The 922,746-nt window shown below is 37.7% G+C and carries 948 protein-coding genes, 2 tRNA genes, 2 other RNA genes, 15 pseudogenes, 8 riboswitches and 9 other annotated features (2 of these 984 running past the window's edge); of the genes and pseudogenes, 794 read left to right on the forward strand and 173 right to left on the reverse strand.

Annotated features, from left to right (window positions below):
* A protein-coding gene (pulA, locus tag ACAN53_RS00310; RefSeq protein ID WP_379965318.1) for a type I pullulanase crosses the window boundary here: on the forward strand, positions 1 to 261 show its end. It extends 1,884 nt beyond the left edge of the window; the window shows 261 of its 2,145 coding nt (coding positions 1,885-2,145); its start codon lies off the left edge, out of view; its stop codon occupies positions 259 to 261.
* A gap of 277 nt (positions 262 to 538) precedes the next feature.
* Complete coding sequence (locus ACAN53_RS00315) at positions 539 to 1,330, forward strand: phosphotransferase (RefSeq protein ID WP_379965321.1); 792 nt, start codon at positions 539 to 541, stop codon at positions 1,328 to 1,330.
* A 3-nt stretch (positions 1,331 to 1,333) separates the two neighbouring features.
* Here ACAN53_RS00315 and ACAN53_RS00320 read toward each other — a convergent pair whose 3' ends face one another.
* Positions 1,334 to 1,612 carry a YtzH-like family protein gene (locus ACAN53_RS00320; protein ID WP_379965324.1) on the reverse strand — a complete coding sequence of 93 codons (279 nt, stop codon included), beginning with the start codon at positions 1,610 to 1,612 and terminating at the stop codon, positions 1,334 to 1,336.
* Between the two features lie 124 nt (positions 1,613 to 1,736).
* On the opposite strand from ACAN53_RS00320, the gene trmB reads away from it, so the two are divergent.
* Together trmB and ACAN53_RS00330 are read left to right on the forward strand one after the other, a co-directional pair.
* Positions 1,737 to 2,387, forward strand: coding sequence for a tRNA (guanosine(46)-N7)-methyltransferase TrmB (gene trmB, locus ACAN53_RS00325; protein WP_379965327.1), 651 nt, complete (start codon positions 1,737 to 1,739; stop codon positions 2,385 to 2,387).
* 121 nt (positions 2,388 to 2,508) lie between these two features.
* Positions 2,509 to 3,369 carry a YtnP family quorum-quenching lactonase gene (locus ACAN53_RS00330; RefSeq protein WP_379965330.1) on the forward strand — a complete coding sequence of 287 codons (861 nt, stop codon included), beginning with the start codon at positions 2,509 to 2,511 and terminating at the stop codon, positions 3,367 to 3,369.
* 26 nt (positions 3,370 to 3,395) lie between these two features.
* Here the strand turns inward: ACAN53_RS00330 and ACAN53_RS00335 are convergent, their stop codons facing one another.
* Complete coding sequence (locus tag ACAN53_RS00335) at positions 3,396 to 3,707, reverse strand: PepSY domain-containing protein (protein ID WP_379965333.1); 312 nt, start codon at positions 3,705 to 3,707, stop codon at positions 3,396 to 3,398.
* Positions 3,708 to 3,976: 269 nt separating this feature from the next.
* Here ACAN53_RS00335 and ACAN53_RS00340 point away from each other — a divergent pair, with 269 nt between their 5' ends.
* From ACAN53_RS00340 to murC, 8 genes and pseudogenes are all read left to right on the forward strand, one after another.
* The gene (locus tag ACAN53_RS00340; RefSeq protein WP_379965336.1) at positions 3,977 to 5,050 is read left to right on the forward strand and encodes a M42 family metallopeptidase; all 1,074 of its coding nucleotides are present in this window, start codon (positions 3,977 to 3,979) and stop codon (positions 5,048 to 5,050) included.
* Positions 5,051 to 5,114: 64 nt separating this feature from the next.
* Positions 5,115 to 5,612, forward strand: coding sequence for a DUF84 family protein (locus ACAN53_RS00345; protein ID WP_379965339.1), 498 nt, complete (start codon positions 5,115 to 5,117; stop codon positions 5,610 to 5,612).
* 92 nt (positions 5,613 to 5,704) lie between these two features.
* Positions 5,705 to 6,019: a thioredoxin family protein gene (locus ACAN53_RS00350; protein ID WP_379965342.1), complete on the forward strand. Its 315-nt coding sequence runs from the start codon at positions 5,705 to 5,707 to the stop codon at positions 6,017 to 6,019.
* Between the two features lie 54 nt (positions 6,020 to 6,073).
* Positions 6,074 to 6,889 (forward strand): DUF1444 domain-containing protein, encoded by an 816-nt coding sequence (locus ACAN53_RS00355; protein ID WP_379965345.1) that lies wholly within the window; start codon positions 6,074 to 6,076, stop codon positions 6,887 to 6,889.
* A complete protein-coding gene (gene ytpR, locus ACAN53_RS00360) occupies positions 6,886 to 7,500 on the forward strand; it encodes a YtpR family tRNA-binding protein (protein ID WP_379965347.1) in 615 nt (204 codons plus the stop codon). The genes ACAN53_RS00355 and ytpR overlap by 4 nt, the downstream gene beginning before the upstream one ends.
* 1,144 nt (positions 7,501 to 8,644) lie before the next feature.
* Positions 8,645 to 10,198, forward strand: a pseudogene (locus ACAN53_RS00365) (DNA translocase FtsK); the annotation flags it as partial.
* A gap of 36 nt (positions 10,199 to 10,234) precedes the next feature.
* Positions 10,235 to 11,350 (forward strand): nicotinate phosphoribosyltransferase, encoded by a 1,116-nt coding sequence (locus ACAN53_RS00370; RefSeq protein WP_379965349.1) that lies wholly within the window; start codon positions 10,235 to 10,237, stop codon positions 11,348 to 11,350.
* Between the two features lie 251 nt (positions 11,351 to 11,601).
* Positions 11,602 to 12,906: a UDP-N-acetylmuramate--L-alanine ligase gene (gene murC, locus ACAN53_RS00375; RefSeq protein ID WP_379965351.1), complete on the forward strand. Its 1,305-nt coding sequence runs from the start codon at positions 11,602 to 11,604 to the stop codon at positions 12,904 to 12,906.
* Positions 12,907 to 13,008: 102 nt separating this feature from the next.
* Here the strand turns inward: murC and ACAN53_RS00380 are convergent, their stop codons facing one another.
* Entirely contained in the window at positions 13,009 to 14,124 is a 1,116-nt protein-coding gene (locus ACAN53_RS00380) for an aminopeptidase (RefSeq protein WP_379965354.1), read from the reverse strand.
* Between the two features lie 171 nt (positions 14,125 to 14,295).
* Between ACAN53_RS00380 and ACAN53_RS00385 the strand changes: the two genes are divergently transcribed.
* From ACAN53_RS00385 to ccpA, 4 genes are all read left to right on the forward strand, one after another.
* On the forward strand, positions 14,296 to 14,760 hold the full coding sequence (locus ACAN53_RS00385; RefSeq protein WP_379965357.1) for a DUF948 domain-containing protein: 465 nt from the start codon (positions 14,296 to 14,298) through the stop codon (positions 14,758 to 14,760).
* Between the two features lies 1 nt (position 14,761).
* Positions 14,762 to 15,079 (forward strand): bacillithiol system redox-active protein YtxJ, encoded by a 318-nt coding sequence (gene ytxJ, locus ACAN53_RS00390; protein ID WP_379965360.1) that lies wholly within the window; start codon positions 14,762 to 14,764, stop codon positions 15,077 to 15,079.
* A 62-nt stretch (positions 15,080 to 15,141) separates the two neighbouring features.
* Positions 15,142 to 16,209, forward strand: coding sequence for a bifunctional 3-deoxy-7-phosphoheptulonate synthase/chorismate mutase (locus tag ACAN53_RS00395; protein ID WP_379965363.1), 1,068 nt, complete (start codon positions 15,142 to 15,144; stop codon positions 16,207 to 16,209).
* A 359-nt stretch (positions 16,210 to 16,568) separates the two neighbouring features.
* Entirely contained in the window at positions 16,569 to 17,567 is a 999-nt protein-coding gene (ccpA, locus tag ACAN53_RS00400; RefSeq protein ID WP_379965366.1) for a catabolite control protein A, read from the forward strand.
* A 383-nt stretch (positions 17,568 to 17,950) separates the two neighbouring features.
* Here the strand turns inward: ccpA and ACAN53_RS00405 are convergent, their stop codons facing one another.
* The 3 genes from ACAN53_RS00405 to ACAN53_RS00415 are packed head-to-tail and all read right to left on the reverse strand — an operon-like array spanning position 17,951 to position 20,403.
* Positions 17,951 to 19,117, reverse strand: a complete 1,167-nt coding sequence (locus ACAN53_RS00405; RefSeq protein ID WP_379965369.1) for an acetoin utilization protein AcuC — start codon at positions 19,115 to 19,117, stop codon at positions 17,951 to 17,953.
* Positions 19,117 to 19,755, reverse strand: coding sequence for an acetoin utilization AcuB family protein (locus ACAN53_RS00410; RefSeq protein WP_379965372.1), 639 nt, complete (start codon positions 19,753 to 19,755; stop codon positions 19,117 to 19,119). Before ACAN53_RS00410 ends, ACAN53_RS00405 begins: the two co-directional genes overlap by 1 nt.
* Positions 19,756 to 19,770: 15 nt before the next feature.
* Positions 19,771 to 20,403: a GNAT family N-acetyltransferase gene (locus ACAN53_RS00415; protein ID WP_379965375.1), complete on the reverse strand. Its 633-nt coding sequence runs from the start codon at positions 20,401 to 20,403 to the stop codon at positions 19,771 to 19,773.
* A gap of 179 nt (positions 20,404 to 20,582) precedes the next feature.
* Here ACAN53_RS00415 and acsA point away from each other — a divergent pair, with 179 nt between their 5' ends.
* The 3 genes from acsA to tyrS all read left to right on the forward strand — a co-directional run bounded on the left by acsA (position 20,583) and on the right by tyrS (position 24,427).
* The gene (acsA, locus tag ACAN53_RS00420) at positions 20,583 to 22,301 is read left to right on the forward strand and encodes an acetate--CoA ligase (RefSeq protein ID WP_379965378.1); all 1,719 of its coding nucleotides are present in this window, start codon (positions 20,583 to 20,585) and stop codon (positions 22,299 to 22,301) included.
* A gap of 139 nt (positions 22,302 to 22,440) precedes the next feature.
* Positions 22,441 to 22,671 (forward strand): hypothetical protein, encoded by a 231-nt coding sequence (locus ACAN53_RS00425; protein WP_379965381.1) that lies wholly within the window; start codon positions 22,441 to 22,443, stop codon positions 22,669 to 22,671.
* Positions 22,672 to 22,889: 218 nt separating this feature from the next.
* Positions 22,890 to 23,114 (forward strand) — a binding site (T-box leader).
* Between the two features lie 44 nt (positions 23,115 to 23,158).
* Positions 23,159 to 24,427, forward strand: a complete 1,269-nt coding sequence (tyrS, locus tag ACAN53_RS00430; protein ID WP_379965384.1) for a tyrosine--tRNA ligase — start codon at positions 23,159 to 23,161, stop codon at positions 24,425 to 24,427.
* Positions 24,428 to 24,554: 127 nt separating this feature from the next.
* On the opposite strand, the gene rpsD is transcribed toward tyrS, so the two are convergent.
* A complete protein-coding gene (gene rpsD, locus ACAN53_RS00435; RefSeq protein WP_379965387.1) occupies positions 24,555 to 25,157 on the reverse strand; it encodes a 30S ribosomal protein S4 in 603 nt (200 codons plus the stop codon).
* Positions 25,158 to 25,394: 237 nt separating this feature from the next.
* Entirely contained in the window at positions 25,395 to 25,874 is a 480-nt protein-coding gene (locus ACAN53_RS00440) for a GAF domain-containing protein (protein WP_379965390.1), read from the reverse strand.
* Between the two features lie 116 nt (positions 25,875 to 25,990).
* Between ACAN53_RS00440 and refZ the strand changes: the two genes are divergently transcribed.
* The 11 genes from refZ (at position 25,991) to ACAN53_RS00495 (ending at position 37,875) form a co-directional block, all read left to right on the forward strand.
* Positions 25,991 to 26,635, forward strand: coding sequence for a forespore capture DNA-binding protein RefZ (gene refZ / locus ACAN53_RS00445; protein ID WP_379965393.1), 645 nt, complete (start codon positions 25,991 to 25,993; stop codon positions 26,633 to 26,635).
* Between the two features lie 233 nt (positions 26,636 to 26,868).
* Positions 26,869 to 28,578, forward strand: coding sequence for a septation ring formation regulator EzrA (gene ezrA, locus ACAN53_RS00450; protein ID WP_379965396.1), 1,710 nt, complete (start codon positions 26,869 to 26,871; stop codon positions 28,576 to 28,578).
* Positions 28,579 to 28,902: 324 nt separating this feature from the next.
* Positions 28,903 to 29,088 carry a small, acid-soluble spore protein, alpha/beta type gene (locus ACAN53_RS00455; RefSeq protein ID WP_379965399.1) on the forward strand — a complete coding sequence of 62 codons (186 nt, stop codon included), beginning with the start codon at positions 28,903 to 28,905 and terminating at the stop codon, positions 29,086 to 29,088.
* Positions 29,089 to 29,272: 184 nt separating this feature from the next.
* The gene (mbcS, locus tag ACAN53_RS00460) at positions 29,273 to 30,856 is read left to right on the forward strand and encodes an acyl-CoA synthetase MbcS (RefSeq protein ID WP_379965402.1); all 1,584 of its coding nucleotides are present in this window, start codon (positions 29,273 to 29,275) and stop codon (positions 30,854 to 30,856) included.
* A gap of 119 nt (positions 30,857 to 30,975) precedes the next feature.
* Positions 30,976 to 32,535, forward strand: coding sequence for an amidohydrolase (locus ACAN53_RS00465; RefSeq protein ID WP_379965405.1), 1,560 nt, complete (start codon positions 30,976 to 30,978; stop codon positions 32,533 to 32,535).
* 99 nt (positions 32,536 to 32,634) lie between these two features.
* Positions 32,635 to 33,273 (forward strand): DUF2953 domain-containing protein, encoded by a 639-nt coding sequence (locus ACAN53_RS00470; protein ID WP_379965408.1) that lies wholly within the window; start codon positions 32,635 to 32,637, stop codon positions 33,271 to 33,273.
* A 56-nt stretch (positions 33,274 to 33,329) separates the two neighbouring features.
* Positions 33,330 to 33,737 carry a GerW family sporulation protein gene (gene ytfJ / locus ACAN53_RS00475; protein ID WP_379965411.1) on the forward strand — a complete coding sequence of 136 codons (408 nt, stop codon included), beginning with the start codon at positions 33,330 to 33,332 and terminating at the stop codon, positions 33,735 to 33,737.
* A gap of 149 nt (positions 33,738 to 33,886) precedes the next feature.
* Positions 33,887 to 34,387 (forward strand): thiol peroxidase, encoded by a 501-nt coding sequence (gene tpx / locus ACAN53_RS00480; protein WP_379965414.1) that lies wholly within the window; start codon positions 33,887 to 33,889, stop codon positions 34,385 to 34,387.
* Between the two features lie 137 nt (positions 34,388 to 34,524).
* Entirely contained in the window at positions 34,525 to 35,520 is a 996-nt protein-coding gene (locus tag ACAN53_RS00485) for a class I SAM-dependent methyltransferase (RefSeq protein WP_379965417.1), read from the forward strand.
* Between the two features lie 252 nt (positions 35,521 to 35,772).
* Positions 35,773 to 36,966 carry an acetate kinase gene (locus ACAN53_RS00490; protein WP_379965420.1) on the forward strand — a complete coding sequence of 398 codons (1,194 nt, stop codon included), beginning with the start codon at positions 35,773 to 35,775 and terminating at the stop codon, positions 36,964 to 36,966.
* A 72-nt stretch (positions 36,967 to 37,038) separates the two neighbouring features.
* The gene (locus ACAN53_RS00495; RefSeq protein WP_379965423.1) at positions 37,039 to 37,875 is read left to right on the forward strand and encodes an EcsC family protein; all 837 of its coding nucleotides are present in this window, start codon (positions 37,039 to 37,041) and stop codon (positions 37,873 to 37,875) included.
* Positions 37,876 to 38,013: 138 nt separating this feature from the next.
* Here ACAN53_RS00495 and ACAN53_RS00500 read toward each other — a convergent pair whose 3' ends face one another.
* A complete protein-coding gene (locus ACAN53_RS00500) occupies positions 38,014 to 38,331 on the reverse strand; it encodes a radical SAM protein (protein WP_379965426.1) in 318 nt (105 codons plus the stop codon).
* A gap of 175 nt (positions 38,332 to 38,506) precedes the next feature.
* Between ACAN53_RS00500 and ACAN53_RS00505 the strand changes: the two genes are divergently transcribed.
* Complete coding sequence (locus tag ACAN53_RS00505) at positions 38,507 to 39,715, forward strand: argininosuccinate synthase (protein ID WP_379965429.1); 1,209 nt, start codon at positions 38,507 to 38,509, stop codon at positions 39,713 to 39,715.
* Entirely contained in the window at positions 39,712 to 41,106 is a 1,395-nt protein-coding gene (gene argH / locus ACAN53_RS00510) for an argininosuccinate lyase (protein WP_379965432.1), read from the forward strand. The genes ACAN53_RS00505 and argH overlap by 4 nt, the downstream gene beginning before the upstream one ends.
* A gap of 72 nt (positions 41,107 to 41,178) precedes the next feature.
* On the opposite strand, the gene ACAN53_RS00515 is transcribed toward argH, so the two are convergent.
* Entirely contained in the window at positions 41,179 to 41,637 is a 459-nt protein-coding gene (locus ACAN53_RS00515) for a universal stress protein (protein WP_379965435.1), read from the reverse strand.
* 181 nt (positions 41,638 to 41,818) lie between these two features.
* Here ACAN53_RS00515 and ACAN53_RS00520 point away from each other — a divergent pair, with 181 nt between their 5' ends.
* Both ACAN53_RS00520 and ald read left to right on the forward strand, forming a co-directional pair.
* On the forward strand, positions 41,819 to 42,577 hold the full coding sequence (locus tag ACAN53_RS00520) for an SDR family oxidoreductase (protein ID WP_379965438.1): 759 nt from the start codon (positions 41,819 to 41,821) through the stop codon (positions 42,575 to 42,577).
* A gap of 151 nt (positions 42,578 to 42,728) precedes the next feature.
* Positions 42,729 to 43,862 carry an alanine dehydrogenase gene (ald, locus tag ACAN53_RS00525; protein WP_379965441.1) on the forward strand — a complete coding sequence of 378 codons (1,134 nt, stop codon included), beginning with the start codon at positions 42,729 to 42,731 and terminating at the stop codon, positions 43,860 to 43,862.
* A gap of 63 nt (positions 43,863 to 43,925) precedes the next feature.
* Here the strand turns inward: ald and ACAN53_RS00530 are convergent, their stop codons facing one another.
* Positions 43,926 to 45,023 (reverse strand): M24 family metallopeptidase, encoded by a 1,098-nt coding sequence (locus tag ACAN53_RS00530; protein ID WP_379965444.1) that lies wholly within the window; start codon positions 45,021 to 45,023, stop codon positions 43,926 to 43,928.
* A gap of 128 nt (positions 45,024 to 45,151) precedes the next feature.
* Between ACAN53_RS00530 and ACAN53_RS00535 the strand changes: the two genes are divergently transcribed.
* The 3 genes from ACAN53_RS00535 to ACAN53_RS00545 all read left to right on the forward strand — a co-directional run bounded on the left by ACAN53_RS00535 (position 45,152) and on the right by ACAN53_RS00545 (position 48,383).
* Complete coding sequence (locus tag ACAN53_RS00535) at positions 45,152 to 45,835, forward strand: metal-dependent hydrolase (RefSeq protein WP_379965447.1); 684 nt, start codon at positions 45,152 to 45,154, stop codon at positions 45,833 to 45,835.
* A gap of 248 nt (positions 45,836 to 46,083) precedes the next feature.
* Complete coding sequence (locus tag ACAN53_RS00540; RefSeq protein ID WP_379965450.1) at positions 46,084 to 47,397, forward strand: DRTGG domain-containing protein; 1,314 nt, start codon at positions 46,084 to 46,086, stop codon at positions 47,395 to 47,397.
* A gap of 53 nt (positions 47,398 to 47,450) precedes the next feature.
* Entirely contained in the window at positions 47,451 to 48,383 is a 933-nt protein-coding gene (locus tag ACAN53_RS00545; protein ID WP_379965453.1) for a DHH family phosphoesterase, read from the forward strand.
* A gap of 42 nt (positions 48,384 to 48,425) precedes the next feature.
* Here the strand turns inward: ACAN53_RS00545 and ytrI are convergent, their stop codons facing one another.
* Both ytrI and ytrH read right to left on the reverse strand, forming a co-directional pair.
* Complete coding sequence (ytrI, locus tag ACAN53_RS00550; RefSeq protein ID WP_379965456.1) at positions 48,426 to 48,926, reverse strand: sporulation membrane protein YtrI; 501 nt, start codon at positions 48,924 to 48,926, stop codon at positions 48,426 to 48,428.
* The gene (gene ytrH / locus ACAN53_RS00555) at positions 48,923 to 49,282 is read right to left on the reverse strand and encodes a sporulation membrane protein YtrH (protein ID WP_379965459.1); all 360 of its coding nucleotides are present in this window, start codon (positions 49,280 to 49,282) and stop codon (positions 48,923 to 48,925) included. The genes ytrI and ytrH overlap by 4 nt, the downstream gene beginning before the upstream one ends.
* Before the next feature lie 97 nt (positions 49,283 to 49,379).
* On the opposite strand from ytrH, the gene dnaE reads away from it, so the two are divergent.
* The 8 genes from dnaE (at position 49,380) to ACAN53_RS00595 (ending at position 60,317) form a co-directional block, all read left to right on the forward strand.
* The gene (dnaE, locus tag ACAN53_RS00560) at positions 49,380 to 52,724 is read left to right on the forward strand and encodes a DNA polymerase III subunit alpha (protein WP_379965462.1); all 3,345 of its coding nucleotides are present in this window, start codon (positions 49,380 to 49,382) and stop codon (positions 52,722 to 52,724) included.
* A 109-nt stretch (positions 52,725 to 52,833) separates the two neighbouring features.
* Entirely contained in the window at positions 52,834 to 54,081 is a 1,248-nt protein-coding gene (gene ystJ / locus ACAN53_RS00565; RefSeq protein ID WP_379965465.1) for an NADP-dependent malic enzyme, read from the forward strand.
* A gap of 3 nt (positions 54,082 to 54,084) precedes the next feature.
* Entirely contained in the window at positions 54,085 to 54,705 is a 621-nt protein-coding gene (locus ACAN53_RS00570; protein WP_379965468.1) for a FadR/GntR family transcriptional regulator, read from the forward strand.
* 134 nt (positions 54,706 to 54,839) lie between these two features.
* Positions 54,840 to 55,709: an acetyl-CoA carboxylase, carboxyltransferase subunit beta gene (accD, locus tag ACAN53_RS00575; RefSeq protein ID WP_379965470.1), complete on the forward strand. Its 870-nt coding sequence runs from the start codon at positions 54,840 to 54,842 to the stop codon at positions 55,707 to 55,709.
* Complete coding sequence (accA, locus tag ACAN53_RS00580) at positions 55,697 to 56,671, forward strand: acetyl-CoA carboxylase carboxyl transferase subunit alpha (RefSeq protein ID WP_379965473.1); 975 nt, start codon at positions 55,697 to 55,699, stop codon at positions 56,669 to 56,671. Before accD ends, accA begins: the two co-directional genes overlap by 13 nt.
* Positions 56,672 to 57,004: 333 nt before the next feature.
* Positions 57,005 to 57,964 carry a 6-phosphofructokinase gene (pfkA, locus tag ACAN53_RS00585; RefSeq protein WP_379965476.1) on the forward strand — a complete coding sequence of 320 codons (960 nt, stop codon included), beginning with the start codon at positions 57,005 to 57,007 and terminating at the stop codon, positions 57,962 to 57,964.
* Between the two features lie 48 nt (positions 57,965 to 58,012).
* A complete protein-coding gene (gene pyk / locus ACAN53_RS00590) occupies positions 58,013 to 59,767 on the forward strand; it encodes a pyruvate kinase (RefSeq protein WP_379965479.1) in 1,755 nt (584 codons plus the stop codon).
* 157 nt (positions 59,768 to 59,924) lie between these two features.
* Complete coding sequence (locus tag ACAN53_RS00595; protein ID WP_379965482.1) at positions 59,925 to 60,317, forward strand: FxsA family protein; 393 nt, start codon at positions 59,925 to 59,927, stop codon at positions 60,315 to 60,317.
* 58 nt (positions 60,318 to 60,375) lie between these two features.
* Here ACAN53_RS00595 and ytvI read toward each other — a convergent pair whose 3' ends face one another.
* Entirely contained in the window at positions 60,376 to 61,458 is a 1,083-nt protein-coding gene (ytvI, locus tag ACAN53_RS00600) for a sporulation integral membrane protein YtvI (RefSeq protein WP_379970186.1), read from the reverse strand.
* A gap of 184 nt (positions 61,459 to 61,642) precedes the next feature.
* Between ytvI and ACAN53_RS00605 the strand changes: the two genes are divergently transcribed.
* From ACAN53_RS00605 to ACAN53_RS00710, 22 genes are all read left to right on the forward strand, one after another.
* The gene (locus ACAN53_RS00605) at positions 61,643 to 62,101 is read left to right on the forward strand and encodes a DUF441 domain-containing protein (protein WP_379965485.1); all 459 of its coding nucleotides are present in this window, start codon (positions 61,643 to 61,645) and stop codon (positions 62,099 to 62,101) included.
* Positions 62,102 to 62,340: 239 nt separating this feature from the next.
* Entirely contained in the window at positions 62,341 to 63,459 is a 1,119-nt protein-coding gene (gene citZ, locus ACAN53_RS00610) for a citrate synthase (RefSeq protein WP_379965488.1), read from the forward strand.
* Positions 63,460 to 63,582: 123 nt separating this feature from the next.
* Positions 63,583 to 64,872, forward strand: coding sequence for an NADP-dependent isocitrate dehydrogenase (gene icd / locus ACAN53_RS00615; RefSeq protein WP_379965491.1), 1,290 nt, complete (start codon positions 63,583 to 63,585; stop codon positions 64,870 to 64,872).
* A 27-nt stretch (positions 64,873 to 64,899) separates the two neighbouring features.
* Complete coding sequence (gene mdh, locus ACAN53_RS00620) at positions 64,900 to 65,838, forward strand: malate dehydrogenase (protein ID WP_379965494.1); 939 nt, start codon at positions 64,900 to 64,902, stop codon at positions 65,836 to 65,838.
* Positions 65,839 to 66,127: 289 nt separating this feature from the next.
* Positions 66,128 to 66,844 (forward strand): winged helix-turn-helix domain-containing protein, encoded by a 717-nt coding sequence (locus tag ACAN53_RS00625; RefSeq protein WP_379965497.1) that lies wholly within the window; start codon positions 66,128 to 66,130, stop codon positions 66,842 to 66,844.
* Positions 66,837 to 68,597, forward strand: coding sequence for a two-component system histidine kinase PnpS (pnpS, locus tag ACAN53_RS00630; RefSeq protein ID WP_379965500.1), 1,761 nt, complete (start codon positions 66,837 to 66,839; stop codon positions 68,595 to 68,597). The genes ACAN53_RS00625 and pnpS overlap by 8 nt, the downstream gene beginning before the upstream one ends.
* Before the next feature lie 281 nt (positions 68,598 to 68,878).
* On the forward strand, positions 68,879 to 71,512 hold the full coding sequence (gene polA, locus ACAN53_RS00635; protein WP_379965503.1) for a DNA polymerase I: 2,634 nt from the start codon (positions 68,879 to 68,881) through the stop codon (positions 71,510 to 71,512).
* Between the two features lie 12 nt (positions 71,513 to 71,524).
* Entirely contained in the window at positions 71,525 to 72,361 is an 837-nt protein-coding gene (mutM, locus tag ACAN53_RS00640; RefSeq protein WP_379965506.1) for a DNA-formamidopyrimidine glycosylase, read from the forward strand.
* Positions 72,362 to 72,421: 60 nt separating this feature from the next.
* Entirely contained in the window at positions 72,422 to 73,057 is a 636-nt protein-coding gene (ytaF, locus tag ACAN53_RS00645) for a sporulation membrane protein YtaF (RefSeq protein ID WP_379965509.1), read from the forward strand.
* A gap of 141 nt (positions 73,058 to 73,198) precedes the next feature.
* Positions 73,199 to 73,798 carry a dephospho-CoA kinase gene (gene coaE / locus ACAN53_RS00650; RefSeq protein ID WP_379965512.1) on the forward strand — a complete coding sequence of 200 codons (600 nt, stop codon included), beginning with the start codon at positions 73,199 to 73,201 and terminating at the stop codon, positions 73,796 to 73,798.
* A gap of 111 nt (positions 73,799 to 73,909) precedes the next feature.
* The gene (locus ACAN53_RS00655; protein ID WP_379965515.1) at positions 73,910 to 74,938 is read left to right on the forward strand and encodes a glyceraldehyde-3-phosphate dehydrogenase; all 1,029 of its coding nucleotides are present in this window, start codon (positions 73,910 to 73,912) and stop codon (positions 74,936 to 74,938) included.
* Between the two features lie 276 nt (positions 74,939 to 75,214).
* Positions 75,215 to 75,355, forward strand: coding sequence for a hypothetical protein (locus ACAN53_RS00660; RefSeq protein WP_379965518.1), 141 nt, complete (start codon positions 75,215 to 75,217; stop codon positions 75,353 to 75,355).
* 144 nt (positions 75,356 to 75,499) lie between these two features.
* Entirely contained in the window at positions 75,500 to 75,961 is a 462-nt protein-coding gene (gene nrdR, locus ACAN53_RS00665) for a transcriptional regulator NrdR (protein ID WP_379965521.1), read from the forward strand.
* 51 nt (positions 75,962 to 76,012) lie between these two features.
* Entirely contained in the window at positions 76,013 to 77,437 is a 1,425-nt protein-coding gene (locus ACAN53_RS00670; protein WP_379965524.1) for a replication initiation and membrane attachment family protein, read from the forward strand.
* A gap of 38 nt (positions 77,438 to 77,475) precedes the next feature.
* Positions 77,476 to 78,417 carry a primosomal protein DnaI gene (gene dnaI / locus ACAN53_RS00675; protein WP_379965527.1) on the forward strand — a complete coding sequence of 314 codons (942 nt, stop codon included), beginning with the start codon at positions 77,476 to 77,478 and terminating at the stop codon, positions 78,415 to 78,417.
* 125 nt (positions 78,418 to 78,542) lie between these two features.
* Positions 78,543 to 79,376, forward strand: a complete 834-nt coding sequence (gene ytxC, locus ACAN53_RS00680; protein ID WP_379965530.1) for a putative sporulation protein YtxC — start codon at positions 78,543 to 78,545, stop codon at positions 79,374 to 79,376.
* Between the two features lie 64 nt (positions 79,377 to 79,440).
* Positions 79,441 to 79,663, forward strand: a binding site (T-box leader).
* Between the two features lie 46 nt (positions 79,664 to 79,709).
* A complete protein-coding gene (thrS, locus tag ACAN53_RS00685; RefSeq protein WP_379965533.1) occupies positions 79,710 to 81,641 on the forward strand; it encodes a threonine--tRNA ligase in 1,932 nt (643 codons plus the stop codon).
* A gap of 231 nt (positions 81,642 to 81,872) precedes the next feature.
* Positions 81,873 to 81,996 (forward strand) — a sequence feature (ribosomal protein L20 leader region).
* A 65-nt stretch (positions 81,997 to 82,061) separates the two neighbouring features.
* Positions 82,062 to 82,565, forward strand: a complete 504-nt coding sequence (gene infC / locus ACAN53_RS00690) for a translation initiation factor IF-3 (protein ID WP_379970188.1) — start codon at positions 82,062 to 82,064, stop codon at positions 82,563 to 82,565.
* A gap of 21 nt (positions 82,566 to 82,586) precedes the next feature.
* Positions 82,587 to 82,784, forward strand: coding sequence for a 50S ribosomal protein L35 (gene rpmI, locus ACAN53_RS00695; RefSeq protein WP_379965536.1), 198 nt, complete (start codon positions 82,587 to 82,589; stop codon positions 82,782 to 82,784).
* A gap of 39 nt (positions 82,785 to 82,823) precedes the next feature.
* The gene (gene rplT / locus ACAN53_RS00700; protein WP_379965539.1) at positions 82,824 to 83,183 is read left to right on the forward strand and encodes a 50S ribosomal protein L20; all 360 of its coding nucleotides are present in this window, start codon (positions 82,824 to 82,826) and stop codon (positions 83,181 to 83,183) included.
* A 187-nt stretch (positions 83,184 to 83,370) separates the two neighbouring features.
* Positions 83,371 to 83,862, forward strand: coding sequence for a dUTP diphosphatase (locus tag ACAN53_RS00705; protein ID WP_379965542.1), 492 nt, complete (start codon positions 83,371 to 83,373; stop codon positions 83,860 to 83,862).
* A 118-nt stretch (positions 83,863 to 83,980) separates the two neighbouring features.
* On the forward strand, positions 83,981 to 85,060 hold the full coding sequence (locus ACAN53_RS00710) for a M42 family metallopeptidase (protein WP_379965545.1): 1,080 nt from the start codon (positions 83,981 to 83,983) through the stop codon (positions 85,058 to 85,060).
* Between the two features lie 47 nt (positions 85,061 to 85,107).
* On the opposite strand, the gene sspI is transcribed toward ACAN53_RS00710, so the two are convergent.
* Entirely contained in the window at positions 85,108 to 85,320 is a 213-nt protein-coding gene (sspI, locus tag ACAN53_RS00715) for a small acid-soluble spore protein SspI (RefSeq protein ID WP_379965548.1), read from the reverse strand.
* A 107-nt stretch (positions 85,321 to 85,427) separates the two neighbouring features.
* Here sspI and ACAN53_RS00720 point away from each other — a divergent pair, with 107 nt between their 5' ends.
* From ACAN53_RS00720 to pheT, 3 genes are all read left to right on the forward strand, one after another.
* Complete coding sequence (locus ACAN53_RS00720; protein WP_379965551.1) at positions 85,428 to 86,192, forward strand: TrmH family RNA methyltransferase; 765 nt, start codon at positions 85,428 to 85,430, stop codon at positions 86,190 to 86,192.
* 34 nt (positions 86,193 to 86,226) lie between these two features.
* Positions 86,227 to 86,450 (forward strand) — a binding site (T-box leader).
* A 109-nt stretch (positions 86,451 to 86,559) separates the two neighbouring features.
* A complete protein-coding gene (gene pheS / locus ACAN53_RS00725) occupies positions 86,560 to 87,597 on the forward strand; it encodes a phenylalanine--tRNA ligase subunit alpha (protein WP_379965554.1) in 1,038 nt (345 codons plus the stop codon).
* A gap of 13 nt (positions 87,598 to 87,610) precedes the next feature.
* Complete coding sequence (gene pheT / locus ACAN53_RS00730; protein WP_379965557.1) at positions 87,611 to 90,031, forward strand: phenylalanine--tRNA ligase subunit beta; 2,421 nt, start codon at positions 87,611 to 87,613, stop codon at positions 90,029 to 90,031.
* 511 nt (positions 90,032 to 90,542) lie between these two features.
* Here pheT and rnhC read toward each other — a convergent pair.
* Entirely contained in the window at positions 90,543 to 91,484 is a 942-nt protein-coding gene (rnhC, locus tag ACAN53_RS00735; RefSeq protein ID WP_379965560.1) for a ribonuclease HIII, read from the reverse strand.
* A gap of 426 nt (positions 91,485 to 91,910) precedes the next feature.
* Here rnhC and zapA point away from each other — a divergent pair, with 426 nt between their 5' ends.
* The 5 genes from zapA (at position 91,911) to cas6 (ending at position 98,240) form a co-directional block, all read left to right on the forward strand.
* Complete coding sequence (gene zapA / locus ACAN53_RS00740; RefSeq protein WP_379965563.1) at positions 91,911 to 92,195, forward strand: cell division protein ZapA; 285 nt, start codon at positions 91,911 to 91,913, stop codon at positions 92,193 to 92,195.
* Complete coding sequence (locus tag ACAN53_RS00745) at positions 92,192 to 92,728, forward strand: CvpA family protein (protein ID WP_379965566.1); 537 nt, start codon at positions 92,192 to 92,194, stop codon at positions 92,726 to 92,728. Before zapA ends, ACAN53_RS00745 begins: the two co-directional genes overlap by 4 nt.
* A 120-nt stretch (positions 92,729 to 92,848) precedes the next feature.
* On the forward strand, positions 92,849 to 94,564 hold the full coding sequence (gene polX / locus ACAN53_RS00750) for a DNA polymerase/3'-5' exonuclease PolX (protein ID WP_379965569.1): 1,716 nt from the start codon (positions 92,849 to 92,851) through the stop codon (positions 94,562 to 94,564).
* Positions 94,565 to 94,577: 13 nt separating this feature from the next.
* Positions 94,578 to 96,935: an endonuclease MutS2 gene (locus ACAN53_RS00755; protein WP_379965572.1), complete on the forward strand. Its 2,358-nt coding sequence runs from the start codon at positions 94,578 to 94,580 to the stop codon at positions 96,933 to 96,935.
* A gap of 564 nt (positions 96,936 to 97,499) precedes the next feature.
* The gene (gene cas6, locus ACAN53_RS00760) at positions 97,500 to 98,240 is read left to right on the forward strand and encodes a CRISPR-associated endoribonuclease Cas6 (protein ID WP_379965575.1); all 741 of its coding nucleotides are present in this window, start codon (positions 97,500 to 97,502) and stop codon (positions 98,238 to 98,240) included.
* An 85-nt stretch (positions 98,241 to 98,325) separates the two neighbouring features.
* On the opposite strand, the gene ACAN53_RS00765 is transcribed toward cas6, so the two are convergent.
* Positions 98,326 to 99,036, reverse strand: a complete 711-nt coding sequence (locus ACAN53_RS00765; RefSeq protein ID WP_379965578.1) for a flagellar motor protein MotB — start codon at positions 99,034 to 99,036, stop codon at positions 98,326 to 98,328.
* Positions 99,029 to 99,811 carry a flagellar motor stator protein MotA gene (motA, locus tag ACAN53_RS00770; RefSeq protein WP_379965581.1) on the reverse strand — a complete coding sequence of 261 codons (783 nt, stop codon included), beginning with the start codon at positions 99,809 to 99,811 and terminating at the stop codon, positions 99,029 to 99,031. Before motA ends, ACAN53_RS00765 begins: the two co-directional genes overlap by 8 nt.
* 176 nt (positions 99,812 to 99,987) lie before the next feature.
* Between motA and ACAN53_RS00775 the strand changes: the two genes are divergently transcribed.
* The 8 genes from ACAN53_RS00775 (at position 99,988) to ACAN53_RS00810 (ending at position 106,344) form a co-directional block, all read left to right on the forward strand.
* Positions 99,988 to 100,425: a YaaR family protein gene (locus ACAN53_RS00775; RefSeq protein WP_379965584.1), complete on the forward strand. Its 438-nt coding sequence runs from the start codon at positions 99,988 to 99,990 to the stop codon at positions 100,423 to 100,425.
* A gap of 16 nt (positions 100,426 to 100,441) precedes the next feature.
* Positions 100,442 to 101,275, forward strand: a complete 834-nt coding sequence (locus ACAN53_RS00780; RefSeq protein ID WP_379965587.1) for a flagellar hook-basal body protein — start codon at positions 100,442 to 100,444, stop codon at positions 101,273 to 101,275.
* Positions 101,276 to 101,277: 2 nt separating this feature from the next.
* Positions 101,278 to 102,054, forward strand: a complete 777-nt coding sequence (locus ACAN53_RS00785) for a flagellar hook-basal body protein (protein ID WP_379965590.1) — start codon at positions 101,278 to 101,280, stop codon at positions 102,052 to 102,054.
* A 153-nt stretch (positions 102,055 to 102,207) separates the two neighbouring features.
* Positions 102,208 to 102,477, forward strand: coding sequence for a flagellar biosynthesis anti-sigma factor FlgM (flgM, locus tag ACAN53_RS00790; RefSeq protein WP_379965593.1), 270 nt, complete (start codon positions 102,208 to 102,210; stop codon positions 102,475 to 102,477).
* Positions 102,470 to 102,928, forward strand: a complete 459-nt coding sequence (locus ACAN53_RS00795; protein ID WP_379965596.1) for a flagellar protein FlgN — start codon at positions 102,470 to 102,472, stop codon at positions 102,926 to 102,928. Before flgM ends, ACAN53_RS00795 begins: the two co-directional genes overlap by 8 nt.
* Before the next feature lie 11 nt (positions 102,929 to 102,939).
* Complete coding sequence (gene flgK / locus ACAN53_RS00800; protein ID WP_379965599.1) at positions 102,940 to 104,394, forward strand: flagellar hook-associated protein FlgK; 1,455 nt, start codon at positions 102,940 to 102,942, stop codon at positions 104,392 to 104,394.
* A gap of 20 nt (positions 104,395 to 104,414) precedes the next feature.
* On the forward strand, positions 104,415 to 105,290 hold the full coding sequence (flgL, locus tag ACAN53_RS00805) for a flagellar hook-associated protein FlgL (RefSeq protein WP_379965602.1): 876 nt from the start codon (positions 104,415 to 104,417) through the stop codon (positions 105,288 to 105,290).
* A 217-nt stretch (positions 105,291 to 105,507) separates the two neighbouring features.
* The gene (locus ACAN53_RS00810; RefSeq protein WP_379965605.1) at positions 105,508 to 106,344 is read left to right on the forward strand and encodes a flagellin N-terminal helical domain-containing protein; all 837 of its coding nucleotides are present in this window, start codon (positions 105,508 to 105,510) and stop codon (positions 106,342 to 106,344) included.
* A gap of 109 nt (positions 106,345 to 106,453) precedes the next feature.
* Here the strand turns inward: ACAN53_RS00810 and ACAN53_RS00815 are convergent, their stop codons facing one another.
* A complete protein-coding gene (locus ACAN53_RS00815) occupies positions 106,454 to 107,134 on the reverse strand; it encodes a glucosaminidase domain-containing protein (protein WP_379965608.1) in 681 nt (226 codons plus the stop codon).
* Positions 107,135 to 107,349: 215 nt separating this feature from the next.
* On the opposite strand from ACAN53_RS00815, the gene ACAN53_RS00820 reads away from it, so the two are divergent.
* The 27 genes and pseudogenes from ACAN53_RS00820 to ACAN53_RS00950 all read left to right on the forward strand — a co-directional run bounded on the left by ACAN53_RS00820 (position 107,350) and on the right by ACAN53_RS00950 (position 129,950).
* On the forward strand, positions 107,350 to 108,996 hold the full coding sequence (locus tag ACAN53_RS00820) for a flagellar hook-length control protein FliK (protein WP_379965611.1): 1,647 nt from the start codon (positions 107,350 to 107,352) through the stop codon (positions 108,994 to 108,996).
* A 19-nt stretch (positions 108,997 to 109,015) separates the two neighbouring features.
* Entirely contained in the window at positions 109,016 to 109,426 is a 411-nt protein-coding gene (gene flgD / locus ACAN53_RS00825; RefSeq protein ID WP_379965614.1) for a flagellar hook assembly protein FlgD, read from the forward strand.
* Positions 109,427 to 109,448: 22 nt separating this feature from the next.
* On the forward strand, positions 109,449 to 110,231 hold the full coding sequence (locus ACAN53_RS00830; protein ID WP_379965617.1) for a flagellar hook-basal body complex protein: 783 nt from the start codon (positions 109,449 to 109,451) through the stop codon (positions 110,229 to 110,231).
* Positions 110,232 to 110,339: 108 nt separating this feature from the next.
* Positions 110,340 to 111,290 (forward strand): flagellar motor switch protein FliM, encoded by a 951-nt coding sequence (fliM, locus tag ACAN53_RS00835; protein WP_379965620.1) that lies wholly within the window; start codon positions 110,340 to 110,342, stop codon positions 111,288 to 111,290.
* Positions 111,291 to 111,402: 112 nt separating this feature from the next.
* Positions 111,403 to 111,648 (forward strand): annotated as a pseudogene (gene fliN / locus ACAN53_RS00840) (flagellar motor switch protein FliN); the annotation flags it as partial.
* 184 nt (positions 111,649 to 111,832) lie between these two features.
* The gene (gene fliD, locus ACAN53_RS00845) at positions 111,833 to 113,407 is read left to right on the forward strand and encodes a flagellar filament capping protein FliD (protein ID WP_379965623.1); all 1,575 of its coding nucleotides are present in this window, start codon (positions 111,833 to 111,835) and stop codon (positions 113,405 to 113,407) included.
* Between the two features lie 2 nt (positions 113,408 to 113,409).
* Positions 113,410 to 113,769, forward strand: coding sequence for a hypothetical protein (locus tag ACAN53_RS00850; RefSeq protein WP_379965626.1), 360 nt, complete (start codon positions 113,410 to 113,412; stop codon positions 113,767 to 113,769).
* A 14-nt stretch (positions 113,770 to 113,783) separates the two neighbouring features.
* Complete coding sequence (gene fliS / locus ACAN53_RS00855; RefSeq protein WP_379965629.1) at positions 113,784 to 114,167, forward strand: flagellar export chaperone FliS; 384 nt, start codon at positions 113,784 to 113,786, stop codon at positions 114,165 to 114,167.
* Positions 114,168 to 114,488: 321 nt separating this feature from the next.
* The gene (gene flgB / locus ACAN53_RS00860) at positions 114,489 to 114,872 is read left to right on the forward strand and encodes a flagellar basal body rod protein FlgB (protein ID WP_379965632.1); all 384 of its coding nucleotides are present in this window, start codon (positions 114,489 to 114,491) and stop codon (positions 114,870 to 114,872) included.
* 10 nt (positions 114,873 to 114,882) lie between these two features.
* Entirely contained in the window at positions 114,883 to 115,317 is a 435-nt protein-coding gene (gene flgC / locus ACAN53_RS00865) for a flagellar basal body rod protein FlgC (RefSeq protein ID WP_379965635.1), read from the forward strand.
* A gap of 14 nt (positions 115,318 to 115,331) precedes the next feature.
* On the forward strand, positions 115,332 to 115,622 hold the full coding sequence (fliE, locus tag ACAN53_RS00870; protein ID WP_379965638.1) for a flagellar hook-basal body complex protein FliE: 291 nt from the start codon (positions 115,332 to 115,334) through the stop codon (positions 115,620 to 115,622).
* A 29-nt stretch (positions 115,623 to 115,651) separates the two neighbouring features.
* The gene (fliF, locus tag ACAN53_RS00875) at positions 115,652 to 117,226 is read left to right on the forward strand and encodes a flagellar basal-body MS-ring/collar protein FliF (protein WP_379965641.1); all 1,575 of its coding nucleotides are present in this window, start codon (positions 115,652 to 115,654) and stop codon (positions 117,224 to 117,226) included.
* Positions 117,227 to 117,244: 18 nt separating this feature from the next.
* Entirely contained in the window at positions 117,245 to 118,246 is a 1,002-nt protein-coding gene (fliG, locus tag ACAN53_RS00880; RefSeq protein WP_379965644.1) for a flagellar motor switch protein FliG, read from the forward strand.
* The gene (locus tag ACAN53_RS00885; RefSeq protein ID WP_379965647.1) at positions 118,236 to 118,988 is read left to right on the forward strand and encodes a FliH/SctL family protein; all 753 of its coding nucleotides are present in this window, start codon (positions 118,236 to 118,238) and stop codon (positions 118,986 to 118,988) included. Before fliG ends, ACAN53_RS00885 begins: the two co-directional genes overlap by 11 nt.
* Entirely contained in the window at positions 118,981 to 120,324 is a 1,344-nt protein-coding gene (gene fliI, locus ACAN53_RS00890) for a flagellar protein export ATPase FliI (RefSeq protein WP_379965650.1), read from the forward strand. Before ACAN53_RS00885 ends, fliI begins: the two co-directional genes overlap by 8 nt.
* On the forward strand, positions 120,302 to 120,751 hold the full coding sequence (gene fliJ / locus ACAN53_RS00895; RefSeq protein ID WP_379965653.1) for a flagellar export protein FliJ: 450 nt from the start codon (positions 120,302 to 120,304) through the stop codon (positions 120,749 to 120,751). The genes fliI and fliJ overlap by 23 nt, the downstream gene beginning before the upstream one ends.
* Positions 120,752 to 120,795: 44 nt before the next feature.
* On the forward strand, positions 120,796 to 121,317 hold the full coding sequence (locus tag ACAN53_RS00900; protein WP_379965656.1) for a MotE family protein: 522 nt from the start codon (positions 120,796 to 120,798) through the stop codon (positions 121,315 to 121,317).
* Positions 121,318 to 121,344: 27 nt separating this feature from the next.
* Positions 121,345 to 121,683 carry a flagellar motor switch protein FliN gene (gene fliN, locus ACAN53_RS00905; RefSeq protein WP_379965659.1) on the forward strand — a complete coding sequence of 113 codons (339 nt, stop codon included), beginning with the start codon at positions 121,345 to 121,347 and terminating at the stop codon, positions 121,681 to 121,683.
* A 13-nt stretch (positions 121,684 to 121,696) separates the two neighbouring features.
* Positions 121,697 to 122,293 (forward strand): flagellar biosynthetic protein FliO, encoded by a 597-nt coding sequence (locus ACAN53_RS00910; protein WP_379965661.1) that lies wholly within the window; start codon positions 121,697 to 121,699, stop codon positions 122,291 to 122,293.
* A 113-nt stretch (positions 122,294 to 122,406) separates the two neighbouring features.
* On the forward strand, positions 122,407 to 123,039 hold the full coding sequence (gene fliP / locus ACAN53_RS00915; RefSeq protein ID WP_379970190.1) for a flagellar type III secretion system pore protein FliP: 633 nt from the start codon (positions 122,407 to 122,409) through the stop codon (positions 123,037 to 123,039).
* 14 nt (positions 123,040 to 123,053) lie between these two features.
* A complete protein-coding gene (fliQ, locus tag ACAN53_RS00920) occupies positions 123,054 to 123,323 on the forward strand; it encodes a flagellar biosynthesis protein FliQ (protein WP_379965664.1) in 270 nt (89 codons plus the stop codon).
* Between the two features lie 4 nt (positions 123,324 to 123,327).
* On the forward strand, positions 123,328 to 124,101 hold the full coding sequence (gene fliR, locus ACAN53_RS00925; protein ID WP_379965666.1) for a flagellar biosynthetic protein FliR: 774 nt from the start codon (positions 123,328 to 123,330) through the stop codon (positions 124,099 to 124,101).
* Positions 124,102 to 124,104: 3 nt separating this feature from the next.
* Positions 124,105 to 125,187, forward strand: a complete 1,083-nt coding sequence (gene flhB, locus ACAN53_RS00930; RefSeq protein ID WP_379965668.1) for a flagellar biosynthesis protein FlhB — start codon at positions 124,105 to 124,107, stop codon at positions 125,185 to 125,187.
* 13 nt (positions 125,188 to 125,200) lie between these two features.
* Positions 125,201 to 127,231, forward strand: a complete 2,031-nt coding sequence (flhA, locus tag ACAN53_RS00935; RefSeq protein ID WP_379965671.1) for a flagellar biosynthesis protein FlhA — start codon at positions 125,201 to 125,203, stop codon at positions 127,229 to 127,231.
* Positions 127,228 to 128,343: a flagellar biosynthesis protein FlhF gene (locus tag ACAN53_RS00940; RefSeq protein WP_379965674.1), complete on the forward strand. Its 1,116-nt coding sequence runs from the start codon at positions 127,228 to 127,230 to the stop codon at positions 128,341 to 128,343. Before flhA ends, ACAN53_RS00940 begins: the two co-directional genes overlap by 4 nt.
* Positions 128,306 to 129,169, forward strand: coding sequence for a MinD/ParA family protein (locus tag ACAN53_RS00945; protein ID WP_379965677.1), 864 nt, complete (start codon positions 128,306 to 128,308; stop codon positions 129,167 to 129,169). Before ACAN53_RS00940 ends, ACAN53_RS00945 begins: the two co-directional genes overlap by 38 nt.
* A 67-nt stretch (positions 129,170 to 129,236) precedes the next feature.
* On the forward strand, positions 129,237 to 129,950 hold the full coding sequence (locus ACAN53_RS00950) for a sigma-70 family RNA polymerase sigma factor (RefSeq protein ID WP_379970192.1): 714 nt from the start codon (positions 129,237 to 129,239) through the stop codon (positions 129,948 to 129,950).
* 99 nt (positions 129,951 to 130,049) lie between these two features.
* On the opposite strand, the gene ACAN53_RS00955 is transcribed toward ACAN53_RS00950, so the two are convergent.
* The gene (locus ACAN53_RS00955) at positions 130,050 to 130,985 is read right to left on the reverse strand and encodes a L,D-transpeptidase family protein (RefSeq protein ID WP_379965680.1); all 936 of its coding nucleotides are present in this window, start codon (positions 130,983 to 130,985) and stop codon (positions 130,050 to 130,052) included.
* Between the two features lie 173 nt (positions 130,986 to 131,158).
* Between ACAN53_RS00955 and ACAN53_RS00960 the strand changes: the two genes are divergently transcribed.
* From ACAN53_RS00960 to uvrC, 7 genes are all read left to right on the forward strand, one after another.
* Complete coding sequence (locus ACAN53_RS00960) at positions 131,159 to 132,847, forward strand: AMP-binding protein (RefSeq protein ID WP_379965683.1); 1,689 nt, start codon at positions 131,159 to 131,161, stop codon at positions 132,845 to 132,847.
* A 103-nt stretch (positions 132,848 to 132,950) separates the two neighbouring features.
* Positions 132,951 to 133,538: a TetR/AcrR family transcriptional regulator gene (locus ACAN53_RS00965; RefSeq protein WP_379965686.1), complete on the forward strand. Its 588-nt coding sequence runs from the start codon at positions 132,951 to 132,953 to the stop codon at positions 133,536 to 133,538.
* Positions 133,520 to 134,347: an enoyl-CoA hydratase gene (locus ACAN53_RS00970; RefSeq protein ID WP_379965689.1), complete on the forward strand. Its 828-nt coding sequence runs from the start codon at positions 133,520 to 133,522 to the stop codon at positions 134,345 to 134,347. The genes ACAN53_RS00965 and ACAN53_RS00970 overlap by 19 nt, the downstream gene beginning before the upstream one ends.
* Positions 134,348 to 134,407: 60 nt before the next feature.
* Positions 134,408 to 135,181, forward strand: coding sequence for an electron transfer flavoprotein subunit beta/FixA family protein (locus tag ACAN53_RS00975; protein ID WP_379965692.1), 774 nt, complete (start codon positions 134,408 to 134,410; stop codon positions 135,179 to 135,181).
* 52 nt (positions 135,182 to 135,233) lie between these two features.
* Entirely contained in the window at positions 135,234 to 136,211 is a 978-nt protein-coding gene (locus tag ACAN53_RS00980) for an electron transfer flavoprotein subunit alpha/FixB family protein (protein ID WP_379965695.1), read from the forward strand.
* A gap of 193 nt (positions 136,212 to 136,404) precedes the next feature.
* On the forward strand, positions 136,405 to 136,719 hold the full coding sequence (gene trxA, locus ACAN53_RS00985; RefSeq protein WP_379965698.1) for a thioredoxin: 315 nt from the start codon (positions 136,405 to 136,407) through the stop codon (positions 136,717 to 136,719).
* A gap of 209 nt (positions 136,720 to 136,928) precedes the next feature.
* The gene (gene uvrC / locus ACAN53_RS00990; protein WP_379965701.1) at positions 136,929 to 138,716 is read left to right on the forward strand and encodes an excinuclease ABC subunit UvrC; all 1,788 of its coding nucleotides are present in this window, start codon (positions 136,929 to 136,931) and stop codon (positions 138,714 to 138,716) included.
* Positions 138,717 to 138,806: 90 nt separating this feature from the next.
* Here uvrC and ACAN53_RS00995 read toward each other — a convergent pair whose 3' ends face one another.
* On the reverse strand, positions 138,807 to 139,259 hold the full coding sequence (locus ACAN53_RS00995) for a YslB family protein (RefSeq protein WP_379965704.1): 453 nt from the start codon (positions 139,257 to 139,259) through the stop codon (positions 138,807 to 138,809).
* Between the two features lie 323 nt (positions 139,260 to 139,582).
* Between ACAN53_RS00995 and ACAN53_RS01000 the strand changes: the two genes are divergently transcribed.
* The 4 genes from ACAN53_RS01000 to ACAN53_RS01015 all read left to right on the forward strand — a co-directional run bounded on the left by ACAN53_RS01000 (position 139,583) and on the right by ACAN53_RS01015 (position 143,302).
* Positions 139,583 to 140,209 carry a succinate dehydrogenase cytochrome b558 subunit gene (locus ACAN53_RS01000; RefSeq protein WP_379965707.1) on the forward strand — a complete coding sequence of 209 codons (627 nt, stop codon included), beginning with the start codon at positions 139,583 to 139,585 and terminating at the stop codon, positions 140,207 to 140,209.
* Positions 140,210 to 140,221: 12 nt separating this feature from the next.
* Positions 140,222 to 142,024: a succinate dehydrogenase flavoprotein subunit gene (gene sdhA, locus ACAN53_RS01005; RefSeq protein WP_379965710.1), complete on the forward strand. Its 1,803-nt coding sequence runs from the start codon at positions 140,222 to 140,224 to the stop codon at positions 142,022 to 142,024.
* Entirely contained in the window at positions 142,017 to 142,778 is a 762-nt protein-coding gene (gene sdhB, locus ACAN53_RS01010; protein ID WP_379965713.1) for a succinate dehydrogenase iron-sulfur subunit, read from the forward strand. The genes sdhA and sdhB overlap by 8 nt, the downstream gene beginning before the upstream one ends.
* A 62-nt stretch (positions 142,779 to 142,840) precedes the next feature.
* Positions 142,841 to 143,302: an acyl-CoA thioesterase gene (locus tag ACAN53_RS01015; protein ID WP_379965716.1), complete on the forward strand. Its 462-nt coding sequence runs from the start codon at positions 142,841 to 142,843 to the stop codon at positions 143,300 to 143,302.
* A gap of 117 nt (positions 143,303 to 143,419) precedes the next feature.
* On the opposite strand, the gene ACAN53_RS01020 is transcribed toward ACAN53_RS01015, so the two are convergent.
* A complete protein-coding gene (locus tag ACAN53_RS01020; RefSeq protein WP_379965719.1) occupies positions 143,420 to 144,202 on the reverse strand; it encodes a M15 family metallopeptidase in 783 nt (260 codons plus the stop codon).
* Between the two features lie 142 nt (positions 144,203 to 144,344).
* Complete coding sequence (gene cbpA / locus ACAN53_RS01025) at positions 144,345 to 144,962, reverse strand: cyclic di-AMP binding protein CbpA (RefSeq protein WP_379965722.1); 618 nt, start codon at positions 144,960 to 144,962, stop codon at positions 144,345 to 144,347.
* 274 nt (positions 144,963 to 145,236) lie between these two features.
* Between cbpA and ACAN53_RS01030 the strand changes: the two genes are divergently transcribed.
* Both ACAN53_RS01030 and ACAN53_RS01035 read left to right on the forward strand, forming a co-directional pair.
* A complete protein-coding gene (locus tag ACAN53_RS01030) occupies positions 145,237 to 146,385 on the forward strand; it encodes a cation:proton antiporter (RefSeq protein ID WP_379965725.1) in 1,149 nt (382 codons plus the stop codon).
* A gap of 262 nt (positions 146,386 to 146,647) precedes the next feature.
* Positions 146,648 to 148,015 carry an Nramp family divalent metal transporter gene (locus ACAN53_RS01035; RefSeq protein ID WP_379965728.1) on the forward strand — a complete coding sequence of 456 codons (1,368 nt, stop codon included), beginning with the start codon at positions 146,648 to 146,650 and terminating at the stop codon, positions 148,013 to 148,015.
* Between the two features lie 67 nt (positions 148,016 to 148,082).
* Here ACAN53_RS01035 and ACAN53_RS01040 read toward each other — a convergent pair whose 3' ends face one another.
* Complete coding sequence (locus ACAN53_RS01040) at positions 148,083 to 148,508, reverse strand: OsmC family protein (RefSeq protein ID WP_379965731.1); 426 nt, start codon at positions 148,506 to 148,508, stop codon at positions 148,083 to 148,085.
* 424 nt (positions 148,509 to 148,932) lie between these two features.
* Between ACAN53_RS01040 and ACAN53_RS01045 the strand changes: the two genes are divergently transcribed.
* A complete protein-coding gene (locus ACAN53_RS01045; protein WP_379965734.1) occupies positions 148,933 to 149,598 on the forward strand; it encodes a DUF2642 domain-containing protein in 666 nt (221 codons plus the stop codon).
* A 62-nt stretch (positions 149,599 to 149,660) separates the two neighbouring features.
* Here ACAN53_RS01045 and ACAN53_RS01050 read toward each other — a convergent pair whose 3' ends face one another.
* Positions 149,661 to 151,025 (reverse strand): arsenic transporter, encoded by a 1,365-nt coding sequence (locus ACAN53_RS01050; RefSeq protein WP_379970194.1) that lies wholly within the window; start codon positions 151,023 to 151,025, stop codon positions 149,661 to 149,663.
* A 203-nt stretch (positions 151,026 to 151,228) separates the two neighbouring features.
* On the opposite strand from ACAN53_RS01050, the gene ACAN53_RS01055 reads away from it, so the two are divergent.
* The 10 genes from ACAN53_RS01055 (at position 151,229) to ACAN53_RS01100 (ending at position 160,531) form a co-directional block, all read left to right on the forward strand.
* Complete coding sequence (locus tag ACAN53_RS01055) at positions 151,229 to 152,203, forward strand: prolyl oligopeptidase family serine peptidase (RefSeq protein WP_379965737.1); 975 nt, start codon at positions 151,229 to 151,231, stop codon at positions 152,201 to 152,203.
* A 157-nt stretch (positions 152,204 to 152,360) separates the two neighbouring features.
* Positions 152,361 to 152,585: a helix-turn-helix domain-containing protein gene (locus tag ACAN53_RS01060; RefSeq protein WP_379970196.1), complete on the forward strand. Its 225-nt coding sequence runs from the start codon at positions 152,361 to 152,363 to the stop codon at positions 152,583 to 152,585.
* A gap of 176 nt (positions 152,586 to 152,761) precedes the next feature.
* Positions 152,762 to 153,637 carry a glutamate racemase gene (gene racE, locus ACAN53_RS01065; RefSeq protein WP_379965740.1) on the forward strand — a complete coding sequence of 292 codons (876 nt, stop codon included), beginning with the start codon at positions 152,762 to 152,764 and terminating at the stop codon, positions 153,635 to 153,637.
* Positions 153,638 to 153,785: 148 nt separating this feature from the next.
* Positions 153,786 to 154,847 (forward strand): GerMN domain-containing protein, encoded by a 1,062-nt coding sequence (locus ACAN53_RS01070; RefSeq protein WP_379965743.1) that lies wholly within the window; start codon positions 153,786 to 153,788, stop codon positions 154,845 to 154,847.
* 257 nt (positions 154,848 to 155,104) lie between these two features.
* On the forward strand, positions 155,105 to 155,848 hold the full coding sequence (rph, locus tag ACAN53_RS01075; RefSeq protein WP_379965746.1) for a ribonuclease PH: 744 nt from the start codon (positions 155,105 to 155,107) through the stop codon (positions 155,846 to 155,848).
* A 14-nt stretch (positions 155,849 to 155,862) separates the two neighbouring features.
* Positions 155,863 to 156,459, forward strand: coding sequence for an XTP/dITP diphosphatase (locus tag ACAN53_RS01080; protein ID WP_379965749.1), 597 nt, complete (start codon positions 155,863 to 155,865; stop codon positions 156,457 to 156,459).
* A gap of 28 nt (positions 156,460 to 156,487) precedes the next feature.
* Entirely contained in the window at positions 156,488 to 156,991 is a 504-nt protein-coding gene (locus ACAN53_RS01085; protein WP_379965752.1) for a metallophosphoesterase, read from the forward strand.
* 157 nt (positions 156,992 to 157,148) lie between these two features.
* Positions 157,149 to 157,222: transfer RNA gene (locus tag ACAN53_RS01090), tRNA-Gly, on the forward strand.
* A gap of 4 nt (positions 157,223 to 157,226) precedes the next feature.
* Positions 157,227 to 157,300: transfer RNA gene (locus ACAN53_RS01095), tRNA-Arg, on the forward strand.
* Between the two features lie 621 nt (positions 157,301 to 157,921).
* Complete coding sequence (locus tag ACAN53_RS01100) at positions 157,922 to 160,531, forward strand: GW domain-containing glycosaminoglycan-binding protein (RefSeq protein WP_379965755.1); 2,610 nt, start codon at positions 157,922 to 157,924, stop codon at positions 160,529 to 160,531.
* A 162-nt stretch (positions 160,532 to 160,693) separates the two neighbouring features.
* On the opposite strand, the gene ACAN53_RS01105 is transcribed toward ACAN53_RS01100, so the two are convergent.
* Both ACAN53_RS01105 and ACAN53_RS01110 read right to left on the reverse strand, forming a co-directional pair.
* Positions 160,694 to 161,011 carry a hypothetical protein gene (locus tag ACAN53_RS01105; RefSeq protein WP_379965758.1) on the reverse strand — a complete coding sequence of 106 codons (318 nt, stop codon included), beginning with the start codon at positions 161,009 to 161,011 and terminating at the stop codon, positions 160,694 to 160,696.
* 13 nt (positions 161,012 to 161,024) lie between these two features.
* Entirely contained in the window at positions 161,025 to 162,248 is a 1,224-nt protein-coding gene (locus ACAN53_RS01110; RefSeq protein WP_379965761.1) for an Alp7A family actin-like protein, read from the reverse strand.
* Positions 162,249 to 162,536: 288 nt separating this feature from the next.
* Between ACAN53_RS01110 and ACAN53_RS01115 the strand changes: the two genes are divergently transcribed.
* The 14 genes from ACAN53_RS01115 (at position 162,537) to ysxE (ending at position 180,137) form a co-directional block, all read left to right on the forward strand.
* Complete coding sequence (locus ACAN53_RS01115) at positions 162,537 to 163,526, forward strand: hypothetical protein (protein ID WP_379965764.1); 990 nt, start codon at positions 162,537 to 162,539, stop codon at positions 163,524 to 163,526.
* 182 nt (positions 163,527 to 163,708) lie between these two features.
* A complete protein-coding gene (gene tig, locus ACAN53_RS01120; protein ID WP_379965767.1) occupies positions 163,709 to 164,983 on the forward strand; it encodes a trigger factor in 1,275 nt (424 codons plus the stop codon).
* A 304-nt stretch (positions 164,984 to 165,287) separates the two neighbouring features.
* On the forward strand, positions 165,288 to 166,553 hold the full coding sequence (gene clpX, locus ACAN53_RS01125) for an ATP-dependent protease ATP-binding subunit ClpX (protein ID WP_379965770.1): 1,266 nt from the start codon (positions 165,288 to 165,290) through the stop codon (positions 166,551 to 166,553).
* Between the two features lie 135 nt (positions 166,554 to 166,688).
* Positions 166,689 to 168,368: an ATP-dependent protease LonB gene (gene lonB, locus ACAN53_RS01130; RefSeq protein ID WP_379965773.1), complete on the forward strand. Its 1,680-nt coding sequence runs from the start codon at positions 166,689 to 166,691 to the stop codon at positions 168,366 to 168,368.
* A 142-nt stretch (positions 168,369 to 168,510) separates the two neighbouring features.
* On the forward strand, positions 168,511 to 170,832 hold the full coding sequence (gene lon, locus ACAN53_RS01135) for an endopeptidase La (RefSeq protein ID WP_379965776.1): 2,322 nt from the start codon (positions 168,511 to 168,513) through the stop codon (positions 170,830 to 170,832).
* Positions 170,829 to 171,425 carry a ribosome biogenesis GTP-binding protein YihA/YsxC gene (gene yihA, locus ACAN53_RS01140; RefSeq protein ID WP_379965779.1) on the forward strand — a complete coding sequence of 199 codons (597 nt, stop codon included), beginning with the start codon at positions 170,829 to 170,831 and terminating at the stop codon, positions 171,423 to 171,425. The genes lon and yihA overlap by 4 nt, the downstream gene beginning before the upstream one ends.
* A gap of 279 nt (positions 171,426 to 171,704) precedes the next feature.
* Entirely contained in the window at positions 171,705 to 173,042 is a 1,338-nt protein-coding gene (gene hemA, locus ACAN53_RS01145) for a glutamyl-tRNA reductase (RefSeq protein WP_379965782.1), read from the forward strand.
* A gap of 12 nt (positions 173,043 to 173,054) precedes the next feature.
* The gene (locus tag ACAN53_RS01150; RefSeq protein ID WP_379965785.1) at positions 173,055 to 173,888 is read left to right on the forward strand and encodes a cytochrome C assembly family protein; all 834 of its coding nucleotides are present in this window, start codon (positions 173,055 to 173,057) and stop codon (positions 173,886 to 173,888) included.
* 18 nt (positions 173,889 to 173,906) lie between these two features.
* Positions 173,907 to 174,821 (forward strand): hydroxymethylbilane synthase, encoded by a 915-nt coding sequence (hemC, locus tag ACAN53_RS01155; RefSeq protein WP_379965788.1) that lies wholly within the window; start codon positions 173,907 to 173,909, stop codon positions 174,819 to 174,821.
* An 8-nt stretch (positions 174,822 to 174,829) separates the two neighbouring features.
* A complete protein-coding gene (locus tag ACAN53_RS01160; protein WP_379965791.1) occupies positions 174,830 to 175,582 on the forward strand; it encodes a uroporphyrinogen-III synthase in 753 nt (250 codons plus the stop codon).
* A 29-nt stretch (positions 175,583 to 175,611) separates the two neighbouring features.
* Entirely contained in the window at positions 175,612 to 176,601 is a 990-nt protein-coding gene (hemB, locus tag ACAN53_RS01165) for a porphobilinogen synthase (RefSeq protein ID WP_379965794.1), read from the forward strand.
* Positions 176,601 to 177,887, forward strand: a complete 1,287-nt coding sequence (gene hemL, locus ACAN53_RS01170; protein ID WP_379965797.1) for a glutamate-1-semialdehyde 2,1-aminomutase — start codon at positions 176,601 to 176,603, stop codon at positions 177,885 to 177,887. Before hemB ends, hemL begins: the two co-directional genes overlap by 1 nt.
* Positions 177,888 to 178,066: 179 nt before the next feature.
* Complete coding sequence (gene spoVID / locus ACAN53_RS01175; RefSeq protein ID WP_463323059.1) at positions 178,067 to 179,035, forward strand: stage VI sporulation protein D; 969 nt, start codon at positions 178,067 to 178,069, stop codon at positions 179,033 to 179,035.
* Between the two features lie 70 nt (positions 179,036 to 179,105).
* Positions 179,106 to 180,137: a spore coat protein YsxE gene (gene ysxE, locus ACAN53_RS01180; protein ID WP_379965800.1), complete on the forward strand. Its 1,032-nt coding sequence runs from the start codon at positions 179,106 to 179,108 to the stop codon at positions 180,135 to 180,137.
* A gap of 97 nt (positions 180,138 to 180,234) precedes the next feature.
* On the opposite strand, the gene ACAN53_RS01185 is transcribed toward ysxE, so the two are convergent.
* Positions 180,235 to 180,432, reverse strand: coding sequence for a hypothetical protein (locus tag ACAN53_RS01185; protein WP_379965803.1), 198 nt, complete (start codon positions 180,430 to 180,432; stop codon positions 180,235 to 180,237).
* 164 nt (positions 180,433 to 180,596) lie between these two features.
* Positions 180,597 to 180,828 (forward strand) — a binding site (T-box leader).
* 313 nt (positions 180,829 to 181,141) lie between these two features.
* Between ACAN53_RS01185 and ACAN53_RS01190 the strand changes: the two genes are divergently transcribed.
* From ACAN53_RS01190 to pheA, 19 genes are all read left to right on the forward strand, one after another.
* Positions 181,142 to 183,778 carry a valine--tRNA ligase gene (locus tag ACAN53_RS01190; RefSeq protein WP_379965806.1) on the forward strand — a complete coding sequence of 879 codons (2,637 nt, stop codon included), beginning with the start codon at positions 181,142 to 181,144 and terminating at the stop codon, positions 183,776 to 183,778.
* A gap of 64 nt (positions 183,779 to 183,842) precedes the next feature.
* Positions 183,843 to 185,153 carry a bifunctional folylpolyglutamate synthase/dihydrofolate synthase gene (locus tag ACAN53_RS01195; RefSeq protein ID WP_379965809.1) on the forward strand — a complete coding sequence of 437 codons (1,311 nt, stop codon included), beginning with the start codon at positions 183,843 to 183,845 and terminating at the stop codon, positions 185,151 to 185,153.
* A 128-nt stretch (positions 185,154 to 185,281) separates the two neighbouring features.
* The gene (locus tag ACAN53_RS01200) at positions 185,282 to 186,178 is read left to right on the forward strand and encodes a hypothetical protein (RefSeq protein WP_379965812.1); all 897 of its coding nucleotides are present in this window, start codon (positions 185,282 to 185,284) and stop codon (positions 186,176 to 186,178) included.
* Positions 186,179 to 186,366: 188 nt separating this feature from the next.
* Positions 186,367 to 186,924: a Maf family protein gene (locus tag ACAN53_RS01205; RefSeq protein ID WP_379965815.1), complete on the forward strand. Its 558-nt coding sequence runs from the start codon at positions 186,367 to 186,369 to the stop codon at positions 186,922 to 186,924.
* A gap of 18 nt (positions 186,925 to 186,942) precedes the next feature.
* Positions 186,943 to 187,614, forward strand: coding sequence for a RadC family protein (gene radC / locus ACAN53_RS01210; RefSeq protein WP_379970198.1), 672 nt, complete (start codon positions 186,943 to 186,945; stop codon positions 187,612 to 187,614).
* 149 nt (positions 187,615 to 187,763) lie between these two features.
* Positions 187,764 to 188,783: a rod shape-determining protein gene (locus tag ACAN53_RS01215; protein ID WP_379965818.1), complete on the forward strand. Its 1,020-nt coding sequence runs from the start codon at positions 187,764 to 187,766 to the stop codon at positions 188,781 to 188,783.
* A 17-nt stretch (positions 188,784 to 188,800) separates the two neighbouring features.
* Positions 188,801 to 189,655, forward strand: coding sequence for a rod shape-determining protein MreC (gene mreC, locus ACAN53_RS01220; protein ID WP_379965821.1), 855 nt, complete (start codon positions 188,801 to 188,803; stop codon positions 189,653 to 189,655).
* Between the two features lie 14 nt (positions 189,656 to 189,669).
* Entirely contained in the window at positions 189,670 to 190,185 is a 516-nt protein-coding gene (gene mreD, locus ACAN53_RS01225; RefSeq protein ID WP_379965824.1) for a rod shape-determining protein MreD, read from the forward strand.
* A 53-nt stretch (positions 190,186 to 190,238) separates the two neighbouring features.
* A complete protein-coding gene (gene minC, locus ACAN53_RS01230) occupies positions 190,239 to 190,922 on the forward strand; it encodes a septum site-determining protein MinC (RefSeq protein WP_379965827.1) in 684 nt (227 codons plus the stop codon).
* 2 nt (positions 190,923 to 190,924) lie between these two features.
* Entirely contained in the window at positions 190,925 to 191,722 is a 798-nt protein-coding gene (gene minD / locus ACAN53_RS01235) for a septum site-determining protein MinD (RefSeq protein WP_379965830.1), read from the forward strand.
* 152 nt (positions 191,723 to 191,874) lie between these two features.
* Positions 191,875 to 192,618 (forward strand): peptidoglycan DD-metalloendopeptidase family protein, encoded by a 744-nt coding sequence (locus ACAN53_RS01240; protein WP_379965833.1) that lies wholly within the window; start codon positions 191,875 to 191,877, stop codon positions 192,616 to 192,618.
* The gene (locus tag ACAN53_RS01245; RefSeq protein ID WP_379965836.1) at positions 192,611 to 193,468 is read left to right on the forward strand and encodes a M50 family metallopeptidase; all 858 of its coding nucleotides are present in this window, start codon (positions 192,611 to 192,613) and stop codon (positions 193,466 to 193,468) included. The genes ACAN53_RS01240 and ACAN53_RS01245 overlap by 8 nt, the downstream gene beginning before the upstream one ends.
* Before the next feature lie 83 nt (positions 193,469 to 193,551).
* The gene (locus ACAN53_RS01250; protein ID WP_379965839.1) at positions 193,552 to 194,952 is read left to right on the forward strand and encodes an Rne/Rng family ribonuclease; all 1,401 of its coding nucleotides are present in this window, start codon (positions 193,552 to 193,554) and stop codon (positions 194,950 to 194,952) included.
* A 67-nt stretch (positions 194,953 to 195,019) separates the two neighbouring features.
* Positions 195,020 to 195,094 (forward strand) — a sequence feature (ribosomal protein L21 leader region).
* 14 nt (positions 195,095 to 195,108) lie between these two features.
* A complete protein-coding gene (gene rplU, locus ACAN53_RS01255) occupies positions 195,109 to 195,417 on the forward strand; it encodes a 50S ribosomal protein L21 (protein ID WP_379965842.1) in 309 nt (102 codons plus the stop codon).
* A gap of 7 nt (positions 195,418 to 195,424) precedes the next feature.
* Positions 195,425 to 195,754 carry a ribosomal-processing cysteine protease Prp gene (locus ACAN53_RS01260; RefSeq protein WP_379970200.1) on the forward strand — a complete coding sequence of 110 codons (330 nt, stop codon included), beginning with the start codon at positions 195,425 to 195,427 and terminating at the stop codon, positions 195,752 to 195,754.
* Between the two features lie 12 nt (positions 195,755 to 195,766).
* On the forward strand, positions 195,767 to 196,051 hold the full coding sequence (gene rpmA / locus ACAN53_RS01265; RefSeq protein WP_379965845.1) for a 50S ribosomal protein L27: 285 nt from the start codon (positions 195,767 to 195,769) through the stop codon (positions 196,049 to 196,051).
* Between the two features lie 66 nt (positions 196,052 to 196,117).
* Complete coding sequence (locus tag ACAN53_RS01270) at positions 196,118 to 196,654, forward strand: Spo0B C-terminal domain-containing protein (RefSeq protein ID WP_379965848.1); 537 nt, start codon at positions 196,118 to 196,120, stop codon at positions 196,652 to 196,654.
* A 17-nt stretch (positions 196,655 to 196,671) separates the two neighbouring features.
* Positions 196,672 to 197,955 (forward strand): GTPase ObgE, encoded by a 1,284-nt coding sequence (gene obgE / locus ACAN53_RS01275; protein WP_379965851.1) that lies wholly within the window; start codon positions 196,672 to 196,674, stop codon positions 197,953 to 197,955.
* Between the two features lie 113 nt (positions 197,956 to 198,068).
* Positions 198,069 to 198,920, forward strand: a complete 852-nt coding sequence (pheA, locus tag ACAN53_RS01280; protein WP_379965854.1) for a prephenate dehydratase — start codon at positions 198,069 to 198,071, stop codon at positions 198,918 to 198,920.
* 56 nt (positions 198,921 to 198,976) lie between these two features.
* Here the strand turns inward: pheA and ACAN53_RS01285 are convergent, their stop codons facing one another.
* On the reverse strand, positions 198,977 to 199,522 hold the full coding sequence (locus ACAN53_RS01285; protein WP_379965857.1) for a transcription repressor NadR: 546 nt from the start codon (positions 199,520 to 199,522) through the stop codon (positions 198,977 to 198,979).
* Positions 199,519 to 200,667, reverse strand: coding sequence for an IscS subfamily cysteine desulfurase (locus tag ACAN53_RS01290; protein WP_379965860.1), 1,149 nt, complete (start codon positions 200,665 to 200,667; stop codon positions 199,519 to 199,521). The genes ACAN53_RS01285 and ACAN53_RS01290 overlap by 4 nt, the downstream gene beginning before the upstream one ends.
* A 124-nt stretch (positions 200,668 to 200,791) precedes the next feature.
* On the opposite strand from ACAN53_RS01290, the gene nadB reads away from it, so the two are divergent.
* The 14 genes and pseudogenes from nadB to yajC all read left to right on the forward strand — a co-directional run bounded on the left by nadB (position 200,792) and on the right by yajC (position 213,903).
* Positions 200,792 to 202,315, forward strand: a complete 1,524-nt coding sequence (gene nadB, locus ACAN53_RS01295) for an L-aspartate oxidase (protein ID WP_379965863.1) — start codon at positions 200,792 to 200,794, stop codon at positions 202,313 to 202,315.
* Positions 202,316 to 202,333: 18 nt separating this feature from the next.
* Complete coding sequence (nadC, locus tag ACAN53_RS01300) at positions 202,334 to 203,176, forward strand: carboxylating nicotinate-nucleotide diphosphorylase (protein WP_379965866.1); 843 nt, start codon at positions 202,334 to 202,336, stop codon at positions 203,174 to 203,176.
* Positions 203,173 to 204,279: a quinolinate synthase NadA gene (gene nadA, locus ACAN53_RS01305; RefSeq protein ID WP_379965869.1), complete on the forward strand. Its 1,107-nt coding sequence runs from the start codon at positions 203,173 to 203,175 to the stop codon at positions 204,277 to 204,279. The genes nadC and nadA overlap by 4 nt, the downstream gene beginning before the upstream one ends.
* A gap of 162 nt (positions 204,280 to 204,441) precedes the next feature.
* Positions 204,442 to 204,607, forward strand: a pseudogene (gene safA / locus ACAN53_RS01310) (SafA/ExsA family spore coat assembly protein); the annotation flags it as partial.
* A 1,455-nt stretch (positions 204,608 to 206,062) separates the two neighbouring features.
* Entirely contained in the window at positions 206,063 to 207,025 is a 963-nt protein-coding gene (locus ACAN53_RS01315; protein WP_379965872.1) for a phosphotransferase, read from the forward strand.
* 30 nt (positions 207,026 to 207,055) lie between these two features.
* The gene (gene nadE, locus ACAN53_RS01320; protein WP_379965875.1) at positions 207,056 to 207,796 is read left to right on the forward strand and encodes an NAD(+) synthase; all 741 of its coding nucleotides are present in this window, start codon (positions 207,056 to 207,058) and stop codon (positions 207,794 to 207,796) included.
* A gap of 87 nt (positions 207,797 to 207,883) precedes the next feature.
* Complete coding sequence (locus ACAN53_RS01325) at positions 207,884 to 208,573, forward strand: YhcN/YlaJ family sporulation lipoprotein (protein WP_379965878.1); 690 nt, start codon at positions 207,884 to 207,886, stop codon at positions 208,571 to 208,573.
* Between the two features lie 278 nt (positions 208,574 to 208,851).
* Complete coding sequence (locus ACAN53_RS01330) at positions 208,852 to 209,376, forward strand: BofC C-terminal domain-containing protein (protein ID WP_379965881.1); 525 nt, start codon at positions 208,852 to 208,854, stop codon at positions 209,374 to 209,376.
* A 211-nt stretch (positions 209,377 to 209,587) separates the two neighbouring features.
* Complete coding sequence (ruvA, locus tag ACAN53_RS01335; protein ID WP_379965884.1) at positions 209,588 to 210,202, forward strand: Holliday junction branch migration protein RuvA; 615 nt, start codon at positions 209,588 to 209,590, stop codon at positions 210,200 to 210,202.
* A gap of 5 nt (positions 210,203 to 210,207) precedes the next feature.
* The gene (gene ruvB, locus ACAN53_RS01340) at positions 210,208 to 211,209 is read left to right on the forward strand and encodes a Holliday junction branch migration DNA helicase RuvB (protein ID WP_379965887.1); all 1,002 of its coding nucleotides are present in this window, start codon (positions 210,208 to 210,210) and stop codon (positions 211,207 to 211,209) included.
* Positions 211,206 to 211,406 (forward strand): DUF2905 domain-containing protein, encoded by a 201-nt coding sequence (locus ACAN53_RS01345; protein ID WP_379965889.1) that lies wholly within the window; start codon positions 211,206 to 211,208, stop codon positions 211,404 to 211,406. The genes ruvB and ACAN53_RS01345 overlap by 4 nt, the downstream gene beginning before the upstream one ends.
* 14 nt (positions 211,407 to 211,420) lie before the next feature.
* Complete coding sequence (gene queA / locus ACAN53_RS01350) at positions 211,421 to 212,449, forward strand: tRNA preQ1(34) S-adenosylmethionine ribosyltransferase-isomerase QueA (RefSeq protein ID WP_379965892.1); 1,029 nt, start codon at positions 211,421 to 211,423, stop codon at positions 212,447 to 212,449.
* 20 nt (positions 212,450 to 212,469) lie between these two features.
* Positions 212,470 to 213,609 (forward strand): tRNA guanosine(34) transglycosylase Tgt, encoded by a 1,140-nt coding sequence (gene tgt, locus ACAN53_RS01355; RefSeq protein WP_379965895.1) that lies wholly within the window; start codon positions 212,470 to 212,472, stop codon positions 213,607 to 213,609.
* 30 nt (positions 213,610 to 213,639) lie between these two features.
* On the forward strand, positions 213,640 to 213,903 hold the full coding sequence (gene yajC / locus ACAN53_RS01360; protein ID WP_379965898.1) for a preprotein translocase subunit YajC: 264 nt from the start codon (positions 213,640 to 213,642) through the stop codon (positions 213,901 to 213,903).
* A 59-nt stretch (positions 213,904 to 213,962) separates the two neighbouring features.
* Here yajC and ACAN53_RS01365 read toward each other — a convergent pair whose 3' ends face one another.
* On the reverse strand, positions 213,963 to 214,343 hold the full coding sequence (locus ACAN53_RS01365; protein WP_379965901.1) for a TIGR04086 family membrane protein: 381 nt from the start codon (positions 214,341 to 214,343) through the stop codon (positions 213,963 to 213,965).
* A gap of 127 nt (positions 214,344 to 214,470) precedes the next feature.
* Here ACAN53_RS01365 and ACAN53_RS01370 point away from each other — a divergent pair, with 127 nt between their 5' ends.
* The gene (locus ACAN53_RS01370; RefSeq protein ID WP_379970202.1) at positions 214,471 to 215,118 is read left to right on the forward strand and encodes a DUF421 domain-containing protein; all 648 of its coding nucleotides are present in this window, start codon (positions 214,471 to 214,473) and stop codon (positions 215,116 to 215,118) included.
* 11 nt (positions 215,119 to 215,129) lie between these two features.
* On the opposite strand, the gene spoVB is transcribed toward ACAN53_RS01370, so the two are convergent.
* Positions 215,130 to 216,683 carry a stage V sporulation protein B gene (gene spoVB / locus ACAN53_RS01375; protein ID WP_379965904.1) on the reverse strand — a complete coding sequence of 518 codons (1,554 nt, stop codon included), beginning with the start codon at positions 216,681 to 216,683 and terminating at the stop codon, positions 215,130 to 215,132.
* 174 nt (positions 216,684 to 216,857) lie between these two features.
* Here spoVB and ACAN53_RS01380 point away from each other — a divergent pair, with 174 nt between their 5' ends.
* The 30 genes from ACAN53_RS01380 to ACAN53_RS01525 all read left to right on the forward strand — a co-directional run bounded on the left by ACAN53_RS01380 (position 216,858) and on the right by ACAN53_RS01525 (position 250,080).
* Positions 216,858 to 217,139, forward strand: a complete 282-nt coding sequence (locus ACAN53_RS01380) for a post-transcriptional regulator (protein ID WP_379965907.1) — start codon at positions 216,858 to 216,860, stop codon at positions 217,137 to 217,139.
* A gap of 88 nt (positions 217,140 to 217,227) precedes the next feature.
* Positions 217,228 to 219,483: a protein translocase subunit SecDF gene (gene secDF, locus ACAN53_RS01385; RefSeq protein WP_379965910.1), complete on the forward strand. Its 2,256-nt coding sequence runs from the start codon at positions 217,228 to 217,230 to the stop codon at positions 219,481 to 219,483.
* Positions 219,484 to 219,590: 107 nt separating this feature from the next.
* On the forward strand, positions 219,591 to 221,921 hold the full coding sequence (recJ, locus tag ACAN53_RS01390) for a single-stranded-DNA-specific exonuclease RecJ (protein WP_379965913.1): 2,331 nt from the start codon (positions 219,591 to 219,593) through the stop codon (positions 221,919 to 221,921).
* Between the two features lies 1 nt (position 221,922).
* On the forward strand, positions 221,923 to 222,435 hold the full coding sequence (locus ACAN53_RS01395; protein ID WP_379965916.1) for an adenine phosphoribosyltransferase: 513 nt from the start codon (positions 221,923 to 221,925) through the stop codon (positions 222,433 to 222,435).
* A gap of 272 nt (positions 222,436 to 222,707) precedes the next feature.
* Entirely contained in the window at positions 222,708 to 224,897 is a 2,190-nt protein-coding gene (locus ACAN53_RS01400) for a RelA/SpoT family protein (protein WP_379965919.1), read from the forward strand.
* 12 nt (positions 224,898 to 224,909) lie between these two features.
* On the forward strand, positions 224,910 to 225,350 hold the full coding sequence (gene dtd / locus ACAN53_RS01405; RefSeq protein ID WP_379965922.1) for a D-aminoacyl-tRNA deacylase: 441 nt from the start codon (positions 224,910 to 224,912) through the stop codon (positions 225,348 to 225,350).
* A gap of 149 nt (positions 225,351 to 225,499) precedes the next feature.
* Positions 225,500 to 225,676: a hypothetical protein gene (locus ACAN53_RS01410; protein ID WP_379965925.1), complete on the forward strand. Its 177-nt coding sequence runs from the start codon at positions 225,500 to 225,502 to the stop codon at positions 225,674 to 225,676.
* Between the two features lie 59 nt (positions 225,677 to 225,735).
* Positions 225,736 to 225,962: a binding site (T-box leader), on the forward strand.
* A 128-nt stretch (positions 225,963 to 226,090) separates the two neighbouring features.
* On the forward strand, positions 226,091 to 227,362 hold the full coding sequence (hisS, locus tag ACAN53_RS01415; RefSeq protein WP_379965928.1) for a histidine--tRNA ligase: 1,272 nt from the start codon (positions 226,091 to 226,093) through the stop codon (positions 227,360 to 227,362).
* 11 nt (positions 227,363 to 227,373) lie between these two features.
* The gene (aspS, locus tag ACAN53_RS01420) at positions 227,374 to 229,143 is read left to right on the forward strand and encodes an aspartate--tRNA ligase (protein WP_379965931.1); all 1,770 of its coding nucleotides are present in this window, start codon (positions 227,374 to 227,376) and stop codon (positions 229,141 to 229,143) included.
* A gap of 174 nt (positions 229,144 to 229,317) precedes the next feature.
* Positions 229,318 to 230,085, forward strand: a complete 768-nt coding sequence (locus ACAN53_RS01425; RefSeq protein ID WP_379965934.1) for a tRNA threonylcarbamoyladenosine dehydratase — start codon at positions 229,318 to 229,320, stop codon at positions 230,083 to 230,085.
* A 207-nt stretch (positions 230,086 to 230,292) separates the two neighbouring features.
* Positions 230,293 to 231,576, forward strand: a complete 1,284-nt coding sequence (locus ACAN53_RS01430) for a replication-associated recombination protein A (protein WP_379965937.1) — start codon at positions 230,293 to 230,295, stop codon at positions 231,574 to 231,576.
* 188 nt (positions 231,577 to 231,764) lie between these two features.
* Positions 231,765 to 232,181, forward strand: a complete 417-nt coding sequence (gene cymR / locus ACAN53_RS01435; protein WP_379965940.1) for a cysteine metabolism transcriptional regulator CymR — start codon at positions 231,765 to 231,767, stop codon at positions 232,179 to 232,181.
* A 200-nt stretch (positions 232,182 to 232,381) separates the two neighbouring features.
* Positions 232,382 to 233,533: a cysteine desulfurase family protein gene (locus ACAN53_RS01440; RefSeq protein ID WP_379965943.1), complete on the forward strand. Its 1,152-nt coding sequence runs from the start codon at positions 232,382 to 232,384 to the stop codon at positions 233,531 to 233,533.
* 42 nt (positions 233,534 to 233,575) lie between these two features.
* A complete protein-coding gene (gene mnmA / locus ACAN53_RS01445) occupies positions 233,576 to 234,691 on the forward strand; it encodes a tRNA 2-thiouridine(34) synthase MnmA (RefSeq protein WP_379965946.1) in 1,116 nt (371 codons plus the stop codon).
* Positions 234,692 to 234,791: 100 nt separating this feature from the next.
* Positions 234,792 to 235,445, forward strand: a complete 654-nt coding sequence (locus ACAN53_RS01450; protein ID WP_379965949.1) for a tetratricopeptide repeat protein — start codon at positions 234,792 to 234,794, stop codon at positions 235,443 to 235,445.
* 35 nt (positions 235,446 to 235,480) lie between these two features.
* Positions 235,481 to 237,829, forward strand: coding sequence for an SF1B family DNA helicase RecD2 (recD2, locus tag ACAN53_RS01455; RefSeq protein WP_379970204.1), 2,349 nt, complete (start codon positions 235,481 to 235,483; stop codon positions 237,827 to 237,829).
* 107 nt (positions 237,830 to 237,936) lie between these two features.
* The gene (locus ACAN53_RS01460; RefSeq protein WP_379965952.1) at positions 237,937 to 238,128 is read left to right on the forward strand and encodes a hypothetical protein; all 192 of its coding nucleotides are present in this window, start codon (positions 237,937 to 237,939) and stop codon (positions 238,126 to 238,128) included.
* Between the two features lie 13 nt (positions 238,129 to 238,141).
* Complete coding sequence (locus tag ACAN53_RS01465) at positions 238,142 to 238,270, forward strand: YrzQ family protein (RefSeq protein WP_379965955.1); 129 nt, start codon at positions 238,142 to 238,144, stop codon at positions 238,268 to 238,270.
* A 116-nt stretch (positions 238,271 to 238,386) separates the two neighbouring features.
* On the forward strand, positions 238,387 to 239,448 hold the full coding sequence (locus tag ACAN53_RS01470; RefSeq protein ID WP_379965958.1) for an AI-2E family transporter: 1,062 nt from the start codon (positions 238,387 to 238,389) through the stop codon (positions 239,446 to 239,448).
* A gap of 37 nt (positions 239,449 to 239,485) precedes the next feature.
* Positions 239,486 to 239,689: a binding site (T-box leader), on the forward strand.
* A 47-nt stretch (positions 239,690 to 239,736) separates the two neighbouring features.
* On the forward strand, positions 239,737 to 242,376 hold the full coding sequence (gene alaS, locus ACAN53_RS01475; protein ID WP_379965961.1) for an alanine--tRNA ligase: 2,640 nt from the start codon (positions 239,737 to 239,739) through the stop codon (positions 242,374 to 242,376).
* A 68-nt stretch (positions 242,377 to 242,444) separates the two neighbouring features.
* Positions 242,445 to 242,711 (forward strand): IreB family regulatory phosphoprotein, encoded by a 267-nt coding sequence (locus ACAN53_RS01480; protein ID WP_379965964.1) that lies wholly within the window; start codon positions 242,445 to 242,447, stop codon positions 242,709 to 242,711.
* Positions 242,712 to 242,713: 2 nt separating this feature from the next.
* Positions 242,714 to 243,130 carry a Holliday junction resolvase RuvX gene (gene ruvX, locus ACAN53_RS01485; RefSeq protein ID WP_379965967.1) on the forward strand — a complete coding sequence of 139 codons (417 nt, stop codon included), beginning with the start codon at positions 242,714 to 242,716 and terminating at the stop codon, positions 243,128 to 243,130.
* A 13-nt stretch (positions 243,131 to 243,143) separates the two neighbouring features.
* A complete protein-coding gene (locus ACAN53_RS01490) occupies positions 243,144 to 243,467 on the forward strand; it encodes a DUF1292 domain-containing protein (protein WP_379965970.1) in 324 nt (107 codons plus the stop codon).
* 117 nt (positions 243,468 to 243,584) lie between these two features.
* Complete coding sequence (mltG, locus tag ACAN53_RS01495) at positions 243,585 to 244,655, forward strand: endolytic transglycosylase MltG (protein ID WP_379965973.1); 1,071 nt, start codon at positions 243,585 to 243,587, stop codon at positions 244,653 to 244,655.
* A 247-nt stretch (positions 244,656 to 244,902) separates the two neighbouring features.
* The gene (locus tag ACAN53_RS01500; protein WP_379965976.1) at positions 244,903 to 245,550 is read left to right on the forward strand and encodes an O-methyltransferase; all 648 of its coding nucleotides are present in this window, start codon (positions 244,903 to 244,905) and stop codon (positions 245,548 to 245,550) included.
* Positions 245,547 to 246,476: a peptidase U32 family protein gene (locus ACAN53_RS01505; RefSeq protein WP_379965979.1), complete on the forward strand. Its 930-nt coding sequence runs from the start codon at positions 245,547 to 245,549 to the stop codon at positions 246,474 to 246,476. Before ACAN53_RS01500 ends, ACAN53_RS01505 begins: the two co-directional genes overlap by 4 nt.
* Positions 246,477 to 246,493: 17 nt before the next feature.
* Positions 246,494 to 247,774, forward strand: a complete 1,281-nt coding sequence (locus tag ACAN53_RS01510) for a peptidase U32 family protein (RefSeq protein WP_379965982.1) — start codon at positions 246,494 to 246,496, stop codon at positions 247,772 to 247,774.
* Positions 247,775 to 248,019: 245 nt separating this feature from the next.
* Positions 248,020 to 248,658 carry a uridine kinase gene (gene udk, locus ACAN53_RS01515; protein WP_379965985.1) on the forward strand — a complete coding sequence of 213 codons (639 nt, stop codon included), beginning with the start codon at positions 248,020 to 248,022 and terminating at the stop codon, positions 248,656 to 248,658.
* Positions 248,659 to 248,804: 146 nt separating this feature from the next.
* Positions 248,805 to 249,281, forward strand: coding sequence for a transcription elongation factor GreA (gene greA, locus ACAN53_RS01520; protein ID WP_379965988.1), 477 nt, complete (start codon positions 248,805 to 248,807; stop codon positions 249,279 to 249,281).
* Positions 249,282 to 249,489: 208 nt separating this feature from the next.
* Entirely contained in the window at positions 249,490 to 250,080 is a 591-nt protein-coding gene (locus tag ACAN53_RS01525) for a YrrS family protein (RefSeq protein ID WP_379965991.1), read from the forward strand.
* 498 nt (positions 250,081 to 250,578) lie between these two features.
* Here ACAN53_RS01525 and ACAN53_RS01530 read toward each other — a convergent pair whose 3' ends face one another.
* A complete protein-coding gene (locus ACAN53_RS01530) occupies positions 250,579 to 250,800 on the reverse strand; it encodes a YrzA family protein (RefSeq protein ID WP_379965994.1) in 222 nt (73 codons plus the stop codon).
* Between the two features lie 145 nt (positions 250,801 to 250,945).
* Here ACAN53_RS01530 and ACAN53_RS01535 point away from each other — a divergent pair, with 145 nt between their 5' ends.
* The 5 genes from ACAN53_RS01535 (at position 250,946) to ACAN53_RS01555 (ending at position 254,866) form a co-directional block, all read left to right on the forward strand.
* A complete protein-coding gene (locus ACAN53_RS01535) occupies positions 250,946 to 251,581 on the forward strand; it encodes a class I SAM-dependent DNA methyltransferase (RefSeq protein WP_379965997.1) in 636 nt (211 codons plus the stop codon).
* A 16-nt stretch (positions 251,582 to 251,597) separates the two neighbouring features.
* Positions 251,598 to 252,293 carry a 5'-methylthioadenosine/S-adenosylhomocysteine nucleosidase gene (gene mtnN, locus ACAN53_RS01540; protein ID WP_379966000.1) on the forward strand — a complete coding sequence of 232 codons (696 nt, stop codon included), beginning with the start codon at positions 251,598 to 251,600 and terminating at the stop codon, positions 252,291 to 252,293.
* Positions 252,294 to 252,425: 132 nt separating this feature from the next.
* Positions 252,426 to 253,349 (forward strand): PLP-dependent cysteine synthase family protein, encoded by a 924-nt coding sequence (locus tag ACAN53_RS01545; RefSeq protein WP_379966003.1) that lies wholly within the window; start codon positions 252,426 to 252,428, stop codon positions 253,347 to 253,349.
* A 1-nt stretch (position 253,350) separates the two neighbouring features.
* A complete protein-coding gene (locus ACAN53_RS01550) occupies positions 253,351 to 254,484 on the forward strand; it encodes a bifunctional cystathionine gamma-lyase/homocysteine desulfhydrase (protein ID WP_379966006.1) in 1,134 nt (377 codons plus the stop codon).
* A 145-nt stretch (positions 254,485 to 254,629) separates the two neighbouring features.
* Positions 254,630 to 254,866, forward strand: coding sequence for a YrhC family protein (locus ACAN53_RS01555; protein ID WP_379966009.1), 237 nt, complete (start codon positions 254,630 to 254,632; stop codon positions 254,864 to 254,866).
* A gap of 94 nt (positions 254,867 to 254,960) precedes the next feature.
* Here the strand turns inward: ACAN53_RS01555 and ACAN53_RS01560 are convergent, their stop codons facing one another.
* Positions 254,961 to 255,419 (reverse strand): PIN domain-containing protein, encoded by a 459-nt coding sequence (locus ACAN53_RS01560; protein WP_379966012.1) that lies wholly within the window; start codon positions 255,417 to 255,419, stop codon positions 254,961 to 254,963.
* A 347-nt stretch (positions 255,420 to 255,766) separates the two neighbouring features.
* Here ACAN53_RS01560 and ACAN53_RS01565 point away from each other — a divergent pair, with 347 nt between their 5' ends.
* The 3 genes from ACAN53_RS01565 (at position 255,767) to ACAN53_RS01575 (ending at position 257,575) form a co-directional block, all read left to right on the forward strand.
* Entirely contained in the window at positions 255,767 to 256,282 is a 516-nt protein-coding gene (locus ACAN53_RS01565) for a PadR family transcriptional regulator (protein ID WP_379966015.1), read from the forward strand.
* A 181-nt stretch (positions 256,283 to 256,463) separates the two neighbouring features.
* The gene (locus ACAN53_RS01570) at positions 256,464 to 257,159 is read left to right on the forward strand and encodes a DsbA family protein (RefSeq protein ID WP_379966018.1); all 696 of its coding nucleotides are present in this window, start codon (positions 256,464 to 256,466) and stop codon (positions 257,157 to 257,159) included.
* Positions 257,159 to 257,575, forward strand: coding sequence for a disulfide oxidoreductase (locus ACAN53_RS01575; RefSeq protein ID WP_379966021.1), 417 nt, complete (start codon positions 257,159 to 257,161; stop codon positions 257,573 to 257,575). The genes ACAN53_RS01570 and ACAN53_RS01575 overlap by 1 nt, the downstream gene beginning before the upstream one ends.
* Positions 257,576 to 257,635: 60 nt before the next feature.
* Here ACAN53_RS01575 and ACAN53_RS01580 read toward each other — a convergent pair whose 3' ends face one another.
* Both ACAN53_RS01580 and ACAN53_RS01585 read right to left on the reverse strand, forming a co-directional pair.
* Complete coding sequence (locus ACAN53_RS01580; RefSeq protein WP_379970206.1) at positions 257,636 to 258,313, reverse strand: polysaccharide deacetylase family protein; 678 nt, start codon at positions 258,311 to 258,313, stop codon at positions 257,636 to 257,638.
* Between the two features lie 136 nt (positions 258,314 to 258,449).
* Entirely contained in the window at positions 258,450 to 259,292 is an 843-nt protein-coding gene (locus tag ACAN53_RS01585; RefSeq protein WP_379970208.1) for a cation diffusion facilitator family transporter, read from the reverse strand.
* Between the two features lie 357 nt (positions 259,293 to 259,649).
* On the opposite strand from ACAN53_RS01585, the gene ACAN53_RS01590 reads away from it, so the two are divergent.
* The 13 genes from ACAN53_RS01590 (at position 259,650) to ACAN53_RS01650 (ending at position 268,777) form a co-directional block, all read left to right on the forward strand.
* Entirely contained in the window at positions 259,650 to 260,552 is a 903-nt protein-coding gene (locus tag ACAN53_RS01590) for a cation diffusion facilitator family transporter (protein ID WP_379966024.1), read from the forward strand.
* Between the two features lie 201 nt (positions 260,553 to 260,753).
* Complete coding sequence (locus tag ACAN53_RS01595) at positions 260,754 to 261,290, forward strand: RNA polymerase sigma factor (protein WP_379966027.1); 537 nt, start codon at positions 260,754 to 260,756, stop codon at positions 261,288 to 261,290.
* Positions 261,283 to 261,783 carry an anti-sigma factor family protein gene (locus tag ACAN53_RS01600; RefSeq protein WP_379966030.1) on the forward strand — a complete coding sequence of 167 codons (501 nt, stop codon included), beginning with the start codon at positions 261,283 to 261,285 and terminating at the stop codon, positions 261,781 to 261,783. The genes ACAN53_RS01595 and ACAN53_RS01600 overlap by 8 nt, the downstream gene beginning before the upstream one ends.
* Positions 261,784 to 261,795: 12 nt before the next feature.
* Complete coding sequence (locus ACAN53_RS01605; RefSeq protein WP_379966033.1) at positions 261,796 to 262,617, forward strand: hypothetical protein; 822 nt, start codon at positions 261,796 to 261,798, stop codon at positions 262,615 to 262,617.
* Between the two features lie 139 nt (positions 262,618 to 262,756).
* On the forward strand, positions 262,757 to 263,356 hold the full coding sequence (uptA, locus tag ACAN53_RS01610; protein WP_379966036.1) for an undecaprenyl phosphate transporter UptA: 600 nt from the start codon (positions 262,757 to 262,759) through the stop codon (positions 263,354 to 263,356).
* 36 nt (positions 263,357 to 263,392) lie between these two features.
* Entirely contained in the window at positions 263,393 to 264,007 is a 615-nt protein-coding gene (locus ACAN53_RS01615; RefSeq protein ID WP_379966039.1) for an undecaprenyl-diphosphatase, read from the forward strand.
* A 17-nt stretch (positions 264,008 to 264,024) separates the two neighbouring features.
* The gene (locus tag ACAN53_RS01620; protein WP_379966042.1) at positions 264,025 to 264,669 is read left to right on the forward strand and encodes a TVP38/TMEM64 family protein; all 645 of its coding nucleotides are present in this window, start codon (positions 264,025 to 264,027) and stop codon (positions 264,667 to 264,669) included.
* A 9-nt stretch (positions 264,670 to 264,678) separates the two neighbouring features.
* On the forward strand, positions 264,679 to 265,830 hold the full coding sequence (locus ACAN53_RS01625; RefSeq protein ID WP_379966045.1) for an MGDG synthase family glycosyltransferase: 1,152 nt from the start codon (positions 264,679 to 264,681) through the stop codon (positions 265,828 to 265,830).
* Between the two features lie 66 nt (positions 265,831 to 265,896).
* Positions 265,897 to 266,598, forward strand: a complete 702-nt coding sequence (locus tag ACAN53_RS01630; protein ID WP_379966048.1) for a polysaccharide deacetylase family protein — start codon at positions 265,897 to 265,899, stop codon at positions 266,596 to 266,598.
* Positions 266,599 to 266,821: 223 nt separating this feature from the next.
* Positions 266,822 to 267,391 carry a class I SAM-dependent methyltransferase gene (locus ACAN53_RS01635; RefSeq protein WP_379966051.1) on the forward strand — a complete coding sequence of 190 codons (570 nt, stop codon included), beginning with the start codon at positions 266,822 to 266,824 and terminating at the stop codon, positions 267,389 to 267,391.
* Positions 267,392 to 267,403: 12 nt separating this feature from the next.
* The gene (locus ACAN53_RS01640) at positions 267,404 to 267,658 is read left to right on the forward strand and encodes a metal-sensing transcriptional repressor (RefSeq protein ID WP_379966054.1); all 255 of its coding nucleotides are present in this window, start codon (positions 267,404 to 267,406) and stop codon (positions 267,656 to 267,658) included.
* Between the two features lie 54 nt (positions 267,659 to 267,712).
* Complete coding sequence (locus ACAN53_RS01645; RefSeq protein ID WP_379966057.1) at positions 267,713 to 268,486, forward strand: sulfite exporter TauE/SafE family protein; 774 nt, start codon at positions 267,713 to 267,715, stop codon at positions 268,484 to 268,486.
* Between the two features lie 168 nt (positions 268,487 to 268,654).
* Complete coding sequence (locus ACAN53_RS01650) at positions 268,655 to 268,777, forward strand: DUF4023 domain-containing protein (protein ID WP_379966060.1); 123 nt, start codon at positions 268,655 to 268,657, stop codon at positions 268,775 to 268,777.
* Positions 268,778 to 268,948: 171 nt separating this feature from the next.
* Here ACAN53_RS01650 and ACAN53_RS01655 read toward each other — a convergent pair whose 3' ends face one another.
* Together ACAN53_RS01655 and ACAN53_RS01660 are read right to left on the reverse strand one after the other, a co-directional pair.
* Positions 268,949 to 269,119 (reverse strand): restriction endonuclease, encoded by a 171-nt coding sequence (locus ACAN53_RS01655; protein ID WP_379966063.1) that lies wholly within the window; start codon positions 269,117 to 269,119, stop codon positions 268,949 to 268,951.
* A 152-nt stretch (positions 269,120 to 269,271) separates the two neighbouring features.
* Positions 269,272 to 269,667 carry a hypothetical protein gene (locus ACAN53_RS01660; protein ID WP_379966066.1) on the reverse strand — a complete coding sequence of 132 codons (396 nt, stop codon included), beginning with the start codon at positions 269,665 to 269,667 and terminating at the stop codon, positions 269,272 to 269,274.
* Positions 269,668 to 270,308: 641 nt separating this feature from the next.
* Here ACAN53_RS01660 and sigK point away from each other — a divergent pair.
* Entirely contained in the window at positions 270,309 to 271,028 is a 720-nt protein-coding gene (gene sigK / locus ACAN53_RS01665; RefSeq protein ID WP_379966069.1) for an RNA polymerase sporulation sigma factor SigK, read from the forward strand.
* 172 nt (positions 271,029 to 271,200) lie between these two features.
* Entirely contained in the window at positions 271,201 to 271,980 is a 780-nt protein-coding gene (locus tag ACAN53_RS01670) for a phosphatidylserine decarboxylase (RefSeq protein ID WP_379966072.1), read from the forward strand.
* A gap of 86 nt (positions 271,981 to 272,066) precedes the next feature.
* On the opposite strand, the gene ACAN53_RS01675 is transcribed toward ACAN53_RS01670, so the two are convergent.
* Positions 272,067 to 272,219 (reverse strand): sporulation histidine kinase inhibitor Sda, encoded by a 153-nt coding sequence (locus ACAN53_RS01675; RefSeq protein WP_379970210.1) that lies wholly within the window; start codon positions 272,217 to 272,219, stop codon positions 272,067 to 272,069.
* A gap of 388 nt (positions 272,220 to 272,607) precedes the next feature.
* Here ACAN53_RS01675 and ACAN53_RS01680 point away from each other — a divergent pair, with 388 nt between their 5' ends.
* Genes ACAN53_RS01680 through ACAN53_RS01715 form a run of 8 tightly spaced genes read left to right on the forward strand, consistent with a single transcriptional unit; the run spans position 272,608 to position 277,584 of the window.
* Positions 272,608 to 273,126, forward strand: coding sequence for a YqeG family HAD IIIA-type phosphatase (locus tag ACAN53_RS01680; RefSeq protein ID WP_379966075.1), 519 nt, complete (start codon positions 272,608 to 272,610; stop codon positions 273,124 to 273,126).
* Entirely contained in the window at positions 273,127 to 274,233 is a 1,107-nt protein-coding gene (gene yqeH, locus ACAN53_RS01685) for a ribosome biogenesis GTPase YqeH (protein WP_379966078.1), read from the forward strand.
* Positions 274,234 to 274,247: 14 nt separating this feature from the next.
* A complete protein-coding gene (gene aroE / locus ACAN53_RS01690) occupies positions 274,248 to 275,078 on the forward strand; it encodes a shikimate dehydrogenase (RefSeq protein WP_379966081.1) in 831 nt (276 codons plus the stop codon).
* A gap of 3 nt (positions 275,079 to 275,081) precedes the next feature.
* On the forward strand, positions 275,082 to 275,372 hold the full coding sequence (yhbY, locus tag ACAN53_RS01695; protein ID WP_379966084.1) for a ribosome assembly RNA-binding protein YhbY: 291 nt from the start codon (positions 275,082 to 275,084) through the stop codon (positions 275,370 to 275,372).
* On the forward strand, positions 275,369 to 275,962 hold the full coding sequence (locus ACAN53_RS01700; protein ID WP_379966087.1) for a nicotinate-nucleotide adenylyltransferase: 594 nt from the start codon (positions 275,369 to 275,371) through the stop codon (positions 275,960 to 275,962). Before yhbY ends, ACAN53_RS01700 begins: the two co-directional genes overlap by 4 nt.
* Positions 275,928 to 276,497 carry a bis(5'-nucleosyl)-tetraphosphatase (symmetrical) YqeK gene (gene yqeK, locus ACAN53_RS01705; protein ID WP_379966090.1) on the forward strand — a complete coding sequence of 190 codons (570 nt, stop codon included), beginning with the start codon at positions 275,928 to 275,930 and terminating at the stop codon, positions 276,495 to 276,497. Before ACAN53_RS01700 ends, yqeK begins: the two co-directional genes overlap by 35 nt.
* On the forward strand, positions 276,494 to 276,850 hold the full coding sequence (rsfS, locus tag ACAN53_RS01710) for a ribosome silencing factor (protein ID WP_379966093.1): 357 nt from the start codon (positions 276,494 to 276,496) through the stop codon (positions 276,848 to 276,850). Before yqeK ends, rsfS begins: the two co-directional genes overlap by 4 nt.
* Positions 276,847 to 277,584: a class I SAM-dependent DNA methyltransferase gene (locus tag ACAN53_RS01715; protein ID WP_379966096.1), complete on the forward strand. Its 738-nt coding sequence runs from the start codon at positions 276,847 to 276,849 to the stop codon at positions 277,582 to 277,584. The genes rsfS and ACAN53_RS01715 overlap by 4 nt, the downstream gene beginning before the upstream one ends.
* A gap of 194 nt (positions 277,585 to 277,778) precedes the next feature.
* Here the strand turns inward: ACAN53_RS01715 and comER are convergent, their stop codons facing one another.
* Positions 277,779 to 278,603: a late competence protein ComER gene (comER, locus tag ACAN53_RS01720; protein WP_379966099.1), complete on the reverse strand. Its 825-nt coding sequence runs from the start codon at positions 278,601 to 278,603 to the stop codon at positions 277,779 to 277,781.
* A gap of 84 nt (positions 278,604 to 278,687) precedes the next feature.
* On the opposite strand from comER, the gene ACAN53_RS01725 reads away from it, so the two are divergent.
* The 3 genes from ACAN53_RS01725 (at position 278,688) to ACAN53_RS01735 (ending at position 282,256) form a co-directional block, all read left to right on the forward strand.
* Entirely contained in the window at positions 278,688 to 279,266 is a 579-nt protein-coding gene (locus ACAN53_RS01725; protein ID WP_379966102.1) for a helix-hairpin-helix domain-containing protein, read from the forward strand.
* 61 nt (positions 279,267 to 279,327) lie between these two features.
* Positions 279,328 to 279,891, forward strand: coding sequence for a ComE operon protein 2 (locus tag ACAN53_RS01730; protein WP_379966105.1), 564 nt, complete (start codon positions 279,328 to 279,330; stop codon positions 279,889 to 279,891).
* Positions 279,892 to 279,940: 49 nt separating this feature from the next.
* A complete protein-coding gene (locus ACAN53_RS01735; RefSeq protein WP_379966108.1) occupies positions 279,941 to 282,256 on the forward strand; it encodes a DNA internalization-related competence protein ComEC/Rec2 in 2,316 nt (771 codons plus the stop codon).
* A gap of 36 nt (positions 282,257 to 282,292) precedes the next feature.
* On the opposite strand, the gene ACAN53_RS01740 is transcribed toward ACAN53_RS01735, so the two are convergent.
* Positions 282,293 to 282,427 (reverse strand): YqzM family protein, encoded by a 135-nt coding sequence (locus ACAN53_RS01740; RefSeq protein ID WP_379966110.1) that lies wholly within the window; start codon positions 282,425 to 282,427, stop codon positions 282,293 to 282,295.
* Between the two features lie 272 nt (positions 282,428 to 282,699).
* On the opposite strand from ACAN53_RS01740, the gene holA reads away from it, so the two are divergent.
* Positions 282,700 to 283,716, forward strand: a complete 1,017-nt coding sequence (holA, locus tag ACAN53_RS01745; protein WP_379966113.1) for a DNA polymerase III subunit delta — start codon at positions 282,700 to 282,702, stop codon at positions 283,714 to 283,716.
* Between the two features lie 140 nt (positions 283,717 to 283,856).
* Here the strand turns inward: holA and rpsT are convergent, their stop codons facing one another.
* Positions 283,857 to 284,123, reverse strand: a complete 267-nt coding sequence (gene rpsT / locus ACAN53_RS01750) for a 30S ribosomal protein S20 (protein WP_379966116.1) — start codon at positions 284,121 to 284,123, stop codon at positions 283,857 to 283,859.
* A 349-nt stretch (positions 284,124 to 284,472) separates the two neighbouring features.
* On the opposite strand from rpsT, the gene gpr reads away from it, so the two are divergent.
* The 21 genes from gpr (at position 284,473) to era (ending at position 305,513) form a co-directional block, all read left to right on the forward strand.
* The gene (gene gpr, locus ACAN53_RS01755; RefSeq protein ID WP_379966119.1) at positions 284,473 to 285,567 is read left to right on the forward strand and encodes a GPR endopeptidase; all 1,095 of its coding nucleotides are present in this window, start codon (positions 284,473 to 284,475) and stop codon (positions 285,565 to 285,567) included.
* Positions 285,568 to 285,720: 153 nt separating this feature from the next.
* On the forward strand, positions 285,721 to 287,547 hold the full coding sequence (gene lepA, locus ACAN53_RS01760; RefSeq protein WP_379966122.1) for a translation elongation factor 4: 1,827 nt from the start codon (positions 285,721 to 285,723) through the stop codon (positions 287,545 to 287,547).
* A 116-nt stretch (positions 287,548 to 287,663) separates the two neighbouring features.
* Complete coding sequence (hemW, locus tag ACAN53_RS01765; RefSeq protein WP_379966125.1) at positions 287,664 to 288,803, forward strand: radical SAM family heme chaperone HemW; 1,140 nt, start codon at positions 287,664 to 287,666, stop codon at positions 288,801 to 288,803.
* Between the two features lie 95 nt (positions 288,804 to 288,898).
* On the forward strand, positions 288,899 to 289,933 hold the full coding sequence (gene hrcA, locus ACAN53_RS01770; RefSeq protein ID WP_379966128.1) for a heat-inducible transcriptional repressor HrcA: 1,035 nt from the start codon (positions 288,899 to 288,901) through the stop codon (positions 289,931 to 289,933).
* 60 nt (positions 289,934 to 289,993) lie between these two features.
* Positions 289,994 to 290,563 carry a nucleotide exchange factor GrpE gene (gene grpE, locus ACAN53_RS01775; RefSeq protein WP_379966131.1) on the forward strand — a complete coding sequence of 190 codons (570 nt, stop codon included), beginning with the start codon at positions 289,994 to 289,996 and terminating at the stop codon, positions 290,561 to 290,563.
* 26 nt (positions 290,564 to 290,589) lie between these two features.
* Complete coding sequence (gene dnaK / locus ACAN53_RS01780; RefSeq protein ID WP_379966134.1) at positions 290,590 to 292,413, forward strand: molecular chaperone DnaK; 1,824 nt, start codon at positions 290,590 to 290,592, stop codon at positions 292,411 to 292,413.
* A 156-nt stretch (positions 292,414 to 292,569) separates the two neighbouring features.
* Positions 292,570 to 293,682 (forward strand): molecular chaperone DnaJ, encoded by a 1,113-nt coding sequence (gene dnaJ, locus ACAN53_RS01785; RefSeq protein ID WP_379966137.1) that lies wholly within the window; start codon positions 292,570 to 292,572, stop codon positions 293,680 to 293,682.
* A 37-nt stretch (positions 293,683 to 293,719) separates the two neighbouring features.
* Entirely contained in the window at positions 293,720 to 294,661 is a 942-nt protein-coding gene (gene prmA, locus ACAN53_RS01790; protein ID WP_379966139.1) for a 50S ribosomal protein L11 methyltransferase, read from the forward strand.
* 170 nt (positions 294,662 to 294,831) lie between these two features.
* Positions 294,832 to 295,575 carry a 16S rRNA (uracil(1498)-N(3))-methyltransferase gene (locus tag ACAN53_RS01795; protein WP_379966142.1) on the forward strand — a complete coding sequence of 248 codons (744 nt, stop codon included), beginning with the start codon at positions 294,832 to 294,834 and terminating at the stop codon, positions 295,573 to 295,575.
* A gap of 4 nt (positions 295,576 to 295,579) precedes the next feature.
* Entirely contained in the window at positions 295,580 to 296,923 is a 1,344-nt protein-coding gene (gene mtaB, locus ACAN53_RS01800; protein ID WP_379966145.1) for a tRNA (N(6)-L-threonylcarbamoyladenosine(37)-C(2))-methylthiotransferase MtaB, read from the forward strand.
* A gap of 17 nt (positions 296,924 to 296,940) precedes the next feature.
* Entirely contained in the window at positions 296,941 to 297,606 is a 666-nt protein-coding gene (gene deoC, locus ACAN53_RS01805) for a deoxyribose-phosphate aldolase (protein ID WP_379966148.1), read from the forward strand.
* Positions 297,607 to 297,790: 184 nt separating this feature from the next.
* A complete protein-coding gene (gene rpsU, locus ACAN53_RS01810) occupies positions 297,791 to 297,964 on the forward strand; it encodes a 30S ribosomal protein S21 (RefSeq protein ID WP_379966151.1) in 174 nt (57 codons plus the stop codon).
* 14 nt (positions 297,965 to 297,978) lie between these two features.
* Positions 297,979 to 298,422, forward strand: coding sequence for a GatB/YqeY domain-containing protein (locus ACAN53_RS01815; protein WP_379966154.1), 444 nt, complete (start codon positions 297,979 to 297,981; stop codon positions 298,420 to 298,422).
* Between the two features lie 104 nt (positions 298,423 to 298,526).
* A complete protein-coding gene (yqfC, locus tag ACAN53_RS01820) occupies positions 298,527 to 298,805 on the forward strand; it encodes a sporulation protein YqfC (protein WP_379966157.1) in 279 nt (92 codons plus the stop codon).
* Between the two features lie 12 nt (positions 298,806 to 298,817).
* The gene (gene yqfD, locus ACAN53_RS01825; RefSeq protein WP_379966160.1) at positions 298,818 to 300,017 is read left to right on the forward strand and encodes a sporulation protein YqfD; all 1,200 of its coding nucleotides are present in this window, start codon (positions 298,818 to 298,820) and stop codon (positions 300,015 to 300,017) included.
* A gap of 3 nt (positions 300,018 to 300,020) precedes the next feature.
* Positions 300,021 to 300,980, forward strand: a complete 960-nt coding sequence (locus ACAN53_RS01830) for a PhoH family protein (RefSeq protein WP_379966163.1) — start codon at positions 300,021 to 300,023, stop codon at positions 300,978 to 300,980.
* Between the two features lie 187 nt (positions 300,981 to 301,167).
* Entirely contained in the window at positions 301,168 to 303,309 is a 2,142-nt protein-coding gene (locus ACAN53_RS01835) for an HD family phosphohydrolase (protein ID WP_379966166.1), read from the forward strand.
* A gap of 8 nt (positions 303,310 to 303,317) precedes the next feature.
* Positions 303,318 to 303,785, forward strand: coding sequence for an rRNA maturation RNase YbeY (gene ybeY, locus ACAN53_RS01840; protein WP_379966169.1), 468 nt, complete (start codon positions 303,318 to 303,320; stop codon positions 303,783 to 303,785).
* The gene (locus tag ACAN53_RS01845; protein WP_379966172.1) at positions 303,782 to 304,135 is read left to right on the forward strand and encodes a diacylglycerol kinase family protein; all 354 of its coding nucleotides are present in this window, start codon (positions 303,782 to 303,784) and stop codon (positions 304,133 to 304,135) included. Before ybeY ends, ACAN53_RS01845 begins: the two co-directional genes overlap by 4 nt.
* An 81-nt stretch (positions 304,136 to 304,216) precedes the next feature.
* Complete coding sequence (locus ACAN53_RS01850) at positions 304,217 to 304,615, forward strand: cytidine deaminase (RefSeq protein ID WP_379966175.1); 399 nt, start codon at positions 304,217 to 304,219, stop codon at positions 304,613 to 304,615.
* Entirely contained in the window at positions 304,608 to 305,513 is a 906-nt protein-coding gene (era, locus tag ACAN53_RS01855) for a GTPase Era (protein WP_379966178.1), read from the forward strand. The genes ACAN53_RS01850 and era overlap by 8 nt, the downstream gene beginning before the upstream one ends.
* A 178-nt stretch (positions 305,514 to 305,691) precedes the next feature.
* Here era and ACAN53_RS01860 read toward each other — a convergent pair whose 3' ends face one another.
* Together ACAN53_RS01860 and ACAN53_RS01865 are read right to left on the reverse strand one after the other, a co-directional pair.
* A complete protein-coding gene (locus ACAN53_RS01860; RefSeq protein ID WP_379966181.1) occupies positions 305,692 to 307,440 on the reverse strand; it encodes a SulP family inorganic anion transporter in 1,749 nt (582 codons plus the stop codon).
* 67 nt (positions 307,441 to 307,507) lie between these two features.
* The gene (locus ACAN53_RS01865; protein ID WP_379966184.1) at positions 307,508 to 307,831 is read right to left on the reverse strand and encodes an ArsR/SmtB family transcription factor; all 324 of its coding nucleotides are present in this window, start codon (positions 307,829 to 307,831) and stop codon (positions 307,508 to 307,510) included.
* Positions 307,832 to 308,136: 305 nt separating this feature from the next.
* Here ACAN53_RS01865 and ACAN53_RS01870 point away from each other — a divergent pair, with 305 nt between their 5' ends.
* The 10 genes from ACAN53_RS01870 (at position 308,137) to ACAN53_RS01915 (ending at position 317,113) form a co-directional block, all read left to right on the forward strand.
* Positions 308,137 to 308,280 (forward strand): YqzL family protein, encoded by a 144-nt coding sequence (locus tag ACAN53_RS01870; RefSeq protein ID WP_379966187.1) that lies wholly within the window; start codon positions 308,137 to 308,139, stop codon positions 308,278 to 308,280.
* A 33-nt stretch (positions 308,281 to 308,313) separates the two neighbouring features.
* Positions 308,314 to 309,063 (forward strand): DNA repair protein RecO, encoded by a 750-nt coding sequence (recO, locus tag ACAN53_RS01875; RefSeq protein ID WP_379966190.1) that lies wholly within the window; start codon positions 308,314 to 308,316, stop codon positions 309,061 to 309,063.
* 255 nt (positions 309,064 to 309,318) lie between these two features.
* Positions 309,319 to 309,948, forward strand: a complete 630-nt coding sequence (locus ACAN53_RS01880) for a helix-turn-helix transcriptional regulator (protein WP_379966193.1) — start codon at positions 309,319 to 309,321, stop codon at positions 309,946 to 309,948.
* A 26-nt stretch (positions 309,949 to 309,974) separates the two neighbouring features.
* On the forward strand, positions 309,975 to 310,784 hold the full coding sequence (locus tag ACAN53_RS01885; protein ID WP_379966196.1) for a pyruvate, water dikinase regulatory protein: 810 nt from the start codon (positions 309,975 to 309,977) through the stop codon (positions 310,782 to 310,784).
* Between the two features lie 360 nt (positions 310,785 to 311,144).
* Positions 311,145 to 311,330, forward strand: a complete 186-nt coding sequence (locus ACAN53_RS01890; protein ID WP_379966199.1) for a PIN domain-containing protein — start codon at positions 311,145 to 311,147, stop codon at positions 311,328 to 311,330.
* A gap of 129 nt (positions 311,331 to 311,459) precedes the next feature.
* A complete protein-coding gene (dnaG, locus tag ACAN53_RS01895) occupies positions 311,460 to 313,238 on the forward strand; it encodes a DNA primase (RefSeq protein WP_379966202.1) in 1,779 nt (592 codons plus the stop codon).
* Between the two features lie 59 nt (positions 313,239 to 313,297).
* The gene (gene rpoD / locus ACAN53_RS01900; RefSeq protein ID WP_379966205.1) at positions 313,298 to 314,416 is read left to right on the forward strand and encodes an RNA polymerase sigma factor RpoD; all 1,119 of its coding nucleotides are present in this window, start codon (positions 313,298 to 313,300) and stop codon (positions 314,414 to 314,416) included.
* A 344-nt stretch (positions 314,417 to 314,760) separates the two neighbouring features.
* Complete coding sequence (gene cccA / locus ACAN53_RS01905; RefSeq protein WP_379966208.1) at positions 314,761 to 315,117, forward strand: cytochrome c550; 357 nt, start codon at positions 314,761 to 314,763, stop codon at positions 315,115 to 315,117.
* Positions 315,118 to 315,287: 170 nt separating this feature from the next.
* On the forward strand, positions 315,288 to 315,995 hold the full coding sequence (locus ACAN53_RS01910; RefSeq protein WP_379966211.1) for a tRNA (adenine(22)-N(1))-methyltransferase: 708 nt from the start codon (positions 315,288 to 315,290) through the stop codon (positions 315,993 to 315,995).
* Positions 315,992 to 317,113 carry a Nif3-like dinuclear metal center hexameric protein gene (locus ACAN53_RS01915; protein ID WP_379966214.1) on the forward strand — a complete coding sequence of 374 codons (1,122 nt, stop codon included), beginning with the start codon at positions 315,992 to 315,994 and terminating at the stop codon, positions 317,111 to 317,113. Before ACAN53_RS01910 ends, ACAN53_RS01915 begins: the two co-directional genes overlap by 4 nt.
* Before the next feature lie 67 nt (positions 317,114 to 317,180).
* On the opposite strand, the gene ACAN53_RS01920 is transcribed toward ACAN53_RS01915, so the two are convergent.
* Both ACAN53_RS01920 and vrrA read right to left on the reverse strand, forming a co-directional pair.
* Entirely contained in the window at positions 317,181 to 318,125 is a 945-nt protein-coding gene (locus ACAN53_RS01920; RefSeq protein WP_379966217.1) for a 4-hydroxy-3-methylbut-2-enyl diphosphate reductase, read from the reverse strand.
* A gap of 155 nt (positions 318,126 to 318,280) precedes the next feature.
* Complete coding sequence (vrrA, locus tag ACAN53_RS01925) at positions 318,281 to 318,934, reverse strand: VrrA/YqfQ family protein (protein WP_379966220.1); 654 nt, start codon at positions 318,932 to 318,934, stop codon at positions 318,281 to 318,283.
* A gap of 160 nt (positions 318,935 to 319,094) precedes the next feature.
* Between vrrA and ACAN53_RS01930 the strand changes: the two genes are divergently transcribed.
* Both ACAN53_RS01930 and ACAN53_RS01935 read left to right on the forward strand, forming a co-directional pair.
* The gene (locus ACAN53_RS01930) at positions 319,095 to 320,396 is read left to right on the forward strand and encodes a DEAD/DEAH box helicase (protein WP_379966223.1); all 1,302 of its coding nucleotides are present in this window, start codon (positions 319,095 to 319,097) and stop codon (positions 320,394 to 320,396) included.
* A gap of 95 nt (positions 320,397 to 320,491) precedes the next feature.
* Positions 320,492 to 321,391 (forward strand): deoxyribonuclease IV, encoded by a 900-nt coding sequence (locus tag ACAN53_RS01935; RefSeq protein WP_379966226.1) that lies wholly within the window; start codon positions 320,492 to 320,494, stop codon positions 321,389 to 321,391.
* Positions 321,392 to 321,412: 21 nt separating this feature from the next.
* Here ACAN53_RS01935 and ACAN53_RS01940 read toward each other — a convergent pair whose 3' ends face one another.
* Positions 321,413 to 321,670, reverse strand: a complete 258-nt coding sequence (locus ACAN53_RS01940; protein ID WP_379966229.1) for a DUF2624 domain-containing protein — start codon at positions 321,668 to 321,670, stop codon at positions 321,413 to 321,415.
* A gap of 185 nt (positions 321,671 to 321,855) precedes the next feature.
* Between ACAN53_RS01940 and ACAN53_RS01945 the strand changes: the two genes are divergently transcribed.
* From ACAN53_RS01945 to ACAN53_RS01955, 3 genes are read left to right on the forward strand one after another with little or no spacing between them, the layout of a single operon-like run.
* Positions 321,856 to 322,644 carry a metal ABC transporter ATP-binding protein gene (locus tag ACAN53_RS01945; protein ID WP_379966232.1) on the forward strand — a complete coding sequence of 263 codons (789 nt, stop codon included), beginning with the start codon at positions 321,856 to 321,858 and terminating at the stop codon, positions 322,642 to 322,644.
* A complete protein-coding gene (locus ACAN53_RS01950; RefSeq protein WP_379966235.1) occupies positions 322,641 to 323,474 on the forward strand; it encodes a metal ABC transporter permease in 834 nt (277 codons plus the stop codon). Before ACAN53_RS01945 ends, ACAN53_RS01950 begins: the two co-directional genes overlap by 4 nt.
* Positions 323,475 to 323,488: 14 nt before the next feature.
* Complete coding sequence (locus ACAN53_RS01955) at positions 323,489 to 323,926, forward strand: Fur family transcriptional regulator (protein ID WP_379966238.1); 438 nt, start codon at positions 323,489 to 323,491, stop codon at positions 323,924 to 323,926.
* A gap of 39 nt (positions 323,927 to 323,965) precedes the next feature.
* Here the strand turns inward: ACAN53_RS01955 and ispG are convergent, their stop codons facing one another.
* The 3 genes from ispG to ACAN53_RS01970 form a co-directional block, all read right to left on the reverse strand.
* Positions 323,966 to 325,045: a flavodoxin-dependent (E)-4-hydroxy-3-methylbut-2-enyl-diphosphate synthase gene (ispG, locus tag ACAN53_RS01960; protein WP_379970212.1), complete on the reverse strand. Its 1,080-nt coding sequence runs from the start codon at positions 325,043 to 325,045 to the stop codon at positions 323,966 to 323,968.
* Between the two features lie 128 nt (positions 325,046 to 325,173).
* The gene (locus ACAN53_RS01965) at positions 325,174 to 325,536 is read right to left on the reverse strand and encodes a hypothetical protein (protein WP_379970214.1); all 363 of its coding nucleotides are present in this window, start codon (positions 325,534 to 325,536) and stop codon (positions 325,174 to 325,176) included.
* 73 nt (positions 325,537 to 325,609) lie between these two features.
* On the reverse strand, positions 325,610 to 326,374 hold the full coding sequence (locus tag ACAN53_RS01970; protein ID WP_379966241.1) for a DUF1189 domain-containing protein: 765 nt from the start codon (positions 326,372 to 326,374) through the stop codon (positions 325,610 to 325,612).
* Positions 326,375 to 326,598: 224 nt separating this feature from the next.
* On the opposite strand from ACAN53_RS01970, the gene sodA reads away from it, so the two are divergent.
* The 12 genes from sodA to ACAN53_RS02030 all read left to right on the forward strand — a co-directional run bounded on the left by sodA (position 326,599) and on the right by ACAN53_RS02030 (position 340,026).
* A complete protein-coding gene (gene sodA / locus ACAN53_RS01975; RefSeq protein WP_379966244.1) occupies positions 326,599 to 327,210 on the forward strand; it encodes a superoxide dismutase [Mn] in 612 nt (203 codons plus the stop codon).
* Between the two features lie 208 nt (positions 327,211 to 327,418).
* A complete protein-coding gene (locus ACAN53_RS01980) occupies positions 327,419 to 328,663 on the forward strand; it encodes an MFS transporter (RefSeq protein ID WP_379966247.1) in 1,245 nt (414 codons plus the stop codon).
* A gap of 119 nt (positions 328,664 to 328,782) precedes the next feature.
* Positions 328,783 to 330,897, forward strand: a complete 2,115-nt coding sequence (locus tag ACAN53_RS01985) for a peptidoglycan D,D-transpeptidase FtsI family protein (RefSeq protein WP_379966250.1) — start codon at positions 328,783 to 328,785, stop codon at positions 330,895 to 330,897.
* Positions 330,898 to 331,235: 338 nt separating this feature from the next.
* On the forward strand, positions 331,236 to 332,051 hold the full coding sequence (gene pstB, locus ACAN53_RS01990) for a phosphate ABC transporter ATP-binding protein PstB (protein ID WP_379966253.1): 816 nt from the start codon (positions 331,236 to 331,238) through the stop codon (positions 332,049 to 332,051).
* Between the two features lie 26 nt (positions 332,052 to 332,077).
* Positions 332,078 to 332,734, forward strand: a complete 657-nt coding sequence (gene phoU / locus ACAN53_RS01995; protein WP_379966256.1) for a phosphate signaling complex protein PhoU — start codon at positions 332,078 to 332,080, stop codon at positions 332,732 to 332,734.
* A 235-nt stretch (positions 332,735 to 332,969) separates the two neighbouring features.
* Positions 332,970 to 334,169, forward strand: a complete 1,200-nt coding sequence (locus ACAN53_RS02000; protein ID WP_379966259.1) for a glycosyltransferase family 4 protein — start codon at positions 332,970 to 332,972, stop codon at positions 334,167 to 334,169.
* Positions 334,166 to 336,538 carry a sugar phosphate nucleotidyltransferase gene (locus tag ACAN53_RS02005; protein WP_379966262.1) on the forward strand — a complete coding sequence of 791 codons (2,373 nt, stop codon included), beginning with the start codon at positions 334,166 to 334,168 and terminating at the stop codon, positions 336,536 to 336,538. The genes ACAN53_RS02000 and ACAN53_RS02005 overlap by 4 nt, the downstream gene beginning before the upstream one ends.
* A gap of 69 nt (positions 336,539 to 336,607) precedes the next feature.
* Positions 336,608 to 336,757 carry a 50S ribosomal protein L33 gene (gene rpmG / locus ACAN53_RS02010; RefSeq protein WP_129727240.1) on the forward strand — a complete coding sequence of 50 codons (150 nt, stop codon included), beginning with the start codon at positions 336,608 to 336,610 and terminating at the stop codon, positions 336,755 to 336,757.
* A 52-nt stretch (positions 336,758 to 336,809) separates the two neighbouring features.
* Complete coding sequence (locus ACAN53_RS02015) at positions 336,810 to 337,385, forward strand: 5-formyltetrahydrofolate cyclo-ligase (RefSeq protein WP_379970216.1); 576 nt, start codon at positions 336,810 to 336,812, stop codon at positions 337,383 to 337,385.
* Positions 337,386 to 337,505: 120 nt separating this feature from the next.
* Complete coding sequence (locus tag ACAN53_RS02020) at positions 337,506 to 338,669, forward strand: rhomboid family intramembrane serine protease (RefSeq protein ID WP_379966265.1); 1,164 nt, start codon at positions 337,506 to 337,508, stop codon at positions 338,667 to 338,669.
* Positions 338,670 to 338,835: 166 nt separating this feature from the next.
* Positions 338,836 to 339,039 carry a YqgQ family protein gene (locus ACAN53_RS02025; protein WP_379970218.1) on the forward strand — a complete coding sequence of 68 codons (204 nt, stop codon included), beginning with the start codon at positions 338,836 to 338,838 and terminating at the stop codon, positions 339,037 to 339,039.
* Between the two features lie 15 nt (positions 339,040 to 339,054).
* Positions 339,055 to 340,026 carry an ROK family glucokinase gene (locus tag ACAN53_RS02030; RefSeq protein WP_379966268.1) on the forward strand — a complete coding sequence of 324 codons (972 nt, stop codon included), beginning with the start codon at positions 339,055 to 339,057 and terminating at the stop codon, positions 340,024 to 340,026.
* Between the two features lie 34 nt (positions 340,027 to 340,060).
* On the opposite strand, the gene ACAN53_RS02035 is transcribed toward ACAN53_RS02030, so the two are convergent.
* Complete coding sequence (locus ACAN53_RS02035; RefSeq protein ID WP_379966271.1) at positions 340,061 to 340,243, reverse strand: DUF2759 domain-containing protein; 183 nt, start codon at positions 340,241 to 340,243, stop codon at positions 340,061 to 340,063.
* A gap of 224 nt (positions 340,244 to 340,467) precedes the next feature.
* Between ACAN53_RS02035 and ACAN53_RS02040 the strand changes: the two genes are divergently transcribed.
* Entirely contained in the window at positions 340,468 to 341,097 is a 630-nt protein-coding gene (locus ACAN53_RS02040; protein WP_379966274.1) for an MBL fold metallo-hydrolase, read from the forward strand.
* A gap of 10 nt (positions 341,098 to 341,107) precedes the next feature.
* A complete protein-coding gene (locus ACAN53_RS02045; RefSeq protein WP_379966277.1) occupies positions 341,108 to 342,223 on the forward strand; it encodes a class I SAM-dependent methyltransferase in 1,116 nt (371 codons plus the stop codon).
* Between the two features lie 197 nt (positions 342,224 to 342,420).
* Here ACAN53_RS02045 and ACAN53_RS02050 read toward each other — a convergent pair whose 3' ends face one another.
* The 3 genes from ACAN53_RS02050 to ACAN53_RS02060 form a co-directional block, all read right to left on the reverse strand.
* Complete coding sequence (locus ACAN53_RS02050; protein WP_379966280.1) at positions 342,421 to 342,708, reverse strand: ArsR/SmtB family transcription factor; 288 nt, start codon at positions 342,706 to 342,708, stop codon at positions 342,421 to 342,423.
* Positions 342,709 to 343,116: 408 nt separating this feature from the next.
* Positions 343,117 to 344,277 (reverse strand): cystathionine beta-lyase, encoded by a 1,161-nt coding sequence (metC, locus tag ACAN53_RS02055; protein WP_379966283.1) that lies wholly within the window; start codon positions 344,275 to 344,277, stop codon positions 343,117 to 343,119.
* The gene (locus ACAN53_RS02060; RefSeq protein ID WP_379966286.1) at positions 344,274 to 345,386 is read right to left on the reverse strand and encodes a methionine biosynthesis PLP-dependent protein; all 1,113 of its coding nucleotides are present in this window, start codon (positions 345,384 to 345,386) and stop codon (positions 344,274 to 344,276) included. The genes metC and ACAN53_RS02060 overlap by 4 nt, the downstream gene beginning before the upstream one ends.
* Before the next feature lie 62 nt (positions 345,387 to 345,448).
* A riboswitch (SAM riboswitch) is annotated at positions 345,449 to 345,560 on the reverse strand.
* 208 nt (positions 345,561 to 345,768) lie between these two features.
* A riboswitch (SAM riboswitch) is annotated at positions 345,769 to 345,877 on the forward strand.
* 71 nt (positions 345,878 to 345,948) lie between these two features.
* Between ACAN53_RS02060 and ACAN53_RS02065 the strand changes: the two genes are divergently transcribed.
* The 6 genes from ACAN53_RS02065 to ACAN53_RS02090 all read left to right on the forward strand — a co-directional run bounded on the left by ACAN53_RS02065 (position 345,949) and on the right by ACAN53_RS02090 (position 353,783).
* Positions 345,949 to 347,793, forward strand: coding sequence for a bifunctional homocysteine S-methyltransferase/methylenetetrahydrofolate reductase (locus ACAN53_RS02065; protein ID WP_379966289.1), 1,845 nt, complete (start codon positions 345,949 to 345,951; stop codon positions 347,791 to 347,793).
* Entirely contained in the window at positions 347,780 to 351,178 is a 3,399-nt protein-coding gene (gene metH / locus ACAN53_RS02070; protein WP_379966292.1) for a methionine synthase, read from the forward strand. The genes ACAN53_RS02065 and metH overlap by 14 nt, the downstream gene beginning before the upstream one ends.
* Positions 351,179 to 351,311: 133 nt before the next feature.
* On the forward strand, positions 351,312 to 352,376 hold the full coding sequence (locus tag ACAN53_RS02075) for an undecaprenyldiphospho-muramoylpentapeptide beta-N-acetylglucosaminyltransferase (protein WP_379966295.1): 1,065 nt from the start codon (positions 351,312 to 351,314) through the stop codon (positions 352,374 to 352,376).
* A 196-nt stretch (positions 352,377 to 352,572) separates the two neighbouring features.
* A complete protein-coding gene (locus ACAN53_RS02080) occupies positions 352,573 to 352,764 on the forward strand; it encodes a hypothetical protein (RefSeq protein ID WP_379966298.1) in 192 nt (63 codons plus the stop codon).
* Positions 352,765 to 353,011: 247 nt separating this feature from the next.
* Positions 353,012 to 353,488 (forward strand): hypothetical protein, encoded by a 477-nt coding sequence (locus ACAN53_RS02085; RefSeq protein ID WP_379966301.1) that lies wholly within the window; start codon positions 353,012 to 353,014, stop codon positions 353,486 to 353,488.
* A gap of 88 nt (positions 353,489 to 353,576) precedes the next feature.
* Positions 353,577 to 353,783: a DUF3912 family protein gene (locus ACAN53_RS02090; RefSeq protein ID WP_379966304.1), complete on the forward strand. Its 207-nt coding sequence runs from the start codon at positions 353,577 to 353,579 to the stop codon at positions 353,781 to 353,783.
* Positions 353,784 to 354,005: 222 nt separating this feature from the next.
* Here ACAN53_RS02090 and ACAN53_RS02095 read toward each other — a convergent pair whose 3' ends face one another.
* Both ACAN53_RS02095 and ACAN53_RS02100 read right to left on the reverse strand, forming a co-directional pair.
* Complete coding sequence (locus ACAN53_RS02095) at positions 354,006 to 354,248, reverse strand: DUF2626 domain-containing protein (RefSeq protein WP_379966307.1); 243 nt, start codon at positions 354,246 to 354,248, stop codon at positions 354,006 to 354,008.
* A 138-nt stretch (positions 354,249 to 354,386) separates the two neighbouring features.
* Positions 354,387 to 355,088, reverse strand: a complete 702-nt coding sequence (locus ACAN53_RS02100; protein WP_379966310.1) for a helix-turn-helix transcriptional regulator — start codon at positions 355,086 to 355,088, stop codon at positions 354,387 to 354,389.
* Positions 355,089 to 355,311: 223 nt separating this feature from the next.
* Here ACAN53_RS02100 and comGA point away from each other — a divergent pair, with 223 nt between their 5' ends.
* The 15 genes from comGA to ACAN53_RS02175 all read left to right on the forward strand — a co-directional run bounded on the left by comGA (position 355,312) and on the right by ACAN53_RS02175 (position 365,830).
* Entirely contained in the window at positions 355,312 to 356,358 is a 1,047-nt protein-coding gene (gene comGA / locus ACAN53_RS02105) for a competence type IV pilus ATPase ComGA (protein WP_379966313.1), read from the forward strand.
* On the forward strand, positions 356,355 to 357,374 hold the full coding sequence (comGB, locus tag ACAN53_RS02110; RefSeq protein WP_379966316.1) for a competence type IV pilus assembly protein ComGB: 1,020 nt from the start codon (positions 356,355 to 356,357) through the stop codon (positions 357,372 to 357,374). The genes comGA and comGB overlap by 4 nt, the downstream gene beginning before the upstream one ends.
* Before the next feature lie 11 nt (positions 357,375 to 357,385).
* Positions 357,386 to 357,688, forward strand: a complete 303-nt coding sequence (gene comGC, locus ACAN53_RS02115; protein WP_379966319.1) for a competence type IV pilus major pilin ComGC — start codon at positions 357,386 to 357,388, stop codon at positions 357,686 to 357,688.
* Positions 357,675 to 358,118: a competence type IV pilus minor pilin ComGD gene (comGD, locus tag ACAN53_RS02120; RefSeq protein WP_379970221.1), complete on the forward strand. Its 444-nt coding sequence runs from the start codon at positions 357,675 to 357,677 to the stop codon at positions 358,116 to 358,118. Before comGC ends, comGD begins: the two co-directional genes overlap by 14 nt.
* A 16-nt stretch (positions 358,119 to 358,134) precedes the next feature.
* Positions 358,135 to 358,440, forward strand: coding sequence for a hypothetical protein (locus ACAN53_RS02125; protein WP_379966322.1), 306 nt, complete (start codon positions 358,135 to 358,137; stop codon positions 358,438 to 358,440).
* The gene (gene comGF / locus ACAN53_RS02130) at positions 358,424 to 358,861 is read left to right on the forward strand and encodes a competence type IV pilus minor pilin ComGF (protein ID WP_379966325.1); all 438 of its coding nucleotides are present in this window, start codon (positions 358,424 to 358,426) and stop codon (positions 358,859 to 358,861) included. Before ACAN53_RS02125 ends, comGF begins: the two co-directional genes overlap by 17 nt.
* 2 nt (positions 358,862 to 358,863) lie before the next feature.
* Entirely contained in the window at positions 358,864 to 359,226 is a 363-nt protein-coding gene (gene comGG / locus ACAN53_RS02135) for a competence type IV pilus minor pilin ComGG (RefSeq protein WP_379966328.1), read from the forward strand.
* A gap of 4 nt (positions 359,227 to 359,230) precedes the next feature.
* Positions 359,231 to 359,725: a shikimate kinase gene (locus tag ACAN53_RS02140; RefSeq protein ID WP_379966331.1), complete on the forward strand. Its 495-nt coding sequence runs from the start codon at positions 359,231 to 359,233 to the stop codon at positions 359,723 to 359,725.
* An 80-nt stretch (positions 359,726 to 359,805) separates the two neighbouring features.
* A complete protein-coding gene (locus ACAN53_RS02145; RefSeq protein WP_379966334.1) occupies positions 359,806 to 360,006 on the forward strand; it encodes a YqzE family protein in 201 nt (66 codons plus the stop codon).
* Positions 360,007 to 360,364: 358 nt separating this feature from the next.
* Complete coding sequence (locus ACAN53_RS02150; RefSeq protein ID WP_379966337.1) at positions 360,365 to 360,607, forward strand: P-loop NTPase family protein; 243 nt, start codon at positions 360,365 to 360,367, stop codon at positions 360,605 to 360,607.
* A gap of 213 nt (positions 360,608 to 360,820) precedes the next feature.
* A riboswitch (SAM riboswitch) is annotated at positions 360,821 to 360,927 on the forward strand.
* A 95-nt stretch (positions 360,928 to 361,022) separates the two neighbouring features.
* On the forward strand, positions 361,023 to 361,847 hold the full coding sequence (locus ACAN53_RS02155; RefSeq protein WP_379966340.1) for a MetQ/NlpA family ABC transporter substrate-binding protein: 825 nt from the start codon (positions 361,023 to 361,025) through the stop codon (positions 361,845 to 361,847).
* Positions 361,848 to 361,935: 88 nt separating this feature from the next.
* A riboswitch (SAM riboswitch) is annotated at positions 361,936 to 362,042 on the forward strand.
* A gap of 67 nt (positions 362,043 to 362,109) precedes the next feature.
* Positions 362,110 to 363,123 (forward strand): methionine ABC transporter ATP-binding protein, encoded by a 1,014-nt coding sequence (locus tag ACAN53_RS02160; RefSeq protein ID WP_379966343.1) that lies wholly within the window; start codon positions 362,110 to 362,112, stop codon positions 363,121 to 363,123.
* Positions 363,113 to 363,775, forward strand: coding sequence for a methionine ABC transporter permease (locus tag ACAN53_RS02165; protein WP_379966346.1), 663 nt, complete (start codon positions 363,113 to 363,115; stop codon positions 363,773 to 363,775). The genes ACAN53_RS02160 and ACAN53_RS02165 overlap by 11 nt, the downstream gene beginning before the upstream one ends.
* Positions 363,776 to 363,808: 33 nt before the next feature.
* Positions 363,809 to 364,639 (forward strand): MetQ/NlpA family ABC transporter substrate-binding protein, encoded by an 831-nt coding sequence (locus tag ACAN53_RS02170; protein WP_379966349.1) that lies wholly within the window; start codon positions 363,809 to 363,811, stop codon positions 364,637 to 364,639.
* 78 nt (positions 364,640 to 364,717) lie between these two features.
* Positions 364,718 to 365,830 (forward strand): iron-containing alcohol dehydrogenase family protein, encoded by a 1,113-nt coding sequence (locus tag ACAN53_RS02175; protein WP_379966352.1) that lies wholly within the window; start codon positions 364,718 to 364,720, stop codon positions 365,828 to 365,830.
* Between the two features lie 69 nt (positions 365,831 to 365,899).
* Here ACAN53_RS02175 and ACAN53_RS02180 read toward each other — a convergent pair whose 3' ends face one another.
* Both ACAN53_RS02180 and ACAN53_RS02185 read right to left on the reverse strand, forming a co-directional pair.
* Complete coding sequence (locus tag ACAN53_RS02180) at positions 365,900 to 366,691, reverse strand: YqhG family protein (RefSeq protein ID WP_379966355.1); 792 nt, start codon at positions 366,689 to 366,691, stop codon at positions 365,900 to 365,902.
* Positions 366,678 to 368,336: a DEAD/DEAH box helicase gene (locus tag ACAN53_RS02185; RefSeq protein ID WP_379966358.1), complete on the reverse strand. Its 1,659-nt coding sequence runs from the start codon at positions 368,334 to 368,336 to the stop codon at positions 366,678 to 366,680. The genes ACAN53_RS02180 and ACAN53_RS02185 overlap by 14 nt, the downstream gene beginning before the upstream one ends.
* Before the next feature lie 242 nt (positions 368,337 to 368,578).
* Here ACAN53_RS02185 and gcvT point away from each other — a divergent pair, with 242 nt between their 5' ends.
* The 7 genes from gcvT (at position 368,579) to ACAN53_RS02220 (ending at position 374,916) form a co-directional block, all read left to right on the forward strand.
* Entirely contained in the window at positions 368,579 to 369,676 is a 1,098-nt protein-coding gene (gene gcvT / locus ACAN53_RS02190; RefSeq protein ID WP_379966361.1) for a glycine cleavage system aminomethyltransferase GcvT, read from the forward strand.
* A gap of 15 nt (positions 369,677 to 369,691) precedes the next feature.
* Complete coding sequence (gene gcvPA / locus ACAN53_RS02195; protein WP_379966364.1) at positions 369,692 to 371,035, forward strand: aminomethyl-transferring glycine dehydrogenase subunit GcvPA; 1,344 nt, start codon at positions 369,692 to 369,694, stop codon at positions 371,033 to 371,035.
* A complete protein-coding gene (gene gcvPB, locus ACAN53_RS02200; protein ID WP_379966367.1) occupies positions 371,032 to 372,510 on the forward strand; it encodes an aminomethyl-transferring glycine dehydrogenase subunit GcvPB in 1,479 nt (492 codons plus the stop codon). The genes gcvPA and gcvPB overlap by 4 nt, the downstream gene beginning before the upstream one ends.
* Before the next feature lie 250 nt (positions 372,511 to 372,760).
* Positions 372,761 to 372,976 carry a DUF3929 family protein gene (locus tag ACAN53_RS02205; RefSeq protein ID WP_379966370.1) on the forward strand — a complete coding sequence of 72 codons (216 nt, stop codon included), beginning with the start codon at positions 372,761 to 372,763 and terminating at the stop codon, positions 372,974 to 372,976.
* Positions 372,977 to 373,068: 92 nt separating this feature from the next.
* On the forward strand, positions 373,069 to 373,260 hold the full coding sequence (locus tag ACAN53_RS02210; protein WP_379966373.1) for a hypothetical protein: 192 nt from the start codon (positions 373,069 to 373,071) through the stop codon (positions 373,258 to 373,260).
* A 157-nt stretch (positions 373,261 to 373,417) separates the two neighbouring features.
* Complete coding sequence (locus ACAN53_RS02215) at positions 373,418 to 373,990, forward strand: GNAT family N-acetyltransferase (protein WP_379966376.1); 573 nt, start codon at positions 373,418 to 373,420, stop codon at positions 373,988 to 373,990.
* 152 nt (positions 373,991 to 374,142) lie between these two features.
* Complete coding sequence (locus ACAN53_RS02220; RefSeq protein WP_379966379.1) at positions 374,143 to 374,916, forward strand: Cof-type HAD-IIB family hydrolase; 774 nt, start codon at positions 374,143 to 374,145, stop codon at positions 374,914 to 374,916.
* Positions 374,917 to 374,972: 56 nt separating this feature from the next.
* Here ACAN53_RS02220 and ACAN53_RS02225 read toward each other — a convergent pair whose 3' ends face one another.
* Positions 374,973 to 375,356 (reverse strand): rhodanese-like domain-containing protein, encoded by a 384-nt coding sequence (locus ACAN53_RS02225; RefSeq protein WP_379966382.1) that lies wholly within the window; start codon positions 375,354 to 375,356, stop codon positions 374,973 to 374,975.
* Positions 375,357 to 375,508: 152 nt separating this feature from the next.
* Here ACAN53_RS02225 and ACAN53_RS02230 point away from each other — a divergent pair, with 152 nt between their 5' ends.
* Positions 375,509 to 376,345 carry a lipoate--protein ligase family protein gene (locus ACAN53_RS02230; protein ID WP_379966385.1) on the forward strand — a complete coding sequence of 279 codons (837 nt, stop codon included), beginning with the start codon at positions 375,509 to 375,511 and terminating at the stop codon, positions 376,343 to 376,345.
* A 98-nt stretch (positions 376,346 to 376,443) separates the two neighbouring features.
* Here ACAN53_RS02230 and ACAN53_RS02235 read toward each other — a convergent pair whose 3' ends face one another.
* Complete coding sequence (locus tag ACAN53_RS02235) at positions 376,444 to 377,208, reverse strand: hypothetical protein (RefSeq protein ID WP_379966388.1); 765 nt, start codon at positions 377,206 to 377,208, stop codon at positions 376,444 to 376,446.
* A 196-nt stretch (positions 377,209 to 377,404) separates the two neighbouring features.
* Between ACAN53_RS02235 and splB the strand changes: the two genes are divergently transcribed.
* Both splB and mntR read left to right on the forward strand, forming a co-directional pair.
* A complete protein-coding gene (splB, locus tag ACAN53_RS02240; protein ID WP_379966391.1) occupies positions 377,405 to 378,430 on the forward strand; it encodes a spore photoproduct lyase in 1,026 nt (341 codons plus the stop codon).
* Positions 378,431 to 378,531: 101 nt separating this feature from the next.
* Positions 378,532 to 378,957: a transcriptional regulator MntR gene (gene mntR / locus ACAN53_RS02245; protein ID WP_379966394.1), complete on the forward strand. Its 426-nt coding sequence runs from the start codon at positions 378,532 to 378,534 to the stop codon at positions 378,955 to 378,957.
* A gap of 45 nt (positions 378,958 to 379,002) precedes the next feature.
* Here mntR and ACAN53_RS02250 read toward each other — a convergent pair whose 3' ends face one another.
* The gene (locus ACAN53_RS02250) at positions 379,003 to 379,389 is read right to left on the reverse strand and encodes an SA1362 family protein (protein ID WP_379966397.1); all 387 of its coding nucleotides are present in this window, start codon (positions 379,387 to 379,389) and stop codon (positions 379,003 to 379,005) included.
* 105 nt (positions 379,390 to 379,494) lie between these two features.
* Positions 379,495 to 380,412 carry a DUF1385 domain-containing protein gene (locus ACAN53_RS02255; RefSeq protein WP_379966400.1) on the reverse strand — a complete coding sequence of 306 codons (918 nt, stop codon included), beginning with the start codon at positions 380,410 to 380,412 and terminating at the stop codon, positions 379,495 to 379,497.
* A gap of 180 nt (positions 380,413 to 380,592) precedes the next feature.
* On the opposite strand from ACAN53_RS02255, the gene ACAN53_RS02260 reads away from it, so the two are divergent.
* The 27 genes from ACAN53_RS02260 (at position 380,593) to spo0A (ending at position 403,494) form a co-directional block, all read left to right on the forward strand.
* A complete protein-coding gene (locus ACAN53_RS02260; RefSeq protein WP_379966403.1) occupies positions 380,593 to 381,105 on the forward strand; it encodes a YqhR family membrane protein in 513 nt (170 codons plus the stop codon).
* Between the two features lie 51 nt (positions 381,106 to 381,156).
* Positions 381,157 to 381,597: a type II 3-dehydroquinate dehydratase gene (gene aroQ, locus ACAN53_RS02265; RefSeq protein ID WP_379966406.1), complete on the forward strand. Its 441-nt coding sequence runs from the start codon at positions 381,157 to 381,159 to the stop codon at positions 381,595 to 381,597.
* Positions 381,598 to 381,599: 2 nt separating this feature from the next.
* Positions 381,600 to 382,661, forward strand: a complete 1,062-nt coding sequence (gene pepQ, locus ACAN53_RS02270; protein ID WP_379966409.1) for a Xaa-Pro dipeptidase — start codon at positions 381,600 to 381,602, stop codon at positions 382,659 to 382,661.
* 16 nt (positions 382,662 to 382,677) lie between these two features.
* Positions 382,678 to 383,235 carry an elongation factor P gene (efp, locus tag ACAN53_RS02275; RefSeq protein ID WP_379966412.1) on the forward strand — a complete coding sequence of 186 codons (558 nt, stop codon included), beginning with the start codon at positions 382,678 to 382,680 and terminating at the stop codon, positions 383,233 to 383,235.
* 219 nt (positions 383,236 to 383,454) lie between these two features.
* A complete protein-coding gene (locus ACAN53_RS02280; protein ID WP_379970223.1) occupies positions 383,455 to 383,697 on the forward strand; it encodes a YqhV family protein in 243 nt (80 codons plus the stop codon).
* A 13-nt stretch (positions 383,698 to 383,710) separates the two neighbouring features.
* Positions 383,711 to 384,625: a stage III sporulation protein AA gene (spoIIIAA, locus tag ACAN53_RS02285; RefSeq protein ID WP_379966415.1), complete on the forward strand. Its 915-nt coding sequence runs from the start codon at positions 383,711 to 383,713 to the stop codon at positions 384,623 to 384,625.
* On the forward strand, positions 384,622 to 385,134 hold the full coding sequence (spoIIIAB, locus tag ACAN53_RS02290; RefSeq protein WP_379966418.1) for a stage III sporulation protein SpoIIIAB: 513 nt from the start codon (positions 384,622 to 384,624) through the stop codon (positions 385,132 to 385,134). Before spoIIIAA ends, spoIIIAB begins: the two co-directional genes overlap by 4 nt.
* A gap of 13 nt (positions 385,135 to 385,147) precedes the next feature.
* Positions 385,148 to 385,351 carry a stage III sporulation protein AC gene (gene spoIIIAC / locus ACAN53_RS02295; RefSeq protein WP_379966421.1) on the forward strand — a complete coding sequence of 68 codons (204 nt, stop codon included), beginning with the start codon at positions 385,148 to 385,150 and terminating at the stop codon, positions 385,349 to 385,351.
* A gap of 6 nt (positions 385,352 to 385,357) precedes the next feature.
* Complete coding sequence (gene spoIIIAD, locus ACAN53_RS02300) at positions 385,358 to 385,756, forward strand: stage III sporulation protein AD (protein WP_379966424.1); 399 nt, start codon at positions 385,358 to 385,360, stop codon at positions 385,754 to 385,756.
* A gap of 14 nt (positions 385,757 to 385,770) precedes the next feature.
* Positions 385,771 to 386,943, forward strand: coding sequence for a stage III sporulation protein AE (spoIIIAE, locus tag ACAN53_RS02305; protein ID WP_379966427.1), 1,173 nt, complete (start codon positions 385,771 to 385,773; stop codon positions 386,941 to 386,943).
* Positions 386,944 to 386,955: 12 nt separating this feature from the next.
* Positions 386,956 to 387,579 carry a stage III sporulation protein AF gene (gene spoIIIAF, locus ACAN53_RS02310; RefSeq protein WP_379966430.1) on the forward strand — a complete coding sequence of 208 codons (624 nt, stop codon included), beginning with the start codon at positions 386,956 to 386,958 and terminating at the stop codon, positions 387,577 to 387,579.
* Complete coding sequence (spoIIIAG, locus tag ACAN53_RS02315; RefSeq protein WP_379966433.1) at positions 387,566 to 388,210, forward strand: stage III sporulation protein AG; 645 nt, start codon at positions 387,566 to 387,568, stop codon at positions 388,208 to 388,210. The genes spoIIIAF and spoIIIAG overlap by 14 nt, the downstream gene beginning before the upstream one ends.
* 13 nt (positions 388,211 to 388,223) lie before the next feature.
* Positions 388,224 to 388,775: a SpoIIIAH-like family protein gene (locus tag ACAN53_RS02320; protein ID WP_379966436.1), complete on the forward strand. Its 552-nt coding sequence runs from the start codon at positions 388,224 to 388,226 to the stop codon at positions 388,773 to 388,775.
* Positions 388,776 to 389,103: 328 nt separating this feature from the next.
* Entirely contained in the window at positions 389,104 to 389,607 is a 504-nt protein-coding gene (gene accB / locus ACAN53_RS02325) for an acetyl-CoA carboxylase biotin carboxyl carrier protein (RefSeq protein ID WP_379966439.1), read from the forward strand.
* A gap of 49 nt (positions 389,608 to 389,656) precedes the next feature.
* Positions 389,657 to 391,009 (forward strand): acetyl-CoA carboxylase biotin carboxylase subunit, encoded by a 1,353-nt coding sequence (gene accC / locus ACAN53_RS02330; protein WP_379966442.1) that lies wholly within the window; start codon positions 389,657 to 389,659, stop codon positions 391,007 to 391,009.
* Between the two features lie 23 nt (positions 391,010 to 391,032).
* Complete coding sequence (locus tag ACAN53_RS02335) at positions 391,033 to 391,425, forward strand: Asp23/Gls24 family envelope stress response protein (RefSeq protein ID WP_379966445.1); 393 nt, start codon at positions 391,033 to 391,035, stop codon at positions 391,423 to 391,425.
* A gap of 310 nt (positions 391,426 to 391,735) precedes the next feature.
* On the forward strand, positions 391,736 to 392,128 hold the full coding sequence (nusB, locus tag ACAN53_RS02340; protein ID WP_379966448.1) for a transcription antitermination factor NusB: 393 nt from the start codon (positions 391,736 to 391,738) through the stop codon (positions 392,126 to 392,128).
* 14 nt (positions 392,129 to 392,142) lie between these two features.
* Positions 392,143 to 392,997, forward strand: coding sequence for a bifunctional methylenetetrahydrofolate dehydrogenase/methenyltetrahydrofolate cyclohydrolase FolD (gene folD / locus ACAN53_RS02345; protein WP_379966451.1), 855 nt, complete (start codon positions 392,143 to 392,145; stop codon positions 392,995 to 392,997).
* An 11-nt stretch (positions 392,998 to 393,008) separates the two neighbouring features.
* On the forward strand, positions 393,009 to 394,379 hold the full coding sequence (gene xseA / locus ACAN53_RS02350) for an exodeoxyribonuclease VII large subunit (protein ID WP_379966454.1): 1,371 nt from the start codon (positions 393,009 to 393,011) through the stop codon (positions 394,377 to 394,379).
* Entirely contained in the window at positions 394,354 to 394,587 is a 234-nt protein-coding gene (locus ACAN53_RS02355) for an exodeoxyribonuclease VII small subunit (protein WP_379966457.1), read from the forward strand. Before xseA ends, ACAN53_RS02355 begins: the two co-directional genes overlap by 26 nt.
* Entirely contained in the window at positions 394,584 to 395,474 is an 891-nt protein-coding gene (locus tag ACAN53_RS02360) for a polyprenyl synthetase family protein (protein WP_379966461.1), read from the forward strand. The genes ACAN53_RS02355 and ACAN53_RS02360 overlap by 4 nt, the downstream gene beginning before the upstream one ends.
* Positions 395,475 to 395,777: 303 nt before the next feature.
* A complete protein-coding gene (gene dxs, locus ACAN53_RS02365; RefSeq protein ID WP_379966464.1) occupies positions 395,778 to 397,670 on the forward strand; it encodes a 1-deoxy-D-xylulose-5-phosphate synthase in 1,893 nt (630 codons plus the stop codon).
* 4 nt (positions 397,671 to 397,674) lie between these two features.
* Entirely contained in the window at positions 397,675 to 398,517 is an 843-nt protein-coding gene (locus ACAN53_RS02370; protein ID WP_379966467.1) for a TlyA family RNA methyltransferase, read from the forward strand.
* A gap of 233 nt (positions 398,518 to 398,750) precedes the next feature.
* The gene (gene ahrC, locus ACAN53_RS02375; RefSeq protein ID WP_379966470.1) at positions 398,751 to 399,200 is read left to right on the forward strand and encodes a transcriptional regulator AhrC/ArgR; all 450 of its coding nucleotides are present in this window, start codon (positions 398,751 to 398,753) and stop codon (positions 399,198 to 399,200) included.
* Positions 399,201 to 399,300: 100 nt separating this feature from the next.
* A complete protein-coding gene (gene recN, locus ACAN53_RS02380) occupies positions 399,301 to 401,040 on the forward strand; it encodes a DNA repair protein RecN (RefSeq protein WP_379966473.1) in 1,740 nt (579 codons plus the stop codon).
* Between the two features lie 108 nt (positions 401,041 to 401,148).
* On the forward strand, positions 401,149 to 402,432 hold the full coding sequence (gene spoIVB / locus ACAN53_RS02385) for a SpoIVB peptidase (protein WP_379966476.1): 1,284 nt from the start codon (positions 401,149 to 401,151) through the stop codon (positions 402,430 to 402,432).
* Positions 402,433 to 402,705: 273 nt separating this feature from the next.
* A complete protein-coding gene (spo0A, locus tag ACAN53_RS02390; protein WP_379966479.1) occupies positions 402,706 to 403,494 on the forward strand; it encodes a sporulation transcription factor Spo0A in 789 nt (262 codons plus the stop codon).
* Positions 403,495 to 403,729: 235 nt separating this feature from the next.
* Here spo0A and ACAN53_RS02395 read toward each other — a convergent pair whose 3' ends face one another.
* Together ACAN53_RS02395 and ACAN53_RS02400 are read right to left on the reverse strand one after the other, a co-directional pair.
* Complete coding sequence (locus tag ACAN53_RS02395; RefSeq protein ID WP_379966482.1) at positions 403,730 to 403,876, reverse strand: YycC family protein; 147 nt, start codon at positions 403,874 to 403,876, stop codon at positions 403,730 to 403,732.
* 247 nt (positions 403,877 to 404,123) lie between these two features.
* On the reverse strand, positions 404,124 to 404,390 hold the full coding sequence (locus tag ACAN53_RS02400) for a DUF2627 domain-containing protein (protein ID WP_379970225.1): 267 nt from the start codon (positions 404,388 to 404,390) through the stop codon (positions 404,124 to 404,126).
* 347 nt (positions 404,391 to 404,737) lie between these two features.
* Between ACAN53_RS02400 and yqiS the strand changes: the two genes are divergently transcribed.
* The 17 genes from yqiS to ACAN53_RS02485 all read left to right on the forward strand — a co-directional run bounded on the left by yqiS (position 404,738) and on the right by ACAN53_RS02485 (position 424,334).
* Complete coding sequence (gene yqiS / locus ACAN53_RS02405) at positions 404,738 to 405,634, forward strand: phosphate butyryltransferase (RefSeq protein ID WP_379970227.1); 897 nt, start codon at positions 404,738 to 404,740, stop codon at positions 405,632 to 405,634.
* A 10-nt stretch (positions 405,635 to 405,644) separates the two neighbouring features.
* Entirely contained in the window at positions 405,645 to 406,757 is a 1,113-nt protein-coding gene (gene bcd, locus ACAN53_RS02410) for a branched-chain amino acid dehydrogenase (RefSeq protein ID WP_379966485.1), read from the forward strand.
* Between the two features lie 59 nt (positions 406,758 to 406,816).
* Positions 406,817 to 407,911, forward strand: coding sequence for a butyrate kinase (gene buk / locus ACAN53_RS02415; protein WP_379966488.1), 1,095 nt, complete (start codon positions 406,817 to 406,819; stop codon positions 407,909 to 407,911).
* 5 nt (positions 407,912 to 407,916) lie between these two features.
* A complete protein-coding gene (lpdA, locus tag ACAN53_RS02420; protein WP_379966491.1) occupies positions 407,917 to 409,338 on the forward strand; it encodes a dihydrolipoyl dehydrogenase in 1,422 nt (473 codons plus the stop codon).
* A 62-nt stretch (positions 409,339 to 409,400) separates the two neighbouring features.
* A complete protein-coding gene (locus ACAN53_RS02425; RefSeq protein ID WP_379966494.1) occupies positions 409,401 to 410,420 on the forward strand; it encodes a thiamine pyrophosphate-dependent dehydrogenase E1 component subunit alpha in 1,020 nt (339 codons plus the stop codon).
* On the forward strand, positions 410,410 to 411,393 hold the full coding sequence (locus ACAN53_RS02430; RefSeq protein ID WP_379966497.1) for an alpha-ketoacid dehydrogenase subunit beta: 984 nt from the start codon (positions 410,410 to 410,412) through the stop codon (positions 411,391 to 411,393). Before ACAN53_RS02425 ends, ACAN53_RS02430 begins: the two co-directional genes overlap by 11 nt.
* Positions 411,394 to 411,405: 12 nt before the next feature.
* Positions 411,406 to 412,644, forward strand: a complete 1,239-nt coding sequence (locus tag ACAN53_RS02435; RefSeq protein WP_379966500.1) for a dihydrolipoamide acetyltransferase family protein — start codon at positions 411,406 to 411,408, stop codon at positions 412,642 to 412,644.
* Between the two features lie 342 nt (positions 412,645 to 412,986).
* The gene (locus ACAN53_RS02440) at positions 412,987 to 413,442 is read left to right on the forward strand and encodes an NUDIX hydrolase (RefSeq protein ID WP_379966503.1); all 456 of its coding nucleotides are present in this window, start codon (positions 412,987 to 412,989) and stop codon (positions 413,440 to 413,442) included.
* Between the two features lie 270 nt (positions 413,443 to 413,712).
* Positions 413,713 to 415,671: a methylmalonyl-CoA mutase subunit beta gene (locus tag ACAN53_RS02445; RefSeq protein WP_379966506.1), complete on the forward strand. Its 1,959-nt coding sequence runs from the start codon at positions 413,713 to 413,715 to the stop codon at positions 415,669 to 415,671.
* Complete coding sequence (gene scpA / locus ACAN53_RS02450) at positions 415,668 to 417,818, forward strand: methylmalonyl-CoA mutase (protein WP_379966509.1); 2,151 nt, start codon at positions 415,668 to 415,670, stop codon at positions 417,816 to 417,818. The genes ACAN53_RS02445 and scpA overlap by 4 nt, the downstream gene beginning before the upstream one ends.
* Positions 417,819 to 418,925, forward strand: coding sequence for a methylmalonyl Co-A mutase-associated GTPase MeaB (meaB, locus tag ACAN53_RS02455; protein ID WP_379966512.1), 1,107 nt, complete (start codon positions 417,819 to 417,821; stop codon positions 418,923 to 418,925).
* Between the two features lie 70 nt (positions 418,926 to 418,995).
* Positions 418,996 to 419,430, forward strand: a complete 435-nt coding sequence (locus tag ACAN53_RS02460; RefSeq protein ID WP_379966515.1) for a BrxA/BrxB family bacilliredoxin — start codon at positions 418,996 to 418,998, stop codon at positions 419,428 to 419,430.
* 511 nt (positions 419,431 to 419,941) lie between these two features.
* Positions 419,942 to 420,661: an RNA polymerase sigma-I factor gene (gene sigI, locus ACAN53_RS02465; RefSeq protein ID WP_379966518.1), complete on the forward strand. Its 720-nt coding sequence runs from the start codon at positions 419,942 to 419,944 to the stop codon at positions 420,659 to 420,661.
* On the forward strand, positions 420,654 to 421,676 hold the full coding sequence (locus tag ACAN53_RS02470) for an anti-sigma factor domain-containing protein (protein ID WP_379966520.1): 1,023 nt from the start codon (positions 420,654 to 420,656) through the stop codon (positions 421,674 to 421,676). The genes sigI and ACAN53_RS02470 overlap by 8 nt, the downstream gene beginning before the upstream one ends.
* 327 nt (positions 421,677 to 422,003) lie before the next feature.
* On the forward strand, positions 422,004 to 422,777 hold the full coding sequence (locus ACAN53_RS02475; RefSeq protein WP_379966523.1) for a transporter substrate-binding domain-containing protein: 774 nt from the start codon (positions 422,004 to 422,006) through the stop codon (positions 422,775 to 422,777).
* Positions 422,778 to 422,959: 182 nt separating this feature from the next.
* A complete protein-coding gene (locus tag ACAN53_RS02480) occupies positions 422,960 to 423,619 on the forward strand; it encodes an amino acid ABC transporter permease (protein ID WP_379970229.1) in 660 nt (219 codons plus the stop codon).
* Positions 423,612 to 424,334 (forward strand): amino acid ABC transporter ATP-binding protein, encoded by a 723-nt coding sequence (locus tag ACAN53_RS02485; RefSeq protein ID WP_379966526.1) that lies wholly within the window; start codon positions 423,612 to 423,614, stop codon positions 424,332 to 424,334. Before ACAN53_RS02480 ends, ACAN53_RS02485 begins: the two co-directional genes overlap by 8 nt.
* A gap of 53 nt (positions 424,335 to 424,387) precedes the next feature.
* Here the strand turns inward: ACAN53_RS02485 and ACAN53_RS02490 are convergent, their stop codons facing one another.
* Positions 424,388 to 424,666, reverse strand: a complete 279-nt coding sequence (locus tag ACAN53_RS02490) for a hypothetical protein (RefSeq protein ID WP_379966529.1) — start codon at positions 424,664 to 424,666, stop codon at positions 424,388 to 424,390.
* Positions 424,667 to 424,889: 223 nt separating this feature from the next.
* Between ACAN53_RS02490 and ACAN53_RS02495 the strand changes: the two genes are divergently transcribed.
* Complete coding sequence (locus ACAN53_RS02495; protein ID WP_379966532.1) at positions 424,890 to 425,405, forward strand: L,D-transpeptidase; 516 nt, start codon at positions 424,890 to 424,892, stop codon at positions 425,403 to 425,405.
* A 53-nt stretch (positions 425,406 to 425,458) separates the two neighbouring features.
* On the opposite strand, the gene prli42 is transcribed toward ACAN53_RS02495, so the two are convergent.
* Positions 425,459 to 425,551 (reverse strand): stressosome-associated protein Prli42, encoded by a 93-nt coding sequence (prli42, locus tag ACAN53_RS02500; RefSeq protein ID WP_379966535.1) that lies wholly within the window; start codon positions 425,549 to 425,551, stop codon positions 425,459 to 425,461.
* A 172-nt stretch (positions 425,552 to 425,723) separates the two neighbouring features.
* On the opposite strand from prli42, the gene mce reads away from it, so the two are divergent.
* The 5 genes from mce (at position 425,724) to rnz (ending at position 431,322) form a co-directional block, all read left to right on the forward strand.
* Positions 425,724 to 426,137, forward strand: coding sequence for a methylmalonyl-CoA epimerase (gene mce, locus ACAN53_RS02505; protein ID WP_379966538.1), 414 nt, complete (start codon positions 425,724 to 425,726; stop codon positions 426,135 to 426,137).
* Between the two features lie 2 nt (positions 426,138 to 426,139).
* Positions 426,140 to 427,690, forward strand: coding sequence for an acyl-CoA carboxylase subunit beta (locus ACAN53_RS02510; RefSeq protein ID WP_379966541.1), 1,551 nt, complete (start codon positions 426,140 to 426,142; stop codon positions 427,688 to 427,690).
* A 154-nt stretch (positions 427,691 to 427,844) separates the two neighbouring features.
* On the forward strand, positions 427,845 to 428,960 hold the full coding sequence (locus ACAN53_RS02515) for a tripeptidase T (protein WP_379966544.1): 1,116 nt from the start codon (positions 427,845 to 427,847) through the stop codon (positions 428,958 to 428,960).
* 121 nt (positions 428,961 to 429,081) lie between these two features.
* Complete coding sequence (locus tag ACAN53_RS02520) at positions 429,082 to 430,302, forward strand: DNA polymerase IV (protein ID WP_379966547.1); 1,221 nt, start codon at positions 429,082 to 429,084, stop codon at positions 430,300 to 430,302.
* An 84-nt stretch (positions 430,303 to 430,386) separates the two neighbouring features.
* Complete coding sequence (gene rnz, locus ACAN53_RS02525; protein WP_379966550.1) at positions 430,387 to 431,322, forward strand: ribonuclease Z; 936 nt, start codon at positions 430,387 to 430,389, stop codon at positions 431,320 to 431,322.
* A gap of 104 nt (positions 431,323 to 431,426) precedes the next feature.
* On the opposite strand, the gene proI is transcribed toward rnz, so the two are convergent.
* Entirely contained in the window at positions 431,427 to 432,266 is an 840-nt protein-coding gene (gene proI, locus ACAN53_RS02530; RefSeq protein WP_379966553.1) for a pyrroline-5-carboxylate reductase ProI, read from the reverse strand.
* Between the two features lie 226 nt (positions 432,267 to 432,492).
* Here proI and ACAN53_RS02535 point away from each other — a divergent pair, with 226 nt between their 5' ends.
* Together ACAN53_RS02535 and ACAN53_RS02540 are read left to right on the forward strand one after the other, a co-directional pair.
* Positions 432,493 to 433,437, forward strand: a complete 945-nt coding sequence (locus tag ACAN53_RS02535) for an MBL fold metallo-hydrolase (protein WP_379966556.1) — start codon at positions 432,493 to 432,495, stop codon at positions 433,435 to 433,437.
* Between the two features lie 9 nt (positions 433,438 to 433,446).
* Positions 433,447 to 434,235, forward strand: coding sequence for an SDR family NAD(P)-dependent oxidoreductase (locus tag ACAN53_RS02540; protein ID WP_379966559.1), 789 nt, complete (start codon positions 433,447 to 433,449; stop codon positions 434,233 to 434,235).
* Between the two features lie 115 nt (positions 434,236 to 434,350).
* Here ACAN53_RS02540 and ACAN53_RS02545 read toward each other — a convergent pair whose 3' ends face one another.
* Positions 434,351 to 434,542, reverse strand: coding sequence for a YqzH family protein (locus tag ACAN53_RS02545; RefSeq protein ID WP_379966562.1), 192 nt, complete (start codon positions 434,540 to 434,542; stop codon positions 434,351 to 434,353).
* A 417-nt stretch (positions 434,543 to 434,959) separates the two neighbouring features.
* Here ACAN53_RS02545 and argJ point away from each other — a divergent pair, with 417 nt between their 5' ends.
* From argJ to ACAN53_RS02570, 5 genes are all read left to right on the forward strand, one after another.
* Positions 434,960 to 436,183 (forward strand): bifunctional glutamate N-acetyltransferase/amino-acid acetyltransferase ArgJ, encoded by a 1,224-nt coding sequence (gene argJ / locus ACAN53_RS02550; RefSeq protein ID WP_379966565.1) that lies wholly within the window; start codon positions 434,960 to 434,962, stop codon positions 436,181 to 436,183.
* A gap of 10 nt (positions 436,184 to 436,193) precedes the next feature.
* Complete coding sequence (argB, locus tag ACAN53_RS02555) at positions 436,194 to 436,964, forward strand: acetylglutamate kinase (RefSeq protein WP_379966568.1); 771 nt, start codon at positions 436,194 to 436,196, stop codon at positions 436,962 to 436,964.
* On the forward strand, positions 436,961 to 438,118 hold the full coding sequence (locus ACAN53_RS02560) for an acetylornithine transaminase (protein WP_379966571.1): 1,158 nt from the start codon (positions 436,961 to 436,963) through the stop codon (positions 438,116 to 438,118). Before argB ends, ACAN53_RS02560 begins: the two co-directional genes overlap by 4 nt.
* Positions 438,119 to 438,136: 18 nt before the next feature.
* Positions 438,137 to 439,087, forward strand: coding sequence for an ornithine carbamoyltransferase (gene argF, locus ACAN53_RS02565; protein ID WP_379970231.1), 951 nt, complete (start codon positions 438,137 to 438,139; stop codon positions 439,085 to 439,087).
* 156 nt (positions 439,088 to 439,243) lie between these two features.
* A complete protein-coding gene (locus ACAN53_RS02570; RefSeq protein WP_379970232.1) occupies positions 439,244 to 439,798 on the forward strand; it encodes a DUF2062 domain-containing protein in 555 nt (184 codons plus the stop codon).
* Positions 439,799 to 440,031: 233 nt separating this feature from the next.
* On the opposite strand, the gene ACAN53_RS02575 is transcribed toward ACAN53_RS02570, so the two are convergent.
* Positions 440,032 to 440,469 carry a MarR family transcriptional regulator gene (locus ACAN53_RS02575; RefSeq protein ID WP_379966574.1) on the reverse strand — a complete coding sequence of 146 codons (438 nt, stop codon included), beginning with the start codon at positions 440,467 to 440,469 and terminating at the stop codon, positions 440,032 to 440,034.
* Between the two features lie 553 nt (positions 440,470 to 441,022).
* On the opposite strand from ACAN53_RS02575, the gene ACAN53_RS02580 reads away from it, so the two are divergent.
* From ACAN53_RS02580 to bioB, 4 genes are all read left to right on the forward strand, one after another.
* A complete protein-coding gene (locus tag ACAN53_RS02580; protein WP_379966577.1) occupies positions 441,023 to 443,248 on the forward strand; it encodes a bifunctional 2',3'-cyclic-nucleotide 2'-phosphodiesterase/3'-nucleotidase in 2,226 nt (741 codons plus the stop codon).
* A gap of 28 nt (positions 443,249 to 443,276) precedes the next feature.
* Positions 443,277 to 443,849 (forward strand): class D sortase, encoded by a 573-nt coding sequence (locus tag ACAN53_RS02585; protein ID WP_379966580.1) that lies wholly within the window; start codon positions 443,277 to 443,279, stop codon positions 443,847 to 443,849.
* A 154-nt stretch (positions 443,850 to 444,003) separates the two neighbouring features.
* Entirely contained in the window at positions 444,004 to 444,720 is a 717-nt protein-coding gene (locus tag ACAN53_RS02590) for a DUF554 domain-containing protein (protein ID WP_379966583.1), read from the forward strand.
* 243 nt (positions 444,721 to 444,963) lie between these two features.
* Complete coding sequence (bioB, locus tag ACAN53_RS02595) at positions 444,964 to 445,962, forward strand: biotin synthase BioB (protein ID WP_379966586.1); 999 nt, start codon at positions 444,964 to 444,966, stop codon at positions 445,960 to 445,962.
* A gap of 54 nt (positions 445,963 to 446,016) precedes the next feature.
* Here bioB and ribH read toward each other — a convergent pair whose 3' ends face one another.
* The 4 genes from ribH to ribD are packed head-to-tail and all read right to left on the reverse strand — an operon-like array spanning position 446,017 to position 449,440.
* A complete protein-coding gene (gene ribH, locus ACAN53_RS02600) occupies positions 446,017 to 446,487 on the reverse strand; it encodes a 6,7-dimethyl-8-ribityllumazine synthase (protein WP_379966589.1) in 471 nt (156 codons plus the stop codon).
* 15 nt (positions 446,488 to 446,502) lie between these two features.
* Positions 446,503 to 447,696 (reverse strand): bifunctional 3,4-dihydroxy-2-butanone-4-phosphate synthase/GTP cyclohydrolase II, encoded by a 1,194-nt coding sequence (locus ACAN53_RS02605; RefSeq protein ID WP_379966592.1) that lies wholly within the window; start codon positions 447,694 to 447,696, stop codon positions 446,503 to 446,505.
* Between the two features lie 12 nt (positions 447,697 to 447,708).
* Positions 447,709 to 448,347, reverse strand: coding sequence for a riboflavin synthase (ribE, locus tag ACAN53_RS02610; RefSeq protein WP_379966595.1), 639 nt, complete (start codon positions 448,345 to 448,347; stop codon positions 447,709 to 447,711).
* Complete coding sequence (ribD, locus tag ACAN53_RS02615; RefSeq protein ID WP_379966598.1) at positions 448,328 to 449,440, reverse strand: bifunctional diaminohydroxyphosphoribosylaminopyrimidine deaminase/5-amino-6-(5-phosphoribosylamino)uracil reductase RibD; 1,113 nt, start codon at positions 449,438 to 449,440, stop codon at positions 448,328 to 448,330. The genes ribE and ribD overlap by 20 nt, the downstream gene beginning before the upstream one ends.
* A gap of 174 nt (positions 449,441 to 449,614) precedes the next feature.
* Positions 449,615 to 449,759, reverse strand: a riboswitch (FMN riboswitch).
* Between the two features lie 162 nt (positions 449,760 to 449,921).
* On the opposite strand from ribD, the gene ACAN53_RS02620 reads away from it, so the two are divergent.
* Together ACAN53_RS02620 and crcB are read left to right on the forward strand one after the other, a co-directional pair.
* Positions 449,922 to 450,317 carry a fluoride efflux transporter FluC gene (locus ACAN53_RS02620; RefSeq protein WP_379966601.1) on the forward strand — a complete coding sequence of 132 codons (396 nt, stop codon included), beginning with the start codon at positions 449,922 to 449,924 and terminating at the stop codon, positions 450,315 to 450,317.
* A complete protein-coding gene (gene crcB / locus ACAN53_RS02625) occupies positions 450,314 to 450,670 on the forward strand; it encodes a fluoride efflux transporter CrcB (RefSeq protein ID WP_379966604.1) in 357 nt (118 codons plus the stop codon). Before ACAN53_RS02620 ends, crcB begins: the two co-directional genes overlap by 4 nt.
* A 93-nt stretch (positions 450,671 to 450,763) precedes the next feature.
* Here the strand turns inward: crcB and ACAN53_RS02630 are convergent, their stop codons facing one another.
* Positions 450,764 to 450,988: a CDGSH iron-sulfur domain-containing protein gene (locus tag ACAN53_RS02630; RefSeq protein ID WP_379966607.1), complete on the reverse strand. Its 225-nt coding sequence runs from the start codon at positions 450,986 to 450,988 to the stop codon at positions 450,764 to 450,766.
* A 184-nt stretch (positions 450,989 to 451,172) separates the two neighbouring features.
* Here ACAN53_RS02630 and ACAN53_RS02635 point away from each other — a divergent pair, with 184 nt between their 5' ends.
* Both ACAN53_RS02635 and ACAN53_RS02640 read left to right on the forward strand, forming a co-directional pair.
* Complete coding sequence (locus ACAN53_RS02635) at positions 451,173 to 451,415, forward strand: DUF2552 family protein (protein WP_379966610.1); 243 nt, start codon at positions 451,173 to 451,175, stop codon at positions 451,413 to 451,415.
* Positions 451,416 to 451,490: 75 nt separating this feature from the next.
* Positions 451,491 to 451,823: a hypothetical protein gene (locus tag ACAN53_RS02640; RefSeq protein ID WP_379966613.1), complete on the forward strand. Its 333-nt coding sequence runs from the start codon at positions 451,491 to 451,493 to the stop codon at positions 451,821 to 451,823.
* Positions 451,824 to 451,906: 83 nt separating this feature from the next.
* Here the strand turns inward: ACAN53_RS02640 and ACAN53_RS02645 are convergent, their stop codons facing one another.
* Positions 451,907 to 452,815, reverse strand: a complete 909-nt coding sequence (locus tag ACAN53_RS02645; RefSeq protein WP_379966616.1) for an alpha/beta hydrolase — start codon at positions 452,813 to 452,815, stop codon at positions 451,907 to 451,909.
* Between the two features lie 163 nt (positions 452,816 to 452,978).
* Here ACAN53_RS02645 and ACAN53_RS02650 point away from each other — a divergent pair, with 163 nt between their 5' ends.
* The gene (locus tag ACAN53_RS02650) at positions 452,979 to 453,902 is read left to right on the forward strand and encodes a LacI family DNA-binding transcriptional regulator (RefSeq protein ID WP_379966619.1); all 924 of its coding nucleotides are present in this window, start codon (positions 452,979 to 452,981) and stop codon (positions 453,900 to 453,902) included.
* 77 nt (positions 453,903 to 453,979) lie between these two features.
* Here ACAN53_RS02650 and ACAN53_RS02655 read toward each other — a convergent pair whose 3' ends face one another.
* The gene (locus ACAN53_RS02655; protein ID WP_379966622.1) at positions 453,980 to 454,210 is read right to left on the reverse strand and encodes a hypothetical protein; all 231 of its coding nucleotides are present in this window, start codon (positions 454,208 to 454,210) and stop codon (positions 453,980 to 453,982) included.
* 178 nt (positions 454,211 to 454,388) lie between these two features.
* Between ACAN53_RS02655 and ACAN53_RS02660 the strand changes: the two genes are divergently transcribed.
* Positions 454,389 to 454,628 carry a DUF3886 domain-containing protein gene (locus ACAN53_RS02660; protein WP_379966625.1) on the forward strand — a complete coding sequence of 80 codons (240 nt, stop codon included), beginning with the start codon at positions 454,389 to 454,391 and terminating at the stop codon, positions 454,626 to 454,628.
* 65 nt (positions 454,629 to 454,693) lie between these two features.
* Here ACAN53_RS02660 and ACAN53_RS02665 read toward each other — a convergent pair whose 3' ends face one another.
* Positions 454,694 to 455,608, reverse strand: a complete 915-nt coding sequence (locus ACAN53_RS02665; RefSeq protein ID WP_379966628.1) for an aldo/keto reductase — start codon at positions 455,606 to 455,608, stop codon at positions 454,694 to 454,696.
* 127 nt (positions 455,609 to 455,735) lie between these two features.
* On the opposite strand from ACAN53_RS02665, the gene ACAN53_RS02670 reads away from it, so the two are divergent.
* A complete protein-coding gene (locus ACAN53_RS02670; RefSeq protein ID WP_379966631.1) occupies positions 455,736 to 456,284 on the forward strand; it encodes an NUDIX hydrolase in 549 nt (182 codons plus the stop codon).
* Between the two features lie 17 nt (positions 456,285 to 456,301).
* On the opposite strand, the gene ACAN53_RS02675 is transcribed toward ACAN53_RS02670, so the two are convergent.
* A complete protein-coding gene (locus ACAN53_RS02675; protein WP_379966634.1) occupies positions 456,302 to 456,865 on the reverse strand; it encodes a GNAT family N-acetyltransferase in 564 nt (187 codons plus the stop codon).
* Positions 456,866 to 456,987: 122 nt separating this feature from the next.
* On the opposite strand from ACAN53_RS02675, the gene spoIIM reads away from it, so the two are divergent.
* From spoIIM to corA, 9 genes are all read left to right on the forward strand, one after another.
* Positions 456,988 to 457,626: a stage II sporulation protein M gene (gene spoIIM, locus ACAN53_RS02680; protein WP_379966637.1), complete on the forward strand. Its 639-nt coding sequence runs from the start codon at positions 456,988 to 456,990 to the stop codon at positions 457,624 to 457,626.
* Between the two features lie 112 nt (positions 457,627 to 457,738).
* Positions 457,739 to 458,191, forward strand: coding sequence for a ferric iron uptake transcriptional regulator (gene fur / locus ACAN53_RS02685; protein WP_379966640.1), 453 nt, complete (start codon positions 457,739 to 457,741; stop codon positions 458,189 to 458,191).
* Positions 458,192 to 458,289: 98 nt separating this feature from the next.
* Entirely contained in the window at positions 458,290 to 458,517 is a 228-nt protein-coding gene (locus ACAN53_RS02690; protein WP_379966643.1) for a YqzK family protein, read from the forward strand.
* Between the two features lie 6 nt (positions 458,518 to 458,523).
* Positions 458,524 to 459,411: a site-specific tyrosine recombinase XerD gene (gene xerD, locus ACAN53_RS02695; RefSeq protein WP_379966646.1), complete on the forward strand. Its 888-nt coding sequence runs from the start codon at positions 458,524 to 458,526 to the stop codon at positions 459,409 to 459,411.
* 149 nt (positions 459,412 to 459,560) lie between these two features.
* On the forward strand, positions 459,561 to 460,283 hold the full coding sequence (locus ACAN53_RS02700; protein WP_379966649.1) for a FixH family protein: 723 nt from the start codon (positions 459,561 to 459,563) through the stop codon (positions 460,281 to 460,283).
* A 271-nt stretch (positions 460,284 to 460,554) separates the two neighbouring features.
* Positions 460,555 to 461,733: a phosphopentomutase gene (gene deoB, locus ACAN53_RS02705; protein ID WP_379966652.1), complete on the forward strand. Its 1,179-nt coding sequence runs from the start codon at positions 460,555 to 460,557 to the stop codon at positions 461,731 to 461,733.
* Positions 461,734 to 461,748: 15 nt separating this feature from the next.
* On the forward strand, positions 461,749 to 462,564 hold the full coding sequence (locus tag ACAN53_RS02710) for a purine-nucleoside phosphorylase (protein ID WP_379966655.1): 816 nt from the start codon (positions 461,749 to 461,751) through the stop codon (positions 462,562 to 462,564).
* A gap of 13 nt (positions 462,565 to 462,577) precedes the next feature.
* The gene (locus ACAN53_RS02715; protein WP_379966658.1) at positions 462,578 to 463,882 is read left to right on the forward strand and encodes a pyrimidine-nucleoside phosphorylase; all 1,305 of its coding nucleotides are present in this window, start codon (positions 462,578 to 462,580) and stop codon (positions 463,880 to 463,882) included.
* Positions 463,883 to 464,030: 148 nt separating this feature from the next.
* Positions 464,031 to 464,978, forward strand: a complete 948-nt coding sequence (gene corA, locus ACAN53_RS02720; RefSeq protein ID WP_379970233.1) for a magnesium/cobalt transporter CorA — start codon at positions 464,031 to 464,033, stop codon at positions 464,976 to 464,978.
* Between the two features lie 59 nt (positions 464,979 to 465,037).
* Here the strand turns inward: corA and ACAN53_RS02725 are convergent, their stop codons facing one another.
* Positions 465,038 to 465,688: an SIMPL domain-containing protein gene (locus ACAN53_RS02725; protein ID WP_379966661.1), complete on the reverse strand. Its 651-nt coding sequence runs from the start codon at positions 465,686 to 465,688 to the stop codon at positions 465,038 to 465,040.
* A 172-nt stretch (positions 465,689 to 465,860) separates the two neighbouring features.
* On the opposite strand from ACAN53_RS02725, the gene ACAN53_RS02730 reads away from it, so the two are divergent.
* From ACAN53_RS02730 to ACAN53_RS02770, 9 genes are all read left to right on the forward strand, one after another.
* Positions 465,861 to 466,280 (forward strand): MarR family winged helix-turn-helix transcriptional regulator, encoded by a 420-nt coding sequence (locus ACAN53_RS02730; protein WP_379966664.1) that lies wholly within the window; start codon positions 465,861 to 465,863, stop codon positions 466,278 to 466,280.
* A gap of 196 nt (positions 466,281 to 466,476) precedes the next feature.
* Positions 466,477 to 467,661 (forward strand): D-alanyl-D-alanine carboxypeptidase family protein, encoded by a 1,185-nt coding sequence (locus ACAN53_RS02735; protein WP_379966667.1) that lies wholly within the window; start codon positions 466,477 to 466,479, stop codon positions 467,659 to 467,661.
* Between the two features lie 284 nt (positions 467,662 to 467,945).
* Positions 467,946 to 468,296, forward strand: coding sequence for an anti-sigma F factor antagonist (spoIIAA, locus tag ACAN53_RS02740; RefSeq protein ID WP_379966670.1), 351 nt, complete (start codon positions 467,946 to 467,948; stop codon positions 468,294 to 468,296).
* Positions 468,297 to 468,737, forward strand: a complete 441-nt coding sequence (gene spoIIAB / locus ACAN53_RS02745) for an anti-sigma F factor (RefSeq protein ID WP_379966673.1) — start codon at positions 468,297 to 468,299, stop codon at positions 468,735 to 468,737.
* A gap of 12 nt (positions 468,738 to 468,749) precedes the next feature.
* Positions 468,750 to 469,508, forward strand: coding sequence for an RNA polymerase sporulation sigma factor SigF (sigF, locus tag ACAN53_RS02750; protein ID WP_379966676.1), 759 nt, complete (start codon positions 468,750 to 468,752; stop codon positions 469,506 to 469,508).
* A gap of 173 nt (positions 469,509 to 469,681) precedes the next feature.
* Positions 469,682 to 470,302 (forward strand): stage V sporulation protein AA, encoded by a 621-nt coding sequence (locus ACAN53_RS02755; RefSeq protein ID WP_379966679.1) that lies wholly within the window; start codon positions 469,682 to 469,684, stop codon positions 470,300 to 470,302.
* Positions 470,295 to 470,708: a stage V sporulation protein AB gene (locus ACAN53_RS02760; protein WP_379970234.1), complete on the forward strand. Its 414-nt coding sequence runs from the start codon at positions 470,295 to 470,297 to the stop codon at positions 470,706 to 470,708. The genes ACAN53_RS02755 and ACAN53_RS02760 overlap by 8 nt, the downstream gene beginning before the upstream one ends.
* Positions 470,709 to 470,747: 39 nt before the next feature.
* Complete coding sequence (gene spoVAEA, locus ACAN53_RS02765; protein ID WP_379970235.1) at positions 470,748 to 471,329, forward strand: stage V sporulation protein SpoVABEA; 582 nt, start codon at positions 470,748 to 470,750, stop codon at positions 471,327 to 471,329.
* Positions 471,304 to 472,779, forward strand: a complete 1,476-nt coding sequence (locus tag ACAN53_RS02770; RefSeq protein WP_379966682.1) for a spore germination protein — start codon at positions 471,304 to 471,306, stop codon at positions 472,777 to 472,779. Before spoVAEA ends, ACAN53_RS02770 begins: the two co-directional genes overlap by 26 nt.
* Before the next feature lie 70 nt (positions 472,780 to 472,849).
* Here the strand turns inward: ACAN53_RS02770 and ACAN53_RS02775 are convergent, their stop codons facing one another.
* Positions 472,850 to 473,713, reverse strand: a complete 864-nt coding sequence (locus ACAN53_RS02775; RefSeq protein ID WP_379966685.1) for a DUF1002 domain-containing protein — start codon at positions 473,711 to 473,713, stop codon at positions 472,850 to 472,852.
* Positions 473,714 to 473,963: 250 nt separating this feature from the next.
* Between ACAN53_RS02775 and ACAN53_RS02780 the strand changes: the two genes are divergently transcribed.
* On the forward strand, positions 473,964 to 474,398 hold the full coding sequence (locus ACAN53_RS02780; protein WP_379966688.1) for a peptidylprolyl isomerase: 435 nt from the start codon (positions 473,964 to 473,966) through the stop codon (positions 474,396 to 474,398).
* Positions 474,399 to 474,868: 470 nt separating this feature from the next.
* Entirely contained in the window at positions 474,869 to 475,231 is a 363-nt protein-coding gene (locus tag ACAN53_RS02785; protein WP_379966691.1) for a GNAT family N-acetyltransferase, read from the forward strand.
* A 14-nt stretch (positions 475,232 to 475,245) separates the two neighbouring features.
* On the opposite strand, the gene ACAN53_RS02790 is transcribed toward ACAN53_RS02785, so the two are convergent.
* On the reverse strand, positions 475,246 to 475,767 hold the full coding sequence (locus ACAN53_RS02790) for a DUF309 domain-containing protein (protein ID WP_379966694.1): 522 nt from the start codon (positions 475,765 to 475,767) through the stop codon (positions 475,246 to 475,248).
* A gap of 223 nt (positions 475,768 to 475,990) precedes the next feature.
* Here ACAN53_RS02790 and ACAN53_RS02795 point away from each other — a divergent pair, with 223 nt between their 5' ends.
* From ACAN53_RS02795 to nagA, 3 genes are read left to right on the forward strand one after another with little or no spacing between them, the layout of a single operon-like run.
* Positions 475,991 to 476,752 (forward strand): segregation/condensation protein A, encoded by a 762-nt coding sequence (locus ACAN53_RS02795; RefSeq protein WP_379966697.1) that lies wholly within the window; start codon positions 475,991 to 475,993, stop codon positions 476,750 to 476,752.
* Entirely contained in the window at positions 476,739 to 477,314 is a 576-nt protein-coding gene (gene scpB, locus ACAN53_RS02800) for an SMC-Scp complex subunit ScpB (protein WP_379966700.1), read from the forward strand. The genes ACAN53_RS02795 and scpB overlap by 14 nt, the downstream gene beginning before the upstream one ends.
* A 53-nt stretch (positions 477,315 to 477,367) precedes the next feature.
* Positions 477,368 to 478,513, forward strand: coding sequence for an N-acetylglucosamine-6-phosphate deacetylase (gene nagA / locus ACAN53_RS02805; RefSeq protein ID WP_379966703.1), 1,146 nt, complete (start codon positions 477,368 to 477,370; stop codon positions 478,511 to 478,513).
* A 192-nt stretch (positions 478,514 to 478,705) separates the two neighbouring features.
* On the opposite strand, the gene ACAN53_RS02810 is transcribed toward nagA, so the two are convergent.
* Positions 478,706 to 479,512, reverse strand: a complete 807-nt coding sequence (locus ACAN53_RS02810) for a Cof-type HAD-IIB family hydrolase (protein ID WP_379966706.1) — start codon at positions 479,510 to 479,512, stop codon at positions 478,706 to 478,708.
* A 191-nt stretch (positions 479,513 to 479,703) separates the two neighbouring features.
* On the opposite strand from ACAN53_RS02810, the gene glcT reads away from it, so the two are divergent.
* The 5 genes from glcT (at position 479,704) to ACAN53_RS02835 (ending at position 485,668) form a co-directional block, all read left to right on the forward strand.
* Positions 479,704 to 480,567, forward strand: coding sequence for a glucose PTS transporter transcription antiterminator GlcT (gene glcT / locus ACAN53_RS02815; protein WP_379966709.1), 864 nt, complete (start codon positions 479,704 to 479,706; stop codon positions 480,565 to 480,567).
* Positions 480,568 to 480,895: 328 nt separating this feature from the next.
* Positions 480,896 to 482,947, forward strand: a complete 2,052-nt coding sequence (gene ptsG, locus ACAN53_RS02820; protein WP_379966712.1) for a glucose-specific PTS transporter subunit IIBC — start codon at positions 480,896 to 480,898, stop codon at positions 482,945 to 482,947.
* Positions 482,948 to 483,078: 131 nt separating this feature from the next.
* The gene (locus ACAN53_RS02825) at positions 483,079 to 483,342 is read left to right on the forward strand and encodes a phosphocarrier protein HPr (protein ID WP_379966715.1); all 264 of its coding nucleotides are present in this window, start codon (positions 483,079 to 483,081) and stop codon (positions 483,340 to 483,342) included.
* A complete protein-coding gene (gene ptsP, locus ACAN53_RS02830) occupies positions 483,342 to 485,054 on the forward strand; it encodes a phosphoenolpyruvate--protein phosphotransferase (protein ID WP_379966718.1) in 1,713 nt (570 codons plus the stop codon). The genes ACAN53_RS02825 and ptsP overlap by 1 nt, the downstream gene beginning before the upstream one ends.
* A gap of 311 nt (positions 485,055 to 485,365) precedes the next feature.
* Entirely contained in the window at positions 485,366 to 485,668 is a 303-nt protein-coding gene (locus ACAN53_RS02835) for an ArsR/SmtB family transcription factor (protein WP_379966721.1), read from the forward strand.
* An 11-nt stretch (positions 485,669 to 485,679) separates the two neighbouring features.
* On the opposite strand, the gene ACAN53_RS02840 is transcribed toward ACAN53_RS02835, so the two are convergent.
* Both ACAN53_RS02840 and ACAN53_RS02845 read right to left on the reverse strand, forming a co-directional pair.
* Positions 485,680 to 485,934: a hypothetical protein gene (locus ACAN53_RS02840; RefSeq protein WP_379966724.1), complete on the reverse strand. Its 255-nt coding sequence runs from the start codon at positions 485,932 to 485,934 to the stop codon at positions 485,680 to 485,682.
* Between the two features lie 192 nt (positions 485,935 to 486,126).
* Positions 486,127 to 486,345, reverse strand: a complete 219-nt coding sequence (locus ACAN53_RS02845) for a hypothetical protein (protein ID WP_379966727.1) — start codon at positions 486,343 to 486,345, stop codon at positions 486,127 to 486,129.
* A 195-nt stretch (positions 486,346 to 486,540) separates the two neighbouring features.
* Here ACAN53_RS02845 and ACAN53_RS02850 point away from each other — a divergent pair, with 195 nt between their 5' ends.
* Positions 486,541 to 487,410, forward strand: coding sequence for an NAD(P)-dependent oxidoreductase (locus ACAN53_RS02850; protein ID WP_379966730.1), 870 nt, complete (start codon positions 486,541 to 486,543; stop codon positions 487,408 to 487,410).
* A gap of 106 nt (positions 487,411 to 487,516) precedes the next feature.
* Here the strand turns inward: ACAN53_RS02850 and ACAN53_RS02855 are convergent, their stop codons facing one another.
* Both ACAN53_RS02855 and ACAN53_RS02860 read right to left on the reverse strand, forming a co-directional pair.
* On the reverse strand, positions 487,517 to 487,786 hold the full coding sequence (locus ACAN53_RS02855) for a hypothetical protein (RefSeq protein ID WP_379966733.1): 270 nt from the start codon (positions 487,784 to 487,786) through the stop codon (positions 487,517 to 487,519).
* 258 nt (positions 487,787 to 488,044) lie between these two features.
* The gene (locus tag ACAN53_RS02860) at positions 488,045 to 489,241 is read right to left on the reverse strand and encodes a pyridoxal phosphate-dependent aminotransferase (RefSeq protein WP_379966736.1); all 1,197 of its coding nucleotides are present in this window, start codon (positions 489,239 to 489,241) and stop codon (positions 488,045 to 488,047) included.
* 99 nt (positions 489,242 to 489,340) lie between these two features.
* Here ACAN53_RS02860 and ACAN53_RS02865 point away from each other — a divergent pair, with 99 nt between their 5' ends.
* Both ACAN53_RS02865 and ACAN53_RS02870 read left to right on the forward strand, forming a co-directional pair.
* Positions 489,341 to 490,123 carry a carbon-nitrogen family hydrolase gene (locus tag ACAN53_RS02865; RefSeq protein ID WP_379966739.1) on the forward strand — a complete coding sequence of 261 codons (783 nt, stop codon included), beginning with the start codon at positions 489,341 to 489,343 and terminating at the stop codon, positions 490,121 to 490,123.
* Between the two features lie 372 nt (positions 490,124 to 490,495).
* Positions 490,496 to 490,645, forward strand: coding sequence for a YvrJ family protein (locus tag ACAN53_RS02870; RefSeq protein WP_379966742.1), 150 nt, complete (start codon positions 490,496 to 490,498; stop codon positions 490,643 to 490,645).
* Positions 490,646 to 490,697: 52 nt separating this feature from the next.
* On the opposite strand, the gene ACAN53_RS02875 is transcribed toward ACAN53_RS02870, so the two are convergent.
* The 3 genes from ACAN53_RS02875 to ACAN53_RS02885 all read right to left on the reverse strand — a co-directional run bounded on the left by ACAN53_RS02875 (position 490,698) and on the right by ACAN53_RS02885 (position 492,188).
* On the reverse strand, positions 490,698 to 491,306 hold the full coding sequence (locus tag ACAN53_RS02875; protein WP_379966745.1) for a DUF955 domain-containing protein: 609 nt from the start codon (positions 491,304 to 491,306) through the stop codon (positions 490,698 to 490,700).
* A gap of 141 nt (positions 491,307 to 491,447) precedes the next feature.
* On the reverse strand, positions 491,448 to 491,747 hold the full coding sequence (locus ACAN53_RS02880; protein ID WP_379966748.1) for a hypothetical protein: 300 nt from the start codon (positions 491,745 to 491,747) through the stop codon (positions 491,448 to 491,450).
* A gap of 45 nt (positions 491,748 to 491,792) precedes the next feature.
* On the reverse strand, positions 491,793 to 492,188 hold the full coding sequence (locus tag ACAN53_RS02885) for a hypothetical protein (RefSeq protein ID WP_379966751.1): 396 nt from the start codon (positions 492,186 to 492,188) through the stop codon (positions 491,793 to 491,795).
* A gap of 225 nt (positions 492,189 to 492,413) precedes the next feature.
* Here ACAN53_RS02885 and ACAN53_RS02890 point away from each other — a divergent pair, with 225 nt between their 5' ends.
* Positions 492,414 to 492,704 carry a DUF3928 family protein gene (locus ACAN53_RS02890; RefSeq protein ID WP_379966754.1) on the forward strand — a complete coding sequence of 97 codons (291 nt, stop codon included), beginning with the start codon at positions 492,414 to 492,416 and terminating at the stop codon, positions 492,702 to 492,704.
* Between the two features lie 91 nt (positions 492,705 to 492,795).
* Here ACAN53_RS02890 and ACAN53_RS02895 read toward each other — a convergent pair whose 3' ends face one another.
* A complete protein-coding gene (locus tag ACAN53_RS02895) occupies positions 492,796 to 493,434 on the reverse strand; it encodes an SdpI family protein (RefSeq protein WP_379966757.1) in 639 nt (212 codons plus the stop codon).
* 215 nt (positions 493,435 to 493,649) lie between these two features.
* Complete coding sequence (locus ACAN53_RS02900; RefSeq protein WP_379966760.1) at positions 493,650 to 494,066, reverse strand: DUF3997 domain-containing protein; 417 nt, start codon at positions 494,064 to 494,066, stop codon at positions 493,650 to 493,652.
* A gap of 234 nt (positions 494,067 to 494,300) precedes the next feature.
* Between ACAN53_RS02900 and ACAN53_RS02905 the strand changes: the two genes are divergently transcribed.
* The 3 genes from ACAN53_RS02905 to ACAN53_RS02915 all read left to right on the forward strand — a co-directional run bounded on the left by ACAN53_RS02905 (position 494,301) and on the right by ACAN53_RS02915 (position 496,486).
* The gene (locus tag ACAN53_RS02905; protein WP_379966763.1) at positions 494,301 to 494,756 is read left to right on the forward strand and encodes an RDD family protein; all 456 of its coding nucleotides are present in this window, start codon (positions 494,301 to 494,303) and stop codon (positions 494,754 to 494,756) included.
* 116 nt (positions 494,757 to 494,872) lie between these two features.
* Complete coding sequence (locus tag ACAN53_RS02910; protein WP_379966766.1) at positions 494,873 to 495,463, forward strand: NUDIX hydrolase; 591 nt, start codon at positions 494,873 to 494,875, stop codon at positions 495,461 to 495,463.
* Positions 495,464 to 496,012: 549 nt separating this feature from the next.
* On the forward strand, positions 496,013 to 496,486 hold the full coding sequence (locus ACAN53_RS02915; protein ID WP_379966769.1) for an SDR family NAD(P)-dependent oxidoreductase: 474 nt from the start codon (positions 496,013 to 496,015) through the stop codon (positions 496,484 to 496,486).
* 178 nt (positions 496,487 to 496,664) lie between these two features.
* Here ACAN53_RS02915 and ACAN53_RS02920 read toward each other — a convergent pair whose 3' ends face one another.
* Positions 496,665 to 497,822, reverse strand: a complete 1,158-nt coding sequence (locus ACAN53_RS02920) for an aminotransferase A (protein WP_379966772.1) — start codon at positions 497,820 to 497,822, stop codon at positions 496,665 to 496,667.
* A 212-nt stretch (positions 497,823 to 498,034) separates the two neighbouring features.
* Here ACAN53_RS02920 and ACAN53_RS02925 point away from each other — a divergent pair, with 212 nt between their 5' ends.
* A complete protein-coding gene (locus ACAN53_RS02925) occupies positions 498,035 to 499,303 on the forward strand; it encodes an ATP-binding protein (protein ID WP_379966775.1) in 1,269 nt (422 codons plus the stop codon).
* Between the two features lie 35 nt (positions 499,304 to 499,338).
* Here ACAN53_RS02925 and ACAN53_RS02930 read toward each other — a convergent pair whose 3' ends face one another.
* Positions 499,339 to 500,115, reverse strand: coding sequence for a DUF3967 domain-containing protein (locus ACAN53_RS02930; protein WP_379966778.1), 777 nt, complete (start codon positions 500,113 to 500,115; stop codon positions 499,339 to 499,341).
* A 199-nt stretch (positions 500,116 to 500,314) separates the two neighbouring features.
* Here ACAN53_RS02930 and ACAN53_RS02935 point away from each other — a divergent pair, with 199 nt between their 5' ends.
* The 3 genes from ACAN53_RS02935 (at position 500,315) to ACAN53_RS02945 (ending at position 501,825) form a co-directional block, all read left to right on the forward strand.
* Entirely contained in the window at positions 500,315 to 500,716 is a 402-nt protein-coding gene (locus tag ACAN53_RS02935; protein WP_379966781.1) for a NucA/NucB deoxyribonuclease domain-containing protein, read from the forward strand.
* Between the two features lie 10 nt (positions 500,717 to 500,726).
* Positions 500,727 to 501,125 (forward strand): competence protein ComJ, encoded by a 399-nt coding sequence (gene comJ / locus ACAN53_RS02940; protein ID WP_379966784.1) that lies wholly within the window; start codon positions 500,727 to 500,729, stop codon positions 501,123 to 501,125.
* A gap of 250 nt (positions 501,126 to 501,375) precedes the next feature.
* Positions 501,376 to 501,825 carry a hypothetical protein gene (locus ACAN53_RS02945; protein WP_379966787.1) on the forward strand — a complete coding sequence of 150 codons (450 nt, stop codon included), beginning with the start codon at positions 501,376 to 501,378 and terminating at the stop codon, positions 501,823 to 501,825.
* An 8-nt stretch (positions 501,826 to 501,833) separates the two neighbouring features.
* On the opposite strand, the gene ACAN53_RS02950 is transcribed toward ACAN53_RS02945, so the two are convergent.
* Positions 501,834 to 502,061, reverse strand: coding sequence for a phage holin (locus tag ACAN53_RS02950; RefSeq protein ID WP_379970236.1), 228 nt, complete (start codon positions 502,059 to 502,061; stop codon positions 501,834 to 501,836).
* A 324-nt stretch (positions 502,062 to 502,385) separates the two neighbouring features.
* Between ACAN53_RS02950 and ACAN53_RS02955 the strand changes: the two genes are divergently transcribed.
* Positions 502,386 to 503,030: a YkyA family protein gene (locus ACAN53_RS02955; protein WP_379966790.1), complete on the forward strand. Its 645-nt coding sequence runs from the start codon at positions 502,386 to 502,388 to the stop codon at positions 503,028 to 503,030.
* A gap of 131 nt (positions 503,031 to 503,161) precedes the next feature.
* Here ACAN53_RS02955 and ACAN53_RS02960 read toward each other — a convergent pair whose 3' ends face one another.
* On the reverse strand, positions 503,162 to 503,614 hold the full coding sequence (locus ACAN53_RS02960) for a YkyB family protein (protein ID WP_379966793.1): 453 nt from the start codon (positions 503,612 to 503,614) through the stop codon (positions 503,162 to 503,164).
* A 262-nt stretch (positions 503,615 to 503,876) separates the two neighbouring features.
* Between ACAN53_RS02960 and ACAN53_RS02965 the strand changes: the two genes are divergently transcribed.
* Together ACAN53_RS02965 and ACAN53_RS02970 are read left to right on the forward strand one after the other, a co-directional pair.
* On the forward strand, positions 503,877 to 505,415 hold the full coding sequence (locus ACAN53_RS02965) for a Ppx/GppA phosphatase family protein (RefSeq protein ID WP_379966796.1): 1,539 nt from the start codon (positions 503,877 to 503,879) through the stop codon (positions 505,413 to 505,415).
* Positions 505,416 to 505,512: 97 nt separating this feature from the next.
* Positions 505,513 to 507,630, forward strand: coding sequence for an RNA degradosome polyphosphate kinase (locus ACAN53_RS02970; protein ID WP_379970237.1), 2,118 nt, complete (start codon positions 505,513 to 505,515; stop codon positions 507,628 to 507,630).
* Positions 507,631 to 507,705: 75 nt separating this feature from the next.
* On the opposite strand, the gene ACAN53_RS02975 is transcribed toward ACAN53_RS02970, so the two are convergent.
* Together ACAN53_RS02975 and ACAN53_RS02980 are read right to left on the reverse strand one after the other, a co-directional pair.
* A complete protein-coding gene (locus ACAN53_RS02975) occupies positions 507,706 to 507,930 on the reverse strand; it encodes a hypothetical protein (protein WP_379966799.1) in 225 nt (74 codons plus the stop codon).
* Between the two features lie 100 nt (positions 507,931 to 508,030).
* Positions 508,031 to 508,897, reverse strand: a complete 867-nt coding sequence (locus ACAN53_RS02980; RefSeq protein WP_379966802.1) for a metallophosphoesterase — start codon at positions 508,895 to 508,897, stop codon at positions 508,031 to 508,033.
* Positions 508,898 to 509,048: 151 nt separating this feature from the next.
* Here ACAN53_RS02980 and fadH point away from each other — a divergent pair, with 151 nt between their 5' ends.
* Positions 509,049 to 509,813: a 2,4-dienoyl-CoA reductase gene (gene fadH, locus ACAN53_RS02985; protein ID WP_379966805.1), complete on the forward strand. Its 765-nt coding sequence runs from the start codon at positions 509,049 to 509,051 to the stop codon at positions 509,811 to 509,813.
* Between the two features lie 78 nt (positions 509,814 to 509,891).
* Here fadH and ACAN53_RS02990 read toward each other — a convergent pair whose 3' ends face one another.
* Positions 509,892 to 510,044: a hypothetical protein gene (locus ACAN53_RS02990; protein ID WP_379966808.1), complete on the reverse strand. Its 153-nt coding sequence runs from the start codon at positions 510,042 to 510,044 to the stop codon at positions 509,892 to 509,894.
* 199 nt (positions 510,045 to 510,243) lie between these two features.
* Between ACAN53_RS02990 and ACAN53_RS02995 the strand changes: the two genes are divergently transcribed.
* The 20 genes and pseudogenes from ACAN53_RS02995 to ACAN53_RS03090 all read left to right on the forward strand — a co-directional run bounded on the left by ACAN53_RS02995 (position 510,244) and on the right by ACAN53_RS03090 (position 526,365).
* Positions 510,244 to 511,461, forward strand: a complete 1,218-nt coding sequence (locus tag ACAN53_RS02995; RefSeq protein ID WP_379966811.1) for an EAL-associated domain-containing protein — start codon at positions 510,244 to 510,246, stop codon at positions 511,459 to 511,461.
* A 268-nt stretch (positions 511,462 to 511,729) separates the two neighbouring features.
* Positions 511,730 to 512,218, forward strand: a complete 489-nt coding sequence (locus ACAN53_RS03000) for a DUF3993 domain-containing protein (protein WP_379966814.1) — start codon at positions 511,730 to 511,732, stop codon at positions 512,216 to 512,218.
* Between the two features lie 275 nt (positions 512,219 to 512,493).
* Positions 512,494 to 512,730, forward strand: a complete 237-nt coding sequence (locus tag ACAN53_RS03005; RefSeq protein ID WP_379966817.1) for a YkuJ family protein — start codon at positions 512,494 to 512,496, stop codon at positions 512,728 to 512,730.
* Positions 512,731 to 512,841: 111 nt separating this feature from the next.
* A complete protein-coding gene (locus ACAN53_RS03010) occupies positions 512,842 to 512,988 on the forward strand; it encodes a hypothetical protein (protein WP_379966820.1) in 147 nt (48 codons plus the stop codon).
* Positions 512,989 to 513,050: 62 nt separating this feature from the next.
* A complete protein-coding gene (locus ACAN53_RS03015) occupies positions 513,051 to 513,566 on the forward strand; it encodes a ribonuclease H-like YkuK family protein (protein ID WP_379966823.1) in 516 nt (171 codons plus the stop codon).
* A 90-nt stretch (positions 513,567 to 513,656) separates the two neighbouring features.
* Positions 513,657 to 513,848 (forward strand): antirepressor AbbA, encoded by a 192-nt coding sequence (gene abbA, locus ACAN53_RS03020; RefSeq protein ID WP_379970238.1) that lies wholly within the window; start codon positions 513,657 to 513,659, stop codon positions 513,846 to 513,848.
* A 127-nt stretch (positions 513,849 to 513,975) separates the two neighbouring features.
* Positions 513,976 to 514,419, forward strand: coding sequence for a cyclic-di-AMP-binding protein CbpB (gene cbpB, locus ACAN53_RS03025; RefSeq protein WP_379966826.1), 444 nt, complete (start codon positions 513,976 to 513,978; stop codon positions 514,417 to 514,419).
* A 74-nt stretch (positions 514,420 to 514,493) separates the two neighbouring features.
* Complete coding sequence (locus ACAN53_RS03030) at positions 514,494 to 515,372, forward strand: LysR family transcriptional regulator (protein ID WP_379966829.1); 879 nt, start codon at positions 514,494 to 514,496, stop codon at positions 515,370 to 515,372.
* Between the two features lie 85 nt (positions 515,373 to 515,457).
* A complete protein-coding gene (gene dapD / locus ACAN53_RS03035) occupies positions 515,458 to 516,174 on the forward strand; it encodes a 2,3,4,5-tetrahydropyridine-2,6-dicarboxylate N-acetyltransferase (protein ID WP_379966831.1) in 717 nt (238 codons plus the stop codon).
* Between the two features lie 163 nt (positions 516,175 to 516,337).
* Positions 516,338 to 517,456: an N-acetyldiaminopimelate deacetylase gene (locus ACAN53_RS03040; protein WP_379966834.1), complete on the forward strand. Its 1,119-nt coding sequence runs from the start codon at positions 516,338 to 516,340 to the stop codon at positions 517,454 to 517,456.
* Positions 517,457 to 517,647: 191 nt separating this feature from the next.
* On the forward strand, positions 517,648 to 518,196 hold the full coding sequence (locus tag ACAN53_RS03045) for a peroxiredoxin (RefSeq protein WP_379966837.1): 549 nt from the start codon (positions 517,648 to 517,650) through the stop codon (positions 518,194 to 518,196).
* 113 nt (positions 518,197 to 518,309) lie between these two features.
* On the forward strand, positions 518,310 to 518,762 hold the full coding sequence (locus ACAN53_RS03050) for a TlpA disulfide reductase family protein (RefSeq protein ID WP_379966840.1): 453 nt from the start codon (positions 518,310 to 518,312) through the stop codon (positions 518,760 to 518,762).
* Positions 518,763 to 519,048: 286 nt separating this feature from the next.
* Positions 519,049 to 520,395, forward strand: coding sequence for a cytochrome ubiquinol oxidase subunit I (locus tag ACAN53_RS03055; RefSeq protein WP_379966843.1), 1,347 nt, complete (start codon positions 519,049 to 519,051; stop codon positions 520,393 to 520,395).
* 16 nt (positions 520,396 to 520,411) lie between these two features.
* Positions 520,412 to 521,431: a cytochrome d ubiquinol oxidase subunit II gene (locus ACAN53_RS03060; protein ID WP_379966846.1), complete on the forward strand. Its 1,020-nt coding sequence runs from the start codon at positions 520,412 to 520,414 to the stop codon at positions 521,429 to 521,431.
* A gap of 169 nt (positions 521,432 to 521,600) precedes the next feature.
* A pseudogene (locus tag ACAN53_RS03065) lies at positions 521,601 to 521,774 on the forward strand (cation:proton antiporter regulatory subunit); the annotation flags it as partial.
* A 309-nt stretch (positions 521,775 to 522,083) separates the two neighbouring features.
* Positions 522,084 to 523,115 (forward strand): Delta(5) desaturase DesA, encoded by a 1,032-nt coding sequence (gene desA / locus ACAN53_RS03070; RefSeq protein ID WP_379966849.1) that lies wholly within the window; start codon positions 522,084 to 522,086, stop codon positions 523,113 to 523,115.
* Between the two features lie 132 nt (positions 523,116 to 523,247).
* Positions 523,248 to 524,384, forward strand: coding sequence for a sensor histidine kinase (locus ACAN53_RS03075; protein WP_379966852.1), 1,137 nt, complete (start codon positions 523,248 to 523,250; stop codon positions 524,382 to 524,384).
* Positions 524,381 to 524,983: a response regulator gene (locus ACAN53_RS03080; RefSeq protein WP_379966855.1), complete on the forward strand. Its 603-nt coding sequence runs from the start codon at positions 524,381 to 524,383 to the stop codon at positions 524,981 to 524,983. The genes ACAN53_RS03075 and ACAN53_RS03080 overlap by 4 nt, the downstream gene beginning before the upstream one ends.
* Positions 524,984 to 525,289: 306 nt before the next feature.
* Positions 525,290 to 525,718, forward strand: a complete 429-nt coding sequence (locus tag ACAN53_RS03085) for a rubrerythrin family protein (RefSeq protein WP_379966858.1) — start codon at positions 525,290 to 525,292, stop codon at positions 525,716 to 525,718.
* A 62-nt stretch (positions 525,719 to 525,780) separates the two neighbouring features.
* Entirely contained in the window at positions 525,781 to 526,365 is a 585-nt protein-coding gene (locus ACAN53_RS03090; protein WP_379966861.1) for a DUF3501 family protein, read from the forward strand.
* A gap of 83 nt (positions 526,366 to 526,448) precedes the next feature.
* Here the strand turns inward: ACAN53_RS03090 and rnjA are convergent, their stop codons facing one another.
* Positions 526,449 to 528,116 carry a ribonuclease J1 gene (gene rnjA, locus ACAN53_RS03095; RefSeq protein WP_379966864.1) on the reverse strand — a complete coding sequence of 556 codons (1,668 nt, stop codon included), beginning with the start codon at positions 528,114 to 528,116 and terminating at the stop codon, positions 526,449 to 526,451.
* 3 nt (positions 528,117 to 528,119) lie between these two features.
* Positions 528,120 to 528,335 (reverse strand): DNA-dependent RNA polymerase subunit epsilon, encoded by a 216-nt coding sequence (locus tag ACAN53_RS03100; protein ID WP_379966867.1) that lies wholly within the window; start codon positions 528,333 to 528,335, stop codon positions 528,120 to 528,122.
* 325 nt (positions 528,336 to 528,660) lie between these two features.
* On the opposite strand from ACAN53_RS03100, the gene ACAN53_RS03105 reads away from it, so the two are divergent.
* The 4 genes from ACAN53_RS03105 to ACAN53_RS03120 all read left to right on the forward strand — a co-directional run bounded on the left by ACAN53_RS03105 (position 528,661) and on the right by ACAN53_RS03120 (position 531,969).
* A complete protein-coding gene (locus ACAN53_RS03105) occupies positions 528,661 to 529,434 on the forward strand; it encodes a Cof-type HAD-IIB family hydrolase (RefSeq protein ID WP_379966870.1) in 774 nt (257 codons plus the stop codon).
* Positions 529,435 to 529,567: 133 nt separating this feature from the next.
* Positions 529,568 to 529,801 carry a FeoA family protein gene (locus ACAN53_RS03110; protein WP_379966873.1) on the forward strand — a complete coding sequence of 78 codons (234 nt, stop codon included), beginning with the start codon at positions 529,568 to 529,570 and terminating at the stop codon, positions 529,799 to 529,801.
* Complete coding sequence (feoB, locus tag ACAN53_RS03115) at positions 529,801 to 531,804, forward strand: ferrous iron transport protein B (protein WP_463323060.1); 2,004 nt, start codon at positions 529,801 to 529,803, stop codon at positions 531,802 to 531,804. Before ACAN53_RS03110 ends, feoB begins: the two co-directional genes overlap by 1 nt.
* A 15-nt stretch (positions 531,805 to 531,819) precedes the next feature.
* A complete protein-coding gene (locus ACAN53_RS03120; RefSeq protein ID WP_379966879.1) occupies positions 531,820 to 531,969 on the forward strand; it encodes a FeoB-associated Cys-rich membrane protein in 150 nt (49 codons plus the stop codon).
* 40 nt (positions 531,970 to 532,009) lie between these two features.
* Here ACAN53_RS03120 and def (ACAN53_RS03125) read toward each other — a convergent pair whose 3' ends face one another.
* Both def (ACAN53_RS03125) and ACAN53_RS03130 read right to left on the reverse strand, forming a co-directional pair.
* Entirely contained in the window at positions 532,010 to 532,564 is a 555-nt protein-coding gene (def, locus tag ACAN53_RS03125) for a peptide deformylase (RefSeq protein WP_379966882.1), read from the reverse strand.
* 111 nt (positions 532,565 to 532,675) lie between these two features.
* The gene (locus tag ACAN53_RS03130; protein ID WP_379966885.1) at positions 532,676 to 532,828 is read right to left on the reverse strand and encodes a YjcZ family sporulation protein; all 153 of its coding nucleotides are present in this window, start codon (positions 532,826 to 532,828) and stop codon (positions 532,676 to 532,678) included.
* Between the two features lie 642 nt (positions 532,829 to 533,470).
* Between ACAN53_RS03130 and pdhA the strand changes: the two genes are divergently transcribed.
* The 4 genes from pdhA to lpdA (ACAN53_RS03150) all read left to right on the forward strand — a co-directional run bounded on the left by pdhA (position 533,471) and on the right by lpdA (ACAN53_RS03150) (position 538,359).
* A complete protein-coding gene (gene pdhA / locus ACAN53_RS03135; protein ID WP_379966888.1) occupies positions 533,471 to 534,586 on the forward strand; it encodes a pyruvate dehydrogenase (acetyl-transferring) E1 component subunit alpha in 1,116 nt (371 codons plus the stop codon).
* Between the two features lie 3 nt (positions 534,587 to 534,589).
* Positions 534,590 to 535,567 (forward strand): alpha-ketoacid dehydrogenase subunit beta, encoded by a 978-nt coding sequence (locus tag ACAN53_RS03140; RefSeq protein ID WP_379966891.1) that lies wholly within the window; start codon positions 534,590 to 534,592, stop codon positions 535,565 to 535,567.
* 95 nt (positions 535,568 to 535,662) lie between these two features.
* A complete protein-coding gene (locus ACAN53_RS03145) occupies positions 535,663 to 536,940 on the forward strand; it encodes a dihydrolipoamide acetyltransferase family protein (RefSeq protein ID WP_379966894.1) in 1,278 nt (425 codons plus the stop codon).
* A gap of 6 nt (positions 536,941 to 536,946) precedes the next feature.
* Complete coding sequence (lpdA, locus tag ACAN53_RS03150; protein WP_379966897.1) at positions 536,947 to 538,359, forward strand: dihydrolipoyl dehydrogenase; 1,413 nt, start codon at positions 536,947 to 536,949, stop codon at positions 538,357 to 538,359.
* A 615-nt stretch (positions 538,360 to 538,974) separates the two neighbouring features.
* Here the strand turns inward: lpdA (ACAN53_RS03150) and ACAN53_RS03155 are convergent.
* Positions 538,975 to 539,367 carry a DUF1885 family protein gene (locus ACAN53_RS03155; RefSeq protein ID WP_379966900.1) on the reverse strand — a complete coding sequence of 131 codons (393 nt, stop codon included), beginning with the start codon at positions 539,365 to 539,367 and terminating at the stop codon, positions 538,975 to 538,977.
* 301 nt (positions 539,368 to 539,668) lie between these two features.
* Here ACAN53_RS03155 and ACAN53_RS03160 point away from each other — a divergent pair, with 301 nt between their 5' ends.
* Complete coding sequence (locus ACAN53_RS03160; RefSeq protein WP_379966903.1) at positions 539,669 to 539,797, forward strand: GapA-binding peptide SR1P; 129 nt, start codon at positions 539,669 to 539,671, stop codon at positions 539,795 to 539,797.
* Positions 539,798 to 539,891: 94 nt separating this feature from the next.
* On the opposite strand, the gene ACAN53_RS03165 is transcribed toward ACAN53_RS03160, so the two are convergent.
* Both ACAN53_RS03165 and ACAN53_RS03170 read right to left on the reverse strand, forming a co-directional pair.
* Positions 539,892 to 540,722 carry a protein-glutamine gamma-glutamyltransferase gene (locus ACAN53_RS03165; protein WP_379966906.1) on the reverse strand — a complete coding sequence of 277 codons (831 nt, stop codon included), beginning with the start codon at positions 540,720 to 540,722 and terminating at the stop codon, positions 539,892 to 539,894.
* 148 nt (positions 540,723 to 540,870) lie between these two features.
* A complete protein-coding gene (locus tag ACAN53_RS03170; protein ID WP_379966909.1) occupies positions 540,871 to 542,340 on the reverse strand; it encodes an aminotransferase class I/II-fold pyridoxal phosphate-dependent enzyme in 1,470 nt (489 codons plus the stop codon).
* Positions 542,341 to 542,574: 234 nt separating this feature from the next.
* Here ACAN53_RS03170 and ACAN53_RS03175 point away from each other — a divergent pair, with 234 nt between their 5' ends.
* Both ACAN53_RS03175 and ACAN53_RS03180 read left to right on the forward strand, forming a co-directional pair.
* The gene (locus ACAN53_RS03175) at positions 542,575 to 543,534 is read left to right on the forward strand and encodes an NAD(P)H-dependent flavin oxidoreductase (protein ID WP_379966912.1); all 960 of its coding nucleotides are present in this window, start codon (positions 542,575 to 542,577) and stop codon (positions 543,532 to 543,534) included.
* A gap of 9 nt (positions 543,535 to 543,543) precedes the next feature.
* Positions 543,544 to 543,813, forward strand: a complete 270-nt coding sequence (locus ACAN53_RS03180; protein WP_379966915.1) for a UPF0223 family protein — start codon at positions 543,544 to 543,546, stop codon at positions 543,811 to 543,813.
* A gap of 82 nt (positions 543,814 to 543,895) precedes the next feature.
* Here the strand turns inward: ACAN53_RS03180 and ACAN53_RS03185 are convergent, their stop codons facing one another.
* A complete protein-coding gene (locus tag ACAN53_RS03185; RefSeq protein WP_379966918.1) occupies positions 543,896 to 544,522 on the reverse strand; it encodes a YktB family protein in 627 nt (208 codons plus the stop codon).
* Positions 544,523 to 544,728: 206 nt separating this feature from the next.
* Here ACAN53_RS03185 and ACAN53_RS03190 point away from each other — a divergent pair, with 206 nt between their 5' ends.
* The gene (locus ACAN53_RS03190; RefSeq protein ID WP_379966921.1) at positions 544,729 to 544,917 is read left to right on the forward strand and encodes a hypothetical protein; all 189 of its coding nucleotides are present in this window, start codon (positions 544,729 to 544,731) and stop codon (positions 544,915 to 544,917) included.
* Positions 544,918 to 545,003: 86 nt separating this feature from the next.
* Positions 545,004 to 545,792: an inositol monophosphatase family protein gene (locus tag ACAN53_RS03195; RefSeq protein WP_379970239.1), complete on the forward strand. Its 789-nt coding sequence runs from the start codon at positions 545,004 to 545,006 to the stop codon at positions 545,790 to 545,792.
* 150 nt (positions 545,793 to 545,942) lie between these two features.
* On the opposite strand, the gene ACAN53_RS03200 is transcribed toward ACAN53_RS03195, so the two are convergent.
* Complete coding sequence (locus ACAN53_RS03200; protein ID WP_379966924.1) at positions 545,943 to 546,128, reverse strand: DUF5325 family protein; 186 nt, start codon at positions 546,126 to 546,128, stop codon at positions 545,943 to 545,945.
* A gap of 142 nt (positions 546,129 to 546,270) precedes the next feature.
* Between ACAN53_RS03200 and typA the strand changes: the two genes are divergently transcribed.
* The 3 genes from typA (at position 546,271) to ACAN53_RS03215 (ending at position 549,050) form a co-directional block, all read left to right on the forward strand.
* Complete coding sequence (typA, locus tag ACAN53_RS03205) at positions 546,271 to 548,103, forward strand: translational GTPase TypA (protein WP_379966927.1); 1,833 nt, start codon at positions 546,271 to 546,273, stop codon at positions 548,101 to 548,103.
* A 351-nt stretch (positions 548,104 to 548,454) separates the two neighbouring features.
* A complete protein-coding gene (locus ACAN53_RS03210) occupies positions 548,455 to 548,769 on the forward strand; it encodes a YlaH-like family protein (RefSeq protein WP_379970240.1) in 315 nt (104 codons plus the stop codon).
* Positions 548,769 to 549,050, forward strand: coding sequence for a hypothetical protein (locus tag ACAN53_RS03215; RefSeq protein ID WP_379966930.1), 282 nt, complete (start codon positions 548,769 to 548,771; stop codon positions 549,048 to 549,050). The genes ACAN53_RS03210 and ACAN53_RS03215 overlap by 1 nt, the downstream gene beginning before the upstream one ends.
* A 426-nt stretch (positions 549,051 to 549,476) precedes the next feature.
* Here ACAN53_RS03215 and ACAN53_RS03220 read toward each other — a convergent pair whose 3' ends face one another.
* Positions 549,477 to 549,677: a YlaI family protein gene (locus tag ACAN53_RS03220; protein ID WP_379970241.1), complete on the reverse strand. Its 201-nt coding sequence runs from the start codon at positions 549,675 to 549,677 to the stop codon at positions 549,477 to 549,479.
* A gap of 191 nt (positions 549,678 to 549,868) precedes the next feature.
* On the opposite strand from ACAN53_RS03220, the gene ACAN53_RS03225 reads away from it, so the two are divergent.
* Together ACAN53_RS03225 and ACAN53_RS03230 are read left to right on the forward strand one after the other, a co-directional pair.
* Positions 549,869 to 550,324, forward strand: coding sequence for a pyridoxamine 5'-phosphate oxidase family protein (locus ACAN53_RS03225; RefSeq protein WP_379966933.1), 456 nt, complete (start codon positions 549,869 to 549,871; stop codon positions 550,322 to 550,324).
* 205 nt (positions 550,325 to 550,529) lie between these two features.
* On the forward strand, positions 550,530 to 551,858 hold the full coding sequence (locus ACAN53_RS03230; protein ID WP_379966936.1) for a PhoH family protein: 1,329 nt from the start codon (positions 550,530 to 550,532) through the stop codon (positions 551,856 to 551,858).
* A gap of 75 nt (positions 551,859 to 551,933) precedes the next feature.
* Here ACAN53_RS03230 and ACAN53_RS03235 read toward each other — a convergent pair whose 3' ends face one another.
* Positions 551,934 to 552,431 carry a peptidyl-prolyl cis-trans isomerase gene (locus tag ACAN53_RS03235; RefSeq protein WP_379966939.1) on the reverse strand — a complete coding sequence of 166 codons (498 nt, stop codon included), beginning with the start codon at positions 552,429 to 552,431 and terminating at the stop codon, positions 551,934 to 551,936.
* A 167-nt stretch (positions 552,432 to 552,598) separates the two neighbouring features.
* On the opposite strand from ACAN53_RS03235, the gene ACAN53_RS03240 reads away from it, so the two are divergent.
* The 3 genes from ACAN53_RS03240 to pyc all read left to right on the forward strand — a co-directional run bounded on the left by ACAN53_RS03240 (position 552,599) and on the right by pyc (position 558,084).
* Positions 552,599 to 552,883, forward strand: coding sequence for an Fpa/YlaN family protein (locus ACAN53_RS03240; protein WP_379966942.1), 285 nt, complete (start codon positions 552,599 to 552,601; stop codon positions 552,881 to 552,883).
* Positions 552,884 to 553,025: 142 nt separating this feature from the next.
* Entirely contained in the window at positions 553,026 to 554,189 is a 1,164-nt protein-coding gene (locus ACAN53_RS03245; protein WP_379966945.1) for an FtsW/RodA/SpoVE family cell cycle protein, read from the forward strand.
* Positions 554,190 to 554,637: 448 nt separating this feature from the next.
* Entirely contained in the window at positions 554,638 to 558,084 is a 3,447-nt protein-coding gene (gene pyc, locus ACAN53_RS03250) for a pyruvate carboxylase (protein WP_379966948.1), read from the forward strand.
* A 78-nt stretch (positions 558,085 to 558,162) separates the two neighbouring features.
* Here the strand turns inward: pyc and ACAN53_RS03255 are convergent, their stop codons facing one another.
* On the reverse strand, positions 558,163 to 559,059 hold the full coding sequence (locus ACAN53_RS03255) for a COX15/CtaA family protein (RefSeq protein ID WP_379966951.1): 897 nt from the start codon (positions 559,057 to 559,059) through the stop codon (positions 558,163 to 558,165).
* Between the two features lie 477 nt (positions 559,060 to 559,536).
* On the opposite strand from ACAN53_RS03255, the gene cyoE reads away from it, so the two are divergent.
* The 6 genes from cyoE to ctaG all read left to right on the forward strand — a co-directional run bounded on the left by cyoE (position 559,537) and on the right by ctaG (position 565,518).
* Positions 559,537 to 560,454: a heme o synthase gene (cyoE, locus tag ACAN53_RS03260; protein WP_379966954.1), complete on the forward strand. Its 918-nt coding sequence runs from the start codon at positions 559,537 to 559,539 to the stop codon at positions 560,452 to 560,454.
* A gap of 154 nt (positions 560,455 to 560,608) precedes the next feature.
* Complete coding sequence (coxB, locus tag ACAN53_RS03265; RefSeq protein ID WP_379966957.1) at positions 560,609 to 561,655, forward strand: cytochrome c oxidase subunit II; 1,047 nt, start codon at positions 560,609 to 560,611, stop codon at positions 561,653 to 561,655.
* A 71-nt stretch (positions 561,656 to 561,726) separates the two neighbouring features.
* Positions 561,727 to 563,544, forward strand: a complete 1,818-nt coding sequence (gene ctaD / locus ACAN53_RS03270) for a cytochrome c oxidase subunit I (RefSeq protein WP_379970242.1) — start codon at positions 561,727 to 561,729, stop codon at positions 563,542 to 563,544.
* A 5-nt stretch (positions 563,545 to 563,549) separates the two neighbouring features.
* Complete coding sequence (locus ACAN53_RS03275; RefSeq protein ID WP_379970243.1) at positions 563,550 to 564,167, forward strand: cytochrome (ubi)quinol oxidase subunit III; 618 nt, start codon at positions 563,550 to 563,552, stop codon at positions 564,165 to 564,167.
* 6 nt (positions 564,168 to 564,173) lie between these two features.
* The gene (gene ctaF / locus ACAN53_RS03280; RefSeq protein WP_379970244.1) at positions 564,174 to 564,506 is read left to right on the forward strand and encodes a cytochrome c oxidase subunit IVB; all 333 of its coding nucleotides are present in this window, start codon (positions 564,174 to 564,176) and stop codon (positions 564,504 to 564,506) included.
* A gap of 115 nt (positions 564,507 to 564,621) precedes the next feature.
* Positions 564,622 to 565,518 (forward strand): cytochrome c oxidase assembly factor CtaG, encoded by an 897-nt coding sequence (gene ctaG / locus ACAN53_RS03285; RefSeq protein ID WP_379966960.1) that lies wholly within the window; start codon positions 564,622 to 564,624, stop codon positions 565,516 to 565,518.
* Between the two features lie 44 nt (positions 565,519 to 565,562).
* On the opposite strand, the gene ACAN53_RS03290 is transcribed toward ctaG, so the two are convergent.
* Positions 565,563 to 565,925, reverse strand: a complete 363-nt coding sequence (locus ACAN53_RS03290) for a YugN family protein (RefSeq protein ID WP_379966963.1) — start codon at positions 565,923 to 565,925, stop codon at positions 565,563 to 565,565.
* Between the two features lie 206 nt (positions 565,926 to 566,131).
* On the opposite strand from ACAN53_RS03290, the gene ACAN53_RS03295 reads away from it, so the two are divergent.
* The 6 genes from ACAN53_RS03295 (at position 566,132) to ACAN53_RS03320 (ending at position 569,581) form a co-directional block, all read left to right on the forward strand.
* Complete coding sequence (locus tag ACAN53_RS03295; RefSeq protein WP_379966966.1) at positions 566,132 to 567,157, forward strand: CAP domain-containing protein; 1,026 nt, start codon at positions 566,132 to 566,134, stop codon at positions 567,155 to 567,157.
* Positions 567,158 to 567,232: 75 nt separating this feature from the next.
* A complete protein-coding gene (gene ylbD, locus ACAN53_RS03300) occupies positions 567,233 to 567,643 on the forward strand; it encodes a YlbD family protein (RefSeq protein ID WP_379966969.1) in 411 nt (136 codons plus the stop codon).
* 10 nt (positions 567,644 to 567,653) lie between these two features.
* Entirely contained in the window at positions 567,654 to 567,896 is a 243-nt protein-coding gene (locus ACAN53_RS03305; protein WP_379966972.1) for a YlbE-like family protein, read from the forward strand.
* A 71-nt stretch (positions 567,897 to 567,967) separates the two neighbouring features.
* Positions 567,968 to 568,549, forward strand: a complete 582-nt coding sequence (locus tag ACAN53_RS03310) for a histidine phosphatase family protein (RefSeq protein ID WP_379966975.1) — start codon at positions 567,968 to 567,970, stop codon at positions 568,547 to 568,549.
* Positions 568,550 to 568,695: 146 nt separating this feature from the next.
* Positions 568,696 to 569,151 carry a YlbF/YmcA family competence regulator gene (locus tag ACAN53_RS03315; protein WP_379966978.1) on the forward strand — a complete coding sequence of 152 codons (456 nt, stop codon included), beginning with the start codon at positions 568,696 to 568,698 and terminating at the stop codon, positions 569,149 to 569,151.
* A 157-nt stretch (positions 569,152 to 569,308) separates the two neighbouring features.
* Positions 569,309 to 569,581, forward strand: a complete 273-nt coding sequence (locus tag ACAN53_RS03320; RefSeq protein WP_379966981.1) for a YlbG family protein — start codon at positions 569,309 to 569,311, stop codon at positions 569,579 to 569,581.
* A gap of 69 nt (positions 569,582 to 569,650) precedes the next feature.
* Here ACAN53_RS03320 and ACAN53_RS03325 read toward each other — a convergent pair whose 3' ends face one another.
* On the reverse strand, positions 569,651 to 570,040 hold the full coding sequence (locus tag ACAN53_RS03325) for a DUF7147 family protein (RefSeq protein WP_379966984.1): 390 nt from the start codon (positions 570,038 to 570,040) through the stop codon (positions 569,651 to 569,653).
* Between the two features lie 301 nt (positions 570,041 to 570,341).
* Here ACAN53_RS03325 and rsmD point away from each other — a divergent pair, with 301 nt between their 5' ends.
* Together rsmD and coaD are read left to right on the forward strand one after the other, a co-directional pair.
* Positions 570,342 to 570,917, forward strand: a complete 576-nt coding sequence (gene rsmD / locus ACAN53_RS03330; RefSeq protein ID WP_379966987.1) for a 16S rRNA (guanine(966)-N(2))-methyltransferase RsmD — start codon at positions 570,342 to 570,344, stop codon at positions 570,915 to 570,917.
* Entirely contained in the window at positions 570,905 to 571,390 is a 486-nt protein-coding gene (gene coaD, locus ACAN53_RS03335; RefSeq protein ID WP_379966990.1) for a pantetheine-phosphate adenylyltransferase, read from the forward strand. Before rsmD ends, coaD begins: the two co-directional genes overlap by 13 nt.
* 90 nt (positions 571,391 to 571,480) lie before the next feature.
* Here coaD and ylbJ read toward each other — a convergent pair whose 3' ends face one another.
* Positions 571,481 to 572,665 (reverse strand): sporulation integral membrane protein YlbJ, encoded by a 1,185-nt coding sequence (gene ylbJ, locus ACAN53_RS03340; RefSeq protein ID WP_379966993.1) that lies wholly within the window; start codon positions 572,663 to 572,665, stop codon positions 571,481 to 571,483.
* Between the two features lie 197 nt (positions 572,666 to 572,862).
* Between ylbJ and ACAN53_RS03345 the strand changes: the two genes are divergently transcribed.
* Positions 572,863 to 573,654 (forward strand): patatin-like phospholipase family protein, encoded by a 792-nt coding sequence (locus ACAN53_RS03345; RefSeq protein WP_379966996.1) that lies wholly within the window; start codon positions 572,863 to 572,865, stop codon positions 573,652 to 573,654.
* Positions 573,647 to 574,678 carry a SepM family pheromone-processing serine protease gene (locus tag ACAN53_RS03350; protein ID WP_379966999.1) on the forward strand — a complete coding sequence of 344 codons (1,032 nt, stop codon included), beginning with the start codon at positions 573,647 to 573,649 and terminating at the stop codon, positions 574,676 to 574,678. The genes ACAN53_RS03345 and ACAN53_RS03350 overlap by 8 nt, the downstream gene beginning before the upstream one ends.
* A gap of 65 nt (positions 574,679 to 574,743) precedes the next feature.
* On the opposite strand, the gene ACAN53_RS03355 is transcribed toward ACAN53_RS03350, so the two are convergent.
* Positions 574,744 to 575,976 carry a nucleotidyltransferase gene (locus ACAN53_RS03355; protein ID WP_379967002.1) on the reverse strand — a complete coding sequence of 411 codons (1,233 nt, stop codon included), beginning with the start codon at positions 575,974 to 575,976 and terminating at the stop codon, positions 574,744 to 574,746.
* Between the two features lie 259 nt (positions 575,977 to 576,235).
* On the opposite strand from ACAN53_RS03355, the gene ACAN53_RS03360 reads away from it, so the two are divergent.
* The 45 genes and pseudogenes from ACAN53_RS03360 (at position 576,236) to ACAN53_RS03580 (ending at position 624,736) form a co-directional block, all read left to right on the forward strand.
* Entirely contained in the window at positions 576,236 to 576,736 is a 501-nt protein-coding gene (locus ACAN53_RS03360) for a YceD family protein (RefSeq protein ID WP_379967005.1), read from the forward strand.
* A 51-nt stretch (positions 576,737 to 576,787) separates the two neighbouring features.
* The gene (gene rpmF, locus ACAN53_RS03365; protein ID WP_379967008.1) at positions 576,788 to 576,961 is read left to right on the forward strand and encodes a 50S ribosomal protein L32; all 174 of its coding nucleotides are present in this window, start codon (positions 576,788 to 576,790) and stop codon (positions 576,959 to 576,961) included.
* Positions 576,962 to 577,077: 116 nt separating this feature from the next.
* Positions 577,078 to 577,830 carry an enoyl-CoA hydratase/isomerase family protein gene (locus ACAN53_RS03370; protein ID WP_379967011.1) on the forward strand — a complete coding sequence of 251 codons (753 nt, stop codon included), beginning with the start codon at positions 577,078 to 577,080 and terminating at the stop codon, positions 577,828 to 577,830.
* A gap of 78 nt (positions 577,831 to 577,908) precedes the next feature.
* Positions 577,909 to 578,457 (forward strand): RsfA family transcriptional regulator, encoded by a 549-nt coding sequence (locus ACAN53_RS03375; protein ID WP_379967014.1) that lies wholly within the window; start codon positions 577,909 to 577,911, stop codon positions 578,455 to 578,457.
* A gap of 424 nt (positions 578,458 to 578,881) precedes the next feature.
* Complete coding sequence (locus tag ACAN53_RS03380; RefSeq protein ID WP_379967017.1) at positions 578,882 to 579,760, forward strand: 2-dehydropantoate 2-reductase; 879 nt, start codon at positions 578,882 to 578,884, stop codon at positions 579,758 to 579,760.
* Positions 579,761 to 579,832: 72 nt separating this feature from the next.
* Entirely contained in the window at positions 579,833 to 581,449 is a 1,617-nt protein-coding gene (gene bshC / locus ACAN53_RS03385) for a bacillithiol biosynthesis cysteine-adding enzyme BshC (RefSeq protein ID WP_379967020.1), read from the forward strand.
* 214 nt (positions 581,450 to 581,663) lie between these two features.
* Entirely contained in the window at positions 581,664 to 582,596 is a 933-nt protein-coding gene (gene rsmH / locus ACAN53_RS03390; protein ID WP_379967023.1) for a 16S rRNA (cytosine(1402)-N(4))-methyltransferase RsmH, read from the forward strand.
* A gap of 47 nt (positions 582,597 to 582,643) precedes the next feature.
* A complete protein-coding gene (gene ftsL / locus ACAN53_RS03395; RefSeq protein ID WP_379967026.1) occupies positions 582,644 to 582,997 on the forward strand; it encodes a cell division protein FtsL in 354 nt (117 codons plus the stop codon).
* Positions 582,998 to 583,019: 22 nt separating this feature from the next.
* The gene (locus tag ACAN53_RS03400) at positions 583,020 to 585,158 is read left to right on the forward strand and encodes a penicillin-binding transpeptidase domain-containing protein (protein WP_463323066.1); all 2,139 of its coding nucleotides are present in this window, start codon (positions 583,020 to 583,022) and stop codon (positions 585,156 to 585,158) included.
* Between the two features lie 79 nt (positions 585,159 to 585,237).
* Positions 585,238 to 587,154, forward strand: a complete 1,917-nt coding sequence (locus ACAN53_RS03405; protein ID WP_379967032.1) for a stage V sporulation protein D — start codon at positions 585,238 to 585,240, stop codon at positions 587,152 to 587,154.
* 130 nt (positions 587,155 to 587,284) lie between these two features.
* Complete coding sequence (locus ACAN53_RS03410) at positions 587,285 to 588,754, forward strand: UDP-N-acetylmuramoyl-L-alanyl-D-glutamate--2,6-diaminopimelate ligase (RefSeq protein ID WP_379967035.1); 1,470 nt, start codon at positions 587,285 to 587,287, stop codon at positions 588,752 to 588,754.
* A gap of 19 nt (positions 588,755 to 588,773) precedes the next feature.
* Positions 588,774 to 589,748: a phospho-N-acetylmuramoyl-pentapeptide-transferase gene (gene mraY / locus ACAN53_RS03415; protein WP_379967038.1), complete on the forward strand. Its 975-nt coding sequence runs from the start codon at positions 588,774 to 588,776 to the stop codon at positions 589,746 to 589,748.
* A complete protein-coding gene (gene murD / locus ACAN53_RS03420) occupies positions 589,749 to 591,098 on the forward strand; it encodes a UDP-N-acetylmuramoyl-L-alanine--D-glutamate ligase (protein ID WP_379967041.1) in 1,350 nt (449 codons plus the stop codon).
* 88 nt (positions 591,099 to 591,186) lie between these two features.
* Complete coding sequence (gene spoVE, locus ACAN53_RS03425) at positions 591,187 to 592,314, forward strand: stage V sporulation protein E (RefSeq protein WP_379967044.1); 1,128 nt, start codon at positions 591,187 to 591,189, stop codon at positions 592,312 to 592,314.
* A gap of 329 nt (positions 592,315 to 592,643) precedes the next feature.
* The gene (murB, locus tag ACAN53_RS03430; RefSeq protein WP_379970245.1) at positions 592,644 to 593,552 is read left to right on the forward strand and encodes a UDP-N-acetylmuramate dehydrogenase; all 909 of its coding nucleotides are present in this window, start codon (positions 592,644 to 592,646) and stop codon (positions 593,550 to 593,552) included.
* Positions 593,553 to 593,649: 97 nt separating this feature from the next.
* Positions 593,650 to 594,393: a cell division protein FtsQ/DivIB gene (locus tag ACAN53_RS03435; RefSeq protein ID WP_379967047.1), complete on the forward strand. Its 744-nt coding sequence runs from the start codon at positions 593,650 to 593,652 to the stop codon at positions 594,391 to 594,393.
* Between the two features lie 110 nt (positions 594,394 to 594,503).
* Positions 594,504 to 594,668, forward strand: a pseudogene (locus tag ACAN53_RS03440) (DUF1290 domain-containing protein); the annotation flags it as partial.
* A 126-nt stretch (positions 594,669 to 594,794) separates the two neighbouring features.
* Positions 594,795 to 596,072 carry a cell division protein FtsA gene (gene ftsA / locus ACAN53_RS03445; RefSeq protein WP_379967050.1) on the forward strand — a complete coding sequence of 426 codons (1,278 nt, stop codon included), beginning with the start codon at positions 594,795 to 594,797 and terminating at the stop codon, positions 596,070 to 596,072.
* 39 nt (positions 596,073 to 596,111) lie between these two features.
* The gene (ftsZ, locus tag ACAN53_RS03450) at positions 596,112 to 597,236 is read left to right on the forward strand and encodes a cell division protein FtsZ (RefSeq protein ID WP_379967053.1); all 1,125 of its coding nucleotides are present in this window, start codon (positions 596,112 to 596,114) and stop codon (positions 597,234 to 597,236) included.
* Positions 597,237 to 597,476: 240 nt separating this feature from the next.
* Positions 597,477 to 598,379, forward strand: coding sequence for a sigma-E processing peptidase SpoIIGA (gene spoIIGA, locus ACAN53_RS03455; protein ID WP_379967056.1), 903 nt, complete (start codon positions 597,477 to 597,479; stop codon positions 598,377 to 598,379).
* A 23-nt stretch (positions 598,380 to 598,402) separates the two neighbouring features.
* On the forward strand, positions 598,403 to 599,122 hold the full coding sequence (sigE, locus tag ACAN53_RS03460) for an RNA polymerase sporulation sigma factor SigE (protein WP_379967059.1): 720 nt from the start codon (positions 598,403 to 598,405) through the stop codon (positions 599,120 to 599,122).
* Positions 599,123 to 599,197: 75 nt separating this feature from the next.
* Entirely contained in the window at positions 599,198 to 599,974 is a 777-nt protein-coding gene (gene sigG, locus ACAN53_RS03465; protein WP_379967062.1) for an RNA polymerase sporulation sigma factor SigG, read from the forward strand.
* 173 nt (positions 599,975 to 600,147) lie between these two features.
* Positions 600,148 to 600,426, forward strand: a complete 279-nt coding sequence (locus ACAN53_RS03470; RefSeq protein ID WP_379967065.1) for a YlmC/YmxH family sporulation protein — start codon at positions 600,148 to 600,150, stop codon at positions 600,424 to 600,426.
* A gap of 114 nt (positions 600,427 to 600,540) precedes the next feature.
* Positions 600,541 to 601,353: a peptidoglycan editing factor PgeF gene (pgeF, locus tag ACAN53_RS03475; RefSeq protein ID WP_379967068.1), complete on the forward strand. Its 813-nt coding sequence runs from the start codon at positions 600,541 to 600,543 to the stop codon at positions 601,351 to 601,353.
* Positions 601,350 to 602,018 (forward strand): YggS family pyridoxal phosphate-dependent enzyme, encoded by a 669-nt coding sequence (locus ACAN53_RS03480; protein WP_379967071.1) that lies wholly within the window; start codon positions 601,350 to 601,352, stop codon positions 602,016 to 602,018. Before pgeF ends, ACAN53_RS03480 begins: the two co-directional genes overlap by 4 nt.
* Positions 602,019 to 602,039: 21 nt before the next feature.
* A complete protein-coding gene (locus tag ACAN53_RS03485; protein ID WP_379967074.1) occupies positions 602,040 to 602,486 on the forward strand; it encodes a cell division protein SepF in 447 nt (148 codons plus the stop codon).
* Between the two features lie 6 nt (positions 602,487 to 602,492).
* Complete coding sequence (locus ACAN53_RS03490; RefSeq protein WP_379967077.1) at positions 602,493 to 602,759, forward strand: YggT family protein; 267 nt, start codon at positions 602,493 to 602,495, stop codon at positions 602,757 to 602,759.
* A gap of 7 nt (positions 602,760 to 602,766) precedes the next feature.
* Entirely contained in the window at positions 602,767 to 603,540 is a 774-nt protein-coding gene (locus ACAN53_RS03495; RefSeq protein ID WP_379967080.1) for a YlmH family RNA-binding protein, read from the forward strand.
* 83 nt (positions 603,541 to 603,623) lie between these two features.
* A complete protein-coding gene (locus tag ACAN53_RS03500; RefSeq protein WP_379967083.1) occupies positions 603,624 to 604,127 on the forward strand; it encodes a DivIVA domain-containing protein in 504 nt (167 codons plus the stop codon).
* 50 nt (positions 604,128 to 604,177) lie between these two features.
* Positions 604,178 to 604,387, forward strand: a binding site (T-box leader).
* Between the two features lie 57 nt (positions 604,388 to 604,444).
* Positions 604,445 to 607,210 carry an isoleucine--tRNA ligase gene (gene ileS / locus ACAN53_RS03505; protein WP_379967086.1) on the forward strand — a complete coding sequence of 922 codons (2,766 nt, stop codon included), beginning with the start codon at positions 604,445 to 604,447 and terminating at the stop codon, positions 607,208 to 607,210.
* Positions 607,211 to 607,371: 161 nt separating this feature from the next.
* The gene (locus ACAN53_RS03510; protein ID WP_379967089.1) at positions 607,372 to 607,695 is read left to right on the forward strand and encodes a TraR/DksA C4-type zinc finger protein; all 324 of its coding nucleotides are present in this window, start codon (positions 607,372 to 607,374) and stop codon (positions 607,693 to 607,695) included.
* Between the two features lie 183 nt (positions 607,696 to 607,878).
* A complete protein-coding gene (gene lspA / locus ACAN53_RS03515; RefSeq protein WP_379967092.1) occupies positions 607,879 to 608,343 on the forward strand; it encodes a signal peptidase II in 465 nt (154 codons plus the stop codon).
* Complete coding sequence (locus ACAN53_RS03520) at positions 608,344 to 609,258, forward strand: RluA family pseudouridine synthase (protein ID WP_379967095.1); 915 nt, start codon at positions 608,344 to 608,346, stop codon at positions 609,256 to 609,258.
* Positions 609,259 to 609,447: 189 nt separating this feature from the next.
* A complete protein-coding gene (pyrR, locus tag ACAN53_RS03525) occupies positions 609,448 to 609,999 on the forward strand; it encodes a bifunctional pyr operon transcriptional regulator/uracil phosphoribosyltransferase PyrR (RefSeq protein WP_379967098.1) in 552 nt (183 codons plus the stop codon).
* Positions 610,000 to 610,178: 179 nt separating this feature from the next.
* The gene (locus tag ACAN53_RS03530) at positions 610,179 to 611,450 is read left to right on the forward strand and encodes a solute carrier family 23 protein (protein ID WP_379970246.1); all 1,272 of its coding nucleotides are present in this window, start codon (positions 610,179 to 610,181) and stop codon (positions 611,448 to 611,450) included.
* A gap of 171 nt (positions 611,451 to 611,621) precedes the next feature.
* Entirely contained in the window at positions 611,622 to 612,536 is a 915-nt protein-coding gene (locus tag ACAN53_RS03535) for an aspartate carbamoyltransferase catalytic subunit (protein ID WP_379967101.1), read from the forward strand.
* On the forward strand, positions 612,520 to 613,806 hold the full coding sequence (locus ACAN53_RS03540) for a dihydroorotase (protein WP_379967104.1): 1,287 nt from the start codon (positions 612,520 to 612,522) through the stop codon (positions 613,804 to 613,806). Before ACAN53_RS03535 ends, ACAN53_RS03540 begins: the two co-directional genes overlap by 17 nt.
* Positions 613,803 to 614,900: a carbamoyl phosphate synthase small subunit gene (locus ACAN53_RS03545; RefSeq protein ID WP_379967107.1), complete on the forward strand. Its 1,098-nt coding sequence runs from the start codon at positions 613,803 to 613,805 to the stop codon at positions 614,898 to 614,900. The genes ACAN53_RS03540 and ACAN53_RS03545 overlap by 4 nt, the downstream gene beginning before the upstream one ends.
* The gene (carB, locus tag ACAN53_RS03550) at positions 614,885 to 618,100 is read left to right on the forward strand and encodes a carbamoyl-phosphate synthase large subunit (protein ID WP_379967110.1); all 3,216 of its coding nucleotides are present in this window, start codon (positions 614,885 to 614,887) and stop codon (positions 618,098 to 618,100) included. The genes ACAN53_RS03545 and carB overlap by 16 nt, the downstream gene beginning before the upstream one ends.
* Positions 618,097 to 618,864 carry a dihydroorotate dehydrogenase electron transfer subunit gene (locus ACAN53_RS03555; protein WP_379967113.1) on the forward strand — a complete coding sequence of 256 codons (768 nt, stop codon included), beginning with the start codon at positions 618,097 to 618,099 and terminating at the stop codon, positions 618,862 to 618,864. The genes carB and ACAN53_RS03555 overlap by 4 nt, the downstream gene beginning before the upstream one ends.
* Positions 618,861 to 619,825 (forward strand): annotated as a pseudogene (locus ACAN53_RS03560) (dihydroorotate dehydrogenase). The gene ACAN53_RS03555 and the pseudogene ACAN53_RS03560 overlap by 4 nt, the downstream one beginning before the upstream one ends.
* Positions 619,774 to 620,481: an orotidine-5'-phosphate decarboxylase gene (gene pyrF / locus ACAN53_RS03565; protein ID WP_379967116.1), complete on the forward strand. Its 708-nt coding sequence runs from the start codon at positions 619,774 to 619,776 to the stop codon at positions 620,479 to 620,481. The pseudogene ACAN53_RS03560 and the gene pyrF overlap by 52 nt, the downstream one beginning before the upstream one ends.
* Positions 620,478 to 621,110: an orotate phosphoribosyltransferase gene (gene pyrE, locus ACAN53_RS03570; protein ID WP_379967119.1), complete on the forward strand. Its 633-nt coding sequence runs from the start codon at positions 620,478 to 620,480 to the stop codon at positions 621,108 to 621,110. Before pyrF ends, pyrE begins: the two co-directional genes overlap by 4 nt.
* 377 nt (positions 621,111 to 621,487) lie before the next feature.
* Positions 621,488 to 622,918 (forward strand): MocR-like pyridoxine biosynthesis transcription factor PdxR, encoded by a 1,431-nt coding sequence (gene pdxR, locus ACAN53_RS03575; protein ID WP_379967122.1) that lies wholly within the window; start codon positions 621,488 to 621,490, stop codon positions 622,916 to 622,918.
* Between the two features lie 339 nt (positions 622,919 to 623,257).
* Positions 623,258 to 624,736 carry an aminotransferase class I/II-fold pyridoxal phosphate-dependent enzyme gene (locus tag ACAN53_RS03580; protein ID WP_379967125.1) on the forward strand — a complete coding sequence of 493 codons (1,479 nt, stop codon included), beginning with the start codon at positions 623,258 to 623,260 and terminating at the stop codon, positions 624,734 to 624,736.
* An 80-nt stretch (positions 624,737 to 624,816) separates the two neighbouring features.
* On the opposite strand, the gene ACAN53_RS03585 is transcribed toward ACAN53_RS03580, so the two are convergent.
* Complete coding sequence (locus tag ACAN53_RS03585; RefSeq protein WP_379967128.1) at positions 624,817 to 626,526, reverse strand: Rqc2 family fibronectin-binding protein; 1,710 nt, start codon at positions 626,524 to 626,526, stop codon at positions 624,817 to 624,819.
* Positions 626,527 to 626,631: 105 nt separating this feature from the next.
* Between ACAN53_RS03585 and ACAN53_RS03590 the strand changes: the two genes are divergently transcribed.
* The 17 genes from ACAN53_RS03590 (at position 626,632) to spoVM (ending at position 644,345) form a co-directional block, all read left to right on the forward strand.
* Positions 626,632 to 629,349, forward strand: coding sequence for a cation-translocating P-type ATPase (locus tag ACAN53_RS03590; RefSeq protein ID WP_379967131.1), 2,718 nt, complete (start codon positions 626,632 to 626,634; stop codon positions 629,347 to 629,349).
* Positions 629,350 to 629,447: 98 nt separating this feature from the next.
* On the forward strand, positions 629,448 to 630,323 hold the full coding sequence (locus ACAN53_RS03595) for a YicC/YloC family endoribonuclease (protein ID WP_379967134.1): 876 nt from the start codon (positions 629,448 to 629,450) through the stop codon (positions 630,321 to 630,323).
* A gap of 61 nt (positions 630,324 to 630,384) precedes the next feature.
* Positions 630,385 to 630,660 (forward strand): extracellular matrix/biofilm regulator RemA, encoded by a 276-nt coding sequence (gene remA, locus ACAN53_RS03600; RefSeq protein ID WP_379970247.1) that lies wholly within the window; start codon positions 630,385 to 630,387, stop codon positions 630,658 to 630,660.
* A 13-nt stretch (positions 630,661 to 630,673) separates the two neighbouring features.
* The gene (gene gmk / locus ACAN53_RS03605) at positions 630,674 to 631,291 is read left to right on the forward strand and encodes a guanylate kinase (RefSeq protein ID WP_379967137.1); all 618 of its coding nucleotides are present in this window, start codon (positions 630,674 to 630,676) and stop codon (positions 631,289 to 631,291) included.
* A 2-nt stretch (positions 631,292 to 631,293) separates the two neighbouring features.
* On the forward strand, positions 631,294 to 631,506 hold the full coding sequence (rpoZ, locus tag ACAN53_RS03610) for a DNA-directed RNA polymerase subunit omega (protein ID WP_379967140.1): 213 nt from the start codon (positions 631,294 to 631,296) through the stop codon (positions 631,504 to 631,506).
* A 128-nt stretch (positions 631,507 to 631,634) separates the two neighbouring features.
* Complete coding sequence (gene coaBC / locus ACAN53_RS03615; RefSeq protein WP_379967143.1) at positions 631,635 to 632,837, forward strand: bifunctional phosphopantothenoylcysteine decarboxylase/phosphopantothenate--cysteine ligase CoaBC; 1,203 nt, start codon at positions 631,635 to 631,637, stop codon at positions 632,835 to 632,837.
* Positions 632,834 to 635,236, forward strand: coding sequence for a primosomal protein N' (priA, locus tag ACAN53_RS03620; protein WP_379967146.1), 2,403 nt, complete (start codon positions 632,834 to 632,836; stop codon positions 635,234 to 635,236). The genes coaBC and priA overlap by 4 nt, the downstream gene beginning before the upstream one ends.
* A gap of 11 nt (positions 635,237 to 635,247) precedes the next feature.
* Entirely contained in the window at positions 635,248 to 635,724 is a 477-nt protein-coding gene (gene def, locus ACAN53_RS03625; RefSeq protein WP_379967149.1) for a peptide deformylase, read from the forward strand.
* A 13-nt stretch (positions 635,725 to 635,737) separates the two neighbouring features.
* On the forward strand, positions 635,738 to 636,679 hold the full coding sequence (fmt, locus tag ACAN53_RS03630) for a methionyl-tRNA formyltransferase (protein WP_379967152.1): 942 nt from the start codon (positions 635,738 to 635,740) through the stop codon (positions 636,677 to 636,679).
* Positions 636,676 to 638,010, forward strand: coding sequence for a 16S rRNA (cytosine(967)-C(5))-methyltransferase RsmB (gene rsmB / locus ACAN53_RS03635; protein ID WP_379967155.1), 1,335 nt, complete (start codon positions 636,676 to 636,678; stop codon positions 638,008 to 638,010). The genes fmt and rsmB overlap by 4 nt, the downstream gene beginning before the upstream one ends.
* 4 nt (positions 638,011 to 638,014) lie before the next feature.
* A complete protein-coding gene (gene rlmN / locus ACAN53_RS03640) occupies positions 638,015 to 639,100 on the forward strand; it encodes a dual-specificity RNA methyltransferase RlmN (protein WP_379967158.1) in 1,086 nt (361 codons plus the stop codon).
* 4 nt (positions 639,101 to 639,104) lie between these two features.
* Complete coding sequence (locus ACAN53_RS03645) at positions 639,105 to 639,857, forward strand: Stp1/IreP family PP2C-type Ser/Thr phosphatase (protein ID WP_379967161.1); 753 nt, start codon at positions 639,105 to 639,107, stop codon at positions 639,855 to 639,857.
* Between the two features lie 8 nt (positions 639,858 to 639,865).
* Entirely contained in the window at positions 639,866 to 641,866 is a 2,001-nt protein-coding gene (pknB, locus tag ACAN53_RS03650; protein ID WP_379967164.1) for a Stk1 family PASTA domain-containing Ser/Thr kinase, read from the forward strand.
* A gap of 19 nt (positions 641,867 to 641,885) precedes the next feature.
* Complete coding sequence (gene rsgA / locus ACAN53_RS03655) at positions 641,886 to 642,767, forward strand: ribosome small subunit-dependent GTPase A (RefSeq protein WP_379967167.1); 882 nt, start codon at positions 641,886 to 641,888, stop codon at positions 642,765 to 642,767.
* 3 nt (positions 642,768 to 642,770) lie between these two features.
* Positions 642,771 to 643,415, forward strand: coding sequence for a ribulose-phosphate 3-epimerase (gene rpe / locus ACAN53_RS03660; RefSeq protein WP_379967170.1), 645 nt, complete (start codon positions 642,771 to 642,773; stop codon positions 643,413 to 643,415).
* Between the two features lie 97 nt (positions 643,416 to 643,512).
* Positions 643,513 to 644,214, forward strand: a complete 702-nt coding sequence (locus ACAN53_RS03665) for a thiamine diphosphokinase (protein WP_379967173.1) — start codon at positions 643,513 to 643,515, stop codon at positions 644,212 to 644,214.
* Positions 644,215 to 644,264: 50 nt separating this feature from the next.
* Positions 644,265 to 644,345 carry a stage V sporulation protein SpoVM gene (gene spoVM / locus ACAN53_RS03670; protein WP_379970248.1) on the forward strand — a complete coding sequence of 27 codons (81 nt, stop codon included), beginning with the start codon at positions 644,265 to 644,267 and terminating at the stop codon, positions 644,343 to 644,345.
* 68 nt (positions 644,346 to 644,413) lie between these two features.
* Here the strand turns inward: spoVM and rpmB are convergent, their stop codons facing one another.
* Positions 644,414 to 644,602, reverse strand: a complete 189-nt coding sequence (gene rpmB, locus ACAN53_RS03675) for a 50S ribosomal protein L28 (protein ID WP_379967176.1) — start codon at positions 644,600 to 644,602, stop codon at positions 644,414 to 644,416.
* Positions 644,603 to 644,907: 305 nt separating this feature from the next.
* Between rpmB and ACAN53_RS03680 the strand changes: the two genes are divergently transcribed.
* The 64 genes and pseudogenes from ACAN53_RS03680 to dpaB form a co-directional block, all read left to right on the forward strand.
* The gene (locus ACAN53_RS03680; RefSeq protein WP_379967179.1) at positions 644,908 to 645,270 is read left to right on the forward strand and encodes an Asp23/Gls24 family envelope stress response protein; all 363 of its coding nucleotides are present in this window, start codon (positions 644,908 to 644,910) and stop codon (positions 645,268 to 645,270) included.
* Positions 645,271 to 645,293: 23 nt separating this feature from the next.
* Complete coding sequence (locus tag ACAN53_RS03685; protein ID WP_379967182.1) at positions 645,294 to 646,955, forward strand: DAK2 domain-containing protein; 1,662 nt, start codon at positions 645,294 to 645,296, stop codon at positions 646,953 to 646,955.
* 363 nt (positions 646,956 to 647,318) lie between these two features.
* Positions 647,319 to 647,528: pseudogene (locus tag ACAN53_RS03690) on the forward strand (L-serine ammonia-lyase, iron-sulfur-dependent, subunit alpha); the annotation flags it as partial.
* A 2-nt stretch (positions 647,529 to 647,530) separates the two neighbouring features.
* Positions 647,531 to 649,552: an ATP-dependent DNA helicase RecG gene (recG, locus tag ACAN53_RS03695; RefSeq protein ID WP_379970249.1), complete on the forward strand. Its 2,022-nt coding sequence runs from the start codon at positions 647,531 to 647,533 to the stop codon at positions 649,550 to 649,552.
* Between the two features lie 99 nt (positions 649,553 to 649,651).
* The gene (fapR, locus tag ACAN53_RS03700; protein ID WP_379967185.1) at positions 649,652 to 650,236 is read left to right on the forward strand and encodes a transcription factor FapR; all 585 of its coding nucleotides are present in this window, start codon (positions 649,652 to 649,654) and stop codon (positions 650,234 to 650,236) included.
* Positions 650,233 to 651,243, forward strand: coding sequence for a phosphate acyltransferase PlsX (gene plsX, locus ACAN53_RS03705; RefSeq protein WP_379967188.1), 1,011 nt, complete (start codon positions 650,233 to 650,235; stop codon positions 651,241 to 651,243). Before fapR ends, plsX begins: the two co-directional genes overlap by 4 nt.
* On the forward strand, positions 651,240 to 652,181 hold the full coding sequence (fabD, locus tag ACAN53_RS03710) for an ACP S-malonyltransferase (protein ID WP_379967191.1): 942 nt from the start codon (positions 651,240 to 651,242) through the stop codon (positions 652,179 to 652,181). Before plsX ends, fabD begins: the two co-directional genes overlap by 4 nt.
* Before the next feature lie 2 nt (positions 652,182 to 652,183).
* Entirely contained in the window at positions 652,184 to 652,924 is a 741-nt protein-coding gene (gene fabG / locus ACAN53_RS03715; protein ID WP_379967194.1) for a 3-oxoacyl-[acyl-carrier-protein] reductase, read from the forward strand.
* A 169-nt stretch (positions 652,925 to 653,093) separates the two neighbouring features.
* A complete protein-coding gene (locus ACAN53_RS03720) occupies positions 653,094 to 653,327 on the forward strand; it encodes an acyl carrier protein (protein WP_379967197.1) in 234 nt (77 codons plus the stop codon).
* Between the two features lie 75 nt (positions 653,328 to 653,402).
* Positions 653,403 to 654,140 carry a ribonuclease III gene (rnc, locus tag ACAN53_RS03725; protein ID WP_379967200.1) on the forward strand — a complete coding sequence of 246 codons (738 nt, stop codon included), beginning with the start codon at positions 653,403 to 653,405 and terminating at the stop codon, positions 654,138 to 654,140.
* Positions 654,141 to 654,192: 52 nt separating this feature from the next.
* Positions 654,193 to 657,756, forward strand: a complete 3,564-nt coding sequence (smc, locus tag ACAN53_RS03730) for a chromosome segregation protein SMC (protein WP_379967203.1) — start codon at positions 654,193 to 654,195, stop codon at positions 657,754 to 657,756.
* 15 nt (positions 657,757 to 657,771) lie between these two features.
* Complete coding sequence (gene ftsY / locus ACAN53_RS03735) at positions 657,772 to 658,749, forward strand: signal recognition particle-docking protein FtsY (protein WP_379967206.1); 978 nt, start codon at positions 657,772 to 657,774, stop codon at positions 658,747 to 658,749.
* A 146-nt stretch (positions 658,750 to 658,895) separates the two neighbouring features.
* On the forward strand, positions 658,896 to 659,228 hold the full coding sequence (locus ACAN53_RS03740; protein ID WP_379967209.1) for a putative DNA-binding protein: 333 nt from the start codon (positions 658,896 to 658,898) through the stop codon (positions 659,226 to 659,228).
* Between the two features lie 12 nt (positions 659,229 to 659,240).
* Positions 659,241 to 660,584 carry a signal recognition particle protein gene (ffh, locus tag ACAN53_RS03745; protein ID WP_379967212.1) on the forward strand — a complete coding sequence of 448 codons (1,344 nt, stop codon included), beginning with the start codon at positions 659,241 to 659,243 and terminating at the stop codon, positions 660,582 to 660,584.
* 126 nt (positions 660,585 to 660,710) lie between these two features.
* A complete protein-coding gene (gene rpsP / locus ACAN53_RS03750) occupies positions 660,711 to 660,983 on the forward strand; it encodes a 30S ribosomal protein S16 (RefSeq protein ID WP_379967215.1) in 273 nt (90 codons plus the stop codon).
* Positions 660,984 to 661,017: 34 nt separating this feature from the next.
* Positions 661,018 to 661,137: a KH domain-containing protein gene (locus ACAN53_RS18080; protein ID WP_463323061.1), complete on the forward strand. Its 120-nt coding sequence runs from the start codon at positions 661,018 to 661,020 to the stop codon at positions 661,135 to 661,137.
* 110 nt (positions 661,138 to 661,247) lie between these two features.
* On the forward strand, positions 661,248 to 661,766 hold the full coding sequence (rimM, locus tag ACAN53_RS03755; RefSeq protein ID WP_379967218.1) for a ribosome maturation factor RimM: 519 nt from the start codon (positions 661,248 to 661,250) through the stop codon (positions 661,764 to 661,766).
* Positions 661,763 to 662,494, forward strand: coding sequence for a tRNA (guanosine(37)-N1)-methyltransferase TrmD (gene trmD, locus ACAN53_RS03760; RefSeq protein WP_379967221.1), 732 nt, complete (start codon positions 661,763 to 661,765; stop codon positions 662,492 to 662,494). The genes rimM and trmD overlap by 4 nt, the downstream gene beginning before the upstream one ends.
* Before the next feature lie 161 nt (positions 662,495 to 662,655).
* Positions 662,656 to 663,000, forward strand: a complete 345-nt coding sequence (rplS, locus tag ACAN53_RS03765) for a 50S ribosomal protein L19 (protein ID WP_379967224.1) — start codon at positions 662,656 to 662,658, stop codon at positions 662,998 to 663,000.
* A 68-nt stretch (positions 663,001 to 663,068) separates the two neighbouring features.
* On the forward strand, positions 663,069 to 663,626 hold the full coding sequence (lepB, locus tag ACAN53_RS03770; protein ID WP_379967227.1) for a signal peptidase I: 558 nt from the start codon (positions 663,069 to 663,071) through the stop codon (positions 663,624 to 663,626).
* A gap of 13 nt (positions 663,627 to 663,639) precedes the next feature.
* On the forward strand, positions 663,640 to 664,494 hold the full coding sequence (gene ylqF, locus ACAN53_RS03775) for a ribosome biogenesis GTPase YlqF (protein WP_379967230.1): 855 nt from the start codon (positions 663,640 to 663,642) through the stop codon (positions 664,492 to 664,494).
* 54 nt (positions 664,495 to 664,548) lie between these two features.
* Positions 664,549 to 665,310 (forward strand): ribonuclease HII, encoded by a 762-nt coding sequence (locus tag ACAN53_RS03780; RefSeq protein ID WP_379967233.1) that lies wholly within the window; start codon positions 664,549 to 664,551, stop codon positions 665,308 to 665,310.
* 119 nt (positions 665,311 to 665,429) lie between these two features.
* The gene (locus ACAN53_RS03785) at positions 665,430 to 666,653 is read left to right on the forward strand and encodes an acyl-CoA dehydrogenase family protein (protein ID WP_379967236.1); all 1,224 of its coding nucleotides are present in this window, start codon (positions 665,430 to 665,432) and stop codon (positions 666,651 to 666,653) included.
* Positions 666,654 to 666,678: 25 nt separating this feature from the next.
* Positions 666,679 to 667,251 carry a TetR family transcriptional regulator gene (locus tag ACAN53_RS03790; protein WP_379967239.1) on the forward strand — a complete coding sequence of 191 codons (573 nt, stop codon included), beginning with the start codon at positions 666,679 to 666,681 and terminating at the stop codon, positions 667,249 to 667,251.
* 2 nt (positions 667,252 to 667,253) lie between these two features.
* Positions 667,254 to 668,318 (forward strand): phosphotransferase family protein, encoded by a 1,065-nt coding sequence (locus ACAN53_RS03795; RefSeq protein WP_379967242.1) that lies wholly within the window; start codon positions 667,254 to 667,256, stop codon positions 668,316 to 668,318.
* A gap of 4 nt (positions 668,319 to 668,322) precedes the next feature.
* Positions 668,323 to 669,060 (forward strand): 2-phosphosulfolactate phosphatase, encoded by a 738-nt coding sequence (locus tag ACAN53_RS03800; RefSeq protein WP_379967245.1) that lies wholly within the window; start codon positions 668,323 to 668,325, stop codon positions 669,058 to 669,060.
* 418 nt (positions 669,061 to 669,478) lie between these two features.
* On the forward strand, positions 669,479 to 671,149 hold the full coding sequence (locus ACAN53_RS03805) for a long-chain-fatty-acid--CoA ligase (RefSeq protein WP_379967248.1): 1,671 nt from the start codon (positions 669,479 to 669,481) through the stop codon (positions 671,147 to 671,149).
* A 106-nt stretch (positions 671,150 to 671,255) separates the two neighbouring features.
* Positions 671,256 to 672,140, forward strand: a complete 885-nt coding sequence (locus tag ACAN53_RS03810; protein ID WP_379970250.1) for a 3-hydroxyacyl-CoA dehydrogenase family protein — start codon at positions 671,256 to 671,258, stop codon at positions 672,138 to 672,140.
* A 122-nt stretch (positions 672,141 to 672,262) separates the two neighbouring features.
* On the forward strand, positions 672,263 to 673,057 hold the full coding sequence (locus ACAN53_RS03815) for an SDR family oxidoreductase (RefSeq protein WP_379967251.1): 795 nt from the start codon (positions 672,263 to 672,265) through the stop codon (positions 673,055 to 673,057).
* A 178-nt stretch (positions 673,058 to 673,235) separates the two neighbouring features.
* Complete coding sequence (gene sucC / locus ACAN53_RS03820) at positions 673,236 to 674,396, forward strand: ADP-forming succinate--CoA ligase subunit beta (RefSeq protein WP_379967254.1); 1,161 nt, start codon at positions 673,236 to 673,238, stop codon at positions 674,394 to 674,396.
* 17 nt (positions 674,397 to 674,413) lie between these two features.
* Positions 674,414 to 675,316, forward strand: coding sequence for a succinate--CoA ligase subunit alpha (gene sucD, locus ACAN53_RS03825; RefSeq protein WP_379967257.1), 903 nt, complete (start codon positions 674,414 to 674,416; stop codon positions 675,314 to 675,316).
* Between the two features lie 402 nt (positions 675,317 to 675,718).
* On the forward strand, positions 675,719 to 676,591 hold the full coding sequence (gene dprA / locus ACAN53_RS03830) for a DNA-processing protein DprA (RefSeq protein ID WP_379967260.1): 873 nt from the start codon (positions 675,719 to 675,721) through the stop codon (positions 676,589 to 676,591).
* Between the two features lie 152 nt (positions 676,592 to 676,743).
* Positions 676,744 to 678,822: a type I DNA topoisomerase gene (gene topA, locus ACAN53_RS03835; protein ID WP_379967263.1), complete on the forward strand. Its 2,079-nt coding sequence runs from the start codon at positions 676,744 to 676,746 to the stop codon at positions 678,820 to 678,822.
* 55 nt (positions 678,823 to 678,877) lie between these two features.
* Positions 678,878 to 680,179, forward strand: a complete 1,302-nt coding sequence (gene trmFO / locus ACAN53_RS03840; protein ID WP_379967266.1) for an FADH(2)-oxidizing methylenetetrahydrofolate--tRNA-(uracil(54)-C(5))-methyltransferase TrmFO — start codon at positions 678,878 to 678,880, stop codon at positions 680,177 to 680,179.
* Positions 680,180 to 680,247: 68 nt separating this feature from the next.
* A complete protein-coding gene (gene xerC, locus ACAN53_RS03845; protein WP_379967269.1) occupies positions 680,248 to 681,144 on the forward strand; it encodes a tyrosine recombinase XerC in 897 nt (298 codons plus the stop codon).
* A gap of 138 nt (positions 681,145 to 681,282) precedes the next feature.
* The gene (gene hslV, locus ACAN53_RS03850; protein ID WP_379967272.1) at positions 681,283 to 681,825 is read left to right on the forward strand and encodes an ATP-dependent protease subunit HslV; all 543 of its coding nucleotides are present in this window, start codon (positions 681,283 to 681,285) and stop codon (positions 681,823 to 681,825) included.
* A 16-nt stretch (positions 681,826 to 681,841) separates the two neighbouring features.
* Complete coding sequence (gene hslU / locus ACAN53_RS03855; RefSeq protein WP_379970251.1) at positions 681,842 to 683,236, forward strand: HslU--HslV peptidase ATPase subunit; 1,395 nt, start codon at positions 681,842 to 681,844, stop codon at positions 683,234 to 683,236.
* A 71-nt stretch (positions 683,237 to 683,307) separates the two neighbouring features.
* On the forward strand, positions 683,308 to 684,087 hold the full coding sequence (gene codY, locus ACAN53_RS03860; protein WP_379967275.1) for a GTP-sensing pleiotropic transcriptional regulator CodY: 780 nt from the start codon (positions 683,308 to 683,310) through the stop codon (positions 684,085 to 684,087).
* 395 nt (positions 684,088 to 684,482) lie between these two features.
* Positions 684,483 to 685,184: a 30S ribosomal protein S2 gene (gene rpsB, locus ACAN53_RS03865; protein ID WP_379967278.1), complete on the forward strand. Its 702-nt coding sequence runs from the start codon at positions 684,483 to 684,485 to the stop codon at positions 685,182 to 685,184.
* 231 nt (positions 685,185 to 685,415) lie between these two features.
* Positions 685,416 to 686,303, forward strand: coding sequence for a translation elongation factor Ts (gene tsf / locus ACAN53_RS03870; protein WP_379967281.1), 888 nt, complete (start codon positions 685,416 to 685,418; stop codon positions 686,301 to 686,303).
* A 110-nt stretch (positions 686,304 to 686,413) separates the two neighbouring features.
* On the forward strand, positions 686,414 to 687,136 hold the full coding sequence (gene pyrH / locus ACAN53_RS03875; protein ID WP_379967284.1) for a UMP kinase: 723 nt from the start codon (positions 686,414 to 686,416) through the stop codon (positions 687,134 to 687,136).
* Positions 687,137 to 687,138: 2 nt separating this feature from the next.
* On the forward strand, positions 687,139 to 687,696 hold the full coding sequence (gene frr, locus ACAN53_RS03880; protein WP_379967287.1) for a ribosome recycling factor: 558 nt from the start codon (positions 687,139 to 687,141) through the stop codon (positions 687,694 to 687,696).
* An 81-nt stretch (positions 687,697 to 687,777) separates the two neighbouring features.
* Positions 687,778 to 688,548: an isoprenyl transferase gene (locus ACAN53_RS03885; RefSeq protein ID WP_379967290.1), complete on the forward strand. Its 771-nt coding sequence runs from the start codon at positions 687,778 to 687,780 to the stop codon at positions 688,546 to 688,548.
* A gap of 17 nt (positions 688,549 to 688,565) precedes the next feature.
* On the forward strand, positions 688,566 to 689,354 hold the full coding sequence (locus ACAN53_RS03890; protein WP_379967293.1) for a phosphatidate cytidylyltransferase: 789 nt from the start codon (positions 688,566 to 688,568) through the stop codon (positions 689,352 to 689,354).
* A gap of 14 nt (positions 689,355 to 689,368) precedes the next feature.
* Positions 689,369 to 690,511 (forward strand): 1-deoxy-D-xylulose-5-phosphate reductoisomerase, encoded by a 1,143-nt coding sequence (locus ACAN53_RS03895; protein WP_379967296.1) that lies wholly within the window; start codon positions 689,369 to 689,371, stop codon positions 690,509 to 690,511.
* A 17-nt stretch (positions 690,512 to 690,528) separates the two neighbouring features.
* Positions 690,529 to 691,785, forward strand: a complete 1,257-nt coding sequence (gene rseP, locus ACAN53_RS03900) for an RIP metalloprotease RseP (RefSeq protein ID WP_379967299.1) — start codon at positions 690,529 to 690,531, stop codon at positions 691,783 to 691,785.
* A gap of 57 nt (positions 691,786 to 691,842) precedes the next feature.
* Positions 691,843 to 693,540, forward strand: coding sequence for a proline--tRNA ligase (locus tag ACAN53_RS03905; protein ID WP_379967302.1), 1,698 nt, complete (start codon positions 691,843 to 691,845; stop codon positions 693,538 to 693,540).
* Positions 693,541 to 693,725: 185 nt separating this feature from the next.
* Entirely contained in the window at positions 693,726 to 698,033 is a 4,308-nt protein-coding gene (locus ACAN53_RS03910) for a PolC-type DNA polymerase III (RefSeq protein WP_379967305.1), read from the forward strand.
* Positions 698,034 to 698,281: 248 nt separating this feature from the next.
* A complete protein-coding gene (gene rimP, locus ACAN53_RS03915; RefSeq protein ID WP_379967308.1) occupies positions 698,282 to 698,752 on the forward strand; it encodes a ribosome maturation factor RimP in 471 nt (156 codons plus the stop codon).
* 18 nt (positions 698,753 to 698,770) lie between these two features.
* Positions 698,771 to 699,853 (forward strand): transcription termination factor NusA, encoded by a 1,083-nt coding sequence (nusA, locus tag ACAN53_RS03920; RefSeq protein ID WP_379967311.1) that lies wholly within the window; start codon positions 698,771 to 698,773, stop codon positions 699,851 to 699,853.
* Between the two features lie 12 nt (positions 699,854 to 699,865).
* Positions 699,866 to 700,132: an RNase P modulator RnpM gene (rnpM, locus tag ACAN53_RS03925; RefSeq protein ID WP_379967314.1), complete on the forward strand. Its 267-nt coding sequence runs from the start codon at positions 699,866 to 699,868 to the stop codon at positions 700,130 to 700,132.
* Positions 700,129 to 700,440: a YlxQ family RNA-binding protein gene (locus tag ACAN53_RS03930; protein ID WP_379967317.1), complete on the forward strand. Its 312-nt coding sequence runs from the start codon at positions 700,129 to 700,131 to the stop codon at positions 700,438 to 700,440. Before rnpM ends, ACAN53_RS03930 begins: the two co-directional genes overlap by 4 nt.
* Positions 700,441 to 700,444: 4 nt before the next feature.
* Positions 700,445 to 702,538, forward strand: a complete 2,094-nt coding sequence (infB, locus tag ACAN53_RS03935) for a translation initiation factor IF-2 (RefSeq protein WP_379967320.1) — start codon at positions 700,445 to 700,447, stop codon at positions 702,536 to 702,538.
* Between the two features lie 122 nt (positions 702,539 to 702,660).
* Entirely contained in the window at positions 702,661 to 703,017 is a 357-nt protein-coding gene (gene rbfA, locus ACAN53_RS03940; protein ID WP_379967323.1) for a 30S ribosome-binding factor RbfA, read from the forward strand.
* A gap of 50 nt (positions 703,018 to 703,067) precedes the next feature.
* The gene (gene truB, locus ACAN53_RS03945; protein ID WP_379967326.1) at positions 703,068 to 703,991 is read left to right on the forward strand and encodes a tRNA pseudouridine(55) synthase TruB; all 924 of its coding nucleotides are present in this window, start codon (positions 703,068 to 703,070) and stop codon (positions 703,989 to 703,991) included.
* A gap of 130 nt (positions 703,992 to 704,121) precedes the next feature.
* Positions 704,122 to 705,063, forward strand: a complete 942-nt coding sequence (gene ribF / locus ACAN53_RS03950) for a bifunctional riboflavin kinase/FAD synthetase (protein WP_379967329.1) — start codon at positions 704,122 to 704,124, stop codon at positions 705,061 to 705,063.
* 129 nt (positions 705,064 to 705,192) lie between these two features.
* Entirely contained in the window at positions 705,193 to 705,462 is a 270-nt protein-coding gene (rpsO, locus tag ACAN53_RS03955; protein WP_379967332.1) for a 30S ribosomal protein S15, read from the forward strand.
* 161 nt (positions 705,463 to 705,623) lie between these two features.
* The gene (gene pnp, locus ACAN53_RS03960) at positions 705,624 to 707,750 is read left to right on the forward strand and encodes a polyribonucleotide nucleotidyltransferase (protein WP_379967335.1); all 2,127 of its coding nucleotides are present in this window, start codon (positions 705,624 to 705,626) and stop codon (positions 707,748 to 707,750) included.
* A 185-nt stretch (positions 707,751 to 707,935) separates the two neighbouring features.
* Complete coding sequence (locus ACAN53_RS03965) at positions 707,936 to 708,793, forward strand: polysaccharide deacetylase family protein (RefSeq protein WP_379970252.1); 858 nt, start codon at positions 707,936 to 707,938, stop codon at positions 708,791 to 708,793.
* A gap of 240 nt (positions 708,794 to 709,033) precedes the next feature.
* Positions 709,034 to 710,278: a M16 family metallopeptidase gene (locus tag ACAN53_RS03970; RefSeq protein ID WP_379967338.1), complete on the forward strand. Its 1,245-nt coding sequence runs from the start codon at positions 709,034 to 709,036 to the stop codon at positions 710,276 to 710,278.
* A 57-nt stretch (positions 710,279 to 710,335) separates the two neighbouring features.
* Positions 710,336 to 710,584 (forward strand): YlmC/YmxH family sporulation protein, encoded by a 249-nt coding sequence (locus ACAN53_RS03975; RefSeq protein WP_379967341.1) that lies wholly within the window; start codon positions 710,336 to 710,338, stop codon positions 710,582 to 710,584.
* Between the two features lie 11 nt (positions 710,585 to 710,595).
* On the forward strand, positions 710,596 to 710,736 hold the full coding sequence (locus tag ACAN53_RS03980) for a hypothetical protein (RefSeq protein WP_379967344.1): 141 nt from the start codon (positions 710,596 to 710,598) through the stop codon (positions 710,734 to 710,736).
* An 82-nt stretch (positions 710,737 to 710,818) separates the two neighbouring features.
* Positions 710,819 to 711,715 (forward strand): dipicolinic acid synthetase subunit A, encoded by an 897-nt coding sequence (gene dpaA, locus ACAN53_RS03985; RefSeq protein ID WP_379967347.1) that lies wholly within the window; start codon positions 710,819 to 710,821, stop codon positions 711,713 to 711,715.
* A pseudogene (dpaB, locus tag ACAN53_RS03990) lies at positions 711,715 to 712,140 on the forward strand (dipicolinate synthase subunit B); the annotation flags it as partial. The gene dpaA and the pseudogene dpaB, both read left to right, overlap by 1 nt.
* 26 nt (positions 712,141 to 712,166) lie before the next feature.
* On the opposite strand, the gene ACAN53_RS03995 reads toward dpaB, so the two are convergent.
* Positions 712,167 to 713,678 (reverse strand): recombinase family protein, encoded by a 1,512-nt coding sequence (locus ACAN53_RS03995; RefSeq protein ID WP_379967350.1) that lies wholly within the window; start codon positions 713,676 to 713,678, stop codon positions 712,167 to 712,169.
* 200 nt (positions 713,679 to 713,878) lie between these two features.
* On the opposite strand from ACAN53_RS03995, the gene ACAN53_RS04000 reads away from it, so the two are divergent.
* From ACAN53_RS04000 to mutL, 39 genes and pseudogenes are all read left to right on the forward strand, one after another.
* Entirely contained in the window at positions 713,879 to 714,064 is a 186-nt protein-coding gene (locus tag ACAN53_RS04000) for a hypothetical protein (RefSeq protein ID WP_379967353.1), read from the forward strand.
* Positions 714,065 to 714,485: 421 nt separating this feature from the next.
* Positions 714,486 to 715,769 (forward strand): Y-family DNA polymerase, encoded by a 1,284-nt coding sequence (locus tag ACAN53_RS04005; RefSeq protein WP_379967356.1) that lies wholly within the window; start codon positions 714,486 to 714,488, stop codon positions 715,767 to 715,769.
* Between the two features lie 14 nt (positions 715,770 to 715,783).
* A complete protein-coding gene (locus tag ACAN53_RS04010; RefSeq protein ID WP_379967359.1) occupies positions 715,784 to 716,119 on the forward strand; it encodes a YolD-like family protein in 336 nt (111 codons plus the stop codon).
* A gap of 202 nt (positions 716,120 to 716,321) precedes the next feature.
* A complete protein-coding gene (locus tag ACAN53_RS04015; RefSeq protein ID WP_379967362.1) occupies positions 716,322 to 716,930 on the forward strand; it encodes a LysE/ArgO family amino acid transporter in 609 nt (202 codons plus the stop codon).
* 134 nt (positions 716,931 to 717,064) lie between these two features.
* Positions 717,065 to 717,247, forward strand: a pseudogene (spoVFB, locus tag ACAN53_RS04020) (dipicolinate synthase subunit B); the annotation flags it as partial.
* Positions 717,248 to 717,380: 133 nt separating this feature from the next.
* Positions 717,381 to 718,427: an aspartate-semialdehyde dehydrogenase gene (asd, locus tag ACAN53_RS04025; protein WP_379967365.1), complete on the forward strand. Its 1,047-nt coding sequence runs from the start codon at positions 717,381 to 717,383 to the stop codon at positions 718,425 to 718,427.
* Positions 718,428 to 718,450: 23 nt separating this feature from the next.
* The gene (gene dapG, locus ACAN53_RS04030; RefSeq protein WP_379967368.1) at positions 718,451 to 719,671 is read left to right on the forward strand and encodes an aspartate kinase; all 1,221 of its coding nucleotides are present in this window, start codon (positions 718,451 to 718,453) and stop codon (positions 719,669 to 719,671) included.
* 17 nt (positions 719,672 to 719,688) lie between these two features.
* Positions 719,689 to 720,567 (forward strand): 4-hydroxy-tetrahydrodipicolinate synthase, encoded by an 879-nt coding sequence (gene dapA, locus ACAN53_RS04035; RefSeq protein WP_379967371.1) that lies wholly within the window; start codon positions 719,689 to 719,691, stop codon positions 720,565 to 720,567.
* Between the two features lie 210 nt (positions 720,568 to 720,777).
* Positions 720,778 to 722,448, forward strand: coding sequence for a ribonuclease J (locus tag ACAN53_RS04040; RefSeq protein ID WP_379967374.1), 1,671 nt, complete (start codon positions 720,778 to 720,780; stop codon positions 722,446 to 722,448).
* A 144-nt stretch (positions 722,449 to 722,592) separates the two neighbouring features.
* Positions 722,593 to 723,327: a ClpP family protease gene (locus ACAN53_RS04045; protein ID WP_379967377.1), complete on the forward strand. Its 735-nt coding sequence runs from the start codon at positions 722,593 to 722,595 to the stop codon at positions 723,325 to 723,327.
* Positions 723,324 to 723,530 carry a YlzJ-like family protein gene (locus ACAN53_RS04050; protein ID WP_379967380.1) on the forward strand — a complete coding sequence of 69 codons (207 nt, stop codon included), beginning with the start codon at positions 723,324 to 723,326 and terminating at the stop codon, positions 723,528 to 723,530. The genes ACAN53_RS04045 and ACAN53_RS04050 overlap by 4 nt, the downstream gene beginning before the upstream one ends.
* Before the next feature lie 254 nt (positions 723,531 to 723,784).
* Positions 723,785 to 724,561 (forward strand): annotated as a pseudogene (locus tag ACAN53_RS04055) (cell division protein FtsK); the annotation flags it as partial.
* 120 nt (positions 724,562 to 724,681) lie between these two features.
* A pseudogene (locus ACAN53_RS04060) lies at positions 724,682 to 726,121 on the forward strand (DNA translocase FtsK); the annotation flags it as partial.
* A 219-nt stretch (positions 726,122 to 726,340) separates the two neighbouring features.
* A riboswitch (purine riboswitch) is annotated at positions 726,341 to 726,439 on the forward strand.
* 239 nt (positions 726,440 to 726,678) lie between these two features.
* Entirely contained in the window at positions 726,679 to 727,404 is a 726-nt protein-coding gene (locus ACAN53_RS04065; protein ID WP_379967383.1) for a GntR family transcriptional regulator, read from the forward strand.
* 81 nt (positions 727,405 to 727,485) lie between these two features.
* Complete coding sequence (locus ACAN53_RS04070) at positions 727,486 to 728,547, forward strand: BMP family lipoprotein (RefSeq protein WP_379967386.1); 1,062 nt, start codon at positions 727,486 to 727,488, stop codon at positions 728,545 to 728,547.
* A 99-nt stretch (positions 728,548 to 728,646) separates the two neighbouring features.
* Positions 728,647 to 730,179: an ABC transporter ATP-binding protein gene (locus tag ACAN53_RS04075; RefSeq protein ID WP_379967389.1), complete on the forward strand. Its 1,533-nt coding sequence runs from the start codon at positions 728,647 to 728,649 to the stop codon at positions 730,177 to 730,179.
* The gene (locus ACAN53_RS04080; protein ID WP_379967392.1) at positions 730,172 to 731,230 is read left to right on the forward strand and encodes an ABC transporter permease; all 1,059 of its coding nucleotides are present in this window, start codon (positions 730,172 to 730,174) and stop codon (positions 731,228 to 731,230) included. The genes ACAN53_RS04075 and ACAN53_RS04080 overlap by 8 nt, the downstream gene beginning before the upstream one ends.
* On the forward strand, positions 731,231 to 732,190 hold the full coding sequence (locus tag ACAN53_RS04085) for an ABC transporter permease (protein WP_379967395.1): 960 nt from the start codon (positions 731,231 to 731,233) through the stop codon (positions 732,188 to 732,190).
* A 185-nt stretch (positions 732,191 to 732,375) separates the two neighbouring features.
* A complete protein-coding gene (yfmF, locus tag ACAN53_RS04090; RefSeq protein WP_379967398.1) occupies positions 732,376 to 733,650 on the forward strand; it encodes an EF-P 5-aminopentanol modification-associated protein YfmF in 1,275 nt (424 codons plus the stop codon).
* Position 733,651: 1 nt separating this feature from the next.
* Positions 733,652 to 734,935, forward strand: coding sequence for an EF-P 5-aminopentanol modification-associated protein YfmH (gene yfmH, locus ACAN53_RS04095; protein ID WP_379967401.1), 1,284 nt, complete (start codon positions 733,652 to 733,654; stop codon positions 734,933 to 734,935).
* 57 nt (positions 734,936 to 734,992) lie between these two features.
* Positions 734,993 to 735,712 carry an elongation factor P 5-aminopentanone reductase gene (ymfI, locus tag ACAN53_RS04100; RefSeq protein WP_379967404.1) on the forward strand — a complete coding sequence of 240 codons (720 nt, stop codon included), beginning with the start codon at positions 734,993 to 734,995 and terminating at the stop codon, positions 735,710 to 735,712.
* Between the two features lie 64 nt (positions 735,713 to 735,776).
* Positions 735,777 to 736,028: a DUF3243 domain-containing protein gene (locus ACAN53_RS04105; protein WP_379967407.1), complete on the forward strand. Its 252-nt coding sequence runs from the start codon at positions 735,777 to 735,779 to the stop codon at positions 736,026 to 736,028.
* Between the two features lie 192 nt (positions 736,029 to 736,220).
* Positions 736,221 to 737,006 (forward strand): DUF3388 domain-containing protein, encoded by a 786-nt coding sequence (locus ACAN53_RS04110; RefSeq protein WP_379967410.1) that lies wholly within the window; start codon positions 736,221 to 736,223, stop codon positions 737,004 to 737,006.
* A gap of 20 nt (positions 737,007 to 737,026) precedes the next feature.
* A complete protein-coding gene (locus ACAN53_RS04115; protein ID WP_379967413.1) occupies positions 737,027 to 737,896 on the forward strand; it encodes a helix-turn-helix domain-containing protein in 870 nt (289 codons plus the stop codon).
* A 65-nt stretch (positions 737,897 to 737,961) separates the two neighbouring features.
* Entirely contained in the window at positions 737,962 to 738,540 is a 579-nt protein-coding gene (gene pgsA, locus ACAN53_RS04120; protein WP_379967416.1) for a CDP-diacylglycerol--glycerol-3-phosphate 3-phosphatidyltransferase, read from the forward strand.
* Between the two features lie 21 nt (positions 738,541 to 738,561).
* Positions 738,562 to 739,800 (forward strand): competence/damage-inducible protein A, encoded by a 1,239-nt coding sequence (locus ACAN53_RS04125; RefSeq protein WP_379967419.1) that lies wholly within the window; start codon positions 738,562 to 738,564, stop codon positions 739,798 to 739,800.
* Between the two features lie 151 nt (positions 739,801 to 739,951).
* Positions 739,952 to 740,161 carry a hypothetical protein gene (locus ACAN53_RS04130; RefSeq protein ID WP_379967422.1) on the forward strand — a complete coding sequence of 70 codons (210 nt, stop codon included), beginning with the start codon at positions 739,952 to 739,954 and terminating at the stop codon, positions 740,159 to 740,161.
* A 326-nt stretch (positions 740,162 to 740,487) separates the two neighbouring features.
* Positions 740,488 to 741,336, forward strand: a pseudogene (recA, locus tag ACAN53_RS04135) (recombinase RecA); the annotation flags it as partial.
* A 350-nt stretch (positions 741,337 to 741,686) separates the two neighbouring features.
* Positions 741,687 to 743,249, forward strand: coding sequence for a ribonuclease Y (gene rny, locus ACAN53_RS04140; RefSeq protein WP_379967425.1), 1,563 nt, complete (start codon positions 741,687 to 741,689; stop codon positions 743,247 to 743,249).
* A gap of 128 nt (positions 743,250 to 743,377) precedes the next feature.
* The gene (locus ACAN53_RS04145; RefSeq protein ID WP_379967428.1) at positions 743,378 to 744,172 is read left to right on the forward strand and encodes a TIGR00282 family metallophosphoesterase; all 795 of its coding nucleotides are present in this window, start codon (positions 743,378 to 743,380) and stop codon (positions 744,170 to 744,172) included.
* A 118-nt stretch (positions 744,173 to 744,290) separates the two neighbouring features.
* On the forward strand, positions 744,291 to 744,551 hold the full coding sequence (locus ACAN53_RS04150; protein ID WP_379967431.1) for a stage V sporulation protein S: 261 nt from the start codon (positions 744,291 to 744,293) through the stop codon (positions 744,549 to 744,551).
* Between the two features lie 59 nt (positions 744,552 to 744,610).
* On the forward strand, positions 744,611 to 745,537 hold the full coding sequence (locus ACAN53_RS04155) for a dipeptidase (protein WP_379967434.1): 927 nt from the start codon (positions 744,611 to 744,613) through the stop codon (positions 745,535 to 745,537).
* A gap of 256 nt (positions 745,538 to 745,793) precedes the next feature.
* Positions 745,794 to 747,548: a 2-oxoacid:acceptor oxidoreductase subunit alpha gene (locus ACAN53_RS04160; RefSeq protein WP_379967437.1), complete on the forward strand. Its 1,755-nt coding sequence runs from the start codon at positions 745,794 to 745,796 to the stop codon at positions 747,546 to 747,548.
* On the forward strand, positions 747,535 to 748,401 hold the full coding sequence (locus ACAN53_RS04165; RefSeq protein WP_379967440.1) for a 2-oxoacid:ferredoxin oxidoreductase subunit beta: 867 nt from the start codon (positions 747,535 to 747,537) through the stop codon (positions 748,399 to 748,401). Before ACAN53_RS04160 ends, ACAN53_RS04165 begins: the two co-directional genes overlap by 14 nt.
* A 231-nt stretch (positions 748,402 to 748,632) precedes the next feature.
* Entirely contained in the window at positions 748,633 to 750,162 is a 1,530-nt protein-coding gene (gene miaB / locus ACAN53_RS04170) for a tRNA (N6-isopentenyl adenosine(37)-C2)-methylthiotransferase MiaB (protein ID WP_379967443.1), read from the forward strand.
* Positions 750,163 to 750,585 (forward strand): YlbF/YmcA family competence regulator, encoded by a 423-nt coding sequence (locus ACAN53_RS04175; protein WP_379967446.1) that lies wholly within the window; start codon positions 750,163 to 750,165, stop codon positions 750,583 to 750,585.
* 236 nt (positions 750,586 to 750,821) lie between these two features.
* Positions 750,822 to 751,367 carry an outer spore coat protein CotE gene (locus ACAN53_RS04180; RefSeq protein ID WP_379967449.1) on the forward strand — a complete coding sequence of 182 codons (546 nt, stop codon included), beginning with the start codon at positions 750,822 to 750,824 and terminating at the stop codon, positions 751,365 to 751,367.
* Positions 751,368 to 751,581: 214 nt separating this feature from the next.
* On the forward strand, positions 751,582 to 754,221 hold the full coding sequence (gene mutS, locus ACAN53_RS04185; protein WP_379967452.1) for a DNA mismatch repair protein MutS: 2,640 nt from the start codon (positions 751,582 to 751,584) through the stop codon (positions 754,219 to 754,221).
* 4 nt (positions 754,222 to 754,225) lie between these two features.
* The gene (gene mutL, locus ACAN53_RS04190) at positions 754,226 to 756,070 is read left to right on the forward strand and encodes a DNA mismatch repair endonuclease MutL (protein WP_379967455.1); all 1,845 of its coding nucleotides are present in this window, start codon (positions 754,226 to 754,228) and stop codon (positions 756,068 to 756,070) included.
* An 803-nt stretch (positions 756,071 to 756,873) separates the two neighbouring features.
* Here mutL and ACAN53_RS04195 read toward each other — a convergent pair.
* Entirely contained in the window at positions 756,874 to 757,098 is a 225-nt protein-coding gene (locus tag ACAN53_RS04195; RefSeq protein WP_379967458.1) for a hypothetical protein, read from the reverse strand.
* A 308-nt stretch (positions 757,099 to 757,406) separates the two neighbouring features.
* On the opposite strand from ACAN53_RS04195, the gene miaA reads away from it, so the two are divergent.
* Both miaA and hfq read left to right on the forward strand, forming a co-directional pair.
* Positions 757,407 to 758,342, forward strand: a complete 936-nt coding sequence (gene miaA / locus ACAN53_RS04200; RefSeq protein ID WP_379967461.1) for a tRNA (adenosine(37)-N6)-dimethylallyltransferase MiaA — start codon at positions 757,407 to 757,409, stop codon at positions 758,340 to 758,342.
* A 39-nt stretch (positions 758,343 to 758,381) separates the two neighbouring features.
* The gene (gene hfq, locus ACAN53_RS04205) at positions 758,382 to 758,606 is read left to right on the forward strand and encodes an RNA chaperone Hfq (RefSeq protein WP_379967464.1); all 225 of its coding nucleotides are present in this window, start codon (positions 758,382 to 758,384) and stop codon (positions 758,604 to 758,606) included.
* Positions 758,607 to 758,737: 131 nt separating this feature from the next.
* On the opposite strand, the gene ACAN53_RS04210 is transcribed toward hfq, so the two are convergent.
* Positions 758,738 to 759,736, reverse strand: coding sequence for a tyrosine-type recombinase/integrase (locus ACAN53_RS04210; protein WP_379967467.1), 999 nt, complete (start codon positions 759,734 to 759,736; stop codon positions 758,738 to 758,740).
* A 99-nt stretch (positions 759,737 to 759,835) separates the two neighbouring features.
* On the opposite strand from ACAN53_RS04210, the gene spoVK reads away from it, so the two are divergent.
* Positions 759,836 to 760,786: a stage V sporulation protein K gene (gene spoVK / locus ACAN53_RS04215; protein ID WP_379967470.1), complete on the forward strand. Its 951-nt coding sequence runs from the start codon at positions 759,836 to 759,838 to the stop codon at positions 760,784 to 760,786.
* 20 nt (positions 760,787 to 760,806) lie between these two features.
* Here the strand turns inward: spoVK and ACAN53_RS04220 are convergent, their stop codons facing one another.
* Both ACAN53_RS04220 and ACAN53_RS04225 read right to left on the reverse strand, forming a co-directional pair.
* The gene (locus ACAN53_RS04220) at positions 760,807 to 760,944 is read right to left on the reverse strand and encodes a small, acid-soluble spore protein L (RefSeq protein WP_379967473.1); all 138 of its coding nucleotides are present in this window, start codon (positions 760,942 to 760,944) and stop codon (positions 760,807 to 760,809) included.
* The gene (locus ACAN53_RS04225) at positions 760,945 to 761,082 is read right to left on the reverse strand and encodes a hypothetical protein (protein WP_379967476.1); all 138 of its coding nucleotides are present in this window, start codon (positions 761,080 to 761,082) and stop codon (positions 760,945 to 760,947) included.
* A gap of 138 nt (positions 761,083 to 761,220) precedes the next feature.
* On the opposite strand from ACAN53_RS04225, the gene hflX reads away from it, so the two are divergent.
* The 4 genes from hflX (at position 761,221) to glnA (ending at position 765,706) form a co-directional block, all read left to right on the forward strand.
* Positions 761,221 to 762,492, forward strand: a complete 1,272-nt coding sequence (gene hflX / locus ACAN53_RS04230) for a GTPase HflX (RefSeq protein WP_379967479.1) — start codon at positions 761,221 to 761,223, stop codon at positions 762,490 to 762,492.
* Positions 762,485 to 763,753, forward strand: a complete 1,269-nt coding sequence (locus ACAN53_RS04235) for a methionine gamma-lyase family protein (RefSeq protein WP_379967482.1) — start codon at positions 762,485 to 762,487, stop codon at positions 763,751 to 763,753. The genes hflX and ACAN53_RS04235 overlap by 8 nt, the downstream gene beginning before the upstream one ends.
* Positions 763,754 to 763,968: 215 nt before the next feature.
* On the forward strand, positions 763,969 to 764,316 hold the full coding sequence (locus ACAN53_RS04240; protein WP_379970253.1) for a MerR family transcriptional regulator: 348 nt from the start codon (positions 763,969 to 763,971) through the stop codon (positions 764,314 to 764,316).
* Positions 764,317 to 764,371: 55 nt separating this feature from the next.
* Complete coding sequence (gene glnA, locus ACAN53_RS04245; protein WP_379967485.1) at positions 764,372 to 765,706, forward strand: type I glutamate--ammonia ligase; 1,335 nt, start codon at positions 764,372 to 764,374, stop codon at positions 765,704 to 765,706.
* Positions 765,707 to 766,038: 332 nt separating this feature from the next.
* Here glnA and ACAN53_RS04250 read toward each other — a convergent pair whose 3' ends face one another.
* On the reverse strand, positions 766,039 to 767,112 hold the full coding sequence (locus tag ACAN53_RS04250; RefSeq protein WP_379967488.1) for a type I restriction endonuclease: 1,074 nt from the start codon (positions 767,110 to 767,112) through the stop codon (positions 766,039 to 766,041).
* A 981-nt stretch (positions 767,113 to 768,093) separates the two neighbouring features.
* On the opposite strand from ACAN53_RS04250, the gene ACAN53_RS04255 reads away from it, so the two are divergent.
* The 5 genes from ACAN53_RS04255 to ACAN53_RS04275 all read left to right on the forward strand — a co-directional run bounded on the left by ACAN53_RS04255 (position 768,094) and on the right by ACAN53_RS04275 (position 771,669).
* Entirely contained in the window at positions 768,094 to 768,738 is a 645-nt protein-coding gene (locus tag ACAN53_RS04255) for an alpha/beta hydrolase (RefSeq protein ID WP_379967491.1), read from the forward strand.
* A 125-nt stretch (positions 768,739 to 768,863) separates the two neighbouring features.
* Positions 768,864 to 769,415, forward strand: coding sequence for a GNAT family N-acetyltransferase (locus tag ACAN53_RS04260; RefSeq protein WP_379967494.1), 552 nt, complete (start codon positions 768,864 to 768,866; stop codon positions 769,413 to 769,415).
* Between the two features lie 163 nt (positions 769,416 to 769,578).
* The gene (locus ACAN53_RS04265) at positions 769,579 to 770,151 is read left to right on the forward strand and encodes a nucleotidyltransferase family protein (protein ID WP_379970254.1); all 573 of its coding nucleotides are present in this window, start codon (positions 769,579 to 769,581) and stop codon (positions 770,149 to 770,151) included.
* A gap of 259 nt (positions 770,152 to 770,410) precedes the next feature.
* Positions 770,411 to 770,956, forward strand: a complete 546-nt coding sequence (locus ACAN53_RS04270; RefSeq protein ID WP_379967497.1) for a GNAT family N-acetyltransferase — start codon at positions 770,411 to 770,413, stop codon at positions 770,954 to 770,956.
* Between the two features lie 65 nt (positions 770,957 to 771,021).
* Entirely contained in the window at positions 771,022 to 771,669 is a 648-nt protein-coding gene (locus tag ACAN53_RS04275; protein WP_379967500.1) for a YdbC family protein, read from the forward strand.
* A 275-nt stretch (positions 771,670 to 771,944) separates the two neighbouring features.
* Here the strand turns inward: ACAN53_RS04275 and ACAN53_RS04280 are convergent, their stop codons facing one another.
* Both ACAN53_RS04280 and lexA read right to left on the reverse strand, forming a co-directional pair.
* On the reverse strand, positions 771,945 to 773,204 hold the full coding sequence (locus ACAN53_RS04280; protein ID WP_379967502.1) for an acyl-CoA dehydrogenase family protein: 1,260 nt from the start codon (positions 773,202 to 773,204) through the stop codon (positions 771,945 to 771,947).
* 319 nt (positions 773,205 to 773,523) lie between these two features.
* A complete protein-coding gene (gene lexA / locus ACAN53_RS04285; RefSeq protein WP_379967504.1) occupies positions 773,524 to 774,144 on the reverse strand; it encodes a transcriptional repressor LexA in 621 nt (206 codons plus the stop codon).
* Positions 774,145 to 774,276: 132 nt separating this feature from the next.
* On the opposite strand from lexA, the gene ACAN53_RS04290 reads away from it, so the two are divergent.
* The 11 genes and pseudogenes from ACAN53_RS04290 to ACAN53_RS04340 all read left to right on the forward strand — a co-directional run bounded on the left by ACAN53_RS04290 (position 774,277) and on the right by ACAN53_RS04340 (position 784,551).
* Complete coding sequence (locus ACAN53_RS04290; RefSeq protein ID WP_379967507.1) at positions 774,277 to 774,924, forward strand: YneB family resolvase-like protein; 648 nt, start codon at positions 774,277 to 774,279, stop codon at positions 774,922 to 774,924.
* A 55-nt stretch (positions 774,925 to 774,979) separates the two neighbouring features.
* Positions 774,980 to 775,219: a DUF896 domain-containing protein gene (locus tag ACAN53_RS04295; RefSeq protein WP_379967510.1), complete on the forward strand. Its 240-nt coding sequence runs from the start codon at positions 774,980 to 774,982 to the stop codon at positions 775,217 to 775,219.
* Between the two features lie 250 nt (positions 775,220 to 775,469).
* Positions 775,470 to 777,476, forward strand: coding sequence for a transketolase (gene tkt, locus ACAN53_RS04300; protein ID WP_379967513.1), 2,007 nt, complete (start codon positions 775,470 to 775,472; stop codon positions 777,474 to 777,476).
* Positions 777,477 to 777,627: 151 nt separating this feature from the next.
* Positions 777,628 to 778,071, forward strand: a complete 444-nt coding sequence (gene sirA / locus ACAN53_RS04305; protein WP_379967516.1) for a sporulation inhibitor of replication protein SirA — start codon at positions 777,628 to 777,630, stop codon at positions 778,069 to 778,071.
* Positions 778,072 to 778,151: 80 nt separating this feature from the next.
* Entirely contained in the window at positions 778,152 to 778,370 is a 219-nt protein-coding gene (locus ACAN53_RS04310; protein ID WP_379967519.1) for a YneF family protein, read from the forward strand.
* 228 nt (positions 778,371 to 778,598) lie between these two features.
* Positions 778,599 to 780,161 carry a spore germination protein gene (locus ACAN53_RS04315; RefSeq protein WP_379967522.1) on the forward strand — a complete coding sequence of 521 codons (1,563 nt, stop codon included), beginning with the start codon at positions 778,599 to 778,601 and terminating at the stop codon, positions 780,159 to 780,161.
* 30 nt (positions 780,162 to 780,191) lie between these two features.
* On the forward strand, positions 780,192 to 781,391 hold the full coding sequence (locus ACAN53_RS04320; RefSeq protein WP_379967525.1) for a Ger(x)C family spore germination protein: 1,200 nt from the start codon (positions 780,192 to 780,194) through the stop codon (positions 781,389 to 781,391).
* A complete protein-coding gene (locus tag ACAN53_RS04325) occupies positions 781,388 to 781,615 on the forward strand; it encodes a hypothetical protein (protein WP_379967528.1) in 228 nt (75 codons plus the stop codon). The genes ACAN53_RS04320 and ACAN53_RS04325 overlap by 4 nt, the downstream gene beginning before the upstream one ends.
* 83 nt (positions 781,616 to 781,698) lie before the next feature.
* Positions 781,699 to 782,797, forward strand: a pseudogene (locus ACAN53_RS04330) (GerAB/ArcD/ProY family transporter).
* A 68-nt stretch (positions 782,798 to 782,865) separates the two neighbouring features.
* Positions 782,866 to 783,951, forward strand: a complete 1,086-nt coding sequence (locus ACAN53_RS04335) for a GerAB/ArcD/ProY family transporter (protein WP_379967531.1) — start codon at positions 782,866 to 782,868, stop codon at positions 783,949 to 783,951.
* 168 nt (positions 783,952 to 784,119) lie between these two features.
* Positions 784,120 to 784,551: a YndM family protein gene (locus ACAN53_RS04340; protein WP_379967534.1), complete on the forward strand. Its 432-nt coding sequence runs from the start codon at positions 784,120 to 784,122 to the stop codon at positions 784,549 to 784,551.
* Between the two features lie 86 nt (positions 784,552 to 784,637).
* Here the strand turns inward: ACAN53_RS04340 and proC are convergent, their stop codons facing one another.
* The 3 genes from proC to ACAN53_RS04355 form a co-directional block, all read right to left on the reverse strand.
* A complete protein-coding gene (gene proC / locus ACAN53_RS04345) occupies positions 784,638 to 785,435 on the reverse strand; it encodes a pyrroline-5-carboxylate reductase (protein WP_379967537.1) in 798 nt (265 codons plus the stop codon).
* Between the two features lie 197 nt (positions 785,436 to 785,632).
* Positions 785,633 to 785,839 (reverse strand): YjcZ family sporulation protein, encoded by a 207-nt coding sequence (locus ACAN53_RS04350; protein ID WP_379967540.1) that lies wholly within the window; start codon positions 785,837 to 785,839, stop codon positions 785,633 to 785,635.
* A 264-nt stretch (positions 785,840 to 786,103) separates the two neighbouring features.
* Positions 786,104 to 786,277: a hypothetical protein gene (locus ACAN53_RS04355; protein ID WP_379967543.1), complete on the reverse strand. Its 174-nt coding sequence runs from the start codon at positions 786,275 to 786,277 to the stop codon at positions 786,104 to 786,106.
* Positions 786,278 to 786,449: 172 nt separating this feature from the next.
* On the opposite strand from ACAN53_RS04355, the gene ACAN53_RS04360 reads away from it, so the two are divergent.
* Entirely contained in the window at positions 786,450 to 787,157 is a 708-nt protein-coding gene (locus tag ACAN53_RS04360; RefSeq protein WP_379967546.1) for a cytochrome c biogenesis CcdA family protein, read from the forward strand.
* 86 nt (positions 787,158 to 787,243) lie between these two features.
* Positions 787,244 to 787,750: a CcdC family protein gene (locus ACAN53_RS04365; RefSeq protein WP_379967549.1), complete on the forward strand. Its 507-nt coding sequence runs from the start codon at positions 787,244 to 787,246 to the stop codon at positions 787,748 to 787,750.
* A 56-nt stretch (positions 787,751 to 787,806) separates the two neighbouring features.
* Here the strand turns inward: ACAN53_RS04365 and ACAN53_RS04370 are convergent, their stop codons facing one another.
* From ACAN53_RS04370 to ACAN53_RS04380, 3 genes are all read right to left on the reverse strand, one after another.
* The gene (locus ACAN53_RS04370) at positions 787,807 to 788,238 is read right to left on the reverse strand and encodes a DUF2621 family protein (protein WP_379967552.1); all 432 of its coding nucleotides are present in this window, start codon (positions 788,236 to 788,238) and stop codon (positions 787,807 to 787,809) included.
* Positions 788,239 to 788,327: 89 nt separating this feature from the next.
* Positions 788,328 to 788,624, reverse strand: coding sequence for a hypothetical protein (locus ACAN53_RS04375; protein WP_379967555.1), 297 nt, complete (start codon positions 788,622 to 788,624; stop codon positions 788,328 to 788,330).
* Positions 788,625 to 788,982: 358 nt separating this feature from the next.
* Positions 788,983 to 789,795, reverse strand: a complete 813-nt coding sequence (locus ACAN53_RS04380; protein ID WP_379967558.1) for a YitT family protein — start codon at positions 789,793 to 789,795, stop codon at positions 788,983 to 788,985.
* Positions 789,796 to 789,977: 182 nt separating this feature from the next.
* Here ACAN53_RS04380 and ACAN53_RS04385 point away from each other — a divergent pair, with 182 nt between their 5' ends.
* The 3 genes from ACAN53_RS04385 (at position 789,978) to ACAN53_RS04395 (ending at position 793,646) form a co-directional block, all read left to right on the forward strand.
* Positions 789,978 to 790,763 carry a protein phosphatase 2C domain-containing protein gene (locus ACAN53_RS04385; protein ID WP_379967561.1) on the forward strand — a complete coding sequence of 262 codons (786 nt, stop codon included), beginning with the start codon at positions 789,978 to 789,980 and terminating at the stop codon, positions 790,761 to 790,763.
* Between the two features lie 224 nt (positions 790,764 to 790,987).
* Positions 790,988 to 792,100 (forward strand): CaiB/BaiF CoA transferase family protein, encoded by a 1,113-nt coding sequence (locus ACAN53_RS04390; protein ID WP_379967564.1) that lies wholly within the window; start codon positions 790,988 to 790,990, stop codon positions 792,098 to 792,100.
* 313 nt (positions 792,101 to 792,413) lie between these two features.
* Positions 792,414 to 793,646 carry an MDR family MFS transporter gene (locus ACAN53_RS04395; protein ID WP_379967567.1) on the forward strand — a complete coding sequence of 411 codons (1,233 nt, stop codon included), beginning with the start codon at positions 792,414 to 792,416 and terminating at the stop codon, positions 793,644 to 793,646.
* Between the two features lie 93 nt (positions 793,647 to 793,739).
* On the opposite strand, the gene ACAN53_RS04400 is transcribed toward ACAN53_RS04395, so the two are convergent.
* Positions 793,740 to 794,108, reverse strand: a complete 369-nt coding sequence (locus ACAN53_RS04400) for an Hsp20/alpha crystallin family protein (RefSeq protein ID WP_379967570.1) — start codon at positions 794,106 to 794,108, stop codon at positions 793,740 to 793,742.
* A 185-nt stretch (positions 794,109 to 794,293) separates the two neighbouring features.
* Positions 794,294 to 794,533: a small acid-soluble spore protein P gene (locus tag ACAN53_RS04405; protein ID WP_379967573.1), complete on the reverse strand. Its 240-nt coding sequence runs from the start codon at positions 794,531 to 794,533 to the stop codon at positions 794,294 to 794,296.
* Positions 794,534 to 794,543: 10 nt separating this feature from the next.
* Between ACAN53_RS04405 and ACAN53_RS04410 the strand changes: the two genes are divergently transcribed.
* Positions 794,544 to 794,801 (forward strand): hypothetical protein, encoded by a 258-nt coding sequence (locus ACAN53_RS04410; protein ID WP_379970255.1) that lies wholly within the window; start codon positions 794,544 to 794,546, stop codon positions 794,799 to 794,801.
* 55 nt (positions 794,802 to 794,856) lie between these two features.
* Here the strand turns inward: ACAN53_RS04410 and sspO are convergent, their stop codons facing one another.
* A complete protein-coding gene (gene sspO / locus ACAN53_RS04415; RefSeq protein WP_379967576.1) occupies positions 794,857 to 795,006 on the reverse strand; it encodes a small acid-soluble spore protein O in 150 nt (49 codons plus the stop codon).
* Positions 795,007 to 795,437: 431 nt separating this feature from the next.
* Here sspO and acnA point away from each other — a divergent pair, with 431 nt between their 5' ends.
* From acnA to tlp, 5 genes are all read left to right on the forward strand, one after another.
* Complete coding sequence (gene acnA / locus ACAN53_RS04420) at positions 795,438 to 798,158, forward strand: aconitate hydratase AcnA (protein WP_379967579.1); 2,721 nt, start codon at positions 795,438 to 795,440, stop codon at positions 798,156 to 798,158.
* 167 nt (positions 798,159 to 798,325) lie between these two features.
* On the forward strand, positions 798,326 to 798,880 hold the full coding sequence (locus ACAN53_RS04425) for a TlpA family protein disulfide reductase (protein ID WP_379967582.1): 555 nt from the start codon (positions 798,326 to 798,328) through the stop codon (positions 798,878 to 798,880).
* 124 nt (positions 798,881 to 799,004) lie between these two features.
* The gene (locus ACAN53_RS04430; protein ID WP_379967585.1) at positions 799,005 to 799,139 is read left to right on the forward strand and encodes an FbpB family small basic protein; all 135 of its coding nucleotides are present in this window, start codon (positions 799,005 to 799,007) and stop codon (positions 799,137 to 799,139) included.
* Between the two features lie 56 nt (positions 799,140 to 799,195).
* Positions 799,196 to 799,330 (forward strand): acid-soluble spore protein N, encoded by a 135-nt coding sequence (locus ACAN53_RS04435; protein ID WP_379967588.1) that lies wholly within the window; start codon positions 799,196 to 799,198, stop codon positions 799,328 to 799,330.
* 109 nt (positions 799,331 to 799,439) lie between these two features.
* Positions 799,440 to 799,670 (forward strand): small acid-soluble spore protein Tlp, encoded by a 231-nt coding sequence (tlp, locus tag ACAN53_RS04440; protein WP_379967591.1) that lies wholly within the window; start codon positions 799,440 to 799,442, stop codon positions 799,668 to 799,670.
* A gap of 53 nt (positions 799,671 to 799,723) precedes the next feature.
* Here the strand turns inward: tlp and ACAN53_RS04445 are convergent, their stop codons facing one another.
* A complete protein-coding gene (locus ACAN53_RS04445) occupies positions 799,724 to 801,016 on the reverse strand; it encodes a glycosyl hydrolase family 18 protein (protein ID WP_379967594.1) in 1,293 nt (430 codons plus the stop codon).
* Positions 801,017 to 801,125: 109 nt separating this feature from the next.
* On the opposite strand from ACAN53_RS04445, the gene ACAN53_RS04450 reads away from it, so the two are divergent.
* Positions 801,126 to 801,554: an acyl-CoA thioesterase gene (locus ACAN53_RS04450; RefSeq protein WP_379967597.1), complete on the forward strand. Its 429-nt coding sequence runs from the start codon at positions 801,126 to 801,128 to the stop codon at positions 801,552 to 801,554.
* Between the two features lie 45 nt (positions 801,555 to 801,599).
* Here ACAN53_RS04450 and ACAN53_RS04455 read toward each other — a convergent pair whose 3' ends face one another.
* Complete coding sequence (locus ACAN53_RS04455) at positions 801,600 to 801,890, reverse strand: HesB/YadR/YfhF family protein (protein WP_379967600.1); 291 nt, start codon at positions 801,888 to 801,890, stop codon at positions 801,600 to 801,602.
* A 102-nt stretch (positions 801,891 to 801,992) separates the two neighbouring features.
* Positions 801,993 to 802,571, reverse strand: coding sequence for a glycerol-3-phosphate 1-O-acyltransferase PlsY (gene plsY / locus ACAN53_RS04460; protein WP_379967603.1), 579 nt, complete (start codon positions 802,569 to 802,571; stop codon positions 801,993 to 801,995).
* A 275-nt stretch (positions 802,572 to 802,846) separates the two neighbouring features.
* Here plsY and ACAN53_RS04465 point away from each other — a divergent pair, with 275 nt between their 5' ends.
* The 6 genes from ACAN53_RS04465 (at position 802,847) to ACAN53_RS04490 (ending at position 811,241) form a co-directional block, all read left to right on the forward strand.
* Positions 802,847 to 803,521, forward strand: a complete 675-nt coding sequence (locus tag ACAN53_RS04465) for a response regulator transcription factor (protein ID WP_379967606.1) — start codon at positions 802,847 to 802,849, stop codon at positions 803,519 to 803,521.
* A gap of 138 nt (positions 803,522 to 803,659) precedes the next feature.
* Positions 803,660 to 804,850, forward strand: coding sequence for a S1C family serine protease (locus ACAN53_RS04470; RefSeq protein ID WP_379967609.1), 1,191 nt, complete (start codon positions 803,660 to 803,662; stop codon positions 804,848 to 804,850).
* A 61-nt stretch (positions 804,851 to 804,911) separates the two neighbouring features.
* On the forward strand, positions 804,912 to 805,325 hold the full coding sequence (locus ACAN53_RS04475) for a CoA-binding protein (protein WP_379970256.1): 414 nt from the start codon (positions 804,912 to 804,914) through the stop codon (positions 805,323 to 805,325).
* A gap of 385 nt (positions 805,326 to 805,710) precedes the next feature.
* Positions 805,711 to 807,669, forward strand: coding sequence for a DNA topoisomerase IV subunit B (parE, locus tag ACAN53_RS04480; RefSeq protein WP_379967612.1), 1,959 nt, complete (start codon positions 805,711 to 805,713; stop codon positions 807,667 to 807,669).
* 2 nt (positions 807,670 to 807,671) lie between these two features.
* Complete coding sequence (gene parC / locus ACAN53_RS04485) at positions 807,672 to 810,098, forward strand: DNA topoisomerase IV subunit A (RefSeq protein ID WP_379967615.1); 2,427 nt, start codon at positions 807,672 to 807,674, stop codon at positions 810,096 to 810,098.
* A 90-nt stretch (positions 810,099 to 810,188) separates the two neighbouring features.
* Positions 810,189 to 811,241, forward strand: coding sequence for a M42 family metallopeptidase (locus tag ACAN53_RS04490; RefSeq protein ID WP_379967618.1), 1,053 nt, complete (start codon positions 810,189 to 810,191; stop codon positions 811,239 to 811,241).
* A 117-nt stretch (positions 811,242 to 811,358) separates the two neighbouring features.
* Here the strand turns inward: ACAN53_RS04490 and ACAN53_RS04495 are convergent, their stop codons facing one another.
* Positions 811,359 to 811,685 (reverse strand): MerR family transcriptional regulator, encoded by a 327-nt coding sequence (locus ACAN53_RS04495; RefSeq protein ID WP_379970257.1) that lies wholly within the window; start codon positions 811,683 to 811,685, stop codon positions 811,359 to 811,361.
* 240 nt (positions 811,686 to 811,925) lie between these two features.
* On the opposite strand from ACAN53_RS04495, the gene ACAN53_RS04500 reads away from it, so the two are divergent.
* The 4 genes from ACAN53_RS04500 (at position 811,926) to ACAN53_RS04515 (ending at position 814,534) form a co-directional block, all read left to right on the forward strand.
* Entirely contained in the window at positions 811,926 to 812,069 is a 144-nt protein-coding gene (locus tag ACAN53_RS04500) for a hypothetical protein (RefSeq protein WP_379967621.1), read from the forward strand.
* 116 nt (positions 812,070 to 812,185) lie between these two features.
* Positions 812,186 to 812,359 carry a Fur-regulated basic protein FbpA gene (locus ACAN53_RS04505; protein ID WP_379967624.1) on the forward strand — a complete coding sequence of 58 codons (174 nt, stop codon included), beginning with the start codon at positions 812,186 to 812,188 and terminating at the stop codon, positions 812,357 to 812,359.
* A 221-nt stretch (positions 812,360 to 812,580) separates the two neighbouring features.
* Complete coding sequence (locus tag ACAN53_RS04510; RefSeq protein ID WP_379967627.1) at positions 812,581 to 813,273, forward strand: response regulator transcription factor; 693 nt, start codon at positions 812,581 to 812,583, stop codon at positions 813,271 to 813,273.
* Positions 813,257 to 814,534, forward strand: coding sequence for a sensor histidine kinase (locus tag ACAN53_RS04515; RefSeq protein ID WP_379967630.1), 1,278 nt, complete (start codon positions 813,257 to 813,259; stop codon positions 814,532 to 814,534). Before ACAN53_RS04510 ends, ACAN53_RS04515 begins: the two co-directional genes overlap by 17 nt.
* Positions 814,535 to 814,594: 60 nt before the next feature.
* On the opposite strand, the gene ACAN53_RS04520 is transcribed toward ACAN53_RS04515, so the two are convergent.
* From ACAN53_RS04520 to ACAN53_RS04530, 3 genes are read right to left on the reverse strand one after another with little or no spacing between them, the layout of a single operon-like run.
* On the reverse strand, positions 814,595 to 815,530 hold the full coding sequence (locus ACAN53_RS04520; protein WP_379967633.1) for an RnfABCDGE type electron transport complex subunit D: 936 nt from the start codon (positions 815,528 to 815,530) through the stop codon (positions 814,595 to 814,597).
* Complete coding sequence (locus ACAN53_RS04525; RefSeq protein WP_379967637.1) at positions 815,527 to 816,435, reverse strand: FAD:protein FMN transferase; 909 nt, start codon at positions 816,433 to 816,435, stop codon at positions 815,527 to 815,529. Before ACAN53_RS04525 ends, ACAN53_RS04520 begins: the two co-directional genes overlap by 4 nt.
* Positions 816,436 to 816,462: 27 nt before the next feature.
* Positions 816,463 to 816,957 (reverse strand): FMN-binding protein, encoded by a 495-nt coding sequence (locus ACAN53_RS04530; protein WP_379967640.1) that lies wholly within the window; start codon positions 816,955 to 816,957, stop codon positions 816,463 to 816,465.
* Between the two features lie 366 nt (positions 816,958 to 817,323).
* On the opposite strand from ACAN53_RS04530, the gene ACAN53_RS04535 reads away from it, so the two are divergent.
* The 3 genes from ACAN53_RS04535 (at position 817,324) to ACAN53_RS04545 (ending at position 820,478) form a co-directional block, all read left to right on the forward strand.
* Positions 817,324 to 817,683 (forward strand): ArsR/SmtB family transcription factor, encoded by a 360-nt coding sequence (locus tag ACAN53_RS04535; protein WP_379967643.1) that lies wholly within the window; start codon positions 817,324 to 817,326, stop codon positions 817,681 to 817,683.
* A gap of 81 nt (positions 817,684 to 817,764) precedes the next feature.
* Positions 817,765 to 820,065: a heavy metal translocating P-type ATPase gene (locus ACAN53_RS04540; protein ID WP_379967646.1), complete on the forward strand. Its 2,301-nt coding sequence runs from the start codon at positions 817,765 to 817,767 to the stop codon at positions 820,063 to 820,065.
* Positions 820,066 to 820,103: 38 nt separating this feature from the next.
* Positions 820,104 to 820,478 (forward strand): DUF3979 family protein, encoded by a 375-nt coding sequence (locus tag ACAN53_RS04545; RefSeq protein ID WP_379967649.1) that lies wholly within the window; start codon positions 820,104 to 820,106, stop codon positions 820,476 to 820,478.
* A 63-nt stretch (positions 820,479 to 820,541) separates the two neighbouring features.
* Here the strand turns inward: ACAN53_RS04545 and ACAN53_RS04550 are convergent, their stop codons facing one another.
* Positions 820,542 to 821,579, reverse strand: coding sequence for a YkvI family membrane protein (locus ACAN53_RS04550; protein WP_379967652.1), 1,038 nt, complete (start codon positions 821,577 to 821,579; stop codon positions 820,542 to 820,544).
* Between the two features lie 190 nt (positions 821,580 to 821,769).
* Between ACAN53_RS04550 and ACAN53_RS04555 the strand changes: the two genes are divergently transcribed.
* The 5 genes from ACAN53_RS04555 to ACAN53_RS04575 all read left to right on the forward strand — a co-directional run bounded on the left by ACAN53_RS04555 (position 821,770) and on the right by ACAN53_RS04575 (position 827,208).
* Positions 821,770 to 822,522, forward strand: a complete 753-nt coding sequence (locus tag ACAN53_RS04555; RefSeq protein WP_379967655.1) for a DeoR/GlpR family DNA-binding transcription regulator — start codon at positions 821,770 to 821,772, stop codon at positions 822,520 to 822,522.
* Positions 822,519 to 823,430, forward strand: coding sequence for a 1-phosphofructokinase (gene pfkB, locus ACAN53_RS04560; protein ID WP_379967658.1), 912 nt, complete (start codon positions 822,519 to 822,521; stop codon positions 823,428 to 823,430). Before ACAN53_RS04555 ends, pfkB begins: the two co-directional genes overlap by 4 nt.
* 15 nt (positions 823,431 to 823,445) lie before the next feature.
* Positions 823,446 to 825,302: a PTS fructose transporter subunit IIABC gene (locus ACAN53_RS04565; RefSeq protein WP_379967661.1), complete on the forward strand. Its 1,857-nt coding sequence runs from the start codon at positions 823,446 to 823,448 to the stop codon at positions 825,300 to 825,302.
* Positions 825,303 to 825,452: 150 nt separating this feature from the next.
* Positions 825,453 to 825,893, forward strand: coding sequence for a DUF3939 domain-containing protein (locus ACAN53_RS04570; protein ID WP_379967664.1), 441 nt, complete (start codon positions 825,453 to 825,455; stop codon positions 825,891 to 825,893).
* Between the two features lie 67 nt (positions 825,894 to 825,960).
* A complete protein-coding gene (locus ACAN53_RS04575; protein WP_379967667.1) occupies positions 825,961 to 827,208 on the forward strand; it encodes an MDR family MFS transporter in 1,248 nt (415 codons plus the stop codon).
* A gap of 47 nt (positions 827,209 to 827,255) precedes the next feature.
* Here ACAN53_RS04575 and ACAN53_RS04580 read toward each other — a convergent pair whose 3' ends face one another.
* Positions 827,256 to 827,447, reverse strand: a complete 192-nt coding sequence (locus tag ACAN53_RS04580; protein ID WP_379967670.1) for a DUF3896 family protein — start codon at positions 827,445 to 827,447, stop codon at positions 827,256 to 827,258.
* 278 nt (positions 827,448 to 827,725) lie between these two features.
* On the opposite strand from ACAN53_RS04580, the gene ACAN53_RS04585 reads away from it, so the two are divergent.
* A complete protein-coding gene (locus tag ACAN53_RS04585) occupies positions 827,726 to 828,682 on the forward strand; it encodes a CobW family GTP-binding protein (protein ID WP_379967673.1) in 957 nt (318 codons plus the stop codon).
* A 69-nt stretch (positions 828,683 to 828,751) separates the two neighbouring features.
* Here ACAN53_RS04585 and ACAN53_RS04590 read toward each other — a convergent pair whose 3' ends face one another.
* Positions 828,752 to 829,705 (reverse strand): metal ABC transporter substrate-binding protein, encoded by a 954-nt coding sequence (locus tag ACAN53_RS04590; protein ID WP_379967676.1) that lies wholly within the window; start codon positions 829,703 to 829,705, stop codon positions 828,752 to 828,754.
* A gap of 274 nt (positions 829,706 to 829,979) precedes the next feature.
* Here ACAN53_RS04590 and ACAN53_RS04595 point away from each other — a divergent pair, with 274 nt between their 5' ends.
* Entirely contained in the window at positions 829,980 to 831,002 is a 1,023-nt protein-coding gene (locus tag ACAN53_RS04595) for a TIGR03943 family putative permease subunit (RefSeq protein ID WP_379967679.1), read from the forward strand.
* Between the two features lie 179 nt (positions 831,003 to 831,181).
* Positions 831,182 to 831,733, forward strand: coding sequence for an HD domain-containing protein (locus tag ACAN53_RS04600; RefSeq protein ID WP_379970258.1), 552 nt, complete (start codon positions 831,182 to 831,184; stop codon positions 831,731 to 831,733).
* A gap of 77 nt (positions 831,734 to 831,810) precedes the next feature.
* Here the strand turns inward: ACAN53_RS04600 and namA are convergent, their stop codons facing one another.
* Positions 831,811 to 832,842, reverse strand: coding sequence for an NADPH dehydrogenase NamA (gene namA / locus ACAN53_RS04605; RefSeq protein ID WP_379967682.1), 1,032 nt, complete (start codon positions 832,840 to 832,842; stop codon positions 831,811 to 831,813).
* 115 nt (positions 832,843 to 832,957) lie between these two features.
* On the opposite strand from namA, the gene ACAN53_RS04610 reads away from it, so the two are divergent.
* The 3 genes from ACAN53_RS04610 (at position 832,958) to ACAN53_RS04620 (ending at position 836,015) form a co-directional block, all read left to right on the forward strand.
* On the forward strand, positions 832,958 to 833,416 hold the full coding sequence (locus tag ACAN53_RS04610; RefSeq protein WP_379967685.1) for a methylated-DNA--[protein]-cysteine S-methyltransferase: 459 nt from the start codon (positions 832,958 to 832,960) through the stop codon (positions 833,414 to 833,416).
* Between the two features lie 284 nt (positions 833,417 to 833,700).
* Positions 833,701 to 835,347: a peptide ABC transporter substrate-binding protein gene (locus ACAN53_RS04615; protein ID WP_379967688.1), complete on the forward strand. Its 1,647-nt coding sequence runs from the start codon at positions 833,701 to 833,703 to the stop codon at positions 835,345 to 835,347.
* A 476-nt stretch (positions 835,348 to 835,823) separates the two neighbouring features.
* Complete coding sequence (locus tag ACAN53_RS04620) at positions 835,824 to 836,015, forward strand: hypothetical protein (protein ID WP_379970320.1); 192 nt, start codon at positions 835,824 to 835,826, stop codon at positions 836,013 to 836,015.
* A gap of 281 nt (positions 836,016 to 836,296) precedes the next feature.
* Here ACAN53_RS04620 and ACAN53_RS04625 read toward each other — a convergent pair.
* Positions 836,297 to 836,371 (reverse strand): annotated as a pseudogene (locus ACAN53_RS04625) (CotG/ExsB N-terminal domain-containing protein); the annotation flags it as partial.
* A gap of 142 nt (positions 836,372 to 836,513) precedes the next feature.
* A complete protein-coding gene (locus ACAN53_RS04630; RefSeq protein ID WP_379967691.1) occupies positions 836,514 to 836,876 on the reverse strand; it encodes a CotG/ExsB N-terminal domain-containing protein in 363 nt (120 codons plus the stop codon).
* Positions 836,877 to 837,060: 184 nt separating this feature from the next.
* On the opposite strand from ACAN53_RS04630, the gene ACAN53_RS04635 reads away from it, so the two are divergent.
* The 4 genes from ACAN53_RS04635 (at position 837,061) to ACAN53_RS04650 (ending at position 840,092) form a co-directional block, all read left to right on the forward strand.
* On the forward strand, positions 837,061 to 838,131 hold the full coding sequence (locus ACAN53_RS04635) for a CotH kinase family protein (RefSeq protein WP_379967693.1): 1,071 nt from the start codon (positions 837,061 to 837,063) through the stop codon (positions 838,129 to 838,131).
* Positions 838,132 to 838,294: 163 nt separating this feature from the next.
* A complete protein-coding gene (uptA, locus tag ACAN53_RS04640; RefSeq protein WP_379967696.1) occupies positions 838,295 to 838,894 on the forward strand; it encodes an undecaprenyl phosphate transporter UptA in 600 nt (199 codons plus the stop codon).
* A gap of 161 nt (positions 838,895 to 839,055) precedes the next feature.
* Positions 839,056 to 839,790, forward strand: coding sequence for an AzlC family ABC transporter permease (locus ACAN53_RS04645; protein WP_379967699.1), 735 nt, complete (start codon positions 839,056 to 839,058; stop codon positions 839,788 to 839,790).
* Positions 839,781 to 840,092 carry an AzlD domain-containing protein gene (locus ACAN53_RS04650; RefSeq protein WP_379967701.1) on the forward strand — a complete coding sequence of 104 codons (312 nt, stop codon included), beginning with the start codon at positions 839,781 to 839,783 and terminating at the stop codon, positions 840,090 to 840,092. Before ACAN53_RS04645 ends, ACAN53_RS04650 begins: the two co-directional genes overlap by 10 nt.
* Positions 840,093 to 840,159: 67 nt before the next feature.
* On the opposite strand, the gene ACAN53_RS04655 is transcribed toward ACAN53_RS04650, so the two are convergent.
* Entirely contained in the window at positions 840,160 to 840,243 is an 84-nt protein-coding gene (locus ACAN53_RS04655; protein WP_379970259.1) for a YjcZ family sporulation protein, read from the reverse strand.
* A gap of 123 nt (positions 840,244 to 840,366) precedes the next feature.
* The gene (locus ACAN53_RS04660) at positions 840,367 to 841,152 is read right to left on the reverse strand and encodes an SDR family oxidoreductase (RefSeq protein ID WP_379967704.1); all 786 of its coding nucleotides are present in this window, start codon (positions 841,150 to 841,152) and stop codon (positions 840,367 to 840,369) included.
* Positions 841,153 to 841,312: 160 nt separating this feature from the next.
* Here ACAN53_RS04660 and ACAN53_RS04665 point away from each other — a divergent pair, with 160 nt between their 5' ends.
* From ACAN53_RS04665 to ACAN53_RS04685, 5 genes are all read left to right on the forward strand, one after another.
* Entirely contained in the window at positions 841,313 to 841,930 is a 618-nt protein-coding gene (locus ACAN53_RS04665; protein WP_379967707.1) for an NAD(P)-dependent oxidoreductase, read from the forward strand.
* A 98-nt stretch (positions 841,931 to 842,028) separates the two neighbouring features.
* Entirely contained in the window at positions 842,029 to 843,189 is a 1,161-nt protein-coding gene (gene spoIIP, locus ACAN53_RS04670; RefSeq protein WP_379967710.1) for a stage II sporulation protein P, read from the forward strand.
* Between the two features lie 109 nt (positions 843,190 to 843,298).
* Positions 843,299 to 844,048 carry a M15 family metallopeptidase gene (locus ACAN53_RS04675; RefSeq protein WP_379967713.1) on the forward strand — a complete coding sequence of 250 codons (750 nt, stop codon included), beginning with the start codon at positions 843,299 to 843,301 and terminating at the stop codon, positions 844,046 to 844,048.
* A gap of 177 nt (positions 844,049 to 844,225) precedes the next feature.
* On the forward strand, positions 844,226 to 844,651 hold the full coding sequence (locus ACAN53_RS04680) for an NfeD family protein (protein ID WP_379967715.1): 426 nt from the start codon (positions 844,226 to 844,228) through the stop codon (positions 844,649 to 844,651).
* The gene (locus ACAN53_RS04685; protein ID WP_379967717.1) at positions 844,648 to 845,583 is read left to right on the forward strand and encodes an SPFH domain-containing protein; all 936 of its coding nucleotides are present in this window, start codon (positions 844,648 to 844,650) and stop codon (positions 845,581 to 845,583) included. The genes ACAN53_RS04680 and ACAN53_RS04685 overlap by 4 nt, the downstream gene beginning before the upstream one ends.
* 59 nt (positions 845,584 to 845,642) lie before the next feature.
* Here the strand turns inward: ACAN53_RS04685 and ACAN53_RS04690 are convergent, their stop codons facing one another.
* Positions 845,643 to 846,422 carry a GNAT family N-acetyltransferase gene (locus tag ACAN53_RS04690; RefSeq protein WP_379967719.1) on the reverse strand — a complete coding sequence of 260 codons (780 nt, stop codon included), beginning with the start codon at positions 846,420 to 846,422 and terminating at the stop codon, positions 845,643 to 845,645.
* Positions 846,423 to 846,550: 128 nt separating this feature from the next.
* On the opposite strand from ACAN53_RS04690, the gene ytfJ (ACAN53_RS04695) reads away from it, so the two are divergent.
* The 4 genes from ytfJ (ACAN53_RS04695) to ACAN53_RS04710 all read left to right on the forward strand — a co-directional run bounded on the left by ytfJ (ACAN53_RS04695) (position 846,551) and on the right by ACAN53_RS04710 (position 849,229).
* On the forward strand, positions 846,551 to 846,952 hold the full coding sequence (ytfJ, locus tag ACAN53_RS04695; protein WP_379967721.1) for a GerW family sporulation protein: 402 nt from the start codon (positions 846,551 to 846,553) through the stop codon (positions 846,950 to 846,952).
* A gap of 311 nt (positions 846,953 to 847,263) precedes the next feature.
* Entirely contained in the window at positions 847,264 to 848,040 is a 777-nt protein-coding gene (locus tag ACAN53_RS04700; RefSeq protein WP_379967723.1) for an oxalate:formate antiporter, read from the forward strand.
* 51 nt (positions 848,041 to 848,091) lie between these two features.
* Positions 848,092 to 848,394, forward strand: a complete 303-nt coding sequence (locus ACAN53_RS04705; protein WP_379967725.1) for a hypothetical protein — start codon at positions 848,092 to 848,094, stop codon at positions 848,392 to 848,394.
* Positions 848,395 to 848,539: 145 nt separating this feature from the next.
* Positions 848,540 to 849,229 carry a class I SAM-dependent methyltransferase gene (locus tag ACAN53_RS04710; protein ID WP_379967727.1) on the forward strand — a complete coding sequence of 230 codons (690 nt, stop codon included), beginning with the start codon at positions 848,540 to 848,542 and terminating at the stop codon, positions 849,227 to 849,229.
* Positions 849,230 to 849,291: 62 nt separating this feature from the next.
* Here the strand turns inward: ACAN53_RS04710 and ACAN53_RS04715 are convergent, their stop codons facing one another.
* On the reverse strand, positions 849,292 to 849,591 hold the full coding sequence (locus ACAN53_RS04715) for a hypothetical protein (RefSeq protein ID WP_379967729.1): 300 nt from the start codon (positions 849,589 to 849,591) through the stop codon (positions 849,292 to 849,294).
* 283 nt (positions 849,592 to 849,874) lie between these two features.
* Between ACAN53_RS04715 and ACAN53_RS04720 the strand changes: the two genes are divergently transcribed.
* The gene (locus tag ACAN53_RS04720; RefSeq protein ID WP_379967731.1) at positions 849,875 to 851,563 is read left to right on the forward strand and encodes a formate--tetrahydrofolate ligase; all 1,689 of its coding nucleotides are present in this window, start codon (positions 849,875 to 849,877) and stop codon (positions 851,561 to 851,563) included.
* Positions 851,564 to 851,751: 188 nt separating this feature from the next.
* Positions 851,752 to 852,897: a DEAD/DEAH box helicase gene (locus ACAN53_RS04725; RefSeq protein WP_379967733.1), complete on the forward strand. Its 1,146-nt coding sequence runs from the start codon at positions 851,752 to 851,754 to the stop codon at positions 852,895 to 852,897.
* A 41-nt stretch (positions 852,898 to 852,938) separates the two neighbouring features.
* On the opposite strand, the gene ACAN53_RS04730 is transcribed toward ACAN53_RS04725, so the two are convergent.
* Together ACAN53_RS04730 and ACAN53_RS04735 are read right to left on the reverse strand one after the other, a co-directional pair.
* Positions 852,939 to 853,892: an MBL fold metallo-hydrolase gene (locus tag ACAN53_RS04730; protein ID WP_379967735.1), complete on the reverse strand. Its 954-nt coding sequence runs from the start codon at positions 853,890 to 853,892 to the stop codon at positions 852,939 to 852,941.
* A gap of 119 nt (positions 853,893 to 854,011) precedes the next feature.
* Positions 854,012 to 854,215: a DUF3925 family protein gene (locus tag ACAN53_RS04735; protein WP_379967737.1), complete on the reverse strand. Its 204-nt coding sequence runs from the start codon at positions 854,213 to 854,215 to the stop codon at positions 854,012 to 854,014.
* 213 nt (positions 854,216 to 854,428) lie between these two features.
* On the opposite strand from ACAN53_RS04735, the gene ACAN53_RS04740 reads away from it, so the two are divergent.
* Positions 854,429 to 854,914 (forward strand): glutathione peroxidase, encoded by a 486-nt coding sequence (locus ACAN53_RS04740; protein WP_379967739.1) that lies wholly within the window; start codon positions 854,429 to 854,431, stop codon positions 854,912 to 854,914.
* A 172-nt stretch (positions 854,915 to 855,086) separates the two neighbouring features.
* Here the strand turns inward: ACAN53_RS04740 and ACAN53_RS04745 are convergent, their stop codons facing one another.
* From ACAN53_RS04745 to ACAN53_RS04755, 3 genes are all read right to left on the reverse strand, one after another.
* Entirely contained in the window at positions 855,087 to 856,961 is a 1,875-nt protein-coding gene (locus ACAN53_RS04745) for an ATP-binding protein (protein WP_379967741.1), read from the reverse strand.
* A complete protein-coding gene (locus tag ACAN53_RS04750; RefSeq protein WP_379967743.1) occupies positions 856,958 to 857,362 on the reverse strand; it encodes an ATP-binding protein in 405 nt (134 codons plus the stop codon). The genes ACAN53_RS04745 and ACAN53_RS04750 overlap by 4 nt, the downstream gene beginning before the upstream one ends.
* A 295-nt stretch (positions 857,363 to 857,657) precedes the next feature.
* Complete coding sequence (locus ACAN53_RS04755; RefSeq protein WP_379967745.1) at positions 857,658 to 857,855, reverse strand: YppF family protein; 198 nt, start codon at positions 857,853 to 857,855, stop codon at positions 857,658 to 857,660.
* A 198-nt stretch (positions 857,856 to 858,053) separates the two neighbouring features.
* On the opposite strand from ACAN53_RS04755, the gene ACAN53_RS04760 reads away from it, so the two are divergent.
* The 11 genes from ACAN53_RS04760 to pbuX all read left to right on the forward strand — a co-directional run bounded on the left by ACAN53_RS04760 (position 858,054) and on the right by pbuX (position 868,262).
* On the forward strand, positions 858,054 to 858,434 hold the full coding sequence (locus ACAN53_RS04760) for a YppG family protein (protein ID WP_379967747.1): 381 nt from the start codon (positions 858,054 to 858,056) through the stop codon (positions 858,432 to 858,434).
* A 397-nt stretch (positions 858,435 to 858,831) separates the two neighbouring features.
* On the forward strand, positions 858,832 to 859,395 hold the full coding sequence (locus ACAN53_RS04765; RefSeq protein ID WP_379967749.1) for a CotD family spore coat protein: 564 nt from the start codon (positions 858,832 to 858,834) through the stop codon (positions 859,393 to 859,395).
* Positions 859,396 to 859,498: 103 nt separating this feature from the next.
* On the forward strand, positions 859,499 to 860,062 hold the full coding sequence (locus ACAN53_RS04770) for an SLOG family protein (RefSeq protein WP_379967751.1): 564 nt from the start codon (positions 859,499 to 859,501) through the stop codon (positions 860,060 to 860,062).
* A 118-nt stretch (positions 860,063 to 860,180) separates the two neighbouring features.
* A complete protein-coding gene (gene gpsB / locus ACAN53_RS04775) occupies positions 860,181 to 860,516 on the forward strand; it encodes a cell division regulator GpsB (protein WP_379967753.1) in 336 nt (111 codons plus the stop codon).
* A 53-nt stretch (positions 860,517 to 860,569) separates the two neighbouring features.
* An RNA gene (gene rnpB, locus ACAN53_RS04780) (RNase P RNA component class B) lies at positions 860,570 to 860,955 on the forward strand.
* Positions 860,956 to 861,071: 116 nt separating this feature from the next.
* Positions 861,072 to 862,214 carry a THUMP domain-containing class I SAM-dependent RNA methyltransferase gene (locus ACAN53_RS04785; RefSeq protein WP_379967755.1) on the forward strand — a complete coding sequence of 381 codons (1,143 nt, stop codon included), beginning with the start codon at positions 861,072 to 861,074 and terminating at the stop codon, positions 862,212 to 862,214.
* A gap of 58 nt (positions 862,215 to 862,272) precedes the next feature.
* Positions 862,273 to 862,455, forward strand: coding sequence for a hypothetical protein (locus tag ACAN53_RS04790; RefSeq protein WP_379967757.1), 183 nt, complete (start codon positions 862,273 to 862,275; stop codon positions 862,453 to 862,455).
* Positions 862,456 to 862,519: 64 nt separating this feature from the next.
* A complete protein-coding gene (locus ACAN53_RS04795; protein WP_379967759.1) occupies positions 862,520 to 864,457 on the forward strand; it encodes an ATP-dependent DNA helicase in 1,938 nt (645 codons plus the stop codon).
* 66 nt (positions 864,458 to 864,523) lie between these two features.
* Positions 864,524 to 866,032, forward strand: a complete 1,509-nt coding sequence (locus ACAN53_RS04800) for a carboxypeptidase M32 (RefSeq protein ID WP_379967761.1) — start codon at positions 864,524 to 864,526, stop codon at positions 866,030 to 866,032.
* Positions 866,033 to 866,136: 104 nt separating this feature from the next.
* Positions 866,137 to 866,239: riboswitch (purine riboswitch) on the forward strand.
* Positions 866,240 to 866,367: 128 nt separating this feature from the next.
* Positions 866,368 to 866,964, forward strand: coding sequence for a xanthine phosphoribosyltransferase (locus tag ACAN53_RS04805; RefSeq protein ID WP_379967763.1), 597 nt, complete (start codon positions 866,368 to 866,370; stop codon positions 866,962 to 866,964).
* Positions 866,961 to 868,262, forward strand: a complete 1,302-nt coding sequence (gene pbuX, locus ACAN53_RS04810) for a xanthine permease PbuX (RefSeq protein WP_379967765.1) — start codon at positions 866,961 to 866,963, stop codon at positions 868,260 to 868,262. The genes ACAN53_RS04805 and pbuX overlap by 4 nt, the downstream gene beginning before the upstream one ends.
* 49 nt (positions 868,263 to 868,311) lie before the next feature.
* On the opposite strand, the gene ACAN53_RS04815 is transcribed toward pbuX, so the two are convergent.
* Positions 868,312 to 869,433, reverse strand: a complete 1,122-nt coding sequence (locus tag ACAN53_RS04815) for a DUF418 domain-containing protein (protein ID WP_379967767.1) — start codon at positions 869,431 to 869,433, stop codon at positions 868,312 to 868,314.
* Between the two features lie 317 nt (positions 869,434 to 869,750).
* On the opposite strand from ACAN53_RS04815, the gene ACAN53_RS04820 reads away from it, so the two are divergent.
* The 8 genes from ACAN53_RS04820 to ACAN53_RS04855 all read left to right on the forward strand — a co-directional run bounded on the left by ACAN53_RS04820 (position 869,751) and on the right by ACAN53_RS04855 (position 878,284).
* Entirely contained in the window at positions 869,751 to 870,842 is a 1,092-nt protein-coding gene (locus ACAN53_RS04820; protein WP_379967769.1) for a type III polyketide synthase, read from the forward strand.
* Entirely contained in the window at positions 870,839 to 871,384 is a 546-nt protein-coding gene (locus tag ACAN53_RS04825) for an isoprenylcysteine carboxyl methyltransferase family protein (RefSeq protein ID WP_379967771.1), read from the forward strand. Before ACAN53_RS04820 ends, ACAN53_RS04825 begins: the two co-directional genes overlap by 4 nt.
* 406 nt (positions 871,385 to 871,790) lie before the next feature.
* Complete coding sequence (locus tag ACAN53_RS04830) at positions 871,791 to 875,441, forward strand: dynamin family protein (protein ID WP_379967773.1); 3,651 nt, start codon at positions 871,791 to 871,793, stop codon at positions 875,439 to 875,441.
* A 78-nt stretch (positions 875,442 to 875,519) separates the two neighbouring features.
* Positions 875,520 to 875,783, forward strand: coding sequence for a DUF2533 family protein (locus ACAN53_RS04835; RefSeq protein ID WP_379967775.1), 264 nt, complete (start codon positions 875,520 to 875,522; stop codon positions 875,781 to 875,783).
* Positions 875,784 to 875,796: 13 nt separating this feature from the next.
* Entirely contained in the window at positions 875,797 to 876,633 is an 837-nt protein-coding gene (locus ACAN53_RS04840) for a sulfurtransferase (RefSeq protein WP_379967777.1), read from the forward strand.
* A 90-nt stretch (positions 876,634 to 876,723) separates the two neighbouring features.
* Positions 876,724 to 876,900: non-coding RNA, 6S RNA (ssrS, locus tag ACAN53_RS04845), on the forward strand.
* A gap of 49 nt (positions 876,901 to 876,949) precedes the next feature.
* A complete protein-coding gene (locus ACAN53_RS04850; protein WP_379967779.1) occupies positions 876,950 to 877,816 on the forward strand; it encodes a 5'-3' exonuclease in 867 nt (288 codons plus the stop codon).
* A gap of 210 nt (positions 877,817 to 878,026) precedes the next feature.
* The gene (locus ACAN53_RS04855) at positions 878,027 to 878,284 is read left to right on the forward strand and encodes a DUF6123 family protein (RefSeq protein ID WP_379967781.1); all 258 of its coding nucleotides are present in this window, start codon (positions 878,027 to 878,029) and stop codon (positions 878,282 to 878,284) included.
* Positions 878,285 to 878,286: 2 nt separating this feature from the next.
* Here the strand turns inward: ACAN53_RS04855 and ACAN53_RS04860 are convergent, their stop codons facing one another.
* Both ACAN53_RS04860 and ACAN53_RS04865 read right to left on the reverse strand, forming a co-directional pair.
* Positions 878,287 to 879,180, reverse strand: coding sequence for a DMT family transporter (locus ACAN53_RS04860; RefSeq protein WP_379967783.1), 894 nt, complete (start codon positions 879,178 to 879,180; stop codon positions 878,287 to 878,289).
* The gene (locus ACAN53_RS04865; RefSeq protein ID WP_379967785.1) at positions 879,173 to 879,580 is read right to left on the reverse strand and encodes a reverse transcriptase-like protein; all 408 of its coding nucleotides are present in this window, start codon (positions 879,578 to 879,580) and stop codon (positions 879,173 to 879,175) included. Before ACAN53_RS04865 ends, ACAN53_RS04860 begins: the two co-directional genes overlap by 8 nt.
* A 272-nt stretch (positions 879,581 to 879,852) precedes the next feature.
* Here ACAN53_RS04865 and ACAN53_RS04870 point away from each other — a divergent pair, with 272 nt between their 5' ends.
* Both ACAN53_RS04870 and ACAN53_RS04875 read left to right on the forward strand, forming a co-directional pair.
* Positions 879,853 to 880,509 (forward strand): reverse transcriptase-like protein, encoded by a 657-nt coding sequence (locus ACAN53_RS04870; RefSeq protein WP_379967787.1) that lies wholly within the window; start codon positions 879,853 to 879,855, stop codon positions 880,507 to 880,509.
* 3 nt (positions 880,510 to 880,512) lie between these two features.
* Entirely contained in the window at positions 880,513 to 880,689 is a 177-nt protein-coding gene (locus tag ACAN53_RS04875; RefSeq protein WP_379967789.1) for a zinc-finger domain-containing protein, read from the forward strand.
* 52 nt (positions 880,690 to 880,741) lie between these two features.
* On the opposite strand, the gene ACAN53_RS04880 is transcribed toward ACAN53_RS04875, so the two are convergent.
* Positions 880,742 to 880,990 (reverse strand): DUF2564 family protein, encoded by a 249-nt coding sequence (locus tag ACAN53_RS04880; protein ID WP_379967791.1) that lies wholly within the window; start codon positions 880,988 to 880,990, stop codon positions 880,742 to 880,744.
* 153 nt (positions 880,991 to 881,143) lie between these two features.
* On the opposite strand from ACAN53_RS04880, the gene ACAN53_RS04885 reads away from it, so the two are divergent.
* From ACAN53_RS04885 to ACAN53_RS04905, 5 genes are all read left to right on the forward strand, one after another.
* Positions 881,144 to 881,875 (forward strand): YqcI/YcgG family protein, encoded by a 732-nt coding sequence (locus ACAN53_RS04885; protein WP_379967793.1) that lies wholly within the window; start codon positions 881,144 to 881,146, stop codon positions 881,873 to 881,875.
* Between the two features lie 147 nt (positions 881,876 to 882,022).
* Entirely contained in the window at positions 882,023 to 882,685 is a 663-nt protein-coding gene (locus ACAN53_RS04890; protein ID WP_379970260.1) for a LysE family transporter, read from the forward strand.
* A gap of 15 nt (positions 882,686 to 882,700) precedes the next feature.
* Positions 882,701 to 882,991, forward strand: coding sequence for a hypothetical protein (locus ACAN53_RS04895; RefSeq protein WP_379967795.1), 291 nt, complete (start codon positions 882,701 to 882,703; stop codon positions 882,989 to 882,991).
* A gap of 288 nt (positions 882,992 to 883,279) precedes the next feature.
* The gene (locus ACAN53_RS04900; protein ID WP_379967797.1) at positions 883,280 to 883,624 is read left to right on the forward strand and encodes a DUF485 domain-containing protein; all 345 of its coding nucleotides are present in this window, start codon (positions 883,280 to 883,282) and stop codon (positions 883,622 to 883,624) included.
* Complete coding sequence (locus ACAN53_RS04905; protein ID WP_379967799.1) at positions 883,621 to 885,171, forward strand: solute symporter family protein; 1,551 nt, start codon at positions 883,621 to 883,623, stop codon at positions 885,169 to 885,171. The genes ACAN53_RS04900 and ACAN53_RS04905 overlap by 4 nt, the downstream gene beginning before the upstream one ends.
* Before the next feature lie 167 nt (positions 885,172 to 885,338).
* Here the strand turns inward: ACAN53_RS04905 and ACAN53_RS04910 are convergent, their stop codons facing one another.
* A complete protein-coding gene (locus ACAN53_RS04910) occupies positions 885,339 to 886,751 on the reverse strand; it encodes an amino acid permease (protein ID WP_379967801.1) in 1,413 nt (470 codons plus the stop codon).
* Positions 886,752 to 887,430: 679 nt separating this feature from the next.
* Here ACAN53_RS04910 and ACAN53_RS04915 point away from each other — a divergent pair.
* The 10 genes and pseudogenes from ACAN53_RS04915 to ACAN53_RS04960 all read left to right on the forward strand — a co-directional run bounded on the left by ACAN53_RS04915 (position 887,431) and on the right by ACAN53_RS04960 (position 895,105).
* Positions 887,431 to 888,345 carry a DNA-binding domain-containing protein gene (locus ACAN53_RS04915; RefSeq protein ID WP_379967803.1) on the forward strand — a complete coding sequence of 305 codons (915 nt, stop codon included), beginning with the start codon at positions 887,431 to 887,433 and terminating at the stop codon, positions 888,343 to 888,345.
* Positions 888,346 to 888,495: 150 nt separating this feature from the next.
* Positions 888,496 to 888,702, forward strand: coding sequence for a hypothetical protein (locus tag ACAN53_RS04920; protein WP_379967805.1), 207 nt, complete (start codon positions 888,496 to 888,498; stop codon positions 888,700 to 888,702).
* Positions 888,703 to 888,907: 205 nt separating this feature from the next.
* Positions 888,908 to 889,063: pseudogene (locus ACAN53_RS04925) on the forward strand (DUF2837 domain-containing protein); the annotation flags it as partial.
* A gap of 16 nt (positions 889,064 to 889,079) precedes the next feature.
* Positions 889,080 to 889,181, forward strand: coding sequence for a lipid II flippase family protein (locus ACAN53_RS04930; protein ID WP_379967807.1), 102 nt, complete (start codon positions 889,080 to 889,082; stop codon positions 889,179 to 889,181).
* On the forward strand, positions 889,181 to 889,408 hold the full coding sequence (locus ACAN53_RS04935) for a lipid II flippase family protein (RefSeq protein ID WP_379970261.1): 228 nt from the start codon (positions 889,181 to 889,183) through the stop codon (positions 889,406 to 889,408). Before ACAN53_RS04930 ends, ACAN53_RS04935 begins: the two co-directional genes overlap by 1 nt.
* Positions 889,409 to 889,514: 106 nt before the next feature.
* Positions 889,515 to 890,150 carry an acetylglutamate kinase gene (locus tag ACAN53_RS04940; RefSeq protein ID WP_379967809.1) on the forward strand — a complete coding sequence of 212 codons (636 nt, stop codon included), beginning with the start codon at positions 889,515 to 889,517 and terminating at the stop codon, positions 890,148 to 890,150.
* 82 nt (positions 890,151 to 890,232) lie between these two features.
* Positions 890,233 to 892,404, forward strand: a complete 2,172-nt coding sequence (locus tag ACAN53_RS04945) for a DNA topoisomerase III (RefSeq protein ID WP_379967811.1) — start codon at positions 890,233 to 890,235, stop codon at positions 892,402 to 892,404.
* A gap of 375 nt (positions 892,405 to 892,779) precedes the next feature.
* Positions 892,780 to 893,565 carry a methionine ABC transporter ATP-binding protein gene (locus ACAN53_RS04950; RefSeq protein ID WP_379967813.1) on the forward strand — a complete coding sequence of 262 codons (786 nt, stop codon included), beginning with the start codon at positions 892,780 to 892,782 and terminating at the stop codon, positions 893,563 to 893,565.
* On the forward strand, positions 893,562 to 894,233 hold the full coding sequence (locus ACAN53_RS04955) for a methionine ABC transporter permease (protein WP_379967815.1): 672 nt from the start codon (positions 893,562 to 893,564) through the stop codon (positions 894,231 to 894,233). The genes ACAN53_RS04950 and ACAN53_RS04955 overlap by 4 nt, the downstream gene beginning before the upstream one ends.
* Positions 894,234 to 894,274: 41 nt before the next feature.
* Complete coding sequence (locus tag ACAN53_RS04960) at positions 894,275 to 895,105, forward strand: MetQ/NlpA family ABC transporter substrate-binding protein (protein WP_379967817.1); 831 nt, start codon at positions 894,275 to 894,277, stop codon at positions 895,103 to 895,105.
* A 113-nt stretch (positions 895,106 to 895,218) separates the two neighbouring features.
* On the opposite strand, the gene ACAN53_RS04965 is transcribed toward ACAN53_RS04960, so the two are convergent.
* Complete coding sequence (locus ACAN53_RS04965) at positions 895,219 to 895,545, reverse strand: DMT family transporter (protein WP_379967819.1); 327 nt, start codon at positions 895,543 to 895,545, stop codon at positions 895,219 to 895,221.
* 127 nt (positions 895,546 to 895,672) lie between these two features.
* On the opposite strand from ACAN53_RS04965, the gene pgmB reads away from it, so the two are divergent.
* Entirely contained in the window at positions 895,673 to 896,347 is a 675-nt protein-coding gene (pgmB, locus tag ACAN53_RS04970; RefSeq protein ID WP_379967821.1) for a beta-phosphoglucomutase, read from the forward strand.
* Between the two features lie 89 nt (positions 896,348 to 896,436).
* On the opposite strand, the gene ACAN53_RS04975 is transcribed toward pgmB, so the two are convergent.
* Positions 896,437 to 897,948, reverse strand: coding sequence for an FAD-dependent oxidoreductase (locus ACAN53_RS04975; RefSeq protein WP_379967823.1), 1,512 nt, complete (start codon positions 897,946 to 897,948; stop codon positions 896,437 to 896,439).
* 249 nt (positions 897,949 to 898,197) lie between these two features.
* On the opposite strand from ACAN53_RS04975, the gene ACAN53_RS04980 reads away from it, so the two are divergent.
* Together ACAN53_RS04980 and ACAN53_RS04985 are read left to right on the forward strand one after the other, a co-directional pair.
* A complete protein-coding gene (locus ACAN53_RS04980; protein WP_379967825.1) occupies positions 898,198 to 898,704 on the forward strand; it encodes a GNAT family N-acetyltransferase in 507 nt (168 codons plus the stop codon).
* A gap of 149 nt (positions 898,705 to 898,853) precedes the next feature.
* Positions 898,854 to 899,183, forward strand: a complete 330-nt coding sequence (locus ACAN53_RS04985; RefSeq protein WP_379967827.1) for a thioredoxin family protein — start codon at positions 898,854 to 898,856, stop codon at positions 899,181 to 899,183.
* Positions 899,184 to 899,188: 5 nt separating this feature from the next.
* Here the strand turns inward: ACAN53_RS04985 and ACAN53_RS04990 are convergent, their stop codons facing one another.
* From ACAN53_RS04990 to ACAN53_RS05020, 7 genes are all read right to left on the reverse strand, one after another.
* Positions 899,189 to 900,058 (reverse strand): DUF421 domain-containing protein, encoded by an 870-nt coding sequence (locus ACAN53_RS04990; RefSeq protein WP_379967829.1) that lies wholly within the window; start codon positions 900,056 to 900,058, stop codon positions 899,189 to 899,191.
* 8 nt (positions 900,059 to 900,066) lie between these two features.
* Entirely contained in the window at positions 900,067 to 900,273 is a 207-nt protein-coding gene (locus tag ACAN53_RS04995; protein WP_379967831.1) for a DUF1657 domain-containing protein, read from the reverse strand.
* A gap of 13 nt (positions 900,274 to 900,286) precedes the next feature.
* On the reverse strand, positions 900,287 to 900,634 hold the full coding sequence (gene spoVAE / locus ACAN53_RS05000) for a stage V sporulation protein AE (RefSeq protein WP_379970262.1): 348 nt from the start codon (positions 900,632 to 900,634) through the stop codon (positions 900,287 to 900,289).
* A gap of 5 nt (positions 900,635 to 900,639) precedes the next feature.
* Positions 900,640 to 901,653 (reverse strand): stage V sporulation protein AD, encoded by a 1,014-nt coding sequence (gene spoVAD, locus ACAN53_RS05005; protein WP_379967833.1) that lies wholly within the window; start codon positions 901,651 to 901,653, stop codon positions 900,640 to 900,642.
* Positions 901,654 to 902,130 (reverse strand): stage V sporulation protein AC, encoded by a 477-nt coding sequence (gene spoVAC / locus ACAN53_RS05010; RefSeq protein WP_379967835.1) that lies wholly within the window; start codon positions 902,128 to 902,130, stop codon positions 901,654 to 901,656.
* 28 nt (positions 902,131 to 902,158) lie between these two features.
* Entirely contained in the window at positions 902,159 to 902,614 is a 456-nt protein-coding gene (locus ACAN53_RS05015; RefSeq protein WP_379967837.1) for a YhcN/YlaJ family sporulation lipoprotein, read from the reverse strand.
* A 109-nt stretch (positions 902,615 to 902,723) separates the two neighbouring features.
* Positions 902,724 to 902,927: a DUF1657 domain-containing protein gene (locus ACAN53_RS05020; RefSeq protein WP_379967839.1), complete on the reverse strand. Its 204-nt coding sequence runs from the start codon at positions 902,925 to 902,927 to the stop codon at positions 902,724 to 902,726.
* Positions 902,928 to 903,192: 265 nt separating this feature from the next.
* Here ACAN53_RS05020 and ACAN53_RS05025 point away from each other — a divergent pair, with 265 nt between their 5' ends.
* The 6 genes from ACAN53_RS05025 (at position 903,193) to ACAN53_RS05050 (ending at position 908,473) form a co-directional block, all read left to right on the forward strand.
* Complete coding sequence (locus ACAN53_RS05025) at positions 903,193 to 903,558, forward strand: hypothetical protein (protein ID WP_379967841.1); 366 nt, start codon at positions 903,193 to 903,195, stop codon at positions 903,556 to 903,558.
* Between the two features lie 178 nt (positions 903,559 to 903,736).
* On the forward strand, positions 903,737 to 904,342 hold the full coding sequence (locus tag ACAN53_RS05030) for a class I SAM-dependent methyltransferase (protein WP_379967843.1): 606 nt from the start codon (positions 903,737 to 903,739) through the stop codon (positions 904,340 to 904,342).
* A 334-nt stretch (positions 904,343 to 904,676) separates the two neighbouring features.
* Positions 904,677 to 905,483, forward strand: a complete 807-nt coding sequence (gene cysT / locus ACAN53_RS05035) for a sulfate ABC transporter permease subunit CysT (protein WP_379967845.1) — start codon at positions 904,677 to 904,679, stop codon at positions 905,481 to 905,483.
* Positions 905,480 to 906,277, forward strand: a complete 798-nt coding sequence (locus tag ACAN53_RS05040; RefSeq protein ID WP_379967847.1) for a sulfate ABC transporter permease subunit — start codon at positions 905,480 to 905,482, stop codon at positions 906,275 to 906,277. The genes cysT and ACAN53_RS05040 overlap by 4 nt, the downstream gene beginning before the upstream one ends.
* Positions 906,278 to 906,282: 5 nt before the next feature.
* On the forward strand, positions 906,283 to 907,371 hold the full coding sequence (locus ACAN53_RS05045) for a sulfate/molybdate ABC transporter ATP-binding protein (protein WP_379970263.1): 1,089 nt from the start codon (positions 906,283 to 906,285) through the stop codon (positions 907,369 to 907,371).
* 31 nt (positions 907,372 to 907,402) lie between these two features.
* Positions 907,403 to 908,473, forward strand: a complete 1,071-nt coding sequence (locus ACAN53_RS05050) for a sulfate ABC transporter substrate-binding protein (protein ID WP_379967849.1) — start codon at positions 907,403 to 907,405, stop codon at positions 908,471 to 908,473.
* 101 nt (positions 908,474 to 908,574) lie between these two features.
* Here ACAN53_RS05050 and ACAN53_RS05055 read toward each other — a convergent pair whose 3' ends face one another.
* Positions 908,575 to 909,276 carry an MgtC/SapB family protein gene (locus tag ACAN53_RS05055; RefSeq protein ID WP_379967851.1) on the reverse strand — a complete coding sequence of 234 codons (702 nt, stop codon included), beginning with the start codon at positions 909,274 to 909,276 and terminating at the stop codon, positions 908,575 to 908,577.
* Positions 909,277 to 909,535: 259 nt separating this feature from the next.
* A riboswitch (SAM riboswitch) is annotated at positions 909,536 to 909,649 on the forward strand.
* A gap of 103 nt (positions 909,650 to 909,752) precedes the next feature.
* On the opposite strand from ACAN53_RS05055, the gene ACAN53_RS05060 reads away from it, so the two are divergent.
* A complete protein-coding gene (locus ACAN53_RS05060) occupies positions 909,753 to 910,334 on the forward strand; it encodes an O-methyltransferase (RefSeq protein WP_379967853.1) in 582 nt (193 codons plus the stop codon).
* On the opposite strand, the gene tnpA is transcribed toward ACAN53_RS05060, so the two are convergent.
* Complete coding sequence (gene tnpA, locus ACAN53_RS05065) at positions 910,311 to 910,661, reverse strand: IS200/IS605 family transposase (RefSeq protein WP_379967855.1); 351 nt, start codon at positions 910,659 to 910,661, stop codon at positions 910,311 to 910,313. The genes ACAN53_RS05060 and tnpA overlap by 24 nt on opposite strands.
* Here tnpA and ACAN53_RS05070 point away from each other — a divergent pair.
* On the forward strand, positions 910,628 to 911,185 hold the full coding sequence (locus tag ACAN53_RS05070; RefSeq protein ID WP_379967857.1) for a hypothetical protein: 558 nt from the start codon (positions 910,628 to 910,630) through the stop codon (positions 911,183 to 911,185). The genes tnpA and ACAN53_RS05070 overlap by 34 nt on opposite strands.
* A 149-nt stretch (positions 911,186 to 911,334) precedes the next feature.
* Here ACAN53_RS05070 and ACAN53_RS05075 read toward each other — a convergent pair whose 3' ends face one another.
* Both ACAN53_RS05075 and ACAN53_RS05080 read right to left on the reverse strand, forming a co-directional pair.
* Positions 911,335 to 911,766, reverse strand: coding sequence for a DUF4395 domain-containing protein (locus ACAN53_RS05075; protein WP_379967859.1), 432 nt, complete (start codon positions 911,764 to 911,766; stop codon positions 911,335 to 911,337).
* A 113-nt stretch (positions 911,767 to 911,879) separates the two neighbouring features.
* Positions 911,880 to 913,058, reverse strand: a complete 1,179-nt coding sequence (locus ACAN53_RS05080; RefSeq protein ID WP_379967861.1) for a M20 peptidase aminoacylase family protein — start codon at positions 913,056 to 913,058, stop codon at positions 911,880 to 911,882.
* 516 nt (positions 913,059 to 913,574) lie between these two features.
* Here ACAN53_RS05080 and ssuE point away from each other — a divergent pair.
* The 11 genes from ssuE to ACAN53_RS05135 all read left to right on the forward strand — a co-directional run.
* A complete protein-coding gene (ssuE, locus tag ACAN53_RS05085; protein WP_379967863.1) occupies positions 913,575 to 914,111 on the forward strand; it encodes an NADPH-dependent FMN reductase in 537 nt (178 codons plus the stop codon).
* 326 nt (positions 914,112 to 914,437) lie between these two features.
* Positions 914,438 to 915,532, forward strand: a complete 1,095-nt coding sequence (locus ACAN53_RS05090; RefSeq protein WP_379967865.1) for an ABC transporter substrate-binding protein — start codon at positions 914,438 to 914,440, stop codon at positions 915,530 to 915,532.
* On the forward strand, positions 915,522 to 916,361 hold the full coding sequence (locus tag ACAN53_RS05095) for an alkaline phosphatase family protein (RefSeq protein WP_379967867.1): 840 nt from the start codon (positions 915,522 to 915,524) through the stop codon (positions 916,359 to 916,361). Before ACAN53_RS05090 ends, ACAN53_RS05095 begins: the two co-directional genes overlap by 11 nt.
* 184 nt (positions 916,362 to 916,545) lie before the next feature.
* A complete protein-coding gene (locus ACAN53_RS05100) occupies positions 916,546 to 917,391 on the forward strand; it encodes an ABC transporter permease (RefSeq protein WP_379967869.1) in 846 nt (281 codons plus the stop codon).
* On the forward strand, positions 917,388 to 918,167 hold the full coding sequence (locus ACAN53_RS05105) for an ABC transporter permease (RefSeq protein WP_379967871.1): 780 nt from the start codon (positions 917,388 to 917,390) through the stop codon (positions 918,165 to 918,167). The genes ACAN53_RS05100 and ACAN53_RS05105 overlap by 4 nt, the downstream gene beginning before the upstream one ends.
* 1 nt (position 918,168) lies before the next feature.
* Complete coding sequence (locus tag ACAN53_RS05110; RefSeq protein ID WP_379967873.1) at positions 918,169 to 919,173, forward strand: ABC transporter ATP-binding protein; 1,005 nt, start codon at positions 918,169 to 918,171, stop codon at positions 919,171 to 919,173.
* Entirely contained in the window at positions 919,170 to 919,973 is an 804-nt protein-coding gene (locus ACAN53_RS05115) for a DeoR/GlpR family DNA-binding transcription regulator (RefSeq protein ID WP_379967875.1), read from the forward strand. The genes ACAN53_RS05110 and ACAN53_RS05115 overlap by 4 nt, the downstream gene beginning before the upstream one ends.
* A 327-nt stretch (positions 919,974 to 920,300) precedes the next feature.
* Positions 920,301 to 920,498 (forward strand): cold-shock protein, encoded by a 198-nt coding sequence (locus ACAN53_RS05120; protein ID WP_379967877.1) that lies wholly within the window; start codon positions 920,301 to 920,303, stop codon positions 920,496 to 920,498.
* 254 nt (positions 920,499 to 920,752) lie between these two features.
* Positions 920,753 to 922,027, forward strand: coding sequence for a right-handed parallel beta-helix repeat-containing protein (locus ACAN53_RS05125; RefSeq protein WP_379967879.1), 1,275 nt, complete (start codon positions 920,753 to 920,755; stop codon positions 922,025 to 922,027).
* Positions 922,024 to 922,530 carry a nitrous oxide reductase accessory protein NosL gene (locus ACAN53_RS05130; protein ID WP_379967881.1) on the forward strand — a complete coding sequence of 169 codons (507 nt, stop codon included), beginning with the start codon at positions 922,024 to 922,026 and terminating at the stop codon, positions 922,528 to 922,530. The genes ACAN53_RS05125 and ACAN53_RS05130 overlap by 4 nt, the downstream gene beginning before the upstream one ends.
* Positions 922,531 to 922,567: 37 nt before the next feature.
* Positions 922,568 to 922,746 carry the 5' portion of an ABC transporter permease gene (locus tag ACAN53_RS05135; protein WP_379967883.1) on the forward strand. 634 nt of this gene lie beyond the right edge of the window, so 179 of the gene's 813 nt are visible here — the first part of the coding sequence; its start codon is at positions 922,568 to 922,570; its stop codon lies beyond the right edge, outside the window.

Raw genomic sequence — 922,746 nt, forward strand, 5'->3', positions numbered from 1 at the left:
CGAAAGCATTTACGGTTTCTTCCTGCGCCTGATTCAGTAATCATGTATGAATTATCAGGTGTAAAAAAATATGGTCCATGGGAAAATATTCTAGTTATATTGAACAACACCGTTTATGAAAAAGAAATTATACTCCCTGATAGCGGAAAATGGTTGGTACTTGCTGATAATGTGGCAGCATCTTCTGTTGAAATGTATCAGACACAAGGACCAGGAATAACAGTATTTCCGATTAGTTCATATATATTGGCAAAAGGGTAACAATTCTTTACTTGACGATATGAAACGAATGAAGGTAGAATTGTCAGAGGTAGCTATTCTGGTATGAAAGCCAAAATAGCTCTCTTTTTTGTCAGGAAGTTAGATGACAATAACACGTTTCTATTATGGAAATGAATAGAGATACATGAGTATAGTGCCTTTCGCTAAACCTTCTTCTAAAACAGTCTAGGTTAAAATTACTGTTGGCTGCTCTGTAGTGAAGAAGTAGCGCCAAGAGCTAATAATAAAAATCACCAAAAGGAATTGTTGATAGATAATGGAAATGGAATGGTTAGAACAATTACTAGGAAAAGAGTGGGATATAATTCCTGCTGGCGGTGCTACGGGTGAGGCATATTTTGCTGAACAAGGGGAACGAAAGCTATTTTTAAAACGAAATTCCTCTCCTTTTCTAGCGGTCTTGTCAGCAGAAGGAATTGTTCCTAAGCTGCTATGGGCAAAGCGTATTACGAGTGGAGATGTTATTTCAGCTCAAGTATGTTTGAGAGGTCGAAAACTGGAACCGGAAGACATGAAGAAGGAGAGAGTAGCTCTCCTTCTTAAGAAAATTCATATGTCAGATGACTTGCTACATATGATTGAAAAACTTGGGAAAACACCGCTTAAAGCAAGCCAACTTTTGCAACAAGTACGTGATTCGCTTGATGAAGAAGTGAAGCAAAAGGATCCTGTTAGGCAGGCATTACAATATTTGCAAGAATCAGTAGAAGAAATAGAGTGTGATCATGTATCAGTATGCCATTGTGATGTGAATCACAATAATTGGATGTTATCAGACGATGATCAATTGTATTTAATTGATTGGGACGGAGCGGTCATTGCAGATCCTGCTCTTGATATTGGTATGCTACTCCACTTCTACATTCCAAGGGAGGAATGGGAGGATTGGTTAAAAAGCTACGGAATGGAGCTTACTGATTTTCTGCTCCGTCGCATGAAATGGTATGTGATAGCCCAATCTATCATTTCCCTCCAATGGTATACAAAGAAGAACAAGCAATATGAGATGGATTATTGGCTTACTTATATCAAGCAGCTATTGTCATAGCTATTAGGAAAAACTATCCATTCCTGAAATCCATTGTGAAAGTTGATCTTGATGGTTAGAAATATGTTCATGTAAATCAGAAGAATATTGTCCAGCTTGACTGTACTGGTATACGTCAGAAAGTACATGCTTCGTTTCATCCGTAACATTATCATTCGTTAGCAACGACTTAATAAGGCGTTCTAGTTGTTCACATTCTGAAACTGTACCACAGCAATCGTTTTGTTGGTTTTGTAAAATATCTTTTAAAATAAGTAATTGATGTTCGTGACTGATTGTCATGTTGCAATTCACACCCTTTGTACTCATATTTAACAGTAGTTTTTGTGAGTATCCATCATTTTATTCGTTACTGCCTGTAGCATCGTGCTGTTGGCATTATTGGAAAGAGAGGAAGAGATTTCATATGCGCCTGAGATTTAAACCATACGCCAATGAAATGATAGAAAGTCATCCGCAGTTCGTTATTCTAAATCCAGAAGAACATAAAGGAAAGTGGAAGGATGTATTTCCAAATCAGAATCCGATACATGTAGAAGTAGGGACTGGACGAGGTCGTTTTATTTATGAAATGGCAAAAGCAAATCCTACAGTTAATTATATTGGTATTGAAAAATACTCAAGTGTTATTGTAGACGCACTTGATAAATTAATCGAAGAAGAAGTGCCGAATCTGAAGCTTATTAACAAAGATGCAAAAGATATGACAGTCTTTTTTGAGAAGGGTGAAATTCAACGCTTGTATTTGAATTTTTCTGATCCTTGGCCCAAATCTCGTCATGAAAAGCGTCGCCTAACATATAAACAGTTTTTACACAATTATGAACAAGTTCTTATTCAAGGTGGAGAAATTCATTTTAAAACAGATAACCAAGGGTTATTTGAATATTCGTTATGTAGTTTTTCTCAATATGGAATGATTTTAACATATATAAGTTTGGATCTGCATAATAGTGAAGATACCAACAACATTATGACCGAATATGAAGAAAAGTTTTCGGAAAAAGGGAATCGAATCTATAGAGTAGAAGCAAAATTTAAAAATGAGTCTGTGTAATAAACACAGGCTTTTTTTTATGGTACAATAAACTCTACTAAATATTTTTATTTTTTCCATATTTATCAATAATTGATAAAGTTGGGAAATGAAAGTACATATAAATAGGGGAGTGGAGAGTATGGAGACGCTGCAAGTGGGAGAAATACGAGTTACATGGTTACAAGGGGGCAATACACATCTGGATGGCGGAGCAATGTTTGGAGTTGTTCCGAAAGCACTTTGGTCTCGCAAATATGAGCCGAATGATGAAAATAGAATTCTCTTGCGAACAGATCCGCTTCTCATTCAGACTAAAAACGGTAATATGCTGATTGACTCTGGAATTGGCAATCAAAAATTAAATGAAAAGATGAAACGCAATCAAGGGGTAACAGAGGAATCACAAGTAGAACAAAGTTTGGATTTGCTTGGATTATCCACGGATGATATTGATTATGTGTTAATGACACATCTTCATTTTGATCACGCATGCGGATTAACAAAGTGGAATGGAACTAACTTTGTTCCTACTTTTTCTAAGGCAAAGATTATTGTTTCAGAGACAGAATGGGAGGAAATGCGGCAGCCTAACATTCGCTCACGTAATACGTATTGGAAAGAAAACTGGGAGAGTATTGTGCACCAAGTTAGTACGTTTAAAGAAAAAGTAAATGTTACGGAAGCCATTTCAATGGTTCATACAGGAGGACACAGCGATGGACATGCCATTGTAATTATAAAAGATCATAATGAGACAATGCTTCATATGGCTGACATTTTACCAACACATGCGCATCAAAATCCTCTTTGGGTAATGGCTTATGATGATTATCCGATGACAAGCATCTATCAAAAACAAGATTGGATTCAATTTGGTATAAAGGAACAGGCATGGTTTACTTTTTATCATGATGCCTATATTCGTGCAGTTAAATGGGATAACGAGGGTAATGTAATAGAAAGCCTTCCTATTCAAACAAACAATCCCCTCTTACGGTAAGAGGGGATGTTCTTCTTAAGGGGGAGTTAACTTTCTGTAACGTCTAAGATTGTTCCTGTGTTAGCATCCAGTAGAAATTCATAGCGGTTTTGTTTGTCTAGTGTAACAGTTGTTACACCGCCTCTGTATACATCATAAGCTATATCATATTTTTCCCACACTTCAGGAACCATGTGGATCCAAGAACCTGTAATTTCACCTTTTTCCGAAAATACTTTTTTTGCCATTTTCAAAGCTTTATCAGCAGAAATATGGCCATTCTGCTGAAGCTGATTTGCCACAAAATATCCGGCAGTAAAGCCTAAACCTACGCCGAGGAGTATGTTTTTCCAATTCATCATTTTCACCTCAAATTGTGCAAATTTCACTAACAGTACAAGTATAATCGAATTGACACGAAAAAAGAAGAAACTAGCGATATTTGTGAATATTCGTTACAATAAAGTAAAATTCCTATGCAGATAAGGAATGACTGCATGGTAGAATTCTTATGTTTTATTTCATTAATACATATGTTTAATTTTTAAATGTTACTTCTCTATAGTATGTAGAATAGGATTATCAGCCTATTCACTCAACTTGGTTTTTAACTAAAGGAGTGTTGTGTATGAATAAGGAAACATTGGATTTGTTTCGAACATTAACAGAACTTCCAGGTACTTCAGGGTTTGAGCATGAAGTGCGACGTTTTATGAAACAGGAGCTTTCTAAATATTCGGATGAATTAGTTCAAGATGGACTCGGCAGCATATTTGGTATGAAAAAGGGTGACGAAAACGGTCCTCGTGTGATGGTTGCGGGTCATATGGACGAAGTTGGATTCATGGTGACACAAATAACAAAAAACGGAATGCTACGTTTTCAACCATTAGGCGGTTGGTGGAATCAAGTATTGCTTGCACAGCGCGTACAAGTTATGACTAATAATGGGCCTGTTGTTGGCGTGATTGGTTCTATCCCCCCGCATATTCTAACGGATGAGCAACGAGCAAAGCCGATGGACATAAAAAATATGCTAATAGATATTGGTGCAGACAGCAAAGAACAAGCTTTAGAATTAGGTATAAAACCAGGGCAACAAGTGATTCCAGTTTGTCCATTCACTCCCATGGCAAATCCTAAAAAAATTATGGCAAAAGCTTGGGACAATCGTTATGGCTGCGGCTTAGCGATTGAATTATTAAAAGAAGTGCAAGGGGAAATGTTGCCCAATATGCTTTTCTCCGGTGCGACTGTACAAGAAGAGGTCGGACTACGCGGGGCACAAACAGCTGCAAATATGATCCAACCTGATATTTTTTACGGGCTTGATGCTAGTCCGGCAAATGATGCAAGTGGTGATACACAACAGTTTGGACAACTAGGGAAAGGTACGCTCTTACGGATTTTCGATCGAACAATGGTTACGCATAGAGGATTACGTGAATTTATTTTAGATACAGCTGAAAGTAATCATATTCCGTACCAATATTTTGTCTCTCAAGGCGGAACAGATGCTGGACGTGTTCATTTAAGTAATAACGGCGTTCCATCATCAGTTATTGGTATTTGTGCACGGTATATTCATACACATGCTTCGATTATGCATGTTGATGATTATGCTGCTGCAAAGGAATTACTCATTAAACTTGTGAAGGCAACAGATCGAACAACACTTGAAACAATTAAAAATAATGCGTAATAAGATAGATCGGATAAGAAGAAAAGGCCTTAAGGGCCTTTTCGCTTTGAAGGGGGATATAGCAATGCAAGTGGCAATTGGATCATTAAATCCAACAAAGGTAGGCGCAGTAAAGCAAGTATTTGGTGAGAACATACTCCCCATATCTGTGCCATCAGACGTATCAAATCAGCCTTTTTCAGATGAAGAAACGATGAAAGGGGCAATAAACCGTGCTCAGCATGCGTTAGCGGCTACTGATGCTGATGTCGCAATCGGACTTGAGGGAGGCGTATATGTCACAGAACAAGGACTATTTCTTTGTAATTGGGGTGCACTAGTTACGGTAAATGGTGAAATGTTTCTGGCAGGAGGAGCAAGAATACAACTTCCTCCTCAATTTGAACAGCCATTGCGACAAGGAAAAGAATTAAGTGAAGTGATGGATGCGTATACACGGCAACATGATATTCGAAGCAAGGAAGGTGCTATTGGCATTTTTACGAGCGGGTATGTAGGCCGTGAAGAAATGTTTATTCATGTTGTTAAGCTGCTTGCGGGTCAATATCGCTATAAGTCATAATGGTTGCAACTGTATTGGTTCTGCGTTTTAATGATGGCAAGGTGAAGTCTTATTTTTAAGATACTGTATGAAAAGAAAAGGAGAAAAATAGAATGAAGACATTAAACAGTGTTGAACAGTTTGAAGAAGTAAAAGCGCAAGGTAAAGCTGTGTTTGTATTTTCTGCTGGATGGTGTTCAGATTGTCGTTTTATTGAGCCGTTTATGCCAGAAGTAGAAGAGAAATTTAAAGATATTACGTTTTATCACGTAGATCGTGACGAATTTATTGATTTATGCCAAGCAAATGATATATATGGTATACCGAGCTTCCTTGCATATGAAAATGGTGAAGAAACAGGTCGTTTTGTTAGTAAAGATCGTAAAACTCAAGAAGAAATTGAAGCGTTTTTGTCTGCATTACAGTAATCGAATTAGACTACTTTTTTGTAGTTCCATTCACATAAAAAAGGGGGGATACGGATGAAGATGAATAGTAATCAATTGAAGCAAGAATTAATGAAACGATTGAAACGTACTGACTGGGAGTTCCAATATGATAGCAAAAAAGATCAACTACGTGTAGAACACTGTGAAACGAAAAAAGGAATTACCGTCTCATTGCCTGGGATTCTTGCCAAATGGGAGTTGCAGGGGGAAAATGCAATAGAAGAAGCAGTATACTATGTGAAGGAAGCGCTTCTTGCTATGCATTCTGAAGATACAGAGAACACGCGTATTCTTCCTGTTATTCGCTCTACCTCTTTTCCATTACATCAAGAGGAGGACAATCCATTTGTAACGTCAGATCATACAGCAGAAACACGCATTTTCTACGCACTAGATGCCGAAAAAACATATCGACTGATCGATGAAAAATTGGCAGAAAAACTTCAATTAGATCATCAGCAAGTGAAAGAACTCGCATTATTTCATGTTCGGTCACTCCCTAGAAAGATGAAAGAAGATACAGTTGCAGGAAATATATTTTACTTTTTTCATGCAAATGATGGGTATGATGCGAGCCGCATTTTAGATATTTCTTTGTTAGAAGATATGAAAAAGAAGATAACGGGAGATATGGTCGTTGCAGTTCCTCATCAAGATGTACTAATAATTGCTGATATTCGAAATGAAATCGGTTATGATATTATTGCGCAAATGACAATGCAATTTTTTGCCGAAGGTCATGTACCGATTACATCGCTCTCCTTTATTTACGAAAATAAGGAGCTAGAACCTATTTTTATTATGGCAAAAAATCGCGTCAAGAATGATGGTACAGATAAGAAAGGATGAAACAAGTGAATATTTTTTATAACAAGGAAGGCGTTGGAGATACTTTACTTCTCTATTTACAAGATGGTACGTTAGAATCTCGTACATTCGAACGAAAAGGTGATGTGGTACGTATCTTTGATCGTGAAAGTAATAAAACGTTTGGGTATAATCTTTTTCATGCTTCTTCTTACATAACTGTTACAGAAACGGGAACTGTTACAGTAACAGAAGAAATAGTTAATCATCTGAATGCAGTTTTCGAGAAAAATGGATTTGTTGAAAAAATAGAAGCTGATTTTTCACCAAAATTTGTTGTTGGTTATGTTCAAGAAAAAGAGCATCATCCAAATGCAGATAAGTTAAATATATGTAAAGTAGATGTTGGGAATGAAACGCTTCAAATTGTGTGCGGGGCTCCCAATGTAGAAGCAGGTCAGAAGGTTGTTGTTGCAAAAATTGGGGCGGTAATGCCAAGCGGACTTGTTATTAAGGATGCAGAGCTTCGCGGGGTGGCCTCATCTGGAATGATTTGTTCTGCTCGTGAATTAGCGTTACCTAACGCACCAGAGAAAAAGGGAATACTTGTATTAGAAGATAGCTATGAAGTAGGAAAACCTTTTACATTTTAATGGAATTCAACGTGCTGTGAAGATGGGCCGTTTTACAAAAATTCTGTAAGTAAGGATTTTTTGTGACGGTCCATTTCCCATATTCTTTTTCTGCTAGTGTTCATTAATTTTTGCTACACATTTTGTTGAATACTGTTACAATAAAGAATGTTACTATTTGGGGAAAGAGTGGTAGTTCATGCTAAGTTGGATGAAAAAAATATTGAATAAAGAGGAACCTATTTCTGAGAATGAGAGTAGGCTTGAAACGGAGCAAACGATACAAATGGAAACAACGCACGAGTCGTTCTCCTTTCCTAACGGTAAGTTTCGATTTCCACTCATTCAAGATGATAATCTTCTCAATCCGCCTACTGTAAATGCTACAGAGACTGAAAAGATTGAGCCAAAAAAATCACAAATAACTCGTCTGGATAATCAAAATTTTATCAGTAAGCCAGAAATTACTCCGACGCATGTAACGTATAAACGAGAGCAAGCTACTGTAAAGTCGAAAATAATACAATCAAGTTCCGATATGGAGCAGCCTAAGGGTCCTATTTATACAATAGGACGAAACCGACAATCCTTTCAGCCTACAGAGACTGTATCACCTGTTTTTGGATATGAACGACCAAATGAGAATTTGTTGAAAAAACAACCTAATATTGATCTCGTTTTAGAAGCAGAACATTTGTCTGTGGTAGATGCTTGGCTCTTGAAGAATGGCTATCTTGTTTCAGAAAGTACGGATGAGAGGGATATACAAAAGGACGAGCTAGACAGCACACAACATAACGAAGCAGACGAAATAGTAGAAATACTAGAAAATGAGAAGAATAAGACGGAATTAGATGCAAGTGAGACTAAAGAAGAGGAAATAGTCGAAGCCTCTCTTATGAATTCTGTTTTACAAAACGAACATATTGTAGATAGTACAAGAGAACAGATGGCACAAGCAGAAGAAGCAGAGCCACTACTAACTAGTGTAATAGAAACAGAAAAAGGTATTGAAAACGAAGAACCTGAGATAGTAAACGAAATTACTAAATGTGAAGTAGTGAACGAAACAGAAGAAGAGAACCAGTGGAATATTGCAGAAAGTGAAGTAATTCCTGAACAGGAAGCGACGGAAGATAAGACAAATGAAGTTGCAGAAAACAAAGTAGAAATCGAACAGGTAGCAATGGAAGAACCAAAGCGCGAAAAAAGACGGTCTGTTCCGTTTAATGTTATTATGCTTCGTCAAGATAAGAAGAAGCTTACATCTGAGCGCAAGGTTGCTAGAGTAGAAACACATCCTTCGTATGTATTTCCGTCACTTGGTTTGTTAAGTACACCAAATGTGAATCCTACAAATGATGACGAATGGCTCCGTAATCAAGAGCAATTGCTAAATACAACGTTTGAAAACTTTCATATTGGCGCTCATGTAGTTCATGTAACGCAAGGACCAGCAGTAACGCGCTTTGAAGTACAGCCAGAACCTGGAGTGAAGGTTAATAAAATTACGAATTTATCGGATGATATTAAGCTCAATTTAGCGGCAAGAGATATTCGGATTGAAGCCCCGATTCCTGGTAAAAACACTGTTGGAATTGAAGTTCCGAATAGACATAGTAAGCCGGTGTTTTTGCGAGAAATATTAAGAAGTCCTGTATTTATTAAAAATGAATCTCCTTTAACAGTGGCACTCGGTCTTGATATTTCTGGCATGCCTATCGTAACTGATTTACGTAAAATGCCACACGGTCTGATTGCTGGTGCTACCGGTTCAGGAAAGAGTGTGTGCATTAACGCTATTTTAACTAGCATTTTGTATAAGGCTTTGCCACATGAAGTGAAGCTTCTCCTCATTGATCCTAAAATGGTAGAGCTTGCACCGTATAATGATGTGCCACACCTCGTATCCCCAGTTATTACCGATGTAAAAGCGGCGACCGCTGCTTTAAAATGGGCTGTAGATGAGATGGAGCATCGGTATGAATTATTTGCTCACGCCGGAGCACGCGATTTAACGCGATATAACGACTTAGTGAACAAAACAAATGAAGGTCAGCCGCTTCCCTACATTGTTATTGTCATAGATGAGCTTGCAGATTTAATGATGGTATCACCAGCAGATGTCGAAGAAGCCATTTGTAGAATTGCACAAAAGGCGAGAGCGTGTGGCATTCATTTACTCGTTGCAACGCAGCGTCCATCTGTTGATGTTATTACAGGATTAATTAAAGCAAATATTCCAACTCGGATGGCTTTCACCGTATCGTCTCAAGTAGATTCTCGTACCATTATTGATGTTAGCGGGGCAGAAAAACTGCTTGGAAGAGGGGATATGTTATTTCTAGAAAACGGTACCTCAAAACCAATTCGTCTGCAAGGAGTATATGTGTCTGATGATGAAATTGAACGTACGGTAGGCCATGTAAGAAAGCAAATGGAGCCGATATTTTTGTTCAAGCAGGATGACCTATTAGCAAAAGTAGAGCAACATGAGACGGAAGATGAACTTTTCTTAGAGGCATGTAGATTTGTTCTGGATCAGGGCGGGGCGTCTACTTCATCCTTGCAAAGAAGATTTCGAATAGGCTATAACCGAGCTGCTCGTCTTATAGAAGAGATGGAAACGCAAGGTATTGTTTCTGAAAATCGCGGAACAAAGCCACGAGATGTTCTCATTTCTGAGGAAGATCTATCCGCTATGCAAGAAAACGAATAGGTAAAAAAGCCAAGAGTAGAACAGGGAGTTTAGCGCATGAAAGAGATAGAATGGAAGCTACAAGGGAAAATATCGCGCCTTACAAACGAGACATTCAAGTTTGATGAGCGCGTGGGTGAAGGATGGTTTTCAGCAGTATATTTTTTGAAAACACGTGAGATAATTAAAGAATTTTGCCCTGGTGCCGTTGTAACGATGCAGTTCTTTCAAAAAGAACATGCCGTTTTATGCGGAACAGATGAAGTGATTGCTTTGATTCAAACATTTGCCGAGCATCCAGAAGAGCTGGAAGTAAAATCGTTAAAGGATGGGGATAAAATTTCCCCGTTTGAGACAGTGTTAACCATTAAAGGGCCATATGAATATTTTGGATATTTAGAGGGACTCATTGATGGAATTCTTGCTAGAAGAACTTCTGTGGCAACGAATGTGTATGATGTGGTGCAAGCTGCAAGAAAAGGTGGAATTGAAAAACCAGTTATTTTCATGGGAGATCGCGATGATCACTTTACACAGCAAGCCGGAGACGGGTATGCAGCATTTATAGGCGGCATGACTGCACAAGCTACGCACGCTATGGGTGAATGGTGGGGTAAAAAAGGAATGGGTACGATGCCACATGCTCTTATTCAAATGTTTCAAGGTGACGTCGTTGCAGCAGCTTCCGCATACCATTCGAAGTTTCCTGAAGATGAATTAGTCGTGTTAATTGATTATAATAATGACGTCATTACTGATGCATTAAAGGTTGCCAGAGAGTTTGGCCCATTGCTGAAAGGAGTTCGCGTCGATACATCACGTACGATGGTTGATCAGCACTTTATCCGTCACCCAGAACTTCTTGGTACCTTTGATCCCCGAGGTGTAAATCCATCTCTTATATTTGCACTTCGCAAAGCATTGGATGAAGAAGGATATAATCATGTAAAAATCGTTGTGAGCGGCGGCTTTAATCAAAAACGGATTAGAGAGTTTGAAAAGCAAGGAGCCCCGGTTGATATGTATGGGGTAGGTAACAGTCTATTAAAAGTTAACATTAGCTTTACAGGCGATAATGTCGAATTAGACGGAATGCCTGTTGCTAAGGCAGGACGAAAATATCGGCCAAATCCTCGTTTAGAACGAGTAAATCTGTATGAAATAAGAAAGTAATGTTCTCTTCTTTCAGGGTCTCTTAGAAGGCCCTGAAGGAAGAGGGGGAAATGTCTAATGGAAGGATATTTTTCTTATCTCGACAATAAACCGTTTTTTGTTATAATAGGCTTATTGTGATTGAATATGTAGAATAGTCATTTTACGGTTTGAACAATTACGAGAAAGAGATATTACCAAATTAACAAAGTTATCATATACTGTTTTAGGTAGGTCATTGGATTAGTTACAGATGTTGGAGGTTCTTTAAAATGACAGTTTACCATTTTGTAGGGATTAAAGGCACTGGAATGAGTGCCCTTGCTCAAATCCTGCATGATATGAAACATACCGTGCAAGGCTCGGATGTAGAAAAAACATTTTTTACGCAAGCAGAATTGGAAAAGCGTGGAATTCCGATTCTTCCATTTAACAGAAATAATATTCAAAAAGGACAAGTGATTATTGCTGGAAACGCATTTCCAGATACACATGAAGAAATTGAAGAAGCAAAAAAACTAAACTTGCCCATACACCGTTATCACCATTTTTTAGGTGACCTAATGAACAATTATACGAGCATTGCTGTTTCAGGAGCGCATGGAAAAACATCAACAACAGGTTTATTATCCCATGTTATGCGCGGCGCGTATCCAACCTCATATTTAATAGGTGATGGAACAGGAAATGGCGTGGAAGACAGCAAATTTTTCGTGTTTGAAGCATGCGAATACCGCAGACACTTTTTATCCTATCATCCTGACTATGCAATTATGACGAATATTGACTTTGATCATCCTGACTATTTTAAAGATATTCATGATGTATTTAGTGCATTTCAAAAGATGGCATTGCAAGTGAAAAAAGGTATTATTGCTTGTGGCGATGATGAACAATTACAAAAAATTCAAGCTAAAGTACCTGTTATTTTCTATGGTTTTGGTGAAGATAATGATTTCCAAGCTCGCAATGTAAAACGTCTTACAGACGGATGTACATTTGATGTATTTGTTCGCAATACGTTTTATGGAACATTTCGCATCAATGGTTATGGAAACCATAGTGTATTAAATGCACTTGCTGTCATTGCTCTTTGTCATTATGAAGAAATTGATGTTGAAATTGTAAAACAACGCCTTGAAACATTTGAAGGTGTAAAGCGTCGTTTTAGTCAGAAAACGATGGGAAATCAAATTATTATTGATGATTACGCACATCATCCTACAGAAATTACAGCAACTATTGAAGCTGCACGTCAAAAATTTCCGGATCGTGAAATCGTAGCCATCTTTCAACCACATACATTTTCACGTACAAAGAAATTTTTAACGGAATTTGCTGAAAGTCTGCAAAAGGCAGATCAAGTATACTTATGTGACATTTTCGGTTCAGCGAGAGAAAATCAAGGTGAATTGTCAATCCAAGACTTACAAGGAAGAATTGATGGATCAAAGACGATTGCTCTTACGAATACGGAAGTTCTAAAGCAACATGAAAATGCAGTTTTGATTTTTATGGGTGCGGGAGATATACAAAAGTTTGAAAAAGCTTATGAACAAGGACTTCAAGTGAAATAAAGCGTTCGTATTAAATTTTAATAAAATAAGAAAAGGATGCGACAATAGTTCGCATCCTTTTTCTTATTTTATAGTATTTAGTTGGTTCTATAGTTAAAAGATTTATTGCAAGTTCTCTGGATTTAATGCTCCTAGCTCCGGAAGGACAAACCGTCCATCTTTGCGAATGAGAACGTCATCAAAATAAATTTCTCCACCGTTATAATCTGGACGCTGGATGCACACTAAATCCCAGTGAATGTTGGAGTTATTGCCATTGTATGCTTCATCATAAGCTTGACCAGGAGTGAAATGGAAGCTTCCTTGAATTTTTTCGTCAAATAGAATATCTCCCATAGGATGTAAAATATATGGATTGACACCAATTGCAAATTCCCCAACGTAGCGAGCGCCTTCATCCGTATCGAATACTTGATTGATACGTTCTGTATTGTTCGCAGTAGCTTCTATAATTTTTCCATCTTTAAAGGTAAGCTTTACATTTTCAAAGAGGAAGCCATTGTAAGGGGACGGCGTATTGTATGAAACCGTACCGTTAACGGAATTTTTAACCGGTGCCGTATACACTTCGCCATCCGGAATATTTGCTTCTCCGGCACATTTAATCGCAGGAATGTCTTTAATGGAGAACGTTAAATCTGTTCCTGGTCCTGTAATATGGACCTTGTCTGTTTTGTTCATTAGTGCTTGTAAACTATCCATCGCATCATTCATTTTGCTATAGTCGAGGTTGCACACATCAAAGTAGAAATCTTCAAACGCTTCTGTACTCATTTTTGCAAGTTGTGCCATCGATGATGTTGGATAACGAAGAACTACCCATTTTGTTTTTGGAACGCGAATTTCGCGGTGAACCTTTTGACCAACTGTTTTGCCTTGAACTTTCATTTTCTCACTTGGAACGTCTGCTTGTTCGTTAATATTGTCACCAGATCGAAGACCTATGTAAGCATCCATTTCTTTCATAACACTTGCTTCGAAGGCTGCAATTTGCTCAAAATGTTCTTCAGTTGCACCAAAAAGCAGTGCACGGTCCACTTGTTGATCCTTTAAGGATACAAATGGGAAGCCACCTGCTTTATAGGCTTCTTTTATAAGAGCTGTTACTAATTCTTTTTGCAGACCAAAGTTTTCAATTAATACTTTTTCACCTTTTTGTAGCTTTACAGAGTAATTAATTAAATTGTAAGCTAATTTTTCTATACGCGGATCTTTCATGGTAGGTACCCTCCTTTTACATTACCCATCTATTGTAACCTAAATATGACCATTTGTTTACTAGGAGGGTAAGGAAGAATTATGATTGTGTAGGAATGATAAGGTTGTATTAGTATACCAACTCGTTACGTTGTATAATAATAACAAAATGAGCTTGAAGGAGTGAACCATATGCAAGTCTTGCTATACGTTAGCGTCGCAATCATAGCCATTGCCTTTGCAATATTAGTAGTATATATTAGCGGTACGCTCGTGTCATTGCGAAAAACATTGGAGAATGTAGCAGCCACAACGGCTTCATTAGAAAAACAATTACAAGGTATAACCCATGAAACTGAGCAATTATTACATAAAACAAATGAACTAGCTGAGGATATTTCGAAAAAATCACAATCCATTCAAAAAGTTGTAGAATCTGTTGAAGGGGTCGGTACGACGATAGCAGTATTAAACGAAAAAGTACGTACCATTACAACGGCAGTATCGAACCAAGCAGAGCATAATAGTGATAAGGTTGCACAAGCTATGCAATGGGGTACAGCGGCTATGAAAGTATATGAACATTTTCGGAATAATAAAAAGGAAAAGAACGAGAAGCGTGAAGGAAAATTAAGAATCCGAGCAAAGGGTGAATAAGTTGATTCCATTACAAGTAGAAGAGCAATTAGGTGAAATTGCGGCAGCACCGTCATGTATTGTTTTTAAGCACAGTCTGACCTGTCCGATTAGTAAAGGCGCATTTGAGCAGTTTCAAGCATATATGGAAGAACAACAAACGATTCCTGCCTATTATTTGTATATTCAAGAAGTAAGGCCGTTATCGAATCAAATTGCAGAACAATTTGGTATTCGTCATGAATCCCCGCAAGTATTATATCTAAAGGATGGCAAGGTAGTATGGAGCGAATCACACTGGAATATTACAAAGAAATCCTTGCAGGAGCATATTGGATAATTCGATACAATCCAGATGATTAAAATGGGAAAACAATCTATCCAAGTAAGGGAGGGCTTTTCATGGCATCTAACAATTTAGAAACACTCCGTAATCAAATAGATGAAGTAAACTTGGAAATTTTAAAATTATTAAATAAACGAGGTAATCTTGTTCAAGAAATTGGGAAATTAAAAGAAGTACAAGGCGTAAAACGCTTTGATCCGCTTCGGGAACGCGTGATGCTTGATTTAGTAGCAGAGCACAACAAAGGGCCTTTTGAAACTTCTACTTTGCAGCATATTTTTAAAACCATTTTTAAAACTGGCTTAGAGTTACAGGAAGATGATAATCGGAAAGCACTCCTTGTTTCTCGTAAAAAGAAGCCAGAAGATACGGTAGTGGATATTAAGGGAGAAAAAATTGGCGATGGTACGATGCACTTTATCATGGGGCCATGTGCAGTTGAAAGCTATGAGCAAGTAAAGCTCGTTGCGCAAGCAATGAAGGAGCAAGGATTACACGTAATGCGCGGTGGGGCTTATAAGCCAAGAACGTCTCCGTACGACTTTCAGGGGCTTGGTGAGGAAGGATTACATATACTTCGCCAAGTAGCTGATGAATTCGATATGGCGATAGTTAGTGAAATTTTAAATCCCAAGGATATTGAAATGGCCCTTAATTATGTAGATGTAATACAAATTGGAGCTCGTAATATGCAAAATTTTGAGCTCTTAAAGGCTGCAGGTGCTGTAAAGAAACCTGTTCTACTAAAGAGAGGGATTGCTGCAACCATTGAAGAGTTTATGTATGCGGCAGAATACATTATGGCGCAGGGAAATGACCAAATCATATTGTGTGAGAGAGGTATTCGTACGTACGAAAAAGCAACGCGCAATACGCTTGACATATCTGCCGTACCAATTTTAAAAAAGGAAACCCATTTGCCGGTTGTTGTAGATGTGACGCATTCAACAGGACGCCGTGATTTGCTACTTCCAGCTGCAAAGGCAGCTATTGCTATTGGTGCAGATGCTGTAATGGCCGAAGTGCATCCTGATCCTGCAGTTGCACTTTCTGATTCTGAACAGCAGATGAGCATACCACAGTTCCATGAATTTATGAATGTATTGAAAACGTTCTTACAATAGTACTTATTTATAGGTACGATGATGTGCTTTATATATAAAATTGCCTGGCTTCCATTGTCTGCATTCTAGTTTTTGAAGGGGGGAGGATAAGCTCATTGCAAAGAGCAAGAAAAATCCGAGTCTTCCATTCAATATAACGAAGAAAAGATAGCTTGGAAAGTTGGGCAATTTTGTTTTACGGATGGAAAAGAAAGAATTTTTTTCATACATTAGTGGGAATATATTGTCTGAATATGCATTTGTATCGTATGATAAAGTAAGCATGTAATATTTAATGACATCTTCATCCACTTGATGGGTTTTCTATATATCCATATTTTATACATAATTTTAGAATAGAGAAAAGGAGCGAACAAACCATGAATATAACAATATATGATGTAGCACGTGAAGCCAATGTTTCCATGGCAACCGTTTCCCGTGTAGTGAACGGCAATCCAAATGTAAAGCCAACAACTAGAAAAAAGGTATTAGAGGCGATTGAACAATTAGGTTATCGTCCAAATGCAGTGGCGCGAGGTCTTGCCAGTAAAAAAACAACGACTGTCGGTGTAATTATTCCTGATATTTCAAGTATTTTTTATGCGGAGCTTGCACGGGGAATTGAAGACATTGCCACTATGTACAAATATAATATTATTTTAAGCAATTCTGATCAAAATAAGGAAAAAGAAATGCATTTATTGAATACTATGCTTGGTAAACAAGTAGATGGTATTGTATTTATGAGTGAAAATATTACTGAAGAACATGTGAAAGAATTTGAAAAATCGCCCGTTCCTATTGTGTTAGCATCTTCCTTTGATGAACAAAGTGTCATTCCGTCCGTTAATATAGATTATGAACAAGCAGCCTATGATGCCGTATCTTATTTATTAGAAAAAGCGCATAAGAATGTTGCGTTCGTCTCTGGTTCTGTAGATCATGCAAAGGCTGAAAACAAAAAATTAGATGGTTATAAACATGCGCTTCAAGAAAATGGGATACCCTATAATGCTGATTTAGTCGTTGAAGGAGATTTCACCTATGATTCAGGTATGGAAGCATTTGAAAAACTATGGGAAAATAATCAAAAGCCGACTGCAATTTTCGTTTCTTCTGATGAAATGGCTCTAGGTGTTATTCACGGCGCCCAGGACAATGGCATTCATATTCCAGAAGATGTGGAAGTAATCGGATTTGATAATACCCGTTTAGCAACCATGGTACGTCCGCAGCTTACGACTGTTGTACAGCCTATGTACGATATTGGTGCGGTTTCTATGAGATTGTTAACGAAGTTTATGAATAAGGAAATTGTAGAGGATCAAACCGTTATCCTTCCGCATCGCATACAATTCCGTAAAACAACAAAATGAGAATAAAGTGAAAGAAATTAATTGTACGTACAAAAAGGAAGTCTCATTTGAGGCTTCCTTTTTGCGTGAAGAGAACTTCTGCCCTATGGAGCTGGACGAGCCGAAAAGGCTTTTTGTGTGTGATCTAGCTCCATTGGCTATCCCCTCCGGCCGGAGAACCCTCACCCATAAAGGCAAAAAGCACCTTTTTGGGTGAGGAACCTTCCGTCCTACGTGGCTGAACAAGCCGATTCCGCTTTTCGGGTAATCCAGCTTTTTGTTGGAATCCAGCTTTTTCGGCTAGCTCCTCCGGTCAGAAAACCTCCGCCCATAAAGGCAAAAAGCGCCTTTTTGTGCGGAGAACTTCTGCCCTATGGAGCTGAACGAGCCGAAAAAGCTTTTTGTTAATACACCGAGGTTTTCATGCTGTTTCTTATGATGGATAGTGATTTTGCTACGGTTAGGTAGTTTTTTTCTTCAATTTCTTTTTTTCTTGGTATGGGTGTGTACATGTCTTTTGGATCTTCCCATTCGGTTGAGAGTGGGAGGCCGGCTTTGTCTTTCCATTCTTCTATCCATTCTTTTGGAAGGGTTCCGGTTAGATTACGGATGTTGTTCATTTCGAGCCAGACGAGAGACCAGGCTCTTGGTACGACACGCCAAATGTCATAGCCGCCTCCACCTACTGCGATCCAGCGTCCGTCACAAAACTCATGGGCAATTTCGTGTGCAATTTTAGGAATTTCTTTATAAATGTCGATTGTAGAGCAAAGATGTGTAAGAGGATCGTAGTAATGTGCATCTGCTCCATTTTGCGTTACAATCACATCTGGTTTAAAATAGGCGGCAACTTCTCGTAACATATTCCGGTAGGCGTATAAAAAGGATTCATCTTCTGTAAACGCATCCAATGGAATGTTAAATGAATAGCCGTAGCCTGCACCTTGTCCTCGTTCGTTGACAGCACCTGTACCAGGAAATAAATAACGTCCTGTTTCGTGTATGGAAAGGGTACATACGTTAGGATCGTCATAGAAGGACCATTGCACACCATCTCCATGATGTGCATCTGTATCTACATACAAAATGCGCAGTCCGTATTTCTTCTGAATATATTTGATAGCGATGGCACTATCATTGTAAATACAAAAACCAGAAGCCTTTCCTTTAAAGCCATGGTGCAAACCGCCCCCTAAATTGAGTGCATGGGTTGCTTTTCCTTCAAGTACATAATCTACTGCTGTTAATGTACCTCCGACAAGAAGTGCACTTGCTTCATGCATATGTTCAAATACAGGTGTATCTTCTGTACCGATACTGTACTGCATACCTTCTTGCTCTCCAAGTTTTCCTTCCCCAGCTCGCTTAACTGCGTCGATATATTTTTCATCGTGAATGAGTGCAATTTCTTCGTCCGTAGCGATACGCGGTGGACGAATTTGTGATTCACTAATGAATCCCCCTTTATTTAATAAATCAAACACAAGTTTTACGCGTAGCTGGTTGAAGGGATGCTCCCGGTTAAAGCGGTAGCCTTGAAACTTCTCTGTATAAATAAATACAGAGTCCATTAGGAAATACCTGCAACACTTGGCCACAGTACTTCATAGCCTTCTTCTCGAATGACTTGAATAATTCTAAGGGGGTTCATCGTTTGAATCCGAAAAACTAAGACCTTATGTTCATCTTTGTCTGGATAGACAAGGATTGTAATTATATTAATTCCTTCTTTAGCAAAAATGGATACAACTTTACTTAAGACACCAGGTTCATTGGATACTCGTACTTCAATTTGTGAGCCGGGTTGATAGGCCCCTGTCAATTTAACAAGTGTATGCAGTACGTTTGTTTCCGTTATGATACCAACAAGCTTTCCTTCTTTTGTAACAGGAAGGCAGCCGATTTTATTATCATAAAATATCGTTGCAATTTCCTCGACAAAATCAAGAGGATGACAGGTAGTGACATACTTTGTCATAACCCGCTCAATAGGCTGTTGAAGTGAATCCATTGAAACAGGCTTGTCGAGTATTGAAGGACAAGCATCCCGAACGTCACGATCTGAAATAATCCCAACTACTTCGTGCTCGTTATTCACGATAGGGATGTGACGAATACCTTTTTCAGCTAGTGTTCTAAGTGCCGTTTCAATTGTGTCTTTTGGCGACAATGTAGTCGTGTTACGATTCATAATTTCTTCAACAATCATTTGGTTACCTCCTCATTAATACATAAAGCGATTCTGAAAGCGAATTCTATCAAATGCGGTAATGGAGTCTTGGTTTACACGTTTCCCAATCCGAACCATTAGACAGTTCGCAGGATGGGAGCAAATTTCAGGATCATCTGTTGCCATCCAAATTAAATCACCAGCACTCATCATCTTTTCCATGATTTTTCGGTACTCCCATACATTTAAACCTGATCCTTGTAAATCCCAATGCCAATAATACTCAGTTGTTATAATAATATAGTCTTCCATATTATCGTCTAGCATAGAAATTTGAAGCATGGTTTTCCCAACAGAACAGCCTCGGAATTCTGGTATTACTTCAATTGCTCCTAGTTCAATTAAATTTTCTATATTTCCTTCTGACCATCGTTCTAGCGGATCTGGGTATAGATACGTTGTATAGCCTATAATTGTTTGTTCAAAGCGTGCAATAATGAGACGTGCTTCTGGAAGTTTAGATATTTCGATAATTGCTTCTTGTTGTTGATCTGGAGGTCGAAATGCTACCAAATTCTTATGAAACTCATATGTTTCTAGCTCTTGTGTAGGCACAGGGCCTTCTATGATGAGAGTTCCTTTCGGGGTATGGAGTGTCCTGGAATGATAAACCTTGTTATGAATCAAATTGTTTCACCACCTCAATCGGGATTTCTCAATCTTATCTCAATAGTAGCTTATATTTTGCGTACTGTGAATGAAAACGCTTCTAAAAATTTGCAAAAATATATGAAAAGTTACTGAAAATTATAAATAGTGAAGTATAATAAGGTGTAGAGTTATATATAAGGAGGGAGAAGATTACAATGAAATTGGAAGCGCTTCCCGTTGTAAGTACAAATAATAACCTGGAAAACTACGAAGAGATGTATAAAACGTTTGATTGGAAAGAGGTAGAGAAACAGTTCTCCTGGCACGAAACGGGACGAGTGAATATGGCTTATGAAGCAATTGATAAGCATGCAAAGTCACATTTGAAAGATAAAATTGCATTGTATTATCAAGATGGGTCTCGAAAGGAAACTTATACGTTTGCAGAAATGATGGATTTATCAAATAAGGCTGGAAATGTGTTGAAGGAATCTGGTGATGTTAGCAAGGGTGACCGTGTGTTTATTTTCATGCCTCGTTCTCCAGAATTATACTTTACACTTCTTGGTGCATTAAAGCTAGGAGCAATTGTCGGGCCTTTATTCGAAGCCTTTATGGAAGGTGCTGTCCGTGATCGCTTGCTAGACAGTGAAGCAAAAGTACTTATTACAACCCCCGAACTTCTCGCGCGCGTTCCCATAAATGAACTACCAGATTTACAAACCATTTTCTTAGTCGGTGAACCAATAGAAGAAAGTGAAAAAATCGTAGCATTTCTCCCACTTTTTGAACGTGCATCCTCCGAGCTTGAAATACAATGGCTAGACAGAGAAGATGGATTGATTCTTCATTATACTTCTGGATCGACTGGAAAGCCAAAAGGTGTGTTGCATGTTCAGAATGCAATGTTGCAACATTATCAAACAGCGAAATGGGTACTTGATTTGAAGGAAAATGATATATATTGGTGTACAGCTGATCCAGGCTGGGTTACAGGGACATCTTACGGTATATTTGCACCTTGGCTAACAGGTACATCCAATGTTATTTTAGGCGGACGATTCAGTCCTGATACATGGTATAAAACATTACAGGAATATGGTGTAACTGTATGGTATAGTGCGCCAACTGCCTTCCGCATGCTAATGGGTGCGGGACAGGATATTATAAAACAGTACGATTTGTCTAAGCTTCGTCATGTGTTAAGTGTAGGGGAACCTTTAAATCCAGAGGTAGTTCGCTGGGGAATGAACGTATTTCAAAAGCGAATTCATGACACGTGGTGGATGACAGAAACAGGTGCACAAGTAATTTGTAACTATCCATGTATGGATATTCGTCCTGGTTCAATGGGAAAACCAATTCCTGGTGTGGAGGCTGCAATTGTCGATAACGAAGGAAAGGAAGTTCCACCTAATACAATGGGGAATCTTGCTATTAAGCAAGGCTGGCCATCGATGATGAAGACCATCTGGAACAATCAAGCTAAATATGAATCCTATTTTATGCCAAATGGATGGTATGTATCAGGTGATTCTGCGTTTATGGATGAAGATGGATATTATTGGTTCCAAGGACGCATTGATGATGTGATTATGACTGCAGGTGAACGCGTAGGTCCATTTGAAGTAGAAAGTAAAATTATCGAGCATCCAGCTGTAGCAGAAGCTGGAGTCATTGGGATTCCTGACCCTGTTCGCGGGGAAATTATTAAAGCATTTATTGCACTTCGAGATGGATTTACACCGTCTGATGAACTTAAGGAAGATATTCGTCAGTTTGTCAAGAAAGGGTTAGCTGCCCATGCAGCACCGCGCCAAATTGAATTTCGTGATAAGCTTCCAAAAACGCGAAGTGGTAAGATCATGCGCCGCGTATTAAAATCTTGGGAATTGAACTTACCAACAGGGGATTTATCCACATTAGAAGATTAAGAATAATATGATGAAAAGGCTTGAACGATTCGTTCAAGCCTTTTTTTTCGAAAATAGTAAAAAGAATATTATTTGTTGTGCATTTTTAGTAATTTCTGCTTCTACATTTGATAGAATGAAAGTAAAGGGAGGGAATAGTATGAGAGGCGAAGATAAAGAATCATTAGTTGAAACAATGGATAAGTATGAAAAAATTATGAAAAAAATTGCCATAAATCGAGTAGCTCCTTCCAAACGAACTGAAATTAAAATTGAGGGAACCGTTTATACTCATTTAAGTCCGGAAGAATTTTTACGGGAATTTTCAGAATGGCTTGAAAAGGACGAACAAAGTTCGCGTTTTATCGGAGAGATTCATGAAAAAGAGTGAATGGATGTATCTTGGCGCGGAGTTCTTACTTGAGAATTGACGTCAAATAAAGATAGTGTGATGATATTTCAAATGGACAAGCTTATAGGCATCCCCTTCTTAAATAATCATTTTATTTCTTCCTCACTATTCTTAGTATGAATAAGACGCTTTCTCCTAACTTGATGGCATTGACACGGGGAGTATATTAATGTTATAAAGAATATTATATGAATACGTTTTGAGCTTGGAAAGGCTTTAGTAATGATCACTTCCCTGTTTGTAGAGAGCTGATGGTTGGTGGAAATCAGTACATATTTGATCGTGAAATACAACCTGGAGCATCTTTTTTCGATTGAGCAGTTGCTTGAAAGGGGAAAGACGGTGATGAGCCGTTAGCAAAATGAAGTGGTGAATACGATTCACAACTAGGGTGGTACCGCGAGCATTCCATCGTCCCTTTTTTTAGGGGACGATTTTTTTATTTTTTCGAAGGGGCGAAGAACACATGGACATTTTAGAAGATTTACAATTTCGAGGGTTAATTAATCAACAAACAGATGAAGAGGGATTACGCGAACTACTTTCAAAGGAAATCGTGAAATTATATTGCGGATTTGATCCTACTGCAGATAGCCTTCATATTGGGCATTTACTACCGATATTAATTTTGCGTCGTTTTCAGCAAGCTGGTCACCAGCCAATTGCGCTTGTTGGAGGGGGAACGGGATTAATCGGTGACCCAAGTGGAAAAAAAGCAGAACGAACATTGAATGAAAAGGAAACGGTTGCAATGTTTAGTTCTCGTATTAAGGAGCAGCTTTCTCGCTTTCTTGAATTCGATGAAAAGGTTAATCCGAATCCAGCTATTCTTGCAAACAACTATGATTGGATCGGTTCATTAGATGTCATTACTTTTTTACGTGATATTGGCAAAAACTTTGGTTTAAACTATATGCTTGCGAAGGATTCAGTAGCAACACGTCTTGAAGCAGGTATTTCCTTCACAGAGTTTAGCTATATGATTTTGCAATCCTATGACTTCTTAAACTTATATCAAACATACGGTTGTAAGCTTCAAGTAGGTGGAAGTGACCAATGGGGCAATATTACAGCTGGGTTAGAATTAATTCGTAAATCCGAAGAAAATGCAAAGGCATATGGTTTAACGGTTCCTCTTGTAACAAAGGCGGATGGAACGAAGTTTGGTAAAACAGAGGGCGGAGCGATATGGCTTGATGCAGCGAAGACATCCCCGTATGAGTTCTACCAATTTTGGATTAATACCGATGACCGTGATGCAGTGAAATATTTAAAAATCTTTACGTTCCTATCTCATGATGAAATTAATGAGTTAGAAAGACAAACCGAAGAAGCACCTGAAAAACGTGCTGCTCAAAAAGCGCTAGCAGAAGAAGTTACGAAGCTTGTACATGGCGAAGAAGCATTGCAGCAAGCAATTCGTATCTCCCAAGCATTATTTAGTGGATCGGTAGCGGAATTATCTGCTGAAGAAATCAAGCAAGGATTTAAGGATGTTCCTTCTTTTTCAGTTGCGGATGAAGACGTTGTACTGCTTGATTTGCTCGTAACGAGCAAAATCTCTCCATCAAAACGTCAAGCACGTGAAGATATTACAAACGGTGCGATTTATGTAAACGGAGAACGCGTTCAAGATTTAGATCACGTATTAACTAAGACAGACCGAATTGAAGGACAATATACTATCCTTCGCCGAGGAAAGAAAAAGTATTTCTTAGTTCAATACGAAGCGTAAGAATAGTAAGGATTATATATACAAAAAGGGAGGGTGCTGAAGAAATTTTCAGCACCCTCCCTTTTTGTACAAGGCTTCTTTGAGTATAAAAAAAGAGCTAATCGATTGATTAGCTCTTTTTTTGCTATTAACGAGAGTAGTATTCTACGATTAGAGATTCGTTAATTTCAGCAGGTAATTCAGAACGTTCAGGAAGACGAGTGAATGTGCCTGATAATGCTTCAGCATTGAAGTCTAAGTATTCAGGTACGAAGTTGTTAATTTCAAGAGATTCTTTAACAACAGTAAGGTTAAGAGATTTTTCACGAACACTAATTGTTTGACCTGGTTTTACGCGGTAAGATGGAATATCTAAGCGGCTGCCATCAACAAGAATGTGACCGTGGTTTACCAATTGGCGAGCAGCACGACGAGTGCGAGCAAGACCTAAACGATAAACTAGGTTATCAAGACGAGTTTCAAGAAGAATCATGAAGTTTTCACCGTGTTTACCACTAAGTTTACCAGCGATATCAAATGTGTTACGGAATTGACGTTCATTTACTCCGTACATGTGGCGAAGCTTTTGTTTTTCTTGAAGTTGAAGACCATATTCAGATAATTTCTTACGTTGGTTAGGACCGTGTTGTCCAGGTGCGTAAGGGCGTTTTTCTAATTCTTTTCCTGTACCGTTTAGGGAAATACCAAGACGGCGAGAAAGTTTCCAAGATGGACCAGTATAACGAGCCATGATGACTCCTCCTTGTGTTTTTATTTTTGTAAAATAAAAACAGACGTGAGTTGTTTTTTTATGAGTATTTTGTTTTCATGTATCCTCGCTCCAGCAGCAAGGAGTTACTCGATACACCTCGGTAAGAGGAACAAAATACAAACATAAACCCATTCTCATAGGCTGCATATTTTACACAAATTCTATTATAACTTTTTATACATACTAGGTCAAGAAAATATAAATTGATTCTAACTTTTACATTTGGTACGTGAGTACATCAACGAATAATTCTAAGTAATGTTGATCGATTTCATCGAATCGTGCTAGGTTTGGACTATCGATGTCAAGTACACCAATAACTTCCCCATTTTTGATCATCGGGACAACAATTTCAGAGTTAGATGCAGCGTCGCAAGCAATGTGACCAGGAAATTGGTGTACATCATTTATAACAATTGTTTTTTTTGTTTTAGCTGCTGTTCCACATACTCCTCGTCCAAGCGGAATTCGAATGCAGGCAGGTAACCCTTGAAAAGGTCCGAGAACAAGCTCTTTTTCTTCCATCATATAAAATCCGACCCAGTTAATATGTTCTAGAAATTGATTTAACAATGCAGAAGCATTTGCCATATTTGCTATGACATTCTTCTCATCATAAATAATTGCCTTTAATTGATTAATGACTAGCTCGTAATTTTTCTCACGTGTCTCATTATATCCTTGTGATGCAAACATGAACTTCCTCCTTACTATTGTAGAATCAGACCTATCTTTGTCGATAGAAAACTAAAGGAATTTTTGAGATATGTCAAGAAATTAGTAATAAGAGCTTCTGTGAAAGGGTGAAAAATGTGACCTCCACCAAACAAAAAATCATTGATGCTGCGGTATTTTTATTTAATACACAAGGTTTCGATGGTACTTCCGTTCGAGATATTGCTAGGAAGGCTGATGTGAACGCAGCAAATATTTCGTATTATTTCTCAGGAAAACAAGGATTGCGTGAGTTTTTGGTCACTAATTTTTTGGAAAGTTATATTCGTGTATTAGAAGTTGGATTCGAGAGGTTGTCTACATTACCACCTAAGGAAACATTATTTGCAATCGTAGATAACATTTTACTATATCAATCAGATAATCGTCACCTGTCTCGCTTTTTTTATCGGGAAATTTCACTTGATAGCATACTTATTCGTGAAATTATGACTACGTACTTTATTCGTGAAAAATATTATTTTTCTACGATTATTCAAAGTGGAATAGAGCAACGGCAATTTCGAAAGCTTCCATTTCCCATTTTCATGGCACAGTTGAAAGGGATGATAAGTGTTCCTTATTTGTATCCACAATATGTTTCGGAAGTATTGCATACCTTCCCCTCTGAAAGGTATTTTGTAGAGACCTATAGAAAAGAGGTGAAAGAATGGTTAAATAAAACGATTGAAGTAGGAGAAGCAGTACGAGTTAAAGCGGGGGGACCCCTTCTTAATATTTAGTTATAATACATTTGGATAGAAGTGGCTCATCAAACATACTATGAGTTGTTGAGCGACTTTTTTTGTTTGAAAAAACGGGCATGATACTGGAAAAATTCAAAAAAATTAGGTTAAAAATAATGAATTACATGGTATCATAGATACATTGAGAACACTAAATCTACACATGTATATAGAGATTGCGCCTTCCACAAAGCGGAGCGGATAATAAACGAGAATGAGGAGGGTACAGAATGGATTCATTTTTGACGATTATCATCATTGTTGTGGGCATTGTTATTGCTCTGCTCATGATACAACTTTTGATTAAAAATCGTTTATATAAGGAAATTGATCAGTTACAGGTATGGAAAGAGGAAATTAAGAATAAACCGGTAGCTGATGAATTAAAACGGGTAAAGGATTTAAATTTAACCGGTCAAACAGAAGAACTATTTGAAAAGTGGCGGAATGAATGGGATGAGACAGTTTCAAATGTCATTCCACAGGCTGAAAAGGAATTGCAAAATGCTGAGTCTGGTACGGCACAGTTTTCATTTCGAAAAGCGCGCTTTTCTGTACAACAAGCTGGAACTACCTTAGCGGAAGCTGAGAAAAGTATTGAAGCCATTCTCTCTGAATTGCAGGAACTAATGGAAAGCTTCGAGAAAAATAGTACAGAAATTGAACAGCTTCGTAATACATATAGGGAATTAAAGAAGAACGTACTCGCGTATCGACATACATTTACACTGGCAGAGCAAAAGTTAGAAGAGCTTCTAGATGAAGAACAAAAGAAGTTTCAATTATTTGATGAAGCGACAGACAAAGGAAATTATTTAGAGGCTAGAGATATTGTGAAAAATTTAGAACAAGGAATTTCATATTTACAAGAATTACTGAAGCAGATTCCAATTCTTCAAACCGAGTGTCAAACAAATATGCCAACGCAGCTTGAAGATTTATTGCAAGGCTATGATCAAATGAAGAATCAGGGATATGTACTTAATCATTTGGAAATTCCAAAAGAGGTGCGGGAATTACGTACGCAATTGCAGCATTGTCTTGATGATATTAAAAATGTGAAAATCGAAGATGCGAAGCAGCATATTGAATTAATAAAGAGCAAGCTGGATACCCTTTATGATCAGCTTGAAAATGAAGTGACGGCAAAGTATTATGTTGAAAAAGATATTGATTCAATGAATGAAGAGTTAAACAAAATTCGTGAGCAGTCCTTCAAAACGAAGGAAGAAACACAGTTTGTCAAACAAAGCTATCAATTAAGTGATGAAGATGTGGAAGTACAAAAGTATGTAGAAAAACAAGTGAATATACTTACAAAGCGTTTCGATACGTTGCAACTTAAAATCGCAGACGAAGATATTGCATTTTCAGTTATTCGTGAACAACTAGAAAACATTCACCGTCAAATGGACGAGTTGCAAAATCTTCATAGCCAATATAAGGATATGATGCAAACGTTACGAAAAGAAGAATTTGAAGCACGTGAGAGTCTACAACGAATGAAAAAAATGATTATCGAAACGAAGCGCGTTATTCAGAAATCAAATTTACCAGGTTTACCAGAAGAAACGTTAGAAGGTTTAAAGAGCGCACAGCTAGCTGTTCAACAAGTATATGAAGAGTTAGAGCAAAAACCATTAAATATGGGCGCTGTAAATCGTATACTGGGTGAGGCAGAGACTCTTGTAACGAATGTGTATGAGTATACAAACGAAATGATTGAACAAGCGAACCTAGTGGAAAAATTAATACAATATGGTAATAGATATCGTAGTCAACACAATGATATAGCATCAGGTTTATATAGTGCAGAAAAGCTATTTCGTGAATACCAGTATAAAGCTTCTTTAGAGATGGCAGCTTCTGTATTAGAAAAAGTAGAACCTGGGGTTGTACAAAGAATAGAGGAATTTACAAAAGAAGAACAACAGATGTGAAGACAGTAAAGAATGATTGGATTAGAAGAGAAATCTTACCCAATCATTCTTTTTTTTTTCGTTAAAATATAAATGCTTTAACATATTTCTGTTTTTTTGGGTAATAATGAAATTTGTGAATGTAATCATTTGCTTCCATGTTTGGTTTATTCTTCATAATCAATTGGGTGTTCCTTTATGAAATTTCAATAGCATGTGGCTTTTTCGTTTTCATATTGAAAAAGGCGTATAAATCAAGTAATAGAAGGTATAAATTACCATGAAGATATATGTATGATGCAATGTGTTTCGTCACATTCTATAGTCACAAGGAGGTGATTACACATGGCAAATACAAATAATCTAGTAGTACCAGGATCTGAATCAGCAGTAGATCAAATGAAGTATGAAATTGCTTCTGAATTTGGTGTTACTCTTGGACCTGAAGCAACTGCTCGTGCAAATGGTTCAGTAGGTGGCGAAATTACAAAGCGTCTTGTTTCTATGGCGCTTGGCGGATATACAAAATAATTAAATATATTTGGATATGAGGACGGGACTTCTCCCCGTCCTCTTTTAGTTGTTAAAAATAGATTACATAGCTAAATGTCGAAATAGAAAGGGGTTTTGTTGTAAAAAAGAGGAATTTGTCTAAAGGATTATGACATACATATACAGAATATTCCTAATTATGAAAAGAAAAGGAGGATGAGGAATGAATCGTGAACAGTTAATAGCACCTATTCAGTATAATCTTGTTGAAGAATTTGAAAAGTATGCTGTACAAAAGGATAAGCTTGCTTTAATTTGGAGAAATGAAACAGGGGAAACAAAGCAGGTAACGTATGAAGAGTTAATACATGGTGCAAATAAAATTGGGAACGCTTTAGTAAATGAAGGTCTAAAGCAAGGAGATACAATTTTAATTATGGTACCGCGTCTTATTGAAGCATATATGATTTATATTGGAGCACTGAAAGCTGGGCTTGTTGTCATCCCTAGTTCAGAAATGCTTCGAAAAAAAGATATTGAATATCGAATTGCCCATGGTGAGGTAAAAGCAATTGTCAGTTATGCTCCTTATGTCGGCCAATTTGAAGGTATTGAGGCATTATCTACTATAAGTACATTTGTTGTAGGTGACGATCCAATAGATGGATGGATTAGCATAAAGGAAAAGCTTCAAACAGAAAGTGAGATACTAGCTACTGCACCTACAAAACGTGATGACATGGCGTTCTTGTCATATACTTCTGGCACGACAGGAAATCCAAAAGGCGTCGTCCACACTCATGGTTGGGCTTTTGCACATTTGCGTACGAGTGCACCAAATTGGCTTGCTATTGAAGAAAACGACATTGTATGGGCGACGGCGAGCCCTGGTTGGCAGAAATGGATATGGAGTCCGTTCCTAGCTACTCTCGGTTCTGGTGCAACAGGATTTGTATATTTTGGTAGATTTGAGCCAAAAACTTATCTATCGTTATTAAGCGAATATAATATTAATGTCTTGTGCTGCACCCCAACTGAGTATCGGTTGATGGCGAAGGTTGAGAAGCTCGAAACGTATCAGTTTCCTGCTCTTCATAGTGCTGTCTCAGCAGGTGAGCCATTAAATAGAGAAGTTATTGACACATTTCGACATCATTTTGGAGTGAACGTGCGTGATGGTTATGGTCAAACAGAAAATACATTGCTAGTTGGTGCTTTGAAGGAAATGGAAATTAGACCTGGATCAATGGGAAAACCAACACCTGGGAATAAAGTTGAGATTGTAGATGAGGATGGTCAGCCTGTAGGTGTTGGGGAAGTAGGCGATATTGCCGTTCATATTAGTACCCCCGCCCTTTTCAAACATTATTATAAAGATGCCGAACGAACTGCAATGCAGTTTCGAGGAGATTATTACATTACAGGGGATAAGGCGACAATGGATGAAGATGGGTACTTTTGGTTTGAAGGACGTGGGGATGATATTATTATTTCCTCGGGCTATACAATCGGACCATTTGAGGTAGAAGATGCGCTTGTAAAACATCCGTATGTAAGAGAATGTGCCGTTGTTGCAAGCCCAGATGAAGTAAGAGGGCATGTTGTTAAAGCATTCATCGTATTACAGGAGAATATTTCCGTAAATGAAGAGTTAATAGCTTTGCTTCAAAACCATGTGAAAGAACTGACAGCACCTTACAAATATCCGCGCAAAATTGAATTTGTAGAGGAACTGCCGAAAACGACATCGGGGAAAATTCGTCGAATCGACCTTCGAAAGCGTGAACTAGAGCCAGCTGCAGACTGATGCTACACAGTGTATGACAAAAAGTTTAGGGAGTAATCAGAATGAAAAGGTAAACAGGAAAGAATTTCTTCCTTGTTTACCTTTTCTTTTTTATACTGGGAAAAAGAGGAGGGTGAATGATGGGAGAATTGTGGTATGGAGGAACCATTTATACGATGCGGGTTGAAAATGAAACAGTAGAAGCTGTGTATGTGCAAGATGGAAAGATTGTAGATATAGGAACGAAGGAACGATTGTGCGGTACCTATTATATTGACACGTATCACCATATTCGAGGAAATACGATGTTTCCTGGTTTTGTAGATAGTCATCTTCATCTCATTGGTCATGGTGAGCGTTTATTGCGGCTTGATTTAACAGCATGTACATCCTATGCCGAGATGCTTGCACTTGTAGAAGAGAGAGTGAAGGAAACACCAGAAGGAGAATGGATTATTGGAGAGGGATGGGATGAAAATAGATTTGTGGATACGAAAACCATTCATAAAAAAGACGTAGATGCCATATCCAGTAAGCATTTCATTGTATTAAAACGCGTATGCAGGCATGCCATACTTGTAAATTCTAATGTACTAAGGCAAGCAGAAATCACGCCTGCGACAGACAAAAAGGGCGGAGTAATTGCTAGAGATGAGCATGGATTAACCGGTGTATTGCACGATAATGCACAGCAATTGGTATACAATATACTTCCGAAAAACAGTCAACAATATGTTAGACATGCCCTGCAGATAGCTATTCAGGATTGTTATGAAAACGGGCTTGTAGGAGGACATACGGAAGATTTGCACTATTACGATGGATTTGAAAATACGTATGAAGCTTATCGCCATTGTATGAAGAAAACACCGTTTAAGGCTCATTTGCTTGTTCATTATGCTGAAATGGCCCATCTTCACAACCATTCGGAGGAGCATTACATCGAATTTGGTGCAATTAAAATGTTTGTAGACGGTTCGTTAGGGGGACGAACTGCACTGCTAAGTAAGCCTTATTCTGATATGCCTAACACCCAAGGTATCGCTGTATTGGAACGAGAAGAAGTAGCGATGCTTGTAAAACAGGCACGCCAAATCAATAGAACGGTAGCCGTACATGCAATTGGAGATTTAGCATTCCAATACGTGGTAGAGGCAATAGAGGCGTATCCACCTCCATATGGTATGCGTGATCGAATTATCCATTGCCAAGTGCTACGTAGTGATTTAATACAACGGGCTAAACATCTTTCTGTTGTTTTAGACATTCAACCGATTTTCGTCAGCTCGGATTTCCCATCTGCTATTGAAAAATTAGGATCTGAGCGTTTGCGCTATTCGTACTCGTGGAAAACATTGTTGCAGGAGGGATTGGAATGTGCAGGGGGATCGGATGCACCTATTTCTGATGTAAGTCCAATTGCCTCTATTCATGCAGCGGTTTCACGACTAGATGCAGAGGGAAGATGCTATCAACCCGAGGAATGCTTATCCTCTTTTGAAGCAATCTCACTCTATACAAAGGGAAGTGCTAAGGCTATCCATAAAGAAAAGGTAAGAGGAATCATTGGTTTCGGATATGAGGCTGACTTTACTATTGTAGATAGCGATATAGTCACGATGCCGCCGAATGATATTGCAAATGCCAAGATTACAATGACAGTAATTGATGGAATGATTGTATACAACAAATTACTGTAAATTGCGTATAGGTTCCGCCTTTACTATATGATGCAAGAATAAGGTTTATTTCGAATAGAATCAGTCAATAATGGGAACGGAGTGAAAGGGTGAGCGGATATGCATTGGTTTATACTCGTACTTATACTGTTACTTACACTTTTTCTAGTTCTATTTATTACGACCATTTCCATTAAATTGATGGCATTCTATTCGGAAGAAAAACAACAGCTACATGTACAAGTGAGAATTTTCTTCATTCGTTATACATTTGATGTAATTGCACTTGTGAAAAAATTTCAAAAGAAAGAAACGAAATCCAGGGAAAATGATACGAAACAAGACATGCCTCATGAACCCTTCTTATTGTATACCATTGAAAAAATATCAGACATGATAAAAAGCATGGTAGATATCCATACTATAAGCAAAGACTTCTTTCGCAAAGTCAAAGTGAAACAATTTTCATGGTGTTCTTATATTGGAACAGGGGATGCAGCTAGTACGGGGTTGTTTTCAGGATTCATATGGTCCGTAAAGGGGCTGATGGTTGGAATTCTTAGTACGTACACAAAGGTGAAAACATTGCCTAAGCTTGCAGTTACTCCTGTATATGATGGAACGTTAACCATTTCAGAGCTAACGTGCATTTTTTCTTTTCGCACGTTTCATCTGCTTTATTTTGTACTTTGCCTATTTCGTTATATGCATAAACGGCATACAATAGTTGTTCATGCAAATGAAAATAAAAATGTTTGAAATTGAAAATAAAGTGGTCTGTTTAATGTAAAGGTAAATGGAAGGAGGTAATTTGTATGACAGTACACCCTATTCAAGGGTTAATGACAACTGCCATGGAACATGTAAAACAAATGGTTGATGTGAATACAATACTTAGCGATCCAATTCTTTCTCCTGATGGAAGTGTTATTATTACCGTTTCAAAGGCTAGCTTCGGATTTGCAGCTGGTGGAAGTGAATTTGGAAAGCAGGACGAAGAAGGCGATTTTGCATTTGGTGGTGGGAGTGGTGGTGGTGTTTCCCTGCTACCGGTGGCCTTTCTAATTCTAACTGGAAAAGGAATAAAACTGTTACATCTAGATGAACATTCCCATTTACTAGATAAAATAGTTGAATACGCTCCTGAGGCTATTGAAAAAGTACAAGAGTTCTTTCAAAAACGTGAAGATGTATCCAAAAATGTGGATGAAACTATACTTTAAAAATATCGAACAAGGATGGAGAAGTTCGCTTCATCCTTGTTCGTGTGCTTGATTTAGCATTATAAAAATGAAGTTGTTTTATTTGCATTCTATTTATAATATCTCTATCATTTATAATGTACATATTTGTTTATAAGGAGGATGTCGAGATGGCAACAGTTACGTTTAAAAAGAATCCAGTTACATTACTTGGTACAGAAGTAAAAGTAGGGGACAAAGCACCTAATTTTACAGTTTTAGCAAATGATTTATCTCCCGTTACATTGGATTCATACAAGGGTGCGGTAAAATTAATTAGTGTAGTTCCTTCTGTTGATACAGGAGTATGTGATGCACAAACTCGCCGTTTCAATGAAGAAGCTTCTAAAATTGGTAACGTTAAAGTATTAACTATCAGCAATGACCTACCATTTGCACAAAAACGTTGGTGCGCAAATAGTGGCTTAGACAACGTTGTAACTCTTTCTGATCACCGTGATTTATCATTTGGTCAAGCATATGGAACTGTTATGAAAGAACTTCGTTTATTAGCTCGTGCTGTATTCGTTGTAGATAGCGAAGATAAAGTAACTTACGTAGAATATGTAAGCGAAGGCACAACTCACCCTAATTATGAAGCTGCTATTGAAGCTGCAAAAGCTGCAAAATAATCGTACTTTGAATGAGAACGTCCTCTTTTTAGGAGGGCGTTTTTTTGTCTAATAATTCATCTACATCTATTCTGTTGCCGGTTGTATCGTGATATGATATAACCTATGTGTATGATTTGGACAGGGAGGTTTATGTAATGAGTACAGCGGTAGAAACGCTTTTTTCAATCTTTGATACATCATCGATTTTATTACGTAAAGAACTCGATGTGACATATTTAGAAGCATTAATTGAAACTGGAGACAATCTGTTTGAAGGGGCCATTCTCCAACAAGGACTGCATACGTCTACCAGTGAAAGATTACAAACGGAGTACGATACATATCAAAACAGTTCCTATACGAGTGAGGATATTCGAAAGGCATTTCAGCTTTGCTTGTTAAAAGGAATGAAAGAAGGAATACAAGCTCATCATGAGATGACACCAGATGCAGTTGGGTTATTCATAAGCTATTTGTTTTCTCGGTTTTTTGAAGGGAAGAAACAGATTTCAATCTTAGACCCAGCAGCAGGAACAGCGAATTTACTGACAACTATTTTTAATACACGCGATCAAGAAACAACTGTTTCCGGATATGCAGTAGAAGTGGATGATGTATTATTGCGCCTTGCTTATGTAAATGCCAATTTGCAAAAGCATGCCATTGAATTTTTTAACCAAGATGGATTAGCCCCTCTATATATTGATCCGGTAGATGCAGTTGTGTGTGACTTACCTATAGGCTATTATCCAAATGAAGAGCGGGCAAAAGAATTTTCTTTACGTGCAGAAGATGGTATGTCATTTTCTCATCATCTATTTATGGAGCAAAGTATGAAATATACGAAAGAGGGAGGATATTTGTTCTTTCTCATTCCAAACTCTTTATTTGAAAGTGAGCAAGCCCTAAAATTACACACATTCTTACAGGAAACGTGCTATGTACAAGGTGTAATGCAATTACCAATATCTATGTTTGCAAATGAAAAGCAGGCGAAAAGTATATTTATATTGCAAAAGAAGGGTGATCAAGTAAATCCTCCGAAACAAGCGATGTTAGCAGAATTGCCAAAGTTTACTAACCGAACTGGAATGGAACAAATCATGGCACAAATTACTGCTTGGTTTCAAGATAATAAACAAGTAAAATAATGAAATCCGTATACATAAAAAACAGATTTCATAAATTCAGTATAGAAATAAGGTAAGGTGAAACTCGAGAATTTGTGTAGTTTCACCTTTCTTTATTATATGCTTCACAAATTAAACATATATGTCCATTTTGTTTTGATTTCGTATTCATAATTGAATTTGAAGGATTACGATGTTTAAATTTTAATACGACTGTTTACTTAGGTTAGATTGTTTCAATAAAGGCATGGAAAAGAAGGGGATGAAACAAGCATGTCAAAAATTATTGCGATAAATTCTGGAAGTTCTTCTTTAAAGTTTCAGTTATTTGAAATGCCAAGTGAGAATGTTATTACAAAAGGTTTGATTGAACGAATCGGCATGAAGGATAGTATCTTTAAAATAACGATAAATGGAAATGAAACGACTGAGGTCTTTGATATAGCTAATCATGGTGAAGCTGTGCAAGTGCTAGTAAATGCTTTAACAAGTTCGCATATTATTCAATCGCTAGATGAAATTTGCGGTATTGGTCATCGTGTTGTACACGGTGGAGAAATATTTCAGGATTCTGCTCTCATCACTGACGAGGTTATTCGTGAGATTGAAGTGTTAGGTGAACTAGCTCCTTTACATAATCCAGCGAATATTACAGGTATTATGGCGTTTAGGAAGGTAATACCTCATGTTCCTTCTGTCGCAGTTTTTGATACTGCCTTTCATCAAACAATGAAGGAAGAGGCATTTTTATATAGTGTACCTTATGAGTATTATGAAGACTATCGTGTTCGTAAATACGGTTTTCATGGAATTTCTCATAAATATGTTACGCAGCAAGCGGCATTATTCTTACACAAGCCATTAAAAAGTCTGCGACTTTTATCATGTCATGTAGGGAATGGGGTGAGTATTGCTGCAGTAGAAGATGGAAAATCAATTAATACATCGATGGGGTTCACTCCACTTGCAGGAGTGCCGATGGGAACACGTTCAGGAAATATTGATCCGGCACTAATTCCTTATATAATGAAAAAAACGAATCAATCAGTTGAAAAAGTGGTCGAAGTGTTAAATACGAAAAGTGGTCTTCTTGGAGTTTCGGGTATTTCAAGTGACTTAAGGGATATTATTGAAGCGGAGAAAAAAGGAAATAGACGAGCAAAATATGCAATCGATATATTTGTTAATCGTATTCATCAATATGTAGGCTCTTATGCAGCTAGAATGAAAGGTATGGATGCAATTATTTTTACTGCAGGTATTGGAGAAAACAGTGCAATGATTCGTGAACGTATTCTTGAAGGGTTAGAATTTATGGGAGTATACTGTGATCCAAAACGAAATCACTATGTGAATGGGGAAGAAGCATGCATTTCATATCCCCATTCACCTGTAAAAATACTTGTGATCCCAACGAATGAAGAAGTAATGATTGCACGTGATGTGATGCGAGTAGCTAATGTATAACAGGACTATCTCCTCTATTTTTCTCTATGGTATAATATAGAAAAATGTCTTCGTGACAAGGGGTGGTTTCTTGTGGGGCTTTCTTTGCGTGAACAGAAACTTTGGAATGAAATCCAACATTGGGAAAACCAGTTGGAAGAACAAGATGTAACGGACTTTCAACTTGCTTTTGATAAGTGGTTAAACCGTACCTTCTCTCAGCTTTCAAATGATCAGCAAAATGAATTTTTTGCAAGAGTAGATGGATGGTTATTCCATCTCCATGCATTGATTCATAGCTCACAATCCCAACTAGATGCGCGAAATAGAATTCTTTCTAGCGCTCGCCTCTTTGATGAAACGATAGAATATATTGAGGATTTACGGAAACTATCTATTGACCAACTTATGTATATTGCTGAGAATCAAATTGCTCGGCATCGCTTGTATTCGTTTGTACAAGGCGGGGCAACTGGTGCAGGGGGCTTTCTATTTCTATCTATTGATTTTCCTGTTATGATTGCTATTAACCTAAAGGCTGTTCAAATTATTGCAACTTCGTATGGGTATAATGTAAATCGACCTTATGAAATGATGCTTGCTCTTAAAGTATTTCATGCATCTATTTTACCATTACGTATGCAGCAAGCTGCATGGTACGACTTAGTGCACGATATAAAGAAATCTGAAGAAGAGCCGTTTTTCTATGAAGGAGTCGATGAAGTCATCGACAGTGGATCTTTATTAGTTGTATTAAAACAAAGTATAAAAATGTTTGTCATACATTCTGCAAGGAGAAAACTTATCCAAGGCATTCCGATTATTGGCGTTGCTGTAGGATCGGTCTTTAATTATAGACTGACGCGAAATGTAACAGATTTTGCTCATCGTTTTTATCAGATGCGTTATCTATATGGAAAACAATCTTAAGCGGTTCCTTACAATAAAAAAGGCTCCCTGTTAGCTTACAGTTATATAAGTTAACGAGGGAGCCTTTTTTATTATTTTTAAATGGTTAGTAAGAATTGGTAGCTTTCTGTGAAACGATTATCTTACCTTTATTCACTCTTATGCGTGTGCTTTTCCAGCTGATATATCCTGGTTCGTTCGATACCAAAGCCATAGGTCATTAATGATAGAAGCAAGTTCTGCAATTTCGCTATTTAACATACAAGAAGTTTTGAAATTTTCTTCGTTATCTAGCTGATCTTGCTTCGTACGGATGTTGTTTTCTAAATCTGCAATTCGATCCGGTATTCTTCCTCGTATCATTTCCCATTTCAGCAAAATCCCTTGTTGTGTATACACAGAAATCTCGTCCCAATCTTCAATAATGTGAGGTGTTGCAATTCCAAGTCGTTCATTGAATATGAAATAATGTTCCATAAATTCTCCCCCTTGCTTCTTTATATTCTATACGAATTTGCGAAAAACTTCGAAAGAATTGTTCCAAAACTTCAAAAATAATGGTTGCATCTTATGTAGAAAGTTGTTAAAGTATGATTATGAATTTAAATAACATTTAATGAATATTTATTCTTTTTATAGAGGGGGATTTATAATGGGAAATAAGAAAGTCGTATTAGCATACTCTGGGGGTTTGGATACCTCTGTTGCAATTAAATGGTTACAAGACAAAGGATACGACGTAATTGCATGTTGTCTTGATTTAGGTGAAGGAAAAGATTTAGCCTTTGTACAGGAAAAGGCCCTTTCTGTCGGAGCAATTAAATCTGTTGTTTTAGATGTACAAGAGGAATTTTCAAATGATTATGCACTTATCTCTTTGCAAGCTCACACATTGTATGAAGGAACATACCCACTAGTTTCTGCTCTATCCCGTCCGTTAATTTCTAAAAAATTAGTTGAAGTCGCTGAACAAGAAGGAGCAGATGCAGTAGCACATGGTTGTACAGGAAAAGGAAACGACCAAGTACGATTTGAAGTTTCTATTACAGCATTAAATCCTTATTTAGAAATTATTGCTCCAGTACGTGAATGGAAATGGTCTCGTGAAGAAGAAATCGAATATGCAAAACAAAACAATGTGCCTATTCCAATCAATTTAGACAGCCCATTCTCTATCGACCAAAATTTATGGGGACGAGCAAATGAATGTGGAATTCTAGAAGATCCATGGGCAGCTCCTCCTGCAGATGCATATGAAATGACAGCAGCTCTTGAAGATACTCCTGATACACCAGAAATGGTTGAAATTGGTTATGAAGCTGGTATTCCAGTATCATTAAATGGTACGTCTTACACAGTTGCTGAAATGATTAAACAGTTAAACACGATTGCTGGAAAACATGGAATTGGACGTATTGACCATGTTGAAAACCGTCTTGTTGGAATTAAATCTCGTGAAGTGTATGAATGTCCAGGAGCAATGACATTAATTACAGCTCACAAAGAACTTGAAGATTTAACACTTGTAAAAGAAGTTGCTCACTTTAAACCAATTGTTGAAAAACAATTAACAGAACTTATTTATAATGGATTATGGTTCTCTCCTCTTCGTACCGCTCTTGTTGCATTTTTGAAAGAAACACAAAAAAATGTTACAGGTACAGTACGTGTAAAATTGTTTAAAGGTCATGCTATTGTAGAAGGCAGAAAATCAGAGTTCTCTCTTTATGATAAAAACTTAGCTACGTATACAAAAGAAGATCAATTTGATCATGCTGCTGCTGTTGGTTTCATTTCATTGTACGGTCTGCCAACAAAAGTATACAGTCAAGTAAATAGTAACAAGAAGGTGGAAGCGTGAAAAAACTTTGGGGTGGCCGATTCACTGAAACTGCAGAGGCGTGGGTAGATGAATTCGGCGCCTCTATCTCCTTTGATAAAGCCCTTGTTATCGAGGATATTGAAGGAAGTATAGCTCACGTGACAATGCTTGGGAAATGCGGCATACTGCCCTCTGAAGACGTTGAAACAATTAAAATAGGTCTTCAGGAGCTTCTAGAAGAAGCAAAGCAAAATAAGCTAACGTTCACCGTAGAAAATGAGGATATTCATTTAAATTTAGAAAAAATGCTAATTGAAAAAGTTGGGGAAGTCGGCGGGAAGCTACATACTGCTCGTAGTCGTAATGACCAAGTGGCTACCGATATGCATTTGTATTTACGTAAAGAAGTAAGAAATACGATTCCCCAAATTGAAGCATTTCAACAAGTTCTCGTTGAAAAAGCAGAGAAGCATATTGAAACAATTATGCCAGGATATACGCATTTGCAGCGTGCACAGCCTGTATCCTTTGCACACCATCTTCTAGCTTACTTCTGGATGCTAGAACGTGATAAGGAACGCTTAGAAGATTCATTAAAACGGATTAATGTTTCTCCGTTAGGAGCGGGTGCGCTCGCTGGTACGACATTTCCTATTGATCGGTCTTATAGCGCCTCACTACTAGAATTTGATGGCATTTACGAAAATAGTATGGATGCAGTAAGTGATCGTGATTTTATTCTAGAATTTCTAAGTCATTCATCGATTCTTATGATGCACTTATCCCGTTTCTGTGAAGAATTAATTTTATGGAGCAGTCAGGAATTTCAATTTATTGAAATGAGCGATCAGTATTCAACGGGAAGTAGTATTATGCCGCAAAAGAAAAACCCTGATATGGCTGAGCTCATTCGTGGTAAGTCTGGACGTGTATATGGAAATCTGTTCGGCTTGCTAACGATTATGAAGGGTCTTCCACTGGCTTACAATAAAGATTTACAAGAAGATAAAGAAGGTATGTTTGATACGGTGAAAACGATACAAACAAGCCTACACATTATGTCTGGTATGATTGAAACGATGCAAGTAAAAGAAGAACATATGAAACAAACGGTTCAGAAGGATTTTTCAAATGCTACTGAAATTGCAGACTATTTAGCAAATAAAGGTTTGCCGTTTCGTCAGGCACATGAAATTGTTGGACGACTTGTGTTACTTTGTATCGAAAAAGGTGTTTTTTTACTTGATCTGCCACTTGAAACGTATCAAAAGATTTGTCCATTGTTTGATTCGGATTTATATGAGGTGCTATCACCTTATGCAGCAGTTCAGCGTCGTAATAGCGAAGGTGGAACTGGCTTTATGCAAGTAGAGACAGCTTTACAAAAGGTGAAAATGATTTTGAAGCAAAGCAATACGAAAAAAGCCTGACGCATAGTCAGGCTTTTTTCGTATTGCTTGAATAAGAAAGCGGGGCTAATGAATTAGCTCCGCTTTTTGTAATTACAATTCGCCTTTTCCATCTTCTCCTCTTACGACAAGGACATCGCAAGTTGCGTAGCGAATAATATGTTCAGATACACTACCAATTAAGAAGCGTTCTACTGCATTTAATCCTGTAGCACCGCAAACGATTAAATCTACTTTGTTGTTTGGTGCGATTTCTTTAGAAATTTTAGATTTTGGATTTCCAAATTCTAGAACGGTTTCTACGGATTGAACTCCTGCTTCTACGGCAATTTTTTCATAATCTTCAAGCAAATCTTCGGCGAATACATTTGCACGTTCTGCGATTGCTCGACTATATGCTTCAACTGCTGAATATGCTTTAACATCAACAACGTGAGTGATAGTTAATTTTGCGTTATTGCGTTTTGCAACTTGAATGGCCTTTCTGAACGCTTTTTCAGCCTCTTTTGAACCATCAACTGCAACGAGAATATTTTGATATTGTGTTGACATGCTGGAGTCCCCCTTATTTCACTAGAAATAACTTTCTACACTTTTATTATACAACTAAACTGACTAATTGTATTGACAGAAATGTTACAGAATTCAAAAAAAGAAAATCAAGGCATCTTAGTTGTAATTTTCATGACAAATTGTTACATATGATGTATAAGATAACGAGGAGGGGCTTTAGTTGAGACATGCGCTCATTACAGCCGGTTCAAAAGGATTAGGTAGAAAGGTAACGGAAGCGTTTTTAAAACAAGGATATTCCGTTACGGTTACATATCGAAGTGATCAAGAATCAGCTGATTCGCTTAAACAAGACTTTTCTAGTATGCCAGAAAATTTACAACTTATACAAGCAGATGTTACAAAAAAAGAAGACCTATACCGGGTAGTAGAGGAAATGATGAGTCAATTTGGTAGAATTGATTGCTTAATTAATAATGCAGGACCTTATGTGTTTGAAAGAAAACGATTAGTTGATTATACAGATGATGAATGGCATTCCATGATTGATGGAAATCTACATGGAGTATTCTACTTGTTGAAGCAAATTATTCCTATTATGCGAAAACAGCAATTTGGTCGTATTATAAATTATGGATTTCAAGGTGCTGAGGATGCTCCGGGTTGGATTTATCGGTCGGCTTTTGCAGCTGCCAAGGTTGGACTTGTCTCATTAACGAAAACAATTGCCTATGAAGAGGCTGAATATGGAATTACGTCAAATATGGTCTGTCCAGGAGATATTACTGGGGAAATGAAGGAAGCGACGATTGAAAGAGCAAGGTTGCAAAAGGACAAACGCACACCAATTGGAAGATCTGGAACGGGGGAAGATATTGCACGAGCCATTCTATTCTTATGTGATGATAATTCGGATATGATAACGGGAACTTGTATGGAAATTACAGGAGGCATTGATGTCATTCATCGACATAGATAAAAATTAGAATGTTAGAAAATCTTACGTTAAATACATGTCCGATTAATCTAAGTGTTACAATTTATAACGTATTAATTAAATACAATTTTCTACGGTAATCTACAATGGGTGTAGAAAACATAATATTGCATAACTTGGAGGAGGACAAATCATGCGTATTGGAGTTCCTAAGGAAATTAAAAACAATGAAAATCGTGTTGCACTAACACCAGGTGGAGTTTTGCATATCATTCACAGTGGACATGAAGTATATATAGAACAAGGTGCCGGTCTAGGGTCAGGTTTTAAGGATGAGGAATATGTGAAAGCAGGGGCAAAGATCGTAGATTCTGCAGCAAAAGCATGGGATATGGAAATGGTAATGAAGGTAAAAGAGCCTGTTCCTAGTGAGTATGGCTATTTTAAAGAAGGGTTAATTCTATTTACTTATCTTCATTTAGCTCCTGAGCCAGAGCTTACAAAGGCGCTTCTTGATAATAAAGTAATTGGTATTGCATATGAAACGGTACAGCTTGAAAACAAAGCTCTTCCACTTCTTACTCCTATGAGCGAAGTTGCTGGTCGTATGGCTGCACAAATCGGAGCTCAATATCTAGAAAAGCAAGAAGGCGGAAAAGGTATTTTATTAGGAGGAGTTTCAGGAGTAAAACGAGGAAAAGTTACAATTGTAGGCGGAGGCGTTGCAGGTACAAATGCAGCTAAAGTTGCAGTAGGTTTAGGAGCGAATGTAACAATTATCGACTTGAATGCTGCGAGATTACGCCAGCTTGATGATATGTTTGGTCATAGCGTTACAACTTTGATGTCAAGCCCCTATAATATCGCAGAAGCTGTTAAAGAATCTGATCTTGTTATTGGAGCTGTATTAATTCCGGGTGCTAAAGCTCCGAAACTTGTAACAGAAGAAATGATTGTTTCTATGGAACCAGGCTCTGTTGTAATTGATATTGCAATTGACCAAGGTGGTATTTTTGAAACAACCGACCGTATTACTACACACGATGAACCTACTTATGTAAAACATGGTGTTGTACATTATGCGGTTGCTAATATGCCTGGTGCAGTTCCACGTACGTCTACACTTGCATTAACTAACGTTACTGTACCTTACGCTCTTGAAATTGCAAATAAAGGGTATAAAAAGGCTTGCTTAGAAAATAGCGCTCTTTTGAAAGGTATTAATACGTTGAACGGATATGTTACATTCAAGGCTGTAGCCGATGCACATGGAGTTCCTTACTTATCTGCAACAGAAGCATTAGAGAAAATGCCAGCACTATCTTAATCAAAAAAGGTGTCCAAAAAGAGCTCTTCTTTTTGGACACCTTTTTTGATTTACTCTGTAAGGTTACTTTATAATTTGCAATTCCTTTGGATACTTAGTTAGCACTTCTACACCTGTGTCAGTAATGTACACATCATCTTCAATGCGAACACCGCCCACATTTGGTACATAAATACCAGGCTCAATTGTAAAGACCATTCCCTTGCGTAACGTATTCTTGTTAATATTGGTTAAGGATGGATATTCATGAATACTAATTCCTAATCCATGACCAAGGCGATGTGGAAAATAATCTCCATAGCCTGCATTTTCGATGAATGAGCGTGCTGCTCGGTCGACATCAGCGATGCTAGTTCCTGGTTTGCAAATGTCAATTGCATGTAATCCAGACGTAAGAACGGTATTGTAGATATGTGATTGTTCTTCTGATATGTCACCGAAAGCGACGGTACGTGTAATGTCAGAACAATAGCCATCAATCACAACGCCAAGATCAAATAGTACAAAATCTCCGCGTTGAATCTTATTATTTCCGGGCTCTCCATGAGGCAACGCAGAATTGGCACCAGTTAGGACCATGGTGCTAAAAGACATTTTGTTAATGCCACGCTTCTTTACTTCGTATTCAATGGTAGATAGAATTTCCATTTCAGATTTTCCCTCGGCGATTTGACTCACACCAAGTTCTACCGCATAATCAGCCATTTGAGCTGCTTGTCTAAGAATAGAAAGTTCTTTCTCATCTTTGATGAGGCGTAATTCTTGCATTTTTTCTTCGGCTGCAGTGAAAGTAGCAGTTGGAAATAAAGAGCATAAGGCTTCGTAACGTTGGACATTCATATGTTCCTTTTCAATTGCTAATGTATGAACATGGATGCCATGTGCACGTATAGAATGTGATACCATTTCCCAAGGGTTGTCTGTATCATTAAATCCAATGATTTCATAGTTCCATCCCGCAGTTCTTGCTTTTCCTTCCTCCATTTTTGGACAGATGAGGATTGGTTCTTTTTCTTGGAATACGAATAGACCAAGCAATCTTTCATTGGGTTCACAATAAAATCCACTTAAGTAAAATACGTTAGAAGTAGAAGTAATAAAGGCTGCTTCTTTCTCTGTTGTTTGTAACCAATTCATTACATGCTGCAAGCGTTGTTGCATAAGTAGTCCCTCCATTTCAGTGTACATATTAACTTTACATCGTTTTTCTCTTTTGTGACAAGTAACTACTGTAAAAAGAGACAAGAACGCTAGGTTTTAGGTAAACTAGAAGGTAAGGAGGGATTATAATGTTAGTTTCGTACCATGGTCATTCAGTTGTAAAAATTCAGACGGGATCAACCACTATTTTAATTGATCCATTTATTACAGGTAATCCTAAAACAGATTTGCACGTAGAGGATGTAACGGTTGATGTGATTTTGCTTACACATGGACATGGAGATCATGTAGGGGATACGGTGCTACTTGCCAAGCGAAATAATGCACTTGTTATTGCACCGTTTGAACTTGCAACATTTCTTTCATGGCAAGGCGTTCGTACACATGCTATGCACATCGGCGGTTTGCACAAATTTGAATTTGGCACAGTCAAATTTACACAAGCATTCCATGGATCTAGTTACATTGATGAGACATCTAAGACAATCGTGTATACAGGGATGCCGGCAGGAGTCTTATTTACAGCAGAAGGGAAAACAATCTATCATGCAGGGGATACAGCTCTGTTTTCTGATATGCAGCTTCTAGGGACTTTACATACTATTGATATCGCATTCTTACCAATTGGTGATAACTTTACGATGGGACCCGCAGATGCATTAATAGCATCAGAATGGATAAATGCGAAAATGATTGTTCCTATTCACTACGATACATTTCCTCTTATTAAGCAAGATGCCTTTGCGTTTGTTTCAAAGCTTAAGAATGGCAATGGAAAAGTGCTAGCACCATCGGAAATCATACAGTTGTAAAAGAACGGGATATCCCGTTCTTTTACAACTGTTATACAAATAACTTTGTATTTCCCCCCTACAACATATACCGCATTCCAATTTGTACCTTACATAGGAGTTCTAATCCTAACCAGAATGATATTTATTTGTTATAAAGAAAATAATACAGACATAGGTAATAATAGTGTAACAGTTTAGAAAATATAGTATACTGTAAATAAGTATTAACGGAAAATAGAGCGGAATGGAAAGAATGGTGAGGCTATTTGGCTACAAAACATGATCAAATTTTAGAATATATCAACAGCTTACCGGTAGGAAATAAAATCTCCGTACGTCAAATTGCAAAGGATTTGACTGTAAGCGAAGGAACGGCTTATCGCGCTATAAAGGATGCAGAGAATAAAGGATATGTTAGCACAATCGAACGAGTTGGAACGATTCGTATTGAAAAAAAGAAAAAAGAAAATATAGAACGACTTACCTATGCGGAAGTTGTCAATATTGTAGATGGACAGGTACTTGGTGGACGTGAAGGATTGCATAAAACATTAAATAAATTTGTGATTGGTGCAATGAAGCTAGAAGCGATGATGCGATATACGGAAGCAGGAAATTTACTAATTATCGGAAATCGGACGCAGGCGCATCAATTGGCTCTAGAAGCAGGGGCAGCCGTACTTATAACAGGTGGCTTCGATACGGAAGATTATGTGAAAAATTTAGCAGATGAACTGAAATTGCCGGTTATTTCAAGTAGCTATGATACGTTTACCGTAGCAACGCTTATTAATCGTGCCATTTACGATCAACTGATTAAAAAAGAAATCGTTCTTGTGGAAGATATTTTAACACCACTTAGTAAAACGATTTATTTAAAGCCTTCTGATAGAGTAGAACAATGGCATAGTCAGAATGAACAATCTATGCACGGCCGTTATCCTATCGTGGATGAAACGATGAGAGTAATTGGGATGATTACACCGAAAGATATAATTGATGTTTCAAAGGATGTTACGCTGGATAAGATTATGACGAAGAATCCAATTACTGTAAGCGGGAAAGTCTCGGTTGCATCTGCAGCAAGAATGATGGTTTGGGAAGGAATTGAAATGTTGCCGGTAGTAGATGCGGGCGGTAGATTACAAGGAATTATTAGTCGTCGTGATGTATTACAAGCCTTGCAAATGATACAAAGACAGCCTCAAGTAGGGGAAACGATTGAAGACATTGTAACCAATCAATTTCTATCACAAAAGGAAACAAGACCTGATAATATATACCGCTTTTCTGTTACACCACAGATGACAAATAGCATTGGTACGTTGTCGTACGGTGTATTTACAACAATCTTAACGGAATCTGCGAGCCGCGCCTTACGTGCACAGAAAAAAGGCGATTTAGTTGTAGAAAGTTTAACGGTTTACTTTGTAAAACCAGTTCAAATTGATTCGATTATTGAAATACATCCAAAAGTAATGGAAATTGGGCGTAAATTTGGTAAGGTCGACGTAGAGGTACAACAAGAAGGGGAAATTGTTGGAAAAGCACTTCTTATGGTGCAATTTATTGATCGATAGAATGAACAAGTAATTTTGTTAATAAACCAGCAATTTGAAGGAGAAATATGGATATGAAGGAACAAATAATACAAGCAATTAAAGAATATGACACAATCATTATTCATCGTCATGTTCGTCCAGATCCTGATGCCATCGGATCACAATGTGGGCTAGGAACCATGCTCCAAGAATCTTTTCCTGAAAAAAAAATTTACATGGTAGGTGCAAATGAGAAGTCTCTTTCATTTTTAAGAGGTATGGATGAAATTGACGATCAAACATATGAACAGGCTCTTGTTATTGTTTGTGATACAGCGAATGAAGAAAGAGTATGTGATCAGCGCTACAAGCAAGGAAAGAAAATTATTAAAATTGATCATCATCCGAATGAAAATCCATATGGTGACATTCTTTGGGTAGATACGACCGCAAGCTCATGTAGTGAAATGATTTATGAACTTTATGAGTACGGAAAAGATAAAGGTCTTGTTCTATCACAAGAAGCGGCACGATTACTATATGCAGGTATTGTTGCAGATACAGGAAGATTTTTATTTTCTAATACAAAGCCCAAAACATTTCGGTATGTAGCAAATCTAATCGAAACGGGTATTGATTTTCCTGATCTTTATAATCAAATGTACAAAACAAATCCGCGCCTAGCAAGATTGAATGGTTACATTTTACAGCATTTTGAATTAACAGAAGAAGGGGCAGCGTATATAAAAATCACACCAGAAATTTTGGAACAATTTCATGTAAAGGCAAATGAAGCTTCTAGCATTGTGGGTGTGCTAGGTAATATAGAAGGAATTAAAGCATGGGTACTATTTTTAGAAGAAAAAGATTCCATTCGCGTGCGGTTACGTTCAAAAGGACCTGTTATTAATACCCTTGCAATGAAATATAACGGTGGAGGTCATCCACTTGCTTCCGGCGCTACGGTATACTCTTGGGAAGAGGCAGAGAAAGTCATTTTAGACTTAAGAGAGATTTGTAAGTAGAAGGCATAAGATGACTCGAAAAGAGGGACTACTCCTTTCGAGTCATCCTCTTTTAATTTGCAAGGAAATTTCTAATACGGTATCAAAGTGAATACTGCGAACAAGAAAATGATAGGTAACATTGTCACGTGTATATGTTTTGTTTTCGATTGCCTTTAGCAACAATTCTTTATTCTCTGAAACACTTTGTACACTTTTTGTAAGCAGGTTTTGTAAATCTTTTTTTACGTCACTTGATAAACTATGAACCGCTAATAAATCTAAGTCATATTGCTCGTGATTAATAATATCGATTTTCACATCTTGTATTGTTAATATTTTTTTTGTTTTTTCATTTGTAGCTTTTTGATCCTCTTGTAAAATATGATTTTTTCGTTTTAAATCTGTAATTTCATTTTGCTGCTGCCAGATAAGTGCACGTTGTTCTTCATGAAATACGCCATAAATATATAAGAATATAATCCAGCTAATGATCCCCCCCACTGCCATGCCGGCAAAAATTGTTTGCCAAGTCCGTGATTTATATAGGGGCGGGATTCTCATGCACGGTCCTCAGTTAACCATTTCACGATAATTAGTCCAGTTTGCATACCACCTGTTGCAAAGACAATTAAGAGCGCTTGCTTGACGATATCCTTCGTTTCACCTTGAAAGATTCCTCGTTCTAAACTGTAGAATGTGTCAAATGTTCCACCGATAGCAGCCACGAGAGCCCAAATTCGAAGACTTTCTGCAAATCGTCTAATCATGGTCATAGGTGGTTGGCCTACGAGAAATGAGCCAATTCCTCCGATTAGTGATCCTCCTAGTATGACGCCAAATGCGATGAAATAGCTTGTAATGAGGAGTGAAAAAAACGTTTGCTTAACTTCCATTTCCTCAGCTCCCTTCTCATTCATATGTATATGGATAGAATATAGAGAGTATGTTTTGATTTATGATTGCTTGTTCTCATATAATAAAAAAAACACGATTGAAAAAGGTGATGGTATATAAGTGAAGTTTGTACATTTGCAATGTCAAACCGTTTATAGTCTATTAAAAAGCACATGTACGATTGATATGCTTGTAAAGCGAGCGAAGAGTCTTGGCATGGAGGCATTGGCGATTACAGATGAAAATGTGATGTACGGGGTTATTCCGTTTTATAAAGCATGCAAAGGGGAAGGAATTCAACCAATCATAGGCTTAACTGCCTCTGTATTAGAAGAAGAAGGATCGTACCCACTTGTCCTATTGGCAGAAAATGAAACAGGCTATCATAACCTATTAAAAATTTCTAGTACTATTATGACAAAAGCAAAAGCCGGTATACCTAGAAAATGGCTCACACATTATACCGATGGAATTATTGCACTATCTCCGGGACGTAAAGGAGAGCTTGAACAGTACATCTTACAAAATGACGAAGAAAAAGCTCGCGCATCTATTCGTAAAAATAAATCTTTATTCACAAAATTTTACATCAGCTTACAAAATCATCTTATTCCTGGTGAGGAGGAGCTTCTCACGAAACTGTTAGCTTTAAGTAAGGAAGAAGGAGTACCGGTCGTAGCAACAAACGATGTCCGGTACTTAAATAAAGAAGATAGTGTAGTTCATGACTGTCTTCTCTCTATTGAAAATGGCACAAAGTTAACAGATGAGGGTCGCCCACGCTATGAGAGTAGTGAGTATGAATTAACCACGCCATATGAGATGATGGAACGTTTTTCCTCTGTTCCTGAAGCAATTTCTAACAGTGTGGATATTGCTAAAAACTGCCATGTACATATCCCATTTCATCAAAATCGATTGCCTAGATTTCCAATTCCAACGGACGAAACTCCTGAATTGTACTTACGTCGCATATGTGAAGATGGATTAAAAAAACGATATGATGTTGTTACTGAACTACATCAGCAACGTCTTGTATACGAGTTACAAATTATTTCAAATATGGGTTTTAGCGATTATTTTTTAATTGTATGGGATTTTATGCAATATGCTCATAGTCATAACATTATGACGGGGCCAGGACGTGGATCTGCAGCTGGTTCACTTGTAGCTTACGTCTTAGAAATTACTGATATTGATCCCATCGCTTATGATTTGTTATTTGAACGGTTTTTAAATCCACAGCGGGTTTCTTTACCTGATATTGATATTGATTTCCCCGATGTTCGTCGTGACGATATGATTCGGTACGTTAGTGAAAAATATGGGAGCATGCATGTGGCACAAATTGTGACATTTGGAACACTAGCAGCTAAAGCTGCGATTCGTGATGTAGCTCGCGTCCATGGGCTTTTGCCAAGAGAAATCGATGAACTTGCTAAGCTCATTCCCTCGCGTATAGGAATATCTTTAGAGGAAGCTTATAAAGAATCAGAACCATTGCGAAGACATATTAATAGTACACCACTCCTTGAGAAAATTTATACAATTGCCCGGAAAGTAGAAGGGCTTCCTCGGCATACGTCCGTTCATGCAGCAGGAGTCATTATGAGTGATATGCCTCTTACAGATCACGTTGCCATTCAAGAGGGGCATACTGTTTATATTACCCAATATCCTGCCGAAGTATTGGAGGAGTTGGGAATGTTGAAAATGGACTTTCTGGGCTTGCGCAATTTAACTATTCTTGATCAAATTCGTAAGCTCATTCACGAAATGACTGGAGAAACGATTCGTTTTAATCATATTCCCCTTCAGGATCAGCGTACCTTTTCCCTTCTAAGTAAAGGGGATACGACAGGTGTCTTTCAATTGGAATCTGCTGGAATGAGAAGCGTATTGCGTTCACTGAAACCGACAGAATTCGAGGATATTGTTGCAGTGAATGCACTGTATCGTCCAGGTCCCATGGAGCAAATTCCATTGTTCATCGATTCGAAGCATGGAAAGCATGCGATTCACTATTTACATGAAGATTTGGAGCCTATACTGTCTAGAACGTACGGCGTAATTGTTTATCAAGAGCAAATTATGCAAATAGCCTCGGTAATGGCCGGTTTCTCCTTAGGAGAAGCAGATATGCTTCGAAGAGCAGTTAGCAAGAAAAAACGTGATTTGTTAGATAAAGAGCGAGAGCACTTCGTATTGGGCTGCATAAACAAAGGATATGAAGAAAAGATTGCTCATGCTGTATATGATTATATCGTACAGTTTGCAAATTATGGATTTAATCGCAGTCATGCAGTTGCTTACAGCATGATAGCTTATCAGCTTGCTTATGTTAAGGCAAACTACCCTCTTCCATTTATGACGGCTTTATTGTCTAGTGTAATTGGAAGCGAGGATAAAATTGTGCAATATGCACGAGAAGCAGTGCAAAAGGGGATTTCCATTTTACCTCCATCTATTCATACAAGTGGATTTCGTTTTCAAGCGGAGGGAGAAGCGATTCGATTTAGTTTATTGGCAATTCGAAATGTAGGGGTTGCCACAGTGAAAGAAATATTACAAGAGCGTAATAAACGCCATTTTACGGATTTGTTTGATTTTTGTATCCGAATGTCAAGCCGCGTTATAACAAGAAAGCTATTAGAAACTCTTATTTGTTCTGGATGTTTTGACGATTTTGAGGATCGTGCAACGCTTTTAGCAAGTATTGAAACCGCACTTGCTTATGTGGAACTGGTGAAACCGGACGATGCCAGTCAAATGGATATGTTTTTAGATGAGGATCTTGTGCCAAAGCCACAGTATGTGTCAGTGGAGCCAATCCCTTTTATTGAGAAGTTAAAGCTGGAAAAGGAAATGCTCGGATTATATGTATCTAGTTACCCTACATTTATGTATAAGGAGCTTATGGAAAAGGTACAAATACCTACGATTGGAGAGGCGCTCCGCCAACACGAGAAGCATGTACGATCTATTGTATATATTTCAAAGACAAGAATCATTCGGACGAAAAAAATGCAGAAAATGGCTTTTTTAACTATTTGTGATCAAGGAGAGGAAATGGAAGCAGTTATGTTTCCTGATACATATTTGCAATTTGCTCCCTTTGTTCAAGAAGATCAAATTATTCTCATTGTAGGTAATATTTCGCTTCGAAATAATAAAAAACAATGGGTAATTGAAGGGTTATACCCGCTAGAAGGCATGGATAAATATAAAAAAAATGATACTTTTTCTTTATATTTAAAACTCCATTCTCAGCATGAGACCGCGGTTTCTACGCAGATAATGAAGACGATTTTTAGTCATCCGGGCTTTGCAAATGTTTTCATGTATTATGAAAAAGAGCATAAAATGGTACAATTATCTTACAGATTTTCCGTGCATCCCAATGAAGAGTGCTTACAAGCGCTTATTAGCATCCTAGGCCAAGAAAATGTTGTGTGTAAAATATAATGGACTTTTTCCTCCCTTATCTATTATAGTAGTAGTGGTAAGTTGTGGTCTGACCACTACAATTAACCGGTAAGGAATGGCAGGATGGTCTTCAAGGAGAGTGTATATTATGTCAACACTTCGTGAAGAAGCACTTCACATGCACCGTGTAAACCAAGGAAAGCTAGAAACCATTTCAAAAGTTAAGCTTGAGAATGCGAAAGATTTAAGTCTTGCATATTCTCCAGGAGTAGCAGAACCTTGTAAAATCATCTATGAAGACAAAAGCAAAGTATACGAATATACGATGAAGGGTAACATGGTAGCAATCGTTACAGATGGAACTGCCGTATTAGGGTTAGGCAACATCGGTCCAGAAGCATCATTGCCGGTTATGGAAGGAAAGGCTGTTCTTTTTAAAAGTTTTGCAGGCGTAGATGCATTCCCACTACCATTACAAACGAATGATGTAGATAAAATTGTGGAGACGGTTAAGTTACTTGAGCCTTCATTTGGTGGTGTGAACTTAGAGGATATTGCATCTCCAAATTGCTTTATCATCGAAGAACGATTGAAAAAGGAATGTAATATTCCTGTATTTCATGACGATCAGCATGGAACGGCAATTGTAACAGTAGCTGGTTTACTTAATGCACTAAAGCTAGTAAATAAAAAGATGTCGCAAATAAAGATTGTTGCGAGCGGAGCAGGAGCGGCTGGAATTGCTATTATAAAGTTATTATATCGCTACGGTGTTCGCGACATCATTATGTGTGATACAAAAGGCGCTATTTATGAAGGACATCCAGATGGAATGAATGCACTAAAGAATGAGGTTGCGAAGTTTACGAATCGTGACAAATTAGCTGGTTCATTGCACGATGCCTTGCAAGGTGCAGATGTATTTGTGGGCGTATCTGCTGAAGGTGCACTTACGAAAGAAATGGTTCGATCTATGAATCATGATCCTATTATTTTTGCAATGGCAAATCCGATGCCGGAAATTATGCCAAAAGATGCATTAGAAGCTGGAGCTGCAGTGGTTGGTACGGGCCGCTCAGATTTCCCAAATCAAGTGAATAATGTCCTTGCATTTCCTGGTATATTCCGAGGAGCGCTTGATGTATATGCGACGCAAATAAATGAAGAAATGAAACTAGCTGCTGTGGAAGCTATTGCATCCCTCGTATCAGATGAAGAATTATCGGCTACATATATTATTCCTACTCCTTTTGACTTACGTGTGGCTCCACGAGTTGCTGAATTTGTTGCAAAGGCAGCCATGGAAACAGGGGTAGCACGTCGTAATGTAGATCCGAAAGAAGTAGCAGAAAAAACAAGAAGATTAGCAACTATCGGCAAAGCGAGTGAGGAGTAAAGTGTGACGGTTCAAACGAAGGTATATCTCGAAATTGTCCAAAAAATTCGTGCTATTATTGACGAAGACCATTTGAAGGCTGGAGATCGATTGCCTTCAGAAAGAGAGCTTAGCGCACGTTTAAGTGTTGGACGTTCTTCTGTTCGTGAAGCACTTCGCTCACTTGAACTGGTTGGACTGATTGAAACGCGGCGTGGAGAAGGAACCTTTATTAAAAATATATATGAGCATAGTCTTGTAAATGTACTAGCTACATTTCTGTTGCAGGATGAAAAAACGAAGAATGATTTACATCAGGTTAAGCAACTTATAGAGCAGGATGTTCTTCGTATTCTTTGTTCTTTTGATAGCCATATTGAATGCAACGATATATTGTTACAAAATGATCTTTCTATTAAAGCGTTTCATGATGTCTTTTGGAGGAAAATGACAGAAAAAACAAATAACTATTTATTGTACAGAATTTGGGTAATTTTACAAGCGTATGATTCCACAATGACATATGAGCTACAGCTTGAGAATAGAAGGTTGTACCATCATATTTGTCAGGCTGTTGAAGATAAAAATGAGACTAAGGCATTACATTATTATAATCAATTGGCTTCATGTATTATGTATTCTTAGAATTCTCATCATTGCCTTTTTTCTTAGACAAATAATTGCACATGCAATTAGCTACAATTTGAATTGTTATGCTTTTTGCTCTTGATTTATATAAATATTTCTGTGTTCTTTGCAAGTAACAAAGGAGGCCCAACATGCTAAGAGATTTATTCTCAAAGAAAAAGAAATATGCTGTAATTCCTTCAGAACAACTTCGAAAAGATGTACCTGACGGTGTAATGACAAAATGTCCTAGCTGTAAAAAAATTATGTATTCGAAAGAACTTCGAAAGAACTTAAAGGTTTGTGCGAATTGCGGCTATCATCATCAAATGAATGCGTATGAACGAATTGAAAGCTTACTAGATGAACATACATTTCTTCCCTATGATGAGGAAATGATATCTGTAAATCCCTTGCAATTTCCTGGTTACGAAAAGAAACTAGAGGGAGATCGTCAGAAAACAGGACTTAATGAGGCAATTGTAACTGGAGAAGGAACAATTGATAATATGCTTGTTGTTATAGCTGTAATGGATTCTCGCTTCCGTATGGGAAGTATGGGTTCGGTTGTAGGAGAAAAAATTGCAAGAGCTGTTGAGAAAGCGAGAGAATTAAAGGTTCCTTTTCTTATTTTTACCGCATCAGGAGGGGCCCGTATGCAAGAAGGCGTTCTTAGCCTAATGCAAATGGCAAAAACGAGCGTTGCCTTAAAACGTTTTAGTGAAGAAGGTGGACTCATTATTTCTGTTATGACCCATCCGACTACCGGAGGAGTTTCAGCAAGCTTTGCTTCACTAGGAGATTATAATTTTGCAGAGCCGGGTGCATTAATAGGTTTTGCTGGTCGCAGAGTAATTGAACAAACTGTACGCGAGGAATTGCCGGAAAACTTCCAAACAGCTGAATTCTTATTAGAACACGGTCAGCTAGATAGCGTAATCGATCGATCGAAATTAAAGGAAACACTACGAGTGATTATAGAGATTCACCAACGGGAGGAAATAGCTCAATGGCAGAACTAGAATTTGAAAAACCAATTGTAGAGCTGCGAGGGAAGATAGATGAATTAAAGGAATACACAAAAAATAGTAGTATGGACTTTACGGATGAAATTCATATTTTAGAAGTAAAGCTAGAAAACTTACAAAAGGAAATATACAGCAATTTAAAAGTGTGGGATCGCGTACAAGTTGCACGTCATCCTCAACGTCCTACAACATTAGATTATATTGCAAATATTTTCACTGATTTTATTGAATGTCATGGTGATCGTTTCTACGGAGATGATGAGGCAATTGTCGGTGGAATTGCAAAATACCAAGGTATACCGGTTACGGTTATAGGGCACCAACGCGGTAAGGATACGAAGGAAAATATTCGTCGTAATTTTGGAATGCCACATCCAGAAGGCTATCGCAAGGCATTACGTCTTATGAAACAAGCTGAGAAGTTTCGCCGCCCCATTATTTGCTTTATTGATACAAAGGGTGCTTATCCAGGGAAGGCAGCTGAAGAACGAGGGCAGAGTGAAGCAATCGCTCGAAATTTGTTTGAAATGGCTGGCATCACTGTGCCTATCGTTTGTATTGTCATTGGAGAAGGTGGTAGTGGTGGTGCATTAGGTTTAGGTGTGGGTAATTACGTACATATGTTGGAAAATGCTACGTACTCTGTTATTTCTCCTGAAGGTGCCGCTGCTATTCTTTGGAAAGATGCAAGCAAAGCAAAGGAAGCTGCAGAAGCAATGGGTATTACCGCACCGCAGTTAAAGAACTTAGATATTATTGATGAAATTATTACTGAAGTACCTGGTGGCGCTCACCTTGATGCAAAGCAACAAGCTAGGTACGTTGATCAAGTGATTGCCTCGTCCCTAGAAGCTTTAAAAGGGATGACAAAAGAACAAATCGTAGAGCAACGCTATGATAAATATATGAAAATGGGTAAAATCTCGTTTTTAGAAAATACTATAGTAAATGGATAAAACGTGCACTCTGTGCACGTTTTCTTCTTTAAATTATCTTTACACGTATTGAAGAACTTCTGACCTATGGAGCTGTACAAGCCGGTTTCGCTTTACTTAATTGACACATTATCTTCATTGTTTTTTAAGGGTAATTCAGGTAAGGTATCTGTGTGGCATGATGTCTGATCAATTTACAAAGTGAACGGGACATTAATTGCGCAACGATCAACTGTAATGATAAAATGATATTGGACAAACGTCTTTATCATGAACGCTACTGCGTGTTATAGGCGTATAGAGAAAAGAGCCGCAGTTCACGAGAAGATGAATATTCTTTAGAGGTGAGTACAGATGAAACGAATCGGAGTTTTAACAAGTGGTGGAGATTCACCTGGCATGAATGCAGCAATTCGTGCGGTTGTTAGAAAAGGCATATTCCATGACTTAGAAGTTTACGGTATTTATCACGGATATGCAGGTTTAATTTCTGGACATATTGAAAAACTAGAATTAGGATCAGTAGGCGATATTATTCACCGTGGTGGAACGAAGTTATATACGGCAAGATGTCCTGAATTTAAGACGTTAGAAGGACAAATGCAAGGGATTGCACAATTGAAAAAGTTCGGCATTGAAGCCCTTGTTGTTATTGGTGGAGATGGTTCTTATCAAGGAGCGAAAAAATTAACAGAACATGGTTTCCCATGTATAGGTGTTCCGGGAACGATTGATAATGATATTCCAGGAACGGATTTTACTATTGGGTTTGATACGGCGCTAAATACGGTAATTGATGCAATTGATAAAATTCGTGATACAGCGACTTCTCATGAACGTACATATGTAATTGAAGTTATGGGTCGCCATGCAGGGGACATAGCATTATGGACGGGGCTTGCTGATGGTGCAGAAACGATTTTAATCCCGGAAGCTAAGTACGATATGGAAGAGATAATTGCTCGTTTAAAACGCGGAACAGAACGGGGCAAAAAGCACAGTATTATTGTGGTTGCCGAAGGTGTTGGCAGCGCAATTGATATCGGTAAAAAGATTCAAGATGCGACTCAATTTGATACACGTGTAACCGTATTAGGTCATGTTCAACGTGGAGGTTCTCCAAGTGCATTTGACCGTGTATTAGCTAGTCGACTAGGGTCAAGAGCAGTTGAACTTCTTCTTGAAGGAAAAGGCGGACGTTGCGTGGGTATTCAGAACAATAAAATAGTTGATGAAGATATTATCGAGGCGTTATCTCATAAACACGTAATTGATTTAGACATGTACCAACTGTCTACAGAATTATCAATCTGATTGTCTTTAGTGAATGGGAACGTTTTCAAAAAAAAACGGAGGTATTTTATGCGTAAAACAAAAATTGTATGTACAATAGGACCAGCTAGTGAAAGTATTGAAAAGTTAGAAGAATTAATACAATCCGGTATGAATGTAGCACGTTTAAACTTTTCTCATGGAAACCATGAAGAGCATGCTGCACGTATTATCAATATTCGTGAAGCTGCAAAACGTACGGGTAAGACGGTTGCAATCTTGTTAGATACAAAGGGACCAGAAATTCGTACACATGATTTCGAAAACGGAATGGCTGAGCTTGTAACAGGTGCAGAGGTTATTATTTCGACTGAGCAAGTACTAGGGACAGCAGAAAAATTTTCTGTTTCTTATGCTGGACTTTATGATGACGTAGATCCTGGCTCAAAAATCTTAATCGATGATGGTCTGATTGAGCTTGAAGTGCTAGAAAAAGCAAATGGTGAAATTCGTACAAAGGTACTAAATAGTGGAGTTGTTAAAAATAAAAAGGGTGTTAACGTACCAAATGTAAGCATAAAGCTTCCTGGTATTACAGAAAAAGACGTAAGTGACATCGTATTTGGTATTGAACAAAAAATTGATTTTATCGCAGCATCATTCGTGCGTAAAGCCTCTGATATTCTAGAAATTCGCGAATTACTAGAAGGGCACGAAGCACAATACATCCAAGTAATTCCTAAAATTGAAAACCAAGAAGGAATTGATAACATTGATTCTATTCTAGAAGTTTCTGATGGTCTAATGGTTGCTCGTGGTGACATGGGTGTTGAAATTCCACCAGAAGAAGTACCTCTTGTACAAAAACGTCTAATCAAAAAATGTAACGCACTTGGCAAGCCTGTTATTACTGCAACGCAAATGTTGGATTCCATGCAACGCAACCCACGTCCAACACGTGCTGAAGCAAGTGACGTTGCGAACGCTATTTTCGATGGAACAGATGCTATTATGCTTTCTGGAGAAACGGCTGCGGGATCTTACCCTGTTGAATCTGTAAAAATGATGGCTTCTATCGCAAAGCGTGTGGAACAATCCTTACAATACGAAGATTTGTTCCGTAAACGTATGAAAGAAGCTAAATCTACGATTACAGATGCAATTAGTCAATCAGTAGCTCATACAGCAGTTGCTTTAGATGTAGCTGCTATTGTAACCCCAACAGAAAGTGGTTATACTGCAAAGATGATTTCGAAGTATCGCCCGAAATCTCCAATTGTAGCCGTAACATTCAATGAAATGATTTGCCGTCGCTTAGCACTTGTATGGGGCGTTCAAGCATATTTAGCAAAAGGAACGGTAAATTCAACAGATGAATTGCTTGAAACAGCTATTGATACAGGAATGGATGCAGGCATTATTAATTTTGGAGATACAGTAGTTATTACAGCAGGTGTTCCAGTTGGTGAAACAGGAACGACAAACATAATGAAAATTCACGTTGTTGGGGAACAAATAGCCAACGGTCAAGGAATTGGACGTAAATCAGCAACCGGTAAAGTGGTATCTGCAAAAAATGCTGCTGAAGCATTAGCAAAAATGACTCAAGGCGATGTACTTGTTACAGTTTCAACAGATAAAGATATGATGGAAGCTATTCGTATGGCTTCTGCATTAGTTATTGAAGAAGGCGGATTAACGAGTCATGCAGCAATCGTAGGTGTATCGATTGGAATCCCAGTTGTTGTAGGAGTCCAAAACGCTACTTCTATCCTGCAAGATGGACAAGAGGTAACCGTAGATGCAGCAAGGGGAATTATTTACAACGGGCACGCTGTACTATAAGTAAAAGTAAAAGAGAAGAAGGAATTCAATCCTTCTTCTCTTTTTTTATGCTGACTATTAGCACATCCATTCTGTTTTATGTTATAGTATGGCAAATTCCTATTTCTATATAAGCAATATGCATGTATGTCATGATACATATAAACGGAGGAGACATATGATAAAATTTTTTGCTATTCTATTTATTGTGGTTCCCGCAATAGAGGTAACCTTACTTGTAGCCTCAAGTCATTGGATAGGCGTATTTCCTACATTTATCATAATGATTGCAACAGGAGTAATTGGAGCTTACATAGCAAAACAGCAAGGTATAGCTGTAGTTCGTCAAGCAAATGAACAGATGCGCCAAGGAATCCTACCTGCAGATTCAATCCTAGATGGTATTTGTATATTATTTGGAGGAATTCTCCTAATGACACCTGGGTATGTAACAGATGTACTTGGATTGATCTTATTATTACCAATCAGCAGAAAACGAATAAAATTCATGGGAATGAAATGGATTCAGAGAAGAATGAGAGGAAACACAACAATTATTTGGAAACAATAAACACCGTCTGGTTAACCAGACGGTGTTTATTGTTTTTTATCTATTTGTTTTTGAGCAGTTATAACTTTTCTCCTCTAATATAAATCCATAAATCTTGAAAAACATGTGCTTTGTGTAGGGTAGTAATCAGGACAAGTGTTGTTGGCCCTATAATTAAACCTAGAACACCAAATAACTTAAAACCAACGAATAATGCGATTAGCGTAGCAAGAGGATCCACTCCTATGTTCGAAGAAAGAATCTTTGGTTCGATTAGCTGACGCTGTACAATTACTACTATATATAATATGAGTAGTCCAAGCGCAAAGGATGTATCTCCAGTGAACCATACATATAAAATCCAAGGGACAAATACTGTACCAGTTCCAAGGTAAGGAAGTAAGTCTACAATTCCAGTAATTAAAGCAACTGTAATTGCATAAGGAACGCGTAAAATTAAAAATCCGAGTAAAACGATAACAGTCGTCATAGATATAAGCGTAAATTGTGCTTTTATATAACCGAAGAGTGCTTTTTGAAGATCTTTAAAAATTGTTATTCCATAACCATGCATTTTTTTAGGAACAATTTTTTTAACAGTATTTCCGATTCTGTGCCAGTCATTTGCGATAAAGAAAGTTGCTAACAAGATAAAGATTAGCACGGTAACTGTTGTAGGAAGAGCACTTATAAAATTCGTGAGCCATGTCAATATCGTAGTTAATATATTTTTCACACTTTGTGTTAAAGATGTGCCGATATTTTGGATATTCGTTGTAATGGTTTGTTGCTGAGATACGCCAAGGCGATTAAATTTAGTTGATAAATCATTATAGAGCGGCATAATATTGTGAACAAGTATGTCTTGTAAATAAGAAGCGAATTTTGGAAATTTATCGGGTAAAATAATGAGTAAATAATTAGCAGCAGCAATCGCTTCCGTAACGAGAAGAATAACTAAGCCAATGATTGCACCGAATACAAGAATAAGTGTAACAAATACCGCAAGAGGTCTTGGAAACCGTAGCTTTCTATCTAAAAAATTTACAATCGGATTAATCATGTATGCAATGATGAGCGCAATGATAAACGGATAAACAAGTCCTGAAACGTACAATAAGAGAAGCATTCCAAGGTAAGCTACAGCCAGTATTAATAACATGCGTAAACCGATAAATATATATGTTTTGTTCAAAAAAAATCCTCCTATCCGGTACGATATAACGCAATATGTAAGTGCTCCATAAAATGTGGGTAATCTCTAGTTAAACTATCTGTATTTTAACATGGGTATGAAAGGAAAAGAAAGTTACTTCCGTATGGGATTAGAGGAAAGGGGGAAAAGTATGAGTCAATCTAGTTTATTTTTACTTATCTTACTAGTAATAGGAATGATAGCTAAAAACCAATCATTAACCGTTGCGGTAATTATTTTATTTGTGCTAAAACTCACATTTGTAGGAGAGAAAATATTTCCTTACTTGCAGCAGAAAGGAATAAACTTAGGTGTAACTGTTATTACCATTGCCGTACTTGTTCCGATTGCAACGGGAGAAATTGGGTTTAAACAGCTTATTGATGCTATGAAATCTTATTATGCTTGGATTGCTCTTGGTTCTGGAATTGTTGTTGCTTTGCTTGCAAAAGGAGGTTTGCAACTTTTAACGCAGGATCCGCAAATGACGGCAGCACTTGTATTAGGAACAATTTTAGCAGTTACTTTATTCAACGGAGTTGCCGTTGGACCGCTCATTGGAGCAGGGATAGCTTATGCAATTATGCAGGTTATAGAACTTATAAAATAGAGTTTTTTTGTCATTAAATTAATTAAACCGATTCTTTTCGTTTCCAAAAATCAGATAATTGTTTATAATAGTAATTAAAGAGGTGCCATACTGCCATTTACCTAGGAATGCAATTAATGATGAGAAAAGTAACAACCACATAAAATAATACCTTTTTCCACGTTTGTTTTATGTTCTGTTGTTTTTCTCTGGGCACTTCCTGTGGGCTGGGAGAATTATGAGAAAAAGGAGAGAATATTATGACAAGTACGAAAGGTCTTGAAGGGGTAGTAGCAACAACATCATCAATCAGCTCCATTATTGATGACACATTAACATATGTAGGTTATGAAATTGACGATTTAGCTGAACATGCTTCTTTTGAAGAGGTTGTGTATTTATTATGGCATCGTAAACTGCCTAATCGAGAAGAATTAGCAGAGTTAACATCTCAACTGAAAGAATTTGCAGAAGTACCAGCAGAAGTGTTAACATACTTAAAAATTACAAACTTAGATAACGCTCATCCAATGACAGTTTTACGTACAGCTATTTCTATGTTGGCTTTGTATGATGAAAATGCCGAAGCAATGGATGAAAATTCAAATTATTTGAAAGCGGTTAAATTGCAGGCTAGGATTTCAACTCTTGTGGCAGCCTATGCAAGAATCCGTAAAGGTTTAGATGCTGTTGCACCAAATAAGGAACTTACTTTTGCAGCAAATTTCTTGTACATGCTAAATGATAGACTTCCAAAAGATATTGAAATCGAAGCTTTCAACAAAGCACTTGTACTTCATGCGGATCATGAACTAAATGCTTCTACATTTACTGCTCGTGTATGTGTGGCTACTCTTTCTGATGTATATTCTGGTATTACAGCAGCAATTGGAGCATTAAAAGGCCCTCTTCACGGTGGTGCTAATGAACAAGTAATGAAAATGCTTTCTGAAATTGGGGAAGTAGCAAACGTAGAATCTTATATTACAAACGCTTTAAATAACAAAGTGAAAATTATGGGATTCGGTCACCGTGTATACCGCAAAGGAGATCCTCGTGCTAAGCATTTGAAAGAAATGTCTAAGCAATTGGGTCAATTAACTGGCGAAACAAAATGGTATGATATGAGTGTGAAGATACAAGACATCGTAACTTCTACAAAAGGATTACCACCAAATGTAGATTTCTACTCTGCATCAGTGTATCATTGTTTAGGAATCGAACATGATTTGTTTACACCAATCTTTGCTGTCAGCCGTACTTCTGGTTGGTTAGCTCACATTCTAGAACAATATTCAAACAACCGTTTGATTCGTCCGCGTGCAGAATATACTGGTCCTGTAAATCAAAAATATGTTCCAGTTGAAGACAGAATCTAATATCTGCATAGTAATTTTAGTAAAAAAGTAATACAAAACATTATAGTTGATCAAAAGAAGGTCTCTAAGCAGACTTTTAGACCTTCTTTTGTTTCATACATATTTTATATGGGGGTAATTGCATTGACTACTGGACAAAAAATCACTGTAACTAACAGCATCTTGAATGTACCAAATAACCCAGTAATTCCTTTTATTGAAGGTGACGGAATTGGTCCTGATATTTGGGCCGCTGCTTCACGCGTATTAGACGCAGCCGTAGAAAAAGCTTATAACGGAGAAAAGAAAATTGTTTGGAAAGAAGTATTAGCTGGAGAAAAAGCATTCAACCAAACTGGCGAATGGCTTCCACAAGAAACTCTTGACGTAATTCGTGAATATTTAATTGCTATTAAAGGACCTCTTACAACTCCAATCGGTGGTGGTATTCGTTCTTTGAACGTTGCACTTCGTCAACAATTGGATCTTTATGTTTGCTTACGTCCTGTTCGCTACTTTGAAGGTGTTCCTTCACCAGTTAAGCGTCCACAAGATACTGACATGGTAATTTTCCGTGAAAATACAGAAGATATTTATGCTGGTATTGAATGGGAACAAGGTAGTGCTGAAGCTCAAAAAGTACTTAATTTCTTACAAAACGAAATGGGCGTTAAGAAAATCCGCTTCCCAGAAACTTCTGGTTTTGGTATTAAACCAGTTTCTGAAGATGGAACAAAACGTCTTGTTCGTGCTGCAATCAACTATGCCATCACTGAAAACCGTAAGTCTGTAACGCTTGTTCATAAAGGTAACATTATGAAGTTCACAGAAGGCGCATTCAAGAAATGGGGCTATGAAGTAGCAGAACAAGAGTTTGGTGATAAAGTATTCACTTGGACTGAGTATGATCGTATTGTTGAAAAAGAAGGAAAAGAAGCAGCAAACAAAGCGATGGCAGCAGCAGAAGAAGCTGGAAAAATCATCGTAAAAGATTCTATCGCTGATATTTTCTTACAACAAATTTTAACTCGCCCACGTGAGTTCGATGTTGTTGCAACAATGAACTTAAACGGCGATTACATTTCTGATGCACTTGCTGCTCAAGTAGGTGGTATTGGTATCGCTCCTGGTGCTAACATCAACTATGTGACTGGACATGCTATTTTCGAAGCAACACATGGTACTGCTCCTAAATATGCTGGTATGGATAAAGTAAATCCTTCTTCTATCCTTCTTTCTGGTGTTCTTATGCTTGAACATTTAGGTTGGAACGAAGCAGCTAAGCTTATTACAGCTTCAGTTGAAAATACAATTGAATCTAAAGTTGTAACATATGACTTTGCTCGTCTAATGGATGGAGCTACAGAAGTAAAATGCTCTGAATTTGCAGACGAATTAATTAAAAACATGGATGCAGTGAAAACTGTTAAATGAAAACTGTTAAATAAGGAGAGAAGCAGAATGACTAGCTCACGTAAGAAAATTTCTGTTATCGGTGCTGGATTTACCGGAGCAACTGCTGCTTTCTTCGTAGCTCAAAAAGAGCTGGGTGACGTAGTACTTGTAGATATTCCACAAATGGAAAACCCTACAAAAGGGAAAGCATTAGATATGCTTGAAGCTAGCCCAGTTCAAGGATTTGATTCTAACATTATCGGTACTTCTGACTATGCAGACACTGCTGATTCTGACGTAGTAATCATTACTGCTGGTATCGCTCGTAAACCAGGAATGAGCCGTGACGATTTAGTTGCTACAAACTCTAAAATCATGAAGAGTGTAACAAGAGAAATCGTTAAATATTCTCCAAACACAGTAATTATCGTATTAACAAACCCAGTTGATGCAATGACTTACACTGTATACAAAGAATCAGGTCTTCCTAAAGAACACGTAATCGGACAATCTGGTGTTCTTGACACAGCTCGTTTCCGTACATTCGTTGCACAAGAACTTAACCTTTCTGTTAAAGATGTAACAGGTTTCGTATTAGGTGGCCACGGTGACGATATGGTGCCTCTAGTACGTTACTCTTATGCTGGCGGTATTCCGTTGGAAAACCTGATTGCTAAAGAACGTTTAGAAGAAATCGTAGCACGTACTCGTAAAGGCGGCGGCGAAATCGTTAATCTTTTAGGTAACGGTAGTGCATACTATGCTCCTGCAGCTGCTTTAGTTGAAATGGCTGAAGCTGTTCTTAAAGACCAACGTCGTGTTCTTCCAGCTATCGCATACTTAGAAGGCGAATATGGTTACAGCGATCTTTACTTAGGAGTTCCTGTAGTACTTGGCTCTAACGGTATTGAAAAGGTAATCGAACTTGATCTTTTAGACGAAGAAAAAGCTGCATTAAACAAATCAGTAGAATCTGTTCGTAACGTCATGAAGGTTCTTGCATAAGAAACAACGTGCAGAAATTGTTACAAACAAATATTAAAAATTTTCACTTATAAAAAGATTCGGGAGCAATCCCGAATCTTTTTTGCTGTTAAGTAAAATGCTAAAATATTTTTAAAAATAATCCGATTCATCGGGGAAATGCGGTTTTTGTCGAAAATACATGAGAAAAGCTTGCTTACTAGAACGAGTTGACTTGAGCATCCTAGTATTATCTAGTATCATAAAAAGGATAGTATAAATAAAATATATGGATGAAGCTCGGTTTTACTTTATCGCTTGGAGGAATACAATGAGTAACCGAATACTAGTGGTGGATGACGAGGAATTTATTTTAACGTTGATTGAATTTAATCTTCAACAAGCAGGTTTTGAAGTCATAACCGCCATGGACGGAGAAACGGGGCTTCAGAAAGCAACGGAGGAACGTCCAGATTTAATTATACTAGATTTAATGCTTCCTAAGATGGATGGCATGGAAGTATGTAAGGAATTACGTCTTCAACGCATTATGACTCCAATTTTAATGCTTACAGCTAAAGATGATGAATTCGATAAAGTTCTTGGACTTGAACTTGGTGCTGATGATTATATGACAAAGCCATTTAGCCCAAGAGAAGTTGTTGCGAGGGTAAAAGCTATTTTACGCCGAACTAAAATACAGGAAGAGCCTGTACAGGAAGAAAAGGATTCAGGGCATATTCTCATTGCAGATTTAAAAATATTACCTGAGTACTACGAAGCCTTTTTCTTAGAAGAAAAACTTGAATTAACTCCGAAAGAATTCGAACTTCTTGTATATTTAGCAAAGCACAAGGGCCGTGTATTAACACGAGATCAGCTACTCAGTGCTGTTTGGAATTATGACTTTGCAGGTGACACACGGATAGTAGATGTACACATTAGTCATCTTCGCGACAAAATTGAGAAAAATACAAAGAAACCAGTTTATATTAAAACGATTCGTGGACTAGGCTATAAGTTAGAGGAGCCAAAGGCAGATGAATAAGTTTCGTTCGAGGCTTATGTTTGCCTTAATCTCTTTAATTGTTACCGTCCTAGTTGGGTTAGGTCTTTTACTAGGGCAGCTCTTTAAAGGGTTTTACATGGACAACTTTAATAAACGGATGGAAAATGAACTACGATATGTTGCTTCAGTTGTAGAATGGGAAGGAATTCGTTATTCACTTTCCTATCCGGAAACACTGAATCGTGTGGAAACGAGCTTACAAGAAAGTATAAGCTTATTGGATGAACATGGTAAAGTGTTGTATGACTCAAAGGGAAGAAAGAGTGAGATTGAATCCAATGCTGCCATTTCTAATATTATCTCGAAGCTTGATAATCGAACAGATGTTGTAGAAGGTAAGAGCGGGGATTCCCAATTGTATTACTATGGCGTGCTACTGCAAGATAAACATGATGACCGGGCATATTTGATTGTCGATTTTTCCTTCAGTGCATTAAATGATATTCATAAAAAAATATGGGGCGTACTAATTACCAGTTTTATGATTGCATTTGGCGTTATTGTATTTTTAGGAATTAAAATAACAGCACAATATACAAAGCCCATTGAGAACGTAACAAAGGTTGCCATTGAACTTGCAAAGGGAAACTACAAAGCAAGGGCATATGGAAATCAGGCAGATGAAACAGGTATGCTTAGCCAAGCAATGAATATTCTTGCACGTAATTTACAAGAAATGACATCGGCTCAGGAAATGCAGCAGGACCGACTTCATACGCTGATAGAAAATATGGGAAGTGGCATGATATTAATAGATAGTCATGGTTATATAAGCTTAGTAAACCGTTCTTATAAAGAAATTTTTCACGTTACAAATGAGCAATTTTTAAATCGACTTTATTATGAAGCATTTGAACATAAAGAAATTATTGCTTTGGTGGAAGAAATATTTATGACAGAGGTTAAAGTGAGGAAACAAATGCTATTGCCTCTTCAAATTGAAAGAAGGCATTTCGAAGTATACGGGGCTCCTATCATTAGTACGAGTCATGAATGGAAGGGGATCGTTCTTGTATTTCATGATATTACGGAGCTCAAACGATTGGAGCAAATGAGAAAAGATTTCTTAGCGAACGTTTCTCATGAACTAAAAACCCCTATCACCTCGATTAAAGGGTTTTCTGAAACATTATTGGATGGAGCAATGGAAGATGAAAAACTACGTGTCTATTTTCTTTCTATCATTTTAAAAGAAAGTGATCGGATGCAAAGCTTAATTGAGGATCTATTAGATTTATCCAAAATCGAACAACAAGGCTTTAGGCTGAATATGAGTACGGTAGATATCAAACAGTTATTAGAAGAAATTGGTGTTATTTTGCAAGGGAAAGCTGAAGGAAAGCCTATTTCTCTAACTATACAAGCTGACGAGCATATTATTATTCCGGGTGATCCTCATCGGTTAAAGCAAATTTTCATAAATTTAATGAACAATGCAATTTCATACACACCAGCAGGTGGCAATGTAACTGTGCATATGAAGGATGAACCTAAGTGGATTTCTATTACCGTATCAGATACAGGGATTGGTATTAATAAAGAAGAAATACCAAGAATTTTTGAGCGTTTCTATCGAGTAGATAAGGCTCGTAGCCGAAATACTGGGGGAACTGGATTAGGCTTATCTATAGTAAAGCATTTAGTGGAAGCGCACAGTGGATATATTACGGTGCAAAGTGAAATGGGTAAAGGAACCACATTTACTGTTCGACTTCGTAAAGTTACAAACTGATGTTTTACATTATATTAACAATAAGTTCACTATTGATTAATAATACATTGCTATATTATTAGTTGAAAACCCCTTCATCCAAGGAGTAGTTTTGGGCGAGAAAACACGTAGTTTTTCTCGTCCCTTCCCTATCTTTTCTATCAATAAAATGTAGTATCTATATATTTTTCGGCAAAAGCCGTTATGTTCCCTCTCTACTAAGGTCATGCTATTATAGAGAGTGGATATAACGGCTTTTATTGGTTTGTTAACTTATCGAACATATGGGGAGGTACAGCCACTTGAGTAAAAAGGTTGTCTTACTGGACGGAAATAGTATTGCCTATCGTGCGTTTTTTGCACTTCCACTGTTAAATAATGATAAAGGAATACATACGAATGCTATTTACGGTTTTACCATGATGCTACTGAGAATTCTGGAAGAAGAAAAGCCGACACATATACTGGTAGCATTCGATGCAGGAAAAACGACATTTCGTCATCAAACATTTGCTGATTATAAAGGTGGCCGGCAAAAAACACCATCGGAGCTGTCAGAACAGTTTCCTTTCATTCGAGAAGTATTGGATGCTTTTCATGTAAAACGATATGAACTTGAAAATTATGAAGCGGATGATATTATTGGAACGCTCGCATTGGAAGCAAGTAAGCAAGGGGCAAATGTGAAAATTATTTCAGGAGATCGTGATTTATTGCAGCTTGTTTCTACACAAACAACTGTAGCCATTACACGTAAGGGGATTACAGAAGTAGATGAATTTACACCGGAAACATTGTTTGAAAAGTACAGTCTAACCCCTTCACAAATCATTGATATGAAAGGATTGATGGGGGATTCATCGGATAACATTCCAGGGGTGCCAGGTGTAGGGGAGAAGACCGCTATTAAGCTTCTGAATGAATTTAAAACCGTTGAACAGGTTTATGAGAATATAGAAAGTGTTAGTGGAAAGAAGTTAAAGGAGAAGCTTGAGCTTAATAAGGATCAAGCTATGATGAGTAAGGAACTTGCTACTATTAATCAGCATTCTCCTATTAAAGTATCCATAGATGAAATGGAATTTAACGGATATACTGTCGATGATGTAGTACCGATATTTAAAAATCTTGGCTTTCATTCGTTGCTAGATAAGATGGATGTAAAGGAAGAAGCAAAGGAAGCAGTAGAGCTAGATCAAATATCGTTTGAAATTGTAGATGTGCTTAGCAGTGATATGTTACAAAATGAAAGTGCTCTTATTGTGGAAGTACAGGAAGATAATTATCACCGTGCGTCCATTCAAGGGTTTGGAATTCAAAATGAAACAGGCTGTTACTTTGTTCCTACTGAGCTTGCATTGCAGTCTGAAGTGTTTCGTAACTGGTTGGCAGACGAGGATATGAAGAAATACACGTTCGATGTAAAGCGGGCCACCGTTGCATTAAAATGGAAAGGAATTGATATGCGCGGCGTTGAGTTCGATTTACTTATTGCAGCATATTTGCTTGATCCTGCTGAAACCGATAAGGACTTTCGAACAGTTGCGAAAATGAAGGCTCATCATGCTGTATCCTCTGATGAAGAGGTGTATGGAAAAGGCGCAAAGCGCATGGTTCCAGATGATAGCGTTGTAGCAGAGCATATTTCTCGCAAAGCTCATGTTCTGTATGAAGTGAAGCAATCATTTGTGGATGAGCTTCAGAAAAACAATCAATATGATTTGTTAACAGATTTAGAATTGCCTCTCTCCATTGTGTTAGCTGACATGGAATATACAGGCGTGCATGTAGATAGTAGCCGTTTACGTGACATGGGAGAGGAGCTATCTAAAAAGCTGAAACAAATGGAAACCGATATTCACCAATTAGCAGGAGCAGAGTTCAATATTAACTCTCCTAAGCAGCTCGGGGTTATACTGTTTGAAAAGCTAAATCTACCTGTGATGAAAAAAACAAAAACGGGATACTCTACGTCAGCGGATGTGCTAGAAAAATTAAAGCATCATCATGAAATCGTAGAGAAAATTTTACAATATAGACAAATTGGCAAGTTATATAGTACGTACATTGAAGGTTTATTAAAGGTTGTGTACGAAGATACATCTAAAATTCATACCAGATTTAATCAAGTGCTTACGCAAACAGGGCGATTAAGTTCTACAGAACCGAACCTACAAAATATACCAATTCGACTAGAGGAAGGGCGTAAGATACGACAAGCCTTTGTACCTTCAGAAGAAGGATGGATGATCTTTTCTGCAGATTATTCGCAAATTGAATTACGTGTACTGGCGCATATTGCGAATGATAAAGGTCTGATGGAAGCATTTCATCATGATATGGACATTCATACGAAAACGGCAATGGATGTATTTGGTGTAGCCAAGGAAGAAGTAACAGCCAATATGAGAAGACAAGCAAAGGCTGTTAACTTCGGAATCGTATATGGCATTAGTGATTATGGATTATCGCAGAATTTAAACATTACACGTAAAGACGCAGCATCTTTTATTGAAAAGTATTTTGAAAGCTTCCCTGGTGTAAAAGAATATATGGAACGTATTGTGCAAGAGGCAAAGTTGCAAGGGTATGTCACAACATTATTAAATCGCCGGAGATATATTCCAGAAATCACAAGTCGTAATTTTAATTTGCGCAGCTTTGCGGAACGTACGGCTATGAATACACCTATTCAAGGAAGTGCCGCAGATATTATTAAAAAAGCGATGATTGACATGTATGCACGCTTACGAACGGAAAAAGTTCGTGCTAAGTTACTTTTACAAGTACATGATGAACTCATATTTGAAGCTCCGAAAGAGGAGATAGAAATCTTGAAAACAATTGTTCCTGATGTAATGGAGCATGCAATTGAATTACATGTGCCATTAAAGGTGGACTATGCATATGGTCCTACATGGTATGATGCGAAATAAGGAAGTGTAGCGATGCCAGAATTACCAGAGGTTGAAGCTGTAAAAAATACATTACGGCAGCTTATTATTGGGAAAAAAGTAGAAAATGTAAGTGTGACGTATCCAAAATTAATTAAGAAACCTGATGATGTACAGCAGTTTCAAACGATGCTTCAAGGTGAAATCATCGAGGAAATAGGAAGAAGGGGGAAATTTCTCCTTCTTTATACAACGAATTACACACTTGTGTCCCATCTCCGGATGGAAGGAAAATATAGATTGTTTGATGCTACTGAAGAAAAAGCTAAACATACTCATGTTGTCTTTCGATTTACAGATGGTACAGAATTACGCTATCAGGATGTACGGAAGTTTGGAACGATGCATTTATTTCAAAAAGGGGACGAAAAAATTAGTCATCCCCTTATAGAACTTGGTCCTGAGCCGTTATCTCCAAATTTAACCGTTTCCTATTTACAAGAAATCCTTCAAAAGTCTCATCGGAAGATTAAGGTCATTCTTCTCGATCAGCATGTTTTGGTGGGATTGGGAAATATATATGTCGATGAGGTTCTTTATCGTTCTCGGATTCATCCCGAACGTGAGGCAGCCTCCCTTCTTGAAGAAGAGATTCAGACGTTATACCAAGAAATTGTGCATACGTTATCAGAAGCCATTGCTAAGGGCGGGAGTACAATTCGTACTTATGTGAATTCACAAGGGAAAATTGGCACATTCCAACAGCAATTACTTGTATACGGTCACGAAGGTGAACCATGTAACGTATGTGGATCAATTATTATGAAAACGGTTGTTGGTGGTCGAGGTACCCATTATTGTGCAGTCTGTCAACAGAAAGAAAAAGATTAACATCGGATAGGCATACTTCATATACATACGTTAACGGTGTATATGGAAAGGAGCCTACCGATGCAAAGCTATCTTTCTCTTTTTCTTTTAGCTTTCACGCTAAGTTTGGATAGTTGTAGTGTGGGACTAACTTACGGGCTTAGAAGGCTGACGATTTCGTTTAAATCAATTCTGGTTATTTCACTCTGTTCAGCAGTAGTGATGCTAGTAAGCATGACAATTGGAAATCTTATGATTCATATGGTTTCTCCAATAGTTGCGAGGCAAATAGGAGGATTAGTGCTCGTTGGAATCGGTGCTTGGGTGCTGTACCAATATTTTAGTCCTGACAGTAAGGAAGATACCCTTACAGATGAAAAAACGTTGTGGAATATAGAAATCCCTACGCTAGGTATAGTTATACAAATATTAAGAAAACCGACTGTTGCTGATTTTGATCGGTCCGGTACGATTTCTGGCATGGAGGCGTTATTATTAGGTCTTGCGCTTTCGCTAGACTCGTTTGGGGCAGGGATAGGAGCATCTCTGTTAGGTTATTCATCATGGCTAATGGCCTTGCTCGTTGCGCTTATGAGCGGAAGTTTTTTATTTTTGGGGATGAAGATAGGGGCATGTCTTCAAGGAAAAGCATGGATATATAATCTCACGTTTCTTCCAGGGCTACTTTTAATTATTATAGGAATATGGAAAATATAAGTAGGATAATACTATATAGAATGGACCATTTTTCTAGTAAATGGTCTGTTTTTCCATGTCCTATCGTAATTATACGTTTTTTTGTGTACGGTAACGTATAATAGATGTAAGTAATATACATATAGAAGGAGAGCTGGATTCATGACGATAGTGATTGGATTAACAGGAGGAATTGCAAGCGGGAAGAGTACCGTCTCTGACATGTTTAAAACGCTAAATATTCCCGTAATTGATGCGGATGTTATCGCAAGAGAAGTCGTTAATCAGGGAAAACCCGCATACAGAGAAATTGTACAAGCATTTGGTAATGACATTTTACATGAAGATAAATCGATTAATAGAAAAAAATTAGGTGATATAATTTTTCAGGATGATCAAAAAAGAGCCATACTAAATGGAATTGTGCATCCTGCTGTGCGTAAGGAAATGATTGCTAAAAAAGAGGAATACATACGAAAGGGAGAAGCTGCCGTAGTATTAGATATTCCTTTACTATTTGAAAGCAAGCTTACATCGCTTGTACACAAGACGCTTCTTGTCTATGTAGATCAAAACACACAAATAAATCGTCTTATGGACCGAAATCGTTTTACAGAAGAAGAAGCACGTGTGCGTATTTCATCGCAGATGCCACTTGTAGAAAAGCAAAGTCTAGCAGATGAAATTATTAATAATAATGGCACATTAGAAGAGACTAGGTTACAATTATTACGAGTATTAAAGCAATGGAGTATTCTATAGTTATAATTTTTTATTTTTATGAAAATATTTAGTGCTTTCTTTTCTTTTTGTGCTATACTAATACTGATAATAGGGAGAAATAGTATAACGCAATCAAGGGGGATAACATATATGATTCGTGTGGCAATTAACGGGTTTGGACGTATTGGGAGAATGGTGTTTCGTCAAGCCATTAAAGAAAGCGCATTCGAAATCGTAGCGATCAATGCGAGCTATCCGTCAGAAACGTTGGCACATCTAATTAAATACGATACCACTCATGGTCGTTTTGATGGTACGGTAGAAGCATTTGCTGATCACTTAGTTGTAGACGGGAAAATTATTCAGCTTTTAAACAACCGTAATCCACAAGAACTTCCTTGGAAGGAACTAAGCGTTGATATCGTAATTGAAGCTACAGGAAAATTCAATGCTAGAGAAAAGGCAAGTCTTCATTTAGAAGCAGGAGCTAAAAAAGTAATTATTACAGCACCTGGTAAAGATGAAGATGTGACGATTGTTGTTGGTGTTAACGATCAGACACTTGATTTAACAAAACATGATGTTATTTCAAATGCATCTTGCACAACAAACTGTCTTGCACCCGTAGCTAAAGTTCTTGATGAAAAATTTGGAATTGATAATGGTCTAATGACAACGATTCATTCCTATACAAATGATCAAAATAATATTGATAATCCACATAAAGACTTACGAAGAGCACGTGCTTGTGCACAATCTATTATTCCGACTACAACTGGTGCAGCTAAAGCATTGGCTAAAGTGTTACCACATTTAAAAGGAAAATTGCACGGAATGTCACTTCGTGTTCCTACTCCAAACGTATCACTAGTTGACCTTGTAGTAGATTTACAGCAAGATGTAACAGTTGAACAAGTGAACGCAGCGTTTATAGAAGCTTCACGTGGCTCCTTAAAGGGAATTGTAGCATTCTGTGATGAACCACTTGTATCTTCTGATTTTAACACAAATACACATTCTGCGATAGTGGATGGTTTATCTACTATTGTTATGGGTACTCGTAAAGTAAAGGTTTTAGCTTGGTATGACAATGAATGGGGCTACTCACGTCGTGTAGTAGATTTAGTAGGAATTGTTGCAAATAAACTCGAAGTTAATTCTAATGTTCAACATGCATAAGACGAATTAATTTGTCTCTTTTGAAAATAAGAGGGAATGTATAGAAATTTCGCGCGGTACTGGAAACTTTCAAATAAAACAACGTGAAGTAAAAGCTCTTTAAAAAATAGGAGTATTGCTTTAGAATGAAAAGAGGTGTATTATACGCCTCTTTTTTCTTTTTTTGATAATGTTAGTTAGATGCCTCCGAATGCATGGTAATATGGAATCATTTTCTCCTAAGGAGAATGGTTAGTCTATTACTTGTTTTTTATTGTACAGTAGGAGGAGTTTTACATGAGTATTATGGGAAGAGTAAAACAAATGCTAACAAGGATATCAGAAACATCAGAAACGCATAGTAATGAACAATTACGAAGTCGTTATTATAAAGTGAATAAAACACAAGCTATGAAAGTAGCAGAACAACTACTATAGGATACAAGGGGTTGCAATATTACATTTGTTTCAACATACAATTGTATGGAACAATTGGACAAGGAATTACCTTGTATCGGTACGGGATTAGCTGAGCAAATGTAGTACTTATAGAACGATTAGATTAGGCTAAGGAGTGATGATATGCGTTGTCCCGCTTGTTTTCACAATGGAACGAGAGTATTAGATTCCCGCCCAGTTGATGAAGGGCGCTCCATTCGAAGACGACGTGAATGTGAGAAATGCCTGTATCGCTTTACTACTTTTGAAAAGGTAGAGGAAATGCCTTTAATAGTAGTAAAAAAGGAAGGCACACGTGAAGAATTTAGCAAAGAAAAGATTTTACGCGGATTAATTAAAGCATGCGAAAAACGACCGGTTTCGTTAAAGCAATTAGAAGAAGTGACGCAATCTGTAGAACGTGGGCTGAGAAATGCAGGCTCATCAGAGGTTAAAAGTGAAATAATTGGAGAAATGGTAATGGAGGCTTTACGTGATATTGATGAAGTAGCATATGTGCGGTTTGCCTCCGTTTATCGACAATTCAAAGATTTAAATGTGTTTATTGATGAACTAAAAGACATACTGCATAAAGAACGAAAATAGAAGAACGGCGTGTAGTACGTTAGATTACACTTGTAGAAAGGATTTGCAGGCATGGAAAGACAATCATGGATGGATTTGCTTCCAATTGACCGGTATCGCGTCTTTACAACAGGTTTGCTGTATAGTTACGATCGAAAGGTCCTGACAATGCTGTACCAGCCTATAATAGGTAGCAAAGCGTTTAGCCTGTATATGACACTATGGGGAGAGCTTGATCAAGATTTTTCTAATGAACAAGAACAAACTCATCATTCGCTTTTGCTGAATATGCATATGAGTTTGCCTGATATTCATAAGGAACGAATGAAATTAGAGGGTATCGGCCTTATGAAAGTATTTGTAAAAAAAACAAATGACGTTCGGACGTTCTTGTATGAGCTGCAAGCTCCGCTTACGCCAAAGCAATTTTTTGATGATATTGTATTAAACATTTTTTTGTATAATCGGCTAGGTATTACAAAGTACAATCGAGTGAAAAAGTATTTTCTGCAGCCTGAAATGGATATACAAGAATACAGTGAAATTACGAAGTCATTTAATGATGTGTTTCAGTCTTATACGCCTGCTCAGCTTTCAAAATTTAAGCCTGAGATGGAACAAATAGATAAGGGCTCTCTTATTGGAAGAGTTCCAAGTGATTCACCTCAAGTATTAAATGATTTCTTTGATTTCTCTTTGTTTTTAGAGGGTATTGGCAATACGATGATTCCAAGACGTGCGATAACTGAGGAAGTCAAAGAAACGATTTTAAAGCTTGCTTATGTCTATCAGCTCGATCATGTGACAATGAAGAAAGTCGTCATGGATGCTCTTATTATTGGTCAGGATAAAATTGATATTGAATTGCTTCGAAAATGTACGCGTGATTGGTATCAATTTGAGCATAGCAATACGCTTCCTGTACTGAGCGAAAGAGTACAACCTGCAAAAATGCAGGAAATGCGTGACAAAGTGCCGCAATCAAAGCAGGATAAGCTCATTAAAGTGCTGGAAGAAGTGTCGCCAAAGGAATTGCTTACAGAGCTATCTGGAGGTGCTTTACCTGTAGCCTCTGATTTGCGGGTAATCGAAGATATTATGCTGAATCAAAAACTATTACCAGGTGTGATTAATGTTCTGATCTACTATGTCATGCTTCGTATGGATATGAAAATACAAAAAGGTTATATGGAAAAAATAGCAGCACACTGGGCTCGAAAACATGTATCATCCGTCAGAGAGGCTATGGAGCTTGCGATTCAAGAGCAACGTCAGTATTTAGAATGGGCACAATCTACGAAAGAAAGAAAGGCAAAAACACGTACTTCGCAAAAGGTAGTACGAAAAGAACTTGTTCCTGATTGGCTAGCAGAGGAAAAGCAAAGCTTAGAGAAGCAAAGTTCTGAAGTACAGGATGAAAAAGATATTGATACAGAAGCTCTTCGAAAAAAAATAGAAGAGAGACGAAAACGTATGCAAAAGCGTTCAAATGGATAGAAAAACAAGTAGGGAATTAGTAGCTTGGAGGGAAGCATTTGCAAAACATTAGAAACAATCTCTCGCAGTTGATACAAACGGAGTCATTTAAGAAGCGCTATGATAATATGAAGAAAGAAATTCTAGCAGATTCAGATGTAAAGAATTTTCTAGTGGAACATGCACAAGAGCTTTCGAAAGATGTTGTTGAACGTAGCTTAGTTAAATTATATGAATATACACAGCAAAGTAAGCAATGTAAAGAATGTCCGAGCCTTGCTGCCTGTAAAAATATTTTACAAGGATATCATCCGCATCTTATTATTTCAGGGAAAACGATTGATTTACAATATGAACGCTGCTCTCAAAAAATATTTCATGATCAACAAAAAAAACAGCAATCTCTCATTCGGAGTTTGTATATGCCTCGTGACATTTTAGAAGCAAAGCAAGTATCACTGGATTATAATGATAAAGGAAGAATGAATGCAGTGAATGAGGCTGAAGAATTTGTGGAGCAGTACGAGCCTGGGAAAAAGATGAAAGGATTGTACTTGTTCGGACGCTTTGGTGTAGGAAAAACCTATATTCTTGGTGTAATTGCCAATGAACTCGCGCAGCGTAATGTTTCATCTATGCTCGTTCATGTTCCTGAATTTTTGCGTGAAATGAAAGGATCGATTGGGGATCATACGCTAAATACGAAAATTGAAGCAGTGAAGCAGGCACCGATATTAATGCTAGATGATATTGGGGCAGAAGCGATGTCAAGCTGGGCGCGTGATGAAGTACTCGGCACCATTTTACAATTTCGTATGCTAGAAAATCTACCCACATTTTTTACTTCTAACTTTGACTTTAAATTGCTTGAGCACCATCTTACCTACACACAGCGCGGTGAAGAAGAAGAGTTGAAGGCAGCTCGTATTATGGAACGCATTCGGTATTTAGCCAAGCCGGTAGAAGTAAAAGGAAATAATAGACGACAAACAGGAGAATGAGGGAGACCTTGTTCTCTTTTTTTAATTGTTTTAGAAGAACTACAGTATTCTCACCTGATAGCGAGAATTTTTTGGGTATCTCGTTCATATATATTAATTGATATATGCATTAAGGGGGGATGATAGTGATCGAAATTAGTTTTGAAGAAGATTGTGATGCTAATTATTTGTACGAGCGGTTCGTGCAATATGCTAAGACACAAGAGAAAAATATCCTTCATGAGCATAGGAAACTTATCCTACTAGATACCAGTTCTACTTTTATTCAGGATATTCTAATCCCAGAGCTGGTTCAATTTATAATTAAAGTCAAGGAAAACAAATGGATGAGCTCACTTGTTAAACATTCTTATTTCTATCACAATGAAGAGGAGCAAAGTGAAATATTACATATTGCCTATTCTATTATGAATGGGAAGAGAAAAGGGTTACCACATAAAGGACTCCACTTTGCACGCAAGCGGTTTATTATACAATCCTTACGAAGCACGTTTGAACACTCTCTTTCCTTTTCTTTTGAAGCCTATGTTCGGTTTCGATTACGGCCTTATATGCAGTACATTAATCAATTGGTTGAACTGTCCATTGATGAATACAAGTTAGAACAAGATTATCAAGCATTTATCGAAACACTTCGGCAGCAAGTCAGTACGAGAGATGCTATTCTTTCGTCGATACATATTGTGTTTCGAGAGCATATTTTCTTCTATGATGAAGCTGGTTCTCGAATTTCAGAGCAAACTTTACGTGAATATATTGATGATCGTATCCTTCAGCTTGAGGATGTATACGTGGATCAGCAAATTATTGCACCGCTATTATCTATTTCCCCTAAGATTATTTACATCTATACTGCCCATGAAGACGATACAATGATTGTTACGCTTCGAAATGTGTTTCAAGAGCGAGTTAAACTATACTCACTAGGTGAATTTGAAAAAATGAGACAGAATATATAAAACGAAGTGGGTCATATTGATTTTATGAAAGAATCCGTCTATAATAACGACAGGTAAGATTCATATACAAGTTATGATGAGGATATGAGTTCTTTTTACGATTAGCAGAGAGGGAAGCCGTTTGGCTGGAAGCTTCCTAATACGAAAAAGAAACTTACCACCTCTGAACTTCAGCAGTGAACATTAGTAATTGCTGACGGCTACGATCCGTTATCGTTTCTTGAGCAAAGGAGATTTTTTTCCTTTGAAACAAGGGTGGAACCACGAATATAACACTCGTCCCTTTTCCAGGGATGGGTGTTTTTTATTTATTACAAGAAGGAGTGAATAGTGATGGCTGAAGTATTACATATTACGTTTCCAGACGGAGCTGTGAAGGAGTTTCCGAAAGGTACAACTACCGAAGATATTGCATTTTCTATTAGCCCAGGATTGAAGAAAAAAGCGGTTGCAGGTAAGTTGAACGAGAAGTTACTTGATTTACGTACACCAATTGAAGAGGATGGTACGATTTCAATTATTACACTTGATTCTAATGAAGGGGTTGAAGTGCTTCGTCACTCAAGTGCTCATTTACTTGCGCAAGCACTAAAACGTCTGTACCCAGGTGTAAAGCTTGGTATTGGACCAGTTATTGAAAATGGTTTTTACTATGATGTAGATATGGAAGAAGCCCTTTCAGTTGAGGATTTACCGAAAATTGAAAAAGAAATGGAACGCATTGTAAAAGAAAACATCGAAATTCATCGCAAGGAAGTAAGCAGAGAAGAAGCACTTGCTCGCTATGAAGAAATTGGCGATGAATTAAAGCTTGAATTGATTCGTGAATTGCCTGACGGCGAAACGATTTCGATTTATGAACAAGGCGAATTCTTCGACCTTTGCCGTGGTATTCATCTTCCGTCTACAGGAAAGATTAAATCCTTTAAGTTATTAAGTGTGGCAGGTGCTTATTGGCGCGGCAATAGCGATAATAAAATGTTACAACGTATTTACGGGACTGCATTTGCTAAGAAGGAAGAACTAGAACAACACTTACACTTCTTAGAAGAAGCAAAAGAGCGTGACCATCGTAAGCTTGGGAAAGAATTAAAGCTCTTTACAAATTCACAACAAGTCGGACAAGGTTTACCACTTTGGTTACCAAAGGGTGCAACGATTCGCCGTATTGTTGAACGTTATATCGTGGATAAGGAAGTAAGCCTTGGCTACGATCATGTTTATACACCAATTATGGGTAGTGTTGATTTGTATAAAACATCCGGTCACTGGGATCATTACCGTGATGATATGTTCCCGCCGATGGATATGGACAATGAACAATTGGTACTTCGTCCGATGAACTGCCCGCATCATATGATGGTATACAAAAACGATATGCATAGCTATCGTGAATTGCCTATTCGTATTGCCGAACTTGGAACGATGCACCGCTATGAAATGTCTGGTGCTCTATCTGGCTTGCAACGCGTTCGTGGCATGACATTAAATGATGCACACATTTTCGTAAGACCGGATCAAATTAAAGATGAGTTCCTACGCGTTATTCGTTTGATTCTAGATGTATATAAAGATTTCGACTTAACTGATTATTCCTTCCGCCTTTCTTACCGTGATCCAAAAGATACGGAAAAATATTTCGATGATGATGAAATGTGGAACAAAGCGCAAGGCATGCTGAAGGAAGCTATGGATGAAATGGGTCTTGATTATTATGAAGCAGAAGGAGAAGCAGCTTTCTATGGTCCTAAGCTAGATGTACAAGTACGTACGGCTTTAGGTAAGGATGAAACATTATCTACTGTACAGCTTGACTTCTTGTTACCGGAACGTTTTGATTTAACTTATGTAGGCGAAGATGGAAAGCAACATCGCCCAGTAGTCATCCACCGCGGCGTCGTATCAACGATGGAACGCTTTGTTGCTTTCTTAATTGAAGAATACAAAGGTGCGTTCCCAACATGGCTTGCTCCGGTTCAAGTTCAAGTCATTCCGGTTTCACCTCACGTTCATCTCGATTATGCGAAGAAGGTTCAAGATGAATTAAAACTTGCCGGCGTACGCGTAGAAGTCGATACACGCGATGAAAAAATTGGTTACAAAATTCGCGAAGCACAAATGCAAAAAATTCCGTATATGCTCGTAGTTGGTGACAATGAAGTAACTGGAAACGGTGTAAACGTCCGCAAATACGGCGAACAAAATTCAGAAACGATGGCATTTGCATCATTTGTAGATATGATTAAGAAGGAAGCAAAGCTATAAAAATTAGTTCGGACGATTCTTGTATGTTATTGGTAAATGCCCCCATGTTAGACGTCTTCCGTTTCAACATTGGGGGCAAATGCCTGTACATGCGGGATAAAATATTCGGAAAATAACTTGCGTACTTTAAAGATGTCTGTTAAAATAGATTTTGTGCCAATTACTCATATCAATTATTGACAGACTTCACTTGCTATGGTATGATACTTGAGGATTAATTAAATACGAACTTGTAGAAAGTAGGAGCACCCGCTTCTCACCTGGATGACGCATATGGCTGTTAACAGGTTGACGATAAATGTGACGATAATAACAGTTACAGTGTGGGTGTTTATACCCGCACTTTTTTTATTGTACTCGGGTCTCACTGCAGGACGTATTCCTATAAAAATTTGGAGGTGGCTTACTATTAGCAAGGACATGATGGTTAACGAGCTTATTCGTGCTCGTGAGGTACGTCTCATTGGAGCAAACGGAGATCAACTCGGTATTAAATCTCGTCAAGAAGCACTGGAATTAGCTGCAAATGCAAATCTTGATCTTGTAATGGTTGCACCAACTGCGAAACCGCCGGTATGTCGTATTATGGACTTCGGTAAGTATCGTTTTGAGCAACAAAAGAAAGAAAAAGAAATGCGTAAGAATCAAAAAATCATTAGCTTAAAAGAAGTTCGTTTGAGCCCAACCATTGACGAACATGACTTTAACACAAAGCTTCGTAATGCAATTAAATTTCTTGAAAATGGCGATAAAGTAAAGGCGTCAATCCGTTTCAAAGGTCGTGCAATTACCCATAAAGAAATTGGACAACGCGTATTAGATCGCTTTTCAGAACTTTGCAAGGAAGTAGGTACAGTTGAATCTGCACCGAAAATGGAAGGTCGAAGCATGTTCTTAATTTTAGCATCTAAAATTGAAAAGTAATTATTAGAGGAGGAAATCTTCATGCCGAAACAAAAAACTCACCGCGCTTCAGCAAAACGTTTCAAAAAAACTGCAAGCGGTAAACTTAAACGTTCACATGCTTATAGAAGCCATTTATTCGCTAACAAAGTAACGAAAGCAAAACGTCAACTACGTAAATCATCATTAGTAAGTGCTGGAGACTTTAAACGTATTCACCAAATGCTTGACACAATGTAATTAATTTCAGAACGGACAGATATCTAGGAGGGAAACAATATGCCAAGAGTTAAAGGCGGTACAGTTACTCGTAAACGTCGTAAGAGAGTATTAAAATTAGCAAAGGGTTTCTACGGTTCTAAGCATACTTTATACAAAGTTGCTAACCAACAAGTAATGAAATCTTTAATGTATGCATTCCGTGATCGTCGCCAAAAGAAACGCGACTTCCGTAAACTTTGGATTACTCGTATTAATGCAGCAGCTCGTATCAACGGTCTTTCTTATAGCCGTTTAATGCACGGACTTAAGCTTGCTGGAATCGAAGTAAACCGCAAAATGCTTGCTGATCTTGCTGTTGCTGATGAAAACGCATTTGCTGAATTAGCAACTGTTGCAAAAAACAGCTTAGTGAAATAATAATAGAGCCTCAGGGTATAGACCTGAGGCTTTTTTGTATATAAATGAATCCTCTATGCTGCCCCCTTTTCTATTTGAATACTCTCCTGAACATTATCAAAATGATAAATCTGTAATCGAAAAATTATCTTCACATCAGCAGGTACACTGTTATAATTAACATGAAAACTTGAGGAGGAATACAAACGTGGACGTACTACAATTATTTAAGTTACAAAAGGAATTAGATGAGCGAATTTTATCTGAGCACCACTTAGAGTCTCAGAATTTATTAGAGGAAAAAACGTTAGCACTATTGGTTGAAGTTGGCGAATTAGCTAATGAAACTCGTTGTTTTAAATATTGGAGTAAAAAACCAGCATCTGAAAGAAGCATTGTACTGGAAGAATATGTGGATGGCTTACACTTCATTTTGTCTATTGGGATTGATTTAGGTGTGGACAAAAACTTTCTTTTTTATAAATGTACGCAAACGAGCAAATCAGCTGTACAACTATTTTTAGACGTATATACGAAGGTCATTACCTTCTATGAACAAGCATCTATTACAAACTATATTGAATTGTTTACAAGCTTCATTCTATTAGGAGAAGCCTTAGACTTTTCACAAGATGACATGGAAAAAGCCTATTTAGCAAAGAACGAAAAAAATCATAAACGTCAAAATGAAGGATATTAATAGGAAAACCCTTCTTTTATTACGTTACAGGATTACGTTGCTCATTTTCGGATGAGCTTTTTTTGTATATTTATGATTCCAAATGTAAAATAGAGTATATAAGAAGGAGGGATACCACATGCAGGATGATACGTTAAAGATGCTAAAGGATTTAACAGATGCAAAAGGAATCGCTGGGAATGAACGTGAGCCTCGTGAAGTGATGAAAAGATATATAGCTCCTTATGCAGATGAGATTACATATGATAACTTAGGAAGCTTAGTGGCTAAACAAGTTGGAGAAGTAAACGGACCGAGTATTATGGTTGCAGGGCATTTAGATGAAGTGGGCTTTATGATTACTAAGATAGATGAGAAAGGCTTTCTTCGTTTTCAAACGGTAGGTGGCTGGTGGTCACAGGTTATGCTTGCACAGCGCGTAACGATTGTTACGAATAAAGGTGATATTACGGGGATTATTGGCTCTAAGCCGCCTCATATCCTGCCGGCCGAAGCTCGAAAAAAACCGGTTGATATTAAGGATATGTTTATCGATATTGGTGCATCAAGTAAAGAAGAAGCATTGGAATGGGGCGTATGTCCGGGAGATCAAGTTGTTCCTTACTTTGAATTTCAATTGATGAAAAACGAAAAAATGATGCTAGCAAAAGCATGGGACAATAGAATTGGTTGTGCCATTGCGATTGAAGTATTAAAGAGATTACATGATGAGGAACATCCTAACGTTGTATATGGCGTTGGAACAGTGCAGGAAGAAGTCGGACTTCGCGGTGCCAAAACAGCAACTCATTTCGTGCAACCTGATATAGGATTTGCTGTTGATGTTGGAATTGCTGGAGATACGCCGGGAATTTCGGATAAAGAAGCACTCAGTAAAATGGGAAAAGGACCGCAAATTATCTTATACGATGCATCGATTGTAGCGCATAAAGGACTACGTGACTTTGTAGTAGATGTTGCGGATGAAAAGGGCATTCCTTATCAATACGATTACGTACCAGGCGGAGGAACAGATGCGGGATCCATTCATGTATCCTTGCAAGGTGTGCCTGCTTTAGCAATTACCATTGCAACGCGTTATATTCATTCTCATGCAGCTATGCTTCACCGTGATGATTTTGAACATGCGGTGACATTGCTTGTGGAAGTTATCAAACGACTAGACCGCAGTAAAGTGAATGAACTTACATTTGATTAATACAAAAACGAGAGCGATGCTTCGCTCTCGTTTTTGTATTTGGATTGTTAGTTGTGTTGCAAGCCGTTTTGTAAGGTGGTAAGCATTTCTTTTTTTTCTTGTTCATTGGCATGTTGCCATATAATTTCGAACAGCACACCTAGCCCTGGAAGCATTTTCTCTTCTCCACTTTGAATGGCATCTAAGATCGTCGCTTCTAATTCTGGCTGTGAATTTTGCGCCACATTTGCAATCACAGCACCTCGTAAATTAAAATTCAATTTGTATCACCTCTTTACAGAATAAGATATCGTTAGTTTTTGATGTTTTCGTGTAATTATGTATGAAAATCGGCTATAATAATGAATCGAGAAGAGAGGGACGTTACATGAAAAAAATCGATTCACAGCAGAATGTACGGGTCAAGCAATGGAGAAAGTTACATACGAAAAAGGAACGCGATAAATCGGGGTTATTTATGATAGAGGGATTCCATCTTGTCGAAGAGGCCTTACAAGCAAAAGGCATCGTTCGAGAGCTTATTATACAGGACAATATTGATGTGCCATCAAAGTGGGATGTAAGTAATATTGAATTGTATATGGTTTCAGAGCCAGTTATGAAAACGATGTGTGAAACAGAAACGCCGCAAGGAATTGCAGCAATTTGTGAAAAACAAGAATTAAATACGAGCTTCACGCAGGGAAAATATCTTCTATTAGATGGAATTCAAGATCCAGGAAACCTTGGAACGATTATCAGAACGGCAGATGCTGCTGGTATAGATGCGGTCATCGTAGGAGAAGGAACCGTGGATGTATACAATAGTAAAGTACTTCGTTCTACACAAGGATCTATTTTTCATCTTCCAATTATAAAGGGAGAATTAGAAGAAATTATGGAGCATATGCAGAAACATCATATACCTGTATATGGAACAGCACTGCACGGTGCTGTCGCGTATACGGAAGTACAGCCAACTACAAACTTTGCTCTCGTTCTTGGAAATGAGGGAAATGGCGTAAGACAAGAGATATTAGATCAATGTGATAAAAATTTATATATCCCTATACTAGGCAGTGCAGAGTCGTTAAATGTTGCGGTTGCAGCTGGAATTTTGACATACTATTTACAAAGCCAGGTTGCCAAGTAAAGAAAAACTTTCTATAATAGAACAAACTGAATCTTTAAATACGATGAAAGAGAGCAGTAGCTTGTTCCTCGCCATACAGGGAGAAAATGCCGATGACTGTGAGCATTTTTATGGTAGATACATGTGAATTCACCTCTAGAGTAGGCGCCGGGACCACGGATCGTGTAAAGGCGTACCGGTTAGACCGTTATGAAAATGAAGTGAACAGCACTTGTGCTGTTAAATTGGGTGGTACCGCGATTAAGTCTCGTCCCTTTTCGAAGGATGAGGCTTTTTTATATGTCATTTTTTTGTTCGGTTTAAAAAGGAAGCAATAGACAAATCCGAACATATTCCGGTAGGGAAACAATTTAAGGAGGTTTACTATATGGAGGATCGTTTAAAGCAACTCGAACAGGACGCACTTGCAAGAATTTCGTCTTCTACTATTTTGAAGGAATTAAATGAAGTACGTGTTGCGTTCCTAGGGAAAAAAGGACCGATTACAGAAGTGCTTCGTGGGATGGGAAAACTATCGCAAGAAGAAAGACCACGTATGGGAGCGCTTGTCAATGAGGTTCGTGAAACCATTCAAAAACATTTAGAAGAGAAGCTAGATGCGCTTGAAAAAGCAGCAACGAAGCAACGTTTAGCTCTTGAAACAATCGATGTAACATTGCCAGGCCGCAAGGTTGCAGTCGGATCACATCATCCATTAACATCCGTAATCGAAGAAATTGAAGATTTATTTATCGGAATGGGCTATGAAATTGCTGAGGGACCGGAAGTAGAACAAGATTACTTCAACTTTGAAGCATTAAATCTTCCGAAAAGCCATCCCGCTCGTGATATGCAGGATTCTTTCTACATTTCAGATGAAAAAATATTACTTCGTACGCACACATCTCCCGTGCAAGCGAGAACGATGGTCAAACATAATGGAAAAGGTCCTATCAAAATCATTTGTCCTGGTAAAGTGTATCGCCGTGATGACGACGATGCGACCCATTCCCATCAGTTCATGCAAATTGAAGGGCTTGTTATCGATAAAAACATTCGTATGAGTGATCTAAAGGGAACGCTCGAAGTATTTGCAAAGAAAATGTTCGGGGATGATCGCGAAATTCGTTTACGCCCAAGCTTCTTCCCATTCACAGAGCCTTCTGTAGAAATGGACATTTCCTGTATGATGTGCGGTGGTCATGGTTGCGGTACGTGTAAAGGAACAGGCTGGATTGAAATTCTAGGAGCAGGTATGGTTCATCCAAATGTACTTCGCATGGGCGGATACGATCCGGCTGAGTACCAAGGCTTTGCATTTGGTATGGGACCAGAACGGATTGCCATGTTGAAATATGGTATTGATGATATTCGTCATTTCTATACAAATGATTTGCGTTTCTTACAACAATTTAAACGAGCTTAAGGAGGGATGAAGCATGTTCGTATCATACCGATGGTTACAAGAATATGTGAATTTGGACGGCGTCACTGCACAAGAGTTAGCTGATAAAATTACGAAAAGCGGTATTGAAGTAGAAGGTGTGGAAGTACGAAATAAAGGGGTACAAAACGTAGTCGTTGGCTATGTGTTAGAACGAGAAAAACATCCAGAAGCAGATAAGCTTAATAAATGCCTTGTGGATATCGGCGAGGAAGAACCGGTACAAATCATTTGCGGTGCACCTAATGTAGCAGCAGGACAAAAAGTTGCCGTTGCGAAAATTGGAGCTAGACTTCCTGGTGGTGTAAAAATTAAAAAAGCAAAGCTTCGCGGAGAGCTTTCTCAAGGTATGATTTGCTCCCTTCAAGAACTTGGCGTTGACGCTAAGCTCGTACCGAAGGAATATAGCGATGGAATTTTTGTTTTTCCAAGCGATGTAGAAATCGGAGCAGATGCAATAGAGCTTCTAGGATTAAACGATGAAATTCTAGAGCTTGGTTTAACACCAAACCGCGCTGATTGTTTAAATATGATTGGGGTTGCCTATGAAGTTGCAGCTATATTAGGAAGTAATGTGAAGCTACCTACCACCGAATTAGAAGAACAATCAGAAAAAACATCCGATTATATTTCTATTTCCGTTCTAGCACCAGAGGACAGTCCATTATACACAGCAAGAATGGTGAAGAATGTGAAAATTGGTCCTTCTCCTATCTGGATGCAAACACGGCTCATGGCAGCGGGCGTTCGTCCTATCAATAATGTAGTAGATATAACCAATTACATTTTAATGGAATATGGTCAGCCTCTTCATGCGTTTGACTACGATAAGTTAGGCTCGAAAGAAATCGTTGTTCGTCTTGCAGATGAAGGGGAAAAGATGACGACTTTAGACGATGTAGAACGTACGTTACACCGTGAGCATCTTCTTATTACAAATGGTGAAAAAGCGGTTGCAGTTGCTGGTGTAATGGGCGGTGCAAACAGTGAAGTAGATGCAAGTACTGTAAATGTACTGATTGAGTCTGCTTATTTTGCCGGACAAACTGTACGAAAAGCATCTAAGGATTTAGGGTTACGTAGTGAAGCAAGTGCACGCTTTGAAAAGGGTATTGATCCTCTTCGTACAATTGAAGCTGGAGAAATGGCAGCTGCATTAATGGCAAAATACGCAGAGGGTGAAGTACTAGAAGGCATAGTAGAAGCAAATCACTTACAAATTACAGATACAATCGTTTCTGTTACAACTGAAAAGATAAACAGTGTTCTCGGAACTGAAATTACTGCCCCGCAGGTAGCAACTATATTTACGAACTTACAATTTACGTTCGCGCAAGAAGGCGAAGTTTTTCATGTAACTGTACCAACAAGAAGACCGGATATTACAATAGCGGAAGATTTAATCGAAGAAGTAGGTCGTCTATATGGGTATGATCATATCCCATCAACGCTTCCTGTTGCAGAGACTACTCGCGGAAAATTAAGTGAATCGCAAGCGAAACGCCGCAAAATTCGTCGTTTCCTAGAAAGTACAGGTCTTTATGAAGCGATTACGTACTCGCTAACAAATGAAGAACGAGCAAAACAGTTTGCTATCCATCAAACTGAAGCAGCTGCTGTTCGTTTATCCTTACCAATGAGTGAGGAACGCAGTCAGCTTCGACTTAGTTTGCTTCCTCATTTGCTAGAAGCTGTTGTATATAATAACGCACGTAAAATTGAAAATGTCGCCTTATATGAAATTGGATCCGTATTCCTCCCAGCAGGTTTACAGGAACAACCTCAAGAAGAGCAACATGTTGCAGCTGTTCTAACAGGAACATATTATGAGCACGCTTGGCAAGGGGAAAAGAAAACAGCTGATTTCTATGTTTTAAAAGGAATTGTAGAAGGATTAATGGAAACGTTAGGTGTGTCTGAATCTATTACTTACCAAACATCTGAGCGTGATGGATTGCATCCAGGAAGAACTGCAAGTGTTCTTCTTGATGGGAAAGAAATTGGTTTTATCGGCCAATCGCATCCAGAAATGCAAAAACAGTTAGATATAAAAGATACATTTGTTTTTGAATTGTTACTTACACCGCTTTTACAAGCCAATGCGAAGGAAGTTGGATACGAAATGATTCCGCGTTATCCATCTATTTCTCGTGATATTGCACTTGTTGTAGATACAAAAACACTTGCATACGATGTGCAAGCCGTAATCGTAAAAGCAGGTGGAAAGCTATTGAAAGAAGCAATTCTCTTCGATTTATATGACGGAGAAAAAATGGAGGAAGGCAAAAAGTCCCTTGCTTTCTCATTGCGCTACTACGATCCAGAACGTACGCTAACAGACGAAGAAGTAACCGAAGCCCATGAGCTTGTGTTACAAGCAGTGGAAGAAACATTCCATGCACAACTTCGTAAATAAAATCTAGAAAAAACGAGTCCCAAGGAATTTATTGTGACCACTGAAGTACTATTTTTCAGTGGTCTTATTTATTTATGAGTTAGGAATAGATAAATCTAGATTGGTTTGTACCCGTTCGCGTGAAAAACGATAGGGGTGGGAACAAAAGAGATAGGTTTATGCCCGCTTGTGTGAAAACACGATGAGGGCGGGAACAAAAGAGATAGGAATGTGCCCGTTCGCGTGAAAAAACGATAGGGGCGGGAACAAAAGAGATCGATTTGAGCCCGCTTGTGTGAAAAAACGATGAGGGCGGGAACAAAAGAGATAGGTTTATGCCCGCTTGTGTGAAAAAACGATGGGGGTTGGAACAAAAGAGCTTGCACTGATGAGTTTTCATCGCACCATTTTTCGAACCCCACCTTTTTCAGTGCCCTCGCATTTGTTGAGGAACTCGTTTTTTTATACTGCACTATTTTGATAAAAGGAAGAAAATCGATAATAAAGATCTAACACCGTTAATAAAAAGTTACTAGGATTTAGCTGCTATTCGCATCGCTTTTTCCGTGTTTGCAAAATGCAGCTTCACAAACTGAGTTAGACTTTCTTTTCCGCGTGTTTTAATTAGTTTTGCAGCAGCTTGGTCCACCTTTGAGCCTGCTCCCTTTGGTATAATAAATCCTGCTTTTGTTCCAAGCTCATTCATATGTTTAACAAAGGCATATCTGGCGATAATAGAAGCAGCGGCTACCGCAATGTGAATTTGTTCGCCCTTTGTGGCAAAATATACAAGTTCTCGCTGAATCGTCTTCTGTTTTCGCAGATAGTTATAATAAATGTCTGGTTTTACAAATTGGTCAATTAAAATGGCTTCTGGTTGTTTCGGTGCTATTTTTTTTCGTACATTTGTAATGGCTTGATTGTGTAGCTTGGCTTTCATCTCACCTTGATTCGTTCCGTTAGCTTGGAGTGCATTGTATTTTTCATTCGGTAACACTAGTAGGCTGTACGGAAGAAACGGGATAAGCTGTTTGGCAATGGCAGTAATTTGTTCGTCGTTTAAGTCCTTGCTGTCGCGAACGCCGAGCTCTTTTAGTAGCGGAATTTGGGACGATTCTACATAGGTAGCCACAACCGTGATTGGACCGAAGTAATCACCCGTTCCTACCTCATCTGATCCGATTATGGACATCGTTCCAATTGCAGGAGGAGGTGAAAAACTTGTTGTTTCTGATTTTTTCTTCGAATTTTTCGGTGCAACAGTTGCATCTTTCACCCAGCGAGAGGATTCACTTTTTGCATCCGAGCCTTGAAATAGTACTTTTCCAGATTTATAGGCGGTAATCGTACAGGATGGCAGCTTTGCAATAAATATTCCTCCTTGAGGAACCTTCGTAATTATGTTATTTTCATATTGCATCCGCATTTGTTGTATAACAGAAAGAGACACTTGAATGACTTCAGAATTGGTCAATTTGGAAACTCCTTTTTTGGAAATTATGAGTTAGTGAAAAAATATGGGTCAGAGAACCTCTGCCCTATTGGACTGAACGAACCGGCTTTGCTTTTCTTGTGATCTAGCGCCGCTGGCTAGCTCCTTCCGGTCAGAGAACCTTCTCCCCAGAAGGCAAAAAGCGCCTTCTAGGTCGAAGAACCTCTGCCCTCCGGAGCTGAACGAGCCGGCTTCGCTTTTCTTGTGATCCAGCTACGCCGGCTAGTCCCTCCGGTCAGAGAACCCTCGCCCATAAAGGCCAAGAGCGCCTTTTTGTGTGAGGAACCTCTGCCCTATGGGACTGAGCAAGCCGGCTTCGCTTTTCTTTATAATCATACCGAATTTTGCTTTGTAATTCCATATATGGTTTGTTCATGGTATGATATAGTTTAGGATTCTTTATGTTGATTGGAGGACAGGGAGTTGTCACAGCAAAACGAGAAACGAATGAAAATTTCTGTGGAGATCTACGGCCAGCAATATTCGGTTGTTGGAGATGAAAGCACGAGTCATATGCGCATGGTTGCGGCCATTGTTGATGATAAGATGCGCGAAATAAACGCCAAGAATCCTTCTCTTGACATAAATAGATTGGCAGTGCTTACTGCAGTAAATGTTGTACATGATTATATTAAATTAAAAGAAGAAACAGAACGATTAAAAGAAAGAATAAAAGGAATGAATGAAGAATGATCGATTTAATCATCATCGCTGTACTTCTCATCGGTTTTTTTATTGGGTTGAAACGAGGGCTTATTTTACAAATCGTTCGCATTATTAGTTTCATGGCTGCGTATTTTGTAGCTTATACATACTCTGCTGCGTTTGCACCCTCATTAAAGAGCATTATTCCCTATCCGCTGCAAACAGTGCAGCAAATGCCCGTCTGGCTCAGTTCGGTAGATGTAGAGGCAGTTTTTTACCGAGGGCTCGCGTTTGTTATTTTATTTTTCTTGACGACTTTTGCACTGTCCATGATTGGACATTTGCTCAATATATTTGCTCAAATACCCATATTAAAGCAAGCTAATGCGCTAGGTGGCGGCATACTTGGTCTTGTAGAAGTATATATTTTGCTTTTTGTTATCATTTTAGTTGGGACGATTTTGCCAATCCAACAAGTGCAAACGTCTATACATCAATCTGTCCTTTGCAAAGTAATTGCTGATGATACGCCTGTCCTTTCGGATAAAGTGAAGCAATTGTGGACAAATGGTAAAGTGTGACAATGAACTGCTTAGAGATACAAGGTAAGTACTTCGAAAAGTGGACCGTTTTGCAGAATTCTGTTACATTGAGAGTTTCTGTAACGGTCCATTTCGCTTGTTTTAGATTGGAGACTATGTATGAATAAAAAACAAATTATCAGTACACTAGAAACCATCGCTCTTTATATGGAGCTTAAAGGGGAAAATTCGTTTAAAATTGCTGCATTTCGAAAGGCAGCTGCAGCGTTAGAGCATGATGAACGCAGTATGGCGGAGATTGATGATTTTACTGTATTAAACGGGATTGGAAAAGGAACGGCGACCGTTATAAGCGAATGCATCAATTCAGGAACATCCTCTTTGCTTCAGCAGCTGCAACAAGAGGTGCCTCGTTCCTTATTGCCACTGTTAAAGCTACCTGGTTTAGGTGGAAAAAAAGTTGCTAAGCTATATAAAGAATTGCAGGTTACGGATGTATCATCTTTAAAGCTTGCATGTGAGCAACATAAAGTTCAGAATTTAGCGGGCTTTGCTAAAAAAACAGAAGAGAAATTACTAGAAGCAATTCTTCAAGTCGGTACAAGGCCAGAACGATTGCCTATAGCTTTTGTATTGCCTATTGCCGAGGAAATAGAACAAATCTTGTCGAATATGCCATATGTTCTTCGTTTTTCCCGTGCGGGTAGTTTACGCCGTGTTCGTGAAACTGTGAAAGATTTAGATTTTATCATTGCAACTGCACAGCCATTAGAAGTTCGAGATGAATTGTTACAACTTCCTCATATTATAGAGGTAATTGCAAGTGGAGATACCAAGGTTTCTGTCCGGTTGCAGTATGAATATGATGTGGCCGTTGATTTTCGTCTAGTAAAGGAACAAGAGTATACTACGACGCTTCATCATTTTACAGGTTCTAAAGAACACAATGTGAGAATGCGCCAGCTTGCAAAGGAACGTAAGGAGAAAATAAGTGAATACGGTGTAGAAAATCTTGTTACAGGTAACGTCAAAACGTTCCAAACGGAAGAAGAATTCTATGACCATTTTCATCTCTCCTTTATTCCTCCAGAACTAAGAGAAGATGGAAGTGAAATCGACCGAATCCAGTTTATTCCGAATCTAATTCAAGTAGAGCAGATAAAAGGCGATTTACATATGCATACTACATGGAGTGACGGTGCGTATTCTATTGAAGAGATGATAGTTGCTTGCCATAAGCGGGGATATGAATATATTTCCATTACAGATCACTCGCAATATTTAAAGGTAGCAAATGGCTTAACGAAAGATCGACTATTAGAACAAGGGGAAGAAATTCGCCGTCTAAACGAAAAATATCCAGATATTACTATTTTACGTGGGATTGAAATGGATATATTGCCTGATGGAACGCTTGATTATGAGGATGATGTGTTAGAACAGCTTGATTTCGTCATTGCCTCCATTCATTCGGGTTTTTCACAAAGTCCTGAGATGATCATGAAGCGGCTCCAAAAGGCATGCGAAAATAAATACGTATCGATGATTGCACATCCAACTGGCCGCCTGCTTGGGAAACGCGACGGCTACGCTGTGGACATTGATATGCTAATTCGCTTAGCTAAGGAAACGGGAACGATTCTTGAATTAAATGCTAATCCGCATCGCCTTGATTTATGTGCGAATGATTTGAGAAAAGCCGAGGATGCAGGGGTTAAACTTGCGATTAATACAGATGCGCATTCACTTGACATGCTACATGACATGCATATTGGCGTGAGCGTTGCGAAAAAAGGATGGATTCAATCTGAATCCATCGTAAATACATGGAACTGTGAACAATTATTAGATTTTATTCATAAGAAGAAGCAATAGGAGGACGAATACGTTGCAAGAACGAACATTACGCATTTTAGAATATGATAAAGTAAAAGAACAATTACTCGAACACGTATCATGTTCACTTGGACGGGATAAGGTTATTCAACTGCTACCGACTACAGATTTTGAAGAAGTACAGTACCTGCAGGAAACAACGGAAGAAGGTGTATTTGTACTTCGATTGAAAGGTCATGCACCGCTTGGTGGTGTAACAGACATACGTCCAAACGTGAAACGAGCGAAAATCGGCAGCATGCTCCATCCAAGTGAGCTTCTTGATATTTCAACGACGATGTACGGTAGTCGTCAAATGAAAGGATTTATCGAAGATGTCGTAGAAAATGACGAAGAACTTCCCATCCTTCTTTCTCTTGCAGCGAGATTAACTTCGCTATTTGACTTAGAAAAGGAAATTAATAATTGCATCGGCGACGGGGGAGAAGTCGTTGATAGTGCAAGTGAAAAGCTGCGTGGCATTCGTCAACAAATGCGGCTTGCTGAATCTCGTATTCGAGAAAAACTCGAAGGGATGATTCGTTCTTCTAATGCATCCAAACGACTCTCTGATACGATTGTTACGATACGGAATGATCGGTATGTCATTCCGGTAAAACAAGAATATCGCACGGTATACGGCGGCATTGTTCATGATCAATCTGCATCCGGTCAAACGCTATTTATAGAGCCGCAGGTTGTAGTAGATTTAAACAATACGCTACAAGAGGCAAGAGTGAAAGAAAAACAAGAAATTGAACGTATTTTGCTCATGCTAACAGATCGAGTTGCCGAAGTTGCCGACATCATATTAGAAAATGTGGAAGTATTAGCAGAGTTTGATTTCGTATTTGCAAAGGCAGCATATGCAAAACGTTTAAAGGCTACCAAGCCAAAATTAAATAATGAGCGCTATTTAAAATTGTATAAAGCTCGTCATCCTCTTATTCCGCAAGATGTTGTCGTCGCAAATGACATTATACTCGGAACGGACTATACAACAATCGTCATAACCGGGCCAAATACAGGCGGGAAGACAGTCACATTAAAAACAGTAGGAATATGTGTACTTATGGCACAATCTGGTTTGCAAATTCCTGCCTTAGATGAGTCTGAAATTTGTATCTTTCAAGACGTATTTGCAGATATCGGAGACGAACAATCGATTGAACAAAGCTTAAGTACATTTTCTTCTCATATGGTAAATATCGTTTCTATTTTAGAACAAGCAGACTACGATAGTCTTGTTCTCTTTGATGAATTAGGGGCAGGCACAGATCCGCAGGAAGGTGCGGCATTAGCGATCTCGATTCTTGATGAAGTATACAAACGTGGTACGAGAGTTATTGCAACTACGCACTATCCAGAGTTAAAGGCGTATGGCTATAATCGGGACCGTGTCGTCAATGCGAGTGTTGAATTTGATGTAAATACGCTCAGTCCAACATATAAATTATTACTTGGGGTACCAGGAAGAAGTAATGCTTTTGAAATTTCCAAAAGGCTTGGGTTAGTAGACCGCGTTATTGATCATGCTCGTGAGCATATTAGTGCAGAGTCAAATAAAGTGGAAAATATGATTGTGAAGCTAGAAGAGAGCAAAAAGAACGCAGAGAAAGAATGGAAAGAAGCCGAAGAGTTTCGGAAAGAGTCTGAAAAGCTTCATAAGGAACTACAACGACAAATTCTAACATTCCATGAAGAACGCGATGAAATGTTTCTAAAGGCACAACTAGAAGCAGAGGAAAAAGTAGAAGCGGCAAAGAAGGAAGCTGAAACGATCATAAGGGAACTTCGTCTTCTTCGTAAGGAACAGCTTGCCAATGTGAAAGAACACGAATTGATAGATGCTAAGAGCCGTTTAGATCATGCAGCACCTACGTTGATAACGAAGAAAAAAGCCGAGAAAAAACAGGGAAGCAAACGGGTTCTTCGTTCCGGTGATGAAGTCAAGGTTCTTACATTTGGACAAAAAGGACAGCTTTTGGATCAAGTAAGTGATAAAGAATGGAACGTACAAATAGGTATATTAAAGATGAAAGTGAAAGAAGCGGATATGGAATACTTGAGTACACCAAAGCAAGTAGAGAAACGTTCGCTTGCCATGGTAAAGGGCAAAGATTATCATGTGAAGCTTGAACTTGATTTACGAGGAGAACGTTATGAGGATGCCATGGAACGGGTTGAAAAATATTTAGATGATGCCATGCTTGCAAGCTATCCACGTGTATCCATCATACATGGAAAAGGAACGGGAGCGCTTCGTCAAGGTGTACAAGAAAAGCTTAAGAAGCATCGAGGCGTTAAAACATTCCGATATGGTGAAATGGGAGAAGGAGGTCTTGGCGTTACAATCGTCGAACTGAAGTAGAAAAGGGGAAATGGTTTCATGTTTATGGAGAAACTAGCGAAAGTTCTACTTGGCGTTTGTATTAGTTTGTTTGTTCTTGGAATACTATACGTTTTTCTATATGCAAGATAAGACGGTTGCTCGTCTCTTTAGATAATAAAAGAGACGAGCAACCGTCTTTTTTATTATAAAAATCTGAAATATAAAACAAAATTTATTTTTTTGTATATTTACAAAATTAGATATATTTGCTACCATAATTTATTATAATAGTATATTCATTACTGGAAATCGAAACACTTAAATAATCGTAGTCATTATCTTTACATACGTTCGTTATAAACTATCATTTGACGAAATAACGTACATTATAGCGAAAAAAATAGTATATTTATATTTATTCTAAATAATGTATATTTATAACATTATGTTCTTAGTTAAGAACGTATGTATTTGCTAAGAAAAGACGTTGGAAACTTGCAGTTATTTTAACTTTGTAGGAATAAAAATTCGAATGCATACGCGTAAGAAAAGATTCGTAAAAACTAGAATTAGCATGAGATAGAAATGAAGGAGATTATAACCATGAAACTCACTGTAACATTTAAACCAGTTCACAGTACACTCCAGTTGCCATTAAACTATCAATACGTGTTACAAGGATTTTTGTATCGTTCACTAACGGAAGCTCGGTTTGCTAATTTTTTGCACGAAATAGGATTTCAAAAGGGAAATCGGACCTTTAAGTTGTTTACATTTAGTCGTTTGTCTGGACCACACCGTATTTTAGTAAAGCAGAAGAGAATTGAATTTAACGAAACAATTACATGGCATGTAAGCAGCGTACTCGACACACTAATCCGGCAAATTGGGGAATTTCTACTTTTTTCCGATACAATCCAGCTACACGGACAATTGCTCACCGTTGAAAAAATTGAAATTCGTAAAACACAATTGCCAAAGAGTAAATATAATATTGAAATGCTATCACCGGTTACGGTATATAGCACATACGAAAAAGATGAACGGAAGAGAACACATTACTTTCAGCCATATGATCCCGTATTTCCCATTTTAATTGAATCTAACTTTGAAAATAAATATGAAGCGTATCACGGGAAAAAACCTGAACAGCCATTTATTATACGGCCAGTTCAAGTGCTCGATAATTACAAGGTGGTTACAACATTTAAAGGACATATCATTACAGGCTGGCTTGGAAAGTTTGAAATTGAGTCCTCACCGGAGCAGCTGTCCTTTGCCTATGATACAGGTTTAGGAGGAAGAAATTCGCAGGGATTTGGTATGTTTTCTGTAGTGGACTAATACTAGCAGCTTCGTGTAAAGGAAAGGGGCCTGTCAAGTTGTCAGTCCCCCTTTTCCATCTATGTACGAATGATATCTCATTCCGTTACTTTTGACGTAGCACATTAATCGTTACTCTCCGATTTGCCTGACGATGCTCATCTGAATCATTTGGATACAGAGGCTGGTATTCGCCAAAGGCTGTGAATTGTAATCGTTCTGGCTTAATTTGATGAGATTCGAAATAATGAAGTACGCTGGAAGCTCTGGCAGCTGATAATTCCCAATTGGATTGAAAGGACGAGCTCTTAATCGGAACATTGTCCGTATATCCTTCAATGCTTACTGGGTTGTCTACGGTATTTACTAAGCCAATTAAGTCATCTAAGGTTGAAAAGGCGTTCTCTTTTACTACTGCTTTTCCTGAGTCAAATAGAATCATATCTTTTAACGTTACACCGATCGCTTTTTCTGTATCTTGCAAGGAAATCACGTTTTGTAGACTATTATCGTTAATATAGGCATTAAGCTTTTGTTTTAATTCTTCTAGCTTTTGATCTGTGATGGGTTGTGACTGCGTCGCCTGCGGAGCCGGCGTAGGTGCTGGATCTGGAGACTTTGTTCCCTCTTTTTGTCCAGTTAACTCTGTTTTAAAAGAGCCCATGATTGCATTAAATTTGGAAATATTAACGGAGCTAGCCGCATACAAAACGATGAAAACCGCTAATAGTAAAGTTAAAATATCGGCGTACGGGATCAGCCAGGATTCATCAACGTGATCTTCTTCTTCGTTTCTATGTTTTCTTCGCTTACTCATCTTTCATCGCCTGCGCCTTCTTACGCTCTCTTTCTTTCCATGATAGATTAGCGAGTAGCTTTTTCTCTAATGCTTTTGGAGAGATACCACCTTGAATTTGAACGATTCCTTCGATAATGATAAGTTTCCGATCAATTTCTAGCTTTGAAACACGCTTTAATTTGTTAGCAAGTGGATGCCAAAAGACATATCCAGTGAAAATCCCGAGTAACGTTGCGACGAAGGCTGCCGAAATGGAGTGACCGATTTTACTTATGTCAGTTAAACTACCAAGTGCTGCAATCAGTCCAACTACGGCTCCTAGTACACCTAGCGTCGGTGCGTAGGTTCCTGCCTGTGTAAAGATGGAAGCCCCAACCTTATGACGGTTTTCAATTGCATCTACTTCTTCATTTAGCACTTCTTCAATGAATTCAGCATTATAGCCGTCTACAATTAATTCCAAGCCTGTTTGTACAAATGGGTCCTTTATGGTTTCGATGACCCCTTCTAAAGCTAAAAAACCTTCTTTCTTAGCTACCTCGGCACAATGTACAAGCTCATCAATTTGTTCCGAAATAGTAGGCTGTTTCGGTGTGAAAAGAGCGGTTCGAAGTATCATTGGGAATTTTCGAACTTCTTTAAATGGAAAACCGATGACGATGGTAGCAATGGTTCCGCCAATAATAATTAAAAAAGCTGCCGGATTGTTTAATGCGTTTAAAGATGCCCCCTTTAGTACCATTCCGACACCAATTACAATTAGAGCAAGTAATACCCCAAAAAAACTAGTCATCCTTTTCTCCTTCTAAAACGTTATAATATAATCATATATTAGTATTGTAAGTTAATGTATGTCATTCGACAATCCTAATTTCTTTTTCTAAATCAACTAACTATAATTAAAAAAATAATTTTTATAATGATAAAATGGACTCATCATAAGCAATTTAAGAGGAAAGGAGCATCCATTTGAAAATTGAACAAGCAGTGTCTATTGGGTCGGAACGTATGCTTTCAATACGTGAAAAAACAACAGCATCAACTTCTTTCAGTCAAGTGATCCAACAAAAACAATCCATTCTCAGTCAGGAGAGATTACAATCTCTTATGACGCAGATTGAAAAACAGGGATCTCGTTTACAGGATTCTCAAACGCTGCAAGATTTGATAAGCTATAAAAAAATGATTCACTCTTTTTTGCAGGAAGTTGTTCATAATGGATTATCGTTAGAGGATCAATACGGTCAACTTCCAAATGGAAGAGGAAAAAAACTGAAATTAATTAAACAAGTAGATCAAAAGCTACTTGAATTATCGCAGCAGGTGTTAGAACAATCGAGTTCTCAAGTAGACATTCTTGCGAAAATGGGAGAAATTAAAGGTCTATTAATAAACTTATATTGGTAACGAAAGGGATGTTTATATGCTTCGCGGAATGGATACAGCGGCGTCAGGTATGATTGCGCTTCAGCGTAGACAAGATCTATTAACGAATAATGTAGCTAATAGCAACACACCAGGGTATAAGCAAGATAATAGCGTACTTCGTGCCTTTCCAGAAATGTTATTGGAGCGATTAAATGACGGAAGTGGTCAAGTTGCACCGAAAATTGGAACATTGCAAACGGGTGTATATAATCAAGAAAGCATTCCTCTCTTTACCCAAGGAGATCTTACCAGTTCGAATTCGCCGTACGATTTAGCGATTGAGGATAAAAATCTTACGCCGACGATCATTGGCGGGAAAGTGGTCAAGCCAGCTGCGTTCTTTGCTGTTCAATCGGCTGACGGCGGAATTCGCTTCACGCGAGATGGTCATTTTACCGTTACAAGCAATAATCAATTAACAACAGCAAATGGATCGATTGTTTTGCAAGCAAATGGAACGCCTGTAAGTGACCCAGAGCTTGGATCTGGTGATGTTGCGATTCGTGAAAACGGCGACGTCATTGTGCATCCAGGTGATCCGGCACGTGCCCGTACGATTGGAACAATTGGAACGGCAATTGTCAATAATCCGAATGATTTAATTAAAGAAGGCAATGATCTTTACCGATTAGACGGTGCTACAACTGGGATGATTGGCATAAACCAGGGGGTTGTTATGCATCAAAAAATGCTGGAGCAGTCCAACGTCGATCTTTCGCAAACGATGTCGGATATGATGACGAATATTCGTTTGTTTGAAGCAAATCAAAAGGTACTGCAGGCGTATGATAAATCGCTTGAACAATTGAATACGATTGGAAGGGTATAAGTATGAATACTTCTTTATCTATAGCAGCAGTTGGACTTCGTGCCTATCAGCAGAAGCTAGACAGCATTTCAAATAATATTGCAAATGTCGATACGACAGGATATAAAACAAGAGATGCATCTTTTTCCGAGAATTTAGCTACATCTATTATGAATCAGCCGAATCCACAAAGCGAAGTAGGGCGGTTAACGCCGCTTGGCATTCGGACAACGTACGGCACACATATTGGTCTCACTCAATTAGATCTTTCGCAAGGATCCGCGAAGCAAACGGACAATCCATATGACTTGATGATTGAGGGGAATGGCTTCTTTCAAGTACAAAGAGGAAGCGGCAATACGCGACAAATTATGTATACACGAAGCGGTGCCTTTCATCTTTCTCCAGTAGGAGGAACGACCTCTCAACTTGTAAACGGGGACGGCGATGTCTTGCTAGATCGCACTGGCAATCCAATTTTACTTAATAATACGACGGATGTGCAAGTTGCACCAAATGGAACGATTGTGGGATCGAATCAGCAAATTGGAGTGGTGCAAATTTCGAATCCACAGCTATTAACAGGGGAAGGTGGGGTATACTCACTTACTGGGAATGGCGTAGTGACATTTGATCCGAATTCGCAGGTCAAACAAGGGTTTTTAGAAAATTCGAATGTAGATATGAACCAGGAAATGACAGATTTGATAAAAGTACAACGGGGCTATCAAGCAAATGCAAGAGCTCTTAGTTATGCCGATCAAATGATGGGGATATCCAATTCGATTTATCGTGGGTAAGTAAACAGGTTTCTATAGAAGCGGCGTCTGTCCGATGAAGGATAGGCGTCGTTTTCCTTCTTTGTATTTTTCGGCGCTATTTCCTAAACAAATCAAAGCGAGTTGCCGATACTAGAAGGTATAAATAGGAACGGTTTAAAGGAGGTTTGACTTATGAAAATAGATAACATTGCGAGAATTGTATCTGCCTATCAGCCTATTCCAAAGGGAAATGAGCAAAAGAACCGGGCGGATTCCAAAAAGAATGCATACGACCATTTAGAATTGTCTGCACAGGCAAAGGAACAAATGAGTAAAGAACGCGCTGCCAAAATTGAAGCACTGAAAAATCAAGTTGCAAACGGAACGTATCAAGTTGACAGCCAAAAGGTAGCTGAAAAAATTCTATCTTCCTTCGAAAATGGAGGCAAAGTCGTTGAATGAACTAACGGAAATTCTGCAAACGTTACTGAATCTACATGAAAATTTACTTGATATAACAAAGAAAAAGCAGGAAGTGTTAGTTACAGGAGATGTAAAAGCACTTCTTTCTCTTTTATCTGAGGAATCAAAAGTTGTAAAGCAAATCGGGGAAACGGATGTACGCCGCACGAGTGTTGTAGGTGAGGAACCATTATCTGCATACATTCTACATCGCGGCAGCCAGGCGGAAAAGCAGGAATGGACACAATTACAGGATGGCTTATTGGCGTTAGTTTCTGATATTACGACTGTGAACCAGACGAATGCGGTATTGATTAAGCAATCGCTCTCCTTCACGCAGCATATGATGGAGCAACTACTGCCAACTACACAAGCAGCAGGCTATTCAAGACAACATGATACGGTTCAAGAATCCAGTAGCCCGAATCGTTTTTTTGATGCTAAAGTATAGGAGTGGGAAACATGAGCTCAACATTTGGTGGATTAGAAATTGGAAAACGAGCGCTTACCGCGCAGCAAGCAGCTCTGAGTTTAACAGGAAATAATATTGCGAATGCCAATACAAAAGGATATACGAGACAGGAAGCGGTATTCGAACCGACACTCTCCATCCCGTATGCTCTTGGCGTGTCAAATATTAAAGTTGGAACGGGGGTAGAAGTATCCCAGTTTAAGAGAATACGGGAAAGCTATTTAGATACGCAGTACTACGGTAAGCAGCAATCACTCGGGTATTGGCAGGAAAAGCAATCAGCACTATCAAGTGTAGAAACAATCTTAAATGAACCATCGGATACCGGACTTCAATCAAAATTAGATAGCTTCTTTCAAAGCGTACAAGATGTAGCAAAGCAGCCAGATAGCTTATCTGCCCGTGCTGTTTTTACCGAACGTGGTCAAGAGCTTGCTTCAACCCTTTCTACACTCTCTTCATCGATTAACGAGACAACTGATCAATTGGCAACTAAAATTACAGATAAGCAAGCAAGCGTCAATGATTATGCGAAGCAGCTTGGTTCGTTAAATGGACAAATTGCACAAAGTGTAGCACAAGGACTCGCGCCAAATACCTTACTCGATCAACGAGATGTAATACTAGATAAACTTTCATCACTTGTTCCTATTAGTACATCTGCTGATACAAATGGCATGGTTCGTGTTAGCGTTGGCGGCGTTTACCTTGTCAATCAAACGAATGTAGCGAGCTTTGCAGTAAATGTGAATACAGGGGAAGCAACAATTGGAGGAACCGTAGCAAAGCTTGGCGACGGTGAAATTCAAGGAATGTTGGATGCGAAAGGGTATGTCCAAAATGGAATCCAGACCGGTGTATTAACCGATATTAAAAACAATATTGATACGCTTGCCCAAACGATTGCATCTCAGATTAATAGCATTCATGCCGGAGATAATGCTAGAAATTTAGATGATATTGCAGCTCGCACGGCAAATCCATCGGCTCCTTTAGATAAGCTACTCTTTTTTGTTGATAAGACAAATCAAAACGTTGCGCCGACCAGTGCAGAAAATATGATCGTTAATCCTCTTATCACAGCGAATGGAAATAAAGTTGCCGCAGCGCAGAGCGACCACGTTAGTAATGGCGATAATATGACGGCTATTTCGAACTTGCGGAATACACCGATTACAATTGGCGGGAAGACCGTAACCATAGACGAATATTACCGCAGTATTGTAGGCCAGGTAGGATCGCTTGCGCAGGAAGCAAATAATCAAGTCACAACGCAAACCACAATGGTGCAACAGGTTGATAACACACGGCAATCTGTTTCAGGAGTTAACATTGATGAAGAAATGACGAATATGATTCGCTATCAGCAAGCATATGGCGCCGCAGCGAAGTATGTTACCGCCGTAAATGATATGCTCGATAAACTTATAAATGGAATACGTTAAATTAGCTAGGAGGTGGAATCATGCGAATTACACAACAAATGATGAGTAACCAATTTATTCAAAGCTATCAAAAAAGCGTAGAAGCAACCGGAAAACTGCAGCAGCAAATTGCCAGCAGCAAACGGATTGAAAAACCATCTGATGATCCATATGGGACGGTACAAAGCTTAAGCTATCAATCTACTTTAAATGAGATTGATCAGTATCAGAAGAATGCACAGGATGGAATTACTATGGCAGAGGCAACGGATACAGCAATTGGACAAGTAACGAGTATATTGCAGCGCGTTCGTGAACTAACAGTACAAGGAAGTACTGATTCGTATAGTGATGCCGACAGAAAAAACATGGCAACAGAAATAAAAAGTTTGCAGCAGGAGCTTGGCAATGTAGCAAACACCACACTTGGAAATCGTTATTTATTTTCTGGAACGGATAATACCGCGCCTTACCAAAACGGAGCCTTGCAATCTTCTAACCAAGAAGGCGTACAATGGAATATTGGCAAAGGGGTGTCGGTAACAGCAAATGTAACAGCGCCAGCGTTATTTGGTAATGTAGCGGATGGGAAAAACTTATTTGATACTGTTAATTCTGTTGCACAAACATTAGATAATGGAGGCAATCCCAATTCTATTATTGCAACCATCGATAAGCAGCTTGATAATGTGTCTACGCAACGAGCGATTGTGGGAACAAAGCAGAATCTACTAGAGTCAGCTTCTAGTCAATTGGATCAGACAAGTATAACAACGCAGAAAATGTTATCCAATATAGCTGATGTGGATGTAGCTAAAGCGTACACGGATCTTTCAAGTCAAGAAGCGGTTATGAAGGCAGCATTGTCAGCTGGGGCTAAAATTATTCAACCTTCCTTAGTAGACTTTTTAAGATAATCAATCCAATTAAAAAAATCACCAAATGAGGTGATTTTTTTAATTTACTGATTCTACAGACCAAACGATAAAATAATTTTATATTTATGAACAAAATGTGAAAATGTTATAAAAAAATCGAGAAATCATGATTTCACTATCAACAATTAGAAAAATAGTGTCGATACATAAAAGCAGAGGGGGAGAAATCCCTTACATACAGAGGAGGTAATTGAAAATGATCATTAATCATAATATCACAGCAATGAACACTCTACGTTATTTGAATGGTAACACTGAAGCACAAGGAAAGAGCATGGAACGTCTTTCTACTGGTCTTCGCATTAACCGTGGTGCAGACGATGCAGCAGGACTTTCAATCTCTGAAAAAATGCGTGCACAAATCAAAGGCTTAGACCAAGCTTCTCGTAACGCACAAGATGGCGTATCCATGATTCAAACTGCTGACGGTGCTTTAAACGAAACAACTAGTATTTTGCAACGTATGCGTGAATTGTCTGTACAAGCTTCTAGTGATACACTAGCAGCCCCAGATAGAACAGCAATCACTAGTGAAATGACTGCACTTAATGCCCAAGTTGATACGATTGCAACAACAACAAGCTTTAATGGTAAAACCTTGTTGGATGGTAAATTAAATGGTACTGATGGTAATGCCAAATTATCTGTTGGTGCAAATGGAACTGCGGCTGAAACAATTACAGTAAACTTTAAGGCTATGGATTCAGCAACATTAGGTTTAACTGCCGCAAATACTGATGTTACTGACGTTACCAAATCACAAGCTACAACAGGATTTATAGATACTGCTATACAAACAGTATCAACACAACGTGGTGATTTAGGTGCTGCTCAAAACAGACTTGAACATACAATTAATAGCTTAGATTCTATCTCTCAAAATACATCAACTGCTGAATCTCGTATTCGTGACGTAGATATGGCGAAGGAAGTAATGAACAGCAGTAAGAGCGGTATTCTTGCACAAGCTGCTCAAGCTATGCTTGCACAAGCTAACCAACAACCACAAGGTGTACTTCAATTATTACGTTAATTTTAGAGAAAGGGTCGCAGCTTTTTGCTGCGGCCCTTTTGTTTTTTCTAGTACAAAAAAGGTTATACACCTGCGTGTATAACCTTTTTTGCGTAAATTAAGTTCATTCTTAAACAGTAGTCTGTTTTGTTAATTGATCGTAATAATACTGAACCCCTTTGACCCAGTACGAATTTAGATTACCTGGGTCATTCTCCGAGCCAATCGGAGCGTACTTTGCCCCGATGTCTGCAATCGAAGTCTTCCCTTCATCAAGGTAATTTTTCCGTAAATTCCGCGCCATATCGAAAATTCCATCCTGCAAGGATGCATAGGATTTTAGTCCGTCCTTTCCCATCATGCCAGCGGGATTATTTTTCACTTGTACAGCTCTTGAATTTCCGTTTCCTGTTTCGTGCATCGAAATGGCAGCGAGGAGAGCGGGATTTATGCCGTATGTTTTTCCAGCTTGTTCAAATAAGGATGCGCTTTTAGCAAGGGCACCTTTCAGTTGTCCGTTCAGTGCACTCGGATTTGTTGTACCGTACGACAATGAAACCTGCGGTCCTCCGATAGTAGGAGAGTATGTAGTTTTAGGTAGGTTCGTGCTTAATTGATTGGGTAGTAATGAAAAATCCTGCTGACCAGTCGAATCCGTCATGGCTGCCTGCTGCAGCATACTTTCAATCAGAGTGAGAAAGGTTTGATTGGAAAGCGAAGAAACCGAAGAAGCCGATGTATCCTGTTTTGAAAGGGCAGCAGATAGTAAGGCTTGCGACAATAATAAATAATTTGACGATTGAATATCCATCCTGTTCTCCTTTCAAGTTTCATTCCGTAATTGGTAAGATAAAAGATTAATTTAATAAAATATATTTATATTCTCTAATACTAGTTTACAATTATTTTAATAAATTGAAAACGGAAAATAATAATTTCAAAAATATAGTGAAAATCATTGTTTGTTTATAGAAAAATGATTATTCTATTAGTATAGTATGAAAAAACAGTAGGTGAATCTATGTGATGCAGCTTTCTATTTTACCTGTCAAGGAATATAACGTATCGAAGGATTCAAAAGAAAAAGAAAAGGATACTGCTTCTGCTTCCTTTCTTTCCTATTTACAAGGCACGCAAAAAAATAGTGAGAAAAAGAAAGATGCGGAGCTCACTAACGTAGTAATACCATCGCCTACGGGTACAACTTTGCCATTAAAAACGGACCAGAGTGCAACAGGGACGTTAGTGGACAGTGCTGAAAAGAAAGTTGGTTTGCAATCGCTCGTAAAAAATCAAGGAAGTTCCGTAGCATTAGAGAAATCTCTTGACCTACATTTGCAAAGTCAAGTCATAAAGCAAATTGTAAGTGCTAATAACATGTCGGGACAAGAGGAAAATCCCGGTTTTCAACAGCTAAGCCAAACTATTACTACGGATTCTATGGCTAGTAAGAAATTGGATATGAACGTGATAGACAGTGGAAAGATAAATTCGTTACGATCAAACGAGAGCCTATTACATAAGCAGGTTTCTTCAAACAATGTTGTAATGACTTCATCATTAGTAAAGGGAACAATGGAATCAAAAGAAGTATCGAATCGTGCTGAGAAAGCCTATAGCGTGCAATCACCAGTACAAAGTCAAGCTGGGATGAAGGAGTTAAACAAGGCGTTAGACGCCCTACCAAATGTGTTAGAGCAATCGTCTGTTGTAATCTCCAAAGGAAAGGCGATTGAAAATCAATTGGAAAGTTCCATGCCTAACCAGGCAATACGTCTAAACAAGCAAGAGAGTGGAATTGTGAATTCGCTAGTATCGAGTGAGGGCAGCACAAGCAAGGTACCCAACATGGGAATTAGCGAAAGCGTTCTACAAAAGCAGATCTCTTCAAGCGAAATCGCTGTAACGTCCTCGCCGCTATCAATGCGAACATCATTACTGAAAACAGAACAAAAGTTTCGAGATGCAACTGATGTAAATCATGAAAAACCAACGGTAGAAATTACACAAGCTCCTGCGGAACGTGTAAATCCTATAAATCAATTGAATGTACTCATGCAAAATAGTCAGAATGCAGCGAAAAGTAAGGAAAATAACGATATGAGTAATAATTCTAGTCCTAATCAAGATCAGGTAGGGTCTAGTAATCAGGTTGTTAGTAATGGCATCACTATTCCCAATGTTCAAGCAACGAAAAGCTTTGATTCTATTGTGACACCTTCCATTCCGTCTACTGTAAGTGCGTTTGCACAAGATCTTGTTTCAACCTTTTCATCTCGTATTCATGTAGCTGAGACGTCAGGAAAAATGGAAGCAACGTTATCTTTAAACCCGGATGACTTGGGGAAAGTCGACGTTAAAGTTGTTATTCAAGATGGACATGTTAGTGCAAAATTAATAACAGATTCATCTATTGGTAGAGCTGCTCTTGAACAGCATGTGGATTCCCTTTATGCTGCCCTGCAGCAGCAGGGATTACAAGTAGACAAAATTAATATTACCCAGCATTCCTCTTCTTCACTACCGTCATCATTTTCACAAGGCGGGGATTCTGCTCCGAAACAAGGACAGCAACAATCAAGAAGACGCGGAGATAGTTATGGTGAAACGGAAGAATATTCCGATGCACCTTATGAATCTGAATGGGTATCACAAATCAATACGATGGCGTAATCTATGGGAGGAGCATGAAATGACAATTGTTACATCCATACCGAATACATATACACCAAAAGTAGCAACCCCACCCAAGAAGGATTTAGGAAAAGATGATTTTTTAAAATTATTAGTTACACAGTTGAAGAATCAGGACCCTTCACAACCGATGCAAAATGGTGAGTTTATTGCACAAATGGCGCAGTTTAGTTCGCTAGAACAAATGACAAATTTGAATCAAACGATGACAGATTATATTACAAAATCAAATAATAGTATTAGCAGTAGTTCTAATTTACTTGGGAAAAAGGTTACATGGACTGACCCTGTTACAAATGAGCAAAAGAGTAGTGCTGTAACGGGGATTACGCAAAAAGCAGATGGTATTTACTTGAAGGCAGGAAATGATGAATTTCTGGAAAACTCTATCAATTCAATTGAAATGTAATTTTAAATAGGAGGAATGTTCAATGTTACGTTCATTAAATGCAGGGGTTTCAGGTTTAAAAGCATTTCAATCAAAGCTTGATGTAGTAGGAAATAATATCGCAAATGTGAATACGGTAGGGTTTAAAAAGAGTCGTATTATGTTTGAAGATTTACTTAGCCAAAACATGAAAGGTGCCTCAGCACCTACTGCTACCATGGGTGGTACGAATCCACTACAAGTTGGTTTAGGAACAAAAGTTGGTACTATCGATACGATACAAACTGCAGGAAGCCCTACAACGACTGGCTTATCTACAGATTTATACATAAATGGGAACGGATACTTCGTTGTAAAAGATTCAAATGGGAATCAATTTTTAACACGAGCAGGAAATTTTAGTGTAGATTCAGTAGGAAACTTAGTGAATCCAGATGGAATGATAGTAGATGGTGTTAATATATCCCAGGCTAATCTAGGACAGTATTTATCCTATTCAGTTGCCGCTGATGGACAGATGAAGGGCATTAGGGCTAATGGTAGTACCGATCCCCTTGGAACGATCCATACAGTTACTGTACCAAATCCAAGTGGCCTTAATAAAATAGGAGGATCGCTCTATCAAGTAAGTTTAAATTCAGGTTCTATGTCAAATTCTGGCGTCGGCGTGGGTCCAATCGTTTCCGGCGCACTTGAAATGTCTAACGTCGATTTAACAGAAGAAATGACCGACATGATTACGGCACAGCGTGGCTTCCAAGCAAATGGTAAGATAATTACCACGTCTGATGATATACTAAACGAACTTATCAATTTAAAACGATAAAAAATATATCTATAGAATAGCGATTGTTTATAACGAAAAAGGGGGATGCTGCTATTCCTCTTTTTCTATGTTTTTACACTCCTATATAATAAGGAAGGAGTACGGTAAATGGAGGAATTTATCCCATCATTTCATACTGATCAGCCATTATCTGAAGAAGAACAAAACGTGAAAGTCTATGATTTCAAAAAAGCTCTACGTCTATCGATTGAGCAAGTTCGTGTGTTAACGAGAATTCATGAAAATTTTGCTTATCAGCTTTCCTCATCCATTTCAGCATTGCTTCGTACGATTGTACAAGTGGAAGTCGTTTCCGTTGAGCAGACATTGTACGAGGAATTTATTAACCAATTGCCTACTGTAACGGTTCTAACCATATTTGAAGCGGTTAAGCAAGAAGTGCGCGTGGTGATGGAAGTGAGCCCGCGCATGGCATTTGCAGCGATTGATCGTTTATTAGGCGGACCAGGAACTATCAATGAACTTGAACATATTAGCATAACGCCAATCGAAAAGAATGTGCTCAGACGATTATTTGAAGGCTTTGTACAAAATATTGAAAAGGCATGGAATAGTATCATCCCGATTGAATTTAAAATGCTCGATATTGAAACGAATCCGCAGTTCTTACAAATTGCCATTCCAACTGAAACTGTAATTGTAATTGCTTTCGATGTGTTAATCGGAGACATGAAAGAGCGGATGCATATGTGTATTCCGTATATGTTAATTGAACCATTTATATCGAAGCTATCCTCATACCAGTGGTATGCCAATCGGCAAAAAGCAAAAAATATTGAAGAAAACGAGCATCTGCAAGAAAAAGTAGAAAATTTAATTGTTCCGTTAACGGTTGAACTTGGCCGTGGAAGCATTACCATTGAAGAATTTCTTGGCTTAGCAGTTGGTGATGTGATCCAGCTGAATCAACTAACAGATGCTCCGTTACATGTGAGAGTAGGAGAACAAACAAAATTTCTAGCTATGCCGGGAACGAAAAAAACACGAATGGCAGTTAGAATTGAAAACGTACGAGAAGGAGATGGGGAAAATGGATGATAACGGAAAGCTATCGCAAGAAGAATTGCAGGCATTATTAGGTGAAACAGAAGCTCTAAAGAGCAACGATACGTTATCACCGTCCGCTTCAAATAGGAATGAGAAAGAATTCGACCAATTAAATTTACAGCTCTTGAAATCTATCCCTCTTGAAATCGTTGTTGAATTGGGTAGAACGAAAAAGAAAATTAATGAAGTGCTCGAATTAACGAACGGTTCTATCGTTGAGCTTGAGAAAATAGCTGGAGAGCCGTTAGATGTCTACATTAATAATAAGCTCATTGCAAAAGGTGAAGTTGTAGTCATAGATGAGCATTTTGGGGTTCGAATTACAGAGATTTGTAAACCAGTACTCTAATACATAACAAAGGGGTGAAGGAGGATCTTCTTCATCCCTTTGTATAATATACAAAGATGTTCTTTATTAAGAAAGAAAATTTGAATGCTCATTTCTTAAATATCATTAAACGATATATAAAATCTGCCGATACATGAAAGTAGAGTAGAAGTCCGATAAGTAAAAAAAGAAGGAGTGATTGAATATGCTTCCAAGTGATTTAAGAATTACAGGAATGGCGTCTGGTCTAGATACACAAAGTATTGTGACAAAGTTAATGGCTGTAGAACAAATTCCTTTAAATAAAATTATGCAAAACAAGCAGTGGACGCAGTGGCAACAAGCTGCTTACCGTGATGTGAATACAAAGCTATTAGATTTTCGAAACTCGTTTCAAAATTTACGTCTGCAGTCTACATTCCAAGCTAATAAAATCCAATCGTCAGATACAAGTAAAATCACAGCTACACAAAGCGGTAATCCAAGTCAAACGAATTACAGCATTACCGCCGCAACATTATATCAACCTGCCATCCCTTCATCGGTGAAATTTTCATCTGTAGACGCAAGTCTTACCGATACAACAACAGCATTTGGGACGGGAAAGGGATTCAGCTTTACGCTTACTGATCCCACTACTACTAATAATACTACTATCGTGTTAACAGATACCGATAATATACAGACAGCTTTGTCAAAAATTAATGCACAATCCCAAAATACACATGTTACAGCGAGTTACTCAGCGGGGGATAAGGCACTCGTTTTTACGTCTAACCCAGGTTATTCGTCTATTGCAATCTCGTCTGCTCCTACAAATGTGTTAAATATTGCAAATGGAACGGTAGATTTAAATCAAAGTACAATTGCGGGTGGGAATCAGGGTAAAGCAAGTGTAAATGGTAGTGCAACAATTAACGGAGTCAACCTTACGCTAACGAGCAATACATTTGCCTTTGATGGCGTGCAGTTTACGTTAAACAGCAACATTACAAGTGGTGCTGTCAACATTACAAAAACGCCTGATTCAGATGCGATTTTTACTAGTATTAAGACATTTGTAGACAAATATAACGAAATGATTACAACATTTAATGGGAAAATAAGTGAAACAAAGAATAAGGACTATCCCCCTTTACTTGATACTCAGAAATCAAGCATGACGGATACACAAATTACGCAGTGGGAAACAGAAGCGAAAAAGGGCGTATTACAAAATGACTCGATTGTGGGGAAATTGTTAACTTCATTGCGCAAAGCGATTTATAGCACCGTTTCGGATCCAACTGCAGGTACGGTAAATAGTAATTTCAACTCACTTGCTAAAATAGGGATAACTACAAGTACGGACTATCATGACAATGGAAAGCTTGTCATTGATGAAGCGAAGTTAAAAGGGCTGTTGCAGACGAATGCAACAGATGTTCAAACGTTATTTACGAAAACATATGATACTGGTACTGTATCGGATACCACTTTAAATAGCACAAGTAAATTTCAAAATAGCGGCGTTGCATGGCGGATTTATGATCAAGTAAATGCGACTTTAAAACAACTCGTAACAAAAGCAGGCGATCCGACCTTACAAATCGGAGGCAGTCTGTTAGATAAAAGTATTCAAGATATTAATAAGCAAATTACTTCATGGCAAGCAAGCTTAACGCAAAAAGAAAATCAATATTGGGCTAAATTTAATGCGATGGAACAAGCGATGCAGCAATCTAATAGCCAGAGCAGTTGGTTAACTTCACAACTAGGTACATCACAAAGTGGTAAGTAAACATGATTGAAGAAAAAGAAAAACAAATCGAAGTATATTATCAAATTACTTTGCAACTTCTGGATGCCTTAACGAACGGAAGAGAAGACGTTGTTAATTCCTTGCTTAATAAGAGAGAGGAAGCCATCAAGAAAATGGATGCAATTGATGATACAGAAAAACAGATTGTAATGAATGATACTATACAAGAGCAAATAACAAAGCTATTACGCATGGAAAAACAAATTCAAGAAATGCTTTTTCAAGCGATGAAACAACATGAAAAACATATTGTGAGTATTCGTAACGAATCTTTTCTCTTCAAGCATTACGATCAGCCGGTTATCATTCCAAATGGAGCATTCTACGATAAAAAGAATTGAAAGAGGGAAGTTAGATGATTAACAAACCGAATCCATATGATGTATATAAACAAAATCAAGTGGTAACCTCCAGACCGGAAGATTTAACACTTATGTTATATAACGGTGGCGTAAAGTTCTTGCTACAAGCTAAACAAGCGATGCAACAACAAGATTTACCAAAAGCACACACCTTAATCATACGTGCACAAGACATTATTAATGAGCTGCTCATCACGTTAAATCCCGACTACGAAATTACCAATCAATTAGCTCCGCTTTATGAATACATGAAAGCAAGATTAGTAGAAGCCAATTTAAAGAAAGACATCACATATGTAGAAGAAGTAGAAGGAATGTTCAAAGAATTAAGAGATACATGGTCACAAGCTATGAAAAGTTTATCCGGTAGACAGTAACATCCTTTCGAATAAAGCTTACTTTAAAAATTCACAAAATGTACAAATTTTTTTAATCAAGAAGAATTATTATTAAAATAATTCTTCTTTTTTTTGTATATTTTGATATCCTATTAGAAAAAGAATCTCATTTTATATTTAAATTTAATGTAAAAATCATTAAATTTGCTTATATTTTTCAATTTTTTCCCTTTATTTTTGAAAAATAGAAATATTTTCATTTCTATTTTTCTCAACTTGTCGTAATATATTATCGAAATATATTATATTAACAGGTTGCTAATGCTGTATATGGTGATTTTTAATAGGCAGGTGAAAAGTATGGTGCAAGTAATGAATATTTTATCTAGTGCATTAGATGCAGCCTCGATGAGACAGCAGACCATTTCCAACAATATTGCTAATGCAAATACACCAAATTTTCAGCCGGATCAAGTTGTATTTGAAGATATCTTACAGCAAAAGCTGAGTAATTTCTCTTTTTCAGGTACAGCAACAGATCCAAGGCATATCTCCATTGGTGGCCAAAGCGATACGGTTACACCATCGTTAATGAAACAGCCCGTAGTTATGAATAATAACGGGAATGGGGTTGATCTCGATTCCGAAATGTCGAAACTTGCTGAAAATTCGATTTGGTATCAGTCCTTAGCCTATGGAGTAAGTGAGCAATTTAATTTATTAAATATCGCATTAAAAAAGTAGGTGATGTTCTATGTCCATTTTTCAACCTTTATCGATTAGTAGCTCTGCCCTAACTGCTCAGCGTCTGAAATTAGATACGATTTCATCGAATATTGCTAATGCAAATACAACGCGGGGCCAATTTGTTAATGGGCAGTGGCAGCCGTATCAAAGAAAAACGGTGGAGATCGGTACGAAGCAGCCAGCACCCTTCTCACAATATTTACAGCAACAATTAACAGGAGTACAAGTCAATGGTATTGTGGCGGATCAAAGTCCAGCTCGTCCTGTTTATGATCCGACCAATCCAGATAGCAATGCACAGGGATATGTAATGATGCCAAATGTTGATGTAACGAAGGAAATGGTGGATTTAACAGCTACATCCCGTGATTATGAGGCAAATGTTACAGCATTTAATGCCGGAAAAGCGATGCTTCTGAAAGCTCTTGAAATCGGAAAATAGGGTGGGATTGAAAGATGAATGTAACAGGAATACAGCCAAATGCAGCATGGATGAATATATCAGGTACGCAGCAGACCAGTGGAACTTCCTCGTTTGGAGATGTTTTGAATCAATACATACAACAAGCAGATAGCTCGATTAAAGATGCTGATAATCAAGCGCTTCTTGTGGCAAGCGGTAAATCAACAAATTTGCAGGATATGACTATTGCTTCTCAAAAAGCAAGCATTGCGATGCAGTTAACAGTTCAAGTTCGTGACAAGATGCTTGAAGCCTATCAAGAAATGATGAGATTGCAAGTATAACGGTAATTTTGAAAAGCGGTGGGATAATAATGAAGGAACGAATAATCGAATTAGGCAAGAATATGAAGCAATCTTGGAATTCGGTTAGCAAACGAAATAAAATTTTGTTTACTAGTTTATTTTTTGCTCTCATTATCGGATTATCTTTATTCATATACTTTGTCTCAACTCCGAAATATGTTCAGCTTTATACGAATGAACTAAGCCAAAAAGAAGTGGGCGATATTAAAGCAGAGTTGGATAAAGAAGGATATACAAAATATAAACTAGATAAACAGGGAACGGTTTTACTCGTTCCACAACAGGATGCACCGAACTTGCTCGTATCTTTGGCTTCGAAAGGATTGCCGAAAACGGGTGCTATTAGTTTTTCAGATATGACGAAGGGATTAAACTTTGGAGCGACCGATCGCCAGTTGAATGCAATGGAACGTGAAGCACTTCAAGGGCAAATTGCTGATTTATTAAAACATGTTGAGGGAGTAAAGGATGCACAAGTTGTGCTAACCTTGCCACAACAAAGCTTGTTTGTTCGTTCGGATCAAAAGGAACAAGCATCTGCTTCTGTTTTAATTAATGTAGCACCAGGTACTACGCTTGAATCCAAGCAAATTCAAGCTATGTATCTCTTAGTTTCTAAAAGTATACCGAATCTTCCGAAAGAAAATATCGTTATGACAGATCAATATGGTCAAGGTCTTGCAAATGCTTCCAGTACGGATGATGGATCTGTAAATATGGATCAATTTCAACAACAACGAAACATTCAGCAAACGGTAGAAAAAGATATGCAACAACGCTTGCAGCAAATGCTAGGCATGTTGATGGGACAAGACAAAGTGATTATACAGCCCTTTGTTAAGTTAAACTTTGATAAAGTAACGGAAAAACAAAATCTTGTAGAACCTGTGAATAAAGATACAAATGAAGGAATTGCTATTAGCGCTGAGAAAATTTCAAAAACGTATACCGGAAATTCACAACCGAATGGTACGAATGCTAATGGACAAATGGATACAACGAACTATCCAGCAGCAGGAAATACGCAAAATAATAAATCAGAAGATATCGAGAATCGCTTTAACTATGAAGTGAATCGGATTTCACGGGATATTGTACAAAGCCCATACAAAATAGATGACTTAACAATCAATATAGCGGTGGAACCACCAGATCCTAAGGATCCAGCATCTCTTACTGATCAAACGAAATCAGATATTCAAAATGTTCTTTCGAATGTTGTGAAATCAGCATTAGCAGATAAAAATTTATCTAGCCAAGATATCGCAACGCGTATTGTTGTATTCCCAAAAGAATTTACAGGAAAACCAAAGACAGCTACAACGGCTTCTACGGCATTACCATGGTGGGTTTATGCTGTATCTGGCTTGGCAGTATTGTTACTCGTTACAGTAGTATTCTTAATGCTACGCTCTAGAAGTGCAAAAAGAAAAGCAATCAATGAAATCGTACCCGAATTACCGATTAAAACTGAAGCAGTAATTGATGAGAATGCCCTTATTAAGAAGCAGGTCGAAGATATGGTTCAACAGCAACCGAAGGAAATTGCAGGATTACTGCGTACTTGGCTTATTAAGGAATAACGGGAAGGGGGTGTTAAGATGGTGAAATATACAAATTTACAAAAAATAGCTATCTTACTTCTTTCAGTCAGTCCAAGTGCTTCTGCCGAAATTATGAAGCATTTACATGAAGATGAAATTGAAAGTATAACGAAGGAAATTACGAATTTACGGATGGTTTCCTCGGAGATAAAACAGCAGGTGATGCGGGAATTTCATGAATTGGCTATTGCCAACAATGTAGCATCCTATGGGGGTATGCAGGCTGCCAAAGACTTACTTCAACAATCCCTTGGCTCAGAAAAGGCGTCCGTATTCTTGCGTCGCTTGAAGACTCAATCAGGAGATAAGCCGTTTCAGTTTGTGGACCGTGCAGAATCTGTACAAATATTAAACTTATTGCAACATGAAAGCGCACAAACAATTGCTCTTGTTCTATCCTATCTCGATTCAGAAAAGGCATCGACTATATTGTCTGCTTTTTCACCAGAAAAACAGATTGATATAGCGAAACGGATTGCTATTATGGATACAGCTTCACCGGATATGATCCATCAAGTAGAGCAAGTTTTAAAAGAACGATTATCTGCGACAAGCACACATAAACAAGTGTCGAAAAATGGAATCGAATCGATCGTAAACATTTTAAACGGAGTAGACAGAAGTACAGAAAAAAATATACTCGATACACTTGAGTCTACGGATCCGCATCTAGCGGAAGAAATTAAACAAAGAATGTTTGTATTTGATGATATTGCATATCTAGACAATCGTTCGGTTCAGCGTATTCTGGTCGATGTGGCGAACGAGGATTTACAACTTGCATTGCGTTCTACAACGCAAACGATGAAAAATGCGATTTATCGCAATATTTCCAAGCGTCGGCAGGATCTATTGGAAGAAGAAATCGCTGCAAACGAATCTGTTCTCATGAAGGATGTAGAAGAGGCACAGAAACGGATTGTCACAATGGTTCGAAAGTTAGAAGCAGACGGCATCATTATTATCTCTCGAAATGGGGGAGACAATCTTGTCATCTAAACTTGTAAAAGCGGCTAAGGTGATAAAAAAAGAAGAACGAAAAATATTAACTATGGCTACTCCCTCTCTTCCTCCGATTGAACAAATTGAGGAAAAGGCTACGGATCCTTTTCTTCAGGAGAGAGAAATGATGCTAGCAGATGTAGAAGTAGAAATAGAACAAAGACGAAATCAAGCAGAGACAGAACTGCAAGAGTGGCGTAACAAAGAGGAAGAACAGTTCCATATTTCTCTGAAACGCATGGAACAGGAAGCTTATCAAAATGGCTATACCACTGGAATGGAAGAGGGACAAAAGCAGTTTGAGGACAAGATCGCGCAAGCTTCTTCCATTTTACAACAGGCATACGAGGAAAAGGAAAAGCTAATAAAGGAAGCAGAACCATTTGTTCTTTCCCTTACAATTGAAATAGCCAAGAAAATTATGCAGCAAGAGCTTAGTCAAAACGAAGAGGCACTTATTCACATGATTCGTCAAACGTTACTTACAATCCATGATGCTTCTTTCATTTCCATTGGCGTTGCGCCAAAAGACTTCGATTTTGTACAAAAACAAAGGCAACAACTCGTAGCTGTAATGGATGGACAAGTGGAAGTGAAGGTATTCCCTGACTATAGTATTTCAGATGGTGGGTGCCGCATCCTTACTCCATATGGCAGTATTGATGCAAGAATTGATGTGCAACTAGAGGAAATAAAAAAGGCTCTTCTTTCTTGTAGGCAGGTGGATTTAGATGAGTAATTGGGATGTTGAACCCTATTTAGAGACGTTACATAATATGAATGCCATCAAAATGAATGGGAAAGTAACCCAAGTTATAGGGTTAACCATCGAATCACAGGGACCTGACGTGAATATGGGGGATATATGTCTTATTTATCCAAATAGGCAAGGTAAGCCCATTCAAGCAGAAGTGGTAGGTTTTCGCAATAATAATGTACTTCTTATGCCGCTTGGTGAAATACATAGTATAGGACCTGGATGTGAAGTTGTGTCTACGGGTAAGCCGTTAATGGTGAAGGTGGGGACTGGACTGCTGGGAAAAGTGTTAGATGGGCTTGGAAAGCCAATGGATGAAAGTAATCTTCCGCTTGGATTAGTGGAAGTAAATGCAAATCGTCTCCCGCCGAATCCACTCAAGCGACCACGAATAAATGCCCCCTTAAGTGTAGGGGTTCGAACCATTGATGGTCTTCTGACGATTGGAAAAGGACAACGCGTTGGTATTTTTGCCGGAAGCGGTGTAGGAAAAAGCACACTTCTTGGGATGATGGCACGCAATACAGAAGCTGATATTAACGTAATTGGTTTAATCGGGGAACGTGGAAGAGAAGTTCTTGATTTTATTGAACGTGATTTAGGAAAAGAAGGATTAGCCAAGTCAGTTGTTGTCGTAGCGACTTCGGATCAGCCAGCACTCATCCGAATTAAAGGTGCGATGATTGCTACTGCAATTGCTGAATTTTTCCGAGATCAAGGAATGAATGTCAATCTGATGTTAGATTCAGTCACACGGTTTGCAATGGCGCAGCGAGAGATTGGCTTAGCTATAGGCGAGCCGCCGACAACGAAAGGCTATACACCATCTGTATTTGCCATGCTGCCGCGGTTATTGGAGAGAGCAGGCACGAATGAAAACGGTACGATTACTGCTTTTTATACCGTTCTTGTCGATGGTGATGATATGAATGAGCCAATTGCAGACGCCGTTAGAGGAATTTTAGACGGTCATATTGTGCTTAGCCGGAGCATCGCACAGAAGGGAATGTATCCCGCTATCGAAGTGACGGCAAGTGTGAGCCGCGTCATGAAGGATATTGCATCTAGTAGCCATATAGCAGCATCCGAAAAAGTAAAGGCGTTAATCAGTGCCTATCAGAAGGCAGAAGATTTAATTCAAATTGGTGCCTATAAACGGGGAACAGCTAGAGAAATTGATGAGGCCATTTCAAATAAGGATTGGATTGATCAATTTTTAAAACAAGGAACAATGGAGGATTCTTCCTTTGAGGCGGCGGTTTCTACATTAACGAATCGATTTGGGGCGATGGATCATGACATTTCGGTACCGGTATGAACAGATTGTTACGATGAAGGAAAAGGAAAAGGACCAAGCACTCACTGACTATGGAGCCTCGGTTATGAAACGGGATGCAATTGTAGCAAGGCTACATGCTCTGCAAGAAAAACGAAACGAATGGATTATGAAATGGGAAAGGGTAGATAACGCTTATACAGCAGCAACCATTCACCAACAAAATGAATATCTTACTTTTTTAGACTTTGAAATATCGCAGGTTTTGAGACAAGTACAAGTTGTGGAGAATGAACTTCGTCTGAAGCAGACTACCTTTTTAGAGAAACGTAAAGATGAGAAAACATGGAATCATTTGCGCGAACAATCACGGGAATTGTATATAAGCAACCAGAATAGACTCGAGCAAAATATGCTAGATGAAATGGCAACCGTTCGCTATTATCAGAAACAATCTTTACCTCACTAGGATTCACAAAATGATAGGTGTCACTTCATGAAGTAGGTGTATGAATGAAAAGTGAAAGATGGAAAGGACCGTTTTATATTTTCGGTGAAATCCTTATTTTTACATTCCTCATATTTATGATTTTATACTTGTTCATGGGGGATGAATTAAGAGATCCGGTAACGAAATCCAATCCTAGTACGCAACAGGGCGGAGATTCCTATGCTGCACTTTCAAAAAAATACGAAAGTATGCAACAAAAAGTGAGTGAGCAGGAGAAGCTCATTCAAGATCTTCAGACAAGCTTACGCGAAAAACAAATGCAACTGGACACGAAGGAAAATGATGCAAGCAAGCAACAAAGTACGGCGAATACAGATGCTTATTATAAAAAGACAGCAGCTACTTATGGAAATATGTCCCCTAGTAATGCTGCGAGTATTTTAGAAAATCTTACCGTGCAGGATGCAGCATCTATTTTAAAATATATGAATGTATCGCAGCAGGCAGATATTCTTGGCAGAATGGATCCGAAAAAGGCTGCTATTGTTTCTAATGCATTAAAGGAACTTGCGAAAAAAGGGTAGGTATCGATTTTGAAAAGAGGGGAAAACGTGAACGAACAAAAAAAAGAAAGCACAGTCCAGTCTGTTACGTTCTCTCCTATTATGGAAGAAACCGTTGATATGGACAAGAAACAGCTACAATTGCTTACAGACGTTTCACTACATGTTTCCTTTGAACTAGGTAGAGCCAAGAAAACGATTCATGACATACTTGAGTTAAAAAAAGGAAGCATTATTCGCTTAGACAAGTTAGCCGGGGAACATGTAGCTATGCTTGTGAACAAAGCCAAGATTGCAGAAGGTGAAATTGTAGTCGTAGATGATCGGTTTGCCATTCGAATAACTGATATCGTTTCGATTCAAGAGAGAGAAAGAAAAATGAAGTGAAGGGAGCAGTCTCATGATCAAATGGAACAAACTGCTACTAAGCTTTCTCCTCGTTTTCTTAGTATGTAGTATGCCCAGCGCGAAAGCGAAAGAAGGAACCGTATACCAGCAGTATAACGATACGAGCTCGCAGCAAAAAAATACCCCGGCAGCATCCTCGCCTGCCCCTGCTCCTTCCGTTGTACCGTATATTTTTCAATTTATCGGTTCATTTGTATTAATTATCGTACTCATTTATGTATTATCAAAAGTGCTATCGAAAAAAGCAACGAAAATTCGGGATAGTGGACCCTTTCATGCTATTGGCAGCTATTCACTGGGAAATAATCGTTCTGTTCAGTTACTCATGATTGGGAATACGATGTATATCGTTGGAGTCGGTGAAAATATTGGATTGATTCGTACCATTCCTCCTGGGGAAGAACAGAAGGAGTTGTTAGAAGCAATTGCTTCTGCAACAGATGAGAATGAAGCCAAATGGACGTTACAATCCTTTGCTTCTGCAGAAAAATGGAATGCTATTTTGAAACAGCAGATGCGAAAGTTGGATCGGAATACACTTCCTCGAAATAAAGATAAGGAGCCAAAGGATGGGGGGAAAGATAATTGAAAAAAGTATTCTTGATTGTTTTTGCCCTCTTTTTTGTAAATCAGAATGTAACCCTTGCAGCAACGAATAGTCCTACTATACCAAGTATCCCTAATATCAGTGCATTAGGGGACATGAATAATCAGTCATTCTCACTGACGCTTGTATTGCTACTGACTGTATTGTCGGTTGCTCCTAGCATTATTTTATTAATGACATCCTTTACGAGAGTGGCAATTGTTCTTTCTTTCGTTCGGACGTCTCTTGGAACGCAGCAAATGCCGCCCAATCAGGTTATATTAGGGCTTAGTTTATTTTTAACGTTTTTTATTATGGGACCTACGTTTCAACAAATAAATGATCAGGCCCTACAGCCCTATATAAAAGGAAATATATCACAGCAAGAAGCATATACGAAGTCAACAGCCCCGATGAAGGAGTTCATGGCGAAACAAACACGTCAAAAGGATTTGAACTTATTTTTAGAATATAGTCACTCACCGAGTTATACGACAGTGCAAGATATTCCTCTTCGTGCTCTCGTTCCTTCGTTTGTAATGAGTGAATTAACGACAGCGTTTCAAATGGGCTTTCTATTATTCATTCCGTTTCTTGTCATTGACATGATTGTTGCGAGTATTTTAATGGCAATGGGGATGATGATGGTACCGCCATCTTTGATCTCCTTACCGTTTAAAATTCTACTGTTTATTCTCGTAGATGGTTGGCATCTTGTCGTACAATCGCTGTTCGTGAGTTACACATAAGAGGAGAAATCGATATGACACCAGAAAGTATGAATGCTCTTGCACAAAGTACAATTTATATTACGATGCTCGTGCTAGCACCTATCTTACTTATTGCACTAGTTGTAGGGGTACTTGTGAGTATCATACAGGCAGCAACGCAAATTCAAGAACAGACGTTAGCGTTTGTTCCGAAAATTGTTGCTGTTCTAGTAGGACTACTCTTGTTTGGACCATGGATGCTAACGAATCTGATTGACTTTACACGCAATATTTTTACAAATCTAACGAAATTTATAGGGTAATGTGATGGAGTTAATACCGTATTTATCTTTGTTTTTACTTGTATTCGTTAGAATTTCAGCATTTTTTGTAGCTGCACCCATATGGAACAATCAACAAATACCGAGTCAACTCAAATGGGGATTCTCATTTTGTATTGCTATTGTGACGTTAGGATTTATTGAGCCTACTACGCCACTCGTTTTTAACAGCACGTATTTCTTGCTTGTATTTAAAGAATTGGCAGTTGGATTATCTCTTGGCTTTGCATCTTCTATTCTATTTTATGCAGTAGAACTAGCTGGAAGCTACATTGATTTACAAAGTGGGTTTACGATGTCATCTTTGTTTGATCCAAAGAGAGGAATTCAAGAGCCGCTAACAGGAAAATTCTATTACATCTTAACGATGATGTTTTTTCTTCTTTCTGATGGTCACCATATTCTTCTAAAGGGAATTATTCAGAGCTATCAATGGATTGCAGTAGATACTTGGCTGCCAAGTTCATTTACTTCAAATATTGTACAAGTTTTGCTTGATATTATCGGTCATATGTTCTGGATTTCCTTGCTTATTGCGGCTCCATTAGTAGGAACGCTATTCATGGTCGATCTTGTATTAGGCATTATTTCAAAATCGGTTCCACAAATGAATTTATTTGTAGTAGGTATTCCGATTAAAGTTCTTGTTTATTTCGTCATTTTGTATGTGTCCATACCCGTGTTTTTTTACATGCTATCCCAGCTTGTTCAAACGATGATTTCATCATTTGAACAAATGTTACATATATTGGGGGGATAAACAATGACAATGTCTTTGGATTTGCAATTTTTTGCAGAAAAAACAGAGAAAGCAACCCCGAATAAAAAACAAGAAGCGAAGAAAAAAGGTCAATATGCAAAGAGTACTGACTTATCAGGTGCGACGGTCATTACCTTTTCGTTTATAGCACTTGCGGTGTTTGGAAAGAGTATGGCATCGCAATTGTATACGTTGTTTGGGCAAGGTTTTTCTACGATGATGCAATGGGATGTAACGCAAGATTCCGTTCCGACTCTGTTTATTGGGCTGCTTAAGGTAAGTATACCAATTGTAGCTCCGGTCCTTTTGGCAGCATGGATTGCTGCTATAGTTGGAAATGTTGTACAAGTTGGTTTTGTTCTATCGTTTGCTGCTCTTCAGGGTGGGTTGGGTAAAATCAACCCAATTTCAGGTATAAAGCGTATGTTTTCAATGAAATCGGTATTTGAACTTTTAAAATCTCTATTGAAATTTATTATATTAACGACAACAGGCGGCATGCTACTTTGGCAGGAAAGACAATCCATATTACAAATGTCTTTGATGACGCCGCAAAATATTATATCGTATATGTTTTCCTTACTTGTGAAGATTACACTTATTCTTTCTGTCGTCTATTTTATCATCGCAATTGTTGATTATCTGTACCAACGGTTTGATCATAATAAACAACTCAAAATGACAAAACAAGAAGTCAAAGAAGAGTATAAAAAAATGGAAGGCGATCCGGTTATCAAGCAAAAGGTAAAGGAAAAGCAACGACAAATTGCGATGTCACGGATGATGAATGATATACCGAAAGCAAGCGTTGTTGTTACGAATCCGACTCACTTTGCCGTAGCGATTATGTACGAAGCGGGAGAAATGGCAGCCCCAGTTGTAATAGCAAAAGGCGCAGATTATATTGCCTTAAAAATTAAAGAAGTTGCGAAAGAACATCATGTTATCACAATGGAAAATAGGCCTTTGGCCAGAGCACTTTATGCAAATGTTGAAATTGGCCAAGAAATTCCCGAGGATCTATTTAAAGCGGTAGCGGAAGTACTTGCTTATGTGTATCAGATGAAAGGGACATTAACCAAGTAGTGGGGGTGAAACAATGAAACTAAAAGAAGTTGGCGTATTAGTTGCTGTTATGATGATTATCATCATGATGGTTATTCCATTACCTACGTTTATTTTGGACATTTTGCTTATTATTAATATTTCGATGAGTATTATGATTTTACTAGTCGGTATGAATACGAAAGAACCATTAGATTTTTCTGTTTTTCCCTCTCTTTTATTATTAACGACACTTTTTCGTCTTTCGTTGAATGTTTCGAGTACAAGATCAATTCTTTCGAATGCGAAAGCAGGACATGTTATTGAAACGTTTGGTCAATTTGTAATTGGTGGAAATGCAGTAGTTGGATTCGTTGTATTTTTAATTCTTGTCATTATTCAATTTCTAGTTATTACAAAGGGATCAGAGCGTGTGGCGGAAGTAGCTGCTCGTTTTACATTAGATGCTATGCCTGGTAAACAAATGAGCATTGATGCCGATTTGAATGCTGGTATGATTACGGAACAAGATGCCCGTATCAAACGGAAGAAGGTCATGCAGGAAGCAGATTTCTACGGTGCGATGGACGGGGCAAGTAAATTCGTAAAAGGGGATGCGATTGCAAGTATTATCATACTTGTAATCAATGTTATCGGTGGTTTTATCATCGGGATGACGATGCACGGTATGGATTTTAATTCCTCACTTACTACGTTTACTCTTCTTTCTGTTGGGGATGGTCTTGTAAGCCAAATTCCAGCTTTATTGATATCTACGGCAACGGGTATTGTTGTAACGAGGGCTTCATCAGATGGTAATCTAGGGGAAGATATAGCAGGACAGTTGTTTTCCTATCCAAATTTACTATATGTCGTAGCAGGTGTTATTGCTTTGCTTGGACTTCTTACTCCCATTGGGATTGTCGCTACATGGGGCATAGCAGGTTTGCTTGCTTATGCTGGTTATGCCATGCAAAGAAATGCCTCAAAGTTAGAAGAGAAAGAAGAAGACTTACAATCGGAACAAGAATTAGATGATGTTCGAAAGCCAGAAAGTGTTTTTTCACTCCTACAGGAAGACCCAATCGAGTTTGAGTTTGGGATAGGATTGATTCCGTTAGCTGATACAAACCAAGGAGGTGACTTGTTGGATCGTATTGTAGCGATTCGCAGACAATTCGCGCTTGAACTTGGGCTAGTCGTTCCTGTCATTCGAATACGGGATAATATTCAGCTAAAGCCAAATGAATACATCATTAAATTAAAAGGCAATAAAGTAGCAGGCGGAGAAATTCTGCTGGATCACTATTTGATGCTTAATCAAGGCGGAGAGGATTATGGCATCGAAGGTATTGAAACCGTTGAACCGACTTTCGGACTTCCAGCCTTGTGGATTGATGAGAATATGAAGGAACAAGCAGAATTGTATGGGTTTACAGTTGTAGATGTATCTTCTGTAATTAGTACGCATCTTTCCGAAACAATTAAAAAGTATGCACACGAAATCTTAGGAAGAGAAGAAACAAAACAACTGATTGATCATTTACGAGAAAGCAATCCATCTGTAGTGGAAGAAGTGATACCACAAGTGCTTTCGATAGGCGATATTCAAAAAATATTGCAAAAGCTACTAAAGGAACGAGTGTCGATTCGTACACTATCTGTTATTTTTGAGGCCATTGCAGATTACGCTGTCTATACGAAAAATCATGATATTCTTGCAGAATATGTGAGACAGGCACTTGCTCGTCAATTGACACATCAATATTCACAAAATGGTGTGATACATGCTGTTCGGGTTGGGGCAGAAGTAGAAAAGAAAATGGCAGAGGCCATTGTTCATACAGAGCATGGGGATGTTCTCTCTCTTGATCCTGAGACGACCAATCGAATTGTACAATCGGTAGGGGAAACCGTACAGCAAACGATTCAAATGGGGATACAGCCTATTGTTGTTTCTTCATCTGGCATTCGAATGTACATTCGTCAAATTACCGAACATGCGTTAGCAAATATTCCAATCTTATCTTATAACGAGCTTGAACCTGATGTGGAAGTTCAAAGCGTTGGAGTGGTGAATCTATGAAAATTAAAACCTATTTGGTCCACCATATAGAAGAAGCGTATCCGATGATTCTACGCGACCTAGGAAACGAGGCAATCATTCTCAAGACTACAGTAATACGATCAAAAGGACTGTTTGGTCTATTTGGTAGAAAACAAGTGGAAGTCGTAGCTGCATCAGGATTAGGAAAAGCAACAGAGGTAAAAACGGATTATGAGCCAAGTTTTCATGCTACCAATGCGAATGACTCAGTTATGAAAGAACTAGCAGAAATGAAACAACTTATACATACAATGACGGAAGAAAAATCACATGCAAAGCTAGATAAATGGGTAGAGAGACTACAAGAGCAAGAAGTGGACCGTGAAGTCATCCATTATATTATGAAAAAAGTAGATATGATTCATAAAAACTTAGATTATATACAGGAAAAAGAAATTAAAGAAACCTTACTAGCTATTGTGGAACAGCTTTTGGTAGAGGGGTTTACAAATGAAACACGCACTGATTCTTACGTTATAACACTACTAGGACCAACAGGAGTTGGGAAAACGACGACGATTGCCAAATTGTCCGCCATCCATATGTTACAGCAAAGGCAACGAGTCGGCCTACTTACAACCGATACGTACCGGATTGCTGCAGTTGATCAATTACGAACGTACGCCAATATATTAAATGTACCGTTACAAGTTGTATCTAGTAGCGACGAATTGAAACCATCTCTTAAGAAATTAGAAAATTGTCAAATTGTATTTATGGATAGTGCTGGTCGTAATTATTTGGACACTTCTAATGTAGACGATATAAATCATTATCTTGAACAGGATTACCCACAAGAAAATTATTTAGTTCTTTCCATGACAACGAGATGGAAAGATATGAAAATAATTGTGGAAAAAATGAATGGGGTTCCGATTGATAAGCTAATCGTTACAAAATGGGACGAAACGAGCTGTTACGGTGCGATATTAAATATGGTCTATCATTATCCATATCCGTTGTCTTATATCGGAACGGGTCAAGGTGTACCACAAGATATTATCGTCCCAGATGCTGCATATATAGCGAAAAAAATACTAGGAGTAGATGAGGATGCAAGACCAAGCACATCGTTTGAGAGAATTGTATGACAAAAGCAAGCAGTCGTCTCACCTTTCCCGTGTGCTGACTATTGCTAGTGGAAAGGGCGGCGTTGGAAAATCGAACTTTGCCTTAAACTTCGCGATTGCTTTAAAAGAATGTGGTAAAAAAGTGGTCGTCATTGACTTTGATATAGGTATGGCCAATTTACATATTTTAATGGGAGTTATACCGAAATACAATTTAATTGATATGGTCAAGGATCGACGAACGATTTGGGATGCTCTTGAGACGGGGATAGAAGGAGTTGAATATGTAGCGGGCGGAACAGGGTTTGAATCCCTTACATCTTTCAATGAAGAGGAACGGACCTATTTCTTTCAAGAACTAGAAAAACTTCACGATTATGCAGACTATATCATCATTGATACAGGCGCTGGTCTAACAGAGGAGTCGCTGCAATGTCATTTGGCTGCAGATGAAATCTTTCTGCTAACTACACCCGAGCCGACATCGATTGCAGATGCATATTCTGTTGCGAAAATATTGCATGCAAGCAATCAAAACTTGTTCTTTCAGCTTATAATTAACCGAATTGCTACCCGGGCTGAAGGCATTGATGTAGCTAGTAAATTTAAATTGGTGTTTGAGCAGTTCTTACATCATGAATTACATATATTTGGTGCGATTGCGGATGATCCAGCCGTGCGAAAGGCAGTACAAAAACAAGTTCCATTTTATGTTGCTTATCCACATTGTCATGCATCTGGTGATTTACAGCGACTCGTCAAACGTTACGTGGCGGGTACTCCTACTAATGAGGAGAATCAAGGGGTAAAAGGATTTTTAAAGAAGTTTTCCATGCTGTTTAAATAGATGATAGCTTGGTGTTTGATCTGTGAGCAGCCAAAAGATATTCGACGGTAGGGGAGTGAGAAATTTGATGCAAGGAACTGAGGAAGACTTGATTACGCGATATACTCCGTTAGTTCGTATGATTGTTTCACAAATGAAAAAAAGATTATCAACACAGGCAGATGAAAATGAACTCCACTCACTTGGAATGATTGGGCTATGGGATGCTATTCAAAAATTTGATGCAACACATGACAATACATTTGAAAGCTACGCTGCACATCGAATTCGCGGGGAAATACTAGATGGTCTGAGAAAATCAGATACAGCATCTCGTTCGATGCGTCAGAAGGAAAAGCATTTTCGGGAAGCATTCGAAACATTGGAACAATCATATATGCGTCATCCCACCTCAGAGGAAATGAGCGAATATTTGGGAATCACTCTTGCAGAATACGAAAAAACGAGAATGCAGCTGTCCATTATGAAATATGAATCATTGGATGAGCCATTAAAAGAAGAGGATGAATCACATTCTAAGCTTCAAACAGTGGTGGATATTTATTATCCGAAGCAAGAGGAATGGGTGCTAGAGCAGGAACGTAAGCAACGATTGGCTAAGCTAATTGAGAACCTGCCATACAAAGAAAAGCTCGTCCTTTCCCTTATCTATTATGAAAACTTAAATGTGACTGAAACGGGGCATGTTATGGGCCTTCATAAATCCCGTATTTCACAACTCCACACTCAAGCGATGAAACGATTACGAGCAACAATTGAAAAAGAAGGGATGGAGTTTTAAGTGAATATATGAAAAACCGCTAATTTATAAAAGTAGCGGTTTTTCATAGTAAGGAACTTCCAACCTCCGGAGCTGGACGAGCCGGGTCCGCTTTTTTGGTTAATAATTTCCTAGTTCTGATTCTGGTGCTTGTATAATGATTGGGTTTTTACTTGGGTCGATCCATCGTAATATGCGTAGTACATTGTTTTCGGTTGTTGCTGTGCACCCGAGTGTGTAGGAATCGCTAATGTGAAAGAATATGGCACTTCCTTTTCCAGGTATACGATCGGTGTTGTAGTTGATGACGAATCCGTATTTGTACTGCGGAATATTCATATTTTCAGCAGACGACCATCGTCCGTTGTTTTGCGATTTTTTTTGCCATGTGTTATATAGGGAAGAATTTACATCATCCACCCATACATCATCATCAGTGATTTGTCGGTATGGAAGCTTTGTTCCTGGGTTACTTGGAATTCCAAACGCCGTGCCAATCGTATATTTTCCGCGCGGAGAAGCAGATCCACCCTCATTCATTACAGAGGCAAATCCGTTTTTTCCAATATACCCATCCATGCCGAGAATGGTAGTAAAATGTCCATTTGCATCTCGTTCAAAGGTACGTATGTATGCTTCACTTGTTCCATAACCTTTTGTCGTTACCAATATAATTTGTCTATTTTGTTCTACGGTTTTGAAAGAATCTGCAACAGTTGTGGAAGGTGCATTTACAATATTAGTTGCACTTGATGATTGTTGTTCCTTTTGTTTGTTCTCCTCGGCAGCTTTTAAATCATCTGCTTTCCTTTGTTCCTCAGCTTTTTTTTGTTCTTCCAATTTTTTCTGTTCCTCCAATTTCTTTTGTTCTTGTGCTTTTTGTTCAACTAACAGTTTTTGCTTTGTAGCTTGTTCTTGTTGTGCTACCTGCAACGCTGCTTCCTTACTCTTGGCATTATAGACAAATAGTGAAGTTGAGCCTACTAATATAACCAATATAATTCCGATAGAAAGCCATTTTCTCTTCATAAATAAGTTCCACAGACCTTTTATCATTGCTTCGCTCCTTCCATGGTAAATACAATCTATATAGGATTAGTATAATCGAATGAACCTTAATGTGGTGTATACTTGTTGGTTAATGTCGAAAAAAACATCTTTGTCCGATGCTATGTCCATCATATATACTAGTAATAGTTAGAATAATTAGAAAATAAGGAGGAGGCTGTATGGAAAAACGGTGGCTTACAAGTTATCCGCAGGAAATTCCTCATTCCATTGTTTATGAAAATAAAGCATTACAGGAGTACTTAAAACAGACTGCTTTAGAGCACCCAGAAAAGAAAGCGCTCTATTTTTTAGGGAAGGAACTGACCTTTCAACAAGTATTTGAGCAGGCACTAACCTTTGCTGCCTATTTACAAAGTATAGGTATTAAAAAAGGTGACCGGGTAGCTATTATGTTACCAAATTGTCCTCAAGCAGTAATCGGATACTACGGTACGTTACTAGCAGGCGGCATCGTTGTTCAAACAAATCCACTTTACACAGAGCGTGAGCTACAATATCAGCTTTATGATAGCGCTGCAAGCGTCATTTTATGTCTAGACCTATTATATAATAAGGTAGAACACATCATGTCCTCCACATCTTTACATCATTGCATCGTAACTAGTATCGCAGATTTTCTACCCTTCCCGAAACAAATCCTATACGCATACTCAAACCGAAATAAACGTCCCACTAAAGATAATCTGAAGGAAAATGAACAGGTAATCGTTTGGAAGGAAATGATGGATTATCCATTTCCACTCAAAGAAGTACCATGTGCAACGGAAGATGTAGCATTACTTCAATATACAGGTGGAACGACTGGATTTCCGAAAGGAGTTATGTTAACCCATCGAAACTTAGTTAGCAATACAAGTATGGCAATTCACTGGCTCTATAATTGTAAACCTGGTGAGGAAGTCATTCTGGGCGCCCTTCCCTTTTTTCATGTATACGGCATGATGACGGTAATGAATCTATCTATTATGCAGGCGTATAAGATGATTTTGATACCTAAATTTGATGTGGAAATGATATTAAGTATGATCAAAAAGCACCGTGTTACTTTATTTCCAGGAGCACCAACTATGTATATTGCTCTGTTGCATCATCCTAATTTGCAACAATACGATCTTTCTTCTATAAAAGCATGTCTTAGTGGATCAGCACCTTTACCTGCAGAAGTACAAGAGCAGTTCGAGAGGATAACGGGAGGAAAATTAGTAGAAGGGTACGGGTTAACAGAATCCTCCCCTGTGACGCATAGTAATTTTTTATGGGGAAAGCGAGTCACAGGTAGCATCGGCGTACCGTGGCCGGATACAGAGGCGAGGATTTTGTCACTTGAAACAGGTGATCCACTTCCCCCAATGGAGGTTGGCGAAATTGTTGTGAAAGGTCCACAAGTCATGAAGGGATATTGGAATAAACCTGAAGAAACAGCAGCGATTCTTCAAGATGGCTGGTTATTGACAGGTGATGTTGGCTACATGGATGAGAGTGGATTCTTTTACATTATCGATCGAAAGAAGGATATGATTGTAGCAAGTGGTTTTAATATATATCCTCGTGAAATAGAGGAAGTATTATATGAATATGATAAAATAAGAGAGGTAGCTGTTATCGGTGTTCCGGATCCGTACCGGGGTGAAACGGTAAAAGCATTTATCGTTTTAAAGGACGGGGTCACCTGTACATCTGAAGAAATTAATCAATATGCAAGAAGTTATTTAGCGGCATATAAGGTACCAAGGTTGTATGAATTTCGAGATGAGTTACCGAAAACGATGGTTGGTAAGATATTACGAAGGGTGCTCATAGATGAAGAGCAGAAAAAAATAGAGGATGAACATGATACGGGCTCATAAAAGCCCTTTTTTTAATTGGCATATTGACAGGTTTTTAAATAATTTGTACTATAAAATCATGAATGAATAGTCATTCACTTTTCTTCTTGGAGGGACTTACATAATGAATAATCATAAACCAAAATATAATCAAATCATTGATGCAGCAGTAGTTGTTATTGCAGAAAATGGATATCATCAATCACAGGTTTCGAAGATTGCAAAGCAGGCAGGCGTAGCAGACGGTACAATCTATTTATACTTTAAAAACAAGGAAGATATCTTGATTTCTCTTTTTCAAGAAAAAATGGGAAATTTTATTGAGAAAATTCGTGTGGAAACGGAAGGAATTGGAAGCGCAGTAGAGAAGTTATATATGTTGGTGGAAACACATTTCAAATTACTCTCTGATAATTATCATTTAGCGATTGTTACGCAGCTCGAACTTCGGCAAACGAACAAAGCATTACGTGCAAAGATCAATGATGTATTAAAGGGGTATTTACAATGCATCGATGAGATTGTACAGCTTGGTATTCGCCAACAAGAGTTTCGAAGCGATTTAGATATTCGTGTAACAAGACAAATGATTTTCGGAACAATTGATGAAGTGGCTACGAATTGGGTAATGAAAGAACATAAATATGATCTTATTGCCCTTTCAAAAACAGTCCATCAACTATTAGTAGGAGCATGTGCGTACAGAGACTAGTTATTAAATTCGAAGGGGAAAAGGGAGGAACAAAAGTGAATTTCTTATCAGTAGCCAAGCAAGAAAGAATTGCGGTCGTAACTATTAATCATCCACCTGTGAATGCTATGTCGTCTCAGCTTATCAAAGAACTTAATGAAGTTTTAGATAACCTAGAACACGATGAAAATGTTCAAGTGCTTGTGTTCCATGGGGAAGGAAAGTTTTTCTCTGCAGGAGCTGACATTCGAGAGTTTACAAAGATACAAAATGCGGAGGAAGCTACGGAATTATCACGTAATGGACAGCTTGTATTTGAAAAAGTGGAGAATTATCCAAAGCTAATCATTGCTGCCATTCATGGGGCTGCGTTAGGTGGAGGACTTGAGTTTGCGATGTCTTGCCATATACGAATCGTAAGTGAACAGGCAAAACTTGGACTTCCAGAACTAAATCTAGGTATTATTCCAGGTTTCGCAGGGACGCAACGATTGGCTCGTTATGTTGGGAAAGCAAAGGCGCTAGAAATAATGATTTCCGGTGAACCAATTACAGGTAGACAGGCCGTGCAGTATGGATTAGCTAATCAATGCTATCCAGAAGAACAACTAGTGGAGGAAGCGCTTCTGTTAGCAAAGAAGGCTGCAGCGAAAAGTCCGTCTTCAGTTAGTGCCGTTCTCGAGTTAGTACAGACATCAAAAACAGCAGCATATTATGACGGAGTGATACGGGAAGCACAGCTATTTGGTGAAGTATGCACGTCTGAGGATGGAAGAGAAGGAGTTTCTGCATTTCTAGAGAAACGTAAGCCTGCCTTTAATACGAAATAAGTAAAAATTTCATTATAGAAAATTGGAAAATTTGAAAATAAAAAATGGAGGGGGAAGAAAATGAACATTTATGTACTTATGAAACGCACATTTGATACAGAAGAAAAAGTAGTGATTAAAAATGGTTCAATTTATGAAGAAGAAGCTTCTTTTATTATTAATCCATATGATGAGTATGCAATTGAAGAAGCGATTCAAGTTCGTGATGCAAAAGGTGGAGAGGTTACAGTTATAACGGTGGATGGTGAGGATGCTGAAAAAGAGTTACGAACAGCTTTGGCTATGGGGTGCGACAAAGCGGTCTTGTTAAATGTGATTGATGACTTGGAAGAAATTGATGCATTTACGACAGCAACTGTGCTTGCTCAGTATTTAAAAGACAAATCACCTGATTTAATTCTGTGTGGAAATGTTGCAATTGATGGAGGAAATGGACAGGTTGGTCCGCGCGTTGCGGAGGCGCTTGCTATTCCATACATAACCACCATAACGAAATTGACGATTAATGATCAAACAGCAACGATTGAGCGAGATGTAGAAGGAGATACAGAAATTGTGGAGGTATCACTTCCCCTTTTAGCAACCGCACAACAAGGTTTAAATGAACCACGCTATCCGTCTCTACCAGGAATTATGAAGGCGAAGAAAAAGCCGTTAACAGAAATTGAATTAGATGATTTGGATTTGGATGAAGATGATGTCCAAGCTAAGACAAAAACCATTGAAATCTACCTACCTCCTAAAAAGGATGCAGGAAAAATATTGCAAGGAGATCTTTCGGATCAAGCGAAAGAACTTGTAGCATTACTTCACACAGAAGCGAAGATTGTTTAATTTCATCGCGTCACTATATTAGAAAATGAAAGAAAAAATAGGAGGGGTATTGATGGCTCGTACAATACTAGCAGTAGCAGAGATACGCGAAGGGGCTTTGCGAAATGTTTCGTTTGAAGCACTTTCAGCAGCAAGCATAATAGCAGAGGGTGGAGAAATCATTGGATTGCTTATCGGTGAAAATGTTGCTTCCTTTGCAGAGGAATTAATTGCATACGGAGCAACACGTGTTATCACTGTGGAAGACAGTGAATTGAAAACGTATTCGTCCGATGGCTATGCACAAGCTATATTAGCGGTTGTACAAGAGGAAAAGCCAGATGGTATTGTATTGGGCCATACGGCTATAGGTAAGGATTTGTCTCCTAAAATAGCTGCTAGACTAGCAGCTGGTCTTGTTTCTGATGTAACCGGTGTAGAAATTGCAGGAGGAAACGTTGTGTTTACGCGTCCTATTTATTCGGGAAAGGCATTTGAGAAGAAAATTATAACGGATGGCCTATTACTTGCAACCGTTCGTCCGAATAATATTTCTCCCCTTGTAAAAGACGCTACGCGGACTGGAGAAGTAAAATCTGTTGCGGTTGTTATTGAAAATATTCGTACAGTGATTAAAGACATTGTTCGAAAAGCAACGGAAGGTGTGGATCTTTCTGAAGCTAAGATTATCGTTTCAGGTGGACGCGGAGTCAAAAGTACAGAAGGCTTTGAACCGTTACAAGAGCTAGCAGATGTTCTTGGAGCAGCAGTGGGAGCTTCTCGCGGAGCATGTGATGCAGAGTATTGTGACTATTCCTTGCAAATTGGTCAAACTGGAAAAATTGTAACACCAGATTTATATATTGCATGCGGTATTTCTGGAGCGATACAGCATTTAGCAGGTATGTCGAATAGCAGAATCATTGTAGCTATTAATAAAGACCCAGAAGCAAATATTTTTAAAGTAGCTGATTATGGAATCGTTGGAGATTTATTTGAGGTTGTTCCACTTTTAACAGAAGAGTTTAGAAAGCTAAAGGTTCATTCATAACGCGAAGCAGTACACCCCATATATTTTTGTGAGAAAAACGGGAATTAGTTCTCGTTTTTCTGCATTTTTAAGGAAAAAAGCATAGCAATGGATGACAACTGGTTATACTATGGATTGATACATATTATTCGCCACGATGAATAGTAAATGGTATACTTCTGAGTAGACTTATAATTAGTAAGGGGGACTTACAATGGCAATTGTAAAAGCAACTGACCAAACGTTTGCAGCTGAAACTGCAGAAGGTCTTGTAATGGTAGATTTCTGGGCTCCTTGGTGCGGACCTTGTAAAATGATTGCACCTGTTTTAGAAGAAATAGCAGAAGAACTAGGCGATAAAGTAAAGATCGTCAAAGTAGATGTTGATGAAAACCAAGAAACAGCAGTGAAATTTCAAGTTATGAGCATTCCGTCTCTATTCGTAATGAAAGATGGCGAAGTTGTAGAGAAAACACTTGGTTACCAACCAAAAGAATCTTTACTATCTCTTGTTTCTAAACATATATAAGATAAAAATCCGGCGTACACACGCCGGATTTTTTCTGAGGTCCTTTATCTTCCTCCCATCTATAACCCCATATGATTTTCGCGTTTTCATTTCATTTTTCTACAACTTGCTATACAATGAAGGAACATACGTTTTATATAGATGGTATTTGTATAAGTTAAAATCCCATTTTACAAAACCAATAGGTTTGCTAGAGGGAGTTGCTGTGGATGAAAGAGCATTTACGAGAAAAACTTGCAATTTTACCTGATCAGCCTGGCTGCTACTTAATGAAAGACAAGCAAGGAACGATCATTTATGTAGGGAAAGCAAAGGTGCTAAAAAATCGAGTACGATCGTATTTTACAGGCACTCATGATGGAAAAACATATCGACTGGTTAATGAAATTGTCGATTTTGAATACATTGTTACATCCTCTAATTTAGAGGCGCTTATACTCGAAATGAATTTAATAAAAAAATACGATCCAAAGTATAATATTATGCTCAAGGATGATAAGAGCTATCCATTTATTAAAATTACAAATGAACCTCATCCTCGTCTACTTATAACAAGAAATGTAAAAAAGGATAAGGGGAAATATTTCGGTCCCTATCCGAATTCGTCGGCGGCATATGAAACAAAGAAGTTGCTTGACCGGATGTATCCGCTTCGTAAATGCGCTCATATTCCGGATAAGGTATGCTTGTATTATCATATGGGACAGTGCCTAGCTCCTTGCGTGAAGGACGTTACAGAAGAGGAGAATAAACAGATTGTGGATGAAATCATTCGCTTTCTAAGTGGCGGTCAAAGTGAAATACGTCAAGATTTGGAGAAGAAAATGTTTGAAGCTTCCGAAAAGCTTGAATTTGAACGAGCAAAAGAATTGCGTGATCAAATTGCATACATTGATTCATTGATGGAGAAGCAGAAAATGCTCATGGCAGATTTGGTTGACCGCGACGTATTTGGCTATGCTGTAGATAAAGGATGGATGTGCGTACAAGTATTTTTCGTACGCCGTGGAAAACTTATTGAACGTGATGTTTCTATGTTTCCCATTTATGATGAACCAGAGGAAGAGTTTTTAACATTTATCGGTCAATTTTACGCACAAGACCAAAACGTCAAACCAAAAGAAATAGTCTTACCGAGTAGTATTGACCATGACATTGTAACAAAGTTTCTAGAAGTAGAAGCTATGCAACCGAAAAAAGGAAAAAAGAAAGAATTAGTTGAATTAGCTGCTAAAAATGCGCGCATCGCACTAGAGGAAAAGTTTCAGTTAATTGAGCGCGATGAGGAACGTACCATTAAAGCTGTTGAAAATCTAGGATTACGGGCAAGCATCCCTACGCCGCTGCGGATAGAAGCCTTCGATAATTCTAACATTCAAGGAAGCAATCCAGTTTCTGCTATGGTTGTATTTATAGATGGAAAGCCAGCGAAAAAAGAGTATCGGAAATATAAAATAAAAACCGTACAGGGTCCAGATGATTATGAATCCATGAGGGAAGTAGTTCGTAGAAGATATTCGCGTGCATTAAAAGAACAGTTACCGTTACCTGACCTAATTGTCATTGATGGAGGGAAAGGACAACTAGCAGCTGCTGAGGATGTACTAGTGAATGAATTAGATTTGCATATTCCCATTGCTGGTTTAGTAAAGGATGATAAACATCGCACTGCCCAGCTTGTAATTGGAAATCCTCCGGTTCCTATTGAATTAGGAAGAAACAGTCAGGAATTTTATTTACTTCAGCGCATACAAGATGAAGTGCATCGATTTGCCATTACGTTTCATCGTCAGCTCCACGGAAAATCAGCTATTTCATCAGAATTAGATCAAATTCCAGGAATTGGAGAGAAACGAAAGAAATCTTTGCTTAAGTTTTTCGGCTCCTTGAAAAAATTAAAAGAGGCAACAATGGATGATATTTGTGTGGCAGGTATGCCAAAGAACATTGCTTCTGTAATTTATGAGCATTTTCATAATAATGGAGATGGAGCATAGATGTATAATTCCCTTGGTAGAAGGTCTCCTCTACCGAGGGAATCTCGAGGTTTAACATTTCTGACTGCTACAGGGTAGCAATCAGAAATTCTATATTTCTGCATCCAATATATCTTTTGGATCCCACTGAACAATAAATTGAACTTTTTCTGTTCGCTTTTTCTGATCCTCATATGTTTCCGCTGTAACACCACGTTGCTTTTGAATCTGTCCTGCAAGAAATCCTGCCTCTAGTTGATAAGTAGTACTTTGTTTCTTCTGATAACGGTCTGAAATAAAAGGGCTCATTAATTGAAAATGCATTTCATTTTTCTTTTGCTCAGATACTGTTAGCGTACCCCAACAAGCCTTATCAAAAAAAGTAATAATATCTTCTATTGTTTCTAGTGGGTAACGTTGAACTAAGCTTTTTCCAGCCCAGTATAAAATGCGATCGGCTTCTTTGCCAAGTAAATCCGGTATTAAATCATCTCGAAGTAATTGAACTGCAAGAGGATGGATTGGTATATTATTTAATTCATCTTGAGTCACAAGTTTACTCACTGTATTTCCCCTCTTTCTTTTCAGAGAATATTATATAACATTTCCTAAAAAGAGACACTTCTATTTATTCGCACTTTCATAAAAAACTTGCTAATATTATACATATTTAATACGAAATATATATGTTTTTTAAACTTTTTGTGAAAATTATGAATCCGTTTTCTTGACGCTATCTAAAGAATAGGAGTAAAATGAACTTGTCATAAATTATGCTCAAATATTTTGAATACTTACACCGTTTTTCTTTACAATAAAAGGAGAAAAACACTATTATTATGTCTTAATTTATGATCTTAGCTAAACTTCGAGGGGGTAATGGGGAAATGAAAGGCCGTGAATATGGATATCGTAAATGGCATTCTTTGCTGGGAGTAATTCCAGTAGGGCTCTTCTTGACACAACATATGGTAGTAAACCACTTTGCAACTGGAGGGGCTTCAGCATTTAACCAAGCTGCATTATTTATGGAAAACTTGCCATTCCGAACTTTCCTAGAAATCTTTGTTATCTTTTTACCATTGTTATATCATGCAGTATACGGGTTATATATTGCCTTTACTGGTACTAGCAATGTCAATCGGTTTGGATTTTTCCGTAACTGGATGTACATACTTCAACGTGTTTCAGGAGTATTTACACTAATCTTCCTTGCTTGGCACATTTGGGAAACGAGAATTCAAGCAGCATTAGGTCAAACAGTTAACTTTGATATGATGAAACACATTTTAGAAAACCCAGCTATGTTTGCGTTTTATGTAGTGGGTGTAGTATCTGCAATTTTTCACCTTTCTAACGGCTTATGGTCATTCTGTGTTAGTTGGGGAATTACAGTTTCACCTCGCTCACAACGTATTTCTACGTATATAACAATGGCTATATTTATTGCTCTTTCTGTTGTTGGAGTAAGTTCATTGTTTGCGTTTGTAGATCCACAGCTAGCAAATATGTAAGGAGTGGAAAAGATGGAAGGAAAACTAGTAATAGTTGGCGGTGGCTTAGCAGGCCTAATGGCAACAATTAAGGCTACAGAAGCTGGAATGAAAGTTGACTTAATTTCTTTAGTTCCAGTAAAACGTTCTCACTCAGTTTGTGCACAAGGTGGTATTAACGGTGCCGTTAATACGAAGGGTGAAGGGGATTCGCCTTGGGATCATTTCGATGATACTGTATATGGTGGGGACTTCTTAGCGGATCAACCGCCTGTAAAGGGTATGGCTGATGCTGCTCCTGGAATTATTCACTTAATGGATCGTATGGGTGTAATGTTTAACCGTACTCCAGAAGGATTACTTGACTTCCGTCGTTTTGGTGGAACACAATTTCATAGAACAGCATTTGCTGGAGCAACGACTGGACAACAATTACTATATGCGCTTGACGAACAAGTACGTCGCCAAGAAGTAGCAGGACTTGTTACAAAGTATGAAGGATGGGAATTCCTTCGTCTTATTCTTGATGATGCTGGTGTAGGTAAAGGAATCGTTGCACAAAACTTAACTTCTATGGAAATTAAAAGCTTCCCTGCTGATGCTGTTATTATGGCAAGTGGTGGACCGGGAATTATTTTCGGAAAATCTACTAACTCTATGATTAACACAGGTACTGCAGCTGCAGCTGTGTACAAGCAAGGTGCAACTTATGCGAACGGCGAATTTATTCAAATTCACCCAACTGCTATTCCTGGGGATGATAAGCTTCGTCTAATGAGTGAATCAGCACGTGGTGAAGGCGGTCGTATTTGGACATATAAAGATGGTAAACCTTGGTACTTCTTGGAAGAAAAGTACCCTGCATATGGTAACCTTGTTCCTCGTGATATTGCAACGCGTGAAATTTTCCATGCTTGTATTGATTTGAAGCTTGGAATTAACGGGGAAAACATGGTTTATCTTGACCTTTCTCATAAAGATCCAAAAGAACTTGATATTAAGCTTGGTGGTATCATCGAAATTTACGAAAAATTTACTGGTGATGATCCTCGTAAAGTACCAATGAAAATTTTCCCTGCGGTTCACTATTCAATGGGCGGACTATGGGTTGACTATGAACAACATACAAGTATTCCTGGTGTGTTTGCAGCCGGAGAATGTGATTTCTCTATGCACGGCGGAAACCGCTTAGGTGCAAATTCATTGTTATCTGCTATTTACGGTGGTATGATTGCAGGACCAAATGCAGTTAAATATATTCAAGGTCTTGAACACTCCACTGATTCCGTTTCTTCTAAAGTATTTGAACAACATGTTTTAGCTGAAACAGAACGCTATAATAATATTCTATCTCTTGATGGTAATGAAAATGCTTATGTACTTCATAAAGAACTTGGAGAATGGATGACTAATAACGTAACGGTTGTTCGTTACAACAAAACTTTATTAGAAACTGACAATAAAATTCAAGAACTTATGGAACGTTATAAGAAAATTAATATTACTGATACAACAAAATGGAGTAACCAAGGTGCTTCCTTTACTCGTCAGTTAGAAAATATGCTTGATTTAGCTCGTGTTATTACACTTGGAGCATATAACCGTAATGAAAGCCGCGGGGCGCATTACAAGCCAGAATTCCCAGAACGCGATGATGATAACTTCTTAAAACATACAATGGCTAATTTCGATGCTACAAATCGTGCACCAAAATTAAGCTATAAAGATGTAGATACATCTCTTATTGCACCGCGTAAACGTGATTACACAACACTACACGAAAAGGCTAAAAAGCCAGATGAAATAGATTCGAAGGGAGATAAGCAACATGTCTGATAAAACAGTTCGTTTTATTATTACGAGACAAGATTCCCCAGACTCTGCACCATACGAACAAGAATTTGAAGTTCCTTATCGCCCAAATATGAATGTTATTTCAGCGTTAATGGAAATTCGTCGTAACCCAGTTGATGTAAAGGGGAATACAGTAGTACCTGTAGCTTGGGATATGAACTGCTTAGAAGAAGTATGTGGTGCTTGCTCCATGGTTATTAATGGAAAGCCACGTCAATCTTGTACAGCACTAATCGATAAATTAGAACAACCTGTTCATTTAGCACCAATGAAAACATTCCCTGTTATTCGCGACCTACAAATCGATCGTAGCAGAATGTTTAATGCACTTAAGAGAGTAAAGGCTTGGATTCCAATTGACGGAACATATGATTTAGGACCTGGACCAAGAATGCCTGAGAAAAAACGTCAATGGGCTTATGAACTTTCTAAATGTATGACTTGTGGTGTTTGTTTAGAAGCATGTCCGAACGTAAATAGCAACGCTAGCTTCATCGGACCAGCTCCGCTCTCACAAGTACGCTTATTTAATTCACATCCAACGGGTGCAATGCATAAGGCAGATCGCTTACATGCACTTATGGGTGACGGCGGACTTGCAAACTGCGGTAATTCACAAAACTGTGTTCAATCTTGTCCTAAGGGAATTCCTCTTACGACTTCTATTGCAGCACTTAATCGTGAAACATCTATTCAATCATTCAAAGACTTTTTCGGTAGCGATAATAACTACTAATATGTAGTGTTGCCTCTTCCCTTATTAAGGGAAGAGGTGATTTTTATAAGGAGAGTTAACAAGTGAAGAATATTTCGTACATTGATGATTTGACAGCATGGGAAAAAGAATTTTCTTTTTTCATTCCGCGTAAAGTACGATTTTCTGATACGGATATGTTTGGACATTTGAACAATAAAAAAACGTTCACATATTTTGAAGATGCATGTCTAGAGCTTTTCAAACAGTTCGGGTTTACTGAAGAGTGGATGAAAAAGGATGCCGAAAAGATTATTGTTGTAGCCAGCATGCAATGTGACTACGTGCATCAAGTTTTTTATGATGAGGATCTAAAGGTGTACATAAAGATACATAAAGTAGGAACATCCTCTATAGAACTTCATTTCATGATTAAGAATGAGCCAGGTGATATTACTGCAGTTGGTCGTAGTACAATGGTTCAAGTAAATAAAATCACTGGGAGGGGTTTTCCATGGTCAGAAGAATGGAAAGCAGACCTTCTACAAAAAGAATACGCACGTTAGAAAAGTGAACAGATATAAGAATTTGTTCCTTTTTTTTCTTGAGAACTGGTGAAACAAATGAATAAAATTCAATAGAAAAGACCGTCTAACATTATCAGTTTGACGGTCTTTTCTACATCATTTATTTTTTACAGCTTCTTCTAATGTAAGTTGGTGATTATAGATATAGGTTGCCTGTGGATTTCCCACGTATCGAATGTGCCATGGTTCATAGGCATATCCGGTAATAGTGGTTTTATCTTCCGGATAACTAATAATAAAACCGAATTCATGAGCATGATCTTTTAACCATTTACCTTCTGGAGTATCACCAAACGTTTCGTTTAATTCCATTAATAAGGATTTAGATGTAACATCAGCAGCCAGCCCTGTTTGATGTTCACTTGTTCCTGGAAGAGCGCTATACTGCTCGGCACTTTGCTTTCCTTGTTTCTTTACGTAAGAATTAAACAGTTGTTCTTGTGATTGATATGACCGATAGCCCGAGACTAAATACAATGTAATATCGTCTTTCTTTGCTTGCTTAAACAAATTTTCTAAAGAATTAGCCGCTTCTTTACGTAAGGTTGGATGAGCAGTTTTGTCACCTGCATTGAAAAGAACGTCTGGCTTTACAAGATCTTCAGGAACATAATTGGATGGAAGCTTGCGTTGTTTATCAACAAGCACCAATAGGGAAGAGGGATTCGTAACAATGTTTGAATCTCCTTCTTTTTGCAAGGTTTCATCATAGCCAGGAAAAGTAGGTTTACTGTTTGTTGTACTAGCACTTCCTTGACTATTTTGTGTAGACGAAGCATTTCCTTTCGCTTTGTCAGCTAATACATAATTACGAAAGATTACAATAGACGATATTACGATAGTAAAGATTATGAGTAGTGGTAGTAAAAATTTCTTCATTTCGTTTCGAACTATTCCTTTCTACATTCAAAGAGTTTCATGCTCTTCTAAATTATATCGGTTATACAATGAAATGAGAAGAAAAATCATCAGGAAGAAAAAGGACTACCTCTATATGTTAAGTAAAATGGTTCATAGAGCATTATAATTTCTGTACATCAATAATCCGAAACCCATTTTCTTCTAATTCTTCTCGCAAGGAAGGTAACTGAGAGAAAGTAAAATCCTTTCCTAGCGTAAAAATTAGCCGGCGAACATAGAGAGCTTTATTATCTAACGTAAGCAGGCTTTGAATGCCGGAATACTTTTTAAGCACTTTTGCTAATTTTCCAATTGCACCATTATAATCCTGTATCCCAACAGTAATTGTATACGATCCAGAATGAATGCCCCACGCATCTTCTAGCAGTTCAAAAATCTTCGAATGTGTCAAAATTCCTAAAAAGGATTGATTTTCATCTAGAACGGCAATGTATGGTAAACGTTTAATCGTAAAGAATACATTAAAAAAAGAGGAATTTTCGTATACAAAGACATTCTTGTCATCTAATAGTTCCATAATCGATGTATCTAGTGAATGTGCATGTTCTAAAATATCAACTTTATACAAATTTCCAAGATACTTAGTTTCAGTTGTATTTAGGACTGGAACACAACGATAGCCGGTTTTATTTAAATGTTCTAAAGCTTCTTTCAACGTAGCATCCTCTTTTAAATAAAGTACTTCTCGTTTTGGAACATAATTACCTTTCACCCTCATTGCCTATTCCTCCTCTATATATTGTTAAAGAAAATATACAATATACAAAAAATAAATGAAATGGATTTCAGGAAATATAATGAATTTGTCGTAAAGAAGCGGTTCTTATGTAGTATGGATTTAGAAATGATATACTTTAATTTGGAAATCATTTATAATGAAAGAAATAAATAGTTTTGTAAGTCGGAGGAGCCTGTCATTTAGGCTCCTCTTTGTCTTTTTTAGAAGAAAAAAAGTAGACTACGGGGTTTTAACAAAAAGAAGGGGGAAAAGCATGCTACTTATACAACTAGCGATCATATTATTATTTTCTAAAATTGCAGGACACTTAAGTGTAAGACTTGGACAGCCGTCGGTACTTGGAAAACTTCTCGTTGGCATACTATTAGGTCCATCAGTGTTGGGACTTATTTCAAACAGTGATATTTTGCAACAGCTATCACAGATTGGGGTCATTCTTCTGATGTTCATAGCCGGGATCGAAACAGACTTAGACGAATTTAAGAAAACAGCTAAAGCGTCGACAATTGTTGGAGTATTTGGTGTGATTGCACCAATGATATTAGGATACGTTGCTGGTATAACATTTGGAATGACAACACTGCAATCCTTATTTCTAGGTCTTTTGTTAGCAGCAACTAGCGTAAGTATCTCCGTTCAATCCTTAAAAGAGCTAGGCAAGCTTCAAACGAAAGCAGGAAATACGATTTTAGGGGCAGCAGTCATTGATGATGTACTGGTTATTGTAGCATTAGCCTTTGTGATGAGTTTGGCTGGAGGAGATGTGCATATTGGCACAATTTTATGGAAGAAGGCTGTATTCTTTCTTGTGATTTTTGTAGCAGCATGGAAATTCGTTCCTATGTTTCTAAAATACTTTTCTTATTTAAAAGTATCTGAAACGATAGTAACAGCTGGACTAATTGTGTGCTTCTCCTTTGCTTATTTTGCGGATTACATGGGAATTGCAGCAATCATCGGATCGTATATCGCTGGCGTAGCAATCAGTATGACAAATTATAAAAAAGTAATATTCGAAAAAACGGAAGCGCTTGGATACTCCTTGTTTGTTCCTATTTTTTTCACGAGTATCGGTCTTTCTGCACAATTTTCAGGTATTCTTGAAAACTGGGTTCTTATTTTAGTTATCAGTATAGTTGCTATTGTATCAAAGTTGATTGGATGTGCAATCGGTGCAAAAGTTTCTCATTTCACATGGAGAAATTCATTTGGAATTGGAGCTGCGATGGTGTCCAGAGGAGAAGTAGCGCTAATTATTGCTGCTATTGGGCTAGAAAAAGGTTTGATCGAACAAAGTATGTTTTCCATTATCGTTATCGTTGTACTTATAACAACGATTCTTACAGCGCCGCTTATGAAGATATTCTTCAATGAGCGTGGTAAAGAAGTAGTAGCGCAATAGTGTATGTCATCAAAAGAGTTGTTTCAATTGATAGGGTTTGTATAGAAGGGGTAGTAAATAAAAACAGGCAGATGGCCACGAATTCCTCGTGCATCTTCCTGTTTTTTTACGTGCAGGTGAATATTTTTAGTATAGACTAATAAAGTTGCATAAGGAAAAATATGATGTATAAAAGACTCATTTTTGCACATTCCTTATTTTTTATCATAGGTTACGGTATGGAGAAAGTTAGATAAAACAAATAATAAGGAGATGAGAAGTGTTGAATGAATTGGATATAGCTAAGGTTACGAAAGCTACCACGCTAGCCCATCAAGAGGGATGGAAAAGAAGCAAGGGGAATCCGAGTTTACAAGAGGTATATAAAACGATGCATGTACCGAAGAAAGGAAACTTCTTTCGGAAGTTACTCGCATTCATGGGACCTGGATATCTCGTTGCAGTTGGATATATGGATCCAGGAAACTGGGCAACATCACTTGCCGGTGGATCTGCCTTCAATTACACTCTTCTATCGGTTATTCTTTTGTCTAATATGATGGCAATCGTTCTGCAGGCACTATCGGTGAAGCTAGGGATTGCGACAGGACGTGATTTAGCACAAGCGTGTCGTGATCATTTTAGCAAGCCAGTAGCATTTGTATTATGGATACTTTGTGAGCTCGCTATTGCAGCTTGTGATTTAGCGGAAGTAATTGGAGCTGCCATTGCATTGCAACTGCTGTTTGGTGTCCCGCTTTTATGGGGTGTTTGTATTACTTCATTCGACATCCTCCTTGTTTTATTATTGCAAAGTAAAGGGTTTCGTTACATTGAAATCATCGTCATCGGCTTAATATCTACCATTGCAGTATGTTTTGGTGTTGAGCTATTTATGTCACAGCCACAGTTAAATGAAGTAGCAAAGGGGTTTATCCCAAGCACGGAAATTATTCAAAATCCAACGATGTTATTTCTTGCACTTGGTATTTTAGGGGCAACCGTTATGCCCCATAATTTATACTTACACTCGTCTATTGTGCAAACCCGTAAATACGAAGAATCAATAAAGGGAAAACGAGAGGCTATTAAGTATTCTGTCATCGATTCTACGATTGCTCTTATGTTAGCGTTATTTGTAAATGCGTCGATACTAATTTTGGCAGCATCTGCTTTTTATACGAACGGTCATACAGATGTTGCAGATATTAAAGACGCCTATACGTTGTTAAATCCCCTACTCGGAACCGGCATTGCAAGCACTTTGTTTGCTGTTGCCCTTCTTGCTTCCGGTCAAAATTCAACCTTAACAGGAACACTAGCAGGGCAAATTGTAATGGAGGGATTTTTAAATATTAAAATTAGACCATGGCTGCGGAGATTATTTACTCGTCTCATTGCCATCATTCCAGCCGTTATTGTAACGATTTTATACGGGGAAAAAGGAACGACCGATTTATTAATATTAAGTCAAGTTATTTTATCCCTTCAGCTTTCGTTTGCAGTTATCCCATTAGTGATGTTTACAAGTGATAAAAAGAAGATGGGGGTATTTGTAAACTCACGAATAACGAAAGTCATTAGTTGGTTCATTGTAATCGTAATTGCTACGTTAAATGCTTATTTGCTTATAAATATGTTTTTTATGTAAGTATTAGCATCATATAGAAAACGTCCTAGCACAAAAAAAGGCTAGGACATTTTTGATTAATCAGTATTTATAATGTTTTTGAGCCCTTTACTCCGTTAATGGTATAGCTCGCTGTAATTTCTGCGTTTAAGGAATGCGCAACAGAGCAATAGGTATCCTTTGAAAGCTGGATGGCACGAACGACTTTTTCTTCTGGAAGATCGCCTTCCAATGCATACACAATATGAATAGCTGTAAATCGCTTCGGATGATCCTGTGCACGCGCTCCCTCTACTTCCATATGAAAGGCAGTTGGATGTAAACGCATTTTATGAAGAATGCTAATGATGTCAATACCCGTGCAGCCAGCTACAGCATTTAATAAGAGTTCGGTAGGACGAGCTCCGGTATTTTGTCCACCTACTTCTTCCGCAGCATCCATTTTAATCTCATGTCCGGAAGGTGTAACGCTTGAAAATCCCATTTGACCAGTCCATGTTACATTTGTTTTCATATGTATCTATCCCTTCTTTATGTTTCTAATTCCGCTTTAGCGCAGATACTTATCATTATTATACTAGTGTGTGCGATAAGTGGGAAATGAAACACATTAAAGGGAGTAACTATGGTGAAATATTCCGTCCATGTTATGTTTTCCGAACAGTAAGTAGTTTTGATAGCTGCTTTGGCGTAGAACGACAGAGTAGGAGAATCGATTGGCGCGCCTTAGCAAAAGCTACAGATCTTTCAAAATACTGATATAAACAGGAGCTTGAACGAATGACAAAAATGAGCCAGTGATTCTTTCTTCGGTTCTTTTTGTATGTAAATTTTCTATCTTTATACCGTGCATTGTAGCAAAGGAAAGAATCATTTCTAATCTAAGATTGTATATACTGTACAGATGACTTCATTCTTTAAGAAGAGGAGGTGCACATATGAGTATTGCATCGCTGCGTGGCAAACAAATCGATGTAGAGATTTCGGGTAAAGTTTTGTTTCAAGGAATACTAATTGAACAAAGTAAAGAAATCGTTGTTTTGTTTGATGGAAAAAATTTTATGTATTTTCCACTTTTGCATATTCATCGTATCAATGAGAGCGCAGTTCCTAATGGAGAGATTACAAATCCTAGCGTAGGATCGTTGGTAAAGAATGATCAATCTATATCGTTTCAGACTATTCTAGAAAATGCCAAGGGACGTTTTACAGAAATTTATGTAACGGGTGACATATCCCTTCATGGCTATATTGTGAGTGTTCAAGAGGATTACCTTTACTTCTACTCTCATGTTTTTAACATGATGCTGCTTTCCACACACCATTTAAAATGGCTTATTCCTTACCATTTAAAAACGATCCCTTACACGCTTAGTGATGAGAAAATACCTACCGTTCCATCCACCATCCCCTTACATGCATTATTTGAAGAACAAATAAAGAAGTATGAAAACGAGCTAGTTGTGTTTGATATGGGAGGAAAGTCGACAAAAATCGGACTATTAAAGAAAGTGAATGAAGGAATTATTGAATTAGTTGTAGCAAATGGGGACACGGTTTATATCACAGTAGCGCATATTCAATCCGTTCACATTCCTGGATGATTGTTCAAACCATGAATGGGGGATTTTGCATCCCCCATTGGCTTGGCATTTTTGTGGGTGATTTATATATGGCCAGTAAACACCAAAGTTATCCAATAATAAAGCGTTATTAACGTAAATAGTAGGGTTGGGGGAATTACAAGACATGTAACCTTAATATAGGTTCCCCATCCAATTTTAATATGTGCCCTTCGTAAAATATGCAACCAAATTAAGCTTGCAAGGGTTCCAACGGGAAGAAGGAGAGATCCCATATCACTACCGATAATCATCGCTAAATACACCGTTTTCACTGTAATTGGGTCTAATCCCATTTCAGTTAGTGCCATAGTTCCAATCATTAATGCTGGATGATTATTAAATAGGTTAGAGAGAACGGAAAGTAGGATTCCCATAATGAGACTGGCATTCCATAAATTCGTTGTAATATAAGGGTGGATACTACTAATGAGATAGCTTGTTAAACCGATGTTATGAAGACCGAATACGAGTACATACATTGAATACGCAAATAGCAGAATATGCCATGGCGTTTTGATTAATATGTCAAATGGCGCTAAACGTAATTTGTACCATCTCCATCCTAGTAATATAACAGACCCAACTATAGCGATGATTTCGATTGGCATGCCAAAGTAGGAAGCAATGAATAAGCTAATTCGTACTCCTAATACGAAAAGTAGTATATTACGCATAAATTTTGTACGTAACCTTGCTTGTTCGGCAGCTAATTTTGGTTGTAAAGGATGAAACGATTGCGTAGCAAAATTCTCATCTAACTCAAGGGAAATGGCAGGTAGTCTTCGAGGAATATCTTTTTGAAGAACAAGAAACAACATACAAGACATGAAGAGTAATCCGATTGTACCAGGTACGAACATCATAGCTGTATGCATATAGAGATCCATATGGATAATCTTTAATGCTATTAGATTAACAATATTACTAACACCTATTGGGGCGCTAGATGCGGTAGCAATTAAAGCGCCGCTTAGTAAATACGGGACTTTTTGATGTGGCTTTAATTGTAAGCGATTTAATAGGAGTAAAAGTATCGGGGTTGTGATAAGAATACTACCATCGTTATTAAAGAAAAGAGTCATTAAAAAGCATAGTAAATTTGTGTACCAAAATAATCGTATTCCCGAGTCCTTTGCTTTTATTACTAATTGAGCAGCTGCCCAATGGAAAAATCCAAAACTCTCCAATACAATTGCCATAACCATCGTAGCGATAATGGTTACAGCAGCCCCCATAACCTTATTGCTAATCTCGTTTAAATCCAGTAAGGAAACACTTCCGAAACTTAAAACGATAATAGCGCCGATCATTGCTGGAACAGCTTCATTTATTCCCCTTGGACGCCAAAAAATGATTACCATTGTTAATAAAAAAACAGAAATGGTACTAATAATTTGAATGTTGATAAATAAAGCGCCTCCCTCCAAACCTTGACATACCTTATGTTTATCTGTCTCTAATATTATATATATGCGTTATCCTATTGCTTGGACTAAACGGAACTCTTATTTCTATATAGAAATAACGGATAGTAGGGATTATTATGGAGTATAGAATTAGAAAAAGTATGACTAGTTAAAATGCTTACAAACAGATAGGGAGACTTGTAATGAATTATAAAGGGATTGTTCTCATTTCTACCACATTGATCATCATTAGTTTACTAACCGGTTGTGGGATAGGCAACCAAGGCATGACGAATCAATCGAAAGAACAACACAAAATTGCAGGTACCGAAGTAACAGCAAATCAACTGAGACTGAAATGGTTGAATGTATCTTATGCAAGTGTATCTCATGCAGAAAATCTGGATATTTATTTGCCTAATCATATAGGAGATGGACCATTTCCTGTTATTCTAAACATTCATGGCGGTGCCTTTCGATATGGGAAAAAAGAGGAAGAATTAAGTAATCTACAAGCAGCTTTAAATAGGGGCTATGCGGTTGTTACGATGAACTATAGATTAAGCGAGGAATCCCGTTTTCCAGCACAAATTCAGGATGTAAAGGCTGCAATTCGATTTCTGAGAGCGAATGCAAGCACCTACCACTTAAATCCTACTAAAATTGCAACATGGGGTTCTTCAGCAGGTGGTTATTTAGCAGCATTAGCCGGAACATCAGGTGGTAATCAAGAATTTGAAGGTGCCGACCTCGGCAATGCGAACCAATCTAGTAGCGTACAGGCAGTTGTGGACTGGTTTGGTCCTATTAATTTTTTAACGATGGACGATCAGTTTAAGCAAAGCGGGTTAAAGGGAATTGACCATAATACACCAAATTCAGCGGAGTCTCAATTACTGGGGGATACGATTACAAACATTCCTGATTTGGTAAAAAAAGCGAACCCAGAAACGTATATCTCGAAGGATGACCCGCCTTTTTTTATTCAGCATGGTTCTCACGATACGGTTGTTCCGGTGCAACAATCAACGGAATTTGCAGCGAATTTGGAAAAGGTAATCGGAAAAGATAATGTAATGTTAGAAGTATTTGACGGTGCAAAACATATGGATCCAAAATTTAGAACGACGACCAACATAGAAAAGGCACTTGATTTCCTTGATAAAACGTTAAAATAAGTAATTGTTGAAACATTTAAATCTAGGTTACCATTCATATCAAAAAAAGCTAGCATTTATGCACCACAAGGCTTACGCTCTCATACAATACAAATGACTAAATGGATACCCAATCCCAATTTGGCTCTGGCGTAGGCAAGGAGGGTTATACCAGTTGATAAAGGATAAAGACTTTGGATCAAAACCGCTACTTACAAAACGAGAGCGTGAAGTGTTTGAACTTCTCGTGCAAGACAAGACAACGAAAGACATCGCAGGTGAACTGTTTATCAGTGAAAAAACCGTTCGCAACCACATTAGTAATGCAATGCAAAAGCTTGGAGTAAAGGGGCGCTCACAAGCGGTTGTAGAGCTTCTTCGTATGGGAGAGCTTGAATTATAGGTAGGGGAACCGGCTGTTGTAAGGGGGCCGGTTTTTTCGTGAGAAAGCTGTGTTTGTTTTTATAAAAACATCTTGCAAATTAGGATGAAAAGGAGCAAAATACTTCAGTGGGATTGTTTCCCTAACCTATTGTAATAACGAATCGGATGAACGGTGGCCGATAGCATGTTATGCTAATGAGAAGAATATTGTGCCTAACTTATAGTACAGACAGAAAATGGGGCGATCTTTTGAATAGAGCAATTGGTGTTTTGGATTCCGGCGTGGGTGGACTGACCGTAGCGAAGGAGCTTATTCGGCAATTACCTAAGGAACGAATAATTTATTTAGGTGATACAGCACGCTGTCCATATGGACCACGACCACGCGAGGAAGTACGAAAATTTACTTGGGAAATGACCAACTATTTGTTGGCACAAGATATAAAAATGCTAGTGATTGCCTGCAATACAGCAACTTCTGTTGTGCTAGAGGAAATGCAGGCTGAATTGCCAATACCAGTCGTTGGCGTTATTTATCCAGGTGCACGTACTGCACTAAAAGTAACGAATAATTATCATGTGGGTGTAATTGGAACGATTGGAACGATTCAAAGTAAAGCCTATGAATTTGCGTTAAAGTCGATAACGAATCGTGTAACAGTGGAAAGTTTAGCTTGTCCACCGTTTGTAACACTTGTAGAAAACGGTGAGTTTAATGGCGCGCATGCTCGTAGTGTTGTACAATCTGCACTGGAACCACTTAAACAAACAAATATTGATACGCTAATTCTTGGATGTACGCATTATCCGATATTAGGTCCTGTTATACAAGATGTCATGGGAAAACAGGTACAACTTATAAGTTCCGGTGATGAAACAGCACGAGAAGTAAGTACGATTTTATATCATAGTAATTTGCGAAATACAGTGGAAGAACAAAATGATCACTTGTTCTTAACAACGGGACCAATTGAAACATTTAAAAAAATTGCCTCCAGCTGGTTTGGACAACCAATTGAAAATGTAAAACATATTACTTTGCAGCAAGAAGCCTATTCCAAAGCTGAGTAACGCAATGTATACATGTATGACGAGTATCAGGTATTTCCTTGGTACTCGTTTTTTCATTCTCTTACCTGCGTTTTCTCCAACAGGTAGTTCTAAATGTGTTTGTAGCTCGTATACATATTAGTACAAACCATCTTAGGAGGGGAAACCTATGCAAAAAACCGCAATATCTTGGATTAGTACGATTCTAATAGGTACTGTGCTATTAGTAGGCTGTGGGGCGGTTACTAAGGAGAAAGCTTCACAGCCAGTTGATCCACCTGCAAATGTTACGAAGAAAGATCAAGATAAGAAAAATACGAATGAACCGGCTAAAGAGGAAAAAAAGGCAGATGCAGCGAAACATGAGCTATATCTTGTTGATAAAAATGGGTATGTCGTACCTCAAGCTATAGATTTACCGAACGCTAAAGATAATGCTGTAATGAAGCAGGCACTGGAATATTTAGTGAAAGACGGACCGGTAACAAGCCTTCTACCGAATGGGTTTCAAGCGGTTCTTCCTGCGAATACACAGATAAAGGGTGTAGATGTTCGCAGTGATGGAACTGCAGTGGCAGACTTTTCAGCTGATATTAAAAAATATAAAAAAGAAGAAGAACGCCAAATTGTCGAATCCATTACGTGGACGTTGACGCAGTTCAAAGACGTAAAACGTGTGAAAATTCAAATTGAGGGTCAAGATCAAGCGATGATGCCAGTCAATAAAACGCCAATTGGTGAAGGAGTAAGCCGAGCGGACGGTATAAATTTTGACGATGAGCAATTGGTAGATGTAATGAATACAAAGCCAGTGACGCTCTATTTTGTAACGCAGAGTAATAAGCAAACGTATTATGTACCAGTAACGCGGCGTATTTCTAATAGTGAGAAGGATGAAGTCATTTCCGTTGTAAATGAGCTGATTAAAGGTCCGTCTCAGAAGTCTCAGCTTGTCAGTGATTTCAATCCAGATGTAAGACTTGTAAATGCTCCGACATATGAGAATGGTAAAGTAACACTTAATTTTAATGATAATATATATGCGAGTGTAGGGAAAAATGTAATCTCTAACTATGTTCTTGGTGCTCTCGTTTTGTCTTTAACCGAGCAAAAAGGCGTGCAGAGTATTTCTATTGAAGTGAATGGAAAATCGGATTTACTTAAAGAAAATGGGGAAAAGCTAACGAAACCTGTGACAAGACCGCAAAATGTGAACACTGGTAGTTTTTAGTATAGTGGGTTTGGTATACTAAACAAGCAGGGCTCGGCAAAGGCTAATTAGAAAAATTTGTGTGAACGAAACTTGGGTGTAAGGAAGAGGTGCCATGTTAGTATGGGATTCTCATCTGTTTCTAATAAGAATAAGGAAGTATAATAGTGAAGAGGTATGGCTCGATCCTTGTTTAGGAGCGAGCCATATCCGCTTTTCTTAATTTCCATACATACCGTCATTTTAGGCTATACTAGAATTGCAAGGAGGAATGAATCATGAGAGTAGATGGACGTCAAAAGGATGAACTACGACGTATACATATTCATACAAACTATTTAAAACATCCAGAAGGCTCTGTTTTAATTGAAACGGGAGATACGAAAGTAATTTGTAATGCCAGTGTAGAAGACCGCGTACCCCCATTTATGAGAGGGGAAGGGAAAGGCTGGATAACGGCTGAATATTCAATGATTCCACGTGCAACCCAGCAGCGCACCATTCGTGAGTCAAGTAAGGGAAAAGTAACAGGACGTACAATGGAAATTCAACGATTAATTGGTCGTGCACTCCGTGCTGTAGTTGATTTAGAAGCACTTGGTGAGAAAACAATTTGGATTGACTGTGATGTAATTCAAGCGGATGGCGGAACAAGAACGGCCTCCATTACAGGTGCCTTTGTAGCGATGGTACTAGCATTTCAAAAGCTCGTGAACGATGGAAAGCTATCTAAAATTCCTGTAACCGATTATTTAGCGGCAACCTCGGTTGGAATATTGGACGAGCTAGGAGCGGTGTTAGATTTAAACTATGCAGAAGATTCTAATGCCAATGTAGATATGAATGTCATAATGACAGGGCAAGGAAAATTTGTAGAAGTACAAGGTACGGGTGAGGAAGCTACGTTTAGCAAAGAGGAGCTATCTCAATTGCTAGCTTTAGCAGAAAAAGGAATCAACTCACTTATTGAAGTTCAAAAACAAGCGTTAGAAAGCATTGGAGAAACGATAACTATTCAATGAAGGGCTGGAGCGCTATGAAACAAGTAGTAATTGCTACAAAGAATATGGGCAAGGTAAAGGATTTTGAACAGCTCTTTGCGAAATATGAATTAGAGGTTAAATCCTTGCATGACTTTCCTCGTATTGAAGAACCTGAAGAAACAGGGGAAACATTTGAAGCGAATGCAATTATTAAGGCTGATAGCTTATGCAAACAGCTTGGACAAGTTGTAATTGCGGATGATTCAGGTCTTATGGTGGATGCGTTGTTTGGAAATCCGGGTGTACGCTCTGCTCGTTATGCCGGAGAAGAAAAAGATGATGATGCAAACATCCAAAAAGTACTAGAAGAATTAAATGGAGTTCCAGAAGAAAAGCGTACTGCACGTTTTTATTGTGCGCTAGCAGTTGTATTCCCTGATCAGAAAGAACCGATTCTTGTAAACGGAACGATTGAAGGAACTATTTTAGAGCAGCCACGCGGTGACAATGGCTTTGGTTACGATCCAATCTTCTATGTAGAAGAACTGAAAAAATCAATGGCTGAGCTGTCTCGTGAAGAAAAAAATAAACGGAGTCACAGAGCAAGAGCGCTTCATAAATTAGAGAAAAAAATACCTGAGTGGTTTTAAGACAACAAGAGGCAAAGGGTGAAGAAATATGAAAGCGTTGATTGTAAGCGATAGCCACGGTTTAACAAGCGAGCTTAAGAATTTGAAACAGCAGTATGAACAGGAAGTCGATGTAATGATTCATTGCGGAGATTCTGAGTTGTCCATACAAGAAACGGACGGTTTTGAGATTGTAAGAGGCAATTGCGACTATGAAACGTCATATCCTAATGATATTGTTACGGAAGTAGAAGGAATTCGCTTATTTATTACGCATGGTCATCGTTACAATGTGAAAATGACGCTACAAAACGTGCTCTATAAGGCAAGAGAATGCCAGGCACAAGTGGTTTGCTTTGGCCATTCTCACATTATGGGTGCAGAAGTCGTTGCGGGAACGCTACTTATTAATCCTGGAAGCATTGCACTTCCTCGAATGCGTAAAGAAAAAACCTACGTTTTACTAGAAATTGAAACGAACGTAGCCACGGTTCAATTTTTAGATTTAGAAGGAAACGTAGTAGTAAAACGAGAATTGTCTTTAAACGAGTAAGAATAAATCGTTTAAATGAAAGATGAAGAACATCAAGCTTTCTTTTTAGTAGGATAGAGAAAATGTTTCTATCCTACTAAAAAATATGTTGACTTTGTTATGGTACAAGATTATAATAAAAAACGTCGACACAACGACATTGCAACAAATGATTTATGCGGGTGTAGTTTAATGGTAGAACTCCAGCCTTCCAAGCTGATAGCGTGGGTTCGATTCCCATCACCCGCTCCATAATGTCCCAGTAGCTCAGCTGGATAGAGCAACGGCCTTCTAAGCCGTCGGTCGGGAGTTCGAATCTCTCCTGGGACGCTTTTATCTACATATCGAATCGCTATATATAAGCCTTTTAGGACGCCAAATGAAATGTCAGTGCATCGGTCAAAAGCCGAAACGACTCAAAATTAGGCGTATGCTAGAAGGCTTTTTGTTTTACGAAAAAAAGGAATACTATCTATTTCGGAGGACTCAATAAGCATAGGCATTAGGCTGATGCAAATGGGGATTTTCAGTGGTCTTGGCAAGTGGGAGGCCGTACATATTTAGGGACTGTTCCTGTATCATGTAATGGTGCAAGTGTAGACACATCATTTACTGTTGTATATTAGTAAATGAAAGAATATAAATCAAATGGCGAACCTATAGATGGTTCGCTTTTCGTTTGTATTAGGTTGAAAACGAATTATGGTAAAAGGAAACCTGGTAACAAAATCATTGTCGAACATAATCTGAAAAAAAGTGAAAAGCTTATTTGATAGCTAAATTCCTCTCTTTAACTACATATCTTACCTTTCCCCGATAAAATAAGTGATCCTTTTTAACTGTATTGAATTCTATTATTTCTTTATTTATTTTAATAGTCTACTATAATTAAAATAAACGAGTATTATCTGAAAATATTTTAGATTGCAAATCTAGAGGAGAAAACAAGGCGTGAATAAAAAAGTTGTAAGAATATTAGTACAAATGACTGTTGCTACTGTGCTTGTGCAAGTAAGTGTGCCTTTGATTCATACTAGTGCACAGGAAATACAGCAAAACAAGGAACAAACAGTATTGGTTGTCTATAAAAATCAAGAAGGGAAAAATACAGTTTTACAACATAGCAAGAATATTGAACACCAATTTGAAAGCGTCTCTGCTGTATCTGCAACGGTTGACCAAACTGATATTACAAATTTAAAAAACAATCCGAATATTGCTGATGTCGAACCAAATGTAACCGTTAAATTGCAAGACGTTCCCGCAACATTCGTTAAAGCACAAATGACTACGGTGACAAATGGACAAAATTCACAATGGGATATGCAAGCTGTACAAGCTCCCCAAGCATGGCAAGCAGGATTGACAGGAAAAGGTGTAAAGGTTGGAGTCATTGATTCAGGGATTGCTCCTCATAGTGATTTGACTATTGCTGGCGGCGTATCCGAAGTCAGCTACACAACATCGTATACTGATGATAATGGGCATGGCACACATGTAGCTGGAACGATTGGTGCAACAGGAACTGGAACGGTACAAGGGGTTGCACCTGATACGCAGCTCTATGCTATCAAGGCAATGGACAGCACTGGCACAGGAACGTTGCAGAATATTATTGCAGGGTTGGATTGGGCAATTCAAAATAATATGGATATCGTGAATTTATCTTTTGGAGTAGATACAGATAGTCCTTTATTACATAATATGATCGACGAAGCTTATAATCGAGGGATTTTACTAGTCGCATCAGCTGGAAATAATGGAGATGCAACAGGTACAGGAGATACGATGCTGTATCCTGCTAAATATAGCAATGCCATTTCAGTAGGTTCCGTTGATCAGGATTTAAGTCGCTCTTCTTTTTCTTCGACAGGTCAAGAATTAGAAGTAAGTGCTCCTGGTTCCAATATTCTATCTACTTATTTAAATAATGGATATGCGATTGGCAGTGGTACATCAATGGCAGCACCGCACGTTGCAGGAGTTCTCGCTTTATTAAAACAAAAATATCCGTCTATGACGAATGCTCAGCTTCGTCAAGAGTTGGATAAGGATACAAAAGATCTTGGCATTGTCGGAAGGGATACATTATTCGGATATGGATTGGCAGAATACCCTGCGCAAGAAACAGTTCAGCCAGCACCAACCCCGAGTAATCAAACAGTCAGCTTTGATGCGATGTTTGTCCACACGGCGGGGAATGCGATTTGGACCAGCCCATATGGTGATCAGGGAGCTAATTATGTGGGGGATACTACTATGTATGCTGGCAAAGTTGTCCACATTTCTTCTGAAACGCAAAGAGGAGACGTGCTTTGGTGTTATGTGAATGTAAATAATCAGCCAATTGGCTGGGTGGACAATCGGGTGTTGGAAAACGTTTCTATTGTTAATGATCAAGATGCAAATCAGCTGGTTAAAAGTACTACCGGTAATGGAGTATGGTCCGCTCCTTATGGTATACAAGGTTCCAGCTATGTTGGATCAACAAACAATTATGTAGGAAAAGTGATTAAGCTAATTCAAAAGATAAGTCTTGGCAATGTTGTATGGTATCAATTCAGTGTAGATAACCAGGTAATTGGATGGATAGATGGGCGAGTGTTAAGTGATGTAACCGGTATTAATGACAGCAACCGAGATGTCGTAATGGGGGCAACAAACATAAATAGCATCTGGTCCATGCCATACGGTGTTCCTGGGGCGAAGTATCTGGGTTCAACAGACTTGTATGCTTATCGTAATATTACAATCCTAAATACTACAACGTATCATAACACCCTTTGGGATAGGATCAGTATAGATGGACAAGTAATTGGCTGGATTGATGATAATGCTTTGGATACATTAGGTGTAGCAAAAGCTGAGAATTTGGATGTGACGATAGGCAGTACTTATAACAATGGAATCTGGTCAACTCCTTACGGAACCCTTGGTGCTAAGTATTTGGGAAGTACGAACGACTATATGTATCAAACGGTTCTTGTAGTAATGAGTGTTCAAAAGGGGAATACATTGTGGTACCAGATTCAAAAAGACGGAAAATTTTTAGGCTGGATCGATGCAGGAAAGGCATTGACTGATTTGACTGATATACAAGATGAGAACCAAACAGCTCTGATGGGCTATTCTGGTAAAGGGGACGCAATTTGGAACATCCCGTACGGAGAGTATGATGCCAAATTCGTTAATCTTGTCGATCGGTATAGCTATCAACCGGTTCAAGTAGTGAAAAGTGCCAAAAAAGGTCAAACAGTGTGGAATGAAATTTCCATAGGAGGCAATGTAATAGGATGGGTAGATGCCAATAATATCTATACAAATGTTACCAACGTACAATCTGAAAATAGAACTGCGTTTGTTGTCGCTCTAGATGGAAATGCAGTTTGGACAGCTCCATATGGGGAACATGGAGCAAGTTATGTAGGTCCCGCAAGTAATTATATAAACAAGCCACTTCAGCTTATTCGCAGCCTGGATATTGGTGGGGTACATTGGTATCAATTCAAAGTCGATAACCATGTTGAAGGCTGGGTTGATTCACGTGCTATTTCAGGATAGAAGCCAAATACTATTCTGATACATCTTTAAAGCATATTTGCCTTAAATCAAATTACGTCTTCCTTGTTTCGTAGAGTGGGTTTAGCGCTAAGATTGAAATAAAAATGCAAAAGTGGGTACGACATTGTACAGAGACATACCCGCTTTTGCACATAATAGTCTTCAAAAATCAACTTCCTCTTCATCCACTTGGTCTATTCCACCTATGACTTCCTCTGCGTATATTATTTTACCAGAAGACCATTCTTGTACATCGGTAGCACGTTCTGCTTCTTTCTGTACAATCTGAATCGGAGCGGTTTTAAGTAATTCTTCTATCATGGTAAGTTTGTCCATGATTCGGTCTTGTTCCTCTTTTTTGGCAACCAACTCTACGATAAACGGTGCTAATGATCGGCTTTTTGCTTTTTCATCTAGTATGCGATAAATCCGTTCAGGTATATCAGTTGTAGAGAAAGCCATTTTTTCTCTTCGTTTCATCTGCAATCACACCTTATATTGTGATTTTTGTCATTTCGTTTAAGCTCAATATTTCTAATGCACATAAATTAATGGTTCGAGGCGTAGGAGCGAATATTTCGTTTTCATCGTATTCGATAATATCGTGTAGAAAAAAGTGGTTATTTTCAGCGACGCGTTGTGTTACATGCTGTAATAAACTGCTTTTTATATAAGGTTCTAGAATAGGAGATTCCCCGCCAATATATATGAACTTTAACGGTTCATCATTTGATGAAATAAATGATTCTAGTACTGCATATTCGAGGAAGGAGGCATATTTGGCAAGTGTTTCTTGAAACATATTCGTTAGGTCGTAGCTTTCACCTGTATTTTCATTGTTTAATTTGTATTGCTGGGATTTGTAGTGGTTTACAATGAACTTTTCTAGCGCTCGTAATTCCTTAAACTTTTCGAGTAGTTTTTCTTTTCTGAAATCCTCTAAATATCCTAAAAAGGGGACAATGTCGATTACTTGAAAAGCATCACGGTCTTTTGGTGAGGTAAGACCTTTCCCTAACAAAACTGCATCTGTAGATCCCCCACCAATATCGACCAATACCACTTTATAGGCATTAAATTGTTCTGCTTCGCGTCGTTTTACAATCTTTATGATCTTTCCCTCTTGATCTTGTTTCATCATTTTATATTTAATTGAGTGGCGAGCAACTTCGCATTCGATTTTACATTTTGCTCGGCTAACAGTGATATGTAGCTCTTTGCTCATACCCGGTGTATGGATGATAACCGAGTGATCAGTATGAAATCGCTTTTCCATCATGTTTTGGGCAGTGCTAAATTTTTCTTCTCGCTTTAGCAGCCAAATAGGGAGCATCATGTGCATCGATTCAATCTCGATAGTGGAGTCTTCTTCGTTTTGATCATGCAGTGCATGATAATAGGAAATGGCGCTCAAGAAAATGACATAGGGAATGTTGCTTTTCATCTTATCGTGCATTCGGTTTACATGGGAATTAGCCTGCATGGCATGTTCTGCGGCCTCCCCTACAAGAAAGTACTTTGTTTCAAGCCCTATGGTAGTAGAGAGAAGCATACTTCCTAGTAAATCTTTTGGATTAGTAATGGTATCTGTAAAGTGTCGTTCAGCCTCTTGCTTACTAAGTTCAACGACATTGGTAGGAAGCTCAATATAATATCCATCCACAAGAAAATTGCTTGTACTATTCCCGAAATCAGCATTGAATCGCATTACCTTCATTCTATTCCACACCCTCTTTCTTAAAATTAATTCACATTTATCTGATACTAATTCTATCAAAAATGGAATTATTTACAATATAAATGTGGAATATTCAGGAAAATAGTGTTCGACAATTCTTACTTAAGTATAACTTATGTGTACATACGTAAGAGAAGTATGGTTGGTGTACAATTAATAGAAAGGAAAGATTGAAATGGGATTGTAATACATGTCAATTGTTGTGTTTATATAGTTCTTTTGCTATAGTTACTTTTAAGTGTATAAAAGACTAAAAGAGGCGAAAGCATGAACGAAAATGAAGAGAAAATCGTGCTGTTTCCAAACCTTTCTGACCGTTTGCGCGATATGGGATTTGATGCTTTGCATGCAAAACAATTCGAAGAGGCATTGCCATATCTCAATCAGCTTCGTATGTATGGCTTACATGATGAGCATTCTGAATTTGCTGCTGTTGTTTGCCTCATTGAGCTTCATGATTGGAAAGAAGCAAAAGCGCGCTGTGATGAGTTGTTAGATGCTAGCGATGAATTGCAAACAGACGTAGAAGACATCTTTATTACCATTCTCGTACAGCTGCATGATTATCGCGCAGTTATTAAGACGGTAGATCGGATTCGAGAAGAACCGGATATTTCAGAAGAACGAAAGCAAAAATTTTCTGCCCTTTATTCCTTTGCACAGAATATGTTACAGGAAGAAGTAGTCATACCTAATGAATCGGAGCTAACAAAAGTGTTTGTAGGTAAAGATCTTGTAAAACAGTTACGTGCATTGCAGGAATTACGGGAACGTGGAACGGTACGTGCATACTCCTTTCTCAGGTCTTTTTTACAGCAAGAGGATCAGCATCCTTACATAAAATCAATGATTGTACATATGATGATGGAGTACGAAGTAGCTGAGGAAATTGAAGTTGTTAAATATGGCCGCTCTGTAACTGTCGTACCTAAAGAGCTTCTTACTGAGCGGGATTCCCCGTTCTCTAAAGAAGTTTTACGACAAGTAGAGCAAATTATGGGACAGGATAATCCTACTATGTTTCAAGCTGTCGAAGAGTATTGGTATCAAGTGATTACTATTCTGTTTCCACTTAATCCATCACCTGAAAATGAAACTCTTTGGGCTGCAGCATTGCAGAAAATTGGAGAAGAACGTTTTTTCATGTATGCAGATGATAACAAAATTGCCAAGCAATATGGGGTTGCCACTACTGCATTACATAGTGCATATGAAGAACTTTTAACAATAGAAAAAGACGAGTATTTAAACGTATAACGAAAAAAATACTCCGATTATTGAAAGCACAGATTTGTATGATATAATGTAATGGTTGTATAATGCGCAAATATGCATTTTTGCGGGTAATATTTACTATTTCCTTGCAAATTTCGTATGATTCTCGGACATACATACCGAGTTTTAATAGCTTATTATTTATAGTTGGAGGGAACGAATAAATGGCTACAAAATGGGAAAAATTAGAAAATAATGTAGGCGTACTAACAATTGAAGTAGAAGCAGAAGAAGTAAAAAAAGGGTTAGACGCTGCATTTAAAAAAGTTGTGACACGTGTAAATGTACCAGGATTCCGTAAAGGAAAGGTACCTCGTGTATTATTTGAAAGACAATTTGGTGTTGAATCTTTATACCAAGATGCATTAGATATCTTATTGCCTGAAGCATATTCAAAGGCAATTGATGAAACGGGTATTTTCCCAGTTGCTCAACCTGAAATTGATGTTGAACAAATGGAAAAAGGAAAGTCTTTAATCTTTACTGCAAAGGTAACTGTTAAACCTGAAGTGAAACTTGGAGAATATAAAGGCTTCGCATTAGAAAAACTAGATACAACTGTAACAGATGAAGATGTAGACAACGAATTAAAATCATTGCAAGAAAAACAAGCTGAACTTGTTTTAAAAGAAGAAGGAACAGTTGAAAAAGGCGATACTACTGTTATCGATTTCGAAGGTTTTGTTGATGGCGTAGCATTCGAAGGCGGTAAAGGCGAAAATTATTCTCTTGAAATCGGTTCTGGCTCTTTCATTCCTGGATTTGAAGATCAATTAGTAGGAGCGAAAACAGGAGAAGAAAAAGACGTAGAAGTTACGTTCCCTGAAGAATATCATGCTGCTGATCTTGCAGGTAAACCAGCTGTTTTCAAAGTATTGGTTCATGAAATTAAAACAAAAGAGCTTCCTGCTTTAGATGATGAATTTGCAAAGGATGCTAACGAAGAAGTTGAAACTCTTGATGAGTTGAAAGCAAAACTTCGTAGTGATTTAGAAGAAAAGAAAAAGGTAGAATCAGAAAACAAGCTTCGTAACGATGCAGTCGAAAAGGCTGTTGGAAATGCAGAAGTAGACATTCCTGATGCTATGCTTGAAACAGAATTACACAATATGATTCACGAATTCGAGCACCGTATTGAAGCACAAGGTATGAATTTAGAAATGTACTATCAATTCACAGGAACAGATGAAAGCAAATTAAAAGAACAAATGAAAGACGAAGCATTAACACGCGTAAAAACAAATCTTGTTCTTGAAGCTGTTATCGAAGCTGAAAACGTAGAAGTAACAGATGAAGATGTGGATGCAGAAATTGCAAAAATGGGTGAAATGTATAATATGCCTGTAGATGCTGTGAAGCAAGCACTTGGAAATCTTAGCGCTGTAAAAGAAGATTTAAAAGTTCGTAAAGCTGTAGATTTATTAGTTGCTAGCAACTAATAAATATATGTTATATTTGTAGTTAAATGAGCAAGCATACATGCAAGGCACGATGGTAGATCGTGTCTTGTTTTATAAAAAAATAAATTTTTTAAACGAAATGTTTATTAAATTTAAAGGAACATTATGATTTTGTGTAGAATATATGTATTTTAAAAATTATATGCATTTTTTAATCAAAAAGTGCGACCATATCATTTGTATTTATTCAAGTGTAGTGACATAATATGTATTTACATAGGGTAGAAATTTTAGGTTACATATAGTGGGTACTGTTTCTAGCACTTTTAAGGGGTGTGATGGTATGTTTAAATTTAACGAAGAAAAAGGGCAATTAAAGTGTTCCTTCTGTGGTAAGACACAAACGCAGGTACGTAAACTCGTAGCAGGTCCTGGTGTTTACATTTGTGACGAATGTATTGAACTTTGTACAGAGATTGTACAAGAGGAGCTTGCAAAAGACGATGAAGTAGAATTCAAAGATGTACCAAAGCCTGCTGAAATCCTCGACATTTTAGATGAATATGTAATTGGACAAAACAAAGCGAAGAAAGCTTTAGCAGTTGCAGTATACAACCACTATAAACGTATTAACTCGAACAGCAAAATTGATGATGTTGAATTATCAAAAAGTAATATTGTATTAATGGGCCCTACGGGTAGCGGAAAAACGTTACTTGCTCAAACATTAGCTCGTATTTTAAATGTTCCATTTGCTATTGCAGATGCTACTTCTTTAACAGAAGCAGGGTATGTTGGCGAAGATGTAGAAAATATTTTGTTGAAACTGATTCAGGCTGCTGATTATGATGTAGAGAAAGCCGAAAAGGGTATCATTTACATTGATGAAATTGATAAAGTAGCACGTAAGTCTGAAAATCCTTCTATTACTCGTGATGTATCGGGTGAAGGTGTACAGCAAGCACTTTTGAAAATTTTAGAAGGTACGGTTGCTAGCGTTCCGCCTCAAGGAGGTCGCAAGCATCCTCATCAAGAATTTATTCAAATCGATACAACAAATATTCTTTTCATTTGCGGTGGGGCATTTGATGGCATCGACCAAATCATTAAACGTCGTTTAGGTAAAAAAGTAATTGGATTCGGAACGGATAGTAAGAAGGACATTGTGAATGAAGATAAAATTCTATCACATGTATTGCCAGAGGATTTATTAAAATTCGGCTTAATTCCAGAGTTTATTGGACGTCTTCCTGTTATTGCTAACTTAGAACAGTTGGATGAAAATGCACTCGTGGAAATTTTAACAAAACCGAAAAATGCACTCGTGAAGCAGTATCAAAAGCTTCTTGAGCTAGATGATGTTGAGCTTGAATTTGATAAAGATGCTCTCGTTGAAATTGCACAAAAGGCAATTGAACGGAAAACAGGTGCACGTGGTCTACGTTCAATTATTGAGTCTATTATGTTAGATGTTATGTTTGAGCTTCCTTCTCGAAATGATATCGATAAATGTATTATTTCCAAGGAGACTGTTTCAAATAATGCATCGCCAAAGCTTATTCTGCAAGATGGAACTGTGCTTGACCACGATACGAAAACATCAGCATAACCAAATCATATTCAAATTACAACTATATAGTATACAGAAGAAACAGCAATTCTATGAATTGCTGTTTCTTCTTATGTTTAGTCCCCTCTTTCCCAGGAGATACTACAAGTATTACTCGTTTTGGGAGGGATTTTAATGAGCTGGACAAACGTAATTTTACTCGTTCAATTAGTGTTCGGCGTAATTGTCGGAGCGTATTTTTGGCATTTACTCAAAAACCAACGTACGCAACGAATTTCTATTGATAAAGAATCAAAAAAAGAGATGGAGCAACTTCGCAAGATGCGACTTATTTCGTTAACAGAGCCTTTGGCACAACGGGTTCGACCGACATCGTTTCAAGATATTATAGGTCAAGAAGATGGAATAAAATCCCTGCAAGCAGCGCTTTGTGGTCCTAATCCGCAACACGTCATTATTTACGGACCTCCAGGTGTGGGAAAAACAGCTGCAGCTCGTCTTGTACTAGAAGAAGCCAAGAAAAATCCGAAATCTCCGTTTCGACCTAATAGTGTATTTATTGAGCTTGATGCTACCACTGCCCGCTTTGATGAACGCGGTATTGCGGATCCTCTTATTGGCTCTGTTCATGATCCTATCTATCAAGGTGCTGGTGCGATGGGGCAGGCAGGAGTTCCTCAACCGAAAAGAGGGGCCGTTACTGATGCACATGGGGGGGTCCTGTTTATTGATGAAATAGGTGAGTTACATCCTATTCAAATGAACAAAATGTTAAAAGTACTAGAAGATAGAAAGGTGTTTCTAGAGAGTGCCTATTATAGTGAGGAAAATGCTCTCATTCCTACATATATTCATGATATCTTTAAAAACGGATTACCTGCAGATTTTAGATTGGTTGGGGCGACAACTCGTTCACCTGAAGAAATTTCGCCAGCGATTCGTTCTCGTTGCTTGGAAGTGTTTTTCCATGAACTGGAGACAGATGAAATCGAAAAAGTAGCGACTGTTGCTAGTAATAAAATTGGTCTGCAAATTTCGCAGCAGGGGCTTGCGATGATCGGTCTATATGCAAAAAATGGAAGAGAGGCCATTAATCTCGTACAACTGGCGGCAGGAATGGCGATAAATGAAGAGCGGGGTAACATTCGTGATGAGGATATAGAATGGGTGATCCATTCCAATCAATTAACGCCAAAGCTTGAAAAACGGATATACCCTATTCCAAAAATTGGATTGGTAAATGGATTAGCGGTGTATGGACCAAATATGGGGGCGTTATTAGAGTTAGAAGTAACAGCAATTCCTGTTGAAGGAAAAGGCGAGATTGTCATTACGGGTATTGTTGAGGAAGAAAGTATGGGAAATCAAACAAAATCTATTCGCCGCAAAAGTATGGTAAAGGGCTCAGCAGATAATGTAATAACTGTACTGAGATCATTAAATTTACTACCTAACGGCTATGACTTGCACATTAATTTTCCTGGTGGTGTTCCTGTTGATGGGCCTTCAGCTGGAATAGCAATTGCTACAGGTGTTTATTCTGCTGTTCACAGTGTGTATGTACGAAATGATGTTGCTTTGACGGGAGAAATAAGTATTCACGGTGAGGTGAAACCTGTTGGCGGGGTTTATGCAAAGATAAAGGCTGCCAAAAAAGCAGGAGTAAAAACAGTATTAATTCCAGCAGACAATTTGCAACCAATGCTATATAACATAACAGGAATTGAAATAGTACCTGTTCGCCATATACGAGATGTGTTTGCCCGAATCTTTGTAGATCATATCTTAACAGAGTATACTGATACAAGACATTCTGCGTTATTACATGATGAAGGTGAAATGCATTCGATGTAATGGATAGACTTCGCTTTCTAACGTAAAGCGAGGTCTATTTTATTTATAAAACAGGTTGTATCTATCTCCATAATTGCATAATTGTTCTGTTGTAATATACAATAGGTGAACAGACTATATAAAAATGGAGGTGCAAATTAGAATGAATACGAGCGAAAGAGTCGTACCCCTCCTTCCATTACGAGGCATTCTTGTTTATCCAACGATTGTCCTACATCTTGATGTAGGACGTGAAAAATCAATACAGGCTATAGAAAACGCTGCGTTGAATGAAGATCTCATCTTCTTGATGACACAAAAAGATGTAAATGTGGATCAACCGGCAAAGGAAGATTTATATACGATTGGTACACTAGCAAAGGTAAAACAAATGTTAAAGCTTCCAAATGGAACAGTTCGTGTGCTAGTAGAAGGATTACATAGAGCAGAAATGGTGTCATTAAATGAGGAAGAGAATGTCGTAAATGCTTCCATTACGATTATCGAGGAAACAGGGGAAGGCGATTTAGAAGAAAAAGCGCTTATGCGTACATTAGTTGATCATTTTGATCAATACATTAAGCTTTCTAAAAAAGTTTCAAATGAAACGTTTGCAACAGTAGTTGATATAACTGAACCAGGACGCCTGGCGGATTTAATCGCTTCTCATCTTCCTTTAAAAATGCATGAAAAACAAGAAATATTAGAAATCATCAATGTAAAAGACCGCCTGAATCGATTGATTTCTTTCATTCAGGATGAAAAAGAACTTCTTAACTTAGAGAAGAAAATCGGTCAACGTGTGAAGCATTCTATGGAACGTACACAAAAGGAATATTTTCTTCGTGAACAAATGAAAGCGATTCAGAAGGAGCTTGGAGAGAAAGAAGGAAAAGGTAGCGAGGTTGACATTTTACGTGGGAAAATTGAAAAGTCCGGCATGCCAGATGAAACAAAAGAAGCAACCATTCGTGAATTGGATCGCTACGAAAAACTCCCTGCTAGCTCTGCAGAAAGCGGTGTAATTCGAAATTACATCGACTGGATGCTTTCACTCCCATGGAAAGAAGCAACAGAGGATATTTTAGACATTCGTAGAGCCGAAAAAATTCTAAACGATGATCATTTCGGATTAGAGAAAGTAAAGGAACGTGTTCTTGAATATTTAGCGGTTCAAAAACTAACCCGCTCTTTAAAGGGACCAATTCTTTGTTTAGTGGGGCCACCCGGAGTCGGAAAGACATCTCTGGCACGTTCTATTGCAAGATCGTTAAATCGTAATTTTGTACGGGTTTCACTTGGCGGTGTTCGCGATGAATCTGAAGTTCGTGGTCATAGACGAACTTATGTAGGAGCTATGCCAGGACGCATTATCCAAGGAATGAAAAAAGCAAAAACAGTCAATCCGGTCTTTTTACTTGATGAAATCGACAAAATGTCAAATGATTTCAGGGGAGATCCTTCTGCAGCTTTATTAGAAGTGTTAGATCCTGAGCAAAATAGCAATTTTAGCGATCATTACATTGAAGAGCCCTATGACTTATCGAATGTAATGTTTATTGCAACTGCGAACACACTTTCAACGATTCCCGGACCGCTTTTAGATCGTATGGAAATCATATCGATTGCTGGCTATACCGAGATTGAAAAAGTAAATATTGCTAGGGATCACTTATTAATTAAGCAGTTGAAGGCGCATGGACTTAGCAAGGGAAAGATGCAGATTCGTGATGAAGCACTGCTTGATATTATTCGGTATTACACAAGAGAAGCAGGTGTTCGTTCATTAGAGCGTCAACTCGCTGCTATTTGCCGAAAGGTTGCACGTATTCTCGTAGCCGAAGAACGAAAGAGAGTAGTTATTACAGACAAAAATCTAACGGACTTCTTAGGTAAGAAAATATTTCGCTTTGGTGAAGCTGAATTGCAAGATCAAGTGGGGGTTGCAACAGGTCTAGCCTATACAACAGCAGGAGGAGATACGCTCGCAATAGAAGTATCCCTTTATCCTGGTAAAGGAAAATTAATTCTTACTGGTAAACTCGGAGATGTTATGAAGGAATCAGCGCAAGCGGCGTTTAGCTACATTCGTTCTCGCACGGAAGAACTTCAGATTGACAAGGATTTTTATGAAAAGAATGATATTCATATTCATGTACCAGAGGGAGCCGTTCCGAAAGATGGTCCTTCAGCAGGGATTACGATGGCAACAGCCCTTATTTCTGCATTAACGGGACGACCTATTCATAAGGAAGTCGGAATGACGGGGGAAATTACACTTAGAGGTCGCGTTCTCCCAATTGGCGGATTGAAGGAAAAAACATTAAGTGCACACCGAGCTGGATTAAAGAAGATTATTATTCCTGCAGATAATGAAAGAGATTTAGATGATATTCCTGAAAGTGTGAAGGAGCAGTTGACGTTTGTGCTAGTCTCTCATCTGGACGAGGTACTGGAGCACGCGTTAGTAGGAGTGAAACAATGAAAGTAACGAAGTCTGAAATCGTAATTAGTGCAGTAAAGCCTGCACAATATCCATCTGGAAATTTACCTGAAATTGCACTTGCAGGACGATCTAATGTGGGGAAATCTTCCTTTATTAATACGTTACTGAGTAGAAAAAGCTTAGCGCGTATTTCTTCTAAACCGGGCAAGACACAAACACTAAATTTTTATATTGTGAATGACATTTTACATTTCGTAGATGTTCCCGGATATGGATATGCACAAGTTTCTAAATCGGAACGAGAAGCATGGGGAAAGATGATTGAAACGTACTTTACATCAAGAGAGCAGCTTAAGGCGACTGTACTTATTGTAGATTTACGTCATCCTCCAACAAAAGATGATATATCCATGTACGAGTTTTTAAAGCATTTCAACATACCAACAATCATCGTTGCAACCAAAGCTGATAAAATAAATAAAGGAAAGTATCAGGCACACTTGAAAGTAGTATTTGATACGCTACGCGTTAGACAAGGTGATGAAGTAATCCTATTTTCTTCTGAAAAAGGAATTGGAAGAAATGAAGCGTGGAATGCAATTCAACATTATCTTCACAATGAAAACGTGTGACAATCGTCGCACGTTTTTTTGATAAGGGATACTAAAAAATGAAAACGCTTTTATAAAAGGGGATAATTTGCTTACTTTGGAATAATAATTGGTAATAAGAAAGCAAATATGGTAATCCCATCACTTGATTACTCCTCCGTTTTTTGATAACGTAGCAAATAGAGAAGATGGACTATATTTTTTTTAGTAGAGTCTTTGTTCACAGATTTGTTGATTTTATCAAGGAACATTTGTATTATGATTAGGTTGTAATTGATTAGTTGAAGGGGGATACACTGCGTGCATATTTTAATTGTTGGTGTTAACTATAGAACTGCCCCTGTAGAAATTCGTGAAAAATTATCCTTTCAAAGCGATGAACTCGAAAGGGCAATGACTCAGCTACAGACGCAAAAGAGTATTTTAGAAAATGTAATCGTTTCTACGTGTAATCGTACGGAAATATATGCAGTTGTGGATCAGCTTCATACGGGAAGATATTATATCAAACATTTCTTAGCTGAATGGTTTCAGCTTTCTATAGAAGAAATCTCACCCTATCTATCGATTTGGGAAAATGACGGAGCAATTGAACATTTGTTTCGTGTAACGAGCGGTCTGGATTCAATGGTTATAGGGGAAACGCAAATTTTAGGACAAATTCGTTCTAGCTTTTTGGAAGCACAAGAGAAGAAAACAACTGGTACGATTTTTAATGAATTATTTAAACAAGTGGTTACGTTAGCAAAGCGTGCCCATTCGGAAACGACAATTGATGCAAACGCTGTATCGGTTAGTTATGCTGCCGTTGAACTAGCCAAAAAGATTTTTAACAATCTTTCAAATTGTCATGTTCTTATTCTAGGCGCAGGAAAAATGGGAGAACTTGCACTACAAAATTTATATGGTAGTGGTGTGAAAACGGTTACAGTTATTAATCGTACGTTAGAAAAGGCTGAAACAATGGCCGAAAAGTATATGGGACAAGCAAAACCGTTGGATGAATTAGAAACTGCTCTTGTGAATGCGGACATTTTAATTAGTTCTACGGGTTCTTCAAACTTCGTTATTACTAAAAGCATGATGGAAAAAGTAGAAAAGGTTCGCAGAGGACGTCCGCTATTTATGGTAGACATTGCTGTACCACGTGATTTAGATCCTGAAATGGAAAAGCTAGAGAGCGTATTTTTGTATGATATTGATGATTTACAAGGAATTGTAGATGCTAATAAGGAAGAACGTCTAAAAGAAGCGGAAAAAATTGGTCTTATGATTGAAGAAGAAATCGTTGTATTTAAAGCATGGATGGAAACGCTAGGTGTAGTTCCCCTCATTTCATCCTTGCGTGAAAAATCATTGCAAATTCAAAGCGAAACGATGGAAAGTATTGAACGGAAAATTCCAACGCTTACAGAACGAGAGAAAAAAGTAATCAGCAAGCATACGAAAAGTATTATTAATCAGCTGCTTAAAAATCCGATTCTAATTGCTAAAGAATTAGCAGGCGAACCGGATGCAGCAGAAAAATTAGAACTTTTTGCTAGAATTTTTGATCTTGACTTAGCACATGAAATGGAATCAAGAATTGTAAATAGAGAGAAAGAACAGAATGCCTTTTCTTCTGTCCATTCTCTATAGGTTGATAACGGGATGGAACTTCTAAATAATAGTATCGTGTATCACGTTGCAATTATATTGTATGCGTGTAGCGTTAGCTTGTATTTCATAGACTATTTTCAAAGTAACCAAAGAGCAAATCGAATTGCTTTTTGGTTACTTTCCATTGTATGGATATTGCATACGATTTTTATGGTTATGCGTGCAGTGGAAACAACAGAAAATTCCATTCTAACGCTTTTGTCAGGGGTTTACTTTTATGTATGGCTGCTTCTTTCTCTTTCTCTTGTAATGAATCGTATTTTTCGTGTAGATTTTTTTGTTTTTTTTACAAACGTTATTGCCTTTGGAGTAGATGTGTTTTCCATTTTTACTCCAATCGGGAAAACTCCACCAGTGCTTGCAAACCGATTAATTTCTGAACTCGTCTATGTTCATGTTGGTATGGCCTTTATCGCCTATGCAACGTTCACGGTTTCGTTTATATTTTCTTGTATGTACGTGCTACAATATACGTTATTAAAGCAAAAAAAGTGGAATAATCGATTACGTAGATTAGGAAGTTTACAAAACTTTAATTCCCTTTCTTTTGGTTTAAATTTATTTTCTGTTCCTTTCTTCCTATTCGCATTATTACTTGGATACATATGGGCCTATGCAAGAATTGACCAATTTCACTGGTATGATCCAAAGGTGTCCGGCTCTTTTATTGTATTACTCGTATATAGTATAGGATTATACTTACATGGATCTGAGAAGCTGCAAGGAAGAAGTATAGCAAATTGGAACATCGGAGCATTCTTTGTGTTACTTATAAATATTTTTCTATTTACTAGTTTATCTTCTTTTCATTTTTGGCATTTTTAAACATAGGAGAGACATGACATGCGTAAAATAATCGTTGGTTCAAGAAGAAGCAAGCTTGCTTTAACACAAACAAATTGGGTAATTGATCAATTAAAAAAACAAAATGTGCCTTTTGAGTTTGAAATCAAAGAAATCGTTACCAAGGGCGATGTAATCTTGGATGTTACCTTGTCAAAAGTTGGCGGAAAAGGCTTATTTGTAAAAGAAATTGAGCAAGCAATGCTTTCAAAGGAAATTGATATGGCCGTTCACAGCATGAAGGATATGCCAGCAGTTCTTCCGGAAGGATTAACCATTGGCTGCACTCCAAAACGAGTAGATCCGCGTGATGTATTAATCTCTAAAACGGGTGTTACGTTTGAAAATCTACCTAGCGGAGCTGTTGTCGGCACGAGTAGTCTTCGTCGGAGTGCGCAGCTTTTAGCTTTACGTCCTGATTTGCAAATGAAGTGGATTCGCGGCAATATCGATACGCGCATTAAAAAGCTTCATGAAGAGGAGTATGATGCTATCGTTCTTGCAGCTGCTGGCTTGCATCGTCTTGGTTGGAGTGAAGATGTCATTACAGAATATTTAGATATGTGTGTGCCAGCTGTTGGCCAAGGTGCGCTTTCTATCGAATGTCGTGCAGATGATGAGGAGTTGCTACAGGCCCTTAATAAGATGAACGATGTTGTAACAGCCAAAACGGTAGCAGCGGAGCGTGTTTTCCTTAACAAGCTAGAAGGTGGATGTCAAGTTCCAATCGCAGGTTATGCAACGCAATTAGAAACAGGAGAATTAGAGTTAACAGCATTAGTTGGATCAAAAACGGGATCTGTATTACTGAAGGAAGTTGTGTCAGGCAAGGACCCTGAACAAATCGGTAATCAGGCAGCTGACCTTCTTATTGCTCGGGGTGCGAAGCAGCTTATAGAAGAAGCAAGGGAGTAGGAAGGAATATGATAGAAGCATCTTTAGCCGGCCAGACTGTCCTTATTCCACGTGCAAAGGCACAGGCTGAAGAAATGGCCGAAGCGGTTCGGATGCGGGGCGGAAATCCATTCATTCTTCCTTTGCTAAAAATTGTACCTACTGCAGATCAATTCAGTGCGGAAAATTTGTCTGAATATGATTGGATTTTGTTTACGAGTAAGAATAGTGTGATTCATTTCTTTCAATTAATTGGTGAAAAAAAATTACCTTCCACTTTGCAAGTGGCAGCAATTGGTACAAAAACAAAGCAAGCGTTAGTGAATAGAGGATGTAACGTTACATTTGTTCCAAGTAAATTTGAGGCAGAAGCATTTGTAGAAGAGTTTCTTTCCCTTATTTCAAATGAGGTACGGATTTTGTTTCCTAAAGGGAATTTAGCACGTGATGTGATTCCAACTGCTTTGCAAGAGGCTGGTTTTACACTTCATGAAATGATTGTATATGAAACGAAGTATAATGAGGATGCAAAGCTGCCTCTTATAAAAGCATTAGAAAGTGGTACCATTGATATTATTACGTTTACAAGCCCATCTACTGTCAAAAGTTTTGTTGATCTTCTTGAAGGTACAAATTGGAGACAATGGGTAAAAAGGTGTACAATTGGGTGTATCGGGCCAACTACAGAACGGGAAGCCAGAAACTATTTTACTTCGATTATAATGCCGCAAGAATATACGATTGACGCGCTATTAGATTGTGCTTCCAGTCAAATGCGGTAAAAAATAATAGAATTGGAGATGGAAAAATCATGGGTCATTTACAATTTCAACGTCATCGCCGCTTGCGTCAGTCTGCGAACATGCGAGCACTAGTTAGAGAAACACACTTACATACAGAAGATTTCATTTATCCTATTTTTGTAGTTGAAGGCGAAAAAATACGAAATCCGATTCAGTCCATGCCTGGAATCGATCAATTATCAATAGATTTGCTACAAGAGGAAATGCAGGAAGTTGTCGATTTAGGAATTAAATCAGTTATTGTGTTCGGAATTCCAGATGACAAGGATGATGTAGGTTCTTCTGCATATTGTAGCCATGGCATTGTGCAAAAAGCCATTTCAGAAATTAAAGCACATTTTCCAGAGCTAGTTGTGATTGCTGACACTTGTCTTTGTGAATATACGGATCACGGCCATTGCGGCGTGATTGAAGACGGAGTTATCTTAAATGATGAATCATTAGAATTACTTGCTAAAACAGCAGTAAGCCAAGCAAAGGCGGGAGCTGATATTATCGCACCATCTAATATGATGGATGGATTTGTTGCTGCAATCCGTCAGGCATTAGATGAAAATGGATTTACGAATGTTCCGATTATGTCTTATGCAGTGAAATATTCATCTGCTCATTACGGCCCGTTTCGTGATGCTGCCAATAGTTCACCGAAGTTTGGTGATCGTAAAACGTATCAAATGGATCCAGCAAATCGCCTAGAAGCGCTACGCGAGGCAGATTCAGATGTCCAAGAAGGAGCGGATTTTTTAATTGTGAAACCAGCGCTTTCCTACCTAGACATTATTCGTGATGTACGAAATAACGTTGATCTTCCCATTGTTACGTACAATGTAAGTGGTGAATATTCAATGGTTAAGGCGGCAGCATTGAATGGTTGGATAAACGAAAAGGAAATCGTGTTAGAGCAATTAATTAGTATGAAACGTGCAGGAGCAGATTTAATTATTACTTACTTTGCAAAGGACGCAGCAAGATGGTTGCTAGAAGGGAGCACGCGCTAATGAAACAATATACCAAGAGCATTCAAGCATTTGAAGAAGCAAAAACACTTATGCCTGGTGGCGTAAATAGCCCAGTTCGAGCATTCCGTGCAGTAGGGATGAACCCGATCTTTATGGATCACGGAAAGGGTTCAAAGGTGTATGATATCGATGGCAATGAGTACATCGATTATGTACTATCATGGGGACCACTAATACTTGGCCACACGAATGAACGAGTGGTGGAAGCCTTGAAAAAAACAGCAGAAAAAGGAACAAGCTTTGGTACGCCAACTGAAATCGAAAATGAGCTTGCCAAGCTTGTCATTAGCCGTGTACCATCCGTAGAAATCATTCGTATGGTGAACTCTGGAACAGAAGCAACGATGAGTGCCCTTCGTTTAGCGCGTGGATACACGGGCAGAAATAAAATTTTGAAATTTGAGGGTTGCTATCACGGACATGGTGATTCCCTTCTTATTAAAGCAGGATCAGGGGTAGCAACACTGGGATTGCCAGATAGCCCGGGGGTACCGGAAGGAATTGCACGTAATACTATTACGGTTCCTTATAATGATATTGAAGGCGTAAGAACAGCATTTCAATTACACGGTGAGGATCTTGCAGCTGTTATTGTAGAACCGGTAGCTGGGAATATGGGTGTTGTTCCGCCGCTTCCTGGATTTTTAGAAGGGTTACGTGAAATTACGAAAGAGTACGGAACGGTTCTTATATTTGATGAAGTTATGACTGGTTTTCGCGTTGGGTACAATTGTGGACAAGGTTATTTTGGAATTACTCCTGATTTAACATGTCTAGGAAAAGTAATTGGCGGGGGTCTTCCTGTTGGTGCATTCGGCGGAAAAGCAGAAATTATGGAAAAAATCGCACCAAGTGGCCCAATTTATCAAGCTGGTACCTTGTCAGGAAATCCCCTTGCTATGACTGCTGGTTATGAAACACTGGTTCAGCTTACGCCAGATTCTTATAAGGAATTTGAACGAAAAGCTGATCGTCTGGAAGAAGGAATCAAGGCTGCAGCAAAAGAATATGATATCCCTGCATGTGTGAACCGTGCTGGATCGATGATAGGTTTCTTTTTTACAAGCGAAAAAGTAATCAATTTTGAAACTGCGAAATTATCTAATCTTGATTATTTCTCTACTTACTATCGTGAAATGGCTGAGCAAGGAATCTTCTTGCCGCCTTCTCAGTTTGAAGGCTTGTTCTTATCCACAACACATAGTGATGAGGATATTGAGAAAACAATAGCTGCTGCAACAGTTGCATTTTCAAAATTAAAATAAGAATGTGAAAGTATATAGTATTACGTAAAGGTTTACAGCCCACTTTATAGGGATGTACCAAAAGGTGTGATAGCGCGTAGGATATAGTTCCTTCGTTTTATCACACCTTTTTTTATCATAGGATACTTCTCCTTCACATACATTTGTAATGACATACACGATGGCGAGGAGGAAAAGAAGTGACTACAGATAATCCAACATCTTTACGCTTTTCTTTAAAAGAATCTGTTTGGTTTCAAAAAGGACAGGAAGTAGCTGAATTACTTTCTATTTCGTTATATCCTGACATTGAAATACAAGAACATGATTATGAAGTGGTTGTGAAAGGTGCTCTGCTTTTAACGGGGGAATATGTTGCACAGGATGAACAGGAGGAAGCATTTTCTTTACGTGAGCTTTCACCCGTGCGTACGATTGATTCCATCTATATTCGGGAGGATGGTATTAATGAGCTTTCACATGCATTTCCGTTAGAAATATCAATTCCGCGAGGTCGTGTTCATGAAATAGCAGATTTGTTTGTAACCATTGAAACGTTTGATTATGAATTGCCTGAATCAGGATGTTTGCAACTGATAGCAGATCTCTCCATTCATGGATTACGAGAAGAAATACAGCGTGAAGAAGAGCTTGTTGAGGAGCAGGAGCTAGATGAACCGGAACTAGATGAACATTCACAATTTCTTCAGGAACATATTCCTGAAGAAGAGGAAGATCTATTTGAACCATTTGAGCTTGTCGAAAGAAAAGAACCGGTAAAAGAGCTGGTAGAAAAGCTGGTAGAAGAACCAGTAGAAGAACCAGTGGAAGAACCTGTTGTTATACAAAGACAAGATGCATTTGCCAAAGCGGGATGGTTAAATCGAAAGAAAGAGGAAGTTTCAACCTCGAAAGAAGAGGAAGACGAATTTGAATTTTCTAAACGTGATGAAAATGCACTGTATTTAACGAAGCTATTTACGAAGGAACGAGAAGAAGAGTTCACCAAATTACGCATGTACTTTGTACAACAAGGAGATACGATTGATTCGATACTAGAACGGTATGATATTACGATTCAGCAATTAACGCGTGTAAATGTCTTAGATGACTTATATGTGCAAGAAGGAGAAATACTGTATATTCCCGTCGCAAAAAGCAGTGTATAAGCTGGAGGATGAAGAAAACCCCAACTGATGGAAGTTTCACTTTATCTGAATAGAAAGGATCATCGCCTATATGGATCGTGAAGTGAGAGATCGGTATATTCCTATTTTAAAAATGTATCGGCTTCACGCAGAGCATTTAGAAGAGTATGGAAATGTCGTGAAAGTTTATACGAATCAAGGTCCATACGCATTAAAGAAGCTGCGCCCATCTCATGAGCGCAGCAATTTCATGCAGAATCTGCAATTGTTAGCAGAAAAGGGATTTACGAATTTTGCTCCTGTTTATCATACAAATGATGGAAATTATGTACTTTCTGACGATGAGAACAGCTATTACTTAATGCCTTGGCTAGAATCAGATGATAATGAAGAAAATGACCATTATCATAAAATGTTTCGGGCGCTAGCGCTCATGCATCAAAAAACATCCCGCGAAGAAAAAGTATCAGAAGAAAAAATCCAGCTGCATTTTGATACGCTCTCAAAGCAATGGGAGCAGGAACGAGATATGTTGGATCAATTCGTTTTAACCTGTGAAAATAAGTGGTATATGTCACCATTTGAGCTCCAGTATTGTACGTATTATCACCATGTTATTCGTTCCCATGAATTTGCAACAAAAAAGCTGGGAGAATGGCATGAAGCAATGAAGGATAAAGAGTCGACGCGTATATCTCTTATACATGGGAATGTCGCTGGAAACCACTTTTTATTTGATCAACAACGAAATGGTTATTTCATTAGTTTAGAGCAATCCCACTTGTCTACACCTGTTCAGGATTTAGTTCAATTTTACTTACGTTCCCTTAATACGTATCCGATGGCTCGCAATGATCGATATGAATGGTTTTATGAATATCAAAAAACGTTTCCCTTTTCACAAGAGGAAAAGCAACTTCTCCTTGCTTATCTTGCCTATCCGCAAAGATTTACAAAACGAGTATCACAATATGTGGATGTAGCTCCTAGAAAAGATATGCAAGAGCTGCACTCCGTTAAAAATCTACAGCAGGGCTACTGGCTTATAAGTAACACCGAATTTTTTATCACCCAAATTCAAGCCGCAGAAGCACAGCAGAATCAGCAAAACCAACAGACTTAAAGAATGAAGTGTTAGTCAATAGGGAAAGGACTGTTACAAAACGACTCTGTATCCAGCGTTGTTGTAACAGTCCTGTTTTTGATTCATGGTTGTTAGTTTACGGCTGCTGCCAATGGGTTCGAATGGTTAATGTGATAAAAATGGCAAGGATGACAAAGTCTAAAAAGGTAGGGAGAATTAATGTACGAATGGCTTGAAAGATGGTTAGAGGGATAATAAAATCATAGGCAATCGACTGAACCGAGCGAAACCATGAGGGGGTGGAAAAGTTATAAGTTCGCTTATTACGTCGCATCGTTGATTCCTCCGTAAGTCGTATTCCTTCTAGCATATGAAAAAAATGAGGAAATGTGCCTAACGGTTTTGTACGTTCATAGAATAAAAAACTTGAAAAACGATATTGACGATTATGTTTTTCTTTTTTAGACTATAATGTATGATAGAATATGATTCGAATAGATAAATGCGTAGATAGGGAAGAGTATATCGCACAAGCATCTTACAGAGAGAGAAATCAGTTGCTGGGAGATTTCTTAGATGACAACGATAGAAGGTAGCCTCTTGAGCAGCTTCTTTGAAGTACGAGTAGAAGAAGCCGGGATGAAACCCGTTACATAATGAAGTGTGCAGGCTATAGTATAGTCTGCAAAAAAAGGTGGTACCGCGAATACAAACTCCATTCGTCCTTTTATGAGGATGAGGGAGTTTTTTTATTTGAGCAAGCCGGTTACGCTTTTGGTGGTGTCTAGCTACACCGGCTAGCTCCTCCGGTCAGAAAACCTCCTCTCATAAAGGCAGAAAGCGCCTTTTTGAGAGGAGAACTTCTGCCCTATGGAGCTGAACGAGCCGGTTACGCTTTTGGTGGTGTCTAGCTACACCGGCTAGCTCCTTCGGGTCGGAGAACCTCGCCCCATAAAGGCAAAAAGCGCCTTTTTGTGTCGAGAACCTCCGCCCTTCGGAGCTGAGCAAGCCGGTTACGCTTTTCTAATTTAGGAGGGATAGGTATGGAACAGAAGACGTTGTCGACAAAATATGATCATACTTCTGTAGAGGAAGGTCGCTATAAATGGTGGGTGGAAGGAAAGTATTTTGAAGCTAAGGGAGATCCAGAGAAAGAACCGTATACGATTGTAATTCCACCGCCTAACGTAACAGGAAAGCTTCACTTAGGTCATGCGTGGGATACAACCCTGCAAGATATATTGACTCGTGCAAAGCGGATGCAGGGCTACGATGTATTGTGGCTTCCTGGTATGGATCATGCGGGCATTGCTACACAAGCGAAGGTAGAAGCCAAGCTACGGGAAGAAGGAGTATCTCGCTATGACCTAGGACGTGAGAAATTTCTAGAAAAAGCATGGGAATGGAAAGGCGAATATGCATCTCATATTCGTGCACAGTGGGAAAAAATCGGATTAGGACTTGATTATTCTCGTGAACGCTTTACTTTAGATGAAGGGTTGTCCGATGCAGTTCGTGAAGTATTTGTTACCCTTTATAAAAAAGGGTTAATTTACCGCGGTGAATATATCATCAACTGGGACCCACAAACAAGAACAGCTCTTTCAGACATTGAAGTTATTTATAAAGATATCCAAGGTGCGTTCTATCATTTACAATATCCACTTTCTGATGGCACAGGCTTTTTAGAAATTGCAACAACTAGACCTGAAACGATGCTAGGTGATACTGCCGTGGCTGTCCATCCGAAAGATGAACGGTATCAACATTTAATTGGGAAAACGCTTATTCTTCCAATCGTTGGTCGTGAAATCCCAATTATTGCGGATGAGTATGTAGATATGGACTTTGGATCAGGTGCTGTGAAAATTACACCGGCTCACGACCCGAACGACTTTGAGGTTGGAAATCGTCACGATTTAGCGCGCATTCTCGTTATGAATGAAGATGGAACGATGAATGACAAAGCTGGCAAATACGAAGGAATGGATCGCTTCGCATGCCGCAAACAAATCGTTCAAGATTTACAAGAACAAGGCGTTCTTATAAAAATTGAAGAAATGACACACTCGGTTGGGCATAGCGAAAGAAGCGGTGCAGTAGTAGAACCATATTTGTCTACTCAATGGTTTGTGAAAATGAAACCGTTAGCGGAGAAGGCAATCTCACTTCAGCAAGAAGAAGAAAAGGTTACATTCGTACCAGACCGCTTTGAGAAAACTTATTTACACTGGATGGAAAACATTCGTGATTGGTGTATTTCTCGTCAGCTTTGGTGGGGACATCGTATACCAGCTTGGTACCACAAGGAAACAGGGGAAGTGTATGTATCTGTAAACCCACCGGAAGATATAGAAAATTGGGAACAAGATTCAGATGTGTTAGATACTTGGTTTAGCTCAGCGCTATGGCCGTTTTCAACTTTAGGATGGCCAGATCGTGATGCTATTGATTTTAAACGCTATTATCCAACAAATGTACTTGTTACAGGGTATGATATTATTTTCTTCTGGGTTTCTCGTATGATTTTCCAAGGGTTAGAATTTACTGAGAAACGTCCATTTGCAGATGTATACATTCACGGACTCGTTCGCGATGCAGAAGGACGTAAGATGAGTAAATCACTAGGAAACGGTGTCGATCCAATGGAAGTGATTGAAAAGTACGGAGCAGATTCCTTGCGTTACTTCTTATCAACCGCCGGATCTCCGGGTCAGGATGTTCGATACAGTATTGAAAAAGTAGAATCAACTTGGAATTTCATCAATAAGATATGGAATGCCTCTCGCTTTGTATTAATGAATTTAGACGACATGAAGTATGAAGAAATTGATCTTACAGGAACGATGAACGTTGCAGATAAATGGATTTTAACACGTCTGAATGAAACCATTGAAAGTGTAACAAGAAATATTGATAAATATGAACTTGGGGAAGTAGGACGCTCCCTTTACAACTTTATATGGGATGACTTCTGTGATTGGTATATTGAAATGGCAAAACTTCCGTTATATGGAGAAGATGAGGCAGCAAAGAAAACGACTCGCTCTGTACTAGCCTATGTGTTAGAGAGCACGATGAAATTGCTCCATCCGTTCATGCCATTTGTAACAGAAGAAATTTGGCAAGCCCTTCCGCATGAAGGAGAATCAATTATCGTTTCAAAATGGCCAGAAGTACGTGAGAATCTGTCAGATAAACAAGCTGCAAAGGATATGCAAATTCTCACAGAAATAATTCGGACCGTTCGTAACATTCGCGCGGAAGTAAATACCCCGCTCAGCAAAAAAATCCAGCTTTTCCTAAAGGTAAAGGATGAAACCTTATTAGCAAGCTTGAAGCAAAACAGTGCTTATATTGAACGTTTCTGTAATCCAAGCGATCTTATCCTTGCAACGGATATACAAGCACCTGAGAAGGCTATGACAGCAGTTGTAACCGGAGTGGAATTATTTCTTCCACTAGAAGGCTTAATTAATATCGAAGAAGAAGTGGAACGTTTACAGAAGGAAGTAAAGAAACTAGATGCAGAGGTAGAACGAGTACAGAAAAAACTAGGCAATGCAGGATTTGTTAAGAAGGCTCCTGCTCATGTAATTGAAGAAGAGCGTAAGAAAGAACAAGATTATGTTGAAAAACGTGAAGTTGTTCGTGCTCGCCTAGCTGAATTACAACAATAGAATCATCGACAAGATGAGCCTAGCGAGGTTTTCTTGCTAGGCTTGTTGGGTTAGGAGGGGTAGCATGATACAATCTTATGAACAAGCAATAGATTGGATTCATAAACGACTTAAGTTTGGAATCAAGCCGGGATTAAAACGGATGAATTGGATGCTAGAACAATTAGATCATCCTGAAAGACTTGTGAAATTCGTTCATATTGCAGGCACGAATGGAAAAGGTTCTACCGTTACCTATATGCGTTCCATCTTACAGAAAGCTGGGTATAAGGTAGGGACATTTACGTCTCCTTATATCGAACGATTTAATGAACGCATTAGTGTGAATGGAACACAGATTCTAGATGAAGATATATTGAAGCTTGTGAATCTAATAAAGCCTGTGGTAGAAGCAGGTGACGAAACCGAACTTGGCGGGGCAACAGAGTTTGAAATTATTACTGTCATGGCTTTTTACTACTTTGCTCATGAAAATAGTTGTGATATTGTTTTGCTAGAAACGGGTCTTGGTGGTAGATTGGATTCTACAAATGTTGTGTCTCCATTATTATCTATAATTACAACAATCGGTCATGATCATATGCATATTTTAGGAAATACGTTAGCGGAAATTGCATATGAAAAGGCAGGAATTATCAAGAAAGATACCCCTGTTGTAACAGGTGTTACACAGCCAGAAGCTCTTGATGTCATTACATCCGTAGCACGGGAGAAGCAAGCAAAAACGTATGTATTAGGCCATGATTTTACCAATGAATATATGCGTTCTGAGCCGAACGGGGAAATATTTTCATTTTCGTGTGAATTTCAAAGACTTGAGCAAGTCTCGATTTCAATGAAGGGCGTTCATCAAATCCATAATGCTTCCCTTGCTCTCATGGGTATTTATTATATGAAAATGTTTCAATCTTTTCATATAAATGAAGAGCATATTCGAGAAGGATTACGAGAAGCATATTGGATTGGGAGATTTGAACAATTAGTAGAAAATCCGACCGTTATTATTGACGGAGCCCATAATCCTGAGGGAATAGAAAGCGTAGTAGAAACGCTTAAAGCTCATTACGGAGACAGACGAATCGTGATTATGTTTAGTGCACTTGGTGATAAGAAGCTAGAAGAAATGGTATCGTTACTAGAGACTGTTGCTAGTAAGATGATATTTACGACATTTTCATTTCACCGTGCGATAGCTGCAAATCTACTTGCCGCTCATTGTCACGCTACTGAAAATGAAGTATATGAAAACTGGAAAGAAGCTTACGAACATACAATTTCAGAATTAAACGAAAAGGATGTATTATTAATCACAGGCTCTCTCTATTTTATAGCAGAGGTACGAAAGTTTATTATAGATAAAACCGATAGTCAGTAGACTATCGGTTTTTTTGTTCTATTCCATATTGATGAGGAATATCTTTCTAGTACAAGAATGCCCTTTGACAAAAATCTCGTTTGTTTTTGTGATAGGCAGCGGTTTGAGATTAGAAAGGAGAGAGAAATATGGACAAGTATTCTCCAAAAATATCGATTAAGCTAAATGGTACAAATCTATCATATAAAGAAAAACGAACAGCAATCGTTTCAGCTAAGAAAGACGAAGCGCTGATTTATTCTTCCAAAGTGGAACCTCACATAGATATTACCCCAGCATCCGCGAAACAGGCCAATATAAAAAAGCGAATTGCACTCACAATAAGCTCTGCTGTAATACTTGGAACTGGCTTAGGAATAGCCGTTTTGCAAACACTAGGTGATAGCCAAACGCAAGGAAAGCAGCCAAATGCCATTGTATCCAATCAACAACAAACAGTTCAGCATGATACGATTGCGCTGCAGCCTGTTACATTATCGATTCTACAAACAGGAGTGTTTTCTTCCAAAGAAAAGGGACAGGCTACGCTTGATGCGATGAAAGCGAAAGGCATACCAGTCGCGATAAGAGAAGAAACTGGGAAATATTATCTTGTAACGTTTGTTAGTAATGATGGTACAAGCGCAAAGCAAATGGGAGACTTGCTTTCTAAGAAAAATATTAGTTTTTATGTGAAAGAGTGGTCGATTCCACAAACAACCGTTCCAAAACAATATAATGCTACGCTTATTGCAAAATCCGAATCAATTTTGTTAAATATCGTGAAACAAAGTACACAACTATATGTAACAGGAAGTATGGATGAAGCAAAATGGAGCCAGATGAATAAAGAACGTGAAAGTATCACGAAGGAAGGAAGTACTATACAACAAGAGGATGTTAAACAACTAATGACGAGTCTTTCTGCATCAAGTGACGCTTTGAATGATTACAAAACGAAAAAAACAGAGGAATCCTTTATGAAATTGCAGCAAACAGTAGTAGACGGACTTACCATCTATGAAAAAATTGTAACAGCCAAATAATTAGAAAATCACATCATTATATCTGAAAATAGAAAAGTAGAGAATTAGTAGCGAAAGAACGTGTAGTTCTTTCGTTTTTTCTATGTAATACAGAGATGAAAATTGGCTTTTCTTAGGTTGTGAAGATAGATGTTCTTTGCTACGATGATACTATATCTTTTTTTACAGAAAGTAAGTAGGTGACAACGATGAAACATATTATTTTAGCATCTGGATCTCCAAGACGAAAGGAACTTTTTAATTTGTTATCAGTTCCGTTTTCAATCTATCTAAGTGAAATGGAAGAAAGGTTGGAAAATTGGGATGATTCTTACGCTGCAGCTATGGGATTAGCCTTACAAAAAGCGAGCGAAGTTTATCGGCACTTTGAAGATGCAATCGTTATCGGAGCCGATACAATTGTTACATACGAATCGCAATTATTAGGCAAACCAAAAAATAAACAAGATGCAGAAAAAATGCTACGTTTTTTGTCTGGACATACGCATGAAGTAGTTACAGGAGTAGCGATAATTAGCAAAGATAAAAAAATTTCATTTTATGAAAAAACAGAAGTAACATTTTATTCTTTAACAGATGCTGAAATAGAATCTTACCTTGATACAGATGAACCATACGATAAAGCAGGTAGCTATGGTATACAAGGAAAAGGCGCATTGTTCGTGAAAGAAATCAAGGGGGACTATTATTCGGTAGTGGGCTTACCTATCGCTAGAGTTGCTAGGGAACTGAAAACATTTCTATGAGGAGGAATGAGGTTGAGTATGCTGCGTGAAGTTGCTAAGGAAGATCAGCCACGGGAAAGATTACTCACAGAGGGTGCCGATAGCCTATCGAATACAGAACTGCTTGCTATCCTTCTTCGAACAGGAACAAAGGATGAATCAGTTCTTACATTAGCAGGACGAATTTTGCATCAATTTGATGGATTGCGTTTGTTAAAAGATGCCACCGTAGAAGAAATTACTAATATTAACGGAATAGGTCTAGCAAAAGCAGCACAGCTGTTAGCATCATTTGAGCTTGGCAGGCGAATGGTTCGGCTAGAATATAAAGAAAGATATAGCATTCGGAATCCTGAAGATTGTGCGAAGTACATGATGGAAGAAATGCGTTTTCTTGTTCAGGAGCATTTTGTTTGTCTATATTTAAATACAAAGAATCAAGTGCTCCATCGTCAGACCATATTTATTGGTAGTTTAAATGCATCTATAGTGCATCCTCGTGAAGTATTCCGCGAAGCATTTCGCCGATCAGCAGCCTCTATTATTTGTCTTCATAATCATCCATCAGGAGATCCATCCCCTAGCCGAGAAGATATAGAAGTTACCAAAAGATTAGCTGAGTGTGGTAAAATAATGGGGGTAGAAGTACTCGACCATGTTATTATAGGGGAGCATCGTTTCGTTAGCTTGAAAGAGAAGGGTTATATTTAACACTATTCAATTTTTCTGTTTTGATTTATAATGTGTTTTATGAGTTTTTTATACAGATTAGCTAACAATAGTAAATATGAAGGATAGAAACGTTTTGTTTTTTAAAATAAAAAGCAAAGTATTTTCGTTTTAGAAAGGAAGATACAGAAATGTTTGGATTTGGTGGATTTACAAAAGATTTAGGTATTGATTTAGGTACTGCAAATACTCTTGTGTATGTAAAAGGAAGAGGTATTGTTGTACGCGAGCCGTCAGTTGTGGCTATGCATACAGGTACGAAGCAAATTGTTGCAGTCGGAAACGATGCAAAGAAAATGATTGGACGTACACCTGGCAATGTAGTTGCTCTTCGCCCGATGAGAGATGGTGTAATTGCTGATTATGAAACAACAGCAGCAATGATGAAACATTATATTCAACAAGCACAAAAATCAAATGGCTTTTTCTCTCGTAAGCCGTACGTAATGGTGTGTGTTCCTTCAGGTATTACGGCTGTTGAAAAACGGGCAGTAATCGACGCAACTCGTCAAGCTGGAGCTCGCGATGCATATTCTATTGAAGAACCGTTCGCAGCTGCAATCGGTGCAAACTTACCCGTATGGGAGCCAACAGGAAGTATGGTTGTTGATATCGGTGGCGGTACGACTGAGGTTGCCATTATTTCATTAGGTGGTATTGTTACGAGCCAATCGATACGAGTAGCCGGTGATGAAATGGACGAGTCTATTATGCAGTATATTAAGAAAAATTATAACTTAATGATTGGGGAACGCACAGCAGAAACATTAAAGCTTGAAGTAGGATCTGCTGGAAATCCTGAAGGAATTGAGCCAATGGAAATACGCGGACGCGATTTAATTACAGGCTTGCCAAAAACTGTTTTAATTCGTCCAGAGGAAGTGGCAGAGGCTCTCAAAGATACAGTTGATGCCATTGTTGATTCCGTTAAAAACACACTTGAAAAGACACCTCCTGAACTGTCTGCGGATATTATGGATCGTGGTATTGTTTTAACCGGCGGTGGTGCACTTCTTCGTAATTTAGATAAAGTTATAAGTCAAGAAACAAATATGCCTGTCCTTGTAGCGGAAAATCCACTCGACTGTGTTGCAATTGGAACAGGAAAAGCTCTTGATAATATTAATCTCTTCAAAACAAAATTAAGTTGATTTAAGAGGGTGTAAATATGCCACAGTTTTTCTTAAACAAACGATTAATTGTGTTATTAGTGAGTATTATTCTTCTCGTGGCATTGATTGGATTTTCCATTAAAGATCGCCAAAAACTGAGCTGGCCTGAGCAATTTGTTAAAGATTCAATTGGGGTTGTGCAAAGGGTATTCGAGAAACCCGCACAATATGTTGCGGGCTTCTTTCAGAATGTAGAAGATATAAAGGTTACATATGAAGAAAATAAGGCGTTAAAGGCAAAGCTAGACAAATATGCTGAGTTGTCATCGAAGGTTGGAGAGTTAACAAAGGAAAATGAGGAATTACGAGCTATTGTGGGAAAGAAAGATTCTCTTCGGGACTATAATCCACTTCAGTCAACTATTATTGGGCGCAATCCAGATAAATGGTATGACCTAGTAGCAATTGATAAAGGGGCGCAAGAAGGCGTTCAAAAAGATATGGCCGTAATTACTGATAAAGGTTTAATCGGAAAAGTAAAAAGCGTTTCACAATTTACTTCTACGGTTGAATTACTTAGCTCCGTAACACGTACGAATCGTATTTCAGCTGTCGTACAAGAGGATCAAACAATATTTGGATTAATTGAAGGATATGATAAAGATAAACAAGCACTTGTTTTTACAAAAATCCCTTCAAATTCAAATGTGAAAAAAGATCAGTATGTTGTAACATCTGGCTACGGTGGAATATTTCCAAAGGGATTGGTTATTGGTAAAATTGTAGATGTAACACCGGATGACTACGGTCTAACTCAAACCGCATATGTCAAACCAGAAGCTGATTTTAATAATATCGATAATGTCATTGTTGCAAAACGAACGATGCCATCGTCAGATCAATTGAAATAGGGGGGAAGAATACAATGAAAAAACTGATTCTTCCTTTTCTTCTTCTTATTGCCTTTGCATTAGAGAATGTATTTTCTATTTTTGTACCAAGTAATCTCTTTGGAGAAAATAGTATAGCTGCTCCTCATTTTCTTTTTATCATACTGTTATTTATCGTAGTATACTATAATTCTACGAACGGTATCTTATTTTCATTGCTATTCGGATTTATTGTTGATATTGTATATACAGAACTATTAGGAATGTATTTATTTGCATTTCCACTTTTTGCATATTTGGTTGCCAATGCGATGCGAATACTCCAAGTTAACTTATTTATTGTTTCTACACTTGTTCTTGTGAGTGTTGGCGTGCTGGAGTACTATGTGTACGGGTTTTTACTATTGCTAGGGCGCACAAATCTATCGGCAAATGTATTTTTTACAGAACGATTTCTTCCAACCCTACTTTTAAATCTTATTTTTTTAGTTATTTTTTGTTTTCCATTGCGAAAATATATTTTACGCCTTCTTAATTCCGTAGAGGACTAATAAAGAAGGATTATCTTATTATATGTCGAATTAAATCGTTGGGGTGAGTGTTGGTGATGGAACGTAAGCAACAATACGTAACGATAAAGGGAACGAAAGATGGACTTACTTTACATCTTGATGATTCCTGCTCCTTTCAGGAACTATTGCAAGAAATTGATGATAAACTTTCAACTAGTCATTATGCTAGCGGAGAGCGTCCGCTCATTGAAGTGCAGGTGAAAGTGGGAAATCGATATGTAACGCCACGCCAAGAAGAAGATTTAAGAACCTTAATTCGTAATAAAAGAAGTCTTGTTGTTGGTACAATTGAAAGTGAAGTTGTAACAAAGGAACAAGCATTAGAGTGGAAAAGAGAGACGGAAATTACGTCTGTAACAAGAGTCATTCGTTCCGGACAAACATTAGAAGTACAAGGTGATCTTCTTTTAATTGGTGATGTTAATCCTGGTGGAAGGGTTCTGGCGGGAGGAAATATTTTCATTATTGGGGCACTACGTGGATCAGCACATGCAGGCTATTATGGGAATAGAAAAGCAATTATTGCTGCATCTGTTATGAAACCACTACAAATTAAAATTGATGATGTTTTGAATCATTCAATAGACGCTACGGATAGCGGACATGAAATGGAATGCGCCTACATTAATCAAAACAATCAACTAGTCGTTGGACGCATCCAGCTTCTTACTCATCTTAGACCGAATTTAACTAGGCTAGAAAGGGGAATTAGTTAGCTGTGGGAGAGGCAATTGTAATTACATCTGGAAAAGGCGGAGTCGGAAAAACAACGACATCAGCAAATCTTGGGACTGCTCTAGCTATATCTGGTAAAAAAGTGTGCTTGGTTGACACGGATATTGGACTTCGAAACTTAGACGTGGTGATGGGACTTGAAAATCGAATTGTTTTTGATCTTGTAAATGTTGTAGAAGGCACTTGCCGTTTGCCACAAGCGTTAATTAAGGACAAACGATTTGATGATTTGTATCTATTACCTGCAGCTCAAACTAGTGATAAAACAGCTGTAAATCCTGAACAAATGAAAGAAATTATTAATGAATTGCGCCAAGATTTTGATTACATACTTATTGATTGTCCAGCTGGAATCGAACAAGGGTTTAAAAATGCTATTGCGGGGGCAGATAAAGCAATTGTTGTCACCACTCCAGAAGTATCATCTATGCGTGATGCAGACCGTATTATTGGTCTGCTCGAAACGGAAGATATTGAGCCGCCTAAGCTAATTATTAACCGGGTTCGTAGCCATATGTTAAAAAATCATGAAATGCTTGATGTAGATGAGATTGTTAGAACCCTTTCCATTGAACTTATTGGTGTTGTGGAAGATGATGATTTAGTCATCAAGGCGACAAACTTAGGAGAGCCTGTTGCTTTGTACCCAACAGGGAAAGCTGCCATGGCCTATCGAAACATTGCAAGACGTTTACTAGGAGAATCAGTTCCTTTGCAATCTCTTGATGCAGATAAAGCAAGTGTCATAACAAAAGTTCGACATTTCTTCGGTTTAAAATAAGTTTTTTATAAGTATAAGGTTCTTTGTTAGATAGTAAAATAGATCACCTCTCAAAGCAGACAAAGTGTATTTTGTCTGCTTTTCTTAGTGTGCATATCTCGTCCGGACAACTCATACATATGTACAAAGAACTAGTAGGGGATGGGAACGAAATGAAAAAAAAACAACTCAATCAAATTCGAAAACAAATTGCTAAACGAAAGGCTGAGAGGCTGCATGTTCCATCTTGGCAAGAAGTAGAGAAATTCGTTTTACCTGTTGATGAGCCTATTTCTGTTCCCATTGAAGAACATTCACAGGAACATCCTCTGTTTCGAAAAGAACTATTTTTCATGAAAATATTATTTTCATCTATTCTCGTACTTGGAACTGCCATACTAATGAAGAATTCTTCCCCTTCTCTTCAGGAAGTACGTAATACTATAAAATCGACAATGCAAGAGGAATTTCAGTTTGCGTATGTTTCCAAGTGGTATGAACAACAGTTTGGTAAGCCATTAACCTTTCTCCCATCATCTGAAACTAAGGATAGTACGGCTACATATGCAGTTCCTGCTTCGGGAAAGGTATTGCAAACTTTCAAATCTAATGGTCAAGGAGTACTTGTGCAAACAAGTAGTAATGCGGTTGTGGATGTGGTTGATGAAGGCGTAGCAATTTTCGTTGGAAAAAAATCCGACCTTGGAAATACAATTATTGTGCAGCATAGTGATGGAACAGAATCTTGGTACGGTAATTTATCACAAATGTCTGTTTCTGTATACGATTCTGTAAAAAAGCAACAAAAAATTGGTGTTGTTCAAAATGACGCAAATGGGAAAACAGGAAATTTCTACTTCGCTATGAAGAAAAATGAAAAATTTATCGATCCAATTCAGGTGATTTCCTTTGAATAAATATGAAGGCATGTTTCGTAAATTCTCGATTCATCCTTTATTTTGGGGCGTCATTTGTATTGGTGTATGGACGGCACATTTTAAAGAATTAATGGTCCTTTTTATGATTGTTTTTTTTCATGAATTAGGCCATGCAGCAGCAGCGACACATTATAATTGGCGTATTCGAAGAATTCAGCTTTTGCCTTTTGGTGGTGTTGTAGAAATGGAAGAACATGGTAACAAACCGATTAGGGAAGAGGTCATAGTCATTTTGGCAGGGCCAGCTCAGCATATTTGGATGGTGCTTCTCGCATATATGTTACATGAAAATGGTTGGATGAGTGAGAATGCATATACCTTTTTTTTATGGAATAATTTATCTGTTTTTTTTATTAATTTTCTCCCTGTTTGGCCATTGGACGGAGGAAAGCTTTTGTTTTGCATCTATTCGATGGGGACATCGTATTTACAAGCACATCGCATGATGTTAGTTACGTCAGTCATATTTGTTACTTTATGCATTTTGGGCGGCTTGCTATGGAACAAAACAAATATTACAATGTGGACGATGCTTGTTTTTTTACTTATTTCATTGTATCACGAGTGGAAACAGCAGCCTTATGCATTTTTACGGTTTCTGCTCGAAAGGTATTATAATAAAGCAACAACCATTCGTAGCATTACCTCCATCTCGGTAAATAAAAGTGATCCACTATTTGTAGTATTCATGAAATTTCGACGAGGTTACAAGCATTCTGTTATTATTAGGGGAAAGGATAGGCAGTATATATTAGATGAAAATGAATTACTATATGCTTATTTTTCAGAGAAACGAACTCGTTCCTCTGTAGGGGAACTGATTGGATAGAAGTTGTTAGAAGGAAGGATTGAGACAGGTAAGGGATTCATTCTTTACCTGTTTTGCGAAATACATAAAGTGGGGAATAATACATGCGAACGTTATATATGAATATGGTAGGAACAGAAAAAAGAATTGCGTTAGAGGAGGAGGGGAAAATTGTAGAATTTTTCTTTCGTCGACCAGATGATGATGAAATTGTTGGAAATTTGTACCAGGCAAGGGTAACGCGCGTGCTACCGGGTATGCAGGCAGCTTTTGTAGACATTGGTATGGACAAACAAGCATACTTGCACCGTGATGATATTGCGGAAGGAAATGGTAAGCCTATTTCACAGCTGATTCATCAAGGACAAGCCTTGCTCGTACAAGTTATAAAGAATGCAGTAGATCAAAAGGGACCTAAACTGACTACAAAGATAGAATTGACAGGTATGTATGTCGTTTATATGGCTACAGATCCTATGGTTGCTATTTCTAGAAATATTGAAGAAGCTTCTAAGCGAAATGAGCTCCAGGAGCTTGGAACAAAGCTTGGTGGCGGATTTATTTTTCGAACAGCTTGTAAGGAATCTTCTCTTTCTACTGTAAGGAAGGAAGTTGAAAAATTAAAGGAAATCTATGAAAGTAAAATGCATTATAAAGGAAATATACCTGCGCTCGTTTACTCTTCTCAGTCCTTTCTTGACCGTGTTCTGAAGCAAATTCCTTCTCATACGATTTCCGCAATCTATGTAGATGATTCCTCGGTGTATAAAGAAGTGGTAAGACAAGTAGGCAAAGAAAAGGCAATCTTATACAATGACAAACAGTCTCTATTTGATTATTTTCATATTGAGCAACAGATGGAACAGGCCATTAAAAAGGTTGTGTGGCTTGAGAACGGAGCCTACCTCCTTATCGAACAAATGGAAACGATGACAGTTATTGATGTGAATACAGGTAAATATACAGGGAAGGTAGAGCAAGCAGATACAATCCTGCAAACAAACTTGCATGCTGCAACTGAGGTAGCTAGGCAGTTACGAATTCGGGACATTGGTGGAATGATTGCTATTGATTTTATAAATATGAAGGAAGAAGCGAGTAAAGAGCAAGTGAAGCGAGCTCTTATGGCTGCCCTTAAAAAGGATAGTACAACTACCCGTGTTTTTTCCTTTACTGCACTTGGTATTTTAGAGATGACAAGAAAACGCAAGAAAAAATCACTTCGCGATTATATTCTTGCTCCTTGTATATGCTGTAATAATGGATTTGCACTTGCTCCGAATGCGGCCGCTTATCAATTGCAGCGTGAGTTGCTACAATATAAAGATTCGGATTATGAAGCAGTATTAGTTGAGGCTTCATCTGACTTACAGGAACAATTTTGCAAGCTACAACTTAATCAGGTTTTATCGGTTGAGGTCTCATTTGTAACGAATGAAGTGCACACTTATTCGATTCGTTTTTTTGGTACAAAGGGTGAGGTTGCAAAGCGGAAAAGTAAATAGTCTTTATTGACATCACTATGCTTTCGTGATAGTATTTTCATGTTATAGTTTATAGCACCCATTTCGCTATATACTACAACCGCACAAAATGGGTTTGCAAAGACGAAAGTCTACCTTATTTTTGGCGAGTCTGAGTAATTAAGAGGAGGTGCAAATATGTACGCAATTATTGAAACTGGTGGTAAACAACTTAAAGTTGAAGCAGGTCAAGCAATCTACATTGAAAAACTTGATGTAGAAGCTGGTGAAACAGTAACATTCGACAAAGTTCTTTTCGTTGGTGGTGAAACTACGAAAGTAGGTAGCCCTGTTGTGGAAGGTGCAACAGTTACAGCGAAAGTTGAAAAACAAGGTCGCGCTAAGAAAATTATCGTTTTCAAATACAAAGCGAAAAAGAACAACCGCAAAAAGCAAGGACATCGTCAACCTTATACGAAGCTTGTAATTGAAGCAATCAACGCGTAAGTTTGATATGATTAAAGTTACAATCAATCGCACTGCAGATGGTATAAAATCGTTTGAAATGACTGGACATGCCGATTTTGCAAAGCACGGACAAGATATTGTTTGTGCTGGTGCATCTGCTGTCGTGTTTGGATCAATCAATGCGGTTGAAGCACTTTGTGGTGTGAAGGCGAAAGTAAACCTTGGTAAAGACGGCGGTTACTTACTATACACGTTGCCTAAGCTAGACAACGATACGTTTCAAAGAGCACAACTGCTCTTAGAGGGTATGCTTGTTTCGCTAAAAACTATTGAGTTAGACTACGGCAAGTATATTCAAATTCATGAAATGATATAGGAGGTGTAATAGATGTTAAGATTGAATCTTCAATTCTTCTCCTCTAAAAAAGGGGTAGGTAGTACAAAGAACGGTCGTGATTCTAATTCCAAACGTCTTGGTGCTAAACGTGCTGATGGACAATTCGTAACAGGAGGAAGCATTCTCTTCCGCCAACGCGGTACGAAAATTTATCCAGGAGTTAACGTTGGCCGTGGCGGAGACGATACTCTTTTTGCAACGACTGACGGTGTTGTACGCTTCGAGCGTCTAGGCCGTGATCGCAAGCAAGTGAGTGTATATCCTCAAGAAGCATAATGAAACTCACGGAAAACTCTAACCTGGGTGCAGGTTAGAGTTTTTCTATATTAAAGGGGTAGTAGCATGGACAAAAAATGGACGGTTGTGGATGCTCTTAGACATTCACGTCATGATTGGCTTAATCGACTACAATTAGTGAAATCTCATCTTTCCCTCGGCGGGGTAGATCGAGTACACGAGCTAATCGAAGAATTCGTAGGAGAAGCACAACAGGAAGCACGTCTCATAAATTTGAAAATGCCTCTTTTTGCAGAGCTATTACTCACCTATAGTTGGAATTCTCCTCCTTGTGAATTGGATTTTGAAGTACTTGGAGAAGAACAACTACCTCTTACCCATCTAGATCAACCTTTGACAACGTGGACAGAACAATTTTTATACCTGTTGCATCGTTCGTTGGATCATCACATTGAAAATCATCTATCTGTAACCGTAGAGCAAGAAGCTGAAGAAACAAAGATCTATTTTGATTTTCGAGGTAAGCTATTAGATACCCACGCGATAGAAAGTTGGCTTACAAAGTGTAAAGAAGAGCAAAATAATTTTATATATTCGATGCAACCTGAAGAAATTTGCATTGAAATGCAACTAATAGAATAGGAAAGAGTGGTGAAGGTATGTTCGTAGATCGAGTTAAAGTATTTGTAAAGGGCGGAGACGGCGGTAATGGCATGGTAGCCTTTCGTCGTGAAAAGTATGTTCCAATGGGTGGTCCAGCAGGCGGAGATGGCGGAAAAGGCGGAAATGTTGTATTCGTTGTCGAAGAAGGCTTGCGAACATTAATGGATTTCCGTTATCAACATCATTTCAAAGCCCCACGTGGCGAACATGGTATGGGCAAAGGACAGCATGGTAGAAATGCAGAGGATATGATTGTAAAAGTTCCGCCTGGCACGATTGTGTCTGATGAGGATACAGGAGTTGTCATTGCCGATTTGGTTACACACGGACAAAAAGCAATTATCGCAAAAGCAGGCCGAGGAGGCCGAGGGAACATTCGATTTGCTTCTCCTGCAAACCCTGCACCGGAAATTGCAGAAAATGGGGAGCCAGGACAAGAGCGTAATATTATTCTTGAACTAAAAGTACTAGCCGATGTAGGGTTAGTAGGATTTCCAAGTGTAGGAAAATCTACGCTTCTTTCAGTAGTGTCTTCGGCTCGTCCGAAAATAGCAGAATATCATTTTACAACGATTGTACCGAATTTAGGGGTAGTGGAAACTGAAGATGGTCGCAGCTTTGTTATGGCGGATCTTCCCGGTCTTATCGAAGGCGCTCATGAAGGAGTAGGTCTTGGACATCAGTTTTTACGTCATATTGAGCGTACTCGCGTTATTGTGCATGTCATTGATATGTCTGCTATGGAAGGAAGAGATCCATACGAGGATTATGTAACCATTAACAAAGAATTATCGGAATATAATCTTCGTCTAACAGAGCGTCCGCAACTTATTGTGGCAAATAAAATGGATATGCCTGATGCTGAAGAAAATTTAAAAGTATTTAAAGAAAAGTTGAATACGAATGCACAAATTTTTCCGATTTCTGCTGTGACGAGACACGGTGTACGTGATTTATTGTTTGCAATTGCTAATTTGTTAGAGACTACACCTCAGTTCCCGCTGGAAGAAATTGAAGAAGCACCATCAACGGTTATGTATAAGTTTGAAAAGAAACCGGTTGACTTTCACATTGAGAAGCAAAGCGATGGATCTTTCGATGTGAGCGGGCAAGAGCTAGAGAAATTATTTAAAATGACAGACTTTACACGTGATGAGTCTGTTCGTAGATTTGCTCGTCAAATACGAGGAATGGGTATTGATGAGGCACTTCGCGAGCGCGGAGCCAAAAATGGTAATACCGTTCGAATCTTAGAATATGAATTTGAATTTATCGACTGAAGCTACTTGTTTATACAAGTGGCTTTTTTTTGTAAGAATATTCGAATTTATTATAGTAGAAACGACTACTTCGTGTTATAACTAGAAACATACCAATTAGAGGAGAGAATTTCATGACGTATCGTGTAGGATATTTAGGACCAGAGGCAACATTTACGCATATGGCGGTGAATCGCCAGTTTCCAGAAGCTGATCGCATTCCGTATGCAACCATTCCGGACTGCATGGATGCGGTAGCAGATGGTGCTATAGATTTTGCAGTCGTACCACTTGAAAATGCTATTGAAGGATCGGTAAATATTACCATTGATTATTTAATTCATGAGCAATCCCTTTATATTGTTGGAGAGATTACGATTCCGGTGCGGCAGCATTTGCTCGTGCATCCAAGCAATGAAGCAACGTGGAAAAAGATCGAAGTTGTTTATTCACATCCGCATGCCTTGGCACAGTGTCATAAGTTTTTAAATACCCATGTCAAAGGGGTACGCATGGAGGAAATGAATAGTACGAGTGCGGCTGCGCAGTATGTGATGGAGCATCCCGAATATCCAATTGCTGCAATTGCGAATGAATTAGCGGCGGAAAAGTATGGACTCGTTGCCGTACAAAAGGATATTCATACATATCAAAACAATCGTACGAAGTTTATTGTGTTACATAAACAGAAGAATGAGGAACTTGCCTTTCATGGACAGAAGCAAGGAGAGAAAACAACGCTTATGATTACGATGCCTTCAGACTATGCAGGAGCTTTGTATCAAGTTCTCGCAGCATTTGCATGGAGAAAGCTGAATTTAAGTAAAATTGAATCGAGACCGGTGAAAACAGGACTGGGCAATTATTTCTTCTTAATTGATGTGGAAGGACCGTTTGACTCGATTTTATTACCAAATGCAAAACTAGAGCTTGAGGCTCTAGGATACCAAGTATCGTCTCTTGGCCATTACCCTTGCTATGAATAAGAAAAAGAGTGAACAATAAACGGGAATTCCCATTTATTGTTCACTCTTTATTTTTATTATTCTTCTAAGAGAATACCAGCCTTTTCTAAGGCTAAACACACTGCATTCAATTTTTCAATGGAATCGGCTCTGATTGTATGAAGATGAATTCCCCCGGTTAGCTGAGATAGATAGGATGCTTTTGTATCAAACACCTTATTCATATATTGCTCCACTTCATGGCGATTACTAACCATAATCGATGCAGTCAAATCTCCGTAAATAGGATGTTCGACCTTAACATCTTCCACTGTAATGCCATGGTCAACTAAAATCGTTAACTCTTCTATGACACGGTCTGGTGTATGGACACATGCAATCACTCTTTCAAAGCTGGATTGCAGGGATTGTGGTTTTAAATATAAATAGCCTTGAGAAGTAGCAATAATTGGTTCATTTCTTGCCTTTAGCAATGAGATATCTTGTACAATTACTTGCCTACTTACATGGGTCTTTTTTGATAATTCACTGCCGGATAGAGGCTTATTTGCGTTAAGTAAGCACTCTAATATAAAGGTTCTTCTCTCTTCTCCTAAAATTTTCTTTTTATTTATATCGTTCATGGTACAACAGCGCCTCCAGGAAATTGATCAATCATCTTTTCAATTATTTCGAGTGTTATGTGTATATGCTGCTTGGTTGTATGAGTTCCAAATGAAAATCGTACATATTGTTTGGCTCTCTCATGACTTTTTCCTATAGCAATCATTGTTTGGGATGGCTCTTGCTTATGACTATGACAAGCACTGCCGGTTGAAATGGCGATTCCATTTCGATTACATTCTAGCATTGTATATTGTCCTTCTATTCCCTCGATTGTAACACCGACGATATTTGGAAGGTGTAACGTAGGATGTCCTTCTATTGAAAGAGAATGAGAAATGTTACAAAGACCTTCACAAAATAGTTGCCGTAACGCTTCAATCCGTTTAGCTTCCCCTTTTTGCGTATTTATCATGATCTCAGCAGCTGTCAAAAATGCAGCAATACCTGGAACATTGACCGTGCCAGGACGAAATCCAAATTCATGAGAAGTACCTTCCCATACAGGCTTCCAATGTATATTTGGATTTATGTAGCAGGCCCCTACCCCTTTTGGACCATATAGTTTATGGGCAGAAATGGATAAAGAATCTATATTCATTTTCTCTACATCAATTGGAATTTTTCCAAATGTTTGCACACAATCTGTATGAAATAGTATATCATGCTTTTTTAATAATGAACCGATTTCTGTAAGTCTTTGAATGGTTCCAATCTCAGAATTTGCATGCTGAATACTTGCTAGAACCGTATCACTTCGGATTGCCTTTTCAAGTGCAACCATATCGATTAAACCGAATGAATCAACAGGTATATACGTAACGGAAAAACCATGGTTTTCTAATTTACGGAAATAGTTACGAATAGAGGCGTGTTCGACCTTAGTCGTAAGTATATGCTTGCCTTTTTGCGTATGTGCTAAAAGTAAGGAATGCACAGCGAGCATATTTGATTCAGAGCCGCCGCTCGTGAAGAAGATCCCTTTTTCCTCTCCATTTAAGAAGGTTGCAAGTTTTTTTCGGCAGGTCTGAAGCAGTGCACCTGCACGGGAGCCTATATCGTGTAAACTTTGTTCATTTCCAAAGTATTCGACATTTGCTTGCTGATACGTTTGTAATGCTTCTTTGCACATCGGTGTTGTAGCTGCGTAATCTAAATAAATCAAATGGTAATCTCCCCATTCCTGTGCACACGTATTTTTTTGTATCTAAAAAAGTTCTTGTCATTATTTTAATAATATGTAAAGATAGGTGTCAAGACAGTTGTATATATAATTAGGAGGCGAACCTATGCAACATGCGGACGTTCTCATTATTGGCAGTGGAATTGCCGCTCTATGTGTGGCACAGCAAATTTGCAAGGAAAAGAATGTGATAATAATCACAAAGAAAACGAGAGACGATAATAATTCTTGGATGGCACAGGGTGGAATTGCCGCAGCGGTCGCTCCTACAGATCATTGGATGAACCATTATGATGATACGCTACAAGCAGGGTGTCAGTATAACAACAGGGAGGCAGTAGCCTATCTCGTAGAGCAAGCACCGAATGAAATGATTCAATTAATAGAAAATGGTATGAAGTTTGATAGAAATGAGAAGGGATTGAGTCTTGGTAAGGAAGGAGCACATGGTACAAATCGTATACTCCATGCTGGCGGGGATGCGACAGGCATGCATGTCCTTACCCATATTCGAAAACAGGTTCTGGAGAATGTAACAATTGTGGAGAATGAAATGGTAATCGATTTAGTTACGCAGGGCGGCGTTTGTACCGGGGTATTGACGCGAGATGAAAAGGATAGGATCAAAGCGTACTATGCTCCTCACACTGTACTAGCAACGGGTGGTGTAGGGTCTCTCTACTCATTTAGCTCCAATAATGGAACGATTACAGGAGATGGAATTGCTATGGCGTATCGCGCAGGAGCGCAAGTAACCGATTTAGAATTTGTACAATTTCATCCGACGATGCTTTATGTGAACAATCAATCCTGTGGTTTGGTGTCCGAGGCAGTTCGCGGGGAAGGTGCGGTTTTGGTGAATTCTAAAGGAGAACGATTTATGCATGGAATTCATCCATTAGCAGATCTTGCTCCGAGAGACATTGTAGCCCGCGCAAATCATCAGCAGATTATGAACGGAGAAAAAGTATATTTAGATATTTCAATGATCGATCATTTTTCCACCCGTTTTCCTACGATTACTTCACTTTGTGAGGAACATGGAGTAGAGATTGGTAAAAACCGTATTCCCATCGTGCCAGGTGCTCATTTTCATATGGGCGGAGTGAAGACCAATCTAGATGGAGAAACATCGATTCCTGGATTATATGCGGTAGGAGAAGTAGCATGTAATGGCGTTCATGGTGCAAACCGGCTGGCTAGTAATTCTTTAATAGAAGGAATTGTGTTTGGACATCGTCTTGGAGAATTCTTGCGTAGACAGCGTAAGGAAATAACAAAGAAGGTACTAGTGCGTAAAAGTATAACAAAAAAACAAGTGATTCTTCCAACTGTGCAAGAAATTCAACAGATGATGATGAAATATGTAGGTATTGTGAGAGATGAAGAAGGCTTGCTTATGATGAAACAGTGGCTTACACCTTATAATAACGTATCCATACATGAATCGCTCTCAAATGAGGAAATAACCATTGTGAATATGGTGACTGTTGCATATTTAATTACAACTGCTTCCTTACAGCGACAAGAAAGTATCGGGGGGCATTATCGAAGCGATTATCCGAATATAAAACAAATCCATGAATCAATTGTATTGACCAAGAAAAAGCAGGATCATCAATTGGTGTAGGAAAGTGAGTGTGAAATAATGAATCCAATTAAACTAAAACAAGCACTAGAATCATTTTTTTTAGAAGATATGGGGGAGCGAGATGTTACATCTCAGTTAATTTTTCCTCGGAATTCCATGGCAACCGGAACATTTCTCATGAAACAGGATGGAATTATAGCAGGAACTGACATTATTACAACGGGGTTTCGACTTCTTGATTCTTTGGCTGAGGTAGAACTTTATAAACATGACGGGGAAGAGGTACACAAGGGAGAAATTATTGCTAAGGTGAAGGGACCAATTGTAGCACTGCTAACAGGAGAACGAGTTATATTAAATTTGATTCAGCGTATGAGCGGAATTGCGACGGTTACAAATGAAGCAGTAAAACAGTTAGATGATGACCATACACGTATTTGCGATACGAGAAAAACAATGCCGGGTCTTCGTATGTTTGATAAATACGCAGTCACATGCGGATCAGGTTATAATCACCGGTTTGGCTTGTATGATGGGGCTATGATTAAAGACAACCATATCGCATTTGCTGGGTCGATTACGAAAGCAGTTTCCATGGTGAAGAAACAGGTAGGGCATATGGTGAAAATAGAGGTAGAAACGGAAACGAAGGAACAAGTACATGAAGCAGTACAGGCAGGAGCAGATGTCATTATGTTTGACAACCGTTCGCCGCAGGAAATAAAAGAATTTCGTCGCCTTGTACCAAATGAAATCATAACAGAAGCATCGGGCGGTATTACCATTTCTAATTTAAAAGAGTATAGACAAACAGGTGTCGATTATATATCACTCGGTATGCTGACTCATTCCGTTCAAGCGTTAGATGTTAGTTTTAATATAGAAGGAGAGAAAGCATGAGTATATTAGACCAAATGAATCAAATGGGGCAATTCATGTTGCCGCAAAGATATAGTCTTATGTCTCAGGAAGAAATGGAAGCACGTGTCTTTGAGATTAAAGAAAAACTCGGGGAAAAACTTTTTATTCCGGGTCATCATTATCAAAAAGATGAAGTAATCCAATTTGCAGATGCAACGGGTGATTCCCTTCAGCTTGCACAGATTGCTGCAAAGAACAAGAAGGCGAAATATATTGTCTTTTGCGGCGTACACTTTATGGCAGAAACGGCTGATATTTTAACGACAGATGAACAGGTTGTCGTGTTGCCAGATATGCGTGCAGGATGTTCGATGGCCGATATGGCAGACATCTTTCAAACAGAACGGGCTTGGCAGTCGTTACAAAATGTATTTGGAGATACGATTTTACCGTTAACCTATGTTAATTCAACTGCCGCTATTAAGGCGTTTTGCGGTAGAAACGGTGGAGCGACTGTAACCTCTTCGAATGCTAAGAAAATGGTAACATGGGCATTTACCCAAAAAGAGCGTATATTGTTTTTGCCAGATCAACATTTAGGACGAAACACCGCCTATGATTTAGGTGTTCCGCTTAGTAGGATGGCTGTATGGGACCCGCATACGGATACGTTAGAGTATGAAGGAAAAGTCGAAGAGATACAGGTTATTCTTTGGAAAGGGCATTGTTCTGTTCATCAAAATTTTACTGTAAATAATATTGAATATATTCGAAATCAATATCCTGACATGAGAGTGATTGTACATCCGGAATGTTCACGCGAAGTGGTAGCGGCATCTGATGACGCTGGCTCTACAAAATATATTATTGACACGATTTCCCAGGCAACTCCTGGAAGTCAATGGGCGATTGGTACAGAAATGAATTTAGTTCAGCGTCTAATAAAGCAGCATCCAAACCAGCAGATTAGGTCTTTAAACCCGTTTCTGTGTCCTTGTTTAACGATGAACCGTATTGACTTGCCACATCTGTTATGGACATTGGAGTTATTAGAACGAAATGAAGTAGTAAATGTTATTGAAGTAGAGAAAAAAGTTGCCGAAGATGCGAAGCTTGCCCTTTATCGCATGCTCGCATTGTAATGAAGTGGTATTTATAGTGGAGACGAGCAGCAATGCAGAGTCTCCTTTTTCTTTTTCATCTACTCATAAAAAAATCATTGCTTGCATACATTGTTGTGAAGTGGCACCGTGTGTTGATTGTGCAGTTTCTATCATAGAGAAGTCGCACAGGAGGGGGAAAATTTGAAAATTCATATTGTCCAAAAAGGAGATACACTTTGGAAAATTGCCAAAAAGTATGGCGTGAATTTCGAAGAGCTTAAGAATGTGAATGCTCAGCTCAGCAATCCAGATTTAATTATGCCAGGGATGAAAATTAAAGTTCCATCTGCAGATGTACCTGTTAAATATACAGGATCGGGATCTGCGCAGCCAAAAGAATACGTGAAGGAAGTACAACAGAAGGAATTTCCAGCGGAGCCGAAACTTCTTTCTATACAAGATGAAGAAGAACCGAAGATGAAAACAGACATTGTATCTGAGAAGCCTGCTGAGCAGCAAGCCCCGCAAAAAGAAGTACAGATGAAGTCCGTACAAAAAGAAGTACAGATGAAGCCAGTGCAAAAAGAAGTACAGGTGAAGCCAGTGCAAAAAGAAACACAGGTTGCGCCTGTAGCAAAAAAAGAAGAGACCGTTGTAAAAGCAGTAAAGGCTGTAGTAAAAGCTGCGCAGAAGAAAGAAGAAGTGAAGTCAGTAGTCAAAAGTGAGCCCGCTGTCCAAAAAGAAGGGAAAGAAGGGACTAAGTTTTCTATTAATATTTTGCCGCAGCCACCGGAGCCACCGACAAAGGATTTTACTTTAGCAAAGGAATTGAAAGTACCGGCAATGACAAAAAAAGAAGATCAATCGCAAATATCACCTATCTATGAAAAAACAAATACAATACCGAGTTCGAATGAAAATAAGGTAGTTGCAGATTTGGCAAATCAAGTATCACCTATTTCGGAAAAGGTAAATGAAAGCCAAGTACCTGCAAGTAAATCGAATGTTAGTAGCATCCCAGTCCAAAATGTAAGTGCCTACGAAAGTCCGAAAGAAGGAGTATTACCGATAGTTGATGTAACAAATCCATATATACCGCCGGAGGTAAATAAAGGATTTATTCCGTCTGAAGATGCATATGGGGGCACGATACCTTCACCTATTTGGGATCAAAGTATGAATCCGAGCCAGCCAAACCTATATCAACAAAATTATATGCAACCCGCTATACCAACGTATACTGAGGCACAGCAGTACACACAGCCACCTTTGCAAGGGCAGCCTTACAACCCATACGAAATGCAGCCACCACAACCTAATCCGAGTTATTATCCGCAAGGACAGCCTTATACTCCTTACGAAATGGCGCCGCCGCCATACCCGTCATATTTCGGACCGCCGCCCTATCCGTCCTATGCACCAATGATGTATCCACCGGCCTACCCTTATCCACCAGTTTATGCAAATCCGCAGGAAATGGGTCAAGTACAAGGGGCGTATAGTCCATATGCCGCCGGACCTGGATTTGTGCAGCCTGTTCCGTACGAATCGTCATCTCTTTATATGCCAACGCCTACTAGTAATGTAGCACCTGCAAGTAATCAAGCACCAATAGCAGATGAAGACTGCGGTTGTGAAGAACAACCACAACAGCCTTATCCATTTGCACCGCAGCCAGGATTGTACGGCGCACCTTATTACCCTACTTATCAGCAAGTACCATATGTTCCATCCGTGCCATATGCTCCGTATCCACAAGCATCCTACTATCGTCAAGATCAACAAGCCCTATTTGGAACACCAAAGATTGATGATGATGACAATGAAACATAATGAACATAAAAAAGGCGATGCATTTATGAATCGCCTTTTTTTCTTCTTGCAACAAATAGGAATGAATGTTAACAAAATTACTCTGATAAAACCGCATATATATGTTGTAGAAACGAATCATGATACATACGTTTTAAAGGGATATGCAGCGTTCGAAAAAATGTGGCTACAACTTATGATTTCCAAGCAATTACAAAAAACAGGATTTACCTCTACATCCTTTGCTAGGTTGCTTCCGAACGGAAAAACATATGAGCAGTTCGAATCTACCTATTGGTTAGTGTTCGATTATTTGCCATACAATGAACCATTTTCATTCGGATTGAAGGAGGATCGAAAACAATCGCTTGAAACCCTCCATTTGTATCATACCTATGTACGTATGCTTCCTGAAGAGTTTTGCTCGATTCTACCCGTTCAGTCCGTATGGTCAAAATGGCACAAACGAGTGAAGACAATTGATATTCACAAACAAGTTTTATCATTTTACATGGGAGAATCGATCGTACAAAGAGTTCTGGACTGGTCATCTTTTGCATTAACCCGTCTTTCCCCTACAGAGATATCAGCATCTTTTCATACATGTTTGCACGGAGATATTACAGTGCATAATTATGTAAAGGCTGATGAGGTATATTTAATTGATTTTGATTGTATGAGCTATGGCCCTATCCTATATGATTATGTGAAATGGTGTCACATTGCTTTGCCTTATGAAAATTGGTCGTTAGAGGAGCTTACAACATTTTATGAACTGAAAGAACTCCTTAGCAATCGTATGTTTCTTCTTTTCCTTATATTCCCGGAAGATCTAATACGTGAATGGTACTATTTTCTGTTCCTTTCTACCAATGAAAAAAAACGATATGAACAGCAATTGATTTATTTTACAAAAAAGCAATTTCGGTTTCGCTTACAATTTGTCGAGCGATTATATAATATGGTAACATAATCACAAACATACGAAGGGAAGTATGGAAAAATGGAAGAAAAAATAAAAAAGCTTGTTGAATGGCTGCAATTAAAAGTGAAGGAAGCTCATGCAAATGGTGCGATTGTTGGGATTAGCGGCGGAATTGACTCAGCTGTTACAACTCACTTGATTAAGCGTGCCTTTCCTGATCATTCCGTTGGCTTGATTATGCCTTGTAAAAGTAATGAAAAAGATGCAGAGGATGCACTGAGAGTCGTTGAAAGCAGTGGTATTGAGCACTATGTGATTACTTTAACAGATACCCATCATACTTTGTTTCATGAGATTGAATCACAACTAAAGAATGCGGGAACATGGAATGAAGAAAAAGCGAAGCTTGGCGATGCAAATACGAGAGCACGTCTTCGTATGTCAACTTTGTATGCAGTAGCAAATAACTTTAACTATCTTGTTGTTGGCACAGACAATGCAGCTGAATGGCATACCGGTTACTTTACGAAGTACGGAGATGGTGGGGTTGACCTAGTACCTCTTGTTAACTTTACGAAAGGTGAAGTGCGTGAGTTAGCAATAGCATTAGGTGTACCTGATGAAGTTATACATAAGGCACCTACTGCAGGACTTTGGGAAGGCCAAACGGATGAAAATGAAATGGGAACAACATACAATATGATTGATAATTATTTAAAGGGCGAAGAAATTCCAGAGAAGGATCGTCTAATTATTGAAAACATGCACGCTCGTTCTGAACATAAACGTCACTTAGCAGTAGCACCTCCTAAGTTTTAAACAATATCTGTCAGTTTAAAAACCACCCCCATGAGTCAATATAAGAGTGAGCCAAATGGCTTACTTTTATTAGTGGGGGTGTTTGCATTGCATAAAAAAGTAAAGCAGGTTGCAGCAACTCTTTTACTCGTTGGCACACTAACAGCTTGTAGTACTAGCCAATCAAAAACGTCCATGGAACAGCAAACTGGCTATGAGCAAACATCTTATAGGGGACAAAGTTACTATCCCAATGTACAGGGGAATATACCGTACACTAACGTAACAAACGCAAGTATAAATCAAACTGCGGTTCCTAATTATGGAAATGTAAAATACTCAAAGATTAATCAACACATTCATAATAAACGCAATAGCGTTGCATACGATTACCATACAGATCCAACATCCCAGGCACATTTTTATAATGCGTATCCAAAGCGCAATATAACCATGAATGGATACGATTCAGCGAAAGATCGTAAATTGGCAGAAGATCTTACACAACGAATCAATCGTATGAATGAAGTAGAAAAAGGGGTAACAATTGTAAAAGGAAACGATGTAATCGTGGCGATAAGACCACGAGTTAAAGGGGAAGAAAAAAAGGCAGAAGATGCTGTTTCAAAAGAAATTTCGCCAATCACAAATGGGCGACATGTGAGGATAACTTCCGATGAAGCAACGTTCAATAAAGCACAATCGATGAGCATTCATTTGCTAAGAGGAACAATGACCCCTAGCATGAAAACGGAAATGGATAGTATGTTTCAATCCAATCGTCCAAACGTAATGTAAGTCCCGAAGAAGGAGAACGCTTAGGCGTTTCTCCTTTTTGGATTGCCATCAGGTTTGAGAAGGGCTTATGCCTATGGATCTTAGTTAGATTTGTGCCCGTGAACGAGGAAAAAAGAAAGGAAGCGGAAACAAAATAGGATTAATTAAAGTTTGATAGGTTGCAGAGGAAAGCATCAACTAGATAAGATGGATAAAACTTCTTCATATGGTCAAACTAGTAGTGGAAACTCATAACTCTAAGGTTAGTTCAAACTAACATTTGTAGGAGATGAAGGTTGATGAACTTTCTAGCGAAGCTTACACTCATACTAGTGTGTGGAAGTGCCTTTCTATTTGAAGCTTCTCTTTCTAGCTTTGCCAAAGATACGGAACTAATGCTTCAAGAGAAAGAACCATCCATTACCATCGTTTTGCAGCGTGCCTATGTAGATGGAGAAGTGAGTGAAGAAATATTTACAGAAAAAGTGACGAACGTAGAAGAAATATTGAAATTGTATAAGGATTGGCAGCTTGTCGACCGAGATGATACGCAAATGGTAATGCAAAAGCGTATTGACGATATTTCTCCGTTACTAAAAACGAGCGGTTATTTTGGTGTTTCAAAAAAGGGGATACTTCAACTTTATCAAGGTGTTCCAAAATCTAATCATGCGATTCATTCTTTTTTCCAGCTAGATATGGAAAAATTGGAGAGTTATCGCAAAGATCAGTTAGAGCGTGGCATTCGTGTGAAATCAAAAAAACGGTATGAGCAAGTGTTAGAAACAATGAAGCAATATTCAGTTCAGAAAAAAGGTACCTAAAAAACTATCGTAACATCCTCTGAGGGAAACACAAAAAGGATATTTCCTGCTTGTGTTTCCCTTTTTTAATAGAATGAGAAAGATTGTTAAAAGGAAAAAAGCGCCTTTTTGTGCGAGGAACCTCTGCCCTATGGAGCAAAGCAAGTCGATTCCGCTTTTCTGGTTCTTATGTTAAAATGGAATACATGACTTGAAAAGGGAGAGGACATCTTTGTTTGAGTATATTACAGGTTGTGTAGAGTTTGTGGGGCCTGAGTACATCGTTCTCGATTATAATGGAATGGGGTTTCAATTGTTTACTCCAAATCCTTACGCTTTTCGTACAAGTGATAAGGCGATACGTGTTTATACATATCAATATGTTCGCGAAGACGTGATTGCTTTATACGGATTTATGACGCGTGAGGAACGTTCTTTATTTATGAAATTGATCGGTGTATCTGGTATTGGACCAAAAGGGGCACTTGCTATCTTAGCTTCAGGGGAGACAAAGCAGCTTGTACAAGCGATTGAGCAGGAAGATGAGAAGTTTCTTGTTAAATTTCCAGGTGTGGGTAAGAAAACAGCTCGTCAGATGATGCTGGATTTAAAAGGAAAACTTGCTGATATTGTCCCAGATGCATTTCCTACTTTATTTTCCACCCCTGCAGAGTTGCAAACACAACATCCACAAGTAGAGTTAGAAGAGGCTATTGAGGCGCTTCAAGTTCTTGGTTATGCGCAGCGGGAAATTTCCCGAATTGTCCCTGACTTACAAGGGGAGCAGTTAACAACGGAGCAATATATTAAAAAGGCGCTACAGCTTCTATTACATGGTAAGAGGTGAGAAGCATGGAGGAACGTCTTGTTACGGGTGAATCTGTATATGAGGACGATGAGCTTGAATATTCATTACGTCCGCAGCATTTACGTCAATACATTGGTCAAGAAAAAGTAAAACACAATCTAGAGGTTTTCATTGAAGCAGCAAAGCAGCGTGAGGAAACTTTAGATCATGTTTTGTTATATGGACCACCGGGACTGGGGAAAACGACATTAGCCACAATTATCGCACATGAAATGGGAGTCAACGTAAGGACCACTTCTGGGCCAGCCATTGAACGTCCTGGTGATTTAGCTGCAGTCGTTACCGCGTTAGAACCTGGTGATGTATTATTTATTGATGAAATACATCGTTTGCCTCGTTCGGTCGAAGAGGTATTGTATCCGGCAATGGAGGATTTTTGCTTAGATATTGTGATTGGGAAGGGTCCGACAGCAAAATCTGTTCGTCTTGATTTACCTCCATTTACACTTGTTGGTGCGACAACACGTGCAGGGGCTTTATCTGCACCACTGCGCGACCGATTTGGTGTTCTATCACGTTTAGAATATTATACGGTAGATCAGCTTACAGCCATTGCTCAGCGGACAGCTGATGTTTTTGGTGTTGTCATTGATAAAGCCGCTGCTATAGATATTGCAAAACGATCACGTGGAACCCCGCGTATTGCAAACCGAATTTTACGACGTGTCCGTGATTTTGCACAAGTTCGTGGCAATGGTATCATTACGTTGGAGATTACCCAAATGTCACTTTCTCTTCTGCAAGTGGACGAACTAGGCCTTGACCATATTGACCATAAATTACTTGTTGGCATTATGGATACGTTTCGAGGAGGACCAGTTGGATTGGAAACAATCGCAGCAACCATTGGAGAAGAATCGAATACCATTGAAGATGTGTATGAGCCATACTTAATGCAACTAGGTTTTTTGCAGCGGACTCCGCGCGGTCGTATTGTCACACCGCTTGCCTATGAGCATTTTCATAGGGAGGTACCTACAAAATGATGGATATGTCAAAGTTATTTTTAGTAATTGGTAGTATATGTATTGCAGTTGGTTTGCTTTGGCGGTTTGTTGGAAAAATACCCGGTGATATTTTAATTAAAAAAGGAAATGTGACGTTTTTCTTTCCAATTGTTACGTCTCTGTTACTGAGCGTAATCCTATCCGTCATTTTTTACGTTATACAACGATTTAAATAGAAACAGGTGGAATAATGGACATTAATGAATTTGATTTCGACTTACCAGAAGAATTAATTGCACAAACTCCGTTAGAAAAGCGAGAAACGTCTCGTTTGATGGTATTAAACCGAGAAACAGGAGATATTCAGCACAAACATTTTTATGATATTGTCTCTTTCTTACAACCCGGAGATTGCCTCGTTTTAAATGAAACGAAGGTTATGCCAGCGCGTTTGTATGGAATTAAAGAAGATACAGGAGCACATATTGAAGTTCTTCTTCTTAAGCAAGAAGAGAACGATTGCTGGGAAACGCTTGTAAAGCCTGCAAAGCGCGTGAAGGAAGGAACAGTTCTGTCTTTTGGTGATGGAAAGCTACAGGCTGTTTGTATCGGCACGGAGGAGCAAGGCGGTCGTAAACTGAAATTTTCTTATGAAGGAATTTTCTATGAAATTTTAGATGAGCTTGGTGAAATGCCTCTTCCGCCGTATATTAAAGAAAAACTTGAGGATCAAAATCGTTATCAAACGGTTTACGCCAAGGAAGTAGGATCGGCGGCAGCACCGACAGCTGGTCTTCACTTTACAAAGGAATTATTGCAAACGCTAGAGGAAAAGGGAGTACAGTTAGCATTTATTACGTTGCATGTCGGTCTTGGTACATTCCGTCCTGTATCGGTAGACAGCATTGAGAATCATAAGATGCATTCTGAGTATTATCATATGTCAGAGGAAACGGCGTCCCTTTTAAATAAGACAAAGCAAGATGGCGGTCGTATTATTTCTGTTGGAACGACTTCTACGCGAACACTGGAAACCATTGCAACGATAACAGGTGGACCATTCCGTGCATGCTCTGGCTGGACCGATATATTTATTTATCCGGGCTATACGTATAAAGCGATTGATGGTTTAATAACAAACTTTCACTTGCCTAAGTCTACTCTTATTATGCTTGTTAGTGCTCTGGCTGGTAGAGATCATGTTCTGCACGCATACAACGAAGCAGTATCAGAGAAATATCGGTTCTTTAGTTTTGGAGATGCAATGTTAATCTTGTAGAGGGAAGAAAGGAGTTATGTATGGCAGCTGTAACCTATGAATTAATTAAAACTTGTAAACAAACAGGTGCACGTCTTGGCAGAGTGCATACACCGCATGGTTCATTTGAAACACCTATTTTTATGCCGGTGGGGACACTTGCTACAGTGAAAACAATGTCACCTGAAGAATTGAAAGCAATGAATGCTGGCATTATATTAAGCAATACGTATCATCTATGGCTTCGACCAGGACATGAAATTGTTAAAGAAGCAGGTGGCCTTCATTCCTTTATGAATTGGGATCGATCTATTTTAACAGATTCTGGTGGCTTTCAAGTGTTTAGCTTAAGTGACTTTCGTAAAATAGAAGAAGAAGGTGTTCATTTCCGTAATCATTTGAACGGGGATAAGCTCTTTCTCTCACCGGAAAAGGCAATGGAAATCCAAAATGCGCTTGGTTCAGATATTATGATGGCGTTTGATGAATGCCCTCCATATCCTGCAGAGTATGATTATATGAAAAAGTCTGTTGAACGGACGAGTCGCTGGGCAGAACGTTGCTTATCAGCACATGCTCGTCCTAGTGATCAAGGTTTATTTGGTATTGTGCAAGGAGGAGAATATGAAGATCTTCGTAGACAAAGTGCACGTGACCTTGTTTCTCTCGACTTTCCAGGGTATGCAATAGGGGGACTTTCTGTTGGGGAATCGAAGGAAGTTATGAACCGTGTGTTGGAATATACAGCGCCGCTATTGCCAACAAACAAACCTAGATACTTAATGGGAGTTGGATCACCCGATTCTCTTATTGATGGAGCGATTCGCGGGATTGACATGTTTGATTGTGTTTTGCCTACTCGTATTGCAAGAAACGGTACTTGTATGACAAGTCAGGGACGCGTTGTCATCAAAAATGCACAATATGCAAGAGACTTTGGTCCACTTGATCCAAATTGTGATTGCTATACGTGTAAAAATTATTCTCGTGCATATATTCGCCATTTGATTAAATCAGAAGAAACGTTTGGAATTCGTTTAACGTCTTACCATAATCTTTATTTTCTGCTAAAATTAATGGAGCAGGTGCGACAAGCTATTCGTGAAGATCGTCTTGGCGATTTTCGTGAAGAATTTTTTGAACAATATGGCTTTAACAAACCGAATGCAAAAAACTTTTAAAATGTACATAATTTGAGGAGGACTAAAAGTATGAATGCGTTTGCTGTACAAGTATTGCCGCTTCTTTTAATGGTTGTTGTATTTTATTTCTTATTAATTCGTCCGCAACAAAAACGTCAAAAAGCAGTTTCACAAATGCAAAGCAGTTTAAGTAAAGGTGATCGCGTTGTAACAATTGGCGGTCTACATGGAATTATTGATTCTATCAATGACGCGACTGTTGTTATCAAAGTAGGAGATGGCTCTCATCTTACGTTTGAACGCAATGCAATTCGCGAAGCAAATAAAGAGTAGGTTCAAAAAGTAGAAGCAGCTTGTTTTGTATAAAAAACCTTGGCGTTTGCCAAGGTTTTTTATTCTTTTTTTGTCGTATTTACTCCGATGATTCCGCCCATTGTACTTGCTGCGATGTATCCAATGTGATAGAGGATGCTCTCCTTTGAGAGCGACTTACCAAACCCTAAATATTGAAATAGAAAAATTACAAGAGCAAATGATAGCCCTGTTAAACTACCGACAAGCCATCCTTTTGTTTTTGCCTTTACACCTGCAACGAAGCCTGCTACAAGCATCGAAATGATTGCAAATACGAGAATGATGGTAGAAAGAGTGGAATCATTCATTGTTGTTAATCTAGCAAGGAATGCTACAAATAAACTTGCTATTGTAGCAAGAAGTAAAATCATACCCAGTCCGAATACGATGGCAGATGCCATTTTTTTTGTTCCCGTCATTATCATCCCTCCTCTCTTACAAGCATATTAGACATAACAGAGAGATAGACTTACTTTCTTATGGATTAAGTGATAACCTGTAGGGAAAACTAAACAGGATACAACATGATAAGGTGGGATGATGATGATGGATCTTCTAGCAATGGCTGGTCGAACGGTCCTATTGTATGCAATTATCACTATCATATTTCGAACAATGGGAAAACGAGAGCTTGGTGAATTAAATGTACTTGATCTCGTTGTTTTTCTAATGCTAAGTGAATTAGCTGTCATTGCTATAGAAAATCCAGATAAGCACATCTCGCATCAGATTGTTCCTATGACGGTACTTGCAGTTTTGCAGCTTAGTATTGCTTTTGTTTCCTTGAAAAGTCAACGAGCACGTAAGCTACTTGAGGGCGAAGCTGTTATTCTAATACGAGAAGGTAAGGTAGATGAAAAGCAAATGCGCAAGCAACGCTATAATTTCGATGATCTTCTGTTACAGCTTCGTGAGAAAGATATTGGTGATGTGCGCGATGTGGCATATGCGATATTAGAACCTTCTGGAAAACTATCGGTCTTTCCAAAGAAAACAAACAAGGATACTCCGCCCGTATTTACACTTCCTCTTATTATGGATGGAGTGATCCAAGATGAGCATCTGCAAAGCATAAATAAAACAAATCTTTGGCTCAGGCAGAAGCTACGGGAACTTGGATATAAAGATGTGAAGAAAATTTCCTACTGTACGTATCAAAATGGACAATTTTTTATTGATATAACGGATGAGTAAGTGCCCTTGTGTTATTTTAAAAAGCCAAAGCGTAAAAGAGAGAATCGTTGTAATTCTTCTTTGCGTATGAGACGAAATACGATGAGCAATGTTGCATAGACAAAGCTTGTAATGACAATAGAAAGCAATGTTTGAATTCCTAATGAAGAAGAAAAGGTGTATAAATTACAGGAAAATCCAACTACTCCTGCTAGAAAAATAGCAAGCATACCATAGATGTAATCTCTTGCGTAAATAGTAAATGTAATTTTTTTTAGAAGCGTTGCGTAGTGCAAAAAGGTAACAACGAGTAAGCCAGTTGCTATCGCTAGTGCAACTCCCATTATTTGAAATTCTGGACGTGATGCAAGTGCGAAAATTACAATAATCTTTACAACCGTACCAATGAAACTGTTATACATCGCCGCCTTGGCTAAATCTAATGCTTGAAGCACCGATGCTAGTGGACCTTGAAAATAATAGAAAAGAAAACATGGCGCGAGAACCTTTACATAGATTGCAGCATGATCTGTTCCGTACATGAGCGTCATAATTGGATTGGCAAATACGTACAAAATTACGACAGACCAACCTCCAGAAAGAAATGATAATCGCAACGCTTGCTGCAGTCGGTATTCAACGAGTACGTGGTTTTTTTTTGCCATTGCTTCACTAACAGAAGGAACTAGTGAGGTGGAAAGAGCGTATGTAATAAAGGATGGTAAGAATAGTAGGGGTAAGGCATAACCGTTTAATTCTCCGTATTGTTTGGTTGCAATGCTCGTCGTTACACCAGCAATGGCTAAACTTTGTACAATTACGATTGGCTCAATAAAGTACGAAATCGAACCGATTAAACGGCTTCCTGTAGTAGGTAAGGCAATGGACATAAGAGATTGGAAGGTAGCCTTACTGTTTTGTACAGTTTGTAAAAAGTGAGAAGTTAAGGGAATATGTTTTTCCCCTTTAAATATATACAACATATAAGCGAGTGAGACGAGCTCCCCAGCTGCTGCTGAAATCATCGCTCCTGCGGCAGCGAATTCAATTCCAAACGGAAGGAATGCTCGGATACAAACGGCAATGAGTGTAATACGGACAACTTGCTCTAATACTTGTGATAAGGCACCAGGCTTCATATTTTGTTTTCCCTGGAAATATCCTCGTAGTACAGATGAAATTGCAATAATAGGAACGACAGGAAGTATTGCAATAAGTGGATAGTACGTTCGTGCATCTGTTAATAGCATCTTTGAAATGATAGGGGCAGCTAAGGAAATGGCGATTGTAAAGACTATGCTGAGTGACAACGTTATGGACAATGAAACGGAAAGAATTTTTTTTACTTTATGCGGCTCTTTCCTTGCTTCTGCCTCTGCAACAAGCTTAGCAATTGCTACGGGAAGTCCAAGCTGTGTGATGGTGATGGCTAGGATGAAGGTCGGAACAGCCATCATATATAGTCCTACCCCTTCTTCTCCTAAAATTCTTGCCATAACAATTCTATTAAGAAAGCCAAGTACACGCGTAGCTAGTCCCGCTAGAATTAAAATCAACGTTCCACGTAAAAAGCTTTGCTTCGTCATTTCGTTCCCACCTTCTCAAAAGCTCCAGAATGATTTACAATAATTTATATGCTTATATATATGGCAAGCATGACAAGGTGTATGTATACAAGTTTTTGCATAAGATTAGGGAACGATCTAAACAGATTGTATATATAGGAATCAAACGCCCAAAATGAATTGGAGGAGGACATGATGGTTGTGAAAGAACATCCGGTAGATGCTTATCGTGAACAGCTGAAGATTGTGATTGATAGCAAAGTGGAAGAATTTAGAGTTCTAGGATACGATCGAGTAACAACGAAAGACGTATGGGAATGTTTGAAAGTTAAAAAATGGAAAAAAGTAGACCAGGAACTGAAATTGTTTCAATTAGTAAATGATGTGCTTACGCTTTCAACTAGCGATTATATGACATACTTAACGATGCAAGCCTATAAATCACCGCTTGGACCATTAAATGAATATGAAACATGATGACTTGATTTGACATTCGTTTTTAAGGCTTTCTATAATAGACATAGTATTGCTTTTTTTCTTAAGTATAAGGAGGAACACAAAACCAATGGCAAAACGAAGCAGACTCGTTGCTTTCTTTTTAATTGTTCTACTTGTGGGTGGAATAATTGGAACAACGACAAAAAATGTGACACAAGGTATTAATCTTGGGCTAGATTTGCGTGGCGGCTTTGAAATTTTGTATCAAGTACAGCCTGCTAAGCAAGGTGACACTATTACTCGTGACGTTCTTTTAAGTACCGTGAATGCGCTAGAGAAACGCGTAAACGTTCTCGGAGTAAGCGAGCCTAATATTCAAATTGAGGGTAATGATCGCATACGTGTGCAACTTGCGGGGGTTCAAGATCAAACAAAAGCCCGTGAAATATTATCTACACAAGCGAAGCTTACATTTCGTGATGTAAATGATAATGTTTTGATGGATGGAACAGATTTAAAGCAGGGCGGGGCAAAGCAAACATTCGACCAACAAGGTCAGCCTAGTGTAGGGTTAACACTAAACAATGCTGCTAAGTTCAAACAAGTTACAGAAAATGTACTAGGGATGAAGCCAAATAACTTAATGGTAATCTGGTTGGATTTCCAAGATGGAACGGATTCATATAAGGCAGAAAGCCAAAAGGCAAAGCCTAAATACTTATCAGCTGCTAGAGTCGATCAAGTGTTTAATCAAACAGATGTATCCATTGTAGGATCTTTCACTCCAACACAAGCTAAGGAATTAGCTAATTTACTTAATGCAGGCTCATTGCCGGTTGAGTTAAAGGAATTATATTCTACTTCAGTTGGTGCAAAATTTGGGGAAACAGCCTTGCAACAAACAATGGTAGCAGGAATGATTGGTGTAGCACTTATTTTCTTATTTATGCTACTTTACTATCGTTTGCCTGGTTTGGTCGCTGTCATCACACTTGGCTTATATATTTACATAACACTTCTCATCTTTAACGGTATGCATGCTGTCCTGACGCTGCCGGGTATAGCGGCTCTGGTGCTAGGGGTCGGGATTGCGGTAGATGCCAATATTATAACCGATGAGAGGTTTAAAGAAGAACTCAAAATCGGGAAGTCCGTTATGGCTGCTTATCGCGCTGGAAATCGACATTCCTTCTTAACTATTTTAGATGCACATGTTACGACACTTCTTGCAGCAATTGTTTTATTTATATTTGGTACAAGCGCTGTAAAAGGTTTTGCAACAAGCTTAATGGTCAGTCTAGTTGTCGGATTTGCAACGAACGTAGGTGTTACACGTTTATTACTTGGAATGCTTGTAAAAAGTCGTTTATTTGACAAGAAGGTAGAATGGTTTGGCGTGAAGAAAAGTAAAATCTTGCCGCTTTCTAAAGGGGTTATGCATGCTCCTACACCATTTGATTCTATTAATTTTGTAAAGATTGGACATCGTTTTCTCGTATTTTCTGCAGTGTTCATGATTGTAGGAGTTATCATTGTTTCCATCTTTAAGTTAAATGCAGGCATAGATTTTTCTAGTGGATCTCGGTTAGATATGACGAGCAATAAACCAATTGTTGTAAGTGAGTTGAAAACAGATTTAGAGACGATTGGAGTGAAAACGGAGGATATAGTTCTAACGGGGACTAATAACCAAAGTGCAGCAATCCGTTCAAAAGGTGTATTTACGAAAGAAGAAATTGCGAAAGTAAAAAGTACGATTAAGGATAAATACGGTGCGGAACCTAACGTAAGTACGGTATCTCCAACAATCGGTAAAGAATTGGCACGCAATGCGCTGATTGCGGTTCTGATTGCATCCGTTGGAATAATATTGTATGTCAGTCTTCGTTTCCGTTTTACGTATGCTATCTCTGCAGTCGTTGCCTTGTTACATGACGCATTTTTCATTATAACGGTATTTAGTATATTACGATTAGAGGTAGACCTGTCGTTTATTGCGGCCGTTTTAACCATCGTAGGGTACTCTATTAATGATAGTATTGTTACTTTTGATCGAAACCGCGAATTGTACAAAGAACGTAAGGTGCGTTCTATAAAAGATTTAGAAGAAATTGTGAACTTAAGTATTCGACAAACACTTAGCCGCTCGGTCAATACCGTTTTAACGGTGTTACTACCGGTTATTGCCTTGCTTATATTTGGTAGTGCTTCCTTGCGCAATTTCTCATTTGCTTTGCTCATAGGACTGATTGTCGGTACGTATTCTTCCGTATTCGTTGCTTCTCAGCTATGGCTTTATATGGAATCACGTAGTCTGAAAAAGGGAACTGGTAAACGGAAGAAAGAAGTAGAAACAAAACAAAAATCAGATATTCTTGTATAAGGATAGAAGGCGATATCGTATCTACGATATCGCCTTTTTCACAGCTATAGAATCATTGTCACCCTTTAGCCTGTTTAGTATAATGAATAGGTTAAGGGGTGATTTCGTTGTTGCGAGCAAAAACACGATGGAATGAAAAAAGTCAAGATGAGGAAGAAGTAAAGCGCCTTTCACAGTCGCTGCATATTACACCCTTCGTCGTCTCTTTATTGATGAATAGAGGATTAAAAACGGAGCAGGAAATAGTTGATTTTTTGTTTACAGAACAACAATTTCATGATCCGTTTCTTTTACATGATATGAAGCTAGCTGTTCAGAGAATTCATCATGCAATCGAAGAGGGGGAACGGATCCTCATTTTTGGTGATTATGATGCGGACGGCGTTAGTAGTACAACTTTGCTTATGCTCACGCTTGAGGAATTGCATGCGAACGTGTCATTTTATATTCCTAATCGGTTCACCGAAGGATATGGACCGAACGAAGCGGCGTTTCGCTGGGCAAAGGATGAGGGGTTTTCGTTAATTATTACAGTAGATACAGGTATTTCAGCAATAAAAGAAGCCGAGGTTGCAAAGGAAATTGGACTAGATCTAATTATTACCGATCATCACGAAATTTCACCGCAGCTTCCCGAGGCGTATGCAATTATTCATCCAAGGATTGGGGATGGCTATCCATTTCAACATCTTGCAGGAGTGGGCGTTGCATTTAAACTTTCTCATGCTTTATTAGGGCGCGTTCCAGAGCATCTGCTCGATATTGCAGTAATTGGAACGATTGCTGATTTAGTGCCCCTCTTTGGTGAAAATCGGCTTATAGCGAAAAAAGGGATAGAAAAGTTAAGAGAGACAAGTCGACCTGGTTATCGTGCCCTCTTTCAGGTTGCCAATATAAATGCAAATGAAATCAATGAAGAGAGTATTGGTTATTCGATTGGACCCCGAATCAATGCGGTAGGAAGACTAGGAGATGCAGATCCTGCTGTACAATTATTAATAACAAATGATCCAGAAGAAGCGAGATTTCTTGCGGAAGAAATAGATTCGACAAATCGGCTTCGCCAAGATATTGTGAAGAAAATCGCAGATGAGGCGATACAAGAAGTGGAAGATAAATACTCATCTGATCAAAATAAAGTACTAGTAATTGCAAAAGAAGGATGGAATGCGGGAGTGATTGGAATTGTAGCTTCTAAATTAGTAGAACGCTATTATCGTCCAACCATTTTGCTTAGTATTGATCGTGAAAAAGGGATAGCGAAAGGGTCTGCACGGAGTATAGAAGGATTCGATTTATTTGCAAATTTATCAACATGCCGTGATTTGTTACCGCATTTTGGTGGTCATGCGATGGCTGCTGGGATGAGTCTTTCTCTTGGTGATGTTAATGAACTTCGAAATCGTTTAAATCAGTTAGCTGATGCTACGCTTAGTGAAGAACAGCTTTTCCCTATTACAGATATTGATACTACGTGTACACTAGGAGAAGTGACCATATCTACCATTGAAGAATTACAGCTCTTGGCTCCCTTTGGTGTAGGTAATCCCAAACCATGTATACGAATAGAAGAAGCTGCAATCGAAAGTATTCGTCAAATTGGGTTGGATGGTTCTCATGTCAAGCTGTTGCTGCGTGATGGTGATAGCAAATTAGACTGTGTTGGCTTTGGATTTGGACATGTTGTAGAGGAAATTTCGCCCATGTCACGTGTATCGGTAGTTGGAGAAGTAACGATAAATGAATGGAATCATTTTCGTAAACCGCAGATTATGATTTCAGATCTTGCTGTGAATAACTGGCAATTGTTTGATTATCGTGGAGATCGAAATATCGAGAAATTCTTGTTATCGTTGCCTGAGGATAAAGTGACAGCTATTTATTTTCAAAAAGCAACCAATTCATTATCGTTACCTGGGGCACTGTTGCAAGCAAAGGAAGTAACGGAGCAATCACTTAACGGACGTTATATAGTGCTCTTAGATTTACCAGTAAGCATGGACGAGGTAGAGAAGCTTTTTGCAAAAGGATTTCCGGAACGAATTTATGCCGTTTTTCACCAAGAAAATCAGCATACATTTAGTACCGTTCCGACCCGCGATCACTTTAAATGGTATTTTTCATTTTTACGCCAACAAGCTCCGTTTTCACTTTCTAAGCATGGGGCACAGCTGTGCCAGCATAAAGGTTGGTCAAAAGACACTGTAATTTTTATGACACAGGTGTTTTTTGAACTAGAATTTGTTACAATAAAAGATGGTTTGATTTTTATGTCAGATCATATTTCCAAACGTGATTTGTTAGAATCCACTACTTATCGTGAAAAGATAAATGGATTACAGGTCGAAAAAGAATTAGTATATTCCACATATCAGCAGTTATTTATGTGGTTTAGTAATATACAGAGTAGTTCTTTAACATGTCAGGAGGCTTATTAACATGGATTTAAAACCATATATTGCAATTGTTCCGGACTATCCGAAAGAAGGAATTGTATTTAAGGATATTACGCCATTAATGAATGATGGTAAGGCGTACAAAGCTGCAACGGATGCAATTGTAGAATTTGCGAAAGAAAAGAAAGCAGAACTCGTTGTAGGACCGGAAGCACGTGGATTCATAATTGGGTGCCCTGTATCCTATGCCTTAGGAGTAGGTTTTGCACCGGTACGTAAAGAAGGAAAACTTCCCCGCGAAGTTATTAAATACAATTACGGTAAAGAATATGGTAAGGATGTATTAACGATTCATAAGGATGCTATTCGTCCAGGTCAACGTATTCTCATTACCGATGATTTACTTGCAACGGGCGGAACGATTGAAGCAACGATCGCCCTTGTGGAAGAACTTGGCGGCATTGTAGTTGGAATCGCCTTTTTAATTGAGCTTAACTATCTTGGTGGTAGAGAAAAGCTACAAGGCTACGATGTTTTAACGCTTATGAACTATTAAAAAACATGCCTAGAAACGGATTGTTCCTTTTCTGGTGTGAACGCAATGGACCGGTATACAGAATCCCTTAAAATAGAGACGATCTGTAACGGTCCATTTTCTATACGTATAGAATGGTTCTTATTTATTGTCAGATGAACATATATATAGTCTCTATATTACAATCTTCGCTCTTTCCTTTTTCAATTTTCAATATTTGCGTTATAATGGTGTAATAAATAATAATTCTAACTTATAAAAAGGATTAATTTTTCATATAAAAAGGTGATTCCATGGCGAATGAACAAGTGCTAACAGCTGAACAGGTGTTGGAGAATGCGAGTAAATATTTAACAGATGAAGATGTTACGATGGTTAAGCGTGCCTATGAATATTCTCGCGATGCCCACCGTGAGCAATATCGTAAATCTGGCGAACCTTATATTATTCATCCTATTCAAGTTGCTGGAATATTAGTAGGCTTGAAAATGGATTCTTCTACGATTTCGGCTGGGTTTTTACATGATGTTGTTGAAGATACAGAAGTAACATTAAAGGATTTAGAACGCGAATTTTCGAAAGAAGTAGCCATGTTAGTAGATGGTGTTACGAAGTTAGGAAAGATTAAGTATAAATCACACGAGCAACAACAAGCTGAAAATCATCGAAAAATGTTTGTCGCTATGGCGCAAGATATTCGCGTGATTTTGATTAAGCTTTCGGATCGTTTACACAATATGAGAACGCTTCGCCATTTACCTCAAGAGAAACAGCGACGTATTGCAAATGAAACACTCGAAATATTCGCTCCGTTAGCACATCGTCTTGGAATTAATACGATTAAATGGGAGCTTGAGGATACTGCTTTACGCTACTTGAATCCACAGCAATATTATCGAATTGTTAACTTGATGAAAAGAAAGCGGGCAGAACGGGAAGATTATCTAAAAGATGTTATGAAGGAAATTCAAGAAAAGCTCTTGGAAGTCACAATTCCTTGTGATTTATCTGGTCGACCTAAACATATTTATAGCATTTATCGTAAGATGGTTTTGCAAAATAAACAGTTTAATGAAATATATGATTTACTTGCTGTGCGGGTTATTGTAAATAGTATTAAAGATTGTTATGCAGTATTAGGCATTATTCATACATGCTGGAAGCCAATGCCAGGAAGATTTAAAGACTATATTGCGATGCCAAAGGCGAATTTATATCAATCTCTTCACACAACCGTAATTGGCCCGAAAGGAGATCCTTTAGAAGTCCAAATACGAACGAAAGAAATGCATCGTATTGCAGAATATGGGATTGCTGCTCATTGGGCATACAAAGAGGGAAAAGATATAGAAGAAAGTGAAACGTTAGAAAATAACCTCACCTGGTTTCGTCAAATATTAGAATGGCAAAATGATGCCTCCAATGCGGAAGAATTTATGGAATCACTTAAAATAGATTTGTTTTCGGATATGGTCTTTGTATTTACTCCAAAAGGCGATGTAGTAGAATTGCCTCTAGGCTCAGTCCCGATTGACTTTGCTTATCGTATTCACTCTGAAATTGGAAGCAAAACAATTGGTGCAAAGGTGAATGGGAAAATGGTTCCGCTAGACTATAAATTAAAGACTGGTGATATCGTTGAAATCCTAACCTCCAAACATTCATATGGACCTAGTCAGGATTGGGTAAAACTTGCTCAAACCTCGCATGCAAAAAATAAAATACGCCAGTTTTTTAAGAAACAGCGCCGTGAAGAGAATATTGAAAAAGGTAAAGAATTAATTGAACGTGATTTACGAAGCTTAGAGTACGATGTAAAGGAAGTTCTGAACCCAGAAAACGTCAAGCGTGTAGCGGAAAAATTTAATTTTCCGAATGATGAAGAAATGTATGCAGCGGTTGGATACAACGGGATTACATCTGCACAAATTGTGACTCGTTTAACGGACAAGTATCGAAAACAACGAGATGAAGAAAAATTACTACATGAATCTGTATCGGATGTTCGAAATAGCTTAAAAATACGTAAACACGATTCAGGCATTAAAGTAAATGGTGCTGATAATTTATTAATTCGTTTATCAAAATGCTGTAACCCAGTTCCAGGCGATGATATCATCGGGTATATAACAAAGGGACGCGGAGTTTCCATTCACCGTACAGATTGTGTAAATGTATTAACAGAAGAAGCAAAGGATCGCTTATTAGATGTAGAATGGGAAAATGATCCAGAAAAAGACCTGGAATATAATGTTGATATTGAAATTACAGGCTATGATCGCAGAGGCTTATTAAATGAAGTACTGCAGGCAGTAAATGAATCGAAAACATATATATCAGCTGTCGCCGGTCGAAGCGACCGAAATAAAGTAGCGACTATTCATATCTCCATGAGTATTCAGAACGTTCATCATCTTCACAAAGTAGTCGAACGAATTAAACAAGTACGAGACATTTATGCTGTCCGTCGATTAATGCATTAAAGGGGTAGGACGATGAGAGTAGTAGTACAACGAACAAAAAAAGCATCTGTTACAGTAAATGGTGAAGTAGTAGGTAACATTCCATTTGGATTAATGTTGCTTGTCGGTGTGACACATGAAGATATAGAAAGTGATGCTGCTTACTTAGCTGAAAAAATTGCAAATCTTCGTATCTTTGAGGATGAGAGTGGAAAAATGAATGATTCTGTTTTAGATAAGAACGGGCACATTTTGTCTGTTTCTCAGTTTACATTATACGGAGATTGTCGAAAAGGGCGCCGTCCAAACTTTATGGAAGCAGCGAAACCCGATTATGCACAGCAATTGTATGATGTATTTAATAAAGAGCTAGAGCAAAAAGGTCTTCATGTTGAAACGGGAATCTTTGGTGCAATGATGGATGTAGAATTAGTAAATGATGGTCCCGTCACGCTTATTTTAGATAGTAAATAAATTTATCCCGCTATTTGTGGGCGACCCCTCCGATGGAAGTTTCACTTTATATCAGTCGTTGTATATTGTTATTTTATTATCTGTGAAGAATAATTCTTGCCTATAGTGGAATAATAGGAGAAGAATATGACAGATGTGAGGGATACAACATGAGAATGAGTGATCAAGCCAACGGGATAACTAACAGTGTGAACGGACTTTTTCACATGCAACGGCAGGAAGCTGAAGGGAAGGAACGAGTTTTCCCTGCAATGGAGCTTGCTTCAGAGCATGGTGTGTCCATTCAAGATGTGAAAAACGTCAAGAAACATTTGAGTCGGTCTTGACAAGAAACCGTAACAAACGTATATTTATAAACAAAATCATGTTTTTACAGATAAATATCGTACAACCGATGATGGAGAACAGTAAATATGATGACACATGAAAAAGAGAGAAAATGACTTAGGCTGAGAGCATTTTCACATGATGACATATTGAAGGAACACTCCGTAGGTTTTGCTCTGAAAAGGAAACTTAGTAGGAGAGGAACGCGTTCAGGCGTTATGGAAAGAGTGGAAGCGAATGCTTCAATTAGGGTGGTACCACGGGTATAAAACTCTCGTCCCTACAATTTGTAGGAATGGGGGTTTTTTTATTTTGCAATAGAAAAGCGGACACGGCCCGGTTTTGCTACGTTGGCCGACATCTGTAGTAAACCCGATGCATAGCTGTTATTTTTAAAATGGGAGGAACCAAGCATGTCTATTCAAATTCCAAGAGGAACGCAAGATATCCTACCTGGAACGGTAGAATTATGGCAGTATATCGAAGCGCAAGCACGTGATATTTGCAGACGCTATAATTATAAAGAAATTCGCACACCGGTTTTTGAGCATACAGAGCTATTCTTACGTGGTGTAGGCGATACAACAGATATCGTTCAAAAAGAGATGTACACGTTTGAAGATCGCGGAGAACGTAGTCTAACGCTACGTCCTGAAGGAACAGCTTCTGTCGTTCGTTCCTATGTGGAAAACAAAATGTATGGTGATAGCACGCAGCCGACAAAGCTATATTATATTGGCCAGATGTTTCGCTACGAACGACCACAAGCAGGACGTTATCGTCAATTTGTACAGTTTGGAACCGAAGTACTTGGCAGCAGTGACCCTGCAATCGATGCAGAGGTTATTTCTCTTGCTATGGAATTCTATCGAAGTTTAGGATTAAAAAGTGTAAAGCTTGTGCTTAACAGCCTAGGTGATCGGGAAAGTCGCACGGCTCACCGTGAAGCTCTCGTAAATCATTTTGAACCTCGAATTGGAGAATTTTGCAGTGATTGTCAAGCGCGATTACATAAAAATCCACTTCGCATTCTTGACTGTAAAAAGGATCACGATCATGATCTTATGAAATCAGCCCCTTCCATAACAGAATATTTAAATGAAGCTTCACGCGAATATTTTAATAACGTACAAAAAACATTAACCTTGATGGGGATACCATTTGAAATTGATGCAAACTTAGTACGTGGATTAGACTATTATCAACACACTGTTTTTGAAATTATGAGTGAAGCATCTGGATTTGGTTCGATTACGACATTAAGTGGCGGAGGACGTTACAACGGACTCGTACAAGAAATTGGTGGTCCTGAAACAGCTGGTATTGGTTTTGCATTAAGTATTGAGCGATTGCTACTTGCTTTGCAAGCAGAACAAGTACAACTGCCAATTGATTCAAATCTGGATTGCTATGTTGTTTCTTTGGGAGATAAAGCTAAGGATGTAGCAGCAAAACTTGTATTTGAATTGCGTAAAGCAGGGATAGCTACTGAAAAAGATTATTTGGATCGAAAGGTAAAAGCACAATTTAAGGCTGCTGATCGATTCCATGCAAAGTATGTTGCGGTTTTAGGAGATAACGAGTTAGAGCGTAATGTCATTTCGGTTAAAGAAATGGAAAGCGGCGACCAGAAAGAAATTTCTCTTGATACACTCGTTTCTTACATAGCAGAAAAAGTTTTTTAGGAGGAGAAAAAATGGCAGAAAGAACACATCATTGTGGAGAAGTTTCATTGCAGGATGTAGGGAGTACGGTACAATTAAATGGTTGGGCACAAAAACGAAGAGATCTAGGGGGATTAATTTTCGTTGATCTACGTGATCGCTCAGGTATCGTACAAGTAGTCTTCAATCCAGAAATTTCAAAAGAAGCATTAGAGCTTGCAGAAACAATTCGAAATGAGTATGTATTACACATTGTAGGTACAGTAATTAAACGGGAAGAGGGCCAAGTAAATCCTAAAATTCAAACGGGATATATTGAAGTGCAAGCAACCCAAGTTACTATTTTAAATAAAGCAAAAACACCTCCTTTTTCAATTGCAGACGATACCGAAGTTTCAGATGATGTTCGTTTGAAATATCGTTACTTAGATTTACGTCGTCAGTCTATGTTAGAGACATTTAAGTTTCGTCATACGATTACAAAAGCTATGCGTGATTTCTTAGATGAAGAAGAATTTCTTGAAGTGGAAACGCCAATCTTAACGAAGAGTACACCTGAAGGGGCTCGTGATTATTTGGTGCCAAGCCGTGTTCATCCAGGTGAGTTCTATGCATTGCCACAATCACCGCAACTTTTTAAACAATTACTTATGGTAGGCGGTTTTGAAAAGTATTATCAAGTTGCTCGTTGCTTCCGTGATGAAGATTTACGTGCAGATCGCCAACCTGAATTTACACAAGTCGATATTGAAACATCATTCTTATCACAAGATGAAATCATTGCCATGATGGAACGAATGATGAAACGTGTGATGAAGGAAGCGAAACAAATGGATATCGTTACTCCATTCCCTCGTTTAACGTATGATGAAGCAATGGGTCGATATGGTTCAGATAAACCAGATACCCGGTTTGGACTAGAACTAGTAGATGTTTCGGAAGCAGTTGCAAGCAGCGGCTTTAAAGTGTTTGCGGATGCGGTTACGAGTGGTGGTCAAGTAAAAGCCATTAATGTAAAGGGATCTGCAAGCAAATACTCTCGTAAAGATATGGACGCTTTAACTGAATTTGTGAAAATATACGGTGCAAAGGGATTAGCTTGGTTTAAAGTCGAAGAAGACGGAATAAAAGGACCAATCACGAAATTCCTTACTGAAGAAGATAGTGCTGCAATTCTTCAATTAGTTGAAGGAACAGTAGGAGATTTAATCGTATTTGTTGCAGATAGAAAAAGTATTGTTGCCGATAGCCTAGGCGCACTTCGCTTAAAGCTTGGTAAGGAACTACAACTTATTGATGAAAATACATTTAATTTCTTATGGGTAACGGATTGGCCATTACTTGAATATGACGAAGAAGAAGACCGCTTCTCGGCAGCACATCATCCATTTACGATGCCATTCCGTGAAGATGTTGCATTACTTGAAACGGAACCAGAAAAAGTACGTGCACAGGCTTATGATATCGTATTAAATGGTTATGAACTTGGCGGTGGATCTTTGCGTATTTATGAACGTGACGTACAAGAAAAAATGTTCAAGGCACTTGGATTTACGCCTGAAGAAGCAAAGGCACAGTTTGGATTCCTTCTTGATGCATTTGAATATGGAACACCTCCACATGGTGGTATTGCATTAGGGCTTGACCGTGTAGTTATGCTACTTGCAGGTCGTACTAATTTACGCGATACGATAGCATTTCCAAAAACAGCAAGTGCAAGTTGCTTGTTAACCGACGCACCAAGTGAAGTGGCACCTGCACAATGGAATGAGTTACATTTACAAAAAAGAGGTCGTAAATAAGGATTACAAAAAATAGTATCAGTAGCGAATAATTATTTGAATCTAACCTATCCTATGTGAAGTTCACATAGGATTTTTTTTAACTTGTTATTATATAATAACTTTTTCTATACAAATAGTAGGAAAAGAAGGTAGAATACAAATTGAATGAATTTGCAAGAGGAGTGGATACGTATGCTACATCAGTTTTCGCGGAATGAGTTAGCTCTTGGAAAAGACGGGCTTGAAATATTGAAAAACAGTACGGTCGGTGTGTTAGGAATAGGGGGCGTAGGTTCCTTTGCTGTCGAAGCATTGGCACGATCTGGAGTAGGCCGCCTCGTTCTTGTTGATAAAGATGTTGTAGATATTACAAATGTCAATCGTCAATTGCATGCGCTACTTTCCACCGTTGGTCGACAAAAAGTAGAGCTTATGAAAGAACGGATTGCAGATATTAATCCAGATTGCGAAGTAATTGCTTTGCAAATGTTTTATACAGAAGAGACGTATGAACAATTTTTCTCCTATGGTCTTGATTTTGTCATCGATGCTGCTGATACGATTTCGTATAAAATTCATATTATGAAAGAATGCTTAAAACGGAAAATTCCGATTATTTCTAGTATGGGAGCTGCAAATAAAATGGATCCGACACGATTTCGGATTGCGGATATTTCCAAAACACATACAGATCCCATTGCAAAAGTAGTGCGAACAAGACTTCGTAAAGAAGGAATTACAAAAGGTGTGAAGGTTGTTTTCTCTGATGAAAGTCCAATTGTTATTCGTGAGGACATTCGAAAGGAAATTATTCCAGATGAAAACGCAAAAATTCGTAAGGCTAAAATTCCACCATCCTCAAATGCTTTTGTACCTTCTGTTGCTGGTCTTATTGCAGCAAGTTATGTCGTTCGAACACTGCTGAAAGACATACAAATAAATCGCGTTGGTCAAGAGTAAACAGGAAGAAATAGGCCGTTATGCAGAGATCTGTATTATGGTCTATTTTTTTTAAAATGTTGTATAGATTCCTGTCATAAAAGTTTCACTTATCCCTTACCCTATTCACTACAAGCCCCTATACAAATCCCTTTCGGTAATGATTCTTTTTCTAACCCTGTCAAGTGTAGTACAATAAAGGAAACGCATCACGGGGAGGAGAGTTAGGTGGAACAAGCACCTCTTGCTTATCGCATGCGGCCGAAATCGTTAGATGAGGTTGTCGGACAAGATCAACTTACATTACCTAGTTCATCCTTTTATCGTATGGTTCAAAGTGGACATATTCCATCTATGATCTTATACGGAGAACCAGGAATTGGGAAAACATCCTTAGCCTATGCGATTGCAGGCTCTACAAATAAACATTTTATAGCATTAAATGCAACAACTGCTGGGAAAAAGGATATTGAACAAGTAGTTGATGAAGCACGAATGTACGGAAGCGTTATCTTGTTTCTTGACGAGATCCATAGGTTTACAAAATCGCAACAAGATTACCTACTTCCTCATGTTGAAAGTGGGCTCGTTACATTGATTGGAGCTACGACAGAAAACCCGTTTCACGACGTAAATGCCGCTATTCGAAGTCGTTGTAATCAAATCAAACAATTAAAACCGATTACTCCGCCCGATATAATGAAAGTTTTAAAACGGGCATTAACAGATGAAGAACGTGGATTAGGTAAGCTTGCTGTACAAATAAGTGAGCAGCAGCTTGAACAAATAGCTAATGGTACAAACGGAGATGTTCGCTCTTCTTTAAATCTTTTAGAGGATATTGTACACGCTTCACGAATGGACAGCGGCATGTATGAAGTAGTAACTGAAACGATACAGGAATTTCTAACGAATAAAGGATTTTCCCATGATAAAGCCGGTTCTGCACATTATAATGTTCTATCTGGATTACAAAAGTCTATTCGGGGTAGTGATGTGGACGGCGCGTTACATTACTTAGCTCGTCTCATAGAGGCTGGTGACTTAACGAGTATTTGTCGTAGATTGACTGTAATTGCTTACGAGGATTGTGGTCTTGCATCGGATATGGGATTTAAAGTATATATGGGATGTGAAGCTAGTAAATCGGTTGGATTTCCTGAAGCTCGTATTATACTGAGTACACTTGTTATTGAAATGTGCTTGTCAGCTAAATCGAATTCTGGCTATTTAGCTATAGACAAAGCTTTGCAGGATGTCAGAAACGGTGCCTACTATGACATACCGGCCCATTTAAAGGATAGCCATTATAGCGGTGCAAAACAACTCGGACACGGAATTGGTTATAAATATCCGCATGATTTTCCACTTGGAAGCTTTGGAGGATGGGCAAAGCAGCAGTATTTACCTGATGAATTAAAGGACCGGCAATATTACGAACCGAAAGAAGCGGGGAAAGAAAAAACATTAGGGGCTATTTATTTAAAATTACGAAAAATGAAAGAAGAGTAGGGACAATAGATTATGCTTTTCCTTATGAGTTAAGCATAATGTGTCTATCCTATAGTAAATAGATGATAACAAAGTAAAGATATGGTCATACAAAGTTTTAGGGAATGAAATGTTGGTTTTACATGATGTATGATATAATCGTTAGGGCTTATTTACGTATGGAAGAAGTTTAGGAAAGAGGTGTTAGTATGAAAATATCAACAAAAGGTCGCTATGGTTTAACTATTATGATTGATTTAGCAAAAAAATATGGAACTGGACCGATTTCTTTAAAATCGATTGCACAGTCACATGACTTATCTGAGCACTATTTGGAACAGCTTATTTCGCCCCTTCGTAACGCACGTCTTGTGAAAAGTACACGCGGAGCATACGGTGGCTATGTTCTTGCAGATGTACCAAGTGCAATTACAGCAGGAAACGTAATTCGTTGTTTAGAAGGTCCGATTAGTGTAGTAGAAGGAATAGAAGAAGAAAAACCGGCACAACGTCAGCTTTGGATGCGAATACGAGACGCAGTGCAAGGAGTACTCGACAGCACTACACTTGAAGACCTTGTCAAATACGACGAAGAAAACCAACAAGGATATATGTTTTATATTTAATAAAAAGAAAAGCGGAGCCGGCTGTTCAGCCACGCAGGACGGAACGTTCCTCGCCCAAAAAGGCGCTCTATGCCTTTTCTGGGCGAGGGTTGTCCGGCCGGAGGGGTTAGCCGGAGGAGCTAGATCATAAAGAAAAGCGGAGCCGGCTGCTAAGGTGAGTCGGCTTCTTATTTACTATACAAATTAAAGGGTGAATTTATATGCATATTTATTTAGATCATGCTGCAACGTCACCCGTACATCCAGAAGTGGTGCAAAGCATGATCCCTTATATGACAGACGTGTTTGGAAATCCCTCTAGCATACATTTCTTCGGTAGACAAGCGCGCCATGCTATTGATGAAGCAAGACGAGTATGTGCGGCAAGTATTGGAGCAAAACCAAACGAAATCATTTTTACTAGTGGCGGATCAGAAGCAGATAATTTAGCTTTGCTGGGCGTAGCACGTGCAAATCAAAATCGTGGACATCATATTATTACAACGGAAATTGAACACCATGCCATTTTAAATACATGCAAAATGTTAGAACGAGAAGGATTTAACATTACATATGTACCAGTCGACGAAACCGGCCGCGTACATGTGGAAGATATTAAACAAGCTCTAACAGACGAAACCATTCTTGTATCGGTCATGTACGGTAATAATGAAGTGGGAACGATACAACCTATACAGGAAATTGGGGAGCTTCTAAAGGATCATCAAGCCCATTTTCATACAGATGCTGTCCAAGCTTATGGACTCGTATCAATTGATGTGAATCAACTTGGCCTTGATTTGCTTTCGATTTCATCACACAAAATTAACGGACCAAAAGGTGTAGGATTTTTATACTGCAATGAAAATGTAAAGCTCTCCCCTATTATTACCGGTGGTGAACAAGAAAGAAAACGAAGAGCAGGTACAGAAAACGTCCCTGGCGTAGTAGGATTGCAGCATGCTATTCAAATAGCTAGAGAAGAACGTGAGCAAAAAATTCAGCGCTATCTCTCTTTTAAAGATATAATGATAGCTGTCTTTGAAAAAGAAGGCATAGTCTACGAATGGAATGGAAATAAGGAGCATAGTTTAGCGCATGTATGTAACTTTAGCTTTCCATCTATGGATATTGAATCGTTTCTCGTTAATCTAGATCTTGCTGGTATTGCAGCATCAAGTGGCTCTGCATGTACAGCTGGTTCTGTTGATCCTTCTCATGTTCTTGTTGCGATGTTTGGGAAAGAATCAGAAAAAATTCGGTCCAGTGTTCGATTTAGTTTTGGCTATGGCAATCATGCAAAGGAAATTGAAAAAGTAGCTTATGAAACAGCAAAAATCGTCAAACGATTAGCTAAAAATGTAGGAAAATAACAAACGATACAACTAAGAAAATTGAGGTTGGAGGTGAAACATTTGAAAAAATCCCCTCAGGAAACAAGAGTCGTCATTGGAATGTCAGGTGGCGTCGATTCTTCTGTAGCAGCGCTTATGCTAAAGGAGCAAGGATACGATGTAATCGGTATTTTCATGAAAAACTGGGATGATACAGATGAATTTGGCGTATGTACAGCAACGGAAGATTATAACGATGTGATTGCAGTGTGTAATCAAATTGGAATTCCGTATTACGCAGTAAATTTTGAAAAACAATATTGGGACCGGGTATTTACCTATTTCCTCGACGAGTACCGTGCGGGTCGTACACCAAACCCGGATGTTATGTGTAATAAAGAAATTAAGTTTAAGGCGTTTCTTGATCATGCCATGTCGCTCGGTGCAGATTATGTTGCAACAGGACATTATGCCCGCGTGGAAGAGCAAGACGGAGTATACAATATGCTTCGTGGTGTCGATGATAATAAAGACCAAACGTACTTTTTAAATCAACTTGGACAGGAGCAACTTTCCAGAACGATGTTTCCACTAGGTGATTTAAAGAAACCGCAAATTCGTGAAATGGCAAAGCGCGCCGGCTTAGCAACCGCTTCAAAAAAGGATAGTACCGGCATTTGCTTCATAGGCGAACGTAATTTTAAAGAATTCTTAGGTAATTATTTACCTGCTCAGCCAGGGGATATGGTTACGTTTTCTGGCGAAGTGAAAGGAAAGCACGATGGTTTAATGTATTATACAATCGGGCAGCGGCACGGCCTAGGAATCGGTGGGGACGGCGATCCTTGGTTTGTAGCCGGAAAAAATTTGGAGAAAAATCTATTGTATGTAGTCCAAGGCTTTCATAATGAATTGTTGTACGGGGATGAAGTGCTGGCGACAGATATTAGTTGGACGAGCGGAAAGCCGAAGGCTCAGCAGTTCACATGCACAGCCAAATTCCGCTATCGACAACCGGATAATAAGATAACTGTTACGGTACTGGAAGATGGCAAGGTTCACATCACTTGTGATGAAAAAGTCCGGGCTATAACACCAGGACAAGCAGTGGTCTTTTATGATGGTGATGTTTGTCTTGGCGGAGGAACAATTGATGAAGTGTTCCGAAATGGGAAAAAGTTAACGTACTTATCTTGAATTTATGAAACCTCGGGCTTTAATGAGACCGAGGTTTCTTTTATGATAGATGTATGAAGAATGGCTAAAGGAATAAAATTTTAGAGTAGAGGTGTATCGGATGGCAAAGCTTGATGAAGGTATAGCGTATATGCAGGAAGGAAATTGGGAGGAAGCTGCAAGGCTGTTAAATGAAGTAATTGAAGAAGATCCATCTAATCCAATTGGATATGTGAATTTCGGAAATTTATTAGACGCAATTGGCGAACGCGACCGTGCTGTTGCTTTTTATAAAAAGGCATTAGAATTAGACGCTAAGCTTGGAACTGCTTATTATGGTCTTGGTACGATTTATTATGAAGTAGAAAAATATGAAGCAGCAAAACGTATGTTTGAAAAGGCGGTTGCATGTAATATACAAACAAATGATGTATTCAGTATGCTTGGATTTACCCACATTCAATTAGGAAATGATATGTTAGCACTGCCGTTTTTACAACGGGCAATTGAACTCAATGAAACGGATGTAGAAGCAACCTTTCAATATGGATTATGCTTAGCTCGTATGGACCACATTAAAGAAGCGAAGCCTTTATTTGAAAAGGTATTACAAATGGATCCTATGCATGCAGATGCCTATTATAACTTAGGGGTTGTGTATGCGTTTTTGGATGAAAAGGATGAAGCTTTGCAATGTTTTAAGAAAGCAGTAGCTATTCAGCCTGATCATCTTCTTGCTGGAAACGGTATACGAATGGTAGAGCAAAACCAGTAAGGTGGAAAGGGAGGTGACGCCTCGTGCAAAACTCAATGGATTTATTTGAAGAAGAGCAAAGGTACCTTAAGGCTCAAGTGCTTGTTACGATTTTTCATAATGAGGAGAACTTGTATTCCGTCGTTCGAATGAGAGTGATAGAAACAAATGAAGCTTATGACGACAAAGAAGTAATCGTTACCGGCCACTTTCCACGCATGCATGAAGAAGAAATTTTCACACTTACCGGAACGTTTAAAGAACATCCACGATATGGTATGCAATATCATACTGAAACCTTTAAGAAAGAATTACCACAAACAAAAAGTGGAATCGTCCAGTATCTATCAAGCGACTTATTTAAAGGGATTGGAAAACGAACGGCAGAGCGGATTGTGGAGAAGCTAGGGGAGCATGCTATTTCGAAAATTATGGACGACCCTGCTGCTCTTGATGGAATTATAAGCAAAGATAAGGCGCAAGATGTATACGGGACCATTATCGAGCATCAAGGTCTAGAAAAAGTGATGAGTTTCTTAAGTGGTTACGGATTTGGAACAAAGCTAAGCATTAAAATTTATCAAACATATAAAGAGCAGACGCTCGAAGTGATTCGTAATAAGCCGTACCAGCTAATTGAAGATGTCGATGGTATTGGATTTGCGCGTGCTGATGAAATTGGAAAGGCGTTTGGTATTTCAGGAAATCATCCGGATCGTATACGGGCAGGCTGCTTATTTACATTAGAAAATGTGTCGCTACAAGAAGGACATGTATATATGACGAACAAGCAACTCGTCGATCAATCGCTTGAATTACTGAATCATCGCGAGGACACGATACAACCCGTGCATATTAATGAATGTCTATCCTCTCTTCAAACGGAGGAAAAAATCGTTATAGAGGAAGAACGTGTGTATCTTGCTTCCTTATATTTTGCCGAAAAAGGCCTGGTTACCTCCATGCACCGCATTCTTCATCAAGATGAAAAAGAGAGCTTTCCAGAGTCAGAGTTTTTATTATCACTTGGGACAATCGAAGATAAATTAGCTGTTCAATATGCACCAAAGCAGAAGGAAGCGATTCAAACCGCACTATCAAAGCCTGTCATGATTTTAACGGGGGGACCTGGTACGGGGAAGACAACCGTTATCCGCGGGATAGTAGAAATGTATGCGTCCTTACAAGGTATTTCGCTAAATCCAAAGGATTATACAGAGGACAATCCATTTCCTATTTTATTAACAGCTCCAACAGGGCGTGCCAGTAAACGTATGAGTGAGTCTACTGGTTTACCAGCAGGTACTATTCATCGCCTTCTTGGTTGGACACCGGAAGGCTCCTTCGGACGGGATGAAAATGATCCTATACAGGGAAAGCTTCTGATTATTGATGAATTTTCTATGGTCGACATTTGGCTAGCAAATCAGCTATTTAAATCTCTTCCATCCACGATTCAAGTCATTATCGTAGGCGATGAAGATCAATTACCTTCCGTAGGACCGGGACAAGTACTAAAGGATCTGCTAAAAAGTGAACGAATTCCTACAGTTCGTTTAACGGAAATTTACCGCCAAGCAGAAGGCTCTTCTGTGATTCAGCTTGCTCACAGTATTAAGAACAATGAAGTGCCTACTGATATAACGGTCCAAAAGGTTGATCGTTCCTTTATTGCGTGCGCAGGGCCACAGGTTGTAGATGTTGTGAAGAAAGTGTGTGAAAATGCACAGGCAAAGGGCTTTACGGCTCGGGATATACAAGTTCTCGCTCCTATGTATCGCGGTCCTGCTGGCATAAATGCACTTAATACAGCGCTACAAGAAGTATTTAACCCACCCAGGGAAAAAAGGAAGGAAATGCAGTTCGGTGAAGTAACATACCGAGTTGGCGACAAAGTCCTCCAGCTAGTGAATCAGCCTGAGAGCCAAGTGTTTAATGGAGATATTGGTGAAATTGTCGCGATTTTTTTTGCAAAGGAAAATGTGGAACAGCAAGATATGCTAGTTATTTCATTTGATGGAATTGAAGTAACTTATACCAAAGGGGACTTTAATCAAATTACTCATGCATATTGTTGTTCGATTCATAAATCGCAGGGAAGCGAATTTCCTATCGTTATTTTGCCTGTCGTGAAAAGCTATTATCGTATGCTAAGACGTAATTTAATTTATACGGCGATTACACGAAGTAAGAAATTTCTTATCCTTTGCGGAGAACAGGATGCTTTTCATTCTGGTATACACCGCACCGATGATTCCGTTCGGCAAACATCGCTTTGTGAAAAACTGCAAGAACGATTTGGTGATCAAGGAGAAGACAAAAAAGACGACTCCAATCCTTTACATGTTGATTTAGAAGTTGATAACGATGATGTGGAAAATATTTCGCCTTATGATTTTATGTAGAGAAGACACACTATAAGTAGGTAGAAAGAAACTCGCTCTACCTACGTTTAATATGGGATTGTTTGGACATACTGAGAGAATAGAAAAAGGCAAAGGAGTGGACTGCCTTGTTAGTATGTCCAAACTGCAAAGGAAAAGATATTGGGAAAATTGGTGTAAACCAATACTATTGCTGGAGCTGTTTCATCGAGCTTTCTATTACGAAAGGCATGATTTATACTCATCAAGTGGAAGAAGATGGGTCACTTAGCTCTCTTGATGATCTATTTCATGAGGATGAACGGAAAATCAGCATGTAAGGGGTGTTGTGTCTTGAATATGAGAAACTCAATTATGGCATTTGGATTAGGTGCTGCTGCTTATCATTATGTAAGAAAAAATAATGTGATGTCTGCACGGAATATGAAGAAGGCTAAAAAATTGGTTAAGTCGTATTTTTAAAAAGAAGAGATGACCGAGGGAGTCTATCTGTTTTCCCATTAGGTCATCTCTTTTTTTACCAGATTACGTATAAACGTTCCTCACTCTTCTCAAACTACATAGAGGAGGGATGCGTATTGAAACAAATAAAAATCATTTGGATTTATCGGTTGGCACTTTTACTCCTCTTCTTTTTATGTTTACTCGTTTTTTGGAAATTAAAACCGATGTGGACTCCAATGTTGGACGTGATGAAGCTCATACTTATCCCGTTCCTAGCTGCTTTTTTTATCGCATATTTGCTGCACCCACTTGTTGAAAAATTAAATAAACATGGGGTTCCAAGGACGTTGGCTATTTTACTTATCTATCTATTATTTTTCGGAGGGGTTGGGTATGGGGTGTACAAAGGTACACCAATTGCCATTGCTCAGCTTCAGGACATGAATAATAGTTTTCCTAAGTTTATGGTCATGTACGAAAGTTGGAGTGATCATGTAGAAGAAAAAACAGAGAATTATCCAGAATTTGTGCATGAAAAACTTAGACAAGTATTTATTAGCATAGAAGAAAAAGTGCAATCATTGCTAAATCGTATGATGAGTACGGTAAGAACGATTTTAGATTCTTTGTTGATTATCGTCCTTGTTCCGTTTGTTGTCTTTTACCTATTAAAGGATTACGGAGAAATATATCATATCTTTTGGAAGCTTGTTCCTTTGAAATGGAGGAAGGAGGGACAAAAGCTAGCTGCGGATATGGATCAAACACTGGGAAATTACATTCGGGGTCAGCTGTTTATATGTGCCGTACTAGCAGGAGTTTCGGCGCTTGCTTTCTGGATTATAGGAATGAAATACCCGCTCCTGCTTGGGATTATTATCGGATTAACTGACATCATTCCTTATTTTGGTCCGATTCTCGGTGCCATTCCAACGATTGGAATCGCTATGACTATCTCTACTCAAATGGTTATAAAAGCAGCAATTACACTTGCTATACTGCAATTTGTAGAAAGTAATATCTTATCCCCGTACATTGTTGGAAAATCTCTTCATATGCATCCTGTTATTATCATGTTCTCTCTTCTGGTAGGGGGAGAAATAGGAGGACTTGCAGGACTTCTTCTTGCCATTCCAATTTTAGCTATTGTACGTGCCATCGTTTTACATTCAAAATCATTCCTAGCAAGACGTTGACAATGTTTTTACTATCACGTTATAATTCGTTATATATGTAAATTTGATGACGGATCGAGTATGTCACTACTATTTTTCAGAGAGGATGTCCCGCGGCTGAGAGGACTCTAAAGTAAGGGTGACAGAAGGCTAATCCTAAAAAGCAGCTAATCCCTGCCGTCCTGCCACGTTACGGCAACTTGAGGTGATGAGCTACGGTTCATAATCAGGGTGGTAACGCGAGTATACTCTCGTCCCTGCTATGGGGACGGGGGTTTTTTGTTTGTCAAAAATAAAGGAGGATTTACAATGAAGACACTGAAGGCAGCACAAATTCGCCAAATGTTTTTAGACTTTTTCAAAGAAAAAGGGCATAGCATAGAACCGAGCGCTTCGCTCGTACCACATGATGATCCAACGTTATTGTGGATTAACAGCGGCGTTGCAACGCTGAAAAAATATTTTGATGGACGGGTTGTTCCGCAAAATCCGCGCATTACAAACGCACAAAAATCCATTCGTACCAATGATATTGAAAACGTTGGGAAAACAGCACGCCACCATACGTTTTTTGAAATGCTAGGTAATTTTTCAGTAGGTGACTATTTTAAAGAAGAAGCAATTGCATGGGCTTGGGAATTCTTAACGAGTAGTAAATGGATCGGTTTTGATAAAGATAAACTATCTGTTACGATTCATCCAGAAGATGAGGAAGCATTTCGTATTTGGAATGAAGAGATGGGAATTCCGAAAGAACGAATCATTCGACTTGAACATAATTTTTGGGATATTGGGGAAGGACCGAGTGGACCAAATACAGAAATTTTCTACGATCGCGGAGAAGCTTATGGAAATGATCCAAGTGATCCAGAGATGTATCCTGGTGGAGAAAATGAACGTTATTTAGAAATATGGAATCTTGTATTCTCCCAATTTAACCATAATCCAGATGGTACATATACACCATTACCAAAGAAAAACATTGATACAGGTATGGGATTAGAACGTATGGCTTCTGTCGTGCAAAACGTACAAACAAACTTTGATACAGATTTATTTATTCCGATTATTGAAGCAACAGAAGTAATTTCAGGTGAGAAATATCGTACGGATAAAGAGAAAGATACTGCATTTAAAGTAATAGCTGACCATATTCGTACAGTAACTTTTGCAGTAGGAGATGGGGCGCTTCCATCTAATGAAGGCAGAGGCTATGTATTACGTCGTTTACTTCGCCGTGCAGTGCGCTATGCGAAGAAATTAAATATCAATCGTCCGTTTATGTACGAACTTGTTCCGGTAGTTGGAGAAGTAATGAACGATTTTTATCCGGAAGTATTGGAAAAAACGGCATTTATTCAACGTGTGATTAAAAATGAAGAGGAACGCTTCCACGAGACGTTACATGAAGGAGAAGCGATTCTAACAGATGTGATTGAAAAAGCGAAGAAACAAGGAACAGGAACGATTAGTGGTGAAGATGCATTCCGATTGTACGATACATACGGTTTTCCAATCGAACTAACGGAAGAATATGCAGAAGATGAGAATTTGGTAGTCGATCATGCTGGTTTTGAAGTCCAGATGGAAAAACAACGTGAGCGTGCAAGAGCAGCGCGTCAGGATATGGATAGTATGCAAGTCCAAGGTGGTGTACTGGGAGACATTAAAGTAGAAAGCAGTTTCGTTGGTTTCTCTCAATTAGAAACAAAGAGTAAGATTGTTGCTCTTGTTCAAAACGGAGAATATGCAGATGTAGTAAAAGCGGGAGAAGAAGCGCATATTATGCTCGATGCAACACCTTTCTATGCAGAAATGGGTGGTCAAATAGCTGACTTTGGACAAGTAGTTGGAGAAGGATATAGAGCTAAGGTTACAGATGTTCAAAAAGCACCGAACGGACAACATTTGCATAAAATCATAGTAGAAGAAGGATCATTTACAAATGGCGTAAGCGTAACGGCAATTGTAGACCAAGCAAACCGTGCCAATATTATTAAAAATCATACAGCAACTCATTTACTTCACCAAGCATTAAAGGATGTATTAGGTGTACATGTAAATCAAGCAGGTTCACTCGTAACTAGTGAACGACTTCGTTTTGACTTCTCTCATTTTGGACAAGTCACTCCTGAAGAATTAGAAAAAGTTGAACATATTGTCAATGAAAAGATCTGGGAAAGCATCGCTGTAAATATTTCAGAAAAGCCAATTGCTGAAGCGAAAGCAATGGGCGCTATGGCATTGTTCGGTGAAAAATATGGAAAAATTGTCCGCGTTGTACAAGTAGGAGATTTTTCTTTAGAACTATGCGGTGGTTGTCATGTTGATAATACAGCGTCAATCGGTATTTTTAAAATTGTATCAGAATCTGGTATTGGTGCAGGTACGCGCCGTATCGAAGCAGTAACAGGTAAATTTGCATATGAATTGATGAACAGTCAAGTTATGCTCTTGCAAGAAACGGCAGGAAAACTTAAGACAAACACGAAGGACATTTTAACTCGGGTTGATGGTTTATATGCTGAAGTAAAACAATTGCATAAAGAAAACGAATCGCTCGCAGCTAAGTTAAGTAATATTGAAGCAGGAAATCTTACGCAGCAGGTTCGCGTAGTAGAAGGTATAAATGTATTAGCAAGCCAAGTACAAGCAACGGATGTAAATCATCTTCGTACCATGTTAGATGATTTGAAAACGAAGGTAGATTCAGCGGTTATTTTACTAGCAGCAGTAAATGAAGGTAAAGTTACCTTACTAGCAGGAGTTACAAAGGACCTTGTGAAAACATTCCATGCAGGAAAACTAGTAAAAGGTGCAGCAACCATTTGCGGCGGGGGCGGCGGGGGCCGACCTGATATGGCCCAAGCTGGTGGTAAAGACCCAAGCAAAGTAATGGAAGCACTTGCTTATACAGAAGAGTACGTCAAATCTGTTTTAAATTCATGATAGATTAGTGTACAATGATAGGGAGAAATATTTCTTCTCCCTATTTCAAGCAAAGTGAGGTGCTTACAGTGGACCCATTCGATAAAACAATGAAATTTACAGTTCAAGATGAAAAACAAAGTGTTCAAGTAAATGAAGTATTGTTTACTGTTTACGATGCACTTCAAGAAAAAGGATATCATCCAATTAATCAAATTGTAGGCTATTTGTTAAGTGGCGACCCAGCGTACATACCTCGTCATAAAGATGCACGTAGTATCATCCGTAAGCTCGAACGGGATGAATTGATTGAAGAATTAGTGAAATCTTATTTAAAGAATCACCGTGAGGAGTAATCATGCGCGTTTTGGGATTAGATGTAGGTACAAAAACAATTGGTGTCGCAATAAGCGATGAAATGGGCTGGACAGCCCAAGGAATAGAAACGATTAAAATTAATGCAGAGCGAAATGAATTTGGCTTTGCACGTATTAAAGAGTTAGTTAATGAGTATAATGTTGAACAAATTGTGATTGGCTTGCCAAAAAATATGAATGGCACAATCGGTGAACGCGGCCTGGCTTGTCAGGATTTTGCTGACAAATTGCATACATTTCTTACTCTTCCATGTACGTTATGGGATGAACGTCTTTCTACTATGGCAGCGGAGAAAATGCTCATATCTGCTGATGTTAGTCGTAAAAAACGTAAAAAGGTTATAGATAAAGTTGCAGCCGTTGTTATTTTGCAAGGGTACTTAGATAGCAAACAATAGGAGTGAATGAGTAATGACAGAACATAACCATGACCACGATCATGACCATACTGATCTTGTAGAAGAAAATCAAATTACAATTGTAGACCAAGACGGCAATGAACATTTATGTGATATCGTCTTTACTTTTGAACATGATCAATTTGGACAGAAAACGTATGTCGTGTTCTCTCCAGTTGGAGAGTTAGATGAAGACGGTGACCGCATTTATGATGCAGCTATTGTACAACCAGATGAATCAGAAGAGGGCGGCATATTAGCTGAACTTGAATCTGAAGAAGAATGGGATTTAGTACAAGAAGTGTTCGGTGCTTTTCTAGATGACGAAGAAGAGTAAGCCATTTAGAGTAAGCGGACTGTGAAAGCAGTCCGTTTTTCTATGGGGAAAGAAAAATCATTTTTCCATCTGTTACTAGGTTTCTGTGTTTGTTACTTCAAGGAGGATAGACAAAAGATGATGAAATTTAATAAACCCAAGCGAAAGCTAAAGACTTGGGTGATCGTTCTGCTTGGAATCGTCTTCGTTAGTGCCGCGTTATATGGTTACGTAATATCTGCTTTGCAACCCGTAAATGCACAAAGTACAGAAAAACAAAAGGTAACTATTGAACCAGGAACATCCACTGCTGAAATTGGGGATTTGCTTAAGAAAAATGGCATTGTGAAGAATGGAACCGTGTTCGAGTACTATGTAAAGACAACTTATAAAACAGGACTGAAGTCCGGAACGTATTTACTAAGCCCAGCGATGAGCGTAAAAGATATTGCAGACCATATTACAGGAGGAACCATGTATCAGGTACCTCTGAATAAGGTTGTGATTCCAGAAGGTTCACAAATAGTTGAAATCGCCGATATCATTGCAAAAGAGTTTAATATGAATAAAGAGGATGTCGTAAACCAGCTAAACGATTCCGCATTGCTAAATCGTCTACAAAGTAAATATCCTCAGCTTATTACAGACAAGCTAAATGATTCCACAATTAAATATAAGCTGGAAGGTTACTTGTATCCAGCTACCTACTCGTATTTTAAAAAGCCAAAATCAATTGATGAAATCATTGCACCTATGCTCGATAAAACGAATAGCTATGTGGTAAAACATGAAGATCAGATTAAGCAAAAGCAATTTGATGTACATCAATTTTTAACGATGGCTTCTTTAATCGAAGAAGAGGCAACAGCTACTACAGATCGGCAAAAAATTGCAAGTGTATTCTACAATCGTTTAAAAACGAATATGCCTTTGCAAACAGATCCAACGGTTCTATATGCGCTTGGTAAACATAAAGAGCGGGTTTTGCTGCAGGATTTAAAGGTTGCTTCACCTTACAACACATACATTAATAAAGGATTGCCAGTTGGACCGATTTCCAATGCTGGCGAACCGTCATTGCAGGCAGTGCTTGAACCAGTGCAAACAGATTATTATTATTTTCTCGCGGCACCAAGTGGGGAAGTGTTCTTTGCAAAAACACTAGAAGAGCATAATGCGCTAAAGGCGAAGTATATTACGGCAAAGTAGAAAAGTAATGCATAGGAAAATTGTCGCATCTCTTTCTTTTTTATGATAGAATATATCGGGTTAAAAAGGGCTTGTAACATTACGATATTTCTTGTAATGTGCAAGTTATAAAAATGAGCGGAACTTGTTGACAGGGAGTGCTCTGGTGGGAGAAGCAAGATGTCGAAACCACTCGTAAGCACTCTTCCTTTTTATAATAATCATTACTCTACTCTAGTATGTTCTTGCTTCGAAAGGAGGTTTTACGATGGAGCAGAATGCAACACAACACTATTTACTTTCTTTCATTGAAGAGAAGGATCCGCTTATTTTGCAGATGGAACAGTACGCAAATGAACACCATGTTCCGATTATGGATAAGCTTGGAATGGAATTTATGCTGCAGTTGCTTCGCTTAATCGAGCCTACATCTATTCTTGAAATAGGAGCAGCCATTGGATACTCCGCCATACGAATGGCGAAAAGTGTTCATGCGAATGTAGTGACAATCGAAAGAGATAAAGAACGGTATGATGAAGCCATTTTAAATATTAATCAAGCTGACTTACAAGATACTATTTCTCTTATTTTTGGGGACGCGCTTGAAACATCTTTACAAGTGAAACAACACGGCACATTTGACGTTATATTTATAGATGCAGCAAAAGGACAATACCAACGTTTCTTCGAGCTGTATGAACCTCTTCTTAATGAAGGAGGAGTTATTATCACTGATAATGTTCTGTTTCATGGCCTTGTCGTAGAAGAAAATATCGAAAAGAAACGTTTACGTAGTTTAGTAAACAAGATAAAGAACTATAATGAATGGTTAATGGCACATGATGGATTTGATACTACCATTTTTCCTATTGGTGATGGAGTAGCAGTTAGCAAAAAAAGAGGTGAACGGAAATGAAAAAACCAGAATTACTAGTCACACCAACGAGCATACATGATATTGAACCGCTTGCAAAGGCAGGGGCAGATGCATTGATTGTTGGAGAACAAAAGTTTGGTCTTAGACTTGCAGGGGAATTTTGCCGTGAAGATGTGAAGAAGGCTGTAGAACTTGCTCATCAACATCATATAAAACTTTATGTTGCAATGAATGCCATTTTTCATAACGAAAGTATTGATGTGCTGGCAGACTACGTATCCTTTTTAAAAGAAGCAGGTGTAGATGCAATTGTATTCGGTGATCCAGCTGTCCTAATGACAGCGAAGGAAATTGCCCCTGATATGAAACTACACTGGAATACAGAAACGACAGCAACAAATTGGTTCACTTGCAATTATTGGGGACGTAAAGGTGCAAAGCGCGCAGTCCTCGCTCGTGAATTAAGCTTTGAAGCGATTGAAGAAATAAAGGAGCATGCAAAGGTAGAAATTGAAGTGCAAGTTCATGGTATGACATGTATGTTCCAGTCAAAGAGATCGCTTATTGGAAATTACTTCGAATATCAAGGACGTATACTTGAGATTGAAAAGAAAAAATACGAAAAGAATATGTTTCTCCATGATCCAGAACGAAATAGTAAATATCCTGTATTTGAAGATGAGAATGGCACACATATTATGAGTCCAAAGGATATTTGTATTATTGATGAACTAGAAACACTTATTGATGCACAAATTGATTCCTTTAAGATTGATGGAGTGTTGAAAGATTCTGCGTATCTTATTGAAATTACGAAAAAATATCGCACAGCTATCGATCTTTGTGTAGATAATCGTGATAAATACGATGAAGTGAAGGATCAGCTTTACAAAGAAATTGAAACAATTCAGCCAATTAATCGTCCGTTAGATACCGGGTTTTTCTATAAAGAAACTGTATACTAAACAAAGGAGGTATAAGTATGACTGGTAAGGAAATTTCACGAATCATTGATGGAAAACGCATTATAGTGAAAAGACCTGAATTGTTAGCACCTGCAGGCAACTTAGAGAAGCTTAAGATTGCCGTTCGCTACGGAGCTGATGCCGTATTTATCGGCGGGCAAGAGTTCGGTCTTCGATCAAATGCTGACAATTTTACGATAGAAGAAATGGCAGAAGGCGTTGCTTTTGCAAAAGAGTACGGAGCAAGAATATATGTAACAACGAATATATATGCGCACAATGAAAATATGGACGGACTAGAAGAATACTTGCAAGCGATTGAGAAGGCCGGAGTTGCTGGAATTATCGTAGCAGACCCATTCATTATTGAGACTTGTAAAGAAGTAGCTCCGTCTCTCGAAATTCATTTAAGTACGCAGCAATCGCTCACGAATTGGAAGGCTGCGCAGTATTGGAAAGAAGAAGGATTAGATCGCGTCGTACTTGCACGTGAAACGAGCTATGAAGAAATTAAAGAAATGAAAGAAAAAGTGGATATTGAAATAGAAACGTTTATCCACGGCGCAATGTGTATAGCCTATTCAGGAAGATGTACGCTCAGCAATCATATGACGGCACGTGATTCCAACCGTGGGGGTTGCTGTCAATCATGCCGATGGAACTATGACTTAGTACAAACAACCTCACAGGAGAAAAATGCAGATGAAATCGCGTTATTTGAAGAAGGTGACGAGTCATTTGCAATGAGTCCAAAGGATCTAACATTAGTTCAGTCCATTCCGAAAATAATTGAAGCTGGAATTGATAGCCTGAAAATTGAAGGACGTATGAAATCCATTCACTACATCGCAACAGTTGTAAGTGTATACCGGAAAGTAATTGACACATACTGCGCAGATCCTGATCATTTTGAATTCAAGAAAGAATGGGAAGAAGAGCTTGATAAATGTGCAAACCGTGACACAGCCTCAGCTTTCTTTGAAGGAGTACCTGGATACCAACAGCAAATGTACGGTGATCATAGTAAAAAAACAACATTTGACTTTGTTGGCTTAGTACTTGCATACGACACAGAAACAAAAATAGCAACCATTCAACAACGAAACCACTTTAAACCTGGTCAAGAAGTAGAATTCTTCGGACCAGAAATCGAAAACTTTACGCAGCAAGTCGAAACGATATGGGGAAGCGAAGGCGAAGAACTAGACGCAGCAAGACACCCACTCGAAATAGTAAAAATCAAAGTGGACAAACCCGTACACCCATACGACATGATGAGAAAAAGAATGTTTCAATAAAAGAAAAGCGGAAATCGGCTCGCTTTAGCTCCGGAGGGCGGAAGTTCTCGCCCCAAAAAGGCGCTTTTGGCCTTTATGGGGTGAGGTTTTCCGACCGGAAGGAGCTAGCCGATTGGAGCTGGACACCAAAGAAAAGCGGAAATCGGCTCGCTTTAGCTCCGGAGGGCGGAAGTTCTCTGAAAAACGAAGCCGAGATACTCTTTTACATGAATGTTCGTATATTTTAAGAAAGAGTGGTAGTATAGATGGGTAAGCAAAAGCCTATTGTGATTGGAATCGCTGGAGGATCAGGTTCTGGGAAAACAAGTGTAACAAAAGCGATTTTTGATCATTTTCATGGTCACTCTATTTTAATGCTCGAACAAGATTTTTATTACAAAAATCAAGATGACATCCCGTTTGAAGAACGATTACAAACGAATTATGATCATCCTCTTGCATTCGACAATGATTTATTGATCCAACAAATAAATCAATTGTTAAAATATGAGCCGATTGAAAAGCCATTGTACAATTATAAATTGCATACACGTTCAAAAGAAACGATTCATCTAGAACCAAAGGACGTTATCATTTTGGAAGGTATTCTTATTCTAGAAGATAAACGTCTGCGCGATTTGATGGATATCAAAATATTTGTAGACACAGATGCAGATATACGAATCCTGCGAAGAATGCAGCGTGACATGAATGAACGTGGCCGTACGCTTGATTCGGTAATCGAACAATATATAAATGTTGTAAGACCGATGCATAATCAATTTATTGAACCATCTAAGCGCTATGCGGATATTATTATTCCAGAGGGCGGGCAAAATCACGTAGCAATTGATATAATGGTAACAAAAATTGGAACAATTCTTGAAGAAAAAACAATTTTGTAATAGCATAGAAAAAGACACCGAAACAGGAGGTTTTTTTCCTGCACATACCGAATACAGTGGAACATATAACCTCACCCCGTGATGGGTGGGGCCGTCTTTGTATGGATGGCATCATTAGGTAGTAGATAGAAAAAGGAGTGGACATTATGGCAACTGAAAAAACGTATCCAATGACACAAGCTGGAAAAGATAAGCTTGCGCAAGAATTAGAGTATTTAAAAACGACAAGAAGAAAAGAAGTAGTAGAACGTATTAAAATTGCACGTAGCTTCGGAGATCTATCTGAAAATTCTGAATACGATGCAGCGAAAGATGAGCAAGCATTCGTAGAAGGACGCGTAACACAAATTGAAAATATGATCCGCAATGCGGTTATTATTACAGAAAGCTCAGAAGTATCAAACGTTGTTTCTCTTGGAAAATCTGTTACATTTATCGAATTGCCAGATGGAGAAGAAGAAACGTACACAATTGTTGGTAGTGCAGAAGCAGATCCATTTGAAGGAAAAATTTCAAATGATTCACCAATTGCAAAGAACCTACTTGGTAAACAAGTCGGAGATGAAGTAATTGTAGCTACACCAGGCGGAGAAATGAAGATGAAAGTTCTAGCTGTAAAATAAACCAAATGAGTTAAATTCACAGTACCAAGTGAATGATTAGCCCTCACAGAATCTATTCTGTGAGGGTTTTGAGCGTCTATCCGGTTTTACCTCTTTCTTAGATGTCTAGGGGTTTAAAAGAATACAAATAAAAGGATTTTCTTCATCCTTCCCCCAATTGGTGCTACAATAAGAAATATGTGAATACAACACGGATGGAGGTAAGAGTATGACTCAAACTCTAGACGATTCGAGACTACACAAAAGAAAGCAGAAGCGTCGTAAATTATTTTTGAACATACTAATTGGAATCGTCTTTTTTGCTGCAGTTACAGTCGCATACCAGCTGTTCTCATCTCCGAAACAAACGGTGAAGAGTAATAATGTTAATCAAAATAAAGTGGCAACTGATGCAAAAAATGCAACAAGTTCTGCAGCATCTACAAGCAATGCTGCCAATCCTTCGGGGAGTACATCCCAGCCTGTTGAAGATAAAAAGGTAGTTGTTCAACAAAGTGATCCAAAGGTTACGGAAGCCTATACAAATCCATCATGGAAGCCAGTAGGTACTTCTCAATCAGAACCACATACGACAAAGTTTGATACATCTTCTCAAGATTGGAAAGAAATGGTTCAAACGATTTCTTATGCATTGAAAATTCCAACCGATAATTTAACCATTTTATTTATTGGTAATAATGGAGAAAATAAAGCTGTTGGCACGGTTAAAGCAAAGGATACGGAGCAACGGTATAAAGTAAATATTGAATGGGCCGACAAGCAAGGATGGAAACCAACATTAGTGCAACAATTGAAATAGTTAAACAAGAATGGAGTTAAAAAAGAAGATTAGTCTTTATGAAGACACTGAAAAAGGTATCCCTCTCTTACATATCTAGAGAGGGATACCTTATTTCTTTGTCTAGCCAATGATGGAACTTGTAGAATCCCTTTACGCATAGATACTAGATTAGTGCCCGCGAAAGTGAATTATAAGGGCATTGGTTGCCGCCTCGAACAAAAATGAAAGGAGCCGGTCATCAATCCTCTGTTTTGGTTACCGCTTCGAGTGAAAATGAAAGGAGCCGGTCATCAATCCCCTGTTTTGGTTACCGCTTCGAGTGAAAATGAAAGGAAGCCGGTTATCAATCCCCTGTATTAGTTACCGCTTCCAGTGAAGATGAAAGTAACCGGTCATCAATCTCCTGTATTAGTTACCGCTTCCAGTGAAAATGAAGGTAGCCGGTCATCAAAGCGCATCAAAGTAATCGTCTCTATAAAAAAAGGGCCCTGAATGATTTTTTCAGTGCCCTCCTCTCTACCGAGCACTCTTCTTTTTTAACTTAAAATGTACAACAGCGCTATAGTGTATTCGTTTGCTATCTGAATCTAAGCACATTTGATGAGAAACATTGTAAACTTCTAGTAACAGCGCACAATTGTTCTCAATCTGTTCATTGATTTTTTTTTGTAACGTTGCTAAATCATTTGCTTCATAGAATTCAATTTTGTCTTCAATCATTTCGAATGAGAGTTCCATCATAATCCTTCTTTCTATCTAATTCCTTATTATTAAGTGTAACAAATAAGAATTTTAAATACTATATTTGTAAGTATGGGTGTTGACTTTATTGAAAATCAGGCATATTATACTGATAAATCCTATAAGAAAAAGGGGAATTCGGATGGGGATTGAATTCAATCAGCTATTTGATGAATGGGCACAAACATATGACACCTTTATTGCTGGTGAAAACGATGAATATAGAGATATTTTTTTAAATTATGATGCCATATTAAATAATGTGGTAGAAAAATCATTCGGATCTATTATAGAGTTTGGAGTCGGAACAGGAAATCTGACGAAAAAGTTTCTGGATGCTGGATTTGAAGTGTTAGGCATTGAACCTTCTACGGAAATGCGTCTACTGGCAAGAGAAAAGCTTCCACATGCGTCTATTATAGAAGGGGATTACTTACATTTTGAACTATTGCATGATGTAGATACAATTGTTAGCACATATGCCTTTCATCATCTAACAGATGAAGAAAAGCGACTTGCGATTTCGAAGTATAGTCAAATCCTAAATTCAAATGGTAAAATAGTCTTTGCTGATACGATGTTCACGGATCAGGAAACCTTTGATCGTACAATACGAGATGCTATTGACCGGGGTTATAATAATTTAGCCAAGGATTTACAGTCTGAATATTATACTCTGATTCCAATCATGCAATCGATATTTGAAGATAACGGCTTCCATGTGACATTCACACGGCAAAATCATTTTGTGTGGATTGTGGAGGCGACTAAGAAGTAAGAGAGAGGGATATCATTTGAAAATAGCAGTTATCGGAGCAATGGAAGAAGAAGTGCGCATATTGCGTGACAAGCTTGAGAATAGAGTAGTAGAAACAGTAGCAGGTTCTGAATTTACGACAGGAACATTTGCAGGACATGAAGTTGTATTGCTGAAGTCTGGTATTGGGAAAGTGAATGCCGCTATGGCAACTACCATCCTATTGGAACGATATCAACCAGATAAAGTCATCAATACAGGATCTGCCGGTGGATTTCACCAATCTCTAAACGTGGGTGACGTTGTGATTTCAACCTTTGTTCGTCATCACGACGTAGATGTCACGATATTTAATTATGAGTATGGGCAAGTTCCTGGTTTACCAGCTGCATTTGAAGCTGATGCAGAGCTTGTTGCATTAGCAGAAAATTGTATGAAGCATGTAGATGGCGTACAAGTTGTAAAAGGAACAATCGCAACAGGGGATTCCTTTATGAATGACAGTGAACGTGTAGCGTTTGTTCGCAGTAAATTTAAGGATTTATATGCAGTGGAAATGGAAGCTGCAGCGGTTGCTCAAGTGTGCTATCAGTACAAAGTACCATTTGTTATCATCCGTGCACTTTCTGATATTGCTGGAAAAGAATCAAATGTATCATTTGATCAATTTTTAGATCAGGCTGCGCTTCATTCTACGAGATTTATTGAAAACATGTTGCGAGAACTAAAGTAAGAATGAAGTCTGTTTTAAATTAGCATACGGTTGTATGGAACCCTAGAGAATAGTAGTTTATATGCAAGAATCCAAAGTAAGGAGAAATCCTTACTTTGGAGAGTTTGTTTGAACTGAGGAGGAATGGTCCTAATGAACACGTTTCGCGGGGTACACGAGCTAATTGGCAATACACCGCTCGTGGAAATTACGCGGTTTTCCTTGCCGAAAGATGTACGAATATTTGCTAAGTTAGAGTATTTCAATCCTGGTGGAAGTATTAAAGACCGCTTAGGGAAGCATATGATAGAAGACGCATTAGATAAAGGGCTTGTCAAGCGAGGTGGCACAATTATTGAACCTACCGCTGGAAATACAGGAATAGGACTAGCACTAGCGGCTCTGCAATACGATATACATGTAATTGTATGTGTGCCGGAAAAATTTAGTATTGAAAAACAAGAGCTAATGCGGGCGCTTGGAGCTACAGTTGTAAATACAGTCACTGAAGAAGGGATGACAGGTGCTATCGCAAAAGCGAAGGAACTGCTGCAAGAAATTCCAAATTCGTATTGTCCGCAGCAGTTTGCTAATTATGCCAATCCCGACACGTATTTTAAAACTCTAGGACCTGAAATTTGGGCGGATCTTGATGGAAAGGTAGATATATTTGTTGCTGGCGCGGGGACAGGTGGAACATTTATGGGAACAGCCACTTACCTACAGGAACAAAATCCAAATTTAAAAAGTGTGATTGTAGAACCAGTAGGGTCTATCTTAAACGGTGGACAGTCTGGGCCACATGAGACGGAAGGGATTGGAATGGAGTTTCTGCCGCCATTTATGAATACGAATTATTTTCATAGCATTCATACGGTCTCGGATCGCGATGCTTTTCATCGCGTAAAAGAGCTTGCAAAACTTGAAGGCCTCTTAGTAGGTAGTTCATCTGGATCTGCCTTTCATGCTAGTTTATTAGAAGCAGAAAATGCCAAACCAGGAACAAACATCGTAACCGTTTTTCCAGATGGTAGTGAACGATACCTAAGTAAAGACATATACAAAGGATGGGACTAAAATGAGAGAAAAAACGAAGTTAATTCATGGTATTTCGATCGGAGATCCACAAACTGGCGCAGTAACCGTTCCGATTTATCAAACAAGTACGTATAAGCAAGAAGCGGTTGGTAAGCATAAAGGTTACGAATATTCTCGTACAGGCAACCCAACGCGTAGTGCACTTGAAGATATGGTAGCTGTACTCGAAAATGGTCATGCAGGCTTTGCATTCGGCTCTGGAATGGCAGCTATTACTGCCGTTATGATGCTATTTTCAAGCGGAGACCATGTCATTCTAACGGATGATGTATACGGCGGTACATTTCGTGTTATGACGAAAGTTCTGAACCGGTTTGGATTAGATCATACTTTCGTAGATACTACAAATCTAGAAGAAGTAAAAGCAGCTATAAAGCCAAATACGAAGGCAATTTACATTGAAACACCAACTAATCCACTACTTAAAATTACAGATATTACAGAAGTATCAACAATAGCAAAGCAGAACAATCTCTTAACCATAGTCGATAATACATTTATGACGTCATATTGGCAAAATCCAATCACACTCGGTGCTGACATCGTATTGCATAGCGCAACAAAGTATTTAGGTGGTCACAGTGATGTTGTATCTGGCGTCGTTGTTGTAAATACAGAGCAATTAGCAACTAATCTTCACTTTATCCAAAATTCTACAGGCGGTGTACTTGGTCCGCAAGATAGTTTTCTTCTTCTCCGTGGATTAAAAACTTTAGGGGTAAGAATGGAAGAACATGAAGCAAATGCTCGGAAAATTGCGAACTTCTTGACTGAACATCCAAAAGTGAAAAAAGTACATTATCCTGGTCTTACTAATCATCCACAACATGAAATGGCTAAGAAGCAAGCAAGAGGATTCGGGGCAATTATTTCATTCGATGTAGATAGTATAGATACTTTGAATCGCTTGATGAGTAATACACAATATTTTACTCTTGCAGAGAGCTTAGGAGCAGTGGAAAGTTTAATTTCTGTACCAGCAAAGATGACTCATGCTTCCATTCCAGCGGATCGTCGTGCGGAGCTTGGAATTACCGATACACTTATTCGTATTTCGGTTGGTATTGAAGATGTCGAGGATTTAATCGAGGACTTAACGCAAGCTTTAGCATAATAAAGATAGCCTCTAGTAACGTAATCGACATAGGCGTAAAAGAGGCTATTTCCTTTTTTGGGAAATCATTTCCACTTTGGATACATTTACTTGACTATTAGATTACTAGAATATGTTACTGTAAGTAGTATGGAGAGTGATAGAAATGAAGCATTTGCAACATAAAATAGCGGACTACAATCGGTTTGGACAAGTGTTACTAGCACTAAGCACAATTTTTATGTTGGGCCTTCTCATTCCAAATGGGGGAAAAACATTGTTACAGCTTATTACCATGCTAGTATCAATTGGAGTTTTTTTAAGTGGAGCGATGGTTTTCTTCTTTCAAGCTAAAAAAGTTCGTGAAAAACTGAATGATTTGCAAGAAAATCAACTGCAATAGTTTCGGTAGTAGAGAACGCAATACCTGTTTTGCTAATATAAAGTAAAAAAAAACTTGTCTATTCGTCAACATGCTACGAATAGACAAGTTTTTTTTATTCTACATTCCCTAATTTTAGAGCAACAACAAATAATACTGAGATTACAAGAAATGCTGATACAAAAAGTCCATTTGCATATTTAGAAAGGCTAGAAGCTGTTGCAGCATCTTCTTTTCCATCTAGGTTCTTTACAGCACGTTTTCCTAAGATTGTTAAGGCAATAATAGAGCCGAGTACAATTAAACTACCGAAATCTTGCATATAGCTTAGCCAAAGTGATCCTTTTCCTTCCACTTCGGAAGAAAAGCGCATAACAAGTCCAGTAATAAGAACGATTGTAGCACTTGGATGTGTTACCATATTAAAGAATCGAAGGATTTTCTTTAGTGATTCATTTACACCAGAACTACGAATATCCTTTTTTAATGCTAATAAAATTCCAGCAACAACTACCATAGCACCGAGCCAAACTGCTAGACCCGTGAGATGTAAAAAGAGAAATAACTTGAACAAAATTAGATGCCCCCTAGTTTCATTTGTTTAAAAATATTTTAAATTTTCTCAAAAAGTACTTCTTCTCAAGAAAACTAAAATGGTATCTATGAATCATTCTAACACGGCTATGTTGTAAATGCTCATCTGAGCTTGTGTTCGAATTGTATTCATAGAAATCTACATTGTTACAGCTCCTTATTCTATTTACTATCTTCACCGTGTAATGATAGTATTACTATTACCATACAGTAAGAATTTATCAGTAGTCAATTAATGACTATTATAGTGTTGAGTAAAGAAGAGTTGACTTTATTCTTGCGGATTTTTTAAAATGAAAAGAATGGAACTAGAAGGAGTTTTGAATTATGGAAGAGCGCGCACTTATATTATTAGGAATATTAATGGCACAAAGTCAGCATGGCTATCAAATAAATGAGTTTATAGAGAAAAATTTAAGTAATATGACAGATATGAAAAAGGCGACAGCTTACAATATGCTTGAAAAATTAAGTGCTTTAGGACATATTGATGTTCATATCGAGCAAGAAGGAAATCGCCCGCCAAGAAAAGTATATAGTGTGAATGAAGAGGGCACACAGTACTTTTTGGAGTTACTACGTAGAAATTTAGAAAGCGTGGGAAAGAAAAACGATCCTATTGATATTGGTCTTATGTTTCTCGACTATCTTCCGTTAGAAGAAGCAATTGTTTGCTTAGAAACCCGGCTTAGTAAGCTTTACAAGCGTATCTCCTATCAAGAGCAAGTTCCGAGTCATGGAAGCGGGAGCGGGGTTGATTTAGCTATTGAACGAAATCTTGTTATGTTGCGAGCGGAGTGTGAATGGCTTGCAAGTGTCATTAGCCGCTTACAAAATAAATAAGAAAGGATTGTAAGGAGAGTGTCAAATAGATGTACATATGAGAATATATCTTGACACTCCATTTTTCTAAAAAATATAATAACTAGTGTAAGGTAGTTTTTTACGTAGTAATTGCACTGGATTCTAGAAGATGTAACTTTTAAAGTTACATCTTGAAATAGAAAATATATGGGGTGAATACATGGCGAGTAAGAAGAAAAAAGGCAAGATACAAACTTCTTCAAGATGGGTATTTTGGGCAGTGGGTATAGTAATTGTTGCCGTGATAGCCGGTTTAATTATTTTAGGGAATGCTTCTACATCTAAAAAAGAAGCAACAATTGACTATAGCGGACAACCATACATAGGGAAAGATACAGCACCGGTCCAAATTGTTGAATTTGGAGATTATAAATGTCCTGTATGTAAAAGTTTTAATGAAACCTTTGTTCCGCAAATGACGAAGGATTTTGTAGATACAGGGAAAGCAAAGATTTATTTTATGAACTATGCCTTTATTAACGTAGATTCTACACGTTCGGCTTTGTTCTCAGAAACAGTGTATGGGGAATTGGGAAATTCTGCATTCTGGAAATTCCATGATCTACTTTATAAGAAGCAACCAGAAGATCCGCAATATGAAAAAATGGATTATTTCACTGAAAGCTTTTTAACAGATACATTAAAAGAAATTGCTAGCAGTGACGATGTAAATAAAGTCGTACAAGCCTTTAGTCAGAAAAAGGAACAAGCTGCCCTAGATAAGGATATGTCCTATGTAAGCAAGCTACAAATAAATGGAACACCGACGCTTTTCATTAATGGTAAAAAGTTTGAGGGTCAATCGTATGATGATCTGAAAAAAATGGTTGATGATGCAGCGAAGGGGAGCAAATAATGAATAAATCTTTTGTGCTTTCATGGCTTTCTGCAATAATAGCGATGCTAGGAAGTCTATTCTTTAGTGAGGTATTGCATTACGTGCCCTGTACATTATGCTGGTACCAACGCATTCTTATGTATCCTCTCGTTCTTTTAATTGGCATTGCCTTGTATCATAATGAGTCTTCAATCTATAAGTATGTTCTTCCCATGTCCATACTTGGTATGTTGTTATCTGGCTATCATTATGCAGAGCAACATATCTCAGCGCTTCAACAATTTCAAACCTGTTCAAGTGGTGTTCCTTGTACAGGAAAATATGTTGATTGGTTTGGATTTATTACGATCCCGCTACTAGCTTTTGTTGCCTTTACAGTCATAACAGTATGTATGTTTTTTGTTAGGAAGCAAGCTTTAGCTGAGGAAGAATGAAATTGATTGTGGAAAAATGAAATCGCTTCGTAAAAGGAATGAGTAGCTTGTGGAAGCTGCTCATTCTTTTTTGTATGCTAACAGCTCGGATACTGTTACAAAGTCGTATCCTTTCTGTAAGAGTGCAGGTAGAATAATTTTCAGCGCACGAATCGTTTGAGATTTATTGTATATCCCGTCGTGCATCAGTACAATATCCCCATTTCGAGCATGCTTTAAAACATGATTTGCGATTGCATATACTCCCGGAGATGACCAGTCCCTCGTATCTTGATGCCAAGACCATAGTATGGTTTTATATCCTTCTTCTTTTGTTAAAGTAAGTAATTCTTCACTCATATACCCCCCTGGAGGTCGAAAGAACCGCGGTGTATTTGGTTGCCATTTATCGATATACCTTTCCGTTTCTATAATTTCCTGTTTCATTTGTTCAATAGATGCTTTATTTGAATACCTATGTGTCATTGTATGGTTTCCAATTTCGTGACCTTCTGCTACGATTCGTTGCATAATTGCTGGATTTTCTTGCATACGATTGCCTACGACAAAAAAAGTAGCTTGTACATGGTACTGTTTTAAAATATCTAATATTTCAGGAGTGAAAATTGGATTAGGCCCATCGTCAAATGTAAGGGCCATTACTTTATGAGATGTAGGTACTTCCCACACAATATCGCCTTGTGCTTCTACTTTTTCACGTTTGATTTTTTTGGCTTCAACATGTAGAGGAGTCAACATGAAACAAATGATGAGTGCTGACAAAAGATAGATACGAATCGCAATCACCTCTTTTCCTACACTTAATATTTGAGGAAAAGAAAAAAATATACCGTTAGATAAAAAAACGGTAATAGAGGTTCCACTTTTTGTCTGATTAATCTAGAGGCTCAACATGTACGTTTGCTAAGTAAATATCGTGTTTAGTAACAAGAATTTTTTCTACGTCAGAGGAAATGTCATGACTAATACGCACATCAATGCTTGCATCCACTAGTATAATGACGTCTACAATTGCATTACTGCCATAGCTTCTGGCTTTAATGGCTTTGACCTTCTCTACACCAGGTACTTGTGCAATGGTACCCTTATAGGCTGTTAGTTCCTCTTCGTCAAATCCATCTGTCAATTGATGAGTAGTTTCTCTAAAAATATCCCAAGCTGTTTTACAAATGAGCAGTCCAACAATAATAGCTGTCACCGAGTCCAGCCAGGGTAAGCCAAACTGTGATCCAACGATACCGACAGTCGTTCCAACACTCACCCACGCATCTGATAAATTGTCTTTGGCTGCTGCCATTACTGAATGACTTTTAATTTTTCCTGCAAGTTTATGATTGAAACGATATACGAAAAACATTATGATTGCACAAAACATAGCTGTGTACGCAGATGTCCAATCTGGATAGGTTGTGTCCCCTTTAAGCATTGAGAGAATGGCTTGATAGAGTACTTGTAAGCCTACGGACATCATAATGAAGGAAGCGACCATGGATGCAACCGTTTCGGCGCGCAAATGACCATAGGGATGATCATGGTCCGGCGGCTTTTGTGATACACGCAAACCAATGAAAACGGCGATAGATGCAATAATATCTGTTGTATTATTGTAACCATCTGCTTGTAATGCTTCTGAATGGGCAGTATAACCTATAAATAATTTTAAAATAGATAATAGAATGTATACGATGATACTAAGAATGGCACCGCGTTCCCCCATTCTAAGCTCCTTATAGCGTTGATCCAATTTCTTTCCCTCCAAATTTCTATCTCGATATGTAGTGGAAAACATATCCACTTATAAATTTGCTTTTTACAATCCTATCAAACGAAATACATGTGGGTCTAGAGAAATCTTTTTAGAAAAAAACAGGAAAGTAAGCGTATACAAAAAATGTTTTACGAAGGCAAAAGAATAAGTTTCATTTAGTCAAAAATGTTACCATATCGCTACTTATGTATAGATAATCAACTTTGTTTGCATAGACTCACATGGCCTATATTTGGTAAGCTAATAAAAGTATAAAAAATTCGTACCATTTTTACCCGGGAAGAAAATAGAGAGGAGTCTTGGTGTATGATACAATCACGTACATCACCTTTACTAGCAGCATGGATTAGTGTCTTTAGTAATGTTTTATTAACAATTTTAAAATTAATCGTGGGAATTGTGTTCAGGAGTCAGGTTCTCATTGCAGATGGTGTCCATAGTGCAGCAGATGTTGCTGCATCTGTCGCTTCACTAGGATCCATGAAAATTGCAATTCAACCAGCTGACGAAGATCATCCTTACGGTCACGGGAAAGCAGAAGTTATTTCATCTGCTATTGTCGCCATCATATTAGCACTTGCTGCTGTATTTATAGCTTATGAGTCCGTTTCATCTTTATTTGAGCCTGCCGCTAAGCCACATATAATTGCTTTACTTGCTGCAATTGTGTCGCTAGTTTGGAAAGAAATTCTATACATATATGTATACCGAGTTGGAAAAAGGGTAAATAGCAAAGGATTGTTAGCTACTGCTTATGATCATCTTGCTGATGTATACGCATCCCTTGCAGCTACAATTGGGATTGGAATTGCCTTGTTAAATAATATTATTCCCATTCCTTATGGTGCTTACGGGGATCCGATTGCTGGAAGTATCGTTTCTATCTTTGTACTTCGTCTTGCTGTACAGATGGGAAAAGAATCAATCGATACGTTAATGGAGGGGAGTTTGACACTTGAAAAACAACAATCCTATCGTAAACTTATCGAAGAAAATCCAAACGTGAAACGAATTGATCGTCTTAGAGCAAGAGAACTAGGCTATTATGTTTTAATTGATGCAAGAGTTAGCGTGCTTGCAGAGCTTAATATCCAGCAAGGTCATGATATATGTAGAGAAATAAAAACATCAATTATGAAAGAACATCCAGAAGTAAAGGAAGTTTTAATTCATCTGAATCCGTGGTATGAAACAAAGTCGAATAAATAGTATTCTATCCTTATACCCATGTATGCATGGATATAGGGATATTTTTTTATTGGAAAATGAAATATTCCCTCCTATACTGGAATAAGACCTAACATAATCCATGAAACGAATACAAATTATAAAAATATAGGGTGAAATGAACATTTTTCAATAAAAGTACGTCTTTTCAGACAAGAGAGAAGACAGGAGGGGCTGGAGTATGTGAACCAGGAATTGCATGAGTTAATACAGCGCGCAAAACGAGGAAAAGAAGATGCATTCTCACAGCTGGTCACATTGTATAAAGGTGAAGTGTTTCGTCATGCCTATGCAATGGTTAATGATAAGATGGAGGCTGAGGACATAGCGCAGGAAGCCTTTCTTAAAGCCTATCTTTCCCTTCCAAAATTAGAAAATGAATATGCATTTGTTTCATGGTTAACGAGAATTGTAACGAATTTATGCTATGATCGCTTGAAAAAGATGAATAAAACAAAGTCGTATTCTTCAGAAGAAGATATGATAAGTATAGAGAACGATGAGATGGAACACATACAAACACGGTTAACGATACAGGAAGCTATGCAAAGATTATCGGTTGAACATAGAACGGTCATTATTTTAAAAGACGTACAGGGATATTCTTACGATGAAATAGCAACTATTTTACATATTCCTGTTGGAACGGTTAAGTCTAGATTGAATGCAGCAAGAATGATGGTAAGAAAAGAAATTTCTAGAGGTGATGAGAATGCATGAGATAGAAGAATTATTACCTGACTACGTAGACGATGAATTAAGTTCGGATCAACGTATGAAAGTGGAGAAACATCTTAGTGTGTGTATAGAATGTCAACATCAGGTTGAAGAGCTAGTGCAGATGAAACAGGATATTCTACAGGCCTATTCATTGATTCAACCAGATGATCATTTCGAAGAGCTTGTAATGGAGAACATTGGTTCTTACAAGCAACAATTGAAACGAAAATCGAAAGTTATGCATGTTTCGCTTTCCATCGTTGTGTCTGCTCTATTCTTATTTCTTGTTCTACAAACGAGCTCTATCTTGTATGCCATCTTTCAAGTTCTATTTGCGTTTATACATGTAGGCATGAGTCTTGTTGGCGCAATTGTGACGATTGTTTCTTCCGTTCCTAATGTAATTGAAATTATCGTGATATCAACCCTTTTCGTTTTCATTTTTTCCAGTTGGTCGATTCACCGGTTGTTGCGGACGAAAGCTATCAGTTAAGGAGGTGGAAAATTGAAAATACTTCGATTATCAATTTTCATTATGTGTATCTATTTTTTTCCCATGCAACAGCAAGCCCTTGCTGCAGAAACAAATCTAATTCAATTTAAGGAAACGATCATTCACGATTATCAAAAAGTAGAAGGAATTCTTGTTATCGGTAATGGTTTAACAGTAGAAGGAACGGTCAATACGGCAGTTATCGTCATAAATGGAGATTTACATATTCAAAAAACCGCTATTATTAAAGGTCCCATTCTTGTTATTGGAGGGGTAGCTGAGCAACAACAAGGTGCGAAAATTGGGGAACATCTGCTCGCGCTCCAATTCAATGATGCTACGCAAAATAGTTTTTTATTTGCAGGAGCATTATTTCTTGGTATGTGGATTATTCGAATTATGACGGTACTTAGTATCGGAATCTTTACAATACTAACTGGGATACTTATGAAACAACGAATGGAAAGCATGAGTACTCCGGTTACATCCGAGTGGGGGCGATTGCTTGTCACAGGAGCATTTGCTAGCATTGCTCTAGGAGCCATTAGCGTACTGCTTACCATTAGTGTGATTGGTATACCAATTGTCATTGTATTACTTGTCCTATCTCTTCTTTCCCTATTAATTGGGATGTGTATGCTTAGCGATGTAATTGCAAAAAAGGTGAAAGGGCTTGAAGATGGTCCGTGGTGGAAGAAACTAACGATTGGGTGTGCCATTTTACTCTCTTTTATGAGTCTTCCGTTAATTGGAGGGTTCGTTATTTTGCTAACACTCTGGCTTTCCTTTGGTGTTTCAATAAAATGGTTGGTGGATAGAAGAAAAAAAAGATGATGTATTCCTTACATCATTCGGACAATGCGAATGATATAAGGAATGCATACAGGATAAAATATTTTTTATTTCGTCTGAACTTTTTATAAGTTGCCTTCGTCCATTAACATGAAGAAAACTAAGGAGGCAATATACGTATATGAGTAGTTTTATACAAAGTGTTTTATTGACTTTAATGAGTTTTGGATATGTAGGAATTGCAATTGGATTAATGATAGAGGTTATCCCGAGTGAAATTGTATTAGCTTATGCGGGCTATCTGATTACAAAAGGAGAAGTTAGTTTTGTCGGAGCCGTTATTGCAGGGGTCATCGGTGGTGTAATTGCTCAATTATTTTTATATTGGATTGGTAAGTATGGAGGCAGACCGTTTTTGGTGAAATATGGAAAATTTTTATTCGTTCGCGAAAAACAAATTAATATGGCAGAACGTTGGTTTGAGAAGTACGGGGTTGGAGTAATATTTACAGTAAGATTCATACCCGTTGTTCGGCATGCCATTAGTATTCCAGCAGGTATTTCACGTATGTCTCTTGCAAAGTTTACGGGTTATACGACTCTAGCTATCATTCCATGGTCCATTTTATTTATTTATCTTGGAGAAAAATTAGCCTCAAATTGGCAACAAGTGAATCAAATTGCGAAGCCGTACGTACAGCCCATTATGTATGCGGCTATCTTAGGTGTAATTGCATACCTATTTGTAAAAATACAAAAAAATAGACAAACTCGTGCATAATCATACAACTATGAAGAAACAGAAGGTGAGAGTCCATTGAATAATGAAATCTTTCAACAAATTAACAATTTAGCAGGGCATTCAGCTCTTTTAGATAAAACGATGGTGTTTTTAACAGATAGTACGGCATACGTAGCTATATTTATTCTACTAGCTCTTTGGTTTCAAAATGGAAAGTTAGAAAGAGTAGCTGTTTCTAAGCAGTACACTGCCATATACGCTGTGCTTTCAACATTGATGGGATTAGCTATAAATGCGATTATACATAGCGTATATTATCATCCGCGTCCATTTGTCACGTATCATGTTCATCAATTGGTTCCGCACGGCCTGGATTCTTCATTCGTAAGTGATCATTCTGTACTTGTGTTTGCGATTGCCTTTACACTGTTGCTTCGAAGTGATTCTTTGAAACACATTGTACTTAGTTGGGCAATCCTTATTGGAATAACAAGAATCTATATAGGTGTCCATTATCCACTTGATGTGATAGGAGGAGCAGCTCTTTCGTTTATGACTAGCTTTATTGTTGTGGCAAATGCCAAAAAAGTAGAACCGCTCGCACAATTTATTTTCCGCCTGTTTAGAAAGGTTATCATCGTTATTCCGTTTCTTTCAAAATATTATCATGGAGCGCATCGTGAGGGCTAACTATTAAGGAGTTTTTCATGGCCAAGAAAGTAAGTAGTATCCTTTTCGTAACTATGATTCTCATTATTATTTATGTAAATCGAGATCAATTCGTTGGAATTATTAAAGAAGGCGGTATGTTTTCTATATGGATTAGTATGCTAATGGTTGCAATGGGTGCATTTTTCCCCATTGTACCCTTTCCTATTTTAGGAGGGATAATTGGGGCGGTTTTTGGCGTTTGGCAAGGCGCTCTCATTTCTTTAGCGGGGGGAATGCTAGGAACGACCGTTTTTTTCTTGCTAGTACGATATGGATTTCGCAATGTAACAAAGACCTATATAATGAAATATGAAACAATTAAAAAATACGAAGCAATAATGCTTAAGAAGCCTTTTCTTGCTGTTTACCTAAGTAGAATGATTCCTGTTATTCCTGCTACTGTCGTAAATATGACATGGGCACTTAGTGATGTCAGTATTTATGCATTTTTTGTTGCATCCTCCTTGGGGAAAATTCCAAATATTCTACTTGTAAATTATGCAGGTTCCATTTTTATGCATCATCAATGGGGAGCCATTGTAGCGTATGCAGCTTATATGGCTGTCATAGGAGCAAGTTATTATGTTGTATTTTTTAAAATGAAAAGTAGAGAAAAAACCGAAAAATTAGAAAATGAGTAGGTGACAACTATGGTAGGAAAAGAGAAAATGCTTATTTTTTCTAGCACTTTTGGGGAAGGTCATCAACAAGCTGCTCATGCTATTTCTCAGGTAGCCAGGCTTCATGAGGGGATTGAAACAATACATTTAGATTTTATATCCCTTGAGCATCCGTTATTATTTCCAATAGGTCATTACATGTATATGAAAGGAATAAAGACCTTTCCAAGTTTTTACGGATATTTGTTTCGAAAAACGCGTCTAAGCAATTCTCCTACACTGAAATTTCATTTTTTATCTGAAGAGTTACAACGAATGCAAACATTATTAGAAGAAATTCAGCCAACAGTTGTTGTGAATACATTTCCTTATACAGCTTTTCTCATCTCAAAACTAAAGGAGTATGGTCTTAGTAACGTTCCCTCGGTAACAATTATTACTGATTACACAGACCATGGTTATTGGATTCATCCGAACACGGATTTGTATATTGTGGGATCAAAAGAGGTACAGGAAGCCCTTCAAAAACGAGGAATAGAAAAAGATAAAATAGCTGATACAGGCATTCCGGTAAGACAAGAGTTTTGTTGCGATTACTCTCATTCTGGCTTGTTAGAAAAGTATGGATTAGACTCATCAATTCCTACTATTCTTATTATGGGAGGCGGCTACGGTCTTATGGGAGATGCAGTGTCACTCTTTCAAATGCTTACTTCATTAGAACAAAAGCTTCAAATTTTAGTTGTATGCGGACATAATAATAAACTCAGACAAATTGCAGAAGATGAATTAAAAGACTGTAAGCATCGTAGTATCGTTACTGGATATATTGATTATGTACATGAATTCATGGCTGTTTCCGACCTTATTGTGACCAAACCAGGCGGTGTTACTATTTCCGAGGCAATGGCTGTGGGGTTACCGATGGTTTTGTACCGTGCACTTCCTGGGCAGGAACAGGATAATGCTTCATTTTTAAAAAAAGCTGGCGTTGCTATGCAAGCAGAAACACTGGAAGATTTGCGACTACTGCTAGCTGAACTTAGCAGTAATCCTTTAGCCTATTTAGCATTAAAGAAAAACGTAGAAACATACAAGTGTAAGCCGTCTGCTCTCGATGCTCTTCTTGCTATAATACAATTGAGTCAGCAAGAGAGGAATCGTATTCCAACAAGTGTATAACGGCATTGATACTTTATTGTAAATACATTAGAAATGGTCTTACTTTTTATAACGGAGATGAATGAAATGTGGGTTATCTTGTTTACTGTTCTGATTATATTCATTCTATTCTATGCAATCATTCCAAATATAGTAGCGCGATTCGGCTTCGGTGTTATTTTAAAAAGTAAGAAGAGACGAGAAATTACCTTTACATTTGATGATGGTCCCAATCCTATCTATACGCCTCTTTTGCTTACCTTGTTAAAAAAATATGGAGTGAAAGCAACTTTTTTTGTAGTAGGAGAGAAGGCGGAACGTTATCCAGAAATACTGAAGCGAATGCAGGAAGAAGGTCATGAAATAGGGATCCATAATTATGTTCATGTCTCGAACTTGCTGTTAGGACCTTGGACGGTAAAAAAACATTTGGAGAAAACAGCATCCTATGTGGAACATATTACGAGTGTACGTCCTGTATTTTATCGTCCTCCTTGGGGACTTGTAACTGGCCTGGACTTTTTTTTACATAAAAATTTTCGTATGGTTATATGGTCGATAATTGTAGGAGATTGGCGTACAAAGGGCGGAAGTGTAAGAATTAAAGAAAAATTGCTACATTCTCTACATGAAGGTGCTGTCATCGTACTACATGATAGCGGAGAAACGTGGGGAGCAGAATCAAATGCACCAGAATTTATGCTGCAAGCTCTAGAAGAAGTACTACAGCAAGTGCAGCGACGCGGCTATCAATGTGTGAAGATGGGACAGCTTTTTCCTGACAAGTAATTATTATTTTTTTACAATTATGCAGATAAGCCATCACTTATAAGTGATGGTTTGTTTTTGTGTAATAAGAAGCATAGAGTCGAAACATATTGCAATTTATTGTAGGGTGATTTACAATTAATATACCCATTAGGGTATATTGCTATTATTTTTCAGATTGCTATTATAATTATTTCAATACATGATGATGTATCATATACATGAAAGAAAGGAAGATAGAATAATGACAGGTCATCGTTTTAATCCAGAGCATGCAAATAAATTATTAAACCCAAAACGGGGGAAAGCTATCTTACCTGAGAATGTCATTGAAATTATGAACATTCAAAAAGGTGATCAGGTTGTGGAACTTGGTGCAGGAAACGGATATTTTACGCTTCCTATTGCTAGGATTACAGAAGAAATGGTATATGCAGTTGATATTGAACCTCACATGCTTTCCCTTCTTCAGGACCGAGCACGTGAACAACATATTTCGAATCTAACGTATGTCACAAGTGATGTGACAAACACGCAGCTACCAGATGAAGTCGCTGATAAGGTGCTCTTTGCATTCGTTGCACATGAAATACCGGATATTGGGGCACTTTTGCGCGAAGTGTCACGAATTGTGAAAAAAGGTGGACAACTACTTATCGTTGAGTGGGAAGCTGTTGTCAGCGAGAGTGGGCCAGCATTAGAGGAGCGAATTCCATCAATTAAGTTGCAGAATCTATTAACATCATTTGGTTATGCAAGTAAATTTTATAAAATCAGTGATTCTGTATACGGTTTACTCGTTCGTATGTCGTAAGGAGGAGTCTCCATGGATTATCAAAAAGAAATTCAGTTAGATATAAAGAAAATGGATCAAAGAGTTCTAGAAGTTATTGCGATGATGGAACAGAAAAAAGGATGTCCAGATATTGTACAGGAACTTTCCATAATTCGTACGGCGATTGATCGGGCTATTGGAATAATTGTAGCAGCAAACGTTGAGCATTGCGTATATAACAGCAAAGAAAATGATTCAAGTGAAGTAGTCAAAAGTGCGCTGGAACTTATTGTGAAAAGTCGTTAATCCATTTGGATAAACAAGAAGGAAGTTCCTTAAGTTAACAAGGGGGAATGCAACATGAGTATTGGCTTTATCCTCACCATTTTTGCACTTGGATGTATAGGCTCTTTTCTATCTGGTATGCTCGGAATAGGCGGAGCAATTATTAACTATCCAATCTTATTATATGTTCCCGCATTATTAGGATTTCCTACCTTTACTGCACATGAAGTGACAGGAATAGTGGCAGTGCAAGTATTTGTTTCTACACTAAGCGGTACATGGTACTATCGAGGCAGTAAATTTGTAAACAAATCACTCATATTAAATATGGGGGTCCCTATGTTCGTAGGTAGCTTTCTAGGCAGCTTCGGTTCTCAGTTTGGAAGTGAAGGACAAATTACAGTTCTTTACGCAATTCTTGCCACTATGGCAGCTATTATGATGGTTGTCCCGAAAAAAGGTACGGACTCTCCCTTACAATTTGTGAAATACAATCGATGGATCGCTATAATAGCAGCGTTTATAGTGGGAAGTGTATCAGGTATTGTTGGTGCTGGGGGAGCATTTCTATTAGTTCCAATTATGCTTGTTTTATTAAAAATCCCAACTCGAATGACCATAGCCTCTTCTCTTGTTATTACATTCATATCCAGTATCGGCGCCACAATAGGAAAAGTAATGACTGGTCAAGTTTCTTGGCTACCAGCCACCATCCTAGTTATTGCTAGTCTCCTAGCATCACCACTAGGAGCAAGAATAAGTCAACGAGTTTCTACAAAAGTGTTACAAAGCGTTTTAGCCGTAGTAATCGTAATTACCTCGGTAAAAATATGGTTTGACATACTGTAAGAAGTAATAACTAACATGAACATATACCCATATAGGTAAAACCCGTTTCAGTGAAGATGTGACGGGTTTTTGTTTGCAAATAACAGTTTACAGATGCAGTTAATATGTATGTTTCTATTGTCAAACGGTTAAAGTAATAACAAGCTTCATAATCAAGGAGGGGAATGGATGGATAGTACACATGATTTTGTAGAGAAGTTGCACGAAAAACAAGAAAAAGACGAACAAAATAGAAAAAGTCAAGGTAATGGAAATCCAGGTAAAAAGAAACCTAATAAGGAACATAAATAAAGAGTTTTAGTCGCAATAGAAATATTGTAAATTACAAAGTAATAAGTAAAGAAAGTATCGGGGTACTATGAACTGTAACCGTATTCCGTATTTCATGGTTAATTAAAAAACGGTTGCTTTTCTTCAGATAAGAGCAACCGTTTTTTTATTTATTTGTGGTATGAATAAAATTTATCCTTTACTTTTTAAGGTAATGTTAAGATTGGGATACTTATATTTGTCAAAGTGATACAATAGGTTTTGACCATCAATGAACGTAATGCGTTTATCTTTTACAAACTCCACTGAATCTTTTCTAAATGAACTCGTTGTTACTAATATCCCTTTTGTTGCTTCCTTCATGTAATATGGCCATATATTGAAACTCTATTAGTAACAATAGTTACGAAAACAGTCTGATAATAATATAAATCCAATTGTTCATAAGTGATTTTTACTTTATAAAAGTTGCATATATCCTCCTGCACAATACTCCCCTTTTTGCACTTTCTGTTCTAAGAAGCCTGCACTCCAAACTTCCTCCGCAACAGCCAATCACCGTCTCCGAGTGAGCGGACCCAGCTGTTTCCTTCGTACATTGCTTTTTGATCAGGTGTAAGATGAGAGAGAACAAACTCCAAGTCTTCCGTGTTCGTGCTACGTGCCTGGAGCTCGCGGAACGTCATATACTCAGATAGCGGGTGTCGAGGGTTGAGAATCAGTGGGCAGTACGGTAGCGGAGCATACGGGAAGTGCTGCTTTACGAATGAGATATTCAGCAGAAGGAAGGTGGCATCTCCCACCGTGCGCACCTCAATTTTTTCTGCGTGCTGCTGCAGCAATAGTTCTTCTGAAATGCCGATTTCTTTTGGTGTTACAACTTCACAAATATGGTACTTAGGCTGTCCCACATTGCATCTCTCCTTTTATCATATTTCTACCATTGTAGTGTGAAAGGAAGGGATGTATGCCGCAACAACGAGGAATGAGTGCTGATTCTAATTGTTTAAGACGCTTATAGAAAATCATATGGTGTGCCTTGGTGCCTTAGTACGCTGTGTATAACTGTCCTCATCTTTTCCTAGAAAAGATTTCTTACCTGGAAATTCATAAAGAAACACGATGATATCATTCGTACAAACAAGGACATTCCCGCCTCCATATGCACTTAGTAATGAACACCATTTTTCGCTAGCATACAAAATTAAAATATGTAAAATTAGAAAAACCCACATGTTAGGTGGCTTTTTCTAATTTTCGAACATGATGACGAGTATCATATTCATTTTTGTACTTTTACGTACGAATGCTAAGTTTATCTTCTTTTGACCTCTACTTCAAAGTTGGAGAGAAACCCTACGAAGCGTAAGTGGGGGATGAAAGAACCTCCACTGAGAAAGTTTCACTTTATTTAGACTAGACATCAAATGTTATAAAAATATAAAAAATCTATAATCCTTACTAACTGCTATTTTTGTCTCTGTACAAACAAAGGTATTCTTCTCGCCTCATATATATAATAACGAACACTATTTTCAACGGGGGTGAGAAGATGAGTATGCTTGCTACACTTGGATACATTGTTCGTGAATTATTTATGTTCGTATCATATGTGAAAAACAATGCGTTTCCGCAGCCTCTATCCTCAGATGAAGAAAAGAAATACTTAGAGCTAATGGAACAAGGGGATCCTAACGCTAGAAACGTATTGATTGAACATAATCTACGATTAGTGGCTCACATCGTCAAGAAATTTGAAAACACGGGTGAAGATGCAGAGGATTTAATTTCAATTGGGACAATTGGCTTAATTAAAGGAATTGAAAGCTATTCTCAAAGTAAAGGAACAAAGCTAGCGACTTATGCCGCCAGGTGTATTGAAAATGAAATTTTAATGCACTTACGCGCATTAAAAAAGACAAAGAAGGATGTTTCTTTACATGATCCAATCGGGCAGGATAAGGAAGGAAATGAAATTTCATTAATTGACATATTAAAATCGGAGTCAGATGATGTAATTGATACGATTCAGCTGAGTATGGAGCTTGAAAAAATACGGGAGTTTATTGACATATTAGATGAGCGGGAAAAAGAAGTAATCGTAAATCGCTTTGGGCTTGGTATGGATAAAGAAAAAACACAACGCGAAATTGCTAAGGCATTAGGAATATCACGTAGCTATGTCTCTAGAATTGAGAAGCGAGCGTTAATGAAGATGTTTCATGAATTTGTTCGTTCTGAAAAGGAAAGAAAGGGCAGACGTGAAGGCTAATAGCGGGGCATTTGTTTGGAAGCGAGTTGTAAGATTGTATCTCGTTATGGAGTTAAAGTGTGTTTTCGAATATAATAATAAGTATTCAGCATTTTTGTGTAAGGAATATTTGATGAGGTGACTCCCATAGGGTCACCTCCATTTATGAATGTTAGATTAGGAGGATAGATCGTTGTTACAAGCTTTGTATCGATTGTTCATTGAATTGACAAATGGTCGGTTTACTTCATATTTGTTAAGAAAGTTTTCACAGTCAAGTCTGAGCTCTTTTGTGATTCCGTCCTATGCACGTACGTATCATATTAATCAAGAGGAAATGGAAAAGGATCTGCACAGCTATGGAACATTACATGAATTATTTACAAGACGTTTAAAAGATGGAATGCGCCAAATTGATGTCTCTCCTCATACGATTGTTAGCCCGGTAGATGGGGTACTGGAAGACTATGGTTGCATAACAAAAGATAGAGACTTTATTATTAAAGGAAAGCATTACTCTGTTAGGGAGATGCTAGGAAATGAAGAAAGAGCACAACGTTACAAGGATGGAACGTTTTTTGTGCTCTATTTAAGTCCGAGCCATTATCATCGCATTCATAGTCCTTTATCTGGTCAAGTGCTAGAACGCTATTCATTAGGAAAAAAATCGTATCCGGTGAATCGACTGGGTATGAAGTATGGGAAAGAACCGTTAAGTAAAAATTATCGTATGATAACTGAAATAAGTTGCGAAGGAAAGCAGGCTGCCATTGTGAAAGTCGGTGCAATGTTTGTAAACAGTATTGAACTGTTGCATGAACATGATTTTCTGCGAAAAGGCGAAGAAATGGCCTACTTTACTTTTGGTTCTACCGTCGTCCTTCTTTTTGAAAAGGGGATGGTAAACGCTACTTCCTCTATACAGAAAGGACAAGCGGTAGTTGTAGGGCAGATAATTGCACAGGTATTGTAGGAAAAGGTTGTAAAGAACATGTATTTGTGGTAGAAAGAAAGATGTTCCATTGTATAGTAGAGAGTAGTTACTTAGTACCAGCGGATTTATATATGGGTTAAATAGGATTGTTGCTGCTTGTCCTTTAATGATCGACGAAGCATTTCTTGTTTCATGAGGAGAATAAACTCAGGATTTAAATTTAATTCTTTTGCTTTATAATAAGACTCACTCAGCAACTCGTCTGAAAGTTTTTCCATACTTCCTGCCACGTAGGCAACTCACCTCCAAGTAAGGAATTATGATTTGTTCTGATATGAATATACCAAAATTTTACTTTTAGTACAAATGTTTGGTTATCCACATGTCTGCGTGGATAACCTGTTAAGTAAATGTGTGTAACATAATTTTTCCTTTATTTAGTATGGATGGAAAATGTGTACAAGGTTATCCACAAGGTGTGATGAAAAAAATGCCGTCGAAATATTTTCTTATTTTTCTAGTTCTATCCGTAGTCGAGTTATAAATCCGCAGTATTTGTGATTATACATATAGGATAAGAAAGTGGAGACATGACGAATTTCGTCATGCAATGGGAAACATGGATAGCATTGCTGCATCCCAATTCCTCATAGAAGAGGTGGTACCATGTTAAAATTATTTTTACCAAACGAATTTGTAAAAGATATTTATGAAATTTCACCAGAAAAATTAAAGCAACGTGGTGTGAAAGGGATTATTACAGATTTAGATAACACATTAATTGAGTGGAATCGTCCAAATGCAACGCCAAAGCTTATTGAGTGGCTAACTAGTATGCGTGACAATGACATTAAGGTAACGATCATTTCTAATAATAAAGAAGAGCGCGTGAAATTATTTTCAGATCCGCTCCAGCTTCCATTCATTCATCGGGCACGAAAACCTTTACTAACGGCGTTTCAACGTGCGCTGCAAAAGATGGATGTAAAGCCAGATGAAGTGGTTGTTATAGGTGATCAACTGCTAACGGATATACTCGGTGGAAATCGTCTGAAGCTATATACAATTCTCGTCGTTCCCGTTGCAAATTCAGATGGATGGTCTACTCGATTTAATCGAGTGATTGAGAAACGGATATTGAATCGTTTAAAACGACAAGGTTATATTGAGTGGGAGGAATTGTGATTGGAAGAAGTAATAAAATGTATAGGCTGCGGTGCAGTCATTCAAACAGAACATCCTGAAGAAATCGGTTATGCCCCCCCTTCTTCTTTAGAAAAAGAAAATGTAGTTTGTATGCGTTGCTTTCGTCTAAAGCATTACAATGAAATACAGGATGTTTCGCTAACAGACGATGATTTTCTTCGCATTTTACATGGAATTGGGGAGAGTAATGCACTTGTAATAAAGCTTGTAGATATTTTCGATTTTAACGGGAGTTGGTTGCCAGGACTGCAACGATTTGTAGGTAACAATCCTGTACTTTTAGTTGGAAATAAAGTGGATTTACTTCCTAAATCAGTGAAACGTCAGAAACTTATCCATTGGATGAAATATAGCGCAAAACAACTGGGATTAAAACCGGTAGATGTGTTTGCGATTAGTGCAGAAACGGGAAATGGTGTAGATGAGCTAGCACAAGCTATTGAGACGTATCGTGAAGGAAGAGACGTATATGTAGTAGGATGTACAAATGTTGGTAAATCTACCTTTATTAATCGTATGATAAAAGATTTTGGGGATGTAAAGGAAAACGTCATAACAACCTCTCATTTTCCAGGTACAACTCTTGATCTAATCGACATTCCCTTAGATGAAACATCGTCACTATACGATACACCAGGAATTATTAATCATCACCAAATGGCACATTATGTGAACAAAAAGAGTTTAAAAATGATTACGCCTTCGAAAGAAGTGAAAGCAAAGATTTTTCAAGTGAATGAACAACAAACATTATACTTCGGCGGCATGGCTCGCTTTGATTATTTGAGCGGAGGAAGACGTTCCTTTGTATGCTATATATCGAATGCAGTCAACATACATCGCACGAAGCTTGAAAATGCAGATGATTTATATGCAAAGCATCTAGGGGAGCTTCTGAGTCCACCAATGCCAGAAGAGGTTGCTACTTTTCCAGAGCTAGTAAGACATGAATTTGTCATTCATGAGCCGAAAATGGATGTTGTCATTTCGGGATTAGGTTGGATTACAATCAATGAACCTGGGGCAAAAATTGCGATTCATGTTCCGAAGGGTGTTAGTGCTTCTATACGGAAATCTTTAATTTAAAGGCGGGATAGAGTATGAAATTATACGGCGTTATTGGGAATCCAATTGGTCATTCTTTATCACCAGATATGCACAATGATGCATTTTCTTCCATGCACATCGATGCTCATTATCATGCTTTTCGAATAGAAGAGGATAAGCTTCTGGATGCAGTAAAGGGGTTTCGGGCAATGGAAATATCAGGTTTCAATGTGACGATTCCCCATAAAGTTGCAATCATGGAACATCTCGATAGCGTTGATGAGCTAGCCAAACAAATTGGTGCAGTAAACACCGTTATAAATCAAAACGGAAAGCTGATCGGGTATAATACGGATGGTGCAGGATATGTACGTGCTTTGGAATCAATCGCATCGGATTCATTGATGAATAAACAGGTTCTGCTTCTAGGTGCTGGCGGAGCATGTCGTGCCATTTTCTTTACGCTTGCATCAAAGGGTATAACGCAAATTGATATTGCAAATCGTACGGTTTCCCGTGCGGAAGACTTAATTAAATCTTGTAAGTATCATACATTTAGTCATGCTGTAACGATGGAAGAAGCATTTCAACAACAACACACATACGATATTATTGTGAATACGACCTCGGTTGGGATGTATCCAAATGTAGATGAAACACCGCTTTCCATTCAACGAGTTCGGGAAGGCGCAATCGTTTCTGATATTATTTACAATCCGAGGGAAACAATGTTTTTAACAGAAGCGAAACGGGCTGGAGCCATTGTTCAAAATGGAATCGATATGTTCGTGTATCAGGGGGCATTGGCTTTTCAATTATGGACGGGAACATGGCCGAATGTAGAACGAATGAAAAAACTCGTTATAACAAAACTTGGAGGATAACACATGTTAACAGGAAAACAAAAACGATTTTTACGCGCACAGGCTCATCATCTATCACCTATTTTTCAGGTAGGAAAAGGCGGCGTAAATGAAAATATGGTAAAACAAATTGGTGAAGCTTTGGAAGTACGAGAATTGATAAAAATTAGTGTTTTACAAAATTGTGAATATGATCGTCATGAGGTTGCAGAAGAATTAGCAACATCAACACAAGCTGAGCTTGTCCAAGTTATTGGTGGCAGTATTGTACTTTACAAAGAATCAACCGAGCATAAGCAAATTACATTGCCATGAACAGAATCGGGATTATCGGTGGAACGTTCGACCCACCGCATAACGGTCATCTTCTCATAGCCAATGAAGCATATCATGCTCTGCAGTTGGATGAAATTTGGTTCATGCCGAACAAAATACCTCCGCATAAGCTGGAAAAGGATGTTGCTAGCACTATGCATCGTGTGGAAATGTTAAAGCAAGCCATTGATCACGAACCGCACTTCTCGATTTGTCTAATTGAATTAGAAAGGCAAGGACCATCTTACACGTATGATACTGTGATACAATTAAAGAAAAGTTATCCGGAAAAACAGTTTTATTTTATTATTGGCGGAGATATGGTAGAGTATTTGCCAAAATGGTTTAAAATTGATGAATTACTTGAGCTTATTCAATTTGTTGGAGTTACAAGACCAGGATATTCTCTTCAAACTCCTTATAATATTAAAGAACTAGAAATACCGGAATTTGCTGTATCTTCTTCTTTTATTCGTGACCGATTTTCTTCTGGGGGAACGACGAAATATTTGGTGCCTAAGAAGGTGCAAACTTATATTGAGAGGAATGGATTATATGGAGCGGGAACAAGCGTTAGCAATCGTGCGTAAACAGATGTATGAGAAACGATATGTTCATACAGTCGGTGTAATGGAAACTGCTATCTTATTGGCCGAGCAATATGGGGCAGATCCGCAAAAGGCAGAGATGGCGGCCATTTTTCACGATTATGCGAAATGTAGACCGATTCATGAAATGGAAGAAATTATTATACGTGAACACATGTCTCCTGATTTATTGGAATATAATAAAGAACTTTGGCACGCACCAGTTGGGGCTTATCTTGTTTCGAAGGAAGTAGGCATTTCGGATGCTGCTATCCTTCAGGCAATTACGTACCATACGAGTGGACATGAACATATGACGTTGCTTGACAAAGTAATCTGGTTGGCTGATTATATTGAACCAGGACGAAAGTTTGAAGGTGTTGAAGAAGTTCGAACACTAGCCAAAGAAGATATAAACAAAGCGTTATTACAGGCATTGAAAAATACAATTTTCTTTTTAATGGAGAAGAATCAAAGAATTTATCCATTAACAGTGGCAACGTATAACGCAATACTCAAGGAGGAATGTACTGGATGAATGAACATGCATTATTAAATGTGGTAGCGAAAGCTGCTGAAGATAAAAAAGCAGAAGATATCGTAGCATTAAATATGAAAGGAGTCTCTCCTTTTACAGATTACTTTGTTATATGCCAAGCGAACTCTGATAAACAAGTTCAAGCTATTGCGCGGGAAATGAAGGAAAAAGTGTACGAGAACGGGTATGAAGTAAAGCATATGGAAGGGTTTGATGAAGGCCGCTGGGTATTAGTTGATATGGGAGAGGTTGTGGCTCATATCTTCCATCGTGAAGAACGTAGTTATTATAACTTAGAACGTTTATGGGGCGATGTGCCGCGTGTAGACATCTTGGAAGAAATAGAGAGATGAGATACGAACAATTTGCCTTATTGTATGATGAACTGATGAATGATATACCTTATGAGAAATGGATCAAGTATATAGAAACAAAAAAGCAAGAGGCTTCTATTGTTGGTAATACATTACTTGATGTCGGATGCGGGACAGGCAATATCGCATTGCCACTCGTAAAAAAGGGATACAACGTAACAGGTGTGGATCTTTCAGAAGAAATGCTAACAATTGCACAGCATAAGCTTGCTGAGTTCTCGGTACCATTATTTATGCAAGATATGAGGGAACTTGAGCTGCCTGAGCAGTATGATATGATTACTATATTTTGCGACTCGTTAAATTATGTAACAGATGAAGAAGGTGTAAAGCAAACCTTTAAGCGTATCCATCATTACTTAAAAGATGAAGGGTTGTTTTTGTTTGATGTGCATTCCTTGTATAAGATTCATAATGTGTTTGAAAACGAGACATTTACGATAAATGAGGAACAGATTGCTCTCATTTGGAATTGCTTTCCTGGGGAAATGAAAGATTCGATCGAACACGAATTGACATTTTTTGTAAAAGAACCAGATGAGGAATCCTTCGTACGCTTTGAAGAGTTTCATGTGCAACGAGCATATGAAGTTGCCCGTTTAAAAAGTTGGCTAGAAGAAGCAGGCTTTTCCATTATGAGCATAACAGATTTAGAAATGAACCCTGTTACAGAGCAAACAGAACGGATATTTTTTGCCGCTCGAAAGAAATAATTTGATTATGAATAGAAAAAGGAATGAAACACAAAGGTTTCATTCCTTTTTCTATGATCATTATTAAATTTATATAATGCCCTATTCATAACGGAAAAAATGTATAGGCAAAACGTATATACATAAGCAGCAATTGTATATTTTTCTTCAACTTGCATGAAAAGGAAATGGTAACAATAGGTCGAACATGAACATTAGGATTTCTTAAATTGCTTCTGTATTTTTTGCCTATCTTCTTCGTATTTTGTTTGCGTGCGCTGGAAAAGATGATTGAACATATCTCCTAGCTCGTTTTCCATAATTTGAATTCCTTCGCCCGTAATGCCACCTTTCACACAAACCTGCTGCTGCAGAGAGGGGAGTGAAAAATGATTTTTTTCTAACAAAGTCCCCATCCCGATTAGCATTCCACTTGCAAGTTCTGTTGCTTGCTCATGTGTGATTTTGGTTTCGCACACCGCAGCCTGTATAAATTGCTGAAGTAAATAGCTAAAGAAGGCTGGTCCGCAGCTTACAATGTCCGAAGCAACTCTTGTCACCTCTTCTTCAATTTCAACAGGTGTAGAAATCGATTGAAATAGTGTATAAATAATGGTCCGCCAATGCTCACTGCAGGAATGACCAAACGTACAGAGTGAAATACCTGATAATGCTCGGTTTGTTATACTGGGGATAACACGAGCTACGTTGGCTGCTACTACAGATTGTAGTTGTTCTACATCTACGGGACTCGTTATGGAAACTAAACATTTTTCTTTCGTGAATAGATCCGCATGTTGATGGAGAATCGGATATATCTCAAGAGGCTTCACACAAATTAAAATGAAATCACTACGGATAATTAGTTCTTTAATAGTCGCTGCAATATGAATGGAAGGATGTTTCTCTTTCAAGTGAAACGCTTTAGTCGCAGTACGATTAATTATTGTGAAACAGGAAGGATTCACTGCATGAGCTTCCACAAATGCATCGACTAAGAGGGTACCCATATTTCCTGTTCCTATCACTCCTATGTTCAATATTACATCCCCTCCTTCCTAACGGTTTTCTCCTAAACAATATGAAGAGAGTAGCAACTTTATGAATGAAATGAAAAGGAGTGCATGAGAATCGAAAAGGTAAAAAAGTGGGGGATCCTACTATGTGTTATAGGTGTTCTTTTTGGTATGTTTTATTGGAATACAAATGGTGCTAAGACACAACCACTGCCTCCTAAATCAATCGAATCTGAAAAAGTAACGGAAAAAAATGAGAAAGTGAAATCAGAAAGTATTGTCATTGATATTAAAGGAGCAGTAAAGTCTGAAGGCGTCTATGAAATGGCACAAGGAGATCGTGTTAAACAAGCGATAGAGAAGGCAGGTGGATTTTCAAATGATGCAGATGTGAAGAAGATAAATTTAGCTCAATATGTACAAGATCAAATGCTTCTATATGTGCCTCGTATTGGCGAACAAGGGGGAGTAGCACTAGAGCAGCAAGGGAAAAAGAAAGTAGCAATCAATATAGCGACGAAGGAAGAAATTGAAACCATAGTTGGTATTGGTCCTACAAAGGCGGAGAGTATCATTCGTTACCGGGAGCAAAAAGGCCCATTTAAGAAATTAGAAGATTTACTAGAGGTTGATGGTATTGGTGAAAAATCTCTGGAAAAAATGAAAGAGGAAATTATTGTACCATAATGGATTGACGATGTTTCCGATTAATAGGTAAACTTAAAGAAAAAGATAAGGCGGGAATGTAATGGAGCGAATTTCTTGGGATCAATATTTTATGACACAAAGTTATGTTTTATCATTACGAAGCACGTGTACAAGATTAACAGTAGGGGCTACGATTGTGCGAGATAAACGAATTATCGCAGGTGGATATAATGGATCGATTACAGGAGGAGTGCATTGTATTGATGAAGGCTGCTATGTCATTGACAATCACTGCGTGCGAACAATTCATGCAGAAATGAATGCTTTGTTACAATGTGCAAAATTTGGTGTGAAAACAGATGGGGCAGAAATATATGTAACCCATTATCCTTGCTTACAATGTTGTAAGGCGATTATTCAAAGTGGTATTTCAGCTGTCTATTATGCGAAGGATTATAAAAATCATCCTTATGCAAGCCAATTATATGAGCAAGCAAATGTGAAAGTACGTAAGGTACCATTGGAATATACAATTGCATCCTTGGAACAAGTAGAACAGTTTAATCAACTCAAACAATTACTTGAATCTAATGAAGTAGGAAATGAACAAGAAGCGACTCAGTTACTACAAAAAGTAAAGAAGCTTACTAAGAATGCAGAATAGGCAGTAAGTAGAGTTCAAGTGAACAATCTTATAAAAGGATTGATGACTATTGCGCGGACAGTGGGGGTATGTTGCAATAGGTGTTATAATCGCGATTTGTGCTGCTCATTTTCATTTTTCATCTTTTTGTTTTGTAGTTATTCTCTGTTATGGTATGTTCACTTTTTTTATGTTACAAAGGCGAATTTTTCTTGTTTGTATGCTTGGTTTTTTCTTGACTTATATGTATATGAATTATGTTGAAAAGAGGAATGTAACTCATCTAACTCCTTCGCTTTCTAAGTTTATTGGGAAAGTGGAAGCATCCGCGCAAATAGATGGGGATGTTATGTCGCTACTCGTCAAAACGGAGCAAGATGAAATGCTACGATTAACCTATACTTTTTCTACGAAGGAAGAAAAGGGTTCATGGACATTTCTTCAACCAGGAACTACTTGTACATTCATAGGCAAGCTTGAAGAACCAGCTAAAGTCCGAAATGAGGGGGCTTTTAACTATAAGGAGTATTTGTATCACCAGCACATTCACTACGTGTTTCGTGCCTCCTCTTTCGCCTCCTGTAATACAGAGAGGATAAGCTTTATTCATTGGTTGTTTTCTATTCGTCAATCGTCTATCCATTATATTCAAGAAACTTTTCCAAAGGAAACTGTTGGCTTTATGAACGCGCTCTTGTACGGAGACCGGCAGCAACTGTCTGGTGACATAGAAGACTTATATCAACAGATGGGCCTAATTCATTTACTTGCCATATCAGGATCTCATATTAGCTTGCTTGTAGTGATGTGTCTGTTTGTTATGCTCCGAGTTGGTCTTACAAGAGAAACAGCGACGGTTATATTAGTTATAATCGTTCCATTGTATATGTTTATGACAGGTGCCTCAGCTTCTGTTGTTCGAGCCTCTGTTATGGCTGTTTTTGTCTTAGTTTGTGTACTTTTTTCTCGGCGCTTACGCGGTATGGATGCACTTAGCTTAACGGCTATCACGATGATGATGTGGAATCCGTATATTGTATTTGATATTGGCTTTCAGTTTTCCTTTCTTGCGACCGCTGTGCTTTTGTTGTCATCAAAAGTTATTTTAAGTGGTCAGATGTTAAAAGGAGCATGGAATCTCGCCCTTGCTGCGCAGCTTGCCTCCATCCCAATTACTTTGTATCATTTTGGTCGTCTTTCCCCGTACAGTCTGTTTTTAAATTTAATTTTTGTGCCGTATCTTTCCTTTGTTATATTGCCACTTTCTTTGTTGACTCTTGTTGTATCGTTTCTTTTTCCTTCCCTTACTATTCTATCTTCCCTTTTATCAGGTTGTATTACGTTTTCAAATGAATTGTTAAAATGGTGCAATAACTTGCCATTTTTGCAGGTTACATTTGGCCAATCCTCTGCTACGATGACTCTGTTGTACTCCGTTAGTATTTTATGTTTATTTCTTGTATGGGAAGGAAAGATGGGGAAGTCTTTTCGTATCCTTAGTGTCGTATGCTTTGTTTTAATAGGAACCATTCAATATACATCGCCGTATTGGAATCCAAATGGATCCATAACCTTTATTGATGTAGGACAGGGGGAGGCAATCCTCATTCGTCTTCCCTATAACAAAGCAACCTATCTTATTGACACAGGTGGTGCGATTGCCTTTCCTCAGGAGGAGTGGCAGAAAAGAAAACGAACCTATTCTGTCGGTGAAAGTATCGTCCTTCCCTACTTATACCAACATGGTGTTAAAAAAATTGATAAGCTTATTTTAACGCATGCTGATGTTGATCATGCTGGTGCAGCAAACGAAGTTCTGAAGGGGATAGCGGTCGGTGAAGTGATAGTAAGTAGAAAGAAAACGATTTCACCGCTGGAAGAGGAAATCATCCAGAATGCGAAGAATCGCAAAGCATCCATACAAATTGTGAAAAGTGGAGATAGCTGGCAGGAAGGAAGTTCGGCAACATTTACTGTCCTTTCTCCTTTAGGTGATGAAACGAAAGATAATAATCAATCTATTGTTTTGTACACAAAGCTGGGAGGGCTAAAATGGCTATTTACAGGTGATTTGGAAGAGGATGGAGAAAAACAGATAATGGATCGCTATCCAGATTTACGTGTAGACGTATTGAAGGTGGGACACCATGGAAGTAAATCATCGACATCTGAGGCATTTCTCCAAATGCTAAAGCCGACGACTACTGTGATATCAGTAGGGAAGAAAAATCGTTATGGGCATCCTCATACAGAAGTAATAGATCGACTGAAATATCATAATGTTTCTATTTGGCGTACAGATGAGGGAGGAGCTATCACATTTACGTTTATAGGAGAAAGGGGAACATTCCGAAGCGTGCAGCCATATGATAGAAGTACAGAATAAAGAACGGGTAAAAAAAGACCACCATAGATGGCAGTCTTAAGAGCCGATAATCTTTAGTATGGTTGCAATAATAAACAAAGTAACAAAGAACCCAAAGGAAACAAAAAAACCAACACCTGAATCGACTGCATCATTTCGTTTGCATTGAACGTCCTTCTCAAACTCATTCACTTTGCATCCCTCCTAAGATATAACAAGTATACAGGTTAGAATTAAATATTATATACAAATAATTCTAAATATGTATATAATCCTCATTCATGCGAGAGATGATTCTGTAAATACTAGGTGTAGGTATCCGTCACGCTGCATGTAACCTAGGGCATGCGAACTTGGCGTTTCACATAAATGAAGGGCGGACAGTTGCTTGTCTGCCCTTCCTGCTTGTAAATCAATGCATGTGCCCTTACTATAGAGATATATGATATATGAGGAGAAACGAAATGAATGCGATACATAAAAAAATGAAGCAGAAGCAATTTGCTTCGCTATATGTATTATATGGAACAGAAACCTATTTTATGAATGAAACATTGAACATACTTATAACGGAAGCATTGGAGAAAGAAGACAGGGAATGGAATGTAGTTACCTATGACCTGGAGGAAGCATATTTAGAGGATGTAGTGGAAGATGCAAGAACATTGCCTTTTTTAGGGGAACGAAAAATTATCGTTGTGAAATCTCCGTATTTTTTAACTTCACAAAAAGAAAAGCTCGAGCAGAATGTTTCCGTCTTACAAAGCTATATGGAGGAACCTTCTCCTTTTGCAATTGTTGTCATTCTCGCACCATTTGAAAAGCTAGATGAGCGTAAAAAGATAACAAAGCTAGTCAAAAAGCATGCGGAAATGATCGAAGCCAATCCTCTGCAAATTCAAGATGTACGAAAATGGATTATGGAACAGGGAACGGAGCAGCAGGTGACGATTGAAAATGACGCAGTAGATTTGCTTGTTGAATTAGTTGGAAGTAACGTTATGATTCTTTCGCAAGAATTACAGAAGTTATTTTTGTACGCAGGGCAGTCTGGAACAATAGCGCGTGACCAAGTAGCACAACTCGTACCTAAATCTGTAGAGCAAAATGTATTTACATTAGTAGAAAAGGTTGTTAACAAAAATATTGCTGGAGCGATGAGGATACTTCATGAATTGCTTGTAAAGCAGGAAGAACCAATTAAGATTTTGGCTTTGCTGGCAGGTCAATTTCGATTGCTGCATCAAGTAAAGGAACTACAAATGCATGGCTATGCGCAAAATCAAATTGCGTCCCATCTTAGCGTACACCCTTATCGTGTAAAGTTGGCTATGAAGCAAACGTCTTCTTTTTCGTTTGAAGAGTTAAAACAAATTATTGATTTGTTGGCAAACGCCGATTATGATATGAAAACGGGAAAAATGGAAAAAAAGTTAATTTTGGAGTTTTTTATTATGCGTTTGAAGCATATTAAAGCGTAGGATGAATCAAATAATAATATGTTATATAAAATGGACCTTCAAGCATCTTTTTTTGTTAGAGGGTCTTTGTGTTTTGTTATGGAAAGAAGTGGATAGAAAAATTTCTACAAAAAAAACGACCCAAAGGGATCGTTTTGTTATTACGCGTTAATGCTGTTTAGTCGTTTTGCAAGACGGGATTTCTTACGAGCAGCAGCGTTTTTGTGAATTAAACCTTTTGTAGCAGCTTTGTCAAGCTTTTTAGCAGCAGCTAATAAAGCTGATTTTGCGTTTTCAACATCCTTATTTTCAAGTACAGCTTCAGCAGTCTTTACTGCAGAACGCATTTCAGACTTGATTGAAGCGTTATGTGCACGACGCTCTTCACTTAAGCTAGCGCGTTTAATAGCGGATTTAATGTTTGCCATTTTCATTCACCTCCTGGTAGCGATCGAGTAACTCGATACTTACATAGAACAACAAATATTTTATCAAACGATAGGCTTAATTGCAATAGAGAGAACAAATGATTTTTATAAACGAAAAAGCGGAACCGGCTCGAACTGCTCCGGAGGACGGAAGTTCCGCACATAAAAAGGCGCATTTTGCCTTTATGGGGGAGGGTTTTCCAGCCGGAAGGAGCAAGCCGGGAAAGTTAGATTATAAACGAAAAAGCGGACCCGGTTTGAACTGTTCCGTAGAGGGAAACATACTAAATGGAATCAAATATATATAGTTGGATATTCTAATGATATTTGATAATCAGGAGGATGGTTTATGAAGAAATTAGATTTACAAAATTATTGTGTACGGACGGATTTGGCTGTTGAGGCGCATGAGCTGCTTCAAGAAAGAAGTGAATCTGCCATTCCAGGGGTTCATGTGGAGGAACGCGTAGAGGATAGTGTGAAGATTACGAGTGTTGTGATAGAAAATCATGCTTCTGAGGCGATGGGGAAGAAGCCAGGAACGTATCTTACATTTGATATACAAGGAATTAGAGAGCAGGATACAGAGCTCCAGCAAAAGGTTGAACAAATTTTTGCGAAAGAATTAGCTATTTTTTTAGAAAACATTGGTATTTCTCGTGAGGCAAGCTGTCTTGTTGTAGGTCTTGGAAATTGGAATGTTACGCCAGATGCACTTGGGCCAATGGTTATGGAGAATATATTAGTAACGAGACATTTGTTTCTACTACAGCCTGAGCAAGTGAAAGAGGGATTTCGCCCTGTAAGTGCCCTATGCCCAGGGGTGATGGGGACAACTGGTATTGAAACGAGTGATATTATACAAGGCGTTGTGGAAAAAACGAAGCCGGATTTTATTATTGCAATTGATGCGCTTGCCTCGCGTTCTATTGAACGAGTGAACCGCACGATTCAGATGTCTGATACAGGTATTCATCCTGGAGCTGGTGTTGGAAACAAACGAAAGGAGCTTAGTAAAGAAATCCTTGGTATTCCCGTTATTGCAATTGGAATACCGACTGTCGTGGATGCTGTTAGTATTACAAGTGATACGATTGATTTTATTTTAAAACATTTTGGAAGGGAATTAAAAGAAGGAGATAAGCCATCACGTTCTTTGCTTCCTGCAGGATTCTCCTTTGGGGGGACAAAGGTGCTTACGGATGATGATCTGCCTGACGATACAAGAAGAAATATGTTTATGGGGATTGTTGGTACACTTCCGGAAGAAGAAAAACGAAAGCTCATTTATGAGGTATTGTCTCCTTTAGGACATAACTTGATGGTTACACCGAAAGAGGTGGATGCGTTCGTAGAAGACATGGCCAATGTATTAGCAAGTGGTTTGAACGCAGCTCTTCATTATAATGTTGATCAAAATAATACGGGAACCTATACTCACTAAATATTTAGTAAGGAATAAGATAATGTGTATCTTTTTCACGTGAAGAGGTAGTGGACATGTCTGCATGACGGCAATTTTCATTGAATCTTACGTACTGTATTGATATAATCAAAGCTAGTGTATGCCTTGCGATACTAGTAGGAGTGAGAACGTATGAATAAAGAAGAAAGAGAAAATCGAAAGTCACGTATTCGTAATTTTTCGATTATTGCCCATATCGACCATGGAAAATCGACATTGGCAGATCGAATATTAGAACGAACAGAAGCATTGTCCCAGCGTGAAATGAAAGAACAGCTATTAGATTCAATGGATTTAGAACGTGAACGTGGAATTACGATTAAGCTAAATGCCGTTGAGCTTCAGTATAAAGCAAAAGATGGGGAAACGTATATTATGCACTTAATTGATACCCCAGGACATGTTGACTTTACGTATGAAGTGTCTCGTAGTTTAGCAGCGTGTGAAGGTGCAATTCTTGTTGTGGATGCAGCGCAGGGAATAGAAGCGCAAACATTGGCAAATGTGTATTTAGCACTTGATAATAATCTTGAAATTCTTCCGGTAATTAACAAAATTGATTTACCTAGTGCCGATCCAGAACGAGTTCGCCAGGAAATTGAAGATGTAATCGGATTAGATGCTTCAGAGGCAGTATTAGCCTCTGCGAAAGCAGGTATAGGGATTGAAGAAATCTTAGAGCAAATTGTAGAAAAAGTTCCGGCACCATCAGGTGATTCAGAAGAACCTTTGCAGGCACTAATTTTTGACTCATTGTACGATGCGTATCGAGGTGTTATAGCTTATATTCGTGTCGTAAATGGTACGGTAAAAGTCGGCGATAAAGTTCGAATGATGGCTACTGGAAAGGAATTTGAAGTGCTTGAAGTCGGCGTGTTTACGCCTAAGCCAGTATTGCGCGATGAATTAATGGTCGGGGATGTAGGGTTTTTAACAGCATCTATCAAAAATGTTGGTGATACACAGGTCGGGGATACAATTACGCACAGTGATCGTCCTACTACTAAACCGCTTTTAGGGTATCGCAAAATGAATCCAATGGTATTTTGCGGTATGTATCCAATTGATACAGCGAAATACAATGATATGCGTGAAGCACTTGAAAAATTACAATTGAATGATGCGTCCCTTCAGTTTGAGCCAGAAACGTCTCAAGCACTTGGTTTTGGATTTCGTTGTGGCTTTTTAGGACTACTTCATATGGAAATTGTACAAGAACGGATTGAACGTGAATTTAAGATTGATTTAATTACGACTGCTCCTAGTGTAATTTATAAAGTATATACAACGAGTGGTCAAGAAATTGCTGTAGATAATCCTTCGAACATGCCGGAGCCTCAAAGTATTGATCGTATTGAAGAACCATATGTCAAAGCGACAATTATGGTACCAAATGATTTCGTCGGAGCGGTTATGGAAATATGCCAAGGAAAACGCGGGTCATTTATTGATATGCAATATCTAGATGAAACTCGTGTTACACTTACGTATGAAATTCCGCTTTCAGAAATTGTATATGATTTCTTTGATCAGTTGAAGTCCAGTACAAAAGGATATGCATCGTTTGACTATGAACTAATCGGCTATAAGCCATCCAAACTTATGAAAATGGATATTTTATTAAATAATGAAAATGTAGATGCCTTGTCTATCATTGTTCATAAAGATTCCGCCTATGAACGTGGCAAGACAATTGTAGATAAGCTGAAAGAGCTGATTCCAAGACAACAGTTTGAAGTACCGATTCAAGCAGCAGTTGGTATGAAAATTGTTGCACGGTCAACCATTAAAGCTATGCGTAAAAATGTGTTAGCGAAATGCTACGGCGGTGACATTTCTCGTAAGCGTAAACTCCTTGAGAAACAAAAAGAGGGGAAAAAACGGATGAAAACGATAGGGTCTGTTGAAGTGCCGCAAGAAGCATTTATGGCAGTCCTTCGTATGGATGATACAAAATAAGCTATAATAAAAATAAATGAGGTTTACGGTATTGGACCGCTATACAAAAATCTTGTACTAACAAGAATTTCGTATGGCGGTCCATATTTTCATCAATCGTAAAAGGGGGAGAGAATTTGACGCGAGCAGCCTATATACACATTCCTTTTTGTCAGCATATTTGTCACTATTGTGATTTCAATAAAGTATTGCTTGCTAACCAACCGGTTGATCAGTATTTAGACTATTTAGAGAAGGAAATGCAACAAGTCTTGCAACGAACGCCATTTGAGGAGCTTGATACCATTTTTGTTGGTGGAGGAACTCCTACGGCATTATCGATGCATCAAACAGAGAAACTCCTGTCGATGATTGAGAGTAATTTAAAACCGTTTGGTTCAAATTATGAGTATACGTTCGAGGCGAACCCTGGTGACTTACCAAAGGAAAAATTGCAATTGCTTCTAGAAGGGGGAGTGAATCGTCTTAGTTTTGGTATTCAAACATTTGATGATGGACTATTGAAAAAAATTGGACGATCTCATACAAAGCGAGATGCGATTGAGGCCATTGAGGATGCAAAAAAAGTAGGATTTACTAATATTAGTGGGGATTTAATATACGCTTTACCAGATCAAACTATACAAGATGTAAAGGAAGCGCTACATATCGCTATGCTACTAGAATTGCAGCATATGTCAGCTTATTCGTTAATTGTGGAACCGAAGACTGTATTTTATAACCTAATGAAGCGTGGAAACCTACATTTGCCAAGCGAGGATCATGAAGCAAACATGTATGAATATATTATGCAAGAAATGGAAAAGAATCAATATCATCAATATGAAATAAGTAACTTTGCAAAATCGGGTTATGAAAGCAGACATAATATAACCTATTGGAATAATGAAAGCTACTATGGATTTGGGGCAGGAGCACATAGCTATGTATCTGGGCAACGTATTCAAAATGCGGGACCTTTAAAACAATACTTTACACTGATTGATAAGACCGGATATCCACATCATGAGGTGCATGATGTGACGAAGCAAGAAAAAATGGAAGAAGAAATGTTTTTAGGACTTCGTAAAACGGAGGGGGTAAGTAAGTCGGTCTTTAAGCAAAAGTTTCATGTAACCATGCATGAAAAGTTTAATAAACAAATCCAGATGAATAAGCAACGAGGATATATAGAAGAGACAGAAGATACTGTTCGGTTAACGAAGCTGGGAACATTATTAGGAAATGAAGTGTTTCAATCATTTCTTCTCGAATAACAATCGTTTTGCATTGACAAGAACATGGTTAGTTTGGTACTTTAATAATAGATTTAGCACTCAAAGGTTAAGAGTGCTAACAGAGGTGATAATAGATGCTGTCAGAACGTCAACTCTTAGTGTTACAAATTATCATCGACGATTTCATTCATTCTGCGCAGCCAGTTGGCTCCCGTACATTGTCGAAGAAAAAAGAGATTACCTTTAGCTCAGCTACAATTCGTAATGATATGGCAGATTTGGAGGAGCTTGGGTATATAGAAAAAACCCATAGTTCATCAGGACGAGTTCCTTCAGAAAAGGGATATCGGTTTTATGTGGACCATTTGTTGGCACCGCAGCATTTGCCGCATGATGAAATAGTTCAGGTTAGAAATATATTTACTGAGAAAATGCTTGAAATGGAAAACATTGCACAGCAATCAGCGCAAATTCTATCTGATTTAACGAATTATACTGCAATTGTTCTCGGTCCAAAAGTTACAGAAAATAAATTGAAACGTGTACAAATCATTCCACTTGGAAACGATACGGCCGTTGCGATTATTGTAACGGATTCTGGTCATGTTCAAAGTAAAACCATTACCATTCCAGTATCTATGCATATGAATGATTTGGAAAAAATGGTTAATATTTTAAATGAAAAGTTGGCTGGAATTTTACTTTCTGACCTTCATCATAAGTTGTATCAAGAAATTGCTTACGTTTTGCGTCAGAATGTTCAAAATTACGATCAAATCATGCAACTTTTGGACGGCACGTTAACATTACCAATTTCGGAGAAACTTTATTTTGGAGGAAAAACCAACATATTGACGCAGCCAGAGTTTAACGACATTAATAAAGTACGTTCTTTATTAAATATGATTGAACATGAGCAAGAATTTTATCATTTGTTGCGTAACAAAAAAGTAGGAATTCAAGTGAAAATCGGTCATGAGAACAATTCATCTGCGATAGAAGATTGTAGTCTTATTACGGCTACGTACTCCCTTGAGGATGAATTGTTAGGTACGTTTGCTATACTTGGACCGACTCGCATGAATTATTCACGGGTGATTAGCATATTAGATCTTTTCTCTTCGCAATTGTCCAACGTGTTTCAAAGGTTGAATCAAAGCAAAGAGTGAGGCAAAATAGAACATGATATTTAGTTTCATAAGGGAATTCATTTAAGGGAGGTGAAATGTTTGAAAGAACGTAATGAGCAAGTTACAGAAGAATCTGTGGCAGAACAAGAAGTGGTAGAAGAAGTGGTAGAAGAAGTTGAACAAGAGGAACAGGCTGAACAAGAAGAACTTTCAGAGCAAGACAAGAAGATTGCTGAATTAGAGGCAAAGCTTTCTGAAACCGAAAATCGCCTGTTACGATTGCAAGCTGATTTTGACAATAATCGTCGCAGAGTGCAGCTAGATCGTCAAGCTGCAGAAAAATATCGTTCACAAAGTCTTGTATCTGATATTTTACCTGCTCTAGATAGCTTTGAACGAGCGATGAAAGTGGAAGTAAACGATGAACAATCGAAGTCTCTTCTTCAAGGAATGGAAATGGTACTTCGCCAGCTTACAGAAGCTCTACTGAAAGAAGGAGTGGAAGTAATTGAGGCGGTAGGAAAAGAATTTGATCCAAACCTACATCAAGCGGTTATGCAAGTAGAAGAACCATCTCTTGAATCAAACATTGTTGTAGAAGAATTTCAAAAGGGTTATAAATTAAAGGATCGAGTGATTCGACCATCAATGGTTAAAGTAAATCAGTAACACTACATATATTAGGAGGTTTCGTCATGAGTAAAATTATTGGGATTGACTTAGGTACTACAAATTCTTGCGTTGCTGTAATGGAAGGCGGAGAGCCTAAAGTTATTGCAAATCCAGAAGGAAATCGCACAACTCCATCTGTTGTTGCATTTAAGAATGAGGAACGTCAAGTTGGGGAAGTTGCTAAGCGTCAAGCTATTACAAACCCAAATACAATTATTTCTATTAAACGTCATATGGGCACAGATTATAAAGTAGAAGCAGAAGGAAAACAATTTACACCGCAAGAAATTTCAGCAATCATTTTACAAAACTTAAAAGCTACTGCTGAAGAATACCTAGGTGAAACAGTAACGAAAGCTGTTATTACTGTTCCTGCATACTTTAACGATGCACAACGTCAAGCTACAAAAGATGCTGGACGTATTGCTGGACTTGAAGTAGAACGTATTATTAATGAACCAACAGCAGCTGCACTTGCATATGGATTAGATAAGCAAGATACAGAGCAAAAAATTCTTGTGTATGACCTTGGTGGTGGTACATTTGACGTTTCTATTCTTGAACTTGCTGAAGGAACATTCGAAGTAATTGCAACAGCTGGAGATAATCGCCTTGGTGGTGACGACTTTGACCAAGTAATTATTGATTACTTAGTTGAACAATTCAAGAAAGAAAATAGCATCGACCTTTCTAAAGATAAAATGGCATTGCAACGTTTAAAAGATGCAGCTGAAAAAGCAAAGAAAGATCTTTCAGGTGTAACATCTACACAAATTTCATTACCGTTCATTTCTGCTGGAGCAGCAGGTCCTCTTCATCTTGAAGTATCTTTATCACGTGCGAAATTTGATGAACTTACAGCTGGTCTTGTAGAAAGAACGTTAGAACCTACGCGCCGTGCACTTCGCGATGCTGGATTAAATGCAGCAGAACTAGATAAAGTTATTCTTGTTGGTGGATCTACTCGTATTCCAGCTGTACAAGAAGCTATTAAACGTGAAACAGGAAAAGAACCATTTAAAGGTGTAAATCCTGATGAAGTAGTTGCATTAGGTGCGGCTATTCAAGGTGGCGTGCTTACTGGAGATGTGAAGGGCGTACTTTTACTTGATGTAACTCCGCTTTCACTTGGTATTGAAACAATGGGCGGCGTGTTTACAAAATTGATTGAACGTAACACAACGATTCCAACAAGCAAATCTCAAGTATTCTCTACAGCAGCTGACAGCCAAACGGCAGTTGATATTCACGTGCTTCAAGGGGAACGCCCAATGGCATCTGATAACAAAACATTAGGTCGCTTCCAACTTTCTGATATTCCACCAGCACCACGCGGTGTCCCACAAATCGAAGTTACATTTGATATCGATGCGAACGGTATCGTAAATGTACGTGCGAAGGATCTTGGAACGAATAAAGAACAAGCTATTACAATCCAATCTTCTTCAGGTCTTTCTGACGAAGAAGTAGATCGTATGGTGAAAGAAGCAGAAGCTAACGCTGATGCGGATAAAGCAAAAAAAGAAGAAGTAGATTTACGTAACGAAGCAGATCAACTTGTCTTCCAAACTGAAAAGCTTGCGAAAGACTTAGAAGGTAAAGTGGAAGAAGCTGAGATTGCTAAGGCTAATGAAGCGAAGGATGCTTTGAAAGCTGCAATTGAAAAGAATGATTTAGAAGATATTCGTGCGAAGAAAGATGCACTGAATGAACTTGTACAAGGCTTAACAGTAAAACTATATGAACAAGCTGCGCAAGCACAGCAAGCTGGTCAAGCAGATGGTGCAGAAGCGAAGAAAGATAACGTAGTAGATGCAGATTATGAAGAAGTAAAAGACGATAAATAATAGGTCGTATCTGAAAAAAGTCAAAGTCAAGTATGCCTTGGCTTTGACTTTTTTTCTATTAGAAAGGGTTGTAGTTGCTATTGCATCTAAGGTTGCAAAGGGCTTTCTTGCAATGTTACAATTACCTTTATGTGAAAGGAGTCGGGGGATTAAACTATGAGTAAAAGAGACTATTATGAAGTGTTAGGCGTAAGCAAAACAGCTTCTAAAGATGAAATAAAAAAAGCATATAGACGTTTAGCAAAGAAGTATCATCCTGACGTTAGCACGGAGGAAAATGCAACAGAAAAATTTAAAGAAGTACAAGAAGCTTATGAAGTATTAAGTGACGAAAATAAGCGTGCTTCGTATGATCAATTTGGTCACGCTGATCCGAACCAAGGATTTGGTGGTGGAGGTTTTGAAGGCGCAGGCTTTGGTTTTGAAGATATCTTCAGCACATTCTTTGGTGGTGGTGGTGGAAGAAGACGCGATCCAAATGCACCACGTGAAGGTTCAGATTTACAATATTCTATGACTCTTAATTTCGAAGAAGCAATTTTTGGCAAAGAAATGGATATTGAAATTCCAAGTGAAGAAAATTGTGATACATGTAAAGGTACAGGTGCAAAGCCTGGAACGAAAAAAGACACATGTTCACACTGCGGAGGAACAGGTCAGGTGAGCGTAGAACAAAATACGCCATTTGGACGTATTGTTAATCGACGTGCATGTTCGCATTGCGGGGGAACGGGTCAAATTATTAAAGAAAAATGTACGACATGTCATGGTAAAGGGAAAGTTAACAAACGAAAGAAAATTCACATTAAAGTTCCAGCTGGAATAGATGATGGACAACAAATTCGAGTTTCTGGAAAAGGCGAACCTGGCATAAATGGTGGCCCAGCAGGAGATTTGTATGTAGTCATTCGCGTGCGTCCTCACGAATTCTTTGAACGGAACGGAGATGACATTATTTGCGAAATGCCACTTACCTTTATGCAAGCAGCGCTAGGTGATGAAGTAGAAGTTCCAACCGTACAATCTAAGGTAAAGCTGAAAATACCTGCCGGAACACAAACGGGAACAGAGTTTCGTCTAAAGGGAAAAGGTGCACCTAACGTAAGAGGCTATGGACAAGGGGATCAATATGTAATTGTTCGTGTCGTAACACCTACAAAGTTAACAGCTAAGCAAAAGGAATTGTTCTCAGAACTTGCGAAAGAAGGCCATGAAGAGTTGAAAGAAGACGGTTTGTTTGCAAAGCTGAAACGAGCATTTAAAGGATAAAGACGGGTAGAAGACATGAGTAGGAGTTGTTAATAGCATGAAATGGATTGAATATAGCATCCATACGACGCAATTTGCAGTCGAGCCGATTTCAAATATACTTCACGAAGCAGGAGCAAGTGGTGTATCCATTGAAGATGTGGCTGATTTAACGAAAAAACGTGAACAGCAATTTGGTGAAATTTATGATTTGAATCCGCATGATTATCCTACTGAAGGTGTGACAGTAAAGGCATATTTTCCTGAGACGGATACACTAGAAGAATTGTTTCAAAATGTAAAACAGGAAATTGACCACTTAGCATCGTTAGATATTCCACTCGGAAAAAATGATGTTAGTATTAAGGAGGTACGGGAAGAAGACTGGGCCACATCGTGGAAACAGTACTATCACCCTGTAACTGTTTCAGAAACATTTACGATTGTCCCAAGCTGGGAGGAATATTCTCCTGCCCCAGGTGAACATATTATAGAATTGGATCCGGGTATGGCTTTTGGAACAGGAACACATCCAACAACTGTCATGAGTATACGTGCACTTGAAAAAACGGTAGAGCGCGGTGATCATGTCATTGACGTTGGGACGGGTTCCGGTATACTAAGTATTGCAGCGGCTAAGTTAGGTGCTGCATCTGTAAAGGCATACGATTTAGACATCGTTGCAGTGGAAAGCGCACAAGCAAATGTTACTCTTAATCATACGGAACATATTGTATCTGTGGCTCAAAATAATCTCTTACATGATGTTGAAGGCACTGTGGATGTAATTGTAGCCAATATATTAGCTGAAATTATTTTATTATTTGTAGAGGATGCAGCAAAAGTAGTGAAAGAAAGCGGAATCTTCATTACTTCGGGAATTATTGAATCCAAAGAATTTGAAGTGAGAGCAGCCCTAGAGAGTGCTGGATTTACGATTGAAGAAGTACTCCATCAGGAAGATTGGGTAGCTATTATAGCAAGAAATAAAGCAAAATAAAATTTAAAATAAGTTGAAATCTTATGTAAAGGGGGATGTTTCCCCCTTTACTTGTTCAAAGAGTATCATGCAAAAAAGGTTGTGCAATGCAGCTAATCCTTATTATGCTAGCAGTAGTATAGAACTTGTTTGCTTTCGCTTGGTAAGAAAAATATTAGTAGGGTGATACGATGCAACGTTATTTTGTAAATAAGCTAGAAGATGATACTTTTTTCATAGACGGTGACGATGCACATCATATAGTGCGTGTCATGCGAATGGAACAAGGTGATGAGTTGTACTGTTGTATCAACGGAAAAACAGCTCTTTGTACCATTTCTGAGCTTTCGTCTACGAGTGTACAAGCGACTGCTGTAGAATGGATAGAGGAAAGAAAAGAACTTCCAATCTTTGTTACAATTGCGAGTGGACTGCCGAAGGGGGATAAACTTGAACTCGTGTTCCAAAAAGGAACTGAGCTTGGTGCATCCGCTTTTTTACCGTTTCAAGCGTCGCGTTCTATTGTGAAATGGGATGGAAAGAAAAGTGAAAAAAAAGTTGAAAGATGGGCTAAAATTGTAAAAGAAGCTGCTGAGCAATCCCACCGAGCTACGATTCCCTCTGTGCAAGAACCAATGTCCTTTCAGAAGCTTCTTTCTGCAAGTGAGGAGTATGATGTATGCATCGTTGCCTATGAAGAAGAGGCGAAGCGAGGCGAAAAAGCAAACTTTGCAAAAACATTGGAAAGCTTAAAAAATGGGCAGCGTTTGCTCATTGTATTTGGCCCAGAAGGTGGTTTAACAGAGCAAGAAATAGAGAATTTACTACAGTATGGTTTTGTATCGTGTAGTTTAGGTCCAAGAATATTACGAACGGAAACAGCCCCATTATACGCACTATCTGCTGTTTCGTATCATTTTGAATTAATGAGGTGATAATATGTCTTCAGTTGCATTTCATACATTAGGCTGCAAAGTAAATCATTATGAAACGGAAGCCATTTGGCAGCTGTTCAAAGAAAATGGATATGATCGAACAGAGTTTGATCATAGAGCCGATGTATATGTTATTAATACGTGTACCGTTACGAATACGGGAGATAAAAAGAGCAGACAGGTAATTCGCCGTGCTGTTCGTCAAAATCCAGATGCAGTCATTTGTGTAACGGGATGTTATGCACAAACTTCACCAGCAGAAGTTATGAATATTCCCGGAGTAGATATTGTCGTAGGTACACAAGATCGTCATAAAATGCTTGGTTACATTGAACAATTTAAAGAAGAACGAGAGCCAATCAATGGTGTGCATAATATTATGAAAGCACGTGTCTATGAAGAAATGGACGTTCCTTATTTTACAGATCGTACGCGTGCATCTCTTAAAATCCAAGAAGGATGCAACAATTTTTGTACGTTTTGCATTATTCCTTGGGCACGTGGGCTAATGCGTTCTCGGGATCCAAAAGAAGTAACCCAGCAAGCAAGACAGCTTGTAGATGCTGGATATAAAGAAATCGTACTAACAGGTATTCATACAGGTGGGTATGGGGAAGACTTAAAAAATTATAATTTAGCAATGCTTCTTCGCGACATGGAGAAGGATGTACCAGGATTGAAACGCCTTCGTATTTCTTCTATTGAAGCAAGTCAAATTTCAGATGAAGTAATTGAAGCACTCCGTAATTCAAGCGTAGTAGTCCGCCATCTTCATATTCCGCTTCAATCAGGTAGCAATACGGTACTAAAACGGATGAGACGTAAATATACGATGGAGTTTTTTAAAGAACGTTTGGACCGTTTAAAGGAAGTATTTCCTAGTCTTGCAATTACTTCTGATGTCATTGTTGGTTTTCCAGGTGAGACAGAAGAAGAATTTATGGAAACATATAATTTTATTAAGGATAATCAATTTTCTGAGCTGCATGTATTTCCTTATTCCCAACGTACAGGTACGCCAGCAGCACGTATGGAAGATCAAATATCTGAAGAAGTGAAAAATGAACGTGTACATCGCTTAATCGCATTATCAGATCAACTGGCAAAGCAATATGCATCACAGTTTGAGGATGAAGTGCTTGAAATTATTCCTGAAGAGCATAGCGAAGGACAAACGCTTGTGGGTTATACGGATAATTATCTAAAAGTGCATATGGATGGTCCTGATGAGTTAATTGGAAAACTTGTTCGAGTTAAGATTACAAAAGCAGGTTACCCATTTAATGAAGCAACATTCGTTCGTGTAATGGATGATGAACATGCCTCAGCAGATGAAGCTAGTGCTTAAGTGAAAGGAGTCTAGAAATGGATTATGCAAAGTTAATTGATCATACGTTGCTTAAGGCAGATGCTACGAAAGATAGTATTATAAAGCTATGTGAGGAAGCAAAAACCTATCATTTTGCATCGGTTTGTGTGAATCCAACTTGGGTAGAGACCGCAGCACAATTGCTTCAAGAAAGTGATGTATCGGTATGTACAGTTATCGGATTTCCACTTGGTGCCAGTACGTCAGAAACGAAGGCATTTGAAGCAAGTCTTGCAATTGAAAAGGGTGCCAAGGAAGTTGATATGGTAATCAACATTGGTGCGTTAAAGGATAAGCAAGACGAGCTTGTTGAAAAGGATATACGAGCAGTTGTTGAAGCAGCAAAGGGAAAGGCTACTGTAAAGGTTATTATAGAAACGTGCCTCTTAACAGATGAGGAAAAGGTGCGGGCATGTGAGCTAGCTGTTACAGCAGGGGCTGACTTTGTAAAGACATCTACTGGTTTTTCAACTGGCGGAGCAACGGTTACTGATGTAGCACTTATGCGGCGAACAGTCGGACCAAGCATCGGGGTAAAGGCTTCTGGCGGTATTCGTGATTTGGCAAACGTAGAAGCAATGGTACAAGCAGGTGCATCGCGAATCGGAGCAAGTTCCGGTGTAGCAATTGTAAAAGGACAAAGATCTACGTCAGATTATTAATATTTCCATGAAATAAAGAGAATTTCTTCTTGTATATTTAATAGATAATGGAAGTTTTCTTTCTGTTTCGGTTGACCGAAATCATAAAAATGTATTATAATCGTTTAAGACATGCTGAAGAAATGGTATATTTCGCATGACTTAGAGTAGTGTAAGTGGATGTTTCGGAGGGAGGGAAATAATAATGTCTAAAACAGTCGTTCGTAAAAACGAGTCTTTAGAGGATGCACTTCGTCGTTTCAAACGCACAGTTTCTAAATCTGGAACACTTGCGGATGCAAGAAAACGCGAATTTTACGAAAAGCCAAGCGTAAGACGCAAGAAGAAATCCGAAGCAGCTAGAAAGCGTAAATTTTAAGAGAGGGTGTTAATATGAGTCTTCTCGATCGTTTAAATGAAGATATAAAACAAGCGATGAAGAGTAAAGAAAAGGATCGACTTTCTGTGATCCGTATGGTTAAGTCTTCTTTAAAGTACGAGGAGATTAAGCTTGGACAAGAGCTAACGGAAGAGCAAGAGCTTACCGTTTTATCTCGTGAAATGAAGCAGCGGAAAGACTCCCTCCTTGAATTTGAAAAAGCTGGTCGTGAAGACCTTGTGGATAAAGTGAAAGACGAAGTAAAAGTCTTAGAAGTATATCTTCCAGAACAATTAAGTGAAGAAGAATTAACTGCGATTATTAAGCAAGCGATTGCTGATATAGGAGCATCTTCTAAAGCTGATATGGGAAAAGTAATGGGCAAGGTCATTCCTAGCGTAAAGGGAAAGGCTGACGGTTCATTAGTTAATAAACTTGTTTCACAGCTTTTAGCATAAAAAAAGACGTCTAATATAGACGTCTTTTTTTTCTATGCTTTTTTCTTTTTTTGTGCTAGTGAAGCCCTTTCCTTCATACATTTGAGATGAGAGGGGGGTCTTTAATGAAGAATTTGCAGCGGGTAAAGGATTGGCTTACAAAGCAGATGGACCTGCCTAGCGATGTATTGATGGATCTTCCACGCATTACTTTAATTGGACAAATTCACATTTACATAGAAAACCATAGAGGACTGTTGCTGTTTTCGGATAAGGAGGTACGCTTACTGCTGAAAAAAGGGCAACTGTTAATTAAGGGTCATTCCTTTGTCATCAAGACGATACTCCCAGATGAAATGTTACTTGAAGGTATGATTGAACAAGTGTTATTTCTAGATGAATAATGGGGGAGACGTATGAAAAACCATTGGATGATTTTCTTTTTTGGCTATGTGAGAGTATCGCTCCAGGGACGAGGAATAGAAAGATTTTTAAATGAATGCGTTCGTCAAAAAATGATAATTTGGAATGTGAAAAAGCTAGGAGAAGAGCATGTAACTTGTTATATGCATCTGGCTGATGTGAAACAAATTAGAGTGATTCTTCGTAAGCATGAATGCGAGTTACATTTCACAGGACGCTATGGTTTACCTTTTTGGAGAAAACGTCTCCTTCGTAATAGTGGCTTTACAATCGGTTTTTTCCTTTGCTTCGTTCTTATTCTCCTACTATCAAATATAGTTTGGAGGGTTGAGATTAAAGGAGCAAAGCCAGATACAGAATATCTATTGATTAAGGAATTAGAAAAAATGGGTGTGAAACAGGGAAAATTACAATTTCAGCTTCCAGATATTGAAACGATTCAACGAACACTCACCAATAATGTAAGCTCAGTTACATGGATTGGAGTTGAACAAAGAGGCACTTCCTATCACTTTCAGGTAGTAGAGAAAAATGAGCCTAAAAAAGAAGAACCGCTTAGTCCTCGAAATTTAGTTGCAAAAAAAGAGGCAGTTATAACGAAAATTTTTATAGAGGAAGGAAAACAAATAGTAGCTGTCAATGAACGGGTGGAAAAGGGACAGATTCTAGTGTCCGGCATATATGGTAAGGAGGATAATCCGATACGGGTAGCAGCTAAAGGGATTGTACTAGGGGAGACATGGTATGAATCGAATGTAGAGGTTCCAATTAAAACGACGTTTCAAGTATTTACAGGGGAGTTTCTACGAAAACATTATCTTGTATTTGGCAATACTCGTATGTTGGTGTGGGGATTTGAAAACAATACGTACAAGCAGTTTAAAGCAGAAGAATATAAGTATCCAATTCGTTTTTTCGGGTGGACCTTGCCAGTGCGTTATGAAAAAGTAATTGTTCGTGAGGAAGAACCGGCGACTAGGGAATATACGGAGCAACAAGCAATTGACGCTGGAATGGTAATGGCGCGCGAAGATGTAAAGAAAAAATTGGATGAAAATTCCTCTGTCATAAGTGAAAAAGTTTTGCACAAGGTAGTTGATAATGGTACATTAAAGTTATCAGTATATTTTAAAGCAGTTGAAAACATAGTCGCGACCGAACCGATAACGGAATCCAATATTCAAGGAGATTGAGTAATGGCCGAACAACTAGTAGAGTTGAAGCAACAAGTTGAAAATCATAATGAGGCAGCTGCACTCTTTGGTGTGCAAGATGCTAATTTAAAACTTATTGAACGTGAGCTTCACGTATCAATTGTAACACGAGGAGAAACCTTGCGAGTGTCTGGTTCACAAGAAGCAGTAAAACTCGTTGAAGACATTTTGCAGCGCTTGCTTGCTGTCATTCGAAAGGGTGTTTCCATTTCTGAACGCGATGTAGCATATGCAATTGGGCTCGGCCATTCTGGAGGCCTTGAACATTTTGAGGAATTGTATGAAGAAGAGCTCATTAAAAATGCAAAAGGGAAACCAATCCATGTTAAAACGATGGGGCAAAGACAATATATTCATGCCATGAAAAAAAATGATCTCGTCTTTGGTATTGGTCCTGCTGGTACAGGAAAGACATATTTAGCTGTAGTAATGGCAGTACAAGCACTGAAAACCAATCGTGTAAAGCGCATTATTTTAACGAGACCTGCTGTTGAAGCTGGAGAAAGTCTTGGCTTTTTACCAGGGGACTTAAAGGAAAAGGTAGATCCGTATTTACGCCCTTTGTACGATGCACTCCATGATATTCTCGGTCAGGATCATACGCAGCGTATGATTGAACGTGGTACGATTGAAATCGCACCGCTCGCTTATATGCGTGGACGCACACTAGATGATTCCTATGTTATATTGGACGAAGCTCAAAATACAACAGGTGCCCAAATGAAAATGTTCTTAACCCGATTAGGATTCGGATCGAAGATGGTGATTACTGGAGATCCGTCGCAGGTCGACTTGCCCCGAGGCGTGAAATCAGGATTAACGAGTGCTAGAAGCATTCTGGCTGACGTAAACGGCATTTCTTTTGCTGTGCTTGAACAATCTGATGTAGTGCGCCATCCGGTCGTTCAGCGAATTATTGCTGCATATGAAAAGGTAGAATAAAGGTGACCCACATTGGGGATGACTTATGAGTCATCTCTTTTTGTTTGCATTATACCTCCTCCTAGTTGTTAAAGAATGAAAGAGAAAGAATTGGCGTTCCGAACTTTATTTTTATATGATAAGATTATATGTAATGTTTTCAGTAGGGTACAACAGATAGTATGTGGAGAGAGGAGCACGTATCTCAATGTCTAGGTCCGGTAATATCTCTCAGTGGTTCAGACAATTTATTTGCTCAAAAATGACGAATCAATTGATGTACATTTTGTTAGGAGTTATATTGTTTGCTACATTGGCAAGCAATGTGAAGCCAGATGAACTTAATATAAATCTGTTAACTATCGCTAAGAAAACGATTCATTCGCCAATTACAATAGAAGATAAGGCGACGACTGAAAAGAAGAAACGTGAGGCGGCTCAAAAGGTTGAAGATCAATATACGTATCGAAGCGAGTATAAACAAAATCGAATTGATATTGTGAATTCAGTTTTTGATGCAGTAAAGGAAGTGGAAGATGAAATAAAAAATGCCCCCGTACCTCAAGGGCAGCCTCAGATTCCCGTGTCACAGGCAGATAAATTAGATAAGCTTAAGAAAAAACTGCCAAATGATTTAACGAACGTTATGACAGATCAAGGATTGCTTCCCTTTCTAGATGCGACACAAGATCAGCTTACGGTAGCCAGAGAATCCACAGTTACGGCTGTAAATAATTTAATGAGCAACCATATTAAAATTAATGAGGCGGATCAAGCAAAGGAACAAATAGCGAATGAGCTACGATTTGCAAACGTAAATGATAAATTCAAGGCTTCCATAATCGCTCTTGGTCAGTATTCGGTCGTTCCCAATTATTTTTATGATCCGGGTACAACGAAGGAACGAAAGCAGATGGAAATGGATGCCGTTGCTCCTGTTTATATATTGCAAGGTCAAGTCCTTGTAAAAGAAGGCGATACGATTACACGGGAAGTCTATGATCAGCTTAAACTAGTAGGTTTAGTAGATAATCAAAATCCGTTGCAACCTTATATTGGACTAGTTATTATACTTGTCATTCTCCTTTACTTCGTTTACCGACAATTTTCTCCGTTTTTAAAGAAGAAAAGGGATGCTATTCCTTATTTGTTGGCGTATACCATTATACTATCGATAACTTTATTTCTAATGAAAACAATTAGTTTGTTTCAAAAAGTTGAATATACGGAAATGGGATATATTGTTCCCGTTGCGATGGGGACGATGCTAGTAAAACTGATGATTGGGGATCGCTTCGTTTTACTAACTAGTGTGGTTCTCTCCATTAGTGGAAGTATTATGTTTAATGAAGGTGTGACGAACACATTTAACTATTCGATTGGGTTGTATATGCTTCTTAGTGCGCTGTCAGTAAGTGTATTTATTCGTGAAAAGAATCGGAGAAGCATGATTTTACAAGCGGGTATATTTATTTCTATGTTTAATGTTGTCGTACTATCTTCCCTGTATTTGCTTCGAAATGGACAATTTTCGATCATTGAGATTAGTATTCATCTTATGATGGCTGCTACTTCAGGTATTCTTTCTTCTATTTTGGTTATGGGGATTTTGCCTTATTTAGAAAGTGGTCTTGGTATTGTTTCTACCATAAAATTGATGGAGTTAGGTAGTCCTAACCATAAATTACTTCGTAAAATTTTGCTGGAGACACCTGGAACGTACCATCATAGTATTATGGTTGCAAACTTAGCAGAAGCAGCGTGTGAGGCAGTTGGAGCAAACGGATTACTAGCACGTGTAGGTGCTTATTATCATGATATTGGAAAAACGATGAGGCCTCATTTCTTTATTGAAAATCAGATGGGAATCGAAAATCCTCACAATTTAATTAAACCGGAGGCGAGTCGGAACATTATTTTTTCTCATGTATCTGAAGGAGTGAAGCTACTAGAGGAAAATAAAATACCAAGAGAAATTATAGACATTGCTGCACAGCATCATGGAACAACGCTGCTGAAATATTTTTACCATAAAGCATTGCAAGAAGATAAAGAAGCATATAGTGAAAGTATGTTTCGTTACCCGGGTCCGAAAGCTACTTCAAAAGAATCGGCCATTGTAGGAATTGCAGACAGTATAGAGGCGGCTGTTCGTTCATTACAATCCCCTACAAAGGAACAAATTGAGCAGTTCGTGAAGGGCATTATACAGGAACGCCTGCTGGATGAACAGTTCAGTGAATGCGATTTAACCTTTCGTGAACTGCAGATTATTGAAAAAACATTACAGGAAACATTGAATGGAATTTTTCATTCGCGTATTAAGTATCCTGACGTATCAGAGGAGTAGAGATAAAAATGAGTATGCACATTGATTATTTTGATGAAACGAATGAAGTAGATGAAAGTTATACGGAAATGATACAGAATTTACTTGAAGTTGCAGCAAAGAGGGAAAAGGTTTCAGAAGCAGAAATGTCAATTACATTTGTGACAAATGAACGAATTCAAGAGCTAAATGCAACGTACAGAGGAAAGAATCAGCCTACGGATGTTATTTCATTTGCCATGGAAGATATGGGAGAAGGAGAGGAAGAACTAGTAGCAGCTGACATGCCTCGTATGCTAGGAGATATTGTTATTAGTATCCCTAGAACGAAGGAACAAGCAGAAGAATATGGGCATTCCTTTATGCGAGAACTTGGTTTTTTGTCTGTTCATGGGTTTTTACATTTACTCGGTTATGATCATATGAATGAAGCAGATGAGAAGATTATGTTTGGTAAGCAAAAAGAAATCTTAGATGAATTTGGATTACATCGATGAAAAGTTCGAGTCTATGGAAAAGCTTTCAGTATGCGTTCCGTGGCGTGATTAATAGTCTATCTAGTGAGAGAAATATGAGAATTCACTTTGTTGCTATAATTGTTGTACTAGCATGCGGTGCTTACTTTCACATTGAAAAGCAGGAATGGATTTTATTATTCCTTACTATGGGCGGAGTTGTAGCCTTAGAAATGATGAATACTGCTGTTGAAAAAACGGTAGATTTAGTAACGAGTGAATATAGAGAACTCGCTAAACAAGCAAAGGATATTGCGGCGGGTGCTGTTTTATTCTTTACTTGTATTGCTGTCGTGATAGGATGCATGATATTTCTCCCCTACATCTTTTGAAGATAGCGTAACATGATTTTTCGTTCTATTTCATTGTTTAGAAGAGGTATAGCTAGTATTTGAGATAAGGGGGCAGTAATGGTGAATCGAAAGCAATTAATTCAATATTCGATTGCAGCTCGTGAAAAGGCATACGTACCCTATTCAAAGTTTAAAGTAGGTGCCGCGCTATTCACAAACAAAGGAACAGTTTATACGGGCTGTAACATAGAGAATGCATCTTATGGCCTATCAAATTGTGCAGAGCGTACAGCACTTTTTAAAGCAATCTCAGAAGGAGAATATGAAATTGAAGCACTTGCTGTTGTGGCGGACACGAAAGGCCCTGTAGCGCCTTGTGGGGCCTGTCGTCAAGTGATAGCAGAGTTTTGTAAACCAGAAATGAAAATCTATTTAGCGAATGTGAAAGGGGATGTGCAGGAAACAACTGTTGCACAGCTATTACCCGGAGCATTTTCATCGGAGGCATTACATGAATAGTCAGTACAAATCAGGATTTGTAAGTATTATTGGAAGACCAAATGTAGGAAAATCAACATTTTTAAATCGAACCATTGGCCAGAAAATCGCGATCATGAGTGACAAGCCACAAACTACAAGAAATAAAATACAAGGTGTATTTACGCAACAAGACGCCCAAATTATTTTTATTGATACACCCGGTATACATAAACCGAAGCATAAGCTTGGGGATTTTATGATAAAAATGGCTGAAAATACATTAAAAGAAGTAGATATCGTTTTGTTTATGATCAATGCAGAAGAAGGGTTTGGTCGGGGTGATGAATTTATCATTGAGAAGCTGCAAACGACGAAACGTCCTGTTTTTTTAGTTGTTAATAAAATTGATTGTATTCATCCAGACAAACTTATGCTTTTGATTGATCAATATAGAACGTTATATGATTTTGCTGAAGTTGTCCCAATCTCAGCACTACAGGGAAATAATATAGATACGTTAATTAAAGTAATCAAAACTTATTTACCAGTAGGTCCGCAATATTATCCTGAAAATCAAGTGACAGATCACCCGGAACGTTTTATTATGGCAGAGCTTGTACGGGAGAAAGTGTTGCATTTAACTCGTGAAGAAGTACCACACTCCGTTGCTGTTGTCATTGATGCGATTGAAAAGCGTGAGGGCGGTGCAGTTTACGTAAATGCTTCGATTATTGTGGAGCGTACTTCCCAAAAAGGGATTATTATTGGAAAACAAGGTAGTATGCTAAAGGAAATCGGAAAACGAGCTCGGATTGATATCGAGATGCTTCTTGGCTCGAAGGTATATCTAGAGCTTTGGGTAAAGGTGCAAAAGGATTGGCGTAATAAGCTGTCGCAGCTACGTGATCTTGGTTTTCGGGAAGATGAATATCTATAAACAAAAAAGGCTGGGACGAAAGTATTTCAGCTAAAAAAAACCCGAACTATCATGTGAAATTCTAATTTAGAGTTTCGTAATAGTTCGGGTTTTTTATTTGTATTGGTTTTTTAAATTGAAATCATTCGTCTTTAAATAGGGATAATTTAGTTCTGTCCCAGCCTCTTTTGTTTCATAATTAATGGCTCACGGTTGGTATATGTTCTTGCTTGATATCTGCTGATAACTGTGAACATTCGCGAAAGGCAAAATGCTTACATCCGATGCAGGAATGTTTGTCAATATGTCCAAGGGAAGTAGTAATGGCTTCTCCTGTATGTTCAAAGAAGTGCTTCGCTCCAATTTCTTCGTATAAGCCGTTTTGCTTTAGCATTTCTTGTACCTTTGGTGTAAGACCGGAAATAAAAAGGGTACCACCATGGTTTTTAAAGTGATGAATCATATTTCTAAAATGTGCTTCTCCTGTCGAATCCATGAAGGGTACTTTCCCCATTCGTAAAATCAACACATTTGGTTTGAAATTGATGGTTTCCATAATGGTTTGTTCGAATGTCTGTGCAGCACCAAAAAATAATGGCCCTTCAATTGTATAAATACTAATTTGTGGGCAATTATGCGTAGCCATTACAACATGAGACATTACTTTTTCTTGTTTGCTATTATGGTCAGGTAATACCTTTGTAATGGTCATCATTTCACTCATTTGTTTTGCAAACAAGAGCACTGCTAGAATAAGACCAATTTCTACAGCTGTTGTTAGACTCGTAAAAATGGTTAAAAGGAATGTAACGAGTAAAACAAGGGAGTCTCCTGATTTCATTTTTAGTATATGGGCAAAATGGCTGCGCTCACTCATATTCCATGCAACGATCATTAATATAGGCGCCATACTTGCCAGTGGAATATGAGAAGCATAGGGAGCTAGCACAAGTAAAGTTATCATCACAAATATACCGTGAAAAATGCCAGACAACGGTGATGCAGCACCATTTTTAATATTTGTTGCTGTTCTAGCAATTGCTCCGGTGGCAGGAATACCTCCGAATAGCGGTGTAACAATGTTTGCAATTCCTTGCCCAATTAATTCTCGATTGCTATTGTGTTTGCTACTCGTCATGCCATCGGCCACTACTGCAGATAGGAGAGATTCAATGCCTCCTAACATGGCAATAACAAAAGCAGGTCCTATTAATTTTTGCACGCTATCCCATGAAATTGTTGGCAAACGAAAATGTGGGATAGTGTTTGGGATTTCTCCAAAAGCTGTTCCTATTGTCGGGACATGTCCTGAAAAGAACATCCCTGCAATACTACTTGAGATAAGTAAACCAATTAATGGTCCGGGTATTTTTGGAAATAGTTTTGGTGTAAGTAGGATAAAGAGTAGGCATATTGCTGCAGTTAGAATGCTGTATAGATTTACTGTATTTAGGTGAATGAAAATTTCGTCCAGGTTTGCCAAAAATGATTCATGCTTTTGAATGCCGACAAGGCCTAAAAAATTAGAGATTTGCCCTACAAAAATGATGATTGCAATTCCAGATGTAAAACCAATTGTAACAGGACGTGGTATAAATGTAATAAGTGAACCTAATTTGAAAAGACCCATTACACATAAGAGAATACCTGCTAATAGTCCAGCAACTAATAAATTTTCATAGCCATACGTAAGTACAATTCCTAATAAAACAGGAATAAATGCACCGGTTGGACCGCCAATTTGAAATCGAGAGCCACCTAAAAGTGAAATGAGAATCCCGGCTATACACGTTGTGTAAATGCCATATTCCGGTTTTACACCAGAAGCGATGGCAAAGGACATGCCAAGAGGAATTGCAATAATTCCCACGATAATTCCAGCTACAATGTCTTGTTTTAATTTTTGAAAGGAATACCCTGCATATCTACCTGTGAATCGAAGCTTCACATGAAACCCTTCTTTTCTATTTTAATTTTCGTATGATCTCCTTATTTCCCCTGTAATAAGGAGGGTGTTACTCTGCGAGATCCTCCAACATCGAAATGGTATAAACCAGTTGGTTATTAAAAATTTCTCGCGCCACAGTTAATAAGTCTGTAATCATTGGATCTCGTAATGAATACATGACTTGCTTTCCATTCTTTGTTCCAACAACAATGTTCTTTGCACGAAGTACACTTAGCTGCTGAGAAACAGCGGAGCCTTCACTGTTCACAAGTGTTTGAATTTCATTTACACTTTTTTCCCCTTCGGATAGTATTTCTAGAATACGAATGCGTAAAGGGTGCGCAAGTGCTTTAAAAAACTCGGCTTTAAATTGGTGCATATTCGTGTTCATTGTATCTCCCCCATCGAAGTTTCCCCTTTATTATGACTATACATATTCAGATATCTTGATATGTATAGATTACGCCTGACGTTTTAAAATTTCAAGATAAAATTACATTTATCCTGTTAAATATTTAAATCCATATCGTTAAGATGTTAGAATAAGAAGGAACTCTTATCCTTACTAAGATAAAAGTACGATTTGAAATCATTATTTTGAATTAGAAACTAGAAAAATTTCTCTCACATGAAAACGGGCGAATAGGGTCATTTTATTTAATAACAATTGAAATTGGATTTGCTAGGGGGAGTCTTATGTTGAACTTTACGTGGAATGTGTTTACCAAGACGGGCAGCATAGAAACGTATCTTCTCATAAAAGAGTTAGAACAAGAAGGACAAGAAGTACTAATTCAACAGGATGATGAGCTTGCCGATTTTGATTCTCCTATTACATGACCTTATTCGTCTTTACCTTGGATGGTGATGAATATGTTTCAAAAAATAGAAGGAATTGTATTACGTACGATTGATTACGGAGAAACCAATAGAATTGTAACATTTTATACACGTGAATTTGGAAAAGTCAGTGCAATGGCACGCGGAGCAAAGAAACCAAAAAGTAGGCTTGCTTCTATTTCTCAGCCGTTTACTTATGGTTATTTTCTCTTGCAGGTCGGTTCCGGTTTAGGAACGCTCCAACAGGGGGAAATTATTTCTTCGATGCGTGAAATAAGGGAGGACATCTTTTTAACAGCGTACGCTTCCTTCGTTATGGAGTTAACGGACAAAGCAACGGAAGAAAAGCAACCGAACCCATTTTTATTTGAATTGATGTATCAAACCTTACATTACATGAATGAAGGAGTTGACTCAGAGGTATTAGCACTTATATTTGAAGTGAAAATGCTTCCTGTGCTTGGGTTATATCCTGTCATAGATACTTGTGTTATTTGTCATGAGACGCGCCCTTTTTACGCTTTCTCTGTTCGAGAAGGCGGTTTTCTTTGTGAAGAGCATGCAGACCATGATCCGTATCATTTTCCTTTATCTGATGCAGCAAGTAAACTCATTCGTTTATTTTATCATTTTGATTTAAATAGACTAGGGAATGTTTCAGTGAAGGACGAAACAAAACAACAAATTCGTGCAGCAATTACAGCCTATTATGATGAATATTGTGGTATTTATTTAAAATCACGACGGTTTATCAGTCAATTAGATAAATTTAAAATGGAGTAAAGTAAGAACAGGATATAGTTAAAATTGTAGTATGCAGGATTGGTATTTCTATTGCCTATAGAAACCAATCCTCTTTATATATGTACGTATTTGCAGATTGTATTTGCATCATAAATCGATGTATGATAAAGAAGTTATACATAGCTCTAATATTGACATATGTCATTTCTTTTTGGAGCAGTTTGTTTGGTATATAATAGTAAGGAAAAGCATAATAATTCTTTTACGCTGCTGTCCATAAAGGTGGTGAGTACCATGGAAATTAATAAAAGACAAGAGCATATTGTTCAAATTGTAAAAGACAACGGTCCAATAACTGGAGAAGCAATTGCAGAACAGTTAAATTTAACAAGAGCGACCTTAAGACCAGATCTTGCTATATTAACGATGGCAGGTTATTTAGAGGCTCGTCCTCGCGTAGGATATTTTTATACAGGAAAGACAGGTGGACAGCTGCTGTCAGAAGCCTTGAAGAAGCTTACCGTTCGAAAACATATGTCCAGACCAGTTGTGGTAAATACAAATGTTTCGGTCTACGATGCGATATGTACAATGTTTCTTGAAGACGTAGGAACGTTGTTTATTGTAAATCAAAAAGCGATGTTAGTAGGTGTAGTGTCCCGTAAAGATTTATTAAGAGCTAGTTTAGGCAAACAAGATTTGACTGTCCTACCTGTTAATATCATTATGACAAGAATGCCGAATATTACGATGTGTAAAAAGGAAGATACTTTGTATGATGTCGCACAACGATTAATAGAAAAGCAAATAGATTCAATGCCAATCGTCAAAGATACCGATGAAGGGTTTGAAGTTGTGGGGCGTATTACGAAAACGAATATTACGCGTGCATTTGTAGATTTGGTGAATAATGAATTGATTTAACAGTTTAGTTAAAGTGAGGGAATGAAATGAGCAATCAAATTGTATACATTGTGTCCGATTCTGTAGGGGAAACAGCCGATTTAGTTGTTCGTGCTGCCATGGGACAATTTCTTTTTACACCTGATATTCGCCGTGTTCCGTATGTTGAAGATACAGGAACGTTAAGAGAGGTCATTTCGATTGCACAGAGTAATCACGCAATCATTTGTTTTACTTTAGTAAAGCCTGAGATGAGACAGTATTTAATTGAGGAAGCAGCAAAAGAGCACGTACAAGTGTATGATATTATTGGGCCGTTAATCGATCAAATACAAGCGATAACGGGAGGTATACCTCGTTATGAGCCAGGATTAGCTCGTACACTTGATGAAGATTATTTCAAAAAGATAGAAGCAATTGAATTTGCTGTTAAATATGATGATGGAAGAGACCCAAGAGGTATTTTGAAAGCTGATATTGTTTTAATAGGGTTATCCCGTACTTCTAAAACTCCGTTGTCTCAATATTTAGCGCACAAACGATTAAAAGTAGCTAATGTTCCACTTGTACCGGAAATTGAGCCACCGGAAGAATTATTTTCAGTTCCAAAGGAAAAGTGCTTCGGGCTAAAGATTGATCCTGAAAAGCTCAATCACATTCGAAAGGAACGTTTGAAATCGTTAGGGCTTAGCGATGGTGCAAACTATGCGAATTTAAACCGTATTAATGAGGAATTCAAGCATTTTGAGCGAATCATAGACAGAATTGGATGTACGGTCATTGATGTATCAAACCGGGCTATTGAAGAGTCCGCCAGTGTTATTTTAAATGAAATTCAAAACCAAAAAGATTATTAAAGGCACATTTCCCAAAAGGGAAATGTGCTTTTTTTAAAAATAAATAAAGTAGTAGCTAAGTACGAATTTTTGTATTATAATAAAAAATTGTGATAAAAACGTATGTTTTACGTTTAGACTTTGTTAGTTACGAATAAACTATGGGTAGGATTTGTGCTTGGTATTGATGCAGAGGGGAAGTTGATTATAAGTTTTGCATGTAAGGATAGCTTCCATAGCAAAATGCTTGTATTGGAGAAGAACTTTTTCTTGGTAGCAAATACGGGCTGCATTTGCTTGTCTAAGTGTACTCGACAAAATTCTTACCATTTACCCAAGGACTATGGAAGGATTCACAGAAGGAATGTAGAATAGAGAAATATGCAAAAAATCACAAGAATATTTATTGATAGTGATTCATGCCCTGTGAAGGAAGAAATTGTTGAGGTTGGGAATGAATATGGAGAAGAACTTTACTTTGTAGCTTCCTATCCGCACAAACCATATTTTAAAGAAGGAAATATGATCGATAGGTTTCTGCAAAATTGCGAAGAGGAGGAACTTTAGAAAAAGGTCCCAAACCTTTTTCTAAAGAGATCATAAGCAATTTTTGCTTAGTTTAGAAAAAATATTGTCGAATCATGAAGGAATCCTTTAACTTATAGCGAATAAAAAATACGACACGGAGATGCTGCTATGGGAAATCGAATTCCCGAAGACGTTGTGGAACGTATTCGACAATCAGTGGACATCGTTGACGTGATAGGCGATTATGTTCAATTGAAGAAGCAAGGACGCAACTACTTCGGTTTATGCCCTTTCCATGGGGAAAATACACCTTCGTTTTCAGTTTCATCAGACAAGCAAATCTTTCATTGCTTTGGGTGTGGGGAAGGTGGAAATGCTCTTTCATTCGTAATGAAGGTAGAGAATATTTCCTTTACCGAAGCGGTTATGAAGCTTGGAAATAGATCAGGCATCCAAGTAGCAGAGTATGTATCGGAACCAGAAGAAACGACGGATCACAATTCTGAAATGATACAGGCTCATGAACTTCTGAAAAAGTATTATCATCATCTTCTCATGAATACGCAAGATGCTAAACCAGCATTAGAATATCTACTTAACAGAGGCATATCGAAAGAAATGATTACAAAGTTTGAGATTGGATATGCCGGTGTAGCTTGGGATCATGCAACGCGAGTTTTGCAAAAACGTGGGTTTGCGATGGAACAGATGGTGCAAGCAGGATTAGTTATGGAAAATGAGAAAGACGGTAGTTACTATGATCGTTTTCGAAACCGTGTTATGTTTCCTATCTACAGCTTGCAAGGTAAAACGATTGCTTTTAGCGGACGAGCATTAGGAGAAGATTCTCCGAAGTATATGAATAGTCCAGAGACTCCTATTTTTCACAAAAGTAATACGCTATATCATTTCCATCAAGCTCGTTCTATGATTCGTAAAACACAAAGAGTTCTTTTGATGGAAGGGTATGCAGATGTAATTGCAGCTGTACATTGCGGGTTAGAGGAAGCTGTAGCAACAATGGGGACAGCTATAACAGAAGAACAAGCAAGAATTCTTCGAAGAAATGTTGATACAGTCGTGCTATGCTACGATGGAGATAAAGCTGGGCAAGAAGCAACTGTGAAAGCCGGACATTTGTTACTTCATGCAGGTTGTCAGGTTAGAGTTGTAATCGTTCCAGATAAAATGGATCCAGATGAATTCGTTCGTAAGCACGGAGTAGATTCGTTTCGAAATCTGATAGAAGAAAGTATACCATTTGTTGATTTTAAACTGTATTACCTTCGCCTAGGAAAGAATTTGCAAGACCCAGAAGAACAAGGGGCTTATGTACAGGCTGTTGTGAAAGAACTTGCAAGGCTTACAACATTTGTACAAGCTCAGCCTTACTTGCAGACGCTGACGAAAGAATTTCCATACGAAATGGAAGATTTACGTAGTGAATTGCGAAAGTATCAGAATCAACAACAACCAACTCGTACTATACCGGAACAAAAGCAAAATATAGGTATAAAAACGAAATTAGCAGGGTATGAAAGGTCTGAAAGAGAATTATTATATCATGCCTTGCAAAGTAGGGAAGTTGCTCAGCGGCTTCAAGACTTCGTTCATTATTTTCATACAGAAGAACATAAAGGGATTTTATACGAGGTATATGCATATTATGAAAAAGGAAATGAACCGAATATTAGTAAATTTATGGATTGGTTATCACAGAGTGATTTAAAAAATATCGTGGCTGATATTTCGGTAGATGTGTTCATTAATCCAACATACTCTCTTGAGTTGTTCGATGGAGATATAAAGTCGTTACAAAAGCATAAAGAAAAACTAGATCAAATGCGGAACATCTTTGAACTTCGAAAGTTAGAAAAGGTAGATCCTAAAGCTGCCGCCGTATTTGCTCAAGAAAATATAATTAAACAACATAAAGCAAGAAAATAGCTTTTTCAATAAGAATCAATTATAATCAATTTTTGTATCTCGTGTAAGGAGGGGAACAAATGGCTGACAAATCAGCTCGTTCTAAAGAAATTGAAAGTGATGTCACTCTTGATCAAGTAAAAGAGCAATTAACGGAGCTCGGTAAAAAACGTGGTGTTCTTACCTACGAAGAAATCGCTGAGCGCATGAGCGGGTTTGACATGGAATCAGAACAGATGGACGAATTCTACGAATTTCTAGGTGAACAAGCAATTGAATTAATTGGTGATTCTGATGAAGATCCCAATAGTCACCAACTTGCAAAAGAAGAAGAATTCGACTTGAATGATTTAAGCGTTCCACCAGGTGTTAAAATAAATGACCCCGTTCGTATGTACCTAAAGGAAATAGGTCGTGTTGATTTGCTTTCTGCTCAGCAGGAAATTGAATTAGCAAAACGAATTGAACAAGGTAACGAAGAAGCAAAACGTCGACTAGCTGAAGCAAACTTGCGCCTTGTCGTTAGTATTGCAAAACGTTATGTAGGACGTGGCATGTTATTTCTTGACTTAATTCAAGAAGGAAACATGGGTCTGATCAAAGCGGTTGAAAAATTCGATTATCGTAAAGGCTATAAATTTAGTACTTATGCTACTTGGTGGATTCGTCAAGCTATTACACGCGCAATAGCTGACCAAGCCCGCACAATACGTATTCCCGTTCATATGGTTGAAACGATTAATAAATTAATTCGTGTGCAACGACAATTACTTCAAGATTTAGGACGTGAGCCTTCTCCTGAAGAAATTGGTGAAGAAATGGATCTTGCACCTGAAAAGGTTCGCGAAATATTAAAGATAGCACAAGAGCCAGTTTCACTAGAAACGCCAATTGGTGAAGAAGATGATTCTCATCTTGGAGATTTTATTGAAGACCAAGAAGCAACATCTCCCGCCGATCATGCGGCCTATGAATTGTTAAAAGAACAGCTTGAAGATGTATTAGACACATTAACGGATCGTGAAGAAAATGTTCTTCGTTTACGCTTTGGCCTTGACGATGGTCGTACTCGTACATTAGAAGAGGTTGGTAAAGTGTTTGGTGTTACGAGAGAACGGATTCGTCAAATAGAAGCAAAAGCATTACGCAAGCTAAGACATCCGAGTCGTAGTAAGCGTCTAAAAGATTTCTTAGAATAGATTCCTCTTGAAAGTTTACTTCTTAGCTGTGAAGTAAGCTTTTTTCTTTTGTCAGCTTGTAGGGTGATTACAATTCTTGTAATTTATTTTACAGAATTGTTTATCGATTTGCAAATGCTCCTGTTGTGATTTTTCGAGTGAATTCTTGCCGAATTTACAGCGTTTATTACATACGATGACGGATTACCAAGATTTAACTAGATTTTTATCGTAATAATAGGATAATCATGTTAGAAATCAGCCTTTTCATTCCCATATATTATCATAAATTCTTTTTAAAGGTAATATACTTTCGAGTAAAGTAGATGTGTACAATCTAATTGAGGAATTGGGGGATTTGAGAAATGAAAGGAAATCCGTTACTTCCGTATGCGTTTCTTGCCATTATTGGAATCGCTTTAATGCTTATTTTCTCCTTTCAAGGAATCAAACAAGAGAAAGAATTGACGGCTGCACAAACAGGGGGGGCTGCGCCTCAGGCTGCTGCTAATCCAGAAGAAATCGTGAAGCAAACATGTACCAGTTGTCATGGGGCAAATTTGGAAGGATCGGTAGGACCGAATTTGCAGAAAATCGGAAGCAAATATTCGCAAGATGAAATAAAAGCAATACTAATGAACGGAAGAGGAAATATGCCAGCGGGATTAGTAACTAGCGACGTTGCAGCTAAGGTAGCTGCATATTTAGAAGGAAAAAAATAATGTAAAAAGAGGAAAAACCCCAAAATAACCTGTTAGCCCTTTATAAAATCGTAAAGGGCCTTCGCTCGTTTAGAAGTGGAATAAGTGCAAACATACTAATTTACTTGCATCAAAACCAATTAATTCTTATGATGAAGGCATACTAAAGAAAAAGGATTGTGGTATACAAAATGAATGAAGGAAAGTTATCAAAACGATTGGAAGCGGTAGCAAAGGAAATACCGCCGCAATCTGTTTTAGCCGATATTGGCTCTGATCATGCATATTTACCTTGCTACGCCATTTTACAAGGCCTTATTTCCCGTGCTATAGCTGGAGAAGTGGTAGAAGGACCATTTCGTTCGGCACAAGCTACGGTTCAGCTTTGCGGCTTACAAGCCCAAATTTCAGTTCGTAAGGGGAATGGACTAGACGTTCTACAAAAAGGAGAAACGGATGTTATTTCAATTGCGGGTATGGGGGGCGGTCTAATTCGTGATATTTTAGAACGCGGTAAAGATAAGCTAGATGGAGTGGCAAGACTGATCTTACAGCCAAACATTGGTGCAAATATCGTTCGAACATGGCTTATGGAGCATGGATGGGAGCTTATACATGAAACGATAATTGAAGAAGATGGGAAATTTTATGAAGTTCTTGTTGCTGAGCATGGTGATGGACGTAAACCATATCTTGCGCATAAAGAAGCAGGATTATTACTTGGACCGCATTTGATACGGGAAGGATCAGACACGTTTCGCGACAAGTGGAATTTTGAATTGCATAATTTACGCCGAATTTTGCTTCAATTACAATCTGCAAATCCAAGTGAAGAAATGATACAAAAGCGTTCAGAAATAGTACGTAAAATTCAATTGATAGAAGAGGGATTGGCATGAGTAAAATTCCGAATGGGCACGAAGTGATTGCTTTGTTTGAACACTTTTATCCGAAATCACTTGCTATGGAGGGTGACAAAATAGGATTGCAGCTAGGTTCTCTTTCTGCTCCTGCTGAGCATGTTTTAGTTGCTCTTGATGTGACAGAGGAGGTAGTACAGGAAGCAATTGAAAAACAATGTACATTAATTATTGCACATCATCCATTTATTTATTATCCATTAAAGCAAATTCTAACAGACACAAGTCAAGGAAGAATTATCGATTTATGTTTGCACCATAATATTGCAATATATGCTGCACATACAAATTTAGATGTCGCACCTGGTGGAGTCAATGATTTATTAGCAGATGCGCTACAACTTCAGCACACAGAGGTTCTCGTTCCGACCTATGAGGATAAGTTGAAGAAACTGGTTGTATTTGTACCTGTAACTCATGAAGTGACCATGCGAAAGGCATTGGGGGATAGCGGAGCAGGTTCTATTGGAAAGTATAGTCATTGTTCCTTTACAGGTTTGGGGACAGGGGCATTTTTACCGATGGAAGGAACTAATCCGTTCATCGGAAAGCAAGGAGAACTTACAAAAGTAGAAGAGGTTCGAATTGAAACGGTATTTCCTGCCTCCTTACAAAGACAAGTTGTAAAATCGATGTTAGAAGCGCATCCGTATGAAGAAGTTGCTTATGATATATATTCATTAGATAATAAGCCCAATAGGTTAGGATTAGGTAGAATAGGTGTACTGCAAAACGAAATGACTGTAGAACAATTTGCAAACTATGTGAAAGAATGCTTAGAAGTTCCGGTGGTTCGCGTGGTTGGAAAGTTGCAGGATCGTGTTCGAAAAGTAGCGGTACTTGGAGGAGACGGGAATAAATATTGGAAACAGGCAAAGTTTCGCGGAGCTGATGTGTACATAACTGGAGATTTGTATTATCATGTTGCACATGATGCGCTGACATACGGATTAAACGTCATTGACCCAGGACATAATGTGGAAAAGGTTATGAAAAAAGGCGTACAAAAACGATTGCAAAGGGAATTAAATAATAAGAACTACAACGTAACTATTCATTCGTCTACGATACATACGGATCCATTTGTATTCATATGAAACAAGAAACCATCCTTATATCTAAGGGATGGTTTCTTGTTTCTTTCAGGTTGATGAGTTATTCATTTCAATCTTTTTGTTTTACTTTAGGTAATATTTTATTCAGTGGCACGTTTCTTTTTCGTTCCCAAGTAGCGGGATTTGCAGGATCATATTGTTCAAAAAAGGCGATGACTTCTTTTGTAATAGGAGTAGGTGTAGAAGCACCTGCGGTTATTGCAACGGTATGGACCCCTTCTAGCCATTCTAATTGTATTTCACTCACATCTGCAACGCGATAGGCGTTTGTATGTGCAATTTCTTTGGATACTTGTGCAAGACGATTGGAATTGTTGCTTTTTGGATCTCCCACAACAATCGTGACATCCGCTTCTCCGGCTTGCTTAGCAACTGCCTCTTGGCGTACTTGCGTTGCTAGGCAAATTTCTTTATGCACCTCAGCGGTTGGAAAGCGCTCTTTTATTTTTTCAATGATATGCAATACATCCCATTGACTCATCGTGGTTTGATTGGTTACTAATATCTTTTCGGTTGGAATAGTAAGGTCTGTGATATCTTCTTCCTTGCTAATTAAATGAACAATATCTGGTGCTATTCCAATAGCGCCCTCTGGCTCTGGATGCCCTTTTTTCCCAATATAAATAACATGGTATCCTTCTTCTTTCTTTGCAACAATTAAATCATGCGTTTTCGTTACATCTGGGCATGTAGCATCTATTGTAGTGAGTCCCTTTTCGATTGCTCGTTTTTTTACTTCAGGAGAAACCCCATGAGCGGTAAAAATGACGGTTCCTGAATGAATCTTGTCTAGTATTTCCAAACGATTTGGACCATCTACTGTAATAATACCTTCTTCTGTAAATGCGTCTGTAACATGTTTATTGTGTACAATCATACCTAAAATGTAAATTGGTCTAGGTAATGTTTTATCAAGTGCTGCATTGCGTGCTATAACCATTGCATCAACTACCCCGTAGCAGTATCCACGAGGGGCAATTTTAATAATTTTCAAATTCTTCCTCTCCTTTATACAAGGACATATTGTAAAGCTAAGCTGACATAATGCTAGTAAGACATTTATAGTAAAGGGTTGGCAAATATGCTATATGCTGCGTGTACACTTTTTATTATAAGGGAGGAGAGGACAGAAGACAAAAAGATTGAAAGCTAGACGTATAATTTTGGCTTAGTGCCTTTGATATGCGGTTCCACAAGCGGAAGTTCCTCTTTTTTAGCTACGATATGCCGAGATCTTGTCTTGGTAGTTGGTTTCGTTTTACTTTCAGTAGCTTCTTGTTCCTTTTCGGCAGGTAAGGATGAAGTATTATCCTCTTTTTTTTGCAATGAGGATAATAGTTTTGTTATATTCGGGAAATTTTTTATTAGAGGGCTATATTGTTGAACGACTGGTCCCACGGTTTGCGCCACCTTTACAACCTTTTCTACGTTTCCTATCATAGAAGATGGATCGGCAATCAAATTAGAAAAGAATGTGCCAACACCCCCTTTTGAGGTGACGGTTGCGGCTGCAGTAGTAGGTGATGCTATGGGACTGTTCATTCTTACGGAATTATCATACGGGTTTCTCATTTGTTCGTTTCGTTGCGGCGGATAGGCCTGAAATGTTTGCGGATAATTTGTTCCCATTTCTTGAGGAAAACGGGTCTGATTCTCAAAAGGATACGGTGCACGATTCTTTTGCCCTAATAATTTGGAAAGAAATCCTTGTTTTTGTTGTGGCATTTGTAAAGGCGGCATTCCCATTGGTTGATAGGGATAAGGGTATTGGACAGATGGGGATGGCATTTGTCGCTGAGTCATAAGAATTCTCCTTTCGTATAGGTGTATACACTACTGTATGCTCTAAGGTAGAATTGGTTAGTATTGGATTGAAAAGCAAACTAGGGATGGATTTATAAGCAATAATCAGATATAATGATTACTTGACTTACTTTTGAACGAATAGAAAGAAGGTGGACGAATGACAACTGTAACATTCGAGCAGTTCAATTTTCAACCATTTCTCATACAGGCGGTAGAAGAGCTAGGGTTTAAAGAGCCTACTGAAATACAACAGAAGGTTTTTCCTATTGTCAAAAAGAGATTAAGTGTAATCGGACAATCTCAAACTGGATCGGGAAAAACACATGCTTATTTGCTTCCATGCTTGGATAATATGAATGCAAACTATGAGGGAGTACAGCTCGTTATCACGGCTCCAACACGAGAATTAGCTCAGCAGATTTATGAAGAGGTTCTGCGATTAACAAAGTTTTCACAACAAGAGATAGACACCCGTTGTTTCGTAGGAGGCACGGATAAAAAACGTGCGATTCAGAAATTAAAAAAACAGCCTAGTATTGTTGTAGGGACCCCTGGTCGTATTTATGACTTAGTTCAGGAACAAGCACTGCATATTCATACTGCCAATACGCTTGTAATTGATGAAGCAGATATTATGCTTGATATGGGCTTTATTCAGGATGTGGATAAAATCGCATCAAAAATGACTAAGCAACTACAGATGCTTGTCTTTTCAGCGACGATTCCAGAAAAACTAAAACCTTTCATGAAAAAGTATATGGAGCATCCAGAGTATGTACAAGTGAATCCGAAGCAAATTGCGGCGGAAAATATAGTGCATAATCTGATGCCGATTCGTCATCGAAATAAAATCACGTTATTATCGGAAATTTTATTGCAATCACGTCCTTATTTGGCTATCGTGTTTACGAATACGAAAAAAAATGCTGAAGAAATTGCGGATGGGCTCGCTGAACGTGGATTAAAAGTGGGCCGTGTTCACGGTGATTTAACGCCGCGTGAGCGAAAGAAAATGATGAAACAAATTCATGACTTAGACTATCAATATATCGTTGCTACCGATTTAGCAGCGCGCGGAATTGATATTAAAGGTATTAGTCATGTTATTAATTATGAATTACCCTCAGACCTTGATTTTTACATTCATCGCGTGGGTAGAACGGCACGTGCGGGTCAATCGGGTATTGCAATCACGATGTATGATCTTTCTGATGAAGATGCAATCATTAAATTAGAAAAACGTAATATATCCTTCGAACATATTGATTTAAAGGCCGGTGAATGGATTGAGCTTCCTCCTCGAAAGAAGAGACTTAATCGAAAAAAACCAGGATCATCTTTGGATAATATGACGAAAAAAGTGATAAAAAAACCAACAAAGATAAAACCAGGATATAAAAAAAAGCTTGCTGTAGAACGAGATAAAGTGAAGAAAAAATTTCAAAAAAGATCGAAGTAAGGTTTCATTTCTAAAAAGGGGCATATACGGCTCCTTTTTATTTGTCTAGTGCTTAAGCAGTATAGTAAGATGAAAATGGCAAAAACTAAGAGGTGATGGTTATGAAAATAGGTTCTCATGTTTCAATGAATGGTAAAAAAATGTTGCTTGGGTCAAGTGAAGAAGCGATTTCTTACGGCGCTACTACATTTATGATTTATACGGGAGCTCCTCAAAATACAAGAAGAAAGCCAATTGAAGAGTTAAATATTGAGGCGGGCCAGCTACATATGAAAGAGCATGGAATCGATGAAATCGTCGTACATGCCCCTTATATTATTAATATTGGAAATACCCAAAATCCTGCGACGTTTAAGCTTGGCGTTGATTTCTTACGTTTAGAAATTGAACGAAGTGAAGCGCTGGGGTTTGCTAAGCAAATCGTACTACATCCAGGCGCCCATGTTGGGGCAGGTTCAGAGGCAGGAATTGCAAAGATTATTGAAGGTTTGAATGAAGTCATTACACCACATCAAAATGTGCAGATTGCCTTAGAAACAATGGCAGGAAAAGGATCCGAATGCGGGCGAACGTTCGAAGAGCTTGCTCAAATTATTTCAGGTGTTACCCATAACGAAAAGCTATCTGTGTGCTTTGATACATGCCATACACACGATGCTGGTTATGATGTTATCAGTGATTTTGACGGGGTTCTAGAACAATTCGACAAAATAATTGGGATGGATCGGTTAAAGGTACTTCATATTAATGATAGCAAAAATGAACGAGGTACGCATAAAGATCGTCATGAAAATATTGGGTTTGGGAAAATTGGATTTGATGCTTTAAGCTATATTGTTCATCATCCACAGCTAGAGGTTGTTCCGAAAATTCTAGAAACACCTTATGTAGGAGAAGATAAACTAAATAAAAAGGCGCCTTATAAATATGAAATTGAAATGCTTCTTAGCAAAAAATTCGATCCTGAATTACAAGAAAAAGTAATGCAACAATAAGGGAGGGGATGATTCCTCTCCTTATTGTTTGACTAGATTTTGAAGTAAGGTATTTACCTGCTGTGCTGTTTTGATCGACGTTACGTCTGCAATTTTTTTAAGAAGCTGTATGCGTTCAGAAGCATCATAAATATTAATATTTTGCCCTTTCATGAGGGTGGAAACTTGCTGACACTGCTTAACCGTGATTGCAATATCATACTCTTTGCTATACTTCATTAGCTCCTCGGCCGTAATGCCATTTAATTTTTTATTCACGAATTGTTGAATAATATTCAAGAGAAATCCCTCACCCTCTCCATTTTTACAGAAAGTATATGTTAGAGAAGCTTGGATTTATTCCATCGTTTATGCACGTTCTTATTGAGATTTCTATACAAGCATAGCGGTTTACAATCTTTGCAAAACATACTATAATTCACAAAGAGACAAATCGTAATCATTTCGAAAAAAGGTGAAATGGAATGGAAATTGGTACGGAAAACGTAATTGATATAGATCATGTATCATTTCGGTACGAAGACCGAAATGTGTTAGAGGATGTTCACTTTAGTATCCCAAAAGGAGCGTTTGTTGGGTTAGTGGGACCTAATGGATCAGGAAAATCAACCCTATTAAAATGTATTCTTGGAATTCTTAGGCCAAAGGAAGGCAATATTCGTCTCTTTGGAACCGATATTCGTAAATTTAAAGAGTGGAATCGAATTGGATATGTATCGCAAAAAGCGAATAGCTTCAATTCGGGTTTTCCGGCATCAGTGTTTGAAGTTGTGGCAATGGGATTAGTTTCAAAGGTAGGATATTTCCGTTTTTTAACGAAGGAAGATAAAAAGCTTGTACGTAACGCAATTGAAGATGTTGGCCTGTTAGACTATATCCATGCAAATATAGGAGAATTGTCTGGCGGACAGCAGCAACGTGTTTTTATTGCTCGTGCGCTCGTTAGTTCTCCTGATTTGCTTATTTTAGATGAGCCAACGGTTGGGGTAGATGCAAGTAATGTACAAAGCTTCTACGAGCTATTAGACACATTACATTTGAAGCACGGTATTACTTTATTACTCGTTACACATGACATTGGGACGATAACCGATAAAGTATCACATGTTGCTTGTTTGAATAAATTTCTATACTTTCATGGTGAAACGGATGCATTTAACGAACGAAAAGACAAGGATTTATCGTTTTTCTATGGCCATCATGTTCAAATGCTGGAACACAATCATGAACATGAACATGGAGGGATACGATGATTCAGGACTTTTTACAGTATGATTTTTTGCGAAATTCACTTTTTGCAGGATTATTAATAGGTTTGGCAGCCCCTTTACTGGGAGTGTTTGTTGTAATCCGTAGATTATCGCTCATTGCTGATGCACTAAGTCATGTCACACTGGCCGGGATTGCAGCAAGCTTACTTGTAGAAAAAACCATATTTACTGGTGGATTTATTAATCCTTTATATATGGGGATGGCTTTTTCTATAGGCGGTGCTATGTTGATTGAAAAACTACGTGGTGTGTATAAGCACTATCAAGAGCTGGCGATACCGATTATTTTATCGAGTGGAATTGGACTCAGTGTAATTTTTATTTCTCTTGCGAACGGGTTTAATACCGATTTATTTAATTATTTATTTGGCAGTGTAAGTGCTGTAAGTAACAGCGATTTATTAGCAATTGTGTTTGTTACTTTACTTGTGATTGTAGTTATCATTTCTTTATTCAAGGAACTATTTTTGCTTTCTTTTGATGAGGAATATGCTATAGCAACAGGCTTGCGTTCGAAATGGATTCAGTTTATTTTCATCATTCTTGTTGCACTGGTAATTGCATCTTCAATGCGAGTAGTCGGAATTTTACTTGTTTCTTCGTTAATGACGATTCCTGTAGCAGCAAGTATTCGGATTGCCAAAGGATTTAAACAGACTATTTTTTTCTCTATTTTATTTGGAGAAATTTCAGTAATAGGTGGATTAATCACATCATATCAACTTAACCTAGCTCCAGGTGGAACGATTGTTATGATTGCCGTTATAATTTTGATAGGAGCTATTGTTTGGAAAAAGCAAAAAACCGCGTAAAGTAGGGGATAAGTATGAATCTTACAGAAGCGTTGCAAATGCTAAAGGATAAAGGATATAAATATACGAAAAAAAGGGAAGATATGCTGCGTTTATTTGCATCCTATAATAAATATTTAACTGCTAAAGATGTGCTTGAGCATATGAAGAATGATTATCCCGGTCTTAGCTTTGATACGATTTATCGAAACTTATCTGTATTTGTGATGTTAAATATTTTAGAGCAGACGGAACTAAATGGAGAGAAAAATTTTCGCTTTACTTGCCAAACCGCTGAACATCACCATCATTTTATTTGCTTAGTATGCGGTAAGACAAAAGAAATTCATGCATGTCCATTAGGTGAAAATTTAAATGATTTGCAAGGGTATGAAGTGACTGGACATAAGTTTGAAATATATGGGGTTTGCCCAGATTGCGTGCAGTATCGCGAATCACATTCTCTTAAATAGAAAAAAAGCTTGTCTTAAGACAAGCTTTTTTTCTATTTCTTATTTATTGGCAGCAGCGTATTCTGCTGCAACTTTATCGATTTCTTTCTTTAATTCTTCGACCATTTCGCTTTCTGGTACTTTGCGAATGATTTCTCCTTTGCGGAAGAGGAGACCTTCTCCGCGTGCTCCGGCAATTCCGATGTCTGCTTCGCGTGCTTCACCGGGGCCATTTACCGCACAGCCAAGAACAGAAACCTTGATAGGTGCCTTAATTTTGGAGATATATTCTTCAATTTCATTTGCAATGCTAATGAGATCAATTTCAATACGACCGCATGTTGGACATGAAACTAATGTAGCGACATTTGCAGCAAGACCAAATGATTTCAATAATTCACGAGCTACCTTTACCTCTTCGACTGGATCTGCGCTAAGCGAAATACGAATTGTATTTCCGATTCCTTTGCTAAGAATAGCACCTAAACCAGCTGCGCTTTTTACCGTACCAGAGAACAATGTTCCTGATTCTGTTATTCCCAGGTGAAGAGGGTAGTTGAAAGCACGAGATGCTTTTTCATATGCTTCAATCGCTAAATTTACATCAGATGCTTTCATGGAAACGATAATATCATGGAAATCTAGGTCTTCTAATATTTTAATATGATGGAGTGCACTTTCCACCATACCATCAGCGGTAGGATAACCATATTTCTCAATAATACGGCGTTCTAAGGAACCTGCATTAACACCGATACGAATCGGAATACCGCGCGCCTTCGCAGCGTTTACAACGGCTTCTACCTTTTCTTTGCGACCAATATTTCCGGGATTAATACGAATCTTATCAACGCCGCCTTCAATTGCCTTTAATGCTAAGCGATAATCAAAATGAATATCAGCTACAAGCGGAATATGAATGCGCTTTTTAATATCTGCAATCGCATTTGCAGCTCGTTCATCAGGAACAGCTACACGAACAATCTGACAACCAGCTTCTTCTAACCGTAAAATTTCAGCAACAGTTGCCTCAACATCATGTGTTTTTGTCGTTGCCATACTTTGTATAATTACTTCATTATTACCGCCAATTGTCAAGTTACCAACCTTAACAGGTCGTGTTTGCGAACGGTGCGTAATTTCATTCACGAATAAATCGCTCTCCTTATAAAGGGTTACATGCTAATAGTCTATTCCTCGTTTATTGTAACAATGCCTTTAGTGGATTGACAAGAATAATGATATATTTCATTCTGTAATTTCCTAAATTACACTTTGGAGAGCCCAGCATGATCCATACTAGTTTTTTGAAGTGGTGCTTTGTACACAGGAAATTTATAAGATTTACCAACCTTTAGCTTTCCGGGGGATTGATCGGGATTTAGTTCTTTAAAGTCGGCAACAATTTTTTCGATGGAGGGAATCTGGTTATTATTCACTTCCTCTACTATAGAAAGTACAGTATCTCCGTTCTTCACTTCAATACTTTCATATGGAATCGTACTATTACTATTTGTGGCCACTTGTTTGGTTTGATTTGACCGAAGTAAAGGAAGTGTACCTATCTTTATATCGTAAAAAATTATATAGCCAATTAGTAAAATAAAAATGGTAGCACCAAGTCGTTTCATCATTCTCCACCTCTTTTGTAGAGAAATATATGCTTGTACCAAAAAAAAATGCCACATCTGTGACATTTTTTTTCTATAATTTTGTCTTGGTAGGTGGAACTTCTTTTAATGTTACAAATAAAAGTACAATAGTTACAAGTGAGTAAACTAGTAGTGGAGATAAGACAGTTATATTTAAATATTTCATTATCATAAAGAAAATAGTCGGGATAGTACTACAGTATGCTATGAGTGTCCAGATCTGTTTATAAGAAAGTTTACGTTGCATTTGCTTAGAAAGGAGCATACCGATAAAAGCTAAAATTGAAATTCCGATAAATGAGGTAAAGGCATTGATAAAAAGTAAAATGAATCCCAAGACAAAAATGGCGATTGGATAAATCGTTTTTAAAAAGGTGAAAAAATCTAGAACCTCTGTCTTTGTAAGAGGGATAGAGCCGATGCTACTATATGTATACGCTTGTTGCTGCCCACTTGAAATGGTTACGAAACGGTCTTTTAAAAGATATAATCCATCCATATCAGAAGGCGGAGCCTGTGTATTGGTAGGATCAAAGACAAAGACAAAATCATTTTCTTCTTTTTCGATACGATTTGGTGAATCACTTTTTAATTCGCCATTTTCAATGGTGAAGTTGGGTACATCCTTTTGAAAGTTGTTCTGCAGAGTAAGTACTTGCTCCTTTACAAACTGACCAGCCTGCATTGTTTCTGGTATTGAGGTAAGTAATGCAAGTAGTAATATGTATAGTATCGTTTTTCCGATTTTTTGGAATCGAAACCGAGCCATATCTTTAGGGGAATAAAGGCTCTTATAAAGCTGTGAAAATAACGACATAGTTTCACTTCCTTAATTAGATTCAGCACTTTCATTGTAACGTATCCAGCTTCTTTTAAACAAGGTAATTCCATGTTATTTTATAAGTCTTATTATTTGATAAGAAGACTAAAGTTTGGTAGGGTATGAAGTATAGATTGTTTTTCACTATTTTGAAAATGGTGTAAAATAAAAAGCGGATGAGACAATTTGTCCATTCAAAAAAATTTTAGGAGGAATACACAATGGCTAAATACGAATTACCTCAACTACCATACGCTTATGACGCATTAGAACCACATTTTGACAAGGAAACAATGAACATTCACCATACGAAACATCATAACACTTATGTAACAAACCTAAATGCTGCTTTAGAAAACTATCCTGAATTAGCTGCAAAAAGCGTAGAAGATTTAGTAGCAGGTTTAAATGAAGTTCCAGAAGCAATCCGTACTGCAGTACGTAACAACGGCGGGGGCCATGCTAACCACTCTTTCTTCTGGACACTTCTTTCACCAAACGGCGGCGGTGCACCAGTAGGAGAACTTGCTACGGCAATTGAAGCTAAATTTGGCAGCTTTGAAGCATTTAAAGAAGCATTTGCAAATGCAGGTAAATCTCGCTTTGGATCTGGTTGGGCTTGGTTAGTCGTTAACAACGGAGAATTAGAAATTACAAGTTCTGCAAACCAAGATTCACCACTTTCAGAAGGAAAAACTCCAGTATTAGGCTTGGACGTTTGGGAACATGCTTACTACTTAAAATATCAAAATCGTCGTCCTGACTACATAAGTGCATTTTGGAATGTAGTAGATTGGAACGCAGCAGAAAAACTTTATGTAGCAGCAAAATAATGGTAGTATCAAGATTTTGATATCTATTATTAGGTTAGACAGCAAAAAAGCTATCCGTTTTATTTTCGGATAGCTTTTTTGCTGTCTATTTCTTACTGTTATGCCCTATTTTTGAGTAGTTTTGTCTTTATACATACTATAGCTTCTTTTTTCGTATAGTTTTTCCTCTTTTTTGAAACAATACATGCATGAGCAAAGGAGAGTTTTTATGAAATGGAAGCATATTTTAGGTGATATTGAGGTCAATCGGGATTTACTTTTATTACTAGCAATTGGTGGATTGTATACCCTTGCCATTGCCTTGTCAAACACATTTGTGAATATCTATTTATGGAAGCAGACGAAAAACTTTTTGAATCTAGGTCTGTATAACTTAGCTATTGTAGTATTGCAACCAATTGCATTTGTCTTTGCAGGAAGGTTAGCAAAGGTGATGGATCGAGTTATTCTACTACGCTGTGGTGTAAGTGTACTTGCTCTATTTTTCATTACCGTATTACTCGTTGGAGTCCATGCATCGCATTATATTCTTTTAATCGGTGCGCTTCTTGGGGTAGGGTATGGATTTTACTGGCTTGCCTTTCATTTACTTACCTTTGAAATTACGGAGCCTGAAACACGAGATTTTTTTAATGGATTTCTTGGACTGTTGGTATCATTTGCAGGTATGATTGGGCCAATTGTTGCAGGTTTTATCATTTCTCGAATGGAACAATGGAATGGGTATACGTGTATTTTCATTCTATCTCTGTTTCTTTTTGCAGTTGCCATTCTTCTTAGTTTTTTTCTCTCTCACCGGGAGTGCAAAGGAAAGTATGAACTTAAGGAGGTTGTGAAGGAGAGAGGAAGAAATTACAACTGGCGAAGTGTGACATGGGCCCACTATTTTCAAGGCATTCGCGAAGGTACCTTTATATTTGCAATCTCAGTTATCTTGTATATTACAACTGGAAGTGAAATGGCGATTGGCCAATATGGTTTGATTAGTTCGGCAGTATCCTTTTTTGTTTACTATATCGTTACAAGGTTTGTAAAAAAAACACATCGGAAAAAAGCAATATTACTAGGAGGAATCTTACTTTATCTTTCCGTTTTTTTAATTGTATTCGACGTAACCTACGAAAGATTGCTACTTTATGCTGTCTGTATTTCTATCGCTTACCCGATTCTACTTGTGCCATTGGGATCCATTTCTTTTGATGTGATTGGACGAGCATGGCGGGCAAAGGATCTTCGCATTGAGTATATGGTGATACGAGAATGTTATTTAAATCTCGGGCGTATTTGTTCTATCCTTTTATTTTTAGTTGCTGTGATATTCTTCCCAGCAGAGAAAAGTATTCCTATCTTGCTCAGTGTGGTGGGTGCCGGACATTTCCTGATCTATTTTGCCATAAGAAATGTCAAATATGAAGCACGAAGCTTATCAGAGAAAGCAATGGACGCAAGATAACGAAGTATGAACTTATGGAAGAGAAGGTTACCTTCTCTTGTAATTTGTGATAAAATAGATTCGCTATGATGCAAAGACACCTAATTCTTGGGTGTCTCTTTCCGCTTGAGGGGGTAAGTATGCAAAAAAATAAGAAGAAAAAGAGAAATCAGGTTCCTATTCGTTTAAATATGTTGTTTTTCATTGTATTTATTTTGTTTTCTGCCCTCATTTTACGTTTAGGTGTTGTACAGATTGTGTATGGGGATGATTATAAAAAGGAAGTAGCGAGAACAGAAGACTCTACGATAAGCACTCCGGTACCGCGTGGTAATATGTATGATCGTTATAACCGGGCAGTAGTTAATAATCTCCCATTACGAACCATTACGTATACACGAATGAAGGGATCAAAAAGTGAAGATCGTTTAAAAGTTGCACAGACTTTGGCAAAGTATCTTGATATTCCTACGGACAAGCTTACAGATAAGGATAAGAAGGATTTTTGGATTCAACTTCATCCCGATCTTGCAAAGGGAAAAATTACGAACCAAGAGCTCCAAGATCTAAAAGATAAAAAGATTACGGATAAAGACTTGTACGATCGGCAACTTAGCCGTGTTACTAATGATGAAGTAAGCAAATTAACAGCGATGGATTTGAAAGTTTTAGCAATTAAGTCAAAAATGGATGGCGGCTATAATATGACGCCACAAGTCATTAAAAATCAGGGAGTCACAGAACAAGAATATGCGGTTATAAGTGAAAACTTGGATAAGCTACCGGGTGTTGATACGACAACGGATTGGGAGCGTAACTATCCGTTTGGAGACATGTTTACCAGTGTACTCGGCAAGGTGACAAGTGCGGATGAAGGATTACCAAAAGAAAATCTTGATTATTATTTAGTTCGCGATTATAACCGTAATGACCGAGTAGGAAAAAGTTACATTGAGCAGCAATATGAAGATATGCTTCATGGTATAAAAGCAGAAACCAAAACTGTGACAGATAAGCAAGGCAATATTCTTGACCAAGTTCTTGTTTCAAAAGGGCAACAAGGTAAGGATTTGAATTTGACAATTGATATGGAATTACAAAAACAAGTGGAACAAATTATCTCGGAAGAATTGATAAAGGCGAAGACGACGACGAATGCACCATATTTAGACCGAGCATTTGTAGTTATGATGAATCCGAAAAATGGGGAAGTACTGGCAATGGCAGGGAAGATGCTTGTCCCTGGACAGGCACAGCCACAAGACTACGCTCTTGGAGCGATGACAAGTTCTTACCCAATGGGATCAGCTGTCAAAGGTGCAACGGTTCTGACAGGTTATCAAACGGGTGCTATTCAACCAGGCCAAGTGCAGGTCGATGAACCAATTATGATTAAAGGAACACCGGTAAAAAAATCATATATGACAATGGGACCAATTAATGATTTAACAGCATTGCAAATGTCATCTAACGTTTATATGTTTAAAACTGCGATGGCGATAGCAGGAGTAAATTATGTTCCAAATGGTGCATTAGATATTCCGCAATCAGCTTTTGACAAGATGCGTTATTATTTCAGCGAATTTGGACTAGGCGTTCCAACTCGTATTGATTTGCCAAATGAAACTGCAGGATTTAAAGGTGCTGGAACAAGTCCAGGGTTCTTGCTTGACTTTGCTATCGGACAGTTTGATACGTATACGCCTTTGCAACTAGCACAATATGTTTCAACTATTGCAAATAATGGTTACCGGATGCAACCACAAATTGTTAAGGAAATTCGTGACCCTGCTGCAAAGCCAGGTGAAATTGGTAAAGTTGTTCAATCTATGGAGCCAAAGGTTTTAAATAGGGTCGATATGTCGGATGACTATATTAAGCGTGTCCAAGATGGATTTAAATTAGTTACGCAACCAGGTGGAACAGGATATGCTATTTTTGGTGAAAATAATCTATACAATCCTGCTGCCAAAACAGGAACTGCCCAATCGTTTTATGGCGGTCCTGATGAACAAAAAAGAAAAAGTGGTCCGAATGGAGAACCTCCTGCTGTTTATAATTTAACATTGGCAGCCTATGCACCATCAGATAATCCAGAAATAGCTATGTCTGTTGTAGTTCCCTGGATGTCAGATGACCACAATCCAGTAAACAAAAACATCGGTCGGAGAGCAATGGATGCCTATTTCAACTTGAAGAAACAGGAAGTACAAATAGAACAAAATCCAACTGCTATACCCGATGCAAACAAATAATACAGATAACAAGCACACGAAACTCGTGTGCTTGTTATCTGTAAAAACTGACTAGGAGAGTTTGCGAAATTTGTCGATGTTTACAAAAACTTTACAATTGGTTAAAACCCGATTAATACTTTGCTATTACTATTATGAATGAATAGTTGTGTTCTTAATAATAAACTAACTTGATTTTCCTTCATACGTAGCTAGATGCAATTTTACAATAAGGAAAATTTTTTTATATCATTAATGTTTATCCAGTAAATTTATGTATAGGTATTAGGACTTGAAATAATGGAATACTAGAAATTTAGAGAACTGAAATTCTCATTGTGGATGAAAGGGGAATGAAAATGGTTTCAACTGTAGTAAATGTAAATATGCAAAAAAAAGAAAATACGTCAGATTCTACAAAAAATGTTGTGTTTGATACAAAGGATTTAAACTTATGGTATGGTGAAGATCATGCATTAAAAGATATTAATTTAAGTATTAACGAAAATGAAGTTACCGCTATTATTGGACCGAGTGGTTGCGGAAAATCTACGTATTTAAAAACATTAAATCGCATGGTTGAACTTGTGCCTATCGTTCGGACAACAGGTGCAATATCTTATCGCGGGAAAAATATTTTAGATAAATCGTATCATCAAGAAGAACTTCGTACACATGTTGGAATGGTGTTTCAAAAGCCAAATCCATTTCCTAAGTCCATTTATGAAAATGTAGCATATGGTCCTAGAATTCATGGTATTCGCGATAAAAGAACGCTAGATGAAATTGTGGAAAAGAGCTTGCGCGGGGCGGCAACTTGGGATGAATTAAAAGATCGCTTGCACGACAACGCATATGGCTTGTCCGGTGGTCAACAACAACGTTTATGTATAGCACGTTGTCTTGCTATTGAACCAGATGTTATTTTAATGGATGAACCAACATCAGCTCTAGATCCAATTTCTACATTGAAAGTGGAAGAATTGATTCAAGAGTTGAAGAAAAATTTTAGTATTGTCATCGTTACACATAATATGCAACAAGCAGCACGTATTTCAGATCGCACTGCTTTCTTCTTAAGTGGAGAAGTTGTAGAATATACAGATACAAATCGATTATTTACAACACCAACAGACAAGAGAACTGAAGATTATATTACTGGCCGCTTTGGTTAATAGATATATTCTTAGGGAGGCTTACAATGGTACGGGAACAATTTGATTATGATTTAAAGTCTCTGCAAGATAAAATTATAGAACTAGGTAAACTAGCAGAGATTGCATTGCAAACGAGTATGAAAGGGTTGCGATTGAAAGATGTGGATTTCGCCCTTCAAGTTATTGATAACGACTATAAGAGCGATAACTTAGAAGAAGAAATCAATGATCTGGCTGTCATGCTCATTACAAAGCAGCAGCCCGTTGCAACCGATTTGCGAAGAATTTTCTCTTCTGTAAAAATCGCATCAGATTTAGAGCGAATTTCTGATCATGCGGTTAATATAGCGAAAGCTACAATTCGTCTTGGTGCAAAAGAACTCTCGATTTCATTAGATACTCTTGAAGAGATGTATTTAATGTCACAGAAGATGTTGACATTATGTATTCAGGCTTACCAAGATGAAAACTTAGTATTTGCTAAGCAAGTGGCTGAGATGGATGATGTAGTAGACGAATTGTATGGTAAGGCTGTACGTGAATTGATGGTTTCTATTCCCGAACAACCGAAGGATATTAATCAAATTACTCAGCTTTCCTTTGTTGCCCGTTATATCGAACGGGTAGCAGATCACATTACGAACGTAGCTGAAAATATCTTCTACTTAGTAAAAGGGAAGCATTATTTATTAAATGAATAAGATGTTCAATCGAAGGTGGAGCAGATAGATGCTTCACTTTTTTATTTTTCATCTATGACATACAATTCTCCTTTTTTAGACATATTAGCCTTATTGTATCTAGACGGGTTTGATGGTATCATCATGTTAAATTCAATTATTTTAGTATTCTGACTATTTTATACATCTTTGCTTTTACACATATTCTTTATGAATAATAGTCTCTTCTTTAGTGGAGACAGGAAAGAGGAGTAAAATGGAAAGAAAGCAGATTCTTCTACTTGCGTGGGAATATCCACCGACGCTCGTTGGCGGTCTTGGAAGACATGTATATGAGTTATCGAAGTCAATAGCTCATATTGGACACGTCGTACACGTCATTACGAATTTTGTAGAAGGCTCTCTAACCTATGAATGTATGAACCAGGTACATGTTCATCGAGTCCAAGGAAATTTTGAGGATCGTACGCAGTTTTATAATTGGATCATGGGATTAAATGAAGCAATGGTACAGTATGCACAAAGTTTATGTAGTACGATTTCATTTGACGTGATTCATGCACATGATTGGCTCGTGTGCAGTGCAGCTATAAGCCTACAAGAAAAGAAACAAATCCCCCTAATCATTACTATTCATGCAACAGAACACGGCCGAAATAATGGTATTCATACTCCTCTCCAAAAGCAAATACACATGAAAGAAAAGGAATTAGTGCAAGCAGCTGATGCGATTATCGTATGCAGCAATTTTATGAAGCAAGAAGTTCAAAGTATATTGCAGGGGAATCCTGAGAAAATGTATATTTTCCCCAATGGGATAGATGCTTATTTCTTTGGGGAATGCCATCCATCTTGTGTAATAAGGAAAAGGTATTTTTTAGAAAATAGGCTTCTTGTTTTTTCAATCGGCCGAATGGTAAGTGAAAAGGGATTCTATACGATTATTGAGGCTGCACCAGCATTAGTAGAAAAATATCCGTTACTTATGTTTGTTATAGCTGGCAAAGGTCCCATGCTTGAAACGTATCAATCTATTGTAAAGGAACGTGGACTTGGAGCAAATGTTTCTTTTCTTGGTCATATTACGGAAGAAGAGCAACGAGCTTTTTTGCAGGAAAGCGATGTCGTACTTGTCCCTAGTCTATATGAGCCCTTTGGAATTGTAGCATTAGAAGGAATGTTAGCCGAAAAGCCTACGGTTGTTTCTGATGTGGGTGGATTAGGAGAAATTATTATACATGGTTATAACGGAAGGAAAATAACCCCAGGAAGTGCAGCAAGTTTAATAGAACAATTACAAATTATTTTTGAAGACAAGGAACATGCGAAACAAATTGCATTTCATGGTCATCAGTATGTCCTAAAGTACTACAGTTGGAAGAAGATAGCCGATCTTACCATACAAGTGTATGAGCAAGTTGTAGAAATAACGAAAAGTGGAGGTGGAATGCAATGAAGGGCGTTATTTTAGCAGGAGGAAAAGGAACTCGTTTACGGCCATTAACTTGTCATCTTCCCAAACCGTTACTGCCTCTACTGGATAAACCAGTAATGGAATATAGCATCGAGCTTCTGAAAAAACACGGTATAAGTGAAATTGCAGTGACTGTCCAATATTTAAGTTCTTCCATACAGCAATACTTTGGCGATGGCAGTAAATGGGGAGTGAAATTGTATTATTTCGTAGACTCTCCGCCGCTAGGAACAGCGGGAAGCATAAAACAAGCAGAGCAGTTTTTGGATGAACCTTTCGTTGTTATTAGTGGGGATGCACTAACAGATATAGATTTATCTAAAGGGATAGATTTTCATAAAAGTGGCGACCGTCTGGTAACTATATTTCAAAAGGAAGTCTCGAATCCATTGAATTTTGGTTTGGTTGTTACAGATGAAGAAGGACGTGTTATTAAATACGTAGAAAAGCCAAGTTGGCATGAAGTTGTATCGAATACAGTAAATACGGGTATTTATATTATGGATCCTGAGATTTTTTCATATATGCAGCAACATACATTTCTTGATTTTAGTCATGATGTATTTCCCGCATTACTACAGAAAAAAGAACGGATTTATGGCTATTTATGTAACGGATATTGGCTAGATATTGGGACATTTCCACAATATAGACAGGCAAATGTTGACATACTAAATAAAAAGGTAGATGTTTCTCTATCAGCAATTGAAGTGTTGCCTTCTGTATGGATGGGAAAAGAAGTAGACATTGAAGAGGGAACGATGATTCAAGGTCCTGTTTTTATTGGAGACAATGTGAAAATCTTAGGCGGGGTAAATATAGAACCACATACTGTGATTGGGGCTAACAGTGTAGTTGGAGAGTATGCACATATGAAAAAATCAATTTTATGGAGTGATGTGCATATAGGGAGGAAATGTGAACTTACTGAATCTATTATAGCCTCTCATGCAGTTATTGAAGAAGGATCGTCCTTGTTTGAAAAAAGTGTAGTGGCTGATTATTGTAGGCTAGGAAAGCAAACAATCGTGAAGTCTAAGGTAAAGATATGGCCGGGAAAAGTCATAGATACTAGTACTGTCCTTGTTTCAACTGTTTCTTACCAAATGGAAAATTCCTCCTCTTTGTTTAGTAGAGGGAACATAATTGGGAAGGCAAATCTTGATATTACACCGGAGAAAATAATGAAAATTGCAGCTGCCTATGGGAGTACGCTTTCCTTTCATTCGACTGTGCTTGTTGGAAGCAATCAACATCCATATTCCCAATTAATTAAACAGTTGTTTATTAGTAGCATCCAAGCCTATGGCATCCATACACTTACTTGTCAGGAAACAAACAAAGCGTGCTTTCGTTACGAAATTTCATCTGAATCAGTAAATGGTGGTATATTTATTTACATGCAGGATTCTTCTCGAGATCCTTCCATGATTCTTTCGTTTTATGATCAGTGTGGTAACTTGCTTTCGACTCGTAAAGAAAAAGAAATTGAAACTGCATATATTACAGAAGCGACTTGTCTACCAAATGTTCAGGAAATTGGAAAAGGCATAACTATTGAAGTGCAGGAAATGAAATATGTCAAATCTATTCTTCAAATATTGAATACGAGACTTATTAAAAAAGAACGTTTTCATCTTTTAATAAATAAGCTAAATAGCTCCTTTCACGACGCTGTTCTAACCTTTTTTCAAGAATTGGATTGTAATATTACTTGGATCTATTCTACAGTAAATGAAGATCATATGAAGTCTTTGATTCAATCTAGCTATGCTCATATGGGAATTGTTTTTCGTGAGCAAGGAAATGGATTTGAACTGTACGATTCTGTAGGAAATGTGTATACAAGTATGGATCATGAACGTGTAAGGGTACCACAAATTCTTCTTCAAAGGGGGGAGGGTAGCTATTATCCTCTCACAATTAAGCGGGGGTCTGGTTTTATTACATGCTATGTAGAGGAAGAAAGTATATCGAAAGAAGATAGCTATTTTAAGCAAGATGCTTTATTTCAAATTGGGAAACTACTTGAGATTATGGCCTCACATCAATTACCATTGTATGATATATTTAAAAATTATCCACAATTTCATTTACTCCGCGATGAAGTTGTGTGTCCCTGGATGGAAAAGGGAAAGGTGATGCGAAAGCTTCTAGATGATGTACCAAAGCAAGAACTTGAAGTTCTTGAAGGGATTAAATGCAATCATGAAAATAATGAGTGGTCTTACATTGTATCTGACTCAGAGCAGCCTAAGATTATCGTATATTCTCACTCTTTAAACCCTGCGATAGCTAAGGAACAGATTACAAATTTGATAGAAAAAATTCGACGATATCAAAAGGTGTAGAAATTTTATTTAAAAAGTGATATCATAGTAAAGTCTGATTTATGTTATATACGACTGGAGGGAAATAAGATGCGCGTAAACATTACCCTAGCATGCACAGAGTGCGGCGAACGTAACTATATTTCTAAGAAAAACAAACGTAACAACCCAGAACGCCTTGAGCTTAAAAAATATTGCTCAAGAGATAAAAAAGCAACTGTACACCGTGAAACAAAATAAACAGTAGGATTTATTTCCTACTGTTTTTTTTTAGTGCGGGGAGGGATTCAATCTGGAGGAAACAAAACAACAAATTAGGCAACGTATTCTGGCGAGTGTTGCGACTATTCAGCAACCGCAATTTGTCATAAAGTCTAAATCCATTGCAAGACAGCTGTTTGAGCTTGAGGAATGGAAACAGGCAAGTACAATAGGTATTACTATCTCGATGAAACAAGAGGTACATACGCGTCCTATAATTGAAATGGCATGGTTACAAGGAAAAAGAGTTGCCGTACCTAAGTGTGATACAAGTACACATACATTGGCATTTCGTTATATTACGTCATTCCATCAGTTAGAAACGATTTATATGAATTTAGAAGAACCGATTCCAGCTGTTACCAAGATCGCAGCAATGCAGGATATCCCTTTGTTATTTGTTCCAGGAGTAGCATTTACAGAAAAAGGTGAAAGACTCGGCTATGGGGGAGGATATTATGATCGTTATCTCTCTATGTTTGAAGGGAATACTGTCTCTTTAGCATTTAGCGAGCAAATTGTACCCAATCTGCCGACAGAATCCTATGATCAGTGTGTACAGAAAATTATTACGGATAATCGAACAATCTACTGTTTTAAAAAATAGGTGGAAATAAAAAAGACGGAATGCTATGACAATTTCGTCTTTTTTTCTATATTTCGATAAATTGTAGTTAGGTGATTGATCCATTACCTTTTATAATATTAGGTAGAAGGAGGGAGTACGATGTACAATCGAGTAGATACAATGTATTGGTCCTTGCTATACATATTGGTTTCTTTAGAAAAATATGAGCTTATTTATTTTTCAGATGAGAACCGTGAGGCTTGGTTAGAGTCAACACAAAAGAAAAACCCAACCATTATTAGGCTTAAATGTGATAACTTTGACCTAGCAAACCAAGTGGAACATGACATAATTGAAATGCAGCCGCTTATCCAACAATTGATGAAACGTTCTTTTCAAAGAATTCCTGCATTTTTAAATGTGTATATTTCAGAGCAGGAGCCGGTTGATGATTGGAAACTGACTACCGAAGATATGCGCGTAGCGGCGCCGATAAAAACTACTTTTTTTACAAATGACCATGTAGAGGAACAACGGAATTTTCTGATACATTCCATAGGATTACGGGAAGAAGATGTGAGGAGCATACAAACGCTACAAGGAGAGGATCCCCTTAATTTGCGTAAAAGGTTAGCTGTACTTCTTGAATCTCGTAAAAAACAACGTGAACGTATTACAAATTATGCTCAGCCTGTCATTACAAAGGCTCTGATAACAATCCAAATCGCAATGTTTTGTATCCTAGAATGGAACGGCGGAAGTATGAATACAGCTACTCTTATTCACTTTGGTGCAAAATATAATCCGCTTATTCTACAAGGGGAGTGGTGGCGCTTCTTTACCCCCATGTTCTTACACATAGGTATTCTTCACCTGCTTATGAATACAGTGGCTCTATACTACATAGGAAGTCAAGTTGAACGAATTATTGGTAATGGTCGATTTTTATTCCTTTATCTCTTAGCCGGGTTCTCTGGTAGCGTATTTAGCTTTATTGTATCAAATAGCGTTTCCGCAGGTGCTTCAGGTGCAATCTTTGGTTGTTTTAGTGCGCTACTGTATATTGCGTTCACTTATTCAAAAATATTTCCAAAGACAGTTTTGCAAAATGTCATTACGTTAATCGGCATAAACCTCATGTTTGGTTTTATTGTTCCTGGAATTGATAATGCAGGACATATCGGCGGGTTAGTCGGAGGATTGCTGGGGGCTGTAATCGTACATGTACCAAAGCAAGCATCATCTGTATGGAAAAGAGGAGCAGCTATTGTTGCCTCCATTGTAGTGCTAGGTGGCTTGCTCTGGTATGGATATCACCGTTAAATAAGATTCAAGGTAAGGGGAGTTTTTAGAAGGAATTGTTAGGAAGTAACAGCAATGCTGAGTAATAGACAAAAGAACAGATGATAGGAAATTGACGCTACTATCTGTTCTTTTTATAATAGGTCATGAGAACGTTTTCTTATAATAAAATTTTGAGGGTGAAATGATGACATCCATTTATGACATTCAGCAAGTATTAAAAAAATTCGGAACGTTTATTTATACAGGAGATAGATTAGCTGATTTAGAACTTATGCATGATGAATTAGTTGAATTGTATCACGCACAGCTTATTGAAAAACAATTGTTTGATTCATCAATTCTTGTGCTAAAGCAAGAAATGCAACGAGTGAAAGGAAAATCAAAGTGAAGGAAGGATGCCGATATGAATGAGAAATGGATAGTTGGAGTCGATCTTGGTGCTACAACGATTAAATTAGCGTTCATTACATACCAAGGAGATCTCTTATGTAAATGGGAAATTCCGACGAACCTTTCTGACAATGGTATTTATATTCCTACGGAAATAGCAAAAGCAATAGAAATGAAGCTCGCAGAAATGGGAGAATCAAAATCAAAATTAGCGGGTATTGGAATTGGGGCGCCTGGTCCTGTTAATTTAGAGACAGGGATTGTATATGAGGCTATCAATATTGGTTGGAGGAATTATCCACTTATGCAATTGATGCAAGAGGAAACAGGGCTTCTGGTGTCGGTAGATAATGATGCAAACGTTGCATCTCTTGGGGAAATGTGGAAAGGTGCCGGCGCAGGCGCTTCGGATATTGTATGTGTAACTTTGGGAACCGGTGTCGGTGGCGGTGTGATAACAAATGGGGAACTGGTTCATGGAATAAGCGGTGCAGCAGGAGAAATAGGCCATATAACTGTAATTCCAGAGAACGGGGCATTATGCAATTGCGGAAAAACCGGCTGTTTAGAGACAATAGCTTCTGCAACGGGTATTGTTCGATTGGCAAAAGAAGCGTTACAAAGTAGTAATGATAGTAGTGTTTTACGCGATGTCATGAGGAGTACAGGAACGATTACTGCTAAGGATGTATTTGATGCGGCAAAGACGGATGCTATAGCCATGGCGGTTGTAAAAACAATGGCATATCATTTAGGATTAACAATTGCAAATATGGCAAATATATTAAATCCAGAAAAAATTGTAATTGGTGGCGGCGTTTCTCATGCCGGTGAGTTCCTTCTATCGCTGGTTCAAGAGCAATTTACAAGATTTGCATTTCCTAGAGTCGCAAAAAGCACGAAGCTTGCTATTGCAACACTTGGTAATGATGCAGGAGTTGTTGGCTCTGCTTGGTTAGTTATTAAAAAAATAGGAAAAGGATGATAAAACGAATCCCCACTGCAACGTGGGGATTATTTCAGTGACCGACAGGAGGATAACCGTTACCCCATATCGTCATAATAGTAAACCATCCAAAGACTACGAGCGTTAGAAACGAAAAAATAATGCCAAGCTTATTTTTTTCTTTCCCTGTTTTATATACACCATATGCTGCTAAAAAAGCGACGAGAGAAAAGATAAAAACAACGCTATATTTCATTATACTCCCCCTCTAACTTCTATTTTATTTACATAAATTGTAATTAATAAATTTATTTTACAGTATCATTTTTGAAATGTCGAGAATAAATGAAAACGAATTCATTCTTTCCTTTTGCATACAGATAAAATGATGTATGATAAAAAAATACTTATTAGTGCTGATTTATCTTGTATAATATACTTTTTAAGATAGAAATCTGTATACGAAGAGGAGAATGAATCATGAAATGGACACAAATGCCACTGGGACCAATACAAACAAATGCTTATATTGTATATAATGATCAACATGAATGTATTATTATCGATCCAGGAGCAGAAGGTGAAAAGCTACTTGCTTATTTAGATGAGAACGAATTAAAGCCACAAGCCATATTGCTTACACATGCTCACTTTGATCATATCGGAGCAGTAGATGAAGTTCGTCGCGTCTATACTATTCCTGTTTATGTGCATAAGAACGAACAAGATTGGTTAGTTAACCCATCTTTAAACCGTTCTCTGCAATTTACGATGAGTGAAGATATAATTGTGCAGCCCGCTGATTGTATTATTGAAAAGGAAGGCCCGTTAACAGTTGGTTCTTTCTCTTTTGAGGTTTATGAAACACCAGGACATACACCAGGTAGTGTTTCTTACTATTTGAGCGAAGCAGGCCTTGTATGTTCAGGAGATGCGCTTTTCCAGATGAGCATTGGGCGCACAGATTTACCAGAAGGAAATATGATCCAATTACTTACAGCTATTGAAGAAAAATTATTTTTGCTACCTGCTGACACGAAGGTATTGTGCGGACATGGGCCTGTAACGACTATCGGTGCTGAAAAAGAAAATAATCCCTTTTTAAGCTGAGGTGGAGAATATGCATCCTGCTATAAAGAAGGCCATTGAAACATCTTCTAATCGAGCTATTACGTATAGTACGTTTATACAACTTGCTTTATATGATGCAGATAATGGCTATTATATGAAAAATCAAGAAAAAATAGGGAGACAAGGTGACTTTTTTACTAGCAGTAATGTTTCCTCCCTATACGCACAACAATTTGCTTCTTTTTTTATAAAACTTGTAGATAAAGGTTGGGTACCGCCTACCATATGTGAAATCGGTGGTGGTACAGGACGTTTTGCATTGGATGTGTTAACAGAATGGGAGAAACAATCTCCTACTACGTTTTCGATGTTACGTTATAAAATTGTCGAAACAAGCCCCTTTCATCGTAATATGCAGCAACAAAAGCTACATCAATTTTCTAATGTAGAGCAATTTCATTCAATCGAACAGATTCCAACATTTTCGGGTATTATTTTTTCAAATGAGTTATTTGACGCCTTTCCCGTAGAGGTAATTGAAAATACAGTGCATGGTTTAATGGAAGTGCTTGTAACGTTAAATGAACAGGGTGAACTTGTTGAGAAACAAATCCCTTTACAAAACGAAGCTATTTTACAATACTTACACGTGCGTAATCTACAATTAAAGATAGGACAACGATTTGAAGTGCCGCTGCAGATGAGTAGCTTCGTGCAGCAAATAGCAAGATGTATGCAGCGTGGAGTGTGTATTACTGTAGATTATGGGTATACGAATGAGGAGTGGATGCATCCTGTTCACCGAGAAGGTAGCTTACGTGGCTATTATAAACATCAGCTGATACGCAATCCATTGCTTCATCCTGGTGAGATGGACATAACCTCTCATATACATTGGGATGAATTGCAGCGTGCAGGTGAACTTGTTGGGTTAGAGACGGTATTACGTCATAAACAGACTAGCTTTTTACTATCAACTGGTATTTTAGAGAAATTAGTTGATCATCATGACCGAAATCCTTTTTCAGAGAAACAGAAACATAATCGTGCAATCCGTTCCTTAATCTTACAAGGTAGTATGAGTGACTATTTTAATGTTAGTATACAGCAAAAAGGATTGTCAAATTTTTCAATAGAAGGACTATTAGATTCGTCTATGCTTTAGGTATAATCTTCAATTTTGCTGACGGCATTATAGAAATAAGATGAAAGCAGCACTTGTAGATTATTACAAGCTGGAATTAGCGGCGATTTATAGTAAGGGAGAGTAGTGGGAAAGCATTCAGCTTATCAGGGTATGTACGGGGTAAGTAAAGTGAGAAAGCAACATTGAAAGTGAATGTTGCTTACCTTTTCCCCTAGTTAAAATAATACGTTTACGAGTTGGATTACTTTTTTATTTTCTACATTATAATATATTTCCAACCCTTTTCTTTCACTCGTTACGATTTTTGCACTTTTTAGCTTTGCAAGATGCTGTGAAATGGTTGATTGAGGCATATTAAGACGTGTATACATTGTAGATACGTTGCATGCACCACGGTCAATCAATCCTTTCACAATACAAAGGCGAACAGGGTGAGCAAGGACTTTTAACATCTCTGCATTTCCCTCAAATTTCTCTGTTTCTTCTTGGAATGAATCGATCATGTAAGGTAACACCTCCATATATACTAATAGCACCATACATATACATAACAAAATTTTATGATAAATAGTATACATGTTGCAAATATTTAGTCAAAAAGTAAAGAAATCGTAAGAAAAATGTAGCTGTGTAAATTCCTCATAGAAATTAGTCATTACAATGAAATATCAACTTAAGTGATTGTTGTATATTTGTGTAGGCTACTACTTAGCATAAATTTGAAGTTAATGTAAAGATATGGAGTTATTCGCATGATTTTTGTAACAATTTTGTAATAATCAACTCCCTAATTGTATCATATTTATGTCTCTTTATGTAGTGAATAGGATGAAGAACAGAAATGTAGTTTAAGGCGAGGATATTATATAAAGAGAGGAGAGAAGAACAGCGTGTCTTCCCTCCTTTTTTGTTTATAATTTGTCAATATGGGCTAAAGCATTTGTGAAATCTTGTTGTAGATCTTCGTAGTTTTCTAATCCTACAGAGAGTCGTAAAAGACAGCGAGTTATACCACGTTTTTGACGTTCCTCTTCCTTCATCGCGGCGTGTGACATAGTGGCCGGATAGGAGAGAATGGATTCCACAGCTCCTAGACTAACTGCAAATACAGGCAATGTTATGTGTTCTAGAAAGGTTTGTAGTGCAGACTCATTTTTTAATTCAAATGAAAACACAGCACCAGGATGTTTTGCTTGTTTTTGCTGAATCTCATAACCGGTATGTTCTTTAAGGCCAGGATAATACACACATTTAATTTTTTCATGATGCTGTAAATAGGAAGCGAGTTTTTGGGCAGAATAGGCAGACTGTTCAAGCCGGACATGTAAGGTTTTCATACCTCGTAGTACAAGCCAACTATCATGGGGGCCTAGTATAGCACCAAAAGCATTTTGTAAAAAGGCAAGGCGTTCTCCTAGCTTTTCATCCTTTACAACAGCTAAACCTGCTGTAACATCGCTATGACCCGACAGAAACTTTGTAGCACTGTGCAGGACTACGTCTGCACCAAGAGTAAGAGGTTGCTGATATAACGGAGTCAAGAATGTATTATCAACGAATGTAAGAGCGCCATTCTTCTTTGCTAAACTGGAGATTGCTTGAATATCTGTAACCTTTAACAGCGGATTAGAAGGTGTTTCAACATAGAATAATTTTGTGTTTGGTAAGATGGCATCGGTAACAGCTTCTATATCTGTCATATCTACGAATGTATGTAAGATACCATAGCGAGATAAAACTTCTGTAATCATACGATACGTTCCACCATATACATCCTCCGAAATGACAACATGATCTCCTTTTGATAGTAATAAAAAGCTTGTCGAGATGGCTGCCATTCCTGATGAAAATGCAAAGCCTCTTGTCCCTTCTTCTAACTCAGCAATGGTTTCTTCTAACGCTTCTCTAGTAGGGTTGCCAGAACGACTATAATCGTATTTCCCAAACTCATTGACACTAGTTTGGTGAAATGTGCTTGTATTGTATATCGGTACACTCACTGCCCCTGTATGGGGGTCTACTTTGTGATTATTGTGAAGTAATAATGTTTGTACGGAATAGGATTCGGTCATGCTTCTACCTCCTTGTGAAGAGCAGCGAATGCTCTTTCTAGATCTGTCATTAAATCAGTGATATGTTCAATTCCTACTGAAAAACGTAATAGACGGTTACAAATTCCTCGTTGTGTTCGAATTTCAACAGGAATATCAGCATGCGTTTGTGTAGCAGGATAAGTTATTAAACTTTCCACTCCTCCAAGACTCTCAGCAAATGTAATTAGGGATATTGCTTGTAAGAATGGATTTATCCATTCTTCCCGTGCTAAACGGAATGAAAGCATACCTCCGCGTCCTGGATACAATACATCGGTTACTTCATTTGTTTTTTGTAAGTAGGATACTAATTGCTTCGCATTTTCTTCGTGTTTGTTCATTCGAAGAGATAATGTTTTCATACCGCGCATAAGAAGCCATGAGTCGAATGGACTTAATACTGCCCCTGAGGAATTGTGATAATAGGCTAGGGATTCGCATAATGTCTTTCCTTTTGCGACGATAAGACCGCTTAGCACGTCATTATGACCACCTAAATATTTGGTAGCGCTATGAACAACAATATCAGCACCAAGACGAAGAGGCTGCTGTAGAATAGGGGTGTAAAACGTATTATCAACGATGAGTAGCAGGTTATGCATATGAGCGATAGTAGCAATGGCCTCTATATCTGCAGTGTGCATAAGTGGATTTGTTGGAGTTTCCAGAAAAATGGCTTTCGTTTGTGGCGTAAGAGCTTTTTTTAGGTCAGAGAGATGCAATGTGTTAACGTATCTACATCGAATATTCCACTTTGCCTCATAATCCCGTAGTAAGCGAAAAGTTCCTCCATATAAGTCTTCTGAAACGATTAATTCATCTCCCGATTGAAATAGGGAAAGAAGCAGGGTAATGGCAGCCATGCCTGAGCTACAGGCAAAGCCTTGATCCCCTTCCTCTAATTCAGCAATTGCTTCTTCCACTATTTTGCGGGTAGGATTACCTGTGCGAATATAATCATAGCCACTTGACTGTCCAATGCCTTCGTGACGATAGGCGGTTGAAAAATAAACGGGAGGATTGACGGTTCCTGTCACGTCCTCACTTCTATTTCCGATTTGAGCGAGCTTTGTTTCTACAAATTTCATAGCTATCCCTCCTATAAAATAAAAAACCTTCTATAAGAAGAAGGTTTTAGTAACAGCACTTCTTCTTATCTGTCAAATTCAAAATGAATCTGCTGGAATTAGCACCTTGTTAACATAAGGTTAATGGTTGCTGAGGTGTCACTGGGCCAGTCCCTCTACCTCTCTTGATAAGAATATATGGAATTGTATAAAGTCTTTCTATAAAGTATATCAATATCGATAAAAAAGCAAACATTTTTTTGAATATTCGAAAGAAATAGTAAGAACCGTTACGTACGAAAATTATAAATTATTATTTTTTTCTGAAAATATATTGACGATTTAGCGTGACACGTGCTAAATTAATGGAAAATTGTATATTTACGATCTGGTAATTGTGAAACTCTTATCGAGAGTGGTGGAGGGATAGGCCCTATGAAGCCCAGCAACCTTCAAACAGGTGTTTGAAACGGTGCTACAACCTGCAAAACGATGGTTTTGCGTGATAAGAGGAGGAAAAATGTCCCCCTCTTCTTTTGTTGGAAGAGGGGGTTGTTTGGCTTGACGATAAGGAGCGTGGCAAATGGGCAACTTGAAAGAAAGACTTGGACAAGGAATATTGATTGGGGACGGAGCAATGGGCACGATGCTCCATTCATACGGTTTGCAGAGCTGCTTTGAGGAGTTAAATGTAACAGAGCCTGATCGAATTAGCGGTATTCATAGGCTTTATGTAGAAGCAGGAGCAGATGTGATTCAAACTCATACGTATGGTGCAAATGAAGGAAAGCTTCGTATGTATGGATTAGAAAATAATGTAAAGCAAATTAATCGTGCAGCGGTTCGGAATGCTCGAAAAGCAGCCGATTCGAATACGGTTGTACTGGGTACAATCGGTGGTATGAAACATATTGGATCAGTTATGACGACAGAGGTTGAACGAGAATTTATGCTCATGGAGCAAGCGAATACATTACTTGAGGAAGGGGTAGATGGACTTCTTCTGGAGACATTTTATGATGAGGTAGAGCTCTATCATGCACTTGGAGTATTACGTAAGGCTACGGATCTTCCAATTGTTGCGCAAGTAGCGTTACATGAAGCAGGACTTACACAAAGTGGTCGATATATTGAGCAAGTATTACTTGAATTGCAACAAAGGGGTGCTGATGTTGTAGGATTAAATTGTCATCTGGGACCTCTTCGCATGATTGAATCATTAGAAACCGTGTCCTTGCCAAATGAAGGATTCTTATCGGCATATCCGAATGCTGGGTTACCAAAGTATGATGATGGAAAGTATGTGTACGAAGGAACGGCAGATTATTTTGAACATATGGCAAAGGGGTTTATTGACCAAGGAGTTCGTCTTCTTGGTGGGTGCTGTGGTACGACTCCAGAGCATATTCGTGCTATGAGACATGCATTGGATGGACAATTGCCAATATATGAGAAACAGATTAAAGTTCGACCTACGCCTATTATTGTCACGCAGCCAGTTCCAGCAACTGATTCTAGTTTGTCAGAAAAGGCGAAACGTGAAACTACAGTCATTGTAGAGTTAGATCCGCCGAAGCAATTGGTAACGCAACGCTTTTTTGAAGGTGCAAAGGCATTAAAGCATGCGGGGGCAGATGCAATTACACTTGCTGACAATTCCCTAGCAAGTCCGCGTATTTCAAATATGGCAATGGGTGCGCTTTTGCGGCGATATGATATTCCTGTTCTTGCCCATTTAACATGCCGTGATCATAATTTAATTGGATTACATTCGCATTTACTAGGGTTATCTTCTTTAGGAATCCACGAAGTGTTAGCTTTAACTGGGGATCCAGCTAGAGTAGGTGATTTTCCGGGTGCTACATCTGTATTTGACGTTTCCTCATTCGAGTTAATTCGAATGATAAAGGAATTAAACGCGGGTCGCTCTCCATTAGGAAAATCTATTGGTGTTCCAACATCATTTTCTATAGGTGCTGCTTTTAACCCTAATGTTCGTCACTTCGATGCAGCAGTTCGAAGAATGGAGAAGAAAATCGAGGCGGGTGCAGATTATTTTTTAACGCAACCTATTTTTGATCGAGAAGTGTTAGTGAAAACATATGAGGCAGTTAAAGACTTTTCAACCCCTATTTTTATCGGAATTATGCCTCTCGTTAGTAAACGTAACGCTGACTTTCTCCACTATGAAGTACCAGGAATTACATTGCCTGAAGAAGTAAGAAAGCGGATGGATGGGCATCTAACTCCTGAGCAAGCGATGGAGGAAGGGCTAGCAATTGCAAAGGAGCTTATTGACGAGGCTAAAAAATTATTCAATGGCGTGTATATCATTACGCCGTTCCAAAAATTTGAAATGTCTGAATCATTGGTACGACATATAAAAACAGAGCAACGAGAAGGGGAGCAATTGCATGAAACGAATTGAAGAAGCGTTAGAGGAGCGAATTTTACTCCTTGACGGGGCAATGGGAACAATGATTCAACAAGCAGACTTAACTGCTGAAGATTTTGGCGGAGAAGATTTAGAAGGGTGTAATGAATATTTAGTGAAAACACGTCCCGATGTTATTTTAAACATTCACAAAGCTTATATAGATGCTGGGGCAGATATTATTGAAACGAATACATTTGGTGCGACAAATATTGTTTTGCATGACTATAAACTTGAACAGTATGATATTGAATTGAATGAACGTGCTGCAAAGCTTGCTAAGCAAGCGGTAGAACAATCCGGAAGGAATGTGTATGTCGCTGGGGCAATGGGACCTACAACGAAAGCAATTAGCGTTACAGGGGGTGTGACGTTTGAACAGCTCATTGAGGCCTATGAAAGACAATCACTTGGTCTATTGCGCGGAGGGGTCGATGTATTATTGGTTGAAACAAGCCAAGATATGCGGAATGTAAAAGCAGCCTGTATTGGGATCGAACGGTCTTTTCAAGAGCTTCATATAAAAGTACCTGTTATGATTTCAGGTACCATCGAGCCGATGGGAACGACGCTTGCAGGACAATCCATTGAGGCATTCTATCTTTCAATTGAGCATATAAAGCCATTATCAGTAGGATTAAATTGTGCAACGGGACCGGAATTTATGAGAGAATCGATCCGTTCTTTAGACGGATTATCGGAAAGTTTTATCTCTTGTTATCCGAATGCAGGATTGCCTGATGAAGATGGTCATTATCATGAATCACCTCAATCGCTAGCGAAGAAGGTAAAAACCTTTGCACAAGAAGGTTGGGTAAATATTGTCGGAGGGTGCTGTGGTACAACACCTGATCATATTCGTGAACTGAAAAAGGCAGTAGAAGGGATGCAACCGCGTCCAAAGCTTCATCGTACTGGACACGCAGTCAGTGGATTAGAACCATTGCAATACGATGATACGATGCGCCCCTTATTTGTAGGAGAGAGAACAAATGTTATCGGATCACGTGCTTTTAAACGATTAGTAGCAGAAGGGAAATTTGAAGAAGCTGCAGAAATCGCAAGAGCACAAGTAAAACGGAATGCACACGTTATTGATGTTTGTATGGCAGATCCAGACCGAGAAGAAATTGAGGATATGGAACAATTTTTAATTGCAGCCACTAAGATGATTAAAACACCGCTCATGATTGATTCTACAGATGAACGAGTTATAGAAAAGGCGCTTTCTTATTCACAGGGGAAAGCAATCGTGAATTCTATTAATTTGGAAAATGGTGAGGAACGTTTTCAAAAGGTTATTCCGCTCGTTCATCGATACGGAGCAGCAGTTGTTGTTGGTACGATAGACGAAGAGGGAATGGCAGTAACGGCAGAACGTAAGCTTGCTATTGCTAAAAGAAGTTATGAGATTCTTACGAAAAAGTACGGGGTTCGACCTTCAGACATCATTTTTGATCCACTTGTATTTCCGGTTGGAACGGGTGACCAAAACTATATTGGTGCAGCCAAAGCCACTATAGAAGGGATTCGTCTTATTAAAGAAGCCTGTCCAGAGTCTCTGGCGATACTTGGTGTCAGTAATGTTTCATTTGGTTTACCACCTGCGGGCAGAGAAGTATTAAATTCCGTCTTTTTATATCATGCAACGAAGGCTGGACTTGATTACGCAATTGTCAATACGGAAAAAGTGGAACGATATGCATCTATTCCAGATGAAGAAAAGGCCTTATCTGATCAATTATTATTTGAGACAAGTAAGGAAACATTAGATACGTTTACTGCCTTTTACCGTGTTGCAAAGAAAAAGGAAACGGTATTGGCCGAAACGCTTACAATAGATGAACGATTAGCACGTTACATTATTGAAGGAACAAAGCAGGGGCTTGTGGAGGATTTACAAAAAGCGCTCGATGAGAACCGAGACCCGCTATCCATCATTAATGGACCGCTCATGACTGGTATGGATGAGGTAGGTCGGTTATTCAATAATAATGAGTTAATTGTAGCGGAAGTACTGCAGAGTGCAGAAAGTATGAAGGCTGCTGTGTCTTACTTAGAGCCTTTTATGGAAAGTACGGAAGCTTCAAAAAAGGGGAAAGTATTACTAGCTACTGTAAAAGGTGATGTACATGATATCGGAAAAAATCTGGTAGAAATTATTTTGTCAAACAATGGATATGAAATTGTTAACTTAGGTATCAATGTTCGGTCCGATGAATTAGTAAAACAAGTTAAGGAACAAAAGCCAACTATTATTGGCCTTTCTGGATTGCTTGTAAAATCAGCACAGCAAATGGTTTTGACAGCAGAAGATTTAAGAGCTTCAGATATTGATACCCCTATTCTCGTGGGCGGTGCAGCTCTTACCCGTAAATTTACTGAAAATCGAATTAGTCCGTCGTATGATGGCATTGTCTTGTATGCAAGCGATGCAATGAAGGGGTTAGATCTCGCTAATCGTCTTCAGCATGCTGATGGACGTGAGTTGTTGCTTCAAAGCCAGCAGGAAAAGAAGAAGGCAAGCATCGAGCAGAAGGAAACGACTACGACTACGGAAATGGAAATAATACCACTGCCAAAGGTATCAGTACCAGTACCTGATTCTTTGAAAAAGACTGTACTTCGAGATATTCCTGTCTCACAAATTGGACCATTTCTTAATCGACAAATGCTTCTGGGACACCATCTTGGTTTAAAGGGGAATGTTAAAAAGTTATTAGAAGAGGGAGATGAACGAGCGCTCCAGTTAAATCAGCTCATTGATGATTTATTACGTGAAGGAGAAACTTGGTTACGCCCTAAGGCAGTTTATCAATTTTTCCCTGCACAGTCGGATGGACAGAACATATATATTTATGATCCCGAAGATCAAACAAAGATTATAGAAACATTTACATTTCCGAGACAGAAAAAAACACCAGGTAGAACACTTGGGGATTATTTGCATTCCGTAGGTGAAGAAATGGATTATGTTGCGATGTTTTCGGTAACAGTAGGCTCGGGCGTTCGAGAAATCGCTGAAGATTGGAAAGAAAAAGGGGATTATTTACGCAGTCATGCGATTCAATCGCTTGCTCTTGAACTAGCGGAAGGGTTAGCTGAACGCACACATATGCTTATTCGAGATCGCTGGGGATTTCCTGATAATCCTGATTTGACAATGGAAGAAAGATTCCGTACTAAATATCGGGGCATTCGTGTTTCCTTTGGGTATCCGGCGTGTCCAGAGTTATCCGATCAAGAGAAATTATTCCGTCTTATTCATCCTGAAGAAATTGGTATTCACCTTACGGAAGGATTTATGATGGAGCCAGAGGCTTCTGTGACAGCGTTAGTATTTTCTCATCCAGATGCAAATTATTTTAGTGTCATGTAAAGTTTGTGAAATTTTGTAGCACCTATGTACTATAATAGAAGAGGAGAATTTTCATGCTATCTTCATTGTAAAGTATGAAAATAACAACGATTCAAGTTCTTCTAATAAGAACGGAATAAAGGAGCTATAAATTTTGAAAACGATAGTGTTTACAGGCGGAGGATCTGCTGGACATGTAACCCCGAACTTAGCACTCATTCCTACATTACAAGAACGAGGCTGGAACATACAGTACATTGGTTCAAAACAAGGGATTGAGAAGGAAATTATAGAAGGAGCGGGTGTTCCATATACGAGCATTGCTAGTGGAAAACTACGTCGCTATTTTGATTGGAAAAACTTTAAAGATCCGCTTCATGTATTAAAGGGAGTTATGGAGGCGTATTTTCTTATTCGTAAAATAAAGCCAGAAGTAATATTTTCAAAAGGCGGCTTTGTTTCTGTTCCAGTTGTTATCGCTGGTTGGATGAACAAAGTACCTGTCTTTCTACATGAATCTGATATTACCCCAGGATTGGCTAATAAAATTGCCATCCGATTTGCTTCGAAGATATTTGTAACCTTTGAAGAAGCATTGCAGCATCTACCTGCAGGAAAAGCAATGTATACGGGATCACCTATTCGTGAAGAGATTTTACAAGGAGACCGCTATAAAGGTTTACAATATCTGTCGTTTTCTAGTGATAAACCGGTTATTATCATAATGGGAGGAAGCTTAGGGGCAAAACGTATAAATGAGACTGTTCGTAGCCTTCTTCCTCAATTACTGGAAAGTTTTCAGATTGTACACCTTTGTGGCAAAGGAAATGTAGATGACTCTCTTACAAACAAAAGAGGTTACAAACAATTTGAATATGTTAGTAAGGAATTACCAGATGTATTAGCAGCAACCGATTTAGTTATTTCACGTGCAGGATCGAATGCAATATTTGAATTTTTAGCATTGAAGAAGCCGATGATTCTTATCCCTCTTTCAAAGGCTGCCAGTCGCGGAGATCAAATTTTAAATGCAGAGTCGTTTGAGAAAAAAGGATATTGTCATATCGTATATGAAGAAAAACTAACGGAAAAAGAATTACTTAAAGCGGTAAATGAAGTATATGGTTATCGTCTTCGCTATAAAGAAAAAATGAAAGATTTTTCAGTACAGGGATGCATAGATCAGATAGTGGAACAAATCGAATCTGTAAAAAAATAACAATTTAGAATACAAAAGAAAAGATGTGCATGCATATCTTTTCTTTTGTATGCCAAAATGGTTACAGATGTTTTAGGATGAGGAGAAAATCTCGAAAAATAGTCGTACGATTCCTATTATTTGTGGTAAGATAACGTTGATAATATGAACGAGTATAGTGGCTATGCTAGGAGTACAGGAAACGAGGAGGACATATATGGGACTTAGTCTCTATGAAATTATTGTTGTTGTTTTTTGTTTGTTACTAGCTCTAGCGGGTTTTGTGTATTCTATGATTAAAAAATATATATACGAAAGAAAGCTGAAGCAAACGGAGATTGTAGCAGAATTAGATATATTATCAGAAAAGTTATTAGAAAAGCAAGAACAAAAGAAAAAACTACTATAATTTTTTCTATGTTATCATTGCATTCCCAATGTTTAATCTACTAATGTGTATCTTCGACATACATCCACATATCAAATGTAAAGTTTATATTTGATCCGTGCATTATCCTTCCCTTACAAAAGGGCAAGGAACCCTTCTTTATGCGTAAATATTCATTTTAATCTATTTAATGTTTAGAATAATATAGGAAGACAGAGAAAATCGCTTTCTCATTAAACATAGACATATAATAAAAGGAGAATAGTGAATGAAGGAAAATCAAGTATTTTTAGAAGTTATACAACAAAGTGAGTCTAAACGAAATGCTTCTTTCAATCAGCTTCTATCTACTGCAAGGGAGGATGTGGAAGAGCTTGCAGATGAAGCTAGTTATGAAGCGATGATTGCGGGAGAGTATGATGATGAACTAGAAAATCTACTCGGTGAATCATTATTTCATGATTTACAAAATCGGCTGCTAGAAGAAACTAACAAAAGAGAAGCGTTGATTCAATTTATTGATGGGCTAGGCTTTCACATATTAGATTGGATTGTTGTGTTAGAAACTGAATGTGGTGTTCGTGCGGATGCCTTTACTACAGAAACAATTAAGGCTTTAGAGAAACACTTTCCTTACTTCCCTTATGTAAATGAAACTACAACAATTTTTGAAAAAACGGTACAGGAAGTTAATGAATTGCTAAAACATATAGCGGGTGAAAGTATTACATTTTTGAATGCGTAAAGAGGCGCATTCTTTTTTTTTGATAGGGACTATTTTTCTTTCTTCAACATATATATACAGAATGAAGACTGAAAAAGAGGTGAAACCATTGAATTTTGACATTATCGGACAAAAAGCATACATCAGTTATGGACCCTATCAAAATCAGCTTGGTGTAGTGCAAGAAGGAAATGGACCTTCGTATACATTAGAAATTGGAAATCAAGTAAGTGTTAGTGTGGAATTAAAAGATCTCATACTTGTTGATGTAGATTATCGTAAATTTCATGAGTGGTGTGAACAAAACGGAATATAAAAATGGGCGTTAATAATCTATGGAGAAAAGGGACAGGTTGTTTTTCCCTACACCTTATATTGTTGGAAAAACCGAAAAATCCTCAGCAGAGATAATGGGCCGTTAGTATGAAAAGGACCTGAAAGCTTCTGCTGAGGGGTTGCTTCAAGTTAGCATACATCGGGTAAAGAACTTTATACGGGAATGTTAATTAATAAAATACGGTTAAGTAAAAACGTTTTATTAGTGAGGAATGCCTGGAACGAGTAAAAACGTTGTATAGTATGTAAACCCAATAAAAAAGATAGTTAGATAAGTACCAAAAATATAAAGATAGATACGTTCTGATAAGTTTAAATAGCTAAGAAGAATAAAAAATCCTGTCTGTACGAAAAAGAGTAAGGCGGCAGTCTTCATATCTCCTAAAAAGAACATGACAGAAAATATTCCTGTCCAGAAGCCTAGAACGCGAAACATGCGATTCATATCATCCCCCCATATAAGAACATATATCATCAATTTAAATTATATTCCATTTTTCACATAATTGTAAATGTTTAAAATAATTGTATGAAAAAGAAGGACAAAAAAGATAGAAAACTCTTTTTTTGTCCTTTGCCTGAGTTATTGATGTACTTGAAGCTTATACTCACAAGCTTTACAACCTCGTAATATGTCTTCTTTACGATCTAGTTCAAATTCTGAAAATAATGTTTCAAATATTCCATTCATCATCTCACCGTGCATATTACAAACATCATCGTAATGTTCAGGTGATATTTCCTTAAATGGGCAGTTGTAAACTTGATAGTAAACCTTATTCTCACTTTCATTTATTTCAAATTCAGGAGTTAAACCAGCTGTGGTAAAAGCATCCTTTGCAATATTTATTTTATCAGCAAGAGAAAGCTTGTCTTCCGTAATTTCAAGACGATGAAGATAACGGCTCATGAGTTCTTTTCCAAATTTCTTTCCTGTTTCAAATAAGGCTTGTTTTCCAGCTTCTCCTAGCTGCAATAAGGATTCTAGTGCAACCTGTGAAAGTAATTGGTAATCGCGAAATGGAAATTGAAGTTGAATAACTTCATTCGACAAACGATAAAGGCGACTTGGACGGCCTCCTTTTCCTGTTTTCTTTGTATCGGATAATAGCATGGATACATCCTCTAGCTTTGTTAAATGAAGTCTTGCGACATTGGGATGAATATTAAAGTTGTCGGCAATTTCTTGAACGGTTACATCGTCATGCTTTTTGGATATATATTGATAAATGTAGAATCTTGTAGGATCAGACAATACACTAGTTACTTTTAATGCTTGCTCCATTATAATCTCCACCTTTTAAACTTTATCAAGAATACAAATATTATAATATAGAAAATGTTTATAATAAGGGTTTTAGACGATGATTCATGAATTGTTCATATTTGCACATACTTTACTATTTTATCTAAAACAAAATAATACATTCTTTAATGAGAGAAGCAATATTAGGAAATTTTCTTTTATTTTGAATTGTGGTATATAGAGAAGGAGGAGGCGATAAGCGATGAATAGCGTCAAGCGGTTTGCAGATGAAATTATTAAAGAAGCCTATGAGTTGAAAGCATCTGATATCCATATCGTACCGCGTCAACATGATGCAGTTATCGAGCTACGGATGGATCGAGACCTAGCAACAAGGCATGTCATTGCAAAGGCATTTTCCGAACGACTTGTTTCTCACTTTAAGTTTCTGGGATCGATGGACATCGGGGAAAAACGTAAGCCGCAAAATGGGGCATTAGAAATTCAATTTGGGGATGCTTTTATAGGATTACGATTATCTACACTCCCTACTTTAAATGATGAGAGTTTAGTTATTCGTATTCATCCTCAGGTAAATGTGCCTCCCTTATCACAGCTTTCGATGTTTCCAAATTCGGCTAAAACGTTAGTTTCGTTTTTAAAACATTCGCATGGGTTGCTTATATTTACGGGTCCAACAGGGTCGGGGAAAACAACAACGATGTATTCTTTACTCCAAACAGCGCAGCGGGAACTAAAAAGAAGAATTGTAACGCTTGAAGATCCGGTCGAAAAAAGAAGTGATGGGATGCTACAAATTCAAATTAATGAAAGGGCAGGCGTCACGTATGCTGCTGGCTTAAAGGCTATCCTTCGTCATGATCCCGATATCATTTTGGTTGGTGAAATTCGGGATGAAGAAACAGCTAAAGTTGCTGTACGTGCGAGTTTAACAGGTCATCTAGTGATGACAACTCTTCATACGAATGATGCAAAGGGAGCCATACTACGATTGCTTGACTTTCATATTACGCAAGCTGAAGTCGAACAATCATTACTGGCAGTAGCTGCACAACGGTTAGTTGAAATGAAATGTCCTTTTTGCAAAGGAAACTGTTCTTCACTATGTAAGAAAATGCGAAAAGTGCGGCGATTAAGTGTGTATGAGCTATTGTATGGGCAAGACTTAAAAAAGGTTCTACAGGAGGCTCGGGGAGAGAAAGCAGACTATCATTATCTAACACTTTCGAAGATGATGAGCAGAGGATATGCTCTGGGGTTTATTAATAAGGATTCTCTTTCACAATGAAATGGAGGCTGAAAGAGCAAGCTGGGCTACTGAAACAACTAGCCAATCTGTTAGAAAAAGGGTATTCGCTTATGCACTCCTTTGAGTTTTCCATACTTATGCTAAAGGAACCGAAAAAGTCTCAATTACAAGAAGGAATTGAAGAATTGAAAAAGGGGAGCAGTCTTCATGCTGTCTTTTCCAATCTTTCTTTTCACTCAGATATCCTCGGTTATCTGTATTTCGCAGAACAACACGGAGATATCGTCCATGCACTTCGCCGAAGCTGTACGATGATGGAACGTAAAGTCATTCATGCAAGCAAACTGCAAAAGGCGCTCCACTATCCTGCCTTTCTCTTACTATTACTTACAGGAATGGTATTACTCTTCAATTCAGTTTTGATACCTCAGTTTTCAAGTCTGTATCAATCAATACGATCTCCGTCTCCTCTTTCTGAAGGTGTCCTAACGATTTTAAAGTTTCTTCCCAGTTTATTCTTAGTCTTCTTTGTGATTGTATTTATAGCTGTACTAGCGTATTACATTGCAGTAAAAAGCCTTCACCCTTTCGTAAGAATGAAGTTGATGATGGGAATTCCTATCGTTCGTAGTTTTATTATCTCCTATAATTCTCACTATTTTTCCGAACAAGTAAGTAGCTTATTACAGGGAGGTTTGTCAGTAAAGGAAGTATTTCAATTTATTGAAATGCAACCTCATCATTCCTTCTTTCGATGGGAAGCACAGGAAATAAGGAAGCTTCTTGAAACGGGAGAAAAACTCGATGATGTTCTTCGTAATAAACAGTATTACGAAAAAGAACTTCCCTACGTCGTAACTCATGGACAAGCAAGTGGAAATTTAGGAAAGGAGCTTGCCGATTATAGTGAGGTGGCGGTAGAAAAGGTTGAGCAATTAGTTAATCGCTGTCTTAGTATTGTACAACCCATTTTATTTTCCATTATTGGCATTGTGATTGTGATGATGTATTTGGCGATGTTACTGCCCATGTTTACGATGTTAAATTCTATGTAGGGGGTAAAGGTATGAATGAAAAGGGATTTACTCTGTTAGAAATGTTACTCGTTCTCGTTATTATTTCGGTGTTGCTCTTGTTAATTATTCCGAATGTTGTAAAGCAAAGAGAAACGGTAAATAAAAAAGGTTGCGAAGCGATTGTTCGATCAACAGAATCTCAAGTGCAGGCCTATCAGCTTGATAACGGTACATTGCCGTCCATTCAGGACCTGTCTTCAGGAAAATATATTTCTACAACAACATGTCCAGATGGGCGAGTTCTTACCGTGCAATTAGATGGATCGGTTATTGCAGGAAATGGTACAAATTAAGCAAAGGAAAGAAGCGGGATTTACCCTTTTGGAATCAATTTTTGTTTTGTCGGTTGTTTCTCTCATTGCTTTAGTCGCAGTTGGTATCTTTCCAAAGTTTGAGGAGAAGAAAGGAGAGAAGTTTCTAGAGCAATTTCGCCGTGATGTTGTTTTTATGCAACAATCTGCAATGAGTCATAGTACTCGTCATAAACTACACTTTCTACCAACAAATCACCAATATGTGATTACAAATGAAATGGAAACGATACTCGTTCGGAATTATGATCACCAACTATCGGTAGAACTGGATACGTTATCAAGTCCTCTTATATACGGAGCAGATGGAAACATAAATAAAGGTGGAACGATGTATGTATCATTTAAATCCAAAAAATATAAAGTCGTTTTTCAACTGGGGGAAGGTAGATTTTCGTATTACCTTACATGAAAAAGGGGCTATTTTAGTGGAGATGCTTGCATCATTAAGTATTCTACTCGTAATATGTACACTCATTGTTCCGCAAACCATGTTGCTTCTTAAAGAGGCAAGGCATACAAAGATGCGCCATATTGCAAATGAAATTATAAGGGAAGAGCTTGTGTTGATGCATAACGAAACAAGTCAGGATTTCTCAATTGAAAAGGAGGGTGTAATGTACTTCATTCAAATTGAAAACAGCTACGAAGATAGCGATAAACGTATTTGCGTTAACTGGTTTGATGCAAATCAACAAAACCAAAGTAGGTGTGAACGTGTTCGCAATAGTTAAACGAGAGCATGGATTTACATTTTTCGAAATGTTACTTTGTCTATCGTTACTGCTGCTGTTAGCCATGCTTGCTCCGCATATATTACCCAAGCATCTTATAGCTACAGAAAAGAAATTTCTTGATTTTGAATGGGCATTATGTTTGGAGCAAATGCAAATGGAATTTCGAGAAGCAACTGTAGTGAAAACATTGCCTAACAAGTTGATTCTTCAGAAAGACGATGGGCAAGTTATAACGTTTGAAAGAAGTGGAAATCAAATCATTCGGCGCGTTGATGAAAAGGGGTATGAAATTATATTACAGCACATTACAAGCGTTACATTCGAGTTACAGTCCATATCACTCCGTGTTCGTGTTAATGACATAGATATGCAAACGCATAGTGGGATGATTACACGGTTTTTCCCTTTTCAGGTATAAGAATGAGATATACAAAAGGATTTACAATGCCATTTACTCTTGCTTTTTCTTTGTTTTTGATATCGGTGCTGATTCATACAGCTAATTTGTTTTTGTTAGAGAAAAAATTTTATTTTGAAGCTGAACAAATGCTCCGTTTGGATGTCTTAATGCATAACGGAATACAGGATTTGAAGAACAGTAACAACGATTTGCAGCGAAGTACATTCCATTACGAACAAGGGGAGGTAAGCATAGATACTATAGGTTCTCCTCTTACATTCGTATCGATTACATGTAAAACATGGGAAAAAAGAACATATAAAGCGAAATTTCAGTATAATAAAGATACAAAAGAAATAACGAAATGGCATGAAGAGAGGTAAAACGATGAAGGCTTTATACATCACTGGCTTTATGGGATCTGGAAAAACAACAATTGGAAAAGAACTTGCTATGCGATGGAATGTTCCAGTTATGGATACGGATGAAGAAATTGAAAGAAAAGCAGGGAAACCAATTTCAGCTATTTTTCACGACGAAGGAGAGGATACATTTCGTTCTTACGAGTCGGACATGCTACAGTCATTACCATGTGAAAATGTCATTATAACAACAGGTGGTGGAATTGTAATAAGGGAGAAAAATCGAGAGTGGATGAAGGAGCATGGAATTATTTTGTATTTATATTGTGATCTTTCTAGCATTGTAGAAAGATTAGAAGGAGATACATCTAGACCATTGTTTAAAAATTCCGAAGTATTCAGCGAGCTTTTTGAGACTCGGCAGAAATGGTATGAGGAGGCAACATATACCATAGATACAACGAATAAGGAAATAAATTTTATTATAGAAGAGATTGAAGCTTGCTTAAAAAACCACTAAGTAGTCCATACTATAAATAATCATTCTCTCAGTTGTTTACAAATTATTGGAGAATAAAAATATTTATGGTGGTGAGCAGGATGTCTACAAATGACTATGTAAAATATGTGACGCAACAGGTGGTCACATACATGGATAGTCCAAAGCAAGATCGACTTCAAAAAAAGATGCAACGCCGTAATGAAAAAGAGCCATTTCTACAAAAATGGTTTGGTGTGGTTCCTGTAAGTATTAAGTTGATTTATGAAAAAACATTACATCATGAAAAAGATGCAAAATAAATTAACAGTCCTTTATGTAACGTAGCCGACCGTAAAATCGTACTTCTACAAGAAGTCATTCTACGGTCGGTTTTCATTTTTATTAAAATCGAAGCGTAAGAATAGAAAATAGTAGCATTTTTTATTATAATAATGGCAGGGTACAAAAATTATATGTTCTAAAAAAAGTGTAGTATCATATATGTTTAAAAAAGTCAGTAGTAAATATAGTTTGTTCACAAAAATGCCTTAAATCAATACAGGTACCGTACTTATATTGTTCTATAATGGCACTACAAGGAAAATAATTCATATAATATTGTGAAATAAATAACATGGTGGATATGAAATGAAAACGCTACCATAGAGGGAGGAGACAATGGAAAAGTTCTTTTTTAATCACAATTCAGCAGATGTAGAGAATGCAAAGTTAATTGAATATGCTGAAGTGATATACGGAAAAGGTGGGCGTTCAATATTAGAAAACTTAATGGCGAAGGCTTCTATTCGACTCCGTGACCGCTATCCATACAAATCAGATGAGCAAATTTCTTATCTTGTGAATAAAGGATTATATGAAATGTTCAGCAAATATGTAGGTGAGAAAGGAGAGAACTCATAAGGAAATTGCCTCTTGTGAGTCAGCTCTTTTTTTTTTGCAATCATTTGTCTACTTTTATGAATTCTGACAAAATAATTGTAATGGACGATGGTCAAATAAAGGGGTAGGAACGCACGAACAATTCCTTCATTCCCGCTCTTTTCGACATTACACCACAAAACGGTTGACAATTCCAACTATTCCTACTATTATTATATTAATTAAATAAAGCTTTACTTATCAAGAGTGACTGAGGGATCAGGCCCTGTGACGTCCAGCAACCTCCAAATTTGGGAAAGGTGCTACTTCCTGCAGAATAGTACTATTCTGAAAGATAAGTCGTAACAGTAGGTCTCTTTCAGATGAAAGAGGCTTTTTATGTTGTATTGAAAGACTATGCGGGGAAATAAGTAGGGAAATGAAAGGGGATTATGTTATGAAGAAATTAGCAGTATTGGTAGTGTTATTGATATCAATTGGTGTTTTAGCAGCGTGTGGGGGACAAGCGCAAACGTCATCCACAAAGAAAGAACTTAAAATAGGTGCAACAGCAGGACCGTATTCAGATATGATAACAAAAGCAATTAAACCTCAGTTAGAGAAGCAGGGCTATAAGGTGACAGTGGTAGAATTTAATGACTATATTCAACCAAACAAGTCGTTAGCAGAGGGAAGTATTGATGCAAATTTATTTCAAAATAAGTTGTATATGGAAACATTCGCTAAACAAAATAATATGCAGCTTTCTGAAGTGATAGCAGTACCAACAGCCCCAATGGGGATATACTCCAAAAAATATAAATCATTGAATGATGTAAAGGAAGGCAGTTCCATTGCGATTCCGAATGATCCAGTAAACGCAGCTCGTGCACTATTAATTTTACAGGATGCAGGTCTTATAAAAACTGATGCAAACGTAAATCCATTAACTGTATCTGAAAAAGATGTGAAAGAGAATACGAAAAAACTTGTATTTAAGCCGATTGAAGCAGCGCAACTGCCTCGTGCCATTGATAGTATCGATCTTTCTGCCGTACCAGGTAACTTTGCACTTGCTGCAAAGCTTAATTTATTGGATGCTATACAGATAGAAAAATTACGACCAGAGCATATCAACCGAGTTGTTGTCAATACGAAGGATGTAGACAGTCAATTTTCTAAGGATATAAAAGCTGCCGTGGAATCGAAAGAGTTTGAAACGATTATTGATAGCGACTTTAAAGGGTTTGGTAAACCAGCATGGATGTTGAATCGAAAGTAACAATCCGACACGAATCTACAAAAAATGATTGACAATTTTTAAGATTCATACTATTATTCAAGTTAGTTGAAAAATCGAATAACTTATTTACTTATCAAGAGTGACTGAGGGATCAGGCCCTATGACGTCCAGCAACCACCGAATTCGGGAAAGGTGCTACTTCCTGCAGAATACTTTTATTCTGAAAGATAAGTCGTAACAGTAGTCACGGTGCCTCTTTCAAATGAAAGAGGCTTTTTATGTTGCAAAGGAGAGAGAGCGTATGATTGAAATTCAGCATGTAACGAAAGAATATGGTACAAAACATGGAAGGGTTAAAGCAGTCGACGATGTATCATTAACCATTCAAAAGGGAGAAATTTTTGGGATTGTTGGATACAGCGGTGCAGGAAAGAGTTCTTTACTTCGGTGTATGAATCTGCTTGAATCTCCTACCTCTGGCAGTGTAAAAATAGAAGGAATAGAACTGACAAAGCTTACAGGTCAGGAGTTACGGAAGGCTAGACTAAAGATTGGTATGATTTTTCAGCATTTCTATTTAATTAGCTCGAAAACCGTACATGAAAATATTGCCTTTGCACTGAAAGCAGCTGGTAAAACAAAAACCGAAATTGATAAGAGAACAGATGAACTATTAGAAATGGTAGGATTACATGATAAACGTGATGTATATCCTGCACAGCTCAGTGGCGGTCAAAAACAACGTGTTGGTATTGCTCGTGCATTAGCTAATAATCCATCTGTGTTACTTTGTGATGAGGCTACTTCTGCACTTGATCCGAAAACTACGAAATCAATCTTGAAACTATTGCAATCTATTAATAAAAAGCTTGGTCTTACTATTGTATTAATTACGCATGAAATGGAAGTTGTAAAGGAAATATGTCACCGAATAGCTGTTATGCAAGAGGGTCACATTGTAGAGGAAGGAAACGTATATGACATATTTGCTGATCCGAAAGAGCCTATAACGGTGCAATTTATTGAGAGTGTTTTACAATTTGAAATTCCAGAACGTATTATCGAAAAACGGACCGGAACGATTATTCAAATTCAGTTTAAAGGAAGCATTGCAGAAGAAGCGATTATCTCCGATGTATTACAGACTTTTCACGTTAAAGGAAATCTTCTACATGGAAAAATTGAATACATACAGGAAACACCGCTGGGGATTTTTGTAATGGAATTGATTGGTGAGAAGGATGAAGTACAGCGGGCGATTGACTATATAGCATTGAAAACTCAACACGTCGAGGTGATCCATCATGTTATCTAACATTATTCAAATTCTTCCTGACTTAAATAAAGCATTTTTTGAAACGTTATACATGGTAGCACTTTCTCTTGTTATTTCGATTTTGATTGGCTTACCTCTCGGAATTATTTTATTTGTAACTGATAAAGGACTTTTTTTAGAGAATAAAGTATTGAAAACAATAGTTGGATTCTTCGTAAATATTATACGTTCGGTTCCGTTTATTATTTTACTTGTAGCGCTCTTGCCGTTAACGAAGTTGCTTACGGGTACAACAATAGGTCCGACTGCTGCAACTGTATCATTGTCGGTTGCTGCAATACCATTCTTTGCACGTATTGTTGAAACGTCCTTTCGAGAAATCGATAAAGGCGTCATTGAAGCAGGCATAGCAATTGGAGCTACGCCGTGGATGATTATTAAAGATGTACTCTTATCTGAAGCTCGTTCTGGAATTGTACAGGGCATTACAATTACAACAATTAGTCTCGTTGCGTATTCAGCAATGGCAGGTATTGTTGGTGGCGGAGGAGTGGGGGATTTAGCAATCCGCTTTGGGTATTATCGATATGATAATACCGTTATGTTTACTACGGTTATTGTGTTAATTTGTCTTGTGCAAATCCTTCAATTTGTAGGAGATCGCATTGCAAGACAATTAAATAAAAAATAAATCAAATTTTCATCAATGAGGAGGACTTCAAGCATGAAGAAAGTAGCATTACTTATTGTATTTGTATTATCACTCGGTTTGTTAGCAGCTTGTACAGGACAAAATCAATCTCAAACAACAACGGAAAAAAAGGAAATTAAAATTGGTGCCACAACAGGTCCATACAGTGATATGGTTACGAAAGCAATTAAACCACAATTAGAGAAGTTAGGTTATAAGGTTACTGTCGTAGAATTTAGTGACTATATCCAACCAAACAAAGCGTTAGCGGAAGGAAGTATTGATGCGAACTTATTCCAACATAAAGTGTATATGGAGAACTTTGCAAAGCAAAATAATATGCAGCTTTCTGAAGTAGTTGTTGTCCCAACAGCTCCAATGGGAATTTTCTCAAATAAATATAAATCATTAAACGATGTTAAAGAAGGAAGCTCTATTGCAATTCCAAATGATCCTACAAACGCAGCACGCGCATTTGTTATTTTACAAGATGCAGGTCTTATTAAACTTGATGCGAATGTAAATCCGTTAACTGTATCTGAAAAAGACGTGAAAGAGAATACAAAGAAACTTGTCTTTAAGCCAATTGAAGCAGCGCAATTGCCACGTGCAGTGGAAAGTGTAGATTTATCTGCAGTGCCTGGTAACTTTGCATTAGCTGCCAAAATGAATTTACTTGATGCTCTTCAACTTGAAAAAATGCCTGATCAATATCGGAACCGCGTGGTTGTAAATACAAAAGATTTAGACAAGCAATTTGCGAAAGATTTGAAAACGGCTGTAGAGTCAAAGGAATTCGAAGCTGAAATCGATAAAGATTTTAAAGGATTTGGCAAACCGGAATGGATGACTAACCGAAAATAATATTTGGGGAAGGTGACGTAATGGGGAGATTAAATCTCATATGACGTCACTTCTTTTTACCTTTAGGAGGGGAATCAATTGAAAGAACAATTAGAAGTACGAGGAGCACCTCAATTGTATGTGTGTGATGTAAATGTTTTGGATTCGTTAGAAGGAAGATTGTTAAATAGCGGAATTACAAGCTGTTTAATTGTTCGCGGGAATGCCTCGTGGAAGGCAATTACCCCTTATTTTCCATCTTTTTCACATGTGCTTTGTCAATTTGAGGTGTATGGAGGAGAGTGTACATTAGAGGAAGTGAATCGACTTTCTCGTAAGGTTCGAAAGGGTGCGTTTCAAGCAGTAATAGGAGTTGGCGGTGGGAAAATTCTAGATTTGGTAAAAGCAATTGGAAATGAAACGCATACGTCAACCGTTCTGATTCCAACACTTGCTTCGACATGTGCTGCATGGACACCGTTAAGTGTAATTTATGATGAAACAGGTGTGTTTACTCACTATACCGTTTTTCCTTCAAGTACAAACCTTGTTTTATTAGAGCCGCGTGTGATTCTTGCATCACCAATTCGCCTATTAAAGGCGGGCATTGCAGATACATTAGCGAAATGGTACGAAGCCAATGTATTAATCGAGAAGCTTTCTGATCCATCTATTTCGATACTACTAGCCCATCATGCAGCGAAGTTATGCCGAGATGTTTTGTTAACGCTTGGTCAAGAAGCGATTACAAGTATGGAAGCTAAAACGGTAACACCTGCATTTATTAAAGTCATTGAAACAATTATTGCCGTTGGTGGGATGGTTGGTGGCTATGGTGACCGTTTTGGAAGAATAGCCGGGGCACATGCGATTCATAATGGACTGACAAAGGTGAATGAAACCCACTCCTTCTTACATGGGGAAAAAGTAGCTTACGGTATTTTAGCACAACTAGCAATTGAGAAAAAGTGGGATGAGATTGTGTTCCTGCTACCTTACTACAAACAATTCGGTTTTCCATCCTCTCTTGCGGATTTTGGAATATCAATTGAAGATAAGAAGGTAATTGATACGATTGCGAAAACTGCAGTGCTTCCTCACGAGTCCATTCATCTTATGGGTACGATTACGAGTGAAACAGTTAGTGCCGCCATGCAGGAGCTAGAAAAACTTGTTGCGCAGCAAACAAAAGAAGGTATTCATGCAAAATAAGGTAGTTAAGAATGTGCATAGGTGATCGTGATACGAGGGTATAACGATTACCCATGCACATTTTTTATGTTAGGTGATGCGCTCTTTTGTAATATAGAACATGCCTCCATTAATGATGGTAATATGAATATTCGGCTCATACTGTTCTTGTAACGCTTGCTTTTCCTTGATGTAGGTTTCATTCGTTTTGTCAGTATAAAACTCGTCTAATAAGTGCAAATCATGGTCCCAACGTTTACGCGCATCATCTGCCCATGTATGGTCATCCTGGTTAATTAGTCTATGCAATGCATCCTCCAATCTTACAAATCCACTTTTTGGTTTAATAATAGGACTTAATGTGAAGCAAAAATCAGGTATTTTTGGAGTGAAGGGAATTTGTTCGAGTACGCTTTGAAAATCAGATAGAATGGTTCCTGTAATAAGATGAAGACCTAATGAATAGAGTGCATCTTTTTTTCGGTCACATTGATAGGAAACCTTTGCATTTATGCAGAGCCACGGATGCAGTGGAATATGATTCTCTGAAATAGGCTGAATATCTTCATATAAACGGATAAATGAGCCCAGTTGACCTGCAGCTTGAAAAACACGGTGAAGAAAAGGAGAACCGTAGTGTACAACGTCGCCTTTTTGATTACTATTTGCTTGTTCTTGATCGGTAATAAGGGTAAGACGCATCGGATTCGGTTTACCACCGGTCTTTTCTAAATAATGCCAATAAAAAGGGCGATTCATTAATAATTTGTCCATCTCGGTTGTAAGTTGAATATCCAGTAAATACGGCGATGATTCCTTTATTTCACAGTTATTTGATGTGAAAAAATCATATAAATAATGGTGGATATCACGTTGCTGCATGTATGTCCGCTCCTTTATTACTCTGTGCAAATTCAATGATGGACGCTAAATTTTCCATTTTTATGCGAATTTCTCCTTCGCTTTTTGAAGAGGTGAATATATCTTGAATATGATCATCTATATTCCGTAAATCAATTCGTGTTAATATCTCATCTAGCTCTCCAATCACTCGTTCAAACAATTGGATTTTATTATAGAGTAACTTCATAATATGTTCTTCGACTGTATCTTTTGTAACCATGTTATAAATATGAACATCATGCTGTTGACCGAGACGATGTATCCGTCCAATTCGTTGCTCTAGCCGCATGGGGTTCCATGGTAGATCATAATTAATCATCGTATTGCAAAACTGTAGATTGATCCCTTCTCCTCCTGCTTCCGTCGCAATGAGCACCTGTGCGTGATGTTGAAATAGATCCTTCATCCAATCCTTCTTACCACGTTTAAATCCCCCCCGAAAAGGAACAGAGGATATCCCATGCTGCTTTAAAAACCATTGTAAATACATTTGGGAAGCACGGTATTCTGTAAATATAATTACTTTATCATTGATTTCTTTTATGATTTCCAGTGCCTTTGTCGCTTTCGAGTTAAATGGTATGTTGTTGATTGCATTCATAAGTGTTTCGATATATGAATCTGATTGTACTATCTCTTTTTTCTTGACTAGATTTTGTAAGGATACATAGACTGCTTCTCTACTGCTACATGCTTCACGTAAAAAGGTAAGGGTTGAGATGATAGAAGATTGTTTGTTCCAATCTGTAAGAGATTGGTATAGCGACCGCTCCTGCTGATTCATTTCAACAAATATAGTGTGAACATGACGCTTAGGCCACTCAATTTTGGTGTCATTTCGACGGTTACGTACCATTACTTTATTGATCAGTTCGCGTAAGGTTTTGTCACTTTCTACACTCCTATGTTTGGAAGAATAGGAGTGTTCAAAATGTGTTTCATTTCCTAAATGGCCCGGTTTTAGTAAGGAAACAAGATTAAATATTTCATCAATGCGATTTTGAACCGGTGTTGCAGTTAAAAGTAAGCAAAATCTCTTTTTTAGTAGTTGAACGAATTCATAGTTTTTTGTTTTATTATTTTTTAATTTATGTGCTTCATCTATAATAATAAGGTCATATTCTGTGTTAAGAACGATATCGCGATGCGGAGAACGCTTTGCCGTATCAATGGATGAAACAATTACCTCAGCTTGTTCCCAGGAATAGCTTTTGCGAAAAGCGGTTGCCGGTATGTAAAACTTCGTAGTCAGCTCAAATGTCCATTGTGACACAAGAGAAGCGGGAACTAAAATTAATACCTTTTTTACAAGTCCACGAATCATGTATTCTTTTAATATTAAGCCTGCCTCAATCGTCTTTCCAAGACCAACTTCATCTGCGAGAATAGCCTTTCCATTCATTTCCTCTAGAACGATACGTGCCGTTTCCAATTGGTGAGGGAGTGGTGTAAGGTGGGGCAAATACGCTGGTGCTTGGAGCCCTTCAAATGATGGAATTAGCAGCTGCTTTTCTGTTTCATACGCCAGATGATATGCCTGCCAATTTGCCCAGGGACCGTCATCATCGAGTCTTTTCAAAAAGGAATCTATCCAAGACGTGTCCATTATGATGTTAGCGTTCATACATATCCCCCTAAATATACAAAATTATTTTTTTTGCAAGAATATTGATACAATAGAAAGAAAAATGGTAGGATAATCATGTGCAAAAGGTATGCTATCTTTCGTATTTTCTCCTGAAAATGTAATTATTATTTACGCTTTCATCAAAAAATAATGCGATATTCCGTATATCTTTTTAATTTTTTTCAAAAATGTTTAGCTGTTTACACTTTTTTAGGCAGCATGAGAGGGAGGAAAGAGGAATGACACTGAAAACGACGCCGATATTTGCTGTGTACGGTAATTACGGTGCAAAAACAATTGATTTTGGCGGATGGGATTTGCCTGTTCAATTTTCAAGTATTAAAGAAGAACATGAAGCTGTTCGCACAAAAGCAGGATTGTTTGATGTTTCTCATATGGGAGAAATAGAAGTGAGCGGCACAGATAGTTTGTCCTATTTGCAACGAATGATGACAAATGATATAGCTATACTAACGGATGGATCGGTACTATATACGGCTATGTGCTATCTTGATGGTGGTACGGTGGATGATTTACTAGTGTACAAAAAAAGTGAATTTCATTATTTGCTTGTCGTAAATGCAGCGAATATAGAAAAGGATTACGAATGGTTAAAGCAGCATCTAGCAGGAGATGTAGTGATTGAAAATAAATCAGATGTTACCGCGCAGCTTGCTTTGCAAGGACCGCTTGCAGCATCCATTTTACAAAAAGTAACGACTGCAAATGTAAGTGAAATGAAGCCATTTACATTTCAAGATGATGTAGAAATTGCGAATAAACGTACCCTTGTTTCTAGAACAGGGTACACAGGTGAAGATGGATTTGAAATTTATTGTAAATCGGAAGATGCAATAGATTTATGGGAAGCGTTACTTCAAGCAGGAAAAGAAGAGGGAATCAAGCCGTGCGGACTTGGGGCAAGAGATACACTTCGCTTCGAATCAAAATTAGCGCTTTATGGTCAGGAACTGTCAAAGACGATTACACCGATTGAAGCAGGTATCGGATTTTTCGTTAGAGTAAACAAAGAATGTGATTTTAATGGTAAGGAAGTATTAAAGGAGCAAAAGGAAAATGGGGCTCCTCGTAAGCTTGTTGGAATTGAAATGCTAGAACGTGGTATTCCAAGAAGTCATTATGAAGTGTTTGTAGGTGAAGAAAAAATAGGAGAGGTAACAAGTGGAACGCAGTCTCCTACATTAAAGAAAAATATTGGACTTGCCCTTGTGAGCGCGAAATATGCAGAACTACATACAGAAGTAGAAGTACAAATTCGTAATAAACGAGTAAAGGCAATTGTCGTGTCTACACCGTTTTATAAACGTGCTAACTAACTGGAGGGAATACTAATGATGCATCGTTATCTTCCTATGACAGAAGAAGATAGAAATGAAATGCTAAGCGCCATTGGCGTACAAACGGTTGAAGAACTTTTTGAGGATATACCAGAGCGTGTACAGTTTAAAGGCGATTTAAAATTAAAAAAAGCCATATCAGAACCGGAGCTATTAAAGGAATTAACAAAGCTTGCAGCGATGAATGCCAACACGAAAGAATATGCTTCCTTTCTTGGAGCAGGAGTGTATGATCACTTTGTTCCTGTTATTGTAGATCATGTACTTTCTCGTTCTGAATTTTATACAGCATATACACCCTATCAACCAGAAATATCACAAGGTGAATTACAAGCTATTTTCGAATTTCAAACGATGATTTGCGAATTAACAGGAATGGATGTTTCCAATTCATCCATGTATGACGGTGGAACGGCACTAGCAGAAGCAGCAATGATGGCAGCACATCATACACGCAATAAAAAGATTATTGTTTCTGAAACGGTTCATCCAGAAGCCAGAGCTGTGCTTAAAACGTATGCGAAAGCACAGCGATTAAATGTGATTGAAATTCCGCATCGTGATGGTGTGACAAATATGGATCGGTTACAAGAGGAAATGGACACTGATGTTGCATGTGTCATCGTACAATATCCAAACTTCTTTGGGCAAGTAGAACGAATTGCGGATGTAGAGAGAATTGTTCACTCACAAAAAGGATTATTTATTGTTTCATCTAATCCGTTAGCATTAGGTGCACTAACACCTCCTGGTAAACTAGGTGCAGATATTGTAGTGGGAGACGCACAGCCATTTGGAATTCCCGCACAGTTTGGAGGTCCGCACTGCGGATACTTTGCAACGAAAAAAGCATTTATGCGTAAGCTTCCGGGTCGATTAGTTGGACAAACGAAAGATTCAGAAGGACGTCGCGGATTTGTACTAACTTTGCAAGCAAGGGAACAACATATTCGCCGAGACAAAGCTACGTCTAACATTTGTTCCAATCAAGCATTAAATGCGTTAGCAGCATCTGTTGCGATGACGGCACTTGGAAAAAAAGGGGTTCGTGAAATAAGTATCCAAAATATTTCAAAGGCACAATATGCAAAGAAACAATTTGAAAAAGTAGGTTGTTCAGTTGCATTTACAGGGCCATTTTTTAATGAATTTGTTGTAAAATGCAATCGTCCAGTAAAAGAAATAAATGAAGCACTTTTCCAAAAGAACGTGATAGGTGGGTATGATATTGGCAAGGATTATCCACAATTAGAAAATCATATGCTTATCGCTGTTACGGAACTTCGAACAAAAGAAGAAATTGATACGTTAGTAAATGAAATGGGGGCTATGAAATGATGCAGCAGGATCAACCTCTCATTTTTGAAATGAGTAAACATGGACGGGTTGGCTATAGCTTACCTGCTCTAGACGTAGAAGAAGTAGCATTAGATTCTATTTTTGAAAACGAGTATATTCGTACGGAAGAACCCGAACTTCCTGAAGTAGCTGAGCTTGATATTATGCGTCATTATACCGCTTTATCTAAACGAAATCATGGCGTGGATTCTGGCTTTTATCCGCTTGGTTCATGTACGATGAAGTATAACCCGAAAATGAATGAAAATGTTGCTCGTTTTGCAGGATTTTCGTATATTCACCCCCTTCAGGATGAAAGAACAGTACAAGGTGCACTAGAACTTATGTATGATTTGCAAGAGAGCCTGAAAGAAATAACAGGAATGGACCAAGTGACATTGCAACCAGCAGCAGGTGCACATGGAGAATGGACAGGATTAATGCTCATTCGTGCTTTTCATGAAGCAAATAATGATTTCAAGCGAACGAAGGTCATTGTTCCAGATTCAGCACATGGTACGAATCCTGCATCTGCATCTGTAGCTGGATTTGAAATTATTACTGTGAAATCAAATGATGAAGGTCTGGTTGATTTAGAAGATTTGAAACGTGTGGTTGGCGATGATACAGCGGCGTTAATGCTTACGAACCCCAATACTCTCGGTTTGTTTGAAGAACATATTGTAGAAATTGCAGAAATTGTTCATGAAAGTGGCGGTAAAGTGTACTATGATGGTGCCAATTTAAATGCGGTATTAAGTAAAGCTCGTCCTGGTGATATGGGCTTTGATGTTGTGCATTTGAATCTTCATAAAACATTTACGGGTCCTCATGGCGGCGGAGGTCCAGGATCTGGTCCTGTAGGCGTGAAGGAAGCGCTCATTCCATTTTTGCCAAAGCCAGTACTAGAGAAAACTGTAGATGGGTACCGGTTTAACTATGATCGTCCCCAAGCATTTGGCCGCGTTAAGCCGTTCTACGGTAACTTCGGTATAAATGTTCGTGCCTATACGTATATTCGCTCTATGGGACCAGATGGATTGCGACTTGTAACGGAAAATGCTGTCATCAACGCTAACTATATGATGAGACGATTAGCTCCTTATTATGATCTACCATACAATAAGCATTGCAAGCATGAATTTGTTATTTCTGGAAGTCGTCAGAAAAAACTAGGTGTTCGTACGTTAGACATTGCCAAGCGTCTGCTTGATTTTGGCTACCATCCGCCTACAATTTATTTCCCGCTTAACGTTGAGGAATGTATGATGTTTGAGCCAACTGAAACAGAATCAAAGGAAACACTTGATGGATTTATTGATGTAATGATTGCCATCGCGAAGGAAGCAGAAGATAATCCAGAAATTGTACAAGAAGCACCGCATACGACAGTGGTGAAACGTTTAGATGAAACAACGGCTGCCCGTAAACCTATCTTACGCTATATAAAAGAAACTGAACCGGCTACCGTATAATAAAATTAGGTAAGATGAAGGTAACATATTAAGAAGACATACGTCTTCTTTTGTGTAACCTTCATTTTTTTTGTATTCTTCCACATTCCTCTAAAGATTACTTGTTGGTACTTATACAAAAATATGAGAAAAATTTGAAAAATGAAACATTTTTTGTTAAAATTCGAATGAAAGTAGAATCTAATGCAGTTCGAATTTCTCATACATTTGTTTTTTTATGTGAATACATGAACAAAAGGGAGAGGAAGATGTGACTTATAAACGTTATAAAGCGGTGTACCATTTAGAAAACGGGAAGATTATTCAAGACATTAAGGAGTTTTATTATAAAGATTTGAAAAAAACGTTGGTACGAGTTGTGAATAGATTGTTACATAAGCGCTCGATTACGGCAATTGACAGTTCAGGTTCCATTATTCGTATTGTTTGTGATGACATTGTAAAAGTGGAGCTTAATCAATTGTAAAAATTTATTTGTAGCGAAAACTTGAGACATAGAAAAGGATTCGCTACAATAAACTTTTGAATGGCAGATGCGATATAAGAAAGGAGAGCAATATGAAATCTGGATATAGTTTTTATATGTTCGTGTTTACGTTTGTGTTAGTAGCAATTTTGACGGTTTACCTTATTATAGATAATAATTGGTATAATACGGTTAGTCCAATTCTTCTTATCTTAATGTATGTGGGTATAGCTACCGTTAGCTTTGGAATGAGAGAGGAAATGTTAAAACCGTTTGAAAAGTAATACATACTAGCTAATTAAAAAAACTAGCATACATAGGGAAATATCCCGGTCATGCTAGTTTTTTTACGAATTTTGGAACTAGTGTGATGGCTCTCTGTTTAAAAACAGGGAGAGAGGCAAAAGAAGAACTTATACTGAAAACTTAGGAGAGAATCTCATGTTATTATCACAATTTCCTACTTTAGAAACGGAGCGGTGTCTGTTACGAGAGATTATCTCGTCAGATGAACAACAGATTTTTGAATATTTCTCTGACCCACAGGTGTTACAGTATTATGGATTAGAGCCGTTTACAAGACGTGAACAAGCAGAGCAGTTTATTATGCAAATGCAAACTGGCATAAAAAGCGGTTCTATTCTTCGCTGGGGAATTGAAAAGAAAGATAATCATTCCTTGATTGGAACAATTGGATTTCACAACTGGAGTAAATCGCATCACCGGGCTGAGATTGGATACGAATTGAATCATAAAGAATGGAATAAAGGATTTATGACGGAAGTTCTAGCGACAATTATTCCCTATGGGTTTGGTCATCTCGCATTAAACCGAATTGGCGCTGTTGTTCGGAAAGAAAATGTATTTTCAAGGCGTGTTTTAGAGAAATTTGGATTTCGAGAAGAAGGTAATTTGCAAGAATATCAATTTTATTTAGGCCAATATTATGATTTACTCATGTATGGACTCGTGCAAAGAACATTTTTGAATAGAAAAACAGGAGAAAATTCTTGACCTGAAACCCGTTTCATACCCTATATTTTACATAAGGTCTCCGTTTTTCATTCGCGTAACCATTCGGGCGTTAGAATGGGCGGAGACTTCTGGATCAATTTTAATTGTAGCAAACTCCAAAACAGCATTTGGATATGAGAGGGGTAACTAGGATGGAAAAGAAAATTGTATTTTTTGATATAGATGGGACCCTATTAGATTCTAATAAAACGATTCTCCCATCAACAAAGGAGGCCATTAGACAACTGCAACAGAGAGGGGTATATACGGCTATTGCTACGGGCCGGACACCGAATATGTTTCAATCTATTCGGAAAGAACTTAATATAGAATCCTATGTCTCGATAAATGGACAATATGTCATATTTGAAGGATTGGAAATATATACAAATGAAATCGAAACAAATCAGTTAGGTGATCTTGTTGAGGATGCAGCAATTCATGGTCACGAAATGGCGTTTTATAATCATAAACATGTATGTGCAACGTCGGCGAATCATCCGTATATTGAAGACAGTTTTCATAGCTTTCATATGAACTATCCACCCAATAATCGCAATTTTTATAGGGAGAATCCAGTACATCAAGGAGTTCTATTTTGTGAAGAAAGGGACGAGAACTATTACGAAACGTCATATCCAAACTTTGAATTTGTTCGTTGGCACAACCGAGCAATCGATGTCCTTCCAAAGGGAAGTTCAAAAGCGAAAGGTATTCAACAGTTTATTAAGCGAGCAGGGTTTTCAGTAGAAAATACATTTGCCTTTGGCGATGGCCGAAACGATATGCAAATGCTATCGTATGTAGGGACAGGGATAGCCATGGGAAATGCGGTGGATGAATTGAAGCAACGTGCAGATGTCGTAACAAAAAGCTGTGATGAAGATGGAATAGTAACTGGATTGAAGGCGGTGCATTTACTATAAGCAGAGAAAGGGCCGTTACTTTTTTGTATCGGCCCTTTCTCTGCTTATTATTCTGCTTAGTTGGATTTAATCTTACCTGTCCAAGATTTAAAGCCACCTTGCAGTTGGAACAATTGATTGTAACCTTTTCGTTTTAGCATTTGGCCGGCACGTCCAGATCGAAGTCCATTTTGACAATATAAGTAAACAGCTTGATCTGGTCTAATTTCTTTGTATCTTGTTTGCAGTTGTGAAAGCGGAATATTTCTAGCGCCAAGAATATGTCCAGCTTTAAAGTCTTTATCCTCACGAATATCGATAATTTGGGCTTTGCGGTATGTAGAACGAAATTCTTCTTCCGTAAGTGTTTTTACAATTTTACGTTGGGTGAAGTATGTAACTACAGAATAGGTAATAATCGCAACAGAAAGAATGATTAAAACAAGTGAGCTTATTGACACGATAAAATCGACCCCTTTTTTTATTTCTATCTTTAATAATATAATGACCATATCACTTAATGCAATATAGACTGCTCATTTTCATATTTTTTCACAAATATTGTCGAATTTGTTATAGTGAAATGGAAAAAGTTTTTAAAATGAGGTGTATTATGGAAAATGAAACATGGAATTTTATCTATTCAGGGGCATGTTCTCCGGCATACAATATGGCACTTGATGAATGCTTGCTGAATTGGCAAAGCGAGAAAAAAATGGCTCCGACGATACGGTTTTATGAGTGGAACGTTCCAACATTATCAATTGGATATTTTCAGCATGTTGGAAAGGAAATAAACATGGATGAAGTAAACCGTCACAGCTTTGGATTTGTTCGCAGACCTACTGGTGGGAGAAGTGTACTTCATGACCGTGAGCTTACGTACAGCGTTATTGTACGGGAAGATCATCCTAATATGCCGAAAACAGTAACGGAAGCGTATCGTGTCATTTCTGGGGGATTACTAGAAGGATTTCAATCGTTAGGGTTCCAAGCATATTTTGCCGTTCCCAATACGCAGAAAGAACGCGATGATTTGAAAAATCCTCGTTCCTCTGTATGCTTCGATGCTCCTTCTTGGTATGAGATTGTTGTTGAAGGACGAAAAATTGCAGGTAGTGCACAAACTCGTCAAAAAGATGTTATTTTGCAGCATGGATCCATACCACTAGAAATTGATATAGACACATTGTATGACTTATTTTTGTTTCCTAATGATCGTATGAAAGATAGGATGAAGCGAATGTTCACTTCAAAAGCAGTCGCAATCAATTCGCTTACTGATGAAAAATTTACGATAGATCAGTTGGTACAGGCCTTTAAAATTGGGTTTGAAAAAGGGTTACATATTAATTTATGTGATTATAAATTAAGTGAACAGCAAATGAATGAGGTTGAAAGGGTAGCCCGGGAGAAATACGAAAGTGATGAATGGAACTATAAGAAATAGTTTTTATTTACGTAAAGGTATTAGATCTAGAAAATGACATGTAAAGGAACGATTTCCTTTTCATGTCAATTTACGATCTGGCTTTTTTTGTTTACATGCTATACGAGGCTTAGGAGTTTTTGCAAATCCATACCTTTTCCCTTTAATTCACGAAGACTGGATACTACACCAATAATCTCGGAATCAAGTGGTAACATTGCACCTTGGGATGCAAGCTCTTCCTTTAATTTTTCGATACTTTCATCGATATCCAAGCCTAGTGTGTAATCTTGACATACAGCAATGGCATGGGATACAAGTGCCTGATAGTGTTCCTCTATCTTAGGGTTAGCAGGAGTTGGTTGTTCATAGGTTTTAACTGGTTCCACTCGTTTAGCTACAGCCTCTGTTTTCAGTAAGGTTGGTTGGCTAGGGCTAGGAGCTATTTTTTCATAAGATGAGTTATATTCTGGTTTCTTTTCTGTGATGTATACATGTAATGGTTCTTTCGATGAATTCGTAGTAGGAACCTCATCTTGAATATCCTCGACCTCAACTTCCTCTTGGTTTTCCTTACTCCACATAATACGTTCAATACGCAATGTAATGTTATTGTTTTTCATGTCAAGCAATGTTACTTTTCCAACCTCTGCTTTTCCAGAAAAATCTACGATTTTATATATTACAGTGTCATTCCAGTCCATATTGTCGTTAAAAAATAGTTCTTCATTCGATTTTGGATGGAGTCCTTCAATTTTGATTTCCTCATTTAGTCCATTGTTACTATATACCATGATTGTTGAAGCTGACACATCTTTATCAGCCAACATAAGTTCGCGTATCATTTTCCCCGTTTTTACCGCTGCTTTTTTCTTTAGTGCCATTCTATTACTCCTCTCTTCCCCTATTAAAACGTTACTTTATAAAAAATACTCACAAGGATTTATGATACCTATAAGGAATGGGGTTCGTCAACTATTTAAATTATTTATTTCTATAAATTGTATAAGTAGCAATGAAAGTTCAAGGGGATATTATATGCAGGTTGAATAGGAAATATAGGAGAAAGGAATCAAAATAATGAAACCATTTATGCCTAAACTTGTTTATTTTGAGCCACAAGCACTAGATTATCCGCTTGGACAAGAATTGTATAATAAATTTTCAAAAATGGATGTGGAAATAAGAGAGACAAGTTCTCATAATCAAATACGTAATTTGCCCGGGGATACGGACCTACAGAAATATCGGAATGCAAAAAGTACGTTAGTGGTAGGTGTACGTCGGACGTTAAAATTTGATACTTCAAAACCATCTGCTGAATATGCAATCCCTCTTGCGACAGGTTGTATGGGGCATTGTCACTATTGTTATCTACAAACCACTCTCGGTAGTAAGCCTTACATTCGTGTGTATGTAAATCTAGATGAAATCTTTGAACAGGCCCAAATGTACATGGACGAACGCGCACCTGATTTGACCAGATTTGAAGCAGCATGTACATCAGATATCGTTGGGATTGATCATCTAACGCACGCTCTAAAAAAAACGATTGAGTTTTTTGGGACTACTCCATATGGACATCTGCGCTTTGTTACTAAATTTTCTCATGTCGATCACCTTCTAGATGCTAAGCATAATGGGAAGACAACATTTCGATTTAGTATAAATTCTCGTTATGTCATTCATAATTTTGAACCAGGTACTTCTTCCTTTGAGGATAGAATAGATGCCGCAAGAAAGGTCGCTCAGGCGAACTATCCATTAGGTTTTATCGTTGCTCCTATCTATATGCATAAGGGGTGGGAAGAAGGGTATCATGAATTATTCTTGCGACTTCATGAGCATCTTCATGATATTGATCCTAATACAATTTCATTTGAAATGATTCAACATCGGTTTACAAAGCCAGCAAAAAATGTCATTATGAAAAGATATCCGAACACTTTGTTAGAAATGGATGAGTCAAAAAGGAAGTACAAATGGGGTAGGTATGGAATTGGAAAATATGTATATGAGACCAATGATGCAGCAAGATTAGAGCATACGATTTCGTCCTATATTCATGAATACTTTCCAAACGCAAATATTCTTTATTTCACATAAACTGTATCCTCCAACTTGTCACCATTCTCTTTCTGTTGTATCCTTTTATTGATTGCTTTTGTTCGGAAAGAGAGAAGAAATTATTTGGATGGAGGAAACCAATGCCTACTCCTAGTATGGAAGACTATATAGAACAAATCTATTTATTAATTGAAGAGAAAGGGTACGCTAGGGTATCTGACATCGCAGATGCATTAAATGTACATCCTTCCTCAGTAACAAAGATGGTGCAAAAACTAGACAAAGACGAATATTTGGTTTATGAAAAATATCGTGGGCTCATATTAACAACAAAGGGTAAAAAAATAGGAAAGCGACTCGTTTATCGGCATGAACTACTCGAGCAGCTTATGAGAGTGATTGGTGTGGAAGAAAGCAAGATATACGGTGATGTAGAAGGAATTGAACATCATCTTAGCTGGGAAGCAATAGACCGTATAGGTGATCTTGTTCAATATTTTGAAGAAGACGAAACGCGAGTAGAAGCGCTTCGTATGGTTCGAAAAACGAATGACGAACAAGAATAATAAGAGCGGCTATTATATCCTCATTGGGTAAAAAGAAAGACCTCGCTAGAACGAAGCGCGGTCTTTCTTTTTACCCTTTTTACCTTCGATAACGGTGAGATGGGTTTGTTTTCTTTTTTTCTTAAAAAGAGAAGAAGTCTTCTTACTATTTTTACTTTCTCTTTTATTTTGATTGGTAAGAGGGGTAACGTTACGTTTTGTATACTTACGTTTAGACTGTTTCACAGCACGATTATAAGATGCACGCGAATTCGTCCCGCCAGTGCTAGTTATCAGCCTGTATAACAAATAAATGACTCCTAAAACAATGACAATGACTAATATTTGTCTTACTAAATCCGCAGGGTTTTGGACTGCAGTCGTTACAAGCTGAAACACGGCAAGCCCTACAATACATACAACAAGGACTATGGGAAACGAACGGCCTTTCATTGCATACACCTCCTACTGTTATTATACAGCTTTAGAAAAAGTGATGTTAATAGGAAAGTAAGGAATTTATATAAATTCAGAACTTCGTCAAAAATATATGGTTATTTAGTTGTGTTCAAGTGTAAGAAGTTCTGTAAATGATGCGATTGCCACTTCAACTTGATCATTTGCTGGTTCTTTTGTTGTAAGGAGTTGAAGCCAAAGTCCCGGATAACCTAGAAATTTTAATACAGGAATATTACGTAATGCATTTGTGAATTGAAGTACTTCAAATGAGATTCCTAGAACAACAGGAATTAATAAAATCCGATTTAATACACGTGACCAAAGTGGTTCAGTTGGTACGAGTAAATAAACAAACATCCCGATAATGACAGTGAACAAAATAAAGCTGCTTCCGCAACGATAATGAAGTCGGGATTGTTTTTGAACATTTTCTACTGTAAGCGGCAGATTGTTTTCAAATGCGTTAATTACTTTGTGCTCAGCACCGTGATATTGAAACACACGCTTAATAATTGGGGTAAGAGATACACCATAGATATAGCTTAGTAGCAAAATAAGCTTTATAGCGCTTTCTATCATGACTTGTGCCATATGAGATGTAAAGATAGGTCTTGTAAGTTCTGCTAATATCGCAGGAACTGCCGAAAAAACAATTTTTCCAACAATGAAAGATAAAACTCCAACTGTTGCTACACCAAGAATCATTGTAAGCTTTGACTTTTCTTGCTTCTTCATGGCAAGCTGTTCTTCATCTGCAGGATCAACATCAAACCGTTCTGAAGAAAAGTTTAAGTGCTTTGCACCATTGGCGCTGGCATTTATGATTGCAGCAATTCCTCGTATAAATGGTATTTTTTTTAGCCACTGTAACCATTTGTTTTGGACGCGTGGTAATCGATAATATTCAATGGATTTATCTTTTCTTCGAACAGCTGTAACTGTATATTCTCTTCCGCCAAACATAACTCCTTCTACTACTGCTTGACCGCCGTATATTTGTTTTGTCTCCTGTGACATGTAAACACCAACCTGTATTTTGTTTTCCTCCATTGTATCGGTAAAGCTCGCCTTATGACAAGAAAAACTACTGGTATGGTGTTGGAATATATATATTTGTATTGCCAAAGTCCCCTTTTTTTAAACATTTTCATGATTTTTTGACTAAAAGGACATATTACTAGCGTGAGGTGAAGAAAATTGAAAAAACAGAGTAGTCAGAAGAACGAAAAGAATGAGAAGTCGTTTGCAAGTAAAATCGTGCAAATTGGATTATTTGGTGGCTTTTTTTGGGGATGTGTGTGGTATTTTTTTTATATTTTCTCTTATACAGATGTTGGTCCAAACTATTTTTTATTGCCATTTGCTCTTGGAGAATGGAAGAAAGAATGGATCGGTCAATTTGTGGGGATTTTCGCGATGAGTATATTGTCAATTGGTACCGCTGCTTTATTTGGCGCATTATTTAAACGATTTCAGGGTGTAATTTCGGGTATTATATACGGTTTGATATGGTGGAGCGTTCTGTTTTTTAGCATGAGCCTATTTTCTCCAGTATTAAAAGACGTTTGGCAGCTTCCAAAAGAAACGATAGTGACAACGGTTTGTATTTTTATTATATATGGTGTGTTCATCGCATATTCCGTATCTTTTGAGGCAAATGAACGAAATTTGACTTCTGGAAAGAAAGAGGGTAACTATTCAAATAAGTAGCACATATGGTAGAATGTTCTGTGAACATTCATATATAAGGGGATCGTGCAGATGAAAAAAATACTCCTCATAAATGGACCGAATTTGAATCGACTTGGTGTACGTGAAGTGGGAGTTTATGGCATGAATACACTTCAGTCTCTTGAGGAAGATCTTTGTCGGTTTGGTCATGAGTTAGGTGTAAATGTAGATTGTTTTCAATCTAATCATGAAGGTGCTATTATAGATAAGCTTCATGAAGCGCAAGATTTGTATGAAGGTATTATTCTTAATCCGGGTGCATTTACCCACTATAGCTATGCGATACGTGATGCGATTGCTAGCATTACACGTCCAGTTATTGAAGTTCATATTTCTAATGTTCATAAGCGTGAATCTTTTCGTCATGTCTCAGTAACCGCACCTGTATGCTTCGGTCAAATTGTTGGATTTGGATTTTACGGATATAAGATGGCGCTTCGTGCACTTGTTGAAAATTTTAAGGAGGCATAATGATGGAAAAGCTTTCAAAGCTAAGAGAATCATTTGCTAGTGCAAATGTGGATGGATTGCTCATTACGAGTAGCTTTAACCGTACATATATGGCGAATTTCACTGGAACAGCAGGCGTTGTTCTTATCTCCAATGATCGGGCACTTTTTATAACAGATTTTCGTTACGTAGAACAAGCAAAAAAACAAGCAGTTGGTTATGAAATTATACAACATTCCGGTATGATTGCACAGGAAGTTGCAGCGCGGGTGAAAGAGTTAGGAATTGAAAGGCTAGCTGTTGAACAAGATTCACTTACATATGGTGAATTTAAATTGTATGAACAGTATGTAACTGCAGAGCTTGTGCCAACTTCGGGAATCGTAGAAAAGTTACGCTTGATTAAGACAGACTCTGAGATTAAGATATTAAAGGATGCAGCACAAATTGCAGATGCGGCCTTTACACACATCTTATCATTTATTACTGCGGGTGTTTCTGAATTAGATGTCTTGAACGAATTGGAATTTTTTATGAGAAAACAAGGTGCAACTTCTTCTTCGTTTGATACAATTGTTGCGTCAGGCAAGCGTTCTGCATTGCCTCATGGTGTGGCTTCTGAAAAATTGATTGAAAAGGGAGATTTTGTTACATTAGATTTCGGTGCCTATTATAAAGGGTATTGTTCTGATATGACACGTACGATCGCCGTAGGTGAACCTTCTCCTGAATTAAAACATATATATGAAATTGTCTTGGAAGCACAACTTCGAGGCGTGAACGGAATAAAGGCTGGTTTAACGGGTATACAAGCTGATGCATTAACTCGTGATTACATAACAGAAAAAGGGTTTGGACCAAATTATGGACATTCTACAGGTCATGGAATTGGACTTGAAATTCATGAAGGTCCCGCTTTATCCTTCCGCTCTGATACGGTATTAGAGCCAGGGATGGTTGTAACTGTTGAACCAGGCATCTACGTTCCGGGCTTAGGCGGTGTTCGTATTGAGGATGATATTCTTGTAACGAAGGATGCAAATGAAATTTTAACACATTCCCCAAAAGAACTTATTATTTTATAATACAGGAGGATTTTTCATGATTTCAGTAAATGATTTTCGTACAGGTTTGACAATTGAAGTGGATAACGCAATTTGGCAAGTTATTGATTTCCAACACGTAAAACCAGGTAAGGGAGCTGCATTTGTTCGCTCTAAACTTCGTAACCTTCGCACAGGTGCTATTCAAGAAAAAACATTCCGTGCTGGTGAAAAAGTAGCAAAAGCTCATATTGAAAACCGTCGTATGCAGTATTTGTATGCAATGGGTGAATCTCATGTATTCATGGACAATGAAAACTATGAACAACTTGAACTTCCAGCATCTCAAATCGAACATGAATTAAAATACTTGAAAGAAAATATGGAAATATTCATCATGACATTCCAAGGTGAAATTCTTGGTATTCAGCTTCCAAATACAGTAGAATTAGTAGTTAGCGAAACGGAACCTGGTATTAAAGGGGATACAGCATCGAACGTTACGAAGCCTGCCACTTTAGAAACTGGTTTAATTGTTCAAGTACCGATCTTTATTAATGAAGGCGAAACGCTTATTATCAATACAGCAGAAGGTAAATACGTTTCTCGTGCATAATAAGTTAATGAAATAAGTTTTGAATAGAAAATATAGAGTCGCCCTTAGACCTTCTATCTAGATTACAAACTGTAATCTAGATAGAAGGTCTATTTTTGTGTACAGAAGTTTTATCGTCTCTTATTTTTTCATTCTGAAATGGACAAACGGAGCATAAGGTTGTACAAAACGAACCTTTTTTTTGGGGGAGAAGGTGAAACATTGAAAGATTCGGTTCTAATGATGGCTATACTTCGCCTTTTTTCAGGCAGTGCTGAAATAGTGGCGGCCATACTAATGCTTTATTTTAATGATGCAAAAAAAGCACTAGTCATTAATAGCGTGTTAGCTTTTGTTGGTCCGTCAGTCCTTATTATAACAATGTCAATCGGAATTATTAGCGTAGCCAATGAGCTTTCCTTTTTAAAAATCGTTTTCTTATTAATGGGTATCTCATGTATTTTGATTGCAGTTTTTAAGTGATGGGGAGAAAACAATGAGAGAAGTAATGGAATTATTACCAAAAGTAGTGCAGTCATTGTTACAGATGGAGGAGAAAGAAGGTATAGAAGAAATTCGTCTTCGCATAAGTAAGCCACTGGAATGCATTGTTCGTGGAAAACCACGTTTTTACACATATACGGTTACCCAGGAGGATGCCGTATTTGTATTAAATAAACTAAGTCAGCATTCGCTATATACGATGGAAGAAGAATTAAAAAGAGGGTATGTTACTTTGCAGGGAGGGCACCGGGTTGGGTTAGCGGGGAAGGTCATTACGGAAAAGGGTACAGTTAAGATGATAAGGGATGTTTCTTCTTTCAATATTCGAGTGGCAAGGCAAAAAATAGGAGTTGCTAAACCGTTACTGCCTTATCTATACAATAACTATTGGCTGAACACGATGGTTATTGGTCCCCCGCAAACCGGAAAAACAACCTTGCTTCGCGATATAGCTCGAACTATTAGTATGGGTTCAGACACAATCTCCTCTTACAAGGTTGCAATTGTGGATGAACGATCAGAAATTGCTGGATGTGTGAAAGGAGTTCCACAGCATGATCTTGGTCTTCGAGTCGATGTACTAGATGCGTGTCCGAAGGCAGAAGGGATGATGATGCTAATACGGTCAATGAGTCCCGATGTAATAGTGGTGGATGAAATTGGGAGACAAGAGGATAGCGAAGCAATTCAGGAAGCTATTCATGCTGGTGTTCAGCTTATTGTTACTGCACATGGATATAATTGGGAAGATGTTTGGAAACGTCCATCTATTCGTGAATTAATGGAACTGGGTGTTTTTGAACGATTTATTGAATTATCTCGCCAAAAAGGGCCAGGGACTGTTCAAGCAATTAAGGACAAACAAGGTCAATCGATTTTTACAAAAGCGAGAGTGAAGCGTACATGATCAAAATAATCGGTTCGATTCTTATTATAGCCACCACAACATGGATTGGTTTTCAAATAGCTAAGCAAGTTCGTGAAAGACCAAGACAAATTCGATTAGTGAAAACAGCCCTCCAATCACTAGAGGCAGAAATTATGTTTGGGCATACGCCGCTAAGTGAAGCAGCACGAAGGCTAACAAAGCAAATGCCAACTCCGATAAGTTGGTTGTTTGCATGCTTTCATAGCCATTTAGAAGAAGATAAAACGGTTCGGGATGCTTGGAATGAAAGTTTAGATGACGTATGGAAACGAACAGCGCTTAAACAGGTTGAATATGAAATTCTGCAGCAATTTGGTGAAACACTTGGACAACATGATCGCGATTCTCAGCAAAAGCATATTAGACTTTGCATATCTCATTTGGAACGTGAGGAAAGCGAAGCAAAGGATATACAGCTTCGCTATGAAAAAATGATGAAAAGCCTTGGCGTTTTAACAGGCCTTCTCATCGTCATTTTATTGTTGTAGGAGGGAACGACTCATGTCCATTGATGTTGGACTTATCTTTCAAATTGCTGGAATTGGAATCATTTTAGCATTCATTCATACAGTACTAAAGGAGTTAAAACGAGAAGACATTGCGAACTGGGTAATTCTTGTTGGCTTTGTTGTTATATTATTTCATGTTGCCTTCTTAATTGGAGATCTCTTTACGAAGCTAAAAAGTGTATTTCTGTTTCAGTAAAAGGAGGTGAGTCCCATCGAGATTTTTCAAATTGTCGGATTAGGGTTTATTGCCACGTTTTTAGCAGCATTATTAAATCAGCATAAATCGAGTATCACATCTATGTTCATTGTGTTTGTAGGAACGGTGATGTTTCTACTATTACTAGATCAAATTGGAGCTATTTTGGAAATGATAGCTCGCATTGGAAAAGAAGCGAAAATAAACAATGTCTATGTGGAAACGTTACTAAAGATAATTGGAATTGCCTATATTGCTGAATTTGCATCTCATGTGACAAAGGATGCTGGACAAAGTGCAATCGCTTCTAAGATTGAGATGGCGGGGAAGGTACTTATTCTTGCAATGGCGATTCCGATTTTAACAGTTGTAATCGAAACGGTTCTTGGCTTCTTACCTAAATGAGAAAGGGTGAGCAAATGCATACAAAAAGATTGCTTTATTTTCTCTTTTTCTTTCTGTTCTTTTTCTCATCATCTTTTTTGGTACAAGCCGCCCCATCGCAACAAAACATCATAAACGAGCAGGTTGATAAATTAGGTGTGAATGATATTAAAACGTATTGGGACGAGCTTGTTAGTAAGTATGGTCTATACTTGCCAGAAAGTCAGAAAGGGAACTTTATGGAATTTATAAAAGGTGAAAAAAAGTTTTCATTTCAGGATTGGATTGGGGGATTAGTAAAGTATTTATTTCATGAACTGATTGCAAATGGGAAACTGCTTGGAACTTTAATATTACTTACGGTGTTTAGTGCGCTGCTACAATCTATGCAATCGTCGTTTGAGAAAAAAACGAGTAGTAAAGTAGCAGATGCTGTTATTTATATGGTACTCATGATTTTTGCACTTAATAGTTTTTATGTTGTAACCAACTATGCAAAAGAAACAATACAAACGATGATTGATTTTCTCCTTGCACTTCTACCCATTCTTCTTGCTCTCATAGCCGCTGGAGGTGGTGTTGTTTCAGTAGCCTTCTTCCATCCAATTATTATTTTTCTTATGAATACGAGCGGGATGCTTATGAATTATATTGTTCTGCCCCTGCTAACGCTCTCGACTATATTAAATATTGTTAGTACGCTCAGTGATCAGTATAAACTTACAAAGCTATCTAAACTCCTTCAAAACGTAAGTGTTGGTTTAATCGGATTGTTTCTCACCATTTTTTTAGCCGTGTTATCTGTTCAAGGAACGGCATCTGCGGTTGCAGATGGAATTGCTATAAAAACAGCAAAGTTTGTAACGGGTAATTTTATTCCGGTTGTAGGTAGATTTTTTACCGAAGCAACAGATACGGTACTTAGTGCATCTGCGCTATTAAAAAATACGGTTGGTATAGCAGGAACAATCGTATTGGCGCTTATCATCGTCTTTCCCGCTATTAAAATCTTTGCAGTCGCATTTATATACAAGTTTGCCGCAGCCAGCTTACAGCCCATTGGAAGTAGTGCAATTATTCAATGCTTAGATTCGATTGGGAAAAGTATTATCTACGTCTTTGCATGCTTAGCGATTGTTTCACTCATGTTTTTTTTAAGTATCACGATTATCATTGCGGCAGGTAATGTAACGCTAATGATGAGATAGGAGGTATTTCGTTTGCAATACATTACAGAGTGGGTCCGAAATATTGTAGTATTCCTTCTACTTGCAACGATGATTCATTTACTAGTACCCCATTCAAATTTACAAAAGTATGTGAAATTTGTTGTGAGCTTAATGCTCATTGTACTTATATTAACGCCGTTTTTTACACTTTTACAAACAGATGTTCCGAAAGCGATTGGTATATTGTATAAGCAAAAGGAACTAGATGATAAAAAAATAGAAAATACAATTAATGTGAAGAAAAAAGAAATACAAGCCTCACAGCGTGCATATATTTTAGAACAGATGGCTGTCCAGATGAAAAATGATGTCTCGAAAAAACTAGAAAGTGAGTACGGGCTGCAAATCGTCAATCTGGACATCACCATAGGGAAAGACAAGCAGGAGGTATTGTCACAACAAGACATCGAAGCAGTCACAGTAACATTTGACAAGGTTGACGGGCGCCGACCTACAACAATTGAAGCAGTAAAAAAGGTAGATATTTCTTCTTCTGAATCCATTACGGATAAGCAAACGGAGGTTCAACAGTTCCTTGCCAAGGAGTGGCAGGTCGATCAAAGCAAAATTAAAGTAGGAGAAGGGAGGGCAGGAAAAACGTATGAGCAGCAATAAATCAAACTGGCTTCACAAGTTATTGAATGGCTTCGATGATGAAGATAAAGGGAAAAAAAGAATAACACCTAAGCTTGTCTTACTCTTGCTAGCGCTCGGTATATTGCTTATGTTTTCAAGTGATTTCTTTCAAAAAAAACAAACCGTTCCTATTACCACCCAAAATCAAAGTGATAATGGTACGAATGAAGTTCAAGTATTTTCTCAAAAAGACCCGAGCTTGTCTCAAGTTGAAAAAGATGAAAAGAAATTTGAAGAGCAGCTTAAAAATGCACTAGAGGGAATCATCGGTGTTAGTGATGTTACAGTAGTCGTTAACTTAGCATCTTCGGAAACAAAGGTTCTGGAAAAAGACACGGTAACACGTAACCAAAAAACCGAAGAAACCGATCCAAATGGAGGGAAACGTACTGTGGATGATCAATCCACGGATAGTAAAGTCGTAATCGTACGTGAAGGGGATAAAGAGGTTCCGGTTGTAACAAAAGTAGATAAGCCTCTAGTACGAGGCGTAATCATTACGGCAAAAGGAGCTGACAACATTGAGATTAAAAAAAATATATTAGACGCTGTTACACGCTTACTAGGGGTGCCCAGTCATCGTGTTTCCATATTAGCGAAGAAAAGCTAGAGGAGGAATAATAGTGTTAAAAAAACAAACGGTTTGGTTATTAACGATGTTAAGTTTAGTAGTTGTACTTTCCGTTTATTACGTTACAACACCTGATGGACAAAATTCTAACGTTGTAACGAGCCCAGTTAATCCACCTGCGAAGGACAAAAATCAAACAGAAAAAGATACAAGTAATAAGAGTGATCCAGCAAAGCAGACTACGAATTCTACTGGAGATGAACAATTTGCACAGCTTCGCTTAGAGCTAGAAGACAAACGAAACCAGGCAAAGGAACAACTGCAAGAAGTGATGACGTCTACTTCATCATCCGCAGATGATAAAAGTAAAGCGATGGATCAGCTTCAACAACTGAACGATGTGGCAACGAAAGAAGTCCTTATCGAAACGTTAATTAAATCTGAAGGATACAAAGATGCTCTTGTACGTGCAGATGGAAGTGATGTTCGCATAACTGTCAAAGCAACGCAGCAATCTTCGAAAGATGCAAATAAAATTATTCAGCTCGTTAAAGGAGAAATTGGGCCGAAAAATGTTGCTGTAAAGTTTGATCCTGTGAAATAAAGCTGCCTTAATTGGCAGCTTTATTTCGATAACAGATAGAATTGTAATAAAGTGAATAAAGATCTAGCGTGCATGCCATACTGTTAAAGCTATTTAGTAGGTATAAATCATTATTTTGCTAACAGGGAGTAAGATTATTTCAAAAAAATATATAAGTGGTCTTGCCAATTTTGTATGTAGATTGATATGATTAGGATGTCAGATTTATTGACGTATTTTGAAGCAACAAATGAAAAATATTGTAAGCGTATTAAAAAATAGTTGGAATTTATAAAAAATTTGTCGTAATATGAAAAGGTATACAAAAGCTTATGGGAGTGGATGGGATATGTTTAAAATTCAAGAGGTTCGCGAGCTTATTAAATTAATTGATGGCTCAAATATTGAAGAATTCGAGTATGAAGCTGATGGTGCTACCATTAAATTGAAAAAACCTAGCAATAGTGTTGTTACATACGAAGCAGCACAAGTTGTAGAAACTCGTGTTGTACCAGAACAAGTAGTTGCACCGGCAGCACCAGTAGCAGTTGCAGCACCAGCTGCAGCACCAGTAGCGGTTGCAGAACCAGTAGCGCCAGTTGCAGCAGATGATACATTAGTAAAAATTACTTCACCAATGGTAGGAACATTCTATGCTTCTTCATCACCTGATTCACCAGCTTATGTTAAAGTTGGCGATCGTGTTAGTGACGAAACAGTTATTTGTATCGTTGAAGCTATGAAATTGTTCAATGAAATCGAAGCAGAAGTAAGCGGAGAAATCGTAGAAATTTTAGTTAAAAATGGTCAACTAGTAGAATATGGTCAACCATTATTCCTTGTGCGTCAATAACGAAAAATTTTCGTTTACAAGATTTAAAAAAGCATAAGGAGGATGTCTGATGATTAAGAAAGTGTTAATTGCTAACCGTGGCGAAATTGCAGTACGTATTATTCGTGCCTGCAAGGAATTAAATATTGAGACAGTTGCTATTTATTCAGAAGCTGACCGAGAAGCGCTTCATGTACAAATTGCAGATGAAGCATATTGCGTAGGTCCGACTCCTTCGAAAGATAGCTATTTAAATATGACGAATATTGTAAGTGTTGCAAAATTAACAGGATGCGATGCAATCCATCCTGGATATGGATTTTTAGCTGAAAATGCTGACTTTGCAGAGCTTTGTGAAGAATGCAATGTTACTTTCATCGGACCAAGTCCAGCTGCAATTAATAAGATGGGAACAAAGGACGTAGCTCGTGAAACAATGAAACAAGCTGGCGTTCCAATTGTTCCAGGATCAAATGGTATCATTGATAGCACAGAAGAAGCTGTAGAGCTTGCAAATCAAATGGGATATCCTGTTATTATTAAGGCAACTGCTGGCGGAGGCGGAAAAGGAATTCGTGTAGCTCGTGATGAAGAAGCACTTGTTAAGGGAATTCAAATTACGCAACGTGAAGCAAGCACTGCCTTTGGTAATCCGGGTGTATACATTGAAAAGTATATCGAAGATTTCCGCCATGTTGAAATTCAAATTATGGCTGACAAGCACGGTAATGCAATCCATCTTGGTGAACGTGATTGCTCCATCCAACGTCGTCTTCAAAAACTATTAGAAGAAACTCCTTCTCCAGCATTGGATGAAGAAGTACGTGCGAAGATGGGTGCTGCAGCTGTAACTGCTGCACTTGCTGTAAACTACTCAGGTGCCGGTACCATTGAATTTATTTATGAGTACAAAGAGAAGAAATTCTATTTCATGGAAATGAATACTAGAATTCAAGTAGAACATCCTGTAACAGAAATGGTAACAGGTGTTGACTTAATTAAAGAACAAATTCGCGTAGCAGCAGGAGAAAAACTTTCTCTTACGCAAGAACAAGTTGAGTTTAAAGGATGGGCAATGGAATGTCGTATCAATGCCGAAAATCCTGCGAAAAACTTTATGCCATCACCAGGTAAAGTTTCTATGTATTTAGCACCAGGTGGTAACGGTGTACGTATCGATTCAGCTGTATACCCTGGATATACGATTTCACCTTTCTATGATTCCATGGTTGCGAAATTAATCGTTTATGGAAAAACAAGAGAAGAAGCAATCGCTAAAATGAAACGTGCATTAGGTGAGTTTGTCATTGAAGGTGTTCATACAACAATTCCTTTCCATTTGCAATTATTAAATAACCCTGATTTTGTAAAAGGTGAATTTAATACGAAATTCCTTGAAACACATGATCTAGTTACGCAATAATAGAAGCAAGGGAGGTTTTGCGTATGTCTGAAAATGTGCTTAATATGGGACAAGAATCCACGCTTGGGAAGGTGGAAATTGCACCTGAAGTCATTGAGGTGATTGCTGGTCTCGCTTCAACTGAGGTAGACGGTGTCGCTGCAATGCGTGGTAACTTTGCAGCAGGTGTGGTTGAAAAACTAGGCAAGAAAAATCATGGTAAGGGTGTAAAGGTAGAACTTACCGAAGAGGGTATTGTTTTAGATATTTACGTGCTTATGCATTTCGGGGTAAGTATCCCGTTAGTAGCTCAAAAAATTCAAGACAATATTCGTCAAGCACTTTTAACTATGACCGGATTAGAGTTAAAAGAAGTAAATGTTCATGTTGTTGGTGTAACATTTGAAACAACGAAGCCAGAAACTGAATCTCTTTAACAAGATTTGAAATGGGGCCGTATACAGTATCTGTATAACGGCTCTTTTTCACGTTGTTTTAAAAACACGTACATTCTTTTTCTAACAATTACAATAAGTTAACTTTTGAGCTATTCTTCTTGAAGAATGTGTGTATAAACATGAGAAATATGATATTATCATGTTATTGTATAAATGGAACTATAGCAAAGGCTTATGAAAGTAAGACTGGATGCGTGAAAATGTGAGCGTGTTATCTGTTTGTAGGCACGGGATAATTCGAATTGAATCACATACCCTATGATAGATGATTAGCAAAAGGAGAGTTACTATGAAACGTAGAACGTCAAGAGAAAAGGCAATGCAAGCATTATACCAAATAGATATTGCAGGTGAAATTGACCCGAAAATAGCATTGCACAATACGCTAGAGGAAGGCGAAGAAAACAATGAGTTTCTTCAACAGCTTGTGTTAGGCGTTTCAGAGAATAAGGAGGAAATTGACTCCGTTATTGCAAAAAATCTTGAAAATTGGACATTAGAAAGAATAGGAACCGTGGATCGTAATATTTTGCGATTAGCAGTATTCGAACTTATGTACATGCAAGAAATTCCGGAAAATGTAACAATTAATGAAGCAATCGAAATTGCAAAGATTTTTGGAGATGAAGAATCTCGTCGTTTTATCAATGGAGTTCTTTCAAAAGTAAAAGAATCAATATAGGGGAGGAAACAATAATGACAGCAGAACTTATTAAAGGGTTGGAAATTGCACAAAAGAAAAGACAGGAAATTAAAGAACGAGTAGAAGCTCTTAAAACAGCGGGAATTACGCCAGGACTTGCTGTAATCCTAGTTGGAAATAATCCTGCGTCACAATCCTATGTTAGAGGAAAAGGAAAGGCAAGTGAAGAAGCAGGTATTCACTTTGAGCTCATTACATTTCCAGAGGATATTTCAGAAGAACGGTTGTTGCAAGAAATTGATCGAGTGAACGAGGATATACATATTCATGGACTTCTCGTACAATTACCTTTACCAAAACATATACATGAGGATGCTGTTATTGAACGTATTTCCCCGTTAAAGGATGTGGATGGCTTTCATCCAATCAGTATTGGTCGCATGATGATTGGACAAGATACATTTCTTCCATGCACGCCGCACGGTATTATCGAACTAGTAAAAGAAAAGAATATTGACATAAATGGAAAACACGTCGTTGTTGTTGGACGTAGTAATATCGTTGGAAAACCAGTTGGACAATTATTTTTAAATGAAAACGCAACGGTTACCTATACTCATTCTAGAACTGTTAATTTAAAAGAGATGACAAAGATGGCTGACATTCTTGTTGTTGCAGTTGGTAAGCCTAAAATGATTACAGCTGATTATGTGAAACAAGGTGCTGTTGTAATCGATGTTGGTGTAAATCGATTGGATACAGGAAAACTTTGCGGTGACGTTGATTTCGATAATGTACTACCTGTAGCAGGATATATTACACCTGTACCAAAGGGTGTTGGTCCAATGACCATTACGATGTTGCTTGATAACACGGTGTTAGCAGCGGAACGTGAAGCTAGTAAGTAAGGACGGATACGATGGATAACTATTTAACAGTTACTGCTCTGACAAAGTATATGAAAGCAAAGTTAGATCGCGACCCGCATTTACAAACGATATTGCTTAAAGGGGAGATTTCTAATTATAAGCTACATAGCAGGGGGCATATGTATTTCACATTAAAGGATGAAGGAGCTCGAATCTCAGCGGTTATGTTCTCATCTCATAATCGAAATTTAGCCTTTACACCAGAAAATGGAATGAAAGTGCTACTTCAGGGACAGGTAACTGTATATGAAATGGGTGGAAATTATCAGCTATACGTTCATGAGATGCAGCCGGACGGTATTGGTAACTTATATCTAGCCTATGAACAAATGAAAGCTCGTTTGGAACAGCAGGGGCTCTTTTCTAGTGCGAATAAAAAAGAAATTCCCTCCTATCCGAAAGCAATCGGAGTCATCACTTCTCCAACTGGTGCTGCAGTTCGCGATATTATTACGACAATTAAGCGTCGTTATCCTATCACGAAAATTATTGTATTCCCTGTTCTTGTACAAGGAGAATTTGCAGCATCCTCCATCGCTCGTGCTATTCATCAGGCTAATGAATTACAAACAATTGATGTGTTGATTGTGGGACGTGGTGGAGGTTCAATTGAAGAGTTATGGGCATTTAATGAAGAACTTGTTGCACGTGCCATATATTCTAGCCAAGTTCCAATCATTTCAGCAGTTGGACATGAAACAGACTTTACAATTGCAGACTTTGTTGCTGATTTACGAGCACCTACTCCAACTGCAGCAGCTGAACTAGCTGTCCCAAATATACTAGATTTAGAAGAAAAGATAATGCAACGAACGCTTCGGTTGCAGCGCGTAATGAAGGAAATTGTAGCTAGTAAACGGGAAAAGATTCAGTCGTTGCAGAAATCGTATGCTTTTCGTTATCCAAAGCAATTGTATATGCAAAAGGAAGAACAGCTGGATCGATTAATGGATTCTCTTATGCAAGCCAAGGAAAAGTATATAGGGCGAAAAGAGAACGGGTTACAGCAACTTTTGCTTCAACTACAAAAGCATCATCCAGCCCATAATATTTCACGAGCTGTAGAAGAATCTGCGCGTATTCGAAAACAATTAGAACGAGAGATGAAAACGTATTTGCAACATAAGCAATATGATTTCACTCGAATAGTAGAAAAGTTAGAGGTGCTTAGCCCCCTTCACATCATGATGCGAGGGTACGGAGTTACCTATGATACAACTAATAAAATTGTGAAAAGTGTAAAACAAGTACAATTGGGTGAAGACATTTCTGTAAAGCTGCAAGATGGTCTGTTATACTGTCGTGTATCAGGAAAAGAGGAGCGTGACGTAAGTGATGGAACAGAAAACACGAAGCTTTGAGGAAGCAATAGCAGAGCTAGAACAAATCGTGCTAAAGCTTGAGCAGGGAGATGTTCCGTTAGAAGAAGCTATTCTATACTTTCAACAAGGTATGGAACTATCCAAGCTTTGTGATGAAAAGCTGAAGCGTGTCGAAGAACAAATGACGGTTATATTAGGTGATAACGGTGAAATGCGTCCTTTTTCAGTCGGAGGCGATGAAGAATGAATGTGCCTTTCCCTGATTTTGTAAAAGAAAATAAAGATTTTATAGACAAACAAGTTGTTATTTATACGAAAGAATTGCATTGCCCTGACGTTTTGAAAGATGCAATGGTATACTCACTAGAAGCAGGTGGAAAACGAATTCGTCCTCTTCTCTTATTTGCCACATTGCATGCGTTTGGAAAAGATAGGGCATTGGGGGCACCAGCAGCCTGTGCATTAGAAATGATACATACGTACTCACTTATTCATGATGATTTACCTAGTATGGATGATGATGACTTAAGAAGAGGGAAACCAACCAATCATAAAGTATTCGGTGAAGCAACCGCAATCTTGGCTGGTGATGGTTTACTTACTTATGCTTTTCAAGTAATCTCTTCTCATTCTCATCAGAATGTCACGTCTGCGATGAACTTACGTCTTGTTACTGAGCTTGCTAAAGCTGCTGGACCTGAAGGGATGGTGGCAGGTCAAGTAGCTGATATGGAGGCAGAAGGGCGTACACTTACTACGGAGCAGTTGGAATATATTCATAAAAATAAAACGGGACGTCTTCTTGAGTTCCCCGTTCTGGCCGGTGCAATCTTAGCTAATGCCACGGAAAAAGAAACAGAGCAACTACTTATCTATGCTCGTAATATAGGTCTTGCTTTTCAAATTCAAGATGACATTTTAGATGTAATCGGTACTGAAGAAGAAATAGGAAAACCTGTGGGTAGTGACATCGAAAATGGAAAAAGCACCTATGCCACCCTATTTTCTATAGAAGAAGCACAACAAATGCTGACAACTACAATTGAAAAGGCAAAAGACGCTCTTTTATCCTTACGACTAGAAGATGATTATTTGCTTCAAATTTGCGATATGATTGGGAATCGAAAAAGTTAAGATATACAAGCACTATACATAGGTTTAACAACGGAAGTGCTTTGGTTGAGTAATTTTGTAAATTGTGTTATAAATAGAAACACAAATGATTTTTTGTAAAGGCAACGGTAAAACTATATAAGGATGAATAATATGCCGTTATCACTTTGTGTTAGCGGCACTTTTTTCTTACAGACTTTATTTTGTAATATGAGAGCGCTTTAAGAGATAATTTTGAAACAAACTCTGTTATCTTATCTCAATCTTCTCTATAATAATTCAAGTGGCATGATTTCGATTATGAAACGAAAGTGAGTGATCCTCGTGGATCTAACCCAAATTCAAAACCCTAGTTTTTTAAAACAAATGTCTATTGATGAGCTTGTTGAATTAAGCGCTGATATTCGTCAGTTTTTAATATACGAGTTGTCTAAAAACGGTGGGCATATTGCACCAAACTTAGGTGTTGTAGAACTAACAATTGCTCTTCATAAAGTATTTAATAGTCCAACAGATAAATTTTTATGGGATGTAGGTCATCAATCTTATGTTCATAAGATTTTAACAGGACGGGCAAAGGACTTTGGAACATTACGACAATACAAGGGTCTATGTGGATTTCCTAAACGTTGTGAAAGTGAACATGATGTTTGGGAAACTGGACATAGCTCTACATCCTTGTCTGCAGCTATGGGTATGGCAATTGCCCGTGATTTGAAAAAAACGAAGGAATACATTATTCCGATTATTGGGGACGGAGCGCTAACTGGTGGAATGGCATTGGAAGCACTCAACCATATTGGTCATGAACAGAAAGATATGATTGTTATATTAAATGATAATGAAATGTCAATTGCTCCTAATGTTGGAGCTTTGCACAATGTTCTTGGCCGTTTACGTACAGCTGGGAAATATAACCGTGCAAAAGATGAACTTGAATATTTGTTAAAGAAGATTCCTGCGGTAGGAGGAAAACTTGCCTCTACAGTAGAAAGGGTGAAAGACAGCTTGAAGTATATGCTTGTATCTGGCGTATTCTTTGAGGAACTCGGATTTACGTATCTAGGACCGGTAGACGGACATGATTTTAACAGCCTTTTTGAAAACCTGCAGTATGCTAAAAAGACAAAAGGTCCTGTTCTCGTGCATGTTATTACAAAGAAGGGAAAAGGCTACAAGCCTGCTGAAAGTGACGTAATTGGTACGTGGCATGGAACTGGTCCTTATAAAATCGAGTCAGGTAATTTTGTTAAGCCTGTAGATGCACCTCCTGCGTGGAGCAAAGTTGTAAGTGAAACGGTTCGTCATATAGCCAAGCATGATCCACGTATCGTTGCCATTACTCCTGCAATGCCGGTTGGATCAAAACTTGAAAACTTTGCGAAGGAATTTCCTGAGCGGATGTATGATGTAGGGATTGCAGAACAACATGCTACAACCATGGCAGCTGGAATGGCCACACAAGGTATGAAGCCATTTTTAGCAATTTACTCTACTTTTTTACAACGTGCCTATGATCAGATGGTGCATGATGTTTGCAGGCAAAACCTAAATGTATTTATCGGGATTGATCGCGCTGGTCTTGTTGGTGCAGACGGTGAAACACACCAAGGAATTTTTGATATTGCCTTTTTACGTCATTTACCGAATATCGTTATTATGATGCCGAAAGATGAAAATGAAGGACAGCATATGGTATTTACTGCACTGCAATATGATAATGGTCCAATCGCGATGCGATATCCTCGTGGAAATGGCCTAGGTGTTCATATGGATCAAGCGTTACATAAAATTCCTATTGGAACATGGGAAACGTTGCAAGAAGGAACGGATGCTGCCATTTTAACATTTGGTACGACGATACCAATGGCACTCGAGGCTGCAAAATTGCTAGAAAAAACCGGTAAATCTGTGAAAGTAGTAAATGCTCGCTTTATAAAACCGATGGATCAAGCATTTTTAACTGAATTATTGAAACAAAATATACCAATTATTACACTCGAAGAAGCTTGCCTTGCCGGTGGTTTTGGAAGTAGTGTACTTGAATTTGCACATGATAATGGCTTTTTCCATGCTATAATTAATCGTATGGGAATACCAGATGAATTTATTGAACACGGTAGTGTAACAAAATTATTAGAAGAAATAGGCTTAACGGCAACAGAAGTGGCTGGACGTGTGGCAGCTTTATTACCATCTAAGCAAAAAAGGGCGTAACCTAATGAAGAAGGAACGAGTCGACATACTATTAGTAGAGCAAGGACTTATTGAAACAAGAGAAAAAGCAAAACGTGCTGTTATGGCTGGCCTTGTATATGCGGATGAAGAAAGACTGAATAAACCTGGCGAGAAAATCCCGGCAGATACAACGCTCACGTTAAAAGGCCAGATTATGCCCTATGTAAGTCGGGGAGGCTATAAACTTGAAAAAGCACTAAAAGAATTTCATTTAAACTTGCAGGACAAAATTGTCCTTGATATAGGAGCATCTACAGGAGGTTTTACCGATTGTGCATTGCAAAATGGTGCAAAGTTTTCGTATGCATTAGATGTAGGATACAATCAATTAGCATGGAAGTTACGACAAGATGAACGTGTTATTGTCATGGAGCGTACGAATTTTCGTTATGCATCGCCTTCTGACTTTACACATGGTCTTCCGCAATTTGCGAGTATAGATGTTAGCTTTATTTCGCTTAAACTTATTTTACCTGCGTTAAAAGCTATTCTGGTTCCAAATAGTGATGTGGCAGCTTTAATAAAACCACAATTTGAAGCGGGAAAAGAGCAAGTTGGTAAAAAGGGGATTATCCGCGACCATAAGGTTCATGAAGAAGTAATTGTTAAGATAATGGAATTTGCCTTAGCACAAGGATATGATGTTGAGCAAATTACTTTTTCTCCTATTAAAGGCGGTAATGGCAATATCGAATTTTTAATTCATTTGAAATGGTATGGAGAACGCGAGAAGGGTGAAAATCATTCTACTAACTCTCCAGCACTTGTTGTTACAAATGCTCATACAGAATTAAAACAAGTAGGAAAAGGAGATAATGAAGAGTAATATTTATCTTTTTCCCCTTCATTCAGAATGGACCGTTAACAGAAGTGTAAAAGCTATGTATTCTGTATCGGTCCATTTCTCATGTTTGTTTTAATAGAGAAATGAGTATATATACTGTGAAATTAAGTAAAGCTGGAAGTAATCCATAATGTACAAGAAATCGTTTATGAGTTACCATTATGATAAAGCAATCATAGGAAATTTATTATTGGAGTTTGTGAGGTGCAACAAAAATGAATAAGGGTCAGCGCCATATAAAAATACGAGAAATTATTGCTAGCAAGGAAATTGAAACACAAGATGAACTTGTAGATATTTTGCGTAGTCAAAATTTTAATGTAACGCAAGCAACTGTTTCTCGTGATATTAAAGAATTACATTTAGTGAAGGTTCCTTTACAAGATGGGCGATACAAATATAGCCTACCCGCTGATCAACGTTTTAATCCGCTGCAAAAACTAAAACGTAGTATGATTGATGCATTTGTAAAGCTTGATATGGCTGGTCATATGATTGTATTGAAAACCTTACCTGGAAATGCAAATGCGATTGGAGCGTTAATTGACCATTTAGATTGGGATGAGATTCTTGGGACAATTTGCGGAGATGATACATGTCTCATTATTTGCCGTACGCCAGAAGATACACAATTTGTCTCGGATCGATTTTTAAATATGTTGTAATTGAGTATGACATATCATCCTTTATCAGGAGATAGCATTTCAACGATCATCGCTTTTTCTTTTTTTATATGTGATACTGGATAACGAGGTGAATGTAGCATTGCTATCGGAATTATCAATTAGAAATTTTGCTATTATTGAAACGTTAAGTATTTCGTTTAAGAAAGGGTTAACCGTACTTAGTGGCGAAACTGGTGCCGGAAAATCCATTATTATTGATGCCATTAGTCTTTTAGTTGGCGGAAGAGGATCCTCTGAATTTGTCAGATATGGAACAGACAAGGCGGAAATTGAAGGCCTGTTCTATTTTGACAATGATGATCATCCTTGTCTTGAAAAAGCTCACGAACTAGATATTGAAGTTTCAGACGGTATGATTATTCTTAAACGTGATATATCCATTTCTGGAAAGAGTGTATGCCGCATAAATGGGAAGCTTGTGACGTTAGCTGCCATGAAGGAAATAGGTAAGACACTTGTCGATATTCATGGACAGCATGAAACACAAGATTTGATGAACGAAGATCGTCATTTAGAGATGCTGGATTCATATGATTATGATGAAGTCCTAGTAAAGCTGGCTAGCTATCAGGATCAATATAATATGTACGTAGATACAAAAAAACAGCTAAAGGCATTAACGGAAAACGAACAAAAAATGGCACATCGGTTGGATTTGTTACAATTTCAGCATGAAGAAATTCAAAAGGCAGCCTTAAAGCCAAATGAAGATAATGAACTTATGGAAGAACGAACTAAAATCGCAAATTTCGAAAAAATATTTAAAGCAGTAGGGGATGCACATAGCTCGCTTACTAGCGATAATAGTGGTTTAGATTATGTTCGAAATGCTATGAGCCAAATGGAAACCATATCGGATTTAGATTCCTCCTTAAAGGAAATCTATGACACGGTTGCAAATAGCTATTACTTATTAGAGGAAGTAGCATATCAGCTACGTGAAAAATTGGACATGATGGAGTATGATCCAAATCGACTTGATTTTATTGAAACAAGATTAAATGAAATTCGCATGTTAAAGCGTAAATATGGAAACAGTATAGAAGAAATATTAGAATATGCTGCGAATATTGAAACAGAAATTTCTACGATTGAAAACAAAGATGTGCACATAGAAAGAGCAAAAAAGCAACTAGTACAATTAGAAGAAGCATGTTTGAAGGAAGCGACGAAGTTAAGTGTATTTCGTAAAGAGCTTGCAGGACGCTTAATAGAGGCAATTCATAGGGAATTACGAGAGCTTTACATGGAAAAAACAAGGTTTGAAATTGTGCTGAAAAATATTCCAGGTACGGTGGATGATCCGCTGGTAGACGGAGCACCTGTTAAATTAACACGGAACGGCTATAATCATGCAGAATTTTATATTTCAACAAACCCAGGAGAACCGTTAAAACCGTTAGCTAAGGTTGCCTCTGGCGGGGAGCTTTCACGTATCATTTTAGCACTAAAAAGTATTTTTTCGGAGCATCAAGGAGTTACATCGGTTATTTTTGATGAAGTGGATACGGGAGTCAGTGGCCGGGTTGCCCAGGCCATTGCCGAGAAAATCCAACGGGTTTCTGTTGGCTCTCAAGTGCTCTGTATAACTCATTTACCCCAAGTTGCCTCGATGGCAGATAATCATTTATTTATTCGTAAGGAAATTATAAATGAGCGAACGATCACATCGGTTACGATGCTCGAAGACGAAGAGAAAGTGATTGAGGTCGCTAGGATGCTCTCTGGTACTGAAATTACAGTTGTGACAAAGCAGCATGCACGGGAGTTATTACAGCAAGCACAGTATATTAAGCAAACAGGTCAAGCTATCCAATAAAAGGATAGCTTTTTTATATCTCCCAGTTATAAACGGAAGCAGACAAGGAGAAATTAAATAGTGAAGCCGAATCGGCTGAATGTGGGTTAGGAGCGAGGAGAGTGAAAAATGAAATATGAGCAATTTCGTAAGGTAGTTGGTACATTTCTCCTTGTTTCGCTTCTCGTAGTTGGGTTTTGCAAACCTGTTCGGGAATTTATTGCAATGCCGCGGCAAGTTGTTCTGTTTGAGGGACAACAGTCACAACTCTCTACTTCTGTGTTCCAAGCAATGTCCACCAATCCATCAGTATTTACAGTTAATGATAGTCCAGATAGGTCTGTTGCTGCCCATGAAAGCGGAGAAGCTAAAATGGTTCTTCAGTTAGCTGGGCTTCCAGTAAAAAAAGTAAATGTTAGGGTGCTGAAGGATTTTAGAGTAATTCCTGGTGGTCAATCTATTGGAGTAAAGTTGAATGCGAAAGGTGTACTCGTTGTAGGACACCACCTCGTAGAAACGAATACAGGTAAGATTTCTCCTGGCGAAACCGCAGGCATTAAAGTAGGAGATATGATTACAGAAATTAATGGAAAAGGAATAGAACGTATGAGCGATGTAGCTCCTTTTATCCAAGATAGCGGTAAAACAGGAGCATCGTTAGATATTGTTGTTCTTCGAGATAACAAATATATGCGAACAAAATTGTCACCTGTTAAAAACAAACAGGATGCGTTTTATCGAATTGGTCTATATATTCGTGATTCGGCTGCCGGTATTGGAACCATGACCTTTTTTCATCAAGATAGTATGAAATATGGTGCGCTTGGTCATGTCATTTCTGACAACGATACGAAAAAACCAATTGAAGTGGAAAATGGTCAAATTGTTAGGTCAACAGTTACGTCTATTCAACGTGGAAGTAACGGTGATCCAGGTGAAAAACTAGCAAGATTTTCTCCCGATCGTGAAGTAATCGGTACAATTACAACAAATAGTCCCTTCGGTATTTTTGGAAAATTAAACACATCCGTTAGAAACGAAATTATGGATGAAGCTCTTCCGATAGCCCTATCTAGTCAAGTCAAGGAAGGGCCAGCAAAAATATTAACAGTTATTGATAAGGATAAGGTGGAGGCTTTTGATGTTGAAATTATTAGTAGCGTTCCTCAAAAATTTCCAGCTACGAAAGGGATCGTTCTGAAAATTACCGATAAACGACTTCTTGAAAAAACAGGGGGGATTGTACAAGGAATGAGCGGTAGCCCAATTATCCAAGATGGTAAATTAATTGGAGCTGTGACGCATGTTTTTGTAAATGATCCAACCTCTGGCTATGGTGTTCATATTGAGTGGATGTTACAAGAAGCGGGAATAAACATTTATGAACAGTATGATCATGAAAAAGCAAGCTGATTTATAGCTTGCTTTTTTATATTCAGCCTTTCATCTGTTTCAGTTTCTCAGTCCTTTTTTTTGTTGTATAATATAGGAAACTAAGGTTACATGACGAAGAAACGAAAAAAACCGAGATATAACATGAAAGCATAAGAAAAGAAGAAGTTTTGACTACTTTTTAGTAAATTAAGTAAATATTAAAAGGATATGACAAGTAATTGTCGAAAACTTCATTTATATACCTTATGGTTTCTATTTATTGAAACTTGTTGGGATAAGGGAGGAAAAATTGTGGAGAAGATTAAAGTTTGTCTTGCGGATGACAACAAAGAACTCGTATCCATGCTTGAAGAATACGTATCGGGACAAGAGGATATGGAAGTAATTGGTGTTGCTTACAACGGTCAGGAATGTTTACATTTGCTCACTGATAAAAGTCCGGATGTTCTGGTTTTAGATATTATCATGCCTCATTTAGATGGATTAGCGGTATTAGAAAAGCTACGTATGATGGAAAAAAAACAACCAAACGTTATCATGCTTACTGCCTTTGGGCAAGAGGATGTGACAAAAAAAGCGGTAGATTTAGGAGCGTCGTATTTTGTGTTAAAGCCATTTGATATGGAGAATTTAACGAGTCATATTCGGCAGGTTAGTGGAAAACCAAGTGCTGTTGTGAAACGACCTCTGAATTCGTACCGTTCGAGCTCTTCGGAAGGAAAACCGAAAAATTTAGACGCCAGTATCACAAGTATTATTCATGAGATTGGGGTTCCAGCACATATTAAAGGATATATGTATTTACGTGAAGCAATTTCGATGGTTTATAATGACATTGAGCTTCTTGGCTCTATTACAAAAGTATTGTATCCGGATATTGCAAAAAAGTATAATACTACAGCAAGCAGGGTAGAACGTGCCATTCGTCATGCGATTGAAGTAGCGTGGAGCCGTGGCAATGTTGAATCTATTTCATCCCTATTTGGATACACCATATCCATGTCGAAAGCTAAGCCAACAAACAGTGAATTTATTGCGATGGTTGCTGACAAGCTTCGCCTTGAGCATAAGGCTTCTTGAAAGAGATAAGTTTGTAAGTGCATACTCATCTTGTATACATTCAAACAATTACCTTTCTTATGTAAAGAGTTCGTAAAGGTGATAGCTGTATGGTTATCTCCTTTTTATAATCATGTGCTGTAAAGAAAAAGACCAGAAATATTGAAGATATGCCACAAGAAGTAGGAATTTTGTCTAGGTAAGGCAGAATAAAAAATAGCTCAAAAGGAATTCGGTTTCCCTTTTGAGCTATTTTTTATTCCCCTTGTTTATCTTGTTTTTCCAGTTGCGCTAGTTTTTGAATAAGAATGTACTGCGGCATATGCATAACTTGTTCAAGTGGTATCTTAAGTGCTTGTGACAACTTTAATGCTGTTTCTGGTGTTATTTGTAATGGACGCAAAACTATAGACCCCCTTTTTGGTTAGTATACCATAGGAAATGAAAAAGATAGGAACAAGGAGCGTTAGAGTAAGCCACAGATATAAATGATATAGAATCTGTATGTACCGGTTGCTTAAAAATAAGAGCGTTTACAATTAAAATTCTACGTTTTTACGGAGAAATTGTTCTTGTATTCTGTTCAAATTACGTGTATAAATTAAATTATGACCAAGTACTAAAATCAGGTTGTATGAAATGGTCCTGTTTCAATCAAACTTACCATTGCGCTCTCTTTCTTTTCGAAAGCGTGATTGTAATTTATTTCGTTTCCGATCTCGATGGAATAGAAATCCACCAAAGAGATACATTCCAACTCCAAAAAGCATAACACCTAGTAGAAACTGCATAGAAAGAGTAGGAATGGGGGAGTTAAGAATGGCAAATAAGGTATCTCTCATGAGTTTAATTCCTGTTACGGCCATAATGATGGGAAGTAAAGCTAGAAATAAAGCGACTGTTCGATACGTCGGAATCCCTTCCTTTCAAAAGAAAAGATATATATAAGAAATCATCTTATATATATCCTTTATTTGTCAATATGAGAATATAAATAGAGAAAGTAGCATGCTTTTCTTATGATAAGGTGAAGGGATAAGAAGAATTAAACATTTATCCATGTTCTTAATTATGGAGAGCAATGCAAGTAAATTTGTATTAAATACTATATACGAAATTCTTAGGCAATAATGCTAGTGCAAGGTCTTAATTGAACGTAATCCTTTTCATGACTTTAGGATAAGATGGGGATTCAAATATGAAAGATAGGAATTTAATTTTCATAATACATAAGTGAGGGACGCAAAGAATGAACCATACAAATATGACATTAAATATGCTAGTGGAAAAAGCAGTGAAACAACCGAAAAAGACAGTAGCTGTTGCGGCGGCAGATGATGAAGAGGTAATGGAGGCAATTGCCGCTGCTGTAGCAGCTGAAATTGCAAACTTTTATCTATATGGAAATGCAGAAACGATTTCCAATATGATGAACAAGTACCATTTGAATGCCAGCGACCAGATCCAAGTGTATGATGCCACCTCTGTAGAGGCTGCACGGTTAGCGGTTCAAGCAGTAAGTAGTGGAATGGCAGATATCGTCATGAAGGGAAATATAAGTACGGCAACAATTTTAAAGGCAGTACTTCATAAGGAATATGGATTACGAACAGGCAATGTTTTATCACATGTGGCTGTATTTGAAGTTCCTAATTATGATCAATTCATTACAGTAACAGATGCAGCTATGAACATTGCTCCAGACTTAGATGGAAAGACAGCCATTTTGAAAAATGCGGTAGCAGTTGTAAGGGCTCTTGGGATAGAGAAACCGAAAGTAGCACCTTTAGCTGCGGTGGAACTAGTCAACCCTGCTATGCAAGCAACGATCGATGCAGCGCTATTAACGCAAATGAATCGTCGCGGTCAAATCAAAGATTGTGTTGTAGATGGACCACTTGCTTTAGATAATGCTATTTCTAAAATTGCTGCAGCACATAAAGGAATTGTAAGTGATGTTGCAGGAGAGGCAGATATTTTACTCGTACCGAATATTGAAACGGGCAATATTTTATATAAATCACTCGTATTTTTTGCAAATTCAAAAGTAGGAGCAATAATTGCGGGAGCAAAAGCACCAATTGTTTTAACATCACGTGCTGATTCTGCTGAATCCAAATTATACTCACTTGCTCTAGCTGTTGCAACAGCCAGATCTTAACACGGCTATAATGAAAGGAGAGCAAATAGTGGATATTTTTAAGAATATGGAGTTGTACGATTACGAACAATTGCTATTTTGTCAGGATAAAGAGTCGGGATTAAAAGCAATTGTATCGATTCATGATACGACACTCGGTCCGGCACTCGGTGGGACGAGAATGTGGACGTACGCGTCTGAAGAAGCGGCTATAGTGGACGCACTTCGCTTATCTAGAGGAATGACATACAAGAACGCTGCTGCCGGACTTAATCTTGGCGGAGGAAAAGCCGTCATTATTGGAGATCCGCGTAAAGATAAAAATGAGGCGATGTTCCGTGCTTTTGGACGATTTATACAAGGTTTAAACGGACGGTACATTACAGCCGAGGATGTCGGTACTACTGTTGATGATATGGACATTATTCATGAGGAAACAGATTATGTTACGGGTATTTCCCCTTCCTTTGGTTCCTCAGGCAATCCATCCCCCGTTACAGCTTTCGGTGTGTACCGAGGTATGAAAGCAGCAGCAAAAGAAGCCTTTGGTAGTGAAAGCTTAGAAGGAAAAGTTATCGCAGTTCAAGGGGTTGGCAATGTTGCATATAATCTTTGCAAGCACTTGCATGTTGAAGGAGCTAAGCTAATTGTAACGGATATTCATAAACAATCGGTACAACGGGCTGTTGATGAATTTGCTGCATCTGCAGTGGATCCAACCGACATATATGAAGCTCAGTGTGATATATTCTCACCATGTGCATTAGGTGCTGTCATCAATGATGAAACCATTCCTGCTATGAAAGCAAAGGTAATTGCTGGGGCTGCTAATAACCAATTAAAAGAAGCACGTCATGGGGAGATAATTTATGAAAAAGGAATTATCTATGCTCCTGACTATGTTATTAATGCAGGTGGAGTGATAAATGTAGCAGATGAGCTATATGGATACAATCGGGAACGTGCACTTAAAAAAGTAGAAGGAATTTATGATAATATTACGAAAGTAATTGAAATTTCAAAACGTGATGGTATTCCCACATACTTAGCTGCAGACCGACTAGCTGAAGAACGAATTCAAAATATGAAACAATCAAGAAGCACCTTTTTACAAAATGGTCATCACATATTAAGTAGAAGATAACAGAAAAAGTGAAGATGGTATTATAATCCATCTTCCTATCGTGTACGGAGGGAAGAAAATTGTCTATTTTTCGCATACTTGCTATTAATCCGGGGAGCACATCTACAAAAATTGGGGTTTTTGAAGATGAACAGGTAATATTTATAGAAAACATTCGTCATAAGGAAGAAGAAATTGCAGCGTTTGCTCACATTTTTGATGAGTACGAGTTTCGAAAGAATACGATATTAGAGGTGCTTGATTTGCATGGGGTGAACGTATCAGATTTAAGTGCAGTGTGCGGTCGAGGCGGGCTAATTCGTTCTGTTAAGGGCGGAACGTATGAAGTAAATGAAGCAATGTTAAAGGATTTAAGGGAAGGATATAATGGGTTCCATGCTTCTAATTTAGGTGCAGTACTGGCTCATGAAATTGCTTCCTCACTACAAATTCCATCTTTCATCGTAGATCCGGTTGTAGTAGATGAAATGGATGACATTGCTAGAATTAGTGGTGCTGTTGGAATCGAACGAAGAAGCATCTTCCATGCGCTTAACCAAAAAGCAGTTGCAAGAAGCGTTGCAAAAAAAATCGGTAAAAAGTATGAAGAATTAAATATGATTGTCGCTCACTTAGGCGGAGGAATTACAGTAGGGGTGCATCATAAGGGAAGAGTAATTGATGTAAATGATGCCTTTTACGGGGAAGGTCCGTTTACGCCTGAGAGAGCTGGAAGTGTTCCAGTAGGCCAGCTAATTGATCTATGTTTTTCTGGAAAATATACACGTGAAGAAGTAATGAAGAAAATGGTAGGGCAAGCTGGTTTGGCAGCCCTACTTGGTACAAAGGATGCAAGTAAAATTGAAAAGTTAATAGCAGATGGAGATAAGGAAGCTAAGTTGATATATAGTGCAATGGCTTACCAAATTGCAAAGGAAATTGGAGCGGATAGTACTGCATTGCATGGAAAAGTAGATGCAATTGTGTTAACAGGTGGATTAGCGTTTAGCAAATTACTCGTTCATGAAATTATGGAACGCGTTCAGTGGATTGCTAATGTGTTTGTTGAGCCAGGAGAAAATGAACTACAGGCACTTTCCCAAGGTACATTACGAGTACTGCGCGGTGAAGAAGAAGTAAAAGAATATGTTATTCCTAACGAAAATGGGAGGTAAGTACTATGGCAACGGATTATGATCTCGTCATTATTGGAGGCGGAACCGGGGGATATGTAGCTGCCATTCGTGCAAGTCAACTTGGGTTAAAAACAGCCATAGTAGAGAATAAAAAATTGGGTGGTACATGCCTACACGCAGGATGTATTCCCAGTAAAGCGTTACTTCGAAGTGCAGAAGTATTTGCTACTGTAAAAAAAAGTGCACAATTCGGTGTGAAAACGGGAGATGTATCACTTGATTTCACAAAGGTACAAGAGCGCAAACAAACGATTGTAGACCAGCTTCATCGCGGTGTTATGCAACTTATGACAAAGGGGAAAATAGATATTTACGAGGGGTATGGCCGCATTCTTGGGCCATCCATTTTTTCTCCTCTACCAGGAACGATTTCAGTTGAAATGAACAGCGGCGCGGAAAATGAAATCCTCATTCCGAAATATGTCATACTTGCAACGGGGTCTCGCCCTAAAACATTGCCTGGTCTTACAATAGATGGTGAATATGTTTTAACATCGGATCATGCGCTGCAAATGAAAGAACTTCCTTCCTCTATCATTATTATTGGGGGCGGTGTCATCGGAGTAGAATGGGCATCGATGCTAGCTGATTTTGATGTAAATGTAACCGTTATTGAGTATGATTCTCGTTTACTTCCCCTGGAGGATGAAGATATTTCGAAGGAGATGCAGCGTTTGCTAAAGAAAAAAGGAGTTACTGTCGTGACGAGTGCGAAAGTAATGGGACATACTCTTGTGCGAGGGCAAACTGTATCGATTCAAGCAGAGCGAAATGGTGAAATGAAAGAATATACAGGTGATAAAATACTTGTTTCCACTGGACGCCAAGCAAATATAGAAAACTTAGGACTTTCTAATACAGATATTGTGATAAAAGATGGATGTATTGAAACAAATGAATATTATCAAACGAAAGAACCCCATATTTATGCGATTGGTGATGTCATTGGCGGATTACAGCTTGCACATGTTGCATCGCATGAAGGGATGATAGCGACCGAGCATATGGCAGGTCTGAAGCCACAGCCACTTAATTATGAAATAATATCAAAATGTGTATATAGCAATCCAGAAGTTGCATCAGTTGGACTAACGGAGAAGGCTGCTATAGAGCGTGGCTACAAAGTAAAGACAGGTACATTTTCCTTTCGTGCTATTGGCAAGGCACTCGTATACGGGGAAAAAGACGGCTTTGTAAAGCTAGTTGTTGATGAAGATACGGAAGACCTTCTTGGCTGTCATATGATTGGACCTCATGTTACAGATTTGATATCTGAAGCGGGGCTAGCGAAGCTATTAGATGCAACTCCGTGGGAAATAGGAAAAACCATTCACCCTCATCCATCCCTATCTGAAGCAATTGGAGAAGCGGCATTAGCTGTTGACGGAAAAGCTCTTCATGCATAAGAAGTAGAGATGAATAGTTTCTTCACTGCCATCCGTTTTTATGAAATTAGGAGGAGATAGCAATGACTGAATATACTATAAATCGTCATCAGGAGCTTGGATTGTCTGATTCTCGTGTCTTAGATATGTATCGTACGATGGTGCAGGCGCGTAGAATAGACGAACGTATGTGGTTGTTAAATCGTGCTGGGAAAATTCCATTCGTTATTTCGTGTCAGGGACAAGAAGCTGCGCAGGTAGGAGCTGCTTTTGCTTTAAATCCCGCAATAGATTATATATTGCCCTACTATAGAGATATGGGTGTTGTTCTTACATTTGGTATGACAGCGAAAGATTTGATGCTTTCCGCATTTGCCAAAGCGGAAGAGCCAAACTCTGGCGGGCGTCAAATGCCCGGTCATTTTGGACAAAAGAAGAATCATATTGTTACAGGGTCATCTCCTGTGACGACACAAGTCCCGCATGCTGTCGGAATTGCACTTGCAGGACGATTAGATGGGAAAAATCTTGTTACTTTTGTAACGTTCGGTGAAGGTTCTTCCAATCAGGGTGATTTTCATGAAGGAGCAAATTTTGCTGCTGTTCATAAACTACCTGTTATATTTATGTGCGAAAATAATAAATATGCAATTTCTGTTCCGATTGAAAAACAACTAGCTTGTGTCAATGTTTCCGATCGCGCTGTTGGATATGGGATGCCTGGTGTTACAGTAGATGGAAATGATCCGCTAGAAGTTTACAAAGTGGTGAAAGAAGCAGTCGATCGTGGTCGCTGCGGTGAAGGACCTACATTAATTGAAACCATTGCCTATCGCCTAACTCCTCATTCAAGTGATGATGATGATCGTTCTTATCGCAAACGTGAAGAAGTAGAAGAGGCGAAGCGGAAAGACCCCCTTTATACATTTACTGCCTATTTAAAAGAAGTCGGGGTTCTCACAGATGAAGTGGAGAAACAGATTGAAAGTGAAATCATGCAAATTATTGACGAAGCAACTGAATACGCGGAAAGAGCGCCATATGCAGAGCCAGAATCCACACTAAACCACGTATATGCTAGGGGGAATAATGATGCCAATTAGATCCTATATTGATGCCATTACGCTTGCTATGCATGAGGAAATGAAACGTGATAATCACGTATTTATTTTAGGTGAAGATGTTGGGAAAAAGGGCGGCGTTTTTCGAGCAACGCAAGGATTGTATGAGACGTTTGGGGAAGCAAGGGTAATGGATACCCCGCTTGCAGAGTCTGCAATTGTAGGCGTAGCGATTGGCGCTGCTATGTATGGGATGCGCCCTATCGCAGAAATTCAGTTTGCAGACTTTATTATGCCAGCTGTAAATCAAATTGTTTCGGAAGCCGCCAAGATTCGGTATCGTTCTAACAATGATTGGAGTTGTCCTATTACGATTCGTGCACCATTCGGTGGTGGGGTTCATGGTGCTTTGTATCATTCTCAGTCAGTAGAAGCCATTTTTGCCAATCAGCCGGGATTGAAAATTGTCATACCATCTACCCCTTATGATGCAAAAGGACTATTAAAAGCTGCGATTCGTGATGAAGATCCCGTTTTGTTCTTTGAACATAAACGTGCGTATCGCCTTATTAAAGGGGAAGTACCAGACGAAGATTATGTTCTCCCGATTGGAAAAGCAGATGTGAAACGAGAAGGGGAAGATATTACCGTTATTACGTATGGTCTTTGTGTCCATTTTGCTTTGCAGGCTGCTGAAAAAGTAGCCCAAGATGGTATCTCTACTCACATATTAGATTTGCGTACCATTTATCCACTTGATCAAGAAGCAATTAAAGAAGCGGCTTCTAAAACAGGAAAGGTGTTACTTGTGACAGAGGATACGAAAGAAGGAAGTGTAATGAGCGAGGTAGCGGCTATTATTGCAGAGCATTGTTTATTTGATTTAGATGCCCCGATTGCCCGTTTAGCTGGACCGGACGTCCCTGCTATGCCGTATGCACCGACGATGGAGAAATTTTTCATGGTAAATCCAGATAAGGTAGAACATGAAATGCGCAAGTTATATGCATTTTAAGGAGGAAAGTTGATGGGAGTCGAAATTATAACGATGCCACAGCTTGGTGAAAGTGTAACGGAAGGTACCATAAGTAAATGGCTTGTACAGACCGGTGATCATGTTAATAAATATGATCCATTAGCAGAAGTGATGACAGATAAAGTAAATGCAGAAATTCCTTCCTCCTTTACGGGGGTAATTAGTGAAATAATTGCACAAGAAGGCGATACGTTGGTTGTGGGTGCAGGCATTTGTAAACTAATTACGGAAGAAACAGAACGTACCGTAGTGCAAGAAGAACGAGAAATTCAACAAACTCAAGACATTCTGAAAGATTCATCTATGCCTAAGGCTAGATATTCTCCTGCTGTTTTAAAGCTAGCACATTTGCATCAAATCGATTTAGCGACAATACAAGGAACCGGGTTACAAGGACGCATTACACGCAAGGATGTACTGCGTATAGCTGAGAAGGGAGCGATTCCTTCTGCAATAGAACAAGTGCCAATACCTATGAAAAACGAAGAAGTAGTAGAAAAGAAGGAAGCTGTTGCGTCTCCTTCTTCATATGATGTAGAGGTCCCAGTGTCATCAGTTCGGAAAGCAATTGCAGCCAACATGGTGCGCAGTAAGCAGGAAGTGCCTCATGCTTGGATGATGGTAGAAGTGGATGTTACCAATCTAGTAGCATATCGTAATCAAATTAAGGATGAATTTAAAAAGGGAGAAGGATTTAATCTAACATACTTTTCCTTCTTCGTGAAAGCTGTTGCAAGAGCATTAAAAGAGTATCCACAAATGAATGCAATGTGGGCAGGAGATAAAATTATCCAGAAAAAAGATATTAATATTTCGATTGCTGTAGCAACTGATTCTGAGCTGTTCGTACCGGTTATTAAGCGGACAGATGAGAAAACAATAAAAGGAATTGCACGTGAAATAAATGATTTGGCTGGTAAAGTAAGAACGAAGTCTCTTGGTTTGGATGATCTACAAGGCGGAACGTTTACTGTGAACAACACTGGTACGTTTGGATCGATTCAATCGATGGGCATTATTAATTATCCACAAGCAGCGATCGTACAAATTGAATCGATTGTAAAACGTCCGGTTGTTATGGATAACGGATATATTGGCGTTCGTGATATGGTAAATATCTGTTTATCTCTTGATCATCGTGTATTAGATGGGCTAATTTGTGGCCGGTTTTTACAGCGCGTCAAAGCGATACTAGAAAGTGTATCAAAGGAAACCACCTCTATTTATTAAAAAGAAGTGATGTAAAAAGGACAGTGTCTTTTTTGCATCACTACTTTTTTTGTTTCGTTGCACACATATACATAGGCAGTAGGAAAAGGAACAGACTAGAAGGGAAGGAAGAGCGTCTATGCATCTTTTTACACATGCAGAACATTTAACCCCATTTGAATGGATAGCAAGAGCGATTGTTCCTTGGAAAGGAAAGGATTCGAAATATATTGGTTGCTATGGTAAATGGTGAGGGGGACCTTCGACTCATTTTTAAAAAGTAACATAAGAAACATCTCTTTTTTGCAACATACTACATAAGCTATACTGTTATTTAAGAATGAAAAGAGAAAGGTTAGTAAAATGGGATATGTAGAAGAGATACGAAAGCTTGTTGGTCATACTCCGCTAATACTTGTTGGTGCAGTGGTGTTGGTTTTGGATGGGAAAGGAAATATTTTACTGCAACAACGCACGGAACCGCATGGAAAATGGGGTCTTTTAGGGGGGTTAATGGAGTTAGGTGAATCTCCAGAAGATACAGCCCGGCGAGAGGTATTTGAAGAAGCAGGAATCGATGTCGGTAGACTTAGGCTAATTGATGTATTTTCCGGTAAAAATTATTTTGTAAAGTTGGCAAATGGAGACGAGTTTCAAACGGTTACAATTGCTTACTATACGACAGAGTTTCATGGAACCCCGCAAAATAATCATGAAGAAGGTCTTGCCGTGCATTTTTTTCCGCTATCGGAGCTGCCGAAATTCATTGTAGGATCTCATAAGCATATGATTGAATTATATATACGAAGCACTAAATAATCGTAGTGATAACTCATAATTTGTATACTTTTTCACAGCAGTGAAATGACAGAAGCATGGGTTGCTTTGCAAAACAGTTGCCTAGCAATCCGCTTTATGTAACATATATACATATATGGTATGACATATTTTGCGGTTATTAGCTAATTTGATACATTATTTTCAAAATTGTCTTTGCGAGAACAAGTATTTTGTACTAAACTAAACATGTATAATAATTTAGAAAATTTCATTTTATTATAATTTAATTAGAGTAAAGGGGGTCTACATATGGAGAAGACGTTTCAGGAGTTCAAAGGGGTATCTTATGAACAATGGAAGCAACTTGCAGAAAAGGCGCTAAAAGGAACGGCGTTTGATAGTTTACTTCGACAAACATATGATAATGTAATTCTGAAGCCTTTATACACAAAAGATGATGCTCATGCATTCAAGGAAGTAGCTGCCCTTCTTCCGAAAGCTGGAGAAGGAATTGCACAAGAAGTATTCGCAGCAAATCCAAGCAAAGCAAATGCTATACTTGTAGACGCATTACAAAATGGACAACAAGTTGTGCATTTACTTGCAGATAAAGCAACTCTTCGTGGAAGTGATTCTACACAAGATGGAGACCGCGGTATTCCATTAAGTTTTACAAAAGATTTTGAAAGCGTTTTTAACGGGGTAGCCATTGAAAAGTATCCAGTGCTACTTTATACAGGATATACAGCGTATCCGCTATTGGCAATGTTAGTATCCTATGCTAAGAAAAGCGAAACTCCATTATCTTCCTTACGAGGAACTGTTGGGGCAGATCCACTCGGCTATTTAGCAGAAGAAGGTGAGCTTGTTACATCACTATCTGCTTGCTATGACGATATGGCCAAAACAATAAAATGGAGTTTAGAACATACACCTCAATTACACACGCTCTTCGTTCGTACAGATGCGTATCATAATGCTGGAGCAAATGCTGTACAAGAGTTAGCTATCGCATTTGCTACTGCAGTTGAATATATTCGGGCAGGGATGGAACGAGGATTACAAGCAAAGGATGTTATTTCATCTATCACATTCAGTTTTTCAGTAGGATCCTATCTCTTTACTGAAATTGCGAAACTTCGTGCTTTCCGTGTATTATGGAGCAAAATCACTGAACAATTTGGCCTAACTAACGTAAAAAGCCCAGTTCATGTTTCTACATCAAAACGCACAAAAACAGTAAATGATCCTTATATTAATTTACTTCGTTCCACAACGGAAGCATTTTCTGCAGTGATTGGCGGTGCGGATACGCTTCATGTAACTCCATATGACGATGCAGCAGGATTTGCTAATGAAAATGGGAAACGATTAGCTAGAAACATTCAACATATCTTGCGCGGTGAAGCTCATCTTGAGAAAGTTATCGATCCTGCAAGAGGTGCGTTTTATGTGGAAGAGCTAACGGATGAGTTAGCTAAGCAAGCATGGGATATGTTCCGTGAAATTGAGAAAAAAGGCGGCATGATTGCCGTGCTTGAGGACGGTTCTCTGCATGAAGAAATTAATCGTATTGCGAAGCAACGACTTGCAAATGTGCGCTCATTAAAACAAACAATTGTCGGTACGAATCGCTTTGTAAATCTTGCAGAAGACAAGCTTACAGCTGACACAAAAGAAGCATACAACAGAGAAGAAGTTGTACTTGCTTATAAAGAACAACGAAACACAACAACTGTTCCTTCTTATCAAGGTGCAACAGTTGAAGAATTGATTGAAGCATATTCAGCAGGAAGTTCAATTGGAGACATTACTGCATCGCAAATCAAAGATGGTATACAAATCCAAGCCTTTCTTCCAATCCGAGATGGAGAAGAATTTGAAGAATTGCGTAAAGCAGCAGACCAATTTCTAAATCAAACGGGTAGAAGTCCGCGTGCATTAGTTGTTCAACTTGAAAAAGATGACAATACCAAAACAATTGCTACTACTTTAAAAGCATGTGGGTTTGAAGTTGCAACAGTGGACAAGATGCCAGGTGATATAGAAGAAGTAGAAGCTGTGTTCTTACATGATAACGTAGATTCACTTTTAACATCGATCGCGAACCTTTCATCTGTAGGAAAAAAACTATATGTAATTGGTACGGATGAAAGTGGAGCAGGAGAGGCTGCTTTAGCTGCAGGAGCAGATGGCACACTTGCAAATGTAAGCAGTTTGTTGCCATTGTTGCAAGATATGTATAATGAGTTGGAGGTGACAGTATGAAAACGCCAGACTTTTCAACACTAGAATATTCATCGCTATTTACAAATGAAGCCGTTACAGAGCCAGAAGCAACGGTTGCTTATAAATCTAATGAAAAAATTGATGTTAAAACCATATATAAAGAAGAAGATATTGAGTCACTCGATTATCTAGACTTTAAACCAGGCGTAGCACCATACCATCGCGGACCGTATGCTCTTATGTATACGAATCGTCCGTGGACAATCAGACAATATGCAGGCTTTTCTACAGCGGAAGAAAGTAATGCATTCTACAAACGTAATTTAGCTGCTGGACAAAAAGGGTTGTCAGTAGCATTTGACCTTGCGACTCATCGTGGTTATGACTCAGATCATCCTCGTGTTGTAGGGGATGTCGGTAAAGCCGGCGTTGCGATTGATTCTATTTTGGATATGAAGGTATTATTTGACGGTATTCCGTTAGATAAAATGTCGGTATCTATGACGATGAACGGTGCCGTTCTTCCTGTGTTAGCATTCTATATTGTGGCTGCAGAAGAACAAGGTGTTAAGCAAGAACAGCTAGCAGGTACGATCCAAAATGATATTTTAAAAGAATATATGGTTCGTAATACGTATATTTATCCACCAGAAACATCCATGAAAATTATTGCAGATATTTTTGCATATACATCTAAAAATATGCCGAAGTTTAATAGCATTAGTATTTCTGGTTATCATTTACAAGAAGCGGGAGCTCCTGCTGATTTAGAATTAGCTTATACGCTCTTAAACGGTATTGAATATGTTCGTACAGGACTTAAGGCAGGATTAGAAGTCGATTCATTTGCCCCGCGCCTATCTTTCTTCTGGGCTATCGGTATGAACTACTTTATGGAAGTTGCAAAGATGCGCGCAGGTCGACTTCTTTGGGCGAAGCTAATGAAGCAGTTTGATCCGCAAAATTCGAAGTCATCAGCATTACGTACTCATTCACAAACATCAGGATGGAGCTTAACGGAGCAAGATCCGTTTAATAACGTTGCACGTACTTGTCTAGAAGCACTTGCAGCCGCAAGTGGTCATACACAATCACTTCATACGAACGCATTGGATGAAGCTATTGCATTACCTACTGATTTCTCGGCTCGTATTGCTCGTAATACACAGTTGTATTTACAAAATGAAACAGGAATCACGAATACAATCGATCCGTGGGGCGGTTCTTATTTCGTTGAATCGTTAACATCAGATTTGATGAACCGTGCATGGGAACATATTGAAGAAATTGAAAGCCTAGGTGGTATGACAAAGGCAATTGAAAAAGGTATACCGAAGCTTCGTATTGAAGAGGCGGCAGCAAGAAGACAAGCACATATTGATTCTGGCGCTGAATTAATCGTAGGGGTAAACTCATATCGTCTTGATCAGCAAGAACCTCTTGAAATTTTAGATATTGATAATACAGCGGTATTGAAAAAACAATTAGAACGTTTAGATCAGCTTAAGAGTGATCGAGATGAAGCCGTAGTTGCAAAAACACTAGAGGCGATTACAAAAGCTGTTGAAACAGGCGAAGGAAACTTGCTTGCATTAGCGATCGAAGCTGCACGTGCTCGCGCTTCACTTGGAGAAATTTCAAGTGCAATTGAGAAAGTTTCAGGTCGTCATAAAGCTGTTATTCAAACAGTGAGTGGCGTATATCGTTCTGAATACAACAAGCAAGATGAGATTGAACTTGTTCGTCAAAACATTGATGCCTTTGCTGATAAGGAAGGTCGTCGTCCACGTATTTTAATTGTTAAACTTGGACAAGACGGTCACGATAGAGGGGCTAAGGTTGTAGCAACTGCGTATGCTGATCTTGGTTTTGACGTAGATATGGGACCATTATTCCAAACTCCAGAAGAAGCAGCTCGTCAAGCAGTAGAAAATGACGTTCATTGCATTGGCATGAGTTCGCTTGCGGGTGGTCATAAAACATTACTTCCTCAACTTATTGAAGAATTACGTAAGCTAGGAAGAGAAGATATTGTTGTAATAGTCGGCGGGGTTATACCGGTTCAGGATTATGAATTCTTATACGAAAACGGTGCAGCTGCAATTTTCGGACCAGGAACAGTTATTCCACACGCTGCCCAAGAAATTCTAGATGAAATCGAACGTCGTCTTGGCGAAGAGGAATAAATGATGCAAGAAGATATGAAACGTCCAGAATGGGTGCCGACTAGCGGAGAAAATCAGGATGCTTTCACAACTACCGTCATGAAAGGAACGGAGCAGCCTGTAGCGCGAAAACATTCCTTTCAAAAACGAACGGTATCGATAGAAACTCTTGTTGAAGGAGTGCGAAATAATAATCGCACTCTTCTTGCACAGGCGATTACACTTGTAGAAAGTAACGCACGGAAACATAACCAAAAAGCCCAAGAACTTATCCAACAGCTTTTGCCGTATACAGGAAATTCCATTCGTATTGGAATTACTGGGGTTCCGGGAGCTGGGAAAAGCACATTCATTGAAGCTTTTGGTACTATGCTCTGTGAACTAAATCTTAAGGTTGCAGTACTTGCGGTGGATCCTAGCAGTACCCTAACACGGGGAAGTATTCTAGGTGATAAAACGAGAATGGAACGTCTTGTGCAACAAGAAAACGCATTTGTTCGTCCTTCACCATCTGGCGGAGCATTAGGCGGGGTAAATAGAAGAACACGAGAAACCATGCTATTGTGCGAAGCAGCTGGCTACGATGTAATTCTAGTTGAAACAGTAGGAGTTGGGCAGAGCGAAGGAATGGTCCGTGATATGGTAGACTTCTTCTTACTTTTATCGCTTACTGGTGCAGGAGACGAATTACAAGGTATAAAGCGTGGTATTTTAGAGTTAGCTGATGGAATTTTAATTAACAAGGCAGATGGAGATAATCGTGTTCGTGCTTTGCAAACAGTTGGGCTTTACTCACAAATGTCGCATTTGTTTCAGCCGGCAACAGAAGGATGGGAAGTTCACGTAGGCCTATGTTCTGCTCTTTATAACGAAGGCTTACAGGAGTTTTGGAAGGAAGTAACTACTTTTCAGGAAAAGACAAAACAATCCGGTGTGTTTGAACAACGACGGAATAATCAAAAACGACATTGGTTGTACGCATCAATCCGTGAACAACTTGAAATACGATTTTTCAACAATACGATGATGAAAGAACAGTTAATGCAGTATGAGCAAGACATTATGCATGGGAAACAAACTGTTACGAAAGCTGTTATGGAGCTTATGGAAACGTATGAGAATAAGTAAAAGCAGTTTCGTTGGTATTCCTACCTTAGAATTGATAAGATAGTAGCAAAGAAACATAAGGAGGAATACAATGGTTGATTTTAATTTTTTTATGAATGATGTTGTACGTCAAGCTCGTGAGGAAATCGGTTCGGCAGGTTATACAGAATTAAAAACACCGGAAGAGGTAGAGGAAGCATTTGCGAAATCTGGTGTAACATTAGTCATGGTGAACTCTGTTTGTGGATGTGCAGGAGGTATTGCTCGTCCTGCGGCAGCTCATTCGGTTCATTACGATAAACGGCCAGATCATTTTGTTTCTGTGTTCGCAGGACAAGATAAAGAAGCAACTCAGTTTGCACGCGATTATTTCGAAGGCTATCCGCCATCCTCTCCGTCATTTGCTTTATTAAAGGATGGAAAAATTTTAACTATGATACAACGGCACGAAATTGAAGGACATTCACCAATTGAGGTTGTTGAAAAGTTACAGAACTATTTCAATCAATATTGCCAAGAAGTATAAGATATCATTACAAAAATGTGAATTTGTCAATTAAATGTTGGATGCATAGATCATGATACAATCCCTTTCGCAGAGGAAAAGGGTTGTATCATGATTTTTTTATTTTATTTTATTTTATTTATTTGTACCCCCATAAAGATGAATCTTCTTTCGAATAAGTATAAGGAAGAAAGCAAAAACGAATTAGAATTGAAAGATGAAGTGGGGAGTAGTAGGCAATAATTATGATATTACTAGTAAATAGGGGAAAGACATACTATACACAAAAAACTATTTGTATGATTGTAAGAAGCAGAAGAGTAGGCTAAGTAGGGGAAATGCAAATAAATATAAATATAAAAAATGAGCGAACAGTAACAAAAAGAAACTTCGCTTCGCAATCGCAAACAAATCGGTAATAAACGTAACAAAAAAGAAAACAACGACTAGTAATTTCGTATGTTATAATGGTCACTTCTATTAGAGAAGTGACCGTTCTGCTATGTTTGTGGAAGGGAGGGAGGAGCTCGCAGTGCTACATTTATTACTACATGTTGTTAAGAAAAAGCCAACAATCGAGGAAGAAGTCATGAATTTACAAGCTGGAAATGGAGATAAAGAAGCATTTATTCTAGCCTATCGCCCTTTTATTCGTAGCACCATTTCATCTATTCGTCATCGTTATATAACGGAACAAGACGATGAATATAGCATTGGCTTAGTTGCATTCAACGAAGCTTTGCAACAATATTCGTACACAAAGGGTAGCTCATTCCTCTCATTTGCAAAACTCCTTATGAAACGAGACATTATTGATTATTTACGTAAGGAAACGCGTAGAACATTTGTCTCCTTTGATGAAGTGGGGGAAACCATTGATTCCGAGCAATCTCAGTTTAAATATTTGCAGGAAATGGACAATCAAAATCGTAGGGAAGAAATTCTCCATTTACGTGGCTTGCTTAAAGAATTTAAGATCTCTTTGTCTGAACTGGTGAAAGAGTCACCAAAGCATCAGGATACAAGGTCAGCTATGATAGCGGTTGCGAAACAAATTGTGAAAGAAGAGGAACTACTAGAGGAATTGTTTCGAAAGAAAAAGCTGCCATTAAAGAAACTTGAATCAAAAGTCAGTATGAGTCGTAAAACATTGGAACGTCATCGAAAGTACATAATTACCATGTGTCTCATTTTTAGTAATGAATACACCTATATTAAAGGTTACATAGAGGGGGGGATGAAGGATGAGTAAAGGTGTTGTTATGGAAGTACGTTCGCGTCGTATCGTGTTACTAACACCTGAAGGAAACTTTGTTACATGTAACAAAGGGGAAGGTACATATGAAATTGGGTCTGAAATTCAATATACTCCTCAAGATATAACGGTAAGACGCCTCTTTTTAAAGCCTGTACTAACAATTGCTGCATGTATAGTCCTATTCATCCTTTTCTATCGACCAGAAGACAAGGTAATGGCTTACGTCTCAATTGATATTACTCCCAATTTAGAGGCAAGTGTCACAAATCATTTATATGTAAAGGATTTGAAAGCACATAATCAAGATGGAGAAAGAATTTTGAAGGAAATAAGGGATTGGAAGGGAAAACCCCTTCAAGAAGTTCTACAGCATATATTTGAACAAAGTGAAAAGGATGGTTATTTAATACCAGGAAAGAAAGTCACTCTTACTTCTGTATTAAAGGATAAAAGTGATACTGTGCTTGAGAATCAGCTTGAAAAGCTAGTTAAGCATTTTCAGGATGAGTATAAGCAAGAGGATATTATGATTATATGGAAAGCAGGCAAATTGAAAATTCAAGAGGAAATGAAAAAGGAAGGCTTTCGTTTAGGACCTTATGTAGGAAAGGAATACCAGAAAAAGGATCCATTTCTCCAAACGGAATCATCCGCACCTTACATTTTGAATCATTCTGCAAACATTTCAAGCGAAGGGGAGATGTCGCAGCAAACCACATTTCCGAAAGACTCTTCCTCTTCATCGAATGAGGTTAATCATCAGAACTATTTTAAAGAAGAGAAAAAGCAAGGAATGATAGAGTTTCCTGAAGGAGAACAGCAAGTAGTAGGAAATGAAAATAAAAAGCTTACACCGGCTAACCCTACCAATAAGTCCAATCAGCCTGCTGGTTCAACTGTAGAAAAAATAAAAAATGAGCAAAACAAAGAACAGGTAAGAAAGGATAGTACAAACGAGAAGAATAAACAGCAGGAACGAGAGCAAGATACGCATCATAATGAGAAATAGAAAAAGTAAGAAACATGGATAGAGGCTACTGAAAAACGATATGTTTTTTTGTAGCTTTTTTCAGCTTATTCCAACCAATTGAATATTGCATAAAAAGGAATAAATATGCATCTTCTGCCTGATAACTATACACATAAATGTAAAATGAAAGGAGAATAATAAGGCTATGGTAAGAAAATAACTATTCTTTATGGAGCATTTGAAAAAACATTGTAGTTTTTTAGCGATTAATTATTGCATAATTATAAATGTGTGTTAAAATACAGTTTGTTAAATAAAAAGCTACTTATAGAAAAATAAAGAAACGTTACAACGGAGGGAACAAATATGAAAAAGCTAGTACTACTCGTTTTAGCTGGCGTTTTAACAATTGGGGTACTTGGTGCTTGTACTAAGAAGCAAGATACATCAAGCAATAGCACTAATAAAGTTCTTGTAATGGGAACTTCTGCCGACTACAAGCCGTATGAGTATGTGGATTCATCAAAAAGCGATAAGCCAATCGGATTTGACATTGATATCGCAAATTATATTGGAAAAGAACTAGGATATACAATTCAAGTAAAAGATAGTGACTTTGACGGTTTATTAGCATCTATGCAAGCTGGTAAAGTAGACTTCGTTATGGCTGGTATGACACCTACAGATGAACGTAAAAAGAATGCTGACTTCTCAGATGTTTATTTTACAGCTAAAAATGTTGTTATTTCTAAAAATGGTACTGTACAAAAGATGGATGATTTAAAAGGGAAAACAGTTGGTGTACAAACAGGCTCTATTCAAGAAACGAAAGCGAAAGACTTACAAAAACAAACTGACTTTAAAATAGAAGGACGTAATCGTGTACCTGATTTATTTGAAGAATTAAAAGCTGGACGTGTTGATGCAATTATTGTAGAAAACACAGTTGCAAAAGGATATTTAACAAAACTTCCTGAACTTAAGGGTGCAGATATTCCAGAAGCTGCCGATGAATCTGGATCTGCCATTGCATTTCCTAAGGGAAGTAAATATACAGCTGATTTTAATAAAGTTATTCAAAAGATGAAACAAAATGGCGAATTGGACAAGCTAGTTAAAAAATGGTTTGACGCACAATAAAGTAAGTTAGCCTTAATCACATATGTATTGGGAACACAATTTACAGCAGGGGCTACCTCTGCTGTAAATTGTGTTCTTCTATGGAAATATTTAATTACGACACAAATAGCTTTTTGCATGGAACGTTTCACTTTATAATGTGAAAGAGATGAAGTATACGTAAGAGAGGAATGGTTGCAGAGATGAAGCTTGATTTTAATCAAATCGTCCCATCGATGCCTTATATATTATTAGGGTTACAAGTTACGCTGCAAATTGTTGCAGTAGCAGCTGTTATTGGTTTTGTGCTTGGTACGCTGCTTGCTTTATTTAAAATTGCTAGAATACGAGCTCTTGGTTGGTTTGCAGATGCATATACTTCGCTTTTTCGCGGAACACCACTTGTATTACAACTGATGATTATCTACTACGGGTTACCGCAAATTACGGGCTATGATATTAATTCATTTCTAGCAGCCGTGCTAGCTTTTGGTTTGAATTCGGGCGCATATATGTCAGAAATTATTCGTGCTGGTGTTCAAGCGGTTGATAAGGGCCAAACGGAAGCAGCTATGGCACTTGGTATTCCTTATCGTAAAATGATGATGAACATTATATTACCACAAGCGATTAAAAATATTTTGCCTGCACTTATGAATGAATTTATTTCACTTACGAAAGAATCAGCGGTTGTTACGGTAATAGGTGCGAGTGATTTGATGCGTCGTGCGTATATCGTTGGTGGGGAAAAGTATGCGTATTTTGAACCACTTCTTTTCGTAGGGGCTATTTACTACATTTTAGTCATCCTATTGACAATTCTCGGAAAAGCAATTGAAGGGAGAATGAGAAAAAGTGATTAAAATTGAAGGATTATACAAATCTTTTGGTGAGCTTGAAGTATTGAAGAATATTTCAACTACCATTGAGCAAGGACAAGTTGTTGCCGTTATCGGACCGTCTGGATCAGGAAAGTCAACCTTTTTACGTTGTATCAACTTACTTGAGCAACCTACAAGTGGTCATGTCTGGATTAAAGACGAAGACGTTACAGATAAACAAACAGATATTATGAAGGTACGTCAACATGTAGGTATGGTATTTCAACATTTTCATCTGTTTCCTCATATGACTGTTTTGGAGAACTTAACGTATGCACCGATGAAAGTGAAGGGGATGACCAAGGCAGAGGCAGACAATAAGGCGCAAAAATTGCTTGCCAAGGTTGGCTTGAGTGAAAAAGCGAATGAGTATCCCAATCGCTTATCTGGCGGACAAAAGCAGCGTGTTGCAATTGCAAGAGCACTTGCAATGGAGCCGGAAGTCATGTTATTTGATGAACCAACCTCAGCACTTGATCCTGAAATGGTAAAAGAAGTACTTGAAGTAATGAAGTCCCTTGCTCATACGGGTATGACGATGATGATTGTTACACATGAAATGGGATTTGCCAGAGAAGTGGCAGATCGTGTTTTATTTCTAGAGGATGGCAAGTTAATCGAAGATGCACCACCATCCGAATTTTTTACTGCTCCGAAGAGTGCACGAGCCCAAGAATTTTTACAAAAAATGCTGTAAAGTGTAAGAAAAAGGTGCCCCTAATCGTATTAATGGGGCACTTTTTTTGACATTTATATAAGGAAATGAAGATAGATCCAAATCCAAACGATATTTGAAGTCCAAAGTAATGAAAATAAAGCAACCGGAATGGAGTAACGAATTCGTTTTAAATAGGCAAATGCAACAGAAATAGAAAACAGCATGTATAAAACAAATCCGAAACTTTCAAGAAGTGGGGCGGGAAGTGTAACAAAAGGGGCATATAGCTTTAGAAAGACGAATAACCCTTTAAAGCAGCCATATAGAATAGAAACCACGACATAAAAAGTAAAAAAACTATAAATTTTCATACTTTCCCTCTCCCCATCCTACATGTATTTACATTTTTTCAGCATGAAATTGCAATGCTATTTATATACTTGTATTCGTTTACATGGAAATCATGCATATAGCTTTAATATGACAGTACTACAGTGGAATCCTTCTTTCTTCCATAATTTTTTCGGGGCATTTAATGAAAAATGAAAGCATGGGGAAATATATGAAAAATGGCTTCAGAAAGAAGGAAGTACGATGAACCACATTCTGTCCATTATTCTTGTAATGGTATTTTCTCCCCTTTGGCCACTCGGTGAGAATCCAAGAGTAGGCGATCCTTATATAATTGTAAATAAACTAAGTAATAAACTTGCCTATATTGATCAAGGAGAAATTCAAGGGGTTTTTCCGATTGCTACTGGTAAAACAAAAACGTTAACTCCCGAAGGTGAATTCGATATTGTAGCAAAGCTAGAAAATCCATATTATATAAAAAAAAATATTCCAGGCGGGAGTGCTAAAAATCCTCTTGGTACTCGTTGGATTGGATTTAATGCAAGAGGAACGGATGGGACCAAATATGGAATTCACGGGACGAGCGACCCAGATTCGATTGGAAAATATATTTCAAGTGGCTGTATACGTATGTACAAACAAGATATAGAATATTTATATTCCCATATCCCTATTGGAACAAAAGTGCTAATCGTAAGTAGCATGAGATCCTTTGCAGAGATTGCCAAAGAAAAGGGAGCTATTTCAAGCAAATAAGAAGTTATATATTTAAGTAAAAAATAATGTCGGCCGAATAATCGGCCGACATTTTACCAAAACATACTAATGCCTGTTAGAATGGTAGTGAGTAACATACATATGAGCATAATGTAAATGAAAATTTTTTGCGCTCGTTTGTTCATGATAAACCTCCTATACGTTCATAGACTTATTGTAACGATGGTAAAGAAACAGAACAAGGGACAAATTTCGATAAAAATTTTATAAGTTAACAGGAAATTAAAAATTCATGTAGAATATATAAGAAGAATGTGCATTTTTGCATCTAACGTTCAACAAGGGGTGAAGTACAAAATGAAGAAAATCGATCATATTGGTATTGCGGTTCGATCTTTGAAAGAATCTCTTCCGTTTTACACTGAAGCTTTGCAACTAAAATTACTAGGTGAAGAAGAGGTTGAATCCCAACAAGTAAGAGTAGCATTTTTGCAATTGGGAGAAAGTAAGTTGGAACTTTTGGAACCGCTAACAGAAAGTAGTCCTATTGCAAAATTTATCGAAAAACGCGGTGAAGGAATTCACCATGTAGCACTCGGAGTTAACTCAATCGAAGAGCGTCTGCAAGAAATGAAAGAAAAGGGAATTCGAATGATTGACGAAACAGCACGCAATGGAGCACACGGATCGAAGATTGCATTTATGCATCCGAAAGCTGCGCACGGTGTGTTATATGAACTATGTGAGAAAAAGATAGGGGCCGAGGTGTAAACATGGTAGATATTTATGAAAAAATCAATGATTTATACGATAGAAAACGTGAAATTGAATTAGGTGGCGGAGATAAACGGATTGAAAAGCAACATGAAAGAGGAAAACTAACTGCACGCGAAAGAATCGATTTGCTTCTTGATGAAGGCACATTTGCAGAATTGAATGCATTTATGGAGCATCGCTGCGTGGATTTTGGCTTAGAATCAAAAAAAGGACCTGGAGACGGAGTTGTAACAGGCTACGGCAAAGTAAACGGGCGTCTTGTATACGTATTTTCTCAAGATTTCACTGTATTTGGCGGTGCGCTAGGTGAAATGCATGCGAAAAAAATTGCCAATGTGATGGATTTAGCTGCAAAAAATGGTGCTCCAATTATCGGTCTTAACGATTCCGGCGGTGCGAGAATTCAAGAAGGTGTTCTTTCTCTAGATGGCTACGGTCACATTTTTTATCGTAATGCTATTTATTCTGGAGTAGTACCACAAATTTCAGTTATTATGGGACCATGTGCAGGTGGAGCCGTGTATTCACCAGCTATTACGGACTTTGTCGTTATGGTAGAAAAAACGAGCCAAATGTTTATCACTGGTCCGAAAGTAATTGAAGCGGTTACTGGAGAAAGCATTTCTGCTGAAAATTTAGGTGGGGCAAAAGTTCATAACTCAATTAGCGGAAGCGCACATTTTGCGGCAAAAGACGAAGAAAATGCACTTGATATTGTACGTGCTTTGTTAAGTTATTTACCACAAAATTGTGAAGAAAAGCCGCTTATGTATGGTACACCAGATGATGACGACTATCGTCCTGAGTTAACCGATATTATTCCATTTGATGCACTTCGTCCTTATGATGTTCGTAAAGTATTAGAACATATCGTGGATAAAGATTCTTTCTTAGAAATTCAAAAGAGTTTTGCAAAGAATATTGTAATTGGATTTGCAAGAATTAAGGGAGAATCAGTTGGTTTGGTATGTAACCAACCTAAGGCTATGGCCGGTAGCCTTGATATTGATTCATCTGATAAAGCAGCTCGCTTTATCCGCCTTTGTGACTCCTTCAATATTCCAATCGTTACGTTTGAAGATGTAACTGGGTTCTTCCCAGGAGTTAAACAAGAACATGGAGGAATTATCCGCCATGGTGCGAAAATTTTGTTTGCATATTCAGAAGCAACGGTTCCAAAGATTACTGTAATCTTGCGGAAAGCATACGGCGGCGCTTATGTTGCACTAAATAGTAAATCAATTGGTGCTGACGTTGTATATTCTTGGCCAAATGCGGAAATCGCAGTAATGGGACCACAAGGAGCAGTAAACATTATTTTTGCAAAAGAAATTAGCGAAAGCAACGATCCAGAAACAACTCGTACTAAGCTAATTGATGAATATCGTGAAAAATTTGCAAATCCATATGTAGCTGCAAAGCATGGTATTGTGGATGATGTTATCGATCCTCGTGATACGAGAATCAAGCTTATTCAATCACTCGACATGCTTCGTAACAAAAAAGAAGAACGTCCGAAAAAGAAACACGGCAATATTCCACTATAATCAGTTTACGATTTCGAAAAAAGGAGTACCGAATCCATTCGGTACTCCTTTTTTATTTAAAACTGACTGTAGCTCATATAAAGTTGGCATTACTTTTCTTTCCATTACATTCTGCTATAATTGTAGTTGTACATACCAATTAGGAGGCATTTCTATGATTAACGAACAACGTTTAGTTAACGAGTTTTTTGAACTCGTACAAGTAGATTCTGAAACAAAACATGAAGCAGCCATTTGCAAAGTATTAAAGGCAAAATTTACTGCTCTAGGATTAGATGTATTTGAAGATGACACAACGTCACAAACTGGTCACGGGGCTGGAAATTTAATATGTACTCTATCTGCTACGAAAGAAGCAGATACAATTTATTTTACATCACATATGGATACTGTAGTTCCTGCGAATGGAGTAAAGCCTTCCATAAAAGATGGCTACATTGTTTCAGATGGTACGACTATTCTTGGTTCTGACGATAAAGCAGGTCTTTCTTCAATGATTGAAGCACTTCGAGTAATCCAGGAAAATAATATTCCTCATGGTAAAGTAGAATTTGTTATAACCGTTGGGGAAGAGTCTGGGCTAGTTGGTGCAAAGGCTTTAGATCGTAATCTTATTACCGCAAAATATGGTTATGCCCTTGATAGTGATGGAAAGGTTGGAGAGATTGTTGTAGCAGCTCCGACTCAAGCAAAAGTAAATGCCGTTATTCATGGTAAAACAGCACATGCTGGTGTAGCCCCTGAAAAAGGAGTATCTGCGATTACGATTGCAGCCAAAGCAATTTCAAAAATGCCACTTGGACGTATCGATAGTGAAACGACTGCAAACATTGGACGTTTTGAAGGTGGTACACAAACAAACATCGTATGTGATTATGTTTCCATTTTGGCAGAAGCAAGATCTCTTGTAGAGGAAAAAATGCAAGAGCAAGTCCGTAAAATGAAAGAAGCGTTTGAAACGACAGCTAAAGAAATGGGTGGACATGCTGAAGTTGAAGTGAAAGTGATGTACCCTGGTTTTAAATTTGCTGATGGCGACCATGTAGTAGAGGTTGCAAAGCGTGCTGTTTCTCGTATTGGTCGTACACCTTCCCTGCACCAAAGTGGTGGGGGCAGTGATGCGAATGTAATTGCCGGATTCCAAATTCCGACTGTTAATCTTGCGGTAGGATATGAAGATATTCATACAACAAAAGAAAAGATTCCAGTTGAAGAGTTAGTAAAAACAACGGAGCTTGTTGTGTCTATTATTGAAGAAGTTGCAAAATAATACTTGATGTTAAAAAGGGCGGTCCTGTATAAGCAAGGGTCGTCCTTTTTGCAATGCGTTGATAGTGTCTACATTCCCTTGTATAATAAGAATGTATGTTCTTAAAAATGAGGTGGATGGTATGGAGAGAAAGAGCAAACATCGAATTATCTTACATGTCGATATGAATAGCTTTTATGCTTCCGTCGAAATAGCTAAGGATAGAAGCCTACAAGGAAAACCACTTGCAATTGCAGGTGATGAAAAACAGAGAAAAGGAATTATTGTAACCTGCAGCTATGAAGCACGAGCTCTTGGTATTCACACACGCATGCCGGTTTGGGAAGCGAAGCGTCTTTGTCCTCATCTCATTGTAAAACAACCAAACTTTCCTTTGTATAAACGTGCTTCCTTTTCACTCTTTCAGCTTTTATCTCAATATACAGATGTATATCAACCTGTTTCTATTGATGAAGGGTATTTAGATATTACCAATTACATGAATTTGGAAGATCCTCTTGCTGTTGCGAACAATATTCAGAAAGAAGTGCTCAAACAGCTTTTTTTACCTTGCAGTATCGGAATGGCTCCTAATAAATTTCTTGCCAAAATGGCTTCTAATATGAAAAAACCCCTTGGTATTACCGTATTAAGAAAACGAGATGTTCCAAGTGTTTTATGGCCGATGAACGTAACGAATATGCATGGCATAGGCGAAAAAACAGCATTAAAATTAAAGAATATGGGTATTACTACGATCGGAGATCTTGCTAAGGCTGAGGAAGGAATGTTACGTAAACAATTAGGTGTAAATGGAATCTTATTGAAACAACGAGCAAATGGAATAGATGATCGTCCCGTTGATCCAAGTCAAATTGATCAATTCAAATCTATTGGGAACTCACGCACATTACCTACTGATACAGATGAAGAGCATGTTGTGTTTCAATGGCTTGAAAAATTAGCTGGTATGGTAAGTAATCGATTACAGAAAAAGAACATGGTTACATGTACGATACAACTTACAATGATGTGCAGCAATCGAAACGTAATAACAAGAAGTATGCAACTACAAAGCTCAACAGATAACATGCATGATATATATGAGGTGGCTTGTATTCTGTGGAGAAAGCATTGGAATGGTGATTCGGTTCGATTGCTTGGTATTACAGCAAATCATGTAACGGAACTAACAGAAAATGGTAAACAATTAGATATATTTTCGTATGAAGAGGATATAAAACAAGAGCCACTTCAACAAGTGTTAGAAGAGCTTCGAAACAAATACGGAGCATCGATTGTACAGAGGGGTAAAGAAAAAAATATGTCATTACAGGATCGTTTGCGAAAAAAATTCACATAGATTATTTTTTTCGCGGATTCGTTTGCCATTTTACATAACATTCCGTAAGATATACGTTAGATGAAGAGAAAGAGGTTAAGAAACATGGAATTTGTATTTTTAGGAACGGGAGCTGGAGTTCCTTCTAAAGGAAGAAATGTATCGGCGGTAGCATTGCAGCTTCTTGAAGAGAGAGGGGCTACCTGGCTGTTTGATTGCGGAGAAGCAACGCAACATCAAGTGTTATATACATCAGTACGGCCGCGCCGCATTGAAAAGATTTTTATAACCCATTTGCACGGTGATCATATATTTGGCTTACCTGGCCTTTTAGGGAGCCGATCTTTTCAAGGCGGGGAAGAGCCGTTAACAGTATATGGACCAAAGGGGCTTAAAGAGTATATTGATATTGCATTATCGGTTAGCGGGACGCATATTAAATATCAACTTGATATTGTAGAATTAGACGAGGACGGAGTTGTTTTTGAGGATGAGCAGTTCAGTGTTACTGCCGCCCATCTGTCTCATGGTATTGAATGCTATGGTTACAGAATTGAAGAGAAAGATATTGCAGGTACTCTTTTAGTAGACCAACTAGTAGACATGGGGATAAAACCAGGACCAATCTATAAGAAATTAAAAGAGGGACAGCTTGTAACATTAGAAGATGGCACTATACTCAAAGGAACGGATTTTATTGGCCCGCCGCAAAAGGGAAGAGTTGTAACGATACTAGGAGATACGAGATATTGTGAAGCAAGCATAGAGCTAGCCAAATATGCTGATGTGCTCGTTCATGAGGCAACGCTAGCTGCAGATGCAGAGGAGTTAGCGTTTTCTTATTTTCATTCTACAACTCTGCAAGCGGCAACAATTGCAAAGCTTGCAGATGTAAAGCAGCTCATTCTTACACATATTAGTTCTCGTTATCAAGGAGAAGTCATTGATAAATTAGAAGAAGAAGCAAAGGAAATATTTCCAAATACGCAGATTGCTGAAGATCTCATGCACTTTGGGATAGGTAAAAAAGTACGAGGATAAAAGAATGTTTGTGAAATAATATTAAAAATGTCCGCATAGAATCGGCCACTGAAAAAGGACTTTATTTCAGTGGTCGCGATTAATAATGCGGACATTTTTTTGTTTTACAGTCTTTCTATTGTTTCGTTTAACACTTCTCCCAGTTCATGTGAGCGTTCGGTTGCTTTTGTAATACATTGAATGATAGCTTCTTGAAAGTCAAAGGATTCAAGCGTGCGAATACCAGCTTCCGTAGTGCCGCTAGGGGAAGTAATTTCCTTACGTAGCACAGAAGGATGCTTTGCAGAAGTCTTTAGCATTTCTGCTGCTCCTAGTATGGTTTGAAGAATCATAGGTCCTGCAACCTCTTCGGATAGACCGATTTGCACGGCAGCTTTTTCCATCGCTTCTACAACATAATAAATATATGCTGGACCACTTCCAGAAAGCGCAGTAACAGCGTGCATCAGTTCTTCATCTACAACGGAAACAGTTCCAATATTTTCAAATAAATCACGTGCAAGCGAAATATGTTCCTCAGTAGCGTGCTTGGAACGAGATATGCCAGTAGCTGATTTTAGCATGGCAGCAGATGTATTTGGCATGGCGCGAATGATTGCATTTTCTTTTCCTAGTAAATGTGTGATAGATGAGCTATCTACACCAGCGACTAGAGAGATAATAAGTTGATCCTCACGAATGTATGGTTTTACAGAAGATATTGCTTCCACAACATCCTTTGGCTTCATTGCAAAGCATACTACGTTTGCGTCTTTTAATAATTCCATTTTATCTTGAGTGCCGCTTACACCGTATTTTTCTGAAAAATACGTAAGACGGTCCTTATTGGATCGATTGCTAATGATAATTTGATTAGGCTCTACGTAATGAGTTCGTACGAGACCTGCTATTATCGCTTCAGCAATTGAACCCGATCCTACAAATGCAAGTTTATGAATCTTCATGATAGTCCTCCTAAAGTAACATTAAATTGCTTCCAATTTTATAAAGTGAAGCCTGACTACTTACTTAAACAGAATGGAATACCTACATTCCTATGCAAGCAATATTATTATTATAGTTCGTTTTTGCGCATTTTCCCCTATTTATCTGAAAATAATGACAAACATTTTTGAAACGTGTAAAATGAATGTACATTCATTTTTGTAAGTGGGGATGGGAGGAAAAAATATGTATGAGATCATACGAATTGAATTACCTGTTCCGTTTGCGATTGCCACAGTAAATGTGTATGTCGTAAAGGGCGAGAGGCTTACGTTAATCGATACGGGTACGAAAACAGAAGAGTGTAAAATGATGCTTATGAAGAAACTTGGGGAAATTGGATATCGTATGAAGGATATTGAAAGTGTAATTCTTACCCATCATCATGCAGACCATTGTGGCTTATTAAATGAGTTTCGAGACGACGTTGAAATAATTGGCCATCCTTGGAACGAACCATGGATATCACAGGATGAAGATTTTATCTATTCGTACGATACTTTTTTCAGACAGAGTATGCCAAAGTTTGGTATACCAAGAGCACTTAGCGATATTTCATTAAAAAGAACGCTTGAATACTCCTGTAAGCGATCGTTAACTACTTCAATACGAGAAGGAGATATTGTGGATATACTACCAGAGTTTACAGTTCTCGAAACTCCTGGACATGCTTCTACACATATCGCTTTGTTCCGTGAGCGTGATGGATTATTGATTGGAGGAGATGTATTGTTGGCACGAATCTCATCGAATCCCTTACTGGAGCCGCCCTATCACGGTGAAACGCAGCGCACAAAGCCGCTTCTTCAATACAATGATACACTTAGTAGACTTGCAGAGATGCCAATATCACGTATGATAACCGGCCATGGTGAGGACATTACAAATGTACAGGGTCTTGTACAAAAACGATTACATAAACAAACAGAACGTGCTCATAAGGTATTGAACATGCTGAAAGAACGACCAATGACTGCCTTTGAAGTTTGTGTGAAATTATTTCCTACTGCACACCAGAAACAGTTAGCATTTACGATTTCAGAAACAGTTGGACAGCTCGATTACTTAGAATATAATCAACAAGTGATGATGGATCCATCATCAGATTCATGGATTTATTATGCAAAGTAGGTGACGTAAGTGAAATTGCAAGGCAAAATTATTGCAATAACAGGTGCTTCAAGTGGAGTTGGAGAGCAAATCGCAGTGCAGACTGCTAAACTAGGCGGAACTCCTGTTTTGTTAGCAAGAACAGAAGAGCGTTTACAAATATTACAAGAAAGATTAAAGCGAGAATATCAAACATCTTGCATTGCCTACCAATTAGATGTAACAAAGGATGAGCAAGTACAGAATGTATTTAATCGAATTGAGCAAGAAGTAGGAACGATAGATGTGCTCATTAATAATGCTGGGTTCGGCAAGTTTTTATCGTTTGAAGAGGCATCACTAGAAGAAGTGAAAGCTATGTTTGATGTGAATGTATTCGGCGTGGTGGCATGTATAAAGGCTGTTCTCCCAGCCATGAAGCAGAGAAACAGCGGTCATATTATAAATATAGCATCTATAGCGGGAAAAATTGCTACTCCGAAATCAAGTGCCTATGCTGCAACGAAGCATGCGGTTATTGGCCTTTCTAATAGTCTACGCATGGAACTTGCTACGACGAATATAAGGGTGACAGTTGTCAATCCAGGACCTATTCAAACAAACTTCTTTCAAATTGCAGACCGGTCAGGACAGTATGTAGAGAGTGTAAAGCGAATTCTATTAAAGCCAGAGTATGTAGCTGCAGAGAGCTTGAAAACGATTTGGAAGTATAAGCGAGAGTTACAATTGCCACATTGGATGGGACTAGGTACTTTGGCATTTGCACTCTTTCCACGTACTTTTGAAGCAGTTGCTGGTAATACACTTCGTAAAAAGTAAAATATCGATTTTTATGAATGTGAAATTAATATACCAAGCAAACCCATTTATTGTTTGGAATCTGTAAAGGTCCATCAGTAGGGAGGAAGAACCTCCTATTGATGGAAGCTTCTATTTATTTTGTTACATATTCGTATACTGCATCTTCAACAAGTTCATGTAGTGTTTCATCCTTCGTACGGAATTCATATTCTATCTTCAAAATCATATTCTGCATATCTATTTTTGAAAGTGGAATGGATTCTACACAATCATAATACTGTAAAAAACAGTTTTTTATCATTTTTTGTATGAATCTTTCGTCCATCCTCCTTGATCCTCCTTCAGCTTAGGATAAATCACTATCACTGCATAAAAACGCAATGTTTTATGTAGGATTGTCTAATCCTGTATCTCTCATCGATTTATTATAGCATGTACGATTTGTCTTATGCATGTATTCAGAAAAGTCATATTTGCTTCTTCTATCTGTATCATTATCTGAAATTACATAAAAAAATAAAAATTTATAAATATTTAATTGACTTAATAAATATACAATATTAAAATAAGAGAATAATTTAAGTGAGAAAAGTTGGGGAGTAAGTATGCTAAGGTGAAATAGAGTTTGCTCCATTTTATATTTCGTAGGTAATTTTAATATATACGGCTATTATCTATATTATTGGGAATACAAGAGATAAAAGCTCATCCCATTACATTATATACAAGGGGAGGAAGGACAATGATTCAAATGACAGATACGGTTAAGGTTATAAATGGTTCAGTTGTTACACCTAAGGGGTTTGCAGCCACTGGAGTTCACGCAGGGCTTCGAAAGGTAAGAAAAGATATTGGAGCGATTGTGTGTGACGTACCGGCAAACTGTGCTGCTGTATACACACAAAATGCATTTCAAGCTGCGCCTATTGTTGTAACAAAGGATAGCATTCAAACAAATCATAAGTTGCAAGCCATATTTGTTAATAGTGCCAATGCAAATGCATGTACAGGTAAGCAAGGAGAGAAAGATGCATTTGAGACACGTGCTCTTACAGCAAAGCAATTACAACTTGATGAACATCTTGTTGCAGTAGCATCAACAGGGATCATTGGTTTGTTACTTCCAATGGAAAAAATACGTGAAGGAATAACGATGTTATCCCCGCAAAAAAGTGAAGAAGAAGCGACAAACTTCTGTGAAGCCATATTAACAACAGATTTAATTACCAAAACTGCATGTTATCAAACTACTGTTGATAAAGTAAGCGTTACAGTGGGCGGCGTAGCGAAGGGCTCAGGTATGATTCACCCGAATATGGCAACAATGCTTGGTTTTATTACAACCGATGCTAATATAGAGAGCGATATGCTTCAATACGCGTTAGGCAAGATTACAGAAAAAACGTTTAATCAAATTACAGTAGACGGAGAAACGTCAACGAATGATATGGTAATCGTCATGGCAAGTGGTCTAGCTGGAAATGAATCCTTAACACCAAATCATCCTGACTGGGATCAGTTTTATTTAGCATTAAAACAAACATGTGAAGATTTAGCAAAGTTAATTGCTAAAGACGGTGAGGGAGCAACAAAGTTAGTGGAAGTAAGGGTTGACGGGGCTTTGTCTGAGGATGAAGCACGTATGGCTGCTAAAAAAATTGTAGGCTCTAGTCTTGTTAAAACGGCGATATTTGGTGAAGATCCGAATTGGGGAAGAATTATAAGTGCACTGGGTCATAGTGAAGCTACGGTCGACCCAAGTAACGTTGATATACTGCTAGGCGATGAATATGTGTTAAAGCAAAGCGAGCCTCAAAAATTTGATGAAGAGAGCATGCAGGAATACTTAAAGAAAGACTCTATTACCATTTCACTCCATCTTCATATGGGAGAAGCATCAGGTACAGCATGGGGTTGTGATTTAAGTTACGATTACGTCAAAATTAACGCATGCTATCGTACGTGAGGAGGAAATCATGAAAGAAATAGTAGTTATAAAATGCGGCGGTAGCATTTTACAATATTTGACGGAATCTTTTTTTACTAGTATACGAGAATTACAAGAAAAGTATCATGTTATCATTGTGCATGGCGGAGGACCTGAAATCGACCAAATGCTACAGCGTCTAAATATACCTGTACGTAAAAAAAATGGACTTCGGATTACAACGAAAGATGTCCTACATGTCGTACAAATGATTCTTTGCGGAAGTGTGAATAAAGAGCTAGTGACCCATTTGGAGCAGGTTCATATCCCTGCAGTTGGTTTAGCAGGCTGTGATGGATCGTTGCTTCAAGCAAAACCATTAGATGAAGAGTTAGGTTTTGTTGGTGAAGTAGTTGGTGTGAATACGTCACTTCTTTTCAATTTGTTACGTCAGAATTTTGTGCCTGTAATCTCACCAATTGGTATTGATGAGTCAGCCCAGCTTTATAATATAAACGGTGATACGGCAGCCGCCGCTGTTGCCCACTATGTAGGTGCAAAACATTTATTGTTAGTAACGGATGTTCCTGGTGTACTCAATGAAGGGGAACTAGTTAAAGAAGCAGATGAAGGACAGTTAAAGCAGCTCATTCAAGATGGAGTCATTACAGGTGGAATGATTCCTAAAGTGGAAGCTGCGTTATCATCACTTCAAGGCGAATTAGAAAGTGTCATGATTGTAGATGGATTGCGGGGCTTTATGAAGGAAAATGGAAAAATAGAAGGAACGACTGTTACGAAAGGGGTTATCTTACAATGACGGCTTTATTTTCAACATATAAACGGTGGGATATTGAAATCGAAGAAGGTAAAGGAACAATAGTTACAGATACAAATGGTAAAGAGTATTTAGATTTTGTTTCCGGTATCGCTGTTTGTAATTTAGGACATTGCTATCCACCGGTAGTGGAAGCTGTAGAAAAGCAACTTCACAAGGTTTGGCATGTCAGCAATCTATTTCAAAACTCATTGCAAGAGGAAGTTGCTCAGTATTTGACAGAAAATAGCGATGGACAGTATGTATTCTTTTGCAATAGCGGGGCAGAGGCAAATGAAGCAGCTATTAAATTAGCACGGAAGTACACACAACGCTCTAAAATTATTACGTTTTACCATTCTTTCCATGGACGTACATTCGCAACAATGAGTGCAACTGCACAAAGTAAAATACATGATGGTTTTGGACCGCTCCTACCTACGTTTGTATATGTACCCTATAATGATATTGCTGCACTGCAAGATGCAATGGACGGAGAAACTGCAGCTATTATGGTAGAGGCAATTCAAGGAGAAGGCGGAGTTCTTCCTGCTGAAACAGCATTTTTACAAGAAATTGAGAAGCTATGTGCAAAGCATGGTGCGTTGATGATCGTCGATGAAGTACAGTCAGGTATAGGGAGAACAGGTAAGGCGTTTGCCTATCAACATGCCGGGGTATCTCCTGATATTATTACTGTTGCCAAAGCGTTAGGAAATGGGATTCCAACTGGCGCAATTATTGGAAAAGAAAAGCTTGGAGAAGCGTTTGGACCAGGCGTTCACGGTTCTACATTTGGTGGAAACTTACTTGCAATGACAGCAGCTAAAACCGTGCTACATACGATTTTCAATCAGTCATTTTTAGAGGATGTAACGGAAAAGGGAAACTATTTTTTACAACTGCTCCGTGATGAAATAGAATCATTACCTGCAGTAAAAGAAGTACGCGGGACTGGACTATTACTTGGAATTGAATGCAATCAAGAAGCTGCTCCATTTGTTAAAGCTTTGCAGGAAAATGGGTTGCTTGTCCTTACAGCTGGGTCACATGTAATTAGAATTCTCCCACCGCTAATCGTATCGAAGGAAGAAATTGAAAAAGCTGTTAAGCTATTGCGTGATATATTAGAAAAAAGTTATATTTCCATTTCATAAAGAGAGGATTGAAAGATGATGAATGTTTTAAAATCAGCAAAAGTACAAGCAAAGGATGTATTATCTTTAAAGGAAATGAGTTCACAGGAAATAATGGATGTACTTTTGCTTGCAGTAGATTTAAAGAAACAACATAAGGAAGGGAATAATCCACCGCTTTTAAATGGGAAAATATTAGGAATGATTTTCGATAAACATTCAACACGTACACGTGTTTCTTTTGAAGCGGGTATGCTTCAGCTTGGTGGACACGGTATGTTCCTTAGTGGAAAAGAACTTCAACTTGGACGCGGAGAGTCAGTTGAAGATACGGCAAAAGTATTATCTCAGTATGTAGATGCTATTATGATTCGTACATTTTCCCATGAAAAGGTGGAAGAATTAGCAAAGCATGCTACAATTCCTGTTATTAATGGACTAACAGATGATCATCATCCATGCCAAGCATTGGCGGACCTCTTGACTGTATATGAAGTAAAGGGAACATTCCAAGGTGTGAAGCTTGCGTACATTGGTGATGGTAATAATGTATGTCATTCTTTATTATTTGCAGGGGCAAAGGTAGGCATGCATATTGTAGCAGCTTGTCCTGAAGGTTATAAACCAAACGCTACATTTGTTGAGGAGGCTCAGCAAATAGCAGCGCAAACAGGTGCAATCATCGAGGTTTGTGAAGATCCAATTGAAGCTGTAAAAGATGCAGATTTTATTTACAGTGATGTCTGGACAAGCATGGGACAAGAAGAGGAAGCAAAACAACGGTTGCAAATTTTCCATGATTATCAGATTAATGAACAGCTAATGCAACATGCAGCTGACGATTATACATTTTTACACTGCTTACCAGCGCATCGTGGGGAAGAAGTAACGTCGGATATTATTGATGGCGCACATTCTGCTATTTTTCAACAGGCTGGAAATCGTCTTCATGCACAGAAGGCCCTTCTCGTAAGTCTTCTCAATAAATGAACGATTATAAGGTAGAAATTTTTTATTCTATTCCCTACGATTTCCGCTTATTTAATAAATAATTGTATTCTCTATTCTGTAGTTATACATTATAATATAAGGAAGGTACCTTTATTTATAATAGAAGGACTACTTGGGAGAGATGCACACGTGGCAATGAAAAAACGAAAATACACTGTAATACAACGCATTCAGCGTCTATTTAAGCTGAATTTTTATAAACTGTTTCGTTCACCTGGTGGTTCGAAGAAAGTAGCACTAGGATTTGCACTAGGATTTGGCCTCGAAATGCTAGTCATTTCGACAGCATCGCTAATCTATTTATTATTTTATCCAATAGTTCGACTTTCGGGAGGATCGCTTCCAGCATCCATTATTGGAAATGTTATTGGTAAACTCTCGTTTTTACCTGTAGTACTATTACCTTTTGCACATGCTCTTGGAAAAATGGTATACCCGTTTAAAGTAGCTCATGCACCGATGCAACATCACGTACACCATTCCTTTTTTGAAATATTTTCAGGGAATTTTTTAGGAATCGTAAGAGACCTGCTTAATAGTGGCTTGTATACGTTTATTGGTATGACAATTATTGGAACAATTCTTGGATTTACTTCTTACTTTGTTGTGTTGCATTTACATGAAAAAGAACGTATGAGACGGTTGCAACGACGAAAAAAAGAAACAAATATAGCTGTAATGAGAACATAAAAAAACGGAGCTTAGCTCCGTTTTTTTATGTTCTCATTACAGTGCGCATATTGAATTTGGTTATCCATCCTGCATTTCGTCCTCTAAAATACAATTCGAAAATTCGCTACTATTTGTCATCCTTACGTCTGGTTCACATTGCAATTTAGATTAGGAGAGGCGATATTTATTTGGTATGAACAGAGCTGTCTTGTTTCAGAAACAGAAAAGAAATCGATAAATTAGAGTTCTGATTATAAGACACTAAGTTTAGAAATGAGTAACTGGAGTGTTTGAAGGGACTCGTCTAATTTTGCTAGCTCATCTTCCTCTAGATTCTGCATTGATTCTCGCATTTTGTCTAAAATGTACTGTTTGTAATCATTTACGAATGCCATTCCCTTTTCAGTTAAAGAAACAATAAGAACTCTTCGATCATTCTCACTACTTTGACGATTAATTAATTTATCATCAATGAGCTTATTTAAAAGGGGTGTCATGTTCGGACGGGAAATACATAGACGTTTTCCGATTTCTGAAACGGTTAGCACATCGTGTTCATGAAGTAGAAGCAACACCTGAGTATGAGATTGTGGCATATGCTTATGATCATGAAACATAAATTTTCGGTAAAAAAGAGGCACTAGAGAAAGCAGGTTATTTACAATATGTTGCCCTTGTTGATCATTCATAGAATAGCCTCCTTTCCAGTTTTATTGTAGCAAAAGTAGGGAAGGAAATAAAAGATAAAAATTAAAAAGCTATAAAAACCTTTGTAATCTCTCTTTTAGTTCTAATCATTTCCCGGTAAATAAATCAATATAAATTCTTTGTTTATACGTGTATGGGTTGCTATTATTAGATTTTTGACGATTATTTATCCTGCATTAGCGGATAGTAAGCTCCACCACTTCAAGGCTTTAGAAAATCGAAAAAGGCTATGTAAAGATAAAGCGGCCCGTAAAATCTTGCCCGACCTTTGCCAACCATCAGTTAGGAATGAAGAAAACTCTACACTAATGGAAGTTTCACTTTGTTAAAATAACAAACATTTCATTTACATCTAATTAACAGTAAATTTTCATATATTTGTAAAATATTAATTGACCTAAAGTGACAGCGTTCGATAATATATAAATCAGACATATCGATTCTTTGTTAGGTTAGCTAATGTAATACAGCCAGACTAACTTCTCGTATCCTATGAAAGATTACAGATATGATTATGGAGTAGGGAGAGAAAATATGAAAAAGTCAAATGTTTATAAGGTAGCAACTGCAACACTAGCAATGGGTCTTATTATTCCGCAAGTATTACCTTCTATTTCTTTTGCTCAAGGGAACGATGTAATTAAACTTAGAATTTTAGAAACGTCGGATATACATACAAATATTGTCGATTATGATTATTACCAAACGAAGCCCGATTTTACAATAGGATTAGCTAGAACGGCAACACTCATTAAAACAGCTAAGAAGGAAAGTACAAATACGCTTTTATTTGACAATGGGGATTCCATCCAGGGAAATCCACTTGGTGATTATATAAATAAGTTCAATAAACTTGACTCTGAAGATCATCCATTTTACCGTGTTTTAAACTTACTTGGTTACGATGCAGCTACTGTTGGTAATCACGAATTTAACTATGGACTTAGTTTCTTAGATAAGGTCTTAAAAACTCCTAATTTTCCAGTAGTGAATGCCAATGTATATAAGGATGATCAAGATGGTAACCTAGATAACGATACGAATTATTTTACGCCTTATAAGATTTTGACAAAGGAATTTGTGGATCAAAACGGAGCGAAGCAAACGGTTAAAGTGGGCGTAATTGGATTTGTTCCCCCGCAAATTACACAATGGGATAAGGGAAACTTAGAGGGTAAGGTCATTACAAAAGATATCATTGAGTCTGCCAAGAAGTTTATTCCAAAAATGAAAGCAGAAGGGGCAGACGTAATAGTTGCTCTGTCTCACTCAGGAATGGGCAATGAAGACAGCTATACGGTTGGTGATGAAAATGTTTCTGCTTATTTAGCGAAAAATGTACCTGATATTGATGCGGTATTAACAGGTCATTCTCATTTAGAAGTTGCAAAAACGATTAATGGTGTACCAGTTACAATGCCTAGCAGTTTCGGTAGTGCCTTAGGAGTCATAGATTTAGAATTAAGTCAGCAAAATGGGAAATGGGTTGTGAACAAAGCAGCTTCGAAAGCTGAATTACGAAAAATTTATAGCCTTGATGCAAGTAATAAGAAAGTTCCTGCAGTTGATGCTGATCCAGACGTGCTCAGTGCAGTGCAAGGTGATCACACTGGGACCATTGACTATGTAAATCAACAAGTAGGCACAACTACGGCTCCAATTAATAGTTATTTTGCCCTCGTTCAAGATGATCCATCCATACAGCTTGTGACAAATGCACAGAAGGATTATATTGAAAATTGGATTCAATCTTCAGGAAATAGTCAATATAAAAACATTCCAGTATTATCTGCGGGTGCACCATTTAAAGCAGGTGGTCGAATGGGAGCAAGCTATTATACAGATATTCTTGCTGGTAAGCTTGCTATTAAAAATATGGCGGATTTGTATGTATATCCAAATACGGTATATGCGGTTTTACTAACGGGTGCAGACGTAAAAGAGTGGCTTGAAATGTCTGCAGGACAATTTCAGCAAATTGATCCAAATTCATCAGAAGAGCAAAGCTTAATTAACAATAATTTTCCAACATATAACTTTGACGTGCTAGATGGAGTGCAATATCAAATTGATGTGACGCAACCTGCTAAATATGATACAAAAGGTCAGGAAATGAATCCTACTGCAAACCGCATTGTTAATGTTATGTATAATGGTAAAGCAATTGACGACAATCAACAATTTATTGTTGCAACCAATAATTATCGCGGTGCAAATGCAGGTAATCCAACTGGATTTCCTGGGGTGAAAAATGGTAAAGTTATACTAGCGGCACCTGATGAGAATCGCCAAGTAATTGTGAACTATATTCAGAAGAAAGGAACGGTGAATCCAACTGCAGATGGGAACTGGTCCTTTAATCAAGTAATTGGGAAAACGTTACACGTAACGTTTGAATCCTCACCAAATGCAAAATCTTTTATTCCAGAAAATAGTGGTATTTCTTACATTGGCGAAGGTGCAAATGGATTTGTAAAGTATGAGTTATCACTTTCAAAACAAGAAAATACAACTCCTACCACACCGACGACTAACAACGGATCAGAATCAGGTAATTCTAATAATGCAAATACATCTAATTCTTCGGATTCCAATCAAAGTAAGAGTGGAAATGATGCGATCACGGTAAGCAATCCGAACATGCAACAAACAAATCAACTACCGAATACAGCTACTAATATCTTTGAAATAATGGCATATGGAATGATGGCAGTTGTAGCGGGAGCTGTAGCTTTTTTCAAGAAACGTAAAACAAACTAGGGATTTGCTGCAGAGTTAGGGGGAAATGATGAGAAGGGTTCTTGCAATAATCCTGCTCGTAGTAGGATTGGGTTTCATTGGGTATAGTGGATGGGAGTTAATAGATGCAAATAAGCAGCAAGCCCATTCTATGGAACAAGCTACCGAAACCATTCAAAAGGCAAAGGAAAACAATGAAACACGTGAACAATTTAAACCAGGTCAGAATGAAACCATCGGCGTGCTTCGTATTCCTAAAATTAATGCAGAACTGCCCATTGTCGAAGGTACTAATCCTGATGATTTAAAAAAGGGAGTCGGTCATTATTCGGGAACCGGTTTTCCTGGTGATCATGATCAAATTCTACTTTCAGGCCACCGGGATACAGTATTTCGGCGTTTTGGAGAATTGCAAAAAGGGGACGAATTTATTGTTGAGCTTCCGTATGGTACTTTTTATTATAAAATGGATCATTCCCGTATTGTTAAAGCCGATGATACTACGGTCATAGCTCCAACAAAGCCGAATGAAGTATTAAATCTTTCAACATGTTACCCATTTCGGTATATAGGCTCCGCTCCAGATCGTTATATCATTTATGCTTATCCGGTAGAAAAGTAGTCGTAATCTTACGGCTACTTTTTTTTCTGCGCTCGGTCCATTCTATCAAATGGTTGAGCATAAGTAGGAAAGAGATAAGAAGCACTTTATATACCGATGTATAATCTATTATAATAGGTAAGATGATTATACATAGGGAAGGGATTGTAGAGAGATGGCGTTGTTAGGAACAATCGTTAATGGAGTAGCTATTATTATTGGAGGCTTACTCGGTTTAGTATTTCGCAATATTTCTGAAAAAATGAGAGCAACGGTCATGCAAGGGATTGGTCTGGCCATCATTATATTAGGAATCGGGATGGGGTTAAAAAGCAAGCAGTATTTGATTGTGATTAGTAGCATTGCTATTGGTTCAGTATTTGGAGAAATGTGGGATTTGGAAGGAAAGATGAATGCGTTAGGAGATTGGCTAGAAAAAAAGGTAGGCAATAAGAATAGAGGTAGCATTTCCAAAGGATTTGTTACTGCAACACTCGTATACGTTGTAGGAGCGATGGCTATAGTAGGGGCGCTAGATAGCGGGTTACGTTTGGATCACACTGTTTTATTTACAAAATCCATGCTGGATGGGATTTCTTCTATCATCTTTACCTCTGCACTTGGTTTAGGCGTATTATTTTCTGCTGTTCCAGTTATCATATACGAAGGAATCCTTACTTTACTTGCAACGCAAATTCATGCGCTTGTACCAGAGGTTCTAATGAATCAAATGATTTTGGAAGTGACGGCCGTAGGAGGAATTTTAATTGTAGCCATTGGATTAAATATGCTTAAAATAACTACGATTCGAATTGCAAATATGCTTCCTAGTTTAGTAGTGACTATTTTACTCATTTTACTTGTAAATCGTTTTCCAATATTGAATATGTAAATGCAGTACATGAGTGTTACTCTGAAAAGAGAAAAAGTAGGGAATAAAACGATTATCAAGATATCTTTCTAAAAAGTACAGGCAGGCTGCTGTGCTTTTTTTGTTTGAAAAAATTGTTTATATTGACAGCATTTATTTTTTAATGTTAACATTTATTTTGTTCAGGTTAACATAATGGAATTTAGGTACTTTTTCTTGTACATAGTATGAGAATGAGAGAGTTAGGAAAAGGGGAGAAAAAAGATGGATCACGTTCAAACGAAAAAGGATTGGAAGCATATCGCAAACGAAGTTGTGCAGGGCAGAGAAGTGACGAATGAAGAGGCACTAGCTATTTTACAAGCTGATGATGATGAACTTCTTGAAATCATGAACGCTGCTTATATCATTCGTAGACATTACTTTGGGAAAAAAGTGAAGTTAAATATGATTATTAATACAAAATCAGGTCTTTGCCCGGAAGACTGTAATTATTGTTCACAATCTATGATATCGGAGGCACCTATTGATAAGTATGCATGGCTTTCCAAAGAAAAAATTGTAGAAGGTGCACAAGAAGCCATTCGTCGTAAAGCAGGTACATATTGTATTGTTGCATCTGGTCGACGTCCTTCTGACAAAGAAGTAGAACATGTCATCGGTGCAGTCAAAGAAATTCGTGATACGACAGATTTAAAAATATGCTGCTGTATGGGATTTTTAAACGAGGATCAAGCAAAACGACTTAGTGATGCTGGTGTTCATCGTTATAACCATAATTTAAATACACATGTAAATAATTATGAGAGTATTTGTTCTACTCATACATATGATGATCGAGTAGATACAGTAGAGAAAGTTAAGGATGCAGGTATTTCACCTTGTTCAGGTGCTATATTTGGAATGGGTGAAAATGAACAGCAACGCGTTGAAATTGCATTTGAATTAAAAAGATTAGATGCGGATTCTATTCCTTGTAATTTTCTTGTAGCTGTTCCGGGTACTCCTTTAGAAGGAACGAAAGAGCTTCGACCTGTACAATGTTTGAAAATATTAGCTATGATGCGTTTTGTAAATCCTTCGAAAGAAATACGTATTTCAGGTGGACGTGAAGTAAACTTACGTGCACTTCAACCACTAGGATTATTTGCCGCAAACTCTATATTTGTAGGAGATTATTTAACTACAGAAGGACAAGAACCAACTGCAGACTGGAATTTAATCTCGGATTTAGGTTTTGAAATCGAAGAGTGTGCATTGTAATAAAAAAAGAGATACAAAAGTTTCTTTTGTATCTCTTTTTTTTGACTCTATTTATTAGGATAACAGTTGAATTTGACGGTTTAAATTTGCCATTTCAATAGCAGAAATAGCAGAATCCCAACCTTTGTTACCGGCTTTTGTTCCTGCACGTTCAATGGCCTGCTCAATTGTTTCGGTTGTAACAACGCCGAAAATGACAGGTACACCAGTTTGCATGGATGTAGAAGCAACTCCTTTTGCGACTTCGTTACATACATAGTCATAATGAGTCGTTGCACCGCGAATAACTGTACCAAGCGCTATGACTGCATCATATTTTTCACTCTCCGCAAGCTTTTTGGCAATGAGCGGAATTTCAAATGCTCCCGGTACCCATGCTACATCCACATCAGCATCTTCAACTCCGTGACGTTTTAACCCATCCTTTGCACCGCTTAATAGTTTACTTGTTATAAATTCATTAAAACGAGCTACAACTATCGCAACCTTTAACCCAGTACCAACTAAATGTCCTTCAAATAACATATTTAATCTCTCCTCTTATAAATGTAATAGATGACCTAATTTATCAGCTTTTGTTTGTAAATAAGCAGCATTTTCCTCTGTTGCGGGCATTTCAATTGGTACACGTTCGACTACTTCTAAATCATGTCCTTTTAAGCCTGTGATTTTTCTTGGATTATTCGTAAGAAGTTTAATTTTCGTAACGCCTAAATCTTTTAATATTTGAGCTCCAATACCATAATCTCGTAAATCGGCAGGAAATCCTAGTTTATTATTTGCTTCTACTGTATCGTAACCTTCTTCTTGAAGTTTATAGGCACGTAACTTATTTAAAAGGCCGATACCGCGTCCTTCTTGTCTCATATACAAAAGTATGCCGCGTCCTTCTTTTTCAATCTGAGCTAATGCAGCATGAAGTTGTGGACCACAATCACAACGCAAGGAGTGGAATACATCTCCTGTTAGGCATTCTGAATGAACACGCACTAGTACAGGTTCATCTGATTGAATTTCACCTTTCACGAGTGCAATATGCTCTTTATCGTCAAGGGCATTCGAATAACCAACTGCACGGAAGGTTCCAAATGATGTCGGAAGTTGAATTTCAACTTCACGCTTTACTAATGTTTCGTGATGGCGGCGAAATTCGATTAAATCTTCAATGGTAATCATTTTCATATCAAATTGTTCTGCAATTTTTTGTAATTCTGGAACACGTGCCATTGTTCCGTCTTCATTTATAATTTCACAAATAACACCAGCTGGTGCTGCCCCGCTAAGCATGGCCAAATCTACTGCTGCTTCTGTATGCCCAGCACGTCGCAGAACCCCACCTGTTTTTGCAATGAGTGGAAATACATGACCAGGGCGATGAAAATCTGCTGCAGTTGATTCGTTGTTTACCATTTCTTGAATGGTCATCGCACGTTCGTGTGCGCTAATACCAGTCGTTGTATATTTATGATCAATGCTCACTGTAAAGGCGGTACCGTGGGAGTCAGTATTTTGACTTACCATCGGTTCAAGCTTTAATCGTTGTGCAATTTCTACTGAAATTGGTGCGCAAACAAGTCCACGACCATGAGTAATCATAAAATTAATGGTATCAGCTGTAATGCTTTCAGCTAATGCAATAAAATCGCCTTCATTTTCCCTGCTTTCATCGTCGCAGACAATAATTGCTTTTCCATTTTTCAAATCTTCTAATGCTTCTTCTATTTTATTAAACATACGATCTCCTCCTTACATATATCCGTTATCTCGCAAAAATCCTTCCGTGATGGAGCTTTTCTTGGTTGTTGTCATAAAGCGTTCGATATATTTTCCTACTAAATCACATTCGATATTTACAATTTCTCCTATACCTTTTTGTCCGACTACTGAATAGTTGAGCGTATGTGGAATAAGGGAAATCATTAGCGATGTGTCATTTAGTCCAAATATAGTAAGACTCGTACCATCAATTGCAACAGATCCCTTTTGAATGCAGTATCGTAATAGCTGAGGCGTCGTCTCAATCGTGTAGTACACAGCATTTGCTTCGCGACGTTTCCCTACTATCGTTCCAGTACCATCGATATGCCCGGATACAAAATGACCACCAAATCGTCCATTCGATGCCATGGCTCGTTCTAAATTGACAGATGACCCATTTTTAGCCGATTGTAAAGAGGTAGCTTTAATTGTTTCTGGCATCACATCAACTGCGAAAGAGGAAGAAGTGAACGAGACAACAGTTAAGCATACACCGTTTACAGCAATGCTATCACCAATGTGTATATCCTCTAGTATTGTTTTGGCAGAAATATTCATTTGATTGGACATACCAGAACGCTGCACGCTTGCAATTGTTCCTACTTCTTCAATGATTCCGGTAAACATGGGATCGCTCCTTTCCCTTTTGTGCAATCATTTTTAGATCTTCGCCCACCATTTCTATTTGTTGGATAGAAAGGTGTGGAGTATCTTCTAGAGATGAAAAGCCTTCCCCTCCAAAAAAGGAAGGAGCGTTTACACCACCAATTAAACGTGGACTCATATAGAGAATGAGCTGATCCCAGTAGCCACCTTCTAGAAAGCTTGCGTGAACGTTTTGACCACCTTCAACAAGAAGAGATAAGATGTTTCGTTCACCTAATATGGAAAGTAACTCCTCTATTTGTATCAAAGATGAGTTCATTTGGATAATTGTAACACCGTATTTTTCAAAAGGTTCCATCCGTTCTTTTGATATATGGGATCCGGTAACAATCCATGTTGGTGCCTCACCGTCTTTTACTATGGTCGAAGATAAGGGAGTTCTTAAATAGGTATCGAGTACGATCCGTATTGGATTTTTTCCTCCACCATGAAGACGTGTTGTAAGACTAGGATTGTCCGTAATCACTGTATTTACTCCTACCAGGATTGCATCATGCGAGTTACGATATCGATGAACATCTTCTCGTGCTAGTTTTCCAGTAATCCATTTGCTTTCACCAGTAGAAGTAGCTATTTTTCCATCTAGGCTTGTAGCTGCTTTTACAGTTATAAATGGTTTTTTCGTATGCATATAATGAAAAAATACTTTGTTTAATTGTTTTGCTTCTTCTTCTAAAACACCTACATCGACTTGGATTCCTGCTTCTTGTAAACGCCGCATTCCTTGACCGGATACAAGGGGATTATTATCGAGTGTAGCAATTATTACCCGTTTTACCTTGTTTTTGATAAGTAGGTCACAACATGGGGGGGTTTTGCCAAAGTGACTGCAAGGCTCTAGTGTTACATAAACTGTAGAACCAATGGCTTTTTCACCAGCCATATGTATGGCATGAACTTCTGCATGTGCCTCACCTGCAGCAAGATGAGCCCCCATTCCCACTATCGCACCGTTTTGTACAACGATGGCACCAACCATTGGATTCGGACTTGTTTGTCCTTTCGTACTAGCAGCAAGCTGCAAGGCAAGTTTCATGTATTCTTCATCTGTCATTATTTCACCTCTCCCCAACTAAAATAAAAAACCCCAAAGGAATGATCCTCTAGGGTTTGAGAGAGTTTAGTTTTCAAAAGGATAGGATATTTACGAAACAATACTATTTTTTCAGAAAATACAAAAAATAGAATGGTATACGTGTGCAAATCTATAGAATCCTAGTATGAAAACGTAATCCTTCTCCCATCCAGACTTTACTGTCGGTCCTAGAGTTTCACCAGGTCCACCGATTTGTAAATACAAATCGGGTCACGGACTAAGAAGCGTATGCTTCATCACCGCCGGTTGGGACTTTCACCCGACCCCGAAGGATATTATTTGTTGTCATTATAGCACAAAAACGAGGAATGGAAAGCAATACTATACTGATAATGTGAAAAATTTGTTAAAGTTAGGTCATATTATAATGGAAAGGTGAACGAATGTTTTTGTTATAATGTAGCAGCAATACTATTAATAATGGAAAGAAGGATCACAAATGACATACATACTAGTAGGCGTTGCAGGTATAGTAGGTGCCTTACTACGATATAGCGTGGGATTGATAATGGCCAATTTTTCCCTATCATTATTTTCAACGTGGTTCGTGAATATGATAGGTTGCTTTTTTTTGGCGCTTTTCACAGCTTCTATTTTTAAAATGAAAGGAAAGCAAGTTTATTTTGCACCAGCTATTGGAACGGGATTAATCGGATCGTTTACAACATTTTCTGCATTCAGTGTGGAAACAGTTCAATTTCTCCATCAGCATAACTATAATTGGGCTTTTTTGTATATAGGTGTAAGTTCAATAGGTGGCCTTATGATGGCGTGGGTAGGATTACAACTTGGAAATAAGCTATGGAAGAGTTATGGACAGGAGGAACAGCAATGAATGTCATTCTAGTCGCAATCGGAGGTTTTTGTGGAGCTATTGCTCGGTTTGCACTTGGAAATCTACAAAAGCGCTATTACAAAGGGGATTTTCCGCTTGCTACATTATTTGTAAATTTACTTGGTGCATGGTTGCTTGGATTACTGCTAGGGATGAATGTACAAAAAGATGTCTATCTTCTAGTAGGAACAGGATTTATGGGGGCTTTTACGACATTTTCCACTTTTAAGTTAGAAAGTATTCGTCTCTTGGAAGATAAAAAGAAAGTTGCCATCAGTTATTTATTCATCACCTATGTACTAGGAATTAGCTTGGCGTATTCAGGTTTTATACTCGGAATGAAATTACAATAGTTAAACTGTGTATAATGAAAAAGTGACGAAATAGAGGTATGTACTTTCTCTGTTTCGTCACGATATGCTTTTAGTCTTCACTAAAATGGAAGATTATTTTTCTAAGTCTTTATTTTCTGCTTTAGGAGCTCTTACCACAGATTGGAATTTTCCTTTATGGCTGCCATCGCAATATGGCATTTTTGCTGATAATCCGCATCGACATAAAGAAAAGGCTTCTTTTGCTTCAAATGGGTGCCCTTCAAAATCTACCAGCTCCACATCTCCTGTTACACGAAATGCACCGTTATCTTTCACTACAATTTTTACGTTTGCCATCGTTTCTGTCCCCCAACCCTTATTAATCTTATCGTTATCAACTATTCAAACGTTACATGGTTTTCCTTTTCTTATGATAATGTTCGTATTGTTGTTTTGCAAGCTACTGAAAAGAGAAACGAAAGCTTTTTCATCAGTATGTATGGTACAATGCCAATAAATATACGCAAAGGTGAGTTACAGAATGAATGAAACATATGAAAAAATGAAAGAGATTGCAATGGAACGAACATGGGTTTCGTTTTTAAACGAGAACCATCCTTACACACTTCTTCAATGGTCTGTTTCAAGTATGACAGAACATAGGGATGTATGGTTGCTTCAAAATGAAGTAACGTTTGAAACGGAAACCTTCTCTAATGTAGAAGAAGCAATGAAATTTATCATACAAAATATGCCATGCATTACTGATATACATATTAAATAGTTCCCCTTACCCGGTGTATAAATCATAAACGCTTGAACAACATAAAATTATGATGAATGCAAAAGGTTTGAGCAAATGAGATTGGTGTTACTTGCGATCATATGTATGATGGCAAGCAGTTGTGGAAAGGCGATGCACGAAGGAAATGTGCAGGTAGTACAAAATGTAAATCCACAAATGGAATTGCGTGTAACCAATAAGGTGATTACGATGAATTATGAACATTGGCATGTTGAAAACGGAAAAATATTTGTTGTTGTTCATATCATATTACATAATGGTGGCAATACAAGTATTACTGTAGTAACAAATCAGTTCAATTTTCTTGGTAGTAGTGGTCGTATATATGGAACCGTGATGAAGGAGGCACGCAACGCAACGCATGGTGGAGGAGACATTATTATTTGAAGTTCCATCTGATGAGAAAACACTTGAACTTTCTATATAAAAAGTCTATGTTTTCAAAAAACTATAAAACAAAGAACAGGCAGTTAGACCTGTTCTTGAAATACATAATCATGTAAAAATAAATCTAGTGTTTTTTCGTAGGCTTCTTTATTTTTTCCATAAGAAAGAGCGTGTGTCCCTTTTTCTGCAAGAAAAAGTTGCTTTGCACCTATTTTTTTTTCGAATAAAGCTACACTCATACTAGGTAAAATATAATCATCCTCTTTGCTATGTATAAAAAGAATGGGATGCTTTATATTTTGTATGGATGTAATTGGTGATACATCCTTAAGTGAGTATCCATCACGCCATTTTAAAAATAGGGTTGCAATCGGTAATATTGGCCATTTAGGTAAATGATATTCTACACGCAATCGATAGGCAAGTTGTTCATAAAAGTCAGAGAATGAGCAGTCAGCTATGTAAAAATCGGCACCATCTTCCACTGAACCCGCATATTGCAAAAGTGTTGCAGCCCCCATGGATTCTCCGTGAATACCAATTGTTTCAGGATGAAATCGGTCTTTCACGTAGTCTACAACCGCTTTTAAGTCCTGCTTTTCATAATACCCATAGCTTGTGGTATGTCCACCTGTTTTTCCATGTCTACGATGATCATATAAAAGAATGTTAAACCCGCGTTTGTAAAACAAATTGCTATATTTAACTGAGTTTATTTTATTAACGGTAACGCCATGACAAAAAATCATAAATTTCTTACTTTTGTTAGGAATGAAGAGACTGTTAAGAGAATATCCAAAAGGAGATGGGATTAAAACATCTTCTTTCATCATAGCATGAAATTCGTCCACGTTATAATAACTACCCGCTTCACGTGCTAAAATTTCTTCGTCCGTTTTTTTTCTTATGTACATGACCTTATTTGAGAATGTAATTCCAATCCCCAAGAAAAGAAGCACGATAAATAGGAGAAGCCCCAATAGTACTGTCATGATTATCCTCCTGCCCGTTTACTATTGATTATTTTACCATAGGATTAAAGTGATATTCTATCTTTCTATCCTTTTTGTGGGGTGGATATTGATTTTCATCTTGACGATATCACTTGTATGCATTACGGTAAAATTGTAATCTATTCCCAAACGAGGTGAGTTTTTGGCTTCTATTCGTGATGTAGCTAAATTAGCAGGGGTGTCCATTGCAACTGTTTCACGTGTTATAAATAAAAAGGGGTATGTGCGCGAGGAAACGGTAAAACAAGTTGAACGTGCAATTAAACAGCTACAATATAAGCCGAATATCCTTTCAACTGTGCAAACGAAGTCTCAGGCTCTATTGGCATTTCTTGTAGATGACTATGAATCATTTATGTTTTCAACTACGCTACGTTCTATACATATCACAGCTGATAAGGAAGGCTTTGAAGTTTTGATATGGAATACATCAAATAAACGTATAGCAGATTTAATCCGCCATTTTGGTGTCTCTGGTGTCATTATTACTGCATCGGCGTATATGCGAATGATGGAGCCGTCTTTTTCCGTACCATACATAGTTTTGAAAGAAGAGGTAGAAAATCAGTATGAAAGTTCAAGAATGGCTACGCTATATTTACTAGCAAGAGGAGTGAAGTTTCCAGCTTTTCTTAAAGGAGCACCTTCACTACTCATGAATGAGAGGTTGGCAGCTTTTATAGATACTGTAGAAGAAAATCGAGTACCGTATCGTGTAATTGAGGATGGAAGTACCATCAATAAAGCAGAACAAGCTATAATAAAAGCCTTTCGAGATGCGCCTTTTGTTGACTCAATACTAGCTAGTAGTGAACTGGCAGCAATGGGTGTGATACGAGCAGCACATATCCTTCATCTTTCTATTCCTAATCGATTGCAGGTAATGGGGTTTGATGGAAGTGAAATAGGAGAAATGATTTATCCAACCATAACGACCGTAGAAACAAATTCTTTAGATCAAATAAAAGATGCGATAAAGAATCTTATCCAGCAAATAAAACATATTCCGGTTTCTGGGAATTCTAACAATCATTATATTGTAGAACGAGAATCTACAAAACATTGAAAGATAGGGTTTAACTGAATTGCAAGTAAAATAGGATGACAGGTTTGTTAGCGTCATCCTATATTTATCTATATCTATTAATTATCCCCTTTAATCCCCATACCAGTAATTTCAAGCATTGATATTTCGCTAGAACGAATGAGTCGATGCCCGAAGCGATTAAATCTGTATTCGGAAATCCGAAAATGAAGCTCATTAAGCGCTTCATCCCAATTACAGTGAGAAAATGATTCGTACACTTCGAGTTCCTTGCCATTACATAACGTAATGAGCAGCTTGTACATATATTGGGTACTGTCATCACTCATACTCGTTCCTCCCTGCACTGTTTTCTATATTGTAACGAAAAGCAAGATAAAAGGAACTATTTTTACAAAAAAATATAAAGAGAGGCAGCTATAGTATGTTTTTTATAATAGAATGAGTCTAACACTCTTGGCATTTGTACATTTCTTTTACTATAATAATTGGGAAGGAGTGAGTTTTATGGCAAAAATGAAGAAGAGTAGCAACAATACGGATGAATCCTTGCATGTTAGTGAACGAATAGATGGGAGTATATTGCAACAGTTAAAAGAAAAGAAGAAGCAACTTGCTAACGTTGAAGAAATGCGTCAAAAGCAAGAGGAAGAACGAAGAATAAAGGAACGGCGTGAACGTGAAAAAAATAAATCGTTTGAAGAACTTTTAAGCGAAAGCGAACTTTCATGGAAAGATTATAAATAGGATAATTTAGAAAGCTATTCAAATCTATGCCTTTGAATAGCTTTCAATATGAACTAGAACTTGAATTATCGATGCAATGTATATTGATCTTGTTTTGTAATGGAAGCTATATGGTCGTATTCTTCCTTTGTTAGCGGCATCGCCTCTGCAACGCGTATATTCTCACTGAGCTGCTCTAGTGAACTTGCACCTGGAATAACAGAGGCAACTACTGGGGTTGAAAGACAGTATTGTATAGCAGTTTCTGCCAATGAACGTGTATTGCCCTGTTTAACAAGAGCAATTGTATGTTCTAGTTCTTCATACGAATAGGATAAATAGCCTTTATCCATCGCACGCTTCAATTTATGATCATTGTGATCAGTTAGCAACCCTTTTGCAACGGGACCACGAGCAATGATGCTTACATGGTTCTCGTTAAGAAGTGAAAATAGTTCTTCAGGACGACGATTCAACAGATTATACTCCATCATTACGCTTACAATATGAGAATATTTCAAATATTCTCGAATGACATTCGGACGAATGGAAGAAATCCCGTAGTAGCGAATGACACCGTCTTTTTGCAACTGTTCGAAGGCTTCTATAGTTTCCTCAATTGGATCTTCAATCGTTCCTCCATGTAATTGGTATAAATCGATATAATCCGTTCCAAGACGGCGTAAACTTTCCTTCACTTCTTCCATAATGTATGCTTTTGATGGATCCCAGTTCCATCCGTTCTTCTCCTTCGTAAAGCGGTTTCCAACTTTTGTAGCAACAATTACTTGCTCCCTTACTCTTCCTCGCAAGGCTTTTCCTACAAATTCTTCATTTAAACCGTAGTCATATAAATCCGCAGTATCTAAATAGTTAATTCCTGCGTCGATAGCAGAGCGAAGCATGGATATGGCTTCCTTCTCATTTGTACCGAGAGACATACAACCAAGGCCAATATTACTTACGAATAAGTCGGACGAGCCAATTTGACGCTTTCTCATCTTCATTCCTCCCTTATTCTATTGTAAGGAAAGCTATGCTTTAAGACAAATAGTTCAGCATATAGTCAAACTCCTTTTTAGAATATGGTAAACTGATTACGTGTGCCATAGGAATTCGGATAAGGAGATGAATCGATTGAATGATTTTGAAGAACGTACGATTACTACTACTCCAATCTTCTCTGGTAGAGTGATTCATGTACAAGTAGATGATGTTGAATTGCCAAATGGGAATACGAGTAAACGAGAACTTGTTAAGCATCCTGGTGCAATCGCTATTATTGCTGTTACGAATGAAGGTAAGATTGTATTAGTCGATCAATACCGGAAGGCGTTAGAAAAGATGCTCGTTGAAATTCCTGCAGGTAAGTTAGAAAAAGGTGAACGACCTATTGATTGTGCAATGAGGGAGCTTGACGAAGAAACTGGCTATACTTGTAAGGAAATGCGGTTTATCACTTCTTTTTATACCTCTCCCGGATTTTCAGATGAAATCGTATATTTGTTTGAAGCAATTCAACTGGAAAAAAAGGAAGTAAAAGCGAGCTTGGATGAAGATGAATTTGTAGAGTTGCTGGAAGTTACACTCGAAGAAGCGCTAGAACTAATGAAGGAAAAACGTATACATGATAGCAAGACGATTATGGCCCTTCAATATCTACAATTAAAAAAATAAAAGAATAGGTATTGTACCTATTCTTTTATTTTTGCATAGATACATGTATTGCGAAGTTCATCACTACCCAATGCTTTACAATTTTTATGTAGTATACCTTCTAGTATAAAACCTGTATGTTCTGCTAACTTCTTTGCTTTTTCATTTGTTGCATCACATCGAATTTCAAGACGATTACATTGTAGTTTTTCAAAAGCAAATGTAATTACACCAGTAAGTGCCTCGGTCATATAGCCTTTATGAGTTGCGCTACTGGCAAGCCAGAAGGATACTTCGAATATCCGAATGTCCCAGTCTACTGGATAAAGAGTGATACTGCCAATAAAAGTGCTATCCTCCTTGACATATAAATGAAATCGAAGCTGCTTTCGCAATAAAAATTTAGCGTGGGCTTCTCTCACTTCCACTTCGGCTTGGTCCTCAGACTGAATGGTAGTACCATACGTTATCCACAAATCAATATCTTCTTTTGATTGTTGATATACCTCATACAATTCAGTTCCGTCTCCAGGAAATGGTTTTCGAATTTGTAGTCGTTTCGTTTGAAACATAGTTGGAAAATCAAGTAATAATGGATTCACATCTATCCCTCCTTTATACATAGTGTATCAAACAAAAAAACTGAAATCCATTCGTTGTATAACTCATAATCTACCATTTCTCTCATACAATGTAGCAAAGAAGAAAGAAAGGGGCTTATACGGTGCGAAAATCATGGAAGGACCGAGCTGCTATTCATATTCAGGAGCACTCCTCACTTTATATATTTGTCTGTATATTGTTAATCATGGGAGTTATTTTTGGTGCGATTCTCGTAAATAGCTTACAAGAGAGTCAAAAACAAGATTTGTATTACTATCTTAGTAAATTTTTTGGACAAGTATCAGAAGGTAAATTTGCAAGTACCGGAGAGATGTTTCAAGAAAGTTATCTATCCCACCTAAAATATATTGGATTTATTTGGTTGCTAGGTATTTCAATGATTGGTTTACCAATTCTTTTTATCCTTTTATTTTTAAAGGGGGTCGTTGTTGGATTTACTGTCGGATTTTTAGTAAATCAGCTAGGCTGGAATGGGATTTTGTTATCATTTGCAGCTGTCTTTCCGCAAAATCTAATTATCATTCCTGCTTGTATAGTCATGACTGTCGTATCTGTCAGCTTCTCATTGCAAATGATTCGGCACCAATTCGTTCGGAGAATACGTGGGCCGGTTCTTTCCTTTTTTATACGATATACAGTTTTTTTTATTATTATGGGAGTAGTCCTCCTGCTTGCTTCTGCAATAGAGGCATATATTTCCCCGACGCTTATGAAAACATTCATGACTGCTATTAAATAGAAATAATTATTATATAATATATAGAATTATTTTATCTTAACTATTTTCTTTTGACACTCTCTTTACTTTTGATATAATGGTGTAAGAGTGGCGAGGGAGGGAAAAGTACCGAATGGAAGAAAGAATTGATCGTATTAAGAAACAATTGCATGCAGCAAGCTATAAACTTACACCACAAAGAGAAGCTACTGTACGTGTACTGCTAGAAAATGAAGAAGACCACCTTAGCGCGGAAGATGTTTACCTCCTTGTAAAAGAAAAGTCGCCCGAGATCGGACTTGCAACCGTTTATCGTACGTTAGAATTGTTAACGGAACTAAAGATTGTCGATAAAATTAATTTCGGTGACGGTGTTTCGCGTTATGATTTACGAAAAGAGGGGGCCTCTCGTTTTCATCATCACCTCATATGTACATCGTGCGGTATGGTAGAGGAAATTCAAGAGGATTTATTAAGAGATGTAGAAATCAAAGTGGAGCAAAAATGGAATTTTAAAGTGAAGGATCATCGACTCACTTTTTATGGGATTTGTGATACATGTAGGAAAAAACAAAGCGATAAATAACCTTTTCCTTTTCTGGAAGAGGTTTTTTTATTCGATAACGTATAAAGCAGGGTAAGCCTGGCATATGTTGTAATAACAAAGCATATGGAGGGGCAAACATGCGAAATGGATTTATATTCATGGTTCATATAATCAAAGTTTTTCTGCTATTTACAAGTTGTACGCTTCTTTTTTATTTTGCTATAGTATGGATTAATGAAGAATATCAAAATTATCATCGATTCGAAAAGCCAAAGGGAGAATCGGTTGAAGAAGTATCACTAGACGGATCGGTTGCTAGTACTTGGATGAATCGATTAATTTTTTTCTATGAAAATGGGGAGTAGAGAAAATTGGATGAACATCTAAAGGATTTTATACATTATATGCGGATTGAAAAAGGACTAGCAGGTAATACTATCACGTCTTATGAACGTGATTTGAAAAGTTATTTGCAATATATAGATAAAGTCGAGAGAATCCATATTACTGTTGTGACCCGCATACATATTATACATTTCTTACATCTATTAAAAGATCAAAATAAATCTGCAAAAACAATTGCACGTCATATTGCTTCGATTCGTTCCTTTCATCAATTTTTGTTACGTGAGCGTGTGGCAGAAAGTGATCCTTCTGTGCACATTGAAACACCAAAACTGGAACGTAAATTACCAAATGTGCTATCCATAGAAGAGGTGGAAGCGCTACTTGAAGTGAAAGATAGGTCTGCCTATGGACTTAGAAATAAGGCGATGCTTGAATTGTTATATGCAACAGGTTTACGTGTTTCGGAATTAATTAACTTAAATCTATCGGACGTTCATTTGACGATGGGATTCGTACGATGTCTTGGTAAGGGAAATAAAGAACGAATCATTCCGCTTGGGGGGATGGCTACCGAGGCAATCACGATTTATATCGAGCGGGGACGAAATGAGTTAGCTAGTAATAAAAAATCCACAGATGCACTCTTCTTAAATCATCATGGAGAGCGGCTGTCACGCCAAGGGTGTTGGAAAATTTTAAAGAAGCTTGCGAAAGAGGCAAGTATCCAGAAGGATTTAACGCCGCATACTCTTCGGCACTCTTTTGCGACTCATTTATTAGAAAATGGTGCTGACTTACGAGCAGTTCAGGAAATGCTTGGCCATGCAGATATTTCGACAACACAAATTTATACGCATGTTTCAAAGGTACGATTAAAAGATGTATATAAACAGTTTCATCCGAGGGCATAATGATGTTTATAGCGGGAAAGCATAGTTGTTCTTGCCTACTTCACAAAAACTTCACATTTCCTTCTTATATTGTTTTCAATCTATCAACCTTGTGAATATGGACAAACTCTTTTTTGTTCTTCTATACTAAATTAGAGGAGGAGTGAACGATGAAAAAGGTAATAGCAGTACTATGCATTTCACTCATTGCGCTAGTTGCATGTAATTCGCAAGGACAGAACAATACCCAAAAGGATTTCGTGCCCAAAGAAGTAAAGGTGGAAGTAAAAACAAACCCTGAAACATTAAAATCGAATGAAAAAATAGAACTGCAAGCAATTGTCACGCAGGACGGAAAAGCGGTCGACGATGCGCAAGATGTAAAATTTGAAACATGGAAAGACGCGGATCAAAATCACACGATGACAGTAGCCCAGCATAAACAAAATGGAATCTATGTAGCAGAAATCACCTTTGCAGAGGATGGGGTCTATCATATTATCGCCCATACCAATGCTAGAGATATGCATGTAATGCCTGAAGTAAAGGTTATAGTAGGAAATGCAGCAGTTACAAAGGATACCAGTAATGATGAACATGATCATAGTGACTTGTCTATTCGTCTCATGGCAGATTCTTTACAAGCTAATGCAACATCAAAAATGATGGCGCATGTGGAACAAAATGGTTCTGTATTAACAGGAGCAACTGTCGAATTTGAAATGTGGAAAGATGGAAATGAAAAGCATGAGTTTGTTCCGGCAAAGGAAGGAATGCAGGGGGAATATAATGCTAGTCCAGTATTTAAAGAAGCAGGAAGTTATCATGTAAAGGTGCATGTTGAAAAGGATCAACTCCATGATCATATGGAACAGTTTGTTGAAGTAAAATAAAGCTAAAATAAAGCTGATTACATTTCTTTGGATGTAATCAGCTTGTTTATTTTAGGTAAATAAACATTTTGGTCAAGTATCAAGTAGTGTTTCCAATAAGGAAAAACAGCTATAAGGGGTGATAGGAATCCCGGTTAATGTAGCTTAAATCCTGTTTGAAGTCCAGATTTATATGAGATATACTAAAGAAAAATACATAGTACTGATATCAAAGTCTGACATCTGACATAAAAAGACTCTATATTCATGGTAGTAATTAGGAGGAATTGGATTGAATAAGTATAAACGGATTTTTTTAATTGTGATGGATTCTGTAGGGATTGGGGAAGCACCAGATTCTCAATCTTTTGGTGATGAAGGCGCAGATACACTCGGGCATATTGCAGAGCATATGAACGGATTATATATGCCAAACATGGCGAAATTAGGACTTGGAAATATTCGAGAGATAAAGGGAATTGAAAAAAGCGAACGGCCTAAGGCTTATTTTACAAAGATGCAAGAACAATCAGTTGGCAAGGATACGATGACAGGGCATTGGGAAATCATGGGTCTTTATATTGATACCCCTTTCCGCGTTTTTCCGAAAGGGTTTCCAAAAGAACTTCTAGATGAACTTGAAAAACGGACAGGGCGTAAAATTATTGCAAATAAGCCGGCCTCTGGTACTGCTATTCTTGATGAGCTTGGGGAAGAACATATGAAAACTGGTGCTCTTATCGTTTATACATCAGCAGATAGTGTATTGCAAATCGCTGCGCATGAAGATATCGTACCAATCGATGAACTGTATTCCATTTGTAAGATTGCACGTGAGTTAACATTGGATGAAAAGTATATGGTTGGACGCGTGATTGCACGTCCGTTCATTGGAACACCTGGAAACTTTATACGAACTGCAAACCGTCATGACTATGCATTAAAGCCATTTGGTCGTACCGTGATGAACGAATTACAAGATGGCGGATACGATGTAATTTCAATTGGAAAAATTTCAGATATTTATGACGGAGAGGGTGTTACAAAGTCTCTTCGAACGAAATCGAATATGGATGGTATGGATAAGTTAATGGAAACCCTGCATATGGATTTCAAAGGTCTTAGCTTTTTAAATTTAGTAGATTTTGATGCCCTTTACGGTCATAGACGAAATCCACAAGGGTACGGAGAAGCGCTGCAGGAGTACGATGAACGTCTTTCTGAGGTGCTAGACACACTTAAGGATGACGATTTACTCATTATTACCGCAGATCACGGCAATGATCCGGTTCATGCAGGAACCGACCATACACGGGAATACGTTCCTTTACTTGTGTATAGTCCCTCTATGAAAGAAGGTAAGGAACTACCGCTTCGAGAAACATTTTCGGATATTGGGGCTACGGTTGCAGAAAACTTTCATGTAACTATGCCGGAGTACGGGAAAAGCTTTTTAAAACAAATACAATAACAGGAGATGAATACCATGAATTACGAATCGATTGATAAAGCAGCTGAATATTTACAAGAGAAGTTTCCATCTATTCCGAAGATAGGGTTGATTCTTGGTTCTGGACTTGGTGTGTTAGCTGATGAAATCGAAAATCCTGTTAAGGTTAGCTATAAGAATATTCCTGGGTTTCCGAATACAACAGTAGCAGGCCATGCAGGACAGCTTGTATTCGGTTCCTTAAAGGGTGTTCATGTTGTTGCTATGCAAGGCCGTTTTCATTACTATGAGGGCTATGATATGGAACTTGTAACCTTGCCTGTTCGCGTAATGAAAGCGATAGGTGTGGAACTATTACTCGTGACAAATGCAGCGGGAGGAGTTAATACTTCCTTTTCACCAGGAGATTTAATGATCATTCGTGATCATATTAATTTTATGGGTACGAACCCGCTAATAGGTCCAAATGATTCGTACATGGGTGTTCGTTTTCCTGATATGTCACAACCGTATGCAAATGACCTAAGAAATATTGCTAAGGATGCTGCGCGTCGCTTGCAAATATCAATACAAGAAGGAGTTTATGTAGCAGTAACTGGGCCATCTTATGAAACGCCAGCTGAAATTCATATGTTCCGTACGTTAGGGGCAGACGCCGTAGGAATGTCCACTGTACCTGAAGTGATTGTTGCTAGACATAGCGGGATGAAAGTACTCGGCATTTCTTGTATTACGAATATGGCTGCAGGGATTTTAAATCAACCACTCCATCACGATGAAGTAATTGCAACGACGGAACGTGTAAAAGCAAATTTTCTATCTCTTGTGAAAGAAATTGTGAGAACACTTTAGGAGTGATGAATGGATGAGAATGGTCGATTTAATTGCAAAAAAGCGAGATGGACATGAATTATCTGCAGAGGAAATTAATTTTATTATTGAAGGCTATACAAAGGGTGACATTCCTGACTATCAAATGAGTGCATTTGCGATGGCTATTTACTTTCAAGATATGAACGACCGAGAACGAGCAGATTTAACGATGGCAATGGTAAATAGCGGAGATTACATAGATTTATCGAAAGTAGAAGGTATAAAAGTAGATAAGCATTCAACGGGCGGTGTAGGCGATACCACGACTCTTGTCCTAGGGCCTCTTGTTGCAGCTATTGGTGTACCTGTTGCGAAAATGTCGGGCCGCGGGTTAGGTCATACCGGCGGTACGATTGATAAACTCGAATCTATTCGTGGTTTTCACGTTGAAATTGCGAATGAGGAATTTATTCGACTCGTCAATACAAATAAAATAGCCATAATTGGACAGAGTGGAAATTTAACACCTGCAGATAAAAAGTTGTATGCGTTGCGAGATGTTACTGCAACCGTTAACTCAATTCCTCTAATTGCAAGCTCCATTATGAGTAAAAAAATAGCAGCAGGTGCTGATGCGATTGTCCTTGATGTAAAAACGGGTGCAGGTGCATTTATGAAAACAGAAGAAGATGCTAGAGCACTTGCCCATGCTATGGTACAAATCGGAAATAGTGTTGGTCGTAAGACAATGGCAGTGATTTCGAATATGAGTCAGCCACTTGGATTTGCCATAGGAAATGCACTAGAAGTGAAGGAAGCAATTGAAACGTTACAAGGGAAAGGACCAAAGGATTTAGAAGAACTTTGTTTAACATTGGGTAGTCAAATGGTTCTTTTAGCACGAAAAGCAGACTCGTTAGAACAGGCACGCGCTATGCTAGTAGAAGTCATCCATAATGGAAAAGCGCTAGCAACATTTAAACGTTTTTTATCGGCACAGGGCGGAGATGCCTCTGTGGTTGATAACCCTTCTAAGCTTCCCCAGGCAACATATATTGTAGAGGTTCCGGCAAAGGAAGAGGGGTATGTGTCTGAAATAATTGCTGATGAAATAGGGACAGCAGCGATGCTTTTAGGTGCAGGACGTGCGACGAAGGAATCCAGAATCGATTTAGCTGTTGGGCTTGTGCTTCGTAAAAAGGTTGGAGATTTTGTAAAAAAAGGAGATTCGCTCGTAACGCTATTTGCTAATAATGAAAATACGAACGAAGTAGTTGAAAAAATATATGCTAGTATAAAGCTTTCGAAAATAGCCATTCAACCGCAAACGCTTATTTATGATGTGATTACGGAATAAGAACCACTTTTGAAATACATAGAGCCTCATATTTGAAATCGGACGGTACGTAATTCTAAAAAAGGATTGTTCAATATCGGAATGATTATTATACTTGCATTAGACAATTGATAGAAAACATGTTTGGTGAAAAAATGGGGTGAACGGATTGATCCGTGTATGCGGGATTACAACACAGAATGAAGTGCGTTACGATATGTCATTAGAAGATCGTTTTCGTGATGATATAGTATGGTGCTGGGTTGATTTGTATAATCCATCAGAAGAAGAGTATATGTCAGTTTTGAAGGATCATTTTCATTTTCATCCTTTGGCAATTGAGGACTGCTTAGAAAATGTCCAGCGTCCAAAGATAGATTTCTATAATGGCTACCATTTTCTTGTGTTGCATTCTATATTAAAAGAAGAATTAACACCAAAAGAAGTAGATGTATTTGTTGGTGAATCATTTTGCGTCTCGTTTCATTGGAAAGAAGAACCAGGATTAAATGATACATGGAATACATTTGCACAAAAAGAAAGAGTAAAAAGTAGTCCGTTACATGTAACGCACATGATTATTGATCGGCTTGTAGATGACTGCTTTCCTCCGTTGTATTTTCTAGAAGATCGTTTAAACGAAATTGATGACCATTTAACATTTAACGATAGTCATTCGCTAGAGGAAGTATTTGAAATCCGGTCCGAGCTCTCGAGATTAAGACGTACAATTGTCCCTATGCGAGATTTGTTATATCGTATTCTTAACTCGGAACGCTTTTATGGTATGAGTGATCAATCGATTTATTTTAAGGATATTTATGATCATTTATTAAAGCTTTCAGAAATGATTGAAGCGAATCGAGAATTAACGGCTGACATTCGTGATAGTTATTTTTCTTTAAATAGCAATTATATGAACAATATTATGAAAACATTAACAGTATTTTCAACTATATTTATGCCGCTTACCTTTATTGTAGGTGTATATGGAATGAATTTTTCGAATATGCCTGAATTAAATTGGAAATATGGGTATTATATTTGTATTTTTCTAATGTTATTTATTTTTGTTGCAATGATGACATGGTTTCATAAAAAAGGATGGTTTAAGTAGAAATAGGACGTAGCTTTATAGTGAAGAAAAGAAACGACACAAGTGCTTTATGTGTCGTTTTATGTATAGGTAAATGTAGCAAGAATACGAGCTGAAATCGTTACTTCACCTGGTTGGATGGAGGGAACAGTCATGATTCGTGCTGTTGTATAAGTTTCAGAATAAGAGCCTACTTGCTCTTTTATGGAAATCGGAATGGGGTGCAGCGTGACATGCAAGGTGTTTGCAATGACTGTTGCTTTTTCTAGTGCATTTGTTATAGCAATTGTTAATGCTTGATTTATATACGTAGTAGGCTGTGATACACGAAAAGTTAGACCACGAGTAATATTTGCCCCTGCCTTTGTAGCAACAGAGTAAACTTCTCCTGCTTGTTGTACATGTGAGACAGTTACTTCGTATAGATGTTCGACGCGATAACCACGGAGCGTTGTTTTACCTTCTTCCTCACTATATAAAGGTGTAATAGTATAAGATAACGTAGCGATGCTGCTTTCGGGTATGCCCATCTCTTTTAGGGCGGCTAGCAGTGCTTGCGAAGCAGTTGCATTTTTTTCTTGTGCAGCTTGTACGGTCATATCCTCAGTTACAATGCCTAGCGTTATAATGACACGATCTGGAGTCGCCTTTACAACTCCTTCTCCATGAACCTCTAGCAATGAATTTTTTGTTTCCCGATACGGTGGAATATACGGATTTGTATATTGCATAAGTCCCCTCACTCCTTTTTTTCAAAGAATGCTTCATAATCATGTATATGAAAGGGAGAAGTGAATATGACGGGGTGTCATGTCAGTTGAGAAGAAATTGTGTAAGAAAATGTATACAAAGAAAATGAGAATGATTTATAATGTCTGTAAACGAAGAAAGTGGTCGAATAATATGAAAGAAAATAGAGAAACCCTCCTATTAGATGTATCCGTATCGCTTAGGCATATGATTCGGAAGGTCCAAGCAGAGATTAATGAGTTGTTTTCAGAGTATATGCCTTGGAATGAATTTGTAATTTTACGTGCGCTTATGCACAGTAGCCCTAAAACAGCATCACAGATTGCTAGTGAAGTAGATGTGACATCCAGTCATGTTACGGCTGTTAGTGATCGCTTAGTGGATAAAGAATATATTTCTCGGACACGTTCAGATCTTGATCGTAGAATTGTCAATTTAGAAATCACAGAACAAGGAAGAATAGTTGCAAATAAACTCGAAGTTTTGCGTAAGCAATACTATAAGGAAAAGTTTACACCATGGAATGATGAAGAAATAAAGCTCGTTGTAGAACTTTTGCACCGTATTTTATAAAAGATTATAGTCTTATTGTAGTGGGGAAACCAGTTCCCCTGCGGGATCATTATGGACCGAAGTAGAATGCTGAGTAATCAGTTTTTCTATTTCGGTCTTTTTTTGTACTCTTTTCCTTCTTCTTTTGCAAGAAAAATGAATAAACCTTTTTAAAATGGAAAAAATAGGTGTGATATGGAATGGAGGGTGCATAAAAATGAAACGATTATTCGCAATTTTACTTAGCTTCACCGTATTTAGCTCCGCCACTTCGGTCGGATTAGCGCAGTCGGAAACAAAACAAAATCAAAAAGAGGAGCAACCAAAGTTGGTGGAGCAAGCTTCATCAGCTGTGCTGCTCGAACAGGATACTGGTCAAGTCCTTTTTGAAAAAAACAGCAATGAAAAGCTTCCACCTGCGAGTATGACAAAAATTATGACGATGCTATTGATTATGGAGCAAGTGGCAAAAGGAAAGTTGAAGCTAGATGAAAAAATCAGAACGAGCGAATATGCTGCTTCCATGGGCGGTTCCCAAATCTTTCTAGAGCCAGGAGAAGAAATGACAGTTGATCAAATGCTTAAAGGAATTGCCATCGCTTCAGGAAATGATGCTTCGGTTGCAATGGCTGAACATATAGCTGGTTCCGAAGAGGGATTTGTGAAAATGATGAATGAAAGAGCTAAATCTCTGGGATTGAAAAATACTCATTTTCAAAATCCAACCGGGTTACCCGCAAAAGATCATTATTCGACTGCTTATGATATGGGAATCATGGCAAGAGAGTTAATGAAATATCCGCTTATTCGTAAGTATACGGGGAAATATGAGGATTATTTACGTGAAAATACAGATAAAAGATTTTGGTTAGTTAATACGAATAAGCTCGTGCGTTTTTATCCAGGTGTAGATGGGGTAAAAACAGGATTTACAGCAGAGGCGCGTTATTGTTTAACTGCCTCATCTGAGCGAAATGGTATGCGTGTTATCGCAGTCGTTATGGGAGCCCCTACTTCAAAAGAACGAAATGCACAGGTTACAAAACTTCTTGATTTTGCTTACAGTCAATATGCTACCAAAAAATTATTTGGTAAAGATCAAGTTATTACATCGGTGAAAGTAAGTAGAGGCGATAAGAAAACAGTTAATCTTGTAACAGAAGATCAAGTATCCCTCCTTCTAAAAAGAGGAGAACAAGCCGATTCGATGAAGCAAGAAATTGTAGTGGAACCGACTGTGAAAGCTCCTATTAAAAAGGGAGATACATTGGGAACCCTTCTTGTAAAAAAAGGAGATACAGTTGTAACGAAAGAACCACTGATTGCAAGTGAGGATGTGAAGCAGGCTAGCCTTTGGGAGTTGGTGAAACGGAATTTCAGTATGTTTTCAAAGACAGAATAAGGAAAATGGACGGGCCTTCGCTCTGCACTTCGTAAGTTTGCGGAGCATGATCCTGACTAGTTTTTAACTTTTTAAAATATATATTTTCTAGGATGACGCAAGAGGCAATTAAATTCCTATTTGCGTCATCTTATTCTCATTTTATTTAGGAAGAAATCTCGACAAATACAACTATTTCTTCGAATTACCACTTCTTTTGTCGCCTAGAAGGATTCATGCTGTAAGTCGGCGAAAGACTCCTTATGCTTTTTTGCGCTAGTGCGCTTGAAAAGGAGGAAATAAACGTGAGTTTAATAATCAACATGGAAGTAAAACGTGATGTTTTGTGTATCCGTTTAAGTGGGGAGCTTGACCATCATACTGCCGAAGAATTACGTAGTCGTGTGATGGATACTTTAGAAATCAATCAAGCACATCATATCATTTTGAATTTAGAACATTTAACATTCATGGACAGTTCCGGGCTTGGAGTCATACTTGGCAGATATAAGCACGTAAAAAGCTTAGGAGGAGAAATGGTCGTATGTGCAATCTCACCAGTTGTAAAACGTCTATTCGAAATGTCTGGTTTATTTAAAATCATTCGTTTGGAAACAAGTGAGAAGAATGCACTTGCTACATTGGGGGTGGCCTAAATGAAAAATGAAATGCAACTTCAATTTTCAGCCCTCAGTCAAAATGAGTCGTTTGCGCGTGTTACAGTAGCAGCCTTTATTGCACAGCTTGATCCTACTTTAGAGGAATTAACTGAAATAAAAACGGTCGTATCAGAAGCTGTAACAAATGCCATTATACATGGCTATGAAGGAAATCACGAAGGTATCGTATACATTATGGTGACGCTAGAAGAAGGAACCGTTCGAATAACGATTCGTGATAAAGGATTAGGTATAAAAAACTTAGAAGAAGCAAGGCAACCATTATTCACCACAAAACCTGAATTAGAGCGTTCCGGTATGGGATTTACAATTATGGAAAACTTTATGGACGAGGTAGAAGTCATAACAAATGAATCTTTCGGAACAACTATTCATCTTACTAAGTATTTGTCGAACAGTAACGCTCTATGCAATTAAGGAGACGGACCTATGGACATAGAGGTGAGAAAAGAAAATGGGAAAGTACAGTTGAAAGACCATGAGCTGAAGGAATTGATTCAGAAGAGCCAAGCGGGGGATCAGACAGCGCGTGATACGATTGTACAATGCAATATGCGTCTTGTATGGTCAGTGGTACAGCGGTTTCTTAATCGGGGATACGAGCCAGAGGATTTGTTTCAAATCGGTTGTATTGGATTGTTAAAATCGGTAGATAAATTTGATTTATCCTACGATGTTAAGTTCTCTACCTATGCTGTACCCATGATTATTGGTGAAATTCAACGGTTTTTGCGCGATGATGGAACCGTGAAGGTTAGTCGTTCACTAAAAGAAACAGGGAATAAAGTACGCAAGATGAAGGATGAGTTATCAAAGAAGCTTGGGCGTATTCCTACTGTATCTGAGGTTGCGGATGCTTTGCAGCTTACGGTAGAAGAAATAGTCATGGCAGAGGAAGCGAGCCGCTCCCCGTCATCCATTCATGAAACCGTGTATGAGAATGATGGAGATCCCATCACTATTTTGGATCAAATTGCAGACCAGTCTGAATCGAAATGGTTCGATAAATTGGCTTTAAAAGAAGCGATTCAAGGTCTTGAAGAACGAGAGAGACTCATTGTTTATCTTCGATATTATAAAGATCAAACACAATCTGAGGTAGCAGAGAGACTGGGGATTTCACAAGTACAAGTGTCTCGTCTAGAAAAGAAAATTTTACTGGAAATGAAGGACCGAATAGGTGAATAGCCTATTCGGTTTTTTAATTGATAATAGGAGGTATATACTCTGCGTGGTAATTTACTTACTGTGCATTTCAAATCACATTTCCTGTAGAAAAGGGAATTTAAAAATATAGGTATGGAAATAAGATGCTTATCCATACTACAAGTAAAAGAACTGTTGTAATAGGAGGGATAGTCTTGGATGAAACCATTTATATAAAAATGCGACAACGATTGCAAGTCTCTCCAAATTATCGATTAAAGTTAAAGGATGTTGCACAAATTTCTGCTCCGGAACATGCACGATCGACTTTGCAGAATTTACCTGTATATGAAATTACAAAGGCAGATAAAACCCATGTTGTTATTGATGCCATGATTATTTTGGCTGCTATTCACTCGCACTCCAAACAGTATGATGTAAACCTAATCGGTCCTTCCCAAACAATTGTTGAAATCTTGTATGACAGAAAAGCTAGCAATCCGATTTTCTTTGTAGCTGTATGGCTCCTTCTCTTTGTAGGAGCTGGTCTTGCCATTATTTATTTTCACGAAGATGTGAGTATGCAGCAAGTTCATTCACGATTGTATTACATGATAACAGGTGAGGTAAATAAAAAACCTCTTATCTTGCAAATTCCATATTCGATTGGTCTTGGATTAGGAATGATTTTGTTTTTTAATCACTTGTTTAAAAAACGAATTAATGAGGAACCAAGCCCTCTTGAGGTGGAAATGTTTCAATATCAACAATCCCTCGATCAATATGTCATGATGAATCAGAACAAAGAAAGTATGAAAAAAATTGAAAATTCTTGACTTTGCAGTAGTATTTACTGGGCTTGCGGGTGGAATTGCGGTAGGTGCAGGATTTGTGGCGTTTTTATCTGTTTTAGGTTTGATTCCTAGACTCACTCAATTAACGAAGAGTGTAAGGCTCATTCCAATCTATGAATGGGCCGTTGTACTAGGGGCATTAGTGGGTGCATGGTGTAGCCTACGAGATACTACTTTTTATCTTTCTTCTTATTGGTTAATAATTATTGGTCTGCTTTGTGGTGTGTTTGTTGGTATGCTGGCAGCTGCTTTAACTGAGGTTTTGAATGTATTACCTATTTTAGCTAAACGGGTTGGAATGGTCGATAGAATTGTTGCATTGCTTATGGCACTTGTGCTGGGTAAAGTAGTTGGATCTTTATTTCATTGGATCTATTTTGTGAAATAGGAGAAGTGATTTTGTTTGAAAAATGAAACGAAAAAGCAGATGAAGCGAAGGGTGATTTTAGTAACGGACGGGGATATATACGCGCAGCGAACAATAGAATACGTGGCGAAGGAGGTTGGAGGTAGTTGTATATCTCAATCTCAGGGGAATCCAACAAGACTGCCTGGAAGTGAACTTGTAAAGCTAATCCGCCAATCTTTGCAGGATCCCGTCTTTATTATGTTTGATGACAGTGGTGTTATTGGGGAAGGAGCGGGTGAACAGGCTTTACGTTATGTTGCAACACACCCTTCAATTGAGGTACTTGGTATTATAGCAGTAGCCTCCAATACACATCACTATGAATGGACTCGCGTTGACGTTTCTATCGATCGTTACGGGTATTTAACAGAATACGGGGTCGATAAATACGGACTAGCAGATGTAGAGATGGGACGTATCAATGGAGATACAGTATATTGTCTAGATTCGCTGCAAGTTCCCATTATCGTTGGGATAGGGGATATTGGAAAAATGTGCAGCAATGATGAAATAACGAAAGGATCTCCTATAACCAAACAAGCAGTCGAACTCATTCTCGAAAGGAGTGGCTATTATGCAAAAAAAGGAACAACCTATTAAGATTCCCATTTCTTCGTTTCTTAGCGATAACGAAAATTATTTAAAGCAAACGGTAGGTCTAGGGGTTACCTTTGATGTTGGGATACGTACATTTACTATACTACGTAAAAAAATTGATGTTACTTTTGTAAATGGACTATGCGATAGTAATTATATCATTCATATTTTGGATGAACTTGTTGATTTGAATGAAGGAGACATTTATACAAATTCGCCTATGCAACTTATTGAAAATCGCCTTATTCATCAACAGGTAAATAGAATTTCTACGATGGATGATGCCATTTTAAAAGTGCTTTCAGGTCTTATAGTTATATTTGTAGATGGGGAAACGGAAGCATTTGAGGTGGATGTAAGAAGCTATCCAGGACGAACACCAACAGAGCCTGATACAGAAAAGGTAGTTCGAGGGGCTAGAGATGGTTTTGTAGAAAATATGATAGTGAATACAGCTCTTATTCGAAGACGTATACGAGATCCAAGGCTACGTAATGAAATCATTCGAGTAGGGGAACGATCTCAATCGGATATTTGCATTTCTTATATTCAAGATGTTGCCAATCTTGATTTAGTGAAAATCATAAAGCAGGAGCTCCAAGCCATTGAAATAGATGGAATCACAATGTCAGATAAAACAATTGAGGAATTTCTTGTGCAGCAGCGCTTTAATCCCTTTCCGCTCATTCGCTACACGGAGCGTCCTGATGTCGCTGCAAATCATTTGTTAGAAGGACATGTTCTTGTTATTTGCGACACGTCACCGAGTGTGATGATTACTCCTACTACATTTTTTCACCACGTACAGCATGCAGAAGAGTTTCGCCAAAATCCAGTAGTTGGAACGTTCCAAAGATGGGTTCGCTTTTTAGGGATTTTATTTTCCCTTTTTTTGCTTCCCTTTTGGCTCGTGTTCGTGTTTGATCCAACACTATTACCGCCTCAGCTTGCCTTTATAGGACCGAATAAAGTGACTCATATACCGACATTTCTCCAAATTATATTAGTTGAAATTGGCCTAGAATTTCTTCGGATGGCGTCTATCCATACACCAACTGCACTTTCTACTTCATTAGGTCTAATTTCTGCGGTGTTAATTGGACAAATTGCCATTGAGGTAGGGCTATTCGTTCCAGAAGTTATTTTGTATTCGGCAATCTCGGTTATTGGGGCATATGCAACGCCAAGCTACGAACTTAGCTTGGCAAATAAAATTACGAAAATTCTCCTTATTTTATTCACAGCGTGGTTGCATGAAATTGGATTTATAGTGGGAGTTACATTTCTTATCCTTTTTCTTGCTTCAACGAAAAGTTTACAAACACCATATTTATGGCCATTTCTCCCATTTGATGGGGGAGCACTCATGAAAATATTTATTCGACCAACTATTTCGAGTTTGAAAATAAGACCAAGTATCGTACGACCACAAAATCGTATACGGCAAAAGTAGTCGGAGAAAAACAGAGAACGAGGTGAAACTATTTCACCTCGTTCTCTGTTTTATGAATAGGATTGATCACTTATTTAAATAAGGATTTGATAAAATCGATAAAGCTAGAAAAAACACCCTTTACTTGATCTAAAAATGTTTGACCTTGATCGGACTGTAAAAAAGAAGAAACTTGATTTTTCGCATTGTTCAATTGACTTCCCACTTGATTCCAATCAATATTTAAATTTTTCATTTTATCAAATAATGAAACAAGACTATTTAGTTGCTCATCAGTTAGTTGAATTCCCATTTGATTCGCAATGTCTTTAATTAACGTTCGCAAATCTTCCGTTGTTTTTGGTTGGTTTTGTGCAATCGATTCTTTAATTTTTGTTATTAACTGAACCGCCTTGTCGGCACCAATTTGGTTTCCGAGGGTAGATGTTGTAACCATTTCCTGGTTTGCAACTTGCTTGACACTTTCTGGGATAGCTGTTTTAGCTGTTGTTTCGTAAGCCTTCATAATTCCTGTTAATGCAGCTGTTCCTGATACTGAAAAAGGCGCGGTAATGTAGATGTTTGCATCCTTTACTCCAGCTGTTATTAGTGCATTCGTATACATAGCTTCGGTAATGCCAGAAATATTATGCGTTTGTACGACAAGTCCAGATCCGGCTTTTGTATATGTGATTTTTGAAGAAGATATAGCCTTTGTACCAATTTGTGCGGCTGGTACATAGCTATCAAGATACTTATGCTCTTCTGCGTTTGAAACGGTAATAATTTGTACATTTTGTGGTGCTTTCATATCGCTCAGTACAGTTTGTTTTTGTTGGTCTGTTAAATTTTCGCCTAATGTAATAATAGTTTCTCCTTCAGTAGTGTCAGCATATGCAGAAAGTGGCATAAGTAACGTAAAGATGAGAAGAAACGCACTTAATTTCGTTTTCACGAAAATCGCTCCTTTACCTGTTAAAGAATTGTAGGGTAGTACAGTCATTATAGTACATATTTATGATTTGTCACCCGTCTTTAGATTGATTTTGTAAAAGATTATCAGCATGTCTTATTTTTTTCATTGCGTTGTATTTTCTTTTTGTAGCATGATTATGGTATGATAAATCAGAATAAAAACGCTCTACTCTGTGAAACGCATAGGCGGAGAACATACCAAATAGTTGGAATAATGGGAGGTACATATAATGAAAAAGGGACATATTATTATGGAGAATGGACAAAAAATTGAAATTGAATTTTTTCCAAGTGAAGCACCTGGAACGGTAGCAAACTTTGAAAAATTAGCAAATGATGGATTTTATAATGGGGTAACCTTTCACAGAGTCATTCCTGGTTTTGTAAGTCAAGGCGGGGATCCAACTGGAACAGGTGCAGGTGGTCCCGGATATACCATTAAATGTGAAACGAAAGGAAACCCACATCGTCACGTTGCTGGATCACTTTCTATGGCACATGCTGGGAGAGATACAGGTGGTAGTCAATTTTTTATCGTTCATGAACCACAACCACATTTAGACGGCGTTCATACAGTATTTGGACAAGTTAAAAGTGGTTTAGATACAGTTCTTGCAATGAAAAATGGGGATGTTATGAAAGAAGTAAAGGTTTGGGAAGAATAATTCTATAATGTGAATAGAAAAAGGGTGATGATTGAACATTGAGTATGGTTTTGCTTTGTTTGTTATCATCCTTTTTTGTGTGTGTTGGAAGGCTTAGGGATTCCTATGTATATTTTTATATGAAAGCGTTTGCTTATCTTTAACTTGTATTCCATAATCAATTGAATTATACAAATTAGGGAAATTAGCATGATTACGAGCTGTAAAATTTCCATTTTTAAATAGGATTACGGAACATTTCTTTAAATAAAAAGTATATAATAAGAAATGTAAGAAAGTGAATAAAAAAGCCTATACGCAGTAGCTTCTCACTGTTTCAAAATTGATGTAGAATAAAAATAATGCAAATGGGATCGCTGCGGGGTAAAAAGGGTAAAGATAAGAGAAATAGTATTAGTTTGGTTTGTCTAGTTGCTGGTTTTTATTACTAGTTGAGCGAAAGTTTTTTAGATAAGAAGGGAAAATTTCTTATGTTGATTCGTTTCAAGAAAAATCACGAAAAAATTGCGATGGGTCTTCTGTCTTTTATGCCGACTGAAAAAGAAGTAAAAAAGTTGCAAACAACTGTGAAACAATATGAAACAAACGAGGATTGGCAACTTTACTTATGGAAAGAAGAGGAAGATGTTCTCGGGATTATTGGGACTTTAAAAAAGGAAGATGGAGTCGTGCACATTCAACATATTTGTGTTACGCCATCGCATCGTCATGCAGGTATCGGTAAGAAAATGGTCACCGAATTGCGTTCTATGATGCCTGGGGTAACGGTTTGTGGCAATGAAATAACAAAACCATTTTGTGACAAATGCAACACTGACACGATTCATTTATAAAAAGAAAGCAGAGGTTACAGACCCTGCTTTCTTTTTTTTATCTGCTTGTTACGTTCTTCAATTACTTCAGTTCGATTTCGTAGCAAATGTTTGTTGATCAAAAATAAATTGGATAAATCACTTTTGCTATTCCATTCTAGACCCAGTTTTGTACATTCTTGTATAAGGATTGATTCCAATAGAGGATCAGCAATAGGAAGTGTTATGCTTGTATAAGCTTTTCCCTCTTCCATTTGCCGAATGTTTTCTTGTAGGAGGATGAGAAGCGCTTCATCCTGTAATCCATATTGAATCATCGGTTTTCTATCATTCTCTAGAATAGTACGTGCATGACTAAGTAAACGAATTGCGCCGCGCTGATTGTTGCGACGATAATGGTATTGTGCTACAGCTATTTGTATGAGAGCTACCCAAAAAGGCAGTCTTTTTGAAGGAGGCTCTTTTTTCCAATGTTCCTCCAATAATTCATGGCATTCAAAATAATCACGATCCGCGTGAAAGTGTACTAGATATTGTATGTACGCATCTGGATACATGAAACCGCTCCTTTTTCTCTATTGTAAGATGGACAAGCTACACTCATTCGGCTAAGCGAATAAGATCAGGTTGTTTCTCCCCCATGCATTACAATCATGATATCATATACTATAATGGTTTATTGTGCGCATTTGCTCAGTCTAATTTAATTAAAAAGGATTGGATAGACCTCGGTCATGCTCTATACTTATACTGATATATAAATGGTTGGTGGGATGTTACTTGCAATACAATATTAAAATTGATGCGTTTGAAGGTCCGTTAGACTTATTGCTACATTTAATTCATCGTTATGAAATTGATATATATGATATTCCTGTAGCTGAAATTACAGAGCAATATGTAGGCTATATCCATGCAATGAAGGAATTGCAATTGGATGTTGCTAGTGAATACTTAGTTATGGCAGCGACGCTATTAGCTATAAAAAGTAAAATGCTGTTGCCAAAACAAGAAGAAGAACTTTTGGAAGAAGAAGAATGGGAAGAGGATCCTCGTCAAGAGCTTATGGAACGGTTAATTGAGTATAAAAAGTATAAGCAAGCTGCTTCTGATCTTAAGGAACGTGAACGTGAAAGGGCGTTATTATATACACGAGCTCCTGCTGATTTAAGTAATTTTATACATACAGAGAGAGAAGAAAGCTTGCCGAATAATGTAACATTGTATGATATGCTTGCAGCTTTTCAAAAGCTTATGCGTCGAAAAAAATTACAAAAGCCTGTCACCACTACAATTACAAGGCAAGAAATTCCAATTGAAAAAAGGATGGAAGAGATTGTCTTTCGGCTAACAAAATCTAATGGTAGATGTAGCTTTTATGATTTGTTTGAGGAAGATAGTCGTGAATCTATTGTCGTTACGTTTTTAGCAATTTTGGAATTAATGAAAAAAAAGATGTTAACCATTGAACAGGAACAGAATTTTGAAGAAATTTATGTTTGTAGTTTAGAAGAAGGAGGAGCAAATATTGAATCAACATGAACAAAAGGGAATTCTAGAAGGCTTGTTGTTTGTAAGCGGGGAGGAAGGAATTTATCCAGATCAGATTTCGCAGGTATTGGGAATTAATATCGATCAAGTACGAACCCTTGTCGGACAACTAGTGGAAGATTATGCATCTGTGAATCGTGGATTTACAATTGTACAATTTGCCAATGCGTATCGTCTAACAACGAAACGAGAGCATGCTCATTTTTATGAAAAGCTAATTGAAACGCCATCTTCTAATTCACTATCTCAAGCTGCTCTCGAGACATTGGCAATTGTTGCATATCGTCAGCCAATTACAAGAACAGAAATTGAGGAAATTCGCGGTGTGAAAACAGAAAAACCAATACAAACTCTGGTCTCACGACTTTTAATTAAGGAATTGGGGAGAGCAGAAGGTACTGGTCGTCCTATTTTATATGGTACAACAAAAGAGTTTATGGATTTATTCGGTCTTAAAACAATAGATGAGCTTCCTCCTTTACCGGAAGATTCAGATATTGTGGAAGAAGCAGATTTGTTTTTTGGGACGTTAAATGATTTTACGAAAGAGTAGAAGAAAATTCGCCTATTTTTCATGTAACCATAAGAAAAGAGGGATTGGATGTCATGGAAAGGGTACTGCTGCATGCACAAATTTATACGGGAAATCAATACATTGCAGATGGCTACATTCGATATGATACGAGCATTAAAGAAGTTGGAGATATGAGCCAATTTGTACTTCGTCACCAGGAACAAGTCTATCATGTAGATGGAAATATTGTAATCCCAGGTATGATAGATATTCATATACATGGTGGGTATGGAATAGATACAATGGATGCCAATCCCCAAGCACTCTTACAGCTTAGCAATAAATTATTAAGTGAAGGAGTTACGACTTTTTTTCCAACTACGATGACTCAATCCTACGAGGAAATTATGCAAGCACTCCAATCTGTGAAAATGGCAAAAGAGTTAGGAGCACATATCGGATTTATCCATTTAGAAGGACCGTTTCTTTCGAAGGCGCGTGCCGGTGCGCAGCAAATTTCTCATATGATGACTCCAGATGTACAAACCTTTGAAACTTTTCAACAATGCAGTGGAAATCTGATTAAGCTGGTTACGTATGCTCCTGAAGAGGAAAGTAAAGAACTAGAAACCTTTTTCGAACAAAATGGGATAATAGGGAGTATTGGGCATTCGGATGCCTCCTATGCACAGCTTTCTGGAAAGAACATTCCTCATGCTACCCATCTTTTTAATCAAATGAAGGGCATGCACCATCGCGAACCGGGGGCAGTTGGCCGTGTACTTTTAGATGGAGATATCACTGTAGAAATGATTGTAGATGGTATTCATATTCATCCGGAAATGGTGAGGCTAGCTTATATACTAAAAGGACCAGAAAAGGTGTGTATTATTACCGACGCGATGAAGGCTAAAGGGCAAAAGGATGGAATGTATGAATTAGGTGGTCAACCCGTTCATGTACAAGATGGCATTGCTACATTAGAAAATGGGACGTTAGCAGGAAGTGTTTTAACGATGGATCAAGCATTTCGTAATATACTAACTTATACAGGCTGCACAATTGAAGAGGCAGTTAGAATGACATCCGTTAATCAAGCAAAGGAGTTTGGGTTGCTCAGTAAAGGTGTATTGGATGTGGGAAAGGATGCGGATATGGTAATATTATCTCCTCAATTAGAGGTGATTAATACGATCAGTCTTGGGGCTTTTAAAAACGAATTACAAAATTATAAATGAGCTTGGTAAAAAAGAGACTCAATAAGAATTCACTTTCTTGGAAATAATGTATCAAGTAACTTTAAGTTAGGTTCCTTCTAGATATGAATAGTTGTAAGTTAAATGAAGAAAAACTCTGTCAAGAGTTATCTGAAACATAAGCCTGATATATGCCCTGGGAGGCTTATGTTTCGGAATTGAAATAAAAGAAAATTATAGACGAAGAGACAATTGTTTATTTAAAGCTTTTACTTCATCTACAGCTTCTTTTACATTTTTGACAACATAGTTAGCACTTTTTTTTACTTCTTCATCAGCTTGTTCAACAGCAAAACTGTAAGGTGTTAAGGCAAACATGGGTATGTCATTGTAAGAATCGCCAACGCAAGCAATCTCATTCGGTTTAATTTGATGCTGCTGCAATAATAACTCAAGTGCTGCCCCTTTGTTTATATTATGTGGAACAACATCTAGACAATTTGTAGCAGAGAGAAATGTGCTTACATATCCTTTTAATTTGTTCTGTAATTTTGTTTGGAGGTCTAGAAGCTCTTCGGTTCTTCCTCCAACTGAAATCTTGTTTGGAAAGAGTGTTTTACCAAGTTTATATTTCAAATTCGGGATTTCGATGGAAGTCATCGCCGCTTGTTTTTCTAATTGTAGAACCTCAGGTGTTTTGTTTTCAATATAATAATGATGTTCATCACTCACATAACGTATGAAACGGCTGCTCGTTGTCATGTCAACCAACTGCTGTAATATAGAAGAATCAAAGCTAGCAGAAAATAGTTGTTTATTTTCATTTGTATAAATATAAACACCGTTTACGCTTATACGATGAAAATGAGAACCGATTTTTTCCATTAGTGAAACAATTTCATAATCTAGCCGACCGGATGCAAAGCAAAGCATAATAGTATCCTTGTCTAAAGATTGCAGAGCGGCTATGTCTTCTTGTTCAATAAATCCACCGGATTGCATGAGTGTACCATCAATATCACTGACAAACATTTTAATCATGTGCTTTCTCCTTTTTACGCATATAAAGCTTTGTCCATTGTATCATACCGAGTATAGTTTTATTATAGTGGTGTATAATTGCTCTGTCTAAATATTATATTTTACGTTAGTGATTGATTTTGATTGACGGTATATTACTTTATTCTGTAACATAAATCACTACATGTTTCATTAGAAAGGGGTGCAAATGCATGCATGACCTTACAATAAAGAAGATTTTAAATAATAATGTTATCATTGCTTCTCATCCAGAGCATGAAGAAGTAGTTGTAATTGCAAAAGGAATCGGATTCGGTAGAAGAGTGAATGAACTGTTACCTGAAGATCGTGCTGAAAAAATGTTTGTATTGACAAATGAACGTGAAAGAGAACAATACAAAATGCTTATTCCACATGTTAGTGAAAGACTTATTGAAATTATGAATGATGTAATGCTGCTCATTCAAGAAAAGATTGCTGCCCCTTTAGATGAGCACATTCATATCGCACTTACTGATCATATTGCATTCGCGATACGGAGATTAAAGCAAGGATTTGCTATTGAAAATCCATTTTTATTAGAAACGAAAGCACTATATCCGAAAGAATATAACGTTGCATCTGAAGTATTGGATTTAATTAATACACGTCTTCAAATTAAATTGCCTGAAGGAGAAATTGGATTTATTGCCTTGCATATTTATAGTTCAGTAACTGATTCTGAACTTTCATCCGTTAATCAAAATTCTCTCCTTATCGCAGATCTCGTTACGTTAATTGAGGAACAATTAGATTTAGAACTAGATAAAGAAAGTATTCATTACCTACGTCTCGTTCGTCATCTAAACTATGCTATTGAACGGGTAAGAAGCGGAGAGAAAGTAGACGAACCAAGTAGATTTGCAGAAATATTAAAGGATGAATACCCAACCGCATATAACTTAGCGTGGAAGCAAATTAAGGTGATGCAAAATAGACTACAAAAGCCCGTGTATAATGCAGAAATTGTGTACTTAACGATGCATCTGCAGCGACTCGTTCAGAGCAAAAAAGATGAGTCGGAATTATCAAAATAAGTCCAAATTGAAAACGTTTTATAAAATGGTTGAATCGCTTACATCCGGTGTGTATAATAACGGTATAGAAAGTTCTTCACTTTCGACGAGCTTTGCAAAACGGAAAAAGAAACCGCTTGCTTAGCAGTACAAGTTGAATAGTGCACTTATAATATTTACGATTTGACACGTGTTACTGATTCGATCAGGCATGAGTGTTGAAGAGGTAAGAATGATAGCAAGATAAAGGGTTATACTACCCCTTGACGGCTATTTTCTATCTCTTCCACTCATGCCTTTTTGCATTTGTCGAAAGAAAGAATGAAACTAAAAAGGAGGAAGATTTCATATGTTTAAAAAGCTATTTGGTGTGCTTCAAAAAGTTGGTAAAGCGTTAATGCTTCCAGTAGCGATCTTACCAGCTGCAGGGTTATTGCTTGCGTTTGGTAATGCATTTCAAAACCCAGCACTTACGGATCGAATTCCAGCTTTAAAGGTAGACTGGTTTACATTAGTAGCAAAAGTTATGGAACAATCTGGTAGTGTTGTTTTCTCGAACCTCTCTTTATTATTTGCAGTCGGGGTTGCAGTTGGTTTAGCAGGAGGAGAAGGCGTAGCTGCACTTGCAGCATTAGTAGGTTACCTTATCATGAATCAAACGATGAGCGTGGCACTAAATGTTGGAGCTAAGGTTGCTCTTCTAAGCGACAAAATGCCATTGAACTTTGGATTTAAAGATCCAGCCTATGCGTATGTTTTAGGTATTCCAACCTTACAAACCGGGGTATTTGGCGGGATTATAGTCGGTATTCTTGCAGCATACTGTTACAATAAATACTTCAATATTAATTTACCAACTTATTTAGGATTCTTTGCAGGAAAGCGTTTCGTTCCTATCGCAACAGCAGCATTCGCATTAATTCTTGGATTAGTAATGTGCTTTGTATGGCCGCCAATCCAATATGGATTAAACTCATTTTCGCATAACATGATTGATGCAAACAGAACACTAGCGGCATTTATATTCGGAGTTATTGAACGTTCATTGATTCCATTTGGATTACATCACATTTTCTATGCTCCGTTCTGGTTTGAATTTGGCTCTTATACAGATAAATTAGGTAACATCGTACACGGTGACCAAAAAATCTTCTTTGCTCAAATTAAAGATGGTGCTCCATTAACAGCTGGTACATTCATGACAGGTAAATTCCCATTCATGATGTTTGGTCTTCCAGCAGCAGCGCTTGCTATGTATCACGAAGCTCGTCCTGAAAACAAAGTATATGCTGCTGGTATCCTTGGTTCCGCTGCATTAACATCTTTCTTAACAGGTATTACAGAACCAATTGAATTCTCATTCTTATTTGTAGCACCAGTATTATTCGGAGTTCATGCAATCTTTGCAGGTTTGTCTTTTATGACTATGCATATACTAGGCGTTAAAATCGGTATGACGTTCTCAGGTGGTTTAATTGACTTCTTACTATTCGGTGTTCTTCCAGGCCGTACTGCATGGTGGTGGGTCATTGTTGTAGGTATAGTATTCGCGTTTATTTACTACTTCGGATTCCGCTTTATTATTCGTAAATGGGATCTTAAAACGCCAGGTCGTGAAGATGCAGAAGAACAATCTGAAGGTGGAACTACAGAAGCTGGAGAACTTCCACATGCAATTCTTGCAGCACTCGGTGGAAAAGAAAATATTGCTCATTTAGATGCATGTATCACACGTTTACGTGTACAAGTGAACGAACAAGACCAAGTTGATAAAAATCGTTTGAAAAAATTAGGTGCTGCAGGTGTACTTGAAGTAGGAAATAACATTCAAGCCATTTTTGGTCCTAAATCAGATATAATCAAAACGCAAATGCAAGATATTATGAAAGGCCGTACGCCTCAAGTAGTGAAAGAAGTTGCTCCTACTAAAACGGTGAATACGAATGTAGTTGAAGAACTTATTGCTCCTATGCATGGGAAATTACTTCCAATTACAGAAGTGCCGGACCAAGTATTCTCAGGAAAAATGATGGGTGATGGATTTGCGATTGAGCCGACTGAAGGTACGATTGTTTCTCCAGTAAACGGTGAAATCGTAAATGTTTTCCCTACAAAGCATGCAATTGGTATTCTTTCTGAAGGTGGAAAAGAAATCTTGATCCACATTGGTATCGATACAGTAAAATTGAATGGTGAAGGCTTTGAACTTCTCGTAGCACAAGGCGATAAAGTAACACAAGGTCAAGCATTATTGAAAGTAGATCTTGATTTCGTTAAGAAAAATGCGCCTTCTATCATTTCACCAGTTGTCTTTACTAACTTACAAGAGGGACAACAAGTTATTCTTAAAAAGCAAGGTTCTGTAGTAAAAGGTGAAAAGGGTGCCATAACGATTAAGTAATACGACTTAAAATGTTCATAATATAGAATGGGTAAGGTAGTTGACGCTATCTTACCCATTCTATACAATGTTTTACGTGTAGTACGTATTTCTATGCAAAATACTATTGATTGTTAAAGGGGACTACGATTATGGAAAAATTATTTAAAGTAACGAGTGAATCTGGTATACATGCTCGTCCAGCTACTTTGTTAGTAAATGCTGCTAGTAAATTCAACTCCGAAATAAATTTAGCATATTCTGGTAAAACTGTGAACTTGAAATCGATTATGGGTGTAATGTCTTTGGGTATTCAAGAAGGTTCAGAAATTAAAATTACTGCAAATGGTGATGATGCGGATCAAGCACTAGCAGCAATTGAAGAAACATTGAAAAAAGAAGGTCTAGGAGAATAATGGCTCTAACAATTAAAGGGATTGCCGCATCAAGCGGAATTGCAATTGCTAAAGCGTTCCGTTTAGAAAATCCTGATCTTACTATTGAAAGAAAAGCTATTACTGATGCAGATAGTGAAATCGCTCGTTTGGATGCAGCTCTTGCTAAGTCCAAAGATGAACTTACTTCTATTAAGGATGTTGCATTTAAAGAACTAGGTGCCGATAAAGCCGCTATCTTTGAAGCGCATTTGTTAGTATTAAATGATCCTGAACTTGTTAATCCTGTTAAAGAAAAGATTACGAATGAAGGAACTAACGCTGAGTTTGCAATGAATGAAGTAGCTACCATGTTCGTTAGTCTATTTGAAGGAATGGACAATGAATATATGAAAGAGCGGGCTGCTGATATTCGCGACGTAACAAAACGTGTACTTGCACATTTACTAGGTGTTCAATTTTCAAATCCTAGTACGATTTCTGAAGAAGTGATTATCATCGCAGAAGATTTAACACCCTCTGACACAGCACAACTTAATCGCAAGTATGCATTAGGGTTCACTACTAATATTGGTGGTCGTACATCTCACTCTGCAATTATGGCTCGTTCTCTTGAAATTCCTGCTGTTGTTGGTTCAAAAGTAGTTATGGAGGAAATTCAAAACGGTGATCTAGTCATTGTTGATGGTTTAGATGGTGAAGTAATCGTTAATCCTTCTGAAGATATTCTTCGTTCTTATCAAGACAAGAAGGAAAAGTTTGAAGAACAAAAAACTGTTTGGGCACAGCTAAAGGATGAGCCTACTTATACAAGTGATGGCCACCAAGTTGAACTTGTTGCAAACATTGGTACTCCTAAAGATGTAGTTGGCGTGAAAAATAATGGTGGTGAAGGCGTCGGCTTGTATCGTACTGAATTTTTGTATATGGGACGTGACTCTTTCCCTACTGAAGATGAGCAATTTGAAGCATATAAAACGGTATTAGAAAATATGGAGGGAAAACCTGTAGTCGTTCGTACACTGGATATCGGCGGTGACAAGGAACTTTCTTATTTACAATTGCCGAAGGAAATGAATCCGTTTTTAGGATACCGTGCCATTCGTCTATGCTTAGATGATCAAGCTATTTTCCGTACACAGCTTCGTGCCTTGCTTCGTGCTAGTGTCTATGGCAACTTGAAAATTATGTTCCCAATGATTGCGACATTAGATGAATTCCGCCAAGCAAAGAGCGTATTATTGGAAGAAAAAGCGAAACTTATTGCAGAAGGTGTATCGGTTTCTGAAACAATCGAAATTGGTATGATGGTTGAAATTCCGGCATCAGCAGTTCTTGCTGATCAATTTGCGAAGGAAGTAGATTTCTTCTCTGTTGGAACAAATGATCTAATCCAATACACAATGGCAGCAGATCGTATGAATGAACAAGTATCTTATTTGTATCAACCATACAATCCCTCTATTTTACGTCTTGTGAAAATGGTCATTGATGCAGCACACAAAGAAGGAAAATGGGCTGGTATGTGTGGTGAAATGGCTGGAGATGCCCTTGCCATTCCGTTATTGATTGGATTAGGATTAGACGAATTTAGTATGAGTGCAACATCTGTATTGCCGGCCCGTACTCAAATTCGTAAACTTTCAAAAACAGCAATGGAAGAACTTGCAACAAAGGCGCTTACTATGTCTACAGCTAGTGAAGTTGTCGAACTTGTGAAATCCATTTCATAAAAGAAAAAGCTAGCTATACATACAATAGCTAGCTTTTTCTAATATGCTCACTTTTAAATTTTTTCTATTTACGTGAATGGGTTTATTCCGCTATATGCGGGCAAGTAAGACCCTGACTTCATGGTTTTAGAAAATCGGAAAAGGCTAAGTGGGGATAAGGTTGCCTGTAAAAGTTCAGGTTGTACTTTGCTAACGTAGAGGATGAAGAAAACCCACACTAATGGAAGTTTCATTTTATAAAAACTTGACATTTTATATTCTTTTTTATATGATTCGTTCATAAGTTTAAGCAAACGAAAGGATGAATTTAAATGGGGCAAACAGCCATTGATACATTTCGAGTGTGTATTCCTCTTTTTCAAGCATTGAGCGATCCAGCACGTCAAGATATCATTTTATTGCTAGCTGAACACGAGGCACTAACTGTTAATGAAATAACCGAGAATGCTACATTATCTCGTCCTGCTATATCTCACCATTTAAAGATACTACGGGATAATCATCTCGTCTCTATTAAGCAACGTGGAACTCAGCGATACTATTCTCTTGAAATAGAGGAATCCGTCATGATGTTAAAAACATTAATAGCTACCGTTGAAGAAACGTGTATATGAGCTGAAATGTTTTACACTATGATAACAGCTATATCTTCTAGACGAATCCGTAATAATCCTGGTTTCGGAATTGAGCCACCAGAAAATAATGCAATGTTTCCAGTCATTCCTTCGTATTGCACCATACTAAAAGATTTATGAACATTTCGTATGAAAATTTGCGTGATGATACTTCCAGGGGACAATCCGTGTAGCAATTCTTCCTGTTTACGTTCAACTGGATGATTTATGTTATAGTGTTCTTCATATCTGTTCATCCAAAACATTGCCTATCTCTCTCCTCTATTCATGTAGTTTTTTATTCTGAATAAACCTAGAAAGTGTAAGTAAGAAATAATAGTATTTTCTATATTCAATCTAACTTCGTTACTGTTACTGTATTCAAAGCAAGGTATGGTTTGAATAGGCGTTTTGCGGAGAATGAAAAATAAACAGGTATCTATGAAATAGATGCCTGTTTATTTTTCTTTCGTTTTATAATATACGATAAAATAAACCGGTATTGCTAAAAGAAATGGGAGAAGAGAATGTAGAATTCTTTCTACTACTCCATTCTGAATGAGCGGCTCTTTTGCTAATTGTAATATGGAAATATTGAAAATGTCCCCGGTTAAGTAAAGAAGCAAAACGGTTACAAGATAGCAGAGCACCGCCATAAAGCTTCCATGTACTTTCAAACATACTCCTCCATCTATCTATAGTTTGTGTTTATTCTAGCATAAGTGTAGCAAAAAATACATGATATATCTGAATGAATCGACTACAAAGCCATTTTTCTCATTGTTACAGTATCGATTTAAGAAGATATTTTGTTATACTATTAGAAATAGTATAACAATAGGTAAGATGTTTTAAAAAGGAGAGAATATTATATGAATGAATCAAAAGTTGTTGGATTTATTGGAACGGGAGTTATGGGAAAAAGTATGGTCCGCCATTTACTACAAGGTGGTTATTCCGTTCATATATACAATCGTACGAAAGCAAAGGCTGCTGATTTAATAGAAGAAGGAGCTATTTGGGAAGAGAGTCCCCGAGAAATCGCAAAAAAGGCAAGTGTTGTAATGACAATGGTTGGCTATCCTTATGACGTGGAGGAGGTCTATCTTGGTGAAGAAGGTCTCGTAGAGAATGCGAAGGAAGGAACTATATTTATCGATTTTACTACCTCAACTCCGACACTTGCAAAGCGTATCTATGAAGAAACGAAGAAAAGAAATATGCATAGTATTGATGCACCAGTCTCTGGTGGGGATATTGGTGCAAAGGAAGCGAAACTTGCTATTATGGTTGGCGGGGATGAGGAAGTTTTTCAGGCTTGTTTGCCTATGTTAAACTTGCTAGGAAAAAATATTATATTGCAAGGTCCTGCAGGGAGTGGTCAGCATACAAAAATGTGTAACCAAATTGCTATAGCCTCCAACATGATTGGGGTATGTGAAGCAATCGCATATGCTCAAAAGTCCGGACTTGAACCGAAAAGGGTTTTAGAGAGTATTGCGTCAGGTGCAGCTGGTAGTTTTTCGTTAAGTAACTTAGCTCCCCGTATGATAGAAGGAAACTTCGATCCTGGATTTTATATTAAACATTTTATTAAAGATATGAAAATTGCTTTAGAAGAAGCAGAAGCGATGAAACTAGAAGTACCTGGTTTATCCTTAGCGAAACAAATGTATGAGGAATTAGCAAAACAAGGTGAAGAAAATAATGGAACACAGGCCCTTATTAAACGTTATATATAAGGGTAAGGCAATAAATAATTTATCTATAGGATATGAAAACAGTCCTCCAAACGTTTGGAGGACTGTTTGTATTGATAGCATAAAAAGATTGTATAAATCTATGTGATTATAGCCGTGCTTTGACACGTTGCTCTTTTGTGAATGGTTCAACATCATCAAGTTCTGTAGTGGTAGCGGGTACACGATTTTTAATAATCAATATGGTAAACAACAATGAAACAGGAATAGCTAAATAATAGCTTAATATGGCAGCGCTTACAACTGAAGCGATAAAACCGAACATTCCTAATTCTAATTTATCCCGTATCGCTCCTATTACAGCGGGTACTATACCACAAATCATACCGATTATGACTGTGCTTATTAAATAGTACATTCGATCATCTCCTTTTTGTAGAAACCTAAAAAAAGAAAATATGGATTAAAATAACTTTATCTACTTCCATTATATACACGTTGCACCGAAAATGTTCATAAATATTTCACAAATTTGTGCTTTTTTAGTCAAAACAAAAAGGAGGATTAGGCTGATACCAGAAAATGAGGATGAAAATAAGGTTATAAACAGAAAAAAGGTGATACAAATCAGTGTTTGCACCACCTTTAACCATGTGAAAATCATTCCAATCTTTTTTTACTTTCTCTGGATTGCTTCATCTTTATTAAAAATATGTAACGCTTCAATTCGTTTGACTGCTTCTTGTAAACGATCTTCACTATGAAGCAAACCGACGCGGACAAATCCTTCTCCGTATTCCCCAAATCCGATTCCTGGTGCAACAGCCACATATGCTTTTTCTAGCAATACATCTGCAAAGGTTTGAGAAGTATATCCTTCTGGTACGGATAGCCATGCGAAAAAGGAGCCCTCAGGAGCTGTAACTTTCCATCCTATGTCGTGACAAGCAGATATGAAGGCTTGTCGACGTGATGCATACATGGCAACAAGCTCTCTAACAGATGCTTGCTCATGGAGCAATGCTTGCTTTGCTGCTTCTTGGATTGCACCGAAAACACTGACATACATATGGTCTTGTATTAACTGAATTGCTTCAATGACGCTAGCATTACCTACTGCAAAGGCAATTCTCCAGCCTGCCATATTAAATGTTTTGGACATCGTATAGATTTCAATTCCAATATCTTTTGCACCGTTTGTTTGTAAAAAACTCATTGGTTTGTTTTGAAATCCGATAGCACCATAGGCAAAATCATGGCAAACAAGAATGTGATGCTGCTTTGCAAAAGCAACTGTTTCATCAAAAAATTCCTTTGTTGCAACTGCTCCCGTTGGATTATTTGGATAATTTAAAAACATTAGTTTTGCCTTTGTAGCGGTTTGTTCAGAAATTGCTGTGTAATCGGGTAAGTACTGATTACTTGCTAAAAGTGGCATCATTTCCATTTTTGCCTTTGCCAAAGCAACTCCAGACCAGTAGTCTGGGTAACCAGGATCAGGGACGAGAATCGTATCACCTGGCTCAGTAAAGCAAAGAGGTAACTCGACAAGTCCTGTTTTTCCTCCAAAAAGAACAGCAATCTCTGTTTCGGGATTCAGTGATACACCGTATTCTTTTTCATAGAATAGGGCAACCGCTTCTTTTAAAGAAGAATGACCACGAAATGGAGGATATTTATGGTGAAGCGGGTCACTTGCAGCGGATTGCAAGGTCTGCACTATAGAAAGAGGTGTAGGCTGATCTGGATTTCCCTGTCCAAGATTAATGACATCATGGCCTTTCGCAATGCTTGCATTTACTTTTTGAACGAGTGAGGCAAAAAACTGCGTTGGTAATTCTGATAGTGTTTGTGAAGGTTTGAAATATTCCATCTTTTGCACCTCTTCTAAAAATTGTTGCAATTCTAGTGACCAATAATATATCGTTATTAGTAGTTTGTAAAGTATATTTTTATGAAGGGGGAGTAAATCATGAAGGTTGCATGCTTACAACTGGATATTTGTTTTGGGGATGTTGGGGCAAATGTAGATTATGCCGAAAAAGAGATAGAACATGTTATGGAGGAGGAACGTCCAGATGTCGTGTTGTTACCAGAATTATGGACAACTGGTTATGATTTAGAACGTTTGAATGTGCTTGCTGATGAAGATGGAGCGGTTTCTAAACGTATATTAAGTGATTGGGCAAAGCGTTTTGAAGTGAATATAGTTGGCGGTAGTATTGCAAAGCAAACGGGTGAGCTTGTTACGAATACGATGTATACTTTTAATAAAAAAGGCGAACAAATTGGTGAATATAGCAAAGTACATTTGTTTAAGCTCATGAATGAGCATAAATTTTTGTCATCGGGTAATGAAAAGGGAGATTTCCTGTTGGATTCCACCCCATGTGCAGGGCTAATCTGCTATGATATTCGTTTTCCCGAGTGGGTACGTACTCATACTGCGCAAGGAGTAGAAGTATTATTTATTGTAGCAGAATGGCCGTTGTCACGACTCGCTCATTGGCGCATCTTACTACAAGCACGTGCGATTGAAAATCAATGCTTCGTGGTTGCATGTAATCGAAGTGGTAACGATACTAGTACGACGTATGCAGGACATTCCATGGTGATAGATCCGTGGGGAGAGATTATAGCTGAGGCCGGGGAAAAAGCTGAAAATTTAATCGCTACATTTGATGTAGAAAAAATAGTGCGAGTACGAAACAAAATTCCAGTGTTTGAGGATCGTCGGCCAGATTTATACAAGTAAAATGGAAGAAAATCAGGCTAGCCTTCATAGGATAAGGACTAGTCTGATTCGCTTTTCTTACTTTTTGATTTTGTTTATAAGACTCATAATTAAGTATCCTATGAAACCAGCAACTATTAGAAATATGATGAGCTTAAATGCAGCGCCTGTTAGTCCTATGATAATTTTTAGAAGTAGCACTGCAAGTAATCCTACAATGATATAATATAGAATTTTCATTTTTTCTCTCCTCACAGTAAGTTGTCTTTCATTCAACTTCTACTATAGCATCTTCTCTTTTTATAATGAAAAAAAGATAGGGGAGACCGAAAAGCGTATACCCATTTTATTCCTTTCTACTTTATTTATAAGTGAGGGGAAGGAGGGAGACATGTGGAGGAATGGGTGCCACTAATTGCAAATGTTGGATTTCCAATTGTCGTTACACTTTATTTATTACACAGGGTCGAAACGAAGCTTGATGCGGTTGTGTTAGCAATTGAGAAGCTTTCACAACAATTAAACCAGAAAATGGAACAGTAGGAGGAATAGGCGCTGGTACTCGCGCCAGTGCCTATTTCTTTATACAACTACGCTATCCGAAAAGTAACGGGCTTTGGGAAGCTATAAATCGTTGCTCTTCTGTAAGTAAATGTTGTCGCTGGTCCGTATGCGGTAGGGAAGGAACAACCGGGTGCATTAAATTTTTAGGACTCGGGTGATGCTGAGAGCCAGTATTGGAATGAGGATCTACATTGGTAAGCACTCCATTCTTTCGCTGGGTGAGTAAAATATGACCGATTTCATGTGCAAGAGTTAGTTTGTTGGAAACAGAGGCTGCGGTATTTGTTATGAATATATGTCCTTTCCAAAGTAATCCAGATGCTTCAGAATACGCACAACCGATTACATGAGGTTCTTTGAAATAATTACCACCAACGTAGGTAATATATAAACTTGCGCTTGGACATGCCAATTTGTAATTTTCAAGTAAGCGCCAAACTTTTGGTTGTTGTCGAAACGGAGTAGAGTAACTAATTTCTTGGTCGTGGAAGCGGAATGTTTGGTCTAGTATAATAATTTTTTTGATATGAAAAGAGATTGGATACCAAATGTCATGAGATAGGAACAAGTCTCGTTGGATACGGTTGTTATCTACATTGGCACCTGGTGCAACATTTATACATACATGCAAATAGGCCATGTGTGACACCTCTATCTAGAATTACAGCATTATATGTACAGGTAATAAGGTTTGCCTGTACATATTGAAACATTGTGAGGCTTTTTTCAATAATTGTTCAAAAAAAAGCCACCTTCGTAGGTGGATCAATTGAAAATCATTTTAGTATCCAGTGCGGCTAGAATCTTGCGGGATAAAGGTACGTAATGTTTTAACGTCATTTTTCGTACGAATCGCTTCAGGAGATGGATTAGCGTTTGATAATAGCGGAGGCAACTGCGAATCTGGTTTTCCTAGTAAACGGTTAAGATTCTGAAGCATATGCATGAACTGTTCATCTGTTATGGTACGGCTTGTATGCCAATAGCAAGCCATTGTGTAGGCAACTGGACTCATATCTATTTGAACGTCTACGTTTACATTAGAATTTCCACTATTCGTAATGCTTGCATAGTTACGCATCCTTTATTCCTCCTTATGGCAAAAAAATACTACTATTTTAGATTTTTAAAACGTATCATTTCTTCTATTATTGCTTGTTCTTTTATTATTGTTTGATCTTTTATTATTGTTGGAATTATTCGCTAACAAATTATTGATTGCTGTTTTATTTAACTCCTTGCTTACCTCTAATAGAGGTTGAAGCATATTAAGCAGTGCTTGTGCGTCAACATTAGCATCTTGCGAACGTTCGTTTCTTGTAATAGTGGCTTGATCTGCATTTGACCGTGAATTCGTATCTGCATTTAACGTTACGCTTGAATTTCCGCTGTTTGTTATTTGGGCAGAATTTGTATGAGTTCCAATTTCTCCACTTAACACATTATCTGAAGCACCCGCTACGTCTGATGTGGGTTGAATTGCTCTTTGTTGTAACAAATCCTGTAAGCTACGAAATGACATAGTACTCTCTCCTTTATATTTCTCATAGAATGTTTACAGGATACTGTATGCAAGAAGATGTAAAAAAGCATGGACAAATACACTAGGACAAACGTTTATTTTTGTACGGGCTTAAAAAATTCTAGTTAAATAGAGAATGTTTCCTTTCGTTCAATAAACGTTCGAATTTAAAACTGGAATCTCCTTCCTTATGTTGTATAGTGAAAGTAGAAGGGAGATGAAGGTATGTATACAATTAAAGTTTTATCTAACCGAGAAACTGTTTATCAATTAGCTAGCTATATTCGTTCTGTTAAGGGAGTTAAGGATGTTTACGTAGAAGTAGGTAAACAAGGAAGTGAACATCAACAAGGTAAATTTTCACTTCAGTTTTCCATTGAAACTGAAAATGTACAGCCGACTCTCCAAGAAATAGCTCGTTTGGTTAAATTATCCCGGTTTACATATGTACAGTATCATGATAATGATATGGAAGAGGCATTTGAGGCCATAAAACTTGAAAGTATTGAACTGTAGTAGAATTGAACGATAATATTTATCTTAATGAATAAAGGGCTCTCTAAATCTTGAGAGCCCTTTATTCATGATATGAATTGTTTTGCTCAATTTAAGGATGTAATTTTTTATACAGGAAGTAGGACCAAATATACGGTACAATTACACATAAGAAAATGGCACTACTAAGTAAATAGACTTTAAAGGCGCCAGGAACAAATGCTGCAAGTATGAATATTATCCCCGCAATAACAAACATTTTTGCGCCTAAATGCTGTGTGTCCTTCCAAACCGTTTCATCTTGAAGTGCCCATGGTGTTCGAATTCCAATGAAATAATTTGAACTGATACGTGGCATATAATTTCCGATAATAATGAACAAAACCCCGATTAAAACTGGAACTACCATTTCCATTCTAACATTTATTCCTAGACCTGCGACAAGGGTAATAGCATGTATAAAAAGTAAAATAGTGAGGATACTATTAATAATAATGATGTAGGAATCTTTAAACTGGTTATAATTATTTTTTCTTGGATCAATTATCGGTAGTAGGATAAGTAAGACGTAAGCCGCGATAATAATACTCGGGAATATAATAACAGATTCTAGCTTACTGCCATATCGATCGATTGTTCCATTAAAATCCCAATGTACAGGAACGCGCTCAGGTAGATACAGATATCCTAACATGCTAAAACCAATACTAAGTAAAGTAATGAATAGTGTAAAGCTACGGTTTTTCATCATTCCTCACCTTATTTCTCCTTTTTAGTAGAAATATTCTGTTGTTTGTTAATACATAAAATGACCACGGCGCTCATCGTAAATTAGATAGCGCTTTAAATGCTTGATTCGTTTAGTTAGCTAATTGTCTAACCATCTAAAATATACAAAGAAGCTAAACAAAAGAATAGATGATTTTTTGGTGAAAAATGAAAAGTTTGTGAATGTACTTCTTATCTTTACTTAAAATACCTTTCTATCTCTAGTAATGGCATGGAGGGAATATGAAATTCTTTCTTTTTTATTTCGAATTCTTCCTTTGTAAAGGGACCTATTCGTTTATTATGAATCATATCTATTATCCAAACGTGTATTCGATTGTCATTAGAAATGCTAGCATCAGGATGATTCAGTACTACCGGCTTTGGAATCTGTGTGGCAATAATATAATTTTCATTCCATGCTAAGTGGGTGACATCCGATGGAATGGATTGAGAAGCATGGGTATTTTCATCTTTTGAAACAATTTTCGTTTCGCCTGAAGAATGAAGCAAAACATAATCTTTTCCAATTTCGAAAATAGTGTGGGATTGTTGCCTTGTACATCCTATAAGAAATAAACAAGTTATAGCATAAAATAGAACGAAGTATCTCATGGTAACCCTCCGGATGTTTGAACCTAATATATGTTCGCTAGTTAGAGTTAGAATACCCATTTTTTTCTGATTTAACTCATTATTCAGTTTTCTAAAAGTACTAATTTCAAGGTGGAAATATATAAATTATAGGTAGAAAATGATATGTAAAAGGGGTATGAGCATTTCATTTACAAGTTTAAATGTACATGGTACGATGAACATCGTAAATAGGAAAGAAAGGTAGAATGCCTAATGAAATTAAAAATGCATAACCCAACCATCGTTATGAACCGGGTAGGAGCAACATTATTGGATATGTTTATTATCTCTGTAGTATACGGAGTAATAGTGGCGATATCGACAGGAAATTATAAGGCTATTTTCGACCGCTTTGATGTGAGCTTTGGTGATTATCGCTTTGATTTAACTCTTATATTTGTCCTTATGTTTATCTATTATGTGTTCGTACCATTGTTTTGGAATGGTTTGACGGTAGGGAAAAAAATAACAAGAGTACGTATCATCAAAACAAATGGAGAATCTCTTGATTTTATTACACTATTTGTACGTTTTCTTATTCTAATAGTTCCCACTTTATTTCTACTAGGCATACCAGCTATAGTTACCATATACATGATGCTCTTCCGTAAAGATAATCGTGGTTATCATGATCTTGTAGCTAGAACAAAGGTAAAAAGCCCATTGTAAAACCTTTTTCTTATCGTAAAATTTAGAAGGAGTTTCTGTAAAGGTCAGTTACCTTTTTACAGAAACTTCTTTTTACATAGAATTGAAAGTATGCTCACAAAAGGGGGAGATAAGGTTTGAAAGAATGGTTAACGATATTTGATGATGATAAGACAGTGATTGGACGCAAACTACGTGATGATGTACATAGAGATGGAGACTGGCATGAAACGTTTCATTGTTGGATTATAGAGAAACACGAATCATCTTCATTTGTCTATTTTCAAAAGCGTTCAAAGGATAAAAAGGATTTTCCAGGATTGTTCGATATTACAGCAGCTGGGCATATACAGGATGGTGAACTTGTTTTAGTTGGTGGTATACGTGAAATTTATGAAGAACTTGGAATTACTGTATCGTCTGAATCACTTCATTATTGTGGATATGTGAAAGGTAAGTATGAAAAGGGAGATTTTATCGATTGCGAATTTAGTCACGTCTATTTTTATATCGTAGAGGATGTGCCCCCTTTTGTGTTAGGTGATGAGGTGGAAGATATAATTAAGATGGGTGTGGAAAATCTACAAGATGTAATGGATGGAAAGCGTATCTTTGTACAATCTCAATTTTCTAAGGAGTCTACCTATGTTACATTTGATGATTTTTGTCCTCATGGCTTGGCATACTATGAATATCTTTTGCATGAAATAAAGCAATTAAAGCGATGATTGTCTTGGGTTTTATGTAAAAATTGTATAATAAGGTGTATATGAAAGGAATTTTAAGTAGTCAACAGCGGATGTTTTACATAAAAACAAGAAAGAATGTATATAAATTAATAGTTTTTTGTAGTTTTCTGAAAATTTTTTTAATTTTTTATAAAAATTTGTTCATATTCTTGTTATAATAGATATTATATAGGACTGGCATCTCCTATATGAGTACCCTCCATGGAAAGGCACGCATCGGTAGGCGTGCCTTCTTTTTAATGTAATCAGATTTTAATAGGTATTTATAATATATTTACTAATGGTGTAGCATGGGAAGTTTGCTTTTTTTCGACTTTATTGTGAACAAATATAGAGTACAAACGGATACTGTTTATAGCGTTAATCGTGTCACCAGTATAATCATAAGGTTTTCAGTCATTTTCAGGTTCAGTTACCTTTTTTCACGAGGATGGTCCGTATGAGGAAACGATTCCTTCACTCTTGCTGATATAATAAGAGAAGGAGTATACTGTTCAACGGGAAGACTACAAAAAGGGGCAGTGGAAGATGAAGCTAGCGGGTAAAGTTGTAGTAGTGACTGGTGGAGGCGTCGGTATCGGCCGGAAAACAGCCTTACTACTAGCCAGAGAAGGTGCAAAAGTAGCGGTGACTGATATAGACGAAAATAATGGTCAAGCTACTGTTGATGACATTTTAAACTTTCATGGAGAAGCTATCTTTGTTGTTCATGATGTGAATGATCAAGATGAATGGAATCGAGTCGTAAAGGAAGTGCTTCATGAATACAGTCATATTGATCTGCTATTTAACAATGCAGGATTATACCAAATTCAATGTGGCAATCAATATGAAGAACAATGGGTAAACTCTATAGCAAATACAATACGAGCTATTTGTAAAGAGGTAAAGTCCGTAAGTACTTCCGTTATGACACAATCAAGCATAGCATCCATGGATATTCCGTCATTTGGAATGCTAGGATTTTCGGGAGCATGGTCTGTAACGAATTCAATCTTGTAACTTGCAGCGAATAAAAAATATGTAACTCCCGGATAGCATGTTAATCTAAAATCTAACAGTGGAAATATGTGTTATTTCCACTGTTGGAGCCTTCTTTGCAACCTATTAGCTTCTATTTTTATATACGAGAAAGTAAGCGTTACCAAAAGAAGGATAAATGGAGAGAGCAATTCTCCATTTATCCTTCTTTTATTAAAAATTGTTCAAGACGATCACAGGCTTCTTTTAATTCCTCCATGCTGTATGCGTAGGATAAACGTAAGTAACCTTCCCCATATTGGGAAAATGCACTACCGGGAACGAGGGCAATTTTAGCTTCTTTTACGAGCTGTAAAGCAAAATCAAACGAACTCTTTCCTAAATTTCCTATGTATGGGAATAAGTAAAATGCACCGTGTGGGAGCACGACTTGTAATCCCATGTTTATCAGACGGTTATATACATAATCGCGTCTTTCTTTATATTGTTTACGCATCATGAACGGTGCATCCTTTGCTTTGCTAAGTGCTTCTATAGCAGCGTACTGAGAGATGGACGATGCACATGTTACATTATATTGATGAACTTTAATTATTTGTTTTGTCAAATAACGGGGGGCAAATAAGAATCCAATTCTCCATCCCGTCATTGCATGAGATTTAGATAATCCGTTTATGACAATGGTTTTATTTCGCATGTTTGGAAATTGAACAATTGATTCGTGCTTTTCATCATAGACAAGTTCGCTATAAATTTCGTCTGAGAGAACAAAGATGTCTTTATCCTTTAGTACAGTTGCAAGATCCTCTAATTCGTTATGGCTTAATGTAACACCGGTTGGATTAGATGGGTAGGGAAGCACTACGCAGCGAGTCCGGTCGGTTATGGCCGCTTCTAAAGCATCCTTGGTAAGTTTGAAATTTGTTTCTCGTACATCTACCAACACGGGCGTAGCTCCGCATAACCGTATAATGGGTTCATAACCAGGATAAATTGGAGCGGGTAGTATTACTTCTGCGCCAGGTTCCAGTATGGTCCGAAAAGCGATATCTATTGCTTCGCTTGCCCCGATTGTGACAATTACTTCATCATTTGGATCATATTCTTGATTGTAACGATCGTTGACAAATTTACTTGCTGCCCGTCGCGTCTCTAGCAAACCAGCATTAGGAGTATAACCGGTAATATTTTCTGAAATAGCGCGTATGCCAGCTTCTTTAACCTGAGATGGTGTGGGAAAATCAGGTTGACCAATTGTTAAGGAAACAAGATCGTCGTATTCTTGAATCATATTAAAAAATTGGCGTATGCCGGAAATTTGAATATCCTTAACGAGTGGGTTTAACAAATGTTCCATATGAATCTTCCTTTCAAATAAACATGTTAATTTATTTTAACATACTATCTCCTACCGTTGTTTTATAATCATGATGTTTCGCAGTCTATAGAATAGAATGCCGCTAGAATCTATCATTCATGTTTAAAATAATCAGAAATGTAAATATTTTGACAAAAATTACTTATAGAAATGATATAATGATTAAAATGTGGTATAGGGAGTGGAATCATTTGGAACAGGTTCGTGATCTATTGATACAAATAGCATGTATCATTTTACCGTTATTTTTATATGAAATGATTCGTTTGAATCGATACTATGTATCAACTCCCAATCCTAGTCGATATGTTACATCTGCCCTTTTTTCTATTATTGTAATGTTAAGTATGTCGTATCCGGTCAATCTGGGAGACGGAATTGCATATTCGTTTCACGATATTCCCATCATAGCTGTCTTTTTGTATTACGGTTCATTAGGCATCTTACCTGCAATTATTTCAGTTTTATATAATGTGATTTTAAGTGGCCCCAGTGGCTTTGTAACCGATTTGCTCGAAACGATTTTCCTTTCTTCCATTCCTTTTGTTCTTTCTAAGCAATGGAAAAAGTACAGCAAAAACAAAAAAATAGTAATATCATTTCTCCTTGCTTCTTTTTATGCATTGATTCACCTAATCGTTAATATTCAGTCTGTCAGTATCCACATAGGAATCCCTCGGTTATATGCATTGTTCTCTGTAGCAGGAATAATAATGGCTGTTACGATGACATTCCATGTGTATGTAACAGAATATTTAAATGATAATGCGATGGTACGAAATGAAATGTTAAAATCAGAAAAACTGAATATTATTAGTGAATTAGCGGCTTCAGTTGCACATGAAGTGAGAAATCCATTGACTGTCGTTCGTGGCTTTCTTCAGCTGTTAGAAGGGTCGGAGACGAATAAGAATAAAGAATATATGCAGCTGGTTCTTACAGAATTGGATCGAGCTGAGGGAATCATATCTGATTATTTAAATTTAGCTAGACCACAGATTGAAGAGAAAATACCAATATTATTATCCTCACAGCTGAATGAAATGACTTCGCTCATGTCATCATTTGCTGCAATGAAAGGTGTATTCTTACAGGTAAAGATTGAAGAAAATTTGTATACCATTGGTGATAAAGCAAAATTAAAACAAGCAATCATGAATATTGTGAAAAATGGAATAGAAGCTATTCAGCAAAAACAAGGATATTTAAAAATACATGCATACATGGAAGACAACGAGATTGTGATTGTTGTGAAGGATAGCGGAGTAGGTATGACGAAGGAACAGCTTGCTCGTCTAGGACAGCCCTATTATTCACTCAAGGAAAAAGGAACTGGATTAGGGCTAATGGTAACATTTAGCATCATACAAGCACATAATGGAGATATTACATACAAGAGTGAGCTAGGAAATGGGACAGAAGCTATGATTCGACTGCCGGTTTGGAAGGGGAAAATATAAAAAGTTACCGTTGAATCGGTAACTTTTATGCACTGCTATGATTGAGTTCGTTCGGGTTTTAAGCGAGAAAACAACGTACGTAATGATTTTACTACATTGTTTTCTTGGGAAGCAGCGATCATTCGCTTCGTTTCCTGCATCTCTCGTATGAGAAGCATAAGCTGTTCATCGCGACTTGCATCTTTTTTGTATACTTGATTTATGACTTTATTCATTTTTTCCTCTTGCTTTGCGTCTTTCTTATACATATGACTCATTAAATGGTTTAGCTTATTTTCTTGTTTTGCTTCACTTTTTTGCACATGGCCGACTAGGTCTAGTAAAATCTCCTCCTGTTGTGTTTCGCTCACATATACTTGTTGCATGAGATCATCTAGCTTTTCATCCTTTTGTCTATTTTGGGTAATGAGAGTAGAGTTTTGATGGATAATTGCTTCGTTCAGTTGGGCAAGAGTATCAAGCTTATGCATAAATTCTTCAAACTTTTTATTTTGTTCCTGAATGGTAGTCGTCACATCTCTCGCTGTCTGTTCCTTTTCCTGAACGGAACCTCTTGATTTATGAATAAGAGCCTCATTTTGTAAATCTTTAAGGGTTTGAACTACTGCATCGTTTATATCAACGTGATGCATGGCAACTCTCTCATGAATTCCTTTCAATAGTCGAATATCATCTAACTTAAAGCAACGAGCACCGGAGGCTTTCCCGATATCGTAGCCGCTTAGTTCTAAAGTTTGACTATATTTGCGTATTAGGTTGCCAGGTATGCCTGTCTTACTGGCTACATCCTTTGTTTTATAGGTTTCCATCATGTTTTGATCTCCCCTCTAAAGTAATCATATAAAACAAATTCCACTTTTTTTCCATTCTACCTTTGAAAGAATATGTCGGAATGTCTTAAGCTTTCTACAAGACTCGCTTTGAAACGCTATAGATTGACGAACTATGATATTGTTAGAATTTTAAATGGTATAATACAGTGAAATAAACTCGTAACAGGGGGATTATTGGATGAAAAAATGGGTCATTATTTTTGTAGCAATTATACTAGTGCTACAAGGATGTGCAACGAAAACTAGTACGAAAGTAAGTGATGTTACGCTTCAGTTTCCTTCTGATCGATATCCTGAAACAGGAAATCATATTAAGGAGGCTATTGCAAATGGGCATTCAGCAATATGTACGATAGATAGAAATGGGGTGGATGAGCGAAGAAAACAATCTCTAGCTAATACACCAACAAAGAAAAATTTTGACCGGGACGAGTGGCCAATGGCTATGTGTAAAGAAGGAGGAACAGGGGCGGATATCCGTTACATTAAGCCGAGCGACAATCGAGGTGCTGGATCCTGGATTGGAAATCAACTAGATAATTATCCGAACGGCACACGAGTTGCATTTACTGTCAAATAAGGAGGATGCTATGAAGGGATTAACTATTTCGTATAATCAGCTATTTGTTACAAATGAAAATATACAAGTGCGAGATATTATTTGGACTGACGCAGATTTACAAAACGGATACGTTACGTTTCAAGGTGGAATCGTTTTTGAGGCACAAAGTAATTACTCTTGTGAAATTTCGGTTATAATAGGCAAATTTGTGCCAAAGAAAGAAGCACTTCGTACTGTGACAGTCCCGTTCCGAATAATGGAAAATAGTGTTGCTGTTTATAGTGTCTTATCAGAAAAATTTTCGTTTCCAGTACCAAATGGTTTATACACATTATCCGTGCAAGCTTTGCCAATGCAAAAACCAACTGATGATGAGCTATATAGGATATGTTACGAACTTTACTTTACTGCATCATATATGGTGTAGAATCGTATAAACAGTTTACACGTATCATGCATTCTCAATTGTTAATTGAAGCTAAATTAACTATTAAGTATTGATGAAAAGATAGAAATGTAGGAATCATCCCTGTATACTTATTAATATACTGTTATTCCCATTTGTTCTAGATTAGTGCCATTATATTCCATCTTATTAAGTATTATAAACGTCCATGTCTTTTTAAGCATTTCAACTTAAAAACAAGATAACTTGAAATTGTGGAGGTGCTCTCAGCTTGATTATACAAACTAGCATGAAAAGCAATTCACCGTCAATAGAGGTTGTAATACGAATAAGAAATCGAGCGATAGATCAATTGTTTACATCTCATTTAACCTATGCAGTTGGAGATGTCGTCGATATAGTAATAGATGTTACGAATAACAGCGAGGAAGAAATAACCCATTTATTCATTAGTCATATGTTACGGGACGCAGTAATGTATGTACCTAATTCTCTTAAAACCGAATTGGGAACAGCCGATTTGCTGTTTCGAATTATGCGTTGGAGAATTGTAACTTTGAAATCAGGAGAACTTGCTGCACTAACATTTCAAGTAAAAGTAGGTAATGAGAGCAGCAATGCAAGCATCCCTTTCAGTGCAAGTTACACGTATCAAAGGCAAAATGTAAGCTATGGAACATATGAGGCTATTGGTGCAAGTATGGAGAAAAGGAACCTGTAGAAGGTTCCTTAATGAAGATTGTGCTTTTTTAATAATTTTTTTTGTTCGATTCCTTTCTTCCCAATATAATTGTTTTTATAGCCAAAGTAGAGAATATATAGAAAAGATACAACGTTGGCAATGGCATCAACTTGTGCATTTGTAAAAATAGAAATACCAAATGATTGTAGAAGCAGTTTTAGTGAAAGCAATAATCCTGTTATATACCGAGCTATGTCAGATGAGTTTTGTATGATGGATGCCCCCTAACATTTTTATTTTTCATTATATACATATGAGGTACGATTAAAAATGGAACAAGTTTTTATAAAAAATAAATATCCACTAGCATATTTAATAGTAGAGGGATAAAATGAATACTGTTATTTTATTTCGTATAAATTAGGTAGTATGACCACCCACCATAGGAAGTTTTTGGTGATAGGATTGTTATTGTAAGGAAGTGAAAAATTATAGATGTTATTAGTTGAAAAAATGTGAATTTGACCGATAACATGGAATTTATTATGTAATGAAAAGTTCATGGTATGACAATTGATAGTAAGGATTGGTGACTGAAAGTGTTTAAATATAAAATTATGGGGATTGCAGTAACCATGCTTGTTTTATCAGGTTGCGTAGGTTTGAAGTCAGAACAAGAACTGTATACTATTTTTGAAAAGGCAGCAATTCAAGAAAAGGCAATGTTTCAACAAACAGCTACATTTGATTCTCTTGGTCAGAAGGATAAAGAGCTATATTCGAAAATATTACAGCAAGGAAAAGATTCCAATGCATCTGTGCAGCCGATGATTAGTGAGGCTTTACAAATTTTGGATCAACGACAAAAAACATTAGATACCGAAAAAGATATGTTGAACAATGCTCAAAAAGAAATGAAGGATGCTGATTCTAAAACGAACAAGATTGAAAATGGGAAACTAAAAGATCAAGCGAAACAAATTGAAAAGTTATATAAAGATCGCTATGACTCTTTCATGCAAATGTATGATTCTTATAAAAAGGCAATACAGTCAGAAAAAGAGTTATACAATATGCTTCAAACGAAGGATGAAAAGTTGAAATCTATTAATGATAAAGTAAAAGAGACAAACGGTTTATATAAAGATGCGGAAGATAAGATTGATCAGTTTAATAATGCTACAAAAGATTATAATAAAGAAAAGGTAGACTTTTATCAAGCTGCAAATATAAAGGTAAAATAAAATGTTATCATGAGGATAGGCATACCATTTCAGAGCGTAATTTCATGAAATGATGAATAAAAGAGGGGACCAAATTGGATATGTATTGGTCTCCTCTTTTAATATGAATCCTACTAATATTGTAGCATGTATTATTTTCTTGTATAGGAACGCTGGTACCAAGGTTTGGGTTGTAAGATTTTCTTTTCTTGTTCAAACGCTTCTGTGCCAATATATTGTTGAAGTAGTTTTTTTGCTAAAGAAAGCGACATATGTGTTTTAGGATTTCGATACGCTTGATTGAGTTCGCCAAGATGGGGAAGCTTTTGGAAGTCATCTTTGGAAGGCGGAATGTGAAAATAATAATCGCCAGCTTGTACTAGTACATCTGATTGTTGTTTGCTAAATTTAGGATTTTTTGAGAAATGCAGTCCTTCTTTTTTAGCCTTTCCCTCTTGAATTAATTTTTCTATTGCTCTTTTCTTCAGCCAGTATAAATATTTTGGATCTGTTGCTGATTTTGCATGGCGATTTACAGTGAATATCGCTTGTGGGAGCTGCTCGGCTGATGGAGCGGGCTGTGAGTGAGAAGAATGTGACATCATATATACCCTGTCCTCCTTTCCTTTCTACCTTATCATGTGAGGTCCTTTGTTTGCAAGAAGTGATAGAAAACACGGATTTGTTTTTCGTCTCTTTGTATAGAAATTAGTAAGAAAAGACATAATTATTCAAAAACTAATAGATACAAGCAAACTAATAGTGGAAACCGTTACAATCGTTTTGTACAATGAATGTAGAAATTCTTTTTTCCTTTAATCATTTGGAAGTTTCAGCAAATGTATTCCTAAGAAATAAGGTGAAGCAATGATATACGAGCAATATGGCATTATTGACATAGGTTCCAACACGATACGTCTTGTTTTATATGAACAACAAAATAGTGGCTTTTATCGTGAAATTGAAAATACAAAGGTTTCAGCCAGACTGCGTAACTACTTGGTTGAAGGTAGACTTACCGAGGAAGGCATTTCCGTTTTACTTCATACTCTTGAACAATTTCAAGAAAGTATTACGTACCATAAGTTACAGCACGTAATTTGCGTGGGCACAGCTACAATACGTCAGGCAACCAACAAAGAAGAGATAACGCATCTTGTAAAAGAACGAACAGGAATTATACTTCGGATCCTTTCTGAATATGAAGAAGCGTATTATGGCTATTTAGCGGTAATGAATTCTACCTCTTTTGAAGAGGGTATTACAATAGATATTGGTGGTGGAAGCACGGAAATTACTTATTTTCGTAATCGCCAACTAATTGAATATTTTAGCTTTCCTTTTGGGGCATTATCTTTAAAGCAGCAATTTGTATCTGGTGACATACCTACATGGGATGAACAAGAGAAAATGTCTTCGTTTATACTTGGGAAAATGGAACAATTGCCATGGTTGCTTGAAAAACAAGTACCTATTATTGCTATAGGGGGTAGTGCACGTAATATGGCTCGTGTTCATCAAAATATTATTTCATATCCTATTTCAGGAGTGCATTTATATGAAATGAAACCAAATGATATTGAAGTTGTCCATCAATTTATGAGTGATTTAAGCTTTCCTGAAATGCAAAAACTTGATGGTTTGGCAAAGGATCGTGCCGATACTATTCTTCCTGCTGTAGAGGTATTTCAATCGCTTTTGACCGTTACCAAATCATCCTCGTTCATCATTAGTAGAAGAGGGCTTAGAGAAGGCATATTCTATGAAGTAAATGCTAAGCGATATGGTCTTTCCTATTACCCGAATGTAATTGAAGAGAGTTTTCACATGCTAGCGGAAAAATATGCAATTGATTTAAATAATGTGATGTATCAAATTAAAACAGTTACGACACTTTGCGATGGGTTAGAAAAATGTAACGTAGTAAGTTTTACAAGTGATGAATTGCTTTCTGTCAGAATGGCAGCTAAAGTTTACAATATTGGGGTTTATATTGATGAGGAGGCTAGCAGTCAGCATACATTCTATTTGCTAGCAAACAAAACGATTGATGGAATGATGCATAAAGATAAGGTGAAGCTTGCTTTATTAGCATCTTTTAAAAATAAACTTTCCTATAAACAATATATGGAGTCGTTTGATTCATGGTTCTCCAAAGAAGAACAGAGAAAGATTCGTATATTAGGTTCATTATTGCAATTAGCGGCTTCTTTAAATGTTACTAAGAGAAATGTAGTAGATCAAATTCATATTGAAATGATTCAGGAAGACATTCATATTTATATTCTATGTAATCGAAATGCTTTAGCAGAACAAGTTCAAGCTGAAAAGCAAAAAAAACAAGTAGAGAAGGCGTTGAAACGAAATGTTGAATTACATTTCCAAGTTGCCGCATCATATTTATAATTCAGTTTACAAAATTTTCACAAAGAGGTATCATTTGTTTTGCAAAGAAAAAGGTACACCGGAATTTCAACAAAGTATAGAAGGAACTGCAGCGTTCATGGATACTACGAAAACAAGCATGATTGATCTAAATAATACAGCGTACTATAATAACCGAGAATTAAGTTGGCTTGCGTTCAATGAACGCGTGTTGCAAGAAGCACTTGATGAACGCAATCCTTTATTGGAACGTTTAAAATTCACTAGTATTTTCAGCTCGAATTTAGACGAATTTTTCATGGTGCGTGTAGCAGGATTGAAGGATCAAGTTAAAGTAGGTTTTAATAAGCCAGAAAATAAGGCGGGACTCACGCCTAAGCAACAGCTTAGTCAAATTGCTAAAAAGACACATATTCTCGTTCAACGACAATATGATACATATCATAATATTTTACTTCCACAATTAAAGGAAGAAAATATTATTCCCATTACCTTCGAAGATTTAACGCCAGAGCAGTTGGTGTTTATTGAAGAATATTTTGATGAACAGATATTTCCTGTTTTAACACCGGTAGCCATTGATGCGTATCGCCCATTTCCTATGCTTTTAAACAAAAGCTTGAACTTGGCCGTAATGCTGTATGATGAAAACCAAGAAGACGAAGAGAATAGAAAAAAACTAGGTATTGTCCAAGTTCCTTCTGTAATGGGACGATTTATTTTCCTTCCTACTGAGGAAGGGAGAAGATTTATTTTCTTAGAAGATGTAATTCGAAATTTCACACATAAATTATTCACCGGATATAGTGTTCTATCCGTTACAAGTTTACGTATTACACGGAATGCCGATCTTACCATTCATGAAGAAGGTGCACGAGATCTTCTTAAAGTGATTGAAAAAGAATTAAAGAAGAGAAAATGGGGTTCAGCTGTTCGATTAGAAGTTGGAAAATCAGGCTTAGATGATCATGTTCTATCTCTTTTACATGAAGTGTTAGAGGTGCACGAGAAGGATATATATTTTATTGATGGTCCTCTTGATTTAACTTGTATGTTCTCTTTTTACAAAAATGTAGAGCAAACACATGAGCATTTAACATATCCGGCTCTCATTCCGCAACCACCACAGGATTTACAATCTGATGATAATGATATTTTTGAAAAAGCACTTGAATCAGATGTTTTATTGCATCATCCCTATGAATCGTTTCAACCGGTTATTGATTTTGTACAGAGTGCTGCCGATGATCCTGATGTTTTGGCAATTAAACAAACGTTGTACCGTGTAAGTGGAGATTCGCAGGTTATCCAAGCGCTGAAGACTGCTGCGGAAAAAGGAAAGCAAGTAACAGTTCTTGTTGAATTAAAAGCGAGATTTGATGAAGCAAATAATGTACATTGGGCTAAGGAATTGGAGCAAGCTGGATGTCACGTAATATACGGTGTAAGCCATTTAAAAACGCATAGTAAAATAACTCTTGTTGTACGCCGGAAAAATGGTAAAATTCAACGGTTTGTTCATTTAGCTACAGGTAATTATAATGACTCAACTGCAAAGCTTTATACCGATTTTGGACTTATAACTACACGTAAAGACTTTGGCATTGATGCAACAAACTTTTTTAATTATTTAAGTGGATATACGATGAAGCCACAATTTACTGAATTGTCTGTAGCTCCATTAGATATTCGTCATACATTTTTGGAACGAATCGATGAGGAAATTCGCTATCATAAGCAATATGGAAATGGACATATTATTGCAAAAATGAATTCGTTAACAGATAAGCCACTTATACAAAAATTGTACGAAGCATCACAAGTTGGTGTAAAAATAGATTTAACGATTCGCGGCATTTGTTGCTTACGACCAGGCATTCCAAATGTAAGCGAAAATATTCGTGTGTTTAGTATTGTTGGACGGTACTTAGAGCATAGTAGAATTTATTATTTCTATCATAATGGAGATGAAATGCTGTATCTATCTTCTGCAGACTGGATGACTCGTAATATGGAAAGACGTGTGGAAATCGCCTTTCCAATCCTCGATGATCAAATTAAAAAACGTATCATCCATGTTTTACAATTAATCTTATCTGATAATGTGAAAAATCGTGAACAAAATGCAAACGGTGAATATCATTATGTTACTAGGAAGGAAGGAGATCCAGAAATTAATTGTCAGATTGAGCTATTTAACTTAGCCTATGCTGGGAATGAAAGTGTAGATGAGTAAGTCTATTAAAAACAAGAGTTGACCTAAATGGCAGGATACCTCCTGTCTAAGGTCAGCTCTTTTTTTGTAGCAGTATTAATACATATAAGGTGAATATGGTGCTGGATATGGGTATGGTGTTGGGTACGGATAGGGCTGTGGGTAATATGGGTAAGGTCTTGGTCCAAATGCTAGTGCCCCGCCCAGTAAACCTCCTGCAATACCTGCTAAGAAAGGAACTCCGAAGAATGGAAGAAATCGGGTATCTTCTTGGAGAACGGGGTCAGAACGAAATGGTATTGGATACATTTGAGGATGCATGAAATAAACCTCCCTTATTGGATTCGGTGTAGTATATGGGAAATTGTCCTTATAAGAGCAAGTACTCTAGTAAAATTATGAAAATTGGGCATTTACGCTATCAAAGTGGATAAAGATTAAATACAGTAAGTTCAGGCTTTGCTAAAAAGCGGAAGGGGACGCGCGTTGTGCCAAGTCCTCGATTTACATAAATGGTAAGAGGATACTTTCCTGCTAGGTGATAAAAACCTTCTACATATTTTTGGGCAAGAGGGGGAGTGATAATCGGCCCAAAATAAGGTAATTGGACTTGTCCCCCATGACTATGACCTGATAACTGCAAATGTATGGGATAGTTAGCGATGGTAGGTGCAACATCAGGTTCATGTACAAGAAGTATCGTATATACCTGCCCTTTTGCTTTACGTAGTGTTTGTTCAATTTTGGGATGACCTAGCATTATATCATCAATACCGATAAGAGCAATTTCACTTCCGTTTATCAGTCGAATTCGTTTTTCTTCGTTTTGTAGTAGTTGAAACCCGGCCTCCTGTATGATTTGTGCATATATATCTGTGCCATATCCCCCGTGATCGTGATTTCCATAAATCGCAAATTTACCTAATGATGATTGCATCCGCCGTAGAATAGGGGCAATTTGTTCGGTTTCGTTATAACTCTGTTGATCGTCAATTAAATCTCCTGTAAAAATGATAATATCGGGGTGTTGTTCGTTTACTTTTTTTACAACGGCATCTAGTTGGGACAAGGAATAATGGTAGCCAAGATGACAGTCACTAAACTGAACAATTTTGATATTTTCTAGACCAGACCCGAGTAATGGAGATGAAAGGGTATGATAGGAAACCTTTAGCATGGTAGGCTCTATATATCTTGCATATATATAGCCAACGCTCGTCGTTAGTATACTGTAACATAACCAGGAGATACCTTTTTTACAAAATGTTCTTCGATCCATCATTTTCATTGATTTCACCTATAGTTAGAATTTTTACTAGTATATCTTATTTGTAAGTAATTATGATAGAGTATAAGATATCTGAGAAGAAAATATATGAATTAATGGATAATAATGGTAAAATGAATTATCATTCATTTTTTTTATGGAGGGGATAAGGATGAAAGGTAAAGTTGCTATTATTACGGGTGGCTCTAGTGGTATGGGGAAGGCAATGGCTTTACGTTTTGCTAAGGAAGGAGCTCATGTTGTTATTACAGGACGCACTTATGAAACATTAGAAGTAACAAAACGAGAAATTATGGAAATTGGATTGGAACCATTACTAGTTGTGATGGATGTTCGAAATCCAGATGAGGTCGATGCTATGGTGGAGCAAACGGTGCAGTATTTTGGGACGATTGATTACTTAGTAAATAACGCAGCAGGAAATTTCATTTGCCGTGCTGAAGACTTGTCTGTAAATGGCTGGAATGCTGTGATTAATATTGTTTTAAATGGGAGTTTTTATTGTAGCCGTGCTGTAGGAAAGTATTGGATTGAAAATAAAATTCGCGGTAGCATCATTAACATGGTGGCAACCTATGCATGGGATGCTGGGCCGGGTGTCATTCATTCTGCTGCAGCTAAAGCAGGTGTACTAGCTATGACAAGAACCCTGGCAGTAGAGTGGGGAAGAGCATATGGCATACGAGTAAATGCGATTGCTCCGGGACCTATCGAGCGTACAGGAGGGGCTAAACGACTATGGGTATCAGAAGAAGCAGCGAAGCAAACAATTGATAGCGTTCCATTAGGTCGTCTGGGAACACCTGAGGAAGTAGCAGGTCTAGCATTTTATTTACTTTCTAATGAATCCGCTTACGTTAATGGTGCATGTGTTACGATTGATGGCGGACAACATTTGCATCAGCATCCCTTTTAATTGAATACAATAAATCCATTTCATACTAGGATGTCTCAAAAGGGGATACATGTTATTTTGAGACATTCTAGTTTTACTTCAATTTTTTTCTTCATCCATTGTAATTCGAACAAGTTCTTTGTAACCCGCATCTGCTGCAATCATACTACCTATTAAAAATAAAATTGACCCGCCTAATGTAAAAAGTCTCCCGACAAATACTTCTTTTGCATTTTCAATGCTATCATTCATTCATTTAAATCCCCCTTACTCTACATACTATTTTATGTATATGTCTAAATGAAGAAAATGTGTGTTTACCTATCTCTTTAAATAATATGGAAACGCATATGTTCTCATCGATAGAAAAACTGTAAGAAAATTTAATTCTAAAGTACACTTTTATCTCATCATCATGATATAATCTTTGCAAATAAAGGGGGAGAGTATTTTGGTGGATGCTTTAGATGTAATTGCAAACCTAGACCGGGTTCTTCCTTACTATCAGGCTATTTTCAGTGCGGATGAGCATATGATCATTGGCTATGAGGTGGTTGGGCGGATGGAGACAGAACAAGGTTTGCAAAGTCTCGGACCTTTCTTTAAAGATGATATGATTCCGGATGAATATCGAATAGAAGTGGATAACGTAGTATTAGAAAAGGCGCTCGGGCAATATTTACAATCCAATCAATCCTTTTTATTATTTGTGCATCGGAATGCAACGCTTCTTATGAATGACGAGGACGAAAGTTTCTTAGATATTTTGCATAAGTATGAAAAGAAGGGTGTAAAATTGCAAAATATTGTATTAGAAATTACTGAGCATGAATTTAAGGATGATATAGACCAACTCAACCATCGACTTGTCTATTATCGTACATATGGTATACGTATAGCTATTAATAAAATTGGGCTTGGTATGAGTAATTTAGAACGAATTAGCGTACTAAATCCTGATATTCTTAAAATTGATGTGACTAACTTACGGCATACTGCAAATTTACAGATGTATCAAGATATTCTCTATTCAATTTCATTGCTTGCACGACGCATCGGTGCAACGCTTTTATATGAGGATATAGATGCGTTTTATCAGTTACAATATGCGTGGCGTAACGGAGGTAGATATTATCAGGGAGATTATTTAAAAGATTTTCTTCCTCATTTTTTACCGGCTGATTTGCTAAAAAATCGTTTACGAGAAGAGTGCCATGAATTTATTTCTCATGAGAAGCGAAAGCTAGAGCGTTTGTATATTCTAACAGAACAATTATGTGTAAAAACAGAAGGAATTATTGCTAAGCATAAAAATATAGGAAATACGGATAAATGGCTTCTTGACATTTGTGAAGAAGTGACTGATAGTAGTTTTCGTTTGTATGTGTGTGATGAAGATGGGTTTCAGCAATCTGGTAATATTATAAAAGAGAATGGGAAATGGAATTTGCATCCGGAATATGTTTTGAAAAACTGGAGCTGGCGTCCGTATTTTTTAGCTAATATTATGACGATGCGCTATGAGAAAAAAGGACGGTTGTCAGATTTGTATGCTGACATTGAAACAGGACAAATGATTCGCACCTTTAGTTTTCCCATTGAAAATAATCAATATTTATTTCTTGATTTAACCTATGATTATTTATTTGAACAGGATGCGTTATTTTAGTTATATAAGCTTGTTTGTAAGATAGCTTGTAGTGATTGCAAGAATGTATAACAGAATAGATGAAATAGATCGTCTCAGAAGGCATGAATCTGTATGATGATCTATTTTTTTTGTTTATCTCCAGATAAAAGTGGAAATAGTGATAGGTATCAGCAAAAAATGCTTATTCTGTTGTCTATATCTGTAAGGATTTTGCGAACGAATGTACATCCATTTAGGAATAAGGATTGCTACAATGAATATAGGACAAGGGGATAGGAGGGGAAGAATGAAAAAATACGGGATATGGCTTGGTTTTTTCTTGCTTCTCGTATACATTATTAGTCAAAGTATGGCTACTGCAATTGGTAATGATGAAAAGATAAACCGAGAGGAGATATTTCAAACGATTCGCAAAGGATATGAAGCACAATATTCGATTCGTGATCAGCACTATTCTGTAGAAAAAATGTATGATATCTTATCACCATACATTACAGATAACTTTCTTCAAGTATTTACCGATGAAAATCATAGTCGTTCTAAATCATCTGGTGCTCATCTTTTAACAAAGGTTCCGCCCTTTACCTTTACATCGAATACATTAATTACGTTTGATAAAGAACATCAGTTGGTATATATATATGAACGTAGCAATCGCCAGTCTCCGGTTTATCAAATTGTAGTTATGCAAAAAGAAAAGGGCATATGGAAAATGGCTTCTTATACGGAGAATGAAACGCTACCTATAGATATACGTCGTTTCGGCCAAGAATAGGGAAAACAAGACCGCTACGTATGCGTAGCGGTCTTGTTTAACTGAGTATGATGTGGGAAACAAATAGATTTGCTTCGTATTCAGTTCTTTTTATAATTGAAATTGTTGTAATATTGTGTGGATGATTCATTTTGTAACTTTTTTCGACAAATTTATTGAGTTTCTTCGCTGATAACTGTATCCTAAAGACTGAGGCATTTTTTCAGTTCTGAACGGATAGAATGTCGACTGTTGCAGAAGCTATTCGTAGGAATATAAGAGAAAGGGGAGATTATATGTCTCTACTTCAAGGAATATTATCTCGTCTCGTTAGTTTGAAAGAACAAGGTGAAAACGGTGAAGTTGCACAACGTTATTTCGAAGTAAACGGGGAACGAAAATGCAGTGTTAAATATTTTGATAAAAGTGATACGTATGAATTAGAAGTGTACGAACCTGGTGAAAAGCCACAAATATATCAGTTCGACAACATAGACATGGTGGCCATCGAAATTTACGATATGATCTCCTAGTCATACATAGAAATGCAGCATCTTTTTAGATGCTGCTTTTTTGTATAGTTTGTATGTAGTTAAGGAAATGATAGGAATAATTCTAATTTTCTAAACTGGGAGGAACATAATTTGATACCAACTGTCATTTGCCCGAATTGTGAAAAAAAAGAAAAACTAGATCGAGTATTAGTTGCACAGTCCAATCAAAATGTCATATTTACTTGCCCGTTCTGTCGTCTTATCATTCGAAATATTGAAACGAGTAAAGGTTTTTAACATAGAAGTTTTATTTTTCCCATACAATGAAAGGAAATCAGTCTTTTAAAGGACGTGATGATATGGGAGAATCTCGATTTTATAATTTATCCGAGCGGAATATGGACTTTGAAATGGTATTTGAACGAATTTACGAATTTATTACTGTCAATCCAGCAAATACATATCGTCTTTCAATTGGAACGGACTCACAAGTGCATCAATTCGAAACTCGGTTTATAACTGCCATCCATCTTCATCGTGTCGGAAAAGGAGCCTGGGGATGCCTACAATCCCGCGTATTACATAGAAAAGTAGAAAGCTTGCGTGAAAAAATTCAGTTGGAAACATATTATAGTCAACAAACGGCATATTTATTTACTCCTGTCCATTTTGCGAAGCTAATTGAAGTCATTTATCCCTACCGGCAGGAAGGAGGGACCTTATCAATGGAAATCCATTTAGATATTGGTCACGATGGCTTGACAAGGGAATTTATTATGGACATGACGGCTCGTATCACCTCAATGGGACTTACTCCAAGAATCAAACCTGATTCCTATACAGCATTTAGCTATGCAAACCGATATACAAAATAGAAAATTAAAAATTTTCGTTCTATTAAATTTGGCTAAACTTCTATATAATAGGAAATAGATTCTAATAAGTAGGGGGAGAGCATGAGTATAATGAATAAACAATATGTATACTTAACCGAAGAGGAACAAACTCTATTGCTCCATGTGTTGTTTCAACAAAACTATGCAACTGAGCTGTTAGCTTGTGAATTAGCAGATATGGAAAGCGGCCTAAAACCTACAGATATGACTCATTACAGAAAAGTAACTACACTATTTGATAGGCTGAAAGATGCTGAATGATGATAATGACTACCATGACCGGTAGTCATTTTTTTTAATGATGTGATACAATCGTATTGATAAGGGATTATTTTGAAAACGCTATCATATAGATATAATGTAGAGTTGGAGAAAGGAGAGTGTAGCAATGATTAGTTTACCAACCGAGGAGTTTAAACAAATATTTGTAAAAGATTTAGTCATATCTGCTGAGAAGGTGGCTCATGTACAAGTAACAAATAGCTTACAGCATGCCTTGCTTGTGCTTGTCAAATCAGGTTACTCAGCTATACCTGTATTAGATACAACGTATAAGTTGCATGGGCTAATTAGTACATCTATGATTTTAGATCGGATATTAGGTTTAGAGCGAATAGAATTTGAAAAACTTGAGAATATGAAAGTGGAAGAAGTAATGAATACAGATATTCCTAAATTACATCTAGACGAAACATTTGCAACCGGATTAGAAGCAACTATTAATCATCCTTTCGTTTGTGTTGAAAGCGGGGAAGGATTATTTGAAGGTATCGTAACAAGAAGATCAATACTTAAGCTTTTAAATAAAAAAATTCGTCGATATAATAAGTAATAAGAAATGATAAAGAAAATAACCAAATGATTGAATATAGGTAACATCTATTTACTGATTTAGGAGGAATCGTTTTGCAACTCGATGATTTTCGGATGATCGTTATTTTAGCTCAAGAGCTGAATATGAGAAAGGCAGCGGAACTACTGTTTGTATCTCAGCCAGCCTTAAGTCAGCGTTTACAATCAATGGAAAAGCATTGGGGAATGCGATTCTTTGTTCGTTCTCAGAAAGGGTTAACCATTACACCTGAAGGAGAAAAAATAACGGCTTATGCACAGGATATTTTGCAAAAGGAAGAAGATATTAAAAATGAATTAACCTCCTTACACGCAAAAACCCACGGCACACTCAAAATAGCTGTAGCGTCCATTATTGGGCAATATTGGCTGCCTCGTATTTTGAAAATGTTTGTAGAAAAATACCCTCTCGTGCAAATATCCTTATTTACAGGTTGGAGTAGTGATGTACAAAAACATTTTTATGATGGAGATGTGCATGTTGCTATTTTGCGAGGTTCACAGGATTATTTAGGGAAAAAATGGCATGTATTAACGGATGAGATGTATCTGGTAGATACCGAAATCTCAGATGAAAACTTACTGAAAGATACGAGCAAGCCGTTTATTCAGTTTAAAAGCGACTCTACTTATTATTCTCAAATTCAGAGCTGGTGGTATGCGAAATTTTCGTACCCACCTAAACGAACGATCATTGTTGACCAAATTGAAACGTGTAAACAGCTTGTTCTACATGGAATTGGTTATGCTATTTTACCTCAAACGGTACTAAAGGGAGTGAACGAAGATATTTTTAAACTTCCTCTTTCGGTAGATGGAAAAAGTCTTACACGAGAAACGTGGCTTCTCGTGAAGGATGCCGCGCTAGAATTAAAGCAAGTAGAAGCATTTATCGATCTTGTTAAGCGATTTTCGGATACAAATGCATATTAATTAAAAAAAAAGGTGTACGGTTCTTGCCGATTATCATTCACTTTGATAGAGTATCAGTATCAGCTAATTAGGAGGAGACAACGAAATGAAAACTATGGATGCAAACGAAATTATTTCTTTTATACAAAATAGCACGAAAAAAACACCGGTTAAAGTATACATAAAAGGGCAATTGAAGGATGTTACCTTTCCAAAAGATGTACAAGCTTTCGTATCAAAAAAAGCAGGTGTCTTGTTTGGAGAATGGGATGAGATCAAAGCAGTGCTTGAAAGTGAGTCTATTACAGATTATGTTGTAGAAAACGATCGTCGCAATTCTGCACTTCCATTATTAGATACAAAAGGTATCAAAGCACGCATAGAGCCAGGTTCTATTATCCGTGATCAAGTTGAGATTGGTGATAATGCTGTCATTATGATGGGAGCTGTAATTAATATTGGCGCTGTCATTGGAGAAGGAACAATGATCGATATGAATGCCGTACTCGGCGGTCGTGCAACCGTTGGGAAAAACTCGCATATAGGAGCAGGAGCCGTGCTTGCTGGTGTCGTTGAACCACCTTCCGCTCAGCCTGTCATCGTGGGCGATGGTGTACTAATCGGAGCTAATGCAGTTGTACTAGAAGGTGTTACTGTAGGAAACGGTGCTGTTGTAGCTGCTGGTGCGATTGTGACAGAGGATGTACCAGCTAATACTGTAGTCGCTGGTGTTCCAGCCCGCGTTATTAAACAAATCGATGAAAAAACAAAATCAAAAATAGAAATTAAGCAAGAGCTTCGTCAGCTTAATCCTGAACAATAAAGAAAATAGTAGTATTCTTCATCATTTATTGCCGCAGGCGAGAAAATGACGAGAATGTTTATGTAAAATAGACCGTTCATCGTATCTTGTCCAGTAATGTAAGATCAGTGACGGTCTATTTTTCATTTGTTATGATAAATGTTTAAAAAGGACGGCGGATACAATGAATCTAATTACAATTCGTAGAGATTTACACCAAATACCTGAGCTAGGATTTCGAGAATATAAAACACAACAGTATTTGCTTGGGTTTATAAATAAACTTCCGAAAGAACGTATAGAGGTTGAATTATGGAAAACGGGAATTCTTGTAAAAGTACACGGTCGTAATCCTGAAAAAATAATTGGCTACCGTACGGATATAGATGGTCTTCCCATTACAGAAGAAACTGGCTATTCATTTCAGTCGACCCATGAAGGCTATATGCATGCATGTGGGCATGATTTTCATATGACGATTGCCTTAGGATTACTAGATGAGCTTGTTCATTCTCCTATTGATGATGATGTGTTATTTGTTTTCCAACCTGCCGAAGAAGGACCAGGTGGAGCAAAACCGATGATCACCAGTGAACCATTTCAAATGTGGAAACCGGATATGATAATAGCACTTCATATTGCACCAGAATATCCAGTTGGTACGATTGCCACTCGTCAGGGGTTACTTTTTGCCAATACATCTGAGTTATTTATTGATTTAAAAGGAAAGGGAGGGCATGCAGCATATCCTCATAAAGCGAATGATATGGTTGTCGCTGCTAGCCACCTCGTGACACAAATGCAATCCATCGTTAGCCGAAACATCGATCCCCTTGATTCAGCAGTAGTTACGATTGGAAAAATAACTGGTGGGATGGTACAAAATAGCATTGCAGAAACAGCACGACTAGAAGGAACAATGCGCACGTTATCATCAACATCTATGAAGCAAGTAAAGAAAAGATTAGAGGCCATTATAAAAGGTATAGAGACTGCATTTGAATGTGAGGCTGTTATTGACTACGGAGCTAATTATTATCAGGTGAATAACAACAAAGAGTTAACGGAAGAGTTTATGAAATTTGCAAATCAATTAGAGGATAGTAGTATAGTCAATTGTAATGCATCCATGACTGGGGAAGACTTCGGGTATATGCTACAAGAAATACCAGGATTCATGTTTTGGCTAGGGGTACAATCGGAGTATGGACTCCATCACAGTAAGCTTCGTCCGAGCGAAGAAGCTATTCCAAAAGCAGTAGCTGTATTAACACGATATTTGCAGTTTAAGGGAAACAGATAGCAATTTGCTATCTGTTTTTAAATATAACATGCAACCATATGCATAATTTGTATAGCGCTAGCGCAATACTTTATAATGGAGAAGTAAAATGGAAGATTTTCTTATTTTATAATAATTATTAAATAATATTGACTCCAATATATTTCTTCATATATAATATGCATGTAAATAAAAAATGGAGGTTGATACATATGGCAGAACGTTTAGTAGCAAAGCAAGCACCACGTTTTGAAATGGAAGCTGTATTGCCCAATAAGCAATTTGGAAAAGTAAGCCTAGAAGAAAATATGAAGGCTGGGAAATGGACCGTACTTTTCTTTTATCCAATGGATTTCACTTTCGTATGTCCAACTGAAATTATCGCAATTTCTGAGCGTTATGATGAATTCGAAGATCTTGATGCTGAAGTAATTGGGGCATCAACTGACACAATCCATACGCATTTAGCTTGGATTAATACAGATGTAAAAGATAATGGAATTGGTCAATTGAACTATCCTTTAGCTGCTGATCATAATCAATCAGTTGCTCGTGAGTATGGTGTTTTAATCGAAGAGGAAGGAATCGCACTTCGTGGATTATTCATTATCAATCCGGAAGGTGAACTAGTATATCAAGTAGTACATCACAATAACATTGGACGTGAAGTTGATGAAGTTATTCGCGTTCTTCAAGCTCTTCAAACCGGCGGACTTTGCCCTGCCAACTGGAAGCCAGGACAAGCTACATTAAAAGTCTAAAGCTAAGAGCAAAGTTCTTTCGAAAGGTCTAACTTTAGGGTTAGACCTTTTCTTGTATACAAAGTAATTGTGTTCAAAAGAATCCCTAGTATATTTTGAAAGGAGAATTGTTCTTGAAATTACGCGATGAAATGCCTACTTTAGTTGGGGAGACGGCTATGTTGAATGGAGAAGTAAAACGTGATGAATTGATTGGCGATAAGCCAACATTAATCCATTTCTGGTCGATTAGTTGCCATTTATGCAAGGAAGCAATGCCTAGTGTGAATGAATTTAGAGATCAATATAAAGATAAGTTAAACGTTGTATCTGTGCATATGCCTCGTTCTGAAAACGACCTAGATGTGGAAGATGTAAAGAAGGTTGCTGCTGAGCATGGTATCACACAACCTATCTTAGTTGATAATGAACATAAAATTACAGATGAATTCCAGAATCAATACGTTCCAGCCTATTATGTCTTTGATAAAAGTGGTGTACTTCGCCATTTTCAAGCAGGCGGAAGTGGAATGAAAATGTTAACAAAACGGGTTAATCGTGTTCTAGAAGAAGCAGAACAAGAATAATTTGTATGACGTGAAAACACTACTAAAGTAAGGGATTTACGGCCTTTCCTTTAGAAGTAACCTAGTATTTGTGTAAGAGGGGATGTGTTAATCTATCCCCTCTTTTTTCGTTATAAGTATCGTTATTGTCCAGTTTAAAAGGAAGCATGAAGTGATGTCACGTGATTGTATAATTTTAGTTAGATAATCGTCAAATATTGAATGGGGATTTTTCTAATCAGAGTTTACACTATACTTATAGTACAATAAAAAATTCATGTGTGGAAAAATGGCAGGAGGTATAACCATGAATTTTGATAGTATAACAGTAGCGAGAGCTCTTACCGCACTTACGCTTTCCTTTCATATTATTTTTGCAACTTTAGGTGTAGGAGTTCCAGTTATGATTTCGTTTGCAGAATGGATGGGAATAAAAAGGAAGGATCCTCATTATATTCTTTTAGCAAGGCGATGGACTCGTGGCTTTGCAGTAATTGTAACGGTTAGTATTGTAACAGGGATGTGTCTCGGGTTACAATTATCTTTGCTATGGCCAAGCTTTATGCAGATAGTAGACCAAGCGATTGGGCTTCCTTTATTTTTAGAGGTGATAGCGTTTTTCTTTGAGAGTATTCTATTAGGCATTTATTTATATACATGGGATCGATATAAAAAACCAATGTTCCATTGGTTCCTATCTATTTCTATCATTATAAGTTCAAGTTTAGCGGCTTTCTTTATTACAACGATAAATGCATTCATGAATACACCGCAGGGGTTTCGCCTTGTCGATGGGAAAATGGTTGACTTGCAGCCACTTGTAGCAATGGTTAACCCAGCTATGCCAACGAAAACATTTCATGTTATCGTTACGTCGTATTTGACATCAGCTCTTATTTTAGCATCGATTACGGCGGCTATGATGCTAGGTGGTAGAAAGAATGTTTATTATCAAAAGGCTTTAAAGCTTACTATGACTTCGGCTTTTTTATTTAGTATAAGTTCTGCAGCTGCAGGAGACTTATCAACTAAGTTTTTGGCGAAGTATCAACCGGAAAAACTAGCTGCTGGGCAGTGGCATTTTGAAACGGAAAAGGAAGCCGATTTAATTCTGTTTGGAGTATTAGATAAGAAAACGGAGAAAATTACATATGAAATTCGGATCCCAGGTGCTTTAAGTTATTTATTGTTTTATCATGCTCAATCAGAGGTGCAAGGATTAAATGAAACAAAGGATGACGTAAGACCACCTCTTTATCTACATTATATATTTGATATAAAAATAGTATTTACTATGTTCATAGTTCTCATTTCATTTTTGTATGTAATCATATTGAAATATAAGTATCAAGGGGTGATGAATCACTATCTTTTACGAGGAATTCTCTTGGCAGGTCCGTTAGCCCTTGTAACGACTGAAATGGGCTGGTTTTTTTCAGAGATGGGTAGACAACCGTGGATGTTGAGAGGATATATGAAGGTGAGTGAGGCTGTGACAACTGCGCCGTCTATTCAAATGAATCAGATTTTCGTGTTCTTTAGTATTCTCTATGTATTTTTGGCTGCTATTTCTATATATGTCCTGATGAAGATGTTTCATACAAGTCCAGCTGAATTGGATCGGGAAAAGAGTATTGAATATGAAGTAATTTAGATAGGAGAGATTCACAATGAGTTTACCTATTATAGGTATTACGGTTTTATGGCTATTTTTGTATGCGTATATCCTTATTGCATCTATTGATTTTGGTGCTGGCTTTTATGTCTATTATGCAAAGTGGAGAAAAAAGGATTCGAAAATGAGCATGTTAATCAATCGTTATTTGTCGCCAATATGGGAAGTAGCCAATGTATTTTTGGTTTGTTTCTATGTAGGTATGATCGGATTTTTTCCTGATGTTGCATACTACTATGGAACAGCTCTTTTATTTCCTGGAAGCATAGCGCTCATCTTGTTAACTTTACGTAGTTCATTCTATATATTTGGCAATGGAAAGTTTAAAAAAAATCGTTTTTATATGCTTCTATACGTTTTAACGGGTTTGCTGATACCACCGGTTTTAACTACTGCATTAACTACTTCTGAAGGAGGATATTTAGATAAACAAGGGAATACAGTAATGTTTCTAGCGGATAAGTTAGCCACAAGCTTTCTTTCATGGGGTTTCGCCTTTTTGGCGGTTGTATCTGTTCTTTATATTAGTGCTTCTTTTTTAACTTACTACGCAAGCCGAGCAGGAGAAGAAGAATCGGTAGATGTATTGCGTAAGTTTGCCTTATTTTGGTCAGTTCCATCTATAGTAGCTAGTGTAATCGTTTTTTGGTCTATGCGAACTCATAATTTTGATCATTTTCAGCATATGATAGAACCAAGCATTGTATGGACATTTGCTCTTTCGTTCGTTTGTTTTTTAGGGGCAACGCACTTTTTATACCATCGTAGTCGATTTGGACTTGCTTTTATCTTTGTTATGTTTCAATACTTTTTTGCGTTTTTTGGGTATGGTGCTGGACATTTACCGTACATATTGTATCCGTATATAACAATTCATTCGGGAGTAACAAACGAATTAATGAGTAAGGCATTAGTTATTGCATTTGTATTAGGCCTTCTTTTGTTCATTACTTCCATTGTGTTAGTACTTCGTCTTTTTCTATTCGATGCAAAGCATGTGAAAAACATGAAATAATCAGACGTTATTTTCTAAAATTGGATATATATTCTTCGTACATAGAAAGCTCGTGGTAATCTTACAGATTTTCCGAACGTGAAAGCCTATTATGGCGCGATAGCCACCTCCTTTAGGGGTGGGAGTCTCAATATAATCAAATACAATAACGTTATTGTTCGAGGTAATACTGCAAAAACTTGATACTCGAGTAAAGTTTGGCTTAAATATTGTAGCAATTAAACGGCATACCAATGTAATGGTTTCACTAAGAGCAACCGACGAAATTCGTGAAGGTGATATTTTAATTGTAATTGGTGGGGATAAAGAAGTAGATCGGTTTGAAGATTATTTAGTAAAGTAAATAATTGTATCATTTGGTTATCAAAAAGGAGGTAGTTATACCTTCTTTTTTTATGGCGTCATTGTTAATATTTAGCCTCTGTATATTGTGATTTTGAATTTATAAGAAAAAAGTAGAATTTTTAAAATATCCGTATAGCCGAAGGGACTACAGGGACAGGATAAACAAGTAGAAATCGATATAGGTCCTAGCGAGATGTATAGTACATGATATTTATCATACTTCCTATATGACACCTGCTACTGTAATGATCGATTTCTTTTCTTTATAATTTACCTTAACAATAGTACAGAAGGGAAAATGGATTAAATGACCCTAAATAATTCAATGAATATAAGAAAACAAGTGGCTCCTTTTGAAAAGTCAACAACAAAGGCAAGCGTAGTGCAAATTCTAAATACGATTGTACCGTTTTTTCTACTATGGTACCTCGCCTATCAGTGTCTGTCATTATCATACTTTTTGACATTGATAGTTGCTACTCTTGCGGCAGGTTTTTTAGTACGGATTTTCATCATTTTCCATGACTGCTGTCACCATTCCTTTTTTAAGAACAGACTTGCAAATAAAATACTTGGAACCATTACAGGTGTATTAACTGCATTTCCCTATGAGCAGTGGGCACATGATCATTCCGTTCATCATGCGACAAGTAGTAATTTGGATAAGCGGGGAACAGGTGACATTTGGGTTCTTACGGTGGATGAATATAGAGAAGCGTCATTTTGGCGCAAGATCTCTTATCGAATTTATCGAAATCCAATCATAATGTTTGGGCTTGGTCCAATTTTTATTTTTCTTTTAAAGAATCGATTTAACCGAAGAGACGCGGGACTTAAAGAGCGTATGAATTTGTATTTGACAAATATATTAATTGTAGCAGTTGTTGGATTGGTTTGTCTTGCAATTGGTTGGAAGGCTTTTCTCCTTGTACAAGGTCCCATCTTCCTGATTTCTGGTTCTGCTGGTATTTGGTTGTTTTACGTACAACATACCTTTGAGGATTCTTATTTTGAGGAAGACGAAAACTGGGAGTATATAAAGGCTGCAGTAGAGGGTAGCTCATTTTATAAGTTACCGAAATTATTGCAATGGATTACTGGTAACATAGGATATCATCATGTCCATCACTTAAGCCCGAGAGTGCCGAATTATAAACTAGAAGCAGCTCACAACAATTCAGAACTATTAAAGCATGTACCTACGATTACGCTTGCTACAAGTATACGTTCTATTCGTTTTCATTTGTGGGATGAGGAAGAAAAGAAATTTGTTGGCTATAATCATATTAAGTCAGAATCTAAGAAAACAATTTCAACTAGAGTAAAACCCGGGCTTTAATTAACTTGTTCTTCTACTGTGCGAGACAAATGGATAACTCCTCTTTATACTTCAGTATATAAGAGGGGTTTTTTTATAGCCTTATGTTACAATATAAGTAAAATAATTATGTATGCTAAATGAGGTTGCAACATGCTAAAAAAATATTGGAATTTATTAAAAAGAACTGGGATTTCTCCTTATATATGGACAGTTTTGGCTATTCTCCCTTTTTATTTTATTTTACAGTCGTCCTCCACATTTAAAATTGTCTTTGGTATTGTCATTACTATTTTATTTTTACTTATATATCGCATTGCATATATTGCTAAAGGATGGGCTGTGTATGTATGGACTTGTATCCTTATCGGCATATCTGTATTATCAATCAGCTTGTTCAGCTATGTTTATTTTGCTTTTTTTCTAGCCTATTTCATAGGTACCATTAAGGACAAGGTACCCTTTTTGACGCTATACTTTATTCATTTAGTTAGCACGGCTATTGTAATTAATTTTAGTATTATTCTTCATGAAGATCAGATTGTAAAGCAATTGCCATTTGTTCTTGTTATTCTGATTAGTGTTATACTGCTTCCATTAAGCCTTCGGTACCGGAAAGAACGAGGACAGTTAGAAGAGAAGCTAGAAGATGCAAACAAAAAAATTGCGGACCTGGTAAAACAGGAGGAACGTCAGCGAATTGCACGTGATTTGCATGATACATTGGGACAAAAATTGTCGCTTATTGGACTTAAGAGTGATTTAGCTAGGAAGTTAGTATACAGTAATCCTGAACAAGCGAGGGCAGAGTTGAAAGATGTTCAACAAACTGCAAGAACTGCATTAAATGAAGTAAGGAAAATGGTTGCTAATATGCGTGGTCTAAGGTTGAAAGATGAAATGATTCGCGTGAAACAAATTCTGCAAGCAGCACAGATTAACATCGTCTTTGAGCAGGATCTTTCTTCAGTAAATGTATCATTGTTAACAGAAAATATTTTAAGTATGTGTTTAAAAGAAGCAGTTACAAATGTTGTTAAGCATAGCAAGGCAAAAAACTGTTATATATCTTTAGTGCAAACTTCGAATGAGACGATTATCAAAGTCCGTGATGACGGAATAACTCTTGTGAAATCAGATTGTTTTAATAGAGGTAGTGGATTGACCGGGATGAGGGAGCGGCTAGAATTCGTGAATGGAAGCTTGGAAATTGTCGCAGAAAAAGGGACGATATTAATAATAAAGGTTCCGAATGTTGTGAAGATATCTGAGAGGGAGGAGTTCAAATGATTCGCATTGTCATTGCTGAGGACCAACAAATGTTATTAGGTGCGTTAGGTTCCTTACTTAATTTAGAAGAGGATATGGAAGTGGTTGGGCAAGCACGTAATGGGGATGAAGCAATAGATCTTGTAAATCAATTTGAACCAGATGTTTGTATTATGGATATTGAAATGCCTGGAAAGAACGGGCTTGAGGCTGCGGAGGAACTAAAGAAAGAAGCCTGTAAGGTGATTATTTTGACTACATTTGCTAGGTCGGGTTATTTTCAACGTGCACTAAAGGCGGGTGTTAGTGGTTATTTGTTAAAGGATAGTCCAAGCGATGAGTTAGCTAATTCTATTCGTAATGTTATGATAGGAAGAAGAATATATGCTCCAGAGCTAATGGACGATGTATATAGCGAAGAAAACCCTCTTACGGAACGAGAAATGGATGTTTTGGAGTTGGTGGCTGATGGGAAAAACACAAAAGAAATTGCGAGCACACTTAGTATTACAATAGGCACCGTCCGAAATTATATATCTACCATTATGGATAAATTAGGTGTGACGAACCGTATAGAGGCCATTACTCATTCGAAAGAAAAAGGCTGGTTTAAACATTAAAATAATTAGAATCGTGCTAAGTGAAACTAACGAATGTAAATAAGTATTTCATTTCAGGGATACTTTATTTTGATTAGACAATTTGTATTATATAAGTGTGCGAAACAAATCGATATATTTGAAATAATGGGATGGTAGGATTACAATAATGGTAGAGGCTAACATACCTTATAGAGTTGGTACTTTTCTCATTGAAGTACTTATATGGGATAAAGTTTTCTTCTGTGTCTGTGTTAGATGAATACAAGAAGATGGGTATAAAACCTGTCTTACATAACAAATGGATGGAAAGGGAGGAATTGAATTATGACTAATTTAAAAGGAACAAAAACTGCTGAAAATTTAAAGGCTGGATTTGCTGGGGAATCACAAGCAAATCGTCGCTATTTGTATTTTGCTGAAAGAGCTGATACTGAAGGTGTTGAAGAGGTATCAAGTTTATTCCGCAGCATTGCAAACGGCGAAACGAAACATGCTTTTGGTCATTTTGATGCATTACGTAACAACGGTGAAGGAGATCCTGCAACAGGTCTACCAGTAGGAAATGTAAAAGAAATGCTTGCATCTGCTATTGCTGGGGAAACATATGAGTACACAGAAATGTATCCTGGATTCGCTGCAACAGCTCGTGAAGAAGGATTTGCAGAAATTGGCGAATGGATGGAAGTAATGGCAAAAGCAGAACGTGTGCATGCAAAACGCTTCCAAAAATTGCTTGATTCTTTAGAAGACTAAAATTCTACCCGGTCCCTCATTCCGGGATCGGGTTTTTCTAAACATAAGGAGGTAAAACACGTATGACAAAGTCTATTACGCGAAAAGATATCGTCCCATTAGATACATATCGGGAGGGACGAGATGAGTACCTTCAAAAAATGATTACTTACAAAAATAATCGTCGTGTTAAATTATCAGATCATATTTCAATATTATTTGAAAATCGAAATACGGTATTATTTCAAATTCTGGAACTTGTACATAGTGAAGATTTAACAGATCCAGAAGAATTGGATGAATATATTTCAATTTATGATTATATGATTCCAAAGGAAAATGAGTTGTCTGCTACCCTTTTTATTGAATGGGATGATTTAGAGCATCTCGGAAACCTGTTAGTTCAACTAAAAGGAATTGAAAATTATTTACAGCTAACCGTTGGGGATGAAACCATTCAGGCAGTGTTTGAGGAAGAACATGATGATCGTGAAGCAACGACAAGTGTACACTATCTTAAATTTCCTTTAACACAATCTGCAAAACAACAGCTACAAGACTCTGCAGATGACGTAGTAGTAAAATTAAAACTAACGCATCCGAATCTTGCAGACGAAACAGTAGTACCTCCTTCATGTATAAAGAGTTTACGGGGCGATTTGGTGTAAGGTGAAAAAGGGTAGAATTCTTGCCATTTGGAGTTTTAAATAAAAAAGAAGGTAGCAGATACCTTCTTTTTTTGTGGCTATTTTTATACTTCCATTATGATTGGCAAAATCATTGGCTTACGTTTTGTTTTTTCATACAAGAACGGAGCAAGCGTGTCCGTAATTTCATTTTTAATTTCAGACCATTGGGTTGTTTTCCGTTCCATTACTTTCGATAAGTGACCAGCAATTAATGACTGTGCATCGTTAATTAAATCACTACTTTCTCTCATGTATACGAATCCTCGAGAAATGATATCAGGTCCAGCAGCAATCTTGAATGCTTTCATATCAATGCTAACAACAACAATTACAAGACCTTCTTCTGATAGAATACGACGATCACGAAGTACAATATTGCCGATATCACCTACTCCATTTCCGTCAATATATACGGAACCAGATGGAACTTTTCCTGCAACAGATGCTTCGTCCTCTCGTAAGGCTAATACATCACCATTATCTAAAATAAAACAATTTTCTTCCGGAACACCGCATTCAGTAGCTAGTTTCGCATGCATTCTCTGCATTCTATATTCACCGTGAATAGGCATGAAGAATTTAGGGTTCATAAGTCGAAGCATAAGCTTTTGTTCTTGTTGACCGCCATGACCACTTGTATGAATATCTGTAAGTGGTCCATGAATAACGTCTGCACCAGCACGGTACAATAAATTAATCGTTCTATTTACACTGACAGTATTTCCTGGAATTGGTGAGGAAGAGAAAACCACTGTATCACCAGGATTAATTTGAATTTGACGATGCGTTCCATTCGCAATTCGAGATAACGCAGCCATAGGCTCTCCTTGGCTACCTGTGCAAAGGATAACAACTTGATTTGCAGGGAGACGGTTGATTTGTGAGGAATCGATAATTGTCTCCTTTGGGCAAGTAATATAACCTAGGCTTTGTCCTATTTCAAAAGTGGCTTCCATACTTCGACCAAACACAGCAATTTTACGATTCGTTGCTACGGCTGCTTCTACAACTTGCTGCAAGCGATGGATATTAGAAGCAAAAGTTGCAAATATAATCCGTCCGTTTACTTTGCGGAAAATGTCATAAATCGTGTCTCCAACTCGGCGCTCTGACATTGTGAAGTTTGGAACTTCGCTATTCGTACTATCAGATAATAAGCAAAGCACACCTTCTTTTCCGATTTGCGCCATTTTTGTCATATTTGCAGGTTCTCCAACTGGTGTAAAGTCGAACTTGAAATCACCGGTTTGAACAATTTGTCCTTGTGGTGTTTTTACAACAATACCGTACGAATCAGGAATGCTGTGAGTCGTTCGGAAAAATGAAACGGAAGTGTTAGAAAATGAAATTACATCATCTTCACTTATTTCATAAAGTTTTGCTTTCCGAAGTAATCCATGTTCTTCCAATTTGTTTTTAATGAGTCCGATCGCCAATTTTCCACCATAGATTGGAACATTAACTTGGCGCAGTAAGTAAGGAATACCACCGATATGGTCTTCGTGACCATGCGTAATAAATACACCTTTAATCTTGTCCTCATTACGAACGAGGTACGAATAATCTGGTATTACATAGTCAATTCCAAGAAGCTCATCTTCTGGGAATTTAATGCCGGCATCTATTACAATAATTTCATCTTGATATTGAACCGCGTATGTGTTCTTTCCTATCTCGCCTAGACCTCCAAGCGCAAATACAGCGGTTTGATCATTTTTTAAAAACTTCATATACTAAATACTCTCCAACAGCTCAAAGTTTTCAACATTTTGCTTTTCATATTCAAGGTGAGCTCCGGCAAGCTCTTGAATAAGTTCAATGTTATAACCCTTTGGAATAATTTTTGTTCGAACTTCGCGTTCCGATTCTGCCTTTATATATAGTACCTTTGTTTTTTCGCGCACAGGTACTTCTAGAGCAGACTCTTGGTAAAATACTTTAAAAATCATCGTAAAACCTCTCCTTGTATCTATTTTGCATATCTTTAATCTATTATAAAGGAAATACATTTCTTTTTCATGTTTTTTCCTCTGCAATGAAAAAAATACACCTGTTTCGTGTCAATTTATGTCTGACTGTCTACATTTTTAATTAGTTTTACCTATGATTTCTACTTTCAAACATATTTTTACAGTAAGTATGAAAAAACATGAGAAGTGAGATATTACAAAACTGGCACGGTTTCGTTATTTTTGGTTGTTTAGCCCTTATCTAAGATAGAATAAGATGATGCATGTAATAGGATGTAAATCCAAGATGAAAGGATTATAAGAAATGAATGATAAAATTGTATTCTTTGATATTGATGGAACGTTATTAGATGAGAAGAAGCAAGTCCCAAACTCTACGAAAGAAGCAATTACACAATTACAGGAAAAAGGAGTTCATGTAGCCATTGCAACGGGACGTGCACCATTCATGTTTGAAGATCTAAGAAAAGAATTAAACATACCTAATTATATAAGCTTTAATGGACAATATGTGGTATTTGAAAATGAGGTTATTCATCGACAACAATTGCCTATATCCACATTGCATCAATTCACTTCCTTTGCAAATGAATCAGGGTTTCCGCTCGTCTTTATGAATGAAAGAGAAATGAAAGCAACTGTCATGCAGCATCACTTCGTTGCTGAAAGTTTAGGAACTTTACATTTTGACCATCCACCATATGAACCAGCGTTTTATGAGGCGCATGATATTTACCAAGCGTTACTTTTTTGTGAAGAGGGACAGGAACAATCTTTCTTGCATGAATACCCGCAATTTCAATTTATTCGTTGGCATGATTATTCCATGGATATTCTTCCTAACGGTGGATCAAAAGCAGCAGGTATACATAAATTTATAGAAAAGTTAGGATTTCAGCACGATCAAGTATTTGCTTTTGGGGATGGATTAAACGATATTGAAATGATAAAAGCTGCCGGAACAGGTATTGCAATGGGAAATGCGCGGGAAGAAGTAAAAATAGTGGCTAACTTTGTAACACGCAACGTAAATGATGATGGTATTTTGGCTGGATTAAAGTGGGCCGGATTATTATAAGGAGTGCTCAAGAAAATAATATGCGGGTGAGAAGAAAAAAACTTCTCACTCTTAACATTGTGTCATATAATACATAGTAAATGAAAATAATTATCATTATCAATATCGTTAAAGCAAGGAAGTGAAGATTAGAATGATGTTATCAAACATAGAATTAGATAAGAAGGTAATCATTCAAGATGTATCTAATCTTAGCCTCATGATACAGCGCAGATTGCTAGATATGGGAATTGATGAGGGAGTTATAATATCCGTTAAGAGAAAGCTACCGTTTGGAGGACCATTCATTATTGAAGCTCACGGCCAATCTATCAGCTTACGATGTCTTGAGGCTAGTAGAATTTACGTAAGTCTGGGGGAAGTATGATGCAATACATTGGTTTGTTTGGAAATCCGAATACAGGGAAAACATCCTTATTTAATTCGCTAACAGGGTCTTATGAGTATGTTGGAAACTGGAGCGGAGTAACAGTAGAAAAAAAGGTTGGCGTGTTGCGAAATGAACAGGGGTCCTTAATCGATTTGCCTGGTGTATACTCTCTTCATCCACTTTCAAAGGATGAACAAGTCGCAACGCAGTTCCTGCTTACTGAATCCTTTTCGTCTATTTTAAATATTGTGGATGCATCTCGGCTAGAACGAAACTTACATTTAACAATAGAATTGTTAGAATTCGGAAAATCAATGATGATTGGTTTGAACATGATAGATGTAGCTAACGCTCGTGGACATCAGATTCATATAGGTAAATTAGGGGATTTGTTAGGTGTCTCCATTACCCCTGTAATTGCTCGCAAAGGGATAGGATGCGAACAATTATTAAATGAAATCCCTGCTGCTTCTAAACAAAATCGTTTTTTGATTCACTATGGCACGGTTGTAGAAAAAGCAGTGCATGAAATTGCTAGTATGCTACCGGATCAGTTGCCTGGGACGAAACGATGGTATGCACTGCAGTGTTTATTAGGAAATGAGACCGTTTATAGAGAGGTTGAGAGATTCATTGACTACGCGAAGTTGCATAACATTGTAGAAGAAGCGACAAAACAAGTGACAAGCGAAAGTCATTCACGAACAATGAAACAACATATTCATCAAATTCGGGCTTCGTACATTGAAACACTTTTGGTACAAGTAGTAACGGTAACACCTTCAAAAACTATTTCTGCAACTGAACGAATTGATCGAATTGCTACACATAATGTGCTTGGAATTCCTATTTTCTTGCTTATTATGTTTTTGCTATTTAAGGTTACCTTTGATTGGGTGGGTACTCCTATTTCTAATGTATTGGATGATTTTTTTTCGGGACCACTTTCACAAGTGGTTACATTTTTACTAGATCGTATGGAAGCAAATACATTTATTCGTGATCTGGTGACAAATGGGATTATAGCAGGCGTAGGAGGAGTACTTGTTTTCGTTCCTCAAATTTTTATTCTCTTCTTTTTTATTTCTTTGTTAGAAGACTCAGGATACATGGCGCGCGTTGCAACAGTAATGGACAGACTTATGGAAAAGGTCGGTTTGAATGGAAAAGCATTTATTCCAATGATTATAGGCCTTGGTTGTAATGTACCGGGAATTATGGCTGCTAGAACAGTAGAGCAGCCAAAGGAACGACTCATAACGATTTTACTTACTCCTCTTATGTCTTGTTCAGCTCGTTTAAGTGTATATAGTTTATTCGTTGCAGCATTCTTTGCAAAACAACAAGCACTTATTGTCTTATCGTTATATGTATTAGGAATCGGCTGTGCCTTGTTGCTAGCTAAATTTTTTTCCAAAGTTTTACTTCGGGATGAAGTTTCGTTCTTTCTTATTGAACTCCCACCTTACCGAGTGCCACAGTGGAAAACATTGCTTCGAAGTACGTGGGATAAAGGAAAGGGTTTTGTTCGCAAGGCAGGTACATTTATTTTTGGAGGATCTGTTTTTATCTGGTTACTTTCCTATGCCGGTCCAGATGGCTTACAGATAGATATGGAACATAGCTATTTGGCACATATTGGAGGGTTATTAGCACCGTTGTTCATTCCTCTTGGATTTGGCACATGGCAGGCAGGAGCAGCTTTGCTAACGGGATTTTTAGCAAAAGAGGTTGTTGTATCGACGATGACCATTATGTTTAAAACACCAAATATTGATCAACTACATGCTTCTATGCAACAAATTTTCACGCCGCTTAGTGCCTATAGTTTTTTAGTATTTATTTTATTGTATGTTCCTTGTTTAGCAACTGTAGCAGTTATTCAAAAAGAAACTTCTTCAAAAAAATGGACGATGTTTTCAATCGGATATGCACTCGTTTTAGCATATGGGGTAAGTTTCATTGTACACACAGTTGGGTTGCTTCTTGGATTCCAATAGAAAGGAAGAAAGTCTATGATTAATTATGTCTTAGGTGCTCTTATATTTAGTTATGCAGGATTAAGCCTATTTAAATTTATGAAAAAAAGCAAAAAAGGAAAATGTGCAACATGTGAACTTAATAAATCTTGTAGAAGTAATTGCCACGAGATGCAACAAAAATAAGAAGCAGTTTTATTTGCTTCTTATTTTTTATTGCATGGATTTATGGCTCTAAAGGTTTTATATCATCATCTACAGAATAAGGATCTGCTGTATTAATATGATCGAAGAACATAATGCCATTTAAATGATCAATTTCATGCTGAAAAACGATAGCGGGAAGTCCTTTTAAACGTAGTTTAATTGCCTCACCGTCAACGGTTGTACCTTTTACGGTAATTCGTTTGTACCGAGGAACATAGCCAGGAACGTCACGATCGACAGACAAGCAACCTTCACCACCCGGCAAGTATGTCTTTTCAACCGAATGGCTGACGATCTTTGGATTAAATAGTGCATAGCTATATAGCTTATCTTCCGCATCGGTTACATGTACCGCAATCATTCGTTTGGATAAAGCGATTTGCGGTGCAGCAAGGCCGATGCCAGGGCGTAAATTATATTGTTCAGATAGTTCGGGATTTTGACTATTTTGAACGAATTCAATCATTTCTTGAAGAGTATGTATATCTTCTTCGCTTGCAGGAAGCTCGACCTCTTTCGCTACTTCTCTTAAAACGGGATGTCCTTCACGTATAATGTTTTCCATTGTTAGCATGGAATTCACTCCTTTCATCCACTAGTCTATCAAAGGTTTTTCAAAATGTCATGACCAATGAAAAAAAGGAAGGAGAATCTTCCTTCCTTTTTCATAGTTTGCAGGTTTACATTAATGAATACAAGCTGCACCAACGATGATTAAAAGAATAAACAGAACTACGATTAAAGCAAACCCACGTCCAGCGGTTGGAGCGCAGCCATAGCCATAGGCAGGAGCAGTATAGGTTGGAGCAGTTGGGTAGCAATACGTATATCCATACATAATTACAGGACCTCCCTTATCATTTCCGCATTCTTGCGGTTACTATAAAGTATGAATGAAATGAAAAAGTGTGTAGTTATATGCCTATTTCATTGAAATGGAACACTAAAGTTTTATCTCCCTTCAATGGAGATAAAGACATCCTATGAGGAAGGGTTCACTTTATCTTTATGAATCATATGTCTTTTGAACAGCACACCAACTAACAAAATAAATGGTACTAATATATAAGATAATATAGGAAAAATTGTGTAAAATAATATATGTACAAGTACTAGGAAGAGCGTCTTAGGGTGTATCCCTTTTATGTAAGGATAAAAAAGTTGTTTAAATGTATAACAGAAGAACTATAAGGATTGATACAGTATAGTGTTTTGAAAGAAATAACATATTTAATCTATGGAAATTTGTTATAAAATTGAAAGTAAAGTAATTGACACAGTTCCGTAATTAGTTGTAAACTTAAACAAGTAATTCACATTGTATTAGTTATTTATTAATTATTAGTAGTACAGAATTTTGACTTGCCAAACATGGATTATCGATTATATTCGGTACACATTCTTTTGCGTTTTTTGTAACGGTTATATAATTATAAAGCGTTTAAGAAAATGTTCATAAAAGAGGAAGAGGTGAACGAAAATGGGAGCGAATACTAAAAAGTCCCCGTTTAATGTGGATGCGCAATTTAAAGCGATTGCAGATGCATTTCAAACATTACAAATTCTAAATGAAAAAGGCGAAGTTGTGAATGAAGCAGCAATGCCTGAACTTACTGATGATCAATTAAAAGAGTTAATGCGTCGTATGGTTTATACACGTGTACTAGATCAGCGTTCTATTTCTCTTAATCGTCAAGGTCGTCTTGGCTTTTATGCACCAACTGCTGGACAAGAAGCGTCGCAACTAGCAAGCCACTTCGCTCTTGAAAGCGAAGACTTTGTTCTTCCTGGTTATCGTGATGTACCGCAACTCATTTGGCATGGATTACCGCTTTATCAAGCATTTTTATTCTCACGTGGTCATTATATCGGCAACCAAATGCCTGAATCAGTTAATGCTATTTCTCCGCAAATCATTATTGGTGCACAAATCGTTCAAACAGCAGGTGTTGCACTTGGTATGAAGCTTCGCGGTAAGAAATCGGTTGCTATCACATATACAGGTGACGGCGGTGCATCTCAAGGTGATTTCTATGAAGGAATGAACTTTGCGAGTGCATTTAAAGCACCAGCTATTTTTATTGTTCAAAATAATCGATTTGCTATTTCTACACCTGTTGAAAAGCAATCTTCTGCAAAAACAATTGCGCAAAAAGCAGTAGCGGTTGGTATACCGGGTATTCAAGTAGACGGTATGGACCCGTTAGCAGTATATGCAGCAACTCATTTTGCTCGTGAACGTGCAATTAACGGGGAAGGTCCAACATTAATTGAGACATTAACCTTCCGTTATGGCCCACATACAATGGCTGGTGATGACCCAACACGTTATCGTACGAAGGATCTTGAAAATGAATGGGAACAAAAGGATCCAATCGTTCGGTTCCGTATATTCTTAACAAACAAAGGCCTATGGTCTGATGAAGAAGAAAACAAGGTCATTGAACAAGCAAAAGAGGATATTAAACAAGCCATTGCTAAGGCTGACCAGGCTCCAAAACAACAGGTAACGGACTTAATTAACATTATGTATGAAAAGCTACCTTATAATTTGCAGGAGCAATATGAAATTTATACAGAGAAGGAGTCGAAATAAGCCATGGCGCAAATGACAATGATTCAAGCAATCACATCGGCGTTACGCGTCGAACTAAAAAACGACCCTAATGTAGTAGTATTCGGGGAAGACGTGGGTGTTAACGGTGGGGTATTCCGTGCTACAGACGGATTACAAGCCGAATTCGGAGAACAACGTGTGTTTGATACACCGCTTGCAGAATCAGCAATCGGAGGTCTTTCTATCGGTCTTGCTCTTCAAGGGTTTCGTCCGGTTCCAGAAATCCAATTTTTCGGCTTCGTTTTCGAAGTATTAGATAGTATTTCAGGTCAAATGGCGCGTATGCGTTATCGTTCTGGTGGTCGCTGGAATGCTCCGATTACCGTTCGTTCACCGTTTGGTGGTGGTGTTCATACTCCTGAGCTCCATGCAGATAGTTTAGAAGGACTCGTTGCACAACAACCTGGACTCAAAGTTGTTATTCCTGCTACTCCTTATGATGCCAAAGGTCTACTTATCTCTGCTATTCGTGATAACGACCCGGTTATTTACTTAGAACATATGAAATTGTATCGTTCGTTCCGTCAAGAAGTTCCAGAAGGAGAATATACAATTGAACTTGGAAAGGCAGAAGTAAAACGTGTTGGTACAGATGTTACTGCGATTGCTTATGGTGCAATGGTTCATACTGCTTTAAAGGCTGCTGAAGAACTTGAAAAACAAGGGGTATCTGTAGAAGTAATTGACTTACGAACAGTACAACCACTCGATATAGATACAATTATTGCGTCTGTTGAAAAAACAGGTCGTGTAGTCGTTGTTCAAGAGGCACAACGTCAAGCAGGTATTGCTGCTAATGTAGTTGCTGAAATTAATGAGCGCGCTATACTTAGCTTAGAAGCACCTGTTGTTCGTGTTACAGCAGCGGATACGGTATTCCCATTCTCTCAAGCAGAAGGTGTATGGCTACCAAACAATAAGGACGTTGTAGAAGCTATTCAAAAAGTTATGAATTTCTAAACGTAAATGAGCGCAAAAGAAAGATTTTTATTCTTTTGCGCTATCACTATTAATATACCGTTTTAAACGATAAATAGTACAGGGAGATGAAGTCCGTGGCATTCGAATTTAGATTACCAGATATCGGTGAGGGTATTCATGAAGGTGAAATCGTTAAATGGTTCGTTAAACCTGGCGATGAAATTAATGAAGATGACGTTCTTCTTGAAGTACAAAATGATAAATCTGTAGTAGAAATTCCTTCTCCAGTAAAAGGGAAAGTGCTAGATGTAATTGTTAGTGAAGGTACAGTAGCAGTTGTAGGAGATGTTCTTGTAACGCTAGACGCACCTGGGTACGAAAACCTTACGTTTAAAGGGCAAGAAGCAGCTCCTATGGAAGAAGAACCTGCAAAACAGGAAACAGTTGTGGAAGTAGTAAATGAAGTTGCACAAAAGAATGAACGAGTTATTGCTATGCCATCTGTTCGCAAGTATGCTCGGGAAAAAGGTATTGATATTCATAGCATACACGGATCAGGTAAAAATGGACGTGTATTGAAAGATGATATTGATGCTTTTGGAAAAGAAGTAGTAACAGTACCAAATCAGGAAGATAATCAAGTAGAAGTAGTAGCAGAAACGAAAGTAGAGTCAAAAGCAGAAGCAGCGTTAACATTTGTAGCTGGTCAATATCCAGAAACACGTGAGAAGATGAGCGGTATTCGAAAGATGATTGCAAAGGCAATGGTTCATTCGAAACAAACAGCTCCGCATGTAACGTTAATGGATGAAGTAGATGTAACCGATCTTGTCTTGCATCGTAAGAAGTTTAAAGAGGTTGCAGCTAGAAAAGGAATTAAATTAACGTATTTACCTTATGTTGTAAAAGCGTTAACATCTGCACTTCGCGAATATCCAGTATTAAATACGTCACTAGATGATGCAACATCTGAAATTATTCATAAGCATTACTATAATATTGGGATTGCAGCAGATACGGACAAAGGTCTTCTCGTACCAGTTGTGAAAGATGCAGAGCGTAAATCTATCTTCTCTATTTCCGCTGAAATTAATGAGCTAGCAGATAAGGCTCGTGAAGGTCATCTTGCTCCAAACGAAATGAAGGGTGCATCTTGCACGATTACAAACATTGGATCTGCAGGTGGTCAATGGTTTACACCGGTTATTAATCACCCAGAAGTTGCAATTCTTGGTATCGGACGTATTAGTGAAAAACCAGTTGTCAAAGATGGCGAAATTGTCATTGCACCGGTTCTTGCTTTGTCACTAAGCTTTGACCACCGTATGATTGACGGTGCGACAGCTCAAAAGGCATTAAATCATATCAAGCGTCTATTGAATGATCCACAATTACTTATAATGGAGGCGTAATCGCACATGGTAGTAGGAGATTTTCCAATTGATTTAGATACTGTCGTTATTGGTGCTGGCCCTGGTGGCTACGTTGCGGCTATTCGTGCCGCTCAACTTGGGCAAAAAGTAGCAGTTATAGAAAGAGGATCTATCGGTGGTGTGTGTTTAAATGTCGGGTGTATTCCTTCAAAAGCTCTCATTTCAGCAGGTCATCGTTATGAACATGCTAAGCACTCGAGCGACATGGGGATTACAGCTGAAAATGTTACGGTTGATTTTTCAAAAGTACAAGCCTGGAAACAAAGCGTTGTCAATAAATTAACGGGAGGAGTCGAAACACTCCTTAAAGGAAATAAAATTGACATCATTCGCGGCGAAGCATTTTTTGTAGATAGTAACTCTTTGCGTGCACTAACGGAAACATCTGCCCAAACGTATAACTTTAAAAATGCAATTATAGCAACGGGATCTACACCAATTCAGATTCCAGGATTTACTTTTTCAAAACGAGTGATTAATTCAACAGGCGCACTAAATTTACCTGAAATTCCGAAAAAGCTAGTCGTTATTGGCGGTGGGTATATTGGAATGGAATTAGGTACAGCATACGCTAACTTCGGTACGGAAGTTACGATACTCGAAGCAGGGGACGAAATTCTATCTGGTTTCGAAAAGTCTATGAGTGCGATTGTAAAAAGAGGACTTAAGAAAAAAGGAAATGTAGAAATCTTTACGAAGGCATTTGGTAAATCTGTAGATGAACGAGAAGACGGTGTTACGGTTCATTTCGAAGCAAAAGGAGAAATGAAATCGATTGATGCAGATTATGTACTAGTTACAGTTGGACGTCGTCCAAATACACGTGAAATGGGCTTAGAGCAAGTAGGAATTAAGGTTACTGACCGCGGACTTATTGAAATTGATAAACAATGTCGTACAAATATACCTAATATTTATGCGATTGGTGATATTGTTCTGGGTCCTCCATTAGCTCATAAAGCATCTTATGAAGGAAAAGTAGCAGCAGAAGCTATTAGTGGTCATCCGTCTGAAATTGACTATATTGGTATCCCAGCAGTTTGCTTTACGGATCCAGAATTAGCATCTGTTGGATATACAAAAAAGCAAGCTGAAGCAGAAGGCATTGACGTGAATGCCTCTAAATTTCCTTTTGGGGCAAATGGTCGTGCATTATCACTAAATAGCACAGATGGGTTCGTACAGCTTATTACGCGTAAAGAAGATGGCTTATTATTAGGAGCGCAAGTGGCAGGAGCAGGCGCCTCTGATATTATTTCTGAACTGGGTTTAGCAATTGAAGCTGGAATGACAGCAGAAGATATTGCGCAAACCATTCATGCACATCCAACATTGGGTGAAATTACCATGGAGGCAGCAGAAGTAGCATTAGGAACACCAATCCACATTGTGAAATAATAGTGATTTAGATTTTTTATAGGAAAATAAAAAGAAGCATTCTACTTGGATGCTTCTTTTTTTGTCTTCTAAAAGATGTTCTATGGCCATATAGTATTGTAGGACTAGCGTCAGTAAGGAGAAGGTACTATGAAGAAAGCAACCATTGTCGGAATATACCACATGCTAATATGGTGTAGTTATTCTGTAATCGTATTTATCTCACCCCATGATAAATTACGAGCTAAAATCATGTTATTTGTAGTATTTTTGTATGTTGCATATGTAGTTGCTAATTATGTGTTGCAGAAAAGGCGGTATGCATTTCATAAGACTGTAAGAAATGGAGTATTGTTTTTTATTATTTATAGCATGATTAGTTTTCTTTTTTGGAAATAGGTAAGGGGAAATTTAAAAAGGTTTGATGGTAAATAAAAAATAAATAAGGTTAGCATCGAAACAATATATTTAAATTATAGTATAACACATATACTAAATTTTTCTCGCAAAACATAAATGTTACCCATCACTATTCTTTTGAATGACCTGCGCCTTTTGAGGAACACAGCAAGACAGAGATGGGTAACGAAGAATATATAATATTTAAATAAAGAAGTGTACAACTTAAATCGACAGTTAACGCTTGTAAAAATACATAACGCGATCATTAAAGAGGCGTAATTCACCTTGTAATTTTTTTGCTAGAAAGCGGCAAAATTCATTTGCTTTACCCTTATCTCCGTAGGTAGCGCTATCAGGAAGTGTAATTTGAATAAAATGTTGATTTTCTTCGATACCTACTCCTACATAGATTGATTGATAACGATCATGATTTGATTTTAAATGGATTGTTGTATCGGACTTATCAATGATTTCGTAGGGAAAAGCGGTTTCAGAATAACCCCAAGAAAGTTGTGTACCCGTTTTGGTAGTAATTTGCTTATAGTATGTAAATAAATCCTTCACATCTTGTATGGATATTTCTTGCTTCGCCGACTTCGGAACGAGTGTAATGAATGCATGTTGCATGTGGAATCCCCCTATTTTATAATGCTTCATTTGTATTGTATCATTGTTCTAATTTTTTTGACAAATACTTACGTTAAATTATCCTTTTCTACTACATACAACATTTCGATATATAGATTATATTTGCTTCCGTAGAAGTAGTACAGATATAAGTTTTTACTAATGAAGAAAATAGAGTGAACTTGATTAAGTATGTCATATTAAATAGTTGTTGACGAAATTAGTATAACATATTACAATAACTATGAAAAAAAGATAAGCGCTTACACAACCATTTTTGCAAATAATAGGGGGTAATAAAGTGGGAACTATCGTTTGTCAAGTTTGTGAAAGTACAATTGAACATTTTGAGGATGAAAAAGTAACCGTGCTGTACGGACATTGTTGTGAAGAATGTGCATCTGATACACATAAACATGTGGAAGTATAAAATAATCAAAAAAGGCGTAGGGGGTAACCCCTGCGCCTTTTTTGATTATAGAACCACTGCCTTCCGGAGCTGAGCAAGCCAGAAAATCCTTTCGTTAGTACACGGTTGTGGTGTGGCCTGCTGTTGCTATGATGATGTTTTCACGAATTGGGGTAAATTGAATAGTAGATTTGATTTTTGATGATGAGGCGTAGATGCTCATTTGTGCAATGTCTACTCGGGTAATGAAGTTTGTTATATATGCGGTAAGGAAGGCATTGGGTTTACGACGCAGATTTAACGTATTAATAACTTGGTCGCTTGTGCTCATGCCGACGCCGTGTCCATAGTGGAAATCGTCGCCAAGATAGATTGTATTTTCTCCTTGCCATTCAATGGTCAATGGATCTACCTGGGGATTTTTGAAATAAGTTATATCTCCTGGAATAATCGTGCCATCTGTTTTAGTGATGAGTTTTAAATTTTTATCATAATCCCATGTGAATAGAAGAAGATTGGAAAATAAACGATTAAAGGTATGGTCATCATAACACTGAAGTAAGGATTTATAGATGATGATGATGATGGCAGTTGCGCACTCAGTACCATATTTTTTCCCGTTTGAAAAAATATCATTAATTGCCACAGAAGGAAGAACTCCTTGCTCTACTTGAAATCCTCCTTGCTTCGTTCGTTTCCAAAATATATCATGACAGAATGATTGTGAAAAGGTACGAAACTGTATTCCACTGCTTAACAAGTCAATACATGTTAATAGCAAATGAAGACGCAGATGAACATCGAACACGAGTTGGTCCAATGTTTCATATGTGTATACCTCTTGGTTACTTGTCATTGATTCTAATATTTGTTTCTTTGTCTCAAAAAAAAGTTCAGTATCATCAAGTAATTTGGGATGAATGATAGAGCGTCCCATTACAATCATGACATTTCCCACTCCAATCCCGTTTTTTCTATTTTATGATGGTGGGGGGGAAACGTGAACAAAGAGGAGGGAGAAATAGGGTGTACCCCCTTAGTTCTCCCCCCTCTAATTTTAAATAGCAAAGATAAAATATATTATCATATAAAAATTAAGAAATGGGTTTATATTCTTTAATTACACGAAGAAAATTTAACTCTGCATCCTCTGGTCCTTGTACAGGTAGTCCGGCTGCTAAATTTTTTTTAATATAATCTAAATTTTCTTGTGTAATAATTTCGCCAGGAGTGAAAATAGGAATTCCTGGGGGGTAGACCATTACAAATTCGGCGATAATTCTACCAGCCGCTTCTACAAAGGGTACTATTTCAGTCTCTGAATAAAAGGCGTCACGCGGTGATAATGCCAAGAGTGGAATCTCAGGAACTTCTACATGTACTTCAATACTGGCAGTATTATGTTGAAAGGTGGATGCAAGGTCACGTAATGCATGTAATAGGATAGCAGTTTCCTGCTGTGAATCTCCCATCGTTATGAGACATAGAATATTATAAAGATCAGATAATTCCACCTCAATGTTATGGTGTTCACGTAGCCAACGCTCCGCATCGTGTCCTGTGATACCTAATTCTTTTACGGAAACAATTATTTTTGTTGGATCGAAGTCAAATGTTGCATCAGTTCCGAGCAATTCTTCGCCTGGACAATATAAATATTGGATTTCATTTATATCATTTCGAAGTTGCTCTGCAAGTTCAATTGTTTGATCAATTAGCTTACGTCCTTCAGTCGCTAGACGTTTTCTTGCTACATCAAGAGACGCAAGAAGAATGTAGGAAGTAGAAGTTGTGGTTAGCATGCTAATAATAGATTGTATGTGCTTTACGTTTACCAGCCCTTTACGTACATTTAATATAGAACTTTGTGTTAAGGAGCCACCTAGCTTATGAACGCTTGTTGCGGCCATATCTGCGCCTGCCTGCATGGCTGATAGCGGTAATTTATCATGAAAATGAATATGAACACCATGAGCTTCGTCAACGAGTACCGGAACGCCGTAAGAATGAGAAATTTTAACGATTTCCTTCAGGTCAGCAGCGAAACCAAAATACGTTGGATTAATAACAAGAAGTCCTTTGGCGTCTGGATGGGCTTCCAGAGCGTGTCTTACTGACGTAAGTGTCATTCCATGCGAAATGCCGAGAACCGGATCAATTTCTGGATGAATAAATATTGGTTTAGCGCCAGAAAAGATAATGGCTGACATAACAGATTTATGAACATTTCGTGGTACGAGAATTTTATCGCCGGGGCCACAAACACTCATCACCATTGTCATAATAGCGCCGCTCGTTCCTTGAACAGAGAAAAAAGTATGATCAGCTCCAAATGCTTCAGCAGCTAAATCTTGTGCTTTTTTAATCATACCCTTTGGATGATGAAGATCATCAAGCGGTGCAATATTAATTAAATCGATTGATAATGCGTTATGTCCAATAAATTCCCGAAATTGTGGGTCCATTCCTTTTCCTGTTTTATGTCCCGGAATATGAAATTGGACAGGATTTCGATTGCTGTGTTCTACTAATGCGGTAAATAACGGTGTTTCTTTTTGGGACAACCTATACACCCCTTTACATAAAAATTATTGTATGATGATCAATATATATCATAAGAGAATATAATTGATCGATTATGATTGAATAAATGATATTCTTTTTTTGCAAAGCAAAATGAATTATACCATCATCGAACAGTTGTTGTATATAGATGGAGAGGTCCTCTCTTTAATTTTTTGCAGGATATTCAGAAAAGTATGAAGAACTAATGTAAGTATGATAACGGAGGTGTATAGATGAAGCTAGAAACGAAAATTACACAATTACTCAATATTAAATACCCAATTATTCAAGGTGGACTTGCTTATCTGGCTTATGCTGATCTTGCAGCTGCTGTTAGCAATGCTGGTGGATTAGGCCAAATTACAGCTATGAGTCTTTCTTCTCCAGAAGCGTTACGAGAAGAAATTCAAAGTGTACGAAACATGACCAATCATCCGTTTGGTGTAAACTATGCAATTGGACAACATGGCAGACCATTTGAACATATGCTAGAGGTAGCAATAGAAGAGAAAGTTCCTGTTATCACGATGACAGGAGGAAACCCTGCCCCCATAATAAATCGTTTAGAAGGAACCGGTATCAAAAAACTTGTGCTCGTAGCTGCAAGAAGACAGGCACAAAAAGCTGAACAGCTTGGTGCTGATGCGGTAATGGTTGTTGGACAGGAAGGTGGTGGCCATCTAGGAAGAGATGATATTGGGACAATGGTTCTTGTACCGCAAGTTGTAGATAGCGTATCCATTCCTGTTATTGCTTCTGGAGGAATAGCCGATGGACGCGGACTGATGGCAGCTCTTAGTCTTGGCGCTGAAGGGATTGAAATGGGGACGCGTTTTATTGCAACGCAAGAGTGTGTTCATGCTCATGCTAGTTATAAGCAAGCTCTCGTAGAGGGAGGGGAAGCAGACACAGTTGTCATTAAGCGCTCTTTAGGAGCTCCGGCACGTGCTATTCGAAATGGATGGACAGATGAAATTTTAAAACTAGAAAAAGAAGAAAAGAAATATGAAGACTTAAAAGATTACATAAGTGGAACAGCAAATAAAAGATATATATATGAAGGAAATAAGGATGAAGGGTTTGCATGGGCTGGACAAGCAATGGGAAGAATTAATGATATTCCAACTGTCGAGCAGTTAATAACCCGAATGATACAAGAGACAGAAGATATACGAACAAGATGGAGCAGATGAGGTGAAAGAATGGAATATCAATATCCAATTGACTACGAATGGTCTACAAATGAAATTGTCGACGTTATTCAATTATATGAGGCTGTAGAACGCGCCTATGAAACAGGTATTACACGAGAAGAATTTATGAATGTGTATCGACGTTTTAAAGAAATTGTCCCTAGCATTGCACAAGAAAAGAAACTTGGCAGTGAGTTTGAGGAGATAAGCAATTATTCATTATATCGTGTCGTTCAAAAGGCTAAAACAATGCAGAATCAGGAAAAAATTAAAATATAAAAGTATTTTGAAAATTCAGAAATCATATGCTATAATGATACAACAATCATAAACGGACAATATATTCATTGTCCGTTTTCTTCTACCTAGTAGAAGTGATTTTATAAAGTGGAAGGAGTGTGGAGAACGTATCTTGAATTACTTTCATACATTCATCGTCGCTCATTTTAATCGCTTCTTCTTTCGGAATGTGAATGCCAGTTAGTAATTCAGCCTTTTTTACAGTTTCTAATTTTTGAAACATAGTTTTAAATTGTGCATCTGATAGTTCAGACGCTGTTGTTGCACTTGGTTTCGTATGATCCGTTGACCAGACGAAATAATTAGGCATACGTTTAATCTCGTCTAGATGAGAAAGAAGTGCTTTGGCATATTCAACCTTTTGCGGACATTCATAAATCAGACCAAAATAGATAAACATGTGTGTGCCCCACAATCCGATTTGAAAATGAGGAAGCATTTTGTACCCACGTTTATTTGGTGCAAATGCTACCCAGGTGTCACTTGGAGGATTCACGGTACGTCTCGCATGTTTGGCAACATGGTAGAAAAAGGACTCATTTAATTCTTCCGTGAAGAATGGTTGTAGTCTTTCTCCTAGTAATTCTAGTTTTGGGCGAACAGATTTTTTCATTTCTTCCATTCTTTCATCTAAGCCAGGTATCGAAAAAACAGAAAAATCTTTTGTATCAAAAGCTACTTGTTTCATAGAGTCCCTCCATACAGTGTTTTGTCTCTTATTCTAGCACACCATGTACAATTGTGAAAAAGAGCCGCTTGAAAAAAAGTACAGTTCTCGAGCAAAATTGTTGCATAGATGATTTATCCCACATAATATAGTATAAAACAAAATAACTGAAAATTAAGTCAATTTTAATTTAGGATGAATGAAAACTCGGGAGGAGGCAAACGAGGATGAGACAAGTGATAAATGCTTTAAAACGTACAGATGCAGAGAAACGTATTCCGGTTTTGCGCTTAGAATTAGACTACGAGTTGGCTACGCTTTATGATGCAATCGTGGAGAACGATGAAAACAAAAAAGTTGAATGTAAACAGAAGCTTGAGGTGCTAAGACTTGAAATGATGCGCCTAGAAGCGTAATAATAGAATTAGGAATAAATATGAATGTGTGCGAACCTTTAGTGAAAGGTTCGTTTTTTCTGTGACCAGTATAGGAGTGGTAAATGATGCAGGATGTATGGAATGATATTGCTATTCAAGTGGAGCAGTGGATAAAAGAAGCAGGACAGATTATTCGTGATTCACTGCAAAATCCTCTTACGATTGAAACGAAATCAAGTCCTTCAGATTTGGTAACAAATATGGATCGACAAATTGAACAGTTTCTTATTTCGCGAATTCATGACGCATATCCATCCCACAAAATTTTAGGGGAAGAAGGATATGGTGATCAAGTAACATCTGTTAAAGGGACAATTTGGTTGATTGATCCCATTGATGGAACCATGAATTTTGTCCACCAAAAACGTAATTTTGCCATCTCCATCGGGATCTACCATAATGGGGTAGGGAAAATAGGATACATATACGATCCAGTATTCGATGAACTATACTATGGGGTGGAAGGAAAAGGTGCCTATTGTAATGGAATTCTTATCCCAAAATTACAATCGGGAACACTTGAAACAGGAATAATTGGAGTTAATGCTACTTGGCTTACAGAAAATGATTTTTTAGATCACAAGAAGATAGCAGCACTTGTGAATAAGGCAAGGGGTTCACGTTCCTATGGATGTGCAACGCTAGAAATGGTCTACGTAGCAACAGGAAAATTAGATGGTTACATAACACCTCGTTTGTCACCTTGGGATTATGGAGGCGGTGCTATTATTATCCGTGAGGTAGGGGGATGTATGACAACGTTTGATGAGAAGAATGTAAGTCTTGTTCATAAAAGTAGTGTAATCGTAGCAAGACCAGGGGTATACGAAGAATTACTTCCGTTTTTACGATAAGAGACGCGACGCTCCATTCACTATGTATGACCGTAAGTAGTTTGTAACTAATAAAACTGCTGCGGTTTTTTAATTTGAATAAAATAAAGTGATAGATAGCGAAGACTATTGAAAAGAAAGACTTCTGTGCATGCACAGAAGTCTACATTATTATTGTTGTTGTTGTTTTCTAATTCTGGCTTTTGTTGCAAAACCTAACCCAAATGTACCTATCGTACCAACGATACAAAGAATAATTCCGATAATACTTTGCTCAGCAATCATGATTCCAATCCCCATCATGAATGCAACTCCTATAATTGCAAATAATAACATACGTACTTGTAATTGTTTCATTTCATCATCCCTCCATCCTTAATTGTACTGTAAATGTTTGTGAAAAAACAACTAAATTTCCTATGCTCATCGTATTTCAATTGCAACCTATAGCTTTCGCTCTTATAATAGAGAAGGACTAAAAAGACTTTAGGAGTTGGACATGTTGAAAAAAAGAGAAGATTTACGTAATATCGCAATTATCGCCCACGTTGACCATGGGAAAACGACACTCGTCGATAAATTGCTTCGTCAAGCAGGAACGTTCCGCAGTAATGAACAAGTAGAGGAACGTGCAATGGATTCAAACGATATTGAGAGAGAGCGTGGAATTACAATTTTAGCGAAAAATACTGCTATTCACTACGAAAATACGCTCATTAACATATTGGATACACCAGGACATGCTGATTTTGGTGGAGAAGTAGAACGGATTATGAAAATGGTTGATGGCGTTCTTCTCGTAGTAGATGCATATGAAGGATGCATGCCTCAAACTCGTTTTGTACTAAAAAAAGCATTGGAACAAAATTTAACACCAATTGTAGTTGTTAATAAAATTGACCGTGATTTTGCACGTCCAACTGAAGTTGTAGATGAAGTAATCGATTTATTTATCGAACTTGGTGCAAATGAAGAACAACTTGAATTCCCAGTTGTATTTGCATCAGCAATTAATGGAACAGCTAGCTTAGATCCAGATCCATCTAAACAAGAAGAAGATATGAAATCATTATTTAATACAATTGTGGAACATATTCCAGCCCCAATTGATAATAGTGACGAACCGCTTCAATTCCAAGTTGCACTTTTGGATTACAACGATTATGTAGGACGTATCGGAATTGGACGTGTATTCCGCGGAACGATTCAGGTTGGCCAACAAGTTGCTCTCATGAAATTAGATGGCAGCGTAAAACAATTGCGTGTAACGAAAATCTTTGGTTTCTTTGGCTTAAAACGTGAAGAAATTGAACAAGCAAAAGCAGGGGACTTAATCGCTGTATCTGGTATGGAAGACATCAATGTTGGGGAAACGGTATGTCCTTTTGAACACCAAGAGGCACTTCCTATTTTACACATTGACGAACCAACTCTACAAATGACATTTGTTGTAAACAACAGCCCATTTGCTGGACGTGAAGGTAAGTTTATTACTTCTCGTAAAATTGAAGAACGTTTACGTTCACAATTAGAAACAGATGTAAGCTTACGTGTTGAAAATACAGATACTCCTGATGCTTGGATCGTATCTGGTCGTGGTGAGTTGCATCTTTCTATCCTGATTGAAAACATGCGTAGAGAAGGATTTGAACTTCAAGTATCTAAACCAACGGTTATCATTAAAGAAATTGATGGAGTACGTTGTGAACCGGTTGAACGCGTTCAAGTTGATGTTCCTGAAGAAAATACAGGAGCAGTTATCGAATCTATGGGAGAACGTAAAGGCGAAATGTTGGACATGGTAAATAACGGAAATGGACAAGTTCGTCTTGTATTTATGGTTCCAGCACGTGGATTAATTGGTTACACTACAGAATTCATGACGATGACACGTGGATATGGAATTATTAACCATACATTTGATAGTTACCAACCAATGCAAAAAGGTCAAGTTGGCGGACGTCGTCAAGGTGTTCTTGTTTCGATGGAAACAGGAAAAACGACTACGTATGGTACGATGCAAGTAGAAGATCGCGGGACCATTTTTGTAGAACCTGGTACGGAAATTTACGAAGGTATGATTGTCGGAGAACATACACGCGAAAATGATTTAGCGGTTAACATCGTGAAAATGAAACAACAGACAAACGTTCGTTCTGCAAATAAGGACCAAACAAACGTTATTAAAAAGCCGCGCATTATGTCACTTGAAGAATCATTAGAATATTTAAACGATGATGAATATTTAGAAGTAACACCTGAATCCATCCGTCTTCGTAAAAAAATTCTTGATAAAAATGAACGTGAAAAATCAGCTAAGAAAAAGAAATAATAAATAATAAAAAAAGTCTCCGCTTCTAGCGGAGACTTTTTTTATAGAAATAAATTTGGACAAACTGATGTATATCACCTAATTAGAAATATTTAACATTTTTATAGACAGGGACTATCTAAGCACGGTACTATTATTACTACCATAAATAACTGTAAAACGAACCTTTCAAAATGTTGATTTAACGATTTATCCTAGCTTGGCAGTTTTATGACTAATTTGTTAGTTATCAAACGTAACGACTAAACATAGCTTTCACTTCAATTGGGCTCACCAGAATCAATAGGTGTTGGGTAGTCCACAAAATATGTTTATGCAACGAATGGGAGGAGAAGAAACATGGATGCACAAGTGCTGGAGAGTATGACATTATTTGCAAAAATATATGATGTACAAGATCATCCTGTAAGTGGAATGTGGCTATTGTACGTTACGATTAGCTTGTTATGTATCTTTGTATATCGTCTAGGCTTTGCACGTAAATTGAATGTCTTGCAAAATATAGTTATTTATTTCATACTTGTGCTAGGTTGTTCTATTTTAACATTCTTTGCAGTATTTTTACCTGTAGGCGAAGGGTTACTGGTAGCTATTGTCGTTCTTAGCGCATATAAAATTCGTCTTCATCAGTTTAAAAAACAAAAAACGATACAAAGGAGATTATAATGAGTTCCGTTCAAGATTCTATTTATAATTGGTTAACGATTAAAGTGGTGGCAGAAGCACGACCTGATGACCAGGCAGCTATCGAGACGTATGAATTGTTTGCAGACATGCTTCGTGATGAACATGGGATTACTGATGTAGTAGTCGAAAAACGCGAAGATATGTATTTTGTAACATATACGAAGGATAACGAAACAAAGTCGACTCGCTTTCCACTTGAACTTATTGATTGTTTTTTAGATCAAATGATTCGTGAACCGGAGAAGTTTCCTAATTACTGAAACCTTATCTGAAAAGATAAGGGCTTTTTTATAGGAGTAGGCAGTAGTAGTATGACGAAAACACAATGACCTACTGCCTATAACAGAATTGCATTGGTACCATAAAAAGAAGGTACCTGTTTTTGGAATAGAATGGAAAGGGAAAAGTACAGGAAAATTGTTGGAATATAAGGAGAAATGAAATAAAGTATATGTTCCATTTTGTTTGGAAATAGATTATTGCTAAAAAAGTCCAATGGTAAGTGGAACCATCAAGTGAAAGAAGAATTCAATCCATTCAGGCAGCATATATGTACTTATAACAGGAACAAAATCATCGTTTAAAAGAAGAGTGTATACTTTTAAACCCGTTAAAAGCTGTGCAACCTTTAGGAAAAGTGCTAAAAAAGTCCTCCTATCACTTCAGCAAATAATCCTTTTTGCAAATTACCATTCTTCCTCTACGGCTTTATCCCGGTACAAACGGAACTTACCAGTAGCAATACGATTATTGGTTCGTTCTGAAATTCGCTTATGGCAGCTAGGACACATATATGTATGAATAGGACGGTTTCGTAAACGTTTCGCCTCTAACGTATCATCACTTAGCTGATGTATCTCGTCACATAGTACGCATTTAACTTTCATCATGTCACCTCAAAAATTATATTATCAGACGTTTTCTTGAACTAGAATGTAGGAAGCAAACGTCAATGGAGCGGAGTGTGTGAAAAACACTGAATAAAGTATAACATGATTTGCACTGGGGAAATAAATAATTGTATTTATTAGATATTGAATGTCTGGTTGTTGTAAAATAATAGCTGGAGGTGTTAAACATGGCAAATGTAGTCGAATCAACATTAAGTGATAGCTTATTGGAAGCTCTTAGACAGGAACGTATTGTTACCATCGCAACAATCGATTTTGAGAAAGGAATTCCAAACGTAAGTGCAATTTCTTGGGTTTACAGTATGGATCCTGCTACTATTCGTTTTGCTGTTGACAAACGATCACGTATTGCAGAAAATATTCGTCATCATTCATCAGTAGTGTTAAACGTTATGGCAGCTGAATCTGTGTTCTCGATTAACGGGACGGCAGCTATTGTTGCAGACCAAATGGAAGGCGTTCCATTAAAACTAGCTCTTATTGAAGTTTCTATTGAAGAAGTAAGAGATGTTATGTTTTACGGCTCAAAGCTTTCCGTGGAACCAAAGTATGAAAAAACGTATGATTTACGTGCTGCAGAAAAGCTGGATGGTCAAGTATTAACAGCAATAAAAGAATTTTAGAGTACATATTTATAACGAAAAAGTTTAGGTGCTACCTCGAATTAAAAGTCTCCGTTTGGAGTGAGGTAGCTTTATTTTTATTCGTAAAGTAAGTTTCCTTACAAATTCATTCTATCTCACGTAAGCCGAACATATTATCTATAACAGCGGTTCGTCCTTAGAGGATGAAACCCTTGTTCACTAAGGTGGAGTAGGGGGTAACAGATTGAGTAAAATCTATGTTCTCGATACAAATGTCCTATTGCAGGATCCATTATCTATTTATTCTTTTCAAGATAATGAGGTGGTAATACCTGCTGTTGTGTTAGAGGAAGTGGACTCAAAGAAACGTTACATGGATGAAGTTGGTCGAAACGCTCGCTATGTTTCGAAGCTTATTGATAAATTTCGTGAAAAAGGAAAACTACATGAACGAATTCAGCTAGAAAATGGAGGAACTTTCCGAATTGAGCTGAATCATCGTTCCTTCGTTCAACTGCAAGAAATTTTTGTGGAAAAGACGAATGACAATAGAATTTTAGCAGTGGCGAAAAATTTATCGTTAGAGGAGCAGGCAAAGCAAAATGGGAAACCTGTGATTCTAGTAAGCAAGGATGTATTAGTTCGAGTGAAAGCGGACGCACTCGGACTGCAGGCAGAAGACTATTTGAGTGATCGTGTGATAGAAGTAGACAATATATATACAGGATTTATGGAACAATACATACCAAAAGCAGTGTTGAATGTATTTTATGAAACAGGACAATTAATGACTTCTGCCGTTTCGGAGCAACTATTCTATCCAAATCAATTTGTTCTTATGAAGGACGATCTGGGTGGGTCTGGTTCTGCTGTAGGTGTAGTAGATACAACGGGAAAGAAGATAAGAAAGCTTGTTTTTCAAAATGAACAAATTTGGGGTGTTCGCTCTCGAAACGTCCAACAAACGATGGGGATGGAGCTGTTACTCCGTGAAGATATACCGCTCGTAACGCTCATTGGAAAAGCTGGGACAGGAAAAACCTTATTGGCCTTGGCTGCAGGGTTAATGCAAACGGAAGATTTAGGACTATATAAGAAGTTACTTGTGGCTCGCCCCATCGTTCCAGTTGGAAAGGACATTGGCTATTTGCCAGGTGAAAAGGAAGAGAAGCTTCGTCCGTGGATGCAGCCTATTTTTGACAATCTTGAGTATTTATTTAATACAAAAAAACCGGGAGAGCTAGATGCGATTTTAGCAGGAATGGGATCAATTGAAGTAGAAGCATTAACATATATTCGGGGTCGTAGTATTCCGGAACAGTTTATTATTATCGATGAAGCACAAAATTTAACAAAGCATGAAGTGAAAACGATATTAACTCGTGTAGGGGAAAAAAGTAAAATTGTTTTAATGGGCGACCCGCAACAAATTGATCATCCGTATTTGGATGAATATAACAATGGCTTAACGTATGTGGTAGAAAAATTTAAAGAACAGAGAATTAGTGGTCATGTTAAATTTGTAAAAGGGGAACGATCTAATTTAGCACAATTAGCTGCGGATTTACTCTAAAAGATGTGCTAGCTGATTTGTATATTTATATACTAAAAAGGAAAGCCATTCATGGCTTTCCTTTTTAGTGATCCATTAAATAACTGTGAACTCTTTTATTTTTGTAATAGGATGTTCTACATTGCTTCCGTCACCGTAATAGAAATGGGCGGGACCGTCTTCCTTTAAAGGTTTTCCATCCTTTGAGAATCCTAAGATTGCAGCCTTGGCTTGCTCGATTGTAAGAGTTATTGTTTCTTTATCCGTTTTAAGTAGAATAGCGGTTGCATCAGTATGCAGAACTGCATTTGTTAAAAATGGTCGAAGTGGTATTCCAAATGTTCCTGTAATAATCTTCTGTTTTTCAAAATGAGAAATACTTTTATTTACCGGAGGATAAATAGCTCCTTCTGTAATTTCACGATCCCAGTGAGCAGATGCCGCTTTTTTATAGTCTTCTAACTCATCTTTTTCCTGTCTTTCTTCTTGAAAATATGTATTCAAGTCCACTTTTCGGTCATCAAAAATCCAAACACTAGGATCGAGTGTAATTGTGTAATCTACTTTTCCGTTTATAAATAAAATATCGTCCATTTGAGTCCCCTCCATTTGTTTTATATACCCACACTTCAGTATAATGAAGAAGAAGAGTGTTGTCACCCGAACTGATTGTCTCAAAATATTTTTATTGCAATTTACAAGGACTGTCTTTAATATTAAAAGATAGGATAGATAGTTGGACGGAAACGGAGGGAATCGATTTGACGTCTGAGACAGTGATGGATCATCAGGAAAAGGCTCTTGCCCTTCTTAAAGCTGATGCAAGTAAGATCTTAAAATTAATTAAAGTTCAAATGGATCATTTAACTATGCCACAATGTCCATTGTATGAAGAAGTGCTGGACACGCAAATGTTTGGTTTGTCTCGTGAAGTTGATTTTGCTGTTCGACTCGGGTTAATTGAAGAACCAAATGGCAAGGAGATTCTCGATGAACTAGAACGTGAATTATCTGCCTTGCACGATGCGTACACGAAAAAACAATAATGGGTTCAAATAGAGGGCTCAAACTTCTTACGGTTTGAGCTTTTTTATGCGTATCATTTTCTTTTCTTATCTTACCAGCAGGAAGTATTGTAAGTTAAATGGAATATAACAACAACTACATTTAAGAGGAAGAGGATTATCTATGAAAAAAGCATGGAAGTCATTGGATTATTCATTAATGCTTCCGCTTATTATTCTATGTGCCATTGGAGCAATCATGGTGTATAGTGCAAGCTCAATACTCGTTATGACGCAGTATAGTAAGCAGCAATTTGCAGTCAATCATTTCTTTTACTTACAGTTACGTTCAATGGCAATTGGATTTGTTGCACTCATTGCTATGTATGTCGTGCCAATTTCTGTTTGGAAAAAAAGGGCATTTTCTTGGTTTTTAATGAGTATAACGACTGTCCTCCTTATCTTAGTACTTTGGAAGGGGGTTGTGGTTAACAATGCGCAATCCTGGATATTCGGTATGCAGCCTGCTGAATTTGCTAAATTAACTGTTATCTTAGTACTAGCAAGGTTTTTTGCACGAAAACACGACACAAACCATTCTATTGTTCGCGGAGTGGGCGGAATAGGCGTATTTCTTATTCTTGTATTGCTTCTGATATATAAGCAACCAGATTTAGGAATGGTTTTACTTATTTCAGGTGTGATATTGTCCATGATACTATGCTCAGGTATTCGTTTTTCGATACTTATTAAACGAGTTGCCCTAACATCAGTCATATGGTTACCTTTATTGTATTTTGCCTTTACTCAGAAATTGTCTAAAGTACAGATGGCCCGAATTGAGACATTTTTAAATCCATTTGCTGATCCGCAAAAAAATGGTTTTCAACTTATACAATCTTTAGTTGCTATCTATTCGGGTGGGTTTTCAGGAGTAGGACTTGGAAATAGTATTCAAAAAACAGGCTATTTACCGGAACCACATACTGATTTTATCATGGCTGTTATTTCTGAAGAACTTGGTTTTTTTGGGATTGCAGTAATTTTAATTGCCTTAGCTACTATCGTACTTCGTGCATTCTTGTTAGCAAGGAAATGCCAAGATCCATTTTCTACACTGGTTACTATAGGGGTTGGGAGTATGATTGGATTTCAGGTAATAGTCAATATTGGTGGTATTACTGGGTTGCTCCCCCTTACAGGAGTACCAGTACCCTTTATAAGCTACGGCGGAAGCTCCCTGCTCGTTAATATGGCATCGGTAGGCCTTTTACTTAATGTATCTGCAAGAATTAAGGAGGCACAAGTATCAGCCTCTGAAAAGCCTCAATTAAGCGTTGTGAATTGAAAAATACGCAAACGGAATGAATCAAATTCCGTTTGCGTATTTTTTTTGGGGTGATAATGAATAATAGCTTAATAAATAAGAGGGGACTAATTTTTAAATCGGTTAAAAATCTCCTTTCACTTTCGTCTATTGCATCGTGCTGTTTAATTTGAGTAAGGTACGTAATATTGAAGAGAAAATAACTGGTTTTTTAGACAAATAGTATGTTACATTATAATTAATGTGTTATACAAAATAACAGTTGCCTTTTTAGAGTGTGTGCTATACTACATTTGTGTAACAGATAATACAGAATGCTTATCATTTTCAGAAAAATGAGGTATTATTACAGGAACCCTATCATTTAAAAAAATGAGTAAGGATGCCTAATAAATCTTTCATTTTCAGAATGACAAGGTAGTTTTAACACAAAAATATGTCCGTGCAATGGAAGTAGAGGGGGATTATAATGAACAAGCTGCAACGCATTCAAAAGGTTTTAGTAGCAAATCGCGGCGAAATTGCGATCCGTGTATTTCGTGCTTGTACAGAATTGGGATTAGGCACAGTAGCGATTTATTCAAAGGAAGATTCAGGTTCGTACCATCGCTATAAAGCAGATGAAGCGTATCTTGTTGGAGAGGGTAAAAAGCCGATTGATGCCTATCTAGATATTGAAGGAATCATTGAAATTGCGAAAAGCAACAATGTTGATGCAATCCATCCGGGGTACGGCTTTTTATCGGAAAATATTAACTTTGCGAAACGCTGTGAAGAAGAAGGAATTATCTTTATCGGGCCGAAAAGTGAACATTTAAATATGTTCGGCGATAAAGTAAAAGCAAGAACCGAAGCCTTGCGTGCTGGCATACCTGTTATACCAGGTAGTGATGGACCGGTTAAAAGTTTTGAAGAGGTAGCATTGTTTGGACGTAATTATGGTTATCCAATTATCATTAAAGCTGCACTTGGTGGTGGCGGAAGAGGTATGCGGATTGTACGTAGTGAATCCAGTGTAAAGGAAGCCTATGACCGAGCAAAATCAGAGGCACTAGCTGCTTTTGGCAGTGATGAAGTATATGTTGAAAAATTTGTAGAACTTCCGAAACATATCGAAGTGCAAATTCTTGCGGATGAGCAAGGTAATACGGTTCATTTATATGAACGGGATTGCTCTGTGCAGCGTCGTCATCAGAAGGTTGTTGAAGTCGCTCCGAGCATATCGCTTGATAAAGAGCTACGCAACCGTATTTGCGCAGCAGCTGTTCATCTATGCAAGAGTGTAAACTACTTAAATGCTGGTACAGTCGAATTTCTTGTGAAAGATGATCAGTTTTACTTTATAGAAGTAAATCCACGTGTACAAGTTGAGCATACAATTACAGAGATGATAACAGGTGTTGATATCGTTCAATCACAAATTATGATTGCAGAGGGGTACTCCTTGTTTGATGAAAAAGTGGCTATTCCGAAGCAAGAGGACATTGTAACGCACGGATATGCAATTCAATCGCGTGTGACGACCGAAGATCCTCTTAATCATTTTATGCCGGATACTGGGAGAATTATGGCCTATCGTTCCGGTGGTGGATTTGGCGTGCGATTAGATACAGGTAACAGCTTTCAAGGAGCCGTTATTACACCGTACTATGATTCATTGCTCGTAAAAGTAACCACGTGGGCATTAACTTTTGAACAAGCTGCATCAAAAATGGTTCGTAATTTAAAGGAATTTCGTATTCGTGGTATAAAAACTAATATTCCGTTTTTAGAAAATGTGGTGAAGCATCCTGCCTTTTTATCGGGTAAGTATGATACTTCCTTCATTGATTCAACGCCGGAATTATTTGTTTTTCCAAAACGGAAAGACCGCGGTACGAAAATGCTTTCTTATATAGGTTCTATAACCGTAAATGGATTTCCAGGAATAGGAAAAATAGAAAAACCAATCTATTCTGAACCTCGTATTCCTGTTATAAAAGAAACCGATTCAATCCCATCTGGAACGAAGCAAATTTTAGATGAACGCGGTGCAGATGGTTTAGTGAACTGGGTGAAGGAGCAGAAACACGTATTGCTCACGGATACTACGTTTCGGGATGCTCATCAATCTCTTCTGGCAACGCGGGTACGTACAAAAGATTTAAATCAGATTGCAAAACCAACGGCTCATTTGCTTCCTAATTTATTCTCTGTTGAGATGTGGGGTGGTGCTACATTTGATGTGTCGTATCGTTTCTTGAAGGAAGATCCATGGGAACGCTTGTTGCAATTGCGGGAACGTATGCCAAATGTTTTATTTCAAATGCTCTTACGTGCTTCTAATGCTGTCGGATATAAAAATTATCCAGACAATGTCATTCAGAAATTTGTTCAAAGCTCAGCGCAAGCGGGAATAGATGTATTTCGTATTTTTGATAGCTTAAACTGGGTGGAAGGTATGCGCGTTGCAATTGATGCAGTACGAGAAAGTGGGAAACTTGCAGAAGCGGCAATTTGTTATACGGGGGATATTCATGATCTCTCTAGAACAAAATATGATTTAGCCTACTATCGCAACTTAGCAAAAGAATTAGAAGCAGCTGGTGCACATATATTAGCAATTAAAGATATGGCGGGTCTGCTAAAACCAAATGCTGCTTATGACCTTATTTCAGCATTAAAAGATACCGTGTCGATTCCTATTCATTTACATACACATGATACGAGTGGTAATGGTATTTATACGTTAACGAAAGCAATTGAAGCGGGCGTGGATATTGTTGATGTCGCCGTAACTTCTATGGCTGGTCATACGTCTCAACCAAGTGCTAGCACGTTATACTATGCTCTAGAAGGAAATGAACGTCGTGCTAATGTTGATATACATGCTTTAGAGCAGCTTTCTCATTATTGGGAAGATATTAGAAAATACTATTCGCATTTTGAAAGTGGTATGAATGCACCGCACACTGAGGTGTATATGCATGAAATGCCGGGTGGCCAATATAGTAATCTTCAGCAGCAAGCGAAAGCAGTCGGATTAGGTGATCGTTTTGATGAAGTAAAGATTATGTATCGACGTGTAAATGATATGTTTGGTGATATTGTAAAGGTAACGCCATCATCTAAAGTAGTTGGTGATATGGCTTTATTTATGGTACAAAATGATTTAACGGAAGATGATATTTATGAACGCGGTGAGACATTGGATTTTCCGGATTCAGTTGTAGAATTATTTGAAGGCTATCTTGGACAACCGTATGGTGGTTTTCCAAAGGAATTACAGCGTATTATATTAAAAGGAAAAAATCCGATTACGGTTCGCCCAGGAGTACTATTGCCTCCAGCTGATTTTAAAGAAATTCGTGAAACACTTTTTCATAAATTAGATCGTCCAGTGACAATGTTTGATATGATTTCCTATGCCTTATATCCAAAGGTGTTTTTAGATTATGAAAGAATCCATGAAAAGTTTGCGAATGTTTCTGTCTTGGATACACTTACCTTCATTCACGGTATGCGTCTTGGAGAAGAAATTGAAGTAGAAATTGAACGCGGAAAGACATTAATTGTTAAGCTGTTATCGATTGGTGAATCACAGCCTAACGGTACTCGCGTTCTATACTTTGAATTAAATGGTCAACCACGTGAAGTAATTGTGAAAGATGAGAGTGTTAAAGTAACAGCACTTAGCCGGGCAAAAGGAAATCGTGAAAATCCAAATCATATTAACGCGACTATGCCAGGAACCATTATTAAAGTTCTTGTGAAACAAGGGGATCAAGTGAAACGCGGGGATACGCTTGCTATTACAGAAGCAATGAAAATGGAAACAACCGTTCAAGCACCTTTCACTGGATTTGTAAAAGAACTCTATGTAAAAGATGGGGATGCTATTCAAACGGGCGATTTATTACTTGAATTGGATAAATAAAGAAGAAATGGTATAGTACAGGACTCGGTTGAATAACAGAAGCAGCGCGGTAAGCCGCGCTGCTTCTGTTTGTTCTTATTAAGATTTACTTCTCGTTGCAAGCAAACATAAATAACATAATACAGCAAACAAACAAGCAATTACTAAATTGTGAAGTAATGTAATGACTAGTGCTCCGTTTGAATAAATAATAAGTATACCAAGCAGTGCTTGTAAACTTACAAGAATGAAAGCACTACTCCATCCAAGGTAAATAATACGTAGTTGCTTGTACTCACGAATAGAGAGAAGCAACGCATAAAAAATCCAAATGAAAATTAATAAAGCCGCAAATCGATGTCCCATTTGTACCCATTCTTGCATTTGGGTAGGGAAAAGACTTGCATTACTGCAAAATGGAAAATTTGGGCAAGCTAATGTCGCACGCTCATGACGGACTAGGGCACCTGTATAAACAACTATGTAGCTATATATGGTGACAAAATAAATATGAAACTTTATTTTTTTATCCAGCACAAGGGTATGGGCATCAAATTTTTTGTCTACTTCAAAAATAAGTAAAGTTAATAACACAACAGAAGCAAAAGATATTAAAGAAATTCCGAAATGGAGAGCAAGCACCATTGCTGATTGGCCCCAAACAACTGCTGCAGCACCTAAAAGGGCTTGTGCAATGAGAAACAGAAACGAAAGAATAGCTAATGGTTTTGTTTCTCTAACATGTCCAATCATGGTCCAAGACAAAATGCATAGTAAAAGCACCAAAATACTTGCTGAGCCAGACACAAGTCGGTGACTTAGTTCTATAACTGTGTCCATTGTTAATGGGGTAGGGATAATTTGACCATGACATAGTGGCCAAGAGCGTCCACATCCAAGACCAGATCCTGTTTTTGTTACTAATGATCCTCCGACTAACACAAGTAGAAGATCCAAGCTCGTAATAACGGCTAAAATTTTTAAAAATCGTCGCACTCTTACACCTACTTTCCTTGCGTAATACAACATATAATTAAATGATAAAGCTTATTCGATAGTAAAAAATTCTTACAAAGCCTATGATATATAAAAATTTATAAAATAGCAAAGAAGAATATAAACATAAAAAGTATATTGAAATACACGAGAAATTGACTAAAGAGGAGAATAGGAAAGAAAATTGTACTTTTTTATGCTATTCATAGTAAATACGTGATAAATTTGACTAAATGGTTTAATATTAATAGTGAATTTAAGATATAATTATAGAGGAATGGAAAATGTTGTTTTGAATGGACACAAAATGTTCAACTTTCATTCACATTTCATTCAAGAAATATGATTTAATATAATCTAGTGAGAACTAGTTATATGAAATTAGAAAACAACATAATCACTGTAATTATATTTTATAAAAAAAGAAACAGGGAAAGCGTTTGCAAATATAGAAACATTATGAAGGGGGCTCATAACATGGAGCAAGTATCGAGTCAACTGCACGAGCAGTCAACAAATGCTATGCCCCAAACGACATTAAAGCAGGATTTGTTTGCCTTAATGAAGATGGGAATTGTAAATTCTAATTCTTTAACAACATTTACAGGATTTTGGTTAGCACTTCATTTCAATGGGTTAAGCTTTAGTGATAACTGGGGAAAAATGATTTTTACTATGCTGGGGTCTGCTTTAATTATTGCAGGTTCTTGTACATTAAATAATTATATCGATCGTGATATTGATCCTCTTATGGAACGTACGAAAAATCGTCCGACTGTAACTGGAAAATTTAAAGGTAGCTTCGTGATTTCATTTGGATCTATTTTGTTGCTACTAGGTTTCACATCTTTATTATTGGCAACACCTATGGCGGCACTTATAGGTTTTATAGGAACATTTACGTATGTTGTTTTGTATTCACTATGGACGAAGCGTACGTACACACTTAATACAGTGATTGGTAGTGTATCTGGGGCAGTGCCACCATTAATTGGATGGGCGGCTGTAGATTCTAATTTGGGTTATATGGCTTGGATGCTGTTTTTACTTATGTTTATTTGGCAAATCCCTCACTTTTTGGCACTAGCTATGAAGCGAGTAGAAGAATATCGTAAGGCTGGTATTCCAATGTTACCAGTTGTACACGGTTTTGAAATGACAAAACGTCAAATTATTATATGGATTACTTGTTTGTTGCCACTTCCTTTTTATATGCATGAGCTAGGTACTGTATTTATGGTAATTGGAACCGTTCTTAATGTCGGCTGGCTTGCACTTGGTATTTATGGGTTCCGTATGAAAGATGATATTAAGTGGTCGATTCAAATGTTCGTGTACTCATTAAATTATTTAACGATTCTATTTATAAGTATGCTAGTCGTTACACTCTTCTAACATTGACTGTTTACACCTTGCTTAACTTTCTACTTTATTAAAGTTCAACACCTTTCAGTAGGGATGATAGATCCCTATTGAAAGGTGTTGAACTTAACTCATTTTTAATGAGTTAGAAAAGTAAAAATTTATTTTAAAAGGTGGGGTTGCTTGGATGAAGAAACAGTTGCGGCTGCTTTCGTTCGTTTCCGTGTTGACTTTACTGCTAAGTGCATGTGGTAAAGACTTTCAATCTACGTTACTACCAAAAGGCGAAGCTGCAAAAATGCAATATGATTTATTGCTTTTATCAAGTGTAATTATGGTAGGAGTTGTACTTGTAGTTACTACCATATTTATTTATGTACTTATTCGTTTTCGGCGAAAAAAAGGTGCAGAACATGTTATACCTAAGCAAGTAGAAGGTAATAGTAAATTAGAATTAATCTGGACCATCCTACCTATTCTCCTCCTTATCGTTTTAGCCATCCCAACCGTTACATATACGTTCAAACTTGCTGATGTGAAACCAGCAGAATTAAAACAACCAAATGCGGATACGCTTATCATTGATGTTACCGCTAGACTCTACTGGTGGGAATTCGCATATACATCTGATAAAGTCATAACCTCGCAAGATTTAGTCATTCCTACAGGAAAAAAAGTGTACTTGAATTTAAAAGGCGCTGACATTAAACACTCCTTCTGGGTCCCATCTCTCGCAGGAAAAATGGATAATAATCCCGATAATACAAATAAAATGTGGATACAAGCAGACCAAGCCGGAACATACAATGGTTTTTGTACAGAATTTTGTGGCCCGTCTCATGCACTTATGCAATTTAAAGTGAAAGCAGTAGATGAAGGCGAATTCAAAACTTGGCTTGCAACTATGAAAAAGCAAGATGGGAAAGAACAGCCACAGACAGCTTTGGCCGAGGAGGGACAACAGATTTTTCAAAAGAGCTGTGCGTCTTGTCACGCTGTCGATACAAATGATAATAGACCTCCAGCAGCACGTTTAGCTCCTAATCTCGCAAATTTTGGAGACCGAGATATGGTAGCTGGCGTTTTAGACAATAATACTGAAAATATTAAAGACTGGCTAAAGGACCCTGCTAGTGTAAAGCCGGGAAATGCGATGGCTGGTAAATATGGAACATTGAATGACCATCAAGTAGATGCCTTAACAGCCTATTTACAGAGTTTAAAAGTGAAATGATAGGTGATACGAGCAAAGGGGGCAAAAAGGTGAGTGTAACTGCAAAGAAAACGAATGTTCTATGGGACTACATGACAACGGTAGACCATAAAAAAATTGCTGTTCTTTACTTACTTGCTGGCGGGTTTTTCTTTCTTGTAGGCGGCATGGAAGCCGCGATGATTCGCTATCAATTATTATTTCCAAACAATAAATTTCTTGTCGGAGATGCCTATGATCAAATGTTGACCATGCATGGAACTACGATGATTTTTTTATCTGCAATGCCGCTATTGTTTGCGATGATGAATGCTGCAGTTCCGCTTCAGATTGGTGCTCGTGACGTTGCCTTTCCTTTCTTAAATGCATTAGGGTTTTGGCTCTTCTTTTTTGGGGGATTATTTCTAAATGCAAGCTGGTTTTTAGGAGGGGCTCCGAATGCTGGATGGACCGCATATGCTTCCTTAGTATTAGTTGCTAAAAATCATGGTGTAGACTTCTATATATTAGGTTTGCAAATATCCGGAATTGGATCGCTCATTGCGGGCATTAATTTTCTCGTTACGATTATCAATATGCGAGCTCCTGGGATGACGTATATGCGTATGCCATTATTTACTTGGACCACATTTGTTGCATCAGCGCTTATTTTGTTTGCGTTTCCTCCTCTAACCGTAGGGTTGGCCTTACTAATGCTCGATCGTCTCTTCGGTACAGCCTTCTTTATTCCTGCTCTTGGTGGCAACACAATTATATGGGAACATTTGTTTTGGATTTTTGGTCATCCAGAAGTATATATTCTTATACTTCCCGCATTCGGTATATTTTCTGAAGTATTTGCGACTTTTTCAAAGAAGAGATTGTTCGGTTATTCTACAATGGTGTTTGCGACTATTTTAATTGGATTTTTAGGATTTATGGTGTGGGTTCATCATATGTTTACAACGGGGCTTGGACCAGTTGCAAATGCAATTTTTTCTATCGCTACGATGGCTATTGCTGTTCCAACAGGGATTAAAATCTTTAACTGGTTATTTACGATGTGGGGGGGATCTCTTACATTTACGGTTCCGATGCTTTATGCAGTTGCTTTTATCCCTTCTTTTGTTATGGGTGGAGTAACAGGTATTATGCTTGCTTCGGCTCCGGCAGATTACCAATTTCATGATACCTATTTTGTAGTTGCACATTTCCATTACGTGATTGTAGGCGGTGTTGTATTTGGAATTTTAGCTGGAGTCCATTATTGGTGGCCATTGATGTTTGGTAAAATGCTAAGTGAACGCCTTGGGAAAATTACGTTTTGGCTATTTTTCACTGGGTTTCACCTTACCTTTTTTATTCAACATTTTTTAGGGCTAATTGGGATGCCAAGACGTTACTTTACTTATTTACCTGGTCAAGGATTAGAAACCGGGAATTTTATTAGTAGCATCGGAGCAGCTTTCATGGGAGTGGGTACACTGATTATGCTGGTTAATATTGTAAAAACAACAACTTCTCGAAAACAAGTAACTCGGGATGTATGGAAAGATGGACGTACATTGGAATGGTCTTTACCTGTGCCAACGCCGCATTATAATTTTAAACAGCTTCCATTCGTGCGTGGGTTAGATGCATTATGGATTGAAAAAATGGATGGACGCAGTGAACTTACTCCTGCAGAGCCAATTGATGATATTCATATGCCTAACTCGTCAATTCTTCCATTTTTTATGTCATTTGGATTGTTTGTAGCTGCGTTTGGGGCTCTCTATATGCAAGGCGGTAGCAACTTTCCTTATGTACTTGTGGCATTTAGTGGCTTAGCTATAACGTTTGGTAGCATGTTGCTGCGCTCAATCCGAGATGATCTTGGTTATCATATTCCGAAAAAAGAATTGGAGAAACAAGAGGAGGCGATTGGGTGACGAGCGTGGAGGAAAAATTGACAGCGCAAACTTTTCCAGCGGAGCCTGAGAAAGCAACATTGGAGGGGAAAAATAAATTTCTAGGTTTTTGGCTATTTTTAGGAGGAGAGACGGTTTTATTTGCCGCTCTTTTCTCCACCTTTCTAGCTCTTCGACATGCAACGAACGGTGGACCGGCTTCGAAGGAGATGTTTGAACTACCGCTTGTTTTTGCGGCAACGATGTTGCTTCTTACGAGCAGCTTAACAAGTGTGTATGCTATTTACCATATGAAAAACTTTCAATTTGGTAGAATGCAATTCTGGTTGGTGATTACTCTTCTTCTTGGCGGTGGTTTCTTAAGTCTTGAAATATATGAATTCAATCATTATGTCCATGCCTTTTCCTTTACGATGAAAAGTAGTGCATTTGGTTCAGCCTTCTATACGCTAGTCGGCACCCATGGCTTACATGTGTTAGTAGGTCTTCTTTGGATTACAACATTAGTACTTCGAAATGCAAGGCGGGGTTTAACCTTGTACAATGCCCCGAAATATTATGTGGCTTCATTATATTGGCATTTTATTGATGTAGTTTGGGTATTTATTTTCACCGTAGTATATTTAATGGGATTGGTGGGATAAATGAACATGGTAAATGAATTAAATAAGAGACAAACGAACGAAGATGGGTATCGTAAGAAAAGAAGGAAAGAGGAGTTGAAACGTGTTAGTATAACATTCATCCTCATGCTATTTTTAACGATTGCCTCTTTTTTTGCAATAGCCTACCCGTCCTTATTTCCTACATTATTTTCAGTTCCGTTTATTCTTCTGCTTGCCATCGTGCAAGTCTTATTTCAACTTTATTTTTTCATGCATATGAGTCATAGAGGACATCAGATGGCATCCCTATTCTTATATTCAGGATTGTTTGTTGGCTTACTTACTGTATTGGCTTTTGTTACAATTATTTGGATATAGCCTATGCGACGGCCCATATAAAGTCTAAATGATGGGCCGTTTTGAATATCTTCTTTACATTGGTGTAGATTGTTTATCAATCATAAAACAAATAGTGGTAAAGGAGAGTGAGTAAATGAATGCAATTGCAGTTTTTGGATTTCAGGTGTTATGGAGCCCATTATTTGGTGCTTTTTTACTAAGTATTTTAGTATTGTATTATATCTTAATTGGGCCAATGCGAAGTAGATTTGTAGATAGCGAGAGTGTCAGTACCTTGCAGAAGCTCTCCTTTACAATTGGAATTCTTCTATTGTACGTGGCTTTAGGCAGCCCGATAGATGTAATTGGTCATATTCTATTTAGTGTTCACATGCTAGAAATGGCAGTGATGTTGTTAATCGTACCACCTCTTTTGCTGTTAGGTTTACCGATTTGGTTGTTGCAAATAGTTGTGTCACATAAAATTCCAGCTAGTCTACTAATACGTATGAATCCACTAGTAGCTCTTTTTTTATTTAATGGCCTTTTTTCCGTTTATCACGTGCCGTTTCTATTTGATATGATAAAGCAAAGTCAATTGCTACATAGTCTCACATTGTGCGTACTATTTTTTACGTCTCTTATGATGTGGTGGCCTATATTAAATCCACTTCCAGCTTACCAGTTACTGAGTGATTTAAAAAAAATTGCATATATGTTTGCAAGTGGTATATTATTAACCCCGGCATGTGCACTTATCATTTTTGCAAGTGAACCCTTATATGCAACCTATGCTCTGCCGCAAGCTTGGATGCAAGCCATGGATCTATGTGTTCCATTTGAAACGTTATCGACCCTCGGTATCTCTGGACCGCAATATTTTCATTGGTTACCTCTCCTTGAAGATCAACAAGCAGGAGGTGTAGTCATGAAAATAATCCAAGAATTTGTATATATAGCAGTGATTGGACATGTGTTTTTTCAATGGGTTAAAAAGGAAAAAAAGAAAGAAGAAGAGTGGATTCAGCCTTATGAAGGAGTAAAGGAATAGAAAAAATAAACAGTGAGGGATCACCCCCTCACTGTTTATTTTTTCTATTCTACAGTTGGAAAAGAAGCAAGAGTTTCGCTTAAAGAGAGAAGTAGATTGTGGCATTGGTTGATTATTTCGTTAGGAAATGTCTCATTTTCTCCGTACTCTACCCCGTGCGGATAATAGTGTTTGCCAAGTATGGGCGTAAGTAACTTGACAACTGCACCTTCACTTCCAATTTTACCTTCTACTACCTTCCCTTGTATGCGTAAATAATAATCAGTGTCTCGTGTAAATTTATAATCAAAGGTTACTCGCTCATAGTCCCATTGACCCGCTAGTATAAAACCGAGTTCTTTCATGGCATCCTGTAATATTGAAAATTCAATAATATGATTCGTAAGGTTTGTGTTTTTAAATTGCAAACAACCACTCCTCTATATGAAAATATTTCCATGAATTAATAATAATATGAATGGTATACCTTCGCAACATCATTTCATCGACATAAGATGATGGAAAAGAATAGATGTATAGAGTCGTAAATGATCGAAATATGATATATTGAAATCATCATTACGATATGATTCTTAAATTTAAATGGGAAAGTTCTGTATAGGAGGAACCTAGATTGAAAAAACTTCTCCATATTTTACTATTAACTGTTCTTATCATACTTATAAGTTTGTATGGTAAGCTGATTCTTAATGAATATATATTACAAGGGGGTACGAATACTCCTAAAGTAAGTACGAAAACAAAACAAAAGGTTGAAAAAACTTCTGCGAACGCAATATCAACATTATTAGGTGAAAATAGTGAGAGCTTGTTAGCGCAATTTGGAGAACCGGATCGAATTGATCCATCTGCATATGACTATCAGTGGTGGGTATATAATAAAGATTTAACTCATTATGTTCAGTTTGGTGTGCAAAATGATAAAATTGTAACCATTTACTCTGGGGGACAAAATGTAAACGTTGCCCCATTTCATTTTGGACAACAATATGAAGAAATTTCAAAGCAATTTTCATTTTCAAATGAAGTGTCGGTAGACAAAAATAACTATCAATTTGAATTATCTGAGCAAGAAGTTCAGCAACAGCCACTTATCTCATTGGAAAACGGATGGGCACAGCTTTATTTCGATAATCTTACGAAAGAGCTTGTTGGAATTCGCTATTTAGATGCAGATACACTTCTAAAGCAACGACCTTATCAACTTATTTATACGGGACAGCTTGTGAAGCCTGCACAAGTATCAGATGCCCAGCTACAAAAAATTGAACAAGGCAACGCAAAGCAAATATTGGATACAACAAATATAATTCGTATGCATCATAACCTGCATCTTTTAAATTGGGATGATCAAACATCCCAGGTTGCTTATTTACATAGTAAAGATATGAACGATCAAAATTATTTCTCGCATGATTCCCCAAAGTTTGGTTCTCTAGGTGATCGGTTGCACCAAGGTAATGTAACATTTCATATGGCAGGAGAAAACATTGCCTCCAATTATCCAGACGGTGTTGCAGCAGTACAAGGATGGTTAAATAGTGAGGGACATCGTAAAAATTTATTAGATTCCCAGTATACAGCAATTGGAATCGGTGTGGATAATAAGTATTATACGCAGAACTTTATTTTAAAGTAGGGGTAAAATTCGCCTAAAAATAGGCGAACCATGCGCCTCTTTTTTTCTTACAATGTAGGGAGCGAGGTGAGCATAATGACTATGATGGCAAAAAAACTTCATCCTTCCGTTTTGAAATTTAAAGAGTTTGTTCGAGATCATCCTAAATTGATTCAATCCGTTCGAAGCGGTGAAAAAACGTGGCAACAATTTTATGAGGAATGGTATTTACTTGGGGAAAACGATGAAATATGGAATGCTTATCGTGAAGATAACAATCAAACGATGGCAGCTACTAAAGAGAATGGGGAATCCTCAAATTTCATGGGGCAAATGATTTCACTCATTAAAAATATCGATATGGACCAAGTACAATATCATATCTCGAATGTAACGAATGCAATTGGAAGTGTGCAGCAGGTCATGCAGCAATTTAAAGGTACCAGTGCAACGCAGACGACGCCAACAGAACAACAAAACAATCCTTTTTTCTTCCAAAAAGATTAGGAGGGATAGTATGAGAAGGGAGCTAGCTCAGCTGCTGCAAACTCGAGAAGATTTGCAATCTTTTATCCGAGAACAGCCTTATTGGTATCGTAAGCTGTCACGCAGTCCGGATGAGCGCGGAGCATTTGAGCTTGCAGCATTGCAACATTATCGTAAAACGATCCCTGATCGCGTTGCTAAGTTTCAAAACCAGCTTGCAATGACAAGTATTATGATTGAAATGTTCCAATATATGAAACAGCAAAACCAGTAATTATCCATATCCGTCATGTTAAAGTTCTGATACAATGGTAATACACTTTGAAAATAAAGGAGCCAAGAAACATGACGGAAATTTGTTTAGTACGACATGGACAAACCGATTGGAATTTCCAAGGCTTCATTCAAGGAAGAGAAGATATACCATTGAATGACGTTGGAAGATTGCAAGCGCAACAAAGTGCTGCGTTATTGCAAGAAGAAAAGTGGGATGTTATTGTTAGTAGTCCGCTAATACGAGCATATGAAACTGCAAAAATTATTGCAGATGCAACAGGTATAGAAACTGTGCATATAGATGAAAGATTTGTAGAACGGAATTTTGGAGATATTTCTGGTAAGCCTGCTTCTATACTGGGTGATATAATGGAAATGGGACTGGAAAGTGTAAATGGAATGGAGACAAATGAAGAAATTATGGAACGGTGCTTTTCTGCCCTAAGTGATGTGGCGAAATTGTATGAAGGGAAAAGAGTCATTATCGTGGCACATTCACATGCTATTAAAGCAATGCTTCATACGATTTGTCCAGATGAAATTACCTTTCGCACACCACTTCAAAATGCTTGTGTAAGCTATATTTCTCACCATAATATGGTATGGAAAATTGAAAAGTATAATTATTCCCTCCATATTCAGGCATTGTAAATGAGTTAGTTGTATTAGGACTTCGTTACTAAATATGATATGATATTTCGTATATCCATGTAGACGAAGATCTACATTCTCTTGAAGTGGGATTTCGCCTATGGGTAAGGAGCCAAGTACTACTAATGTTTTGAGGAGGTTGCCCTATGATAATTGCTACGCTAGAAAGCGTTCAAGTTTTAGATGAAACAGATCAACTTTCTCGTATGATTATACAGTCTGAACTTGCACAGACATATAGACAAAGCTTGGTTGCACTTCAACGTGATAAAGATGCCCAAGCCCTCATTGGGAAATTTGTTTCGATAAAAGAAAAGTATGAGGAAGTTAAGAGATATGGTAAGTATCACCCGGAATACAAGATTGTAACGCAGAAAATGCGAGAAATAAAAAGAGAAGTTGATTTACACGACACAATTGTAGCGTTTAAGAAAGCTGAAAATCAGATGCAAAAGTTGTTAGATGAAGTCAGTACGATTATCGGTAAGGAAATATCTCCTTCCATAAAAGTACCTACTGGCAATCCATTCTTTGACTCTGCAAGTGGCTGTAGTGGCGGCTGCAGCTCAGGTGGCAGTTGTAGTTGTCAAAAAACGGGGTGATACAAAATCACCTTTTTCTTTCATGCTTTGAGAACGGATACAATTCATTTAGTAAATAGTTTGTGTAGCAAGGAAGGGGACTTGTGACACAATTAACACGATTGCCCTTTTACGTGAACAATGAATATAATCATGAAATAAAGTAGAGGAGAATCGTATGTTTGGACAAAGACAAGGTATAATTGTATATTTGCATTCGTTAAAACATGCAAAGCTTCTTCGAAAATATGGAAACATTCACTATATTTCTCGTAGGTTTAAGTATGTAGTACTTTATTGCGATATGGATCAAACAAGTTTTGTTATGTCAAAGCTCGAACATTTACCATTTGTTAAAAAGTTGGAGCAATCATATCGCCCGTTTGTAAAGACAGAATTTGAAAATTCTAAGCCGGACCGGGCAAAAGAGTATGATTATAAAACAGAATAGAACGTATTGTTAAAAAATGGACCATTATTCAGTAAATAATGGTCCATTTTTGGTTTTAAATCTGTTTTTTTACTGCATGGGGGGGATAAAATGGTTCATTCGGAGTATTCCAATCAGATGATTGTAAAATATCTCCTTTTCAGCAAAGGTTTCTGAAGGCTTTACAGTCAATTGAATGACTTCTTTATTTAATTCTTTTGCAGTGTTTGAAAATAGTTCTACACGTTTACTTATTTTTTCGTTTGAGAGTTGTATTCCTTCCCGGCATATGTATAAGGGCTGAAAATTTCCCACTTGTGTTGGCTGCAAGACAACAGCGAGAGAGCACATCTCTTTATTTTGGATGATAGTATTGAATTGAAGAAAGTGTGCAAGGCGATGTTTATTTGCTCTTGCAATCTCGGTTAATTCATATAAATCAGAATAACCTTCGCCTAGCTCAATAAAGCGTTGAATCATTGTTAATTCTCCTCCTTCTTTTAAATCAAAAAAAATCCCTGCCTAGGCAGGGCCCTTCTCATTCTAGCTTATTGCTAGCAAGAAGGCAAAGGGAGAGGAGAAACCGGAGGAAGAACTTATGGGGAACGTAAGCCTTCTCCGCGGTTGGCAACAACACCGGAAGTGATGTTGTTACAATTATTAATTCCCATTTTAATGGAAAATATTCAAGTGGCAAGTAAATTTTATTGACGCTGTTTTTCTTTCTCCCTTTTTATGATAGGATTAGAAATGATGAAAGTGACAAAGGTAGTGAAGAAATATGAGAGTGGTTTCAGGAACATGTAAAGGACATCCTTTAAAGGCTGTACCAGGTACTTCAACTCGTCCTACAACGGATAAAGTAAAAGAGGCAATTTTTAATATAATTGGTCCCTATTTTGATGGTGGGATTGCTCTTGATTTATTTGGTGGAAGCGGTGGACTTGGAATAGAAGCGTTAAGTAGAGGAATGGATCTAGCAATCTTTATAGATCGTGATATGAAAGCGGTACAAACAATTCGTCAAAATTTACAGCACTGTCATTTAAATGATCAAGCAGAAATTTATAGAAATGATGCAGAACGCGCACTGAAAGCTTTAGTGAAACGCGAAGTGTTATTTGACTTAATATTGTTAGATCCCCCGTACAAGCAGCAACAACTGGTTGCTCTTATCTCTACGATAGAACAACAAGGACTTCTTGCACAATCAGGCACTATAATGGCTGAGCACGCTGTAGACTCTGAGTTACCAGATAAAATCGGTCATTTACAAAGAGTTAAATATGAAAATTATGGAATTACAGCAATTTCTATTTATGAGCATGAAGGCGAGGAGAACGGATGGCAAGCATAGCAATTTGCCCAGGAAGCTTTGATCCAATTACGCTAGGTCATTTGGATATTATAAAACGAGGTGCACAAGTATTTAATAAGGTTTATGTAGTTGTAATGAATAATTCCGCTAAAAGCTCTCTATTCTCAGCAAAAGAGAGAGTGGAATTAATTGAAGAAGTTACGAAAGACATTCCAAATGTAGTAGTTGATATACATAATGGTTTACTTGTAGAATACGCAAAGAAGAAGAATGCAAGTGCTATCTTGCGCGGGCTTCGAGCTGTTTCTGATTTTGAATATGAAATGCAAATTACATCTATGAACCGTAAGTTAGACAACCATATTGAAACTTTCTTTATGATGACAAATAATCAATACTCGTTTCTTAGCTCAAGTATTGTAAAGGAGGTTGCTAAGTATGGAGGGAATGTATCAGATTTAGTTCCTTCTGTGGTGGAGCAAGCCCTTAAACAAAAATTTGATATAAAATAGACGATAACAAAGAATTATGTTATTCGCGTGAGATGGACCGAGTATGGCAATACTCGGTCCATTCTTGTATGAAAAGGGAATAGATGAGAATTATCCTTTCTTGCGAAATAATAAAAATAGATATACATATAGAAAGAAAAGAGTAACGAGTGGTCCGTATGTATGGAAGAATACAAATCCGTCGGGAAGGGGCTGTGCTAGGACAGGAATGCCGGTCCCTTTATAATGAAGCACATCTTTATTTTCATATAGAGGTCCCCATAATAAGAAAGTGGCAATAGGCGCTAGTATGCTTTGTAACACTCTTGCAAAAAAATAGGGTAGAAATCGGATATCAGTTTCAGCTAGAATGCTAGCCACTTGTGCTTGGACAGAAAGACCGCTAAAAGCTAGTAAAAAACTTGCTACCATGGTTTGCTGAAACAGAGTTGCCTCTGCTTGACTTGTTAGATGATTTCCAAGGGTAATCTCAAAAATGCCCGATATAATAGCATTTCCAAATGAGCTTGGAAGTTGAAGAAGTTCTAATAAATATTGGATAATAGGGATAATCAGTGCTGTAATATGAAGAAGTTCTAACATTTTATTTAAGACAGAGAACAAAATAATAAAGCCGCCAATTACTAGCAGTGTTTGAATGGAAGAAGCAATGGCATCCCCTAATAATTTACCAAGGGGTCTTGTTTCCTTTGGATGTTTTTGCTGAAAAGCTTGAAAGATTTTCCCTATTGAAACATGCTTTCTTCGTTGCTTTGTCATGGTATTTGTACTTCCGTGAAAGCGCATGATAAGACCCGTTGCTACATTGCTACTATAATGCGAAACAGCTAGAATCATACCAAGATCAGGGTTATGAAAAAAGCCTACTGCGACTGCTCCAAAAATGAACAAAGGACTTGACGAATTGGTAAATGAAACGAGCCGCTCGGCTTCTATTTGTGTTAGTTGGTTATCACTACGTAGTCTTGCACTTAGTTTCGCTCCTGATGGGAAACCGGATGCCATTCCCATAGCCCATACGAAACCGCCAACTCCTGGTACGCGAAAAAGAGGGCGCATAAGAGGTTCAAGAAGAATACCAATAAAATGAACAACACGTAAGCTGATGAGAAGATCAGAAGCGATAAAAAAAGGTAACAAAGATGGAAATACTACTTCCCACCACATTTCTAATCCCCGCGTCGAAGCTTCTAAGGAGGCTTGTGGATTTATAATGAGTGATCCGGTTAGAACGGTTACAATCACGGCAAGAAAAGCAGTGTTACTTTTAGACATAGTGTCCCCCCTTTTGTCCAAACACTTATTTTTAGTATACGAGAGGAGGGGCAGCCTTTATGCTAGAAGAAATACAGAATCTTCGTTCTTTCTCGGTTATAATTGTATAAACACAACTATATATAATTTTTACAGAATAGAAGAAAGCATTTAGGCATTTCATAGCGGTACAATAAAGTAACTAAAGGATGAGGTTAATGAGGGAGCCAAAAATCGGTCTAGCGCTCGGATCTGGCGGGGCGAAGGGGTTTGCACACATTGGAATTATTAAAGTATTAAAAGAAGCAGGTATCCCGATTGATGTCATAGCGGGCAGCAGTATGGGGGCTTTAATTGCTACTTTTTATGCAGCAGGTCAAGATATTGATAGGGTATATCGTTTATCTCAGTTATTTAAGCGAAAATATTATTTAGATTTTACCGTTCCTAAAATGGGGTTTATTGCAGGAAAGCGATTGAAAGACATGATTCGCATGTTTACTTATCATAAAAATATAGAAGATTTAGATATTCCTACAGCTGTTGTAGCAACCGATATTTTAACTGGAGAAAAAGTAGTATTTACAGAAGGATCTGTTGCAGACGCTGTTCGGGCAAGTGTATCGATTCCAGGTATTTTTGTTCCAGAGAAGGTAAATGGAAGATTATTAGTGGATGGGGGGGTAATTGACCGTATTCCTGTTTCAGAAGCAAAGAAATTAGGAGCCGATCTTGTTATTGCTGTTGATGTTTCACCTACAAAGACAAGTGGGGAAGTATCATCGATTTATGACGTAATTATGCAGAGTATAGAAATTATGCAACATGAACTTGTTCATTACCGGCATATTGCTTCTGATGTTATGATGTATCCGGACGTCCTGCAGTATAGCTCTAGAACATTTACAGAGATTGATGAAATTATTCAGGCCGGGGAAGAAGAGGCGAAAAAACACATTGACACTATTCATGCATTGATAGAGGACTGGAGGGAAGCGAACCATGATTAGACGACTGCGGTATGTCTATGTCTTCTTGCTTGCATTATTGCTGATTGCAGCGATGTATATTCCATTGCCGTATTATATTACCAAACCAGGTTTAGTTGAAAAATTAGAACCCTATGTAAAAGTGGATGGGGGCAAGAAGGAAAATGGGGATTTTATGCTTGTTACAGTCTCTATGTCACAAGCAACTATTATGAAAATGGCGATTGCAAAATTAAGTAAATATAATGAAATTTATAAGAAGGAAGATATTATTGAAAAGGGAGAAAGTGAACAGCAATATCAATTTCAACAATCTCTCCTTATGAATGAATCTAAAAATGCTGCCATCTATAATGCGTACGAAAAAGCAAATAAACCTGTTAAAGTGGAAAATCATGGTGTGTTAGTGATTAACACGATTAAGGGTATGCCTGCTTTTGAAAAGCTACAAGTAGGCGATCGACTTACGACAGTAGATTCAAAATCACTTGAAACAGCAGATGAATTTATAAAGTATATGAAAACAAAGAAAAATGGTGAGCAAGTGAAAATTGACTTTGAACGAAGTGGTGCAATAAAGTCAGAAACATTTACGCTACAGCCGTTACAAGATGGTTCGAACCGCCCTGGACTTGGAATTGAAATAGCGACTAATCAAACATTGCAGGTTGAACCAAGTGTGAAGATTGATACAAACCGCATTGGTGGTCCCTCAGCGGGCCTCATGTTTACTCTAGAAATTTATAATCAACTCACACAAGAAGATTTAACGAAAGGGTATGAAATTGCGGGAACAGGTACGATAAATAGTTCAGGTGAAATCGGTCCGATAGGTGGAATTAAGCAAAAAGTTGTTGCAGCAAGTAATGCGGGTGCAAGTATATTTTTCGCTCCTAATGAAGGCGGAAATCAGCACTCTAATTACATGGATGCAATCGCAGCAGCACAGGATATTCATTCGAAGATGAAGATTGTTCCAGTAGATACATTAGAAGAAGCACTTCTGTATTTACAAACATTACCACCTATTCCTCCGCAGAAATAATGGGTAGAATAGGGAACACCGAGGTTATGAGCCTCGGTGTATGTATTTATGTTTAAAAAGAGAGATTATACATAAACATAATTCGTTTCATCAAAGCGAAGTGGATGCTGAATCTGCTCATTTCTAATAAAATTGGATTGATCCGGTTCAACGAGAATACTGGCGAAGGTAGTACTTGCTGTTACATCTAATGTAAATAAAGGATGAGGTGCATTTTTTCCGTTTGAAAGAATAGGAATGGTTGCATTTTTTTTTGCTAAAGCAAGATATTTTTGTCCTTTTTGTGTCATGCCGAGTACGCGCATGTAAGGAGACGTATGATTATTCTTAATGTACAGCATGGACTCTTTGGTTGTTCCAGTTAAGATATGCGTACACAATCGTTGTAATCTAGTCCAAGTATATCGCTTTGTTTTGATTCGTTGCATAAATTGTGAGAAGGAGGTACTCGCTTGTATATGGGATAGTAGTCTATATTCTAGTCCTTCTTCTACCTCATAAATTTGTTCTAAATCATAATGATTCATGGTAAGAAGTTTGTATTTTAAAAAAGGGTAATAGCGCTCCCATTCATGAAATATATGGTATGTACGATAGTAGTGTTGCAAATAATAAAGGGAAGCCTTAGGTAAGACAGAAGTAACCTTTTCAAATTCATGCCTAAGGAGGTGCTTGCGAATACTCGTAGCGCTTGCAATGGTTTCTGAAGCAAATGTTTTATCGTGATATTGGCTAACGATTCTTGGAATCGTTACAGGTAACATATTGCTTTTTTGCTGTATAATGGCTTCCACATAGTGAAAGCCAAGAATATTATTAGGTTGGGATAGATCAATCGTTTGTATGTTTGAAATACGTTTCCATGCTTCGGCCATTGCCTTCGGATAGCTAACGCCCGTTTTCATTTGCTTCCGTATTTCTTCCCTTATTTCTGTTTCATATGTTTGCTTTATCTGCAGTGCTTCTAGAAATGGCTTGACTTGTCCATTCTCACTGCCAAAACATACGTATTGAACTCCGAGTTGTTCTAAAATGGAAACAGCCCCATTTGCGAAAATGGAAGCTTGCCCGGTAGCAAATGCGTAGGGAAGTTCAATTACAAGGTCTACTCCACTTTCAAGGGCCATTTTCGTACGTGTCCATTTGGAAACAATGGCTGGTTCACCGCGCTGTAAAAAAGATCCACTCATGACCGCAACCACAATATCCGCATGAGTACGTTCCTTTGCTTGCTGCACATGGTGGATATGCCCGTTGTGAAACGGATTGTATTCTACAACGATACCGACAGCTTTCATAGTAGCAATCTCCTTTCTAAACAAACGATGGATATTTCTTTAATGAAGGGGCAAAATAGATGCCTGCAAGCAATTGTTTAAGATATTTCACTTTATTGTTAGAATGCTATCACTTTTTTTATTACATAGTAGCAAATGTTATAAAAACATGGTAATCTGTTAATAATGTCTTCTTGAATACATTATAGTGTAAAGAAAAAATATTGACAAATAATGAAACGCTCTATATAATTTTCATTGTTGCCTTAGGGGTGATTTTGTGAAATGGTCAATCCATCAGTTAAATAAATACCGTTCTAATGGGGTAGTGATTGATGAAATTGTTACGTTTGATGTTTCCGATTGGAATTGTGATATTCGGGATATTTCATCAGTTCATGTTACTGGGAATGCGGAATTAGGTGCAAATAAGTACACTTTTCATCTGCGTATACAAGGCACAATGACATTGCCTTGTGCAAGAACATTAGAAGATGTTCTTTACCCTTTTGACATCATTACAACAGAAGTGTTTTTGGCTTCAACGGAAGAATACGAAGCATATGTTGATGTTCATTATTTGCAAGGAGAAGTTCTTGACTTACTCCCTGTAATTAAGGAAAATATAATCTTAGAAATTCCTATGCAAGTTTTCAATGAGAAGGCAACAGAAGAAGCGCTGTCAAAAGGGCAGGATTGGCAAGTTGTTACCGATAAAGTAAAGACAGATGATGTTGATCCTAGATTGGCAAACCTTGCAAAATTTTTTGACAAACGATGACTTTTTGTCTTCGAGTATATGTAAACTCGCTCTTTTAAGGAGGTGGGAATAGTGGCTGTACCTTTTAGAAGAACATCTAAAACAGTAAAAAGAAAGCGTCGTACGCACTTTAAATTAGCAGTACCTGGTATGGTGCAATGCCCAAATTGTGGTGAATTGAAGTTAGCTCACCATGTTTGTAAAGCATGTGGTACGTACAAAGGCAAAGAAGTAATCAGCAAATAATGCAAAAATAAGCGCAGAAGAAATTCTTCTGCGCTTATTTTTATATATTAAAGGGAAAAAATAGACTTTTCTCGAAATTTATTACGATGGAGAAAAAAGTAGGAGTGAATTGAGAAATGAAGAAAGTACTAGTTGAACAAGATGAACATGATGTAGTTTGGGCGACGTTTAATAGGCCAGAACGTCGTAATGCTATTGATTATGACACAATGGAAGAACTATTAGAAATTATTGAAGCGGTGGAGCAAAGTGATGCTAGAGCGCTTGTGTTAACAGGAACGGGTAAAGCGTTTTGTTCTGGCGGGGATTTAGGTGTATTTCATTCGTTGCGAACGGAAGAAGAAGCCTATGCTATGTTAAAAAAAATGGGAGATATTTTGTACAAATTAATGATACTTTCAAAACCAACAATTGCGCTCTTAAATGGGACTGCGGTCGGTGGGGGATGTGAAATTGCGACAGCCTGTGATTTTCGCTTTGCATCAGCAAACGCTCATGTTGGATTCGTGCAAGGAACATTAGCTATTACTACTGGATGGGGCGGAGCAACCATGTTGTATGAGAAACTACCTCATCATGCTGCTATGCAAATGTTAAGTTCAGCTCGTCGTTATAGTGCTGAAGAAGCGAAAAATGTTGGTTTTTTGCACGAGGTCATAAGCGGTGAAGAAAGAAAGTTTTGTGAGAAATGGATTTCGGAAAATCTGGTTATGAATGAAAGCGTTTTAACTGCATACAAACAGGCTGCAGTTCGAAAATGGAATGAAAGTAATATCAAATATAGAATGGAAGAAGAAATAAAAAATTGTGCACGCCTATGGGAAAGTGATCATCATCATGCTGCGGTGCAATCCTTTTTGAGTCGCTAGTAATAATTCCTATTTTTTCATTCTATCACTCCTATCAGTTGCATATGAATAATAAAAAATGCATAAGGAGGGCTAGTAATGGCTACGACAAGACAGGATGCGTGGACCGATGAGGAAGATTTATTGCTGGCAGAGGTTGTGCTTAGGCATATTAAGGACGGCGGCACCCAATTATCTGCTTTTCATGAAGTAGGAAGACATTTGTCAAGAACTTCTGCTGCTTGTGGATTTCGATGGAATTCTTATGTGAGAAAGCAATATAAGAACCAAATTGAAGCAGCAAAGCATGAAAGAAAAACGAATGCAGTGCAAGCTCAAGCTCATAGCTATGCACAGCTACAATTGGATGATAAAGATATAACTATAGATCATATTATTGCGTACTTACAAGAATACAAAGAACAAAAGCGCGACAATTATTACGAACGTGTTCTAGAATTGGAACAGCAAACGAAGCAACTTCGGGAGGAAAAAGAATATTTACTTGAACAATTGTCAATCTATGAACAAGAGTATGAAATGCTATTTGATTTTATTGAAAAGAAACGGAATGTTGTAACTACGGAACGAGAGAAGAAAGTTCATCGTCTTCGAGAAAGAAATGTATTAGAAAAAGTAGAAAAATAAAAAACAGCTGTAACCAGCTGTTTTTTATTTTGAAAACCTTTAGTTTTCCAAAATGATGGGGAATGGATGCATATTATAGTCTTAATCCTAAGTTTCATGCTGTTCTCGTAATCAACTAAGGAACTGCTAAATCTCATTTTAGCAACAAAGTGACTCACCAAAGTAGATGCCGTAAAACAGAGCCTCGCTGTCATTTTTAATAATTTTTACTTGTGAATCTTCTAGCACGGATCACTCCTTGCGCATCGTTTCATTTAAATTGTGTGAAATCTTCTAATGTTTTATAGTTAATACGCAAGTACTCTATTTTAGAAATATACAATTTTTTCACCATTTCGATTCTGAAGAAAAGAGCATTCCTTCAGAAATTTAGTATGAATTTTGCTACACTACTAGTAAGTATACTATATAAGGAGAATGGATGATGAAGATAGGAATTATTGGCCCTGGTGCGATTGGTCTTCTCTTTGCTTACTACTTACAAAAAGAAAGCATTACTGTTACAATATACACGCGTACAGAAAATCAAGCAGCCAATATACGAAAACAAGGAATAACATGCATAATAAAAGATGTGAAATATACCGTATATCCAAATGCTATCCCTTTATGTGAAGCATCAATACAGGATGATTATGTATTTGTTGCTGTAAAGCAATATCATTTGCAGTCCGTGCTTCCTTATTTATTTAACGCTAGGGGGACACTTGTTTTTTTACAAAACGGAATGACTCACCTTGCGTTACTGCAAAAGTTTACTCAAGTGGCAGTAGGAATTGTTGATCACGGGGTACGAAAAGAAAATGACACAACAATTATACATACAGGAGTAGGGATAACGAAACTTGGTATTGTGAATGGTGAGAAGGAATTGTTCCAGCCACTTTTTTCTATATTTACGGATGTATTTTCTCTTGTTTTAGAAGAAGATTGGTATGAAACCATAGTGAATAAACTTGTTGTAAATGCATGTGTGAACCCTCTTACTGCCTTGTACAAAGTAAAAAATGGTGAATTGATTCACAATGAGTCATTTAAACAGGTTATGAAAACAGTATGTACGGAAGTTCTTTATATTTTAGATAAAAAGAACAAAGAAGACTATTGGCAACGAGTTTGTTCGGTTTGTGAAAAGACCGCAGAGAACCGGTCCTCTATGCTGGAGGATGTTATAAATGATAGGCCAACAGAAATAGAAGCCATATTAGGCTATCTATTAAATAAAGCAATTGAAAATAATCAACATGCACCATTGCTTTCATTTTTGTACCATTCAATTAAAGGGATGGAGCATATAAGATAAAATTTTTGCTTTTGCTTATAACATTGTCTACAATTTTGTAAGTGGAAGTCGGGATAGGAAAGGAAGAAGGTTATGGACATCAAAGAAATCTCTGTTTTTCCGAAGGGATTGACTGGAGACTATTTGCAAGGAAATGAGGATGCGTTATCCTGTTTTGATTACTCCTTGCAAGACAAAGTATACGAGAGGAGAGTTCGTGATTTACAATCGCGTTCTTTTGAAAGACAGGAGCTCGTTCGTCATTTACGAATGTACAATGAAGGCTACGGCGCAAGTGCAAAAACGATAGAAAATATTCTTGCGTTAGAAGATTCTCAAACGGTTGTCGTGATTGCAGGACAACAAGCGGGTATTTTAACAGGCCCTCTTTATACGATTCATAAAATAATTTCTATCATTCAACTTGCAAAAAAGCAGGAGCAAAAGCTCGGTATTCGAGTTGTTCCTGTCTTTTGGATTGCAGGAGAAGATCATGATATAGATGAAATTAATCATGTTCATATTTTGAAAAATCAAACTGTAAAAAAATCGATTTTACATGGGGATACAAAGCAGAAAACAAGTGCATCTGAAACAGAATTAAATCAAGAAGACTGTAAGGCTTGGATCAGAAGTTTGTTTCGATCGTACCAAGAAACAAACTTTACAACAGATATGATGCAATTTGTAACAGAGTGTTTAGAACGGTCTGTAACGTATACCGATTTCTTTGCCTTTATGATAACGGAGTTATTTAAGGAAGAAGGACTTATTCTAGTAGATTCAGGAAATCCTGAACTTCGGAAGATAGAAGCGCCTTTCTTTGAAACTATTCTTAAGCATGAACCGGGGATACGTGAGGCATTGTCTACTCAACAGCAGAAAATAATTGGATATACCTATACCCCGCTTATTACAACTAAACAGAATGCTATTCATCTCTTTTTGAAAATTGACGGAGAGAGATGGCTTCTTGAAAGAGAAAAAGATGTCTATGTTTGTAAAGAGGGGAAAGTACGATTAACTGAAGAAGAACTCGTCCAAATTATTTATACAGAACCAGAAAGAGTTAGTAATAACGTAGTGACGCGGCCGTTAATGCAGGAGTACTTGTTTCCAACCCTTGCATTTATAGGCGGTCCGGGAGAAGTTGCTTATTGGGCAGAACTCCAGCTTGTTTTTCATGAAATTGGGTGGAAAGTCCCACCTGTTGTGCCACGTCAAATGATTAGCTATGTTGAGCGGCATATTGAACGTGATTTAAAGGATCTCTCCTTACAAATAGAAGATGTGTTCACAAAACAGTTGGGTGGTATAAAAGATACATGGCTACGCTCTCAGGTGGACGAGCCTCTTAATGAATTATTTGAACAGGCGCGTCTTGAATTCGAAATGTCCCATCGTCATTTGCGAGAAGCGGCATTACGGGTAAATCCTAGTTTTTTATCGTTTGCCGAGAAAAACAAACGAAAAATAGAAGAACAATTGCAATTATTTGAGCGTGCACTGCAAAAGGATATTCATAATAAGCATGAAGTAGAACTTGCTAAGTTCAGACGAATCGAAGTTTCTCTTCAGCCTCATGGATTACTGCAGGAAAGAATGTGGAATATTTTGTATTATTTGAATAGATACGGATTTTCTTTTGTGCAGGATGTAGTGGATGTACCATTTAGTTGGAATGGTAAGCATAAAATTGTAAATCTATAAAATCCTGCAGCCTTTTTGCAGGATTTTTCTTTGCACTGTTGAATTGTTTTGTAAAATACTAACAATTCAAGTGGGTTGGATCATCAAACTCCTCTTAAAATTTACTTTGCATTGTTTTTGCTTTAATTTATAAAAAAAATGATAAAATATAGTATATAATGAAATAACGAAAAGAAATTTGACATTTGAATAATGTTATGAAGTAGGTGCAATGATGTTTAATCATAAAACGGTACTGTTAGAAGAAACAGTCAATGGGCTAGCTATCAAGCCTAATGGTACATATGTAGATTGTACAATGGGCGGAGGAGGACATAGCGCATATCTTTTGTCACAGTTGTCTAAGGATGGACATTTGATTGCCTTCGACCAAGACGATATTGCAATAGCGCATGCCAAGGATAGATTTCAATCGTACGGAGATCAATTTATTCCAATCAAAAGTAACTTCCGTTTTATTAAGGAAAAGCTTCTGGAAATAGGAATTACAGAAGTAGATGGAGTATTGTTTGATCTTGGAGTATCTTCCCCTCAGCTAGATACGCCTGAACGAGGATTTAGCTATCATTTTGACGCTCCACTTGATATGAGAATGGATCAGAACGCTTCTTTATCTGCATACGATGTAGTGAATGGCTGGTCATATGGACAGTTAGTAAAAATCTTTTTTCAATATGGAGAAGAAAAATTTTCGAAGCAAATTGCAAGGAAAATTGAAGCATTTCGTGAAGAACACCCTATTGAAACGACAGGACAGCTTGTCGAACTGATAAAAGAAGGCATACCAGCAGCTGCTAGACGTACAGGTGGTCATCCTGCGAAACGAGTATTTCAAGCCATTCGAATTGCCGTCAATGATGAACTACAAGTGTTTGAGGAAGCTTTAGAGGCTGCGATTGATGTAACAAAGCCAGGTGGTAGAATTAGTGTTATTACCTTCCATTCCTTAGAGGACCGTATTTGTAAAACCATATTTAAAAAATATAGTAGTGTACCATCATTGCCACGTGGTCTTCCAATTATACCGGATGAGTATAAACCAAAGCTAAAATTGATTACGAGAAAGCCAATACTTCCAACAGAAGAAGAGCTAGAGGAGAATAATCGTTCACGATCTGCTAAATTACGTATTGCACAGAAGCAATGAAAGATTTCTTGTTATCCTACTGCCTATATGAAGAGGAGGAAAAGACAATGACTAATGTAGCGGTTAAATATAGAAAGAAACAATCGCAAGTAGAGATGCAACAACCGGTAGCACAACCAGTTCATAAAGCAAAAGTTACATTAATAGAAAAGATACTATATACAGCTTTTATAGTATTTTTACTTTATGCAGCCGTAGTCATAATAGGCAATAAGGCACAAATGTTTCAGTCAAATGCAAAGACTGTTGATTTACGTAACGACATAGAGAAGCAAAAGAAAGTTAACAATGATTTAAAAGCGGATGTGGAGAAGTTGAGTAGCTACGATCGCATTGCCGAAAAAGCAAAAAGTATGGGTCTTAGCATAAATGAAAATAATGTAAAATCACTACGCCCATAAGAGAGTGTGATGTCTGATGGAAATGAAAAAATTATATATGAATAAGGGAGCAGGATGCTTAATGATATTGTTTGCCCTGCTCTTTTTTATATTGTTGTCTCGATTTTTTTACTTACAAGTTGTTGGCACAGTCCACGGAGAATCATTAAAAAAATGGGCTGATGCGAAGTACAATCAAAATGGAGTACTAGAAGCAATGCGAGGTACAATTTATGATGCTCACGGGGAAGTGCTTGCTCAAGATGTCCCAGCCTATAAGCTTATAGCAGTATTAAAAGGCGATGGGAGTGTGAAGGACAAGGAGATGACGGCAGAAAAAATTGCTCCTGTTCTAAATGCAAGTAAAGAAGAAATTTTGCAAAAGTTAAACAAAAATGCTGTTCAAACGGAGTTCGGATCTCAAGGGAGTAACATAACGAAAAAACAGTATGATCAAATAACGAACATGAAATTGCCTGGAATCCTCTTTGTTGATGGAACAGCAAGAATTTATCCAAATGGAGATTTTGCATCGTATGTGTTAGGATTCGCTAAGCCAAATAATCTTAATGTGTTAGAAGGACAATTCGGTCTTGAAAAAAGTTTGGATTCTTATTTGCATGCGGAAAATGGAACGGTATCTTTCGATAAAAATGCAAAAAGCTTCTCTAATCAAAAAATTGCACCACCTAAAAATGGTGACAATGTTTATTTAACAATTGATCAACATATCCAAAGCTTTTTAGAATCCGAAATGAATAAAGCATTCGACCAATATAAGCCATCTATGCTTGTTGGCATTATTGTAGATCCAAAAACAGGAAAAACGTTAGCGATGTCGAGCAAGCCAGGATACGACCCAAATCAACGTGACATCAAATACTTTTTAAATGATCCAATTGCCTATGCGTATGAACCAGGTTCAACATTTAAAATGTTTACGTTATCTGCTGCTATCAATGAGGGTGCATATAACGGACAAGATTACTATCAATCTGGTACTTATATGGTAGGAAATATTGCGATAAAAGATCATAATGATGGAGCGGGCTGGGGAAGTATTACATTTGATGAAGGAGTGCAGCGCTCATCAAATGTTGCGTTTGCGATTCTAGCAGAGAAGAAGCTAGGATTTGATCGTTTACAAAACTACATCCAAAAATTTCATCTGGATCAGCCAACCGGTATTGATTTACCAGGTGAGGGGAAAAACACTATTTTATTTGATAAACCAATCCAAAAAACGACAACTGCTTTTGGACAAGGATCAACGGTTACACCGATTCAGCAAATTCAAGCGGCTACCGCTATTGCCAATGATGGACAAATGATGAAGCCTTATGTTATTGATCATATTGTAGATCAAGATACGAATAAAGTTATTGAACAACACAATCCTGAAATTGTTGGTAAACCAATTACAAAAGAAACAGCACAAAAAGTACGTCAGCTGTTAGAATCTGTTGTAACGTCGCCTAAGGGTACAGGGACAGCATATAAAATTGATGGATATTCAGTAGCTGGAAAAACAGGAACTGCACAAATACCGGGATCTGATGGTAAGTATATGATTGGTAAAGAAAATTATATTTTTTCTTTTATGGGTATGGCTCCTGCTTCTGATCCAAAGCTCCTGTTTTATATTGCAATTAAACAGCCTAAACTAAAGGATACAGACTACGGTTCTACACCAATTGCTACTATTTTTACAACTGTTATGAAAAACAGTCTCCAATATTTAAAGATTAAAGAGTCAGCTGTTACAGATGTGCAAGCATTGGTCAAACAAGAAAATGTTTCTACTCCAAATGTTGTTGGGCAGAGCACGGATGGTGCCAAAGCAATGCTAGAAAAGGTTGGTCTTCAAGCCATTGTTCTTGGACAAGGAAATGTATCGAGCCAAATGCCAAAATCAGGGGATACAACGTTAAAAGGGGATCGGGTAATTCTTACAGGCAATGAAAATAAGATGCCAAATATTGTAGGATGGTCTATGAGGGATGCAATGAATTTAGCAAATGTTCTAGAACTTGACTTAAAGACAAATGGACAAGGATATGTAACAGAGCAGAACATAAAGGAAGGCACATCTGTGAAAAAAGGGGATTCATTAGAACTTAAGCTTACACCACCATTGGAGCTCTCTCCAGGTACGAATACAACTCAAAAAGCAAGTCCTTGATGGGGTTTGCCGGCATGTTCTAATCGAATAGGTACAAGCATATATTGGAACGAGCCAAAAGTGTAAGGGGAGGTTCCATATGCGTGTATCAAACGTTACAGTACGAAAACGTCTTATATTTGTTTTGTTATGTGGATTTCTTATTTTTATCATAATAGATGTGCGTCTTGGATATGTTCAATTTGCCTTAGGTAATATGTTAACCGACGGAGCAAAGGATTTATGGAGCCGTAATATTCCATTTGAATCAGAGCGGGGGAAAATAGTAGACAGAAACGGCGTGGAGCTTGCTACGAATAAAAGTGCTCCTTCTGTACTTGTTGTCCCCCGTCAAATTGAAAATCCCGGAGAAACAGCAGAAAAACTTGCTTCTGTTCTTGGGGCATCGAAAGAAACAATCTATAAGCAAGTTACTAAAAAAGATAGCAGTGTATGGATCCGTCCTGAAGGGCGAAAAATATCTCATGAAAAAGCAAAAGATATACGGGCTCTCGGCCTAAAGGGAGTTTATATTGCAGAAGACTCAATAAGATATTATCCGTTTGGAAAAGATTTAGCACATGTACTTGGATTTGCTGGCATTGATAATCAGGGCTTAGTCGGGTTGGAATTATCCTATGATAATCAGTTAAGAGGTGACGAGGGCTACGTTAGATTTTACGCGGATGCAAAGGGGCAGCGTATGCCAAACATTGGAGATGATTATAAGTCCCCTGAAAGTGGCTTGAATTTAGAGCTAACAATCGATTCTCGTATTCAAACGATTATGGAGCGTGAGTTAGATATTGCACAGGCAACATACAATCCAGATGGAATTATTTCTATTGCAATGAATCCAAATACAGGTGAAATACTTGCAATGTCGAGCAGACCAAATTTTGATCCGGCTAGCTATCAACAGGTTAGCCCTGACATATATAATCGTAATTTACCAGTATGGAGTACTTATGAGCCAGGTTCCACATTTAAAATTATTACACTAGCAGCAGCACTAAATGAAAATCTTGTGAATTTAGATAAGGATACATTCTTTGATAGTGGTTCGGTAAAGGTCGGAGGTGCCACTCTTCATTGCTGGAAAAGAGGGGGCCATGGTCAGGAAACTTTTCTCGAAGTTGTTCAAAACTCATGTAATCCTGGCTTTGTTGAACTGGGGCAACGATTAGGAAAAGAAAAACTCTTTCAATATATTCAAAATTTTGGGTTTGGCAAAAAAACTGGAATTGATTTACAAGGTGAAGGAAAAGGAATTTTATTTGATGTAAATAAAATTGGTCCTGTTGAACAAGCAACGACGGCTTTTGGGCAAGGCGTCTCGGTTACACCTATTCAACAAGTAGCCGCAGTAGCTGCAGCCATAAATGGCGGGGTTTTATATCAGCCTTATATAGCGAAGGAATTCATTGATCCCACCACCAATCAGATAGTTAGTAAAAAAACACCAGTTGCAAAATCCCGAGTTATTTCCGAGGAAACATCGAAACAAGTTCGTTATGCACTTGAGAATGTAGTTGCACAGGGTTCAGGTAAGGGAGCTTACCTTGAGGGATACCGTGTTGGTGGGAAAACAGGGACAGCACAAAAGGTTAAAGATGGTCGTTATATGGATGGAAACTATATTGTTTCCTTTATTGGTTTTGCGCCTGCAGATGACCCTCAAATTGTTGTCTATACGGCTATTGATAATCCAAAAGGAACCGTTCAGTTTGGAGGAGTCGTAGCTGCACCGATTGTAGGAAATATGCTACGTGACATGCTTCCTGTTCTTGGGGTTGCGCCTCGTACAGGCGGTATAGATAAAAAGTTAAACTGGCTTGATATTCCTTCGGTAGAAGTACCAAATCTTATTGGTTTGGATAAAAAACAGCTGCAAGAGCAGCTAATTGATTTACAGCTTGATGTAAGTGGAACGGGAGATAAAGTGATTGATCAATCCCCACAGTCAGGTGTAAAGCTAAAACAAGGATCGAAAATACGGATTTATATGGGGAACTAGACGTTTTCCAATCTATCATGTACAATTTCTATCTGTATGGGCGAAATTGTCCTATGGAGAAGAGTAGAATAAGAATTGTAGCAAGAGTTAGAGTACCATCAAATTTTATTGGTAGAGAGGATATAGTAAGATGAAGTTGCATACACTTGTATCATGTTTGCATGATTTCCCGGTTATTCCAAATGAAAACCCGGACATAATATCGATTGAAAATGACTCACGTCAAGTGAAACAAGGAAGTTTGTTCGTTTGTATCAAAGGATTCACTGTGGATAGTCATGACTTTGCACAGCAAGCAGCTGCACAAGGTGCGGCTGCTATTATAGCAGAAAGACCTGTAGATGCTACTATTCCAGTAGTTCTTGTGAAGAATTCCTCAAGAGCTTTAGCATTGCTAGCAGATACGTTTTATAATCAACCTACACATAACTTACATCTTATCGGTGTGACTGGAACAAACGGAAAAACGACAACATCACATATTATTGATGAAATGATGCGACATCACGGTCACAAAACAGGTCTAATTGGTACAATCAACATGAAAATTGCTGATGAGACGTTTGAGGTGAAAAATACAACCCCTGATTCCTTAACGTTGCAGCGTGCATTTCATGAAATGGTAAACCTTAAAGTAGATAGTGCAGTCATGGAGGTTTCTTCCCATGCTCTTCATCTAGGCCGTGTGCACGGATGTGATTATGATGTCGCTGTGTTTACGAATTTATCCCAAGATCATCTAGATTATCATAAAACGATGGATGAGTATAAACAGGCGAAAGGTCTATTATTTTCTCAGTTAGGAAACAGATTTAATCATGATAAACCCAAATTTGCTATTTTAAACAATGATGATCCCGCATCAATGACATATAAGATGATGACGCAAGCCACAATTATTACATATGGATTGGTAGAAAAAAGTGATATTATGGCTACTGAGATTTTGATGAGCAGTAGTGGAACGAGTTTTACTCTTATTACCCCGCAAGATACGAAAAGAGTAACAATGAAGCTAGTCGGTAAATTTAATGTGTACAATGTACTAGCAGCGGTTTCTGCTGCCATTGTATCAGGTGTTTCCATTGATACAATTGTAGAAGTCATTCAAACAATAAACGGTGTACCAGGACGATTTGAAGTTGTGGATGAGGGGCAAGATTTTGCGGTGATTGTGGATTATTCTCATACACCAGATAGCCTACAAAATGCTCTTGAAACTATTGGACAGTTTGCAAAATCGAAAATTTATTGTATTGTAGGGTGCGGGGGTGATCGTGACCGTACAAAACGCCCAATTATGGCACAAATTGCAACGAAATTTGCGGATTATGCTATTTTGACTTCTGATAATCCGAGAAGTGAAGATCCGGAAGCAATATTACTTGATATGACAGACGGTCTTGATGCAGATAACTTTGAAGTAATCGTAGATCGTCATCAAGCAATTGAGCAAGCAATTGAATCTGCATCAAAAGATGATGTTATTCTAATTGCAGGAAAAGGCCATGAAACGTATCAAATTATTGGAAAAACTGTTTTTGACTTTGACGATCGAATTGTTGCAAAATCTGCTATCGCAAAGCGCATGAACAACTAGAGAAAGGGGGGAAACATACGTGATACAGCAAGGACTATTCGTAACTGTTGCTGTTGCATTTCTTATTGCCGTTGCTATTTCTCCAATCTTTATCCCCTTTTTGCGGCGTTTAAAGTTTGGACAAAGCATACGAGAAGAAGGACCTAAATCACACCAGAAGAAATCAGGAACCCCTACCATGGGGGGAATCGTTATTTTTATCTCCATTATGGTTACTACGGTTCTCATGGTAGCGAAATTTGGAAAACTAAATGTTACAACATATTTGCTTCTTTTTGTTACATTTGGCTATGGATTATTAGGATTTTGGGATGATTTTATTAAAGTCGTAATGAAACGCAATTTAGGATTAACTTCGAAGCAAAAGCTAATAGGACAAATCCTTATTGCTATTGTATTTTTTGTATTCTACAAAGCATTTGGCTTTTCAACAGATTTACATATACCTGGAACTACTATACATTTTGAACTTGGTTTTGGTTATTTTTTCCTTATCTTATTTTTGTTAGTTGGTGCATCTAATGCAGTTAATTTAACAGATGGACTTGACGGATTGCTAGCAGGAACATCTGCTGTTGCTTTTGGAGCATATGCTATACTGGCATTTTATCAAGGTCAATATGAGGTTTCTGTGTTTTGTATGGCAATTGTTGGGGCCGTGTTAGGATTTTTAGTATTTAATGCTCACCCCGCTAAAGTATTTATGGGTGATACGGGCTCTCTTGCTTTAGGAGGAGCAATTGCTGCGGCAGCAATATTAATTAAACAAGAGTTGCTTCTTGCTATTATTGGTGGTATCTTTGCCATCGAAACATTATCTGTTATTATTCAAGTTATATCATTCAAAACAACTGGTAAACGCGTATTTAAAATGAGCCCGATTCATCACCATTATGAACTTAGTGGATGGTCAGAGTGGCGCGTTGTCGTTACGTTTTGGACGGTTGGATTATTGTTTGCAGTGTTAGGAATCTATATCGAGGTGTGGATGTAAGTGAAAACGGTAGAGGCGTATAAAAATAAACATATACTAGTTTTAGGGATAGCAAAAAGCGGCTATGCAGCCGCAACGCTATTAAAAAGTTTAGGAGCTCATGTTGTTGTGAACGATAAGAAGCCATTAGAAGATAATCCAATGGCACAGCGTTTGCAGCAGGAAGGATTTCATGTTGTATGCGGGAGTCATCCGCTTGAATTGCTTACGGATGTGGAATTGGTTGTGAAAAATCCAGGAATTCCTTATAGTAATCCAATTCTTGTAGCTGCAAAAGAAAAAGGAATCTCCATTATTACTGAAGTAGAGCTTGCTTATTTAATTTCAGATGCACCATTTATTGGTATTACAGGTTCGAACGGAAAAACGACAACAACAACCTTGATATTTGATATGCTAAAACAAGGGGACAAGCAGCCTTTAATTGCAGGTAATATTGGTACAGTTGCATGTGAAGTTGCTTCTTTTGCAAAGAAAGATAACATAATTGTAACGGAATTATCTTCATTTCAGCTGATGGGAATCCAAACCTTTCAACCGAAAATAGCAGTCCTATTAAACCTGTTTGATGCGCATTTAGATTATCATGGTACGAAGGAAGAATATTGCCGGGCAAAATCAAATATTTTTAAAAACCAAACAGAAGACGATTACTGCGTCATCAATGCTGATGATGAAAATGTGTTGAAATGGTCACAGCGAAGCAAGGGGCAAAGCATTCTATTTTCAACGACAAAAGTAATTGAAAATGGAGCATATGTAAAAGACGGTGCCCTTTATTTTTGTAAAGAAAGAGTAATGGAGATAAGCGACATTGCCCTTCCTGGTAAACACAATTTGGAAAATATATTAGCTGCTATGAGTGTTGCAAAGGTAATAGGCGTTTCAAATGAAGCAATTGTACATGTGCTAGAAAACTTTACGGGTGTGAAGCATAGACTACAATATATAACGACTATACATAATCGTAAATTCTACAATGACTCAAAGGCGACTAATATATTAGCTACTCAAAAAGCTATTTCTGCTTTTGACAAGCCTGTTATTCTACTTGCAGGTGGCTTAGATCGTGGCAATGATTTTGATGCGTTACTACCCTATTTTCAAAATGTAAAGGCATTGCTTACATTTGGTCAAACTGCACCAAAATTGATAAAAACTGCACAAGAAGCGCAGGTTAAATCTATTGTACAAGTAGAGAATTTAGAAGAAGCTGTGCAAAAAGCATACGACTTGTCCGAAGAAGGAGATGTTATTCTTCTTTCTCCTGCATGTGCAAGCTGGGATCAATTTAAAACTTTTGAACAAAGAGGGGACATGTTCATACAATTTGTGCATAAGCTAGTATAAAGCGAGATGTTTGAGGATTAATCCTCGTTGCACACACTTTTGGCAGCATTATTGCAGAAACCTCGCACTATGAGTAGGTACACTACTAATGTACTTACATGCAAAGAGGTGTTTCGTATTGCAGGCAAAAAAAGCTCCTGATTTTGTGATCATTTTGGTAACCTGTATGCTACTGACGTTTGGTATGATGATGGTATACAGTGCCAGTAGTGTATGGGCGTCCTACAAGTTTGATGATCCATTCTTTTTTGCAAAGAGACAGCTATTGTTTGCAGGATTAGGGATCGTGGCAATGTTTAGTATAATGAATATTGACTATTGGGTGTGGCGGAAATATGCATTGACAATTTTGCTCTTATGTTTCGTGTTGCTTATTGTTGTGTTAATTCCTGGTATTGGGATGGAACGAGGAGGGGCACGGAGTTGGATTGGAATTGGAGCATTTTCGATTCAGCCATCTGAATTTATGAAATTTGCAATGATTATTTATCTCTCTAAATTTCTTTCAGAGCGGCAGAAAACGATTACGACCTTCACTCGAGGGCTAGCTCCCTCACTCGCCATTGTTTTTCTTGCATTTGGCATGATAATGCTACAACCAGATTTAGGTACAGGAACGGTTATGGTGGGCACATGTATTATCATGATTTTTATTGCAGGAGCTAGAATTATGCATTTTGCTATATTAGGTCTGTTAGGTGTAGCAGGGTTTGTTGGATTAATTTGGTCAGCACCATATCGTATGAGACGGATTACCTCTTACTTAGACCCATGGTCTGATCCTCTTGGAAGTGGTTTTCAAATCATTCAATCACTCTTTGCTATTGGACCAGGCGGGTTGTTTGGTCTAGGACTTGGGCAAAGTAGACAGAAATTTTATTATTTGCCTGAACCACAAACAGATTTTATTTTTGCAATCATTTCTGAAGAACTTGGCTTTATTGGCGGATCATTTGTTTTGCTATTATTTGGTTTGCTATTATGGCGAGGTGTACGAGTTGCTTTGGGAGCACCTGATTTATATGGAACATTTTTAGCTGTAGGTATTGTAGCGATGATTGCAGTTCAAGTTATGATTAACATAGGGGTTGTAACAGGGCTTATTCCTGTTACAGGTATTACATTGCCCTTTATCAGTTACGGTGGGTCAAGCTTAACGCTAACATTAATGGCTATTGGTGTATTGTTAAATATTAGTCGTCATGCTCGCCTCTAAACCTCTGTTGAGTAAAACAGGGGTTTTTTGGTGTACATGACCGTTGTTCTTGGGAGTTAATAAATTTTGTATGATTTTGATAGTTGACAGCGCCATCGAAACCGAGTATCGTAATTCCGAGTCATTTATTTCATGAGTGGATTTGTGATATTCTTAAGATAATAGGTGTCTTACTAAAGTTACAAGTTTTGTATTTCCGTACGAATCGTGCTATTACATAAAAAAGAAAATGTATATGAAAAATAGAGAAGATACTTGTACACAAATAACGTTAGGTGAACGTCTTGCATACGATAAGAGTATGGAGGATTTTTATGGGGGAGATTAATATGCAACAATTAGCTAATGACCTTAAACAAGCGAATGTTGGGAAAATACTTACTAGTGAACCGCTCGCTCGACATACAACCATGAAAATTGGTGGACCTGCGGATATTATGGTTATACCAAACACCGTAGAAAGTGTTGAACAAACAATAAAGCTCATCCAACAATATGGAATAAAGTGGACGGTGATTGGTCGTGGATCCAATTTACTTGTGTCAGACAACGGAATAGAGGGAGTTGTTTTAAAGTTTGGCGAAGGACTGGATCATCTTGAAATAAAAGATACGATTGTTCGCGTTGGAGCGGGATATCCGCTAGTACGGCTCGCTACAAACATAAGCAAACAGGGGCTTGCTGGTTTAGAATTCGCTTCTGGTATACCTGGAAGTGTGGGTGGTGCTATCTATATGAATGCTGGCGCTCATAAATCCGACATGTCACAAATTGTATCAAGAGTTCACATATTATTTGCAGATGGTACCGTCGAATGGCTGACGCATAAAGAACTTATGTTTTCGTACCGAACGTCTATACTACAAAAAGAAAGACCTGGAATTGTATTGGAGGCGGAGCTTGCCCTTTCAAAAGGTGACCGGGAGCAAGTCTTTTCCGTTATGCAAAAAAACAAAGACTATCGCAAAGAAACACAGCCATGGAATTATCCATGTGCAGGAAGTATTTTTCGTAACCCGTTACCCAATCATGCAGGAAATCTTGTGGAAAGAGCGGGTTTGAAAGGATATCAAATTGGCGGAGCACAAATTTCTCCGATGCATGGTAATTTTATTGTAAATACAGGAGGGGCAACCGCAACGGATGTATTGCAATTAATTGACTTTGTAAAACGGACAATTAAGGAGAAATATGGTGTGGAAATGCATACAGAAGTGGAAATGATAGGAAGAATATAGTTATTTTTATCGATTTCCAAGTTATGCTATAATGAACAAAAAAGAACGGCATGAAGTTACATGCCGTTCTTTATGTTACCAACATGGAGGAGCTAATATGGATAAAAAGGTCATTCAGCTTGAGGACCGTGTTCCAAAGTTAAAACTACAAAAGAGAAAAAAAATGAATCGTAGACTTGTACTATATCTTTCTATTTTATTTATGCTTGTTATGTTTGGCATTTACTTTCGATCACCTATTAGTAAAATTGCTGATATCTCTGTAGAAGGAAATCACTACTTAAATAAAAATGATGTAATGGCACTTTCAGGTGTTACTTATGACATGAGTTATTTTCGAATTAATGCTAGCCAATCTGAAGAAAAATTAAGACAGCAAACCGAAATAAAGAATGCGGTTGTAAAAAAACTATTTCCAAATAAGATTGCCATCGTAATTGAAGAATATAAAACAACTGGATATGTAAAAAAGGATAATACGCTGTATCCAATACTAGAAAATGGTAAATCGATAGGAGCTTTAAAAGGGAACACACTTCCTGTTGCAGCTCCGTTATTTATAGATTTTAAAGATGAAAACACCATCCAGCAGCTCTCTAAGGAGCTTGCCAAGTTGGATTCTAGCATTGTACGTTCCATCTCAGAAATTCATTTTTCTCCTAATTCTACAGATCCTAATTATCTTCTCTTATTTATGGATCAAGGATATGTAGTAAGTGTGACAGTTCAAGATTTTGCAACAAAAATGGGTGCCTATCCACTTATTATTAAACAACTAAAACCGGGGGATAAGGTACAAATTCATTTGGAAGTGGGAGCCTATATTGAGCATATAAATTAAAATGTTACTAAATTATTCGAATTTATACTGTTGGAAACAACCTTATGCGTATTCTATCTTGTATTTTGTAAACAAAGACGACTACGGAGGTAGATACCTTTTTTTGATTGTTTTTTAATATAATCTTTGCTATAAGTTTAGCTTTTCTAGGAGTACATCTTGGTGTAGACTTATATATAGTGGTATTATTCGCTTTTGAAGTAGTATTCGTTTTAACTATTGCTGTGATACGACAATTATTATTGGCAAAAAGAATGCTTTCGAAACAAAAATAAGAAAAATATGCTTGCAAAAAAAGGGATATGTATGATAATGTTGAATATTTTTCTTATATATAAGCGACGAAAGGCGTTCAAATAAAACTCTATGGATGATATAAATTAAAAAGGAGGTGCCAAGGTATGAACAGCAATGAAATGTATGTTAGTCTTGACATCGGTACATCCCATGTTAAAGTTATCATTGGCGAAATGGTAAATGAAACACTTAATATTATTGGTGTCGGAACTGCAAAATCAAATGGATTAAAAAAGGGCTCTATTGTTGACATAGATGAGACTGTACAAACGATTAAAAAAGCGATTGAGCAAGCAGAACGAATGGTCGGAATGGACATTCACCGTGTTGTTGTTGGAATCGGCGCAAATCAAGTACAGCTTCATCATTGTCATGGTGTAGTTGCTGTATCGAATGAAAACCGTGAAATTGAGAACGAAGATGTATTACGTGTAATTGATGCTGCACAAGTTGTTTCGATTGTGCCAGAACGTGAAATTATAGACGTAATTCCAAGACAGTTTATCGTAGATGGATTAGATGAAATTAATGATCCGCGCGGTATGATTGGTGTTCGTCTCGAAATGGAAGGAACACTCGTTACAGGGGCTAAAACTTTACTACATAATTTGCTTCGTTGCGTAGAACGGGCAGGACTTGAAATTGTTGACATATCATTGCAACCATTAGCTGCAGCTACTATAGCCCTTTCTCCAGATGAAAAGAATATGGGAATCGCTTTAGTAGATATTGGCGGTGGTTGTACAACCGTTTCTGTATTTCAAGAAGGAATCTTGCAATCTACGAATGTCATTCCTATAGGTGGAGAGCATATTACAAAAGATATTACCATTTGTTTTAAGACCTCTACTGAAAATGCAGAAAAAGTAAAAATTAAATATGGACATGCGTTTGCTGAAGCAGCCTCTGAGGAAGAGATGTTTACTGTTCCTATTATGGGGAGTGACCATACGTTACAGTGTACGCAAGCTGAACTTGCAGAAGTCATAGAAGCTCGCTTAGAAGAAATATTTTTATTTATTAGAAAAGAACTGGAAAAATCAGGTGTGAAGCAATTGGCGAGTGGATATGTGTTAACGGGCGGAGTAGCTGCAATGCCTGGTGTACTCGATTTAGCTCAAGAAATTCTACAAGAAAATGTTCGAATTGCTATTCCTGACTATATTGGTGTTCGTGAACCACAATATACAATTGGTGTTGGACTTATTCGAAATGCATATCAAAAGGCGAAGATGAAAGGCAAGGAAATTCATGAAAATTTAGATAGTTTTGAACGTCGTACGCCTGTACCAGTTTCGCAACCACCGGCTAAGTCTAAACCGCGTGATGAGGATCGTATGATTAATAAAGTGAAAAAAGTTATCCGCTACTTATGGGATTAGATGCATACAAGAAAATTGAGGTTCTAGGGGGATTTTGATATGTTAGAATTTGATACTACTCAGGATCAATTAGCAAATATTAGAGTTATTGGTGTAGGTGGCGGCGGAAACAATGCTGTAAATCGTATGATTGAGCACGGTGTACAAGGAGTAGATTTTATCGCTGTTAATACAGATTCCCAAGCTTTAAATTTATCAAAAGCCGAAACAAAGATGCAAATTGGTGGTAAGCTAACTCGGGGGTTAGGGGCAGGAGCAAATCCTGAAGTAGGAAAAAAAGCTGCTGAAGAGACAAAAGAACAAATTCAAGAAGCATTGCGTGGAGCAGATATGGTATTTGTTACGGCTGGTATGGGCGGCGGAACCGGGACAGGTGCAGCTCCTGTTATCGCTCAAGTTGCAAAGGAATTAGGGGCATTAACGGTAGGTGTTGTTACACGTCCCTTTACATTTGAAGGTCGTAAACGTGCCACACAAGCACAATCCGGAATTGCCGCTTTAAAAGAAAATGTAGATACACTCATCGTTATTCCAAATGACCGCTTATTAGAAATTGTAGATAAAAATACACCTATGTTGGAAGCATTCCGTGAAGCGGATAATGTGTTGCGTCAAGGGGTACAAGGTATATCAGATTTAATCGCTGTTCCAGGTCTTATTAATTTAGATTTTGCAGATGTAAAAACAATTATGTCAAACAAAGGATCTGCATTAATGGGAATTGGTATTGGAACGGGTGAAAATCGAGCAACAGAAGCTGCAAAAAAAGCTATTTCCAGCCCTTTGCTAGAAACGTCAATCGATGGCGCACAAGGTGTGCTTATGAATATTACAGGTGGAACAAATTTAAGCTTGTATGAAGTACAAGAAGCAGCAGATATTGTAGCTTCTGCATCTGATCCGGAAGTGAATATGATTTTCGGTTCTGTTATTAATGAGAATTTGAAGGACGAAATTATCGTAACTGTAATCGCGACAGGATTTGATGACAACCTGGCTGTCCAGCTTCCTAAGCCTATGGCAAGACCAAGTAGTACTTCAACACAACAAGCAAAACCAGAAGTGAAAACACGTGAAGAAAGCCGGGAAGAGCCTGCTGAGCGGAGTCCTCAAGTAGAAGATATTGATATTCCTGCATTTTTACGAAATCGTCGTAGACGATAATGTAAACCAAAAAAAGCTGACATCTGTCAGCTTTTTTTGGTTTACAAATATTTTCCTCTAGCTTCATGGGCTAGTCTGCTTTACTTTACCATACTGACAGGATGTGGCTAGAAGTACCAAAATAACAAATAAAATCACAACAAGAATTGACAGACTTTCACATTGTAAATGCATTATACTAATTTTATCCTGTTATACTAGGCAGTTTGAACCCTATCTCAAGATGTAAGAGGTGAGCATTTGGTTGTTTACGCGGATGTTGTTTGGCTTCTTAATCTGTGCATTGACTACCTTCTTTTGCTTCTCACTGCAGTAATTTTAAAGAAAAAAGTAAAAAAATGGAGACTTCTTTGTGGATCACTCCTTGGATCCATCCTCGTTATATTTGCTCTAACGCCTGTAGCATTTCTATTTACTCATCCTATAAGTAAGCTTCTTTTTTCCATTCTTATTGTATATGCGACATTTGGTTTTACACGTATTCGTACTTTTTTTACAGCATTGTGTATGTTTTATTTCGTTACCTTTATGGTAGGTGGAGGATTAATTGGACTACATTTCTTTATACAGGATAGCGTTTTACAAAGTGTAATGGCTAAACAAACATCTTTTGGTGATCCGATTAGTTGGCTATTTGTTTTGATTGGTTTTCCTGTGATTTATTATTTTTCAAAACAGAGAATTGCTGATATTGAATTGACAAATATACGTTATGATCAAATTGTTGATGTAGAAGTTACCATAAACGGAATTCAGTTACATCTAAAGGGATTGATTGATAATGGGAATCAATTATACGATCCTATTTCAAGGACACCAGTTATGATTGTAGAGGCACAGACGGCAAGAAGCCTTTTTCCGGAGTGGCTCCTGGAACAGTCAAAACAAGTTACAGAGCTTTTCTATGATTATGAAGAACATGTAGATTGGATGAAGCGTGTTCGGATTATTCCATACCGAGGTATTGGTCAGAAGGATCAGTTACTAGTAGCAGTAAAGCCAGATAAAGTTAGAGTTTGCAAAGATGGAGAGATGGTTTCCGTTACAAATGTTTTCGTAGGTATTAATCATACAAAATTGTCTTCTGACAATGAGTACGCATGTATTTTACATCCGAAAATGCTACTGTCGACAACTGCATAACAAGATAGTAAGGGGGAAACCATATGGGAAAACGAAAACTGAAACTTATGTATCTACTGTATAAAATATTACGTAAGCTTGGAATTAAGACCGATGAAATCTTCTATATTGGCGGAAGTGAAGCGCTCCCACCCCCTTTAACAAAGGAAGAAGAAGAAGTATTACTACAAAAGCTTCCAACTGGTGATGAAACGGCACGTGCTCTTCTCATTGAGAGAAATTTACGCCTTGTCGTCTACATTGCTAGAAAGTTTGAAAACACAGGAATAAACATTGAAGATTTAATAAGTATAGGAACAATTGGGCTTATTAAAGCTGTAAATACATTTAATCCGGAGAAGAAGATTAAATTAGCAACTTATGCTTCTCGGTGTATTGAGAATGAGATATTAATGCATCTTCGCCGAAATAACAAAAACCGTTCTGAAGTGTCTTTTGATGAACCATTAAATATCGACTGGGACGGAAACGAACTCTTGTTATCAGACGTGCTTGGTACAGAGGACGATATTATCACAAAGGATTTGGAGGCAAATGTGAATCGTCATCTATTATTAAAGGCTCTTCATCAACTTAATGAGAGGGAAAAACAAATTATGGAGCTTCGCTTCGGGTTAGATGGCGGTGAAGAAAAAACACAGAAAGATGTAGCTGACATGCTAGGAATATCGCAGTCTTACATTTCGCGTTTGGAGAAACGAATCATTAAACGATTACGCAAAGAATTTAATAAAATGGTCTAATTATACTCGTGCATAAAATTCCCTTCAAAGGAGATACTTTACTCTGTACAGCAACTCCCAGTAGGAGGGAATCCATTGACACGAAACAAGGTAGAAATTTGCGGCGTAGACACATCGAAACTTCCAGTGCTTAAAAACGATGAGATGCGCAGATTATTCCAGGAAATGCAATCGGGAGAAACGACCGCGAGAGAAAAACTCGTTAACGGAAATTTACGTCTTGTACTAAGCGTCATCCAACGATTTAACAACAGGGGAGAATTTGTTGACGATTTGTTTCAAGTTGGCTGTATCGGCCTTATGAAATCCATTGATAACTTTGACTTAGGTCAAAATGTTAAATTTTCCACATATGCTGTACCAATGATTATTGGAGAGATACGAAGATATTTACGTGATAATAATCCGATTCGCGTTTCTCGTTCCTTACGTGATATCGCATATAAAGCACTACAAGTGCGAGAAAGGCTTATTTCAAAACATTCTAAAGAGCCTACCGCAATGGATATTGCAAAGGTACTTGGCGTTACGCATGAAGAAGTTGTTTTTGCTTTAGATGCTATCCAAGATCCTGTCTCGTTGTTTGAGCCAATTTATAATGATGGGGGAGATCCGATTTTTGTTATGGATCAGCTCAGTGATGATAAACAAAAGGATGAGCAGTGGGTGGAAGAGCTTGCGTTAAAAGAGGGGATGAAACGTTTAAACGAACGAGAAAAGATGATTATTCGAAAACGTTTTTTTCAAGGAAAAACGCAAATGGAGGTTGCTGAAGAAATCGGTATTTCTCAAGCACAAGTCTCTCGTCTAGAAAAATCAGCAATTAAACAAATGAATAAATCTATTCAATAAAGATCAATAAGGTTTTACTACGTCACCAATTTATCATGTACGACCGGCTTTATATCTAATCGGCTTCAGGGATAGACCGTTAATGAGCTATGTTACGTTGGCTCATTAACGGTTTTTCTTTTTCATATGGTATGAACTTGTATCATATACTGATTACAAAGGAGAGGATGCTCATGATACGAATTTCAGATTTCCAATCGAAAGATGTAGTAAATGTATTTGATGGAAAAAAACTTGGAAACATTGGGGATATTGATATCGACGTTATTACTGGGAAAATTCAAGCAATTATTATTGGTAAGCAAGGGAAAATGCTAGGACTATTGCGAAAAGAGGACGAAATTACGATTCCGTGGCGCCAAATTGTGAAAATTGGAGAAGATGTGATTCTTGTTCGCATGCAGATAAGTGAAACGTCTATAAATCCTGCTGTACCTACGACATTTTCCTGAAAAATAATGCAAATTCCTCTTTATTTTATATTGTCATTATGGAAAAATAAAAGTATGGTAAAATAGACAACAAACACCATGCTTTTTTATGCTGAAATAAGGAGCCGTTATATTATGTATGAACCATTTCAAAATAAGGACGGCATATTGTACATTGAAAATTGGGCCGGAGTCACAGCAGGCTTCACGACACGTAAAGGTGGAGTGAGCGAATATCCTTATCATTCTTTAAATGTTGGATTGCACGTGCAGGATCGTCCAGAAGTTGTTCAGGAAAATCGTCGAATCCTTTCAGAAAAACTAACTTTTCCTTTAGAATCATGGGTTTGCTCAGTACAGGTTCATGATAATCATGTGCAAAAAGTAGAAAATGAAGACAAGGGTAAAGGTGTATTTCAATTTGAAGATGGCATTCCTGGCACAGATGGAATTTATACAACGCAGGAAAACGTGTTGTTAACATCCTGTTATGCGGACTGTGTTCCCCTATATTTCTATGCCCCATCCCATCATCTCATTGGACTAGCTCATGCTGGCTGGAAAGGCACTGCAAAGGGAATTGCACTGGAGATGATTCGAAAATGGGGAGAGGATGAGCAAGTTCCTCTTACTAACATAAACGTTGCTATAGGACCGTCTATAGGAGATTGTTGCTATGTTGTCGATGACCGAGTATTAGATTCTATTCAAAAAACGATGCGGAATCCTGTGCCGCATAAAGTTGTATCAGCTGGACAGTATGCTATCAATTTAAAGGAAATAAATCGTCAGTTAGTACTGCAAGCGGGTATACCCGATCAAAACATAGCTGTTTCCTCTCTTTGTACGAGCTGTGAAAAAGATTTGTTTTTTTCACATAGACGTGACGGTGGAAAAACAGGACGTATGATGAGTTTTATCGGTTTTAAGGAGGGGTATGACCGTTGACAGTATTAAATCATTTAGAACATGTGACACATGAAATTGAACAGGCATGCAAAAAAGTAAATCGCTTATCTAGTGAGGTTACAATTATAGCTGTAACAAAAACGGTAGGGGATGAAAAAACAAAGGAAGTACTCCATGCAGGATTAACACATTTAGCAGAAAATCGCGTAGAAGGTTTTTTGCATAAACATGAAGTCTTTGGTCACGAAGCGAGTTGGCATTATATTGGATCGCTTCAAACAAGAAAAGTAAAAGAGATTATAAATAAGATTGATTACTTACATTCGCTTGATCGTATTTCGTTGGCAGAAGAAATTCAAAAACGAGCTGAGAAAACCATTCGTTGTTTCGTGCAGGTGAAAACCTCATCAGAAGAGTCTAAGCATGGTCTAAATCCACAAGAAGCAATTTTGTTTGTGAAGGAATTGGAAGCTTATGATAAAATAAATGTTGTCGGACTTATGACAATGGCACCTTATACGAATAATGAGGATGAGATTCGTTCATGTTTCCATGCTTTAAAGAGCATTCAATCCGAAATACATGCGTTGCACCTGCCATATGCTCCTTGCACAGAATTATCGATGGGTATGTCAAACGACTACACAATTGCTATTGAAGAGGGAGCAACTTTTATACGGTTAGGAACGATATTGGTCGCTTGAGATCGTTGAGGAGGGAAATACATGAGTTGGTCAAAGGTGAAAGATTTTTTCTTTGACACAAATGAGGAGCTAGAGGAGCACAAGCAGTTCGAAATGGAGAGACAGCAACCAGTGGATGACGAGTTACCTATTCAAAAAAATGTGCAAAAACAAAATGTAGTTAGTATTGATAAAGGAAAGAGTTCTTCGAAAGTTGTTTTACTTGAACCGCGAACGTATTCAGAAGCACAAGGCATTGCAGACCAGTTAAAAAGCAGACGTGCTGTTGTCATTAATCTGCAACGGATGGCTAATGATCAGGCGCTACGAATAGTAGATTTTTTAAGCGGGACAGTGTATGCAATTGGTGGGGATATTCAAAAGCTTGGCGTAAAAACATTTATTTGTACTCCAGAAAATGTTGATATTGTGGGAGCAATTACCGAGTTATTAGGAGAAGAAGAAAATTCAAATGTAAAGAGGTGGTAAACCTTCATGTATATCATTCGCGACGTAATAATGACCCTCTTTAGCGTTTATTACTATGCATTAATCGTTTATATCTTTCTATCTTGGTTACCGAGCGCTAGAGAATCTGCTTTCGGTGTTTTCCTTGCCCGTATTTGTGAACCATTTTTAGAGCCGTTTCGCCGAATTATACCAGCAATTGGAATGATTGATATTTCACCTATCGTAGCTATTATTGTACTTCGTTTTGCTCAATCTGGGTTAGATCGAATCTTAACAATGTTTTTAGGGTGATTGACAGATGAGCATTTACGAACACTTCCGTCCAGAAGAAGCTATCTTTGTTGATAAGGTACTGGAATGGAAGGAAGCGGCTGAATTCTATCAGAAATCAAAGTTGACAGATTTCCTTGATCCGAGAGAGCAAAGCATTATAAACACTATTGTAGGTAGTAATGCCGACGCAATTGTTCATTTTTTTGGGGGTTCTCTATTTGCTGAGCGAAAACGAGCTACTATTTGTCCTTCTTATATAGCACCTGAGGAAAATGATTTTTCTCTTCAGGCTTTATCGATTCAATATGCTTCTAAGTTTTATACAATTGAGCATAGACAAGTGTTAGGAACACTTATGTCACTCGGACTAAAGCGTGAGAAATTTGGGGATATACTATTGCAGGATGATACGATTCAGCTTGTAGTTGAGGAAGAAGTTGCTTCCTATCTCCAAACTAATTTGCAGACAATTGGTAAAGCATCGGTAACAGTAGCTACGATTCCTCTTAGTGATTTAATTTTGAGTAGGGAAGAGTGGATAGAGAAGGCAGGAACGGTTTCGTCATTACGTCTAGATGCGTTAGCTTCTGAAATGTTTCACGTATCTAGGCAAAAGCTGCAGCTACTCATCAAAAGTGGACTTGTAAAAGTAAATTGGAAAGTGGTTGAGCATCCTTCTTTTGAGTGTCGAGAAGGAGATGTTATATCAGCACGAGGTTATGGTAGAAGCAAATTGATGGAAATCGGTGGAAAATCGAAACGAGATAAATGGAAAATTGTTTTTGGTTTGCGAAATTAATACATTTTCAGAGGAAATTGTTCTGATCGTGTCGAACAATCCTTTAAAGTGTAATTCTATATAACTACGTGGAGGTGGCGTTCGTGCCCTTAACACCATTGGATATTCATAATAAAGAATTTAACCGTGGCTTTCGTGGATACGACGAAGATCAAGTAAATGAGTTTCTTGATCAAGTAATTAAAGATTATGAGCTCATTATTCGTGAGAAGAAAAAGTTAGAGGATCAAGTCGAAGAATTGCAGCAGAAGCTCGGTCATTTTTCTAGTATTGAAGATACTTTAAATAAATCAATTATCATTGCACAAGAAGCTGCTGAAGATGTGAAGAGGAATGCTCAAAAAGAGGCAAAACTCATTATTCGTGAGGCTGAAAAGAATGCAGATCGAATCATAAACGAAGCATTAGTGAAATCACGTAAGGTAACATTTGATATTGATGAATTAAAGAAACAATCCAAGGTTTTCCGTACAAGATTCCGCATGCTATTAGAAGCACAATTAGATATGTTAAATAATGATGACTGGGATACCCTAATGGAATTAGAACAAGAAGCAGGTTTTGTCAAACAAGGAGATTCAATGTAATCTTGACGTTTTACTCATAATTACATATAATTCTATAACAAATACTTTCGATAAAAACGATGATAGGGACGAGTACTTCTTTTTCTCTGTATAAAGCGAATCGAGGTTGGTGGAAGCTCGAGATACGGAAAAAGAAGGAATATCACCCTGGAGTTCCAGGCTGAACCAAGTAAGCTTTGGCGTATATTCACGTTACGAATATTGAGTGGACTGGTTTAGTCTACAAGGGTGGTACCGCGGGAGACCTTCTCGTCCCTTTTTGGGATGTGTTGGTCTTTTTTTGTTTTTGTCAAAATTATTAAGGAGGAATGAAACAAATGGAGTACAAGGACACACTATTAATGCCGAAAACTGATTTCCCAATGCGTGGTAATTTACCAAAGCGCGAGCCAGCAATGCAAGAGCAGTGGGCTGAAATAAATATGTATAAAAAGGTGCAAGAGCATACAAAAGGAAGACCGCTATTCGTGTTGCATGATGGACCTCCTTATGCAAACGGTGATATTCATATGGGGCATGCTTTAAATAAGGTATTAAAAGATTTTATTGTACGCTATAAATCCATGAGTGGCTATTGTGCGCCATATGTACCAGGCTGGGATACCCACGGATTACCGATTGAACAAGCGCTTACGAATAAAGGGGTAAAGCGGAAGGAAATGTCTGTTGCAGAATTTCGTAAGCTTTGTGCGGAATATGCATATGAACAAGTTGATCGGCAACGTGAGCAATTTATGCGACTTGGTGTTCGAGGCGATTGGCATAACCCCTATATCACATTAAAACCTGAATATGAGGCACAACAAATTCTTGTGTTTGGTGAAATGGCGAAGCATGGCTATATTTACAAAGGACTAAAACCAGTTTATTGGTCTCCTACGAGTGAATCTGCTCTTGCAGAAGCTGAAATCGAATACAAAGACAAAAAGTCAGCTTCTATTTATGTAGCCTTTCATGTAAAGGATGGGAAAGGTGTGTTAGATGGGGATGAGCAATTCATCATTTGGACGACAACACCATGGACAATTCCTGCTAATCTTGGTATTTCAGTACATCCAGATTTAGAGTATAGCGTTGTAAAAGTAAACGATGCAAAATTTATTGTTGCATCAGCACTTTTAGAAGAAGTAACGAAAACTCTTGAATGGGAAGAAACAGAAATTGTAAAAACGGTAAAAGGGTCTGACCTCGAATATGTCGTTGCAAAGCATCCTTTCTACGACCGAGATTCTCTCGTTATGGTTGGAGAGCATGTAACAACAGATGCTGGTACGGGCTGCGTTCATACAGCACCTGGACACGGGGAGGATGACTTTATTGTCGGCCAAAAATACGGTTTAGACGTATTATGTCCGGTTGACGATAAAGGATGTTTAACAGCAGAAGCACCGGGATTTGAAGGCTTGTTCTATGATAAAGCTAATAAAGTTATTACTGAAAAATTAGAAGAAGTTGGCGCATTATTAAAGCTTCAATTCTTTACACACTCTTATCCGCATGATTGGAGAACGAAAAAACCAATTATTTTCCGTGCGACAGCACAGTGGTTTGCATCTATTGCTGCTTTCCGAGAAGAATTATTGCAGGCGGTTCAAGAAACGAAATGGGTACCAGCATGGGGTGAAACAAGATTATTCAATATGGTACGTGATCGCGGAGATTGGTGTATTTCTCGTCAACGTGCTTGGGGTGTTCCGATTCCAGTTTTTTATGCTGAAAATGGAGATCCGATTATTACGGATGAAACAATCACTCACGTATCGAATTTATTCCGTGAACACGGATCGAATGTATGGTTTGAACGTGAAACGAAGGATTTACTTCCAGAAGGATTTACACACCCATCTAGTCCAAATGGTATTTTCAGAAAAGAAACAGACATTATGGATGTTTGGTTTGATTCTGGTTCTTCTCATCAAGCAGTATTAGTAGAACGTGAGGATTTACAACGTCCAGCTGATTTGTATTTAGAAGGCTCCGACCAATATCGTGGATGGTTCAACTCTTCATTATCTACCGCCGTAGCCGTCACTGGTAAGGCACCGTATAAGGGAGTACTCAGCCATGGTTTCGTACTAGACGGTGAAGGTCGTAAGATGAGCAAATCACTTGGTAACATCGTAGCTCCTAAAAAAATTATGGATCAACTTGGTGCAGATATTTTACGTTTATGGGTTGCTTCCGTTGATTATCAAGCAGATGTCCGTATTTCAGATGATATTTTAAAACAAGTTGCGGAAGTATATCGTAAAATTAGAAATACATTCCGTTTCTTATTAGGTAATTTGTTTGATTTTGATCCAGTAGCTAATGAAGTTCCAACTGAGCACCTACGTGAAGTAGATCGTTATATGCTTGCTAAACTAAATGTGTTGATTGAGAAAACAAAGGAAGCATATGAAACGTATGAGTTTGCAGAAATTTTCCACTCTGTGCATAATTTCTGTACGATTGATTTAAGTTCGTTCTATTTAGATTTCGCAAAGGACATTTTGTATATTGAAGCAACAGATCATCCTGATCGTCGTGCAATTCAAACGGTATTATATAAAGTCCTTGTAGCGCTTACAAAGCTAACGAGTCCAATTTTATCGCATACAGCTGATGAAGTGTGGGCGTATGTACCAGGCGTTACAGAAGAAAGTGTACAGCTTACTAATATGCCTGAAACATTGAAAGTAGAAAACAGTGAAGTACTTATGGAAAAATGGGATGCATTTATGCTGTTGCGTAACGATGTATTAAAAGCATTGGAAACGGCACGTAATGAAAAGGTAATTGGTAAATCATTAAATGCGAGCATTACCTTATATCCAACAAAGGATATGCAAGTATTGTTAGCATCCATTACAGAAGATTTGAAGCAACTATTTATCGTTTCTGAATTTAGTGTGGCAGGCTTAATTGACGATGCCCCGTCACATGCACAACGATTCGAACGTACAGCTGTACTTGTGAAACAGGCAGAAGGCGAAACATGTGAACGCTGCTGGATTGTGAGCCCAACTGTTGGACATAATCATGAGCATCCAACACTATGTGATCGATGCGCAACTGTTGTGAATGAGAATTATGTGAAATAAAGTAATACATGATTTGTTAAAGTTAAGAAGCTACCAACAGGTAGCTTCTTTTATTTGGCTTTGAAATTCCCTCAAAAGGAAAAAAGTGTGGCTCGTATTCCATATTATTTTCGGAGATACTAACGTTACACTCGAGAGTTGATGGAGGGAGTGCAGCGTATATGTACCACGATATGAAACGTGAACTTGAATACATGAAACATGAGCTTAAGGCTAGGTTAGCGTGTGAAAATCAATCGGTATATCGCTATGAATGGGGAGAAGAGTTAGCGACTGTAAACAGTGAGGAAGCACGTAAGAAAAAAATTGTGATTCACAATGTGCAAGCGGATTTAGCAGATATTGAGCGTGCTCTCTTTAAACTAGATATCGGTATGTATGGCATTTGTGAAGAAACAGGAGAAAGGCTCACACTCGAACAGCTTCGTATTCTACCTACGGCACGTTGTATGCAAGATTTTTCATATGAAGTATTACGAACTTAAACGGTATGTAGGAATTTTTTTCTATAGCTACTTTGCTAAGAAGTGAAATGTAATGGAATCTTATCCATTTGTTTCACTTTTCTATTTTTCAGCTTTACAACATACTTTGTTGTCTCGTTCATTGTATAAATAGACTAGCTATGCTAAAATTTTGAGGTACACTGTCACTGTGGGGGAGAAATTATGATATATTATGGCATTGCTCTAGCGGTCATCTTAGTAGATCAATTTACGAAATGGCTTATTGTAACGTATATGGAATATGGGGATAGTATATCGATTATTCAAGACGTGTTATACATAACTTCTCATCGAAATAGAGGAGCAGCATGGGGAATGTTGCAAAATCAAATGTGGTTTTTTTACTTAATTACTATTGTGTTTGTGATTGCGATTGTATATTACCTGAAGAAATTTGGAAAACGTGATAAGCTTCTTGGCGTTGCACTTGGGCTTATTTTAGGAGGAGCGTTAGGAAACTTTATAGATCGTGTATTTCGGAAAGAAGTTGTAGACTTCATTCACACGTATATCTTTTCATACAATTTTCCAGTATTTAATGTGGCGGATTCCTCACTCTGTATCGGCGTAGCTCTTTTGTTTATACAGACGCTGATGGAAGGGAAGAAAGCGAAGGAGCAAGAATAAATGGCAGAAACAATACAACTAACAGCAGTAGAGGAACAGAATGGGGAACGAATTGACAGAGTACTTGCGAGTGTAAATGAAGAATGGTCACGTTCTCAAGTACAACAATGGATTAAAGAAGGGATTGTTACCGTTAACGGTACACCAGTAAAGGGAAATTACAAAGTAAAAACAGGTGACGAAATTATCGTACATGTTCCTGATCCGGAGCCATTGGATGTCGTTCCACAAAAGATGGATTTAGATATTTATTATGAAGATTCTGATGTAATTGTCGTTAATAAGCCTCGTGGAATGGTTGTGCATCCCGCAAATGGTCATACAACTGGCACGCTTGTCAACGGTGTATTGTATCATTGTAAGGATTTATCTGGAATCAATGGTGTGATGAGACCGGGAATTGTGCATCGTATTGATAAAGACACATCTGGTTTGTTAATGATAGCTAAAAATGATTTAGCTCATGAGTCGCTTGTAAATCAGCTTGTAGCCAAAACGGTAACAAGACGGTATAAAGCTATTGTTCATGGTGTGATTGAACATGAAACGGGAACGATAGATGCACCCATTGGAAGAGATAAGAACGATCGGCAAAGTATGACAGTTGAGGAAAATGGAAAGCATGCAGTTACCCATTTTCATGTGATTCAACGGTTTCGTGACTATACATTCATTGAATGTAGACTTGAAACTGGACGGACACATCAAATCCGCGTTCATATGAAGTATATTGGATATCCGCTAGCAGGTGATCCGAAATACGGGCCAAAGAAAACGTTGGACATTAATGGGCAAGCTCTTCATGCAGGAATTCTAGGTTTCATACATCCAAGAACTGGGGAGTACCTAGAATTTGAAGCACCGCTTCCACAAGATTTTGAAGATGCACTTGATTACTTACGCAAATCATCTTGACATTTGTCGAAAAAATTGGCATACTAATAACAGTTAAATAAGTCCTTTAACACAGCCCCGTGAGGTTGAGAAGGAGACGGATAAACTGGATTAGGTGACCTTTATCTATATCCAAAAACCTTCTCGCACGGCGGGAAGGTTTTTTTTATGTCCTCCCACTCACATGATGTTTACAATGGAGGTGAATGTATGAAAGAAAAGGCAGTTGTACTAGATGAGCAGATGATACGAAGAGCACTTATTCGTATTAGTCATGAAATCGTAGAACACAATAAAGGCGTAGAGCAATGCGTCCTAGTAGGAATTAAAACAAGAGGAATTTTTCTTGCTAAACGATTAGCACAGCGCATTGAACAGATTGAAGGAACTTCTATTCCGGTTGGTGAACTTGATATTACCATGTACAGAGATGATTTAACATTGCAATCGAAAGATCATGAGCCACTGGTAAAAGGGTCTGATATTCCAGTTTCTATCACAAATCAGAAAATCATTTTGGTTGATGATGTGTTATATACAGGAAGAACCGTAAGAGCGGCACTTGATGCTATTATGGACATTGGGCGGCCTTCTCAAATACAGCTTGCCGTTTTAGTAGATCGTGGTCATCGTGAGCTTCCCATTCGGGCAGATTATATTGGGAAAAATATCCCCACTTCAAAAAACGAAAGAATCGAAGTTGATCTTTCGGAAGTAGATGCGATTGAAAAAGTAAGTATTTATGATAAAGAACCCTTTTAATTGTAGTCCAGAGAGACTGCTAAAGGGTCGTGCTTTCCTATGGATAAGTAGGGGCAAGTATGACTCTTTGTGCAGCTAGCATAAAGAGTTTTTTTATTATCACTACACTCATGCAAAGATAAATTCGCAATACATTATACCTGAATTGGTACTTTCGTATTTCGCGTAGGAGGAGAATAATTATGCAAAAACCAGTATTAGACATCCATGACGTTCCAAGCCCATCTAAGTGGATCTTTCTTAGCATTCAACATTTATTTGCCATGTTTGGTGCTACAGTGCTCGTTCCATTTTTAACAGGGCTATCACCAGCCGTTGCACTCGTTACTAGCGGAATCGGTACGTTAACATTTTTGATTATAACAAAAGGTCAAATGCCATCCTATCTTGGCTCATCTTTCGCTTTTATTGCTCCGATTATTGCAGCTAAGGCAGCGGGAGGTCCTGGATATGCCATGGTAGGAAGTTTTCTAGCAGGTCTTGTCTATGCAATTGTTGCGATTATCATTAAAAAGTCAGGATCCGATTGGATTATCAAGTTACTTCCCCCGATTGTTGTAGGACCTGTTATTATGGTAATAGGGTTATCACTTGCACAAACAGCAGTAAATATGGCAATGAATACAGCTGATGGAAAATATAGTGCGACTCACTTTATTGTTGCACTCGTTACTCTTGCAATCACGATTATACTTTCTATCTTTGGTCGAGGTTTCTTAGGGGTTATTCCAGTGTTAATCGGTATTATTGGCGGTTACATATTTGCTTATTTTCAGGGATTAGTTGACCTACAGCCTGTTTATGCAGCAAAGTGGTTCTCTGTTCCGAACTTTGTTATTCCTTTTGTAAACTATACGCCATCATTTACATGGGAAATAGCGCTCCTTATGGTACCGATAGCGGTAGTAACAATATCAGAACATATCGGTCACCAAGTAGTTCTCGGGAGTATTATTGAACGTGATTTATTTGAAAATCCAGGCTTACATCGCTCTTTATTGGGAGATGGCTTAGCAACAATCATCGCGTCTTTCCTTGGTGGTCCGCCAAGTGTAACATATGGTGAAAATATCGGAGTACTTGCTATTACACGTGCATATAGTGTGTATGTATTCGTCGGGGCTGCGCTTATGGCAATCGTATTCGGCTTCGTTGGGAAAATATCTGCACTAATTAGTAGTATTCCAACTTCCGTAATGGGAGGAATTAGTATCCTCTTGTTCGGGGTTATCGCTTCTAGTGGATTGCGCATGATGGTAGATGAGAAAGTCGATTTTGGAGACAAACGTAATCTAATGATTTCGTCTGTAATTTTAGTCCTTGGAATTGGAGGAGCGGTTCTTAAGATTGGTGCATCGTTCCAAGTCCAAGGGATGGCGCTTGCAGCTATTGTTGGAGTGATCTTGAATGTGATCCTTCCAAAAGATAAAAAGCAACAAACTAGCAAATAATAATAGTATAGAGCATCACCTTTTGTTATAGTTTTTGTGAAACTGAAAAAGGGTGTAACAATCATTTTGGTTTTATACCCTAGTCGAAAAAAGGCTGGGGTATTTTTATTCATATATTGTTATAAATATTCTAAAATGATATGATAAAAAATGAAGAGATGAGGGATTACAATGAACCATTTGTTAACGATAAGTGACTTGTCAGAACGAGAAATTTCTGAAATACTCAAAGATGCCGAAAATTTCAAAAATGGTCATGTGTCAAAAGCAAAGGAACAAACATTTGTTGCGAATTTGTTTTTTGAGCCGAGCACGAGAACTCGTACCAGTTTTGAAGTTGCCCAAAAGAAATTAGGGCTAGACGTTTTAAATTTCTCTGCACAATTCTCTAGCGTTCAAAAGGGGGAGACGTTGTACGATACTCTTCGAACATTGCAGTCAATCGGTGCAAATGCATTTGTTATCCGTCATCCGAAAGATCGATACTTTGAAGAAGTACAGGATAAAATAAAGACTCCAATCATTAATGCAGGTGATGGTTGTGGCAATCATCCTACACAATGTTTGCTGGATTTATTGACAATTTCCCAGGATTTCAAGATCTGGAAAGGATTAAAAGTAGCAATTGTTGGAGATATTCGTCATAGCCGTGTGGCTCGTTCCGATGCTGAAGCACTAACAAAGTTAGGAGCGGAAGTATATTTTGTTAGTCCAGAAGAATGGAAGGACGATTCCAATGTCTTTGGTTCTTATGAAAAATTAGACAATCTAATTCCAGAAGTAGATGTACTCATGCTTTTACGTGTACAGCATGAGCGTCATGACCAATATGCAAAAAATGTAATGAGTCATTATCATGAAAACTTCGGACTTACGGTTGCAAGAGAAAAACGCATGAAGCCAGGTAGTATTATTATGCATCCTGCTCCTGTTAATCGAGGAGTAGAGATTGCAAGTGAACTTGTCGAATGCGATCGTTCTCGGATCTTTAAACAGATGCAAAATGGCGTATTTGTTCGAATGGCTGTGATAAAAAGAGCGTTACCAAGTGTATGGGGAGGGATAGATAATGAGGTACTTGTTTAAAAACGGTTCCTATGTGAATAAAGTGGGTGTAGTGGAACCTATAGATGTATTAGTTAGCGATGGAATCATTGCTAATTTAGATAAGAATATAGTGGATCACGATGCAGAAACGATTGATGTTGCAGGTAAATTGATTGCTCCTGGATTTATTGATGTCCATGTTCATTTACGAGAACCAGGCGGCGAAAAGAAAGAAACAATTGCGACTGGAACATTGGCAGCTGCAAAGGGTGGATTTACAACGGTGTGTGCAATGCCAAATACAAAGCCAGTTCCTGATACAGAAGAACACCTACTTGCACTACAAAATCGAATCAAAGAAACAGCCCATGTTCATGTATTACCCTATGCATCGATTACTATTCGACAAACGGGAACAGAGTTAACGGACTTTACATCCCTAAAGGAGCTTGGGGCTTTTGCGTTCACTGATGACGGAGTAGGGGTTCAATCAGCTGATCAAATGCTACAAGCTATGAAGAAAGCGGCAGATATAAACATGCCAATAGTAGCACATTGTGAGGACAATTCCCTTATCCATAAGGGATGTGTTCATGAGGGAGTTTTTTCAAAAAAACATGAATTAAACGGAATCCCTTCTGTTTGCGAATCGGTACAAATTGCCCGTGACGTACTTTTAGCAGAAGCGACAGGCTGCCATTATCATGTTTGCCATATTAGTACGAAAGAATCGGTACGTGTTGTTCGCGATGCAAAGAAAGCCGGGATTCACGTTACAGCAGAAGTCACGCCGCATCATTTACTTTTATGTGACGAAGATATTCCGTCCCTCGATACAAACTATAAGATGAATCCACCGCTTAGAGGAATTGCTGACCGAGCGGCCTTAATCGAAGGTTTACTTGATGGGACAATTGATATAATAGCTACAGACCATGCCCCGCATACTGCGGAAGAAAAAGCAAAAGGGATGCTTCTTGCACCGTTTGGTATTGTTGGCTCAGAAACTGCGTTTCCACTGCTTTACACTCACTTTGTTGAAACAGGAATCCTTTCTCTTGGGCAGCTTATTGGGCTCATGTCAGAAAAGCCTGCTGATACGTTTGGGTTAAGTGCAGGTCGCCTAGAGATAGGAAAGACAGCAGATTTTACAATTATTGATTTAGAAAAAGAACAGGAAATAGATCCAGCAACCTTTGTTTCAAAAGGAAAAAATACACCTTTTGTGGGATGGAAATGCAAAGGATGGCCTGTAATGACACTTGTAGATGGTAAAATTGCTTGGCGAAAGGAGAGTGTGTTCTCATGAAAAGACAGCTAATATTAGAAGATGGTACCGTTTTTGTTGGGGAAGCATTTGGCGGTGATATTGAAAAATCGGGAGAGGTAGTATTCCATACTGGTATGACGGGGTATCAAGAGATTTTGTCTGATCCTTCCTACTGTAATCAAATTGTTACACTCACCTATCCGCTTATAGGAAATTACGGCATAAGCAGAGATGACTTTGAATCTATTAATCCTTCTATTAATGGTTTAATCGTAAAGGAATTATGTGAATATCCATCCAATTTCCGCAGTGAGAAGACCGTTGACGAATATTTGCGTGAACGACATATACCAGGTTTATCAGGTATTGATACGAGAAAGTTAACGAAAATTATACGCGAGCACGGAACATTGAAGGGTCGCCTTTGCGATATGGAGGGAGATACGCACTATATCGTAAGTAAGCTAAAAGCAACTGTATTTACAGATCATGTGAAACGTGTTTCAACAAAGGATCCGTATCCAAGTCCAGGACGTGGATACCGCGTAGTTCTTGTTGATTTTGGAATGAAACATGGCATTTTACGAGAATTGAATAATCGAAATTGTGATGTCATAGTTGTACCGTATGACACTACAAGCACAGAAATTTTGCGATTACATCCCGACGGAATTATGCTAAGCAATGGACCAGGAGATCCGAAGGAAGTACCACAAGCAATTGAAATGATACAAGATATCATCGGAAAAGTTCCGATTTTTGGTATCTGTCTTGGCCATCAGTTGTTTTCACTTGCATGCGGAGCAGATACTGTGAAAATGAAATTTGGTCATCATGGTTCAAATCATCCAGTTAAACATTTAGAAACGGGTAAGGTAACCATTACTTCACAAAACCATGGCTATACAGTGGAAAAAGAATCGATTGTAAATACACCACTTGAAATTACACATCTAGCTTTAAATGATGGAACAGTAGAAGGAGTTCGTCATACTTCGGCGCCTGCTTTCACTGTACAATATCATCCAGAGGCTTCACCAGGACCAGAAGATGCAAACAGCTTGTTCGATCAATTTTTACTAATGATCAAGAATGGGAAGAAGGAAGGAGAACAACTATGCCAAAACGCTTAGACATTCAAACCATACTAGTTGTTGGATCAGGTCCGATTGTAATTGGGCAGGCAGCAGAATTTGATTATTCTGGTACGCAAGCATGCCAATCTTTAAGAGAAGAAGGCTACAAAGTCATTCTCGTTAATTCAAATCCAGCTACAATTATGACTGATACAGCGACTGCTGATAAAGTATACATTGAACCACTCACCGTTGAATTTGTAAGTCGTATTATTCGGAAAGAACGCCCAGATGCCATTTTGCCTACATTAGGGGGGCAAACAGCCTTAAATATGGCAGTTCAATTGGCTGAATCAGGTGTACTTGAAGAATGCGGCGTTGAAATATTAGGCACTAAGCTTTCTGCGATTCAACAAGCAGAGGATCGTGAATTATTTAAGAATTTAATGCAAGAAATGAACGAGCCGATACCTGAAAGTACGATTATCCATACTTTAAAAGAAGCAGAGGAGTTTGTAGATAAGATCGGTTATCCGGTTATTGTACGACCTGCGTTTACTTTAGGAGGAACAGGCGGAGGTATTTGTAGCGATAAGGCAGAACTTGTAGAAATTGTGCTGAGCGGATTGAAGCACAGCCCAGTAACACAATGTTTACTCGAAAAAAGTATTGCTGGTTTAAAAGAAATTGAATATGAAGTGATGCGCGATAGTAATGATAACGCGATTGTTGTATGTAACATGGAGAACTTTGATCCAGTTGGTGTACATACAGGTGATTCCATCGTTGTGGCTCCAAGCCAAACGCTAAGTGATCGTGAGTATCAAATGTTACGTAATACGTCATTGCAAATTATTCGTAAGTTAGGAATTGAAGGGGGCTGCAATGTTCAGCTTGCTCTTGATCCCTATAGCTTCCAATACTATGTAATTGAAGTGAATCCACGCGTAAGCCGTTCTTCGGCACTTGCATCTAAAGCAACTGGTTATCCGATTGCCAAGCTTGCTGCTAAAATCGCAGTTGGACTTACGCTAGATGAAATTGTTAATCCAGTAACTAAAACGACGTTTGCTTGTTTTGAGCCATCATTAGACTACGTTGTTTCAAAAATTCCTCGCTGGCCGTTTGATAAATTTGAATCGGCTAACCGATTATTAGGAACACAAATGAAGGCAACTGGTGAAGTAATGGCGATTGGCCGAAATATGGAAGAATCTCTTCTAAAAGCTGTTCGGTCGTTAGAACTTGGTGTGTATCATCTAGAAATGGATCATCTCAAGACACTCGATAAAGAAACAATGAAAAAACGGATTGAAAAAGCCGATGATGAGCGTGTATTTATCATCGCAGAAGCGATCCGTCAAGGTGTTACAAAAGAAGAAATCCACAATTGGAGTAAAATCGATTACTTCTTCTTACAAAAAATTGAAAATATTATTAAGATGGAACAAAAACTTCTTGACCATAAAGATGACTTAACTGTGCTAGAAGCTGCGAAAAAAATGGGCTTTAGTGATCGTTATCTTGCATCTGTTTGGGATAAAAAAGAGCAGGATTTGTATGACCTTCGGAAAAAGGAAAATATTGTACCTGTATACAAAATGGTAGACACATGTGCAGCGGAATTCGAATCTTCTACCCCTTACTACTACAGCACATACGAAGATGAGAATGAGTCAATACGTAGTGATCGCAAGAGTGTAATCGTACTTGGAAGTGGTCCAATTCGTATCGGACAAGGAATTGAGTTTGACTATGCAACCGTTCATTCTGTATGGGCCATTAAAGAAGCCGGTTATGAAGCGATTATTATTAATAATAATCCAGAAACTGTTTCAACAGATTTCAGTATTTCTGACAAACTATATTTTGAACCGCTTACGGTTGAAGATGTTATGCATGTCATTGACTTAGAGCAACCAGAAGGGGTAATTGTACAGTTTGGTGGTCAGACGGCAATTAACTTAGCATCTAGTCTGCAAGAACGCGGTGTGAAAATTTTAGGAACATCATTAGAAGACTTAGACCGTGCAGAAGACCGGAATAAATTTGAAACAACATTGAGACAACTAGGTATTCCGCAGCCACTAGGTAAAACTGCAACAGCTGTGGATGAAGCAGTGGCGATTGCAGAACATATTGGGTATCCTGTTCTTGTTCGTCCTTCTTATGTGCTTGGTGGTCGTGCAATGGAAATTGTATACCATAAGGAAGAACTTCTATACTACATGAAAAATGCTGTTAAAGTTCATGCGGAACATCCTGTTTTAATCGATCGCTACATGATCGGGAAAGAGATAGAAGTAGATGCGATTTCTGATGGAATCGACGTGTATATTCCAGGAATAATGGAGCATATTGAGCGTGCAGGCGTTCACTCTGGGGATTCGATTGGTGTGTATCCTCCGCAAAGCCTAGCTGCAGACATTAAAGAAAAAATTATTCAGCATACGATTTCCTTGGCAAAAGGACTTAATATAATTGGTCTACTTAATATTCAGTTCGTTGTATACCGTAACGAAGTGTATGTTATTGAGGTAAATCCAAGATCAAGCCGGACGGTACCGTTCTTAAGTAAAATTACAAATGTGCCGATGGCAAATATCGCTACAAAAGTAATACTTGGAAAATCCCTTGCAGAGCTTGGTTATTCCACTGGTTATCACCCGGAGAGCAAAGAAGTGTTTGTCAAAGCTCCAGTATTCTCGTTTGCGAAGCTTCGCTCTGTTGATACGACTCTCGGACCTGAAATGAAGTCTACGGGAGAGGTAATGGGTAAGGATTTAACATTAGAAAAGGCATTGTATAAAGGTCTTGTCGCTTCTGGTATTCATATTCCGACTCATGGATCTGTGATTATTACAGTTGCTGATAAAGACAAGGAGGAAGCAACTGAAATTGCGAGACGCTTCCATGAAATCGGTTATAACATATTAGCAACAGACGGCACTGCGAAAATGCTTATGCAGCATGCCATACCTGCACAAGTCGTAAATAAAATTGATTCAGAGGATTATAATTTACTTGATATTATTCGACAAGGAAAAGCACAATTTGTTATTAATACGCTTACGAAGGGTAAGCAGCCTGCACGGGATGGCTTCCGTATTCGCCGTGAATCAGTAGAAAACGGAGTAGCCTGCTTGACATCCCTTGACACCACCAAGGCAATTCTTGGCGTACTCGAATCGATGACATTTTCAGCAATAGAAATGAAGGAAACGTCTTTACATCATCATGAGGTGGTTCATTCATGATACAAAAAGAAATGATGAGAGTAATCAGCCAGAAAGAAATTGCACCGAGTATATTTGAACTTATTTTAAAAGGAACGATGGTACAACAAATGCAAGAACCTGGGCAGTTTGTTCATGTGAAAGTAGCAGAGGGTCATTCTCCTCTGCTACGTCGCCCTATAAGTATTTGTAATGTTGACAAAGATAAGAACGAATTTACAATGTTATATCGTGCGGATGGAAGTGGGACTAAGCTTCTTTCAGACAAAAAGGCAGATGATCTTGTGGATGTACTTGGACCGCTAGGACATGGGTTTCCAGTATCTGCTGTTCAAAAAGGACAAACAGCGTGTTTAGTAGGTGGAGGGATTGGTGTGCCACCGCTATACGAATTATCTAAACAGCTTTGTGCAAATGGTGTGAAGGTTATACATGTGCTTGGTTTTGCAACAAAAGAGGCTGTCTTTTATGAAGAACAATTTGCTGCATTAGGAGAAACCTATGTTGCAACTGTTGACGGTTCGTATGGAACAAAGGGGTTTGTTACATCGATTACAGAAAAAGTAGATTTTGATAGTATGTTTGCATGTGGTCCAACGGTGATGCTAAAAGCCCTTGAGACAATGTACAGAGATCGTGAACTGTATCTTTCGCTTGAAGAGAGAATGGGCTGCGGAATTGGTGCTTGTTTTGCGTGTGTTTGTCATGTAAATGAAAACAATACATCCTATAAAAAGGTGTGTAGTGACGGTCCAGTCTTCCGAGTAGGGGAGGTCGTATTATGAATCCATTGCAAGTAGAACTTCCAGGCCTTTCTCTCAAAAATCCCGTGATGCCGGCATCCGGCTGCTTTGGATTTGGACGTGAATATGCGAAGTTGTATGATCTTAGTGTTCTAGGATCAATTATGATTAAGGCAACGACTGCTGAACCGAGATTTGGGAATCCTACACCACGCGTTGCTGAAACACCAGCAGGAATGTTAAACGCAATTGGACTTCAAAACCCAGGTCTAGAAAAGGTTATACAGGAAGAATTAGCATGGCTATCTTCCTTTGATGTACCAATTATTGCAAATGTCGCAGGGTCACAGACAGAAGATTATGTGGAAGTGGCAAAGCAAATTTCGAAGGTCGGCAATGTACATGCGCTTGAGCTAAACATATCTTGTCCAAACGTGAAAACTGGTGGAATTGCATTTGGAACGGTACCAGAGATTGCGGCTGAATTAACACGGAAAGTAAAAGCTGTTTCGGAAGTCCCTGTCTATGTGAAGCTATCTCCTAATGTGACCAATATTGTTGATATTGCTAAGGCGATTGAAGCAGCAGGAGCAGACGGGTTAACGATGATTAATACATTACTTGGCATGCGGATTGATCTTAAGTCTGGCAAGCCTATTTTGGCAAATACGACGGGTGGATTATCGGGTCCAGCTATTAAACCTGTGGCACTACGTATGATTTATGAGGTGAGTCAAGCGGTAAACATTCCAATTATCGGAATGGGCGGTATTGAAACAGCAGAGGATGTAGTGGAATTTTTCTACGCTGGCGCAAGTGCGGTCGCAGTGGGAACAGCAAATTTCGTAGATCCGTATGTATGTCCAACTATTATTGAAAATCTTCCACATGTACTAGACCGGCTTGGATTCGATCATATTTCAGAGTGCAGAGGAAGGAGCTGGAAGAAAAATGTCACAATCGCTCATCATCGCTCTTGATTTTCCAAGTAAAACAGAAGTAGAATCGTTTCTTTCCCATTTTGACGAGGAATTGTATGTGAAGGTTGGTATGGAGCTTTTTTACAAAGAAGGTCCATCAATTATTACGTATTTAAAAGAAAAAGGTCACCATATTTTTTTGGATTTAAAGCTTCACGATATTCCGAACACTGTGAAAAGTGCGATGCGCAATCTTGCAAGTCTCGGTGTCGATATGGTTAATGTTCATGCTGCTGGTGGTAGCAAGATGATGCAAGCAGCTTTGCAAGGATTAGAGGAAGGTGCGGCCGGAAGAACCCGGCCGATTTGTATAGCCGTTACGCAGCTTACGAGTACGTCGCAAGCAATGATGAATGAGGAGATATGGATTGACAAATCTCTAGAAGATACCGTGTCACACTATGCAGCTTTAGCAAAAGAAAGTGGGATGGACGGAGTAGTATGCTCAGCACTTGAGGTACCTACCATTCAGAGAGTGTGCAAAGCTGACTTTGTAACAGTCACACCAGGTATTCGTCTTTCAGGTGACGTGAATGATCAAGTTCGCGTTGCTACGCCAAAGCTAGCACGTAAATTAGGCTCTCATTATATTGTAGTGGGACGGAGTATTACAAAAGCAGATGATCCGTATAAAGCGTACGAAATGGTGAAAAAGCAATGGGAGGATCTTGATATATGAAAAAGGAAATAGCATCACATTTATTAGATATCGGAGCGGTGTTTTTACAACCAAATGAGCCGTTTACTTGGTCATCAGGTATGAAGTCGCCCATTTATTGTGATAACCGTCTAACTCTTTCTTATCCAAAAGTAAGAAAGGATATTGCACGCGGCTTGCAGCAACTTATTGTGACTCACTTTCCAGACGCAGAAGTAATAGCAGGAACATCAACAGCTGGCATTCCTCATGCGGCATGGGTAAGTGAATTGATGAATGCACCAATGTGCTATGTTCGTAGCAAAGCGAAGGAACATGGAAAAGGAAATCAAATAGAAGGTAAGGTAACAGCAGGTCAGAAGGTAGTTGTCGTGGAAGACTTAATTTCTACTGGCGGTAGTGTTATTACATGTGTCGATGCGCTGCGCGAAGCTGGATGCGAAGTAGTAGGTGTTGTATCGATCTTTACATACGAACTAGAAGCAGGGAAAGAAAAGTTGAAAGCAGCAAATATTGAAGCATACTCGTTAAGTGATTATTCTTCCCTTATTGAAGTTGCTAATGAACAAGGAATCATTTCTGCTGTGGATCGCGAGAAATTACAAGCATGGCGTCGTAATCCAGCAGATGAGGCTTGGATGAACATATAGAAAGCTACTGCGTTGCCATTTATACGATGATCGAACATGAAAATAGACTGGGACAGAAATTCTTGATTTTTCGAGATTTCTGTTTGGCAGTCTATTTTTCGTTGTTTTCCTGCTCTGTTCATACTGATTCTAATAGCTTTAATTCAGTATGAATAATAGATATACTACTGTTTAAAAGGGGAATTAAACAGTTTTTTGAAAAGTGGATGGGTAAAAAAATCCGTAATTGGATGGTTGCTTTTTAAAATTTTTCTTTATTATTAGTAGTAAATAGACAAAAAAGTATTTTTACAATGCAAGCATTAGAAACTGCTACTTCTCTATGGATTCCCTTCACGATTGCTTCATAAATAATGAATAGTTAGGATGAATGTTTAATGGAGTGGAAACCCAATCGTGTCGATAAGAAGCCGATTTATAAACAAATTGCAGAATATATTGAACAGGGTATTTCTTCTGGAATATATTCTCCAGACAGTTTGTTACCATCGGAACGCACCTTGGCAAAAGAATTACAAGTCAATCGCAGCACAGTCGTAAATGCCTATGAGGAATTACAATCGCTCGGGATTGTAGACCGGAAAAAAGGAAGCGGGACACGTGTAAGTACTAATATATGGGGAATATCACATAAACGTATTCCAAATTGGGGGCGTTATGTAGAAGATGGTTCTTTTCTTCCCAGTCAGCCTTTGGTACAAAGAATTCGGACAGAAACACAAACGGAACATCTAATTAATTTAGCTAGTGGGGAATTGGCACAAAATTTGTTTCCGCTTGATCAATTTCGTACGATTCTACGAAGCCAGCCATTTCTAGGAAATTTAGGATACGATCATCCCCAAGGAAATGAAATGTTAAGGGAAACCATTTCATCTCATGTGAAAGAATATAAGAATATAGAAACGAGTCCTTCTTCTATTCTTATTACATCTGGTGCTCAGCAAGCCCTACATCTCATTGTGCAGTGTTTACTTAAACCGGGAGATGCGGTTGCCATTGAGGACCCGTCCTATTGCTTTTCTCTTCCAATATTTCAATCTGCTGGGCTAAAAACGTTTCGTTTGCCTGTGGATCAGCATGGTATGAATCCAGATGACCTAATAGAACTGCATCGGAAGCATCGAATCCGAATGATCTTTTTAAATCCGGATTATCAAAATCCAACGGGAACTGTCCTTTCTTACACACGCCGTAAGAAAATCCTAGAACTTTCATCTGAATTCGGTATTCCAATTATAGAAGACGATCCGTATAGTTTAACTTCATATAATGGGGAAGTGCAGGCTACCTTAAAATCTATGGATTACAACGGAAATGTTCTATACATCAGTTCCTTATCAAAAATCGTAGCATCAGGCCTTAGAATTGGGTGGGTAATCGGTCCTTCATCGGTTATTATGCGACTTGCAGATGCAAAACAACAGGTGGATTTTGGACATAGCATTTTCCCTCAATGGGTAGCAAATCAATTTATGGAATCAAGAAATTTTGATACACATATTCAGATGCTTCGAAAGGAGCTTAAACGTCGGAGAGACCAAATGACATCCAGTCTTCGTGAATTAGTAGGAGACCAAACTGAATTTTTTATACCAGAAGGTGGAATCCATTTGTGGTGTAAGATAAACGGTGCAATTGACGAATATAAGCTACTGGAAGAAGCTATGAAGGAAGGAGTTGCATTTGTCCCTGGAAGTATTTTAGGTTCGAAAAAGGGATATGTACGTTTCACCTATGGAAGAGGGGAACTGACCGGAATCCATGAAGGGATTTTTCGATTTTCGAAGGCTTTGAAAAGGATGTAATAAAGTGAAACTTCCATCAGTGGGGGTCTTACTGCCCGTTAATGCGGGATAAATCAAGAAAGTAGAAGTTATGTATCATTTGTAAAAGATAAGAAAGGGGGGATTCTAAATGCCAAAGTGGTTACACAATACACTTTTCATTCTTATTCAAGTGGTTACGATGGGATGTGTGGCTCATGGTCTGGAATGGAAAAAATAATTAATAATTAAAATTAATCAAGAAGAAGGAGATAGGATTCTATTTGACTCTATCTCCTTCTTTTATTGAGTCCTTGTTTGTTTATGAAGGAAAATACATGTAAAAAACGTTATAGATAGATTAAGAGGTGAATAGTAATCATGTGTTCTCAATTTAACACACCATTGTTTACCGCTCTTGTAGAACATGCAAAGAAAAATCCAATTCAATTCCATATTCCTGGTCATAAAAAAGGAAATGGCATGGATCCTGAATTTAGAGATTTTATAGGTGACAATGCACTTTCTATTGATTTAATAAACATCGGTCCTTTAGATGATTTACATCAGCCAAAAGGAATCATTAAACAAGCTCAAGATTTAGCTGCTACTGCATTTGGTGCTGATTATACTTTCTTTTCTATTCAAGGGACGAGCAGTGCTATTATGGCAATGGTGATGAGCGTTTGCGGACCCGATGATAAAATTGTTGTACCACGTAATGTGCATAAATCTATCATGAGCGCAATTATCTTTTCAGGTGCAATCCCAATATTTATTCATCCAGAGGTTGATTCTAATTTAGGAATATCACATGGGATTACGCCTGAATCTGTAGAAATGACATTGAAACAACATCCTGATGTGAGAGCAGTGCTAGTAATTAATCCAACCTATTATGGAATAGCTGGAGACCTAATAAAAATTGTAGATATTGCTCATTCACGAAATATTCCAGTGCTTGTAGATGAAGCACATGGGGCTCATCTTCAGTTTCATGATGCCCTTCCTCTTTCGGCTATGCAGGCAGGTGCTGATATGGCTGCAACTAGTGTGCATAAACTTGGCGGATCATTAACGCAAAGCTCGATTTTGAATGTACGTGGGAATTTAATTTCAGCAAGCCATGTGCAAGCTGTTTTAAGTATGCTGACCACAACGTCCACGTCATACTTATTACTTGCTTCTTTAGATGCAGCGAGAAGATTGTTAGCAACGAAAGGTAATATTCTTTTAGAAAATACGATCCGTTTAGCAGAACAAACTCGTGATCTTATTAATGAAATTGATAATCTATATTGTGTTGGACGTGAAATTTTGGGGACAGAGGCAGCATTTGCTATGGATCCTACCAAGCTCCTTATCTCAGTAAAAAATCTTGGGATTACTGGGTATGATGTAGAAGTATGGCTTCGTGAAAGGTTTCATATTGAGGTTGAATTATCTGATCTTTATAATATCCTTTGTATTATCACAAATGGTGATACGGAAGAAGACTTGCGAACGCTTGTCCATGCATTAAAGGAACTTTCAGATGAATGTAGCGACCTTAGAGATATTCATATAGATGCGCCTGTTTTATTGCCGAGCATACCGGTACTTGCCTTAACTCCACGTGATGCATTTTATGCAGAAACCGAAGTAATTCCATTTGAAGAATCAGCTGGTAGAATTATTGCTGAATTTGTTATGGTGTATCCCCCAGGTATTCCTATTTTCATCCCGGGTGAAATGATAACGGAAGAAAATCTACTATACACGAGAAGAAATCTGGAAGCCGGTCTTCCTGTTAAAGGTGCAGAAGATTATGAATTGCAATCATTACGTGTAATAAAAGAACATAAACATCCCGTTGGCTAAGTAGAGAAGTATACGATTTTATGAATCAGAACGAAATAAACGGATAGAAGCTCTATTTTGAGAGATTCTATCCGTTTATTTTATTTTTTTAATCGCATAACAATGTCTGCTTCCGGAGTAACATACACGGTTTGTTGATGATCGTATGTCACGAAACCAAGCTTACCTCCGCTTGGTTTTTTAACATATCGGATTTTCGTAAAGTCAACTGGTACGGAGCTTGAATGTTTTGCTTTGCTAAAGTAAGCAGCAAGCGTAGCTGCTTCTAAAATAGTTTGTTCACTCGGCTCTGTTGCTCGTATCAGAACATGAGAACCTGGTATATCCTTCGTATGAAGCCATATTTCGTCCCGGCGCGCAAAGCGGTGCGTTAAGTATTCGTTTTGTTTATTATTCTTACCGATTACAACTTCTGTTCCATCACTGGACGTATAGAAATCAAGAATGGGCTTGCTAACGCTCTTTTTCTTCATTTTTTGTGCTCGTTTGCGTATATATCCTTCTTCAGCTAACTCTTCCCGAATTTCTTCTATGTCCTTTTGAGAAGCTGATTCCATCTGCTGGAGCAGGCCTTCAAAATATAAAATTTCTTCCTTCGTTTTTTCGATTTGTTCCATCACGACGGTTACAGAGTTCTTCGCTTTCTGGTATTTGTGAAAATAGGCTTGTGCATTCTCTGATGGCGTTTTTAATGGATTTAAAGAAATGGAGATAGTAGCATTTTGTTCGTCATAATAATTGCTAACTTCCGCAACCTTGTCTCCTTTTCGTATGGCATAAATATTTGCCGTTATCAATTCACCAAGCAGCTGATAATGGTCAGCCTTTTCTGCACTTTGTAACGTTGCTTGTAACTTCAGTAATTTCTTCTCATTTTTCGCTAATTCATTTTGCATAAACTTTTCTAAATCATGCGCTTGCTGCTTTACACGATCACGGTTATCTTTACTAAAGAAAAAACGATCTAACAGCTCGCCTAACGTTGCAAATTCCTTCACTTCTCCTGTTAGATGGGTAAGAGGTAACATATAGAAATATTCCTTGTTACCCGATACAACCATTGTCGGTGTATACTGGTGGTTCTTTAGTTTTTCTAATGTTTGGAAGAAGGAATTTTCCAAGGCTGTTTCGTTTGCTAACCCAGCTAATGAAAGGATTTCCTTCGTTAATAGAGGAGACATTCCGGAAAATGAAGCAACTAGTTGTTTGTCCATTTTACCTGCTAAAAAATCAAGTGGTTTGAGAAGGTCTTCCTTTGATTCAATCCGTAACGGATTTTGTTTATGCTGCGATGGTGGAGCAATGTAAGTTCCTCCAGCATAAACAGTTCGATATCGATTTACGTTGGCAGAGATGTGTTTTAAACTGTCTAATATTGTGTTGGTATTCGTTTCTACTAAAATGATGTTACTATGGCGTCCCATAATTTCAATAATTAACGTTTTGAGCGATTCATCGCCAATTTCATTTCGGCTCCTTACCTTAATATGTACAATTCGCTCAAGCTCATCTTGCCAAACTTCTTCTATAATACCTCCTTCTAAATGCTTTCGAAGAAGCATACAAAACATAGGGGGGGAAGAAGGCGTATCGTAGTTTTGAGTGGTAAAGTGCATTCTAGCATAGGTAGGATGTGCTGAGAGAAGCAGCTTACAATTTTTTCTTTGAGAGCGAATGTGTAAAAGAAGCTCGTATTTGGATGGCTGATATATTTTTGAAATCCGTCCGGATAAAAGTGGCTCCGCTATTTCATGAACAATGGCTCTAGTAAATAATCCATCAAAGGACATAGTTGTTTTCCTCCTTTGCAATTCCAACTAATGTTTTATTATAGCATGTTTTAGGACGAGTCTGAATATGCTGTCAGTAGAGAAGAGAAGCTGAGGTGAAATGAGATGAACTGGTATGAACTGCGTACACATGAAGTAGAAAAGGCAATGAAAACGAATGTGTCGATGGGATTAACAGAGATAGAAGCAAATAATCGCTATAAACAATTCGGTTCAAATGATTTGCGTATAACGAAACTTCCATCTGCATGGAGCGTATTTATCGCTCAGTTCAAGGATTTTATGGTTCTCGTTTTACTTGGTGCAACGATTATTTCTGCGCTACTAGGAGAACTAGTCGATGCTATCGCTATTGTTGCGATTGTCCTAATTAATGGAGTACTTGGCTTTTTTCAAGAGCGTAAAGCAGAAAAATCACTTGAAGCATTGAAGGAATTAGCATCACCCCAGGTCACGGTTATGCGAAATGGAAAATGGATAAAGATTCCTTCTAAAGGTCTCGTTAGAGGGGACATCATAAAATTCATGAGTGGTGACCGAATTGGGGCTGATATTCGGGTTGTTGAAGCGACTAGCTTATACATAGAAGAGTCCGCCTTAACGGGTGAGTCGGTTCCGGTTCAAAAAAAGGTGGAAGCAATAAGCAGTGATCATATAGGGCTCGGGGACCAAATGAATATGGCATTTATGGGTACGATGGTAACGAGAGGTTCAGGAATAGGTGTTGTTGTAAATACAGGGATGAATACAGAAATGGGGAAAATTGCTGATTTGCTTCAAAGTGCGGAAGAAAATGAAACTCCGTTGCAACGACGACTGGAACAGCTTGGTAAAATTTTAATTGTAGTAGCCCTACTGTTAACAGCGCTTGTTGTTGTAATCGGGGTATATCAAGGAAACAACATATATAATATGTTTCTTGCTGGTGTATCCTTAGCGGTGGCGGCAATTCCAGAAGGATTACCAGCAATTGTAACTGTGGCTCTTTCATTAGGTGTCCAGAGAATGATTAAGAAAAATTCGATTGTTCGTAAATTACCTGCTGTAGAAACACTAGGTTGTGCATCAGTTATTTGTTCTGATAAAACAGGAACGATGACGCAAAATAAAATGATGGTTACCCATCTTTGGTCTGGTGGAGAGATTTGGAATGTAACAGGAAAAGGGTACATTCCATCGGGAGAATTTATGCAAAATGGTAAAAAAATCGTACCGACCGGTGTTTCCTCTTTGCAACAATTGTTACAATTTGGGGTGCTTTGCAATAATGCAAATATCGTGAAAAAAAAGAAAGATTATGTGCTAGACGGAGATCCAACAGAAGGCGCCCTAATTGCAGCTGCCATGAAGGCAGGGTTTACCAGAGATGTGCTACAAGCACAGTATAAGATCGAAAAAGAATTTCCGTTTGATTCCACTCGTAAAATGATGAGTGTTATTATAAGAGATTCAAAGGGCAAACGGTTTGTCGTGACCAAAGGGGCACCAGACGTTTTGTTACAAATATGCAACGGCATATTATGGGGGAATAGAGCGCAATCTATGCCCATTCATAAAACAGAAGTACAAGAAGCCATTTCACATCTTGGTTCAAAAGCGCTGCGAACGATAGCCATAGCATATAAGCCATTACCTAGCAACGAAGTGATTGTGGATGAACGAGATGCTGAAAAAAACTTATTGTTCGTTGGGTTACAAGGAATGATGGACCCACCAAGACCTGAGGTAAAAGCAGCTGTTCAACAATGTAAAGAAGCAGGAATTCGTACGATTATGATTACCGGAGATCATAAAATGACAGCCATGGCTATTGCCAAAGAACTTGCGATATTACCAGAGGACGGGAAGGTTGTAGAAGGAGAAGCATTGTCACGTATGTCTGTTGATGAATTAGAAGAAATAGTAGAAGAAACCTATGTATTTGCTCGTGTATCACCAGAGCATAAACTGAAAATTGTAAGAGCTCTGCAAAATCGAAATCATATTGTAGCCATGACCGGGGATGGTGTAAACGACGCTCCTGCGATTAAAGCATCTGATATTGGAATCGCAATGGGCATTTCTGGAACAGATGTGGCAAAGGAAGCATCTTCACTCATTTTACTCGATGATAACTTTGCTACGATTAAAGAAGCAATTGAGGAGGGCCGCAATATCTATGAAAATATTCGAAAATTTATTCGATATTTGCTAGCTTCTAATGTAGGAGAAATTCTTGTAATGTTATTTGCGATGCTATTAGCACTTCCGCTTCCTCTAGTTCCCATTCAAATATTATTAGTGAATCTCGTGACAGATGGTCTTCCGGCGATGGCTTTAGGTCTAGATGCACCAGAAGAAGATGTAATGAAGAGAAAACCTCGCCATCCTAAAGAAGGGGTGTTTTCTAGAGGATTAGGATGGAAAATCATAAGTAGAGGTTTTTTAATTGGATTTGTAACGCTTCTTTCTTTCATCATTTCAAATAATCAAAATCCAAACGATCTAAATTACGCACAAACTGTTACATTCGCTACTCTCGTTTTATCTCAGCTTATACTCGTATTTGATTGCCGGAGTGAACATTCTATCTTTCATCGTAATCCATTTGGCAACTTATACGTAGTAGGTGCAGTATTCTTATCGATGCTTGTTATGCTCGCTGTTATTTATTATGAGCCGCTTCAATTAATCTTTAATACGCGTCCAATAGAGGCTAGAGACTGGCTTTTAATTGGTGCACTATCAGCGATTCCAACCTTTTTATTAGTTGGTTCTATATTTACGAAGCATAAAATGAAAAAAAGACCCCTCTTTATGAAAGGAGAAGTGAACTATAAATAGTCAAGGCAATGCAAATATGTTATTATTTTATATGGTAGTAGAGAAACAATCTCTATTACCTTTTTCGTTAAGAGATATCATTATTTGGATGTGATAAGATGATTTCGAGTATGACAGGATTTGGACGAGCAAAGATAGAGCGGAATGCATTTGTAATTACTGTAGAAATGAAATCGGTTAATCACCGCTTCTTAGAAACTAATATACGACTGCCAAGACATTTGATGATCTTTGAAGATAAGGTGAAAAAGGTAATCGCTTCCAATGTACGTCGGGGACGGATTGAAGTTTCGATTTCGGTTGAAGGAGAAGGACTTGTTGAAAGAAAGTTGCGGGTAGATTGGGAGCTATTAGAGCAGTACAAGGAAATCATGGTTTTAGCAGGTAATAAATTTAACTTACCTACTACCATTACCACGCAACAGCTATTAGCAATGCCTGACGTTACTTCAATTGAAGAAGCTGAAAAAATAGATGAAGAGTTTGAAGGAAGTTTGTATGAAGCAGTATCTTTGGCCGTGACCATGATGAAGGGGATGCGAGATAGAGAAGGAATACAGCTACACAATGACTTACTGAAACGCATTGAAATAATTGAAAACTGTGTTCAGAGTATTACTCCACTCTCATCGGTTGTCGTACAAAAATACCGGGAACGGTTAGCAGCAAGGTTGAAAGAAATAGGAAGTGTGGAGTTCGATGAACAACGAATTCTAACAGAAGTAACACTATTTGCAGATCGTTGTGATATTCATGAAGAATTGGTAAGGTTACAAAGCCATTTTGAACAATTTCGTGAAACGTTGGAAAGCAATGAAGCCATTGGTCGTAAGCTTGATTTTCTCGTTCAAGAAATGCATCGTGAAATGAATACAATCGGATCAAAAGCAAATGATGGAACTATTTCAAAATATGTTGTAGAAATGAAAAATAACCTTGAAAAAATCCGAGAACAGGTACAGAATATTGAATAGCTGTCTATACAGTTTAGTAGCTTAGGAATACGGTTAGACTTACTAGGAGGCACAGGTGACCATGTTGCAATTTTTGAATATAGGATACGGAAATATCGTGTCTGCTCATCGTATCATTGCGATCGTCAGTCCAGAATCAGCACCTATTAAGCGTCTTGTGCAAGAAGGACGTGAGCAAAACATTCTGTTAGATGCAACGTACGGTCGGAAAACAAGAGCCGTTATCATTATGGATGACGGGCATATTGTACTCAGCCCCATTCAGCCGGAAACAATCGCTCAAAGGTTAAATTCAAGCAACAAGGACGACAAAGAAGAGATTAGTGACGAAGGGTAGGGTTTACATACATATGAGAAGAGGAAGAGGATTTCTGATTGTACTTTCTGGACCTTCAGGAGTAGGGAAGGGTACAGTTCGGAAAGCATTGTTTGAACAGAAGGATATTCAATTGCATTACTCTGTGTCTGCTACGACGAGAAAACCACGCGAAGGTGAAGTAAACGGTGTAGATTATTTCTTTAAAACAAGAGAAGAATTTGAAGAAATGATCGCAAAAAATGGCCTTTTAGAATGGGCGAAATTTGTTGATAACTACTATGGAACACCCATTGATTATGTGGAAAAAACATTGCAAGAAGGAAAAGATGTTTTTTTAGAAATTGAAGTACAAGGAGCAATGCAAGTTAAGAAAGCTTTTCCAGATGGCGTGTTTATCTTTTTAGCTCCTCCAAGTTTGTCTGAATTAAAAAATCGTATCGTATCACGCGGAACTGAGACTGAAGATGTTATTCAAGATCGCTTAACAGTTGCGAAGGAAGAAATTGACATGATGGACGCCTATGACTATGTCGTTGAGAATGACGAAGTAGAACTAGCTTGCGAGCGGATTAAGGCAATCGTTATGAGTGAACATTGCCGCCGTGAGAGAATTGCCAAGTATTATAAACAAATGACGGAGGTTGATTAAATATGTTATATCCATCTATAGACTCTTTATTACAAAAAATTGATAGCAAGTACACGTTAGTTACGGTAGCATCTAAGCGTGCTCGTGAAATGCAAGAAAAACACGATTGCATGGTTGAAAATCCTGTCTCTGATAAATGTGTAGGTAAAGCATTAGAAGAAATTGAAGCAAAGATTTTAAATTTTGAACCATATGGAGAAAAGAGTCCGAAATAAGACGATTCTCTTTTCATTCAAACCATTTTAGTGACGACAACCTATTCACACTTAGGTTGTTATTTTTTTACGATAGGGAATCTCCAAATTGGAGAAGTTTCATTTTAAGAGAAATGGGGCGAAATAAAATGTTAAAAGGAAAGAAAATTTTATTATGTGTTTCTGGTGGAATAGCTGTTTTTAAGGCGGCAGCTTTAACGAGTAAACTTACGCAAGCTGGTGCAATCGTAAAGGTTATTATGACAGAATCTGCACGTAAGTTTGTTACGCCACTTACTTTTCAAGCCTTATCACGTCATGATGTGTATACCGATACATTTGATGAAAAGGATTCTTCAGTAATCGCGCATATTGATTTAGCTGATTGGGCTGATCTTACCTTAATTGCTCCAGCTACTGCAAACGTAATAGGAAAGCTGGCAAATGGTCTTGCTGATGATATGATGTCTACTACGTTACTCGCTGTAACATCACCTATCTTTATTGCACCAGCTATGAATGTACATATGTATGAGAACCCTGCGGTTCAAAAAAACATAAAAACGTTGGAGCAATTTGGCTACCATTTTATTGAACCCAATGAAGGTTTTCTAGCATGTGGATATGTGGCTAAAGGCCGGATGGAGGAGCCCGAGACGATTGTTGCCATGCTTGAAACGTTTGTTTCTCGTGATTTACCACTACAAGGCAAACGAATTCTCATTACAGCAGGTCCTACCCGTGAAAGAATTGATCCGGTTCGATTTATGACGAACTTTTCTTCTGGGAAAATGGGATATTCCATAGCGGATGAAGCAGTACAGAGCGGGGCTGAGGTTATTTTAATTTCAGGTCCGACCAATCTACAACCTCCTGCGGGTGTCCGTGTAGTGAACGTAGAATCAGCGGAAGATATGCTACGCGCTGTATTGAATGAGTATGATGCGGTGGATGCAGTTATTAAAACAGCTGCGGTAGCTGATTATCGTCCGAAAATAGTTCATAAGGAAAAAATGAAGAAAAAGGCAGACGATCTTACACTTGAATTAGAAAGAACACCAGATATTTTAAAAATACTTGGCGAACGAAAAACGAAGCAAACGCTAGTAGGATTTGCTGCTGAAACAAATAAAGTAGAAGAATATGCAAAAGGAAAGCTAGCATCAAAAAATTTAGATATGATTGTTGCTAACAATGTATTAGCTGAGGGTGCGGGTTTTGGAACGGATACAAATATTGTCACGATGTACAAGCGAAATGGGGAAATTGTTTCTCTTCCTAAGTTAAGCAAGCAACAGGTAGCCACACATATTTTAACGGAACTCAGCAATCTCTTAGGTGAGAAAGTATGAAAATAGCGAGTGTAATCGTGGATGTTCCGGCGAAACAGACGGACCGACCATTCGATTATAAAATTCCGAACCGCTTGGAAGATCTTGTACAAACAGGAGTACGGGTTGTTGTACCATTTGGATCTCGCAAGCTACAAGGCTTCGTAATTGCTACGAAAGATACAATGGATGTTGAAATTGATAAATTAAAGGAAATTGATACATTGTTGGATGTTACGCCAGCTTTAAATGAAGAAATGCTACAACTGGGATTCTGGTTAGCGAAGGAAACTCTTTGTTTCACCATTTCTGCCTTTCAAGCCATTCTCCCAACAGCGATGAAAGCAAATTATAATAAACATCTTGTGATGCGTAACTTGAAAGAAGCCCCGCAAGAGTTGCAACTGTTATTTGGCGAGCAAAATTCGTTAGACTTTAGCGATATTGATGAATCTTATTATCGTTTTATTCGTCAAAGTGTTGCCGATGGAGCTGTTGAGGTTGTATACGATGTAAAGGATCGCGTTCAAAAAAAGAAACAACGTATTGTATGGCCGCTTGCTAGCAAACAAGAATTAGAAGGGATTGTCCAAACATTGCGTAGTGAAAAACAACAAGACATTCTATATTACTTTCTTGAAAATAGCGAGCCCATACCTCTCCATCAGCTAAAGGAACAATTGCAAGTGACGGATTCACCTGTAAAGGCATTGGAAAAGAAAGGACTTTTACAAACAAAATATGTGGAAGTATATCGTAATCCGTATGATGATGATAGCTTTGAAAAAACAACATCACTTATGCTGACAGACGAGCAGCAAGAGGCGATGACGAATCTTCTCTCTAGTATAAACGAGGAACAGCATCATGTATTTTTACTTTATGGAGTTACAGGAAGCGGAAAAACAGAAGTCTATTTGCAGTCAATTGAAGAAGTTATTAAGAAAGGGAAAGAAGCCATCGTACTCGTTCCGGAAATCGCATTAACACCACAAATGGTAGAACGGTTTAAAGGTCGATTTGGATCGCAAGTTGCCGTTTTACATAGTGCTTTATCGGTTGGAGAAAAGTATGATGAATGGCGAAAAATTCAACGAAAAGAAGTGAAAGTTGTAGTTGGTGCTCGCTCAGCTGTATTTGCCCCTTTTGAAAACCTAGGTATTATTATTGTTGATGAAGAACATGAATCAAGCTATAAGCAGGAAGATAATCCCCGTTATCATGCAAGGGATGTATCGATTGAGAGAGGCATTCATCATCATTGTCCAATTCTTTTAGGAAGTGCAACACCAACGCTCGAAACATTTGCCAGAGCGAAAAAAGGTGTGTATAAGCTCCTTACTATGAAGAAAAGAATGAATAATCAAGAGATGCCGACAATGGAAATTGTTGATATGAGAGAAGAACTTAGAGAAGGAAATCGCTCTATGTTTTCTAAAAGCTTACATGAAAAAATTGAAGACCGCCTTCAAAAACGACAACAAAGTATATTATTTTTGAATCGAAGAGGTCATTCTACTTTCGTCATGTGCCGAGATTGCGGTTATGTTTTGCAATGCCCACACTGTGATATTTCTCTTACGTATCACCGAAAGCAGGAAAAATTGAAATGTCATTATTGTGGATATGAGCAACCAATTCCAAATGTATGTCCAGCATGTGAAAGCGATTATATTCGTTTTTTTGGGACAGGTACACAAAAGGTTGAAGAGGAATTGCAAAAGTTATTTCCAGAGGCTCGAATCATTCGAATGGATGTTGATACAACGAGTAAAAAAGGTTCCCATGAAAAATTGCTAAAAATATTTGGAGAAGGTAAGGCTGATATTTTGCTGGGGACGCAAATGATTGCAAAAGGTTTAGATTTTCCGAATGTTACATTAGTAGGCGTGCTAACAGCCGATACGATGTTACATTTGCCAGATTTTCGTTCCAGTGAAAAAACATTTCAATTGTTAACGCAGGTGAGTGGCAGAGCAGGACGTCATGAGCTTCCAGGAGAAGGGGTCATTCAAACCTATACACCAGAACACTATAGTATACAGCTTGCAAAAATACAGGATTATGATGCTTTTTTTGAACGGGAAATGTATATACGTAAACTCCATCAATATCCCCCTTACTTTTACTTAACTCTTGTAACAGTTTCGCATCCTGAATTACTAAAGGCTGTGCACACAACCGAGCAGATTGTATCCATTCTAAGACAAAAATGCTCACAACAATCACTTATCCTTGGTCCAGCCGCCTCGCCAATACCAAGGGTAAAAGATAGATATCGATATCAATGCATGATAAAATACAAACGGGAACCGAACTTACAGCAAGTATTACGTCTTGTAATGGAACATTATCAAACAGAAATAACAAAGCATCAGTTACAGATTTCGATTGATTTTAATCCAACGATGCTCATGTAGTGGAGGAAGTTATGGCAATATTAAATGTAGTGAAGTATCCAAGTAAGGTGTTAGAAACGGAATGTACACCTGTATTGGTTTATGATAAGAAAATAAGAAAACTATTAAATGATATGTATGAAACAATGCTTAGCAGTGATGGAGTTGGGCTTGCTGCACCGCAAGTGGGAATAACGCAGCAAATCGCAGTTGTAGACGTAGATGATGAGCATGGACGAATTGATCTTATTAATCCCATTATTATAGAAAAACGAGGAGAGCAGATAGGACCTGAAGGTTGCCTTAGCTTTCCCGATTTATATGGTGAAGTAACGCGAGCGGAGTATATTAAAGTTCGTGCATACAATCGCTTTGGTAAAGTGTTTGTACTAGAAGCAGATGGATTTCTAGCTAGAGCAATTCAGCATGAACTGGATCATTTGCATGGTGTTTTATTTACGTCAAATGTGAATCGATATTATGAGCCTGGCGAGTTAGAAGAAGCATAAAGGAGAGTTTCAAATGGTGAAAGTTGTATTTATGGGAACACCTGATTTTTCTGTCGGCGTATTACGTCGTATACTAGCGGATGGATATGAAGTAATTGGAGTGGTAACACAACCCGATCGACCAGTTGGAAGAAAAAGAGTACTAACACCGCCGCCAGTTAAGGTGGAGGCAGAAAAACATAATATTCCAGTTTTACAACCATTAAAAATTAGAGAGAAAAGTGAATACGAACATGTACTTGCCTTGCAGCCTGATTTAATCGTTACGGCAGCTTTCGGACAAATCCTTCCAAAAGAACTACTTGATGCTCCTAAATATGGTTGTATTAATGTACATGCTTCTTTACTTCCAGAATTACGCGGAGGTGCTCCAATACATTACGCTATTATGCAAGGAAAAGAAAAAACAGGTGTTACAATTATGTATATGGTTGAAAAACTTGATGCGGGTGATATTATTACACAGGTAGAGGTGCCGATTTTAGAGCATGATTCTGTTGGAACGCTTCACGATAAGCTAAGCCTTGCAGGAGCAGAATTATTGTCAACAACCCTTCCTCATCTTATGGAAGGTACAGTAACACCAATTAAGCAAGATGATAAGCAGGCAACTTTTGCATCAAACATTAAACGCCAGCAAGAGAAGATTGATTGGAGCAAAGACGGAGAAATAATTTACAATCATATACGCGGTCTACATCCGTGGCCGGTTGCATATACGACAATGCTCGGTCAAGTTATGAAAGTATGGTGGGGAGAAAAAGTCCAAGCTAGCAGTGCAGAGCCGGGAACCGTAATCAGCATAGAAGATGACGGATTTATCGTTTCAACAGGCAATCAAACCGCAATTAAAATTACAGATTTGCAGCCATCCGGGAAAAAACGGATGACAGGCGCACAATTTTTACATGGGACACACCTTAGCGTTGGCACAAAGGTAGGAATAGAAGAATGAATAAAAATGTGCGTGAACTTGCACTTGAAGGGCTACTACAAGTAGAAAAAAACGGGGCCTACAGCAACTTGCTGCTGAATCAACTAATCGAAAAGAATAAAATAGAAGGAAAAGATGTGGGTCTGCTTACCGAAATTGTATATGGAACGATTCAGCAAAGAGATGCACTTGACTATTATTTAAAACCATTTCTTCGAGGAAATATAGAGCAGTGGGTACGTGTCTTACTGCGTCTCTCTCTATATCAATTTCTGTATCTAGATCGCGTTCCTGCTCATGCCGTTATTTTCGAGGCAGTGGAGATTGCAAAAAAACGAGGACATAAAGGAATTAGTTCTGTTGTTAATGGTGTACTTCGCTCAGTACAACGACAAGGTGTTGCGTCTTTGACGGCTATTTCAGATGAAGCAAAACGTCTTTCTATTTGTACTAGTCATCCTGATTGGCTCGTGAAAGAATGGATATCATGTTATGGTATGGAAGAAGCCAAACAAATTTGTGAGGTTAATTTGCTTCCTCCAGTAGCATCGGCACGTGTAAATGTAAATCGTACTACTATAGAAGATGTTATTGTCATGCTTGCAAGTGAAGGGGTAGAGGCAAAACGTGGTGCATTATCTGAAGATGCAATTGTAATAGAAAAGGGGAACGTTGCTCATACGAAAGCGTTCCGAGATGGGTTTCTATCTGTTCAAGATGAAAGTAGTATGCTTGTTGCAAGAGCGCTAGATCCAAAAGACGGAGAAGTTGTGTTAGATAGTTGCGCCGCACCAGGAGGAAAATCTTGTCATATTGCCGAACGATTACAAGGCACAGGACATGTAGTGTCATTAGATTTACACCCACATAAGATACGACTTATTGATGCGCAGACGAATCGTCTTCATTTGCAAAATATAGAAACAAGGGTACTCGATGCTAGAAAAGCCCGAAACTCGTTTCATGATGAATCCTTTGATAAAGTGTTAGTTGATGCTCCATGTTCCGGATTTGGTGTAATTCGCAGAAAGCCTGATATTAAGCTTGGTAAAAAGCAGGAAGATAGCGAACATTTATCTCACATTCAGCTTGCGATTCTGCAGGAGATTGCCCCTCTTGTAAAAAAGGGTGGACGACTTGTATATAGTACGTGTACGATTGAACAGACAGAAAACGAGCAAGTTATTCACGCATTTTTACGGACTCATCCAGACTTTGAATGGGATGACACTGTCCGGGATCGACTTCCGCTTGTAGCAAGACAGTATGTGAAAGATGGACAATTGCAAATTTTGCCTCATTATTTCCTTACGGATGGATTTTATATAGCATGTTTACGAAAGAGGGTGTAGCAACATGGAAATGATAATTGAAAATAATGCAAATGTAGAAGTGAAGAAGCCTTCTATTTATTCATTAGACCTGAAAGATTTACAAGCTTGGTTAAAAGAGCAAGGAGAACCCGTTTTTCGGGCTGGGCAGATATTTGATTGGCTGTATAAAAAACGAGTAGATTCTTTTGAAAAGATGACGAATCTCTCTAAGGAATTACGAGTAAAATTGCCGAATTTCTTTGAAATTACTACTTTAAAAACGCTAGTAAAACAAGTTTCGGCTGATGGGACGATTAAATTTTTATTTGAACTACATGATGGATATTCGATTGAAACGGTATTGATGAAGCATGAATATGGAAACTCAGTTTGTGTTACAACGCAAGTAGGATGCCGAATCGGATGTACATTTTGTGCATCGACACTCGGAGGGCTGAAACGAAATTTAGCATCGGGAGAAATCGTTGCACAAATTGTAAATGTACAGCGTGCTATAGATGAAATGGAAGAACGGGTAAGTTCAATCGTTGTCATGGGAATTGGGGAACCGTTCGATAATTATGATAATTTAGTCAAGTTTTTACGTATTGTAAATCATGAACAAGGAATTCATATTGGTGCTCGTCATATTACGGTTTCTACAAGTGGGATTATTCCAAGAATTTATGATTTTGCTGATGAAAATATGCAGATTAACTTTGCTATTTCCTTGCATGCTCCAAATACTGAATTACGCTCTAAACTAATGCCAATTAACCGAGCATACAAGCTTCCTGACTTGATTGAAGCTGTAAAATATTATACAAAAAAAACAGGCCGTCGCATAACATTTGAATACGGTTTATTTGGCGGAGAAAACGATCAAGTGGAGCATGCAGAAGAATTAGCAAAGCTTCTAAAAGGTTTATTTTGTCATGTGAATCTAATTCCAGTGAATTATGTTCCTGAACGCAATTACGTTAGAACGCCGCGTGAGCAAATTTTCCGCTTCGAGAAAACGTTAAAAAGCCATGGTATCAATGTTACCATACGCCGTGAACAAGGCTCTGATATTGATGCCGCCTGTGGTCAATTGCGTGCAAAGGAGCGCAAAGAGGAGACGAGGTGAAAAGATGAAAACCATTTTTCTGTCCGACAGAGGAAAGGTTCGTCAACATAATGAAGACAGTGCTGGAGTATTTTACAATGTTGAGGGTGATATTCTAGCAATAGTAGCAGATGGTATGGGTGGTCACCGGGCTGGAGATGTAGCAAGTCAGATGGCTATCCAACTGTTTCATGACTTTTGGAAGCAAGCACAAGGCATAGATACCCCTAAGCTTGCAGAAAAATGGCTGTATGATCATGTTGAAATCATCAACGAACAAATATTTAATTATTCATTTGAACACGAAGAGTGTAAAGGGATGGGGACAACCATGGTCGCCGCCATTTGTACGAAGGCATTCGTAACCATCGGTCATATTGGAGATAGTCGGTGCTATATCGTCTCAGATGGAGAACTATCCCTTGCTACTGAAGACCATTCTCTTGTTAATGAACTGGTGCGATACGGGGAGATTTCAAAAGAAGATGCGGAATTTCATCCGCGTAGACATGTGCTCCTTCGTGCGTTAGGAACGGAAAAACAAGCAAATTTAGACAGCAAAACACTGATTTTAGAACATGGTGATCAATTGTTACTTTGTTCAGATGGCTTATCAAATAAGGTATCAAAGCAAGAGATGCAACAAATCTTACTATCTAATCAAGAGTTACAAGGTAAGGGAGAAGAACTCGTGCAAAAGGCAAATGACATGGGTGGGGAAGATAATATTACTCTTGTAATTGTTCAATACATCGATTCAGTGAGTGAAAGTGGGTGATTAACACCGTGATGATTGGAAGACGCCTAAATGATCGTTATAAGTTGCTCAAAATGATTGGTGGAGGCGGAATGGCTAATGTTTATTTAGCACACGACGATATTTTGGACCGCGATGTTGCTGTAAAAATACTCCGACTGGATTATGCAAATAACGAAGAGTTTATTAAACGTTTTCATCGCGAGGCACAATCTGTTACAACGCTGTCCCATCCTAATATAGTTAATATATATGATGTTGGAGAAGAAGAAGGTATCTATTATCTAGTAATGGAATTTGTTCCAGGCAGAACGTTGAAACAGTATATTGTGCAGCAAGGAATGTTATCGGTAACAGAAACATTAGATGTAATGGAGCAACTTGCATCAGCCATGTCCCATGCCCATCATTTTGAAATTGTACACCGAGACATTAAACCACAAAACATTCTAATTCGTGATGATGGTGTAGTTAAGGTTACAGACTTTGGAATAGCTACGGCTACTTCAGCAACAACGATTACTCATACAAATTCTGTCTTGGGCTCTGTTCATTATTTATCTCCAGAACAAGCACGGGGCGGTGTGGCAAATAAAAAATCTGATATTTACTCACTTGGAATTGTAATGTTTGAACTTTTAACAGGACGTCCTCCTTTTTCAGGAGAATCTGCGGTGTCTATTGCTCTTAAACATTTACAAAATGAAACACCTTCAGTAAAGCGGTGGAATCCTGATATTCCTCAAAGTGTAGAAAATATTATTTTAAAAGCAACTGCAAAGGATCCTTTTTATCGCTATGAATCTGTTGATGAGATGAAGCAAGATATTGTCACGGCTCTTTTTCCCGAGAGGGCCAATGAGGAACGCTTTCATATTCTAGAAGATGAGGAAGCTACGAAGGCTCTTCCGATAATACGTCAAGAAGCTTTTCCTGAAAGTGAATCTGATGAGACAATTATCAATACAGGAAAAGTGGATTCAAAAGAAGAACCGATGAAAGATAAGGAAGTAGGTAAAAAGAAAAAACCAAAGCGTAGGCTTATGATTAGTTTGCTTGTTGTATTTGTTTTGCTTACTTTGGGAGTTGTTGCAGCAGTTGCTGTTGTTCCAAATTTTTTCATTCCAAAAGATGTAAAGATACCCGATGTATCAGGCAAAACATATGCCGATGCTGTTAATATATTAAGTCAGAGCAAACTTCAAGTTGCTTCGACCCCTGAAATTATATATACCGATCAAATAGAAGAGGGAAAAGTCATAAAGACAAATCCAAAAGCAGGAACGACAGTCAAAGAAAATTCGAAGATTACCATTTATCAATCGGGCGGAAAGAAAAAGCAAAAAGTTAAGAATTATGTAGGTCAATCATTTGATAGTGTTCAAGATGAAGTAACACAAAATTTTGCAAGTGTTACGCCATACTACATCGATAGTGACAAACCAAAAGGTCAAATTATTGAGCAAGCTCCTGCTGCTGGTCAGGAAGTAATTGAGGAGGATCAGGAGTTTCGAGTTTGGATTAGTAATGGGCCAAAACGAATTGCACTTGCAGATTTTACAGGATGGACTGAAAGTCATGTGAGAAGCTATATTTCGGACAGTAAGCTAAATGTTGAAGTGACTCAACAAAACTCAGATACAGTTGCAAAAGGAAATGTTATTTCACAAACTCCAAAAGCAGATACAGCAGTACGTGAAGGAGATCTTATTTCTGTTGTGATTTCATCTGGACCGAAGGACGCTACAACCAATCCTTCAAATCCTGTAAGTTCAACAAATCCGCCAAAAAAGGTTACAGTTAGTGATATTCAAATTCCGTATCAGGCGTCAGCAGATAATAAACCACAAACAGTGGATATATATATGGAAGATATGAATACTACGTATGATAAGCCAGTTCAAACGAAAACGATTACGGCGTCAAGCACGATTTCTCTAGATTTTACAATTGCATACGGGAAAACAGGGCGCTATAAAATTGTTCGTGATGGTGTAACGATTACTGAAAAAGTAGTACCGTACCAGTGATAAATCAAGGAGTGAGTGTATGCCACAAGGCATGATAATAAAGGCATTAAGCGGGTTTTATTATGTTGAAAATGACGAAGGAGTTACACAGTGTCGGGGTCGTGGTATTTTTCGTAAGAATAAAATAACCCCTCTTGTTGGCGACTTAGTTGAATTCCAAGCGGATAATGAAACAGAAGGTTATATTCTCGAAGTTCTTCATCGGAAAAATGAGCTTGTTCGTCCTCCGATAGCTAATGTGGATAATGCAATTCTCGTCTTTTCCGCTGTGGAACCAGATTTCAGTACACTTCTGCTTGATCGATTTCTTGTGCTTATAGAATTTAACGGTATTAAGCCTATTATATGTATTAGTAAGATGGATTTAGTGGACAAGGAAGATTTACAAGAAATAGAAGGATACGTTGCAGATTATAGGAAAATTGGTTACGAAGTGTTGCTAACATCTAAACGGGAAGAACCGAGCATTGAAAAATTGCATTCGTTATTGCAAAATAGTATTTCTGTCATTGCAGGACAATCTGGCGTTGGTAAGTCTTCTCTTCTTAATCAATTGCGACCAGGACTTGCTATAAAAACAAATATTATTTCAACGCATCTCGGACGAGGCAAACATACGACACGTCATGTTGAACTAATAAAGGTTGGTAGTGGCCTCGTTGCCGATACGCCTGGCTTTAGCTCCCTTGAGTTTACCGATATGAATATAGAAGATGTGGCGGAAAGCTTTGTTGAACTAAAGAGGCAAAAGCAACATTGTAAATTTAGAGGATGTACCCATCTGTCTGAGCCAAAGTGTACGGTGAAAGAGGCAGTTGAATCGGGTATCATACCACGTTATCGATATGATCATTACGTTCAATTTATTCAAGAGATTCGAGATAGAAAGCCGAGGTATTAAGTTATGATTAAAGTTGCACCATCGATATTATCAGCAGATTTTGCTAGATTAGGGGAAGAAATTAAAGATGTAGAAAAAGGGGGTGCGGATTATATTCACGTCGATGTAATGGATGGACATTTTGTTCCAAATATTACAATCGGATCACTTATTGTAGAAGCAATTCGTCCCATTACATCCCTAACTCTTGATGTTCATCTTATGATTGAAAATCCAGACAACTATATTCCTGCGTTTGCAAAAGCTGGAGCGGATATTATTACCGTACATGTAGAAGCATGTCCACATTTACACCGAACGATTGGGCTCATTAAATCATTTGGGATTAAGGCGGGGGTTGTTCTAAATCCGCATACGCCAGTATCGATGATTAAGCATATTATCGAGGATGTTGATATGGTATTGCTTATGACTGTCAATCCGGGATTTGGTGGTCAATCTTTTATTCATTCGGTTTTGCCGAAAATTAAAGAAGTAGCAAATATGGTAGAAGAGAAAAATCTTACAGTTGAAATTGAAGTTGATGGCGGTGTTAATCCGGTAACAGCAGCTCTTTGTAGAGAAGCCGGTGCAAATGTTTTAGTTGCGGGATCTGCGGTATATAACCAAAAAGATCGTGAGGCAGCAATTCAAGCTATCCGTGGTTAAGTGTTATAGTAAACATCGATTAGGTTGCGTAGCACGAGGCTATTTGTAAGGATACACTGGAAAGAACGTTTAAATTCGGGAGATGACCTAGCAAGGAATGGCTATATTCCTGTTATGTTATCTCCTTTTTCAGTTATTTCTATCGGAGGTAGGGACTATGATTATTCATATAATGGCAGGCGGGCCAACTCATCTTCATCCAGACTTTGAGCAGTATTACAATGAGGAGGTAACCTGGGTGGCGGTTGACCGAGGTGTATATCATTTGCTACAAAAAGGAATTGTTCCTTATGTAGCATTTGGTGACTATGACTCGGTTTCAACGACAGAGTTGGAGTGGATGAAACAGAGAACGGACGAACTTCATATTGTACCTAAGGAAAAGGATGAAACAGATTTAGAGTTGGCCATTAACTGGTCTTTGCAACAAGAACCGGATTGTATACGTGTCTTTGGTGCGACGGGAGGAAGATTGGATCATGAACTAGCAAATGTGCAAATGCTCATGAAAGCAATCAATCAAAAAACAGAAATAACTATAATTGATTGTAAAAATGAAATACAAATGAAGAAGCCAGGCACGTACTTGCTCACATTAAATAGTAGGTTTCCTTATGTTTCCTTTTTGTCCGTTTCTGAATTTGTTTCTGGCATTACCTTGCAAGGATTTAAATATCCTCTCTCGAATCGAACACTTTCTATGGGATCTACATTATGTATAAGCAATGAACTTGTCGTGGAAAAAGGTACTTTTTCCTTTTCTTCTGGCATATTATTGGTGGTAAGAAGCACTGATTAATTCATACTCTTTGCTATATTGCAGAAGCAATGGTGTGTAGGAGGGAAGTCATGAGATTTTATACAATCAAGCTACCGAAGTTTCTGGGAGGTCTCGTGCGGGCTGTTCTTAATACGTTTAAAAAGAATTAAAAAAGCACCGATTACGGTGCTTTTTTCAATTCCAAATAAAAAAAGAGTCTCAGACTCTTTTTTTATTATTAAACGCGTTCAATTTTTCCAGATTTTAATGCTCTAGCAGAAACATAAACACGTTTTACTTTACCATTAACAACGATACGAACTTTTTGAAGGTTTGCTCCCCAAGTACGTTTCGTAATGTTCAATGCGTGTGAACGTGAGTTGCCAGAACGTGCTTTTCTACCAGTAATTGCACAAACACGAGCCATATATAATTCCCTCCTAACTACCTTATCCTACGAAATTTCAATGTTAGGCTACTTTTGACCTAAAAACACTATTTCAATTTAACATACCTGATTAGAGAATGCAATCCTATAGTGTAATAAATCAAGAAAATTTACTTGACATACGACTAGGGTACATGTTGTATAATAACAAAGGACTATTTTGATTATCGTTGTGAATTACCGAGAGCGCTTATTAGTGAAGTAGTATTTTTCTTACTAACAGTATATTATAATGATATAAGTAGTCTAGCTCACTTTGACTATTTTCGAAGGGGGAACCACATATGTCAATTGAAATAAATACACAATATGGTCAGATTAGTATTAGTACAGATGTTATTGCCATGACTGCAGGGGGTGCTGCAGTAGATTGCTACGGTATTGTAGGGATGGCATCTAAAAATCAGTTGAAAGACGGATTTACAGAAATATTAAGAAAAGAAAACTTTACTCGCGGTGTTATTGTTCGTAATGAAAATGACGAAGTACATATTGATATGTATATTATTGTGGGTTATGGCACGAAAATCTCAGAAGTTGCTCACAATGTTCAAACAAAAGTAAAGTATACATTAGATCAAACAATTGGACTTGCAGTGGACTCAGTTAATATTTTTGTCCAAGGAGTTAAAGTAACAAACTTGTGAATTGTATTAAGGAGGAAATATCAGTGTCAATTAAGCTAATTGATGGAAAACGTTTTGCACAAATGATTGCGCAAGGGGCGAACAATCTTACCAATAATGTGAAAGTTGTAGATGCTCTAAACGTTTTTCCAGTTCCGGATGGCGATACCGGTACTAACATGAATTTATCAATGACTTCGGGAGCTCGTGAGGTTCGTAAATCGAAAATGGATCATGCAGGCGAGGTTGGAGTTAGGTTAGCAAAAGGACTGTTAATGGGCGCACGTGGAAATTCTGGTGTTATCTTATCACAGCTGTTTCGAGGTTTTTCGAAAGCTATTGAAAGTAAGGAAGTTTTATCAACTGTTGATTTCGCACTAGGATTTGAAGCAGGTGTTGAAACAGCATATAAAGCGGTTATGAAGCCAGTTGAAGGGACAATTTTGACCGTTGCAAAGGATGCTGCAAAAAAGGCAACTATTGTCTCACAAACAGAAGATGATTTTGTTTCATTTATGGAGCAAGTAGTCAAGGAAGCAAACGCTTCTCTAAATCGTACACCCGATTTGCTTCCTGTTTTAAAGCAAGTTGGAGTAGTAGATAGTGGCGGTAAAGGACTTTGCGTTGTCTATGAAGGATTTTTAGCTGATTTAAAAGGGGAAACTATACAATCGCAAGAAATTCAACCAACGATGGAGCAAATGATAAATCAAGAACATCATAACGTACAAAGCCAATTAAATACTGCGGATATTAAATATGGTTATTGTACTGAATTTATGGTAAAGCTAGATGCTGAGAAAGCAAAGCAACAGTCATTTTCTGTTGAAAAGTTCCGTAATGAAATTAGTGAAATGGGAGATTCATTGCTGGTTGTAGCTGACGATGACATTGTCAAAGTACATATTCATGTTGAATATCCAGGTAATGCTATGAATTATGGTCAACGCTATGGAAGTCTAATAAATTTAAAAGTAGAAAACATGCGTGAACAACACACTCATTTATTACAGGATGATCATGTGGCAAAAGAAGCTCCAAGTGAAAAACAGGCATATGGAATTGTAACGGTTGCTATGGGGTCGGGTATTAAGGATTTGTTTATCAGTATTGGAGCTAATCAAGTCATTGAAGGTGGACAGACAATGAATCCGAGTACGGAAGATATTGTGTCTGCTATTCAAGAAGTAAATGCAGACAATATCATATTGCTTCCAAATAATAGTAATATTGTTATGACTGCACAGCAAGCAGCGTCAGTTTCGGAAGGGAATATAATAGTTGTTCCATCTAAAAGTGTACCCCAAGGGATGGCAGCGATGCTAGCTTTTGATCCAAATGCAAGTCTCGAGGAAAATGCTGCTAACATGAAAGAAGCGCTGCAACATGTTAAAACTGGACAAGTTACGTACGCTGTTCGTGACACTGAAATGGATGGCATAAATATAAAGAAAAATGATTTCATGGGTATAGCAGATGGAAAAATTGTTGTAACCGATGAAAATGAAGTAGAAGCAGGAAAGAAACTACTCCAAACGATGATTGACGAAGATTCAGAAATCGTTACGATTTTACAAGGGGAAAATGTAGATGAAATGGAGCTTGGTAAGCTTAAAGCATTCGTAGAAGAAACATTCCCTGAAGTTGAAGTTGAAATCCATAAAGGAAATCAACCACTTTATCCTTTTATTTTTTCTGTTGAATAGATAAATAGCATATAGGAAGAATGACTATATAAAGAGGTGACGCAAAAGGGGAGTACTTTTCTCCCTTTGTGTTGCTTCTTTTTTGTTATTTTTATTCATTGCGAAAGGGATAAGTCAAAGCTATTTGGCGATTCTTACTTATTAACAAAGAACTTTTTTCTCGTTATACTAGTAGTAATAATTGCGGAGCATAATCGAATTTGATTGCTATGGTATGTGCTTTTATAACTGTGATGTATTCTCGACACGAAAGAGGCTATGAATATGAAATACAAATCTGTTTTTGACATAATTGGTCCGTCAAGTTCACATACAGCAGGTGCTGCAAAAATTGGACGAGTAGCACGTAACTTATTTCGAAAAAAACGTAATGCCATGGGTGCAGCGAATGCGATGGTTGCTGCAGATATGGCACTAGGTGGGATTACAAGTAGAATTCCTTGTGATGAAGTAATTGGTGCTGGGCAGGCAATGCCAGTAGCCCTACGCGAAACGGCAAAAGGAGGATTGGCAGCTACACCGACCGGGAAAGCGCTGGAAGCAAAAATCTACGGTGCAGCTTCTTACAAGTGAGTATGAAAATAGCTATTACACAAATTAAAGGTATAGGAGAAGAAATGTCGCAACAGCTTGGGGAGATGGGGTTGTATACAGTAGAGGATTTGCTAGAACATTTTCCCTATCGGTATGAAGATTATTCCATGAAGGATTTAGAAGAGGTAAAGCACGATGAACAAGTTACAGTAGAAGGAATGATTCATAGCTTGCCCCTTTTGCAATACTACGGGAAAAAGAAATCTAGGCTTACCTTTCGTCTCCTTGTTGGTCGTTATTTAATTCAAGTTGTATGCTTCAACCGGCCCTATTATAAAGATAAAATAAATATGGATGAGAAAATTACGGTTTCCGGTAAATGGGATCAGCATCGTCAAACCATTATTGCATCGAATGTACATTTTACGAAAATAGAGCGGACCATAGAACCGGTGTATGCAGTGAAAGGAAAGGTAACTGTAAAGCAGCTTCGACGGTTTGTTATACAAGCTTTTAAACAATTTGATGTGAAGGATCCACTTCCAGAAGGATTGCGGGCGCGGTATAAATTGCTTCCACGTTTGGAAGCAATGCGTATACTCCATATGCCTTTAAGTCATGAGGACTTGAAGCAAGCCCGCCGACGCTTTGTGTATGAAGAGTTCTTCTTGTTTCAACTCAAAATGCAGGCGCTTCGAAAAATCCAGCGTGAAAATGCTGCTGGACAAACCAAGTATTACTCAGGTGCAGCTCTGCAGCAATTTCAAAATAGTTTACCTTTCCCACTTACTAATGCGCAAACACGTGTCGTTTCTGAGATATTGAATGATCTTACATCTCCCTATCGCATGAATCGTTTATTACAAGGTGATGTTGGTTCGGGAAAAACGGTTGTGGCAGCTATTAGCCTCTATGCAACCGTGCTTGCAGGATTTCAAGGAGCTTTAATGGTTCCAACAGAAATTCTAGCAGAGCAGCATGTACAATCACTTAAGCAACTATTTGTACATACTAATGTTTCTATTGAATTGCTAACAAGTTCTGTTAAGGGGGTTCGGCGTCGTGATATTTTAGAACGTCTTGCCAGAGGAGAGGTACATATCTTAATTGGGACACATGCACTCATTCAAGATGAAGTGAATTTTAAATGTCTGGGGCTAGTTATAACCGATGAACAGCATCGCTTTGGAGTAGCACAACGACGTGTGTTAAGAGAAAAGGGGGAACAGCCAGATGTTCTGTTTATGACTGCCACTCCTATTCCTCGTACACTTGCTATCACCGTTTTTGGAGAAATGGATGTTAGTATAATAGATGAAATGCCAGCAGGGCGCAAAGAAATTGAAACATATTGGGCAAAACACGATATGTTTGAGCGAGTGGTGGCGTTTGTAGAAAAAGAAATGCAAAAAGGGCGCCAAGCCTATGTGATTACCCCACTCATTGAAGAATCTGAAAAGTTAGATGTGCAAAATGCTATTGACTTACATAGTATGCTCACACATCATCTGAAACAATTTCAAGTAGGGCTTATGCATGGACGTTTGTCGGCTGCAGAAAAAGAAGATGCTATGCGAAAGTTTAGTACGAACGAAGTGCAGCTTCTTGTCTCCACAACCGTAGTGGAAGTAGGTGTGAACGTACCTAATGCGACTGTAATGGTAATCTACGATGCGGATCGGTTCGGATTATCACAATTGCATCAGCTTAGGGGCCGAGTTGGACGAGGCAGTGAGCAGTCTTACTGCATATTAATTGCAGATCCAAAGTCAGAAGTAGGGAAAGAACGTATGCGCATTATGACAGAGACAAATGATGGATTTGTTTTATCAGAAAAAGATTTAGAACTTCGAGGACCTGGTGACTTTTTTGGAAGAAAGCAAAGTGGACTCCCAGATTTTAAAGTTGCCGATATGGTACATGACTATAAAGTGCTAGAGATTGCTAGAGATGATGCTGCTCTTCTAGTGGAAACACATGCGTTTTGGAGCAGCTCCGTATACGCTGATTTACGTTCTTATTTAGATGAAGTTGGTGTTCTGCAAGATGAAAAGCTAGATTAGTATGACAGTGTGCTACTTATAATTTTTTGTTGCATTCTGCTACTATACCTCATATACTACTATTAGTACCTAGTCATAAAATGAAAGGTTTAAAATAGGATGCGGAGAAACAAAAAAGAACGGCAAAAATTATTATTAGAAACAATTCGAGAAAACCCGTTTGTTACAGATGAAGAGCTTTCTCGAACATTTCAAGTTAGTATTCAAACGATTCGATTGGACCGTTTGGAATTGGCGATTCCAGAGCTCAGAGAGCGTATTAAGAGCGTTGCTGCAAAACAATATGAAAATGTAAAAGCATTACCTTTGGACGAAGTAGTCGGAGAAATTATTGATATGGAGCTTGATCATCATGCAATTTCTATTTTTGATGTCAAGCAAGAGCATGTATTTAAGAGAAATGGCATCGCACGAGGACATCATTTGTTTGCACAAGCAAATTCGTTAGCGGTAGCTGTTATAAATGATGAAGTTGCTTTAACGACAAAGGCTAATATTCAATATCGCCGTTCTGTAAAATTGAACGAACGGGTCATAGCAAAGGCGAAAGTATTGGATTCTGGAAATAGTAAAAGAAGATCTGTTGTTGAAGTGAGCAGCTTTGTTGGAAACGAAATTGTTTTTATTGGTACGTTTGAAATGTATAGATATAGTAAAAATAGTGAGGATGGTACAAACATATGAAGATTGCAATCGACGCAATGGGTGGTGACCATGCACCAAGAACAGTAGTTCTCGGCGCGATGAAGGCAGTCGAAACATTCCCTGATGTACACATTACATTAGTAGGAAAAGAAGATGAGATACGTAAGTATGTAACAAAGCAAGATCGTATTTCCATCATACATAGTGAAGAAGTAATTGAAGGAGACGACGAACCTGTTCGTGCAGTTAGACGTAAGAAAAGATCTTCTTTGGTGTTAATGGCAAAAGAAGTGAATGAAGGAAGAGCCGATGCTTGTATTTCAGCGGGAAATACAGGAGCACTGATGGCGGCTGGACTATTCGTTGTTGGACGAATAGAAGGAATTGAACGTCCTGCATTATCTCCGACTCTTCCTACTGTAGATGGAAGAGGTTTTGTTATGCTCGATGTAGGCGCAAATGTGGATGCAAAGCCTATCCATCTTTATCAGTATGCGGTAATGGGCTCTCTTTACGCTGAAAAGGTAAGAGGGATAGCCAATCCGAGAGTTGGATTACTGAATGTTGGAACAGAGGACGGGAAAGGAAACGACCTATCCAAACATGTATTTTATTTATTAAAGGATTCTAACTTGAATTTTGTTGGAAATGTAGAAGCACGTGATTTACTGCAGGGAGTTGCTGACGTTATCGTGTGTGATGGTTTTACTGGTAATGTGGCTTTAAAAACGCTTGAAGGCACAGCATTATCTGTATTTTCCATGTTAAAGGAGCAACTAACAAGCTCTTTTACAAGTAAGTTGGCTACGTTAATGTTAAAGCCAAAGCTTATGAAGCTAAAGGAAAAAATGGATTACTCTGAATATGGGGGCGCTGCACTAATAGGACTTAAGGCTCCTGTTGTGAAAGCACATGGATCATCGGATGAAACTGCAATATTTAATGCCATTCGTCAAACGAGAGATATGGTGGCAAAGCAAGTAATCCCTACTATTGCATCCATGATAGAAGCAACGCCACTTCAAATAAAGGAGGAAGAAAAATGAGTAAAGTAGCATTTTTGTTCCCAGGTCAAGGATCACAAACGGTTGGTATGGGAATGCAAATAGGAGAACGTTTCGAAGAGGCTGCTCAAATATTTAAACAAGCAGATGAAGTTCTGCAAGCGCCACTTTCACAAATTATATTTGAAGGACCGCAAGCAGAGCTTACAAAAACAACAAACGCTCAGCCTGCATTATTAACAACAAGTTATGCCATTCTAACGGTGATGAAAAAATTTGATATAACACCCGATTATGTAGCAGGTCATAGCCTAGGTGAATATAGTGCTCTCGTTGCAGCGAATGCCCTTTCATTTCAAGATGCTGTCTATGCGGTGCGTAAACGCGGCGAATTTATGGAAGAAGCGGTTCCTAACGGAGAAGGCGCAATGGCTGCTATTCTTGGTATGGATCCAAATGCATTGCAAGCGGTGACGGAGGAAGTAACAAATGAAGGACATGCTGTACAAGTTGCGAATATGAATAGCAGACAGCAAATTGTCATTTCAGGAACGAAGCAAGGTGTAGAAATTGCTTGTAAAAAAGCAAAGGAAAATGGTGCAAAGCGCGCGATTCCACTTCGCGTTAGTGGACCGTTTCACTCTTCTCTCATGAAGCCAGCAGCAGAAAAATTCCGAACTGTTTTAGACAACATACAAATACAAGATGCTCATATACCAGTTATCGCTAATGTAACAGGAGATATTATTACAAATAGTAGTGATATCCATGATAAATTAATTGAGCAACTTTATTCACCTGTGCAGTGGTATCCTACTATCGAACGTTTGATAGAACTTGGTGTGGATACGTTTATAGAAGTTGGACCAGGGAAAGTACTTGCAGGGTTAATGAAGTCCATTGCTCCTTCGGCTAAGACGTATGCTGTGTATGATGAAGAGAGCTTGAATGATACGATTTCTAAGTTGAAGGGAGAATAAACATGTTAACGGATCAAGTTGCGGTAGTTACAGGTGCATCGCGCGGAATAGGTCGTGCAATTGCTCTCGATTTAGCAAAGCAAGGCGCAAAAATCATCGTGAATTTCGCTGGCAATGAAGAAAGAGCGAAGGAAGTAGTTGAAGAAATTCAAGCACTTGGAAGCGAAGCTATTTCTGTACGTGCAGATGTATCAAATACAGAAGAAGTAGCGGATATGATGAAAATTGCGATAGATACATTTGGAAAAATTGATATTCTTGTGAATAATGCAGGCATAACAAAAGACAATCTCCTTATGCGTATGAAAGAGGATGAATGGGATGCTGTCATTCGAACAAATTTAAAAGGCGTTTTCGTCTGCACCAAAGCGGTAACACGCCAAATGGTGAGACAACGCTACGGACGAATTATAAATATTGCATCTGTTGTAGGAGTGACAGGTAACCCAGGACAAGCAAACTATGTAGCTGCAAAAGCAGGTGTCATTGGCTTTACGAAAACAGCGGCGAAAGAACTAGCTGCACGTAATATTACAGTAAATGCACTAGCGCCAGGTTTCATCGTAACAGACATGACTGATGTGCTCACAGAAGAAACGAAAAATGAAATGTTAAAACTAATCCCGCTTGCAAGATTTGGACAAGCACAGGACATAGCAAACGCAGTAGCATTTCTAGCATCTGAACAAAGCAGTTACATCACCGGACAAACCATCCACATAGACGGCGGAATGGCAATGTAATAAAAGAAAAGCGGAACCCGGCTCGCTTTGCTCCGGAGGATGGAAGTTCTCGCCCCAAAAGGGGCCATTTGTCTTAAGCGAGTATTTTAAGTAGTTGTAAATCTCGTGTATTTGTCCTAGTTTTTTTGTAGATTATTTAATATAATGATTTGAGGGGAGGTGAATGACAATGGCAACTGTTTTAGAACGCGTAACAAAAATCATCGTTGATCGTCTGGATGCAGATGAATCAAAGGTAATCCCTTCTGCAAGTTTTAAGGAAGATTTAGGTGCTGATTCCTTAGATGTAGTAGAACTTGTAATGCAATTTGAAGATGAATTCGAATTGGAAATTTCTGATGAGGATGCAGAAAAAATCGCTACTGTTGGCGATGCTGTTTCTTACATAGAGAGCCACCTATAATATTTTGAGGTAAGTCCCGCCCTATAGCGGGGCTTCCTCAGTATATATATGCGGATAGATATCCAGGAGGGGCCTATGCCATACAGAAGACATAGAGACAATAGGTATAATATGAAACATCGCGAAGCATTTCAAAAATTTCAAAGTCATATTGGAATCGAATTTACGAATGAAAAACTGTTAATCCAAGCTTTTACACATTCTTCTTATGTGAATGAGCATCGCAAAAAACCTCATGAAGACAATGAGCGTTTGGAGTTTTTAGGAGATGCAGTTCTAGAACTTACTGTTTCACAATATTTGTTTCAAAAATATCCGACAATGAGCGAGGGTGAATTAACAAAGCTACGTGCATCAATTGTTTGTGAACCTTCACTTGTTCAATTTGCTAATGAACTATCATTTGGCGAATTTGTTCTTTTAGGAAAAGGCGAAGAAATGACAGGTGGAAGAGAACGACCTGCTTTGTTAGCGGATGTGTTTGAAGCGTTTATTGGAGCCCTGTACTTAGATCAAGGGTTAGAAGTTGTATGGGATTTTCTAAAAACAGTTGTCTATCCAAAAATCAATGAAGGTGCTTTTTCTCATTTGATGGATTTTAAAAGCCAGCTACAAGAATTAATTCAACGAGATGGTAGTGGAAATATTGAATACGAAATACTGCATGAAAAGGGTCCTGCTCACAGTCGTGAATTTGTTTCCCATGTTATGTTAAATGGTGAAATATTAGGTGTGGGAATGGGACGATCGAAAAAAGAAGCAGAGCAACATGCAGCATCAGAAGCATTAAAAAAATTAAAAGAACATCAATAACAGAATCCCCCTAGAGGTAGGGGGATTCATTATGCATAAAGGGGGAGTAGTGATGTTCCTCAAAAGATTAGAAATCATGGGATTCAAATCATTTGCAGACCGAATATCCATTGATTTTGTCCAAGGCGTGACGGCTGTTGTCGGACCTAATGGCAGTGGGAAAAGTAATATTACGGATGGTATTCGTTGGGTGCTCGGTGAACAGTCGGTAAAATCGCTTCGAGGAGCAAAGCTGGAAGATATTATTTTTGCTGGAAGCGATACGCGAAAACCTTTAAATGTGGCAGAAGTTACCCTTACACTGGACAATGAAGATCAGCGTCTTCCAATTGAATTCAATGAAATCAGTGTGACGAGACGGGTATATCGGTCAGGTGACAGCGACTTTTTTATTAATAAACAAGCGTGTCGCTTAAAGGATATTGTCGACTTATTTATGGATTCGGGTATGGGGCGTGAGGCCTTCTCGATTATAAGCCAAGGAAAAGTTGAAGAAATATTAAGTAGTAAGCCAGAAGACCGCCGTAGCATTTTTGAAGAAGCAGCAGGGGTACTGAAATATAAAACACGGAAAAAGAAAGCAGAAGCAAAATTAGAAGAAACACAGGAAAATTTAAATCGTGTAGAAGATATTATTCATGAACTTAGTAAGCAAATTGAACCATTAGGCATGCAAGCATCGGCTGCAAAAGACTACTTGGAAAAAAAGGAAGAATTAGAACGGGTCGAAGCAGCACTCATTGTGTATGAAATTGAAGAACTTCATGAAAAATGGGAAGCATTATTAAAACAATTAGAGAAAAATAAAGATAAAGAATTGACATTAACTTCTTCTTTACAAAGTGATGAAGCAAATATTGAAAAAATGCGAGCAGACACACAAACCATTGATGAATCTATACAATCCTTGCAGGAAGTGTTGCTCCTTTCTAGCAAAGAATTAGAAAAGCTAGAGGGACAGCGAGAATTGCTGAAAGAACGTAAGAAAAATGCGGATGAAAACTGCTTAAAGCTTGAACAAATGGTTGTGAAACTGACAGAAAAGCTTTCTCAATATGAACGGAATATTACGAGTGATCATTCCCTTCTTCAAGAAATCTATACATATGTAGCAAGGTTACAAACACAATTACATACAAAGCTCACTGCATTGCAATCGTTTGAACAAAATTTAGATGAGCGCATTGAAACATTAAAGGGAGATTACATTGAACTGCTTAATGAGCAAGCAAGTATTCGAAATGAAATTTCTCTTATTGAAGAACAAACAAAACAGCGTCAGTCTAAAAATAAACAACTTGATGAGGAAAATGAAAAATATGTAAAAATGCGTGCTGAAATTAAAGAACGCAAGCAAATTTTAATACAAGAGTATGCTGAATTTAAATCAAAGCTAGAAAATCATAAAGCTCTGTTACGTGAAACAGAGGCGAGTATTACTCATATCAAGCAGGAACGAAACGACAGTGAAGGTAAACTCTATCAAGCCTATCAATTTTTACAAAAAACGCGTTCACGAAAAGAAATGCTAGAAGAAATGCAAGAAGATTATGCAGGGTTCTATCAAGGCGTTCGTGAAGTACTGAAGGCTCGCAATCAGTTACAAGGAATAGAAGGTGCTGTGGCTGAACTGATTTCAGCACCCGCAGAATATGAAGTAGCAATTGAGACGACTCTTGGAGCCGCGATGCAGCATGTTGTAGTAAAAACGGAAGAAAATGGACGAGAAGCGATTTCGTATTTAAAGCGTAATCAATATGGACGGGCAACTTTTTTACCGCTTTCTGTTATTAAAGGGAAAAATGTTACTCCAGAAGCACTACACGGAGCCAAACAGCATCCAGCATTTCTTGGTATTGCTGTTAATCTTATTCAATATGACAAGCGCTATGAAACCATTATCCAAAGTTTGCTCGGCACCGTTTTCGTTACAAAAGATTTAAAGGGTGCGAATGAGTTAGCTCGATTGCTAAAGTATCGGTATCGAATTGTGACGTTAGAAGGTGATATCGTAAATCCTGGCGGTGCTATGACTGGCGGAGCAGTAAAACAGGCAAAAACCTCTCTCTTAAGTCGTCAACGTGAAATAGAGACGGTTACTGCTAAATTGGCGGAGATGGAGGAAAAAACGAACAGTCTAGAAGAACGTGTTCGGAACTTAAAGCAACGCATTCATGATGAAGAAAACCAAGTAATTCGGTATCGAAATGATTGGGATGCGATGCTCATGCAAGATCAAGAACGCACAAAGAGGCTGACACAAGTAGAGGTTGAAGAGAACCGTGTGAACGACCGATTAGCTATGTATGATCTTGAAATGGAGGGAAGTGTTCAAGATCAATCGAAAAGAGAAGAGCGTATACAGGAATTAGAAGAAAAACTACAGCTTCTTGCGCAAAAGCTTATTAAGTATGATGAAGAAATTGGCGCTCTGTCAAAGAAAAAAAATGAGCAGACTACCTCAAAGGAAAAATTGCAAGATGAAATTACAGAATTGAAAGTAGCCGTAGCAAAGCATCAACAACGACAAAGTAATCAGCAAGAAAAGGTAACGCGTTTAGAAAAGGATTATCAGAGTGCACAACAACAAATCATACAAACGAAAGAAGATTTAACGTTTTTAAAACAAGAAATGACTTCGAATTCTAGCGGTGAAGAGCAGCTTTCTGCTATGATTCAGATGAAGGATACTGAGCGTAATCGTTCGACAGAATTAATTCGTTTACGTCGTGAACAACGATTTACACTGCAAGAAACCTATGAGAAGCTAGAGCAAGAGGGAAAGGAAACAAAGCGCCAGCAAAAGTACCTCATACAACTCGTTAAAGAGCAAGAGATACAAGTAAACCGTTTGGATGTAGATCTTGACAATCGCTTGCAGCAGCTACAGGAGGCTTATTCTATTTCATTTGAAGCAGCGAAGAATAAATATCCGATGGAAATGCCAGTAGAAGATGCCAAAAGACAAGTGAAATTAACAAAGGCTAGCATCGATGAACTTGGAACGGTAAACTTAGGTGCAATCGATGAATACGACCGTATTTCACAGCGCTATACATTTCTACTAGAGCAGCAAGGAGATTTAGTTGAGGCGAAGGAAACTTTGTATCAAGTAATTGGTGAAATGGATGAAGAAATGAAGAAACGATTTTCTCATACTTTTACTGCTATTAAATCTGAGTTTCAAGAAACCTTCCGAGAACTTTTTGGTGGAGGGCGTGCAGATCTTGTGATGACAGATGATGCCGATATACTTGCTACTGGAATTGATATCGTGGCACAGCCTCCAGGGAAGAAACTTCAAAACTTAGGGTTACTTTCTGGTGGGGAACGTGCGCTAACTGCCATTGCCTTATTGTTTGCCATTTTACGAGTTCGTCCAGTGCCATTTTGCATTTTGGATGAAGTAGAAGCTGCACTCGACGAAGCGAATGTGTTAAGATTTGCACAATACTTAAAGAATTTTAGTGCAGCCACTCAATTTATAGTAATCACACACCGCAAAGGCACCATGGAAGAATGTGATGTGCTTTATGGAGTTACTATGCAAGAATCCGGTGTATCAAAACTCGTTTCTGTTAGACTCGATGAAAAAGAAAATGTTCTTACGGAATAGAAAGGATTGATGAATATGAGTTTTTTTAGCAAACTGAAAGAGACACTGTCACAACAGGCCAGTTCTGTAACAGAAAAATTTAAACAAGGTATGGAAAAAACGAGAGATTCCTTTGCAGGAAAAGTGAATGATCTCGTCTACCGTTACCGTAAAATCGACGAAGACTTCTTTGAAGAGTTAGAGGAAATTTTAATCGGTGCCGACGTTGGGGTTTCGACTGTCATGGATCTAATTGATGAGCTAAAAGAAGAAGTGAAACGTCGCAATATTCAAGATCCACGTGATATGCAAAGTGTTATTTCTGAAAAGCTAGTTGAAATATATGAAGGTGGATCATTCCAGAATAAATTAAATATACAGCAAGGATTGACTGTTATTTTATTTGTCGGTGTAAATGGTGTAGGCAAAACAACGACTATCGGAAAGCTTGCCCATAAATTAAAGCAAGAAGGTAAGTCTGTTTTATTAGCAGCTGGCGATACGTTCCGTGCAGGAGCAATAGAACAGCTAGAAGTATGGGGAGAACGTGTGGGTGCGGAGGTCGTTAAACATACAGCTGGGTCAGATCCGGCAGCTGTCATGTTTGATGCTATTCAAGCTGCAAAAGCCCGTAACGTGGATGTATTGCTATGTGATACCGCAGGCCGCTTGCAGAATAAAGTGAATTTAATGAAGGAATTAGAAAAAGTGAAGCGAGTCATTGAACGTGAAGTGCCATCTGCACCTCATGAAGTACTGCTTGTAATGGATGCAACGACAGGTCAGAATGGGTTAAGCCAGGCCAAAACGTTTCGTGAGGCGACAGATGTTACGGGCATCGTTCTAACAAAGCTTGATGGAACAGCAAAAGGTGGCATCGTATTAGCGATTCGCAACGAAATGGATGTACCTGTTAAGCTTGTTGGTTTAGGTGAGAAGATGGATGATTTACAAGAATTTGATCCGCAACAATATGTGTATGGATTGTTTGCCGATTTAATTGAAGCTGAATAAAAGAAACAATCCTATTGGATCGAAGCCTTATCCTTTGTTAATCCTGCTATTTAATAGCTAGAAAAGGAAAAATACTTGACAGTGTATATGAGATTTTGTACACTTGTTTTTGTAAAGGTAATCTACTTAACAAAGGATGATGAAGCATGCTCGAAAAAACAACGAGAATTAACTATTTATTTGATTTTTACCAATCGTTGTTAACCCCGAAGCAAAGAAGCTACATGTCTCTTTACTATTTAGATGATTACTCACTTGGCGAGATTGCAGAAGAGTTTGATGTAAGCCGTCAAGCTGTATATGATAATATTAAGCGTACGGAGGCAATGCTAGAAGAATACGAAGAAAAACTCGTATTATTTCAAAAGTTTCAAGCACGGCAACGTCTTATCGAACAGCTGAAATCATTCATTAGCGAGGGCAACCAAACAAATGAAGAAGCATTACAAATTGTTGAGGCTATTGAAAAATTAGAGTAGGAGGGCGGCATTATGGCATTTGAAGGATTGGCCGACCGACTTCAACAGACATTGCAAAAAATTCGCGGTAAAGGGAAAGTATCTGAAGCCGACGTAAAAGAAATGATGCGTGAAGTTCGTCTAGCCCTTTTAGAAGCAGACGTTAATTTTAAAGTGGTAAAAAACTTTATCAAACAAGTATCCGAGCGTGCTGTTGGGCAAGAAGTAATGAAAAGCTTAACGCCTGGGCAACAGGTTATTAAGGTTGTTCAAGAAGAGCTTACAGAACTTATGGGCGGGGAGCAGAGTAAAATTGCGGTTTCCAGTCGTCCTCCAACTGTCATTATGATGGTAGGGCTGCAAGGTGCGGGGAAAACAACGACAACAGGAAAGCTTGCAAACTTACTTCGTAAAAAGCATAATCGAAGCCCTCTTCTAGTGGCGGCAGACATTTACCGACCAGCAGCAATTAAACAGCTAGAAACACTCGGGAAACAACTGGATATGCCTGTATTTTCATTAGGTGATAAAGTAAGCCCTGTTGAAATTGCAAAGCAAGCGATTGAAAAAGCAAAGCAAGATCATAATGATTACGTACTCATTGATACAGCAGGTCGCTTGCACATTGATGAAGAACTCATGAACGAATTGCAGCAAGTGAAGGAAGTAGCGCAGCCAGATGAAATTTTCCTTGTAGTCGATTCCATGACTGGGCAAGATGCTGTCAATGTAGCGCAAAGCTTCCATGAACAGCTCGGGTTAACAGGTGTTGTGTTAACAAAGCTGGATGGTGATACACGCGGCGGGGCAGCCCTGTCTATTAAAGCTGTTACAAATACCCCAATTAAATTCGTGGGACTAGGTGAAAAGCTAGATGCATTAGAGGCTTTTCATCCCGAGCGTATGGCTTCTCGCATTTTAGGGATGGGTGATGTGCTTACACTGATTGAAAAAGCACAATTTGCCGTTGATCAGGATAAAGCGAAAGAGCTCGAACAGAAGATGCGGTCGCAATCGTTTACATTTGATGATTTTCTCGAGCAGCTTGGACAAGTGCGTCAGCTTGGACCACTTGATGAAATTTTAAATATGATTCCAGGCGCCAACAAGATGAAAGGCTTGAAGAATGTTCAAGTCGATGATAAGCAAATCGGACATGTAGAGGCTATTATTCGTTCCATGACGAAGAAGGAACGGGAGCAGCCTGAACTAATTAATGCGAGTCGCAAAAAAAGAATTTCAAAAGGAAGTGGGACTTCTATACAAGAAATAAACCGCTTGCTAAAGCAATTTGAAGATATGAAAAAAATGATGAAATCGATGACAAGCATGCAAAAAGGGAAGAAAAAAGGCATGCCTAAATTCCCTTTTATGTAATATAGTTACAATATTCTTGTGGATTTTAAGAAAATTTTGTTCTGTTAAGAATTTATACTTTACAAAGGAACAACATATTTGATAATATAATTATCTGTGTGAAACAATTTCGGAGGTGCTTTATAAATGGCAGTTAAAATTCGTTTAAAACGTATGGGAGCAACAAAGTCTCCTTTCTATCGTGTAGTAGTAGCAGATTCTCGTTCTCCTCGTGATGGACGCTTCATTGAAGAGATTGGATACTATAATCCAGTTGCACAACCTGCAGAAGTGAAAATCAACGAAGAACGCGCATTACAATGGTTACAAAATGGTGCAAAACCATCTGATACAGTTCGTAACCTTTTCTCAAATCAAGGAATTCTTGAAAAATTTCATTTGTCTAAGCTAAATAAATAATTGAGGCTCTCCCAATGATGATGGATTGATCCAAATGATTGTAAGATCACTTGAGAGTGATTCAGAAGATGTTGGAGAAGTCATTGGAAAATATGGACGAATCGCAAAAATGATTCGGATTATGTTTCGTCAGCGGGACTTCAACAGAATATGAAAGCTACAATAGAAATTTTATCTAAAAAAGGGTGAGGGAGTATTCCTCTCCCTTTTTTAATAAGGTAGGAAACAAAGTCAAGCCATAAACCATAACAGGAGTGAATATTGATGGCAAAGTGGTTGAATGTAGGGAAAATTGTTAATACGCATGGTATTAAAGGAGAATTACGCGTTATTTCCAGTACGGATTTTCGTGAGGAACGTTATAAAGTTGGAAATAAGCTTTCGATTTGGAAAGAGGGAAGTAAGGAACCAATACATGTTACAGTATCTTCTCACAGAGTTCATAAATCATTTGATCTACTTACTTTTGCGGGTTATGAAGATGTAAATGTTGTTGAACAATTTAAAGGTGCCACATTAAAGGTGACAGATGAGAACCTCGTAGGACTTGAAGAAGGAGAATACTATTACCATGAAATTATTGGTTGCCGCGTTGTAACAGAGGACGAAGAAGAAATCGGTACGATTACTGAAATTCTTTCACCTGGCGCTAACGATGTTTGGGTTGTAAAACGAAAGAATGGAAAAGAAGCATATATACCCTATATTGATCAAGTTGTGTTACAAGTAAATCCAAAGGAAAAAATAGTGATAATTGCATTAATGGAAGGGTTATTAGAATGAAAATAGATATATTAACCTTGTTTCCTGAAATGTTCACCGGGGTGTTTGGTTCCTCCATTTTAAAAAAAGCCCAGGAGAAGCAGGCTGTTTCGCTTAACGTAATTAATTTTCGTGACTATTCTACAGATAAACATCATAATGTTGATGATTATCCATATGGCGGAGGAGCAGGAATGGTACTTGCCCCTCAGCCGATTTTTGATGCGGTAGAGCATCTATCACAATCTTCTAAGAAGCCCCGCGTTATTTTAATGTGTCCACAGGGAGAACGGTTTTCACAGAGCAAGGCGGAAGAACTAGCGCATGAAGAACATTTAATTTTTATTTGTGGTCATTATGAGGGATATGATGAGCGCATTCGAACGAATCTTGTTACAGATGAAATATCAATTGGTGATTATGTATTAACGGGCGGTGAGTTGGCAGCGATGACAGTTACCGATAGTGTTGTCAGGTTATTACCTGAAGTGCTGGGTAACGAACAGTCTTGTGCAGAAGATTCATTCAGTACAGGATTGATTGAACATCCACATTACACACGTCCAGCAGAGTTTCGAGGTATGAGCGTACCCGATATACTTTTATCAGGTAATCATCAAAAAATCGAACAATGGCGCCACAAAGAATCTCTACGAAGAACCTATAATCGTCGGCCAGATTTGTTAGAGAAACGTGAACTTACACAGGTAGAAAAAGAATGGATTCAAGAGTTTAAACAAGACAAGTAAAAAACCTTAACAGTTTTAAGAAATCTTAGTTTTATGCTATTGCAACCAATACTATTGTATGCTATGATATCACTTGTGACTTATATAAGTCTAACCACGATGTTCCGCTGCAATTGCAAAAAAGGCTTGTAAGAGCATCCGTTTGGAAGGAGAAAACATATATGCAAAATGTAATCAATGAAATTACAAAGGATCAATTAAGAACGGATTTACCATCTTTCCGTCCTGGTGACACAGTACGTGTACATGCCAAAGTAGTAGAAGGTACTCGTGAAAGAATTCAAATCTTCGAAGGCGTTGTTATTAAGCGTCGCGGAGGCGGAATTAGTGAAACATTCATCGTTCGTAAAGTATCTTACGGCGTTGGAGTTGAACGTACATTCCCAGTTCATACACCACGTATTGCAAAGTTAGAAGTACTACGTCGTGGTAAAGTACGTCGTGCTAAGTTGTACTACTTGCGTGAGCTTCGCGGTAAAAAAGCTCGTATTAAAGAAATTAGATAATGAACATGTGGGAGCTTGTGATAGCAAGCTCCCTTTTTCCAATAATAGCAAGTAGCGGAGGTTCGTTCATGGCGAAAGGAAAAAACCAAACGTGGGAATGGATTAAAGCATTTGTTGTAGCAATCGCATTAGCGGCTATCATCCGCTTTTTTTTCTTTGCTCCTATTTTAGTAGATGGCGTATCGATGATGCCGACATTACATGACCATGATCGCATGATTGTAAATAAAATCAGTTACAAAATTAGTGAGCCAAAGCGCTTTGATATCATTGTTTTTAAAGCAACTGTGGACAAAGATTATATCAAACGTATTATTGGTTTACCAGGAGACACAATCGAATATAAAGATGATGTTCTTTATGTAAACGGGAAACGATATGAAGAACCTTATCTTGATGCATATAAAACGCAAGTTAAAGACGGACCACTTACGTATGATTTTAAATTAGAGGACATTACTGGGCAGAAAACAGTGCCACAAGGGCAGATTTTTGTTATGGGGGATAATCGTAGGCTTAGTAAAGATAGTCGCACGATTGGAACAGTAGCAATTGATCAAGTAATTGGGAAAACAAATATTGTATATTGGCCGTTTTCAGATGCCCGTATGATTCCGCATCCTTAAGGAGGATGATTGTTTGACTATACAATGGTTTCCAGGCCATATGGCGAAAGCAAGACGACAAATAACCGAGAAACTAAAGCTTATTGATCTTGTCATTGAACTTGTTGATGCACGCTTACCTTCATCTTCACGCAATCCGATGATGGATGAAATTGTTGTAAATAAGCCGCGTCTCATTGTTATGACAAAAGCAGATTTAGCTGATGAACGAATGACAAATAAATGGATTAAACATTTTCAAAACAGTGGCTATAAAGCAATTGCTTTAAATGTGCAAGCTGGCCAGGGAATGAAGGAAATAACAGCAGCATCAAAGGAACTTGTAAAAGAAAAAACGGATAAACTGATTGCCAAGGGTGTAAATCCTCGTGCCATCCGCGCTTTAATCGTGGGTATTCCTAACGTAGGGAAATCAACTTTAATCAATAAACTTGCCAAAAAGAATATTGCAAAGACGGGAGATCGTCCAGGTGTTACGACAGCACAGCAATGGATTAAAGTGGGCAAGGAGTTAGAGCTGCTAGATACTCCGGGTGTATTATGGCCGAAATTTGAGGATGAGCAAGTTGGTTATCGCTTAGCAACGACTGGTGCTATTAAAGACTCTATTTTAAATTTACAAGATATAGCAGTGTATGCTCTTCGTTTTTTATCTGCGCATTACCCTGATAATTTAATGGGACGCTATCAACTATCTGATATACCAGATGAAATTGTTGAACTTTTTGATGCAATTGGGAAAAATAGAGGCTGCATCATGAGCGGCGGGATTATCGATTATGATAAAACAGCGGAGCTAGTTCTGCGAGAACTTCGTGCAGGGAAGCTAGGCCGTCTTACACTAGAAGAACCAGAAATAATAGCATAAAGGTGCGCATAGGCGTGCCTTTCTTTTTGTTTGGAAACATGTAGGAGGGATTTTATGGGGAAAACGATTCGTGAAATTGGGCTACTTCTAGATACAATCACTTCAGAAATGGATGAACGCTTTTTAGAAGTATTGCAAGATGAACGTAAAGGTGTGCAAAGTCTTGTTACACGGTGGCGTAAAAAAAGAAAACAAGAAATGGTTCAGCGAGAACATTTTTTCCAGATGACACAATTCGAAACTGCACTTCGAACGCAAGGTGTGAAGTGGATTGCAGGGATTGATGAAGTAGGAAGAGGCCCTTTAGCTGGTCCTGTTGTTGCTGCTGCTGTTATTTTGCCAGAGTCTTTTTTTCTTCCTGGTTTAAATGATTCGAAACAATTAAGCGAGGCGCGGCGAGAACAGTTTTTCGAATCTATACAAGACGAAGCAATTGCAATTGGAATTGGCATTGTGTCTTCAGAAATTATAGATGAAATCAATATCTATCAAGCTACAAAGAAAGCTATGCTGCTAGCGATTTCTCATTTGTCCGTTAGACCGGAACATTTGTTAATTGATGCTATGAAATTACCAATTGATACGATGCAAACATCCATTATTAAGGGGGATGCTAAAAGCATTTCGATTGCTGCGGCTTCGGTTGTGGCGAAAGTAACACGAGATCGTATGATGAAGCAATTAGGAGAACAATATCCCGAGTATGGATTTGAAAGGAATATGGGGTATGGAACAAAGGAACATCTAGAAGCACTACAAACATATGGTGTGTTACCATTTCACCGTAAATCATTTGCACCAATTAAAGACATGTAAGGAACTGCCTATGCAGTTTCTTTTTTTTTGAAAAATAGAAGGAATTTGGATTAATAGAGAAGAATTAGAATATATTGTAAAAAACATACCGACTGGTTAGTAAACAAGGAGGATCGTATATGAATTTTTCTTATAGTGAAAAGGTACGACACTTACTCACGCAGCTAGAAGATTTTATGGAAGCAGTTGTGTATCCAAATGAAAGTGTTTATGAACAGCAGCTTCAGAAAGACCGCTGGTGTATTCCGCCCATCATGGAAGAGATGAAACAAAAAGCGAAAGAAGCGGGTCTTTGGAATTTATTTTTACCGAATCAATACGGGGCTGGTTTGACAAATGTAGAATATGCACCGCTTTGTGAAGTGATGGGACGTTCCTTTATAGCACCAGAGGTGTTTAACTGTGCTGCTCCGGATACGGGGAATATGGAGGTATTAGCTCGTTACGGAACAGAGGAACAAAAGGAAAGATGGCTGAAACCTCTGTTAAACGGCGATATTCGTTCTTGTTTTGCTATGACTGAGCCTGACGTTGCTTCCTCGGATGCAACAAACATTCAATCTTCCATTACGCGGGTAGGCGATGCATATGTCATTAACGGAAGAAAATGGTGGACATCTGGTGCGGGGGATCCGCGCTGTAAAATTGCTATTTTCATGGGAAAGTCAGATGAATCAGCGCCGCGTCATGTGCAACAGTCGATGATTCTTGTTCCGATGGATGCGGAAGGGGTGAAGATACTTCGAACATTGCCTGTATTCGGCTATGATCATGCTCCGCACGGTCATGCAGAGGTGTTATTTGAAAATGTTGTTGTCCCTGCTTCAAATATGATTTGGGAAGAAGGGAAGGGTTTTGCGATTGCACAAGGAAGGTTAGGACCTGGTCGAATCCACCATTGTATGCGTTTACTCGGTGCGGCAGAACGGGCACTTGAAATTATGTGTCGGCGTTCCTTAAGTAGGGTTGCTTTTGGAAAGACAATTTCCGAGCAAGGAGTGGTGCAGGACTGGATTGCAACAGCACGCATTGAAATAGAACAAGCACGCCTTCTTACGTTAAAAGCTGCCTATATGATGGATACGGCGGGAAATAAAGTAGCGAAAAAAGAAATTGCTATGATCAAAGCCGTTGCACCAAATGTCGCATTGCGCGTACTTGACCGAGCCATTCAAACGTTGGGCGGAGCAGGTGTGAGCGATGATTTTCCGTTAGCAGCACACTGGGCTAATGCAAGAACACTTCGCTTAGCCGATGGACCAGATGAAGTACACAAGGCTGCCATTGCCAAGCTTGAATTAAAGCCATATCAAGTGGAACGTTCCGCAATGAAAATGGTATAAGAAGGTATCAAGAGAAGGTGAGAATGTGAAAGAGAAAATCATACAAGCAAGCATCGAACTATTTGAAAAACAAGGATTTGCGGAAACATCTATTCAGCATATTGTTGATACCGTTGGGGTGACGAAAGGCGCTTTTTATTACCATTTTGTAAGTAAAGAGGAGCTACTTGTTGCCATTCATCACCGCTTTATCGATTTCATTTTGCGTAAGCAGAATCAAATTATGAAGAGGTTAGATACATCCTTTCGTGAGAAGCTACATCAAATCATCACAATGCTCCTACAAAATATTGAGCAGAACGGAAAAAGTGCACGCGTGTTTTTTCGGGAATTACAAAATTTAAAGGATAGCAATTTAGAAGAGTTACTTGAAAAGCGAGATCAGTTTCGACGTGGGTTGGAAGAGGTAATACGGAGGGGAATCGAAATCGGGGAGTTTAAACAGGAATTAAATCCAAGCATGATTGCACTCGGCATTTTAGGGATGTGTAATTGGAGTTACATGTGGTTTAATCCAAGTGGCCCTATAAAAGCTGAAGCGTTTGCAAATATATGTATGGATATGGTCTTAAATGGAATTGAAAAAAAGGAGGGATGAGGATGCTAGATACTATTCCGGTTCGAAAGGGAGAAGAATTGCCAATCGCACAATTGGAACAGTTTCTAAGACGGAATTTGCAGGATATTCCAGATGAACATTTGCTTGTACAGCAATTTCCTAGCGGTGCTTCCAATTTAACGTATGAACTGAAAATTGGTACGTGGGAGGCTGTACTTCGTCGTCCTCCATTAGGAAAAGTGCCCCCAAAGGCTCATGATATGCAGCGCGAATCGATGCTCCTTAGTCTATTACATGATGTATTTCCCTTAGCTCCAAAGCCGTATTTGTTTCATGAGGGTACAGAGATTCTTGGATGTCCTTTTTTTATCATGGAACGTCGCCGCGGCATTGTGCTAGACACTGCGTTTCCGGATGAAATTAAGCCTACGAAGCAGTTGTGTCATGAGATTTCGGAATCAATTGTTGATACACTCGTGTCTCTTCATGATGTGCAGTATGAACAAACACCGCTTGCGAAAATTGGGTATCCAGATGGATTCATGGAAAGACAAGTAAGAGGCTGGATTCAAAGATATGAGAAAGCGAAAACAGACGAATTTTCTGAAGTCGAGCATATTACGAAATGGCTTACGACAAATATTCCGCAGTCACCAAAGCCTTCTATTATCCATTATGATTTTAAATGTAACAATATGTTGTTTGCTAATGATGATGTGACGAAGGTTGTTGGTTTGTTTGACTGGGAAATGTCTACGATTGGAGATCCCCTAGCAGATGTTGGTGCAGCCATGAGCTACTGGGTGCAAGCAGAGGATCCAAACTTTTTGCAATATGGATTGGGTCAACCTCCTATTACGGTACAAGATGGTTTTATGACGAGAGATGAATTTGTAGAAGCCTATGCAAAAAAGAGCGGCCGAGATGTATCCAACATCCACTTTTATATTACCTTTGCATATTTCAAACTGGCTGTGATTATTCAACAGATTTTTTATCGATATAAACAGGGACAAACGAAAGATCCTCGGTTTGCAAAGATGGATCAGTTTGTACGAGGTCTCCTATTGCATGCAGGGGAGCAGTCTCAGAAATATAGGGGGTAAGGAAGTGGGAAAACTTCATGTTGTTATGACAAAAGAAGAAATTCGTAGCAACGAACTGGAGGGGAATATAGCGGTTGTACTTGATGTATTAATTGCGACATCGATGATTACAGTCGCCTTGCAGTACGGTGCAAAGGCAGTCATTCCTGTTCGCTCGAAGGAAGAGGCATTGGTAAGAAAACAGCAAGATAAACGTGATTGTATTGTAGTAGGAGAACACCAAGGCCGTTCTATTGAGAATTTTCTGCTTCCGTATCCGAGTGAATTAAAAGGCATATTGCAGAATAAGACGATGATTCTCGCCACTACGAACGGTACGGTTGCAATTTCGAGCGCATCGGTAGCAAAGGAAGTATATGTAGCTTCTCTCTTTAATGGTCACGCGGTAGCAAAAACGGTTCAGGCTGAACATGAAGACGAAACAATTGTCATCATCTGTTCTGGTTCTGGCGGCAATGTATCTCTTGAAGATTTTTACGGTGCGGGTTTTGTCATCCATCATCTTATGCAGCAAGGACAGTGGGACCTTACCGATTCCGCTAGGATTGCATACCTCTTTTATAAAGGAAATAAAGATTGTGCAGAGCAGCTTCTCTTGTCTTCTAGGGTCGGTCGCTCACTAAGAAAGGCTGGCTATGAGAAAGAGATCTTGTATGTGGCAAAGCAAGGATTATACCCGCTTGTTGCCAAACTGTACAAAGATGAGATTCGAATGGAGGAAAGTATATGCCACAAGCTGTAACGGCTGGTGGTAGTTTTATTACAAAAGAAGCATCACATTTTTTTACTCCATAGGATTTTCAAGAGGAATATAGATTAATTGAAACGACAGTAAAAAAGCAGGAAATCGTACTAAAGAATCTACAGATTGTAATCTTGCTTTACGGGGCCGAACTACGGTCCTTCGTGCGCAAAAGTATGGGGGAGCTCTCCAACACCTCTTTGCAAACGCTTACTTAAATGATACGTATATAGAAGTAGAAATCCTTACCCGGAAAATTGTCATTTCACTTTGTGAAGAAAAAGAGCAAATCCAATATTTAAATTGGATAAGGGTAGAATGCGACCATTTCCTTTACACAAATGTTGTAGAAGAGAAACGTACGATTGCGAAAGCGGTATTACGCGCCGAAAAATATGTATGTGAAGGGGAGATATAGATGAAAGAGCTTCACTTTCCGCATTGGCCAAAAGGGTTGCCGAAAACGATTGCTATTCCTGAGCAAAATCTTTCCGAAACTTTACGGGTGTCTGCTCAGAAAAATCCGAATAAAGCAGCAATTGTATACTATGATTCTGTAATTACCTACAAACAACTAGAGGCTGAGGTTATAAAAGTATCCGGTTACTTCGAGCAGGTGTTAGGCGTGCAAAAAGGAGATCGAGTTTTACTTTATATGCAAAACTCACCGCAGTTTGTCATCGCCTATTATGCGATTCTACGAATTCAGGCCATTGTGGTGCCATTAAATCCAATGAATGTGCCCGAAGAACTTGCCTTTTTTGTAGAAGATAGCGAGGCATCCGTTGCAGTTGTTGGTCAAGAGTTAGTTTCAAACATTGTACCTTTCTTACAAACGACATCTTTACAACATATCATCGTAGCTACCTATTCCGACTATCTTCCTGAGAACACTCCTTATACTCTTTCTGAAATCATTACATCCCAAAGACAGACCATATCACACGAACATATTACTCATTGGAATGAAGTCATTTGCTCCACTCACAAACCTTCGTATTTGTCATTCGAGCCGGGTACGGTTGCGGTGCTACCTTATACGTCAGGAACAACGGGAAATCCAAAAGGGTGCATTCATACACATGAAACAACGCTTGCAAATGTATTAGGTGCAGCTTATTGGACTCATTTGACAGATGATGCCGTTATTTTAGCTACTTTGCCGTTTTTTCATGTGACAGGTATGCAGCATGGGATGAATGCCCCGTTGTATGTGGGAGCAACCATCGTGATTGTAACGCGCTGGGACCGCGATATCGCAGCAAAACTCATAGAGACATATAAAGTTACTCATTGGATTAACATCAGTACGATGGTAGTGGATTTTTTACAGGTATCTAATCTCACATCTTATGATTTCTCTTCTCTATCTATTGTAGGAGGTGGAGGGGCACCACTTCCTAAGACAATAGGAGAAACATTGTTACAGGTGCTGGGAGTTTCCTATATTGAAGGGTATGGTTTGTCTGAAACGATGGCACAAACACATTTTAATCCTGTGCACAGACCGAAGCTACAATGTATGGGTGTACCTTCCTTTGGGGTAGATGCTCGCGTGTGGGATCCGAATACGCAGCAATTATTAGGTGTAGGAGAAGAGGGGGAAGTAATTGTAGCTGGCCCTCAAGTGTGCAAGGGGTATTGGAAGCGTCAAGAAGCAACGGAAGAAGCCTTTATTACCTTAAATGGAACGACTTACTTTCGAACGGGAGATATTGCAAAAGTGGATGAAGAAGGGTATTACTTCATTGTAGATAGGTTGAAACGAATGATTAATGTTTCTGGCTTTAAAGTATGGCCTACGGAAATCGAAGCTATTTTATATAAGCATCCATCCATTCTGCAAGCTTGTGTCATTGGAGTTCAGGATGAACGATCAGTGGAAGCAGTAAAGGCATTTGTCATTCGAAAACCAAACGAAACCATTACAGAAGATGAAATCATTGCATGGTCGCGCAAGGTTATGGCCAATTATAAGATTCCTCGCACCGTTGCATTTGTAGAAGAGTTGCCGTTGTCTGGGACAGGAAAAATACTATGGCGTCTTCTGCAAGAACAGGAAAAGAAGAAAAAGGAGGAACTTGCATGATACAAACTGTCCCGGGCTCTATGTTTTCTCACCATATATGCTTTCACCGTTTCTCCCCTATACAGCGTGAAACGGGTGTTCTAATGAAATCAATTAATAAGGGGGAATAGGCATGGAACAAGTAAAACACATTTCAGTTATTGGAGCAGGAAGCATGGGACATCAAATTGCGATGCTTTGTGCGTTAGGAGGATTTCAAACGATGTTACAAGATATTCATGAGGGAGCACTTCAGAAGGCGGAGAACACGCTGCATGAATTGATGGATAAATGGGTACGAAAACAGAAAATTTCAGAAGAAGAAAAGGATGCTGCATTTGCTAGATTATCGTTTTCTACGAACCTCGAAAAAGCAGCATCTAAGGCAGATTTGATTATTGAGGCGGTAGTAGAGAAATTAGATGTGAAACGGGAGGTATTTGCAAAATTAGATATATTCGCACCGCCTCATGCGATTTTAGCGACAAATAGCTCTACGATTGTTAATTCGCTTCTTGCATCCGCTACATCTCGTCCGGACAAGGTATGTAACATGCACTTTTTTTATCCGCCCCTTGTAATGGATTGTGTAGAGGTCGTAATGAGCGAGGAAACTTCAGAAGAAACGGCGCAAGTAGCAATGGGTATTTGTAAAAAAATGAATCGAACTGGTATATTGCTTCGCAAAGAAATTTCTGGTTTTGTTGCAAACCGAATTTTGGGTGTATTAATGGATGAAGCCATGAATTTATATGAAGCAGGCATAGCAGATTTTCAAGATATTGATTTGATTTGCAAACGTGCGTTAAACCATCCCATTGGTCCCTTCGCTTTAATGGACTTATCGGGACTAGATGTGGCGTACTATGTACAAACCCAGCGCTATGCGGAAACGAGAGACCCAAGAGATAAACCGCGTGCGATTATTGCTGAAAAATTGAAAGAAGGTAAGCTTGGACGAAAGTCAGGGGAAGGCTGGTACAACTATAAACGAGTAGAGGAAGTGAAATAATCATATATATATATCGGTAGAAAAGCGTGAAAACCTTGCAATTATTGCATACCTCTAAATGTAATGAACAACGCAGTCATGCATGAACTATAAATTGTCTAGACGATAAAGGGGGAAATGAGATGCGAGCTGCAGAAAAAAGCAAAGATGTGACGAACTTGTTTCAGTTAGCAGGGAGAGTGGCCATCGTAACAGGTGGTGGAAGAGGTTTAGGAGAACAACTTGCACGCGGTCTTGCTGAAAGCAAAGCAAATGTTGTTATTTGTTCACGGAAGTTGGAAGCGTGTGAAGAAACTGCGATGCAACTTCAAGAATATGGCATACAAACGTTAGCTATTCCATGTGATATTACTAAACAAGAAGATGTGGATCATGTTGTGGAGGAAACGATGAGGCAATTTGGTCAAATTGATATTTTAATCAATAATTCGGGTATATCATGGGGGGCACCGGTAGAGGAGTATCCCATTGATCGATTCAATCAAGTGCTTCAGGTGAATGTTACAGGGTTATTTATGATTTCACAAGCTGTAGGGCGTGTTATGAAAAAAAGAAAATACGGACGCGTTATTAACATTGCTTCTGTGGCGGGTCTGGTTGGGCAGGATCCACGTGTTTTAGATGCAATTGGATATAGTGCAAGTAAAGGAGCTGTTGTGTCGCTCACAAGAGATCTAGCAGTTAAATGGGCACCACACGGCATTACGGTAAACGCGATTGCACCTGGATTTTTCCCTTCGAAAATGGCAACGACGATTATTGATCGGGCAAAGGATACCATTATACAAGGTATTCCCATGGGAAGACTAGGGGGGGAGGATGATTTAAAGGGGGCGGCACTATTTTTCGCATCAGATGCTGCTAAATACGTAACGGGTCAAGTACTAGCTGTGGATGGCGGGGCTACTGCAATGTAACGAAAAATGAGGGGGAGAATTCCCCCTCCTTTTAATTATGTAAAAACGAGATCTAAATTAATTGTAAAATTTTACATTAAATTATAATTTATGTCATTTCAAACTAGACATTATACTACATTTCCAATAAAATAAAGTAGAGTAAATTTATAACATGACCGCAAAGGAGGCTGGGAAAGTGAATATTCATGAATATCAAGGAAAAGAACTGCTTAGAGAATACGGCGTTGCAGTCCCAAATGGCCAGGTTGCTTTTACGGTGGAAGAGGCCGTGGAAGCAGCGAAACAACTAGGATCTGAAGTAATTGTCGTGAAAGCGCAAATTCATGCAGGAGGACGCGGTAAAGCAGGCGGTGTGAAAATTGCGAAAACTATAGATGAGGTTCGTACATATGCAGAGCAATTGTTAGGAATGACTTTAATAACGCATCAAACAGATGCATCAGGAAAGAAAGTAAAGCGTTTACTTATCGAAGAAGGATGTAACATTCAGAAGGAATATTATGTCGGCTTTGTTTTGGATCGATCTACATCTCAAATTGTTTTAATGGCTTCTGAAGAAGGGGGTACAGAAATTGAAGAAGTAGCAGAACATACCCCGGAAAAAATATTCAAAGAACTGATTGATCCTGCTGTTGGACTTCAAGAATTTCAAGCTCGGCGCATTGCATATAATATTAATATACCAAATTCTCTTATAAATAAAGCTGTAAAATTTATGATAGGTTTATATACAGTTTTCGTAGAAAAAGATTGTATGATTGCAGAGATTAATCCGCTAGTTGTTACCGGAGATGGGAATGTGTTAGCGTTAGATGCTAAGTTAAATTTTGATTCCAATGCGTTATATCGTCATAAGGATATTGTAGCATATCGTGATTTGGATGAAGAGGATGCAAAGGAAATTGAGGCCTCGAGATTTGATTTAAGCTATATTTCACTTCATGGAAATATTGGCTGTATGGTGAACGGAGCAGGACTTGCGATGGCAACACTAGATATTATCAATCATTACGGTGGTAATCCAGCGAATTTTCTTGACGTAGGTGGCGGTGCTACAGCTGAAAAGGTAACGGAAGCCTTTAAAATTATCTTATCAGATGAAAACGTAAAGGGGATTTTTGTCAATATCTTTGGAGGCATTATGAAATGTGATGTCATTGCAAAAGGAATTATTGAAGCAACAAAACAAGTTGGCCTTGAACTTCCACTTGTTGTTCGGCTTGAAGGAACCAATGTTGAACTTGGAAAAAAATTATTAAATGAATCCGGATTAAATATTGCTGCGGCTGAATCGATGGCCGATGGAGCACGAAAAATTGTTGCACTAGTAGGCTAACAAAAGGGGGGAAAACAATGAGTATTTTCGTAAACAAAGATACAACCGTAATCGTCCAAGGCATAACGGGTTCGCAAGGTTTGTTTCATGCAACACAAATGATTGAATATGGAACGAAAGTAGTAGGTGGGACTACGCCAGGAAAAGGTGGAACATTTATAGCGAATGTTCCTGTTTTTAATACTGTAAGCCAGGCGGTAAATGAGACGGGAGCTAGTGTCTCGGTTATTTATGTTCCACCAGCATTTGCAGCAGATGCAATTATGGAAGGAGCTGACGCAAATTTAGATCTAGTCATTGCGATAACAGAAGGCATTCCTGTGCAAGACATGATCAAAGTAAAAAAATACTTGCAAGGCAAAAAAACACGATTATTAGGTCCAAATTGTCCAGGCATTATTACGCCAGAAGAATGCAAAATCGGCATAATGCCAGGCTATATTCATAAAAAAGGTCATATCGGTATTGTATCCCGTTCCGGTACATTAACATATGAAGCTGTCCATCAACTTTCAGAAGCTGGAATTGGTCAATCTACCGCGGTAGGTATCGGGGGAGATCCAGTAAATGGAACGAATTTTATTGATGTACTGCAAGCATTTAATGAAGATGATGAAACGCATGCTATTATCATGATTGGTGAAATAGGCGGAACAGCAGAAGAAGAAGCGGCAGAGTGGATACGAGCTAATATGAAAAAACCTGTAGTAGGGTTTATTGGGGGTCAAACAGCCCCGCCAGGAAAGCGTATGGGCCATGCCGGAGCAATTGTTTCAGGAGGTAAAGGAACGGCATCTGAAAAGATTAAGGTTTTGTCAGAATGCGGCATTACGGTTGCACAGACACCTTCCGTAATGGGAGAAACTCTTATTACAGTTTTAAAGGAAAAAGGATTACTGGAGACTTGTAAAGCTCAGTAATGTGAAAAGAAGGGTGTTCCTATTTGGGCACCCTTTTATTTGTAATTATTTGCGAGGATTCTTATATTTTGCTCGCTTGTCTTTGCTATAACGACCATCGTAAAAGAAGATTTTCCCATCCAATCCATAGGCTGTGATTAAAAAGTTTAATCCAAAGTCAATCCCTACCACATTTTTAATTTTATCAAGATTTGTTGACGAAAATTTTTTTACCATTGGATTGTGTAAGAAGAATTCTTTAAACTTCATGATTGTTGCATTTAATGAAAATATGTATTATTTACAAAAAACAGAGATTGGAGGAAGTACGGGAAAAGGGAATACTTTGGGCTACCGTCCAACTCACAATCCTCTCCCGCCTAAAGCTGACGCTTTTGAGTAAGGGGATCCTGTGCGCAAACGATGAAACGAAAACGACTTCTTCATATTCATACGCTATTAGCCGATAATTGGGGTTTGATTGCAAAACTAATTTCTCTAGATCCACAATTGGAGTGCATATATACGCTCACTGCCTCAGAAATGGAGTCTCTTCTCAAGCTCTCTCCTCAAAAAGCACAACGTTTGTATCATTATCTTCATTCTACGTCAAGTTTTTCAATTGAAGAAGAACTTCGAAACCAAGACATATTTCACATAACAATATGGGATAAAAATTATCCAGTGTTGCTGAAAGAAATCACAGATCCTCCCTTTGTATTATACGGGAAGGGGAATGCTACTCTTTTAAATCATACGCATATGCTAGCTATTGTGGGAACAAGACAACCCTCAACAAATGGGATAAACAGCCTACACTATATTCTCCGCAATCTTCTTCGTGAAGATTGGGTTACTGTAAGTGGGTTAGCCTATGGAATTGACATAAATGCGCATATAACCACACTGGAGCAAGGGAGAAGTACAATTGCAGTATTAGGAGGAGGATTATCGCATATTTATCCACTAGCAAACTATAAAGCATTACAAAAATGGAATCAGAATCTATTACTATTATCGGAGTATCCCCCTTCATACACACCGCAAAAATGGTATTTTCCGAAGAGAAACCGGATTATCAGTGGATTATCACGAGGTGTTTTAATTGTTGAGGCCCAAGAAAGAAGTGGGTCACTGATTACGGCAGACTGTGCATTGGATCAAAATCGTGAAGTGTTTGCATTGCCCGGACCAATCCATCTGTCGTCCACAGTGGGGAGTAACCGACTTATACAGCAAGGAGCGAAGCTTGTAGTGAATTCTGCAGATATTGTCGAAGAATTGACACGAAATTAGTCGATATTGAACATTTTTTAACTTTTATGAAAAGAATGGTTGACAAGTCCCTCCTCATCTATGTTATTTTATATTCATTCTTGATTTACAAAAAGAAGGCGAATCCATCATATTAATGAAGGCTTGAATTCACCTCTTAAGGAGGCACTAGAATGTCAGACTACCTCGTAATTGTAGAGTCGCCATCAAAGGCGAAAACAATAGAGAAATATTTAGGAAAAAAGTATAAAGTGATTGCGTCCATGGGACATGTTCGTGACCTACCAAAAAGTCAAATGGGCATTGAAATAGAAAACAATTATACGCCGAAATATATTACGATACGTGGAAAAGGTCCTGTATTAAGAGATTTAAAGCTAGCTGCAAAAAAAGCAAAGAAAGTATATCTCGCAGCTGACCCGGACCGCGAAGGAGAAGCCATTGCTTGGCATTTAGCTAATACCCTGCATGTTGATACGTCATCTGATTGTCGGGTGGTCTTTAATGAAATAACAAAGGATGCAATTAAGGAATCATTCAAGCATCCACGTGCGATAAATATGGATTTGGTTGATGCGCAGCAAGCTCGCAGAGTACTAGATCGTTTAGTAGGATATAATATGAGTCCCTTATTGTGGAAGAAAGTGAAAAAAGGGTTAAGTGCAGGACGTGTACAATCCGTTGCCGTTCGTCTTATTATGGAGCGTGAACGAGAAATCCAAGCTTTCGTACCAGAAGAATTTTGGACGATAAAAACGAAATTTGAAAAGGGAAATGAAGTATTTGAAGCTTCTTTTTACGGTATGAACGGTGAAAAGACAGAATTGCACAGTGAACAGGACGTACAAAATGTACTGAATAACTTGGATACAAAGCAATTTACAATAGAAACCGTATCGCGTAAGGAACGAAAGCGTAACGCAGCGTTGCCATTTACAACTTCTTCTTTGCAACAAGATGCGGCGCGAAAGTTAAATATGCGTGCGAAGAAGACCATGATGCTTGCGCAGCAACTGTATGAAGGTATTGACTTAGGTAAGGAAGGAACAGTTGGTTTAATTACATATATGAGAACGGATTCAACTCGTATTTCCGAAACAGCGCAAGCGGAGGCTCGTTCTTACATTACAGAAAGATATGGAAAAGACTATGTAAATGTTGAAAAGCGGAAAGAAGTGAAGAAGAACAATACACAAGATGCTCACGAAGCAATTCGTCCTACTTCCACAATTCGCACACCAGAAGAATTAAAGGCTGTGTTAAGTCGTGACCAGTTACGATTATATAAATTAATTTGGGAGCGATTTATTGCTAGCCAAATGACATCGGCTATAATGGATACGGTAACAGTTACGCTAACACATAATAACATACAGTTTCGTGCAAACGGATCGGTAGTGAAATTTCCAGGCTTTATGAAGGTATATGTGGAATCTAGTGATGATGAAAGAGAAGAAAAGGATCGGGTACTTCCTCCTCTTGAAGTAGGGGAGAACGTAGATGCTACAGATATTGAACCCAAGCAGCATTTTACACAGCCGCCTCCGCGTTATACAGAAGCCAGATTGGTTAAAACACTGGAGGAATTAGGTATTGGCCGACCATCAACTTACGTTCCCACACTTGAGACCATTCAACGACGAGGGTATGTGGGATTAGATAATAAGAGATTTGTTCCGACAGAGCTTGGCGGGATTGTCATTGAGCTTGTTCTAGAGTTTTTCCCGGAAGTGATTAATATTGAATTTACGGCTAACATGGAACATAGTTTAGATGAAATCGAGGATGGGAAAGCTAACTGGGTTCAAGTTGTTGATGAATTTTATAGAAGTTTTGAGCAGCATTTAGATAAAGCAGAAAAAGAGATGCGAGAAGTAGAAATAAAAGATGAGCCTGCAGGGGAAGATTGCGATATCTGCGGAAGCCCTATGGTATTTAAAATGGGACGTTATGGGAAGTTCATGGCATGTTCGAATTTTCCTGATTGTCGTAATACGAAACCAATTGTTAAAGAAATTGGAGTTACTTGTCACAAATGTGGGAAAGGGCAAATTATTGAACGCCGTAGCAACAAGAAAAAGCGTATTTTCTATGGTTGTAGCGAGTATCCAGCCTGTGACTTTGTATCATGGGATAAGCCACTTCCACGTACCTGTCCAAAATGTGATGGAATGCTTGTGGAGAAAAAACTGAAAAAAGGTGTTCAAGTACAATGCGTTTCATGCGATTACGAAGAAGTACAACAAATGTGAGCAGGTCTTGCTCACATTTTTTTCGGACATATTAGAAGAAGGGTGATTGATATTTATGGTACAAGTAGTGAATGTAATAGGGGCTGGACTAGCAGGGAGTGAGGCAGCTTATCAAATTGCAAAGCGTGGTGTTCAAGTTAAATTATATGAAATGAGACCAGTAAAACAAACGCCAGCTCATCATACAGACAAATTTGCAGAGCTTGTATGCAGTAATTCTCTTCGTGCCAATTCATTAACAAATGCAGTTGGGGTTATTAAGGAAGAAATGCGTCGTTTGGATTCGGTTATTATTCGTGCTGCAGATGAATGTGCTGTGCCTGCGGGTGGTGCGCTTGCAGTAGATCGTCATGAATTTGCAGGAAAGGTAACGGAATACGTAAAAAATCATCCGAATATAACAGTGGTACATGAGGAAATTACAGAAATTCCGGAAGGACCGACGGTTATTGCTACAGGTCCATTAACTTCTCAGGCACTTTCTGAACAATTAAAAGCACTTACTGGGGAAGATTATTTTTATTTCTACGATGCAGCTGCTCCAATATTGGAGAAGGAAAGTATTGATATGAATAAAGTATATTTAAAATCAAGATATGATAAAGGGGAAGCAGCTTATTTAAATTGTCCTATGACGGAAGAAGAGTTTGATCGCTTCTACGACGCTCTTGTAACAGCTGAAGTTGCTGTTTTGAAAGAGTTTGAAAAGGAAGTTTATTTTGAAGGCTGTATGCCCGTTGAAGTCATGGCTAAGCGCGGAAAACAAACACTTTTATTTGGTCCTATGAAACCGGTTGGATTAGAAGATCCTAGCACAGGTAAAACGCCGTTTGCAGTCGTTCAACTGCGACAAGATGATGCGGCAGGGACACTTTATAATATTGTTGGATTTCAAACGCATATGAAATGGGGAGCACAAAAGGAAGTATTTGGTCTTATTCCTGGATTAGAGCAAGCAGAAATCGTACGCTATGGTGTGATGCATCGTAATACATTTTTGAATTCTCCAAAGCTACTTCGTCCAACATACCAATTTAAAGAAAGGGACGATTTATTTTTCGCGGGTCAAATGACAGGGGTAGAAGGATATGTAGAATCTGCTGCATCTGGCTTGCTAGCAGGAATCAATGCTGCTAGACTTGTACTAGGAGAGGAGCCGGTCGTTATCCCTCCAGTAACAGCGATTGGAAGTATGGCGCACTATATTACGAATACAAATGTAAAGCATTTTCAGCCAATGAATGCAAACTTTGGCTTATTCCCTCCGTTGGAAATAAAGGTGAAGAAGAAATTAGAACGGTATGAAGCATATAGCAATCGTGCTTTAGAAACAATTCAAAATTTTGTAAATATTTAGTCAAATTTCTTGCAAGAGCTACTAAACTGTGTTAACATTTAGTGGCTTTTGTTTTAGGTGGCGATATTATGGATAATAAAGAAAGTGTAAGTCGGTTCATTGAGTATTTGCAAATTGAACGTAACTATTCCATACACACGATTGTAAATTACAGAAAAGACATTGAACAATTTGTTTCTTTCATGAATAGTGAGTGTATCTCATCCTTTCAGAGTGTTTCCTACAGTGATGTTCGGTTGTTTTTAACAGAATTGCATGATGCAAAACTAGCACGAAAGTCTGTTTCTAGGAAAATTTCATGCTTGCGTAGTATGTATCGTTTCTTTATGAGAGAAAATTATTGTACTGAAAATCCCTTTGTTCTTGCCGCGCTTCCTAAAAAGGAATTATCTATTCCACACTTTTTATATGAAGAAGAACTAGCAACACTTTTTGAAGTAGCGGATATTCAAACACCGTTAGGACAGCGAAATCAAGCAATTTTGGAGCTTCTTTACGCCACGGGAATTCGGGTAAGCGAGTGTTGCCATTTATCTTTACAGGATATTGATTTTCATATGGAAACGATTCTTGTTACAGGAAAAGGAAACAAACAACGATTTGTTCCATTCGGGAGCTATGCTGCGGAAATATTGCACCTTTACATACAGGATGGAAGAAAAACGTTATTACGTAATCAAAAAGAAACGAATGCACTATTTTTGAATAATAAAGGGCACGCTTTAACGGATAGAGGCGTTCGTTATATTTTGAATGACATGATTGGAAAAACTTCTATTAATCTACATATTAGTCCTCATATGCTTCGTCATACATTTGCTACCCATATGCTGAATGAAGGAGCGGATTTACGAACTGTGCAAGAATTGCTTGGACATGCACATTTATCTACTACTCAAATTTATACGCATGTTTCGAAGGAAAGATTGCGGTCAGTATATATGGAACATCATCCAAGAGCATAATGATGCTAGAAAAAATAAATAATCATATAATGTATAGAGATTGATTGAAAAACCAATCACTGCAATAGGTATTTGATAATTTTACATGTAGAGTGTATATGCATCAGTGTAATCATAATGATAAAGGAGTTTTTGTGTATGGTAACCTTTCATGCTACTACGATCTTTGCAATCCATCATAATGGCAAGTGTGCAATGGCAGGTGATGGGCAAGTTACAATGGGGAATTCAGTTGTAATGAAACATACAGCGCGCAAGGTTCGCCGTTTGTTTCGAGGTAAAATATTAGCTGGTTTTGCTGGTTCTGTAGCAGATGCTTTTACTCTTTTTGAAATGTTTGAGGGAAAGCTCGAAGAATATAATGGTAACCTACAACGAGCAGCCGTTGAAATGGCGAAGAAGTGGCGCGGTGATAAGATGCTTCGTCAGCTAGAAGCCCTTCTTATAGTAATGGATGCTGATAGTATGCTTCTCATATCTGGTACAGGAGAAGTTATTGAGCCAGATGATGGTATTTTGGCAATTGGTTCTGGAGGAAATTATGCTCTATCGGCTGGGCGCGCTCTTAAAAGGTATGCAGGAGATCATCTAACTGCTAGTGAGATAGCGAAGGCTAGTCTAGAAATTGCTAGTGAAATTTGTGTGTTTACAAACGGAAATATTATCGTTGAGGAATTGTAAAGGGAGGTATACAGTGATGAAGTTACATTATACGCCGCGTCAGATTGTAGAGAAATTAGATCAATACATTATTGGACAAAAAGATGCAAAAAAGGCTGTTGCTGTCGCTCTTCGTAACCGTTACCGCCGCAGCTTACTTGATGAGAACATTCGTGATGAAATTTCGCCCAAAAATATTTTGATGATCGGACCGACGGGTGTAGGAAAAACAGAAGTAGCCAGACGTCTAGCAAAACTTGTAGGTGCCCCTTTTATTAAAGTGGAAGCAACGAAGTTCACAGAGGTAGGCTATGTAGGTCGTGATGTAGAATCTATGGTACGTGATTTAATGGAAACATCCGTTCGAATTGTGAAAGAAGAAAAAGTAGGTAGTGTCCAAGGAAAAGCAGAGGAACAAGCAAATCAACGAATTATTGATATTTTAGTTCCGACTTCAAAAAAACAGCAAAACTTTAAGAATCCACTTGAAATGTTGTTTGGAGGGTATCAAAATACTGAATCGAAAAGTGATAGTCAACCAGAAGAGCCGGTAAATGAACAACGACGTACAGAAATTGAACGTAAGCTGGCAGCTGGTTTATTGGAGGATGAAATCATTACGATTGAAGTTGAGGAACAACAATCTTCTATGTTTGATATGCTACAAGGAACAGGCATGGAACAGATGGGTATGAACTTTCAAGATGCGCTAGGGAACTTTATGCCAAAGCGTAAGAAGAAAAGAAAACTTTCTGTGAAAGAAGCTAGAAAGGTATTGACAAATGAAGAGGCACAGCGCTTAATTGATATGGACGAAGTTGCACAAGAAGCTGTTTACCGTACAGAACAGCTAGGCATTATTTTTATTGATGAAATTGACAAGATTGCCGGTAAACAGTCCGGAGGTGTTGATGTATCGCGGGAAGGAGTGCAACGTGATATTCTTCCGATTGTGGAAGGATCGACCGTTGTAACGAAATATGGTCCAGTTAAAACAGATCATGTTTTGTTTATTGCAGCTGGGGCATTTCATATGTCTAAGCCTTCTGATTTAATACCAGAGTTGCAAGGTAGATTTCCGATACGTGTGGAATTGTCAAAGCTAACAGTAGAAGATTTCGAAAGAATTTTAATCGAACCGGATAATGCACTTCTCAAGCAATATACTGCATTATTAGCTACGGAAGGTATAGAAATTGAATTTTCTGATAATGCTATTCGTAAAATTGCAGAACTTGCATATCAAGTAAACCAAGATACTGATAATATCGGAGCTCGAAGATTACACACCATTTTAGAAAAACTTCTGGAAGATTTATCGTTTGAAGCGTCTGAAATCACGATGAATAGAATAGTAATTACGCCTCAATACGTAGATGAAAAATTAGCATCTATTGTGAAGAACAAAGATGTAAGTCAATTTATACTATAAAAATAAACAGGTGTCTCGTCCTGGTTTCCAAGTAATAGAAATGAATTGAATTTTGGGAGGAAAAAAGAATAATGGCACTATTAGATAGAACTAGAAAAATTAATGCACTTCTGCAACAAACAGCGGGCAGACCTGTAAATTTTAGAGAAATGGCTGATACATTATGCGAAGTTATTGAAGCAAATGTGTTTATAGTGAGCCGTCGTGGTAAGCTATTAGGCTATCAAGTTCACCAACATATTGAAAATGATCGTATGAAAAAAATGTTTGCGGAACGTCAATTTCCTGAAGAATATACAAAGAGCCTGTTTAATATAACCGAAACCTCTTCTAATATAGATATTAATAGTCCTTATACGGCTTTCCCTATTGAAAATAAAGATTTATTTCAAATGGGATTAACGACAATTGTTCCTATTGTTGGTGGCGGAGAACGATTGGGAACATTAGTGTTGGCTCGTTTAACAGAGTCTTTTTCAAATGATGATTTAATTCTTGGCGAATATGGCGCTACTGTTGTTGGAATGGAAATTCTTCGTGAAAAAGCAGAAGAAATAGAAGAAGAAGCACGAAGTAAAGCCGTTGTACAAATGGCAATTAGTTCGTTATCATATAGCGAATTAGAAGCAATTGAACATATTTTTGATGAATTGAACGGGACAGAAGGACTTTTGGTGGCAAGTAAGATTGCTGATCGTGTAGGTATTACTCGTTCTGTTATCGTGAATGCGCTTCGTAAACTTGAAAGTGCAGGCGTAATAGAATCTCGTTCTCTTGGTATGAAAGGAACGTACATTAAAGTATTAAATAATAAATTTTTGGTAGAATTAGAAAAGTTAAAATCAAACTAACTAAATGGTTGCAAGCACCCTCTCTGAAATAGCCAGAGAGGGTTTTTTATTACAGAAATAATTGAAATTTCTTCCGCCTTATGGGGTGAACAAGTCGATTTTTCTTTTCTGGGGTTGGCCAGCAAAACCGACTAGCCCCTCCGGTCAGAAGTTCTCCGCCCATAAAGGCAAAAAGCGCCTTTTTGTGCGGAGAACTTCTGCCCTATGGGGCTGAACAAGTCGATTTTTCTTTTCTTTGTTACTATGACTTGATTGTGATTTCTTGTTATGGTATAGTAATCGATGGTGTGAATAACAACACACGTTCACTGATTTACATGTTGGTGCTGCTTTTGCAGTTACGTGTAAAGTTGAGGTGGACGGAGGAGAAAAAAACCATTCAGGAGGAACTTTACATGTCAGTAATTTCAATGAAACAATTGCTTGAAGCAGGTGTTCACTTCGGTCACCAAACTCGCCGTTGGAACCCAAAAATGAAACGTTATATTTTCACAGAACGTAACGGTATCTACATCATCGACCTTCAAAAAACAGTTAAAAAGGTTGAAGAAGCATACAACACAATGAGAGAAATCGCATCAAACGGCGGTACTGTACTTTTTGTTGGTACGAAAAAACAAGCACAAGATGCTATTAAAGAAGAAGCACTACGCGCTGGAATGTATTTCGTGAACCAACGTTGGTTGGGTGGAACATTAACAAATTTCCAAACTATCCAAAAACGTATTAAACGTTTAAAAGACATCGAAAGAATGCAAGAAGACGGCACATTTGATGTTCTTCCTAAGAAAGAAGTCGTTCAATTGAAAAAAGAATTAGAACGTCTTGAAAAATTCTTAGGCGGCATTAAAGATATGAAAGGTCTTCCAGATGCAATTTTCATAGTTGACCCTCGTAAAGAACGTATTGCTGTTGCAGAAGCTCGTAAATTGAACATTCCTTTAATTGGAATCGTTGATACAAACTGTGATCCAGATGAAATCGACCACGTAATCCCTGCTAATGACGACGCAATTCGCGCTGTCAAACTTCTTACTGGTAAAATGGCAGATGCAATCCTTGAAGCAAAACAAGGGGAAGAAACTGTTACTGCGTAAGATTTTAAAAAGGTGATAAGGGGTTATGCCTTTTATCACCTTTTTTTTAAAGATACAAACTACACCTTTTAGGGTGAAAAACTAGCTTTACTAATTAGAGCGATATCAGTAGGTACCCTTTTTTCTGAAAAGGAAATTACGTCTTTTTTGTGAGAGAAGCCCTTGCTCTCTTGGAGTTACGCAAGCTGATTTCACTTTTCGGTTATACATATAATTAGGAGGATGATGAGAATGGCAGTTACAGCACAAATGGTAAAACAACTTCGTGAAACGACTGGCGCTGGTATGATGGATTGTAAAAAGGCGCTTACTGAAACAGATGGTGATATGGAAAAAGCAATTGATTTTCTTCGTGAAAAAGGTATTGCAAAGGCTGCGAAAAAAGCGGACCGTATTGCAGCTGAAGGATTAACAAATATTACAGTGGAAGGCAACAACGCTGTTATTTTGGAAGTAAACTCTGAAACTGACTTTGTTGCAAAAAACGAAGGATTTCAAACGTTGACAAAAGAATTAGCTGCACATATTTTAGCAGCAAAACCAACTACAGTAGAAGAAGCATTAGCTCAAACAATGAATGGTGGTACAACTGTAGAAGAATATATTAATGCAGCAATCGCAAAAATTGGTGAAAAATTAACGCTTCGTCGTTTTGCAGTTCTTGCAAAAGAAGATGGAGATGCATTTGGTGCATATCTTCACATGGGTGGCCGTATTGGTGTATTGACAGTTCTTGCTGGAACTACTGATGAATCAGTTGCAAAAGACGTTTCTATGCATATTGCAGCTGTAAATCCAAAATATATCGATCGTAGTGCAGTTACAGAAGAAGAAATCGCACATGAACGTGAAGTATTAACGCAACAAGCTTTAAACGAAGGCAAACCAGAAAAAATCGTAGTGAAAATGGTTGAAGGTCGTCTTGGCAAGTTCTTCGAAGAAATTTGCTTAGTTGACCAATCTTTCATTAAAGATCCAGATGTTAAAGTTGGAAAATTTGTTCAAGCTAAAGGTGCGACGGTAAAATCTTTCGTACGTTACAGTGTTGGTGAAGGTATTGAAAAACGTCAAGATAACTTTGCTGAAGAAGTAATGAGCCAAGTAAAAGGCAATAACTAATTTTGAATGGGAGAAGGGGACACTTCGTGTTCCCTTTTTTAGAATAGAGCTCCAAACAGAAGAAGAGGCGCTGTTTTAGATGGGATCATTCAAGCAAATGGAGGTTCGTTATGAGTCAAGCAAAATACAAACGTGTTGTGTTAAAGCTTAGCGGAGAAGCTTTAGCTGGAGAACGCGGTTTTGGAATAAATCCGTCCGTTATTATGTCTATTGCGAAACAAGTGAAGGAAATTGTCGAGCTTGATGTCGAAGTGGCAGTTGTGGTTGGAGGCGGAAACATTTGGAGAGGTAAAGTGGGGAGTGAAATGGGTATGGACCGAGCAAGTGCTGATTACATGGGCATGCTTGCAACGGTTATGAACTCCCTTGCTCTTCAAGATAGCCTTGAAAATATAGGCATTCAAACTCGTGTACAAACGTCTATTGAAATGCGTCAAGTGGCTGAACCGTACATTAGACGAAAAGCCATTCGTCATTTGGAAAAGAAGCGAGTGGTAATTTTTGCAGCTGGTACAGGGAATCCGTATTTTTCCACAGATACGACTGCTGCGCTTCGTGCAGCAGAAATTGAAGCGGATGTTATTTTAATGGCGAAAAACAATGTGGACGGAGTATACAGTGCAGACCCAACAATTGATGCATCTGCAACGAAATACGATACGTTAACGTATTTAGACGTTTTAAAAGAAGGACTTGCTGTAATGGATTCTACTGCTTCCTCTTTATGCATGGATAATGATATTCCTTTAATCGTATTCTCGGTTATGGAAGAAGGAAACATTAAGCGTACTGTTCTTGGTGAAAATATTGGAACAATTGTTAGGGGGAAATAATGATGGCACAACAAATCATTAACGCTGCAAAAGAAAAAATGAACAAAGCGATTTCTTCTTATTCACGTGAATTAGGTACTGTTCGTGCTGGACGTGCGAGTAGCTCATTGCTTGAAAATGTAACAGTTGACTACTATGGTGCACCAACACCTATTATTCAATTAGCAAATATTACAGTGCCTGAAGCACGGTTACTTGTTATTCAACCTTATGATAAGTCTATAATGGGCGATATTGAAAAGGCGATTTTAAAGTCTGATTTAGGTTTAAATCCTTCAAATGATGGCACAATTATTCGTATTTCGTTTCCTGCTTTAACTGAAGAACGTCGTCGTGAACTTGTAAAGGTTGTCAAAAAATATGCTGAAGAAGCAAAAGTGGCTGTGCGTAATGTACGCAGAGATGCAAACGATGACATGAAAAAGCTTGAAAAAAATGGTGAAATAACCGAAGATGAATTAAGAGGTCATACAGATACGATCCAAAAAGAAACGGATAAGCATATTGCAAAAATCGATGAGATCTCAAAGAACAAAGAAAAAGAAATCCTTGAAGTTTAATGCGATGGACGCACGGCCCTCTGTGTAAGGGGGCCTTTTTACACTTTTAAGGAATACCTGTGCTCGTGGAGGGTTTCAAACATGTTGAAGAAGTTATTCTTTCGAAAACAAAAGTCTGCATCGTTTGACCGGCTTGTACAAGAGGCTAAAAAGGGCTATATTCCCAAACATATCGCGATTATAATGGATGGAAATGGCCGATGGGCTAAACAACGAGCCTTGCCTCGTATAGCCGGACATCATGAGGGAATGAAAGTTGTTCGCAAAATTACAAAATTTGCGAGTGAAATCGGTGTAAACGTGTTAACGTTGTATGCATTTTCAACGGAAAACTGGAAGAGACCGAAGCAGGAAGTTGAATTTATTATGAAGCTTCCCCAAGAATTTTTAGGTGCATTCTTGCCTGAACTTGTGGAAGAAAATGTTCAAGTTCGTGTGATGGGGAAACGTGATAGACTACCTGAACATACACGTAAGGCAGTTGAAAATGCAATAGAAGCAACGAAACAGAATACGGGCTTAATACTAAACTTTGCTTTGAACTACGGAAGCCGCGATGAAATGGTTTACGGTATACAAGAATTGGTTAGAGATAGTATTGAGGGAAAAGTAAACGTCGACGATATTACAGAAGAAGTATTCTCTGAGTATTTGATGACAAAAAGTCTACCAGACCCAGATTTGTTAATTCGCACAAGCGGCGAAGTACGTATTAGTAATTTTATGCTATGGCAAATCGCATATACAGAGTTATGGTTTTCTAATGTTTTTTGGCCGGATTTTACAGAAGAACACTTGCTAGAAGCTATTTTGGACTTCCAGAGGAGAGGAAGAAGATTTGGTGGCGTATAAAAAGTGAGGTGTTGCTGGTGAAACAGCGCGTAATTACAGCGGTCATTGCTGCTGCATTATTTATTCCGATTGTCTTCTACGGTGGAATTTCTTTCACCGTTTTAGTATATTTTCTCGCCTATGTTGGGCTTTATGAACTTATACATATGAAGAAGCTTCCAATCTTTTTTATTCCAACTATACTAACGGTAGTATTGCTAAGCTTAATTCTCGTTCCAAGTAGTTCGGCTTTTTTGTTTGATACAATTGGACTATCCAAATTGGAGTTGACGTTTGTCATTGTAATGCTCCTTCTATCATATACTGTGCTATCAAAGAATACGTTTACGTTTGATGATGCAGCCTTTCTACTTTTTGCAACACTTTATATTGGAATGGGATTTTATTATTTTCACCAAACAAGAATTGATGGACTACGCTATTTGTTCTACACATTGTTTGTTATTTGGGCGACAGATTCAGGTGCATATTTTATCGGACGAGCATTTGGTAAGCACAAACTCTGGCCTGATATTAGTCCAAATAAAACAGTTGAAGGTGCAATTGGAGGCATTTTTTGTGCTGTTATTGTAGGACTCGTATATAATGTGTTTCAACAGGTAAATGAACATGTTATCTATTTAATTGCTGTCACTGTACTGGTATCGATTTTTGGACAAATTGGCGATCTAGTGGAATCTGCATTTAAACGTCATTATGGTGTAAAGGATTCTGGATATATATTACCCGGTCATGGGGGGATTTTAGATCGCTTAGATAGTCTATTATTCGTTTTGCCACTTTTACATTTTCTGCACTTTGTTTAAGGAGAGCGCAACCTATGAAAAAAATAAGTCTTTTAGGAGCAAGCGGTTCGATAGGAACACAAACAATTGATGTCATTCGAACGCATCCTGATCAATTCAAGCTTGTTGCCTTTTCGGTTGGTCAAAATATTGAGTTTGCAGCAAAAATGATTGCAGAATTTTCTCCGAATATTGTTTCAGTTGGGCGTAAAGATGACGCACAACGTTTGAAATTGTCTGCTAAAAACACAAAAATTGTATATGGAGCAGAAGGGCTTTTGGAAGTTGCTCTTGATAAGGAAGCTGATGTTGTGCTAACTGCTGTAGTTGGGAGCGTTGGACTTCTTCCAACACTTCGAGCTATTGAAGCAAAGAAAACAATTGCCATTGCAAATAAAGAGACGCTTGTGACAGCTGGACATATTGTGACAGAATCTGCAAGAAAGAATGGAGTATCACTACTTCCAGTTGATAGTGAACATTCGGCAATTTTTCAATGCTTGCAAGGGGAAAACCCGGAGAGAATTTCAAGATTAATTTTGACTGCTTCTGGAGGAAGCTTTCGGGATAAGACACGCGAGGACCTTGCTCACGTTACAGTAGAAGATGCATTGAAACATCCTAATTGGTCGATGGGTTCGAAAGTAACGATAGATTCTGCTACAATGATGAATAAAGGCTTAGAAGTGATAGAAGCTTATTGGCTATTTCAAATTCCTTATGAACAAATTGATGTTGTTCTACATAAAGAAAGTATCATTCATTCCATGGTAGAATTTACAGATCGAAGCGTAATGGCACAACTTGGTTCACCAGATATGAGAGTTCCAATTCAATATGCACTCACCCATCCAGATCGTTTAGCTCTGCCCGCAACAAAGCAGCTACATCTTTGGGAAATTGGGGAACTTCATTTTAGTAAAATGGATTTACAACGATTTAGGAGCTTAGGATTTGCCTTCGAAGCAGGAAAAACGGGTGGTAGTTTACCAACTGTTATGAATGCGGCCAATGAAATTGCTGTTGCTGCTTTTCTGCAAAAACGTATTAGCTTTTTAGCTATTGAAGATTTAGTTGAGAAAGCGATGCTTCGTCACACAGTAGTTAAGCATCCAACCCTCGAAGAAATTCGGGAAATTGATCAGGCTACAAGAGTGTTTGTGATGGAACAAATTTAAAAAAGGTGGTTATGGAATTGAACACAGCGATTGCCTTTATTTTAGTCTTTGGTGCACTCGTCTTTTTCCATGAACTTGGTCATTTATATGTTGCAAAGCGATCTGGTATTTTGTGCCGTGAATTTGCAATTGGATTTGGGCCGAAGCTGTTTTCCTTTACGAAAAACGAAACGAAGTATACGATTCGTTTGCTTCCACTAGGAGGCTACGTTCGCATGGCTGGTGAAGATCAAGAAACAATGGATTTGAAGCCAGGTACTAAAGTTGCGCTCGTAATGAACGAAAAGGAACAAGTTACAAAAATCGTTATGGATAACTACGAAAAGTATCCAAATGCCAGAGTGATTGAAGTGGAGCAAGCTGATTTAGAGCATGCTCTTACGATATCTGGGTATGAAGAATATGAATCAGAATTGCAAACATTCTCTGTTCACGAGAAAGCTTGTTATGTTTCAGCGGGAGAAGAGCTTCAAATTGCACCGTTTAATCGTCAGTTCACTTCTAAAACGCTAGGACAACGTGCACTTACTATTTTTGCAGGTCCTGCAATGAACTTTATATTAGCATTTTTTTTATTTGTTATCATCGGGCTTGTTCAAGGTATTCCAGTAGATAAACCGGTTATTGGCCAACTTGTACCAGATGGTGCGGGTCTTAGAGCTGGTTTGCAGCAAGGTGATGTTATTTCTACAATTAATGGAACACAAATGACGACTTGGGCCGATGTTACAACGATCATTCGTAAAAATCCGGCAACTGAGTTGACTATGAAGCTACAACGAAATCAACAACCTGTTACCATTAAGGTAACACCAACTGCTGAGAAGGAAGGAAACCAAGAAATTGGTAGACTAGGGGTGTATCCACCGGTTGAAAAGTCATTCCTTGGGAGTATACAGCTTGGTTTTGAACAAACATACAAGTGGACAAAGCTCATCTTCTTATCACTGGTACAGCTTGTAACTGGACAATTTTCTATCAACGCCTTATCGGGTCCTGTTGGTATTTATAACTTAACAGGTAAGGTTGCTGAATCTGGTTTTATTAACTTACTTGGCTTAACAGCAGCTTTAAGTATTAATTTGGGGCTCTTTAATTTGTTGCCAATTCCTGCGTTGGATGGTGGTCGCCTTATGTTTTTCGTAGTGGAAGCACTACGCGGTAAACCAGTCGATCGACAAAAGGAAGGTTTGGTTACTTTTATTGGATTTGCACTCTTAATGCTTTTGATGCTTGTGGTTACTTGGAACGATATTAAAAAATTTTTTCTGTAATGAATTAAGGGCCATGCATTTTGTTTGTACGGCTTACTAATAACGAGGTGGTAACAAATGAAACAGAGTTTAATGTTTAGTCCTACATTACGTGAAGTGCCAGCAGATGCAGATGTAAAAAGCCATCAGCTGCTACTGCGTGCTGGCTTTGTTCGTCAAAATGCCTCCGGTGTGTATAGCTTTTTGCCACTGGGATTGAAAGTGTTACATAAAGTAGAACAGATTATTCGTGAAGAAATGGAGCAAGCAGGAGCTCTTGAGCTTCTTATGCCAGCACTACAAGCGGCCGAACTTTGGCAAGAATCAGGCCGATGGTATTCATATGGACCTGAACTAATGCGCCTTAGAGACCGTAATGATCGTGAATTTGCGTTAGGTGCAACTCATGAGGAAACTATTACAGCTCTTCTACGGGATGAAGTGAAATCTTATAAGAAACTTCCACTTACCTTGTATCAAATTCAAACGAAATTCCGTGATGAAAAGCGTCCGCGTTTCGGCTTGTTACGTGGAAGAGAGTTTTTAATGAAAGATGCGTATTCTTTTCATGCTTCTAAAGAAAGTTTGGATGAAGTCTATGCACGTATTTTTACAGCGTACAGTAATATTTTTCGACGCTGCGGGTTAAATTTCCGTGCCGTTATTGCAGACTCTGGTGCAATGGGAGGCAAGGATACACATGAATTCATGGTACTTTCAGAAGTGGGCGAGGATACAATTGCCTATTCAAATGAATCAGATTATGCGGCAAACATCGAGATGGCTCCTGTTGTTGTAACGTATGAACGTACGGGAGGACAACTACCACTTGAAAAAGTTGAAACACCAAATCAAAAAACAATCGCGCAGGTGTCTGAATATCTAAATATCGATGATAAACATTGCTTTAAGACACTCGTATTTAAAGTGGATGATAAGTTTGTGCTTGTTCTTGTTCGCGGGGATCATGAAGTAAACGACGTAAAATTGAAGAATTTATACGGTGCTTCTGTTGTGGAATTAGCAGATGAACAAGATGTAAGAAAACTAATGAATTGTTCAGTTGGATCACTTGGACCAATTGGTGTACCGGAAGATGTTGATGTCGTTGCTGACTTCGCCATTGAAGCACTTGTAAATGGATGCTGCGGGGCAAATGAAGAAGGGATTCACTATATAAACGTTAATCCTGAACGAGATTTTTCTGTAACGCAATTTGCTGATATTCGTTTTATTCAAGAAGGAGATCCTTCTCCTGACGGTAAAGGAACGATTGTCTTTGCAAAAGGAATAGAAGTTGGACATGTGTTTAAGCTCGGAACTCGATACAGTGAGGCAATGAGCGCAACCTACTTAGATGAAACTGGAAGAGAGCAACCAATTATTATGGGATGCTATGGAATTGGGGTTTCTCGTACGGTTGCTGCCATAGCAGAGCAGTTTAATGATGAGCATGGTCTAAAATGGCCCGTTGCTGTAGCTCCGTTTACGGTTCATATTATTCCAGCCAATGTAAAAGTCGATGAGCAACGTGAAAAAGCGGAAGAATTATATGATTCCTTACGAAATATTGGCTATGAAGTATTGCTAGATGATCGTAAAGAACGCGCTGGTGTAAAGTTTGCTGATGCTGACTTGTTTGGTATACCAGTCCGTGTAACCGTTGGTAAAAAAATTGGTGAAGGAATCGTAGAGGTAAAGTCTCGTCAAACAAACGAGTTGAATGAAATATCTCTTGAAGAACTTCCCACTTACATTGCATCTATATTAAAATAAGGTTAGACTGACCATATTAAATATGCACATTGAAGATTTCTTCATTTGCACCATGGTCAATTTTATGAGGTGACGCAAAAGGGAATGATTTTTCCCCTTTTTCAGTCACCTTCTTCTTTTATCGTGTACTAAGGATAGGAGATACAAAACACAGGTAGTCGCTGTGTTTGAAGGGAGGATACGTCTTGACTATAGAAAAGGAACAGCAGGAACGTTTTCATATTTTGCTTGAGCAACTTGCGCTTCCTAGAACGTTAATTACAAATTATTTACAAGATGGTAGTCTACAAAAACTTAGTGTTGACAAGAAGCAGAAAAGTTGGTGTTTTTATTTTTCCTTCCCAAAGATTATTCCAGCGAATGTTTATGAGTTGCTAGAAAGACAGCTGATTACTTCTTTTTCTCACATTGCTGATGTTTCATTTCAAATTGAAACAATTGATTCACAATACACAGAGCAAGATATTCAGGCATATTGGTCTGTCTGCACAAATAAAATTTCTATCTCTCCCATGTTTGCATACTTACGTAATCAGACACCGACGATGCACGGAGTGAAGTTAGTTCTTACGGTAAAAAATGAATTAGAATCAATGACAATTAAAAAAAATTTAACGAAGCCAATTTGTGATCAATATGAAAGCTTCGGTTTTCCTCGTTTTCAGTTGGAAACGAAAGTAGAGGAAAATATAGAAGAATTTCAGAAGTTTCAAGAAGAAAAGGAACAAGAGGATCGTAAAATTGTGAAGGAAGCAATTGAAGCGATGGATGAGGTTACGAAAAAAGGATCAAGTGATGAAACTGATGACAATCAACCGCTTGTAATTGGACTTGTTATGAAACGTGAGGAAGAGATTACACCTCTTCACGAGATTCAAGAAGAAGAAAAACGAAAAACAGTGCAAGGTTATGTATTTGATGTTGAAACAAAGGAACTTCGCAGTGGACGTACCTTGCTCACATTTAAAATAACGGATTATACAGATTCAATCATAGTGAAAATGTTCTCACGTGATAAAGAAGATATTCCAGCATTTCAACGTATGAAAAAAGGAATGTGGGTAAGAGCTCGCGGTTCATTTCAAAATGATACGTTCCTTCGTGATCTTGTCATGATGGCTCATGATGTAAATGAATTAAAGGCTCCTGTGCGAATGGACACGGCGCCAGAAAGCGAAAAACGGATTGAACTTCACCTTCATACGCCAATGAGTCAAATGGACGCGGTTACTCCAGTTTCTGCACTAGTTAGCCAAGCAGGTAAATGGGGACATCCAGCCATTGCCGTAACAGACCATGCCGTAGCTCAATCTTTTCCTGAAGCCTATTCAGCAGGGAAAAAGGCTGGTGTAAAGGTTATATATGGGGTTGAAGCAAACCTTGTTAATGACGGTGTACCTATTGCGTATAATGAAGTGCATCGCGCTCTTGAGGGCGAAACGTATGTCGTATTTGACTTCGAAACAACTGGGCTTTCCGCTGTATATGATACAATTATTGAACTTGCTGCTGTAAAGGTATACCAAGGGGAAGTCATAGATAGATTTGAGCGATTTGCGAATCCGCATCATCCCTTATCGGCAACAACGATTGACCTAACAGGTATTACAGATGATATGGTAAAAGATGCACCAGATGTTGATGCGGTTTTACGTGATTTTGAGAAGTGGCGCGGTGATCACACATTAGTTGCTCATAATGCCCGATTTGATATGGGATTTCTGCAAGTTGGATCTAAACGCTATGGTTTAGAAAAACCCATGAATCCCGTAATTGATACATTAGAATTAGGACGATTTCTATTTCCTGAAATGAAAAATCATCGATTAAATACGTTGTGTAAAAAGCTAGACATTGAACTTCTTCAACATCACCGAGCAATTTACGATGCTGAGGCTACAGGTTATATGCTAGCGAAAATGCTCAAGGAAGTCCTTGCAAAGGATATTTTGTACCATGATCAATTGAATGATGGCATGGGACAAGGAGATTCTTACAAGCGAGGTCGACCTAATCACGTTACACTTCTGGCAACCACACAGGATGGATTAAAAAATTTATATAAACTTGTTTCTTTATCCCACTTAAAATATTACTATCGTGTTCCTCGTATCCCGCGTTCTGTACTTAAAAAGTATCGGGAAGGTATTTTAGTTGGAACCGCATGTGATAAAGGGGAAGTATTTGAAGCTATGATGCAAAAGGCACCAGAAGAAGTAGAAGAACTTGCAGGGTTTTACGATTATATAGAAGTTATGCCTCCGTCCGTACTAAAGCATCTTATTGAGATGGAGCTAGTACAAAATACGGGACAATTGCACACTATATTATCAAATTTGGTCACCCTTGGAAAAAAATTAAATAAACCTGTGGTTGCTACGGGAAATGTTCATTACTTGAATCCAGAGGATGCCATTTATCGGAAAATTTTAGTGAATTCTCAGGGCGGTGCAAATCCGCTTAATCGTCATAAGTTACCTGCTGTTCATTTTCGCTCAACAAATGAAATGCTAGATGAATTTTCATTTCTAGGTGAAGATCTTGCCAAAGAAGTTGTCGTAACAAATACACATACGGTTGCTGATATGATAGGTGAAGTGAAGCCAGTTAAGGACGAACTATATACCCCGCGTATCGAAGGGGCTGAAGAAGAAACGCGACAAATGAGCTATGAACGTGCGCGAAGTATATATGGTGAAGAGCTTCCAGAAATTGTGGAAGCACGTCTTGAGAAGGAATTGAAAAGTATTATTGGACATGGATTTGCTGTTATTTATCTCATTGCGCATAAGCTTGTTAAAAAATCGCTTGATGATGGATATTTAGTAGGTTCACGGGGATCAGTAGGATCTTCTCTCGTTGCTACGATGATGGAAATTACAGAAGTGAACGCACTGCCACCTCACTATGTATGTCCAAATTGTAAAAATTCCGAATTTTTCCATGATGGATCTGTTGGTTCAGGATTTGATTTACCGGATAAGGATTGTCCGAAATGCGGAACTACGTATAAAAAAGATGGTCATGATATTCCGTTTGAAACATTCTTAGGATTTAAAGGCGATAAAGTTCCAGATATTGATTTAAATTTCTCCGGGGAGTATCAGCCCCGAGCCCATAATTATACGAAGGTATTATTCGGAGAAGATTATGTATACAGAGCAGGAACGATTGGCACAGTTGCAGATAAGACAGCATTTGGGTATGTAAAAGGGTACGCTGCCGATAATAATATACAGATGCGAACCGCTGAGGTTGAACGGCTTGCAATGGGGTGTACCGGTGTAAAAAGAACGACAGGTCAGCATCCAGGCGGTATTATTGTTGTACCGGACTATATGGACATTTTTGACTTTACACCAATCCAATTTCCAGCTGATGATGTCGATGCGGAATGGAGAACGACCCACTTTGATTTCCATTCTATTCATGATAATGTGCTAAAGCTAGACATACTTGGACACGATGATCCGACTGTGATTCGGATGCTACAAGACTTAAGTGGTATCGATCCGAAAACCATTCCTACGGATGATCCGGAAGTTATGAAAATTTTTTCTACAACCGAATCAATTGGAGTTACGCCAGAGCAGATTAATTGTAAAACGGGCACACTTGGAATTCCCGAGTTTGGTACAAAGTTTGTGCGACAAATGTTAGAAGAAACTAAGCCAACCACGTTCTCCGAGCTAGTTCAAATTTCGGGATTGTCTCATGGTACGGACGTATGGCTTGGAAATGCCAATGAACTAATCTATGATGGTACTTGTTCCTTGAGTGATGTAATCGGTTGTCGTGATGATATTATGGTCTATTTAATTTATCAAGGATTAGAGCCATCCATTGCCTTTAAAATTATGGAATCTGTTCGTAAAGGAAAAGGTGTACCAGAGGAATGGGAAGCAGAAATGAGAAAAAACAATGTTCCAGGTTGGTACATCGATTCTTGTAAAAAGATAAAATACATGTTTCCAAAAGCCCATGCTGCTGCATATGTATTAATGGCTGTTCGTATCGCTTATTTCAAAGTTCATTTTCCTCTCTTGTTTTATGCTGCCTATTTTACAGTGAGGGCGGATGATTTTGATGTTGAAGCAATGGCAAGTGGTTCAACTGCCATTCGTGCTAAAATTGATGAAATTGTGCAAAAGGGATTGGACGCATCAACGAAAGAAAAAAATCTACTTACAGTTCTTGAAATGGCGCTAGAACTGTGTGAACGCGGGTTCTCCTTTAAAAAAGTGGATTTGTATCGTTCTAGTGCCACAGACTTTATTATTGACGGGCAATCATTACTTATTCCATTCAATGCGATTGATGGACTCGGTACTAATGCAGCGTTAAATATCGTAAAGGCTCGCCAAGAAGGAGAATTTTTGTCAAAAGAAGATTTGCAGCAACGGTCGAAAATTTCGAAAACAATCATTGCCTATTTAGATGGACAAGGATGTTTAGAATCACTACCAGACCAGAACCAACTCTCCTTCTTTTAACATGCTTTGCAAATCGCTATGTAATATGCTACAATATTCTAGGGTAATCTCGGACAGTATATTTTGCGAAAAAGAGTGGGGAAACCCACTCTTTCGTTTTACCACTAGCTTATTTAAGTGAGCGAGAGCTGTTCGCCTAATATAAAGATGTTTATAAGCACTTGCTGTTGTTTAATGGTAAAAGCCTGTTCTTGAATGGTTTGCACGGGCTTTTGTTATCCTATTTCATAGCAGAGAGGAGGAACTTCATGAGCAGAAAAGTGACAGAAATTGTAGAAGAAATCGCACAACCAATCATAGATGAATTAAACTTGGAGCTCGTAGATTTGGAATACGTAAAAGAAGGGAAAGATTGGTTCTTACGTGTTTTTATCGATTCTGAAACAGGTGTTGATATCGAAGATTGCGGCATGGTAAGTGAACGATTAAGTGAAGAGTTGGACAAACAAGATCCAATCCCTCATCTATATTTTCTAGATGTTTCGTCTCCGGGTGCAGAACGTCCTCTAAAAAAAGAGCAGGATTTTCATAAGGCAATAGGGAAACAAGTAGCTATTAAAACATATGAACCGATTGAGGATAGCAAACTGTTTGAAGGAAAGTTGCTTTCTTATACCGGTGAAACAGTTACACTAGCTATTATGATTAAAACACGTAAAAAAGAAGTACAAATTCCAATGAGTAAAGTTGCAAGCGCACGTCTTGCCGTTGCGTTTTAGTTTAGAAGGGGGATCTCCATGAGCACTGAATTACTAGATGCATTGCTCGTTTTAGAAAAAGAAAAAGGAATAGGCAAAGAGGTAATAATTGAAGCGATAGAAGCTGCTCTTATTTCTGCCTATAAACGAAATTTTAACCAAGCTCAAAATGTTAGAGTAAGCTTAAATCAAGAGGTTGGAACGATTCAAGTGTTTGCACGTAAGGAAGTTGTGGATAGCGTGTTTGATCCACGTTTAGAGCTTTCCATCGAAGAAGCACGACATATAAATTCTAATTATCAAATTGGTGATATAGTTGAACTAGAAGTTACACCTAAAGACTTTGGTCGTATTGCTGCTCAAACTGCTAAACAGGTTGTAACGCAGCGCGTACGTGAAGCAGAACGAGGTGTTATTTACTCTGAATTTAGCGACCGCGAAGAAGATATTATGGTGGGAATCGTGCAACGTCAAGATGCCCGTTTTATTTATGTGAGTCTAGGTAAAGTAGAGGCTTTGCTTCCGCTAAATGAACAAATGCCAAATGAACAGTACAAACCTCATGAACGTATTCGAGTGTTCCTAACAAAAGTCGAAAAGACGACGAAGGGACCACAAATTTTCGTTTCTAGAACACATCCAGGATTATTAAAACGATTATTTGAACTAGAAGTTCCGGAAATTTATGATGGAACGGTTGAAATTCGTTCGGTAGCACGTGAGGCAGGCGATCGCTCCAAAATTTCCGTTCATTCTGATAACTTGAATGTTGATCCTGTCGGTTCTTGTGTGGGTCCAAAAGGTCAACGCGTACAACGTATTGTGAATGAACTTAAAGGTGAGAAAATTGATATCGTTCGCTGGTCCAATGACCCTGTTGAATATGTAGCGAATGCATTAAGTCCTTCTCAAGTCTTGAAAGTGATTGTAAACGAAGAAGCAAAGGCTACAACGGTTATTGTTCCAGATCATCAACTTTCACTTGCGATTGGAAAACGCGGACAAAATGCTCGTCTAGCTGCTAAGCTTACTGGCTGGAAAATCGATATTAAGAGTGAAGAAGAGGCAAAGAAGGCAGGTTTATTGGACGAGTCTGACGATATGGATTCTTCTCTTGAATAGAGGTGAAGTAGAGTGAGTATCAAAAAGGTTCCTTTACGTAAATGTATGGTAACGCAAGAAATGAAACCAAAACGTGAACTCATTCGCATCGTTCGTTCAAAAGATGGAGAAGTGTTCATTGATGAAACCGGCAAAAAGTCTGGTCGAGGTGCTTATTTGACAAAGGATAAAGAAGTAATCCTTCTTGCTCAAAAGAAAAATGTTATTGAGCATAATTTAAAGGCGAAAGTAGATCCCTCTCTATATGATCAATTGCTAGAAATGGTAAATGCCAAATGAGCAATTGGGAATCACTGTTGGGACTTGCTAATCGAGCACGTAAGGTAATTTCGGGTGAAGAACTCGTTTTAAAGGAAGTTCGAAGCGGCAAAGCAAAGCTAATATTGCTCGCAAAGGATGCATCAGCGAACACAGCAAAACGCATTACAGACAAAACTAGCTACTACAAGGTACCACTTAAAACAGTCGAAACCCGGTACGTATTAGGGCATGCAATCGGGAAAGATGAACGAGTAGTTGTTGCTGTTCTGGATGAGGGCTTTGCGAAAAAGTTGCTAAGCATGCTCGATACAACTTATCGGGGGTGAAAGTATGGCTAAAATTCGAGTGTATGAATATGCCAAACAGCAAAACGTGTCCACTAAGGATATTATTACAAAACTAAATGAAATGAATATTGAGGTCTCCAATCATATGGCAATGTTAGATGAAGAAGTAGTGAATCAATTAGATAAGCAATTCAACGATACAGCAACGAAGAAGCCTTCCATCGTAGAAGAGTTTGATGAAGCAGAGAATGTAGAAGTTGTTCGAACTGCAAAGAAAAATAGTAATAAGAAAAAGAAAAGAGATAAAGACAAAAAGTCATCAGATACACGTCAAGACCGTTATGCTACCTTACAAAAAGGACGTAAAACAGCTACGGATGTACCTGATAAAATTACTTTTGTTGGTTCACTTACAGTTGGAGAGCTTGCTAAAGAATTAGGAAGAGAACCTTCTGAAATTATTAAAAAGCTTTTCTTACTTGGAATTATGGCAACGATTAATCAAGATTTGGATAAAGATACGATTGAATTAATTGCAAGTGAATACGGTATAGAAGTCGAAGAAGAAGTAGTTCTTGATGAAACTAACTTCGAAGACTTTATCGATGATCCAGATGAAGATGCTGATCTTGTAGAGCGACCATCTGTTGTGACGATTATGGGACACGTCGACCATGGTAAAACGACTCTCCTTGATAGTATACGTCATTCAAAAGTTACAGAAGGCGAAGCAGGCGGTATTACGCAGCATATTGGTGCTTATCAAGTTGATGTGCATGGAAAGAAAATTACATTTTTGGATACACCAGGACATGCTGCTTTTACAACGATGCGTGCCCGCGGTGCACTTGTAACAGATATTACCATTCTTGTAGTAGCAGCTGACGATGGGGTAATGCCACAAACAATTGAAGCAATCAATCATGCGAAAGCCGCTGAAGTACCAATTATTGTGGCTGTGAATAAAATGGATAAGCCTGCAGCTAATCCAGATCGTGTTATGCAAGAATTAACGGAGTATGGTCTAGTTCCAGAAGCTTGGGGTGGAGATACTATTTTTGTACAATTGTCTGCCCGTACTGGTGAAGGAATAGATAATTTGTTAGAAATGATTTTACTTGTTGGTGAAGTAGAAGAATGGAAGGCTAATCCAAATCGCTTAGCAATCGGAACGGTTATTGAGGCAAAGCTTGATAAAGGAAAAGGCCCTGTAGCTACTTTGCTTGTTCAAAATGGAACGCTACGTATTGGGGATTCCATTGTTGTGGGATCATCACACGGTCGTGTTCGTGCCATGGTAAATGACATTGGACGCCGCGTGAAAGAAGCAGGTCCATCCACTCCAGTTGAACTTACAGGTTTAAATGAAGTACCACAAGCTGGGGATCGTTTTATCGTATTCTCTGATGAAAAGAAAGCTCGTCAAGTTGGGGAAGCAAGAGCACAACGTGCCTTAATTGAGCAACGTGGTGATAAAGCGAAAGTAAGCTTAGAGGACTTATTCCAGCAAATCCAAGAAAATGAAATGAAAGAAATTAATCTGATTGTAAAAGCAGATGTACAAGGGTCTGTTGAAGCACTTGCTGGATCACTTCGTAAGATTGAAGTTGAAGGTGTGAAAGTAAAAATTATTCATACCGGAGTAGGTGCAATTTCAGAATCTGATATTATTCTTGCATCCGCTTCAAATGCTATTGTAATCGGATTTAATGTTCGACCTGATGTGAATGCGAAACGTACAGCAGAAGTGGAACATGTTGATGTTCGCTTACACCGCATTATATACAATGCCATTGAGGAAATTGAATCCGCAATGAAAGGGATGCTTGATCCAGAATATGAAGAAAAGATTCTTGGACAAGCGGAAGTACGCCAAGTATTCAAAGTATCGAAAGTTGGTTCTATTGCTGGTTGCTACGTAACAGATGGAAAAATCACTCGCGATAGTAGCGTACGTGTTATTCGCGACGGTATTGTTATTTATGAAGGACAGCTCGATACATTGAAACGTTTTAAGGATGATGTGAAGGAAGTTGCGCAAAACTACGAATGTGGTCTTACTATCGAGAAGTATAACGATATCAAAGAAGGCGACGTAGTTGAAGCGTTTGTTATGCAAGAAATTGAACGTAAATAATTTTATTGCAAGGCAAACGAATAAGAAATAAATCACGAATGATTCTGCTGTGTCTATTTTTCACTATACTTTGGTAGTTGATTTATAGATGCTGCAGTAGTGGTTTACAACGAGGTGATAGTATGAAGCTACGTGCAAATCGCGTGGGAGAACAAATGAAAAAAGAAATGAGCGATATTATCGGTCGTAAAATTAAAGATCCCCGTATTGGTTTTGTCACAGTAACAGACGTACAAGTGAGCGGCGATTTACAACTTGCAAAAGTTTATATTTCTGTTTTAGGTGATGAAGAGCAAAAACAGAACACGTTAAAAGGTTTAGCGAAAGCAAAAGGATTTATCCGTTCGGAAATTGGGCAACGCATTCGTTTGCGGAAAACACCTGAAATTACGTTTGAATTTGATGAATCTATTGGCTATGGTAACCATATTGAGACGTTGCTACATGATATAAACAAACAAGATAAGAATGAAGAATAATGGATAGACACAGTCTATCCATTTTTTCTGCAAGTAAATGAGGTGTAAGAATGAATGGAGTACTATTACTTAATAAACCAAAAGGGCTAACATCCCATGATTGTGTGTTCAAGATAAGAAAGCTTTTAAAGGAAAAACGAGTTGGACATACAGGAACTTTAGATCCAGATGTAACGGGTGTTCTTCCAATCTGTATTGGACGTGCTACAAAAATTGCGCAATTTTTGACAAGTGATACGAAAACGTACGAAGGTGAAGTAACACTTGGATTCTCAACAACAACAGAGGATGCTTCTGGAGAAGTTGTGGAACAAAAAGCCGTTGAACGAAACATTTCTCGCGATGAGGTGGAGGCTGTTTTAGCTTCACTGACCGGTACAATGAAAATGGTACCTCCCATGTATTCAGCAGTGAAAGTAAATGGAAAAAAATTATATGAATATGCTCGTGCAGGTCTCGAGGTTGAACGTCCCATTCGGGAAATTACTATCCATGAGTTTGCTCTATTAGATGATCGGAAAGAGTTTACAGGCTCTCCTCTTTCGTTTTCCTTTCGCGTAACATGTAGTAAAGGCACATACGTACGAACGTTAGCTGTAATGATAGGAGAACGGCTAGGATACCCAGCGCATATGTCTTCTTTAGTACGTACTGCTTCAGGACCATTTATGCTATCGGAGTGCGTAACATTTGAACAATTAGAAGAAAAAGTGCAAACTAATACAGTACAAGATATTTTGTATAGTATTGAACAATCGTTACAAACCTTTCCGAAAATCATCGTAAAGGATGAACAAATAGAAAAAGTAATGAATGGTGCTTTTCTTCCTAATTCGATGCACGATTATACCGGATACTCACTTGTTTGCGATCAAGTAGGTACATGCTTAGCGATTTATGAACAGCATCCACAAAAGTCAAACGTATTAAAGCCTTTAAAAGTTCTTGTGAACAATCAAGAATTAAAGATATAATGAGCAGTGGATGCTAGAAGATTATATAGAAAAAGTGTGAAACAAAAACGAGGCAATAGTTCATTATTTTGTTACAGTGTGGACACTTTTCGTACTCTAGTTTCACTATTAGTAAAGGTGGATCATGCGTGTGAAGGTAATTCATTTAACTCATCCTACGAATATGAAAATGCTTGATTTAGAACCTGCAGTAATGGCGTTAGGGTACTTTGATGGGATTCATCTTGGTCATCAAAAGGTCATTTTAACGGCTAAGGAGATTGCGGAAAAACTCGGATATAAGAGTGCTGTTATGACTTTTTACCCCCATCCATCTGTCGTCCTTGGCAAAGATAAAGCAAAAGTCAAATCCATTACACCTTTATCTGTAAAGGAACAAATACTTGGTGCGATGGGTATTGATATTATGTATGTTGTTAAGTTTGACAGCACATTTGCTACGCTGCTTCCGCAACAGTTTATCGATGATTATGTAATCGGTTTACATATTAAACACGTTGTTGCAGGCTTTGATTTTACTTACGGTCGTCTTGGAAAGGGAACGATGGAGACGATGCCATTTCATTCCAGAGGGGAGTTTACACAAACTGTGATTGAAAAAGTCGAATTTCAAGATGAAAAGGTGAGTTCCACCTTACTGCGTTCCCTCATACAAGAAGGAAAAATGGATGAAATCCCTACTATTCTTGGCAGAAGATATCAAATAGCAGGTACTGTCGTTCATGGTGATAAACGCGGTAGACAAATTGGGTTTCCAACTGCAAATGTACAAGTGTCTTCGGACTTTATGCTTCCGCCTACAGGTGTGTATGCTGTTCGCATGAAAGTAAAGGACACGTGGTTTAACGGTGTATGTAACGTTGGCTATAAACCAACATTCCAACAGAAAGAGAAAGCGTTGTCTGTAGAAGTACATCTCTTTTCATTTGACGACATTATTTATAATGAATCGGTTGAAGTAGAGTGGCATTTTCGGATTCGCCCTGAAAAGAAATTTCATGAAGTAGAAGAACTCGTTGCTCAAATCGCACAGGATAAACAAATGACATTGCAATATTTTAAGGAGCAATAAGAACTTACTTGCTTTTCGTTATAAAAAGTAGTATTCTAAAATACGTACTTTGATTGAACCTTTTCTTGGCATTGCGATTCACCAACGCTTGCTAGGAACTTGGGGATTGATACTAAGGAGGTGAATAGGATGGCTATCGCACAAGAACGTAAAAACGAAATTATCGCTCAATTTAGAACTCATGAGACTGATACTGGTTCTCCAGAAGTTCAAATTGCTGTCCTAACGGAACAGATTAATACACTGAATGATCACTTACGTGTTCATAAAAAAGATCATCATTCACGTCGTGGTCTTTTGAAAATGGTTGGTAAACGTCGTAACTTGTTAAACTATCTTCGTAACAAAGATATTACTCGTTACCGTGAATTAATCAACAAATTAGGCTTACGCCGATAAGTAAGAAAGCGGGATGATTCCCGCTTTTTTATTAGGAAAAATATATTGTCTTCTTTTCATAGCTTTTCATCTTTTCGGAAATACTAGAGAAGGGTATAATCGACATATATTCTACTTTTACATAGAAGATTGTTTATATTGGAATAGAGAGGGGTACTTCCATGGATCAAGAAAAGCAAGTCTTTTCAATAGATTTAGCTGGTAGAGAGCTAGTCGTAGAAGCAGGACAACTTGCAAAACAAGCAAACGGTGCCGTTTTAGTTCGTTACGGTGATACTGCAGTTCTTTCTACTGCAACAGCTTCTAAAGAACCAAAAAACGTAGACTTCTTCCCGTTAACTGTGAATTATGAAGAACGCTTATATGCTGTTGGTAAAATTCCTGGAGGGTTTATCAAACGGGAAGGACGCCCTAGTGAAAAAGCTATTTTAGCAAGTCGTTTAATTGACCGTCCAATCCGTCCACTCTTTGCAGAAGGATTTCGGAATGAAGTACAAGTTATTAGTATTGTAATGAGTGTAGACCAAAACTGTTCTTCTGAAATTGCAGCTATGATTGGCTCATCATTAGCATTATCAGTATCTGATATTCCATTTGAGGGACCAATTGCAGGTGTTGTAGTAGGTCGTATTAACGGGGAATTTATTATTAATCCTACGTTAGAACAAGCTGAAATGAGCGACATCAATTTAACTGTTGCGGGTACGAAAGATGCTATTAACATGGTAGAAGCCGGGGCACAAGAAGTGCCGGAAGAAATTATGCTAGAAGCTATTATGTTTGGACATGAAGAAATTAAACGTATTATTAGTTTCCAAGAAGAAATTGTACGTGCTGTCGGAAAAGAAAAACGTCAAGTAGAGTTATATGAAATTGATGCTGACTTTGAAAAACACATTCGTGATTTAGCGGAAACAGATTTAAAGGCAGCCATTCAAGTGTTTGAAAAACATGCTCGGGACGAAGCAATTAAAGAAGTGAATGTACGAGTAATCGAACAGTTAAAAGCAGAAGAAATCGACGAAGCTATGATTGGTAAAGCAAATGAAGTTCTTCATACAATCGTGAAAGAAGAAGTTCGTCGCCTTATTACCGTTGAAAAAATCCGTCCAGATGGTCGTAAAATTGATGAAATTCGCCCATTATCTTCAGAAGTAAGCAAACTTGCACGTACGCACGGATCCGGTTTATTCCGACGTGGACAAACGCAAGTACTTAGTATCTGTACATTAGGTGCACTTGGCGATGTACAAATTTTAGACGGTCTTGGAATTGAAGAAACGAAACGCTTTATGCATCATTATAATTTCCCACAATTTAGCGTAGGCGAAACTGGTCCAATGAGAGGACCTGGTCGTCGTGAAATTGGACATGGTGCTCTTGGAGAGCGTGCTTTAGAGCCAATTATCCCTTCTGAAAAGGATTTCCCATATACAATTCGTCTTGTATCTGAAGTATTAGAATCGAACGGTTCTACATCACAAGCAAGTATTTGTGGTAGTACTCTTGCCATGATGGATGCGGGTGTTCCAATAAAGGCTCCTGTAGCAGGGATTGCGATGGGGTTAGTTAAATCAGGTGAACATTACACGATTTTAACCGACATCCAAGGTATGGAAGATCATCTAGGTGATATGGACTTTAAAGTAGCTGGGACTGCCAAAGGTGTTACAGCGTTGCAAATGGATATAAAAATTGACGGACTTTCTCGCGAAATATTGAAAGAAGCATTGCAACAGGCGAAAAAAGGCCGCATGCAAATTTTAGAGCATATGCTATCTACCATTCAACAACCTCGTGAATATTTATCAGCTTATGCGCCAAAAATCATGACGATGTTTATTAATCCTGACAAAATTCGCGATGTTATTGGACCAAGCGGTAAACAAATTAACAAAATTATCGAAGAAACTGGCGTAAAAATAGATATCGAACAAGACGGACGAGTGTTTATTTCTTCTACGAACGAAGAAATGAATAAAAAGGCGAAGAAGATTATCGAAGATATTGTTCGTGAAGTTCAGGTCGGCGAAGTATACGTTGGAAAAGTAAAACGGATTGAGAAATTTGGTGCATTCGTTGAACTATTTAGCGGAAAAGACGGGCTTGTTCATATTTCTGAACTTGCGGAAGAACGCATTGGAAAAGTGGAAGATGTCGTTGCAATCGGCGATGAAATAGAAGTAAAGGTTATTGAAATTGATAAGCAAGGTCGCGTGAATTTATCTCGAAAAGTTCTTTTAAAGGAAAAGAAAGCAAAAGAGCAGGAACAAGAAGCAAAGAATTAACTTAATGAATAAGGAAGGCAGGGACATGTTCCTGCCTTTTTTTGTTCTAGTCATTCTTCCTTGTACATATTGTGTTACGAGGAGGGAATGACATGAAAGCAATGCGGCATGTAAGTATCATTGTATGTATAATACTAGGGTTACTAGTTCTACAAAATCCATATACGTCTGCTTACGTGAATGAAATGAAGCAAGTTGTGCATGTGACTAAGTCGACAGATCCGTTATTCAATGAAATTGAGCAACGTGCACAACAGTATCATATACCGGCGCAAAATGCAGTTGTAGATAAAATTTGGAAGGCAATTCCTGGATACAATGGACGAAATGTGGATGTACAAGCTTCCTATAAGATGATGAAAAAAAGCGGAGTATTTGATGAAAATAAGCTTGTTTATACAGAGGTTTCTCCAACGGTACATTTAAGAAATCTATCGCCAGCGCCTATTTATCGAGGACATCCTGATAAAAAAATGGTTGCACTTACTATTAATGTTGCATGGGGAAATGAATATATTCCCTCTATGCTAGAAACATTAAAAAAGAATCAAGTGTCTGCTACCTTTTTTCTTGAAGGTAGATGGGTAAAAGAAAATCCTGCACTTGCAAAAATGATTGGAGATGCTGGACAAGAAATTGGCAATCATTCCTACACACATCCCGATATGAAAACCCTATCCTCTGATAGTACGCGTGAGCAACTTGTGAAAACGAATGATATAATTGAAGCAGCTACGGGGAAGAAAGTGAACTGGTTTGCTCCGCCCAGCGGTAGCTTTCGTGATGAAACGATTACCATAGCTTCTGAACTGGGGCTGGGAACAATTATGTGGACTGTTGACACAATAGATTGGCAAAGGCCATCTACTAGCACAATCCTGGAAAGAGTAACGAAAAAAGTTCATCCTGGTGCTATTGTACTTATGCATCCAACTGAACCAACATCACAATCATTAGATTCTTTAATTGTGCAGTTGAAACAACAAGGATATAAGATTGGCAATATCTCTTCTCTCTTGGATGAAAAAAGAATTGATCAATAGTTATACATGACAGCAGTTCGTAAAATTGGTATGATAGAGAAATGGAAATATGTAATAATCTATTATTTACCCTCTGCTTTGAATCAGAATTAATCTTTTCATACATTTGTTTGTAAGGATTCTTTAGGGTAACGTGTTATTTGCGTTAGAATGTTACAGGTTATCCCGCATAGCCGGGCTAACCATCAGTGGGGGAAATTTCTTCACTGGTGGAAGTTTCACTTTATAGGAGGATGGCAATTGATCAATAAATATACTTGTAAAAATGGAGTAAGAATTGTATTTGAAAATATCCCAACTGTCCGTTCGGTTGCTATTGGCGTTTGGATTCATACGGGATCACGTAATGAAAACGCTGCTAATAATGGGATTTCACATTTTTTAGAACATATGCTATTTAAAGGAACAAAAACGCGTTCTGCACGTGATATTGCAGAATCATTTGATAAAATTGGTGGTCAAGTAAACGCTTTTACATCTAAAGAATATACGTGCTATTATGCCAAAGTATTAGACGAACATGGTGAGTATGCCCTAGAAATATTATCAGATATGTTCTTTCACTCCACCTTTGAAGAAGAGGAAGTGAAGAAAGAAAAAAATGTTGTTTTGGAAGAAATAAAAATGTATGAAGATACACCGGATGATATTGTTCATGATTTATTAACAAAAGTTACATACGAAACGCATCCACTAGGATTTCCAATTTTAGGAACAGAAAAGACATTGTCTACGTTTACAGGAGAAACGCTTAATCAGTATGTGAAAGATTTGTACACTCCGGAAAATGTAGTTATTTCCATTGCAGGAAATGTAAATGAGTCATTTATTCAAAAGGTTGAGTCATATTTTGGTGCATATGAAGCAACAACAAAGCGCGAATCTATACATAGCCCTGTATTTCATCACAATACAATTGCACGCACAAAGGAAACGGAGCAAGCACATCTTTGCCTCGGATTTCAAGGATTGAATGTTGGGGATAAAAATGTCTACAGTCTAATTGTATTAAATAGTGTGTTAGGCGGGAGTATGAGCAGTCGTTTATTCCAAGAGGTCCGTGAGCAACGTGGTCTAGCGTATTCTGTTTTTTCATATCATTCTTCTTATGAAGATACGGGGATGCTGACTATCTATGCAGGAACAGGAAGTCAACAATTAGAAACCTTGTATGAAACAATTCAACAAACGCTTGAAACCTTTAAAGATACAGGTATTACCGAAAAAGAATTACAAAATAGCAAAGAGCAATTAAAAGGTAGTCTAATGTTAAGTTTAGAGAGCACGAATAGTCGAATGAGCCGCAATGGTAAAAATGAGCTTTTGTTACAACGTCATCGTTCTCTTGATGAAATGATTGAGAGTGTAAACACTGTAACAAAAACGAGTGTAGATGAACTGATTCGTACTATTTTCACAGATGATTTTTCCGCTTCTCTTATTAGTCCAACTGGACAATTACCGAAAGCGATTGCGAACCGATAAGATAATAGGCATGTTTTAAACCCCCCTTACATACGTCTTATGTAAGGGGGGTTGTTTATGAGATTAAGTGAGCTAAGCGGGAAAGAAATTGTTGATTTAGAACGAGCTGAGAGAATGGGTGTCCTCGGGCATGCGGATTTAGAAATTGATGAGAGTGATGGCCGCATTCATTCTCTTATTATTCCAATTGGAAAATGGACTGCATTTCGACGCTCACAACAAGAAGTCCGCATTTCTTGGAGTAAAATTAAAAAGGTCGGACAGGATATGATTATTTTTGATCTGTCTGAGACAGAAAAAGTGTAGAGGGAATGACGATGGAAATGGTTTTATCCCTTCCGTCGTCGTTTCAAGAAATAGCCCGTTACTGGAATCCTGTAAAATCTGAGATTCAGCGACGGGCTATTTCGTATGTTTCGTATTATTTAGGATGGTTAGCCGATTCCGCTTTTCGTTAGCACCTAGCACTTGTACGGTACATATGATGTTTTGAAACCAAAGCGATAACTTTACTAGACTGCAAAGAAGGTGAAGATAGATATGCTAACAGATATGCATATAGCTGTAATCGGGGGGGATGCCAGACAATTAGAGGTCATCCGCAAACTGATTGAATTGGATGCAAAGGTGTCATTGGTCGGATTTGATCAACTGGATCATGGATTTACTGGAGCTACAAAAGAACAGATAGACGAATTGCAATTTTCCCGTCTGGATGCGGTTATTTTACCCGTAGCAGGAACGAATGACATGGGGCAAATTGAAACGATATTTTCCAATGAGAAGGTAGTGCTTACGAAAGAGCATATTTCAAAAACACCGCCCCATTTTACAATTTATTCTGGAATTAGCAATGCATACTTACACGATATAGCTACCGTATGCAATCGATCGCTCATCAAGCTATTCGAGCGTGATGATGTAGCGATTTATAACAGTATTCCTACAGTAGAAGGAACTATTATGATGGTTATTCAACACACAGATTATACGATTCATGGTTCAAAAGTTGCTGTACTCGGCTTTGGACGAACGGGAATGAGTGTAGCACGAGCATTTCAAGCGTTAGGTGCGAAGGTAAAGGCAGGAGCGAGACGTTCCGAGCATTTAGCACGTATCACAGAAATGTCGTTTGATCCTTTTCATTTAAAAGATTTGCATGAAATTGTCGAAGACATTGATATCGTCATTAATACTGTTCCTCATCTAATTGTGACCAATAGTGTTATTGCAAGAATGCCTACAAATACGTTAATCATCGATTTAGCTTCTAAACCGGGTGGCACTGATTTTCGCTATGCAGAAAAACGGGGGATAAAAGCTATTTTAGCACCGGGATTGCCAGGAATCGTTGCACCAAAAACAGCAGGAAAAATACTCGCCAATGTGTTAACAGGTTTATTGGCTGAGGTGAAATCGAGAAAGGAGAACAAATGATGAATGTAAAGGGAAAGGTTATCGGGTTTGGTTTAACAGGCTCTCATTGTACGTTTGAAGAGGTTATGCCCTATATCCAGCAATTAGTTGAGGCGGGGGCCGAGGTACTCCCGGTTATTTCGTACACATTAAAAACGACAGACACCCGCTTTGGAGAAGGAGCCAAGTGGATTGAACGCATCGAAAGTATTACAGGTCGTTCTGTAATAGATACGATTGTAAAGGCAGAGCCGCTCGGACCGAAAATTCCTCTTGATTGTATGGTCATTGCACCATTAACAGGTAATTCGATGAGCAAATTTGCAAATGCTCAAACGGATTCTCCTGTACTTATGGCAGCAAAGGCGACACTACGTAATTGGAAGCCAGTCGTTCTAGCAATTTCAACAAACGATGCCCTTGGTTTAAATGGTGTGAATTTATTGTACCCAATATGATTGCAACAAAGGGTCTAACGTATAGAAGGAAGTTTTGGATAAATCTCAATTGAGAAATCATCCAGTACTTGATTTCGTTCTTTAACATAGACAACTTTCTCGATAATTGACTTTAAAAGGAAGTTCTGCATTGCAATATTGTTTGTTTTAAAATATAAATCAATTACTCTTTCTATGTTTGGAATAGCGGAGTGCTGTGCATGCTTTTTTTGTAGTTCAAATTCGTATTCTTTCTTTGCTTTTTCGAAGGATACATGAAGCTTCTCTATGCGTTTGGTTAATTGACTTGTGCGTTCTATAAATATTTGTTCATCGTAAATCTTTCGTTCAAGAAAATCATATAGCTGTTCTTTTTGTTTTGTTGTTTCTTTTAGTTCCCCCTGAATTTGCTTCACAATTCCTTTGTATATTTGGACGACTTCCTCTTTTTTGTTATTTGTAATAAGCAGACTCACGTCTAATTTGTATGCAACTAACCATCTTTCTAAGGCAGAAATTAAATGGGATTCGATGTAATGCGTGTAGGAGGATTTTGTATCACAATTTGGGCAGACCATAGTTTTCTGTTTACTTCTCGGATAGCGCTGCAACATGTTAGAACCACATTTTCCGCATTTTATGAGTCCAGCAAGAGGATTGCTCGGTTTTGTGTTATAAGGGGTGTGATAGCGTTTTTTCATAATCGATTGCGCCTTATTAAATATCTCTTCGGTAATGATTGGCGCGTGCTTGCCATTTGCTATAATCCATTCTTCGCGAGGTTTTCGTTTTCCACCATGTGTTTTTTTATTCCAAGTTACTTTTCCGATATACACATAATTTTTTAAAATGTCGATAACGTTGTAAGTGCTCCACTTCTTTCCTGTAGCACTTAAAAACCCAAGTTCGTTTAATTTTTTTGCAATTCTTCCTGATCCCATTCGCTTCGATACATCATTACTTGTATATAAATTAAATATCATATTGACTACTTCGGCTTGATTTGGATGGATTTCTAATGTCCGACTGCCCTTCGTTTCGATAATTGTATATCCGAATGGTGGGTGTGTCCCTAGGTAGTTTCCCTTTTCTATGGATAGAAGACGTCCGCGTTGTAAGCGTCTTGTAATGATTTTTAGCTCTTTTCTGGCCATAAATGCTTCAAATTCGCTGTATTCCTCGTCAAATTCATCGTTAAGGTCATAGGTCTTGCGGAGAGTGATAATTTTCGTACGAGCTGCTTTAAATGTTTCTAGTATTAGTCCTTGTTCCCTCATGTTCCCGCGGCCTAAACGATCCATATCTATACATAGAACAGCCTGGTAGGTATTATCTTTCACATCTGCAAGCAACCGTAGCATCTCAGGACGATGCACAAGGCTTTCACCGGAAGCAATCTCTTGATAAGTGGCAATGATAGTAAGATGATGATCCTTAGCAAATTTGCATAAGATTTCTTTGTGTTTTGAAAGAGTTTCACCTTCGCCCTTAGCTTCCGCTTCGATATCAGCACGACTTTTACGTAAATATATAGCAACGCGGTTCATCAGCATCACCTCATTATCAAAGCATATTAACAGGAACATAAAAAAGAACCTATATTATGGGAGGTTCTTTTTGTCTCTAATTCATCTTCGTTCCCCTCTAATAAGAGGAAGGAACAGATAAATCATAAAAAAATGTCTGCAATTTTAGAGTTTGTTCGGCAAGAAAGGTTGCATATATATTAACGAAAGGTGTTGATACTGTGAACAATAAATATGTAGCCACTTATAAGATTGGGAATGCAACTGTCCATATTGTCGCACCGCCTCCTATGAGCGACGAAGAAATAGAAGCCGTACTTCGTGAATATCACGAAGCTGGGTGGATGATAATAGAAGACCTTATGAGGCAGACAGATTATGCACTATCCGATATACAAAGAGAATAAGAATGCTGGCTTTCTAATTATTTTTTAGAACACTGCGAATTAGCAATATGAGTAGAAAAATGACCAGACCAAATGCGGATATAATAAAAAATATCGTGTTAATAAAATGTGAATAGATCCATTGCGCCAATTTCATCACCTCAGTTATTTAGTATAGACAAGTAAGGGAATGAAATATCAAATGAATTGTGTAAATTTTTTTGAATGAAGAGAAGTACGCTATAGGTTCTTAGAGTGAGGAAAATATAAATGGCTAACTGGTTACTTCATTTCTTTTAAATCTCGAACATTACTTTCTAATCTTAAAGTCCGGAGCGCCAGTGATTCAATTGTTTTCCCTTAAAATTCCACTTTTATTTTTCTGTCAATTAGCATATAGTAATAACAAATGAGAACAAATGTTCTATTTTGGAGGAGGAAGATGAAATTTCATTTCAATCATACGCAGCAGCGAGCACGTACAATCTTCTGTATAGATTTAAAATCATTTTTCGCTTCAGTTTCTTCTATTATTCGTGGACTAGATCCTTTAACTGTGAAATTAGCGGTTGTAGGTAATACAGAGCAGCAAGGTTCTGTTGTGTTAGCTGCTACACCAAAGCTAAAGAAATTAGGTATTAAGACGGGTTCGCGTTTATATGAAATACAACCATCGAAAGACATTATCATTGTAAATCCATCGATGGCAGAGTATGTTCGGATTTCCAATGATATAACTGAAATTTTTTTAAAATACGTAGCACCATATGATTTACATACGCTATCAATCGATGAGAGTTTTTTAGATGTTTCTGATTTTAAATATCAAAGACTGTATAAAATGACTTCTTGGGAGCTAGCAAAAGTAATTCAGAAGGATATTTTAGATACAACTGGAATCACAGCAACGGTTGGAATGGGACCCAATCTTTTTCTGGCGAAAATGGCATTATACAGTGCAAAAAAAGTAAAGGATGGTATTGATGAATGGACGATGCAGGATGTACCTAGGAAGCTATGGCCTTTACCTTTAACGGAAATGTACGGAATTAACGTAAGAACTGAGCGTCGCTTGAATAGAATGGGCATTTTTAGCGTGCAGCAACTTGCGAAACATCCAGTTGCACTTTTAAAGAAAGAGTTTGGGGTTTTAGGACTTGAACTTCGGCAACACGCAAATGGGATGGATGAAAGTCAAATTGACGAGCCATACATTCCTGTTTCCACGTCAATTGGAAAATCACAAATATTGATGCGTGATTATGTAGATATACAAGAATTGAAGGTACTCATACTTGAACAACTAGAAGAAGTGTGCTTTCGTATGCGTTGCATGAAAAAACTATGCCGTACGATTCATCTAAGCATAGGCTATAGTCGTACAACGGGGGGAGGGGGATTTTCCCACTCTTATACGCTCTTTGAACCTACCAATATTACGATGGAGTTGTATAAGGTTTGTTTGCATCTGTTTGAAATATATTACAATCAGTCTCCTGTGCGTCAAATCGGCATGTCGTTGACTAATTTTGTAGAGGCGGAGGAACGGCAGCTTTCGATTTTTGAAGATGTGGATAAACGAGGGAAAGAAGAGAAACTTGCCTTGGTGATGGACGAGATACGACGAAAGTACGGGAAGAATGCATTACTTCGGGCAGTATCTTATACGAGCGGCTCCACTGCAAAATACAGAAATACGTTAATTGGTGGACATAAGTCAGAATGAAAGGATGATACCCTGTGCAAATCAGTGAACGAGGCATGAAAAAGTGGGCGGCTTTTCAAGCTATTGCGCCGCAGTTTGAAGGGGTGAAACGAATGATTCAGGAGCAAAAGAAGGGAGCACGGCCAATTTTGGATGAGGATAAGATGGACGAAATTAATCGTACATTGGCGGAGGCATATAACCGAAAACTAGCCATTGTTGTTACGTATTACAGTGATGGACATCTTTATCTGTATGAAGGTCTGTTAGAAAATATTAGTACCATTTATCGATGTATTGAAGTGAAAACCATACATGGTGAGGAGCATACGGTGCCTTATATAGATATTGTAGACGTTGAAATGCGGTAGCTGCTTTCAAGAAAAATGATCGAGCCACGGTGCAATAAGTCTAACGAGATTAATTGCAATGCCTGAAGTCCTTCAGAAACAATTAATATGGTTCTCCTGACAAAAGATACCCTCCTAGTTTTTTTCTCTATATATAATTGATGGCGACCTACCTAGACTTTTCTTATACAATGGTAACAACGATTAAGTTGGAGGAGAAGAAATGATAGCAGCAATTTTTCATGGCTTCATTTTAGCAGTTGGACTAATTTTACCATTAGGTGTACAAAATGTGTTTGTGTTTAACCAAGGAACGCTTCAGCCAAAGTATGTGAAGGTGTTACCTGTTATTATTACCGCATCCCTTTGCGATACGTTATTAATTTCGTTGGCCGTGTTAGGTGTATCGGTTGTTGTTCTAACTTATTACTGGCTTAAAACCGTTTTACTTCTGATTGGAATTTGTTTTTTACTCTATATGGGGATTGTTACGTGGAGAAGCAAACCAGCGCTTCATCAAGATAAAGCCGTTTCGTTTCCACCGAAAAAACAAATTATGTTTGCCGTGTCCGTATCATTATTAAATCCACATGCCATTTTAGATACAATTGGTGTGATTGGGACAAATTCCTTACAATATGCTGGATATGAAAAAGTAGCATTTGCAGTAGCATGTATGCTCGTTTCGTGGATATGGTTTGCTGGTTTAGCAATGGTAGGCAGGCTATCGGGGGAATTGGATAAATCAGGACGTTTTTTGTTTGTTTTAAATAGAGTTTCAGCTTTGGTAATGTGGGGAACGGCTATTTATATTGGAACTACTCTTATATAGATCTGCAATGCATCACTATTAATCATTTATAAATGATCAGAACTTGTGTGAAGGAATGAAACGTCTCTTTACGTTATATCGGTCGATAGTTTAAATACAAGTGTATGTTGTGGTTACATCCTGTTGGGGACATTTTAATGCGTCTTATGGCAGCAAGAAATATGTACTTTGTTCCATTTGGTCAGGATGCTCCTGATAAAAAGCCGAGTTCAATGGTTGCAAGAATGGAGCTTTTACATGATACAATTGGTATGGCATTAGAAGGTAAACAACTTCAGCCGGTTATTGTGGAAAAATTCAAATACATGAATAATTAATCATTTTAAACATAGGGAATTTTTCGAAAAAACATCAAACGTACCTTACAATGTGGTATTATTGATTTCATAAAGATGGAGGATAACTTCATCTTTTTATAAGTACAGGATGTATGTAGAAAGGGGTATAGTGATGGAAAAGAAAAAATCTTTTCATGTCGCTGTAGTTGGAGCAACCGGCGCAGTTGGTGAACAAATGTTAAATACGTTAGAAAAACGCAACTTTCCAATAGAAAAGCTGACGTTATTATCTTCTAAGCGTTCTGCTGGTAAGAAGATTTCCTTTAAAGGAGAAGAAGTAACGGTACAAGAGGCAACACCTGAGAGCTTTGATTCTGTAGATATCGCACTTTTTAGTGCTGGTGGATCCGTTTCTAAATTGCTAGCACCTGAAGCAGCGAAGCGCGGTGCTATTGTTGTTGATAATACAAGTGCATTTCGTATGGATCCAAACGTTCCGCTCGTTGTACCCGAAGTTAACGAGAAGGATGTTTTTCAACATAATGGTATTATCGCAAATCCAAACTGTTCTACAATTCAAATGGTTGTAGCACTTGAACCTATTCGTGCTGCTTACGGATTAAAACGAGTAATTGTTAGTACGTACCAAGCAGTTTCTGGTGCAGGTACAACTGCAATTGAAGAATTGAAAGAACAATCTAGAGCGATGCTAAGCGGAGAAGAAGTACAAGCGAATATTTTACCAGTAAAAAGTGGGGAGAAACATTATCCAATCGCATTTAATACAATCCCACAAATTGATGTGTTCGAAGATAACGGCTTCACCTATGAAGAAATGAAAATGATTAATGAAACGAAAAAAATTATGCATATGCCAGAACTTGAAGTAGCAGCTACTTGTGTTCGTCTTCCTATCGTAGCTGGTCATTCTGAATCTGTGTATATTGAAGTAGAAAACGAAGGTGTAACGGCAGATGATATTCGTAATCTGTTAGCAACTTCAGATGGTATTGTAGTGCAGGATAATCCAGCGGAGCAAGAATATCCAATGCCGTTTTATGCTACAGGAAAAAATGAAGTATTCGTTGGACGTATTCGTAAAGACTTAAATAATGATAAAGGATTCCATCTTTGGGTAGTATCCGATAATTTATTAAAGGGTGCTGCATGGAACTCTGTTCAAATTGCAGAGGGTCTTATAAAATTAGGCCTCGTGTAAGTTTTTAAAGAAGGTGCCAAAATATGAAGATAATTATACAGAAATTCGGCGGTACATCAGTACGCGACGAAAAAGGAAGAAAACATGCGCTTCGCCACATTTCCAATGCCATTCAGGAAGGGTATAAAGTTGTTGTTGTTGTATCCGCAATGGGTCGTAAAGGAGAGCCATATGCTACCGATACTCTCCTTAGTCTCGTACATGATAAACAGTCCCATATCTCTAACCGAGAAAAGGATTTACTTTTATCATGCGGCGAGCTTATTTCGGCTATTGTATTTTCTGATATGTTAAATGGTGAAGGGATTAAATCAGCAGCATTAACCGGTGCACAAGCTGGCTTTATCACAACTGAAGATTTTACTAATGCAAGAATTATCGAAATGAAATGTGATCGGATTCTGGAAGAATTTCGACATGCTGATGTTGTTGTTGTAACTGGATTCCAAGGTCAAACAGTAAATGGGGATATTACAACGCTTGGACGAGGTGGCAGCGATACATCTGCCGCTGCATTAGGTGTTGCTCTTCATGCAGAATACATTGATATTTTCACAGATGTAGAAGGAATTATGACAGCAGATCCTCGTATCGTGAAAGATGCAAGACCGCTTGATATGGTAACTTATAATGAAATTTGTAATATGGCCTATCAAGGTGCGAAAGTTATACATCCCCGTGCAGTTGAAATTGCGATGAAGGCGAAAGTTCCATTGCGTGTTCGTTCTACCTATTCCGATAGTACAGGGACCCTCGTTTCGGAGTATGAAGGTATTGGTCAAGGGCGACTCATCAAGGAACGACCTGTAACAGGTATTGCACATGTATCAAATGTAACGCAAATAAAAGTTTACGTAAAAAATGCGCCATACAATTTACAAGCACAGGTTTTTAAAGAAATGGCTAACAATCAGATTAGTGTGGATTTAATTAGTATTTCTCCAAATGGCGTTGCATACACAGTAAATGACGACGTAGCGGACTTAGCAATTGAAGTTCTCCATCGAATTGGCTATGATCCAAGTGTTACAAAACACTGTGCGAAAGTATCCATCGTCGGAGCAGGTATGACTGGGGTACCTGGTGTGACTTCTACCATTGTTACAGCTTTGTCCGAAAACGGAGTGCAAATTTTGCAATCAGCTGATAGTCATACGACGATTTGGACGCTTGTAAATGAGAGTGATCTCGTAACAGCCGTGAACGCTTTACATGACGCTTTTGCATTATCGAAAGAAGCATAAAGTCAAGGAGTGGGAGCATGATAGATTTTGGCACAGTCGCAACCGCTATGGTAACACCATTCGATCGCGAAGGAAATATTGATTTTGCAAAAACAACAGAACTTGTGGATTATTTGATTGAGCACGGAACAACTGCATTGGTCGTATGTGGTACAACAGGCGAATCTCCAACGCTTACGACAGACGAAAAAATAGCGTTATTTCAGCATGTTGTAAGTACTGCAAATGGCCGGGTACCGGTTATTGCTGGAACGGGAAGTAATAATACTCGTGCTTCTATAGAGCTAACGAAAAAGGCAGAAGAAACTGGTGTGGACGCGGTTATGCTAGTCGTACCGTACTACAATAAGCCATCGCAAGAAGGTATGTATCAACACTTTTCCACGATTGCAAACAGCACGCCGCTTCCTGTTATTGTGTATAATATTCCAGGACGTACAGTTGTAAGGTTATCAGTGGAAACAATTGTTAGATTATCTCATATTGAAAACATTGTCGCATTAAAGGATGCTACAGGCGATGTGCTTTCCATGACTGAAATAATTGAGCAAACAAACGATACTTTTGCCGTATACAGCGGGGATGATGGGTTAACACTTCCAGCTCTAGCGGTTGGAGCAAATGGCGTCATTTCAGTTGCTGCACATATTATTGGAAATGAAATGCAGGAAATGATTTCCGCTTTTTATGCGGGGGATTACAAGAAAGCACAAAATCTTCATCAGCTTTTACTACGTGTAACCAAAGCAGTATTTATGGCTCCAAATCCAACGGCTGTAAAAGCGGCCCTTGCTATAAATGGATTAGACGTCGGTTCCGTTCGGTTGCCTCTTATCCCATTAACGAATGAAGAACAAACTCGGCTTCAGCAAGTAATGAATACTATTCAGAAATAAATATTTATTACACACTTATAAGTAGTTACGCCACAGTGAAAACCACTGTGGTTTTTTATGTTATTTTATGCAAGAAAGTGAAGAAAAATACGGTTTTATGAATATACATCACTTACGGTAAAGATTTTAACTTGTTTTCTATTTCTTGTTTCAGTTATAATACTCGTAAGTGACTTAGTACGGTTATGCCCATCATGGGGAGGCTATAAGGTGAGAAAGAAAGAGATAGAAAAAGTAAGAGTATTTTCCTTAGGTGGAGTAGGGGAAATCGGAAAGAATATGTATGGAGTCGAAGTAGATTCGGATATTTTTATTGTAGATGCCGGTCTTAAATTTCCGGAAGAAGGAATGTTCGGAATTGATGTAGTAATACCTGACATTACATATTTAGAAGAAAATAAAGAACGAGTAAAAGCAATATTTTTAACGCACGGTCACGAAGATCATATAGGCGGCATTTCATACGTACTAAGGAAGCTGCAAATCCCGGTTTACGGGACTCGTTTAACATTAGGATTATTAGAAGAAAAATTACGAGAAGCAGATTTGCTTGGTCGCGTCACATTAAAACCAATTGATGCAAATTCAATCGTTATGTTTGACCAAACATCTGTATCATTTTTTCGGACGAACCACAGTATACCTGATTCAGTAGGAGTTGCAGTTCATACATCGCAGGGAGCAATCGTCTACACAGGTGATTTTAAATTTGACCAAACGCCAGTGGATAACTATCGTGCGGACATTGGTAAAATGGCTAAGTTAGGGAACGACGGGGTTCTTTGTTTGCTTTCAGATAGCACAAATGCAGAGCGTCCAGGTTATACTGGGTCTGAAAAGGCAGTAGGAGCAGAAATTTCTAAAGTTTTTAGTAGTGCAGAAGGTCGAATTTTAATTGCAACATTCGCATCCAATGTGCACAGAATTCAACAAGTATTTGATGCAGCACAAGAACATGATCGTAAAATGGCAGTGGTAGGAAAAAGTATGGTGAAAGTTGTCGATGTTGCTAATACTTTAGGTTACTTACATATCCCCCAAGATATGATCATTTCATCTCAAGATATTGACCAGTACGACGATAATAAAATTGCAATTTTAACTACTGGTAGTCAAGGAGAGCCAATGGCTGCATTATCTCGAATGGCAAAACAAGCACATAAGCAAGTTTCTATTCGACCAAATGATACAGTTATTATTGCTGCTTCGCCGATTCCGGGAAATGAAACTTCTGTTTCTAAGACAGTAGATTTATTATTTAGAGCGGGTGCCAACGTAATTTATTCTGGACAAAGAAAGATTCATGTATCCGGTCATGGTAGTCAAGAAGAGTTAAAGCTTATGCTGAATTTGATGAAGCCAAAATATTTTATTCCAGTTCATGGTGAATACCGTATGCAAACGGCTCATGCAAAATTAGCCCGAGATATTGGAATAGATAATGATCACATTTTTATCGTGGATAAAGGTGATGTTATTGAATTTCAAGAAGGACAACATAAAGGTGTTGGAAAAGTGCATGCAGGGAATGTGCTGATTGATGGATTAGGTGTTGGCGACGTAGGAAACATCGTTTTACGAGATCGTAAGCTCCTTTCACAGGACGGAATTCTTGTTGTAGTTATAACTCTTAGCAAAGCAACGAAACAAATCGTTTCTGGTCCAGAGATTATTTCACGAGGATTTGTCTATGTACGAGAATCAGAAGAACTTATTGAAGAGTCTGTGAAGCGTGCAAAAGATATTATTGAAGTTTCGGTAAGAGCAAATAGTGTAGAGTGGTCATCCCTGAAGCAAAGTATACGAGAATCATTGAGCCAATTCTTGTTTGAAAAAACAAAACGTAGACCAATGATTTTACCAATCATTATGGAAGTTTAAATGATGGATGGAAAGAGGAGGAAGGTGCAATTTTTTCGCACCTTCCTCCTTTTTGTTTGAACTTGATCATGTTTTATTTATTTTCGAATGAAAATATGTGTCCTACACAATACTAAGGCTATACACATGAAAGGGGCACATGAAATGGGAGATCGGGACTATATAAACAACGATGATATTGATAAAAGGCAGGATGCGAAAGATTCTCTCGTTGAAAAAATTCAGCAGCTTGGGCAAACAAATATTCCGCAAATGAGTGAATCTCGCATTCATTGCTTAACGATTATTGGTCAAATTGAAGGACATATCCAGCTTCCTCCTCAAAATAAAACAACAAAGTATGAACATTTGATACCACAGCTCGTAGCAATTGAACAAAATCCCAAAATTGAAGGATTACTTGTTTTACTTAATACAGTAGGGGGGGATGTAGAGGCTGGATTAGCTATTTCAGAAATGATTGCTTCGCTTTCTAAGCCTACCGTATCTATTGTATTAGGGGGAGGCCATTCAATAGGAGTTCCAATTGCCGTGTCTACGGATTACTCGTTTATTGTAGAAACTGCTACAATGACTGTTCATCCAATACGTTTAACAGGACTAGTTATAGGGGTTCCGCAGACATTTGAATACTTAGATAAAATGCAGGAACGAGTGATTCGATTTGTGACAAAGCATTCAAATATTACAGAGGATCGTTTTAAAGAGCTGATGTTTGCTAAGGGAAATTTAACTCGTGATATTGGTACGAATGTAGTAGGAGCAGATTCCGTGAAATATGGCCTAATAAACGAAGTAGGAGGCATCGGTGAAGCTATTCAAAAATTAAATGAGTTAATGGATTACCGAGATTCAAGTGAAGAGGGATTACTATCATGATTTTGTATACGATTATGCCCGAATATTGCATATATCCACAGGATGAATCTGTATACTATGAACAAAAACAAATTACGTACGAGGGTATTGATATGCTTGTTAAACAAGGAGAAAACGGAGAATATCAAGTTGTTCGAATTATGAGTAGCGACCCGCAGCATTTTCTTGCTTTTTCACCTGGTCAAAGTATTCCGGTGCGTTGAAAAGCAGGAATTTGATAGGTTTGTATGGTATACTATACGAGAAAAAGAACGAAGCAGCCTATATCGGCTGCTTTCTTCCATTTATCCAGCTCCAACAAAACGAAAAAAGGTAACTACTTACATGAAATGCTGAAAGGGCTTGTTTCGAATGGATTACTGTTGTAGCAGAATAGTAAATTACACAGTAGCGAAAGGAACGTTAGGATTATACAAACAGGAATGAAGTTCCATTCGCTTGAAATAGAGGTGAAATAATGGTTAAGAAAAAGCCAAGAGGAAGAAAAACGAAAGAAAAAACAGGCATTCAACCTACGATGTATTATGAGATTATCGGTCTGATTCTTTTTGCACTTTCCCTTATTACGATTTTGCAACTCGGCATCGTGGGAAAAGCACTCGTATTATTTTTCCGCTTTTTCTTCGGAGAATGGTATATGATCGGCGTAATAGGTCTTATAGCACTGTCTGTTGCGTTTGTTATTCAACGTAATTGGCCAAATTTGCTAAATAAGCGACTAATCGGCGTATATTTTATTGTACTTGCTATTGTTATGTTTAGTCATATTACACTAGTACAAAACTTAACAAAAAATGGTCAGTTTACAAATCCTTCTGTTATTGTAAACACAAAAAATTTATTTATGCTAGAAGCGACAAATAAAGTTGGTTCAGTGAATTTAGGTGGTGGCATGGTTGGAGCAATCATGTTTGCTATGTGTTTTTTTCTGTTTGATGAAACCGGAGCCTACATCATAGGTGGAATTCTTATTGTACTTGGTATATTGTGTATTACTAACAAACATATTGGTGAAGTACTTGCACCTATCCTTTCCTTAGTTCGTAAACAACTGAGCGCATTTTCTAGTGACATCAGGGGATGGAAGGTAAGTAGGGTGAAGCAAACGGAAAAGAAAAAAACAGCGAAGGTACGAAGGGAACCCCTTGAAACAGTAAACATAGAGCAAGATGAACCGGAGCAAACAGAAGAAATTGAGACAGTACCTCCTATCATTTCTAATTTTACAGAACATACAGAGCATTCTTCTCCAATTGAATCACCAAAGGGTGAATCGAATCAGGTGGAAGTACAAAAGGGTGATACGCAAGCGCACGACGTACCCGAACCAGTTGAGATGGAACCGACTATGAATTTTACTGATATAGAAAACAAAGACTATCAATTGCCTTCTCTTGACTTGCTTCGTCTTCCAGACAATAAGCATATTTCTAATGAAAATGATTTAATCTATGATAATGCAAGAAAGTTAGAGCGAACATTTAAAAGTTTCGGTGTAAAGGCAAAAGTGACAAAAGTACATAGAGGACCTGCCGTAACCAAATATGAAGTATATCCTGACTTAGGAGTGAAGGTAAGTAAAATAGTAAGTCTAAGCGATGATATTGCCCTTGCACTGGCCGCAAAGGACATTCGAATCGAGGCACCAATCCCTGGAAAGTCAGCCATTGGTATTGAAGTACCAAATGCAGAAGTTGCAATTGTTACACTTCGCGAAGTGTTGGAGTCGAAAGGGAATAATCGTCCTGAGGAGAAATTATTGATTGGTCTTGGACGAGATATTACAGGTGAGGCAGTCATGGCACGACTAAATAAAATGCCGCATTTACTAGTAGCTGGTGCAACAGGTAGTGGGAAAAGTGTGTGCATTAATGGTATTATTACGAGTATATTAATGAGAGCGAAGCCACACGAAGTAAAGATGATGATGATTGACCCGAAAATGGTCGAACTGAATGTCTATAATGGTGTACCGCACTTACTTGTTCCGGTTGTAACAGATCCGAAAAAAGCATCGCAGGCGTTAAAAAAAGTAGTAGGTGAAATGGAACGACGGTATGAACTATTTGCGCATACGGGAACACGTAATATTGAAGGATACAATACTCATGTGAAACAATACAATGAAGAAGCAGAGGCAAAGCAACCGTTTTTGCCATATATTGTTGTCATTGTAGACGAGTTAGCTGATCTAATGATGGTTGCTTCATCAGATGTGGAAGATGCTATTATGCGATTGGCACAAATGGCACGTGCTGCAGGTATACATTTGATTCTTGCAACGCAACGACCTTCTGTTGATGTCATTACGGGAGTCATTAAGGCAAATATTCCATCACGCATTGCGTTCGCGGTTTCTTCTCAAACAGACTCACGTACGATATTGGATTCTGGAGGGGCTGAAAAACTATTGGGGCGTGGGGATATGTTGTTTCTTCCTGTTGGCGCTTCTAAGCCTGTACGTGTACAAGGAGCTTTCATGTCGGACGATGAAGTAGAGCGTATCGTAAATTACGTTATTTCACAGCAAAAGGCGCAGTATCAAGAAGATATGATCCCACAAGGAGTGGAAGTAAGCCAAGAGGTTGAAGATGATTTGTATGATGATGCAGTTCGCTTGATTGTTGAAATACAAACAGCATCGGTTAGCATGCTACAGCGAAGATTTCGCATTGGATATACGCGAGCTGCTAGGCTGATTGATGCGATGGAGGCTAATGGAGTGGTCGGCCCTTATGAAGGTAGTAAGCCAAGAATTGTTTTATGGAAAGAAATGCAAGAAAAAAGTTCGTGATATAACGTAGTTTGAAGACGGATGGATTCTCACGCCGTCTTCATTTGTGTAGAAAATATCTATTATGTATATGCAAAAAATAAAATGAGAAAACTACAAACAACTCGTTGGGGATGAAAAAACAACGAAATATCAAAGATTGACGACTTTTGAATTATGTTGACATCGTTTACAGTCACATGTTAAGATTTACGACGAAATAGCGTGAATAAGTAGCTTGATTTAACAGATAACACACCTCATATAGTATTGGTAAATGGTTCAAAGGTTTCTATCTAGCAGCCACAAAATGAGAATATGAGGGAAGATATAATGCATTGGTATTGGTTTTAACATACTTGTGCTCTGATTTTCTCAAAAAATAAGGGAAAGTGTAGAGTACATTTTTTATGCACAAAATTTAATAGTTTTTACATAAAAACTAAAAAAATCCTAAAAACCCTTTATATGTTGATTTTATATTTAGATATTTACAAAATAATGATATATTAGATGGGGATATATAGGATAAGACGTCTAACATCAGATGTCGAATAATTGAATATTGGGGGATTCGGATGTCAATTAGGTCAGATAATCGCCATCTTTATTTGCGGGTCATAGACCGGATTAAAGAAGATATTGCAAGTGGCATGTATAAAGAAAAACAAAAATTACCATCAGAATTCGATTTAGCGAAAGAACTCGGTGTGTCAAGGGCAACATTGCGAGAAGCACTTCGAATTTTAGAAGAAGAAAATGTAATCGTTCGTCGTCATGGAGTGGGCACATTTGTGAACGCCAAACCAATGTTTTCATCTGGAATCGAACAGCTTTCTAGTATTACAGACATGATTACAGATGCTGGTAAGAGTCCAGGTACGATTTTTCTTTCTTCTTCTGTTATGAGTCTAACGGAGGAAGAAAAAGAAAAATTTAAAAATGAAGATAGTATGGACGTATTTACAATTGAACGTGTACGTACAGCAGATGGGGAGCCGGTCGTCTATTGTGTGGACAAGCTTCCACAACATATTTTGCCGGATTTATCAGAATATAAAGAAGAATCACTCCTGAATATTATTCATAAAAAGACAAACAAACGAGTTACATATGCTGTCGCGTATATCGAACCTCTCGGATATCATCCGAAAGTGTCGCCAATATTGGAATGTAGTCCTGAAACAGCTTTACTCGTTTTGAAGCAAATGCATTATGACCAAAGCGACGAGCCAATTCTGTATTCGATTAACTATTTTCGAGCTGATACATTTAGCTTTCATGTTCTACGAAAACGTTTGTAACGTCCCTTTTCCTTTTGAGGAGGTGACAATCTTTCAAAAGGGACAGTCAACGAATATAGAGAAATCAAGGAGGATGCTAGTATGAAAAAAAAGGCAGCACTTTTCTTATCACTCACACTTGCAGTTAGTGCCATTTTGGGAGCTTGTGGAACTTCTAGTTCAAATAATGTAAGCAAATCGAATAGCTTTAAGGTAGGTATGGTAACGGATGTTGGCGGTGTAGATGACAAATCGTTTAATCAATCTGCATGGGAAGGCTTAAAGCAATTTGGTAAAGATGCTGGATTAAAAGAAAATGAAGGGTATCGCTATTTACAATCTACGCAAAACTCAGACTATGAGCCAAATTTAACAAAATTTGCAGAGCAAAATTATAATTTAACATTTGGAATTGGATACTTAATGACAGATGCGATTGGTAAAGTAGCTGATCAATTTAAAAACAATCAATTTGCTATTGTGGATAGTGTTGTCAATAAGCCTAATGTAACAAGTATTACATTTAAAGAAAATGAAGGCTCTTTTCTTGTTGGTGCAATTGCAGCAATGACAACGAAATCAAATAAGATTGGCTTTATAGGCGGGGTAAAAAGCCCGTTAATTCAAAAATTCGAATATGGTTTTATGGCCGGTGCAAAAGCAGTAAATCCCAAAATTGAAATTGTATCCGAATATGCAGATGCATTTGATAAGCCAGACAAAGGTTCTGTATTAGCGTCTGCTATGTATGGCCAAGGCGTTGACGTAATTTATCATGCGTCTGGTGCAACTGGAAATGGCGTATTTACAGAAGCGAAAAATCGTAAGAAAAAAGGTCAAACTGTATGGGTAATTGGTGTTGACCGTGATCAAAGTCAAGAAGGTATGCCTGAAAATGTAACATTGACTTCTATGGTAAAACGCGTTGATGTTGCTGTCACAGAAGTGGCAAAAGAAGAAAAGGACGGGACGCTTAAAGGTGGAACGGTCAAAGAATTTGGTTTAAAGGATAAAGGGATTGACATCGCTCCTACTACAGATAATGTAGCGAAGGATGCGTTAGCAAAAGTAGATGAGTTCAAGAAACAAATCTTAGATGGCACAATTAAAGTACCAGCAACAGAACAAGAATATAAAACATATGAAGCTTCTCTACAAAAGTAATATATAGCAGAGAAATAGCAAAGGTTAGTTCTTAGAACTAACCTTTGTATGTGTATAAAAGAAAATAAGCTGATGCTTCCAAATGGAGGAGGTTAGTTCGTGGACTATGTAATTGAGATGAATCATATTACAAAACTATTTCCTGGTATTAAAGCAAACGATAATATTACTCTCCAAGTGAAGCAAGGAGAAATTCATGCGTTGCTCGGGGAAAATGGAGCCGGGAAATCAACATTAATGAATATATTATTTGGATTGTATCAACCAGAGGAAGGAGAAATTAAAGTAAAAGGGAAACCGGTAAAAATTACGAGTCCTAGCGTTGCCAATCATTTAGGCATTGGCATGGTGCATCAGCATTTTATGCTAGTGAACAATTTTACTGTCACAGAAAATATTATTTTAGGAAATGAGCCAAAAAAGGGTGGAACGATAAACATTGAAGAAGCTGCAAAGGCCATCCAACGTTTATCTGAACAATATGGATTATCTGTTGATCCGTATGCAAAGATTGAGGACATTTCTGTCGGTATGCAGCAGCGTGTAGAAATTTTAAAAATCCTATACCGAGGTGCAGAAATTTTAATTTTTGATGAGCCAACGGCTGTGTTAACACCGCAAGAAATTAAAGAATTAATCGGTATAATGAAACTTCTAGTACAAGAAGGAAAATCCATTATATTAATTACACATAAACTTAAGGAAATTATGGAAGTGTCTGATCGCTGTACAATTATACGGAAAGGAAAAGGGATTGGAACAGTCGATATTGCGAGTACGAATAAGCAACACCTTGCTGAATTAATGGTAGGTCGTGAAGTGAATTTTAGAACGGAAAAAATAGAAGCCCATCCAATGCAAGAAGTATTGAAAATTTCGGATTTGATTGTAAATGATACGCGCAGTTTACCTGCTGTAAAAGAACTTGACTTAACTGTTCGTGCTGGAGAAATTGTAGGAATTGCAGGGGTAGATGGAAATGGACAAAGTGAGCTAATTGAAGCAATTACAGGCTTACGAAAAGTTGAGTCAGGCTCTATTATGCTTCGCGGAAAAGACATTACCAATCTGCCTACCCGTTGTATTACAGAAGAAGGCATCGGACACATTCCGGAAGACCGTCATAAGCATGGTTTAATACTCGATTTTTCTGTTCGAGATAATATGGTACTTCAAACGTATTATAAAAAACCTTTCTCATCTAAAGGAATGTTACATTTTGAAAAGATGAAGGAAAAAGCAAAAGCCCTTATTGCACAGTTTGATGTGCGGACAGCTGGAATCGATACTTTAGCACGATCGCTCTCTGGGGGGAATCAACAAAAAGCAATTATTGCTCGCGAGGTTGATCGTAATCCAGAATTACTTATTGCAGCACAGCCAACCCGCGGTCTAGATGTTGGGGCTATCGAATTTATTCACAAAAAGCTTGTAGAGCAACGAGATAACGGAAAGGCTGTTCTTCTCATATCGCTAGAATTAGATGAAATATTGAACGTTAGTGATCGCATTGCTGTAATTTATGAAGGGAAAATAGTCGGTATTGTAAATGCCAAAGAGACAAATGAACAGGAACTTGGACTTCTTATGGCGGGCGGAAAGCAGGAAGAGAAGGTGAATTCACATGAGTAACGGATTTATTTCTTCGCGTATGACTACTATTCTCGTGCCAGTACTGTCTGCCATTTTTGGCTTATTAGTTGGAGCCATTATCATGTTTGTCAGCGGCTATAACCCTGTTGATGGATATGCATCACTATGGGATGGCATGTTTGGAAACCCACGTGCAATCGGTGAAACAATCCGTTCGATGATTCCACTTGTATTGGCGGGACTATCAGTTGCTTTTGCTTATCGGACAGGGTTGTTTAATATCGGTGTGGAGGGGCAGCTTCTCGTTGGCTGGCTTACATCTGTATGGTTCGGTTATGCATTTCATTTACCGTCTTTTCTCCATATTCCATTAGCGATTATAGCAGCAGCACTAGCTGGTGCTATCTGGGGATTTATACCAGGATTGTTAAAAGGAAAGTTTAAAGTAAATGAAGTTATCGTTACGATTATGATGAATTATATTGCACTTTATGTTACGTATGATTTAATAAAGAGATTTTTAAATGCTGGGAATGAAAAATCATATACAATTCAACAAAGTGCATCGCTTGCTTCGCCTTTCTTAGCGAATCTAACAGACCATTCCCGTTTGCATTGGGGAATTATTGTAGCCGTTTTAGGAGCTATTATTATGTGGTTTGTTTTAGATCGAACTACGCTTGGCTATGAATTAAAGGCGGTTGGCTTTAATCAAAGCGCCTCCAAATATGCAGGTATGAAAGTGTCGCGTAATGTTATCCTATCGATGACTATTGCAGGTGCCTTTGCGGGTATAGGAGGTGCAATGGAGGGATTAGGAACATTCCAAAGTATGAATGCTATGTCATCATTCACAGGTATTGGGTTTGATGGGATTGCTGTGGCACTCCTTGGTGGAAATAATCCATTTGGTATTTTATTTGCAGCCCTTTTATTTGGTGGATTAAAAAGTGGTGCACCGCAAATGAACTTTAATGCGAATGTTCCATCTGAACTTATTAACGTTATTATAGCTTGTATCATCTTTTTTGTAGCTTGCAGCTATGTGCTTCGCTGGGCACTTTTACGCTTTAGTAAGGAGGACAAATAAATGAGCTTCCTAGACATTCTTGCTATTATCATTTCTGGGACTTTATACACAGCAGCACCACTTATTTTCACTGCACTTGGTGGAATATTTAGTGAGCGCTCGGGTGTCGTAAATATAGCACTAGAAGGATTTATGTTATTTGGTGCCTTTATTGGTATTCTTACCACATTACTAATGGGAAGTTCATGGGGACCTATTACTCCTTATATTTCTCTTTTGTTTGCAGCGGTAGCTTGCGGAATATTTGCACTGCTCCATGCACTTGCCTCCATTACATTTAAAGCAGATCAAGTTGTAAGCGGAGTAGCGATTAATTTTCTATCACTTGGTTTATCCGTATTTGCAATTAAAAAGATTTTTGATAAAGGACAAACGGATTTTATTCAATTTCGTATTGAAAAAATTGATATACCTGGTCTTTCTCACATACCTGTTCTGGGTAAGATATTTTTCTCAAATGTGCCGCTCACCTCATATATTGCCATTCTTCTAGCTTTTGTTGTGTGGTACATTATTTTTAAAACGCCCTTTGGCCTTCGTCTTCGTGCTGTCGGCGAGCACCCAATGGCTGCTGATACAATGGGAATCAATGTATATAAAATGCGCTATACAGCTGTATTCATATCCGGTATGTTTGCTGGTATTGGAGGAGCCGTATATGCTACATCTATTTCCAATAATTTTTCAGGGACCACTATAACAGGTCAAGGCTTTCTTGCGCTCGCTGCTATGATTTTTGGGAAATGGCATCCGATTGGTGCGCTAGGAGCAGCCTTATTCTTTGGATTTGCACAATCTCTTGCTATAACAGGTGGAACTCTTCCTTTTTTACAAGGTATTCCATCTGTGATTTTAACTATATTACCATACGTCTTAACAATATTAGCTCTTGTAGGATTTGTTGGACGTTCAGAAGCTCCAAAGGCGTTGGGAACACCATATGAAAAAGGAAAGAAATAAAGGAAGCCTTTTTTAATGAGAATAGATTTTCTGATTAGTATGTAAAAAAAACTCGCGACTCTTCGCGAGTTTTTTTGCAAGTAAATCTTATTTTGTCCATATACTATGTAGACATCACCAAAGTTGCAAATAGATGTGGAAAAACGGTATATTGAAGAAGACTATTTGGTAAAGGAGGAATAAATATGGAAATAAAGCAGCATGTACAGAAAATTGCAGGACTAACTGTTCATACTATACGTACTGTAAAGTATAAAACAAATACACTTGTACTTCGCATGAAGGCACCTCTTTCACTAGGCACTGTATCTTACCGAGCTCTACTTCCTTACGTTCTTCAAAGTGGAACAAAAACACTTCCTTCCGTGAAGGCGGTAAGAGAATATGTAGAAGACATGTACGGTGCATCATTAGCGGTAGATGTGAGTAAAAAAGGTGAAGAACATATTATCTCTCTTTATATGGACGTTGCAAATGAAATCTATTTGCATGATGCACCGCCTCTTTTAGAAAAAGCAATTAGCATGTTAGCAGATGTACTGCAACGCCCAGCTATAGAAGATGGTATATTCCTTTCCACTATTGTTGAAGCAGAAAAACGTGCGTTAATTCAACGGATTGATTCTATATATGACGATAAAATGAGGTATGCAAGCGAACGGCTTATACAAGAAATGTGCCAGAATGAGGACTATCGCTATAGTTCAAATGGAACAAAAGAAGAAGTTTCAACTATTACACCTACTTCACTCTTTCAATATTATCAAAAGGCGCTTGCTGAAGATGAAATTGATTTGTACCTCGTTGGAGATTTGCCAGAAGAAACGGATTTACTTGTACAAAAATATTTTGATTTACCTGAGAGAAAGTTAAATGAACGCCATGGAAGTTACGTAAGGACTACTGTACAAAAAGAAAAAGAAGTCATCGAGCAACAAGACATAAAGCAAAGTAAATTACATATTGGCTACCGTACAAATATTACCTATAAAGACGAAGCCTATTTTGCTCTGCAGGTGTTTAATGGATTGTTCGGTGGATTCTCACATTCTAAGCTATTCGTAAATGTTCGTGAAAAAAACAGTCTTGCTTACTATGCTGCATCTCGGTATGAAAGCCATAAAGGATTGCTTTTTGTCATGTCAGGAATTCAAGCTAGTAACTATGAAAAAGCGTTGTCTATTATTAAGGAACAGCTAGAAGCAATGCAAAGTGGAGATTTTACGGAGGAAGATTTAATCCAAACGAAGGCTGTTATCGTTAATCAAATTTTGGAGACAATTGATACGCCAAGGGGTCTTATCGAAATCTTATACCATAATGTTGTCTCAGGCGTGGAACGTTCGATGGAACAATGGATTCCTGAAATTAATAAAGTGACAAAAGAAGAAGTGATAGCAGCTGCAAAGAATATCATGATGGATACGGTTTACCTATTACGTGGATCGGAGGAGGGATAGGATGAATACAATTTCTTTTGATCAACTAAAGGAAGAACTAATGTATGAAAAGCTGCCAAATGGCTTGGATGTATACATTTTGCCAAAGCCAGGATTTAACAAAACATATGCAACGTTTACGACGAAATATGGTAGCATTGATAATATATTTGTTCCGATGAAAAAAAGTGAATATGTGCATGTTCCTGATGGAATTGCTCATTTTCTTGAGCATAAATTGTTTGAAAAAGAAGATCATGATGCATTCCAGTTGTTTAGTAAACAAGGAGCATCCTCTAATGCCTTTACATCGTTTACTCGAACTGCATATTTGTTTTCTTGTACATCGAATGTGGACACGAATTTGAGCACATTACTTGATTTTGTACAATCACCATATTTTACTGAAAAAACGGTGGAAAAGGAAAAAGGGATTATCGGACAAGAAATTCAAATGTATCAAGATAATCCAGATTGGCGGTTGTATTTCGGTTTAATCGAGAGTATGTATGAGAAACACCCTGTGAAAATTGATATTGCTGGTACGATACAATCTATTAGCGCAATTACGAAGGATTTGTTGTATGAATGTTACAATACATTTTATCATCCTAGTAATATGCTGTTATTTGTTGTGGGACCCGTTGATCCTGTAAAAATGATGGACTTGATTCGTGATAATCAAGCGAAAAAGAATTATAGTAAACAGCCAGAAATTAAGAGATCTTTTGAAGATGAACAAGATGAAGCTGCAACGAAAAAACTTGTAATTCCGATGTCGGTACAAACATCAAAATGTTTAGTAGGTATAAAAGGAAAGAGTCCGAAATATACAGGTCGTGAGAAGCTGAAGTATGAAATGATGATTTCCCTACTTCTTGACTGCTTATTTGGGAAAAGTTCGAGTAATTATGAGCAGCTTTATCATGATGAACTCATTGATGATACGTTTTCGTACGATTACACAGAAGAAACTAGCTTTGGCTTTGCGATGATTGGCGGAGATACAAAAGATCCAGATGAACTAGCCAAACGAATCATTACTATTTTACTTCAAACGAACGATAGTACTTTATCTGAAGAAGTAGTAGCTCGTGCGAAAAAGAAAAAAATAGGTGGGTTCTTGCGCTCATTAAACTCACCAGAATATATAGCAAATCAATTCACACGCTATTCATTTAATGGTTCAAATTTGTTCGATGTACTTTCTATTCTGGAAGAAATTACAGCACAGGATATTTGGAATGCTGCTAATGAATGTATAGATGAAAAGCGTATTAGCATTTGTCAAATTGTTTCGAAATAGTCTATAGAGGAAAGCATCCATCTGGATGCTTTTTCATTGGGAAAGGGATACGTGATTATGAAAAAGTATGCTCTAATTACAGGAGCGAGTGGAGGTATTGGGTTCGCTATTGCAAAAAAACTAGCCTTTGAAGGCTATTCTCTATATTTACAATACCATAGGGGAACAAAACAAATGAAGGAGCTTTGCGAAGCACTTTCCTCCTATGAGGTTATACCTATACAAGCTGATTTATCAAAAAAAGATGGATCAAAGCAGCTTTGGGATCAAATCCAACATGATATAGATGCGGTTGTATATGCAGCTGGTAAGAGTGTATTTGGTCTTGTGACAGATGTAGAAGAGAAAGTAATAGAAGAAATGACATGTTTATCTGTTACTACAATGTATAAATTGATGAACTATGCCTTGCCAACAATGATACGAAAACGAAGTGGGAGTATCGTTGTAATTTCTTCAATATGGGGACAAACAGGGGCTTCTTGTGAAGTATTATACTCTATGCTAAAGGGTGCGCAAAATACGTATGTAAAGGCACTTGCAAAAGAATTGGCACCAAGCTTTGTACGCGTAAATGCAGTTGCTCCAGGAGCAGTTGAAACTACGATGATGAATATGTTTTCTGATAAAGAGAAACAGGATATTGCTGAAGAAATACCGATGGGTAGACTGGGAAACCCAGAAGAAATTGCGAATGTTACTGCCTTTCTCCTTTCAGATTCTTCTTCATATATAACAGGACAAATTATTGGGGTAAATGGTGGATGGTATTGCTAATACATAAAATGCGTGCAAACTGTACATAGTAATAATGACTTTAATAAAAAGTGAGGTGGAAAGCATGTCAGTTCTAGACAATTTTGATCAATGGAAATCGTTTTTAGGTGAACGATTAGACCAAGCGGATGGGAAAGGTCTAAATGATACTACAGTATCTGAAATGGCCTATCGAATTGGCGATTACCTAGCAAATGAAGTTGAAGCACATAACGAGGAAGAACAACTATTAGCAGAGCTCTGGAAGGTAGCAGACGAACAAGAGCAACATACAATTGCTAATTTAATGGTAAAGCTTGTTCAGGGGAAACAATAAGAGAGGAGCAATCCTCTCTTTTGTTATTTCACTGTATAAATCTAAATACGAAAGTTAGAATAGAAGTAAAAGAAAAGATTGTTAGGTGAAATCTGTCTTCCTTCCAATGAATCGAGTAAATTGACTTTTCTATTGTCGAAAAATCATATAATATAGTACATAGGTGGATAGGTAGTGAGGAGGGTGTTGTATATGATTGAATGGTATTTTGAATATGAAATATATAAAAACAGACCTGGATTACTTGGGGACATTGCTTCTTTAATTGGTATGCTCGGAATCAATATTACGGCGATTAATGGTGTAGACAATGAGCGAAGAGGATTATTGCTTAAGTGTGCAAACCAGGAACAGATTACAAGACTTGAATCAATTCTAAACACGATGGATAATATAACGGTAACAAAATATCGAAGCCCTAAGCTACGAGATCGTTTAGCAGTCCGACATGGAAGATACATACAACGTGATGCAGATGACAAGAAAACATTTCGTTTTGTAAGAAGTGACTTGGGTTTACTTGTTGATTTTATGGCAGAATTGATGAAAAAAGATGGCCATAAACTTATTGGTATTCGTGGAATGCCACGAGTAGGAAAAACGGAATCTATCGTAGCTTCAAGTGTATGTGCAAATCGAAGATGGATTTTTGTATCATCCACTCTTATTAAACAAACTGTGCGAAGTCAGCTAATTCAGGATGAATACAGTGAAAACAATGTCTTTATTTTAGATGGAATTGTATCTACGAAACGTGCGAATGAACGCCATTGGCAGCTTGTCAGGGAAATTATGCGCGTACCTGCAACAAAGGTAGTTGAGCACCCGGATATTTTTATCAGTCAATCCGAGTATACACTTGATGATTTTGATTACATTATAGAACTGCGTAACCATTTTGATGAAGAAATAAAATACAATTTAGTAGATGACATTGATCTAGAGAAGAAGAATGACTTTTCCATGTTTGACTTTTAGAAAAATATGAGGTGTAACCATTGACTCAATTAGGAGAAAAGCTAAAAGAAGCAAGATTAGCAAAGAATTTATCCCTTGATGAGCTTCAAAATACGACGAAAATTCAAAAACGCTATTTAGTAAGCATTGAAGAGGGAAAGTTTGACACACTTCCAGGAGATTTTTACGTACGTGCGTTTATTAAGCAATATGCCGAAGCAGTAGGGCTAAATCCAGAGTCTATGCTAGAGGAATATAAAGGTGAACTACCTACTCCTCCTTCGCATGAAGATACACAAGTATCTCGTGCAAAAGCTAAGGATTCAAGTCAACACTCTCCTTCTTCACGTATTATGGAGTATATGCCCAAAATCCTTATTACTCTTCTTGTAATTGCGGTTGGGGTAGGGATATGGCTTGTAGCACAGGCATTAACTAGTAAGAATCAGAATCAGGTGAAAACGGGTAATACCACATCAACAGCACAGGTGGAAAAGGCGGCAGATTCAGCATTAGATAAGAAGCCGGAACAACCAGTGAAGCAAGAACAGCCAGCACAACCAGCTACGCCTGCTCAAGAAATAAAAGTTGTGGATACAAATGGAAAGACGTCTACAATGGAAATTCGTAATAATACTGCATTGCAAATTGAAATATCAGCAAAAGGAACTGCTTATGTAGACATTAAAAACGGTGCTGGAAAGATGTTTTATAACAAAACAATGGAACAAGGTGAGGTTCAGCAACAGGATTTATCAGCTGAAGATGAAGTACGTCTAAATATTGGAAGCTCACCAAATACAGATATAAAAATTAACGGTCAGCTGTTAACGTATCCGCAAGATCCAAATAATGTTGATCATCAAATTATCATTATTAAAAATTTACGTAATGGGCAGCCAACTCAGTAATAGTCATCGCCACGCGATGACTATTTTTCCATAAGATAACCGTTATGAATGATGGAGGAATTATTATGAACTTACCGAATAAAATAACCATTTCTAGAATTTGTTTAATTCCTATCTTTTTAATGGTAGTTCTTATACCATTTGATTGGGGAGATCAATTAGTTGGTGTTTCGGATTTAAGAATGAGGTCCTTACTTGGAGCCATCGTGTTTATTTTTGCATCAGCCACAGATTGGGTTGATGGATATTACGCAAGAAAACATAATTTGGTTACAAATTTAGGAAAGTTTCTTGATCCGTTAGCAGACAAACTTCTGGTTTCCGCAGCTCTAATAGTCTTAGTTGAATTACATAACATACCATCTTGGATTGCTATTATTATTATTAGCCGTGAATTTGCTGTCACTGGATTACGATTAGTATTAGCGAATACAGGAGAAGTAGTAGCAGCTAATATGCTCGGAAAAATTAAGACATGGACACAAATTATTGCTATTTCGGCCTTCTTTCTACATGACGTACCATTTCAATGGCTTCCGTTTTCCATTTCAGAAGTGGCAATTTGGGTCGCACTCTTTTTTACGATACTTTCAGGCTGGGACTATTTTTGGAAAAACAGAGCCGTGTTTACAAATTCAAAGTAACTGCATGAGGGGGAATGAAATATGAACGCCGAAATTATTGCGGTTGGAACAGAATTATTACTTGGACAAATTTTAAATACAAATGCTAGGTTTTTAGCACAAAATCTTGCTTCCATAGGAATTGATGTGTATTATCAAACGGTTGTCGGGGATAATGTAGGGCGTTTAGAAGAAGCTGTCCAAATTGCTCAAAATAGAGCGGATATTTTGATTTTTACAGGTGGGCTTGGACCGACAAAAGATGATTTAACAAAGGAAACGATTGCTAAGACGGTTGGAAACGAACTTGTTTATAATGAAGAGGCATTACTCTCTATTAAAGAATATTACGACCGAACAGGTCGTGAATTTGTTGAAAATAGTAGAAAACAAGCTCTCGTACTTGCTGATGCAACCGTATTTCCAAATGATCACGGTATGGCTCCGGGAATGGGGCTTCAAAAGAATGGTCATACATACATCTTACTTCCGGGGCCACCAAAGGAAATGAACCCTATGTATAATAGCTACGTAGGAAAATTTCTAATGGGACTGGCATCTGAAGCGAAACTGTACTCTCGTATTCTTCGATTCTTTGGGATTGGCGAATCGCAACTTGAAACTGAAATACAAGATTTAATAGATGAACAAAGTAATCCAACTATTGCTCCGTATGCTGCTGAAGGGGAAGTCACTCTTCGCATAACAGCAAAGCATAGTGATGAAGAAAAAGCACAAATGATGTTAGATGAGGTAGAAAAGAAAATACTTACTCGGGTGGGAGAATTTTTCTACGGGTATAATGATGACTTTTTACATGTGAAAGCTATTTCTGCTTTGAAGGAGAACGGGTTTACGATAGCTTGTGCAGAAAGCTTAACGGGCGGATTGTTCGGAGAAAAACTCACTGAAATAAGCGGCGTATCTTCTCTCTTTAAAGGTGGAATCATCTGCTACAGTAATGAAGTCAAGCAACATATATTGCACGTACCAGAACAAACGTTAGCAGGGGCAGGGGCAGTGAGTGCTCTGTGTGCAGAGCAGCTTGCAGACAATGTACGAGATCTTTTAAAAACTAATGTTGGAATTAGCTTTACTGGAGTAGCAGGACCAAATGAATTGGAAGACAAAAAACCTGGGACGGTATTTATTGGAATTAGTATTGCAGGAAAACCAACATGTGCGATCTCCCTTAATTTAGGTGGTAGTCGCCAACTCATACGAGAACGTGCAACAAAGTATGGCTTTTATCATTTATATAAAAAACTAGAAGAACTGTAATGTTCTTCTAGTTTTTTGCTTTTTAGTATAGGAAAATCTGAGAATTATAGAGTGAAAAAAAGAAAAATAGAATAAGTGTTCGATTGTTGTTGGCTTTTTAAAAGGGAAAAGGTATAATAAATATATGTTTTAAAACAAAGGAGGAACTCGTGTGGGTGATCGTCAATCAGCATTAGATATGGCGTTAAAACAAATAGAGAAGCAATTCGGTAAAGGCTCTATCATGAAGCTAGGAGAGCAATCTGACAAAAGAGTTTCTACAATTTCAAGCGGTTCATTAGCATTGGACGTTGCACTAGGTGTTGGTGGATATCCTAGAGGTAGAGTGATAGAAATTTATGGTGAACGTATATCTTGCTAGATTTGCAAGAATATCGCCCGCTTACTGGGAAACGAGTAAGATGAAAGGGGCAAAATCGGAGAACATCTCAAGGTATGAGACAATTCCGAGGTAACTGCAAGAGGTAATACTCTCGTAGCACCGTAACGCGTACCAGGTGAACCTGCATGGCAGAATATAATCCTGGCAAGAGTGTCCCTTCCCTAACAGCTTTAAGCTGAGGGATAATATGTACGCTGAGCTGAGCTGGAATTGACCAGTTGTAGTTGTATGGTCTTCCAGAGCCATACAATGATGAGGGTGACCTCCAGAAGCAAGGATAAAAAGCCTTGTGTATAACAATCCTGCCCGAATCATCTGGTAAAACAACTGTTGCTCTTCATGCAATTGCACAAGTGCAAGCAACGGGTGGCCAAGCTGCCTTTATTGATGCAGAGCATGCGTTAGATCCTGAGTATGCACAAAAGCTGGGAGTTAACATAGACGAGTTATTACTTTCACAACCTGATACAGGGGAACAGGCTTTGGAAATTGCGGAAGCTCTTGTTCGCAGTGGTGCTATTGACATTATTGTCATAGACTCAGTAGCAGCTCTAGTGCCAAAAGCTGAAATTGAAGGGGAAATGGGAGACTCCCATGTAGGTCTTCAAGCACGTTTAATGTCACAAGCTTTGCGTAAGCTTTCTGGAGCAATTAACAAGTCTAATACCATTACAATTTTTATTAATCAAATTCGTGAAAAAGTTGGAGTCATGTTTGGTAACCCAGAAACGACACCAGGTGGACGGGCTTTGAAGTTTTATTCTTCTGTCCGTTTAGAAGTGCGACGTGCTGAACAATTGAAGCAAGGTAATGATATTGTCGGGAATAAGACAAGAATCAAAGTTGTGAAGAATAAGGTGGCTCCTCCGTTCCGTACGGCTGATGTAGATATTATGTATGGAGAGGGAATTTCTAAAGAAGGCGAAATTCTTGATATGGCAACGGAACTTGATATTGTTCAAAAGAGTGGGGCATGGTATTCCTATAATGAAGAACGTTTAGGTCAAGGTCGTGAAAATTCAAAAACATTCTTAAAAGAAAACTTGCAAATTCGAGATGATATTGCAAATAAAGTTCGAGAACATTATCAGATTTCTGATAAGGATAATTCCATACAGCTCGATAATGAGAACCCAAGTTTGCTAGAAGATTAAAAAGACACGTGTAATGTGTCTTTTTTTTTACACATACATATGCTTTGTGATACCGCTTACTATACTACTGTGTAAAGAATGTAAAGACATACAGCCCTTGACAATGAAAATATCGAACTATACAATAAGTTTGTATATTCTTTTTTTACCATTTTCATCATACCTTCATCAGTACATGAGGATATGACAAACGGGTTTGACATAGGTCTTCGTTTGAAAAGAATAATTATGACTATACAGTAAAATTGAAAATTGTTTTAACATGGATGAAAAGGAGTTATCGCTGTACATTGTTATGTAATGTACGTGCTGGCAGTCTTTTCTCATTCATAGCAAGAGGAGGTGAAAGTATGAACACACTAACGATTGTCATCTCCCTGTTGCTTACAGCGATTGTCAGTGCAGTTGTTGGCTTTTTTGTTCGGAAATCCATTGCGGAAGCAAAAATTAATGGTGCTACTTTTGCAGCGAGTCAAATCGTTGAAGATGCGCGTCGGGAATCCGAAGCATTGAAAAAGGAAGCGCTATTAGAAGCAAAGGATGAAATTCATAAACTTCGTACAGAAGCAGAATTAGAAATTCGTGATCGAAGAAGTGAGTTGCAAAAACAAGAAAATCGTTTAATGCAAAAAGAAGAGAACCTAGACCGCAAGGATGAATCACTTGACAAGCGTGAACAATTGCTTGAAAAGAAAGAGGATTCTCTAACATTGAGACAACAGCAAATTGAAGAGTTGGAAAGCAAAGTGGGAGAGCTCGTTCAAGCCCAACAGCGGGAATTAGAACGTATTTCTGGTTTAAACCGCGAGGAAGCAAAATCTATTGTATTAGATAAAGTTGACAAAGAACTTTCTCATGACATTGCAGTGAAGATTAAAGAGAGTGAAATGCGTGCTAAAGAGGATGGAGACAAAAAAGCAAAAGAAATTTTGTCTTTAGCTATCCAAAGATGTGCTGCTGACCACGTGGCTGAAACTACTGTTTCTGTCGTGAACCTTCCAAACGATGAAATGAAGGGTCGGATTATCGGACGTGAAGGTCGTAACATTCGTACACTAGAAACGTTAACAGGTATTGATCTCATCATTGATGATACGCCAGAAGCAGTGATTTTATCGGGTTTTGATCCAATTCGTCGAGAAACAGCTCGTATTGCGTTAGACAAGCTTGTGCAAGATGGCCGTATCCATCCAGCGCGTATTGAAGAAATGGTAGAAAAGTCAAGACGTGAAGTAGATGAATATATCCGTGAGGTTGGAGAACAATCGACCTTTGAGGTTGGAGTCCATGGATTACATCCAGACTTGATTAAAATATTAGGTCGATTGAAATTTAGAACTAGCTATGGACAAAACGTATTGAAGCATTCTATGGAAGTGGCATACTTAGCCGGTCTTATGGCTTCTGAGCTTGGAGAAGATTTGAAGCTTGCACGTCGTGCAGGATTACTTCATGATATTGGTAAAGCGATTGACCACGAAGTAGAAGGAAGTCACGTTGAAATTGGCGTAGAACTAGCAACGAAATATAAGGAACATCCGGTTGTAATTAACGCAATTGCTTCTCACCATGGTGATACAGAACCAACTTCTGTTATTTCTGTTCTAGTTGCAGCAGCAGATGCATTATCAGCTGCAAGACCAGGTGCAAGAAGTGAAACGTTAGAAAACTACATCCGAAGACTTGAAAAGCTTGAAGAAATTTCAGAGTCATATGAAGGCGTTGAGAAATCATACGCAATTCAGGCTGGAAGAGAAGTTCGTATACTTGTAAAACCGGATGCCATTGATGACTTAGAGGCACATCGCTTAGCACGTGATATTCGAAAACGAATTGAAAACGAGCTTGATTATCCGGGACATATTAAGGTAACCGTCATTCGAGAAACGAGAGCAGTAGAATATGCAAAATAAAGTGGTGTAAACCACTTTATTTTTTTGGTTATAGGTTATAAATAAAAGATTAATCAGAATGAAAAATATAATATTGTAGCATATAAGGGTTGTTCTTTACTATATATGAAATAGGAAGTGTTTATGGGATGAGAATTTTATTCGTCGGTGATGTTGTAGGATCACAGGGTAGAAAAATGATTGAAGAATATGTACCAAAATTGAAGAAGAAATATACACCGACTTTGACCATTATAAATGGGGAAAACGCAGCATCAGGAAAAGGAATTACAGAAAAAATTTATCGCGGATTTTTGGAAAGTGGTGCGCAAGCAGTAACACTAGGAAATCATACATGGGATAACCGTGATATTTTTGAGTTTATAGATTCTGCGAAATATTTAGTACGTCCTGGCAATTTTCCAGAGGGGAATCCTGGGAAGGGCATGATCTTTGTAAATTGTAACGGAGTTGAAGTTGCTATTATAAATTTACAAGGTAGAACATTTTTACCTGCTATTGACTGTCCATTTAAAAAAGTGGACGAATACATTGCTGAAGCAAAGAAACGAACAAATGTAATTTTTATTGATTTTCATGCGGAAGCAACGAGTGAAAAACAAGCAATTGGTTGGTATGTAGATGGAAGAGCAACTGCTGTAGTAGGAACACATACACATGTACAAACGGCAGATAATCGTATATTACCAGAAGGAACCGCATATATTTCAGATGTTGGAATGACGGGACCTTATGATGGCATTTTGGGTATGGACCGCGAAGTAGTGTTGAAAAAATTCTTAACGGGTCTTCCTGTTCGGTTTGAAGTGGCTTCTGGTCGGACGCAACTTAGTGCTGTTCTTATAGATGTAAATCCACATACAGGAAAAGCAGAGAAAATTGAACGAATTCTAATCAATGATGATCAAAGACTTTTTGAATAGTACACGAAAATGTATTTCTTAAAAAATAAAATTGGATAAGCAGGAATATTCTCCCTTTATCGTGAATATATGTAAAGTAAATTCAATCGCTTAAACGATAACGAGGAGGAAACGAGTAATGGATATATTAAAAGTTAAAGCAACTTCTGTGCCAAACTCTGTTGCAGGTGCATTAGCTGGGGTAATCCGCGAACGCGGTTCGGCAGAAATGCAGGCTATTGGAGCGGGTGCGCTGAATCAAGCAGTAAAGGCGGTAGCGATTGCAAGAGGATTCGTAGCGCCAAGTGGTCTTGACTTAATTTGCGTCCCAGCTTTTACAGATATAATTATTGATGGTGAAGAACGTACGGCTATTAAAATTATCGTTGAGCCTCGTTAATCTAGAAAACCTGTTTGCTAAGCAGACAGGTTATTTTATTGTCATAGGAGTGATAGGAATTGAATATATTTGATGCTCATTGTGATGTTATTTGGAAGCTATGGGAAAAGAAATGTCAAGTAAGCTTTAAAAATGACAGCAATCTTCATGTAACCCTACATAAATTAAAACAAGCAAATGCAAAAATTCAATGTTTCGCAATTTACGTACCGGAAAAAGTACCAATGGAACAACGGTTTGATACAGTACTGGAAATGATTGAGATTTTTTATCGAGAAATTTTGGACAAACATCCTGAAATGAAGCTGATTACGACGAAGCATGATAGTCAGATATTAAAAGACGGCGAGATAGGTGCTCTTTTAAGCTTGGAAGGGTGTGATGCAATTGGAACAAATATTGCTCGGCTTCGTATATTACACCGCCTTGGAGTACGCTCTGTTGGATTAACTTGGAATTATAGTAACTCTGTTGCCGATGGTGTATTAGAGCCCCGTGGTGCTGGGTTATCTAATTTTGGAAAAGAAGTAGTGAAAACGCTGAATGAGTATCATTTGTGGACAGATGTGTCTCACCTTTCAGAAAAGGGATTTTGGGATGTGATGGACTTAGCTCATCATCCTATTGCATCCCATTCTAACGCTCTTTCACTGCATCATCACCCGCGAAATCTAACAGACGAACAAATTAAGGCGCTTGTGTTAAAGGATGGCATGATTGGAATTACGTTTTACCCTTCATTTATTACCGATACGAAACCAGCACAAATTACACATATACTTCGTCATGTAGATTATGTGTGTTCATTAGGCGGTGAAAAAAACATTGGCTTTGGATCAGATTTTGATGGTATAGATGAAACCGTTGAGCAGTTGGACTCTTATGCAGACTATCAAAATCTTGTTAATGAATTGTTAAAATATTACAAAGAAGAACAAGTAAAAGGGTTTTTATTTTCCAATTTTTTGGATCATATTTCCTTTTGATAATTTAATTATATGAAAAAGAATATGACCATGGTATAAATGATGTTAAAGGTAAAAAAATATGAATAAAATCAATTCAAATTCTTGCTTTTTTATCTTACTAGGTCTAGAATTGAAAACGAATTAATGTTATGTAAAAATTCATACTAATTAATGACAGGTATAATATGCATTCGTTGTAGTCCCATAATTAAGAAAATATTACTATATTTCTGTGATTTTATACTACAATGTTGCAGCTAAAGGGGTGTAGGAGATGATTAATCAGCTTTCCTGGAAAGTCGGAGGACAGCAAGGTGAAGGAATCGAAAGTACAGGGGAAATTTTCTCTATTGCGTTAAACAGAATGGGATATTACCTGTACGGCTATCGCCATTTCTCTTCACGTATTAAAGGCGGTCACACTAATAATAAGATTCGTGTAAGCACAACTGAAGTGCGTGCAATCTCTGATGATTTAGATATTCTTGTAGCTTTTGACCAAGATACAATCAATGTGAATTTCCATGAATTACGTGACGGCGGGATCGTTATTGCGGATTCTAAGTTTAATCCAACAATCCCAGACGATTCTAAAGTTTCTTTGTATGCGGTTCCATTCGTTGACATTGCTACAGAACTTGGAACTTCATTAATGAAAAACATGGTTGCTGTAGGTGCTTCTTCAGCAATTCTAGGTCTTAATGAAACTGCTTATCTTGAGGTAGTTAATGAAATCTTTGGTAAAAAAGGCCAACAAGTTGTTGAAAAGAATATTGAAGCAATTAAACGCGGTTCTGAATATATGAAAGAATTGCTTGGTGAAAATACAAACCTAATGCAACTAGAACCAGCAGACGGCAAAAAACGTTTGTTTATGATTGGTAACGATGCGATTGCATTTGGTGCATTAGCAGGTGGAGCTCGTTTTATGCCTGCATACCCAATTACTCCTGCTTCTGAAATTATGGAATTTTTAATTAAGAAGTTGCCAAAAGTAGGCGGAGCAGTTATTCAAACTGAAGATGAAATTGCAGCTTGTACTATGGCAATCGGCGGAAACTACGGTGGCGTTCGTACGCTTACTGCATCTGCAGGTCCTGGTTTATCACTTATGATGGAAGCAATTGGTTTATCAGGTATGACAGAAACACCACTAGTTATCGTTGATACACAACGTGGCGGCCCAAGTACTGGTCTTCCTACAAAACAAGAACAATCTGATTTAATGGCTATGATTTACGGAACTCACGGTGAAATTCCGAAGGTTGTAATTGCTCCAAGTACAGTGGAAGAAGCATTCTATGATGCAGCAGAAGCTTTCAATATCGCTGAAGAATATCAAGTACCAGTTATTCTTATTACAGATCTTCAACTATCACTTGGAAAACAAACAGTAAATCCATTAGATCTTAATAAAGTTGAAATTCGCCGTGGTAAATTAACGTTCGAAGATCAACCTGAAAGAGAAAATGGCGCTTACTTCAAACGCTACGAAGTAACTGAAGATGGTGTGTCTCCTCGTGTTGTACCGGGTGTGAAGAACGGTATTCACCACGTTACAGGTGTAGAACATGCTGAAACAGGTAAACCATCAGAATCACCAATAAATCGTGAAGATCAAATGAATAAACGTTTACGTAAGCTTAATAATATTAAGTTCAATACCCCTGTATATGTAAATGCTCCTCATAAGGATGCTGATATTTTACTTGTAGGTTTTAACTCTACTCGCGGTGCAATTGAAGAAGCAATGGAACGTCTTGAACAAGAAGGCGTAAAAGTAAATCATGCACATATTCGCTTAATTCATCCGTTCCCTACAGATGAACTGCTTCCACTTGTTAAAGATGCAAAACGTGTAATCGTAGTAGAAAATAATGCAACTGGTCAACTTGCAAATATTATTAAAATGAACCTAGGCAATGGAGAAAAAATTTCTAGCCTATTGAAATATGATGGCAATCCGTTCTTACCAAAGGATGTTTACAACGAATGTAAAAAAGGGGTTGTAGTAAATGGCAACATTTAAGGACTTTCGTAATGATGTAAAACCAAACTGGTGCCCAGGATGCGGCGACTACTCAGTACAAGCTGCAATTCAACGTGCAGCTGCAAATGCAGGACTTGAACCAGATAACATGGCGATAATTTCAGGTATCGGATGTTCTGGACGTATTTCAGGTTACATTAACACATATGGTGTTCATGGTATTCATGGACGTGCATTACCAATTGCACAAGGCTTAAAAATGGCAAACCGTGATTTAAAAGTAATCGCTGCTGGTGGTGACGGAGACGGATTTGCAATTGGTACAGGACATACAATTCACGCAATGCGTCGTAACATTGATATTACTTATATCGTAATGGATAACCAAATTTACGGTTTAACTAAGGGTCAAACTTCACCACTAAGTGATGTTGGATTCAAAACAAAGAGTACACCTCAAGGTTCAATTGAGGCACCATTATCTGCAATGCAAGTAGCGTTAACATCAGGTGTTACATTCCTTGCACAAAGTTTCTCTAGCGATTTAAAGGAACTTACTCAATTAATTGAAGCTGGTATAAACCATAAAGGTTTCTCTTTAATAAATGTATTTAGCCCATGTGTAACGTATAACAAAGTAAATACGTACGATTGGTTTAAAGAAAACTTAGTAAAATTAAGCGATGTAGAAGGATATGATCCTACAAACCGCGCTCTAGCAATGCAAACTTTAATGCAAAATCAAGGTCGTGTAACAGGTTTGATTTATCAAAATGCTGGACAACCTTCATATCAAGAACTGGTAAAAGGATACAGCGAAACTCCATTGGTTAACGCTGATCTTAACCTTGATCCTGAATTCTTTGATCAAATCGTTTCAGAATATATGTAATATCTATGAAAAGAACTCCTTCCCGAGAAGGAGTTCTTTTTTTTATCCCGCAATTTTTCCCCAACATTGAATTCCTTTCTGTATCTACCTTATTGTTCCATAATTTATATGATAGTATAGGAGTAGTATGTTTTATTTGAAGCAACGTTTGTTGTTTAATTGGTCTAAACGTTTTATACTATGATAATGTGTATGATGTGTAAATTTCACATGACAGAAAGGAGATTATTCATGAACGAGCAACAACGATTAGAAAGCACAAAGGTAAATCCTTCGGACAGAAAATCCAGAAAGGATTATAGTAAATACTTTGAAACACCGTACCAAGCGCCGTCTTTGTTAGATGCAAAAAAGCGTGGGAAAGAAGAAATTACGATCCAACGTGACTTTGACATTCCAGAGGATATGATTGGAATAGGAAACGGCCGTAAGTTTTATATTCGTACGTACGGGTGTCAAATGAATGAGCATGATACAGAAGTGATGGCGGGTATTTTAAGTGGTCTTGGTTTTGAATCTACGGATACGACAGAAGATGCCGATGTCATTCTTTTAAATACATGCGCTATTCGTGAAAATGCAGAAAATAAAGTATTTGGAGAAATAGGGCACTTAAAGCCACTTAAACTAAAAAATCCAGATGTTCTTCTTGGCGTATGTGGATGTATGTCTCAGGAAGAATCCGTTGTAAATAAAATTATGCAGAAGCTTCCGCATATTGATATGGTATTCGGCACACACAATATTCATAGATTGCCATTTATTTTAAAAGAAGCGATGTTTTCAAAGGAAATGGTTGTTGAAGTTTGGTCTAAAGAAGGGGATGTGATTGAAAACCTTCCACGTGTTCGCCGCGGTGACATAAAAGCATGGGTAAACATTATGTATGGATGTGATAAATTCTGTACATATTGTATTGTACCATATACTCGTGGTAAGGAGAGAAGTCGTCGTCCGGAAGATATTATCCAAGAGGTACGACAATTAGCTGCACAGGGTTATAAAGAAATAACTTTATTGGGTCAAAATGTAAATGCATATGGAAAAGATTTTAAAGATGTGAAATATGGTCTTGGTGATCTTATGGATGAACTACGCAAAATCGATATTCCACGTATTCGCTTTACAACTAGTTACCCAAGTGACTTTGATGATCGATTAATAGAAGTATTAGCTAAGGGCGGAAACTTACTTGAGCATATTCATTTACCTGTGCAATCAGGAAGTACAGAGACATTAAAGATGATGGCTCGTAAATATACTCGTGAAGGATATCTAGAGCTTGTTCACAAAATAAAGGCAGCTATTCCAAATGCCTCATTTACAACAGATATTATTGTTGGTTTCCCAAATGAAACGGAAGAACAGTTCCAAGAAACATTGTCATTGTATCGTGAAGTTGAATATGACAGTGCCTATACGTTTATTTATTCTCCGCGTGAAGGAACGCCAGCAGCAAAAATGGTTGATAACGTTCCATTAGAAGTCAAAAAAGATCGTTTACAACGGTTGAATGCAGTTGTAAATGAAATTTCTGCTAAAAAAAGTTTAGCATATCGTGATCAAGTAGTAGAAGTGTTAGTTGAAGGGGAAAGTAAAAATAATCCGGACGTGTTAGCGGGTTATACACGTAAAAGTAAGCTAGTTAACTTTATTGGACCGAAGTCTGCGATTGGAAAAATTGTGAAAGTTCGTATTACGGATGCAAAAACGTGGTCGCTGAACGGAGTTATGATAGAAGAGCCAATTGAGGTGAAATAAATGACAGCTTACACGAAAGATCAAATCATTGAACGCGCGAAGGAATTGGCAAAAATGATTGCTGAAACCGAAGAAGTTGATTTTTTCAAGCGTGCCGAAGCAAAAATTCAAAATAACAAACAGATAAAAAGTACTATTGATAGAATAAAGTCGTTACAAAAGGAAGCCGTAAGCTTACAACATTACGGGAAAATACAAGCCTTAAAAAAGGTAGATGCAGAAATAGATGCACTGCAAGATCATTTGCACAATCTCCCAATTGTACAGCAATTTCAATCATCTCAAACGTATGTTAATGATTTATTGCAGCTTGTAGCAAGTACTATTTCCAACACCGTTACAGATAACATCATAATCTCTACAGATGGTGATGTGTTAAAAGGTGAAACGGGTGCAGAAGTTGAAAGCAAACGGAATCGATAAATAATATTCCTATATAATGAGTCACGGAGCTTAAATAAAGTGATAAGAGATGTCCATTTGGATGTCTCTTTTTTTTTTGAAAAAAAGAACGTATTTGAAATATGCAGCATAAACTGTAATAAGAGGATGCTATGTACAAAAATCCGCCTCTTCCTAGGCTTTTTTTGGAGTGCGATGACACATTCAGCGAATGTCTCGCATATGATGAAATGAATATTGATTGAGGAGGGTTTGGAATGTCCGAATATAGAGAGATAATCACGAAGGCGGTCGTTGGCAAAGGACGTCAATATACGAAGTCTACTCATACTGTTGATCCGAACCATACGCCGACAAGTATTTTAGGGTGTTGGGTTATTAACCACGCGTATGAAGCGAAAAAGCATGGAAAGTATGTAGAAATTGAAGGATATTATGATATTAATACGTGGTATTCATATGATGATAACACGAAAACAGAGGTTGTAACTAAGCGGGTACATTACAAAGATGAAGTGAAAATCCGTTACAGAGATAAAAACTATATTGGCGAGGATTACGAAATTATTGCACGTGTCATTCAGCATCCGAATTGCTTAGAGGCCATTATTTCTCCGAACGGTAATAAGATTGTCGTAACAGTCGAACGTGAATTTATTGTAGAAGTGATTGGGGAAACGAAGGTTTGTGTTCTTGTCAATCCAGAAGGGTGTCAAGATAATGATGAAGGATATTTTGAAGTAGATGACGATGAATTTGAAGATTTAGATCCAAACTTTATATTAGATGCAGAAGAAGAATAACAAAGAGCTAGGGAGAAAATCTTCCTAGCCCTTTTTTAGTATGTAGCAAGACTTTATTGTTTAACTTTTTAGACATAACAGGTAATCTTAACTAGATAACAGCGGCTTGTGTGTCAACTCATTGTACAGTGAAATACTAGATACAAAAAGGGACCTATGAAAATAATATGATATAATACTTGATAGATATCGATAAAGAGGTGTGGTAAACAACATGGTTCAATATACGCCCATGATGCAACAATATTTACAGGTGAAGGCAGATTATAAAGATGCCTTTTTATTTTTTCGTCTCGGGGACTTTTACGAGATGTTTTTTGAGGATGCGATAAAAGCAGCACATGAACTAGAAATTACGCTTACGAGCCGTGAAGGCGGTGATGGAAAAATTCCGATGTGTGGGGTTCCACACCATGCAGCCAAAGGCTATATTGAGCAGCTCATAGAAAAAGGATATAAAGTTGCAATTTGCGAACAGGTTGAGGATCCGAAGACAGCAAAGGGAATCGTACGTCGTGAGGTCATTCAACTAATCACTCCTGGAACGATGATAGAGGGGCGATCGTTAAGTGAAAAGGAAAATAATTTTCTTGTATCTGTAACTCCTTTTGAGGATGGTTCCTATGGACTCGCATGCAACGACCTATCTACGGGTCAAAATACGGTTACACTCTTAACAGGTTCTGTGGAAGATGTATTACTTGAAGTATATTCACTAGGAGCGAAGGAAATTGTTGTTTCACGTAATTTTTCACAGGAAGAATTACAAACGATTACAGATACACTCAAAATAACTATTTCCTATGAAGAGGAAGTAACCGTTCCTGATCATTTACAAAGTCTTGTAGCGCATATCGACCAGGAAAAACTAGTCATAACGGTAGGACGCCTACTTCAATATGTAATGCGTACGCAAAAGCGATCACTGGATCATCTGCAGTCCGTTGAAATCTATAATTATAATCAATTTATGAAAATGGATGTTCATTCGAAGCGGAATTTAGAGCTAACGGAAACGATTCGAACGAAAGAAAAAACAGGCTCGTTACTTTGGTTACTTGATAAGACGAAAACAGCAATGGGGGGGCGTATGCTCAAGCAATGGGTTGAACGTCCACTCGTCGATATGTCGCATATCCAACAGCGTCACGAGATGGTTGAAACATTCGTCTCAAATTATTTCGTAAGAGAAGATATGAAGGAAAAATTAAAAGATGTATATGATTTAGAACGATTAGCAGGTAAAGTAGCATATGGAAATGTGAATGCAAGAGATTTACTACAATTAAAGAGGTCTTTGGAACAAGTTCCTAGCATATTGCAGTTAGTGGAACAACTACACAATTCCTATGCTAATAAGTTGACTACAAATGTAGACACTTGTGATAGTCTAACTGAGCTGTTGGAACGAAGTATTATCAGTAACCCGCCCTTATCCATTAAGGAAGGGAATATTATTAAAGATGGTTATGATGAAAAGCTGGATGAATATCGTTATGTGAGTAAAAACGGGAAAACATGGATTGCGGAGCTTGAGCAACGAGAGCGTGACTTGACTGGTATTAAATCGCTTAAAATAGGATACAACCGAATTTTTGGTTATTATATCGAAGTAACACGGGCCAATTTATCTCTGCTACCAGAAGGACGCTATGAACGAAAACAAACGTTGGCAAATGCTGAACGCTATATTACGGATGAATTAAAAGAAAAAGAAGCACTTATCTTAGGAGCTGAAGAAAAAATTGTACAGCTTGAATATGATTTGTTTGCGCATTTGCGTGAGCAAGTAAAAACATATATTCCAAAACTCCAACATATAGCGAAAGTGCTTAGTGAGCTTGATGTGCTTCAAAGTTTTGCAACCGTAAGTGAAGAGGAACAATTCATCAAACCTACACTTTCCAAAACGCGTGAAATTAATATAGTTGATGGACGACATCCCGTTGTAGAAAAGGTACTACAGGCGAAAACCTATGTCCCGAATAACGTAATGATGGGTGAAAAATTAGATATACTGTTAATAACGGGACCGAATATGTCTGGTAAGAGTACATATATGCGACAGCTTGCACTGATTGCTGTTATGTCACAAATTGGATGCTTTATTCCGGCAAGTGAAGCTGTGCTTCCAGTATTCGATCAAATTTTCACAAGAATTGGAGCTGCTGATGATCTTATTTCCGGACAAAGTACGTTTATGGTTGAAATGCTAGAAGCTAGACATGCAATTGCAAACGCAACACAAAATAGTTTAATCTTGTTTGATGAAATTGGACGAGGTACATCCACCTATGATGGTATGGCGTTAGCACAGGCAATTATTGAGTATATACACGATTATATCGGTGCAAAAACACTCTTTTCTACACATTATCACGAGCTGACCGTACTGGATAAAGAATTGCAAAAACTGCAAAATGTCCATGTGTCTGCCATTGAAGAAAATGGACATGTTGTATTTCTTCATAAAATTAAAAATGGGGCGGCAGATAAAAGCTACGGCATTCATGTGGCCCAACTTGCAAAATTACCTGCTTCTCTTATTTCGCGTGCGAAGGAAGTGCTGGCTAAGCTAGAAGAAGGGCAGTCAGAAGATATGGAAAAGGTATATCAAAAGCAAGAAAATGTAACAGCAAAAAGTCATCCGGTACAAAAACAACTAGAACCGAGTATCGAAGATTCACAGCTTTCTTTCTTTTCTTTTGGAGCCAAGCAAAAATCAAAAGACGTACCATCTTCACAAGAAAAAGAGGTTCTTGGCCAATTACGAAAGTTAAATATCCTAGAAATGACGCCACTTGAGGCAATGAATACATTGTATCAGCTACAAAAAAACATAAAGAAAGGATAACATCATGGGGAAAATTCGCAAGCTCGATGAACAATTGTCGAATTTAATTGCGGCAGGTGAAGTTGTAGAGCGCCCGGCTTCTGTCGTTAAGGAGCTCGTAGAAAATGCGCTAGATGCAAATAGCTCCGTTATTGAAATACATCTTGAAGAAGCGGGACTTGCAAAAATAAGAATTATTGATAATGGTGATGGTATAGAAGAAAGTGATTGTACCATTGCATTTGATCGGCATGCAACGAGTAAAATACAAGATGAAAATGACCTGTTTCGCATTCGCACGCTCGGTTTTCGCGGAGAAGCTCTGCCGAGTATAGCTTCAGTAAGTGAACTTGACATAACGACTAGTACAGGCGATGCACCGGGTACACATATCGTAATAAAGGGCGGAGAAATTCTATCGAAGGAAAAAACATCAAGCCGTAAAGGGACAGACATACTTGTACAAAACTTATTTTTTAACACACCAGCCCGTTTAAAATATATGAAAAGCATCCATACAGAACTTGGAAATATAACGGATATGGTGAACCGGATTGCACTGTCTCATCCGAACGTTTCACTTCGTATGTTTCACAACGGAAAAAAACTTCTTCATACATCGGGAAATGGGGACGTGCGGCAAGTAATGGCTGCTATTTACGGGATTCAAATTGCCAAAAAGCTAATTCCAATTGAAGTAGAATCGCTTGATTATACGATAAAAGGGTATGTCGTTCTTCCAGAAGTGTCTAGGGCTTCTCGCAACTACATTACGACAATTATAAATGGGCGTTATGTACGTAATTATTCATTAGTAAAAGCAATTCTGCAAGGATATCATACATTGCTGATGGTTGGTCGGTTTCCGATTGCTTATTTTTCAATTGAAATGGATCCCATTCTTGTTGATGTAAATGTTCATCCATCGAAGCTAGAAGTACGGTTTAGTAAAGAAGCACAGTTGCAGGAGCTAATCGAATCTACCATTAAACAGGCTTTTTCACGCCTTCAGCTTATTCCCGATGCAATGGTGCAAACGGCAAAGCCTACGCGCCAAGAAAGTGTACAAGAGTCCTTTTCTTTGGAGCATCGCTCGGCAGATGAGATTGCTATGCCGCTTGGTATGTTTACAAAGGAAACAGTACGTACAGACACATATGAAGCCCCCACTCTAATAACACCTAAACAGGAAGAAACGATTCAGGAAAGTGATGAATATCGGGCTATGCAAGAGGAAATATTACAAGAGGACTGGGATGCTATTCCTGAAACAGAATGTAAGGGAAATGAACTTCCCCCTCTATATCCGATTGGACAAATGCACGGAACGTATATTTTGGCGCAAAATGATAAGGGTTTGTATATCATTGATCAGCATGCTGCACAGGAACGAATTAACTATGAGTACTTTCGTGAAAAAGTAGGTCGTGTTCATCCTGACCTGCAAGAGTTATTAGTACCATATCGCATGGATTTATCACTGGGTGAATATTTGAAGGTAGAAGAGCAACTAGAAGAATTAAAAAAGGTTGGACTCTTTTTAGAGCCATTCGGACAGCAAAGTTTTATTGTACGTTCCCATCCAACTTGGTTTCCGAAAGGACAAGAAACAGAAATTATCGAAGAAATGATGCAGCAAGTCGTGCACCGTAAGAAAGCAGATGTTAAAGCATTGCGCGAAGATGCAGCAATTATGATGAGCTGCAAAGCATCTATTAAGGCTAATCATCATTTGAAGCAGGACGAAATATTTGCACTGCTGGAGGATTTGCGGAAAACAACTAATCCGTACACATGCCCACATGGACGTCCGATTGTCGTCCATCACTCCACTTATGAGCTTGAAAAGATGTTTAAAAGGGTTTTGTAGGTAAGGGAATAAGTAAAAAGGGCTCTCTCAAAGAGAATTCAAATTCCTGTTTGAGATGGGCCCTTATTTTTTGTAATTTGGAAAAGGTAACACGAGTACGCAGCATATGGTATGATCTTCGCTATACCATATACGATAGATTGGAACTTCATTGTAATCATATCTCGTGTATGACTATAATAAAGTTTTTTCTCAACCATGGTAATCTTTGCTCGATTGCTGCGTACCCGATGTCTTTATAATGTGCAAGGCGGAGATACATATACATAGTTTATGAAACATTTTAGGCAAGATAAAAAAAGATCGCTTGACGATTTCGTCAAGCGATTACATAGAGGGTACTACTAATGAAAAGCTTATGTATTATTATAAACTATTTTGAATTTTCATGAAATACTAAATAAAAAATATTTTTATTTTCATTATGGCTATATTAAAAAGAAATCATAACTGAACGATTTGTTTAGTGTAATAATAGGTTTATGTTTCAAATACTACTTCCTTTTTTTATAAATATGTATATTTTTTGTATGATTTGTGATGTTGAGTTCTCTTAATCCCATAAACATAAAGCGGGTTCTTTTCCAGAAAGGAAATAGGTAGAAATGTATTACAACTCAAAAAAAAGCCGCCCTACGAAGAATGTAAGGCGGTTACAACAATAACGTCGTCAATTGAATTAGGGGATTGAAGAACAAAGTATTCTTCTATATTATAGAAAGAGTTTCGCAGTCTTACACGTCTTTTGTCAGAAAATCTAACAATGTTTTTTTAAAAAGAAGGTTTTGGCTTTGTAAACTAACTTATGATGGTAGCACTGATTGACCTGTTAGCAGATTGTATGCCGCATAAAATTTCATTTGTATGTAGTCCCAATCAGGATTCTCACGCAAAGATGCTTGAAATGATTGTAGCAAACAGTTAAGTGCGAATTGCAAATCATCTTCTGATATACGTATCTGCTTTGTAGCAGATTGAAGCGTCAAATCATGAACAAGGGATTGCAAGGTTATTATTCTTTGGTCCATTTGAACCTCTCCTTTATCCAGTAGGTTTTATGTCCCAGTTTCATTGGTATTAGTAAAATAGCATAAAAACAAGATTTGCTTACGGTCATAGGTAGGCATGTATAGCTACTCATGAAAATGTCAAATATACATTGATAGGACTATAATATTACTATGCTGTAAGTGGACAAACTATGATGAATAGGATAAAATTCTACATAATTAAAAAATTTCAATTACTATTTTGAAATGAAATTTGTTTCTTTTAAATAATAGGAAGTTGGGCATACTAATCTGATGTACAACTTGACTTAAAGTGAGTGAAAAGTGTGGGAGATTTAGTAAAGGATAAGATAGTTGTTGTTATCGGTCCCACAGCAGTGGGAAAAACGAAGCTAAGTATTGATTTAGCAAAAGCTTTGAATGGGGAAATTATTAGCGGAGACTCCATGCAGATTTATCGTAAAATGAATATTGGAACAGCGAAAGTAACGAAGGAAGAAATGGATGATATTCCTCACTATATGATTGATATTAAAGAACCAGAAGAACCATTTTCCGTAGCTGAATTCCAATTACATGTACGTCAACACATCCAAGATATTATAAGTCGAGGAAAGCTTCCCATTATCGTTGGGGGAACAGGGTTATACATCCAGTCTGTTTTGTATGATTACCAGTTTACCGCTATTTCAGGTGACGAAGCGTACCGGCAAGAATTAGAACTGTTTTCACAGCGCGCCGGAGCAACAGCTCTATATGAAAAATTAGTGGAAGTGGATCCTGAACGTGCAGCGCATATTCATCCAAATAATATTCGTCGTGTCATTCGTGCCTTAGAAATTCACCATACATCTGGAACGAAAATGAGCGAAGTATTGGAAGAGCAGGAGAATAGAATGGTTTACGACGCCGTCCTTGTCGGTTTAACGATGGAACGAGGTCAATTATATGAGCGTATCAATAAGCGAGTTGATCTCATGATGGAGCACGGCTTACTTGAGGAGGTTCGCTCCTTATATGATGCAGGTATACGGGACTGTCAGTCTATACAAGCAATAGGGTATAAGGAACTATATCAGTACGTAGATGGTTTGATTTCGCAAGATGAAGCAGTACAAATGCTGAAGACAAATTCACGACGCTATGCGAAGCGACAGCTAACTTGGTTTCGGAATAAAATGGACGTAGCTTGGTTTGATGTATCAAATGGGACAAAAATGAAAGAAATTTTAAAATATGTAGAAGGAAAGCTGCTATTTTAGTCGAATTAAAATAAGTAGAGAAAAAGAGGAGGATTCGATATGAAGCAATCTATCAATATTCAAGATCAATTTTTAAACCAACTCCGTAAGGATAACACGTATGTTACGTTGTACTTGTTAAATGGTTTCCAACTTCGCGGTCTCGTAAAGGGATTTGATAATTTCACGGTATTATTGGAAACGGATGGCAAGCAGCAGCTTATATATAAACATGCCATTTCTACATTCGTGCCACAAAAAAATGTTAACATTGAATTAGAATAGTACATAATGATTGCGGTATAATCTTAAATTGATACCAATTACACATAGTATGAAATGGATTGCAAGAAGGTTTGTAATCGCAATGAAAGGGTACATGTAAAGATAAAGAGGAAACGAAAAGGAAGGCTAGGCTATCCTTTTGTCGTTTCCTCTTTATTTTTTTCATAAGCAAGGAACCGTTTTAAAGAAAGTTTTGTTTTAAAACCTACTAGCTTCATTATAGTATCCTCAATTTCCCCTTTTTGGACTAAACGAAGAATATAAGTATTGCGAAAGTGTTGTGCAGATATACCTTTACGAATGCCGGCTCGAGCAACTTCAAGTCGAATCATTTTTTGAATCGCAATTTCTGTTAATTCCTTCGGCGCGTCTTGTTCGTATACCCATTTATATGTATTTCGATTAAAATCAAAGGCAACAAACAAAGGATCTTGCGAATGATATTTTGGACGCACGGCTTCGGGAATTGTTTTGTAGTACCGATATAATATTTGTTTGTCTTCTTTTTCTAATGTAATCGTACGAGCCTTACCTGTTACCGGTGGAATGGAAAGCATATTTCTTTCAAAATGGACGTTTTGCATAGAAAGTGATTTAAGTTCTTGCAAGGATAGACCATAATCAAGCATAAGAGAAATAATGGATTGGTTACGATCTATTAAAAATGGACGCGCAGACAACTGTTTCTCTGAAAGCCCCTCTAAAGATATAATGGTTTTCTTTAGTTGTTTTTCTTCCTTTTCAGAAATAAAGTCTTCCTTGCGCAGTGCTCGGTCAGGTTGCGTAATCATTTCGATACTTTGTAATGGATTTTCTAAGGATGGTCGCGATTGTTGTAAGAAATAATAGATTCGATTTAGAACAATGTAGACACGGTGTATTGTTTTATCAGAATAATTTCGATTGGATTGTAATTCAAAAAAATAATTTTCGTAGTCTTGAGTGGAAAGGGAAGCCCATATATTGTTAAGAGAGGGATCCTTGTATTTGGTAGCCCAACTAAGAAAGTCCTCGATATCGTACACATAACGCTTAATGGTAGATTGCTTTCGGCCGATACTCGTTAAAAAAGCTGCAAAAGACAGGATTGTTTGTTGCACTTCTTCATTTTGAACTCGTTGTCTTTGCATAAATCCACCCCCTACAGTTTAATAAATTATAACAGAAAACGGTAAATAATGATTTGTTTCTTAGTAACATTTAACATATAGACAAGGGGAGGTTTGTCAGTGGAGCAATCCATTCGTAAAAAAAACCGTAATCAAATAAACATTGTATTAAATAGAACGAATGTTACCGTTTCACAGCAACCGACAAGACAAACAATAGAAGAGGAAGCTGAAACCAAACATGAGATGCTACAGCAAGTAGAAGAGGAAATGGGAAAGCTTGTTGGAATGGAAAATTTGAAAAAAATCATTAAAGAAATATATGCATGGATTTATGTAAATAAAAAGCGACAGGAAGCGGGTCTTAAAGCTGAGAAACAAGTGCTGCACATGCTATTTAAAGGAAATCCAGGAACAGGGAAGACAACGGTAGCACGTATTATTGGTATGCTGTTATTTAAAATGAACGTTTTATCAAAGGGGCATTTAGTTGAAGCTGAGCGGGCTGATTTAGTAGGGGAATATATCGGTCATACCGCTCAAAAAACACGGGATTTAATTAAAAAATCGATGGGAGGCATTTTATTTATTGATGAGGCGTACTCACTTGCAAGGGGTGGAGAAAAAGACTTTGGGAAGGAAGCCATTGATACGCTTGTAAAGCATATGGAGGATAAGCAACATGAATTTGTTCTTATACTAGCTGGCTATTCGCGTGAAATGAATCATTTTCTTTCGTTAAATCCTGGTTTACAGTCCAGGTTTCCATTTATTATTGAATTTCCAGATTATAATGTGAGTCAATTATTAGAAATAGGTAAACGAATGTATGAAGAACGGGAGTATCAGATTTCCAAGGAAGCGGAGTGGAAACTTCGTGACCACTTGAATGCAGTGAAGTATTCAAATGGAGTCAACTCTTTTAGCAATGGGCGCTATGTACGAAATATTATTGAAAAATCGGTTCGTTCACAGGCCATGCGATTGTTAGCTCAAGATACGTATGACAAATATGATTTATTAACTATTTCAAGTGCTGATTTGGATTTTGGAGATGAACCGCACAATTAACTACTTGTGCGGTTTTTTTCTTATGAATTTGTATTTCCAGTTTTTGCTGCATTTTCAAGCTTTGTTTTTGGATCATGCGTAGCATCAGGAGCCTGTCCCTGTGCATTTACACTACTAGCGATATGACCGCGATTGCGTCCGTTATTTCCTTTTGCCATTTAACCTTCCCCTTCCTCACGTACTTTATTTTTATGGTGTTCTTCCATTTTTTTGCTTTTTGTAGCGGCAGATGTGGGTTTCATTTCACTTTGTCTAACGGAGCTTTTTTGTTTTCCCATATTTACATGGTTCGTCATACTACCACCTCCTTTTTAGCTAGTATGCCTTTATTTCAAAAATGCTAGTAAAAACGTTTCCTTTTCCCCTTACTAGAACAAAAGCAGTTCGTCTGTTATTATTAGGAGTAGACTATGTAAAGGAAAGAGTGAACGTATTTGGAGAAAGAAAAAGCGATTTTAGTCGGCTGCCAATTGCCGAACGAACAAGAGGAACGATTTACATATTCCATGGGTGAACTGGCTTCATTAGCAGCAACTGCAAAAGCTGATGTACTGCTTACGACGTCGCAAAAACGTCCGAAATTTCATCCTGCTACATATATTGGAAAAGGAAAGTTAGAAGAACTTGTAGCCATTACAGAAGAACTAGAGCCGGATTTATTTATTTTCAACAACGAGTTAACACCGAGTCAAATTCGAAATCTATCGAATGAACTTGGAGTTCGCGTCATCGACCGAACGCAATTAATTTTAGATATTTTTGCACAGCGAGCGAAATCAAGAGAAGGTAAGCTACAAGTTGAATTAGCACAGCTTAAATATTCTTTGCCGCGGTTAAGTGGACAAGGTACTTCTCTATCCAGACTTGGCGGTGGTATTGGTACAAGAGGGCCTGGGGAAACAAAGCTTGAGACAGATCGACGCCACATTCGGGATCGTATTGATGAGATGAATCATCAACTTTCAGTCATTGAAGAGCACCGGAAGCGCTATAGAGAGCGTCGAAAACAAAATAGTACGTTTCAGGTTGCCCTCGTTGGATATACAAATGCAGGAAAATCAACGTTATTTAATCGATTAACTGAATCGGATGTATTTGAAGAAGATCTACTTTTTGCTACGTTAGATCCGACTACAAGAAGAATGGTATTGCCTTGTGGGTTTACCATTTTACTAAGTGATACAGTTGGATTCATTCAAGATTTGCCAACTTCACTTGTCGCAGCATTTCGATCTACCTTGGAAGAAGTAAATGAAGCAGACTTCATTTTACACGTTGTAGATTCATCTAACCCTAACTTTGAAGGACATGAGCAAACCGTTCGAAAGCTTTTGGCTGAGCTAGGCAGTGAACAAATTCCTTCTGTTACGATATATAATAAACAGGATCAGCAGCATCCAGCATTTCTCCCTTTACCAAATGAGGAGAGTATGATCATTAGTGCTCTTCGCGAAGAAGATGTAGAACGAGTTAAAGTGAAAATTGAGGAAGAAATGAAGCATCTGATGAAACCATACAATGTAACGATTCCTGCTGCCGATGGGAAAGTATTATCACGTTTCATATCAGAAAGTATTTTAGAGGAAATTACGTTTCACGAGGCAATGCAAACATATGAATGCGAAGGATTTTTATTTGAACATTCTCCGCTTATAGGTATTATAAAACGATTTTCAGAACAAAAAGGAGAAGAGTACGATGTTTAATCGATTGAAAAATGGAGAGAAGTTATATCCGATAGTAAAAAAGGTAGAAGCCATGATAACAGAGGCCCATCAACATATTGATGAAGTGGCAGAAAGCAATCAATTTCGAGTTTTGGAAAGCTTTCGTGCGTATAAAATAAGTGATTCCCATTTTATTCCAACAACTGGATATGGATATGACGATATTGGACGCGATACGTTGGGTGATGTGTATGCGAATGTATTTGGCGGAGAAGCAGGTCTTGTGCGTCCACAAATTATTTCTGGTACCCATGCAATCTCTACGGCGTTATTTGCTATTCTCCGTCCTGGGGATGAACTGGTATACATAACAGGAAAACCATATGATACGTTAGAAGAAATTGTTGGTATTCGAGGCAAAGGCATCGGTTCGTTTAAGGAATTTCAAATTGGATACCGTTCTGTTGATTTAACGAAGGATGGACATGTCGATTTTCCAGCAGTGAGAGAAGCAATTGGACCCAAAACGAAAATGATTGGTATCCAACGCTCAAAGGGATATGCAAATCGGCCATCTTATACAATCGCAGAAATACAAGAAATGATTCGGTTTGTGAAGCAAATCAACCCTGAAATTGTAGTTTTTGTTGATAATTGTTACGGAGAATTTACGGAAGAACTTGAACCTTGTCATGTTGGGGCAGACTTAATGGCAGGATCGCTAATAAAGAATCCTGGCGGCGGTATTGTGAAAATGGGTGGCTATATTGTTGGTAAAAAGGAATATGTTGATGCATGTGGCTATCGTTTAACTTCACCAGGCATTGGTGCAGAAGCAGGTGCATCTTTGTATAGTTTACAGGAAATGTATCAAGGATTCTTTCTTGCTCCGCACGTAGTAGCACAAGCACTAAAAGGTGCAATCTTTACGGCGGCTTTGTTAGAAAATCTCGGAATGAATACATATCCGCGTTGGAATATGAAGCGCACGGATTTAATTCAATCGGTTGAGTTTCAAGATCCGGATCGTATGATTGCGTTTTGCCAAGCGATTCAATATGCGTCACCTATTAATTCCCAGTTTACCCCTTATCCAAACTATATGCCTGGCTATGAAGATGACGTTATTATGGCTGCAGGAACATTTATACAAGGCGCAAGCATTGAGTTATCCGCAGACGGCCCGCTTCGACCACCATATGTAGCGTACGTTCAAGGGGGATTAACATACAGTCACGTGAAGATTGCTATCTGCTCAGCGGTAGATACGTTAATTGAGAAACAGCTACTAACTTTATAAAAGGGACGACTCATTTTTCATACAATAAATATATTTTGTACATGTTAAGAAAGAGGGTTTCTCCGTGTCCGAAAGTGAAAATGTGTTATGTTATCTAACATTTATTGACATAACACATACACGGTAATAAAATAGAGATATGTTAAGGTGAAGGAGGAACTGATGTGAGCAATGATGAGCGCCGCTCTACTCCGCTGTTTCCCATTGGAATCGTTATGAATTTAACGCAGCTTTCGGCACGACAAATTCGTTATTATGAAGAGCACGATTTAATTTCACCTACTCGTTCAGATGGAAACCGCCGCTTATATTCGTTTAATGATGTAGATAAGCTGTTAGAGATAAAAGATTTATTAGATCAAGGCTTAAATCTAGCAGGTATTAAACAAGTGCTTACGATGAAAGCTGCAGGGCTTACACCACCGCAGACGCCGCATCCAGTAGATAAAAAAAAGCTTTCTGATGCACAACTGCGTAAGCTGTTACGAGATGAACTTTACCAAGTGGGACGAAATAACCGAACATCTTTGCGACAAGGAGACATGTCCCGATTTTTCCACTAAACATGTGTTTCATGATTTTCAATATAAGATGTTAGGAATTAGGAGGAATGAAACAATGGCAGAGTATTCAAAAGAAGATATTTTCCGTTTGGCAAAAGAAGAAAATGTAAAGTATATTCGTCTGCAATTTACAGATCTTCTAGGGATCATTAAAAATGTTGAAATTCCAGTTAGCCAATTAGAAAAAGCACTTTCTAACAAAATGATGTTTGATGGATCTTCCATCGAAGGATTCGTTCGCATCGAAGAATCTGACATGTATTTGTATCCAGATTTAAGTACTTGGGTAATTTTCCCTTGGACATCAGAAAAAGGAAAAGTTGCAAGATTAATTTGCGATATTTACAATCCTGATGGTACGCCATTTGAAGGAGATCCGCGTAATAATTTGCAACGCATCTTAAGAGAAATGGAAGCAATGGGATTTACAAGCTTCAATCTAGGACCTGAACCTGAATTTTTCTTATTTAAAGTTGATGAAAAAGGAAATCCTACATTAGAATTAAATGATAACGGTGGTTATTTTGATTTAGCTCCTACAGATCTTGGAGAAAATTGTCGCCGTGATATCGTTCTTGAATTAGAAGAAATGGGATTTGAAATTGAAGCATCCCATCACGAAGTTGCACCAGGTCAACATGAAATTGACTTTAAATATGCAAACGCACTACAAGCATGTGATTACATTCAAACATTTAAACTTGTCGTGAAAACAATTGCACGTAAGCACGGCTTACATGCTACCTTCATGCCAAAACCATTATTTGGTGTGAATGGATCTGGTATGCACTGTAACCTATCACTATTCCGTGGTAACGACAATGCATTTTACGACGAAAAGGGCGATTTAAAGCTTAGTGATGATGCTCGCCACTTTATTGCAGGTGTATTGAAGCATGCTCCTAACTTTACAGCTGTAACAAATCCAACTGTAAATTCATACAAACGTCTCGTGCCTGGATATGAAGCACCATGCTACGTAGCATGGTCTGCTCGCAACCGTAGTCCGCTCATTCGTATTCCTGAATCTCGTGGCTTAAGTACACGTGTAGAAGTACGTAGCGTGGACCCTGCAGCAAATCCTTACCTAGCACTTGCAGTTCTTCTTGCATCTGGACTTGATGGTATTAAAAACAAGCTTGCAGCTCCTGCACCAGTAGATCGTAACATCTACGTTATGACAAAGGAAGAACGTGAGCAAACAGGAATTATTGACTTGCCTGCAACCCTTGCACAAGCAATAGACAAGCTTCAATCTGACGAAGTAATGTGTGAAGCGCTTGGTGATCACTTACTTGAACATTTCGTTGAAGCAAAAGAAATCGAATGGGATATGTTCCGTACGCAAGTTCACCAATGGGAACGCGATCAATATATGAACATCTATTAAGATGGGACAAGCCCTGGCGCTCTAAGCGTCAGGGCTTTTTTAATTTGATGGGTTGATCTTGTTTTTAATCATGTGTTTTGTAAACTGAATTGTATAATAAGATTTTGGCTCATACAGTTCACCCCAATACCGTTAAAGTAAAACGGCAGTTCTTACTTAATCCAAAGGCTATGTTAATTATTAATTTTGATTTTCAATAAAAAAAGGTACACTTTAAAATTGAACTGTCACCAAAAGTGTATAAGAACCAAACTTATCTGGCGGTTACAAATCCCCAGGCTTTCGTCCATTTCTGTTAAAAAATCGTCATAGAGCGGAATAGTCATAAAATATTAAGCGAATTTATTCACTACCTCAATGATTTTTTCTTTGAAATTGACAATATCAGACACTTTTTCAATATGTTCAATCGTACGTTCCTCATCGTTAAATTGAATGTATTTATTGGAGGTATTGAGGCCTAGACGACAAATCCACTTTCGAATATTGTTATCTAACAGGATATTAAAATAACTTAAATTATCACGATAGTAAATACGATCCTCTTCTATTGAATCTTTCAAAATTATTTTAATTGTAATATAGCCCTCAATTTCCTCTTCGGTTGTAACAACATCAGGTTCTGTTTTACTATCTGCATCCGTTTCAATGCTTGCAGCAATTTCTTGATTTTGTGCATCTACTTCAGTAGTCGTATTTTTTAATGCGGCGTTTAGTTTATCATTTACTAATTCGTTTATAAATTGCTTATATGCTTTTTTTATAATCGGTTCGAATTTCTCAATTGTGTTTTTTGTTTTTACACCATCGTAGATTTGTGTGATTAAGAATTTTACATATTCTTCATTCGGATTGTCCCATTGTTCGCTAAGAAAGTTTTTAAGTTTGTTTAGATATTTCAATTCTGAAGCGGTATTAAATATTTTTTCTAAGTCAAAACTTGTCTTTTTAAATTTTGATAGCTCGAGTAGACTACTTTCTTTCAAATCAAGGATGCTAAATTCAAAGAAAGGAGAAGAGTCCATTTTATTTTGTTCCTCTAGATCCGTGTAAAACCGATATATAATTCCATTTGTTAAAATGGCAAATCGGGCTGTCGTAGTTCCAAAGTATCTAAAAAGCTGGGAATCGTGTTTTTGTAAGTCCTCATTAACCGATTTTGCTTCAATCAAAATGACGGGGTTTCCATCAGTAATAATGGCATAATCCACTTTTTCTCCTTTTTTAATACCAATATCAGCTGTGAACTCGGGCGTGAATTCCTCGGGATTAAATATGTCATAACCAAGAGTTTGGAAAAAAGGCATGATGATGGACGTCTTTGTTGCCTCTTCAGTAGCAATAGATTTTTTAATTTTTTCAACACGTTTTGAGAGTATCTTTATTTGTTCTGCAAAATTATCCATTTCTATGTCTCCTTTAAACTTTTTGTTTTGAACGTGATACCTATGACAAATATGAGAAGCTGCATCCATCAGCATATGAGGTATTTCTTGAGGTGATTGAGTGTAGGAATATAATTACAGGAGATCGCGAGGGTTTACCTAGTAATATTAGAAATTTATAATATATCTACAAAATAGATATTAAACCATTTATTTTTAAAGTAAATACACGTGCAGTTGCGACGTGTATTATATTTACTTGTGGATAAATGTACGTTCTTTTTCTTTCTGCCGAAAAACTTCAAATCTGTTTAACTTTTCACTATTCGAAAGTTCCAGGAACGTTACATGCCTAACCATACTTTCATTTTTAATATGTACTAACCAATGAGATAGACGTTGGATGATTTATTTCTGCAAATGGGATGTTTTTTACTTTTTACTTCAATTATAAGGTAACTTTACCATATTAATTAACAAAAATAAATGATCCTACATGGAGATATGAATGTTGAATTGGTCATCTGAGATTGAATATTGGAGCGATGTTAGCAATCAGTATTTTTTCATAGATACACTCATTTATGTATAATTATTACAATGATAATTATACCATTTTAGTAAGAATATGATTCTATATTATCAAGGCACATAATGTTGTAAAAACAAGAAGGAATGATTGGTCTTGGTTATAGAATTGTCCAGGCTTATGCGACTGAAATGGGAAAGTCATGATCTCAGCAAGATGAAAAAAGTGGTAGCGACTTGTAATTCGGACAGCGTTGCTTTTATACATGTCTTGGAGAAAATTGGGCTCTCAATAGCAAATAAATCGGAAGAAAAAATATATTGGTCTATTGAATGATTAAAGTTTAGTAAATTTATTCATGGCAGTTATTCCGTATGAGGAAGGAACTCACTTTGTCGTGAGCGATTAGTAGAAGGAAGGTAGAGTTTTGTAGTGAAAAGGAATGTTGAATGAAATGGTCAGGGGGACCTATTATGAAGGTTAGTCAAAAAACAGCTTCACTTGAGGATAAAGAAATTCAATATACACATATTGACAACGGAGGTTCGGTTGTTTGTTTTATGTTCTCTGGGTCAGGCTACACCTATGATAAACCATTGTTTTATTATTCTACTATGATAATGCTTCAGAATCAGTACGATGTTGTCCATATTCATTATTCGTATGGTCAAGACTTATTCGAACTTCCATTAGACGACATAACCCAAATTATCGTTAATGAGGTAACTCTCATTATTAATGAGGTACTTAACAATCATGAATACGTGAAAACTGTGTTTTTAGGGAAATCCCTTGGTACAATTCCGATTATCAATGGATTTATGAAGAGCAATATGTATCAGAATTCTAAAATGATATTGCTTACACCGTTATTAAAGTTTGATCCAATTTTTAATGAATTAATGAGGAGCAATCATACATCCCTTATCGTGATTGGGGAAAAAGATGCTCACTATATTCTTAGTAAAATCGATACAATTGATAAGAAAACAAATATGCACATTGAAAAGGTTCCCTATGCTAACCATTCGTTAGATATAGAACCATTTCATACGCAAATGTCCATCGCAGCCTTACAAAAGGTAATGACAAGAATAGAGGATTTTTTAAAATCATAACTCTTCTTTCTTAACCAAATGGAGTGCGATTCTTCAACAAGGCTAAGTAAGAAATGAGGAAGAAGATTATAATACAGGGCTTTATACACGTTTTTTTAAACAAATGCGAGTGAACGGAGTAAATCATGATCATAAACAAACAAGAGTTTTATTGTAATGGGATATATTATATGGTTCGATCCGCAATCGATAAAGATGCGAAAGAGTTGTCTGCGTTACGATTACAGATTGATGGGGAGACTGAAAATTTAGATAGAGAAAAAGGGGAGGCATTTATCGATATATCAGAATTTGAACAGATTATAAAAACAGACACTGAGAATGCACGAAATTTATTTTTAGTTGCGGTAGTTTATGATCGGATCATCGGCTTTTCGAGATGCGAAGGAAATAATTTAAAAAGATTTTCTCATAAAGTAGAATTTGGAGTATGTGTGTTAAAGGATTTTTGGGGATATGGAATTGGAAAAAATCTTTTAAAAGAATCTATTTCTTGGGCTGACTCCAATGGCATTAAAAAAATAGAGTTGAATGTTCTAGAAACAAATGATAAAGCTATTAAACTTTATCAAAGATTTGGCTTTGAAATGGAAGGCATATTAAAAAAAGATAAACTCCTATCTGATGGAAAATACTATAACACCGTTGTGATGGGAAGATGGAATGAGACCTGCTAAGACAGGTGCGCTTCGCATTTCATTACCCAGCTTGTAGTGTATATCGTCATTTCCATGGAAGCTAGTTTTTTTATCTAAGATTGTGTTTCGGAAGTTTTTCTCGTTACATAAACGGTACAACTAGTTTACCAAATGGCTTAATTCAAGGAGAACCCTTATTGTGATGAATGAAGAAAAAATCATTTCGCTTATTAGAGAAGATAAATGGATGATGGAAATATTAAAAACAGCAAAATCATTGAATTTACCTGATTGGTGGATATGTGCTGGATTTGTTCGTTCAAAAATATGGGATACATTACACGGATTTAGTGAAAGAACACATATTTTAGATATTGATGTAATCTATTTTGATCCGAAAAATGTCGATGAGCTTGAGGAAAAGAAACTTGAAGATAACCTCGAATCCCTCATACCCAACAATCTTTGGTCGGTGAAGAATGAAGCAAGAATGCACATTAAAAGTAATATGCCTCCATATTCTTCTTCTGTTGATGCTATATCGAAGTTTCCAGAGACGGCTACAGCTTTAGGGGTAAAATTAGATGAAAATAACAATGTAATAGTAACAGCACCTTGGGGAATTTATGATGTTGTTAACTTAGAAGTGAAACCGACTCCCCATTTTATAGAGGATAAAGAGAAAATGGAAATTTATGAAAATCGCATAACAAAAAAGAATTGGAAATCAATTTGGAATAAGATTAAAGTGCATCACGTCAGATTTCCTAATTAAGTTAACGGACGGTTTCATACAATAAGGTACCCTATGCTTTGTATTAGCTTCGCATTTTCGAAAATTCTTATAAGCCATTAGAGCAACTCACTATCAATTGGGAGACAATCCTGGGGGATGTAGGAATGATAGGTGAGGAGTCAAGTCATTCTGTAAGGAATGTTAGGGATAGGACGTACAAATATTGATAAGAATCTCATGGGAAATTCTTTGAAAATACAGAATTTCAATATATAAACAGAATAGGGATGAGGTATGGATGTTTATACACAAAATTGATGAGGATTTATCTTTAAAGTTAATAGAAGTAAGGGATGGGGAAAATATTTTTGAGCTAACCAATCGATCGAGAAAATACTTACGAAGATGGCTTCCTTGGCTTGATATTACAACAAAGCTTGAAGATACAAAAGAATTTATTAACATGTCATTAAGGGGGTTTGCTGAAAATAAAAGTATGAATACGGTTATTTTATATAAAGGAAAGATCGTTGGAGTTGCTGGTTTTAACGAGATAAATTGGTCAAATAATACAGCATATATTGGCTATTGGCTTGGAGAAGAATTCCAAGGAAATGGAATGATTACTAAGGTTGCAAAGGCATTAACTGATTATGCTTTTACTGAATTGCACCTAAATAAAGTTGAAATTAGGGCAGCAGTTGGCAATATGAAAAGTAGAGGTATTCCCGAAAGATTAGGTTTTGTAAATGAGGGATGCATTAGACAAGCAGAATGGTTATACGATCATTATGTTGACCACGTTGTTTATGGGATGCTTGCTGAAGAATGGAATAATAAATAGATAATCACATTTTGCTAATTAGGCTTATTGTTTAACAATTGTTTTAATGGTAAGGAGCTGAGTATATGATTATAAAAAGAATATCTTGCAAAGTAAAAGAAGGTCAAAAGGAACTATTTTATGAGTCTCAAAAAAAATGGATTGCTCTTAGTAACGTGAAAGGCTTTTTAGGACAATTAGGTGGTTGGAGCGAGAGCCAACCATTGACTGCTTGTATCTATTCTTTTTGGGAAAGTCAAACAGACTATCAATATTTTATGGACGAGGTGCATGACCGTATCTTTGCTAATTTCGGACAAGAAAGTAGCTATACTTCAATAGATGTAACTATGTTTCAAGAAGAACAAACAATTTCTGGGCTAGAAGATTATTTTCTTGATGTCTTGAGGAATTGTAATTTTGTTCGTGTTTCCTTGGCACAGGTAGAAGAGCAAAAAACGAAGGATTTTGTTGAAATGCAGAAAAAAGTGTGGAACGTAGGAATGCAAAAAGTAGAAGGGATGCTTGGTGGAACATTTGCATGCTCCTTAAAAGAAAGTAACGATTTCCTTGTATTATCGGGTTGGAAGAGTGACATTTTTCATCAAAGATATATGGAAATCCATTTTCCTAGATTAATAGAATTAGCTAGACCTAAGGATGATGTACGGAACCTTACAGGGGAGAAATTTAGAATTGAAGAAGCTTGGCGTGTGCTGCCTACGATGTTATAAAATGAGCAGGATTGTGGATCATTTCGAGTACGGACAAAACGGAGGAAGATGGAATCGTGCCAGATAGACGAATGGATTGAGGAAGACGACTTCAAAACGCGTGTAATTGAACCCGCCAGTAGTAAATTTTGAAGAGAACGGGAACGAAACGAAGAGAAATGTGCCCGTCAGAAGCAAATTTTGAAAAGAACGGGAACGAAAGAGCTACTTGCATTCCCGTGAGAGTCTATTTTTAGTGTCTGACTCCCATCTGAGTCAGATTTTTCTGCTAAATCTTAGAAATACACGCTTCGTATTGGAATTTCAACGCCGTTTACCACGTAATTACCGATGGCGCGTGCTTTGTATACAGTTGGATTATGGGAAGCAATCGTACGAATGTTGCGCCAGTGACGATCTAGATTTGCTGACTGTTTTGTAGCAGATGCACCGCCAACGTCGAATAGAGACGTAGCGGCCTTTAAGGCTAGCTCGTCGATGACAACCTTTGCCTTTGCTGCTAAAAGAGAAGCTTCATGACTCAATGCATAGTCAATGACTCCGTTTGCGGCAGCATTAATTGCTTTATCCTGTGCATCAGCGGCAGCAAGTACAAGCGTTTCGGCTGCAAATGCAGTGCTAGAGAGTTGTCCAATAATTTGCTGGAGCTGCGGGTCTTCTGCTGGCGTGGCAGCCACCGCAAACGTAAAGCTTCGGGATCTTCCTCGAACTAAGGCTGCTGCATCTGTCACGACATTACGTAGTATACCTGCGATGACCGCATGTAGATAGAGCTGTAAATGGGAATTGAACGGGGTTTCGTTATCCCCAATAATCGTCACCTCATTTGGATGGACAATCACATTGTTTAAATAGGTTGTTCCGCTTCCTGTCAATCTTTGCCCGATGCCATCCCAATCGTCTTCGATGATGACCCCTTCACGGTCCGTAGGGATGAATACGGATGCAGTTTTACCATCTACCGTTGATGCCATTACAACGACGGAATCTGCATACAATGTACCTGTACTAAAGTACTTTGTACCGTTTAAACGATATCCGGTACCATCAGGAGATAGCGTCGTTTGAAAAGACAGGGTTCCAACATTTTTCGAAGAAATTTCGGTAAATGCGTTCCCAATAATTTCTCCTTCCGCGATTCGTTTCAGCCAGTTTTGGCGCTTAGTTGAGTACGGACTCAAGAGAATAATCTCGACTTGGTAAAAGTGAAAACGAAGGATATGTGCCACATCAGAATCCGCCTCTGCTAAACGGATGACAATTTGGAAAATATCACGAATGCTAACACCTCCGCCGCCAAGTTCTACAGGTAAACGAAGAGCACCAAGGCGAGCTTTGCGAATTAAATCCACCGCGTAATAGGGACGTGCTTCGCTTCCGGCTTTTCTCCGTTTTTCTGCATCTTGCGCAATTACAGCGAGTAACTTCTCAAAATCAGTAGAACCAAATATTACAGGTGTTTGAAATTCATAGGAATCTAGTTGTTCCTGTTCGTTTTCATTTCGTTTTGCATGTAATTGGTTTGAATTTGCCATTATACATCGCTCTCCTTTATCCATTTTAATAGTTTTCTAATTTTCTTTAGCGTAAGAACAAAAAAGAGGCTCGTGTCTGCTTTCTAACGTTAGAAAGTGACAGGAGCCTCCGGTTGTCCAGTTAGCTATTTGTATGAAGTTGTTATAAGTATCATAATTCCAACAAAACATAGATGTCAAGTATGTTTTAAAAATGAGAATTTTTTACAAAAAACGGAGCATCAAGATGAAGGAAATGTGAGAAAAAATAGTAGGTGCAGCATATACATTTATGTAGAAAATGTGCAAGCTGCAAAAAAATAAGAGCTTAACTAAGCTCTTAGTGAATCATCCGGTATACACCGACTACTTTTCCGATGATGGAAACTGATTGTAGAATAATTGGAGCGAGGGAAGAGTTTTCTGGCTGAAGGCGGAAATGATCTTTTTCCTTAAAAAATCTCTTTACCGTTGCTTCATTTTCATCCGTTAATGCAACTACAATTTCCCCGTTATCTGCTGATTGCTGCTGGCGAACGATGACGAGGTCCCCGTCCAGAATACCCGCTTCAATCATGCTATCCCCTTGTACTTTCAGCATAAATACTTTATCAGAATCTGAAACGAGGTTAGCGGGCAATGGAAATTGTTCCTCAATATTTTCAATTGCAGTAATAGGTGGTCCTGCTGTAACTTTCCCAACCACGGGAACGTGAATAACAGGGGGGTGATTGGTTTCTAAATTATCGAAACTTATAATTTCGATTGCACGTGGCTTAGTAGGATCACGGCGTATAAAACCTTTTTCTTCAATTCTTGCTAAGTGACCGTGAACGGTAGAGCTAGAAGCAAGACCAACTGCTTGACCTATTTCACGTACGGAAGGCGGATATCCTTTTTCGCTTACTCGTAATTTAATAAAGTCAAGTATATCCTGCTGCCTTTTTGTTAATTTTTCCATCTCTCCACCTCGTTTATATAGAAAATATTAGTATAATTATAACATATGTTCGCCTTTTCTACAAACGTAGGTTCGAATCATGTATAGATGTATGGTATTATTTTTGTACGAAGCAAGTAAGGAGAAGATTCAATGAAGGCTATTATTTATGTTCGTGTGAGTACGAAAAAGGAAGAACAAGAGACATCTTTAGCAAGACAGGAAGAAGAACTTGTGAAACTTGCACAGCAATATGATTTGCAAGTTGTGAAAATTATTCGTGAGAAAGAGAGCGGTTATACAATTGAACGAGAAGGAATTCTAGAAATGCTAGATTGTATTAAAGAAGATAATATAGAAGTAGTTTTAATTCAAGATGAAACACGACTAGGAAGAGGCAATGCGAAAATAGCACTCATGCATTGTTTACGTAAAGAAGGTGTTCGGGTATATACACATAGCCAAAATGGAGAGTTGCAGTTGTCTGATGCTGATTCGATGGTGCTTGATATTATTAGTGTTGTTGAAGAATATCAACGGAAAATACATAATTTGAAAATTAAACGTGGAATGAAGCGTGCAGTTGAACATGGATATCACCCAGAAGAAAATTTAAAGAATCGTGATATGAATGGCGGCCGTGAGAAAAAGGAAGTACCAATTGAAGAAATTGTTCGTTTGCGGGGTAATAAGTTGACCTTTGCTGAAATTGCTGCAACACTAAGAGGCTTTGGTTATGATGTATCAAAAGCAACGGTGCATCGTCGCTACGTAGAATATACAAACGAGCAGAACCCTTGATATAACTGATTAACTATTGTATGATAGACTTCAGTTTACAGAAAGGAGACTGCTCATGATATCATCTCAAAAATTAAATCGTATAAATGAGCTTTCTAGAAAGGCAAAGACAATCGGATTAACTGACGTTGAAAAACAAGAGCGTCATATCTTACGTCAAGAATATATTAAGTCTTTTCGTGTTCAAGTATTGGAACGGTTGAAATCCATAAAAATTGTAGATGAATGTGGAAATGATGTTACCCCTGAAAAACTAAAGCTTTTGAAACAGCAACAAAACAGCTTATTACAATAATAGATCAAAAGAAAGCAAGATAACTCCATCTTGCTTTCTTTTGATTTATAGGATTGCTACAGCTTAAATGGATAAAAACTATAAAATAAGTATAACCTAAAAAGTTTAAATGACTTCCATATGAATAGTTATTTTGAAATAATAGAATATAATCCACACAATTCCTCATACATGTTGTATAATGATGCGTGGCAAGCTAATATAAATGTATATGAATGCTTAGGCTAAATTGAATGAAGGGAAGAAAACTATGTCACATTCAATCGAACACTTATCTATAACAACTATTCGCACACTTGCAATCGATGCGATTGAAAAGGCGAATTCCGGACATCCGGGCATGCCAATGGGGGCTGCACCGATGGCCTATACATTGTGGACGAAATTTATGAAATTAAATCCATCCAATCCTACTTGGTTTAATCGCGATCGATTTGTATTATCTGCTGGACATGGCTCTATGTTATTGTACAGTCTTCTACACTTATGTGGATATGAAGTAACAATGGAAGATTTGAAAAACTTTCGTCAGTGGGGAAGTAAAACACCAGGACATCCTGAGTTTGGTCACACTGCCGGCGTAGATACAACTACTGGGCCTCTTGGACAGGGTATTGCAACTGCAGTTGGTATGGCAATGGCGGAACGTCATTTAGCAGCAACGTATAACCGCGATTCTTATAACATTGTCGATCACTTTACATATGCTATTTGCGGTGATGGTGATCTTATGGAAGGTGTATCTTCTGAAGCATCTTCATTAGCAGCGCATCTAGAACTAGGTCGTTTAATTGTATTGTATGATTCAAATGATATTTCCTTAGATGGTGATTTGAACCATTCTTTCTCTGAAAATGTAGAAAATCGTTATAAAGCGTATGGCTGGCAAGTAATTCGCGTTGAGGATGGAAATGATATTGAAGCAATTACAAACGCGATAGAAGAAGCGAAAGCCGACGAAAAACATCCTACACTTATTGAAGTTAAAACGACAATTGGATACGGATCCCCGAACAAAGCAGGTAGCTCTGCTTCTCATGGATCTCCGCTTGGAACAGAAGAGGTAAAACTTACGAAAGAAGCATATAAATGGGTCTTTGAAGAAGATTTTCATGTACCAGAAGAAGTATATGCTCATTTCCGTGCAGTAGTCAAAGAAGCTGGAGAAAAATCGTTTGCTGAATGGAATACATTATTTGATCAATATAGAGATGCGTATCCAGAGCTTGCAAATCAATTAAAGTCTAGTATTGACGGACATCTCCCACAAGATTGGGAAAAGAGTCTTCCAGCATACGAAATGGGAACATCAAAAGCAACTCGTGCTACGTCTGGTGAAGCAATTAACGCAATTGCAAATGCGATTCCGAATTTCTTTGGTGGATCTGCAGACCTTGCTGGTAGCAATAAAACGTATATGAAAAATAAGAATGATTTTAAACGTACGGATTATAGTGGCAAAAACATTTGGTTTGGTGTTCGTGAATTTGCAATGGGTGCAGCTATGAATGGGATTACACTTCACGGTGGGTTAAAGACATTCGGTGGTACATTCTTCGTATTCTCCGATTACTTACGTCCGGCTATACGTCTTGCAGCATTGATGAAACTTCCTGTAACCTATGTGTTTACACATGATAGTATTGCCGTAGGAGAAGATGGCCCTACACATGAACCGATTGAACAGCTTGCTGCTCTTCGTGCTATGCCTGGATTATCCGTGATTCGTCCAGCTGATGGAAATGAATCTATTGCTGCATGGAAACTTGCAGTTGAATCTACAAACAGACCAACAGCCATTGTACTTAGTCGTCAAAATTTACCTGTACTACAAGGCACAAAGGAACATGCAATTGAAAATGTTGCAAAAGGTGGTTATATTCTTTCGCCTAGTCATAAAGAGGTTGCTGACATTTTGCTTCTTGCATCTGGTTCTGAAGTAAGTTTAGCGGTAAAAGCTAGTGAAGAATTACTGAAACAGGGCATCTCAGCTACTGTCGTAAGTGTACCTTCCTTCGATCTATTTGAAGCACAATCAAATGAGTACAAAGAATCTGTATTACCAAAATCAGTAACAAAACGTTTGGCAATCGAAATGGGCGCATCATTTGGTTGGCATCGTTATGTAGGTCTTGATGGTGACGTATTAGCTATTGATACGTTCGGAGCTTCTGCACCAGGAGAAAAAGTAATGGCAGAATACGGATTTACAGTTGATAATGTTGTTGCAAAGGTCAAGGCATTATTGCAAAAGTAATGGAATCTTTCTTTAGGGAGAGAGATTTTGAAGTGAAAATCAAGACATTCGACAGGTAAGAAGTTTTTTTTCTCCATCTTCAGACAATCTTTGTATAGAACATCTTATATAATGTTCAAAAAGAGATTGTCTTGGGTGAGGAGGAAATGGTATGATAACGTATCACTTATATTTAATTCAAGATGATATTGCTAGAACATATTTTGGCCGCGAACATTTGCTGTATGATTTGTTTGCTCGTTGCCATCGAACTACGTCATTTGCTCATAAGAAAATGTTGTACAAGCAAATTCAGTATATATCAGAACCACTTCAAATGAGTCGACTTCATGATTGTGTTGAACAATTTCTTTCCTCTCATCCTCATTATAAGCGTATAAATAATCAACATATTCTTATACAGGATGAAGTTACATATGGGTCCTTATGTATAAAACGACAATTTGCACGCATTGAATCGATTGAAAATTATGAGATAGAAACAATGTTTTTTGAAATATTACGGAAAAGTGAATACACATTCCTTGCCATGGATTTTATCCATGAAAAGTACGGATGGTTAAATCCAATTAAACAAGTAAGAAGATTTGTGTAACAAAAAAGTTTCATACGGGCTTGTCTAAATGAAAAGGTTTTAGTAAACTGTAACGTAGACAACATGAAGGAGGATTTACTATGTCAGTTTGGGTTTCTATTCTAGTTGGTATCCTTATTTTTGCAGCAGGTATCGCGCTAGGATTCTTCATTGCACGTCGTTATATGATGAATTATTTAAAGAAAAATCCACCGATTAATGAACAGATGCTTAAAATGATGATGGCACAAATGGGTCAAAAGCCTTCTCAGAAGAAAATTAATCAAATGATGCAATCGATGAACAAACAGATGAAATAACAACAGTAAGAGGCACTCGTTAGCGGGTGTCTTTTTGTTGTACCTTATTTAGTTAGTAAAGTAAAGCCCTTCGAAATATTGAAGGGCTTTTACTTTGTCTATAAATTGCTATTTTGCGTACAATGGAATAATATGCGGAAATATACAGAGTATATAATGGTATACATTTTTAAAAATGCCGCTAAATGTAAATTCCATACTCTAGAATAAAAAGAAGGTGTTGTCCGATTGTATCGTAAAAATAGGAAACTGTTTAATAAACAAAAACAATTGAATACGCAACAACCTCAAGATACTGAGAAGCAAGATTTTTTATCGTCAGACTTGGATAAAAATCTACAAATTTTTCAATCTTTGTATAAAGATAGCTTTGATGTAGCTTTTCGGACATTTTTTATTGGTGGAAGGACAAAAGCGGCTCTCGTTTATATAGATGGTTTATCTAATATTGAAGAGATTGATGATAATGTACTCGCCCCACTTTTGGAAGCAGAAGGAGTAAATCATAATTTATATGAAATGGTAAAAGGGAAAATACATCTATCCAAGATGACAGAAGTCTTGACAGTTACCGATTGTGTAGCAAATCTCTCAATAGGAAATCCTATTCTTTTCGTACAACAAGAAGTACGTGGTCTTGCCTTGGGGTTACCTAAATGGGAAAAACGATCGATTGAAGAACCGTCGGCAGAAAGCTTTGTACGGGGACCACGGGAAGGGTTTGTTGAAACATTGGCAGTCAATGCTGCTCTTATAAGGCGAAAGATTAAAAACCCTGATCTCAAAATGAAAATGATGAACATCGGTCGCTATACGAATACTCAAGTTGTACTTGCTTATGTAGAAGGGCTTGCAAATCAAAATCTTATCGATGAAGTAGAAAATCGCCTGCAAGGCATTGATATAGACAGTGTATTAGAAAGTTGTTACATTGAGGAAATGATTGAAGATAATCCCTATTCTCCTTTTCCTCAGCTTATTAATACAGAACGACCTGATGTAGCCGTTGCAAATCTCTTGGAAGGTCGTGTAGTTATTTTAATAGATGGTACCCCAGTTGTATTAATTGCTCCGATTAGTTTTTTTTCTTTGCTTCAGTCAGCGGAGGACTATTATCAACGTTTTCTAGTTAGCTCAGCGATTCGCATTTTGCGTTTCACGTTTATGATAATTTCTGTTACTTTGCCTTCGCTTTATGTTGCAATTCTTACCTATCATCAAGAGATGGTACCAACGGCTTTGTTAATTAGTGCGGCTGCTTCTCGGGAAACTGTCCCCTTTCCAGCACTAGTAGAGGCATTAATGATGGAGATTACGTTTGAAGCACTAAGGGAAGCTGGAGTCAGGCTTCCAAAACAGGTAGGAGCTGCGGTTAGTATTGTCGGCGCATTAGTCATCGGCCAAGCAGCCGTGCAAGCTGGCATTGTTTCTGCTCCTATGGTTATTATTGTTGCGATTACAGGAATTTCATCGTTTATGGTTCCACATTATACGCAAGGTATTGCGTTTAGATTGTTACGGTTTCCGATTATTTTTCTTGCTGGCACACTCGGTTTATTGGGAATTATGCTGGGGATTATTACTATTATCGTCCATTTATGTTCACTACGTTCGTTTGGAGTTCCATACCTTTCTCCTATTGCTCCACTGAAAGGTCGTGAGTTGAAAGATACTTTCGTTCGGGCGCCGTGGTGGAAGATGGACACACGTCCTCATTTAACTGGGAAATTTGATTTGTATCGACAGTCACCAAATCAAAAACCGAAGCCAGATGGTAAAAAAGAAAAGTAGCGTATAACATTGGTAGGATGTGAACAAAAAATGAAGTCATTTTTATCTCTCAAAATGATGAAAAAATATTCTGCTCTTCTCTTTTTTTCGGCTAGTTTGCTGCTTACGGGTTGTTGGGACAGACAAGAAGTGAATGATACAGCACTGGTGTTAGCTACTGCCATTGATAAAGACAAAAATGAGGAAATTAAGCTTACTGTTCAAGTGTTAAATCCAAAGAAAGTAAGTGGCGGGCAGCAAGGATCTGGGGCAGGGGGAACCTCCAATGTCTTGATGAGATCAGCAACAGGGAAAAATATGGCAGATGCTATGGCAAACCTTCAAGCAAAATTTACACGCGTCCTTTTTTTGGGACACTGCAAAGCATATATTTTTGGAGAAGCATTTGCTAAAGATGGAATTAATCAGCAGATTGATTTTTTACTTCGCCAATCACAACCTCGGGAACGTGCCAATTTGTTTGTTAGCGACGGATTGGCAGCAGATATTCTGAAATCTAAGACAACGCTAGAGCTATTTGAAGGAGAAAGACTCCGTAAGTTGTCTGCACTTCATACAGGTGCCGATATTACTGTAAAAGATTTTCAACAAATGATAATTGGTGATTCAGAAGCAGCTATTTTGCCTATTATTCAAACAGTAACTTCAAAAAACGGAAAAATGCGAGAAACGGTTGATTATATTACTGGAACTGCTATTTTCAAGAAGGGAAAAATGGTTGGTCGAATTGATGACAAAGTAACGAGAGGACTGTTGTGGCTTCGAAATGAAACCGAAGTGTCTGCGATTTCAGTAGCCATTAAAGAAGGAGAAATCATGTCGATAGATCCTATTCGAGTAACGACGAAAATTCTTCCTACAATTAAAAACGGAAAATGGAAAATTTTGGTTAAAATAATATCGGAAGCTTCTGTGGTGCAAAACGGTACCCATCTTGACATTATGAGTGCCGACATTACAAAGCGTATAGAAAAAGAGTTAGAACAAGTCATTAAACAACGCATTGTTCAAACTCTTTCACAGGTGAAGACGGAGATGCATATAGATGCTTTCGGTTTTGCAGATGCGTTTCACCGTAAATATCCTAAAGAATGGGAGAAAGTCAAAGATCATTGGGATGAAATTCTTCCACGAGTGGATGTGAAAATGGATATTCGAACATATGTGCGTAGACCAGGTATGTCTACTATACCGGCGGGTTTAAAAGAAAATGAGGTAAAAACGGAATGAAATGGGCAGCGATAGTAGGGATAATAGTATTAATAATTCTGATTACGTGGTATGAATGGCCTAAAATGGATAGGAAGCAGAAAAAAGAAAAAGCTGCCTTTATTACCTTAATGGCGATGGGGGGGATACTAGCCATCCTTCTTTTATTCTTTCCTGACATGCCGGGTCCTACACAAATGATAGAAACGTTATTCAAACCGTTTGGACAATTGCTTGAGAAATAATAGGATTATTGGATTTAGCAAAAAGAAGGAGATAAAAAATGATTGAGAAAGGAAAAATTTCTGCATTTCAGCTTGCACTAATGATGTATCCTGTAATAACTGCAACTGCTATTCTCGTTGTTCCATCAATAACGGATAAGTACGCAGAACGCGATATGTGGATCTCTCCAATTTGGGGAGCACTTATCGGATTTCTCACAACGTTTATCGTATATCAATTGCATAAATACTATCCAAAAGAAACATTCATCCAATATAGCGCACATAATCGGTACGATTCCAGGAAAACTACTCGGATTTGTTTATTTGTTTTATTTCCTACATGATATGGGAACGATAGTAAGGGAATATGCTGATTTCATCATTAGCTCTTTTTTTCCAAAGACTCCACTGATTGTAGTACTTGGAAGTATAGTTTTAGTTTTTGGTTATGCTGTACGATGTGGCGGGGAAGTGTTAGGTAGGGCTGCCCAACTGTTTACTCCTATATTTATAATTGTTATCTTGATATTGGTTATCCTACTCTTTAAGGACGCAGAGACAAAGAATATCTTTCCAATACTGGAGCATGGTGTGATGCCATCAATTCGGGGAGCATATGCACTGCAAGCTTGGTTTTGTCAAAGTTTTTAGATATCGATGTTTCTTCTTTATGTAATGGATTCTGAAAAAGGAATGAAATGGAGTATGGTTTCAGTTCTAGTTGTGATGCTTGTTATGATTGGTCTCAATTTGCTGACTGTTTTCTTATTAGGAGGAACTTCTTTCACAACTAGTCGTAGCTATCCAATATTTGTTGTGATTCGATACATCAGTATTTCTAATTTTTTTGAACATTTGGAGGCGGTCATTATTGTCATTTGGGTGACAATAATGTTCATCAAAATTTCAGTCCTCTATTATGTTCTAGTGCTAAGTACTGCGCAGTGGATGAATCTCTCTGACTACCGGTCAATCGTACTTCCACTTGTTTTTTTGTTAACTTTACTTGGCCTGTGGGTATACCGGAATATGCAAGAATTTTCCAAATGTGCAGACGAAATTCTTCCGTTTTATATACCATTACTTTTAACGGTAATTCCAACTCTTCTCCTACTTCTGCTTATATACAAAATAAATATCGTAAAGAAAAAGAAGTCATACTCCTATACAGTAATAAAGTATAGAGTTTGTCACGGATGATCTATTCTTTATTTAAATAATCTTAAATATTTTGTGGATATACTAAAAAGTAACGAGGTAAACAGAAAATGATTGAAAAAGGGAAAATTTCTGCTTTACAAATGACAATGTTATTATTACCATTAATACTCTCAACCGCTATTCTTACCATACCAGTCGTTACAGGAAAATATGCGCATCGTGATATGTGGATTTCGCCAATGTGGGCATCCTTTAATGGATTTTTTACAATGTTTATTGTGTACCAGTTACATAAAAAGTATCCGAAGGAGACCCTCATACAATATAGTCAACACATTGCGGGGCGATTTCTAGGAAAAATACTTGGATTTGTCTTCTTATTTTATTTTCTGTACGTAGCTAGTTTGATAGCTAGGGAATATGCGGATTTGGTTATGATAACTTTTCTCCCGAAAACCCCTATGTTTGTTGTTACTGGAAGTATGATTCTTGTATGTACTTTCGCTGTTCGAGCTGGATTGGAAGTGTTAGGAAGGTCTGCCCAAATACTTGTTTTCATCTATATGGTTACAATTTTATTATTTGTGCTGCTACTAAAAGACTTAAAAGCAGAGAATCTATTTCCAATTATGGAGCATGGTTTGCTTCCCTCAATTAGAGGAGCAGTTCAGCCATCACTTTGGTTTGGTCAAATATTCCTTGCATCCATGCTACTTCCTTTTTTGACAGATAGTAAGGTAGCGATGAAACGGAGTATATACTTAGTAATTATTTGCATGATTGCTATGGTTTATATCAATATCATCATCCTTCTATTATTTGGAGACTCAGTTACTAGTTATGCTTATCCAGTGTTTACTGCTTTCCGATACATTAGTGTTGCAACATTTTTTGAACATCTTGAATCCTTCGTAGTTGTTATTTGGGTGATGGGGGTGTTTGTCAAACTTTCCGTGTTCTTGTATGTGCTTGTTTTAGGGAGTGCGCAATGGCTACATCTATCTGACTTCAGGCCTCTTATTTTTCCATTCGGTTTTTTAATCATAATATTTAGTATATGGGCATCTCCCAATATGCAGCAACTGTCAAAATTTATAGAAACTATTATCCCCTTTATAGAATTCTCACTTTTTACATTTGTTCCATTAGTTCTGCTATGTATCGCTATCATACAGAAAAAAATAAGAAAATAGGGGAAAGGGGTACGAATTTCTCAAAAAGTCAACTCATCATTTTTGATATTGTAAGAAAATTCTAAAAATTTCCTTGTGAATTTAATTCTTCCATCGCTATGAGTAGTCGGATTATGTATAAAATCCTCCTTTTCGTTGCAAACTAAAACGAAAAGGAGGATTTTCGTAATGAAGCAAACTACTTTTTTGTTAATGAAATTTTTATCATCGGTGGTTGCTTTCTCTCTTGGGTTGGCTATCTTTTTTCCAGCAACGATAACTGAAGTGTTATCGTTTAGTATGTTTGTAACGATTGTTTCATATGTAGTAGTGGAAAACATTCTTTTACCTCGAATAGGTAATGGACCTGCTGCAATTGTTGATTTTCTTATTACATATATGAGTGTTTGGATTTTCGGGAATGTGCTATTGGATAGTTATTTACAAATGGCTTGGGGAAGTATTATATCGGCTGTTCTCGTAACAGTTGCGTCATTACTTCTTCACCGATTATCATGGCGGGAATTACTTCGCTCTTCTCGAATGAAAGGAACTAAATTTAGCCCTTCCTATGGAACTGAGTTCAGTGAGGAGAAAACGATTCCAGAGAAGAAGGAATAGCTTATGAAATAGTATATACAATAAAGTCCTTTCCGTGTTTAGAATTGGAAAGGACTGACTGTTTGAATAAAGATGGATAGTACCGATTAGTTTCTCGCTTTTTCATTCGTTGCAGCAATTGCTTGCTGTAATATAGAAGAAAATTGTTTTTCATACAATACGCGTAGCCCTTCTGCAGTGGATCCTCCTGGGGTAGTTACTTGCTCACGTAATGAAGCAGGATCTTGTTCTTCCCGTAGCATAGCCGCTGAGCCATATATCATTTGAATAACAAGTTGCTTTGCTTTTTCTTCTGAAATACCTAATTCTTTCGTTGTTTGTATCAGACTTTCAGCAAAATAATATACGAACGCAGGTGCACTTCCTGTAACAGCTGTTAATTGGTGAATTTCTTCCTCTGTACATTCCTCTGCATTTCCGATACCCTGTAAAATCATTTGCAAAACTTTTCGATGATGATCCGTTGTTTTTCTACCTAAGCAATAAAGTGACATGGATTCGCCTACAACTGCTGCTGTGTTTGGCATAATCCACGAAACAGGTGTTTTTGAAGGTAGCCGTTCTTCTAAGTAAGAAGGACCTATTCCAGCTGCTATTGTTATGACAAATTGGTTATCGAGCAGTGGTGATAATTCAGCTAACAAGGATTCGTGCGCATAGGGTGGCAGTGCTAATAGTATAACGTCAGCATGATTTACTTCATTACGCCAATTTGTTGTTGTCTGTACTCCGTATTTTTGGTGCATTTCTAGTAGTCTGCTTCTGTTTGACTGATTTGAAATAGTGATTGATTCAATATCATCTACACTTCTTTTCAGTAGGCCTGAAAAAATAGCTTCTGCCATTCGACCTGCGCCGATAAATAAGATTTGTTGTTTCTTCATGTATATGGGTCCCCCGTATCTAATCAACGTGTTATGTGTCTCTGTTAAAAGGAGTTCTATGTACAGCTTAGCGAATAATTGGGAACCGTGCAAGAAGGAGGACTTTTGTAAAGACGGGATTCATATTATCAGTTACTTACATATATATTAAAAGACACCTTGCTTGGCAAGGCATCTTCATAGTTTGTATTTATTTACTAGAAACCGTATCCATAGCCGCCGTAGCCGCCGCCGTAGCCGCCGCCGTAACCGCCATAGCCGCAACTGCTTCCCCAACTGCAACCAATAATGATTAACAGAATGAACAAAACTACGACAAGAGCAAAACCGCTATTACCATGAAAGTGACCATGATGATGATGACCAGCTTCTGTTGGTCCTACATTACCTTGTGGATGACCCATTATAACTCCTCCTTGTTAAAATGAATTCGGGTAAACCCGTTTAAAACTATAATGTTATTCACTTTAACATATGCGAATCATCTTATTTGGAAGGTAGTCCATATAAAAAGGGCTTGTCCATTCTTAATAAATAAGCAAAAATGGCAGTGATTGCTGTTGAATACCAAGGGAATAAAATAGATATGGAGAACTATAGTTTATAGATTAAAACTAACAGATATTATATTTTAAAGGTATGAAAAAGCTCAATCTTATAAACTGGATTTAAAGTTGTTGGACATGTATGAGGGGGGAAACTGTTAGACCAAAGCGGCGAGTTACTTCAGTTACTACCTTTTGTTTCGCTAATTGTTCAGATGAAGCCACAACAGTAACCGTTTCAGATATATAGCGGTTACCCTGATGAAATGAATATTCGACAGAAAATTGAAATAACATAATACATTCCTCCCATCCTTTTTTTGATTATATTCGACAATGGAAATAAATTCCCTTCTCGTCCTGATAATTATCATTCTTCCTTTTTTCTCATTGTCATCTCTCTTTTATTTTCATTTCGGTAGTGATTAAAAATTTGCTACAATGGAATCATGTAGAAAGGGGAAAAAGTATGCAAAATATTAATATTTTTTTGGCATTCGGGGCAGGGTTTCTGTCGTTTATTTCGCCATGCTGTTTGCCTTTGTATCCCGCCTTTCTTTCTTATATTACTGGGATGTCGATTTCGGAATTAAAGGAAGAGCAAGCTATGCTTCAAAAAAGAAGTATGCTTCATACGGCGTTTTTTCTGATTGGGTTTTCTATCGTATTTATAGCTATTGGATATGGTACTACCTTTATTGGGCAGCTGTTTATTTCGTATCAAAATTTGATTCGTCAAATTGGTGCTCTGTTCATCGTACTGTTTGGACTCGTTATTGTCGGTGTATTTAAACCAGAATTTCTAATGAAGGATCATAAATTTACGTTTAAAAGCAGACCATCTGGGTATGTAGGTTCGCTTGTAATCGGTATTGCATTTGCCGCTGGTTGGACTCCTTGTACAGGTCCTATCTTAGCAGGAGTGATTGCACTAGCAGCTACAAATCCACAATTTGCAATGCTTTACATGATTTCCTATGTCCTTGGTTTTGCAATCCCATTTTTTGTCTTGTCATTGTTTCTCTCAAAACTTACTTGGATTAAGCGAAATAGTGTGACGCTTGTTAAGATTGGGGGGTATATTATGATAGCAATGGGGGTTTTGCTATACTTTAATGGACTTACGAAGATTACAATTGCGATTACAGAATTGTTTGGTGGATTTACCGGCTTATAAATCAAAATTTATAATTGGAAAAGGGTACAATAAAGAAATATAATAGTAGTACGTTGTAATTTTGAACATAAAAGGAATGATACAAGATGAATTATGTACTTCTTTCAAGTGCTGTAGCTATTTTTATGGCGATTGCTGTCACATTTATTCGTATTAAAGCAGCTGCAAAACCTACCTCGTTGAAAAAAATCATTTTGCCGCCATTCTTTATGAGTACTGGTGCCTTGATGTATGTGGTACCGCAGTTTCGTTTAACTGGTGCAGAAATAGGAGAAGCAGTTATCGTTGGTTTAATCTTCTCAATCTTTCTAATTAAAACATCGAAGTTTGAAATTCGCGGACAAGAGATATATTTGAAGCGCTCAAGAGCGTTCATTCTTATTTTAGTTGGTCTAGTAGCCGTTCGGATCGGTTTAAAAACCTATTTAAGTCAATCTATATCTTTCGGGCAACTAAGTGGGATGTTTTTCTTGTTGGCGTTTGCTATGATTATTTCGTGGAGAGTGGCTATGTATCGCTCTTATAAAAAGTTGGCAGATGAGCTGCAGAATCAAAAAGAATTTTTAGACAATGGTGATATAAAGTTAACGTAAGAAAAAGCCTCGAAATTTCGAGGCTTTTTCTTATAGAAATTAATGTAGATACACACTTATTTCGCAAGTAGTCTTGTATAGGCTGTTATATCAATATGATTTCTTTGCAGTGTTTTTTTTAGGTAAGCATGATCGCGTTTTGGCGTGGCCAGAATGTACCCACGTATAATTACGTCATGGGTTATTGTATGTGTTTGTTCCGTTAACGCAAGCTCGCCAATTTTTGCTGCAATTTTAGAACGTGCCACGTCACGAAAAAGTGAAGGAACCGGCTTCACAAGCTCCTCAAGTAGCGCCTTTGTTTTGTCATTCCATAAATGCCGAGTATGGTCAATATAATAAGCTTCCCAATCGAGAATGGATAAACCGTCCTTCTTTGGAAGTCGTTTTAAAAACTTTCGAAACATAAAATACCCACCGATGAACATGAGACAGAGTAAGATGACAGTCCACAGCAATATAAACCAACTGAACCATCCACTTAGCAACTATTCACCCCCGTTTTCTCCACGACTAAAAAACCATATTATGGAATTCTAATTTATTATAAAGGCTAAAGAAGAGACGTGCAATAGAATTATACAAAATAGACCTCATCCACTTTGGATAATTGTTCTGTTTCACGTTTATATTCGACAATGAGTGTACCGACCTTTCGATTTTTATCTTGGGTTGTATAAATCGAGTAAGATCCAAAACGTTCCTTGGAAAGACCACTAAGAATGGTAGGTAAGGTAATATAATCATGATTGCGTAAAAATTCTAATAGTTCACTCTCAAAGCTTTGTCTGTCAGAAATCGCTCTTCCTAAGCAATTATATTGAATTTGCTTCATCGTATCGTTCCATGACAATGTTGTTTGATAATCTAGCATCGTCTCACTCCTTATTGTGCAAAATGCTATGTAGAAATAAGATAAAAAGAACATATGTTCTAAAATAGTATACTCTTTTTTATTAAAGAAAGGAATAAGAAATATAATAAAAGTATCATAGATTAGAAAGGTAAAAAGATATCGAAACAGTCTGCGCTGCCTTTACTATTATAATACTCGGTAAATTACAGAAACAACTATTGTTTATGAAAGTATAAGTAATTTGTATATACTGAATTTTCTAATTATTTTGATTATATATACAAGTAAACAGCCGACACAATATTTTGATACTTATGTCGGCCGTTTACTTGTATGTTCATATGTAGTGCACGTTTTTGAGTATTGGTAGATTTGCTTAGGCTGTGCGTCGAAACAGTCCGAGCACTTCGATGGTTTCAGTAATATTAACGAATGCTTGTGGGTCTGTATGTGCAATTAAATTTTTAATTGCTACCAATTCATCCTTTGAAATGACTGTCATAAGCACCCTCTTCTTCTCGCTTGAGTATGCGCCCTCTCCATCTAAAAGAGTTATGCCGCGAACGAAGCTAGATAAAAGTGCTTCCTTCATTTCTTCTGTCTTGTTTGTAACAATCATGAGAGTTAGCTTCCGATGCTTTGTATGAATGGCGTCTATTACTTTGCCCATAACATAAATAGATAGTAGACTATTTAGCGCAGCATCCCAGTTAAAAAAGAAACCTGATATGCAAATTACAACTGTATTTAGCATAGTGAAAAATCCACCGAGCTTAATATCTTTTTTCTGTGACAGAATCAAACCAATTACGTCAAAGCCACCCGTAGAGCCGTCACTATTGAAGACAAGAGCAACACCTGCACCGACCAGTACGCCTCCAAATAACGATGAAAGCAAGGATTCATTTGCAATTGCATGTATTGGAATTACATACATACCGATTGTAAGAATGAACACAGATAAAACTGTGTTGAAAAAAAACCGTCTCCCGAGTCGTACATATCCTATAATAAGGATTGGCACGTTTAATATAAAGTTAACTAAGCCGACATTTAGATGAGTAAGGATTCCAATGATAATTGCAATGCCGCTCAAGCCACTGCTTAGGACTTTATGGGGAATGAGAAACAAGTTGAAAGCAATGGCAACTAACAAAGAACCGATAATAATACCCAAAAAATTGCGCATTCAACCCCATCCTTTACTGAAAAACTTAACATTTTATGAAAATTATAATGGAATTTTCGTGATTTGTGTAAAAACAGTTTATTACTACTAGTTTTAATTATCTGAAAATTAATGAAGATTATACACTACAATTTAAAAGTAAGGAAGCTTCAAATAACTCATATTTTAAGGGGGATAAAAGGATGGAAGTAAAATTCTTTCAAAAGAAAAGTCCATACAAAAAAAAGTGTGAGGATGCTTATGTTCGTAACGATACAATCCAAGTCTACGGGGTGTGTGATGGGGCAACTCCCCTTGTAACGTGCGAAGATGAAAATGGTCACAACGGTGCATATTTGGCATCACACCTTTTTCAATCCTACTTTGAATCTCTTACACGAGAAGAAGACATTGTGGAATGTATGGTTCAGGCAAATCATATTCTTGCTAACAAAATGAAGCTCTATAATATTGATCAAACGAAGAAGCATCATTTGTGGTCTACTTGTTTCGCAGGAGTGCGTATTGGAGACTCTGCTATACAATATGGACAGCTCGGAGACTGCATGATTGTGGCGAAATTTTTGGACGGTCGGATTACCTTGCTTACGAAAGATACTGTAAAAGGAATAAATGCCAGAGCGCAAAAGAATAGACAGGAGAGGGGATATGATGAGACATATTATGCCGATGAAAGTAGACGTTTTATATATAATCGATCGATGGCGAATACAAAAGATGGGTATTCTGTTGCAAATGGAATGGAAAATGTTCGTGAATATATACAAACTGGAACGATAAAACGCAGTGATGTGAAGGCTTTGTTTATGTGTTCAGATGGATTATTTCATCCAACATTTTCATTGGAACAGGTAGCATCAGTCGTATGGAAAGACGGAATCGAAGACTATGTTGCCATGTTAGAAGCGCTAGAACAAAAAAATGGAATACGTGCCGATGATAAAACAGCTCTTACTATTATGATGTAGTCTTTGGTGATCAGACATCTCAAAATGGGATGTCTGTTTTTACGAATGAAGCAGGAATATGTCGAAGGGTTTTTCTTTCTATTACGATGAATTATTTTTATAATTAAACCATGTTAAGGATTTTTAACCTCAGGGAGCAGTAACTATGGATAAGTATCAGTATATAAATGTAAGCGCTTTCTAAAAATTATAATTGCAGTAACTATAATATGGAGGTAGGTAGGATGCTAAAAGATATAACAGTTCTTGATTTTTCTCATTATTTGCCAGGGCCTTTTGCCTCGCTTAGACTAGCGGATTTAGGGGCAACTGTAATAAAAGTTGAACCACTTTTTGGCGATTTAGCAAGAAGTTTCGATAAAGAAAGTACAGCACTTTATACAGCGAATAATCGAAATAAACAAAGTATAGCAATTAATGTGAAAGATAAGGAGGGGGCAGAGATAGCCCTGTCACTAATGGAAAAGGCTGATGTGATTATAGAAAGCTTTCGTCCTCATACGATGTCTCGCCTTGGACTTGGGTATGAGGATGCTAAAAGGCGAAATGAAAACATCATATATGCCTCGATAACAGGCTATGGACAACGACATGACCATTCTCATTTAGCAGGTCATGACTTGAATTTTATGGCAGTTAGCGGTGTGCTTGCTCAAATAAAGAGTAATGGAAAACCATTTATTCCAAACATAACGCTTGGTGATGAAATTGGAGGTATGCTTGTAAGCGAAAGTATTCTTGCAGCATTGTTTGATCGCGAGAGAACAAATCAAGGTTGCTATTTAGATATATCACTAACAGATAGTTTAACTATGTTAATGAATAATCATGTAATGTTATATGATTTATACAGTAAGAATAATGGGTTAGATGTGCTTGCGGGGACTGAAGTTTCCTATTGCTTATATGAAACGGCTGACGAACGATATGTTGCAATTGGAGCAGTTGAACAGAAATTCTGGGAACGTTTTTGCCGCTATGCAGGGCGAGAAGATTGGATTTCAAAGCAACATGCCAAGGTTATAGAAGGAGAGAGCGTATACGAAGAAATAAAGTCATTTTTCCATGGAAAACCTTTTGCATACTGGGAGCAAGCTTCTCTTGAAATAGATTGTTGCTTAACTCCTGTATATGAAGCTAATGAGCTAGCTGTTTCCCCGTATACAAAGCACATGATTACAATGCCCTACGTTCGAACTCATAATATGTTGAAAATAAAAAATCCACCTGTCCTCGGCGAACAAACAAGTGAACTGCTATCTAAATTAGGTTATGACGAGAATAAAATTACGCTCCTGCGTAAGAAAGGTATAATTGCTGGGCTCATACCTTGTTAAATGGTAATGTATTGACTAAAGTTGTTTATTAGAGAATGATAAAAAGTTATAGTAAATTGAGGCCACTGCAGTATTGCAGTGGCCTCTCTACATGTCCTTTTGAGAATGAAGAAGTGCTTCTATCTTGAATAAAATTTTTGGGAAAAATGAAATGTCAAATCCAATCTGCCATCTCATTTCTTGTTATAATAGGTTCATTGTTTCTACACATTGCTGAAAAAATCATATCGCAAAATATGTAACACATTGCAAAGTTTGAGACTTTGCATAGTTTGTAATTAAATTGTTACTAATTTTGAGAAAGGAGAATGGTGTGCAGGCTACTGTGAAAATCCATCCTCTAGCATGGAATATTATTATTGGTACTTTGTTTGCTAGACTTGCTACTTCAATGAGTATGCCATTTCTTGCAATATATTTGACAATGACTAAAGGTGTATCTCCATCAGTAACAGGAGCTATTATTGGCATTAGTATGCTAGTAGGCGTGTTTGCTAGCTTTATTGGCGGTAGCTTATCCGATAAATATGGTCGTGAAAAAATAATGGTTGGATCTATCATAGTGTGGACGCTTGTTTTTATTGGATTTGCATTTGCTGACAATATAGTTGCTTTCTTTTTATTAAATGCAGGGAATGGTATTTGTCGTGCATTTTTTGAGCCAACCTCTCGCGCTCTTTTATCCGATTTAACAAAACCAGAAAATAGACTGATGATATTTAATTTACGTTATGGAGCGATTAATGCTGGAGTTGCTATTGGTCCTATTGTAGGATTACAACTCGGGACTTCATCATCTACAACTCCTTTTTTAGTTGCTGCTGCAGTTTATATATTATATATGGCATCTTTACTTATTCAATTTCGACACTATGAGTTTGTAAAAACACCAAAAGATCAACATGTTACAATGAAGCAATCTCTACATATAATTCGTAAAGATCGTGTTCTCTTCCTTACTATAATTGGTCTTATAGCTTGCAATGTAGTTTACTCACAATTTTCTTCCAATCTTTCGCAGTATTTCGCAAACTCCGGTGTATTTTACGATGGTGTCAAGATTTTTTCTTATGCACTTACAATAAACGCTGTGTCTGTAATTGTTTTTCAATATCCCGTTACAAGAATTGGAAAGAAATACTCTGCGCTCGTTAGTATAATGATAGGAACACTCATCGTAAGTGTAGGGCTATTTTGTATTGGATTATCCAAAACAGAGTGGATGGTATATGCTTGCACAATTTTATTTACAGTGGGTGAAGTGCTCATGTTTTCAATGACAGATCTCTTTATCGATCAAATCTCTCCTTCGTATGCAAAAGGGTCCTACTTTGGCGCAATGGGGTTTACTGGGTTTGGAAGTGTGATAGGCCCATGGCTAGGAGGGATTCTCCTTGAACACTATGGATACCAAAACGGTGGATTTGTATTTTCTCTTGTTGCCATTTTGGGATTCATAAGTTTCCCCATTTTATTACTTGTTAATATTCTTCTAAAAAGGAGAACAAAGCAAATTCAGAGTATGTTATTACATATAAATAAATGATTATAATCAAAAAGAGACAACACGGTCGTCTCTTTTTGATTAATATAATCCGTTAGTTAGAAGCAAAGGTTCTGCTTTAGTAGGTGCATTTGTTTACTCTTCTTTTTTTGTAATTGGTAAGATGTCATTTGAATCGTGTAACACACAATCCGTTTTAGAAATAATAATTTCAAGCAATTTGTTTTCATAATATGCAATCATGTTTTTGTTCATAATATGTCGTGGCAATAGGATATTCCGTCTGATGTTACCGCCATATTCTGTTGTAAAAACGATGCCTAAACCAAATTGTGTTTTCTTAATGAAAATGGTTGGGTAACAAGTAGGTATGCTTGCTTCTAAAATGTAGGATTGATTTGTTTCAAATAAATCAATGGGCATAACGGTTGACTCTAAGAAAAATTGATGCATCCAATTTTCAAATCCTTCTACTTGTAAGAAGCAATTTTTCTTTGCACACATGGCGCAAACCCCCGTAAAGTTGAATTCTGACTATTGTATGCAAAAGCAAAAAAAAGGTGAAAACGTTTTATAAAATGATAATATGTATTCAAAAAGATAATCCAACCACTCTGTGTTTTGAATTGAAAAAACGACGAATATATAGAAATTCGTCGTTTTTACTTTGCCTTTCAACATGAAATGAGTTACATGTCGTGATGAGCATTGTTTTTTTGGCGTGAATGATTTCGGTTTTTTACTTTGTGAGATCCACTCATCGGCTTTGGCTGTCCGCTACTTTGCTTCTGTTGGTTTTCGTTTGCATTCTCTTTCATAATTATCCCCTCCTTATTTGTTAATATGGTTGCATTATTTTCTTTTATACCCGTATGCTTTAATCTCAATTGACAAATGCTAGAGAAGATTACAATCAATGAAGGAGGCAAATTGAATACGATGCCGTATCATAAAGACAAACAACAAGCATATCAAGCAGTACAGCAAGGAATGAAGCAAGTTGCAGATAGTTATAGCAGTGTAAAAAACGATGGTCCAAACGTTGGAGCAGAGTTAAAGCATTTACGTAAAGAAGTAGAAGAGACTTATCAGCAAATACAAAATGCTCTTGAAACGGCGAGTGATACGCAACGCCTGCAGCTTGAAAAATACGAACAAGATGTGTATACCATTATGAACCGGATTGATGAAGGGTAAGAAATGCCAAAGAGAATGGACCCCCCTGAAGAAGCTATGAAAGGGGGTCCGTTTTTCACTGATTTTTTTTACGCTTTTTATTATTTTGACGTTGCTCTGCAGTTAATGGTTCATTGCTTAGTTCTTCATTATAACCAGTTCCTTTGCCTTGGGCAGAAGCAGCGTTCATGCCAGGAATGATGTGATTTGCTTTCCGCTTTCCCAAATTGAATCACCTCCTAAAAATAGTATGAGGGACCTGTCCTGACAATATACAAATGTATCGAAAAATATTCAAATTGAGATAGAAAATTATGGAGTAAAGAGGGATGAAATTACTTGAAAGCGTTTTTTTAGGCTCAAATGTATGATATAGTATAAATGTAATGAAATGTTATTGTACACAAAGAATTGCATGCGATTCAATTGAATGTTTATGTGACGGCATTTATTTGGTTGGTTTGAGAATATCTAGGTAGATAAAGCTTTATACATTGTATACGAGAATATGCAATAAGTATTTCTTATCGAAAACTATAAGTTTCTTATTGTTTACTTATGCTCGAAGTTGTAATAAGATAACAAGGTAAAACATTGTAAAATGTATATACAATGTATTTTAGACTTTTTCTCACGCTAACAGGGGGGAATTTATTAATGGCAAAATTAGATCCATTTCACGCAAAAGCTACTTTTACAGTAGACGGACAACCATATCAATATTATCGTTTGAAAGCGCTTGAGGAAGCAGGAATCGGAAATGTTTCTCGTTTACCTTATTCCATTAAAGTATTGCTTGAATCTGTACTCAGACAAGTTGATGGACGCGTTATTAAAGAAGAACATGTTGAAAACCTTGCAAAATGGGGAACAAAAGATGTGCAAGATATCGATGTTCCTTACAAACCATCTCGCGTAATTTTACAAGACTTCACTGGAGTACCTGCTGTTGTTGACTTAGCTTCACTTCGTAAAGCTATGGCTGATATGGGTGGGGATCCTGACACAATCAATCCTGAAATTCCAGTTGACCTAGTTATTGACCACTCTGTTCAAGTTGATAAAGCTGGAACAGATGATTCATTAAACTTCAATATGGATTTAGAATTCAAACGTAACGGTGAACGTTACAAATTCTTAAGCTGGGCACAAAAATCATTTGATAACTACCGTGCAGTTCCACCTGCAACTGGTATTGTGCACCAAGTAAATCTTGAATATTTAGCACCAGTTGTACATGTTGTCGAAGTAGACGGAGAAAAAGTAGCATTTCCTGACACATTAGTAGGTACTGATTCTCATACAACTATGATCAATGGTATTGGTGTTCTTGGTTGGGGCGTTGGCGGTATCGAAGCAGAAGCTGGAATGCTTGGTCAACCTTCATACTTCCCAGTTCCAGAAGTTATTGGTGTTAAATTAGTTGGAACGCTTCCAAGTGGTACAACTGCAACTGATATCGCACTTAAAGTAACACAAGTTCTTCGTAAACAAGGTGTTGTTGGTAAATTCGTAGAGTTCTTCGGTGAAGGCTTACAAAGTATGTCATTAGCTGACCGTGCGACTGTTGCAAACATGGCTCCTGAATACGGTGCTACTTGTGGTTTCTTCCCAATCGATAGCATTTCACTTGACTATATGCGTTTAACAGGAAGAAATGAAGAACAAATTCGCGTTGTTGAGGAATATTGCAAAGCAAATAACTTGTTCTACACTCCTGGAAGTGAAGATCCTGTCTACACAACAGTAGTAGAAATTGATCTTTCTACAATCGAACCAAGTCTCTCTGGTCCAAAACGTCCACAAGACTTAATCGAACTTTCAAATATGCAAAGTGCTTTCCGCAAAGCGGTTGTTTCTCCAGTTGGAAACCAAGGCTTTGGCTTTACGGAAAAAGAATTTGACAAAGAAGTAGACGTTACACTGGAAGGCAAAGAAGTAAAAATCAAAACAGGTGCAATTGCAATCGCAGCTATTACAAGCTGTACAAATACTTCTAACCCATCTGTTCTTATCGGTGCTGGTTTAGTAGCGAAGAAAGCAATTGAAAAAGGCTTACAAGTACCTGAATACGTAAAAACTTCTTTAGCTCCAGGATCTAAAGTTGTAACAGAATATTTAAATAAAGCTGGTTTAACTCCTTATTTAGATCAATTAGGCTTCAACACAGTTGGTTACGGATGTACAACATGTATCGGTAACTCTGGTCCGTTAGCACCTGAACTTGAAAAAGCTTTTGCAGAAAGCGATCTTCTTGTTTCAGCTGTATTGTCTGGTAACCGTAACTTTGAAGGACGTATCCATCCATTAGTAAAAGCTAACTACTTAGCTTCACCGCCTTTAGTAGTTGCATACGCTATTGCTGGTACTGTTGATATTGACCTTCGCAATGATGTTCTTGGAACAGATAAAGAAGGAAAACCTGTATACTTCAATGACATTTGGCCATCTGCTGAAGAAGTACAAGAAGTTGTATCTTCTGTAGTAACTGCTGAAGTGTTCAAGAAAGAATATGCAACTGTATTCGAAAACAACCAACGTTGGAACGAAATCGAAACTTCTAACGAAGCATTGTACACATGGGATGACGAATCTACTTATATTCAAAATCCTCCATTCTTTGAAGGATTATCTGCAGAACCGAAAGAAGTGGAAGCAATTACTGGTCTTCGTGTAATTGGTAAATTCGGTGATTCCGTAACAACTGACCACATTTCACCTGCAGGCTCATTCCGTAAAGATACACCGGCTGGTAAATACTTGACTTCAAAAGGTGTTGAACCTGTTGATTTCAACTCTTACGGTTCTCGTCGTGGTAACCACGAAGTTATGATGAGAGGTACGTTTGCAAACATCCGTATTAAAAACCAAATCGCTCCTGGCACAGAAGGTGGATTTACAACTTACTGGCCAACTGGCGAAGTGAAATCAATCTATGATGCAGCTATGCAATACAAGCAAGATGGTACTGGTCTTCTTGTAATCGCAGGTAAAGATTACGGTATGGGAAGCTCACGTGACTGGGCTGCCAAAGGTACAAACTTACTTGGTATTAAAGCAGTTATTGCTGAAAGCTTCGAACGTATTCACCGCAGCAACCTTGTATTAATGGGTGTACTTCCACTTCAATTCAAACAAGGTGAAAGCTCTGAAACACTTGGCTTAACTGGTAATGAAACATTTGCTATCCATGTTGACGAAAATGTAAAACCACGTGATTTAATTAAAGTAACAGCTACTGATTCTGAAGGAAAGACAAAAGAATTTGAAGTTGTTGTCCGCTTTGATTCTGAAGTGGAAATTGATTACTATCGTCACGGTGGTATTCTACAAATGGTTCTTCGTGACAGATTGAAAGAAGCAAAAGTTTCTCGCTAATTTCATATCGATAGAAGAAATTGAATGGAAAACGAGAGGAGATTTCTCCTCTCGTTTTTTTGCATTTAACAAAAAATAGAAGGATATGCAAAGGAAGGATGGAATTAATACGCATAGGTCCTATCTAACTTGTATACATATATACAAAAAATGGGAGGGCGGTTGCAGTGATAAGAAATATCATAATAATACTTGTGTTCCTATCGATGTCAGGTTACGCGATTTACCAGCAAACTAATGGGCAAAGAGCAGTAGAGCAAAGTGTAGAAACTGAAGTAATTTCGAAACAAGGGCTTGAAATAGGAAAAGAAGCGCCAAATTTTACGTTGCTTTCAACGAATGGGGATCGCATTTCTTTATCTTCATTTAAAGGGAAAAAGGTTATCGTAAATTTTTGGGCAACCTGGTGTCCACCGTGCAAAGAGGAAATGCCTGTCTTACAAACATTCTTCGAGAAAAAGGATGAGAATACTGTACTGCTTGCTATAAATTATACTGTTTCCGAGCGCACCAATGGGGAACAAAAAGTTCGAAGTTTTATGCATGATAACGGTTATACATTTCCTGTACTACTGGATTCCTCATCCCTTGTTGTAAATACATATCAAGTCATATCGCTTCCTACCTCTTATTTTATTGATTCAAAGGGAATCATTCGTCAAAAATACGTGGGGGCAATGACACCATCTTTCCTTGAACAAACAATTTCTACGATACGATAGGCTGCAAAGTTAAAAGATCCATCTAAATATCCGACACTCTACATAGAATTTGGAATTTTCTAATAAATCGCATAAATAACACTATTTTTTGTCTATACTACTAGTTATAGGAAGGAGTGAGCATATGAGACAAAGTCACCGAAAAACATTTGAAGAACTTGTTATAGAAAATAGGATTAAGCTTCTTGCCGATCATGAGGCTATCAGAAAAATTGAAGAACGAATTGAAACTCGCCTAGAAATGAGAAATCAAGCATAATCTTTGTATATTGAAGAAATGGTCTTAGCATACTACTTAAGAAGGAGGGGAATGCGATGAGTAATCCGAAAAAAAATAGCAAAGATTTTACACCCAACCATATAGGGACAAGAAATATTGAAGCTGGAGGAAACAAAGGAAAGCAAATGCAAGATAAAACAGGGAAAAAACCAATCGTAGATAACGGATAATCGAAACAGGGCGTATACGTCCTGTTTTTTAATGGGATAGGTTTGTGTATATTGTGGTGAGTTTTTGACAAAATAAATAAGCAAGAGTTTAGTTTGGAGGAGGATAAGAATGAGAGTAAATAAAGATGATCGAAGCGATAATGTAGAAAAGCTTCAGAGCATGGTACACAATACACTTGAAAATATTCATGAGGCAGAAGAAACCGCTCGCGTAGCAAATGAGCATGATAAAGCATCGATTGATGCGAAAAATGCAAAACGAATGGCAAGTATTGCGCAAATGCGAAATGAAATTCGACAAGAAAATCGACATATGAGTTCACACGATATAGAAAATTAAATCGAAAGGACCTAAATTCTGTTTAGGTCCTTTTCATGACCATGGAAAATACCTTATCCCTTTTTTTCTATCGTAAAATTTTCCGTTAGCAGCCTCCAATTTTGGGGCATAGGGAGACCAATCTTCCAATAGCTAATACCACGAATGCCTTGTTCTTTTATAAGATTTAGCTTTGCTTGTATAGAACGAGCATCCTCGAACCAGACTTCATGTTTTTTTCCAGCGCTATCTACATACGTAAAATGAGGGGCTTGTGCCAGGGTATCATACAGAATAGGAACGTTGTGCTCTCTAGCTAGTGAAACCGCTGCTACTGAGCTCAGTGCTTTTGCTGGGGGGTTTCCTTCTTTGTATGGCAGCGTCCAATCAAAACCATATAAGTTTTGCCCCATCATTATTTTTTTTGCTGGCATCTCTTTTTTTGCATATTGTATAACATCTTTTACAGGAATAATAGGTGATACAGCTAGAGGAGGACCACCTTGCCATCCCCAGTCATAGGTCATTATAACTACGAAATCAACGATGCTCCCGTGGGCTTTATAATCAATTCCCTCTAAGAATGGTCCTTTTTGATTAGAACTTGTTTTTGGAGGCAAAGTGGTACTTAATGTATATCCTTGTGGAAGTCTATCTTTTACATTCCGTAGAAATTGATTATACGCTTCCCGGTTGTTTGGAGAAACGTTCTCAAAGTCAAAGTGGACATCGCTCATATTGTACTTTTTCGCCGTATCTAATATAGTTGTAATCAGCTTATTTTGAACAGTTTTATTAGTTAGTATGATGTTTGTCAAGGCAGGACTAAAATTTCCATTTTCTAAATTGGTAACAACGAGCATTGGTACGACTTTATTTCGTTTTGAAATAGTAATAATATCTTCTAAGTTCGTTGGCATTGTAAGTGTCCCATCTCGGTTTGCTTCAAAACTAAAATAGGCAATGTATGTGACATACGGAGCGATTCCATTTGTCGCTGCTAGTAATGTGTTCTTGATTGGAATGGAAGTAGGCTGCAAATAAGCAATTGCTTCAATTTGCTTTTTTGTTCCCTTTGGGATGTATAACGTTTGCCCACTTTCCAGGTTGGTTTTGATCGAAAGATTATTTGCTTTTGATAATGTACTGACTGGAATATTATATGTGAGTGCAATTTTGTACAATGTATCTCCCGGTTGTACATAGTAGATATTCCCCTTTGTATTCACAAGCAATGATTGACCAACTACAAGAGGCAAACTTGCATCGTAGCCATTATCCTTCGCTATTTCTTCTACTGTTGTCCCATACTTAGTCGCTAGCTTATAGAGCGTGTCGCCATTTCTAACGACGATGATTTGATTCATAGTGTCCACTCCTTTTTTGGAAAAAAGATATACCGCTTCTATTTTATTTTTTCGGTTGTTGTATTATGATTATTTAGATGTTAAGAAACGGTCAGAGGGAGACATTATGATGCATGTATCACAGAAGGAAATAGAAGTACGCTATGCTGAAACGGACCAAATGGGAGTTGTGTACCACGCAAATTATGTTGTATGGCTTGAACTAGGAAGAACTCAGCTTATCGAGGATTTAGGAGTTTCCTACATACAAATGGAACAGGATGGGATTGTGTCGCCGGTTCTAGATTTACAAATTTCGTATCGTAAGGCGATGAGGTACGGCGAAAAGGCATTTGTGAAAACGTGGATTGAAACAATAAATCCAGTACGTGTTATATATGGTTACGAAATATGGAATGAACAAGGTGAGGTTTGTATTACTGCGAAAACTACGAATATCTTAGTGCGTCGGGATACATTTCGTCCAGTATCGTTCAAAAAATTATATCCAGAATGGTATACGGCCTATGAAGCGGCAAAAAAAGAGCCAGAAGCGTAATCGTTTCGGCTTTTTTTCCATTTTAGGACGGAGCTTTCAGTGCTTTTATTTTGTAAAATGAAAAGTAGGATCTTCGTCACCATTTTTGTATGTAATAGAAAGATCTTGACCATCGAAGTACCACTCATCATCTTGCTCTATATAAAAGGTAATTCCAATCTCGCTTACCTCTGTTGCTGCTTGAATAGGTATGTCCTTTCGTATGCCAAGAGAGAATCCTTTATGAATGGTACTCTCCCCTCCATATCGTACGAAAAAACATAGTGAATCTCCGTCTTGAAGCATGAGTTCGTCCTTATACCAGTTTGCTGCATCTTTTGATATGCTTATATTCATTCGTTACACCTCCTCTACTAAACATCCCTCTTTCCTCATTATAAAAAATAACGAAAAGAGCTGCTATATTTATGCTTAGCAAATTCTCTTTTCGTTAGTATGTTAAAATTTAACTTTTGGTTCGGTTTTATTCAAAATGCGTGTGATGTTGGCCCTATGACGATAAAAGACAAAGAGAGCTAACAATGAAATAGTAAGGAGAAACGGCTTGTCATTAATAATGATACCTGAAATAACTCCTGCAATTGCTGCAATCATAGACGATAAGGATACATATTTTGTAGTGAAAAGAAGCACTAAGAAAACAGAGACTAAGATAATAAAAATAATTGGTTGATAAAACAATAGAACACCTGCTGATGTTGCTACAGCCTTTCCACCGCGGAAATTAGCAAACACAGGATACATATGACCGATTACGGCAACAATACCAAATAAAAGTGGATGAATGGTTAGACCAAATAATACAGGCAATGATGCTGCCAGTGTCCCTTTCAATATATCAGCTGCTGTAACGGTAAATCCAGCTTTTTTTCCTAAAGTACGGAACGTATTTGTCGCTCCTAAATTGCCACTTCCGTGTTGCCGAATATCTACTCCGTAGCCAACTTTTCCAACAATTAATGCAAAAGGGATACTACCAAGCAAATACGCGACAATGAATAAGATATAAGTAAGCATAAGTTCGATTCTCCTTTAAAAAGGTACTAACGTTTTCCTAAGTCAATCCATCATTTATTGTACCATACAATAAAAAAACTGTGTAAACAACTATCTATTTGAAGTTTAACCGACCTTTCTATTTTGTAAAAGGCTGAGCTAAATATGATATGATAGAATTATTAAAGTAAACTGATGGAATAGGAAACAAAAAATAGTCATGAATCACTTATGTAATATTTACATTACAAAATTAGCGAGTTTTTCGTTTGAAATAATAGCTAGGAGGGAATTATATGAGTAAAACGGTGCTGCTCGTAGAAGATGAACAGCGCCTTCGCGAAATCGTCTCCGATTATTTTAAGAGCGAGGGATTTACCGTGGTGGAGGCTGAGGACGGCAAGCAGGCTCTTTTGCAGTTCGAAGCGCACAACATTGATTTAGTCATACTCGATATTATGCTACCTGAAATTGATGGGTGGTCTGTGTGTCGTCGTATTCGAAAGGAATCCGTAGTGCCGATTATTATGCTAACTGCACGTTCCGATGAAGAGGATACATTGCTTGGATTTGAATTAGGAGCAGATGAATATGTTACAAAGCCATTTAGTCCGAAAGTTCTAGTAGCAAGGGCAAAAACATTATTAAAACGAGCAGAAGGATTAATCGGCCAGGATGAAAATATGCTATCGCTATGTGGAATTGAGGTTAATAAACTATCTCGTACTGTCATTGTTAATGGGAATGAAATTATATTAACACATAAAGAATTTGAATTGTTGTTATACTTAATGGAGAATAAAGGGATTGTCTTATCACGCCAGCATTTATTAGACCAACTGTGGGGCTATGATTATTATGGAGACGACCGGACAGTGGATACTCATATAAAAAAACTTCGAAATAAACTAGGCGAGCGTGCAAAGCATATTGCAACCGTTATTCGAGTGGGTTATAAGTTTGAAGAGTAGAACATTTCATATCAAAAATGAGTTGACCTCCTTTTAGGAAATTCTACAATATTTTTGAAATTCACTAGGAGTTCACAATGAATTCACAGTACTCTATTACACTAGGATTACGATGGATTTGAGAGGAGAATAAAACATATGGGATACTACGATGAGAATGAGACAGTTACAAGAGAAGATAAAAACGCACGTCCTCGCACAGGAAAAGGATACTTTGTCTCAGGATTAGTGGGTGCATTTATTGGGGCAATAACCATAACTGCTGCGAGTCCATATATTTCAAATATGCAAAATACAAAGCAGACGCAGCAAGTACAACAAGTTCAGGGGACAGCTATACCGGTTGTACAAAATACGAAGTCTACAGATATAGCTGGTATGGTAGATGGTGCAAAAGATGCAGTGGTAAGTGTTATGAACTATCAAACTACTGATGCTCAATCTAATAAAACACAACAGACCGGTACAGGCTCAGGTGTTATTTATAAAAAAGTCGGAAATCAAGCATTTATTGTGACAAACAACCATGTTGTAGAAGGAGCAAAGCAGCTTGAGGTTACACTTAGTAATGGAAAGAAGCTCCAAGCAAAATTAGTTGGTACCGATCAATGGCTTGATTTAGCTGTTGTACAAATTGACGGGACGGATGTTACAAAAATTGCCACTTTGGGAAATTCAGACAATGTTCGTGCTGGTGACACAGCCATTGCTATTGGGAGTGCACTTGGTTTTGCAGGTACGGTGACGGAAGGGATTATAAGTAGTAAAGATCGTGAAATTCCAGTGGACATTAATGGAGATGGAAAAGAAGATTGGCAAGCACAGGTTATTCAAACAGATGCAAGTATAAATCCTGGTAACAGCGGGGGAGCACTTCTCAATGCAAATGGTGAAGTAATTGGAATTAATTCTAGTAAAATTGCACAGCAAGCAGTAGAGGGAATTGGATTTGCGATTCCCATTAACGTTGCCAAGCCTACACTGGATGCACTAGAAAAAGATGGTCAAGTGAAACGACCATTTATGGGTATTCAACTAAGCTCATTAGACGAACTTCCTAGCGTCATTTCGGATCGTTTAAAAATACCTAAAGATGTAACGGGCGGCGTTTTAGTTGCAGATGTGACAGCAAATTCACCTGCGGGCAAGGCAGGACTTCAACGTTATGATTTAATAGTTGGACTTGATGATCAAAACATAGAAAATAGCGTTGAATTTAGAAAGTACTTGTATGATAAGAAAAAAGTTGGCGATAAAGTAGTTGTTTCCTACTATCGAGACGGGCAAAAACAGCAAAAAACAATCATACTTGATGCAATAACTAATTAGTAAAAAGGCTCTTTCTGTTGAAAGAGCCTTGCTTATTTGGCTATACTAGAAAAAAGGGGGAATTACTATGCAAAATCCAACACGCGAAGAAATTGGTCAATTATTAAAGAAAAGCAAAACGATAGCTGTAGTAGGATTGTCTGATAATCCTGAAAGAACGTCTTATATGGTTGCAAAAGCAATGCAAGATGCCGGTTACAAAATTATTCCTGTAAATCCGAAAGCAGATTATGTTCTTGGTGAGAAGTCCGTAAAAGCGCTTACTGAAATTGAAGGTCATGTAGATATTGTCGATGTATTTCGTCGATCTGAATTTTTAATGGAAGTAGCAAAGGATTTTGTTAAAATTGATGCAGATATCTTCTGGGCTCAACTTGGTTTACAAGATGAAGATACTTATGAATTTTTAAAAGAACAGGGTTATACAGTAATTATGGATCGTTGTATTAAAGTAGAGCATGCTTTAACAAAATAAAGGTAAACAAGACTTTTTATTCGTAGATGTATATACGATTGGTAGACCATGTCATGTGAGGGAGTTTTTAAAGAGAGGCGAGCTGTTCATGAAATTTTTTCGAGGATGCCTATTAGGATTACTTTTCGTCGTTCCTTTTTGGCTTATTGTTATGTGGATCATATGGAAAAGTTGGTGAATTGTCCGTCTTACATATTCCTTGGCATTGACAAAGTTCATTTTTTTTGAAATAGTAACGTAGAAGGAATCCTTGTAGCAACAAGGATTTTTCTTTTGAATCACGTCTACTTACAATGTGATGCATACACTTGTCAAGAATTAGGTACAATGGTATGTTATAATAGAAACATATGTTCTGATTGTTTGTAGGAAGGGAGTAAAGGCTTTGGCACAGCAAATACAATATAACGAAGATGCAATACAAGTGCTAGAAGGGCTCGAAGCGGTACGGAAGCGTCCTGGCATGTATATCGGAAGCACGGACAGCCGCGGATTGCATCATTTAGTATATGAAATTGTAGATAATTCAGTTGATGAGGCATTAGCTGGATTCGGAAATGAGATAATTATAACGATACATAAGGATAATAGTATAAGTGTAAAAGACCATGGACGCGGTATGCCAACGGGTATACATAAAACGGGGAAACCTACACCTGAAGTGATTTTAACAGTACTTCATGCTGGTGGAAAATTTGGTCAAGGTGGCTATAAAACGAGTGGAGGCTTGCACGGAGTAGGTGCCTCTGTTGTAAATGCATTGTCAGAATGGCTTGTCGTAACCATTCGCCGTGATGGTCATGTTTATCAACAACGTTTTGAAAATGGCGGTAATCCCGTCACCACGTTAGAAGTAACTGGAACAACAAAGGAAACAGGAACGACGCTTCATTTTAAACCAGATCCAACTATTTTTAGTACAACTAACTATAACTACGATACATTAAGTGAACGTTTACGAGAATCCGCTTTTTTAATGAAAAATATGAAAATTATTTTAAAGGATGAACGTAATGATATTACAGATACTTTTCATTATGAAACTGGTATTGAAGCCTTTGTTACTTATTTGAACGAAGAAAAGGTTGCTTTGCATCCAGTCGTGTTCTTTGAAGGGGAACAAAATGGAATTGAGGCTGAAATTGCATTTCAATTTCATGATGCATATTCAGAGACTCTACTTTCCTTCGTCAATAACGTAAGAACAAAAGATGGCGGAACGCATGAAGTCGGTTTTCGATCAGCGATGACTCGTGTATTTAATGAATACGCTCGTAAAATAGGTGTTTTAAAAGAGAAGGATAAAAACCTTGAGGGTAGTGATATTCGCGAAGGTTTATCATCGATAGTATCCGTTCGTATTCCTGAGGATATTCTTCAATTTGAAGGACAAACGAAAGGAAAATTAGGGACAAGTGAAGCGCGCTCTGCAATTGATGCGATTGTTTCTGAGAATCTTTCCTACTTTTTAGAGGAAAACCCAGATGTAGCAGCTATTTTAATTAAAAAAGCCGTAAAGGCATTTCAAGCAAGAGAGGCCGCACGTAAAGCGAGAGAAGAAGCGAGAAGTGGTAAAAAGAAAAAACGGACTGAAACATCTCTTAGCGGAAAACTGACACCTGCACAATCTCGTAATCCACAGCGGAATGAATTGTACTTAGTAGAAGGAGATTCAGCGGGAGGGTCAGCAAAACAAGGACGTGACCGACGTTTTCAAGCAGTCCTTCCACTTCGCGGGAAAGTAATTAATACTGAGAAAGCCAAGCTTGCCGATATATTTAAAAACGAAGAAATCAATACGATAATTTATGCAATCGGAGGCGGCGTTGGTCCTGAATTTTCGGTAGAGGATATTAACTACGATAAAGTTGTCATCATGACCGATGCAGATACGGACGGGGCACACATTCAGGTTCTATTGCTTACATTCTTTTATCGTTATATGAAGCCACTTCTTGAACAAGGAAAAGTGTTTATTGCACTTCCTCCACTGTACAAAGTGAGCAAAGGAACAGGTAAAAAAGAAGTGATAGAGTATGCATGGTCAGACGATGAACTAGATCAAGTGACAAAGAAGGTTGGAAAAGGCTATATTCTGCAGCGTTATAAAGGACTTGGTGAAATGAATGCGGATCAATTGTGGGAAACAACCATGAATCCCGAAACGAGAACGCTCATTCGTGTAAAGATTGAGGATGTTGCTAGAGCTGAGCGACGCATTTCAACGCTGATGGGGGATAAAGTCGAGCCTCGACGTAAATGGATTGAACGGAACGTGCAGTTCGGACTTCAAGATGATGCTAACATTTTGGAAAATGAATTGCTTTCAACGGAGGGTGAATAAATATGCCACAAGAAAAATATCGTGATCTCCCTTTGGAGGATGTACTAGGTGATCGCTTTGGTCGTTATAGCAAGTATATCATTCAAGATCGTGCACTGCCTGATGCACGTGATGGTTTGAAGCCTGTACAACGAAGAATCTTATATTCAATGTATGTAGAAGGTAATGTGCATGATAAGCCGTTTCGAAAAGCAGCTAAAACGGTCGGAAATGTAATTGGTAATTATCATCCGCACGGTGATTCTTCCGTATACGAAGCGATGGTGCGTCTCAGCCAAGAATGGAAACTTCGTAATGTTCTCGTTGAAATGCACGGAAATAACGGTAGCATTGACGGGGATCCAGCGGCTGCGATGCGGTATACAGAAGCACGTCTTTCACCTATTGCTTCAGAATTGCTTCGTGATATAGATAAACAAACGGTCGAATTTGTTAGTAATTTCGATGATACAAGTGAGGAACCTATCGTGCTACCAGCAAGTTTTCCAAATCTACTTGCAAATGGTTCTACGGGGATCTCAGCTGGATATGCAACCGAAATTCCACCTCATCAGCTTGGTGAAGTCATTGATGCAACAATTATGCGAATTGATAATGCGATGTGCTCTGTTGAGGATTTAATGACCGTTATTAGCGGTCCTGATTTTCCAACTGGTGGCATTATTCAAGGAATTGATGGAATAAAGCAGGCGTATAAAACCGGACGTGGAAAAATTATTATTCGTGGTAAAACGAGTATTGAAGATTTACGAACGGGAAAGCAGCAAATTGTAATTACTGAAATTCCATATGAAGTAAATAAAGCAAATCTTGTTAAAAAAATTGATGATTTGCGAATTGATAAAAAACTTGAAGGTATAGCAGAAGTTCGTGATGAAACAGACCGTACAGGACTTCGTATCGTCATTGAACTGAAAAAGGATGCAAATGCACAAGCTATATTAAACTACATTTATAAAACGACTGATTTACAAATTACTTATAGTTTTAATATGGTTGCGATTCATAACCGCCGTCCAAAGCTTATGAGTTTGCCACAAATTTTAGATGCGTATATTTCTCATCAGAAGGAAGTTGTTACAAATCGCTCCAAGTTCCTGTTGAAACGGGCAGAGGATCGTCAACACATTGTAGAAGGACTTATGAAAGCTTTATCTATTCTTGATGAAGTTATTGTAACGATTCGCAGTTCGAAGGATAAACGGAACGCAAAGGATAATTTAATCGGAAAGTTTGCTTTTTCTGAATTACAAGCAGAAGCAATTGTATCCTTACAATTGTATCGATTAACGAATACCGATATTACTGCATTACAAAATGAAGGAAAAGAGTTGCAAGAGCAGATTCATGAATTACAGTCTATCCTTGCTAGTGATAAAAAACTTCTTCAGGTTATTAAAACCGATTTGAAACGCGTAAAGAAAACCTATAACGACAACCGCCGTACGGTAGTGGAAGATGAAATTCAGGATATTAAAATTGATATGGAAGTAATGATTCCTCACGAAGATGTAATTGTAACGATAACGAAGGAAGGATACGTAAAAAGAACGAGTTGGCGATCCTATAATGCTTCTAGCGGAAAAGGATTCGGTATGAAGGAAGGCGACCGCCTTTTAGCTAGGTTTGACATTCATACGACTGATACGGTTCTTTTATTTACAAATAAAGGTAATTATATTTATTTACCTGTGCATGAATTACCAGATATTCGCTGGAAAGATCTTGGGAATTACATTGCAAATATAGTTACCTTAGCTCGTGATGAAATAATAATGAAAGCAGTTCACGTACAAAATTTTGATGAAGATAACCGCTACGTATGCTTTATTACGAAAAATGGAATGGTAAAAAGAACGGAATTAAAACAATATAAAGTTCAGCGGTATTCACGTGCTTTAGTTGCTATGAATGTTAAAGATGATGATGAAATTATAAATCTAGTTGTAACAAATGGGACAAGTGATATACTGTTCGTGACTCACAATGCTATCGCACTTCGTTTTAGTATGGATGAAATCACTCCTATTGGGGTCCGTGCCGGTGGTGTAAAAGGAATCTCCCTGAAGGATGATGATTACGTAGTAAACGGTATAACGATAGACGAGGAAGATTCTCTTCTTCTTGTAACGCAGCGCGGAGCCTTGAAAAAAATGAAGGCGAATCAAATAGAAAGTTCAAATCGTGCAAAAAGAGGACAATCCATCTTTAAAGAATTAAAAACGCATCCATATCGTATTATTGGATTGGAAAAAGTACAGAGTGCTGACATGCTCTTTGTGAAATCTGAAAAAAATGTAGTAGCACATATTGATACGACTGGATTAAAGTATAAAGATCGTTACAGTAATGGTACGATTCTTTTTGACACAAGTGCATCGGGACAAATAATCGAAGCTTGGATCGAACCAAGTACAATAGATAAGTAACAGATACGAAGAAAAACGAGAGTAATCTGTCTCTCGTTTTTCTTCGCTTTCATTGATGAGATTACTACAGGATAACAAGGAGGATATTGAATGAGTAGTTTTATTCAAGAGAAGAAAATTATATCGTATATTCAAGATCTTGTTTCTATTTCTAGCCCATCCGGATATACAGAAGAAGCCATTACATATGTGGAACAATTTGTGAAATCACTTGGGATTCCAAGCCGGCGTACGAATAAAGGTGCTCTTTTGGTTACTTTGCAAGGTGAGGATGATACGAAGCATAGATTTTTAACTTCACACGTAGATACACTTGGAGCAATGGTTAAAGAAATTAAAGAAGATGGACGACTTAAGCTGACGATGATTGGTGGGTATCGCTGGAATTCTGTGGAAGGAGAATATTGCAGTATCCATACAGCAAATGGTACGATTTTTTCTGGTACTATTTTAATTCATCAAACATCTGTTCATGTGTATAGCAATGCAGGAGAAGCAAAGAGAGATGAACAGAACATAGAAGTACGTGTCGATGCTATTGTGAAATCGAAAGAGGATACAAAGCAGATTGGAATCTCGGTTGGAGATTTCGTATCCTTTCATCCACGTGTAGAAGTAACGGATACAGGATTTATTAAATCCAGACATTTAGATGACAAAGCAAGTGTTGCCATTTTAATGTATACGATGAAACAACTTGTACAAAAACAAATTACATTGCCATATACTACTCATTTTCTCATTTCAAACAATGAGGAAATTGGATATGGTGGTAATTCTAATATTCCTGCAGAAACAATTGAGTATCTTGCTGTTGACATGGGTGCAATTGGAGATGGTCAAACAACAGATGAATTTAGTGTGTCTATCTGTGCAAAGGACTCAAGTGGACCGTATCATTATGGATTACGTCAGCATTTAATTGAGTTAGCAAAACAACATAATATTGTCTATGCAGTGGATATTTATCCTCATTACGGATCAGATGCATCTGCTGCGATTCGATCTGGTCATGACGTCATTCATGGTTTAATCGGGCCAGGTATTGATGCATCTCATGCTTTTGAACGAACCCATGAACAATCATTGCATCATACCGCTTTACTAGTTTGGTATTACTTGCAATCTGAAATGGTGAGATAAATCTTATAAAGACGCATTTCATAGCGTAATTTCGCAAATAAAAAAGTAGTATCCCTCTTAAACCAGTAAGGGAGGTACTACTTTTTTGATTTTTTTAATAGTATTTTTTATAAGGATTTAGGGCATTTTAGAAATACCGAATCTTGCGTTTAATTGGCCACGTATCATTTTATCGCGTACGGCTTTGTCATCTAATTGCTTTTCTTTCTTCAACATGTCTTGTCTAATCTCAAATGTTTGAGCACCTTCTTCCATTTTTTCAACAATATCCATTAATTGCTCCACATCATGAAAGGAATATTTCCGTGTGCCCTTTTTAGTTCGCTCAGGAAAAATTAACTTTCTTTCCTCGTAGTATCGAATTTGGCGTTCTGTTAATCCCGTAATTTCACTAACAGTACCAATCGTTATTACTTTCTTATACTTATAGGAATCATCCTTCATTATCAATGTAATCATCCTCCTACAACCATTTCTTCTATATACTAACTATACTCAACAATGTTACGAATTGCGATTTCTTTGTAAGATTTTCTAACACTGTATTCGTATAATATCGGAAAAAGTTTGTAAGATTTGTTGACAAAAATGAAGAATTTGAAGGAGGTTTCACATACAATATACACATGAGAAGATTGAGAAAGGGAAACATATATTATAAAACTCACGAAAGGAAGATAACGGATGAACCATATAGATGATAAATCGAAACAAATAGCAGAGAAGATTATAGAATTAGATTTACTTCGAGATGAACTATTAGAACAACTAATCGTACTTGCTGGAAACGATGCCTACCATCTATTAAGAACTCTTCAAAATAGTTAATCAAAACTATATAGTACAGTTTTTCTTATATATAAAGGTTTCTTCGCTTTTTTAAACATGAATTGGTAGTCAAAAGCTTTCCTCAATCGTATTAAAACACAAGGGAGGGATAGCCAATGCCACAGTTACTGAGAAAAATGATTGAAGTACAAAAAAACGCTTATAGAAAACGGATTATTGCTGCGGGTATTTACAAAGTTTCCAATCGTTCGGTAAATACTTTAACATTAACAGAGTTGAAACAAGTATATGATTCGTATCAAAAAGTTAAATCGAATATACAGAACTAATAAAATTATATATGTAAAATTAATATATGAAAAGAGAAAAATACTATTTTGAGTTTATATTTATCATTCAATTGTTATGGGTGTAGAGGGAGAATGGAGTTGTCCTTTACACCCATTTTATTTTGTCATATTAGAAGGATAAACATCTACGTATAGGTTCGCTAAATTAGAACGGCTGATTTATAATGGAAGTAGAGTTATTTATAGTATGGAGGTAGGGTATGAAGCTGTTAGTAGTAGAAGACGATAAACCACTTTCAGATGGAATCGTTAGTGTTTTACATGAAGAAAATTACGAAGTAGATATTTGCTTAGATGGAGAGGAAGGCCTCTATTTAGCAAAACAAAATATTTATGATGCAATTATCCTTGATATAATGTTACCTTCCGTGAACGGTATTACAATTGTAAAAACAATACGCGCAGAAGGAATTAAAACACCGGTTTTGCTTCTTACTGCAAAAGACAGTGTGGAGGACCGAGTTAAAGGATTGGATGCAGGAGCAGATGATTATGTAATTAAACCTTTTGCTGTGCCAGAATTGTTAGCAAGGGTTCGTGTTTTACTACGGGCAAAAGGAATTAGTAACGAACGAGAGGTATCCTATGGTCCGCTTAGACTCAATAAGCAGGAACATGATGGATATGCAGCGGACATAAAGTTAAACCTGACCGTAAAAGAATATGAACTTCTCGAATATTTCATTTTAAATAAGGAACAAATTTTACCACGTGATCAAATTTTAAATCGTATTTGGGGTTTAGAATCAGATGTAGGGTTAGGCGTTGTGGATGTGTATGTTCACCATCTCCGTAAAAAATTGAGTGTTTGTATGTTAGATTCTTATATTTGTACAGTACGCGGAATTGGCTTCATGCTGAAAGGGATTAGTGATGATGTTTCAGAAAACTAAAATCAGGCTTGTTTTTTTAAATACGATTGTGTTATTTTTTGTGTTTTGTACATTTGGCTTCGTTCTATATATATACATGCAGCATATTGTAATGCAAGATCTTACTGATAAGCTTACGACCATGCGCGAGGAAATACAACAAGAAGGTATTGATAAAATAATAAGTGAGCATGATCAAAAAAGAGAATCAGAACGAAGCATTGTCTATCTATTATGGGGTGAAAATGATCAATTTATAAAAGCAATTCCAGAAAAAGCTGTTTTTCCGAATGATTTAGATGATTTAAAGCCATCGGAATATGCGAATCAATCTGTAGTTAATCGAAAGATAAATGGGCATACATATGCAATATTATCGGTTCCAACATCTTCAATTAATGAACAAAGCAAAATACCAGTAAAATATATTCAGTTAGTATTAAATATTGATACAGAAACCAATGTATTAGGGCGTCTGCTCATGTTAGTTATTGTTGGCGGTCTTTTAAGTCTGGCACTTTTTGTGGTCGCTGGTATTTTTCTTGCAAAAAGATCCCTAATTCCAATTCAAAATTCATGGGAAAAGCAAGCGCAGTTCGTTGCAGATGCTTCACATGAATTACGTACACCTCTGTCAGTTATTCAAACTCATTTAGAGCTTTTGTTCCGACATCCTAAGCATACTATTGAGCAGGAAAGTGTTGCAATTTATAAAGTACTACAAGAAACAAAGCGGATGAACAAGTTAATTGCAGATTTATTAACTCTCGCACGTTCAGATTCAAATCAGCTTCAAATCGACCGTGAATTATTTTTACTGGATGAGTTTGTGAATCAGATTGTACAACAATTTGAACCGATTGCAGAGTTAAAGGAAATTACACTAATCGTAGAAAATGAGAAAAATCTACAGATTTCTGCAGATAAGGAACGCATTCACCAATTATTGGTTATTCTTTTCGATAATGCCATAAAATATAATAAGAAAAATGGAACGGTCACTGTAAAAGGGAAAAAAGAAGGAAAGTATATTGTACTTACAATTTCTGATACGGGAATGGGAATTGCTCCTAGTGATCTTCCTCATGTTTTTGATCGCTTCTATCGCGGTGATAAGAGCCGAAATCGCTCTGCAGGTGGTACAGGATTAGGTTTGTCCATTGCAAAATGGATTGTAGAAGCACATGAAGGAGAAATAAAAGCAGATAGTAAGCAAAGTGTGGGAACAAGTATGATTATTAAGCTGCCAACACGTGCTCACGATACAAAGCCCGTCTTATAAATAGACGGGCTTCTACAGAGCGGTTAGTTCCCTCCTTGCTAAAGGGGACTGACTGCTTTTTTAATGCGCATTTGCGGTGCGGCTTTGTTTTGTGGAATGTTTCGTTTCTTTTACTGGCTTCAACGATTTCCATGCTTTCCAGCCATTTGCCAAGAGAAGACCCACTAATAAGAAGGTAAGGCCACCTACAACGAAATACGCAGCAACACTACATAATGCAGTAAGGATTCCAAACATTACTTGGTCCTTATTTTTCGCAGGTGAAGTAGGAGGATCAGTAAGCATGAAAAATGCTAAGAAAAGTGCTGAATTAATGTAAGGAACGCGTAATAAGTCACCAACCGTACCAACTTGCATGAAAGCAAGTACTAGGATGAAAAGAAAGTACGAGCCTAGGAAACTGAATACTTGTGGAAATTTATTTACTTTTTGTGTGACCCAGTATCCTATGATAAGCAAGAACAAGATACACCACCAAGGTAAAAGTGACATCCCGCCCCACCAACTTTGTGGACTTGCTAATACGGTGCCAATGATAAATAGCCCGAATGTTGCTGGATTAAAAATAGGTTTTTTCTTGAAACGGAATAAATGTTTAGAAAGAATGGCTATTATCGTTGTAAGTGCTGTAATGCTCCAACTATTCATAGGGCTCAGCACGACAGCAATAATAATCCCGGTTATAATTCCACCTTCAGGAATGGATATCTTTCGTTTTTGAAATAAGGCTGCTCCTATATCTAAAATGGAAGCAGTAGCGATAGCAACGATTGTATTGATGAATCCGGCATGTGCTCCTGATGTCAATTGTGCTAACAAGAGTAAAATAACTAATGCAGCAAGAACTATATGCTTAGGTGTTTTTAAAAATGATAAACCGGAATCCTTTTTTCTTCGACTTGCTCTTGTTTCGTTGATAACCACATACCCGTTTGGTGTACTCATATATTTCCGTTTGGTTTCATTTTCTTTATAGGTTTGATCATTTGGTTTCATAATATATGCTCCTTCATTCCCTTAGTTAAAATCATTTCTTTTGTTGATGTAATCCACATTCCGTCAAGATTTACATCTTCAAGCAGTTTTGTTCCCTGTGATCCCTGCAAAAAGGCTACTGTGGAGAAGGCATCTGCCAGCATTGTAAACGGAGCAACGACTGTGCAGCTTACTATGTCATGTGGTGAATCACCCGTATGTGGATCAATGAGGTGATGCGTATTTGGCCGTACATGACTCAATCTTTCGTAGCTACCTGACGTACAAATGGCAGCATTACTTAGTTGTAAAGAACAAATTGTTTTGTCTTTATGAAATGGATCTTGAATGCCAATCGTCCAAGGTTCATCTAGTTCATTAGTTCCGCCAATGAAAAGATCACCACCCGCATCGATGTAATATCCTTCGAATTCACTTAGTTCCTTCGCAGCTAAATCCACAGCTAAACCTTTTGCAATTGCACCTAAGTCAAGAGTAAGAGGTTTTGTAAGCAGAATGGTACGGTTTTGTTCATCAAGCAATACGTCCAGATAGCTTATATTTGATGGGGAGTTATGGGTTGAAACGGTTTCCCCAGTTAAATAATTTGTATTAAATCCGTAAGTTTCTAACGTATGACCAATTGTTGGATCAAACAAACCAGTTGTTAATTTCGCAACCTCTAGTGAGAATCGAACTGCTTCAAAAAGTAAATCACTTGTATGAACGGCTTCATTAACTGTTGAAGAAAGCTTGCTTAACTCACTTTGTTCATTAAACCGACTACATGTTGTTTCAACAGCAGAAATGGCTTGGAAAGCTTGGTTTATTTTCTGCTCTGCAACTGGTTGATTTAAGGAAGTAACAACTTTGATTGTTACAATTGTTCCCATTTGAAGTCTTGTTTTTGTGTAGGTCTTTTTCATTGTTTAATCTCCTAATAATCAGGACTTTTATGCATTCTTTGCTTTTTGTAAGGCTTCTGTAACAGCATCTTGAAAATCATTTGTACTTTTTGTTGCACCGCTTACTACATCCACTTGTGCGCTTTGACTGCTTACGACTTGTTGAGGTAGATTTTTAATATAGGATTCAGGATAAGAAGTTGTGCAATTAGTAATATCAACTGTAGTAATTTTATCGTTTTTAATTGTTACCGCAACTTCTACAGAGCCAATACGATTCGTTCCAATTCCTGAATATGTCCCATCCTTGTATACTGTCTTTTTAGTTGTAGCATTTGTTGTTGTTTGAGATGTAGTAGATTGAACTGTGCTAGTTTGAGTTGCCGAACCAGTACTAGCTGTTTGTGTACTTTGTGCTTTAGATGAAAGTGTACTTTGTATTTCGTTTGAAGCAGTTGTTTGTGTTGCTACATAACCTGAAGTATATATAATTCCAATCGCAGCCGAACAAAGTACGATCATTTTATTTCCCATTTTAGCCATTATGTAATGACCCCCTGTTATATTAAGTTTGTTTTGATGTATATAACATATCGAATGTTTCTTAAAAAACCATTAAGATTAAATGATTTTTTTAAAAAATATTTTATATATAAAAATAATGTTCGTACATTAGAAGATAAAAGGTGGATTGTTAAGCTTTTTTGGGGATCATGTACAATTTCCGAAGTTCGGATATTATTTAATTAAAGAAAGATGATATAACGAAGGATATTCTTTTTCTCAGTAACTTAGAGTTATAGCTATTTTTTTATGTACAAACGTGATGCATTGACATGATTAAATTCTAGCTCATATAATAAGATATAAACATATGAGTAATTGTTCATACGTTAGGATGTGAATAGCATGGCAGAAATAAAAGAAGAAAAATGTATGAAAACAGTCATTCACAAAGATGTGATTCATAAGGTGAAGCAAAGTATGCCAAGTGATACAGACCAAAGAGCAGTAGCAGAGCTATTTAAAGTACTTGGAGATTATACGAGAATGCGGATTCTTACAGCATTGATGGCTGATGAAATGTGCGTGTGCGACTTAGCTTGTATGCTTTCAATGACACAATCGGCTATTTCCCATCAATTGCGAGTCTTGAAGCAAGCTAAACTCGTGAAAAATAGAAGAGATGGAAAAGTTGTTTATTACTCGTTAGCGGATGATCATGTAATTGCTATTACGAATCAGGCGTTTATTCATGTGAATGAATAAGAAACCTTCACTGCTAAATCAACCAACTTACTACACATCAGAATTTGAAAAATGATAACCCGAAAAGGGAGAGGGATACCTATGAGTAAACAGGAATTTTTACTTGAAGGATTAGATTGTGCGAACTGTGCTGCGAAAATAGAAGAAAATGTGAAACAATTGTCAGGAGTTACTTCGTGCTCTGTTAATTTTATGTCCCGAACGCTGACGTTAGAAACGACTGGAAGCGATGATGCGGTAATTGATAAAACAAAAACTATCGTTAGAACAATAGAGCCAAACGTACGTATGAAAGAAAAATATGAAGAAATGAGTCTACTATTACAAGGTCTGGACTGCGCTAACTGCGCATCTAAAATTGAAGACAAAGTGACACATTTAGATGGTGTCCGAAACGTTTCTATGAATTTTGTAGATAAAACATTATCCCTGCAGACAGAAATTGAACGAAAGCAAGAAACACTTGCAAGAGTAAAAAAGATTGTAGCGGAAATTGAACCAGGTGTGAAAGTTATGCGAAAAGCTAGGGAACATAAAGAAGAATCGATGGCTATTCCGTATCGATTACTTATGGGTTTTATTCTCTTTACTATAACATTTATCTTTTCATTTTCTGAACCAATAAAGCTTGTTCTCTTTTTATTTGCATACGTTCTTACAGGAGGAGATGTTGTTACAAAAGCTGTGAAGAATATTGTTCGAGGAAAATGGTTAGACGAAAACTTTTTAATGACCATAGCAACGATTGGAGCTTTTGCAATAGGACAGTATCCAGAAGGAGTTGCTGTCATGCTTTTTTATCAAATAGGGGAGTATTTTCAAAGCTTTGCGGTTCATCGTAGTAGAAAATCGATTGCCTCCTTACTCGATATTCGTCCAGATTATGCAAATATTATTAAAGGGGATGGTGTGGAGAAAATATCTCCTTCCGAAGTGCAGATTGGTGATTTTATTATTGTACGCCCAGGCGAAAAAGTCCCTTTAGATGGAAAGGTAGTAGATGGAGCCTCGTTTGTTGATACGTCTGCTATTACAGGAGAATCAATTCCACGTGAAGTGATGCAGGGCAGTGTTCTGTTAAGTGGGTTTGTGAATCAAAATGGGTTGCTAACGTTGCGGGTTATAAAAGAATACAATGACTCGGCAGTTATGAAAATTCTTGAACTTGTACAAAATTCAGGAAGTAAAAAAGCCCATGCAGAAGCGTTTATTACGAAGTTTGCACGTGTTTATACACCATTTGTTGTAATCGCGGCAGCTTTACTTGCAATCATACCTCCTCTTTTCATCGTGGGGGCAAGTTTTTCAGATTGGTTGTATCGTTCTCTTATTTTTCTAGTCATTTCTTGTCCTTGTGCTCTAGTTGTCTCGATTCCCCTTAGCTATTTTGGCGGAATTGGGGGAGCTTCAAGACGAGGTATTCTTATTAAGGGAAGCAATTATTTAGAAGCGTTGAACCGTGTGAAATATGTTGTTTTTGATAAAACAGGAACATTAACAAAAGGAAATTTCAAAGTAACCAATATATACGCACAAGATAGTATCACTGCAGAACGAGTGATAGAATATGCGGCTCTAGCAGAAGTTCATTCTCATCATCCAATTGCTAGGGCGATTCAATCATTTTACGGGAAACCATGCAATCCAGATCTCATCGAACAATATGAAGAAATACCAGGTTATGGCGCCATTGCTACTATGGTAGATGGCAAACAGATTGCTGTTGGAAATGCAAAATTCATGAACAAGTTAAACATTTCTTATAATCCTTCCATGGATATGGGCACGATTGTATATGTTGCTGTTAATGCTATGTATGCGGGTTGTATTACAATTGCAGATGAATGGAAAGATGATAGTAAGAATACGGTCCAACGTTTAAAGAAAATCGGGATCAAACGGATTGTTATGTTGACCGGAGATGCTAAGAGAGTAGCAAATGAAGTTGGAAAAGGTATAGGAATCGATGAAATTCACGCTGAGTTATTGCCGCATCAAAAGGTAGAAAAAGTAGAAGAACTCGAGACATCAAAATTGCCAAGTGAAGCGGTTCTTTTTGTTGGAGATGGGATAAACGATACGCCCGTTCTTGCGAGAGCAGATATCGGTGTGGCAATGGGAGGCATTGGTTCAGATGCCGCCATCGAAGCAGCTGACATCGTGATTATGACAGATGAACCTTCCAAACTCCCAGAAGCCATTATGATTGCTAAACGGACGCGAAAAATTGTCTACGAAAATATTATCTTTGCGTTGGGAGTAAAAGGTATATTCTTACTATTGGGAGCATTTGGGTATGCGACTATGTGGGAAGCAGTATTTTCAGATGTAGGAGTTACATTTCTTGCTGTATTAAATGCATTACGCGCTCTAAGAGTATAAAAATGTAGTGAAAAACTACGATTGAAAGGAGAATTATGATGATTGATGAAACATTACAAGCATTTTTTAAAAAGAGTGCATGTATAGATAAGCGCGGATTTCATTCCTATTATCTAGTTGAGAAAAATAATCAGTATGAAATTCAAGACGACGAGGTAGCAGTAGGGAGAACACTTTCTATTCAGTATAATGATGAAAATGAAGTAAAGCTTTCTCTCTATAGTGATGGACTCCCCCTTGTTGATGTCCAAAGGATACCAATTAGCAAGGTTACAATTATAAAGGATAAAGACGAAGAAAGTATCCAATTTGTGCTTGAACGTATGCCTAGTCGAATGCTGAAAGTGAATGTAAAACCTCATTTCTCTATTCAATTTACAATGTACTGGGAAGTTTGTGAAGATTGTGAATAGGAGGTATTGCTTAATTACGAATCAAGATGAGTACAGAATAGTACTTGTCTTTTTTTTACGTACCTAATGTTCCGTTTTTTTGATAACAATGAGTGGAAGCAGGATAATACTAACCCATCCAATTAAGGGATATAGAATATGTAATAGATGACTATAGTTTATAAAACTGATAAGATAAGCCACTAAAAGTATGATGTAAATATAGCTATTGCTACGCCGCCCTGTCATGGATTGCAATTGTTTAGTCATACCGTATATATTTCCAATTAGTGTTGTAAATACTTCTCCAAAAATAATAAGAATAAAGAAAAAATGAAAAACAGAGTTGAATTTTCGAACGACCTCCGCCATAGGGATGCTATACTCATAAAATTGATCGACGGTTAAAATGGCTAGTTGACTACATAGTAAGATTAGGAATAAACCAAGCCCACCAAATATTCCACCCCATTTCATGACAGTTTCATCATTTACCTCGTAAGCCAATGGAACGAGAACACTTTGTGCAAGGGCCAGATTCATGGCGACATAGGTAATGGGACTTGTAAACCACTTTATATTCCAAACCTCATCAGGAAAGGAAAGGAGAGTAGTCGTCCATGTATTGGATAGAGTTGTACAGTAGAGTCCAATAATAAAGATCATCATGATTGGCACAACAAGAGAATTCACCTCGAATACCCCTTGTAATCCGCGCGATAGAATAAGAATACAAGCAATGATAGTTAGTACAATTCCAAGTTGCCGAGGAAGTCTCAATTGTTCTTCAAACACTGCACCTGCCCCAGCAAGCATAACACTCGTGACACTAAGTAAAATAAAAAGAAGCAATGCATTTACAATATTTCCTGCAATATTACCGAATAAAAATATATTGAATTCCTGTGCGGAATACGCACGGATTTTACATGCTAATATCATCATTTTTGTTCCGATTGTGATAAATAATATACCGCTAAGGAGAATCCCAATGGTTCCATATGTACCATGAACTGTGAAAAATTCAACAATTTCTCTGCCAGTTGCAAAACCAGCGCCTACAACGGTGCCTATATATGTTGCTGCAACTCGCTTCGTCGTTTTCCATTGTTGCTCGTTCATGCCATCATCCTTTCTTACTCGTCAACTATTTATATGAATAGTTGTGCAAGTTTAGAAGTAAGAGAAATGAATGATCCTGTACGTTTGAATGAATTGTGAACGATTATGATTTTTTTTGAATAGAAATAAATGATTTTGGTTGTAAAATGAAAGGGCTTTCTGTATGATAAGGCTATGAGGAGGTGCAAAGTTGTTAACAGAAGAAAGACATCAAATCATATTAGATTTAGTAAAGAAACAAGGGATTGTTAAGTTACAAGAACTTATAGAATCAACTGAATCATCTGAATCCACTATTCGAAGAGATTTGATTTTACTTGAGCAGAAAAACTATTTAAAGCGAGTTCATGGCGGTGCTTCATCACTGCAAGCAAAGGGAAAAGAACTTAGCATGAATGAAAAAACGTTCAAAAACATTCAAGAAAAGAAATTAATTGGCCAGTATGCTGCATCTCTAGTAGAGGATGGAACTTGTATCTATTTGGATGCGGGTAGCACAACATATGAAATAATTCCTTATTTAAGTGGTAAAGATATTACAGTTGTTACAAATGGTCTTATGCATATTGAAGCGCTGGTTCAATCTAATATACGTGCCTACTTAATTGGCGGCATGATGAAAAGTAATACAAGAGCGCTAGTAGGAAGTACAGCATTAGAAACGTTATTGAAATTTCGCTTTGACATTTGCTTTCTAGGAACCAATGGTGTACATCCGGTCCATGGATATACAACTCCTGACCCCGAGGAAGCATTGTTAAAGAAAACAGCATTAGATTTATCGAATACATGTTATGTAGTAGCAGATCCAACGAAATTTTCAGAAGTATCTTTTGTGAAAATTGCAGATTTATCTGCTGCAACGATTATAACTACACATATGGAGGATGATGAGATAGCATCCTATATACAAAAAACAAAAATAAAGGTCGTGAATGTATGATTTACACAGTAACATTAAATCCTTCTGTAGATTATTTAATTCGTGTTGACCAGTTTGAAGAGAACAAGGTAAACCGAGTTGATTCTGAAGAGAAGTTTCCAGGAGGCAAAGGAATTAATGTTTCTCGCGTCTTAAACCGATTAGATGTTCCAACAAAGGCTCTCGGATTTCTAGGAGGCTTTACAGGTGGCTTTATCCAAACAGAATTGGATAAAGAACACGTACAAACGGACTTTGTAAAGGTAAGCGGAGATTCACGGATTAATATTAAATTAAAATCTAGCAAGGAATCCGAAATTAATGGCAAAGGACCTGCCATAACAGAGGAACAGTTAAATGAGTTAGTTGATAAAATTGAAAGCATCCCAAGTGATAGCGTACTTGTTCTTGCAGGAAGTATTCCAGCATCCTTACCTGACACGTTTTACAAAATGGTAACGGAAAAAAGCAGCAGACGTGGTGTAAAAGTAGCTGTCGATGCAAGTGGAAAAATCCTTCTAGATGTGGTTGGGTATCATCCGTTTTTCATTAAGCCGAATCATCACGAACTAGGTGATTTGTTCGACGTAACAATCTCTAATGTTCAAGATGCAGCAAAATATGGCAGACAGCTTGTAGACATGGGTGCAGAAAATGTAGTGGTTTCAATGGCTGGAGAAGGTGCGCTGCTTCTTACAAGAGAAAAAAGCTATCTTGCAAATGTACCAAAAGGAACGGTAGTGAATTCTGTTGGTGCTGGAGATTCTCTAGTCGCTGGTTTTCTTGGTACGTATGCAAAGACTAATAATATAATAGAAGCATTTCGTTTTGGCGTTGCAACAGGGAGTGCAACTGCATTTTCAGCAGATTTAGCGACAAAAGAAAAAATAGAAGAACTATTGTCACAAGTTACAATAAAAACTCTATAGAAATGAGGGAGTAGAATGAAAATTACTGAATTACTTAAAAAAGATACAATTATTATTGATTTAAAAGCAACTTCAAAGTTTGAAGCAATCGACGAGCTTGTTAACAAGCTTGCCAGTAGCGGAAGATTAAATGATAAGGCAAAATACAAGGAAGCAATTTTAATGCGTGAGTCACAAAGTACAACTGGCATAGGGGAAGGAATTGCGATTCCCCATGCCAAGACAGCAGCAGTGAAAACACCTGCAATCTGTTTTGGTAAATCAGAAGCTGGGATTGATTATGATGCATTAGATGGACAACCTTCTCATCTGTTTTTTATGATTGCCGCGAGTGAAGGTGCTAACAATGCACATTTGGAAACGTTATCTCGTCTTTCCACCTTCTTAATGGATACAGCATTTCGTACAAAATTACTTTCAGCGAAAACGCCAGATGATGTGATTCGATTCATAGATGCGAAAGAAAAACAAGTTGAGGAAGAAGAAAAATTAGAGAGAGGCAACGAAATGGCGACAAAAGGAAAAATTTTAGCAGTTACAGCATGTCCGACTGGTATTGCTCATACTTATATGGCGGCTGACGCTTTAAAGAATAAAGCGAAAGAGATGGGCATTGAAATCAAGGTAGAAACAAACGGATCTACTGGGGTGAAAAATAAGTTAACTGACGAAGAAATTCGTGATGCCGTTGCAATTATCGTAGCAGCAGACAAAAAAGTGGACATGGATCGTTTTGCTGGAAAGCATGTCATTGAAGTACCGGTTGCAGCAGGGATTCGGAAACCAGAAGAATTACTAAATCGTGCCGTTTCTCAGGATGCACCTCTTTATAAAGCAAGTGGCTCTAGCGAAAAAACAGAAAAAAGTGCAGGTACAGGAATTTATAAGCATCTTATGAATGGTGTGTCAAACATGCTACCATTCGTAGTAGGCGGTGGTATTTTAATCGCACTAGCATTTGCATTCGGCGGAATTCATGCAGAAGGACCGATTGCTTCCACATTAATGAAAATCGGTGGCGGTACAGGGGCTTTCTTCTTCATCGTACCAGTATTAGCAGGGTTTATTGCAAGTAGCATTGCAGATCGTCCAGGGTTTGCACCAGGTATGGTTGGTGGGTACTTGGCAGCACAAGCTGGCGCTGGTTTCTTGGGTGGTTTGATTGCCGGTTTCCTTGCAGGTTATGTTGTTCTAGGTTTGAAAAAAGCATTCTCAGGTCTTCCTCAGCAATTAGAAGGTATTAAACCAGTTCTATTATATCCGTTGTTCGGTGTAATGATTACAGGTTTGATTATGGTATTAGTGATTAATGATCCAGTTGTATTTATCAACAAATCTTTAACAGGTTGGTTAAATGGCTTAAGTGGAACAAACGCAATTTTGCTTGGTTTGCTTCTTGGTGGTATGATGGCAGTCGATATGGGAGGTCCAATCAACAAAGCAGCATTTACATTCGGTTTAGCAGCAATAGCATCAAACAATTTTGGCCCGCACGCAGCAGTAATGGCTGGAGGTATGGTTCCGCCACTCGGTATCGCGCTTGCAACAACTTTCTTTAAAAATAAATTTACAGCAGCTGAACGTGAATCAGGTCTTACGAACTACATCATGGGTGCATCATTTATCACAGAAGGTGCGATTCCATTTGCAGCAGCTGACCCCGTTCGTGTTATTGCAAGCTGTATTGTCGGATCTGCATTAGCAGGTGCACTTACAGAAGCATTCGGAATTACACTACCAGCACCGCACGGCGGAATCTTCGTAATCCCGCTTGTGAATAACCCACTTCTTTACTTGGTAGCTATTTTAATTGGATCCGCAGTAACAGCAATTATGCTTGGTATTTGGAAAAAACCAGTTGAAAAACTATAAAGAAATATAAGAAAACCGATGCTACAATAGGCATCGGTTTTTTTGTACTTTCTTCGAATGAAAACTAAATGAAGCGTTTTTTTTCATACTTTTTCTAATATTTAAAAATTACATATGATACAATTAAGAGTATGAAAGGGAGGGGATGTCATGTTTCACTTCTTTAAACAAGCAAGCAAAGAAAGAGAGATTACAAAGGAAGAATTAGAACAGGCAATGGCACAATTTCTTGAGCACAATCCACGTGTTACGTATACTGTACTTGTAAATGAGGATTATACAGTAAATTATAAAATTTTAAAGCCATACTTGCCCGCAACGCCCACCAATTCATTTTTAATTACGAGAGAGACACTTGAAGTATTTGAGGATTCAGAGATAAATAAACAATTTGTGAAAGAAATAGATGCTGTTCAGCGAGCGGTCGATTTATATGTAGTAGATAAAGAGACATTCCCAATCATTGACGGGGATTCTGATCGTAAAATTAGTTCGATGAAACTAAGACCGTACTTAGGACACGAACTAGAACATGATTTATATATATCAGAGAAACATTTTTTAGTGACAAGTAAACCTGATCATAAATAAATCTTGTTTGTGGTAAAGCAGAGTTGTTGTTCTTTTGGTGTTTTACTATTTAATGAGGAGAAAAGTTGTGAAGTGGAAAGAATGGAATCTTAACTTAAAAATCCGTTTAATCGGTGAGTCTTTGTACGGTTTATTTTACTGGATGTTACTACCGTTTATGGCTATTTATTTTTCCGATTCATTTGGGAAGGAGATGGCTGGCTATCTTCTTATTGCTTCTCAGTTTCTGTCTGTGTTGGCTACTTTATTTGGAGGATATTTAGCGGATACATATGGTCGTAAGAGAATGATGGTAATTAGTACATTTGTTCAAAGTTTTGCTTTTATATTATTTACGTTTGCAAATTCATCGATTTTAGAATCCCCGCTATTAACCTTTATAGCATTCTCTTTACTCGGTATTATGGGATCCTTGTATTATCCAGCAAGTGCTGCAATGGTTTCAGATACTGTACAAGAAGATAAACAAAGTAATGTATTTGCTGTTTTTTATACTGCAATTAATATAAATGTTGTTGCTGGTCCTATTATTGGGGCTTATTTTTTCTTTACACACCGTTTTGAATTATTACTTGTAAGTACAATTGTAAATGTGATGCTCGCTTTTGTTTTTCAAATTTTTATTCGTGAAACGTTGCCGATTCATACAGGAGTAGATAATAAATCGTGGATTACTGTCCTTAAGGAACAAGTGAGTAATTATAAGGTTATCTTTCAAGATCGTATATTTTTTATTTTTATCCTTTCTGGAATTTTCATTGCTCAAACGTATACTCAAATTGATCTCTTATTAGCTGTATATATTAAAGAAATTATCCATGGACAGGTTTTTTTTCATTTTTTCATTACGGGTGAAAGTCTTTTTAGTTGGATTATTGCGGAAAATGGTCTACTTGTAGCATTGTTTACCGTTGCTGTAACGAAGTTATCCAATCGTTTTAGTGAAAAAACAATTTTCATACTTTCTTCGATACTATATGGTATATCAATGCTTGTATTTGATAACGTACCATCTGTAATTGGAATGATTGTTGCCATGGCTATATTTACATTGGGAGAGATTGTGGTTGTGGGTATACAGAACAGCTTTGTTTCTAAAATTGCTCCAGAAAATATGCGCGCCCAATATTTTGCTACTTCTATGCTTCGCTGGTCCATAGGGAGAACAGTTGCTCCGATTGCTATACCTGTTTCACAATGGCTTGGTTATTCTTTAACCTTTATATTAATAGCCATACTTGCACTTGTGAGTGCTTGTCTATATTGGATTATGTTTACTGTGATGGAGAAAGAAAAAACCAGCTGTCAAATGTAAGTGAATAGCAATAATTAAAAAAGAAGAAAGGTTATAGCCCTTCTTCTTTAGCGTTGAAATCCTCTTTCATAATAATTCATATCTGCTAAATCTAAGATATATTGATAATTATCAATTGTTAATTGAATATCTTGTCGTTCCGATTCTGTAATGGATGAGGTTTCTAATTTTTCTACTAGTTGTTGTTTTTGAGCTTCTAATCGATTTTTGATTTCTTGGTAGCTGTATGACATAGTCATGGTAACAACCCCTTTAGTATTTCAAATTCTTTCTACTCCTTTATTATAGATGTAAATGGTGCTGATTTATTTCCTTAATTTTGAATTTTTTTTGACTTGTATAAGAATAGAGTGTATGATTTTTTTACATTTTTATTATGCGAAATATCATGCGTGGATGGAAAAAGACTGTTAAAATTATGTACGACATATATTTGAAAAAAGATGCTACAATATTTTTCTTGTATAAATAAAATCGATGAGAAGTTGTTTATTTAGATTTAGGAGTGGAAAAGGTAATGAAGCAAAAAAAAATCCCGGTTACGATACTTACTGGCTATTTAGGATCAGGTAAAACGACTTTAGTTAATCGTATTTTGGCCGAACAGCACGGGCAAAAAATAGCTGTTATTGTTAATGAAATTGGGAGTATTGGAATCGACAATGAGCTTATTGTTCATGCAGATGAAGAAGTGGTGACATTAACCAATGGATGCCTTTGTTGTACCGTTCGCGAAGATTTACTTGTTGTCTTAAAGCAACTAGTAAAAAAACAAGATGTTGAGTTTGACAGTTTATTAATTGAAACGACAGGTCTAGCTAACCCAGGTCCTATAATTCAAACATTCTTTCTTGACCCATTGATTCAACAAAGCTTTGAAATTAATGGCGTCGTAACGGTAGTAGACGCATTTCATATCGAACAGCACTTTCAAAAGGGTATAGAAGCAAAGGAACAACTTGCTTTTGCAGACACTATATTAGTAAATAAGGTGGACATAGTAACAACTGATTATATTCATAAGATAACATCACGCATTCGTAGTATGAATCCTACTGCTACAATTGTACATACAGCTAATTGTGAAGTAGATATACATTCACTGCTGCATATATCAACATTTCAAATGAAAGAAAATTTGCATATCCATCATCATCATCATAATCATTTAGAAGAAATTGTTTCTTTTGTTTTGCGTGAGGAGAGACCTCTTGACTTTGCAAAGGTGAATGAATGGATGGCGGCGGTTGTAAGTGAACTCGGTGAATACTTATATCGTTATAAAGGAATATTAAATGTATACCAAGTGGAAAAACGCGTTGTGTTCCAAGGGGTTCATACATTATTTGCAGCTACTTATGATCGAAAGTGGCGGAATGATGAATCGCGTTTGAGTGAGATTGTCATAATTGGTAAGGGGCTCAATAAAGAATGGTTTGAAGACCATTTTCGTGAATGTGTAATTGAAAAGTAGAGAATGATTGCTAAGTAAAAAGGAGACAAAGAAATCCATATAAAATGGATTTCTTTGTCTCTTTGACTCTTATTGCAAAACGGTCTTTAACGTATTAATATTTTCCTGCATAAGCTGCACATAGTCTTTGTTTGCTTTGGCATCAGTATCTGAAATCGTAGCTAGGTGATTCATTCGTAGGATCGTTGTTCCGGTTTCTTTTTGCACGACATCAGCAACTTTTGGCGTTGCAAATGATTCAAATAATATATATTTCATATTATGGTCTTTTGCTGTTTTTGCAACTTCTGCGAGCTGCTTTTGAGAAGGTTCATCAGAGGAAGAAAGTCCAACAATAGGTATTTGTTTAATTCCATATTCATGCTCCCAATAACCGTATGCAGCATGTGAAACAAGAACTTCTTTTGTTTTTGCGTTGCTTACAACATCGCGAAATTGTGAATCTAATTTCTCCAGTTTACTCTTTAAATCTTCGAAGTTCTTTTCGAATACATCTTTGTTTGCGGGTTGTGTATCTGAAAGTACATTTTTAATATTTTCTGCTTGAATGATAGCATTTTTTGGATCTAGCCATATGTGAGGATCCATATCATGTGCATGTGTATTCTTTGCGTCTGCTTGATCTTCATCAGCGGGACCATTGTATTTTATAAGTGTTACCCCTTTTGATGTATCTACTAGTTTTACATTTTCTTTTTGCAGTGGTTGAATCATTTTATCAACAAAAGGTTCTAATTCTACTCCGTTATAAATGAATACGTTCGCTTTTGCGACACTTACGATTTGTTTTTGTGTGGGTTCGAATGTATGTGCATCTGAACCAGCAGGATAAAGGGATTCTACATGAACATGTGATCCACCTATTTTTTCAGTAAAATCCTTTAAGGGGAAAATCGTTGTATACACTTGTATCGTGTCTGTGGCAGATACTTTTTTATTTGTAGCGGTTGATCCGTTTGAACAGCCTGCAACTAAAAAAGAGAGTGCTAAAGAGGTAGTTAATAGAGCAGTTAACAACTTCAAAATAATCGTCCTTCCTATACATTTTAGTAGTAATCAAGTGTTTTTATCCAGTTGCCATTATATCGTTATTATTACGACATATAAAAAATAAACATACGATATACATGGTACCAATAGAAGAAAGTAAAGCAAAATGATTCCGATTTATAAAATTCTTACTTAGTATACAATGGAAGATGAAAAAACACAACAAATAGTAACAATTCCGATTTATAAAACTGTACTATGTTTGATGGACAAGCATACATTAATAACAGTGATGGGAGGGTATGGAATGGTTAAACGAGGAAATTATTTTGGTCTGTTATTTGTTTTATTGATTATTATGGTATTTTCCATGACCGAGTATGCAGCCACTCACTCAAATATGAATAGCGTGTTATCTTCTTTTGTTCCAGCGTTATATCTTATCTTTCTTGTTTATATTCCACTCCTACTTATTTTATTATCGTGTTATTTAATAGCCTATACTAGAAAACAAGTAACGAACCGAAGTAACTCTCTATTAGATAAAATATATGGCTATCAAAGATTTTATGTTTATATGAGTGGAATCGCACTTATTGGTACGGGGTTGTTTCTATTTGAATTTATTGGAAACAAAAAGGAAACTGCTCCTTATATTGCATACGTTCTTCTATCCTTTTGCATTCTTGTAGGTAGCCTATCTATAATAATTAGTGCGGAAAACAAAGGGTATTTTCATAAAATTAATCGTTTTATCCATTTTCTTTATGTTTTAGCTTCTATTCTAATCCTTACACTGTATACGATGTATTCTACTCCGTTTTCAGTTCATCCCATGTCTAATGAAGTGAAAGAAAACGATTCTTTGCAATTTTTACAGGATGCTGAAGAAAATCCACAATTAATCAAAGAACGTCCAAAGGATTTTGAGAAACAGGTAGAGAAAAAACTATTAATGGAAAAGGAAATACAGGTAGATAATCAAAATTATGTATCTATTATGAATGTGATTGCACATGATGTAGAAGCATTTGTTGGTAAGAGTATTACCTTTGCTGGATTTGTACATCGGGAAGATGGGCTGAATGAAAAGCAAATTGGCATCGTTCGATATTCCATTTTGTGCTGCGGGGAAGATGAGACGACACTTGGCTTGATAGCGTCAGGAGCGAACTTTTCTTCATTGCAGGAAGGGGATTGGATACGGGTATCAGGACGTATAGAAAGCACGATTGTTTCTCGTGTTTTGCTTCCATCTGTTGTGGTGGAAAAAATGGGGAAAATAGAGACACCGTCATCACCATACGTGTATGAGACATTTTCAAAGTGAGTAAGTAAGCGTGCACTTATTTTCGATTGATCAAGACAATTAGTTGCGAGGAATACCTGCAGTATTCTTGATAGCTGCAATAAGAGATGAAATTGGGATTTCTGTTTACGAATGAAATCAAATTTTTAACATGTAAAAAGTAGTATATTATATTCGAAAGTATGTGATAACAGTTGAATATGCAACTCGTTCATCGTTTTAACAAAGCGGTAGAAATTGCTACCCTTTACCATCAGTTACAACTGCGTAAAGGAAGTAAGGTTCCTTATATAACGCATCCGTATACTGTGGCGTTATTGTTGCTTCAAGTAGGTTGTTCTGAAGATGTTGTAATAGCAGGACTTCTTCATGATACGGTAGAAGATACTTCTCTCACTTTAGCAGATATTATTCAAGAGTTTGGTTCCCTTGTAGGCAAGCTTGTTGAAGAATGTTCGGAGCAGGATAAATCAAAATCATGGGAAGAAAGGAAACTACATACAATTGAAAAAATAGAGAGTGTTTCATTAGAAGCTTGTATGATTATTTGTGTAGACAAACTTCATAATATACGATCAACATCTGCAGAGATAAAAGAGGTAGGAGAAATGGTTTGGGGTCGCTTTAATCGTGGGAAAGAGCAACAAAAATGGTATTATCAAAATATGGTTGTTTCCTTGGAAAAACGAATTCCCAACTTTCCTTACTTTCCTTTGTTCAAGCAGGAAGTGAAGGAAGTCTTTTCTAAATAAGATGGGTTGTAACGAGGTTTATATGTAGGAAGAGGCAAGATATACTATATTTTGCCTCTTTCCTATTCACTAGGTTTTTACTGTTTACGTACGCCGGGAGCACGTTCGTATTGTTTTGGCTCAGAAAGCTCGAAACCAAGTTCATTTGCGGCAGTGCGGGCAAAGTAAGGATTTCGAAGTAACTCGCGGCCGATAAAGATGAGATCAGCTTGTTGGTCAGCTAAAATCTTTTCGGCTTGTGTTCCACTCGTAATAAGGCCGACTGCTCCTGTTGCAATGGCCGCTCCTCGTTTTATTGCTTCTGCATATGGAACTTGGTAGCCAGGGAATACATCAATATGTGCCGGTACCACAGCACCTGAGCTACAGTCAATTACATCTACACCCTGCTCCTTCATCATTTGTGCATATATTACGTAATCCTCAATATGTAACCCATCCGGATGATAATCATTTGCTGAAATTCGAACAAACAGAGGATCTTCCCATACTTCTTTCACAGCGCTGATGATTTCACGCAAAAATCGATAACGATTTTCAGCAGAGCCTCCGTAGGCATCTGTCCGTTTGTTGGAAAGAGGAGATAAAAATTCGTTAATTAAATAGCCATGTGCTGCATGTAATTCAATAATATCAAATCCGGCTTTTTTTGAGCGAATGGCTCCTTCACGAAAGGCTAGTACCATTTTTTCAATGGATAGTAAAGTCATTTCAACCGGTGTTTTCATTTGGTTGTTAAAAGGAATCGCAGAAGGGGCAATGGACGGCGTGTCAAGAATTGCTTTTCTACCTGCATGTGCTAGTTGAATGGCTACTTTTGTACCATATTCATGGATAAGAGAAGTTAGTTTGTGTAACCCATCAATATGCTCATCACTCCAAATGCCTAAATCTGCATTTGAAATGCGTCCCTCTTCGGAAATAGCAGTTGCCTCAGTCACTATAAGTCCAACTTGGCCAGCAGCACGCGAAGCGTAGTGCACTTGATGAAAAGAAGTGACAGTACCATCTTGCTTCTTTGAGGAATACATACACATAGGTGACATAACGATCCGATTCTTTAGTGTTACTTCTTTAATTGAATAGGGTGAAAAGAGAAGAGAAGTCATATAATACCTCCTTGACATAATATACCTTATTCTACCACTATCCCTTATATTCGTTCCATTTTTAAGATTTGTGAATGTTATAATGAAAGCAACGAAATACTAAGGAGAGATGTACGTGTTTCAAACCTATTATAAAAGTGAAATTGGTTGGATTGAAATAAAGGGTAATGAAGATGCTATTATTTCTGTATTATTTGTCGATGCGCCGAACAAAGAAGAGATAAATCCGGTTCTGGAAAGTTGCAAACAACAAGTACAGGAATACTTTGAAGGGACAAGAAGAACGTTTACAGTCCCACTTTCTGCAAAGGGAACTGAATTTCAAACGGGCGTGTGGGATGCATTAAAGACGATTCCTTATGGGGAGACAGCTTCTTATTCTGACATTGCTACAAAAATTGGAAACCCAAAAGCTGTGCGAGCTATTGGAAATGCAAACAGCAAAAACCCCATTTCCATTCTCGTCCCATGTCATCGGATTATCGGAAAGAACAGGGCGTTAGTAGGGTATGCTGGTGGTCTATGGCGTAAAAAGTGGCTACTTACACACGAACAAAAAAAACAGGGAAACTAATTCTCCTGTTTTTTTTTTGTTATAGCAATACAATAATATAATGGGAATTAATGCTATAAACTAATTTGTAAACATATCCAATGTCATTATGTAGTTATACTTGAAGGCTTATAATTCTTAATATTTCCTTAATATTTTATTTAAAAAGTATTTAAAATTATATGAATATTATGTATAATACAATATGTGCAAGAAAAAATGTTTGTACATACGTGCATACCTAGTACATATACATATCTGCCGGTGTATAAATATGATTATAATTTGGAGGGAGTCTATTGACCATGAAAAAAAAGATAACATTGGTCACAGCAGCTGTTTTATCTACAAGCTTATTTTTAGCAGCATGCGGAAGTAGTGACAAAAGTACAAATAGTGGAGGTAAAGAAGAGCTAGCGGACAAGCAAGTTCTTAATATTACTGACACTGCGGAAATTCCATCTATGGACACTTCGAAGTCTACCGACAACGTTTCTTTTAAAGTGTTTGTAAATGCAATGGAAGGTTTATACCGTCTTGACAAAGACAACAAACCGACACCTGGTATGGCAAGTAGCGTTGATATTAGTTCAGATAAGAAGACTTACACATTCCATCTTCGTGATGCAAAATGGTCGAATGGCGAAGCAGTTACTGCCCAAGACTTTGTATATGCTTGGAGACGTGCGGTTGATCCAAATACGGCATCTGAATATGCATTTATTCTATTTGATGTGAAAAATGCCGCAAAGATTAACAATAAGCAACTACCACTTGATCAACTTGGTGTAACAGCAAAAGATGACAAAACATTAGTTGTTGAGCTTGATAATCCGGTTCCGTATTTCTTAGAGTTAACAACGTTCCCTACTTACTTCCCTCTAAATGAGAAGTTTGTAAAAGCGCAAGGTGATAAATATGCATTAGAAGCAAGCAATACATTATATAATGGTCCATTTACGATGACGGATTGGAAGCATGAACAAAGCTGGACATTAAAGAAAAATCCAAATTATTGGGATAAGGATAATGTGAAGCTAGATGAAATTGATACTAGTGTTGTAAAAGATACTTCTGCTGCAGTAAACTTATATGAAACTGGAGCTATAGACCGTGTATTATTAACATCTGACTTTGTAGATAAATACAGAGGTAAGGCTGACTATAAAACACTTTTAGATACGCGTCTTTACTTTATGCGATTTAACGAAAAAGACCCTATCTTCAAAAACCAAAAGGTTCGTAAAGCAATCGATTTAGCTTATGACAAAAAGGGAATTGCAAATGTTATCTTGAATAATGGTTCAGCACCAGCTTACTACTTAGTACCGAAGAACTTTGTAAAAGGTCCAGATGGTAAGGATTTCCGTGATGGCAATGGAAACTTTAACGATAGTAAAGATAATGCAACGCAAGCAACTCAGCTTTGGAATGAAGCGAAAAAAGAACTAGGTAAAGATACTATAACAGTAAACATGTTAAATTATGATGATGACTCAAATAAAAAAGTGGGAGAATATGTTAAAGCTCAATTAGAAAAGAATCTCCCTGGATTAACAGTAAATATTAATCAACAACCATTCAAACAAAAACTAGATCTTGAGAAAAAACTAGACTATCAATTCTCATTCTCTGGTTGGGGTCCTGACTATCCAGACCCAATGACATTTATTGATATGTTTACGACAAGTAGTCCATTTAATGAAATGTCTTATTCAAATCCAAAGTTTGATGACCTTGTAGCGAAAGCTAAAGGCCCGTTATTGACAGACGTTTCAGCTCGTTGGAAAACATTGCAGGATGCAGAAAAAGTTCTATTTGATGATGCTGCTATTTCACCAATTTACCAACGTAGCTTTGCATACCTTGAAAAACCATATGTTAAAAATGTAATCCAACATAACTTTGGCGGAGATTACTCTTACAAATGGGCTTATATTACGAAAAAATAAGAAATAGTAATATCAAATACTGATTAATAAAGGGGTGCACATCTATTAGGATGTGCACTTTTTTAATGTATTAACTTGTCATGCTCATTCATCTATACCTTTAAAATGGAAAGCGAAATAAATTATTGCTTGGAGGATGACTCTGACTGGCTGGATGCGATTTTTGTTCAGTTTTTTTCTTAGCTTTTTCATATGAATCATGATGAGTCGGCTTAGGATATTCATTAATGATGGTAACATGAATGTTTTTGTCTTTTTTCTTAGAGCGCGAAGCATATATCTTACTATCGGAATGTAAGGATCTTACTTCTTTGTCAGAAAAGAAAGAACGTTTAGATTGATATGAATGTCCTGAAAAGTAAGCTTGTTTAGAACGAGATGAATGTTTAGAGAAGTAAGAGCATTTTGAAAAACGAGAAAGTTTGGAACGAGATGAGTGTTTCGAGAAATGAGAGCACTTTGAAAAGAGAGATCGTTTGGAACGGGATGAATGTTTAGAGAAGCAAGAGCATTTTGAAAAACGAGATCGTTTGGAACGAGACGAACGTTTAGAGAAGCAAGAGCATTTTGAAAAACGAGATCGTTTGGAACGAGGCGAACGTTTAGAGAAGCAAGAGCATTTTGAAAAGCGAGAGTGTTTGGAACGAGATGAGTGTTTTGAGAAATGAGAGCACTTTGAAAAGCGAGAACGTTTGGAACGGGATGAGCGCTTCGAGAAGCAAGAACATTTTGAAAAGCGAGAACGTTTGGAGCGAGATGAGTGCTTTGAGAAATGAGAGCACTTTGAAAAGCGAGAACGTTTAGAACGGGATGAGCGCTTCGAGAAGCAAGAACATTTTGAAAAGCGAGAACGTTTGGAGCGAGATGAGTGCTTTGAGCGTTTCGAACAGGTAGTGAAATGAGATCTGCTTTTCGAAGAGCGGCTGTGTAAGGAATACGGTTCCTGTTTTAAAAATTTACCCATTCCTGCTGATTGGACTTCTTTCACGGCATTTTGGATACGATATTTGTCATAGTTCTTCAATAAAAACCCTCCATTAATTGAAGTTTATATAGTTTCTTCTCTATACAATATGTGATAGAAAGACAGGTTGTTTCTATATTTTTGAAAATAGTTGTCTACCTAAAAAAGATCGCACGAAGGCGATCTTTTTTAGGCAATATCATTATTTGTGCTTTTTATTCCCTTGTTTTGTTCTCTTTTTAGAAGATGTCATACTAAAATGAGGTTGCTTAGGAGATTTCTTACTCAAATGAGATTGTTTAGACTGACATTTCTTTTGGCAAGAACGCTTCTTAATAAAGGAACGTTTCGCACAGTATGATTTCTTTGTCCAGTAATATTTTTTAGTAAATTTAGTGCATTTCGTTACATAGATGCACTTTTTCACACGAGTACATCTTGTTTTTGGACAGGATGAAGAGCATTTGCTTTTAGAATGAAAGTGAGAGCTTGGCTCCTGATGTAGAAAGTCCTCCATCCCTGCAGCAATTACTTCATCTACAGCTTTACGAATATTACGGTTCATTAAAATTTCCTCCTTTTCAAAATGGACAAGAATATGCTTGTCTTTTCTCTATACGATATGAATTTTTACAGATTTTGCTATGGGATAAGTACTTATTTTTACTTACTTGAATGATTGTTTTATGGTCAAGTTGGAGGGTGAACGCATAAAGTATAGTAGTTGTTTAGGGAAGGGAAGAAATGTCATGTTGCCCATCTATGAATTATTTATTTATCCAAAGTATATCGTTGAAATGCGAAGTGATATATGGAACGAGGACGCTGTTCCAGCTAAATTGAACTACGCACGTCAAAAATATGATATTGACATTGTATATAGAGGCTCACATATTCGTAAATTTAAGAAAAAATCGTATCATATTATGTTTTATAAACGCATGTTTCAAGGAATGAGAGAGATTCATGTAAACTCGGAATATAGTGATCCTTCGCTCATGAGAAATAAACTATCACTTGATTTTTTCTCAGATATCGGTATTCTATCTCCTAGGTCAAAGCATATTGCATTATCGATCAATGGAAATTTTCAGGGGGTTTATTTACAGCTCGAATCTGTAGATGAAATGTTTCTAGCTTCGCGAAAGCTACCTTCTGGCTCGATTTACTATGCAGTAGACGATGATGCGAACTTTTCTCTTATGAGTGAGTTAGACAATGATGTTAAAACGTCTTTATCTTCTGGCTATGAACTAAAATGCGGTGACGAGAATAGTGAAGACTATGTAAGTGATCTTGTCTACCAGATTAATACAATATCTCGTGCATCTTATGAACAAGAAATTGCAAAGTTGATTGATGTAAATAAGTATTTACGCTGGTTAGCGGGGATTGTATGTACGTCTAATTTTGATGGCTTCGTTCATAATTACGCTCTGTATCGAAATAGTGAGACCAAAAGGTTTGAAATCATTCCATGGGATTATGATGCGACGTGGGGTAGAGATATTCATGGAAAAATACTGGATCACGATTATATCCGAATTCAAGGCTATAATACGTTAAGTGCGAGACTACTTGATATACCAACATTTAGAAAATACTATAAGGAATTGTTAAAGCAAATACTCGATGAGAAGTTTACCATATCCTATATGAAGCCAAAGGTGGAGGAAATGCATGCTTTGTTACGTCCTTACGTAGAAAAGGATCCGTATGTAAAGGACAAATGTCATTTGTTTGACAGGGAACCTAATGTCATATACGCATACATCGAAAAACGTAACACATTTTTACGCGAGCATTTAAATATGCTATAGAAAGATATAGTAGTAGCATCCACGTAAAATGGATCACCTTGTTACAGATAGTTCGGGTGATCTATTTTACATGTTGGAAATTCCTATAAGCAACACTTGGCAAGAACAATATTTCATGGAATAATGGTATATGTGAAAAGAATGAGAAAATGAGGGGAATTAGATGCTTTCAAGCGTAGTTAATCAGTTGTTGGAATTTTTTATTAGTATGGGCTATTTTGGAATTGCACTTGCGTTGATGATTGAAATTATTCCAAGTGAAATTGTTCTTGCTTATGCGGGCTACTTAGTTGCAAACGGACAAGTTAATTTTGTTGAAGCTGTTATTGCCGGAGTAATTGGGGGAACCATTGCACAGGTTTTCTTATATTGGATTGGTTCCTATGGTGGTCGTCCTTTTGTTGAAAAGTACGGAAAATACATTTTTGTTAATAAGCATCATTTGGAATTAGCTGAAAACTGGTTCAATAAATATGGTGTTGGGGTTATTTTCTCAGCCCGTTTTATTCCAGTTGTTCGTCATGCCATTTCTATTCCTGCTGGTTTAGCGAAAATGCCACTTTGGAAGTTTATTACATATACCATTTTAGCAATTATTCCATGGTCCATTTTCTTCATATATTTAGGAGAAAAACTTGGAACGAACTGGCGCAATATTAAAGAATATGCAGCACCATATACTCCGTATTTTATTATTGGTGCTATTATTTTCGTTCTACTTTATATGGGACTTAAGATGCTAAAGAAGAAAAAGAATGCATAAGTAAAAGGGTACTTTAAATAGACCGGGATTAATCTGTATAGTGGATTTTATCTTGGTCTATTTATGTATGAACATATATACTGGTGTACAAAGAAGTAAGCAACAGAGATGTGCAATACTATTATCAAGTATATGTGAGTATGGTATTTGGGGGGATAGGAGTGATCATACATAAACAAGTAGAAGAATGCAGTATTCCTTCCAATAATAAAGAAGAATTTCTAAGGGGAGTAAAAGATTGCTTGCCAACGGTTCTCGGGTATGTAAGCATTGGGTTTGCAGCAGGAGTGATTGAAAAGTCATCTGGCTTTACCATGTTGGAGGTAGCACTTTTATCTGCTGCCCTTTATGCAGGCTCTGCACAATTTATAATTGCAGGAATGTTTGTGGCAGGGGCACCAGCTATAGCTATTATTATTACAATTTTTTTTGTAAATGTTCGACATCTAGTAATGAGTGCTGCATTATCTCCGTATTTTAAACGATTTTCATTTTGGAAAAACGTAACCTCAGGTATTCTTCTTACTGATGAGACATTCAGCGTTGCGGCTAATGAGATGAGCAAAAAAAGGGAAGGCAGCTATTATTGGATGCTTGGTTTAAATATGACAGCTTATCTGTATTGGATTGCTGCAAATATGATTGGCGCTTCGTTAGGACAATATGTTTCGAATCCAAAAGCTCTGGGACTTGATTTTGCGTTAGTGGCGATGTTTATTGGGCTGTATGTGATGCAATTTGTCGCAAGAAGGAATGTACGAAAAGATGTAATTGTTACGGTAGCAGCCATTCTACTTGTTGTAGTGGCTGGAAGATGGATATCTGGAAATATGGCAGTGCTAGTAGGGATTGTAGGAGCTGCACTCGTGGGGGTGTTTGTTGAAAAATGGAAATAAGATGGGGTGTATTTCTCATTATACTAGGTTCCGCAATTGTTACCATCCTTCCTCGGGTATTGCCCCTTGTTTTTTTAAGTAAGATAACGTTGCCAAAACGAGTTGAAATTTGGCTCCATTATATTCCAATCGCCGTTCTAGCGTCCTTACTTGCGCAGCAGTTATTTCTTCAACCAAAAATCAATTATAGTGATTGGATTGCGGCATCTATTGCATTTGGGGCAGCAATACTTTCGAGAAGCTTATTAATTACCGTAATAGTAGGAATGCTAGCTGTTATGATGACTCGCACATTTTTCTAATGTTTAAACGAAGAAGGCATCTGCATAGCAGTGCCTTCTTCGCATAGTGTTTAGTTCTTCGCATTAATTAAAGGCAAGCTGCGCCAACGATAATTAAAAGGATAAAGAGAACAACAATTAACGCAAATCCACTGTTAAATCCATAGCTCATGGTAGTTCCTCCTTTAAATCATTTACACTTTACAATATGTTGTAAGTGTTCATTTTGACAGTAAAGTAGGTTGGATATTTGCGAATTATTTATTCCTCCTTACCATAGCGTTGGAAGCTTACCTTATAATCCCTTTACTGCACCGCCGTCAACTAAGAATGAATTACCAGTCATGTATGTATTCGCAGCTGAAGCTAGGAAGGTAACAACATTAGCAAATTCACTTGGCTTACCATATCGTCCAAGTGGAATACTTTCTTCATATCTTTTCTTTGTTTCTTCTACTGATATACCAAACTGTTCGCTTCTCATTTGATCGAGTGATGCAACGCGGTCTGTAGCAATTCGGCCAGGTGCGACGGTATTAATTAAAATTCCGTATGGGGCAAACTCTGTAGCTAATGTTTTCGTTAGACCTGTAATGCCTACACGGAATGTGTTAGAAAGCAGTAGTCCCGAAATCGGCTCTTTAACAGACGAGGAAGCAATGTTGATAATTTTTCCACCATTTTTCTTTAAATAAGGAAGTACCTCACGAATTGTGCGGATGTAGCTTAGTAAATTTAATTCAAATGAACCGTACCAATCTTCGTCTGTTAATTGTTCAAATGTACCTGGCTTTGGTCCACCCGCATTATTGACTAAAATATCGATTCCACCAAATAGTTCTGCTGTTGCCTGTACAACCTCTTGGATTTGTTCAAGCTTTGTCACGTCGCAAACTTTGTATTGTACATCTCCGCTTCCAATTTGACGTAGTTCTTTTTGTACATCTATTAATTTTTGTTCATTCCGGCTTGTAATCATGACGTTAACGCCTTCGCGAACGAATTGCTCAGCAATTGCCTTTCCTAATCCTTGGCTTGATGCTAACACGAGTGCTGTTTTTCCCTGTAATTGTAAGTCCATATGTATCCTTCCTTTCTAAAATGTAATTCTCTTTAAGTATAACGGATTGAAGGGTAAAGTGGGAATTTTCTATCATCTCTATGAGATAAGACAATCTAGTTGCGTTTTATTTCTGAGTTTTTCACAATAGGAAGTATACATGGGTAAGGGAGTTGAAAAAATGCATATAGCATTGTATGGAGCAACGGGACGCGTGGGGAGTGAACTATTGCGTCTGTTACTGGCGGATGGTCATAGTGTAACGGCGCTCGTTCGAGATAAAACTGCTTGTATCTTGCATGATCATATGTCAATTATAGAAGGTGATGTACTGCATCAACGAGATGTGTTTCGGTCGATGAAAGGATGTGACGTAGTATTAAGTGCGCTAAATACGGAAGGAGGCAGCACGTTATCAACTAGCATGCCGTATATAGTAGAAAGCATGAAACGAGAAGGGATTACACGTATTGTTACGATTGGAACGGCGGGGATATTACAAGCCCGCTCGAATCCGTCGTTGTATAGATATGAGTCTTCTGAATCGCGTCGTACATCTTCACGTGCAGCAATAGATCACCGCAAAGCATATGAAACGGTAAAACAATCGGCAGTCGACTGGACAATTGTTTGTCCCACGCATCTTATTGATGGCCGCGCAACCTATACATATCGTGTTGAAGAAGAAGTTCTTCCTCTGGGCGGAACAACGATTACTGTTGGTGATACAGCTCATTTTGCCTATGAGGTACTAATGAAATCCTCTTTTCATTTGACACGCGTCGGGATTTCTTATTAATGCTAGATATAAAAAAGTTAAAACGAGCGAATAGTAGCTCGTTTTTTTGTTCTATCAAACATAGCTTGGACATATAGTTTCATCAAGAGGGTGATACTATGAATCAGAACTATTTTTATGTGAAAAAGGTGCGAATTTGGAAATTAATAATGCTATTTATAGTAGGGATTAGTTGTACCTTTTTATTTGCTAGTGTTCTTGTTACTTCATTAAAACAAGCGAAATCCGTCTATTTGCATGATTGGTTAAATGAGCTTTCTATGAACGGATATATGTATGCTTTAGGTACAGAAAATCATTATTTTGTTCAAGAGTATCGACAGTATAATAAAGAATTTTCGGTATCCACACTATTATTATCTGCAGTAACAAATATTCGTTTTCATGATGTAAGAAGCTTACTTGGAACAGAACTTCCTGGATTTGCAAAGTACGATACCGATATATTAATTGCCGGAGAGGGAACGAATTATAGCAATCTTCCAAATGAATCTTCGGTACCATTAGAAGAATTACTCCAAAATCGAAACGGAGAAGGAACGTCACCTTCCCCGCCGAAAACGGATGTACCGAAAAAATCTCCTGCTCACAGCACAAATGGAAAAAAGGTTGTTTTTATTTACCATACACATAGCTGGGAATCGTATTTACCTCTTTTACATTTACCTGTTACTTCTCCTGATAGTAAAGCGACGAGCACGGTAACCAATATATCTATATTTGGAGATCGCTTCCGGGAGCAATTGGAGAACAATGGGATTGGAGCTAGCGATGATAAAACAGATATTGGTCAAATGCTAATTGCAAAAGGGCTAAATTCAAACAGTTCTTATAAAATGTCTAGGCAAGTAATGCAGACTGCAATGACAACGAATAAAGATTATACATACTTTTTTGATCTTCATCGTGACAGTTCGAGAAGGGATGTTACGACAAAGCAATTAAATGGACAATCCTACGCTAGACTGTATTTTGTAATTGGCTCCGGTAATCAAAATTATACAAAAAATGAGCAATTTGCTAAAACTCTTCATGAAATGATTGAAAAAAAATATCCAGGCCTCAGCAGAGGAGTGGCACGTAAAAATTCTAGTATGGGCAATGGCGTATATAATCAAGACTTGTCCGGACAAGCCATTTTAGTGGAAGTTGGCGGCGTAGATAATACTGTAGAAGAACTCAATCGCACAATTGATGTGTTAGCAGAAACATTTAGTGACTACTATTGGCAAGCGGAGAAAGTGAACGGATCTCCGTAATTGCCTTTTTTTGCTTACTTTAGATTGTATAGCCTGGTGTTTAAATTATTGTAACCTGTCCTACACTTAGTAGAAAAAGGACGTTACTTTAAATACCAGGAGGTTTATGATGAAAGGAATCATACAAGTGATCGGTTCCGTTACAATAGTAGTTGTTTTATGGTTTACACAAAAAGATGTTGTGATGGGTCCAACTCATATTGAAAAAGAAAAAATTGACTCAAAAAGTATTTTTCCTACCTATTCTTCCACAATTACTCAAAAGGATGGAAACTATTATATCGTGAACAATGCCTCCTCTACTTTGGTACTAGTAAATAAGCAAAGACGTCTTCCGGATGGATATGCTCCGAAGGATCTCATGATTCCAAACGTACGATTTAGCTATTCAGGTAACCGTGAAAAAATGAAACTACGAAGAGAAGCAGCAGCTCTACTTGAAAAACTATTTCAAAAAGCAGAATCAGAACAGGTTTATTTGTTTGCAGTTTCGGCTTATCGTTCTCATGAACGGCAACGTGCTCTTTATGAGTATTATGAACAACGTGAGGGAAAAGAAGTAACAGCATTATATAGTGCATATCCTGGGACGAGTGAGCATGAAACAGGTTTAGCTGTGGATGTATCTTCACAGTCAATTGGCTTCCAATTAGATGCATCCTTTGAACAGACAAAGGAAGGGATATGGTTACGGGAGCATGCCAATGAATTTGGCTATATAATTCGGTATCCAAAAGATAAGACGGATCGTACAGGATACTCGTATGAACCATGGCATATTCGGTATATTGGAGTAGAATATGCCAAGCAAGTGTATGAAAAAGGACAAACATTAGAAGAAGCGATGCCTAATGAATAGTCTACCTATCGATATTTCATGGATTAAGACGAATTTTAAAGGATTTTAAATGAATTTGGCGAATAGTGTATATGATTTGTCTAATTATATTGAAAGTAGCGCAAACCATTTGCTGTTAAAGCCTCTTTTTTTGGCATATATATCTCAGTAAGCACTTTCTTGAAAGAGGGTGAAGAAATGGCAGGATGGATCATGTGGTTTATTCTATCTGGTATACTCATTATCGCAGAGATGGTAACACTTACATTTTATTTACTTTGGCTAGGAATTGGAGCGCTTGTCGGCGGATTGATTGCGTTAGTAGTACCAAATCTATGGATTCAAATTGTAGGTGCAGCACTTGTTAGTATTACACTGACACTTTTCACGAAGCCATTATTGCGCAGAATTCGATCAGAAAGACAGTATGATGATAGTGTAGAAAGTATCGTGGGGAAAATAGGTATTGTAACGAAAAATATTACAGAAGATAGCTTTGGAATTGTAAAAATTAGCGGAGAAACATGGAGTGCTTCTGCCTCTGCTTCAATCGAAGTTGGAGAGAAAATCGTTGTTTTACAAAGAAAGAACACGATTTTAATTGTAGGGAGGAAGGAATCATGATTGGGACGATATTGTCAATTATATTATTAGTTCTTGTAGTCGTATTTGCGGCTCTTTCAGTTAAAATTATACCTCAGCAGCAAGTAGGGGTTGTTGAACGTCTTGGACGATTTCACCGAACAATGTCTGCCGGGTTAAACATTTTAATTCCAATTATTGATCATGTTCGTATTTATCACGATTTGCGAATTCAACAGACCAATGTACCACCTCAAAAAGTAATTACAAAGGATAATGTTCAAGTTGAAATTGATACCATTATATTTTATCAAATTATTGATCCGGAGCGAGCTACATATGGAATATCTAATTACTCATTAGGGGTACGGAATGTAACGACTGCTACGATGCGACAAATACTTGGGAATATGGAGTTAGATGAAACTTTGTCTGGCCGTGAAAAAATTTCAACAGAAATACGGCTTGCCTTAGATGAAGCAACTGAAAAATGGGGCGTTCGTATTGAACGGGTAGAAGTGGTTGATATTAATCCTCCAAAAGACGTACAAGTTTCCATGGAAAAGCAAATGAAAGCAGAGCGTAACAAACGTGCGATTATTTTGGAAGCAGAAGCAGCAAAACAAGATATTGTACTTCGTGCGGAAGGGGATAAGCAAAGTAATATTTTACGAGCAGAAGGGGACCGAGAAGCTCGCATTCGTGAAGCTGAGGGGGTTCGTCAAGCCCGTGAATTAGAAGCGATTGGTCAATCAAAAGCTATTGAAATTATAGCGCTTGCTGAGCAAAATCGTATTAAGCTTTTATCTGAGGCTGGTATATCTGAAAATGTTTTAGCCTATCAATCATTTGAAGCACTGCAAGAAATTGCAAAAGGATCCGCGAATAAGGTATTTCTCCCAATTAAAGCTGTTGATACACTTGGAAGTCTGGGAGCAATCGGTGAAATATTTAGGGAAAAGAAGAGTGAATAAAGATGGGATATAATAAAGTGAACCTCCATTTGTGGGGGTTCACTTTATTTAGTTGTCTTTCATCGATACATTGTCCACATTCCAATATCTTCAAAACCAAGTTGTTTGTAGATTCGTCCTGCGGCAGGATTGTCATAAAATAGGCAAAGTGTTTTTCCATCGGTTATTAAATCTACTATAATTTTTTCAACTACAGATGAAGCGAATCCTTTCTTACGAAAACTAGGATCTGTACAAACGCCAACAATCATTGCAGATTGTGAATTCTCCGCTGTTGTTGAAGCACATGATACAATATTTCCATCAACTTCTATGTAATACGTTCTTCCGGTTTTATTTTCGATAGTTTGAATTAGCATCGTTCTCGATTCTTTCGTAATATAAAATTCCTTGATTTTTTCGCGAAGTCTAATAATTTGATCTACTTCTCGCAAGCTTGCTAACTGTACTTGACTTTGTGTTTCTGGGAAAATGATGTTCCGACATTCGGAAAAATAAGTATCTATTTTCTTTTTCTTTTCTAATACAGGAAGAAATCCCTCAAATTTTTCAATTATATTTGTTTTTCCAGATAATGTAGTGACGGAATAATCCTTAATACATGACACAAATCCTTCAACATCAAAATTTCCCTTACCGTACGGAATAAAAGATTGGTGATACCGTAATAAAACAGCACGTAAATTCCCATCTGTTGTAAAATCTCCCCAAATCTCTTGGAATTCACTCTCATAACCGTATGCCTCTATATCACCAATTATAAATAAATTATAGGCTTGTTCTTCCTGTAGGAGTGCTTGGACTATTTCATGATCTTTTTGCATTAGTTTTCGAATCATCGTTTCACCTCATTACTATAAGAATTATATCAATTTTATGATAACTATACGCGTACTACAACATTTTTATGTTTAGTTCTAGCATTTTCGGAAAAACTAGGAAAAGAATAGAGAAGGAGGAATTGCTAGTGGATCATCCCATTCAAGGATTAATGAGAGCGACTATGGAAAATTTGAAAGAAATGGTAGATGTAAATACGATTGTTGGAGAGCCGGTAGAAACAAAAGATGGGGGTATTGTTCTTACAGTTTCAAAAGTTGCATTTGGGTTTGGTGCTGGTGGTAGCGATTATGCAACAGATAGTGGGAGTAACCGTCGTGAAAATCCTGCCTTTGGTGGTGGAAGTGCAGGGGGAGTATCCATAACACCAGTTGCCTTTCTTGTTGTAAACAAAGAGGGAGTGAACATCCTACATCTTCAAAATACAACGCATTTAATGGAGAAGGCGATTGAATTAGCCCCTCAAACACTCGATAAACTACAATCTATCTTTAAGAAAAAAGAGAAAGAAGCATCCTCAACAGAATGACAGCATCATAATGAATAAAAAGAAATAATGGTTTAGCATATTTTCGTTCTCATTATTTTCTACTGGACCGTTCTTAAAAATCTTGGAAATTCAAGATTTTTAGCAATGGTCTATTTGTTATTAAACAGCTATTTTCAGTGAACTGAATAGATATTTATTTTACGTTTTACCACATGTAACTTTTTTGTAATAAATATAAATAAAATGTAATGGTAATATGTAGTTATTTTCGGACGTTTTCCTATGTTTCTAAAAATTTTCATGATAAAATAAGTCGTACTAATTATATTATACAAAGGTGGCTAGGTGCTTTGTCTGGAGGATCTGACCAAATAAAAGATATTATTTATATTAATGGAGATCGACGAAATCATTGTTATCTTTCGTCAGGCATAACGTTTCGGGAATTTGCTAATAATAATCCATCTCCACTTCATAACGTCCTTCTGCTGAAGCACAAATTTGAATGGACAGATTTCAATTACCACACTCTTCTCGAGTATGTCGAGGAAGAGAATATTCCAAAGTTGATTGCTGCAGATACTGAACAATTCGGTGAGTTTTGTTGGATTGACTTTGACGATGTGAATGATTTAGATGAGCTAGATGCTATGGAAATTGCTGAACTGCTATATTTAGCTCATAAAAAAGAACCAATTGTAAAACCCTTTTTCCCATTACTTAAAAATAAATTCGTTTATTTATCGCATGAAGACGGCTGGTTTAATAAAGTGTATTATCGAAGACAGCAGGATATGGCAGGTCTATTAAGTAAAGTTATACCATATAAGCTAGGTTCTTTCGGAAAGAAACGTCGCATGCTATTTCAAAAAACGAAGATTTATCCTGCTGTAACAAAAGAAATTGCACTTCGGCTGTTGCCCTTAACTGAGGATGGGCTACTAATTGATTTGCATAATAAGGTAGAAACAAAACGGGGATTGGAAATTCCAGTTTATGTAATTGGTTCTTTTACAAATATGGACGAAATTATGGAAAGTTTGGTTGAATTGAAAGAAGAAGCTAGTGAGAAAGCTGTCTTGTTTTTTGATAGAAAAGAGCAGGAGTGGATATGGGAAAGTGAGTAAAAAAACTTGACATCGTCAAGTTTTTTTACTTGTGGAAGGGAGTGAACAAATATGAACAGACTGCTTTTACAACTTGGGTTAGTAAGTATAGTACTTGTAGCTGTTGTCATTGGAACGAGACCATCTCTACAAACATTTTCCCGTGAATTAGCAGCGAAATATGGTGTTATATGTGAAGAAACACAATTTACTTGCAGAGAGGGTAAGGAAAACATTGAAATTACGGGCACGACTATACATAATGGTGTATTCTTTACAACGATTCGTCAAACATTTAAAATGAGTGATAATCAGATTAAAGTAGCTTCAGGATTTGGAATGTTAGGTACCTTTTGGCGAATTACGATGATGTAGTTTTACTAAATAGTAAAGAAGCAGGGCTTGTTTAGGAATGAGACTATTCTTAAAATAGGTCCTGTTTTGTTTTTTAGCGTACGAGGAAAACGACTTCCATTTGTTGAATATGTATAAAAATTACATATAAGGAGGTTTTGTGTAAGTGAATTCCTTTAGTTGGAGCAAAAGTGTACAAAAAAAGTGGGATAAACAGGCCGTTGAATGGAATGAAAAAAGTAAGGAAATGTGGAATGCAGGCAGTAGAAGCGGTATTCTTCCTTTTTTTCAAACGTATGTTTCTGAAGGTGCGACGATTCTGGATGCGGGTTGCGGCGATGGATATGGATCATTCTATTTTAGTAACAATGGATATCGAGTTTACGGCGTAGACATTTCTACTCAAATGATTGAATATGCAGATACTCGTACTCACCATGCCAAACTTTCATTTATACAAGCAGACATAGCAGCTTTGCCCTATGAAACCGAAACATTTGATGCAATTATTGCTGTTAACTCTCTGGAATGGGTAGAACGCCCGTTAGTTGTTCTACGTGAACTAAAACGTGTCCTGAAACCGGAAGGATATATCTGTGTGGCTATATTAGGTCCAACCGCTGCTCCGCGTGTAAATAGCTATCGTAGATTATATGAAGAATCTGTTGTATGTAATACAATGATGCCATGGGAATTTGAAATGTTAGCAAAGGAAAACGGATTTTCGATTGTAGATGGGAAGGGCGTATATAAACGTGATGTGGATGAAGAGTTAATCGAGGATTTACCACATACACTTAAACAGGCACTGTCATTTATGTGGATTACGATGTTACAATATAATAAGGAGCATTAAAAAGGTAAACAATTTGTGAAAGAAGACCAGTGGATAGTCCACTGGTCTTCTTCTAGTTCGAACTATTCTCTATGATCGTGGCAATCTTGGAAAAATCCAGCAGGAGCAACTGCGTTTACTTTGTTAGCTGCAATGCGAACAAGACCCGGAAAACCGTTGAAATTTGATAGAAGTACGTTGCCATTTTGGAATCCTTCAAAAATGCCGCGTGCAGGACGACGATCGTCATATTGCAACACAACTGGAGTTCCAGGACTGAGAGTACGTAAGAAGCGAGCAATACTGTTGTCATCGTTATAATTAGTGTTTGTGTTGCCATAATTATTTCCATAACCGCAGCCGCTATTAAAACCATAACTCATTGTTCTTCACCCCCTTATCTACTTACATCCTATGCTTGTCTAGAAGAATCGGTGTACATAGCAACTGCGGATTTTTTATAAAAACTAGATTGGGATGGTAACTTATTAAAAGAGGAAAAGAGGGGAATTTATAAGAGGAAGCATAGGGTATGCATATAATTATAAAAATAACGAATATTTTAAGAAAAATAGATGATAATGTTCATTTTTTATCCGATGGAATGTGCGTATTTTCCTGAAAACTGATACAATAGACAGTAGAAAACAAGAGGAGTGAAGTTTGATGGCAACCGTTTCTTCAGTGAAATCTGATATTGAAATTGCACAAGAAGCAAAGATGAAAGGTATATATGAAATAGCAGAACAATTAGATATCAAGGAATCAGAGCTAGAACCTTATGGACACTATAAAGCGAAATTATCGCTTAATATATTAAAACGTCTGGAACAAAAGCCAGATGGGAAAGTTATTCTTGTAACTGCTATTAATCCAACCGCTGCTGGAGAAGGAAAATCAACGGTAACAGTAGGACTTGGGCAAGCCATGCATCATATTGGTAAAAAGGCAGTTATTGCGCTTCGAGAACCTTCTCTAGGTCCGACGATGGGGATTAAGGGTGGAGCAGCAGGAGGTGGCTATTCACAAGTCGTTCCTATGGAGGATATTAATTTACACTTCACAGGAGATATTCATGCTATTACTACTGCAAATAATGCGTTAGCTGCGTTGCTAGATAATCATATCCAACAAGGAAATGAACTTGAAATCGATACACGTAAAATTGTATGGAAACGTTGTGTAGATTTAAACGACCGTGCTCTTCGTAACGTAATTATTGGTCTGGGTGGACCAATGCAAGGAGTTCCTCGTGAAGAAAGCTTTGACATTACGGTTGCTTCCGAAATCATGGCTGTTTTTTGCTTAGCAAAGGATCTTCATGATTTAAAGGAGCGACTATCACATATTGTGATAGCTTATAACAAACACAATGAGCCTGTTACAGTAAAAGATCTTGCTGTAGAAGGGGCACTAGCTTTACTATTAAAGGATGCAATCAAGCCAAATCTTGTGCAAACGTTAGAACACACTCCTGCTATTATACATGGAGGTCCATTTGCAAATATTGCACACGGCTGTAATAGTATTCTTGCGACAAAAATGGCTGCAAAGCTTGGCGAATATGTGATTACAGAGGCTGGATTTGGTGCGGATCTAGGAGCGGAGAAATTTCTCAATATTAAAGCTAGAACAGCAGGAATTAAACCAGCTGCTGTTGTAATTGTTGCAACGATTCGTGCATTGAAAATGCACGGTGGTGTCAAGAAAGAGCAGTTACATGAAGAAAATGTAGAAGCACTTAAGCTCGGAATTGAGAATTTACATAAGCACATTGAAACGATTCAATCATTCGGGTTGCCATTTGTTATTGCAATGAATCGTTTTGTAACCGATACAAAAGAGGAATTAGCATGGTTGAAAGAATGGTGTAAACAAAATTCCTATGAAATAGCGTTAACAGAAGTGTGGGAAAAAGGTGGAAAAGGAGGAATTGAGCTCGCTGAAAAGGTACTTCATAGCATAGAAGAAAAAGAAAATCATTTTGCCCCTCTTTATACGCTAATTCAACCACTAGAAGAAAAAATACGTATAGTTGCACAAAAGGTATATGGAGCAGACGATGTTCAATTCACATTGAAAGCAAAAAAACAACTTCAGCAATTTACAGAGCAAGGATGGAGTAACTTACCGATTTGCATGGCAAAAACTCAGTATTCCTTATCTGATGATCCAAGTAAACTTGGGCGCCCTAATCATTTCATCATCACTGTGCGGGAGTTAAAACCTTCCATTGGAGCAGGATTCATTGTAGCTCTCACAGGTTCAGTACTTACCATGCCAGGTCTTCCTAAGCAGCCTACTGCACTGAAAATGGATGTTGATGATAATGGGAAAGCGAGCGGGTTATTTTAATAATGGGCAAAAAGGACTGTTACAGCTATTATGCTATGCAGTCCTTTTGATTATTAAAGAGAGTCGTGTAGCATATACAATCATCCTATGGTACAATTCATACAGTTTGATACACTATGTTTTCTGGACAAAAATAGGATAAAGACGAACTTAGAATGATGCAAGGATATAGAAAAAGGAGAAATAAAATGATCGAGCAATTGAAACCGTTCATACAAAAAGCTTGGAAAAAAGCAAATTTCCAAGAAATGACGAATATACAACAAAGTATTATTCCATCCATACTAGAAGGAAAGGATGTAATTGCAGAATCTCCTACGGGGACAGGGAAGACGTTAGCATATTTACTGCCCTTACTTGAAAAGGTAGATGAGTCTGCAAAGCAGCCCCAAATCGTGATATTGGCACCAACTCGTGAACTCGTTATGCAAATTCATAATGAAGTATTGAAATTCACAACCGATAGCAGTATTACTGCTGTTAGCTTAATTGGCGGAGCGGATGTAAAGCGGCAAGTAGAAAAATTAAAAAAGCATCCTCAAGTCATTGTTGCCTCACCTGGACGTTTATTAGAGCTAGTCCGTCAGAAAAAGTTAAAAATGCATGAGGTAAAGACAATCGTATTGGATGAATACGATCAAATGTTGCAACAAGATTTAAATCTTGGAGACATTGTAAAAACAACATTGCGAGATCGACAATTAATTTTCGTATCGGCTACGATATCGAATGCAGTGGAAGAGGAAGCTAAGAAGCTAGCAAACGAACCTGTATTGTTTCGCGTAAAGAGAAGTGAAACGAGTAACGTTCAACATCTTTATGTCATTGTGCCACTTCGTGAAAAAGTAGATACCCTTCGTAAAATTGTTCATATGGAAGGAGTTAAGGCACTAGCGTTCTTAAATGATCCGTTTCGGTTAAATGAAATGGAATCTAAACTGAGATTTGGAAAAATAGCTGCTGCAACTCTTCATTCTGAGGAAAAATCACAGGAACGTATGGCAATTATGCAAGCATTTCGACAAGGTAAACTTAAAATTGTACTAGCAACGGATGTGGCAGCTAGAGGGCTAGATATTGAAGACGTAACACATGTCATACATATAGAAGCTCCAGATAAACCTGAACAATACATTCACCGCTCAGGAAGAACGGGTCGCATGGGTAAAGAAGGAATTGTTGTTTCCATCATAACAAAGGAACAAGAAAAACAACTTCTTCAGCTTGCTAAAAAGTTAAAGCTCGACTTAAAGCAAGTGGAATTGTATAAAGGAGCGTTTGTTATGAAGCGTACGAATGACAAGGAAATACCCAATCAAAAAAAGCCTAGATAAACTAGGCCTTTTTTCTATATGAAACAATGCATCACATTATATTAAGCTTTCAATTTTGTAAGATAATCAAGTATCCCCATTGCACATACTTCCATATCAAGTTTTAGAATTTCATAAACCGCATGAGTAGAAGGTACATTTTTACCTGTTAAATACGTTGCAACTTCATATAGCATTTGTTCAGAAAGTAAGGAAACAATATGCTGATTTTTTATTTCTCGTTGTGCAATGCTCGTACCCTCTTCTATAAATCGAGGTAACCAATAGGCTAATTGACTAGCAATCTCTTTTATATTTGTTGATGCTCCGTAATGTCCAAAAAAGATATATTGAGGTCGCAAATCCATAATTCTCTGTAAGGAATGCAGCATCGCTGCAGGATCAAATTGTGATGGGGAGGTAGAAGGAAGATATAACTCCACATTACAATCCTGTAGTTCTTTATAATACACGCCAATCGTATCCCCAACGAATACACCATTTGTTAGTGAGTCATGTATAGAAAGATGATGTTTTGCATGTCCTGGCGTATCATAAAAGGTAAGCGTTCTTTCATTTGAAAGCTGTAAGAAATCGCCATCTTGCATCGTGAGAATGCGATCTTTTGCAACAGGTACAATAGGTCCGAATAAAGGGTCAAATCTATCTCCATACACATATTGTGCGCCTGAAATTAAGCGTGATGGATCAATGAGATGCCTTGCACCTCGTGGATGAACGAGCAAGGTGGCGTTCGGACATAGCTCCATTAATAATCCTGCAGCTCCGGCATGATCAAGATGAATATGTGTTATAATAATGTAAGCGATGTCATTTACAGATATATTTAAATGCATCAAACCTTCAATTATGTAGGGCAGGGAAGGACTCGCACACGTTTCAATTAAAGCAATTTTATCACCAAGTAAGACTGTGGTGCCAGTACGATTAGATCTACCTAAATCATGATCATCTATTAAAAACATGTCTATTCCTATCACTTCTGGTTTACCCAAGTTATCACACTCCTAAATTTTGGATGTGATTACATTATAATAAAAAAAGAGAGAAAACAAAACTTGTTTTCTCTCTTTTTTATACAGATTGTAAGATAAATAGTATAAATACATTCAAGTTACGCTTGTTTCCCGAATTTCATTGCGAAGTAACCGATAATGCCTCCGATAGCGGGAACAAGGATTACGTTAGACATTGCGAACCATTTACTTAAAAATAGTGCATTTGTGTCGAATAGCCATCCAACTACAACAAGCATTGATACGAGAAGTACATAATAAAACTCACGATCAGATAACATTTCATGTTGCGTATTTTCCATTTATAATTCCTCCTTAGGATTTCACTGTTTTATTGTCACATTAAATTCAATATTTAGTCACAAAATGTTCATATTTATATTGTAAATGTTTTATTAATTTATGTCTAGTTTTTTTAACCTAATTTTCGGTAGAATTTGGTATGTTATTTTCGACATTCCATCCGTAACACATTATGATAAAAAGTAACAAATTAGAAAAGAGGAGGAAGTTTGATGACGGTGTATGATTTTACAGTTAAAACGATTAAAGGTGAGCACAAATCTCTTCAAGAATATGAAGGCAAGGTGTTACTGGTTGTGAATGTTGCTAGTAAATGTGGATTTACTCCACAGTATAAAGGGTTGCAAGCACTATACGAAGAATACAAAGAACAGGGATTAGAAATATTAGGATTTCCGTGCAACCAATTTCTAGGGCAAGAACCGGGTAATAGCGAAGAAATAGCAAGCTTTTGCGAAATGAACTATGGTGTTACGTTTCCAATGTTTGAAAAAATTGAAGTAAACGGTGACGGGGCACACCCTCTATATAAATATTTATGTGAAGAAGCGCCAGGAATGCTTGGATTAAAGGCAGTAAAATGGAATTTTACAAAATTTTTAGTGGATCAAAAAGGGAATGTGCTAGAGCGGTTTTCACCACAAACGGCACCTGAAGAAATTGCACCGAAACTTGTAGAGCTTTTGGCTGAAAAATAAATGATGCGTTAAGAAAAAGTTAAGAAACTTATATAATAATACAAGTATTCATAAGATAGTACCCTCCCATTGATAAGAGACGGCATTAAGCTGTCTCTTTTTTTAATTTAGCTCAACAAACAGGAAAAAGCCTCCCTACAAAAATGAACAAATAGGGAGGCTATATACTATATCATTTATTTATAGAAAATTGACTCATTTCCTGCAGTGCCTGCTGTAGGTCAGATTTTGTTTTTAATTCACTGTCAATTTCGATCCCCAGTTCAATCATCGTATCGGCAATTTCCGCGCTGATTCCTGTTAGAATCGTAGAGCAACCTAATAACTTTATTCCTTTTACAATTTTAAACAAATGATTAACAACGGCTGTATCTACAAAAGGTACACCTGAGATATCAATAATTAATTGCTGTGCTTTTAATTCACTAATACGAACCAATGTTTTTTCACGAATTTTTTTTGCACGATACGTATCTACATTACCGACTACAGGGAGTATGCATACTCTATCAGCTATTGGAATGATGGGAACCGACAATTCATCTACTGTTTCACGATGGCTTTTTAACAATTCTTCTTTATAGTTAACGTAATAAGCAGTATAAGAATCAATATATGAATCAATGATATCATTTACCGTGCGTTCTAACGTAAAAAATTCATCTGTAGTAAGAGTATTTTTAGATTCGATATAAAATGCTCTAATGGCACTCCAAATAATTCCGCGCGTTGATTGGAAAATTTCCCAGGCCAAATGCATCGGAAACTCTGTTTTTGCACTTCTAACGCCTCTTTCTTTCGCTACATCCATAATTTCTTCCATTTTTAATTCTTGAATATTTTGAGCCACGAGTTTCATAATTGGGTTACCCGTTTCTCCGTAGTTATCGGCCTCACCATTTTCTTTCAGTAAAGAAGTGATGTAGCTTTTATTTTTTTGTAAATATTGCAACCATTCTTTTGTGTAAAAATCTAAATTATCAAATAAAAAATTAGATAACTCAACCTTTGAATTAGTTGTTTCTATCATTGTCTGACCTCCTAAATATGAGTTAGAGTGATGAATTGTTTTGGGAAATGAAAGACAAAAAGTGGTTCCTTGTCCTTCCTCGCTTGTAACATGTATTTTGCCTTGATTACTTTGTATGGCATTAAAGACTTGGGCTAGTCCCATTCCTTTTCCATCCTGTTTTAAACTAAAGAAAGGCGTACCAAGTAGACGTAATTTGTCCCTTGGAATACCTATGCCAGTATCTGAGATGCTAAGGTGAGTTTCATGGTTGTCTTCAAGTTGCTCAATTCGTAATGTTCCACCTTCAGGCATGGCTTCGATTGCATTCTTGATTAAATTGAAGAATGCTTTTTTAATCTGATGTTTTCGGCCAACAATCAGAGCGCTTTCATTTTGAAATTGTTTCTGGATGTCTATATGATAAAGTTGATTTTGAAATAGTAATAAAGTAGATTCAATTTCGAAACATACGTTGAAGGTATCTCGTTTTTCCTGTGCGAATTCAGGCTTTGTAACACTCATTAAATCATTTAAAATATGAATCGCCCGTTCTAATTCACTTTGAGCAATTTGAGTATATTCTTGCTTATAAGATTCCTCCATCAATTGTAGGAATCCTTTCACTGAAGTTAAGGGATTTCTGACCTCATGAGCAATCCCGGCTGCCATTTCCCCAATAGAGGATAATAAATGATTATTCCAGTTGTTATGATCATAGGATGTTTGTAAATAACTTATATTGAACATATAGATATGAACTTTATTTAGTTTTTGATCTTTGAATGTTCGATGAAATAAAAAAAAGTATGGATGTGTATCTATTGTTACGATAAACTCATTGCTTCTTCCCATGAAGCATTCATGTAGCTTGGTTTTAATATCGTTATTATTAACTCGATGGAAAAGATAGTTGGTATCTTTCTCATCAGAGAGTATAAGCCTTTTTCCCTCCTCATTTACTTTTTGAATCATGCCATTAGGATTGAGTTCAATCAAACCATAAGCGATCTCACGAGCAGTCGGTGATGTCGTCAACGTAATGAACCCCGCCCTTCATCAAGCCACTTTACAGCTCTAACCTTTGTACCAAGGTTTATGGTACTTGTGACTTCAAATTCATCCATTAAGCGCTTCACTCCTGATAACCCCAATCCTAATCCGGTTTTGGAAGGGACTGTATTATTTAAAATTTGTTCAAGGTTTGGAATGCCAGGACCCTGGTCAATTGCGATGATTTCTATTCCATGAGATAGAACTGGCTTTATATATAGTTCACCTTTGCCAGCGTAAAAGACAATGTTTCGAGTTAATTCCATTATCGATACTACTAATTTCGTTTGTTGGATTTTATTTAATCCGCAATCTTCAGCAACCCGTTTCCCAATTGTACTCGCTAGGTACACGTCATCCTCTCGTTCAACAATAATTCTGTACAAAGTTTTCCCCTATCCTTTTTATAAATTAATAATATCTATATTTTTACTGTGTATTTTAGCATATTTAAAGGAAAATAAAATTAGATTTTTTTAAAAATATAGTTTATTTATGTTATTTTTTAAAATAAAGTAATATTATGGGTGATTTGTTAAGGGGTTTAGGAGAAAAGCGAGGATTAAATATAAATGTATGCATTGTGATGAATATTTTAAAAAAAGAAACCATCAGTAGTAGTGAAAGTAACCAAGACAGCCCATAGGCTGTCTTGAAGAAAACAGTTCTTTAACTATACTATTAGTTGCTTAATCCAGTGTTATAATCAGGCTTTGTTGCACCGTATGCCTCTAATTCACGAATAACACTTCGATACTCTGAAATGCAAATGGATCCCTGTAAATATCTCTGTCCGGCAAAGTCTAACAGCATATTCAAATCTGTTGGTTCGTATTGCTTTAATGAAATAAAATGTGTGCGTAGTTCCCCTAGTGTCATACCCTCATTCCCCCTTGAGAAGAGTTCACTTCTACTTTTTAATCGTATCATAAATAATAAAATTTTATAATTTTTGCAAAATTGAAACTATCGACAGGATTAGACATCATTTTCTATATTTAGTAGTGGGAATTGAGGAGGACGTTACACATTCTCTTTTATTCTTTCATATCCTATCTATAGAAGGGAGGGATTTTAATGTATCCTAATCAAAATTCAAACGGATACATGTATAATATGTATCCGTTTGAACCAGTTCAAACGAATCAACCGAACTATTATGAGCCTTTTCAATTATCATTTTTGAATCAACAACCGTCTTTTTACCCCCCACCTCAACCATCCTATCATCCGACTCAGCCACCCTATCAACATGCGATGAACCCGTATAATCCATATCCTACAAAAAATAGTAAAACACAGCAGCAAGGTCAGTTTTCAAATATTATTTCCCAATTTAAAACCAATGATGGAAATTATGATATTAATAAAATGATGAATACGGCAGGACAAATGATGAACGCAATGAATCAAGTAACGGGACTTGTAAAGCAAGTAGGAGGTTTTTTTATTAAATAAAGTGGGCAACTGCAAGGTTGCTCCTTTTTTACATAGCTTACAGTAAGGATTTATTCGTTACTACGAACGAAATGAAGGATTGATTTATGAATTAATGTTATAAATATTACAAAAGTGAAAAAAATGTATGTTTTTGTCGTAAACATATTGTTCGTTTTAACGATCACGTATACAATTAGTACAAGAAAAAATTCATGTACTGGAGCGGAATCTGTGAAAAATGTAATTTTATATATGTTCTTTGGATTAGTAGTGTTAACAGTTTTGGTATTTACAAGTTTTAAACATTTATTGTACACGATTTTATCATAGCAAATAGGTATTTGTATTAGTCATGTACCTCTTTCCATACATATTGTAAAGTGTAACTACATTATGTTGGAGAGGAGAAAAAACTATGTATTGTAAACCTTGTTTTGGAGGGCCTTCCTACGTCTCACCAGCTGCAACAGGTCCAGTTATGACTACACCACCAGTTGTACATCCAACAAAGTACTGTGAAACGCACACATTTTCAACAACTGTTGTACCACACATTCATCCAACTCATTCAACTTTAGTAAATCATCAGATGGTTCAAAATCAACACTATTTTCCACAAACACAATCTGCTGTTAACACTGTACAACAAACGAATACACCTGGCTATGGACCAATTCCTCAAGTAGCGGGAGCGATGACAGGACCGTATGCACCAATGAGTCCTTACGGAGCTTCACCGTTTACAGGTCCTGGCAGCATGATGCCTGGATACGGACCAAGTCCTCAAGTAGCAGGAGCGATGGCAGGTCCTGGAAGTATGATGCCTGGATACGGACCAAGTCCTCAAGTGGCAGGAGCGATGACAGGTCCTGGAAGTATGATGCCTGGATACGGACCAAGTCCTCAAGTAGCAGGAGCGATGACGGGAAATATGGGGCCGAATGTAAATCCAATGGTAGGCGGCATGCTTAAGAAATAAATAAAGGAGAACTAGCTATTGCTAGTTCTTTTTGCGTTGCATTATGTTAGATGTTAGCAATCCCTACAACCATTTTTATGATACTATTAGTGAGGTGATAGTGATGAGAATTTTAGCAGTAACAGGATACAAACCATTTGAACTTAGTATTTTTTCTAACGATCATCCTGGTGTAGTATATATTAAAAAAGCCTTACAAAAGTATCTTACTCAATTTGCAGAAGAAGGATTAGAATGGGTAATAATAAGTGGACAGCTTGGTGTTGAATTATGGGCTGCCGAGGTTGTATTCGATTTGCAGGGACAATTTCCCGAATTAAAACTTGCGGTATTTACACCATTTTTAGAGCAAGAAGAGAAATGGAAGGATGATACAAAGGAATATTACGAGTTTATTCTTTCTCAGGCTGATCATGTTGACAGTATAACGAAGAAAAAATATGAAAGTCCGGAACAGTTTCGATTGAAAAATCAATTTTTTCTACAGAAAAGTGATGCATTATTAGTAGTTTATGATGAGGAGAAAGAAGGAAGTCCCAAATATATCGTGAATACAGCAAAAAAAATAGAACAATATCCATGTTATTTCATTCGTTTTTCTGACCTACAGGATATGATAGAGCAAGAACAGTGGGAGGAAAGCGGTGCCTACGATGATACGGTATAATGTAACCATTGTAGAATAAAAAAGAGAATGGTAAAATGTACATAGCCTACTTAAAAATCTGTAAGCTCGTATGGACGAAAATGATACGTAAGCTTTTGTAAAGATATGAGGTGAAAAGATGATTTCTGACAAACTAAAATTAACTGCAAAAGATATTCTGGAGAAAGATTTTAAATCTGGTATTCGTGGCTATCAACAAGAAGAAGTTGATAAATTTTTAGATTTAATTATTAAAGATTATGAAACATTTCATCAAGAAATTGAACATCTACAGCAAGAAAATGCTCGCATGAAACGTGTAATTGAAGAGCAAAAGGTGAAACAACCATCGGTTGTACAGCCAATTCAACCTGCGCAGCCAGCACAACCAGTGTATAATAATATGAACACTGATATTTTAAGACGTTTATCTAATTTGGAAAAAGCTGTTTTTGGAAGCAAATTGTATGAGTAACAATAAATAGTTTGCTTATTTTGATGTTATGCAGTATAATTTATCACGTCATAACGTTTGGGTGATCGCTGCAGCATTGCTGTAGAGGAAAGTCCATGCTCACACGACCTGAGATGGTTGTAGTGTTCGTGCCTAGCCAAGTCATAAGCTAGGGTAGCTTGGCCTTGCGGCGAGGCTAACGGCAGGGAAATAGCCTAAGTCCTTATGGATATGGCTAGACTACTTTGAAAGTGCCACAGTGACGAAGTCCCAGAAGAAATGATGGGAGTGGAACGAGGTAAACCCCGCGAGTGAGAAACCCAAATTATGGTAGGGGAATCTTTCCTAAGTAAATGAACGACGGGAAAGGACAGATCAATATCTGTAGATAGATGGTCACCACCGGTGTACGAGGCGTGAGCCGTTTGTAGTACTATGGAACAGAACATGGCTTACAGAACGTTATGAATTAACAATGATAACGAATAGCTCTCCTTACTTAAAGGAGAGCTTTTTGTGTGGTAATATATATGTATCGCTAATTAGGAATAAAATGCTTTTATTAGGAGAATGAAGATGGGTAAAATTACATTAATTGCAACGGCAGCTATGGGATTAGAGGCTTTAGTAGCAAGAGAGGTTCGCAATCTTGGATATGAGTGTGAAGTGGAAAATAGCAAGGTAACATTTCAAGCTGATGAGTCTGCGATTTGTCGCTCAAATCTTTGGTTACGAACGGCTGATCGCATAAAAATAAAAATTGGTGAGTTTAAAGCTACATCGTTTGATGAATTATTTGAGAAAACAAAAGCGCTACCATGGGGTGACTATATTCCGGAAAATGCTGAATTTCCGGTAATAGGTAAATCGGTAAAGTCACAGCTATTTAGTGTATCTGATTGCCAAAGTATCGTAAAAAAGGCTGTTGTGGAAAAATTGAAAAGTACGTATAAACGAACAACTTGGTTTGAAGAAAATGGTCCTTTATATCGTATTCAAGTTTCCTTACTAAAAGATGTAGCAACCTTGACAATTGATGCAAGCGGAACAGGACTGCATAAACGAGGCTACCGGGTCGGGCAAGGGGAAGCACCACTAAAAGAAACACTAGCCGCTGCGCTTGTTATGCTAACAAATTGGAATCCAAATTTGCCTTTTGTTGATCCCCTATGTGGGTCAGGTACGATTCCTATTGAAGCAGCCTTAATTGGTCAAAATATTGCACCGGGATTTAATCGTGAATTTGCAGCTAGTAATTGGGGCTGGATATCTCAAGATAAATGGGATCTTGCCTATGAAGAAGCAGAGGATAAGGCAAACTATGATCAACCCTTACATATTTTCGGATCTGATATTGATCATGGAATGGTTCAAATTGCACAGGATAATGCCAGAGAAGCAGGGTTTGCTGACCTTATTCCATTTAAACAAATGCAAGTAAAAGATTTCACCACAAAAGAGGATTATGGCTACGTGGTGACGAATCCACCATATGGAGAACGTTTAAGTGAAAAAGCGTTGGTAGAGCAGTTGTATGTTGATATGGGGAAAGTTTTTAGAAACTACAACACGTGGTCTATCTATGTTGTAACAAACAATGAAAATTTTGAAACATTATACGGAAAACCTGCATCGAAAAAACGTAAACTTTATAATGGAACGATACGTACAGATTATTATCAATATTTCGGAAAACGTCCACCAAGATTGAAAGAATAATTCTCCAACTCTGTACGTATACTGTCTATTATGCGTACAAAAAAGGAGAAGGTAAACGATGGAGTATATGGATGAGTTTATCCTTATTAAAAAAGCAATCGATTCTACAGAACATATAATAGAACAATCAGATTCTATTCAAGCTAGAAATGAAATTATACAAGCTAAGCATTCTTATTTACTTGCTTTATCACATAAAACGGTATTAGATGAGCAATACATGAGGCTAATCGTAGAATGAAAAAGTTTTCCATTGCGGAAAACTTTTTCATTTGTATCATTCATATGAGTTGGAGGAAAGTGTCGTGACAAGAACGGGATTACCATTTGAAGTAGGAAAACAAGATAACTTTTTTGATAGGTTAAATGAATGGATAGGAGACGTCCTATACGAAATATTACCTGAACATGGGTTTGAAATGCGAGATGAACAAATATTTATGGCGTTTCAGATGGAACGTGCTTTTAAGGAAAAGAAAGTATTGTTTGCAGAAGCGGGAGTGGGCACTGGAAAAACGATTGCTTATTTACTGTATGCAATCACGTATGCGCGTTATATTGGAAAACCAGCTATTATTGCATGCGCGGATGAGACTCTTATTGAACAATTAGTAAAAGAAGAAGGGGATATAGCTAAGCTGTCAAAGGCGCTTTCTTTACATATAGACGTTCGTCTAGCAAAATCAATGGAAAACTATTTGTGCTTAAAAAAAATGGAACGAGTAATTGAAGGATCTCCGTCAGAAGGTATCGAAGAAGCCTATGATAATTTGCCGGAATTTGTATTTGATCACGGAACGATGCAAAATTTCCAGCACTATGGTGATCGTAAGGAATACCCTCATTTAACAGATCAGGAATGGTCACAAGTAGCATTTGATTATTTTCAAGATTGTATTTCATGTGAAAAACGTCATCGCTGTGGTCAGACGCTGTCTCGTGATTATTATCGAAAGGCGACCGATTTAATTATATGCTCCCAAGATTTCTATATGCAGCATATTTGGACATTTGAGGCTCGCAAACGTGAGGGGCAGCTACCTCTATTGCCAGAAGCTAGTTGCGTTATATTTGATGAAGGTCATCTGGTAGAATACGCTGCACAAAAGGCGCTTACCTATCGTTTGCAACAAACGATGATGGAGGACCTACTTACACGGCTACTTCAAAATGATATTCGTGAAGAATTTGCAGAGTTGATTGAAGAGTCTATTGAACAGTTTTCAGATTTTTTCCACATTCTACACGAAAATACGGAAGAAATACCTGGGTCCCAACGTATGAATATACGGCGTTCAAGCCTCTTAATGAAAATAGCAAAGCAATTATATGAGAAGATTGAAGAAATTGGGAATTCTATTGTCTTTGAAGGTGAAATGCATACAATAGATGAATATGATTTATCGGTAGTGGACGAGCATTTGGATTTAATGGAACATTCCTTACAATTATTTCTTGAAAATGAAAATGTAATCGCATGGGTAGAAGCAGATGGTGACGGATACACATTGATTATTATGCCACATGAAGTGCAAGAAGTGTTGCGGGAGAGAGTATTTTCCAAGCAGATTCCGATTGTATTTTCTTCTGCTACGTTATCTGAAAACAATTCATTTTCCTTCTTTGCTAGGAATCTTGGGGTTGAAAACTATCTTTCATTTTCCGTTGATTCCCCGTTTGACTATGAGGAACAAATGAAAGTATATTTACCAACCTATAGCAAACATCAAGAATGGATGAAAAAAGTTGAGTACACGTTATCTTCACTAGAAAAAACAAATGGAAGAACGCTTATATTATTTAAAACGAATGAACAATTACAGTGTTTCAAGGAAGAAATGCAGCAACGTAGCACATATCACGATTTTTTATATGAAGGTGATAAGGAAATGAGTGTGCTCGTTTCCCAGTTTCAAAACGAAGAAGAGACGGTATTATGCGCTGTGCATTTATGGGAAGGGTTAGACATTCCGGGTTCCTCTTTATCTCATGTTGTCATTTGGTCGCTTCCATTCCCACCAAATGATCCTGTATTTGAAGCGAAACGTAAACATGTAAGTGATCCGTTTCAAGAGGTTGATTTACCATACATGATCCTTCGTTTACGCCAAGGGATTGGGAGACTCATTCGAACGAGCCAGGATAGCGGTTTTATTACGATTTTTCTTCAAGAAGAGGAACTAGATACGGTTGTGGAAAATGTGAAGCGTATTCTACCGGTTCAAGGGGAGAAAATTGAATAATGGTATATAAAGGATTTTGTTGTTTTTTTATTGAAAGGTAATAAAAGGAAAGGAGATGCGTGGAATATGGATTCTAGAAATGAAACGGAAGAACATTTTTTAGCGTATATAAAAAAGATTGTAAACTACCGAGAAGCGTTAAATCTTATTTTTTGGGACTTACGCACAGGAGCGCCGAAAGAAGGAGTAGAGGGGCGAGCTGAAGTAATTGGTATGCTTTCTTCTGAGGCATTTCGGATGTCCATTTCTGATGAAATGGCAGCTTTTTTAAAAGCGTTAGAAGCAGAAGAAACACTCTCAAAGCGAACTGAGAAAATTGTTGCCGAATGTAGAAGAGAGTATGATCGAAACAAGAAGATACCACAGGATGAATACGAACAATATGTGAAAATACAAGCTAAAGCTGAAAGTGTGTGGGAAATTGCAAAGGAACAAGCTGATTTTTCTATGCTAGCTCCTTATTTAAAGCAAATCATTGACTATAAAAAGAAATTTATTTCCTATTGGGGATATGAAACAAATAAATATGATGTACTTTTGGACATATACGAGCCTGGAATGACGGTCGAAACGTTAGATGCTGTATTTACTGAACTGCGTACTCGCATCATACCACTCGTGAAAGAAATTGCAAAAAGTACTCTTTCTCTGCAGACAGAGCCCTTATATGCATTTTTTCCAAAAGAAAAGCAACGACAATTCAGTACAATGCTATTAGAGCAGCTTCAATATAATTTTGAAGCGGGTCGTTTGGACGAAACGATGCACCCGTTTGCTATTACTTTAAACCAAGGAGATGTTCGAATTACAACTCAGTATGACGAACATGACTTCCGCAAAGCTATTTTTGGTACAATTCACGAATGTGGACATGCTGTTTACGAACAAAATATTAGTAAAGATTGGATTGGTACCCCTTTATGCTCCGGTACATCGATGGGGATTCATGAGTCACAATCCTTATTTTTTGAAAACTTTATTGGACGCAACAAGCATTTTTGGCGTAAAAATTATGAGATGCTACAATTAGCTAATGAAGGTCAGTTTGATAATCTAACCCTTGATGATTTTTATGCAGCAATAAATGAATCTAAACCTTCTCTTATTCGCATTGAAGCAGATGAATTAACATATCCACTACACATTATGGTTCGTTATGAAGTGGAGAAAGCTTTGTTTGATGGTGATTTACAAGTGGAAGATTTGCCTAAAGTATGGAATGATAAGATGGAAGAATATTTAGGAATACGTCCTCAAAATGACCGAGAAGGCGTTCTTCAAGATATACATTGGGCAGGGGGAGACTTTGGGTATTTTCCTTCCTATGCACTAGGCTATATGTATGCAGCCCAGTTTAAGAATGAAATGGAGAAGGAAATAACAAACTTTGATGAGTTGTTAGAATATGGAGAAGTAGAGCCTATTGTGGAATGGCTGCGCGTTCATATTCATACATTTGGCAAGAGCAAAAATCCGAATGAAATATTGAGGGAAGTTACCGGAGAAGGGCTACAAGCTACTTATTTAGCAACTTACTTAGAAAATAAATACAAAGAGATTTACCATTTGTCGTAATTTTTTTTTGTTTTAATAAGAAAAAGCGAACACAATATATGGATTTCACTATAATTGTACGTGTTTTTCTTTTCATATTAGGCGACATACTGTATAATTAACGATGTTAATTACATACGGGCACTCATATAATCGTAGGGATATGGCCTACAAGTTTCTACCCAATAACCGTAAATGTATTGGACTATGAGTGAGGACAATTGTTGCGTAATGGTAGTTTGAATATTCCATTGGTAGAAAAAGCACTTCCTCACTGATAGGTGAGAAAGTGCTTTTTTTCATACATATTTATAAAAGAGTGCTCGGTAAAAATAGGTTTTAAAAGGGGATTTAACATGCAACTGTTAAAAGAGAAAATTAGAAAAGAAGGAAAAATAGTTTCAAATCAAATATTAAAGGTCGATTCCTTTTTGAATCATCAAATCGATCCTGTTTTGATGCAAGAGATTGGTAAGGAATTTGCAGAACGTTTTCGAAATGAAGGAATCACGAAAATTGTAACAATTGAATCGTCGGGTATTGCACCAGCTATGATGACAGCACTAATGATGAATGTAAAAGTAGTATTCGCTAGAAAGAGTAAGTCTCTAACGTTGCAGCATGTATATACAGCAAAGGTATATTCGTTTACAAAGCAAGAAACGAATGAAATTGCAATCGGTCAAGACCATATTGCAGCAGATGATCGCGTTCTGATTATTGATGATTTTCTTGCGAACGGTCAAGCGGCTCTAGGTCTGATTAATGTAGTAGAGCAGGCAGGGGCGACAGTTGCTGGAATTGGAATTGTCATTGAAAAAGCGTTTCAAGAAGGCGGCGAAAAGCTTCGCGAAACGGGACTTCATATTGAATCGTTAGCAAAAATTACATCCTTAGAAAATGGAATGGTAACATTCGAAGAGCATGCTGAAGTAGGAGGAATAAAATCATGAAAAATCAACCATTTCAAATGGTTTCACTTGGTTTACAACATATGCTTGCTATGTATGCAGGTGCAGTTATTGTTCCATTAATTGTAGGAGGAGCACTTGGCTTTGGACCAAAAGATTTAACGTATCTAGTATCCATTGACCTACTTATGTGCGGTGTGGCTACTATACTTCAAGCGTTAGGAAATCGTTTCTTCGGAATTGGACTACCCGTTGTACTTGGGTGTACGTTTACTGCAGTTGGGCCAATGATCGCAATTGGGAAGCAATATGGCATTTCTGCAATTTATGGTAGCATTATTGTTGCAGGGCTGTTTATTGTTTTATTTTCAGGTTTATTCGGTAAACTTGTGAAGTTATTTCCTCCTGTTGTAACAGGATCTGTTGTAACTGTAATCGGAATTACTCTTGTACCGGTTGCGATGAATGACATGGCAGGTGGTTTAGGCAGTAAAGACTTTGGTAATCCAGAAAATCTTTTATTAGCATTTGGTGTGCTTCTCTTTATTATTCTCATCAATCGTTTATTTACTGGATTTATACGTGCTATTAGTATTCTACTCGGTCTTATTTTTGGTACAATTGCAGCTGCTTTTATGGGGAAAGTAAATGTTCAAGCAGTAGCAGATGCAAGTTGGGTACATGGGGTTCAACCTTTTTATTTTGGGACACCGACTTTTGAACTCACACCAATTATTACCATGATTATTGTTGCATTGGTCGGTATAGTTGAGGCGACAGGCGTATATTTTGCACTTTCTGATATTTGCGGGAAAAAGTTAGATGAAAAACAAGTAGCCAAAGGTTACCGCGCTGAAGGAATTGCCATTATTTTAGGCGGTATTTTCAATTCGTTTCCTTACACTACGTATTCACAAAACGTTGGACTTGTTCAATTATCTGGTGTGAAAAGCCGAAACATCATTTATATTTGTGGCGGACTCTTAATTATGCTCGGCTTTGTTCCGAAAATTGCAGCAGCCACGACAATTATACCGCCTTCAGTTCTTGGCGGAGCAAGCCTTGCTATGTTCGGAATGGTTATGGCATATGGAATGAAAATGCTTGGTAAGGTTGACTTTGCAAAGCAAGAAAACTTACTTATAGTCGCATGTTCGGTTGGAATTGGTCTTGGTGTAACTGCTGTTCCAACTTTCTTCGCAAAGCTTCCGGAAAGCATTCGGATTTTAACAGACAACGGCATTGTGCTAGGAAGCTTGACGGCGATTATTCTAAATCTCTTGTTTCATACAACATCCAATCAATCCAAGGCGAATCATGATGGAAAGTTAGCTTCTTGATTTTTATTCGTGAAATTTCAAATATTTTAAAAAACAACCCTCACCTGAATCAAATTAGTGAGGGTTGTTTTTTACGTCCATATGTTCCCCATCGCCATATATATTCGAGCGGTCCGTATGAAAAATGCGAGAGCCACCATTTACTAAAGAACACTTGGAGTATAAATACAAGGAAACAATAGGGAACGCCGATAGATAAAGGAAGCGTTCTAGAAGAAAAGAAGCCGCTAAAAAGGAATTGGGTTACAAGTGTTTGTCCAATATAGTTTGACAGAGCCATACGTCCTACAAACTGAAATGGATGAAGAAGTCGCTGCCATGCTTTGTGCTCCATTAGACGTAGTAGCGTGATAATGTAAAACAAACATAACGTTTTTCCGCTAAAGGAAACAAATGGATAGACTGTAGCTGAATAGTAAATGGTATGGTTATTAAAATAGGAAAGAATATAGTACCAGCTTGGTAATGTACATAGGAGGGCCACCATTTGTATTATTTGAAGAGGTCGTTTATAGTGACTAACCCGACGTAATACATCTTTTTTCCCTATATATAATCCAATAAGAAATAATCCAGCGATTTCCGGAAGGTAGACAAGATTGGAAGTCATATTTTCTCCAAAAAATTTGTAAAAGCGAGTACTTACGTATAGCCATTGAAAGCTCGGAATAGGCATTGCTGTTACCATTGTATTCTCAAGGGGTATGAATAGGGTGAGCATGGTGAAAAGTATAAATAAACATTGCATAGTAATTGCTGTAACGAGAATCGTTTTAGTACTTCTATGTATATATAGGAGAAGGACTAAACCAAATAAAGCATAGGAATGTAAAATATCACCGCTCCAAAATAAGATATAATGAAGAGCCCCAAATATAAATAGAGCGACTAAGCGTCGTATATAAACTAACGGAGCGTCGTTTCCCTTTTCTTTTGCTTTTTTCATAAAAATAGTAAAGCTAAGACCAAATAAAATAGAAAAAATGGTATAAAACTTTGTTTGGATAAATAAATCATAAAAACAGCGTGTATAAGCATCCAATCCTATATAGCCACGTTCTTGTTCCAGTGTCTCGACCCCGACCATGGTGGGCCAATTGACAAAGAAAATACCAAAAATGGCAAACCCACGAATAACATCCAAACTAGCAATTCGTTCTTGCGTGCGCAAATAATCCTCTCCTCCTTACTTCGACAAATCCATTATATCAAGAGAACCTATTCATCATATATGTAATAAATCAATCCTCATTTCCTTATTTCCAATAAATCTTCCAATTATTTTCACTATTGGATTCAGACTACTACGGTATAATAAGAAGGCACAACAAAATAGGTATCACTCCTTTGAACTGGCAGTTCATTACGGAGAAGCTCCCATATTGGGAGCTTTTTTTTATAAAATGCAAGTAGATTGTGCTTTTCATGTATACTTTTACATCCTTTGAACATAGTAAGAACAATTATGCAGAGCTAGGAGTGAAGAGTATGCCAAAGATCGTATCTGCTGGAATTTGTCCTCCGCCTCATGAGTTCACACAGCAATCTGTAGAAAAATTCGTTTCTCATTTATTCGATGGTTCTTTCAAAGATATGGGAAGGCTACTGAAAGTTTTTGCAAATGGACAAATTGAAAAACGTCATTTTACGAAGGATTTAGCATGGTTTAAAGAAGAACATACGTTTGAAGAGCGAAATGATGTATACATAGAATATGCTGTTGCTTTCGGGGTAAAAGCCATTCAAAATTGCTTACAAAGTGAACGTTTCTTAAAGGAGTTTGTATCTGTGGAGGAAATTGACGCCTTTTTCTTTATTTCCTCTTCAGGTCTTGCAACGCCAACCATTGATGCGAGAATTATGAATATATTGCCATTCTCTTCGCATACCAAGCGAATTCCATTATGGGGACTAGGCTGTGCTGGAGGAGCAGTAGGTTTGTCTCGCGCATTTGAGTACTGCCAAGCATTTCCGAACGCAAAGGTCATTGTGCTAACAGTGGAGCTATGTAGTCTTACCTTTCAACGTAATGATAAATCCAAAAGTAATTTAATTGGGACGTCCCTATTTGCTGATGGTGTCGCCTGTGTTTTTATTACAGGAGATGAGGTATCTATTTCCTCTGCCCTACCTGTGTTACCAATATTCAAAGGATCTCAATCCACGTTAATGAAAGATTCCGAAGATGTAATGGGCTGGAATATTCGAAATAATGGTCTGCATGTCATATTTTCTAAAGACATTCCATCTATTATTCGTAGTTGGCTTCGTCCAAATGTAGTCCGTTTTTTACATGATAAAGGGTTGGAATTACAGGATGTTTCACACTTTATTGCTCATCCAGGCGGGAAAAAAGTGCTAGAGGCGTATGAAGATTCTCTTGGAATGAGCTTGGAGCATACGCGAGTTTCGTTTGAAGTACTGAGGGATTATGGCAATATGTCATCTGCAACCTTACTTTATGTAATTGAAAGATATTTGTCGTTAGTGAATGAACCAGGACAATTCGGTTTACTTGCTGCGTTAGGACCTGGGTTTAGCTCTGAACTGCTGCTAGTTGAATGGGAGGAAGTTGGATGATTTTCTATTTCTTTTTCTCATTTTTCATATTGCAACGAATTGTAGAGTTGTTCATTGCAAAGAAAAATGAAAGAATGATGAAAAAGAAGGGGGCGATAGAGTTTGGAAAAAAGCAATATGCTGTTATTGTCCTGTTACATATCACCTTTTTCATCTCATATCTAAGTGAAGTAATGATTTTTCATAAGGGACTTTCAATCCTTTGGCCCTTATTGATAATAGCATTGTCTTTAACACAACTGCTCAGATTATGGGTAATTGTTTCTCTAGGAGAGCGGTGGAATACTAAAATTCTAGTTCTTCCAAAGAAAGATGTTGTTGTAAAAGGTCCCTATCGATTGATTCGACATCCAAATTATGTAGTTGTCGTGTGCGAATTTTTACTTATTCCTCTTTTTTTCCAGGCCTATGTAACAGCAATCCTGTTTAGTTTATGTAATGTATATATTCTTTTTATAAGAATTCGTGAAGAAGAGAAAGCACTACTAGAGATGACAAATTATGGACAAAGATTCACAAACATTTCGCGATTTACGCCATAATATATATTGATAATCATTCTCTGTAATGCTATAATACAAACAAGAAATGATAATCATTATCAAAAAGGGTGATAAATATGGTAATCGCTTTTTTAACAGGAACGGTAGTTGTATATTCGGTGCTAACAACAGTGGTTTTAAAACGAGTTTCTCACTAATTTATAGATAAAAAAGGATGAAGCAAAAGAATTTCTTTTGCTTCATCCTTTTTCGTATATGTCAGCTGAACAAAACCCTCTGCCCTCCGGAGCTTACAAGCCGATTAAGCTTTACTTTTTATTTTCTCGAAAATTTAGTAAGATAGAACATAAGTGAAATATTTTAGGTGGAAACGGTTACGTTTTCGAATATGGGGAGATACGTTTTTGAACTCGGCGTGTCATCTTAAGTAAAGGGGAACGGGTAGATGGTACAAATTGCGAATTCACAAGTACAACAAATGTTGTACTTGTACGAGATGATGAAAAGTAAAGGGGATTTGGAAAATAGTAAACGGACCCATGAGGTTATTCAAAAATATGTGCAGAATGAGTTTATGATTGCATTTTGTGGACATTTTTCAGCTGGAAAATCAACAATGCTAAACGAATTGTATGGGAAGGATTTACTTCCTACGAGTCCAATCCCAACGAGCGCGAACGTTGTGAAAATTCAGCGCGGGCACAATCGTGTTGTGATCACATTAAAATCAGGTGTTAAACATTCCTATGAAGGCGCATACACCGATGAACAGTTAAAGCAGCTCTTTAAGAATGGAGAGGAAGTTATTGGTGTACACATCACGAGAGAAGATGCATCTCTTCCGGATGGTGTGATTCTCGTTGATACGCCAGGGATTGATTCAACTGATGACGCACATAAGATAGCAACGGAATCAGCGCTTCATGTGGCAGACGTTATTTTCTATATGATGGATTATAACCATGTTCAATCACAGGTGAATTTACAATTTGTGAAGGAACTTAAGGAACGGAATAAAACAGTATATTTAGTTGTAAATCAAATTGATAAGCACAAGGAAGAAGAATTGTCCTTCTCTCTCTATATGGATAGTGTGAAACAATCGTTTTTAAATTGGAATATTCATGTAGATGGTATCTTTTATACTACGCTTCGAAGTCCAAATCATCTCTATAATGAAATCATGCAATTAAAACAATTATTAGCATCCATTATGGAAAAACGAACGGATTATTTAGAAGAAAGCGTGCATCAAGAGATAACGTATTTACTTCAGGAGCACGAAAAGAGCATTCGTAAAAGTCTTGAAAACAATGAGTATGATGTATCATTGCAATCTGTTGAGAATACAGAACGGGCGTTACAAGAAAATTATGCTAGAAAAAACGAGTTACTGCAAAAAGAAGAGAAAGTAAAAGTGCAATTTGCAAACGAATTGGAGCATATTTTGCAAAATGCGTATCTACTTCCTTTCGATGTACGTGCGTTAGCAGAAAAATATTTAGAAACAGAGTTGACGAATTTTAAAGTAGGTATCCTTTTTTCAAAGGCAAAAACAGAAAAGGAAAAGGAACAAAGACGCACTGCATTTTTTGAAAAGATTAGTCAAACAACTGAAACACAGCTAGATGTACATGTAAAACAATATATATTGTCCTTTTTACAAGCTTATGATATTTACAATGAGGAACTTGGAAAGGACGTATATAGCCTTTCTACTACATTTACAGCCTCTTTATTGACAGAAGCAATTAAACGAAGTGCAGGTTTATCTGGAAACTACGTCCTGACGTATACGAACGATGTTGCCGCCGCAATTAAGTCCATCATTCGCACTAAAGCGAATTCTTTTCTCGAACAAGTCCTTCCTATTTTACATGAAAAGTGGGAAATAGAACTGGCTGAAGTGAATGATCATATACGTGAAATGGAGAAGGAATATAGTGATAGAACAGAAGGTAGAGAAAGCCTGCATATTGTTACGACTTATTTACAAGATTTGTTTGATGTCTGGGAAGGTCGTAAGCAAATTGAACCGCTCTCACTTGCTTTGCTAGAAGAGGAAGAAGTTATAGTAACGGAGCACCCGTTATTCGTAAAAGAAAATGACATCGTTGAAAACCAAGAGCCAGAAATCATAGAAGAAGTCATCGAAAAAAAAGGAACGGCACAAGAACGCGTAAGAGTTATTACGAATTATATTCGCGAAGCAGAATCTATTATCCAACCATTCTCTGCACTGCGTCATTTATATGAGGAAATAGAAGAAAAACGTCGCCGCGTTGATACAAAGCAATTTACGGTTGCACTATTTGGAGCATTTAGTGCAGGAAAATCATCCTTTGCTAATGCCTTGCTTGGAGCTAAGGTCTTACCGGTTTCACCAAACCCTACGACTGCAGCTATTAATAAAATTGTTCCTGTATCACAGGAGCATCCGCATGGAAGCGTTACGATTATGGTGAAATCTGCAACAATTTTATTCGAGGATTTACAGCGGATTTATAAATTATTTGAAAAGCAAGTCGCAACGCTAGATGATGCAGTCAGAGGTATTGATGATCTCCTTAAGCATTCCTCACCGAGTGCACGTCAGAAAACAACACTAAGCTTTTTGCGAGCTGTACAGACAGGTTACAGTACATTTGCTGATAAACTTGGACAAAAAATTACAACGGATATGAGTGAATTTTCATCCTATGTTGCAAATGAGGAAAAATCATGCTTTGTGGAATTTATGGAACTTCACTATGACTGCGAGCTAACTCGTAGAGGAGTTACGATTGTGGATACGCCCGGAGCAGATTCTGTGAACGCACGTCATACGGATGTTTCCTTTCAATATATTAAAAATGCAGATGCCATATTATTTGTTACTTACTACAATCATGTATTCAGTCGCGCTGATCGTGAGTTTTTAATACAGCTTGGACGTGTAAAGGATTCATTTGCAATGGATAAAATGTTTTTCATGATTAATGCAGCTGATTTAGCAGCAACGACAGAAGAACTTCAAACAGTTAAGGATTATATTCGTGGACAGCTTTTACAATATGGAATTCGTAATCCACGTTTATATCCTATATCAAGCTTATTTGCACTAGAGGAAAAACTTGGAACAGTTAAAGAAAAGGGAGCATATGGAGTTCTTGAAACATCAGGCATAGCAGCATTTGAAGAAGCATTCACTACATTTATTATGCGCGATTTAATGCTAGTTTCTCTTTCTTCCTTACAATCAGATGTGAAATCTGCACACAATTTAGTAGCTAGTATCCTCGCAAACGCGAAAGCTGGTAATGAAGAAAAAGAGGTAAAACGTAAACAATATAAACAAGAGCACGCATCGATTATTAAAATGATTTCAAACTATAGCGTGCTAACGGAAGAACAAGCGCTCGTTCAGGAAATACGTGAGCTTCTCTTTTATGTTAAAAAACGAGTTATGCTCCGTTACAATGATGTATTTATTGAATTCTTTAACCCAGCGACCTTGCGCTCAGATAAAGGTGACATAAAACAAATTCTTTATAATTGTGTGGCAGAGCTTGTTGATTTTCTTAAAAATGACCTTATGCAAGAAATGAGAGCAACCTCCCTTCGCATAGAAAATTGGATGCAAAAAAAGCTACAATTTTCATCTGAAGGATTGCAAAAAGAATGTTTACAAATTTCAGATGGTGTTCCTTTCACTAAGGGAGAGGATTTCACCATTGCATCCGTCACACATACTGAACCATTTCAAAAGCTAGAGTTAAATCAATTTAAAAAAGCTATGTCGTATTTTAAAAATGCAAAGAGCTTTTTCGAGAAAAATGAGAAAGTATTGATGCAAGAAGAAATGCAGGAAGTTTTAGACGGGCCGATGGATTCTTATGTTCAAGACGAAGAGGAAATGATAACCGTCTACTATAAGAAAGAATGGGAAAAAATATGGCAAACGACGAAAAAAGAATTACAAGAGGATGTTACAAAATACTATGAGGGAATTGTTGCTGCTCTTTCGGAACATATTGATGTATCGTCCTATGAACTTGCACAAAAAAAGCTACATCTTATTATTACAATGATCGAAAAAGATATAAACGTGCTATAATAATCTCAATATATAGGTGCTATAGAAATAAAATGTATCCATTTCAAACAAACATATGATCTAGAAGAGGTGATTATAATGGAAGTACATGAAGCAATTTCAAGTCATTCACAAAAACAACATACACTCGTATCAACCTTTTTCAAATTAGATAAACAAAGAGAAGAAGCAATTAGCACAGCAGTCACACAATGTCAAAAAGGAAATAATTTTTCAGTTGAACCTATAAATATAGTAACTAAAAAAATAAATGAACTTGCGAAACAAGGTATTGTTCCAAATCGTCAGCTTGTTACAAATGAAATGGTAAAGGAATATGTTGGTCGTCTATCACAAGGATAAGGGGGAGTATGAATTGAGTCATGTACTCGATGTACAATGGCTAGCCGAGAATCTTCAAGATGATGGCTTGCGAATAATTGACTGTCGATTTCAAATGAATGATCCATCTTGGGGAAGAAAACAATATCAGGATGGACATATCCCACATGCAGTATATTTTGATTTAAATGAAGATTTATCAAGTGAAGTACAGGCTCACGGTGGACGTCATCCGTTACCTGATATGGAGAAATTCTCTCAAAAACTAGCTGAAGCCGGTATAGATGAACATACAACGGTTATAGCGTATGATAGCGAAGACGGTGCAATGGCTTCTCGTCTTTGGTGGTTACTTACGTTTCTTGGCCATAAGAAAGTTTTTGTTTTAAATGGGGGATGGCCACTTTGGCTGGATCGAGACTATGATATATCTACAGAAGTACCTGTCTTCTCTAAAAAGACATACATTCCCAACCTACAACGAGACTATGTTGTAGGTATGGAGGATGTGAAAATGCGCATTCTAGAGGGAAAAGATTTTACCCTTATCGATTCGAGAGAGCCGGAACGGTATAAAGGGAATGTTGAGCCCATCGATGCAAAGGCTGGGCATATTTCAACTGCTGTAAACTACTTTTGGAAAGAAGGAATTGCTGCAGATGGAACCTTTCGAAATAAGGAAGAACAATTGCTTCGATTTTCCCATCTTGATAAAGAAAAAGAAACAATTGTTTATTGCGGTTCAGGTGTAACTGCCTGCCCTAATGTGCTTATGCTACAAGAAGCAGGATTTTTAAATGTAAAATTATATGCAGGAAGCTGGAGTGACTGGATTTCTTACGAAGATAATGAGATTGTAATAAATAAGTAGATTGTTTATTTTGTCGATATTTGAAATTAAATAGTATAGATTAGATATTTTACAGCCATGAAAAAGTATGATATTATATGGACAAATAGTTTAGTCCTGCAGTGTTCGTGACTAATTTATGTTTAAATCAACGTTATTTCTACGGAAGCTCGATATTTAAAAGCTGACGTCAAGCCTTGATTAAGGAAGATGAAGACTTTTGTGAGGGCATCCACCTGCTAGGGCGGGTTTTTGGACATATGTGGTGACGGCACAGGCGGGGAATTAACTTAACCTTACGTAAAACGTGAGGTTTTTTATTTTGGGGGGAAATCAATTGAAGAAAATTTTACTCGTTGATGGCATGGCTTTACTGTTTCGAGCCTTTTATGCAACGAGCGTTTATGGACAATATATGAAAACGAGCAGTGGTGTTCCCACAAATGGAATCCACGGATTTCTCAAGCATTTGCTTACGGCTGTGCAAAAAATTCAGCCTACCCATGTGATTGCCTGTTGGGATATGGGGAGTACGACCTTTCGTACGGAAGTATTTTCACAGTATAAGGCAAATCGTGGCGAAGCACCAGCGGAATTAAAACCTCAATTCAGCCTTGTAAAAGAAGCGACAAGTATGTTGCAGATTCCGAATATTGGCTTGGTTGGCTATGAAGCAGATGATTGTATTGGTACCCTGTCGAAACTTTACGATCAGGACGGTGAAGTATTCGTCCTAACAGGAGATACAGATTTATTACAGCTCTCTGATCACAGTACGACAATTATGCTAATGCGAAAGGGAGTAGGAAATTACTCTTTCTATACTCCGGATGATATTTTTTCAGAAAAAGGCGTGCAACCATGGCAAATTGTACATGCAAAAGCATTTATGGGAGATACAAGTGACAATTATCCAGGCGTACGAGGTATTGGTGAGAAAACTGCGTATAAGCTTATTCAACAATTTCAATCGGTACAAGGAGTTTTAGATAACTTACATGTTCTTTCAAACGTACAACGCATAAAAATTGAGAGCGATATGGATAATCTGATGCTTTCTCTTCATCTTGCGAAAATTCAATGTGATCTGCCAATCTCGTGTGAACTAGAGCAAGCATCGGTTACAATGGATACAAACAAACTATCGCGTATTTGCACTGAATTAGAATGGAATCGTCCGCAATCATTGCTAACATTATTATAGTAAAGAATGCAAATGAGCATAATGCTAGCTCGTTTGCATTCTTTTTACAGCCTTTCTAATCAGGAAAGCCTTCCTTTTGATGGAAGTGTATCAAGAGGGAAGCCCTTTTTAAAGGTGAGTTGTCTTTTATATATGTAAAAATCCTAATTGCTTTTGTTATAGATGTGACGTTATGATGATAAAGGGATATTTGAAAAGGGATGAGGCTTCGTGAGAACGATAGAATACATATACTTTTTGCATGCAAAAGGATTTAGACTGTCAAAAGATGCCCTTGGATTTATTGAATTTGGACAGAAGTATACGGCATCCTCTGATGAATTAGTAATTGTTGCAATTGAAACTACTCTTAAACACCAACGAAATTTTGATGGAAGTTATTTTATTGCATTACTAGAACGTCTTCATCAAGAAAACATTTCAGATGTAAAGCAAGCACATGCGTTTTTTCGTAAGCTTGAAGGATAAGCTTACGCAGCGGCCTGTGGTTTCTTTCTTTTGGTAGGTAATTCTGCGAAAATCATACCAAACAAAATACATGAACATCCAATCAGTGCAGATGTAGAGAGAATTTCATTTGCGATAATTACTCCTGTTAGAGCTGCAAACACAGGTTCCATCGAAAGAATAATTGCGACTCGGGTTGGTGAAGTGTATGTTTGGGCTACTGTTTGAATGAGAAATGCAAGGGCTGTTCCCATAACAGCTGTAATAAGAATGGCAAATACAAAGGATGGATTACTCCATACAGCTACAGAAAAGATACGATGGTAATCTTCAAAAAAGATTGCACAAATGGATGATAATATACCTACTGTTAGTATTTGAATGGTGCTTAAAAAAAGTGGAGAATATTCTTTTGAAAAAATACCATTTATGATAATGTGCAATGCAAATGAAACCGCACAGAATAACACAAGAATATCACCCTTTTGTAAAGCAAATGAACCATCTGCTGTTAGAAAGAAAAGACCAATGGTTGCAATTCCAACACCGAAAATTGCAAATAAGCTCGTTTTATGGCGAAAGAAAATATAAGAAAATAAGGGAACCATCACAACGCTTAATCCTGTTAAAAATCCAGCCTTGGATGAAGTCGTATACAGCAATCCGAAGGTTTGAAACAAATAACCGCCAAATAAAAATACTCCAATTCCAATACCAGGACCAAGTTTCACGTTTTTTTCCTTATTGGGGGAAAAAGTGTGAGCCAACAGTAGAATCAATCCTGCAAAAAGAAATCGAACGGCGTTAAATGTAAAGGGCTCTATTAAAGAAATCGCCTTCTGAACAACTACAAATGTTGTTCCCCATATAAAAGTAATAAACAATAATCCGAAATGAGCAAAAACGACTTTACGCATTTGTCTCTTCTCGTCCGTTCATCAATATGGCTTTTCGAGCTAGCTTGTCAGCCACTTTATTTTGTTGGCTTGGAATCCATTTTAAGAAAAATAAATCGAATTGTTCAATAAGATGAAGAGCTCTTTGTAGAAGGGGAGAAAACGTCTTATTTTTTACATGTTTATTTTCAATTGCACGTTCGACAAGCTGCGAATCTGTGCGAACCGAAATAACCATATAGTGATGTGCTAAGCAGTAGTTTAATGCAGCAAGCAACGCTTCATATTCTGCTTCATGATTACTCATGACACCTAACGGTTTAGATAAAAAAACGGGTTTCTCAATTCCTTTAATAAAAATACCTGCTCCAGATGGCCCTGGATTTCCTTTTGATGCGCCGTCAATATATACTTCAATCAATGTATATACACCTTCTCTTTTATAAAATCCCATTTAATTTAACATAAACATAAATAAGAAATATGTTTTTATATCATTATAACAATGAATATGAAAACATGAACACAAAAATAAATAATCGTGAACAAATTAGCTATATGTTGGTTGCTTTTTACATGTAACTTTGTATGTAAGAATGAAGGTATTATACAATATAAAAAAGAACAAATAAGAATGCATTCTATTTATGGATAAGCAGTGAATAGAGTAAGACGTGAAAAAGGGGTATTTAGATGAGATATCAAATAATTTGGACATATAAACGAAATCAGTTGGAAACAGTATTGCATTCTGACTATATGACGTTAGAACAGTCATTGTTGGTTGCAGCTGATTTTGAAAAAACAGGACGTGTGAAAGAATTAGTTTTTTGTGATGAATTCGGATCAAACTGGACGAAAAAAGAAGCGACAAAGCTAGGAAAACAAGTAGAGGAAGAACCACAGGAAATCATTCTTTACTTTGATGGTGGGTATGATGTACAGACAAAGCAAGCAGGCGTTGGGGCGGTACTGTATTATACAAAAAACAAAAAGACATTTCGTTTGCGGCGTAACTTTAAATTTTATGAGCTAGACAATAATAATGAAGCAGAGTATGCAGCATTATTATTTGGCTTACAAATTCTTGAGGAATTGAATGTAAACTATCAGATTATTACATTACGCGGCGATTCCCAGGTTGTATTGAATCAGTTAGCTGGTGAATGGCCATGCTATGAAGAAAGCCTAACGAACTATATAGATCGTATTGAAAAGAAGCAGGAAGTAGGACGGTGGAAATTTGTATATGAACCCATTTCACGAAAAAATAATCATGAAGCTGATCATTTAGCAACACAAGCACTTCAAGGGACGATTATTGATAGTCATGCAATTGTGGAGGAATAGGCAATGAGGAAAAAAGAACTCATCGTTGAAATAAATGAACTGTTGGACACATATTGTACGGGCTGTTTTTTAAACAGTTATTTTCGAAAAGAATATGGTAAACACTATGCCCAAACATTTTGTATTAAGAAATGCACAGTCGGTGAAAAATTAAAAACGTTTGGGAAAGAACTGTCCTAAAGAAAATGCAATATTCCTAAGTGGAGATTAAAAAACCGCCATATTGGCGGTTTTATTGATTAGCTTCTAATAATTGTTTTTCAATTCGGGTAAGTCTTTTTTCCTGACTTCGAAGGTAATGTTCATCTAACTCTGTGGCTGTAGCCTTTACAAGGTCTAACTGTTCTTTTGCTTCACTCACGGAAGTAGCAGCGTGTTGTAAGAGCTCAGGATCCATAGTAACAGTAGCAGATCCAACCATTTTTTCGGCAGTCTCAACCTTTAGAAAAATCTGTTCTAAATCTGTAAAAGGTTCACTCATACAGAATTCCTCCTTCAGTATATAGTATCTATAGTGTTGTCTCTAAAGGAGAAAACCATACATTTTTAATGCCTATAGAGTGGAATTGAAAGACATAGTATAGCTTTCTTTATAATAAGTTTAGTTATGAAAGTGATAAAGGGAGGTATACATATGGTTGGAAATAAGCATTCCGTTCTTTTAGACAGACAATCTATTTATAATCGCAGGGATATTCCTAAATGGTTGGTGGATGAGTTTGAAACATTTTCTACGATTGTTGCTGATCCTACATTTCCCTGCTATTTTGGAATGACAGCATTTAAACGAAATGAATTACGATATTCGTATGTTGAAAGTAAGGATTGGAGTAATCTTCCGTCAACGCTTTTAGAGTTTTTACAGTTAATCGAACAACAGCCACTTGTACGTCGTGGGTTATTTTTATTTGTAGAGCCAGAAACAGAAGAACGGTCTCTTTCTTATTATCGCGATTATTTTTGGAATTTGCTTCAGTTTTTGCATGAGAAAGACAAACAGCCTTGGCCTAGACAGATTCCTGTAAATCCCGATCATCATTTATGGGAATTTTCTTTTGGAGGAGAGCCGATTTTTGCGTTTGGAAATGCACCTGCCTATAAAAGGCGTAAAACGAGACATCTTGGTCGCTCGCTTGTGATTGGTTTTCAACCTCGTATTATTTTTGAAGGGCTAGAAGGGAATAGACCGAGTGGTGCCTATTCAAGACAAACAGTAAGAGAGCGCACAGAAAAATGGGATGGACTTCCGAAGCATCCTAATATTAGTCATTATGGTGATTCAGATCATCGTGAATGGAAGCAATACTTTATTGGTGATGATAGTAAACCGATTGAAGGGTCTTGCCCTTTTCATTTTAAAGAATAAACAAAAAAAATCATCATATAGAGCAAAGTGATGTTGTGAGGAATAAATCCTGCGAACATCACTTTTTTTGTATAGTTTACCAGTGATAGGCAAACGCTACACGTATGTTTTTTACCAGTTCTATCTAGAAGACAAGCATCATCTACTATCAATATCAAGTATAGAAAGGAATGGGATATGTTAGTTGCAATTATTCAACAAGTTGTACTCGGTATATCATTAGCGGCTCCTGTAGGTCCAATCAATATTGAAATGGTAAAGCGTGGTATGGCAAAAGGGTTTTGGCATGCATGGGTTGTTGGATTAGGAGGTATGACTGCAGACATTTGTTTTATGCTTCTCATCTATTTTGGGCTTTCCACTTTTTTTATGAGAACGAATGTCCAGTTTTTTATGTATGGACTAGGATTTTTTTTCTTATTACATTTAGGTTTTACAAGTATAAAACAAGGGATTTTTCATCGTGAAATGGAATATATTAAAGATACAGTAGGCAACATTCGCCAGTCGTATACAACCGGTTTTTTGATTGCATTGTCGAACCCGTTAAATTTAGTATTTTGGTTTGGTGTATATGGCAGTACATTAAGCACCTTACTTACAGAAGTAAGTAGAACCAAAGCAATGCTCTACAGTCTCTGTATACTTGTGGGAATTGTTCTATGGAACTTGAATATTGCATTTACAGTTCATTTTGGCCGAACGCTCTTGAAACCGAAAATGCTTGGATATGTAACTGCAGTAGCAGGTATAATATTAGTTGCCTATAGTATTCATTTTGCCTATAAAGCAATGCAGCTTTTCAACTAAAGGGAGGATACATGTATGTATCGAACTATAATCTTCGAACGAGAGATTCTTATTAAATTATCATCGAAGCTCATAAAAGAAGTAGAGGATCGCGCCCCTATCTATTATGCTGTACTATCTATTGTAGAAAATGTACTTAGGCATGAACAGAAAACTAGTTTTGCAGTTGTACACGAAACGTTAGGTTTAATTATTGGAGAGGTTGTTCAGGCAGATATAGTTGTATTTTCAGTGGAATATATTATCGATAAACATAATTTGTATACTTTTAATCAATTCCCAGAACACGTACAAAGAGCGAATTAGAATGAAATATTAAAAAAAACTCGGAAATGATGTCTATATAGAAATCAAAATATGCCGCAGATATGCGGTTTTTTTTATGCAACAAGGAGTTTTGATTACAAATTAAGGTAAAAATGGATGTGATACGGAAATTGTCGAAAGAAAACCCTTTCAAAAGAAGGGAGTATCCAATAGAATGAATATAAGTTTCAGAATATTGTAACATTTTAAGTGGTTACGTCGAAGAGGGGGGAATATTTCGTTGTAAGGATTAGTTCCGAAACATAATAAAAGGGAGGAATGTTCACTATGGCTGTGAAGAAAGAATTTCAAGAGGAAATAAATGAAAATGATTACACGAGAGTTGCTGCTTCAAGAGAATTTAAACAGCTACTTCAAGTAAAGAAAAAATTTATTGTTCCTATTACCCTATTCTTTTTAAGCTTTTATTTTTTGCTCCCTATATTAACGTCATATTCCAAAATATTGAATACATCAGCAGTTGGCGCCATTACTTGGGCATGGATTTTTGCGTTTGCTCAGTTTATTATGACGTGGGCACTTTGCATTGTGTATAGCAAAAAAGCACGGACTTTTGATCGTTTGTCAGAAAAAATAGTAAAGCAATTAGATGATGGGAGGGATACGCAATGAATATGACAGCCTTTGGATTATTTTTAATTATAGTTCTTGGTACTTTGGTCATAACGTACTTTGCATCTAAAAAGACTAAAAATGCAAGTGAATTTTATACAGCTGGTGGGGGTCTTACTGGTTGGCAAAATGGACTAGCTATCGCAGGTGATTACATGTCTGCTGCTTCATTTTTAGGAATTGCAGGCGCAATTGCACTTGCTGGATTTGATGGATTTTTCTATAGCATTGGCTTTCTAGTTGCTTATCTTGTGGTGTTATATTTGGTTGCTGAGCCACTCCGTAATTTAGGAAAATATACACTTGCAGATATGATTGCAGCACGATTTGATGCTAAGAAAGTACGCGGAGTTGCGGCAATGAATACAATCACTATTTCGATTTTTTATATGATTGCACAATTGGTAGGGGCAGGGGCTCTTATCAAACTATTACTTGGAATTGATTATACAACTTCAGTTCTTATCGTTGGTACGTTAATGACTGTTTATGTTATTTTCGGTGGGATGCATGCTACAAGTTGGGTACAAATTGTTAAGGCTGTATTATTAATGATTGGTACATTAGTAATTTCTCTAATTGTATTTGCAAAATTTAATTTTAATGTGATGGATATGTTTCAAGCAATGTCAACTGCTACGCCTTATAAGGAATCATTCTTAAATCCAGGTATTAAATATACAAATGGGCTAGATACGATATCACTCAATATAGCTCTTGTTTTAGGGACAGCAGGTCTTCCACATATTCTAGTTCGTTTCTTTACGGTACGAGATGCAAAAACGGCACGTTCTTCCGTAGTATATGCGACTTGGTTAATCGGATTTTTTTACATTTTGACTGTTTTTCTCGGTTTCGGGGCAGCAGCGTTCGTCGGACATGATGCAATTGTGTTAGCAAATCCTGCTGGTAATATGGCGGCTCCGCTTCTTGCAAAAATGGTAGGTGGGGACTTCTTATTTGCTTTTGTTTCTGCAGTAGCTTTTGCCACGATTCTGGCTGTAGTAGCAGGGCTTGTATTAACGGCTGCTTCCGCCTTTGCTCATGATTTTTATAGTGAAATTGTCCGTGGTGGAAATGCAACAGAAAAGGAACAAGTGGCAATGGCACGATATGCTTCCATTGGGGTGGCAGTACTTAGTATTGTACTCGCATTGTTTGCACAAACACTTAATGTAGCCTTTCTCGTAGCTCTAGCATTTGCAGTAGCAGCAAGCGCAAATCTTCCAGTTATTTTATTCACAATTTATTGGAAACGCTTTAATACAGCTGGAGCTATTACGGGAATGATAGTAGGGCTCCTTAGCGCTATTATCGTTGTTGCGATTGGTCCAAACGTTTGGAATCCGGTTGCGGGTAAAGCAATTTTTGTTGGAACACCACTTATTTCATTATCGAATCCAGGGATAATTTCTATACCACTTGGTTTTCTTGCAGCTTACCTTGGCACTGTATTATCGGGTAAAAAGGAAAGCGAAGCGAAGTTTGATGAAATATTAGTAAAATCCAATACTGGTCATGGAGTAAGTGATGCATCAGCACATTAACTCAAGTAAAGGGTGATTTTAATCTTTAATAAAGAATGAGAGAAAGTCCTTGCTGAGGAAATGTTTTACTTTATAATAAAAACGTCCCCTTTTTTAGTTAGAAGGGGACGCTTTTATTTCATCGGATATTTGTAATGGTTTTAAAATCATTATATAAATTAGGAAGATTACGATGCTGTATTTATGTCCTTGTTTTGTACATTGCGATTACGCATGAGAATGGGATAGAATAGCAAACCAATTACAAATAATCCTATTCCAAGCATGAATGTTTTCAGATCTGCTGTACCAGTTTTAATAACCCAAATGGAATAAACTAGGGCAATTATTACAATGATTCCATCCTTTATACGTGCACCCATTGACTTATATGTTTCTCCCGTAATAACCAGTTTTAACTGGTAAAGGGAGCTTACAAGGTAAGGGATTAGGTATGCAAGTGTTGCAACGATAATAGCAAAGTTATAGGCTTGTCCAACTGTACCTGAAATAGTAGAAAATAGAAAAACTTGTGTCATTATGTTCGTAATAGTTAACGAACGGATTGGACTACCTCCTTTATTTGTCTTTGCAAAATACATAGGAAATAGTTCGCTTTTAGCAGCTTGATACGGAACCTCCGCACTAACGACAATCCAACCTACTATCGACCCAAACAATGAAATGAGAGCGAGAATAGCTAGAATGGCCGCACCGTTAGGTCCGATTGCCGTGCTAAGTGCATCAACTAGCGGTTTTTGAGAATCGCGTAACGCTTGTTGTGATAGTGCTCCCATTGTTAGCAGAGTAATGCCAATATAAATAATAATTGCAATCAAAAGTCCAATAAGTGTAGCTCGTTTTACATCTTGTTGCGATTTTGCACGGTTTGAGAGCATAACGGCTGCTTCGATACCAATAAATGCCCATAGTGTGGAAATGGCCGCACCGTTTACTTGCCCACTAAGTGAAATAGTTTCACCTGAACTGTTAACAAATGTGCTTCCAGAAACATTGGCAACGTTAAAAATGAAAAGAGTAAAAATGATAAATAACCCAAATCCGAGTACTTTCGCTGCTGTAGCAACAAAGTTAATTTTGCCAGCACTCGTAAAGCGAGTTGCGAGTATCCATTGTAATCCCCAGAGAAGGGCAGAACATACAATAAACGTTGTTAAATTACCACTATGCACTTCAAGTGATCCAATAGAAAATAAGACCGTCTTTGAAGATAATATTGGGAAAAATGTTGATAAATATCCCGCAAATGAAATAATAATAGATGCGGTAGCTGGCCAATTGGCTGCCCAATATCCCCATGCGACACTAAATCCTGCAGTGCGCCCCATTTTCTTAGACGCGAACATTGCTTGTGCATAACTTTGCGGACCAGCTTTTAAATCAGGACGTCTTATTGCCAAATTTCCAAAGACAAGAGCAATCATTAATACTCCAAGTCCAGTTGTAAGCCAAGCAATTGTTGATCCGATTGGACTTGCTACTTGAGCCATATTTGCTGGTAGCATAAAGATACCACCACCAACCATGTTTCCTACTACAAATGCAGTTAAGACCCATAATCCCCACTTTTTATTTTCCATGTTTGTCTCTCCTTTGTTTGTACACATATCCCCTAAAAAGTAAAAGCCATGAAGGCAAAAAATACCTACATGGCTTTATAGAAGCGTGTAGGTACAAATGGGAACAACCCTTGTACCTACACGTAATAGTTACGTTAGGTTCAAGGGTTATATATGGCGATGAAGTTGTGTGAATGTAATCAGACGGTTCATTTTTGTAATCTCCCTAATAATAGAATCAATCTTTATCGTATTACTAATACGATATGTCAGAAACTGTTTCTCTTTTTCATATGACCATTACATAAATCCTCAAAAAAAGTTTTATTCATACAACAAGTTATTTTACTGTATGTCTCACAGGATTGCAATGACTTTTATAGATTTAAATGATGTAGGGAATTAATAAAATTCTTTATAATGAACTATTATAATAATTTAATATCTATTATTTGGAATTTTATAATTTTATCTGAAATATTTTTGAAATAGTATAGCTATTTTAACTGTTTTTTTATATAATTTTAGTAGCAACACTGGGGTATAAAGTACTTTGTTCGTTTTAAAGAATTGTACTTGTTGTTTGGAATGCTGTTGACCAAAAGTTGTGAAAAATAGTAAAATAAAAATGGCATTTATTGGAAATGACAATTTGTTCGTTATAAAGAATTAAAGATAGAGATTTTAAGGGGGAAGTAATATGCATAATAAAAGTCGTATTATAGAAGAGATTACAGTTACATTAGAAAAATTGATTGAGTCTAATGATAGTGCAGAAATCAAAAGAATGCATATGCAGGAATTGTCTCAATCATTACAAGTAGAGTTTGAGGATATAATAACACTTTATAACAAGATGGAATTATTTCAACAAGAAGTATCTGAGTTAGGTGGTATGGATACATATCAGAAATCAAAGTATTCATGGTTGAAAGCCGAGCTAGATTTACTTCTATTTATATATCAATTTTTTCAAAAGAATGGTATTAGTGTCATTACCATTTCAGATTTACTAAGTATCAAGCATCTTAACATTTTTCCAAAGACAAAGAATCAATTACAAAATACGTACTACAAGTTACGTAACAACCAACTTCCACTTGAAAATATTATTAAGCAAAAACCAGGTCGTAAGCCTGGCCAAGAATATAAAAAAATAGCTAGTGATTTGAATGAATCCAATATGAAGAAAAAACAAGATCTTTCGGAAAATACAGAAATTATTTCACAACAGCCTAAGTATAGCTTGGTACATTTATTATCTGGCATGGTGAGAAATTTTCAAACAATTTGTGATGATAATGAAAATGAAAAACGTGTGTATCAGTTAATGGCTGGTATTTATGAATTATCAGGAATGGCAGCAGATGGAATAAATGTAAATAAGAATGGTTCAGATGAGCAAATGCTTTTACTTCGACAAGAAACAGAAAGACTTAAAAGAGAACAGAAAGAAATTATGCATGAAATTCGTGGAATAACAAACCATATTAAAGCTTTTGTTGAGAGTACAGACGTTGACCAAATTAAAAATTTATCCGGATTTGTAAATGAATGTAAACGAGATTTGAATCGCCTTGAAGTATATAATGTACAAAAACATTCAACGATGTAATTAGAAATAGCTAGGGAGAATTTTAATTCATTAATGAAATATAAGAAAAAACGAAGCACAGCATGGCTTCGTTTTTTTATGTCTTCAAAGGTTTTGTTTCTTCAATATTGTCATATTTACAGTACAATAAATGGGAAATTTAGAAAATAAATGAAGAAAAATAAGAGTGCGGAAATGTTGCAACTGCTTCATAAGCAAGCTTGGCTTCCTGTAATGCAATCTCCTTCATTCCGAGTTTGTCATAGCACAATGCTCGGTATGAACCTGCTGTATAAAGCTAAGCATGATCAAGCGGATGGAATAAATCTTCAAAATGAAAAATGTAAAGGAATCGTTATAGAAATCTGTAAAACTTAGAATTTCTATGATGATTCCTTTTTACGAAATGGAAATAATTATATTATTAAGAAAAGTAATCCATGCTATAATGAGATTATAATAGAAATGATTCTGTTATATCACTAGATTCTATACTCTTCCTATGTTCCAGCTTATCCTTTTTTCGGCTTCGGTAGGGACTCTTCTAACAATGTTTTTCTATCCCACTTTTACAAAGTTGTGAATGGTTAACATTCGACGCTTAGAAATAGATGGTTCGTTTATGAGCGTAATGCGTGTTTCAAATGTACAAAAATTGCGTTTTACGAAGTGCTACGTTACAGTACCGCGATTTGCTATGCTTCATCGTCTACGAATTGGCGGAATACCGAAACGAATTATGCTTATAAATACGGTTGTTACTGGTTGGTATTTATACAGTTGGTGTTCTCTCCTCTCTTTATGCTACTTTTTTTGAACCATTCTTTACATCAACAGCAAGTCAACTTACTGAATAATTAATGGCGTTGCCACGATATTACCCACTTTGTTTCTTGACCCTCACATTGCGATACTAACAGAACGTTCCTTGCAGCAAAAAACTGGGGCAGAGCAGATGGGAAAGCTATTCGGATGGCTTATGATTTCACGCTTTTTTGGCACGTTGCTCGCGCAGCTTTTTCTTGTGCCAGCTTCACAAATGATAATATGGACGAGCGCTATATTAAGTAAGATTTTATCATAATTAGTAAGAAGAGATTTAATAAGTTGAAAAAAGGTGTTTGGAACTAGAACATAGGACTTTATTTTACCATACTGTGAGTATATATGTTCAAAGGAGTGTAATGATTATGTATCCTTATTGGCAATCCAGTTATTTCATATATGATAATCCTTATTTAATGTGGAATCCAACACCTGTTCTTTCAACAACACGGAATGATTCCATTAGTAAGGCTGCAGTTGATTTTAAAAGTTATATGCGTTTACTTTGGGAACAACATGTTACGTGGACAAGAATGGTTATCCTTAGCCTTATTTTTAATTTGCCAGATTTGGACGTTGCTATTACACGTCTCCTTCAAAACGCTCCGGATATGGGGAATTCAATCAAACCTTTCTATGGTGAAAATATAGCGAGAAAATATAGTGACTTGATAAAAGATCACTTAGTAATTGCTGCAGATCTTGTCAAAGCAGCAAAGGCTGGTAACAAAAGCGCCGCATCAATTGCAGAGAGGAAATGGTACTCCAATGCAGACGAAATTGTTGAATTTTTACACAGTATAATTCCGTATTTATCTAAAGAAGGTTTTAGGAAAATGTTTTATGAACATCTAGCATTAACTAAATCTGAAGCGGTATCTATCCTGAGTAAAGATTATAAATCAGGTGTTCAAATGTACGACAAAATTGAGAAAGAAGCTTTAGAAATGGCGGATGCAATTTCTGAGGGTGTAATAAAGCAATTTCCTCACATGTTTTAAATTACAATAGGCCTTTATGTGATAAAATAATAAAATTGAGCAAGTCTGATTTGGAAATTTAGGATGTAAGGTGATTAGTAAAATGAAGTTAATTATTGCAGAAAAGCCAGATCAGGGGCTTAAGTTAGCAGCCCCTTTTTCCTTTAAAAAAAGAAACGGTTACTTAGAAATTGCTCCAAACTCACTGTTTCCAGAAGGTGCTATTTTAACATGGGCTGTTGGACATTTATGCGAACTTGTTCCACCTGAAGAATATGATCCAAAGTGGAAACGATGGTCTATCAATACGCTTCCGATGATTCCAGATACTTTTCACTACCGTGTGTCAAAATCAAAAGCTAAGCAATTTCATATCGTTCGCGAATTAGCGAAGCGCTCCAATGTGGAAGAAATTATTCATGCTGGCGATGCAGGGAGAGAAGGGGAATTAATAGTACGGACGATTCTCCAAACAGCACATATACATAAGCCAATGAAACGTCTTTGGATTTCCTCTTTAACAGAAAAGGCAGTGAAAGAGGGTTTCAGAGCATTACTATCAGAGAAGGAGACGTATCCTCTTTATGAAGAAGCATATAGCCGTGCTTGTGCCGACTGGCTCGTTGGAATGAATGCATCTCGTATTTATACTCTTCTGATGAAACAAAATGGAATTACAGATGTCTTTTCTGCGGGACGTGTGCAAACTCCTACACTAGCCTTAGTTGTGAAAAGAGAAAAGGAAATTGCAAGTTTCGTCTCAAAACCGTTTTGGGAAGTGCTGGCTATGTTCGATATGGACGGGAAGCAGTATGAGGGAAAATGGCATAATAAACAGGAAAGCCGGTTAGATCAGCCTGAAATGGCCGCGAAAATTGCGGCATTTTGTAAAGGGAAGCCTGCCTCCGTCCATGAAGTAAACACGGAACGGAAGGAATTTCAGCCACCCTACTTATTTAACCTCTCTTCCTTACAAGCTACCGCAAATCGAGCTTTTACGTTTTCACCGAAAAAAACGTTAGATATCGCGCAAAGTTTGTATACGAAAGGATTTATCTCCTATCCGCGGTCGGATAGTAGCTTCGTGACGAAAGGCGAGGCAGAAGGGTTTGCTGCAATCTTGCAAAAGCTAAGCAAACAGGACGCCTACAAGCTGTATTTTCCAACACCAATTACAAGTATTAGCAGGAATAGACGGTATGTGAACGAAAAAAAAGTAACGGATCACTATGCGATCATTCCGACTGAGCAAGTCCCTACCGTCTCGAAATTACAGGAAGATGAACGGAAACTTTATGATTTAATTGTAAAGCGTCTCATTGCCGCTCATTATGAATCAGCCATTTTTGATTATACAACCGTTACGACTCTGGTTGATGGAAGAGCGACGTTTCTTTCAAAAGGAAAGCAGCTAATTCGGCAAGGATGGCGGACCGTCTTATTTGCAGAGAATAGCAAAGACGATGACGATGAAGTTCTTCTTCCTATGTTGCAGCAGGGAGAGCTAGGAATAGTTGTCAACGTAAAAGTGAAAGAGGGAAAAACCCAGCCTCCAAAACGATATACAGAAGGACAGCTCATCACGCTAATGAAAACAGCGGGGAAAGTGCTAGAAGATCAGCAGCTAGAAAAGGTATTAAACAAAACAGAAGGACTTGGCACAGAGGCAACGCGAGCAGGAATTATTACGATGCTAAAGGACCGTAAATATATAGAAGTAAAAAAGAATCAAGTGTTTGCTAAGGAAAAAGGAACGCTGCTAATTGATGCAATTGGGGAACAAATTCTTGCATCTCCAGAAATGACAGCACGCTGGGAGCAAAGACTTTCTGAAATTGGAGCAGGAATGGCGGATGCCACGAAATTTATGGAGCAGGTTCGAAAACTTGCTACAACTATCATTGCTCACGCTGTTGAAGGTGCTAAAGACTGGGATTTTAGTCATGTAGATAAAGAACAGTTTCAACAGAAATCCCCATACAAAAAAACATCAGTACCACTTGGACTTTGCAAAAAATGCGATGGGGAAATGGTTGATAAAGGTACGTTTTATGGTTGCACAAACTATGCTAAAACAAAGTGTACATTTACTATATCTAAAAAAATACTTGGAAAAACAATTTCACAGGCAAATGTAAAAAAACTGTTAGCAACAGGTACTACAAATATAATAAAAGGTTTTAAAAAGGGAGAAAAGACGTTTGATGCTAAGCTAGAATGGAAAGAGGAAGGCATTGCTTTTGTCTTTTCAAATACGGAAAAAAAAGACGATTGAGTAGAAAATAGATTCACATTTTTTATTGACGTAAAGGGAAAATATTGCTATTATACCTATAACATACTATTCTGATAAGAAATAAAAATGATGTTGACCGGAAAACCGGAGGCACAACGATTTTAAATTGTTGTGTCTTTTTTATTTTCTTAACATATTTAATTGAACTAAAAAACGTATAGGCTAATAGGATTGGAGGCTTTCCATTTTTAACCCAGGCATTATAGCAGGATGTTTATCATACGGATATCGCTTTGTTTTAGTTGGAAAGATAAAATAGATATTACCATTCGGGTAGTTTAATTGATTTATTCATACTAAAACTATGTAAATAATAAGGTTAAACGTGGCGATATAAAGAAAGAGGGTGGCTACATGATTGTTGTGAAAGATGTAAGTAAAGTGTATAAAACTTCAAAACAGACGATACAAGCACTCGATCATATTAATCTAAAAATAGAAAAAGGCGATATTTTTGGAATTATTGGGTTTAGTGGTGCGGGGAAATCGACGTTGATTCGCTGCTTAAATCGGTTGGAGGATCCGAGTGAAGGAAGTATAGAAATTGCAGGACAACGGATTACAGAGCTAGGGGAAAAAGAATTGCAGTTAGCGAGACGAAAGATCGGTATGATTTTTCAGCACTTTAATCTATTTGATTCGATGACCGTCTTTCAAAACATTGCATTTCCTTTACAAATCGCTGGTCAAAAAAAGTCAGATATTGATAAAAAGGTAACGGAACTATTGGAACTTGTTAATCTGAGCGACAAAGGTATGGCATATCCTGCTGCGTTGAGCGGCGGTCAAAAGCAACGTGTCGGTATTGCGCGAGCATTAGTAAATGATCCGCATGTGCTTCTATGTGATGAAGCTACATCTGCACTTGATCCGCAAACAACCTATTCCATCTTAGAGTTATTACAGGACATTAATCGCAAGCTGAATCTAACAATTGTTCTTATCACACATGAGCTCGATGTGTTGGGGCATATATGTAACAACATGGCTGTGTTAGAAAATGGGAAAATAATTGAAACAGGAAGTGTTGATTCGTTTTTCTTACATCCATCTAGTGAAACAGCAAGACGGTTTGTCAGAATACTAGAATATTACCGTCAAAAGCGAGAGGCTTGGGACCATATGGGAGGCGTAATATGAATCCGGATTTAGTTGAATTGCTCTGGAAAGGATTAATAGAGACGCTCTATATGGTGTTTTGGTCTTCAGTATTTGCAATTATTCTTGGATTATTTCTTGGTGTAACGATTGTTGTAACTGAAAAAGGAGGAATTCTAGAATCTCTTAAATTACATACAGTCATAAGTACAGTAATAAATGGGATACGTTCGATTCCTTTTATTATATTAGTCGTATTGCTCTTGCCGTTTTCACGACTCGTTGTTGGTACAACACTTGGGCCGACCGCTGCGATTGTTTCGCTATCAATCGGGGCAGCTCCGTTTATTGGCCGTATCATTGAAAACTCATTAAAGGAGGTGAGTGCGGGGAAAATTGAAGCTGCGAAATCAATCGGAGCATCACGCTCTACCATCATATTTAAAGTACTTATACCGGAAGCGCTTCCTGCTCTCGTACGAGGGGTGACGATAGGAGTCATTGGTATAACAGAATTTACAGCTGTTGCAGGTGCAATTGGAGCTGGTGGATTAGGTAGTTTAGCTATTCGATTTGGCTACCAACGATTTCGAGAGGATATTTTGTTTTCTACGGTATTATTCATTATTCTTATCGTTGCTTTGATTCAATGGACCGGGAATTTTATCGCAAAATCAATTAACAAAAAGCGATACAAATTTGATCAATAGTAGAGTATGCAAAACAATAAAATGGAAATGGATGTGTATGTATGACAAAGAAATATATTGGGGTAATCTTTACATTTATTCTTTTATTCGCAGCCTTTGCTACTGGATGCAGTAATGGAACAGCAAAAACAAGTGGAACAGATGCCAAAAAGGAAATTACGCTCAAAGTAGGAGCAGCAGCAGTTCCTCATGCTGAAATTTTAAATTTCATTAAACCGAAATTGAAGGAACAAGGGATTAATCTAGAAGTCGTTGTTCTAGACAGCGAGGATTTATTAAATCCATCTTTAAAAGATAAACAAATTGATGCAAACTATTTTCAGCATGTTCCGTATTTAGATTCTGTAAAAACGGAAAAAGGATTTGATTTTGTTGTTACAACAAAGGTTCATGTTGAACCAATTGGTTTCTATTCAAATAAATTAAAATCAAAGGATGATATTAAAGAAGGAGCAAAGATTGGTATCCCAAACAATCCGTCTAATGAGTATCGAGCACTTACATTACTTCAGCAGCAAGGACTTATAAAGTTAAAGGATGGCATTACAACGTATCAGGCAACACCAAAGGATATTGTTGAAAATCCGAAAAAACTTCAATTTGTAGAAGCGGAAGCTCCAACACTCGCTCGTTCTTTGCAGGATTTGGATGGAGCAATTATTAATACGAACGTAGTGTTAGAAGCAAAAATAGATCCTAAATCAGCGTTATTCCGTGAAGATAAAAACTCACCTTATGCCAATGTAATTGTTGTTCGCAAAGGGGATGAAAACCGTGAAGAGATTAAGAAGCTAGACGCGGCATTGACAACACCAGAAGTGAAGAAATTTATAGAAGACAAATATGGAGTAGCGGTAGTACCTGCGTTTTAATATGAAAATTATTAAGTTGTAATTTAAGCTTGATAAGAAAACCTACCTGTCTAGTAATTATGAAAAGTCAGGTAGGTTTTCTTATAAAAATCCGTTTTTTTAATATTTTCTCCTCAAACAGATGATTTCCCTACATTCAACATAATAACCCCTACAATAATAAGTACAATTCCAATCCCACCCTGTATGGAAATCGTTTCTTTCCAAATAAGCACACCTACAATGGCTGTTAATGCTGTTCCAACTCCAGACCATATGGCATAAGAGACGCTCAGTGACAGGGACTGCAGCGCTAAAGATAGAAAATAGAAGGCGGATACATATCCGATTAAGACACCAATACTCGGATATAATTTAGAAAATCCATCGGAAGCTTTTAGCATAGAACTTCCAAATATTTCGGTTAGTATTGCAATAGCTAAAAATAGATATGCCTTCATAATTTTCCCCTTTATATAGGTATGTACATCATTATTTTTAAATGGTTTCTACAACTGAAAAGGATTTCATTCCATTAAAAAAAATGATAGCATAAAATCGTATAATGTGGAAAGTGAGGATTATCATATGCCAAATCAAGTTAAAGCGTTTATTTTTGATTTAGATGGGGTCATTACAGATAGTGCCGAACTTCATTATTTAGCATGGAAGCAGCTTGCTGATGAACTAGGAATCCCTATGGACCGTGCGTTTAATGAACGACTGAAGGGGATAAGCCGTATGGAATCATTGGAACTCATTTTGACACATGGAAAACAGGAGCACGATTTTACTTTCGAGGAAAAAGAAACGTTAGCTACAAAGAAAAATGATCATTACAAGGAGTTAATTGGTACCATTTCTGAAAAAGATGTATTACCAGGTATTATGGATTTGCTACAAGCCTTACAAGCGAATGGAATAAAAATCGGATTAGCCTCTGCAAGTAAAAATGCCAGTCTAGTTATTGAACGTTTAGGAATACAGTCTTTCTTTGATACGATTGTAGATGCAGCTACTATTGCAAATGGAAAACCAAATCCAGAAATCTTTTTAAAAGCTGCCGATAGCCTTATGGTTCCTTACGAATCATGCATAGGGGTAGAAGATGCGGCAGCAGGTGTGGAAGCAATTAAAGCGGCAGGCATGTATGCAGTCGGAGTGGGAACACCGGGAGCAATGGAAAAAGCAGATTATGCGGTTAATGGAACTGATGAATTACAATTTGATAAACTTGTTGCAGGATTTACTGCTAGCATGTAATTTGAGTATACTCGTTAAAGTAAACGTTCGCATATACAAATACATTCCCTTGGCAAATAGAATGGGAATGTATTTGTATAGTTTTTTCATCATGTTAACCTATCAAGTGGTTTTTTCGCAGGTCCTTCTAACACATCTCCATTGAATGAAAAGCGAGATCCGTGACAAGGACAGTCCCATGTTGATTCCCCATCGTTCCATTCTACCTCACAGCCAAGGTGGGTACACGTGGTATCAACAAGATGGAGCACACCATTACAATCTTTATAGGCACCTGCACGTTTACCATTGACACGAACAACAGAACCTTCTTCGTTGATTAGTTCTTCAGGAGTTCGTAAAGGAAATTCCAGCTTCCCCTCTATTAGATGTTTTGCCACATCTCCGTTTTGCGTAAGAAAATGTTTAATGCTTGGATCGGCTAGAAAGCGGGAAGGAGTAAATAGATTTCGGTACGGATTGCTTCGTTCCATAATAATATCTCGAATGAGTAAGGCCGCTGCAGTTCCGGTAGTCATTCCCCATTTTTTATAACCTGTTGCAACAAGTATATTCGGATGCTCAGAGGTGATATTTCCAATGTAAGGAAGCTTATCTAGCGTGAGTAAATCTTGTGCAGACCACCGATACTCAATAGTTTCTACACCTAGAACTTCATCTGCAAAGGATTGCAATGCCTCGTAGTGTAAAACTGTATCGATACCTTGTCCTGTTTTATGACTTTCTCCGCCAACTAGTACAAGTTTTTCTCCGTTATCCATCGTATATCGTAAGGAACGAACAGGTTCATCAACGCTTAGGTACATTCCTCCTGGAAAAGGTTGTTTGGTCTTTACCGCCAATACATAGGAGCGTTCTGCATACATTCTTGTAAAGTAGAGACCTTTTCCGTCATAAAATGGAAAGTGCGAGCAAGAAATAACATAATCACATGTAACGATTGGACCGTCTTTTGTAATAACGCGTGGATGAATTCCTTCATGCACGTCGATGGCTACTGTGTGTTCATAGATGCTTCCACCTGCTTTCGTAAATAAGTCGACGAGGTGTTGTAAGTAATGAACCGGATGAAATTGAGCTTGATTTTTCATAATGAGTGCTAACGTAACCGGGATGGAAACCGGTAACGTCTCACTTAGTTCTCCCGAAATGGATAGCCTTTCATATGCCTTGTATTCTTGTTCTAGCAGTTTTGCAGATTGTTCAGTGGTACTATACAGATACGAATGCTCCTGTGAAAAATCGCAATGTATGTTATACTCGTCGATCATGTTTTTAATAAATTGCAGGGCATCGTGGTTTGCATTGTAATATAATTTTGCTTTATCTTCGCCAATATGCTCTAGGAGTTCATGATAGATTACATTGTGCTGTGCAGAAATCTTTGCAGTTGTATGGCCAGTAGTCCCGTTTATAATTTTGTCAGCCTCTAGCAATGCTACACATAGCCCTTCCTTTGCAAGCAAGTAGGCAGTTGTAATACCCGAGATGCCACCTCCAACAATTGCGACGTCAACTTTTATATCAGATGAAAGCTTTTGAAAGGATGATTGTTGGGATGACGCTCTCCAAAACGAATTTGTTTGTTCATTATGATTCATAAGTTTGTCCTCCTAAGTAACAGATATATCCTTATGTTTCTATTAAAAGGAAAGAAACATACATGATTATCGGTAATAAGAAAAATAACAGGAGATACAATATCCTTTCATTCACATAAATATCCTTCAATTGTAAGGGTTTTATTTAAGGACGAGATTGATTAATAATAAATTATAATGTCTAAATAAGTGATAGTGATTATAAACAAATTTTGTTAATTTATGATTGAGGAAAAGGAGAGGGGAACAATGGAAATAACGAAAGTGCAGCTGTCTGATGCAAAGAAAATTATGGGGATTTATAAGGCTGTTGTGAAAGAATTACGAGCAAATGAAATTTATCAATGGGATCGTTTTTATCCAAATTCTTTTGTTATACGTGAGGATATAAAGAACGGATATGTATACGGTATAAAAGAAGAATCAACGTATGTAGGGGTAATCGTACTAAACACAAATCAAAGCGCAAAATATAAACAAATTACGTGGAATGAGATGGAGGGAACACCTTTAGTTATTCATCGCTTAGCTGTACATCCGGGGCATCAGGGTAAGGGAATCGGAAGACAACTGATGCAGTTTGCACTACAATTTGCCAGAGAGCATGGTCATCTTAGTATACGGTTAGATGTATATACGAAAAATCCTCATGCTGTCACCATGTATGAACGAGCTGGTTTTGAAAAGAGAGGACAAATAAAGTTCCCTTTTCGGAACGATCCTTATATTTGTATGGAAAAAAGCTTGTTTTCGTAAAAAAACTGAATTTTACAAAATAAATCGACGTTCTCAAGATAATACCTGCGTGTGATGTATGTATATGTTCAAGCAACTAATTTTTAGTTTCATATAAATTTGCGTACAATAAAAGAAAGGTGAAACGAAAAGAAGGAGCTAGAATTGGTATGGATAAAATTCAAAATATGGAAGAAATAAAAGGAATTATTTCAAATAATCAAATGTCTTTACTTTTTATTAAAACTGTACAGTGCGGTGTATGTGATGCGGTACTTGCACAAGCAGAAGATGTATTGGAGCGTTTTCCGAAAATACATTCTATCCTTGTATCTCTCGAAGAAACACCGCAAGTTTCTGGTGAATATTTGGTTTTCTCTGCCCCTACAATAATTATGTTTTTAAATGGAAAAGAAATGTTTAGAGAATCTCGATTTGTTGTGTTCAGCGAATTCGAGAGAAAATTACAACAAATATACGAAGTGACTGAAGAATCATGAATATATTATTCCTTTAGTAGAAATGCTATTTTATTGATAATATTTTCTAGCCTTTCTGAATGAGCATGATACATGTCTGCGGCATTTCTAGATTCTGTTTCAAGTGAAAACAATTCTAAATCTGCTTGACATTTTTTTAAAGTCGCAAGAAGTAAGGGCTTTTCCTGGGATGATGGAACTTGAATCTTATCATCGTACACATCGACAGTTAACACACCAGTGCTGTCAACTTGTCCAATAAAGACATTGTCTTGGGAAATGCCTATTTTTTTTAGTTCACTAAGAAGCCAATGTCGATTGTGACCACTAGCTGTTAGTGGTTCATCTAGTATTTTTCCATCCATAATAACAGTTTGTGGTTCTTTTTCAGTAGCTACTTGTAATCCTACCATGCTAGGGGTAAGAGGTTGGTTTTCTTTTTTTACGAGTACATTTAACTCACCAGCCGCTTCAAGTACAGCAAATTCAACATCTGCTACGCGAAATACATCCTTTTTTCGAAGTAACTCCAGTAATTCGTCGCTGGTGTATTTTTCTTTTTTTAAATTATCTTCAAGTATTTTCCCGTCTTTTATTACAACCGTAGCTTTTCCTTCCACGAAATCTCGTATCTTTTTATTTTTTAGTGCGAGTAGTCCTGCCAAGAATGGAATCATGGAAAATACAAGAATACTAAAGACTCCGTGTGTATAATTTTGTTCAAGCCCGGTTGATACTTCTGCAGCTATGTCACCAATTGTCATACCGCCAATATATTCAAAATAGGAAAGCTGTGATATTTGTCGTTTACCTAGAAGTTTTGTGATAAAGAATAGTATAGCTAATATACTTAAGGATCGAACGATTACCATTAACCATTCTGGCATGAAAATCAATTCCTTTCTTACATTCCTTTATATTGTGGTTCTTCGTTTTCTAAATGGGATATTCTTTTTTGTAAATCGGAAATAACGTCGTCTAATTCCATCATGCATTCGTGAAACAGTTGCTTTGTATGGTTATCTACGGTATCTTGGGCTAATACACTTAAACTAGACTGTGCGCCTTTCACACTAGCTAAACATGATTTAACATTTGCTACGATTGTCATCCAATTGCTCTCCTTATCCCTTTGGTTTAAAAAGTAGTGCTCCGATAAAGCCGAAAATAATTGCTGCAGAAATACCTGCACTCGTTACTTTAAACATTCCTGTTATAACTCCAACGAGACCGTGTTTTTCTCCCTCGGCCATGGCTCCGTGCACAAGAGCGTTTCCAAAGCTCGTAATGGGCACTGTAGCACCGGCACCAGCAAAATCAATAAGCGGTTCGTATAAATTAAAACCATCTAAAATCGCTCCTGTTACGACAAGTACAACCATCGTATGAGCAGGAGTTAACTTTGCAACGTCAAATAAAAGCTGACCGATTACGCAGATAAAACCTCCAACAACGAATGCTGAGATAAACATGGCCATTAGTGAACACCTCCATATTCTATGGATACAGCGTGCGCGATACATGGTATTGTTTCCTTCTGTTGGAATGATAAAGGTGAAAGCAAAGCTCCTGTAGCTACAACTAACATTTTTTTGAATTCTCCATTTTTCATTCGATTTAATAAATGACCATATACAACGGTAGCGGAGCATCCAGGTCCACTTGCCCCCGAAAAAACAGGTTGATCTTTGCTATAAATCAGTAATCCACAATCTTGAAATTGTTCATCGTTTATAGAATGTCCATGTTTGCGGAGTAAATGAAGAGCAATTTCTCTTCCGATTTTCCCTAAATCACCTGTTACAATTAAATCATAGTAAGCTGCATCAATTTGTCGGTCACGTAAATGAGCCTCAATTGTGTCAACAGCAGCAGGTGCCATTGCCCCCCCCATATTAAAAGGATCACTTAATCCCATATCTACAACTTTACCTATGGTAGCAGATGTGACAAAGGGACCGTCCCCTTGAGCGCAAAGCAGGGCAACTCCTGCTCCTGTAACTGTCCACTGGGCAGTAGGAGGTTTTTGTCCTCCGTATTCTGTTGGATAGCGAAACTGTTTTTCAACAGCTGCGTTATGACTGGAAGCTCCGGTTAATACATAATTAGCACATTTACTATTAATAATGAGAGCAGCTAAAGATAGACCTTCCATTGAGGTGGAACAAGCACCGAACAAACCTAAGTAGGGAATTCCAAGTAGACGACTTGCAAAGCTTGTAGGGGTTATTTGATTTATTAAATCCCCACCTAATAAAAACTGTACATCCTGCGTTCGAAGCTTTGCTTTTTCAGTTGCACGTTTGCAAGCTTCCTCAAATAGAACGCGATGCGCTTTTTCATAGGAATCTTGTCCAAGCCATAAATCCCCATGCAACGAATCAAAATCTTCAGCAATTGCTCCATTTGCTTCAAATGGTCCGCCAGTTACTCCGGTTGAGAGGATAGTAGGTGTATGCTCAAATCTCCAAGTTTGATGACCTTCTTGCATTTAAAATCCTCCCCAGTGAATGAGTATCGTTTTAATAATAGCAATTACAAATGCGGAAAAGACGCCAAATAATATGACAGAACCGGCCATTTTAAACATATTTCCGCCTACTCCCAACACAAACCCCTCAGTCCGATGTTCGATACAAGCAGAGATAACAGAATTACCAAATCCTGTTACAGGAACAGCAGTACCTGCACCCCCAAACTGCGCAATGCGGTCGTACACACCGAAACCAGTTAATAGCATCGATATAAAAATAAGAGTCGCTACAGTTGGATTGCCCGCGGATCGTTCTGTAAAGTCAAAGTAGGTTGTATAAAAAAGGGAAATAAACTGACCAATGATACAGATGAATCCTCCAACAAAAAAAGCTTTTACACAGTTTTTAATAATAGGTCGTTTTGTTTCATGCGTCTTTGCGAGCGTTTGATATTCCTGCTGTACAGGTGTCATATTTTTTTGCTTACTAGACATACGACGTCATCCTTTCCATATGGATTCTTTATGTATCAGAATTCATTTCTGAGTGGATTATTTTCCCTTCTTTTACAATGGTTGCAGCATCAATTTCTTTTTTATTTATTTCACTTTGTAGCTGTTCGACTAGCTTATAAATTTTACCGTCTAAGCTAACGTGATAGTTATAAGAAGGCAAAGTTTCCTGGAGCTTATTTGAAATTTCCTTACGTAACGCCTTTAATTGGAATCGTTTATATTGAGCAGGCTTTGCTGCTACATAAAGATCATTTCCTGCATTTACAGCTTTTACGGACACTATTCCTTCTAATGTAGAGATTTTATCCTGTGCTTGAACGGCAGGAGATTGATTTTCTACCATACTTACATTTTGCGTTTGTACGTTTTGTTTTGCTGTTTTGGTTTCTGGCAGCTTTGTACATCCAACTAAGCTGATTTGCATAAATAGGAAAGCCAAGCAATAGAGCATTATTTTTGGCATACTATCATTCCATTTCGTAATAAAGTAAGCAATGCTTTGGTTTGGAAAAAAGGATGATTGAAAATCACCCTTTTTTCTCTTTTTTCGTTTATTGATGAAACGAGCGATATTATGACTTATATTGCGGTTCTTCTAGTTCTACTTCTTGCATTCGTGGTGCCAGGGTGTCAATGATCGTTTGCGCTTGCTTGGCAGCACTTTGATAGGTTTGTTTTGCTTGTTGATTATCAGTTGCTATTGCAAATCCTTCCAAACTTGCTTGCGCACTTTTTAAACCAGAAATGGTTTGCTTTAATTGATTAATTACAGTCATATGTCGTTTCCTCCTATGAAATGAAAGTCAAATATAGATTGCTCTTTTTAAGCCAAAAGTATAGTTTCCAAATATTACAACATATGTATCACTTGTCTTTTGATCATAAAAAAGCATTCATTGTCGCATTAGTCAAACACACAAATTAGATTGTCAGTTTTGTCCTTTTACTGTGGTAGAAGCTAAATGCCTATGCCCTTTGAAGTTGCCATGCATACTGTGAAAATGAATACAGCACGAAAACAATAAAAGGAGGTTAACAAACATGATTGATGAGCGTCGTCCTATTGGAGGATTTGGAGGACACCATTTTGGAGGATTCGGCCGTCCGGGTTTTGGATTTGGAGGATTCGGTCGTCCAGGTTTTGGATTTGGAGGCTTTGGTCGCCCAGGTTTTGGATTTGGAGGCTTTGGCCGTCCGGGCTTTGGATTTGGAGGGTTTGGTCGTCCAGGCTTTGGATTTGGAGGTTTTGGATTCCCATTTATTGCAGGATTAACAGCAGGTGCATTATTAACACCAGGATATGGATATGGCTATCCGTATCCGGCACCATACCCATATCCAGTACCTTATCCGGCGCCGTATTACGGAGACTATGGCTATCCGTATGGTCAGGTAATCACATATTAGTAAAGTGTGTAAATTCTTGATGAATGTAACAGCAATTAAAAACTATGCAAGAACGCTACTTTTTTAAGCAGGTAGCGTTCTTATTTGCCCTAGGACCAAGTTTTTTCAAATTACTCATTATAAGAATTTCATGATATAGTTAGAAACGTAAAAATAAGAATAAAGGAAGTACATTCTAATGTTACAAACGACTATAAAAGATATAGAATTGAAATTTGATACAAATAATGGATTATTTTCTCCAAAGCATATTGATAAGGGGACATTATCCATGTTGTCTGTTATTGATTTTAATGAAAATGATAAAGTATGTGATCTCGGTTGTGGTTATGGGGTCGTTGGGATTTTAGCAGCAAAACAAATCGGTGCAAGTCATGTAACGATGGTTGATAATGATAAAGAAGCCGTTTTGGTTGCCAAGCAAAATGCTATATTAAATAATGTTCCTGAAATAGATGTTGAAGTAAGTGATGGATTCTCAAATGTACAAGAAACAGGTTTTACAAAAATTATTTCCCATCCTCCTTATCATGCTGATTTTTCAGTCCCTAAAGCATTTATTGAAAAAGGGTTTAATCGGCTATGTAAAGACGGTGCTCTATACATGGTTACGAAAAGAAAGGACTGGTATAAAAATAAACTAACTGCCATTTTTGGCGGTGTGAAAATATGGGAAGTCGATGGATATTATGTGTTTCTTGCGATTAAGAAAAGAGATTCGTATGCAAACATCAAAAAGAAAAAAGAAAAAACACCTCCTAAAAATATTCGAAAACATAAATAATTATTAATTCCATGGTAAATATTTTAGTCTAAGTGGGATACAATGCTCGTAAAAGTCAAGGTTGGTTCAATTCATCCTTTGGGTTTATGAACAAACCTCTGAGACAAATTTCACTTGATCTTTCATGTACAATATTAATATTATTTTTGAATGAATCATCAAAATAACTATTATCAAGTTGACAAATAGGAATTGTATGATATTATTAATTTAATTTTCATCGAAAAAAACACAATTATATACATAAGCTGATCAGATAACTGAAGGCGCATAATGTTCCAATTTGGAACCATTGTGTGCTTTTTTTATATTACGAGTTAATTGGAGTGTTGATATGAATTTAAATAGTTATCGTACGGCGGTACGGTCGATTCTTATTAGTTATCTTTTCGTCCTTGTCGCATTGCCAATAGCAGCTGTTTATGTGAAAGGTTTTTCTTTAGGCTGGGAGCCTTTTTGGAAAGAAATTTCCGGTGTCATTGCCTGGAAAGCGATTCTATTAACCTTTAAGCTTAGTATTTTAACCACCTTGATTCAGGCGGTTATCGGAACCTTTATCGCATTTGTTTTAGTTCGTTATCGTTTTATTGGGCGCAGATTGCTAAACAGCTTGGTTGATCTTCCCTTTTCCTTGCCTACAGCAGTTTCAGGTTTAATGCTACTGACACTGTTAGGTCCGCAAAGCCCAATTGGAAAATGGCTCAATTCCACCGGCATCAATCTGCTTTACAATCAATCCTCAATTGTTATCGGCATGGTTTTTATTACGTTTCCATTTGTAATTCGAACCGTACAGCCGATGATCGAGCAGTTCGATCCGTTTGAAGAAGAGGCAAGTTTTACGCTGGGAGCAGGCAAAGTGTTTACTTTTTTTCACGTACTGCTTCCTTCCATTGTTCCTGGTATTATAGCTGGAAGTATGTTGTCCTTTTCCAGGGCATTGGCAGAATTCGGTGCTATCTCGCTTATTTCTGGTAACATTCCGGGAAAAACACAGGTTGCTTCAGTGTACATTTATGGTGAGATTGAAAACTATAACATTCAGGGCGCGGCCGCTGTTTCTATTGTGCTGATAACCATTTCTTTAGTCGTCTTATGGCTGGTCAATGTATTTCAAAAAAGGAGGGGCACGAAAGCATGAGAAGAATTTTTATTGCTATCACTGTATTTTTGTTTGTTCTGATTCTCATTCTGCCTTTTTCCAGTATTGTATTTGGGGCTTTTTCAACAGGGTTCGGTCCGTTTTTCGAAGCTTTGAAGCGTCCGGAAGCTATTCATGCCTTAACAGTAAGTCTGATTATCGTAATTATAGTCACATTTCTGAATACCGTAATTGGCATTTTGCTTTCACTAGAAATTGTGCGCGGTACCTGGATATCAAAATGGCTTCGTCCCTTGGTCAATACCATCATCGATTTACCGTTTGCCGTTTCTCCCGTAATCGGTGGCTTGATGATTATCCTGCTTTTTGGACCAAATACGCTGTTAGGTGCTTTTTTTGAAAACTCCGGAATGAAAATCGTTTATGCACTTCCCGGTATGGTAATGGCAACGGTTTTTGTCACATTCCCGCTGATGATTCGCGAGATTGTTCCCGTTCTATCGGAACTTGGAGTGACTTCCGAAGAAGCTTCTGCTACTTTGGGTGCCAGTCCAATCCGTACCTTTTTTCGTGTAACTTGGCCTTCCATTCGCTGGGCAGTATATTATGGGCTGGTGCTTACGGTTGCAAGATCAGTCGGTGAATTTGGTGCCGTGCTCGTCGTGTCAGGTAATATCATCAATCAGACACAAACAGCAACCACGTTGGTTTATCAAGACTCCGTCGATTTTCATACGGTTGCAGCTAACAGTGTCGCACTGCTGCTCGGACTCTTTTCCGTCACGGTCCTTCTGTTTTTGGAATGGATGAAAAAAAGAAAGGAAGTTGAATGAATCTTATGGACATTGAAGTGAAAGAGTTAGAAAAACATTTCGGGGAGTTTCAAGCGATACATAAAGCCAGTTTTCGGATTCAAAAAGGACATCTGGTCGGACTATTGGGTCCAAGTGGAGGTGGCAAGACTTCCATTTTACGTATGCTCGCCGGTCTAGAGCAACCGAATTCCGGTGAAATCTTTTTTAATGGCAAGCTAGCCAATTCATTATCCGTACAAGAACGCGGGATTGGATTTGTCTTTCAAAACTACGCCTTGTTCAAGCATATGACAGTCTTTGAAAATATAGCGTATGGGCTGAAGGTAAAAAAGCAGAGAGGTAGTGTAATTAAGGAACGCATTTTCTATCTTCTCAAACTGATGGGACTGGAAGGTACCGAAAACAAATACCCGGACCAACTTTCAGGCGGGCAACGACAACGTGTTGCCTTTGCACGTGCGCTTGCACCAGAACCAAAACTGCTACTACTCGACGAACCGTTTGCCGCAATAGACGCGAAAATTCGTAAGGAGCTACGTCTGTGGCTACGTAATTTGATTAGTGAATTCGGTATCACTACGATTTTTGTGACACATGATCAAGACGAAGCAATCGAGGTTGCGGATCAAATTATTATCGTCCAAAAAGGAACAATTGAGCAGCAGGGCACACCTTGGGAAATATACAATAAGCCGGCTTCGGCATTCGTCGCATCTTTTATCGGCGAATCAAATAAGCTTGATGTTCCAATATTACTTCAAGGTTTTCAAGAATTGTTAGACTATCAGAATGGTGATCAATGGAAATCAGGTGTTCAAGTACTGATTCGTCCGGAAGCGATTGAGGTCCTCCCGGAAAACACATCGTATCTTGCTAGTGCCATGGAGGCAGGCACTGTCACGCATGTGCACTTTCGCGGTGATTCCTGGTATCTGGAAATCAAGCTTGCAAATGACACTAGGTTATTTGCCTTCCAAGCAATCAATCAAAAGGTGTTCCAGCCAGGAGACAAGATTAATATTTTAATTCATCAGCTCTCAGTGTTTACACCTATAGAAACCCGTGTGTTGGAAAATCGATCCAAAATTGATCCAATGCCTGTTTTCATATAAGCAATCATTTATTTATAAGGAGATGAAATGTATGACAAAGAAACAGATTTATTCATTTTTCACAATACTTATTTTACTTGTAGCAGTGGTGCTTTCCGGTTGCTCTTCTTCTAGTAAAACAAATAGTTCTGAAACAGCCGGCACATCGGCTTCTAAAGACAACGGTACCGTCACATTAACTATCGGTGGTTATTCTACAATCAAGGATGAATTTGAAGCGATATTTCCTTTGTTTCAAAAGGAATGGAAGAATAAGACTGGTCAAACTGTGGAATTCAAAGAGTCCTATCAAGCATCTGGAGCGCAGGCTCAGAACATTACAAATGGCTTTGAGGCAGATATCGCCGCTCTTTCACTTGAAGGAGATATCGACAAGATTGTAAAGGCAGGATTGATTACTCACGATTGGAAAAGTGCACCACATAGTGGCATTATTACCAAGTCAATCGCAGCATTCGGAGTACGTGAGGGGAATCCAAAGGGCATTAAGGATTGGTCGGACTTAACGAATCCAGGCGTTCAAGTTTTAGTTCCTAACCCGAAAACTTCTGGTGGCGCCAAATGGGATGTAAATGCCATTTATGGAGCAGGGTTAAAAATATCGGAAGAAAAAACAGGGAAACAAGATCCTGCTGAGGCCAAGGTATTACTTAGTAAAGTATATAAAAATGTAAAATCACTGGATAAAAGTGGCGAGGAATCAATGTCTACATTTGATAAAGGAGTTGGCGACGTCATCATTACTTATGAAAATGAACTGATTGACCGCATCAAAAAGGGAAATAAGTATGAGGAAATCGTGCCTCAATATACGACCTCAATTGAAAATCCAGCTTCTATTGTCGATAAGTATGTTGATAAGCACGGTACCCGAAAAGTTGCTGAAGCATTTTTGGAATTTCTGTGGACACCGGATGCACAAAAGATATTTGTCCAAAGCGGGTTCCGCTCAGTTGATCCAGACGTGGCTAAAGCCAATGCCAACACATACAAACAACCTGCAGGATTATTCGATACTAATTATCTGGGCGGCTGGAGTAAAGTTGGGAAAGACCTTTATGGCGATGGTGGTATTTGGGATCAAGTTGTTGCCGGGAAGTAATGATTACGTTCATAATTCGAATTTCAAAGGGGTTTGCGTTTTTTGTAGGTTATGAATACAAGGAATGTAACGAAGTAAAGAAGTACTGATTTCAGTACTTCTTAATCCCCTTCTTGTTCAGAAAGAGTTTTCCATCCAATTGCAGTAACGTCGTGTTCCAGACTTAACTTACCAACAATTTGTTCTATTAAAAGAGCTTTCGATTTATCACTATGAAGCAATGCTCTTACGGATACTTTGCTTCCGCTTTCGATTTCTTCACTGTACATTTCTTGTAACGCAAGTCCCTCTGATAGTATCATCCGAGACAGTGCCTCTCGAATGCTTGCTTCATGTTCATCTAAGCAGGATATTGTAATTTCATAGAATAGGTTTTCTTGTGAAAGAGCTTTCGATTTTTTATTCATAAATAACGCAACTGGACGGAGGAGGATATTTGCTAACACGACACCTATAGCTCCTATAATACTTACTTTTATAAAACCTGCTCCAACTAACGTTCCTACGGCCGCAGAACACCATAATGTAGCAGCTGTATTTAATCCACGTACAGTAAACCCTTCTCGCATAATAACACCTGCGCCTAAAAAACCGATGCCGCTAACCACTTGGGCGGCAATTCGAGTTTGACTGTTATCTCCTGGTGTCAAAACAGATAAAATGACGAATAAACATGCTCCCAGTGAAACAAGAGCATTTGTACGTATGCCGGCCATACGGTGTCGCCACTGACGTTCTGTACCAATACATGCACCAGTGAGTATAGCTATAAAGAGCCGAATTACCATGTCTTGCCATGGCATATGTATCATCTCCATACTATATTTGTATTATATAAGGAAGATAACATGATTTCTAATCAATACCCGTATTATGAAGGAATCAGTTAGGAAGCGTCAACTGTTTTCAATATTTTACCGGATATATCAAGCAAGAATGAATAATAAATATACTTGTATAATAGGGGGCTTTAATTGACGAATATGTTGAATAGGTATATTATTAAGAGCAAATCGATAGAAAGTGTATCGTACATACAATTTTCAAATATTGAATATGAAATTCTTATCTAGAGAGGTGGAGGGATAGGCCCTGCGAAACCTCAGCAACCCCTAGTACGTATAGGAAGGTGCTAATTCCAACAGAGTAACTTTTGTTTGCTCTGAAAGATAAGAGGTCGAAAATGTTAGCTCGTGGCCTCTTATAAAAGAGGCCACTTTTTATTTTTTACATGTCATTCGTATACCTATAACAGATTAATAGGAGGGAGTTGTTCAATATGGAAAAAGAGACGTTGATGAAGTCACCAGATATTTACGGTAAAATTGTAGCACATTCGAAATTACTAGGATTTCATCAGTCATGTGATACGAAAACAGGATTTTTATTAAAAGGGCTAGCAGCATCAAAAGCACACGGAACATTTTTAGAGCTTGGGACAGGAGCTGGTGCATCTGCAGCTTGGATTGTTGACGGAATGGACCAAGAGAGTACACTTATTTCAGTGGATATTGATCCTGCGCTTCAAAAAATAGCACACACGTATTTAGGAGACGATAAACGCGTTACATTTCGTTGTGAAGATGCAGCTGTCTTTATTCGAAATATGGAGGAGACGTTTGATTTTATTTTTGCAGATACATGGCCAGGAAAATTTGAACTTTTGGATAAGACGTTAGATCATTTAAATGTAGGTGGATTTTACGTCATTCATGATTTACTTCCTGATATGAGCGTGCCCGAGGAGTACCGTGTGAAAGCACCAAAGCTCATACATAAGTTACGTGAAAGAAGTGATTTAGTCATAACAGAAGTAGATTGGGGTACTGGTATTCTTTTAGCGATAAAGACAACTGAATAGATTGTTCTTTGAACAAAAATAGGCGATGCATTCCCCTTCCAAATCTCCGATTTGGTGGGGTTTAGTCGCCCTCTTATCAACTCTTTTCTTTTTTTCCTTGTCCTCGATGTATTTCTTTATGACATCAATGGTTGCCCCGCCTGTCGATAACACCATGTAACTTTGACTCCAAAAATAAGGTTTCCAGTAAAATTTCTGCAAGTGTTCAGCAAACTCCTTACGGATTAAACGTGAAGTGCCGGTTTTATAGCTATTAATCATTTTAGATAATTGGATTTGAGGGGGAGCATCAAATGATAAATGGATATGGTCGGCTTCTCCATTCATCTCAATCTTATATCATCAACGATACTTGTCACCAAATCATTCAATTTGCCAAAGAGCATAACGCTGATGTTATTGTGTTGGAGTACCTTAAAAAAATGAGAATCCCGAAGGGATTCTATGGAGCCAAGCGTTTACGATTTACATTACGTTACTGGCGCAAAACTGCTATCCAAAACAAGGTAACTGAAATGGCACACTATGTTGGTCTCCGTATTTCCCATATTGTCGCCCGCAATACAAGTGCTTTGGCTTTTGATGGAAGTGGATTTGTCACCCGTAACCCGAAGAAGGATATGGCTACTTTTACAACAGGCAAAGTGTATCATGCTGACCTATCTGCTTCTTACAACATTGGAGCAAGATACTTTATTCGAGAACTCCTTAAACCCTTTTCAGAAATGGAGAGGTTGTCCGTTCAGGCAAAAGTTCCTGAATTGGCAAAAAGAACAAATCAGACCTTATCTTCACTCATTAGTCTTTACTTGGCATTAGAGCCAACAGCGTTGACTCACAGCGAGGTTTAGATCGTATCTAAGATAAGAGAAGCACCTTCCAAGTGCAGTAACATTTGGTGGGTGAGGTTCACTATGTAATGCATCTAACTTAATGTTATTTACACGAACAAAAGGCTGGAAATAAAATAATCCCTCCATATATAGAAGGGATTATTTTATTAAGATTGTTTTATAGATTTCCGATAACGGTATTGTAACCATTGATATCGAATAAAGCAACCAATACAAAAACCAAGAATTGCTACAAATGCAGCAATAGCAACCATTATTGTAAAGATATATGCTACAAGCGTCCAGTTTGCAAGATAACTAATTAGTCCACCAGCTAAGCATGCAATTGCAATAATTTGATTGAATTGTTGTTGATCCCAATCTTCAAGAGCATATTCGGACGGTTTTTTTCTTAAAAATAATTTTGCCAAACGCATTACCGGATTAAACTGAAAGAATAGACCCATAAGACCTGCAACTAACGGGAATGCCAGCAACCATGCTTCACCAGAAATCCATGTCGCTACTACGCTTATTACGATAAACCATTGATTCGTTCTAACTAGAGGACGAGGAATAGACCGAACTGTTTGTGACATTTTATTCATACCTTTCATATAGGGAATATATGAATTTTACATCTTTTTTTATGATTTGTGAAGTGTTTTGTTTTTTTGTATGTCGGATTTTATAAATCAAATTCTATCCTGTTTCATGATGAGTGAAAATCGTTACTTTTGCTTAATCCCAGTAGCGCTTTTTCTGCTAAAGTTGCGAAATAATGGGCAGTGATAGATAGAGCACGTTCATCTAAAGTGAAAGAGGGATGATGCCATTCTTCGGTACCAGACGTCCCCATAAAAACGAAAAAGCCTGGAACCTCCCTTTGGTAGTAGGCAAAGTCTTCTCCTGCCATTGAGGGCTGCGGATCTACAATAGAAAGTCCATTTAAAGTTGCTGCATTTTGGCATAATTCCGTAAGTAGAGAATCATTTTGAATAGACGGCGGTCCTGGATACCAATGTAATGATGCTATCCCTCCCAAGGCAGATGCAACTCCCTGTATAATTTGACGAATTTTCTCAGGAATGGTGTTGCGTACATCGTCTTGAAAGGTTCGAACAGTACCTTCTAATGTAACAGTTCCGGGAATTACATTCCATGTGTTTCTTGCATGGAGGTTTGTTACACTTATTACTGCACTATGAAGGGGATTTATACTTCGACTGACGATGGATTGCAAAGCTAAAATGATGTGAGATGCTGTCACAATTGGATCGATTCCTCTATGCGGAGCAGCTGCATGAGTTCCTTTTCCATCAATTTGAATTTCAAATCGGTCTACACTGGCCATTAGCGGTCCTTCTGTAATCCCAATTGTACCTACAGAGAGATCTGGCTTGTTATGCAAACCAAAAATAGCAGTTACATCGTTTAGTAGTCCTGCCTTTATGACATCTTTAGCCCCACTGCTATTTTCTTCTGCAGCTTGGAAGATGAATCGTACGGTACCTTTAAGATGCGTTTCTTTCTGCTTTAATAAATAAGCAGCACCTAGGATGGAAGCGGTATGAAAATCATGACCGCAGGCGTGCATTTTACCAAGGTTTTTTGAAGCGTAAGGGAGATTTGTTTCTTCAGTAATCGGCAATGCATCAATATCTGCACGAAGAGCAATAACTGGTCCGTTTCCCTTGATTTCTGCTATAACACCTGTCTCGAGCGAAGATGGCAATATAGATATATCTGCATCTTCTAGTAGTTCTCTAATGTATACTGACGTTTGAAATTCTTGCCGCGATAGTTCAGGGTATTCATGTAAATGTCGTCGGATTTCCACTAGTTTATTTTGCAAATGAGGAACCATGGTTTGAAAATTCGTTTTAGTCATATATAATCCGTCCTTTCACTTTGGATAATCCTCACATAACTATTAAACCATTTGTACGAGAATTTATTTCCTTATAAAAATAAGGCACCTATCCATTTTGTAAGTCGGTAGGTGCCTTTGGTAATCCAATCAGCATTTATAAAAGTATATACATAATAAACTCATAATTCTTATAAGTCAAGATGGATTTATACTTATATAGTATTCTAATAGAAAAAATGAGTGATATGGAAAATAGCATTGACAACTTATCTAAATCAATTTATATTGTATTCAATGATTAAAACCAATTAAATTGATAGGTAATATATATTATGATTTAAATCACAGTTTACATTTTTAATATAAAGCTAGATTTCGCGTAACTCGAAACATACAGAATGCTGATTGGAAAACCAAAGGCGCCTGTTTATCAGGGGTCTTTTTGATTTTTTTTCGCTGGCAGTAGGTAAGGAGTAATTACTTCATTTTAGAGGAAACTGGTTTTTTAATAATAAATGCGTAGGAGGATTTCAAATGGGTAATATCATTTTAATTTCTGGTGGGGTATCAAAAAATTCGAGAACGGCAAGGGTGATTCATCATATCGCATCCTTTATTGAGGAGCGTGGAGGAAGTTCGCAAACTTTCGAGGTAACTGATTTTCGCGCTGAAGATGTTTTATTTGCAAATTTTGAAAGTTCAGCCATTCAAGAATTTGCTACGACAGTACTAAATTCGAGTGCAGTTATTATTGCAACACCAGTTTATAAGGCGACCTATACGGGAGCATTAAAGGCGTTGTTAGATTTATTACCGCAAAATAGTTTAAAGGGAAAAGTAGTTATCCCCATTGCAATAGGTGGTACCCTTAATCATGTTCTTAGTATTGAATATGGCTTAAAACCTTTAATAGGAGTGCTGGGTGGTGAGCATGTGCTTGCTGGAACGTTTATTTTAGATGAATACGTATCTGCAGATGGATCGATAACGGATTCATATACAGCAGAACGTTTATATAAGTCAGTAGAAGAACTATTATTATCTAGTAATAATCTCGTTCTAAAAAAGTGAATAACTTAACTTTAAATTTTAGGAGATAGTTTCTTTTGAAATAGGTCAGATAGTAAGTATATACATTAAGAAATAAGCTAATATTTTTCATAGAGAACAAGGAACGATTCTACTAGGATCGCTTCTTGTTTTTATTTTGCAAATGGAAGCAATGTATGTACTTTTACATATAAAAAAACAAATAATAAAGAATCATTTACAAACTATTTACGTAACTCTGTTTAAAATTAATATTTGTTTAATATCCCATTTACTTTGTTTGTTTAGTATTTTAGTTGTTAAACAAACAAAAACAAAAACAAAACAAAAATGGGAGGCACGTTCCGATGAATTTCAAATCTTTACTTAAGATTGGAACAGCAGGGGCACTATCTATATCATTACTGGTTGCATGTTCAACAAAGCAAGCTGAACCTGCAAAAACAACAGACACAAAGGTTTCTTTGGAAGACATTACAAAGAAGGCAAAAGTAGAAGGTACGGTTACTTCAATTGGTATGCCTGATTCTTGGGCAAACTGGAAAGGTACTTGGGACGATTTGCAAACGAAATACAGTATCAAACATACTGACACGGATATGTCGAGTGCAGAAGAACTTGCAAAGTTTGAATCTGAAAAGGATAATGCCACAGCTGATATCGGAGACGTTGGTATCGCATTTGGGCCATTAGCAAAACAAAAGGGATTAACACAACCTTATAAACCATCTCACTGGGATGAAATTCCTTCTTGGGCTAAAGATGAAAACGGAGATTGGGCAGTCGCTTATACAGGTTCAATCGCATTTATTACAGATAAAACAAAAGTAAAAAATCCTCCTAAATCATGGAAAGATCTTGAAAATGGTGATTATAAAGTAACAATTGGAGATGTACTAAAGGCTAACCAAGCGCAATTTGCCGTATTAGCAGCAGCATTTGCAAATGGCGGAGATGAAACGAATATTAAACCGGGTATTGATTTCTTTGCTAAGCTAGCAAAACAAGGACGCCTTAAAACAACGGATCCGAAAGTAAACACGCTAGAAAAAGGTGAAGATGCAGTATCTATCGTTTGGGATTTCAACGGATTAAACTATCGTGACCAAATCGACAAAAACCGCTTTGATGTAGTGATTCCGCAAGAAGCTTCCGTTATTTCTGGTTACACAACAATCATTAACAAGTATGCAAAACATCCAAACGCAGCAAAACTTGCTCGTGAATATATATTCTCTGATGAAGGTCAAGCAAATCTTGCACGCGGATATGCACGTCCAATTCGTGAAAATGTAAAATTACCAGAAGATGCAAAGGCAAAACTTCTTCCAAACGAAATGTATAAAAACGTAAAACCTATTAAAGACTTTAAGGCTTGGGAACAAACGACTAAAACATTAATGCAATCTTGGCAAGAACAGGTGTTAATTAATGTCAAATAAACTCATATTTATCATGCTAGACGGTCTGCGCTATGATACAGCCGTCTCTCAAATGGGATATGTACATCATCTCGTTGAAAAAGGATTAGCTGCAAGATATAAAGTGGAATCAGAATTACCAAGTCTTTCTCGTCCACTTTACGAAGTGCTACTAACAGGTACACCAGCATACAAAAATGGTATTACTACGAATCAAACTGTTCGGTTGTCACATGAAGAAAGCTTGTTTCATTTGACAAAGAAAAACGGCTTGAAAAACGCATCAGCATCGTATTATTGGGTGAGTGAGCTTTATAATAAAGCACCTTTTAATCCAGCAACAGACAGAATACAACTAGATAGTGAGAATCCTATTGAACACGGTATTTTCTACTGGGAGGATCATTATCCAGATTCTCATCTTTTCGCTGATGCCAATTATTTATTGCAAGCCTATCATCCGGATTTTTTGTATGTACATTCAATGAATATTGATGATGACGGACATAAATATACGGCTGATTCGAAGGGGTATCGAAATCGGGCTATTGCAACTGATATTCTTTTAGCAAGTATTTTGCCAAGTTGGATGGAAGCCGGTTATCAAATTATTATTACAGCTGATCATGGAATGAATGATGATGGGCAGCATGGAGGAACGACATATGCAGATCGGGATGTTCCCTTGTTCATCATAAGTGACCGTGTACAAGCAGGAGTCCATGATGAAGTGATTCCGCAATTACAAATTGCGCCGCTTGCGTGTGAATTATTATCAATCCAACCATCAGCAGCTATGCAGCATTTATCTATTCCTTTCGTTAACGAAACATCATTCATCGAAGATTAGACAAACATATTCGTTTATGCTCGAACCGATATGAGAATGTGAAAATAAGGGTTAAGTAAGATGCAAGAATGAGTTCATTTCGTGAGGTGACGCAAAAAGAGATATGTTTATCTCTTTTCACGTCACCTTATTCTTTATAAATGTGTATGTTCAAAGTTTGTACTCGTTGAAGGGAGTTTTTATATTGAAGCGAATCAATGGAATGCTCGTGTATAGTATCATTCCGTTTTTTATTTTCGTTATTCTCTTTTTATTGATTCCACTTTGCTTTATGCTCTATGGAAGTTTTCAAGAGGATGGAGGCACAGGGTTCACATTGAAGCAATACGAGGAAATATTTAAGAATCCGTACTATCATCAAGCCTTTCAAAATAGTATTCTTATTTCTTTCTCGTCTAGTTTGATTGCAATTATAATAGCCGTATTTGCAGCATACTCGATTACACGTTTTTCCAAAACGATACAAGATCGAATTTTAATATTTGCTAACCTAACATCCAATTTTGCTGGTATTCCATTAGCTTTTGCTTTTATCGTATTGTTAGGAAATAGCGGTTTGTTTACGATTCTTTTTGAAAAATTAGGGCTTTCTGTATTTCAATCGTTTAATTTATATTCCTGGACTGGGTTAGTGCTCATTTACGTTTACTTCCAATTGCCGCTAGCTGTAATGTTGCTTTATCCAGTATATCAAGGAATTCAAACGCAATGGAAGGAAGCGGCATCCTTATTAGGGGCTTCTACGTTTCAATTTTGGCTTCGTATTGGAGTTCCTATTATGCTCCCAAGTCTAGCAGGAACATTCAGTATTTTATTTGCTAACGCAATGGGTGCCTATGCATCGGCCTATGCACTTACTGGAAGCACGTACAATCTAGTAACGATTCGTATCGGCGCACTTACAACTGGGGATATTTTTGCACAACCAGAGCTCGGAAGTGCCATTGCTTGTATTCTTGGTTTAACACTTGTCATAGCGATGGTGATCAATGAATGGCTAACTGGTAAAGTACGGAGGGATTTATCATGAAACGTTCTGGCTTTCACTATGTATCGATTGGAATTGTCTTTCTCTATTTAGTTGTTCCTCTCCTTGCTACTCTGGCCTATTCCTTTGCAACGCAGTGGCATAAAACCGTTTTGCCGGAGGGATTTACATTTGAGTGGTATGTAGCCTTATTCAATGATCCGCGATTTATTAATTCGCTTGTTCGGTCTCTTCTTGTCACTGTAGGAACAACAATTCTTGCACTTGTCATTATGGTTCCGGCTGTTTTTTCAATCGTTTTATATGCACCAAAATTGGAAAAATTCATCCAAGCTATAATTGTAATGACGTATGCAATGCCAGGGGTTATTATAGCCGTTGGGTTGATTCGTGCTTATTCTGGAAGCGGAATTTCTATGGTATTTGTTACAATTGGTGCTTACTTTGTAAGTATTCTACCTTATATGTATCAAGGTACACGAAATAGTCTTCGAAATGTTAATGCAGCAACGTTAATGGAGTCCGCACAAATTTTAGGAGCGAGTCAATTTACTGCATTTAGAAAGGTAGTTTTACCAAATATCACTTCAGGAGTTCTCGTTTCATCTTTGCTTTCTTTTTCCATTTTATTTGGAGAGTTCGTACTTATTAACATGTTAGCCGGAGGAAATTTTGAAACAGTCCAAATTTATTTATATAAAAAACTAAATGAAAGTGGACATTTAGCAAGTGCTATTGTCGTTTGTTACTTCCTCTTAATCTGTATTCTCTCTATTGTTATTGTTAAAATGATTCGAACAAAAAAGGAGACCTTCTAATATGGGATATGTAACGATTGAAAAGGTTAGTAAGTCCTTTCAACATCAAACTGTACTTCATGAATTACAGCTTACTATAAATAAAGGGGAATTCGTGACTCTCTTAGGACCAAGTGGCTGCGGGAAAAGTACACTGCTGCGAATCGTGGCAGGGTTAACAAATCCTGAACAAGGTATAATTAAAATAGATGGACAAGATGTAACGAATGTCGTGGCTAAAGATCGTCAAGTTGGTATGGTCTTTCAATCCTATGCACTATTTCCTAATATGACAGTGGAAGAAAACATAGCATTTGGACTTACTATGAAAAAATTTAGTAAACAAGCAATTCAAGAAAAAGTAGCAAGTATAATTAAACTCGTAGGCTTATCAGAAAAAGAAAAAGCATATCCACGTGAATTATCAGGTGGTCAACAACAACGTGTAGCATTAGCACGTTCACTCGTAACGGAACCGAAAGTGCTCCTTCTTGATGAACCGCTAAGTGCACTTGATGCGCAAATTCGAAAAAATTTACAAAAACAACTTCGTATGATTCAACAAAAGCTAAATATGACAATGATTCTTGTTACGCATGATCAAGAAGAAGCAATGGCAGTTAGTGATCGTATTTATATATTAAACGCTGGACATATTGCTCAAAGTGGAACACCACATGAAATTTATACGCATCCTGCAAATGAATTTGTTGCGAGATTTATTGGAAATTATAACGTTTTAGAAAAGAAACAAATGGTACAGTTAATTGGGGAGAAAAAAGAGCTTACTACGAATCTGTATGCCATTCGACCTGAAGCATTTTCTACTTTACAGGTAGAAAATAGCTATGAGTTGTCAGGAAAGGTGTTAAGAACGATGATGTTAGGGAAAGTGATTCGCTATGAGATGGATTGCTTCGGAATTCCAGTAGTGGTGGAGCAATTGCATCATTCATCAGGACATATCCAAATGAATGAAACGATGAAAGTGTATCTTAGAAAACAGGATGTGATTGCACTGCAATGAATGTAATGTTTACAGAACGCCACCAATATATAATTGCAAAACTTTCGAAAGAGAAGAAAGTGTTTGTAACCACACTTGCCAAGGAATTAGGAGTAACACCTGAAACGATTCGTCGTGATTTAGATATTTTAGAAAGTGAAAAAAAACTGCAACGGATACATGGAGGTGCAGTCAAATATCATCAAACGAACAACGAACCTCATTTTGTAAAAAAGATGAATTTATATGCCAATGAAAAAAAAGCTATTGGTGAAAAAACTGCGGAGTTTATTAAAGATGGAGACACTGTGATGATTGACGTAGGAACGACTACAATCCATCTTGCTAGTAGCATAAGCGGAGTTAGAGGAGTTACAATCGTAACGAATTCGTTAGCTGCGGCACAAGAGCTAAACAACCGACTAGAAAATAAAGAATTTGAAGGAAAAGTTATTGTTCTAGGTGGCGTAACAAATCCAGAACAAAAATCGATTGTTGGTGCACTAACATGTAAATTTTTAGAGAATTTCCGCTTTGATAAAGTATTTTTATCATGTGGAGGTATTTCGATTGACAGCGTGAGTGACTATGATTGTGAGGAATGTGTAGTTTCGTCAGTTATGGTGGAACGAGCTAATCAAGTATTTCTCATGGCTGATTCTTCTAAACTGGAAAATGAAGCTTTTTATTCAATATGTTCGTTATCCAAAGTGGATTATATTATTTGTGATCAAGCTATGCCAAAAGAATGGAAGAACCGTCAGCTAGATACAATGCTGCGGTGGGTTATTGCAGAGATCGGTGCAGAATATGAAGGTTGACTATCATTTATATTTAAGCGTTAGCAACATTTGAGAAAATGAAGAGAATGATGAAACCATTGGGATAATGAAAATAGTCTGATAAGAGACTAGCAGTATTAAATAATATACGTTTAAATTTGTTTAGTTTTAGCAATAATAATGACTCGAAATGAAGGGATTTTTACTTTGTTTTATTTCTTTTTTTTTATTAATCTGTTATAATTAAATAAATTATTTTTGTTCGGTATATTGTTTAAAGAGTGTTTGTTATAACATCGTCTTGAAAGAGTATGAAGAGCAAGAATGGTAAAACAATGTGGGCAATCCACGCAGGAGGAAAAGATTATGTTACAAGGTAAAGTAAAATGGTTTAATGCAGAAAAAGGTTTTGGTTTCATCGAAGTTGAAGGTCAAGACGATGTATTCGTTCATTTCTCTGCAATTCAAGGAGAAGGCTTCAAAACTTTAGAAGAAGGCCAAACTGTTTCTTTTGAAATCGTTCAAGGCGCTCGTGGACCACAAGCAGCTAACGTTACAAAATAATTGTAACATCCAAAAAGCTGACTACAAACTATGTTTGTAGTCAGCTTTTTTGTGCAGAAATTATGTAAATCTTCCCCACAGTCTAAGGGCTCATGCAGCTATATATGTAAATCCCTTACCACATAGTACAAATTTTTTTCTATTTCAAAAAACTCACATGATTTCTTCGCATTTTCAACACATTTTTTTGGTATCTTACATTGTAACGTGAGAAATGTGAGATTTATCATTTTCTGCTTGAGAGGAATGTGGAAATGAAAGCGGTTAAATCTATACTAATCTTGGTAATATTACTATTTTTCTTTCCTTTTCAAAGTACGGCATGGGCACAATCATTACAATCTCGAATCGATGAGGCGCCAGAAAATAGTGTGATTCACGTAGATGGTGTATATAACGAAGCCATTATTATAGAAAAGCCCATTTCGTTAGAAGGAACTGCGGATACAAAGATCGTTTCTTGCACAGATACACCTTCGTTAGTTGTAAAAGGAAAAGGGGTGGCAGTGAAAAATATAACTGTTGAGAAATGTGAAGGTGGTCAAGATGTACCTGCAATATATGTGACTGGTAATGGGCATATGTTGAATTCTATCCATGTACGTGCTATGCAGACGGGCATTCAATTAGATAAAGCGTCTCACATTACGATAATCAATAGCTTAGTGGATGGCAGTGGTCAAAAAAACGGGATTGATCTCTGGGAGTCCAAGGATAATTTGATTTCAAACACGGGTATCACACATGCTAGAGATGGCATCTATTTAGAAAATAGTAATCATAATGTCATTGAGCGTAATTCGATTGAACAATCTAGATATGGAATGCACCTTATGTTTTCAGATGATGTGGTGCTTAACGCAAACCATTCCGAGCATAATGTTACTGGTGCGATGGTAATGGAAGCAAATCGTACGACCATATCCAATAATACCTTTTCGTACAATTCGAATAATGTAAATGCTCAAGGGTTACTTTTGTATGATGCAAATCGTACAAACATTTTTCAAAATACGATTTCATATAACAGAGTCGGAATTTATGTTGAAAAATCGGAACAAAATAAATTGTATACCAATATGGTGCAAGGAAATTTTGTTGGAATTCAGTTAAAGAATGCAAACAACCAAGCTGTCCAACAAAATGATTTTATTGGAAATGTAGTTGAAGCACAAGCTGTAAATAGTTCAAACAATCAATTTGCTACAAACTTTTGGGATTCATCCGTAAAACTTGATACGACAGGTAAAGGAATTAGTATCATTCCATATAGAATGGACCCATTTTTTCTAACATTAACGAGTAATATACCGGAATATCGGGTGTTTTTTCAAGCACCAGGGATGTTTTTATTACAAAAACTATTAAAAAGTCCAGATACAGCAGTGTTAACAGATTGGAATCCTGTTGTTCAACGTTCGTTGAAACAGGAAAATCGGTCTCAGCCAGTCACATATCTAGTACTAATAAGTGTGGTCATGGTAGCTCTAAGTGTACTTTTATTTCTAATTGGGAGGAAACGAATATGAAAAAAGGGTTTGTATCAACTGTATTAGTATTGGTTATCATTACAATTTTAGCGGCATGTGGAAAACAGGCAGTGAATCCGGTAGCAGTTGACGAAAAAAATGATAAATGTGCAACATGCAATATGGCTGTAACGAACAATCAATATGCGACGGAAGTGGTTTTAGAAAATGGAAAAGCACTTAAATTTGATGATATTGGCTGTATGTATAAATGGTTACAAGAAAATAGCGGTGAAAAGCTTCAAGCAAAATTTGTACGCGATTATAATACAAAAGAATGGGTGCCATCTGAGAAAGCAACCTATGTGTATGAAACATCTATTAAAACACCAATGGCATACAATGTTATTTCATTTCAAAATAAATCCGACGCTGAATCGTATGTGAAAAATCAAAAGGGATCAGTACTGTCATATGAAGATTTAAATAATCATAAGTGGGAAATGAATAAAGAAATGATGAAAATGATGAAGGATAATAAAGCCATGAATCCTACTAATTAAGAAGAAAAAATCGTTTTTTCTCTAGGGGGCATGCTTTATGTGGCATATTTGGCGCACGGAATGGCGCATTTCGATGAGACAACGTTCGTTCTATGCATTTTTCATATTGTGGGTCGTTGTGAATTCTTTGTTATTCCAACTTGTGAAGAATGTTTCTTCCTTATCATCTTATACAAATGTAACAGGGACTACAGTCAATCTTGTCCTGTATATGAT

This window comes from Ectobacillus soli (genome assembly GCF_042610425.1).
Taxonomy (GTDB): domain Bacteria; phylum Bacillota; class Bacilli; order Bacillales; family Bacillaceae_G; genus Ectobacillus.

Excerpts from the sequence above, each read along its gene's own strand:
- spoVAE (WP_379970262.1), bottom strand. The coding sequence starts at position 900,634 with ATGTTTATCTCAGCATTCGTTGTTGGAGGTTTTATCTGCGTAATCGGT.
- ACAN53_RS02515 (WP_379966544.1), top strand. The coding sequence starts at position 427,845 with ATGATTAACGAACAACGTTTAGTTAACGAGTTTTTTGAACTCGTACAA.
- ACAN53_RS02355 (WP_379966457.1), top strand. The coding sequence starts at position 394,354 with ATGGAACAGAAAACACGAAGCTTTGAGGAAGCAATAGCAGAGCTAGAA.
- lpdA (WP_379966491.1), top strand. The coding sequence starts at position 407,917 with ATGGCAACGGATTATGATCTCGTCATTATTGGAGGCGGAACCGGGGGA.
- ACAN53_RS00655 (WP_379965515.1), top strand. The coding sequence starts at position 73,910 with ATGATTCGTGTGGCAATTAACGGGTTTGGACGTATTGGGAGAATGGTG.
- ACAN53_RS03380 (WP_379967017.1), top strand. The coding sequence starts at position 578,882 with ATGAAGATAGGAATTATTGGCCCTGGTGCGATTGGTCTTCTCTTTGCT.
- pyrH (WP_379967284.1), top strand. The coding sequence starts at position 686,414 with ATGAGTCAAGCAAAATACAAACGTGTTGTGTTAAAGCTTAGCGGAGAA.
- ACAN53_RS00470 (WP_379965408.1), top strand. The coding sequence starts at position 32,635 with ATGCATTGGTTTATACTCGTACTTATACTGTTACTTACACTTTTTCTA.
- ACAN53_RS04835 (WP_379967775.1), top strand. The coding sequence starts at position 875,520 with ATGGAAGTACATGAAGCAATTTCAAGTCATTCACAAAAACAACATACA.
- ACAN53_RS03245 (WP_379966945.1), top strand. The coding sequence starts at position 553,026 with ATGAAAAAAGCATGGAAGTCATTGGATTATTCATTAATGCTTCCGCTT.
- ACAN53_RS04680 (WP_379967715.1), top strand. The coding sequence starts at position 844,226 with ATGGCAGGATGGATCATGTGGTTTATTCTATCTGGTATACTCATTATC.
- sdhA (WP_379965710.1), top strand. The coding sequence starts at position 140,222 with ATGGAAGGAAAACTAGTAATAGTTGGCGGTGGCTTAGCAGGCCTAATG.
- tkt (WP_379967513.1), top strand. The coding sequence starts at position 775,470 with ATGTCACATTCAATCGAACACTTATCTATAACAACTATTCGCACACTT.
- ACAN53_RS04910 (WP_379967801.1), bottom strand. The coding sequence starts at position 886,751 with ATGGAAAATAAAAAGTGGGGATTATGGGTCTTAACTGCATTTGTAGTA.
- ACAN53_RS03080 (WP_379966855.1), top strand. The coding sequence starts at position 524,381 with ATGATTCGCATTGTCATTGCTGAGGACCAACAAATGTTATTAGGTGCG.
- recO (WP_379966190.1), top strand. The coding sequence starts at position 308,314 with ATGTTTCAAAAAATAGAAGGAATTGTATTACGTACGATTGATTACGGA.
- ACAN53_RS01580 (WP_379970206.1), bottom strand. The coding sequence starts at position 258,313 with ATGTTGACTCCTCTACATGTTGAAGCCAAAAAAATCAAACGTGAAAAA.
- ACAN53_RS03075 (WP_379966852.1), top strand. The coding sequence starts at position 523,248 with ATGCTAAAAAAATATTGGAATTTATTAAAAAGAACTGGGATTTCTCCT.
- ACAN53_RS04495 (WP_379970257.1), bottom strand. The coding sequence starts at position 811,685 with ATGAAGGATGATTCCTATAAGTATAAGAAAGTAATAACGATTGGTACT.
- ACAN53_RS04905 (WP_379967799.1), top strand. The coding sequence starts at position 883,621 with ATGAATATGACAGCCTTTGGATTATTTTTAATTATAGTTCTTGGTACT.
- ACAN53_RS01285 (WP_379965857.1), bottom strand. The coding sequence starts at position 199,522 with ATGAACGATATAAATAAAAAGAAAATTTTAGGAGAAGAGAGAAGAACC.
- ahrC (WP_379966470.1), top strand. The coding sequence starts at position 398,751 with ATGAATAAGGGTCAGCGCCATATAAAAATACGAGAAATTATTGCTAGC.
- ACAN53_RS04720 (WP_379967731.1), top strand. The coding sequence starts at position 849,875 with ATGGCAACCGTTTCTTCAGTGAAATCTGATATTGAAATTGCACAAGAA.
- ald (WP_379965441.1), top strand. The coding sequence starts at position 42,729 with ATGCGTATTGGAGTTCCTAAGGAAATTAAAAACAATGAAAATCGTGTT.
- ACAN53_RS04380 (WP_379967558.1), bottom strand. The coding sequence starts at position 789,795 with ATGCGCAATTTTTTGGGTATTATTATCGGTTCTTTGTTAGTTGCCATT.
- ACAN53_RS00490 (WP_379965420.1), top strand. The coding sequence starts at position 35,773 with ATGTCAAAAATTATTGCGATAAATTCTGGAAGTTCTTCTTTAAAGTTT.
- tyrS (WP_379965384.1), top strand. The coding sequence starts at position 23,159 with ATGGACATTTTAGAAGATTTACAATTTCGAGGGTTAATTAATCAACAA.
- ACAN53_RS04145 (WP_379967428.1), top strand. The coding sequence starts at position 743,378 with ATGAGAATTTTATTCGTCGGTGATGTTGTAGGATCACAGGGTAGAAAA.
- ACAN53_RS02140 (WP_379966331.1), top strand. The coding sequence starts at position 359,231 with ATGAAGGCTTTATACATCACTGGCTTTATGGGATCTGGAAAAACAACA.
- ACAN53_RS05045 (WP_379970263.1), top strand. The coding sequence starts at position 906,283 with ATGGACATTGAAGTGAAAGAGTTAGAAAAACATTTCGGGGAGTTTCAA.
- ACAN53_RS18080 (WP_463323061.1), top strand. The coding sequence starts at position 661,018 with ATGATTGTAAGATCACTTGAGAGTGATTCAGAAGATGTTGGAGAAGTC.
- ACAN53_RS01410 (WP_379965925.1), top strand. The coding sequence starts at position 225,500 with ATGAGAATGAGTGATCAAGCCAACGGGATAACTAACAGTGTGAACGGA.
- ACAN53_RS02215 (WP_379966376.1), top strand. The coding sequence starts at position 373,418 with ATGTTATTATCACAATTTCCTACTTTAGAAACGGAGCGGTGTCTGTTA.
- ACAN53_RS04110 (WP_379967410.1), top strand. The coding sequence starts at position 736,221 with ATGATTGAATGGTATTTTGAATATGAAATATATAAAAACAGACCTGGA.
- remA (WP_379970247.1), top strand. The coding sequence starts at position 630,385 with ATGTTGCAATTTTTGAATATAGGATACGGAAATATCGTGTCTGCTCAT.
- prmA (WP_379966139.1), top strand. The coding sequence starts at position 293,720 with ATGAAATGGATTGAATATAGCATCCATACGACGCAATTTGCAGTCGAG.
- ACAN53_RS03345 (WP_379966996.1), top strand. The coding sequence starts at position 572,863 with ATGAGGGAGCCAAAAATCGGTCTAGCGCTCGGATCTGGCGGGGCGAAG.
- ACAN53_RS01085 (WP_379965752.1), top strand. The coding sequence starts at position 156,488 with ATGAAAGCGTTGATTGTAAGCGATAGCCACGGTTTAACAAGCGAGCTT.
- ACAN53_RS00355 (WP_379965345.1), top strand. The coding sequence starts at position 6,074 with ATGAAGATGAATAGTAATCAATTGAAGCAAGAATTAATGAAACGATTG.
- ACAN53_RS02220 (WP_379966379.1), top strand. The coding sequence starts at position 374,143 with ATGGAAAAGAAAATTGTATTTTTTGATATAGATGGGACCCTATTAGAT.
- ACAN53_RS01205 (WP_379965815.1), top strand. The coding sequence starts at position 186,367 with ATGAAACATATTATTTTAGCATCTGGATCTCCAAGACGAAAGGAACTT.
- glnA (WP_379967485.1), top strand. The coding sequence starts at position 764,372 with ATGGCAGAGTATTCAAAAGAAGATATTTTCCGTTTGGCAAAAGAAGAA.
- ACAN53_RS02700 (WP_379966649.1), top strand. The coding sequence starts at position 459,561 with ATGAAAAAGGTAATAGCAGTACTATGCATTTCACTCATTGCGCTAGTT.
- ACAN53_RS00330 (WP_379965330.1), top strand. The coding sequence starts at position 2,509 with ATGGAGACGCTGCAAGTGGGAGAAATACGAGTTACATGGTTACAAGGG.
- ACAN53_RS03100 (WP_379966867.1), bottom strand. The coding sequence starts at position 528,335 with ATGATTTTTAAAGTATTTTACCAAGAGTCTGCTCTAGAAGTACCTGTG.
- ACAN53_RS02810 (WP_379966706.1), bottom strand. The coding sequence starts at position 479,512 with ATGATTAAAATGTTTGTCAGTGATATTGATGGTACACTCATGCAATCC.
- ACAN53_RS02605 (WP_379966592.1), bottom strand. The coding sequence starts at position 447,696 with ATGTTTAATAAAATAGAAGAAGCATTAGAAGATTTGAAAAATGGAAAA.
- ACAN53_RS02155 (WP_379966340.1), top strand. The coding sequence starts at position 361,023 with ATGAAGAAATTAGCAGTATTGGTAGTGTTATTGATATCAATTGGTGTT.
- spoIIIAB (WP_379966418.1), top strand. The coding sequence starts at position 384,622 with ATGATCAAAATAATCGGTTCGATTCTTATTATAGCCACCACAACATGG.
- cymR (WP_379965940.1), top strand. The coding sequence starts at position 231,765 with ATGAAAATATCAACAAAAGGTCGCTATGGTTTAACTATTATGATTGAT.
- ftsZ (WP_379967053.1), top strand. The coding sequence starts at position 596,112 with ATGTTAGAATTTGATACTACTCAGGATCAATTAGCAAATATTAGAGTT.
- ACAN53_RS04985 (WP_379967827.1), top strand. The coding sequence starts at position 898,854 with ATGGATAAAATTCAAAATATGGAAGAAATAAAAGGAATTATTTCAAAT.
- ACAN53_RS03645 (WP_379967161.1), top strand. The coding sequence starts at position 639,105 with ATGAAAACCATTTTTCTGTCCGACAGAGGAAAGGTTCGTCAACATAAT.
- ACAN53_RS01160 (WP_379965791.1), top strand. The coding sequence starts at position 174,830 with ATGATAGAAGCATCTTTAGCCGGCCAGACTGTCCTTATTCCACGTGCA.
- ACAN53_RS01550 (WP_379966006.1), top strand. The coding sequence starts at position 253,351 with ATGAGAGAAAAAACGAAGTTAATTCATGGTATTTCGATCGGAGATCCA.
- mntR (WP_379966394.1), top strand. The coding sequence starts at position 378,532 with ATGCCTACTCCTAGTATGGAAGACTATATAGAACAAATCTATTTATTA.
- ACAN53_RS05075 (WP_379967859.1), bottom strand. The coding sequence starts at position 911,766 with ATGTCACAAACAGTTCGGTCTATTCCTCGTCCTCTAGTTAGAACGAAT.
- ACAN53_RS04830 (WP_379967773.1), top strand. The coding sequence starts at position 871,791 with ATGGTACAAATTGCGAATTCACAAGTACAACAAATGTTGTACTTGTAC.
- ACAN53_RS01965 (WP_379970214.1), bottom strand. The coding sequence starts at position 325,536 with ATGAAACGACTTGGTGCTACCATTTTTATTTTACTAATTGGCTATATA.
- ACAN53_RS02045 (WP_379966277.1), top strand. The coding sequence starts at position 341,108 with ATGCATCCTGCTATAAAGAAGGCCATTGAAACATCTTCTAATCGAGCT.
- ftsA (WP_379967050.1), top strand. The coding sequence starts at position 594,795 with ATGAACAGCAATGAAATGTATGTTAGTCTTGACATCGGTACATCCCAT.
- ACAN53_RS01030 (WP_379965725.1), top strand. The coding sequence starts at position 145,237 with ATGCTACTTATACAACTAGCGATCATATTATTATTTTCTAAAATTGCA.
- ACAN53_RS01080 (WP_379965749.1), top strand. The coding sequence starts at position 155,863 with ATGAAACAAGTAGTAATTGCTACAAAGAATATGGGCAAGGTAAAGGAT.
- ACAN53_RS02575 (WP_379966574.1), bottom strand. The coding sequence starts at position 440,469 with ATGAATGATCAACAAGGGCAACATATTGTAAATAACCTGCTTTCTCTA.
- ACAN53_RS04070 (WP_379967386.1), top strand. The coding sequence starts at position 727,486 with ATGAAAAAAAAGGCAGCACTTTTCTTATCACTCACACTTGCAGTTAGT.
- scpA (WP_379966509.1), top strand. The coding sequence starts at position 415,668 with ATGAAAACGCCAGACTTTTCAACACTAGAATATTCATCGCTATTTACA.
- dprA (WP_379967260.1), top strand. The coding sequence starts at position 675,719 with ATGAAACGAAAACGACTTCTTCATATTCATACGCTATTAGCCGATAAT.
- ACAN53_RS01215 (WP_379965818.1), top strand. The coding sequence starts at position 187,764 with ATGTTTGGATTTGGTGGATTTACAAAAGATTTAGGTATTGATTTAGGT.
- ACAN53_RS01675 (WP_379970210.1), bottom strand. The coding sequence starts at position 272,219 with ATGGAAAAACTTTCAGACGAGTTGCTGAGTGAGTCTTATTATAAAGCA.
- plsY (WP_379967603.1), bottom strand. The coding sequence starts at position 802,571 with ATGCTTACTTATATCTTATTCATTGTCGCGTATTTGCTTGGTAGTATC.
- fliD (WP_379965623.1), top strand. The coding sequence starts at position 111,833 with ATGCTTCCAAGTGATTTAAGAATTACAGGAATGGCGTCTGGTCTAGAT.
- ACAN53_RS02100 (WP_379966310.1), bottom strand. The coding sequence starts at position 355,088 with ATGGAGCAAGCATTAAAAGTAACTAGTGTATTGTCTGATCCTACAAGA.
- ACAN53_RS01680 (WP_379966075.1), top strand. The coding sequence starts at position 272,608 with ATGTTAAAATTATTTTTACCAAACGAATTTGTAAAAGATATTTATGAA.
- ACAN53_RS02975 (WP_379966799.1), bottom strand. The coding sequence starts at position 507,930 with ATGCATCCTCAAATGTATCCAATACCATTTCGTTCTGACCCCGTTCTC.
- nrdR (WP_379965521.1), top strand. The coding sequence starts at position 75,500 with ATGCGTTGTCCCGCTTGTTTTCACAATGGAACGAGAGTATTAGATTCC.
- ACAN53_RS05070 (WP_379967857.1), top strand. The coding sequence starts at position 910,628 with ATGATAAATGGATATGGTCGGCTTCTCCATTCATCTCAATCTTATATC.
- ACAN53_RS01650 (WP_379966060.1), top strand. The coding sequence starts at position 268,655 with ATGGATAGTACACATGATTTTGTAGAGAAGTTGCACGAAAAACAAGAA.
- ACAN53_RS02905 (WP_379966763.1), top strand. The coding sequence starts at position 494,301 with ATGAAATTAAAAATGCATAACCCAACCATCGTTATGAACCGGGTAGGA.
- ACAN53_RS02145 (WP_379966334.1), top strand. The coding sequence starts at position 359,806 with ATGTCTACAAATGACTATGTAAAATATGTGACGCAACAGGTGGTCACA.
- ACAN53_RS04725 (WP_379967733.1), top strand. The coding sequence starts at position 851,752 with ATGATCGAGCAATTGAAACCGTTCATACAAAAAGCTTGGAAAAAAGCA.
- accD (WP_379965470.1), top strand. The coding sequence starts at position 54,840 with ATGCTAAGAGATTTATTCTCAAAGAAAAAGAAATATGCTGTAATTCCT.
- ACAN53_RS04960 (WP_379967817.1), top strand. The coding sequence starts at position 894,275 with ATGACAAAGAAATATATTGGGGTAATCTTTACATTTATTCTTTTATTC.
- ACAN53_RS02835 (WP_379966721.1), top strand. The coding sequence starts at position 485,366 with ATGGGGCAAACAGCCATTGATACATTTCGAGTGTGTATTCCTCTTTTT.
- ACAN53_RS01555 (WP_379966009.1), top strand. The coding sequence starts at position 254,630 with ATGAAGCATTTGCAACATAAAATAGCGGACTACAATCGGTTTGGACAA.
- def (WP_379967149.1), top strand. The coding sequence starts at position 635,248 with ATGGCAATATTAAATGTAGTGAAGTATCCAAGTAAGGTGTTAGAAACG.
- sigE (WP_379967059.1), top strand. The coding sequence starts at position 598,403 with ATGGGAAAACGAAAACTGAAACTTATGTATCTACTGTATAAAATATTA.
- ACAN53_RS01400 (WP_379965919.1), top strand. The coding sequence starts at position 222,708 with ATGGCGAATGAACAAGTGCTAACAGCTGAACAGGTGTTGGAGAATGCG.
- ACAN53_RS03190 (WP_379966921.1), top strand. The coding sequence starts at position 544,729 with ATGAGACAAGTGATAAATGCTTTAAAACGTACAGATGCAGAGAAACGT.
- ACAN53_RS04085 (WP_379967395.1), top strand. The coding sequence starts at position 731,231 with ATGAGCTTCCTAGACATTCTTGCTATTATCATTTCTGGGACTTTATAC.
- flgM (WP_379965593.1), top strand. The coding sequence starts at position 102,208 with ATGAAAATAGATAACATTGCGAGAATTGTATCTGCCTATCAGCCTATT.
- mutM (WP_379965506.1), top strand. The coding sequence starts at position 71,525 with ATGCCAGAATTACCAGAGGTTGAAGCTGTAAAAAATACATTACGGCAG.
- ACAN53_RS03085 (WP_379966858.1), top strand. The coding sequence starts at position 525,290 with ATGACTAATTTAAAAGGAACAAAAACTGCTGAAAATTTAAAGGCTGGA.
- ACAN53_RS02630 (WP_379966607.1), bottom strand. The coding sequence starts at position 450,988 with ATGGCAAACGTAAAAATTGTAGTGAAAGATAACGGTGCATTTCGTGTA.
- ACAN53_RS03165 (WP_379966906.1), bottom strand. The coding sequence starts at position 540,722 with ATGATTGTAATGGGACGCTCTATCATTCATCCCAAATTACTTGATGAT.
- hrcA (WP_379966128.1), top strand. The coding sequence starts at position 288,899 with ATGCTGTCAGAACGTCAACTCTTAGTGTTACAAATTATCATCGACGAT.
- ACAN53_RS01655 (WP_379966063.1), bottom strand. The coding sequence starts at position 269,119 with ATGAAGGAAGCAACAAAAGGGATATTAGTAACAACGAGTTCATTTAGA.
- ACAN53_RS02065 (WP_379966289.1), top strand. The coding sequence starts at position 345,949 with ATGGGCAACTTGAAAGAAAGACTTGGACAAGGAATATTGATTGGGGAC.
- ACAN53_RS04885 (WP_379967793.1), top strand. The coding sequence starts at position 881,144 with ATGGTTGGAAATAAGCATTCCGTTCTTTTAGACAGACAATCTATTTAT.
- ACAN53_RS00625 (WP_379965497.1), top strand. The coding sequence starts at position 66,128 with ATGAGTAACCGAATACTAGTGGTGGATGACGAGGAATTTATTTTAACG.
- ACAN53_RS05120 (WP_379967877.1), top strand. The coding sequence starts at position 920,301 with ATGTTACAAGGTAAAGTAAAATGGTTTAATGCAGAAAAAGGTTTTGGT.
- ACAN53_RS01630 (WP_379966048.1), top strand. The coding sequence starts at position 265,897 with ATGTGGGTTATCTTGTTTACTGTTCTGATTATATTCATTCTATTCTAT.
- ACAN53_RS02085 (WP_379966301.1), top strand. The coding sequence starts at position 353,012 with ATGAAGGAAAATCAAGTATTTTTAGAAGTTATACAACAAAGTGAGTCT.
- pyrE (WP_379967119.1), top strand. The coding sequence starts at position 620,478 with ATGAAAAAGGAAATAGCATCACATTTATTAGATATCGGAGCGGTGTTT.
- ACAN53_RS04180 (WP_379967449.1), top strand. The coding sequence starts at position 750,822 with ATGTCCGAATATAGAGAGATAATCACGAAGGCGGTCGTTGGCAAAGGA.
- rsmD (WP_379966987.1), top strand. The coding sequence starts at position 570,342 with ATGAGAGTGGTTTCAGGAACATGTAAAGGACATCCTTTAAAGGCTGTA.
- ACAN53_RS00345 (WP_379965339.1), top strand. The coding sequence starts at position 5,115 with ATGCAAGTGGCAATTGGATCATTAAATCCAACAAAGGTAGGCGCAGTA.
- ACAN53_RS04080 (WP_379967392.1), top strand. The coding sequence starts at position 730,172 with ATGAGTAACGGATTTATTTCTTCGCGTATGACTACTATTCTCGTGCCA.
- yhbY (WP_379966084.1), top strand. The coding sequence starts at position 275,082 with ATGTTAACAGGAAAACAAAAACGATTTTTACGCGCACAGGCTCATCAT.
- ACAN53_RS03200 (WP_379966924.1), bottom strand. The coding sequence starts at position 546,128 with ATGAAACAATTACAAGTACGTATGTTATTATTTGCAATTATAGGAGTT.
- ftsY (WP_379967206.1), top strand. The coding sequence starts at position 657,772 with ATGAGTTTTTTTAGCAAACTGAAAGAGACACTGTCACAACAGGCCAGT.
- proI (WP_379966553.1), bottom strand. The coding sequence starts at position 432,266 with ATGAAGATTCATAAACTTGCATTTGTAGGATCGGGTTCAATTGCTGAA.
- ACAN53_RS04565 (WP_379967661.1), top strand. The coding sequence starts at position 823,446 with ATGAAAATTACTGAATTACTTAAAAAAGATACAATTATTATTGATTTA.
- ACAN53_RS04770 (WP_379967751.1), top strand. The coding sequence starts at position 859,499 with ATGAGAATTTTAGCAGTAACAGGATACAAACCATTTGAACTTAGTATT.
- ACAN53_RS00410 (WP_379965372.1), bottom strand. The coding sequence starts at position 19,755 with ATGATTGTTGAAGAAATTATGAATCGTAACACGACTACATTGTCGCCA.
- fliJ (WP_379965653.1), top strand. The coding sequence starts at position 120,302 with ATGACATTTCGGTACCGGTATGAACAGATTGTTACGATGAAGGAAAAG.
- ACAN53_RS04365 (WP_379967549.1), top strand. The coding sequence starts at position 787,244 with ATGAATTATGTACTTCTTTCAAGTGCTGTAGCTATTTTTATGGCGATT.
- ACAN53_RS04880 (WP_379967791.1), bottom strand. The coding sequence starts at position 880,990 with ATGAGTGAACCTTTTACAGATTTAGAACAGATTTTTCTAAAGGTTGAG.
- ACAN53_RS00500 (WP_379965426.1), bottom strand. The coding sequence starts at position 38,331 with ATGGAACATTATTTCATATTCAATGAACGACTTGGAATTGCAACACCT.
- ACAN53_RS04580 (WP_379967670.1), bottom strand. The coding sequence starts at position 827,447 with ATGACTATGTCATACAGCTACCAAGAAATCAAAAATCGATTAGAAGCT.
- dapD (WP_379966831.1), top strand. The coding sequence starts at position 515,458 with ATGAAAACTATGGATGCAAACGAAATTATTTCTTTTATACAAAATAGC.
- ffh (WP_379967212.1), top strand. The coding sequence starts at position 659,241 with ATGGCATTTGAAGGATTGGCCGACCGACTTCAACAGACATTGCAAAAA.
- pstB (WP_379966253.1), top strand. The coding sequence starts at position 331,236 with ATGGTTTCAACTGTAGTAAATGTAAATATGCAAAAAAAAGAAAATACG.
- ACAN53_RS04445 (WP_379967594.1), bottom strand. The coding sequence starts at position 801,016 with ATGAATCAAATCATCGTCGTTAGAAATGGCGACACGCTCTATAAGCTA.
- typA (WP_379966927.1), top strand. The coding sequence starts at position 546,271 with ATGTTGAAAAAAAGAGAAGATTTACGTAATATCGCAATTATCGCCCAC.
- ACAN53_RS01105 (WP_379965758.1), bottom strand. The coding sequence starts at position 161,011 with ATGAAACGAAGAGAAAAAATGGCTTTCTCTACAACTGATATACCTGAA.
- ACAN53_RS01535 (WP_379965997.1), top strand. The coding sequence starts at position 250,946 with ATGGGGATTGAATTCAATCAGCTATTTGATGAATGGGCACAAACATAT.
- ribH (WP_379966589.1), bottom strand. The coding sequence starts at position 446,487 with ATGTTATTTGAAGGACATTTAGTTGGTACTGGGTTAAAGGTTGCGATA.
- ACAN53_RS04790 (WP_379967757.1), top strand. The coding sequence starts at position 862,273 with ATGGAGTATATGGATGAGTTTATCCTTATTAAAAAAGCAATCGATTCT.
- ACAN53_RS02900 (WP_379966760.1), bottom strand. The coding sequence starts at position 494,066 with ATGAGATACTTCGTTCTATTTTATGCTATAACTTGTTTATTTCTTATA.
- ACAN53_RS00425 (WP_379965381.1), top strand. The coding sequence starts at position 22,441 with ATGAGAGGCGAAGATAAAGAATCATTAGTTGAAACAATGGATAAGTAT.
- ytaF (WP_379965509.1), top strand. The coding sequence starts at position 72,422 with ATGCAAAGCTATCTTTCTCTTTTTCTTTTAGCTTTCACGCTAAGTTTG.
- hemC (WP_379965788.1), top strand. The coding sequence starts at position 173,907 with ATGCGTAAAATAATCGTTGGTTCAAGAAGAAGCAAGCTTGCTTTAACA.
- uptA (WP_379966036.1), top strand. The coding sequence starts at position 262,757 with ATGAGTAGTTTTATACAAAGTGTTTTATTGACTTTAATGAGTTTTGGA.
- fabG (WP_379967194.1), top strand. The coding sequence starts at position 652,184 with ATGTTAACGGATCAAGTTGCGGTAGTTACAGGTGCATCGCGCGGAATA.
- ACAN53_RS01150 (WP_379965785.1), top strand. The coding sequence starts at position 173,055 with ATGGAACTTCTAAATAATAGTATCGTGTATCACGTTGCAATTATATTG.
- ACAN53_RS02150 (WP_379966337.1), top strand. The coding sequence starts at position 360,365 with ATGGAAAAGTTCTTTTTTAATCACAATTCAGCAGATGTAGAGAATGCA.
- ytrI (WP_379965456.1), bottom strand. The coding sequence starts at position 48,926 with ATGAGAATCCCGCCCCTATATAAATCACGGACTTGGCAAACAATTTTT.
- ACAN53_RS01425 (WP_379965934.1), top strand. The coding sequence starts at position 229,318 with ATGCTACATCAGTTTTCGCGGAATGAGTTAGCTCTTGGAAAAGACGGG.
- ACAN53_RS02495 (WP_379966532.1), top strand. The coding sequence starts at position 424,890 with ATGAACCACATTCTGTCCATTATTCTTGTAATGGTATTTTCTCCCCTT.
- ACAN53_RS02860 (WP_379966736.1), bottom strand. The coding sequence starts at position 489,241 with ATGGAATATTTCAAACCTTCACAAACACTATCAGAATTACCAACGCAG.
- ACAN53_RS01915 (WP_379966214.1), top strand. The coding sequence starts at position 315,992 with ATGAGTAAAATTCCGAATGGGCACGAAGTGATTGCTTTGTTTGAACAC.
- rpmA (WP_379965845.1), top strand. The coding sequence starts at position 195,767 with ATGTTAAGATTGAATCTTCAATTCTTCTCCTCTAAAAAAGGGGTAGGT.
- ACAN53_RS01185 (WP_379965803.1), bottom strand. The coding sequence starts at position 180,432 with ATGCGACGTAATAAGCGAACTTATAACTTTTCCACCCCCTCATGGTTT.
- nadE (WP_379965875.1), top strand. The coding sequence starts at position 207,056 with ATGGAAGAAAAAATAAAAAAGCTTGTTGAATGGCTGCAATTAAAAGTG.
- ACAN53_RS04465 (WP_379967606.1), top strand. The coding sequence starts at position 802,847 with ATGAGTAAAACGGTGCTGCTCGTAGAAGATGAACAGCGCCTTCGCGAA.
- ACAN53_RS03435 (WP_379967047.1), top strand. The coding sequence starts at position 593,650 with ATGGATAAAAAGGTCATTCAGCTTGAGGACCGTGTTCCAAAGTTAAAA.
- ACAN53_RS03110 (WP_379966873.1), top strand. The coding sequence starts at position 529,568 with ATGATGTTATCAAACATAGAATTAGATAAGAAGGTAATCATTCAAGAT.
- trmD (WP_379967221.1), top strand. The coding sequence starts at position 661,763 with ATGAAAATAGATATATTAACCTTGTTTCCTGAAATGTTCACCGGGGTG.
- sigF (WP_379966676.1), top strand. The coding sequence starts at position 468,750 with ATGGACATAGAGGTGAGAAAAGAAAATGGGAAAGTACAGTTGAAAGAC.
- comGD (WP_379970221.1), top strand. The coding sequence starts at position 357,675 with ATGGTACAAATTAAGCAAAGGAAAGAAGCGGGATTTACCCTTTTGGAA.
- mtaB (WP_379966145.1), top strand. The coding sequence starts at position 295,580 with ATGTCTTCAGTTGCATTTCATACATTAGGCTGCAAAGTAAATCATTAT.
- racE (WP_379965740.1), top strand. The coding sequence starts at position 152,762 with ATGAGAAGAATATTGTGCCTAACTTATAGTACAGACAGAAAATGGGGC.
- ACAN53_RS00780 (WP_379965587.1), top strand. The coding sequence starts at position 100,442 with ATGCTTCGCGGAATGGATACAGCGGCGTCAGGTATGATTGCGCTTCAG.
- ACAN53_RS01440 (WP_379965943.1), top strand. The coding sequence starts at position 232,382 with ATGCATATTTATTTAGATCATGCTGCAACGTCACCCGTACATCCAGAA.
- ACAN53_RS02185 (WP_379966358.1), bottom strand. The coding sequence starts at position 368,336 with ATGAACGCTAACATCATAATGGACACGTCTTGGATAGATTCCTTTTTG.
- ACAN53_RS03315 (WP_379966978.1), top strand. The coding sequence starts at position 568,696 with ATGATAATTGCTACGCTAGAAAGCGTTCAAGTTTTAGATGAAACAGAT.
- vrrA (WP_379966220.1), bottom strand. The coding sequence starts at position 318,934 with ATGACTCAGCGACAAATGCCATCCCCATCTGTCCAATACCCTTATCCC.
- ACAN53_RS00720 (WP_379965551.1), top strand. The coding sequence starts at position 85,428 with ATGAAAAAAATCGATTCACAGCAGAATGTACGGGTCAAGCAATGGAGA.
- ACAN53_RS04635 (WP_379967693.1), top strand. The coding sequence starts at position 837,061 with ATGTTGCCCATCTATGAATTATTTATTTATCCAAAGTATATCGTTGAA.
- ACAN53_RS04065 (WP_379967383.1), top strand. The coding sequence starts at position 726,679 with ATGTCAATTAGGTCAGATAATCGCCATCTTTATTTGCGGGTCATAGAC.
- ACAN53_RS04410 (WP_379970255.1), top strand. The coding sequence starts at position 794,544 with ATGCCGTATCATAAAGACAAACAACAAGCATATCAAGCAGTACAGCAA.
- ACAN53_RS04545 (WP_379967649.1), top strand. The coding sequence starts at position 820,104 with ATGATTGATGAAACATTACAAGCATTTTTTAAAAAGAGTGCATGTATA.
- splB (WP_379966391.1), top strand. The coding sequence starts at position 377,405 with ATGAAACCATTTATGCCTAAACTTGTTTATTTTGAGCCACAAGCACTA.
- ACAN53_RS00485 (WP_379965417.1), top strand. The coding sequence starts at position 34,525 with ATGAGTACAGCGGTAGAAACGCTTTTTTCAATCTTTGATACATCATCG.
- rsmB (WP_379967155.1), top strand. The coding sequence starts at position 636,676 with ATGAATAAAAATGTGCGTGAACTTGCACTTGAAGGGCTACTACAAGTA.
- rbfA (WP_379967323.1), top strand. The coding sequence starts at position 702,661 with ATGAAGCTACGTGCAAATCGCGTGGGAGAACAAATGAAAAAAGAAATG.
- ACAN53_RS04615 (WP_379967688.1), top strand. The coding sequence starts at position 833,701 with ATGAAAAAAAAGATAACATTGGTCACAGCAGCTGTTTTATCTACAAGC.
- flhB (WP_379965668.1), top strand. The coding sequence starts at position 124,105 with ATGACAATGTCTTTGGATTTGCAATTTTTTGCAGAAAAAACAGAGAAA.
- ACAN53_RS03680 (WP_379967179.1), top strand. The coding sequence starts at position 644,908 with ATGTCAATTGAAATAAATACACAATATGGTCAGATTAGTATTAGTACA.
- ACAN53_RS02580 (WP_379966577.1), top strand. The coding sequence starts at position 441,023 with ATGAAAAAGTCAAATGTTTATAAGGTAGCAACTGCAACACTAGCAATG.
- ruvB (WP_379965887.1), top strand. The coding sequence starts at position 210,208 with ATGGAGGAACGTCTTGTTACGGGTGAATCTGTATATGAGGACGATGAG.
- xseA (WP_379966454.1), top strand. The coding sequence starts at position 393,009 with ATGGATAACTATTTAACAGTTACTGCTCTGACAAAGTATATGAAAGCA.
- ACAN53_RS03580 (WP_379967125.1), top strand. The coding sequence starts at position 623,258 with ATGTGTTCTCAATTTAACACACCATTGTTTACCGCTCTTGTAGAACAT.
- ACAN53_RS02480 (WP_379970229.1), top strand. The coding sequence starts at position 422,960 with ATGAAGCTTGATTTTAATCAAATCGTCCCATCGATGCCTTATATATTA.
- ACAN53_RS01980 (WP_379966247.1), top strand. The coding sequence starts at position 327,419 with ATGAAATGGAAGCATATTTTAGGTGATATTGAGGTCAATCGGGATTTA.
- ACAN53_RS02855 (WP_379966733.1), bottom strand. The coding sequence starts at position 487,786 with ATGTACTATTTAATAAGCACAGTCATAATCGGTATGATTTGTGGTATA.
- ACAN53_RS03350 (WP_379966999.1), top strand. The coding sequence starts at position 573,647 with ATGATTAGACGACTGCGGTATGTCTATGTCTTCTTGCTTGCATTATTG.
- ACAN53_RS01500 (WP_379965976.1), top strand. The coding sequence starts at position 244,903 with ATGGAGCAGAATGCAACACAACACTATTTACTTTCTTTCATTGAAGAG.
- ACAN53_RS02020 (WP_379966265.1), top strand. The coding sequence starts at position 337,506 with ATGTACAATCGAGTAGATACAATGTATTGGTCCTTGCTATACATATTG.
- spoIVB (WP_379966476.1), top strand. The coding sequence starts at position 401,149 with ATGAAATATGAGCAATTTCGTAAGGTAGTTGGTACATTTCTCCTTGTT.
- accA (WP_379965473.1), top strand. The coding sequence starts at position 55,697 with ATGGCAGAACTAGAATTTGAAAAACCAATTGTAGAGCTGCGAGGGAAG.
- ACAN53_RS02655 (WP_379966622.1), bottom strand. The coding sequence starts at position 454,210 with ATGAGTGATGACAGTACCCAATATATGTACAAGCTGCTCATTACGTTA.
- ctaG (WP_379966960.1), top strand. The coding sequence starts at position 564,622 with ATGAATGCAATTGCAGTTTTTGGATTTCAGGTGTTATGGAGCCCATTA.
- ACAN53_RS02620 (WP_379966601.1), top strand. The coding sequence starts at position 449,922 with ATGACATACATACTAGTAGGCGTTGCAGGTATAGTAGGTGCCTTACTA.
- coaD (WP_379966990.1), top strand. The coding sequence starts at position 570,905 with ATGGCAAGCATAGCAATTTGCCCAGGAAGCTTTGATCCAATTACGCTA.
- ACAN53_RS02210 (WP_379966373.1), top strand. The coding sequence starts at position 373,069 with ATGAAATCTGGATATAGTTTTTATATGTTCGTGTTTACGTTTGTGTTA.
- ACAN53_RS05050 (WP_379967849.1), top strand. The coding sequence starts at position 907,403 with ATGACAAAGAAACAGATTTATTCATTTTTCACAATACTTATTTTACTT.
- ACAN53_RS04550 (WP_379967652.1), bottom strand. The coding sequence starts at position 821,579 with ATGAACGAGCAACAATGGAAAACGACGAAGCGAGTTGCAGCAACATAT.
- ACAN53_RS02850 (WP_379966730.1), top strand. The coding sequence starts at position 486,541 with ATGAATGAATCAAAAGTTGTTGGATTTATTGGAACGGGAGTTATGGGA.
- ACAN53_RS02040 (WP_379966274.1), top strand. The coding sequence starts at position 340,468 with ATGAAATGGACACAAATGCCACTGGGACCAATACAAACAAATGCTTAT.
- ACAN53_RS02280 (WP_379970223.1), top strand. The coding sequence starts at position 383,455 with ATGATGGCTATACTTCGCCTTTTTTCAGGCAGTGCTGAAATAGTGGCG.
- rsmH (WP_379967023.1), top strand. The coding sequence starts at position 581,664 with ATGTTTAATCATAAAACGGTACTGTTAGAAGAAACAGTCAATGGGCTA.
- ACAN53_RS01645 (WP_379966057.1), top strand. The coding sequence starts at position 267,713 with ATGAGTATTGGCTTTATCCTCACCATTTTTGCACTTGGATGTATAGGC.
- ACAN53_RS03120 (WP_379966879.1), top strand. The coding sequence starts at position 531,820 with ATGATTAATTATGTCTTAGGTGCTCTTATATTTAGTTATGCAGGATTA.
- tig (WP_379965767.1), top strand. The coding sequence starts at position 163,709 with ATGGCTACAAAATGGGAAAAATTAGAAAATAATGTAGGCGTACTAACA.
- hslU (WP_379970251.1), top strand. The coding sequence starts at position 681,842 with ATGAAGTTACATTATACGCCGCGTCAGATTGTAGAGAAATTAGATCAA.
- ACAN53_RS04500 (WP_379967621.1), top strand. The coding sequence starts at position 811,926 with ATGAACCATATAGATGATAAATCGAAACAAATAGCAGAGAAGATTATA.
- ACAN53_RS04210 (WP_379967467.1), bottom strand. The coding sequence starts at position 759,736 with ATGCAAAGACAACGAGTTCAAAATGAAGAAGTGCAACAAACAATCCTG.
- ACAN53_RS01530 (WP_379965994.1), bottom strand. The coding sequence starts at position 250,800 with ATGGAACTCTCATTCGAAATGATTGAAGACAAAATTGAATTCTATGAA.
- ACAN53_RS03045 (WP_379966837.1), top strand. The coding sequence starts at position 517,648 with ATGGCAGAACGTTTAGTAGCAAAGCAAGCACCACGTTTTGAAATGGAA.
- ACAN53_RS00850 (WP_379965626.1), top strand. The coding sequence starts at position 113,410 with ATGATTGAAGAAAAAGAAAAACAAATCGAAGTATATTATCAAATTACT.
- lexA (WP_379967504.1), bottom strand. The coding sequence starts at position 774,144 with ATGGAAAAATTAACAAAAAGGCAGCAGGATATACTTGACTTTATTAAA.
- ACAN53_RS03780 (WP_379967233.1), top strand. The coding sequence starts at position 664,549 with ATGGGGAAAACGATTCGTGAAATTGGGCTACTTCTAGATACAATCACT.
- ACAN53_RS04585 (WP_379967673.1), top strand. The coding sequence starts at position 827,726 with ATGAAGCAAAAAAAAATCCCGGTTACGATACTTACTGGCTATTTAGGA.
- ACAN53_RS03310 (WP_379966975.1), top strand. The coding sequence starts at position 567,968 with ATGACGGAAATTTGTTTAGTACGACATGGACAAACCGATTGGAATTTC.
- rpsB (WP_379967278.1), top strand. The coding sequence starts at position 684,483 with ATGTCAGTAATTTCAATGAAACAATTGCTTGAAGCAGGTGTTCACTTC.
- ACAN53_RS02930 (WP_379966778.1), bottom strand. The coding sequence starts at position 500,115 with ATGATGGAAACCTATAAAACAAAGGATGTAGCCAGTAAGACAGGCATA.
- ACAN53_RS00960 (WP_379965683.1), top strand. The coding sequence starts at position 131,159 with ATGGAAAAACGGTGGCTTACAAGTTATCCGCAGGAAATTCCTCATTCC.
- ACAN53_RS00515 (WP_379965435.1), bottom strand. The coding sequence starts at position 41,637 with ATGTCAACACAATATCAAAATATTCTCGTTGCAGTTGATGGTTCAAAA.
- trmB (WP_379965327.1), top strand. The coding sequence starts at position 1,737 with ATGCGCCTGAGATTTAAACCATACGCCAATGAAATGATAGAAAGTCAT.
- infC (WP_379970188.1), top strand. The coding sequence starts at position 82,062 with ATGATGGTTAACGAGCTTATTCGTGCTCGTGAGGTACGTCTCATTGGA.
- argF (WP_379970231.1), top strand. The coding sequence starts at position 438,137 with ATGAATGTTTTAAAATCAGCAAAAGTACAAGCAAAGGATGTATTATCT.
- ACAN53_RS02960 (WP_379966793.1), bottom strand. The coding sequence starts at position 503,614 with ATGATGTCACATTCTTCTCACTCACAGCCCGCTCCATCAGCCGAGCAG.
- ACAN53_RS03140 (WP_379966891.1), top strand. The coding sequence starts at position 534,590 with ATGGCGCAAATGACAATGATTCAAGCAATCACATCGGCGTTACGCGTC.
- ysxE (WP_379965800.1), top strand. The coding sequence starts at position 179,106 with ATGGATCGTGAAGTGAGAGATCGGTATATTCCTATTTTAAAAATGTAT.
- ACAN53_RS04655 (WP_379970259.1), bottom strand. The coding sequence starts at position 840,243 with ATGAGCTATGGATTTAACAGTGGATTTGCGTTAATTGTTGTTCTCTTT.
- ctaD (WP_379970242.1), top strand. The coding sequence starts at position 561,727 with ATGACAACGGTAGACCATAAAAAAATTGCTGTTCTTTACTTACTTGCT.
- ACAN53_RS03180 (WP_379966915.1), top strand. The coding sequence starts at position 543,544 with ATGGAATATCAATATCCAATTGACTACGAATGGTCTACAAATGAAATT.
- ACAN53_RS03805 (WP_379967248.1), top strand. The coding sequence starts at position 669,479 with ATGAAAGAGCTTCACTTTCCGCATTGGCCAAAAGGGTTGCCGAAAACG.
- ACAN53_RS01935 (WP_379966226.1), top strand. The coding sequence starts at position 320,492 with ATGGTTATGAAAATAGGTTCTCATGTTTCAATGAATGGTAAAAAAATG.
- meaB (WP_379966512.1), top strand. The coding sequence starts at position 417,819 with ATGATGCAAGAAGATATGAAACGTCCAGAATGGGTGCCGACTAGCGGA.
- pyc (WP_379966948.1), top strand. The coding sequence starts at position 554,638 with ATGAACAAGCTGCAACGCATTCAAAAGGTTTTAGTAGCAAATCGCGGC.
- ACAN53_RS04340 (WP_379967534.1), top strand. The coding sequence starts at position 784,120 with ATGAAGCAAACTACTTTTTTGTTAATGAAATTTTTATCATCGGTGGTT.
- nusA (WP_379967311.1), top strand. The coding sequence starts at position 698,771 with ATGAGCACTGAATTACTAGATGCATTGCTCGTTTTAGAAAAAGAAAAA.
- ACAN53_RS01270 (WP_379965848.1), top strand. The coding sequence starts at position 196,118 with ATGGACAAAAAATGGACGGTTGTGGATGCTCTTAGACATTCACGTCAT.
- topA (WP_379967263.1), top strand. The coding sequence starts at position 676,744 with ATGTCAGACTACCTCGTAATTGTAGAGTCGCCATCAAAGGCGAAAACA.
- comGB (WP_379966316.1), top strand. The coding sequence starts at position 356,355 with ATGAAATGGAGGCTGAAAGAGCAAGCTGGGCTACTGAAACAACTAGCC.
- rpmG (WP_129727240.1), top strand. The coding sequence starts at position 336,608 with ATGCGCGTAAACATTACCCTAGCATGCACAGAGTGCGGCGAACGTAAC.
- ACAN53_RS05060 (WP_379967853.1), top strand. The coding sequence starts at position 909,753 with ATGGAAAAAGAGACGTTGATGAAGTCACCAGATATTTACGGTAAAATT.
- ACAN53_RS05105 (WP_379967871.1), top strand. The coding sequence starts at position 917,388 with ATGAAACGTTCTGGCTTTCACTATGTATCGATTGGAATTGTCTTTCTC.
- prli42 (WP_379966535.1), bottom strand. The coding sequence starts at position 425,551 with ATGAACAAACGAGCGCAAAAAATTTTCATTTACATTATGCTCATATGT.
- ACAN53_RS04490 (WP_379967618.1), top strand. The coding sequence starts at position 810,189 with ATGAGTAGTTTTATTCAAGAGAAGAAAATTATATCGTATATTCAAGAT.
- ACAN53_RS03000 (WP_379966814.1), top strand. The coding sequence starts at position 511,730 with ATGAAAAAATACGGGATATGGCTTGGTTTTTTCTTGCTTCTCGTATAC.
- pyrR (WP_379967098.1), top strand. The coding sequence starts at position 609,448 with ATGAAAGAAAAGGCAGTTGTACTAGATGAGCAGATGATACGAAGAGCA.
- dpaA (WP_379967347.1), top strand. The coding sequence starts at position 710,819 with ATGCTAACAGATATGCATATAGCTGTAATCGGGGGGGATGCCAGACAA.
- dnaK (WP_379966134.1), top strand. The coding sequence starts at position 290,590 with ATGAGTAAAATTATTGGGATTGACTTAGGTACTACAAATTCTTGCGTT.
- ACAN53_RS03355 (WP_379967002.1), bottom strand. The coding sequence starts at position 575,976 with ATGAAAGCTGTCGGTATCGTTGTAGAATACAATCCGTTTCACAACGGG.
- ACAN53_RS04980 (WP_379967825.1), top strand. The coding sequence starts at position 898,198 with ATGGAAATAACGAAAGTGCAGCTGTCTGATGCAAAGAAAATTATGGGG.
- ACAN53_RS04900 (WP_379967797.1), top strand. The coding sequence starts at position 883,280 with ATGGCTGTGAAGAAAGAATTTCAAGAGGAAATAAATGAAAATGATTAC.
- nusB (WP_379966448.1), top strand. The coding sequence starts at position 391,736 with ATGAAACGTAGAACGTCAAGAGAAAAGGCAATGCAAGCATTATACCAA.
- flgB (WP_379965632.1), top strand. The coding sequence starts at position 114,489 with ATGGTGCAAGTAATGAATATTTTATCTAGTGCATTAGATGCAGCCTCG.
- gcvPB (WP_379966367.1), top strand. The coding sequence starts at position 371,032 with ATGATGCAGCAGGATCAACCTCTCATTTTTGAAATGAGTAAACATGGA.
- ACAN53_RS03740 (WP_379967209.1), top strand. The coding sequence starts at position 658,896 with ATGCTCGAAAAAACAACGAGAATTAACTATTTATTTGATTTTTACCAA.
- ACAN53_RS03005 (WP_379966817.1), top strand. The coding sequence starts at position 512,494 with ATGTCTCTACTTCAAGGAATATTATCTCGTCTCGTTAGTTTGAAAGAA.
- ACAN53_RS03055 (WP_379966843.1), top strand. The coding sequence starts at position 519,049 with ATGAATTTTGATAGTATAACAGTAGCGAGAGCTCTTACCGCACTTACG.
- ACAN53_RS04505 (WP_379967624.1), top strand. The coding sequence starts at position 812,186 with ATGCCACAGTTACTGAGAAAAATGATTGAAGTACAAAAAAACGCTTAT.
- yqeK (WP_379966090.1), top strand. The coding sequence starts at position 275,928 with ATGGAGCGGGAACAAGCGTTAGCAATCGTGCGTAAACAGATGTATGAG.
- ACAN53_RS04870 (WP_379967787.1), top strand. The coding sequence starts at position 879,853 with ATGAGATATCAAATAATTTGGACATATAAACGAAATCAGTTGGAAACA.
- cyoE (WP_379966954.1), top strand. The coding sequence starts at position 559,537 with ATGGAGCAAGTATCGAGTCAACTGCACGAGCAGTCAACAAATGCTATG.
- tnpA (WP_379967855.1), bottom strand. The coding sequence starts at position 910,661 with ATGAATGGAGAAGCCGACCATATCCATTTATCATTTGATGCTCCCCCT.
- ACAN53_RS04240 (WP_379970253.1), top strand. The coding sequence starts at position 763,969 with ATGAATTTAACGCAGCTTTCGGCACGACAAATTCGTTATTATGAAGAG.
- citZ (WP_379965488.1), top strand. The coding sequence starts at position 62,341 with ATGACAAGTACGAAAGGTCTTGAAGGGGTAGTAGCAACAACATCATCA.
- pbuX (WP_379967765.1), top strand. The coding sequence starts at position 866,961 with ATGAAAAATCAACCATTTCAAATGGTTTCACTTGGTTTACAACATATG.
- yihA (WP_379965779.1), top strand. The coding sequence starts at position 170,829 with ATGAAAGTAACGAAGTCTGAAATCGTAATTAGTGCAGTAAAGCCTGCA.
- rpsD (WP_379965387.1), bottom strand. The coding sequence starts at position 25,157 with ATGGCTCGTTATACTGGTCCATCTTGGAAACTTTCTCGCCGTCTTGGT.
- nadB (WP_379965863.1), top strand. The coding sequence starts at position 200,792 with ATGCAACATGCGGACGTTCTCATTATTGGCAGTGGAATTGCCGCTCTA.
- ACAN53_RS01365 (WP_379965901.1), bottom strand. The coding sequence starts at position 214,343 with ATGACGGGAACAAAAAAAATGGCATCTGCCATCGTATTCGGACTGGGT.
- ACAN53_RS02990 (WP_379966808.1), bottom strand. The coding sequence starts at position 510,044 with ATGAATGATAGCATTGAAAATGCAAAAGAAGTATTTGTCGGGAGACTT.
- ACAN53_RS05125 (WP_379967879.1), top strand. The coding sequence starts at position 920,753 with ATGAAAGCGGTTAAATCTATACTAATCTTGGTAATATTACTATTTTTC.
- rny (WP_379967425.1), top strand. The coding sequence starts at position 741,687 with ATGAACACACTAACGATTGTCATCTCCCTGTTGCTTACAGCGATTGTC.
- ACAN53_RS03885 (WP_379967290.1), top strand. The coding sequence starts at position 687,778 with ATGTTGAAGAAGTTATTCTTTCGAAAACAAAAGTCTGCATCGTTTGAC.
- queA (WP_379965892.1), top strand. The coding sequence starts at position 211,421 with ATGGACATTAATGAATTTGATTTCGACTTACCAGAAGAATTAATTGCA.
- yqfC (WP_379966157.1), top strand. The coding sequence starts at position 298,527 with ATGAAGAATTTGCAGCGGGTAAAGGATTGGCTTACAAAGCAGATGGAC.
- hemB (WP_379965794.1), top strand. The coding sequence starts at position 175,612 with ATGGGTCATTTACAATTTCAACGTCATCGCCGCTTGCGTCAGTCTGCG.
- ruvX (WP_379965967.1), top strand. The coding sequence starts at position 242,714 with ATGCGCGTTTTGGGATTAGATGTAGGTACAAAAACAATTGGTGTCGCA.
- ACAN53_RS00350 (WP_379965342.1), top strand. The coding sequence starts at position 5,705 with ATGAAGACATTAAACAGTGTTGAACAGTTTGAAGAAGTAAAAGCGCAA.
- ACAN53_RS05110 (WP_379967873.1), top strand. The coding sequence starts at position 918,169 with ATGGGATATGTAACGATTGAAAAGGTTAGTAAGTCCTTTCAACATCAA.
- ACAN53_RS05025 (WP_379967841.1), top strand. The coding sequence starts at position 903,193 with ATGATTGATGAGCGTCGTCCTATTGGAGGATTTGGAGGACACCATTTT.
- ACAN53_RS00945 (WP_379965677.1), top strand. The coding sequence starts at position 128,306 with ATGCAAGACCAAGCACATCGTTTGAGAGAATTGTATGACAAAAGCAAG.
- ACAN53_RS00505 (WP_379965429.1), top strand. The coding sequence starts at position 38,507 with ATGGGAAATAAGAAAGTCGTATTAGCATACTCTGGGGGTTTGGATACC.
- ACAN53_RS05015 (WP_379967837.1), bottom strand. The coding sequence starts at position 902,614 with ATGCCAAAAATAATGCTCTATTGCTTGGCTTTCCTATTTATGCAAATC.
- dapA (WP_379967371.1), top strand. The coding sequence starts at position 719,689 with ATGATAGATTTTGGCACAGTCGCAACCGCTATGGTAACACCATTCGAT.
- mce (WP_379966538.1), top strand. The coding sequence starts at position 425,724 with ATGAAGAAAATCGATCATATTGGTATTGCGGTTCGATCTTTGAAAGAA.
- ACAN53_RS02660 (WP_379966625.1), top strand. The coding sequence starts at position 454,389 with ATGGCAAAAATGAAGAAGAGTAGCAACAATACGGATGAATCCTTGCAT.
- ACAN53_RS01880 (WP_379966193.1), top strand. The coding sequence starts at position 309,319 with ATGGAAATTAATAAAAGACAAGAGCATATTGTTCAAATTGTAAAAGAC.
- crcB (WP_379966604.1), top strand. The coding sequence starts at position 450,314 with ATGAATGTCATTCTAGTCGCAATCGGAGGTTTTTGTGGAGCTATTGCT.
- ACAN53_RS04705 (WP_379967725.1), top strand. The coding sequence starts at position 848,092 with ATGAACAGACTGCTTTTACAACTTGGGTTAGTAAGTATAGTACTTGTA.
- rpsP (WP_379967215.1), top strand. The coding sequence starts at position 660,711 with ATGGCAGTTAAAATTCGTTTAAAACGTATGGGAGCAACAAAGTCTCCT.
- ACAN53_RS04515 (WP_379967630.1), top strand. The coding sequence starts at position 813,257 with ATGTTTCAGAAAACTAAAATCAGGCTTGTTTTTTTAAATACGATTGTG.
- tsf (WP_379967281.1), top strand. The coding sequence starts at position 685,416 with ATGGCAGTTACAGCACAAATGGTAAAACAACTTCGTGAAACGACTGGC.
- ACAN53_RS00395 (WP_379965363.1), top strand. The coding sequence starts at position 15,142 with ATGGCATCTAACAATTTAGAAACACTCCGTAATCAAATAGATGAAGTA.
- ACAN53_RS01620 (WP_379966042.1), top strand. The coding sequence starts at position 264,025 with ATGGCCAAGAAAGTAAGTAGTATCCTTTTCGTAACTATGATTCTCATT.
- ptsG (WP_379966712.1), top strand. The coding sequence starts at position 480,896 with ATGTTTAAAAAGCTATTTGGTGTGCTTCAAAAAGTTGGTAAAGCGTTA.
- ACAN53_RS04220 (WP_379967473.1), bottom strand. The coding sequence starts at position 760,944 with ATGGCAAAAGGAAATAACGGACGCAATCGCGGTCATATCGCTAGTAGT.
- murB (WP_379970245.1), top strand. The coding sequence starts at position 592,644 with ATGCAACAATTAGCTAATGACCTTAAACAAGCGAATGTTGGGAAAATA.
- ACAN53_RS03535 (WP_379967101.1), top strand. The coding sequence starts at position 611,622 with ATGAACCATTTGTTAACGATAAGTGACTTGTCAGAACGAGAAATTTCT.
- ACAN53_RS04920 (WP_379967805.1), top strand. The coding sequence starts at position 888,496 with ATGAAGAAAAATAAGAGTGCGGAAATGTTGCAACTGCTTCATAAGCAA.
- namA (WP_379967682.1), bottom strand. The coding sequence starts at position 832,842 with ATGACTTCTCTTCTCTTTTCACCCTATTCAATTAAAGAAGTAACACTA.
- ACAN53_RS03665 (WP_379967173.1), top strand. The coding sequence starts at position 643,513 with ATGGCTATATTCCTGTTATGTTATCTCCTTTTTCAGTTATTTCTATCG.
- coaBC (WP_379967143.1), top strand. The coding sequence starts at position 631,635 with ATGTTAAAAGGAAAGAAAATTTTATTATGTGTTTCTGGTGGAATAGCT.
- ACAN53_RS05030 (WP_379967843.1), top strand. The coding sequence starts at position 903,737 with ATGTTACAAACGACTATAAAAGATATAGAATTGAAATTTGATACAAAT.
- accB (WP_379966439.1), top strand. The coding sequence starts at position 389,104 with ATGTTTAAAATTCAAGAGGTTCGCGAGCTTATTAAATTAATTGATGGC.
- ACAN53_RS00335 (WP_379965333.1), bottom strand. The coding sequence starts at position 3,707 with ATGAATTGGAAAAACATACTCCTCGGCGTAGGTTTAGGCTTTACTGCC.
- ACAN53_RS03405 (WP_379967032.1), top strand. The coding sequence starts at position 585,238 with ATGCGTGTATCAAACGTTACAGTACGAAAACGTCTTATATTTGTTTTG.
- ACAN53_RS03895 (WP_379967296.1), top strand. The coding sequence starts at position 689,369 with ATGAAAAAAATAAGTCTTTTAGGAGCAAGCGGTTCGATAGGAACACAA.
- ACAN53_RS01490 (WP_379965970.1), top strand. The coding sequence starts at position 243,144 with ATGACAGAACATAACCATGACCACGATCATGACCATACTGATCTTGTA.
- ACAN53_RS02475 (WP_379966523.1), top strand. The coding sequence starts at position 422,004 with ATGAAAAAGCTAGTACTACTCGTTTTAGCTGGCGTTTTAACAATTGGG.
- ACAN53_RS02560 (WP_379966571.1), top strand. The coding sequence starts at position 436,961 with ATGACGGCTTTATTTTCAACATATAAACGGTGGGATATTGAAATCGAA.
- ACAN53_RS03090 (WP_379966861.1), top strand. The coding sequence starts at position 525,781 with ATGACAAAGTCTATTACGCGAAAAGATATCGTCCCATTAGATACATAT.
- ACAN53_RS03720 (WP_379967197.1), top strand. The coding sequence starts at position 653,094 with ATGGCAACTGTTTTAGAACGCGTAACAAAAATCATCGTTGATCGTCTG.
- ACAN53_RS03400 (WP_463323066.1), top strand. The coding sequence starts at position 583,020 with ATGAAAAAATTATATATGAATAAGGGAGCAGGATGCTTAATGATATTG.
- ACAN53_RS00340 (WP_379965336.1), top strand. The coding sequence starts at position 3,977 with ATGAATAAGGAAACATTGGATTTGTTTCGAACATTAACAGAACTTCCA.
- hisS (WP_379965928.1), top strand. The coding sequence starts at position 226,091 with ATGTCTATTCAAATTCCAAGAGGAACGCAAGATATCCTACCTGGAACG.
- ACAN53_RS02585 (WP_379966580.1), top strand. The coding sequence starts at position 443,277 with ATGAGAAGGGTTCTTGCAATAATCCTGCTCGTAGTAGGATTGGGTTTC.
- ACAN53_RS00385 (WP_379965357.1), top strand. The coding sequence starts at position 14,296 with ATGCAAGTCTTGCTATACGTTAGCGTCGCAATCATAGCCATTGCCTTT.
- ACAN53_RS04295 (WP_379967510.1), top strand. The coding sequence starts at position 774,980 with ATGATATCATCTCAAAAATTAAATCGTATAAATGAGCTTTCTAGAAAG.
- ylbJ (WP_379966993.1), bottom strand. The coding sequence starts at position 572,665 with ATGTCTAAAAGTAACACTGCTTTTCTTGCCGTGATTGTAACCGTTCTA.
- ACAN53_RS02535 (WP_379966556.1), top strand. The coding sequence starts at position 432,493 with ATGTATGAGATCATACGAATTGAATTACCTGTTCCGTTTGCGATTGCC.
- ACAN53_RS04915 (WP_379967803.1), top strand. The coding sequence starts at position 887,431 with ATGCATAATAAAAGTCGTATTATAGAAGAGATTACAGTTACATTAGAA.
- ACAN53_RS01070 (WP_379965743.1), top strand. The coding sequence starts at position 153,786 with ATGCAAAAAACCGCAATATCTTGGATTAGTACGATTCTAATAGGTACT.
- argJ (WP_379966565.1), top strand. The coding sequence starts at position 434,960 with ATGATTCAAATGACAGATACGGTTAAGGTTATAAATGGTTCAGTTGTT.
- ybeY (WP_379966169.1), top strand. The coding sequence starts at position 303,318 with ATGAGTATGCACATTGATTATTTTGATGAAACGAATGAAGTAGATGAA.
- ACAN53_RS02670 (WP_379966631.1), top strand. The coding sequence starts at position 455,736 with ATGAATCGATTGAATGATTTTGAAGAACGTACGATTACTACTACTCCA.
- yfmH (WP_379967401.1), top strand. The coding sequence starts at position 733,652 with ATGAATACAATTTCTTTTGATCAACTAAAGGAAGAACTAATGTATGAA.
- ACAN53_RS00745 (WP_379965566.1), top strand. The coding sequence starts at position 92,192 with ATGATCGATTTAATCATCATCGCTGTACTTCTCATCGGTTTTTTTATT.
- ACAN53_RS01885 (WP_379966196.1), top strand. The coding sequence starts at position 309,975 with ATGAGCAATCAAATTGTATACATTGTGTCCGATTCTGTAGGGGAAACA.
- uptA (WP_379967696.1), top strand. The coding sequence starts at position 838,295 with ATGCTTTCAAGCGTAGTTAATCAGTTGTTGGAATTTTTTATTAGTATG.
- spoIIIAA (WP_379966415.1), top strand. The coding sequence starts at position 383,711 with ATGAGAGAAGTAATGGAATTATTACCAAAAGTAGTGCAGTCATTGTTA.
- nagA (WP_379966703.1), top strand. The coding sequence starts at position 477,368 with ATGGAAAGGGTACTGCTGCATGCACAAATTTATACGGGAAATCAATAC.
- ACAN53_RS02635 (WP_379966610.1), top strand. The coding sequence starts at position 451,173 with ATGAATGAAACATATGAAAAAATGAAAGAGATTGCAATGGAACGAACA.
- pdxR (WP_379967122.1), top strand. The coding sequence starts at position 621,488 with ATGGAGTGGAAACCCAATCGTGTCGATAAGAAGCCGATTTATAAACAA.
- aroQ (WP_379966406.1), top strand. The coding sequence starts at position 381,157 with ATGAAAAAAATACTCCTCATAAATGGACCGAATTTGAATCGACTTGGT.
- rsfS (WP_379966093.1), top strand. The coding sequence starts at position 276,494 with ATGAATGAACATGCATTATTAAATGTGGTAGCGAAAGCTGCTGAAGAT.
- ACAN53_RS02425 (WP_379966494.1), top strand. The coding sequence starts at position 409,401 with ATGACTGAATATACTATAAATCGTCATCAGGAGCTTGGATTGTCTGAT.
- infB (WP_379967320.1), top strand. The coding sequence starts at position 700,445 with ATGGCTAAAATTCGAGTGTATGAATATGCCAAACAGCAAAACGTGTCC.
- ACAN53_RS04535 (WP_379967643.1), top strand. The coding sequence starts at position 817,324 with ATGGCAGAAATAAAAGAAGAAAAATGTATGAAAACAGTCATTCACAAA.
- flgK (WP_379965599.1), top strand. The coding sequence starts at position 102,940 with ATGAGCTCAACATTTGGTGGATTAGAAATTGGAAAACGAGCGCTTACC.
- gcvT (WP_379966361.1), top strand. The coding sequence starts at position 368,579 with ATGACACTGAAAACGACGCCGATATTTGCTGTGTACGGTAATTACGGT.
- ACAN53_RS03520 (WP_379967095.1), top strand. The coding sequence starts at position 608,344 with ATGGCAGAAACAATACAACTAACAGCAGTAGAGGAACAGAATGGGGAA.
- ACAN53_RS04520 (WP_379967633.1), bottom strand. The coding sequence starts at position 815,530 with ATGAAACCAAATGATCAAACCTATAAAGAAAATGAAACCAAACGGAAA.
- ACAN53_RS01110 (WP_379965761.1), bottom strand. The coding sequence starts at position 162,248 with ATGAAGGTAATGCGATTCAATGCTGATTTCGGGAATAGTACAAGCAAT.
- ACAN53_RS03470 (WP_379967065.1), top strand. The coding sequence starts at position 600,148 with ATGATACGAATTTCAGATTTCCAATCGAAAGATGTAGTAAATGTATTT.
- fliE (WP_379965638.1), top strand. The coding sequence starts at position 115,332 with ATGAATGTAACAGGAATACAGCCAAATGCAGCATGGATGAATATATCA.
- lonB (WP_379965773.1), top strand. The coding sequence starts at position 166,689 with ATGAGCTGGACAAACGTAATTTTACTCGTTCAATTAGTGTTCGGCGTA.
- ACAN53_RS04895 (WP_379967795.1), top strand. The coding sequence starts at position 882,701 with ATGTATCGAACTATAATCTTCGAACGAGAGATTCTTATTAAATTATCA.
- trxA (WP_379965698.1), top strand. The coding sequence starts at position 136,405 with ATGGCAATTGTAAAAGCAACTGACCAAACGTTTGCAGCTGAAACTGCA.
- ACAN53_RS04715 (WP_379967729.1), bottom strand. The coding sequence starts at position 849,591 with ATGAGTTATGGTTTTAATAGCGGCTGCGGTTATGGAAATAATTATGGC.
- comJ (WP_379966784.1), top strand. The coding sequence starts at position 500,727 with ATGAAGGGATTAACTATTTCGTATAATCAGCTATTTGTTACAAATGAA.
- ACAN53_RS02570 (WP_379970232.1), top strand. The coding sequence starts at position 439,244 with ATGAAAAAACGAAAATACACTGTAATACAACGCATTCAGCGTCTATTT.
- ACAN53_RS00530 (WP_379965444.1), bottom strand. The coding sequence starts at position 45,023 with ATGCAACAACGCTTGCAGCATGTAATGAATTGGTTACAAACAACAGAG.
- ribD (WP_379966598.1), bottom strand. The coding sequence starts at position 449,440 with ATGACAGATGAAGAATACATGAAACTTGCCTTGCAGCTTGCTGCTAGT.
- pdhA (WP_379966888.1), top strand. The coding sequence starts at position 533,471 with ATGGGAGCGAATACTAAAAAGTCCCCGTTTAATGTGGATGCGCAATTT.
- bshC (WP_379967020.1), top strand. The coding sequence starts at position 579,833 with ATGGACATCAAAGAAATCTCTGTTTTTCCGAAGGGATTGACTGGAGAC.
- lspA (WP_379967092.1), top strand. The coding sequence starts at position 607,879 with ATGATATATTATGGCATTGCTCTAGCGGTCATCTTAGTAGATCAATTT.
- trmFO (WP_379967266.1), top strand. The coding sequence starts at position 678,878 with ATGGTACAAGTAGTGAATGTAATAGGGGCTGGACTAGCAGGGAGTGAG.
- ACAN53_RS01845 (WP_379966172.1), top strand. The coding sequence starts at position 303,782 with ATGAAAAGTTCGAGTCTATGGAAAAGCTTTCAGTATGCGTTCCGTGGC.
- spoIIP (WP_379967710.1), top strand. The coding sequence starts at position 842,029 with ATGAATCAGAACTATTTTTATGTGAAAAAGGTGCGAATTTGGAAATTA.
- ACAN53_RS04325 (WP_379967528.1), top strand. The coding sequence starts at position 781,388 with ATGAAATGGGCAGCGATAGTAGGGATAATAGTATTAATAATTCTGATT.
- ACAN53_RS03155 (WP_379966900.1), bottom strand. The coding sequence starts at position 539,367 with ATGCAACATGCATTCATTACACTCGTTCCGAAGTCGGCGAAGCAAGAA.
- ACAN53_RS02160 (WP_379966343.1), top strand. The coding sequence starts at position 362,110 with ATGATTGAAATTCAGCATGTAACGAAAGAATATGGTACAAAACATGGA.
- ACAN53_RS01715 (WP_379966096.1), top strand. The coding sequence starts at position 276,847 with ATGAGATACGAACAATTTGCCTTATTGTATGATGAACTGATGAATGAT.
- ACAN53_RS01970 (WP_379966241.1), bottom strand. The coding sequence starts at position 326,374 with ATGTCGTTATTTTCACAGCTTTATAAGAGCCTTTATTCCCCTAAAGAT.
- rplT (WP_379965539.1), top strand. The coding sequence starts at position 82,824 with ATGCCAAGAGTTAAAGGCGGTACAGTTACTCGTAAACGTCGTAAGAGA.
- uvrC (WP_379965701.1), top strand. The coding sequence starts at position 136,929 with ATGAAAGAGCATTTACGAGAAAAACTTGCAATTTTACCTGATCAGCCT.
- ACAN53_RS00320 (WP_379965324.1), bottom strand. The coding sequence starts at position 1,612 with ATGACAATCAGTCACGAACATCAATTACTTATTTTAAAAGATATTTTA.
- murC (WP_379965351.1), top strand. The coding sequence starts at position 11,602 with ATGACAGTTTACCATTTTGTAGGGATTAAAGGCACTGGAATGAGTGCC.
- ACAN53_RS04690 (WP_379967719.1), bottom strand. The coding sequence starts at position 846,422 with ATGATTCGAAAACTAATGCAAAAAGATCATGAAATAGTCCAAGCACTC.
- ACAN53_RS04735 (WP_379967737.1), bottom strand. The coding sequence starts at position 854,215 with ATGGAAAATACGCAACATGAAATGTTATCTGATCGTGAGTTTTATTAT.
- ACAN53_RS00710 (WP_379965545.1), top strand. The coding sequence starts at position 83,981 with ATGCAGGATGATACGTTAAAGATGCTAAAGGATTTAACAGATGCAAAA.
- gcvPA (WP_379966364.1), top strand. The coding sequence starts at position 369,692 with ATGATGCATCGTTATCTTCCTATGACAGAAGAAGATAGAAATGAAATG.
- ACAN53_RS04940 (WP_379967809.1), top strand. The coding sequence starts at position 889,515 with ATGTATCCTTATTGGCAATCCAGTTATTTCATATATGATAATCCTTAT.
- rpoZ (WP_379967140.1), top strand. The coding sequence starts at position 631,294 with ATGTTATATCCATCTATAGACTCTTTATTACAAAAAATTGATAGCAAG.
- spoVAC (WP_379967835.1), bottom strand. The coding sequence starts at position 902,130 with ATGTCTAGTAAGCAAAAAAATATGACACCTGTACAGCAGGAATATCAA.
- ACAN53_RS02250 (WP_379966397.1), bottom strand. The coding sequence starts at position 379,389 with ATGAAAGGCCGTTCGTTTCCCATAGTCCTTGTTGTATGTATTGTAGGG.
- ACAN53_RS03980 (WP_379967344.1), top strand. The coding sequence starts at position 710,596 with ATGGAAATGGTTTTATCCCTTCCGTCGTCGTTTCAAGAAATAGCCCGT.
- ACAN53_RS02335 (WP_379966445.1), top strand. The coding sequence starts at position 391,033 with ATGTCTGAAAATGTGCTTAATATGGGACAAGAATCCACGCTTGGGAAG.
- ACAN53_RS04540 (WP_379967646.1), top strand. The coding sequence starts at position 817,765 with ATGAGTAAACAGGAATTTTTACTTGAAGGATTAGATTGTGCGAACTGT.
- aspS (WP_379965931.1), top strand. The coding sequence starts at position 227,374 with ATGGCAGAAAGAACACATCATTGTGGAGAAGTTTCATTGCAGGATGTA.
- fliP (WP_379970190.1), top strand. The coding sequence starts at position 122,407 with ATGAATAATCAGTCATTCTCACTGACGCTTGTATTGCTACTGACTGTA.
- ACAN53_RS04630 (WP_379967691.1), bottom strand. The coding sequence starts at position 836,876 with ATGAACCGTAATATTCGTAAAGCTGTAGATGAAGTAATTGCTGCAGGG.
- coxB (WP_379966957.1), top strand. The coding sequence starts at position 560,609 with ATGAAGAAACAGTTGCGGCTGCTTTCGTTCGTTTCCGTGTTGACTTTA.
- ACAN53_RS01045 (WP_379965734.1), top strand. The coding sequence starts at position 148,933 with ATGAGTATTGCATCGCTGCGTGGCAAACAAATCGATGTAGAGATTTCG.
- ctaF (WP_379970244.1), top strand. The coding sequence starts at position 564,174 with ATGGTAAATGAATTAAATAAGAGACAAACGAACGAAGATGGGTATCGT.
- ACAN53_RS00670 (WP_379965524.1), top strand. The coding sequence starts at position 76,013 with ATGGAAAGACAATCATGGATGGATTTGCTTCCAATTGACCGGTATCGC.
- ACAN53_RS05080 (WP_379967861.1), bottom strand. The coding sequence starts at position 913,058 with ATGACTAAAACGAATTTTCAAACCATGGTTCCTCATTTGCAAAATAAA.
- ACAN53_RS04150 (WP_379967431.1), top strand. The coding sequence starts at position 744,291 with ATGGATATATTAAAAGTTAAAGCAACTTCTGTGCCAAACTCTGTTGCA.
- ACAN53_RS02460 (WP_379966515.1), top strand. The coding sequence starts at position 418,996 with ATGGTTGATTTTAATTTTTTTATGAATGATGTTGTACGTCAAGCTCGT.
- ACAN53_RS03175 (WP_379966912.1), top strand. The coding sequence starts at position 542,575 with ATGAAGCTAGAAACGAAAATTACACAATTACTCAATATTAAATACCCA.
- spoVE (WP_379967044.1), top strand. The coding sequence starts at position 591,187 with ATGTACTTACATGCAAAGAGGTGTTTCGTATTGCAGGCAAAAAAAGCT.
- ACAN53_RS02035 (WP_379966271.1), bottom strand. The coding sequence starts at position 340,243 with ATGAAATATAGCGTTGTTTTTATCTTTTCTCTCGTCGCTTTTTTAGCA.
- phoU (WP_379966256.1), top strand. The coding sequence starts at position 332,078 with ATGGTACGGGAACAATTTGATTATGATTTAAAGTCTCTGCAAGATAAA.
- ACAN53_RS03060 (WP_379966846.1), top strand. The coding sequence starts at position 520,412 with ATGAGTTTACCTATTATAGGTATTACGGTTTTATGGCTATTTTTGTAT.
- recD2 (WP_379970204.1), top strand. The coding sequence starts at position 235,481 with ATGGATTTATTTGAAGAAGAGCAAAGGTACCTTAAGGCTCAAGTGCTT.
- ACAN53_RS01000 (WP_379965707.1), top strand. The coding sequence starts at position 139,583 with ATGAAAGGCCGTGAATATGGATATCGTAAATGGCATTCTTTGCTGGGA.
- ACAN53_RS02825 (WP_379966715.1), top strand. The coding sequence starts at position 483,079 with ATGGAAAAATTATTTAAAGTAACGAGTGAATCTGGTATACATGCTCGT.
- ftsL (WP_379967026.1), top strand. The coding sequence starts at position 582,644 with ATGACTAATGTAGCGGTTAAATATAGAAAGAAACAATCGCAAGTAGAG.
- rpmI (WP_379965536.1), top strand. The coding sequence starts at position 82,587 with ATGCCGAAACAAAAAACTCACCGCGCTTCAGCAAAACGTTTCAAAAAA.
- rnc (WP_379967200.1), top strand. The coding sequence starts at position 653,403 with ATGCCATACAGAAGACATAGAGACAATAGGTATAATATGAAACATCGC.
- ACAN53_RS02790 (WP_379966694.1), bottom strand. The coding sequence starts at position 475,767 with ATGTATCCAGATGCGTACATACAATATCTAGTACACTTTCACGCGGAT.
- bioB (WP_379966586.1), top strand. The coding sequence starts at position 444,964 with ATGGATCACGTTCAAACGAAAAAGGATTGGAAGCATATCGCAAACGAA.
- ACAN53_RS00975 (WP_379965692.1), top strand. The coding sequence starts at position 134,408 with ATGAACATTTATGTACTTATGAAACGCACATTTGATACAGAAGAAAAA.
- spoVAEA (WP_379970235.1), top strand. The coding sequence starts at position 470,748 with ATGAAGCGAAGGGTGATTTTAGTAACGGACGGGGATATATACGCGCAG.
- mutL (WP_379967455.1), top strand. The coding sequence starts at position 754,226 with ATGGGGAAAATTCGCAAGCTCGATGAACAATTGTCGAATTTAATTGCG.
- rpsU (WP_379966151.1), top strand. The coding sequence starts at position 297,791 with ATGTCTAAAACAGTCGTTCGTAAAAACGAGTCTTTAGAGGATGCACTT.
- ACAN53_RS05020 (WP_379967839.1), bottom strand. The coding sequence starts at position 902,927 with ATGACTGTAATTAATCAATTAAAGCAAACCATTTCTGGTTTAAAAAGT.
- ACAN53_RS04255 (WP_379967491.1), top strand. The coding sequence starts at position 768,094 with ATGAAGGTTAGTCAAAAAACAGCTTCACTTGAGGATAAAGAAATTCAA.
- ACAN53_RS04600 (WP_379970258.1), top strand. The coding sequence starts at position 831,182 with ATGCAACTCGTTCATCGTTTTAACAAAGCGGTAGAAATTGCTACCCTT.
- ACAN53_RS01955 (WP_379966238.1), top strand. The coding sequence starts at position 323,489 with ATGAATCTTACAGAAGCGTTGCAAATGCTAAAGGATAAAGGATATAAA.
- ACAN53_RS04335 (WP_379967531.1), top strand. The coding sequence starts at position 782,866 with ATGATTGAAAAAGGGAAAATTTCTGCTTTACAAATGACAATGTTATTA.
- udk (WP_379965985.1), top strand. The coding sequence starts at position 248,020 with ATGGGTAAGCAAAAGCCTATTGTGATTGGAATCGCTGGAGGATCAGGT.
- fliS (WP_379965629.1), top strand. The coding sequence starts at position 113,784 with ATGATTAACAAACCGAATCCATATGATGTATATAAACAAAATCAAGTG.
- ACAN53_RS04965 (WP_379967819.1), bottom strand. The coding sequence starts at position 895,545 with ATGAAGGCATATCTATTTTTAGCTATTGCAATACTAACCGAAATATTT.
- mreC (WP_379965821.1), top strand. The coding sequence starts at position 188,801 with ATGCCACAGTTTTTCTTAAACAAACGATTAATTGTGTTATTAGTGAGT.
- ACAN53_RS03375 (WP_379967014.1), top strand. The coding sequence starts at position 577,909 with ATGGCTACGACAAGACAGGATGCGTGGACCGATGAGGAAGATTTATTG.
- rsgA (WP_379967167.1), top strand. The coding sequence starts at position 641,886 with ATGCCACAAGGCATGATAATAAAGGCATTAAGCGGGTTTTATTATGTT.
- ACAN53_RS01725 (WP_379966102.1), top strand. The coding sequence starts at position 278,688 with ATGAGAATCGAAAAGGTAAAAAAGTGGGGGATCCTACTATGTGTTATA.
- ACAN53_RS00535 (WP_379965447.1), top strand. The coding sequence starts at position 45,152 with ATGTTAGTTTCGTACCATGGTCATTCAGTTGTAAAAATTCAGACGGGA.
- ACAN53_RS02080 (WP_379966298.1), top strand. The coding sequence starts at position 352,573 with ATGGGACTTAGTCTCTATGAAATTATTGTTGTTGTTTTTTGTTTGTTA.
- ACAN53_RS02545 (WP_379966562.1), bottom strand. The coding sequence starts at position 434,542 with ATGGACGAAAGATTCATACAAAAAATGATAAAAAACTGTTTTTTACAG.
- holA (WP_379966113.1), top strand. The coding sequence starts at position 282,700 with ATGAATGCGATACATAAAAAAATGAAGCAGAAGCAATTTGCTTCGCTA.
- dnaJ (WP_379966137.1), top strand. The coding sequence starts at position 292,570 with ATGAGTAAAAGAGACTATTATGAAGTGTTAGGCGTAAGCAAAACAGCT.
- ACAN53_RS04765 (WP_379967749.1), top strand. The coding sequence starts at position 858,832 with ATGTATTGTAAACCTTGTTTTGGAGGGCCTTCCTACGTCTCACCAGCT.
- ACAN53_RS04320 (WP_379967525.1), top strand. The coding sequence starts at position 780,192 with ATGAAGTCATTTTTATCTCTCAAAATGATGAAAAAATATTCTGCTCTT.
- ACAN53_RS02170 (WP_379966349.1), top strand. The coding sequence starts at position 363,809 with ATGAAGAAAGTAGCATTACTTATTGTATTTGTATTATCACTCGGTTTG.
- sigK (WP_379966069.1), top strand. The coding sequence starts at position 270,309 with ATGAGTATGCTTGCTACACTTGGATACATTGTTCGTGAATTATTTATG.
- ACAN53_RS01570 (WP_379966018.1), top strand. The coding sequence starts at position 256,464 with ATGGCGAGTAAGAAGAAAAAAGGCAAGATACAAACTTCTTCAAGATGG.
- ACAN53_RS01890 (WP_379966199.1), top strand. The coding sequence starts at position 311,145 with ATGCAAAAAATCACAAGAATATTTATTGATAGTGATTCATGCCCTGTG.
- ACAN53_RS04570 (WP_379967664.1), top strand. The coding sequence starts at position 825,453 with ATGTTTCACTTCTTTAAACAAGCAAGCAAAGAAAGAGAGATTACAAAG.
- fliG (WP_379965644.1), top strand. The coding sequence starts at position 117,245 with ATGGTGAAATATACAAATTTACAAAAAATAGCTATCTTACTTCTTTCA.
- ACAN53_RS03815 (WP_379967251.1), top strand. The coding sequence starts at position 672,263 with ATGCGAGCTGCAGAAAAAAGCAAAGATGTGACGAACTTGTTTCAGTTA.
- pfkB (WP_379967658.1), top strand. The coding sequence starts at position 822,519 with ATGATTTACACAGTAACATTAAATCCTTCTGTAGATTATTTAATTCGT.
- ACAN53_RS02095 (WP_379966307.1), bottom strand. The coding sequence starts at position 354,248 with ATGAATCGCATGTTTCGCGTTCTAGGCTTCTGGACAGGAATATTTTCT.
- acnA (WP_379967579.1), top strand. The coding sequence starts at position 795,438 with ATGGCAAAATTAGATCCATTTCACGCAAAAGCTACTTTTACAGTAGAC.
- ACAN53_RS01590 (WP_379966024.1), top strand. The coding sequence starts at position 259,650 with ATGATACAATCACGTACATCACCTTTACTAGCAGCATGGATTAGTGTC.
- ACAN53_RS02890 (WP_379966754.1), top strand. The coding sequence starts at position 492,414 with ATGTATACAATTAAAGTTTTATCTAACCGAGAAACTGTTTATCAATTA.
- mltG (WP_379965973.1), top strand. The coding sequence starts at position 243,585 with ATGATGAAATTTAATAAACCCAAGCGAAAGCTAAAGACTTGGGTGATC.
- rlmN (WP_379967158.1), top strand. The coding sequence starts at position 638,015 with ATGGAAATGATAATTGAAAATAATGCAAATGTAGAAGTGAAGAAGCCT.
- ACAN53_RS04160 (WP_379967437.1), top strand. The coding sequence starts at position 745,794 with ATGATTAATCAGCTTTCCTGGAAAGTCGGAGGACAGCAAGGTGAAGGA.
- ytrH (WP_379965459.1), bottom strand. The coding sequence starts at position 49,282 with ATGAATGAGAAGGGAGCTGAGGAAATGGAAGTTAAGCAAACGTTTTTT.
- ptsP (WP_379966718.1), top strand. The coding sequence starts at position 483,342 with ATGGCTCTAACAATTAAAGGGATTGCCGCATCAAGCGGAATTGCAATT.
- pyk (WP_379965479.1), top strand. The coding sequence starts at position 58,013 with ATGCGTAAAACAAAAATTGTATGTACAATAGGACCAGCTAGTGAAAGT.
- pgsA (WP_379967416.1), top strand. The coding sequence starts at position 737,962 with ATGAACTTACCGAATAAAATAACCATTTCTAGAATTTGTTTAATTCCT.
- ACAN53_RS01910 (WP_379966211.1), top strand. The coding sequence starts at position 315,288 with ATGAATGAAGGAAAGTTATCAAAACGATTGGAAGCGGTAGCAAAGGAA.
- ACAN53_RS05130 (WP_379967881.1), top strand. The coding sequence starts at position 922,024 with ATGAAAAAAGGGTTTGTATCAACTGTATTAGTATTGGTTATCATTACA.
- spoVM (WP_379970248.1), top strand. The coding sequence starts at position 644,265 with ATGAGATTTTATACAATCAAGCTACCGAAGTTTCTGGGAGGTCTCGTG.
- cas6 (WP_379965575.1), top strand. The coding sequence starts at position 97,500 with ATGAAACTCACTGTAACATTTAAACCAGTTCACAGTACACTCCAGTTG.
- ACAN53_RS02180 (WP_379966355.1), bottom strand. The coding sequence starts at position 366,691 with ATGCAGCAACGTGATATCCACCATTATTTATATGATTTTTTCACATCA.
- comGG (WP_379966328.1), top strand. The coding sequence starts at position 358,864 with ATGAGATATACAAAAGGATTTACAATGCCATTTACTCTTGCTTTTTCT.
- cbpA (WP_379965722.1), bottom strand. The coding sequence starts at position 144,962 with ATGAGGGTGAAAGGTAATTATGTTCCAAAACGAGAAGTACTTTATTTA.
- ACAN53_RS02025 (WP_379970218.1), top strand. The coding sequence starts at position 338,836 with ATGACATCCATTTATGACATTCAGCAAGTATTAAAAAAATTCGGAACG.
- tlp (WP_379967591.1), top strand. The coding sequence starts at position 799,440 with ATGAGAGTAAATAAAGATGATCGAAGCGATAATGTAGAAAAGCTTCAG.
- ACAN53_RS05090 (WP_379967865.1), top strand. The coding sequence starts at position 914,438 with ATGAATTTCAAATCTTTACTTAAGATTGGAACAGCAGGGGCACTATCT.
- ACAN53_RS00940 (WP_379965674.1), top strand. The coding sequence starts at position 127,228 with ATGAAAATTAAAACCTATTTGGTCCACCATATAGAAGAAGCGTATCCG.
- ACAN53_RS03795 (WP_379967242.1), top strand. The coding sequence starts at position 667,254 with ATGCTAGATACTATTCCGGTTCGAAAGGGAGAAGAATTGCCAATCGCA.
- ACAN53_RS04125 (WP_379967419.1), top strand. The coding sequence starts at position 738,562 with ATGAACGCCGAAATTATTGCGGTTGGAACAGAATTATTACTTGGACAA.
- ACAN53_RS02590 (WP_379966583.1), top strand. The coding sequence starts at position 444,004 with ATGGCGTTGTTAGGAACAATCGTTAATGGAGTAGCTATTATTATTGGA.
- plsX (WP_379967188.1), top strand. The coding sequence starts at position 650,233 with ATGAAGATTGCAATCGACGCAATGGGTGGTGACCATGCACCAAGAACA.
- ACAN53_RS04660 (WP_379967704.1), bottom strand. The coding sequence starts at position 841,152 with ATGGACTTACAATTACAGGGAAAAACAGCACTCGTGTTAGCATCAAGC.
- ACAN53_RS01545 (WP_379966003.1), top strand. The coding sequence starts at position 252,426 with ATGAACACGTTTCGCGGGGTACACGAGCTAATTGGCAATACACCGCTC.
- ACAN53_RS02445 (WP_379966506.1), top strand. The coding sequence starts at position 413,713 with ATGGAGAAGACGTTTCAGGAGTTCAAAGGGGTATCTTATGAACAATGG.
- pheT (WP_379965557.1), top strand. The coding sequence starts at position 87,611 with ATGTTCGTATCATACCGATGGTTACAAGAATATGTGAATTTGGACGGC.
- ACAN53_RS00955 (WP_379965680.1), bottom strand. The coding sequence starts at position 130,985 with ATGATAAAAGGTCTGTGGAACTTATTTATGAAGAGAAAATGGCTTTCT.
- ACAN53_RS01380 (WP_379965907.1), top strand. The coding sequence starts at position 216,858 with ATGGTTGTGAAAGAACATCCGGTAGATGCTTATCGTGAACAGCTGAAG.
- flgC (WP_379965635.1), top strand. The coding sequence starts at position 114,883 with ATGTCCATTTTTCAACCTTTATCGATTAGTAGCTCTGCCCTAACTGCT.
- ACAN53_RS04050 (WP_379967380.1), top strand. The coding sequence starts at position 723,324 with ATGATTTTGTATACGATTATGCCCGAATATTGCATATATCCACAGGAT.
- dnaG (WP_379966202.1), top strand. The coding sequence starts at position 311,460 with ATGGGAAATCGAATTCCCGAAGACGTTGTGGAACGTATTCGACAATCA.
- asd (WP_379967365.1), top strand. The coding sequence starts at position 717,381 with ATGGAAAAGAAAAAATCTTTTCATGTCGCTGTAGTTGGAGCAACCGGC.
- ACAN53_RS03185 (WP_379966918.1), bottom strand. The coding sequence starts at position 544,522 with ATGAAACAAGTAGCTTTTGATACAAAAGATTTTTCTGTTTTTTCGATA.
- ACAN53_RS03130 (WP_379966885.1), bottom strand. The coding sequence starts at position 532,828 with ATGTATGGATATACGTATTGCTACCCAACTGCTCCAACCTATACTGCT.
- ACAN53_RS00545 (WP_379965453.1), top strand. The coding sequence starts at position 47,451 with ATGAAGGAACAAATAATACAAGCAATTAAAGAATATGACACAATCATT.
- alaS (WP_379965961.1), top strand. The coding sequence starts at position 239,737 with ATGAAGACACTGAAGGCAGCACAAATTCGCCAAATGTTTTTAGACTTT.
- codY (WP_379967275.1), top strand. The coding sequence starts at position 683,308 with ATGGCACTATTAGATAGAACTAGAAAAATTAATGCACTTCTGCAACAA.
- ACAN53_RS01240 (WP_379965833.1), top strand. The coding sequence starts at position 191,875 with ATGAAAAAAAAACAACTCAATCAAATTCGAAAACAAATTGCTAAACGA.
- fliI (WP_379965650.1), top strand. The coding sequence starts at position 118,981 with ATGAGTAATTGGGATGTTGAACCCTATTTAGAGACGTTACATAATATG.
- ACAN53_RS04270 (WP_379967497.1), top strand. The coding sequence starts at position 770,411 with ATGTTTATACACAAAATTGATGAGGATTTATCTTTAAAGTTAATAGAA.
- ystJ (WP_379965465.1), top strand. The coding sequence starts at position 52,834 with ATGTCAACACTTCGTGAAGAAGCACTTCACATGCACCGTGTAAACCAA.
- ACAN53_RS04355 (WP_379967543.1), bottom strand. The coding sequence starts at position 786,277 with ATGTTATTTCAATTTTCTGTCGAATATTCATTTCATCAGGGTAACCGC.
- motA (WP_379965581.1), bottom strand. The coding sequence starts at position 99,811 with ATGACTAGTTTTTTTGGGGTATTACTTGCTCTAATTGTAATTGGTGTC.
- ACAN53_RS02725 (WP_379966661.1), bottom strand. The coding sequence starts at position 465,688 with ATGCAATATACAAATCCGTATATTCCACCGTATCGGGAAACAAAAAAT.
- ACAN53_RS04455 (WP_379967600.1), bottom strand. The coding sequence starts at position 801,890 with ATGAATATAAGCATATCAAAAGATGCAGCAAACTGGTATAAGGACGAA.
- ACAN53_RS04675 (WP_379967713.1), top strand. The coding sequence starts at position 843,299 with ATGAAAGGAATCATACAAGTGATCGGTTCCGTTACAATAGTAGTTGTT.
- ACAN53_RS03495 (WP_379967080.1), top strand. The coding sequence starts at position 602,767 with ATGAGCATTTACGAACACTTCCGTCCAGAAGAAGCTATCTTTGTTGAT.
- ACAN53_RS02030 (WP_379966268.1), top strand. The coding sequence starts at position 339,055 with ATGAATGAGAAATGGATAGTTGGAGTCGATCTTGGTGCTACAACGATT.
- xerC (WP_379967269.1), top strand. The coding sequence starts at position 680,248 with ATGGATAATAAAGAAAGTGTAAGTCGGTTCATTGAGTATTTGCAAATT.
- tpx (WP_379965414.1), top strand. The coding sequence starts at position 33,887 with ATGGCAACAGTTACGTTTAAAAAGAATCCAGTTACATTACTTGGTACA.
- dapG (WP_379967368.1), top strand. The coding sequence starts at position 718,451 with ATGAAGATAATTATACAGAAATTCGGCGGTACATCAGTACGCGACGAA.
- ACAN53_RS00980 (WP_379965695.1), top strand. The coding sequence starts at position 135,234 with ATGGCTCGTACAATACTAGCAGTAGCAGAGATACGCGAAGGGGCTTTG.
- ACAN53_RS02690 (WP_379966643.1), top strand. The coding sequence starts at position 458,290 with ATGCGAAATGGATTTATATTCATGGTTCATATAATCAAAGTTTTTCTG.
- recG (WP_379970249.1), top strand. The coding sequence starts at position 647,531 with ATGAAAATAGCTATTACACAAATTAAAGGTATAGGAGAAGAAATGTCG.
- ACAN53_RS04430 (WP_379967585.1), top strand. The coding sequence starts at position 799,005 with ATGAGACAAAGTCACCGAAAAACATTTGAAGAACTTGTTATAGAAAAT.
- ACAN53_RS02435 (WP_379966500.1), top strand. The coding sequence starts at position 411,406 with ATGGGAGTCGAAATTATAACGATGCCACAGCTTGGTGAAAGTGTAACG.
- ylbD (WP_379966969.1), top strand. The coding sequence starts at position 567,233 with ATGACTATGATGGCAAAAAAACTTCATCCTTCCGTTTTGAAATTTAAA.
- ACAN53_RS03215 (WP_379966930.1), top strand. The coding sequence starts at position 548,769 with ATGAGTTCCGTTCAAGATTCTATTTATAATTGGTTAACGATTAAAGTG.
- ACAN53_RS04820 (WP_379967769.1), top strand. The coding sequence starts at position 869,751 with ATGCCAAAGATCGTATCTGCTGGAATTTGTCCTCCGCCTCATGAGTTC.
- ACAN53_RS00440 (WP_379965390.1), bottom strand. The coding sequence starts at position 25,874 with ATGTTTGCATCACAAGGATATAATGAGACACGTGAGAAAAATTACGAG.
- ACAN53_RS04045 (WP_379967377.1), top strand. The coding sequence starts at position 722,593 with ATGGGAGATCGGGACTATATAAACAACGATGATATTGATAAAAGGCAG.
- pheS (WP_379965554.1), top strand. The coding sequence starts at position 86,560 with ATGGAGGATCGTTTAAAGCAACTCGAACAGGACGCACTTGCAAGAATT.
- ACAN53_RS03490 (WP_379967077.1), top strand. The coding sequence starts at position 602,493 with ATGTATATCATTCGCGACGTAATAATGACCCTCTTTAGCGTTTATTAC.
- ACAN53_RS03510 (WP_379967089.1), top strand. The coding sequence starts at position 607,372 with ATGTACCACGATATGAAACGTGAACTTGAATACATGAAACATGAGCTT.
- ACAN53_RS04375 (WP_379967555.1), bottom strand. The coding sequence starts at position 788,624 with ATGCTAGATTATCAAACAACATTGTCATGGAACGATACGATGAAGCAA.
- radC (WP_379970198.1), top strand. The coding sequence starts at position 186,943 with ATGCTGCGTGAAGTTGCTAAGGAAGATCAGCCACGGGAAAGATTACTC.
- ACAN53_RS04800 (WP_379967761.1), top strand. The coding sequence starts at position 864,524 with ATGGATTCTAGAAATGAAACGGAAGAACATTTTTTAGCGTATATAAAA.
- deoC (WP_379966148.1), top strand. The coding sequence starts at position 296,941 with ATGGATTATGCAAAGTTAATTGATCATACGTTGCTTAAGGCAGATGCT.
- spoVB (WP_379965904.1), bottom strand. The coding sequence starts at position 216,683 with ATGACGAAGCAAAGCTTTTTACGTGGAACGTTGATTTTAATTCTAGCG.
- desA (WP_379966849.1), top strand. The coding sequence starts at position 522,084 with ATGACCCTAAATAATTCAATGAATATAAGAAAACAAGTGGCTCCTTTT.
- parC (WP_379967615.1), top strand. The coding sequence starts at position 807,672 with ATGCCACAAGAAAAATATCGTGATCTCCCTTTGGAGGATGTACTAGGT.
- ymfI (WP_379967404.1), top strand. The coding sequence starts at position 734,993 with ATGAAAAAGTATGCTCTAATTACAGGAGCGAGTGGAGGTATTGGGTTC.
- ACAN53_RS00815 (WP_379965608.1), bottom strand. The coding sequence starts at position 107,134 with ATGGATATTCAATCGTCAAATTATTTATTATTGTCGCAAGCCTTACTA.
- ACAN53_RS04805 (WP_379967763.1), top strand. The coding sequence starts at position 866,368 with ATGCAACTGTTAAAAGAGAAAATTAGAAAAGAAGGAAAAATAGTTTCA.
- ribE (WP_379966595.1), bottom strand. The coding sequence starts at position 448,347 with ATGTTTACCGGAATCATTGAAGAAGTAGGAACAATTGCAAGCGTGCAG.
- ACAN53_RS01815 (WP_379966154.1), top strand. The coding sequence starts at position 297,979 with ATGAGTCTTCTCGATCGTTTAAATGAAGATATAAAACAAGCGATGAAG.
- pnpS (WP_379965500.1), top strand. The coding sequence starts at position 66,837 with ATGAATAAGTTTCGTTCGAGGCTTATGTTTGCCTTAATCTCTTTAATT.
- pnp (WP_379967335.1), top strand. The coding sequence starts at position 705,624 with ATGGATCAAGAAAAGCAAGTCTTTTCAATAGATTTAGCTGGTAGAGAG.
- ACAN53_RS04595 (WP_379967679.1), top strand. The coding sequence starts at position 829,980 with ATGGTTAAACGAGGAAATTATTTTGGTCTGTTATTTGTTTTATTGATT.
- ACAN53_RS03995 (WP_379967350.1), bottom strand. The coding sequence starts at position 713,678 with ATGAACCGCGTTGCTATATATTTACGTAAAAGTCGTGCTGATATCGAA.
- pfkA (WP_379965476.1), top strand. The coding sequence starts at position 57,005 with ATGAAACGAATCGGAGTTTTAACAAGTGGTGGAGATTCACCTGGCATG.
- ACAN53_RS02510 (WP_379966541.1), top strand. The coding sequence starts at position 426,140 with ATGGTAGATATTTATGAAAAAATCAATGATTTATACGATAGAAAACGT.
- fliQ (WP_379965664.1), top strand. The coding sequence starts at position 123,054 with ATGACACCAGAAAGTATGAATGCTCTTGCACAAAGTACAATTTATATT.
- hslV (WP_379967272.1), top strand. The coding sequence starts at position 681,283 with ATGGTAACCTTTCATGCTACTACGATCTTTGCAATCCATCATAATGGC.
- abbA (WP_379970238.1), top strand. The coding sequence starts at position 513,657 with ATGAATAAACAATATGTATACTTAACCGAAGAGGAACAAACTCTATTG.
- ACAN53_RS01020 (WP_379965719.1), bottom strand. The coding sequence starts at position 144,202 with ATGAAGAAATTTTTACTACCACTACTCATAATCTTTACTATCGTAATA.
- ACAN53_RS01395 (WP_379965916.1), top strand. The coding sequence starts at position 221,923 with ATGGATTTAAAACCATATATTGCAATTGTTCCGGACTATCCGAAAGAA.
- ACAN53_RS02710 (WP_379966655.1), top strand. The coding sequence starts at position 461,749 with ATGAATTACGAATCGATTGATAAAGCAGCTGAATATTTACAAGAGAAG.
- ACAN53_RS00315 (WP_379965321.1), top strand. The coding sequence starts at position 539 with ATGGAAATGGAATGGTTAGAACAATTACTAGGAAAAGAGTGGGATATA.
- gpsB (WP_379967753.1), top strand. The coding sequence starts at position 860,181 with ATGATTTCTGACAAACTAAAATTAACTGCAAAAGATATTCTGGAGAAA.
- lepA (WP_379966122.1), top strand. The coding sequence starts at position 285,721 with ATGAATAAAGAAGAAAGAGAAAATCGAAAGTCACGTATTCGTAATTTT.
- ACAN53_RS04175 (WP_379967446.1), top strand. The coding sequence starts at position 750,163 with ATGACAGCTTACACGAAAGATCAAATCATTGAACGCGCGAAGGAATTG.
- ACAN53_RS01200 (WP_379965812.1), top strand. The coding sequence starts at position 185,282 with ATGGACAAGTATTCTCCAAAAATATCGATTAAGCTAAATGGTACAAAT.
- cbpB (WP_379966826.1), top strand. The coding sequence starts at position 513,976 with ATGATTAGTTTACCAACCGAGGAGTTTAAACAAATATTTGTAAAAGAT.
- ACAN53_RS01585 (WP_379970208.1), bottom strand. The coding sequence starts at position 259,292 with ATGGGGGAACGCGGTGCCATTCTTAGTATCATCGTATACATTCTATTA.
- ACAN53_RS04015 (WP_379967362.1), top strand. The coding sequence starts at position 716,322 with ATGATAGCAGCAATTTTTCATGGCTTCATTTTAGCAGTTGGACTAATT.
- ACAN53_RS01830 (WP_379966163.1), top strand. The coding sequence starts at position 300,021 with ATGGCCGAACAACTAGTAGAGTTGAAGCAACAAGTTGAAAATCATAAT.
- lon (WP_379965776.1), top strand. The coding sequence starts at position 168,511 with ATGAATACGAGCGAAAGAGTCGTACCCCTCCTTCCATTACGAGGCATT.
- ACAN53_RS04975 (WP_379967823.1), bottom strand. The coding sequence starts at position 897,948 with ATGAATCATAATGAACAAACAAATTCGTTTTGGAGAGCGTCATCCCAA.
- ACAN53_RS02165 (WP_379966346.1), top strand. The coding sequence starts at position 363,113 with ATGTTATCTAACATTATTCAAATTCTTCCTGACTTAAATAAAGCATTT.
- ACAN53_RS02970 (WP_379970237.1), top strand. The coding sequence starts at position 505,513 with ATGGATACTACGAAAACAAGCATGATTGATCTAAATAATACAGCGTAC.
- ACAN53_RS00455 (WP_379965399.1), top strand. The coding sequence starts at position 28,903 with ATGGCAAATACAAATAATCTAGTAGTACCAGGATCTGAATCAGCAGTA.
- yajC (WP_379965898.1), top strand. The coding sequence starts at position 213,640 with ATGAATGCGTTTGCTGTACAAGTATTGCCGCTTCTTTTAATGGTTGTT.
- tgt (WP_379965895.1), top strand. The coding sequence starts at position 212,470 with ATGGCAGCTGTAACCTATGAATTAATTAAAACTTGTAAACAAACAGGT.
- ACAN53_RS02000 (WP_379966259.1), top strand. The coding sequence starts at position 332,970 with ATGGAAAGAAAGCAGATTCTTCTACTTGCGTGGGAATATCCACCGACG.
- ACAN53_RS02360 (WP_379966461.1), top strand. The coding sequence starts at position 394,584 with ATGAATGTGCCTTTCCCTGATTTTGTAAAAGAAAATAAAGATTTTATA.
- spoIIIAC (WP_379966421.1), top strand. The coding sequence starts at position 385,148 with ATGTCCATTGATGTTGGACTTATCTTTCAAATTGCTGGAATTGGAATC.
- ACAN53_RS02770 (WP_379966682.1), top strand. The coding sequence starts at position 471,304 with ATGCAAAAAAAGGAACAACCTATTAAGATTCCCATTTCTTCGTTTCTT.
- spoIIAB (WP_379966673.1), top strand. The coding sequence starts at position 468,297 with ATGAAAAATGAAATGCAACTTCAATTTTCAGCCCTCAGTCAAAATGAG.
- nadC (WP_379965866.1), top strand. The coding sequence starts at position 202,334 with ATGAATCCAATTAAACTAAAACAAGCACTAGAATCATTTTTTTTAGAA.
- ACAN53_RS04650 (WP_379967701.1), top strand. The coding sequence starts at position 839,781 with ATGGAAATAAGATGGGGTGTATTTCTCATTATACTAGGTTCCGCAATT.
- smc (WP_379967203.1), top strand. The coding sequence starts at position 654,193 with ATGTTCCTCAAAAGATTAGAAATCATGGGATTCAAATCATTTGCAGAC.
- pepQ (WP_379966409.1), top strand. The coding sequence starts at position 381,600 with ATGGAAAAGCTTTCAAAGCTAAGAGAATCATTTGCTAGTGCAAATGTG.
- ACAN53_RS02885 (WP_379966751.1), bottom strand. The coding sequence starts at position 492,188 with ATGTCATTTCGTAGCTTACAGGATTTGTTACAACAAAGAGCAATTCAA.
- ACAN53_RS00810 (WP_379965605.1), top strand. The coding sequence starts at position 105,508 with ATGATCATTAATCATAATATCACAGCAATGAACACTCTACGTTATTTG.
- ACAN53_RS01250 (WP_379965839.1), top strand. The coding sequence starts at position 193,552 with ATGCGAACGTTATATATGAATATGGTAGGAACAGAAAAAAGAATTGCG.
- ACAN53_RS01640 (WP_379966054.1), top strand. The coding sequence starts at position 267,404 with ATGGATTATCAAAAAGAAATTCAGTTAGATATAAAGAAAATGGATCAA.
- ACAN53_RS02840 (WP_379966724.1), bottom strand. The coding sequence starts at position 485,934 with ATGTTTTGGATGAACAGATATGAAGAACACTATAACATAAATCATCCA.
- ACAN53_RS01190 (WP_379965806.1), top strand. The coding sequence starts at position 181,142 with ATGGAACAGAAGACGTTGTCGACAAAATATGATCATACTTCTGTAGAG.
- ACAN53_RS00595 (WP_379965482.1), top strand. The coding sequence starts at position 59,925 with ATGATAAAATTTTTTGCTATTCTATTTATTGTGGTTCCCGCAATAGAG.
- ACAN53_RS04740 (WP_379967739.1), top strand. The coding sequence starts at position 854,429 with ATGACGGTGTATGATTTTACAGTTAAAACGATTAAAGGTGAGCACAAA.
- ACAN53_RS02050 (WP_379966280.1), bottom strand. The coding sequence starts at position 342,708 with ATGATCGATTCATTCCAAGAAGAAACAGAGAAATTTGAGGGAAATGCA.
- ACAN53_RS04225 (WP_379967476.1), bottom strand. The coding sequence starts at position 761,082 with ATGACGAACCATGTAAATATGGGAAAACAAAAAAGCTCCGTTAGACAA.
- ACAN53_RS00820 (WP_379965611.1), top strand. The coding sequence starts at position 107,350 with ATGCAGCTTTCTATTTTACCTGTCAAGGAATATAACGTATCGAAGGAT.
- yqfD (WP_379966160.1), top strand. The coding sequence starts at position 298,818 with ATGAAAAACCATTGGATGATTTTCTTTTTTGGCTATGTGAGAGTATCG.
- ACAN53_RS03485 (WP_379967074.1), top strand. The coding sequence starts at position 602,040 with ATGAGTTGGTCAAAGGTGAAAGATTTTTTCTTTGACACAAATGAGGAG.
- ACAN53_RS00950 (WP_379970192.1), top strand. The coding sequence starts at position 129,237 with ATGCAAGGAACTGAGGAAGACTTGATTACGCGATATACTCCGTTAGTT.
- polX (WP_379965569.1), top strand. The coding sequence starts at position 92,849 with ATGAATAAAAAACAAATTATCAGTACACTAGAAACCATCGCTCTTTAT.
- ytfJ (WP_379965411.1), top strand. The coding sequence starts at position 33,330 with ATGACAGTACACCCTATTCAAGGGTTAATGACAACTGCCATGGAACAT.
- ACAN53_RS03225 (WP_379966933.1), top strand. The coding sequence starts at position 549,869 with ATGGCAAATGTAGTCGAATCAACATTAAGTGATAGCTTATTGGAAGCT.
- sirA (WP_379967516.1), top strand. The coding sequence starts at position 777,628 with ATGATAACGTATCACTTATATTTAATTCAAGATGATATTGCTAGAACA.
- coaE (WP_379965512.1), top strand. The coding sequence starts at position 73,199 with ATGACGATAGTGATTGGATTAACAGGAGGAATTGCAAGCGGGAAGAGT.
- ACAN53_RS03195 (WP_379970239.1), top strand. The coding sequence starts at position 545,004 with ATGCAGGATGTATGGAATGATATTGCTATTCAAGTGGAGCAGTGGATA.
- ACAN53_RS04760 (WP_379967747.1), top strand. The coding sequence starts at position 858,054 with ATGTATCCTAATCAAAATTCAAACGGATACATGTATAATATGTATCCG.
- ACAN53_RS05055 (WP_379967851.1), bottom strand. The coding sequence starts at position 909,276 with ATGCCATGGCAAGACATGGTAATTCGGCTCTTTATAGCTATACTCACT.
- ACAN53_RS04400 (WP_379967570.1), bottom strand. The coding sequence starts at position 794,108 with ATGTGTGCAAAGAAAAATTGCTTCTTACAAGTAGAAGGATTTGAAAAT.
- ACAN53_RS02235 (WP_379966388.1), bottom strand. The coding sequence starts at position 377,208 with ATGGCACTAAAGAAAAAAGCAGCGGTAAAAACGGGGAAAATGATACGC.
- ACAN53_RS04510 (WP_379967627.1), top strand. The coding sequence starts at position 812,581 with ATGAAGCTGTTAGTAGTAGAAGACGATAAACCACTTTCAGATGGAATC.
- gmk (WP_379967137.1), top strand. The coding sequence starts at position 630,674 with ATGAGAAGAGGAAGAGGATTTCTGATTGTACTTTCTGGACCTTCAGGA.
- flgL (WP_379965602.1), top strand. The coding sequence starts at position 104,415 with ATGCGAATTACACAACAAATGATGAGTAACCAATTTATTCAAAGCTAT.
- ezrA (WP_379965396.1), top strand. The coding sequence starts at position 26,869 with ATGGATTCATTTTTGACGATTATCATCATTGTTGTGGGCATTGTTATT.
- ACAN53_RS04105 (WP_379967407.1), top strand. The coding sequence starts at position 735,777 with ATGTCAGTTCTAGACAATTTTGATCAATGGAAATCGTTTTTAGGTGAA.
- ACAN53_RS02255 (WP_379966400.1), bottom strand. The coding sequence starts at position 380,412 with ATGTCACAGGAGACAAAACAAATATACGGCGGTCAAGCAGTAGTAGAA.
- ACAN53_RS04275 (WP_379967500.1), top strand. The coding sequence starts at position 771,022 with ATGATTATAAAAAGAATATCTTGCAAAGTAAAAGAAGGTCAAAAGGAA.
- ACAN53_RS02865 (WP_379966739.1), top strand. The coding sequence starts at position 489,341 with ATGAAGGTTGCATGCTTACAACTGGATATTTGTTTTGGGGATGTTGGG.
- cccA (WP_379966208.1), top strand. The coding sequence starts at position 314,761 with ATGAAAGGAAATCCGTTACTTCCGTATGCGTTTCTTGCCATTATTGGA.
- ACAN53_RS00380 (WP_379965354.1), bottom strand. The coding sequence starts at position 14,124 with ATGAAAGATCCGCGTATAGAAAAATTAGCTTACAATTTAATTAATTAC.
- flgD (WP_379965614.1), top strand. The coding sequence starts at position 109,016 with ATGACAATTGTTACATCCATACCGAATACATATACACCAAAAGTAGCA.
- ACAN53_RS02640 (WP_379966613.1), top strand. The coding sequence starts at position 451,491 with ATGAGATTGGTGTTACTTGCGATCATATGTATGATGGCAAGCAGTTGT.
- bcd (WP_379966485.1), top strand. The coding sequence starts at position 405,645 with ATGAAAGGAGAGCAAATAGTGGATATTTTTAAGAATATGGAGTTGTAC.
- ACAN53_RS02780 (WP_379966688.1), top strand. The coding sequence starts at position 473,964 with ATGAAAAAGGGACATATTATTATGGAGAATGGACAAAAAATTGAAATT.
- ACAN53_RS02440 (WP_379966503.1), top strand. The coding sequence starts at position 412,987 with ATGGGATATGTAGAAGAGATACGAAAGCTTGTTGGTCATACTCCGCTA.
- ACAN53_RS03585 (WP_379967128.1), bottom strand. The coding sequence starts at position 626,526 with ATGTCCTTTGATGGATTATTTACTAGAGCCATTGTTCATGAAATAGCG.
- ACAN53_RS01505 (WP_379965979.1), top strand. The coding sequence starts at position 245,547 with ATGAAAAAACCAGAATTACTAGTCACACCAACGAGCATACATGATATT.
- mreD (WP_379965824.1), top strand. The coding sequence starts at position 189,670 with ATGAAAAAACTGATTCTTCCTTTTCTTCTTCTTATTGCCTTTGCATTA.
- thrS (WP_379965533.1), top strand. The coding sequence starts at position 79,710 with ATGGCTGAAGTATTACATATTACGTTTCCAGACGGAGCTGTGAAGGAG.
- rpmB (WP_379967176.1), bottom strand. The coding sequence starts at position 644,602 with ATGGCTCGTGTTTGTGCAATTACTGGTAGAAAAGCACGTTCTGGCAAC.
- ACAN53_RS00910 (WP_379965661.1), top strand. The coding sequence starts at position 121,697 with ATGATCAAATGGAACAAACTGCTACTAAGCTTTCTCCTCGTTTTCTTA.
- ACAN53_RS02785 (WP_379966691.1), top strand. The coding sequence starts at position 474,869 with ATGTTGATTCGTTTCAAGAAAAATCACGAAAAAATTGCGATGGGTCTT.
- truB (WP_379967326.1), top strand. The coding sequence starts at position 703,068 with ATGAATGGAGTACTATTACTTAATAAACCAAAAGGGCTAACATCCCAT.
- metC (WP_379966283.1), bottom strand. The coding sequence starts at position 344,277 with ATGACCGAATCCTATTCCGTACAAACATTATTACTTCACAATAATCAC.
- hemL (WP_379965797.1), top strand. The coding sequence starts at position 176,601 with ATGAAACAATATACCAAGAGCATTCAAGCATTTGAAGAAGCAAAAACA.
- mbcS (WP_379965402.1), top strand. The coding sequence starts at position 29,273 with ATGAATCGTGAACAGTTAATAGCACCTATTCAGTATAATCTTGTTGAA.
- ACAN53_RS03105 (WP_379966870.1), top strand. The coding sequence starts at position 528,661 with ATGAATGATAAAATTGTATTCTTTGATATTGATGGAACGTTATTAGAT.
- fabD (WP_379967191.1), top strand. The coding sequence starts at position 651,240 with ATGAGTAAAGTAGCATTTTTGTTCCCAGGTCAAGGATCACAAACGGTT.
- ACAN53_RS04665 (WP_379967707.1), top strand. The coding sequence starts at position 841,313 with ATGCATATAGCATTGTATGGAGCAACGGGACGCGTGGGGAGTGAACTA.
- ACAN53_RS04260 (WP_379967494.1), top strand. The coding sequence starts at position 768,864 with ATGATCATAAACAAACAAGAGTTTTATTGTAATGGGATATATTATATG.
- ACAN53_RS02875 (WP_379966745.1), bottom strand. The coding sequence starts at position 491,306 with ATGGCCTATTTGCATGTATGTATAAATGTTGCACCAGGTGCCAATGTA.
- carB (WP_379967110.1), top strand. The coding sequence starts at position 614,885 with ATGCCAAAACGCTTAGACATTCAAACCATACTAGTTGTTGGATCAGGT.
- yqiS (WP_379970227.1), top strand. The coding sequence starts at position 404,738 with ATGACATTAAATATGCTAGTGGAAAAAGCAGTGAAACAACCGAAAAAG.
- pgeF (WP_379967068.1), top strand. The coding sequence starts at position 600,541 with ATGTATGAACCATTTCAAAATAAGGACGGCATATTGTACATTGAAAAT.
- ACAN53_RS04945 (WP_379967811.1), top strand. The coding sequence starts at position 890,233 with ATGAAGTTAATTATTGCAGAAAAGCCAGATCAGGGGCTTAAGTTAGCA.
- ACAN53_RS04450 (WP_379967597.1), top strand. The coding sequence starts at position 801,126 with ATGCATGTATCACAGAAGGAAATAGAAGTACGCTATGCTGAAACGGAC.
- lepB (WP_379967227.1), top strand. The coding sequence starts at position 663,069 with ATGGCGAAAGGAAAAAACCAAACGTGGGAATGGATTAAAGCATTTGTT.
- rplS (WP_379967224.1), top strand. The coding sequence starts at position 662,656 with ATGCAAAATGTAATCAATGAAATTACAAAGGATCAATTAAGAACGGAT.
- priA (WP_379967146.1), top strand. The coding sequence starts at position 632,834 with ATGAAAATAGCGAGTGTAATCGTGGATGTTCCGGCGAAACAGACGGAC.
- ACAN53_RS04530 (WP_379967640.1), bottom strand. The coding sequence starts at position 816,957 with ATGGCTAAAATGGGAAATAAAATGATCGTACTTTGTTCGGCTGCGATT.
- ACAN53_RS03370 (WP_379967011.1), top strand. The coding sequence starts at position 577,078 with ATGAAGAAAGTACTAGTTGAACAAGATGAACATGATGTAGTTTGGGCG.
- rpsO (WP_379967332.1), top strand. The coding sequence starts at position 705,193 with ATGGCTATCGCACAAGAACGTAAAAACGAAATTATCGCTCAATTTAGA.
- ACAN53_RS04290 (WP_379967507.1), top strand. The coding sequence starts at position 774,277 with ATGAAGGCTATTATTTATGTTCGTGTGAGTACGAAAAAGGAAGAACAA.
- ACAN53_RS01330 (WP_379965881.1), top strand. The coding sequence starts at position 208,852 with ATGAACTTTCTAGCGAAGCTTACACTCATACTAGTGTGTGGAAGTGCC.
- rnz (WP_379966550.1), top strand. The coding sequence starts at position 430,387 with ATGGAATTTGTATTTTTAGGAACGGGAGCTGGAGTTCCTTCTAAAGGA.
- glcT (WP_379966709.1), top strand. The coding sequence starts at position 479,704 with ATGCATGACCTTACAATAAAGAAGATTTTAAATAATAATGTTATCATT.
- miaB (WP_379967443.1), top strand. The coding sequence starts at position 748,633 with ATGAACGAGCAACAACGATTAGAAAGCACAAAGGTAAATCCTTCGGAC.
- ACAN53_RS04250 (WP_379967488.1), bottom strand. The coding sequence starts at position 767,112 with ATGGATAATTTTGCAGAACAAATAAAGATACTCTCAAAACGTGTTGAA.
- rnjA (WP_379966864.1), bottom strand. The coding sequence starts at position 528,116 with ATGAAGTTTTTAAAAAATGATCAAACCGCTGTATTTGCGCTTGGAGGT.
- ACAN53_RS01510 (WP_379965982.1), top strand. The coding sequence starts at position 246,494 with ATGACTGGTAAGGAAATTTCACGAATCATTGATGGAAAACGCATTATA.
- ACAN53_RS01835 (WP_379966166.1), top strand. The coding sequence starts at position 301,168 with ATGTCTAGGTCCGGTAATATCTCTCAGTGGTTCAGACAATTTATTTGC.
- ACAN53_RS01945 (WP_379966232.1), top strand. The coding sequence starts at position 321,856 with ATGGAAATTGGTACGGAAAACGTAATTGATATAGATCATGTATCATTT.
- ACAN53_RS03040 (WP_379966834.1), top strand. The coding sequence starts at position 516,338 with ATGAATCTAATTACAATTCGTAGAGATTTACACCAAATACCTGAGCTA.
- ACAN53_RS02005 (WP_379966262.1), top strand. The coding sequence starts at position 334,166 with ATGAAGGGCGTTATTTTAGCAGGAGGAAAAGGAACTCGTTTACGGCCA.
- ACAN53_RS04950 (WP_379967813.1), top strand. The coding sequence starts at position 892,780 with ATGATTGTTGTGAAAGATGTAAGTAAAGTGTATAAAACTTCAAAACAG.
- ACAN53_RS04310 (WP_379967519.1), top strand. The coding sequence starts at position 778,152 with ATGTCAGTTTGGGTTTCTATTCTAGTTGGTATCCTTATTTTTGCAGCA.
- ACAN53_RS03965 (WP_379970252.1), top strand. The coding sequence starts at position 707,936 with ATGAAGCAAGTTGTGCATGTGACTAAGTCGACAGATCCGTTATTCAAT.
- ACAN53_RS00830 (WP_379965617.1), top strand. The coding sequence starts at position 109,449 with ATGTTACGTTCATTAAATGCAGGGGTTTCAGGTTTAAAAGCATTTCAA.
- mdh (WP_379965494.1), top strand. The coding sequence starts at position 64,900 with ATGACTAGCTCACGTAAGAAAATTTCTGTTATCGGTGCTGGATTTACC.
- rph (WP_379965746.1), top strand. The coding sequence starts at position 155,105 with ATGAGAGTAGATGGACGTCAAAAGGATGAACTACGACGTATACATATT.
- ACAN53_RS02370 (WP_379966467.1), top strand. The coding sequence starts at position 397,675 with ATGAAGAAGGAACGAGTCGACATACTATTAGTAGAGCAAGGACTTATT.
- ACAN53_RS02920 (WP_379966772.1), bottom strand. The coding sequence starts at position 497,822 with ATGGAACATTTGTTAAACCCACTCGTTAAGGATATTCAAATTTCCGGC.
- fapR (WP_379967185.1), top strand. The coding sequence starts at position 649,652 with ATGCGGAGAAACAAAAAAGAACGGCAAAAATTATTATTAGAAACAATT.
- ACAN53_RS04165 (WP_379967440.1), top strand. The coding sequence starts at position 747,535 with ATGGCAACATTTAAGGACTTTCGTAATGATGTAAAACCAAACTGGTGC.
- fliF (WP_379965641.1), top strand. The coding sequence starts at position 115,652 with ATGAAGGAACGAATAATCGAATTAGGCAAGAATATGAAGCAATCTTGG.
- sdhB (WP_379965713.1), top strand. The coding sequence starts at position 142,017 with ATGTCTGATAAAACAGTTCGTTTTATTATTACGAGACAAGATTCCCCA.
- nadA (WP_379965869.1), top strand. The coding sequence starts at position 203,173 with ATGAGTATATTAGACCAAATGAATCAAATGGGGCAATTCATGTTGCCG.
- rpe (WP_379967170.1), top strand. The coding sequence starts at position 642,771 with ATGATTAAAGTTGCACCATCGATATTATCAGCAGATTTTGCTAGATTA.
- ACAN53_RS00370 (WP_379965349.1), top strand. The coding sequence starts at position 10,235 with ATGAAAGAGATAGAATGGAAGCTACAAGGGAAAATATCGCGCCTTACA.
- ACAN53_RS01345 (WP_379965889.1), top strand. The coding sequence starts at position 211,206 with ATGATGGATATGTCAAAGTTATTTTTAGTAATTGGTAGTATATGTATT.
- ACAN53_RS01315 (WP_379965872.1), top strand. The coding sequence starts at position 206,063 with ATGAAACATAATGAACATAAAAAAGGCGATGCATTTATGAATCGCCTT.
- ACAN53_RS03595 (WP_379967134.1), top strand. The coding sequence starts at position 629,448 with ATGATTTCGAGTATGACAGGATTTGGACGAGCAAAGATAGAGCGGAAT.
- ACAN53_RS01985 (WP_379966250.1), top strand. The coding sequence starts at position 328,783 with ATGCAAAAAAATAAGAAGAAAAAGAGAAATCAGGTTCCTATTCGTTTA.
- sucD (WP_379967257.1), top strand. The coding sequence starts at position 674,414 with ATGAGTATTTTCGTAAACAAAGATACAACCGTAATCGTCCAAGGCATA.
- ACAN53_RS02735 (WP_379966667.1), top strand. The coding sequence starts at position 466,477 with ATGAAACGATTATTCGCAATTTTACTTAGCTTCACCGTATTTAGCTCC.
- rpoD (WP_379966205.1), top strand. The coding sequence starts at position 313,298 with ATGGCTGACAAATCAGCTCGTTCTAAAGAAATTGAAAGTGATGTCACT.
- ACAN53_RS01635 (WP_379966051.1), top strand. The coding sequence starts at position 266,822 with ATGACAGGTCATCGTTTTAATCCAGAGCATGCAAATAAATTATTAAAC.
- ACAN53_RS01575 (WP_379966021.1), top strand. The coding sequence starts at position 257,159 with ATGAATAAATCTTTTGTGCTTTCATGGCTTTCTGCAATAATAGCGATG.
- ACAN53_RS02645 (WP_379966616.1), bottom strand. The coding sequence starts at position 452,815 with ATGACAGTACTATTGGGGCTTCTCCTATTTATCGTGCTTCTTTTCTTG.
- ACAN53_RS03325 (WP_379966984.1), bottom strand. The coding sequence starts at position 570,040 with ATGATTCAACGCTTTATTGAGCTAGGCGAAGGTTATTCTGATTTATAT.
- ACAN53_RS02230 (WP_379966385.1), top strand. The coding sequence starts at position 375,509 with ATGGAAAATGAAACATGGAATTTTATCTATTCAGGGGCATGTTCTCCG.
- ACAN53_RS02470 (WP_379966520.1), top strand. The coding sequence starts at position 420,654 with ATGAGTAAAGGTGTTGTTATGGAAGTACGTTCGCGTCGTATCGTGTTA.
- ACAN53_RS01525 (WP_379965991.1), top strand. The coding sequence starts at position 249,490 with ATGACTCAAACTCTAGACGATTCGAGACTACACAAAAGAAAGCAGAAG.
- rpsT (WP_379966116.1), bottom strand. The coding sequence starts at position 284,123 with ATGGCAAACATTAAATCCGCTATTAAACGCGCTAGCTTAAGTGAAGAG.
- ACAN53_RS00465 (WP_379965405.1), top strand. The coding sequence starts at position 30,976 with ATGGGAGAATTGTGGTATGGAGGAACCATTTATACGATGCGGGTTGAA.
- ACAN53_RS01870 (WP_379966187.1), top strand. The coding sequence starts at position 308,137 with ATGTTGAACTTTACGTGGAATGTGTTTACCAAGACGGGCAGCATAGAA.
- spoIIIAG (WP_379966433.1), top strand. The coding sequence starts at position 387,566 with ATGAGCAGCAATAAATCAAACTGGCTTCACAAGTTATTGAATGGCTTC.
- ACAN53_RS04685 (WP_379967717.1), top strand. The coding sequence starts at position 844,648 with ATGATTGGGACGATATTGTCAATTATATTATTAGTTCTTGTAGTCGTA.
- ACAN53_RS05115 (WP_379967875.1), top strand. The coding sequence starts at position 919,170 with ATGAATGTAATGTTTACAGAACGCCACCAATATATAATTGCAAAACTT.
- ACAN53_RS02715 (WP_379966658.1), top strand. The coding sequence starts at position 462,578 with ATGAGAATGGTCGATTTAATTGCAAAAAAGCGAGATGGACATGAATTA.
- gpr (WP_379966119.1), top strand. The coding sequence starts at position 284,473 with ATGAAGAAATTAGATTTACAAAATTATTGTGTACGGACGGATTTGGCT.
- ACAN53_RS02880 (WP_379966748.1), bottom strand. The coding sequence starts at position 491,747 with ATGCGTAACTATGCAAGCATTACGAATAGTGGAAATTCTAATGTAAAC.
- ACAN53_RS01950 (WP_379966235.1), top strand. The coding sequence starts at position 322,641 with ATGATTCAGGACTTTTTACAGTATGATTTTTTGCGAAATTCACTTTTT.
- frr (WP_379967287.1), top strand. The coding sequence starts at position 687,139 with ATGGCACAACAAATCATTAACGCTGCAAAAGAAAAAATGAACAAAGCG.
- ACAN53_RS00785 (WP_379965590.1), top strand. The coding sequence starts at position 101,278 with ATGAATACTTCTTTATCTATAGCAGCAGTTGGACTTCGTGCCTATCAG.
- ACAN53_RS02935 (WP_379966781.1), top strand. The coding sequence starts at position 500,315 with ATGAAAAAATGGGTCATTATTTTTGTAGCAATTATACTAGTGCTACAA.
- ACAN53_RS04825 (WP_379967771.1), top strand. The coding sequence starts at position 870,839 with ATGATTTTCTATTTCTTTTTCTCATTTTTCATATTGCAACGAATTGTA.
- ACAN53_RS00660 (WP_379965518.1), top strand. The coding sequence starts at position 75,215 with ATGAGTATTATGGGAAGAGTAAAACAAATGCTAACAAGGATATCAGAA.
- ACAN53_RS05095 (WP_379967867.1), top strand. The coding sequence starts at position 915,522 with ATGTCAAATAAACTCATATTTATCATGCTAGACGGTCTGCGCTATGAT.
- ACAN53_RS01260 (WP_379970200.1), top strand. The coding sequence starts at position 195,425 with ATGATTAAAGTTACAATCAATCGCACTGCAGATGGTATAAAATCGTTT.
- ACAN53_RS01600 (WP_379966030.1), top strand. The coding sequence starts at position 261,283 with ATGCATGAGATAGAAGAATTATTACCTGACTACGTAGACGATGAATTA.
- ACAN53_RS03555 (WP_379967113.1), top strand. The coding sequence starts at position 618,097 with ATGATACAAAAAGAAATGATGAGAGTAATCAGCCAGAAAGAAATTGCA.
- ACAN53_RS01700 (WP_379966087.1), top strand. The coding sequence starts at position 275,369 with ATGAACAGAATCGGGATTATCGGTGGAACGTTCGACCCACCGCATAAC.
- fur (WP_379966640.1), top strand. The coding sequence starts at position 457,739 with ATGGAAGAAAGAATTGATCGTATTAAGAAACAATTGCATGCAGCAAGC.
- spoVAD (WP_379967833.1), bottom strand. The coding sequence starts at position 901,653 with ATGCAAGAAGGTCATCAAACTTGGAGATTTGAGCATACACCTACTATC.
- ACAN53_RS01450 (WP_379965949.1), top strand. The coding sequence starts at position 234,792 with ATGGCAAAGCTTGATGAAGGTATAGCGTATATGCAGGAAGGAAATTGG.
- ACAN53_RS01730 (WP_379966105.1), top strand. The coding sequence starts at position 279,328 with ATGGAGCGAATTTCTTGGGATCAATATTTTATGACACAAAGTTATGTT.
- fadH (WP_379966805.1), top strand. The coding sequence starts at position 509,049 with ATGAAAGGTAAAGTTGCTATTATTACGGGTGGCTCTAGTGGTATGGGG.
- obgE (WP_379965851.1), top strand. The coding sequence starts at position 196,672 with ATGTTCGTAGATCGAGTTAAAGTATTTGTAAAGGGCGGAGACGGCGGT.
- ACAN53_RS03320 (WP_379966981.1), top strand. The coding sequence starts at position 569,309 with ATGTTTGGACAAAGACAAGGTATAATTGTATATTTGCATTCGTTAAAA.
- ACAN53_RS04350 (WP_379967540.1), bottom strand. The coding sequence starts at position 785,839 with ATGGGTCATCCACAAGGTAATGTAGGACCAACAGAAGCTGGTCATCAT.
- flhA (WP_379965671.1), top strand. The coding sequence starts at position 125,201 with ATGAAACTAAAAGAAGTTGGCGTATTAGTTGCTGTTATGATGATTATC.
- efp (WP_379966412.1), top strand. The coding sequence starts at position 382,678 with ATGATTTCAGTAAATGATTTTCGTACAGGTTTGACAATTGAAGTGGAT.
- ACAN53_RS03590 (WP_379967131.1), top strand. The coding sequence starts at position 626,632 with ATGAACTGGTATGAACTGCGTACACATGAAGTAGAAAAGGCAATGAAA.
- era (WP_379966178.1), top strand. The coding sequence starts at position 304,608 with ATGAATAGTCAGTACAAATCAGGATTTGTAAGTATTATTGGAAGACCA.
- ACAN53_RS02060 (WP_379966286.1), bottom strand. The coding sequence starts at position 345,386 with ATGAAATTTGTAGAAACAAAGCTCGCTCAAATCGGAAATAGAAGTGAG.
- pyrF (WP_379967116.1), top strand. The coding sequence starts at position 619,774 with ATGTCACAATCGCTCATCATCGCTCTTGATTTTCCAAGTAAAACAGAA.
- clpX (WP_379965770.1), top strand. The coding sequence starts at position 165,288 with ATGTTTAAATTTAACGAAGAAAAAGGGCAATTAAAGTGTTCCTTCTGT.
- fliR (WP_379965666.1), top strand. The coding sequence starts at position 123,328 with ATGGAGTTAATACCGTATTTATCTTTGTTTTTACTTGTATTCGTTAGA.
- ACAN53_RS01195 (WP_379965809.1), top strand. The coding sequence starts at position 183,843 with ATGATACAATCTTATGAACAAGCAATAGATTGGATTCATAAACGACTT.
- ACAN53_RS02665 (WP_379966628.1), bottom strand. The coding sequence starts at position 455,608 with ATGAGAAAGCGTCAAATTGGCTCGTCCGACTTATTCGTAAGTAATATT.
- ACAN53_RS02430 (WP_379966497.1), top strand. The coding sequence starts at position 410,410 with ATGCCAATTAGATCCTATATTGATGCCATTACGCTTGCTATGCATGAG.
- ACAN53_RS04955 (WP_379967815.1), top strand. The coding sequence starts at position 893,562 with ATGAATCCGGATTTAGTTGAATTGCTCTGGAAAGGATTAATAGAGACG.
- yfmF (WP_379967398.1), top strand. The coding sequence starts at position 732,376 with ATGGAAATAAAGCAGCATGTACAGAAAATTGCAGGACTAACTGTTCAT.
- ACAN53_RS03015 (WP_379966823.1), top strand. The coding sequence starts at position 513,051 with ATGGGAGAATCTCGATTTTATAATTTATCCGAGCGGAATATGGACTTT.
- ACAN53_RS00970 (WP_379965689.1), top strand. The coding sequence starts at position 133,520 with ATGTGCGTACAGAGACTAGTTATTAAATTCGAAGGGGAAAAGGGAGGA.
- ccpA (WP_379965366.1), top strand. The coding sequence starts at position 16,569 with ATGAATATAACAATATATGATGTAGCACGTGAAGCCAATGTTTCCATG.
- ACAN53_RS00605 (WP_379965485.1), top strand. The coding sequence starts at position 61,643 with ATGAGTCAATCTAGTTTATTTTTACTTATCTTACTAGTAATAGGAATG.
- ACAN53_RS04005 (WP_379967356.1), top strand. The coding sequence starts at position 714,486 with ATGAAATTTCATTTCAATCATACGCAGCAGCGAGCACGTACAATCTTC.
- pgmB (WP_379967821.1), top strand. The coding sequence starts at position 895,673 with ATGCCAAATCAAGTTAAAGCGTTTATTTTTGATTTAGATGGGGTCATT.
- ACAN53_RS04280 (WP_379967502.1), bottom strand. The coding sequence starts at position 773,204 with ATGGCAAATTCAAACCAATTACATGCAAAACGAAATGAAAACGAACAG.
- def (WP_379966882.1), bottom strand. The coding sequence starts at position 532,564 with ATGCTAACAATGGAAAACATTATACGTGAAGGACATCCCGTTTTAAGA.
- ACAN53_RS04995 (WP_379967831.1), bottom strand. The coding sequence starts at position 900,273 with ATGACAATCGTAGCAAATGTTAAATCATGTTTAGCTAGTGTGAAAGGC.
- accC (WP_379966442.1), top strand. The coding sequence starts at position 389,657 with ATGATTAAGAAAGTGTTAATTGCTAACCGTGGCGAAATTGCAGTACGT.
- ACAN53_RS04390 (WP_379967564.1), top strand. The coding sequence starts at position 790,988 with ATGCTAAAAGATATAACAGTTCTTGATTTTTCTCATTATTTGCCAGGG.
- ACAN53_RS02730 (WP_379966664.1), top strand. The coding sequence starts at position 465,861 with ATGAAAGAAAATAGAGAAACCCTCCTATTAGATGTATCCGTATCGCTT.
- ACAN53_RS04755 (WP_379967745.1), bottom strand. The coding sequence starts at position 857,855 with ATGACACTAGGGGAACTACGCACACATTTTATTTCATTAAAGCAATAC.
- ACAN53_RS00965 (WP_379965686.1), top strand. The coding sequence starts at position 132,951 with ATGAATAATCATAAACCAAAATATAATCAAATCATTGATGCAGCAGTA.
- ACAN53_RS03975 (WP_379967341.1), top strand. The coding sequence starts at position 710,336 with ATGAGATTAAGTGAGCTAAGCGGGAAAGAAATTGTTGATTTAGAACGA.
- spoIIIAE (WP_379966427.1), top strand. The coding sequence starts at position 385,771 with ATGCATACAAAAAGATTGCTTTATTTTCTCTTTTTCTTTCTGTTCTTT.
- ACAN53_RS05040 (WP_379967847.1), top strand. The coding sequence starts at position 905,480 with ATGAGAAGAATTTTTATTGCTATCACTGTATTTTTGTTTGTTCTGATT.
- ACAN53_RS01040 (WP_379965731.1), bottom strand. The coding sequence starts at position 148,508 with ATGAAAACAAATGTAACATGGACTGGTCAAATGGGATTTTCAAGCGTT.
- ACAN53_RS04195 (WP_379967458.1), bottom strand. The coding sequence starts at position 757,098 with ATGGACCAAAGAATAATAACCTTGCAATCCCTTGTTCATGATTTGACG.
- ACAN53_RS01565 (WP_379966015.1), top strand. The coding sequence starts at position 255,767 with ATGGAAGAGCGCGCACTTATATTATTAGGAATATTAATGGCACAAAGT.
- ACAN53_RS02915 (WP_379966769.1), top strand. The coding sequence starts at position 496,013 with ATGAAGCTAGCGGGTAAAGTTGTAGTAGTGACTGGTGGAGGCGTCGGT.
- rimM (WP_379967218.1), top strand. The coding sequence starts at position 661,248 with ATGGCAAAGTGGTTGAATGTAGGGAAAATTGTTAATACGCATGGTATT.
- ACAN53_RS01625 (WP_379966045.1), top strand. The coding sequence starts at position 264,679 with ATGGTAGGAAAAGAGAAAATGCTTATTTTTTCTAGCACTTTTGGGGAA.
- ACAN53_RS02965 (WP_379966796.1), top strand. The coding sequence starts at position 503,877 with ATGATATACGAGCAATATGGCATTATTGACATAGGTTCCAACACGATA.
- ACAN53_RS03545 (WP_379967107.1), top strand. The coding sequence starts at position 613,803 with ATGAAAAGACAGCTAATATTAGAAGATGGTACCGTTTTTGTTGGGGAA.
- ACAN53_RS01930 (WP_379966223.1), top strand. The coding sequence starts at position 319,095 with ATGACAACTGTAACATTCGAGCAGTTCAATTTTCAACCATTTCTCATA.
- ACAN53_RS00765 (WP_379965578.1), bottom strand. The coding sequence starts at position 99,036 with ATGAGTAAGCGAAGAAAACATAGAAACGAAGAAGAAGATCACGTTGAT.
- ACAN53_RS04435 (WP_379967588.1), top strand. The coding sequence starts at position 799,196 with ATGAGTAATCCGAAAAAAAATAGCAAAGATTTTACACCCAACCATATA.
- comGC (WP_379966319.1), top strand. The coding sequence starts at position 357,386 with ATGAATGAAAAGGGATTTACTCTGTTAGAAATGTTACTCGTTCTCGTT.
- comGA (WP_379966313.1), top strand. The coding sequence starts at position 355,312 with ATGAATAGCGTCAAGCGGTTTGCAGATGAAATTATTAAAGAAGCCTAT.
- dtd (WP_379965922.1), top strand. The coding sequence starts at position 224,910 with ATGAGAGTAGTAGTACAACGAACAAAAAAAGCATCTGTTACAGTAAAT.
- ACAN53_RS03540 (WP_379967104.1), top strand. The coding sequence starts at position 612,520 with ATGAGGTACTTGTTTAAAAACGGTTCCTATGTGAATAAAGTGGGTGTA.
- ACAN53_RS04470 (WP_379967609.1), top strand. The coding sequence starts at position 803,660 with ATGGGATACTACGATGAGAATGAGACAGTTACAAGAGAAGATAAAAAC.
- ACAN53_RS04875 (WP_379967789.1), top strand. The coding sequence starts at position 880,513 with ATGAGGAAAAAAGAACTCATCGTTGAAATAAATGAACTGTTGGACACA.
- fmt (WP_379967152.1), top strand. The coding sequence starts at position 635,738 with ATGGTGAAAGTTGTATTTATGGGAACACCTGATTTTTCTGTCGGCGTA.
- ACAN53_RS04525 (WP_379967637.1), bottom strand. The coding sequence starts at position 816,435 with ATGAAAAAGACCTACACAAAAACAAGACTTCAAATGGGAACAATTGTA.
- greA (WP_379965988.1), top strand. The coding sequence starts at position 248,805 with ATGGCAACTGAAAAAACGTATCCAATGACACAAGCTGGAAAAGATAAG.
- ACAN53_RS04785 (WP_379967755.1), top strand. The coding sequence starts at position 861,072 with ATGGGTAAAATTACATTAATTGCAACGGCAGCTATGGGATTAGAGGCT.
- hfq (WP_379967464.1), top strand. The coding sequence starts at position 758,382 with ATGAAGCAATCTATCAATATTCAAGATCAATTTTTAAACCAACTCCGT.
- ACAN53_RS01795 (WP_379966142.1), top strand. The coding sequence starts at position 294,832 with ATGCAACGTTATTTTGTAAATAAGCTAGAAGATGATACTTTTTTCATA.
- acsA (WP_379965378.1), top strand. The coding sequence starts at position 20,583 with ATGAAATTGGAAGCGCTTCCCGTTGTAAGTACAAATAATAACCTGGAA.
- ACAN53_RS02895 (WP_379966757.1), bottom strand. The coding sequence starts at position 493,434 with ATGATGAAAAACCGTAGCTTTACACTATTCATTACTTTACTTAGTATT.
- proC (WP_379967537.1), bottom strand. The coding sequence starts at position 785,435 with ATGAAGAAACAACAAATCTTATTTATCGGCGCAGGTCGAATGGCAGAA.
- cysT (WP_379967845.1), top strand. The coding sequence starts at position 904,677 with ATGAATTTAAATAGTTATCGTACGGCGGTACGGTCGATTCTTATTAGT.
- ileS (WP_379967086.1), top strand. The coding sequence starts at position 604,445 with ATGGAGTACAAGGACACACTATTAATGCCGAAAACTGATTTCCCAATG.
- ACAN53_RS03905 (WP_379967302.1), top strand. The coding sequence starts at position 691,843 with ATGAAACAGAGTTTAATGTTTAGTCCTACATTACGTGAAGTGCCAGCA.
- ACAN53_RS01370 (WP_379970202.1), top strand. The coding sequence starts at position 214,471 with ATGGATCTTCTAGCAATGGCTGGTCGAACGGTCCTATTGTATGCAATT.
- argB (WP_379966568.1), top strand. The coding sequence starts at position 436,194 with ATGAAAGAAATAGTAGTTATAAAATGCGGCGGTAGCATTTTACAATAT.
- rplU (WP_379965842.1), top strand. The coding sequence starts at position 195,109 with ATGTACGCAATTATTGAAACTGGTGGTAAACAACTTAAAGTTGAAGCA.
- ACAN53_RS02980 (WP_379966802.1), bottom strand. The coding sequence starts at position 508,897 with ATGAAAATGATGGATCGAAGAACATTTTGTAAAAAAGGTATCTCCTGG.
- ACAN53_RS03930 (WP_379967317.1), top strand. The coding sequence starts at position 700,129 with ATGAGCAATTGGGAATCACTGTTGGGACTTGCTAATCGAGCACGTAAG.
- ACAN53_RS03220 (WP_379970241.1), bottom strand. The coding sequence starts at position 549,677 with ATGAAAGTTAAATGCGTACTATGTGACGAGATACATCAGCTAAGTGAT.
- ACAN53_RS04860 (WP_379967783.1), bottom strand. The coding sequence starts at position 879,180 with ATGCGTAAAGTCGTTTTTGCTCATTTCGGATTATTGTTTATTACTTTT.
- ACAN53_RS04360 (WP_379967546.1), top strand. The coding sequence starts at position 786,450 with ATGCAAAATATTAATATTTTTTTGGCATTCGGGGCAGGGTTTCTGTCG.
- metH (WP_379966292.1), top strand. The coding sequence starts at position 347,780 with ATGAAACGAATTGAAGAAGCGTTAGAGGAGCGAATTTTACTCCTTGAC.
- ACAN53_RS04235 (WP_379967482.1), top strand. The coding sequence starts at position 762,485 with ATGTTTAATCGATTGAAAAATGGAGAGAAGTTATATCCGATAGTAAAA.
- ACAN53_RS02490 (WP_379966529.1), bottom strand. The coding sequence starts at position 424,666 with ATGAAAATTTATAGTTTTTTTACTTTTTATGTCGTGGTTTCTATTCTA.
- ACAN53_RS03235 (WP_379966939.1), bottom strand. The coding sequence starts at position 552,431 with ATGGACGATATTTTATTTATAAACGGAAAAGTAGATTACACAATTACA.
- ytpR (WP_379965347.1), top strand. The coding sequence starts at position 6,886 with ATGAAACAAGTGAATATTTTTTATAACAAGGAAGGCGTTGGAGATACT.
- ACAN53_RS01115 (WP_379965764.1), top strand. The coding sequence starts at position 162,537 with ATGAACGAAAATGAAGAGAAAATCGTGCTGTTTCCAAACCTTTCTGAC.
- mutS (WP_379967452.1), top strand. The coding sequence starts at position 751,582 with ATGGTTCAATATACGCCCATGATGCAACAATATTTACAGGTGAAGGCA.
- sodA (WP_379966244.1), top strand. The coding sequence starts at position 326,599 with ATGGCTAAATACGAATTACCTCAACTACCATACGCTTATGACGCATTA.
- ytvI (WP_379970186.1), bottom strand. The coding sequence starts at position 61,458 with ATGTTATTAATACTGGCTGTAGCTTACCTTGGAATGCTTCTCTTATTG.
- lpdA (WP_379966897.1), top strand. The coding sequence starts at position 536,947 with ATGGTAGTAGGAGATTTTCCAATTGATTTAGATACTGTCGTTATTGGT.
- ssuE (WP_379967863.1), top strand. The coding sequence starts at position 913,575 with ATGGGTAATATCATTTTAATTTCTGGTGGGGTATCAAAAAATTCGAGA.
- ACAN53_RS04265 (WP_379970254.1), top strand. The coding sequence starts at position 769,579 with ATGAATGAAGAAAAAATCATTTCGCTTATTAGAGAAGATAAATGGATG.
- ACAN53_RS00405 (WP_379965369.1), bottom strand. The coding sequence starts at position 19,117 with ATGGACTCTGTATTTATTTATACAGAGAAGTTTCAAGGCTACCGCTTT.
- ACAN53_RS03785 (WP_379967236.1), top strand. The coding sequence starts at position 665,430 with ATGAATTTTTCTTATAGTGAAAAGGTACGACACTTACTCACGCAGCTA.
- pheA (WP_379965854.1), top strand. The coding sequence starts at position 198,069 with ATGACGTATCGTGTAGGATATTTAGGACCAGAGGCAACATTTACGCAT.
- ACAN53_RS03410 (WP_379967035.1), top strand. The coding sequence starts at position 587,285 with ATGAAGTTGCATACACTTGTATCATGTTTGCATGATTTCCCGGTTATT.
- ACAN53_RS03305 (WP_379966972.1), top strand. The coding sequence starts at position 567,654 with ATGAGAAGGGAGCTAGCTCAGCTGCTGCAAACTCGAGAAGATTTGCAA.
- feoB (WP_463323060.1), top strand. The coding sequence starts at position 529,801 with ATGCAATACATTGGTTTGTTTGGAAATCCGAATACAGGGAAAACATCC.
- ACAN53_RS04385 (WP_379967561.1), top strand. The coding sequence starts at position 789,978 with ATGGAAGTAAAATTCTTTCAAAAGAAAAGTCCATACAAAAAAAAGTGT.
- rimP (WP_379967308.1), top strand. The coding sequence starts at position 698,282 with ATGAGCAGAAAAGTGACAGAAATTGTAGAAGAAATCGCACAACCAATC.
- fliM (WP_379965620.1), top strand. The coding sequence starts at position 110,340 with ATGGAGGAATTTATCCCATCATTTCATACTGATCAGCCATTATCTGAA.
- ACAN53_RS00900 (WP_379965656.1), top strand. The coding sequence starts at position 120,796 with ATGAAAAGTGAAAGATGGAAAGGACCGTTTTATATTTTCGGTGAAATC.
- folD (WP_379966451.1), top strand. The coding sequence starts at position 392,143 with ATGACAGCAGAACTTATTAAAGGGTTGGAAATTGCACAAAAGAAAAGA.
- ACAN53_RS01055 (WP_379965737.1), top strand. The coding sequence starts at position 151,229 with ATGAATTATAAAGGGATTGTTCTCATTTCTACCACATTGATCATCATT.
- ACAN53_RS01865 (WP_379966184.1), bottom strand. The coding sequence starts at position 307,831 with ATGAACACGAATATGCACCAATTTAAAGCCGAGTTTTTTAAAGCACTT.
- ACAN53_RS02520 (WP_379966547.1), top strand. The coding sequence starts at position 429,082 with ATGGAGAGAAAGAGCAAACATCGAATTATCTTACATGTCGATATGAAT.
- aroE (WP_379966081.1), top strand. The coding sequence starts at position 274,248 with ATGAAATTATACGGCGTTATTGGGAATCCAATTGGTCATTCTTTATCA.
- secDF (WP_379965910.1), top strand. The coding sequence starts at position 217,228 with ATGGCAAAACGAAGCAGACTCGTTGCTTTCTTTTTAATTGTTCTACTT.